Source organism: Allorhizobium sp. Av2, from assembly GCF_021462805.2.
Taxonomy (GTDB): Bacteria; Pseudomonadota; Alphaproteobacteria; order Rhizobiales; family Rhizobiaceae; genus Allorhizobium; species Allorhizobium vitis_G.
Genome location: NZ_CP192696.1, coordinates 1,436,788 through 2,359,533, shown reverse-complemented (window position 1 = coordinate 2,359,533; position 922,746 = coordinate 1,436,788). Strand labels below are relative to the sequence as shown.

The 922,746-nt window shown below is 57.7% G+C and carries 840 protein-coding genes, 10 tRNA genes, 2 other RNA genes, 9 pseudogenes and 3 riboswitches (2 of these 864 cut by a window edge); of the genes and pseudogenes, 438 read left to right on the top strand and 423 right to left on the bottom strand.

Annotation, left to right across the window (positions count from 1 at the left end):
* From FS819_RS11240 to FS819_RS11120, 25 genes and pseudogenes are all read right to left on the bottom strand, one after another.
* Window positions 1–406: the 5' end (the start) of a TraB/TrbI/VirB10 family type IV secretion system protein gene (locus tag FS819_RS11240; protein ID WP_234625082.1), read on the bottom strand. It extends 737 nt beyond the left edge of the window; 406 of the gene's 1,143 nt are visible here — the first part of the coding sequence; it begins with the start codon at window positions 404–406; the stop codon falls past the left edge of the window.
* Window positions 403–1,362, bottom strand: a complete 960-nt coding sequence (gene trbG, locus FS819_RS11235; RefSeq protein WP_234625083.1) for a P-type conjugative transfer protein TrbG — start codon at window positions 1,360–1,362, stop codon at window positions 403–405. The genes FS819_RS11240 and trbG overlap by 4 nt, the downstream gene beginning before the upstream one ends.
* On the bottom strand, window positions 1,359–2,048 hold the full coding sequence (gene trbF, locus FS819_RS11230; protein ID WP_234625084.1) for a conjugal transfer protein TrbF: 690 nt from the start codon (window positions 2,046–2,048) through the stop codon (window positions 1,359–1,361). The genes trbG and trbF overlap by 4 nt, the downstream gene beginning before the upstream one ends.
* The gene (gene trbL / locus FS819_RS11225) at window positions 2,045–3,391 is read right to left on the bottom strand and encodes a P-type conjugative transfer protein TrbL (protein WP_234625085.1); all 1,347 of its coding nucleotides are present in this window, start codon (window positions 3,389–3,391) and stop codon (window positions 2,045–2,047) included. The genes trbF and trbL overlap by 4 nt, the downstream gene beginning before the upstream one ends.
* 3 nt (window positions 3,392–3,394) lie before the next feature.
* Entirely contained in the window at window positions 3,395–3,673 is a 279-nt protein-coding gene (trbK-alt, locus tag FS819_RS11220; RefSeq protein ID WP_234625086.1) for a putative entry exclusion protein TrbK-alt, read from the bottom strand.
* Between the two features lie 21 nt (window positions 3,674–3,694).
* Window positions 3,695–4,459 carry a P-type conjugative transfer protein TrbJ gene (gene trbJ / locus FS819_RS11215; protein ID WP_234625087.1) on the bottom strand — a complete coding sequence of 255 codons (765 nt, stop codon included), beginning with the start codon at window positions 4,457–4,459 and terminating at the stop codon, window positions 3,695–3,697.
* The gene (trbE, locus tag FS819_RS11210) at window positions 4,456–6,912 is read right to left on the bottom strand and encodes a conjugal transfer protein TrbE (RefSeq protein ID WP_234625088.1); all 2,457 of its coding nucleotides are present in this window, start codon (window positions 6,910–6,912) and stop codon (window positions 4,456–4,458) included. Before trbE ends, trbJ begins: the two co-directional genes overlap by 4 nt.
* Window positions 6,913–6,923: 11 nt before the next feature.
* The gene (locus tag FS819_RS11205) at window positions 6,924–7,202 is read right to left on the bottom strand and encodes a VirB3 family type IV secretion system protein (protein WP_234625089.1); all 279 of its coding nucleotides are present in this window, start codon (window positions 7,200–7,202) and stop codon (window positions 6,924–6,926) included.
* Window positions 7,202–7,534, bottom strand: coding sequence for a TrbC/VirB2 family type IV secretion system protein (locus tag FS819_RS11200; RefSeq protein WP_234625090.1), 333 nt, complete (start codon window positions 7,532–7,534; stop codon window positions 7,202–7,204). The genes FS819_RS11205 and FS819_RS11200 overlap by 1 nt, the downstream gene beginning before the upstream one ends.
* Window positions 7,531–8,511 (bottom strand): P-type conjugative transfer ATPase TrbB, encoded by a 981-nt coding sequence (gene trbB, locus FS819_RS11195; protein ID WP_234625091.1) that lies wholly within the window; start codon window positions 8,509–8,511, stop codon window positions 7,531–7,533. Before trbB ends, FS819_RS11200 begins: the two co-directional genes overlap by 4 nt.
* Window positions 8,512–8,655: 144 nt before the next feature.
* Window positions 8,656–9,117, bottom strand: a complete 462-nt coding sequence (locus tag FS819_RS11190; RefSeq protein WP_234625092.1) for a ribbon-helix-helix domain-containing protein — start codon at window positions 9,115–9,117, stop codon at window positions 8,656–8,658.
* A gap of 10 nt (window positions 9,118–9,127) precedes the next feature.
* Window positions 9,128–11,119, bottom strand: a complete 1,992-nt coding sequence (locus FS819_RS11185) for a conjugal transfer protein TraG (RefSeq protein ID WP_234625093.1) — start codon at window positions 11,117–11,119, stop codon at window positions 9,128–9,130.
* 256 nt (window positions 11,120–11,375) lie between these two features.
* On the bottom strand, window positions 11,376–12,311 hold the full coding sequence (locus FS819_RS11180) for a LysR family transcriptional regulator (protein WP_234625094.1): 936 nt from the start codon (window positions 12,309–12,311) through the stop codon (window positions 11,376–11,378).
* Between the two features lie 308 nt (window positions 12,312–12,619).
* Window positions 12,620–13,597: pseudogene (locus FS819_RS11175) on the bottom strand (MFS transporter); the annotation flags it as partial.
* 82 nt (window positions 13,598–13,679) lie between these two features.
* Complete coding sequence (locus FS819_RS11170; RefSeq protein ID WP_234625096.1) at window positions 13,680–15,425, bottom strand: ABC transporter ATP-binding protein; 1,746 nt, start codon at window positions 15,423–15,425, stop codon at window positions 13,680–13,682.
* Entirely contained in the window at window positions 15,419–17,227 is a 1,809-nt protein-coding gene (locus tag FS819_RS11165) for an ABC transporter ATP-binding protein (protein ID WP_234625097.1), read from the bottom strand. The genes FS819_RS11170 and FS819_RS11165 overlap by 7 nt, the downstream gene beginning before the upstream one ends.
* On the bottom strand, window positions 17,214–18,056 hold the full coding sequence (locus tag FS819_RS11160; protein ID WP_234625098.1) for an AraC family transcriptional regulator: 843 nt from the start codon (window positions 18,054–18,056) through the stop codon (window positions 17,214–17,216). Before FS819_RS11160 ends, FS819_RS11165 begins: the two co-directional genes overlap by 14 nt.
* A 23-nt stretch (window positions 18,057–18,079) precedes the next feature.
* Window positions 18,080–18,460: a hypothetical protein gene (locus tag FS819_RS11155; RefSeq protein WP_234625099.1), complete on the bottom strand. Its 381-nt coding sequence runs from the start codon at window positions 18,458–18,460 to the stop codon at window positions 18,080–18,082.
* A 236-nt stretch (window positions 18,461–18,696) separates the two neighbouring features.
* On the bottom strand, window positions 18,697–19,818 hold the full coding sequence (locus FS819_RS11150) for a DUF3363 domain-containing protein (protein ID WP_234625125.1): 1,122 nt from the start codon (window positions 19,816–19,818) through the stop codon (window positions 18,697–18,699).
* 1,255 nt (window positions 19,819–21,073) lie between these two features.
* The gene (locus tag FS819_RS11145) at window positions 21,074–21,997 is read right to left on the bottom strand and encodes a lytic transglycosylase domain-containing protein (RefSeq protein WP_234625100.1); all 924 of its coding nucleotides are present in this window, start codon (window positions 21,995–21,997) and stop codon (window positions 21,074–21,076) included.
* Window positions 21,998–22,001: 4 nt separating this feature from the next.
* Complete coding sequence (locus FS819_RS11140; RefSeq protein WP_234625101.1) at window positions 22,002–22,337, bottom strand: DUF736 domain-containing protein; 336 nt, start codon at window positions 22,335–22,337, stop codon at window positions 22,002–22,004.
* A gap of 37 nt (window positions 22,338–22,374) precedes the next feature.
* A complete protein-coding gene (locus FS819_RS11135; protein ID WP_234625102.1) occupies window positions 22,375–22,920 on the bottom strand; it encodes a S26 family signal peptidase in 546 nt (181 codons plus the stop codon).
* Window positions 22,917–23,435: a DUF2840 domain-containing protein gene (locus FS819_RS11130; protein WP_234625103.1), complete on the bottom strand. Its 519-nt coding sequence runs from the start codon at window positions 23,433–23,435 to the stop codon at window positions 22,917–22,919. The genes FS819_RS11135 and FS819_RS11130 overlap by 4 nt, the downstream gene beginning before the upstream one ends.
* The gene (locus FS819_RS11125; protein ID WP_234625104.1) at window positions 23,432–24,565 is read right to left on the bottom strand and encodes a replication initiator protein A; all 1,134 of its coding nucleotides are present in this window, start codon (window positions 24,563–24,565) and stop codon (window positions 23,432–23,434) included. Before FS819_RS11125 ends, FS819_RS11130 begins: the two co-directional genes overlap by 4 nt.
* Window positions 24,566–24,838: a helix-turn-helix transcriptional regulator gene (locus FS819_RS11120; RefSeq protein ID WP_234625105.1), complete on the bottom strand. Its 273-nt coding sequence runs from the start codon at window positions 24,836–24,838 to the stop codon at window positions 24,566–24,568.
* A 467-nt stretch (window positions 24,839–25,305) separates the two neighbouring features.
* On the opposite strand from FS819_RS11120, the gene FS819_RS11115 reads away from it, so the two are divergent.
* Window positions 25,306–25,611, top strand: coding sequence for a DNA -binding domain-containing protein (locus FS819_RS11115; protein ID WP_234625106.1), 306 nt, complete (start codon window positions 25,306–25,308; stop codon window positions 25,609–25,611).
* 22 nt (window positions 25,612–25,633) lie between these two features.
* Here the strand turns inward: FS819_RS11115 and FS819_RS11110 are convergent, their stop codons facing one another.
* From FS819_RS11110 to FS819_RS11100, 3 genes are all read right to left on the bottom strand, one after another.
* The gene (locus tag FS819_RS11110) at window positions 25,634–26,155 is read right to left on the bottom strand and encodes a DUF2285 domain-containing protein (protein WP_234625126.1); all 522 of its coding nucleotides are present in this window, start codon (window positions 26,153–26,155) and stop codon (window positions 25,634–25,636) included.
* 58 nt (window positions 26,156–26,213) lie between these two features.
* A complete protein-coding gene (locus FS819_RS11105; protein ID WP_234625107.1) occupies window positions 26,214–26,417 on the bottom strand; it encodes a transcriptional regulator domain-containing protein in 204 nt (67 codons plus the stop codon).
* A 315-nt stretch (window positions 26,418–26,732) separates the two neighbouring features.
* Entirely contained in the window at window positions 26,733–27,575 is an 843-nt protein-coding gene (locus FS819_RS11100; protein WP_234625108.1) for a DUF932 domain-containing protein, read from the bottom strand.
* A 271-nt stretch (window positions 27,576–27,846) separates the two neighbouring features.
* On the opposite strand from FS819_RS11100, the gene FS819_RS11095 reads away from it, so the two are divergent.
* Complete coding sequence (locus FS819_RS11095; protein ID WP_234625109.1) at window positions 27,847–28,500, top strand: abortive infection system antitoxin AbiGi family protein; 654 nt, start codon at window positions 27,847–27,849, stop codon at window positions 28,498–28,500.
* 69 nt (window positions 28,501–28,569) lie between these two features.
* On the opposite strand, the gene FS819_RS11090 is transcribed toward FS819_RS11095, so the two are convergent.
* Complete coding sequence (locus FS819_RS11090) at window positions 28,570–28,887, bottom strand: DUF736 domain-containing protein (protein ID WP_020011524.1); 318 nt, start codon at window positions 28,885–28,887, stop codon at window positions 28,570–28,572.
* Between the two features lie 699 nt (window positions 28,888–29,586).
* Between FS819_RS11090 and FS819_RS11085 the strand changes: the two genes are divergently transcribed.
* Window positions 29,587–30,267, top strand: a complete 681-nt coding sequence (locus tag FS819_RS11085; RefSeq protein WP_234625110.1) for a hypothetical protein — start codon at window positions 29,587–29,589, stop codon at window positions 30,265–30,267.
* A gap of 13 nt (window positions 30,268–30,280) precedes the next feature.
* Here the strand turns inward: FS819_RS11085 and FS819_RS11080 are convergent, their stop codons facing one another.
* Complete coding sequence (locus FS819_RS11080; RefSeq protein ID WP_234625111.1) at window positions 30,281–30,709, bottom strand: hypothetical protein; 429 nt, start codon at window positions 30,707–30,709, stop codon at window positions 30,281–30,283.
* 210 nt (window positions 30,710–30,919) lie between these two features.
* Window positions 30,920–32,986 carry a ParB/RepB/Spo0J family partition protein gene (locus FS819_RS11075; protein ID WP_234625112.1) on the bottom strand — a complete coding sequence of 689 codons (2,067 nt, stop codon included), beginning with the start codon at window positions 32,984–32,986 and terminating at the stop codon, window positions 30,920–30,922.
* Window positions 32,987–33,356: 370 nt separating this feature from the next.
* On the opposite strand from FS819_RS11075, the gene FS819_RS11070 reads away from it, so the two are divergent.
* Together FS819_RS11070 and FS819_RS11065 are read left to right on the top strand one after the other, a co-directional pair.
* Window positions 33,357–33,584 carry a hypothetical protein gene (locus tag FS819_RS11070; protein ID WP_234625113.1) on the top strand — a complete coding sequence of 76 codons (228 nt, stop codon included), beginning with the start codon at window positions 33,357–33,359 and terminating at the stop codon, window positions 33,582–33,584.
* Window positions 33,584–36,082: an ATP-binding protein gene (locus FS819_RS11065; protein WP_234625114.1), complete on the top strand. Its 2,499-nt coding sequence runs from the start codon at window positions 33,584–33,586 to the stop codon at window positions 36,080–36,082. The genes FS819_RS11070 and FS819_RS11065 overlap by 1 nt, the downstream gene beginning before the upstream one ends.
* An 85-nt stretch (window positions 36,083–36,167) precedes the next feature.
* On the opposite strand, the gene FS819_RS11060 is transcribed toward FS819_RS11065, so the two are convergent.
* From FS819_RS11060 to FS819_RS11035, 6 genes are read right to left on the bottom strand one after another with little or no spacing between them, the layout of a single operon-like run.
* Entirely contained in the window at window positions 36,168–36,734 is a 567-nt protein-coding gene (locus FS819_RS11060) for a gamma-glutamylcyclotransferase (RefSeq protein ID WP_234625127.1), read from the bottom strand.
* A gap of 52 nt (window positions 36,735–36,786) precedes the next feature.
* The gene (locus FS819_RS11055; RefSeq protein WP_234625115.1) at window positions 36,787–37,995 is read right to left on the bottom strand and encodes a GIY-YIG nuclease family protein; all 1,209 of its coding nucleotides are present in this window, start codon (window positions 37,993–37,995) and stop codon (window positions 36,787–36,789) included.
* The gene (locus FS819_RS11050; protein WP_234625116.1) at window positions 37,988–40,069 is read right to left on the bottom strand and encodes a pseudomurein-binding repeat-containing protein; all 2,082 of its coding nucleotides are present in this window, start codon (window positions 40,067–40,069) and stop codon (window positions 37,988–37,990) included. Before FS819_RS11050 ends, FS819_RS11055 begins: the two co-directional genes overlap by 8 nt.
* Window positions 40,066–40,848: a hypothetical protein gene (locus tag FS819_RS11045; RefSeq protein ID WP_234625117.1), complete on the bottom strand. Its 783-nt coding sequence runs from the start codon at window positions 40,846–40,848 to the stop codon at window positions 40,066–40,068. Before FS819_RS11045 ends, FS819_RS11050 begins: the two co-directional genes overlap by 4 nt.
* The gene (locus FS819_RS11040; RefSeq protein ID WP_234625118.1) at window positions 40,845–43,622 is read right to left on the bottom strand and encodes a class I SAM-dependent DNA methyltransferase; all 2,778 of its coding nucleotides are present in this window, start codon (window positions 43,620–43,622) and stop codon (window positions 40,845–40,847) included. The genes FS819_RS11045 and FS819_RS11040 overlap by 4 nt, the downstream gene beginning before the upstream one ends.
* Window positions 43,603–43,863: a HigA family addiction module antitoxin gene (locus tag FS819_RS11035; protein ID WP_234625119.1), complete on the bottom strand. Its 261-nt coding sequence runs from the start codon at window positions 43,861–43,863 to the stop codon at window positions 43,603–43,605. Before FS819_RS11035 ends, FS819_RS11040 begins: the two co-directional genes overlap by 20 nt.
* A gap of 375 nt (window positions 43,864–44,238) precedes the next feature.
* Between FS819_RS11035 and FS819_RS11030 the strand changes: the two genes are divergently transcribed.
* Genes FS819_RS11030 through FS819_RS11015 form a run of 4 tightly spaced genes read left to right on the top strand, consistent with a single transcriptional unit; the run spans window position 44,239 to window position 47,995 of the window.
* Window positions 44,239–44,814 (top strand): hypothetical protein, encoded by a 576-nt coding sequence (locus FS819_RS11030; RefSeq protein ID WP_234625120.1) that lies wholly within the window; start codon window positions 44,239–44,241, stop codon window positions 44,812–44,814.
* Window positions 44,811–46,196: a 7-cyano-7-deazaguanine synthase gene (locus FS819_RS11025; RefSeq protein WP_234625121.1), complete on the top strand. Its 1,386-nt coding sequence runs from the start codon at window positions 44,811–44,813 to the stop codon at window positions 46,194–46,196. The genes FS819_RS11030 and FS819_RS11025 overlap by 4 nt, the downstream gene beginning before the upstream one ends.
* Window positions 46,180–47,370, top strand: a complete 1,191-nt coding sequence (locus FS819_RS11020) for an XRE family transcriptional regulator (RefSeq protein WP_234625122.1) — start codon at window positions 46,180–46,182, stop codon at window positions 47,368–47,370. The genes FS819_RS11025 and FS819_RS11020 overlap by 17 nt, the downstream gene beginning before the upstream one ends.
* The gene (locus FS819_RS11015; RefSeq protein WP_234625123.1) at window positions 47,345–47,995 is read left to right on the top strand and encodes a PIN domain-containing protein; all 651 of its coding nucleotides are present in this window, start codon (window positions 47,345–47,347) and stop codon (window positions 47,993–47,995) included. Before FS819_RS11020 ends, FS819_RS11015 begins: the two co-directional genes overlap by 26 nt.
* A gap of 414 nt (window positions 47,996–48,409) precedes the next feature.
* On the opposite strand, the gene FS819_RS11010 is transcribed toward FS819_RS11015, so the two are convergent.
* Window positions 48,410–48,811, bottom strand: a complete 402-nt coding sequence (locus FS819_RS11010) for an ester cyclase (protein ID WP_156546788.1) — start codon at window positions 48,809–48,811, stop codon at window positions 48,410–48,412.
* 20 nt (window positions 48,812–48,831) lie between these two features.
* Entirely contained in the window at window positions 48,832–49,431 is a 600-nt protein-coding gene (locus FS819_RS11005; protein ID WP_156546785.1) for a nitroreductase family protein, read from the bottom strand.
* 123 nt (window positions 49,432–49,554) lie between these two features.
* On the opposite strand from FS819_RS11005, the gene FS819_RS11000 reads away from it, so the two are divergent.
* From FS819_RS11000 to FS819_RS10990, 3 genes are all read left to right on the top strand, one after another.
* Window positions 49,555–49,911: a winged helix-turn-helix transcriptional regulator gene (locus tag FS819_RS11000; RefSeq protein WP_194417297.1), complete on the top strand. Its 357-nt coding sequence runs from the start codon at window positions 49,555–49,557 to the stop codon at window positions 49,909–49,911.
* A 468-nt stretch (window positions 49,912–50,379) separates the two neighbouring features.
* Window positions 50,380–51,555, top strand: a complete 1,176-nt coding sequence (locus FS819_RS10995) for an aminotransferase class V-fold PLP-dependent enzyme (RefSeq protein WP_156546784.1) — start codon at window positions 50,380–50,382, stop codon at window positions 51,553–51,555.
* A 156-nt stretch (window positions 51,556–51,711) separates the two neighbouring features.
* The gene (locus FS819_RS10990) at window positions 51,712–53,874 is read left to right on the top strand and encodes a GMC oxidoreductase (RefSeq protein ID WP_197433997.1); all 2,163 of its coding nucleotides are present in this window, start codon (window positions 51,712–51,714) and stop codon (window positions 53,872–53,874) included.
* A gap of 173 nt (window positions 53,875–54,047) precedes the next feature.
* Here FS819_RS10990 and FS819_RS10985 read toward each other — a convergent pair whose 3' ends face one another.
* Together FS819_RS10985 and FS819_RS10980 are read right to left on the bottom strand one after the other, a co-directional pair.
* Window positions 54,048–55,454, bottom strand: a complete 1,407-nt coding sequence (locus FS819_RS10985) for a DEAD/DEAH box helicase (protein WP_475378345.1) — start codon at window positions 55,452–55,454, stop codon at window positions 54,048–54,050.
* A gap of 356 nt (window positions 55,455–55,810) precedes the next feature.
* Window positions 55,811–56,134 (bottom strand): hypothetical protein, encoded by a 324-nt coding sequence (locus FS819_RS10980; protein WP_015916828.1) that lies wholly within the window; start codon window positions 56,132–56,134, stop codon window positions 55,811–55,813.
* Between the two features lie 407 nt (window positions 56,135–56,541).
* Between FS819_RS10980 and FS819_RS10975 the strand changes: the two genes are divergently transcribed.
* Window positions 56,542–60,387 carry a PAS-domain containing protein gene (locus FS819_RS10975; protein ID WP_197433998.1) on the top strand — a complete coding sequence of 1,282 codons (3,846 nt, stop codon included), beginning with the start codon at window positions 56,542–56,544 and terminating at the stop codon, window positions 60,385–60,387.
* A gap of 38 nt (window positions 60,388–60,425) precedes the next feature.
* On the opposite strand, the gene mnmC2 is transcribed toward FS819_RS10975, so the two are convergent.
* Window positions 60,426–61,169, bottom strand: coding sequence for a tRNA (5-methylaminomethyl-2-thiouridine)(34)-methyltransferase MnmC2 (gene mnmC2 / locus FS819_RS10970; RefSeq protein WP_156546778.1), 744 nt, complete (start codon window positions 61,167–61,169; stop codon window positions 60,426–60,428).
* Here mnmC2 and FS819_RS10965 point away from each other — a divergent pair.
* The 3 genes from FS819_RS10965 to puuE all read left to right on the top strand — a co-directional run bounded on the left by FS819_RS10965 (window position 61,168) and on the right by puuE (window position 64,533).
* Window positions 61,168–62,421, top strand: a complete 1,254-nt coding sequence (locus FS819_RS10965) for an NAD(P)/FAD-dependent oxidoreductase (RefSeq protein WP_197433999.1) — start codon at window positions 61,168–61,170, stop codon at window positions 62,419–62,421. The genes mnmC2 and FS819_RS10965 overlap by 2 nt on opposite strands.
* Before the next feature lie 402 nt (window positions 62,422–62,823).
* Entirely contained in the window at window positions 62,824–63,531 is a 708-nt protein-coding gene (locus FS819_RS10960) for a DUF1045 domain-containing protein (protein ID WP_156546776.1), read from the top strand.
* 81 nt (window positions 63,532–63,612) lie between these two features.
* Window positions 63,613–64,533: an allantoinase PuuE gene (gene puuE / locus FS819_RS10955; protein ID WP_156546775.1), complete on the top strand. Its 921-nt coding sequence runs from the start codon at window positions 63,613–63,615 to the stop codon at window positions 64,531–64,533.
* 105 nt (window positions 64,534–64,638) lie between these two features.
* On the opposite strand, the gene FS819_RS10950 is transcribed toward puuE, so the two are convergent.
* A complete protein-coding gene (locus tag FS819_RS10950) occupies window positions 64,639–66,519 on the bottom strand; it encodes a sensor domain-containing diguanylate cyclase (protein WP_234624608.1) in 1,881 nt (626 codons plus the stop codon).
* Between the two features lie 589 nt (window positions 66,520–67,108).
* Here FS819_RS10950 and FS819_RS10945 point away from each other — a divergent pair.
* Together FS819_RS10945 and FS819_RS10940 are read left to right on the top strand one after the other, a co-directional pair.
* Entirely contained in the window at window positions 67,109–67,276 is a 168-nt protein-coding gene (locus FS819_RS10945; protein ID WP_015916821.1) for a CsbD family protein, read from the top strand.
* Between the two features lie 183 nt (window positions 67,277–67,459).
* Window positions 67,460–67,984, top strand: a complete 525-nt coding sequence (locus FS819_RS10940; RefSeq protein WP_015916820.1) for a DUF992 domain-containing protein — start codon at window positions 67,460–67,462, stop codon at window positions 67,982–67,984.
* Window positions 67,985–68,117: 133 nt separating this feature from the next.
* Here the strand turns inward: FS819_RS10940 and FS819_RS10935 are convergent, their stop codons facing one another.
* Entirely contained in the window at window positions 68,118–69,164 is a 1,047-nt protein-coding gene (locus FS819_RS10935; RefSeq protein ID WP_156546771.1) for an NAD(P)-dependent alcohol dehydrogenase, read from the bottom strand.
* 225 nt (window positions 69,165–69,389) lie between these two features.
* On the opposite strand from FS819_RS10935, the gene uraD reads away from it, so the two are divergent.
* Entirely contained in the window at window positions 69,390–69,899 is a 510-nt protein-coding gene (gene uraD / locus FS819_RS10930; protein WP_156546769.1) for a 2-oxo-4-hydroxy-4-carboxy-5-ureidoimidazoline decarboxylase, read from the top strand.
* 90 nt (window positions 69,900–69,989) lie between these two features.
* Here uraD and FS819_RS10925 read toward each other — a convergent pair whose 3' ends face one another.
* On the bottom strand, window positions 69,990–70,169 hold the full coding sequence (locus FS819_RS10925; protein WP_234624580.1) for a DUF2735 domain-containing protein: 180 nt from the start codon (window positions 70,167–70,169) through the stop codon (window positions 69,990–69,992).
* 399 nt (window positions 70,170–70,568) lie between these two features.
* Here FS819_RS10925 and FS819_RS10920 point away from each other — a divergent pair, with 399 nt between their 5' ends.
* The 7 genes from FS819_RS10920 (at window position 70,569) to FS819_RS10890 (ending at window position 80,791) form a co-directional block, all read left to right on the top strand.
* Window positions 70,569–71,603, top strand: a complete 1,035-nt coding sequence (locus FS819_RS10920; RefSeq protein WP_015916816.1) for a glutamine synthetase beta-grasp domain-containing protein — start codon at window positions 70,569–70,571, stop codon at window positions 71,601–71,603.
* Between the two features lie 1,180 nt (window positions 71,604–72,783).
* The gene (locus FS819_RS10915) at window positions 72,784–76,788 is read left to right on the top strand and encodes a non-ribosomal peptide synthetase (RefSeq protein ID WP_156546765.1); all 4,005 of its coding nucleotides are present in this window, start codon (window positions 72,784–72,786) and stop codon (window positions 76,786–76,788) included.
* Between the two features lie 189 nt (window positions 76,789–76,977).
* Entirely contained in the window at window positions 76,978–77,487 is a 510-nt protein-coding gene (locus FS819_RS10910) for an ureidoglycolate lyase (RefSeq protein WP_156546763.1), read from the top strand.
* Window positions 77,484–77,840, top strand: coding sequence for a hydroxyisourate hydrolase (gene uraH / locus FS819_RS10905; protein WP_156546761.1), 357 nt, complete (start codon window positions 77,484–77,486; stop codon window positions 77,838–77,840). The genes FS819_RS10910 and uraH overlap by 4 nt, the downstream gene beginning before the upstream one ends.
* Window positions 77,841–77,843: 3 nt before the next feature.
* Complete coding sequence (locus FS819_RS10900; protein ID WP_156546759.1) at window positions 77,844–78,590, top strand: metallophosphoesterase family protein; 747 nt, start codon at window positions 77,844–77,846, stop codon at window positions 78,588–78,590.
* Between the two features lie 99 nt (window positions 78,591–78,689).
* Window positions 78,690–79,355 carry a response regulator gene (locus tag FS819_RS10895; RefSeq protein ID WP_071204836.1) on the top strand — a complete coding sequence of 222 codons (666 nt, stop codon included), beginning with the start codon at window positions 78,690–78,692 and terminating at the stop codon, window positions 79,353–79,355.
* A gap of 29 nt (window positions 79,356–79,384) precedes the next feature.
* Window positions 79,385–80,791 (top strand): sensor histidine kinase, encoded by a 1,407-nt coding sequence (locus FS819_RS10890; protein ID WP_234624581.1) that lies wholly within the window; start codon window positions 79,385–79,387, stop codon window positions 80,789–80,791.
* 263 nt (window positions 80,792–81,054) lie between these two features.
* Here the strand turns inward: FS819_RS10890 and FS819_RS10885 are convergent, their stop codons facing one another.
* The 14 genes from FS819_RS10885 to FS819_RS10820 all read right to left on the bottom strand — a co-directional run bounded on the left by FS819_RS10885 (window position 81,055) and on the right by FS819_RS10820 (window position 98,639).
* Window positions 81,055–81,747 carry a hypothetical protein gene (locus FS819_RS10885; RefSeq protein WP_156546755.1) on the bottom strand — a complete coding sequence of 231 codons (693 nt, stop codon included), beginning with the start codon at window positions 81,745–81,747 and terminating at the stop codon, window positions 81,055–81,057.
* The gene (locus FS819_RS10880) at window positions 81,747–82,865 is read right to left on the bottom strand and encodes a hypothetical protein (protein WP_156546753.1); all 1,119 of its coding nucleotides are present in this window, start codon (window positions 82,863–82,865) and stop codon (window positions 81,747–81,749) included. Before FS819_RS10880 ends, FS819_RS10885 begins: the two co-directional genes overlap by 1 nt.
* A complete protein-coding gene (locus FS819_RS10875) occupies window positions 82,855–83,853 on the bottom strand; it encodes a PD-(D/E)XK nuclease domain-containing protein (protein WP_156546751.1) in 999 nt (332 codons plus the stop codon). The genes FS819_RS10880 and FS819_RS10875 overlap by 11 nt, the downstream gene beginning before the upstream one ends.
* 405 nt (window positions 83,854–84,258) lie before the next feature.
* The gene (locus tag FS819_RS10870) at window positions 84,259–85,146 is read right to left on the bottom strand and encodes an ABC transporter permease (RefSeq protein ID WP_156546749.1); all 888 of its coding nucleotides are present in this window, start codon (window positions 85,144–85,146) and stop codon (window positions 84,259–84,261) included.
* Window positions 85,147–85,159: 13 nt separating this feature from the next.
* Window positions 85,160–85,978, bottom strand: a complete 819-nt coding sequence (locus FS819_RS10865; RefSeq protein ID WP_156546747.1) for an ABC transporter ATP-binding protein — start codon at window positions 85,976–85,978, stop codon at window positions 85,160–85,162.
* 93 nt (window positions 85,979–86,071) lie between these two features.
* Window positions 86,072–87,091 carry an ABC transporter substrate-binding protein gene (locus FS819_RS10860; protein WP_156546744.1) on the bottom strand — a complete coding sequence of 340 codons (1,020 nt, stop codon included), beginning with the start codon at window positions 87,089–87,091 and terminating at the stop codon, window positions 86,072–86,074.
* A gap of 128 nt (window positions 87,092–87,219) precedes the next feature.
* The gene (guaD, locus tag FS819_RS10855) at window positions 87,220–88,527 is read right to left on the bottom strand and encodes a guanine deaminase (protein WP_156546742.1); all 1,308 of its coding nucleotides are present in this window, start codon (window positions 88,525–88,527) and stop codon (window positions 87,220–87,222) included.
* Complete coding sequence (gene puuD, locus FS819_RS10850; protein ID WP_156629708.1) at window positions 88,527–89,759, bottom strand: urate hydroxylase PuuD; 1,233 nt, start codon at window positions 89,757–89,759, stop codon at window positions 88,527–88,529. The genes guaD and puuD overlap by 1 nt, the downstream gene beginning before the upstream one ends.
* Before the next feature lie 124 nt (window positions 89,760–89,883).
* Entirely contained in the window at window positions 89,884–90,801 is a 918-nt protein-coding gene (locus tag FS819_RS10845) for a LysR substrate-binding domain-containing protein (RefSeq protein WP_156546738.1), read from the bottom strand.
* Window positions 90,802–91,145: 344 nt separating this feature from the next.
* Window positions 91,146–92,882 carry a tetratricopeptide repeat-containing sulfotransferase family protein gene (locus tag FS819_RS10840; protein ID WP_197434000.1) on the bottom strand — a complete coding sequence of 579 codons (1,737 nt, stop codon included), beginning with the start codon at window positions 92,880–92,882 and terminating at the stop codon, window positions 91,146–91,148.
* Between the two features lie 64 nt (window positions 92,883–92,946).
* Window positions 92,947–93,750 (bottom strand): xanthine dehydrogenase accessory protein XdhC, encoded by an 804-nt coding sequence (gene xdhC / locus FS819_RS10835; protein WP_234624582.1) that lies wholly within the window; start codon window positions 93,748–93,750, stop codon window positions 92,947–92,949.
* Window positions 93,747–96,092, bottom strand: a complete 2,346-nt coding sequence (gene xdhB, locus FS819_RS10830) for a xanthine dehydrogenase molybdopterin binding subunit (protein WP_156546734.1) — start codon at window positions 96,090–96,092, stop codon at window positions 93,747–93,749. Before xdhB ends, xdhC begins: the two co-directional genes overlap by 4 nt.
* A gap of 273 nt (window positions 96,093–96,365) precedes the next feature.
* A complete protein-coding gene (xdhA, locus tag FS819_RS10825; protein WP_156546733.1) occupies window positions 96,366–97,838 on the bottom strand; it encodes a xanthine dehydrogenase small subunit in 1,473 nt (490 codons plus the stop codon).
* A 30-nt stretch (window positions 97,839–97,868) separates the two neighbouring features.
* The gene (locus FS819_RS10820) at window positions 97,869–98,639 is read right to left on the bottom strand and encodes a 3-hydroxybutyrate dehydrogenase (protein WP_070166482.1); all 771 of its coding nucleotides are present in this window, start codon (window positions 98,637–98,639) and stop codon (window positions 97,869–97,871) included.
* A gap of 267 nt (window positions 98,640–98,906) precedes the next feature.
* Between FS819_RS10820 and glpK the strand changes: the two genes are divergently transcribed.
* The 3 genes from glpK to map (FS819_RS10805) all read left to right on the top strand — a co-directional run bounded on the left by glpK (window position 98,907) and on the right by map (FS819_RS10805) (window position 102,558).
* Complete coding sequence (glpK, locus tag FS819_RS10815; protein ID WP_156546731.1) at window positions 98,907–100,400, top strand: glycerol kinase GlpK; 1,494 nt, start codon at window positions 98,907–98,909, stop codon at window positions 100,398–100,400.
* 310 nt (window positions 100,401–100,710) lie between these two features.
* Entirely contained in the window at window positions 100,711–101,769 is a 1,059-nt protein-coding gene (locus FS819_RS10810; protein ID WP_156546729.1) for an LLM class flavin-dependent oxidoreductase, read from the top strand.
* A gap of 39 nt (window positions 101,770–101,808) precedes the next feature.
* Window positions 101,809–102,558: a type I methionyl aminopeptidase gene (map, locus tag FS819_RS10805; protein WP_156546727.1), complete on the top strand. Its 750-nt coding sequence runs from the start codon at window positions 101,809–101,811 to the stop codon at window positions 102,556–102,558.
* 204 nt (window positions 102,559–102,762) lie between these two features.
* Here map (FS819_RS10805) and FS819_RS10800 read toward each other — a convergent pair whose 3' ends face one another.
* Both FS819_RS10800 and FS819_RS10795 read right to left on the bottom strand, forming a co-directional pair.
* On the bottom strand, window positions 102,763–104,619 hold the full coding sequence (locus FS819_RS10800) for a glycosyltransferase family 2 protein (RefSeq protein ID WP_197434001.1): 1,857 nt from the start codon (window positions 104,617–104,619) through the stop codon (window positions 102,763–102,765).
* A 348-nt stretch (window positions 104,620–104,967) separates the two neighbouring features.
* Window positions 104,968–105,198 (bottom strand): hypothetical protein, encoded by a 231-nt coding sequence (locus tag FS819_RS10795; protein WP_070166958.1) that lies wholly within the window; start codon window positions 105,196–105,198, stop codon window positions 104,968–104,970.
* A 199-nt stretch (window positions 105,199–105,397) separates the two neighbouring features.
* On the opposite strand from FS819_RS10795, the gene FS819_RS10790 reads away from it, so the two are divergent.
* Window positions 105,398–106,594, top strand: coding sequence for a YbfB/YjiJ family MFS transporter (locus FS819_RS10790; protein ID WP_156546723.1), 1,197 nt, complete (start codon window positions 105,398–105,400; stop codon window positions 106,592–106,594).
* Window positions 106,595–106,716: 122 nt separating this feature from the next.
* A complete protein-coding gene (gene sbmA / locus FS819_RS10785) occupies window positions 106,717–107,967 on the top strand; it encodes a peptide antibiotic transporter SbmA (RefSeq protein WP_234624583.1) in 1,251 nt (416 codons plus the stop codon).
* 47 nt (window positions 107,968–108,014) lie between these two features.
* Here the strand turns inward: sbmA and FS819_RS10780 are convergent, their stop codons facing one another.
* Entirely contained in the window at window positions 108,015–108,986 is a 972-nt protein-coding gene (locus FS819_RS10780) for a polysaccharide deacetylase family protein (protein WP_197434019.1), read from the bottom strand.
* A gap of 277 nt (window positions 108,987–109,263) precedes the next feature.
* Here FS819_RS10780 and FS819_RS10775 point away from each other — a divergent pair, with 277 nt between their 5' ends.
* The 3 genes from FS819_RS10775 (at window position 109,264) to der (ending at window position 112,359) form a co-directional block, all read left to right on the top strand.
* Window positions 109,264–109,842 carry an NnrU family protein gene (locus FS819_RS10775; RefSeq protein ID WP_156536994.1) on the top strand — a complete coding sequence of 193 codons (579 nt, stop codon included), beginning with the start codon at window positions 109,264–109,266 and terminating at the stop codon, window positions 109,840–109,842.
* Window positions 109,843–110,106: 264 nt separating this feature from the next.
* Window positions 110,107–110,778, top strand: coding sequence for a tetratricopeptide repeat protein (locus FS819_RS10770; protein ID WP_070166475.1), 672 nt, complete (start codon window positions 110,107–110,109; stop codon window positions 110,776–110,778).
* A 156-nt stretch (window positions 110,779–110,934) separates the two neighbouring features.
* A complete protein-coding gene (der, locus tag FS819_RS10765; RefSeq protein ID WP_015916784.1) occupies window positions 110,935–112,359 on the top strand; it encodes a ribosome biogenesis GTPase Der in 1,425 nt (474 codons plus the stop codon).
* Window positions 112,360–112,378: 19 nt separating this feature from the next.
* Here der and FS819_RS10760 read toward each other — a convergent pair whose 3' ends face one another.
* A complete protein-coding gene (locus FS819_RS10760; RefSeq protein WP_139190220.1) occupies window positions 112,379–113,446 on the bottom strand; it encodes a glycosyltransferase family 4 protein in 1,068 nt (355 codons plus the stop codon).
* A 270-nt stretch (window positions 113,447–113,716) separates the two neighbouring features.
* Here FS819_RS10760 and bglA point away from each other — a divergent pair, with 270 nt between their 5' ends.
* Complete coding sequence (gene bglA / locus FS819_RS10755; protein ID WP_156546720.1) at window positions 113,717–115,384, top strand: beta-galactosidase BglA; 1,668 nt, start codon at window positions 113,717–113,719, stop codon at window positions 115,382–115,384.
* An 8-nt stretch (window positions 115,385–115,392) separates the two neighbouring features.
* Here bglA and FS819_RS10750 read toward each other — a convergent pair whose 3' ends face one another.
* The 13 genes from FS819_RS10750 to choX form a co-directional block, all read right to left on the bottom strand.
* Window positions 115,393–115,659, bottom strand: coding sequence for a Txe/YoeB family addiction module toxin (locus tag FS819_RS10750; protein WP_156546718.1), 267 nt, complete (start codon window positions 115,657–115,659; stop codon window positions 115,393–115,395).
* A gap of 3 nt (window positions 115,660–115,662) precedes the next feature.
* On the bottom strand, window positions 115,663–115,926 hold the full coding sequence (locus FS819_RS10745; RefSeq protein ID WP_060719919.1) for a type II toxin-antitoxin system Phd/YefM family antitoxin: 264 nt from the start codon (window positions 115,924–115,926) through the stop codon (window positions 115,663–115,665).
* Window positions 115,927–115,980: 54 nt separating this feature from the next.
* Complete coding sequence (gene ade / locus FS819_RS10740; RefSeq protein ID WP_156546716.1) at window positions 115,981–117,675, bottom strand: adenine deaminase; 1,695 nt, start codon at window positions 117,673–117,675, stop codon at window positions 115,981–115,983.
* A gap of 19 nt (window positions 117,676–117,694) precedes the next feature.
* Window positions 117,695–118,357: a chloramphenicol phosphotransferase CPT family protein gene (locus tag FS819_RS10735; protein ID WP_234624584.1), complete on the bottom strand. Its 663-nt coding sequence runs from the start codon at window positions 118,355–118,357 to the stop codon at window positions 117,695–117,697.
* Window positions 118,354–119,223: an aldose 1-epimerase family protein gene (locus FS819_RS10730; protein ID WP_156546714.1), complete on the bottom strand. Its 870-nt coding sequence runs from the start codon at window positions 119,221–119,223 to the stop codon at window positions 118,354–118,356. Before FS819_RS10730 ends, FS819_RS10735 begins: the two co-directional genes overlap by 4 nt.
* 155 nt (window positions 119,224–119,378) lie before the next feature.
* Window positions 119,379–120,485, bottom strand: coding sequence for a branched-chain amino acid ABC transporter substrate-binding protein (locus FS819_RS10725; RefSeq protein WP_156546712.1), 1,107 nt, complete (start codon window positions 120,483–120,485; stop codon window positions 119,379–119,381).
* Window positions 120,486–120,659: 174 nt separating this feature from the next.
* Complete coding sequence (gene aptA / locus FS819_RS10720) at window positions 120,660–121,985, bottom strand: omega-aminotransferase AptA (RefSeq protein ID WP_156546710.1); 1,326 nt, start codon at window positions 121,983–121,985, stop codon at window positions 120,660–120,662.
* A 214-nt stretch (window positions 121,986–122,199) separates the two neighbouring features.
* Entirely contained in the window at window positions 122,200–122,409 is a 210-nt protein-coding gene (locus tag FS819_RS10715; protein WP_156546708.1) for a hypothetical protein, read from the bottom strand.
* 444 nt (window positions 122,410–122,853) lie between these two features.
* Window positions 122,854–123,171 carry an ArsR/SmtB family transcription factor gene (locus tag FS819_RS10710; RefSeq protein WP_015916773.1) on the bottom strand — a complete coding sequence of 106 codons (318 nt, stop codon included), beginning with the start codon at window positions 123,169–123,171 and terminating at the stop codon, window positions 122,854–122,856.
* 137 nt (window positions 123,172–123,308) lie between these two features.
* Window positions 123,309–124,040, bottom strand: a complete 732-nt coding sequence (locus tag FS819_RS10705) for a HugZ family pyridoxamine 5'-phosphate oxidase (RefSeq protein WP_156546706.1) — start codon at window positions 124,038–124,040, stop codon at window positions 123,309–123,311.
* A gap of 205 nt (window positions 124,041–124,245) precedes the next feature.
* A complete protein-coding gene (gene choV, locus FS819_RS10700) occupies window positions 124,246–125,289 on the bottom strand; it encodes a choline ABC transporter ATP-binding protein (RefSeq protein WP_156546704.1) in 1,044 nt (347 codons plus the stop codon).
* On the bottom strand, window positions 125,286–126,131 hold the full coding sequence (choW, locus tag FS819_RS10695; RefSeq protein WP_060719909.1) for a choline ABC transporter permease subunit: 846 nt from the start codon (window positions 126,129–126,131) through the stop codon (window positions 125,286–125,288). Before choW ends, choV begins: the two co-directional genes overlap by 4 nt.
* 249 nt (window positions 126,132–126,380) lie before the next feature.
* On the bottom strand, window positions 126,381–127,352 hold the full coding sequence (gene choX / locus FS819_RS10690) for a choline ABC transporter substrate-binding protein (RefSeq protein ID WP_156546702.1): 972 nt from the start codon (window positions 127,350–127,352) through the stop codon (window positions 126,381–126,383).
* 340 nt (window positions 127,353–127,692) lie between these two features.
* Here choX and FS819_RS10685 point away from each other — a divergent pair, with 340 nt between their 5' ends.
* Both FS819_RS10685 and FS819_RS10680 read left to right on the top strand, forming a co-directional pair.
* The gene (locus FS819_RS10685; protein WP_156546700.1) at window positions 127,693–128,271 is read left to right on the top strand and encodes a thymidine kinase; all 579 of its coding nucleotides are present in this window, start codon (window positions 127,693–127,695) and stop codon (window positions 128,269–128,271) included.
* Window positions 128,272–128,462: 191 nt separating this feature from the next.
* On the top strand, window positions 128,463–129,572 hold the full coding sequence (locus FS819_RS10680) for a DUF2333 family protein (protein WP_156546698.1): 1,110 nt from the start codon (window positions 128,463–128,465) through the stop codon (window positions 129,570–129,572).
* Between the two features lie 38 nt (window positions 129,573–129,610).
* On the opposite strand, the gene FS819_RS10675 is transcribed toward FS819_RS10680, so the two are convergent.
* Window positions 129,611–130,060: a PAS domain-containing protein gene (locus FS819_RS10675; RefSeq protein WP_156542974.1), complete on the bottom strand. Its 450-nt coding sequence runs from the start codon at window positions 130,058–130,060 to the stop codon at window positions 129,611–129,613.
* Between the two features lie 39 nt (window positions 130,061–130,099).
* On the bottom strand, window positions 130,100–130,777 hold the full coding sequence (locus FS819_RS10670; RefSeq protein WP_197434002.1) for a helix-turn-helix transcriptional regulator: 678 nt from the start codon (window positions 130,775–130,777) through the stop codon (window positions 130,100–130,102).
* Window positions 130,778–131,591: 814 nt separating this feature from the next.
* On the opposite strand from FS819_RS10670, the gene FS819_RS10665 reads away from it, so the two are divergent.
* The gene (locus FS819_RS10665; RefSeq protein WP_197434003.1) at window positions 131,592–133,259 is read left to right on the top strand and encodes a formate--tetrahydrofolate ligase; all 1,668 of its coding nucleotides are present in this window, start codon (window positions 131,592–131,594) and stop codon (window positions 133,257–133,259) included.
* A 223-nt stretch (window positions 133,260–133,482) separates the two neighbouring features.
* Window positions 133,483–135,669: a TonB-dependent hemoglobin/transferrin/lactoferrin family receptor gene (locus FS819_RS10660; protein WP_156546692.1), complete on the top strand. Its 2,187-nt coding sequence runs from the start codon at window positions 133,483–133,485 to the stop codon at window positions 135,667–135,669.
* Window positions 135,670–135,684: 15 nt separating this feature from the next.
* Here FS819_RS10660 and FS819_RS10655 read toward each other — a convergent pair whose 3' ends face one another.
* Complete coding sequence (locus FS819_RS10655) at window positions 135,685–136,629, bottom strand: extensin family protein (RefSeq protein WP_156546690.1); 945 nt, start codon at window positions 136,627–136,629, stop codon at window positions 135,685–135,687.
* Window positions 136,630–136,774: 145 nt separating this feature from the next.
* A complete protein-coding gene (locus tag FS819_RS10650) occupies window positions 136,775–138,226 on the bottom strand; it encodes a protein adenylyltransferase SelO family protein (RefSeq protein ID WP_156546688.1) in 1,452 nt (483 codons plus the stop codon).
* A gap of 205 nt (window positions 138,227–138,431) precedes the next feature.
* Here FS819_RS10650 and FS819_RS10645 point away from each other — a divergent pair, with 205 nt between their 5' ends.
* Entirely contained in the window at window positions 138,432–139,004 is a 573-nt protein-coding gene (locus FS819_RS10645) for a HupE/UreJ family protein (protein ID WP_156546686.1), read from the top strand.
* Window positions 139,005–139,160: 156 nt separating this feature from the next.
* On the top strand, window positions 139,161–139,991 hold the full coding sequence (locus FS819_RS10640; RefSeq protein WP_156546684.1) for a DUF2076 domain-containing protein: 831 nt from the start codon (window positions 139,161–139,163) through the stop codon (window positions 139,989–139,991).
* A gap of 150 nt (window positions 139,992–140,141) precedes the next feature.
* Here FS819_RS10640 and FS819_RS10635 read toward each other — a convergent pair whose 3' ends face one another.
* From FS819_RS10635 to FS819_RS10575, 13 genes are all read right to left on the bottom strand, one after another.
* Entirely contained in the window at window positions 140,142–141,194 is a 1,053-nt protein-coding gene (locus FS819_RS10635) for a hypothetical protein (protein ID WP_156546682.1), read from the bottom strand.
* A 206-nt stretch (window positions 141,195–141,400) separates the two neighbouring features.
* Complete coding sequence (gene queF, locus FS819_RS10630) at window positions 141,401–141,865, bottom strand: preQ(1) synthase (RefSeq protein ID WP_156546680.1); 465 nt, start codon at window positions 141,863–141,865, stop codon at window positions 141,401–141,403.
* A complete protein-coding gene (locus FS819_RS10625; RefSeq protein ID WP_156546678.1) occupies window positions 141,862–142,779 on the bottom strand; it encodes a cation diffusion facilitator family transporter in 918 nt (305 codons plus the stop codon). The genes queF and FS819_RS10625 overlap by 4 nt, the downstream gene beginning before the upstream one ends.
* A 199-nt stretch (window positions 142,780–142,978) precedes the next feature.
* Window positions 142,979–143,485, bottom strand: a complete 507-nt coding sequence (locus tag FS819_RS10620; RefSeq protein ID WP_234624585.1) for a GNAT family N-acetyltransferase — start codon at window positions 143,483–143,485, stop codon at window positions 142,979–142,981.
* On the bottom strand, window positions 143,482–145,671 hold the full coding sequence (locus FS819_RS10615; RefSeq protein WP_156546676.1) for an anthranilate synthase: 2,190 nt from the start codon (window positions 145,669–145,671) through the stop codon (window positions 143,482–143,484). Before FS819_RS10615 ends, FS819_RS10620 begins: the two co-directional genes overlap by 4 nt.
* A gap of 221 nt (window positions 145,672–145,892) precedes the next feature.
* Window positions 145,893–146,663, bottom strand: a complete 771-nt coding sequence (locus tag FS819_RS10610) for a Stf0 family sulfotransferase (RefSeq protein ID WP_156546674.1) — start codon at window positions 146,661–146,663, stop codon at window positions 145,893–145,895.
* A 152-nt stretch (window positions 146,664–146,815) separates the two neighbouring features.
* Window positions 146,816–147,121, bottom strand: coding sequence for a PAAR domain-containing protein (locus tag FS819_RS10605; protein ID WP_015916752.1), 306 nt, complete (start codon window positions 147,119–147,121; stop codon window positions 146,816–146,818).
* A 55-nt stretch (window positions 147,122–147,176) separates the two neighbouring features.
* Window positions 147,177–147,686 carry a hypothetical protein gene (locus FS819_RS10600; protein ID WP_156546672.1) on the bottom strand — a complete coding sequence of 170 codons (510 nt, stop codon included), beginning with the start codon at window positions 147,684–147,686 and terminating at the stop codon, window positions 147,177–147,179.
* 21 nt (window positions 147,687–147,707) lie between these two features.
* Window positions 147,708–148,280 (bottom strand): cupredoxin domain-containing protein, encoded by a 573-nt coding sequence (locus FS819_RS10595; protein WP_156546670.1) that lies wholly within the window; start codon window positions 148,278–148,280, stop codon window positions 147,708–147,710.
* Window positions 148,281–148,493: 213 nt separating this feature from the next.
* Entirely contained in the window at window positions 148,494–149,357 is an 864-nt protein-coding gene (locus FS819_RS10590; protein WP_156546668.1) for a hypothetical protein, read from the bottom strand.
* A 9-nt stretch (window positions 149,358–149,366) separates the two neighbouring features.
* Window positions 149,367–151,532 carry a type VI secretion system Vgr family protein gene (locus FS819_RS10585; RefSeq protein WP_156546667.1) on the bottom strand — a complete coding sequence of 722 codons (2,166 nt, stop codon included), beginning with the start codon at window positions 151,530–151,532 and terminating at the stop codon, window positions 149,367–149,369.
* 204 nt (window positions 151,533–151,736) lie between these two features.
* Window positions 151,737–152,165, bottom strand: coding sequence for a YkgJ family cysteine cluster protein (locus FS819_RS10580; protein ID WP_234889301.1), 429 nt, complete (start codon window positions 152,163–152,165; stop codon window positions 151,737–151,739).
* 125 nt (window positions 152,166–152,290) lie between these two features.
* Window positions 152,291–153,412, bottom strand: a complete 1,122-nt coding sequence (locus tag FS819_RS10575) for a saccharopine dehydrogenase family protein (protein WP_156546663.1) — start codon at window positions 153,410–153,412, stop codon at window positions 152,291–152,293.
* Between the two features lie 121 nt (window positions 153,413–153,533).
* Here FS819_RS10575 and FS819_RS10570 point away from each other — a divergent pair, with 121 nt between their 5' ends.
* On the top strand, window positions 153,534–153,965 hold the full coding sequence (locus FS819_RS10570; protein WP_156546661.1) for an Lrp/AsnC family transcriptional regulator: 432 nt from the start codon (window positions 153,534–153,536) through the stop codon (window positions 153,963–153,965).
* Window positions 153,966–153,981: 16 nt separating this feature from the next.
* Here FS819_RS10570 and FS819_RS10565 read toward each other — a convergent pair whose 3' ends face one another.
* The 6 genes from FS819_RS10565 to FS819_RS10540 form a co-directional block, all read right to left on the bottom strand.
* A complete protein-coding gene (locus FS819_RS10565) occupies window positions 153,982–154,254 on the bottom strand; it encodes a Txe/YoeB family addiction module toxin (RefSeq protein WP_156546659.1) in 273 nt (90 codons plus the stop codon).
* A gap of 3 nt (window positions 154,255–154,257) precedes the next feature.
* A complete protein-coding gene (locus tag FS819_RS10560; RefSeq protein WP_156546657.1) occupies window positions 154,258–154,530 on the bottom strand; it encodes a type II toxin-antitoxin system Phd/YefM family antitoxin in 273 nt (90 codons plus the stop codon).
* 140 nt (window positions 154,531–154,670) lie between these two features.
* On the bottom strand, window positions 154,671–156,377 hold the full coding sequence (gene leuA / locus FS819_RS10555) for a 2-isopropylmalate synthase (RefSeq protein WP_156546655.1): 1,707 nt from the start codon (window positions 156,375–156,377) through the stop codon (window positions 154,671–154,673).
* A 348-nt stretch (window positions 156,378–156,725) separates the two neighbouring features.
* Window positions 156,726–157,910 carry a benzoate/H(+) symporter BenE family transporter gene (locus tag FS819_RS10550; RefSeq protein ID WP_156546653.1) on the bottom strand — a complete coding sequence of 395 codons (1,185 nt, stop codon included), beginning with the start codon at window positions 157,908–157,910 and terminating at the stop codon, window positions 156,726–156,728.
* Window positions 157,911–158,083: 173 nt separating this feature from the next.
* Window positions 158,084–158,665: an ATP-dependent Clp protease proteolytic subunit gene (locus FS819_RS10545; protein WP_070164160.1), complete on the bottom strand. Its 582-nt coding sequence runs from the start codon at window positions 158,663–158,665 to the stop codon at window positions 158,084–158,086.
* A 233-nt stretch (window positions 158,666–158,898) separates the two neighbouring features.
* A complete protein-coding gene (locus tag FS819_RS10540; RefSeq protein ID WP_156546651.1) occupies window positions 158,899–159,807 on the bottom strand; it encodes a metallophosphoesterase family protein in 909 nt (302 codons plus the stop codon).
* A 39-nt stretch (window positions 159,808–159,846) separates the two neighbouring features.
* Between FS819_RS10540 and FS819_RS10535 the strand changes: the two genes are divergently transcribed.
* On the top strand, window positions 159,847–160,350 hold the full coding sequence (locus FS819_RS10535; RefSeq protein ID WP_156546649.1) for an NUDIX domain-containing protein: 504 nt from the start codon (window positions 159,847–159,849) through the stop codon (window positions 160,348–160,350).
* Here FS819_RS10535 and FS819_RS10530 read toward each other — a convergent pair.
* Window positions 160,332–161,300 carry a glutathione S-transferase family protein gene (locus tag FS819_RS10530; protein WP_156546647.1) on the bottom strand — a complete coding sequence of 323 codons (969 nt, stop codon included), beginning with the start codon at window positions 161,298–161,300 and terminating at the stop codon, window positions 160,332–160,334. The two genes, FS819_RS10535 and FS819_RS10530, sit on opposite strands and share 19 nt — an antisense overlap.
* A 357-nt stretch (window positions 161,301–161,657) precedes the next feature.
* On the opposite strand from FS819_RS10530, the gene FS819_RS10525 reads away from it, so the two are divergent.
* Window positions 161,658–162,233 carry a GNAT family N-acetyltransferase gene (locus FS819_RS10525; RefSeq protein WP_156546645.1) on the top strand — a complete coding sequence of 192 codons (576 nt, stop codon included), beginning with the start codon at window positions 161,658–161,660 and terminating at the stop codon, window positions 162,231–162,233.
* A 113-nt stretch (window positions 162,234–162,346) separates the two neighbouring features.
* On the opposite strand, the gene FS819_RS10520 is transcribed toward FS819_RS10525, so the two are convergent.
* The 8 genes from FS819_RS10520 to FS819_RS10485 all read right to left on the bottom strand — a co-directional run bounded on the left by FS819_RS10520 (window position 162,347) and on the right by FS819_RS10485 (window position 171,211).
* Entirely contained in the window at window positions 162,347–163,180 is an 834-nt protein-coding gene (locus FS819_RS10520) for an MBL fold metallo-hydrolase (RefSeq protein ID WP_156546643.1), read from the bottom strand.
* A 73-nt stretch (window positions 163,181–163,253) separates the two neighbouring features.
* Window positions 163,254–163,544: a type II toxin-antitoxin system RelE/ParE family toxin gene (locus tag FS819_RS10515; protein ID WP_156546641.1), complete on the bottom strand. Its 291-nt coding sequence runs from the start codon at window positions 163,542–163,544 to the stop codon at window positions 163,254–163,256.
* On the bottom strand, window positions 163,532–163,810 hold the full coding sequence (locus tag FS819_RS10510; RefSeq protein ID WP_156546639.1) for a CopG family ribbon-helix-helix protein: 279 nt from the start codon (window positions 163,808–163,810) through the stop codon (window positions 163,532–163,534). The genes FS819_RS10515 and FS819_RS10510 overlap by 13 nt, the downstream gene beginning before the upstream one ends.
* 85 nt (window positions 163,811–163,895) lie before the next feature.
* Window positions 163,896–164,309: a GNAT family N-acetyltransferase gene (locus FS819_RS10505; protein WP_197434004.1), complete on the bottom strand. Its 414-nt coding sequence runs from the start codon at window positions 164,307–164,309 to the stop codon at window positions 163,896–163,898.
* A gap of 11 nt (window positions 164,310–164,320) precedes the next feature.
* Window positions 164,321–166,390 carry a hypothetical protein gene (locus tag FS819_RS10500; protein WP_156546635.1) on the bottom strand — a complete coding sequence of 690 codons (2,070 nt, stop codon included), beginning with the start codon at window positions 166,388–166,390 and terminating at the stop codon, window positions 164,321–164,323.
* Between the two features lies 1 nt (window position 166,391).
* On the bottom strand, window positions 166,392–169,220 hold the full coding sequence (locus tag FS819_RS10495) for a DUF4159 domain-containing protein (protein ID WP_156546633.1): 2,829 nt from the start codon (window positions 169,218–169,220) through the stop codon (window positions 166,392–166,394).
* Window positions 169,220–170,182 carry a DUF58 domain-containing protein gene (locus FS819_RS10490; RefSeq protein WP_156534663.1) on the bottom strand — a complete coding sequence of 321 codons (963 nt, stop codon included), beginning with the start codon at window positions 170,180–170,182 and terminating at the stop codon, window positions 169,220–169,222. The genes FS819_RS10495 and FS819_RS10490 overlap by 1 nt, the downstream gene beginning before the upstream one ends.
* A 15-nt stretch (window positions 170,183–170,197) precedes the next feature.
* Window positions 170,198–171,211 (bottom strand): AAA family ATPase, encoded by a 1,014-nt coding sequence (locus FS819_RS10485; protein WP_156534661.1) that lies wholly within the window; start codon window positions 171,209–171,211, stop codon window positions 170,198–170,200.
* A gap of 200 nt (window positions 171,212–171,411) precedes the next feature.
* Between FS819_RS10485 and FS819_RS10480 the strand changes: the two genes are divergently transcribed.
* Genes FS819_RS10480 through FS819_RS10470 form a run of 3 tightly spaced genes read left to right on the top strand, consistent with a single transcriptional unit; the run spans window position 171,412 to window position 173,947 of the window.
* Complete coding sequence (locus FS819_RS10480; protein ID WP_156546631.1) at window positions 171,412–172,035, top strand: DUF1285 domain-containing protein; 624 nt, start codon at window positions 171,412–171,414, stop codon at window positions 172,033–172,035.
* Window positions 172,032–172,688, top strand: coding sequence for a CoA pyrophosphatase (locus FS819_RS10475; RefSeq protein WP_156546629.1), 657 nt, complete (start codon window positions 172,032–172,034; stop codon window positions 172,686–172,688). The genes FS819_RS10480 and FS819_RS10475 overlap by 4 nt, the downstream gene beginning before the upstream one ends.
* A complete protein-coding gene (locus FS819_RS10470) occupies window positions 172,685–173,947 on the top strand; it encodes a CCA tRNA nucleotidyltransferase (protein WP_156546627.1) in 1,263 nt (420 codons plus the stop codon). The genes FS819_RS10475 and FS819_RS10470 overlap by 4 nt, the downstream gene beginning before the upstream one ends.
* Before the next feature lie 75 nt (window positions 173,948–174,022).
* Here FS819_RS10470 and FS819_RS10465 read toward each other — a convergent pair.
* The 3 genes and pseudogenes from FS819_RS10465 to hemF all read right to left on the bottom strand — a co-directional run.
* A pseudogene (locus FS819_RS10465) lies at window positions 174,023–174,190 on the bottom strand (DUF1059 domain-containing protein); the annotation flags it as partial.
* A 192-nt stretch (window positions 174,191–174,382) separates the two neighbouring features.
* On the bottom strand, window positions 174,383–174,670 hold the full coding sequence (locus FS819_RS10460) for a hypothetical protein (protein WP_156546625.1): 288 nt from the start codon (window positions 174,668–174,670) through the stop codon (window positions 174,383–174,385).
* Window positions 174,671–174,866: 196 nt separating this feature from the next.
* Entirely contained in the window at window positions 174,867–175,781 is a 915-nt protein-coding gene (gene hemF, locus FS819_RS10455) for an oxygen-dependent coproporphyrinogen oxidase (protein WP_156546623.1), read from the bottom strand.
* Between the two features lie 172 nt (window positions 175,782–175,953).
* Here hemF and FS819_RS10450 point away from each other — a divergent pair, with 172 nt between their 5' ends.
* Together FS819_RS10450 and FS819_RS10445 are read left to right on the top strand one after the other, a co-directional pair.
* Window positions 175,954–176,232, top strand: coding sequence for a hypothetical protein (locus tag FS819_RS10450; protein ID WP_156546621.1), 279 nt, complete (start codon window positions 175,954–175,956; stop codon window positions 176,230–176,232).
* 186 nt (window positions 176,233–176,418) lie between these two features.
* On the top strand, window positions 176,419–177,378 hold the full coding sequence (locus FS819_RS10445; RefSeq protein ID WP_156546619.1) for a flagellin N-terminal helical domain-containing protein: 960 nt from the start codon (window positions 176,419–176,421) through the stop codon (window positions 177,376–177,378).
* Between the two features lie 43 nt (window positions 177,379–177,421).
* Here FS819_RS10445 and FS819_RS10440 read toward each other — a convergent pair whose 3' ends face one another.
* Window positions 177,422–178,873 carry a cell envelope biogenesis protein OmpA gene (locus tag FS819_RS10440; protein WP_156546617.1) on the bottom strand — a complete coding sequence of 484 codons (1,452 nt, stop codon included), beginning with the start codon at window positions 178,871–178,873 and terminating at the stop codon, window positions 177,422–177,424.
* Between the two features lie 239 nt (window positions 178,874–179,112).
* Window positions 179,113–179,598, bottom strand: a complete 486-nt coding sequence (locus FS819_RS10435) for a tRNA (cytidine(34)-2'-O)-methyltransferase (protein WP_156546616.1) — start codon at window positions 179,596–179,598, stop codon at window positions 179,113–179,115.
* A 465-nt stretch (window positions 179,599–180,063) separates the two neighbouring features.
* Here FS819_RS10435 and FS819_RS10430 point away from each other — a divergent pair, with 465 nt between their 5' ends.
* Window positions 180,064–181,923 (top strand): ABC transporter ATP-binding protein, encoded by a 1,860-nt coding sequence (locus FS819_RS10430; RefSeq protein ID WP_156546615.1) that lies wholly within the window; start codon window positions 180,064–180,066, stop codon window positions 181,921–181,923.
* 143 nt (window positions 181,924–182,066) lie between these two features.
* On the opposite strand, the gene aac(6') is transcribed toward FS819_RS10430, so the two are convergent.
* Window positions 182,067–182,519 carry an aminoglycoside 6'-N-acetyltransferase gene (gene aac(6') / locus FS819_RS10425; protein WP_156546614.1) on the bottom strand — a complete coding sequence of 151 codons (453 nt, stop codon included), beginning with the start codon at window positions 182,517–182,519 and terminating at the stop codon, window positions 182,067–182,069.
* 184 nt (window positions 182,520–182,703) lie between these two features.
* On the opposite strand from aac(6'), the gene FS819_RS10420 reads away from it, so the two are divergent.
* The 3 genes from FS819_RS10420 to FS819_RS10410 all read left to right on the top strand — a co-directional run bounded on the left by FS819_RS10420 (window position 182,704) and on the right by FS819_RS10410 (window position 185,593).
* Complete coding sequence (locus tag FS819_RS10420) at window positions 182,704–184,602, top strand: ABC transporter ATP-binding protein (protein ID WP_156546613.1); 1,899 nt, start codon at window positions 182,704–182,706, stop codon at window positions 184,600–184,602.
* 215 nt (window positions 184,603–184,817) lie between these two features.
* Window positions 184,818–185,075: a YjhX family toxin gene (locus FS819_RS10415; RefSeq protein WP_081341691.1), complete on the top strand. Its 258-nt coding sequence runs from the start codon at window positions 184,818–184,820 to the stop codon at window positions 185,073–185,075.
* Window positions 185,076–185,092: 17 nt separating this feature from the next.
* A complete protein-coding gene (locus FS819_RS10410) occupies window positions 185,093–185,593 on the top strand; it encodes a GNAT family N-acetyltransferase (protein WP_197434020.1) in 501 nt (166 codons plus the stop codon).
* 43 nt (window positions 185,594–185,636) lie between these two features.
* On the opposite strand, the gene FS819_RS10405 is transcribed toward FS819_RS10410, so the two are convergent.
* Window positions 185,637–186,578, bottom strand: coding sequence for an endonuclease/exonuclease/phosphatase family protein (locus tag FS819_RS10405; RefSeq protein WP_156546611.1), 942 nt, complete (start codon window positions 186,576–186,578; stop codon window positions 185,637–185,639).
* Between the two features lie 292 nt (window positions 186,579–186,870).
* Window positions 186,871–187,128 carry a hypothetical protein gene (locus FS819_RS10400; protein ID WP_139191467.1) on the bottom strand — a complete coding sequence of 86 codons (258 nt, stop codon included), beginning with the start codon at window positions 187,126–187,128 and terminating at the stop codon, window positions 186,871–186,873.
* Window positions 187,129–187,278: 150 nt separating this feature from the next.
* On the opposite strand from FS819_RS10400, the gene petA reads away from it, so the two are divergent.
* The 5 genes from petA (at window position 187,279) to FS819_RS10375 (ending at window position 191,725) form a co-directional block, all read left to right on the top strand.
* Entirely contained in the window at window positions 187,279–187,875 is a 597-nt protein-coding gene (petA, locus tag FS819_RS10395; protein WP_070164203.1) for a ubiquinol-cytochrome c reductase iron-sulfur subunit, read from the top strand.
* 13 nt (window positions 187,876–187,888) lie between these two features.
* Window positions 187,889–189,154 carry a cytochrome b gene (locus FS819_RS10390; protein WP_070164183.1) on the top strand — a complete coding sequence of 422 codons (1,266 nt, stop codon included), beginning with the start codon at window positions 187,889–187,891 and terminating at the stop codon, window positions 189,152–189,154.
* A 25-nt stretch (window positions 189,155–189,179) separates the two neighbouring features.
* A complete protein-coding gene (locus FS819_RS10385; protein WP_156546609.1) occupies window positions 189,180–190,034 on the top strand; it encodes a cytochrome c1 in 855 nt (284 codons plus the stop codon).
* 211 nt (window positions 190,035–190,245) lie between these two features.
* Window positions 190,246–190,788 carry an adenine phosphoribosyltransferase gene (locus FS819_RS10380; protein WP_041696913.1) on the top strand — a complete coding sequence of 181 codons (543 nt, stop codon included), beginning with the start codon at window positions 190,246–190,248 and terminating at the stop codon, window positions 190,786–190,788.
* Between the two features lie 31 nt (window positions 190,789–190,819).
* Window positions 190,820–191,725, top strand: a complete 906-nt coding sequence (locus FS819_RS10375; protein WP_156546607.1) for a HEPN domain-containing protein — start codon at window positions 190,820–190,822, stop codon at window positions 191,723–191,725.
* A gap of 25 nt (window positions 191,726–191,750) precedes the next feature.
* Here FS819_RS10375 and FS819_RS10370 read toward each other — a convergent pair whose 3' ends face one another.
* From FS819_RS10370 to ychF, 7 genes are all read right to left on the bottom strand, one after another.
* Window positions 191,751–192,362, bottom strand: coding sequence for a LysE family translocator (locus FS819_RS10370; protein WP_156546605.1), 612 nt, complete (start codon window positions 192,360–192,362; stop codon window positions 191,751–191,753).
* 83 nt (window positions 192,363–192,445) lie between these two features.
* On the bottom strand, window positions 192,446–193,237 hold the full coding sequence (locus FS819_RS10365) for a helix-turn-helix transcriptional regulator (protein ID WP_156546603.1): 792 nt from the start codon (window positions 193,235–193,237) through the stop codon (window positions 192,446–192,448).
* Between the two features lie 14 nt (window positions 193,238–193,251).
* Window positions 193,252–193,731 carry a glutathione peroxidase gene (locus FS819_RS10360; protein WP_015916712.1) on the bottom strand — a complete coding sequence of 160 codons (480 nt, stop codon included), beginning with the start codon at window positions 193,729–193,731 and terminating at the stop codon, window positions 193,252–193,254.
* Window positions 193,718–194,203 (bottom strand): MaoC family dehydratase, encoded by a 486-nt coding sequence (locus FS819_RS10355; RefSeq protein ID WP_156546601.1) that lies wholly within the window; start codon window positions 194,201–194,203, stop codon window positions 193,718–193,720. The genes FS819_RS10360 and FS819_RS10355 overlap by 14 nt, the downstream gene beginning before the upstream one ends.
* Window positions 194,200–194,670: a MaoC family dehydratase gene (locus FS819_RS10350; RefSeq protein ID WP_156546599.1), complete on the bottom strand. Its 471-nt coding sequence runs from the start codon at window positions 194,668–194,670 to the stop codon at window positions 194,200–194,202. Before FS819_RS10350 ends, FS819_RS10355 begins: the two co-directional genes overlap by 4 nt.
* A 48-nt stretch (window positions 194,671–194,718) precedes the next feature.
* Complete coding sequence (locus tag FS819_RS10345) at window positions 194,719–196,215, bottom strand: hypothetical protein (RefSeq protein WP_156546597.1); 1,497 nt, start codon at window positions 196,213–196,215, stop codon at window positions 194,719–194,721.
* A gap of 155 nt (window positions 196,216–196,370) precedes the next feature.
* Window positions 196,371–197,474 carry a redox-regulated ATPase YchF gene (gene ychF / locus FS819_RS10340; RefSeq protein ID WP_070164190.1) on the bottom strand — a complete coding sequence of 368 codons (1,104 nt, stop codon included), beginning with the start codon at window positions 197,472–197,474 and terminating at the stop codon, window positions 196,371–196,373.
* Window positions 197,475–197,628: 154 nt separating this feature from the next.
* Between ychF and clpS (FS819_RS10335) the strand changes: the two genes are divergently transcribed.
* A complete protein-coding gene (gene clpS / locus FS819_RS10335) occupies window positions 197,629–197,940 on the top strand; it encodes an ATP-dependent Clp protease adapter ClpS (protein ID WP_015916707.1) in 312 nt (103 codons plus the stop codon).
* Window positions 197,941–197,943: 3 nt separating this feature from the next.
* On the opposite strand, the gene FS819_RS10330 is transcribed toward clpS (FS819_RS10335), so the two are convergent.
* The 5 genes from FS819_RS10330 to FS819_RS10310 all read right to left on the bottom strand — a co-directional run bounded on the left by FS819_RS10330 (window position 197,944) and on the right by FS819_RS10310 (window position 203,383).
* A complete protein-coding gene (locus FS819_RS10330; RefSeq protein ID WP_156546595.1) occupies window positions 197,944–198,396 on the bottom strand; it encodes a GNAT family N-acetyltransferase in 453 nt (150 codons plus the stop codon).
* A gap of 1 nt (window position 198,397) precedes the next feature.
* Window positions 198,398–199,111, bottom strand: coding sequence for an aminoacyl-tRNA hydrolase (gene pth, locus FS819_RS10325; RefSeq protein WP_156546594.1), 714 nt, complete (start codon window positions 199,109–199,111; stop codon window positions 198,398–198,400).
* Between the two features lie 76 nt (window positions 199,112–199,187).
* Window positions 199,188–199,928: a substrate-binding periplasmic protein gene (locus FS819_RS10320; protein WP_234624586.1), complete on the bottom strand. Its 741-nt coding sequence runs from the start codon at window positions 199,926–199,928 to the stop codon at window positions 199,188–199,190.
* Window positions 199,929–199,994: 66 nt separating this feature from the next.
* Entirely contained in the window at window positions 199,995–202,394 is a 2,400-nt protein-coding gene (locus FS819_RS10315; protein ID WP_156546592.1) for a putative bifunctional diguanylate cyclase/phosphodiesterase, read from the bottom strand.
* 386 nt (window positions 202,395–202,780) lie between these two features.
* On the bottom strand, window positions 202,781–203,383 hold the full coding sequence (locus FS819_RS10310) for a 50S ribosomal protein L25/general stress protein Ctc (RefSeq protein ID WP_060719839.1): 603 nt from the start codon (window positions 203,381–203,383) through the stop codon (window positions 202,781–202,783).
* A 366-nt stretch (window positions 203,384–203,749) separates the two neighbouring features.
* Between FS819_RS10310 and FS819_RS10305 the strand changes: the two genes are divergently transcribed.
* The 3 genes from FS819_RS10305 (at window position 203,750) to FS819_RS10295 (ending at window position 207,269) form a co-directional block, all read left to right on the top strand.
* The gene (locus tag FS819_RS10305; protein WP_060719838.1) at window positions 203,750–204,706 is read left to right on the top strand and encodes a helix-turn-helix domain-containing protein; all 957 of its coding nucleotides are present in this window, start codon (window positions 203,750–203,752) and stop codon (window positions 204,704–204,706) included.
* A gap of 186 nt (window positions 204,707–204,892) precedes the next feature.
* Complete coding sequence (gene adh, locus FS819_RS10300; RefSeq protein ID WP_060719837.1) at window positions 204,893–206,407, top strand: aldehyde dehydrogenase; 1,515 nt, start codon at window positions 204,893–204,895, stop codon at window positions 206,405–206,407.
* Window positions 206,408–206,903: 496 nt separating this feature from the next.
* Window positions 206,904–207,269, top strand: coding sequence for a DUF779 domain-containing protein (locus FS819_RS10295; RefSeq protein WP_114386955.1), 366 nt, complete (start codon window positions 206,904–206,906; stop codon window positions 207,267–207,269).
* A 29-nt stretch (window positions 207,270–207,298) separates the two neighbouring features.
* Here the strand turns inward: FS819_RS10295 and FS819_RS10290 are convergent, their stop codons facing one another.
* Both FS819_RS10290 and FS819_RS10285 read right to left on the bottom strand, forming a co-directional pair.
* Window positions 207,299–208,132 (bottom strand): hypothetical protein, encoded by an 834-nt coding sequence (locus FS819_RS10290; RefSeq protein ID WP_147274070.1) that lies wholly within the window; start codon window positions 208,130–208,132, stop codon window positions 207,299–207,301.
* A 481-nt stretch (window positions 208,133–208,613) separates the two neighbouring features.
* A complete protein-coding gene (locus tag FS819_RS10285) occupies window positions 208,614–209,546 on the bottom strand; it encodes a ribose-phosphate pyrophosphokinase (protein ID WP_015916696.1) in 933 nt (310 codons plus the stop codon).
* A gap of 401 nt (window positions 209,547–209,947) precedes the next feature.
* Between FS819_RS10285 and FS819_RS10280 the strand changes: the two genes are divergently transcribed.
* Window positions 209,948–210,166, top strand: coding sequence for a helix-turn-helix domain-containing protein (locus FS819_RS10280; protein ID WP_156546590.1), 219 nt, complete (start codon window positions 209,948–209,950; stop codon window positions 210,164–210,166).
* Complete coding sequence (locus tag FS819_RS10275; protein ID WP_156546588.1) at window positions 210,166–210,759, top strand: ScaI family restriction endonuclease; 594 nt, start codon at window positions 210,166–210,168, stop codon at window positions 210,757–210,759. The genes FS819_RS10280 and FS819_RS10275 overlap by 1 nt, the downstream gene beginning before the upstream one ends.
* On the opposite strand, the gene FS819_RS10270 is transcribed toward FS819_RS10275, so the two are convergent.
* The 6 genes from FS819_RS10270 to lgt all read right to left on the bottom strand — a co-directional run bounded on the left by FS819_RS10270 (window position 210,737) and on the right by lgt (window position 217,089).
* Window positions 210,737–211,618, bottom strand: a complete 882-nt coding sequence (locus FS819_RS10270; protein WP_156546586.1) for a DNA-methyltransferase — start codon at window positions 211,616–211,618, stop codon at window positions 210,737–210,739. The genes FS819_RS10275 and FS819_RS10270 overlap by 23 nt on opposite strands.
* A gap of 260 nt (window positions 211,619–211,878) precedes the next feature.
* The gene (locus FS819_RS10265; protein WP_174089240.1) at window positions 211,879–212,811 is read right to left on the bottom strand and encodes a hypothetical protein; all 933 of its coding nucleotides are present in this window, start codon (window positions 212,809–212,811) and stop codon (window positions 211,879–211,881) included.
* Window positions 212,812–212,951: 140 nt separating this feature from the next.
* Window positions 212,952–214,106 (bottom strand): M24 family metallopeptidase, encoded by a 1,155-nt coding sequence (locus FS819_RS10260; protein WP_156546584.1) that lies wholly within the window; start codon window positions 214,104–214,106, stop codon window positions 212,952–212,954.
* Entirely contained in the window at window positions 214,103–214,933 is an 831-nt protein-coding gene (pgeF, locus tag FS819_RS10255; protein WP_156546582.1) for a peptidoglycan editing factor PgeF, read from the bottom strand. The genes FS819_RS10260 and pgeF overlap by 4 nt, the downstream gene beginning before the upstream one ends.
* 162 nt (window positions 214,934–215,095) lie before the next feature.
* Window positions 215,096–216,208 (bottom strand): class I SAM-dependent methyltransferase, encoded by a 1,113-nt coding sequence (locus FS819_RS10250; protein ID WP_156547071.1) that lies wholly within the window; start codon window positions 216,206–216,208, stop codon window positions 215,096–215,098.
* Between the two features lie 17 nt (window positions 216,209–216,225).
* Window positions 216,226–217,089 (bottom strand): prolipoprotein diacylglyceryl transferase, encoded by an 864-nt coding sequence (gene lgt, locus FS819_RS10245; RefSeq protein ID WP_156546580.1) that lies wholly within the window; start codon window positions 217,087–217,089, stop codon window positions 216,226–216,228.
* 355 nt (window positions 217,090–217,444) lie between these two features.
* On the opposite strand from lgt, the gene FS819_RS10240 reads away from it, so the two are divergent.
* The 4 genes from FS819_RS10240 (at window position 217,445) to FS819_RS10225 (ending at window position 219,891) form a co-directional block, all read left to right on the top strand.
* On the top strand, window positions 217,445–217,726 hold the full coding sequence (locus FS819_RS10240; RefSeq protein WP_156546578.1) for an accessory factor UbiK family protein: 282 nt from the start codon (window positions 217,445–217,447) through the stop codon (window positions 217,724–217,726).
* A 498-nt stretch (window positions 217,727–218,224) separates the two neighbouring features.
* Window positions 218,225–218,725: a type III secretion system chaperone family protein gene (locus FS819_RS10235; RefSeq protein ID WP_070164214.1), complete on the top strand. Its 501-nt coding sequence runs from the start codon at window positions 218,225–218,227 to the stop codon at window positions 218,723–218,725.
* 3 nt (window positions 218,726–218,728) lie between these two features.
* Window positions 218,729–219,535, top strand: a complete 807-nt coding sequence (gene proC, locus FS819_RS10230; RefSeq protein WP_156546575.1) for a pyrroline-5-carboxylate reductase — start codon at window positions 218,729–218,731, stop codon at window positions 219,533–219,535.
* Window positions 219,532–219,891, top strand: a complete 360-nt coding sequence (locus FS819_RS10225) for a tRNA-binding protein (RefSeq protein ID WP_197434005.1) — start codon at window positions 219,532–219,534, stop codon at window positions 219,889–219,891. Before proC ends, FS819_RS10225 begins: the two co-directional genes overlap by 4 nt.
* 40 nt (window positions 219,892–219,931) lie before the next feature.
* Here FS819_RS10225 and FS819_RS10220 read toward each other — a convergent pair whose 3' ends face one another.
* From FS819_RS10220 to FS819_RS10210, 3 genes are all read right to left on the bottom strand, one after another.
* Window positions 219,932–221,311 carry a sensor histidine kinase gene (locus FS819_RS10220; RefSeq protein WP_156546573.1) on the bottom strand — a complete coding sequence of 460 codons (1,380 nt, stop codon included), beginning with the start codon at window positions 221,309–221,311 and terminating at the stop codon, window positions 219,932–219,934.
* A 128-nt stretch (window positions 221,312–221,439) separates the two neighbouring features.
* Window positions 221,440–222,138, bottom strand: coding sequence for a response regulator (locus FS819_RS10215; RefSeq protein ID WP_156534596.1), 699 nt, complete (start codon window positions 222,136–222,138; stop codon window positions 221,440–221,442).
* A 5-nt stretch (window positions 222,139–222,143) separates the two neighbouring features.
* Window positions 222,144–222,608, bottom strand: coding sequence for a MarR family winged helix-turn-helix transcriptional regulator (locus FS819_RS10210; protein ID WP_156534716.1), 465 nt, complete (start codon window positions 222,606–222,608; stop codon window positions 222,144–222,146).
* Window positions 222,609–223,021: 413 nt separating this feature from the next.
* Between FS819_RS10210 and FS819_RS10205 the strand changes: the two genes are divergently transcribed.
* Window positions 223,022–223,219 (top strand): hypothetical protein, encoded by a 198-nt coding sequence (locus FS819_RS10205; protein WP_156546571.1) that lies wholly within the window; start codon window positions 223,022–223,024, stop codon window positions 223,217–223,219.
* 147 nt (window positions 223,220–223,366) lie between these two features.
* Window positions 223,367–224,014, top strand: coding sequence for an MBL fold metallo-hydrolase (locus FS819_RS10200; RefSeq protein ID WP_156546569.1), 648 nt, complete (start codon window positions 223,367–223,369; stop codon window positions 224,012–224,014).
* A 78-nt stretch (window positions 224,015–224,092) separates the two neighbouring features.
* Here FS819_RS10200 and FS819_RS10195 read toward each other — a convergent pair whose 3' ends face one another.
* The 3 genes from FS819_RS10195 to FS819_RS10185 all read right to left on the bottom strand — a co-directional run bounded on the left by FS819_RS10195 (window position 224,093) and on the right by FS819_RS10185 (window position 226,084).
* The gene (locus FS819_RS10195; protein ID WP_015916682.1) at window positions 224,093–224,308 is read right to left on the bottom strand and encodes a cold-shock protein; all 216 of its coding nucleotides are present in this window, start codon (window positions 224,306–224,308) and stop codon (window positions 224,093–224,095) included.
* Window positions 224,309–224,767: 459 nt separating this feature from the next.
* On the bottom strand, window positions 224,768–225,658 hold the full coding sequence (locus FS819_RS10190; protein ID WP_234624587.1) for a DMT family transporter: 891 nt from the start codon (window positions 225,656–225,658) through the stop codon (window positions 224,768–224,770).
* Window positions 225,659–225,826: 168 nt separating this feature from the next.
* Window positions 225,827–226,084 carry a hypothetical protein gene (locus FS819_RS10185; RefSeq protein ID WP_156546567.1) on the bottom strand — a complete coding sequence of 86 codons (258 nt, stop codon included), beginning with the start codon at window positions 226,082–226,084 and terminating at the stop codon, window positions 225,827–225,829.
* Between the two features lie 494 nt (window positions 226,085–226,578).
* Between FS819_RS10185 and FS819_RS10180 the strand changes: the two genes are divergently transcribed.
* Window positions 226,579–227,781: a pyridoxal phosphate-dependent aminotransferase gene (locus FS819_RS10180; protein WP_234624588.1), complete on the top strand. Its 1,203-nt coding sequence runs from the start codon at window positions 226,579–226,581 to the stop codon at window positions 227,779–227,781.
* An 89-nt stretch (window positions 227,782–227,870) separates the two neighbouring features.
* Here the strand turns inward: FS819_RS10180 and FS819_RS10175 are convergent, their stop codons facing one another.
* Both FS819_RS10175 and FS819_RS10170 read right to left on the bottom strand, forming a co-directional pair.
* Window positions 227,871–229,097, bottom strand: coding sequence for an OpgC family protein (locus tag FS819_RS10175; RefSeq protein ID WP_234624589.1), 1,227 nt, complete (start codon window positions 229,095–229,097; stop codon window positions 227,871–227,873).
* Window positions 229,098–229,268: 171 nt separating this feature from the next.
* Window positions 229,269–230,426: a calcium:cation antiporter gene (locus tag FS819_RS10170; RefSeq protein ID WP_156547063.1), complete on the bottom strand. Its 1,158-nt coding sequence runs from the start codon at window positions 230,424–230,426 to the stop codon at window positions 229,269–229,271.
* Window positions 230,427–230,788: 362 nt separating this feature from the next.
* Here FS819_RS10170 and FS819_RS10165 point away from each other — a divergent pair, with 362 nt between their 5' ends.
* Window positions 230,789–231,052 carry a DUF2188 domain-containing protein gene (locus tag FS819_RS10165; RefSeq protein WP_070164224.1) on the top strand — a complete coding sequence of 88 codons (264 nt, stop codon included), beginning with the start codon at window positions 230,789–230,791 and terminating at the stop codon, window positions 231,050–231,052.
* Between the two features lie 56 nt (window positions 231,053–231,108).
* Here the strand turns inward: FS819_RS10165 and FS819_RS10160 are convergent, their stop codons facing one another.
* Window positions 231,109–232,011, bottom strand: a complete 903-nt coding sequence (locus FS819_RS10160; RefSeq protein ID WP_156546563.1) for a LysR family transcriptional regulator — start codon at window positions 232,009–232,011, stop codon at window positions 231,109–231,111.
* 98 nt (window positions 232,012–232,109) lie between these two features.
* On the opposite strand from FS819_RS10160, the gene FS819_RS10155 reads away from it, so the two are divergent.
* Window positions 232,110–233,171, top strand: coding sequence for an SDR family NAD(P)-dependent oxidoreductase (locus FS819_RS10155; RefSeq protein ID WP_156546561.1), 1,062 nt, complete (start codon window positions 232,110–232,112; stop codon window positions 233,169–233,171).
* Between the two features lie 50 nt (window positions 233,172–233,221).
* On the opposite strand, the gene FS819_RS10150 is transcribed toward FS819_RS10155, so the two are convergent.
* The 4 genes from FS819_RS10150 to trxB form a co-directional block, all read right to left on the bottom strand.
* The gene (locus FS819_RS10150; RefSeq protein ID WP_156546559.1) at window positions 233,222–234,337 is read right to left on the bottom strand and encodes an alkene reductase; all 1,116 of its coding nucleotides are present in this window, start codon (window positions 234,335–234,337) and stop codon (window positions 233,222–233,224) included.
* A 45-nt stretch (window positions 234,338–234,382) separates the two neighbouring features.
* Window positions 234,383–234,718 carry an ArsR/SmtB family transcription factor gene (locus FS819_RS10145; protein WP_156547061.1) on the bottom strand — a complete coding sequence of 112 codons (336 nt, stop codon included), beginning with the start codon at window positions 234,716–234,718 and terminating at the stop codon, window positions 234,383–234,385.
* 530 nt (window positions 234,719–235,248) lie between these two features.
* Window positions 235,249–236,145 carry a LysR family transcriptional regulator VtlR gene (locus FS819_RS10140; RefSeq protein WP_070164270.1) on the bottom strand — a complete coding sequence of 299 codons (897 nt, stop codon included), beginning with the start codon at window positions 236,143–236,145 and terminating at the stop codon, window positions 235,249–235,251.
* Window positions 236,146–236,170: 25 nt separating this feature from the next.
* The gene (gene trxB, locus FS819_RS10135; protein ID WP_156546557.1) at window positions 236,171–237,145 is read right to left on the bottom strand and encodes a thioredoxin-disulfide reductase; all 975 of its coding nucleotides are present in this window, start codon (window positions 237,143–237,145) and stop codon (window positions 236,171–236,173) included.
* A gap of 231 nt (window positions 237,146–237,376) precedes the next feature.
* Between trxB and FS819_RS10130 the strand changes: the two genes are divergently transcribed.
* Entirely contained in the window at window positions 237,377–237,844 is a 468-nt protein-coding gene (locus FS819_RS10130; RefSeq protein ID WP_234624591.1) for an Lrp/AsnC family transcriptional regulator, read from the top strand.
* Window positions 237,845–237,884: 40 nt separating this feature from the next.
* On the opposite strand, the gene FS819_RS10125 is transcribed toward FS819_RS10130, so the two are convergent.
* Together FS819_RS10125 and FS819_RS10120 are read right to left on the bottom strand one after the other, a co-directional pair.
* Window positions 237,885–238,877: a WaaS/CpsH family glycosyltransferase gene (locus tag FS819_RS10125; RefSeq protein ID WP_156546553.1), complete on the bottom strand. Its 993-nt coding sequence runs from the start codon at window positions 238,875–238,877 to the stop codon at window positions 237,885–237,887.
* Between the two features lie 194 nt (window positions 238,878–239,071).
* Window positions 239,072–239,686: a sulfotransferase family 2 domain-containing protein gene (locus FS819_RS10120; RefSeq protein ID WP_156546551.1), complete on the bottom strand. Its 615-nt coding sequence runs from the start codon at window positions 239,684–239,686 to the stop codon at window positions 239,072–239,074.
* Between the two features lie 488 nt (window positions 239,687–240,174).
* Between FS819_RS10120 and FS819_RS10115 the strand changes: the two genes are divergently transcribed.
* On the top strand, window positions 240,175–241,212 hold the full coding sequence (locus FS819_RS10115) for a hypothetical protein (RefSeq protein WP_156546549.1): 1,038 nt from the start codon (window positions 240,175–240,177) through the stop codon (window positions 241,210–241,212).
* A gap of 68 nt (window positions 241,213–241,280) precedes the next feature.
* Window positions 241,281–242,033 carry a hypothetical protein gene (locus FS819_RS10110; RefSeq protein WP_197434007.1) on the top strand — a complete coding sequence of 251 codons (753 nt, stop codon included), beginning with the start codon at window positions 241,281–241,283 and terminating at the stop codon, window positions 242,031–242,033.
* Here FS819_RS10110 and FS819_RS10105 read toward each other — a convergent pair.
* From FS819_RS10105 to carB, 5 genes are all read right to left on the bottom strand, one after another.
* Window positions 241,987–242,814 (bottom strand): glycosyltransferase family 25 protein, encoded by an 828-nt coding sequence (locus FS819_RS10105; RefSeq protein ID WP_156546548.1) that lies wholly within the window; start codon window positions 242,812–242,814, stop codon window positions 241,987–241,989. The two genes, FS819_RS10110 and FS819_RS10105, sit on opposite strands and share 47 nt — an antisense overlap.
* A gap of 10 nt (window positions 242,815–242,824) precedes the next feature.
* Complete coding sequence (locus tag FS819_RS10100) at window positions 242,825–243,925, bottom strand: glycosyltransferase family 4 protein (protein ID WP_156546546.1); 1,101 nt, start codon at window positions 243,923–243,925, stop codon at window positions 242,825–242,827.
* Window positions 243,926–244,006: 81 nt separating this feature from the next.
* A complete protein-coding gene (gene greA, locus FS819_RS10095) occupies window positions 244,007–244,483 on the bottom strand; it encodes a transcription elongation factor GreA (protein WP_015916662.1) in 477 nt (158 codons plus the stop codon).
* A 447-nt stretch (window positions 244,484–244,930) separates the two neighbouring features.
* Entirely contained in the window at window positions 244,931–246,196 is a 1,266-nt protein-coding gene (locus FS819_RS10090; RefSeq protein WP_234624592.1) for a T6SS phospholipase effector Tle1-like catalytic domain-containing protein, read from the bottom strand.
* Between the two features lie 155 nt (window positions 246,197–246,351).
* Window positions 246,352–249,834 (bottom strand): carbamoyl-phosphate synthase large subunit, encoded by a 3,483-nt coding sequence (carB, locus tag FS819_RS10085; RefSeq protein WP_156546542.1) that lies wholly within the window; start codon window positions 249,832–249,834, stop codon window positions 246,352–246,354.
* A 289-nt stretch (window positions 249,835–250,123) separates the two neighbouring features.
* Here carB and FS819_RS10080 point away from each other — a divergent pair, with 289 nt between their 5' ends.
* The 3 genes from FS819_RS10080 to ypfJ all read left to right on the top strand — a co-directional run bounded on the left by FS819_RS10080 (window position 250,124) and on the right by ypfJ (window position 253,167).
* Window positions 250,124–250,849 (top strand): DUF1868 domain-containing protein, encoded by a 726-nt coding sequence (locus FS819_RS10080; protein ID WP_322192585.1) that lies wholly within the window; start codon window positions 250,124–250,126, stop codon window positions 250,847–250,849.
* 576 nt (window positions 250,850–251,425) lie between these two features.
* Window positions 251,426–252,109, top strand: coding sequence for a glutathione S-transferase family protein (locus FS819_RS10075; protein WP_156546538.1), 684 nt, complete (start codon window positions 251,426–251,428; stop codon window positions 252,107–252,109).
* Window positions 252,110–252,270: 161 nt separating this feature from the next.
* Complete coding sequence (gene ypfJ, locus FS819_RS10070) at window positions 252,271–253,167, top strand: KPN_02809 family neutral zinc metallopeptidase (RefSeq protein ID WP_156546536.1); 897 nt, start codon at window positions 252,271–252,273, stop codon at window positions 253,165–253,167.
* Between the two features lie 6 nt (window positions 253,168–253,173).
* Here ypfJ and FS819_RS10065 read toward each other — a convergent pair whose 3' ends face one another.
* A complete protein-coding gene (locus FS819_RS10065) occupies window positions 253,174–254,163 on the bottom strand; it encodes an aldo/keto reductase (RefSeq protein ID WP_156546534.1) in 990 nt (329 codons plus the stop codon).
* Window positions 254,164–254,266: 103 nt separating this feature from the next.
* On the opposite strand from FS819_RS10065, the gene FS819_RS10060 reads away from it, so the two are divergent.
* Both FS819_RS10060 and FS819_RS10055 read left to right on the top strand, forming a co-directional pair.
* Entirely contained in the window at window positions 254,267–255,169 is a 903-nt protein-coding gene (locus FS819_RS10060; protein WP_156546532.1) for a LysR family transcriptional regulator, read from the top strand.
* A gap of 241 nt (window positions 255,170–255,410) precedes the next feature.
* A complete protein-coding gene (locus tag FS819_RS10055) occupies window positions 255,411–256,808 on the top strand; it encodes an MATE family efflux transporter (RefSeq protein WP_156546530.1) in 1,398 nt (465 codons plus the stop codon).
* Between the two features lie 98 nt (window positions 256,809–256,906).
* Here FS819_RS10055 and carA read toward each other — a convergent pair whose 3' ends face one another.
* The gene (carA, locus tag FS819_RS10050; protein WP_070164242.1) at window positions 256,907–258,127 is read right to left on the bottom strand and encodes a glutamine-hydrolyzing carbamoyl-phosphate synthase small subunit; all 1,221 of its coding nucleotides are present in this window, start codon (window positions 258,125–258,127) and stop codon (window positions 256,907–256,909) included.
* 338 nt (window positions 258,128–258,465) lie between these two features.
* Between carA and FS819_RS10045 the strand changes: the two genes are divergently transcribed.
* A complete protein-coding gene (locus FS819_RS10045) occupies window positions 258,466–258,921 on the top strand; it encodes a GatB/YqeY domain-containing protein (RefSeq protein WP_070148865.1) in 456 nt (151 codons plus the stop codon).
* A 92-nt stretch (window positions 258,922–259,013) separates the two neighbouring features.
* Here the strand turns inward: FS819_RS10045 and bioB are convergent, their stop codons facing one another.
* Together bioB and FS819_RS10035 are read right to left on the bottom strand one after the other, a co-directional pair.
* Window positions 259,014–260,000 carry a biotin synthase BioB gene (gene bioB, locus FS819_RS10040; protein ID WP_156546528.1) on the bottom strand — a complete coding sequence of 329 codons (987 nt, stop codon included), beginning with the start codon at window positions 259,998–260,000 and terminating at the stop codon, window positions 259,014–259,016.
* The gene (locus FS819_RS10035) at window positions 259,997–260,509 is read right to left on the bottom strand and encodes a biotin transporter BioY (RefSeq protein ID WP_498724440.1); all 513 of its coding nucleotides are present in this window, start codon (window positions 260,507–260,509) and stop codon (window positions 259,997–259,999) included. The genes bioB and FS819_RS10035 overlap by 4 nt, the downstream gene beginning before the upstream one ends.
* 370 nt (window positions 260,510–260,879) lie before the next feature.
* Between FS819_RS10035 and dnaG the strand changes: the two genes are divergently transcribed.
* From dnaG to FS819_RS10020, 3 genes are all read left to right on the top strand, one after another.
* Window positions 260,880–262,904, top strand: coding sequence for a DNA primase (dnaG, locus tag FS819_RS10030; protein WP_156546524.1), 2,025 nt, complete (start codon window positions 260,880–260,882; stop codon window positions 262,902–262,904).
* 686 nt (window positions 262,905–263,590) lie between these two features.
* Window positions 263,591–265,636, top strand: a complete 2,046-nt coding sequence (rpoD, locus tag FS819_RS10025) for an RNA polymerase sigma factor RpoD (RefSeq protein ID WP_015916648.1) — start codon at window positions 263,591–263,593, stop codon at window positions 265,634–265,636.
* 1,419 nt (window positions 265,637–267,055) lie between these two features.
* Window positions 267,056–267,373, top strand: a complete 318-nt coding sequence (locus FS819_RS10020) for a hypothetical protein (RefSeq protein WP_156546522.1) — start codon at window positions 267,056–267,058, stop codon at window positions 267,371–267,373.
* A gap of 211 nt (window positions 267,374–267,584) precedes the next feature.
* Here the strand turns inward: FS819_RS10020 and FS819_RS10015 are convergent, their stop codons facing one another.
* Window positions 267,585–268,733 (bottom strand): amidohydrolase, encoded by a 1,149-nt coding sequence (locus tag FS819_RS10015; RefSeq protein WP_156546520.1) that lies wholly within the window; start codon window positions 268,731–268,733, stop codon window positions 267,585–267,587.
* 161 nt (window positions 268,734–268,894) lie between these two features.
* Here FS819_RS10015 and FS819_RS10010 point away from each other — a divergent pair, with 161 nt between their 5' ends.
* Entirely contained in the window at window positions 268,895–270,004 is a 1,110-nt protein-coding gene (locus FS819_RS10010; RefSeq protein ID WP_156546518.1) for a DUF930 domain-containing protein, read from the top strand.
* Between the two features lie 3 nt (window positions 270,005–270,007).
* On the opposite strand, the gene FS819_RS10005 is transcribed toward FS819_RS10010, so the two are convergent.
* Window positions 270,008–270,613 carry a LysE/ArgO family amino acid transporter gene (locus FS819_RS10005; protein ID WP_156546516.1) on the bottom strand — a complete coding sequence of 202 codons (606 nt, stop codon included), beginning with the start codon at window positions 270,611–270,613 and terminating at the stop codon, window positions 270,008–270,010.
* Window positions 270,614–270,699: 86 nt separating this feature from the next.
* On the opposite strand from FS819_RS10005, the gene FS819_RS10000 reads away from it, so the two are divergent.
* The 6 genes from FS819_RS10000 to FS819_RS09975 all read left to right on the top strand — a co-directional run bounded on the left by FS819_RS10000 (window position 270,700) and on the right by FS819_RS09975 (window position 276,555).
* Window positions 270,700–271,605, top strand: coding sequence for a LysR family transcriptional regulator ArgP (locus FS819_RS10000; protein ID WP_156546514.1), 906 nt, complete (start codon window positions 270,700–270,702; stop codon window positions 271,603–271,605).
* A 119-nt stretch (window positions 271,606–271,724) separates the two neighbouring features.
* Complete coding sequence (locus FS819_RS09995) at window positions 271,725–272,276, top strand: heme NO-binding domain-containing protein (RefSeq protein ID WP_156546512.1); 552 nt, start codon at window positions 271,725–271,727, stop codon at window positions 272,274–272,276.
* Window positions 272,276–273,811 carry a putative bifunctional diguanylate cyclase/phosphodiesterase gene (locus tag FS819_RS09990; protein WP_156546510.1) on the top strand — a complete coding sequence of 512 codons (1,536 nt, stop codon included), beginning with the start codon at window positions 272,276–272,278 and terminating at the stop codon, window positions 273,809–273,811. The genes FS819_RS09995 and FS819_RS09990 overlap by 1 nt, the downstream gene beginning before the upstream one ends.
* Before the next feature lie 54 nt (window positions 273,812–273,865).
* Window positions 273,866–274,288, top strand: a complete 423-nt coding sequence (locus FS819_RS09985) for a secondary thiamine-phosphate synthase enzyme YjbQ (protein WP_156546508.1) — start codon at window positions 273,866–273,868, stop codon at window positions 274,286–274,288.
* A gap of 239 nt (window positions 274,289–274,527) precedes the next feature.
* Window positions 274,528–274,974: a hypothetical protein gene (locus tag FS819_RS09980; protein WP_156546506.1), complete on the top strand. Its 447-nt coding sequence runs from the start codon at window positions 274,528–274,530 to the stop codon at window positions 274,972–274,974.
* A gap of 342 nt (window positions 274,975–275,316) precedes the next feature.
* Window positions 275,317–276,555: a membrane dipeptidase gene (locus tag FS819_RS09975; protein ID WP_197434008.1), complete on the top strand. Its 1,239-nt coding sequence runs from the start codon at window positions 275,317–275,319 to the stop codon at window positions 276,553–276,555.
* A gap of 69 nt (window positions 276,556–276,624) precedes the next feature.
* On the opposite strand, the gene FS819_RS09970 is transcribed toward FS819_RS09975, so the two are convergent.
* Window positions 276,625–278,667, bottom strand: a complete 2,043-nt coding sequence (locus FS819_RS09970; protein WP_156546505.1) for an O-linked N-acetylglucosamine transferase, SPINDLY family protein — start codon at window positions 278,665–278,667, stop codon at window positions 276,625–276,627.
* A 308-nt stretch (window positions 278,668–278,975) separates the two neighbouring features.
* On the bottom strand, window positions 278,976–280,535 hold the full coding sequence (locus FS819_RS09965; RefSeq protein WP_156546503.1) for a hypothetical protein: 1,560 nt from the start codon (window positions 280,533–280,535) through the stop codon (window positions 278,976–278,978).
* Window positions 280,536–281,117: 582 nt separating this feature from the next.
* Between FS819_RS09965 and glf the strand changes: the two genes are divergently transcribed.
* The 6 genes and pseudogenes from glf (at window position 281,118) to FS819_RS09935 (ending at window position 285,927) form a co-directional block, all read left to right on the top strand.
* A complete protein-coding gene (gene glf / locus FS819_RS09960; RefSeq protein WP_156546501.1) occupies window positions 281,118–282,221 on the top strand; it encodes a UDP-galactopyranose mutase in 1,104 nt (367 codons plus the stop codon).
* 130 nt (window positions 282,222–282,351) lie between these two features.
* Entirely contained in the window at window positions 282,352–282,501 is a 150-nt protein-coding gene (locus FS819_RS09955; protein WP_156534527.1) for a hypothetical protein, read from the top strand.
* 70 nt (window positions 282,502–282,571) lie between these two features.
* Entirely contained in the window at window positions 282,572–282,775 is a 204-nt protein-coding gene (locus tag FS819_RS09950; protein ID WP_015916634.1) for a cold-shock protein, read from the top strand.
* A 375-nt stretch (window positions 282,776–283,150) separates the two neighbouring features.
* Window positions 283,151–283,717, top strand: a pseudogene (locus FS819_RS09945) (DNA adenine methylase); the annotation flags it as partial.
* Window positions 283,718–283,770: 53 nt separating this feature from the next.
* Window positions 283,771–284,988, top strand: a complete 1,218-nt coding sequence (locus FS819_RS09940; protein ID WP_322192584.1) for a M20 aminoacylase family protein — start codon at window positions 283,771–283,773, stop codon at window positions 284,986–284,988.
* A gap of 702 nt (window positions 284,989–285,690) precedes the next feature.
* A complete protein-coding gene (locus FS819_RS09935; RefSeq protein ID WP_156546497.1) occupies window positions 285,691–285,927 on the top strand; it encodes a hypothetical protein in 237 nt (78 codons plus the stop codon).
* A gap of 118 nt (window positions 285,928–286,045) precedes the next feature.
* On the opposite strand, the gene FS819_RS09930 is transcribed toward FS819_RS09935, so the two are convergent.
* The gene (locus tag FS819_RS09930) at window positions 286,046–286,330 is read right to left on the bottom strand and encodes a hypothetical protein (protein WP_156546495.1); all 285 of its coding nucleotides are present in this window, start codon (window positions 286,328–286,330) and stop codon (window positions 286,046–286,048) included.
* A gap of 106 nt (window positions 286,331–286,436) precedes the next feature.
* Entirely contained in the window at window positions 286,437–286,649 is a 213-nt protein-coding gene (locus tag FS819_RS09925; protein WP_156546493.1) for a hypothetical protein, read from the bottom strand.
* A gap of 106 nt (window positions 286,650–286,755) precedes the next feature.
* Here FS819_RS09925 and FS819_RS09920 point away from each other — a divergent pair, with 106 nt between their 5' ends.
* The gene (locus FS819_RS09920; RefSeq protein WP_197434009.1) at window positions 286,756–288,822 is read left to right on the top strand and encodes an ATP-dependent nuclease; all 2,067 of its coding nucleotides are present in this window, start codon (window positions 286,756–286,758) and stop codon (window positions 288,820–288,822) included.
* 508 nt (window positions 288,823–289,330) lie between these two features.
* Here FS819_RS09920 and FS819_RS09915 read toward each other — a convergent pair.
* Complete coding sequence (locus FS819_RS09915; protein WP_156546491.1) at window positions 289,331–290,050, bottom strand: hypothetical protein; 720 nt, start codon at window positions 290,048–290,050, stop codon at window positions 289,331–289,333.
* 364 nt (window positions 290,051–290,414) lie between these two features.
* Here FS819_RS09915 and FS819_RS09910 point away from each other — a divergent pair, with 364 nt between their 5' ends.
* The 4 genes from FS819_RS09910 to FS819_RS09895 all read left to right on the top strand — a co-directional run bounded on the left by FS819_RS09910 (window position 290,415) and on the right by FS819_RS09895 (window position 294,663).
* Window positions 290,415–291,875 carry a ParB N-terminal domain-containing protein gene (locus tag FS819_RS09910; RefSeq protein WP_197434010.1) on the top strand — a complete coding sequence of 487 codons (1,461 nt, stop codon included), beginning with the start codon at window positions 290,415–290,417 and terminating at the stop codon, window positions 291,873–291,875.
* A gap of 442 nt (window positions 291,876–292,317) precedes the next feature.
* The gene (locus FS819_RS09905; RefSeq protein WP_156546487.1) at window positions 292,318–292,815 is read left to right on the top strand and encodes a hypothetical protein; all 498 of its coding nucleotides are present in this window, start codon (window positions 292,318–292,320) and stop codon (window positions 292,813–292,815) included.
* The gene (locus FS819_RS09900; RefSeq protein WP_156546485.1) at window positions 292,808–293,755 is read left to right on the top strand and encodes a phage protease; all 948 of its coding nucleotides are present in this window, start codon (window positions 292,808–292,810) and stop codon (window positions 293,753–293,755) included. The genes FS819_RS09905 and FS819_RS09900 overlap by 8 nt, the downstream gene beginning before the upstream one ends.
* A 14-nt stretch (window positions 293,756–293,769) precedes the next feature.
* Window positions 293,770–294,663: a Mu-like prophage major head subunit gpT family protein gene (locus tag FS819_RS09895; RefSeq protein WP_156546483.1), complete on the top strand. Its 894-nt coding sequence runs from the start codon at window positions 293,770–293,772 to the stop codon at window positions 294,661–294,663.
* A 313-nt stretch (window positions 294,664–294,976) separates the two neighbouring features.
* On the opposite strand, the gene FS819_RS09890 is transcribed toward FS819_RS09895, so the two are convergent.
* Window positions 294,977–295,052 (bottom strand) — tRNA-Ile (locus tag FS819_RS09890).
* 162 nt (window positions 295,053–295,214) lie between these two features.
* On the opposite strand from FS819_RS09890, the gene FS819_RS09885 reads away from it, so the two are divergent.
* Window positions 295,215–295,961 carry an SIMPL domain-containing protein gene (locus FS819_RS09885; RefSeq protein ID WP_156546481.1) on the top strand — a complete coding sequence of 249 codons (747 nt, stop codon included), beginning with the start codon at window positions 295,215–295,217 and terminating at the stop codon, window positions 295,959–295,961.
* 59 nt (window positions 295,962–296,020) lie between these two features.
* Here the strand turns inward: FS819_RS09885 and FS819_RS09880 are convergent, their stop codons facing one another.
* Together FS819_RS09880 and FS819_RS09875 are read right to left on the bottom strand one after the other, a co-directional pair.
* Complete coding sequence (locus FS819_RS09880) at window positions 296,021–296,659, bottom strand: outer membrane protein (RefSeq protein WP_156546479.1); 639 nt, start codon at window positions 296,657–296,659, stop codon at window positions 296,021–296,023.
* A gap of 300 nt (window positions 296,660–296,959) precedes the next feature.
* Entirely contained in the window at window positions 296,960–297,823 is an 864-nt protein-coding gene (locus FS819_RS09875) for a DMT family transporter (protein ID WP_156546477.1), read from the bottom strand.
* Window positions 297,824–297,930: 107 nt separating this feature from the next.
* Here FS819_RS09875 and FS819_RS09870 point away from each other — a divergent pair, with 107 nt between their 5' ends.
* From FS819_RS09870 to FS819_RS09850, 5 genes are all read left to right on the top strand, one after another.
* Window positions 297,931–299,334 carry an aminotransferase-like domain-containing protein gene (locus tag FS819_RS09870; RefSeq protein ID WP_156546475.1) on the top strand — a complete coding sequence of 468 codons (1,404 nt, stop codon included), beginning with the start codon at window positions 297,931–297,933 and terminating at the stop codon, window positions 299,332–299,334.
* An 80-nt stretch (window positions 299,335–299,414) separates the two neighbouring features.
* Window positions 299,415–299,846: a plastocyanin/azurin family copper-binding protein gene (locus FS819_RS09865; RefSeq protein WP_015916566.1), complete on the top strand. Its 432-nt coding sequence runs from the start codon at window positions 299,415–299,417 to the stop codon at window positions 299,844–299,846.
* Between the two features lie 185 nt (window positions 299,847–300,031).
* Window positions 300,032–300,853 carry a thermonuclease family protein gene (locus FS819_RS09860; protein ID WP_156546473.1) on the top strand — a complete coding sequence of 274 codons (822 nt, stop codon included), beginning with the start codon at window positions 300,032–300,034 and terminating at the stop codon, window positions 300,851–300,853.
* Window positions 300,854–301,234: 381 nt separating this feature from the next.
* Window positions 301,235–301,459, top strand: a complete 225-nt coding sequence (locus FS819_RS09855; RefSeq protein ID WP_041696822.1) for a hypothetical protein — start codon at window positions 301,235–301,237, stop codon at window positions 301,457–301,459.
* A 146-nt stretch (window positions 301,460–301,605) separates the two neighbouring features.
* Entirely contained in the window at window positions 301,606–302,085 is a 480-nt protein-coding gene (locus FS819_RS09850) for a hypothetical protein (protein WP_139190208.1), read from the top strand.
* 112 nt (window positions 302,086–302,197) lie between these two features.
* On the opposite strand, the gene FS819_RS09845 is transcribed toward FS819_RS09850, so the two are convergent.
* Window positions 302,198–303,454 (bottom strand): AGE family epimerase/isomerase, encoded by a 1,257-nt coding sequence (locus FS819_RS09845; RefSeq protein WP_156546471.1) that lies wholly within the window; start codon window positions 303,452–303,454, stop codon window positions 302,198–302,200.
* Between the two features lie 257 nt (window positions 303,455–303,711).
* On the opposite strand from FS819_RS09845, the gene metH reads away from it, so the two are divergent.
* Complete coding sequence (metH, locus tag FS819_RS09840; RefSeq protein ID WP_156546469.1) at window positions 303,712–307,485, top strand: methionine synthase; 3,774 nt, start codon at window positions 303,712–303,714, stop codon at window positions 307,483–307,485.
* A gap of 79 nt (window positions 307,486–307,564) precedes the next feature.
* Window positions 307,565–308,137, top strand: coding sequence for a hypothetical protein (locus FS819_RS09835; protein WP_156546467.1), 573 nt, complete (start codon window positions 307,565–307,567; stop codon window positions 308,135–308,137).
* A 108-nt stretch (window positions 308,138–308,245) separates the two neighbouring features.
* Here the strand turns inward: FS819_RS09835 and FS819_RS09830 are convergent, their stop codons facing one another.
* Entirely contained in the window at window positions 308,246–309,097 is an 852-nt protein-coding gene (locus tag FS819_RS09830) for an aminotransferase class IV family protein (protein WP_156546465.1), read from the bottom strand.
* Between the two features lie 42 nt (window positions 309,098–309,139).
* Between FS819_RS09830 and FS819_RS09825 the strand changes: the two genes are divergently transcribed.
* Entirely contained in the window at window positions 309,140–309,505 is a 366-nt protein-coding gene (locus FS819_RS09825) for a MerR family transcriptional regulator (RefSeq protein ID WP_156546463.1), read from the top strand.
* Between the two features lie 83 nt (window positions 309,506–309,588).
* Window positions 309,589–310,068, top strand: coding sequence for a GNAT family N-acetyltransferase (locus FS819_RS09820; protein ID WP_156546461.1), 480 nt, complete (start codon window positions 309,589–309,591; stop codon window positions 310,066–310,068).
* A gap of 43 nt (window positions 310,069–310,111) precedes the next feature.
* On the opposite strand, the gene FS819_RS09815 is transcribed toward FS819_RS09820, so the two are convergent.
* The 3 genes from FS819_RS09815 to FS819_RS09805 all read right to left on the bottom strand — a co-directional run bounded on the left by FS819_RS09815 (window position 310,112) and on the right by FS819_RS09805 (window position 313,085).
* Window positions 310,112–311,281, bottom strand: coding sequence for an acyltransferase family protein (locus FS819_RS09815; protein WP_156546459.1), 1,170 nt, complete (start codon window positions 311,279–311,281; stop codon window positions 310,112–310,114).
* Window positions 311,282–311,620: 339 nt separating this feature from the next.
* Window positions 311,621–312,025, bottom strand: a complete 405-nt coding sequence (locus tag FS819_RS09810) for a helix-turn-helix domain-containing protein (protein ID WP_156546457.1) — start codon at window positions 312,023–312,025, stop codon at window positions 311,621–311,623.
* A gap of 316 nt (window positions 312,026–312,341) precedes the next feature.
* On the bottom strand, window positions 312,342–313,085 hold the full coding sequence (locus tag FS819_RS09805; protein ID WP_197434011.1) for a helix-turn-helix transcriptional regulator: 744 nt from the start codon (window positions 313,083–313,085) through the stop codon (window positions 312,342–312,344).
* Between the two features lie 310 nt (window positions 313,086–313,395).
* Here FS819_RS09805 and hisC point away from each other — a divergent pair, with 310 nt between their 5' ends.
* Window positions 313,396–314,448, top strand: coding sequence for a histidinol-phosphate transaminase (gene hisC, locus FS819_RS09800; protein ID WP_156546453.1), 1,053 nt, complete (start codon window positions 313,396–313,398; stop codon window positions 314,446–314,448).
* Between the two features lie 8 nt (window positions 314,449–314,456).
* On the opposite strand, the gene FS819_RS09795 is transcribed toward hisC, so the two are convergent.
* From FS819_RS09795 to FS819_RS09770, 6 genes are all read right to left on the bottom strand, one after another.
* Complete coding sequence (locus FS819_RS09795; protein ID WP_156546451.1) at window positions 314,457–315,350, bottom strand: protein phosphatase 2C domain-containing protein; 894 nt, start codon at window positions 315,348–315,350, stop codon at window positions 314,457–314,459.
* Between the two features lie 156 nt (window positions 315,351–315,506).
* A complete protein-coding gene (locus FS819_RS09790) occupies window positions 315,507–317,234 on the bottom strand; it encodes a methyl-accepting chemotaxis protein (RefSeq protein ID WP_156546449.1) in 1,728 nt (575 codons plus the stop codon).
* Between the two features lie 139 nt (window positions 317,235–317,373).
* The gene (locus FS819_RS09785) at window positions 317,374–318,432 is read right to left on the bottom strand and encodes an ABC transporter ATP-binding protein (protein ID WP_156546447.1); all 1,059 of its coding nucleotides are present in this window, start codon (window positions 318,430–318,432) and stop codon (window positions 317,374–317,376) included.
* On the bottom strand, window positions 318,429–319,280 hold the full coding sequence (locus FS819_RS09780; protein WP_156546445.1) for an ABC transporter permease: 852 nt from the start codon (window positions 319,278–319,280) through the stop codon (window positions 318,429–318,431). Before FS819_RS09780 ends, FS819_RS09785 begins: the two co-directional genes overlap by 4 nt.
* Complete coding sequence (locus tag FS819_RS09775) at window positions 319,277–320,116, bottom strand: ABC transporter permease (RefSeq protein ID WP_060717667.1); 840 nt, start codon at window positions 320,114–320,116, stop codon at window positions 319,277–319,279. Before FS819_RS09775 ends, FS819_RS09780 begins: the two co-directional genes overlap by 4 nt.
* Before the next feature lie 240 nt (window positions 320,117–320,356).
* Window positions 320,357–321,415, bottom strand: a complete 1,059-nt coding sequence (locus FS819_RS09770; RefSeq protein ID WP_070164567.1) for an ABC transporter substrate-binding protein — start codon at window positions 321,413–321,415, stop codon at window positions 320,357–320,359.
* A 911-nt stretch (window positions 321,416–322,326) separates the two neighbouring features.
* Between FS819_RS09770 and FS819_RS09765 the strand changes: the two genes are divergently transcribed.
* The 3 genes from FS819_RS09765 to FS819_RS09755 all read left to right on the top strand — a co-directional run bounded on the left by FS819_RS09765 (window position 322,327) and on the right by FS819_RS09755 (window position 326,256).
* On the top strand, window positions 322,327–323,898 hold the full coding sequence (locus tag FS819_RS09765) for an amino acid permease (protein WP_156546441.1): 1,572 nt from the start codon (window positions 322,327–322,329) through the stop codon (window positions 323,896–323,898).
* A 319-nt stretch (window positions 323,899–324,217) separates the two neighbouring features.
* Entirely contained in the window at window positions 324,218–325,363 is a 1,146-nt protein-coding gene (locus FS819_RS09760) for an iron-containing alcohol dehydrogenase (protein WP_060717665.1), read from the top strand.
* 176 nt (window positions 325,364–325,539) lie between these two features.
* Complete coding sequence (locus FS819_RS09755; protein ID WP_180574309.1) at window positions 325,540–326,256, top strand: AAA family ATPase; 717 nt, start codon at window positions 325,540–325,542, stop codon at window positions 326,254–326,256.
* 85 nt (window positions 326,257–326,341) lie between these two features.
* Here FS819_RS09755 and FS819_RS09750 read toward each other — a convergent pair whose 3' ends face one another.
* The gene (locus tag FS819_RS09750) at window positions 326,342–327,613 is read right to left on the bottom strand and encodes a L,D-transpeptidase family protein (RefSeq protein WP_156547051.1); all 1,272 of its coding nucleotides are present in this window, start codon (window positions 327,611–327,613) and stop codon (window positions 326,342–326,344) included.
* Window positions 327,614–328,072: 459 nt separating this feature from the next.
* On the opposite strand from FS819_RS09750, the gene FS819_RS09745 reads away from it, so the two are divergent.
* The 5 genes from FS819_RS09745 to FS819_RS09725 all read left to right on the top strand — a co-directional run bounded on the left by FS819_RS09745 (window position 328,073) and on the right by FS819_RS09725 (window position 330,997).
* Window positions 328,073–328,906 carry an aldose 1-epimerase family protein gene (locus FS819_RS09745; RefSeq protein ID WP_234624612.1) on the top strand — a complete coding sequence of 278 codons (834 nt, stop codon included), beginning with the start codon at window positions 328,073–328,075 and terminating at the stop codon, window positions 328,904–328,906.
* Window positions 328,907–329,009: 103 nt separating this feature from the next.
* A complete protein-coding gene (locus tag FS819_RS09740; protein ID WP_156546434.1) occupies window positions 329,010–329,345 on the top strand; it encodes a protein tyrosine phosphatase family protein in 336 nt (111 codons plus the stop codon).
* Window positions 329,346–329,420: 75 nt separating this feature from the next.
* Complete coding sequence (locus FS819_RS09735) at window positions 329,421–329,762, top strand: RidA family protein (protein WP_015916540.1); 342 nt, start codon at window positions 329,421–329,423, stop codon at window positions 329,760–329,762.
* A 139-nt stretch (window positions 329,763–329,901) separates the two neighbouring features.
* The gene (locus FS819_RS09730) at window positions 329,902–330,387 is read left to right on the top strand and encodes a hypothetical protein (protein WP_156546433.1); all 486 of its coding nucleotides are present in this window, start codon (window positions 329,902–329,904) and stop codon (window positions 330,385–330,387) included.
* A gap of 112 nt (window positions 330,388–330,499) precedes the next feature.
* Window positions 330,500–330,997, top strand: a complete 498-nt coding sequence (locus tag FS819_RS09725) for a hypothetical protein (protein ID WP_156533503.1) — start codon at window positions 330,500–330,502, stop codon at window positions 330,995–330,997.
* Window positions 330,998–331,040: 43 nt separating this feature from the next.
* Here FS819_RS09725 and FS819_RS09720 read toward each other — a convergent pair whose 3' ends face one another.
* From FS819_RS09720 to FS819_RS09710, 3 genes are all read right to left on the bottom strand, one after another.
* Complete coding sequence (locus FS819_RS09720) at window positions 331,041–332,693, bottom strand: thiamine pyrophosphate-binding protein (RefSeq protein WP_156547050.1); 1,653 nt, start codon at window positions 332,691–332,693, stop codon at window positions 331,041–331,043.
* Between the two features lie 31 nt (window positions 332,694–332,724).
* Entirely contained in the window at window positions 332,725–333,696 is a 972-nt protein-coding gene (locus FS819_RS09715) for a DMT family transporter (protein ID WP_156546431.1), read from the bottom strand.
* 76 nt (window positions 333,697–333,772) lie between these two features.
* The gene (locus FS819_RS09710; RefSeq protein ID WP_156546429.1) at window positions 333,773–334,723 is read right to left on the bottom strand and encodes an alpha/beta hydrolase; all 951 of its coding nucleotides are present in this window, start codon (window positions 334,721–334,723) and stop codon (window positions 333,773–333,775) included.
* A 186-nt stretch (window positions 334,724–334,909) separates the two neighbouring features.
* On the opposite strand from FS819_RS09710, the gene FS819_RS09705 reads away from it, so the two are divergent.
* From FS819_RS09705 to metF, 6 genes are all read left to right on the top strand, one after another.
* On the top strand, window positions 334,910–335,632 hold the full coding sequence (locus FS819_RS09705) for a ribonuclease T2 family protein (RefSeq protein ID WP_156546427.1): 723 nt from the start codon (window positions 334,910–334,912) through the stop codon (window positions 335,630–335,632).
* Between the two features lie 146 nt (window positions 335,633–335,778).
* Complete coding sequence (ettA, locus tag FS819_RS09700) at window positions 335,779–337,428, top strand: energy-dependent translational throttle protein EttA (RefSeq protein WP_156546425.1); 1,650 nt, start codon at window positions 335,779–335,781, stop codon at window positions 337,426–337,428.
* 131 nt (window positions 337,429–337,559) lie between these two features.
* The gene (locus tag FS819_RS09695) at window positions 337,560–339,938 is read left to right on the top strand and encodes a methyl-accepting chemotaxis protein (protein ID WP_156546423.1); all 2,379 of its coding nucleotides are present in this window, start codon (window positions 337,560–337,562) and stop codon (window positions 339,936–339,938) included.
* A 293-nt stretch (window positions 339,939–340,231) separates the two neighbouring features.
* The gene (locus tag FS819_RS09690) at window positions 340,232–342,424 is read left to right on the top strand and encodes a methyl-accepting chemotaxis protein (RefSeq protein ID WP_156546420.1); all 2,193 of its coding nucleotides are present in this window, start codon (window positions 340,232–340,234) and stop codon (window positions 342,422–342,424) included.
* 227 nt (window positions 342,425–342,651) lie between these two features.
* Window positions 342,652–343,653, top strand: coding sequence for an ArsR/SmtB family transcription factor (locus tag FS819_RS09685; protein WP_156547048.1), 1,002 nt, complete (start codon window positions 342,652–342,654; stop codon window positions 343,651–343,653).
* The gene (metF, locus tag FS819_RS09680; RefSeq protein WP_156546418.1) at window positions 343,653–344,570 is read left to right on the top strand and encodes a methylenetetrahydrofolate reductase [NAD(P)H]; all 918 of its coding nucleotides are present in this window, start codon (window positions 343,653–343,655) and stop codon (window positions 344,568–344,570) included. Before FS819_RS09685 ends, metF begins: the two co-directional genes overlap by 1 nt.
* A 562-nt stretch (window positions 344,571–345,132) precedes the next feature.
* Here the strand turns inward: metF and FS819_RS09675 are convergent.
* From FS819_RS09675 to FS819_RS09660, 4 genes are all read right to left on the bottom strand, one after another.
* A complete protein-coding gene (locus FS819_RS09675) occupies window positions 345,133–346,134 on the bottom strand; it encodes a GlxA family transcriptional regulator (protein ID WP_156546416.1) in 1,002 nt (333 codons plus the stop codon).
* A 5-nt stretch (window positions 346,135–346,139) separates the two neighbouring features.
* On the bottom strand, window positions 346,140–346,706 hold the full coding sequence (locus tag FS819_RS09670) for an isochorismatase family protein (protein WP_156546414.1): 567 nt from the start codon (window positions 346,704–346,706) through the stop codon (window positions 346,140–346,142).
* 251 nt (window positions 346,707–346,957) lie between these two features.
* Complete coding sequence (locus tag FS819_RS09665; protein WP_322192583.1) at window positions 346,958–347,383, bottom strand: DMT family transporter; 426 nt, start codon at window positions 347,381–347,383, stop codon at window positions 346,958–346,960.
* Window positions 347,384–347,845 carry a DMT family transporter gene (locus tag FS819_RS09660; protein WP_337737673.1) on the bottom strand — a complete coding sequence of 154 codons (462 nt, stop codon included), beginning with the start codon at window positions 347,843–347,845 and terminating at the stop codon, window positions 347,384–347,386.
* 401 nt (window positions 347,846–348,246) lie between these two features.
* Here FS819_RS09660 and FS819_RS09655 point away from each other — a divergent pair, with 401 nt between their 5' ends.
* Complete coding sequence (locus tag FS819_RS09655) at window positions 348,247–348,879, top strand: HAD family hydrolase (protein ID WP_197435819.1); 633 nt, start codon at window positions 348,247–348,249, stop codon at window positions 348,877–348,879.
* Window positions 348,880–349,044: 165 nt separating this feature from the next.
* Here the strand turns inward: FS819_RS09655 and FS819_RS09650 are convergent, their stop codons facing one another.
* The 4 genes from FS819_RS09650 to FS819_RS09635 all read right to left on the bottom strand — a co-directional run bounded on the left by FS819_RS09650 (window position 349,045) and on the right by FS819_RS09635 (window position 353,303).
* Window positions 349,045–350,235 carry a lytic murein transglycosylase gene (locus tag FS819_RS09650; RefSeq protein WP_156546411.1) on the bottom strand — a complete coding sequence of 397 codons (1,191 nt, stop codon included), beginning with the start codon at window positions 350,233–350,235 and terminating at the stop codon, window positions 349,045–349,047.
* A 116-nt stretch (window positions 350,236–350,351) separates the two neighbouring features.
* Window positions 350,352–351,155, bottom strand: a complete 804-nt coding sequence (locus tag FS819_RS09645) for a glycoside hydrolase family 25 protein (RefSeq protein ID WP_156546409.1) — start codon at window positions 351,153–351,155, stop codon at window positions 350,352–350,354.
* 217 nt (window positions 351,156–351,372) lie between these two features.
* A complete protein-coding gene (locus tag FS819_RS09640) occupies window positions 351,373–352,059 on the bottom strand; it encodes a class I SAM-dependent methyltransferase (RefSeq protein ID WP_234624594.1) in 687 nt (228 codons plus the stop codon).
* Complete coding sequence (locus FS819_RS09635; protein ID WP_156546407.1) at window positions 352,056–353,303, bottom strand: BtaA family protein; 1,248 nt, start codon at window positions 353,301–353,303, stop codon at window positions 352,056–352,058. The genes FS819_RS09640 and FS819_RS09635 overlap by 4 nt, the downstream gene beginning before the upstream one ends.
* A 292-nt stretch (window positions 353,304–353,595) precedes the next feature.
* Between FS819_RS09635 and FS819_RS09630 the strand changes: the two genes are divergently transcribed.
* The gene (locus tag FS819_RS09630) at window positions 353,596–354,969 is read left to right on the top strand and encodes a serine hydrolase domain-containing protein (protein ID WP_156546406.1); all 1,374 of its coding nucleotides are present in this window, start codon (window positions 353,596–353,598) and stop codon (window positions 354,967–354,969) included.
* Window positions 354,970–355,023: 54 nt separating this feature from the next.
* On the opposite strand, the gene FS819_RS09625 is transcribed toward FS819_RS09630, so the two are convergent.
* From FS819_RS09625 to FS819_RS09615, 3 genes are all read right to left on the bottom strand, one after another.
* Window positions 355,024–356,130: a transglycosylase SLT domain-containing protein gene (locus FS819_RS09625; RefSeq protein ID WP_234624595.1), complete on the bottom strand. Its 1,107-nt coding sequence runs from the start codon at window positions 356,128–356,130 to the stop codon at window positions 355,024–355,026.
* 253 nt (window positions 356,131–356,383) lie between these two features.
* Complete coding sequence (locus FS819_RS09620; RefSeq protein WP_156546404.1) at window positions 356,384–357,019, bottom strand: LysE family translocator; 636 nt, start codon at window positions 357,017–357,019, stop codon at window positions 356,384–356,386.
* A 240-nt stretch (window positions 357,020–357,259) separates the two neighbouring features.
* A complete protein-coding gene (locus FS819_RS09615; RefSeq protein ID WP_156546402.1) occupies window positions 357,260–358,474 on the bottom strand; it encodes a pyrophosphate--fructose-6-phosphate 1-phosphotransferase in 1,215 nt (404 codons plus the stop codon).
* A gap of 320 nt (window positions 358,475–358,794) precedes the next feature.
* On the opposite strand from FS819_RS09615, the gene FS819_RS09610 reads away from it, so the two are divergent.
* The 17 genes from FS819_RS09610 (at window position 358,795) to murB (ending at window position 377,374) form a co-directional block, all read left to right on the top strand.
* Window positions 358,795–359,532: a TerB family tellurite resistance protein gene (locus FS819_RS09610; protein ID WP_156546400.1), complete on the top strand. Its 738-nt coding sequence runs from the start codon at window positions 358,795–358,797 to the stop codon at window positions 359,530–359,532.
* Window positions 359,529–360,287 (top strand): N-acetylmuramoyl-L-alanine amidase, encoded by a 759-nt coding sequence (locus FS819_RS09605; RefSeq protein ID WP_156546398.1) that lies wholly within the window; start codon window positions 359,529–359,531, stop codon window positions 360,285–360,287. The genes FS819_RS09610 and FS819_RS09605 overlap by 4 nt, the downstream gene beginning before the upstream one ends.
* Before the next feature lie 295 nt (window positions 360,288–360,582).
* Window positions 360,583–361,176 (top strand): lytic transglycosylase domain-containing protein, encoded by a 594-nt coding sequence (locus FS819_RS09600; protein ID WP_156546396.1) that lies wholly within the window; start codon window positions 360,583–360,585, stop codon window positions 361,174–361,176.
* A 161-nt stretch (window positions 361,177–361,337) separates the two neighbouring features.
* A complete protein-coding gene (locus FS819_RS09595; protein WP_156546394.1) occupies window positions 361,338–362,531 on the top strand; it encodes an NAD(P)/FAD-dependent oxidoreductase in 1,194 nt (397 codons plus the stop codon).
* A 50-nt stretch (window positions 362,532–362,581) separates the two neighbouring features.
* Window positions 362,582–362,981: RNase P RNA component class A (gene rnpB, locus FS819_RS09590), an RNA gene on the top strand.
* A 430-nt stretch (window positions 362,982–363,411) separates the two neighbouring features.
* Window positions 363,412–363,852: a division/cell wall cluster transcriptional repressor MraZ gene (gene mraZ, locus FS819_RS09585; protein WP_156546391.1), complete on the top strand. Its 441-nt coding sequence runs from the start codon at window positions 363,412–363,414 to the stop codon at window positions 363,850–363,852.
* A 116-nt stretch (window positions 363,853–363,968) separates the two neighbouring features.
* Entirely contained in the window at window positions 363,969–364,994 is a 1,026-nt protein-coding gene (gene rsmH, locus FS819_RS09580) for a 16S rRNA (cytosine(1402)-N(4))-methyltransferase RsmH (RefSeq protein ID WP_070166437.1), read from the top strand.
* 3 nt (window positions 364,995–364,997) lie between these two features.
* On the top strand, window positions 364,998–365,417 hold the full coding sequence (ftsL, locus tag FS819_RS09575; RefSeq protein WP_156546388.1) for a cell division protein FtsL: 420 nt from the start codon (window positions 364,998–365,000) through the stop codon (window positions 365,415–365,417).
* The gene (locus FS819_RS09570) at window positions 365,417–367,165 is read left to right on the top strand and encodes a peptidoglycan D,D-transpeptidase FtsI family protein (RefSeq protein WP_156546385.1); all 1,749 of its coding nucleotides are present in this window, start codon (window positions 365,417–365,419) and stop codon (window positions 367,163–367,165) included. The genes ftsL and FS819_RS09570 overlap by 1 nt, the downstream gene beginning before the upstream one ends.
* Window positions 367,166–367,229: 64 nt before the next feature.
* Complete coding sequence (locus FS819_RS09565; RefSeq protein ID WP_156546382.1) at window positions 367,230–368,690, top strand: UDP-N-acetylmuramoyl-L-alanyl-D-glutamate--2,6-diaminopimelate ligase; 1,461 nt, start codon at window positions 367,230–367,232, stop codon at window positions 368,688–368,690.
* Window positions 368,687–370,120 (top strand): UDP-N-acetylmuramoylalanyl-D-glutamyl-2,6-diaminopimelate--D-alanyl-D-alanine ligase, encoded by a 1,434-nt coding sequence (locus tag FS819_RS09560; RefSeq protein WP_156546379.1) that lies wholly within the window; start codon window positions 368,687–368,689, stop codon window positions 370,118–370,120. The genes FS819_RS09565 and FS819_RS09560 overlap by 4 nt, the downstream gene beginning before the upstream one ends.
* A 52-nt stretch (window positions 370,121–370,172) precedes the next feature.
* Window positions 370,173–371,273 carry a phospho-N-acetylmuramoyl-pentapeptide-transferase gene (gene mraY / locus FS819_RS09555; protein WP_060717637.1) on the top strand — a complete coding sequence of 367 codons (1,101 nt, stop codon included), beginning with the start codon at window positions 370,173–370,175 and terminating at the stop codon, window positions 371,271–371,273.
* 7 nt (window positions 371,274–371,280) lie between these two features.
* Window positions 371,281–372,696, top strand: coding sequence for a UDP-N-acetylmuramoyl-L-alanine--D-glutamate ligase (gene murD, locus FS819_RS09550; protein ID WP_156546376.1), 1,416 nt, complete (start codon window positions 371,281–371,283; stop codon window positions 372,694–372,696).
* Window position 372,697: 1 nt separating this feature from the next.
* Window positions 372,698–373,852 (top strand): putative lipid II flippase FtsW, encoded by a 1,155-nt coding sequence (gene ftsW / locus FS819_RS09545; protein WP_015916506.1) that lies wholly within the window; start codon window positions 372,698–372,700, stop codon window positions 373,850–373,852.
* A gap of 17 nt (window positions 373,853–373,869) precedes the next feature.
* Window positions 373,870–374,991 (top strand): undecaprenyldiphospho-muramoylpentapeptide beta-N-acetylglucosaminyltransferase, encoded by a 1,122-nt coding sequence (murG, locus tag FS819_RS09540; protein WP_156546373.1) that lies wholly within the window; start codon window positions 373,870–373,872, stop codon window positions 374,989–374,991.
* Entirely contained in the window at window positions 374,988–376,403 is a 1,416-nt protein-coding gene (gene murC, locus FS819_RS09535; protein WP_156546371.1) for a UDP-N-acetylmuramate--L-alanine ligase, read from the top strand. Before murG ends, murC begins: the two co-directional genes overlap by 4 nt.
* Window positions 376,400–377,374 carry a UDP-N-acetylmuramate dehydrogenase gene (gene murB / locus FS819_RS09530; protein ID WP_156546369.1) on the top strand — a complete coding sequence of 325 codons (975 nt, stop codon included), beginning with the start codon at window positions 376,400–376,402 and terminating at the stop codon, window positions 377,372–377,374. The genes murC and murB overlap by 4 nt, the downstream gene beginning before the upstream one ends.
* 116 nt (window positions 377,375–377,490) lie before the next feature.
* Here the strand turns inward: murB and FS819_RS09525 are convergent, their stop codons facing one another.
* Together FS819_RS09525 and FS819_RS09520 are read right to left on the bottom strand one after the other, a co-directional pair.
* The gene (locus FS819_RS09525) at window positions 377,491–378,795 is read right to left on the bottom strand and encodes an MFS transporter (RefSeq protein ID WP_156546366.1); all 1,305 of its coding nucleotides are present in this window, start codon (window positions 378,793–378,795) and stop codon (window positions 377,491–377,493) included.
* Between the two features lie 433 nt (window positions 378,796–379,228).
* On the bottom strand, window positions 379,229–379,690 hold the full coding sequence (locus FS819_RS09520; RefSeq protein ID WP_156546363.1) for a hypothetical protein: 462 nt from the start codon (window positions 379,688–379,690) through the stop codon (window positions 379,229–379,231).
* A 236-nt stretch (window positions 379,691–379,926) separates the two neighbouring features.
* Here FS819_RS09520 and FS819_RS09515 point away from each other — a divergent pair, with 236 nt between their 5' ends.
* The 10 genes from FS819_RS09515 to ligA all read left to right on the top strand — a co-directional run bounded on the left by FS819_RS09515 (window position 379,927) and on the right by ligA (window position 394,095).
* The gene (locus tag FS819_RS09515; RefSeq protein WP_156546360.1) at window positions 379,927–380,853 is read left to right on the top strand and encodes a D-alanine--D-alanine ligase; all 927 of its coding nucleotides are present in this window, start codon (window positions 379,927–379,929) and stop codon (window positions 380,851–380,853) included.
* Window positions 380,841–381,779, top strand: coding sequence for a cell division protein FtsQ/DivIB (locus tag FS819_RS09510; RefSeq protein WP_322192582.1), 939 nt, complete (start codon window positions 380,841–380,843; stop codon window positions 381,777–381,779). Before FS819_RS09515 ends, FS819_RS09510 begins: the two co-directional genes overlap by 13 nt.
* Window positions 381,776–383,101, top strand: a complete 1,326-nt coding sequence (gene ftsA / locus FS819_RS09505; protein ID WP_156546355.1) for a cell division protein FtsA — start codon at window positions 381,776–381,778, stop codon at window positions 383,099–383,101. Before FS819_RS09510 ends, ftsA begins: the two co-directional genes overlap by 4 nt.
* A gap of 102 nt (window positions 383,102–383,203) precedes the next feature.
* The gene (gene ftsZ, locus FS819_RS09500) at window positions 383,204–385,021 is read left to right on the top strand and encodes a cell division protein FtsZ (protein ID WP_156546352.1); all 1,818 of its coding nucleotides are present in this window, start codon (window positions 383,204–383,206) and stop codon (window positions 385,019–385,021) included.
* Window positions 385,022–385,479: 458 nt separating this feature from the next.
* Entirely contained in the window at window positions 385,480–386,436 is a 957-nt protein-coding gene (lpxC, locus tag FS819_RS09495; protein WP_156546350.1) for a UDP-3-O-acyl-N-acetylglucosamine deacetylase, read from the top strand.
* Window positions 386,437–386,814: 378 nt separating this feature from the next.
* Complete coding sequence (locus FS819_RS09490) at window positions 386,815–387,684, top strand: outer membrane protein assembly factor BamD (RefSeq protein ID WP_015916496.1); 870 nt, start codon at window positions 386,815–386,817, stop codon at window positions 387,682–387,684.
* 46 nt (window positions 387,685–387,730) lie between these two features.
* On the top strand, window positions 387,731–389,404 hold the full coding sequence (gene recN, locus FS819_RS09485; RefSeq protein ID WP_156546347.1) for a DNA repair protein RecN: 1,674 nt from the start codon (window positions 387,731–387,733) through the stop codon (window positions 389,402–389,404).
* Window positions 389,405–389,553: 149 nt separating this feature from the next.
* Window positions 389,554–391,002, top strand: coding sequence for a cardiolipin synthase (cls, locus tag FS819_RS09480; RefSeq protein WP_156546345.1), 1,449 nt, complete (start codon window positions 389,554–389,556; stop codon window positions 391,000–391,002).
* A 44-nt stretch (window positions 391,003–391,046) separates the two neighbouring features.
* A complete protein-coding gene (locus FS819_RS09475) occupies window positions 391,047–391,874 on the top strand; it encodes an endonuclease/exonuclease/phosphatase family protein (RefSeq protein ID WP_156546342.1) in 828 nt (275 codons plus the stop codon).
* Between the two features lie 61 nt (window positions 391,875–391,935).
* A complete protein-coding gene (gene ligA, locus FS819_RS09470) occupies window positions 391,936–394,095 on the top strand; it encodes an NAD-dependent DNA ligase LigA (protein WP_156546339.1) in 2,160 nt (719 codons plus the stop codon).
* A 101-nt stretch (window positions 394,096–394,196) separates the two neighbouring features.
* Here the strand turns inward: ligA and FS819_RS09465 are convergent, their stop codons facing one another.
* Window positions 394,197–395,150: a bifunctional helix-turn-helix transcriptional regulator/GNAT family N-acetyltransferase gene (locus tag FS819_RS09465; RefSeq protein ID WP_156546336.1), complete on the bottom strand. Its 954-nt coding sequence runs from the start codon at window positions 395,148–395,150 to the stop codon at window positions 394,197–394,199.
* Between the two features lie 164 nt (window positions 395,151–395,314).
* On the opposite strand from FS819_RS09465, the gene FS819_RS09460 reads away from it, so the two are divergent.
* Window positions 395,315–395,815, top strand: coding sequence for a type VI secretion system amidase effector protein Tae4 (locus FS819_RS09460; RefSeq protein ID WP_156546333.1), 501 nt, complete (start codon window positions 395,315–395,317; stop codon window positions 395,813–395,815).
* Entirely contained in the window at window positions 395,812–396,267 is a 456-nt protein-coding gene (locus FS819_RS09455) for a type VI secretion system amidase immunity protein Tai4 (RefSeq protein ID WP_156546330.1), read from the top strand. Before FS819_RS09460 ends, FS819_RS09455 begins: the two co-directional genes overlap by 4 nt.
* A gap of 45 nt (window positions 396,268–396,312) precedes the next feature.
* Here FS819_RS09455 and FS819_RS09450 read toward each other — a convergent pair whose 3' ends face one another.
* The 3 genes from FS819_RS09450 to FS819_RS09440 all read right to left on the bottom strand — a co-directional run bounded on the left by FS819_RS09450 (window position 396,313) and on the right by FS819_RS09440 (window position 401,342).
* Window positions 396,313–398,163, bottom strand: coding sequence for a flavin monoamine oxidase family protein (locus FS819_RS09450; RefSeq protein ID WP_234624597.1), 1,851 nt, complete (start codon window positions 398,161–398,163; stop codon window positions 396,313–396,315).
* Window positions 398,164–398,525: 362 nt separating this feature from the next.
* Entirely contained in the window at window positions 398,526–400,580 is a 2,055-nt protein-coding gene (locus tag FS819_RS09445) for a DEAD/DEAH box helicase (RefSeq protein ID WP_156546324.1), read from the bottom strand.
* Window positions 400,581–400,754: 174 nt separating this feature from the next.
* On the bottom strand, window positions 400,755–401,342 hold the full coding sequence (locus tag FS819_RS09440; RefSeq protein ID WP_409050020.1) for a GNAT family N-acetyltransferase: 588 nt from the start codon (window positions 401,340–401,342) through the stop codon (window positions 400,755–400,757).
* A gap of 398 nt (window positions 401,343–401,740) precedes the next feature.
* On the opposite strand from FS819_RS09440, the gene FS819_RS09435 reads away from it, so the two are divergent.
* On the top strand, window positions 401,741–403,570 hold the full coding sequence (locus tag FS819_RS09435) for a methyl-accepting chemotaxis protein (protein ID WP_156546321.1): 1,830 nt from the start codon (window positions 401,741–401,743) through the stop codon (window positions 403,568–403,570).
* A 55-nt stretch (window positions 403,571–403,625) separates the two neighbouring features.
* Here the strand turns inward: FS819_RS09435 and FS819_RS09430 are convergent, their stop codons facing one another.
* Entirely contained in the window at window positions 403,626–404,267 is a 642-nt protein-coding gene (locus FS819_RS09430) for an alpha/beta hydrolase (protein WP_156546319.1), read from the bottom strand.
* Window positions 404,268–404,319: 52 nt separating this feature from the next.
* Between FS819_RS09430 and FS819_RS09425 the strand changes: the two genes are divergently transcribed.
* Both FS819_RS09425 and FS819_RS09420 read left to right on the top strand, forming a co-directional pair.
* Window positions 404,320–404,943, top strand: a complete 624-nt coding sequence (locus tag FS819_RS09425; protein WP_156546316.1) for a 3'-5' exonuclease — start codon at window positions 404,320–404,322, stop codon at window positions 404,941–404,943.
* A gap of 83 nt (window positions 404,944–405,026) precedes the next feature.
* The gene (locus tag FS819_RS09420) at window positions 405,027–405,515 is read left to right on the top strand and encodes a CreA family protein (protein ID WP_156546313.1); all 489 of its coding nucleotides are present in this window, start codon (window positions 405,027–405,029) and stop codon (window positions 405,513–405,515) included.
* 537 nt (window positions 405,516–406,052) lie between these two features.
* Here FS819_RS09420 and FS819_RS09415 read toward each other — a convergent pair.
* From FS819_RS09415 to FS819_RS09405, 3 genes are all read right to left on the bottom strand, one after another.
* Entirely contained in the window at window positions 406,053–406,394 is a 342-nt protein-coding gene (locus FS819_RS09415) for a hypothetical protein (protein ID WP_156546310.1), read from the bottom strand.
* 304 nt (window positions 406,395–406,698) lie between these two features.
* Entirely contained in the window at window positions 406,699–407,163 is a 465-nt protein-coding gene (locus FS819_RS09410) for a chemotaxis protein CheW (RefSeq protein ID WP_015916481.1), read from the bottom strand.
* Between the two features lie 3 nt (window positions 407,164–407,166).
* The gene (locus tag FS819_RS09405; protein ID WP_156546307.1) at window positions 407,167–409,173 is read right to left on the bottom strand and encodes a methyl-accepting chemotaxis protein; all 2,007 of its coding nucleotides are present in this window, start codon (window positions 409,171–409,173) and stop codon (window positions 407,167–407,169) included.
* A gap of 502 nt (window positions 409,174–409,675) precedes the next feature.
* Here FS819_RS09405 and FS819_RS09400 point away from each other — a divergent pair.
* Together FS819_RS09400 and FS819_RS09395 are read left to right on the top strand one after the other, a co-directional pair.
* Window positions 409,676–410,275 carry an SCO family protein gene (locus FS819_RS09400; protein ID WP_015916479.1) on the top strand — a complete coding sequence of 200 codons (600 nt, stop codon included), beginning with the start codon at window positions 409,676–409,678 and terminating at the stop codon, window positions 410,273–410,275.
* Window positions 410,276–410,403: 128 nt separating this feature from the next.
* The gene (locus FS819_RS09395) at window positions 410,404–411,276 is read left to right on the top strand and encodes a 50S ribosomal protein L11 methyltransferase (RefSeq protein ID WP_234624598.1); all 873 of its coding nucleotides are present in this window, start codon (window positions 410,404–410,406) and stop codon (window positions 411,274–411,276) included.
* A gap of 312 nt (window positions 411,277–411,588) precedes the next feature.
* Here the strand turns inward: FS819_RS09395 and FS819_RS09390 are convergent, their stop codons facing one another.
* Entirely contained in the window at window positions 411,589–411,753 is a 165-nt protein-coding gene (locus FS819_RS09390) for a hypothetical protein (protein WP_156546304.1), read from the bottom strand.
* 270 nt (window positions 411,754–412,023) lie between these two features.
* On the opposite strand from FS819_RS09390, the gene FS819_RS09385 reads away from it, so the two are divergent.
* Entirely contained in the window at window positions 412,024–413,868 is a 1,845-nt protein-coding gene (locus tag FS819_RS09385; RefSeq protein ID WP_156546301.1) for an aminopeptidase P family protein, read from the top strand.
* 75 nt (window positions 413,869–413,943) lie between these two features.
* Here FS819_RS09385 and FS819_RS09380 read toward each other — a convergent pair whose 3' ends face one another.
* From FS819_RS09380 to FS819_RS09370, 3 genes are all read right to left on the bottom strand, one after another.
* Window positions 413,944–414,144, bottom strand: a complete 201-nt coding sequence (locus tag FS819_RS09380; protein WP_041696788.1) for a hypothetical protein — start codon at window positions 414,142–414,144, stop codon at window positions 413,944–413,946.
* Between the two features lie 233 nt (window positions 414,145–414,377).
* A complete protein-coding gene (locus FS819_RS09375) occupies window positions 414,378–414,683 on the bottom strand; it encodes an AzlD family protein (protein ID WP_060717914.1) in 306 nt (101 codons plus the stop codon).
* Window positions 414,683–415,393 carry an AzlC family ABC transporter permease gene (locus FS819_RS09370; protein WP_156546298.1) on the bottom strand — a complete coding sequence of 237 codons (711 nt, stop codon included), beginning with the start codon at window positions 415,391–415,393 and terminating at the stop codon, window positions 414,683–414,685. Before FS819_RS09370 ends, FS819_RS09375 begins: the two co-directional genes overlap by 1 nt.
* A gap of 309 nt (window positions 415,394–415,702) precedes the next feature.
* On the opposite strand from FS819_RS09370, the gene FS819_RS09365 reads away from it, so the two are divergent.
* The 3 genes from FS819_RS09365 (at window position 415,703) to FS819_RS09355 (ending at window position 418,524) form a co-directional block, all read left to right on the top strand.
* Complete coding sequence (locus tag FS819_RS09365) at window positions 415,703–415,966, top strand: DUF2164 domain-containing protein (RefSeq protein WP_156546296.1); 264 nt, start codon at window positions 415,703–415,705, stop codon at window positions 415,964–415,966.
* Window positions 415,967–416,170: 204 nt separating this feature from the next.
* Window positions 416,171–417,778, top strand: a complete 1,608-nt coding sequence (gene nadB / locus FS819_RS09360) for an L-aspartate oxidase (RefSeq protein WP_156546293.1) — start codon at window positions 416,171–416,173, stop codon at window positions 417,776–417,778.
* Window positions 417,779–417,789: 11 nt separating this feature from the next.
* Window positions 417,790–418,524, top strand: coding sequence for a sulfite exporter TauE/SafE family protein (locus FS819_RS09355; protein WP_156629712.1), 735 nt, complete (start codon window positions 417,790–417,792; stop codon window positions 418,522–418,524).
* A 50-nt stretch (window positions 418,525–418,574) separates the two neighbouring features.
* On the opposite strand, the gene panB is transcribed toward FS819_RS09355, so the two are convergent.
* The 3 genes from panB to pncA are packed head-to-tail and all read right to left on the bottom strand — an operon-like array spanning window position 418,575 to window position 420,936.
* Entirely contained in the window at window positions 418,575–419,399 is an 825-nt protein-coding gene (panB, locus tag FS819_RS09350) for a 3-methyl-2-oxobutanoate hydroxymethyltransferase (protein ID WP_234624599.1), read from the bottom strand.
* Window positions 419,396–420,265, bottom strand: coding sequence for a pantoate--beta-alanine ligase (panC, locus tag FS819_RS09345; protein ID WP_156546288.1), 870 nt, complete (start codon window positions 420,263–420,265; stop codon window positions 419,396–419,398). The genes panB and panC overlap by 4 nt, the downstream gene beginning before the upstream one ends.
* Window positions 420,266–420,309: 44 nt before the next feature.
* Complete coding sequence (gene pncA, locus FS819_RS09340) at window positions 420,310–420,936, bottom strand: bifunctional nicotinamidase/pyrazinamidase (RefSeq protein ID WP_156546285.1); 627 nt, start codon at window positions 420,934–420,936, stop codon at window positions 420,310–420,312.
* A 202-nt stretch (window positions 420,937–421,138) separates the two neighbouring features.
* Here pncA and FS819_RS09335 point away from each other — a divergent pair, with 202 nt between their 5' ends.
* Window positions 421,139–423,472: a glucose/quinate/shikimate family membrane-bound PQQ-dependent dehydrogenase gene (locus FS819_RS09335; protein ID WP_156546282.1), complete on the top strand. Its 2,334-nt coding sequence runs from the start codon at window positions 421,139–421,141 to the stop codon at window positions 423,470–423,472.
* Between the two features lie 354 nt (window positions 423,473–423,826).
* Complete coding sequence (locus FS819_RS09330) at window positions 423,827–424,108, top strand: DUF6074 family protein (protein WP_114387035.1); 282 nt, start codon at window positions 423,827–423,829, stop codon at window positions 424,106–424,108.
* Between the two features lie 33 nt (window positions 424,109–424,141).
* Here FS819_RS09330 and FS819_RS09325 read toward each other — a convergent pair whose 3' ends face one another.
* A complete protein-coding gene (locus tag FS819_RS09325) occupies window positions 424,142–426,664 on the bottom strand; it encodes an ATP-dependent helicase (RefSeq protein ID WP_156546279.1) in 2,523 nt (840 codons plus the stop codon).
* Window positions 426,665–426,964: 300 nt separating this feature from the next.
* Here FS819_RS09325 and pstS point away from each other — a divergent pair, with 300 nt between their 5' ends.
* The 6 genes from pstS (at window position 426,965) to FS819_RS09295 (ending at window position 436,296) form a co-directional block, all read left to right on the top strand.
* Window positions 426,965–428,014: a phosphate ABC transporter substrate-binding protein PstS gene (gene pstS, locus FS819_RS09320; RefSeq protein ID WP_070165097.1), complete on the top strand. Its 1,050-nt coding sequence runs from the start codon at window positions 426,965–426,967 to the stop codon at window positions 428,012–428,014.
* A gap of 308 nt (window positions 428,015–428,322) precedes the next feature.
* Window positions 428,323–429,297 (top strand): phosphate ABC transporter permease subunit PstC, encoded by a 975-nt coding sequence (gene pstC, locus FS819_RS09315; protein ID WP_156546275.1) that lies wholly within the window; start codon window positions 428,323–428,325, stop codon window positions 429,295–429,297.
* 9 nt (window positions 429,298–429,306) lie between these two features.
* A complete protein-coding gene (gene pstA, locus FS819_RS09310) occupies window positions 429,307–430,158 on the top strand; it encodes a phosphate ABC transporter permease PstA (protein WP_070148684.1) in 852 nt (283 codons plus the stop codon).
* 36 nt (window positions 430,159–430,194) lie between these two features.
* Window positions 430,195–430,995 (top strand): phosphate ABC transporter ATP-binding protein PstB, encoded by an 801-nt coding sequence (gene pstB / locus FS819_RS09305; RefSeq protein WP_156546272.1) that lies wholly within the window; start codon window positions 430,195–430,197, stop codon window positions 430,993–430,995.
* 123 nt (window positions 430,996–431,118) lie between these two features.
* Window positions 431,119–432,528, top strand: a complete 1,410-nt coding sequence (locus FS819_RS09300; RefSeq protein WP_156546269.1) for an FAD-binding oxidoreductase — start codon at window positions 431,119–431,121, stop codon at window positions 432,526–432,528.
* A gap of 75 nt (window positions 432,529–432,603) precedes the next feature.
* Complete coding sequence (locus FS819_RS09295; protein ID WP_156546266.1) at window positions 432,604–436,296, top strand: AsmA family protein; 3,693 nt, start codon at window positions 432,604–432,606, stop codon at window positions 436,294–436,296.
* A gap of 168 nt (window positions 436,297–436,464) precedes the next feature.
* Here FS819_RS09295 and FS819_RS09290 read toward each other — a convergent pair whose 3' ends face one another.
* From FS819_RS09290 to ssrA, 5 genes are all read right to left on the bottom strand, one after another.
* Complete coding sequence (locus FS819_RS09290; protein ID WP_070165092.1) at window positions 436,465–436,740, bottom strand: hypothetical protein; 276 nt, start codon at window positions 436,738–436,740, stop codon at window positions 436,465–436,467.
* 333 nt (window positions 436,741–437,073) lie between these two features.
* Window positions 437,074–437,298 carry a ribbon-helix-helix domain-containing protein gene (locus tag FS819_RS09285; protein WP_156634748.1) on the bottom strand — a complete coding sequence of 75 codons (225 nt, stop codon included), beginning with the start codon at window positions 437,296–437,298 and terminating at the stop codon, window positions 437,074–437,076.
* A gap of 125 nt (window positions 437,299–437,423) precedes the next feature.
* A complete protein-coding gene (locus FS819_RS09280) occupies window positions 437,424–437,636 on the bottom strand; it encodes a DUF4169 family protein (RefSeq protein WP_156546262.1) in 213 nt (70 codons plus the stop codon).
* Window positions 437,637–437,662: 26 nt separating this feature from the next.
* The gene (locus FS819_RS09275) at window positions 437,663–438,172 is read right to left on the bottom strand and encodes an SspB family protein (RefSeq protein ID WP_015916454.1); all 510 of its coding nucleotides are present in this window, start codon (window positions 438,170–438,172) and stop codon (window positions 437,663–437,665) included.
* Between the two features lie 287 nt (window positions 438,173–438,459).
* Window positions 438,460–438,827: a transfer-messenger RNA gene (ssrA, locus tag FS819_RS09270) on the bottom strand.
* Between the two features lie 151 nt (window positions 438,828–438,978).
* Here ssrA and FS819_RS09265 point away from each other — a divergent pair.
* The 6 genes from FS819_RS09265 to FS819_RS09240 all read left to right on the top strand — a co-directional run bounded on the left by FS819_RS09265 (window position 438,979) and on the right by FS819_RS09240 (window position 445,048).
* Entirely contained in the window at window positions 438,979–439,773 is a 795-nt protein-coding gene (locus FS819_RS09265; RefSeq protein ID WP_156547037.1) for a thymidylate synthase, read from the top strand.
* A 110-nt stretch (window positions 439,774–439,883) separates the two neighbouring features.
* Entirely contained in the window at window positions 439,884–440,276 is a 393-nt protein-coding gene (locus FS819_RS09260; RefSeq protein WP_015916452.1) for a DoxX family protein, read from the top strand.
* A gap of 112 nt (window positions 440,277–440,388) precedes the next feature.
* Entirely contained in the window at window positions 440,389–440,910 is a 522-nt protein-coding gene (locus FS819_RS09255; protein ID WP_156546259.1) for a dihydrofolate reductase, read from the top strand.
* Window positions 440,911–441,158: 248 nt separating this feature from the next.
* Window positions 441,159–442,271: an FtsH protease activity modulator HflK gene (gene hflK / locus FS819_RS09250; RefSeq protein ID WP_156546255.1), complete on the top strand. Its 1,113-nt coding sequence runs from the start codon at window positions 441,159–441,161 to the stop codon at window positions 442,269–442,271.
* Window position 442,272: 1 nt separating this feature from the next.
* Window positions 442,273–443,190, top strand: coding sequence for a protease modulator HflC (hflC, locus tag FS819_RS09245; protein WP_070165087.1), 918 nt, complete (start codon window positions 442,273–442,275; stop codon window positions 443,188–443,190).
* Between the two features lie 289 nt (window positions 443,191–443,479).
* Window positions 443,480–445,048 (top strand): Do family serine endopeptidase, encoded by a 1,569-nt coding sequence (locus tag FS819_RS09240; protein ID WP_234889302.1) that lies wholly within the window; start codon window positions 443,480–443,482, stop codon window positions 445,046–445,048.
* 62 nt (window positions 445,049–445,110) lie between these two features.
* On the opposite strand, the gene FS819_RS09235 is transcribed toward FS819_RS09240, so the two are convergent.
* Together FS819_RS09235 and serB are read right to left on the bottom strand one after the other, a co-directional pair.
* Window positions 445,111–445,677, bottom strand: coding sequence for a GNAT family N-acetyltransferase (locus tag FS819_RS09235; RefSeq protein WP_156546249.1), 567 nt, complete (start codon window positions 445,675–445,677; stop codon window positions 445,111–445,113).
* 12 nt (window positions 445,678–445,689) lie between these two features.
* Window positions 445,690–446,580, bottom strand: coding sequence for a phosphoserine phosphatase SerB (gene serB / locus FS819_RS09230; RefSeq protein WP_156546246.1), 891 nt, complete (start codon window positions 446,578–446,580; stop codon window positions 445,690–445,692).
* On the opposite strand from serB, the gene miaA reads away from it, so the two are divergent.
* Entirely contained in the window at window positions 446,579–447,493 is a 915-nt protein-coding gene (miaA, locus tag FS819_RS09225) for a tRNA (adenosine(37)-N6)-dimethylallyltransferase MiaA (RefSeq protein WP_156546243.1), read from the top strand. The two genes, serB and miaA, sit on opposite strands and share 2 nt — an antisense overlap.
* 84 nt (window positions 447,494–447,577) lie before the next feature.
* Window positions 447,578–447,835: a hypothetical protein gene (locus FS819_RS09220; RefSeq protein WP_087728640.1), complete on the top strand. Its 258-nt coding sequence runs from the start codon at window positions 447,578–447,580 to the stop codon at window positions 447,833–447,835.
* Window positions 447,836–447,985: 150 nt separating this feature from the next.
* Here FS819_RS09220 and FS819_RS09215 read toward each other — a convergent pair whose 3' ends face one another.
* Window positions 447,986–449,992 (bottom strand): helicase HerA domain-containing protein, encoded by a 2,007-nt coding sequence (locus FS819_RS09215; protein WP_156546240.1) that lies wholly within the window; start codon window positions 449,990–449,992, stop codon window positions 447,986–447,988.
* 452 nt (window positions 449,993–450,444) lie between these two features.
* On the opposite strand from FS819_RS09215, the gene FS819_RS09210 reads away from it, so the two are divergent.
* From FS819_RS09210 to FS819_RS09200, 3 genes are all read left to right on the top strand, one after another.
* Window positions 450,445–452,202: an acetolactate synthase 3 large subunit gene (locus tag FS819_RS09210; protein ID WP_234624615.1), complete on the top strand. Its 1,758-nt coding sequence runs from the start codon at window positions 450,445–450,447 to the stop codon at window positions 452,200–452,202.
* A gap of 20 nt (window positions 452,203–452,222) precedes the next feature.
* Complete coding sequence (gene ilvN / locus FS819_RS09205; protein ID WP_070150450.1) at window positions 452,223–452,795, top strand: acetolactate synthase small subunit; 573 nt, start codon at window positions 452,223–452,225, stop codon at window positions 452,793–452,795.
* Window positions 452,796–452,995: 200 nt separating this feature from the next.
* Window positions 452,996–453,310, top strand: a complete 315-nt coding sequence (locus FS819_RS09200; RefSeq protein WP_156546234.1) for a hypothetical protein — start codon at window positions 452,996–452,998, stop codon at window positions 453,308–453,310.
* 18 nt (window positions 453,311–453,328) lie between these two features.
* Here FS819_RS09200 and FS819_RS09195 read toward each other — a convergent pair whose 3' ends face one another.
* Complete coding sequence (locus tag FS819_RS09195) at window positions 453,329–454,174, bottom strand: aldo/keto reductase (protein WP_156546231.1); 846 nt, start codon at window positions 454,172–454,174, stop codon at window positions 453,329–453,331.
* Between the two features lie 633 nt (window positions 454,175–454,807).
* Between FS819_RS09195 and FS819_RS09190 the strand changes: the two genes are divergently transcribed.
* The 3 genes from FS819_RS09190 (at window position 454,808) to FS819_RS09180 (ending at window position 458,501) form a co-directional block, all read left to right on the top strand.
* Complete coding sequence (locus FS819_RS09190) at window positions 454,808–455,368, top strand: hypothetical protein (protein ID WP_156546229.1); 561 nt, start codon at window positions 454,808–454,810, stop codon at window positions 455,366–455,368.
* Window positions 455,369–455,746: 378 nt separating this feature from the next.
* The gene (locus FS819_RS09185; RefSeq protein WP_156546226.1) at window positions 455,747–457,252 is read left to right on the top strand and encodes a PI-PLC domain-containing protein; all 1,506 of its coding nucleotides are present in this window, start codon (window positions 455,747–455,749) and stop codon (window positions 457,250–457,252) included.
* Window positions 457,253–457,370: 118 nt separating this feature from the next.
* Window positions 457,371–458,501, top strand: a complete 1,131-nt coding sequence (locus tag FS819_RS09180) for an ATP-dependent DNA helicase (protein WP_070150986.1) — start codon at window positions 457,371–457,373, stop codon at window positions 458,499–458,501.
* Window positions 458,502–458,560: 59 nt separating this feature from the next.
* Here FS819_RS09180 and FS819_RS09175 read toward each other — a convergent pair whose 3' ends face one another.
* Together FS819_RS09175 and FS819_RS09170 are read right to left on the bottom strand one after the other, a co-directional pair.
* Complete coding sequence (locus FS819_RS09175) at window positions 458,561–459,253, bottom strand: MerR family transcriptional regulator (RefSeq protein WP_156546223.1); 693 nt, start codon at window positions 459,251–459,253, stop codon at window positions 458,561–458,563.
* A gap of 72 nt (window positions 459,254–459,325) precedes the next feature.
* Window positions 459,326–459,688, bottom strand: a complete 363-nt coding sequence (locus FS819_RS09170; RefSeq protein ID WP_156546220.1) for a hypothetical protein — start codon at window positions 459,686–459,688, stop codon at window positions 459,326–459,328.
* 222 nt (window positions 459,689–459,910) lie between these two features.
* Here FS819_RS09170 and FS819_RS09165 point away from each other — a divergent pair, with 222 nt between their 5' ends.
* Window positions 459,911–460,663 carry a pyridoxine 5'-phosphate synthase gene (locus FS819_RS09165; protein ID WP_156533511.1) on the top strand — a complete coding sequence of 251 codons (753 nt, stop codon included), beginning with the start codon at window positions 459,911–459,913 and terminating at the stop codon, window positions 460,661–460,663.
* A 131-nt stretch (window positions 460,664–460,794) separates the two neighbouring features.
* Here the strand turns inward: FS819_RS09165 and FS819_RS09160 are convergent, their stop codons facing one another.
* Window positions 460,795–461,670, bottom strand: a complete 876-nt coding sequence (locus FS819_RS09160; protein WP_156546218.1) for an SDR family oxidoreductase — start codon at window positions 461,668–461,670, stop codon at window positions 460,795–460,797.
* A gap of 238 nt (window positions 461,671–461,908) precedes the next feature.
* Between FS819_RS09160 and FS819_RS09155 the strand changes: the two genes are divergently transcribed.
* Together FS819_RS09155 and FS819_RS09150 are read left to right on the top strand one after the other, a co-directional pair.
* The gene (locus FS819_RS09155) at window positions 461,909–462,319 is read left to right on the top strand and encodes a winged helix-turn-helix transcriptional regulator (protein ID WP_156546215.1); all 411 of its coding nucleotides are present in this window, start codon (window positions 461,909–461,911) and stop codon (window positions 462,317–462,319) included.
* 387 nt (window positions 462,320–462,706) lie between these two features.
* Window positions 462,707–464,482: a methyl-accepting chemotaxis protein gene (locus tag FS819_RS09150; RefSeq protein WP_156546212.1), complete on the top strand. Its 1,776-nt coding sequence runs from the start codon at window positions 462,707–462,709 to the stop codon at window positions 464,480–464,482.
* A 222-nt stretch (window positions 464,483–464,704) separates the two neighbouring features.
* Here the strand turns inward: FS819_RS09150 and FS819_RS09145 are convergent, their stop codons facing one another.
* From FS819_RS09145 to FS819_RS09135, 3 genes are all read right to left on the bottom strand, one after another.
* Window positions 464,705–465,919: an MFS transporter gene (locus tag FS819_RS09145; protein ID WP_156546209.1), complete on the bottom strand. Its 1,215-nt coding sequence runs from the start codon at window positions 465,917–465,919 to the stop codon at window positions 464,705–464,707.
* A gap of 157 nt (window positions 465,920–466,076) precedes the next feature.
* Window positions 466,077–466,688 (bottom strand): TetR/AcrR family transcriptional regulator, encoded by a 612-nt coding sequence (locus FS819_RS09140; protein WP_234624601.1) that lies wholly within the window; start codon window positions 466,686–466,688, stop codon window positions 466,077–466,079.
* A gap of 79 nt (window positions 466,689–466,767) precedes the next feature.
* On the bottom strand, window positions 466,768–467,481 hold the full coding sequence (locus FS819_RS09135; RefSeq protein ID WP_156546203.1) for an aspartate/glutamate racemase family protein: 714 nt from the start codon (window positions 467,479–467,481) through the stop codon (window positions 466,768–466,770).
* 175 nt (window positions 467,482–467,656) lie between these two features.
* Between FS819_RS09135 and FS819_RS09130 the strand changes: the two genes are divergently transcribed.
* Complete coding sequence (locus FS819_RS09130) at window positions 467,657–468,121, top strand: Lrp/AsnC family transcriptional regulator (RefSeq protein WP_060717853.1); 465 nt, start codon at window positions 467,657–467,659, stop codon at window positions 468,119–468,121.
* A gap of 125 nt (window positions 468,122–468,246) precedes the next feature.
* Here FS819_RS09130 and FS819_RS09125 read toward each other — a convergent pair whose 3' ends face one another.
* A complete protein-coding gene (locus FS819_RS09125) occupies window positions 468,247–468,474 on the bottom strand; it encodes a hypothetical protein (protein ID WP_156546200.1) in 228 nt (75 codons plus the stop codon).
* 445 nt (window positions 468,475–468,919) lie between these two features.
* Here FS819_RS09125 and FS819_RS09120 point away from each other — a divergent pair, with 445 nt between their 5' ends.
* From FS819_RS09120 to ilvC, 5 genes are all read left to right on the top strand, one after another.
* A complete protein-coding gene (locus FS819_RS09120; protein ID WP_015916427.1) occupies window positions 468,920–469,216 on the top strand; it encodes a PRC-barrel domain-containing protein in 297 nt (98 codons plus the stop codon).
* 103 nt (window positions 469,217–469,319) lie between these two features.
* A complete protein-coding gene (locus FS819_RS09115) occupies window positions 469,320–469,802 on the top strand; it encodes a YdcA family protein (RefSeq protein ID WP_498724437.1) in 483 nt (160 codons plus the stop codon).
* Between the two features lie 141 nt (window positions 469,803–469,943).
* Window positions 469,944–470,453 carry a peptide-methionine (S)-S-oxide reductase MsrA gene (gene msrA / locus FS819_RS09110; RefSeq protein WP_015916426.1) on the top strand — a complete coding sequence of 170 codons (510 nt, stop codon included), beginning with the start codon at window positions 469,944–469,946 and terminating at the stop codon, window positions 470,451–470,453.
* Between the two features lie 314 nt (window positions 470,454–470,767).
* Entirely contained in the window at window positions 470,768–471,391 is a 624-nt protein-coding gene (locus FS819_RS09105; protein WP_156546198.1) for a TetR/AcrR family transcriptional regulator C-terminal domain-containing protein, read from the top strand.
* 57 nt (window positions 471,392–471,448) lie between these two features.
* The gene (gene ilvC / locus FS819_RS09100) at window positions 471,449–472,468 is read left to right on the top strand and encodes a ketol-acid reductoisomerase (protein ID WP_015916424.1); all 1,020 of its coding nucleotides are present in this window, start codon (window positions 471,449–471,451) and stop codon (window positions 472,466–472,468) included.
* A gap of 146 nt (window positions 472,469–472,614) precedes the next feature.
* Here ilvC and FS819_RS09095 read toward each other — a convergent pair whose 3' ends face one another.
* Window positions 472,615–473,487, bottom strand: coding sequence for a MerR family transcriptional regulator (locus tag FS819_RS09095; protein ID WP_156546195.1), 873 nt, complete (start codon window positions 473,485–473,487; stop codon window positions 472,615–472,617).
* Between the two features lie 410 nt (window positions 473,488–473,897).
* Here FS819_RS09095 and FS819_RS09090 point away from each other — a divergent pair, with 410 nt between their 5' ends.
* From FS819_RS09090 to FS819_RS09070, 5 genes are all read left to right on the top strand, one after another.
* Complete coding sequence (locus FS819_RS09090) at window positions 473,898–475,574, top strand: methyl-accepting chemotaxis protein (RefSeq protein ID WP_156546192.1); 1,677 nt, start codon at window positions 473,898–473,900, stop codon at window positions 475,572–475,574.
* A 255-nt stretch (window positions 475,575–475,829) separates the two neighbouring features.
* The gene (locus FS819_RS09085; protein ID WP_156546189.1) at window positions 475,830–476,585 is read left to right on the top strand and encodes an NUDIX hydrolase; all 756 of its coding nucleotides are present in this window, start codon (window positions 475,830–475,832) and stop codon (window positions 476,583–476,585) included.
* 74 nt (window positions 476,586–476,659) lie between these two features.
* Window positions 476,660–477,577 (top strand): PhzF family phenazine biosynthesis protein, encoded by a 918-nt coding sequence (locus FS819_RS09080; RefSeq protein WP_156546187.1) that lies wholly within the window; start codon window positions 476,660–476,662, stop codon window positions 477,575–477,577.
* A 138-nt stretch (window positions 477,578–477,715) separates the two neighbouring features.
* A tRNA-Lys gene (locus tag FS819_RS09075) sits at window positions 477,716–477,791 on the top strand.
* 270 nt (window positions 477,792–478,061) lie between these two features.
* The gene (locus FS819_RS09070) at window positions 478,062–478,979 is read left to right on the top strand and encodes a methyltransferase domain-containing protein (RefSeq protein ID WP_156546184.1); all 918 of its coding nucleotides are present in this window, start codon (window positions 478,062–478,064) and stop codon (window positions 478,977–478,979) included.
* A gap of 342 nt (window positions 478,980–479,321) precedes the next feature.
* Here FS819_RS09070 and FS819_RS09065 read toward each other — a convergent pair whose 3' ends face one another.
* From FS819_RS09065 to FS819_RS09055, 3 genes are read right to left on the bottom strand one after another with little or no spacing between them, the layout of a single operon-like run.
* Window positions 479,322–480,116 (bottom strand): heme ABC transporter ATP-binding protein, encoded by a 795-nt coding sequence (locus tag FS819_RS09065; protein WP_156546180.1) that lies wholly within the window; start codon window positions 480,114–480,116, stop codon window positions 479,322–479,324.
* A gap of 30 nt (window positions 480,117–480,146) precedes the next feature.
* Window positions 480,147–481,232 (bottom strand): FecCD family ABC transporter permease, encoded by a 1,086-nt coding sequence (locus FS819_RS09060; protein ID WP_234624602.1) that lies wholly within the window; start codon window positions 481,230–481,232, stop codon window positions 480,147–480,149.
* Window positions 481,229–482,128 carry a heme/hemin ABC transporter substrate-binding protein gene (locus FS819_RS09055; protein WP_234624603.1) on the bottom strand — a complete coding sequence of 300 codons (900 nt, stop codon included), beginning with the start codon at window positions 482,126–482,128 and terminating at the stop codon, window positions 481,229–481,231. The genes FS819_RS09060 and FS819_RS09055 overlap by 4 nt, the downstream gene beginning before the upstream one ends.
* A gap of 330 nt (window positions 482,129–482,458) precedes the next feature.
* Here FS819_RS09055 and hmuQ point away from each other — a divergent pair, with 330 nt between their 5' ends.
* Window positions 482,459–482,800, top strand: coding sequence for a heme-degrading protein HmuQ (gene hmuQ / locus FS819_RS09050; protein WP_060717864.1), 342 nt, complete (start codon window positions 482,459–482,461; stop codon window positions 482,798–482,800).
* A 7-nt stretch (window positions 482,801–482,807) separates the two neighbouring features.
* Window positions 482,808–483,341: a heme utilization cystosolic carrier protein HutX gene (gene hutX, locus FS819_RS09045; RefSeq protein WP_156546174.1), complete on the top strand. Its 534-nt coding sequence runs from the start codon at window positions 482,808–482,810 to the stop codon at window positions 483,339–483,341.
* A 59-nt stretch (window positions 483,342–483,400) separates the two neighbouring features.
* On the opposite strand, the gene FS819_RS09040 is transcribed toward hutX, so the two are convergent.
* Window positions 483,401–483,553, bottom strand: a complete 153-nt coding sequence (locus tag FS819_RS09040; protein ID WP_156546171.1) for a hypothetical protein — start codon at window positions 483,551–483,553, stop codon at window positions 483,401–483,403.
* A gap of 270 nt (window positions 483,554–483,823) precedes the next feature.
* Between FS819_RS09040 and FS819_RS09035 the strand changes: the two genes are divergently transcribed.
* Window positions 483,824–486,253, top strand: coding sequence for a mechanosensitive ion channel domain-containing protein (locus FS819_RS09035; RefSeq protein WP_234624604.1), 2,430 nt, complete (start codon window positions 483,824–483,826; stop codon window positions 486,251–486,253).
* An 85-nt stretch (window positions 486,254–486,338) separates the two neighbouring features.
* Here FS819_RS09035 and FS819_RS09030 read toward each other — a convergent pair whose 3' ends face one another.
* A complete protein-coding gene (locus FS819_RS09030; RefSeq protein ID WP_156546165.1) occupies window positions 486,339–487,133 on the bottom strand; it encodes a class I SAM-dependent methyltransferase in 795 nt (264 codons plus the stop codon).
* Between the two features lie 335 nt (window positions 487,134–487,468).
* On the opposite strand from FS819_RS09030, the gene FS819_RS09025 reads away from it, so the two are divergent.
* The 5 genes from FS819_RS09025 to FS819_RS09005 all read left to right on the top strand — a co-directional run bounded on the left by FS819_RS09025 (window position 487,469) and on the right by FS819_RS09005 (window position 494,312).
* Window positions 487,469–488,239, top strand: coding sequence for a helix-turn-helix transcriptional regulator (locus FS819_RS09025; protein WP_070165049.1), 771 nt, complete (start codon window positions 487,469–487,471; stop codon window positions 488,237–488,239).
* Window positions 488,240–488,474: 235 nt separating this feature from the next.
* Entirely contained in the window at window positions 488,475–490,988 is a 2,514-nt protein-coding gene (locus FS819_RS09020; protein WP_234624616.1) for a GcvT family protein, read from the top strand.
* Window positions 490,989–491,244: 256 nt separating this feature from the next.
* Complete coding sequence (locus FS819_RS09015) at window positions 491,245–492,078, top strand: response regulator (protein WP_156546156.1); 834 nt, start codon at window positions 491,245–491,247, stop codon at window positions 492,076–492,078.
* A 549-nt stretch (window positions 492,079–492,627) separates the two neighbouring features.
* Window positions 492,628–493,554, top strand: coding sequence for an ABC transporter ATP-binding protein (locus FS819_RS09010; RefSeq protein ID WP_071205751.1), 927 nt, complete (start codon window positions 492,628–492,630; stop codon window positions 493,552–493,554).
* Window positions 493,551–494,312, top strand: a complete 762-nt coding sequence (locus FS819_RS09005; protein WP_060717872.1) for an ABC transporter permease — start codon at window positions 493,551–493,553, stop codon at window positions 494,310–494,312. Before FS819_RS09010 ends, FS819_RS09005 begins: the two co-directional genes overlap by 4 nt.
* 113 nt (window positions 494,313–494,425) lie before the next feature.
* On the opposite strand, the gene FS819_RS09000 is transcribed toward FS819_RS09005, so the two are convergent.
* Window positions 494,426–494,686 (bottom strand): hypothetical protein, encoded by a 261-nt coding sequence (locus FS819_RS09000; RefSeq protein ID WP_234624617.1) that lies wholly within the window; start codon window positions 494,684–494,686, stop codon window positions 494,426–494,428.
* Between the two features lie 286 nt (window positions 494,687–494,972).
* Between FS819_RS09000 and FS819_RS08995 the strand changes: the two genes are divergently transcribed.
* A tRNA-Cys gene (locus FS819_RS08995) sits at window positions 494,973–495,046 on the top strand.
* Between the two features lie 118 nt (window positions 495,047–495,164).
* Here FS819_RS08995 and FS819_RS08990 read toward each other — a convergent pair.
* Both FS819_RS08990 and FS819_RS08985 read right to left on the bottom strand, forming a co-directional pair.
* Complete coding sequence (locus FS819_RS08990; protein ID WP_234624605.1) at window positions 495,165–496,289, bottom strand: tyrosine-type recombinase/integrase; 1,125 nt, start codon at window positions 496,287–496,289, stop codon at window positions 495,165–495,167.
* 5 nt (window positions 496,290–496,294) lie between these two features.
* Complete coding sequence (locus FS819_RS08985) at window positions 496,295–496,579, bottom strand: MerR family transcriptional regulator (RefSeq protein WP_156546150.1); 285 nt, start codon at window positions 496,577–496,579, stop codon at window positions 496,295–496,297.
* Between the two features lie 683 nt (window positions 496,580–497,262).
* Between FS819_RS08985 and FS819_RS08980 the strand changes: the two genes are divergently transcribed.
* Window positions 497,263–498,135 carry a hypothetical protein gene (locus tag FS819_RS08980; RefSeq protein WP_156546147.1) on the top strand — a complete coding sequence of 291 codons (873 nt, stop codon included), beginning with the start codon at window positions 497,263–497,265 and terminating at the stop codon, window positions 498,133–498,135.
* Window positions 498,136–498,477: 342 nt separating this feature from the next.
* Here FS819_RS08980 and FS819_RS08975 read toward each other — a convergent pair whose 3' ends face one another.
* Window positions 498,478–499,266, bottom strand: coding sequence for a S24 family peptidase (locus tag FS819_RS08975; RefSeq protein WP_156546144.1), 789 nt, complete (start codon window positions 499,264–499,266; stop codon window positions 498,478–498,480).
* 545 nt (window positions 499,267–499,811) lie between these two features.
* Here FS819_RS08975 and FS819_RS08970 point away from each other — a divergent pair.
* From FS819_RS08970 to FS819_RS08865, 22 genes are all read left to right on the top strand, one after another.
* Window positions 499,812–500,309: a hypothetical protein gene (locus FS819_RS08970; RefSeq protein ID WP_156546141.1), complete on the top strand. Its 498-nt coding sequence runs from the start codon at window positions 499,812–499,814 to the stop codon at window positions 500,307–500,309.
* Window positions 500,306–500,542: a hypothetical protein gene (locus tag FS819_RS08965; protein WP_156546138.1), complete on the top strand. Its 237-nt coding sequence runs from the start codon at window positions 500,306–500,308 to the stop codon at window positions 500,540–500,542. Before FS819_RS08970 ends, FS819_RS08965 begins: the two co-directional genes overlap by 4 nt.
* The gene (locus tag FS819_RS08960; protein WP_156629713.1) at window positions 500,542–502,179 is read left to right on the top strand and encodes an MT-A70 family methyltransferase; all 1,638 of its coding nucleotides are present in this window, start codon (window positions 500,542–500,544) and stop codon (window positions 502,177–502,179) included. The genes FS819_RS08965 and FS819_RS08960 overlap by 1 nt, the downstream gene beginning before the upstream one ends.
* Complete coding sequence (locus FS819_RS08955; RefSeq protein ID WP_498724420.1) at window positions 502,167–502,724, top strand: hypothetical protein; 558 nt, start codon at window positions 502,167–502,169, stop codon at window positions 502,722–502,724. The genes FS819_RS08960 and FS819_RS08955 overlap by 13 nt, the downstream gene beginning before the upstream one ends.
* The gene (locus tag FS819_RS08950) at window positions 502,721–503,014 is read left to right on the top strand and encodes a hypothetical protein (protein WP_087727843.1); all 294 of its coding nucleotides are present in this window, start codon (window positions 502,721–502,723) and stop codon (window positions 503,012–503,014) included. Before FS819_RS08955 ends, FS819_RS08950 begins: the two co-directional genes overlap by 4 nt.
* Window positions 503,011–504,294, top strand: a complete 1,284-nt coding sequence (locus FS819_RS08945; RefSeq protein ID WP_156546128.1) for a helix-turn-helix domain-containing protein — start codon at window positions 503,011–503,013, stop codon at window positions 504,292–504,294. Before FS819_RS08950 ends, FS819_RS08945 begins: the two co-directional genes overlap by 4 nt.
* Window positions 504,281–504,937 carry a transcription termination/antitermination NusG family protein gene (locus FS819_RS08940; RefSeq protein WP_498724418.1) on the top strand — a complete coding sequence of 219 codons (657 nt, stop codon included), beginning with the start codon at window positions 504,281–504,283 and terminating at the stop codon, window positions 504,935–504,937. The genes FS819_RS08945 and FS819_RS08940 overlap by 14 nt, the downstream gene beginning before the upstream one ends.
* Window positions 504,938–505,145: 208 nt before the next feature.
* The gene (locus tag FS819_RS08935; RefSeq protein WP_498724417.1) at window positions 505,146–505,475 is read left to right on the top strand and encodes an HNH endonuclease; all 330 of its coding nucleotides are present in this window, start codon (window positions 505,146–505,148) and stop codon (window positions 505,473–505,475) included.
* Between the two features lie 132 nt (window positions 505,476–505,607).
* The gene (locus FS819_RS08930) at window positions 505,608–506,075 is read left to right on the top strand and encodes a P27 family phage terminase small subunit (RefSeq protein ID WP_498724355.1); all 468 of its coding nucleotides are present in this window, start codon (window positions 505,608–505,610) and stop codon (window positions 506,073–506,075) included.
* Window positions 506,059–507,873 carry a terminase large subunit gene (locus FS819_RS08925; RefSeq protein ID WP_156551611.1) on the top strand — a complete coding sequence of 605 codons (1,815 nt, stop codon included), beginning with the start codon at window positions 506,059–506,061 and terminating at the stop codon, window positions 507,871–507,873. The genes FS819_RS08930 and FS819_RS08925 overlap by 17 nt, the downstream gene beginning before the upstream one ends.
* 12 nt (window positions 507,874–507,885) lie before the next feature.
* Window positions 507,886–509,178 carry a phage portal protein gene (locus FS819_RS08920; protein ID WP_156551610.1) on the top strand — a complete coding sequence of 431 codons (1,293 nt, stop codon included), beginning with the start codon at window positions 507,886–507,888 and terminating at the stop codon, window positions 509,176–509,178.
* Window positions 509,153–509,761: an HK97 family phage prohead protease gene (locus FS819_RS08915; protein ID WP_156538146.1), complete on the top strand. Its 609-nt coding sequence runs from the start codon at window positions 509,153–509,155 to the stop codon at window positions 509,759–509,761. The genes FS819_RS08920 and FS819_RS08915 overlap by 26 nt, the downstream gene beginning before the upstream one ends.
* A gap of 50 nt (window positions 509,762–509,811) precedes the next feature.
* Window positions 509,812–511,083, top strand: a complete 1,272-nt coding sequence (locus FS819_RS08910; protein ID WP_234625158.1) for a phage major capsid protein — start codon at window positions 509,812–509,814, stop codon at window positions 511,081–511,083.
* Window positions 511,084–511,144: 61 nt separating this feature from the next.
* Complete coding sequence (locus FS819_RS08905; RefSeq protein ID WP_070165027.1) at window positions 511,145–511,396, top strand: hypothetical protein; 252 nt, start codon at window positions 511,145–511,147, stop codon at window positions 511,394–511,396.
* Entirely contained in the window at window positions 511,393–511,941 is a 549-nt protein-coding gene (locus tag FS819_RS08900) for a head-tail connector protein (protein ID WP_156551608.1), read from the top strand. Before FS819_RS08905 ends, FS819_RS08900 begins: the two co-directional genes overlap by 4 nt.
* On the top strand, window positions 511,941–512,138 hold the full coding sequence (locus tag FS819_RS08895) for a hypothetical protein (protein ID WP_156551607.1): 198 nt from the start codon (window positions 511,941–511,943) through the stop codon (window positions 512,136–512,138). The genes FS819_RS08900 and FS819_RS08895 overlap by 1 nt, the downstream gene beginning before the upstream one ends.
* A complete protein-coding gene (locus FS819_RS08890; protein WP_156551606.1) occupies window positions 512,113–512,475 on the top strand; it encodes a head-tail adaptor protein in 363 nt (120 codons plus the stop codon). Before FS819_RS08895 ends, FS819_RS08890 begins: the two co-directional genes overlap by 26 nt.
* Window positions 512,472–512,933: an HK97 gp10 family phage protein gene (locus FS819_RS08885; protein ID WP_234625157.1), complete on the top strand. Its 462-nt coding sequence runs from the start codon at window positions 512,472–512,474 to the stop codon at window positions 512,931–512,933. Before FS819_RS08890 ends, FS819_RS08885 begins: the two co-directional genes overlap by 4 nt.
* Complete coding sequence (locus FS819_RS08880) at window positions 512,930–513,337, top strand: DUF3168 domain-containing protein (protein ID WP_156551604.1); 408 nt, start codon at window positions 512,930–512,932, stop codon at window positions 513,335–513,337. Before FS819_RS08885 ends, FS819_RS08880 begins: the two co-directional genes overlap by 4 nt.
* 26 nt (window positions 513,338–513,363) lie before the next feature.
* On the top strand, window positions 513,364–513,807 hold the full coding sequence (locus FS819_RS08875; protein WP_156551603.1) for a phage tail tube protein: 444 nt from the start codon (window positions 513,364–513,366) through the stop codon (window positions 513,805–513,807).
* An 11-nt stretch (window positions 513,808–513,818) separates the two neighbouring features.
* Window positions 513,819–514,187, top strand: coding sequence for a gene transfer agent family protein (locus FS819_RS08870; protein WP_234624432.1), 369 nt, complete (start codon window positions 513,819–513,821; stop codon window positions 514,185–514,187).
* Entirely contained in the window at window positions 514,184–514,369 is a 186-nt protein-coding gene (locus FS819_RS08865) for a hypothetical protein (protein ID WP_156551391.1), read from the top strand. The genes FS819_RS08870 and FS819_RS08865 overlap by 4 nt, the downstream gene beginning before the upstream one ends.
* A gap of 243 nt (window positions 514,370–514,612) precedes the next feature.
* Here FS819_RS08865 and FS819_RS08860 read toward each other — a convergent pair whose 3' ends face one another.
* Both FS819_RS08860 and FS819_RS08855 read right to left on the bottom strand, forming a co-directional pair.
* Window positions 514,613–516,061, bottom strand: coding sequence for a nucleotide-binding domain-containing protein (locus FS819_RS08860; protein WP_234624431.1), 1,449 nt, complete (start codon window positions 516,059–516,061; stop codon window positions 514,613–514,615).
* A complete protein-coding gene (locus FS819_RS08855; RefSeq protein ID WP_156551392.1) occupies window positions 516,006–517,085 on the bottom strand; it encodes an SAVED domain-containing protein in 1,080 nt (359 codons plus the stop codon). Before FS819_RS08855 ends, FS819_RS08860 begins: the two co-directional genes overlap by 56 nt.
* A 541-nt stretch (window positions 517,086–517,626) precedes the next feature.
* Here FS819_RS08855 and FS819_RS08850 point away from each other — a divergent pair.
* The 4 genes from FS819_RS08850 to FS819_RS08835 are packed head-to-tail and all read left to right on the top strand — an operon-like array spanning window position 517,627 to window position 522,101.
* Window positions 517,627–520,368 carry a tape measure protein gene (locus FS819_RS08850; protein ID WP_156551393.1) on the top strand — a complete coding sequence of 914 codons (2,742 nt, stop codon included), beginning with the start codon at window positions 517,627–517,629 and terminating at the stop codon, window positions 520,366–520,368.
* Complete coding sequence (locus FS819_RS08845) at window positions 520,365–520,991, top strand: hypothetical protein (RefSeq protein ID WP_156551394.1); 627 nt, start codon at window positions 520,365–520,367, stop codon at window positions 520,989–520,991. Before FS819_RS08850 ends, FS819_RS08845 begins: the two co-directional genes overlap by 4 nt.
* Complete coding sequence (locus tag FS819_RS08840) at window positions 520,991–521,677, top strand: hypothetical protein (protein WP_156551395.1); 687 nt, start codon at window positions 520,991–520,993, stop codon at window positions 521,675–521,677. The genes FS819_RS08845 and FS819_RS08840 overlap by 1 nt, the downstream gene beginning before the upstream one ends.
* The gene (locus FS819_RS08835) at window positions 521,670–522,101 is read left to right on the top strand and encodes a GNAT family N-acetyltransferase (RefSeq protein WP_156551396.1); all 432 of its coding nucleotides are present in this window, start codon (window positions 521,670–521,672) and stop codon (window positions 522,099–522,101) included. The genes FS819_RS08840 and FS819_RS08835 overlap by 8 nt, the downstream gene beginning before the upstream one ends.
* A 15-nt stretch (window positions 522,102–522,116) precedes the next feature.
* Here FS819_RS08835 and FS819_RS08830 read toward each other — a convergent pair whose 3' ends face one another.
* Window positions 522,117–522,494 carry a hypothetical protein gene (locus FS819_RS08830; protein WP_070165012.1) on the bottom strand — a complete coding sequence of 126 codons (378 nt, stop codon included), beginning with the start codon at window positions 522,492–522,494 and terminating at the stop codon, window positions 522,117–522,119.
* A 150-nt stretch (window positions 522,495–522,644) separates the two neighbouring features.
* A complete protein-coding gene (locus FS819_RS08825; protein ID WP_070165011.1) occupies window positions 522,645–523,055 on the bottom strand; it encodes a hypothetical protein in 411 nt (136 codons plus the stop codon).
* A gap of 207 nt (window positions 523,056–523,262) precedes the next feature.
* On the opposite strand from FS819_RS08825, the gene FS819_RS08820 reads away from it, so the two are divergent.
* Genes FS819_RS08820 through FS819_RS08800 form a run of 5 tightly spaced genes read left to right on the top strand, consistent with a single transcriptional unit; the run spans window position 523,263 to window position 529,421 of the window.
* Complete coding sequence (locus tag FS819_RS08820; protein WP_156551397.1) at window positions 523,263–526,130, top strand: phage tail protein; 2,868 nt, start codon at window positions 523,263–523,265, stop codon at window positions 526,128–526,130.
* Window positions 526,127–527,623, top strand: coding sequence for a hypothetical protein (locus tag FS819_RS08815; protein WP_156551398.1), 1,497 nt, complete (start codon window positions 526,127–526,129; stop codon window positions 527,621–527,623). Before FS819_RS08820 ends, FS819_RS08815 begins: the two co-directional genes overlap by 4 nt.
* Window positions 527,624–527,670: 47 nt before the next feature.
* The gene (locus tag FS819_RS08810) at window positions 527,671–527,862 is read left to right on the top strand and encodes a hypothetical protein (RefSeq protein WP_156551399.1); all 192 of its coding nucleotides are present in this window, start codon (window positions 527,671–527,673) and stop codon (window positions 527,860–527,862) included.
* Complete coding sequence (locus FS819_RS08805; RefSeq protein ID WP_156551400.1) at window positions 527,846–528,916, top strand: gp53-like domain-containing protein; 1,071 nt, start codon at window positions 527,846–527,848, stop codon at window positions 528,914–528,916. The genes FS819_RS08810 and FS819_RS08805 overlap by 17 nt, the downstream gene beginning before the upstream one ends.
* A 1-nt stretch (window position 528,917) precedes the next feature.
* Window positions 528,918–529,421 carry a hypothetical protein gene (locus tag FS819_RS08800; RefSeq protein ID WP_156551401.1) on the top strand — a complete coding sequence of 168 codons (504 nt, stop codon included), beginning with the start codon at window positions 528,918–528,920 and terminating at the stop codon, window positions 529,419–529,421.
* Window positions 529,422–529,427: 6 nt separating this feature from the next.
* Here FS819_RS08800 and FS819_RS08795 read toward each other — a convergent pair whose 3' ends face one another.
* Both FS819_RS08795 and FS819_RS08790 read right to left on the bottom strand, forming a co-directional pair.
* On the bottom strand, window positions 529,428–529,781 hold the full coding sequence (locus tag FS819_RS08795; protein ID WP_156551402.1) for a helix-turn-helix domain-containing protein: 354 nt from the start codon (window positions 529,779–529,781) through the stop codon (window positions 529,428–529,430).
* A gap of 9 nt (window positions 529,782–529,790) precedes the next feature.
* A complete protein-coding gene (locus FS819_RS08790; protein WP_156551403.1) occupies window positions 529,791–530,042 on the bottom strand; it encodes a type II toxin-antitoxin system RelE family toxin in 252 nt (83 codons plus the stop codon).
* A gap of 85 nt (window positions 530,043–530,127) precedes the next feature.
* On the opposite strand from FS819_RS08790, the gene FS819_RS08785 reads away from it, so the two are divergent.
* Genes FS819_RS08785 through FS819_RS08765 form a run of 5 tightly spaced genes read left to right on the top strand, consistent with a single transcriptional unit; the run spans window position 530,128 to window position 532,006 of the window.
* A complete protein-coding gene (locus FS819_RS08785) occupies window positions 530,128–530,736 on the top strand; it encodes a glycoside hydrolase family 19 protein (RefSeq protein ID WP_197434244.1) in 609 nt (202 codons plus the stop codon).
* A complete protein-coding gene (locus FS819_RS08780; protein WP_156551405.1) occupies window positions 530,733–530,975 on the top strand; it encodes a hypothetical protein in 243 nt (80 codons plus the stop codon). Before FS819_RS08785 ends, FS819_RS08780 begins: the two co-directional genes overlap by 4 nt.
* Window positions 530,972–531,412 carry a secretion protein HylD gene (locus tag FS819_RS08775; protein ID WP_156551406.1) on the top strand — a complete coding sequence of 147 codons (441 nt, stop codon included), beginning with the start codon at window positions 530,972–530,974 and terminating at the stop codon, window positions 531,410–531,412. Before FS819_RS08780 ends, FS819_RS08775 begins: the two co-directional genes overlap by 4 nt.
* A gap of 28 nt (window positions 531,413–531,440) precedes the next feature.
* Window positions 531,441–531,599 (top strand): hypothetical protein, encoded by a 159-nt coding sequence (locus tag FS819_RS08770; RefSeq protein WP_156551407.1) that lies wholly within the window; start codon window positions 531,441–531,443, stop codon window positions 531,597–531,599.
* Window positions 531,596–532,006: a hypothetical protein gene (locus FS819_RS08765; protein ID WP_070165000.1), complete on the top strand. Its 411-nt coding sequence runs from the start codon at window positions 531,596–531,598 to the stop codon at window positions 532,004–532,006. The genes FS819_RS08770 and FS819_RS08765 overlap by 4 nt, the downstream gene beginning before the upstream one ends.
* Before the next feature lie 43 nt (window positions 532,007–532,049).
* Here FS819_RS08765 and FS819_RS08760 read toward each other — a convergent pair whose 3' ends face one another.
* Both FS819_RS08760 and FS819_RS08755 read right to left on the bottom strand, forming a co-directional pair.
* The gene (locus tag FS819_RS08760; RefSeq protein WP_015916376.1) at window positions 532,050–532,217 is read right to left on the bottom strand and encodes a Thivi_2564 family membrane protein; all 168 of its coding nucleotides are present in this window, start codon (window positions 532,215–532,217) and stop codon (window positions 532,050–532,052) included.
* Window positions 532,218–532,362: 145 nt separating this feature from the next.
* Entirely contained in the window at window positions 532,363–532,761 is a 399-nt protein-coding gene (locus FS819_RS08755; RefSeq protein WP_156551408.1) for a hypothetical protein, read from the bottom strand.
* A gap of 322 nt (window positions 532,762–533,083) precedes the next feature.
* Between FS819_RS08755 and FS819_RS08750 the strand changes: the two genes are divergently transcribed.
* Entirely contained in the window at window positions 533,084–533,263 is a 180-nt protein-coding gene (locus tag FS819_RS08750; protein ID WP_070164998.1) for a hypothetical protein, read from the top strand.
* 280 nt (window positions 533,264–533,543) lie between these two features.
* Here the strand turns inward: FS819_RS08750 and FS819_RS08745 are convergent, their stop codons facing one another.
* Together FS819_RS08745 and FS819_RS08740 are read right to left on the bottom strand one after the other, a co-directional pair.
* The gene (locus FS819_RS08745; RefSeq protein WP_156551409.1) at window positions 533,544–533,732 is read right to left on the bottom strand and encodes a hypothetical protein; all 189 of its coding nucleotides are present in this window, start codon (window positions 533,730–533,732) and stop codon (window positions 533,544–533,546) included.
* Window positions 533,733–533,745: 13 nt separating this feature from the next.
* Window positions 533,746–534,573 (bottom strand): hypothetical protein, encoded by an 828-nt coding sequence (locus FS819_RS08740; RefSeq protein ID WP_156551410.1) that lies wholly within the window; start codon window positions 534,571–534,573, stop codon window positions 533,746–533,748.
* 591 nt (window positions 534,574–535,164) lie between these two features.
* Here FS819_RS08740 and FS819_RS08735 point away from each other — a divergent pair.
* Window positions 535,165–535,380 carry a hypothetical protein gene (locus tag FS819_RS08735; RefSeq protein ID WP_156551411.1) on the top strand — a complete coding sequence of 72 codons (216 nt, stop codon included), beginning with the start codon at window positions 535,165–535,167 and terminating at the stop codon, window positions 535,378–535,380.
* 128 nt (window positions 535,381–535,508) lie between these two features.
* On the opposite strand, the gene FS819_RS08730 is transcribed toward FS819_RS08735, so the two are convergent.
* The 3 genes from FS819_RS08730 to FS819_RS08720 all read right to left on the bottom strand — a co-directional run bounded on the left by FS819_RS08730 (window position 535,509) and on the right by FS819_RS08720 (window position 536,650).
* Complete coding sequence (locus FS819_RS08730) at window positions 535,509–535,826, bottom strand: BrnA antitoxin family protein (RefSeq protein ID WP_156551412.1); 318 nt, start codon at window positions 535,824–535,826, stop codon at window positions 535,509–535,511.
* Entirely contained in the window at window positions 535,816–536,070 is a 255-nt protein-coding gene (locus FS819_RS08725) for a BrnT family toxin (protein WP_234624442.1), read from the bottom strand. The genes FS819_RS08730 and FS819_RS08725 overlap by 11 nt, the downstream gene beginning before the upstream one ends.
* Window positions 536,071–536,272: 202 nt before the next feature.
* The gene (locus FS819_RS08720; RefSeq protein ID WP_156551414.1) at window positions 536,273–536,650 is read right to left on the bottom strand and encodes a hypothetical protein; all 378 of its coding nucleotides are present in this window, start codon (window positions 536,648–536,650) and stop codon (window positions 536,273–536,275) included.
* A 392-nt stretch (window positions 536,651–537,042) separates the two neighbouring features.
* On the opposite strand from FS819_RS08720, the pseudogene FS819_RS08715 reads away from it, so the two are divergent.
* Window positions 537,043–537,158, top strand: a pseudogene (locus FS819_RS08715) (IS3 family transposase); the annotation flags it as partial.
* Between the two features lie 484 nt (window positions 537,159–537,642).
* On the opposite strand, the gene FS819_RS08710 reads toward FS819_RS08715, so the two are convergent.
* Entirely contained in the window at window positions 537,643–538,158 is a 516-nt protein-coding gene (locus FS819_RS08710) for a hypothetical protein (protein ID WP_156551415.1), read from the bottom strand.
* 566 nt (window positions 538,159–538,724) lie between these two features.
* Between FS819_RS08710 and FS819_RS08705 the strand changes: the two genes are divergently transcribed.
* The 6 genes and pseudogenes from FS819_RS08705 (at window position 538,725) to exoR (ending at window position 548,924) form a co-directional block, all read left to right on the top strand.
* Entirely contained in the window at window positions 538,725–539,378 is a 654-nt protein-coding gene (locus FS819_RS08705) for a protein-L-isoaspartate O-methyltransferase family protein (RefSeq protein WP_162292193.1), read from the top strand.
* Between the two features lie 627 nt (window positions 539,379–540,005).
* Entirely contained in the window at window positions 540,006–541,409 is a 1,404-nt protein-coding gene (locus FS819_RS08700) for a TolC family outer membrane protein (protein WP_409050150.1), read from the top strand.
* 1,021 nt (window positions 541,410–542,430) lie between these two features.
* Window positions 542,431–542,643 (top strand): annotated as a pseudogene (locus FS819_RS08695) (PopZ family protein); the annotation flags it as partial.
* A 213-nt stretch (window positions 542,644–542,856) separates the two neighbouring features.
* A complete protein-coding gene (locus FS819_RS08690) occupies window positions 542,857–545,700 on the top strand; it encodes a valine--tRNA ligase (protein WP_156551463.1) in 2,844 nt (947 codons plus the stop codon).
* Window positions 545,701–546,245: 545 nt separating this feature from the next.
* On the top strand, window positions 546,246–547,403 hold the full coding sequence (locus tag FS819_RS08685) for an OmpP1/FadL family transporter (protein WP_156551418.1): 1,158 nt from the start codon (window positions 546,246–546,248) through the stop codon (window positions 547,401–547,403).
* 705 nt (window positions 547,404–548,108) lie between these two features.
* On the top strand, window positions 548,109–548,924 hold the full coding sequence (gene exoR, locus FS819_RS08680; RefSeq protein ID WP_015916349.1) for an exopolysaccharide production regulator ExoR: 816 nt from the start codon (window positions 548,109–548,111) through the stop codon (window positions 548,922–548,924).
* Between the two features lie 24 nt (window positions 548,925–548,948).
* On the opposite strand, the gene xth is transcribed toward exoR, so the two are convergent.
* Together xth and erpA are read right to left on the bottom strand one after the other, a co-directional pair.
* Window positions 548,949–549,743 (bottom strand): exodeoxyribonuclease III, encoded by a 795-nt coding sequence (gene xth, locus FS819_RS08675; protein WP_156551419.1) that lies wholly within the window; start codon window positions 549,741–549,743, stop codon window positions 548,949–548,951.
* A 186-nt stretch (window positions 549,744–549,929) separates the two neighbouring features.
* Window positions 549,930–550,262 (bottom strand): iron-sulfur cluster insertion protein ErpA, encoded by a 333-nt coding sequence (gene erpA, locus FS819_RS08670; RefSeq protein WP_070150521.1) that lies wholly within the window; start codon window positions 550,260–550,262, stop codon window positions 549,930–549,932.
* Window positions 550,263–550,456: 194 nt separating this feature from the next.
* Between erpA and FS819_RS08665 the strand changes: the two genes are divergently transcribed.
* From FS819_RS08665 to FS819_RS08610, 12 genes and pseudogenes are all read left to right on the top strand, one after another.
* A complete protein-coding gene (locus FS819_RS08665) occupies window positions 550,457–551,674 on the top strand; it encodes a deoxyguanosinetriphosphate triphosphohydrolase (protein ID WP_156551420.1) in 1,218 nt (405 codons plus the stop codon).
* A gap of 62 nt (window positions 551,675–551,736) precedes the next feature.
* Window positions 551,737–553,494 carry an arginine--tRNA ligase gene (gene argS / locus FS819_RS08660; protein WP_156551421.1) on the top strand — a complete coding sequence of 586 codons (1,758 nt, stop codon included), beginning with the start codon at window positions 551,737–551,739 and terminating at the stop codon, window positions 553,492–553,494.
* A 134-nt stretch (window positions 553,495–553,628) separates the two neighbouring features.
* Complete coding sequence (locus FS819_RS08655; protein ID WP_197434245.1) at window positions 553,629–556,250, top strand: SPOR domain-containing protein; 2,622 nt, start codon at window positions 553,629–553,631, stop codon at window positions 556,248–556,250.
* Window positions 556,251–556,414: 164 nt separating this feature from the next.
* Window positions 556,415–557,431, top strand: a complete 1,017-nt coding sequence (gene nagZ, locus FS819_RS08650; RefSeq protein WP_156551423.1) for a beta-N-acetylhexosaminidase — start codon at window positions 556,415–556,417, stop codon at window positions 557,429–557,431.
* Entirely contained in the window at window positions 557,431–558,315 is an 885-nt protein-coding gene (locus FS819_RS08645; protein WP_156551424.1) for a segregation and condensation protein A, read from the top strand. Before nagZ ends, FS819_RS08645 begins: the two co-directional genes overlap by 1 nt.
* 5 nt (window positions 558,316–558,320) lie before the next feature.
* Window positions 558,321–559,037: an SMC-Scp complex subunit ScpB gene (gene scpB / locus FS819_RS08640; RefSeq protein ID WP_156551425.1), complete on the top strand. Its 717-nt coding sequence runs from the start codon at window positions 558,321–558,323 to the stop codon at window positions 559,035–559,037.
* Window positions 559,038–559,216: 179 nt separating this feature from the next.
* The gene (locus FS819_RS08635) at window positions 559,217–559,432 is read left to right on the top strand and encodes a twin-arginine translocase TatA/TatE family subunit (RefSeq protein ID WP_015916340.1); all 216 of its coding nucleotides are present in this window, start codon (window positions 559,217–559,219) and stop codon (window positions 559,430–559,432) included.
* Between the two features lie 93 nt (window positions 559,433–559,525).
* Window positions 559,526–560,218 (top strand): annotated as a pseudogene (gene tatB, locus FS819_RS08630) (Sec-independent protein translocase protein TatB); the annotation flags it as partial.
* Window positions 560,219–560,406: 188 nt separating this feature from the next.
* Window positions 560,407–561,219 carry a twin-arginine translocase subunit TatC gene (gene tatC / locus FS819_RS08625; RefSeq protein ID WP_070164979.1) on the top strand — a complete coding sequence of 271 codons (813 nt, stop codon included), beginning with the start codon at window positions 560,407–560,409 and terminating at the stop codon, window positions 561,217–561,219.
* A 74-nt stretch (window positions 561,220–561,293) separates the two neighbouring features.
* On the top strand, window positions 561,294–562,577 hold the full coding sequence (gene serS, locus FS819_RS08620; RefSeq protein WP_156551426.1) for a serine--tRNA ligase: 1,284 nt from the start codon (window positions 561,294–561,296) through the stop codon (window positions 562,575–562,577).
* Window positions 562,578–562,609: 32 nt separating this feature from the next.
* The gene (gene surE, locus FS819_RS08615) at window positions 562,610–563,380 is read left to right on the top strand and encodes a 5'/3'-nucleotidase SurE (RefSeq protein ID WP_156551427.1); all 771 of its coding nucleotides are present in this window, start codon (window positions 562,610–562,612) and stop codon (window positions 563,378–563,380) included.
* Window positions 563,377–564,030, top strand: coding sequence for a protein-L-isoaspartate(D-aspartate) O-methyltransferase (locus FS819_RS08610; protein WP_060716777.1), 654 nt, complete (start codon window positions 563,377–563,379; stop codon window positions 564,028–564,030). Before surE ends, FS819_RS08610 begins: the two co-directional genes overlap by 4 nt.
* On the opposite strand, the gene FS819_RS08605 is transcribed toward FS819_RS08610, so the two are convergent.
* Window positions 564,027–564,197, bottom strand: coding sequence for a hypothetical protein (locus tag FS819_RS08605; protein ID WP_156551428.1), 171 nt, complete (start codon window positions 564,195–564,197; stop codon window positions 564,027–564,029). The two genes, FS819_RS08610 and FS819_RS08605, sit on opposite strands and share 4 nt — an antisense overlap.
* 84 nt (window positions 564,198–564,281) lie before the next feature.
* On the opposite strand from FS819_RS08605, the gene FS819_RS08600 reads away from it, so the two are divergent.
* On the top strand, window positions 564,282–565,889 hold the full coding sequence (locus FS819_RS08600; RefSeq protein ID WP_409050151.1) for a peptidoglycan DD-metalloendopeptidase family protein: 1,608 nt from the start codon (window positions 564,282–564,284) through the stop codon (window positions 565,887–565,889).
* A 116-nt stretch (window positions 565,890–566,005) separates the two neighbouring features.
* Here FS819_RS08600 and FS819_RS08595 read toward each other — a convergent pair whose 3' ends face one another.
* Window positions 566,006–566,872 (bottom strand): ATP-binding protein, encoded by an 867-nt coding sequence (locus tag FS819_RS08595; RefSeq protein ID WP_156551430.1) that lies wholly within the window; start codon window positions 566,870–566,872, stop codon window positions 566,006–566,008.
* A 209-nt stretch (window positions 566,873–567,081) separates the two neighbouring features.
* On the opposite strand from FS819_RS08595, the gene yajC reads away from it, so the two are divergent.
* From yajC to FS819_RS08570, 5 genes are all read left to right on the top strand, one after another.
* Window positions 567,082–567,468 (top strand): preprotein translocase subunit YajC, encoded by a 387-nt coding sequence (gene yajC / locus FS819_RS08590; RefSeq protein WP_156551431.1) that lies wholly within the window; start codon window positions 567,082–567,084, stop codon window positions 567,466–567,468.
* 208 nt (window positions 567,469–567,676) lie between these two features.
* Window positions 567,677–570,247, top strand: a complete 2,571-nt coding sequence (gene secDF / locus FS819_RS08585; RefSeq protein WP_156551432.1) for a protein translocase subunit SecDF — start codon at window positions 567,677–567,679, stop codon at window positions 570,245–570,247.
* 3 nt (window positions 570,248–570,250) lie between these two features.
* The gene (locus FS819_RS08580; protein ID WP_156551433.1) at window positions 570,251–570,637 is read left to right on the top strand and encodes an Mth938-like domain-containing protein; all 387 of its coding nucleotides are present in this window, start codon (window positions 570,251–570,253) and stop codon (window positions 570,635–570,637) included.
* A 4-nt stretch (window positions 570,638–570,641) separates the two neighbouring features.
* Complete coding sequence (locus FS819_RS08575) at window positions 570,642–571,505, top strand: phytoene/squalene synthase family protein (protein WP_156551434.1); 864 nt, start codon at window positions 570,642–570,644, stop codon at window positions 571,503–571,505.
* A gap of 243 nt (window positions 571,506–571,748) precedes the next feature.
* Entirely contained in the window at window positions 571,749–572,213 is a 465-nt protein-coding gene (locus FS819_RS08570) for a hypothetical protein (RefSeq protein ID WP_070164972.1), read from the top strand.
* A gap of 45 nt (window positions 572,214–572,258) precedes the next feature.
* Here the strand turns inward: FS819_RS08570 and trmFO are convergent, their stop codons facing one another.
* Both trmFO and FS819_RS08560 read right to left on the bottom strand, forming a co-directional pair.
* Complete coding sequence (gene trmFO / locus FS819_RS08565; RefSeq protein ID WP_156551436.1) at window positions 572,259–573,716, bottom strand: methylenetetrahydrofolate--tRNA-(uracil(54)-C(5))-methyltransferase (FADH(2)-oxidizing) TrmFO; 1,458 nt, start codon at window positions 573,714–573,716, stop codon at window positions 572,259–572,261.
* A 153-nt stretch (window positions 573,717–573,869) separates the two neighbouring features.
* Window positions 573,870–574,013 (bottom strand): DUF1127 domain-containing protein, encoded by a 144-nt coding sequence (locus FS819_RS08560; RefSeq protein WP_015916326.1) that lies wholly within the window; start codon window positions 574,011–574,013, stop codon window positions 573,870–573,872.
* Window positions 574,014–574,469: 456 nt separating this feature from the next.
* Here FS819_RS08560 and FS819_RS08555 point away from each other — a divergent pair, with 456 nt between their 5' ends.
* The 6 genes from FS819_RS08555 (at window position 574,470) to cobO (ending at window position 581,854) form a co-directional block, all read left to right on the top strand.
* A complete protein-coding gene (locus FS819_RS08555) occupies window positions 574,470–574,928 on the top strand; it encodes a hypothetical protein (protein WP_234624430.1) in 459 nt (152 codons plus the stop codon).
* Between the two features lie 64 nt (window positions 574,929–574,992).
* Window positions 574,993–575,375, top strand: a riboswitch (cobalamin riboswitch).
* Window positions 575,376–575,518: 143 nt separating this feature from the next.
* Entirely contained in the window at window positions 575,519–575,818 is a 300-nt protein-coding gene (locus FS819_RS08550) for a hypothetical protein (protein WP_156551438.1), read from the top strand.
* Window positions 575,819–575,822: 4 nt separating this feature from the next.
* Window positions 575,823–576,350 carry a bifunctional adenosylcobinamide kinase/adenosylcobinamide-phosphate guanylyltransferase gene (gene cobU / locus FS819_RS08545; RefSeq protein ID WP_156551439.1) on the top strand — a complete coding sequence of 176 codons (528 nt, stop codon included), beginning with the start codon at window positions 575,823–575,825 and terminating at the stop codon, window positions 576,348–576,350.
* 3 nt (window positions 576,351–576,353) lie between these two features.
* Window positions 576,354–577,427, top strand: coding sequence for a cobalamin biosynthesis protein CobW (gene cobW / locus FS819_RS08540; RefSeq protein WP_156551440.1), 1,074 nt, complete (start codon window positions 576,354–576,356; stop codon window positions 577,425–577,427).
* 3 nt (window positions 577,428–577,430) lie between these two features.
* Window positions 577,431–581,213 (top strand): cobaltochelatase subunit CobN, encoded by a 3,783-nt coding sequence (cobN, locus tag FS819_RS08535; RefSeq protein ID WP_156551441.1) that lies wholly within the window; start codon window positions 577,431–577,433, stop codon window positions 581,211–581,213.
* A complete protein-coding gene (gene cobO, locus FS819_RS08530; protein WP_156551442.1) occupies window positions 581,210–581,854 on the top strand; it encodes a cob(I)yrinic acid a,c-diamide adenosyltransferase in 645 nt (214 codons plus the stop codon). The genes cobN and cobO overlap by 4 nt, the downstream gene beginning before the upstream one ends.
* Window positions 581,855–581,905: 51 nt before the next feature.
* On the opposite strand, the gene FS819_RS08525 is transcribed toward cobO, so the two are convergent.
* The 3 genes from FS819_RS08525 to FS819_RS08515 all read right to left on the bottom strand — a co-directional run bounded on the left by FS819_RS08525 (window position 581,906) and on the right by FS819_RS08515 (window position 583,297).
* Window positions 581,906–582,202 (bottom strand): type II toxin-antitoxin system RelE/ParE family toxin, encoded by a 297-nt coding sequence (locus tag FS819_RS08525; RefSeq protein ID WP_156551443.1) that lies wholly within the window; start codon window positions 582,200–582,202, stop codon window positions 581,906–581,908.
* Entirely contained in the window at window positions 582,199–582,447 is a 249-nt protein-coding gene (locus FS819_RS08520; RefSeq protein ID WP_156551444.1) for a type II toxin-antitoxin system ParD family antitoxin, read from the bottom strand. The genes FS819_RS08525 and FS819_RS08520 overlap by 4 nt, the downstream gene beginning before the upstream one ends.
* Before the next feature lie 64 nt (window positions 582,448–582,511).
* Window positions 582,512–583,297 carry a TSUP family transporter gene (locus FS819_RS08515; protein WP_070165154.1) on the bottom strand — a complete coding sequence of 262 codons (786 nt, stop codon included), beginning with the start codon at window positions 583,295–583,297 and terminating at the stop codon, window positions 582,512–582,514.
* Window positions 583,298–583,632: 335 nt separating this feature from the next.
* Between FS819_RS08515 and FS819_RS08510 the strand changes: the two genes are divergently transcribed.
* The 9 genes from FS819_RS08510 to FS819_RS08470 all read left to right on the top strand — a co-directional run bounded on the left by FS819_RS08510 (window position 583,633) and on the right by FS819_RS08470 (window position 593,817).
* The gene (locus tag FS819_RS08510; RefSeq protein ID WP_156551445.1) at window positions 583,633–584,979 is read left to right on the top strand and encodes a sirohydrochlorin chelatase; all 1,347 of its coding nucleotides are present in this window, start codon (window positions 583,633–583,635) and stop codon (window positions 584,977–584,979) included.
* Window positions 584,980–585,929: 950 nt separating this feature from the next.
* Window positions 585,930–586,646 carry a precorrin-8X methylmutase gene (locus tag FS819_RS08505; RefSeq protein ID WP_498724436.1) on the top strand — a complete coding sequence of 239 codons (717 nt, stop codon included), beginning with the start codon at window positions 585,930–585,932 and terminating at the stop codon, window positions 586,644–586,646.
* The gene (cbiE, locus tag FS819_RS08500) at window positions 586,639–587,880 is read left to right on the top strand and encodes a precorrin-6y C5,15-methyltransferase (decarboxylating) subunit CbiE (protein WP_156551446.1); all 1,242 of its coding nucleotides are present in this window, start codon (window positions 586,639–586,641) and stop codon (window positions 587,878–587,880) included. Before FS819_RS08505 ends, cbiE begins: the two co-directional genes overlap by 8 nt.
* A complete protein-coding gene (cobI, locus tag FS819_RS08495; RefSeq protein WP_156551447.1) occupies window positions 587,877–588,611 on the top strand; it encodes a precorrin-2 C(20)-methyltransferase in 735 nt (244 codons plus the stop codon). The genes cbiE and cobI overlap by 4 nt, the downstream gene beginning before the upstream one ends.
* On the top strand, window positions 588,611–590,488 hold the full coding sequence (cobJ, locus tag FS819_RS08490; RefSeq protein ID WP_409050152.1) for a precorrin-3B C(17)-methyltransferase: 1,878 nt from the start codon (window positions 588,611–588,613) through the stop codon (window positions 590,486–590,488). Before cobI ends, cobJ begins: the two co-directional genes overlap by 1 nt.
* Before the next feature lies 1 nt (window position 590,489).
* Window positions 590,490–591,281 carry a precorrin-4 C(11)-methyltransferase gene (cobM, locus tag FS819_RS08485; protein WP_156551448.1) on the top strand — a complete coding sequence of 264 codons (792 nt, stop codon included), beginning with the start codon at window positions 590,490–590,492 and terminating at the stop codon, window positions 591,279–591,281.
* A gap of 71 nt (window positions 591,282–591,352) precedes the next feature.
* A complete protein-coding gene (locus FS819_RS08480; protein WP_156551449.1) occupies window positions 591,353–592,312 on the top strand; it encodes a nucleoside hydrolase in 960 nt (319 codons plus the stop codon).
* An 84-nt stretch (window positions 592,313–592,396) separates the two neighbouring features.
* Window positions 592,397–592,819 carry a GNAT family N-acetyltransferase gene (locus tag FS819_RS08475; RefSeq protein WP_156551450.1) on the top strand — a complete coding sequence of 141 codons (423 nt, stop codon included), beginning with the start codon at window positions 592,397–592,399 and terminating at the stop codon, window positions 592,817–592,819.
* A gap of 464 nt (window positions 592,820–593,283) precedes the next feature.
* Window positions 593,284–593,817 carry a chemotaxis protein CheD gene (locus FS819_RS08470; RefSeq protein ID WP_234624429.1) on the top strand — a complete coding sequence of 178 codons (534 nt, stop codon included), beginning with the start codon at window positions 593,284–593,286 and terminating at the stop codon, window positions 593,815–593,817.
* Window positions 593,818–593,878: 61 nt separating this feature from the next.
* Here FS819_RS08470 and FS819_RS08465 read toward each other — a convergent pair whose 3' ends face one another.
* Both FS819_RS08465 and FS819_RS08460 read right to left on the bottom strand, forming a co-directional pair.
* On the bottom strand, window positions 593,879–594,571 hold the full coding sequence (locus tag FS819_RS08465) for a cobalt-precorrin-6A reductase (RefSeq protein WP_156551452.1): 693 nt from the start codon (window positions 594,569–594,571) through the stop codon (window positions 593,879–593,881).
* Window positions 594,555–595,682, bottom strand: coding sequence for a cobalt-precorrin-5B (C(1))-methyltransferase (locus FS819_RS08460; protein ID WP_156551453.1), 1,128 nt, complete (start codon window positions 595,680–595,682; stop codon window positions 594,555–594,557). Before FS819_RS08460 ends, FS819_RS08465 begins: the two co-directional genes overlap by 17 nt.
* A 142-nt stretch (window positions 595,683–595,824) precedes the next feature.
* Between FS819_RS08460 and cobA the strand changes: the two genes are divergently transcribed.
* The 7 genes from cobA (at window position 595,825) to FS819_RS08425 (ending at window position 602,830) form a co-directional block, all read left to right on the top strand.
* Entirely contained in the window at window positions 595,825–596,682 is an 858-nt protein-coding gene (gene cobA, locus FS819_RS08455) for a uroporphyrinogen-III C-methyltransferase (RefSeq protein WP_156551454.1), read from the top strand.
* Window positions 596,679–597,989, top strand: coding sequence for a cobyrinic acid a,c-diamide synthase CobB (locus FS819_RS08450; RefSeq protein WP_156551455.1), 1,311 nt, complete (start codon window positions 596,679–596,681; stop codon window positions 597,987–597,989). The genes cobA and FS819_RS08450 overlap by 4 nt, the downstream gene beginning before the upstream one ends.
* Window positions 597,986–598,999, top strand: coding sequence for a threonine-phosphate decarboxylase CobD (gene cobD, locus FS819_RS08445; protein WP_156551456.1), 1,014 nt, complete (start codon window positions 597,986–597,988; stop codon window positions 598,997–598,999). The genes FS819_RS08450 and cobD overlap by 4 nt, the downstream gene beginning before the upstream one ends.
* A complete protein-coding gene (cbiB, locus tag FS819_RS08440; RefSeq protein ID WP_156551457.1) occupies window positions 598,996–599,967 on the top strand; it encodes an adenosylcobinamide-phosphate synthase CbiB in 972 nt (323 codons plus the stop codon). The genes cobD and cbiB overlap by 4 nt, the downstream gene beginning before the upstream one ends.
* Window positions 599,968–600,135: 168 nt before the next feature.
* A complete protein-coding gene (locus FS819_RS08435) occupies window positions 600,136–600,687 on the top strand; it encodes a flavodoxin family protein (RefSeq protein WP_156551458.1) in 552 nt (183 codons plus the stop codon).
* Between the two features lie 196 nt (window positions 600,688–600,883).
* Complete coding sequence (mgtE, locus tag FS819_RS08430) at window positions 600,884–602,299, top strand: magnesium transporter (protein ID WP_156551459.1); 1,416 nt, start codon at window positions 600,884–600,886, stop codon at window positions 602,297–602,299.
* A 144-nt stretch (window positions 602,300–602,443) separates the two neighbouring features.
* Window positions 602,444–602,830 (top strand): MerR family transcriptional regulator, encoded by a 387-nt coding sequence (locus FS819_RS08425; protein ID WP_060716796.1) that lies wholly within the window; start codon window positions 602,444–602,446, stop codon window positions 602,828–602,830.
* Window positions 602,831–602,877: 47 nt separating this feature from the next.
* Here the strand turns inward: FS819_RS08425 and FS819_RS08420 are convergent, their stop codons facing one another.
* The 3 genes from FS819_RS08420 to FS819_RS08410 all read right to left on the bottom strand — a co-directional run bounded on the left by FS819_RS08420 (window position 602,878) and on the right by FS819_RS08410 (window position 605,235).
* Window positions 602,878–603,354: a methyltransferase family protein gene (locus FS819_RS08420; protein WP_156551460.1), complete on the bottom strand. Its 477-nt coding sequence runs from the start codon at window positions 603,352–603,354 to the stop codon at window positions 602,878–602,880.
* An 11-nt stretch (window positions 603,355–603,365) separates the two neighbouring features.
* Window positions 603,366–604,334 carry an acetyltransferase domain-containing protein gene (locus FS819_RS08415; protein ID WP_234624428.1) on the bottom strand — a complete coding sequence of 323 codons (969 nt, stop codon included), beginning with the start codon at window positions 604,332–604,334 and terminating at the stop codon, window positions 603,366–603,368.
* 127 nt (window positions 604,335–604,461) lie between these two features.
* Entirely contained in the window at window positions 604,462–605,235 is a 774-nt protein-coding gene (locus FS819_RS08410) for a DUF599 domain-containing protein (RefSeq protein ID WP_156629722.1), read from the bottom strand.
* A 487-nt stretch (window positions 605,236–605,722) separates the two neighbouring features.
* On the opposite strand from FS819_RS08410, the gene FS819_RS08405 reads away from it, so the two are divergent.
* The 9 genes from FS819_RS08405 to FS819_RS08365 all read left to right on the top strand — a co-directional run bounded on the left by FS819_RS08405 (window position 605,723) and on the right by FS819_RS08365 (window position 615,066).
* A complete protein-coding gene (locus FS819_RS08405; RefSeq protein WP_156547580.1) occupies window positions 605,723–607,126 on the top strand; it encodes an L-serine ammonia-lyase in 1,404 nt (467 codons plus the stop codon).
* 45 nt (window positions 607,127–607,171) lie between these two features.
* Complete coding sequence (locus FS819_RS08400) at window positions 607,172–607,609, top strand: DUF1489 family protein (protein ID WP_156536293.1); 438 nt, start codon at window positions 607,172–607,174, stop codon at window positions 607,607–607,609.
* 514 nt (window positions 607,610–608,123) lie between these two features.
* Window positions 608,124–608,597, top strand: coding sequence for a chemotaxis protein CheW (locus tag FS819_RS08395; RefSeq protein ID WP_015916294.1), 474 nt, complete (start codon window positions 608,124–608,126; stop codon window positions 608,595–608,597).
* 419 nt (window positions 608,598–609,016) lie between these two features.
* Window positions 609,017–609,101, top strand: a tRNA-Leu gene (locus tag FS819_RS08390).
* A 287-nt stretch (window positions 609,102–609,388) separates the two neighbouring features.
* Window positions 609,389–611,347, top strand: coding sequence for a methyl-accepting chemotaxis protein (locus tag FS819_RS08385; RefSeq protein ID WP_156629723.1), 1,959 nt, complete (start codon window positions 609,389–609,391; stop codon window positions 611,345–611,347).
* A gap of 374 nt (window positions 611,348–611,721) precedes the next feature.
* A complete protein-coding gene (locus FS819_RS08380) occupies window positions 611,722–612,507 on the top strand; it encodes a competence/damage-inducible protein A (protein ID WP_156547582.1) in 786 nt (261 codons plus the stop codon).
* Between the two features lie 224 nt (window positions 612,508–612,731).
* On the top strand, window positions 612,732–613,571 hold the full coding sequence (locus FS819_RS08375) for a universal stress protein (RefSeq protein ID WP_070150563.1): 840 nt from the start codon (window positions 612,732–612,734) through the stop codon (window positions 613,569–613,571).
* A 319-nt stretch (window positions 613,572–613,890) separates the two neighbouring features.
* A complete protein-coding gene (gene gpt / locus FS819_RS08370) occupies window positions 613,891–614,388 on the top strand; it encodes a xanthine phosphoribosyltransferase (protein ID WP_015916290.1) in 498 nt (165 codons plus the stop codon).
* A 99-nt stretch (window positions 614,389–614,487) separates the two neighbouring features.
* A complete protein-coding gene (locus tag FS819_RS08365) occupies window positions 614,488–615,066 on the top strand; it encodes a hypothetical protein (protein ID WP_156547583.1) in 579 nt (192 codons plus the stop codon).
* Window positions 615,067–615,179: 113 nt separating this feature from the next.
* Here FS819_RS08365 and FS819_RS08360 read toward each other — a convergent pair whose 3' ends face one another.
* Entirely contained in the window at window positions 615,180–617,081 is a 1,902-nt protein-coding gene (locus tag FS819_RS08360; protein ID WP_156547584.1) for a methyl-accepting chemotaxis protein, read from the bottom strand.
* An 803-nt stretch (window positions 617,082–617,884) separates the two neighbouring features.
* On the opposite strand from FS819_RS08360, the gene FS819_RS08355 reads away from it, so the two are divergent.
* The gene (locus FS819_RS08355) at window positions 617,885–621,655 is read left to right on the top strand and encodes a vitamin B12-dependent ribonucleotide reductase (RefSeq protein WP_156547585.1); all 3,771 of its coding nucleotides are present in this window, start codon (window positions 617,885–617,887) and stop codon (window positions 621,653–621,655) included.
* Window positions 621,656–621,724: 69 nt separating this feature from the next.
* Window positions 621,725–622,693, top strand: a complete 969-nt coding sequence (locus FS819_RS08350) for a DUF4062 domain-containing protein (protein WP_156547586.1) — start codon at window positions 621,725–621,727, stop codon at window positions 622,691–622,693.
* A 342-nt stretch (window positions 622,694–623,035) separates the two neighbouring features.
* Here the strand turns inward: FS819_RS08350 and FS819_RS08345 are convergent, their stop codons facing one another.
* The 8 genes from FS819_RS08345 to FS819_RS08310 all read right to left on the bottom strand — a co-directional run bounded on the left by FS819_RS08345 (window position 623,036) and on the right by FS819_RS08310 (window position 629,865).
* Complete coding sequence (locus FS819_RS08345) at window positions 623,036–623,731, bottom strand: glycosyltransferase family protein (protein ID WP_156547587.1); 696 nt, start codon at window positions 623,729–623,731, stop codon at window positions 623,036–623,038.
* 5 nt (window positions 623,732–623,736) lie between these two features.
* Window positions 623,737–625,221 (bottom strand): glycosyltransferase family 2 protein, encoded by a 1,485-nt coding sequence (locus FS819_RS08340; protein WP_156547588.1) that lies wholly within the window; start codon window positions 625,219–625,221, stop codon window positions 623,737–623,739.
* Window positions 625,218–625,847, bottom strand: coding sequence for an HAD family hydrolase (locus tag FS819_RS08335; protein ID WP_015916283.1), 630 nt, complete (start codon window positions 625,845–625,847; stop codon window positions 625,218–625,220). The genes FS819_RS08340 and FS819_RS08335 overlap by 4 nt, the downstream gene beginning before the upstream one ends.
* Before the next feature lie 30 nt (window positions 625,848–625,877).
* Window positions 625,878–626,498, bottom strand: a complete 621-nt coding sequence (locus tag FS819_RS08330) for a phosphatidylinositol-specific phospholipase C/glycerophosphodiester phosphodiesterase family protein (protein WP_234624427.1) — start codon at window positions 626,496–626,498, stop codon at window positions 625,878–625,880.
* Window positions 626,499–626,561: 63 nt separating this feature from the next.
* On the bottom strand, window positions 626,562–627,758 hold the full coding sequence (locus FS819_RS08325) for a hypothetical protein (protein ID WP_156547590.1): 1,197 nt from the start codon (window positions 627,756–627,758) through the stop codon (window positions 626,562–626,564).
* Between the two features lie 306 nt (window positions 627,759–628,064).
* Window positions 628,065–629,078 (bottom strand): GlxA family transcriptional regulator, encoded by a 1,014-nt coding sequence (locus FS819_RS08320; RefSeq protein ID WP_015916280.1) that lies wholly within the window; start codon window positions 629,076–629,078, stop codon window positions 628,065–628,067.
* Window positions 629,079–629,330: 252 nt separating this feature from the next.
* Entirely contained in the window at window positions 629,331–629,552 is a 222-nt protein-coding gene (locus FS819_RS08315) for a hypothetical protein (RefSeq protein ID WP_156547591.1), read from the bottom strand.
* 79 nt (window positions 629,553–629,631) lie between these two features.
* Window positions 629,632–629,865 carry a hypothetical protein gene (locus FS819_RS08310; protein ID WP_156536266.1) on the bottom strand — a complete coding sequence of 78 codons (234 nt, stop codon included), beginning with the start codon at window positions 629,863–629,865 and terminating at the stop codon, window positions 629,632–629,634.
* Between the two features lie 116 nt (window positions 629,866–629,981).
* On the opposite strand from FS819_RS08310, the gene FS819_RS08305 reads away from it, so the two are divergent.
* Together FS819_RS08305 and FS819_RS08300 are read left to right on the top strand one after the other, a co-directional pair.
* On the top strand, window positions 629,982–630,920 hold the full coding sequence (locus FS819_RS08305) for a LysR family transcriptional regulator (protein ID WP_234624426.1): 939 nt from the start codon (window positions 629,982–629,984) through the stop codon (window positions 630,918–630,920).
* Window positions 630,921–631,019: 99 nt separating this feature from the next.
* Window positions 631,020–632,399, top strand: a complete 1,380-nt coding sequence (locus tag FS819_RS08300; protein ID WP_156547593.1) for a cytochrome P450 — start codon at window positions 631,020–631,022, stop codon at window positions 632,397–632,399.
* A gap of 16 nt (window positions 632,400–632,415) precedes the next feature.
* Here the strand turns inward: FS819_RS08300 and FS819_RS08295 are convergent, their stop codons facing one another.
* Complete coding sequence (locus FS819_RS08295) at window positions 632,416–633,195, bottom strand: formyl transferase (protein ID WP_234624425.1); 780 nt, start codon at window positions 633,193–633,195, stop codon at window positions 632,416–632,418.
* A gap of 215 nt (window positions 633,196–633,410) precedes the next feature.
* On the opposite strand from FS819_RS08295, the gene FS819_RS08290 reads away from it, so the two are divergent.
* The 3 genes from FS819_RS08290 (at window position 633,411) to FS819_RS08280 (ending at window position 634,721) form a co-directional block, all read left to right on the top strand.
* On the top strand, window positions 633,411–633,569 hold the full coding sequence (locus FS819_RS08290; protein ID WP_070165145.1) for an entericidin domain-containing protein: 159 nt from the start codon (window positions 633,411–633,413) through the stop codon (window positions 633,567–633,569).
* Between the two features lie 82 nt (window positions 633,570–633,651).
* The gene (locus FS819_RS08285; protein ID WP_156538118.1) at window positions 633,652–633,804 is read left to right on the top strand and encodes a hypothetical protein; all 153 of its coding nucleotides are present in this window, start codon (window positions 633,652–633,654) and stop codon (window positions 633,802–633,804) included.
* Window positions 633,805–633,965: 161 nt separating this feature from the next.
* Complete coding sequence (locus FS819_RS08280; RefSeq protein ID WP_156547594.1) at window positions 633,966–634,721, top strand: phosphodiester glycosidase family protein; 756 nt, start codon at window positions 633,966–633,968, stop codon at window positions 634,719–634,721.
* A 22-nt stretch (window positions 634,722–634,743) separates the two neighbouring features.
* Here FS819_RS08280 and FS819_RS08275 read toward each other — a convergent pair whose 3' ends face one another.
* A complete protein-coding gene (locus tag FS819_RS08275) occupies window positions 634,744–636,510 on the bottom strand; it encodes an O-linked N-acetylglucosamine transferase, SPINDLY family protein (protein WP_156547595.1) in 1,767 nt (588 codons plus the stop codon).
* Window positions 636,507–636,857, bottom strand: coding sequence for a hypothetical protein (locus tag FS819_RS08270; protein ID WP_409050044.1), 351 nt, complete (start codon window positions 636,855–636,857; stop codon window positions 636,507–636,509). The genes FS819_RS08275 and FS819_RS08270 overlap by 4 nt, the downstream gene beginning before the upstream one ends.
* Window positions 636,858–637,261: 404 nt before the next feature.
* On the opposite strand from FS819_RS08270, the gene FS819_RS08265 reads away from it, so the two are divergent.
* Window positions 637,262–638,284, top strand: coding sequence for a glycosyltransferase family 2 protein (locus tag FS819_RS08265; RefSeq protein WP_156547596.1), 1,023 nt, complete (start codon window positions 637,262–637,264; stop codon window positions 638,282–638,284).
* A gap of 97 nt (window positions 638,285–638,381) precedes the next feature.
* Here FS819_RS08265 and FS819_RS08260 read toward each other — a convergent pair whose 3' ends face one another.
* The 3 genes and pseudogenes from FS819_RS08260 to FS819_RS08250 form a co-directional block, all read right to left on the bottom strand.
* On the bottom strand, window positions 638,382–639,449 hold the full coding sequence (locus FS819_RS08260; RefSeq protein WP_156547597.1) for a quaternary amine ABC transporter ATP-binding protein: 1,068 nt from the start codon (window positions 639,447–639,449) through the stop codon (window positions 638,382–638,384).
* Window positions 639,442–640,356 (bottom strand): annotated as a pseudogene (locus FS819_RS08255) (ABC transporter permease). The gene FS819_RS08260 and the pseudogene FS819_RS08255 overlap by 8 nt, the downstream one beginning before the upstream one ends.
* A gap of 197 nt (window positions 640,357–640,553) precedes the next feature.
* A complete protein-coding gene (locus FS819_RS08250; protein WP_156547599.1) occupies window positions 640,554–641,552 on the bottom strand; it encodes an ABC transporter substrate-binding protein in 999 nt (332 codons plus the stop codon).
* 579 nt (window positions 641,553–642,131) lie between these two features.
* Between FS819_RS08250 and FS819_RS08245 the strand changes: the two genes are divergently transcribed.
* Complete coding sequence (locus tag FS819_RS08245; protein WP_156547600.1) at window positions 642,132–643,586, top strand: cobyric acid synthase; 1,455 nt, start codon at window positions 642,132–642,134, stop codon at window positions 643,584–643,586.
* Here FS819_RS08245 and FS819_RS08240 read toward each other — a convergent pair whose 3' ends face one another.
* The 7 genes from FS819_RS08240 to gltA form a co-directional block, all read right to left on the bottom strand.
* On the bottom strand, window positions 643,587–644,291 hold the full coding sequence (locus FS819_RS08240; protein ID WP_234624424.1) for a phosphatase PAP2 family protein: 705 nt from the start codon (window positions 644,289–644,291) through the stop codon (window positions 643,587–643,589).
* Window positions 644,292–644,365: 74 nt separating this feature from the next.
* Window positions 644,366–645,583 carry a molybdopterin molybdotransferase MoeA gene (locus FS819_RS08235; protein ID WP_156547601.1) on the bottom strand — a complete coding sequence of 406 codons (1,218 nt, stop codon included), beginning with the start codon at window positions 645,581–645,583 and terminating at the stop codon, window positions 644,366–644,368.
* The gene (moaC, locus tag FS819_RS08230; RefSeq protein WP_156547602.1) at window positions 645,583–646,068 is read right to left on the bottom strand and encodes a cyclic pyranopterin monophosphate synthase MoaC; all 486 of its coding nucleotides are present in this window, start codon (window positions 646,066–646,068) and stop codon (window positions 645,583–645,585) included. The genes FS819_RS08235 and moaC overlap by 1 nt, the downstream gene beginning before the upstream one ends.
* Window positions 646,065–646,880 (bottom strand): indole-3-glycerol phosphate synthase TrpC, encoded by an 816-nt coding sequence (gene trpC, locus FS819_RS08225; RefSeq protein ID WP_156547603.1) that lies wholly within the window; start codon window positions 646,878–646,880, stop codon window positions 646,065–646,067. The genes moaC and trpC overlap by 4 nt, the downstream gene beginning before the upstream one ends.
* Window positions 646,877–647,899, bottom strand: a complete 1,023-nt coding sequence (gene trpD / locus FS819_RS08220; protein WP_156547604.1) for an anthranilate phosphoribosyltransferase — start codon at window positions 647,897–647,899, stop codon at window positions 646,877–646,879. The genes trpC and trpD overlap by 4 nt, the downstream gene beginning before the upstream one ends.
* A 21-nt stretch (window positions 647,900–647,920) precedes the next feature.
* Window positions 647,921–649,810, bottom strand: a complete 1,890-nt coding sequence (locus FS819_RS08215) for a peptidylprolyl isomerase (protein ID WP_156547605.1) — start codon at window positions 649,808–649,810, stop codon at window positions 647,921–647,923.
* A 197-nt stretch (window positions 649,811–650,007) separates the two neighbouring features.
* Window positions 650,008–651,297: a citrate synthase gene (gene gltA, locus FS819_RS08210; RefSeq protein WP_015916260.1), complete on the bottom strand. Its 1,290-nt coding sequence runs from the start codon at window positions 651,295–651,297 to the stop codon at window positions 650,008–650,010.
* 344 nt (window positions 651,298–651,641) lie between these two features.
* On the opposite strand from gltA, the gene FS819_RS08205 reads away from it, so the two are divergent.
* Window positions 651,642–654,650, top strand: coding sequence for a ComEC/Rec2 family competence protein (locus FS819_RS08205; RefSeq protein ID WP_156547606.1), 3,009 nt, complete (start codon window positions 651,642–651,644; stop codon window positions 654,648–654,650).
* Here the strand turns inward: FS819_RS08205 and lexA are convergent.
* The 3 genes from lexA to FS819_RS08190 form a co-directional block, all read right to left on the bottom strand.
* The gene (lexA, locus tag FS819_RS08200; protein ID WP_060717064.1) at window positions 654,631–655,350 is read right to left on the bottom strand and encodes a transcriptional repressor LexA; all 720 of its coding nucleotides are present in this window, start codon (window positions 655,348–655,350) and stop codon (window positions 654,631–654,633) included. The two genes, FS819_RS08205 and lexA, sit on opposite strands and share 20 nt — an antisense overlap.
* A gap of 390 nt (window positions 655,351–655,740) precedes the next feature.
* Window positions 655,741–656,664: a pseudouridine-5'-phosphate glycosidase gene (locus FS819_RS08195; RefSeq protein ID WP_156547608.1), complete on the bottom strand. Its 924-nt coding sequence runs from the start codon at window positions 656,662–656,664 to the stop codon at window positions 655,741–655,743.
* Window positions 656,665–656,666: 2 nt separating this feature from the next.
* Window positions 656,667–657,626, bottom strand: coding sequence for a carbohydrate kinase family protein (locus tag FS819_RS08190; RefSeq protein ID WP_156547609.1), 960 nt, complete (start codon window positions 657,624–657,626; stop codon window positions 656,667–656,669).
* 246 nt (window positions 657,627–657,872) lie between these two features.
* Between FS819_RS08190 and recA the strand changes: the two genes are divergently transcribed.
* From recA to FS819_RS08175, 3 genes are all read left to right on the top strand, one after another.
* Complete coding sequence (gene recA, locus FS819_RS08185) at window positions 657,873–658,961, top strand: recombinase RecA (RefSeq protein WP_156547610.1); 1,089 nt, start codon at window positions 657,873–657,875, stop codon at window positions 658,959–658,961.
* 169 nt (window positions 658,962–659,130) lie between these two features.
* A complete protein-coding gene (gene alaS, locus FS819_RS08180) occupies window positions 659,131–661,794 on the top strand; it encodes an alanine--tRNA ligase (RefSeq protein ID WP_156547611.1) in 2,664 nt (887 codons plus the stop codon).
* A 67-nt stretch (window positions 661,795–661,861) separates the two neighbouring features.
* Window positions 661,862–663,259, top strand: coding sequence for an amidase (locus FS819_RS08175; RefSeq protein WP_197434049.1), 1,398 nt, complete (start codon window positions 661,862–661,864; stop codon window positions 663,257–663,259).
* Window positions 663,260–663,414: 155 nt separating this feature from the next.
* Here the strand turns inward: FS819_RS08175 and FS819_RS08170 are convergent, their stop codons facing one another.
* The 4 genes from FS819_RS08170 to FS819_RS08155 form a co-directional block, all read right to left on the bottom strand.
* Window positions 663,415–664,185: an amino acid ABC transporter ATP-binding protein gene (locus FS819_RS08170; RefSeq protein WP_070164915.1), complete on the bottom strand. Its 771-nt coding sequence runs from the start codon at window positions 664,183–664,185 to the stop codon at window positions 663,415–663,417.
* Between the two features lie 111 nt (window positions 664,186–664,296).
* The gene (locus tag FS819_RS08165) at window positions 664,297–665,451 is read right to left on the bottom strand and encodes an amino acid ABC transporter permease (RefSeq protein WP_156547613.1); all 1,155 of its coding nucleotides are present in this window, start codon (window positions 665,449–665,451) and stop codon (window positions 664,297–664,299) included.
* 4 nt (window positions 665,452–665,455) lie between these two features.
* Window positions 665,456–666,652: an amino acid ABC transporter permease gene (locus FS819_RS08160; RefSeq protein WP_156547614.1), complete on the bottom strand. Its 1,197-nt coding sequence runs from the start codon at window positions 666,650–666,652 to the stop codon at window positions 665,456–665,458.
* 133 nt (window positions 666,653–666,785) lie between these two features.
* A complete protein-coding gene (locus FS819_RS08155) occupies window positions 666,786–667,811 on the bottom strand; it encodes an amino acid ABC transporter substrate-binding protein (RefSeq protein ID WP_197434050.1) in 1,026 nt (341 codons plus the stop codon).
* Between the two features lie 439 nt (window positions 667,812–668,250).
* Between FS819_RS08155 and FS819_RS08150 the strand changes: the two genes are divergently transcribed.
* Window positions 668,251–669,441 carry a cystathionine beta-lyase gene (locus FS819_RS08150; protein ID WP_156547615.1) on the top strand — a complete coding sequence of 397 codons (1,191 nt, stop codon included), beginning with the start codon at window positions 668,251–668,253 and terminating at the stop codon, window positions 669,439–669,441.
* A gap of 50 nt (window positions 669,442–669,491) precedes the next feature.
* Here the strand turns inward: FS819_RS08150 and FS819_RS08145 are convergent, their stop codons facing one another.
* Window positions 669,492–670,670: an FAD-dependent monooxygenase gene (locus FS819_RS08145; RefSeq protein WP_156547616.1), complete on the bottom strand. Its 1,179-nt coding sequence runs from the start codon at window positions 670,668–670,670 to the stop codon at window positions 669,492–669,494.
* Window positions 670,671–670,708: 38 nt separating this feature from the next.
* Window positions 670,709–670,954: a zinc-finger domain-containing protein gene (locus FS819_RS08140; protein ID WP_015916247.1), complete on the bottom strand. Its 246-nt coding sequence runs from the start codon at window positions 670,952–670,954 to the stop codon at window positions 670,709–670,711.
* Here FS819_RS08140 and FS819_RS08135 point away from each other — a divergent pair.
* Window positions 670,943–671,194 carry a hypothetical protein gene (locus FS819_RS08135; RefSeq protein ID WP_156547617.1) on the top strand — a complete coding sequence of 84 codons (252 nt, stop codon included), beginning with the start codon at window positions 670,943–670,945 and terminating at the stop codon, window positions 671,192–671,194. The genes FS819_RS08140 and FS819_RS08135 overlap by 12 nt on opposite strands.
* Before the next feature lie 162 nt (window positions 671,195–671,356).
* Window positions 671,357–672,142 carry an alpha/beta fold hydrolase gene (locus FS819_RS08130; protein ID WP_156547618.1) on the top strand — a complete coding sequence of 262 codons (786 nt, stop codon included), beginning with the start codon at window positions 671,357–671,359 and terminating at the stop codon, window positions 672,140–672,142.
* Window positions 672,143–672,148: 6 nt separating this feature from the next.
* Here the strand turns inward: FS819_RS08130 and FS819_RS08125 are convergent, their stop codons facing one another.
* Window positions 672,149–672,952 carry an enoyl-CoA hydratase-related protein gene (locus FS819_RS08125; protein ID WP_156547619.1) on the bottom strand — a complete coding sequence of 268 codons (804 nt, stop codon included), beginning with the start codon at window positions 672,950–672,952 and terminating at the stop codon, window positions 672,149–672,151.
* 72 nt (window positions 672,953–673,024) lie between these two features.
* Here FS819_RS08125 and cysE point away from each other — a divergent pair, with 72 nt between their 5' ends.
* The 7 genes from cysE to FS819_RS08090 all read left to right on the top strand — a co-directional run bounded on the left by cysE (window position 673,025) and on the right by FS819_RS08090 (window position 679,422).
* On the top strand, window positions 673,025–673,849 hold the full coding sequence (gene cysE, locus FS819_RS08120; protein ID WP_156547620.1) for a serine O-acetyltransferase: 825 nt from the start codon (window positions 673,025–673,027) through the stop codon (window positions 673,847–673,849).
* A 334-nt stretch (window positions 673,850–674,183) separates the two neighbouring features.
* Complete coding sequence (locus FS819_RS08115) at window positions 674,184–674,387, top strand: DUF3126 family protein (protein ID WP_060717075.1); 204 nt, start codon at window positions 674,184–674,186, stop codon at window positions 674,385–674,387.
* 190 nt (window positions 674,388–674,577) lie between these two features.
* Window positions 674,578–674,931, top strand: a complete 354-nt coding sequence (locus FS819_RS08110; protein WP_156547621.1) for a phasin family protein — start codon at window positions 674,578–674,580, stop codon at window positions 674,929–674,931.
* 412 nt (window positions 674,932–675,343) lie between these two features.
* Window positions 675,344–675,691 (top strand): ATP-dependent Clp protease adapter ClpS, encoded by a 348-nt coding sequence (clpS, locus tag FS819_RS08105; RefSeq protein ID WP_041698048.1) that lies wholly within the window; start codon window positions 675,344–675,346, stop codon window positions 675,689–675,691.
* A 10-nt stretch (window positions 675,692–675,701) separates the two neighbouring features.
* Window positions 675,702–678,188: an ATP-dependent Clp protease ATP-binding subunit ClpA gene (gene clpA / locus FS819_RS08100; RefSeq protein ID WP_234624423.1), complete on the top strand. Its 2,487-nt coding sequence runs from the start codon at window positions 675,702–675,704 to the stop codon at window positions 678,186–678,188.
* A 128-nt stretch (window positions 678,189–678,316) separates the two neighbouring features.
* On the top strand, window positions 678,317–679,093 hold the full coding sequence (locus FS819_RS08095; RefSeq protein ID WP_156547623.1) for an AzlC family ABC transporter permease: 777 nt from the start codon (window positions 678,317–678,319) through the stop codon (window positions 679,091–679,093).
* On the top strand, window positions 679,090–679,422 hold the full coding sequence (locus tag FS819_RS08090) for an AzlD domain-containing protein (RefSeq protein ID WP_156547624.1): 333 nt from the start codon (window positions 679,090–679,092) through the stop codon (window positions 679,420–679,422). Before FS819_RS08095 ends, FS819_RS08090 begins: the two co-directional genes overlap by 4 nt.
* Before the next feature lie 96 nt (window positions 679,423–679,518).
* Here FS819_RS08090 and FS819_RS08085 read toward each other — a convergent pair whose 3' ends face one another.
* From FS819_RS08085 to FS819_RS08070, 4 genes are read right to left on the bottom strand one after another with little or no spacing between them, the layout of a single operon-like run.
* Complete coding sequence (locus tag FS819_RS08085; protein WP_070164901.1) at window positions 679,519–679,944, bottom strand: HIT family protein; 426 nt, start codon at window positions 679,942–679,944, stop codon at window positions 679,519–679,521.
* A gap of 55 nt (window positions 679,945–679,999) precedes the next feature.
* Window positions 680,000–681,208 (bottom strand): GNAT family N-acetyltransferase, encoded by a 1,209-nt coding sequence (locus FS819_RS08080; protein WP_156547625.1) that lies wholly within the window; start codon window positions 681,206–681,208, stop codon window positions 680,000–680,002.
* Between the two features lie 17 nt (window positions 681,209–681,225).
* A complete protein-coding gene (locus tag FS819_RS08075) occupies window positions 681,226–681,951 on the bottom strand; it encodes a glycerophosphodiester phosphodiesterase (protein ID WP_234624422.1) in 726 nt (241 codons plus the stop codon).
* Complete coding sequence (locus FS819_RS08070; RefSeq protein WP_156547626.1) at window positions 681,948–682,418, bottom strand: RidA family protein; 471 nt, start codon at window positions 682,416–682,418, stop codon at window positions 681,948–681,950. The genes FS819_RS08075 and FS819_RS08070 overlap by 4 nt, the downstream gene beginning before the upstream one ends.
* A gap of 124 nt (window positions 682,419–682,542) precedes the next feature.
* Between FS819_RS08070 and FS819_RS08065 the strand changes: the two genes are divergently transcribed.
* The 14 genes from FS819_RS08065 (at window position 682,543) to lpxB (ending at window position 696,975) form a co-directional block, all read left to right on the top strand.
* Complete coding sequence (locus FS819_RS08065) at window positions 682,543–683,361, top strand: cell envelope integrity EipB family protein (RefSeq protein WP_156547627.1); 819 nt, start codon at window positions 682,543–682,545, stop codon at window positions 683,359–683,361.
* Between the two features lie 182 nt (window positions 683,362–683,543).
* Entirely contained in the window at window positions 683,544–684,311 is a 768-nt protein-coding gene (rpsB, locus tag FS819_RS08060; RefSeq protein ID WP_060717043.1) for a 30S ribosomal protein S2, read from the top strand.
* Window positions 684,312–684,570: 259 nt separating this feature from the next.
* Window positions 684,571–685,497: a translation elongation factor Ts gene (tsf, locus tag FS819_RS08055; RefSeq protein WP_156547628.1), complete on the top strand. Its 927-nt coding sequence runs from the start codon at window positions 684,571–684,573 to the stop codon at window positions 685,495–685,497.
* A gap of 218 nt (window positions 685,498–685,715) precedes the next feature.
* Window positions 685,716–686,438 carry a UMP kinase gene (pyrH, locus tag FS819_RS08050; RefSeq protein WP_070164895.1) on the top strand — a complete coding sequence of 241 codons (723 nt, stop codon included), beginning with the start codon at window positions 685,716–685,718 and terminating at the stop codon, window positions 686,436–686,438.
* Between the two features lie 87 nt (window positions 686,439–686,525).
* A complete protein-coding gene (gene frr / locus FS819_RS08045) occupies window positions 686,526–687,086 on the top strand; it encodes a ribosome recycling factor (RefSeq protein ID WP_015916229.1) in 561 nt (186 codons plus the stop codon).
* Between the two features lie 44 nt (window positions 687,087–687,130).
* Window positions 687,131–687,877, top strand: coding sequence for an isoprenyl transferase (locus FS819_RS08040; protein ID WP_156547629.1), 747 nt, complete (start codon window positions 687,131–687,133; stop codon window positions 687,875–687,877).
* A 6-nt stretch (window positions 687,878–687,883) separates the two neighbouring features.
* The gene (locus FS819_RS08035) at window positions 687,884–688,726 is read left to right on the top strand and encodes a phosphatidate cytidylyltransferase (RefSeq protein WP_156547630.1); all 843 of its coding nucleotides are present in this window, start codon (window positions 687,884–687,886) and stop codon (window positions 688,724–688,726) included.
* A gap of 110 nt (window positions 688,727–688,836) precedes the next feature.
* Window positions 688,837–689,958, top strand: a complete 1,122-nt coding sequence (gene rseP / locus FS819_RS08030) for an RIP metalloprotease RseP (RefSeq protein ID WP_156547631.1) — start codon at window positions 688,837–688,839, stop codon at window positions 689,956–689,958.
* Window positions 689,959–690,152: 194 nt separating this feature from the next.
* On the top strand, window positions 690,153–692,489 hold the full coding sequence (gene bamA, locus FS819_RS08025; protein ID WP_156547632.1) for an outer membrane protein assembly factor BamA: 2,337 nt from the start codon (window positions 690,153–690,155) through the stop codon (window positions 692,487–692,489).
* Window positions 692,490–692,540: 51 nt separating this feature from the next.
* The gene (lpxD, locus tag FS819_RS08020; protein ID WP_156547633.1) at window positions 692,541–693,605 is read left to right on the top strand and encodes a UDP-3-O-(3-hydroxymyristoyl)glucosamine N-acyltransferase; all 1,065 of its coding nucleotides are present in this window, start codon (window positions 692,541–692,543) and stop codon (window positions 693,603–693,605) included.
* Complete coding sequence (fabZ, locus tag FS819_RS08015) at window positions 693,602–694,066, top strand: 3-hydroxyacyl-ACP dehydratase FabZ (RefSeq protein ID WP_015916223.1); 465 nt, start codon at window positions 693,602–693,604, stop codon at window positions 694,064–694,066. The genes lpxD and fabZ overlap by 4 nt, the downstream gene beginning before the upstream one ends.
* A complete protein-coding gene (lpxA, locus tag FS819_RS08010; RefSeq protein WP_156547634.1) occupies window positions 694,063–694,878 on the top strand; it encodes an acyl-ACP--UDP-N-acetylglucosamine O-acyltransferase in 816 nt (271 codons plus the stop codon). The genes fabZ and lpxA overlap by 4 nt, the downstream gene beginning before the upstream one ends.
* A 3-nt stretch (window positions 694,879–694,881) precedes the next feature.
* Window positions 694,882–695,754 (top strand): LpxI family protein, encoded by an 873-nt coding sequence (locus FS819_RS08005; protein WP_156547635.1) that lies wholly within the window; start codon window positions 694,882–694,884, stop codon window positions 695,752–695,754.
* Window positions 695,755–695,799: 45 nt separating this feature from the next.
* Complete coding sequence (lpxB, locus tag FS819_RS08000; protein WP_156547636.1) at window positions 695,800–696,975, top strand: lipid-A-disaccharide synthase; 1,176 nt, start codon at window positions 695,800–695,802, stop codon at window positions 696,973–696,975.
* Window positions 696,976–696,978: 3 nt separating this feature from the next.
* On the opposite strand, the gene fghA is transcribed toward lpxB, so the two are convergent.
* The 16 genes and pseudogenes from fghA to ilvA form a co-directional block, all read right to left on the bottom strand.
* A complete protein-coding gene (gene fghA, locus FS819_RS07995) occupies window positions 696,979–697,812 on the bottom strand; it encodes an S-formylglutathione hydrolase (protein ID WP_156547637.1) in 834 nt (277 codons plus the stop codon).
* A gap of 19 nt (window positions 697,813–697,831) precedes the next feature.
* Window positions 697,832–698,503 carry a DUF1345 domain-containing protein gene (locus FS819_RS07990; protein WP_156547638.1) on the bottom strand — a complete coding sequence of 224 codons (672 nt, stop codon included), beginning with the start codon at window positions 698,501–698,503 and terminating at the stop codon, window positions 697,832–697,834.
* Window positions 698,500–698,964, bottom strand: coding sequence for a YaiI/YqxD family protein (locus FS819_RS07985; protein ID WP_156547639.1), 465 nt, complete (start codon window positions 698,962–698,964; stop codon window positions 698,500–698,502). The genes FS819_RS07990 and FS819_RS07985 overlap by 4 nt, the downstream gene beginning before the upstream one ends.
* A gap of 5 nt (window positions 698,965–698,969) precedes the next feature.
* Entirely contained in the window at window positions 698,970–699,443 is a 474-nt protein-coding gene (locus FS819_RS07980) for a GNAT family N-acetyltransferase (RefSeq protein WP_156547640.1), read from the bottom strand.
* Window positions 699,443–700,570, bottom strand: coding sequence for an S-(hydroxymethyl)glutathione dehydrogenase/class III alcohol dehydrogenase (locus FS819_RS07975; protein WP_156547641.1), 1,128 nt, complete (start codon window positions 700,568–700,570; stop codon window positions 699,443–699,445). The genes FS819_RS07980 and FS819_RS07975 overlap by 1 nt, the downstream gene beginning before the upstream one ends.
* An 87-nt stretch (window positions 700,571–700,657) precedes the next feature.
* A complete protein-coding gene (locus tag FS819_RS07970) occupies window positions 700,658–701,191 on the bottom strand; it encodes a hypothetical protein (RefSeq protein WP_156547642.1) in 534 nt (177 codons plus the stop codon).
* Between the two features lie 201 nt (window positions 701,192–701,392).
* The gene (locus tag FS819_RS07965) at window positions 701,393–702,331 is read right to left on the bottom strand and encodes a DMT family transporter (RefSeq protein WP_156547643.1); all 939 of its coding nucleotides are present in this window, start codon (window positions 702,329–702,331) and stop codon (window positions 701,393–701,395) included.
* A 92-nt stretch (window positions 702,332–702,423) separates the two neighbouring features.
* A complete protein-coding gene (locus tag FS819_RS07960; RefSeq protein ID WP_156547644.1) occupies window positions 702,424–703,065 on the bottom strand; it encodes an RBBP9/YdeN family alpha/beta hydrolase in 642 nt (213 codons plus the stop codon).
* A 203-nt stretch (window positions 703,066–703,268) separates the two neighbouring features.
* Window positions 703,269–704,561: pseudogene (locus FS819_RS07955) on the bottom strand (carboxyltransferase domain-containing protein); the annotation flags it as partial.
* Between the two features lie 186 nt (window positions 704,562–704,747).
* A pseudogene (locus FS819_RS07950) lies at window positions 704,748–707,000 on the bottom strand (5-oxoprolinase/urea amidolyase family protein); the annotation flags it as partial.
* Between the two features lie 3 nt (window positions 707,001–707,003).
* Complete coding sequence (locus FS819_RS07945; protein WP_156547646.1) at window positions 707,004–707,654, bottom strand: urea amidolyase associated protein UAAP2; 651 nt, start codon at window positions 707,652–707,654, stop codon at window positions 707,004–707,006.
* Window positions 707,655–707,665: 11 nt separating this feature from the next.
* Window positions 707,666–708,496 carry an urea amidolyase associated protein UAAP1 gene (locus FS819_RS07940; protein WP_234624440.1) on the bottom strand — a complete coding sequence of 277 codons (831 nt, stop codon included), beginning with the start codon at window positions 708,494–708,496 and terminating at the stop codon, window positions 707,666–707,668.
* Window positions 708,497–708,503: 7 nt separating this feature from the next.
* Window positions 708,504–709,319 (bottom strand): ABC transporter ATP-binding protein, encoded by an 816-nt coding sequence (locus FS819_RS07935; RefSeq protein ID WP_156547648.1) that lies wholly within the window; start codon window positions 709,317–709,319, stop codon window positions 708,504–708,506.
* On the bottom strand, window positions 709,316–710,134 hold the full coding sequence (locus FS819_RS07930; protein ID WP_234624421.1) for an ABC transporter permease: 819 nt from the start codon (window positions 710,132–710,134) through the stop codon (window positions 709,316–709,318). The genes FS819_RS07935 and FS819_RS07930 overlap by 4 nt, the downstream gene beginning before the upstream one ends.
* Window positions 710,135–710,194: 60 nt before the next feature.
* Window positions 710,195–711,268 carry a putative urea ABC transporter substrate-binding protein gene (locus FS819_RS07925; protein ID WP_156547650.1) on the bottom strand — a complete coding sequence of 358 codons (1,074 nt, stop codon included), beginning with the start codon at window positions 711,266–711,268 and terminating at the stop codon, window positions 710,195–710,197.
* A 70-nt stretch (window positions 711,269–711,338) separates the two neighbouring features.
* Window positions 711,339–711,447: riboswitch (guanidine-I (ykkC/yxkD leader) on the bottom strand.
* Between the two features lie 185 nt (window positions 711,448–711,632).
* Window positions 711,633–712,883, bottom strand: a complete 1,251-nt coding sequence (gene ilvA, locus FS819_RS07920) for a threonine ammonia-lyase (protein ID WP_156547651.1) — start codon at window positions 712,881–712,883, stop codon at window positions 711,633–711,635.
* A gap of 687 nt (window positions 712,884–713,570) precedes the next feature.
* On the opposite strand from ilvA, the gene FS819_RS07915 reads away from it, so the two are divergent.
* Window positions 713,571–714,611 carry a glycosyltransferase family A protein gene (locus FS819_RS07915; protein ID WP_156547652.1) on the top strand — a complete coding sequence of 347 codons (1,041 nt, stop codon included), beginning with the start codon at window positions 713,571–713,573 and terminating at the stop codon, window positions 714,609–714,611.
* A 139-nt stretch (window positions 714,612–714,750) separates the two neighbouring features.
* Complete coding sequence (locus FS819_RS07910) at window positions 714,751–715,077, top strand: HlyU family transcriptional regulator (protein WP_156547653.1); 327 nt, start codon at window positions 714,751–714,753, stop codon at window positions 715,075–715,077.
* An 83-nt stretch (window positions 715,078–715,160) separates the two neighbouring features.
* Here FS819_RS07910 and FS819_RS07905 read toward each other — a convergent pair whose 3' ends face one another.
* The 5 genes from FS819_RS07905 to FS819_RS07885 all read right to left on the bottom strand — a co-directional run bounded on the left by FS819_RS07905 (window position 715,161) and on the right by FS819_RS07885 (window position 720,454).
* Window positions 715,161–717,164 carry a bifunctional 2',3'-cyclic-nucleotide 2'-phosphodiesterase/3'-nucleotidase gene (locus FS819_RS07905; RefSeq protein ID WP_156547654.1) on the bottom strand — a complete coding sequence of 668 codons (2,004 nt, stop codon included), beginning with the start codon at window positions 717,162–717,164 and terminating at the stop codon, window positions 715,161–715,163.
* 163 nt (window positions 717,165–717,327) lie between these two features.
* Window positions 717,328–717,663 (bottom strand): PilZ domain-containing protein, encoded by a 336-nt coding sequence (locus FS819_RS07900; protein WP_156547655.1) that lies wholly within the window; start codon window positions 717,661–717,663, stop codon window positions 717,328–717,330.
* Window positions 717,664–717,857: 194 nt separating this feature from the next.
* Window positions 717,858–719,456, bottom strand: a complete 1,599-nt coding sequence (locus tag FS819_RS07895) for an asparaginase domain-containing protein (RefSeq protein ID WP_197434052.1) — start codon at window positions 719,454–719,456, stop codon at window positions 717,858–717,860.
* Window positions 719,457–719,476: 20 nt separating this feature from the next.
* Window positions 719,477–719,986 carry a DUF1203 domain-containing protein gene (locus tag FS819_RS07890; protein ID WP_156547657.1) on the bottom strand — a complete coding sequence of 170 codons (510 nt, stop codon included), beginning with the start codon at window positions 719,984–719,986 and terminating at the stop codon, window positions 719,477–719,479.
* Window positions 719,987–720,091: 105 nt separating this feature from the next.
* A complete protein-coding gene (locus FS819_RS07885) occupies window positions 720,092–720,454 on the bottom strand; it encodes a lysozyme inhibitor LprI family protein (protein WP_156547658.1) in 363 nt (120 codons plus the stop codon).
* A gap of 255 nt (window positions 720,455–720,709) precedes the next feature.
* Here FS819_RS07885 and FS819_RS07880 point away from each other — a divergent pair, with 255 nt between their 5' ends.
* The 3 genes from FS819_RS07880 to FS819_RS07870 are packed head-to-tail and all read left to right on the top strand — an operon-like array spanning window position 720,710 to window position 723,956.
* Window positions 720,710–722,113 (top strand): DegQ family serine endoprotease, encoded by a 1,404-nt coding sequence (locus FS819_RS07880; protein ID WP_156547659.1) that lies wholly within the window; start codon window positions 720,710–720,712, stop codon window positions 722,111–722,113.
* Window positions 722,110–723,417, top strand: a complete 1,308-nt coding sequence (locus FS819_RS07875) for a replication-associated recombination protein A (RefSeq protein WP_156547660.1) — start codon at window positions 722,110–722,112, stop codon at window positions 723,415–723,417. The genes FS819_RS07880 and FS819_RS07875 overlap by 4 nt, the downstream gene beginning before the upstream one ends.
* A gap of 11 nt (window positions 723,418–723,428) precedes the next feature.
* The gene (locus FS819_RS07870) at window positions 723,429–723,956 is read left to right on the top strand and encodes an MOSC domain-containing protein (protein WP_156547661.1); all 528 of its coding nucleotides are present in this window, start codon (window positions 723,429–723,431) and stop codon (window positions 723,954–723,956) included.
* A 159-nt stretch (window positions 723,957–724,115) separates the two neighbouring features.
* Here FS819_RS07870 and FS819_RS07865 read toward each other — a convergent pair whose 3' ends face one another.
* Window positions 724,116–724,265 carry a DUF1127 domain-containing protein gene (locus tag FS819_RS07865; protein ID WP_015916194.1) on the bottom strand — a complete coding sequence of 50 codons (150 nt, stop codon included), beginning with the start codon at window positions 724,263–724,265 and terminating at the stop codon, window positions 724,116–724,118.
* Between the two features lie 634 nt (window positions 724,266–724,899).
* On the opposite strand from FS819_RS07865, the gene FS819_RS07860 reads away from it, so the two are divergent.
* The 5 genes from FS819_RS07860 to FS819_RS07840 all read left to right on the top strand — a co-directional run bounded on the left by FS819_RS07860 (window position 724,900) and on the right by FS819_RS07840 (window position 729,598).
* Window positions 724,900–726,009, top strand: coding sequence for a DUF2157 domain-containing protein (locus FS819_RS07860; protein ID WP_197434053.1), 1,110 nt, complete (start codon window positions 724,900–724,902; stop codon window positions 726,007–726,009).
* Window positions 726,006–726,587 carry a GDYXXLXY domain-containing protein gene (locus tag FS819_RS07855; RefSeq protein WP_156547663.1) on the top strand — a complete coding sequence of 194 codons (582 nt, stop codon included), beginning with the start codon at window positions 726,006–726,008 and terminating at the stop codon, window positions 726,585–726,587. The genes FS819_RS07860 and FS819_RS07855 overlap by 4 nt, the downstream gene beginning before the upstream one ends.
* 134 nt (window positions 726,588–726,721) lie before the next feature.
* Window positions 726,722–726,806 (top strand) — tRNA-Leu (locus FS819_RS07850).
* Window positions 726,807–727,190: 384 nt separating this feature from the next.
* Window positions 727,191–728,672 (top strand): trigger factor, encoded by a 1,482-nt coding sequence (tig, locus tag FS819_RS07845; RefSeq protein ID WP_015916191.1) that lies wholly within the window; start codon window positions 727,191–727,193, stop codon window positions 728,670–728,672.
* Window positions 728,673–728,845: 173 nt separating this feature from the next.
* On the top strand, window positions 728,846–729,598 hold the full coding sequence (locus FS819_RS07840) for an MBL fold metallo-hydrolase (protein WP_156547664.1): 753 nt from the start codon (window positions 728,846–728,848) through the stop codon (window positions 729,596–729,598).
* A 57-nt stretch (window positions 729,599–729,655) separates the two neighbouring features.
* Here FS819_RS07840 and sthA read toward each other — a convergent pair whose 3' ends face one another.
* Window positions 729,656–731,080, bottom strand: a complete 1,425-nt coding sequence (gene sthA, locus FS819_RS07835; RefSeq protein WP_070164859.1) for a Si-specific NAD(P)(+) transhydrogenase — start codon at window positions 731,078–731,080, stop codon at window positions 729,656–729,658.
* Between the two features lie 377 nt (window positions 731,081–731,457).
* Between sthA and FS819_RS07830 the strand changes: the two genes are divergently transcribed.
* Entirely contained in the window at window positions 731,458–732,639 is a 1,182-nt protein-coding gene (locus FS819_RS07830) for an aminotransferase (protein ID WP_156547665.1), read from the top strand.
* A gap of 25 nt (window positions 732,640–732,664) precedes the next feature.
* The gene (speB, locus tag FS819_RS07825) at window positions 732,665–733,720 is read left to right on the top strand and encodes an agmatinase (RefSeq protein WP_156547666.1); all 1,056 of its coding nucleotides are present in this window, start codon (window positions 732,665–732,667) and stop codon (window positions 733,718–733,720) included.
* Between the two features lie 173 nt (window positions 733,721–733,893).
* On the opposite strand, the gene FS819_RS07820 is transcribed toward speB, so the two are convergent.
* The 4 genes from FS819_RS07820 to FS819_RS07805 all read right to left on the bottom strand — a co-directional run bounded on the left by FS819_RS07820 (window position 733,894) and on the right by FS819_RS07805 (window position 737,832).
* The gene (locus FS819_RS07820; RefSeq protein WP_156547667.1) at window positions 733,894–734,442 is read right to left on the bottom strand and encodes a hypothetical protein; all 549 of its coding nucleotides are present in this window, start codon (window positions 734,440–734,442) and stop codon (window positions 733,894–733,896) included.
* A 152-nt stretch (window positions 734,443–734,594) separates the two neighbouring features.
* Window positions 734,595–735,692, bottom strand: a complete 1,098-nt coding sequence (locus FS819_RS07815) for a YcjF family protein (protein WP_156547668.1) — start codon at window positions 735,690–735,692, stop codon at window positions 734,595–734,597.
* On the bottom strand, window positions 735,689–737,158 hold the full coding sequence (locus FS819_RS07810) for a YcjX family GTP-binding protein (RefSeq protein ID WP_234624420.1): 1,470 nt from the start codon (window positions 737,156–737,158) through the stop codon (window positions 735,689–735,691). Before FS819_RS07810 ends, FS819_RS07815 begins: the two co-directional genes overlap by 4 nt.
* A 173-nt stretch (window positions 737,159–737,331) precedes the next feature.
* Window positions 737,332–737,832 (bottom strand): SixA phosphatase family protein, encoded by a 501-nt coding sequence (locus FS819_RS07805; protein WP_156547669.1) that lies wholly within the window; start codon window positions 737,830–737,832, stop codon window positions 737,332–737,334.
* Between the two features lie 296 nt (window positions 737,833–738,128).
* Here FS819_RS07805 and dksA point away from each other — a divergent pair, with 296 nt between their 5' ends.
* Window positions 738,129–738,548 carry an RNA polymerase-binding protein DksA gene (dksA, locus tag FS819_RS07800; protein WP_041696655.1) on the top strand — a complete coding sequence of 140 codons (420 nt, stop codon included), beginning with the start codon at window positions 738,129–738,131 and terminating at the stop codon, window positions 738,546–738,548.
* Between the two features lie 378 nt (window positions 738,549–738,926).
* On the opposite strand, the gene FS819_RS07795 is transcribed toward dksA, so the two are convergent.
* The gene (locus FS819_RS07795) at window positions 738,927–740,408 is read right to left on the bottom strand and encodes a flagellar biosynthetic protein FliO (protein ID WP_197435824.1); all 1,482 of its coding nucleotides are present in this window, start codon (window positions 740,406–740,408) and stop codon (window positions 738,927–738,929) included.
* Window positions 740,409–740,689: 281 nt separating this feature from the next.
* On the opposite strand from FS819_RS07795, the gene cckA reads away from it, so the two are divergent.
* Together cckA and FS819_RS07785 are read left to right on the top strand one after the other, a co-directional pair.
* Window positions 740,690–743,467, top strand: coding sequence for a cell cycle histidine kinase CckA (gene cckA, locus FS819_RS07790; RefSeq protein ID WP_409050042.1), 2,778 nt, complete (start codon window positions 740,690–740,692; stop codon window positions 743,465–743,467).
* 322 nt (window positions 743,468–743,789) lie between these two features.
* A complete protein-coding gene (locus tag FS819_RS07785) occupies window positions 743,790–744,623 on the top strand; it encodes a DUF3313 domain-containing protein (RefSeq protein ID WP_197434065.1) in 834 nt (277 codons plus the stop codon).
* 55 nt (window positions 744,624–744,678) lie between these two features.
* Here FS819_RS07785 and FS819_RS07780 read toward each other — a convergent pair whose 3' ends face one another.
* The gene (locus FS819_RS07780) at window positions 744,679–745,239 is read right to left on the bottom strand and encodes a TetR/AcrR family transcriptional regulator (RefSeq protein WP_156547672.1); all 561 of its coding nucleotides are present in this window, start codon (window positions 745,237–745,239) and stop codon (window positions 744,679–744,681) included.
* Window positions 745,240–745,567: 328 nt separating this feature from the next.
* Between FS819_RS07780 and FS819_RS07775 the strand changes: the two genes are divergently transcribed.
* From FS819_RS07775 to FS819_RS07760, 4 genes are all read left to right on the top strand, one after another.
* Window positions 745,568–746,041, top strand: coding sequence for a (2Fe-2S)-binding protein (locus tag FS819_RS07775; protein ID WP_156547673.1), 474 nt, complete (start codon window positions 745,568–745,570; stop codon window positions 746,039–746,041).
* The gene (locus FS819_RS07770) at window positions 746,041–747,024 is read left to right on the top strand and encodes an FAD binding domain-containing protein (RefSeq protein ID WP_156547902.1); all 984 of its coding nucleotides are present in this window, start codon (window positions 746,041–746,043) and stop codon (window positions 747,022–747,024) included. The genes FS819_RS07775 and FS819_RS07770 overlap by 1 nt, the downstream gene beginning before the upstream one ends.
* Window positions 747,021–749,312 (top strand): xanthine dehydrogenase family protein molybdopterin-binding subunit, encoded by a 2,292-nt coding sequence (locus tag FS819_RS07765; protein ID WP_156547674.1) that lies wholly within the window; start codon window positions 747,021–747,023, stop codon window positions 749,310–749,312. The genes FS819_RS07770 and FS819_RS07765 overlap by 4 nt, the downstream gene beginning before the upstream one ends.
* Window positions 749,313–749,387: 75 nt before the next feature.
* Window positions 749,388–750,320 carry an XdhC family protein gene (locus FS819_RS07760; RefSeq protein ID WP_156547675.1) on the top strand — a complete coding sequence of 311 codons (933 nt, stop codon included), beginning with the start codon at window positions 749,388–749,390 and terminating at the stop codon, window positions 750,318–750,320.
* A 140-nt stretch (window positions 750,321–750,460) separates the two neighbouring features.
* On the opposite strand, the gene FS819_RS07755 is transcribed toward FS819_RS07760, so the two are convergent.
* Both FS819_RS07755 and FS819_RS07750 read right to left on the bottom strand, forming a co-directional pair.
* Entirely contained in the window at window positions 750,461–751,048 is a 588-nt protein-coding gene (locus tag FS819_RS07755) for a DUF1349 domain-containing protein (RefSeq protein WP_234624419.1), read from the bottom strand.
* 121 nt (window positions 751,049–751,169) lie between these two features.
* A complete protein-coding gene (locus tag FS819_RS07750; RefSeq protein ID WP_156547676.1) occupies window positions 751,170–751,925 on the bottom strand; it encodes a metallophosphoesterase in 756 nt (251 codons plus the stop codon).
* 339 nt (window positions 751,926–752,264) lie between these two features.
* On the opposite strand from FS819_RS07750, the gene FS819_RS07745 reads away from it, so the two are divergent.
* Window positions 752,265–752,552, top strand: coding sequence for a hypothetical protein (locus FS819_RS07745; protein WP_197434054.1), 288 nt, complete (start codon window positions 752,265–752,267; stop codon window positions 752,550–752,552).
* Window positions 752,553–752,565: 13 nt separating this feature from the next.
* Here the strand turns inward: FS819_RS07745 and tgt are convergent, their stop codons facing one another.
* The 5 genes from tgt to coaD all read right to left on the bottom strand — a co-directional run bounded on the left by tgt (window position 752,566) and on the right by coaD (window position 756,569).
* Complete coding sequence (gene tgt / locus FS819_RS07740) at window positions 752,566–753,696, bottom strand: tRNA guanosine(34) transglycosylase Tgt (RefSeq protein ID WP_156547677.1); 1,131 nt, start codon at window positions 753,694–753,696, stop codon at window positions 752,566–752,568.
* Between the two features lie 2 nt (window positions 753,697–753,698).
* The gene (gene queA, locus FS819_RS07735) at window positions 753,699–754,757 is read right to left on the bottom strand and encodes a tRNA preQ1(34) S-adenosylmethionine ribosyltransferase-isomerase QueA (protein ID WP_156547678.1); all 1,059 of its coding nucleotides are present in this window, start codon (window positions 754,755–754,757) and stop codon (window positions 753,699–753,701) included.
* A 77-nt stretch (window positions 754,758–754,834) separates the two neighbouring features.
* Window positions 754,835–755,344 (bottom strand): peptidylprolyl isomerase, encoded by a 510-nt coding sequence (locus FS819_RS07730; RefSeq protein WP_041696653.1) that lies wholly within the window; start codon window positions 755,342–755,344, stop codon window positions 754,835–754,837.
* A 123-nt stretch (window positions 755,345–755,467) separates the two neighbouring features.
* Window positions 755,468–756,046 (bottom strand): peptidylprolyl isomerase, encoded by a 579-nt coding sequence (locus FS819_RS07725; RefSeq protein WP_156547679.1) that lies wholly within the window; start codon window positions 756,044–756,046, stop codon window positions 755,468–755,470.
* A gap of 28 nt (window positions 756,047–756,074) precedes the next feature.
* Window positions 756,075–756,569, bottom strand: a complete 495-nt coding sequence (gene coaD / locus FS819_RS07720; RefSeq protein ID WP_156547680.1) for a pantetheine-phosphate adenylyltransferase — start codon at window positions 756,567–756,569, stop codon at window positions 756,075–756,077.
* A 219-nt stretch (window positions 756,570–756,788) separates the two neighbouring features.
* On the opposite strand from coaD, the gene FS819_RS07715 reads away from it, so the two are divergent.
* Window positions 756,789–756,914 carry a hypothetical protein gene (locus tag FS819_RS07715; protein WP_267967303.1) on the top strand — a complete coding sequence of 42 codons (126 nt, stop codon included), beginning with the start codon at window positions 756,789–756,791 and terminating at the stop codon, window positions 756,912–756,914.
* A 122-nt stretch (window positions 756,915–757,036) separates the two neighbouring features.
* Window positions 757,037–757,189 carry a hypothetical protein gene (locus FS819_RS07710; RefSeq protein ID WP_156536474.1) on the top strand — a complete coding sequence of 51 codons (153 nt, stop codon included), beginning with the start codon at window positions 757,037–757,039 and terminating at the stop codon, window positions 757,187–757,189.
* A 284-nt stretch (window positions 757,190–757,473) separates the two neighbouring features.
* On the opposite strand, the gene sufA is transcribed toward FS819_RS07710, so the two are convergent.
* The 9 genes from sufA to FS819_RS07665 form a co-directional block, all read right to left on the bottom strand.
* Entirely contained in the window at window positions 757,474–757,860 is a 387-nt protein-coding gene (gene sufA, locus FS819_RS07705) for a Fe-S cluster assembly scaffold SufA (protein WP_156547681.1), read from the bottom strand.
* A 267-nt stretch (window positions 757,861–758,127) separates the two neighbouring features.
* Complete coding sequence (locus FS819_RS07700) at window positions 758,128–758,508, bottom strand: SUF system Fe-S cluster assembly protein (protein WP_071205317.1); 381 nt, start codon at window positions 758,506–758,508, stop codon at window positions 758,128–758,130.
* 26 nt (window positions 758,509–758,534) lie between these two features.
* Entirely contained in the window at window positions 758,535–759,785 is a 1,251-nt protein-coding gene (locus FS819_RS07695) for a cysteine desulfurase (protein ID WP_197434055.1), read from the bottom strand.
* Window positions 759,775–760,167, bottom strand: coding sequence for a VOC family protein (locus FS819_RS07690; protein ID WP_156547682.1), 393 nt, complete (start codon window positions 760,165–760,167; stop codon window positions 759,775–759,777). The genes FS819_RS07695 and FS819_RS07690 overlap by 11 nt, the downstream gene beginning before the upstream one ends.
* The gene (gene sufD, locus FS819_RS07685) at window positions 760,160–761,434 is read right to left on the bottom strand and encodes a Fe-S cluster assembly protein SufD (protein ID WP_234624418.1); all 1,275 of its coding nucleotides are present in this window, start codon (window positions 761,432–761,434) and stop codon (window positions 760,160–760,162) included. The genes FS819_RS07690 and sufD overlap by 8 nt, the downstream gene beginning before the upstream one ends.
* Before the next feature lie 22 nt (window positions 761,435–761,456).
* Window positions 761,457–762,212: a Fe-S cluster assembly ATPase SufC gene (gene sufC, locus FS819_RS07680; RefSeq protein ID WP_156547684.1), complete on the bottom strand. Its 756-nt coding sequence runs from the start codon at window positions 762,210–762,212 to the stop codon at window positions 761,457–761,459.
* Window positions 762,213–762,285: 73 nt separating this feature from the next.
* On the bottom strand, window positions 762,286–762,636 hold the full coding sequence (locus FS819_RS07675; protein WP_156547685.1) for a hypothetical protein: 351 nt from the start codon (window positions 762,634–762,636) through the stop codon (window positions 762,286–762,288).
* Entirely contained in the window at window positions 762,636–764,105 is a 1,470-nt protein-coding gene (gene sufB, locus FS819_RS07670; RefSeq protein WP_156547686.1) for a Fe-S cluster assembly protein SufB, read from the bottom strand. Before sufB ends, FS819_RS07675 begins: the two co-directional genes overlap by 1 nt.
* A 144-nt stretch (window positions 764,106–764,249) precedes the next feature.
* Entirely contained in the window at window positions 764,250–765,413 is a 1,164-nt protein-coding gene (locus FS819_RS07665; RefSeq protein WP_156547687.1) for a cysteine desulfurase family protein, read from the bottom strand.
* 295 nt (window positions 765,414–765,708) lie between these two features.
* Between FS819_RS07665 and FS819_RS07660 the strand changes: the two genes are divergently transcribed.
* From FS819_RS07660 to FS819_RS07645, 4 genes are all read left to right on the top strand, one after another.
* Window positions 765,709–766,386, top strand: a complete 678-nt coding sequence (locus FS819_RS07660) for an alpha/beta hydrolase (protein ID WP_070164727.1) — start codon at window positions 765,709–765,711, stop codon at window positions 766,384–766,386.
* Window positions 766,387–766,505: 119 nt separating this feature from the next.
* A complete protein-coding gene (locus tag FS819_RS07655; RefSeq protein WP_156547688.1) occupies window positions 766,506–767,129 on the top strand; it encodes a LysE family translocator in 624 nt (207 codons plus the stop codon).
* Between the two features lie 141 nt (window positions 767,130–767,270).
* Entirely contained in the window at window positions 767,271–768,845 is a 1,575-nt protein-coding gene (locus FS819_RS07650; protein WP_070164729.1) for a DEAD/DEAH box helicase, read from the top strand.
* Between the two features lies 1 nt (window position 768,846).
* Entirely contained in the window at window positions 768,847–769,251 is a 405-nt protein-coding gene (locus FS819_RS07645) for an NUDIX domain-containing protein (protein WP_156547689.1), read from the top strand.
* Here the strand turns inward: FS819_RS07645 and FS819_RS07640 are convergent.
* From FS819_RS07640 to FS819_RS07625, 4 genes are all read right to left on the bottom strand, one after another.
* The gene (locus FS819_RS07640; RefSeq protein ID WP_156547690.1) at window positions 769,243–770,088 is read right to left on the bottom strand and encodes a copper chaperone; all 846 of its coding nucleotides are present in this window, start codon (window positions 770,086–770,088) and stop codon (window positions 769,243–769,245) included. The two genes, FS819_RS07645 and FS819_RS07640, sit on opposite strands and share 9 nt — an antisense overlap.
* Before the next feature lie 5 nt (window positions 770,089–770,093).
* Window positions 770,094–771,614 (bottom strand): tyrosinase family protein, encoded by a 1,521-nt coding sequence (locus FS819_RS07635; RefSeq protein ID WP_156547691.1) that lies wholly within the window; start codon window positions 771,612–771,614, stop codon window positions 770,094–770,096.
* Window positions 771,615–772,175: 561 nt separating this feature from the next.
* Window positions 772,176–772,520 carry a TfoX/Sxy family protein gene (locus tag FS819_RS07630; RefSeq protein ID WP_156547692.1) on the bottom strand — a complete coding sequence of 115 codons (345 nt, stop codon included), beginning with the start codon at window positions 772,518–772,520 and terminating at the stop codon, window positions 772,176–772,178.
* Between the two features lie 21 nt (window positions 772,521–772,541).
* Window positions 772,542–772,994 (bottom strand): flavin reductase family protein, encoded by a 453-nt coding sequence (locus FS819_RS07625; RefSeq protein ID WP_156547904.1) that lies wholly within the window; start codon window positions 772,992–772,994, stop codon window positions 772,542–772,544.
* Between the two features lie 202 nt (window positions 772,995–773,196).
* Between FS819_RS07625 and FS819_RS07620 the strand changes: the two genes are divergently transcribed.
* Window positions 773,197–774,282: a branched-chain amino acid ABC transporter substrate-binding protein gene (locus tag FS819_RS07620; RefSeq protein WP_156547693.1), complete on the top strand. Its 1,086-nt coding sequence runs from the start codon at window positions 773,197–773,199 to the stop codon at window positions 774,280–774,282.
* Between the two features lie 28 nt (window positions 774,283–774,310).
* On the opposite strand, the gene FS819_RS07615 is transcribed toward FS819_RS07620, so the two are convergent.
* Window positions 774,311–775,072, bottom strand: a complete 762-nt coding sequence (locus FS819_RS07615) for an SDR family NAD(P)-dependent oxidoreductase (RefSeq protein ID WP_156547694.1) — start codon at window positions 775,070–775,072, stop codon at window positions 774,311–774,313.
* 193 nt (window positions 775,073–775,265) lie between these two features.
* Between FS819_RS07615 and rpe the strand changes: the two genes are divergently transcribed.
* The 4 genes from rpe (at window position 775,266) to FS819_RS07595 (ending at window position 779,164) form a co-directional block, all read left to right on the top strand.
* Complete coding sequence (gene rpe / locus FS819_RS07610) at window positions 775,266–775,943, top strand: ribulose-phosphate 3-epimerase (RefSeq protein ID WP_156547695.1); 678 nt, start codon at window positions 775,266–775,268, stop codon at window positions 775,941–775,943.
* Window positions 775,940–776,674, top strand: a complete 735-nt coding sequence (locus FS819_RS07605; protein ID WP_156547696.1) for a DUF2259 domain-containing protein — start codon at window positions 775,940–775,942, stop codon at window positions 776,672–776,674. The genes rpe and FS819_RS07605 overlap by 4 nt, the downstream gene beginning before the upstream one ends.
* Before the next feature lie 89 nt (window positions 776,675–776,763).
* Window positions 776,764–778,065: an adenylosuccinate lyase gene (gene purB, locus FS819_RS07600; RefSeq protein ID WP_156547697.1), complete on the top strand. Its 1,302-nt coding sequence runs from the start codon at window positions 776,764–776,766 to the stop codon at window positions 778,063–778,065.
* Window positions 778,066–778,171: 106 nt separating this feature from the next.
* Window positions 778,172–779,164 (top strand): Lnb N-terminal periplasmic domain-containing protein, encoded by a 993-nt coding sequence (locus FS819_RS07595; protein ID WP_156547698.1) that lies wholly within the window; start codon window positions 778,172–778,174, stop codon window positions 779,162–779,164.
* Between the two features lie 15 nt (window positions 779,165–779,179).
* Here FS819_RS07595 and FS819_RS07590 read toward each other — a convergent pair whose 3' ends face one another.
* Together FS819_RS07590 and ilvD are read right to left on the bottom strand one after the other, a co-directional pair.
* The gene (locus FS819_RS07590; RefSeq protein WP_070164738.1) at window positions 779,180–779,779 is read right to left on the bottom strand and encodes an HD domain-containing protein; all 600 of its coding nucleotides are present in this window, start codon (window positions 779,777–779,779) and stop codon (window positions 779,180–779,182) included.
* Window positions 779,780–779,864: 85 nt separating this feature from the next.
* A complete protein-coding gene (gene ilvD / locus FS819_RS07585) occupies window positions 779,865–781,700 on the bottom strand; it encodes a dihydroxy-acid dehydratase (protein ID WP_156536494.1) in 1,836 nt (611 codons plus the stop codon).
* A 257-nt stretch (window positions 781,701–781,957) separates the two neighbouring features.
* Here ilvD and msrP point away from each other — a divergent pair, with 257 nt between their 5' ends.
* The 4 genes from msrP to FS819_RS07565 all read left to right on the top strand — a co-directional run bounded on the left by msrP (window position 781,958) and on the right by FS819_RS07565 (window position 787,392).
* Window positions 781,958–782,905: a protein-methionine-sulfoxide reductase catalytic subunit MsrP gene (gene msrP, locus FS819_RS07580; protein ID WP_156547699.1), complete on the top strand. Its 948-nt coding sequence runs from the start codon at window positions 781,958–781,960 to the stop codon at window positions 782,903–782,905.
* 2 nt (window positions 782,906–782,907) lie between these two features.
* Entirely contained in the window at window positions 782,908–783,555 is a 648-nt protein-coding gene (gene msrQ, locus FS819_RS07575; RefSeq protein WP_060717799.1) for a protein-methionine-sulfoxide reductase heme-binding subunit MsrQ, read from the top strand.
* Window positions 783,556–783,640: 85 nt separating this feature from the next.
* Entirely contained in the window at window positions 783,641–785,521 is a 1,881-nt protein-coding gene (locus tag FS819_RS07570) for an O-linked N-acetylglucosamine transferase, SPINDLY family protein (protein WP_234624416.1), read from the top strand.
* The gene (locus FS819_RS07565; RefSeq protein WP_156547700.1) at window positions 785,518–787,392 is read left to right on the top strand and encodes an O-linked N-acetylglucosamine transferase, SPINDLY family protein; all 1,875 of its coding nucleotides are present in this window, start codon (window positions 785,518–785,520) and stop codon (window positions 787,390–787,392) included. Before FS819_RS07570 ends, FS819_RS07565 begins: the two co-directional genes overlap by 4 nt.
* Here FS819_RS07565 and FS819_RS07560 read toward each other — a convergent pair.
* The 9 genes from FS819_RS07560 to FS819_RS07520 form a co-directional block, all read right to left on the bottom strand.
* Window positions 787,377–789,002, bottom strand: coding sequence for a glycoside hydrolase family 43 protein (locus FS819_RS07560; RefSeq protein WP_156547701.1), 1,626 nt, complete (start codon window positions 789,000–789,002; stop codon window positions 787,377–787,379). The two genes, FS819_RS07565 and FS819_RS07560, sit on opposite strands and share 16 nt — an antisense overlap.
* A 257-nt stretch (window positions 789,003–789,259) precedes the next feature.
* A complete protein-coding gene (gene mgrA / locus FS819_RS07555; protein ID WP_156547702.1) occupies window positions 789,260–790,291 on the bottom strand; it encodes an L-glyceraldehyde 3-phosphate reductase in 1,032 nt (343 codons plus the stop codon).
* A 56-nt stretch (window positions 790,292–790,347) separates the two neighbouring features.
* The gene (locus tag FS819_RS07550) at window positions 790,348–791,481 is read right to left on the bottom strand and encodes a Gfo/Idh/MocA family protein (protein ID WP_156547703.1); all 1,134 of its coding nucleotides are present in this window, start codon (window positions 791,479–791,481) and stop codon (window positions 790,348–790,350) included.
* Between the two features lie 27 nt (window positions 791,482–791,508).
* The gene (locus FS819_RS07545) at window positions 791,509–792,270 is read right to left on the bottom strand and encodes a sugar phosphate isomerase/epimerase family protein (protein WP_156547704.1); all 762 of its coding nucleotides are present in this window, start codon (window positions 792,268–792,270) and stop codon (window positions 791,509–791,511) included.
* 63 nt (window positions 792,271–792,333) lie between these two features.
* On the bottom strand, window positions 792,334–794,781 hold the full coding sequence (locus FS819_RS07540; RefSeq protein WP_156547705.1) for a beta-mannosidase: 2,448 nt from the start codon (window positions 794,779–794,781) through the stop codon (window positions 792,334–792,336).
* Window positions 794,782–794,833: 52 nt separating this feature from the next.
* Window positions 794,834–795,931 carry an ABC transporter ATP-binding protein gene (locus FS819_RS07535; protein WP_272492750.1) on the bottom strand — a complete coding sequence of 366 codons (1,098 nt, stop codon included), beginning with the start codon at window positions 795,929–795,931 and terminating at the stop codon, window positions 794,834–794,836.
* The gene (locus FS819_RS07530; protein WP_234624415.1) at window positions 795,931–796,875 is read right to left on the bottom strand and encodes a carbohydrate ABC transporter permease; all 945 of its coding nucleotides are present in this window, start codon (window positions 796,873–796,875) and stop codon (window positions 795,931–795,933) included. Before FS819_RS07530 ends, FS819_RS07535 begins: the two co-directional genes overlap by 1 nt.
* Window positions 796,868–797,770 (bottom strand): carbohydrate ABC transporter permease, encoded by a 903-nt coding sequence (locus FS819_RS07525; RefSeq protein WP_156547708.1) that lies wholly within the window; start codon window positions 797,768–797,770, stop codon window positions 796,868–796,870. Before FS819_RS07525 ends, FS819_RS07530 begins: the two co-directional genes overlap by 8 nt.
* Window positions 797,771–797,965: 195 nt before the next feature.
* The gene (locus tag FS819_RS07520; protein ID WP_156547709.1) at window positions 797,966–799,201 is read right to left on the bottom strand and encodes an ABC transporter substrate-binding protein; all 1,236 of its coding nucleotides are present in this window, start codon (window positions 799,199–799,201) and stop codon (window positions 797,966–797,968) included.
* A gap of 419 nt (window positions 799,202–799,620) precedes the next feature.
* Between FS819_RS07520 and FS819_RS07515 the strand changes: the two genes are divergently transcribed.
* Window positions 799,621–800,685 carry a LacI family transcriptional regulator gene (locus FS819_RS07515; protein ID WP_156547710.1) on the top strand — a complete coding sequence of 355 codons (1,065 nt, stop codon included), beginning with the start codon at window positions 799,621–799,623 and terminating at the stop codon, window positions 800,683–800,685.
* Window positions 800,686–800,720: 35 nt separating this feature from the next.
* On the opposite strand, the gene FS819_RS07510 is transcribed toward FS819_RS07515, so the two are convergent.
* From FS819_RS07510 to ccoG, 6 genes are all read right to left on the bottom strand, one after another.
* Window positions 800,721–801,572, bottom strand: a complete 852-nt coding sequence (locus FS819_RS07510) for an MBL fold metallo-hydrolase (protein WP_156547711.1) — start codon at window positions 801,570–801,572, stop codon at window positions 800,721–800,723.
* Window positions 801,573–801,646: 74 nt separating this feature from the next.
* Window positions 801,647–803,077, bottom strand: a complete 1,431-nt coding sequence (gene gnd / locus FS819_RS07505; RefSeq protein WP_156547712.1) for an NADP-dependent phosphogluconate dehydrogenase — start codon at window positions 803,075–803,077, stop codon at window positions 801,647–801,649.
* A gap of 260 nt (window positions 803,078–803,337) precedes the next feature.
* On the bottom strand, window positions 803,338–803,487 hold the full coding sequence (gene ccoS / locus FS819_RS07500; protein ID WP_015916125.1) for a cbb3-type cytochrome oxidase assembly protein CcoS: 150 nt from the start codon (window positions 803,485–803,487) through the stop codon (window positions 803,338–803,340).
* Complete coding sequence (locus FS819_RS07495) at window positions 803,484–805,847, bottom strand: cation-translocating P-type ATPase (RefSeq protein ID WP_156547713.1); 2,364 nt, start codon at window positions 805,845–805,847, stop codon at window positions 803,484–803,486. The genes ccoS and FS819_RS07495 overlap by 4 nt, the downstream gene beginning before the upstream one ends.
* Window positions 805,844–806,338, bottom strand: a complete 495-nt coding sequence (locus FS819_RS07490) for a FixH family protein (RefSeq protein WP_156547714.1) — start codon at window positions 806,336–806,338, stop codon at window positions 805,844–805,846. The genes FS819_RS07495 and FS819_RS07490 overlap by 4 nt, the downstream gene beginning before the upstream one ends.
* Entirely contained in the window at window positions 806,335–807,921 is a 1,587-nt protein-coding gene (gene ccoG / locus FS819_RS07485; RefSeq protein WP_156547715.1) for a cytochrome c oxidase accessory protein CcoG, read from the bottom strand. The genes FS819_RS07490 and ccoG overlap by 4 nt, the downstream gene beginning before the upstream one ends.
* A gap of 185 nt (window positions 807,922–808,106) precedes the next feature.
* Here ccoG and FS819_RS07480 point away from each other — a divergent pair, with 185 nt between their 5' ends.
* The gene (locus FS819_RS07480) at window positions 808,107–810,572 is read left to right on the top strand and encodes a heavy metal translocating P-type ATPase (RefSeq protein WP_156547716.1); all 2,466 of its coding nucleotides are present in this window, start codon (window positions 808,107–808,109) and stop codon (window positions 810,570–810,572) included.
* Between the two features lie 123 nt (window positions 810,573–810,695).
* Here the strand turns inward: FS819_RS07480 and gyrA are convergent, their stop codons facing one another.
* Window positions 810,696–813,488: a DNA gyrase subunit A gene (gene gyrA / locus FS819_RS07475; RefSeq protein WP_156547717.1), complete on the bottom strand. Its 2,793-nt coding sequence runs from the start codon at window positions 813,486–813,488 to the stop codon at window positions 810,696–810,698.
* Window positions 813,489–813,765: 277 nt separating this feature from the next.
* Here gyrA and FS819_RS07470 point away from each other — a divergent pair, with 277 nt between their 5' ends.
* Window positions 813,766–814,395 carry a MarC family protein gene (locus FS819_RS07470; RefSeq protein ID WP_156547718.1) on the top strand — a complete coding sequence of 210 codons (630 nt, stop codon included), beginning with the start codon at window positions 813,766–813,768 and terminating at the stop codon, window positions 814,393–814,395.
* A gap of 204 nt (window positions 814,396–814,599) precedes the next feature.
* Here FS819_RS07470 and FS819_RS07465 read toward each other — a convergent pair whose 3' ends face one another.
* The gene (locus tag FS819_RS07465; RefSeq protein ID WP_156547719.1) at window positions 814,600–815,127 is read right to left on the bottom strand and encodes a single-stranded DNA-binding protein; all 528 of its coding nucleotides are present in this window, start codon (window positions 815,125–815,127) and stop codon (window positions 814,600–814,602) included.
* A gap of 280 nt (window positions 815,128–815,407) precedes the next feature.
* Here FS819_RS07465 and uvrA point away from each other — a divergent pair, with 280 nt between their 5' ends.
* From uvrA to FS819_RS07450, 3 genes are read left to right on the top strand one after another with little or no spacing between them, the layout of a single operon-like run.
* Window positions 815,408–818,329: an excinuclease ABC subunit UvrA gene (gene uvrA / locus FS819_RS07460; RefSeq protein WP_156547720.1), complete on the top strand. Its 2,922-nt coding sequence runs from the start codon at window positions 815,408–815,410 to the stop codon at window positions 818,327–818,329.
* A gap of 21 nt (window positions 818,330–818,350) precedes the next feature.
* Window positions 818,351–819,154: a DUF72 domain-containing protein gene (locus FS819_RS07455; RefSeq protein WP_156547721.1), complete on the top strand. Its 804-nt coding sequence runs from the start codon at window positions 818,351–818,353 to the stop codon at window positions 819,152–819,154.
* The gene (locus tag FS819_RS07450; RefSeq protein ID WP_234624414.1) at window positions 819,036–819,701 is read left to right on the top strand and encodes a GNAT family N-acetyltransferase; all 666 of its coding nucleotides are present in this window, start codon (window positions 819,036–819,038) and stop codon (window positions 819,699–819,701) included. The genes FS819_RS07455 and FS819_RS07450 overlap by 119 nt, the downstream gene beginning before the upstream one ends.
* Here FS819_RS07450 and FS819_RS07445 read toward each other — a convergent pair.
* Window positions 819,698–821,179, bottom strand: coding sequence for an NAD(P)H-hydrate dehydratase (locus FS819_RS07445; protein ID WP_156547723.1), 1,482 nt, complete (start codon window positions 821,177–821,179; stop codon window positions 819,698–819,700). The two genes, FS819_RS07450 and FS819_RS07445, sit on opposite strands and share 4 nt — an antisense overlap.
* Before the next feature lie 336 nt (window positions 821,180–821,515).
* Between FS819_RS07445 and FS819_RS07440 the strand changes: the two genes are divergently transcribed.
* The 3 genes from FS819_RS07440 to hspQ all read left to right on the top strand — a co-directional run bounded on the left by FS819_RS07440 (window position 821,516) and on the right by hspQ (window position 823,843).
* Window positions 821,516–821,854, top strand: coding sequence for a P-II family nitrogen regulator (locus FS819_RS07440; RefSeq protein WP_015916113.1), 339 nt, complete (start codon window positions 821,516–821,518; stop codon window positions 821,852–821,854).
* Between the two features lie 61 nt (window positions 821,855–821,915).
* A complete protein-coding gene (gene glnA, locus FS819_RS07435) occupies window positions 821,916–823,325 on the top strand; it encodes a type I glutamate--ammonia ligase (protein ID WP_070164765.1) in 1,410 nt (469 codons plus the stop codon).
* Between the two features lie 188 nt (window positions 823,326–823,513).
* On the top strand, window positions 823,514–823,843 hold the full coding sequence (hspQ, locus tag FS819_RS07430) for a heat shock protein HspQ (protein WP_041697996.1): 330 nt from the start codon (window positions 823,514–823,516) through the stop codon (window positions 823,841–823,843).
* An 81-nt stretch (window positions 823,844–823,924) separates the two neighbouring features.
* Here the strand turns inward: hspQ and FS819_RS07425 are convergent, their stop codons facing one another.
* Together FS819_RS07425 and FS819_RS07420 are read right to left on the bottom strand one after the other, a co-directional pair.
* Window positions 823,925–824,560 (bottom strand): invasion associated locus B family protein, encoded by a 636-nt coding sequence (locus FS819_RS07425; RefSeq protein ID WP_015916110.1) that lies wholly within the window; start codon window positions 824,558–824,560, stop codon window positions 823,925–823,927.
* A 125-nt stretch (window positions 824,561–824,685) separates the two neighbouring features.
* Window positions 824,686–824,838, bottom strand: coding sequence for a hypothetical protein (locus tag FS819_RS07420; RefSeq protein ID WP_156547724.1), 153 nt, complete (start codon window positions 824,836–824,838; stop codon window positions 824,686–824,688).
* A 72-nt stretch (window positions 824,839–824,910) separates the two neighbouring features.
* Here FS819_RS07420 and FS819_RS07415 point away from each other — a divergent pair, with 72 nt between their 5' ends.
* The 4 genes from FS819_RS07415 (at window position 824,911) to FS819_RS07400 (ending at window position 829,266) form a co-directional block, all read left to right on the top strand.
* Window positions 824,911–826,731, top strand: coding sequence for an extracellular solute-binding protein (locus FS819_RS07415; RefSeq protein ID WP_409050041.1), 1,821 nt, complete (start codon window positions 824,911–824,913; stop codon window positions 826,729–826,731).
* A gap of 75 nt (window positions 826,732–826,806) precedes the next feature.
* On the top strand, window positions 826,807–827,478 hold the full coding sequence (locus FS819_RS07410) for a DsbA family oxidoreductase (RefSeq protein WP_156547726.1): 672 nt from the start codon (window positions 826,807–826,809) through the stop codon (window positions 827,476–827,478).
* A 93-nt stretch (window positions 827,479–827,571) separates the two neighbouring features.
* Entirely contained in the window at window positions 827,572–828,495 is a 924-nt protein-coding gene (locus tag FS819_RS07405; protein ID WP_234624413.1) for a DMT family transporter, read from the top strand.
* A gap of 48 nt (window positions 828,496–828,543) precedes the next feature.
* Complete coding sequence (locus FS819_RS07400) at window positions 828,544–829,266, top strand: alpha/beta hydrolase (RefSeq protein WP_156547727.1); 723 nt, start codon at window positions 828,544–828,546, stop codon at window positions 829,264–829,266.
* Between the two features lie 50 nt (window positions 829,267–829,316).
* Here FS819_RS07400 and mfd read toward each other — a convergent pair whose 3' ends face one another.
* Window positions 829,317–832,844 carry a transcription-repair coupling factor gene (gene mfd / locus FS819_RS07395; RefSeq protein ID WP_156547728.1) on the bottom strand — a complete coding sequence of 1,176 codons (3,528 nt, stop codon included), beginning with the start codon at window positions 832,842–832,844 and terminating at the stop codon, window positions 829,317–829,319.
* Window positions 832,841–833,188 carry an FAD assembly factor SdhE gene (locus tag FS819_RS07390; protein WP_156541877.1) on the bottom strand — a complete coding sequence of 116 codons (348 nt, stop codon included), beginning with the start codon at window positions 833,186–833,188 and terminating at the stop codon, window positions 832,841–832,843. The genes mfd and FS819_RS07390 overlap by 4 nt, the downstream gene beginning before the upstream one ends.
* A 466-nt stretch (window positions 833,189–833,654) precedes the next feature.
* Here FS819_RS07390 and recG point away from each other — a divergent pair, with 466 nt between their 5' ends.
* From recG to FS819_RS07375, 3 genes are all read left to right on the top strand, one after another.
* Window positions 833,655–835,760 carry an ATP-dependent DNA helicase RecG gene (gene recG / locus FS819_RS07385; RefSeq protein WP_156547906.1) on the top strand — a complete coding sequence of 702 codons (2,106 nt, stop codon included), beginning with the start codon at window positions 833,655–833,657 and terminating at the stop codon, window positions 835,758–835,760.
* A 112-nt stretch (window positions 835,761–835,872) separates the two neighbouring features.
* Window positions 835,873–836,004 (top strand): hypothetical protein, encoded by a 132-nt coding sequence (locus tag FS819_RS07380; protein ID WP_267967302.1) that lies wholly within the window; start codon window positions 835,873–835,875, stop codon window positions 836,002–836,004.
* 231 nt (window positions 836,005–836,235) lie between these two features.
* Entirely contained in the window at window positions 836,236–836,475 is a 240-nt protein-coding gene (locus FS819_RS07375; RefSeq protein WP_156547729.1) for a hypothetical protein, read from the top strand.
* A gap of 303 nt (window positions 836,476–836,778) precedes the next feature.
* Here the strand turns inward: FS819_RS07375 and FS819_RS07370 are convergent.
* The 5 genes from FS819_RS07370 to FS819_RS07350 all read right to left on the bottom strand — a co-directional run bounded on the left by FS819_RS07370 (window position 836,779) and on the right by FS819_RS07350 (window position 838,533).
* Window positions 836,779–836,855, bottom strand: a tRNA-Arg gene (locus FS819_RS07370).
* A 42-nt stretch (window positions 836,856–836,897) separates the two neighbouring features.
* A complete protein-coding gene (locus FS819_RS07365; RefSeq protein ID WP_015916058.1) occupies window positions 836,898–837,203 on the bottom strand; it encodes an ETC complex I subunit in 306 nt (101 codons plus the stop codon).
* Between the two features lie 85 nt (window positions 837,204–837,288).
* Window positions 837,289–837,365: transfer RNA gene (locus FS819_RS07360), tRNA-Pro, on the bottom strand.
* A 96-nt stretch (window positions 837,366–837,461) separates the two neighbouring features.
* A complete protein-coding gene (locus FS819_RS07355) occupies window positions 837,462–837,929 on the bottom strand; it encodes a DUF192 domain-containing protein (protein WP_156547907.1) in 468 nt (155 codons plus the stop codon).
* Window positions 837,930–837,954: 25 nt separating this feature from the next.
* On the bottom strand, window positions 837,955–838,533 hold the full coding sequence (locus FS819_RS07350; protein ID WP_070150659.1) for a cold-shock protein: 579 nt from the start codon (window positions 838,531–838,533) through the stop codon (window positions 837,955–837,957).
* Between the two features lie 309 nt (window positions 838,534–838,842).
* Here FS819_RS07350 and gloA point away from each other — a divergent pair, with 309 nt between their 5' ends.
* The 5 genes from gloA to FS819_RS07325 all read left to right on the top strand — a co-directional run bounded on the left by gloA (window position 838,843) and on the right by FS819_RS07325 (window position 841,093).
* Window positions 838,843–839,283 carry a lactoylglutathione lyase gene (gloA, locus tag FS819_RS07345; RefSeq protein WP_071206269.1) on the top strand — a complete coding sequence of 147 codons (441 nt, stop codon included), beginning with the start codon at window positions 838,843–838,845 and terminating at the stop codon, window positions 839,281–839,283.
* Between the two features lie 161 nt (window positions 839,284–839,444).
* Window positions 839,445–840,377: a hypothetical protein gene (locus tag FS819_RS07340; protein WP_156547730.1), complete on the top strand. Its 933-nt coding sequence runs from the start codon at window positions 839,445–839,447 to the stop codon at window positions 840,375–840,377.
* Window positions 840,378–840,479: 102 nt separating this feature from the next.
* A tRNA-Glu gene (locus FS819_RS07335) sits at window positions 840,480–840,554 on the top strand.
* A 214-nt stretch (window positions 840,555–840,768) separates the two neighbouring features.
* Window positions 840,769–840,843 (top strand) — tRNA-Glu (locus FS819_RS07330).
* A gap of 175 nt (window positions 840,844–841,018) precedes the next feature.
* Window positions 841,019–841,093, top strand: a tRNA-Glu gene (locus tag FS819_RS07325).
* Between the two features lie 103 nt (window positions 841,094–841,196).
* On the opposite strand, the gene recJ is transcribed toward FS819_RS07325, so the two are convergent.
* The 4 genes from recJ to FS819_RS07305 all read right to left on the bottom strand — a co-directional run bounded on the left by recJ (window position 841,197) and on the right by FS819_RS07305 (window position 846,400).
* Window positions 841,197–842,999, bottom strand: coding sequence for a single-stranded-DNA-specific exonuclease RecJ (recJ, locus tag FS819_RS07320; RefSeq protein ID WP_156547731.1), 1,803 nt, complete (start codon window positions 842,997–842,999; stop codon window positions 841,197–841,199).
* A gap of 40 nt (window positions 843,000–843,039) precedes the next feature.
* Window positions 843,040–844,362, bottom strand: coding sequence for a homoserine dehydrogenase (locus FS819_RS07315; protein WP_156547732.1), 1,323 nt, complete (start codon window positions 844,360–844,362; stop codon window positions 843,040–843,042).
* Window positions 844,363–844,431: 69 nt separating this feature from the next.
* Window positions 844,432–845,649 (bottom strand): LL-diaminopimelate aminotransferase, encoded by a 1,218-nt coding sequence (locus FS819_RS07310; protein WP_156547733.1) that lies wholly within the window; start codon window positions 845,647–845,649, stop codon window positions 844,432–844,434.
* A 280-nt stretch (window positions 845,650–845,929) separates the two neighbouring features.
* Window positions 845,930–846,400 (bottom strand): hypothetical protein, encoded by a 471-nt coding sequence (locus tag FS819_RS07305; RefSeq protein ID WP_156629728.1) that lies wholly within the window; start codon window positions 846,398–846,400, stop codon window positions 845,930–845,932.
* 341 nt (window positions 846,401–846,741) lie between these two features.
* On the opposite strand from FS819_RS07305, the gene FS819_RS07300 reads away from it, so the two are divergent.
* Both FS819_RS07300 and sfsA read left to right on the top strand, forming a co-directional pair.
* Window positions 846,742–848,544, top strand: coding sequence for a class I poly(R)-hydroxyalkanoic acid synthase (locus FS819_RS07300; RefSeq protein WP_156547908.1), 1,803 nt, complete (start codon window positions 846,742–846,744; stop codon window positions 848,542–848,544).
* 24 nt (window positions 848,545–848,568) lie between these two features.
* Window positions 848,569–849,279 (top strand): DNA/RNA nuclease SfsA, encoded by a 711-nt coding sequence (gene sfsA / locus FS819_RS07295; protein WP_156547735.1) that lies wholly within the window; start codon window positions 848,569–848,571, stop codon window positions 849,277–849,279.
* Here the strand turns inward: sfsA and FS819_RS07290 are convergent.
* On the bottom strand, window positions 849,269–850,315 hold the full coding sequence (locus tag FS819_RS07290; RefSeq protein WP_409050040.1) for a YeiH family protein: 1,047 nt from the start codon (window positions 850,313–850,315) through the stop codon (window positions 849,269–849,271). The two genes, sfsA and FS819_RS07290, sit on opposite strands and share 11 nt — an antisense overlap.
* Window positions 850,316–850,415: 100 nt before the next feature.
* On the opposite strand from FS819_RS07290, the gene FS819_RS07285 reads away from it, so the two are divergent.
* The 4 genes from FS819_RS07285 (at window position 850,416) to FS819_RS07270 (ending at window position 853,559) form a co-directional block, all read left to right on the top strand.
* Window positions 850,416–851,300 (top strand): LysR substrate-binding domain-containing protein, encoded by an 885-nt coding sequence (locus FS819_RS07285; RefSeq protein WP_156547737.1) that lies wholly within the window; start codon window positions 850,416–850,418, stop codon window positions 851,298–851,300.
* Window positions 851,301–851,425: 125 nt separating this feature from the next.
* Window positions 851,426–852,262, top strand: a complete 837-nt coding sequence (gene map, locus FS819_RS07280; protein WP_070164841.1) for a type I methionyl aminopeptidase — start codon at window positions 851,426–851,428, stop codon at window positions 852,260–852,262.
* Between the two features lie 3 nt (window positions 852,263–852,265).
* Window positions 852,266–853,102 carry a RadC family protein gene (gene radC, locus FS819_RS07275; protein ID WP_234624412.1) on the top strand — a complete coding sequence of 279 codons (837 nt, stop codon included), beginning with the start codon at window positions 852,266–852,268 and terminating at the stop codon, window positions 853,100–853,102.
* Window positions 853,103–853,232: 130 nt separating this feature from the next.
* A complete protein-coding gene (locus FS819_RS07270) occupies window positions 853,233–853,559 on the top strand; it encodes a flagellar basal body rod protein FlgC (RefSeq protein WP_156547738.1) in 327 nt (108 codons plus the stop codon).
* A gap of 52 nt (window positions 853,560–853,611) precedes the next feature.
* Here FS819_RS07270 and FS819_RS07265 read toward each other — a convergent pair whose 3' ends face one another.
* The gene (locus tag FS819_RS07265; RefSeq protein WP_156547739.1) at window positions 853,612–854,238 is read right to left on the bottom strand and encodes a LysE family translocator; all 627 of its coding nucleotides are present in this window, start codon (window positions 854,236–854,238) and stop codon (window positions 853,612–853,614) included.
* 475 nt (window positions 854,239–854,713) lie between these two features.
* Between FS819_RS07265 and FS819_RS07260 the strand changes: the two genes are divergently transcribed.
* A complete protein-coding gene (locus tag FS819_RS07260) occupies window positions 854,714–856,033 on the top strand; it encodes an MFS transporter (RefSeq protein ID WP_156547740.1) in 1,320 nt (439 codons plus the stop codon).
* A 361-nt stretch (window positions 856,034–856,394) separates the two neighbouring features.
* Window positions 856,395–856,700, top strand: coding sequence for a DUF1883 domain-containing protein (locus FS819_RS07255; RefSeq protein WP_015916040.1), 306 nt, complete (start codon window positions 856,395–856,397; stop codon window positions 856,698–856,700).
* A 14-nt stretch (window positions 856,701–856,714) separates the two neighbouring features.
* On the opposite strand, the gene FS819_RS07250 is transcribed toward FS819_RS07255, so the two are convergent.
* From FS819_RS07250 to crcB, 4 genes are all read right to left on the bottom strand, one after another.
* Complete coding sequence (locus FS819_RS07250; protein ID WP_156547741.1) at window positions 856,715–857,500, bottom strand: ATP12 family chaperone protein; 786 nt, start codon at window positions 857,498–857,500, stop codon at window positions 856,715–856,717.
* Between the two features lie 9 nt (window positions 857,501–857,509).
* The gene (locus tag FS819_RS07245) at window positions 857,510–858,163 is read right to left on the bottom strand and encodes an HAD-IA family hydrolase (protein WP_156547742.1); all 654 of its coding nucleotides are present in this window, start codon (window positions 858,161–858,163) and stop codon (window positions 857,510–857,512) included.
* The gene (locus tag FS819_RS07240; RefSeq protein ID WP_156629729.1) at window positions 858,160–859,152 is read right to left on the bottom strand and encodes an RluA family pseudouridine synthase; all 993 of its coding nucleotides are present in this window, start codon (window positions 859,150–859,152) and stop codon (window positions 858,160–858,162) included. The genes FS819_RS07245 and FS819_RS07240 overlap by 4 nt, the downstream gene beginning before the upstream one ends.
* Before the next feature lie 231 nt (window positions 859,153–859,383).
* Window positions 859,384–859,761, bottom strand: coding sequence for a fluoride efflux transporter CrcB (gene crcB / locus FS819_RS07235; RefSeq protein ID WP_156547744.1), 378 nt, complete (start codon window positions 859,759–859,761; stop codon window positions 859,384–859,386).
* A 217-nt stretch (window positions 859,762–859,978) separates the two neighbouring features.
* Between crcB and FS819_RS07230 the strand changes: the two genes are divergently transcribed.
* Together FS819_RS07230 and FS819_RS07225 are read left to right on the top strand one after the other, a co-directional pair.
* Window positions 859,979–860,275: a hypothetical protein gene (locus tag FS819_RS07230; RefSeq protein ID WP_041696588.1), complete on the top strand. Its 297-nt coding sequence runs from the start codon at window positions 859,979–859,981 to the stop codon at window positions 860,273–860,275.
* Window positions 860,276–860,485: 210 nt separating this feature from the next.
* Window positions 860,486–860,698: a hypothetical protein gene (locus FS819_RS07225; RefSeq protein WP_156547745.1), complete on the top strand. Its 213-nt coding sequence runs from the start codon at window positions 860,486–860,488 to the stop codon at window positions 860,696–860,698.
* A gap of 104 nt (window positions 860,699–860,802) precedes the next feature.
* Here FS819_RS07225 and FS819_RS07220 read toward each other — a convergent pair whose 3' ends face one another.
* The gene (locus FS819_RS07220) at window positions 860,803–861,411 is read right to left on the bottom strand and encodes a copper chaperone PCu(A)C (RefSeq protein ID WP_197435826.1); all 609 of its coding nucleotides are present in this window, start codon (window positions 861,409–861,411) and stop codon (window positions 860,803–860,805) included.
* Window positions 861,412–861,580: 169 nt separating this feature from the next.
* A riboswitch (glycine riboswitch) is annotated at window positions 861,581–861,667 on the top strand.
* A 151-nt stretch (window positions 861,668–861,818) separates the two neighbouring features.
* On the opposite strand from FS819_RS07220, the gene gcvT reads away from it, so the two are divergent.
* The 4 genes from gcvT (at window position 861,819) to FS819_RS07200 (ending at window position 866,746) form a co-directional block, all read left to right on the top strand.
* Window positions 861,819–862,958: a glycine cleavage system aminomethyltransferase GcvT gene (gene gcvT / locus FS819_RS07215; protein WP_156547747.1), complete on the top strand. Its 1,140-nt coding sequence runs from the start codon at window positions 861,819–861,821 to the stop codon at window positions 862,956–862,958.
* 16 nt (window positions 862,959–862,974) lie between these two features.
* Entirely contained in the window at window positions 862,975–863,337 is a 363-nt protein-coding gene (gene gcvH / locus FS819_RS07210; RefSeq protein WP_156547748.1) for a glycine cleavage system protein GcvH, read from the top strand.
* Window positions 863,334–866,198 (top strand): aminomethyl-transferring glycine dehydrogenase, encoded by a 2,865-nt coding sequence (gene gcvP, locus FS819_RS07205; RefSeq protein ID WP_156547749.1) that lies wholly within the window; start codon window positions 863,334–863,336, stop codon window positions 866,196–866,198. Before gcvH ends, gcvP begins: the two co-directional genes overlap by 4 nt.
* A 260-nt stretch (window positions 866,199–866,458) precedes the next feature.
* Complete coding sequence (locus FS819_RS07200; RefSeq protein ID WP_060717005.1) at window positions 866,459–866,746, top strand: hypothetical protein; 288 nt, start codon at window positions 866,459–866,461, stop codon at window positions 866,744–866,746.
* Window positions 866,747–867,090: 344 nt separating this feature from the next.
* Here the strand turns inward: FS819_RS07200 and folK are convergent, their stop codons facing one another.
* The 3 genes from folK to folP all read right to left on the bottom strand — a co-directional run bounded on the left by folK (window position 867,091) and on the right by folP (window position 868,856).
* Entirely contained in the window at window positions 867,091–867,540 is a 450-nt protein-coding gene (gene folK, locus FS819_RS07195; protein ID WP_234624438.1) for a 2-amino-4-hydroxy-6-hydroxymethyldihydropteridine diphosphokinase, read from the bottom strand.
* Between the two features lie 61 nt (window positions 867,541–867,601).
* Window positions 867,602–867,970 (bottom strand): dihydroneopterin aldolase, encoded by a 369-nt coding sequence (gene folB, locus FS819_RS07190; RefSeq protein ID WP_015916029.1) that lies wholly within the window; start codon window positions 867,968–867,970, stop codon window positions 867,602–867,604.
* A complete protein-coding gene (gene folP, locus FS819_RS07185) occupies window positions 867,963–868,856 on the bottom strand; it encodes a dihydropteroate synthase (protein ID WP_234624411.1) in 894 nt (297 codons plus the stop codon). The genes folB and folP overlap by 8 nt, the downstream gene beginning before the upstream one ends.
* A 278-nt stretch (window positions 868,857–869,134) precedes the next feature.
* On the opposite strand from folP, the gene FS819_RS07180 reads away from it, so the two are divergent.
* Complete coding sequence (locus FS819_RS07180) at window positions 869,135–869,791, top strand: DUF922 domain-containing Zn-dependent protease (protein WP_234624410.1); 657 nt, start codon at window positions 869,135–869,137, stop codon at window positions 869,789–869,791.
* A gap of 71 nt (window positions 869,792–869,862) precedes the next feature.
* Here FS819_RS07180 and FS819_RS07175 read toward each other — a convergent pair whose 3' ends face one another.
* Together FS819_RS07175 and FS819_RS07170 are read right to left on the bottom strand one after the other, a co-directional pair.
* Entirely contained in the window at window positions 869,863–870,183 is a 321-nt protein-coding gene (locus FS819_RS07175) for a 2Fe-2S iron-sulfur cluster-binding protein (RefSeq protein WP_015916026.1), read from the bottom strand.
* A gap of 215 nt (window positions 870,184–870,398) precedes the next feature.
* On the bottom strand, window positions 870,399–870,767 hold the full coding sequence (locus FS819_RS07170) for an Hpt domain-containing protein (protein WP_156547752.1): 369 nt from the start codon (window positions 870,765–870,767) through the stop codon (window positions 870,399–870,401).
* 493 nt (window positions 870,768–871,260) lie between these two features.
* Between FS819_RS07170 and FS819_RS07165 the strand changes: the two genes are divergently transcribed.
* Complete coding sequence (locus tag FS819_RS07165; protein ID WP_156547753.1) at window positions 871,261–878,028, top strand: apolipoprotein A-IV repeat region-like domain-containing protein; 6,768 nt, start codon at window positions 871,261–871,263, stop codon at window positions 878,026–878,028.
* A 94-nt stretch (window positions 878,029–878,122) separates the two neighbouring features.
* Here the strand turns inward: FS819_RS07165 and FS819_RS07160 are convergent, their stop codons facing one another.
* From FS819_RS07160 to tpiA, 5 genes are all read right to left on the bottom strand, one after another.
* The gene (locus FS819_RS07160; RefSeq protein WP_156547754.1) at window positions 878,123–879,034 is read right to left on the bottom strand and encodes an agmatinase; all 912 of its coding nucleotides are present in this window, start codon (window positions 879,032–879,034) and stop codon (window positions 878,123–878,125) included.
* A gap of 23 nt (window positions 879,035–879,057) precedes the next feature.
* Complete coding sequence (locus FS819_RS07155) at window positions 879,058–880,071, bottom strand: serine hydrolase domain-containing protein (protein ID WP_234624409.1); 1,014 nt, start codon at window positions 880,069–880,071, stop codon at window positions 879,058–879,060.
* A 187-nt stretch (window positions 880,072–880,258) separates the two neighbouring features.
* Window positions 880,259–881,896, bottom strand: a complete 1,638-nt coding sequence (gene pyrG / locus FS819_RS07150; protein ID WP_322192632.1) for a CTP synthase — start codon at window positions 881,894–881,896, stop codon at window positions 880,259–880,261.
* Between the two features lie 115 nt (window positions 881,897–882,011).
* Complete coding sequence (gene secG, locus FS819_RS07145) at window positions 882,012–882,416, bottom strand: preprotein translocase subunit SecG (protein WP_070164697.1); 405 nt, start codon at window positions 882,414–882,416, stop codon at window positions 882,012–882,014.
* Between the two features lie 97 nt (window positions 882,417–882,513).
* A complete protein-coding gene (gene tpiA / locus FS819_RS07140) occupies window positions 882,514–883,284 on the bottom strand; it encodes a triose-phosphate isomerase (RefSeq protein WP_070164696.1) in 771 nt (256 codons plus the stop codon).
* 565 nt (window positions 883,285–883,849) lie between these two features.
* Between tpiA and FS819_RS07135 the strand changes: the two genes are divergently transcribed.
* Window positions 883,850–885,046 (top strand): GGDEF domain-containing protein, encoded by a 1,197-nt coding sequence (locus FS819_RS07135; RefSeq protein WP_156547756.1) that lies wholly within the window; start codon window positions 883,850–883,852, stop codon window positions 885,044–885,046.
* Between the two features lie 28 nt (window positions 885,047–885,074).
* Here the strand turns inward: FS819_RS07135 and FS819_RS07130 are convergent, their stop codons facing one another.
* Entirely contained in the window at window positions 885,075–885,968 is an 894-nt protein-coding gene (locus tag FS819_RS07130; protein WP_156547757.1) for an alpha/beta hydrolase, read from the bottom strand.
* A gap of 301 nt (window positions 885,969–886,269) precedes the next feature.
* On the opposite strand from FS819_RS07130, the gene parE reads away from it, so the two are divergent.
* Entirely contained in the window at window positions 886,270–888,393 is a 2,124-nt protein-coding gene (gene parE, locus FS819_RS07125; protein ID WP_409050039.1) for a DNA topoisomerase IV subunit B, read from the top strand.
* 48 nt (window positions 888,394–888,441) lie between these two features.
* Here parE and FS819_RS07120 read toward each other — a convergent pair whose 3' ends face one another.
* Window positions 888,442–888,927 carry a GNAT family N-acetyltransferase gene (locus FS819_RS07120; RefSeq protein ID WP_156547758.1) on the bottom strand — a complete coding sequence of 162 codons (486 nt, stop codon included), beginning with the start codon at window positions 888,925–888,927 and terminating at the stop codon, window positions 888,442–888,444.
* Between the two features lie 134 nt (window positions 888,928–889,061).
* Here FS819_RS07120 and FS819_RS07115 point away from each other — a divergent pair, with 134 nt between their 5' ends.
* Entirely contained in the window at window positions 889,062–889,460 is a 399-nt protein-coding gene (locus FS819_RS07115) for a hypothetical protein (RefSeq protein WP_156547759.1), read from the top strand.
* Window positions 889,461–889,487: 27 nt separating this feature from the next.
* Here the strand turns inward: FS819_RS07115 and FS819_RS07110 are convergent, their stop codons facing one another.
* Entirely contained in the window at window positions 889,488–890,624 is a 1,137-nt protein-coding gene (locus FS819_RS07110) for a DUF2336 domain-containing protein (protein WP_234624408.1), read from the bottom strand.
* Between the two features lie 74 nt (window positions 890,625–890,698).
* On the opposite strand from FS819_RS07110, the gene FS819_RS07105 reads away from it, so the two are divergent.
* Window positions 890,699–891,424, top strand: a complete 726-nt coding sequence (locus tag FS819_RS07105; RefSeq protein ID WP_156547761.1) for an aldolase/citrate lyase/malate synthase family protein — start codon at window positions 890,699–890,701, stop codon at window positions 891,422–891,424.
* On the opposite strand, the gene FS819_RS07100 is transcribed toward FS819_RS07105, so the two are convergent.
* Both FS819_RS07100 and FS819_RS07095 read right to left on the bottom strand, forming a co-directional pair.
* Window positions 891,413–892,018 (bottom strand): flavin reductase family protein, encoded by a 606-nt coding sequence (locus FS819_RS07100; protein WP_070150796.1) that lies wholly within the window; start codon window positions 892,016–892,018, stop codon window positions 891,413–891,415. The two genes, FS819_RS07105 and FS819_RS07100, sit on opposite strands and share 12 nt — an antisense overlap.
* A complete protein-coding gene (locus FS819_RS07095; RefSeq protein ID WP_070164689.1) occupies window positions 892,018–892,602 on the bottom strand; it encodes a nitroreductase family protein in 585 nt (194 codons plus the stop codon). The genes FS819_RS07100 and FS819_RS07095 overlap by 1 nt, the downstream gene beginning before the upstream one ends.
* 222 nt (window positions 892,603–892,824) lie before the next feature.
* On the opposite strand from FS819_RS07095, the gene FS819_RS07090 reads away from it, so the two are divergent.
* Window positions 892,825–893,811: an RgsD C-terminal domain-containing protein gene (locus FS819_RS07090; protein ID WP_156547762.1), complete on the top strand. Its 987-nt coding sequence runs from the start codon at window positions 892,825–892,827 to the stop codon at window positions 893,809–893,811.
* A 6-nt stretch (window positions 893,812–893,817) separates the two neighbouring features.
* On the opposite strand, the gene nadC is transcribed toward FS819_RS07090, so the two are convergent.
* The 4 genes from nadC to FS819_RS07070 all read right to left on the bottom strand — a co-directional run bounded on the left by nadC (window position 893,818) and on the right by FS819_RS07070 (window position 898,258).
* Window positions 893,818–894,675, bottom strand: a complete 858-nt coding sequence (gene nadC, locus FS819_RS07085) for a carboxylating nicotinate-nucleotide diphosphorylase (RefSeq protein WP_156547763.1) — start codon at window positions 894,673–894,675, stop codon at window positions 893,818–893,820.
* Window position 894,676: 1 nt separating this feature from the next.
* The gene (locus tag FS819_RS07080) at window positions 894,677–896,224 is read right to left on the bottom strand and encodes an L-aspartate oxidase (protein ID WP_156547764.1); all 1,548 of its coding nucleotides are present in this window, start codon (window positions 896,222–896,224) and stop codon (window positions 894,677–894,679) included.
* A complete protein-coding gene (gene nadA, locus FS819_RS07075; protein WP_070164686.1) occupies window positions 896,221–897,192 on the bottom strand; it encodes a quinolinate synthase NadA in 972 nt (323 codons plus the stop codon). The genes FS819_RS07080 and nadA overlap by 4 nt, the downstream gene beginning before the upstream one ends.
* Window positions 897,193–897,361: 169 nt before the next feature.
* Window positions 897,362–898,258, bottom strand: coding sequence for an NUDIX hydrolase (locus tag FS819_RS07070; protein WP_156547765.1), 897 nt, complete (start codon window positions 898,256–898,258; stop codon window positions 897,362–897,364).
* Between the two features lie 278 nt (window positions 898,259–898,536).
* On the opposite strand from FS819_RS07070, the gene FS819_RS07065 reads away from it, so the two are divergent.
* Window positions 898,537–899,073 carry a metal-independent carbonic anhydrase family protein gene (locus FS819_RS07065; protein WP_156547766.1) on the top strand — a complete coding sequence of 179 codons (537 nt, stop codon included), beginning with the start codon at window positions 898,537–898,539 and terminating at the stop codon, window positions 899,071–899,073.
* A 48-nt stretch (window positions 899,074–899,121) separates the two neighbouring features.
* On the opposite strand, the gene thrS is transcribed toward FS819_RS07065, so the two are convergent.
* The 4 genes from thrS to FS819_RS07045 form a co-directional block, all read right to left on the bottom strand.
* Window positions 899,122–901,122, bottom strand: a complete 2,001-nt coding sequence (gene thrS / locus FS819_RS07060) for a threonine--tRNA ligase (RefSeq protein ID WP_156547767.1) — start codon at window positions 901,120–901,122, stop codon at window positions 899,122–899,124.
* A gap of 113 nt (window positions 901,123–901,235) precedes the next feature.
* On the bottom strand, window positions 901,236–901,670 hold the full coding sequence (locus FS819_RS07055) for a DUF2267 domain-containing protein (RefSeq protein WP_156547768.1): 435 nt from the start codon (window positions 901,668–901,670) through the stop codon (window positions 901,236–901,238).
* The gene (gene yidD, locus FS819_RS07050; RefSeq protein WP_070164682.1) at window positions 901,667–902,053 is read right to left on the bottom strand and encodes a membrane protein insertion efficiency factor YidD; all 387 of its coding nucleotides are present in this window, start codon (window positions 902,051–902,053) and stop codon (window positions 901,667–901,669) included. Before yidD ends, FS819_RS07055 begins: the two co-directional genes overlap by 4 nt.
* A gap of 13 nt (window positions 902,054–902,066) precedes the next feature.
* Window positions 902,067–902,510 (bottom strand): iron-sulfur cluster assembly scaffold protein, encoded by a 444-nt coding sequence (locus tag FS819_RS07045; RefSeq protein ID WP_156547769.1) that lies wholly within the window; start codon window positions 902,508–902,510, stop codon window positions 902,067–902,069.
* Window positions 902,511–902,782: 272 nt separating this feature from the next.
* On the opposite strand from FS819_RS07045, the gene folE reads away from it, so the two are divergent.
* The 3 genes from folE to FS819_RS07030 all read left to right on the top strand — a co-directional run bounded on the left by folE (window position 902,783) and on the right by FS819_RS07030 (window position 905,299).
* Window positions 902,783–903,388 (top strand): GTP cyclohydrolase I FolE, encoded by a 606-nt coding sequence (folE, locus tag FS819_RS07040; protein WP_156547770.1) that lies wholly within the window; start codon window positions 902,783–902,785, stop codon window positions 903,386–903,388.
* Between the two features lie 98 nt (window positions 903,389–903,486).
* Window positions 903,487–903,945 carry a phosphoribosyl-AMP cyclohydrolase gene (gene hisI / locus FS819_RS07035; protein ID WP_156547771.1) on the top strand — a complete coding sequence of 153 codons (459 nt, stop codon included), beginning with the start codon at window positions 903,487–903,489 and terminating at the stop codon, window positions 903,943–903,945.
* Between the two features lie 403 nt (window positions 903,946–904,348).
* Entirely contained in the window at window positions 904,349–905,299 is a 951-nt protein-coding gene (locus FS819_RS07030; protein ID WP_156547772.1) for a patatin-like phospholipase family protein, read from the top strand.
* Window positions 905,300–905,469: 170 nt separating this feature from the next.
* On the opposite strand, the gene FS819_RS07025 is transcribed toward FS819_RS07030, so the two are convergent.
* A complete protein-coding gene (locus FS819_RS07025; RefSeq protein ID WP_070164678.1) occupies window positions 905,470–905,904 on the bottom strand; it encodes a CBS domain-containing protein in 435 nt (144 codons plus the stop codon).
* A 138-nt stretch (window positions 905,905–906,042) separates the two neighbouring features.
* Window positions 906,043–906,834 carry a rhomboid family intramembrane serine protease gene (locus FS819_RS07020; RefSeq protein WP_197434057.1) on the bottom strand — a complete coding sequence of 264 codons (792 nt, stop codon included), beginning with the start codon at window positions 906,832–906,834 and terminating at the stop codon, window positions 906,043–906,045.
* Between the two features lie 288 nt (window positions 906,835–907,122).
* On the opposite strand from FS819_RS07020, the gene FS819_RS07015 reads away from it, so the two are divergent.
* From FS819_RS07015 to FS819_RS06980, 8 genes are all read left to right on the top strand, one after another.
* Window positions 907,123–909,048: an acid phosphatase gene (locus FS819_RS07015; protein ID WP_156547773.1), complete on the top strand. Its 1,926-nt coding sequence runs from the start codon at window positions 907,123–907,125 to the stop codon at window positions 909,046–909,048.
* A 220-nt stretch (window positions 909,049–909,268) separates the two neighbouring features.
* Window positions 909,269–909,880: a PilZ domain-containing protein gene (locus FS819_RS07010; protein WP_156547774.1), complete on the top strand. Its 612-nt coding sequence runs from the start codon at window positions 909,269–909,271 to the stop codon at window positions 909,878–909,880.
* 618 nt (window positions 909,881–910,498) lie between these two features.
* On the top strand, window positions 910,499–911,113 hold the full coding sequence (locus FS819_RS07005) for a transglutaminase-like cysteine peptidase (protein ID WP_197434058.1): 615 nt from the start codon (window positions 910,499–910,501) through the stop codon (window positions 911,111–911,113).
* 170 nt (window positions 911,114–911,283) lie between these two features.
* Complete coding sequence (locus FS819_RS07000) at window positions 911,284–912,156, top strand: hypothetical protein (RefSeq protein WP_322192630.1); 873 nt, start codon at window positions 911,284–911,286, stop codon at window positions 912,154–912,156.
* 269 nt (window positions 912,157–912,425) lie between these two features.
* Window positions 912,426–913,850, top strand: coding sequence for a D-alanyl-D-alanine carboxypeptidase (locus FS819_RS06995; protein ID WP_409050038.1), 1,425 nt, complete (start codon window positions 912,426–912,428; stop codon window positions 913,848–913,850).
* A gap of 87 nt (window positions 913,851–913,937) precedes the next feature.
* Entirely contained in the window at window positions 913,938–914,237 is a 300-nt protein-coding gene (locus tag FS819_RS06990) for a hypothetical protein (protein ID WP_156547775.1), read from the top strand.
* Between the two features lie 182 nt (window positions 914,238–914,419).
* A complete protein-coding gene (locus FS819_RS06985; protein WP_156547776.1) occupies window positions 914,420–914,788 on the top strand; it encodes a hypothetical protein in 369 nt (122 codons plus the stop codon).
* A 118-nt stretch (window positions 914,789–914,906) separates the two neighbouring features.
* Window positions 914,907–915,434, top strand: a complete 528-nt coding sequence (locus tag FS819_RS06980; protein WP_156547777.1) for a gamma carbonic anhydrase family protein — start codon at window positions 914,907–914,909, stop codon at window positions 915,432–915,434.
* Window positions 915,435–915,444: 10 nt separating this feature from the next.
* Here the strand turns inward: FS819_RS06980 and FS819_RS06975 are convergent, their stop codons facing one another.
* The 3 genes from FS819_RS06975 to FS819_RS06965 are packed head-to-tail and all read right to left on the bottom strand — an operon-like array spanning window position 915,445 to window position 917,588.
* Entirely contained in the window at window positions 915,445–915,843 is a 399-nt protein-coding gene (locus FS819_RS06975; RefSeq protein ID WP_070164671.1) for a Fur family transcriptional regulator, read from the bottom strand.
* A 7-nt stretch (window positions 915,844–915,850) separates the two neighbouring features.
* The gene (gene znuB / locus FS819_RS06970; RefSeq protein WP_070164670.1) at window positions 915,851–916,663 is read right to left on the bottom strand and encodes a zinc ABC transporter permease subunit ZnuB; all 813 of its coding nucleotides are present in this window, start codon (window positions 916,661–916,663) and stop codon (window positions 915,851–915,853) included.
* Window positions 916,653–917,588, bottom strand: a complete 936-nt coding sequence (locus tag FS819_RS06965) for an ATP-binding cassette domain-containing protein (protein WP_234624407.1) — start codon at window positions 917,586–917,588, stop codon at window positions 916,653–916,655. Before FS819_RS06965 ends, znuB begins: the two co-directional genes overlap by 11 nt.
* 176 nt (window positions 917,589–917,764) lie before the next feature.
* On the opposite strand from FS819_RS06965, the gene znuA reads away from it, so the two are divergent.
* Window positions 917,765–918,697 carry a zinc ABC transporter substrate-binding protein ZnuA gene (gene znuA / locus FS819_RS06960; protein WP_156547917.1) on the top strand — a complete coding sequence of 311 codons (933 nt, stop codon included), beginning with the start codon at window positions 917,765–917,767 and terminating at the stop codon, window positions 918,695–918,697.
* 84 nt (window positions 918,698–918,781) lie between these two features.
* On the top strand, window positions 918,782–919,996 hold the full coding sequence (locus tag FS819_RS06955) for a GTP-binding protein (protein WP_156547778.1): 1,215 nt from the start codon (window positions 918,782–918,784) through the stop codon (window positions 919,994–919,996).
* 12 nt (window positions 919,997–920,008) lie between these two features.
* Here FS819_RS06955 and FS819_RS06950 read toward each other — a convergent pair whose 3' ends face one another.
* Window positions 920,009–921,157 carry an ROK family transcriptional regulator gene (locus FS819_RS06950; RefSeq protein ID WP_156547779.1) on the bottom strand — a complete coding sequence of 383 codons (1,149 nt, stop codon included), beginning with the start codon at window positions 921,155–921,157 and terminating at the stop codon, window positions 920,009–920,011.
* Between the two features lie 137 nt (window positions 921,158–921,294).
* Between FS819_RS06950 and FS819_RS06945 the strand changes: the two genes are divergently transcribed.
* Entirely contained in the window at window positions 921,295–922,524 is a 1,230-nt protein-coding gene (locus FS819_RS06945; protein ID WP_156547780.1) for an extracellular solute-binding protein, read from the top strand.
* A gap of 40 nt (window positions 922,525–922,564) precedes the next feature.
* Window positions 922,565–922,746, top strand: partial view of an ABC transporter ATP-binding protein gene (locus FS819_RS06940; protein WP_156547781.1) — the start only. The gene runs 859 nt beyond the window's last position; only the first 182 of its 1,041 coding nucleotides appear in the window; the start codon lies at window positions 922,565–922,567; its stop codon lies off the right edge, out of view.

Below are 922,746 nucleotides of genomic sequence, written 5' to 3'. Positions count from 1 at the left end.
AGAAGACGGTGCTGACGCGGGCGGCTTCTTCCTCGGCGCGGCGGCGTTGCTCGGCCTCGTCGACGCCGGGTGTCGGAACGACGGGCGGGACGACGGGTTGCGCGTTGTTCTGCGCGGAAAGGATCGGCCGTCCGAGATCGCCGGGCAGCGCCGGACCGAGGATCGGGCCGGTATAGTCGCGTGGCAGTCCGGCGAGACCGTCAGCGGTCTGCCGATTGGCGGTGGAGTAGAGTTCTTCCCCGCCATCGCCAGGCGCGCGGGTCTGAAGGGCATAGATCAGCGCCCCGCCGATCCCGACCAGGGCGACGGCCGCGACGCCGGCAAGCATCTTGCGCGACAGGCGGGTGACACGGGGAGCTTCGGCGCGCAGGCGCATCGGGGCGGTGTTGGTTTCGGTCTCGCTCATGATTGCGGCCTCCCGTCGGTGCGAACAATCCTGACGATCTGCTGGCGGTCGCCGCTGCCAAGGCGCAGCTCCGCTGCACCGAACAGGCGATCGACGATCAGGATGTGTTGATAGATGCGGCTGTTGACGATCTGCGCTTCGCCCTCGGGGCCGATGACGAAGATCGGCGGCATCTCGCCCTGCACGATTCCGCGCGGGAACTCGACATAGACGCGGCGGCCGTCGTCATAGACGGTGGTCGGCTTCCAAGGCGGATTGCTGCTGCTGGTCAGGCTGTAACGGTAATTGCGCGCTGTGACGGCCGGAATGATCGGCGTCGCCGGGACGGCCTGCCGCCCGCCGCCTGCCGGTTGCGGATAGGCCCACGCGACAGCGGGCATATAGGGCTTCTCGCCCGCGCGTAGCTCGATCATATAGGTGCGGCGGTCGGTGGTGATGACGAGATTGGTCGTGATGTCGGCGCGCGTCGGCTTCACCAGCACATGCACGCGGCGGGTCGCGCCGGAACCGGATTCCGTGTCGCCGATAATCCAGCGGGCGGTATCGCCGGCGGCTATCGGGCCGGCGCCAGTCAGGCTCTCGCCGGGTTCGAGCGCGATGTTGGTGATCTGGCCGGGGGCGGCATAGACTTGATAGAGCGCGCCTTCCGACCATGGATAGACTTGGATGGCGTTGAAATATCCCTCGCGGTGCGGCTGCACACGCGCAGCCGCATTGGCGTTCTCGACACGGCCCGTCGCCGTGCTGGCCGTCTGGCCACCGCGCGCGACCGTCCAGGCCGGAGGGACATGCAGCGGCCTCGGCCGGTCGTCCGTCACCGATGCGGGAATGGCCGGTAAAGGCGGCACGCTGGCGTCGTAGCTGATCTGCGGCGGCTTGGTGGAGGCGCAGCCGGCGAGCATGGTCGCCGAAAGCAACACGGCGGCGATTGCGGATTTGCGGGGTGCCGGCGTCATTGGCTCATCTCCCGCGACCAGTTGATGGCGTTGACGTAGATTCCGAGCGGATTGGCTTTGAGCCGTTCGGCGTCGTGCGGCGGCTGGACGGCGATGGTCAGGATCGCGGTCCACCGCTGCGTGCCGGAGAGCTGACCGTTCTCGAAATGCCGTTCCGTCCAGGCGACACGGAAGCTGTCGGGCGACGCTCGGATGACACTCGAAACGTCCACGGCGATCTGCTGCTTGCCTACCTTGGCGAATGGGTCGTTGGTGCGGGCATAGTCGTTGAGCGCGCCCGCGCCGCGGTCGGTGGTCCATTCATAGGCGCGAAGCCAGTTCTGCCGGACGATGATCGCGTCCGCCGGGATCGAGCGGACCTGCTCGATGAAACGGGCTAGATGCCATGCGATCTGCGGATCGGTAGGGCGATAATTGGCCGTGGCGGGCGCAACGGTCTGTGCCTGACCGAGATTGTCGACCTGCACCACCCAAGGGACGACGGTGCCGCTCGCAGACTGCCAGACGAGAGCGGTGGCGAAGCCGGCTGAGAGAAAGAGCGAGCCAAACGCCATAAAGCGCCAGTTCCTCGCCTGCACGCGGGCCGAGCCAATGCGCTCGTCCCAGACCTGTGCAGCCTTCTGGTACGGGGTTTCAGGTTGAGGTGTTCTGCCGTAATGCGCAGCGGGTCGCTTGAAGAGGTTCATGAGCGGTCACTTTCAGAGAGGTTGACGGAAGAACCGGAGCTATGGCTGTCACCGGACCGAACGGCATGAGCGGTTGTCTGGACGGCGTGGCCCATGTGGCCGGATCGGCGCATTCGCTGTGCCCAGCCGGGCGTCGCACCGGCGGGCCGAGCCGATGCAGGCGGGGTTTCCGCCGCGCCGCCGACCGTCCCCATGGTCGAGGAGCCGCCGGTCGCGCCGAGGCCGGATTTGACGCCATCGGAGAAGCTGGATTTGACGCTGGCGGCGGCGCGGCGAAGCGGCGACATAGCCGCGCTGCCCGCCGCACGCCCGACGCCGCCCATGCCGGACGCGACACCCGTTGCACCGAATTGGCCGAGTGAACCGAGGCTGTAGGCGGCCGACGCCGCGCCCACTGCGGTCGCGCCGCCACGCACGGCGGCCGCACCCGTCGAGAGCGTGGCTGCGCCGCCTTTGGCGGCGAGGCCGGCAGCGCCAGCGCCGGCCAGCACCATGCCGCCCGCCGCAAGGCCGGTGCCGACGGCTGCGCCGGCGCCGAGCTGGGGACCGCCCGAGACGAGTCCGTTAGCGATGCCGGGGCCGAAGATGCCGAGGCCGAGCAGAGACAAAGCGGCGAGCACGACGGCCATCGCGTCATCGATGCTTGGTGTCTGACCGCCGAAACCTTGCGTGAATTGCGAGAAGAGCGTCGAGCCGATGCCGATGATGACGGCGAGCACCAGAACCTTGATGCCGGATGAGATGACGTTGCCGAGCACACGTTCGGCCATGAAGGCGGTTTTGCCGAACAGGCCGAAGGGGATCAAAACGAAGCCAGCCAACGTCGCCAACTTGAACTCGATCAACGTGACGAAGAGCTGGATCGCCAGAATGAAGAAAGCGAGGATGACCAGCGCCCAGGCGAAAAGCAGGCACGCGATCTGGATGAAGTTCTCGAAGAAGGCCACCCAGCCCATCAGGTCGGAAATGGATTCGAGCAGCGGCCGGGCGGCGTCGAGGCCGGTCTGTGCGACCTTGCCGGGACGCATTAAGTCCGCCGTCGAAAAGCCGGTGCCGCTTGCTTTGAGTCCAAGGCCCGCGAAGCTGTCGAAGACGATCTTCGCGAGGTTGTTCCAGTTGCCGATGAGATAGGCGAAGACACCGACGAAGAGCGTCTTCTTGACGAGCCGCGCCATGATGTCGTCGTCCGCGCCCCAGGACCAGAACAGGGCGGCGAGCGTCACGTCGATGACGATGAGCGTGGTGGCGATGAAACCGACCTCACCGGACAAAAGCCCGAAACCGGAGTCGATGTAGCGGGTGAAGACCCCGAGGAAATTGTCGATGACGCCTGCGCCGCCCACGGTTCACCGTCCTTCCGGCGCAGGCGACGCGGGCGTGCGGCCCAGGAAGCGGTCGCGAGTCTCGGCCCAGACGCGCAGGCAGTCCGTGTCGTTCGCGGCCTGCTGACCGAGATGCTGGCACCGGCGTTGACCTTCGCGCAGCGGGTCGCGGTCGGGTTGGTGAAGGCGCACCGGCGAAGATGCCGGCGCGTCCTCCTTGCGGTTCAGTTCGATCACCGTTGCTGTGATGGCTACGGCGACGAACACGATTGCGCCGAGGCGTGCCAGCATCTTGCTGTCCATGACGTACCCACCCTCTCGCGATCACTTGCCGCTGTTGAACATCTGCGCGTTGCCGGGCGTGTAGCCGCTGCCCGGCGTCAGGAACCGGCGGCGTTGTTCGCGACCCTGTTCAGCGGCAGCGGCGCGCTCGGCCTCGGTGAGTGCGCTCGCCCGGCCATTGGCGGCGAGCAACGCGACCAGATCGGAAAGCTGCTGCGACTGAAGCGCAAGAATCTGGTTGCCGGCTTGAGTCGCCTGAAGCGCGCCGGTCGCGCCCTGGCTCTGGCTGACAAGCGCCGACATCTGTGTGCGGTTGGTGTCGATATTGCCGACGACGCCAGCCTGCACCCGCATCGCGTCCTGCAAGCCCCCCACAGTGTTCTGCCAGCGCGAGCGGGCATTGGCGACGAGCTGCTGATCGGTGGTCGACATCGAGACGTTCCCATATTTTTGCTGGAACATCTGGTCGATCTGCTGGACGTTGAAGGCGATGCCCTGCGCCTGGCTCAAAAGCTGCTGGGTCTTCTGAACGTTCTGCTGAAGCTGCTGGAGTGCGGAGTAAGGCAGGCTCGCCAGATTGCGCGCCTGATTGATGAGCATCTGCGCTTCATTCTGAAGCGACGTAATCTGATGCGTGATCTGCTCCAGCGTGCGCGCCGCCGTGAGGACATTCTGCGCATAGTTCGACGGGTCGAAGACGATGATCGCGTGCGCGGGCGTCGCGACCATTGGCGAGAGCATGATCGGCGCGGCCAGAATGGTCGCGGCCAGAATGGCGGCACGCGAGCGGATTTTACCGGTCTTCATGATTCAGTCTCCTTTTCGGCTTGGGGGATGAGGGACGAGAAAGTCGGGATGAGTTCGGCGGCCCAGCCGACGTCGCGGGCCTGGAGCCACGCCGCGAGAAAGCCTTCGCGGCCGTGTTCGGCGACAAGGCTGGTGATCAGCGACTGGTCGGATTTGGAGGACGCAGCGCAGAGCACGAGGCCGACTTCGGACAGGCCCAGCTCGAACAGGCGATTACCGCGCCGGGACTGGCAGTAGTAGTCGCGCTTGGGCGTCGCCCGCGCGAGGATTTCGATCTGGCGGTCATTGAGCCCGAAGCGGCGATAGATGGCCGTGATCTGCGGCTCGATCGCGCGTTCGTTCGGGAGAAGCAGCCGCGTCAGGCAGCTCTCTATGATGGCCGGGGCGATATTGCTGCCGTCGATGTCGCTGAGCGACTGCGTGGCGAAGATGACGGAAGCGTTTTTCTTGCGCAGCGTCTTCAGCCATTCGCGGAGTTGGCCGGCGAAGCCTTCATCGTCCAGCGCCAACCAGCCTTCGTCGATGATGAGCAGCGTCGGGCGTCCGTCGAGCCGGTCGCCGATGCGATGGAACAGGTAGGACAGGACGGCCGGAGCCGCCCCGGTCCCGACAAGCCCTTCGATCTCGAATGCCTGCACGGCCGCGCGGCCAAGCTGTTCGGCCTCGGCATCGAGCAGCCGGCCATAGGCCCCGCCGACGCAATAAGGCCGGAGCGCCTGCTTCAGATCGTTCGATTGCAGCAGGACGCTGAGGCCGGTGATGGTGCGTTCCTCGGCCGGCGCGGAAGCGAGCGAGGTCAGCGCTGTCCAGATATATTCCTTGGCCTCGGGCGTGATCGTGATGCCCTCGCGCATCAGGATCGCCACGATCCAGTCAGCGGCCCAGGCACGTTCATAGGTGTCGTGGATGCCGGCGAGCGGCTGAAGTGAAACGGAGGTGTCTGAACCTTCGGTGAGGCCGCCGCCGAGATCGTGCCAGTCGCCGCCCATGGCGAGCGCGGCGGCGCGGATTGAACCGCCGAAGTCGAAGGCGAACACTTGGCTTCGTTCATAGCGCCGGAACTGCAAGGCCATGAGCGCGAGCAGCACGGACTTGCCCGCGCCGGTCGGACCGACGACGAGCGTGTGCCCGACGTCGCCGACATGCAGGGATAACCGGAACGGGGTCGAGCCTTCGGTCTTGCCATAGAGCAAGGGGGGCGCACCGAAATGCTCGTCCCGTTCCGGCCCCGCCCACACGGCGCTCAGGGGGATCATGTGGGCGAGATTGAGCGTCGAGACCGGCGGCTGGCGGACGTTGGCGTAGGCATGTCCGGGGAGCGAACCGAGCCAGGCATCGACAGCGTTGACGGTTTCCACCATGGCCGTGAAATCGCGGCCCTGAATGACCTTCTCGACGAGCCGCAACTTCTCGTCAGCGAGACGCGGATCGGCGTCCCAGACCGTGATCGTGGCGGTGACATAGGCCATGCCCGCAATGTCGGCCCCGAGTTCCTGCAAGGCCATGTCGGCGTCGAGCGCCTTGTTCGCGGCGTCGGTGTCCACGAGGGCGGATGCCTCGTTGGTCATCACTTCCTTGAGGATCGCCGCGATGCCCTTGCGCTTGGCGAACCACTGGCGGCGTATCTTCGTCAGCAGTCTCGTCGCGTCGGTCTTGTCGAGCAGGATCGCGCGCGTGCTCCAGCGATACGGGAAGGCCATCCGGTTGAGGTCGTCGAGTAGGCCGGGCGTGGTCGCGGTCGGGAAGCCGATGACGGTGAGGATGCGCAGATGTTCGCCGCCAAGACGCGGTTCCAGCCCGCCGGTCAGCGACTGATCGGCGAGCAGCGCATCGAGATAGAGCGGCGTTTCCGGCACGCGGACGCGATGGCGTTTCGTCGAGACGGTGGAATGTAGATAGGTCAGCGTCTCGCCGTCGTCGAGCCAGGCACATTCGGGCATGAAGCCGTCGAGCAGCGCCAGCACGCGGTCGGTGCGATCGGTGAAGCCGCGCAGGATCTCATGAGGATCAACGCCGGAGCGTTCACGCCCCTCGTAAAGCCATGTCTCGGCGCGTGCGGCTTCCTCGGCCGGGGGCAGATAGAGGAAGGTGAGGAAGTAGCCGGAAACGAAATGCGTGCCCGCTTCCTCGAAGTCGGCCTTGCGTTCGGCATCGACCAACCCGGAAGCCGGATCGGGGAATATGCTGTCGGGATAGGTCGCGGCTTCGGAACGCTGCGCCTCGACGAAGATGCTCCAGCCGGAGCCGAGACGGCGGAAGGCGTTGTTGATGCGGCCGGCGACAGCGACCAGCTCGGCCGCGACGGCGGAATCCAGATCGGGACCGCGAAACCGCGCCGTGCGCTGGAAGCTGCCGTCTTTGTTCAGCACGACACCTTCGGCGACGAGCGCGACCCACGGTAGATAATCAGCTAGTCGGCTGGCGGTGCGGCGATATTCGGCAAGGTTCATCATGACAGTGCCCCTCAGACCGACAGATGACCGGGGATGCGCAGGTGCCTGCGCCCGACCTCGACGAAGAGCGGATCGCGCTTGGCGGCCCATACTGCCGCGAAGTGGCCGACAGCCCAGATGAGGAGGCCGACCAGCCAGAGGCGTAGGCCGAGGCCCACGGCCCCGGCGAGCGTCCCGTTTAGGATCGCGATGGAACGCGGTGCGCCGCCGAGCAGAATATGCTCGGTTAGCGCCCGGTGGACCGGCACAGTGAAGCCCGGCACGTCGAGTTGCTCGAAGGCCATCGCCATCAGACGAGCGCCCCGCCGCCGAAGCTGAAGAAGCTCAGGAAGAACGAGCTGGCCGCGAAGGCAATCGACAGGCCGAAGACGATCTGGATCAGCTTGCGGAAGCCGCCCGACGTGTCGCCGAAGGCCAGTGCCAGACCCGTCGCGATGATGATGATGACGGCGACTATCTTGGCGACCGGCCCCTCGATCGACTGGAGGATTTTCTGAAGCGGCGCTTCCCACGGCATGGACGAGCCGGAGGCATGGGCGGCCGGGACGAGGACGAGATTGACGTAGGTGAAGGTGGCGGCCGTCGCGATCATGCGACGCACGCGGATAGCGGTGCGGATCATGTGGGTTCTCCTGTGGTGGGGGTGGCTTGGGTGATGCGGTAGTCGCAGTCGGAGCCGAGCCCTTCGACGCGGGCGAGTTCGGCGAGCCGGCGCGCGGAGCCGCGGCCGGACAGGACGGCAACGAGGTCGATTGTCTCGGCGATCAGCGCGCGCGGGACGGTGACGACAGCCTCTTGGATGAGCTGTTCGAGGCGGCGCAGTGCGCCGATGCCGGTTCCGGCGTGGATGGTGCCGATGCCGCCGGGGTGTCCGGTGCCCCAGGCTTTGAGAAGATCGAGGGCTTCGGAGCCGCGCACCTCGCCGATGGGAATACGGTCGGGCCGTAAGCGCAGCGACGAACGGACGAGATCGGAGAGCGTGGCGACGCCATCCTTGGTCCGCATGGCGACAAGGTTCGGGGCGGCGCATTGCAGCTCGCGCGTGTCTTCGATAATGACGACGCGATCCTGTGTCTTCGCTACCTCGGCCAGCAGCGCATTGGTCAGCGTGGTCTTGCCGGACGAGGTGCCGCCGGCGACAAGGATGTTGGCGCGGGCTGCCACGGCGGCGCGCAGCGTCGCGGCCTGACCGGCGGTCATGATGCCGGCGGCTACATAGTCGTCGAGCGTGAAGACAGCGACGGCGGGCTTGCGGATGGCGAAGGCTGGCGCGGCGACGACAGGCGGCAACAGCCCCTCGAACCGTTCGCCGCTCTCAGGCAGTTCGGCCGAGACGCGGGGCGCACGGACATGAACTTCCGCGCCGACATGATGGGCGACCAAGCGTACGATACGTTCGCCATCGGCGGCGGACAGCATCTCGCCCGTATCGGCCAGACCTTCCGACAGCCGATCCACCCAGATACGGCCATCCGGGTTCAACATGACTTCGACGACGGCGGGGTCTTCCAGAAACCGGGCGATGGCGGGGCCGAGCGCCGTGCGCAGCATCCGCGCGCCGCGTGCGATGGCTTCCGGTTTGTTATGGCTGGCAGTCATATCGCCCCCGTTTCTTCACGAGGCGCAACAGACAGTCCCCGGATCGGGGTCGATTAAAAGAGCCTGAAATCAGGCCGGTTCAACAAGTATCGGAAGGCGTGCGGGGATCGGCGGCTATCGGCGGCGAATAGGACGGTCGACTATTCAGGCGGGATCGCTGTTCGTCTCGAATTGATCTGCCGCGGGATCGTCGGGGACCGACTCGACATCGCGCGACAGCTCTTTGAGGAACCTGTCTCCCGTCGCCAATCGACGGCCGAGCGTCTGCATGAAACCCTTGAACCGCTCCGCACCTTTTGCCTTGGCGGATGCATGCGCGCCGTCTGGTAGCGGCGGTGTGACCATGAGCCAGAATTGGACAAACAGCGAGACGGCTTCGCCGAGCACGGCGAGATCTTCATCGAGCGTGTCGATCTGGCGGCCGAGCTTATCGAGACGGCGCGACATGGCCGCTTCCAGTTTTTCGCTCGCATCGCCCGACAGGAAGGATGCGACGGCGGCTTCGACGATGGCGGATTTCGACACCTTCCGGCGGTGCGCCAGCGCGTCGATCTGTTTGAGTAGCGCCGGGTCGAAATAGACATTCATGCGGGTGCGAGTCGTCATGGCGCGTTCCTCAAAGCTCGATCCCGTCACCGGGGTCCAATGACGCCTGCCGCGCGACCACGCGCATCTGGGCACGCATCGCGTTGGCCTTGGCCGCGTCCACGTCGGGCTCGTCGTCCAGCAACTCGAACTCCTGTGCCGGCGACGGTGGCGGCGCGACGATTTCCTCATGCTCGGGCAATTCCGGCTCGCGGCGGATGCCGGCATTGGCTGTGTCGCCATCGGCGTGGACCGTAGTGGTCGCGGATGCTCCATCCGCCGCCGAGACAACGCGGGCGGACCAGTCGTCCGATGTGGCCGGATTTGCAGCAGGCACTAGGGCCGCAAGGTCTGGAGGAGTCAGAATGCGCTCCTGCAACCGCGCGTCCTCGAAATAGCGAGCCTTGGTGGCGCGGATCGGCGGCGTTCCTGCCACCATGACGATCTCGTCGGTGGGTGGGAGCTGCATGATCTCGCCGGGCGTCAGCAACGGCCGCGCTGTCTCCTGCCGCGACACCATGAGATGGCCGAGCCAGGGTGAGAGCCGATGGCCCGCATAGTTGGTGGAATCGCGCAGCTCGGTCGCCGTGCCCAAGGCGTCTGAAACGCGCTTGGCGGTGCGTTCGTCATTGGTCGCGAAACTCACCCGCACATGGCAATTGTCGAGGATCGAATTGTTCTGGCCGTAGGCGCGCTCGATCTGATTGAGGCTCTGCGCAATCAGGAAGCCCTTGATGCCGTAGCCGGCCATGAAGGCGAGCGCCGACTCAAAGAAGTCGAGACGACCGAGCGCGGGAAACTCGTCCAGCATCAGCAGCAGACGATGGCGCTTACTGGAGGTCGTTAGTTCTTCGGTGAGCCGCCTGCCGATCTGGTTGAGGATCAGGCGGATCAGCGGCTTGGTGCGATTGATGTCGGACGGCGGCACGACAAGGTAGAGGCTAACGGATTTCCGGCTTCCGACAAGATCGGCAATACGCCAGTCGCAGCGTGCCGTCACCCGCGCCACGACCGGATCGCGGTAGAGGCCGAGGAAGGACATGGCGGTCGAAAGCACGCCCGACCGTTCATTGTCGCTCTTGTTGAGCAGTTCCCGCGCGGACGATGCGATGACGGGATGAACGCCGGCCCTGCCCAAATGTTGCGTGTCCATCATCGCGCGCAAGGTGGCTTCCACCGGGCGGCGAGGATCAGACAGGAAGTTCGCGACGCCGGCCAGCGTCTTGTCGGGCTCCGCGTAGAGAACATGCAGAATCGCACCGACAAGCAGGCTGTGGCTGGTCTTTTCCCAATGGTTGCGCTTGTCGAGGCTGCCTTCGGGATCGACCAGAATGTCCGCAATGTTCTGGACGTCGCGGACTTCCCATTCGCCCTGCCGCACCTCCAAGAGCGGATTGTAGGCTGAGGATTGCACGTTGGTCGGATCGAACAACAGGACGCGGCCATGCTTGGCGCGGAAGCCGGCTGTCAGGCTCCAGTTCTCGCCTTTGATGTCATGGACGATGCAGCTTCCCGGCCAAGTCAGCAGCGTCGGCACGACAAGGCCGACACCTTTGCCGCTTCGCGTCGGGGCAAAGCACAACACATGCTCCGGGCCGTCATGGCGCAGATAGTCGCGATCATAGCGGCCGAGCACGACACCATCGGGGCCGAGCAGGCCTGCGGATCGGATTTCCTTGTCCCCCGCCCATCGGGCGGAGCCATAGGTGGCTACGTTCCGCGCTTCTCGCGCTCGGATGATCGACATGAGGATGGCAGCAGCGATGGCGAGAATGCCGCCAGATACAGCGATGATCCCGCCTTCGGTGAAGATCGCGGGTGCGTAGGCGTCGAAAGAAAACCACCACCAGAAGAAGGCTGGTGGATAGTAGACTGGCCATCCGGCCAGCTCGAACCACGGATGGCCAAGCTGGGGCTGGAATCCGAGCCGCCATGCGGTCCATTGCGTCGCCGTCCAGGTCATGACGAAAACGATGGTCAGGACGACGGCGATCTGACCCCAGAGTATTCGGCCTCCACGCATACAGGCTCCAATCGGCAAAAATGTTGGAGCCGATCAGAGAATAGGCGTTTCCGAGAGTGGCAACAGGAATGGTGATGCGGGAGGGCTGCCGGATATTGTGGCGTACAAATAGGATGGTTTGGTCAAGCGATCGCCTGTGTATCCGGTAGCGATCTCTCACGGATCGAGCCGTCGTGCGGGCGGCGGCGCTAGACTTAGCAAGCTGCCAAGCGCGAAGGCCAGCCCATCCAGAGCGGCCTTGCTCAACCGAGCCGTATTATGATCGATCGTTTTTCGTGGACCCAGCCGGTAAAGACGGAGAATTGAGCAGGACTGACGATTGACGCAATTTAAGTGCAACACTGAGCAGGTTTGAGAGCACGGGGCTGCGATTGTTCGGAGACCATACCGCCGAAAAACGAACGCTCTCAGGCTCATCGGCAATGGGCAGGAAAACCACGCCTGGCACTGGCGTCAGGGCGCTTTCCTCCAAAAACAACGAGATACCGTGCTCAGCCGCTATCATCGAAAGGAGAGCACTATTACCAATATCCAAGCGGATGATGTTTGGAATTGGCCATCGTCCAACCGAGCGAAGTACGATCAGTTCTTGCACCTGCGGGCCTGATCCGCCTTGCCTAACAAGAAAGGGTTCATCGGCGAGTTGTTGCCAATCTATACTCGACCTGCTTGCCAGACGATGTGTTGTTGATACGGCCACCATCACGCGATCGTGCCAAACTACACGAGAATGAAGGTCCGGGATTTCTTTAATGTCAGCCATGAAGGCGATATCGAGTTTTCCTTCCCTGACCTTAATCTGCGCATCGCGGGCGCTGGTTTCAGAAATGTGCAGTTGGATAAGAGGATGCTCAGAGCGAAATCGCCGGAGCAGATGATCCAATGCACCTCCAGTTGTTAAAGAGTGTATTCCAACACGTAGATGTCCCTCTACACCATGCGCCCGCATGCCGGCTGTCTTGATGGCATCGTCGAGAATGACCATTGCTTCATCCACCTGTTCGACGAAACGCCGTCCAGCTTCAGTGAGGCTGACGCCGCGGGTATTGCGATGAAAGAGAAGAATTCCGAGCTCTTCTTCAAGTGATTTTACCCTCGCACTGACACTCGACTGACTGATGCCGAGCGCCTTCGCTGCCTTATGGAAGCTGAGGTACTCGGCGACAGCAAGAGTTTGAACCAGGGAAGCCATGGAGATGCGGCCGCCGAATAGGCGCAATGTATTTCGCGAATTTTTGTCGTTGAGATGCCGGCGCCGCATGTTGGTGACGGCATTTAGTTGCGATTGTACGGAAATGGAGACGGCAACGCCGCAATCATGCGCGCTCGCCCCGCCAGCGTTCCAAGGGCTGCCATCCTAACAGAAAGAACGCCGCCAACAGCTATCGGGAGGGACCAATTTCCCACCACATGATGGAGTTGCCCGGCGAGCGGAGGGCCACAAGCGGCCAGCAGGTTGCCAATGCACTGAACCATCCCGGAGAGGGTAGCAGCCTGAGAAGCGTTCCCGGTACGCAATCCGATGAAGATGAGGGCGAGCAGCATGCCAGCGCCTGTCCCTAATCCAAAACACGGAACCCAAAGAGCTGCCAAGCTGGGAGCAATGTACAGTCCCACGAACGCAATGCCGGTAAGGATGCCCATCAGCGCAGTTAGCCATCGCTGGTCCTTCAGGCCGGCAACGATCGGTCCGAGGACGAGACCCGGTACTGCCCAGGCGAACTGCATCACGCCATGAAGTGTGCCGGCTTGCGAAGCGGAGAAACCGCTTGAGGTCAAGATGGCTGGCAGCCAGCCGACCAGCGCATAGTAAAGCAGCGAAGTGACGCCCATGAGCAGTGTAACCTGCCAGGCAATGACAGATCGCCAGACCGGTCCTCCATGCGGTGGGCTGGGGGTGTCGGGTGTTGGCCTGGAGGGATGTCGCAGTTGAGGAAGCCATGCTGCCAATGCAACGGCTGGAAACACCAGGACGGACCCGAGCGCAATCTGCCATCCACAGACATTGGACAGAGGAACCGCAGTTGCGGATGCGAACGCGGCACCGATGCTGATTGCGCCTATACCGGTGATGGTGGGAACATGAGCGGGAAAATCCCGCTTGAATATGCCGGGGAGCAGCACGGTGCTGACGGCAATCCCAGCCCCAAAAACGACAGTTCCTAGGTACAGACACCACACTGGTCCGGCCGAGCGCACCGCTATGCCCGCGATTGTTATGAGAAGAGATCCGAACAGGGCTCGTTCGAGGCCATATTCCCGGGCGAAGATCGCTGCGAATGGCGAGAGGACACCAAAGGCGATCAAAGGCAGCGTCGTCAGGAAGCCGGCTAGAGCCGATGAAAGATCAAACGTCGATTGCAGTTCGCCCAGAATTGGTGCGACGGCGGTAACAGGCCCGCGAAGGCTTGTTGCGACAAAGATAAGCCCGACGATCAGCAGGGCTTTGTGAGCGTTGAATTTGCGACGTATGACCATCTTCAGGCTTAATTGCTGCTGGCGTCCCAGGAGATGCCCAAGACGCCAGTGTTGAGACGATACGGGGAAGCGCAGCGGGCCGTCAGGCAGCTATGCGCCACCCCTTGGCGGTCTGGCGTTGCGCCAGGAAGTGCGAATAGAGGCCGCCTTTCGTCTTCAACTCGTCGTGCGAGCCCTGTTCAGCAATCTTGCCGTCATCGAGCACGACGATCTGATCGGCCATGGCCACCGTAGACAACTGATGGGCTATGACGATCAGGGTGCGCTTGCCGCGCAGTCTGGCCAGCGTTTCCGCGATGGCCGCCTGATTTTCGGCATCGAGAGCGGCCGTTGCTTCATCGACCAGGAGAACCGGAGCGGCCTTGATCAGGGCGCGCGCGATTGAGATGCGCTGCCGTTCGCCTCCGGAAAGACGAGCACCACCTTCACCGACCGGCGTTTCCAGCCCTTGCGGCAGCCGTGCGATGATTTCGGCAACGCCGGCGAGCCGTGCGGCCTCCAACACCTCCGTATCGCTGGCACCCGGTTTGCCAAGGCGGATGTTGTCGCCAATGCTGCCCTGGAACAGATAGGTGTTCTGGAAGATCTGGCTGATCTGGCCCGAAAGCTGATCGTCCGACATGTCCCGCACGTCGATGCCGCCGATCGCAACACTGCCTCCGGTCACATCGAAGAAGCGCGCGATGAGGCGGACAAGCGTGGTCTTGCCCGAACCGGATGCCCCGACCAGAGCCGTCATCGAACCGGGGGCGATACGCAGGCTTACACCCTTCAGCACGTCTGGCTGCGCCGTCTCATAGCGGAAAGACACGTCGCGCATTTCGACCGACCCGTCGCGTGGTGCTTGCGGCGAACGCGCCTGCGGCAGCGGCGCTATGGCGAAGATGTCGCGGATGGCGTTGAGCTGGCCGCGCGCGCTGCGCATCGCCTCGCCATAACCCGCAACGTCGAGCAAGGGGTCGATGAAACGATTGGCCAGCATCAATGCGACGATGACCGCGATCATTGTCTCGGCTTCCAGACCGGCGCCCAGAGAGCTGTTCAGCCACAGCGCGCCGACTATCAGCAGGGCCGCGAAGATGACCTGCACCACCCACGCATTGAGGACCACGGAAACCGCCGACATATAGATGAGCTTCAAGCCCGATTTGCGCTGGTCTTCGATCGCCTGTTCGAGAAAGCGCGTGCCGCCACCTTCGCCGTTGAAGGCGCGCAGGACCGATTGTGCCTGAGCGAACTCGACGATGCGCTGGCTGGTCGCGGCCGCCTTGTGATGGAATCCTTCATCTGCCGCCATCCCCAGACGCGAGGCGATGACAAAGATGCCCGCGAGGATCGGCAATGCAACCAGTGCAATGAGACCCATCTGCCAGTTCAGGGCAAGCAGGGCCAGCACGATGACGATCGGTGTCACGGCGCTGCTGATCAGCGGAGTGAACAGGTGCGCGGGAAGCTGTGCGACCTCCATCATGCCGTGCGACACGACATGGCTGAGGCGTGCGGTATTCTCGGGCGAGAACCATCCGACCGGAAGGCTGGCGATGTGATCACCGATCCGGTGGCGCGCGCTCTGGACGATGGCCGTGCCCACCCCCATGCCGGCCTCCTCGACGTACCGGCGCAGCGCCCAGCAGGCGAGCACGCCGACGAAGAAGAAAAGGAGCCAGGACGCGGCAGTTTGTGTCTGGTTGAGCAGGAGGTTGCTGATGACGGGCACGAGCGCTGTGATCGTCAGACCGCTCAGCAGCCCATAAATGGCGGCCATGCGGACATAGCGGCGGAAGACAGGGGCGTCAGCACCCAGCAGTTGGGTCAGTGTGTTCAGCATGTCGGAGCGGCCTCTTTCTGGTTGGCGTCGTGACCACTCAAAGCCCAGAGCTGGGCATAGCGGCCACTTCGGGCTAGCAACTCAGCGTGGTCGCCCTGTTCGCGGATTGCGCCGTTTTCGATAACAATGATGCGGTCCGCGTGCATGACGGTGTCGAGACGGTGAGCGATGACCAGCAATGTGCGTCCTTTGGCGAAGCTCGAAAGCGTCTCCTGGATCGCGACCTCGTTCTCCGCATCGGCCGCGGCTGTCGCCTCATCGAGCACAAGGATCGGCGGATTGAGCAGGACCGCTCGCGCGATGCTGATGCGCTGCTGTTCACCGCCGGAAAGCTGCGCATCCTCGCCGATGACGGAAGCGTATCCGCGCGGCAGGCTGACGATGCGCTCGTGGACGTTGGCAGCGCGGGCCGCTTCCTCGATCTCCTGCTGGGTGGCCGAGGACCGACCGAGAGCGATGTTGTCGCGCACGCTGGCGTGGATCAGGCGGACTTCCTGTAGGACGAAGCCAATCTTGCGATAAAGCTCCGGCGTGGGGATGTGCCTCAAATCGGCGCCGCCGAGCGTGATGCGGCCTTCGGTCGGGTCGAAGAAGCGAAGCAGCAGGCGGGCGAGCGTCGACTTACCTGCGCCTGACGAGCCGACGATGGCCGTTACCGTGCCAGGCTTCAGTATGAAGCTGACATCGGACAGAACGGGATTCTGCTCGTCATAGGCATAAGAGACGTTTTCGACGCGGATCTCGGTCTGTTCGGGGGCTTTCAGGGAGCCTGCCGCCGGCTGATCGAGCACCGGCGTATCCAGAAGAGCCTGCACCCGCACCGCAGCACCCGTTGCGTTGCGCAGTCCATGGGTGATGTAGCCGATCATCACCAGCGAGGCCGATATCCCCGGCGCCACAAGGGCAAACGGCAGAATGTCGACGGGCGCGATCCAACCCAGCGCCACGAACGCGGTACCCGCCGCCAGCACGACGCCCAGCACCGTCGTCGGCGCGATGACGGCATTGGCCATTGCGACCGAGCGAAGCAACGGGCGCGTCATGCCAAGGAATGCTTCGGTGAAGGCATCGACCGCCTGCCGATAGCCGGCATGCGCCTTGCCGCTCGTCCCGAACGCCTTGACCACGGGAATGCCGTTGATGAACTCGACGACGGCGTTGTTGATGCGGGCCTGGCCGGTGACGAACTGATTCATGCGGTCTTCACCGCTCTTCATGGAGGCGCCGAAGATCACGAAAAACAGCGGGAACGGCAGGATGGAGATGATGGCCATCCGCCAGTCCATGAAGAACATATAGATGACCGACGCCACCATGGCGCCGATTGCGCGGCCCATCGTGGTGTAGAAATGGGCCGTCAGGTCATGCAGCGTGCCGACATCGTCCTGCATGGCCTGTTTGACCTCGCCCGAGGCGCGGCCGGTAAACCACCCGAGCGGCACCTGTGACAGTCGCCGTGTGGCCGCGACCCGCAAATGGTGGGTGACATGATTGTCGGCGAGGTGCGCGAGCAGTTCCGCGCACGAAACCAGAGCGAGCCCGGCAAACAGGCTGAGCAGACTGAACAGGACGGTCTGCCAGACTTCTGCCTGCGCTTGTCCAAGCGCTGCGATGGCTGACAGATCAGTATCGCTGAGGGCGATCTTGGCGATATGCGCGATGCCGGCCAGGGGGGCCAGAGTCATTGCGGTTCCGAGCCCCGCCATGACGGCCGCCACGGTCAACCGGCCGCGGATCGGTTGCAGAACCTGCCCGATGGGACTTTGCTTTTTTCCAGGCGGTGCCGCCTCACTGATACTCATAGAAACCTCCGGAAGGAATGTTCAAGGGTGCGCGGATATTGGCCGTGCGCTCGGCCAGGAAACGGCGTGGCGGCGCACCCACTTCCTTGCGGAACATGGTGACGAAGGCTCCGGGACTGTCATATCCGAGTTCGTCCGCAACCGACTGGATCGTCTGGCCCTGAGCCAGCAGCGGCAAGGCGGTGATGATGTGCATGTGGCGCCGCCATTTGCTGACGGAGAGGCCTGTCTCCGATACGAACAGCCGCGCCATGTTGCGTTCGCTCATGCCGACCCGGCCGGCCCATTGATCGAGAGTGGTATGGTCGGAAGGAGTTGCGAGCATCGCATCGGCGAGCTTCCTCAAACGCGGGTCGCTCGGCATCGGCAGGTGGAGCCATTCCGGCGGTGCGGCCGCCAGTTCGTCGAGCAGCACCCCCATCAACCGCGCCTGCGGGCCAAAAGAATCGTACTCCGAAGGCAAAGCCGCAGTTCGCTCGAGCAGCGCCCGCAGGAATGGCGATACAGCCATCGTGCTGCAGGTGTCCGGCAATGCGCCGGCGATCCGTGGTTCGATAAAGACGGCAAACCCCTTGGGGTCACCGGAATTACGGGCGCGGTGCACCATCCCACCGGGAATCCAGACCGCGCTCTGGGGCGGCACGACCCAGACGCATTCTTCGGTTTCGACCGTGATGAGGCCGGTATCGGCGAAGATGAGCTGGGCTTTGCGATGGCTGTGGATTGGATGCTCCCAGCTATCGGTCGCCATGCCCAATCCGATCACGATGATCGGGCTGTCGATCCTGTCCACATAGGCTGCGTCGAATACTTCTCCGCCGACGAGCATCAAGAGGTCTCCTGCGTTGATGCTCAGGATGCCAAAAGCGCCGCAGCCTTCTCCTGGGCCTCTTCCGGCGTGGCGACGATGAACATGGGATAGCCCCAGAATTTCTCGGATATGAGCGCAAATGCCTTGGCGGCTACGCGCTTCACGGTGTCCGGCTGAACATGGATATGCCCTTTGACGAGTCGGCGGATCTCGCCCTTGTTGGCTTTCATCCAGAGCGACACCTTCTTGCGGTCTTCGACGTTGTCGCCGCTGGTGTCGAATGCGCCTTCGCTCATGAAAAGGAAGGCTTCGTTCCGCGCCAGAAGATCTGAGAACTGCCGCAGTAGTTCTTCCACTGGCGCAACGCTCGGAGCGTCGTTGTTCATGCGAACGAAAGGAAAGTCAGACGAATCTACGTTCATAGCGCAGCTCCTGAGCTGCGCAGCGGCAGGCTCAAATTTTGAAGTTGAGTTGTGCTATCATATTAACTTGGGCCGTTTCCGCATTGCAGAGTTCAGACAAAAAACTTCGCAATTCAGCCAAATCAGCAGACGCGAGCGAGGCCGTGGCGCAAGAATTCCTGGCGAGATACCGGATGTAATCGCAGTGTCGGTGGACCTCGCAACTGCAAAGGAAAGCGGTTCGCTTGTGAACCTTCTCACAGGCCGATTCCTCTTTGCCGGCCGAACTGCCACGAAACCGATCCGCCCTGCACGACACCCGCAACGTCTCGGCCAAGATGACGGTCAATGACGGGCCGCCATGGAACAAGGGTGAACTCGTGGCTTTGCTCGACGATGGCGAACTTGCCGCTCGATAACTGCACGGTCCCGGTGAACTTGCCGGCGACGGTCTCGCCGTCCGTGGCGGCGCGGAACGGCAGTGCCTTGGTCGCGGCGATCTCGCTGCCGACACGAGCCACCTCGCGCTCGCGCAGTGTGGCGAGGAGATTGCGCCTATAGGCGATGCGGCCGTTCTGCTGAAGCGCGGCGTCACCCAGACCGATATGATGCTCGCGGCGACGATCCATCGCCTCGCGGACCTGCTGCCCGAAGCCGGACGGAGCGAGATCCGATGCCTCGGCCGAGATAAGCCGCCGGTCGAGCCAGGTGGCGCCGTCCGAGCCGATCTGCTGTTCCAACCGGGCGGCGGAGAGGATACGGATATTGGCCTGCCGGTTGCGGCCGGCGTCATAGGCGGCGGTACGGCTCTCGAAGTCTTCGGGGATGCGCCACTGGTCGGCCTCGATCCGCTCTACGATCCCGGCGCGGCGCAGCGCCTCCAGCCGGCGGACATGCGCATCGACATAGCCTTCGTAATCGCCGCCCGGAACGCGGCCCTCGAACTTCGCCTGTTCGAGATGGCGGCTCGGGCGATAGACGCCGCCCTCGGCGATGGCCGCGATGGTTCGGTCGGATGGACGGCTCGCGGTCTCGGCGGGGCCAACCTCGATGATGCTGCCGATCCGGGCGTCCGCGACGCGGGCGGCGTCGATGCCGGCGACATGGTGCGTCCGGCCGTCGATCCCATCCACCACGACGGTCAGGTTTTCGCCCAGCTCGTCGGTGAGAAATTTGTCGATGACGCGGCCGACGATGGGCGTCTCGGGTGCAGCGCCGTGAATATGGAAGGTCATGGGGTCGCGCTCCATGCCGTCCGCCTTCAGCGCCTTGTGCATATTGCGGATGATGTCGCCACGTTCGCCCAGATCGCGCAGAGCCGGTTCCATGCGCTCGCTCAATTCCCAGACGCCCGGAGCATGTTCGGTGGCGAGGCCCATCTTCTCCAGCTTGGCGAGACGGCGCAGGCGCAGCGTGCGATTGAACTGGCGTTTCGGATCGGCCGGCTCATGGCGCAGGTCGAGGAAGCGTTCATCGGCTTCCTCGGTCATGGCCCGGTCGATGCGGGTGAAACGGTCCTGGTCAATCTCGGCCGACAGCTTGCGGCTCTGCTCGATCTCGGTGACGGGACCAAGTTCGAGCGTGGTCAATTCGCCGGCGCGCTCCCTGATCCCGTTGGCGAGATAGTCGCCATTGATGACAAGGTTCTCGCCCAGTTCGTCCTTGCCCCGGACGATGACATGCACATGAGGATGTCCGGTGTTGTAGTGGTTGACCGCGACCCAATCGAGCTTCGTGCCGAGATCGGTTTCGACCTGGCTCATGAGGTCGCGGGTGTAAGCCGTCAGGTCGGACAGGTCCGCGCCATCCTCGGGCGAGACGATGAAGCGGAACTGATGGCGATCGTCCGCGCCGCGCTCGACGAAGGCCGAACCATTGGCGCGATCCTCGGTGGCGGAATAGAGCTGGCCGCTCTCACCGTCGCGTGAGGTGCCGTCGCGCTGGATGTAGCGCAGATGCGCGGCCGACTTCCCGTTCATGCCCGCGCCCTGGACATAGCGGGTTTTGACGATGATGCGGCGCATTCCGGGCGCGCTGTGCTTCCAGCCACCAGAGAGTGTGCGGGCGCGCACGAAGGCCGCGCCGCGCCCGCGCTTGAGGCCCGGACCTTTGGCCGCGCCGGAAGCTCTGCCGCTCTTCGCGCCGGGGGATGAGTTAGCGCGCTGCGCCGGCCGCGCCGACGATCTGGCCGGAGCGTTGCTATGCTGGCGCGCGATCTTCTTCGCCTGCGTGAGAAAGCTCTTGGCCTTACCCGCCTTCGGCGTATCGGCGCGGATGCGGCCGGGTCTCGGCCGGAAGCGGAATTCGTCGTCGGCGCTCATGGATGCGCCTCCGGCCCAACCAGCCGAAAAACGCCTGAATTCGGGCTAGAGTGCCGGTCGAAACTCTGCAAAGCCAAGGCTTTGCGCGGACACGCGGCACGTGGGGTCCAAAACCATGGTGCCGCTCGCGGCTCCCCCAAACAGTGTGCAGACAAGGGCTTGCCCTGAAACCAGACCGACATGGTGCCGGTTTCCTTTATCTTGCCCTCCGCCTTTTCTGCCCTTTCCGCCCTTCCTACCGAGAACGCAGCCAGGCGCGACCCTGCCTGACTGCACACCGGAATGAACACGAGCGAGCGCGGGAATGCCGTCATCATGGTGCTCCTCCGTCGCCTGCGCGCGCTACGAACATGCTGCCGTCTCGCGGCTCCGTATTGCGGCGCTCACGCACCGGAACGGCGGCGCGACCGTCGCCTGATGTGCCGATAGTCTGCACGGGATCGGCGACCCGCCTGTCGCTCGGGCGCATGACGAAGAGCGGTGCATCGCGCCAATCTGGTGGCGGTGCGGCCTGCTGCTCCGGCGTCTCGGATGCGACCGCGCCGCCAAGCGTCGGTGTAAGCGCAGCGACATAGGCGCGGGTTTCGGCGGGCAGCACGCGGCCCGTCAAACGATACTCGTCGTAGCGGCCGGGACCGGCATTGTAGGCGGCGAGCATCGCCGCGATAGTGCCGTAGCGGTCCCACATTTCACGCAGATAGGCCGTGCCGGCATGGATGTTGTCGCGCGGATCGTAGGGGTTGCGGCCGAGCCGATAGCGGACGCGCAGGCCCGCCCAGGTATCGGGCATAACCTGCATCAACCCCATCGCGCCCGCCGACGAGATCGCGCGCACGTCGCCCGCGCTCTCGGCGCGCAGGACGGCGCGAATCCAGCGCTCGGGGATGCCGAAACGCTGCGACGCCTCCGCGATATGCCCTGCGTGAGCATCGACGGCGACCGTCTGCATGATAGGTGCGGATTGCGCGAGCGTCACGGCCGGTCCCGTGCCGAGCGCAAGCACGCCAGCGAGCAGGAAAACGGCATAACGCCATGCCGACCTTTCTCCGCCACGACGCCAACCTGCCAGCGTGCTCGCTACGGTTAAGGGTACGCGCGAGGCGCCGGCCGATGGCCGCCCTTGACCTTCGCTGCGCGCGCCGGCCGTCCTGTGGTCGAGCGGGACGAAGGGATGAGACGGCCTTTCCGCGAACAATGGGATGAAGACTTTGAGCGCGATGATGACACGGGACCGCATGGCCTTAATCCCGCTCTTCGCGCGGTTTCGGGCGGCTCCAGTGCAGCGACCACGACGCTCCCGCATCGTCGTCGCGGAACAGGTTGGCGCGGATCGGCTGCGGCAGGGCCGGATCGTCGAGCAGCACGGAAAGATATTCGCCGGCCTTCTCGCCGGTGCGCTTCCACGCCGCGCCAATCTCCGGGCCGTCGTCGGCTCCGTGGTGGACGCGATAGTCCGGCGCGTTCTCCGCATCCGAATGTTCGGTGGGAGCGATGGTGATCTCGCGGTAAAGCGTGAGCGTGTGAACGCGCCCGGTGAAGCCGGATTCCTCGCGCGTGAATTGACCGATCTGTGGCATGGGTAATCTCCTTCGCTGGTGGTTGTGGTGGGGATGGTCAGTGCGTCGGTGCGCGCCAGACGAAGCGGCTGTCGCCTTCCTCGTCGGTCCAGAGCGGCAGCGCCCGGCCGATGACGGAGCTTGCGGGGATGGGGCCGAAGTAACGGCCGTCGAGGCTATCGCGGACGTCCCAATTCATGAGGAAAAGCTGACCGTCGGCGATGACGCGGCAGCCTTGCCAGACGGGCAGATCGCGGCCGATCCGGTCGCGGTCGAGCGCGTCGCCCATCTCCACGCCGTCGACGGTGACGGTGCGGCCGCTGCGGCAAACCCGCTGGCCCGGCAAGCCGATGACGCGCTTCAGCAGCGGCACGCCGCGACCGACATAGCCGCGCGCAACCATGAAGCCGGCGAGCGGTTCGGGTGGCATAACGGCGACGAGTTCCGGCACTTCGATCCGGTCGGCCGGCTCGATGGTGTAGAAGCCGACCGGCGCGCTCGCCGTGGCGTTCCAGATGAGTTTCGTCGGTGTCTCGACGGCGCTGGTGGCGGCAATGCCGACGATGGCGAGCAACGTCACCGCGAGAATGCGGCGGCGGCTCATGGGTCGATCCTTCGGCGACCGATCCATGCCGCATGACGCTCGGGCGTGTAGGGGCTCGGCTCCAGACCGGCAGTCAGCCGGTTATGGACGTGCCGCCAGTGATCGGGCGAAGCGTCGGCCGGATCGAGGCCAAGCGCCTCCACCGCGTCGATCGCACCAAGGGCGCGCTGGACCTTCGACCAACCGTCGAGGCGGAGCAGAATTTCGCCGCCAGGACGGACGAAGGGCAGCGTCTGGAACGGCTCGCCGCGACCGATGGCGCGCACGATGTCGATGCGCGAAATGATCGTGCCATGCTCGCCTGCGGCCCAGCGGACAAAGGCGAAGATATTTTCCGGCGCAAAGCCGACGATGCTGCGGCGACGGTCGAGAATCTGTTCGTAGCTCTTGCGACCGAAGCGTATCCAATGCTCGATCTTCTGTTTCTGGAAGGTCAGCTCGACCAGGGTGGTGAACGGCGCTGGTCCGTCCGGCAGTGGACGGCCATGCGCGCGGCGGGAGGCTTTGCCGCTCATGGTCGATCTCCCTGATTGTCAGAGAGGTCGCGGGCGAGCATGTCGCGCAGCACGTCGGCGACGGATCGGGCGGCACCGGCACCACGCCTCGCGTGCGCGCGCATCAAAGAAGAAGAGTTAGTTTCTCTGTTAGATTCTAAGTTAGCGGTCGGATTCCGCGTCGTAGACCAAAGGCTTAACTGCGGTTCGTGCGCCTGATGTGCCGATAGAGCTGCGCCCGATGTGCCGATACCCCGTGCGCCTGATGTGCCGATGGTATTCACAGGCGTTTCCACAGGCACTGTGGACAGGTTTTCGGGGCGGATGCGCACCAACTCGCGGCCGTCTTTTCGCTCGATCTGGAGGTGATAGCCGGGGAGCGGTTGGCGGGCCGCGATGCGGCGCAGGTCGAGCGCGAAGTCGGAAACGCGAGCGAGGCTGCCGGACTTCACATGGAGATGGGCGACCTCGAACAGCCAGCCGGTGTGCTGGTGGCCGGCGTGCTTTCGGGCGACACGGTATAGCCAGCGTTCTATGCCGCCCGTCAGCCGGAAATAGGCCGGGTCAATGGTGAGAACCAGCGAGCGGTCAACAACGCTGTTGTAGAACCATTCGGGCAGGACGAATTCCATGCCTTCGACGCGGCCGGCGCGCGTCGTCATCTCTTCCCATTCGTTGATCCATGAGAACTGCCGACGCCGCCAATGCGGGCCGTTGCGAATCGTCGTGGCGATGACGGTGGATTGCAGACGGGCGAGCGCGGCTTTCAACAACACATATTGGCGGTTGCCCGTCGGTCGTCCGATGGCGCGCAGCAAATGATAGGGTGTGAAGCGGAAGAAGCGCGACGTGTTGAGGCCGTTGTTCTCGGCGGCCACGATTTGCGAGGCCGCCCATATCAGCACGTCCGCGTCCCATATGGTCGCCATGCCGTGCTCGGGCATGGCGAGCACCTGCACTTCGACATCGGCTGCTTTGTAGAGAATCGGCTTGGTGCGCGGCGTCTTCGCCAGCGAGAAGAAAGGCCGCTCCATCAAATCGCGCTGGTCGCGCGGCGCGGCGTCTCCGGTTGCGACCACGAAGGGGTCGAGGCGGCTGCGCTCGCTGGCGTCGCCGAGCTGCGCGGGTCTGTGATCGTCGTCGCGCAGCATTCAGCACTTACCCCGCTCTTCAGGGGTCAGCGGACGCGCGGGAAAGACCGTGCCGGCGTTGGGATCGTGGGTGGATTTGCGGGTGCCGATCTCGGACCAGGTTTCCAGATCGCGGATGGTGTAGAGGACGCGGCCGCCGATCTTGCGATAGGTCGGGCCGGTGCCGTAGGTCCGGTGCTTCTCAAGGGTGCGGATGGAAATGCCGAGGAAGCGGGCTGCTTCCTGTGTGCGCAACAGGCGCGGCGGCATCTCCGCGTTGGGGCGGATGGCCATGGGATCACCTCCGGGTTGGTCAGGGTTGCCGCTGTCGGTGGTGACAGCGGGCTATGGCGAACCATGGCGAGGGATCGGCGGCGGATAGCGTGCCGCATTTGCGCTCATGCGCAGGCGGCACCCCGGAGAAGCTACAGTGAAGCAAATAAGTTGAGGTAATTCAGCGGTCATTGCCAGCCGCGAGGATTCGGCGAAGACATTCCCACGCGGTTCGGCTATGGCTGAAATCGGAGCAGACGCGCTGCTCCGGGGCGTCGAAACCCCTGATTAGCGGTTGTTGCCGGCCGATACGGCAACACACTTCTTGACCTATGGTCGGGGAGCCTGTGGCGTATACAACAGGCTTTCCGAGCTAAAGGCCATGGGGCCGTCTAGTCACGGTTTCGAACTCCCCGATCACCAAGAGTCAGAGAGGATGTTTGCGGGGGCGCACCGCAGACGAAACCCTCTCGGGAATGGGAGTGCCAATGCGGGTTGCAGTCGAACTCAATCCTGATGTGGCCGACGAAGCACCGAGCGGAAACATCATCACGCCCTATGATGAACAGCACTACGTCACCTATCTGCGCCTGCTGGACGCGAGCCGGGACGGCGCGGACTGGAAAGAGGTTGCCCGCATCGTCCTACACCGCGATCCTGTCGCAGAAGAAGCGTGTAGCCGCCGCTGCTGGGAAAGCCATCTCGCCCGCGCGCAATGGCTTTCCCATTCAGGCTACCGGCGCATTCTGGAGCAGGCTGCCGCTAGCGTTATGCTGGGTAGCGGACACGAGTGATCTCCGTTTGGATCGGTGGGCCTCATCTGGGCGGCGACTTGATCGGATAGTGCAGCAGCAGCCGATAGCCGCCGCGCATCATCTTGATGCCGTGAGCGACAAGACGGCGGGCCTTGTTCTTGCGTGGATCGACCTCGAAATCCTCCTTTGTGCCGTGAAAGCCGAGTAGGACTTCGGCGATGGCACGGTAGCTCTCACCGCGAAGGCGAGCGTCGAGAGCGCGCAGGGATAGGGTGTGCCATTGCCGGAGCTGGGCGGGCAATGCGCGAAAATCGGGACCCGGCGGACGGCCGTTGAGTGCGCGCCAGAATCGACGAGCGGCATGGGCGCGCAGTTCGAGAAAGGAATCCATCGGCAAGGATGCTGCGTAGAAAGCCGCCGCATCGGGAACGGCTTGCGGCAACCAGAATTGATGGGCGGTGCCATCGACCTGCCAGATGCCATGCCAGCCGTCTGTAGCGCGGCGCAGGTCGAGGCCGTCGAGATGCGCCAGCGTGATGATTGGTTCCGTCTCGCCGTCGCGATGCCACACTGGAGAGAGCAATATCGCCTGTGGCTGAAGGCTCGGATTCCAGAACAGTGATTGCCGATCAGACGGTGTTTCAGGATCGGTCGGAAAATCGTAGCCCCCAGCGTTGCACGAAGGCTTCAAGCAATTCGGGATCTTGCTCGCTCGTGGCGGTCATTGCCTGAAACTCGCGGCGATAATCGTCGTCGCGGCGAAGATATTCCCAAGCGAAACCGGCAGCGGGGATGCTCTTGGCAAATTTGTATGCCGCCGGTGAACGCCAGTCGATGCTCAGCATGGCGTTACCTCTCTATCCGGGCTCATGCAAAGCAATGCCCGGATAGAGAGCTTCAAATATGGCTGAAAGTAACTGTAGTCGTGCTGTTAAGATAACTGAAGCACCTAACGCGATCACCGTCTTGGTTATTTTATTCTTAAGAGTGCTTGTGTGATTCTGCGAGCCGGGCGCAACCCGGCGAGCGCGGCCATGTTTTCGAGCGTGACCGCGCGCCGCCGATCCGCACGGCCGGATCGGCGCGGTTTTTTTGGGGGGTGCTGAAAGTCTGTGGTGAAGGACAGGGCCGCGAAGTCGGCGGCCCTGTCGCCCTCGCGATCAATATCCTTTCAATCGCTGCATTCCTTCTGCCAGCGTCCAGAGCGCCCGATTCAGCGTCACGTTCTGGTCGATACCGTTGATGGCGCGGGTCTGGCTGCGGCGTATGCGACCTTCGGCGTTGCGCTTCTGGCCGCGCAGCCCGCCCTTGGTCAAATGCTCCTGAATCACGTTGAACGTGCTCCAAAGGCTCCCGCCCATATCCTCGCGGCGGCGCGGCTCGATGATCTGTTCGGGGCGCAGCGGACTTCCATCCTCGCCATAGCGGGCGACAAGGCTTGCCTCAGCCAGAACACGGCGCTCATCCTCGGAAATGCGGATTTCCTTCATGGTTTCGCTGGCGTCGATCAAGCGCGGGAAGTCTTCCGCGACCGTATAAACTCCCTCGATAATGTCATGCTGGATATTGCCCTTGTGCGGCACGCGGATTTCCTCGAACCGCTCGCCCGCAATCATGCTGTTAGTGCACACGAAACGCAGCATCCCGGCGAACATCTGATAGGCGCTGGTCCCGTCATGGCTGTTCACGATGATGACTTCGGCGGCCTGCGGCTTGCCGATGCCGTCATCCCGGCGCAGACGCAGCATATGCTTGGCGTGGCCGTGGCGGCTGTCGTCACGCGGAACGGATTGCACGGCGAAGAATGGAAACCACCCCTCCCGGCGTAACCCCTCCACGATATCGATGGTCGGGACATAGACGTAACGCTCGGAACGGCTGTCATGGGCCTCGCGGGCGAAGATAGAAGGGACGTGACGGTAAAGGGCTTCATTGTCGAGGGCTTCACGCCCGCTGATCTGATGCGAGTTGCGACCGAACCGGGTGGCGAGCTGGTGATACATGGTCTTGATCCTCATGGGCTTGGGTTGGAGCGCAGCGCTGCGCTGCAACCCTGGCCGTCGCCGAGACCGGGGTAGAAAGGTGCAAGGGCGGCCGGGCCGGAGGGGGATCACCCGGCCTGCACGGAACGGAGGAACGATGTGGAGGAAGGCTGGGGAGACCGGCCCGGTCGAGCGTCAGCGGTCCCTTGCGCCGCGCGAGGGCAGCGCCCTTAGTGTTTCAATAGATTAATCGTGCCGCTTGCGGCGCTCACTGAGTCGTTCGGAGAAAATTGTGGTGCAGAAGCTGATTGGACCGACCCATCCAAACTGGGAAGATATGTCCCCGTTTGTTGTTCATTTTACAAAGAAGTCGGCGGCGAGCAGCGAATACGATAATTCGATCTCCATTCTTGCGAGTCGCCGTCTCGAAGCGCGTAACCGCTTCGGCATCGGCAAGAATCACACAGAATCATCACCATGTGTTTGTTTCAGCGAAGTGCCGCTGCATCAGCTCAAACGTCTGGCCGACAAGCGCGGCTCATACGGAATCGTCTTCCGAAAAGAGTTCATCGTCGCGCGCAACGGAGGTCCGATCCTTTATGCCTATCAGGATACGCCGCACGCCTTGGCCTTACGCTCACTTATCGATGGCGCAGCGGGGAACCCAGACGATCCGATCTGGCGTGTGGCACCTTTCGTCGACCTACCCGGACAGTATGGAAGTTCGTCATACTTCTTCGAATGGGAGCGTGAATGGCGTCACACCGGCGATCTCCATTTCAAGGAAACCGATCCGGCCTTTTTGATTATCCCCGAAGATCTACACGAGGCCGCCAAAGATTTTTTCGATGACGCCGAACGCGAGCAACTCGGACCAAATTACAAATGTCCTTTTATCGACCCCTATTGGAGTCTGGATAAGATCAAAAGTCTTTTGAAGCCGTAGGCTCACGCGGTGGCGGCCATGAGCATAGAGAAGCCCCGCTCGCGGCGGGACTTCTTGGGAGGCTGGCTTTCAGTCGCCGTTGCGGCGGGACCAGATGAGGTTGTGGCCGCTGCCGTCTTCTGCTTCGACCAGGCTGGCGTAGATCGGGGCCGGGAAGCTCGGATCGTCCAGCTTGACGGAGAGGTATTCGCGCTGCGTCTCGCGGGCGGTCTTCTTCCAGGCCGCGCCGAACTCGGTCGCACCGGCGAAGATGCGGAAGTCGGGGCCGCGCTCGCTTTCGCCCTCGGAGGGGACGAACTTGGCCTTGACGTTGAGGGTCAGGGTCTTGACCGCGCCGGTGAAGCCCGCGCCGTTTTCGTTCTTGGTGAAGGTGCCGATGGTCGCCATTGCCGTATTCCTTTCCTGTCGGGCCGCACCATTGCGACCTCGATGGGGGGGCGTTTGACCGGGGGCTCTCGGCCCTGCACCCGTGAGGGCTGGAACGAAGTGGAAGGCGGCCGGAGACGGCTTTTTTGCTTCGCGATGCAAAGCCGAAGGCGGCGGAAAAAAGTTGGCGATGGACGTTGCGGAGACGAGCGAGGCGAAGCCGTCCTCCGGCTAGACCCATGCCAATCGAGATCGCGGATGGAGCGCCCGTTTCAGGAAATCGGGGAAATACGGCAATGGCGGCTATCCCTGCGCCTCGCCGCTCGAGAACGGAAACGGCGTGGGCCTCGCAGGCCGACGCACTACCGCCCTGATCCTCGCCGTCATGGCTCGGCAACTGTCCCCGGTGAGCGTGACGAACGTTCGGTCCTACTTTCCCATCGTTGCGTTGACCTCGAACGATGCTGCCGAACGTCCGCGCGCATGATGCCACGCCAATAGCTCCGGCCTGTCGGATGATCCGCGTTTCCCGGCCTTGCTATGTCGCCTGACAGGCCACGGGCGGCGCGGCCACAACCTCATCTGGTCCCGCCGCAACGGCGACTGAAAGCCAGCCTTCTGGAAGCCTCGCCATATTGGGGCGTCGGCGAAAGGACCGCTGCCGCCCCAAGCGTAGAATCGATCCAAATTCCGAGGATTTACGGCGAGTATGGAGCTATCTTGAAGCAAAATGCTGAAAGCAAGGATGGTGACGTGGAAGAGGATGACGAGAAAGAATACGTCGCATTCCCCGAGGAGGCGATCAAATACCTGCCTGCCGAGTGGCAGGAGCACATCTACGCCCTCAAAGAAGATGGCCAAACTGTTCTCGCGAGCGTAGATGAGAGCTTAAATAACTTGAACCGCTTAGTTCATGCGTTTCCCACGATGGCAAGTCTCCGCTACATTCAGCACCGATTGGCTTCCACTAACTTTGAAGCGACGATGGAGTGGACGCTAGAGAACGATATGCTGACCTTGGCATTCGTCACGACATACTGCCGCCTCGTCGACGGCGGCTTGGGGAGCGGTGTTTCTCGAAAAGCGTTACCAGCAAAGCTTCGCCCGGTGCATGACAACATAGTTGAACTTCGCAATAAGCGATATGCGCACAATGTTGGTCACGATACGATCAGCGGAAATTTGGTCATTGGCTTCGAAGGAGGCAAGTTCGATCTAAGTGTCAGCTTCAACATGGGGTTTCATGTCGGAGGTGCGCTTGAGTGGGAACCGCTGGTTATCTTTCTCGATGAGCTGATGATAAGCCGACTACAAAAACAACTGGAAAAGCTGAAGGAAAAAACCGGTCGCGAATGGTCCTTTCCGAGCGGCCCGGCACCTAAGTGGGTATCATCTGATTAGCGGGGGGACTGCGCTATCGTGTTCTGGTCAGGTGGAGCGTGGCGGCTGGAATCGCTAGCCGCATCACGGCCGACACGCCAACGAAACCGCCACTAATGATGCAGAAGATTTGCCGCCAGATTTCGGACGGTACGGATTCTTTGGTGACGCCGTGGACGAGTGCATATCCCGCAACGGCGGCGGGCGTGGCGAAGACCAGCGCCACAATCAGGCGCAAGGTAGGTGAGCGCAGCGTGTCGAACAGCAGCGCCAGGACGCCGAAGGCCGCACCGCCTGCCACCAGCCCCACGAGGCCCGCGCCGATGAAGCCGGAGCCGGTCTGATAGGCGAAGTGCGCGGCGGTCAGGCCGAGCATGAAAGGCAGCGCATAGACTGCGAGCGTATAGGCCAGGACGCAAAGCATTGCGATCAGAGCAACGCTCATGAACATTACGGCGACCATGATTCTTCTCCTTCACGCCTGGCGCGGGTTGCCGATCAATCGCTCCTTCCTTCGAGGATGGTGCAGTATTGGCGATCCGTGCCTGTCCTGTCGACCATGAACAGGATGTGTCATTGCGATGGTCGAGGTGAGCCGGCCGCGCGGGCAACCGCGCGGCCGCGATTTTTTCAGTGAGAAGCCGGGACCGCTTGCGCGGTCCCGGCTCGGCGATCATTCCGCTGCGACGACGAAATGGTCATCGCTCTGTGCTTCCGGTGCCATCACATCGGCGTCGGTGGCGAACGCCTCGGGCCGCTCGGTGCGCAGCACAGGCGGGAGCCAGCCGGTCCCGGCCAGAAGCTGCTCGGCGGTTTCTGCCATCGCCGGCTTCTTCATGTCCGCGATCCGCTCCGCCGCCTCGTCGCCAAGGGCCTCGCGCACGGCGGCGAGGATATGCGCCTTGGTGACGCGACCGAGATAAGCCCGCACGGTCGGTGTCCAGTGCGCCGTCATGTCGAGCGTCACCGCCGTCGCCAGCTTGTCCGCCGTCTCATGAGCGCGGCGCTTGCTGGTTTCCCACGGCAGCTTCACCGCATTGACGGTGAGCGAGGCGCAATGCGCGAGCAAGGCCATCAGACTCGCATAGTCCAGACCGGCGACAAACCCCCAGAGGTCGGCCACATCGCACGGCATGTCCGCCGCCCATCCGGCATGGCGATCCGCCAGCATCTTCGCCGCCGCCGTGTCCTCGATGCCGTCCGCGTGGGCCGCGAGGTAGTTGCTGGTCGGACGGATTTCGAGGCAATGGGCCTCGCCTCCGCCCTTATAGAAGGTCTGCGCGGCTAGCGTGTGGATGACCGCGATCAGCGCCATATCCGGCTGCTCGCCAAGGGCGAGACGCAAGCCAAGGGTGCGATGTGCGGTCAGGTCGCGGATAAGCGAATCCGGCAGCGGCTTGCCGTCATCCCCGGCATCTTCTTCTTCCGGCTCACTTGCGGGAACGTGGTCGCCTTCGCCGTCCTGCTCGTCGCCGTCGATGATCTCACCATCACCATTGACGCGCACCCCGTCGATGACAGTTTCGCCATCCTCGACGGCTTCCGGCTCCGGTGCCTCGTCCTCGGCCCGGATGAAGCCGCGCTCGATACGAGCTTGCCCGTCATGGGCCACGACGACGAACACACCGCCGCGCGCGATCTCGTCGGGATCGTAGGCGTGGCGCAGCGCGTTGATACGCTCGATCTCGGCTTCAAGCTCCGCGAACCGGGCGTCCACTTCGGACGGGAGGTCAATATCGGCGTCCTCCCATTCCGCCGTCAGGCGCTCAAGCTCGTCCTGCGCGGCGTCGTAGGAAGCGGCGTCCGCTTCCGAAAGCTCCACCGAATGCGGGTAGACGCGGTGCATCCCATGGGCATGGGGGAAGTCGAGATAGGCGGCAGTCCACTTCCACCCCTCGGCCTCCTGCACCTCAGCGGCGACCCACTCCAGCTTCTCGATGGCGAGCCGGTCCAGCAAGGCGGGGTCTTCAAAGAAGCCGCCGCGATCCTCGGTGAACAGGTCGCGGATGATGTTGCCGCCCGCCTCGGCATAGGCTTGCGCGCCGACGAAAACCGCGCGCCGATCCGTCGCCGCCACGTTCATCTTGGTCAGGTCACGCCGGATGATGGACGGATCGCGGTTATAGGACAGGTTTTGATAGACATGTTCCTGCCGCGCGTGATCGTCGGTGATGGCGAAGGCCATCAACTGATCCAAGGTTAGTTCGCCGTCGCGGTAAGCCTGCAACAGCTTGGGGCTGACAGCGCCAAGACGCATCCGCTGCTTCACCACATGTGGGGACACGCCGAAGCGGGCCGCGATTTCTTCCGCGCCCCATCCGTGGTTTTCCGAAAGCTCGCGGAAGCGCTCGTATTCATCAGCGGGGTGTAGGTTCTCGCGGGTGACATTCTCGTCAAGGCTGATCTCCGCCGCGTCGTTCGCCGTGTCGATGACGCAGCGGATGGGTTCGGTCTTCTTGATCTCCTTGCGCTTCACTCGGAGCATCTGCGCCAGCCTGCGGCCTTCGCCGATGGTGACGAGATAGCCGCCGGTCGGTTCGCCCGCCGCATCAAGCTCCGGCTCCACCACCAAATTTTGCAAGATGCCCTTGGCGGCGATGCTCGCTGCCTTCGCCTCGATAGACGCCTCGCTGTGCGGGGTCTTGCGGGCATTCTTCGGGTGCTTCTTGAGCTTGTTAAGCGGGATGAAAACCGTCGCGCCATTTTCGACGGTCGGGATGCTGTTTGCGGTCGTGGTCATGGTCGTTCTCCTATGGGCTTGGGTTGGAGCGCAGCGCTGCGCTGCAACCCTGCCCGTCGGCGAGACCGGGGTAGCAGAGGGCAAGAGCGGCCGGGCGGAGGGGGATCACCCGACCTGCACAAGCGGATTTCCGTAGTTCTGGGATTACTGAAAGCCGTATCCGCGCGGAAGGTCGGGGATACCGCCCGGCCGCTCTTGCCCGCCGCGAGGGCGGAGCCCTTAGCCCTGAGAGGCGGTGCGAGCCCTTGGGATCACTGAGAAAAGTCGCAACACCGTCGAGATATGGAGCCTCGCCGCTCTTCTACTTCAATTGAGCAAATTGCAGCGGTTGTATATTGTGGCTGTGGGAGATCGCTTGGGGGGAATCAGTATGTCGGGCAGTTTTGACTTTTCACTCGATGAGGACTGGTCGACGAACATCGGTAGGCTGAAGGCTCACCTTGAGACAATTGATGCCGAGTGCGCCAAAATCCTCTTCGATAACCTCGCCATCCTGGAAACCGGCGACAACAACGCGCGGCGAGATTTCAATCAGAAGGTCCTTGAAGCCTTGGAGGCCGCCGCGCAGGCGGAGATAGCCTCTCAAGGAGGCGAGTGATGCCCCGTTACTACCTGACCAAGCTCGGCGTCGAAGGGTTTCGAGGCATCAAGAACGAGGGAGATCCGCTCACCCTTCGCTTCAAGCCAGACGCGGTCAATTCCATCTATGCCCAGAACGGCATCGGCAAGACCTCGCTGTTCGAGGCCATCAGCTACGCCATCTTTGACAAGCTGCCCAAACTCGACGGGCTCCAGCGGAGTGAGCGGCCAGAGACATACTATGTGAACCGCTTCCATACGGGCGGAGTCGGCTCCATCTCCTTGGAGTTCACACCTGACGACGGCACCGCACCAATCGAAATCGTCGTCCAGCGCACGGCCGCAGGCCAGCGCACCGTGACAAGCCCGACAGGACATACCGACCCCGAAGCGTTCCTCGCCGCGTTGGCCGAAGATTTCACGGTCGTCGACTACGCTAAGTTCGCCCGCTTTATCGACGATTCGCCCCTTGATCGGGGGCGCACCTTCTCCTCCTTGATCGGACTGACCCGCTTCGCGCACCTCCGCCAGCGGTTCGACCAGGCGAGCAACACTCGGGCTTTCAACACCGATTTCCAGATGGCCGCGTTGAAGGCGAAGCTTGAGGCCGCCGAGAAGCTCGTGCGGGACCATCGGGCCGCGGCGTTGTCGGCTTATGAGGCTGTGACGGGAACGGCAATCCAGGACCTGTCGGCGGAAGCGCAGCGGGTCGTGGAAGTCACGGCCGCACTGGCCGCCATTCCGACGCTCGCGCCTGTCTTCGCCGGAAAAGACATCCTGACGGTGGATATGGAAGCCGCTCGCGCCGCCATCGTCGCGGCGGAGGGTGGCCCGGCGAAGGCCGAATATCAGAAGGTGCTGCGCAATATCGAGGAGCTTTCCAAGAGCGCGTCCACGCCGGAAGCGGCGGCCGATATCGGGGCGCTGCTCGACCTGGCACGCCGCCATGACGCGGCGGTAGCACTCGCCGGCAGCAAGAGCCGGCAGGACCTTTTCGGGGCCGCCAAGGGCGTGGTCGAGGAAGCGGACTATAGCGATCCTCACCAATGCCCCGTCTGCGACACGCATATCGAAGAGCCCATTGCCACGCGGATGGAGCGCCTGCTTGAGCGCTACCGTGAAGCAGACCAACTCGGCGAAGAATTCAAGCAGGCCGTGACTGCCAGCATCTGGCTGGATTGGCTCAACAAGCTGGAAAGCTGTGCCGCCCTCACCGTCCCGGACAACAAGAAGCACCGGGCGAGCATCCGACAGTTGGCGATCGAAAGCCGCCTGACCGAGGGTCGCCTACGGGAAGCGGTCGATAACGCGCAGCAGCTTGAAGAAGAGCGAAAGTCCGTCCTGGAGGCAGTGCAAAAGCGGGAACAGGAGCTTCAGGCCGAATTGCCGCCGTCGCTAGTTGCGCTGACCCAGCAACTCGAAGCCGGAAGCCGCTTTCGTGAAGCCATCCTCGGGCATCAAACAGCGGCAAAGGAAGCAAGCGCCTGGCGGACGCACAAGAAATGGCGAGAGCGGTGGCAAACCTTCATCGGCACCGCCGCCAGGACCGTGGGCGAGGCGGAGAGCCGGTTGGCGACCCAGCGCATCAACGCGATCGAGGCGAGCTATCAGAACCTGTTTCGGGGTCTAGTGCGGGGCGGCGTGGATATGCGGCCCAAACTGGAGCGGTCGGCGGACAGCGAAGACGTGGATCTGAAGCTGGAGAACTTCTACGGCGAGGCCGGCATCTCGGCACGGGCCGTCCTGTCGGAGAGCTACCGGAACGCCATCGCCGGCTCGATCTTCTTCGCGGCGGCGGTCAAGCAGAGCGGTCCCGCCCGCTTCATGGTGCTCGACGACATCACCTCTAGCTTCGACGGCGGCCACCAGTTCGCCTTGATGGAGGCCTTGCGCACCAAGCTGCAGGCTTCAGCGGCAGCCGACGGCCTGCAATTCATCGTGCTCAGCCATGACACGCTGCTGGAGAAGTATTTCGACAAGACGGCGAGCGAGCAGGTGGGTTGGCACCACCAGCGCCTGCAAGGCGCAGCCCCAACGGGGAACGTGTACGCCAGCCAGCTCGATGCGAACCGGCTCAAGAATCTCGCGACGACACATCTTCAGGCCGGGCAGGTGGACATCGGCCAGCCGTTCGTACGGCAGTACCTGGAGTTCAAGCTGTCGCAGATCATCTCTAAGCTGAAAATTCCGGTGCCGCCCGACTATGCGATCCGGAGCGACAACAAGACTGTCGGGAATGCCCTCGACGCCATCTCATCGGCCATCGACCTTTTCGACGGCGCCGGCAGAATCGTACTGAGCGCGCAACAGAAGACAGATTTCCGCAACCAGCATGTCCCTGCGATTATCGCGAACTACGTCAGTCACTATGAGACAGGCGGCGGCACACCGATCAATGCCCACGTACTGCTTGGTGTCCTCCAATCGGTAGACGATCTCGCCGAATGCTTCCGTTACGATGACATCTCCAAGACGCCGCCCGAGCGGAAATGGTATCGGAATCTAGGACAACAGTAGCCAGAATGCCGGTCCTTTCGGGCTGAAAATAGTTCGGCCGCCGCACCCGACGAGGACAATATCAATCGCGTATGAACGAACGACTTCAGGATTTCTGCATCTGCAATACTGCCGCCCACAAGGTTTCAACAGCCTCGTCGCGGAAACCCATGCGATCGACGGCATCCTTCGTGTTACGAAGATAGTCCAAAGCGCTTCCGTCCCTGCCGCGTGCCCGTAGTACCATGGCAGCTACTTCCTCGACGTTCGTGGCTTGAATGAGATTCTTTCCCTCGTAGAAAAAGCAGCACCCCTGAACTGCTTGGCCTGCATCCAATGTGAGCTTTACCTGCCGTCGCCAAAAGCTTTGCCCCTCTCGCTTCGAGAGATAGGCAATGACGGCATCTTCCCTTGATGTCTCAAACTCAAATGCGATGCCGCGGCATACAGCACCTTCACGCGGAACGACGCGCAAGGTGGGAGCAGGATCGTCCTTAGAACCCCAGTTGAGCGTCGACGCCTTGCTGAAGGAGCGTTCATAACCAGTAAGCGCGGCTCTTTCGCGACGGAGGCATGCGAATTCCTTTTCCCATCCGTCCTCCATCAGTGAGCCATATCCGAAAATCCACATAGATTTGCTTTCTAAGGCGAAGATTCCTGTGCCAACCGTCATCACCACGGTTGACCTCTCCACCCGTCACCAGCCGTCGATGGCTAGGCGCCTCCTATCCGACAGTTCGCGTGAGCGAGGCGGTCTTCGGGTCGTAGGCATAGCCGGTGATGGTTCCGTCCCTGATCTTCTCGATTGCTTCATCGACCACGAAAAGCGGCACAAGGAACCATTCTCGCGGGATGATCGGCATGCCGAAGCGATCCTTGATCTCGATGTCAAGGCGGGCCTTGCCGAAGATCCGATGGATCAGGTTCTCAAGCCGGGTGCGATTGATGTTGAATAGCTCGTAGGTCGCGACGACCTCGACATCGGCCATAAGGAAGGTCGGGTCGAGCTTCGCGTTGGCGAGGCGACGCGCGACGTCACCGCCGGTCACGCCGATCTTGTGCAGCACGTCACGATGCGCGGCAACGGCTGGATGATCGGATTTGCTACGCAGCACATAGACGATGCCGCTCGCCTCGTCTCCTTCCTCGCTCTGGTCGGCGAACAAGGGACCTGCTACCGGATCACTAATTCGCCTGCCGGCCTCGTCCTTATAAAGCGCCCGCTGAAGCGATCGCAAAAGCAGATCGCTTTCGGTTCCGTTGGAATAGATGACTCTGAGTCGCGCATCCGTTTCCCCATTCGGAGCCTTGAACGGCTCTCCGACCTCGGCGACGTAGGCGGTTTGTCCGCCAAGGACAAAAAACTGTCCCGCCTTGATTTCCGCTTTCAGGAAACCCGCGTCCTTCACAAACCGCCGTGTCATGCGAACGCCGTTTTGAAGATCGCGCTGCACCTGCTCGAACAACGGCTTGAACTGGTCGAAATCCTCGCATTGCTGGCGGTTGGCGATTTCCTCGGCCGCCCGCTTCTCTGCAGCCGACCGAACATGCCGGAGTTCCGTGATGTCGCTCGGCTCGTCGACCACCCCAAGCTGCGCGAGAAGCTCGTCATCGTCGAGGTCATCGGGCGCGCTGACAGGGGCAGGCTCCGTAGCACCTAGAAGCCCTTGATGATCGAGGCGTTCGATCACGGCGCGGCAATCGGCCCGCTCGCGCAGCCGATCGAGGCGCACCGCATATAGGCGCTCGAAGATGTCGCGGTGCTCACCGTGCTGCGGAGGCCGGCCGTGCTGCTCGACGAAACGCTGAATCTCCTCGAAGCCGGCGATAACGCGCTCTTCGCGCGGTGTCCGGCTGGATTCCTTCTTCGCCTCGACTTCTACGCCAAGCTCTTCGAGAAGCGCGTCATCCTCGTCGGTGAAGCCCTTAGCCACGCGCCGCCTCCGTCTTCATGCGTTGAAGGAACGCCACGCCTTCGGCCATGCGCTTTTCCCAGGCGTCGGGCGAGGTGATCGAGGGGAGTCGGCCACGCTCCTGCTTGAACTTCAAAGCCCGCTTGGCAAGCTCGCGCGCCTCCTCGATCGTCAGCGTGGCACGCTTGGCCCCGATCACGGCCGCGACCTGCTTTAGGCTCTCCTCGCTCATGGTCTTCGCGAGGATGGCATAGGCTTCGCCGAAGGGGTTGATACGGTCGATCAGGTCGATGTCCAGCTCGCGCACGTCCATTGCAAACTTGCGGACACCCTCGACGAAGGCCGTGTTCGGGCTCTTGTCGCCGTCGCCATCGGCTCCGCCCAAAGCGACTTCCTTGGCCTTCTGCGCAAGGTTCAGAGCGGCGACGGCGTGCTGGCGCACGGCCTCCTGATCCTCTTCGTCCAGCTCGGGAAACTTGTCCTTGATGATCTTGCCCATGCGTAGCTGGGTCAGCTCTTCTGCCAAGGTCTCGCCACCAGCGTGCTCGCCATCAAACAGGCCGCGCGTGATCGTCGTCTTGTCCTGCACGAAGGCGGCGATGACCTCGTTCAAGTCCTGCTGGCAGATGCGCTGCGCTTCCTCGCTCTTCGGCGCGACAAGACCTTTGATCTCGATCTGGAACTGCCCCGTCTCCTCGTTGAAGCCGACGTTGGTCTTATTGGGATCATAGCCGCCTTCGCCATAGTCGAAGCCGGGCGTCGGTCCGCTCTGCGGGTTCTTGGGCTTGAACTCGAAGCGCGGCGCAAGCACTTGCTCCATGAGCAGGCTTGCCGCGATGGCCTTCAGCGTGTCGTTGACCGCCTCGGTGACGGCTTCCTCGGAGGCGTCCGGCTCGGCAATCAGGTTGGTGAAGCGGGAGCGGGTCTTGCCCGGCGCGTCGCGGGTGGCGCGGCCGATAATCTGCACGATCTCGGTGAGGCTCGACCGATAGCCGACTGTCAGCGCGTGCTCGCACCAAATCCAGTCGAAGCCTTCCTTCGCCATGCCGAGCGCGATGATGATGTCCACATGGTCGCGGTTGTTCTTCTGTGCCGGGTCCTTCAGCGCGGCGGAAACCCGGTCCCGCTTGGCGGCGTCATCATCAACCAGGTCGGCAATCCGAAGGACGCGGCCTTCGGGCGTCTTAACCAGTTGGAAGCCGGTGGCGAGGTCTGCCCCCTGCCATTCGCCCAACTCCTCGATGATGTGCTCGACCTCCCTGATCTTGTCCTTCGTGCTCTCGCGCGAATTGACGGAGGGGATGTGGACTATCGTTTTTTCGGCGGGGTCGAGCACCTTCAGGATGTCGTCGGCATAGGAACCCGAATAGAAGAAATAGCCGATGTCGAGCTGCTTCAGATATTCGTAGCCATTGAGCTGCTCATAATAGGTGTAGGTGACGGTATCGAACTTCGACTCGTCCTGCGGGGCGAGCACGGCTTCGGCATCGCCCCGGAAATAGGAACCCGTCATCGCAACGATATGCACGCGGTCGCGGGCGATGAACTGGCCGAGATGCAGGCCGAGCTTGTTGTCGGGGTTGGCGGAAACGTGGTGGAATTCGTCAACGGCGATCAGCCGATCGTCGAAGGCTTCTACCCCGAACCTGTCCACGGCGAAGCGGAAGGTGGCATGGGTGCAGACCAGCACCTTGTCGTCGCTTTGCAGGAACGCCTCGACCGAATTGACCTTGCCGCCATTGTCCGATCCGGGCGCGTTGCAAAGGTTCCATTTCGGCGCGACGGTCCAGTCGGCCCAGAAGCCGAATTTCGTCAGCGGTTCGTCGTTGAAGCTGGCGCCGATGGATTTTTCCGGCACGACGATGATCGCCTGCTTGAGCCCCTGATTGTGAAGCTTGTCGAGGGCGATGAACATAAGCGCGCGGCTCTTGCCCGAAGCGGGCGGCGACTTGATGAGAAGATACTGCTCGCCCCGCTTCTCATAGGCGCGTTCCTGCATCGGGCGCATGCCAAGGGCATTGGCCTTGGTCGAGCTGCCGTTGCGGCCGTAAGAGACTGAAACAGACGGGACGGATTTATCGGCTCTATTGGTCATTTCTTACTCGCCTGTTGTGGATCGGCGCGGTCCTTCATGATGGCCTTGCCAAACCAATCCGGCACGTCAGTCATTTGGGAATCGATGACATTCTCTGGAACGTCCCGCCAGAACGCCAAGATCGCGTCCGAGAACGCCTGAAATTGATCGTCGCTCACCTTGAGGTGCGTGTGGTCACGATATTTTGTGTCTGAGAAAGCGCCGCCGGAGCCGTTGAACAGGTCATCAAGATATTCAGGAAAACTACTTTTCAACTCATCGAGAGATTTGCCCTCGCCGTGTTTGTAGACGTTGACCACAAGGCGGCACGCATCAAGCGTGCGGAAGTAGTCTGCATTGCGGACATTCCAGCCGAAGCTTTCTAGCAAGTCGGCGATCTGGCCGAAGTCAGCCGACCAGACCTTCAAGGTGGCGTTGTCGCCACGATGCCAATGCTGAATCTCACGTGCCAGCCAATCGCGTAGCTGCTTGTCCCACTCGTGGAACATCCCAGCGACGGCGCTCAAGCGGGTTTGCTCTCGCATGCCGCTCAAGAGCCCATAGAACTCGATGCCCACGTCGTTGGCTGCTTCATAGAAGTCGCCGGGGTCATGTCGGTCCGGGTCAAAGTGCTGACCACTTTGCTCCAGCCACTCCTCGGCTGCCTGGTCGGCATCAACCTCAATTTCGTCGAACTGCGAAAGCAAACGCTTCCGCGCCTGCTCGACATAGAACAAATGCCCCTTGATCAACGATTGCCGAAACGGTCCCCACATTTGGAACAACACATAGCTGCTCATGCCGACGCCGCCTTCCTGGCCTTGAGGGCCTTGCCTGGGGTGGCGGTTATCTTGGTGTAGAGGTCGAACAGCTTTTCCAGCCGCTCGGTATCGTTGCGGAACCGGCGGCCGATATAGATGCGCTCAAGCACCTCGTCGTTGCGCTCGTGGGCCTCCCGCAAGTCGGCGGGCATATTGTCGGGATTGTAGAGATCGGCGACCGTCGCCGGGAAATGCGCTTCACGCGCCAACAGGATGTCCTCGGCGCAACGCGTCAGGTCGGCTATGTTCTTCTCGGTGAGCGCGGGGACCGGGAAAGTGTTCCAGCCGAGGGTGTTGGAATATGCAAAATCGGTTCGCGTGCGCCCGCATACCGTCGCGATCCACATTACGTGAAGACGTGATGCTATGATCGATAGCAGCCAAATTGGTTCATCATATAGAGCAAAGCTTTGACTGCTGACCACGCCGCTAGCGTCGATAATCCCAACAGGCAGAAATTCTCGATTCTCTGACGTAATTCTCGGAAGAACGATAGTATGGTTTCGGGCTCGCCTCATCTCACGAAACTGATGAGCGCGATCGGCCATCTGGTTGGCGCTCTTATCTGGGCTCGCGAGCCTAAGAGCTTTCACCGCCTCTATCCGTTCAGCGACTGTTGGGTAGCTCATGGCTTCAGATAGATTTTTATCATCAATCCATAGGCAGTACACACTCTCTCCACGAATAAAATCTGCCGAACCGTAAATCCGTCGAATGATATTTCGTTTGCTCTCTTCTGGAAGGCCAAGTCCACCTATTTCATCACGGCTCATCCGCAGATGTCCGCCGTCCACCACCTTATTCCCGAAGATCATCTTTGGAATGGTAGAAATAGGGGAGCTTTCTTTGCTCACGATGATGTTGCGACCAGCCGCTAGGTACGCATTGATGTTGTCCGTCTGTTTCTCAATCGTTGTGCCGTTCTCGCCGATCGAAAATAGCCGCCGCAAATTGCCTGCGTGATTTGAGATGCCAATGATGGCAACCGTTACACCTGCATTATGGCTCGCCAGATTAGCCCACTTGAATGAGGTGTGTGCGAACGCGATCTCATGGCCGGTCTGCAAGATCAACGGCCAGAGGATTGGCACTTGCTGACCTTGGCAAATTGAATTGGTGGCCACAAAAGCAGAAATGGTATTAGTCTGCGTGCCGTAATCAGCAGCTTTCATGAACCAACCAGCGACATAATCGAGCGATTTCCAGCTCTTTGTGCGTCCATCGAAAATTTGCTGAAGGTCGTATTTCTGCTCGGCCGATTGCCATGTCGAGCCGAGATATGGCGGATTTCCGCAGATATACGTCTCTCCTCCTTCATTCTCGAAGTCGATCTGAGCCTGATCGAGCGGAGTGTGGAACAGATCATCAGCCTGGTGCTTCACGCCGGTCCCCGTGGACGGGCAGATACTCAGCCAATCCAGCCGCAGGGCGTTGCCGCACGTAATCCAGTTCTCGGCGTCCAGAGGCAGGAAGTCTCGCAGGGCCTCCTTTTGGCCGCGATAGAGCACGTCGCACTGATACTCGGCGATAATGAGTGCAAGGCGTGCGATCTCGGCCGGGAAGTCGCGCAGCTCGATCCCTCGAAAGTTTGTGAGCGGGATGTCGCTGCGCCGGTCGGCCTCGCCGCGGCGCTTGTCGATCTCAGCTTCGATCGCCCGCATCTGCTTGTAGGCGATGACAAGGAAGTTGCCGGAGCCGCAAGCCGGATCGAAGATCCTGATCCGCGACATGCGCTTGCGTAGGTTCAGCAACATGCGCGGATTGTCCCCGGCCTCGGCCAGCCGCGTGCGCAGGTCGTCGAGGAACAGCGGATTGAGCACCTTCAGGATGTTCGGAACGCTGGTATAGTGCATCCCGAGCGCGCCACGTTCCTCGTCCTCCGCGACGGCCTGAATCATCGAGCCGAAGATGTCGGGATTGATCTTCGTCCAGTCGAGATTGCCGATGTGGAGAAGGTAGGAGCGCGCGATGCGGCTGAAGCGCGGCACGTCCATGCTGCCGGAGAAGAGCCCGCCGTTCACATAGGGGAACTGGTCGGCCCAGCGGGGAATCCCTGCCGCAACGCGATCCGCGCTCTTCATATTCATGGCGCGGAACAACGTGCCGATCACCTCATGGGTGTTGGACGAGTCCTTGGCGCTCATTTGCTCGACGGTGGTGGTGAAGCGCCGCGTGCCGCCGAAGATGTCGGTGTCCTCCGCGAAGAAGCAGAAGATCAGCCGCGCCATGAAATGATTCATGTCAGGCCGGCGTTCGGCCGTTCCCCATTCGGGATTGTCCCTCAGAAGCTCGACATAGAGGCGGTTCAGGCGGCTGGTCGCCCGGATATCGAAGGAACTGTCGCGTACCTGCTTCACGGTGGTGATGCCGGCGAGCGGCAGGAAAAAGCCGAAATGGTCGGGGAAGTCGGCAAAGGCGCAGACGACCGTCTCGCCCGATGCCAAGTCCTCGGCCTCGAACGTGTCGCCATCGGTCGCCTGCACGAATCTCGCCTTCGCCCGCGTCGTTGCCGGGCTGGCCTTCAGCGCAGCAAGGGTGTTCGTCACCTCGCCGGGTGCGGCGACGGCGATATGGATGTTGTTGGTCTGAAGGACGCCGCCAAGGTCGGACTTGTTCGACTCGCCCTTGCGCAGCCGCTTGAGAGTCGTTTCCTTGTTCCCGAAGGCTTGCAGGAAGAGATAAGGAAACTCCCCCGCGTCGAACGGCTGCTCTGCGAGCGCCGATATGGCCTCTTCAATCTCGACGGCGTTCATGCATCCCCCCGCTTTCCGTAGCCGAGGCGCGGAAAGGCTCGACCTTGATCTTGTTGGCCCGGTGCATGACCTCGGCCAACTCATAGTCGAGCTGCCGGATCAGCCATTCGCGGGCTGGCGTGCCGAACGCCTTTTCCAGCCGGATGGCCATCTCGGGCGAGATTCCCGACCGGGCATTCAGCAAATTGCTGAGGGTTTGCCGATCGACGCCGAGGATTCGGGCGGCGTCGGTTACGCTCAACCCGTTCTTTTCAACGCAATCTTGCCGGACGGCCGTTCCTGGGTGCATCGCCTGTCGATTCGTATCGCCCTTCGTTCATGCAGGACTACAGTGATAATCGACACTGGGCAAGTTCCTCCAGGCCCGGCCTGCTATCAGGCCATTGGATTCACAGACTTATTTTCTTTGGCCAACGGTGTCCGGTACCGCAACGTGATCGGGCTTCCTAGAAGTCCGATACGCTTTATGGCTGGCTCATTCGTGACCAAAGCCGTCGGTGGATCGCGATGTTGGTCTGCGACGATGGCATTCCACTGGTCCAAAATGTCAGGACATATCCATTAAATATTGACTTTGTCAGATTACGTGCCTATGTTGCCGACATGGGAGGCGATCATGACTGATGGACCATTCAGAAATGCGGAACTGCCCAGCCGCTGGAAGCGCTACGGCCAGGAACTGGTCAGTGATGCCGCGAGCCCGGAAGAGCGCACGATGCATGCGTGCCACAGCATGATTGGTGACGTGGACATGAAGGCATTCAGTCCTCTTTTCGATGAACTCAAAGCTCACGCCGGGCGTGCCCAAATGGACCTGGACCCTGTCACGACGGTCGAAACGATTTTCGACAATCATGCGCCGTTGCCTTTGACGGACGCCCTACAACGGCATTTGATAGCCAACCTCCAAGATCAAATGTCTCCCGACAAGGCCCTCGGTGAGGCGCTCGAAAGCACGGCAAAAGAGTGGATCGGCATTACCAAGAACCGCCTCGACGAAGAATGCATCCGTGCCCGCGAACTCGGCGATATGAGCCGAGAAGAGTACCGGAAGGGAATCGAGCGGAACCGCGAGACGTTCGCTGCGATCAAGTCCAGTGAACTCAGCGACGCCTTAGCAACGGGCAACAAGCGCGCTTTCAGTCAGGCAGTTCAGAAGAAAGCCGGCGTAGACGCGGGGCCCGAGGAGTGAGCACCCATCCGAACAAGTCATCGATGCCAAACAAGCGCCTGTTCGTTATCGAGAAGGGGCAGAAGCCGGGCCGCACCGTCCCGAAGGACGCGGCGACCGCAGAGGTCGGCCGGCACATTCGTTTCGACGCAGCGGTTCTGGATACCTTCGACGTGAAGGGGTGCGAACCGCTGCATTACGACTTGCTGGTCCTCTGTGCCGCCGTCGAGTTCGCTGACCGTCGTTGGAAGCGTCCGCTGGGCTGGCGCCGCACCTTGGATGTGACCCTTCCAGTTATCGACTTCAAGAGTTGGCAGAAGCCGGATGTCCTGAAGAGCCTTCATAGCGTCTTGAACCATCTGACCGGCGACTCGTGGCGATTTACCTTCGTTCAGGCGAAGAACCTGTCGCCTATCGGCTCGCGGCAGATGCCGCTGGACTTCGGCAAGACCAAAACCTTCGCTGTCGCCTATAGCGATGGTTTGGATTCCCGTGCCGTCTCAGCTCTCAGCGGGGACAAGGAACAGGCGCTCTGTATTCGCGTCGCCGGCAATCGCCAGCGCCGGAAAAATGGTGACAGCTATTTCACGCGAATTCCGTTCAAGGTTAAGGGGTACCGCGGCAACGAAAGCAGCTTCCGCTCGCGCGGATTCCAGTTTGCGGCGGTGACGGCGATTGCCGCGCAGCTCTCAAGCGTGCCGCGTATCGTAGTTCCGGAGAGCGGCCAGGGCGCGCTTGGTCCCGTGCTGCTTCCGCTGCACAACATCTACGCCGACTATCGTAACCATCCGACGTTCTTCCGGAAGATGGAGCGGTTCATCAAGGCATTGCAGGGCTACCGGGTCCAGTTTGAGCAGCCGCGTCTGTGGTCTACGAAAGGCCAGACGCTACGCGCATTTTTGGGCATAGCCGGAAAGTCCGAAGGGCATCTGACGAGTACCCATTCCTGTTGGCAGACCCGCCGGATCGTCAATGTAGGTGGCAAGAAGCAGTGTGGCCTGTGCGCTGCCTGCATGCTGAGACGCCTCAGCATGCATGCCGCTGGCGTCAACGAGGCACCTCGAACGTATGTCGTGTCCGACCTTGCCGCGTCTGACGCTGGCGATGCTCTGTCGGTCATACCCCAGAAGGCTGATCGGGACATCATGGTCGAGTACGGAAGCGTCGGTGTGCGCCACCTGCAGCATCTCGCGGACATGAGCGGCTTGCCTGACGACGACCTTCGCGTTCACGCCTGGCAAATCGCGGCCGCAATAGGGGAAAGCTACGAGGAAGCTCTGAAGAAACTGAGGACGATGTTGGTAACGCATGCCGAGGAATGGCGGGCATTTCTGTCCGCACAAGGAGAACAAAGCTTCTTGAAGAGCTGGATGGATGGAGGGCGCTATGGGCGATCTGAATGAGCTGAGCGCACAGGAAATTGGACGTCGGCTACGGATAGCACGGGAGAATGCAGAAATCCGCCAGGATGACGCGGCTCAAGTCATCGGCATGTCCCGCCCAACGCTGGTATCAATCGAGAAGGGTGTGCGCCGGGTGCGCATTCAGGAAATCCAGATGCTCGCCCGCCACTACGGCGTATCGGTGAACGCACTCCTCCGCCGAGAAGCTGTGCATACCGATCTGATGCCCCGCTTCCGCAAATTGCGGGAAACCGAGGACGCACACACCAACGAAGCCGTTCAGTTGTTCAACGACCTAATCAAAGCCGACGTTGAACTGGAGAACATCCTCGGCATCCAGCGGCGGCGAAATTATCCCCCGGAGCGCGGCATCAACGAGGGCGACGTTGTGGCCCTGGCCGAAAAGCATGCGAAGGATTTGCGCGACTGGCTGGGTCTTGGTCCGGGACCGATTGCTGACATCTTCTCGGTCATCGACCTGGGTCTCGGCATCCGGTTGTATCAGCGCCGGCTTTCTTCCGGTTCGAAGGTTGCCGGTCTTTTCACCTACGATGAAAGCGTCGGCGCGTGCATTCTTCTCAATGCCAACCATCCATTGCCGCGGCGCATCCAGTCCGCGGCGCATGAACTCGGCCACTTCTATGGCACCCGCCAGACTCCGGAGGTGCTTGAAGACGATGAGAAATTCCTGTCACGCGATGAGCGTTATGCTAACGCTTTTGGCCGTGCATTCGTGACGCCAGCCGAGAGTTTCTCGGAAAGCTTCCGCCAACTGAAGGAGATCACCGGCAAAACGACCCGGCGTCTGATCATTCTCCTCGCCCAACAGTATAATATCTCGCGCCAAGCGTGCGCTCTCCGACTCGAGGAATTAGGCCTTGCCAAGAAGGGCACCTGGGCCTGGTTCGAAAACAACGGCGGCATCACCGATGAGCATGTCCAGGAGGTTCTCGGCGAAATGACCGATCGCCGCGATCCAGCGAAGAGCGACGCGGACCGGCCCATTTCCCACCGCATGAGCCTGATGGCGCATGCCGCCTGGAAGCGTGAACTGATGTCTGAAGGACAGTTGGCGGAACTATTAAAGGTGGGCCGAGTGGAGCTTCGCGGCATTATTGACCAGATCGAGCTTGAGGAAAGAGAGACGGATGAGTTGCTCAAGCTCCCTGATTGATATCGCGGATCCGCTTGTTCTCGACACGAGTGTTCTGATCAATCTTCACGCTTGCAAGCATGGCGAGCGCATCCTCACGGCCATCCCTAACGATATCGTCGTGCCGGAGATTGTGGCTGGAGAACTGGAGCACGAGACGAGCCGCCGTAACGGCGAGCACAGCTTTCTGCACGGCCTCGTGACGGGTGGAATCGTGACTCTCGCCAATATAACCGACGTGGAATACGAGATATTCCACGAACTCACGTCGACCTCGCCTTCGCTGGACGACGGCGAGGCCGCGACGATCGCGGTCGCCGCCTCTCGATGTCTCCTGCCGGTTATTGATGAACGAAAGGGGCGTACCCGCGCCGGCATCCTAATGAAAGCGCGACCGCCTGGCTGGTCGTTAGACCTCTTTTGTCATCCGACGGCCATCGCCGACCTCGGCGATCAACCTGCCGTCGAAGCGCTGTATCTCGCCCTTCGCGACGGTCGTATGCGAATCCCATCGGAAAGGGCGGACGACGTCATCGCGCTCATCGGCCTGGAGCGTTCACGCAGTTGCACGTGCCTTCCTGGGTATCGAGAACGATTTAGTCTGGGACGGGATGTTCTGGACGCTCTCGAAACGCCGCCAGCTTAGAGCTATGCGAACTTGCGAAACATTGCGACGGCCGCTTTTTCACCCCGCAGCTTTTGCAGCCTTGGATCTGAAGTGCGCTAAAGTGGGTATTGTCGCTCAATCGACTCAAAGGAGAGCTGTGGAGGGCATTAGAGGGCGATAGCGTAGACATAGTTCTCATCATCGCCTGAGACGGCGCGCCATTTTCATTAAATTTCCACGGCGCTGTAAGATTTTATATCTGCTGTATAATTCGTTGAATCGATTCTGGTTTAAGGAATTATGCAGAAGGGTGCCGGATCAAGGTGGCGACAAAGATTTGGAGCTTTTTTGGGCTTCGATCCCTTGATTCGGACCTTTTCTTCAGCCCCCTCGTTCCGAGACAGGCGCAGACGCAGACGCGCAGATGATTCCGCGCGCCGGCTATTTCAAGGGTCAGCTTATCTGCGCGACGATCTTCATGAGGTTCAGAATGCCCCAATGCGCGGTAATGAACTCGCCTTCGACCTCCAGCACATCGATAACGTCGAATGTTATACGCCGTCCGGTTGGCGGAATGCCGTTAAAGGGGCCGGAATGGGTAACGGAATAGACCTTGCGGGTGGTGACGAGGTCGCCTTCGGCGGTCTGGAAATCGATCTCGCAGACAGGTTCGGAGAAGGAGGCGTGGAAAGCACGGTAGAATGCCCGCACGCTGTCGCGATCAGGTGAAAAGCCGGGCGTGGGCGTGTGGTCGATGAAATCTGGATGCATCAAGGCATCGAAGACGGCGTAATTGCCGCCGACTTGAACCTCTTCAATGAGTTTTCTGACAATCGCCTTTTTATAGTCGCTCATGATTCTGGTCTCTATTCAGTTCAAAGGGGAAATGTGCCGTGGAAAGCGGAGGCGTCGACAGGGCGGCGCGGGCTTGGTGCCTCGCGTCCGCGCAGCGCCTCGGGAAGCTGGTCGGCACTGGCGCGTCGCCCGATCGCGATGACCACCTGCATGGCATATCCCTCGGGCATATTGACCGCTTCGGCAGTCTTTACCGGGTCGATGCCGCCCATGGCATGGGTGGACCAGCCCTTCAGATGGGCCTGGAGAGCCAGATAGCCCCAGGCTGTTCCCGCGTCGAAGGTGTGGCCGGGATTGGGTACCTCCGCATCGCTGCCCGGTGGAATGAGAGTTGTCTTTGTGGTGATGACGATCAGCGCTGCCGCATGTTGCGCCCAGACCTGGTTTCCTTCCCAGAGCGCCGCGATGACTCCATCAAATTGCGATTCTCCGCGAAAGCTGTAAATAAAGCGCCAGGGCTGGGCGTTCAGGCCGGAGGGTGCCCAGCGCGCCGCCTCCAGCACGCCAAGCAGATCCTGTTCGGAAATCGTCTCTTCGGTGAAGGCGCGGGGAGACCAGCGATCCACGAAGAAATCTTCGATTGGGTGTTCCGCTGTGCGGGAGTTTGTCTTTACATCCATTATTGAACCTGCTCTCTTCTAGTTACCAGTCGCGCCAGGCTATGGCGCGGCGGTAAGCGGCGCAAGAAAGGGAGCGAGAAATTACCTGGTAACCCTGAGGTAACCGGGCAATCGTTTAACGTGATGGAAACTCTGGAAAACAACCTGGAAAATTGCCCCATACGCGATGTGCTTCACCGCGTCTCCGACCGCTGGAGCATGCTGATCGCTCTGCACCTCGAAGGGGGAACGCTGCGGTTTTCAGAGCTTAAGCGATGCATTCCCGATATTTCGCAGCGGATGCTGTCGCAGACGCTCCGGCGATTGGAACTGGATGGCCTTGTCGAACGCCGGGTCTATCCGGTTGTCCCGCAGCGGGTGGAATATGACCTCACTCCGCTTGGGCGTTCCTTGTTGGTACCGTTTCATCTGATGAAAAATTGGGCCGAGGCCAATCATGCAACGATCCGCAAATCCAGATCGTTGGGGCTTGATCGTTAAAAAGCATCGGCTTTTGGCGAATAGATCGATTAAGCGATGGGTGCCGTTCTCTAGCTTTCATGCGCCGTATGACCTGTTGAATACGCCGCTAAAAGCCTGGGACCATCGCTCATCAAGGGCTGCTCGGTATGGGCGCGGTTGGATCTGAAGCCGATTGCGAAAACGGGTCGATTGCGGTACGGAGCCTCGCGCTGCCTTGCTGCCTGCTGTTGAAGCTTCTCCTAATAAATAACATAACATATTGTTCTTGCTTATGTATCTCCAAGTCTAGCTCTTGGAGATCATGAAGCTGGCTCCGCGTGCGCCGGCAAAATCCTGACGTCTCCGTCCTTACGGCCCCGAATGACTTTTTTTGGGTTGAAAAAAACAATCAAAAATTACAGTTACAATTTAGGGTAGTTTTAAAATTTACTGACTGCTAATTCTCGCGCGCAGTCCTTAAACCTCCCAGGATTAACGAGGCGAATTATGAATGAAATTGTAAAACTTATTAGCAAGCATAATGATGTGAGAACGGGTGCTATTAACCTGATCGTCAGTGAAAACCGTATGTCTCCGGCCGCTTTGGCCGCTCTGAGTTCCGACCTTGCGTCCCGATATGCGGCGCCATTTTATGCCGGTACCGATATTTCCCAGGAAATCGTCTCGATTACCGAGCAGAAGGCCAAAAAGCTTTTCAACGCCGAGTATGTGAATATTTCCCCGATTTCCGGTAGTGCGAGCCTGATGGCCGTTGTGTTCGCGCTGACGTCGCCGGGCGACAAGGTTGGGCGCGTGCCGCCTTTCTTTCCAGGTGGCGGCTATCCCTTCAATTATGAGGTGTTTGACCGCGTCTCCTTGCCGCTTCCTTTCGATGATGAAGAGTGGCAGCTTGATCTGGAAGCCACTCTGGAACTGCTTGAGCGGGAAAAGCCGAAACTGGTCATTCTTGGTGCGTCGATCTTCACCGTTCCCATGCCTGTGCGCGAAGTGGCCGATCTTGTGCATAGCTATGGCGGCATCGTTGCCTATGATGGCTCGCACAGCCTTGGCCTGATCGTTGGCAAACAGTATCAGGACCCGCTCAACGAGGGCGCGGATATTCTGTTTGGTTCGACCCACAAGACATTCCCCGGTCCGCAGGGCGGCATTATCGTCACCAACAGCAAAGAATTGAACGATCGCATCGACATCGTCTCCAATTTCACGCCGTTGAACGGGCCGACGATGATTTGCAATCCGCATCTGGCGCGCATCGCTTCGCTGGGCATCGTCATCGATGAAGTGCCGTGGGAGCGTTATGCCGAGCAGGTGGTGAAGAACTCGCGCGCTTTCGCCAACACGCTGCAAGCCAAGGGCTATGAGATGCGGGGCCAGTCCACCAAGAAATTCTCGGAACTATCCTATTGCCACCAAGTGCTTCCTAAGCTCGACCGGCAGATGGGGCAGGGATATCGCGATAAGCTGAAGCAGCATAACATCCATGTGGATGGCTTCATGCGGGTCGGCACGGCGGAAATCACCCGTCTTGGCTATGTCGAAGCCGATTGCACGCGCATTTCTGAAATCATGGCGGAGATTGTCTCCAGCAATCAGAATGTCATTCCCTCGCTTCGCCGTGAAGTCGTCGAGATGAATGCCAACCACCAGCACATTGTCATGTGAGTTTGATTTCCCTTCCTGTCGAACGGTTGGGAAACAAGTTTTCCCGAAAAACAACCATGAAACGTAACAGGCCTGTCCGGTGCTATCCGGACCGGACAGGCCTGCCCTGAACCTCATATTTCTTCCGAACCCAATATTTTCTAGGGGGTCTTTATCGTGTCTTCGAAAAACATTTCGGCGCCAGCCGAAGAAATTGCCATTCCCGGAAATGGTGGTCCGCCGGTTTATGAAACGATCATCATCGGCTCCGGCTTCGGCGGCAGCGTCGCCGCGCTCAGGCTATGCGAGGCCTTCCAGAAGGTTGATCGTCCCAAGGGTACCGGTAAGCCCGTGCTGCTTTTGGAGCGCGGCAAGGACTGGTGGGGCAATCTGACAGGCCAGCCCACCACCGCGCCGCCGTTTAGCAACTATCGCCAGCCGGATGGCCGCGCTGGCTGGATGGTGAATGTCGAGCCGTTCGGCACGCCGCAATCCCCACCGGTCACCTATGGCCAGCCAGAGGATTTGGGTGACGCGACCGCCAACTTCAATACGATGACCACCTATGCGCAGCGCCCGATTCCGGTCTATCCCGGCCTGGTCGAGACGATCACCGCTTTTGATGGCAGCTTGCCGACGATGACCACCATTGTCGGCGCGGGGCTGGGCGGCACGTCGCAGGTCTATAACTCGTTCTTCCAGAAGCCGTCGCAACTGGCCTTCACCCTGGCCTTCCGCGACCCGGAAAATCTGGATTCCTACGAGGATGTGCTGCTATCCTATGGCGAACTGGCGCAGCATTACGATACGGTCGAGCAGATGATGGGACCGAAAACCATCGACGCCAAGGAAAACAAGGTGTCGGTGACGGTGCCGGTCAGCAGCGATGCGGACCTGACGGTCTCCTATCCGCTCAAGGACAGCCCGCCCTATCTCTCTACCCGTAGCTTCAGGGCGCAGGTCGAGAAGATCGATGAGGTCGTTAAGTCGGGCGCCGTCGAAACGCCGATCCAGTCAGTCACGCTGGAATATACCAAGCTGGCGCTCGACTGGGGCGTGGTCTGCAAGGAAGTCAATGCTGAAATGCTGCCGTCCGCCATCATCGGCGAAATGTGGTATGGCATGAACAGCTATTCGGTCTCGACCAAGCCATTGGGGAAAAAGGAATTGCTGGGCGTCAAGAAGGCGCTGGACCAGAACTACCTGAAACAGGCCAAGGAAACCGGCCTACTTGACATTCAATGCCTCAGCAATGTCACCAATGTCTACCAGGATCTGAGCTCCAACAGTGTGAGCCCGGTCTATGTCGTCACTGTCGAGGAGATCTCGCCAACCGATGTCGCCAATCCGACATCGGTGACCTATCGGGCGAAGAACGTGATCTTCTCGGCTGGTTCTATGCATACGGCATCCATGCTGCTGGAATATTCCAACAACCCCAATCCGCAAGCGCCTGACACCTCCGGCCTGCCAGCGTTGAGCAAATATGTCGGCCAATTCTGGGGCCAGAACGGTGATGTCACCGGCACCCAGGACATGAGCTGCAAGACGCGGCCTTCGGACGGCGGTCCCGGCTCGACCGATGCCTCCTTCTATTTCGTCAAGGACGAAAGTCTGGATCACGACCTTTCTGACGACGAGCTGAAGGTGGCCTTCGACGATTCGATCGACTACATGAAGAGCCACAATTCGGCGTCTTTCATTCGCCTCATGCTCTATCCGGCCTGGTTTGACGAAGCCGACAATCTGCAAAATACCTATAATATGTCGGTCTGCTATCAGCCAGCGCCTGGCTATTTTGTAGAGGATGCGGCATCGGCCAGTTCTTCGGGTCGTACGGTCTATAGTCTTTATTATCCCAATACGCCGGATGCAGGCACGGTGCCTTCCAAAGATGGCGACACCAATGTCGGCGTGCTGGATTCGATCACAGCGCTGGCCACTGTGCTGACTGAATGGGGTGAGATCAATGCCAGCAAGGACGGCGAGAGCCTGATCCTGCGCAACGGCCCGCTCTCCTATCGCGGTGCACTGCCGGCTCTGCAATCGACCCGGCTGCATCACGCCCGGCTCTTGGAAGGCTGGAACTCCAACACGGTGAAGGAGGAATTCGTGGTGGCCTATGGCGTCACGGCCCATCCGCTTGGCGGCTGCGTGCTTGGCAAGGCCTGTGACGGATTCGGCAGGGTCAAGGCGGCCAACGACACGCCGGTACCCGGCCTCTATGTGGTCGACGGTTCTCTGATTCCCGGCTCTACCGGTGCTGCTACCCCGGCCTGGACCATTGCTGCTGTGGCCGAATATTGCCTGGCGGAAATCACCAAGGATATCGTCGGCTGATGCCGCATCAAGCAGCCCGTTTGTTTTGAAAATAGACGGGCAAGCAATCATGATAAAGGGCCGTGTGTTTGATGAAACACACGGCCCTTTTGCCACTTTCAGCCGTTTTTCATCTGTTCTGGCGAAAGAAAAAGGCCGGAAAAACCGGCCTTTCGCAAAATCACAGAGGAAGATTAACGCTCGCGGCGCTGGCCGCCTGCACCGGCGCGGGCCGGGCCGTCCTGGCGCGGACGGTCGGGGCGGCGGGCCGGGCGACCATTGGCTGGCTTGTTGCGGTTGGCCGGGCGGGCAGAACGCTGTTCGCCACCATTGCCTTCTTCGCGTGGGCCACGGCCTTGCGGACGGCCATCCTTGCGGGCCGGGTTGCCATGGTTGCGGTTTCCGGCACCTGCGCCAGCACCACCGCCACCTGCACGACGGGTCGGACGGGCAGGGCGGCCACGGTCAGCCGGAGCTTCACCGCTGGCAACGGAAATTTCAATACCCATCAGCCGCTCGATGTCGCGCAGCAGACGAGCTTCGTCGGGACCGCAGAAGGCGATCGCAATGCCGTCGCGGCCAGCACGGGCGGTACGACCGATGCGGTGGACATAGGCATCCGGTACTTCCGGCAGGTCGTAGTTGAACACATGGCTGACAGCCGGGATGTCAATGCCGCGGGCGGCAACGTCGGTGGCGATCAGCGTGCGGATAGACCCATCGCGGAACCCCTTCAAGGCGCGCTCACGCTGGCCCTGGCTCTTGTTGCCATGAATGGAGGCAACCGAGAAGCCGGTGATTTCCAGATGCTTCATCAGCTTTTCCGCGCCGTGCTTGGTGCGCAGGAAAACGATGGAACGGCCATCGGGATGATCGGCAAGGGTCTTCTTCAGCAGTTCGGTCTTATGGTTCTGGCCGTTGACGAAGTGAACATACTGTTCAACCTTGTCGGCGGCCTTGCCCGGAGGCGACACTTCGACGGTGACCGGATTGTTGAGGAAGCTACCGGCCAGATCAGCAATCGCCTTCGGCATGGTGGCCGAAAACAGAAGGGTCTGGCGCTTGGCCGGAACCATCTTGGCAATCTTGCGCAGGTCGTGGATGAAGCCCAAGTCCAGCATCTGGTCGGCTTCGTCCAGCACCAGATGGGTGACGGCGCGCAGCGAAATCGCATTGCGGGAAATCAGGTCCAGCAACCGGCCCGGCGTGGCGACGAGAATGTCGGTGCCACGTTCCAGCTGAAGTTGCTGCTTGTTGATCGATGCGCCACCAACCACCTGGTTGATCTTGATCGGGGTCTTGCGAATGAAGGATCGCAGATTATCGCCGATCTGGTTGACGAGTTCGCGGGTCGGGGCAAGAATCAGCGTGCGGGTGGTGCGATTGTCGGGACGGCGTTCGTCCTTCATCAGCAACTCGATGATCGGCAGACCAAAGGCAGCGGTCTTGCCGGTGCCGGTCTGGGCAAGGCCAATCAGGTCGCGACCGGCCATCACCACTGGAATGCCCTGCGCCTGGATGGGGGTAGGGGTTTCGAAGCCAAGCTGGGTCAGCGTGGCGACAACAGTCGGCGAGAGGCCAAGTTCGTTAAAACTGGTCAATTCATAAACCTTTCGGGGCGCCAAGACACTGAGCCACGATCGCCTCATTGCGATTATAGCGGTCTTTGGCGTCAAGAACCCCGCGTGAATTGGGAACTTGTAAGTTGGAAACGACTTTCGGTGCGTTTGACCGCTGATGCGGTCATATATGAAGCACCCATACCTTTTTTGCATGACAGTGCCGAAATAGGCAAAGCCGGAATGCAGTGGCGCGCTCACGCGGCGGCCGGAAGGCTGAAAGCTTGCGCCGCTTTTGCGCGTTTTGCGGCCAAATGTCAAGCGCCCGCCCATCATGGACGGGCGGGCGCTGAATATTTCTACTATATACCCCGTCTGGGTGACGGGCGGCAGATCAATTACCGGGGGCAGACCTGAACGCGGTAGCTGTCGCCCCATTCATCATAGCGCCGCTCGAAATGGCACGGAGCCGCGTAGACCGGACGATAATAGGTCCGATAAACCGGTGGGGGCGGTGGTGGTGGGTCATAGGACCGGTAATAGCGCGGTCCCCCATCCATTCCGTTGACGATGGCGCTGCCGACGATGCCACCGACGGCACCGGCTGCGACGCCACCCCAGAACGGGTCATGGGCCTCTGCGGCAGGGGCCGTCGCCATCAGCGAGGCACCTACGAGAGTGGCGACAAGGCCCGCAGACATACTCATGCGAAATACGGACATGGTTTGATCCTTTCAGAACTTTTTCTCCGAAGAGAATGCTATGAAGATGATCCTGAAAACGGGCAGATTAATGATGGAATTGTGGAGCCAAGATTAAATTATCGTCATTTAAAGCGATCAATGCCACAAGGGTAAATTTCATAAGATGTTGAAATTAAAAAATATTCTACAAGGTTGCCGGTTGATGTGCCGCGTCTCCGCCACAAAGACTGGGCGCTCGGCCCTGTCTTGCGCACGGTGCTGCCCCTGCTGGTAAAAAGCTTTGTTAAACAGGAGATTGACAGGATTTTTTCAGTCAGGCGCTTTGTTTTGTGTTTTGCCTGGTGATAGGGTTGTTTCAACGGCGGAAAAGGGCACAGAGAGGTTCATCCGTGATGCAGGCGGCTCGGGCAATAAAGGGGATACCATTGCCGATAGAAGGCGGATTGCTCACCATAGCGTGCGAGAAAATCGCCAGGCTTGATGTGCCCGCTTTCATCAAGGATAGCGAGCTTCGTTTCGTTGCCGTCAATCCCGCCTTTGTCGCATTTTTCGGGGCGGATCTTGATGACCTTCTCGGTCGCCGGGCAGGGGAGCTGACGGACCGTCCGGAAGATCTGGCATGGGAGGATGTCGAGCGTCGGGCGCTGGTGTTTGCGGAAGAACATCTGGCCCTGTGCTTCGATCATAGCGGTCGCCAGCATTGCCGGGTGCAGATCGAGCGCTTCATCACCGAAGATGAAATGCCCTATGTCTTCGGGGTGTTTCGCGAGCGGCCTGGCCGGGTCAAGAGCCGGGGCTGGAAGAAAGAGCCGCCGCTGTCGGGCCCTCGGATGCCTTCTACCATGGCTGAAATTTCCAGAGGTGCCGCGTCTCAAGTTAGGAGCGCTGGTGTTGGTCATGGGGCGCCTGGTGCCTGCCTGCCAGCCGATTATGCGATGCTTCTCGATCTCATTCCGCTTGGGGTTCTGCTTCTCGATCCGCAGCTCGATATTGTCTATTTCAACACCAGTTTCTCCAGGATGTTGGGTGACTCAATGGTCGAGCTGAAGTTCGGCATGAATTTTCAGGCGGTTCTCGACGTTATCGGACGTGCGGGATGGGATGGGAGTGGTGAGGATATATCCAGCCAATTCCTTGCCGCGTCGATAGACGAACCAGAGCCATGCCAGATCGCCATGCCGAACGGACGGGTGATTTCGGCCCGGGGCAACCGCCTGGAAAACGGTCAGTTTCTGCTGCTCTATACCGATGTCACTGAGGCGCAGACCTATGAGCGCGAAAGCACTCTTTACCGCGCAGCGTTGGAAAATGTACCTGAGCCGGTTTTTCTGCGCGATGGCGACCGGCGGCTGGTGTTTGCCAATGCCGCTTATGAACAAATGCTGGGTGGCGACCGGACCCGCTTTTATGGCTTGCGCGAAGACGAGATGTTTCCTGCCGAAGGCGAGGCCCTGCGCCAGGAGAATATCGAGGTCCTGGAAACCGGATGCGCGACGGAGCGCGAACAGCTGATCATCATGCCCAACGGCGACACCGTGCCCTTGCTGACCAGCCTGAAGCGGATCGAGACGAACGATGGCGCGCCTTATATCGTCGGGACTTTGGCGGATGTTTCGCTGCTGAAGATCGGCGAACGACAATTGCGCGAAGCCAAGGCGCATGCCGAAAAGCTCTATGACGATATAGAGGCCATCCTGCGCACCATGCCGGTCGGGGTGATCATCCTCGATGCGGATCAGAGTTTAAGTTTTTCCAACCTCATGGCACGCAATATGGTGTGCTGGCCTGAAGACCAGGCCATGACGGGCACAAGTTTCGCGGATTATCTGCGCCACGCCCATGCCAATGGCTGGCCACTCAAGACCGGCGATGACGCCAGCCTCAACCCTGATAGCCCCAATCCTGATAGCCCCAGTCCTGATAGCATCGACCCTGAAAGCCGGATCGCCGCCTATAGTCTTGAATTGCGGTCATTGACGACGGCGCGGCAAACCGAGGTGACGCTTTCGGATCGCCGGCATATCGTGGTGACGGCATCGCCGCTGGACGATGGCCAGATCATGCTGACTTTCTCTGACTATACCGAGCAGCGGTTGCGCGAGCGCGAGATAGACGAGGCCCGTGCTCGGCTGCAGGATGTCGGCAAGCTGCTGGAAGAGGCTACCCAGCACATGGCGCAGGGGCTGTGTGTCATCCAGACGGACCGTATCCTTTACCGCAACGATAAATTGGCGGAAATATTGAACGTGTCGCCGCATCTGGTGCGCACAGGGGCGGATTGGCGCCAGCTTTTCGATTACTGCGCCGAACGGGGCGATTTCGGCGAAAATCCAAAGGGGTTCCTCGACCGGATGCGATCAAGGATGTCCGCTGACACCTCCGCCAGCGTCGTGGTGCAACGGCGCGATGGTGCCTGGCGCAGTATCGAGGCGATTGTCAGCGCCGAGGACCGCTGGCTGTTCGTGATCAGCGATGCCAGCGAGGCCAAGCAGCGTGAGGCGGAACTGACCACGCTTGCGGCGCAGGCCGAGGCGGCGGATAAGGCCAAATCGCGGTTTCTGGCCAATATGAGCCATGAGATCCGCACGCCGATGAGCGGCGTGCTGGGTATGACGGAATTGCTGCTGTCTTCCAATCTTGATGCCCGGCAAAAGACCTTTGTCGATGTGATCGTCAAATCCGGGCGCTCGCTGCTGACCATCATCAATGACATCATCGATTTCTCGAAGATCGATGACGGTAGCCTGTCCTTGCGCTCGGCCCCCTTCGATCCGCTGGCGGCGGTGGAGGATGTGGTGACCTTGATGGCCGGGCGTGCCGCGGAAAAGGATGTGGATATCCTGGTGCGCGGTCAGGGCAGGCTGACCCATATGCTGGCGGGCGATGCGGGTCGGTTCCGCCAGATTCTCACCAATCTTTTGGGGGAGGCAATCCGCGCCACCGACAGAGGCCATGTGCTGGTCGATCTCGGTTTGCGCCAGGAAGAGCCGGATCTGGACGTCCCGCTCCAAAGCCACGGAGATCCTATTTCTGAAACGAATGCCGAGGTGAGTGACCGCGCCCGTGCATGGCTGGTTCTGCGGATCGAGGATACCGGCCATGGCATGACGCCGGAGCAATGCCTGATGGCCTTTACCAAATTTTCCCAGATGAATGACGGGGCTTTGCATCACCGGGATGGGGCGGGTCTAGGATTTTCGATTGCCGGTGGGCTTGTCGATCTGTTTGGCGGGACGATCGGGGTGGAAAGCGCACCCGGTCGAGGTGCCACCGTGACTGTCAATCTGCCCTTTGCAATGGCGGCTGAAAAACTACCGAGCCTTGCCGGCTTTCATCTGCGCGGTGCCCGGGTCTTGGGTTTCGAAAGCAATGATATCAGCTGCGGCATTCTTAATGACCAGCTTTGCCGTTGGGGCTTCGATGGCGTGGCGGTTAACGATCCGGCGCTGGCGCTGGCCGTGCTGGAACAGGCCGAGAGCCAGAATAGCCCGATTGAGGTGGTTGTGATCGATTGCTGCCGGCGCAGCGGCGGCGGGCTGGATCTGGTGCGCAAGATCCGCGGTGACCGACGGTTCGATTCGCTGTCGATCATCCTGCTGGCAGCGGATGCCCCCTTCAATCTCGACAGAATGGCCGATGGGCTGAATATTCAGGCGCAGCTTACCAAGCCGGTGGGTGAAAACCTGCTGCGCAATGTTGTCATCGACGTGTTGCGCGGAACGCGGCGCGGCGCTGTCTCCGCGCTGAGGGCGGAACCGGAGGCTGAGGCGCCCCTGATCTCGGAGGAAGAGCAATCGGACTTGATGCCGTCGGGCGTGATACAGCAAGAGCAGATCGATCTGCTGGTGCTGGATGCTGGTGAAGCGGAGCGTCATTTTTTCCATCAAGCCTTGCAGGCGCTGGGTGTGGGCCATGCCTGCGTGGAGGGGGAAAGCGAGGCGCTGACCCTCTGGCGCCAATGGCAGCCGGGGATGATGCTGATCGATCTCGTTGAGGACCGGGCACGGGTGCTTGATATGGTCAGGCAGATCCGTGCCGAGGAAAGCCAGCAGCCACAGACCGCGCCGACCGTGCTGATTGGTCTTGCGGGAGATCTTTCCACCTATGACAAGGCGGCCTGCCATAAAGCCGGTCTTGATGATCTCGTCCTCAAGCCTGTCAGTCCCGACCGTCTCCAGGACTGCATTGCCTATTGGTTAGGGGGGGCCGCAGCGGTGACGCAGCCACAGGCCCTGGCAGAGGACCTCGGTGCGAGGCAGACGGCATTGTGACCGTGGGACCGATCCGGTCGATGACAGCGTATCTGAAATCATGACGGCTCGGTCTTCGACCCGCATAGCATTTCCCGTTTGCCGGCAAAGCCCGGGCGTCGCTCCACGGTAAAGCCCGCCTCGATCAGGTTGCGGCGTACGAAACCGGCAGCGGCATAGGTGGCGAAGCGGCCACCGGATGATGTCAGCTGATAGAGCCGGGTCATCAGATCCAGCGACCACATGGCGCTGTTGCGGGACGGGGCAAAGCCATCGAGATACCAGGCGTCGAAGGGGTCGCTCCAGGCTTGCAGCGAGGCCAGCGCGTCGCCGCAAACCACGATCAACCGGGTCTGGGCGTCGAGGTCGAGCTGGACTTGACCTTGGGGCTCATCCGGCCACAGCGCCAGCAAGCCTTGCCGCTCTGCATCGATTTGCGGCCAGCGCGACAGGGCGCGGTCGATATCGGCGCGCGCCATCGGATAAAGCTCAAAGGATATGAAGGTCAGATGTCCGCTCGGCATGCGCGTTGCCTGCCACTGGCGCCAGGTTTCCATGGCGTTTAGCCCGGTGCCGAAACCCAGTTCGCCGATGCGGAACGAAGATGCGTTGATCCAGCGCTGCGGCAATTCATTGCCCGCGAGGAAAACATGGCCGCATTCCAGGCGGCCATCGGTCTGGCAGTAAAAATGGTCGCCAAACGCGGTGGAATAGGGCATATCGCCGTCCTGCCAGCTCAGCGGCTGGGTGTCAGCCGTTTCGGCGTCAGGCATCGGATCGGGATTGGAAGTGGAGTGGGTCATGAAGACAGGCGATAGGACGGCTTCGGTCTCCGGTCAACACTTGTCCCTCAAAGGCGCGTCCAATACCCTCGCGGCAGATCTTCTGGTGGTCGGCGGCGGCATCATGGGCCTGTGGGCGGCGCGCTTTGCGGTTCTGGCCGGGCTGAATGTGGTTCTGGTCGATGGCGGTCGGGTGGCCGGTGGCGCCAGTGGCGGGCTGCTGGGCGCACTCATGCCCTATATGCCGGACAAATGGGATCGCAAGAAGCAGTTTCAGTTCGATGCGCTGCTGGCACTGGAAACAGAAGCATTGCGGCTTGAGACGGAAACAGGGATTGCTGTGGGCTATCGCCGGTCCGGGCGGCTGATGCCCTTGCCAAAGCCGCATCTGCGGGTGATTGCCAAGCGGCACGAAAAAGACGCCGAAACCGCCTGGAAAACCGCAGATCGGCAATTTGCCTGGAAGGTTATCGACAACTCCCCGGCTGGTGATGGCTGGCCGGATAGTTCTGTCACGCAAGCCGGTCTGGTGCATGACACGCTGGCGGCGCGGGTGTCGCCGCGCGGCTTGACGGCGGCGCTGAAGGCGGCCCTTGTTGCATCGCCGCGCTGCCGGATCATCGAGGGTTCGGCAGTCAGTGCCATCGATCCGGCTCGGCAATGGGCTGAATTGTCGGATACAAGCCGGATTGCCTTCGGCCATGTGATCGTTTCAGCTGGCGTCGGGAGTTTTCCACTGCTGGATGGTTTCAGCCCGACCGGTGTGCTGCCGCTCGGCATGGCGGTCAAGGGGCAGGCGGCATTGCTGAAGGCCGATGTCGATCCTGCGCTGCCGCTGGTCTATCTGGACGGCATTTATGCCGTGCCACATGAGGGTGGGCATGTGGCGATTGGCAGCACCAGCGAAAACCGCTGGGATGCGCCCTTGACCACTGATGACCTGCTGGAAACCCTGATTGCCAAGGCCCGCAGGCTGGTGCCGATGCTGGGCGACGCCCCGGTGGTGGAGCGCTGGGCGGGGCTGCGGCCCAAGTCGATAGACCGCGATCCCATGGTTGGACCGCATCCCGATCATCCCAGGCTGATTGCACTGACTGGCGGTTTCAAGATCAGCTTCGGGCTGGCGCATAGCCTGGCGCAGCAGGCGTTACGGCTGATTTTCGGTGCAGAGCTTGATATGCCGGATGGTTTTACGCTTGCCCATCATCTGCAGATCGCCTCCCGTGTCCCTGATAAAACCGTGGAACCGCCGTTGGAAAACCCGGTCGGTTGATAAACCGGCCTTAATATTCTCTTAATAAATATTTCAAGCGTCGAGCCTTGCGTCGTGCGAGGTCGCTTCTCATCACCCTCCTGTGATCTCGCGTAAAAAGTGAACCTGATGCTCGGTCACTTTCGTCATAGTGTCATGCAAATCCCCTATCTGACTGCTCATGCGGGCTATCGGTCATGGTCGATTCGATTGTTTTGCATGACAGCGCCATGCGTTTGGCAGAATGCAGGCACGGCGTTGTATCGATTTGAATGTGTTGCATAAATCCACAAATCCATTGGGGCCAAGGGTGTGTGCGACAGGATCAGTTTGGTCCAGCATGCCGTAATGCAGAACTTAAGAAGATTTGCAGCGCTCCTGGCGCGTCTTTGCAGACGCCCGTCGCTGCCGGAGGCCACCCGCATGCGATATTCGATTTGCTATACACCCTCTGCGCGTGACCCGCTGTCGCTTGCAGCCGCCAGCTGGCTGGGACGCAATGTCTATTCCGATGAACCGGTCGAACATCCGGGACTGGCAGGTCTTGGCCTGCACGAGATTGCCTTTCATACGGCCTTGCCGCGTCGAAATGGGTTCCATGGCTGCCTGAAAGCGCCATTCGCGCTGCATCCGGAGGTCAGTGAAGCCCAGTTGTTGCGTGAGTTGATGCATTTTGCCGGTATTGTCGAGCCTTTCACGCTGCCGGGACTGGAAGTGGCAAAGCTCGGTGATTTTTGCGGTCTGACTTTAACCTATCCGTCCAACCAGCTGGATCGGGTGGCGGCGCTGGTGGTGCAGAATTTCGACCGGTTCCGCGCGCCGCTCAGTGATGCCGAAATTGAGCGCATGGCGCCCGAACGTCTCAGCGCGCCGCAATTTGCCAATCTCTACCGCTGGGGCGATCCGCATGTGCTGGACGAATATCGTTTCTACATGCCCCTGACCGGGCCGTTGCCGCTCAGCCACCGCGATCGCCTTCATCAGGCGGCGACTCACTATTTCGCGCCGCTGCTGCAAAACCCTGTCGTGTTTGCCAATCTGGCGCTGTTTATCGAGCGTGAGCCCGGAGCACCACTGGTGGTGCATTCGCTGCATCCGATGGGGCGGGTCTCGGCGCGCAAGATCGCCTGATCTCACGATGCTGTATGCCCTCTCGACAAAAAGGGCAGGGTTGCTTACCGTTTCTTGTCACAAGACCAGAAGGTAGCAGCTATGAAGACTGAAACTTACCCCCGCGATCTCATCGGCTATGGTCGCCATACCCCCGATCCCCGCTGGCCGGGAGAAGCGCGTGTGGCGGTACAGTTCGTCATCAATTATGAGGAGGGGGGCGAAAGCTGTATCCTCGACGGCGACCCGGCCTCCGAAAATCTGCTGTCGGAAATCGTTGGTGCGGCGGCATGGCCCGGTCAGCGCAACCTGAACATGGAATCCATCTATGAATACGGGTCTCGTGCTGGCTTCTGGCGTCTGCATCGGATGTTCACGGCCCTCAATATACCGGTGACGGTCTATGGCGTCACGCTGGCCATGGCCCGCAACCCGGACGCGGTAGTGGCGATGAAAGAGGCGGGCTGGGAAATCGCCAGCCATGGCTATCGCTGGTTGGAATATAAGGATTTCCCCGAGGAGGTTGAGCGTCAGCATATTCTGGACGCCGTGCGCCTGCATACCGAGGTGACGGGGGAGCGGCCCTATGGCATGTATCAGGGCAAGCCTTCCGACAACACGCTGCGGCTGGTGATGGAGGAGGGCGGTTTTCTCTATTCCTCCGACAATTATTCCGATGACCTGCCTTTCTGGGTGCCGGATCTTAACGGTAAACCGTTTCTGATCATTCCCTATACGCTGGAAACCAACGACATGCGGTTTGCCACGCCGCAGGGCTTCAACTCCGGCGACCAGTTTTTCACCTATCTGAAGGATGCCTTCGACACGCTCTATCAGGAAGGCGCAGAGGGCGCGCCGAAAATGATGTCCGTCGGCCTGCATTGCCGGTTGGTTGGCCGCCCGGGCCGGGCCGCCGCGCTAAAGCGCTTTCTGGATTACGTGCTGTCCCATGACAAGGTCTGGACGCCGACCCGCCTTGATATTGCCAAGCACTGGCACGCCCATCACAAGCCTGAATGGTAGTAGGGAAAATAACCGAAACAGCCATGGAAGATGCTCACGCATCCCCGACGTGAATACCTCACATACATCAGAGGCTCGAGATATTGAAAATGAGTAGCGACGGCCTCAGGCCGCCGCGACTGACAAATTCTCATCAAAAGAGACGACTTTATTGCGACCGGAATTTTTAGCTGTGTAGAGGCATTTATCGGCTTTCACAAACAGTGCTTCATCTGTTTCATCATGCTCAGGTGATTGTTCGGCAACGCCGATGCTGATGGTCACATGCCCCCAGGGCAGGTTTTTCTGGTGGATTATCCCCAGGTCGGCGATCCGTTGGCGGATCTCCTCGCCTACTTGGCGTGCCTGGCTTGCGGTTTTTCCCGGCAGCAGGATGACGATTTCCTCTCCACCGTAGCGCGCGGCAAGATCCGTTCCCGGACGGATTGCAGCGGCGATTTCGGTCGAAATTTTCCGCAGGCAATTATCACCCGGCAGATGACCATAGGTATCGTTGAACAGCTTGAATTTATCGACATCAACGACAAGCAGTGAAAGGGGAGTGCCCACCATCCGTGCCTCGGCGGAAAGACTTTTCAGCTGCCTGTTGAAGTGACGTTTGTTGGAAAGCTGCGTCAATTCATCCGTGTTGGCAAGCCGATCCAGCTCTTCCTGCAAAAGCCTTTGACTTGTGACGTCCCTGGTTACGGCAACCATGCCGCTGCTGACATCGAAGCTGCGAACCCGGGTTATCACGGTTTCCAGCCAGGCGATCTCACCGTCTTTTTTTATTCTGGGGAAGACAAGCCGTTCGATTGAAGAACCGGCGGCAATGTTGGCCAGCGCCTCAGACCAGTATTGCCGGGCGTCGGCATCGTATTCGTCCAACACGCTGCGTCCGACGATCGTATCGGCCTCCACGCCGAGAACAGATTTGGCGGCTGCCGAAACATATTCTCGGATACCGTTGTCATCCAGTTTTTCGATCAAGTCGGATGAGGCATTGGCAATCAGGCGAAACTCCGCTTCCCGTGCGGCAATAATCATCTCGTCGCGACGCTTCAATGCCCATTGCCGTCTCAAGCGGATGCCCAACGCGCATGCGACCATCAATGCGACGATAAAACAGATCCATCTGGGTTTGCTGATGTCTATCCAATACCACAGAATAGCTTTTTTGGAGACAGCCACAAGCACAGTGATCTGTGTATTGCTGCTTTTATAATAGCCAGAGGTTCTCAATATGCCGTCAAATCGCGATGTATATTGAAAATTTCCAATGTTGCTTGTCGAAATAGCGTTTCGGTACAAAGCTGAATCGGCAATGCTGGTGCCCATGGCCGTCGCATCCAGGGGCGCACGCACCAGAACGCGGCCAGCACCATCCATCATTGCGAAGGCACTGTTGTCCAGCATGTTGAAACTCCGGAAAAACCGGATGAAGCTCTCGACATCAATGGTCGCCACCATGATGCCCGCAAATTGCCCCCGATCATCATTCATCCGCTGGGACAAGGTAATAAACCAGTCTTTGACCGACGGACTTTGATAGGGTCCATCGACAAGCGGTTGCAGTTCCTCGGAGGTTTGATGGATCTTGAAATAACTGCGGCTGGAAAGATCGAGACCCGATGAAAATGGATCGGAGGTCGACTCAATCAGCCGGCCATCCGGGCCGATATAGGCCAAGCTGCGCAAATAGGGTGACGTCTTGATAAGCTCGCGCATCCTGCGAACCAGGTCCAGGCTCTGCAAAACGCTTTTGCTGTTGTTTTCCTGCACTTCGAAGACCAGCCCGGCCAAAGGTTGCTTGGCCACTTCGATGACGTCGTCTGTGTGCTGGGCAATCGCTCTTGCCGTTTGCGCGAGATAAGAATTCATCCGCGACACCTGGGCCGTCCAGTTTGCAACCTCGGACCAGATCGTCAATGCCAGAAATATTGCAAATCCTCCCGCGATAACCAGCTGTTGGGCGGGATTTTTCGATGCGATATGCATGACATTCATGGTCAAGTTTTCTCTTGTAGTAGATCAATATTATATTAAGAGGGCAGGAATTAAAAAACTATTTCGTATTTTCTGGAATGGATAAAATGGCAGGATTTGGAAATTTACACTTGGAAAACGATCCGAAAACAATAAATATTAAAACTAGTGAAAGAATTTCCTGCCTGGATGAACTTGCACCGCTTAATGTGCGGTGCGTATTTATAAAATACGCCAATTTTTTTAAGTATTTGAATATAATGAGTAATTTTCTCATTAGGCCGTTTCCGACTTAAAAAAATATCCCGCATCCTGCGTCTAGGCGGAATGATTGCCTCAAGATTTTGGATTTGATCCATAATCCTTCTCTCTTCGTTCAAGATAAATTCTGTAACAGGTTGCTGCTTTACTCATGTCTATTTTGAGATCAACTTGATCATAAAGTGGATATTCCCACAGCCAACGGTAGGATCGGTAATATGTTTCCCGCCTATAGCGAGCCGAACAATCTCAATTTCTTTCAATGACTGGTGAACAATTTTTCAGGCCGGACGTTTCACTGCCGGAACACCAACAACGGTCTTCCTTAATCAAGAGAAGGACGAAAACTATGGACAAGAATCGCATCGAAGGTGCCGCCAAGGAAGCCAAGGGCAGCGTCAAGGAAGCCGTCGGCAAGGTAACGGGCAGCAAGAAGCTCGAAGCCGAAGGCAAGATGGACAAGGCCGCTGGCAAGATTCAGTCCACCGTTGGCAAGGCCAAGGATGCCTTCAAGTAAACGAATTATCATGCTCGAAGTCTTGCGGGTTTGAAGATGCTGAGCATCCTCGCCCGCAGACGTCCTAGGATAATAACGGTAGCCACGCCGCGTGGCTGCCGGTGAGACACATTCTGTCAAGGTGGATTACCGCCTTGCGAAAGGGGACCGGTAACGGTCCGCAACAGCGGAAAGGAATGTTCGATGAGAACAGTTTTTGCTCTGGTCGCGGTGGCGGCAATGGGGGCGGCATCGGTCGCCAATGCAGCCAATACTCATCACAACAGCACGCGCCACCCTGCCTCCCAGATGACGGCGACCCAGCCGAAGGAGCGTCTGGGCACACTATCCTGTGAGGTTGCAGGCGGCATCGGCATGTTGATCGGCTCTAGCCGAACAGTGACCTGCGATTTCCAGCAGCGTTCTGGCAAGGTTGAGCGCTACAGCGGCTCTATTGGCAAGCTCGGCCTGGATGTCGGTATTACCGGCAAGAGCTATATCCGCTGGATCGTTTATAACATCAACCCGACCACGACGCGCCAGGGCGCGCTGGCTGGTACCTATGTCGGCGCATCGGCGAGAGCCTCGGTCGGCATTGGCCTTGGCGCCAACGCCTTGGTTGGCGGCAGCAACAAGAATTTCGGCTTGCAGCCGCTCAGCGCGGAGGCCGGAACGGGTCTGAACGTCGCAGCCGGGATTTCACGCCTGCAACTGAAGCCTGCTCGCTGATCTGATATTCATTTGATGTGAGGTTTTGTGCATCCCCCGGTCTTCGCCGGGGGATGTTTTTGTTAGCCGTTAGAGTTTGTCAGGGAAAAGTGGCCAGTTGGGTTCCCGAAAAGACAAACTGCAACAAGGGTGCCTAGGCGGCCAGCGTCGCCATATCGATGACGAAGCGGTAACGCACGTCGCTTTTCAACACTCGCTCATAGGCCGTGTTGATATCCTTGATATCGATCAGCTCGATATCGGAGGTGATGCCGTGCTTACCGCAGAAATCCAGCATGTCCTGGGTTTCCTTGATCGACCCGATCATCGAGCCGGCCAGATTGCGGCGGGCGGGGATGAGCGAAAAGGCATGGACCGGAACCGGTTTTTCCGGCACGCCGAGCAAAACCATGGTGCCATCGACCTTCAGCAGGTTGAGATAGGCGTTCCAATCAATATCGGCGCTGACCGTGCAGATGATCAGGTCGAAGGATCCGGACAGTGTCTCGAAGGTCTTGGCGTCGCTGGTCGCATAGTAATGGCTGGCACCGAGACGCAGGCCATCCTCTTTCTTCGACAGGGTCTGGCTGAGCACGGTGATTTCCGCGCCCATGGCCGCGCCGATCTTGACGCCCATATGGCCGAGACCGCCCATGCCGACGATGGCCACTTTCTTGCCCGGACCGGCCTTCCAATGAGCGAGCGGCGAATACAGCGTGATACCGGCGCAAAGCAGCGGGGCCGCCTTGTCGAGTGGCAGATTGTCCGGGATCGACAGGACATAGCCTTCCTTGACGACGATCGTGTCGGAATAGCCGCCCTGGGTGGCGGTCTTACCGTCGCGGTCTACGCCGTTATAGGTCTGGACGAGGCCGGGCAGATATTGCTCGATATCCTCATTGCGTTCCTGGCAATGAACGCAGGAATCGACGAAACAGCCAACGCCGACAGGGTCGCCGACCTTGAATTTCGACACGTTTGCGCCGACGGCGGTGACGACACCGGCAATTTCGTGGCCGGGCACCATGGGGAATGCGGAATTTCCCCATTCATTGCGGGCCTGGTGGATGTCGGAATGGCAGACGCCACAATATTTGATGGAAATCACCACGTCGTCATCATTGGGTTCGCGACGTTCAAAAGTGAAGGGTTCCAGCGGCTTGCTGGCGTCGGTTGCGGCATAACCTCTTGCGATTGGCATGCGGCGCTCCTTTTTTGTCATGGGGAGGAATGTGTAGAGAACAGTTTTTGCAATTGGGAAGGGCACGGAAAAGCAGTTGGGAACGGCAGCCCGCCTCTTAGATAGGTCTCTGGCGGGTGCGTTCAACATCTATGGGGAATATTCGGCGCGGCCTTGCGAAAATCCGGGTCTTTCCAACCCGTCGCATATTGGCTATCGATTGCAAATCAAAACAGGGGTGAGCCGATGCAGCGACAGGATTTCATTGAGCAATTCGGCGGGATATTCGAGCATTCGCCGTTCATTGCTGAGCGCGCTTTCGATGCCGGTTTTATCGATGAGCCCCTGAGCGCCCTTGGCGTTCATGATGGAATGAGCGCGATGTTTCGCACCGCAACCCAAGCCGAGCGGCTCGAGGTCCTGCGGGCGCATCCGGATCTGGCAGGAAAATTGGCCATTGCGGGTGAGTTGACAGCGGAAAGCCGCAGCGAACAGGCTGGCGCCGGGCTCGATCGCCTGTCGGAGGCTGAACACCAGCGTTTTACAGCGCTCAATAGTGCTTATATAGAAAAATTCGGCTTTCCGTTCATCATCGCCGTGAAAGGTCTGACGAAAGACGACATTCTGGCCGCATTTGAGGCCCGGATCGACAATAGCGTCGAGACCGAGTTCTCAACCGCCTGCCTTCAAGTCGAAAAGATCGCCCGCCTCCGGCTCGAAGCAATGCTGCCAGGCGAGAGTGCCGGGCATGAATGAATAGGCCGCGCGTTTAAGCGCGCAGCCGAAGCAGGGTCATGCAGCATGATCCTGCTGATTGCGTTCTTGCCAAACGTCACTGCCCCTACCTCACTGCTTGAGCGCGTCTTCCGCCTCGCGGATCGCTGCCTCGTGATACCAGCTGGCGGCTCCGCTTTCGAGGATCACCTGCTTGTGGAGACTGCGCTCACGCATTTCACGCAGTCTTTGCGTATTATGTACTGGGAATTCGTAGATTTTTGCCGATTCCCGACCAAGGCCCGTTGTCATCGATACTGCCCTTCGTTGTTCCTCGAGCTCCTCCGCCCGGATGAATCTCATAGCATTTTTTCAGCTAAAATGCACATAGAAAGTGCAATTTGCCCAAAAATAAATCATTTCAAGCTGCTTTTTCACGTCATCGCTGCTATCCACCGGGCATTGCTGCCTTTTATTTTGCAAATGCGCATTGAGAAGGCGGTGGCATGTCCGCCAATCTGACGCAAAACTGTTAAAAACCCGTGGCTTTTAAGGTGTTTTGAATATGCCTGGCATTTTTTCTGCTAGCTGCGGGGTGATTTTTGCGGGTTTGGCATGGTTCCTGCTTGTTATTTATCGACTCCCGGACCGCCGGAGAATCACCCCCAGGGTGCGCCCGATGCGAGGCGCTGGACTTATGAGAGATCGACAATGACCAAGTACAAGCTCGAGTATATCTGGTTGGACGGCTATACGCCGGTCCCGAACCTGCGTGGCAAGACGCAGATCAAGGAATTCGCTGAATTTCCGACCCTCGAACAGCTCCCCCTCTGGGGCTTCGACGGTAGCTCCACCCAGCAGGCCGAAGGCCATAGCTCGGATTGCGTGCTGAAGCCTGTTGCTGTTTACCCCGATCCGGCCCGCACCAATGGTGCATTGGTGATGTGCGAAGTGATGATGCCCGATGGCGTCACCCCGCATAGCTCCAACAGCCGCGCTACCATTCTGGAAGACGAAGGCACATGGTTCGGCTTCGAGCAGGAATATTTCCTCTATCAGGACGGTCGTCCGCTCGGCTTCCCGGAAAATGGCTATCCTGCGCCGCAGGGTCCTTATTACACCGGCGTCGGCTTCAAGAATGTCGGCGATGTCGCGCGTGAAATCGTTGAAGAGCATCTGGATCTCTGCCTGGCTGCTGGCATCAACCACGAAGGCATCAATGCTGAAGTGGCCAAGGGCCAGTGGGAATTCCAGGTTTTCGGTAAGGGCTCCAAGAAGGCCGCCGACGAAATTTGGCTGGCTCGCTACCTGTTGCTGCGTCTGTGCGAAAAATACGGCGTCGATGTCGAGTTCCATTGCAAGCCGCTCGGCGATACCGACTGGAACGGTTCCGGCATGCACTGCAACTTCTCGACCAAGTTCATGCGCGAAGTGGGCGGCAAGGACTATTTCGAAGCGCTCATGGCGGCTTTCGCCAAGAACTGGAAAGAGCATATCGACGTTTACGGTCCCGACAACCACCTGCGTCTGACCGGCAAGCACGAAACCGCTCCGTGGAACAAGTTCTCCTACGGCGTTGCTGACCGTGGTGCATCGATCCGCGTTCCGCATTCTTTCGTCAACAATGGCTATCGTGGCTACCTGGAAGATCGTCGCCCCAATTCACAGGGCTGCCCTTACCAGATCGCTTCCCAGGTCTTGAAGACGATTGCAGAAGTTCCGGCTGCGAAGTCCGAAGCTGCCTGATCCTCTCCGCTTGCGCCCTGATCCAATCTGGCTCGATCCATCGGATCTTACCCTCGGGTCAGGGCGCAAGCGCTCTTGATGTCGTGTACCAGGACATTGTAGGTGCAGATGCATCCTTGTCTTGAAGATGGTGTGAATATTTCAAGCCACTGGTGTGTTTGAAATTTTTAAAGGAGAGGATGCGGGAGCATCTTCAGACTTTCGTATAGGTGAATATCGGCTGTGGTCTTGTGTGGCCCGCGATCATTCAGTCAAAACGTTTTCATGTGCTATAAGCAGTATTCAACGCTGAAGTGAATACGTTCGGGCGATTTCAAAATTAAGACCGCGTCATTCCCCGTTCCGGAACCGATTTAAGTTCATCTGTATACAATTTGCATTATAGCGTTGTCGTGGAATCGGGCATTTATCGCGCATTTATAACATCAATCTTGTCTAGGTTGTTCGCGTATCGATCCAATTTTCTGCGTGTTTTTATTTTAAAATATCGTAATTTGATATATGTTAATAACGGGCCGTGTCGATTTTATAAAAATTGGAGAAGGCGATCGTTTTACTCTTTAATATGAGGGGTTTTTGCGTATAGAAATTATCTTGCATCAAAAAAAATATATACTCCCTCATTTTAATTGTAGTTATGTTTACTGATGTATATTTTTTATTATTTATCCCTGTTTGGGGCACTATATCTGTCCGTAAGGGTGTCAAAATTGTTTCATCTTCGGTCCGTATACTTTATTGGGCGAAAATAAAAATTTAAACGTGCGTTTGTTCATTTTTCTACTTTTGGGCGATTAATTCGGCATTAAGCGCAAAGTCCATCCCCGTTCTGTTTCGTTGATTTTTACGGGTTATTGCAAGTCTGACACTTTACAAACGTGCCGTGTGCTGGTTTCATTGTCTCACGTTTTCAGGCTTGTGTGCCTGATTTGTATATAATTTGTGAAATTTATAGCAAAATCTGTGTTCGTTTTATTCGTGATTGTATCATTTTGCGACAAATAGGTTTTTGTTTTCTATTTAAGTGCTTTAAATTTGTATTGAGCAGTTGAATTCATGGCATGCTGATGTGCTTTATTTTGAGTGGCAGTTTTTGCGTTTCCTAGCCGCACAATCGTTTGATTGCGCTTGCTTTTAGATTGTTTTCTGGTTTTGGCCGATATTTCAGTGAGGTTTTTCAATGTCTTTTGTAGGCAGACATGAGCAGGTTTTTCCGGTTTCTCTTGCGCAGGCAGGCTTGTGGGTCAAACAAAAGGTAGCTCCCGCCGATCTGAGCTTTGTTCTTGCTGAATCCATCGAAATTCATGGGCCTGTCCATCCGGGCTTGTTTTGCCAGGCGTTGCGCCGCTTGTCAGATGATTTTGCTGTCACACGGTCACGCATCAAGGAAATCGAAGGACAGCCGCATCAGGTTGTCATGGCGGCCTATTGCGGCGTCTTTGACGTCATCGATTTCAGTACTGCTGAAAATCCTAGCGCAAGTGCGACGGAGTGGATGCAAAAGCATATGTGCAAGCCTCTCGATCTTGCCAATGACAATCTCTGGGGGTCTTCGCTTCTGAAGCTCGCAGCGACGGAATGGGTCTGGTATCATTGGGCACATCATATCATCATGGATGGGTTCTCCGGTGGCCTGCTGGCCCGGCGGCTGGTCGATATTTACTCGGCACTGGCCCAGGGCAACCAGCCGGAGCCCTATGATTGCGGCTCTCCGCAGGAATTGCTGGAGCTTGAGCGTACCTACCGCGATTCGGTACATTTCCAGCGCGACAAGGCCTATTGGTCCGAACAGATGAAGGGGCTGCCGGAGCCGGTGACCCTGATGAAGAAGAAAGGCGAGCCATCCGGTGGTCTGCTGCGCCATACGACGGTCATTGACCGCCAGACGGTTAAGGGGCTTGCAGAGATCAGCCGTGGCTTTGGTGCCAGCGTGCCGCAGGCGCTGATTGCTCTGGTTGCGGCCTATTATGCCAAGGCCACCAATTGCGAAGAACTGACCATGGTTACCATGGTGACGGCCCGGATCAGCCAGACGATGCGCCGCATTCCAGGCATGACCGCCAATGCGGTTCCGCTGCGGTTTTCGATGACGCCGGATCTGTCCTGGCGCGAATTGACTGGTCAGGTTTCCCAGCAGATGAGCCGGGCGCTGCGTTACCAGCGTTACCGCTATGAGGATATTCGCCGCGATCTCGGCATGGTCCGGCAGGATGCGCAGATTGCCTGGCTGGGCGTCAATATCGAGCCTTTCGATTACGATCTGCGCTTTGATGGCCATCCGACCACCGTGCATAATATGTCAAACGGCACGATGACGGATTTCACCATCTTTGCTTATGACCGAGGCGACAATGGCGACCTGCGCATCGATTTCGATGCCAATCCGGCGCTCTATACGCTGGAGGAACTGGCCGATCACGAGGCACGGTTTACCCGTATGCTGAGAGAGATTCTGGCCGCGCCGGAAAAGCCGCTGCGCGACGTCAGCCTGCTGTCAACGTGGGAGCGTCAGGAAATCCTGACAGACTGGAATGATACGGCCCATAAATTGCCGGATCAGACTTGGCCGGAACTGTTCCGGGCGCAGGCGGCCCGCATGCCGGATGCGGTCGCGCTATCCTTTGGCGGTCGCCAGATGACCTATGGCGAGCTGAATGCGGCCTCCGATCATCTGGCTGGCTATCTGATGGAAAAGGGTGCAGTACCCGGCGCCCTGGTGGCTGTGGCTGTGCCGCGGTCTGAAAACATGGTTGTGGCGTTGCTGGCCGTGCTGAAGAGCGGTGCGGCCTATCTGCCTCTTGATCCGGCTGATCCCGCCTCGCGGGTGGCGATGATTCTGGAGGATGCGCAGCCAGCCTGCGTCATCACCACAGAGGAAGTGGCTGGCAACCTACCGGATGCCACCGACAACCTGATCTTCCTCGATAAACCCCTTGAGCGGCAGGGACGCGACCTGCCGAATGGCCCATCGCTGACCGACACGGCCTATATCATCTTTACCTCCGGCTCGACCGGTCGGCCCAAGGGTGTGGAAATCCCACATCTCGGCCTGATGAACTTCCTGCTGTCGATGCAGGATCTGTTGAAACTGGACAGCGAAGATCGATTGCTGGCCGTCACGACGATTTCCTTCGATATTGCAGCCCTTGAGCTCTATCTGCCGTTGCTGGCAGGCGCGCGCACGGTGATCGCGCTGCGCTCGGAAGTGCGCGACCCGGCCGTGCTGCATGGGTTGATCCGCAGTGCGGGCATCACCATTATGCAGGCGACGCCGTCTTTGTGGCGGGCACTGCTGGCCGATCATCATGAGGGACTGACGGGCTTGCGCAGTCTGGTGGGTGGCGAGGCGCTACCCTCCGATCTCGCCCATAAGATGGCACGGCTCGGTCATCCCGTTCTCAATGTCTACGGACCGACGGAAACCACGATCTGGTCCACCAACATGCCGCTTTTGGGCAGCGATCTCGACAGCGCGCCGATTGGCCGGCCAATCTGGAACACCCGCGTCTATGTCCTCGACCGGCATTGCCAGCCAGTACCACCCGGCTTTATCGGGGAACTGTATATCGGTGGTGCGGGCGTGGCGAAGGGCTACCTGAACCGCCCGGACCTGACAGCGGAAAAATTCATGGCTGATCCTTTCGCAGGCGAAGGCGAGCGGATCTACCGGACCGGCGACCTGGTGCGCTGGCGGCGCGATGGCGTGCTGGATTATCTCGGCCGCAACGACCACCAGATCAAGATCCGCGGCTTCCGGGTGGAGCCGGGCGAAATCGAGGCAGCGCTGGCCAGCTTGCCACAGGTGCGTGAAGCCGTGGTTATTCTGCGCGATGATCCGGGCCGCGAAAAGCGACTGGTTGCTTATGTTGTCCCCAGAGAAGGCGCGGTAGGCGAGGGTGCCACGCTAGATGCCGCAGATCTTTCGGAGCGGTTGGGCAAGGTTATTCCCGTCCATATGATCCCGGCGGCCTATGTGGTGCTGGAAGCTATTCCGCTGAACTCCAATGGCAAGACCGACCGCCACGCGCTGCCGGTGCCGCAATGGACGGTGACGGAAGGCATTGCCCTGCCGGGAACCGATGCCGAAAAGCGGCTTGCTGCCTTGTGGTGCGAGATCCTCGGTCTGGAGCAGATCGGCATTCACGACAGTTTCTTCGTGCTCGGCGGCGATTCGCTGGCTGCCGCCGGAATGATTTCCGCCGTTCGCAGCCGGTTGAAGGGTGAAATTCCCCTCGGTGCTGTGTTCGAAACGCCAACCATCGCCGCCTTGGCCGTGCATCTGGATGAGGAAAGTGCGGGTTCCCCGCTGATCGAGCCGGTGCTGGCCATCCGCGCCAAGGGTGAGCGCCCGCCGCTGTTCTGCATCCATCCGGTGCTGGGTTTGGGCTGGAGCTTCTTCTCGCTCGCGCAGCATTTGAGTGAAGATGTGCCGGTCTATGCGCTGCAATCGGATGGGTTGCATGATCTCGCTGCTCTGCCTCGCTCTATCGAGGACATGGCTGCGCTCTACGTGCAGAGGATTCGCAAGATCCAGCCGCAGGGTCCATATCATCTGCTGGGCTGGTCATTGGGCGGGTTGATTGCCCATGAAATGACCCGGCAATTGCAGGCAGAAGGCCAGGCTATCGCGTTCCTGGGCATGATGGACAGCTACCATTTCAAGCCTGCCGCTCAATTGCAGGATGATGCGACGCTGGCGCGGGCAGCCCTCGGGTTCCTCGGCTTCGATGAAAAGGCGGCGGGTGACAAGCCATCGCTGGCTGAACTTGGCGATTTCGTGCTGAAAATGTTCGATACGGACAACCATGTCCTGCTGGAACAGGTTCACCAGTTCGATCCGGATTTTGTCGAGCGTGCCAAAGCAACCATCTTGCACAATCTGGAGATTGCCCAGCGCTTTACACCGGGCAAGATCGATGCCGATGTGCATTTCTTCCGCGCCGAGCCAAGTGCTGGCAGTGATGCGCTGAACACCATCCTCAACTACGATGCGGAAACCTGGTTGCCGCATGTGGAGGGCAGGGTTTACCTGCGCGATATGACCTGCAACCACCACGACATGCTGAATATCGAACCGGCATCGCATATCAGCGCGGTCGTTCAGGCAGAACTGCTGCGTGAATTCCTGGTCCTGCGTCGGCCTCAGACTGAGGCCAAGATTGAGCGTGTGACGCGGTTTGCCTAATCCGACAGGTTCTAGCATCGACAATTGAATTATCCCGCCCCACGCAATCGCGGGGCGGGATAAAATATTGAAATCAGGTTTGCTGATCGGTTCCAATGGGTTACTGCTATCGAGATCAGCGGCATATGTCCTTGGCTCTAATGCCAATCACGACGATACCGCTGGCCCACCTCGTTTGCGGATCTTGCCATGACCCAGCCATTCCTTCCCCTTGCCATCCGCCCGTTAACGCCTGAAGCCTTCGCGCCCTTCGGCGATGTCATCGAGGCCGATCCCGCCCGGATGCGGCTGATCAATGGCGGCACGACCGAGCGGTTTCATGCTCTGGCCAGCCCCGATGTGGTGGGTGAGGGCGCGCGCGTGGTCCTCAATATCTTTCGCGGTCAGCCGCGCCGTTTTCCCTATGAGATTGGCATGATGGAACGGCATCCGCTTGGCAGCCAAAGCTTTACGCCGCTGTCCGGACGCCCGTTCCTGCTGGCGGTTTCGCTGGACGAGGGGGATCGCCCGGGCGCGCCGCAGGTGTTTCTGGCCGAGCCGCAGCAGGGCGTGAACTACCACCGCAATGTCTGGCACCATCCTTTGATGGCAATCGGTGAGGTCAGCGATTTTCTGGTTGCGGATCGCGACGGGCCGGGAAACAATCTGGAAGAGTTCTTCTTCGACCAGCCCTACCTGATTCTGGAGCCACGCCCATGACCGGCCTGACCACCCATGTTCTTGATACCGCCTTGGGCCGCCCGGCGTCTGGCCTGCGCATTCAGCTGATGCGGATGAACGGCGAGGAGGCGGAGCTGATCAAGACCGTGTTCACCAATGCCGATGGCCGGGTGGATGGCGGGCCGATCCTGGCTGGCGAGGACTTTCGCATCGGCCAATATGAATTGCTGTTTCATGCCGGTGACTATCTGCTGAGCCAGGGGGCAGAACTGACCGATCCGCCGTTTCTGGATGTCATTCCCATTCGCTTCGGCATTGCCGATCCGCAGGCCCATTACCATGTGCCGCTACTGCTTTCGCCCTACGGCTACTCAACCTATCGGGGGAGCTGAGAGATGCGGTTTGCCGCTATCGCCGATATTCACGGCAATTGTCTGGCTCTGGAAGCGGTGCTTGCCGATATCGCCGCTCAGGGCATTGGCTATGACCATGTCGTCAATCTCGGTGATTGTTTTTCCGGGCCGCTGGAGGCGGGGCGCACCGGCGACCTGCTGCTGTTGCTGGATCTCGTCACCGTCAGGGGCAATCACGACCGCTATCTGATCGAGCAGGACAGGGCGGCGATGCATTCTTCTGATGCGGTTGCTTACGACCAGCTCTCGCCCCGGCATTTGCAATGGCTGCAACGCCTGCCGGTCACCACGGTTTGGCGCGAGCAGGTGTTTCTCTGCCATGCCACGCCTGACATTGACGATCTCTACTGGCTGGAAAGCGTCAGCCCCGAAGGCCTGGTGCATCTTAAAGCCCGTGCAGAGATTGAAGCACTGGCCGAGGGCGTCGGGCAGGAGCTGATCCTCTGCGCCCATTCGCATCTGCCGCGTGCGGTGCGGCTTACCGATGGGCGGCTGATCGTCAATCCCGGCAGCGTCGGCTGCCCGGCCTATGATGATGACGTACCGTTTTATCATCGGGTGGAAGCCGGAACACCGCTCGCCTGTTACGCCATTCTGGAAAAGGGTGAGGCAGGCTGGACGGTGACGTTCCGGCAGGTGCCTTACCGTCATCTCGAAATGGCCCGGCTGGCGGCGGACAGGGGGCGTGACGATTGGGCAAGCGGGCTGGAAAGCGGCTGGCTCGCCTGACGATCAATGCCAAAAATAATCTGTTATAATATTCTTTCCCCGACCTTTCTGAGCAGCGGCGCTGTATGATGGCTCCGGGAAGAGGATGAATGAACCATCATGCGATTGCTGATCGTTGAAGACAATCATGAATTGGCCGATTGGCTGGCGAAGGCCCTGACCCAGGCGCATTACACCGTGGATGCCGCCCATGATGGCGAAGAGGCCGAGGATTTTTTGAACCTCGCCGATTATGCCGCCGTGATCCTCGATCTGTCGCTGCCGAAAATTGATGGAATGACCCTGCTGAAGCGCATTCGCCGCAGTGGGCGTAAAGTGCCGGTGATTATCCTGACCGCCAATGCTTCGCTGGACGGACGGGTGGCGGGGTTGGATTCCGGTGCCGACGACTATCTCGCCAAGCCTTTCGAAATGGCCGAGTTGGAAGCCCGGCTGCGGGCATTGATCCGGCGCGGGCATGATCTGGCCAGCCCGGAAATTGCCGTGGCTGATCTGGTGCTCAATAGCGCGACACGGCAATTTTCTTTGAAAGGCGAGGTCTTGTCGCTGACGCCACGCGAACATTCGGTGCTGGAATATCTAATGCTGAAGGCGGGCAGCACCGTGACCAAGGCGGCGCTGTCGCAAAGCGTGTTCGGCTTCGATGCCGAAACCGATCCGAGCGCCATTGAAATTTACGTGCATCGGGTCCGCAAAAAGCTGGAAGGCGGGGCGGTGCAGATCGCCACCCTGCGTGGCCTCGGCTATATGCTGCGGGCCGCGTGAGATGGGGGCGTGATATGGGCGGGCGCGGCATGAATTTTGGTCGTGTCCGGCCCTTGCTGCGGCTGCGCCACAGTCTGCGGGCACAGCTTCTGGCCTGGGTGATGGTGACGCTGGTCGGCGTGATCGGCTTCAATCTCTATTTCGGGCTGGTCATGGCCCGCAGCACCGCCAATCTGGTGACGGATAATATGCTGCTCGGCTCAGCACGGATGATTGCCGAGGCGGTGCGGGTCGATCAGGGCGGCAATGTCGAGGTGGATATTCCACCGGCAGCGCTGGAAATCTTCGATACCGGCTTTGGCGACCGGGTCTATTACCGGGTCACGACCGCCTGGGGCAATCTGCTGTCCGGCTATGCCGACCTGCAAACCCCGGCCCATGAACGCCAGGGCGAAGACATGGTGTTTCGCAATCTCAATGTCCGTGCCTTGATGCTGAACCATCCGGTGGTCGGTTTTGATTCTGGCGCAGGGACTGATGGCGCGGGCGTCACCGTGACGGTGGCGGTGACACGCTATAGCCAGCAGGCGATGCGCACCCATCTGTGGTTTTCGAATTTTAACGGGCAGGTTCTGCTGGTTCTGGTTGCCGGCGTGGTGACGGTGCTGGGGCTCCAGCGCGGTCTTGGCCCCGTCTTGCGGCTGCGGAATGCGGTGCGCGCCCGCCGCCGTGACCAGTTGGAGCCTTTTGATGAGGCGATCGTCCATACCGAGCTTCGTCCGCTGGTGCGGGCGCTGAATGATTACATGAACCGCGTGCAGCGCCAGATGGCGGCGCAAAAACGCTTCGTTGCCAATGCCGCCCATCAATTGCGCACGCCGCTGACGCTGATTTCGACGCAGGCCAGCTTTGCCGCCCGCGAAACCGACCCGGTCCGGCGCGAAGAAGCACTGCACGCGCTGATCCGCAGCACACGGCAAGTCACCCGGCTGGCCGAACAATTGCTGACCCTGACCCGCGCCGAACCCGGCAGCCGCGCGCCCCGTGCTGACCGCGTCGATATGGCCGACATCGCCAGACAGGTGCTGGAAGCCCAGGCGGAAGACGCGCTGCGGCGCGGCATCGATCTCGGCCTGGAGGCGGAAGGCGCTGCCCCCGTCACCGGCGACGCCACCATGCTGCGCGAAATGACCGTCAACCTGGTTGATAACGCCCTGCGCTACACGCCGTCCCCCGGCGTTGTGACGGTAACAGTGGAGACGCTTGCCGACACCGTACAACTCACCGTCGAAGACAGTGGCCCCGGCATCGCCCCCGCAGAACACGAACAGGTCTTCGAACGATTCTACCGCATCATCGGCACCCAACCCGAAGGCAGCGGCCTCGGCCTCGCCATCGTCCGCGAAGTGGTGGAGGGCGCAGGCGGCAAGGTGACGCTTGGCAGTGCTGCGGAGGGTGGATTGAAGGTGGTGGTGCGGTTGCCGAAGGCGGGGTGAAGTTCCAGGGGTTGGGCGGTTCAGCCAAAGCCGAAAAACACCGCCAGCGAACGTGTCACGGACAGCATGATCTATGATTGCAAAGATTGCGATTGTAGGATGCTTTGTCTTTATTTCTGTAGCGCCAACAGTGGGAATTTAAGGTCGGATGCAGTAAGAAAAGCTGAGGTCGTCAAGATCACGTTTTTCTGTAAAATCAGTGGTATAACTTTGACCACATCAACTGAGTCGCCGCAGAAAAATCGACAGAAAAGCGTAACAAGCTATGAGTGGTCGACGACCCGAACGCTCTGAATTTCGCGCAAGCTGTCGCGAAGTGCATCCATCCATTGTTCGTCGAAGCTAGAGGAAAGTATAACGCTCGCGTTTCTTTGGAAGGAGATAGATCCCCGTGTAGAGCGAAACCTCAATTGTACCTTTTCGAGCGAGTAATCAGCTGGCGCAATGAATTTGATTGCCGCATCGGCGATGTCGCCACTTCCTTTGACTAACAACTGACCGACAGCACTATCAGCTATCGCGACGGATCCAATTTGCACCCTTTCAATCGACCCGTAGACCCCCACGATTTCTCTGAACCTGGTTGCCCATGCTAGAGGATCGATGGATGTTTCCTCGATCGAAAATCGGTGGTTCAATGCTTCCATTAACCGGCTAATAAGCCTTGAACCGGTTCTCCCTGGGTCTCGTAATTCGAGGCTGGATGTATCAGGGCTGATACGAAAGTGCGTCCGAAGATATTCAACAAGTTCGAACTTTTCCTGATGGCCAAACGGATCGATTGTCTCGTGCGTCGTTTGTAATCTCTGGATAAGGCATGCGTCAATAAAATTGGGTCGCAGTTGCTCTACAACAAACCCATCTGGGGACCCGTCTCTATAAGGCATTTTTTTGAGGTGCGCGGCAATAACGTTTGTCCTAAGTTCCGTCCGTAAACCGTACCAACGAACGCGCATCAATTTTTGCCCTTAGCGAATGTTCGGCTTTTACGAACTTCAACCAAAGTTGCGCGAGCGGTCTGCTCAAGAAGAGAGAACAGCACTTTCCGAACCCCGTCATCGGGAAGCTTGAAATTGTGGGGGTAAGTCCCGGTGCGCTCAGATCGGCGAGAGTGTCTCGCCCGATATTGAAACCCTGTACCTTCATGAGCGTTTTCAAATAATGCTTCAAATTCAGCTTTGTCAAAGGGGTGCACAGTCTGGGTTGCTTGCCATTTTATGGCCGTAATAAAGAAACCATCTTCTTCCATTTGTTTGTACTGCTTAGATACTAGCAAATCGTTGCCGCTAATCGCTACGTTTTTCACTAGATTGATCATTGTACTTTTGGCAGCTTCTTTTTCCGGGGTGTCATCATCTTCATCAGAGTCGAGATCATCGACTTCCATGGATGCGGACGAAACCTTGAGCTTGGTAACGGTATCTAACTTGAAACCAGTCATCTTAGTAACGAGATTTACAAAAAAACGCGTACGGTTCTCTGGTGAAAGGTCCTCCACGGAGACCCGTTCTTGTATTACTTCACCTTTCTTCTTACTTTCCAGCTTCTCAATAAGAATATCTACAAGCTCCTGTCCCTTGTCATTGGCAGGAAAGCGGATTGTGACCCCGTCGTCTTCCACTCTGAAGTCCAGGGTGGCGACCTTATCCTGCCGCTGCGCTAACGTTGTGCGGGAAAGATCGAACTCACTGTAGGCAACCGTTGCAATAACTGCTTCGGACGTTTTGTGGGGGACTGCCACCTTGTCGGTCGTTCCATCTGTATCCGCATACTCTTGTATGACTTCTCTAATCTCGGAGGCATCCAGCTTCATTTTAACGGTCAGCGAACTTGTTCGTTCTCCTCGCGTGCCCGGTTCGGCGTCTTTAACCAAATCGACGACATCCTGCAGATCGTGGATGGTCATTGAAATGTAGTCGGCCAAATCCCCGCGTTCGGTCGCTGACCCGAAGAAAACACCTCGCTCTCGCGTGGCACGATGGAGGACGCCATCGGTGATTCTCTGCTTTGCAGAGAACAGAAGATCGTAAAGTTCCTTGTCGGTGGCGAATAAACGTGGATGCTTATCCTGCATAAATCATCCCCATTTCCGTGGTTGAATAAGACGTCAATATTTCCGGCACTTGCGAAATCTTAATCTTGGACAGACGCTTCGCAAAATCGGTGTCTTGATTTTCGCCAGGTATGAATGACACATATTCTTGGATTGCCTTTTGCAGATTGGCCGAGGCTTCACTGTCGTCAGGTTGTACCTTGATATCAAACCGCGTCTTACTTACGATCAGCTCATGTCTTCGCAAATAGTCGAGAAGATACATCAGCCCTTCGACCGTCGTTTTACGACGATGAAAGATGACAAATCCTTGACGCGTCTCATCTTCGTCGAAGTGTTCTAAAATTATCCATGGCGACTTTAACATCTCCATGGTTGCGGCGCGAGCACGCTCACTTCGTACGACCGTATTTCTAACCAGTTGCGGATAATAGAACGCGCAACGCTCCCTCGGAGGAAGGCGCTTGTTTTCGTCTTCTTCGCCTCTCATTTGTTGCAGCTCGCGCGCAACGCGTTGAAGCCAGTTAATTTCTTCCGGTCCTAGAACGTAAAGACGCGACTTTCGTGGAAGCTTGATGTCTTCAGGTCGGACATCAGAAATCAATGAATCAAAGGACTTGTGGAATTCCTTGTCGTGATTGTACACGAACAACAACCCGGAAATGTCGAAGGTGGACGACGCGTGTGTGTATCGCTTTTGCCAAACCTCACTTGCTCCTGCGCATGAAACCTGATTCGCAAGACTGAATATAGCTTCTTTGACCGCATTACGCTTGATGCTGTTGGCACTATAACTTTTCAAATCGCACTGAATATATCGGCGAACTGTAGAGTAGGGTTCATCATAATAGAAGACGACGTCCGTAGGATGACTTTTGGTGTTGTGCAGCTCTTGCTGTTCACATGGCCAATTCTCGTTCATCTGACCCGTCTTTTGCCATAAAAATTCGGCGAACACCTTACTGGAAAGGTCTTCTGCCATCTGTGCTCGATTGATAGTTTCTGCCATTCACTACACCTCGATCCGATTCGTAGATCGAAAGTAACACTACAAGTGGCACGGATTGCAGGGATACTTCGCCGTATTCCACAAGTTGTTAAAGTAAATGCTTTTAAAAGTCATGCTGAAAGGTCGAACTCGGATATCGACACGCATAATCCGAAGGCATACTGACTCTCAGTTCAGGGATTTTCCGACATTGAGACTCTAATGAAGTCTCAGACCTAACGACGTAGCATTATCATGATCGATACGGAGCATTTCGCTCGCTTTGGATCGAATCCAGACATTCATCCGAAAACGAATGCTCTGCCTATCGTTTTCCGCCCCCTGCTCCTCATAACACAAAAAACCGCCCGCAACATCAGTTGCGAGCGGCTTACCGGGAGGAGCATTTGCTTCCGTCAACGCACCTTAATGCGTGTCGAGGCTCTGCTGCGGGCGCCATTTGGCGAGGCGGTTTTCGATCAGCGTCATCACATATTCAGCAGCAAGTGTGATGATCATGACGAGGACGATGGCGGCGAACATGCCGGCGGCGTCGAAGGTGCCTTTGGCAATCGAGATCAGCTGGCCGATGCCGTAGCGGGCACCGACGAATTCGCCGACGATGGCGCCGATGATGGCGAAGCCGAAGGAGACGTGCAGGCTGGCGAAGATCCAGCTCATCGCCGAGGGTACAATTACCGCTTTTGTCACCTGCCAGTCATTGGCGCCGAGAATGCGGGCATTGGCAATCATGTCCTGGTCGGCTTCGCGCACGCCCTGGAAAGCATTGGCGAACACCACGAAGAACACCATGATGAAGGCCAGCGCCACTTTGGAGGCAAGGCCGAGGCCCATGATCATGATGAAGATTGGCGCCAGAACCACGCGGGGAATGGAGTTGATCGCCTTGATATAGACGGAGAAAATATCCGAAAGCAGCTTGTTGCGGCCAAGGCCGATACCGACCACCACACCGGCAATCGAGCCGGAGAAGAAGCCGATCAGCGCCTCTTCCATGGTAATGCCGAGATTATACCAGAGCGACCCTTCCGTGGTGCCATTGACGGCCCAGTCATAGATCCGCTCCACCACCGCATAGGGGCTGGCGTAGAAGAACGGGTCGATCCAGGTCTGGTCGGAAGCCACCTGCCAGAGAGTCAGCACGCCAACCAGAATGGCGATCTGCCAGAACAGCACGATCTGCTTGCGGCGCTTGACGGATTTCAGTGCAGCGGTCTCGATTTCCTTGTCGGATGTGCCAGCGCGAAAGGTGGCCGTAGGGGTGGTCGGGCTTTGCATAGTAATGTCTGCCATAATTCTATCCTCCTCAGGCGGCTTCGCTGGCGCGGCGGTAGCTGGTTTCCACTTCCTGGCGCATGTCTTCCCAGATGGTCTTGCAATATTCGACGAATTCCGGCTCGTAGCGGATCTCGGAGACAACGCGCGGGCGCGGCAGCGCGATGGGGTAGACGGATTTCACCGTGGCCGGGCCGGCGGTCAGCACATAGACCTTGTCGGCCAGCGCTACGGCTTCTTCCAGATCGTGGGTGACGAAAATCACCGAGGCCTTGCGCTCGGCCCACAGTTTTAGCAATTCTTCATGCATCACGGTGCGGGTCTGCACGTCCAGCGCCGAGAAGGGCTCGTCCATCAGCAGGATTTCCGGCTCGTTGATGAAGGTCTGGGCCAAGGCCACGCGCTTCCTCATGCCGCCCGAAAGCTGGTGGGGATAGTGATGCAGAAACTTGCCAAGGCCGACGCGGGCCAGCCAGTCTTTCGCCAGCCTTTCTGCTTCGGTTTTGGATTTGCCGCGAAACAGCGGGCCAGCCATGACATTGTCGATGACGTTCTTCCACGGAAACAGTGCATCCTTCTGGAAGGCAAAGCCGACGCGCGGGTCGATACCGTTGACCGGGCCGCCCATCAACCGCACTTCGCCAGCGCTGGGCTTGGCAAGGCCGGTGACGAGGTTGAGCGTGGTGGATTTGCCGCAGCCGGTCGGGCCGACGACGGCGACGAATTCGCCGCGCTCCACCGCCATGTTGAAATCCTTCAGCGCAGTCAGCGTCTTGCCGGTGGGGGAGACGAAACGGCGCGTCACATTGATGAGTTCGATAGCCGGGGTCCGGCTCTGATCTTTGGCCATGGGACATCCTTCCGGCGAGCGTCAGGCCCGCAGAGTGTGATCGTTAAAGGAGAGGGAAGGGCCGCCCGGCCAAGTGACTGGCGACCCTGAAAATCAGAACTTGGCGTTCTTGACGAATTCGGTCGTATAGGTCTTGGACAGGTCGATCTTCTTGCCCTTGACGTTCTTGGAAAATTCCGAGAGCACGGCCAGAACCGTCGGCGGGCCATCTTCCGGCATCACGCCATCGGGGGTGAACATGCCCTTGCCGGCTTCGAGAGCCTTGATATAGCCCTCCTTGTCGCCAACGTAGAAATCCTTCGGCATCTTTTCGGCAATTTCGGCAGCCGAATGGGTGTTGATGAATTTCAGCGTCTTGACGAAGGCGTTGGCAAGCTTCTGCACGTCTTCCTTATGTTCCTTGACCCAGGCGGTTTCCATGTAGAGCGAGGCGGCCGGATAGGTGCCACCCAGCGCTTCGCGGGTCTTGTCCACGGTGCGCAGATCCACGAGAACCGAGGCTTCGCCGGTCTTCACCATGCGCGAAATCGTCGGCTCGGTGGTCATGCCGCCCTGGATGCTGGCCTGCTGCATGGCGGCAATGAATGTGCCGCCCGCGCCGACCGGAATGGTCACGATTTCGCCTGGCTTCAAGCCTGCCTTGGAGGCCATGTAGAGGGTGAGGAAGTTGGTGGAAGAGCCAAGCCCGGTCACACCCAGCGTCTTGCCTTTGAAGTCGGCAAAGCTCTTGATTTCAGGGTTCTTGGTCGATACCAGCTGGACTTCGCCCGGCGCCTGGCTGAACTGTACGACGGATTCGACGAATTTGCCCTTGGCTTGCAGATCGACGCAGTGGTCGTAGAAGCCGACCACGCCGTGCACAGCACCGGCCAGAAGCTGGTTTTCCGCGTCGACGCCAGCCGCTTCGTTCAGAAGCTCGACATCAAGACCTTCTTCCTTGAAATAGCCAAGGCTCTCGGTCAGCTTGGCGGGCAGATAGATCTGCTTTTCAAAACCACCGACCATGATGGTGATCTTTTCGGCAGCCTGCGACAGCGCTGTGCTGGCCGTCAGGCTGGCGGCAGCGAGTGCGCACAGCGAAAGGGCGCGGAAAAATTGGCGTGTGGAACGCATGGATATTATCCTCCTCTGGGTCAGTCCCGTGGCGCGCTCCCCGGCGCGTCTCCTCCACGGGATGGTGGAGCGTTTGTAGCAGCGCTAGCTTTCAGTCAGCTTTCAGAGGCGAAAAAATCAACGGATTGTTAAATCCGCGGTTTCGACGCCACGCCCGCCACATAGGTTTCCACCACCACCCGGTCGTCGCCCAGCGTCTGCATCAGGAACAGTTCTTCGGTCAGGGAAGTTACAGCTTCCATTTTCAGCGCCATGGCCGGGGTGGCATGGGCGTTGAGCACCACCAGATCGGCCTCGGTGCCGGGTTCTAGTGTGCCGATCTTGTCGGAGAGCGACAGGGCCTCAGCATTGCCCAGCGTCATATGGTAGAAACTGTCGAGCGGGTTCAGCCGCTCGCCCAGCAATTGCTGGATCTTGTAGGCCTCGTCCAGGGTGCGCAGCATGGAATAGCTGGTGCCGCCGCCGATATCGGTAGCAAGCGCGACGCGCACGGGCTTGTCGCGGCGCTGGATGGCTTTCAGCGGAAACAGGCCGGAGCCGAGGAACAGGTTTGACGTTGGGCAATGCACAGCAATCGAGCCTGACTCAGCGAGAGCGTCCGCCTCACGCTCCGAAAGATGGATGGCGTGACCGAACAGGGTTTTACGCCCGAGCAGGCCGTAGCGGGCATAGATATCCGTATAGTCGGATGACTCAGGGTAAAGGCTGGCGGTGAAATCGATTTCCTCGCGATTTTCCGACAGATGCGTCTGGATATGGAGATCAGGGAATTCATGGGCCAGCGCCTGGGTCCGCTCCATCTGCTGCGGTGTGGAGGTGATGGCAAAGCGCGGCGTGATGGCGACGAGGTTGCGTCCGCGTCCGTGCCAGCTTTCAATCAGTTCCTTGGTCTCGTCATAACCGCTTTGCGGCGTGTCCAGCAGGCCCTGTGGCGCATTGCGGTCCATCATCACCTTGCCGGCGATCATCCGTGTGCCACGCCTTGCGCTCTCGGCAAAGAAGGCATCCGCCGAGGTTTTATGCACCGAGCAATAGGCCACCGCCGTCGTCGTGCCTTGGCGCAGGAATTCATCGAAGAAATGCGTGGCGATCCGCGCTGCATGCGCAGTTTCAACGAAGCGGCATTCCTCCGGGAAGGTATAGGTGTTCAGCCACTCCAGCAGGTTGGCGGCGTAGGAGCCGATCACCTGCATTTGCGGGAAATGCACATGGCAATCAATAAATCCGGGCAGAATCAGATGTGGGCGGTGGTCAATTTCCACGGTCTGCGCGTCGGCCTCTGCTTTGACACTGTCATAGGTGCCGGAGGCGAGGATCAGGCCGTTTTCCACCAGAACGGCGCCATCGCTTTCAAAAAGATAGCTGTCGGTATCGGTGATGTCGCGGGGCTGGCTGCGGAAGGAGAGCAGGCGTCCACGGATCAGGGTCTTTGTCATTACGGGCTTTTGCCTTTCACAGCACTTTCATACCAGGCGACCAGCAGGGCGCGTTCCTGAGGCGTGACCTCCGAAACATTGCCGGGCGGCATGGCGTGGCTTCGTCCGGCCTGGATATAGATCTCCCGGGCATGCGCCGCAATCTCGGCATCGGTTTCGAATTTGACGTTCTTGGGCGCAAATGTCAGCCCGTCCCAGACCGGCTCCGCCGCATGGCACATGGAACAGCGCGCCTGGACGATATCGCGGGCGCTACCAAAATGTGCATCCGCCATGAATTGCTGCTGCATAGGCGACAGTGCGGCATGCTCGCCAGCGCCGGGTTTCTGCACGGTGGAAAGCCACATGATGATAATGAAGATCACCGTGGTCAGCATCCAGGTCCAGATCGGGCGGCCTTTGCGGGCATGGGTGGTGTTGAACCAGTGGCGGATGGTAACGCCCATCAGGAAGACCAGCGCTGCGATAATCCAATTATAGGCGGTGGCGAAGGCCAGCGGATAATGGTTGGACAGCATGAAAAACACGACTGGCAGCGTCAGGTAGTTGTTGTGCAGCGAGCGCTGCTTGGCAATCATGCCGTATTTCGGATCGGGTTTACGCCCGGCAATCAGATCGGCCACCACGACGCGCTGGTTGGGCATGATGATGAAGAACACATTGGCGGTCATGATCGTCGCGGTAAACGCGCCCAGATGCAGGAAGGCCGCACGCCCGGTAAACACCTGCGTATAGCCCCAGGCCATGGCGACCAGCAGGATATAGAGCAGGATCATCAGGCCCCAGGTATTCTTGCCGATCGGGGATTTGCATAGGAGGTCGTAACAGATCCAGCCAATGGCAAGCGAAGCCATCGACAGGCCGATGGCCTCCGGCTGGGTAAGGTCGAGCACGCTGCGGTCGATCAGAAACAGATCGGCTCCGCCGTAATAGACCACGCAGAGCATGGCAAAACCGGACAGCCAGGTGGCATAGCTTTCCCATTTGAACCAGGTCAGGTGCTGCGGCATCGAGGCGGGCGCCACCAGATATTTCTGCACGTGGTAAAACCCGCCGCCATGCACCTGCCATTCCTCGCCATAAACGTCCTCCGGCATGCCGGGGCGTTTGACGAGACCCAGATCCAGCGCGATGAAATAGAAGGAAGAGCCGATCCAGGCGATAGCGGTGACGACATGCAGCCAGCGGACCGCAAAAGCCAGCCATTCCCAGGCGATGGCGAATTCATACATGGTTGACCTCTTTTACTCTCCCGACCAGAGACATTGCAAAATACTGGCGGCCAAGGGAAGGGCACATTTTCGCAGATGCGCAAAAATATGTGCATGCGTATGTTTTAGGCAGATTGGGTGAGGGTCAAGACGTATGGACACCGTTCAGTTCGAATGGTGGCAGGCTTGCGATCAGCCATTGGTGAAAGGCCTTGACCTTCGGCATGGTCCGGCGCGATGGCGGGTAAACCAGCCAGTAGATCTGGTCATCCCCCAACAGCAGATCGAAGGGCTGGATCAGACGGCCAGATGCGAGTTCTTCCTCGACATAGAAGGGACTGAGAATGGCGACGCCATGCCCGGCCATGGCCGCGCCAGCCTGAAGGTCGAGGGCGCCCTGCGCGTCGAGGCCGATGGAGGCTGGCAGAGAGGATGCAATGCCCGCATTGTGAAACCAGTCCGCCCACCAAGTCTCGCAGCTGCTCACGCGCGGCAGTTTGAGGAGGTCTGCGGGCTCGCGGATGCCACCAATGCTGTCGGCCAGCGCCGGACTGAGCATGGGTGCATAATCCAGCTTCAAAATCGGATGACAGATCAATCCGGGTAGCGGCTCCTTGCCGATATGGATGCCGACATCGCCGCTCTCGCGGGCGAAATCCCGCTGCTTTCCATCGCTTCGCAGCAGGCGCACGGCAATGCCCGGATGCAGGAGTTGAAAGCTGCCGAGATGGCGCGCCAGCCAGTGGGAGGCGAAGGTCGGTGTGGAGTGAATTTCCAGAACTTCGCTTGCCTCATGCCGTGCCAGCGCCACGGCCTCGCGCAGCAACTCGAAGCCTTCCCGCGTTTTCGGCAGCAGCCGTTCTCCGGCCTCGGTCAGGCTGATCTGTCTTGACGTTCGTAGGAACAGCAGCGTGCCGAGATTGTCCTCCAGCAGCTTGATCTGGTAGCTCACCGCCGTCTGGGTCATGCCAAGCTCTTCAGCGGCACGGGTAAAACCATTGTGGCGGGCGACGGCCTCGAACACCCGCAGGGCATTGACGGGGAACTGTTTCGACAATTTCATCGGATAAGCTCTCTTTATGGATGAGCATAGTAATCCGATTGGATTGTTGAGGCAATTGCCGCCAATATCCTCATATCAAAACGGGCACCGGTGGTGAATTCACGCCTCTGCCGACCCGGTCTTACACATCAATAGATTTTGGGGAGTGCGGAGCATTATGCCGTGTGCGAACGCATTGTCGTGCCTTGTTGCGAGGCTTTTTAGCAAGGTGATTATCGGCCTTTCTGGCCGGAAAAACCGTTATCGATGTCAGGATCTACCAGAGGATCTGAGGCAGGATGTCGGTCTTGATGATAGGCTGCCTGAACAGGCCGCCGATGCTATCTGGTTGCCCGGCAGCAGGCTCAGGCATTTGCTGCAAGGCGTTCTTCGTTGAGCAATCCTGCCAGCGTCAACCCGGCGATCATCTCGCCTAGACGATGACGATAATGGGCGGTCTTTTTATCAACGCCGCTGTAAAGCCCCTGGCGGACCTGGGCGCTGCTGAGTGTCATCACCGCCCTGTCGGCCTTGTGGAAGTCGAGGCAGTTTGCGTCCCAGGGCAGGCCGCAAAAGGCCAGCAGGCGGCGGGTTTCGCCTTCCTGGTCGAGCGTCAATTGCTCATAGCCAAGCTCCAGCACATCGTCAGGAAATAGCGCTTGCCAATGGGCGCAGAGCCGCCGCTGGGCGGCGATATAGCGGGCGGTCTCGGTCTGGTTGTAGCTATATTGCATGCCGTCGCTGGGAAAATAGCTGGAATAAAGCGCAAAGCCGCTGGCCAGGGGATCGCGTTTCATGATGACGATCCTGGCGTCAGGAAACATCAGCTTGATAAAGCCGACCCAGAGGAAATTGACCGGCATCTTATCAACAATCCGGGCACCTCCAGCTTTTTCGCGGACCGGATCGATATAGCGCCGGGCCGCATCGTTCACGGCCTTGGGAGTCACACTATCGGGGCCGCGCAGTGTCTGGCGGTCTGGCTCGAAGAACGCGTCGGTGATCGCATAGCTTAGCGTTTCCAACTCACCGGCGCCATAGACATCGGCGTGGCTGGCAAGGATCTGCTCCGTCAGGCTGGTGCCGGAGCGCGGCAGGCCAACCACGAAGATCGGCCGTTCCGACTGGACAAATCCCGCCTTGGCGATGTTGTCCTGCGTTGAGCGGACGAAATCGGCGGTGAACCGGGCTTGCAACGCCTGCATCAGTTCAAGATCCTGATCAATGGTATAGGCCGTGAATTGGCGTCGCCGTTCACGGTTGGCGTCTTCGAGATAGGTGAAGGCGTCGTCATGTCGGCTGATATCGTTCAGCGCCTTGTAAAGCGCAAAGCCGAGTTTCAGCCGCCGGGCAGGCTCATCGGCCAGCGTTGCATGCAGGGCCTGCATTGCGGCGATATCTGGATCATCCGGTCGGGCGCGGCTCAGCATACCCAGCAGCAGATAGCTATCGACATGGGTGGGGTTGAGGTCCAGCACCTTGCGATAGGCCGTCTTTGCCTCATCCATCCGCCCGACGCCCTGCAATGCCTGGCCGAGGTTGAAATGCGCGGTGAGATCACCGGGATGGGCGCTTGCCGCCCGCTCCGCCAGCGCCAGGCCCTGCTTGAAATCGCCAGCAATCAGACTGCGGAAACTCTTGTCATTCAGCGCGACCAAATGGTTCGGGTCTTGGTTGAGGAGAAGATCGTAGGTCTGATTGGCTTCCAGATGACGGCCAGCCTGTTTGAAGCAATGGGCAAGGGCGTTGTAGAACGTGGCATTCGGACTGCCTGCTGCTATCGCGGCCTGATAATGGGCGATTGCATCCGACCAGCGTCCGTCGATCTGGGCCAGATCGGCCAGCCGGCTATGCGTGGAAGGCTCAACGCGGATCAATAGAACCGCGTGCAAAAGCTCTGTTGCCCCGGCGTAATCGTGAAGATGGATCGAAATTTCAGCTAGATCGCGTGCGGCCTTGCAGGCCATCTGTTGCAGATCCTCGGCCTTGCGGCGGGCATCTAGCGGCAGGTTGGCCAGATCGGCTGGCTTATACTGGCGCGCCATGGCCAGCAGCGGTTCCAGTCTCTGACGCTGGGCCTGTAGCTTTTCCAGGGCGCTCATCGTGTCCGTTCTTTCATGTCCATTTCGGACCATGAATCGCAGATCAGCCCTGTGTGAGGCTGGTTTACAGCAGGCGGTTGACCAGTTCGGCGGCGACCAGCGCGGCGATGACAGGCGGGCGCTTGTCCTTGATAGCGCTTGCCCCGATCGGCAGGATCAGGCGGTCGAGTCTTGCCGGACTGTCGCCCTCGCGTTCCAGCCAATGGGCGAAGGTGGCGCGTTTGGTGGCAGAGCCGATCATGCCGATATAGGCGAGATCATCGCGGGCCAAGGCTTCGCGGGCAATCAGGAAATCCAGCGCATGGTCATGGGTGACGATGACAACGCCGCCGCCGGGGGCAATTTGCGCCACATGGCTTTCCGGCATGGCCGTGCGGTCGAGCGGAATGCCGGTTGGCACCGCGCCATCAATCGCGTCGCGGGCATCGATCAGCCGGGTGCGAAACGGCAGCGGTGCCAAGGCAGCGGCCAGCGCCAGCCCGACATGGCCAGCGCCAAAAATGAAGACCTGGGGGAAGGCCTGCCACGTCTGTTGCGCCAGGGTCAGCAGCTCTTGCCGCCGCTGCGGTGTCAGGAGAGAGAGCGTCAGTTTCACCCAGCCGCCGCAGCATTGGCCAATGGCCGGGCCGAGCGGCACGTCCATTTCCGCCTGATCTTCGCGGGCATCCAGCATGGCGCGGGCTTTTTCAATCGCCAGATATTCCAACTGTCCGCCGCCGATAGTGCCAAGCACCTGATGGCGTGCCACCAGCATCAGCGCACCGGCCTCGCGGGGCGTCGATCCTTTGGCTTCCGTGACAGTCACCGCCACACAGTCGGCATGGCGCGAGAGGAAGGCGGCAAGCACTGCGCCGGAAAGATCAGTCACGCGCGCTGTGCCTCCTTCAACCGCTCCACCGCCATCAATACCCGCTCCGGCGTGGCGGGCGTATCGAGGCGCGGGCAGAACCGGTAATCGGCGACGCTCGCCACCGCCATGGAAATCGCTTCCAGCACCGAATTGGCCAGCATGAAGGGCGGCTCGCCAACCGCCTTGGAGCGGCCAATGGTGAGTTCGGTATTTTCCGCCCAGTCCGCCAGTTTGACATTGAAGATTTTCGGCCGGTCGGAGGCAAGCGGGATCTTGTAGGTGGAGGGCGCGTGGGTGCGCAGCCGCCCTTTGCCGTCCCACCATAATTCTTCCGTCGTCAGCCAGCCCATGCCCTGCACGAAACCGCCTTCGATCTGGCCGATATCGATGGCCGGATTGAGCGATTTGCCGACATCGTGGAGAATATCGGTACGGTCGATAAGATATTCGCCGGTCAGCGTGTCGATTGAGACTTCGGTGCAGGACGCGCCATAGGCATAATAATAGAATGGTGTGCCGCGCCCGGTTTCCCGGTTCCAATGGATTTTCGGTGTCTTGTAGAAACCGGCAGCCGAAAGCTGAACGCGGGCAAAATAGGCCTGGCGGATGAAGTCGGGGAAAGCAATCTCTTCACCGCCGACCCTGACACGATTGGGCAGAAACACCACTTCGGCCTGCGACACGCCCCATTTTTCCGAGGCAAATACCACCAACCGTTCCTTGATCTGGCGCACGGCATCATAGGCGGCCATGCCGTTCAGGTCAGAGCCGGAAGAGGCGGCGGTGGCCGAGGTATTCGGCACCTTGCCCGTCGTTGTGGCGGTGATCTTCACCTTGTCGATATCGACCTGGAAGCCATCGGCAATCACCTGGGCGACCTTGGTATAGAGTCCCTGGCCCATTTCGGTGCCGCCATGGTTGAGATGGATCGAGCCGTCCTGATAGACATGCACCAGCGCGCCCGCCTGGTTGAAGGCGGTCATGGTGAAGGAAATGCCGAACTTGACAGGGGTGAGCGCAATGCCCTTTTTGATCACCGGGCTTGTCTTGTTGAAGTCGAGGATCGCCGCGCGCCGTGCCTGATAATCGCAGGAGGTCTCCAGCTCTTCCACCACGCGGGCGATGATATTGTCTTCCACCTGCTGGTGATAGGGCGTCAGGTCGCGGCCAGAGCCGGTCTCGCCATAGAAATTGGCCTTGCGAACCTCAAGCGGGTCTTTGCCCAAGGCGTAGGCGATTTCCTCGATCACCCGTTCTGCCCCCAGCATGCCTTGGGGGCCACCGAAGCCGCGATAGGCGGTGTTGGAGACCGTATGGGTCTTCAGAGGCTGTGAGGTCAGCTTCACATGCGGGTAGAAATAGCTGCTATCGGCGTGAAATAGCGCCCGGTCGGTGACGGGGCCGGAAAGATCCGAGGAATAGCCGCAGCGGGCGGCGAAATTGGCGTCGATGGCGTGGATACGGCCATCACTATTGAAGGCGACGTCGAAATCCATTTTAAAATCATGGCGTTTGCCGGTAATGCTCATGTCTTCGTCGCGGTCCGGGCGAAACTTCACAGCCCGGTTGAGCTTCTTGGCGGCCAGTGCGGCCAGTGCGGCAAACTGATTGCCCTGGGTTTCCTTGCCACCGAAGCCGCCGCCCATGCGCCGCACATTGACGGTGATCGCATGCGAGGAAATATCCAGCACATGGCCGACAATATGCTGGATTTCCGACGGATGCTGGGTCGATGACCAGACGGTGACATCATCGTCTTCGCCGGGAATGGCCAGCGCGATATGGCTTTCCAGATAGAAATGTTCCTGGCCGCCGATCCGCATCGCGCCTTGCAGCCGGTGCTCGGCCTTGTCCAGCTCGGTTTCCGGCGTGCCGCGCTTCAGCACCATGCCCGGGGTGACGAGCGGCGCACCGTTTTCCAGTGCGGCATCGATATCGGTCCAGAAGGGCCGGTCGCGGTATTCTATTTTGGCAAGCCGTGCCGCCTTGCGGGCTGCGTCGCGGGTCTCGGCGATGACGGCAAAAACGGTCTGGCCATGAAACTCGACCCGGTCGGTGGCGATCAGTGGTTCATCATGCCGCCCACCGGAGGAGACGTCGTTGGTGCCGGGAATGTCCTTGGCCGTCAGCACCGCGACGACGCCGGGATAGGCCTGAACACCGGACAGATCGATGGAGAGAATGTCGGCATGGGCGCGATCCGCCATGCCGAGCGCGCCATGCAACAGCCCGGCGGGTTCTGGAATATCGTCGATATATTCGGCACTTCCGGCCACATGCTTATGCGCTGAATCATGACGCAACGATTGATGCATCGGACCCTGGATTGTGGCGGCGGTGGTGAAGAGGGCCTTATCCATGGGGGTGGTTCCTTGCATCAGTGTTTGAAACCGCTGCTGTTTTCATTTTTTCAAGTGGCTTCGCCCCCCTCATCCCCCTGCCGGGACCTTCTCCCCGTCGGGGAGAAGAGACGAGTGGTAATGCCTTGCTCCAAGTGAAATGCCGCACTTGGCGTGTTCGAAAAGGTTGCGATACGAACAAGGCGCTTGCAGTCTGCCTCTTCTCCCCAGCGGGGAGAAGGTGGCGGCAGCCGGATGAGGGGGGCGAAGCCAAATGCCAGATGTTCATACCCATCAAACCCTCTCCATCGCAAAGCGTTCCAGTTCGTGTCTCTCGCCGGATGTTTCCAGAAAGAACCGTGTCAGCAGGTTCTTGGCCGTCAATTGCCGGTAATCGGCGCTGGCCCGCCAGTCGGAGAGCGGCTGATAATCGGCATCGAAAGCGGCGCGTGCGGCATCGATACTCTCTTGGTTCCAGACTTTCCCCATCAGAGCCGCTTCCACCGCCCGCGCCCGTTTCGGCGTTCCGGCCATGCCGCCAAAGGCGATGCGCAGGGTGGTGACGCGGGCTTGGGCATCCTTCTCCAGATAGAAAGCCCCGCAAAGCGCTGAAATATCCTCGTCGCGGCGCTTGGAGATCTTGTAGATGGCAAAGTCGCTTCCGGCCTTGGGGCGGGGCAGAAAAATACGTTCGACAAATTCGCCCGACTGGCGGTCTTGCTTGCCATACTCAATGAAAAAATCTTCCAGCAGCAAGGTTCGCGTTCCCGAAGCCGAGCGCAGCGTCACCGTCGCGCCAAGGGCAATCAGGGCCGGAGGCGTATCGCCAATCGGCGAACCATTGGCGATATTGCCGCCTATCGTGCCCATATTGCGCACTTGCTGGCCGCCGATCCGCTCGATCAACCGGCCAAAGGCGGGGATTTCTGCCCGAAGACAGTCGAAGGCGGCGCTGTAGCTGACGCCGGCACCGAGGGTAATGCCGGTTTCATCGACCGTGATTTCCTGCAACGCTTCCAGATGGTTGATGAACACCACGGGGCTTAACGTCCGCATCTGCTTCGTTACCCACAGACCGACATCGGTTGCACCGGCAACAATCGTCGCCTTGGGGTGGGCCGCCAGCACATTGGCCAGTGCTTCGACGCTGTTGGGAATGATCAGGCTGCGGCCATCGTCGCCTTCCAGGGCGATGGTGTCGGTGCTGGTCATGGCTTCCAGCGTGGCGATGATCTGCTCCCGTTCCCGTGCCAGCGGGTCGAACAGCGCCGACGGCCTTGTCTGGCCCATCTGTTCGGCGGCCTTGACGATGGGTTCATAGCCGGTGCAACGACAGAGATTGCCTTGCAAGGCCCCCTCGATTTCGGCGCGGCTCGGAGCCTCGCTTTCCAGCCACAGTCCGTAGAGCGACATGACGAAACCGGGGGTGCAGAAGCCGCATTGTGAGCCATGGCAATCCACCATGGCCTGCTGCACCGGATGCAAGGTGCCATCCTTGGCGGCCAGATGTTCGACCGTCACCACATGGCTGGCGTTGAGCGAGCCGATGAAGCGGATGCAGGCATTGACCGCCTCATAGCGCAGCACACCCTTCACCAGCCGCCCGACCAACACCGTACAGGCCCCGCAATCGCCTTCCGCGCAGCCTTCCTTGCTCCCGGTCAGCCGCTTTGCCAGACGCAGATAGTCCAGCAGCGTGCCGGTCGGGTCGGCGCTAACAAGCGTCACGGGCTGGTCGTTGAGCAGAAAGCGGATGCGGTTGGTCATGATGGCCCTTTGAGCGATGCGGTGGAAAGTTTACTGCGCCGTCCAGCCGCCGTCGATGGACAGGCTGGTGCCGGTGACCTGTTTTGCCGCATCGCTGGCAAGATAGAGCGTCATGGCGGCAATGTCCTCGACGGTGACGAATTCCTTGGTGGCCTGCAAATGCAGCATCACATCCTTGACCTCGCTTTCGGCAATGCCACGTGCCTTGGCGGTGTCGGGGATCTGCTTTTCCACCAGCGGCGTCAGCACATAGCCGGGGCAGATGGCGTTGACGGTAATGCCGCTTTGCGCCACTTCCAGCGCAACCGACTTGGTCATGCCGAGAATGCCGTGCTTGGCGGTGACATAGGCGGATTTGAACGGCGAGGCGACCAGGCCATGGGCCGAGGCGATATTGATGATCCGCCCGTATTTTTGCGCCTTCATCGCCGGGATGGCGGCGCGCATTGTGTGGAAGGCGCTCGACATGTTGATGGCAATGATCTGGTCCCATTTTTCAATGGGAAACTCCTCGACGGGGGCGACATGCTGAATGCCCGCATTGTTGACGAGAACATCGATGCCACCGAATTCGGCAATGGCGGTTTCCACCAGTTCGGCGATTTCCTTGGGCTTGGTCATGTCGGCGGGGTGGTAGAGCGCCTTGCCGCCGCCAGCTTCCAGCTCCTTGCGGATCGATTCGATTTCACCGAGCGGGCCGAAACCGTTGATCAGCACATTGGCGCCTTCAGCCGCAAAGGCGCGGGCAATGCCAAGCCCGATGCCGCTGGTGGAACCGGTAATAACGACAGTTCTGGTCATGGCGTAACTCCCTGTGCGATGATTTTTCTGGTTTGGCCGTGTAGCGAAGCGGTCGGTTGCGCCGCAGCAAGGTTAAACCTATGCCCAAACCCCTGTCCTATGCAATTGTCCTGTGTCATCACATAGCGATGAAAACCACCAAGAGATGGGGATGAGGAAACACAGTCCTTGCGCCTTCGTTTGTTTTTCATTTTCGGTTTTGACTTGGCATAAAACTTTCGTATCTTGATATAAGCGAAAGAAAGCGAAAACTCTGGGAGGAGTATCATGGGCGGTTTTGTGCTGGCGATTGACCAGGGAACGACGTCGAGCCGTGCCATCGTGTTTGATGGCGCGATGCGCATCGTTGGGACCGGCCAAAAGGAATTTCCGCAGATCTTCCCGCAATCGGGTTGGGTGGAGCACGACCCGGAAGCGATCTGGGACAGTGTCGTCAGCTCCATCCACGATGCGCTGGCCCGCGCCCGGATCACGGCAGGTGACCTTGCCGCCATTGGTATTACCAACCAGCGGGAAACTGTTGTGGTCTGGGATAAGGATACGGGCAAGCCGATCCACAATGCCATCGTCTGGCAGGATCGCCGCACATCGGCATTTTGCGAAACGCTGAAGCGCGACGGACTGGAGGCAACGTTCACCACCAAGACCGGCCTGCTGCTGGACCCGTATTTCTCCGGCACCAAACTGTCCTGGCTGCTCGACCATGTCGAGGGCGCTCGCGCCCGGGCAGAACAAGGCGGCCTGTGCTTCGGCACCGTCGATACCTATTTGATCTGGCGGCTGACGGGCGGCAAAAGCTTCGTCACCGATGCCACCAATGCCTCGCGCACGCTGATTTTCAACATTGTCGAGCATGGCTGGGACGAGGAATTGCTGGCGCTGTTGAGCATCCCCGCCGCCATGTTGCCAGAGGTGAAGGATTGCGCCGCCGATTTCGGCGTGACCGACAAGGCGGTATTCGGGGCGGCGGTGCCGATCCTTGGCGTGGCGGGCGACCAGCAGGCGGCCACCATCGGACAGGCCTGCTTTGCGCCGGGCATGGTCAAATCCACCTATGGCACCGGCTGTTTCGCGCTGCTCAATACTGGCGCGGATCGGGTGGTTTCGAAAAGCCGGTTGCTGACCACCATCGCCTACCGGATGGACGGCAAGACCACCTATGCGTTGGAAGGCTCGATCTTCATTGCCGGTGCCGCTGTGCAATGGCTGCGCGATGGATTGAAGGTGATCGGCGATGCGGCGGAAACCGGGCGGCTGGCGGCTGAAGCCGATCCCGGCCAGCCGGTCTATCTGGTGCCGGCCTTCACAGGTCTTGGCGCGCCCTGGTGGGACCCGGATGCACGCGGCGCGCTGTTCGGCCTGACCCGCAATACCGGACCGGCAGAACTGGCCCGCGCCGCGCTGGAAGCCGTCTGCTACCAGACCCGCGACCTGCTGGATGCCATGCACAAGGACTGGCAGAACGGCGAGGACGATATGGTGCTGCGCGTTGATGGCGGCATGGCAGCCTCGGACTGGACGATGCAGCGGCTGGCCGATTTGCTGGACGCGCCGGTGGATCGCCCCTCCGTTATTGAGACGACGGCACTTGGTGCTGCCTTCCTCGCGGCCAGCCGTGTCGGCCTCTGGCCCGGCATGGATGCGTTTGCCCGCGCCTGGGCGCGCGACCATCGGTTTGAGCCGGTCATGGATGCCGAGACCCGCACGGAAAAGCTCAGAGGCTGGCGGGATGCAGTCAGACGGACGCTGACGGCGGGTTGAGAAAATGATTCAGGTTGATTCCGCAATGAATCAAAAGCCTATGGAAAGCCATTGATATTTATAGGTATTTATTGAAGCTTTGGCCTGCTCCGAGGCTTGATCGTGCTTCAAACTCCCATTCATTGAACGCTGCGTTCTCATCCCAGGGTTTGCCACGCGGCGCATTTGCACTTACCTGCCTACTGCATAATTTTTTAAACCGGAATCGGTTTAAAAAGAAAATTATGCAGCAGATATAAGGAGCTACAGCGAACCTTTGTGCGCCATATAGGGCGCACGGCGCTGTAGCGAACAACTGAGGATGCGACCCATGGAACTTGGCCTTTACACCTTCGCGGATGTGGACCCCACGGCACCCAACAAGGGGCTGGAGGCCAAGCGTCGGGTGGATGATCTGCTGGAGGAAATCCGGCTGGCGGACGAGGTGGGGCTGGATGTCTTCGGTCTTGGCGAACATCACCGTCCCGACTACATGGCGTCTTCGCCCGCCACCATTCTGGCGGCGGTGGCGGTGCAGACCAAAAATATTCGCCTAACCAGCGCGGTATCGGTGCTCAGTTCCGATGATCCGGTGCGGGTGTTCCAGCAATTTGCCACCGTCGATCTGCTGTCGAACGGGCGTGTGGAGATGATGGCTGGGCGCGGCTCCTTCATCGAAAGCTTTCCGTTGTTCGGCTATGATCTTGATGATTATGATCTTTTGTTTGCCGAAAAGCTGCAATTGCTGATGGAGATCCGCGACAACGAGATCGTCACCTGGGAAGGCGAGACCCGTAAGCCGATCCAAGGTCGTGGCGTCTATCCGCGCCCCTTGCAGGACCCGCTGCCGCTGTGGATCGCCGTGGGTGGCACGCCGCAATCGGTGGCCCGGGCCGGCTATCTCGGCCTGCCGCTGGCCATTGCCATCATCGGCGGCGAGCCGCGCCGCTTTGCGCCGCTGGTCGATCTTTACCGGCAGAGCGGGGCGAAGGCCGGGGTCGATCCGGCGGCCTTGAAAACCTCGATCAATGTGCACGGTTTCATCCACGACACGACGCAATCGGCTGCCGATATCTTCTACGCACCGCAGGCCGAAGTCATGGACCGGATCGGCCGGGAGCGCGGTTGGGGGCCGGGCAATCGTGCCCAGTATGACGCGATGCGCGGGCCGCATGGGGCGCTGTTTGTCGGTGATCCCGAGGCGGTGGCCGAAAAGATTGTCGCCCATCACGCCCTGTTCAAAAATGACCGCTTCCTACTGCAAATGGCCATCGGCCCGATGCCGCACAAGGATATCATGCGCGGCATCGAGCTTTACGGCACCAAGGTTGCGCCATTGGTGCGCAAGGCTCTTGCTGCTGACTTGACGCAGGTCGGGGCGGGGGCGTAAGCAGCGGCAAAATCCGCAAACGCTCATGAAAGTCCAACAATGATCATCTCCAGCGACGAGGAACTCCAGCACCTGAAGGAGATCGGCACTCTTTGCGCGCTGGCCGTGAAAACCATGGGGGCGGCGCTGGAGCCGGGGATAACCACCCGCGAGCTGGACCTGATCGGCCGCAAGATACTGGAAGACAATGGCGCGCAATCGGCACCGGAATTCTGCTATCAGTTTCCCGGTGCCACCTGCATCAGCGTCAATGAGGAAGTGGCCCATGGCATTCCCGGTGACCGGGTGATTGCCCGGGGCGATCTGGTCAATATCGACGTTTCCGGCGTCAAGAACGGGTTTTTCGGCGATACCGGCTCATCCTTCATTGTGCCGCCGGGTAAGCCGAAGATCGAAAAACTGCTGCGCGATGGCAAGCGGGCGCTGTTTCTCGGTGTCACCCAGGTCAAGACCGGCGCGCCTTTTGCCAGTATCGGTAATGCCATCGGCGCTTTTGCCGCCAAGAACCGCTATACGCTGATTGCCAATCTTGCCAGCCATGGCATTGGCCGCGAGCTGCATGAGGAACCGCGCGAGCTTTCCACCTGGGCCGACCCGGATGAAACAAGAATCATGCAGGAGGGCCAGGTGTTCACCATCGAGCCGTTCCTGTCGCTGGGCGGTCAATGGGCCGAGGATGGCGATGACCCCTGGACGCTCTACAGCGACCCGAAAGCGCCGACCGTGCAGTTCGAACACACAGTGGTGGCAACCCGCAATGGGCCGCTGATTTTGACGATGGTGGAGTGAACACCTCACGTCTCGCTGCATCGCGATGAGGTTTACTTTTGAAGCCAAACACCTGATGTCGCCAGCGACATCAGGTGTTTCAGCCTTTTGGGGCGAGCGCGTTACAGCTCCGTGTGCCCTGTATCGCGCTTAAAGAGGGCTGTAGTCTCTCTTGTCTTCGTTTGTCTTTTCGGGAAATCCGATTTCGTTTTTTTCTGACAAACTTTAAGGGGAGGCGGGCGTGCCCGTGTTACCCCTTTGGTCGGAGATCGCCCTTTTATCGATGAAAGCCTGAGTGCCGGTGTCCGGCCTTCGCGCCAGGGCCAGCAGGGCCATGGCCACTGCCGCGACAAATGAGAGCAGCGGATACACCAAGGCCCCAAGCGCCACCAGCTTGCCATGCAGGTTGACGGTTTCGAAAGCGAAAGCGATGGTGATCGCGATGACGACCAGTGCAAGGGCAATGGACAGTTCCACCCGCACACTGGCAAGCGCATTGCGAAGGGACGACCGGCTGTTGAATTTCGGCGTTCTCAGCCAGGCGATTTTTCCACCCAGGGCAGCGGTGATTGCAGCCATGCCGCAGACGTGGCTGAGCGCCAGCGCCGCAAATTCTGCGCTTAACACATCCCGCAACCGGCAACACCCGCAGACGCGGTATTCGGCAACGGTCCGCACGACGCTTGCGGCCATCACGACGGACAGGCCCAGCATGGCAACCGGCGGCACCGAAAGCTGCGGGGTGATGTCCAGCATGACCATGATGGGCAGCAAAATGGCAAAGGCGACATTGCCAGCAATGGTCATCGGAATGGTCAAAGGCACAACGCTGCGGAACACTTCGAACAATTTACCCCAGCGGCTTAAATGCGGCGATCCACCGAAACGTGAAGGAAGAAACAGCCGCCAATGACGACGAAACTGTTGCATGGGGCCGGATGTCCAGCGGAAGCGCTGGCGTTTCCAGTCGGCATAATTGTCGGGAATCAGGCCGCGTCCGAATGTATAGGGCAGGAAAACGCCGTCATAACCGGCGGCGCGCAAACGAATGGCAATTTCGGAATCCTCCGTCTGGCACCATTCCGCCCAGCGCCCGACCGCCTCGATGGCCGAGCGTCGGAAAATGCACATGGTGCCGACCGTGAAGGAAGCCCGCATCTCGCTGGCACCGGCATATTCCAAGCGATTCGGCGCCACATATTCCCAGTAACAGGCGCGCTTGAACAGGCTGGCATCGTCGCTGCGATAATCGTGCGAGGTTTGTACGAAGGCGAAGCGGGGATCGACAAAGAAGCCAACCAGACGAGAAAGGAAGTCCGGTTCGGCCAGATAGTCGGCGTCGACGACAGCGACCAGTTCGGCGCCCGGATCCGTATGGTCGAGGCATAGGTTCAATGCGCCTGCCTTGGCGCCTTGAAGCCCTTCCACATGGAGGAAGCGGAACTGTTCCTTGCCGCTGGCGGCATTCAGCCTGCGGCAATGGGCTTCCACCGGACGCCAGAGCTGCTCATCCAGGGTATTGTTATCGCAAATGATAACCTCATAATTCTCGTAGTGCAGCCTCGCGAGGTGGTCGAGGGTATTGATAACGAGATCAGGAGGTTCGCAATGGGTGGGGACGTGAAGAGACACACGGACCTCCTCGGGGCCGTTACGAGGCGGCAAGGGGGCGATCGGCCGTGTCCAGACCTTGCGGGTCAGGAGCGCAAAGGTGCCGACACGCATGGCCACAACCAATATCATGCGCAGGAACGAAAGCACCATGGCCACTGAGGCGCCGATCCATAGCCATTCCGGATAGGACTGTTGCCTGAGCCAGAATATCATCCATAGCCCGCCGGCGAGGCTTCCGATGGGCGCTACCACGACATAGGCCACCCCCGCAGCACTGAGCCAGGGAAGGCTACGCTGCACGGCAAGGGCGAGGACCATCGTACCCGAAGCGATGACAACAACGGGGCCAGGTTCGGAAAACCCTAGGCATATCAGAGTGGTAGAGGCGATTGTGACAAGAATTTGCGCCCATTCGTACTGGCTTTTCCAACGAACCTTGTAGGCGTCGACTTTGGTGACCAAAGTCAAGATGCTTCCTGTTAAAGTAAAAAAAGATGAAAACAAAAGTGATATATCAAGCCACTGCTGAGTATTCGTATGAAAATTATACATAATGATAAATCTCCAAAATGAACATTTGAAAATTATCATTTTTTAGTAAAAAATCAAATTTTGCTTATTTTTTCGATGATGACGCCTTGTATTTGGTTAATGGAATTCATTTTAAGCTTTTTGTATTGAAGTTTGGCGGTATTATTAATTTGTAATGCTTTGAATTATTTCGTTCGGTTCCATGAAAGAAACTCGAATATATGATATCCATCAATGGCTTAATATATTCGAATTTCAGTATGGGATGGAGATGCAATATTTCTATCAGCCGGCAAAGCTGACTGCGACGCCTTTTTTCTTGAAATAGGCCTGCATGATCTTGCGGCCCTGACGGTTCGGCTGCGCGAGCTTTGTGGTCTCGAACACCGCTTCCTTGGCGCCTTCGCGGGCCATGGCGGCCTTGAGGGCGGCGATATGCACATCGATTTCTTCGTTATCATTGTTGATCGAGGTGTAGATATTGTCGATGGCCTGTTGCAGGCTGAGGTCGCTCATAATGCACTCCTTGGAATTTTCTTCCTCCACTAGCGATTTTTGCGGTTTCGGCAAGCTTCAGCGCCAATAAACTGTCAGCTTGAAACGCCATCGGGTGTTTTTTTGGGATAGCGGAGAAATCGGCAGCCCCTGTTTCCTTCGATGGCTCAATCAGTATTTTTGGCTTGTTGGGCCAAAGCGGCGGTGCGATAAGCAGCCCATGACGATCACGCTCCCCAGACATGCCAATCTCCCATTCACCGCTCTTGCCGGTGCGCTGGCCTTGGCTGCGGCCATGGGTTTTGGCCGGTTTTCCTTCACCCCCATTCTGCCGGGGATGATGACCGATCTTCATCTTATGCCCGGCGATGCGGGCCTGATCGCGGCGGCGAATTTCCTCGGCTATCTCTTAGGCGCCGTGCTTGCCGGTCAGGGTTGGGCGGCGGGGCGCGAAAGGTTGATTGCGTTGTCTTCGCTTTTGGCCACCAGCTTGCTTTTGGCCGCGATGGCGCTGACGGAGCATGTGGGAATGTTCATGCTCATTCGCTTTCTGTCAGGCGCGGCCAGTGCCTTCGCGATGATCTTCACCAGTTCCATCGTGCTTGCCCATGTCAGCGCTCATGCAAGCATCCATGCTGGTGAATATGCGCAATCCACCCATTTTGGCGGGGTAGGCCTGGGGATCGCCGCGTCGTCCCTGATGGTCTATGCATTGCCACACCTGTTTGGCGCATCCGTATCCGCAGGGTGGCGGCTGGACTGGTTGGCCGGGGCGGGGCTGACCTTTGTTGTCTTCCTTGTCGTCAGCCTGCTGTTGCCACGGGTGCGCAAAACTGAGGTGAGGGCCGAACAGGAGCCGCCGCTTTTCTGGGGCAGGCCATTTCTTTTGTTGTTTGCCTCCTACGGCCTGTTCGGCTTCGGCTATGTGGTGACGGCCACGTTCATCGTCACCATGGCCCGCATGGCCAATGCGGGGCCGGTGGCGGAATTTCTGGCGTGGTTTCTGGCGGGCATCATGGCGGCTGCCTCGCTGTTTGTCTGGCGTCCGGTGCTGGACAGGGTCGGCCTGGCGGGCGCCTACAGCCTTGCCCTGCTTCTGGCAGCCATTGGGGTTTTTGCCTCGGTTGGATTGCCGGGCATGGCTGCCCCGCTGGTGGGAGCGGCTCTTCTCGGCTTAACCTTCATGACGATTACCGCCTATGGCCTACGGCTGGCCAGAACCCTTGCGCCAGCCAGTCCCCGCAAGGCCCTGTCGATCATGACGGCGGCTTTCGGCGTCGGGCAGACAATCGGGCCGCTGGTCGCCGGTTGGCTTGCTGCCATCAGCGGCAGCTTCGCGCTGCCAAGCCTTGTTGCGGGCGCTGTATTGCTTGTTAGCCTCATTCTGGCCGCAAGCCTGTGGAGAAAGACGGTCTGAAGACCTTTGCAGCGATTACAAATCGTTAAGGTGGTATTCCCACCATTGCTGCACTGCGGCTTCTGGCATAGTTTGCCGCGCTAAAGACGGCCACGACCATATCTTCAGGAAAGCGAGACCCCGTGTTTCACTCATTCTTCCCCAAGCCGAAATTGTTTTTTCCAACCGCCGCGCTGTGGGCCATGCTTGCCATCGCATTTTGGTATGGTTTGGGTGAACAACTTGGTACTCACTTGGGCTTTGCATCTCAGGCTCAAGGTGCCGAACCAACAGTAGGTGTTTCGATTTTTTGGGCACCTGATTTTATTTGGTTTTACATCTACTTTTCTGTGGTAGTCGCTATTTTTGCCGGGGCTTGGGCAGTTGCATCGCCGCATCCATGGCAACGGTGGTCGGTAGTTGGCTCCGCGATCGTTCTTTTTACTGTCTATTTCCAGGTTCAAGTCAGCATTGCGATCAATACTTGGAACGGGCCGTTTGGTGATTTGATACAGGCAGCTGTATCAAAATCGCGCCCGGTTGCTGCGGGTGAATTTTATTCGCAATTTATTGTTTTTCTTGAAATTGCTTTTCTTGCAGTGGCTGTTTCCGTTCTAACTCGGTTTTTCGTTAGTCATTATATCTTTCGCTGGCGCATCGCTATGACGGACTTTTACATGGCGAACTGGCCAAAGTTGCGTCATATCGAAGGTGCCTCACAGCGCGTTCAGGAAGATACGATGCGCTTTGCAACGACTGTCGAAAGTTTAGGTGTGAGCCTCATCAGCAGCGTTATGACGCTGATCGCGTTCACTCCGCTGTTAATACGACTTTCGGAAAATGTTAAGGAACTGCCCTTGGTCGGGGCTATCCCTTATCCGCTCGTGTTCGCTGCGGTTTTATGGTCTGCTTTCGGTACTGCTCTTCTTGCTTTGGTAGGTATCAAATTGCCGGGGCTTGAGTTTCGTAACCAACGTGTAGAAGCTGCGTATCGTAAAGAGCTTGTATATGGTGAAGACCATGCCGACCGAGCAGAATTACAGACGATGAAGGGTCTGTTCGATGCGGTCCGGCGCAATTATTTTCGATACTATTTCCATTATATTTATTTTAATATCGCTCGATACTTCTATCTGAATTTGGATACGATATTTTCTGTTGCAGTTCTTGTGCCTTCATTTGTCGCTGGCACAATTACTCTTGGCTTGTTGAACCAGATATCGGGAGCATTCGGACAGGTTACGTCTTCTCTGCAATACCTTGCAAATTCCTGGACAACGATCGTTGAGCTTCTTTCTATTCAAAAGCGTTTGAAGGCGTTTGAAGCCGCAATCCAGGATGAGCCATTGCCTCAAATTGATCAACGATATTTGGCACGGCAAGACAGTGATTAAAAATCCTGAAGCTGTCAGTCTTTTTAGGAGGGCTGCCTTCAAATTCCCTAAAACGAAGACCCGGCCGGATTTTTCCGGCCGTTCTGTTTTTGCAATACCGCCACAGCTTGCGAATAGCTGACGCAAGCGACATCCTCGCGGTGGCAGACATCCGTCACCAGTCGCTCCATTGCCCGCCAATAGGCGCCGCCGTTCATCAACACGAAGTGGAAGCCGAACTGCACAGGTTTGCGGTCGCCACTATATTGCGCCTCGAAGGCGGTTTTGAAGGCTTGATAGGTGCGCTCCTCAAATTCGGCGCTTTTCGACGGGTTATCGAAGCCCGCAGAATGACGCACAAACATGTTGTAATCCATGCCGATGATCGGGCGGTTGCCCGGTCCCTCCGGAATCAGCGGCAGGCCGAAGCGGGTGAGAGTGCCGTCCTGTTCGGGCTCTTGTGGACCTTTGGTGACGAGACTGGCGTCATAGAGAAAACCAGCCTGTTTTTCAGCCTCGGCCATGCCTTTGCTGGTCGAGAGATAGGGTGCACGAAACCCCTTGATGCCGGTCTTGACGAAGTCCTGCCAGCCCTCCGGCTCCTTGTCAGCCACGCCATTCTTTTTCCAGGCCCCGGCCAAGACGGTTTTGAAGGTCGAAAATTCGGTTAGCCAGTCCGCTTTGCTCCAGTCCTTGCCATCGAAATGGCCGCAGGCATGGCTGGAAATGTCGTGACCGGCGAGGTGGGCGGCCCAGATGTGCTCTAGCCTTGCCGCAGCATCGGCCTCGTCAGGGGCAAAGCCGACATTTGACTTGCCGGGCTTTTGGCCGGGCGCTTGATAGGCTTTCGAGGCCGGGCCTCTGGCAATCAGCGTGGTGCAGGACAGAAAATAGGTGAAATGGGCATTGGCCCGGCTGGCGATTTCGCCGCTTCGCTCCCACAGCCTGTTATCGGCGGCACCATCGAAGGAAATCAGCAGCAATTGCTTGGGCTTTTGCGGCGCTTCAGCCGCGTTCTGGGCAATGGCGATGCCCGGCATGCAGAGCGCGGCCAGGATGGTTCGAAGCGATGAGGAGAAAAGCGGGCGAAACGGTGCCAAGCGAACAACCTTGTTGTGAACATTTGCCGCTTCCTGGCGGGCAAATGCGGCGAAGCTTTGATCGACCTTGTGGCTCATCACGTTCGGTTCTCTGCCATCCAGAGGCACACGTCTCCGGTATTTTCGGAAGTTTATCGCCATCCCCCCAAATTATGCAGGCTGGTCAAGAGGTGGCCGAGCGGCTATCTCTATGCTCTCTCATTTGCGGGGATTTTTTATGCTTATTCTTGTTCTCGGCCTGTTATTTTTCACATTGGTGCATCTCACCCGGACGATTGCGCCGGGCTTTCGCGATTCCATGGTGGCCCGCCTCAGCCTGAACGGCTGGAAGTCGCTGTTTTCGGTCCTGTCGCTGCTGGGCATTGCCATTATTGCCTATGGCTACAGTATCGCGCCAATCGTCAATGTCTGGTTTCCACCGGCTGGCATGACCCATCTGACGTTGACCCTGATGGTCATTGCGATGATCTGTCTGGTGGCCAGCCTTCTCCCGGCTGGCCATATCGCGGCAAAAACCAAGCATCCCATGGTTCTCTCGGTAAAAATCTGGGCGCTGGCGCATCTTCTGTCCAACGGCGACCTGCGCTCGATCCTGCTGTTCGGCTGGTTGCTGGCCTGGGGCGTCGTCCTGCGGATTTCCTTGAAGCGCCGGGAGCGGGCGGGTCTGCTGGTGCGCGGGCCGTTCGTGTCGGCCAAATACGATGTCTATGCCGTGGTCATCGGTCTGGTCGCCTATGTCGCTATCCTTCTCAAGCTGCATGAAGTGCTGATCGGCGTCTCGCCATTGCCGATGTAATCGCGCTTTTTGATGGGGAGATGGGTGTTTTGCCCTTCTCCCCCTTACATCGGCGCAAAAATCGGGTAGAAGGCCACATCGTCCATCCCAGAATAGTCACTGGCGGGCTGCAAATGGCAATTTCTGCGCTCCCGGTGCTCACGTACATTCAGTACGCTCCGCTCCGGTTCTCGAAATCACCATTTTCGCCACGCCATCGCCAATTCTGGACCGGACGATGGCAAGCGTAAACGATGATACAGGCCCAGATATCCGGACAATGTAATGGCAAATCAGAACGACAGCTTTATCCGCGAAGTCAATGACGAGCTTCGCTCCGAACAGATGCGCCGTTTCTGGCGGCGTCTGGGGCCAGTGTTCATTGGCATTGCCGTGCTGATCGTGGTGGGCACTGCCGGATACCGGCTTTATGATTATTATACGGATGACCGTTCCTCCAAGTCCGGCGACCGTTTCCTAGCGGCGACCAAGCTGGCGACAGATGGCAAGAATGATCAGGCACTGAGCGATCTGCAAGCCCTGGAAAAAGACGGCTTCGGCGCCTATCCGGTGCTGGCGAAGCTTCGGGCGGCCTCCCTCATGGCGGAGAAGGGCGATGCCAAAGCGGCGATTGATGCCTTTACCGCCATCGGCAAGGATAACAGCGTTCCGCAAGTGATCCGCGATGTCGCCCATATCCGCGCCGCCTGGCTGCTGATCGACAACGGCACCTATGAACAGGTGTCCACTGAGGTCGAAGCGCTGGCGGTTCCCGGCCAGGGCCTGCGCCATTCCGCCCGTGAGGCGCTCGGTCTTGCCGCCTATAAGGCTGGCCAGATGGAACGCGCCCGCGAATGGTTCCAGCAGATTACCGAGGATAGCGAAGCACCGCGCAACGTGGCCAATCGCGCCCAGATCATGCTGGACAATATCGCTGCCGCTGGCAAGGCGTCCTGATACTTTCAACGGGTTGTTGGCGCACAGTTGTTGCGCCGTCGCCCAATATGCTCTCACGCATCGGATCGAAAACCGCTTCACAGGTTTCGCTCCGATGCGCTACTGTTTTAAAGTCCGCTTGAAGACGGGCTGGATATAACCGGATACCAAATTATCATGAGCTTTACCGTCGCCATCGTCGGACGTCCCAATGTCGGCAAATCCACCTTGTTCAACCGTCTGGTCGGCAAGAAACTGGCGCTTGTCGATGACACGCCGGGCGTAACCCGCGACCGGCGGCCCGGTGAGGCCAAGCTGGTGGACCTGCGTTTCCACATCGTCGATACCGCCGGTCTTGAAGAAGCAGGCGCCGACACGCTGGAAGGCCGGATGCGCGCCCAGACCGAAATCGCCATCGACGAGGCAGATCTGTCGCTGTTCGTGGTCGATGCGAAAATGGGTCTGACCCATGTGGACAAGGCGCTGGCCGATATGCTGCGCAAGCGCGGCAAGCCGGTGGTGCTGGTTGCCAACAAGTCCGAGGCCCGTGGTTCGGATGGCGGATTCTACGACGCCTTCACGCTTGGCCTTGGCGAACCGGTGCCGATTTCCGCTGAACACGGCCAGGGGATGATCGACCTGCGCGATGCGATTGTCGAGGCTATCGGCGTGGATCGCGCCTTTCCCGAAGACGATGACGACGTGGCCGAGACCGATATCGTCCTCAGGCCCACCGTCGAGGGTGAGGATGACGAGGAAGATCTGGCCTATGACGATACCAAGCCGCTGCGCGTTGCTATTGTCGGGCGGCCTAATGCCGGAAAATCAACGCTGATCAACCGCTTCCTCGGTGAGGACCGGCTGCTGACCGGCCCGGAAGCCGGGATTACCCGCGATTCGATTTCGGTGGAATGGGACTGGCGTGGCCGTACCATCAAGATGTTCGACACGGCGGGCATGCGCCGCAAGGCGCGGGTGATCGAGAAGCTGGAAAAGCTGTCGGTGGCCGATACATTGCGCGCCATCCGCTTTGCCGAAACCGTTGTCATCGTCTTCGACGCCACCATCCCCTTTGAAAAGCAGGATATCCAGATCGTTGATCTGGTGCTGCGCGAAGGCCGTGCCGCGGTTCTTGCCTTCAACAAATGGGATCTGGTGGAGGACCCGCAGGCGGTGTTGGCCGAGTTGCGTGAAAAGACCGAACGGCTCCTGCCACAGGCGCGCGGTATTCGCGCTGTGCCAATGGCTGGTCAGACCGGCTACGGCCTTGAAAAGCTGATGCAGTCGATCATCGACACCGACATGGTGTGGAATAAGCGGATCTCGACCGCCAAGCTTAATCGCTGGCTGGACAGTGTGCAGACCCAGCATCCGCCACCGGCGGTTTCCGGTCGCCGGTTGAAGCTGAAATACATGACGCAGGTCAAGGCCCGTCCGCCCGCCTTCATGATTTCCTGCACCAGGCCAGATTCCGTGCCGGAAAGCTATATCCGCTACCTCACCAACGGTTTGCGCGCCGATTTCAATATGCCGGGCGTACCGATCCGCATTCATTTGAAGGCGTCGGAAAATCCGTTTGAGAATAAGCGGAAAAGGCGCTGATTCAACTTTCCCGGACGGATCAACTTTCCAAAGCTTGGTTGATCGGTTTTTTCCGCCGCATCAGCATCCGCCAGCGGCCCTGCGTTTTGGCCTCGATGACATTGTCGAGAAACTGGCGGGTGGCGGAGGCCCAGGAATAGGTTTCCGCCAAGGCTCTGGCTTGGCTGCGAGAGCAGTTCAGTGCTTCAAGGCAGGCGGCTTTCAGGTCGTCATTGAGCGCGCCAGCTTTGGGATCAGAGATGATGTCGATCGGTCCGGTGACGGGAAAGCCGGCCACGGGTACGCCGCAGGCCAGCGCTTCCAAAATCGTATTGCCAAACGTGTCGGTTTTCGAAGGAAACACGAAAACATCGGCCTGCGCATAGGCGCTTGCCAGCTCGGCGCCGAATTTGACGCCGGTAAACAGTACGTCTGGATAGCGTTCCGCCAATTCGGCGCGGGCAGGGCCATCGCCCACCACCACTTTCGAACCCGGCAGGTCGAGGTCGAGAAAGGCCGGCAGGTTTTTCTCCACCGCCACACGGCCAACCGTCATGAAGATCGGGCGGGGCAGGTCGAAGGGATTTGCCTCAAGCGGCTGCGGGTGGAACAGTTCGGTATCGATGCCTCGGCTCCAGAGCCGCAGATTGCCGATCTTGCGGTCTTCCAGCTCTCGTTTCAGGCTTTCGGTCGCCACCATGCAGGCACCACCGGCGCGGTGAAACCAGCGCACATAGGCATAGAGCAGCGAAAGCGGCAATGGCAGGCGGGCGGCGACATATTCGGGAAACCGGGTGTGATAGCTGGTGGAAAAGGCGAGGCCCTGGCTCAGGCACCAGCGCCGCGCCAACAGACCCAAGGGTCCTTCGGTGGCGATATGGATCAGGTCCGGGCGGCTTTGCTTGATGGCGGCGGCAATCCGCCACGGGCTGGCCAGCGACAGGCGGATTTCCGGATAGGTCGGCATTGGCAGGCTGCGATAGTCCGCAGGCGTGACCATGGTGACGGTAACGCCCATCCTGGTTAGTTCGGCATTGGTATTTTCAATGGAGCGTACCACGCCATTCACCTGCGGATGCCAGGCATCGGTCACGATCGTCAATCTCATCGCGCGTGCTCCTCGATCCGATGCTTCACGGACAGGTGGCGTTATCCCGCATGAAATGCTCCCCCGGCGACACGGGAGCCTGCTATCGGGTGCCGTTTCGCCGGGGAATCACGCAGAAGCCCCCGCCACTGTACTTGGGCTTATGGGCCAGCATTGTAACAAAGGAATGAAGGTGGATTGATCGCCGGACTTGACCATCGCCACTGGTCATCGCGGCATTGAGCCCTATAGTCTTGAAGTGCCGAATTTTTTGAGCAGAGGATGGGCCATATGCCGACCAAGACTGATCGTGCCAGCAAAACCGCAGTGAAAGCAGTGAGCGATTGGTGGCGCGGCGCGGTTATCTATCAGGTCTATCCACGCTCGTTTCAGGACACGACAGGCGATGGCATCGGCGACATCAAGGGCATAACCCAGCGCTTGCCCTATATCGCCTCGCTTGGTGTCGATGCCATCTGGCTGTCGCCGTTCTTCACTTCGCCCATGGCTGACATGGGCTATGACGTCTCTGACTATTGCGATGTCGATCCGATGTTCGGCACACTTGCCGATTTCGACGCGATGATGACCAAGGCGCATGATCTCGGCCTGAAAGTGATTATCGACCAGGTAATTTCCCATACATCCGACCAGCACCCCTGGTTCATTGAGAGCCGCGCCAGTCGCAACAATCCCAAAGCCGATTGGTATGTCTGGGCCAATGCCAAGCCGGATGGCACCGCACCGAGCAATTGGCTATCGGTGTTCGGCGGCCCGGCCTGGGAATGGGATGGGGTGCGCAAGCAATATTACATGCATAATTTCCTGGGCTCTCAGCCGGATTTGAATTTCCACAATCCGCAGGTGCAGCAGGCGGTGCTGGATGCCACCCGGTTTTGGCTGGAGCGCGGCGTGGATGGGTTTCGGCTGGATACCGTGAACTATTATTTTCATGACAAGGAATTGCGCAACAACCCGCCCCATGCGCCAGACAGCGGCGATGCCGGGCTCGATGCGCCGGATGTTAATCCCTATGGCATGCAGGAACATCTGCACGACAAGACCCAGCCGGAAAATATTGGCTTCCTGCAAAAATTGCGGGCGCTGCTGGATGAATATCCAGACCGTACCACAGTCGGCGAGGTCGGCGATGGCGCGCGTTCGTTGAAAACCGTGGCCGCCTATACCAGCGGCGGCGACAAGCTGCATATGTGCTACACATTCGATCTGCTGGGGCCGCATTTCACGCCGTCGCATATTCGCGATTGCGTCACCTCCTTCCAATCGATGGTGAAGGATGGCTGGGTGTGCTGGGCCTTTTCCAACCATGACGTGGTGCGCCATGTGTCGCGCTTTGCCCAGGGGCCGGAAGAGATGCCGCAGGTGGCCAAGCTGGCGATCAGCATTCTCGCCAGTCTGCGCGGTTCGATCTGCCTTTATCAGGGTGAGGAACTCGGCCTGCCGGAGGCGGATATCGCCTTTGAGGATCTACGCGATCCCTATGGCATCCGCTTCTGGCCGTCTTTCAAGGGTCGCGATGGATGCCGCACGCCGATGGTCTGGGAAAAAGCCAAGGCGCATGCCGGTTTTACCAGCGGCAAACCATGGCTGCCGGTTCAGCCGGAGCAGCAGGCTCTGTCGGTGGACGCCCAGGACAAGGACAAGAGCTCGGTGCTCAACCATTACCGCAACATGCTGGCCTTGCGCAAAGCCCATCCGGCCCTGCGCGATGGGTCCATGTCCTTCCTAGATATCAACGAGGATGTGCTTGCCTTCCTGCGCGGGGAGAACAGCGAAAGATTGCTGTTTGTCTTCAACATGCGCCGCGGACCGCAGGAGGTTCGCCTGCCGGAGCATATGACGGTGAAGGAGATCATCGCTTTGCCGGATGCCCGCAGCACCTATGAAAAGGGCGTGATTACGCTTGATGCGCTTGACGGTTTTTGCGCGCGGGTGTGACAGTTATTTCAATAATGATAGCGGCATTGCGCCACGATCAGCACCTGATCGTCATCCTGACCCTTCACCGCATAAACCAGCCGATGCTCCTGGCTGATGCGGCGTGACCAGAAGCCTTTGAACTGGCCTTTCAGGGGCTCTGGCTTGCCGATGCCGGAAAAGGGGTGGCGTTTGGTATCCTTTAGCAGGGCATTGATCCGCTGCGCTGTTTTGGGATCGGTTTCCTGCCAGAAGCAGTAATCTTCCCAGCCCTCATCTGTAAAGGTGACCAGCATGGATCAGGCGTCATCCAGATCAGGCAGGTGGCGCGGGGCAAAGCGGCCTGCTTCTATCGCCTGTTTCGCCTTCAGCAGACGGCTGGCATTGGCGGGCGAGGAGAGGAGATGCAGAGTTTCCACCATGCTCTCATATTCTTCCTTGCTCATCAGCACGGCAGAGGGCTTGTCCCGGCGCACGATCTCCACCGCCGAGGCATCCTCGTTTACCTTGTCGAGCAGTCCGGCCAGTTCGGCCCGCGCTTTGGAAAAAAACACCGTGTCCATCAGGATCTCCCACTTGTACTGAATATAGTACAAGTGGGAGTTCAGTGCAATCACTCACCCAATCAGCATGAACTTATCGACATCCACCATGCCCTTGTCGGAAATCTTCAAATGCGGGATGACCGGCAGCGGCAGGAAGGCGACCTGCAAAAACGGCTCCTGCAAGGTGGTGCCAAGCGCGTAAGCGGCTTGGCGCAGCTCATGCAGTGTATCGCGCACGCTCTCGAACGGCTCAAGGCTCATCAGCCCTGCGACGGGCAGGGGGATTTCGCCGGTCACCTTGCCGTCTTCCACGACCACGAAGCCGCCCTTGATATCGGAGAGGCGGTTGGCGGCCATGGTCATGTCGTCCTCACTGACACCGACCACGCAGATATTGTGGCTGTCATGGCCGACGGTGGAGGCGATGGCGCCCTTTTTCAGGCCGAAGCCCTGCACGAAGCCATTGGCATGGTTGCCGTTCTTGCCATGACGCTCGATGACGGCGACCTTGATGATGTCGCGGTTAAGATCGACGCTGGTCTGGTTGCCGGAGGCGGGCAGGCGGTAGCGGCGATATTCGGTGATGATCTTGCCCGGCAATACGCCCATGACCGGCACTTCGCCGTCACTGACCGGCACGGCAAAATCGGCTGACTTGACGATCCGGGCCTTGACGCTGTCGAGGCCAACCGGGGCCACCGGCTTGCGCGTGGCAAACAAAGCGTCGGTGACACGGCGACCGGCCGCAAACACCGTTTCGGCCTTGCAGTTTTCCAGACTGTCCACCACCACCAGATCGGCCCGCCAGCCGGGGGCGACCAGGCCGCGATCCCGCAGGCCAAAGGCGCGGGCTGCCGAAATGGAGGCGGCGCGGTAGATGGCCAGCGGCTCCACGCCATGGGCGATGGCCGTGCGGATCATGTAATCCAGATGGCCTTGTTCAGCGATATCCAGCGGGTTGCGGTCATCGGTGCACAGCGCCAGGAATGGCGACAGCCGCTCGGTTATGATGGGCATCAGGGCGTGCAAATCCTTGGAAACCGAGCCTTCGCGCACCAGAATATGCATGCCCTTGCGGATCTTCTCCAGCGCTTCTTCCGCCGTGGTGCATTCATGTTCGGTGCGAATACCAGCCGACAGATAGCCATTCAGGTCATTGCCGCGCAGCAGCGGCGCATGGCCATCGATATGGCCGCCCTGAAAGGCTTCCAGCTTGGCCATGCAGATCGGGTCCTTATGGATCACGCCGGGAAAATTCATGAATTCGGCAAGGCCGATCACCTTCGGATGCTCGCGGAATGGCAAAAGCCGCTCGATGGGCAGGTCCGCGCCCGAGGTTTCGAGATGGGTCGCGGGCACGCAGGAGGACAGCTGCACGCGGATATCCATGATGGTTTCCAGCGCCGATTCCAGAAAGAACTCGATGCCCTCAGTCCCCAGCACATTGGCGATTTCATGGGGATCGCAGATGACAGTCGTCACCCCGTAAGGCAGCACGCAGCGGTCGAACTCATGCGGCGTGACCAGCGAGCTTTCGATATGCAGATGGGTATCGATAAAACCCGGCACGACAATCTTGCCGGATATGTCGATTTCCTCACGGCCCTGATAGGCCCCGCAGGTGCCGACAATGGTATCGCCGCAGATGGCGATATCGCTTTCCACCAGATCACCGGTGACGAGATCAAAAAAGCGGCCGCCTTTCAGCACGATATCAGCGGTTTCTCGGCCGACGCCCTGGTCGATGCGGCGTTCCAATGGGCTCATGGATGTGGCTCCTTCGGTCTCAGGTCTGGATGAGCGTCAAACGCCGCTCGAAAAAGCTGGGGCTTGGTCGATCCTTAGCCAGCAATGTCAGAATCTCTCTAGCACACTCTTCCGGTGTCTTGTCGGTTGTATCGATGTCCAGATCATAGGGGCCGTGTTCATGCACAGCCATTTGCCAGCGCTGTACAGGTTCCGGAACCGGATCGTTTGTTGAGCCCTGAAGATAGGCGATCGCGCCATTGGTTGGAGAGGCGGCCCGGCGGGCCATGATGGTGGAAAGCGAGCAACGGACACCGATGAACAGCGCCGGTAGACCAGCCAGCCGTCTGGCGCAATCATCGAGAATATGGAGTGGCCGCGAATAGGCCTCGTGGTAGCCCGCATCGACAACCACATTGATCCCCAGCCGGCTATGGGCGGCAATCGTTTCATGCAGGGCGCCGTAGAGCTGCTGCACGACCGCTTCTTTTTCCGGGTGCTCGCCGCCGGGCCGCAAGCCGATGCCGGGCCTGTGCCTTTCGCTGATCGTGGCCATCTGTGCATCAACGCCAAGATTGACCCAGAGGCCTGGAAAGCTGTCCAGCACCACCTTTGCAATGCTGGACTTACCGGAGCGTGGCGCGCCGTTCAGGATCAGGATCTGTCCCGCAGACCCGTTCTCCAATGTCGCGTTGAGCGTCACGTTTCGATTGTCACGGTAAAGCTGTGGCGGGCGCTGTCGCCGGGGGCGAGTGTGGCGGTATAGGGCCGTTCCACCAGTTCGCTGCTTTTGCCATGGCGGGCGGCCATGCCGTGCCATGGCTCGATGCAGATGAAGGGTGCGCCGGGTTTTTGCCAGAGCGCCAGATTGGGCAGGTTTTCAAAGCGGAAGTGCAGGCTGGCCGCATCCTCGGCGCGATAGGTTAGCTCCGTTCCGGCACCTTCGGGAAAGATCATCGCGTCTTCCTCGAACTGGCTCTTGTCCAGCACCAGCCGTCCGGCATGGAAAGGCGAGGGGCGGGCTTCCTCGGCCAGCAGGCCACCGCCCAACCGTAGCAGGGCTGGTTCTGCGCCATTGTCCAGCGTGATCGTGTGTGGCTTGCCCTCTGCCCCCGGCAAGGGCCAGAGAAAAGCCGGATGGAAGCCGAGGCCATAGGGCATGGGAGCGTCACCGCGATTGGTGACCGTGGCGGACACCGTCAGCGCCGCACCATGCAGCCGGTGTTCCAGCACCAGCGAAAAATCGAAGGGATAGGCGGCTTTGGTCTCGTCATTGGCGGTCAGTTCGTGACGACAGACATCGGCTCTAGCGTCCAGCAGCGTAAACTCGCGGCGTCGTGCAATGCCATGCTGGGCCATGGCATAGGGCTTACCATCAATCAGCAGCGTATCGTCCTTGGCCTTGCCGACAATCGGAAACAGAATGGGCGAGCGCCCGCCCCAATAGGCCGCATCGCCATGCCATAGCAGCGATTGGCCGTCTTTTGTGCGAAGGGACTGCATCTCCGCGCCAAGCGAGGAGATCTGCACGGTAAGCTGGTCATTGCCGATCTCAGTCAGGGTGGGCATGGGCGTCTCTCTCTTAAGTGGGCGTGGTGCTGTTTCCGGTTTTCTATACGATGCTCCATGTAACGAAAATATGGAGAGAAATTTACCCGCTCTTCATGGCACATAAACGGCATGAGACGCGGATGATAAAACCCGCGTCTCATGCTACAGCCGAATTACTCAGCGGCGACGGTCTTGCCGCCTTCCCATTTGTACATGGAGAAGCTCTGCGAGGTGAGGTCGCCGGTTTCGCCATAGGTCAGCTTGCCGATGGCGGTCGGGATCGGGTCGCCGGATTTGATTGCGGTGGCGACGGCTTCGGCATCTTCGGCGCTGCCGACCTTTTCGATGCCAGCGGCAATAACCTGCACGGCGGCGTAGGCGTTGAGCGTGAAGGCTTCCGCCGGAATGCCCTTGGCGGTCAGCGAATCGGCGGCAACCTTAGAATCCGGGTTTTTCAGCGCGTCGGCGGCATTGGTGAACAGCGTGCCATTGGCGGCGTCACCGCCGACAGTGGTATATTCGCTGTTGGAGAGGCCATCGCCCGCCACCACCACGGCTTTCAGCCCGGCATCCTTCATCTGGCGCACCAGCAGACCTGCTTCCGGGTGATAGCCGCCAAAATACAGCACGTCGACATTGGCCGACTTCAACCGGGTGACGAGCGCGCTGAAATCCTTTTCGCCTGCCGTCAGCGAATCGTTGAACACTTCAGTGACGCCGCCTGCATTGAGCGCGGCCTTGAAGGCATCGGCCAGACCCTTGCCATACTGGCCCTTGTCATTGAGAATGGCGATTTTCTTGTCCTTGAAATGGGCCAGCACATATTTGGCCGCCACATCGGCCTGCTGGTCGTCACGCCCGCAGGTGCGCAGCACGGTCGGCAAGCCGCGCTTGGTCAGGCTTGGGGCCGTGGCGGTCGGAGTGACCATCAGCGCGCCGTTTTCCGCCAGCACGTCGGAGGCCGGAACGGCGACGCCTGACGTCACCGGGCCAACCACGAAGCGCACACCTTCACCGACCAACTGGTTGGCGGCGGACACGCCTTGCTTCGGCTCGCCCGCATCGTCAGCGGTCTTCAGCACCAGCTTTTCGCCCTTGATGCCACCCTTGGCATTGATATCGGCAATCGCCGTCTCCGTGCCGTTCTTGATCTGCGCGCCAATGGCCGCCAACGGGCCGGTCAGCGGCGCCATCAGACCAATGGTGATATCGGCATGGGCGGCGGGGGCAGCGGCGAGAAGCGCGGCAAAGGCAGCGCTTGCCAAAAGATGAAGTTTCATTGTCGTCTCCTTGGGTTTCGCCGCACCATTCTGCGATGGCTTGTTCTGTGGCGGCATATCTTGGATTGCTGTTTCCCCCGGCTGGTTTCTACTGCATAATCAAAAAATCGGCCATGAAAAAGGGCCGCGTTATGCGGCCCAATGAAGCGGCTTTGGTGTTACGACGATCAATGGTCAGATATTGCTCATCAGCACCTTGCGCAGCTTGTCAAACAGCTGGTCGATTTCGGCCTTGGAGATGATTAGCGGCGGTGAGAGCGCGATGATGTCGCCGGTGGTGCGGATCAGCAATCCGTCTTCGTAGGCCTTGAGGAAGGCGTTGAAGGCGCGTTTGGTGGGTTCGCCGTCAATGGGTTTCAGCTCCACGGCGCCGATCAGGCCGATATTTCTGATATCGATGACATTGGGGCAATCGGCAAGGCTGTGCAGTTGCTCTTCCCAATAGGAGGCAAGCTCGCTGGCGCGGGTCAGCAGGCCTTCGTCCCGGTAGGTATCGAGCGTGCCCAGCGCTGCGGCTGAGGCAATCGGGTTGCCGGAATAGGTATAGCCGTGGAAGAACTCGATCATATGTTCCGGGCCGGACATGAAGGCATCGTGGATTTCTGATGTCACGAATACCGCGCCCATCGGGATGACGCCATTGGTCAGGCCTTTGGCGGTGACGATGATGTCAGGCGTCACATCAAAATACTGGGCGGCGAACGGCGCGCCGAGACGGCCATAGCCGGTGATGACTTCATCAAAAATCAGCAGAATGCCGTGCTTGGTGCAGATGTCGCGCAGCTTTTGCAGATAGCCCTTCGGCGGGATCAGCACGCCGGTCGAGCCTGCGACCGGCTCGACGATAACGGCAGCGACCGTGGAGGCGTCATGCAGGGTGACGATGCGCTCCAGCTCGGCTGCGAGATCGCCGCCATGCTCCGGCTGTCCCTTGGTGAAGGCGTTCTTTTCCGGCAGATGGGTGTGGGGCATGTGGTCTACGCCGGTCAAAAGCGTGCCGAACATCTTACGGTTGGAGACGATGCCGCCCACCGAAATGCCGCCGAAATTGACGCCGTGATAGCCGCGCTCGCGGCCGATCAAGCGGAAGCGCGAGCCATTGCCTTTGACCCGGTGATAGGCCAGCGCCACCTTCAGCGCGGTCTCGACCGATTCAGAGCCGGAATTGGTGTAAAGCACATGCTCCATGCCGGCAGGGGCGATATCCACCAGGCGGTTGGCCAGCTCGAAGGCCTTCGGATGGCCGAGTTGGAAGGCGGGGGCGTAATCCAGTTCGCCCGCCTGCTGGCGGATCGCTTCGGTGATCAGCGGGCGGCAATGGCCAGCATTGACGCACCATAGACCCGCCGTGCCATCCAGAACCTGACGGCCATCATGGGTGGTATAATACATGTCCTTGGCGCCGACGAACAGGCGCGGCTCCTGCTTGTATTGGCGGTTGGCGGTAAACGGCATCCAGAAGGCGCGCAGGTCGTTGGGAATAGTGGTGCGATTGGACATGATACTCTCCATGGCCCTTTCCGCGGGCCCTGTCAGTGGTTTCGGGGCCATATCCGGTGCTTCAATCGGCTGCGGGTTCGCGTCTCACACATTGACGGTCATGCCGCAGTGACATGGATATATGGCGCTGTAACTGGCAAATCAGCCGTCCTTGTAGGCCAGCCGCTCCGCATAAATTTACCGCGCGGTCAAAGTAGCAGCCGGCCTTGTGCCGTCAAGCGGCCAGAGGGCGGCTATCCTGAATAATCAGCGAAACCAGTGTTTCTTCTGATGCATAATCCTCCTCAAACCAGAATGGGCAAAAGAAGGAAATGGAGTTGAAAAGCGATGATGGCGCAACGTTTTTCTGCATTTGATAAAACGCACTATAAGGAAGCATCACGGACTGCACGTTCAGCGGGCAAGGTCGGCGCAAGCTCGCCATGGGTATATGCCAGCATGATCAGATGCAGGATCGAAGGGCAGTTCGACAGCATCGATCGACCGGCGGCCACTGTTGCATAACTCTCTCAATCCCACCGGATTTGAAGTGTGCAGGAGCAGGGATATACGCTTTTTTGAAGAGAGCGGGCTCCGAACTGCTTTGGTGGTTCGGGGTCTGTCATCTGCTGGCCGGACAGGCCTGCTTGCGTCATCAGACGAGCGCCAGAATATAGGTCGCCAACGGATTTTGAAAATCTGAAATCTTATGAAGCAGATTGCCTGTTCAGCTTGCTGTCAGGAATAGCCATTAATACAGATGCGCGCTGGCTGATGTCCTGCTGATCTGTTTCTCGCGGTTCAGTCAAGAATAGTCTAGGCGGCCGATGTATTTTTAACATCAAGCCGCCTTTTATTTTAGATTAAGCTGTTATGTCAGCGTTATCATTCAAGCAGCGTTTCTGCTGCTTTCCTGATGGCAGAATATATCCTCGAGCGTGCCGAGCACTTTCATGACGGCATCCGACGTGCTGGAATAATAGATGGTTTGGGCATCGCGGCGGGTCTTGACCAGCTTCTGGGCGCGAAGCTTGGACAGGTGCTGGGACAGCGCTGACTGGCTCAAGCCAACCTGCGAGGCCAAGACGCCAACCGGCACCTCACCTTGAACCAGGCTGCAGAGAATCATCAGTCGCTTAGGATTGGCCATGGCCGTGAGGAGGCCGGCAGCCGCATTCGAGTGATCAGACAAGTCATTGGCTTTCATCTCTCAATCTTCCTTTGAAGCGATTGGCCTGCACACATGGCAGGCCCTGGTTGTTGCATCCCACAAGAAACCCTACACCCTGAGTCTAGCAATATGAGGAGGATTGTATATGCCTAAATTTAAGGTATCGTTTCATCTTAATTAGTTTGGAGTGAAGGGTGTGTGTCCAAAGACACAATTTCACGGTCAAATTCGCATCTAAACAGCCTTTTACCCCAAAAAAAGTCGATTCCCGACGCATCCAGACCGCAGATTGTGACTTTTCCCTTCGGCTTTTGCCCCGTATGATAAGGGGGATTTTTTATGATTTTCAGAAGTCCATACCCTAAATCTTGTATGGTTTGAGCCTCGGTTTTACCGTCGGCGAACGTAAGCTCTGTTCGAATCAACAAATCCTCTCCATTCAGCAGGAAGGCTTTTCCGAACCCGCCATTCATGGCGGCGCGTTGCGGCATGAGCTGAAAAAACAGAAAATCCGGAAAATCGATATAGAGCTTGGCCTTTGGATGACGGGCCAGAAAGCGGCGGCGCATCGCCTGATGAATGTCGCTATCGGGGTCCACCGGGCTTGCCAGGCATTGAACGGTGAGACGCGGATAGGCGAGGGGATCACCCTTGCCAGGTTCGCCGGCCAGCAGCGATACGCGTGGATCGGCCAGCATCGCCCGGGTATGAGCCGAGAGGCGTGAGACCAGAACGGTTAGCGTTCCATCCGGCATGGTGCCCATCAGCACGCGGCTGACAAAAGGCCCGCCGGTTTGCGGATCGAGCACGCCCAAGGGAACATGGGTGGCGCTGCGCAACAGGGTTCGCGCTTGGCGCCGCGCCTCGTCATCGGTTGGACGGATGGGAGAGGGACGGTCGATCATCGGGCGGTCTCATGAGTATGGCTGGCTGTGGGGCAGGACGGAGCCTTGACCATATCCCAGTGTTCTTTCACGCGAAAGCGTCAAGGACCGCAGCCCAGGGCATCACGAGTTTGATAAAACCCATGATACCGTAAGCAGCGGCCCTTGGCTCAATGGTATCGTTCCGCGCCTTCTACGCACACCGTTGTGTTTTCAGCCTTCTACGTCAGGTCTGGCGGTGTCGGGTCAGGGCCGAGACCACATCCTGCGCGCCGATCGCGCCAATCACCGTGCCGTTCTCCACCACGCCGACCAGACCGGGGTGGCGGGCCATGGCGTCAAGAATATCGATCAGCGGCGTTTCTGGCGCGGCGGTGGCGGTGACGCCGAGACCCGGCGTGTGACTGGTGCCGGCAGTCATGACATCTCTCGCCGTCAACATGCTGATCGGGTTCATGTTGCGCACGAAATCGGCGACATATTGATCTGCCGGGTTCTGGACGATCTGCTGCGGCGTGCCGCATTGGATGATCCTGCCGCTTTCCATGATGGCGATGCGGTTGCCAATCCGGAATGCCTCGTCCAGATCGTGGCTGACGAACAAGATGGTCTTTTTTAGCCGGTGTTGGAATTCCAGCAATTCATCCTGCAAGCGTGTGCGGATCAGCGGATCAAGCGCCGAGAACGGTTCGTCCATCAACAAGATCGGCGCGCCGGTGGCAAAGGCGCGGGCCAGGCCGACCCGCTGCTGCATGCCACCGGACAATTCGTCCACCTTGCGGTCGGCCCATTGCGTCAGGTTGACCAATTCCAATTGCTCGGCAACGATTTTCCGCCGTTCCTTTTCGCCAACGCCCGCCAATTCCAGCCCGAAGCCGATATTGTCGGCAACACTGCGCCAGGGCAGCAGGCCAAATTGCTGGAACACCATCGAGACGCTGTGCATGCGCAGGTCGCGCAACGCCTTGCGGCTGGCCTGGTATGGATCGACGAAGCCATTGCGCGACTTGACTGACACCGAGCCGCGCACCACGGGCGCCAAGCCGTTGACGGCCCGCAGCAGTGTCGATTTGCCGGAGCCGGACAGGCCCATCAGCACCAGGATTTCGCCTTCCTTCAAAGTCAGCGAGGCATTGGCCACACCGAGGATCAGGCCGGTTTCCTTGTTAATCTCGTCGCGTGTCCGGCCCTGATCGACCAGGGCAAGCGCCTTCTGGGGCCGATCGCCGAAGATGATATCGACATTTCCGAAGATGACTGCATCGCTCATTGGTCATCTCCCGCCGACGGAATGCGGAACATCCGATCCAGAATGATTGCCAGGATGACAATACAAAGGCCCGCTTCGAAACCTCTGGCGATGTTGACGGTATTCAGCGCTCGTACCACCGGAACGCCAAGACCGGCAGCGCCGACCAGAGCGGCAATCACCACCATGGACAGCGACAGCATGATGGTCTGGGTCAGGCCCGCCATGATCTGTGGCAGCGCATAGGGCAGTTCCACCTTACGCAGCACCTGGGTCGGTGTGGCGCCGAAGGCAACCGCCGCTTCCACCAGGGAGGAAGGGGTGGAGACGATGCCGAGCCGGGTGAGGCGGATGGGTGAGGGCACGGCAAAGATCACCGTGGCGATCAGACCGGGCACCATGCCGAGCCCGAACAGGATCAGCGCCGGGATGAGATAGACGAAGGTCGGGATGGTCTGCATCAGGTCAAGGACCGGGCGCATCAGCGCGTAGATCCATGTCCGGCGCGCGGCCAGGATGCCGAGCGGCACGCCGATCACCATACAGACGGCGGTGGAGGCCAGAACCAGCGCCAGCGTCTCGGTGGTTTCCTTGAAATAGCCCTGGTTGATGATCAGCGCCAGGCCGAGAAAGGTGAAGATCGCCACGAGAAGGGAGCGGCGCAGCAGCCAGGCGATAATGCTGATGGCAAGTGCCGTCACCAGCGGGTGGGGATATTGCAGCACGAACAGAACGCCATCGATACTGCTTGAAATGAGGTGAGAGAGCCAGTCGAAAAACCAGGCTCCATTGGCCGTCAGCCAGTCAACAACGACTTTGGCGGTGGGGCCGATGGGAATTTTGAAATCAGTCAGCCAATCCACTGAAACGCATCCTTTCGAGCATTTGCAGGAAATGCGTAAAAAAGAGAATAAGGAATAGCGGTGCCAGGGCGCAATGTTTCGCCCCGGCGCTATCGTTCACAGTCTGTTCAAGAATTGCTGCTGGCCTGGCGAAAATGGTGATTTCGAGAACCGGAACGGAGCGTACTTAACGCACGTGAGTACCGGAAGCGTAGAAAGTGCCATTTGCAGACGGCCAACGGCGATTATTGGATAGACTGCCAGTGGTGGTTACAGGCCAAGCTTGGTCTTGACCGCCGCCAGGCCGTCCTTGCCATCCTTGGTGGTGACGCCAGCCAGCCAGGGCTCGATCACGGTTGGGTTGGCCTTCAGCCAGGTCTTGGCAGCCTTGTCGGCGTCTTCGCCGTCATCGAGGATCTTGCCCATAATGGCATTTTCCATGTCGAGCGAAAACTTCATGTTGGTCAGCAGCTTGCCAACATTTGGACATTCCTTGGCATAGCCGCCGCGCGCCACCGTGTAAACTGTCGCGCCACCGTAATTGGGGCCGAACACCGTGTCATCGCCATCGGCGAGATAGGTGATCTGGTGGGCGGTGTTCATCGGATGCGGCGCCCAGGCCAGGAAGATCACCGGCTTGTTTTCCTTGTCGGCGCGGGTCACTTGGCTCAACATGCCCTGTTCGGAGGACTCCACGACGTTGAAGCCCTTGAGGCCGAACTTGTCGCCGTCGATCAGCGACACGATCATGCCATTGCCTTCATTGCCCGGCTCGATCCCGTAGATCTTGCCATCAAGCTCGGCCTTATGAGCAGCGACATCCTTGAAGCTCTTGATGCCGAGCTTGGCGCCGGCAGCATTGGTGGCCAGCGTGTATTTTGCGCCTTCGAGATTGACGGCGACGCTATCGATCGACTTGTCGTCGAGATATTGCTGGATGGCTTCTTTCTGGGCTGGCATCCAATTGCCGAGGAAGACGTCGATATCCTTGTTCTTCATCGAGGAATAGGTCACGGGCACGCCGAGCGTCTTGACGTCGGCCTTGTAGCCCAGTGCTTCCAGAACGGTGACGAAGGAGGCATTTGTGGAGGCCAGATCCGTCCAGCCTACATCCGAGATGCGAACGGTGCCGCAACTGGCAGGTTCAGCCGCATAGGCAGCGGGGCTGAGTGCTGCCACGCATCCGGCCAGGGCCAGTGCGTATTTCGTCGGTGCAAATTTCAGTGTCTTGGCAATCGGCATTATTATGCTCCCTTTTTTAGTTCCCGGCATTATCAATACATAAACAGCCGAGGCAAGCCTGCGTGTTCGCGCCGGTCTATAGGGGCCATTTGCGACATTTTGTCATCACGCCTTAGAAATGTGCTGCATCGCCGCAAATCCAGGGGTAAAGCCCGTGGCGAGAGGCGCGCCGAACCGCTGTCCCCGTCCTTGAATTTTTTTTGGCACTGTGCATCTCGGGCCGGGATTTCGCCTCTGCTCTGCGCAGAAATCGGGGGAATTTTGATTTTTCGGTTTAAAGCCGCCCTGTTTTTGTGCTGCATGGCGGCGCGAGACACGAAAGCCCAGGGAAACGGTGCCAATGGCCAAGCTCTATTTCAATTATGCCGCCATGAATGCCGGTAAATCCACCATGCTGTTGCAGGCCTCCTATAATTATCAGGAGCGCGGCATGCGCACGGTGGTCTTTGTCGCTGCGCTGGATGATCGGGCCGGGCGTGGCCGGGTCGCGTCCCGCATTGGGCTGTCCAGCCCGGCCGAAACCTTCGAGCCGGGAACCGATCTGTTTGTCGTGGTCGAGGCCATGCATGCAATCGAGCCGATTGCCTGCGTTTTTGTCGACGAGGCCAATTTTTTGAGTGAGGGCCATGTCTGGCAATTGGCGCGGATTGCCGACCGCCTGCACATTCCGGTCATGGCCTATGGCCTGCGCACGGATTTTCAGGGCCAACTGTTTCCCGCCTCCCGGTTGCTGCTGGGCATCGCCGATGAATTGCGCGAAATCCGCACGATCTGCCATTGCGGCCGTAAGGCGACGATGAATGCCCGCTTCGATGCCAGCGGCCAGGTGATGCGCGAGGGTGCGCAGATCGAAGTTGGCGGCAATGAGAAATATGTGTCCTTCTGCCGCCTGCATTGGGATGAACTCTTCAATGGGTGAAGCGTGCGCTGATATTTGACAGTCGACAAGTCCAACCGGTTGTTTTTCAAAAATATCGCCACCTGAAAACCTTGTGTCGTTAAAAACGCGGTTTGTCGTTGTTATTGTTGATGGGCAGACATATCTGTTGAGCAGTGACCGGACGCCGGGCGTCCGCCGTTGCCATGACCACAAGACGGGAGACAGGGCAGATGCTGAATGCGCTAACGGGGTTTTTCCGAGGGCTCTGGGGAGCGCTTCGGCGCAGCGGTAATCTTCTCTATACGGCGGTGGCCTGGCCCTTCCGCGCCCGCCATAGCGAAGCGGGCAAGCGGGCCTATATTTTCCGTGGCTCCGTCGCGCTGATTGTGCTGGTACTGATTGCTGCTTACGGGCAGTTTTTGTGGCGCACCCAGGTCTGGTATGGCTTTGATCCAGCCTTCGCCAAGGCCTATGGCTTTGCCGACCGCAAGGTCGCCGCCGGACAGCAGATCGCCGACAAGCCCGGCACCTGCCAGAATTCCGCTATCGTCACCACGGTTGCCGACCTGACGGATTCCAACGTCAACCAGAATGTCTGGGTGTCTTCGACGCTGCTCTACAAGCTTGGCCTGTTCGGGATGAGCTGGGATGACACGCCGTTCTTTGACAACAAGGCCTCGTTCCAGCGCGGTATCAATCAGGTGGCGCGCCGGGTTGGCATCGTATTGGCCGACGATCTTGGCCGGGTGAGGGGTACTTCCGGTATCAACACCGATCTGCAGGATGCGCGTGGCAATATCCAGTTCAACGAAGGCACCTGGTATTTCGGCTCCAATCCTTTCGGGTTCAAGACGCCGACGCCAAGCTATTATCGCGCCGCAATCACCAGCTGGCGTGGGTTTAATTCCGATCTCGAGACCTGCAAGGCGGTGTTCGATGCCCGGGCTGACAATCTCGTCAAACTGCTCGATGGATTGGCCAGCGACCTCGGTAACACATCCGACATTTTGCGCCGCCGCTCGGAAGAGCATAATGGCGGCTGGTTCGACACGCGGGCCGACGACCGTTTCTGGTTCGCCTATGGCCAACTCTATGGACAATACGCCCTGTTTCAGGCGGCAAAGGCCGATTTCATCGATGTGGTGCGCGAGCGTAACCTGACGGCGATCTGGGCAGAGCTGGAAAAGCAGTTCGAGGCCGCACTCAAGGTTCAACCGATAATTGTTTCCAACGGTAGCGAGGACGGGCTGTTCATGCCGAACCATCTCTCAACCATGGGCTTCTACACGTTGCGCGTACGCGCCAACATGGTGGAATTGCGAGCCGTTCTGCAACGCTGACGGTCAATGGCCCGGCGGACAGACCGCCGGGCCTTGTCTTATAATTCGATGAAGCTTGCCGTAGGCTCCAGTTGAAACAACTCATGCAGCATGCCGCGATATTCGCCTGATCCTCCTTCCACGGGATGATAGAGACCGACGGTACGAATATATTTCAAGGTACCGCTTGTGGTGATGATCCGGTGGATACTGTGGAAAACACCACGACTGGTGGCGGCACGATAATAGCTGTCCATCACCTGGTCTACGTCCTGCGGGTGCATACGGTCGCAAAGATCCTTTACATTCAATGGACCTTCAGAATGGTCTAGCTCGTAGAGCTTCGAAACATGCGGCGTGCCATATAAATGGCCCTGATCTATATCCAGTCGCCAGAAGCCACAGATATTCATGGCCTGGGTGAGATTGACGACATCACATTCCTGCAATCCAATTGAATGAAAATCTTGAAGCGGACAAGGCCGCGGTTTGTTCGAGCGCCAAGCCAAGTGAAAAGCCTCCCTTTTGGCTTGGCTGAAGCAAATGAATTATTGAATGAGCTTCAGCCTAATGGCCTTTGCTACCAATTGCGTCCGGTTGACGCAATCCAGCTTTTTCATAGCTGTTGTCATATACGCGTTTATGGTGTGGTCGGAGAGGCTCAGGATCTGGCCGATTTCCACCGAGGTTTTGCCCTGCGCCGTCCAGCGAAGCACTTCCAACTCGCGCACTGAGAGAACATCGACATTCATCAATTCCCTGCGGCGTAGGCGATCATAGGTGTCGAAAACCGCCATTGCCAGCATGCCCAGTTCATTGACTTCGCATTGGGAGAGAGGCGAGCGGTCCCCATCGAACCGCATGAAATACAGCCGGGAATCAAGGGAGGGAAAAATGAAGACAACACCGACGATCAGTTTGAACCGCACCATCAGGTCGCGCATGGCTGGCGGCCATTCCTCGGCCATGTCATCAGGTTCCCTGAATTTCATGTCCCAAGTTCGTGGCAGGATCGAGCCGGCAAATTTCTTGACCACCGGACAGAATTTTACGAACTGGTGGCGGTCGAATTCATGGCCGAATTCCATCGGCAAGGTGGTTTCCATGACTAGCGGCATGAGATGCACATCGGTCGCAGAAGGGGCGAGCATGATACTGCCATGCGACAGGCCAAACGCCTGGGCAACAGTGCGCAGGATCTCCGCACAATGCTCGCGGCTTTCCATTGCGGTTATTTCTGTACTGAGCAGTGTCTGGCGCTCGGCGATCAACATGAGGGGCGACTGAATTTGAGGTAAGGGCGGTGGGTTTGGCGACGAAGCGGGTATAGGGAGATTTTATATATTAAATCCTAGAGCTTTCGAAAGTTCTTATCGATTAATTTCAAAAAATGTCTTTCAAAACCCTGTGAACTCATTAGCGAAAAAATATATATCTTTCGCTTTAATTGAACTGGTTGTGCCAATGCTTGCCTTCAGTTGCATTTCTTCCACTGTGGCGCTTCCACGTCCATGCGGTCGGAAATGCATTGAAGTGAGTGTTAAATGAGCGCCGGTCCCCCTAAAAGTCAAGGTAATAACGTGTCTTGCGAAAATAAGCGCCTTCTGTTGAGCTTGCCGCGCTTAATGCCTGCATAACTCCTTATCCGTAAAATCCCACCTTAAAATGGGATGCATCATGCAGGGCTTTTATGATGATTTAGCCTGTTCTTTTGCCCCTGCCGATGAGCTCGCCAGGGGTGGGTGACCGAGATTTTCCGCACGCACGAGAATTTTTGTGTCGCGCTCTACCGGGCGCGCTGAATTATGCGGTAATACGATGCGCCATGGAAGATGGACAATCGTATTGCCTTTGCAAATATCCCAAGCAACTGATGCCTTTGCGATATTTTCAACGCTTTCGCGGCAGGGATGCGTGAGCATCTTGAGGACTTGATATAAAGGGTAAATGCGCGGCAGGTTTAAAGTGCTACAGCGCTTTAGCACGAGCTGTTTGAAGGATATGTGCCGGAAACGGTGTAGAGACAGGGTTAAGAGGCTGATGTCGGATATTGAAATTGCACGTGCAGCATCGAAGCTCGCGATCACGCAGATTGGCGAGCGTTTGGGAATCAGCCCCGGTGATTTGCAGCCCTATGGCCATGACAAGGCTAAGATCAGCGCTTCATTCCTGCACTCGCTGGCGGATCGCCGGGATGGCAAGCTCATTCTGGTGACGGCAATCAATCCGACACCAGCAGGCGAGGGCAAGACGACGACCACGGTCGGCTTGGTGGACGGGTTGAACCGCATCGGCGCCAAGGCCATGGTCTGCGTGCGTGAGCCGTCGCTTGGTCCGTGCTTCGGGGTCAAGGGTGGCGCTGCCGGGGGCGGGCGGGCGCAGGTCGTGCCGATGGAAGACATCAATCTGCATTTCACCGGCGATTTCCATGCCATCACCTCCGCGCATAATCTGCTGGCGGCGATGATCGATAACCATATTTACTGGGGCAATGAACAGGATCTCGATACGCGCCGTATCGCCTGGCGCCGGGTGGTGGACATGAATGACCGGGCACTGCGCGAGATGGTTGGTGCCTTGGGTGGCGTGCGCAACGGCTTTCCGCGCGAAACCGGCTTCGATATCACGGTTGCTTCCGAAGTGATGGCCGTCCTCTGTCTGGCCCGTGATCTGGCCGATCTGGAAGAGCGGTTGGGCCAGATCGTCATCGGCTACCGGCGTGACAAGACGCCTGTGCATGCCCGCGACATCCACGCCCATCAAGCCATGACGGTGCTGCTGAAAGAGGCGATGCAGCCCAATCTGGTGCAGACGCTGGAAAACAATCCGGCGCTGCTGCATGGCGGCCCGTTTGCCAATATCGCCCACGGCTGCAATTCGGTGGTGGCGACAAGGGCCGCCCTGAAGCTTGCCGATTACGTGGTGACGGAAGCGGGCTTCGGCGCCGATCTTGGCGCTGAAAAATTCTTCGATATCAAATGCCGTAAGGCCGGTCTGCGCCCGGCAGCGGCTGTCATCGTTGCGACGGTGCGGGCGCTGAAGATGAATGGCGGTGTTGCCAAAACGGAGCTTGGCCGCGAAGATGTAGGCGCTCTGGTCCGTGGTGCTGTCAACCTTGGGCGGCATGTGGAAAATGTCCGGGGCTTTGGCGTGCCTGTTATCGTCGCCATCAACCATTTCCTGTCGGATACGCCGGCGGAAATCGCCGCCCTTCAGGATTATGCCGCCAGTATCGGCGTTGAAGCCGTGCTCTGCCGCCATTGGGCCGAAGGGGGTGCGGGCATTGAGGACCTGGCGAGGAAAGTGGCGGCCATGGCCGATAGCGGCATTGCCGATTTCCAACCGCTTTACCCAGACGACATGTCGCTGTTTGCCAAGATCGAGACGGTCGCCAAGCGGATCTATCGGGCGGGGAGCGTGACGGCGGACCGCGCTGTCATCGACCAACTCGCCCAGTTCGAGGCCATGGGCTATGGCAACCTGCCGGTCTGCATCGCCAAGACCCAATATTCCTTCTCCACCGACCCCTCGCTGCTCGGCGCTCCCGATGGCCATGACGTGCATGTGCGCGACGTGCGTCTATCAGCCGGCGCTGGTTTCGTGGTGGCCATCACCGGCGATATCATGACCATGCCCGGCCTGCCGAGAAAGCCGGCCGCCGAAACCATCCGGCTTGATGATAATGGACTGGTCGAAGGCCTGTTTTAAAGAATAGTGCTGCGTTGCTTTACATCACTAAAGTGCAAAATATAACATGATTTATTTAATCATGTTTTTAATCTTGACATAAAAAATCATGTTTAATAAGTGTCCGAATTGAGGCGCGTCTTTTCTGACGGCGGCTTGTTTCGGGGACGACCAATTGCGTGCGAAGCCGGCTGCACTGCCCTGCAGCCGAGGGGTTTCGTGCGCCGTATTGAAAGTTTGCACCATGTCTTTTCGGGGAATTCGACCTGTTCTGCTTGCCTGCACGGCACTTTGCTCCTTCTATGCGGCCGTGCCTGTCATCGCGCAGGAAGCGGCAAAAACGGAGGAAAACGGTGGCTCCAACAGCCAGACCGAGCTTTCGACCATCACCGTCAAGGGCCAGAAGGTTGTAAAGGGTTCCGTGGAAGACACGCCGGTGGCGACCCATACCTCGGCTGAACAATTGCAGAAGAAGCAGATCGATGACGTCGATGACCTCGGCAATACGGTCGAGCCGAGTGTGACCTATGTGAAGAATTCCAAGAGCGTCAACATTCGCGGACTGGAAGCTGACCGGGTGCTGACCACCATTGATGGCATTCCCGTGCCGTATTTCTTCGATAGCGTTTATAGCTATGGCGGCGGTGCCGATACCTATGATTTCAATTCGCTGTCGTCGGTGGATGTGCTGCACAGCGCCGATTCCAGCCGCGCCGGGTCCGGCGCGCTCGGCGGTGCGTTGCTCCTGCATACCTATGAGCCGGAAGACCTGATTGGCGACGGCAAGAGCTTTGGCGGCATCGCCAAGCTCGGCTATGACGGCTCGGACCGCTCGCTCACCGCCTCAGGCGCTATTGCCAAGAAATTCGGCAATACCTCGGTACTGTTCCAGTCTTCCTACAAATACGGCCATGAGACCGAGACGACCGGTGACGTCGGCGGCACAGGCTCCACCCGGACCGAGGCCGATCCGATGAGTTATAACGACCGCAATTTCCTGTTCAAGATCCGTCAGGAGCTGGAAGGCGGGCATACGATCGGCCTGACAGCAGAGCATTACGACTATAATTCCAAGAAGGATTACAAGTCCAATACCGGCTACGGCACGACCTATCGCGCTGGTGATTACGATTATATCCAGGACAAGGGCCGCGATCGGGTTTCGCTTGACTACGTCTATGACAGTACCTCTGCCGATAGCTGGATCGACAGCGCCTTCGCCACCCTCTATTGGCAGCGCGCCACCCGCGTGGAAGGCACATCCAGCTACCGTCTGACGGCTCCAATCGGCATTTATGAGCGGTTCATGGAAAGTGAGCAGCGCGACATCGGGTTGAACTCCTATGCCAATTCTGATTTCAGCACCGGCGCTCTGAACCACAAGCTGACCTTCGGCGCTGACATCCGCTTCAGTCAGAGTAGCTATTATCTCGCCGGTCAGGACACCTGCTCAGTCACTTACGTATCGGGTTGCGCCTATTACCACACCAACCAGTCCTATTCGCCTGACGTGAATTCCTACAAGCTCGGCGCCTTTGTCGAGGACAAGATTTCGCTCGGCAACAGCCCCGTTTCGATCACGCCCGGCCTGCGCCTCGATTGGTATAAGGAAGATCCGCAGGATACCGCCAGCTATGAAGGAACCATGCCCGAGGGGCAGGATGGCGCCCACCTCTCGCCGAAACTGCGCGCCGCCTGGCAGGCGACGCCGGATGCCGAGCTTTACGCCCAGTTCTCCACGGCCTTCAAGTCGCCCAACGCCTACCAACTCTATGTGGATTACGACAATTCGCCCCTTTACCGCTCGATCGGCAATCCCGACCTGAAGCCGGAAACCAGCTGGGGCTTCGATGTCGGTGCCAATCTTGGCAACGAGGATTTCGGTGGCCGGATCAGCGCCTTTACCACCCGCTACAAGAATTTCATCGACACCTCGGACATCATCCGCACCACCGGCTATGTGCTTGGGACCTATGAATATATCAACCGCGCCAATGTCCGCATCAGCGGCGTCGAGATTGAGGGTCACAAGACCTTCACCAACGGCATCAACCTGCATGGCTCGATGTTCTATGCGCGTGGTGTGGATCTGGATACCGACGAGCTGTTGAGCACGGTAGCGCCGCTGAAAGCCATTGTCGGTGTCGGCTATGAACGGCAGACCTGGGGCGCGGATGTCAGTCTGGTGGCCGCCGCTGCCGTCTCCGACGACTCCAGCGCCTCCACCAAGCCAGCCGGCTATGGGGTCGTCAACCTGACGGGATGGTGGGAGCCGGAACAGACCAAGGGCCTGCGCCTTCAGGCCGGTGTCTACAATCTGTTCGACAAGCAATATTACGACGCGCTTGAAGTGAAGGACGTCGCCAACGCCAATGCGCTTTACTCCGAGGCCGGCCGTTATTTCAAAATCGCCATCTCTCAGAAGTTCTGAGAGATTCGGTTTCGATCAATTCGGCTCCTGACAGACGCGGTAATCGTTGCGGCGTTTGATCAGGTCGAGATGCAAGTGATCCTTGTGGGTCTCGTCGGCTCCTGGCGCCAGAACGGTGGTGAAATACAGGCAGGCTGAGGAGTTGATGGTGCGCTGGAACGCGCCGGGCAGGGTTGGTTCGCTGTCCGGCACGATCTTCATCGGCACGTCGCCTTTTTCAAATTCGAAGCCGGCAATATCCAGCGCATTGCCCTTGGCATGTTCGGACATCTTGCCATCGCTGCGGCTATTGCGGTTGCGGCAGATATAGGAGGAGGCTTGGTCCACAGCCGTCAGCCGACCCTTGTCCGGCAGCGCCTGATCAGCGGCGGGAATAACCAGCGTGCGCATCCATTCCGACAGTTCCAGCGCCGCGGCGCAGCGCAGCGTCGCCTTGGGCTTCAGGCTGACGCCAGGAAGGATTTCCGTCACCTCCAGCGGCTTATCGATGCCACAACCATCGCCGTCATCGATCCGGGGCCGTTCGGTAAATTGCGCGCCTGCCGCCTTCAGATCCGTAAGGCATTGATTATAGGCCTGCGGGTCTTCCGTCATGATTGGCGGCGGTGGAGGCGGAGCTGGCGCTGGAGCTGGTGTGGGTGCCGGATTCGGAGCCGGCTCTGCTGATGGGGCCGGAGTTGGGGTTGACGCGGCGGGCGAGGGCGTCGGCACGGGAACAGTGTCCGGTGCCGGAACCAGGGCCGATTTATCGCCGGGCTTGCCGACTTCATCTTTTGTGTCGGGGCCTTTAACGCCGGAGGAAGCATCTGGAACGCCGGAGGACGCATCTGGCGTGTCGGTTGCGGTCTTCGGTTTGCTATCGGGAATGGGACCCTGCTCGGGAAGGGCGTCTTTTGGAGGGAGAGATGCGCCGCTCAGGCATATCAGGCTTAAGGCCAGCAGCAGCGTTTTGCATCTCATCGAGTCGTCCCCCAAAGGTTTGTCGCTGGAGGGAACGTTTGAGCCTGCATTTGGTTTCAGTGACTTAAGCCCGCTGCTGCATATGGTTGATTGCTACTGGACGATAGACTGCCTTGAATAGAGGTTTGGGTATAGCGTTGGAGTGTCACGTCCCGCAAAAGGTTCGCGTCACTCTCTCTTCCGCTTTCGGCGGCACTCTGAGATCCGCGGTGTCTTCCAATTCTTCAAATGGCCGTTCCAGTGCTTGCGTCAGCCGTTCAAAGAACGAATAATCGTCATAGACCGCAGCCGAGATTGCCTCTTCGATGCGATGGTTACGAGGAATGAGGGCAGGGTTGATGGTTTGCATCTCGGCTTCGATCATCTCTGCCGGGCGCTCCGTGCCAAGCCTTGCGCGCCAGCGGATCAGCCAGGCGATCAGCGCGTCGGTTTCTGGGATCAGATCGTGTGCCACGCCGCCTCCTGCTATCCTGCCGAGCTGGCGGAAGGTCAAGGTGAAATCCGCCTCATTTGTCTCCATCAGGCCAAGGAAATCGTTGATCAGCGCCAGATCGGACTCGTCCGTACCCGTCACGCCCAGCTTGGCGCGGAAGGCGGCGAGCCAATAGGTCTGGAACACTTCGCCGAAGCGGGCCAGTGCCGCATTGGCGTCTTCCACGGCCTTGTCTTCGCCTCCTTCAAACAGCGGCAGCAGGCATTCGGCCAACCGCGCCATGTTCCATTGGCCAATGCCGGGTTGGTTGGCATAGGCATAGCGGCCGCGCTGGTCGATGGAGGAAAACACCTTTTTCGGATTATATTCATCCAGAAAGGCGCAGGGGCCGAAGTCGATGGTTTCGCCTGATACCGCGACATTGTCGGTATTCATCACCCCATGGATGAAGCCGATCGATAGCCAGCGAGCAATCAGTGCCGCCTGCCGGTCGGCAATGGCGTTCAGCAGTGCCAGATAGCGGTTGTCTGCATCTTTGAGGATGGGATAATGCCGGTCGATGACATGATCGGCCAATGCCTTTAGGCTGTCATTATCCTGACGGGCGGCGAAAAACTGGAAGGTGCCGACTCGAATATGGCTGGCGGCAACCCGTGTCAGCACAGCGCCGGGCAGCGCCACTTCGCGTCTTACAGGCTGGCCGGTCGCAACGGCGGCCAGCGCCCGTGTGGTGGGAAGGCCGAGCGCATGCATGGCTTCCGAGACGATATATTCGCGGATCACAGGGCCAAGCGCTGCGCGCCCGTCGCCATTGCGGGAAAAGGGTGTGGGGCCTGCGCCTTTCAGCTGGATATCACGCCGCCGCCCGTGATGGTCCAGCACCTCGCCCAGCAGAATGGCGCGGCCATCGCCCAATTGCGGCACGAAATTGCCGAATTGATGCCCGGCATAGGCCATGGCCAGCGGGCTTGCGCCCTGCACAATGCGATTGCCGGAAAAGATTTCTGCCAGCGCAGCGTCATCCTTGCCCTGCATGTCCAGGCCCAGGTCCTGCGCAAGCGCATGGTTGAACCGGATCAGCTTTGGCTGCGCCACCGGTTGCGGCAAAACGGCGGCGTGAAACGGCTCCGGCAGACGGGCGTAGCTATTGTCAAAGGCAAACATCTGAGTTTCTCCGGGCAACGTTCATTCGTGTATATGTGGCGCAGGGACACGGGAGTGCAAGGCAAGAGCTGTGACGAAGCCGCATCCCCGGCAAATTGCGCATGGACAATTGAAAATTGCTTACGTTACATTTGCGGCTGACATAAAGAGAAAATCGGCGGGACCGAATCCCGGACGCCAGGTTGACCAAAAAGAGGGACTGTCGATGTTTAAACGCATTTCATTCACCGCTGCCATTTTCGCAAGCGCCGCCGCTCCGGCCTTTGCCCATCTCAACCCCGCCGAACACGGCTCGGTGCTTGCCGGTATTTCTCATCCGCTGACCGGACCCGACCACATCATGGCGATGGTTGCCGTCGGTCTCTGGGCGTCGCAGCAGGGTGGCAAGGCGCTGTATGCCGTACCCGCCGCTTTCGTCGGCACCATGGCCATCGGCTTTCTTCTGGCGCTGGCAGGTGTGCATCTTCCTTTCGTTGAGCCGGCTATCCTGGCGTCTGTCATGGGTCTCGGCCTGCTGGTGGCGACTGCCGTGCGCCTGCCGGCTGTTGGTGCTTCTGCTGTTGTCGCTCTTTTCGCGCTGTTCCATGGCTATGCACATGGCACCGAACTGGCTGGCGCCGGTGCGCTGGAATTCGGCCTCGGCTTCCTGATCGCTACCGCTGCGCTGCATGCAGTCGGTATTGGCCTTGGCGTTGGCCTCAACCGCTTCGGCCCGCGCATCACCCGGTTGCTCGGTGTGGCCACGGCTCTCGGTGGCGCGGCTCTGATGCTAGGCTGATAGCTCATTCAAGATCAAACCAGTAACGGCGGGAGAAATCCCGCCGTTTTTCGTCTTGGAACAGAACAGGTTACATATTTGTAATTCAAAAGGGCTTGGAACAGCCATGATTGCCACCCTAGATCATGGTCAGTCATGTCATCGGAGATGAGATCCATGTCACCGGAAGAGCGCCAGTTACTGACCCAATTGTTTGACCGCGTGCGCCAGGCGTCTTCAACGCCGCGCGACCGCGACGCGGAAAGCCTGATCGAAGGCGAATTGCGCACCCAGCCCTATGCCACCTATTATCTGGCCCAGGCCGTGATTATCCAGGAAAAAGGCCTGGAGGCAGCGACCGCCAAGATCCGCGATCTTGAAGACCAGATCGCCCATTTGCAGGATGAACTGTCCCGCGCTCAGGCCCAACCGCCCGCTCCGCAACAAGGCGGCGGCTTTCTCGGTGGTATCAGCTCGATTTTTGGAGGCGGCAGCCCGGCGCCGGCGCCATCCCGCAACGCAGGGCCCTGGGGTGCGGCACCAGCGCAGAACCGTGGCTATGACGATTACAGCCGCAGCGCCCCGCCACAATCCGGCCCTTGGGGCGGACAAGCTCCAGCAGGGAATTCATGGCAGCAACCGGGGCAACAACCAGCAGCAGCTCCAGCCGGCGGCGGCTTTCTGCGCGGTGCCCTGACCACGGCGGCAGGCGTTGCCGGTGGCGTGCTGGTGGCCGATGCGGTGCGTGACATCTTCTCTAGCCACGGCGGCGGTTTCGGCAATATGCTGGGCGTTGGCGGCATGGGCGGCGTGGCTCAAGCACCGGTCGAGGAAACCATCATCAACAACAATACCTATAACATCACCGAGAATGGCCGCGACGATACGCCCGCCCAAAATGATGACAGCGGCTTCCAGCAGGCCAGCCTGGACACTGACAATGACAGCTATGACAATAGCAGTTTTGACGACAGTGATTTCGGTGGCGATGACAGCATGAATGCTTGAATGCGCCTTAATCGTCTATGAAACAAGGGAGCGTAGAAAGGCAGCTATACCGCTTTTCTACGCGTTTTGCGCAGGCGGTGGGACTCAATCAGCGCGATTGATCTGAAATCAAAAAACCATCTTCTCCATTGGCCCCGAACGATACCATTGTTAGCGCGGACGAATAAACTGGGGAAGCGGCGTACCGGCTTTGATGACGTCGCTATAGGAGAAAGACTGCTCGGGCATATACAGCTCAAAGCGGCGATTGATTTCGGCTAGAAAGTCGAGATCGAGATAAACTTGGGGATCGATTGCTGAAAGGGTCAAACCCATGGCGGGGCCAAGATACAGCAATGCATCCGCCGTTGCGCCATTGAGCGTGTGCGTGATGCATCTTTGCATCTCGGCAAGCTTCTCATTCCCAGGAGGTTCCTGATCGAAAGTCTTGTATTCAGGATCAACGAGCATGTCATGTAGCAGTGTCCCCTTGACTGGCCCGACCAGAGCGGGTGTCGGCCAGTCGCCACATAACGCTTCGAATTTCTCAATGCAGGCTTTATTTGTGAAGCCAGTATAGGGCGTGATAAGAAACAGAACTCCTGGATAGTCCTGTTCAATCAGACCAAGCAAAGTAGGCACATACTCGTCATTTTGCGGAACGTAAAATCCCGTGCGCTGGAAGTGAGCGGATCCGTATATCACAACAGCCTTTTCACCCTTTTCCAGGATCTGTTGTTTGATCAGTTCCGCCGGATGACTGTCCCGGGTCTCTACCAGTGGAAATAGATCTTCACGAGTATGGATCGCCGACCAGTCAATAGCAGGCTCACCCAGCCACACGCGGATTTGCTTCTCTGGAGGTAACTTAAGGTTGGCAGCCCGAACCGCTGCATAAAACCACATAAAACTAAGAGACCAGACGGTCGGGAGCCAGCCGACAACGTCGGTCCACACTCGGCGCAATTCGTCATAAGGAACCGCTTCTCCAGCGACAAAGCGGTCAACGATCGGCTGGGCGGCGGCACCGCCAAATTCAACAACGACGTTGCGCACATCGCGAGCGAACCTGGGATCGCTTATCAGATCAGTATAGAATGCGGCCTGTTGCGCTAATCCGTGAGAATCCCCAATGCCGACCAGCGCATGTGTTTCGAATGCTGACAATATCGCGTCAATCGCGGGCTCTGCTGTAGATGACTGCCTCGGATTGCTGGAGCTCATGTGTAACTCTGTGTTCTATCTTTGCGGGTACGATCACGGCATCAGCGGTAGATCAATCCGCAGTTAGCATACAGTTCTTGTCTCGGAAATGATCCAGCTTAACTGGCTGATGTTTTGCTATGATGTATTACTGAGCGGAATTCAACCAATCGTCCTCACTCCAGGGCAGATTGCAGATTGACGAAAGTCCGATCCGCTTGAAAATCTCACCCCCGCCCACGATAAGTCGGAACGCCCTGATCCGGCAACCAAACACCCTTAGGCACCTCGCCGGTCTGCCAGAACACATCAATGGGAATACCGCCGCGTGGGTACCAATAGGCGCCGATCCGCAGCCATTTCGGATCGAGCAGTTCCACCAGCCGCTTGGCGATGTAGATCGAGCAATCCTCGTGGAAGGAGCCGTGGTTGCGGAACGAGGTCATGAACAGTTTCAGTGACTTGGATTCCACCAGGAAATCGCCGGGAATATAGTCGATGACGATATGGGCGAAATCCGGCTGGCCGGTCATCGGGCAGAGCGAGGTGAATTCCGGCGCGGTGAAGCGCACGACATAATCGGTTCCGGCATTGGTATTGGGAACCCGTTCCAGCACCGCCGCCTCAGGGCTGGTCGGCGCATCCACCTGGCGACCCAGTTGTGACAGGCCGGAAACATCGGTCTTGCTCATGCATGTTCTCCTTCAATAACTTTAACACGGACGCCATGGGCCTCTTCGCTTTCCGGTTCCACATGGATCGTCACCCGCGCGCCCGGCTGCACGGCTTGCACCGCCGCTTCCAGCCTGTCGCAAATCTCATGGGCCTCGCCCACCGGCATCACGGCTGGCACGACGAGATCGAAGCCAACAAAGGTCGCGGCCCCAGCCCGGCGGGTGCGCAGGTAATGCACCCCGAGCGAGCCACTGGCGTGATCGGCAATCGCCTTCTTGATCGCATCTTCTTCCGCTGGTTCGACCGCCTTGTCCATCAAGCCATCGACGGAGTGGCTGATCACTTTCCAACCCTGATAGATGATGTTGCAGGCGACCAGAATGGCCAGCAGCGGATCGAGAATGGCATAACCGGTGATCACCACCAGAACAAGGCCGATCAGCACGCCCACCGATGTCACCACATCCGACATGATATGCTGCCCATCCGCCGTCAGGGCAGGGGAGCGGTTGGCCTTGCCGACCCGGATCAGGATCGTTGCCCAGACCGCATTGACGACACCGGCGGCAAAATTGATCGCCAGGCCAAGCGCCGGGGCATCCAGCATGGTTGGCGCTTCAAGGGCGGCCACCGCCTCTTTCATGATCAGCAGCGCGGCAATGACGATCAGCACGCCTTCGATAACTGCTGAAATATATTCCGCCTTGTGATGCCCATAGGGGTGGTCATGGTCGGCAGGCTTTTGGGCATAGCCGATCACGAAATAGGCGATGAAAGCCGCCACCACATTGACGGTGGATTCCAACCCATCCGATAGCAACGCCACCGACCCCGTGACCCACCAAGCCAGGAGCTTCAGGCCCAGCACGCCGAAAGATAGCGGAATGCCCCAGAAGGCCAGACGCTTGACGATAGGATTATGCTCGGACATCACGCCCACTCCTGCATTTGCGAACCAGTTGCAAAATTCATGCCCTTAAGACGGCAAAACCGCCCAAGCCTGCAAAGGCTGGACGGTTTATGATGGGTCTCATATCCTTGATATCTGCTAATCTGTCAAACCCGAAGGATGGATAATCCAAAGCGGCGTTAACAAATAGTAGTTATTGCTAATTAACGTGCAGTGAAGATCATGCTGTGTTCGAGCCAATGATCGCCATATGGATGACATCGACGAACCGTCCATCGATCCGCACCGCATCTCGGGCCACACCTTCGCGGACAAAGCCGACGCTTTCGTAAAGACGAATGGCGCGGTCGTTATCGGCGTGAACATCCAGTTCCACCCGGTGCAGACCGATTGCCCATGATGCCGCAAGCGTGGTTTCGATCAGCCGTTTGCCGAGGCCAGCGCCCCGGTAGCCATCGATAATGCCCATGCCCAGCACGCCGCGATGGGCGTGGAGCTCCCGGTCGTGGCGGCGAATGTCGCACCAACCGACGACACGCGCACCATCAAGCGCCACGAACTGCGGATTGCCGCCGTGCTTGAGGCCGGTGACGAAATCCCGCACATGGTCCAGTGGCGGCGCTTCCACCATGCTCAGATAGCGGCGCTCGCGCGAAACCGAGTCGAGAGCCTGATGAAAGCTCTCGACATTACTCGCCTCTATCGGCTGAATGATGATACCACTCACGCCGCCTTCACCTTCGCCCGTTTGGCCAGCTTTTCCACCACATTCTCGATCATCCGCATCCCGGCATCGTTGCCGAGCGTCATGATTGATTCCGGGTGGAACTGCACGGCGGCCACCGGCTCTTTTGTATGCTCGATACCCATGATCGTCCCATCCTCGCTTTCGGCGGTGATGATGAAATCCTTGGGCAGCATGGCCGGGTCGGCATGGATCGAGTGATAGCGCCCGACCGTGACTTCTTTGTTCAGGCCGGAAAACACGATGCCGGGTTCCAGCACGCGGATGCGTGATGGCTTGCCATGCATCGGCACATCCAACTGCCGCAGCACGCCGCCATAGGCTTCCGTCAGCGCCTGGAGACCAAGGCAGACGCCGAAGATCGGCAGGTTGCGGTCACGCGCCTTCTTGATTGTCGCCTTGCAATCAAAATCCGACGGTGAGCCCGGTCCGGGCGACAGGACGACGAGATCGGGGTTCAGGCGGTCAAACACCTCTTCCGGCACCGGGCTACGCACCGTGCTGACGGTAGCGCCGGTCTGGCGGAAGTAATTGGCCAGCGTGTGGACGAATGAGTCCTCATGATCGACCAACAGGATTTTCACGCCGTGGCCGACAGCCGCCACGCCGCGCTGGGCCTTGGCATTATGGCCGGTCTTGGCGTCACGGATCGCAGCAATCATCGCCGATGCCTTCAATTCTGTTTCAGCTTCTTCTTCCTGCGGATCGCTGTCATTGAGCAGCGTTGCACCGGCCCGCACTTCGGCAATGCCGTCCTTGATGCGCACGGTGCGCAGCGTCAGTCCGGTATTCATGTCGCCATTGAAGCCGACCATGCCGACCGCGCCGCCATACCAGGCGCGCGCGCTCTTCTCATGGGCTTCGACAAAACGCATCGCCCAGAGTTTTGGTGCGCCGGTGACGGTCACTGCCCAGGCATGCGAGAGGAAGCCGTCGAACGCATCCATATCGTCGCGCAACCGGCCCTCAATATGGTCCACCGTGTGGATCAACCGGGAATACATTTCGATCTGGCGGCGGCCGATCACCTTGACCGAACCCGGCTCGCAGACCCGGCTCTTGTCGTTGCGGTCAACATCCGAACACATGGTCAGTTCGGATTCATCCTTCTTGGAATTCAACAGCTTGAGGATCTGCTCGCTATCGGCAATCGGATCGTCGCCGCGTTTGATCGTGCCAGAAATCGGGCAGGTCTCGATGCGCCGTCCGTTAACCCGCACGAACATTTCCGGCGAAGCGCCGACCAGATATTCCTGATTGCCGAGATTGATGAAGAAGGAATAGGGCGACGGGTTGATGTCCTTCAACCGCTTGGAAATATCTGAGGGCTTGCTATCGCAACGCTCCATGAATTTCTGGCCGGGAACCACTTCGAACAGGTCGCCCTTGCGGAAGCTTTCCTTGGCCTTCACCACCAGCTCGGCAAATTCGCCGGGCCGGTGATCGCCGCGCGGCGGAATGGTATCGGTATGGCGGAAAGGCTCCGGCGCAATGGTCTCGGCCTTGCCTGCCGTTGTCACGCCGTCCTTTTCGAAATCATAGCGGTCGATCCAGGCCTTGGCGGAATAATGGTCAACCACCAGAATTTCATCGGGCAGGAACAGCACCATGTCGCGCTGATCGTCCGGCCGCTTCAGTTTCAGATCAATGGCATCGAACTGGAAGGCCAGATCATAGCCGAACGCCCCGAACAGGCCGATGCTGCTATCGGCAGACGAATAGAACAGGTCGGTAATGGCGCGCAGCACGGTAAATACCGTTGGCGCCTTGGAGCGCTCCTCCTCGGTAAACACCCGGTCGGGGGTCTTCACTGTCAGGTCCAGTCGCTGCGTGGTCAGCGCGCCCAGCACCAGTTCCGGCACGGTCTTCAGCTTTTCGGCGATCAGTGACAGCAGCACTTCGCCCCGGCCATTATAAGCCTCGATCCACACGGCGCGGCCAAAGCTGGAAATGCCCAGCGGCGGATCGACAATGGCCGTATCCCAGCGGGTATAGCGGCCCGGATATTCATAGTTGGAAGAAAACACCGCGCCGCGCCGCTCATCCAGCTTTTCGACATAGCTGGACACTGCATCGGCATAGGGTGTGGCCCGACGCTGGCGCGTTACCGTAATCCCGCCCCGGGTCTGGTAGACATCGCTATTGTCATCGCGAATAATGGTTGCCATGGCGCTTCTTCCTCATCGTAAAGCCCGTCAGTGAGGGGCCATGAACACAAAAAAGCCGCCTCAGGAAATCCGGGCGGCTTTGGGTCAATCGTCTTTAGACATGACTGGTCAAGGCCGCGTTAGCGAACCCACCACCAAGCATTCATGGACAAAACGATCTTCATGGCGGAATTCATAACCCGGTCCGCCACGCCGCGCAAGAGTGATTTTCAGCCCCCCAATCATAGGTGATCACTGTGCAAATGCTCCATGCGAAACCGTGTCTCCCAGCTTTGGTTGATCCCGTCCGCCAGCTTGGCGGTGCCGGGCACGACGCTGCTTGCAGCCTCGCCATCCAATCCCAGTTGCCCCAGCACATCCTTCAGGCTCCCAATGGGGTCGGCGCAAAGCGCTTCATAGGTGATTGGCAAGGGTTGGATGCCTTGCATGTCAAACCAGCTTTGCCAGGCGCGATCATATCGGTTGAACTCGTCATAGCGGGCGAGGATTTCGGCGGCGTCGTAAATTGGATCGCGTGGCGCAGACAACCGTTCCAGCTCTGTACCATCGGGTGCGCGATGCCATAATCCAGTTTGTTGGGCTTTCACATAGGAGACGGCCTGTTGCACCTTATCGAGGCGTGTCAGGTGAATGAACAGCGTGTTTCCGAACGTAGCCTCGATCCGCTGCCGGTCGCTGGCCAGCACCGGGTATAGAACGGCAAGCTTCTCGACAAACAGATCGAAACTGTGCCGTTGCAGCCGCAGGCCAAAGAGATCAGTGCCATCGCGGCCCGTCTCAAACGCAGCTTCAAAGATCGCCGCCAGAAGATCGCTCTCCGGTAAAGAGGGGTTGATATCCAGATTGAGATAGGACAGCCAATCGGTAATCGGTCCGTGATGAAAATAAGATTTCGGCTTTCCCGCCACCCCGGTTGCCGTCAGCATATTGCACAGCAAAGTGCTGCCGCTGCGTGGCGAGGTGCAGATCACATAGGACTGGAATTTCGCCATCGACTTTAGAACCGAACAATCATGGAAGATGCTCAGCCCTATAATAATGAGGTGTGACAGGCCGGTGACCGTAGGCAATAAAACCGGATATTACGGACGGTGAAACAATGCTTGTTGAGGGCCTTTAAAGAAACGAATGCTTATGAAGCGGCTCAAGCGCCATCATCCAAAAATACATCGCCTGATCCTTCCGCTGCCGCCCCGCCGCAATCGATCGCATCGCCAATCCGCCCGGCTGGTTGGCCATTGATGAAGACCGTTGGCGACCCTGCGGCCAAAGCCCGGCCATGGCTTGGTTCCGGGCAGGACGAACAGGCATGCGCCCCATAGGCATCCCCAACCCGAACCGCCCCGCGACCGTTGATGAACACATTACCGCTGGCCTCGATAGAGGGGGTCGGCGGGAAATGGCAGGCATGGCCGGAACCAATATCGCCGAGGCGGGTGATCGCGGGCATGGGGTTCTCCTTCGTTTGTACGTGCCTTGTTATGTGGTTTCAAAACCCATGAAAATTAGAAGCTAACTGACTCTAAAAGAAAAATGCTCTTATCGCCATCAACGTCATAAACTTTTATATTCTCGGTCTGTGCGAAGTTTTCTCTTGTGAGATAAATTATATTTTTTGTATCGGTGGGTTTATGCCACCATTCGTCATCGTCTCCAGTTATGAAATACATATCATCATTGCGTGAAAATACATTCATCATGATTATTTTTATTAATTCATTTCTATTTTTTGTTTGAAAAAATCCCCTTAATCTCAAAAGTTGATCTTTTCCGTCCCATTTTTCTTGGTCTTCTATGTGAATCATGCTTTCTATTGCGGTTAATTTTGTTAAGCCAAGGACAGTGTATTTTCCTAGAATGTAACCATCTTTTGCTGAAGAAGGGGTGTTTGTGAATTCAAATATATAAAAGAGATAAATGCACATACATAAATATATAAAAACCAGGCTAATGGAGGAAATGATGAAGATACTGAATGGCAAAGGCAATTTATTTCCATTTGGCACAACGTACACCTCTTCGGCCTCGTAATTTTTCTAGGAATTGCATTTTTTTAGCAACACTTCGCGCTCCCAGATGTTGTAGGCCTCTCTATTTAGCACCCTTAGCTCAACTTTCACTTGGTTGTGGCTATGATCCTCGGTGACAGTGCCGTAGAATGTCTCTGGCTTTGAAGTGTCGAAGGCAAACGTGTTAATTCTTCCAGGAATGGCGTCAACGCGAACACCCACGGTTGGAAGTGACAACTCGTAAATTGAATCTTCAGATGTAATAAGCAGGCGTACCGTTTTACCTTGAGGTAAAATCAGCGGGCCGGGGATTGTGCATGTCAAGAAAGTCGCGGAACCGTTGTTTGATCGTGCAAAGCGATACTCATGTCTCCATTCATGTTGTTGCACGAGGATCTGCACAGTCAGATCAGAGCTTATGGTATTGCCTTGTAAGAGAAGTTTGAGCGCTTCCTCGCAGGTATTTTGATGATATTGATGCCATTGGGAGCATGTATTGTTATCTTCTGCCTGTCCTGATGTGTGTATAATAAAATAAACTGGGGCTATTATTAACGTAAAGCCTAAAAATTTTTTCAAAATTTTAAATAATTTGCACATTATTTTTCAATTTTCTTATTTTTATTATAGGTCTTTGTTATAATTTTTTCGCCAAAGAAAAAGATAAATGCTATGAATATTCCTAGTAATATTGCGTATAGATAAGCTCCGCCAATTAAAAAAATAGCAAGTAAGAAAAATGATGGTAATAAAATAATTTCCCTGCAATATCCTATGAATAGTGAAAGTGCAGATTCCCACATCCTGTTAACCTCACCATTGATTGTGTTGGTTTTTTTCAGAAATTACGTCAAGCGCATTAGTCTCACTTCCCTGGGGAATGCTGCCGAATTGTCCATCTGGACGAGCGGAAGACACCCTACCAACGGGAACCTGCTGACTGATGGTTCCCTTTTCGGTGCTGCCTAAATATTTTCCAGGATTATGAATGCAGTCCAAAACGCCATCTATAATTTCAACTAAGGCGTCCTGCTCGGCCTGGGGTATGGAGACGTCTGACTCTAGCGCAGATCGAAATATTTCCTTGTACTGTTCGTTGCTAACATCAGGGGAGTAGTCACCTGTTATGGCAGCGTCGAGCGCGGAAATTATATCCTTTCCCCCATATTTTATCGACAGTATCATCGCTCCCGTCGTGGCAAGAACAAAATTCGCGGCGGATGATCCAAGCTTGACAGTAGTGGGCAGTATTCGACGTCCAAGCCTGCCGCCCGTTGAGGCGTAATTTGTAAACATCCCTCCTGCTATACGCCCATAGAATTCCGGTTCGTTCATTGCTTTATGCTTTAAATAGATTACTAGCATTCGTGCAGCAAGTGTGGGATTATTTTTTGCTAAGATGAGAATTGTTTCCAAGTTGCGACCCCAACCGTCAGCGTTCTCCTTTGCTTCGGCACCAAAAGCCCCAAGTGACATTAAACACCAAATGATGCCAACCCACCAATCTCGGGGGTGGCTATATACCCCTTTGAGGAAGCTCAGAACTAAGTTTGGCTTTTTTGCTGCCGCCTTCTCCAGAAAATTGGGGTCCGAGCAGACGAATTGGACAGCGTCCCTCGGCATCTTCCCGCTTCCGGTTTCAACGACATCACCTCCGTAGGAAATACCTTTTCCCATCGTTACCTCCTAGTTCAGATCAATCTTCTTTGCTCGTATTGCAACGTGTTCGCCAGCATCAATGTTTACTGATTTTGTAGCGCCTATGTTTATGGTTTTGCCATATATTCCAACAGTACCGTCCCGTTCCAAAACAATACGCGATTCACCTGCAATAATCTCGACGGACTGCGCGGCGGATAAATCCAAAGTTTCGCCGGAGTCAATTTCGAGTCGCTCGTCAGCATGCACATCGATCACGCTCCCCGAGTTTATGGAGAGAAAACGTCCGACCGCGAGGTTCTTGGATAGGCCGACTATCTCCGTACTGGCGACACCAACGGTTTCTTGTTTGCTCTTCTCCACGCTAACAAACATGTTGCCACGCCCAAGACTGAATATATTGGAAAGGCCAAGATTATAAGTTAACTTGCCAATACCTTCGGCCACACGAGCAAGTTCTGCGGAAATAAATTTTCCAATGTTCGAAGGCCCTACGATAATTGAGTAGTTCCCGCCAACAATTTCATCGTGGTTGTTTGTAACCTCGATTGCTTTATTATGTCCCACTGATTGCATCCAGTTTTTGTCAATGCGCTCGCTATGATTATTGAGTGTTTTTTCATTCCGATCCTTCTGAGCATGAATATAAATCTCCTCCCGGCCAGCCTCATCTTCAAACGTCAGTTCATTAAACTTCTGCGCTGATTTCCCCTTATGCGTATTCGTCCGAAACACGCTCTTGGTCTTATTCGCCGGCAAATCATAAGGCACCGGATTGTTCGTATTCGGCACGACGCCTGTCACCAGCGGTCTATCCGGGTCGCCGTCGATATAGGCGATCATGACTTCCATGCCGATGCGGGGGATGACCTGGGAGCCCCAGAGGCCGCCGGCCCAGCTTTGGGAGACGCGGATCCAGCAGGTGTCGGAGCCGTCCTTTTTGGCGCGTCTGTCCCAGGGGAACCAGGCTTTGATCCGGCCGTATTTGTCAGGATGAATTTCTTCCCCCGAGGGGCCTGCGACAATGGCCACCTGCGCGCCTTCGATGCGCGGGCGTTTGGTGGTGCGATGCGGGGTTAAGGGGATACGGGACGGTATGGCCTCGAATTGGTTGATATATTCCGGCTGGTTTTCCGTGGTTTCATAGGAGCGATCCACCACCCAATGGGTGATACGGGTTATCACATGCTCTTCGTATTTGTGTTCCGGGTGGGGTTCTTCATAGGGGTTGAAGCGTCGTCCTGGTTCCAGCACACGCACGGTCGACTGGCCTTTGATCCGCTCGTGATCCGCCTGTGTCGCCTGCGCGCGCAATTTACCGACGCGCTCCATTTCGGTGTAATCTGCGGCGCGGGCGGGGTAGTTATAAAGTTCGCGCTTGGCATTGCCCGACAACTCCACGAGAGAAGGGGTCTGCGAGCGTGGAATGAAGTTCGGCGTTTCAAAATTCCAGTCGGCATCGACCCGTTGGCCGGGGACATAACTGAAGCGCCGCATCCATTCGGTGATGTGGTTGCGGTCGGAAGAGCCTTGGGCGATCCGCACGGTGTCATCACCTTCCGCGCTGGCCGAGGCCTTTGACCAGGCAATCTGGTGGTCTGTTACTCTCAGGCGATGAATGCCCTTATCATGTTGAAACCAATAGAAGATTCCATCTTCTTCCAACCGGCGAAGCAGGTAGTCGAGGTCATTTTCCTGCCATTGGACAGAATAGCCTTGCGCCGGGGGCTTGTTCTGTAGAAAGCCGATATCCGGCTGCGGCAGGCCATGTTCGGAAAACAGTGTTTCCAGCACCTGGATCGACGTCATGTCCAGCCAGATCCGGCAATCGGAGCGGCGGGACAGTAGCCACATCTGCGGACGGATGGTGAGCGTGTAGGAGCGTAACCCACGTGTGACCGGCGGGCCTTCCTCAAGATCGGTCACCAAGCCATTGAACGGGCGGCGCAGGCCATCCTCGCCCAACTCGCCCTGGCGGATTTCCAGGGAAATGTCGACTAGCTTGCCGATAAGCTCTTCCGGTTTGACCGCTTCACGCTTGGCGCGGACGTGCAGAGTGATTTCAAACAGACGGTTGACGCCCTCATCCACCTTCATCCGCTCCGGCAGCAATTGATCCTCACCCAGCGGAGAGGAGACTTTCAAAACGCGGCTGGCCTGAATGAAATCAGCAGTCAATATATCGTCGAACATCGTAAGGCCCCCGGATTGCGTCTTAAAATATCAAATGCAATATCGATGGCCCGCCCGAGCTGTTTCAAACACGCCATCCCTATGGCGAAATTAGACTAGCTTTACAAAAGGTCAAGTTTTTGGTTGTGTTGCCGGGTATGTTTGTTTTTTCGGTTGCGAATGTTGATCAGTGGATGGAAAGGGCGATGCAGAATTGCGCAAAGCCTAACCGGCCAGCACCTTGCCAGCGTTGATCTTGACGACGTCTTCCCCGATAAAAACGATGACATAGCCGCCGGCTGTTTCCGCTTCGGCTGCCCAGCGGCGCAACGCGCTGGCATAGGGTTCGTGACGCCACACCTGCGGAAAGGCCGGGTCGACCAAAACCGTGATTTGCGGACCCTGAGTGTAGACCATCATCTTTGCCTTGGCCGGTTCCCATTCCGGGCCAAGACTGTCGCTTGTCATCCAAAGACAGAGAAAATCTCGGCAGAGCTGCGGTCTGTCGGGGTAGATCGCGCAGCCTTTCCCGGCTGTGCAGTGCAGGCACCAGGTATTGGCGGGTTTTGCCAAGGCGTCGATATCCGGCAGACGGCAACAGAGCGTGCAGGTGCCGCAAGTGCGAACGGGCAGGGCTGCCGGGGCTGGGGACATGTCGAGGGGCATGGGGCGGTTTTTGCAGCTTTGAGACGGAAAACCTGCCGTAGCATAAGGCAACCGCCCACGCCATGCGCCTCACCCTGAAATGGTTGTCCGGATGAAGCGGGGCGAGTCTTCGCTTATGCTGCCGCGTATTCGTGGCGCTTTCGGGCGATCGCGGCGGCTGTCGATTGATAAAGCTGGCCATAACGGTTGGCGAGAAAGGCGTCGAGACTGATTTCCTCCTGGCGCACGAAGCCGGATTGCGGCAATGCACCCTCAGCCAGCAGGTCCAGCACGGCGCAGATGCCGGCGGCGGTGGTGATCTGGATGGCGCTCATTTTCTTGTCCGCGACAGTGCCGGCATAGACCTTGTTGGCATAGGTTTCCTGCATGTAGCGCCCTTCGCGCCAACCGCAGACGGTCACAAAAATCACCACCACATCCTGCATGGTGGCGGGCAGGGCGTTTTCAAACAGGTCCTTCAGCACGTCGCGGCGGTTCTTCAGGTTGAAGTCGTTGAGCAGCGCCTTGATGATCGCCTGATGGCCTGGATAGCGGATGGTGCGGTAATTCATTGTCCGAACCCGGCCTTCCAGGGTTTTCGCCAGCGTGCCGAGGCCGCCTGATGTGTTGAAGGCTTCATAGGTCACACCGTCAAGCGAAAATTCCTCACGCTCTTCCATGGCTGGCACGCTGATCATCCGTCCCTCGACAATGGCTTCGCAGGGTTCGATATATTCGTTGATCAGCCCGTCCGTGCTCCAGGTAAGGTTATAGTTCAGCGCATTGGACGGGTATTGCGGCAGCGCACCGACCCGCATCCGCACGCTGTCCAGCGTCTCGAAGCGCTGCGCCAGATCATGGGCGACGATGGAAATGAAGCCGGGGGCAAGGCCGCATTGCGGGATGAAGGCGGTGTGTGCGCCCTCAGCCAGGGCCGCGACTTTTTTCGTGGTCGCTACGTCCTCGGTCAGGTCGAGGTAATGGCAGCCGCTGCGCGCCGCACTTTCGGCAATGGCCCCGGTCAGGTGAAAAGGGGCGGCGGAGAGAACGGCGAACTGACCGTAAATATGGGCATCAAGTGCGGCTTTATCGGCAATATCAACCAAAGCAGTGGCGATGCCGGGATGCTTGTCGAGTTTCGCCAATTGCTCGGCGCTGCGGTCGGTAACCGTCACCCGGTAATCGCCGGTCTCTGCCAGAAGATGGGCAATTGCCCCGCCGATCTTCCCCGCGCCAATGATGGAAATGTTTTTCATGACCGTTCCCCTAATGCTTTTGACGAGCCTTCAGTGTGGAGCCGATCCCTGTCGATTCACAGTGGCAAATTGAGCGTTTTCGCTTACAATAATGGACGATTTGCCGAAAGGATTGGACAGAATGCAGGTCTCCGATAAGGACCGCGAATTGCTGGCGCTGCTGGGTGAAAATGCCCGCATGCCGGTGGCGACGCTGGCGCGACGGCTTGGCCTGTCGCGCACCACGGTGCAGGCGCGGCTGGAACGGCTGGAGCGGGAAGGGGTGATTACCGGTTACGGACTCCGTCTGTCGGACGCCTATCAGAGCGGGCTGATCCGCGCGCATGTGATGATCACCATGGCACCCAAAGCGCTAACCAGCGTCACGGCAGAGCTGGCCGCCATCCCACAGGTCACGGCCCTGCATTCCGTCAACGGTCCCTACGATCTGATCGCCATGCTGGCGGCACCCTCAATCCAGGAGCTGGACCGGCTGATTGACCGGATTGGGGAGTTGTCAGGGGTGGAGCGGACGCTGTCATCGATTATTCTATCGACGCGGATTGCCCGGTGAGCTTCTTGTATGGTGATCATTTCCTATAGTGGTAGCGGCATTGCACAATATCCAGCCGCTGTTCCTGGCCAGAACCCGAAACGCAATAGACCAGCCGATGATCGCCAGCGATGCGCCTCGACCAGAAGCCCGCGAGATCGCCTTTCAGCGGCTCGGGCTTTCCGAGGCCCGCAAACGGTGTTCTCTTGGCGTTGCGGATCAGCTCGTTGATTTTCGAAACCATTTTCAGGTCGGTTTGGAGCCAGAATTCGTAATCGTCCCAGGCATTCTCGGTCCAGCCCAGCTTCATCGTTTAAGTATCCTGGCCGTCCTCCGGCTCGGTTGGATCGCGGTCGATGACCTTCCCTTGGCGCAGTTGTTCGATGCCGTCGCGCAGGCGCTCGGCGTTGGCTGGGTTGGACAGGAGATGCAAGGTTTCCTGCATGCTCTCATATTCCCCCTCGGCAATCACCACCACGGCTTCCTTGCCTTGGCGTGTCACCAGCAAGGGCGCGCGTGACTCCAGCACGCTGTCAAAATGATGAGCGAAATTCTGGCGAAATTCAGTGAAGCGAACATTGGTCATGGTCTATGCCTCAATAATCTGTACGTATTTCTGTACATTAATTGCCGCATCGAAGTCAACAGGATTGCCGACATGCAAATCCACCCGCAAGAGTTTTGCGGGTGGCTTTGGTTCTTTCGGGTTGCTGTGAAGCCGTCCCCTTACTTCGCCCTTGCGTCCAGCACCCGGTTGGCGGCCGAGACGATGGCTTCCAGCGAGGCGGTGACGATGTTCTGGTTGATACCGGCACCGAACAGCCGTCCGCCGGGATGGTCCATTTCCACATAGGCAATGGCTGCTGCGTTGGAGCCGTGTTGCAGGGAGTGCTCGGAATAATCGCGCACCGAAATCTCGATGCCCAGATAGGTGGAGAGCGCGTTAACGAAACCGTCGATCGGGCCATTGCCCTTGCCCTCGATGCGCTTGACCTCGCCGCCATCGGTGATTTCGGCAGCGACGATCCGCACGCCCTTGGTGGCCGTGTCGGGATAGGTGTGGTGATCGACGAATTTCAGCCGGGCATTGGGCTGGTCGATATAGCGGCTGATAAAGCTGTCATAGATCCGCTTGGAGGGCAGTTCCACGCCTTCTTCATCGGTAATGCGCTGGATTTCCTCGCGGAATTCGACTTGCAGGTTGCGCGGCAGGTTGATGCCGTAATCCTGTTGCAGGATATAAGCGATACCGCCCTTGCCCGATTGGGAATTGATGCGGATGATCGCCTCATAGGAGCGGCCGACATCCTGCGGATCGATTGGCAGATAGGGGACTTCCCAGACCGGGGAATTGGCCTTTTTCACTGCCTTCATCCCCTTGTTGATCGCATCCTGATGCGAGCCGGAAAAGGCGGTATAGACCAGTTCGCCAACATAGGGATGGCGCTCCGGAATGGTCATTTCATTGGCATATTCATAGACATCCTTGATGCGCTCGATCTGCGAGCAGTCCAGCTCGGGATCGATGCCTTGGGTGTACATGTTCAATGCCAGCGTCACGACATCGACATTGCCGGTGCGTTCGCCATTGCCAAACAGCGTGCCTTCCACCCGGTCTGCACCCGCCATCAACGCCAGTTCGGTGGCGGCGATGCCGGTGCCGCGGTCGTTGTGCGGATGCAGCGAGATGATAACGTTTTCGCGGTTGTCGATATTGCGGCACATCCATTCGATCTGGTCGGCATAGATGTTTGGCGTCGCCATTTCCACGGTCGAGGGCAGGTTGAGGATCAGCTTGTTGTCAGCGGTCGGCTTGATCTCGGCAATCACAGCGTTGCAGATTTCCAGCGCCACCTCCAGTTCCGTGCCGGTAAAGCTTTCCGGCGAATATTCGAACCGGTAGCCGCCGCCAGCCTTGGTGGCCATGTCGATGATCATTTTCGCCGCATCGACGGCGATCTGCTTGATGCCGGGCACGTCCTTGGCAAACACCACGCGGCGCTGCAATTCCGAAGTCGAATTGTAGAAATGGATGATCGGCTTATGCGCGCCTTCCAAGGCCTCGAAGGTGCGGGTGATCAGTTCCGGGCGGCACTGCACCAGCACTTGCAGGGAGACGTCATCGGGCACATTGCCTTGCTCGACGCACCAGCGGGCAAAGTCGAAATCGGTCTGCGAGGCCGAGGGAAAGCCGATCTCGATTTCCTTGAAGCCCATTTCCAGCAGCAACTGGAACATCCTGGCCTTGCGGTCGTGGCCCATCGGATTGACCAGCGACTGGTTGCCGTCGCGCAGGTCCACCGAACACCAGATTGGCGCTTGTGTGATGGTCTTGCTCGGCCAGGTGCGGTCGGAAATGTCGATCTGCGGATAGGCCTGGTATTTCTTTGCCGCGTCGGGCATGCCCTTTTTGATGGAATTGGTCTTCAACATGTTCGCTCTCTTCTCATCCCGAATATGCCCGGCTTATAGCGGTTCGAGTGCCGCATGCGAATGCAAAATTCGGCCCCTTCAGGGGTCAATAGTCAAAATCGTGGAGTGGTGAGGAGCAATCGCCTGCGACGGCTAACCCGGCCGCCGGGCGCTCCTCAATGGACCCGGCAACCGCGGATAAGGTCGAGAAGAAGAAGCGAGGATAGGGCGCGCAAAGCTGCGGCGCGGCTAAAATTGCCTCGCTGCGCAGTCTTCGTCATGGAATGGCCCGATGTCTTCATAGTTCAATCTATAATCAGCGGTTTCCGGGCTGGCAAGGGCAATTTTCATCAAGGTTGCGGATGACGGTCAGCGCCGCAGCCGGACAGCGAACCGCGTCAGCCCCAGCATAGCCAGACCGCCGATCAATCCCCAGAAGGCGGCGGAAATGCCGAGAAGCGAAATGCCCGATGCGGTGACCAGGAAGGTGACGGCGGCGGCCTCGCGGGTTGTCGGTTCGCGGAAGGCCGCGACGAGTGAGCCGGAAAAGGCGCCGATCAGCGCCAGACCCGCCACCGATTCGATCAGGATGGCGGGTGCCAGGCCTACGAAGGAGGTGACCACACCGGCCAAAAGCCCAAGCACCAGATAGCCGACGCTGCCGATCATTGCCGCCCAGTAGCGTCGCTGCGGATCGGCATGGGCATCATGGCCCGCCGCCATAGCGGCAGTGACGGCGGCGAGATTGATGGCATGGGCGCCAAATGGCGCGGCAAGGGCGGTGAACAGGCCGGTAATGGTGAAAAGCGGACCCGGCCTTGGATGGTAATCATGCACTTTCAGCACGGCGATGCCTGGAATGTTCTGCGAGGCCATGGTGACGATGAACAGTGGCAATGAGATGGAAACCATCGACGCGAATGTGAACGTCGGCATCACGAATGCGACCGGCGGCACGAAGGAGGCACCCAGTGCTGCAAATGCGCCGTCGGGCAGGGGAACGGCGAATACCAGGACCAGAACGAAGGCGGCAAGAGCGGCGGGAACGGCAAAGAGCCGGTTGATGGTGCCGACAATCGCCCAGGCCAGCAGGATCGGCAGGCCAAGCAGCGGGCTTTCTTCGATGGCCTTGAACGGCGCAAAGCAAAGGCCGACAATCACCCCTGATAGCATGGCATTGGCCAGCGGGGCGGGGATGGTGCCAATGGCCCGGCCAAGCGGCTTGAACAGCCCGGCAATGACGATCAGCGCGGCGCAGACCAGAAACGCGCCGACCGCTGCTGAAAAACCGCCTTGCGGCACACCGGCTGTCACCAGCAAGGCAGCACCCGGCGTCGACCAGGCAATGGAAATCGGCATCCGCGTCTTGAGACAGACGATAAGACCGCAAATGCCCATGGAGACCGACAGCGCCATCAGGCCGGAGGCCGCTTGCAGATCGCTGGCGCCAACTCCTTTCAGCCCTTGCAGGATAACGGCGAAGGAACTGGCAAAGCCAACAAAGGCCACCAGAAGCCCCATGAACAGGCTTTGCGGCGAGAATTCTTTCAGCATGCGGATGGTCCCGGCCACAGTATCGATCCGGCTGGAACATCAGGTTTTAATGAAACACGCAAGGCTGAGATGAGGCAAACGGGTACGTATCGAAATACATTTGCGATGGCAGGCACACAAAACAAAACCCCGCCGGATTGCTCCGACGGGGTTATATCTTCATGGTTGTAAACTCAGATTTCCGACTGGCTTTCAACGATCTTCGAAACCAGGCCGTAATCCTTGGCTTGTTCAGCCGAGAGCCAGTAATCGCGGTCGATGTCCTTGGCGATCTTTTCTTCCGTCTGGCCGGTGGCCTTGGAGAAGATCTTGATCAGTCGCTCGTTCATCTTGATGATTTCGCGGGCCTGGATTTCGATATCCGAGGCCATGCCGCGTGTGCCGCCCGAGGGTTGGTGCAGCAGGAAGCGGGTATTGGGCAGGCAAAGGCGCTGCTCCTTCGGAACCGAAACATAGATCAGAGCGCCAGCGGAGGCGACCCATCCGGTGCCGATGATCCAGACCTTCGGCTTGATGAACTTGATCATGTCATGGATCGAATCGCCCGATTCGACATGGCCGCCTGGAGAATTGACGTAGACGCGGATGTCGTCGTCGCTGGCGGCAGCCAGAGCCACCAGCTGTGTGCAGACCTTCTGCGCCAGTTCCTGGGTGATGCCGCCATAGATGAAGATCGATCGCGACTTGAAAAGATTCGCTTCCGTTTCCTTGCCGAGCGGCAGTTCCTTGCTCTTGTCGTCGTCTTCTTCGTTCATTCGGCAATTCCTCATTTGCGTTTTGCTCACCCGAACCGACCGTGTCCTGGGCCATCATAGTGACCGATAGGCTGCGGACGGCACGCTTACCACTTCCTATGCAAATAGTGCTTATCAAGGCTTAAAACAATGCCGGAAAAAGGCAAGCGTGGACGCAGTGAACAGGAAGTTGATCCTGTATATCGATTTTTCAACGCCTCGGTTCGGCAACTGGGATTGCGGAGTTCGGCGGGTCAGCCCGACAATCTCTGGTTATGGGTCAGGGAGACCTCGCTGGTATCACCCGTCAAAGCATAGCGCTCCCAGTCCAGCACCCACGCCTCTGGCGCACCGGAAATCGAAAACAGATTATAGGCGGCCTGCGGCTTTTTGCTGCCCGGCCCCTGGCTGGCCGAGGCAATACCCACCACCGGTACGCGGCCATGGCGATTGTGCAGCCAGTTCAGGGTGTTGAGATGGGTATGGCCGTGCAAAACCAGTTCGGCCCCGCCCAGCGAGATCGCTGCGGCAAAGCGACGGATACCGATCATCCGCTTATGCTGGGAGGCGGCACCCCGAACAGGGGGATGATGGATCAGCACCACCCGGAACAGGCCCTCTTCGCCCGCCTGGCGCAGCAATTGGGCGGTTTCACGGGCCTGGCGCGAGCTGAAATAGCCGCTGGCAGAAAAGGGCGGGGTGGCGATGGAGGTGGAGCAGCCGATCAGTCCGACGGGTCCCCGGCGACGAAAAGTCGGCCAGAGCTTGAAATCCTTGCGCCAGATGTCCGGGTCCGTGTCGCCGCGCACATAGTCATACCAGGCATGCATTGCCTTTTCGTGGGCGCCGGGCACATAGGCATCGTGATTGCCCGGCACGACCGATGTCGTGGCCGGTGGGCCGACCGTGCGGAGCCATTCGGCGGCCTTGTTGATTTCCAGCCCTGATGCCAGGTTGACGAGATCGCCGGTAACGGTCAGATGGTCGGGCGCCCTGGCGTGAATATCGGCCACCAGCGCCTCCAGCGTGCCGGAGACCATATGCTTTGCCCGGTTGCGGTGCCAGTTGACATAACCTGTGATGCGCTTCGATGCCAGTTCTCGAAAGGTGAGATGTGGCATGGGTCCCAGATGGATATCGGATATATGGGCGAGTTTGAACATGAACCTTATCTATACTTTCCGGACAGCGGGGCAAGCGCGATGACACTGTATCCATCAGGGTCTCAACCGGATGACAGCCGGTTGAGTTCCGTGAAAAAATGTGTGGTGCGGCTGTTGCATGTTTATTTTGCCATCACGCGCGGCATGACGCTGGGAGTGCGGGCCGCCTGTTTCGATAACGATGGCCGGATTTTCCTGGTGCGACACACCTATCTCCCCGGCTGGTACATGCCCGGCGGCGGGGTGGAGCGGGGTGAAACTGCGAGCCAAGCGCTGGAAAAGGAATTGCGGGAAGAGGGCAATCTGCTGATGACCGCGCCGCCCGTTCTGTTGCAATCCTACCTGAACCGCACCGCTAGCCGCCGCGACCATGTGTTGTTTTACCGCACCCTGGTGCGCCAGACCGCGCCGCGCCTGCCGGATCGGGAAATCGCCGAATCGGGCTTTTTCCCTCTCGACGCTCTCCCTGAAGGAATCACCCCCGCCACCCGGCGTCGCCTAGCGGAGCTTGTTACGGATGGGCCTTACGCCGATTTCTGGTGAAGAAAGGGAAGGTCCGGGCCGACCGGTATGATTCCCGTCGGGTTGATGGTCTTGTGGCTGCCGTAGTAATGGCGCTTGATATGGTCGATATTGACGGTCTCCGCCACGCCCGGCCAGTTGTAGAGCGCCGACAGATAGGCCGATAGCGCCGGATAATCGGCAATGCGGCGGATGTTGCATTTGAAATGGCCGACATAAACCGCATCGAACCGCACCAGCGTGGTAAACAGCCGCCAATCCGCCTCGGTCAGCGTATCACCGACCAGGAACTGGCTGGATGAAAGTCTTTCCTCGAGCATGTCCAGCGTTTCGAACAGTGGGGCAATCGCGGTTTCATAAGCGTCCTGAGTGGTGGCGAAACCGGCCTTGTAGACGCCGTTATTGACGGTGTCGTAGATGCGGTCGTTCAGCGCATCGATCTCGCCACGCAGCGGCTCGGGATAGAAATCCTTGATATCCCCTGTCAGCGCATTGAAGGCGGAGTTGAACATGCGGATGATCTCGGCGGATTCGTTGGAGACCACGGTATTCAAATGCTTGTCCCAGAGGACAGGCACCGTGACCCGGCCGCTATAGTGCGGATCGGCCTTCAGATAGACCTGCCAGAGATAATCCGCCCCGAACAGATGGTCGCCGGTTGCCGCGCCGTCCTGCTGAAACGTCCAGCCGTTTTCCAGCATCAGCGGATGGACGACTGATACCGAGACGAACTCTTCCAGCTTTTTCAACTGACGGAAAATCAGCGTGCGATGCGCCCAGGGGCAGGCCAGCGAGACATAGAGATGGTAGCGCCCGGCCTGGGCCTTGAAACCGCCTTCGCCGGTCGGCCCCGGCGCGCCATCAGCGGTCAACCAGTTGCGAAACCGGCTGGCTGAGCGCTGGAAATGCCCTTTGGTGGCCTTCGTATCGTACCAGGTGTCGCTCCAGACGCCATCAACCAGCATGCCCATTGGCTCTTCCTTCCATTGCTGTTTCGAATTTCCTTTGTTCTTATATGCGATGCTGGCGAGGAATTGCGATGATTTGGCTGATGAACAGTGTGTTTTGGGATAAAGCATCGTACCGAAAAGTGGAAACCGGTTTTCGGGCCATACGATGCGAGGCAAGACCCTATAGCATCGTGCCGGTTCCGTTTTTCTGCACGATGCTATAGACGGTCGGAAAATTTGTTGTTATGCAAATTCCCATCGAAATTGGACAGTGATCCCATGACCTTCTGCCGGAACCTGCGACGACGCTGATGCTCTCGACCATCCCTGTGATGGTGTGAACACTCCTGCGCAATTCGCTATACGGTTCCGGTCTTCATGCAAAAGCACGATCTCGTCTACCTCACCGAGGATGCGTCTCACGACGCCATTATCGAACTCATCAACGCGGAAGCTTTCGGCCCTGGCCGGTTCACACGAGCCGCTGCCCGTATCCGGGAGCAAGGCCCGCATGATCGCACGCTGTCCTTCGTCTGCGCCGACAAGGGCGAAACCATTGCCTCGGTGCGAATGACGCCGGTGCTGGCCGGAACCGTCAAAGGCCATATGCTTGGTCCGCTTGCCGTGCGCCCCTCCCATAAATGCCTGGGCATTGGCCGGGAACTGGTGCGCATCGCCATTGAAGCCGCCCGGCGGAACGGCTCCGAAGCGGTGATCCTGATCGGCGATCCGCCATACTATATGCCGCTCGGCTTTGAAAAAATCGCTTACAATGCCCTGTCCTTCCCCGGTCCGGTCGATCCCGGTCGGGTGCTGGTCGTGCCGCTGGCTGAGGATGTGCATGCCCGGCTAAAGGGCGTGATTGGCTGGCGCGATAGCCAGGTTGTCGTTCCTCTCGATACGGTTGAGGGTGTCGAGGACTGCGAGCCCTTGCGTCTGGCCGCAAATGGCTGAAATTATGCCGGAGACATAAAAAATTAGAGCGCCGTGCGTTTTTTAAAGCGCACGGCGCTCTAATCCTGATTGATCGTTGAGCTCCGAGACGATCAGGCGTCATGCTCACGCCATTATCCCAAAGCCTCGAAACGATAAGCCTTCGCCTCTTTCCTGATAAAACCGACACCCGGAAAAGGCAGGTGCGCGGCGGCAATCAGGTAGCCTTCGTTTGTCGCCTGTTCGAAAACCTGCGCCCGTGCCTTGGCGGCATTGGTCTGATCATAATCGAAATCGATGGTGATGGCGGGATCGCGGAACTGCACGTTCTCGCCGTGGACGATATCGCCGACGAACAGCATGGCCGTCCCCTCGCTCTCAAACTGGATCGCCAGATGGCCGGGCGTGTGACCGGCACGCAATGTGGCGCTGAAGCCGGGGAGGATCGGCCCGTTATCGTCAAAAATCGTCAACCTTCCTTCGGCCTCATACGGGTCGAGGCAAAGATGCGCCCGACCGATCTGGCCCTTGACCCGTTCCGTCGCATCAGGCGCATCGGCAGCCCCCGGCGATAGCCAGAAACCGGTTTCCGTGCGTCCGGCGTGGACCGTGGCTTTGGGGAAAATCGGCGCACCATCGCGCACCAGCCCGCCGGTGTGATCGGCATGAATATGGGTGAGAATGATGTCGTCGATATCGGCGGGACTGAGGCCGAGTGCTGCCAGCCCGGCGGAAAGCTTGCCATGATCCGGCCCGAAGAGCTGGCCGGAACCAGTGTCGATCAGCACGGTCCGTTCAGGGGTCTTGATCAGGAAGCAGTTGACGGACAGCGAGGTCGCGGCATCTGCAAACCCCTCCGCGACAGGTTCGCCATTGCGGCGATAAAGCTTGCCGACATCGGCGGTCAGAATGCCATCCTGAATGGCGAAGATCTGCGCTGCTCCAAGTGTGAAGTGATAGGGGGACATGGATGGTTTCTCTGTTACAATTGATGGTCTGGTCTACAGGTTTGGTCACGTGGATGTTGACCTCAATTCACCATCAATAACCAGCCTCGCGGCTATGCCTGACAGCAAGAATGATGAGGTCTTTCCCGCTGAAACGATAGAGGACAAGATAGCTTCCAGAGCCAAACTCAATCGCCCATTCTCGAAACTCTGATGGCATGTCTTCCAAAGGTCTGCCAGCTTCAGGGTATTTTTCCAGAAGTTTCACACCGTGCCGGATCGCACTAACCCCACGTTTTGCCGCATCCTTATTTTTCGAAGCAACGAACCGATGAAGCCGAGCAATATCTGCAAGCGCTGCAGGTGCCCATATCAACCCTGGCATATCGGCGGGTCCAGATCCTCACCCGCTTCCAGTTTTGCAAGCCATATGTCGGCGTCTTGCGCCGTCACATGCAATCCCGTCGCCTGATATTCTTTCCAGGCGTCCAGCGCATCCTGATTGATCTTCTGGCGCTGCTCCTCGCGTTCGACATATTGCTCTATCGCTTCGCGCAGTAGCCAATGGGTGCTGCGCTGACGTTTGAGGGCCAATTGTTGCATTCTCTCCTTGATTTCACTGTCGAGCTTTACACTCGTCGTCGTCTGCATGGCAGTATTCCCCGGTGTTACCTTTTAACACTCTACCATCTTCTGGCCCCATCGTCACTATCCCTCCCGCCGCACAGAGCTGCAATCACCACCGCTTCACCAACATCGTCAGCGCAAAATCATCGATGAAATGATCGATTGTCCCGAAAATTTCGTAGCCGCATTTTTGGTAGGTCTTTGTCGCAATGGGATTGGCGGTTTGAATATGAGCGCCTTTGCAGCCACGTTTTTTAGCCTCATCTTCGGCCAATGCCAGCAGCTTTCCAGCAAGTCCCCTACCGCGCAGAGGCTCCGGGATGAAGAGGATGTCGATATCAAGCCAGCCTCTGGCGGAGCCTCCGATCAAGCCACCCTCGATCTGGCCCTCTTGGCTTTGGATAGGAATAAACAAGCTCTTATGTCCGCCAGTCCTGCCAAACATTATGTCGTTATGAGCCGTCAGCCGGCCTGAGATCAGGGCTTTCGAGTGAGGCGGCACGTCATCCAGAACCTCAAGCACCAACTCCTCCATCACCGTCCCTCGCGCCACCACATGGCCGAAACTGCAAACAACAGCAGAGCCAATCCGCCGAAACCGGCAAATAGGGGCAGGGTGTCCACGCCTTTCAGCAGGGTTTCGCTGGTCATGCGGATCGCCATGCGCTCGCCATCGCTGCTGCGGACCGGGCCGCTGACGGGCAGGATGTCGGGAACCGTGACACCGCTTGCCCCGGCGTCCAGCCGCCGGATCAGGCCGTGGGTGGCGTCCGATACCGGTTTCATAATGTCAGGGGTGGAGATCATCGCCTTGAATTCCGGCGCATCCACCGCACCGATATGGACGAGGGTGGAAAATTCGCCATTGGCGATGGTGAACAGGCCGGTTTCCGCCATCCGCTGTTCCGCCGTGAAGCGGCCCGGTTCGGTCTGGGTCTGGGTCACGTCCTGCACCTTGCCGGAGGGGCTGGTGATGGTGGCGGGGCCGGGGTCATTGCCGATGGTCTGGCGGGTAATGGTCAGCATCCGGCCGCTGGCACGTGCCGTCAGGGCTTCTTCCTCCAGCTCCGGTTCCTTCATCAGCCAATGGGCGATGCGGCGGTAAAGCGCCACATGCGGGCCGCCGCCTTCAAAGCCGCGCGCCCAGAGCCAGCCCTGGTCGGACAACAGCATGGCGACGCGGCCTTGGCCGGCGCGGTTCAGCACCAGCAGCGGCTTGTCATTGGCGGTCATGACCGTTTCGCCTTGCGGCTGATCGACATCGACGCTGCGGAACCAGCGGCCCCAATGCGGCGGCTCGGATGCGGCGCCATCGAGATCGCGGGTCACGGGGTGTTTCTTGCCAATCTCCGACAAACGCGGATAAAAGCCACCCTCCTGCATATTGCCGGTCGGCGCTGCGGGCAGAACCGAGGCCAGCGGGGTCATGGCAATCGAATCCTGACCGGCATGTTCGGGGCCAGCCGCAATCAGCAGCGCGCCGCCCTTGCGGACATATTCGGCGATATAATCATAGTAGAGGATCGGCAACACACCGCGATGCTGATAGCGGTCGAAGATGATCAGGTCGAAATCAGTGATTTTTTCGACAAATAGCTCGCGGGTTGGAAAGGCGATCAGTGACAACTCATTGATCGGGGTGCCATCCTGCTTTTCCGGGGGCCGCAGAATGGTGAAATGCACCAGATCCACGGAGGCATCGGATTTCAGCAGGTTGCGCCAGGCCCGCTCACCGGCATGCGGTTCACCTGACACCAGCAGCACCCGCAGGTTCTGGCGGATGCCGTCGATCAGATGCACGGTCTTGTTATTGGTTTCCGTCACTTCGCCAGGCAGGCCGGAGACGGAAAATTCCAGCACATTGCTACCGGCGCGTGGCACGGCAAAGGAATAGGGCGTTTCCGCACCCGGCACGGCGGTAAACGAACCGCCATCCTGGCCATTGATCCGCACGGTTACGGTAGCGGGCTGGCTGCCCTTCACTCCTTCATCGATTACCCGAAGCGACATGTCCTGGTTCTGGCCGACAATGCCAAAACGGGGGGCGCGCACCACTTCAATGCGCCGGTCGAATTCATTCGCTTTGCCGGTCAACAGCGTATGGACCGGCGCATCCATGCCCAGCGTTTTCAGATTGGATGGCACATCATGCACTTGTCCATCGGTGATGAAAATCGCCGCCCCAACCCGGGCTGGCGGCACGTCGGATATCGCCGAGGACAGGGCTTCGAACAGCCGGGTCGATGGCGTGTCGGCGTTTTCCGGCGTCGAGGCTTCGACAATACGCGGCTCTATGCCGGGGAAGCGGGCCAACTTATCCTTGACGCCCTGCAAGGCCTGATCGGTCATCGCCTTGCGGCTGGCGATATCGGTCTGGCTCTGGCTGCGGTCAACGATCACAGGCACCACGGTTGAGAGCTTGTCGCGGTTTTCCGACAGAAGCTGCGGATTGGCGAGGGCGGCGATCAAGGCGGCAAAGGCGATCAGCCGGATCGTTGCGCCGCGTATGCCACGGCGAAAGCCGATAGCCGCGACGGCCAGCGCCAGCAAGGCCAGCGCGGCCAGCGCCCAGAGAGGCAGGAAGGGGGAGAAGGACAGGCTCATCTTATTGACCCAGCCTTTCCAGCAGGGCCGGAACATGGACCTGATCGGCTTTGTAATTGCCGGTCAGCATATACATCATGATATTGACCCCGACGCGGTAGGAGATTTCCCGCTGATTTTCATCGGGCGGCACGGTCGGCAGCATGGGGACACCATTGGCGTCGATGGCCCAGGCGGAAAGAAAATCATTGCCGGTGATGATGATCGGTGACACGCCATCACCGCCCGACGTCAGGCCGTTCTGGCTGGCGCGGGCCTCCTGCCTGGCCTCGACCCAGAGCGGGCTGCCCGTATAGCGGCCGGGATAGGTATGCAGCAGATAGAAAGACCGGTTGATCACATGGTCCTTCGGCACCGGTTCCAGCGGCGGAATATCGATATTGGCAAGAATCTGGCGCAGGCGCTCGCCATTGGCGCTGGCCCCGGCATCTCCTTGCCCACCCATACTGCCCAATTGGTCGCGGGTGTCGAACAGCACGGTGCCGCCGGAGCGCATATAGGCGTCGATCCGGCTGATGGCCTCGGCGCTTGGCATCGGGGCGCTGGCTGAAATCGGCCAGAAGATGATCGGGTAAAGCGACAGCTCGTCCTTGGCAATGTCCAGCCCGACCGGCGCGCCCGGCTCCAGCGTGGTGCGATAGGTGAGAAATTCGGTGAGCCCGCTCAGGCCCCGTTCCGAAATGCTATCGACGTCCTGCTCTCCGGTTTTCACATAGGCCAGATGGGTGGTGTCCAGCCGTTGCAGCAACACGTCATCGCCGGGTTTAGCGTCATTGGCAAAGCTGCGGTCGGCAGGCATCAAAGCCAGCGCTGCGGCCAGCACCACGAGAGCGCCAGCGCTTTTGGCGATCCGTGCTTTCGGCATTCGGGCAAAGGCCCCACCCATGGCAAGCACCACCAGACTGTCGATGATGAACAGCGCCAATGCGATACCCAGCAACGGCGGCTTCAGCGGTGTAGCACTTGCCCCGGCCAGCGGCTCGCGCACCACCGGAACCGTCACGCCATCGAGGTTTAACGGTTTCAACTCGGCACCTGCTGGCAGAAGGTTGAGGGCAGAAAATCCATCTTCGGAGCCGTAAAGGCCGGGTGGATTGTCAAACGTTGCGGCAGGCGGGCGTTTGGCTCCCAACTCCAGCGGTTTGGCATTGCTGGCTTCCGCCGTCAGTCCGCCATGCTCGGTCAGCAGCCGGTAGGGCGGCAGGCTGGCGGCTGCGGCGGTCGCATTGCTACCGGTATTGGTTCCGCTAGCATGGGCCATCTGCACGACACGGCGCAGCATTTCCACGAAATCGCCCGAAATTGGCAGATTGGACCAGCTGGCCTCGGCGCTGACATGGAACAGCACGATGCGCCCGGCACCACTATCCCTGGCGGTGACCAGCGGCGTGCCATCGCCAAGGCTTGCCCAGGTGCGGCTGGCGAGATCAGGGGTCGGCTCGGCCAGAACCTGCCGCTTGACCAGCACGCCATCGGGTGGCGCAAGCCCGGCAAACGGGCTGGTGGGCGGGAAGGCGGCAAGCGGTTGCGGCTCAGACCAGGAGAGCGCGCCGCCCAATTGGCGCTCACCCTGACGCAGCGTCACCGGCACCAGCGGATCATCGGCAGGGGCAGCGGCAAGCCTTGGTCCGGCGAACCGGATCAGCGTGCCGCCGCGTTGCAGCCAGCGTTGCAGCTGCTGCTGCACATCCGGCGGCAGGCGGCCGATATCGGCCATGATCAGGGCCGAGGGGTTCTGCTGCAACAGCTCGGGAATGGCTCTGGCCAGATCCTTGTCACTGGATTTGATCAGGTCGGCATAGGGTTGCAGCGCCCGCTGGATGTAATAGAGCGGCGATAGCAGCGGCTGGAATTCGTCATTGGCGTCACCGGCGAGAAGCGCCACCTTGCGGCGGCGAAAGCCGTCATCCAATAGCTGGACCGCACCGGCTGTGCCATAACCGGCAAGGCTCAGCCGGGCAAAATCATTGCGCAGCTCAAAAGGTGCGGCAATCTCTGCCGTGGCGACGCTTTGCCCGGCGGCAAAACTGGCGGTGCCTGACGCAATCGGTCGTCCCTGCTGGTCCTGCGCATCGACGATGATCTGTTGGGGATCAGCAGGCGACAGGCGGGTGACTTTGGCGACAAGCTGATCGACGCCATTGGTGGCACCAGTCAGGGCGATACTTGCCTTGCCGTCATCGGTGATTACCCGCAATTCGGCAGGGGCCAGTGCGGAGAATTGGCTGCCGATTTGTTCGCTTTCGCTGGCCGCGACACCGTCACTCAGGAAGGCCAGCGTGCCGGGCTTGGTTCCTTTCAACGCTGCCGTCAGCGCCGTGAGGGCGCGGCTGCGGTCCGGCGTCAAAGGCCTTGGCCGGGCGGCGCTTAGTTTTTCGCGGGCGGCGGCGGTATTGACGGGGACGGCATCCTGGGTCAGCTCGGCGGTCAACACCAGGGAAATCGGCAGATTGCTGCTTTCGGCCTCATCGATCAGGCCATTTGCCGTCTCTACGCGGCGCTCCCAATCTCCAACGCTGGCCCAACTGTTGTCGATGACCAGAACCAGCGGCCCACCACCGGCAACCGATGTGCCGCGCGGGTTGAGCACCGGTTCGGCCAAGGCCAGAATGACCAGGGTCGCCATTGCCATGCGCAGCAGCGTCAGCCACCAGGGGCTTCGGGCCGGGGTTTCCTCCCGCTTCAGCACGCGGGCCAGAATGCGCAGCGGTGGAAACACTTCCATCTGCGGGCGCGGCGGTGTCAGTTTCAGCAGAAACCAGATGGCTGGCAGCACGACGAGCGCGCCGAGCAGCGCAGGAGTGACAAAAGCAAGCGGAAGGCCACCCATTACGCGCCTCCACGGTGGGAAAGTTGCGGAGCGCCAGACAAATGCATATGCACTTTGACCAGCGCTTCGGAGGCCAGTCGGTCGGTGAGATGCGCGGTAAAGCTCCAGCCCAGCCGCCGCAATTCCTCGCTCAAGGCTTCACGGCGCAGGAAATAGGCGCGGCGATAGTCTTCCCGGATGTTTTCGGCGCGGCCCGATACCAGCTTTTCGCCGGTTTCCGGGTCGGTAAATTCGGTGCGGCCCGCATAGGGAAACAGTTCTTCCGCCGGATCGGCAACCTCGATGACATGACCGCGCAACCCGCGCCGGGCCAGCGGTGCAATGCCCGCCATAATCGCATCGGGATCATCAAGAAAATCACCGATCAGCACGATATCGCTGGCATTGCGGATCATCGCCGTATCGGGAAAGCCCTGATTGGGCAGGCCGCTCAGGTCCGGCGCATGGATCAGCGCTGCCGCCAGCCGCTCGGAGGCGTTGCGGGCGGACATCGGTTCCATGATGCCGGGGCAGCCGATACGCTCGCCGGAGCGCGCCAGCACTTCGGCCAGCGCCAGCATCAGCACCAGCGCCCGGCTTTCCTTGGAAACACTGCCGAAGCGGGATTTATACATCATTGAGGGCGACAGATCGGCCCAGAGCCAGATCGTGTGGGCCGCTTCCCATTCGCGGTCGCGGATATAGAGATGATCGTCGCGGGCCGAGCGGCGCCAATCGATTCCGGCCAGGCTTTCGCCCTCGGCATAGGGGCGGAACTGCCAGAAATTTTCGCCAATGCCGCGTTTTCTGCGGCCATGCCAGCCGGAAATGACGGTATTGGCGATGCGCTTGGCTTCCACCATGCAATCGGGAATGAGGGCAGCGCGTTGGCGGGCGCGGGCCAGAACATCCCCGGTCGGGGTTTTCTCGACGATCCGTCCGTCAACAGGCCCTCTGATCGCTTCCGGTGCAAATCCTGCCAAAACGCTACCGCTCCCTCACGCTTTGCTGTGCTTGATCAAGCCAGCGATCACGTCACGCACCGCCATGCCTTCGGCACGGGCCGCAAAGGTCAACGCCATCCGGTGCTGAAGCACCGGTTCGGCCAGCGCATGCACATCGTCAATCGATGGGGCAAGGCGTCCTTCGTAAAGTGCACGGGCGCGGGCGCACAGCATCAAAGCCTGTCCGGCGCGTGGACCGGGACCCCAGGCCACATGCTTGTCGGTTTCCGTATGACCTTGGCCGGGCCGGGCGGCACGCACCAGCGACAGGATGGCATCGACCACGCTGTCGGGCACCGGCATCTGGCGGACCAGCTTCTGGATGTCGAGCAGGCGGGGCGCATCCAGCACGGCGCTGGCATGGCTATCACTGATACCGGTCGTGTCGAGCAGGATCTGCCGTTCTGCCGCCAGATCCGGATAGCCGACATCGACCTGCAACAGGAAACGGTCGAGCTGGGCTTCCGGCAGCGGATAGGTGCCTTCCTGTTCCAGCGGGTTCTGAGTGGCCAGCACATGGAAAGGGGCGGGCAGATCATAACGCTGACCGGCAATGGTAATGTGATATTCCTGCATGGATTGCAGCAGGGCGGATTGGGTGCGCGGGCTGGCCCGGTTGATTTCATCGGCCATCAGTAATTGCGCAAACACCGGCCCCTTGACGAAGCGGAAGGAGCGACGGCCATGCTCGTCCTGGTCCATCACTTCGGTGCCGAGAATGTCCGACGGCATCAGGTCGGGGGTGAACTGGATGCGGTTGGCGTCCAGCCCCAGCACGGTGCCGAGCGTCGTCACCAGCTTGGTTTTGGCCAGGCCCGGCACGCCGACCAGCAGCGCATGGCCGCCGGAGAGAATGGCGAGCAGGGTGTTTTCCACGACCTTTTCCTGGCCGAAAATAACCTTGGAGACCTCGGCGCGCACGCTGGCAATCTCGGCCAGGGCCTGTTCAGCCAGAGCGACGATGGCTTTTTCATCGAGCGCGGTGTCCGTGGTGTTGATCATGCCCATGGCGGTCTCCGTTGGCTCATATCGTCATTGGTAGGTAAGGCAGGCCTGTGCCGATTGCCAGAAGAATCGATCATTACGTGTATCGGCGCAGTTTATCTAACTTATTCCCCGTGGGGCGGCTGACAAGCGTGTTTCAAATGACTATCTCGTGTCCCATGTCTCACTTCGATGTCTAATAAGGTTAAAACCGGGACGCAAACATGGCAGGCGATGAAAACAATGACGCGGTCGATGCGGCTGGATTGGCTGCGATGATTGCCCGTGCCGCCGACCAGACGGCAGGGGGCAAGCCCGGCCTTCCACCGGTTGAGCGCTGGAACCCAGCGTTTTGCGGCGATATCGACATGGAAATCCTGGCCGATGGCACTTGGTTCTATCTCGGCACGCCGATTGGCCGTGCGCCCTTGGTGCGGTTGTTTTCAACCGTGTTGCGCAAGGACGAGGATGGGAAGACCTATCTGGTCACGCCTGTGGAAAAACTGGGAATCAAGGTCGCAGACGCCCATTTCGTCGCCGTGGAAATGACGGTTGGCGCAAGCAATGGCGAACCTGTCTTGACCTTTCGCACCAATGTCGGTGATCTCGTTGAGGCCGGGCCTGAGCATCCACTGCGGTTTGTGATCGAGGGCGAGCACCAGCAATTGAAACCCTATCTTGCCGTGCGCGGACGGTTGGAGGCGCTGGTGTCACGCGCCGTCACCTATGAGTTGATGGCGCTGGGGGAGGTGATCGACATCGACGGACAGGCGATGTTTGCGATCCGCTCCGGTGGCGAGACTTTTGCCGTGATGCCAGCGGCGGATCTGGACGGATTGGCATCATGACGGAAATCGACCGCAATAATCTGACCCTGCCAGGTTTCACCGCCGATGAATTTCGCAGCCGGGCGCAGAGCCAAAGCGGTGCGCCACTGGAAACCGCTTGGCGCGACCATGGCGATCATGTGTTGAATGCCGAGATATTGCTGAAGCTGGAAGGCCTGCGGCTCAAGGATGCTGCCGTGCTGGTGCCGGTGGTGGATGATGGCGATGACGCACGGATCATCCTGACCCAGCGCACCACAACGCTGCGCAAGCATTCCGGACAGATTGCCTTTCCCGGCGGCGGTATCGATGATGCCGATGCAAGCCCGGAAGCGGCAGCGCTGCGTGAGGCGGAAGAGGAAATCGGCCTTGATCCGCGCTTTGTCGAGACTGTCGGACGGCTGCCGCATTATCTTGCAGGCACCGGCTTTCGCATCACGCCGGTGCTGGCGGTGGTGCAGCCAGGATTTCGCCTGACCATCAACCCGGATGAAGTGGCCGATGTGTTCGAAGTGCCGCTCTCCTTCCTGATGGACCCGGACAATCACCGCCGCGACAGCAAAGTCTTTAATGGGACGACCAGGCATTTTTATGTGATGCCCTATGGCGAACGCCAGATCTGGGGCATTACCGCAGGCATTCTGCGCACGCTTTATGAAAGGCTTTATGCATGACGACGGTTGCGGATCGGCCCTGGTTTCAGGATGCGGCGCTGGCCAAGGTCTTTGCCCTGTTGAACGCCGATGGCGGCGAGGTGCGAGTGGTGGGCGGCGCGGTGCGCAATAGCCTGCTGGGTGAACCCGTTGGCGATATCGATCTCGCCACCACGCTTGTTCCCTCCGAAGTGACGGCTCGGGCCGAGGCGGCAGACATCAAGGCGGTGCCAACAGGCATTGAGCATGGCACAGTGACGCTGGTGATCGGTGGCAAGCCGTTTGAAGTGACGACGCTGCGGCGCGACATGGAAACCGATGGCCGCCATGCCGAGGTCGCGTTCGGCACCGACTGGCAGGTGGATGCCGAACGGCGGGATTTCACCATCAACGCGCTTTATGCCACGGCGTCTGGCGAGGTGATCGATCCGGTCGGCGGGCTGGCGGATCTTCAAACCGGCACGCTGCGGTTCATTGGCGATGCCCGCCTGCGGATTGCCGAGGATTATCTGCGGGTGCTGCGCTTCTTCCGGTTTTTTGCCTGGTATGGGCGCGGACGCCCGGATGCCGATGGCTTGCGGGCCTGTGCGGCGGCGCGTGACGAATTGCACCGGCTGTCTGCCGAGCGGGTCTGGTCGGAGACCAAAAAACTCCTTTCCGCCAAAGACCCGGGCCGGGCGCTGCTGTGGATGCGCCAATCCGGCGTGTTGACGGCGATCCTGCCGGAAACGGAAAAATGGGGGATTGATGCCATTCCGGGCCTGATCGCCACGCAAACCGCCCTGAACTGGCCGCCGGAGCCACTGTTGCGGCTGGTGGCAATGGTGCCTGATAACCCTGAGCGGATGAAGGGATTGGCCGAGCGGCTGAAACTGTCGCGGGCCGAGGCGGAGTTTTTGCAGCGCTTTGCCACCGTGCCGAAGATCAAGGATGATATGGCTGATCTTGCCCTCGACCGGTTGCTCTATCGGCAAGACAAGCCGGGCATTGTCGCGCAGTTGAAACTGTCGCTGGCAGCAGCCCGTGCCAAGGCGGAGGGCGATACGGCCAGCATGGCAGCGTCGGCTCGCTGGTTTCGCTTGATGCAACGGGCGCAGGCTTTCGAAAAGCCCGTCTTTCCTGTGACAGGCAGTGACGCCATTGCCGCCGGTCTTGCGCCGGGACCGGAGATTGGTCGCGTGCTGACGACGCTGGAAGACAGTTGGGTTCAGGCCAATTTCACCTTCAGCCGGGAAAAGCTTCTCTCCCGGCTTAAAGAGGCGGTCACGCCATCGGGTTGATTGCGATCAGGCAGCCTGATCACTTTGCTTGTGGGTGGCACTGTGTTTGTTATCTGCGGTGTCACCATCGCCTGCATCGGTAATGCGCGCACGGACATTCTGCACCATATGTTCGCGGATCACGCTTTCTCCATGCACCATCCGCATATGCTCGACAGCGCGATGCACCACCTCGGCTTCTTCATTGGCACGGGTATGCCATTCGCATCCGGGTACGAGACTTCCACATTCGAATTGTTTCATGGTTCTTTCCTCCCGAAGCATTGCTGCGGTGAGGTGTCGTTGGCAACGACCCCTCAAAGGTCAGTGCTTCCTGTATTCAAGAATTTTCGCATGGAGCTTGTTAAACGCTTCGCCTGACGGCTTGTCGCTCTCTTCCAATTGTTATGAAGGGACATTTCCGACCCTTCATAAACTATTGTTTCGCCAGACTATTTATTCCGGCATGGCCCAGGCGTAAAACACCGAGCTTGAGCCGTTGACCGTGTTTTTGCTGACCATTTTATGGGCGTCGTTGGTGCGATGTTCGCGGCCATGCAGGCCTGCAAGCCGCAATTTTGCCTGTTCGACAAAGTAGCAATGCGGCAGATTGGCATCGCTGGACGCTTTCAGGTCATGCGCCATGCGATCGATGAGTTCCGCTGTGTCGATCAGTCGGTCGCGACCGGTCCGATCTGCGGAATTCGTCATGTCCGTGGGAATAGTCATGCTGTGCGTAGCCATTGCAATCCTCCTCCTCATTCCATAGGCGACAGGATAACACGGGAACGCGACATGCCAATGTTAATTTTCGATTAATGGGCCTGTAATGCAGTTTTTGTTAATCAAGAAAATATGAATTGAACGTTATCGCAGCGAAAGCCCCTGCAATTATGGGGTTTTTGCTGCGATCAGATCCATTCTGAAGCAGATTTCTGCCTCAAGGCCAGCGGACGAGGGGCGGAAGCGACGACAAAATCGATTCGACATTGCCGCCGGTCTTAAGACCAAAGATCGTGCCGCGGTCATAGAGCAGATTGAACTCCACATAGCGGCCCCGGCGCACCAGTTGCTCTTCCCGGTCTTCATCGGTCCATGGCGTGTTGAAATTGCCACGAACCAGATCGGGATAGACGGAGGCGAATTTTCGTCCGACATCCTGCACGAAAGCGAAATTGGCGGCCCAGAGGTCGAACTTTTCCCCGGCATGCAGCCAGTCGAAGAAAATTCCACCAATGCCACGTGGTTCCTGGCGGTGCGGCAGAAAGAAATATTCCTCGCACCAGGCTTTGTAATGCGGATAATCGGCAATGTCAGGATGGGCCGAACAGGCGGATTCGAGCGCGGCATGAAAGGCCACCGTGTCGGCATCCTCCTGGGTACGGCGCCGATCCAGAACCGGGGTCAGGTCTGCTCCGCCGCCGAACCACTGGCTGGTGGTGACCACCATGCGGGTGTTCATATGCACCGCCGGAACATGCGGATTGCAGGGATGGGCGATCAGCGAAATGCCCGAGGCCCAGAATCTTGGATCTTCCTCGGCACCCGGCATCTGCTTGCGAAATTCCGGCGAGAATTCGCCATGCACTGTGGAGGTATGAACGCCGACCTTCTCAAACACCCGGCCATTCATCATCGACATGCGTCCGCCGCCGCCAAGTCCTTCTTCGCGCTGCCAGTCCTTTGGGACAAAGCGTCCAGGTTCGCGCTCGCTCAAGGGACCGGTCAATTCGTCTTCCAGCGCCTCGAAGGACCGGCAGATCTGGTCACGAAGGTTTTCGAACCAGGCGCGGGCGGTGGCTTTTTTCGCCTCGATATCCTCAGGCAGGCCTTTGGGCAGAATGGGCCGTTGCATATGCTCTCCCTGTCGCCGCTTTCATCAGATCCCGGCGCGTTGATCGAAGCACGGTGACTATCAGATCCAGCTCGGTTGTGCCATCGCCGCCAAACCACCTGATACTGGAAAAACCATCGCGCATGGCTTATCATCGGGTCTCGAAAGGCCGGGTCTAGAAAGGATTGTCACCATGACAGCAAAACGTCCTCTTCCGCCGCTCGACGGCCTGAAACGGCAGATTGCCCGCCACCGTGATCGACAGACAAAAGACCGGGGCCAGGCGATACGGGAGGCCTCGCCCTTCATTCGGGAAACCTTTCGCCTCAACCGGGAAGAGGCCCGCGCCAAGGCACGCGAATGGTTCGATGCCTTTCCCAAGGCCGCCTACTGGACCGAAGTGGAAAGCTGGCGGCAATTGGAGGGCGATGCCATCGAGTTTACCATGCGGCGTTTGTCGTCTGCGGATTGAGTCTTGGTGCTATCCGGCGTCCTTCTCAGCAGTCGAGCCTTGAATATTGTCTAATCGTTAAAATTGCAGTCGTTGCCGAAAGGTGATGGAAATATCTCGTAGATTATAAATCCCTTACATTGTGGGGTATTTTTCTTCAAAGCGCCATTTAGGCGTTTTAAGGCCCACGACGTTAAAGGGGGCAGCATGGATTCCGTATCGATCAATTCCACGTCTGCATCGGCCCTGTCTCTTCTGAGCGGGTCTTCGAAGGCGCTTGAAGCGACCCAGACCAAGGTTGCAACCGGCAAAAAGGTCGATGACGCCTCTGATAACGCCGCCTATTGGTCGATTGCCACGACGATGAAATCCGACAGCCTGTCGCTGTCGAGCGCCGAAGACGCCACGGCGCTGTCGGCTGCGGTCTCCGACACTGCCGCACTGGGGCTGGAGCAAGCGACGGGTCTTGTTTCCGACATCCAGGCCAAGCTGATTGCCTCCAAGGCAGCCGGTGCCAACAAGGGAGCGATCAATGACGAGATCAGCCAACTCAAGGAGCAGCTTTCGACCGTGACGCAGTCCTCCAGCTTCAACGGCCAGAACTGGCTGGCGCTCGATAGCAACCAGTCACCGAAAGTGACGTCGATGGTGTCCTCGGTCGGCACTGATGGCAGCGGCAATCTGGCGGTCAATGTCACCAATTTCGACACGGCGCAAAGCGTGCTGACCAGCAAAAACGATGCGAGCGACGGCATTTTGACGCGCTCGACCCTGACCATTGGCTCCGATGGCAGCGCCAGTGAATATTATCTGATGAATGTCGGTTCCCAGACACCAGCCGCGCCGACCGCTGCGGAAATCGCCATTTCGGATGATACATCGAATGCGCAGATCGATGCGATGATCGGCGCCACCCAATCCATCCTTTCCAGTATGACCGATGCCAGCGCCGCCGTGGGCGCAACCCAGAATCGGATTTCCAACAGTTCCGATTTGATGAAGGATCTGCAGGATACCGCCACGATCAGCATTGGCCGCTTGACCGATGCCGATATGGAAGAGGAAGCCACCAAGCTTTCGGCGCAAAGCGTCCAATCCCAGTTGCAGACGGCCACCCTCAGCATTGCCAACAGCCAGCAGAAGAGCTTGGCACAGCTATTTATGTAACCGCTGTGCCAAGTGATGGCGGCGTCGCGCCGTCAAACACGCCTCACCGCTTGCGTGATCTGTTGCGCTTGCGGGTATTGCCTGGTTGACCGAAGCTTTGTTTAACGGGGCTTTGCTGAACGGGTGGGAGCGTATCGGCAACAGCGACAGGCTCGGAAATCGTTTGGGCAGACGCTTCGGGCACCAGTTCGTCAGGAGCCAGTATCTGTTCAGTTTCGGCCTTGTCTTCGTGCATGACCGGCTCGGAGAGCGGCGCATCGGCAGGCTGCTGCGGGATGACATCGTGCGTGTTGTCGCCAGCCACCGCGTCGACGGGTTCGGCAGATATTTCCGGCTCCGGTTCCAATGAAACTGGCTCCTCAACGATAACTCTCTCATCATCGTTTCTGTCATTGTCGTTCATGGCACTGTTTTGGGCGCTGGCCTGAGTGCTGACTTGAGCGCGCGTGTCGCTGGCTTCCGCCACGACAGGGGGAACGACCAGAGCCAGAAGCGACGGAATTGCATGTTCCACCGGTTCGTCTGTTCTAGCCGTGTCTGAGGCGCTGGCAGGTGACGCGGAAAGCGCCTGCGCCAAAAGATCGGTGATTTTCAGCCCACCCGGCAGGGATATGTTGGTCGAATGGCCGGCGCGTGCGACGCGGACACTATTGGTCACCGGCGCGGTGGCATTCAATTCGCCGTACCAGTCAAGTTCACCGATGATCGCCAAGGGCGGTGAAAACGGCGTGGGCAGCGCGACGCGCGTGCTGAAGGTGATGATCTGCAACCGTTCCGCCAGAATGGAAAGCCGCTCCGGCGCTTCTTTTTCAATGGCGTTCAGCGCTTCAGCAACGATCTGGTTGCCCTTGGAATGGCCGGTGACGAGGTTGAAACGCAGGTCCGGGTGGCACAGCAGCGCCTGAATCGTATCGGCATCGAGACTGGTGTGACGCGGCGGTTGCGATGGTTTCGGGCGGCGCTGGTAGGCGCCGAATTGCGGGCGTCCGACCAGATCGTCGATCATCTCGAAATTGCGGCGCAGAAAGCCCAGCGGGCCAAAGAAGAAAGCGCCGCCCAATGCTTCCGCGACGACATCGCCAAGTCCATAGCCGGACACCACAGCGCAGACCGGTGCCTCGATGGCGTCTGCGACATTGCGGGCAAAGGCGGCAGCCCCGGCAGCTGAGCCGCCAATGCCTGCCACCGCCATGGCCCGGACCTCACGGCCACCGCGCAGCAGATATTCATCCACCGTTTCGCACAGCGTCAACATGCCCTGGCCGGTGGGCGGCACGATCATGATCAACCCTTCGGCGGCCAATGCGTCGCTGATGTAGAAGGCCTCGTCCGAGGTCAGCGCCCGGATGTCGTAATAGAGCGCATCGAGGCTGCTGTTGCGCAACCGCCAGGGCTCCAGCGCAGCATTGCGCAAAGGCCGCCTTTGCAGCCTTTCCGGCAGCGATAGCGACCGGGCAAATTGGGTCAAGCCAAAGGTGAATGCCGTCTCGAACATTGGTCTTCTCCCATGTGGTTTGTTGCATTGCAACTTATGGGCGCGCAATTCGATTAGCAACTGTTACTTTATTTTTTTTGCACTAACGGAAAAGCTGTGTTGGCTCATGATTGCAAATCCAGCTATCAAGGATAGCACAGGCTGAACCGGCTGGCTTTGCGCAAAGCCAAATGTCCATGCATAAGCGTTCTGGCGCTTATCCTGATAAAAACGTTTGGAAAATCAGGCAATTCTTGGGGTCAGCGCCGCGTCTGGCGCAGCGCCTCACCGACAATCATCGCTGCCGACATGGCGACATTGATGGAACGCTGGCCGTCGACCATCGGGATTAGAATGCGGGCATCGGCGCCGTCATGGACATGGTCAGGCACACCGGCGCTTTCGCGGCCAAACAGCAGGATATCATCGGGCTGGAAGGCAAGTTCGGTATAGGGCATGGCCGCCTTGGTGGAGGCCAGAACCAGCCGGCGTCCGCTGTCCTTGCGCCAATCCTCAAATTGCGCCCAGTTGACATGCCGGGTGAGGGTGACGGCAGCGAGATAGTCCATTCCCGCCCGCTTCAGATTGCGGTCCGACAGGTCGAAACCGGCAGGCTCGATAATATCGACACCGAGGCCAAGGCAGGCGGCAAGCCGCAGGATCGTGCCGGTATTGCCGGGAATATCCGGCTGGTAAAGGGCGATGCGGAGCGTGGAGGGGGAGATGCCGGTGATGCTATTGGTCATGGCGTTTGAATACCGGCTTCACTGCGGCCTGTCTGTTGTCGATGGGCAACAGTGCGACCGCAAAACAGGGTGCCGTTCCGATTGCGACTTTTCAATTTCCCGCTGCGTCTTTATTGAAAACGCATCTTCACTCGAGACAGGGAGGCACGCATGACCGATATCCACTGGATGCGCCACCCCGCTGCACGAATTCTCCGGCAGCGCTGAGCCCTCTCGACTTTTCCTTAACCTGTCGAAACGCCATCGCCTGAACTGTGCTCTTGCCCGAACTACGCTCTTGCAAGAGGCGATGTCTTTCTCAATCCCATGGCTGATTTCGCCTGAACCTTTGCGGTCAGGCGGTCATGCCGCCAATCTGCTGGCCCTTTCGCGGTTGGCCGCCGTTTACCGATTGAGCTTGCCATATCCCGGTTGCTTTGCCGCGATACGGGCTATATCGGTCCGGCAAGCTGATGGAGACTGAAGATGTTTACCTGGTTCGAACGCCAACTCAATCCCTATCCGGCCGAGCAACCCAGCCTGCCGCCCAAGGGTCTGTTCCGCTTCATCTGGCATTATACCAGGCCCGCTGCCGGCTGGCTGGCGCTGATGGCCGTGCTGGTGATGCTGATTGCGGTGGGCGAGGTGATGCTCTTCCAGTTTCTCGGCGATATCGTCACCTGGCTCTCCCATGCCAACCGCGATACGTTCCTGCAAACCGAAGGCTGGCGGCTGGTGGGCATGGGCGCCTTGGTCCTGGTGTTTCTGCCGGGCATTGCCACGATCAATTCGCTGATCGTGCATCAGACGCTGCTGGGCAATTTCCCGATGATCGCCCGCTGGCAGATGCATCGCTTCCTGCTCAACCATTCCATGACGTTTTTCGCCAATGAGTTTTCAGGCCGGGTCTCGACCAAGGTCATGCAGACCGCATTGGCGGTGCGCGAAACCGTGGTCAAGGTGCTGGACGTTTTCGTCTATGTCATCACCTATTTCATCTCGATGCTGGTGGTGATCGCCTCCGCCGATCTGCGCCTGCTGGTACCGATGCTGGTCTGGCTCGGCATCTATATCTCGATCGTCACCTATTACGTGCCAAGGCTGCGCAAGATTGCAGCGCTCCAGGCCGATACCCGCTCGACCATGACAGGGCGGATCGTCGATAGTTATACCAATATCGCTACGGTCAAGCTGTTCTCCCATACCAGGCGGGAGGAGGACTATGCCAAGGGCGCGATGGACGAATTCCTGCAATCCGTGCATGCGCAGATGCGCAAGGTGACGCTGTTCCAGGTTCTGGTCTATCTCAACAATTGCACTGTGATTTTCATGATCGGCACGCTGTCGATCTGGCTGTGGCTGACGGCCTCCATCCAGGTCGGCGCCATCGCCATTGCCATCGGGCTTGCCATGCGGGTCAACAGCATGTCGCAATGGGTGATGTGGGAAGTGTCGGCGCTGTTTGAAAATATCGGTACCGTCTATGACGGCATGGAGATGATGACCAAGCCCCATGACATTACCGACAAGCCCGATGCCAAGCCGCTGACCGTGCCGAAGGGTGAGATCGTCTATGACAAGGTTCGTTTCCACTATGGAAAGACGCGCGGCGTGATCGACGATTTTTCGCTGACCATAAAGGCTGGCGAAAAGGTCGGGCTGGTTGGCCGCTCCGGGGCTGGCAAGACGACGCTGATGAACCTGCTGCTGCGGTTCTACGATGTCGAAAAGGGCCACGTCACCATCGACGGGCAGGATATCGGGTCGGTGACCCAAGATAGCCTGCGCGGCCAGATCGGCGTCGTCACGCAGGATACCTCGCTGCTGCACCGGTCGATCCGCGACAATATCGCCTATGGCCGCCCGGACGCCAGCGATGCCGAAGTGGTCGAGGCGGCAAAACGCGCCAATGCCTGGGACTTTATCGAGCACCTCGTCGATATGCAGGGCCGGGTTGGATTGGATGCGCAGGTGGGTGAACGCGGTGTGAAACTGTCCGGCGGCCAGCGCCAGCGGATTGCCATCGCCCGTGTCTTCCTGAAAAACGCGCCGATCTTGGTGCTGGACGAGGCGACCTCGGCGCTTGACTCTGAGGTAGAGGCCGCCATTCAGGAGAGCCTGTTTGCCCTGATGGAGGGCAAGACGGTGATCGCCATCGCCCATCGCCTCTCGACCTTGACCGAAATGGACCGTCTGGTGGTGCTGGACAAAGGCCGGATCATCGAGACCGGCACCCATCATCAGCTTGCCAGCCAGAGCGGCGTCTATGCCGATCTATGGAACCGCCAGTCGGGTGGGTTTTTGGGGGATGAGGCCAACGAAGTGCAGGAAACGGCGGCGGAGTGATCCGCCGCCATTGTTTGCTGGCGCACGCTCCCGTTTTCGTCGTCATGCTCGGCCTTGTGTCGAGCATCTGATACCATTGCTGTCTTGAATGAAGGTGATGGCATGGATCTGGCGGCAGATCCTGGTTGAAAAGCTATACGGGCCTATAACGGCTTTCGGAAGAAGACGACGCGCTGTGTCTCCTCAAAGCCCAAAGCGGTATGGAGCGCATGGCTGGCTGAATTATCAAGCGGCGCGTCAGAACCAAATTCAACACATCCAAGCGACTTCCCCCAATTGGCAACGGCATTGCAAAGCAATCCTGCAATCCCTTGTCGCCTGTCAGCGGGCCGGACGTAAATCCCTTCGAGGAATAGAACGGGCGAACTGCTGCATCCATTCACATAATCATGTCGCAAGCTGGCCTCAGCAAAGCCGACAGCTTCATTCGCGGTGTTTCGGGCAATAAACGCGATGGCTTTTCCACTTTGCGAGAGAAACGTTCCGACCAATTCAGCGCGATGATCTTCAAGTGTGTGATGCGGCCAGAGCGCGGTACGAAGCTGCGCCCACGGCTCAACATCTTTTATCGTCCCAATCTCAACAATCAACTTCATATTGGGGGTCCCTTCAGGGCGCTTTCGGCTCGACGTACAGGTGTCACGGCAACCAGGGTGTTACCATCCTGATCACGCAAATATAACCGGCCAATCGACATCAGCACCTTTGTCCCGGTCCGCAATAGCCCTAGTTTGCGAGAGAACCGACTCGTCCCGTTCGGCTCTATCGAGGTTCCGCCCTATGCTGATTGCTGCCATTGTCCGCCTTTTCGAACGCTGGGTCGATCCCTTTACCGAGCGTGCGGATCTTTGCCCACCGCGCGGCACCACGGCTTTCGTCTGGTTTTACGTGCGCCAAGCCAAGTGGGCATTTTTTGCCATGGCGATATTTGGTGGCGCGGTGGCGGTCATGGAAGCCAGCATGTTCTGGTTTGTCGGGCGGCTGGTGGATCTGATCGATACCGTCCCCAAAGCGGCAGGCTGGCAGGGGCTGCTCGGTGCGCATGGGCTTGAACTGCTGGGCATTGCCGCCGTTGTCGTCTTCGTGCGATTTGCGGTGATCACGCTGAGCGCGCTGGTCGAAGAACAGGTCGTGGTGCTGAATTTCCTCAATCTGGTGCGCTGGCAAAGCCATGTGCATGTCGCGCGCCAATCGCTGAACTTCTTCCATAATGATTTTGCCGGGCGGATTGCCACCAAGGTCTGGGCGGGCGGGCAGGCAACGGGCGATCTCCTGACGTCGCTGTTGCAAGTCGCCTGGTTCATGGTGATCTATACAATTTCCACCATGGCGCTTTTGGCGCAACTGGACTGGGTGCTGGCGGCGATCATCGCCGTCTGGGTGCTGGTTTTCGCGGTGCTGGCCCGCTATTTCGTACCGCGCATCCGCCGCCATGCCCGTGACACAGCCGAGGCAGGCTCGGCACTGACCGGCAGGCTGGTCGATAGCTATGCGAATATCCAGACCCTGAAATTGTTTGCCCGCGAGCGGCAGAACGACCATTACATCCGGGCCGGGTTCGAGCGGTTCCAGGCGGCGCAAGCGCCCTTTACCCGGCTGATCACCGGGGTGCGCGCCTCGCTGGCGCTGCTGTCGGGCGGCATGATCCTGATGATTGCCGCCGTCTGCATCGACCGCTGGTTTTCAGGGGCGATGACGGCGGGTGGCATGGCGTTTACCCTTGGCCTCGTGCTGCGCCTCAGCATGCTCCTGAACCGGATGATGACCCAGTTGAACGGCATGATGCGCAATATCGGCACGATCCAGAACGCCGCCGAGATGATTTCCCAGCCCATCGGCCTGAAGGACCGGCCCGATGCCAAAGTGCTCGCTGTCACCGGTCCGGAAATCCGCTTTGACAATGTGTCTTTCCATTATGGCAAGCAGAAGGGGGCCATCGATCATCTGTCGCTGACCATCAAGCCCGGCGAGAAAGTCGGCATTGTCGGGCGCTCCGGGGCTGGCAAGACCACGCTGGTCAACCTTCTGCTGCGGTTCTACGATGTCGAGGGCGGCGCTATCCGCATCGACGGTCAGGATCTGCGCGAGGTGACGCAGGAAAGCCTGCGGGGCAAGATCGGCATGGTCACCCAGGATACAGCCCTGCTGCACCGCTCGATCCGTGACAACATCCTGTTTGGCCGCGATGAGGCGAGCGAAGAGCAGTTGCGTGCTGCCGCCGATCAGGCCGAGGCGCTGGGCTTTATCGAAAAACTGGTCGATCAGCGCGGCCGCACCGGCTTTGACGTCCATGTCGGCGAACGCGGCGTGAAACTTTCCGGCGGCCAGCGCCAGCGGATCGCCATCGCTCGGGTGATGCTGAAGGACGCCCCGATCCTGGTGCTGGACGAGGCGACCTCGGCGCTCGATTCGGAAGTGGAAGCCGCCATCCAGTCCAATCTGGAACAGCTGATGACCGGCAAAACCGTGCTCGCCATCGCCCACCGCCTCTCCACCATCGCCAGCCTCGACCGCCTCGTGGTGATCGACCAGGGTCGGATCATCGAAGAGGGCAGCCATGACGAACTGGTGGAGCGGGGCGGGCTCTACGCCGAGCTTTGGGCGCGCCAATCGGGGGGATTTATTGGCGGTGAGGAGAGAGGCGAGCCTGAGCGCTCAATGCTTGGCGTCCCTCCTTGATCTCGGGCGATAGCAACATGTAAAACTTGACGGTGGGTTGCCAGGCAATTAGAAAACTTCTTGTCGTCTGCGCAAGATGAGGAATTGTAGATGTTGGAGCTTGTGATCATCCGCTGATTGTCTCGATTGATCGAGACATCTGGCCGCATCGGCATTCAGGACACGCGCTGTCTTGGATTGCCATGCCGTATGGATGCTTTTCTCAGGTTCTCATCATGAATATTTCTCGTATTGAGCAGCGCGTTCTTCACGTGCTGGCCCAAGGTGGTGCTGTCCACTATCAACGCGCTGGCAATGGGCGCATTACCGACATCATCTGCTTTACCCGTGACGGTCACGTGTTGACCGACTGTACCTTGGAGATTTTCTCCAAACTCCGGCGCAAGCGTCTCATCGAATCCAGAGCCTCCAGTCCCTATCGGATTTCCGAGAAGGGTCGTCGCTCCGTTCGATCACAACTCGACAATCGATAGGGGGTAAAGCGATGGAACTGACATTTCGTCTGGAAGCAGCGTGCGATGTGCAGAGGATAGACCGGATCACGCAAGAAGCTTTCAAGTCCAATCGCTACAGCAGCGGAACCGAAGCGGCGATTATTAACGCCCTTCGTGCGGCGGACGCTTTGGCCGTTTCGCTGGTTGCTGTGGCCGATCGGGGTGTGGTCGGTCATCTGGCATTTTCCTCTGTCACGATCGACGGAGTTCATTCTGGTTGGTTCGGCCTCGGTCCGGTCTCAGTCCTACCGGATCGACAGGGGCAGGGGATCGGAAGCGGACTAATTGAAAATGGGCTTTCGCGGCTGAAACGATGGGGAGCAAAGGGATGTGTCGTTCTAGGTGCGCCTAGCCTTTACCGTCGCTTCGGTTTCGAGCACTACAAGGCGCTGGTTCTGCCGGGGGCTGCTCCCGAGCATTTCCTTGCCTTGTCACTTGATGGATCGGTGACGTCGGGGATCGTCGCCTATCATGAAGGTTTTTCCGCCTCCTCTTGAAAACAAAGGCGGCTCCGGCATCCGGGGCCGCTTTCCTTCGACTTCACCCCTTCGGCAGCAGCAGATCGGTGATCAGTCCATAATGGTTGGAGCCGAAATTCGAGGGAATGCGTGACAGCTTCGCCGCCATCAGCGGGCTGCGGATGTAGATATGGTCAATTGGCACGCCGAAGGCGCCGCCGATGATGGGCCAGGTGGCGGGCTCGAACCCGGTCGTGGTCATGCCGGTGATTTTCAGCAGTTTCTGCATGTCGGGTGCCAGCGTCGAGGCGTTGAAATCACCGGCCAGCAGGAGAGGGCCATCGATGCCGCTCAAGACATCGCCCAGCTCTCCCAGTTCCTCCATGTGATAGCCGTCGAAATAGGGCTTGCTCAAATGCGCGGCGGCCAGATGCAAGGCGGTGCCGCCGACTTGGATTTTCGCCATGGCGAACCGATCGCGCCTGAGATCGCTGAGATTGCCGACATAGATCATATCAAGCGGATATTTCGAGAGGATCATCAGGTCGCAGGTCGGCGTGTGCTCGCCGCAGCCGATCCGATAAGGGTAGGTCTTCACCAGCCGGTCGAGATGCAGGGAAACGGGGGCCGCCTCCATCACATAGGCGACGTCAGCACCCGATTCGAGAATGTAATCGGTAATCGCGCCGCCGTTTTCCAGGTTATCGCCCAGCACGTTGAAGGACAGGACCCTGAAAGGCTGCATGCGCGCCAGATCGACCCGGGGTGTTGGCGGCAGGGTGGCCCAGATCATCCAGACGGCATGACCGGCGATGAACAGTGTGGCGGCCAGAAGGGTCATGGTGAACAGGCCGGGGCGCAGCGCCAGGCAGAACAGCGCCATGAGCAACATGGCCTGCCCGGCGTGCAGCTGGAGGCTATAGATCACCCCCGCGCCCCAGAAACTGGTCGTGTAACGCAGGGCAAAGACGCCAAGGGCAAGCACGAGCAGGGTTGCCATGATGTGCAGCAGCATCGATTTCATCTTCTTGCCTTTTGCGGGATTGCAGTGTCATGCAGCCTATAGGGTGTCGACTGCGTTTCTATAACACTTTCTATTTGTTGCATGATTTTATCTTTAAGCCGGTTCCGGTTGTCGTCCCATGCTTCCAGCACCGCGCATACGGCCTGTCAGATGGCACGGAACCTGATTTCCGAAAAGACAATATCCGGCAATCAAGCTTGCACCCTTGGGCTTCATAACGAGACTGCCAAAATCCCGAGGTCAACTCACAACGATTACACATGCGGATCACGAAAATTTTGCAGCGCAACAGTCACTTGCGCATTGCACAAGTCTTGACTTTTTTCAAATCAGGTTCGCAGCCAAAAGCGTGAAAAACCGGGCTCTTCTCGTGTCCTGGCTCTTGATAAAGCGCAAATCCCTGCAATTGCAGGGGAATTTTTATCCCTGGTTTTCCTAAAGTTTTCCGCGACATGTTGCCTCTGATGCGGTTGAACACTGGACAGATTTCACCAGCGCGCATAGAAATTGACTTGGAGGCGGAGAATCCATGGCGATTTTGTGGCGTCATGGATGCCGTCAGGGGGACCGCTGCCGTAGGACCTGCTCGTTGAACGGGTATTACGGTGGATGAAAAGTGATCGAGCGTCCTTTGCGGGTGAGAGTGACCCATGGCGCTCCAACGGTTTGTCGCAGGCGATGCGAAGAGGATGGTTTGACCGTGAGCGAACACAATACACAGACTGAAACTGCGGGCGGAGGCATGGGCGCGGGCGAGCCGACGCGCCGCGACTTCCTTTATCTCGCCACCGGCATGGCGGGCGCAGTTGGCGTTGCGGCTGTGGCCTGGCCCTTTATCGACCAGATGCGGCCCGATGCCTCGACCCTGGCTTTGGCCTCTATCGAGGTAGATGTCTCGGCGCTTCAGCCGGGCATGTCACTGACGGTCAAATGGCGCGGCAAGCCGGTCTTCATCCGCAACCGCACCGACAAGGAAGTGGAAGAGGCCAAGGGCGTGCCGATTGCCCAGCTGAAGGACCCGGTGGCGCGCAACGCCAATGCCGGCGACGACGCCCAGGCGACCGATCTTGCCCGCTCGGCGGGGCAGGGCAAGGAAAACTGGATCGTGATGATCGGCTCCTGCACCCATCTCGGCTGCGTACCGCTTGGTCAGGCCGGGGAATATGGCGGGTGGTTCTGTCCCTGTCATGGCTCGGTCTACGATACGGCTGGCCGTATCCGCAAAGGCCCGGCGCCGGAAAACCTGCATATTCCAAATTATGGGTTCGTATCCAATACCGTGATCAAGATCGGCTGAGGGGGAGAGATTGATGAGTGGGCATTCCAGTTACCAGCCTTCGAGCGGGCTGACACGGTGGATCGATCAGCGGCTACCCTTGCCGCGCTTGGTCTATGATAGTTTCATTGCTTTTCCCGTACCGCGCAATCTGAACTACGCCTATACATTCGGTGCCATGCTGGCCGTGATGCTGATCGTGCAGATCCTGACCGGCGTCGTGCTGGCCATGCATTATACCGCTGATACCACTGTTGCTTTCAACTCCGTCGAAAAGATCATGCGCGACGTCAACCATGGTTGGCTGCTGCGCTATATGCATGCCAATGGCGCGTCCTTCTTCTTTATCGCCGTCTACCTGCATATCGCCCGCGGTCTTTACTATGGGTCCTACAAGGCGCCCCGCGAAATCCTCTGGATTCTCGGTGTTGTGATCTTCCTGCTGATGATGGCGACTGCCTTCATGGGCTACGTTCTGCCCTGGGGCCAGATGTCCTTCTGGGGTGCAACCGTTATCACCGGCTTCTTCTCGGCCTTTCCTTATGTGGGCGAGTGGATACAGACCTTCCTGCTTGGTGGCTTCGCCGTCGATCAGCCAACGCTGAACCGCTTCTTCTCGCTGCATTACCTGCTGCCCTTCATGATCGCAGGCGTGGTTATCCTGCATATCTGGGCACTGCATGTCACCGGGCAGACCAATCCTACCGGGGTTGAGGTGAAGTCAAAGACCGACACGGTGCCGTTCACGCCCTATGCGACGCTGAAGGACGCCTTCGGCGTGTCGATCTTCCTGATCGCCTATGCCTGGTTCATCTTCTACATGCCGAACTTCCTCGGCCATCCCGACAACTACATCATGGCCGATCCGTTGAAGACCCCGGCACATATCGTGCCTGAATGGTATTTCCTGCCGTTCTACGCCATGCTGCGCGCCATCACCTTCAACGTGCTGTTCATCGATTCCAAGCTGGGTGGCGTGTTGGTGATGTTCGGGGCGATCATCGTCTTGTTCTTCCTGCCCTGGCTGGATACGTCCAAGGTGCGTTCCGCCGTGTACCGTCCCTGGTACAAGCTGTTCTTCTGGATCTTTGTCGCCGATTGCATTTTGCTGGGTTGGCTCGGTTCACGTCAGCCGACGGATACATTCACCACCATGGCGCAGTTCGGGACGCTGTATTACTTCGGCTTTTTCCTGGTGATCATGCCGCTGCTCGGTCTGCTGGAAACGCCAAGGCGCGTGCCGAACTCCATTACCGAGGCTGTTCTGGCCAAAGCCGGCAAAACCGAAGCGCATGTCTGAGACAGGCAGGGAGAGGATAAACTCAATGAAGAAGCTTGCCACAAGCCTCCTGTCGCTGGCATTCGCCACCGGTCTCGGCTTTTCCGCAGCGCTTGCGCAGGAACATGCGGAAGGCGAAACGCCCCATTACCCCATTCATAAGCCAGCCCCGGTGGAATGGAGTTTTTCCGGGCCTTTCGGTAAATATGACAAGGGACAATTGCAGCGCGGACTGAAGATTTACAAGGAAGTCTGTTCCGCCTGCCATTCCATGAACCTGGTTTCCTTCCGCACGCTGGAAGGCCTTGGCTATTCGGAAGCGCAGGTGAAGACCTTTGCCGCCGAATACGAAGTGCAGGACGGGCCGAACGCATCCGGCGAAATGTATGCCCGCAAGGCCGTGCCTTCGGATCATTTCCCGTCGCCCTTCCCCAACCATGAAGCCGCCGCTGCTGCCAATAATGGCGCCGCACCACCGGACATGTCGTTGCTGGCCAAGGCACGCGGCATCGAGCGTGGTTTCCCGACCTTCATCTTTGATATCTTCACGCAATATCAGGAGGGCGGGCCGGATTATATCCACGCGCTGCTGACCGGCTATCAGGACCCGCCGGCTGGCGTGACGGTGGCCGAAGGCACCCATTATAACCCGTATTTCTCTGCCGCCTCGGCCCTTGCCATGGCTCCGCCGCTCAGCGAGGGGCAGGTGACTTATGACGATGGCGCGCCGCAGACCGTCGATCAATATGCCAAGGACGTCTCGGCTTTCCTGATGTGGGCTGCCGAGCCGCATCTGGAGGAACGCAAGCGCACTGGCTTCATGGTCATGGTTTTCTTGCTGATTTTCTCCGGCCTGGTCTACCTGACCAAAAAATCGGTCTATGCCAACAAGGGGCATTGATTGACCCTTGGGGTGACGCAATTTCGAAAAGGCGGCTTTCGGGCCGCCTTTTTCGTCTTTCGTTTCACCCAAATACCATAAGACACGCCGCGGCGATGGCTGTGGGATGGCAGAACATATTCCCTCTGGACAGAGCCTTAAATTGATTCCGATTTAAGATTTTATGCAGTAGGGTCCGGCGCAACTAGAAATTCCGTCAGCCGGGCAGACCATGACACAGATTTCCCAGGAACTTTCCGCCGCTATCCGCTCCATTCCGGATTATCCCAAGCCCGGCATCGTGTTTCGCGATATCACCACGCTGCTCGGCAATCCACGCGCTTTTCGCCGCGCCGTCGATGAACTAGTGCAACCCTATGCCGGGTTGAAGATCGACAAGATCGCTGGCATGGAAGCACGCGGCTTCATTCTGGGCGGAGCGGTGGCGCATCAGCTGTCTGCCGGTTTCGTGCCGATCCGCAAGAAAGGCAAGCTGCCGCACACAACGGTGCGTATCGCCTATAGCCTGGAATATGGCGTGGACGAGATGGAAATGCACGTCGATGCCGTCCAACCCGGCGAAAAGGTCATTCTGGTCGACGACCTGATCGCCACCGGCGGCACCGCCGTCGGCGCAGTGCAGCTACTGCGTCAGATCGGCGCCGACGTCGTCTCCGCCTGCTTCGTCATCGACCTGCCGGATCTCGGCGGCCGCAAGAAGCTGGAAGCGCTAGGTGTTGAAGTGCGCACGCTGGTGGAATTTTCCGGGCATTGATCTTTATTGAACCGAAACGACGGATGCCGCGATGGATCACGATCTTCTAGCTCATTTGCCGCTGCGCAAAAGGCGGGAGCTGGATCGTGTTCTGAAAATTCTCTTCGAGGAATTCGATGAGGCGCAGAAGGGTCGGCTTTCGGCCAAGAACAAGGGCGGCCAGATTCTCAAGGTCCTCCTGTTCGGCTCCTACGCGCGTGGCAACTGGGTCGAGGACCATGCCAGCGGCTACTACTCGGATTACGATATACTGGTCGTGGTCAACACGGAGACCTTTGCCGACGAGGATGAATTTTGGCGCGCCGCCCATGACCGCATCATCCGCGAAGAGCAGGTCACCAAGCGCCTGAAAACCCCGGTAAATTTCATCGTCCATTCGCTTCATGACGTGAACGACAAGCTGGCCCAGGGACTGCCGTTTTTCGTCGATGTTATCAGCGATGGCATTCCTCTTTACGAGGTGGCGGGCTATGGCTTTGCCGAGCCGAAGCCGATCACTGCCGAAGAGAGACAAGCGCGAGCGCAAGCCTATTTCGATGACTGGTTTCCGAGCGCTGTCTATAATGTGACACTGGCGGGCTATGCCAGTAAGGACATGCAACTCAAACAGGCGGCTTTCAACCTCCATCAGGCCACGGAACGCTTTTATCACTGCGTCCTGCTGGTTTTCACTCTCTATAGCCCACCGCTTCATAGCCTTCGGAAGCTCAGGCCCTTGGCTGAGAGCTATGACGTCCGTCTTCGAGACGTCTGGCCGCCGAAAAACCGCTTGGCACGTCGTTGTTTTGACCGGCTGCATCGCGCTTATGTCGAGGCTCGCTATTCCACCCAATACAAGGTGACCTCTGAAGAGCTTGACTGGCTGTTCGATGCGGTCACACGATTGCAGACGGCTGTAGAGGTGGTTTGCCGTGAAAGACTGGCCGCTGCCGAATAGCCCGGCGTTGTTTGTTCGCTTCGTGTCAGCGCTCGGCCAGCGCCAGTCTGACGCTCATCAACAGGAATGCGGCAGAAAATCCTTTGTAGAGCGTTTTGACCGTTCTTGGCTTTGAGAGGATATGCTTGCGCAATCCGCTTGCCATCCATCCATAGAGGGCGAAGACGATGAATGTCATCGCCATGAACAGGCCCGAGCAGAGGACGAATTGCCTGATGGCCTGCGGGGCCTTGCCATCAACGAATTGCGGCAGGAAGGCCAGGAAAAACAGCGAGAGTTTCGGGTTCAGCAGGTTGATCAGCACGGCCTTGCCGATGATTCGCAAGGCATTGTACGGCTGGCTTTGCTCCTGGCTCATCTCGATTTCGCCGCCGCGCCAGAGGCTGGCTGCCATATAGAGCAAATAGACGACACCGCCGATTTTGACCGCTTGGAAGAGGGTTTCATTTGCGGCCAGTATCGCTGCCAGGCCAAAACTGGCTGCTGCCATATGCGGAAGAATGCCGAGCGTGCAGCCGAAGGCGGCAATGGTTGCGGCTCGCCATCCGCCGGACAGTGCGACAGTCAGAGTGTAAAGCGCTCCGGTTCCGGGTGTTGCGACGATGATGAGGGATGTCAGGTAAAAATCGAGAGGCATGATGAGCGACCGCGCTGTGTTGATCCTTGCGCCATTTGGTCACCACTTGCCCGTCCGGTCTTGAATGGAATTGCAGGTTCCTCTCAGGCCCGAAAAGCCGCAGGTGTGAGGCCATATCGGCGTTTGAATTCTCGCGTCATATGGCTCTGGTCGGCATAGCCGCAGGTAGCGGCGATGTCGGCAAGGCTGCTCTTACCCAATAGAATCAGGCGGCGGGCCCGGTTGGCGCGCTGCTGCAGAATATAGGCATGGGGCGTCAGCCCGGTCATGGCCTGGAAAGCCCGCAGCGTTTGGAACCGGCTGGCATTTGCGACAGTGGCCAAGTCCTGGAGGGATGGATTTGCCGCCGGGTCGTCACAGATCATCTGCCTGACCCGCCCCATGGTCGGATCGTTCTTCGGCCGCACTGCGTTGCTTCGCCAAGAGATCAGTGGCGCCAGCAGGTCAATCAGGGTCTCGTCTTGGGCCAGGGCTGCCGCTGACCCTTTGCCTTCGCGCATGGCTTGAAAGGCACGGTAGTACCGGGTCGCCCAATCCGGCTTGTCGAAGACCGGTCTTTCGAATTCAACCTGTCCGGTCTCGCCTAGATCCGTCTGCATGTCGTTGAGAAACGCCGGCTCCATATAGAGCATCAGCCAATGTCGGCCGTGGTCATCGAGTGGCGCGCCGTCATGCACCTCTCCGGGATTGACGGTGATGATGTTGCCGGGCTCAGCCGTCACCTGGCCCCGGCCAGAGGCCGATATCTGCCCGCCATTGACGAGCAGCCCGATGCCGAACTCGTCGTGGGTGTGTCGAGAAAATCTGTGTTTACTTTGGGCGCAAACGGCGCGAAGCCGTGGGTCTCTGGGCCGGAATGACTGAAAGTCCTGCATCCGGCCCATCGCCCTTAACCCTTTACCGCCTTGGCAATATCATCGGCAATTTCTTCCGGTTTGGTGATCGGCGCATAGCGGGCAATCGGTGTGCCGTCGCGTCCAACAAGAAATTTGGTGAAATTCCATTTGATCGCTTCGGTGCCGAGAATGCCGCGGACTTCGTGGGTCAGGTATTTGTAAAGCGGGTGGGCCTCGTTGCCTTTGACATCAATCTTGGCAAACATCGGGAAGCTGACCTTGAAATTCAGGTCGCAGAAGCTGGCAATTTCGGCTTCCGATCCGGGTTCCTGGCCGCCGAACTGGTTGCAGGGAAAGCCGATGATGACGAGATCGTCCTGAAAACGCTTTTGCAGGGTCTCCAGGCCTTCATATTGCGGGGTAAACCCGCATTTGCTGGCGGTGTTGACGATCAGGAGCAGTTTTCCGGCAAATTCAGCGAGCTTACGCTCCCGGCCGGTAATATCCTTGGCTGAAAAGTCATGAACGTTCATTGTCATTCTCCTGTTCAAGCACGGTGCTGACGAAATGCAGCACCGGCTCGCCCTTCTGGTTCATACCCTCGGCAACGCTGGCGTGGAGGTGCCAACCGGGACGCGATCTGAGCGCACGGCTGTTTTGTGCCGTCAGGCTATAGGTAATGTCGTCTCCGGCATAGACCGGTTTCAGCCACTTCAGGTCGGTAAAGCCGGGCGAGGGGCCAAGTCGCGGCGGTGTCACGCCTTCGGCAATGGCTTTGGCGTTGGCTTCGCCCATGAAATCGAGAAAGGTGCGCATCCAGACCGAACAGGTGTGCCAACCGGAAGCGCAGAGACCGCCGAAGACGTAGGACTTCGCCGCTTCCGCATCGACATGGAAGGGTTGCGGATCGAATTTTGTGGCAAAGCGGATAATGTCCTCGGCGTTGAAATGGCGGGTGCCGAGCACGACTTTTTGCTCGAAGGGAAACAGGTCGACCATTCTCATGCCACGTCTCCTGCCGGTTGGCGCTGGCGCATCATGGCCGCATTGCGGGCGACGATGACGGTTTCGCCCTTCTGGTTGACCAGTTCATGGCGGCTGGTGATGACACCGATTCCCGGGCGCGAGCGCAATGGCCGGGCCTCTTCAACCAGGGAAAAGCCGCTCAGGGTATCACCCGCCAGGACAGGCGTTTTCCACTGCACGAAGTCTATGCCCGGCGCTCCCTCGGAATAGGAGCGCAGGATATAGCTGTCGATCATCATCCGCATTAAAAGCCCGCAGGTATGCCAGCCGGAGGCCGCCAAGCCGCCGAGAATGCTGGCCTCACCGGCTGCCGCATCGAGATGCATCGGCTGCGGATCGAACTCTGTGGCAAACTCTATAATGTCGTTTAAATCCACCGTAACGGGGCCAAGCGGTAGGCGTGTACCAACCGGAAAATCTTCAAAATATAATTTGTCTGTCTGCATAATATCCTCTCTGGGCGTATCCGAACCCTAATAACACAGATACAAGAATTACGGTGCCGGAGGCGTGCCTGGAGCGGGGTCTGGAGCGGCACCCGGAATACTGAAAGCATTGCCGTTGACCTTGATCTGGCCGGTACGATCCGTCTCCACGTGCCAAAGCAGTTGGCCATCCTCCTGTGTCTTGGCAAAGCCTTTCGCCATCAGCAGGAAAAATGCTGTCTGGCCAAGCTCTGGCGTTTGCTTGGCATTGGCCTGGAGATAGGCAATGGTCTTGTCGAAATCGCGTGCTGTTACTGTTACGTCGACCAGCGGTTTGTCGTTGCCGGTCAGGGCAAACGTAGTTTTGCCGGTAACCGTGACGTCATAGAGCGAAGATGTCAGACGGGTGCCGTCATAGGCAATGGTGGCGATGCCATCGGGAAAGAAGCGGCGGCTGATTTCGCTCTTTTGCGGCGGTGTCAGCGGCTGGGCGGGATCGTAATCGACATTGTCCATCAGGTAATTGATGCCATCTGCCGCGTTGACGGTGGGCACCTTCACCTTGATCGTCGTGGTCTGCGGAATGAGCGGCACATAGGCCGCTGGCACCAGGCCCGCTACCATCCGCGGCTCGACGAGATCAAGGCCGAAGCCGAATCTGGCGCCATTGCTGATGCCGTCGATCATGGTCTCTATGCCGAAACGCTTGGCGGTGAACGGCCCTTGCGGGGTCTCGACCTGCATGTCGTGATAGACCACGGTCTGGGACATAGTCTTGAAAAGCGGGAAATTCGAGCGGAACAGCTGGATCAAGAGGTTCTTGTCAGCCTCATCCATTGGCGGCTTGTTCCAGTTCCTGACCAGGATAGGGATCATTTTCTGGAGCGGCCCGTAGGCAAGGCCCTCAATCTTGACGGAGCTTTCGCCTGAGCCGACGCGGACACCGACAGGGTCCGCTTTCGGACCCTTTATGGTTTCGACGAGGTTGGTATAGGAACCGGTGCTGGCAATCGTGATCGTATTATCACCGTCCTTCGTCCCTTGAACTGTGGAATTGACTGCGTCCAGGCGTATGTCCGTCGAGCTGTCGCCCGTCTGCAATCGCAGCCGCATGTCCTCGGCCTTGTAGGTGCCGGATTGTAGATAGGTGATGGTTGGATCGTAGATGCCCGTCATGCTGTAGGAATCAACCGAAAAGAGAAAGTTGGACTTGGGGCCTTTCTCCTTGGTCTGCCCTTTGACATCGATCCCGCCTGCCTGGTCGATTTGCCACAGGCCACCGTCCAGCGGCCGAATGAGGGAAACGACCGGGCTGATGCCCACGGCCTTGGTGAATTTGATCGCCTCGATGCCGAAGAGCGCAATGGTATTGACCCGGACCTCATAGGCGCTCTTGCGCGCCCGCACCGTCATAGCGCTCGCATCCTTGACCATGCCGTCCGGCAGGGCGGACAGGAGCTGCTGCTTGAGGTCCTTGGCGCCCTTCGGGGTAACATCGGCGGCATTGGCTTGTGCGTCGATCAGCACGGCGGATAGAAGCAAGATAGGCACGGATATCAAACGCATGGTCACTCCCCTCGTTGCAGGAGGCGGCAACCCACACCGCTCCAACAGGTTGATATTGCCCAGTTGGCCACCGTTTTAAAGGGCAAAATAAAAGCGGGATGCTTTTGGAAGAGCATCCCGCTTATGATTGACAGTTCGACCGTCGCAAATATGGATCAGGTGTTGAAGCGGAAGTGGATGACGTCGCCGTCATTCACGACATATTCCTTGCCTTCGTCACGGCCCTTGCCAGCTTCCTTGGCGCCGACTTCGCCCTTGTAGGTGATGTAATCGTCATAGGCGATGGTGAAGGCGCGGATGAAGCCGCGTTCGAAATCGGTATGGATCACGCCTGCGGCGGCGGGCGCCTTGGTGCCGCGCGGAATGGTCCAGGCACGGGTTTCCTTGGGGCCGACGGTGAAATAGGTGATCAGGTCGAGCAGGTGATAGCCAGCGCGGATCAGCCGGTCGAGACCTGCTTCTTCCAGCCCGAGCGCCGACAGAAATTCGGCAGCTTCCTCGTCAGGCAATTGCGCTACTTCGGCTTCGATGGCCGCCGAAATGATTACGGTTTCCGCCCCTTGTGCCTTGGCCATTTCCTCGACGGCTTTGGTATGGGCATTGCCACCCACCGCATCGGCTTCGGCGACATTGCAGACATAAAGGACCGGATGGGAGGTCAGCAGGTTCAGGCTTTTCAGCACCTCGCGTTCTTCGGCATCAAGGCTTGCCAACAGCAGGCGGGCGGGTTTGCCTTCCTGCAAAAGCTTCAGCGCGCCATCCATAACAGGCAGCAGCGTCATCGATTCCTTGTCCTTGGAGGCGGCGCGCTTGCGGGTCTGCTCGGTGCGGCGCTCCAGGCTTTCCAGATCGGCCAACATCAGCTCGGTTTCGATGGTTTCGGCATCGCCCACCGGATCGATCCGGCCTTCGACATGGGTGATGTCGTCATCTTCGAAACAGCGCAGTACATGCACGACGGCATCGACTTCGCGGATATTGGCGAGGAACTTGTTGCCGAGGCCTTCACCCTTGGAAGCGCCACGCACCAGACCGGCAATATCCACGAAGGAAATGCGGGTCGGGATGATTTCCTTGGAACCGGCAACGGTTGCCAGCGTCTGCATGCGCGGATCGGGTACGGCCACTTCGCCGGTATTCGGCTCGATGGTGCAGAAAGGATAGTTGGCCGCCTGGGCTGCCGCCGTCCTGGTCAGCGCGTTGAAAAGGGTGGACTTGCCGACATTCGGCAGTCCCACGATACCGCATTTGAAGCCCATGGGTGTTTTCCGTGCTCAGTAAAGGTTTTGTTGCCTTGCCTATGGGGGAATGGAACGGCCCGGTCAAGGCTTTGCCGCTTCTTGGCGCCAATTGCTTGAAGCCGGGAGCAGTTCGCATTATGGTAACGCGAGCGTGTGCCGATGGGAGTTGCCAATGCCTCAAAAAGTCATTGTCGGGCAGCCAAAGGTGAAAACCAGGCCAAAGCTGGAGCAGCCCAGGCTCTACAAGGTCATCCTGACCAATGATGATTACACCCCGCGCGAATTCGTGACCATCGTGCTGAAAGCCGTGTTCCGGATGAGCGAGGAAACCGGCAACCGGGTGATGATGACCGCTCACCGTTTTGGCTCGGCGGTGGTGGTGGTCTGCACCCGCGACATCGCCGAGACCAAATCCACCGAGGCCAATGATCTCGCCAAGGAAGCAGGGTTTCCGCTGCTGTTTACCATTGAGCCGGAAGAATAGGCATCACGTACGGCGGATCTGATAGCCGGTCTTGTTCTGGAGAAAGCCGCAGGAACCATAGAAGCGGTGGATGGCCTCGTCCGTTCGGCCTGTGAGCAGCATGGCTTTGTAGCAGCCTGCCTGCCAGGCGGTGTCAATGGCGTGAAGCACCACCGCCTTGCCATAGCCCTGGCCGCGATGGCTGATGGCGCTGGCAACGTTTTCAATCAGGGCATAAGGTCTTCCGCCGCGGGTGAGGTTGGGAATGACGACAAGAGAGGTGGTCGCGACGGGTATTTCCTTATCGAGCGCCAAAAAAATTGTCAGGCCGGGATGGGCGAGAATTGCAGCGTATTTTTCGAGCACGAGATCGGGCTGCAACAGATCGTCATCACTGTTCAATTCCTGATACAGCGACAGCAGGCTTTCCAAATCGTCTGGCCGGGCGGCGCGAATCTCGATGGCTGACTTGCTCATCTCAATCCTTCTTCGGCCCAAACATCTTCTTCAACATCTCGGCCATCGGCCCGGTTTCCGGCAGCTTTTTCGGCTGTATGCCGTTGCGGGCCTGATGAATGTGGGATTTCGCGGGCTTTGCAGGCTTGGGCTTTTCCTCGTCCGCCTTGGCTCCGGTGGCGAGCGCTAGTTTGTTCATCAACTGGCTGTCTTCGCCGCGCACCAGCATGTCGGCGTTTTCGGCCAGCGTCTCCAGCAGCGGATCGAGCCATTCTGCGTCGAGCTTGCCGAAATCGCCCAGCACATGGCCGTGCACATGGGATTTATCGCCGGGATGCCCGATGCCCAGCCGCAGGCGGCGATAGTTCAGGCCGCAATGGGCATCGAGCGATTTGATGCCGTTATGGCCGCCATGGCCGCCGCCCAGCTTGATGCGGGCCTTGCCGGGGAGAAGATCCAGCTCGTCATAGATCGCTACCAGCTGTTCCGGTCCAAGCTTGTAGAAGCGCAACGCCTCCCCGACCGATTCGCCTGATAGGTTCATGAAGGTCTGCGGCTTGATCAGCAGCACTTTTTCGCCCGCCAGCGTGCCGTCGGCAATCTCGGCCTTGAATTTCTTCGACCAGGGCGAAAAGCCGTGACGGCGGTGGATGGCGTCGAGTGCCATGAAGCCGATATTGTGGCGGTTGCCGGCATATTGGGAGCCGGGATTGCCAAGCCCTGCAAGAACGATCATCGCATTTTCCACGAACGGTATTTCGGTTGGTCTTCACCACCGCGAAACGGCCGCCATGTCAACCCGGTTGCTAACGCTATCGAGGCTGCAACAGGCCATATTGCAGGGAAATCCTGGCTTGCGTGCCGTCAGCGATCAGGCGATCAAGCGCTTTCTGCATTTGCGCCACGAGCGTATCGGGCATGTCCTTGTTGCAGGCAATGGCGAATTTCTGCTCGGTCAGCACGAATTGCTGTTCCAGCGGATGCCCTTCCTCCACCAGCTTGTGATAGAATTTTTCCGAGACCGGCATAAGGTCGATCCGGCCGCTTTCCAGCTTCTTGATGGTCAGGTCCAGGTTGGCGGCGAGGTCTATCCTTGGAAAACCCTGCCGTTCCAGAAGGGCCTGAGTGTAGTCGTCGCGCTGGGTGCCGACAATATACTTGCGGGCCTCCTCGACATTGCGCACCTGAATGCCAGATTGCTTGCTGCTCATGATGATATTGCGGTCGATGGCCAGCGGCTCGACCCATTTGAAGCGGCCTTCGCGCTCAGGGATATGGGCCGCGGTAAACACGCAGGTCATCGTCTCGGTTTCGGCCATCGCGATGGCACGAGCCCAGGGCATCATCTCTATGGTGTAGGGGATCGATAGTTCCTTCATGATCAAGACGACCTGCTCGTAGCCGACGCCCTTGTCCACCCCGTTTTCCCTAAAATTATAAGGTGGGTAATCTTCAGTGGTAAAGACGATGCTGTTTTGTGCCATGGCCACGGCGGACATGAACACCAAGGCGGAAAGCACAGCAAGGCGGAATGCACTTCTTCGACAGCCCATTTTCGGCCTCCTCACGTTGCGTTTGGTTGTGCTTGCCCTGCTGAAATTACGGTATTTTTTTCCATCCTACCCCGTTGTCCGCTGTCCAATCCTTGCAATGGGGGTGGCTTTTGGCAGCGTCGTATTGGCCCCGAAACGGGCTTGCAGATCTTCAAAGGACAATGGCCGATCGAACAGATAGCCCTGGCCGTAATCCACACCGATCGCCTGTAGCGCTCGCCATTGTTCGTTGGTCTCGATGCCCTCGGCCACTACGGTGCATTTCATCTTGTGCGAGATCGCGGCAATGCCTTCGATCAACATGCGGCTGCGTTCGCGCAGGTCCGGGGTATCGCCGGTCATGGAGCGGATGAAGGACTGGTCGATCTTGATGATATTGACCGGGAAGCGGCTGAGATAGCTGAGCGAGGAATATCCGGTGCCGAAATCATCCAGCGCGATGCGGCAACCAAAATCGCCAATCTTTTGGAGGACGGTCTGGATGTGCGGGCTGTCGTGCAGCAACGTCGCTTCGGTGATCTCGATGATGATCCGCGATGGGTCAATGTTGAAAAGATGCACGGCGCTGGCCAACCAGACCAGCAGGCTGGCATCGATCTGCGTTGGTGAGACATTCAGCGCCAGATACGAGGTGGTGTCGCCACTGAGGGCGGAAAGCCTGGTGAAGTGATCGAGAGCCTTGTCGAAAACCTGCTTGCCGATATCGTGAATGGTGCCGGTTTCCTCGGCAAGACTGATGATTTCGGTCGGCGCCATGATGCCGTGGACGGGGTGGCGCAGGCGCATCAGGGCCTCGTAGCCGACCGTCTTGCCGCTTTGCAGGTCGATGATTGGTTGCAAGAAAGCATCGAGCCAGTCGTTGCTCAATGCCTGCTCGATCATCTGCTCGATCTCGGCGCGACGGCGGGTGGTATTGCCAATGCTGTCGTCAAAGATCTGGAAACCGTTCTTTCCGTCGCGCTTGCGATTATACATGGCCATGTCGGCCTTTTGCAGCAGTTCTGTCGCTGTCTCGGCGTGTTGCGGATACAGCGCGATGCCGATGCTGGCGCTCAGCCTCGTGGCGGTGCCCTTGACGATGAAGGGGGTTTCGAAAATCCCGCAAATATCGTTGGCCACGCCGCGGGCGGCTGTTTCGCAATCGTTGGCACGCAGCAGGATGGCGAATTCGTCGCCGCCAATGCGGGCGGCCACCGAGTTTTCCGGCAGGAGGTGGACGATCATGTCCACCAGAATTTTCAGGGTCGTGTCGCCGGCATGATGGCCGAGATTGTCATTGATCCATTTGAACCGGTCGAGATCGACGAACAGGCAGGCAAGGGAACCGCCCTGGCGGTCGGTTGCCTCGATCTGCACATCCAGTTCGTTCTCGAAGCCTTGGCGGTTGAGAAGCCCGGTCAGATGATCGGTCATCGCCTGGCGCCGGTTGCGTGCCTCCGATTGCTTGAGGGCGGTGATGTCAGTCATGACGCTCAGCGAAAGGTTGGACTGGGCCATCGGTGTGGCATTGCCGGATTCGACGACCAGCACATCCATGATCCGTCCGTCGGCGCAGACGAATTTGGTGGTATATTGCTGTTGCAGGCCGGTTTCGTTATCCCGCTTGACTTGCCGGTAGGCTTGACGGGCCTCGATTGTGATCAGGCTTTCAAAATTGAGACCAATGATATCTTCGCGGTGATAGCCTGTCACTGATGTCCAGTAGTCGCTGATGCCGGTAATCCGGTCATCGGCATCGACGGAAAACAGCATGGCGGGCGTGGCATGGTAGATGTCGGTTGCCAGCCGGTGCGCCTGTTTCAGATCGATTTCTTCCTGCTGAAGCTTGGATTGCATGGCGTTGAAGCTTTGCGCCAACCGTCCCATTTCGTCATTGGAATGCCAGTCGACCGAACGTCGCGAACCCAGACGTCGCGTGGCTTCGATGGCGGCGGTCAGCTGTGTCAGCGGCTTCATCACCATCATCCGGTTGCCGACGATGGCGGCCAGAATCACCACCAGCATGGACAGAATGAAGATGGCGATAAACACGCCTTCGGTCCGGCGAATGCTGGCAAACAGGCCATGCTTTTGAAAGGAAAGCGTAATGGTACCAACGGTTTTTGGTCCGTCCTGATGCTGGTAGATGATGGTTTGCGACAGGGAGGAAAATGTCTTTGCCGGCGCAAATGTTTGAGGCATGTCAATGCGGATATTGCCGGTCGGGTCGGAAACCTCGACCCTGATGACCTCGCCACCGGAGACCAGCGCTGCACTGATCTGGCGTACACTCTCAGCATCGAAATCCCAAAGTGGCTTGGCGAGTGCCTGGGCATTGGCAGCCAGCAGCACGGCAATGCTATTTTGCTGGTCGGTTTCGGCGCGCTGCGACGACAGCCAGAGAAACAGCAGAAACAGCGGCACCACGCAAACGAACACTGTTCCAGCCACCAGCGCAAGGAAACGCTGTTCCACGGACCGGGTCATGGATCGCATCCGACGATGTACAATTTCAAATAGCAACCAATAGATGTAATATTATACATTTTTCCATCGTATTTGGTGAGCGTGCTGGAAAATGAATAGGGATGAAACAATACACCCCCACAGCCCCTTGTTCTTCTCTTATTTTGGAGAAGGATTCCACGCGAGACGTTAACGATGACTGAAGTCGTAAAGAAGATTTGCACCTTTACGCAAAGTTATTTGCGGCTTTCGTGCAAAGCTGCCCATTCCTGACAAGAAGGGCAGGGTGCGACAGGCTGGCGCTACAGCTATTGCCTTAAAGCTTGATCACCAACCGGATCGGACGGCATGAAAAAACCCGCCCGGTAAGGGGCGGGTTCATCGAACACTCTAACCGAGTGGGTCGATTATTCTTCGGTAGCTTCTTCTTCGTCGGCAACGTCAACGTCAGGAGCGACGAGGGTTGCGATCGTGAAGTCGCGGTCGGTGATGACAGGGGTCACACCAGCAGGCAGCTTGACGGCAGAAATATGCACGCTGTCGCCGATCTTCAGGCCAGCCAGGTCGAAGGTGAGGGCTTCCGGAATGTTGTTGGCCGGAACCTGCAACTCGACGTCGTGGCGTACGATGTTGAGGACAGCGCCGGTCTTGACGGCGGACTTGTCTTCATTGACGAAACGGACAGGCACGGCAACCGTGACCTGGCTGTTTGCCGAAACGCGCAGGAAGTCGATATGCATGGTGAAGTCGCGGACCGGATCCAGCTGGTAGTCCTTTGGCAGGACGCGGATCTTTTCGCCGTTGACTTCAATGGTTGCCACCGTGGTCATGAAACCGCCAGCGTGGATACGCTTGGTGACTTCATTGGTGTTCAGGGTAATGGCAATGGGAGCCTGCTTGTCACCATAGATGACAGCGGGAATGAGACCGTTGCGGCGAAGTTCACGGGAGGACCCCTTACCAACCCGTTCGCGCGTTTCGGCCTTGAGCTCGTAAGATGCGTGGCTCATGGCATTTCCTTTCGATGTTACTGGAGAGTTTCAGCCGGTTTTGTCTTTGAAATTCCGGATTGAAACTGGAAACGGTGCCGGTTTTTAAATCTGCCGCATCGTTTCACTCCAACCGTTCAGGATTGAAGGAAACATATAGCAGCCGTCACAATTTCATCCGCATTGCCTCCAAGGGTGTCTGCGCGGACGGGGGCGCTATAGTATGAAAGTGCCGTGGATGCAAGCTTTCTCGGGCTTTTTTCGAGCATGGGATGGAACGGGGCCACCGGTTTTTGCGGCAAGGCGCGTCAATCCTGTCGATTGCCATCCTGCTCGCAAAGGTTCATGATAGTCCAGAGAGATGTGAATTTGCTTTGGGAGGAGCATATGAGCGTCGGTTACAAACATGCCGATACGGTCTATTCGACAGCATTGCAGGGATCGAAGGCGGCCAGTTCACCGATTGCCGCTTCCTGGCGGCGTTGCCTCGATGTCCATGGGCTGGACCCTGAACAGGCAGGCACCCCAAGGATCTTGGAGGAAACGGCCTTCCGCGAAGCGCGCCAACGCATGGACCACCTGATCGCCGCCAGCGCCGAGGAGATGGACCGGCTGTTTTCGACGGTCGGGCGCTCCGGTTGCTGCCTGGTGCTGGCCGATAGCCATGGCGTGGTGCTGGAACGGCGTAGCGCGGCTGGCGACGACCGGGATTTCCACAGGCTTGGGCTCTGGCAGCAGACGGAATGGAGCGAGGCCAGTGTCGGCACCAATGGCATCGGCACGGCGCTGGCTGACGAGCGCCCGGTCATCATCCACCGCGACCAGCATTTTCTCTCTGCCAATATCGCACTGAGTTGCACCACGGCGCCAATCCGCGACCATCGCGGTCAGATTGCCGCCGCGCTCGACATTTCCACCTGCCGCCATGATGTAACGGATCTGTCGATGACCATTCTCGCCCAGGCGGTGCGCGATGCCGCGCTGCGTGTTGAGGTCAACCTGTTTCGCATGGCCTTTGCAGGCGCGAGGATCGTCATGATCCCCACGGTCGCCAATCCCACGGCACTTTTGGCCGTAGATGGTGACGATCTGGTGCTGGGGGCGACGCGGGCGGCGCGGCTGGCGTTGCAGATCGACGATCAGGCCATTGCCGCTGGCCTGCCTGCCACCGATGCCCTGAAGGAAAAGCGCGGGGAAGAGGGGGACGACCTCTATGATGCGGAACGGGCTGCACTGCGCCGGGTCCTGTCGCGCACCAAAGGCAATGTCTCCCAGGCAGCGCAATTGCTGGGCATTAGCCGCGCAACCCTGCATCGCAAGATGAAGCGTTTCAATATTCACTAATGCACGTAGCAGTGTCGCAGCGATGCGACACTGTGCGTTGCGGCATTGCGAAGCGTGGCTGGTATCTGGCCTTAGCGGGGTGCATCTTCCCTCTACGGTTCTGGGAGTTTGTCAGGGAAAAGTGGAGGACCGGTTTTCCCCAAAGACAAACATCACCACAGGACCCTTCATCAGGGAGGATGAGAGATGAACATTCAGGTTCAAACCACGGCAAGCACCCCGTTCAAGCTGAAATACGGCAATTTCATCGGTGGCGACTGGCGTGAGCCGGTCGGTGGCCGGTATTTTGAAAACACCACGCCAGTCACCGGTGGCAAGCTGTGCGATATCGCCCGCTCCGACGAGCGCGACATCAATCTGGCGCTGGACGCTGCCCATGCCGCCAAGGACAAATGGGGCAAGACCCCCGTTGCCGAGCGCGCCAACATGCTGAACCGCATTGCCGACCGGATGGAAAGCAATCTGGAGCTTCTAGCCCGGGCCGAAACCTGGGACAATGGCAAGCCGCTGCGTGAAACCATGGCTGCCGATATTCCGCTGGCCGTCGATCATTTCCGCTATTTTGCCGCCTGCGTGCGCGCACAGGAAGGCTCGATCGGCGAAATCGACCACGATACGGTTGCCTATCATTTCCACGAGCCGCTTGGCGTCGTCGGCCAGATCATTCCCTGGAATTTCCCGATCCTGATGGCCGCCTGGAAGCTGGCGCCCGCTCTTGCCGCTGGCAATTGCGTCGTGCTGAAGCCCGCCGAGCAGACTCCGGCCTCGATTCTCGTCTGGGCCGAATTGATCGGCGACATCCTGCCGCCCGGCGTGCTCAATATCGTCAATGGCTTTGGCCTGGAAGCTGGCAAGCCCCTGGCCTCCAGCCCGCGCATCGCCAAGATCGCCTTTACCGGTGAGACCTCGACGGGTCGCCTGATCATGCAGTATGCCAGCCAAAACCTCATTCCGGTGACGCTGGAGCTGGGCGGAAAATCGCCGAATATCTTCTTCGAGGATGTGCTGCGCGAAGATGACGATTATCTCGACAAGGCCCTGGAAGGCTTTGCGATGTTTGCCCTTAACCAGGGCGAAGTCTGCACCTGCCCAAGCCGGGCGATCGTCCATGAAAAGATCTATGATCGCTTCATGGAAAAAGCCATCAAGCGCGTCGAGGCCATCGTGCAGGGTGATCCGCTGGATATGGGCACGATGATCGGCGCGCAGGCCTCCAGCGAGCAGCTTGAAAAAATCCTGTCCTATATGGATATCGGTCGTCAGGAAGGCGCCGAAGTGCTGACCGGTGGCCATCGCAATACTCTGTCCGGCGATCTCGCTGGCGGCTATTACGTTAAGCCGACCGTGTTCAAGGGGCATAACAAGATGCGGGTCTTCCAGGAGGAAATCTTCGGCCCGGTCGTCTCCGTCACCACCTTCAAGGACGAGGCCGAGGCCCTGGAAATCGCCAATGACACCCTCTATGGCCTGGGTGCTGGCGTCTGGAGCCGCGATGCCAATACCTGCTACCGCTTCGGTCGCAATATCCAGGCCGGGCGCGTCTGGACCAATTGCTACCACGCCTATCCGGCCCATGCGGCCTTCGGCGGCTACAAGCAATCGGGCATTGGCCGTGAGACCCACAAGATGATGCTGGATCACTATCAGCAGACCAAGAACATGCTGGTAAGTTACAGCCCCAAAGCCCTCGGCTTCTTCTAAACCCGTTGTAAATCCGCCCCGCTGGGCTGCAAATGTCTTCCGCCTGCGCTTCCAGTGCTCACGTACTCTAGGTACGCTCCGCGCTGGTTCTCGCCGGAAGCCATTTTCGCCACAGTGGGGCGAATTTCCAATCGGGTTTAAACCCGCCGATATTCACGTCTGGAGGGGCTGCAAATGGTCATGTCCTGCGCTTCCGGTGCTCACGTACTCTTATGTTTCGCATTCCCGAACGAAAAACCGCTTCACACTTTTTCTGGGAATGCTTTGAAGTACGCTCCGCTCCGGTTCTCGAACATAACCATTTTCGCCACCTCCAGCCGCGAATCTCGACGGGTTTAGGTGTCGAGTTTGTGGTTTTTATACGCTGATGAGAATTCACAGGGCTTGCGGTTCCTGCATTCTTCTCCCCAGCGGGGAGAAGGTGGCGGCAGCCGGATGAGGGGGGCGAAGCCACGACGGACTTCTTTCATTTTGAAACGAGGCAGTTATGGACACGATTTTGGACGGTGAACCAAGGGTCGTCGCGACAGCGGCGGCCATCGATTTGATCGGCGAGATCCGCAGGGATCATCCGCAGATCCTGTTTCATCAGTCGGGCGGCTGTTGCGACGGGTCGTCGCCGATGTGTTATCCCGTGGATGATTATATCGTCGGGGATACCGATGTGAAGCTGGGCGAGATTGATGGGGTGCCCTTCTATATCCATCAGAGTCAGTATGAAGTCTGGAAACATACCCAGTTGATCATCGATGTCGTGCCGGGACGAGGGGGCATGTTTTCGTTGGATAATGGCCGCGAAAAGCGCTTTCTGACCCGCTCCAAGCTGTTCGGGGGTGAGGTCTGCGCTTTACCTGTCCGCTAATAATTTAGCCGAAGCGCTAAAATCCCGCTCTACAGCAAGCCGCATTTGGCGCAGGCGGCGTCGATGATTTCGAGCTTGATGGCTTGCGCCCTCGCATATTCTCGTCGGAAGGGGTTGGAAACCCAGAGTTCCGAGCGTCCACGCCGTCCTTTCCAGCCGATGGTTCCGGCGTTTGCGGCATCGAGCAGCTTGCGGGTAAGATGCGAGCGTGACAGGTGGAATGTCTCGGCCATGGCCTGGATCGATACGGTGCCGATCAAAATCTGCTCAGCGTCGGCCTCGGTATCCTGACTCTTGGCGATCAGCCAGTCGATAATGATATTGCCGTTGTTCAGCCAGACGAAGGGATCGAAAATTTCCGGCTGCTCGCGCAGCTCAGGCGTCTGCATGAAGGCGGAAGCGATAAGCGGATGCAGCTTGCTCATGTCCCGGCCACTGGCCTCGAAATTCTGTAACCGTGTGCCGTCGTCGAACCCGTCCAGGCTTCGCAGATGGATCTCCATCCAGCCCGCCGCACTGCCAAGGCTGGCCTCGCTCGGCACAAGCGGTCTGCTGCGGCGGTCGGTGGTGGTTGTTTCGCGGGCGATGCCGTAGGTTTCCATTTCCTTCAGAAATGCATCCGCCGTATTGCGGCTGGCCACACCAGTGGCCTCGACAAAGTCGAAATAGCGGGCAGGCAAGATCTGGCCCATCTCAAAATATTGCATCAGGGCAATCTGTCCGAGAAGCCAGCGCTGGTGACTGGCAAAAACCCTGGCGATCTGAGGGTGCTCCTCGAACCGTTTCAAGAAGGCCTCCGCCTGCACGCGGATGATCGGATGAATCCGCGGATGGGATAGCATGGCGCTGGCTGTGAAAGGCATGGCCTGGTGTTTCGTTGGCTGCGCTGGAATATCGTCTTGAGCTTGCGTGCAGGTCATGGTGTCCGAGCCATTTTTTCTATGCAAATAGAAGGGTATCCGAAGCTCAACCATTCATCAATGGAATAGCGGCCTGCAACCATTCTGTTTTGACCAGATTGTTTTTGCTCTTCGTGGAATCGCAGCAACACTCTCGCTCTTGTTTGTACGCATTTCCTGACAGAAAGTCGGTATCCACTTTTCCTGGAAATGCTCAATAGATTTTTGGTGGAAATTTTTACACAGGATCGGTGCTGACGTCATGCCAGCCGGAAAAGCATCTGCGACGAATAGGGGATTTCCGTTTTGCATCGGAATGCGAAAAGGGTGGTCCGTCTCCCCAAAAAGATAAACGGCAGCAAAATGCGCTGTAACACGTTAAATTTGCCAGGTAATCCCTGAAACCGCTTCCGGTTCAGGGACTTACGCAGGCGTGCCGAGACGATTAATCGAACAGGCTGGAAACCGAGGCTTCGGCGCTGGTGCGGTTGATGGCTTCGCCAAGCAGGGTGGCGGTGCTCAACACCCGGATATTATGGGCCGATTGAACCGCGACGGTCGGCTGGATGGAATCTGTGATCACCAATTCGCGCAGTTTGGAGGAGGTGACGCGGGTAACGGCGCCGCCCGATAGCACCCCATGGGTAATATAGGCGGTAACGCTGGCTGCGCCCATGTTCAGCATCGCTTCAGCCGCGTTGCAGAGCGTGCCGCCGCTATCGACGATATCGTCGATCAGAATACAATCCTTGCCTTCGACATCGCCGATGATGTTCATCACTTCGGACTCGCCTGGACGATCGCGACGCTTGTCGACGATGGCCAGAAGACAGTCCAGACGCTTGGCAAGCGCACGCGCACGCACCACGCCGCCGACGTCAGGTGAAACGACCATCAGATTGGCAAGGTCGTAATGTTCCTTGACGTCACGGGCGAGGACGGGTGCTGCAAAAAGGTTGTCGGTCGGGATATCGAAAAAGCCCTGGATCTGACCGGCATGCAGATCAAGCGTCAGAACACGGTCGGCGCCCGCCTCGGTGATCAGGTTGGCAACCAGCTTCGCCGAGATCGGTGTGCGGCCAGAGGCGCGACGGTCCTGGCGGGCATAGCCGAAATAGGGAATGACGGCTGTGATCCGCCGCGCCGAAGAACGGCGGAAGGCGTCGATCATGATCAGCAGTTCCATCAGGTGGTCATTGGTCGGAAACGACGTCGACTGGACGATGAAGATATCCTCGCCACGCACGTTTTCCTGAATTTCCACGAAGATTTCCTGGTCCGCAAAGCGGCGAACACTGGCTTTTCCAAGGGGAACATTGAGATATTTACAGACCGCTTCAGCAAGTTGCCGGTTCGAATTACCTGCGAAGACCTTCATTTGTGCCCGCCTGTTTGCATCCCGATGCGCGACCCCGTCTGGGCATCCCGCCTCGGATTAAAACTGTTACAACCGACCCCAGCACACTTGTTTCATGCGCGGCGCTGCAATGCGGGCTTTTTAGCGCCCTTGCCCCTGAATGCAAGTGGTTTGCGACAGTTCTCACGGAAATTCGTAAACGAAGTGATTTTCCCGCAAGCAGCGTTCCGAATTGGCCTGGATTCGGGGCGCAAAATAGAGCGTTTGATGGGTGGTAATTATCGGCCAAAAGCGAAATTTCCGCTACAGAGATTGATAAACCACCTGTTGTTATAAAATGCGCTTCATATCCTTAAATCGTCCGTCTGAGTGATACGCATAGGCTGTAGACGTATAGTCGTCATTTTGTGAATTTCTGTTTTATGAAAAGCAATGGGCGTATGGCTCTCGGAGAGAATATCCGAAGCCGCAGACAAGAACTTGAAATTTCTCAAGAAAGACTAGCAGAGCAGGCTGGGCTTCACAGAACTTATGTTGGCGGAGTTGAGCGTGGCGAACGCAACGTAAGCCTCGACAATATTCTAAGTATTGCAAGGGCGCTTAACACTACTGCTTCAGATTTGATGCGTGGTGTTAGCTAATGTTGGTATCTCCATATGCTGAGCGCCCTCGAGAAGAATGGCCTGATATAACGCGGCGGCTAGTTGAAGTATTTCCTCTTCATACAGATGAGTTACTAAAATTCGTTGATAATGCTTGGCACAACTTATTCAATTCCAGTTTTGGTGAAAGTGGTCTCCAGATAGGAATGGACATTCTGCTTCCAGCCCAAGCTACTGGAGTTTTGCTGGAGCGCTTAATTGCTGTCGAAATGCAAAAAAATCTTGAAGGCTGGAGAGGTGGTAGAGTTAAAAATGAAAAAGATATTGTGTATGAAAATGACTTAAATTTTTCCTTTGAGATAAAAACATCTTCAAGCCGATCAGGTTTGTATGGAAATAGAAGTACAGGACATCGTGCTGAAGGCAGAACAAAATTTCGCTCTGGATATTACCTTGTAATTAATTATAAGCTTCCGACAGAAGACGATAAATCAAAAAGCATTCTTAATGTTAGATTCGGCTGGATCGACGATGACGATTGGGTTGGGCAGACCAAGCCAACCGGACAACAAGCGTCAATTGGTGTTAGTCTAGCGAAGCTAAAGCTGATCACAATTCGAGGGACGATCTAATATCAAAAGGTAATGTGGCTTGGGCGCGTTGAATCTCTTGAGAGCGGCGCATGCTTTTTAGACGATTAGAAGCCATTTCTACATAACTTGAGTCAATCTCAAATCCGATTGCTTTTCGTCCTAATATAGCTGCGGCCTCTAACGTGGAGCCAGACCCGGCAAACGGGTCAAGGACTAAATCGCCAGGATTGCTAGACGCGAGGATCGCTCTACTTACTAGAGCTAGCGGGAATTGCGCAGGGTGTGCTGTACGTTCCTTGGAAGAGCGATTAGCTCCTGAAGTGACTTTTGGGATTTGCCAGACGTCAGAAGGATTTTTTCCGTTTGGATTGCACCTCAGCTTCCCATTTTTTTTCTGATTTGGATATTTAACGTTTGTGTCTCGAATATCATCAAGATTAAAGACGTATTTCTCAGAGTCTTTTACATACCAAAGTAATTTCTCATTGCGTGGTGAGAGGAAAAGTCGACCAGCAACACCCGCTCCGTAATTCCAGACGACTTCTTGAATCAAGAAAAATGGAATTTTATCCCATATAAGATACGGCAAAGGCATGGCCTTTGCTTTTCCTTGGATAGGCATATAGCCGACATTTAGCCAAAATGAACCGGACTGCGTAGTAATGTCATGAACTAGACAAACCCAATCAGCTGTCCATTTGATGTAATCTTCAACGGATCGATTATTTTCGTAAGATTTTCCAATATTATACGGTGGCGAGGTTACCGTAAGCGGAATCGATTCGGATGGAATCCTCCTCATCAAATCAAAGCAGTCGCCATTATATAGAAGGATGTCATCGTCCTCATAGGCAGGGCGGCCTAAGGATGCTCTAATCGAGGAAAAGTTTTTTTGCATTGCGTCACTAACAAATGGAACTCATAGTCATCATAAAAGAGGTTGGTTTGAAGTCAATGATATGGGTACATAAATCAAGATTTATGCACCATTTTTCCGTTTACGCAATTTCTGACGCTTCAACGGCGTAAAATTCAACTGCATTTCGATGCCAGCAAAGGGCAAATATTGACCACGGTCGAAATGCACCAAAAGCCGAAACCCGACCATCTCGCCCTACCGCCTCATTCGCCACCAAACGAACGCGGCCATTTCCACCGTCACCCCGTATTTTTCGCACGCCAGTCAACATATTCCTCAAGGGTCTTGTTGGCGATGATCTGCATGACGGAGGCGGGGACGGCGGCCCAGGGGTCTTGGGCTTTGCCCGGCACAGTCTGCTGGCCCTGGATGCGGTGCAGGCGGTTGCCGCTGGCGTCGAGAACGTCCCAGACATAGACGACGGTGATCTTGCCGCCCTCGCCATAGGCGGAGAAATAGCCTTTGAGGATATGGCGGGCCTGTTCGCCGCTGGAGCTGCGCATCATCAGGCCTTTGGCGCGGGCCTCGGCCCCCAACTGGCGTGAAAGCGGGGTCACGGCCTCAACCGGCGCGCCGATGATCGGCAGGAAGCGGATCGAGTCTGGTCCGGCATCGCCAGCCGGAGCAAGCGAGGCTTGCTGCGAAGGGGTGGGCGAGGCAGGAGCCGCTGCCTCATCATCGGTTTGCGGAGCGAGAGCGGCCTGTTCCTCAGGCTCTGATTGGTTGACCGCTGGTCCAGCCTCGGCCTGCGCGTGCATCTGGCTCTGCTGCCGTTCTGGCTGCTGCCAGCTTTGCTGACGGCGGGGCTGGCCGTCCAGAGGCTCGGAGGCAACCGGATTATAGCCGTTTTGGAGAGCTTGAGCCTGGGCTTCCAGCGAATTTTGTGGCTGGGCCTGCTGCTGCGGATAGGGGGAGTAGGCCTGTTCCGGCGCTTGCTCACGCATCTGGCGATGCGGGCGGCGGGGAACCTCCTCATTCTGGCGCATGGCCGTCTGCATGTCTTCACCGGTCAGCGGCTTGCTGATCGAGCCGCTGGTGCCGACATCAAGGGGGGGTGTCAGCGTGTCGGAGACGCTGCAACCGGCCAGACCGGCACTGGCCAAGCCAGCGCTGGCCAGACCACCAAGGGCCAGAACGAGCGCGGAGCCGATGCTGGAAGCGGGACGTCTCATTGGCTGCCTCCTTAACGGCTGCGTTCGTATGAGAATCCCGCGATTATCTTCCTAAAACGTTAAATTTTGCTTCAAACACGACGTACATGTCGCCTTTTATCGACGAAATTGCATCTTTGATGTCAGGGCATCGAAGATGCTCATGCCTTGACGATCAGGTCCAGCGGATGACGCGACAGCGCGCGCGGTGCGCCTTCGGTGGTCAGATAGGTATGGCCGAGCGTCATCGCGGTCTCGCGTTCGGAATCCATGATGATCATGTGGATGAACAGCGACATATCAGGCAGGATTTGCTGCGGATTGCCGATATGGAACATCTGGTGCTCCATCCAGGACGGGGAGAAGCGGGCGCCCAGCGAATAGCCGCAGGCGTTCAGCCGGTGGCGGGTCAGACCGCGTTCGTCCAGCACTCTTGCATGGGTCTCGAACACGTCCCCGAAGGTATGGCCGGGCCGCAGCACGGTTTCGATTTCCTGGATCGCCTCGCGGCAGGCGGCATAAAGCTCGCGGTGGCGGGGCGAGGGTTCGCCGACCAACACGGTGCGCATCATGGCGACATGGTAATGGGCAGAAGCGCCAGCCCATTCCAGCGTCAGCTGGTCATTGGCCGACAACGTGCGGCGGCCTGCCTTGTAGCGGCACAGCAGTGCATCCTGACCGGAGCCGATAATGAATTCATTGGCCGGATAATCGCCGCCGCCAGCAAAAACAGCACCCTGCATGGCAGCGAGAATGGCAGATTCGTCGCCCCCGGCTGAAATCAGCGGCAGGGCCGCATCCAGCGCGTCATCGGCAAGACTGGCGGCCTTTTCGACATAGGCAATCTCTTCCGCGCTCTTGATCAGCCGCAATTCGCTGACCAGCATCGAGGCGTCGATCAATTCACCAAAGCTCAGCAATTGATTGTCGAGCAGCCGAGCAATCCGTCCCGTCATGCCATGGGTGTCGTATTCGATGCCCAGTCGGCAGCCGAGCAGGTCGAGATCGTTGAGCAGATCCTTCAGGTCGCTGGTCGGATCGGCATTGGTACGGTCAACCCAGATCAGGATATTGTCGATGGTCGAGGTCTGGCGGGCCTGACGCAGATCCGCCGAGCGGGTCAGAAGCGTCATCGAGCCATCGGCCTTCACCACCAGCGTCTGGAAGAAGCAATAGCCGAAGGTGTCATAGCCGGTCAGCCAATACATGCTTTCCTGGGCAAACAGCAGCATAGCATCCAGCTTCTGTTCGCGCATCCTGTCGGTCAGGCGTTCCAGCCGGGCGGTGTATTCGGCGTTTGAAAAATGCAAAGTCATGCGCGAGGCCCCTGAAGCATGATGGCGGAGATCTGGCGGCCGTAGTCCGGCTCGCCAGCGTGGGTGGTGCGGCGATAGGAGAAGAACCGCTCCGGGTCGCCATAGGTGCAGAGGCCAAGCATGTCGGCGGCAATCCCGGCATCCGTCAATCGTTTTACCGTAAAGCCCGGCAGGTCGAACATTGAATGGCCGGGTTTGGTCGAAGGCGTGAAGAATTGCTGATAGGCCGGATCGAGGGCCAGAAACCGCTCGACGAATTCCGGGCCAACCTCATAGGCCTTGGCGCTGATCGACGGGCCAAGCGTGGCAACGATGCTGGTGCGGGCAGCGCCAAGCGCGATCATTGCCTCGATGGTGTTTTCCAGCACGCCGGTCAGCGCGCCCTTCCATCCGGCATGGGCAGCCCCGATGATGCGGCTGACCGGATCGGCAAACAGGATCGGTCCGCAATCGGCGGCAAGCGCCCCCAAGATAAGGCCGGGCCGGTCGGTGACCATTGCATCTACCTGTGGCCGCTCGGCCCCGAAAGGCTCTGTCACCGTCACCACATCAGGGGAATGGACCTGATGGACCGTGACAAGATCCGCCTCTTCTCCACCAAACCAGCCCGCCACGCGGGCGCGGTTTTCATGCACATGCGCCGGATCGTCATGGGAGCCGAGCCCGATATTCAGTCCCGCGTAAATGCCGGTGGAAATGCCGCCATGCCGGGTGAAAAAACCGTGGGCAATGCCTGCCGACTCGCAGGGAGCCAGAAGGGCGCTCTGCAAGGGGGATGGTCTGGTCTCGTGCTGAAGGTGGGCCACATCGTGTGTCGAGGACGGCATCGGTGTCCCTTTCGCATGTCTTAATCTGAATCAATCGGCATTATGCCCAGGACTTTGCCCGCAGCGATGGTCACATCCGGCGATTTGGCCGGATGTGACCATCGCTGCGCTAATCTGTCAATCCTGAGTTAAAGGTCGGCCTGAGCTAAAGGTCGGCCTGGGTCAAATGTCCGCTTGGGGTAGGGGCCGGAACGGGGCGAGCGACAGGGTGGGGCTGGACAGGGCAAGCACCTTAAACAATTCCCCCATCCGTCCGACGCCAGCGCCGGCCAGCCGGTTGACGGCTTCGGCCAGTTCAAGCTGGGTGGCCTCGTCCTTGCCGCGCCCCAGAATGCCAGCCCGTTCCTTGATGCCGAGGCCGAGCAGGAAATCGCCCTGGCGCAGGCAGCCGCTGGGTGTGACCCCGGCGGCAAGGGCGGTGCGGGCCAGATCCTCGAAATCGACATGACTGGTCAGATCGGCAATGCCGGGATTGGCCAGTGGCGGATCGTAATCATGGGCGCGCAAGGCTTGCAGCGTATCGCCGAAACCAGTGGAGATATGGCCGTAATCGATAATCAGAGCCGCGCCGCCTTCGGCTTTCAGCCGCTCGCACATGGCGGTCATCACCGCGCGGCGGGCCGGTGAAAATTCAAACACCGTGCCATCAGGCTGGGCGCTGGCGCCGGGTGGCAGAAGAGCAGGATCAAGCGTTGCAACCCCGGTCGAGAAGATCAGCTCGTCGTCCACGCCGAGGCTGACCATCCGTTCGCGGTAATGCGGACCGAGCTTGACGAACTGGCGGATGGGAATGGCGTCGAACAGCTCGTTGGCCACCACCAGCACGAAGCCTTCGGGCACATCGCCAAAGCTGTCATGCCAGTCAATCTTTTCGATATGCGGTTCCAGGCTGTTGCGCTGGATCTGGCGCAGCCGGTCGCTGGTTTCCACCAGATGCACGGTGGAATCCCGGTAGAGGTCAGGGGCAAGCCGGGCGATCACCCGCAGCATGTCGCTCATCATCGTGCCGCGTCCGGGGCCGACCTCGGCCAGCCGCACGGGGGCGGGCAGGCCATGGCGCTGCCAGGCATGGACGATGAAAACCCCGATCATCTCACCGAAGATCTGGCTGATTTCCGGCCCGGTGATGAAATCGCCCGAGGTGCCGAACGGCTCACGGGTCTTGTAATAGCCGAATTCCGGATCGGCGAGGCAAAGAGCAAAGTAGTCCGTGACGCTCAACGGACCGTTCAACCGGATGAGCGCCTTGATCTTATCACCAAGCGTGGTGGTCATGGTCAGCGTTTCCCGATTCATCCTTTTAGTCCTGACGGCTGGTGGTTGCGCCCGGCACGTCTTGCCCGCCAGATAGCCCACAGCCCCAACGCCAGCATCGGCAGCGAGAGTACCATGCCCATTGTTAACCAACCACCTGCCAGATAGCCGAGCTGCTCATCTGGTTCCCGGAAAAATTCAACAAAAATACGCGCCAGCGCATAGCCGCAGATAAATACGCCGCTGATAACGCCTGAGGTTTTCAGCGCGTGGAACCGGCGGACGAGCACTTGCAGCAGCACAAACAGCACGAGGCCTTCCAGTGCTGCTTCATAAAGCTGACTTGGATGGCGAGTGAAGGGACCGCCGGTCGGGAACTGCATGGCCCAGGCTACATCGCTGATTCGGCCCCACAATTCGCCGTTGATGAAATTGGCGATCCGGCCAAAGAACAGACCGATGGGTGCAACACAGGCGACGAGGTCGAACAGCATCCACACGGGCAGACCGTTGCGGCGGGCAAAGACGATCATTGCCAGCGTAGCCCCAGTCAGGCCGCCATGGAAGGACATGCCGCCGCGCCAGATTTCCAGTGCCACCACCGGATTGTCCAGCACCGGTTGCAGATCATAGAACAGGATATAGCCAATCCGCCCGCCCAGCACGATGCCGATGGCCGCCCAGACCAGAAAGTCATCCAGATGCTTTTCGGTGATCGGCGTCGTGTTGCCGGGCCAGAGCGACAGATTGGCGATCATCCGACGCGCCAGCCACCAGCCGATGAGAATGCCCGTAACATAGGCCAGTCCATACCAGCGAATGGCAACGGGGCCGATGCTGAGCGCAATCGGGTCGATCTGCGGATAGGGCAGAATGGCGAAAAGGCTGGCTACTGTGTTCAAGGATATGCTTTCATTCGATTTGTCCGAAAAATGGCGGGCAGGCTTGCGCTGGTCAAGGTGAATCTGCCCGCCCGCCTTGATCTGCTCCGATTAAGGTGAAAATTGCACCGAGAGCTTAAAAAGACGTGAGATCCTCAATGATCTGTGTAAAGGCCGGGAAAAGGCTTTTGGCAAGGGTTTTTGGCGGGCGGCGTTTGGGCGCGTTTGGCGTGGCCCATCCGCTGTTTAGGCGGTGGGTGCAAGGGCTGGTGCTCTTCACGTGGTTTTCTCTTGCATAGCCTGCGCCGAATCCCTACCTCCAAGGAATGCCGCGCCCCAATCGGGCGTCTTGTGGTGGAGCGTAAGGAACACGATCATGAGCACCGGAACAAGCCGTATCATGGATGAATTCGCCAAGTTGATGACCGATGCCGCGGGTGCTGCCCAGGGCGTGCGCAAGGAAGCGGAAACCGCCTTGCATGCCCAGGCCGAGCGCTGGCTGAACAGCCTGGACGTGGTGCGCCGCGAGGAATTCGACGTGGTGCGCGAAATGGCGTTGAAGGCATTGGAAGAAAACGAAGCCCTCAAGGCCCGAATCGAGGCGCTGGAACAGCGTACGGGCGGCAGTGCGCCTGTGACCACCGATCCGGCCCTTTAAGAGGGAAAAGCATCGGGTAGCTACGGACCGGCTGGCCATCGGCCCGATTGTCCGTAGATGGGCTTGCAAATCAATAATCACGCTATCTGACGGTTGTGCTCGCGCACAGCCGTTTTTTATGTGCGCTATGGGGTCGTCGGAGCGTTCACCGGGCATTGTGGTTAATGATTGCTTACGTTTTTTTTCCACATGTGGATTGTTCCAAAAAAGGCAATTCCATGAGTCAGTTAAGCCTGTGCATCGGGGTGTTGATACACGCGCTGTCCACAGTGACGCTCGTGAAATCGGCCGGGAGGGGCTGGTTTGGATGAGTGCCCGCTATACACTGATTTTAAATGATGATTCGAAACGAACCCGACCAGTTTCGGGCAGGGTGCCGCAAGCATTCTGGGGCTATCGGGTGTCATTCGAAGCGTATTTCCGGTCAGTGCGTTGTGGTTTGTCGATGGTGTCAGCATGTCGTCGTCACAAGGGCATTCCCGGTTTAGAAGGTGCGGCATGAGCCTAATGGAATTTCAATTTGAACGTCAGTCCAACCCGGTCGATACGATCGAGTATGTGGCCTCCAATAATGACTGGTCTTTCGAGCGGTCCGGCGAAGATGAAATCGCCATGACTGTGGATGGCCGCTGGGCTGCCTATCACGTGTCCTTCTCCTGGATGGAGGAATGCGAGGCGCTGCATCTGGCCTGTGCCTTCGATATCAGGGTGCCGGAACCCAGGGTCAACGAGATCATCCGCCTGCTGTCGCATATCAATGGTCAGGTTCTGATGGGCCATTTCGATCTGTGGCGCCAGGAAGACGTGGTGATCTTTCGCCAGTCGCTGCTGCTGGCCGGTGGTGCCGAGCCGACCAACCAGCAGGTTGAAGTGCTGTTGTCCAGCGCGGTCGAGGCCTGCGAGACCTATTTCCAGGCTTTCCAGTTTGTCGTCTGGTCGGGGATCGATGCCAAGTCTGCCATGGATGCGGCCTTGTTCACCACGGTCGGAGAGGCCTGAGCAATGACCGGTCCTATCATTCTCGTCGGCGCCGGCAATATGGGCGGCGCCATGCTGTCCGGGTGGCTGAAGAACGGCGTCGATCCCGCGACCGTGATCGTCATCGATCCCGGTGCGAGTGATGCCGCCAAGGACCGGTTTTCTCAAGCTGGCGTGCGTCATCTGACGCAGGCGCCGGGCGATCTCGTAGCAGGTCTGCTGTTTCTGGCCGTCAAGCCGCAAGTGATGGAAGCGGTGCTTGCGCCGCTCAAGCCGCTGGTGGGGGCCGATACAGTCGTGGTGTCCGTGGCTGCTGGCAAGACTTTGGCTTTCATGGAAAGCCATTTGGGGGCTGCGGCCATGGTCCGCGCCATGCCCAATACGCCTGCCATGGTTGGGCGCGGTGTCACCGGTGCCTATGCCAATAGCGAGGTCAGTGACGCGCAGCGGGCGCGGGTCACCGCACTTCTGGCCGTATCCGGTCCGGTGGAGTGGGTGGCCAGCGAAAGCGATATCGACGCGGTCACCGCCGTTTCCGGCAGCGGTCCGGCCTATGTGTTTTATCTCGTCGAATGCATGGCTGAGGCAGGCTGTAAAGCCGGTCTGCCAGCGGACCTCGCCATGCGTCTCGCACGGGAAACTGTCGCCGGGGCTGGTGAAATGTTGCACCAGTCCCCGGACGATGCCGCCACGCTGCGCAAGAATGTCACCTCGCCGGGCGGCACCACCGCCGCAGCCCTTGGCGTATTGATGGCCGAAGACGGCATGCAGCCGCTGTTCGACACGGCGATAGCTGCTGCGAAACGCCGAGCCGAGGAGCTTGCCTCTTGAGTGGCGGTGACAAGACCTTGACCGAGATCACTTACGGCGATTTCGAAAAAGTCGATATCCGGGTCGGGACGATCATCGAGGCAGAGCCTTTTCCTGAGGCCCGCAAGCCTGCCTTCAAGCTGCGGATCGATTTCGGACCTGAGATCGGCATCAAACGGTCATCGGCGCAGATCACCGTACATTATACGCCGGAAAGCCTTGTTGGCCGCCAAGTGCTCGGCGTGGTGAATTTTCCGCCGCGCCAGATCGGACCTGTGCGATCCGAGGTTCTCACCCTTGGTTTCGAGGACGAGAGCGGGGCCATTGTGCTGGCTTCGGTGGAGCGCGGCGTGCCGAACGGCCACAAAATGATGTAGTTTCCCGCGTTCGGGTCGTCTTTAAATTGGGTCGGCCTTCTTAAACCGGAATGCGGATCGTGGCGCGCAGCCCCCCGAGCGGGCTGTCGCCAAGCGTGACATTGCCGCCATGGCTGCGGGCGATGTCGCGGGCAATGGCAAGGCCAAGACCGGTGCCTGACGCATCTTGGTTGCGGGCCTCGTCCAGCCGGAAAAACGGCTTGAACACATCATCGCGAGACTGGGCGGGAATGCCGGGACCATCATCATCGAAGACGATGGTCAGCCACTTGGCCCCGTGGCGGGCCTCGACATCCATGGTATTGGCATAGCGGCGGCCATTGGCGGCAAGGTTGCCCACCAGCCGCCAGAAGGCATTGGGGCGCACCCGGATCTGCTCGTCACCCTCGATCACATAGCTGAAGGCCTTGCCGTGCAGCCGGTAATCGGCGCTGATTTTTTCCATCATGTCCTTCAGGCTGAAGGGGCCGAAATTTTCCTCGGCCTCGCCTTTGGCAAAGGCCATATAGCCTTCCAGCATCGTTTGCATGGCCTCGACATCCTCGTTCAGCGGTTCGAGATCGGGATTGTCGCCCGCTAGCGCCAATTGCAACTTGAACCGGGTGAGGATGGTGCGCAAGTCATGGCTGACGCCGGTCAGCATGGCGGTGCGCTGTTCCATCTGCCGCTCGATGCGCTCACGCATTAGGATGAAGGCGAGGCCCGCCCGGCGGATTTCGTCGGCTCCGCGCGGGCTGAAGTCCTTGGCGGGTTTCTGGCCCTTGCCAAAGCTTTCGGCGGCCTCGGCCAGCGACAGGATCGGGCGGATCTGGCCGCGCAGGAACAGTGTGGCGATAACGATCAGCACCAGCGACGTGCCAAACATCCACAGCAGGAAGATATGGGTATTTGAGGCATAGGCCTGGTTGCGCCGAGCGAAAATCCGCAGCACCTCGCCATTCAACTGGATACGGATTTCGATCAACGGCGAATCGCCGACCGTATCGATCCAGAAGGGCCGCTTGATCTGGTTGCGCAATTCATCACTGAGCAATTGATCGAGAATCGAAAAGAATGGCTTGGGGCGAGGGGCGGGCAATTCGCCGTTCTTTTCCAGCGAGGCGACCAGACCCAGCTTGGAATTGGCAATTTTCAGCGTGTTGGCTGCGTCCTGGGGATAGGTTTCAAGCAAGACGATCACCGTGGCAATGTCACGGGTGACGGCGGCGGACAGGCGTTGCGTCACCATCTGCCAGTGGCGCTCCATGAAGACGAACAGCAAGACGGTCTGGAGGATCAGCATCGGCAGGATGATGATCAGCAGGGCACGGGCAAACAGGCCGGTCGGAAACTGGCGGCGCAGCCAGCGGCTGAACCAGCGCAGGTCGATCCATGAAATGCGCCGGTATTTCAATCGGCTGAAGGCTTGCCTGAACGTCATGGTCGTTTCCGTTATGGTTGACCGCTGCTGGTCGGATGCAGCCTTTAGAGCATCAGAACGATGCTCTAAATTTTTGTTTGCGCATCGGATTCATCCGAAAACCGGTTCTTAACTTTCGGTCCGATGCTCTAATCCCGGCTAAGGCGATAGCCGATGCCGCGCACGGTTTGCAGCCAGACCGGATTGGCCGGGTCGTCTTCGATCTTGCGGCGCAGCCGGTTGATCTGCACGTCGATGGTGCGTTCACCGACATCGGTATCCTCGCCCACCAGCTCGTGGCGCGGAATGGTATCACCGGCCCGGTTGGCAAACAGCAGCATGATATCCTGTTCGCGGTCGGTCAGATGAATGACCTCTGGCCCCTTTTTCAGCTCCTTGCGCAGGATGGAGAATGTATAGGGGCCGAACATTACCTGTTCGATTTTCGGCGTATCGGCGCCGGTGTTGCGCCGCAGGATATTGTTGATGCGCAGCACCAGTTCGCGCGGGTCGAAGGGCTTGGCCAGATAGTCGTCGGCGCCTGCCTCCAGCCCGGCAATGCGCGAATCGGCTTCTGTGCGGGCCGTCAGAAGAATGATCGGCGCATTGATCTCGCCGCTCAGCGATTTTGTCAGCGACAAGCCGTTTTCGCCGGGCATCATCACATCAACGATCAGCAGGTCATAGGCCAAGCCCGCCAGCTTGCGACGGGCTTCCTGCGCTTCGGCGGCGACGGTGACGCGAAAGCCCTGCTCGGTCAGGTAGCGATGCAAGAGATCGCGGATGCGTGTATCGTCATCGACAACAAGGAGGTGCGGGGCATCGTCGGTCAGGTCAATACGCTTCATACTGCTCAAGGCTCCTGATCTAGCGGTGTTGCCGCGCCATTCTCACTGCGCATGGCAGCCAGAAAAGTGCGAACGGCCTGTCTCTGTTCGCCTGAAAACCCTTCGAAGGCACGGGCAATCCGGCGCGATTGCGGGTCCGACAGAGCCAGCGCCAGTTCGCGCCCGGCCAGTGTCGGGTAGAGCCGGCGCTGACGCCGGTCGGCGGGGCCGGTCATTTGTCGAATATAGCCCTCGTCAATCAATTCCTTCAGAACCCTTGCGAGGCTCTGCTTGGTGATCCGCAGCAACCCCAGAAGATCGGCCACCGTCATGCCCGGTTGGCGATTGACGAAATGCACCGCCCGGTGATGGGCGCGGCCATAGCCCAGCTTGGCCAGAATCTCGTCCGGATCGGAAATGAAATCACGGTAGGCGAAGAAAAAGGCTTCGATCGTCTCGAAATCGATACTTTTATCGTCGATATGCGGCATGTCCGGCAGCTGCTTTTTCGCCGTTCTTACCGATGACGTTTTCTGCACGTGGTTCAGTTCCTTGTTTTACCGGTCGATGCGCCGCGCCTGTATGTCGGTGGCTCCCGGTCGGTCATCTGTGGCCGATCATGGCTGGCGGCGTGTCCATGCACTTGAAATTCGGTGCAAAACTATGACGAGTGCGATCAAAACGCTATTAAAAAAGCCGGTTTTCCAAAGATGCCATCAACAGAGGCCGTTCCTGCCTGAGAAATATTTTCAAGGCCGTGCAACCAAAGCTCCGCTCAAGGCTTTATGAGGACAATAGATGGGGAACGGGGTGGCGATTGTCTATGGAGACAGTCACGATCCCTTCAAGGCGATGAAAATGCGTTGGCGTTTTCATGCACTGGTAGAACAAGAGGCTGACTGCAATGTCATCAAATCTCGCGTCGGACACCGCACCGGAATTCTCGTCCGACATTCCTGTCGCGCAAGCCGTTGAAAACACCCTGAAGCCGGTGATGATCCTGGTTTTCACCCTGAAAATTGCCGTGGCAGCGCTTCTGGTCGGCAATGTGATGATGCCGAACCTTCATTCGGCTGAAGCCGAAATGGTTGCCGTACCCTGAGCATCTTCGATGGTCTGAGACGTCGCTTGATGCGAGGTTGCTATAGGATTTTCCGCAGGACCGCTGTCCACTTTTCAGCCCGATGCTGTATATGGTCTGTCAAGGTCGCCATTGGTTCGCGGCACGCCGATAGTCAGAGGTTTAGGTATGGGACAGCTTCAGGCGGGGATTATTCCCGTGACGCCATTTCAGCAGAATTGCACGGTTTTCTTCGATAGCGAGACAAAGGAAGGCGTGGTGGTCGATCCGGGTGGCGATGTCGAGGACATCCTGCGCATGGTTCAAGAAAACGGCATAACCCTGAAGGAGATCTGGCTGACCCACGGCCATCTTGATCATGCTGGCGGCGCCGAAGACCTCAAGGATGCGCTTGGCATTCAGATCATAGGCCCGCATCGCGACGACAAGCCTTTGCTGGACGCGCTGGAGGGGCAGGGCGCCCGCTTCAATCTTCCCATCAAGCTGCGCAATGTGACGCCCGACCGCTTTCTGGAAGAGGGCGATGTCGTCGGCTTTTCCGGCCATGAATTCGAGGTGCTGCATTGCCCCGGCCATGCGCCGGGCCATGTGGTGTTTTTCAATCGCGTCCAGAATTTCGCCCATCTGGGCGATGTGCTGTTCAATGGATCCATTGGCCGCACAGATCTGCCGGGCGGCAATCATCAGCAATTGCTGGATTCTATCCGCGATAAGGTCTTGCCGCTGGGCGACGATGTCGGCTTCATTTGCGGTCATGGCCCCGGCAGTCGGATCGGCGACGAGCGCCGCAGCAATCCGTTTCTGAAAGGCCTTTGAAAAGGTCTTTGAATCGTAGAAAAAACCCGGCAAAACTTGCCGGGCCGCTGGGCGAAATGAGATATGTGAACGAGGGTCTCAGCCTGCGATTTGCAGATTGACGGCCTTTGGTCCCTTGCCGCGGCGGTCCGGTTCCGTATCGAAGCTTACTTTCTGATTTTCACTCAGTCCGTTCAGACCGGAAGCCTGTACGGCGGAGATGTGGACGAAAATATCCGCACCGCCATTGTCCGGCTTGATAAAGCCGAAGCCTTTGTCGTTGTTGAAGAATTTTACAATGCCAGTTTCGGCCATGCGTCAGGTCCTTTTGTCTCTGTCCGGGATCGGCGGACAGCATTGCTCAATCCCGCCCAGGGTCGAGGCAGGGGTCTAGGCGAGCAAGTTTAAATTGTGAGGAAAGGTCCCTGTTACCGCAGCCACAAGCTGTGAACGACGCCTGTCGTATCCCCTTATGGATGCCCGGAACTTCTGCGTCTCCGGTGCCAGTCGAAATTTAGATCTTTCCGCGCCTTTAAATTGCCCGAACCCTTCAAGAGTGCTTGGTTTGTGGGAAATTGGCAAGCAAAAGTTTTTTTACCAATCTATGATCTGGCATGGTTCAAGCCGGAGCAATTCGTGCCTTTCCGGGCCATATCTGTACTGTTTTCGCCGAAAATTGCGAAAACTGCATCGTGGACGATGTAAATCATCCTCAATATGCCGGTTGCAGCGGTAAAGTTTTTCAAAGCTGTAAAATAAGGCGTGAGTTAAATTTTATTGCCTGATAGCGCGCAGTTTGCCCCATTCAGGCACGATTTCCACCGCTAGCATGGCGAGAAACATCAGGGCACAGCCGAGATAGCCAATCGGCGTCAGGGACTCGTTGAGGATAACTGCCCCCAGCAGGGCACCAAACAGCGCCTCCGACGACATGAAAATTGCCGCTTGCGATGAAGATGTGTAGCGCTGGGCGATGATTTGCAGGCTGAAAGCCAGTCCGCTCGACAACAGGCCACCATACAGGATCTGCGTCATCGAATTTTCGATACTGGCAAGGCTGATTGGTTCCAGGCCAATGGCGGCCAGCGTGCAGAGGAGGGCGGTGACGGCAAACTGGATGGTGGCAAGTGCATAGGGCCGTGACAGGGTCTGGATAATCCGTCCCGTCAACAGGATCTGCACCGCGAAAAACCCGGCGCACAGGATGGTCAGGCCGTCGCCGGTACTGAGTGCCGACAGGCTGCCGCCGCTGAGCAGCAGGATGCCGAGCAGGGCGGCCAGTGCCGCTGGCCAGATGATCCAATGGGGCCGGTGCCGCAGAAACACCACTGCCATGACAGGCACGATCACCACATAAAGGCCGGTGAGGAAACTGGCATTGGTGACGGTGGTAGTTTTCAGGCCAAATTGCTGGGCGGTCTGGGCAGCAAACAGCAGGACGCCGATAATGACAAACATCCTGACGTCACCCACCGACAACCTGTCTCGGCTACGTCGGCTTTCGAGCACGGCAAAAGGCAGCAGGACAATTGTTGCAATGCCAAATCGCAGGGCGTTGAACCAGTTGGCGCCCAGATGATCCATGGCGGTGGATTGTGCAACGAACCCGCCGCCCCAGATGGCGGCAGCCAGAAGAAGAAGGAGATTGGCCTGAATACGGGTCACTGAAACATCCTGATCCTGTCCTGCGGCTGGTATTTTGGCTACGCAGGCAATGCGGTGCCTCTATCAGGCGTCATCAATGGCCGCAAGAACAGCGAAGTCTGTTTTGGACCATCCCAGGGTTGTTTTTCAGGTGGTGCAGAAGATACGAAACATCCCTGCGGAAACGCTCTACAGATCCTGATTGTTTTTTGGCGGCGCCCGGTTGAGCCAGACGACCAGCAGGCCAAACAGGCTGAGCAGGGCAAGAACGCGGCGGTCGGCCAATACCGAGAGATAGCCGGGGACATGCACGGAGGAGACGGTGCCAGCGACGGCTCGGTCGACGCCGTTGTTGCGGGCAAGCGTATTGCTCAGCAGATCTTTCTGGGTGATCGGCAGGGCAATGCTGCCGGTTTCCATTGTATCGACTGGTGTTTGATCGGTCATTGTGCTTGTCGCCACTGAGGGGGCCGGTTGCCCGCTTGCGGGGGCCGCCGAAACCCATGCGGTCGGCAATGTTAAAGCGGCCAGCGCAATCCAGGCCGCAAACATGGTTTTCCGGCTAAAATCCCAGGGTTTCGAGGGGGTATTTTCCGTCCTGTTCCGTCTCATCTCGCCGCTTCCTTCTGCCCAACCGCAGGATGATAAAAGCCGGTCGAAATCGTCGGCAAAGGGACCGAATTGCGGCACTGCACTGCAAAAATTGAGGCGATATTGTGGCGCGTTAACATTTGGCCATTCCAGCCGGTTAACGGCGCTTTCCATCGTCCTGGCCAGCATCCTCGGCGGTGGTTTTTGTGCGCTCCTGTCACCGTGACAAGAAAAGCATCGGCACTGGCCGTTTCCGCTTGATCCGGGCAGGCAGAATTGTCATACAGCTGTAACCTGAAGCCTTGGGCAAACCAAGGTTTGCAATCGATCAACAGCTTCAGGATAATTTCATGGCTTTTCTTGCCGACGCCCTTTCCCGTGTTAAGCCTTCCGCCACCATTGCCGTGTCGCAGAAAGCTCGTGAACTGAAAGCGAAAGGCCGTGATGTGATCGGCCTTGGCGCGGGCGAACCGGACTTCGATACGCCCGACAACATCAAGCAGGCCGCCATCGACGCCATCAATCGCGGCGAGACCAAGTACACGCCGATTTCAGGCATTCCGGAACTGCGCAAGGCGATTGCCGACAAGTACAAGCGCGAGAACAATCTCGACTACAAGCCGGAGCAGACGATTGTCGGTACCGGTGGCAAGCAGATCCTGTTCAACGCCTTCATGGCGACGCTGAACGCTGGCGATGAAGTGATCATTCCGACGCCTTACTGGGTCTCCTATCCGGAAATGGTGGCGCTGTGCGGAGGCACGCCTGTCTTCGTCGCCACCATGCAGGAAAATAACTTCAAGCTGACGGCGGAAGATCTCGAAAAGGCGATCACACCGAAGACCAAGTGGTTCCTGTTCAACTCGCCGTCCAACCCGTCGGGTGCTGCCTATACTGAGGCCGAGCTGAAGGCTCTGACCGACGTGCTGTTGCGCCACGAGCAGGTCTGGGTCCTGACCGACGACATGTACGAGCATCTGGTCTATGGTGACTTCAAATTCACCACGCCAGCGGAAGTCGAGCCGAAGCTCTATGACCGTACATTGACCATGAACGGCGTTTCCAAGGCCTATGCCATGACCGGCTGGCGGATCGGCTATGCCGCAGGCCCGCTGCCGTTGATCAAGGCGATGGACATGATCCAGGGTCAGCAGACCTCGGGCGCTTGCTCCATCGCTCAGTGGGCGGCTGTGGAAGCCTTGAACGGCAGCCAGGACTTCATTCCGGAAAACAAGAAGATCTTTGAAGGTCGTCGCGATCTGGTGGTTTCGATGCTCAACCAGGCCAAGGGCATCGTATGCCCGTCGCCAGAAGGGGCTTTCTATGTCTATCCGTCCTGCGCGGGGTTGATGGGCAAGACCGCGCCGTCGGGCAAGGTTCTGGAAAGCGATGAGGATTTCGTCACCGAACTGCTGGAAACAGAAGGCGTAGCCGTGGTGCATGGCAGCGCCTTCGGCCTTGGTCCGAACTTCCGCATTTCCTATGCGACATCGGAAGCCCTGCTGGAAGAAGCCTGCAAGCGCATCCAGCGCTTCTGCGCGGCCTGCAAGTAAGCTTTCGCTTAGCAGTAAAACTAAAGGGCGGGATGGTGATGCCATCCCGCCCTTTTTCTATTCTTGTAACGAGCGCAGAATGAAGCTGCTCAGGCGTTCTGCATCTGCTTTCCTGCCGGGGCAGGGGCCGGAACCGGCTTTGGTTGCGGGGCCGGGGCAAAATGGATGTCGCGTTCGCGGTAGAGCGCCGGCAGGGCCAGAAGCGACACGCAGAACACGGCAATTGCGGTTTTCGTCAGTTCCGAGAACGGCCCGATCCGCCCATCCATATAACGCACCGCAAACACCACCAACACATGCCAGAGATAGACATGCAGCGAGTGACGGCCGAGCAATTGCAGGAAGCTGAGGCTGAAGACGCTGTTGACCACGCTTGCAATCTTGCGCACGACAGCGCTGTCATATTTCGGACCGGCAATCAGCAGCCAGGCAACCAGGCTGGCCATGGCGGCGAAATTCAGCAGATAGACGGGGCCGAAATCGGCACGCACTTCCATCGTTCCAAATTTTTGCAGCACGACGTCAGGCATCAACCCATGGGCTGTCATGATCCTGAGTGGAAGGAAGAATATGAGAATGGCAAGGGCCGTCTTGGGGATCAGCGTCTTTTCCGGGCTGAAGACCTTGCTCCACTCGATGTTGCCCGTCGCGGTCAGGCTGCCGGCAATCAGGCCGCCGAAAAACACGATCTGCCAGCCCAGCAGGTTGAAGCTGGCGCGAATGCCTTCCTTCTCCGCTGCGCCCAGCCAGGCATCGAGCGGATAGGTGATCAGACGGTGCAGACCAAGCTGGCCCGCCATCCAGACGACCAATGAGCCGATGGCGACGCTTGCCCAGCGTCCAGTAATGCACAGCCAGATCAAGACAGGCGCAAACACCATGTAGATGATATATTGCGGCAGAATATCCATATAGGTCGGCTGGAACAGGAATGTGGCGATTGAGGCGAGGCGCAACGGATCGCTGAGCGACACTTCGCCAAGCCAGTCATGCCAGATTCCAGCGGCTCCCGGCAACACGAACCGGGCCAGCAGGACCAGCAGAATAATGCCCATGGCGTAGCGATAAAGCTCCAGCGCTCGTGCCCAGATCCGCTCGCGTCCCGCCTCATAGCCGCTTTTCAGCATCTTGCGGCCATAGACCATGCCGACCAGCAGACCGGACATGAACACGAAGCCCTGTGCGTCCTCAACAAATGTCAGGTTGCGGTGATTGACCTCTACCAGCAGATAGCCGCCCGTGAAGATCAGGTGGTTCAACATCATGAATACAAGGAAATATCCCCGCATTCCGTCTAGGACATCTAATCTTTTCAAGGTCCCGGCTCCCGGTTCGCGTCCTGCCCAGCAGGTCGGTTTTTGCCCTTCATCGTGGTGACAATGCGGCGGACCGGGTAACGACCCGATCACATAACCGCAACGAGTGTTTGCAAGAAAGGTTCCTGCATCAAAATCTTGTGACTGGATTTTGACCTGAAACCCCTGAGATCAAAGCCCCAGAGCAGACAGCATGATGAAGGTGGCAAACAGGATGAAATGGGTCATGCCCTCGATGGCATTGGTCTCGCCATCGTTGAGGTTGATGGCCGCCGCGACAAGGGTGATCAGCACCATTACCGTCTGTACCGGGGTCATCGCCATGATGAACGGCTGGCCGGTGTAAAGGGCGATGGCCTCCATGACCGGAACCGTCAGGATGACGGTCGACAGCGATGCCCCCATGGCGATGTTGACGGTGGCTTGCATCCGGTTGCGCAAAGCCGCCTTCAGGGCGGTCATGATTTCTGGAGCAGCCGAGATGGTGGCAACGACGATGGCCATGATGGTCGGCGGCGCGCCGGTATCGCGCAGGCCCTCGGTCATCAACGCGGACATGAATTCGGCGAGAACGCCGATCAGCACCACACCGAACAGGATGACGGCGATGGAGGAGGCGATGCTTCCGTCTTCTTCGTCATGGGGCAAGGCCTCCTGTGGTGCTTGCTGTTGTTCTGTCGCGCTTTTGGTGGCGGCGACTTCGGTAGATGGCGCCTTTGCTGTCGTGGCTGCCTTGGGCGCGGCGCGGCCGGTATAGCTATAGCTGAAGAAATAGCTGTGCTGACCGACCTGCATGCGCAAGAACAGCCCATAAAGCGCCAGCATGGCAAAGATGGTGAAGCTGGAATAATAGGTCCATTTGTCGACGGGGATGAATTCCGGCACGATCATCGATATGCCCATCGCCGTCAGGATCATCACGCCATAGGTCTTGCCACTATCGTCATTATAGGGCTGTTCGCCGTGTTTCAGCCCGCCCAACAGGGCGGCAAGGCCCAGAATGCCGTTGATATCCAGCATCACAGCCGAATAGATCGTGTCGCGCACCAGGGTGGGCGAGCTTTCGCCCTGCATCATGATGGCAAGGATCAGCACTTCCACGGCCACGGCTGACAAGGTGAGGATCATTGTGCCATAGGGGTCGCCAACCCGGCGGGCGAGGATTTCCGCGTGATGCGCGACCCGGATCGAGGCCACCAATATGCCGCCAATCAGCACTGCCGCAGCGATCAGGCTGATGGTTGGTCCCGCCTCGATCAGCGAATGTTCGAGGAAGAACACGGCTATCGCCAATGCGATGGGGATCAGCAGGGACTTTTCCCGGAGCAAAACTGTCACGTCTCTTTATCCTTTGAAACCGCAGCGCGGCATTTGTCATTCTAGTAAGGTATTTGAGCAAGCAAAGGCCATTCAGGGGGCACGGATTTCAGTAAAGCGATTCGCCGTTGCGGTGCGTCCATTCTCTTTCGCACCTGCAACGTGCTGAGGCAATTTGCAGTTCCCTCGTCAAGATGCGATAGTTACACGAACGGCATTGAAAATGGCCGTTGGTGTTCCTCTTTCGAATATCTCAAGCCTTTGACGCATTTGAGATATTCGAAACGCCTTCAAGGTGAGGATGCGTGAGCATCTTCGAGCCTTGGTATGGAGATGACAGGGAGCTCATTCATTGCACAGGGAGAAGATGCATCATGGTCAAGGTTACCTATGAAATCGTTCCGCATGATGAAGGCTGGGCCTATCGGCTGAACGGCGCCTATTCCGAACGCTTCGATACGCATGACCAGGCATTGGAAGCGGCGCGGATCGTCATGCAGGAAATCGCTCAGGCCGATGAGCCGGTGCGGATTGTCTATCAGGATGAGAGCGGCAAGTGGCGGGCGGAAATGAGCAATGGCGATGATCGGCCCGAGGTGGAAATCCTTGACCAGTACGACCAATCCCGTACCGCCTGAACGGAGCGGTCAATTCAGATCGGTTTGCGGATAGATCCCGCATTGCGGCGTCGATGTCATTCGTCCAAATAGGCCAATAATCCCTCGACCACGGCGTCGAACACCGTCCGGCAGCGGCGGCTGAGTTTCAGGTCCTCGTGCATGACCACGAATGTGTCGAGCGCGATATCGAGGGTTCCGGGCAGGACTTCGATGAGATCCGCATGGCGGCGGGCGAGGCCGGGCTGGCACATGCCAATCCCCAGACCGGCGCGGATGGCTGCAAATTGCGCTAGATTGCTGTCGCTGCGGAACTGAAAATGCAGGGCATCCAGATCCGGGCGGGTTTTCAGCAGATCCCTGATATAGGCCAATTGCCGGTCGAAACCGATGAGGCGATGATCGGCAAGCTCCGCCAGACGTGATGGCGTGCCGTGACGCTCCAGATAGCGCCGATGGGCATAAAAGCCGATGCCAATGGCCCCGATATGGCGGCTGATCAGGGCAAGCTGGGTTGGTGCCACCATGCGCACGGCAATATCCACCTCCCGGTGGAGCAGATCCTCCATCTGGTCGGTGGCCGATAGCTCGATTTCCAGCCCGGGAAACTGCTCCTGCAAGCGGGTGAACATTGGGGGAAGCACTTCCACGGCGATCATTTCACTGGCGCTGACCCGCACCGGTCCGCGCACATCTCCTGCGTCTCCCTGCTCCCCGGCGGCGATGCGCGCCAGCGATGTGCTGGTGGCGGCCATCAGGGCAGCGTGGCTCCGCATGGCAAGGGCGGTTTCCGTCGGCAGCAGGCCGCGCTGGCTGCGCAGGAACAAGGGCGTGCCAAAAGCCTGTTCCAGCATCTCTATATGGCGACCGACTGTCGGCTGGGTCAGGCTCAGTTGACGCGCTGCCGCAGACAGTGAACCCTCCGTGATGACGGCGAGAAGACTGCGGTAGAGATCCCAACTCAGTTGATCTGCGTTCATGCATTTTTGTATAGCATAGATAAGAAAGTATACAATTTCGAATACCTCAATAATGAGGAATGATTGGCAATCGAAACAGCAGAAGTCTGGAGATTGTTATGACAGAAATCAACGATATTACTGGTTCTATTCCGCTGCCCAGCCCGATTGCCCTCGTGCTCGGGGCAACGGGAGGTGTCGGTGGCGCCGTCGCACGAGCTTTGGCCGGTCGGGGATACCATGTGCGGGCTTTGCACCGCGATGCAGCTCGACTTGCGGCGAAACATAGGGAAGGACAGCCAGCACTGGAATGGGTGCAGGGCGATGCGATGAACCGCGCCGATGTTATCCACGCGGCCAAAGACGCCTCTGTTATTCTGCATGGCGTCAATCCGCCCGGCTATCGCAACTGGGGGACACTGGTACTGCCGATGATCGACAATACCATTGCCGCCGCCCGTGCCAGCGGTGCCTGTATCCTGATGCCGGGGACGATCTATAACTACGGCCCGGATGCCTTCCCGCTGCTCAGCGAGGAGAGCCCGCAGCATCCGCAAACGGTCAAGGGTCGGATACGGGTAGAGCTGGAGCGGCGGCTGGAACAGGCAGCAGGCGAGGGGGTGCGGGTCATTCTTGTCAGGGCTGGTGATTTCTTCGGGCCTGAGGCGGGAAACAACTGGTTTGCTCAAGGGCTGATTACCCCCGGTAAGCCGGTGACGCGGGTTAACCTGCCGGGCAGGCCGGGCGTCAGCCATAGCTGGGCCTATCTGCCTGATGTCGCGGAAACCTTTGTCCGGCTACTGGAACGCGCGCCTGATCTGCCAGCCTTCGCCCGTTTTCACATGCAGGGCCATGTCGATGCGGACGGATATGCCATGGCGCAGGCGATCCGGCGGGCAAGCGGCAGCGATTCTGTCCGGTTCAAGCGCTTTGCCTGGTGGATGGTGCCGCTGCTGTCACCCGTCCTGCCGGTGTTTCGGGAATTGCTGGAAATGCGCTACCTGTGGCGCGAACCCATTGCGCTTGATAACCGTCGTCTCGTTGAGGTGCTTGGGGAAGAACCAAGGACGGCATTGGATGTGGCGGTTGCCACGACCTTGAAGAGCCTGAAGTGCTTGCAAACCACCGCGGTTCACCCTGACGGAAGTCGTTCGATGGCATCTGAAACCGCGCTGCATTGATGCAACAAGACCCCGCCGGATGATGGCGGGGTCTGTATCAAGGTTTACGATCAGTCGTCGAGCGTCGGATAGTCGATATAGCCCTTTTCTCCGCCGCCGTAGAATGTGCTCTGGTCGGCTTCATTCAGTGGTGCATCTTCCTTCAGACGGCGCACCAGATCCGGGTTGGCGATAAAGGGCTTGCCGAAGGCGACCATGTCGACTTTGCCTGACGCAATGGCGTCCATGGCCATCTGCCGGTCATAGCCGTTATTGCCGATCCAGACAGCCTTGCCGCCCGCATTGCGGTACGCGCCCTTGAAGGCCTCCCAATCGAAGGGTTTGTCGCCCTGGCTGAAATCACGCGGGCCGCCGGTCGCACCCTCGATCACGTGAATGTAGGCCAGGTCGAAGGCCGCCAGCTTTTCCACCAGCGCGGTATAGACCGACTGCGGATCGGGATCTGAAACGTCATTGGCGGGCGTGACCGGCGACAGGCGGATGCCGGTGCGGCCGCTGCCGATTTCACGGGTCACGGCCTGGACGACTTCAATCGTCAGGCGGATACGGTTCTCAATCGAGCCGCCATAGGCATCGCTGCGCTGATTGCTGCTCAATCGCATGAACTGTTCCAGCAGATAACCGTTGGCGGCATGGATTTCGACGCCGTCAAAACCGGCATCGATGGCGGCGCGCGCTGCCTTGCGGTAATCCTCGATCAGGCCGGGGATTTCCGAGAGTTCCAGGGCGCGGGGCTCGGAAGTGTCTACAAACGCGCCGTTGCCATCCGGGTTGATTACATAGGTCTTGCCCTTGGCAGCGATCGCCGAAGGAGCCACCGGCTTGCCGCCATTCGGCTGAAGCGAGGTATGGGAAATGCGCCCGACATGCCAAAGCTGGGTGACGATTTTGCCGCCCGCCTCATGCACCGCCTTGGTGACCGCTTTCCAGCCTTCAAGGGCTTCAGCCGAATAGAGACCCGGAACATCGGCATAACCCTGTGCCTGATGAGAAATGGCCGTGGCTTCGGTGATCAGCAGACCGGCGGTGGCACGCTGCTGGTAATAGGTGGCGGTGATTGGCTTTGGAACGGCATTGGGGGAACGGTTGCGCGTCAGCGGTGCCATGGCGATGCGGTTTGCAACGGCGATATCGCCGACTTGCAAGGGGTCAAAAAGAGTGGCCATTGAAATGTCCTTCTGAGGGTCATGATGAGAGTGTGATGGGAGAGGTCAGAGTTCCAAAGACAGCCGGGATAGAAAAGCAGCAATGGCTGCTTCGTCCCGCTTATAGAAAATCCATTGTCCGACCTTGTGGGAGGTGATTAGTCCAGCCTTGTGCAGGCTCGCGAGATGGGCCGATACGGTGGATTGCGACAGGCCGCAGCGCTCGAACTGCCCCGCGCAAATGCCCATTTCCAGCGGATGAGCCTGATCGCTGAAATGTTTTTCCGGCTCCCGTAGCCATTGAAGGATCTCACGCCGAACCGGATGCGACAGCGCTTTCAGCGCGTCATCCATATCCGGCTTGCTAAGGTCTTCTGGCTTGTCGAAATTCGTATCGTCCATCAACGATATATGGATCGTAAAAATCCGATATCAAGAGCGGCGGCCGGTGATTTTGGAGCGGGCAAAAAAAAGCACCCGCGAACGGATGCTTCAAGTGTGAAGGTCGTCAAACCTCCAGAGGGGAACAGCTACAAAAAACTACCATAAATAGTTTTTTCGCAACTGCACAATTATATAGATCAATCGCAGGAAGTTTCAAGTCTCCCTGAAAAACTTAGCCCCCGTAAAAAACCAAAAAAAAGGGGCCACCGGATCACTCCAGGGCCCTTAAAGTGTGAAGGTTAAAAACCTCCAGAGGGGAACAGCTGGTGCGGTGGGAACTGGGAGGAAGCCACCGTGTGCATCAGCTATGAGCGATATGGTGGTTTTTTGTGCAGTGAACAATGCTTTTTTGTGCATAGGAGGCATGCAGGTGTCGCATGTCTGCTATTTGCGTCGCAATTGAAAAACGATTTGACGATGATTCGTGACCTTGCTGCGACTGCTCAGTAAGGCCTATGCATAGATGCGCATAAGAAGATCTGTCGGTTTCAGAAGTTCCAATTGCGCGCCTTGCTGACGATGAAGTCGCGAAAAACTTTTAGCTTGGCCGCATTTTTCATCTCGTCCGGATAGCAGAAATAGGTATCGAAGGACGGAACTTCGGCACTGATCGGCAGCTGAATCAGTCCCGGATCGCGTCCGACGATGTAATCGGGCATGCAGGCAACCCCTATACCCAGCAGGCAGGCACGCTTGATCGAGGTCTGGCTGTTGATTTGCAGATGGGGAATGCGGCGATTGTCGGAGGAGCGCCCGGCCACTTCCAGCCAGTTAACGTCAAGCAGGTAATTGGGCGCCGGTTCGCCAAAGCTGATGATCCGATGGTTATCGAGATCCTCAATGGTCTGCGGCTCCCCATAGCGATTGATATAGGAGGGAGCGGCATAGACATGCATATGCACGGTAAACAGCTTGCGCTGGATCAGGTCCGATTGCTGCGGCTGGCGCAAGCGGATGGCGCAATCGGCGTGGCGCATGTTGACATCCAGTTCCTCGTTGTCGAGGATCAGCTGGATCGACATGTCAGGGTAAAGTTGCAGGAATTCCTGCACCTTGTCGGTGAGCCAGCCCTGGCCAAGCCCGACCGTGGTGGTGACGCGCAGCTTGCCGCTCGGCTTCTCGGTGGTTTCGGTCAGCTGCATTTTCACTGTTTCCAGTTTCAGCAGCACGTCATGGGCGGTGCGATAGAGCAATTCGCCCTGTTCGGTCAGAATGAGGCCGCGGGCGTGGCGGTGAAACAGCTTCACCCCCACATCCTGCTCCAGCGCGCTCACCTGTCGGCTGATTGCCGACTGCGAGAGATGCAGCTTATCTGCCGCATGGGTAAAGGACCCGGCTTCGGCTGCGGCGTGGAAAATCCGCAATTTGTCCCAATCCAGCGGTATATTGCTGCTGCCTCGCATCATGCCCTCACTCCGCGGCCTGAGCCGGGATAATCTCCGCGGCAAGATAACGTTCTGCCTCAAGGGCGGCCATGCACCCCATGCCGGCAGCAGTAATAGCCTGGCGGTAGATATCATCAGTTACGTCACCGGCGGCAAAAATGCCGGGTACGTCGGTCGCGGTCGAATCCGGTGCGGTCCACAGATAGCCGTTTGGCTTCAGCTTCAGCTTGCCGGTGAACAGTTCCACGGCGGGCGCATGGCCGATGGCGACGAAAACGCCGTCGATGGGGGTATCGGTAACGATGCCAGTGTCGAGATTTTTCAACCGCACGCCGGTCACCGATGGCGGCATCGGCGGCTTGGCCGGGCTGCCGGTGACTTCATCAATAACGGTGTTCCAGAGGACCTTGACATTATCCTTGGCAAACAGCCGCTCCTGCAAAATCTTCTCCGAGCGGAAACTGTCGCGGCGATGCACGACGGTCACGGTCTTGGCGATATGCGACAGGTAGAGCGATTCCTCGACCGCCGAATTGCCGCCGCCGACCACGATCACATCCTTGTTGCGATAGAAAAAGCCATCGCAGGTGGCGCAGGCCGAAACCCCGAAACCCTGGAAATGCTGTTCGCTTTCGATCCCCAGCCATTTCGCCTTGGCGCCAGTGCAGATGATCAGCGTATCAGCGGTCCAGACGGTGCCGGAATCGGTCTTGACGGTGAAGGGGCGGCGGGTGGTTTCCACCTCGGTCACCAGGTCGTTGACGATTTCCGTGCCGACATGGGTTGCCTGTTTCAGCATTTCGCCCATCAGCCAGGGGCCTTGGATCGGATCGGCAAAGCCGGGATAATTTTCCACATCGGTGGTGATCATTAGCTGGCCACCCTGTTCCATGCCGGCGATCAACACCGGTTTCAGCATGGCGCGGGCTGCATAGATGGCGGCGGTATAACCGGCGGGACCAGAGCCGATGATCAGCACTTTGGTATGGCGGGCGGACATGGTCTTTCCTTTCCGTGGCGAGGGACGTGTGGTGTGCGGCATATAGGATGCCTGCCTCGCCTTTTCTTCATTTCATTTATGAAGGCTCCATGCATTTATTCAAGGGCAGCTCTGCGTTTATAACAGGGCAATTCCATCCACCGTAATTTTACTGCGGCAAACGGACATTTTCTTGCGTTGGAACCCGGTCAGGGTCATAAGCGCGCATGGAGTTTGATAAAGGGTGACCGCGTGTTTCGCGCTGATTTGGATGCCATCGACATCAAAATTCTAAGAGAGCTGCAACGCGACGGTCGGATGACCAATGTCGAGCTTTCGGAGCGCGTCGGTATTTCCGCACCGCCCTGCCTCCGCCGGGTGCGCAAGCTGGAAGATTCTGGCATTATTCAAGGCTATCATGCGGCTTTAAGCGGCCCCAAACTGGGATTCGATCTGGTTGCCTTCTGCATGGTAGGCCTGAAACATCAGTCGGAAGCCAATCTGAAGAGCTTCGCCGCTGCCACCGAACAATGGCCGCTGGTGCGCCAGGCCTGGATGGTCAACGGCGAAAGCGACTTCCTGCTGCACTGCGTTGCCGATAACCTCACCAGTTTCCAGGATTTCGTCATCGAGACTCTGACGGCCAATAGCCATGTCGATACGGTGAAAACCCTGTTGACGATCCGGCAAATCAAGCGGCTGGGTTTGGTGGACATTTGATTGCGCCTTGCCGCAAAATCATCATCCATGATTCGCGCTGTTATCTCTCAAGACTTGATGTGGTCTTGAGCAGGCCAGTGATCTGGTCGATCAGCGCATCCACCGAGTAGAGCGCCATGATCTGCGGTGAGATTTCGACGAAGGGCGCCTTGCAGAAATCCTCTATTCCTTCCAGGCCCTGTGGGCGGTTTGAATGCTCACCGAGAATGAAGACATTGTCTGGATGATAAAAGTCCTCGTCGCGCACAGACTGATTATTGGTCAACAGCTTGCGTCCGTAGAGAGCAGCTTCCAGCGGTCGCAGCGTCAAGCCCTTCTGGCCGTCCTGGACGATATCGATGATGCAGCGCGCAGCAAGGTTTTCGGCGAGATAGGCGGGATAGGGCTTATTGACCGGTTTCTTGCCGAGACGTTCAGTCGGGGTCTTGTGGGGTTTTTTCACCTCGGTGAAACGGATGGACGTGCTAAAGCCCTTTTGTGTCAACTGATTGCTGAGTGTCTCTATCAGATCCTTGCGTCCCTTGTCCTTGCCCAGAAAGGCGAAGTCGTAGACTGGATTGACCGCGCGGACACCGTCTACCGCGGCGATAAATTGCCTGTAGAATTCAAAGCCGTAGCGTTCGCAATCGGCCTGGTCGAAGGATAGAACCGGATAGCCGGCGGCATGAAGATCCCGCAGCAGAGGTCCCATGCCGTTTTTTGTGGCAATTGGATTGCGCACGACCACGGCAACAGAAGCCTTGGGGCGCGTGCGGTGAAGATAATCCACGATCTCCTCGCGCTCGTTGACGATGAACAAGGCGTCGGGATGGCGGGCAATATGATCCGTGAGTATCCTCTCGTAAACGTATTTCCGGCAGAAGCGCGGCAGGACCTTGAAGATCAGCTGACGGCGCGCTTGCTGTTTGACGTTGACGACTTCGACATTAAAGCGCGTGGTATCGGCCTTGGTCCAGAAATAGTCTTCATAATCTGCCCAGAAGCCAATGCATACGACTTTCAGTCGCGCGTGGTGTAAGGGGGCAGATATCACGTTTGGCTCCTCGAAATCCGACGCTGTTCTGCTTACGGTCAGCGCCCTGATTTTATCTCAAACAGATTTTCTACGAAGAGTCATTGAAAATGATCGCGTCTATCATTTTTGCAAATATCTCAAGCGATGCAAGCGTTTGAGATATTTGCATGCCTTCACGGCGAGGTTGCGGCCCACATTTTCGAGATTGGGTATCAGGAGCCGAATGTATAGTTGAACACGCGGATTTCCTCCTGGAAATGGGCCTCAACAAAGGCTTTGGTTTCCTCATCGAAATAGCGGGTATAATTGCCGCGTTTCGAGCTGTTTTTCTTCGGGACCGGGCTGGTCAGACGCAGTCTTTCCATCAAGGTCGGCTTCAATCCGATCCGTTTGCGGATATGGCGGAAATCCGAATTGATGTTTTCGATCTTTCCGATGTAGTCGCAGCCGGATAACCAAAACAGCTGTGAGCGGCGTTGAAGAGGGGGCAGGATTTCATCCGGCCAATGTTCGTCATGCCGCGAATAATATTCATCTTCAAGGAGCCATGCTTTGAAGCCGATATCGCGAATATGCTGCTGATAATCGGGGCACTCATAGGGTTGTAGCCGTTTCTGGCAAAGAAACGAATAAAGGGATACCATTCTGTCCCAGGGATTGCGAACGAAGCCGAAGCTGAAACGCTTGTCTATGCCGAAATTGGCGAGCTTGCGGTAAGGCGTATGGGTCGGAACCCCCTGCGTCTCACCACCCAGCACCTTGGTGATGGATCTCCCGGCGGATTTCGGAACATGTACAAAGACAAAGTTTTGCGCAACGACCGTCATGGTCCCTCCTTTTTAAGTGATAGCGCTGTCCCAGCGCCTCAACATCCATGCGTTTTCTCAAATGCATGATGCTGTAATGTTCTCAATCTGCTGCGCGATTCCTGCTGCCGTATCACGGCCCAACAATCCCGCATTTATAGAGGGATCAAGCTCATCTTGATCCCAACCCCTGATTTCATCCGCTTTGCGCCAGATTAGGCGCTTGGAGGATAGAATGCTCTGATATTGTAGTAACCAATAAGTTACTGATTCGCGCCAGGGTTTTTTAAAAAAATCACAGGTCCGTCCGGGACTGGGAAGGCCTCTATCAAAAATACGGGAGTATCCCCGCTTCATTTCAGGGAAAACTGGGAGAAATCGCGGTTGTGCAGTGAATGCAAACGCGAATTGATTGGTCCCGTGACAATCACGGGTTTATGATCGATAGTCTGGCATCCCGGTATTTTACAGCCTTGGGATTGCCGTGTGACGGGCAAGAGGACACCGAAATGCAGGTATCTGATGCGCTACGCGTCAATTTGTTTCGGGCGACGAAGAAGGAATTCCCCTTCGAGGCCTTTGCGAAACAGTCTCATCCGTCCCTTCGCGTTTCGCTTGTGGAAGATGCGCGCTATAAGCCCTGCGACGTGGCCGTGATCTTCGGATCTTTCGGGCGTGACTCGACGCCGGTCCATGCCTTGCGCACCGCTATTGCCGTTCAGCATAAGGGGCCGTTGCTGACGGTCGAAGTCGGCTTCTGGGGGCGTGAGACCAGCAAGCGATCGTTTAACTGGTATCATACCCTGCTTGGACATCGCCGCAGCCTGTATAAATTCAAGCATAATTTCTACCGGATCGCCCTTGACGGTTCCCTGCCCGGCGAGGGTGATTTCTGTAATGCCAATAGCCCGCCGGACCGCTGGGAACAGCAAAGTGCTGCGCTGAATATTCGGCTGAAGCCCTACCGCAGCGCTGGTGAGCATGTGTTGATCATCGGGCAGATCCCCGGAGACGCGGCCATGCGCGGCATGGATGTTCGCCAATGGTTGGTGGCGACCGCTCGCCACGTGCGCAGGCTGACGGACCGGCCCATCATCGTGCGACCGCATCCCGGCATGAAAAACGAGGATTTTGCGGCGCTTGAGACCGAACTTGTAGCGATTCCCGGCCTGCACCTTTCCGGCCTGTCGTCCCTCACCGTTGTCGATGAACTGGCCCGGGCGCATTGCACCATATGCTATTCCTCGTCTTTTTCGCTGGATTCCCTGCTGGAAGGGGTGCCGGTCATTACGTTATCACGCTTCAATATCGCCGCGCCAATTTGCTCCAGACGGATCGAAGATGTGAACGATCCGCCGTTGCCGGAACGTGAGCAATTGTTCCATGATATCGCCTATGCCCATTGGACGCTGGATGACATCCGCGCCGGGGATGTGTTGAAACGGTTTGCCCCAATCCTCGCCAGACGGTGCGCTGGCGGTAGCCGTCAGGTGCGCCATAGTCCTGCCCATTCCGTTTTGCCTGGTTTTCAGCTACAGGGACTGTGATGCGCCGTGTTGCGCTTTGTGTGGCTGTCTCTCATCAGGCTGCTGCGACCTTCGTGACAGGATAGGGCATGTTCGGCAAGAAAACCCGGCCTCGCAAGAAAACCCGGCTTGAGCGGTTCTTTTCCCTTAACCAACATCGCAAGCGCTGGGGCGCGGCGCGCTATGCTGAGGGGGATCTGGATTACCAGGCACTCAAACATCAGATGGTCGAGGGTGACACTGCGCAGCAGACGCGCGGCTCGGAAAAATCGCTCGATCTGCATCTGGAAAACCTGCGGAGGGAGTTTGCGGGCCAGCCGGAACTGCTCTGGCATCATGCCCGGCTGATCGTGCTGCTGCGCCGGGAATTCCAGGTGGAGCAGACATTTGTGCAATTGCAGGCACTGTGGGAGGCGGAGGCTGATTTCCTCTGCGAAAACCTCAATCTGCGCTGGCTGGTTTCGGCTGCCGACAGTTTTGTCGATCATCACCCGGATGCCGGGGCGCGGGCGCGCGCCATGCTGGTGTCGCTGCTGGTCAATACGGTGAAAATCTATGAGACGGAGCGGGTGCTGGCGACGGCTCCGGCACCGCTCGATGCGCAAAAGCTGGAGCGGCTGCAATCCGAGTTGATTCCGCTGTTTTCCGGCCTGTCCTGCTTTACCATCGGCACCGACGATACCCTGCGCAACATGCGCTGGCGGCTGGACGGTTTGATGGCGCAAGGCCCGGTTGGCATGATGCTGAAAACCGTTTTCGACCGGTTGCAGGTGGAAGATACCGCCTTTGCCCGCCTCAAGGCGCAGCATCACCGGGGGCGGACGGGCTGGTGGTCTGAGTGACGGCCAAGGCCTTCAGATAGTCGAAATCCTCGCGCCGGACCGGCACCTGCCGCCGCTGTGCATCATGACTATGACAAAGCTGACGCAGGCCCATCCGCAACTGCGCCTTGATGCGCCTCAGCTGAAAGGCCAGCGCTGGGCGCTGTTTTTCCGATTGAGCGGGGGTAATCGAAGACTGGGTCGCAATCGGTTCGGGCAGGCCATAGGGGACGCAGCGGTCCAGTTGCACGGCCAGCGCCGGATCGGCCTGGAAGGAGGCAAGCTCATAGGCCGCGCAGATCACCGCATCGGCAATGGCACCGTGGCGCGCACTGCGCTTGAGAAGCTTGGCAGCTCCCGTCGGCCATAGAATATAGGCCGCAGCCCCCGAACGATCCTGGTAGAGCCGGCGCAGCGGTAGATCGGAGAGGCTGGCGTGAGCGACAAGTTTTTTGCGGCTGCGGGTTTCCAGCGTCACATGGTCGAGATCGGTGCGATGGCGCAGCGCTTCCAAAAGAGCAGACACCTTATCGGACAGAACCGCGTCGTCTTCCAATACCAGCACGGGATCTGCGCCTGTGGCAACCGCCTCCCAGATCTGGCGATGGCTGAGCAGGCAGGCCCGTTCGGCGGGCCGGATCGGTCTTTCCCAGCCGCTCCAATAGGCCTCGTCCAGATCGGGAAGATGATCGGCATCCAAGGCCGCTATGCGGGTGAAGGGTAACCCAAGGGCGTGCATCTGCGCCTGCTGGAAGGCCAGCCGCTCACGGGCGCGGTTGAGATTGATGATCATCACCTGCATGGCGTCGGCTTTATGGTTGGGGCGTGGGCGGCGCGATCACCGGCCTGCCGAGTAACCGGCTATAGACCGCCTCCAGCCCTGCCGCTTCTCTCGCCAACGCAAAATTTTCCCGCACATGGGCAACGGCCGCCTTGCCATGCAGGCAGGCGCGTCCGGGATCGGCCAGATAAGGCTCGATTGCGTCACGCAGCGGTGCATAGGCGTCGGCGGCAACCACGGCACCGGTTGCGCCTTCGGCGATCAGTTCCGCATAGGCCCCGGCATCCGAGGCGACCACAACGGTCTCGGACGCCATGGCTTCCAGCGGTGTCAGGCCGAAGCCTTCATTGCGCGAGGGCGCGACATAGAGCGTCAGCCGCCGATACCATGGTTTGATATCCTCGACCTCGCCTAAAAAAAAGATCCGCTCGGTCAGACCGGCGGCGGCAATCTGCGCCTTCAGCCCCTCGGCAAAACCCTTATGTTCCGGGGTGACGCGGCCGGAGACCACGGCTGTCCAGCCGGGATAGCGTGGCAGAAGCTCAATCATCGCCTTGACGAACAGATCGGTGCCCTTCTGATGGCGCACCCGACCGAAGCAGCCAATCAGATAATCGCCCGGCAGGTTGGTGGCTGGCATCCTGTCCTCGGCACCTTGCGGCGGATGAAACAGTTCGGTGTCGATACCGTGGCGGATGACGCTATGCGGCACCTGCAAAAACGAGCCGGAGCGGGCGCTGGTGGCGACCACGGCATCCATTTTCGAGATCAGCCAACGGGTATAGCGGCTGTGGTGACGCTGGGCCGCCGAGGTAAATAGCAGTTTCAGCGGCATGCGCAGCACATCGCGCAGCACCACGCCTGCCAACATTTCCAGATTGCGCCGGGCATGCCAGACGCGATGGGAAGCGCCGCGCGGCTTTTTCCACAAGGCTGGCATTTGTGCGAAAGACAGCGCGGGCATGGTGTCCGGCAGGCCGGGGCCAAGCGTGGCAATCGCCAGTCCGCGGCGGCGCTGCTGCGGGATCAGTTGCACCACGGTGGAGGTAACGCCCGAAAGTCGCCGCTTGAAATGAGGAGCCACCACAAGGATTGAAGCAGGATCAAGCACGCAACAGGTACCTTTCGTCATCACGGCTACAGTGCAGGTTACTGCTCACAGAAAAAAGACGCACCTGCAAGGCGCGCCTTTTTCAACAGCAGAGGCTGGAGATCAACCCCAGTTGACCGCGATAATTTCGTAAGCCTTGGAACCGCCGGGAGCCACGACTTCGATACTGTCGCCGGCTTCCTTGCCAATCATGGCGCGGGCAATCGGCGAGGAAATCGAGATACGCCCAGCCTTCACATCGGCTTCCTGATCGCCGACGATCTGGTAGATTTTTTCCTCGTCGGTATCTTCATCGATCAGCTTGACGGTGGCGCCGAACTTGATTTTCGAGCCGGACATTTTCGACAGATCGATGACTTCCGCGCGCGCAGTCAGATCTTCGAGTTCGGAGACCCGGCCTTCATTATGGCTCTGGGCTTCCTTGGCGGCATGATATTCGGCATTTTCCGAAAGGTCGCCATGGGCGCGCGCTTCGGCAATGGCCTCAATGATCCGAGGACGTTCTTCTTGTTGACGCCAGCGCAGTTCCTCCTGAAGCTTGGAGAAGCCGTTCTGCGTCATCGGTACCTTATCAACCATGTCCTCTTCCTTCACCTTTCATGCCCGCATGGCGTGGCCATGAAAATAAAACAGGTTCCGAAGCAAAGCTACGGAACCAGCCACATATCCAACTCGTGACATTATAGCAGACTGTAACAGTCAATTTCCAGAGATTTCGAATGGACGTATTTTCAATCTGTCCATCCGGCACAACTGCCCAGGCGCAACCGTGTCACTGCGCTGATATAAGCTTCCAGATGTCGTTAACAAGGGCAATGGCGACAAGCCACATCGCAATTGAAATCGCAAAGACCAGAAGCAGGTATTTCATCCTTGGGGTCATTATCTCTGCCGTCTATCGCCGGTTCTACGCTCAACTCTATGCGATGATTCGGCCTGCGTGGATGTTAACCTTCGATCAAGGATGATTTTTTGTAAATGCGAAGGCGGGGCTGTCTCGTTTTGGTTCATGGAGCGCTCTGCCGGTCAATCTTCAATCGGCTTGGTAGACCAAGGCTCGATTGAGTAATCGCCGGGCGGCGGCATATTGGGTGGCCTGTAGGGGGTCGTCCTTGATGGGTGGTCCAGCCGGTCGATGACGGATTGATGGATGACGCTGCCTTTTTCGATAGAGCGAGGGTCGCAGAGCGGCAGATACCAGCCCTTGGGAGGCCGGCAGCGCCAGGAGGAAAAGGGTACGCGACGCGGCACGATCTCGAACGGCAGCCAGGACCAGGTCATGGAATCATGGATCGGGGCCAGTGGGTCGAGCTTCACATGGTCGTTGTCGTCATCCTCGCCATAGACGATATCATGGACAGTGTCTTCGTCGTAGTGCAGCCCAAATGGCCTGCTTTCTGCGATCATCCAGGCCAGCGGAATCTTGGCCGTCGCGCTCTGCGCTTCGCTATAGCCGCCGCCGACATCGCCATGGGAGCCAGCAAACCAGACCTGTTTGAAATCCTGAGGCTTGATCATATGCGGGTCCTCCGGCTTGAACGGGCTGCCCCAGAATGGCTGGCCGGACTTCCAATAGACCGGTCGAAATATCGTGCGCCGCTCATCAATGGCCAGGGCCTGGCGGACAGCGGCCACGCTTGGATTGCGGGTCGTGAAAGGAAAGGTCTGGAAGGTGAGACCTCTCTGTGTCTGGTTGATCACCGTCGATACGGTGTCGAACAGGCCGAGAAAGGCAATCGCCGGACGGTAGCCGCGCAATGTCCGCTCATAAAGACGCATGGCGGCGAAGGCGGAGGGTGCCGAGTGGCTGACGATGTCAGCCGTTTCGCCGCGCCGCTCGCTTATGGGAATGGTTTTATAGGTCCGGTAGGCGTAGTCCACAAGATTGAGAAAATTCGGCGCAATAATGCCCAGGCTGTTGATGAAACCGGCCAGAACCCTGGCGCTATAGGCTCCGCGGCTGAAGCCTAGGATGTAGATCCTGTCGTCCTCGCCAATTGTGTTGCCGGCGTCGTCACGCGGTGCGGCGCGGTAGTTCTCAACAAGAAACCGGTAGGCGCGCTTGACATTGCGGTCGAGACCCCAGCCTGTTGCCAGGCCCCAGACTTCGGCGGATTGGCGTGCAAGTCGCAACCAAGCGTCGTCTGCACCGAACGTGCCGACGCCCGGCTCATAATAGACCAATTGCTCGTCATTGCGGGTCAGGCAGCCAAGCAGTCTGACGATATTGGTTCGGCTGGCTGAAATTTCATTCGACGTGCCGTCAAACAGAATGACGATGTTTTTGCCCACGCTGTCCCCTTGCCAGATCAAGGGGTTTTCATAGCATTATCAGCGTGGTGCAGCATCCCTGGCTTTTGAAGGGTCAGGCGGAAAGCCTCACCCTTTGGTCGCATTCGCTCACAGTCTGTTCAAGAACGGCCATGTGCCGATTATTGAACGGGCTGTCAGAAATAGCTTTGCAGCGGACGAACTTCCAACTGGCCCTTTTTCAGCGCCTCGATGGCTTCGGCTGCGGCAAGCGCACCGGCCATCGTGGTGTAATAAGGCACTTTCTGCATCAGGGCAGCGCGGCGCAGCGATTTGCTGTCCGAGATCGCCTTGTTGCTATCGGTGGTGTTGATCACCAGTTGAACCTGCCGGTTGCGGATGGCATCCTCAATATGCGGGCGGCCTTCCAGAACCTTGTTGATCTTGACCGCCTCTATGCCCTGTTCGGCGAGGAAGCGTTGCGTGCCGCCGGTGGCCAGAACTTTGAAGCCGATTGAGGTCAACAGCTTGATGGCGGGCAGAACGCGGACCTTGTCCTCATCGCGCACCGACACGAACACCGAGCCGTCACGGGGAAGCTCGACGCTGGCGCCCAGCTGGCTCTTGGCAAAGGCCAGCGCGAAGCTGGTGTCGAGACCGATGACCTCGCCGGTTGAGCGCATTTCCGGCCCCAGAAGCGTATCGACGCCGGGGAAGCGGGCAAACGGGAACACCGCTTCCTTGACGGCAATGTGCTTCAGGTTGCGCGGATCGGGCTTGGCACCGTAAGCGGCAATCGCCGCATCCAGCTTTTCACCGGCCATGATCCGGGCGGCGATCTTGGCAATCGGCGCGCCGATGGTTTTTGCCACGAACGGCACGGTGCGCGAGGCACGTGGGTTAACCTCGAGAACGTAGATAACCCCATCCTTGATGGCGTATTGCACATTCATCAACCCGCCGACATGCAGCGCCTTGGCCATGGCGGCTGTCTGGCGCTCCAGCTCGTCCAAAGTCTCATTGCTCAGCGAGCGCGACGGCAGCGAACAGGCCGAGTCGCCGGAATGGATACCAGCCTCTTCGATATGCTCCATGATACCGGAGACGAAGACACTTTCGCCATCGCACAGCGCATCGACATCCACCTCAATTGCGTTGGTGAGGTAGCTATCGAACAGCAGCGGGTTCTTGCTGAGAAGGGTGTTGATCTGGCCCGTCTTGTCATTGGGATACCGCTGCTTGATGGCTTCCGGCACCAGGCCCGGCACGGTATCCAGCAGGTAGCTCTGCAACATGCTCTCATTGTGGATGATCTGCATGGCCCGACCGCCCAGCACGTAGGACGGACGCACCACCAGCGGGAAGCCGATTTCGGAGGCGACAAGGCGCGCCTGTTCGACCGAATAGGCAATGCCGTTGTTGGGCTGGTTGAGGTCCAGCTTCATCAGTAGCTTCTGGAACCGGTCGCGGTCTTCGGCCAGATCGATCATGTCAGGCGCGGTACCGAGGATCGGGATGCCGTTCTTTTCCAGGGCTTCGGCCAGTTTCAGCGGCGTCTGGCCGCCAAACTGCACGATGACGCCGACCACTTCACCCTTTTCCTGTTCGGCGCGCAGAATTTCGATAACGTCTTCCGCCGTCAACGGTTCGAAATACAGGCGGTCGGAGGTGTCATAGTCGGTGGAGACGGTTTCCGGGTTGCAGTTGATCATGATCGCTTCAAAACCGGCATCCTTCAGGGCGAAGGCGGCGTGGCAGCAGCAATAATCGAACTCGATACCCTGGCCGATGCGGTTCGGGCCACCGCCGAGGATGACGATTTTCTTGCGATCCGACACCTGCGCTTCCGAGCGCAGCGCGCCGACGAAAGGCGTCTCATAGGTCGAATACATGTAAGCCGTGGGTGACGCGAATTCGGCCGCACAGGTATCGATCCGCTTGAAGACCGGGCGGACATTGAGGCCATTGCGCAGCTCGGCCACTTCCTTCGGACGCTTGCCCGACAGGCTGGCAAGGCGGGCATCGGAAAAGCCCTTGGCTTTCAGCATCCGCAGATTTTCAGCGTCTTCGGGCAGGCCATGTTCGCGGATGCGGGCTTCCAGATCGGTGATTGCCTTCAACTGAGCGATGAACCACGGATCGATCTTGCAGCCTTCATGCACTTCGGCTTCCGACATGCCGAGCCGCAAGGCCTGGGCCACCATGCGCAGCCGGTCCGGGGTCGGTGTGCCGATGGCGGCGCGGATGGCGTTCTTGTCGTCGCCCTGGCCAAGGCCGGGGATTTCGATTTCGTCCAGACCGGTCAGGCCGGTTTCCAGGCCACGCAGCGCCTTTTGCAGGGATTCGGCGAAGGTGCGGCCAATCGCCATGACTTCGCCGACCGATTTCATCGCAGTGGTCAGCGTCGGCTCGGCACCGGGGAATTTCTCGAAGGCAAAGCGCGGGATTTTGGTGACGACGTAATCAATCGACGGCTCGAAGGAGGCAGGCGTCGCGCCGCCGGTAATGTCATTGTCCAACTCGTCCAGCGTATAGCCAACTGCCAGCTTGGCAGCGATCTTGGCAATCGGGAAGCCGGTCGCCTTGGAGGCCAGCGCCGACGAACGCGACACGCGTGGGTTCATCTCGATGACGACGAGGCGGCCGTCCTTGGGGTTGACCGCAAACTGCACGTTGGAGCCGCCGGTCTCAACACCGATTTCGCGCAGCACCGCAATCGAGGCGTTGCGCATCATCTGGTATTCCTTGTCCGTCAGCGTCAGAGCCGGGGCAACGGTGATGCTGTCGCCGGTATGGACGCCCATCGGATCGATATTTTCGATGGAGCAGATGATGATGCAATTGTCCGCCTTGTCGCGGACAACTTCCATTTCATATTCTTTCCAACCCAGCACCGATTCCTCGATCAGCACTTCTGTCGTCGGCGAGGCATCGAGGCCGGAGCCGATGATCTCGAAGAATTCCGAGCGGTTATAGGCAATGCCGCCGCCGGTGCCGCCCATGGTAAAGGACGGGCGGATGATGGTGGGCAGGCCAACAACGTCAAGCGCCTGGGCTGCCACCGCCATCGCGTGGTTCATATAGCGCTGCTTGCGGTCGGTTTCGCCGAGGTTCCACTGGTTTTCCAGCTCATCCAGCGCCTTGTCGAGCGCGTCGCCGGAAAGCCGGGCCTTTACCTCATTACGAGCAATTTCATGGGTCTTGCGGTCGGCGTCCTTGATCTCGGTGGCATTGGCCAGCATGGATTTCGGCGTCTCAAGGCCGATGCGGGCCATGGCTTCCCGAAACAGGGCGCGGTCTTCGGCCATGTCGATGGCGGCAGGCTTGGCGCCAATCATCTCGACATTGTAGCGATCCAACACGCCCATCCGCTTCAGGGAGAGCGCGGTATTCAAGGCCGTCTGCCCACCCATGGTCGGCAGCAGCGCATCCGGGCGTTCCTTGGCGATGATCTTGGCGACCACTTCCGGGGTGATCGGCTCGACATACGTTGCGTCGGCGAGGCCCGGATCGGTCATGATGGTCGCCGGGTTGGAATTGACCAGAATGACCCGGTAGCCTTCTTCCTTCAGCGCCTTGCAGGCCTGGGTGCCGGAATAATCGAATTCGCATGCCTGGCCGATGACAATCGGTCCAGCGCCGATGATGAGGATGGATTTAATGTCTTGGCGCTTTGGCATGTCTCTATCCGATCTCTTCACCTGCGCGAAAAACCGGCCAAGGTGAGGGGCATCACCGGTCGGGCGCAGATCCATGGTATTTCAGGCTAGAAGCGGCTTATAGGGAATTGTGGCGATCAGCGGAACCCCCGTTTTCGCTTTTTCTACGGATAAGTGAAGGGCAGGCGCGGCGGGGATGTGGTCCTGCAATTTCCCCTGGGACATTACAGTGAGAAATGGACCGTTTTGTCACATGCCATTTGCGCAGACGCTGTAGGAAACCTGTTCGGTTTCAAAGGAGATGGCCCTCATGCCGCAGACGCAACTGTCGTCCGACCTCATCCGTTTCTCTGCGGCCGGCCGCTCCGGGCCATCGAAACGTCTCGGCATCCGTTTCGATGCGGAAGGTAATTTCCTACCCGAACCGGGCAACACGATTGTCTGCCATCTTCGCCCGGGAAGTGAAAGCCAGAAGGCGATTGTCGCCTTGCAGGAGCGCTATAAGCAAATGCCGGAGGCTGACCATCTGGCCGTTACCCCTGCCTCCAGCCTGCATATGACCCTGTTTCAAGGCATTATCGAACATCGCCGCACCGCCGGTTTCTGGCCAAAGGATCTGCCGCTGGATGCGCCAATCGACGACATGACGGAAATCCTCGCGCAAAGGCTGATGCATTTTACGCCCGGGCCGGATTTTCGCATGAAGATTGCCCGGATGCTACCGACGGGGCTTCGGTTGGAGCCAGTGGGTGAGGCGGATCGCCGGGCCTTGGCGCAGTGGCGCGACAGGCTGGCGGATCTGCTCGGCTATCGCCATCCCGACCATGAGACTTACGAGTTTCATATCACCTTTGCCTATGTCATCAGGCCATTTTCAGAGGCGGCCCTTTTTCAGTGGCAGGCCATGCTGGAGATGGCGCGAGAAGAGTTTCTGGAGCAATTTGAGGATATCGCTCTTGATCCTCCGGCTTTCTGTGCCTTTAACGATATGAAGCATTTCGAAGAACTGATCGTATTGCAGGGTCATATCGACTAAAAAAAGCGACGGTTAAGCAATACGATGTTGTATCGTTTTCGCGTCGCAGGTATCTGAAACCCTGTTGGCTTTTCCAGATCGATGCCATGGGGTTTTTATGCTTTTCGCAAACAGAGTCTGCCGCCGTTTTGCGACATCTCTATGCTCCTCTGGTCTCGGATTTTTTTGGAAATTCTCCACGAGGTGATTGTTTAACTATTTGATCCTACGGGAATTTATGGGAAACCGACGCCGTCCTCGACCATTTCTCCTGGCTGCCTCTCTTTAATGGCGCCATCAAGGCGAAGTGCATTTTTTAACGCTCTGTCAGGGTTGCAAAATTGGCTATCGACTTGCCATGGCAAGGCGTGCAGCCTGATTTTCGTCATGTTCCTTGCTGGTTCTGGCAGATGCCTGGGGCCGGCCCTGGCACATGCCAGGGGCATGACAGCAGATTTTAAAAATCCAAGGTATTTTCATGAGACATTTTTTAATCCATCGCGTTTGCGCATGTAAAACCGTTTCACACTTTTCCTGGAAATGCTCTGGCTACGGCCTATTTGCCCAGGCAACCGATATAAGCCAGGAGACCTGCCCATGATTACCGTCCATTATCTGGAGCATTCCAGGGCGCACCGCATTCTCTGGCTGCTGGAAGAGCTGGGATTGTCTTATGAGGTGAAAACCTACAAGCGCGGCGCCGATATGCATGCACCGGCGGCATTGAAGGCCGTGCATCCGCTGGGGAAATCGCCTGTCATCGAAGACAATGGCCGGATCTTCGCCGAAAGCGGCGCCATTATCGAATATCTGATCGACACCTATGGCGCCGATACCAATGGCAAGATGGTTTTGCGTCCGGCACCGGGCAGCGACGCTTTCCTGCGTTACCGTTACTGGCTGCATTATGCCGAAGGCTCGGCCATGCCCCTTCTGATCTTGAAGCTGGTATTCTCCCGGTTGTCCAAGCAGATGCCGTTTCTATTGCGCGGAGTGGCTAAGCGGATTTCCGATGGCGTTTGCGGCAAGATGATCGATCCGCAGATCGCTGAGCATCTGGCCTTCTGGCAGGCGGAATTGCGCAAGGACGGCTTTTTTGCCGGGACGGACTTTACCGCCGCCGATATCGCCATGAGCTTCCCGGTGGAATCGGTGCTGTCGATTTCCGGCGATACGGGCGATGTTACCATCCTTCGTTCCTATCTTTCCACAATCCGCGCCAGGCCGGCCTATCAGCGCGCCCTGCAACGCGGCGGAGCTTATATGTTCTCCAAGACCTGACCGCCTTTTTCTTCAAACCCAGTGTTTGGAACACTGTTGGGCTTAAGAGTGTTTGGAACACTGTTGGGCTCAAGCCGTTACCAGCCTGCCGCCGTTGCTGTTGCACGGCGGCAGTTTTTGCTGAACATGGGCGTTCTGCAATGCGGCCGGGGAGAGAACCGATGGAACTGGATGGGCGTCGTCAGTCCGAAAATCTCGAGGATGTCAGGGGTGCATCAGGCGGCGGCGGCTTTGGCCGGCGCGGCATCCGGCTGCCGATTGGCGGCCGCGGGCGGGGTTTGAGTTTTTCCACCATCATCATTCTGGTGCTGATCTATTTCGGTCTTCGCCTGATGGGCATCGATATGTTGCAATTGCTGGAGGAGGGCAGTGGGTCCGCGCCATCTTCTTCGCAGCAGCAGGTCAGTGACACGCCAGAACAGGCGGACATGAAAGTATTCGTGAGCCGAGTGCTGGCGTCTACCGAGGATGTCTGGACCACCGCATTTCAAGAGCGCGACGCAACCTATGAAATGCCAAAGCTGCGGCTGTTTTCCGGTCAATATCCCTCTGCCTGTGGCGCTGCCTCTGCGGCGACCGGGCCTTTCTACTGCCCTGGAGATCGCCGTATCTATCTCGATACCGCGTTTTTCACGGAGCTATCCAAGCGGTTCCAGGCCTCCGGCGATTTTGCCCAGGCCTATGTGATCGCTCATGAAGTCGGCCACCACGTCCAGAACCTGACCGGCATCCTGCCGAAATTCAACCAGATGCGCAGCTCGATGAGTGCCGCCGACGCCAATCGGATGTCGGTCCGCGTCGAATTGCAGGCTGATTGCTTTGCCGGGATCTGGGGCCGGAAGGCCGATCAGCAGGGATTGCTCTCGGCAGGCGATCTTCAGGAAGCGATGAATGCAGCTCAGCAGATTGGCGACGATACGATTCAAAAGCGGTCCCAGGGCTATGTCGTGCCTGAGAGCTTCAACCATGGCTCCGCCGCACAGCGGATGAAATGGTTCAAGAAAGGCTATGACCAGGGCCGGATGGATGCCTGCGACACCTTTTCCGGCCCGATCTGATGGCGGTTACTTTTCGCTGTCCAGATGCGCCATTTGCGCCTCTGCATAGCGGGAACCGGCGGCGCTGCCCTTGGGGACTGCGGTTTCAAGGGCAGCGATATCCTCCTGTGACAGGGTAAAGTCGAGGGCGCTAAGCGATTCCGTCAATCGGTCGCGGCGGCGGGCACCTATCAGCGGGACGATATCCTCGCCCTTGGCCAGCACCCAGGCAATGGCGGCTTGCGCTGTGGTCATGCCTTTTGAGGTCGCGACCTGTGTCAGGGCTTCGACGAGCGCCAGATTGTGGTTGGCATTCTCGCCTTGGAAGCGTGGCGAATGGGCGCGGAAATCCGTTGGTGCCGTTGGTGCGGTCCAGTTGCCGCTGATCAGCCCGCGCGACAGAACCCCATAGGCGGTAATGCCGATTCCGAGTTCCCGGCAGGTCGGCAGGATACTGTCCTCGATGCCACGCGAGATCAGCGAATATTCGATTTGCAGGTCAACGATCGGATGGACGGCTGCTGCCCGCCGGATCGTATCTGCGCCGACTTCCGACAGGCCGATATGCTTGACATAGCCAGCCTGGACCATCTCTGCGATGGCGCCGATGGTCTCTTCAATCGGCACATTGGGATCGAGCCGGGCCGGGCGGTAGATATCGATATGGTCGGTGCCTAGCCGTTGCAATGTGTAAGCCAGCGCCGTCTTTACTGCCGATGGACGTGCATCGTACCCGATCCAGCCGCCCGCCGGGTCGCGCTGAGCGCCGAATTTGACGCTGATCTGCATTTTGTCGCGCAGGCCACCCTTCAGCCCTTCTCCAATCAGCATTTCATTGTGGCCCATGCCGTAGAAATCGCCAGTATCGATCAGCGTCACTCCGGCATCGATGGCGGCATGCAGAGTGGCGAGGCTTTCCGTACGATCGGCAGGCCCATACATGCCCGACATGCCCATGCATCCCAATCCAAGGCGCGAGGTCTGAGGGCCGGATTTTCCAAGTTTTACCGTTTGCATATCCAGTTTCCTTTTCTGCTGTCTGTCTGAAACCAGGTTTACGCTGTTTGGCTTTGTGCGATAATCCTGTTTATTCCGCATGTGTTGTTTGGAATTATGCACAATGAGTGATCTACCGCTTGCCGATCTCGATGCCTTCGCCACCATTGCCCGGTTGAGAAACTTCCGCGCAGCCGGAAAGTTGCGCGGTGTTTCGGCCTCGTCATTGAGCGAGGCGATGCGGCGGCTGGAGGCGCGGGTTGGCGTGCGGCTGCTGAATCGCACCACCCGCAGCGTGACCCTGACCGATGCCGGAGCGCGGTTGTTGGAACGGTTATCGCCGACGCTGGCGGATATTGAACTGGCACTTGACGATATCAATCAGTTTCGCGAGCGACCCTTCGGGCGATTGCGGCTCAATGTGCCGGGCATTGTCGCCCGGTGTGTGCTGCCGCCAGTTGTCAACGGCTTTCTGGCCGCCTATCCGGATATCCTGCTGGAGGTGATGGTCAATGATGCTTTGATCGACGTGCTGGCTGAAGGCTGCGATGCTGGCATTCGCTATGAAGAGGCGCTGCATCAGGATATGATCGCGGTTCCTATCGGTCCGCGCCGCCAGCGCTATGTCTGCGTGGCAGCCCCGTCTTATCTTGCGCAGTATGGCAGACCGGATCATCCGCGCGACCTGATCCATCACCGCTCCATTCTACATCGTTTCAACAGTGGCCGGGTGAATGACTGGCATTTCGAGCGTGAGGGCGAGGCGATCAATGTCTCCCCGCCACCCCGGCTGATCGCCGAAACGGTCGATCTGGAACTGGCCGCCGTGCGGGCTGGGCTTGGCATGATGCGCACATTCGAGGACTTCATGATCGAGGATTTGAATGCCGGACGGCTGGAGCGGGTACTGACCGATTGGGAGGATGAGTTTTCCGGTCCCTTCCTCTATTATCACAGCCGTCGCCACATGCCCGTGCCCCTGCGGGTCTTTATCGATTATATCCGCCAGCATGGCGATCCCGGTTGATCGCTCATCAACAACCGTGATGAGACGATGAGTTTTTCTGAAGCATCTGCTTGTGTCTTGAAAACGTCACGGCTTTGACGTACCGAGGCAATTGCATATTATTTCCTCACACAGCTCAGCGGTTGAGAAGAGAATATGCATAGCAGCTGACCTGTATGCGCCATGTCCGGTATACGATGCTGAAATCCCGCCGCTCGTCCAGCATGACTGGAAGCGGCTTTTTTTCGTTTTGGAAGTTCTCATGACTTATGCCTCGTCCCAGCGCCTTAGCGCGCCTATTGAAAGCTGGCTTAGCCATGTTCGCGCCACGCTGGCGCTGGGCATTCCCCTGGCTGGTGCGCAATTGGCGCAGCTGGCAATTCACACGACCGATGTGGTGATTGTCGGCCGTCTGGGAGCCGAATCGCTGGCGGCTTTGGTGCTGGCTGGGCAGTTTTTCTTCACAGTGTTTATTTTCGGTTCCGGCTTTTCCATCGCAGTTATGCCGATGGTGGCCAATGCCTATGGCAAGGGCGATGTGCGCCTGGCACGCCGCTCCATTCGCATGGGGCTGTGGGTATCGCTCGCCTATAGCGTGGTGACCTGGCCGCTCTTCCATTACTCGCGTGATGTGCTGCTGGCCCTGGGGCAGGTGCCGCAGGTGGTTGAGCTCGCCTCGAGCTATATCCGCATCATGTGGCTGAGCCTGCCTGTCGCGTTGATGTTTGCGGTGATGCGGGCGTTGGTCAGCGCCATCGGGCGGGCGCAGATCGTCCTCTATATCACCATCGCCACCTTGCTGCTGAATGCCGCCCTGGCTTACTGCATTGTGCTGGGCCATTTCGGCTTTCCGGCTTTTGGCATTCTGGGGGCTGCCTGGGTGGCGGTTTCGGTCAATGTCTTCGCCATGATCGTCATGGGTCTCTATCTGCACTTCAACAGCGTCACCCGGAAATACGAATTGTTCGTGCGCTTCTGGCGGCCCGATTGGGATGCGCTGCGCGATGTGATCAAGCTTGGCCTGCCGATTGGCGTGACGGTGCTGGCTGAAGTCAGCCTGTTTACGGCTGCCTCCCTGCTGATGGGCAGCATTGGCACGATTGAGCTGGCCGCGCATGGCATTGCCCTGCAATTGGCCTCCATCGCCTTCATGATCCCGCTGGGGCTGGCGCAGGCCGCCACCGTGCGGATCGGCGTTGCCCATGGACGCGGCGATTTTACCGATGTGGTACGGGCCTCCATCACGGTTGTCTGCATGGCAGCCCTGATCTCGGTGATCGGCGGGTTGCTGTTCTTCTTTTTTTCCAACGAATTGAGTGGAATGTTCCTCGACCGGGGTCGGGGCGATGCGGCGGCGGTGCTGGATTATGCAGCGCCGCTGGTGGTGGTCGCCGGTATTTTCCAGCTGGTCGATGGCATGCAGGCGGTTGCTACCGGGCTGCTGCGTGGCCTGAAGGATGCCAGCGTGCCGATGATCCTGGCGCTGATTTCCTATTGGCCAATTGGTTTCGGCCTGGCCTGGTTCATGGCTTTTCCCTTAGGTATGGGCGGTCTTGGCGTCTGGTTTGGTTTCCTGATCGGGCTTTCCAGCGCCGCTGTCATGATGGGGCTGCGGTTCTGGCTACGGCTTCGCCACGAAATGCGGATGATGAGCCGGTAAAGCTGTTCTACCCGTATTATAAGGTTCTGCATGAGAATCAAATAAGCCGACCAAGTGATTGGTCGGCTTATGTTTTTTTATGGGCTATAATCTGTGGTTCAGCGCTCGGCCAAAGCCGGTTCGCCCTTCTTCTCGCGTACCATGTTGATGAAGCGGCGGAACAGATAGTGGCTGTCTTGCGGGCCGGGCGAGGCTTCCGGGTGGTGCTGGACGGAAAACACCGGCTTGCCGGTCAGGCGCAGGCCGCAATTGGTGTTGTCAAACAGCGAAATATGAGTCTCTTCAACGCCTTCCGGCAGGGACTTCGAATCCACCGCGAAGCCGTGGTTCATCGAGACGATCTCCACCTTGCCGGTGGTGAAATCCTTGACCGGATGGTTGGCGCCGTGATGGCCCTGATGCATCTTTTCTGTCTTGGCGCCCAGCGCCAAACCCAGCATCTGATGGCCAAGGCAAATACCGAACAGCGGGATATCGGTGTTGATCAATTCCTTGATGACCGGCACGGCGTATTCACCGGTTGCAGCCGGATCGCCGGGGCCATTGGAGAGGAAAATGCCATCCGGCGACAAGGCCAGAATATCTTCGGCGCTGGTATTGGCAGGCACGACCGTGACCTTGCATTTCAGGCCGGTAAACAGCCGCAGGATATTGCGCTTCACGCCAAAATCCACGCAGACGACGTGATAATCGGCATCCTTGTCAGCCAGCTCCGAAAAGCCTTCGTTCCACACCCATGGCTTTTCACCCCATGTCGAGGACTGGCCGGAGGAGGCGACCTTGGCAAGATCAAGACCTTCCAGCCCGCTCCAGGCCTTAGCCTTGGCCTTCAGCGCCTCGATGTCGAAATTGCCGTTCGGGTCATGGGCGATGACCGCGTTCGGCGCACCGTTTTCGCGAATCCAGGCGGTCAGCGCCCGCGTATCGACGCCGGACAGGCCGATCATGCCGCGCGCCTTCAGCCAGGCATCAAGATGCTTGGTGGCGCGGAAATTGGATGGTTCGGTAATGTCGGCCTTGAAGATCACCCCGACTGCGCCGTGGCGGGCGGCGGGCGTCAGGTCTTCAATATCTTCCTCATTGGTGCCGACATTGCCGATATGGGGAAAGGTGAAGGTAACGATCTGGCCGAGATAGGAGGGATCGGTGAGGATTTCCTCATAGCCGGTCAGCGCGGTGTTGAAGCACACCTCGGCCTGAACATCGCCGGTGGCGCCGACGCCCTGACCTTCGATGACGGTGCCGTCAGCCAGAACCAGAAGCGCTGTCGGCTTGGTTGTTGTCCAGGCTGCGGTGGGCAATGGCGATGTTGCGGTCATATCCGTTCCTTTTCCAGCCGCTTGCCCCGGCCGATGCAAACCGGCGGCGCGTGGCTATCTGTATGTGCCAGTATCTAGTTGTGCCAAGGGTCCTCGCGCAGCAAGAGGATGCGCGTGCGGGAACCTGATGTCGATGTCTGTGCAGGCGATGGTACATAGACGAGAAGCGTGGGCCGGGTCAATTGTTCCTCAGGTAAAAGAGGTGTTTTCCCTTGAAGTCTTGAAAGACCCCCGCATTGCGCGGAGCCTCCGGGAGGGGTATCACCACGCCTGAAGCGAGCCACGGTGCCGTTTGAACGGCGGCCAGGGGCTCCACAGTCACCCAAGGAGATGAAGACATGCTACGCGAGGATCTGACGACTGCGCTGAAGGAAGCGATGAAAGCCAAGGACAGCCGTCGGCTTTCCACCATCCGCCTGGTGCAATCGGCCATCAAGGACCGCGATATCGCCAATCGCGGCGAGGGCAAGGCCGAGGCCAGCGACGACGACATCCTCCAGCTGATGGCCAAGCTGGTGAAGCAGCGCGAGGAATCGGCCAAGATCTATGAAGACAATGCCCGCCCCGAGCTTGCCGCCCAGGAGCGTGAGGAAGTGGCGATTATCAAGGGCTTCATGCCCGAGCAGATGGATGACGATAAAGTCCGCGAAGCGATTTCTGGCATCATCACCGAAATCAGCGCCGAAGGCGTGCGCGACATGGGCAAGGTGATGGCCGCTTTGAAAGAACGCTATGCCGGTCAGATGGATTTCGCCAAGGCCTCCGGCGTGGTGAAAGAGCTTTTGACAAAGTAAGGCCGAAGTCGCCGTATACAGCGTTGTGCGCCATAGATGGCGCACGACAGGTCGCTAAAGCGCTTTATATCGATGGCAGCTTCTCGCTTTCTTTATTCAGCGGCAAGTGGCGCAGCGTTGTGTGGCAATGGGCCGATAGCGGCAAACAGCGCCTCGTCCTCTCCTATACCGGCATTGGGCGTGGTCAGCAGCGTATCGCCGTAGAAGACTGAGTTGGCACCGGAGACCAGGCAAAGAATTTGCGCTTCCCTGTTTAGTGTCGAGCGCCCAGCCGACAGGCGAACCGTGGATCTCGGCATGACGATCCTCGCCGTCGCCACCATGCGCACCAGTTCCAGCGGATCGATCCGCGGCATGGCGGCAAGCGGTGTCCCCTCCACAGGCACCAGCGCGTTGATCGGGACGCTTTCCGGATGCGGGCGCATCGATGCCAGGACCTGGAGCATGGAGGCGCGATCACGGATGGTCTCGCCCATGCCGATAATCCCGCCGCAACAGAGGTCGATGCCGAAAGAGCGGACGATGGACAGGGTTTCCAGCCGGTCTGCATAGCTGCGGGTGGTGATGATCTCACCGTAAAATTCGGGACTGGTGTCCAGATTATGGTTGTAAGCTGTCAATCCGGCCTCGGCCAGTTTCTCAGCCTGGTGCTTTTCCAGCATGCCGAGTGTCACGCAGGCTTCCATGCCGAGATCGCGAACGCCGCGCACCATCGTCAGTACCGCGTCAAACTCCTTGCCATCGCGCACCTGTCGCCACGCTGCCCCCATGCAGAAGCGCTCGGCACCGGCATCCTTCGCCCGTTTTGCAAGCGCCAGCACGCTGTCTGGCTGCATGAGGCGATCCTTCGTCAGCTTCACCTCCCGGTGATGGGCCGATTGCGGGCAATAGGCGCAGTCTTCCGGGCAGCCGCCAGTCTTGATCGACAGCAGGCTTGCCTTCTGGACGGCGTTCGGGTCGTGGTGGCGGCCATGGACAGCGTTGGCATGGCCGATCAATTCCAGAAGGGGCAGATTGTGAAGGGTGACGATCTCTTCCACGCTCCAGTCATGACGAATTTCGCACGCCACGCCACTCATTGCTCCGTCTCCTGCAAGCGTTTTGCCTTTGATGGCCACTGGCTGGCGATCAGCGCCGCAAGCACACATTTCACCACGTCACCACCGATAAAGGGCATGAGGCCAACGCCCAGCAATGTCGCGGCAGGAACGAAGAAGGCAAGCCATGTGAGGCCTGCGGCATAGACCAATGCCAGCCCGGCAAAGTTTGCGACAAGGCGCATCACCAGCCCGCGTCCATGGCCGATCATGCCGGTGAGCCAGGCCGCCAGCCAGTATCCGGCAAGATAGCCGCCGGTTGGCCCCATCATATAGGCGAGCCCGATGCCGCGTTCCGGTGAGCCGGAAAATACGGGCGTACCTACAGCACCGACGGCCAGATAGGTGGTGAAGATGGTCAGTGACAACTGCGGCCCAAGGATCAGCGCGAACGCCATCACCGCAAAGGTATGCAGTGTCATTGGGACCGGCCAGAAGGGGATCTGCACTTTGGCCGCCAAGGTCATCAACAGCACGCCGACCGAAACAATAATTATTTTATCGATAAAAATTGAAAATTTATTCTTATTGGTTCGAGAAAGAAGAGAAATGTCCATGTCGTCTCCAATTTTTTTGTCTATTTTGGAAAATTATCGATAAAATATCGAGCCTGGGCTTATTGTCAATCCCAACGCTTGCTCCTTGGGAGCCGTTGGCTCATTTTGAGGCCCGGGGATTTCCCTCATTTTGGGCTGGGAATTCCCTTAATACTGGGCCAAAGGCCGGAAAGGGACTGCAGACGCTGGAGCATGGAGGGCGCAAAGGGGAAAGCACATGTGAATAGCGGGCACATCCCATGAAAGCCGTGGCGCTTGCCTTTTATACCTCCTATATAACCAGATCATTCCTCAAGGTTGCCCAATGCGCTTTTCAAACGACTTTCTCGACGAGATCCGCGACCGCGTGCCGATTTCGGCCGTGATTGGCGCGCGCGTGCCGTGGGATCGAAAGAAAACCAACGTGTCGCGCGGCGACTACTGGGCCTGCTGCCCGTTCCACGGCGAAAAAAGCCCGAGCTTTCACTGTGAGGATCGCAAGGGCCGTTACCATTGCTTCGGCTGTGGTGTTTCCGGTGATCATTTTCGCTTTCTGACCGATCTGGAAGGACTGAGCTTTCCGGAGGCCGTTGAGCGGATTGCCGACATGGCCGGTATCGCCATGCCCAAGGTGGATGTACGCGACATAGAGCGTGAGCGTGAGCGCACCAGCCTTCAGGACGTCATGGAAATGGCCACCCTGTTCTTCCAGGATCAGTTACAGGCAGCCCTGGGTGCCAAGGCGCGGGCTTACCTTCGGGAGCGTGGCCTGTCGGGCCGCACCATCGAGACTTTCCGGCTGGGCTATGCGCCGGAAAGCCGCAACGCGTTGAAGGAACATCTGGCCGGAAAAGGCGTGCCGAAGGAGCAGATCGAGGCCTGCGGGCTGGTGGTGCATGGGCCGGATATTCCGGTATCCTATGACCGATTCCGTGACCGGATCATGTTTCCCATCCTGTCGTCCCGCGAAAAAGTAATTGCTTTTGGCGGTCGGGCGATGTCGCCGGATGCGCCAGCCAAATATCTGAATTCCAACGAGACGGAACTGTTTCACAAGGGCAATGTCCTCTATAATTTCTCCCGCGCCAGACGGACGCTTCAGGGCGCCGATGGCGCAGAGACGATCATTGCCGTCGAAGGCTATATGGATGTGATCGCGCTCTATCAGGCAGGCGTCGAAAATGCCGTTGCGCCACTCGGCACGGCGCTGACCGAAAATCAGCTGGAGCTGATGTGGAAAATGACGCCGCAGCCGGTCCTGTGTTTCGATGGCGATGGCGCTGGGCAGCGGGCGGCGTTTCGCGCCGTTGATCTCGCCCTGCCGCATCTGAAGCCCGGAAAAAGCGTCCGCTTTGCCATGCTGCCGGATGGCAAGGACCCCGATGATCTGGTCAAGCAGGATGGTCGCGCGCCCTTTGACCGGGTATTGGCCGAGGCCCGCTCTCTGGATGAAATGGTCTGGGTGAGGGAGACCGGCCAGGGCCGCTTTGACACGCCGGAGCAGCGCGCCGAGCTTGAGGCGCGGTTAAAGCAGATCGTCAATATCATTGCCGATGAGAATGTGCGCCGCCACTATCAGCAGAATGTCAGGGACCGGCTTTATGGGTTCTTCCAGGGGCAGGGAGCTACCCGTGCCGGGCGCGGCAATTTCGAGCGTGGCGGTGGTGGCTTTACCGGCAGCCGGCCCGGCAATGGCCGGTTTCAAAACAATGGGGGTGGTCGCGGCGCGCCGGGTGCGCAGCGTCCCGGCAGCACGGTTGCCTCCGACCGGCTGACGCGGTCGGGCATGGTCAGCCGCAGCCACGACCAGCCCAGCCTGCGCGAAAGCGTGTTGGCGTTGACCATAGTCAATCATCCGCAATTGTTGCAGGAGGATTATGACGAGATTTCCTGCATCGATTTCGACAGCCGTGATCTGCAACGGCTTTGGCCGGCGGTGCTGACCGCTGTTGCGCAAACCGGTGCGCAGTTGACCCGTGAGGATCTATATGAGCGGTTGATGTCGGGCGGCTTCGATGCGCTGTTGAAGGCGCTGGACCAGCAGATCCGCAATGCCAGACTGTGGACGGCAACGACGGTGGCGGCGCTGGAAGATGCCCGCGAGGGCTATACCCAGGCGCTGTCATTGCATAAGCGCGCCAAGGCGCTGCGCCGCCAGCGCATCGAACTGGAACGCGAGATTGCCGAGGCGACCGAAGCCGATGATGCCGGGCGGATCGATGGGCTGATGTCGGTTTTGCAGGAAGTGCAGCTGGAAATCGTTCGGATGGAGAACCAGGAAGCGATCATCGATGGCTTTGGCGTGATGTCGGGGCGCGTCAAGGGACCGGCTTACGGTCACAATTCATAACGGTTTTGCAAGCTTTGTTATGGCAGATACCAACCGCGCCCCTTGTATCGGCGGCGTGAGTGCCTAGATTTCAGTTCAAACCGGGTAATGTTCCTGAGATCGAGGCCGTGCCTGTCCCGAAAGGATGTTCCAAAAGGACAGGTTAATGACGTGACGATTGAATGGCTCCCTGCCACTTGTGGCGAGTGTGGAGGCGTTTGGATAAGGAGCGTAGAGCGAGATGAATGGTTTTTTCGCGATATCAACAGGCACAATCGCTTTAAAAGGCTTGACGTATCGATAAATTGTGGGAATCACGGTCAAACGAAAAAACAAGGTGACGCAGGTTGCGCCGGGTCTATGCTGGCGGGCTTCGTCGCCTGTTTGTGTAGTTATACCGAAATCGACGGGAACCGTGGTGGTCAACCGGGAATTAGACATTGCTTGGTCAACGTGCCATTTCCTTCAGGAAAGCACCAAGGCTGACGGAATGTTTCGCATCTAAGGCATGGTTTTTCTTCGGCCTCATCTGGTTTGAGAAGTTGTGCTGCACATTTAAGGTTTTACAGCGTGTTTCGTGCGTATGGTCCGCGCATGACGCTGTAGGTCATAACCAGTGATTCGTAGTGGTCGGTGCAAGGCTATGCCCCATCTGGCGCGTGACAGCACTGCGGAAAATTGAAGCGTCAGGGAAAGCGACGAGATACATGGCAACCAAGGTCAAGGAAAACGAAGAAGCCGAGAACGAGCGCGATGGCGCGACCGACGGTCCGCTTCTCGATCTTTCGGATGACGCGGTCAAGAAAATGATCAAGGCCGCCAAGAAGCGCGGCTACGTCACTATGGATGAGTTGAATTCGGTTCTGCCGTCTGAGGAAGTGACCTCGGAGCAGATCGAAGACACCATGGCGATGCTTTCCGACATGGGCATCAACGTCGTCGAGGACGAGGACGCCGAAGATCCGGCGGCCGAAGAAAGCGATAACGACGAAGAAGCTGAAAGCGAAGGCGGCGAACTGGCGCCTGCTGGCAATACCGCTGTTGCCACAGCCAAGAAGAAAGAGCCGACCGACCGCACGGACGACCCGGTGCGCATGTATCTGCGCGAAATGGGCTCGGTGGAGCTGTTGTCGCGCGAAGGCGAAATCGCCATCGCCAAGCGCATCGAGGCTGGCCGCGAAACGATGATCGCCGGTCTCTGTGAGAGCCCGTTGACATTCCAGGCGCTGATTATCTGGCGCGACGAGCTGAACGAAGGCACGACTCTGCTGCGCGAGATTATCGATCTCGAGACCACCTATTCCGGTCCCGAGGCCAAGGCCGCGCCGCAATTCCAGAGCCCGGAAAAAATCGAAGCGGACCGCAAGGCTGCCGAGGAAAAGGAAAAGACCCGCCGGGTCCGTTCCAGCGAAGACGACATCACCAATGTCGGCGGCGACATGCAAATGCCGGAAGAAGAGGAAGAGGACGAAGACGAGTCCAATCTTTCGCTGGCCGCCATGGAAGCCGAGTTGCGGCCCCAGGTCATGGAAACCCTCGACCTGATCGCCGATACCTACAAGAAGCTGCGCAAGTTGCAGGACCAGCAGGTAGAAGCGCGCCTGGCCTGTGCCGGCACGCTGTCATCAGGCCAGGAGCGGCGCTACAAGGAGCTGAAGGATCAGTTGATCACGGCGGTCAAATCGCTGTCGCTGAACCAGAACCGTATCGACAGCCTTGTCGAGCAGCTTTACGACATTTCCAAGCGCCTGATGCAGAACGAAGGCCGGCTGTTGCGGCTGGCCGAAAGCTACGGCGTCAAGCGCGACAGCTTTCTGGAGCAGTATCAGGGTGCAGAACTTGATCCTAACTGGATGAAGTCAGTCGGCAATCTTGCTGCCCGCGGCTGGAAGGATTTCGCCCGCGAGGAAAACAATACGATCCGGGAAATCCGTCAGGAAATCCAGAATCTGGCGACCGAAACCGGCATTTCCATCGCCGAATTCCGCCGTATCGTTTCCATGGTGCAGAAGGGCGAACGCGAAGCCCGGATCGCCAAGAAGGAAATGGTTGAGGCCAATCTGCGTCTGGTTATTTCGATTGCCAAGAAATACACCAATCGCGGCCTGCAATTCCTTGACCTGATCCAGGAAGGCAATATCGGCCTGATGAAGGCGGTCGATAAGTTCGAATATCGGCGCGGCTATAAGTTCTCCACCTATGCGACCTGGTGGATCAGGCAGGCAATCACCCGCTCGATTGCCGACCAGGCCCGTACGATCCGTATTCCGGTGCATATGATCGAAACGATCAACAAAATCGTTCGTACCTCGCGCCAGATGCTGCACGAAATTGGCCGCGAACCGACACCTGAAGAACTGGCTGAAAAGCTGGCCATGCCGCTCGAAAAAGTCCGCAAGGTGCTGAAAATCGCCAAGGAGCCGATCTCGCTCGAAACCCCTGTGGGCGACGAGGAAGATTCGCATCTCGGCGACTTCATCGAGGACAAGAACGCACTGCTGCCCATCGATGCCGCCATCCAGGCCAACCTGCGCGAAACCACCACCCGCGTGCTGGCTTCGCTGACGCCACGCGAAGAGCGCGTGCTGCGCATGCGCTTCGGCATCGGCATGAACACCGACCACACGCTGGAAGAAGTCGGCCAACAGTTCTCGGTCACCCGCGAACGTATCCGCCAGATCGAAGCCAAGGCCCTGCGCAAGCTCAAGCATCCAAGCCGGAGCCGCAAACTGCGCAGCTTCCTGGACAGCTAAGCTTAGCCAAGAGACAAAAGTTGAAAACCCGGCGGAAACGCCGGGTTTTTTGCATCTTAGGGTGAGGAAGATGGTTGCTGATGGAGCGGGGTTTACCCCCCTCTGTCCTGCCGGACATCTCCCCCTCAAGGGGGGAGATCGACGTGGAGCAGGCCTCTCACGCGCATAACAATCGATTCTATTTCGCAACAGGCTTGATGGGGAAACGGCATGCACCACCATCTGATCTCCCCCCTTGAGGGGGAGATGCCTGGCAAGGCAGAGGGGGGTAAGCGGCATATCAAAACGTCTGCATCGTATCCTGTGGTTCAATCTGGATCTGGCAAAGTCTAGCGAAGAGACAAGAGTTAAAAATCCGGCGGAAACGCCGGTTTTTTGTGGCCAGAATTATCAGTGTCTCTTCTCCTGGATTAGGACTTTCGCGTCACATTATCACTGCCAACGCATCGGCAATCACGCTCTATCGGCAACCATAAGAGGCTATGTCTATCCGATCTCCCCCCTTGAGGGGGAGATGCCTGGCAAGGCAGAGGGGGGTAAGCGGCATATCAAAACGTCTGCGCCGTGTCCTATGGTTCAATCTGAACCCGGCAAACTCTCGCTGCCGAATGCTTACGTATCGCGGACCGATAGGGCGGCGATGGTAGACGGAACGCTGGCGGCAGACGAGGTGACCACGGTGGGTTTTGCAATGGGCGGCGCGGGGTTCTCGGCAATCAAATATCCCGTCCGTTAGGGGGCTGGTGGGATGCTGGCTGCTATGGCGGATGCAGATGTCATTTTGTTCTCCTGACCGGCCTTTTCCGTATCATGTGGCGTCGTCCGGTTGACGGCGAGGCCGTCATCGCCCCGCCAGAATAACCGGGCTTGCCCGGCGCGCGCCAATATCCTGTACACCGGTGAGAAAATTCTGATTTGAAAAAGGATAATTTTATTGATTGTGCATAATGCAGCGCAAAAATTGCTGCTTTGGCGAAATTCTCGCTCTCCTTGTGTGCTTTATCAAAAACTCGCGCCGCAAGCCCGCGCGGTAAGGGGCTGATCTTGCTGCATCAACGCCTTCGTCCCTGCCCAATAAAATCCCATCTGCCCCACTTCCAATCCCCACCCTTTATGCGCTAAACATCGGGTGAGATCGGTTGTAACACGCCGATCTTGGGGCATGGAAACCCCTTCAAAAGCGGTCGGTGTCGACCGTTAAAAAGACACCCCTCAGCCATAGGTTTGTGGCTGAGGCGGTGAACCGTGTCTATACGGTTCGCTCTCTACCATTCTCTATGGTCGGGGAGGTCTCGGCGTATGTCCAGAGCTTTGCTTAAAGGTCGGGACGGTCGTTCTTTTGTCGGCTTTCCAACTCCCCGATCACCAGAGGGCAAAACCCTCCGGTGACCGCTCGTGTTGTTCACAGGGAGCGCCGCAATGGAGACTTACGATATCTGGGCTGACCTTCTCGCCACCTTCCGCGCCTCGCCGGATGCGATCAAGGCCCTCTGGCTGCTGATCCCGCCGGGCATGTTTCTGGCCGTCCTGGCACTTCTGCTAGGCTACCGCCTGCGACGCAGAGAGGCAGATAAAAACACCGAACTGACCTACACCGTCATCCGCCAGGACGACCAGACCGTGCAAATCTACAGCCACGGCACCGGCAACGCCCACACCGACCCAATTTTCCTACCCGTAACAAGAGCCGATAGCGGCAAATTGCTGGAATACTGGGAACGTTCCGAGCATTCTTAGTGGTGCAGTGCGGTTGGTTCCGGAGTGACACGTACTGTACTTCTGGGAATGCTGGTCACAGCTCTGACAAAAGAATTTGAGTCAGCCGGCTTTGAATTTTGGGTTGCGGCTCTTAATGAGCATTTCGAGTTGGTTTTTGCCGATCACTCAAAATTCCTCGATTATTTTCCGCGCTCAGACGAGCGGCAGCAGACCTATGCCTTGCGGCCAATCACCCCAATCTCCCCCGCACCACCCGCATAAACACCCTCGCTCCAACCTCAATCAACGCATCCGGAAAGTCATAATCCGGGTTGTGCAGGGCCGGGTGTGTCTCGCCTGCGCCGAGGAAGAACATGGCGGTGGGGGAGGTGGTGCGGAAGCGGCCGAAGTCTTCGGAGGCGCGCATCGGTAGGGCGCGGGCGTCGTGGGTTATGCCTTCGGCATCGAGAGCGGTGGTGAGGGCGGCGATGGCTTCTGGGGCGTTTTCGCAGTGCAGGAAGATGTCGTGATAGGTAAGGGTCAGGCCAAGGCCGTGTTGTGCTGCGGTTGCGTGTGCGAGGGCTTCGGCTTGGCTGCAAAGCGCGTCCATGCCCTCATCGGTCAAGGTTCTCAGCGTCACCCAGATTTCGCCGTCGCCGGGCGCGATGCCGAAGGCCGGTTCGCCAAGTTTTGCGTGGGTCACGGTGGCGAGGCGGAAGTCGGTGGCCGGTGGGGCGCTGTGGGAGAGGGCGGTCAGGGCTGGCATCAGGCTGCTGATCGCCTGCATTGGCGACAGGCCGGTTTCGGGCTGCGAGGCATGGGCAGTCTTGCCGGTGAGCGTGATTTTCAGCCCGCGTGAGGCGCAGTTGACCGGGCCTGCCTTCAGCGCCACATGGCCGAGCGGAATGCCCGGCAAATTGTGCAGGGAAAACGCAAAATCCGGCGCAATTTCAGCAAAGCGCGGATCGGCCAGCACAGCAGCGGCACCGGCGCCATTTTCCTCGGCAGGCTGAAACAGCAGCACAACGCGGCCTGTGGCAGGCGGCTGGCGCGACAGGCCAAGCGCCAGCGCCAGCAGAATGGTCGAATGGCCGTCATGGCCGCAGAGATGGCCTTTCCCCGGAATTGTCGATCCATAGGGCAGGCCGGTTTTTTCCGTAATCGGCAGGGCGTCGAGTTCTGAGCGAAACAGCAGGGTCGGGCCGGGTGCCGCACCCGAAAACACCGCTGCCACGCCATGGCCGCCAAGCCCGGTCAGGATGCGGTCCGGGTGGAGTGGCGTCAGTGCCTCGACGATCCGCCGGGCTGTCTCTTGTTCCTCACCGGAGACTTCAGGATAGCGATGAAGCTCGTGGCGGATGGCGGTGAGAGCGTGCAGATCGGTAGGGCTGAGGAACATGTTGGCTCCGCAATGGCGTGGCTGACATGCGTCTGTTAGCACGCCCTTGTGTCGGTCTGAAAGTATTGTGTCGGTCTGAAAGTGTCGAAACGCCGCTTGCGGGTTTGCGGCGGGCATCAGCCCCGTGTATGGATCGTGCAATGCAGGAAAAGCCGCAACCGATGCATAAACGCTTTGTCTGGGGCGTCGCCGCCTCGGTGCTGCTGCATGGGCTTTTGGTTCTGGCATTCCTGGCCCATTGGCCCGCCCCGGCGCCGGATGCACCGAAGGAAGAGGTCGTGTCGGTTTCCATTGAGCCGCCACCAGAGGAAAAGCCGCAACCCGAGAAAACCAAGCCGGAAAAGCAATTGCAGCTGGAGTTGAAACCGGAGGCCAAGCCCAAGGAAGCCCCGGCGGCACCAGCCCCCAAAGCCCCCGCACCCAAAGCAGAAGAGAAGAAGCCAGAGGAAAAGCAGGAAGCCAAACCGCCTGCACCCGCACCACCGCAGGCGGCAAAGCCTGCCGAGGATAAGCCCCAGGCCCTGGAATCCGCGCCGAAGGACGAGGAGGCCCCGAAGCAGGATGCGCCGCCCGTGCCACCGCCTGCCGATGAACCGGCAGCGCAAACCCAGTCACCTCCTTCCGCTGCCCCAAAAGCTGGGCCGGACAAGTCTGCCGCAGGCGATCCGCAAAAAACCGATCCGCCGCAACCGCCCGCTCTGCCAAAGGATGTGACACCGCCGGATGCCGGGTTGGCCGGACAATTGCCGACGCCGGACAAGGTGGAAAAGCCGGGCGGAGGGCTGGTGACGGAGCAACGCTTTGCACTGGATGAGGAGAGCGCCGCGCAGCCGCAGCAAAAGCGCGAGGCCTCGCCTTCGCCTGCATCGGCGGACAAGAAAGCCGGGCCTGTTGCCGCGTTAAAGCCCGCCAAGCGGATCTATTCGAAGGCAACGCTGTCTGATCCGCGTGTGCGCCAGGCCCTCGGCACGCTGCCGCCGGAACGCCGGATCGTGCAGATATGCAGCATTGAAATGCTGGAACAGATCCGCCGCGCCGTTCCCGGTGCCGTGCCGGATGTGATTACGGGATCGCCGACAACGCGACAGACCATTACCGCACGGTTGATGGATGTTTCGGGTGCTGCCTTCCGCAGCCGAGGCCAATGGTATGATATCAGTTACCATTGCGAAACGGATGCCAAGACCTTGGCGATCACCAGTTTCAGCTTTTCACTCGGTGCCGCCGTGCCGAAAAGCCAGTGGCAGGCGCGACGTTTTCCGGTGAACTGACGCTTACGAATGCCGGATCAGCCCGATGGCGATCCAGGCCATGACCACGGCGATGATCGCATCCAGAATACGCCAGGAGATAGGCCGGGCAAAGACCGGTGCCAGCAACCGTGCGCCATAGCCGAGCGAGAAGAAAAACAGGAAGGATGCTGAAACCGCGCCAAGGCCGAAGGCTGTCTTGTGATCTGCAAAGCGGCTGGAAATGGAGCCGATCAGCAGCACCGTATCCAGATAGACATGCGGATTGAGAAAGGTGAGGGCAAGGCAGGTGGCAAGGCTGGCGGCAAGCGTGCTGGGCTTGGCCTCGCCGGGCGTAAGGCGGCTTTGGGTTTTCAGCGCAGCGAAGGCATGCCGGGCGCTGTAGGCCAGAAGAAACGCCGCGCCACCATAGCGCAGCACCGGCTCAAAAGCGGGCAGAAGGGCGGTTACCGTCGCCAGCGCGCCAATGCCAAGCACGATCAGCAAGGCATCGGCGGTGGCGCAGGTCAGGCAGAGGATAAAGACATGCTCGCGCCGCAAGCCCTGGCGCAGCAGGAAGGCGTTTTGCGCCCCAATGGCGACAATCAGGCTCAGGCCAAGAAACAGGCCGGAAAAATAGGCGTTTTGCATAGAGGTCTCCAGGTTGTGGCCCTTTGACTAATGCAAATGAATTCATTAGAAAAATTAACAAATATAACCAGGCATAAGAAATTCTAATGGCATTCGATGGCGAGCATTTATCGGCGTTGGTGGCTGTGCTGCGCAGCGGCAGTTTCGAAAAAGCCGCCCGTCAGTTGGGGGTAACGCAATCGGCGATCTCGCAGCGCATCAAGCTGCTGGAGGAGCGATCAGGCACGGCGCTGATCATTCGTGGCCAGCCCTGCTTGCCGACTTCGGCGGGGGCGCGACTTTGCCGCCATGCCGAGGAAGTCGCCCTGCTGGAGCACCAGGTGATCGGTGATCTCGGACTTGCGCAGGCGGCGCAGGTGACGGTGCGGCTGGCGATCAATGCCGATAGTCTGGCGACATGGTTTGTTCCGGCCATGGCCGCAGTGGAGGGACTGTTGTTCGATCTCGTGCTTGACGATCAGGACCACAGCGCTGATTGGCTGCGGCGCGGTGAGGTGCGGGCGGCGGTGACCTCGCTTGCCGCGCCCGTTCAGGGCTGCGATTGCCGACCGCTTGGTTTGCTGACCTACCGCGCCACGGCCAGCCCTGATTTCGCGGGGCGATGGTTTGCGCAGGGCGTGACCGCTGAGGCTCTGGCCGTTGCTCCCTGCCTTACCTTCAACGCCAAGGATGGATTGCAAGCCGCATGGATGGAGCAGGTGGCCGGATGCCGCCTGTCGCCGCCTTGCCATTGGCTGCCCTCCAGCCAGGCTTTTATCGACGCGTCGCGTCTGGGGCTGGGATGGGGCATGAACCCGGCGGTTTCGGTGGCGCCTTTGATCGCCGAGGGCGTGCTGGTGGATCTGATGCCGGATCAACCGCTTGCCGTGCCGCTTTATTGGCACTGGAGCAGGGCGCTGGGCCAGGCACTCGATCCGTTAACGGCAAGTGTTCTTGCCGCAGCACGCCAATGCTTGCTGCCGATGGCGCAGAAGCGTCCATCCATGCGGTAAGACTGCATTCACCACAAAGTATATTTGGGTCGTAGAAACAGATTGTACAACGCTTTGTTGTTAAGTTTTTCCTCATATTGTTGCCTCGCGTCGATAGCGGGGAGGCCTTGGGATAGACTATGAAAGGGATGGTTTTTACGGAAATGCTCGAATTCGTCGCCGCGACCTGGAATGAAGACATGGCCGACGACATTATCGAAGCCTCTTTGCTTACCAACGGGCTTGCCAGTGGCGGAGCCTATACCAGCGTTGGCACCTATGACCATCGCGAGATGGTGGCGCTGCTGAGCGCGCTGTCGCAGCGCTCCGGCCTTGGCGTCGATGAATTGATGCAGGCGTTCGGACTGCATCTTGCGGGACGTTTCGCCGTGTTGTTTCCAGGCTTCTTCGACCGCAGCGGCGGTCTCTTCGGCTTTCTAGCCAGTATTGACGCCCACATTCATGTCGAGGTGAAAAAGCTCTATCCCGATGCGGAATTGCCTTCTTTTGAAATTCTGAGCCAGGACGGGGCGTCCATGTCGATGCTCTATCGGTCCGGGCGGAAAATGGAGGCCTTGGCGGAAGGCTTGATCCAAGGGGCTGCCCGGCATTTTGGAAGCACTGTTACGGTCGAGCGCAGCGCGGGCGACGATGGGGCAACTCTGTTTGTGATTACCGAGAGTACATCGTGATGGTAAACCAGCCACTTGAGGTTTCCGATCTTGATCGGATCGACCGGCTGACCCGCCGTCTGGAGCGCGAGCGCGCGGCCCGCCGCCAAGCCGAGACATTGCTGGAAGCGCGTGCGCGTGAGCTTTATATGGCCAATTGCCAATTGGCACGACAGGCGGAAGATCTTGAACAGCGGGTCATGCAGCGCACGGAGGAGCTGGTTCAGGAGCGCGAACGCGCCATTGCGCTGGCCCAGCAGGACCAATTGACCGGGCTTGCCAATCGCCGCAGCTTTACCGCGGTTTTGACCGACGCTTGCCAGAAGAGCCGCCTTCGAGGCGACCGTATCACCGTCATTCTTGTTGATATGGATAGGTTCAAGGCGATCAACGACGCTTATGGTCATGAGGCGGGGGATGCGGTGCTGCGAGAATTTGCCCGCCGGCTGATGGTTGCGGCTGGACCTGGAACGGTGGCACGGCTGGGTGGTGACGAATTTGCATTGATTCTCGACCATCTGTCGGATGTGACGGCTGATCATGCCTTTGTCTCGAGTTTTCGCGCCAGTTTGCAGGAGCCGGTTCTCTTCAACGGCAAGCGCTTGGATGTCTCGGCTTCCATCGGATATGCGAGCCTGCCGGATCATGCCGCATCGTCCACCGAATTGCTGCGGCATGCCGATATGGCGCTTTACGTTTCCAAGAAAGCTGGGCTGTCGCTGGCGACCGCTTTTGACGACGACCTTTGGGCCGAGGCCAACGAGCGACGCTTGCTGGAACTGGAACTGGTGCTGGCCATGGACCGCCATGAAATCATGCCCTGGTACCAGCCGATCGTTGATGGAGCCAGCAAGCGGATACTGGGGGTGGAAGTGCTGGCACGCTGGCAGCATCCCTATCGCGGTCTGGTGCTGCCGGGTGTATTTCTGCCGCTGGCGGAAGAGCGCAACCTTCTGGATCGGTTGTTTGCGCAGGTGGCGCGCACGGCCTGTGCGCAAACGGCGCCGTTGGTTAAGGCTGGAAAGCTCAACTACGTGTCGGTCAATATTTCTCCAAGCCAGTTCAAGTCCGGTAATCTGGCGATGGTCATCGCGTCCATCCTGGAGCAGACCGGTTTTCCAGCCACGGCATTGGTGGTGGAGATTACCGAGGACCTGATCATGTCGGACCTGCTGCGGGCCGGGCGCGAGCTTTCCGAACTTTCGCGGCTCGGCGTTCGAGTCGCACTTGATGATTTCGGCACCGGCTATTCGAATATTTCCTCTCTCAGCAGCCTGCCGATCCAGTGGTTGAAGCTGGACCGTAGCCTGATCAGCCGTGTTGGGGACGACCGGGTTGGGCAGGTTATCGTTCAGGCCGTGCTGCAAATGGCCCAGGCGCTCGGCATCGATGTTGTCGCGGAAGGTATCGAAACGGAGGTGCAGGCACGCTGGCTTGTGGAAGCCGGATGCCGCAAACATCAGGGTTTTCTCTATGGCCGCCCGGCACCTCTGGAAGACTTGCTGTGTTTCTCGCAACCGGAACGTCTAAGCCTTGCTGCTGGAAAGAGCCCTTGACGCAGGCGTTATATGGGCCATTTCCTTGACGGAGCGCAATTCGAGGACCATGCCATGCCGCAAACCAGCCTGTCGATTTCCACGCGTGGCCAGGGTCTGTACGAATTTACCGATCAGGTCGATGATTTTGTCAGGCATACGGGCGCTCCGGAAGGACTATTGACTGTTTTCGTGCGCCATACGTCCTGCTCGCTGATCATCCAGGAAAATGCCGATCCGGATGTGAAGCGCGATCTCAAAGTGTTTTTTCAGCGCCTGGTCCCGCCGTGTAACGATCCGTCCATGGCATGGATCACCCATCGCCAGGAAGGGCCCGATGATATGCCGGCCCATATAAAATCGGCGCTGACGCAGGTGTCGATTGGTATTCCAATGGCCAATGGGCGGCTTTTACTTGGAACCTGGCAGGGTATTTACCTGTTCGAACATCGCGACCAACCACATACGCGCCAGGTAGTAATGCATCTAAGCTCTTGAACCACAAGCTGAAACTAATGAACGGAGACTGAATGGACGCTTCTGATGGCGTTCAGTATTGCGGCGTTAATCTCTCAGTCAATCGCTTACGGAAACGGGCTGTCCGACGCGAGATCTTGGTTGGCTTTTCTGCATCTGAGTTTTTGCAGATTAATCAAACCCATGATTAGACAAGGTTTTCGGGGCGGTAAGCCGGTTTTTCAAAGAGAAACCCATGCCGTCCTTCGAGGAGAAAAACGATGCGAAGCATTTTTGCGAAAACAGCTCTGGCTGGACTGGCCTTGATCGGCGCGGTGGTTGCCACGGTTGGCCCGGCCGCGGCCCAGCCTGATGTTCGCCTGGGCGTCTATATCGGCGGCGATGCGCCGCAATTGGTACAGGCCTGGGGCGATGACGGTTATCGCCGTCCACCACCGCCACCTCCGCCGTGGGGTGGTCCGCCACCTCCGCCGCCGCCATGGGGCGGTCCACCGCCTCCGCCACCACGGCGTTGGGATGGTCCAGATCCGCGTTACGGTGGCGTTTGCTCGCCCGGTGATGCGATCCGCCAGGCCCGCCGAGACGGCTTGCGCCGGCCGAATATCGAACGTGTGACACCGCGCCGTGTGATTGTCGGTGGTATCCGTTACGGCGAATATGATCGCGTCGTTCTCGCGAACCGCCCCGGCTGCCCCTTCGCAAATTGAAGCCGGCCTTGAATTGAAGAGTGATTTTACATGATTGACGGCGCGCGTCCCGACAGGATGCGCGCCGTCTTTACGTTTGTCTGGTGAGCAGGCAGGTACAATCGCTCTGGACTTATTGTTCTATTCGTCTGACTATGGGGATGGTTCAGACCAAAAGGCGCTGTCGTATCCACATAAGATGCCATGGCGAAAGGATAGAATCCATCACTTGGTCTGGCCGAAAAATTTCAGAGCCGACTGCATCATGTGTGTTTTTATAAACTGGACAAATGATGCGACTAAAATTCATATCGATATTTAGATTTATCCATTTTTAAAATTCGTTGCTGGAGACATGTCTCAATGGACACGATTTCTTCTGAAAACATGACAGATTCTGTTTCTGAAATAACCGATCTGACTGTCAAAGCGCTTCACACACTTGCCTATCCGATCGATACCCATCTGGATTCGCTGTTTCTATCGCGACTGGCCGGATATGATTTCTGGAAAGGAGACTGGAAGGCGCATCGGCGCTCCCTCGTGGTCTGGCTGATCCGCAAAACCTCGCCGAGGGGACGCAACAGGCCGTTATCCGAACATGTCAGCGGACCGGATTTTCTGGAAGGCGGTTATGGCGGGGCCTGTTTCAGTGCCCACGCCTTGTGGGAAAATCTTATTCCGGCTCCTTTCCTCGACCCGTGGAAAAACTGGGTGGCTCACCAGCGTTATGTGGAAGACGTCGTCGATCAGAGCCAAGGCCGGATGCGGTTGGCGCGCAATGCAAAAGAGGTCCGCGCCGCGCAAGCGGTGGGCAAGCGATGTGCAATCCTGTCCATGGAAGGCGCGCATATGTTGGGGCCAGGCGGGATGAAAAGCCAGGTCCTGCGGCTGGACAGGTTGGGCGAGATTGCCAGGGCCGGTGCCGCCTATCTGACACTCAACCATTTCAGTCATACCGATATCTCCGAGGCCGGCTATGCGCCGGTCAATCCGTGGCGCAAGATCGAGGGCGGCGGTCTGTCTGCCTTTGGCAGGCAGGTGGTGGAGCGTTGTATCGATGTCGGCCTGCTGGTGGATGTCACCCACACATCCACGCAGGGCATTCTCGATGCCTGCGAGATCTGTGTTCGCCGCAATGTACCAGCCTTTGCGTCGCATGGCGCATCGCGCACGGTGACACGGGGTAGGGAGGAGAGACCGTCGCGTCATCTGGACAGGGCCTTGAGCGATGAGGCCATCCGCGCCATCGTCCGGACTGGCGGCTGTATCAGTGTTATCCTTGCCCCTTACTTCCTCCAGAACCGCTATCTTGCCGATGGCAAGCCGGACATGGATGCCGACATCGCTTTCGTGATCGCCTATTATGAAGCCTTCGCACAGCTCATCGCCAGTATGGAGATTGTCGAGGACCCCTGGAAGCATCTCTCCTTTGGCAGCGATTTCGATGGTGGTATTTCCAGCCTACCGACCGGCATGCAGAGTGGCGCCGATCTGCCGAAACTCACCGAAGCCATGGTTACTGCCGGTTGGCCGGAGCAGCGGATCATCGATGTTTATAGCGGTAATTTCCTGCGGGTCTGGCAGCAGGTTCGGCCTTAAGGGCTTCGGTTGTGTCTTCTGCAACACAATGACGGTGCCGCCCGCCAGATTTGACGGGCGGCACTGTCATCATTCTTCCACGCCGGACCATAGGCGACTGTCAGGAAGGAGAGGCGCGTGCCTGTTCCACTTGGCGAGCTTTTCCCGGTAGCGCCGTCGATAGGTCTGCTCATCCTCGAAATCGATATTCTCCAGGGCGAATTCGACACCGATCTCGTAATAGGCTTCCATATTGAGCAGTTCGGGCTTGGGCGTTTCTCCCCGCTCGCATTCGCCTTGCATCTGCCAGAACAATTCTTCAAGCCGGCGGGCGAGGCCGGGCATGTCACGCAGGGCGCTGGTTTCGAATTGCCGACTCAAGCTTTCCTTGATGGCCATAAGGCTCTGGCGATCCTGGGCGAAGGCGATGGCGCGCCGCACATAGTCATCTGGAGATTGGCAGATCAGCTCCGGCGCTCCCGCTGAGGCTACGACGCTGGCGCAGAAACGCGATGCGAAGCTTTTGCCGGGAAAGGTCAGGACCGGCAGGCCCATGTTGATGGCGTCGGCGGCGGTGGAATGCGCACCGTAAGGGAAGGTGTCGAGAAAGAGATCGGCAACTGCGATTCGGGCAAGATGCTGCGCATTGCCAGCCTTGGCCGCAAACAGCAGCCGAGCCGAATCGACTCCGCATCGGGTTGCCGTATCGCGCAGACGCTGATTGACCTCTTCGTTGCCGGACAGCAACCAGAGCACGCTGCCGGGCGTCGCCTGCAGGATGGTCATCCAGCGGGTAAAGCCGCTTTGCGTAATCTTCTGCATGCCATTGAAGCAGGCAAAGACGAAGGCGTCTTCTGGCAGGCCCACTTCGGCGCGTGTTGGGCGCGGCGCCACCTTCCGCTTGCGATCGACCGGCTGATTGCAGGCGATCCGCAATACTTTTTCCGAATAATAGATCTCGTATTCAGGCGGAACAATATGATTGTCCGCGATCATATATTGATGGAAGGGGCTCGCCATCGAGCCGGGATAGCCGCAGAAATTGACGATAACCGGTGCGGGCCGATAGGCGAAAATCCGGGTGCGCGCATGTTTCGTATAGCCGTTAACATCGATCAGCACGTCGATTTCATCGGCTGCGATCAGCCGGGCGGCATCGACATCACTCAGCGCAAAAATATCGCGCCAGCCATCGACCGACTGTTTGATACGTTGCTGGGTCTCGTCGAGTGCTATCGGTTCACCGCAATAATAGGCGAACACTTCGATACTGGTCTTGTCATGTAACTCCAGAACTTCGCGCAGCGCAAAGCCGACCGCATGGTCGCGCAGGTCGGATGACAGGTAACCGACGCGTAACCGCTGGCCGGTTCCTGTCTTCTGGCGTGGCGACTGGTGTGGTACGGCGCTGAGATCCGGACGGCCGATCATCGTTTTATTGCAGCGATAGGCCTTGGCCAGATGAAACAGCGGATCGTCTGAGTAGCAAGAGATCGTCAAGGGCGACACTGCATCCAGCAATTGGCGCATGGTGACATGGGGAGACTCTTGAAGGACCGGCCATTTGCATTGACGCAACCGTATGGCGGACCAATGCTGACCGGCTTCAGTTTTATCCGGACGCAGTTCGATTGCTTTCCACAGGGAGGCTTCAGCCTCTTCCATCAGGCCGGCATTTTCCAGCACACGACCGATATGCTCCAGCACCATGATGCGATTGGCAAGCCTGTCGGGCGAAACATCCGTGGTCATTTCGGCAAAGCTGCGCCATTGTTGCAGGGCATCGTTCAGCAGCCCGCTGTCTTCCAGAGACCTGCCCAGATTGACATGGGCGGCGCCGAATTGCGGATCAATCTTCAGGCAGGCGCGCAGAGCATTGATCGCCCCTGCCATATCGCCAATCTGCCTTAAGGTGACGGAATAGTTGAAGTAGACCATATGCACCAGCGGATGGGCGCTGTTATAGGCAATCCAGGCCTTGTAAAGTTCCACGGCCTGATCGACTCGACCTGCTCTGGCGAATTGCTCGGCGGTCTCGAACAACTTTGTCAGCGAGAGCTGTTGAGTGCGTGCTTGCTCCACGAAATCGGCAGCAGGTGTCGCGATAGTCGATGTTACAATGCCAGTGTCCATATCCACCCCAGGAACAGTCGGCCGCAAGGCCAGGTAACGACAACAGGCCTATGCCGACAGGCATGAGGCTGACGCATAACATTTTTCCACGGCAAACTGGACCGCGATGTCATGCCTGGCCTTGGTAGCGGCATTAGCTTGCATCGGGCTTGACGACGGATTCCCGGCAGAAACCATGGCCACAGAACATCGCATAAGGGCAGAATGGGGTCTGCAAAAGCAAATGCGGCGCCTGGATGAGGCGCCGCATTTGGTCTTGCTATCGAGGCTTCTACAAGCGCGGCCTGAGCCGCGCCTGTCATCAGAAGTTAGATGCTTTGATATGCCAGGATGATGGCTTCAACCTGTGACGAATTGAAAGCCTGAACCTGCGAGGTGGTGAGAGACTGCAACTGGTCGCTGGTCAGGACGCCGATATCCTGGGTGGTCAAGCCGGTGATCGACTTGACGCTGATTGCAGCAATGTCGCCGGTGGAGAAGGTAACGATATCGGAAGTTTCGATCGCAGAGATCTGCTTGGAGCTCAGGTTGGCGACCTGGCTGGTTGTCAGAGCTTCGGCCTGAGCGGTTGTCAATGCCGCAATCTGGCCGGTGGACAGGCCGCCAATTGACTTGGTGGAGATCGACGCGACCTGGTCGGTTGACAGGCTGGCCACGGTATCGGTGGTGAGGACGCCAATCTGGGCTGAAGACAGGGTCGCTACCTGGGTTGTTGACAAGGCAACGACCTGATCGGAAGACAGGGCCTTGACCTGTGCGGTGGACAATGCGGCGATCTGTGCCGTTGTCAGGGCAGCTTCATCTGCGGTTTCCAGCGCGGCGACCTGGCTGGTGGTCAGGCCGGTGATGGACTTGGCACTGATTGCGCCAACCTGGGTGCTGGAAAGTGCAGCAATGGCGTCGGTGCTCAGGGCAGCGATTTGCTTTGCGCCGAGGGCAGAGATCTGGCCGGACGACAGTGCACTGACCTGATCGGTGGACAAGGACGCGATCTGCGTGGTCGTGAGGCCGACAATGGTCTTGGTGCTGATGGCAGCGAGATCGGTGCTGTCGAGCGTTGCAATATCAGCGGTGTCGAGGCTGCCGAGCTGGGCAGAAGAGAAGCCGGAAATCTGCGTGGACGACAAGGCCGAGACCTGGTCGGACGACAGCGCCTTGACCTGTGCAGTGGACAATGCGGCGATCTGTGTCGATGTCAGGGCGGCTTCGTCAGCGGTTTCCAGCGCAGCTACCTGGCTTGTGCTCAGGCCGCTGATGGACTTGGCGCTGATTGCACCAACCTGGGCGCTGGTAAGGGCGGCGACTGAATCCGTGGACAGGCCAGCGAGCTGCTTGGCGCTGAGAGCGGAGATCTGACCGGTTGAGAGCTGAGTGACCTGGTCTGTGGACAAGGCGCCAAGCTGCGTCGAGGTCAGGCCGGAGACCGCTTTGGTGCTGATTGCCTGGATCTGGTCGGACGTCATCACGGCGATGTCATCGGTGCCGAGTGCAGCGATTTGCGTCGCGGACAGAACTGAAACTTGCGACGACAACAGATTGGCTGTTTGAGTCGTGCCGAAATTGCCGATCTGGGAGGCCGTCAATGCGGCCACAGCCTTGGTGCTCAAAGCGGCTTCCTGACCCGAGCTCAACGCGGTCAGCTGGCTGAGCGTCAGGCCAACGACGCCAGTAGCGGAAATGGCGCCCATCTGGTTTGTGTCCAGCACAGCCAGGTCTACCGTTTCGATCGCTGCGATCTGCTTGGAAGACAATGCCGCAACCTGAGTGGTCGATAGTGCAGCTGCATCGTCCGTATTCAGTGATGCGATCGCTGTGGTGGACAGCGCCTTGATTTGCGTGATGGATAACGACGAAACAATAGAAGTCATTGAGATGTGCCCCTTGGGTTAACGGAATGCCAACATCACCCTCCCACCATGGATTCTATCGGGTCACGACACGTCGCACCGTCGAATCAAATCGCATCAGAAGAGAAAATGCTACTCAGGACATGGCTCGGATGAGCCGGCACGTTAGGAGCGCATCATGCATAAGAGCTCACAGAAGCTCTGATCCTACGTCAATTGGCGATAACGTGTTGCAAAGGTGCATGTCGTTTCGCCAAAATTTGCCTTTAACACAGTCCACCTCCGTTCTGCATGGGAGATCGACTTATGCGATCATATGTACCCGAGGAATTACTAATTTTCATTTAATGGGCGACGATAGAGCGATGGTGCAACTTCTGTTGTTAGAAACGTTATTTGATCCCTGATGTCTCTCTTGGCGTAATTCTCAAAAAACATTGCATTTGCTGAATGTGTTGCTCTGGAAATAGATTATTGACAATAGCAAATTCCAGAGATCGGCGTTATCTGGTGGAGATGTAGATCTCTTGTTGATCTTGGCCTTCTTATCGCAAACACAATGATTTACCATAGATGTTGAACAGCAATGGGGAATCGGGGTTGATGAAAGAAATTGCAATTGTCGGCGCAGGACTTTCAGGAGCGGTCATCGCTCGCGAGCTCGCCGCAGCGGGGCACAAGGTCTCGGTGTTCGAGGCGCGCGATCATATCGCCGGCAATTGCCACACCGCACGCGACCCTGAAACGGGCGTCATGGTGCATGTCTATGGGCCGCATATCTTTCATACCGATAATGAAACCGTGTGGAACTACATTACCGGGTTCGACACATTTCAACCATATACCAACCGGGTAAAGGCCATAACGGAAGGTCAGGTCTTTTCGCTGCCAATCAACCTTCACACGATCAACCAATATTTCGGCAAGACCTTCAACCCAACGCAGGCCCGGGCCTTTATCGAATCAAAGGGCCTGAAAATGGATCAGGAGCCGCAATCCTTTGAAGAACAGGCGCTAAAATTTATCGGCAAGGAACTCTATGAAGCCTTCTTCAAGGGTTACACGATCAAGCAGTGGGGTGTGCAACCGGACCAGTTGCCGGCCAGTATTTTGAAACGGCTGCCGGTCCGGTTCAATTACGACGATAACTACTTCAATCATCGTTTCCAGGGCATGCCCAAGCACGGTTATACACAGATCGTCGAGCGCATACTGGATATCGAGGGCGTTGAAGTTCATCTGAACAGGCCCTTTTCTCCGGCAGAAAAGGATGATTTCGACCATGTTTTCTATAGCGGTCCACTCGATGCCTGGTTCGACTATCGCGAAGGCAGGCTTCCTTATCGCACGCTGGACTTCGAAATCCTGCGGGGTGAGGGCGATTTTCAGGGAAATGCCGTGGTTAATTATTGTGGGTCTGACGTGCCCTATACCCGGATCACTGAACATAAGCATTTCTCGCCCTGGGAAACGCATGAGAAAACCATCTGCTATAAAGAATATAGCCGCTCCTGCACGGAGAAGGACATTCCCTATTACCCGGTACACCTGACAGGTCTGTCGGACAACCTCACCCGCTACCAGGAACTGGCTACCGCCGAGAAAAATGTAACCTTCGTCGGCCGGCTCGGCACTTTCCGATACCTCGATATGGATGTCTCCATCGCCGAAGCGCTTGATTGCGCAAAGAAATTTGTGTCTGGTTGAGAAAGGGTAAACTCAGAGGTGAGGCAGAACTCTTGAGTTCATTGGGGTCTTCAGGTGCCTATAGCTGCGATGGGAGAAGGACAATGCCAAGCTGAAGCAGATCGTCACCGATCTGTCTTTGGATAAGGCTATGTTGCAGGCCAGTTCTGTCGGCTATGACGAGTGCCGCGATAATTTTTGCGACGTCACCCAGGTCGAAGCGGTGTTGAAGACCTATTTTAAAACCGGAAGAAGCAATCAATTCTGCCAATTAGCTTTCTATCTCTGTGTTGGTGGTTGATCGACAGGGGATCACGCTATAAAAGTCTGGCGCGGAGTCAAACGGCTACGGGAATTCAAGAGGAAATGTCATGCCTACTGGTACTGTGAAATTTTTTAACGACGACAAGGGTTTTGGTTTTATCACGCCCGAGAATGGTGGAACGGATGTATTCGTTCACGTGTCTTCCCTGCAGCGCGGTGACTCGCTCAGAGAAGGTGACAAGGTCAGCTTCGAAATCGGGCAGGACCGTAAGACCGGGAAGTCGAAGGCTGAAAACGTCAGCGTGCTTTAACAACGGACTCGCGTTCACTGCACAGCGATGCGCGCAAACGTATTGCGTGGTTTGAACCCGAATTTGTCGACATGCTCGAGTAGAAGGCGAGAAGATATTCTGATCGCCTATTCTAGCTCGATCTGTTCCTAAAGAATCAGACCGAAAAGTGGTTACCACTTTTCGGTCTGATCGTTTAGCCTGTGCTAACAGCGATGGCTCGTGTTTTCCCGGTCGTTAAGCGCGGGGCCTTTCTTCCCATACATCTGGATCGACGACAAATGCCATCTGTCCGCAGCGAGGCAATTGCATTGTCGTGTGTTGCGTCTTGGTTTTAGTATTGCCAGCACCAACAACTTGTAATGCCGTCTTCGGCGTTAGCCCTAAGGGCTTCTACATCCGCAGTTCATCGACATCCTGAAGTTCCAGATCACCAGCCGCCGCGAATTCGAGCGTCTGAAGGCCTGTGATCCGGCAACGCTGACCGATCTGGAACGGGCGGCGCGTTTCATCTATCTCCAGAAGCTCGCCTTCGGCGGCAAGGTCGCAGGCCAGACCTTCGGCGTCCAGCACGAGGGCAGCGCCCGGTTCAACCTGATCCGCCTCGCGCCGCTCCTGGAAGATGTCCACGAGCGCCTCTCTGGCGTCGTCATCGAGAACCTGGACTGGCTGGCCTTCATCAACCGCTATGACCGGCCGGGCGTGCTCTTCTATCTCGATCCGCCATACTTTGGCTGTGAGGACGATTACGGCAAGGCGCTGTTTAGCCGGGATCAGTTTGACGTTCTTGCAGGGCGTTTAAAGACGCTTCAAGGCGGCTTCATATTGTCGATAAATGATCGGCCTGAGATCCGGGAGATCTTCGCTGGGTTTCCGGTGGACGGCGCGGAGTTGTCTTATTCTGTGTCTGGCGGGAAGGGGACGGAGGCGCGGGAGTTGATTTTTTATGGTAGGGATGGGTGATGTTGAGAGCAAATGCTTAAGGGCAGCTTTGCGCCATTAGCGGTCATTGTGCCTTGATCAAAATCGCTTATCCTACCGATCTGAAAGACATCACACCACCGAGGTATCCAATGGAATGGAGCGATGCTGATTACGCTGACGTTGTCGAATGGCGGCGCGATATTCATGCCCACCCTGAGCTTCAATTCGAAGTTCACAGAACGGCTGCCTTTGTGGCGGCAAAGCTTGCTGAATTCGGCTGTGACGAAATCATAACAGGCATCGGCAAGACGGGCGTCGTCGGCATCATTCATGGCCAACAACAGACCAGCGAGAAGGTAATTGGATTACGAGCTGATATGGATGCGCTACCGATCGAGGAAGAAACTGGAGCGCCTTGGGTATCTACGACCAAAGGCGTGATGCATGCGTGCGGACATGATGGACACACCGCAATGCTTCTAGGTGCCGCTCGTTCCCTGACCCGGACCCGAGCATTCAATGGGAAGGCCGTGGTTATCTTCCAACCAGCAGAGGAAGGTGGCGGAGGTGGAAAGGCCATGGTCGATGATGGTTTGATGGACCGCTTGGAGATAGATGAGATCTATGCCATGCACACCGAGCCAGGGTTGCCAATTGGTCAGTTCACGACTGCCAGCGGACCATTGGCTGCATCTGCTGATGGCTTTCGGATAAAGATCGAAGGCAAAGGGGCGCACGGAGCATCACCCCACGTCAGCGTTGATCCGCTTGTTGTCGGCGCAAACATCCTTTTGGCGCTCCAGACGATTGTCTCCCGCAATGTCCATCCTCGTCAGTGCGCAGTTGTCACCGTGGGCTGGATGGCGGGCGGCAAGGCTGGCAACGTCATACCTCAGTCGGCCGAGATGGGCGGTACGACCAGGACGTTCGATCCCGCCACGCGCGATCTGATAGAAAAACGTGTAACAGAAATCGCGTCGCATGTTGCCGAAGCCTACGGAGCAAAAGCATCGGTCGCATACAAGCGGATGTTTCCACCGACCATAAATCACCCAGGTGAAACCGTATTCGCTGTTAGCACAGCGACTTCATTGGTTGGCGCGGAAAACGTAAACGGCTCTATGGAGCCATTGATGGGATCAGAAGACTTCGCGTTCATGCTCGAAGCTAGACCAGGAAACATCATGCTCATCGGAAATGGCGACGGCCCGTCTGTTCATGACTCTCGGTACGACTTCAACGACGCGGCCATTCCCTTTGGTGTCGAATATTTCAAGGCAATCGTGGAGCGAGGCTTGCCGTTGGAATGACCGCTTCGGGCCGAAAGCCGCCATGGCCGGTTCGCGCCAGAAGAAGACGTGTTCCCTTTCGCAACGCTTGACCTTGAGGCCAAGCAAGCAAATTATTCTCGGTCTCAGGAGGCGGATTAACCGCTGATGTCGGAGGTCACGAGGTGATTATCGTATTCATTGTTTTTCTTGTGTTGGCTTGCGGTGTCGTCGGTGCGACGATGCCGTCTCGTAGATTGGGGTCTGGGTTCACCAAGCTCGATTACTCCCAAGCGTATGAAAACCTCCAGAAGCCGATTTCTCGTAAAACGGCATTCTGGATAAAAATGCGGCTTCTTCTTTTGCTTGTCGCGTTGGTTGGATTGATCGGATTCCTCTGTATAGTTCTGTAGGGTTTTGTCCCCGATGCACCACGTCAACACCCGAGGTAAATGGCCATTTGAGCGGCCTTCAAACTATGTTCGAATCAACTTTTTGATATGCGATCTCGAATTTTCATTTTTCCGGTTCTGCGTGTCAAAATTCCGGAAGTGCGCGGCGAGCTACATACATACATACATACATGTTGTCTGTCAGGCAGGCTTGGAATTGGCGGGAATTTGCGAAATTTCATGGGAACAGGTGGGAGTGGTTGTTTCAAAAAGATATTTTGCCAATCGAACTGCATGATTGCCCGAGTAAAATAAGCGGGATAGGTTTGTGATCTGCACGTAAGCGTACTTTATGATCAAACATAACGTGCGCCTTCAAAAACCATTCAGGGCAGGGGTGACGTTTTTCAAAGAATTGATATTGCCGGAACATTGCCCCAGCGTGGCTCGCCAAGCCTCGACAGATTTGCCTTCCAACTCAGACAGTAAAAATTTCGCGCCGGAATTATCCTATGCGAGCCAAAAATGCATTGAAATGAAGGACTTGTTCGACGCAGGCAATTGGGAGAAAATTTCACGCGGGACTTAGGATCCAGGCTGTACTGAAGTGCCGCCTAGTTCCATATTTGCATCTTATCTGACAATTGGGCTCAAAATGGCGTCCATTGCCACGTCAGAAAGACGACGCGATCACGTCTGCGGCTGGGTTATTCGTCGTCAGAGGTTGTGAAGGCGCCAAGATGGAGTTCTCTGTTTGCGCTTCGACCAAGCACCTCGAAATGAACGGTGGTTTTAACGCGCTTGTAGGAGCAAACCGGCCTTCCACCATCGTCGAGCGATCGCACCATCATATAGTGGCCAAGACTTCGAAATGGCATGTAACGGTAAGTGCCAGGCTTGATTGGCACGATACCGCCTCCGAAATAACCGACCGGGATGCCATCGTAAGAAAAGATCTGGTTTGCGTTATCATCGAACGGCAGTTTTTCCATTTACGTAAGCTAGGGGAGCGAAAACGCACTTCAATGCTTCTGATAACAGGGTGATCTGACCTTATTTGGGGGTAACAGTCTCGCTAGTGCTCCAAGGGCCTGAGAATCAGTGCCAGAACAACAGCAGACTAATGCCGACGACAACAGGCACAATCCACCCGTAATTCTGGATGCGTTTCCCGATCTTGGTTTTTGCCGGCGGCGCCCCGAACAGGCTGCCGATGATCATTTCGATGAATGTTCCCATGCTGACCAATTTAGCAGCGACACATGCTTGATCAAGGGAGGGGGAATTTGAGACGTGCTCAAAAGGAAACATCACCAATGACCGTGTTTTCACGGCAATCGGTGATGGCCGATATGGGGCCGCAAGTGGACTGTCAGCTCTGGGCCGCTCACTGTCGGTTATAGACCTTTCGAGATGTGTGACCCGCTCGACCCAATCGTCACAAATCGAAGGGATCGGCGCTTGCTATGCCCTATTTGGCCAAGACGTAGAATTTCACAGCAAATTCCCCGGGATAAAGCTACTCAAGCCACACACAGAACTTGCAACTCAGGAATTCTGCACCGCACTCTACTCCCTCAACCCGGAGTTAAATGGCTCACACATGGCGTTTCCTGTCGAGATAAATGCGAAAATTTCCGCTCCCGGTGGTGCGCAGAACTACATGATTAGTCTCAATAGTGGGATCACGGTTATCTTGGGGCCGAACGGCTCTGGAAAGACCCAATTGATGAGGGCAGCCAAGCATGGACTGCTACAACTGATGGGGCAGCCGGGACCAAATGGAGGACCACCGCCGAACAAAAATGTCCGGTTTATTTCCGCTGGGCGAATCGGGTTGCTGGAGCAATATCGAGCCGACTATGACGGCCACCGTTCTGGCACCCCGCTTTATGATCGAGCCCAATACGGCTCAAAGGACGACGCTTCTCGACGGCACAACTTCGAGACTTTGCAGGGCGACATTCTTACCCTTTCCCAAAGACCGGACATCCTGGTCAAAATCCGTGAAAGGCTACGAAAGCTATTCCAACGGGATGTCTTTGTTGAATGGGACGCTGGCAGCCTGAAATTGTCGTTCATGCGCCTCGACGGTACCGACACGACTTATTCCTCCGGACGTGAAGCATCTGGATTGATGCACCTAGTGGGATTGCTGACAGCTCTCTACGATGATGAGATCGGCGCACTTCTCATTGATGAGCCCGAAGTATCACTTCATCCCCAATTGCAAGCATTTCTGCTCCAAGAAATGACCGGGGTAGCAGGATATCCGGATAGCGCAAGCAACAAAAAAATAATAGTTTTGTCCACGCACTCCACGGAGTTCATAAAGCTCGACACCCCGAGCGACATACCGCAGTTGATATTTTGCTCGGATTTCGCCGCACCACCGGTTCAGATTTCCCCTCAAGTCGGTGAGCTCGGTGGCCGAAAGGTCCGTGAGCTGGTAAGCCGGATGGGACAAGAGCACAAGCTCTCGTTGTTCGCGAAGTCACCTATTCTTGTGGAGGGGCCTTCCGACGCCGTGATTTGCGGCGCGCTTGCCTCAAAACTTGTGATCCATCTTGAAGCCGGTGGTTCGCAAGTACTCCCGGTAATTGGAAAGGGAGAATTTCCTGCAGTGCTCAAGCTGTTGCGGCTGATGGGTAAGGAACCAGTAGTTCTTGCTGATTGTGACGGTCTCGCCGATGGAATTGAACTGTCAAACAGTTTTCTAAGCACACATGAAGGTGGAGCCGTTGCGACTAAACGTGGGTTTGCGTCTGGGAGAGAGCTGTCGCGGAGTGTGTACAGTGATTTCTGCGGACTTGTGAGTGCCTATTGGAGCGAGATTTCTCAATTGGCTGAGCAGCACCAGTACTACATCGCTGGCGATCCCAAAGATGAAGAACGGCGTAGACGGCGCGCCGCACTTGCAACGATCCTATCCCAATCGCAGGATCAGCTGACCGAGTTGCCAGACCGCTGGGCCGCGATAAGGGCACGTTTGGACGTTCTGCTCTCTGTTCTTGAAGAGCTGGGATGTTTCATCCTTCGCAGAGGTACGATCGAGGACTATTACAGCGGTACGGATCTAAAGGAGGTTCCGAGCAAGCCAGACGCGGCCGTGAAGGAGGCTCTCTTCATTCAAGATGCAGAAGACGGCGCACTCGAGCACTCATTCAACGACGTTGTCAGGTGTTTGAGGGCAGCGTCATCGGCTGAGAAGCTTAACGAAGGCGAAGCTCTGCTTGATTTATTGCTTTCTTGTGTTGCGCCACTACAAACTCGATTGAAAAGCGGATCGCCTACTGTAAACGCTAACCAACTGGCAAGAGCAATTAATGGAGATGCGGCACAGGTCTTCGATTTCACTTGGGCCGAAGGAAAAATATTGGTAAACCTGAAAAGAAAGATACTGGCTGTTGCAGGCTTTCCTCTGTCAATCAGGGCAGAAGACAACGTAGTTGAGGTCTGTTCTCGCTTTTTGTTGGCTAGCTAGCGTGCATCGGACGTCCGCTGGTGGGAAAGAAAACTACAAGCTGGAACGATCGAAATGAGGGCGCTAAACTGACTGAGATTCACGTATTAAATGGCTTCATTTAGATATTTCAAAATTTAGATGCCATTGTGTAATGCATGTTTATTGCTCGTCAATTAGACGATGATGCACCAACATTGCGGCAAGACCTTCCACTGTTGGGCATGTTACATTCATAGGAAGCGCTGATGGTAATATTGCCCAAGCTTTTGCATAATATCCTGCGGCAGTTGTGCGCAACAATCGCCAATAGCAAAGAAGCCAAACGGGAATTACATTTGTCGCGGGGTATTGGTTACGGGTTCGTTCGGCCAGAGTGGGCATGTTACAGTCCTTTAAGTGAATTGTTCGATGGACTGAGATTGCCGAAAGTGGTGGGGCCTGTGAATGACAAAACGTCGATACGAAATCGACATAAAAAAGCACTCCGGTTTGCCAGAGTGCCTTGTAATCACGTTGATTGGGGCTGTTAGTTTGCCGTTGCTTGCTGCCTATTTGCCTCATGGATTGGACGTTTGAGGCGGTATACGGCCTTATCAATCGCGTGGCGTGATAGGCCAAGCACTTGGGCAATGTCTGCAGTTGAGTATCCACTTTCTATACTGTCGAGAATGAAGTTGTCGCGTAACATTGTCGTTGGCGCGGGTTGCTTTTCGTTCAGTAGTTCGCGGCGAATGATGGCCTCTATCCACGGAAGCAAACTTCCAGCTTCCATCTCGTTTGTTTTGTCTTCCATCTTGTTGAGCACTTTATCGACGTAGCTTTGCGCAAGATCGACGATAGTTTTTTGAATGGTTTCGGGCCATTCTTCATGTGTGGCGTAGACTGGTTCGCCGGTTTCAATCCGGATGATTTTGATCAGGTTGAGAATGTGATTGTAGAGCTTGAATTGAACGTTGATGTTGCTTTGCTTCGGTTTTTCTGTTGCCGTTATTGCTCTTTCAGTTGGTTTCGATAGGTCAGACTTTACGGCTTTATAAATTTGATCGAGATCGGATAACTGCCTTTGAAATAGGCCCGAAATGCCGGATGCTTGGCTTTCCAAGCCGGTTGTTGACAGCAGGCTCGAAAGCATAATGGTTAGTGCTTCAAGCTCTTGTATTGTGTCAATGAAGGCTGTGAGGTCTGTCTTGAACGGGTGCTGACCGTCGGACATAGATATGCTATTGCTGGCTACAGCTTCGGGCATGGGGTGAACTCCTTTGCCTGCGGTTAGGCCGCGTTGGGTGTTGGAAGCACCTTGCGCGGCTGCTGACTTTATGACATCATGAATCTAATTCGTCAATAGATAGTGGCATAAAGTCAAAATGGCAAAAACAGGGCGTCCCCAGGTTGATACTGAAGCAGTGACTGTACGGCTTCCACGCCAGATGATTGAAGCTATAGACACTTTTCGAAAGACGGAGGCCGACCTTCCTACGAGGCCGGAAGGTATTAGGCGTTTATTGGAGGGTGTATTGTTGCAAAAGGGGCTGCTCTTAAAATGAGCAAGAACCCCGCAAGCACTTACGAATTGGGACGCATATGGTCGTTGCTTGCTGGAGCTGAGACTGTTGTCATTTCAAAGTGGTTTGGTGCTTAAGGGCGAGGCTGCGGTGGTCGAGATCATTTCCATTCCCATTGATAAAATCCACGTTCCGGAAGATCGCATCCGACCTGTTGACGAGGCAGCGGCGCAAGCGCTTGCAAGGCTTATTGAACGCGAGGGCCAATTGAACCCAATTGCGGTCTATAGAAGTCGCGTGAAAGGTGAAGGTAAGCAGTATACGCTGATTTATGGTGGCAGGCGTCTACGAGCTATGGATATCCTTGGTTCTAAGGAGATCAAAGCTGTCTTGCGTCTGAAGGCCGAAGCTCCTATGCTTGAGATTAGCGACAATTTAAGTGTCGCTAACCTTCCTCAATTAGAGAAAGGAGAGCATATTGTCCGCTATGTAGAATGGTGGATGGAATGCAACAACTCCACAGCCTGGGGCGGCGATAGGCGTTCAAGATTTCACAGTGAAACTACTCATGGGAAAAGTGAATTTCTCAAGAAATCAGGCTTTTACAATGACTTAAGTGAAAATTTTAATATATCGAAGACTGTTGGATGGCGCCTTTACCAGATAGGCAGCCTTGAACGGTCACTCAGAGACGCACTTCGTAGAACACGCTATGCTGACGACCAAGGGCGGCTTCTAAAGCTCAGGAAAATGAGCTTACCGCAGCAAGCAGGCATCGCGGCGGCATTGAAAATTGAGCCAGACTTAGACAGCGTGTTGCGGATAGCCGATCCGGCGTCTGGGCGGCAAAGCGTCGGGCGTATGGAAACAGGCGACTGGCGAGAGAAGCAATTTACTGACGCCTGGGAAGGAATGCCCAGAGATCGTCGAGCGGCGGCACTTGATAAGATTGGCGCGATCATGAAGCCGATTGACCCCTGGCCTATGAGCTTTCCGCCGCCGCCACCTATTCCTGTTCCTGGTAACGCTTCGCCTTTATGGCGGATGATGAAGAACCCTTATGTCACTGTTTCCACTAAGCTGACATATGATCAGCTTGAGGCAATGAAGGCTGATATTGAAAGGGTGGCTGAAGAGGAAGATTATAGAGCGCGCAGCATTTCCGCTAAGATCAACGCCGAAGAGGCGGCAAACCGGGAAATCTTTGAGAAGCAACGCGCAAAGGCAAAGGTCGCGAAATCCAGGAAGCCAAAGCGAGGCCGTCCGCCTGATACTCTTGCTGTGAAACTTCTCAAGAAGCTGACAAAGCAAGGTGTGGGCGTCGGTTTGGCCGAACGGTTGGTTTATGCGCTCAAGGTTCGAAATGACTTCTGGATTGCGAAGGAGGCCCACAAGCTGAACGAAAATCAGCAAGAAGAGGTGGTGCATTTGATTGATTCAGGTGGTGATTTGGACGATGCGGCGTACCGTGTCATGAAAATGCTTCAGAAGCCGGAAGAGGCTGGTCGTTATAGTGCTATAGAAACGCTGCGGGACTTTGAGCAAAGATCGATTTCGAAGCCGTTTTGAAGCCCTTGGGCGCGATTGAGGCGTCTGATGAGGGTTGGGATCAGTAATGCGCAAAAAAATGCATCAGCGGCGTTCTATTGGAAAAGTTGGTGTGTTGCTTATTTGTGGGCTTTTAAAGTGCGTTCCGTTCGAGGCTGCTATTCTGCCATCCTTAGAGCGTGATGAAGGCGTAGGGCCGGATAGCGGTCAACCGCCATTGGTAGGCCATCAAAGGGGGTACGCCACTTTCCCCGTAGCAGTGTCGCCGTTGCCAGGACGGGATCACCAAACCGGACCAGCGATTTCCCGGTTGTCATTGATGGCCGCTAAATACCTTAATTGATATCGCCCGGAATATACCTACCCGCTGGCCTTTCCCTTGTAGCAACAAAGCGTTGTGGCTGTCCGCAAAGCGTTGCGGCGAGTATCCTGCACTCAGTTTATTGCAGGAAGCTTTACTCCCATGAAACTGACTTGGACAGATACTGCCGGTAACGAAGTCTCAGCAAAAGTCGACGCTCACCTGGTGCCAATCATCAACGTCCTCGGATTGCATAAAAGCTCCGAATTCTTAATGCTGTTCGGCGGAAAATATATACGTTTGAACGAAAACGCTATTCAGAACCGCACTAACATCGCGCTTCTTTACGGGAAGAAAAAAGCTCGTGACCTCGCCGAAAGCCTGCTTAATGCTGGGTATCCACACAGCTACCGAGTGCCCACAGCAAAAAAATTTCTGGCCCGATATCTTCGATCCAAAGGATTGAAGAATGCCGACATCGCGACGCGGCTCTCGTCTACAGATGTTTCCGTCAGAGGGTGGTTGAAATCGGATCAAGATCGCCGTGCTTCATCCGAACGGCGTCAATGCAGGGTATTAAGCGCTCATATTGATGAAGCTGTAGCTCTGGGTCTGGTTGTTCGAGTGAACTTGGCAAGCGGTGAGGGCCATCATGGCTGATATTCTGTCAAGCGCAGCTTCCATGCTGGTCTCAGATAAAATTAATGCTGATGACATGCAATGGATACACGTATTGCCGCTGGGAACAGTCTCAGGCCGCGATGGACGAGGTCCTTACACGGTAATTGACCCAGACACTGTAATGGCTGAGACCCGCCGCTATCATGGCAGAACTCAGATGGTGGTGGATTTCGAGCATCAATCTGTCAATGCCGCGCATAGCGGAAAGCCTGCTCCGGCCGCAGGCTGGATAGCCGCATTGCAAGCCCGCTCCGATGGTATCTGGGCGCACGTACAATGGACCCCTGAAGCTGCAAAGATGGTTCGCCAAAGGGCTTATCGCTATCTCTCTCCAGTATTTCATCACGACGCCAAAGGGATGGTGAAGCGCATTCTAAACGTTGCCCTCACCAACACTCCAAACCTAGATTTGACCGCTGTGGCGCGGTCGGAGGTATTTTCCATGAATGAAGCACAACTCAACGAACTGCGAACGTTACTCGGTTTGGCTTCGGACGCTGATTTCGATGCTGTTCGCGATGCAATTTCGGCTTTGATGGTCGCATCAAACAGCGCCAATCCTGACCCAGCGAAATTTGTTCCTATTGGCGACTTCGAACGTGTTGTCGCAGAAGGGAACAAGCTTCGCCAGGGCATCAGCCAGCAGGCTGCTGAAATTCATGTGTCGGGACTTATCAAATCCGGATCCCTTGCGCCATTTCTTCGGGATTGGGCGTTGAACCTCTGCTCCATCAACAAGCCTCAACTGGATATCTTTGTCGAGCGCACCGGACCGTTCTTCACGCAGGTGATGAGCTCTCAAATTCAAGGCGGTTATCAATCGAGACCCGCCTCTAAGCTGACCGACGATCAATTGGAAATCTGCCGCACTATGGGGTTGTCCGAAGCCGAATTCATCAGCGCCCAAATTGGCGAATAACAAAGGATCCGCACATGCTTATCAACCGGGCGAATATTGAAAACGCTTTTACCGGCTTCAAAGTGTCATTTAATAAGGGTTTTGGTAGCGCCCAGTCGACGTACGAAAAAGTCACGATGACGGTGCCATCAAGCGCGTCGACCGAAATCTATCGCTGGCTAGGCCAAATTCCGAAGATGCGAGAATGGCTCGGTGACCGCATATTCAATAATCTCGAAGCCCATAGTTTTTCTATCTCAAATCGTAAATTTGAGAACACAATACGGGTGAGGCGCGAAGATTTCGAAGATGACCAGTATGGCATCCTAAGCCCACTCTTCCAGGAAATGGGGCAGGCCGCTGCCGAGCATCCAAATGAACTTGTCTATGATCTTCTGAAATCTGGTTTTACTACAAAATGCTACGACGGCCAGTATTTCTTCGACCCTGATCATGCGACACTAGATCAGGATGGAAATGTAATTTCCGTTGCTAATACGGATGGCGGGACTGGTGCGCCCTGGTTTTTGCTTGACGGAAGCCGAGCGATCAAGCCGATTGTGTTTCAGGACCGCATCAAGTCGCAGTTGACCCGGCTCGACCAGGAAAATGATGAGAACGTCTTTTTCCGTGATGAATATGTCTATGGCGTTCGCGCTCGCTCTAATGCGGGGTTTGGTCTTTGGCAACTGGCGTGGGGATCAAAGCGACCTCTTGATAACAGCAGGTACGCTGCTGCACGCGCCTCAATGATGAGCCTGCGCGGCGATAATGGCCGTCTGCTAGGTGTAAAGCCAACAGTGCTGGTCGTTGGTCCGTCTTTGGAAGAGGCGGCAAGGGAATTGATTGTGTCTCAGACGCGGGCGAATGGCGAAAGTAATCCGTGGCGTGACTCTTTGGACCTGCTTGTTACGCCCTGGCTTGGGTGAGCATTTCTGCTTCCTGTCCTGACGGGTGACGGGAAGCCTGCCAGACGGCGAAGTGTTCCTGCGTCGTCTGGCTATTTTAATTTCCTATTGGAGAAAAAATGAACGGGTACAGATATGAACCCAATCAAAAAGTTTGTTGCGCGCTTCGGTAGAAATTTATGCGAAGGTGCAAAAAATAAAAAATACCTTTCGAAGTCAACTTGAATGCGCTTTCTGCATCAAATGCAGAAATTTGGTTTTTCCGATTCTTCGTGTCAAAATTCCGAAAGTTGGTGGCGAGCTACAGCGGCGAGCTACACCGGTGAGATAAGAATGGTGGGCCCGGAGAGACTCGAACTCCCAACCAAGCGGTTATGAGCCGCCGGCTCTAACCATTGAGCTACAGGCCCGGCCTGGCGCGAGGGCCGGCGGTGGGGTTGGCAATGGTTCCAACACCCGTGATGACGCTCTAGCGGAAAACGTGGGGGGCGACAAGTGTTTGCCGCAATGGTTTTGCAATAGGTTGTTTAGAGTGAGGTTGAGCAATCAGAAAGCGGAGCTTGGGAGACGAGATGGTGAATTTGGGTGCGGTTTTTGGCCTTGGGCGGCTTGGCTTTGTGTTGGCATCTCTGGCTTTTGTTTCTCCGGCTATGGCGCAGGAGGCCTCACGGCAGGAGGCGGTCATTAATGTATCGGGCGAAGGGGAGGTCAGTCTGGCGCCGGATATGGCTTTGATGCAATTGGGTGTCGTGACTGAGGCTGCCGAGGCTGCGCAGGCGTTGAAGGACAATAGCGAGGCTTTGGCCAAGGTTTTGAAATCCCTGAAGGACAAGGGATTGGCGGATCGCGATCTGCAAACATCCGGTTTTCAGATTACGCCGCGCTATCGCCAGGAACCGGAAGACAAAACCGATAGCCGCCCGCCAGTGATCGAAGGCTATTCCGTCAGCAATGGGCTGACGATTCGGGTGCGTGATCTGTCCAAGCTGGGCGGGGTAATCGATACGTCCGTTGGTCTCGGCGTCAACCAGGGTGGAGAAATTCGCTTCACCAATGACAAGCCGGAAACGGCCATCGATGACGCCCGCAAATCCGCCATGGCGGATGCCTTGGCCAAGGCGAAAGTGCTGACGCAAGCGGCTGGCGTTAAGCTTGGCCGAATCATTTCCATCAATGAAAATTCAGCGCGGCCCTTCGAGCAGGGCATGATGATGAAAGCCAGCATGGCCCGTGATATGGCGCCCGCCCCAACGCCGATGGCGGCAGGGGAAAATACCTATCGTGTCACTGTGAATGTCAGCTTTGCGTTGGAGCAATAGCCTTCAATCACAAAAAAAGCCCCGGTCGTTAAACCGGGGCTGATTTCTCAAGCAGTCTATCAGAATTTGATACCGATGCCGAGATTGACGACATTCTGCGTGCTGTCGAAATCGATGTCGCTAATATTCTTGGTGCCGTAATCGTTGTAGCGATATTCGAGGCGGGTAAAGATGCGATTGGTAATCGCATAATCCACACCAGCGCCGATGGTCCAGCCGTTCAGGGTTTTGTCGAAATCGCCGGATGAAGACTTGATATAGGTTCTGTCTGCCGTCCAGCCGCCAGCCACAAACAGCAGGGCGCGGTCAATGGCGTAACCGGCGCGGGCGCGGGCAGAGCCGGAGACATCCATGCCCACCTTGACGCCGGAATAGTTGTTTTCGTTCCAGTCGTAGTTCACGTCGGCTTCCACGCCGAGAATCACGTTGTGGCCGACATCGAAGTTCCAGCCACCAAATCCACCGATGCGGCCGCCATCGAAATTATCCGAGAGCGATGCGCCGCTCTGCGACAGTGTGGCATCCAGCCAGCCGTAACCACCGTAAACGCCGATATAGCCGCCTGCCCATGAAAACGCTGCGGGGGTTTCAACAGCAGCAGGAGCTGTCGGAACCTGGTCGACTGCATCGGCGGCCATGGCAATGCCTGCCGATACGAAAAGGGTTGCAGCGGTTGCAAGGAGGGTCAGTCTGTTCATATTCGTCTCCACTCGTTCAATGAGTGAGTGAGATATAATCTATTCATTTGCGTGTATGTAGCAAAAATATCACGGTTTATGCAATTATGAGCTTTAAATTCCACAAATGAGGCCAATACACACCTTATTCGAGTGTTTTCCTGTCAAATCCTGTGGGTTTTTGCTGTTTCTTTCCCTCCGATAGGGCAGGGAAAAGCCTGTGCATTCTGCTTTTGTGATGAATTTTTAGTTATTAGAGGCCAGGGAATGCGCAGGGCCGCTCAGCACTTTGGTGTGCTCTTTCCGGTGTTTTGGTGACGGCTATAGGGTCGCCCTCCTGGCACCAGTGACGCAGGCAACGACGGCAAGGGTGGTGACCAGCATGGAGGCGCTGACGGTTTCGTGGAGAAGGGCGGCGGCGAGCGCCAGGCCGAAAAACGGTTGCAGCAATTGCAATTGACCGATGGCGGCAATGCCGCCCTGGGCAAGGCCGCGATACCAGAAGATGAAGCCGATCAACATGCTGAACAGCGAGACATAGCCAAGGCCGAGCCAGGCGCCAGTGGTGACCCCATTGAGTGTTGGTGGCAAGGTGAGGGCGGCGGCCACGACACTGATGGGCAAAGCCAACGTCAGCGCCCAGCAGATCACCTGCCAACCGCCCAACCGGCGCGACAGTCTTGCGCCTTCGGCATAGCCAAGGCCGCAAATCAGGATGGCGAGGACCATCAGTAGATCGCCATAGGATGCGGTGGCGGCCCCTTGAGACAGTGCAAAGCCGATCACCAGCGCGCTGCCGAGGCCGGAAAACAGCCAGAAGATCGGTCGCGGACGCTCACCGCCACGCAGAACGGCAAATAGCGCGGTTGAAAGCGGCAGCAAGGCGATGAAAACCAATGAGCGGGCCGAGGGTATATGTTGCAAGGCGTAGGCCGTCAGTAAGGGAAAGGCAATCACCACGCAGAGCGAGACCATGGCGAGCGCCGCGATCTCAGCGAGGTTGGGTTTTGCTGGACGAAAGACAAGCAGCAGGCCGCAGCCGAGCAAGCCGGCGATGCTGGCGCGGGCGACGGTCAGAAAAACCGGATCGAAACTGCCGATCGCAGCCCGGGTTGCCGGGAGCGAACCGCTGAAGATCAGCATGCCCAGAAAACCATTGATCAGCCCGCTCGTCGTCTTGTTCATGTGATGCTCCTGTTTTTGTTGTTCTTGCGCCGAGGCGACGGTTATGCCAGAGACGGTGCAATACAATTTTGCCAAACTGTTATGGTTGTTTGAGCAGTACAGAGGCGATGGTGAGCGATTTGGACGCGCAGGGAACAAGCCGGATTGAGACGGTAATGGCAGCTATTCGGGCGCGCATTTCCTCCCGAAGTCTGGCGACCGGCGCGCGACTGCCCTCTGTGCGCGGCTTCGCCAAGACCATGCAGGTTTCGGTTTCCACAGTGGTGGAGGCTTACGAACGGTTGGCGGCGGAAGGGTTGATCCGCTCGCGGCCGGGCTCCGGGTTTTTCGTGGCGGCTCCCTTGGCTCCGCTGTCCTTGACCAATCTCGGGCCTCGACTGGAGCGGGAGATCGACCCGTTCTGGGTCTCTCGCCAGTCGCTGGAAACCCGTGGCGATATGCTGAAACCGGGATGCGGCTGGCTGCCGCCCGATTGGTTGCCGCAGGCAGCCCTTCGGCGCGCGGTCCGCATGCTTGGCCGCGCCGATGGTGCTGTGCTGACGGATTATGGTTCTCCGTTGGGTCTGCCAGGGCTTCGGCAATTGCTATCGCGGCGGATGGCCGATCATGGGCTGACGGTTGCTGCGAATGCGATCATGCTGACGGAATCGGGGACCCATGCCATCGATCTGGTCTGCCGGTTTTTTCTGGAGCCGGGCGATTGCGTTCTGGTCGATGATCCCTGCTATTTCAACTTTCACGCTCTGTTGCGGGCGCACCGCGCCACCATCGTCAGCGTGCCTTATCTGGCGGATGGCCCGGATCTGGAGGCCTTTGCAGCCATTGTCGAGGCGCATAGGCCGCGGCTCTATATTACCAATTCCGGCGTGCATAATCCCACCGGCGCAAGCCTTTCGGCGGTGAATGCGCATCGGTTGCTGACCCTTGCCGACCGGGCCGACCTGACCATCGTCGAAGATGATATTTTTGCCGATTTCGAAGATGTCGCGTCTGCGCGGCTGTCAGCCTTCGACGGATTGAACCGGGTGGTACAGATCGGCAGTTTTTCCAAGACATTGTCGGCTTCGGTGCGCTGCGGTTATATCGCCGCCCGGCGTGATTGGATCGAGGGTCTGACCGACTTGAAGATCGCCACGAGTTTTGGTGGCGGGCGGCTTTCCGCCGAGCTGGTGTTGGCGGTGCTGACGGATGGTGGCTATCGTAAACATCTTGAAGGGCTGAAAACCCGGCTGGCCGCAGCGCGCAGCACTGTGGCGGCGGAGTTGTCGTCGCTTGGCTTCACGCCCTGGCTCCAGCCGAAGGCGGGACTTTTTCTATGGTGTAAAATGCCTGATGGGATCGAATCGGGCGCTCTGGCCCGGCACTGCCTTGACGATGGTGTCATCCTGGCACCCGGCAATGTCTTCAGCCTGTCGCAGAATGCGGGCCGGTTCATGCGTTTCAACGTGGCGCAAACCATGGATGCGAGGGTTCTTGGCTCATTGAAGGCGGGTTTGCAGCAATTGCGGTGAATGGTACGGCGCGTTCAGAGCGCTGTCAGCAATGATCATCATAGCTGGTGCCAGAAGAAACCCAATCAGGAGCTTACACCATGATGTTCAAGACCGGTCTTTACGCAGCCCTTATTGCAACGAGCCTTACCGCATCGGTGGCTTTTGCGGCTGAAACCCAGATCAAGGTCACCGAAACGGGTGAGGGCGGTGGCGCCATGGGGCTGAAGATGGAGCCTGCAACGGTTGCCGCCGGTCCGGCGGTGTTCCACGTTCACAACGATGCCATGTCGGAAGACCATGAGATGATCGTGGTAAAGCTGGCGACGCCGGATGCCAAGATACCGCTCGACACGGCCAAGCACCGCGTTGACGAAAAGAAGCTGAAAAGCCTTGGCGAAGTGTCGGATCTGAAGCCCGGCGCCGATGGCAAGCTTAAGGTGACATTGAAGCCGGGCAGCTATCTGGTGTTCTGCAATATCAAGGGTCACTACGAGGCCGGTATGCAGGGCACATTGACCGTTACGCCCTGATCGGCAGCCGGTGATCTCTTTACCTCTTATGATAAGCCCGCAGCGATGCGGGCTTTTTCATGCCTATCTCGCGGACTGATGCAGAGACATGCTGTTTCATTTTGGATAACTGTTTTCCCCTGAAGGCGCCAACCTTTTAGAAACTCTTAACGACGATAATGCCGCCATTCTATAAGGAGTAAAACATGGCGGCTAGAAAAGCAGCGGGAGGGGCAAGGCGCGGGGGCGCAAACAAACGCCGGGCATCCGGTGGGTCAAGAGCAAAACGGGCAGGGTCTGGCGGCAGCCTTTGGCCTTGGTTTGGGGCGCTTGTCGTGGTGGTGGCCGGCGTTTCGGCCTATGACCACCGCAAGGAATTGTCTGGGCTGATCGACAAGACGTTCGGAACAGGTGGCAAATATATCGCGCAATTGCAGGGCCATGCGCCCCGCGAAACCAGTAGCCGCAGCGAGACTGGCCCGGTTCCGCCCGCAAGCGTTCCAACACCGATGGCGCGCAGGCTCGATCCGACGCCACTGCCACCGGCCACGACGATGATACCGACCGCATCGATGATGCCGCGTTCGAGAGATGACAGCCCCTTGCCGCCCGCCACCACGCTGGTACCGGGACAGGTCGTTGCCTCCCTTCAGCCGCGCGGGGTCGATAAGCAGCGGGTTTCCGGCAAATTCTATTATTGCGGCACGAGCGGGCTCGACAATTGCGTTGTCGATGGCGACACCTTCTGGGTCAACAAGACCAAGATCCGGGTTGCCGATATCGATGCGCCCGAAACCGAACAGGCAAAATGCAAATCCGAGCGCGACCGGGGCTTTGCCGCCAAGGTACGATTGCGTGATCTGCTCAGCGCCGGCAGTTTCGATCTTTCTCCCTTTGGAATGCGGGATGAAGACCAATATGGACGAAAATTGCGCGTGGTGAGCCGAAATGGTCGTTCACTCGGCGCGATGATGGTCGATGAGGGATTGGTCAGGCCCTGGACCGGCCATCGCCAGCCCTGGTGCTGAGAGAGTTTGCCTTAGGAAAAGTGGAGCTCGGTTTTCCCGAAAAGAAAAACGAAAGAAGCCAGAGTTTGTTTGGTTCAATCTGAACCTGACACAGTCTGACTGTTTTTTCTGTGCTGTTCTGAGTGATACACGTCTATGTTGTACCGTTTCGTGACGCACGCCTCCAAAATTTGCCAGTCTTGCCACTTTTACGCCATCTGCACGACATCAGATCGTAACACCTTGGCTTTATGCTTTCCTCCATAAGCAGAGAATAAAAAACTTTTGGAACTCATGGAGCAAAATCCGGTTTGCGGCGTTCCTAATTGTTTGCTGACTTCAAAGAAGCCTAAGGCAAAGATTGCGCGGCACGCATAACACGGACAAAGGGAGAAAAGACCAGTGACCTACGATATGACTGACCTGACCATGTCCGAAGTTCTCAAGGACCCAATGATCCGTCAGCTCTTGCGGGCAGACGGAGTATCTCTCAGCGCTTTTGCCGTCCTGCTGGATGATGCGGCCCGCCAGCGTAATCTGGCCTTGCGTTGCCGCAAAGCAGGCGTTCCCGCAGCCCATGTGATCGACAGTCTTTCTCATGTGCAGGCGCCTGCCGACTGCCTGTAACGTTTGACGTTAAACTGTGCCAACAGCGCCGTTTCCAATGGCCGCTCTTATTCTGCCGCGATGACCACGCAAGGTTCGCGGCAGTTTCGTTTTCTACCAAGACTCACGGTCTGAAGTTTAAGCGAGCGTAAGGGTTGGCAATGAAGATGGCTCGGTTGTTTTTTGCGCTGTCCGTGGCTGCCATTGGTTCTGCGACAGTTGTCTATGCCGCAGGTGCCAAGGAAGCGACCGATCCGCAGTTTGCTTCGGTCAAGGGGCGATGCCTTAGGGTTTCCATCGGTGATCAGGATCTGACCAAGGCCTGTTCTTCTGAAATTGGCCGTAGCCTGCATAGCGATGGCCGCTCCGGCCTTTATTTCTTCATGGGTGCCACGCATATCATTACCTTTACCGGCATCCCCTCCAAGGAAAAGTCGCGCGACAAGAGCCAGGTTGAGACGCTCAAGCTGGACGAAGTCATCCTCAATGACGGAAACACCAAGAGCGGCTTGCAACGGATCGCTGCCAATGGCGCCTGCAATACCAGCCAGATCAATAACGACCGGTTTCTGGTGGCTTGCACTGGCACGCTGCAAAAAGGCACGAAATTCTCGGCCAGTTTCGAAATCGACAAATCGTTGAAATAGAGCATTTCCAGGAAAAGTGTGAAGCGGTTTTCCGTCCGGAACTGCGCAAATGCACCCGTTAACCCGCCTTCGGACAGAAGGCGGGCTTACAATAGGTGATTGTGCTCTCGGATTACACGTCCAGCGGATAGTCCTGGATAACCTTGGTCAGGCTGCCTTCGGCTGGAAACAGAGGGATGAGGCAGGCTTGAAGAGCGTGATAGATATCCCCCTTGCCAGGGAACAGGCTGTTTGATGGCGCGAGGTCTTCGGTCATTTCTTCGTGCCAGCCGCCGAATTGCTTGTCGATGGTGTTGTTGGCGATGAAATTCCAGATCTTGCGGTAGTTTTCCTCGTTCAGGTCGCGGCCCTGGTGCTGGTTGAGGTAATGGGCAGCGCCTGCGGCCTCGCAAAGCGGCCACCATAGCTTGAACGTCTTGGTGGGGACATTGTCCCAATCCAGCGTGTAGTAAAAGCCGCCCTTCTTACGGTCCCAGCCCAGCAGCATCGATTGATAGAACAGGCCGCTTGCCGCTTCCGGCATCCAGTCATGCTGCTTGCCGGTCAGTACCCAGAGTTGCAACACCAGGCGCGCCCATTCCAGCCAATGGCCGGGCGTGGTGCCGGCGGGGCGGAACATTTCATTGGGGTGATAGTAATTGCGGTCCACCACCCATTCCTCATCGAAATGTTCGGCAACGCGGAAAGCTTCTTCGCGGGCGCGGCGGTTGATGATCAGGTCGGCGATCCGGGTGGCCTTGTCGAGATAATGCTGCTCGCCGGTCGCCTCGAACGCCGCCATCAGCGCTTCGGTGAGATGCATGTTGGAATTTTGGCCGCGATAGCCGGCGACCGGTTGCCAATCCTGCGAAAATTCCTCGGCAATGGCGCCGTGGCGCTCCTCCCAGAATTTGGTCTCCAGCACCTCGGTAATGTCTTCCAGCATCCGGTCGGCCAGTGGATGGCCGACGGTTTTGGCGGAGGAGGCGGCCAGCAGCACGAAAGCATGGCCATAGCCCTGCTTGGAGCCATCGGCGACGCCATCGTCGTTCAATTGCCAGACATAGCCGCCGTTCTTCTCGTCACGATGTTTGCGCCACAGATAACGCATTCCGTGATCCACCACATCGGCAGCGCCGGGACGGCCCAGCAGATCGCCGATGGCATAGCAATGCACCATGCGGGCGCTGGCATGGATGCCGCGCACCGGATTGTCTGTCGTCAATGGTGTGCCGTCGCGGGCAAGATCGTAGAAGCCGCCCTTGGGGTTGATCGCTGCCGTCTGGAAGAAATCAAACAGGCCATCGGCCTGATCCAGCAGCCATTTGCGATGGTAAGGCCGTCCGCTCCATTGGTCAGCCAGCGGTTTTCCTTGATTGACGTTCGACATATCATCCTCCACGCGGTACAAAATCGCCCGTGTCTATACTGCATAATCGACGAAATCGAAATCGATTTAAGGAGAAAATTATCCAGCAGCCATAGAGTGTTACCGCTCCGTTCACCCTTTATGATAGACTGTGCCGCAATGCGTTTGGAAGCTGCGGTGGCAGCTGAACGGCGCGATCTAATGACGCCGCGTATATTGACATAAACATATCTTTATGTGATTGGGTACGTAACCCTGGGAACGGAAGGAAGTCGCTCATGCTCGATCAATTGTTTGGACGTGAAGGGGCGAACCGCGACGGCGCAGAGATTCTCAAAGCTCTGCAACAGGCGGCGCGTGAGCGTATTCTGATCCTCGACGGTGCCATGGGCACGGAAATTCAGGGCCTTGGCCTGGATGAAGATGACTTTCGCGGCGAGCGCTTCATTGGCTGCGCCTGCCATCAGAAGGGCAATAACGACCTTCTGATTCTGTCCCAGCCGGAAGCTATTGAAGATATTCATTTTCGCTACGCCATGGCGGGAGCGGATATTGTTGAGACCAATACATTCTCATCCACCCGCATCGCCCAGGCGGATTACGAGATGGAAGGTGCTGTCTATGATCTCAACAAACATGGGGCGCAGGTCGTGCGCCGGGCCATCCTTCGGGCCGAGCGCGAAGATGGCAAGCGCCGCTTTGTGGCGGGCGCGATTGGCCCGACCAATCGTACCGCCTCGATTTCACCCGATGTCAACAATCCCGGCTACCGCGCTGTCTCTTTCGACGATTTGCGCCTTGCCTATGGCGAACAGATCGATGGCTTGATTGATGGCGGTGCCGATCTCATTTTGATCGAAACCATCTTTGATACGCTGAATGCCAAGGCGGCGATTTTTGCCTGCGAGGAGCGCTTCATTGCCAAGAGCATTCGCCTGCCGGTGATGATATCAGGCACGATCACCGACCTTTCCGGCCGCACGCTGTCTGGCCAGACACCATCGGCTTTCTGGAACTCTGTGCGCCACGCCAAGCCATTTACCATTGGCCTGAATTGCGCGCTGGGTGCCGATGCCATGCGCCCGCATTTGCAGGAGCTGTCCGGCATTGCCGATACGTTCGTCTCGGCTTACCCCAACGCTGGTTTGCCCAATGAATTTGGTCAGTATGACCAAAGCCCGGAATATATGGCGAAATTGGTGGAAGGCTTTGCCGAGGAAGGCATCGTCAACGTGGTTGGCGGCTGCTGTGGCTCCACGCCTGCCCACATTGCGGCCATCGCCGAAGCGGTGAAGGGCAAGGCACCACGCCAGCCAGCAGAGCATCGCCCGTTCATGTCGCTCTCTGGTCTTGAGCCGTTTGAGCTGACCAAGGAAATTCCATTCGTCAACGTGGGTGAGCGCACCAATGTCACGGGTTCTGCCAAGTTCCGCAAACTGATCACCGCTGGTGATTTCAATGCAGCGCTGGTGGTTGCCCGCGATCAGGTCGAAAACGGCGCGCAGATCATCGACATCAATATGGATGAGGGCCTGATCGATTCGGAAAAGGCCATGGTTGAGTTTCTCAACCTGATCGCCGCTGAACCTGATATCGCCCGCGTTCCTGTCATGATTGACTCATCCAAGTTCCAGATCATCGAATCCGGCCTGAAGTGTGTGCAGGGCAAGGCCATCGTCAACTCCATCTCGCTGAAGGAAGGCGAGGAGAGTTTTGTGGCCCATGCTAAATTGATCCGCAATTACGGTGCCGCCGTTGTTGTCATGGCCTTTGACGAGCAGGGGCAGGCGGATACCTATGAGCGCAAGGTGGAAATCTGTTCCCGCGCTTATAAAATCCTCACCGAAGAAGCCGGTTTTGCGCCGGAAGATATTATCTTCGACCCCAATGTGTTTGCCGTCGCGACCGGCATTGAAGAGCACAACAATTACGGCGTCGATTTCATCGAGGCCACCCGCACCATCCGCCAGCGCATGCCGCTGGTGCATATTTCCGGCGGTGTTTCCAACCTGTCCTTCTCCTTCCGCGGCAATGAGCCGGTGCGCGAGGCCATGCATGCCGTGTTCCTCTACCACGCCATTCAGGCGGGTATGGACATGGGCATTGTCAACGCTGGTCAGTTGGCGGTGTATGAAAGCATTGATGCCGAACTGCGCGAAGCCTGCGAAGACGTGGTGCTGAACCGCCGTGACGATGGCACCGAACGCCTGCTGGAAATCGCCGAGCGCTATCGCGGCACGGGCGAGGCGAAAGCCCGCGTGCAGGATATGTCCTGGCGCGAACTCCCCGTGGAGAAGCGGCTAGAGCATGCTTTGGTCAACGGCATTACCGAATTTATCGACGCCGACACCGAAGAAGCGCGGCAGAATGCGGCGCGGCCTCTGCACGTCATTGAAGGTCCGCTGATGGCGGGCATGAATGTGGTGGGCGATTTGTTTGGCGCGGGCAAAATGTTCTTGCCGCAGGTGGTAAAATCCGCCCGCGTCATGAAGCAGGCCGTGGCCGTGCTGCTGCCTTACATGGAAGAAGAAAAGCGCGCCAATGGCGGCACGGGCGAGCGCGAGGCCGCAGGCAAAATCCTGATGGCCACCGTGAAGGGCGACGTGCATGACATTGGCAAAAACATTGTCGGCGTGGTTTTGGCCTGCAACAATTACGAGATCATCGACCTTGGCGTGATGGTGCCAGCTGCCAAAATTCTGGAAGTGGCGATCAAGGAAAATGTCGATATCATTGGCCTTTCCGGCCTGATCACCCCATCGCTGGATGAAATGGTGCATGTCGCAGCCGAGATGCAGCGCCAAGGCTTTAATGTGCCGCTGCTGATTGGTGGGGCCACCACCAGCCGTGTGCATACGGCGGTGAAAATCCATCCGCAATATCAGAAGGGCCAAGCGGTCTATGTGCTGGATGCCAGCCGCGCCGTGGGGGTTGTCTCGTCCTTGCTGTCGCCCGATACCCGCGACACTACCATTGAAACCCTGCGAGGCGAATACGCCAAGGTGGCCGATGCCCACGCCCGCGCCGAGCTGGAAAAGCAACGTTTGCCAATTGCCCGCGCCCGCGCCAATGCCGCCAAGGTGGATTGGACCAATTATAAGCCGAAAAAGCCAAGCTTCACCGGCATCAAGGTGTTTGAGGATTACGACCTCAAGGAACTGGCGCAATATATCGACTGGACACCTTTCTTCCAGACATGGGAGCTGAAAGGCCGCTATCCGGCTATTCTGGAAGACGAAAAGCAGGGCGAAGCCGCCCGCGCGCTTTATGCAGATGCGCAAGCCATGCTGACCAAGATCATCGACGAGACATGGTTCCGCCCGCGCGCCGTCATCGGCTTCTGGCCTGCCAACAGCGTTGGCGATGATATCCGCCTGTTCACGGACGATGCCCGCAAAGAAGACCTCGCCACCTTCTTCACGCTCCGCCAGCAGCTTTCCAAGCGCGATGGTCGCCCGAATGTTGCCTTGAGCGATTTCGTCGCCCCTGTGGATAGCGGCGTGGAAGATTACGTTGGCGGCTTTGTGGTCACGGCAGGCATCGAAGAAGTGGCAATTGCCGAGCGGTTCGAGCGTGCCAACGACGATTACTCCTCCATCATGGTCAAGGCCCTTGCCGACCGCTTCGCCGAAGCCTTTGCCGAGCGCATGCATGAGCGCGTGCGCAAGGAATTCTGGGGTTACGGTGCAGACGAAACCTTTGCGCAAGAAGAGCTGATCGCAGAATCCTACGCCGGTATCCGCCCAGCTCCCGGCTATCCCGCCCAGCCCGACCACACCGAAAAGGTCACGCTGTTCAACCTGCTGGACGCCACCGCCACAACAGGCGTAACGCTGACCGAAAGCTACGCCATGTGGCCCGGCTCATCCGTCTCCGGCATCTATATCGGCCACCCCGACAGCTATTATTTTGGCGTGGCCAAAGTGGAGCGCGATCAGGTGGAAGATTATGCTGCTCGTAAAGGCATGGAAGTGCGTGAGATTGAACGCTGGCTTGGGCCGGTGCTGAATTATGTGCCGAAGGTAGCAGTGGCTGAGGATGCTGCGGCGTAACGCCTCAAGTCGTATCGGTTGTTATGCTCCATTGAAACGATATGATGTGGCATAGCAACCTTTTACCTTGGAAACGGCGATGACGCTGCTTGCCACGTATCTTCCAGACTTTAGCTTTCAGGAAGTGCATTCCTGCGTGATTTCAGCATCGACGGATACCGTCATCAGCGCGGCGGCAGACTATTCACCGGAAACTGACCCGGTTTTTCGAAAGATGATTGGTCTTCGGGAGTTACCCACGCGCTTTGCCAGTTTTCTCAAGGGGACGCAGGCCCAATTGCCGCAACCGTTTGGCATGCACAATTTTACGCTGCTGGAACGGCGAGATGGTGCCGAACTGGCCTATGGTCTGGTTGGCCGGTTCTGGCGGCCTGATTTTGGTCTTGTTCCCATCAACGATGGAAGCGCGTTTCGACGGTTTGATACGCCAGGCGTGGCAAAGCTTGTTTTGGTTTTTTCGGCGAACCGCCAAGCGGATGGCACGACACTGCTGGTCACGGAAACCCGTGTGTTCTGCCCGGACCGCGCCTGCTGGCTTAAATTTGCACCCTATTGGTATGTGATCCGCCCTGTGAGCGGCCTTATCCGGGGTCGGATATTGGCTGCGATGAAGCGAGCGAGCGAAAGTGCCTCTCCATCCGTTATCGTCTAAGGTGCTGATTTTGGATATAAAGCTCGCACAATGGCGTAGGTCAATGGGAGCCACATAGGCTGCTTATTGCAGCCTATGATATTTTCTCCCGCTCTATTTCCGTCTTCTTCATCCTATTGAAATTGCAGGCTCGGCTTGGTAGGCGCGGTGGAGCAGCTCCGTTAACGTGCTGGTCTCTGTGAAATTCGTAGTCTCTATGCTGCTGATCGCAATGCCGGGTGTCCATGAATTCATCAGGGCGGCGCTTGTCATGTTTTTAAGGTCTTCCAGCCTGACCTCCTGTTGCCGCTGAGGAATGCCCAGTTTTTCCAACTGACGGCTAATAATGCCCATTGTTACGCCATGCAACATATCGGCGCGGGGCCAGACAATGGCTTCACCATCCCAAAACACCAGATTCCAGATTGTTGCCTCACTCAGCCGACCTTTTGTATCCAGAAAAGCGGCATCATCGAAGCCACGTTCAACGGCTTTGCGCAGGTAATATGTTTTGGCAGATTCGCCAACATGCTTAATCGAGGCGAGAGGGCGTTCATGAAGAACGACATCCAGGCGCAAAGGTCCTGCTGGGTCATTCGAGGGGAGGGCTGTGCGCACCAGAATGGCGAGATTGTCTGGTGCAGTAGGAACTGTGAATTCACCGCTGCGGGAGAATATCGTTGCGGTGAGTGATAGATCATTTGGCGCTCCATCGAGAACTGCGTGCAAATGTGCGCGGACCTGCTCATCGGGCAGTGCCATTCCGAACATTGCAAGAGATGCCAGACGCAGGCGTTCCAGATGCAGGTCAAGTCCCCGCACGCGCCCTTGCCGCACTTGCATGGCGGTGAAATGCGCAAAGCCTGAGAAGGCGAGTGGGGCGAGATCGTCCGCCGATACGGCGTGGCCATTGAGCGTGGTCTTGCAAGGAAAACAATCGGACATGGTGTTGCTCCTGTGTGGGTTCACATTGGTGAGCATTGGCTCTACACTGTGACAGCACTGTCAGGGTCAAGAGGATTTATGAGAATTGGCGAATTTGCCCGGCAGACGGGCACGAGCATACGCATGCTGCGTTATTACGAGGCGGAAGGGTTGTTGACACCCACACGAACGGCCAGCGGATATCGCGACTATGGGCAAGCGGAGAAAAATGTTATCGAGCGCATCAAGCTGCTTGGGGCTGCCGGCATGACGCTTCCTGTGATTTTGCAGTTTTTGCCATGCGCCCTTGATGCCCGCGCTGAGTTTGAGCCTTGCGACGAGCTTCGGTCAATCCTGCGCCAGCATATGGCGCTTGTTGACCAGCGTGTTGATAAGCTGGTGCAAAGCCGCGCATTGCTGTCAAAGCTTCTGACCACGCTGGATGAGCAGGACCCAAATCTTTGATATTGCCGTGTCGTGGCAGCTTGGCTCGAGTAAGTTGAAGGCTGTATTGTTGTGTCCCTGTGATAACTGGAGAAGAGTAGACAATGTTAATCAGACCTGCGACCTCTCTTGATGCGCAAGGTATGAGTGATGCCCTGAACGAGATTTTTGCAGCAGGCTTGCGCAAAAGTGCTGGTGATCCGCAATTGGTGCTGGCGAACTATATTGAGCACAAGGACCGTATCGAGTGCTCAGTCGCGCAGGATGATGGCCGTATTTTCGGCTTTCAGTCGTTACGATTTGCGACTGTGGATAATCCATATGGCACGCCAGTGGGGTGGGGCATTATCGGCACGCATATCAGTCCGCTTGCGGCCAGAAGAGGCATTGGCTCGGCCCTGTTCCGCGCAACCTTGCAGGCCGCAAAGAGTTTTCCGCTAGATAATATTGAAGCCGCGATCGGTGCCGATAACGAAGCAGGCTTGGCTTACTATGAGACAATGGGTTTTCGGACCTATCGCTCTTCAGAAGTGACGATTTGCAAGGTGTATCGTATCGAGGTTGATGGGCATCAGCCTGTTTGAAGGTGCATTTCTGCGATGGGGGGATCGCAAAAATGCTTTTATGTCACGCTGATCGTGTAACGGCAGCAGCCTGTGGCAAAACTTCCTTCTCCTCACCCTTCTGTGCCGTAAAGCTGAATTTCTTCCTTAGCCGCAGGATCGGTTTTTCAATGAAATGCCACGACCCCATGGCAATTACGGTTGCGATGGGAAGGGATATGACAAAGTGCAGACAGGGTGATGTCAGCTTCGGGAACAGGTTCACCAGGGCCTGCTGAAAGGGATATCCATAGAGATAGATCCCGTAGGAATAGTCTCCCCGATGGTAAAGCGGAATGGGTGGGATGCGTAGCATTCCGACATAGACGGTGAGATAGACCAGCATCGGCGCAAAAATCGTGCAGAGCGTGCTGCCGCTGACCTCTGGAAGCGCGAAAGAGGCTGCAATCGGAACGATGCAGGAGATAACCGCCAGCGTCCAATGTTTCGGAATGAAGCGGCGGAACAGGAAGAACACCGACCCCAGCATGAAATTGACATAGAGCATCAGGCCGCGCAGGCCGATAAAGTGGTTAAGCAGGGTGTAGCCGGAGCTTTCAGGCGGAAAGAGCCCGCCCATGCTCGACGGACTGATGTTTTCGACCTTCAGGGCAATGATGATTACGGCGACACAGGCCGTCGCCACCAGTGCCATAAAAGGACGCTTTAGAAGGCCAAAAATGATCAGCGCTGACATGATGGCATAGCAACCGATCTCATAGGGAACAGTCCAGAGAGAGCCATTCACGGTCGATGGAAACGGATTTTGCTCGAAGACGCCCGGTAGGACATAGTGGATAACGCCAAATATATTGGCGAAATAGGCCCAGAACTCATAGGACTGAAAATAGGTCGGTAGGCTGACCGTGGTAAACAGTGGACCGAGGATCAGTGCAGCGAACACAATGTCGACCGCAAGCGCCGGCACGATCCTGATGCCGCGATTGAGCAGGAAGTCCTTCAGGCGAAGGCGGATGGCGCTGCCGGTAATCAGAAAGCCGCTGAGCGCAAAAAACATTGGCAGGATAGCAGCCTGCAGTACCGTGATTCCGGGCTGCGAAAACTGATATTTTTCACCTTCGGCAATCAGGAACGAATGGTCGAGTAAAACCATGACTGCCAGGAAAATCCGCAGAAAATCAAATCCTGGACCGATGCCTCGATGTTCATCCAAAACAGAACCAATCGACTTCATCTAAAATACCTCGATTATAAAAGACTAGAATTAGTTATATTGTAAAACTGATATGAACTAATTCGTTATTTGATCAATTAGTTTCCTTATTCAGGAAAATACTGTTCAAATTTTGATCGATATATTTAGTTGAAATTTTTGATACTGCACTTTCGTGGGAAGGGGGCTGCTTCACCCAAGCGATGGACCAGAAAATGGACGATGCTCAGGCCTCGGCACTGCCATCAAAATTCAGGCCTGTTATCGCAGGTGATTGGGGTTATGGAGAGGTAGGCCCGGCATTCGACCGGTTGAAGGAGCTTGGAGGTGTGCGGACTTTGCCGCCTTGCCGGACGAGCTCTAACGGGCAGATGCAATCTGCTCGATAATGGAAATAATGATTTTGCGTGTATTGGAGTTTTTAATTCTGGCGAAACAAGTGTTGAGTTCAAGCGCGTCTGAACGTGATGTCGCTTTCACCAGATCTGTCAGCTCGCTTGAGGTATCCTCTGGCGCTGCTACGGCACTATCGGCGGTGTAGGAAAAATCGGGGTCCATTCCCAAGAGAGTGGCTGCAGCAGCAAGTCTGCTGGCGCTCATGCCGTTGATGCCCTTTTCATATTTATGCAGCTGTTGGAATGTCACGCCCAGTTCTCTTGCAACGTCGGATTGGCTCATCCCCTTATTCTTTCGGGCGCTTTTCAAGCGTTCTCCCGCCAGGATGTTATAATAATGCACGTCAGGTGTTTTTTTGAGCAATGTCATCGGCGATCTCAATACACTACAGCGGAAATTAACTCATGTTTCGTTCTGTGTTTTACAATATGATCAACGGTCAAAAAATGAGAGAAGATTGTCGGCTGTTCGTCCTATTTTAAGACGTAATACTGTAAATTGTGTTTATTTTTGGAGTTTTCTAATCAATTGTCGGGGTTTTATTTTTTTAAAATATTAAGTAAATATCTTTTTAATCAGCGCTTTAGTCATTTGAACGGTAGATTCTGGTTTAAGTATTGAAAATTTTAAATGTTACAAAAAATTTTAAATCTGCGTAGTAGAGGAAAAGCCACCTTGACAGACTTCAGCATATCAATTTTTGCCGGAAGGCTTCTGCAATGGCGTGTGATCTGCTGACGGCGCCGAGCTTCATCATGATATTGCCGACATGCTTGGTCACGGCCTTTTCGGAGACCCCGAAAATCACGCTGATTTCCCAATCCGTTTTGCCATTGGCAATCCAGCCGATGACTTCCCTTTCCCTCGGGGTCAGTCGAGTTGTCTGTCTCTGGCCTGCGTTATGTAGTTCCAACGTGCGTGCGAAGATGAGGCTCGCGATCAGCGCCATGCCGGTTCTTGCCTGCGGAGAATCATCGATGTCGCTGCCGGCGAATGTGACGCCAGCGCGGCGTCCATCCAAGGATACAATGGGCAGGGTGAAGCCATTGCTGACGAAAAACTCCTTGGCCTGATCCATCAGCCATTTTTCGTCGCGGCTTATGGGTAATGTTTTGGAGAAATCCGACCAGACGAAGGAGGGTTCCGATTTGACTATGTGTCGGATGGCAGGGTCTTGAAATGCGAGGTTGTCGCGGAAATAGAGATGCGACCATTCGTCAGGCCAGTCTGCAAGTAAAATACCCTGCATTTGCTGGCTGGGTAGCATTCCAATTTCTGGTGGAAATCCTAGAACGATATTTTTAACACCGTACCGGCTTGTCGCATGTTTTGTTAAATCTACAATATTTTTTACTGTGTCTGTTTGCTTTATTTGAGATAGAAATGATAAGGTTTTATCAAGGTTTGGCGATGTCATGTCTTTAGTCATTGCTACCCCCATTTTTTAAAGGGTTTTATATTACTTGTTTTGTATGAAAATTATATAAGACATACTATCAAAAAAAGTCAAACCCCGCGAGAGAGGATCATTTTGGCTTAAGCTTTAGGATTGTGAGCGCAGTCGCCATTGAACCTGGTGAATAGTGTTTCTCTTGCGGGATTCGAACCGGCGGCGCGGCTTAAAAGGTTAGGACGCATCAACATCTCGGTGGCTTGGCACCAATCTCTGGGTGAGATATCAAAAATGAAAATTGATTGCCGTCCCTTTGTTTTCCGCCTCCCATCCGTGGAGAACTTCCATGAGCAGATTCTGGAGCCCGATCGTTCGATCCCTGATGCCTTATGTGGCGGGCGAACAACCCGCCATCAGCGATCTGGTCAAGCTGAACACCAATGAAAGCCCTTACGGTCCTTCGCCGCATGCGATTACCGCGATGCGACAGGCAGTGGATGACACGCTTCGGCTTTACCCCGATCCGACTGGCCTGCCGCTTCGCCATGCGATTGCCAAGAGCCACAATCTCGACCCGGGCGAGGTGTTTGTCGGTAATGGTTCCGATGAGGTCTTGGCGCATACGTTTCAGGCCCTGTTGAATCACGATAAGCCGCTGCTGTTTCCGGATGTCAGCTATAGTTTCTACCCAACCTATTGTCGGCTCTATGGCATTGATTTCCGGGAAGTTGCCTTGGACGATGCCATGCGAGTGCGGATTGAGGATTATCGGCAGCCGTGTGGTGCGATCATCCTGCCCAATCCCAATGCACCGACGGGTATTGCCCTGTCGCTTTCGGAGATTGAAACTCTCGTGCGTGACCATCCCGATCAGGTGGTGGTGATTGATGAGGCCTATGTGGATTTCGGTGCGGACAGTGCCATTCCGCTGGTCAAAACCTATCCGAACCTGCTTGTGGTTCAGACTTTTTCTAAATCGCGGGGCCTTGCCGGATTGCGGGTTGGCTTTGCTGTTGGGCAACGGGCGCTGATCGAGGCCTTGGAGCGGGTCAAGGACAGTTTCAATTCCTACCCGCTTGATCGGCTGGCGCTCGCAGGTGCCGTTGCCTCCTGGGAAGACCGGGAATGGTTCGAGCGTCACCGCGATCTGGTTGTCGCCAGCCGGGAGCGTCTCTCCCTCGGTCTTCAGGAGTTGGGTTTCGAGGTCCTGCCATCCTCAGCCAATTTTGTGTTTGCCCGGCATTCGGACCGGAGTGGTGCGGATCTTACATTGGCGCTGCGACAAAAATCCGTGCTGGTGCGCAATTTTCAAAAGCCACGGATCGGTGATTTTCTACGCATCAGCATCGGCACGGATGCCGAATGCGACCGGCTGCTGGAGGCTCTGAGCGAGATATGAGGCAGGAGTTAACGATCGATCCGGCAGAGGATCGCCGTCGTGTCGTCGCTTTGCTTGAAGCGCGGAAATTGTAGTCCGTCGGGATCGACCTCGCGTTCCAGATGCCGTAATTCGGTGACTAGGGCTTTCAATCCGGCGGTTGCGGCCCGTTTGACCAGACCGGCAGGATCATAGGCCTGGTAGAGGCTGACGAGATCGGCCAGTCCATCCGAGCAGATCAGCGCCGTGGCGCCCGCCTCGACGGTCAGGACTGTGCGAACCAGGTGGTCGGCGGTATCGGGTATGAGTCCCAGAGACCAGACACTGCCGCCGGGCGTGTTTTGCTGTTCGCGTTTGCTGCGTAAATTTTCCAATGTTTCGGTGTCGCTTGTGTGGGCCATGCCGCTTGCACCGATGCCGCCCGCGCGCTCCACATGGGCGCGGGCGGCTTGCTGCTCACGCTCAAATGCGTCAGGCAGCGCCATGTGGGTTTCCACCCGGCCATCGTCATGCAGAAGGTAAAGAACGCTATCGCCAAGGCCAATGAATTCTGCGCCATCCGGCGTGACCCGCAGGGCGGCCAGGGCCGCCAGCGGCCAGGCATAACGCGGCTGGTCGCCTGCGGCTGCGGTAAAAAGCTCATGGGCGTCGAAAGCGATGGCGCGGATCACCTCGGTGACATTGGTGTCGCAGGTCAGTTCCGTGGTCAGTCGCTTTGCAGCAAAATGGGCAATCCAGGCGGCATCGGAACCGTAGCCATCCATGAATTGGACGTCGCCCAGCCCGGTTGCGCCGTCGAGCACGAAAGCGGCTTGCTCATTATACCCCAGCCTGTCCTCGTTGCTCCGGTCGCTTTTTCCCGGATCGCTGATCGTGTCGATGATGGCCAGGGCAGGGGTGGTCAAGGCTGGCGTGGCAGACATAGGCACTCTTTCGTTAAGCCGCAGCTTTGAAGATGCGCGAAAATTGGCCTATCGCCTCAAGGACCGCAAAATAAAAATGCTGAAAACGAAACACACCGCCGATGTTTTCGCCAATGTGTTGCTTAAAGGTGGTGGGGTGCCTCAAAGGTCATTCGGTCAGGCTGCCGTGCGGTTGCTTTGCCGTCTGTCGCTGCCGCGCATCGCTGCGGAGCTTCCCGGCTCGCGGATCGCGGATCGCCTGTTCAGTTGGAACCGGTTGGCCAGTTCTGTCAGCTTGGCAGCGCCGCTGGAAAGCGCGTCGCTGATAGTGTTGATCGTATTGACCATGCCGGCGTTCTTTTGCGTCATCTGATCCAGCGCGTTCACTGCGGAACTGATTTCGCCAAGGCTGGTGGACTGCTTTATCGCGGCTGTAGCAATGGCCTCGATATTGTCATCGATGGATTGAACGAAAGATTCGATCCGGTTCAGAGCACTGCCTGTTTCCCCGACCAAACGCACACCGTCTTTTACTTCATTGCTGGATTTGCCGATCAGTTCCGAGATTTCCTTGGCGGCCTTGGCGGAACGCTGGGCCAGTTCGCGCACTTCTTGTGCCACGACAGCAAAGCCCTTGCCGCTTTCGCCTGCACGGGCGGCCTCCACGCCCGCGTTCAAGGCCAGGAGATTGGTCTGGAAGGCGATTTCATCGATGACGCTGATGATGTTGCTGATTTCCTTCGAAGCACCCTCGATGCGGCTCATCGCGTCCACCGTCGAGTTAACGACTTTCACGGATTCGGTTGCTGCCTGGCGCGCATCACGCACCAGATCTCTGGTGTTCTTGGTGCTCGCACTGGATTGATTAACGACGGTGGTAATGTCCTCCAATGCGGCTGAGGTTTGCTCAAGTGCGGCGGCCTGTTGTTCAGAGCGTTGGGCGAGACTCGTGGAGCTTTCCTGGACTTCCCGGCTGTTGGCGGCCACGGACGCCGTTTCCGTCAACACCTGTGCCAGCGTTTCTTGAAACTTGCCGATCGACATGTTGAAGTTTGTGCGCAGGTGGTCGAAGGTCGGGATGAACGGCTCGTCGATTGTCATGCGGATATTGCAGTTTGAAAGGCGTTCCAGACCGGCCGCGATGGCGTCGATGGCTTTGACGCGGCCAGTCACATCGGTTGCGAATTTCACAACCTTGACGACTTTTCCCTTTTCATCGAAAATTGGATTGTAGGTGGCTTGAATATGAACGTGTTTTCCACCTTTGCCGATGCGCAGAAACTCGTTGCTCTGATATTCGGCCGCGGCGAGGTTGCGCCAGAATTGCTTGTATTCAGGCGAGGCAGCATAGGCGGGTTCGCAGAACATCGAATGATGCTTGCCGGCGATTTCGCTTAAGCTATAGCCCAGTGTTTTGCAGAAATTCTCGTTGGCTGTGAGAATCTGGCCGGTTGGCGTGAATTCAATGACAGCCTGAGAGCGCATCAGCGCATCAATTTTGCCGTCACTGTCCATGGTCTTGGTCTTCGCAGCCGTTATGTCGGTTGCGATTTTCACGACCTTGTAGGGCTTTTTGCCCCGAAAAACCGGATTGTAACAGGCTTCGATCCAGATCGATTCCCCGGTCTTGGTCAATCGTTTGTACTGCCCTTGATCGAACTGGCCGGAGCCGAGTTTGGCCCAGAACTCTGCATAGGCTGGATTTTTGACGTCTTCGGGATCGACAAAAATCCGGTGGTGCTTGCCGACGATTTCCGATTTTTGATAGCCGATCGCCTTGCAGAAATTGTCGTTCGCATCAAGGATATTGCCATTGAGGTCAAATTCAATGATGGCTTGAGACCGATTGATGGCTTCCAGAACGCCTTTATTGTCTGCACCGAAGCCAAACGACAACAGTCCCATTTAAAATGCCTCCTACGTGATGAGGCTTTATATTCGATTTCTATTGATAATGCGTAAACATATGAATTAGCATATATAAATTCAATTCACGGGTGGGTTTTTGAATTCTATCAATTATGGGTGTGGTGCGGAAATGTCATCAATCCGCCACCACCATCAGGTCGTCCCCTGCAAATTTCAGGGTGACGGTTTCACCGATTGCGGCAGGCCTGACACCAGGATCGTTGAACATGTCGAAGGACAACGTGGCGCCGCCGACGTCCAGCCGGGTGCGGATGACCGAGCCCAGAAAATGGCTTGATGTGACGGTGCCGCTGATCCGCACATCCCCTTTGGCGCCTTCGGAAGGCGATCCCGCTTCCGGGCGCAGCGCCACAGTAACGGTTTCGCCATTGGCCTTGCCCAGCGGCTTTTTCAGGCTCACCTGCTGGTCGCCGATCAGGATCGTATTGGTGGATGTATCCGTCACCTTTGCGTCGATCAGGTTGAGCGTGCCGACGAAGGAGGCGACGAAACGGGTCTGGGGATGGTTGTAGATTTCCGAAGGCGTGCCGATCTGGTCGGCGCGCCCGCCGTTCATCACCACGATCCGGTCGGAAATCGACAGCGCCTCCTCCTGGTCATGGGTGACGAACACGGTGGTAATGCCAAGCTGGCGCTGGATCTGGCGGATTTCCTCGCGCAGCGATACGCGGATCTTGGCATCCAGCGCGGACAGCGGCTCATCGAGCAGCAAAACCTGCGGCTTTGGCGCTAGCGCCCGGGCCAGCGCCACGCGCTGCTGTTGGCCGCCGGACATCTGGTAGGGATAGCGCTCGGCCAGATGATCGAGATGGATCAGCTTCAGCATTTCCATCACCCGGCTGTGAATTTCCGTCTTGGGCTTCTTGGCGATCTTCAGGCCGAAGGCGACGTTGTCGAACACATTCATATTTGGAAACAGTGCGTAGGCCTGGAAGACCATGCCGATCCGGCGTCGATTGGGCGGCAGTTTCGTCACGTCCTGCCCATCGATGACAATCGAGCCGGAGGAGGGCGTTTCAAACCCGGCCACCATGCGCAGAACGGTTGTCTTGCCGCAGCCGGACGGCCCCAGGAAAGAGATGAACTCCCCTTTATTCACCGGCAAATCGAATTCCTTGACGACGGTATTGGCCGCGAAACTCTTGCTGACCGCTTCGATCCTGAGGAAACTCATCGGGTTGCACTCCTTGGGGGCATGGAAGAGGACAGCGGGGCCTGACGTGCGATACGGCGTGGCAACCAGCGCTGTCCGGGTTTTTTATTGGCGAATACTTGCATGAGGACCATGCAGCCCCAGGTCAGCGCAAAGGACAGAATAGCCAGCGCTGCGGGCTCATAAGCACGATCCTGGCCGATCTTGACCATATAAGGGCCGAAGGCCGGGCGATTGAGCAGGCTGGCAAAGACGAATTCACCCAGCGAAATCGAAAAGGTCAAAAAGGCGCCGGAGACAATGGCCGAGCGGACATTGGGAAAAATCACCTCGGCGATGGTGCGCAGCCGCGATGCGCCGAGGCTTTCGGCGGCTTCCGTCAGGATGGTGATATCGATGGCGGCCATGCCATTGTCCACGGCCCGAAACATATAGGGCAAGGACAATGTGACGTAGCCAATCACCAGCAGGATATTGGTGCCGTTTTCCGACATGGTGAGCGGCAGATAGGAATTGGAGCCGAACAACCGGATATAACCGAACACCAGCACAACGGGCGGAATGATCAGCGGCAGGAGGCTGACGAACTCGACGATTGGCCGCAGTTTCGGCAGCCGCAGCCGTACCCAATAGGCAGTGGGCACGACGATGACGGCACCGACCACGATCGCCATCAGTGAGGCAAAGGCTGAATAGCCGAGGGTAGACAGAAACTCGTCGCTGGAAAACACCGAACGGTAAGCGGCAAAGCTCCACTGGCCCCGCAGCATTTGCAGGGAAAACTGGAAGGTCGCATACAGCGGAACGAGGAAATAGGCGGCGGCGACAAGGACGATGACGGTCGAGACCAGCGGGAAGGGCTTTTTCATTTTTGCCACCGTTCGGCGCGGCTGCGCAGGATAAGATAGAGGGTGTTGGTGACGGCCATGATGGCCACCATGCCAACCGCCAGCGCATAGCCGAGATTGGGATTGTACAGCACATTGCCTTGAATCTGCTGGTAAAGCACGATTGGCACAACGCCGAAGCTCGAGCCGGTCAGGGCATAAACGGTGACCAGCGTGCCGAAGGCATTGGCAAACAGCAGCAGGAAACAGCCGAGAATGGAGGGGGTCAGCACCGGCAGGGCGACCATTTGCCAATATTGGCGGCGGGTGGCGCCGAGAATTTCCGCCGCTTCGCGCCATTCGCCCTTCAACCCGTCGAGAGCGGGGGTGATGATCAGGACCATCAGCGGCAACTGGAAATAAAGGTAGGTTATCGCCAGGCCCCAGAAGGAGAACAGGCTGAAGCCCGTGCCATAGAGATTGAAGCCGAACATGTCTCGCAACAGAACCGTGACCAGACCCAGTCGGCCGAGCGTGGCGATGAAGGCAAAGGCCAGCGGAATACCGGCAAAATTCGAGGCGACACCCGAAAATGTCATGAAGGCCGTGCGCACCCAGCGCGGCAGGCCACCGAGAATAATGGCATAGCCCACCAGAAGACCGGCGATGGCGCCAAGACAGGCTGCGGCCAGGCTCAGGCGCAGCGACAGGGAATAGGCGGCCATGATATTGGGGGTGGCCAGGCTGATGAAATTCTCCAGCGTGAAATCACCGGCAGGATTCTGGAAAGAGCCTTTGACCAGATACAGGATCGGGCCGATCAGAAACAGAATGGCAAACAGGAAAAACGGCAGCACACCCAGCCAATCCCAGTTCATACGGCTTTTGGAGCGAGGTGCTGGTTGCGGTCTGGAGCCTTCGACTATGGAAAGGCTGGGCAGGGGGGCGTTGAGCGTCGGTGCACTGGGCCTGGATGAATTTGGCACGGATGCACTGGCTGGCGAATGAAGCTCGGTCTCCGCAACGGTCATGCCACTTTTTCCCTTCAAATTAGGCACGCAGGCCGGTAAAAACCGGCCTGCGCAAAGGTGGAGTGAAATTTCAGCACTGGCACTAACTTATTGTGCGCCCATCTGCTTTGCCCAATCGGCGGCAACGACGGCCTTGGCAGCAGACTGTTCGTCCAGCGTCGGGAAGAGCGCCTTGGCATAGCCTGCGGCATCCGGCATCTTGTCGAGCAGGGCCTGCGGAATCTTCTTCTTTTCAGCCAGATCGTTGAAGCGGATCGGGTGGCAATAGCCAGCCAGCCAGCCGAGCTGACCTTCGTCGGAATAGAGGTATTCCATCCACAGCTTGGCAGCATTCGGATGCGGTGCGAAGGCCGAAATCGCCTGAACGTAAACGCCGGCGATGACCGAATCCGAGGGAACGACAACGTCCATCGGCGGGTTGCCAGCCAGCTTGTCGCGCATGGCGAGCACGTTATAGTCCCAGTCGAACAGGATCGGCGTGGTACCCTGCGCCATGTTCTGGGCCGAACCGTTGACCGGCACGAGATTGCCCTTTTCCTTGAGCGACTTCATGAACTCGATCCCGGCCTTGGCGGCATCGGCACCAGCCTTGCCGGACTGCGCGGCGCCAGCGGCATATACCGTCATCATCGAGCTGTTGCCGGTGCGTGGATCGCCAGGCATGGCAACGGAATTGGCATATTTGGAAGCGGTCAGGTCGGCAAAGCTCTTCGGCACGTCCTTGACGATATCCTTGTTCACGCCGATGGCCAGAACACCGTAATAATCGCCATACCAATAGCCGTCTGCATCCTTGGCCGAAGCCGGGATCGAATCCCAGGTGGAGACCTTGTAAGGCTGAACGAGACCATCTTTCTTGGCGGCAGGACCGAAGGACAGACCGACATCGATGACATCGGGAGCCTGTGGGCCGGTATTGCCCTTATTGGCCTTGATCGCTTCGATTTCGTCGCCGGAGCCCGCATTCGGGTTCAGCTCGTTGACCTTGATTTCAGGATATTTTTTCTTGAAACCGGCGATCACGTCGCCATAGCCGCACCAGTCATGGGGCAGGGCGATGGTGGTCAGCATGCCTTCTTTTTTGGCAGCTGCGATCAGCTCGGCGCTTGGCTCGGCGCTCGCATAGGCGGCCGATGCGACGACCATGGCGGTCGAGAGGGAAAGAATGCGGTGCAAACGGATGTTCACGTGTGTCCTCCTTGTGGATCTGCAAATCTTCGATCTGCAAAATTGTCTGCGGTAAGCCGAGCGACTGCATAGGGGGCGCAGATGATAGTTATGTGACGGATAGGGTGGGTGAGCACTGCTATAACGGCCATATCTGCAAGTATTTCTGCAACGGTATTCTTGGAGACAATCTGCGGTATCGCTGATAGCACGGATGACCCGGCCGAGCAGGTAAAAGCCATGACCCTGGATTTTGCGCGCGCTGCTGCTGAGATGACAGGTATCTGCAAGCGTCGATTGTTCCCCTCCGGTCTTTGCCGGTTTATTGCGCAAAGATAAGACGACAGAGGGTCACCGAGTCAATCTGCCCCAACCGGAAAAAATGACTTTTCCCTGTTCAGCCTAAGGGGATATCGGGGAATTGGCGCTTAGTTCCCTGATTTGAAAAAGAAAATAAGTTCTTTGTTTCGAAAATTCAGTCCTATGGCTTTGTCGTGCAGGCATGCCCACTGGGCGCGCTTTGTCATCCGCGCCTCTGTGCCTGTGCGAATACTGGGGATCCACGAGGCGCTTTTCCAGCATTCTCTGTTGTTACGACGGTTGCAGGCTGGGGAATGGCGCGAACAGGCATGTGAATTGCATGGGCATTTGAAAAGCTGGAGATTGATTTTTTCTCGACTGAAATTGATTTTAGACAAAGACTGAAAACAGGGGCCTGTATCACAGGATCGTGACGGGTCTCCAAGCCATCCGGATATGCCGGTCCGGCTCAAAATAACAAGATCCAAAGGGAGCAGCGAAGACTGCGTGCGGTTTGCAACGGTAACAACCGGCAAACCGAAAGGCAGAGGCTGCCGAGGTGTTTTGCCTTGGCTTAACTGGGGGTCATCATGACCGGTTATAGCGACGTCGATAAGCAGGAAGACCTGCATATCCTCCATTCCATGGGCTATGCGCAGGAGTTGGAGCGGCGCATGAGTTCGTTCTCGAACTTTGCGATTTCCTTCTCGATCATTTGTATTCTGTCCGGCGGCATCAATTCGCTGGCCCAGGCGACATCCGGGGCTGGCGGGGCGGCCATCGGCATCGGCTGGCCGCTGGGTTGCCTCATTTCCGGCGTCTTCGCGCTCGGCATGGCGCAGATTGCCTCGGCCTATCCCACCGCTGGCGGGCTTTATCACTGGGGCTCGATCCTTGGTAATCGCTTTACCGGCTGGGTGACGGCCTGGTTTAACCTGATCGGCCTGGTCACGGTGCTCGGTGCCATCAATGTCGGCACCTGGGGCTTTTTCGCTGGCTCGATTGCCGGCTGGTTCGGCATCAATGTCGATACGACGACGGCGGGCGGCTTTGCCAACCAGATCTTGTTTGTGGCCGCGATTACGGCGGTGCAGGCGCTGATCAACCATCTTGGCATCAAGCTGACCGCCAAGCTGACGGATCTCTCGGGTTATCTGATCTTCATCACCGCCATCGCCTTGACAATCGTCTGCCTGATCGGCGTGAAAACCTGGGATTTCTCTCGCATCTGGACCTTCACCAATTATTCCGGCACGCCTGCTGGCGATGCGCCAGTCTGGCCGCAAACCGGCAGTGTCTGGTATATTTTTGCTCTCAGCCTGCTTTTGCCGATCTACACGATCACCGGCTATGACGCTTCTGCCCATACGTCGGAGGAAACCATCAAGGCGTCGGAATCGGTGCCGAAGGGGATTATTTCCTCGGTCTTCTGGGCGTCGCTGTTCGGCTACATCATGTTGCTGGCCTTCCTCCTGGCTATTCCTGACATGAATGAAGCGGCAGCCCAGGGCTGGAACGTGTTCTTCTGGACGCTGAACAGCGTCACCCACCCGGTTGTCGCCAATATTCTCTATCTTGCGATTTTCGTTGCGCAATTCATCTGCGGTCTGGCAACGGTCACTTCGGTATCACGAATGATCTATGCCTTTTCGCGCGATGGCGGCCTGCCTGCCTCCAAGGCACTGTCCAGCGTCAGCCCAAGGTTCCGTACTCCGGCGACAGCCATCTGGGTTGGGGCTGTGCTGTCGGTGCTGTTCGTCTGGGGCGCTTCGCTCGTCACCATTGCCGGAGCCTCGGCCTATACGATTGTCGTCTCCTGCACGGTGATCTTCCTGTTCCTGTCCTTCGCCATTCCGATCGTGCTCGGCATGAAGGTGATCGGTACGGCGAAATGGCCGAAAATGGGGCCGTGGAACATGGGGATCGGCGCTTACAGGTTTGTCGGTTTGCTGGTCATCCTGGCCATGGTTGCCATCTTCATCATTGGTGTACAGCCGCCCAACCAGTGGGCGCTGTATATCACTGTCGGTTTCCTGGCGCTGACGGCGCTGATCTGGGTTCTGTTCGAGCAGCGTCGCTTCAAAGGCCCGCCGATTGGCGATGAAGTGGCAAAGCGGCAGGCGGAAATTGCTGCTGCGGAAAAGGCTGTCGGCCAAGCCTGAATAGCCTGACCTGATACGAAGAGGGGTCGCCTGGATCGGCGACCTCTCTTTATCTAAATAAACGTGTGAGGCTATTTTCTTTTGAAATTTGAAATTGTGGTGGCGAAGCCACCGATTTTCCCTTTTTGATTAGTAGTTATTTATATTAGATACCCTACCATGGCTGGTGTGGGTGAGGAGGAAAGCCCGCATTCGGGAGGTTCAAATTTTCTGAGGTTTACACTGTGGTCAGACGCAAGGCGCGTCATTGACCTAGCTGTTCCTTTTTTACCTTTTCCGATCCCCTCTTCGATCCTCCGGTGGAAGGAGTGATGCGACCATGAAAACCTATGCGAATTGGAGTTATCCGACCGACATCAGGGTTGGGCGCGGGCGAATAGAGGAACTCGGCGATGCCTGCAAATCTCTTGGTATGCGCAATCCGCTGCTGGTAACCGACCGCGGACTGGCCTCGCTGGCGATTACCAGGGTGGCGCAGGAAACGTTGAGTGATGCTGGGCTTGACTACGCGCTGTTTGCCGATGTCGAGCCCAATCCGACGGAGCTTAATCTGGAAGCCGGTCTAGTGGCGTTTCGGCAAGGCGGTCATGACGGCGTTGTCGCCTTTGGCGGTGGATCGGGGATCGATCTGGGTAAATGCGTGGCTTTTATGGCTGGCCAAACCCGGTCTGTCTGGGATTTCGCCGCTGGCACCGAAGGCTGGCGCGACGCCGACGAGGCGGCAATTCTGCCAGTTGTGACGGTGCCGACCACCGCAGGGACCGGTGCCGAAGTGGGACGCACCTGCGTGATCACTAATACCGTCACCCGCGTCAAGACCGCGATCTTTCATCCGAAAATGCTTCCGGCAATCGTCATTTGCGACCCGGAACTGACGGTCGGCATGCCAAAGTCCATCACGGCTGGCACCGGCATGGATGCCTTTGCTCATTGCCTGGAGGCCTATTGTTCACCGGTCTACCATCCACTCGGCCAGGGTATCGCCATCGAGGGGATGCGTTTGGTCAAGGAGTTTCTGCCCAAAGCCTATCGTGATCCGGTGGATCTGGAAGCCCGGCTCAACATGATGTCGGCGGCGGTCATGGGGTCGATTGCCCTGCAAAAAGGGCTGGGGGCCATTCACGCGCTGTCGCACCCGATCGGCGCGGTCTATAATACCCATCATGGCACAACCAATGCGGTGCTGATGCCAATGGTGGTGTCTTTCAACCGCAAGGCGATAGAGCGCAAGATCGAGAAACTGGCGGGCTATCTGGAAATCCAGGGCGGCTTTGATGGCTTCCATGATTTTCTGATGGTGTTTCGTGATGATCTCGCCATTCCGCATAATCTGAGCGAGCTTGGCGTGCCGGGTGACCGGCTGGACGACCTGGCCGCCATGGCGATCCGCGATGCAAGTGCCGCGAGCAATCCCGTCAAGATGACTTTGGAAAATACCACCGCATTGCTGGCGGAATGTTTTTGAAAATCTGGCTCCAGCTTACGGCAAGCAAGGTAACCTAGAATTTCATTCACAAGAACTGATATATGTCATTTGCTATTTATTAACCATTTTTAGCAAGGATGTATTAACCGGGCGCCATGAATAGCCGGGTGCCTGTTAGAGCGATGAGTGGCTCAATCATAGCATCGAGGACACCAATGCCAGTCATCTCATTTGCCAATGCCAAGGGCGGCGCAGGTAAAACCACAGCGGCGCTGCTGCTTGCCACAGAACTTGCCCATCAGGGCTACCGGATCTGTATTCTCGATGCCGATCCGCAACGCTGGATTACCCAATGGTCGGAAGCCGCCGGGTTGCAGCACAATATCGAAGTCATTTCCGAAGTCAGCGTTGGGTCATTGCAGGGCCATATCCGGGAAGGCCGCAAAACTGCCGATTACGTTATTATCGATCTTGCCGGTGCGCGGGACGCCATCGTTACCATGGCGATCGGACTTTCCGACCATGTGATGATCCCTGTCCAGGGCTGTGCCATGGACGCCAAGGGTGCCGCCCAGATCCTCGACCTGATTGAGCAGATGCGGATAGCCGGCAATCTGGTCATCCCACATTCAGTGGTTTTGACGCGGGTCGCCTCGATGGTCACCACACGAGCGCTTCTCGCCATCAAGGGCCTGCTGGCGGCGCGTGGGGTGAATGTCATCAATACGCCGATTGCCGAGCGCAACGCCTTCCGTGATATTTTTGAAACCGGTGGCACGGTCTATTCGATGGACCCGGCCAAGGTCAGCAATCTGGATAAGGCCCAGGAAAATTCACGCGCCTTTGCTGCGGAAGTCGTGCATCTGCTGCCGGTCAAAGTGGTGCGCAGCCTACGCCCGCGCCTTTTGCGACTGATCGGCGACGCCGCCTGAGATTTGTACATTGGTATAAGCAAAAAAATGCCCCGCTACGACAACCGTTGGCGGGGCGTTTTTATGTGCTTAAGATTGACCGCACTCAGTCAACGAATTCCACGGTGACGCCCGGTTGTACCATCTTGGCTAGTTCCGTTGCATCCCAATTGGTCAGACGGATACAACCATGGCTCTGGGTGCGACCGATCTTTGAGGGCTCTGGCGTGCCGTGGATGCCGTAGGTTGGCTTGGATAGGGCGATCCAGACAGTGCCGACCGGGCCATTCGGGCCTGGCGGAATATTCAGCACCTTGTCATTGGCGCCCTGCTGGAAATTGACCTTCGGATTATAGGTATAGCCGGGATCGAAGGCGACGCGCTGCACCTGCACGGTGCCGGACGGCGATGGCGTATCGTTAGAGCCGATGCTGGCCGGATAGGCGGTAATCAGTTGGCCATCCTCGCCGTATGCCAGAACCTGTTTGCGGCCCTTGTCGGCAACGATGCGGGCAACCCTTCCGCTATGAGGCTGGCCGATGCTCACCACTTTGACGGTGCTGCCGGGAACAGTGAAATCGACACCGGGATTGAGCGCTTTCAGATAGCCCTCATCCATGTGGAACTTTTCCGCCAGCATTTCCGTGGTGGATGTATAGCCAAGCGATGGCATCGCAGCCTTCTGGCTGTAATCCTCAGGAATTTCCGCCACATAGGGTCCGGCGGCATCGGCAGCGGTCAGAGTATAGCTGGTGAAAGGCAGGCCGCCATTCATCCGCAGCCGCTCCATGATGGCGTCGGTGTCGTTAGGGTTCAGCGTTTCGCCGGTCTTCTGCTGCCAGGCTTCCAGTGCCTTTTGAACATTCATACCCATATGGCCGTCGATAGCCCCCGGTGAAAACCCTTCGCGGGCAAGAAACACCTGAAGTGCTGTGATTTCCGGCTTGGCCTTGCCGCTGCTGCCAAGCGTCGACGGCGCCGCGGTTGAAGGGGAAGCAGGCCTCGCCAAGGCATCGTCGCTTACCGCGGGGTCATGATTGACGTTTTGCGGATAGCCCTGGCCGAGCGGCTGACGCTCAACGGGCTGATCCTCGGGAATGCCGCCGGTCGCCATGTCTTCATCGTCATAACCGCCGCCAGAAGGAGCCGGAGGATAATAATCATTGGGATAGCGGTTACGGTCGGTACGGCCATAGACCATGTCGGCAGGCATTTCCGTGGCGATAAGATTGCCGGAGCGGTCGATCAACACCGTGCGGCCCATGCGGTCGCGGCTGATCATCACCGAGCCCTGTTCGGGAACGAAATCCAGAACCTCGCCTGAGGGAGTAATCAGCACGGTATTCGGGTTCTGCCCGTTATAGGGGCTGCGCGCCATCGCAGGCTGCGACACGGTTGAGAGAAGCGCGACGACGATGAGACCAGTTTTCCAAAGCGGCTGCACGGGTGATCTTTCCGGTTGGTTTCTTGCATAACGCCCCAAACCCTATCCGGTTCAGGGGAAATCGAGGCGCTTGCGCCAAAGCATGGACAATTGCTTATCATGCGCTGAGACACCGTAATTTTGACGCTAATATGGAAAAATGAAAACGAAGTGAAGAAACTCTTAAACCCTTATGCATCGCTCCAGATAGAGGCCCCAGCCAAGTTTGGAAAAATCGTTGCATAAACAAAGAGATAGCGAACGACAGGATGACCGATGCGATTACGTCAGTCCCTCAGAATTAACAGAGTTTTACACGGTAAAAGCAGGGACTACTGCGTTTTTACACGGTGTAGGACATGGCATAGGCCGCCATTGGCGCGCTAATGCTGTGCGGATTGCAGGAGGAGACGAATCATGAAGCTACAGGCAGCCAAGGGACCGATCGTTGAACTGGACCCGACATCGGTTCTGGATATTCGCACCTTGATCATCAATGGGGTCGATCTTTCGCCGCACCGGGCCATTCCTGATGATGGCGATTCGCGTATCGACCATTCCCTGGAAGGTTTTCTCTTCACCTGCGGCCCGGACCATATTCGTCACCCGGAACCGATTGGCGATGGCAGCGACCGACGCTACCCGCTGCATGGCTCGTTTTCATCGCATCCGGCCAGGATTATTGACCAGAACGACACCGAATGCCGGGCTGAAATTCCAGTGCGCCATGCCGATGGCGGCCAATCGCTTCTGGAGCGCCATTGGCGCATCGACGCTGAAACCGGTGTTGTTGCGTTGCGCGACCGGATCACAAATAGCGGCCATGCGCCATTTCCCGTCATGCTGATGTATCACATGAATATTGCCGCGAAACTCTTTGACGGTGCGGTGCGGATGGAAGGCGCAATGCTGGACGACGGCGGTTTCGGCTGGCGTTTCGGCGCGGAGCCGGGCGGGGTGTTCTGCGTTGCCGCCAACGGCGACAAGGCGGGCGCGGATGGCTGGGCGGAGTTTCGGCTCGGCCCAATCGCCTCGGTTGGCGGGCTGACGCTGGTGGTGCGTTTTGACACGGCAAGCCTGCCCTTCCTGCAAATCTGGCGCAACCAGCAGGCGCCTGCCAATGTGGTGGGCATCGAGCCGGTCTCGCATCGCTGGGTTGGACGTGACGATCTCGCCAAGGGCGGCAAACTTGACCTGTTGGCGCCGGGCGAGAGCCGGGAATTCGGGCTGGATTTCTTCTTCGTGTGAGGTCTGGTGCGTCTGTAAGCCGCTTGCGGCGTTGACGCCCCGGTATCCACATCGTAAATGTTTGGCCGATTTCGGTTCAGCCGGTTTTGAAAAGGATGCGACGATGAATATCAGGCCGATCAACGAGGAATATTCCGTCAGCGGTCAGATCAGTCTCGAGGATCTGGATGATATCAAGGCGCTGGGCTTCAAATCCATCGTTTGCCATCGCCCGGATGGCGAAGAGCCCGGTCAGCCGGATTTTACCGCTATTGCTGCGCGGGCCGAGGAACTTGGACTTGCCATCCGCCATATTCCGGTTGGCCCGATGGGGGTGACGCCGGATGCCGTCGCCGCCATGGTGGACGCGCTGGATGATCTGGAGCGTCCGATGCTTGGCTATTGCCGCTCCGGCGCCCGCTCCACGGCGACCTACGAACATAGCCTGCGCCAGCGTTAAACGTTCAAAAAAACTACCCACGCTGCGGCAAAGTCCGCAGCGTTTTCGTGTTTCATAACCTCAAGGAGATTTTCCATGTCCATCAAGCGTATCGAGCCCGGCAAGCGTATGAGCGGTGCTGTCGTCCACGGCAATACGGTCTATCTGGCCGGTCAAGTCGGTGAAGGCACGGGTGTCACCGAACAGTCCAAGTCGGCGCTGGCCGAAGTGGATCGCCTGCTGGCCGCTGCCGGTTCCGACAAGTCGAAGATCCTGCAAACCATCATCTACCTCTCCGACATGTCGACTTTCGCTGAAATGAACGCTGTCTGGGAAGCCTGGATCGACCCCGCCAACCCACCGGCCCGCGCCACCAGCGAAGCTGCTTTGGCAACGCCGGATTACAAGGTCGAGTTCATCGTGACGGCTGCGATTTAAGGGGCTTTTACAAGCCGCTTATGGGCTCTCGTTAATTCCATAAAGTCTTTAGATGGACACTTCTGCTTCTACACGAGGCAAAAGTGTCCTTCTTAAATCGTAGCACTCCATCATGCCTTTGTTGCAAAAGGAGATGCAGTTGTCAGTTTTTGTTGATCCTAAAACCCGTTTTTTTCTGAAGATATGGACTTTTGTATCTTCAGCCTTGTGTGCACTTATTCCTTACGGATATTATTCCAGGTGTGAATCAGAAAGCCCGTTTACAATTTTATCAGTTTATTCAATTTATTTTTATGTTTTGATTTTTTATCTTTTTTCATCTTTGATGGCTGAATATTTTATTAAAGGATATTTATTTTTAATTACCGATGTTATTTTCTGTGTTTTTATTGTTAAACATGTTGTTGTAATCGAAATACTCATGCCTTTGGTGCATGGAGTTTTATCTGAAATATTTGGAAATATAGAGGATTCGCTGACGGGCAGAGGTCCATGCAATGCCGACGTCGTATTCCATTATCAGTGGGGCTATCTCTTCTATGTTCTTGCCGTTAGCAGTTTCTTTTTATCGACGATTCTGGGTTTAATTGTATTCCTATCCGATCGGCGACATGAAAAGAATTGATCACCTACTTGTTTGGATTAGCCCTTTTGGAGATGTCTAATTCGGCGTTGAAGTGCTTTTCCTTGCGGTGAGGGGATTTCATGTCTAACTGATTTTATCGGCGGATAATATTATGGCTTCCTTATTGAATTCCAGGGTTAACTTACTTCTTAGATTTTTTGCGCTGTGTGCGTTCGTACTGTCTGTTTACTACCCACAAGGTTATTACGCGACTTGTCATCTAACCACGGATATCTCCTGGTTTCAGGAAAAATCCTTCTTATTTTATGGGGTTTTGTTGTATCTTCTGACCTCATTTGTTTCTGCTGTTTTAAAATATGAAAAATGGCTTTTGATACCTGATCTATGTTTTCTAATGGCTCTTCTGTATTATTTTTTATTCGACTTTGTAACGGGGTCGATTTTGCACGGCGGAGCCAACCTCATTTTAGATTATTTTTTCAGCTCGCTTTCCAATATCCTTACGCAGGATGTCGCCTGCGGTAGGGATGTGGGCTTACATTATGAAAACGGATATTTGTTCTATATTGCGTTTATCATCAGCTTTTCGCTATCCGCGCTACTCGGTTTGGTTCTTGTTCTCAAACGGCCACGGGAACACCAGCAGTAGCTGAAGTGGTGTCTGCTTGTGTTCCCGGTGGCCGCTTCCGTCCTCAGCTCTTCTCCCTGATCTGTGTCAGCGTGCGGGTCGGCGTAATTGCTTCTGCATCCAGCTTGATTTCGATGATCGACGGTTTGCCAGAAGCGCGGGCCCGCTTAAACGCCGCCGCGAAATCCTCAGTCTTTTCCACCAGCTCTCCATGTCCGCCATAGGCCTGCGCAAAGGCCTTGAAATCCGGGTTCACCAGATCGGTGGCGCTGATGCGGCCCGGGTATTCGCGCTCCTGATGCATGCGGATCGTGCCATAGGTGCTGTTGTTGATCAGCAAAACGATGATCGGCAGATTGTAGCGCACGGCAGTGATGAATTCCTGCCCGTGCATCATGAAGCAGCCGTCTCCGGCAAAGCAGATCACTTCACGTTCGGGAAACTGCGCCTTGGCGGCCACGGCAGCGGGCAGGCCGTACCCCATCGAGCCGGAGGTGGGGGCTGCCTGGGTGTTGTAGCCCTGAAAACGATGGAAGCGGTGCAGCCATGTGGCGTAATTGCCCGCGCCATTGGTGAAGACCGCGACTTTCGCGGTATTGGCTTCGATCCATTCCATGATCGGTCCCATCTGCACGGCACCGGGTCCGGTCTTAGGCGGCGTGGACCAGGTCAGATAGGCGGCATGCATGGCTTTTGTCCGCTCGGCCCAAACCGGCGAGGCTGGTACTTTGAGGCTTACCAGAGCGGCGACAAAATCCTTCGGACTGGCGCAGATCGCCAGATCCGGGCGATAGACTCGGCCAAGCTCTGACGGGTCGGGATAGACATGCACCAGCTTTTGCTTGGGGTAGGGGATGTCCATCAGCGTGTAGGAGGACGATGGCATTTCTGAAAAACGCCCGCCCAGCAACAGGATGAGATCGGCTTCTTTCACCTCTTTCGCAAGCGCCGGATTGATGCCGATGCCGACATCGCCCGCGTAATTGGGATGCAGATGGTCAAACAGCATCTGGCGGCGGAAGGAGCAGCCGACCGGCAGTTTCCATTGCGCGGCAAAATCTTCAAACGCCTTCACCGAGGCCTCATCCCAGCGGGTGCCTCCGAGAATGACCAGCGGGCGCTCCGCCTTTTCCAGCATCGCACCAAGCGCAGCGATCTGGCTAGGGCCGGGATGCGCGTCCACCGGCATATAGGGGCGGGCTTCTGGCGCGTCCGCCTCTTCCACCAGCACATCTTCCGGCAGGGTCAGCACCACGGGACCGGGACGCCCGGAGGTGGCGACCGCAAAGGCGCGGCTGACAAATTCCGGGATGCGGGCGACATCATCGATCTCGCCGACCCATTTGGCAAATTCGGTAAAGGCGCGACGGTATTCGACTTCCTGAAACGCCTCGCGTTCGCGCATGTCGCGGGCGACCTGTCCGATAAACAGGATCATCGGCACCGAATCCTGCCGGGCGATATGCAGGCCCGCCGAGGCATTTGTGGCGCCGGGACCGCGCGTTACCATGCAAATGCCGGGCTCGCCGGTTAACCGGCCCCAGCAATCGGCCATCATCGTAGCCCCGCCTTCCTGGCGGCAGACGACGGTTTCAATCTGGCTATCGACCAGCGCGTCCAGCACCGCCAGATAGCTTTCGCCGGGCACGCAGGCGACGCGCTTCACGCCATTGGCCTTCAGGGCTTCAACGATCAATTGTCCGCCGGTTCTTTTCATCGCGTAATCCTTGGATGTGGTTTGGCCGAATTTAAGGTTGTGGCGGCCCGCTGCTGTCGGAAACAGGCCTGGACGCATGTTTGCGCTCCCGCCAGATGATGGTGAGGCCGGAGCCGATGATGATGGCGATGCCCAGCCATTTCAGGGCATCCGGCAGGTCATGGAAGACCAGCCAGCCAAACAGGGTGGCGGTGACGATTTCCAGATATTGCAGCGGCGCGAGCATCGAGGGTGGTGCGGCGCGATAGGCAAACACGCCCAGCACACCGCCCACGGCGGCGGTGGCCCCGGTGCAGACGAGCCAGATGGTGCCGGTCATGTCAGGCTGGACCAGATCGAACATGGCGAGGTTCATTGTCTGGCCTATGGCGATCATGATGGTGCAAAACACCATGGCCCAGCAGCCGGTTTCCACCTGCATGACGAACGGGTCCTGATGGCGCGACAATAGCCGCGTCAAAATTGCAAAAATGGCGATGCAAAAGGCGGCGATGATCGGCAGGAAGGCGACAGCGCCGACTTCCTGGAAGCTGGGCTGCACCACCAGCATGGCGCCGATAAATCCGGTGCCACAGGCGAGGTAGCGGCGCCAGCCGATTTTTTCCTTGAGGATAATGCCGCTCAAGATCGTCAGGATGATCGGCTCGACGAAAAAGATTGCCACGGCATCGGCCACTTCCATGGTCCTGAGCGCGGTGACAAAGGTCAGCATCGACAGGCAGAGCACCCCCCCACGGATCATATGCAGTCGTGTGTTGGACCAGGACAGTTTCAGCCATGTGCGGCGTATCATCAGCACGGGAAGCATGAAAAGGATCTGAAAGAAAAACCGGGCAAGGCTGATTTCGGCAGCAGGCATGGTTTGCGTTGCCAGCTTGGAAAACACATCCACCAGCGGCGTGACCAGTACCGACAGGACCATCATGCCAAGTCCGAACGTGACGCCGGAGAAAAGCGGCGCTTGGCTGGATGTGCCTGAAGGGGCGCGCGGTGGAGTGGACATGCGGAATTGTCTCGCTTTTGATCGTCTGTCTATACCGTCCATCATGCCCGGCGGCACGTGACTTTCTGTTATAGGGTCATTCCAAACCGGAATGAACAGTCTCTAGCCCCAGCGCCTTTCGCGCCCAATCCCGAAACGTCGTCATGGCCTCGTCACGACCAATTTCGTTGAGCGTTTCATGCCGCATGGCCGGATAAAGGGTCAGCGTGACATCGGTCAAACCGGATTGCCGCAGGCGGTGGTCCAGTGCGCGGGTGGCCTCGCCGCCCTTGGTGGCCGGGTCCTGCCCGCCGCCGACCAGATGAATGGGCAGGTCGGCCCGCAGCCGGGCAAGGCGGGGCAGGGTGGCGGTCTGCGCCGTCAGGTCAAGCACGTCCATCCATAGGGAATTGCTGGCCTGAAACCGGCAGAGTGGATCATTGGCGTAGAGATCGACTTCCGCGTCATCGCGGCTCAGCCAATCGAACAGAGTGCGCCTGCCGGATACGGACTTGCCCCAGGCCTCGAAGGTTGCCTTGGCCATCAGCAGGCTTGGCACGTCAGACCCTTTCAAGGCCCGCTCGATCTTCAGAACCAGCCGGGCGAACCGGGTCTCGATGCCGTTGTTGAAATTGGAATTCCACACCGCCAGCGCCTGAAAGCTTTCCGGGAACTCCGTGGCAGTGCGCAAAGCGATCAGCCCGCCCATGGAATGACCGAACAGCAGAACTGGCAGGCCTGGATGGTTGGCACTGGCCAGATCGCGGATTGCCTTGGCATCGTCGATCACCAGTGACACCCCATTCTTTCGCGCAAAGCGGCCAAGCGGCGCATTCGGGGCCTGGGTTTCTCCGTGTCCACGGTGGTCATGGGCGTAAACGTGAAAGCCCGAGGCGGCCATGAAGGCGGCAAAGCGGCGATAACGGCGCGAATGTTCGATCAGCCCGTGATTGACGAGCAGAATGGCCTGCCCATCCGTTGCCTGATGGTAGTGGTAGGCGATCCGGGCGCCATCCGGCCTTTGCAGGTAATGCGTTTCGTCAAACATGCCGTCCTCCCGATAGTGCCGAACGCGAATGGTGTATCGCGAGTCTCAACTCGTTCTGCCCCGAAAAATGACGTGATTTTGCTGCCAAGTGCAATTGCTGAAAGGCAGGTTCATACCGTTATTCAAGGTTGCAAGCCTGTTTCAACCGTTCCATGAAGACCTTAAGCGATTCGGAGAGAGAGCATCATGAAGCATTTTCACTATCTGGGTCTGGCTGCGGCGGTCTTTGTGACCTGTCATCCGTCTTTCGCAGCGGAAAAAGGCAGAACGACCAGCATTCTGGCCGTCAGTTGGCAACCGGGTTTTTGCGAGACCAAGCCGGACAAGCCGGAATGCAAGAGCCAGACGGCGGACCGCTATGATGCCAGCCATTTTACCCTGCATGGGCTGTGGCCGATGCGCCAGAACTATTGCGGTGTTGATCAGGCCGATATCGATGCCGACAAGAAAAGCCGCTGGACCGATCTGCCGGAAGTGACACTGTCTGCTTCCACTCGTCAGGCGCTGGACCGGGTGATGCCCGGCACACAGTCAGCCCTGGAACGGCATGAATGGATCAAGCATGGCACCTGCACCGGTCTTGGTCAGCAAGACTATTTTGCCGAGGCGATCGCGCTGATCGAGACCCTGAACGGTTCGGCGGTCAACGGTCTGTTTGCCGCCAATGTGGGCAAGACGGTCACCCAGGAAGATGTGCAGACGGCGTTTGATGCCAGCTTTGGTACGGGTGCTGGACGGCGAGTCAAAATGAGCTGTGAACAAGACGGCAACAGACGGATTGTGACGGAATTGACTATAGGACTTGGCGATGGCGATGCCGGTACGCCGCTACAGGAGCGCATCCAGGCAGCAGGCTCAACCAAGTTTGATTGCAACCAGGGTATTGTCGATCCGGTTGGGCTGCAATGAGCCTGCTTTAAGACCGAATATTGCGCCTGCATCCTCTCCCGTAAACGGGGCAAGACCTGAAGGAATTGCGCGGGCGGCATTGCCCCCGCTTGCGGTTTCGCCTACATAGCGGGCAATTCCATTTACCCGTGCGGAGCATTTTACCGATGGCACGTCAGTTCATCTACCACATGTCCGGGCTTAACAAAGCCTATGGCGCCAAAAAGATCCTTGAGAACGTCAACCTGTCCTTCTATCCCGATGCCAAGATCGGTATTCTCGGCCCGAACGGTGCCGGTAAATCGACGGTGCTGCGCATCATCGCCGGTCTCGACAAGGAATATACCGGTGAAGCCTGGCTCGCCGAAGGTGCCACCATGGGCTATCTGGAACAGGAGCCGAAGCTGAACCCGGATAAGACCGTGTTCGAAAACGTCATGGAAGGCGTTGCCTCCAAGACTGCCGTCCTCGACCGTTACAACGAGTTGATGATGAATTACTCGGACGAGACGGCTGACGAGGGTGCCAAGCTTCAGGATATTATCGACAGCCAGAACCTTTGGGATCTGGAAAATCAGGTCGAAATGGCCATGGATGCGCTGCGTTGCCCTCCGGGCGACAGCGATGTAACCAGCCTTTCCGGTGGTGAGCGCCGTCGCGTGGCGCTGTGCAAGCTGCTGCTGTCGAAACCTGATCTGCTGCTGCTCGACGAACCAACCAACCATCTGGACGCTGAAACCATTGGCTGGCTGGAAAACCATCTGCGGGAATATCCCGGCTCCGTGCTGATGATTACCCACGATCGCTACTTCCTCGACAATGTCACGGGCTGGATTCTCGAACTCGACCGTGGCCGCGGCATTCCTTACGAAGGCAATTACTCGGCCTATTTGCAAGCCAAGGCCAAGCGCCTGATGCAGGAAAGCCGCGAAGATGCGTCGCGCCAGAAGGCACTGTCGCGTGAGCAGGAATGGATTGCATCCAGCCCCAAGGCCCGTCAGGCCAAGTCCAAGGCCCGTATCAAGTCCTATGAGCAACTGGTGGAAGCGGCTGACAAGCAGCGTCCCGGCGATGCGCAGATCATCATTCCCGTCAGCGAACGACTGGGCCAGGTGGTGATTGAGTTGGACGGGATTTCCAAGTCCTATGGCGACCGTTTGCTGATCGATGATCTAAGCCTGAAACTGCCGCCGGGCGGCATTGTCGGCGTGATCGGCCCGAACGGTGCCGGTAAAACGACGCTGTTTCGGATGATCACCGGCCAGGAAACGCCGGATTCGGGTACTGTCAAAGTCGGTGACAGCGTGCAGCTTGGTTATGTAGACCAGAGCCGTGATACTTTGGCCGCTGAAAAAACCGTCTGGGAAGAAATTTCCGGTGGGGCCGAAATCATCAAGCTCGGCAAGTTCGACATGAACTCCCGCGCCTATTGCGGTGCCTTCAACTTCAAGGGCGGCGACCAGCAACAGAAGGTCGGCAATCTCTCCGGCGGTCAGCGCAACCGTGTGCATCTGGCCAAGATGCTGAAGGCTGGCGGCAACGTTCTGCTGCTCGACGAACCGACCAACGACCTCGATACCGAAACGCTCGGCGCGCTGGAAAATGCGCTGGAAAGCTTTGCCGGCTGCGCGATCATCATTTCGCATGACCGCATGTTCCTCGACCGTCTGGCCACCCACATTCTCGCCTTCGAAGGCGATAGCCACGTGGAATGGTTCGAAGGCAATTTCGAGGACTATGAAAAGGACAAGATCCGCCGGTTGGGTGCCGAAAGTGTCAACCCGAAGCGCGTCAGCTACAAGCGCCTGACCCGGTAATTGTGATTATTGGCAATCCTGAGGTGGTTTTTTCCATCTCAGGGTTGTTTATCTGATCTCGTAATTTTAACAGTATATTAGTTGCTTGCGTGATGAAATTCATCCAGGGGTTTAGTGCCTTTGGGGGGATTATGTTTTCTATACGTAACGTTCTGGTTTCGGTCTTTCTTATTATCAGCATTGCCTTGGGCGCCATGGTGTCGCGATCGCTCTATGTCGCTTACAACCAGTTCGGTGTGTTCCGCGATGTCGCAAAACTGACGGCGGTTAATAAGGCGCTGTTTGATTTTCTATTGAATTACCGCCTGGAACGCGGCCATACCAACACCGTCTTTATGACAAGCCCGGAAAAAGCTGGAACGACTGCGAAGGATGTTCCTGTCGATCGCCAGAAGGTCGACGCGGCGATGAAGGATTTTACCGCAGCGGTCACCGTTGTCGGTACGCCAGAATTCGCGGCGATGTTGAACAAGATCAAAGGACATTACGACACGATCGTCTCGATGCGCCAACCGCTTGACGCACAGTTTTCCCTTCCTCTGGAAAGCCGCAATAAGGAGTTGAATGCAAAGCAGCTGTCCTATGGCGATAGCGTGCTTGATGATCTCGAAAAAAGCTCTGTTTTTACCGAGTCGACCATTCGTTCGCTGGATAACAGCCTGACAGATCTTTTGCAGGTCAGGACCAATGCATGGGTAACCCGCTCAGCGGCTGGAGCGGAAAACATCCTGCTTAACAAGGCTATCGCTCTGCAGACACCTCTCGCTATGCCCGATGTTCTTGAGGTCGCGAACCAACATTCGAAAATCATGTCGGGCTGGCTTCAGGTTCGCGCACTCGTCAATCATTCGACGATGCCGGAAGAATTGAAACAGGCGCTTAGCAAGGCTGAGTCAGTCTATTTTGGTGGCGCATTCGCGGATATGCGCGATACCCTCTACAAAAAAGTTGTTGCTCGCGAACCAGCTGATTTGACGCTGGATAAATGGTTGTCTCCGAGTTCCAAAGCTCAAGCCAGCATAGCCGATGTCGTGGTTACGGCTATGAAGGTTGTGAACGATAAAGCAAATTCGTTGGCTAACGCCGCATTCTCCTTGGTTATTTTGTACAGCGCCTTGCTGGTTGGCTCAATCATCCTGACCATTGCAGGCATGGCGATTGTCGTAAGACGCGTTGTTGCTCCCATCGGCACTCTCACACAGTCCATGCGAGCCCTTGCCGATGGCGATACGCAGAAAAATATCCCCTTCACCATTCGTCAGGATGAAGTGGGAGCCATGGCTCGCTCGGTCGAAATTTTCCGGGAAGCGGCCATTCGGAACAAGCAGCTTGAGACTGAAACCGAGGAGATGCGGCGTCGCGGTGAGCTTGAACGTATTGAAGTTCAGCGCGTTGCGGAAGCGGAGGCCGAGGAGCGTCTGAACCGCGCGACGGGTTCGCTTGCAGCCGGTTTGAAGCGCCTGGCGTCAGGGGATATGCTCTGTGAAATCCGCGAGGAATTCGCTCCACGGTTTGAAGCGCTTCGCCATGATTTCAACCGCTCTGTCGAGCAATTGCGAACGGCCCTGCTGAACGTCGGCAGTGCCGCCCATGCGGTGCGCAATGGCAGCGGGGAAATCTCCCAGGCGTCCGATAACCTGGCAAAGCGGACCGAGCAGCAGGCGGCCTCCCTGGAGCAAACCGCCGCAGCCCTTGAGCAGATTACCGTCAATGTCAGGGCAACGTCGCAGCGCACGGGCGATGCACGCGATCTGGTGCGCAATACGCGTACACGCGCCGAACACTCCGGGGCGGTGGTGGGCAATGCGGTCACGGCCATGGGGCGTATCGAAGAGGCCTCCTCAAAGATCACCCAGATCATCAGCGTCATCGATGAGATCGCGTTCCAGACCAATCTCCTGGCGCTCAACGCGGGCGTTGAGGCAGCGCGCGCCGGGGAGGCCGGCAAGGGTTTTGCCGTCGTTGCCCAGGAAGTACGCGAGCTTGCGCAGCGTTCCGCCAATGCGGCCAAGGAAATCAAGGCGCTGATTGCCAATTCGGAAGTGGCAGTCGGCGATGGGGTTAGGCTTGTGAACGATACCGGCAAGGGCCTGAGTGAAATCGCCGAACTCGTGCAGGCCATCAATGCGCATATGGATGCCATCGCGACGGCGGCTCAGGAACAGTCGGTCGGTCTCAGCGAAGTCAATACCGCCGTCAATCACATGGACCATGGCACCCAACAGAATGCGGCCATGGTCGAGGAAATGAGCGCGGCGGGGGCGGGCCCTGCCAGTGAGGCAACCAGGCTTGCCGACCTGTTGGCAAATTTTGAGACGGGCGAACAGAAGGCCGGTTTGTCTTCCGCATCGACAGGTGGCCAGTATCGATCCGCCCGACCGGCTGCGGCAGCCCCGGTCCGTGTGGAGCGGCAGGCAACTCCCCTTACGCGCCCCAGCCGGGCGGTAGCCGCTCCGAGCCGAGGCAGCGCCGCGGTTGCCGTTTCGAAGGATGCCTGGGAAGAATTCTGAAGTCTTCTCCAATACAAAAAAGCCCTGCATCTTTTAGATTCATGGCTTTTCCGCTTCAGAGGAGGCCCAGTCCGCAATTTAAGAAAATTATGCCCGGAAAATTCGGATGGCATTTTTGACTTATATGACGTGCTGCTTATTCTAGTTGAGGGTATTGAAAAATACGCATCTTAAGGTTGATTCCGTTTGTTGTAATTTACTTACGGAAAAATAATCAATTTCTCGCAAATTGGAAATCACTATGAGTTTTTGCTGCTCTATGCGGTGAGTTCTGTGATTTTCGGGGGGTATTTATGCGAATTATTTCCGCTTTGTCATTTAAGGTACTTTTAACAAGCCTTGGGATCGTGCCATTATTGGCGGCGATCGTGCTTGGTGCGATCCTGAGCTGGGAGGCCTGGGAAAACTATACGAAAACGTCCAAGGCTGTGACGCTGGAGCAACTGGCACGGGCCGGGGGCAATCTGTTATTGGTCATGCCTCTGGAGGGCGCGGCACCGCCGGCAGCCAGGACAGAGGCCCGGGCAACATCGGATGCGGCCTATGCGAAGGTGGTGAGCGCCTATGACGACGCCATCGCTGCTGGCTATGACGATGCAATCCTGAACGGCCTGAAGAACCGGCTTGTTGATTCTTTCGCCAAGATTGGCGAATTCCGGTCCGCTGTCGATGCCGATCGCGTTGATCCGATCATGCCCCTGAAATATCTCCAGCCTATTTCCGCTATGGGAATGGAATTGGCCGGCCGCGCTGCCAATCTGGTCGATGATCGCCTCCTGTCACAAGGCATCCAAGGCTATTATTCCTTGTTGCAGGTCAACGACTCCTATCTGATTATCAACCGGATCGGCCAGGTTTATACCCAAAAAGGCACGCTTTCTCCTGAAGAGTCGGCCCGTTTCCATGCTGGTTTCAATAAGGCCATGATCTACTTGAAGCCGATGCAGCAATTCCTGCCCAAGCCGTTGATCGATCAGTACGACCAGTTCTGGCGAGGAAACGATGTCGCGCCTGTCCAGAACGCCGTCGATGCGATGGCCGTGGGGCGTACCTATACCCCCGCCACAGGGGATCTCGACACCTGGAACACGATCATGGCCAAGCGGCGGGATTTCGTTGCCAACCTGATCAAATCCACGTCGCAGGATCTGGGCGCATTTGCGGACGCGCAGCTGTCGGACGCCCGTAACTCCTTGTATTTCATGGTGACGGCCCTCGGCATTCTGGTTTTGATCACCGCACTGTTCAGCATTTCGGTCCTGCGGATTCTCTCGAATGCCATTCGCCGGATCTCGGGCCGGATGACCAGCCTGGCCGAGGGGGACAAGGCCAGCGCTATTCCCTATCTTGACCGCAAAGATGAGATCGGCGACATCGCCCACTCGGTCGAGGTGTTCCGCCAGGCAGCACTTCGCAACGATGAATTGGAACGGTCGGCCCAGGAAAACCGCCGTCTTGCCGAGATCGAGCGCGAAGAAATGCAGGCCAAGGCCGAGGCGGAGGCAAACGAACGTCTCACCCGCGCCACCGGGGCCTTGGCCGCCGGGCTCCGCCAGCTGGCGGCGGGTGATTTGCTCTGCGAAATCCAGGAGCAATTTGCGCCGCAATTCGAGGCGTTGAGGCATGACTTCAATACATCGGTCAACCAGCTGCGGTCCGTTCTGATTTCCGTTGGCATATCCGCGAGTGGCGTACGCAATGGCAGCGGTGAAATTTCTGATGCGTCAGACGATCTTTCCAAGCGGACCGAAACCCAGGCGGCCTCACTGGAACAGACAGCGGCGGCTCTGGAAGAAATCACCGCCAATGTAAAGGCGACGTCGCTGCGAACCGGCCAGGCCCGTGATCTCGTTCGGGATGCTCGCGGCCGTGCCGACAGGTCCAGCAACGTCGTCGGCAATGCAGTGACGGCGATGGGCCGGATCGAGAATGCGTCTCGGCAGATTGTCCAGATCATCGGGGTGATCGATGAAATTGCGTTCCAGACCAATCTCCTGGCGCTGAATGCGGGCGTCGAGGCAGCGCGCGCCGGAGAGGCGGGCAAGGGCTTTGCTGTCGTTGCCCAGGAAGTGCGCGAGCTTGCGCAGCGTTCTGCCAATGCAGCAAAGGAAATCAAACAGCTGATCGGCAATTCGGAAGTCGCGGTTTCCGAAGGGGTCAAGCTGGTTCACGATACCGGCGAGGGCCTCGGCGCCATCGCGAAGGTGGTCGAGGAGATCAATGAGCATATGGATGCCATCGCGACAGCCGCCCAGGAGCAATCGGTGGGGCTTGGCGAAGTCAATGTCGCCGTCAACCATATGGACCAAGCCACGCAGCAGAATGCTGCCATGGTCGAAGAAATGAATGCTGCCGGAGCAGGGCTTGCCGATGAAGCCGCGAAGCTCTCGGAATTGCTGGCAAATTTCAAGACGGGCCACCAGAACTCCAGTCGTGCTACGGCCTCCGCTGGACGGGCGGATTTCGCTCGCCAGCGGGTCGCCTAGAGTTTGGCAGGGAAAAATCGAACCTGATTTTTCCGAAAAGACAACGATGCCAAGCCTGTTTGGCTCAGGAGACAGGGCTTTCAATGCCGCCGGTGGCACCAGTCACCGGCGGATTTTTGTTGATTCACCGTGCAGGGAGGATAGTGAACGGCAATTTGGGGCTTGCGAAAATTACGCGCATCACATAAAGATATGTTTATATCTTGATTGACGGAAGCGGCATGAGCATGTCTTTTACATTGGACGGTATGGTCGATCTTCTCAAGGCGGCAGGTGAACCCACCCGCCTGCGTCTGCTGGCGCTTCTGGCGGCGGGAGATCTGACCGTATCTGACCTGACCGATATTCTCGGTCAATCCCAGCCGCGTATCTCGCGTCATCTCAAGCTTCTGGCTGAGGCGGAATTGGTGGATCGTTACCAGGAAGGTGCCTGGGCCTATTTTCGTTTGAAACAGGATGGGGCTGCGGGCGATCTCGCCCGTCACCTGCTGGCGGTTGCCTCAACGTCCGACCCTGTTTTGGCGCGTGACGGCGAGCGGCTTGGAGCGGTCAAACGGGCGCGGGCGGAAAAGGCACAGGCCTATTTCAGTCGCAATGCCGCCGAATGGGACGAGTTGCGTCGACTGCATATCAATGACCGTGAGGTCGAAGATGCACTGGTGAAGCTGATCGGCGAAGACACAGTTGAGGCTTTGCTGGATCTTGGCACCGGGACCGGGCGTATCCTGCAATTGCTGGAAAGCCGCTATCACCGGGCGGTGGGTATCGATGCCAGCCGCGACATGCTGGCGGTTGCCCGTGTCAATCTCGACAAGGCCGGTGTGGCCAAGGCTGCCGTACGCCAGGGCGATATTCTCAATCTGCCGCTCGATGGTGGCGAGTTCGATGTGGTGATCATTCATCAGGTACTGCATTTTCTGGTGGAGCCGGAACTGGCGCTGAACGAGGCGGCGCGTATGCTGAAGCCCGGCGGTCGGCTGGTGATCATCGATCTCGCTCCGCATAAGCTGGAGCATTTGCGCGAGGATCATGCGCATGTGCGGTTGGGGTTCTCTCATCAGTTGATGGAGGGCTGGCTCGTCAAGACCGGTTTTGACGTCACAAACGCAATCGATATTGCGCCGAACCACAGGGATGGGGATGCGCTTACGGCAACAATCTGGCTGGCGACCTATGGTCAAGCCGCAGCATCCGTGGCGCAACAGGCCGCGCGGGCGGGAGTTTACTGATGGCACACACATCTTCCAAAAGAGATCAGGCACGGCCCTTCAAACTGTCCTTTGAATTCTTTCCGCCGAAATCCGAGGAGATGGAAGCCCAGCTCTGGGCAACGGTCGATGAGCTGACCGGCTGGGCGCCGGAATTCGTCTCGGTTACCTACGGCGCTGGCGGCACCACCAAGGCGCCGACCCTGGCCGCTGTGCGCCGCTTGCTGGCGGAAACGCCACTCGCCACCGCATCGCATCTCACATGCGTCGGTGCGACACGCGAGGAAATCGCCCAGGTGGTCGAAGACTTTCGGGCGGTTGGCGTCAAGCATTTCGTGGCGCTGCGCGGCGATCCGCCGACCGGTGTCGGTTCCGCCTATCAACCGCATCCAGGTGGCTTTGAAAATGCGGCAGCCTTGGTGAAGGGCTTGAAAGAGCTTGGCGATTTTGAGATCTCCGTCTCGGCCTATCCGGAAAAGCATCCGGAAAGCGCCGATCTCGCCATGGATCTCGACATGTTGAAACGCAAGGTCGACAATGGCGCGACCCGGGCGCTCACCCAGTTTTTCTTCGATAACGATATTTTCGAACGCTATCTCGACAAGGTACGGGCCGCCGGGATCAGCATTCCTATCGTGCCGGGCATCATGCCGATCCTCAACCTCACGCAGTTGAAGCGCTTTGCTGGAATGTGCGGCACATCCGTTCCCGCCATGCTGGACCAGCGTTTCGAAGGGCTGGACGACAAGCCCAATGAGCGCGCCAGTGTCGCTGCGGCACTGGCTGCCGAGCAGATCGCCGACCTGCAGAGGCGTGGTATCGACGAATTCCATATCTATACGATGAACCGGGCCCCGTTGGTCCATGCCACGCTGGAACGGCTGGGATTGCAGCGCTCTGATACCGCAGTCGCCGACCGGGCAGGGGTTGTGGCGTAAAGCGCGCAATAATTTTGCGATAACGCAAAACCTTAAATCGTGAGATGCTCCCCTGATCGCGACATGCTCAGGTGCGGGCGTCTGCAAACTTCTATGCGTTCATGAGTCAGTTGGTGGCTCAACAATCTCGCACAATAAAAACCGCCGTGCGCCATCGAGGGCGCACGGCGTTTTTTAGCATCGTTTGATGACGAAAAGTGTCATGGCGATCCATGCCGCCGCCGCATACGGTGTTGGAGTTGTTGTCGTCCTCAGATGAAAAGCATCGCTGCGACAAAAAGAAACGCTACTCCGACTGCCAGGATGTTGAAAGAACGTGTCAGTCCCATCTCGGTCTCCCTTGCGTTAACAGTTAAAGAATATGACCGTTTCGTGTCATTTGAAAAGCGAAATTTGTGCTGCGATGCAGCAGGCGGTCTGTATAAACCGTTGGAAGATAAGGTAACGCACGGAAACATATTGTTAAAATCGCGTGATAACGAAATATTTCATCGTTAATGACGGCGCTGGCATCGGCGGGAGCCTGGTTCGTTCCAGGACAGGAGAATCGTTTTGGGTGAGGTCAGGTATTGCGCAACGCCGTTGGTGTGCCGCCATACAGCTTTTTCCAAGTGCGGCGCATGTGCCGGGTGGACGCAAAACCAGCGCGTTCCGCGACCATTTCCATATCCAGCCGTGATGCGGTCACCAACTCATGGGCCAAGGCGATCCGGAGCCGGTTGACATAATCGGTTACGCTCATGCCGGTTTGCTCGTTAAACAGGCGTGAAAGGCTACGGGCGCTGGTGGCGGCGACCGCTGCCATGCTGGCAACCGTCCAGTTTCCAGCAGGGTCAGCCGAAACCGCATCCTGGACCTTGTGAATGACGGGATGGATATGGTTGCGCCCCTCCAGCCAGGGGGAGAGTTGCGGGTCGTTCCCCGCCCGGCGCAGATAAACGACCAGGTAACGGGCGACGTTGAGGGCTATCGTGTGTCCTGCCTCTTCTGCCACCAAGGCCAGCATCATGTCGATACCGGCGGTGATGCCTGCCGAGCTCAACCTATCCCGGTCCTCGATATAGAGGCGGTTTTCCAGCACCTTTGCCGTCGGCGCCAACTGCCGCAATTCAGCAATCTCACTGTAGTGTGTGGTGCAGGTATAGCCTTCCAACAGTCCGGCGCGTGCCGCCAGCAGGGCGCCAGCGCAAATGGTGACAATCTTCACGCCTGGACGGACAACAGACCGCAGCCAGGCGACGATGGTGGCCTCCTGGAGAATATCGTCCGGTTCCGGCTTTGCATCGACTGCACCGAGCGGCTGTGCGGCATTGCCCAGGACGATAATCATCACGCCATCCGCTATGGCGTCTGGCAGCGGTTCGATCCCGGCAAGCCCCAGGCCGATCGAGCTATTGATGGTGGCAGACGGGCCGACATATCGAACCGTGAACCGCACATTGTCCTGCTCAAGATTGGCCTTGCGCAGGACTTCCATCGGTCCTGCCAAATCCAGCAGCAGCAGGCGTGGTGGTACCACGACGATCATTTCGACAACGCGCTGCGGCTGGATCAGTCCTGACATGAAGTCTATGCCGCGAGTGTTGTGGGTGGGAGTGACAGTGCCTGTTCGACCGTGGCAATGCGTGCGAAGCGACCGGCCAAAACCAGTTCGGTGCGGGCGCGGATCTCCGCCGCACTCCATTCACGGCCTTGATCATCTGTCATCGGAAAGGTGAGAGTGGCTTCACCAACAAAATCCACGCTATAGCCCAGGTCCGAAGCATGACGTGTCGTGGTTTCGCAACATTGCTCCGTACGGATACCTGAGACGATCAGATGGCGGATATTGTTTCGGGTCAGCCAGACGTCTAGCCCTGTCCCGACCAGCGCGCTATGCCGATGCTTGCGGAAAACCGCATCCGGTTCAATCGTCAAAGGGGATAGTGTGGAGACAAATCCGCAGGCCTCGCTAAAAGGGCCAGTGTCGTTCAAATGGAAAATCTGAACGGTGGCAATGCCCGCCTTGCGGGCGCCATCGATCAACGCCTGCTGCCGCTCCAGATAGGCGGGCAACGCATCCTCGCGGAAATAGGAACTGTGGCGGAAGGATTGCTGTGCATCGATAACCAGCAGGGCGCTGTCGGAATGTGTCATGGCCATTGCCTCCAAGGGAGCTTTTATCGTGAAGATGGTGTCAATCTAACGATGAAATTCCCCGGCGAAATACCGCTTTCTGACGAGGATAGGACAAATCACGCCAATCTTTATCGAAGATGCAATCCGCTCTGTCGAGCACGAAAAAACCGCGCATCCTTCTGTTTTAAGGAATTATGCTGTAGCCTTTTTGTTATGCGCTGAGCCAAACTCCGCGGACACAACCATTTGGTTCGGTGTATTAGGTTTTCTCAGTCTCTGCGCTGTATCAGCGCCACACCGCCCAGGATCATGGCGAGGCCCAAGCCGGTGAAGCTGTAGGACATTTCTGTGCCGTGCAGGATGTCGAGAATGAGACCTGTACCCATCTGACCTGCAATAATCAGAATAGCTGTAGCCGTTGCGCCGATACGGGCAATCAGCCAACTACCTGATGCCACGAAGATCACACCGAGCGTGCCACCAAAAAACGTGTAGAGCGGCGCTTCGAAAACACCTGGACGCGAAAGTTCGCCGTAGGCCAGACCCAGTATCGTCAGCACTGCAAAGCCAACGATATGGTTCCAGAAAGACGCCACGAGAGCGGTCGTGGTAAGGCTCAGTCTGCCATTCAACTGACGGCTCAGGCCAATGAGGACGCCGGCGATTGCGGCAAAAAAGATTGAAACCATCATCATTTATTTTCCATAGAAAACCATGAGGCAACTGCCCGCGATAATCAGGATCATGGCTGCCACGTCGCGGAGCGTCACCCGCCGTGCTGACAAGCCAAACAATCCCCACCAATCTGCTGCGAGGCTGAAAAGCCCTAGTCCAACAAGCGTCAGGGCAATCGCTCCCGAAAGGGCGATGGGTGAGTTCACGGCAAGGCTGATGAGAATAACCGTGGCCGCCCCGGATACGCCGCCGAGATAAGCCCAGGCTGGAGCCTGTGAGGTGACTTTGAGCTGTTCTTTCCGGCCAAAGGCCGCGAACACCAGTATAAACACCAGTGCTGTTAATGTGCCGGTGCCATGGGCAATCCAGGACGCGAGCACGGCACCGCCGTGCATTGTCAGCACACCATTCAAATGCGCCATCACGGCCAAAAGGCCACCCGAGCCAAGGGCGGCTGTGAGAGATAGGATTTTCGGATTCACGGCCTCGTTTTGCGCTCTAAAAAAATCAATAAACTCTGCTCTGGAATTGTCGCTTGCGTCCATCGAGTGCATATCTGCGAACATACACGTCCGTAAGTCTCAAGGTCACTTCTGGCTTGTTTCGCCCATCCAATCCGGCTGTAGCAATGTAGGTGCCCTATAAAACACCGCTTTTGCAACGGCCGCATCCTCAGATTGACAAAATAAAAAAATCAACTAATTGTCGCGCCGACAGAAGGTAAGATGTTTTTTTAAGAATGAACTTCAGCGCCTCGGGGAGGCATTGAAACTCTTAATCTCTTTGTTTTTATGCATTTCCAGTTGCTGGCGGAATTGTCTCCTGAAACCTATGTCGGGAATGCCAAATGCTTCTAGCCTTCACAGGCTGCGGTTACTGTGTCTTGGACTACGACGACACCATTATGCAGACACGCCAATGCAAGATCTCTGCCATCGTGGAACTGGGTCGCAGAATGTTCAGTCGTGACATTGCGCGACAGGACATTGAAAAGCATTGGGGAATTGCCCACACGGCGCTTTTCGAAACCGTTTTCTCCATTTCCGGCTCCGAGCTGGACGCCGCCCTTTCTCAGTATTCGGCCATGGATAGCGAGTTTCCCTTGATCCCGCACAGGGACGCGAAATCCGCCCTCGAATGGTTGCAAACGAAATATAACCTCATCATCGTCTCCTCCTGCGAGCGGCAATTGATCGAGCAGCAGCTTGCCGCAAGCGAACTTTCCACTCTTAAACCCGCAGGAATTTACGGCTGCTTTGACACCAAATTTCACAAGCCTTCGGGTAGGGTTTTTGATGAAATGCTTGTCGAGTTTCCTGATCTCGATAAAGCCAACACGGTCTACATTGGCGATGGCATCAAAGACATGCAGGCCGCACGCGATGCGGGCCTTGCGTTTATCGGTGTGGATCGCGCCGAAACGGATACGGCTGCGATTCTTGCCGCGGGGGGAAGCGTCTTCTCATCCTTGTCGCAGATCGCTGATTGGTTAATGCGGGGGCATGATGCTGCGTGACGGCGACCGCCAATGTTTAGTCAAGCGCATCCTCAGATGCTGTCGCAGTGCGATACCAAGCGTCATTAAAGATGACTCTTCGTATTCTTCGTTACGGCACATGGGCATAAAAAGGCCGCCCATCCCTTCGGATGCGCGGCCTCACAGACTCTGTTTTTTTATATTTTACAGTGCGGCTAACAGCGCCGGTGTCGGCCAGCCATCGGCTGGGATGTTGCGCTTCAGCTGTTCCTTCTGCACGGCATCACGGGTGCCGCCGCCCAGAATGCCGTCGATCTCGCCGACATCATAGCCGAGACCCTTCAGCTTGGTCTGCAATTCCTTCATCTGCACATCGGTCAATCCCTGTTCCGGATTGCCCTTCAGATAAGCATCGGCACCTTCGAGACGTGTGGCGAAATAGGCGGCAGAGGTCGTGTAAATAAACGACTTGTTCCATTCCAGATAAATGCCGAAATTCGGATAGGTGATGAAGGCCGGTCCCTTGCGGCCCTGCGGCAGCACCAGTTCGCCTTCCAGACCGGCAAATTTGGTATTGCCGTCACGCGGGGTAACGCCAAGCTTGAACCAGTCGCCCGCCTTCATGCCGCTGTCGAAGCCGCTCTTTTCCCAGGGCAGGGTGTCCGGCACGGTGACTTCCTGAATCCACGGCTCGCCACGCTTGAAGCCGAGATGCTGGATGAATTTCGCCGCCGTCATGATCGCATCGGGTGAGCTGGATTTTAGCGCCACATGGCCATCGCCGTCGCCATCAACGCCGAAGGCAACGATATCCTTGGGCAGCATCTGTACCTGGCCGACTTCACCGGCCCAGGCACCGGTATTGGTGGCGGGGTCGAGGTCGCCATGCTGAACCATGGTGATCAGCGACAGCAATTGCGGGCGGAACAGTTCCGGGCGGCGGCAATCATGCGCCAGCGTCACCAGGGCGTTGCGGGTGTTGAAATCGCCCTGGACTGCGCCGAAATCGGTTTCCATTGCCCAGAAGGCGGCGATCACGCCGGGGGCAACGCCGTATTCCTTTTCGGCACGATCAAAGACCGCGCTATATTGCTGCAATTTCTGCTTTCCCTGGTCCAACCGGCCTTTGGAAACGGTGCGGGTGGAAAATTCGGTAAAGGTCTGCTTGAACACGCCCTGGGCGCGGTCGCGTCCCAACACTTTCTGGTCGATCTGCGCACCGGCCAGCGCCTTGTCGGCAGCCTCGGCCGAGGCGCCATTGGCAACAGCTTCCGCCTTGACGCCAGCCAGGAACGCATTGAGATCACCGCCGCATTGCGGTGCCTGGGCAAAGGCCGTGCCGGCCATAAGGCCGCTCAACACGGCTGCGAGCGTGAAGCGAGACAGGATATGCATGGATAAAGCCCCCGGATATGAAAAGAACATGCTTCGCTCTGCCGAAGCTTTGTGACGGAAGCATGGAGAGGAGCCGGGTTTTCCCCGGCATGACGCAAAACTGCGACCTGGAATGGTCAGTTCGCTGCGGTCTGTTGGGTCGGAAGGGAAACGGCCTGCACCCATTTGCGCCAGTTCTGCTGGGTGCCAGCAAAGACGTTGATGTCTGTGTCGCCCTTGATGCCGGGGATGACGCCGGTCGAGGTATATTGCCAGAAGGCCCAGCGGCGGTCCGGATAGATTTCCGAGGGGTGTTTGGCGACGGCCCGGACCCAGAAATAATGATCCTGGAACGCGCCTTGCAAATTGTCCTTATGGAAATCAACAGATGTATAGATGATTGGGCGCTTGCCGTAATAGGCTTCCAGCCGGTCCATGAAGCGTTTCATTTCGCTGCGCACCACATCAGCCGGGGGCCGCTTGGTGCAGGTCTTAGATGTATGGTTCCACTCGACATCGAGAACAGGCGGCATATCCATTGAGGCTTTCGGCACATTGGCGATGAACCAATCGGCCTGTTCGTCGGCGCTGGAGCAGAAATAATAGAAATGATAGGGTGCATGGGGCAGGCCGCTCGCATTGGCCTGCTGCCAGTATTCCGCAAACTTTGGATCGATCACATCCTTGCCTTCGGTGGCCTTGATGAAGGCGAAGGAAACGCCGGACTGGCGCACCTGCATCCAGTTGATGTTACCGTTCCATTTCGACACGTCGATGCCGTGGACCTGATGGCGATGTGGGGAGTTGACGCCGAAATCCTGCGGGTCCTTATCCTGGAATTTCGGCTGGATCGAGCCGGTTTCCATGAAATCGTAGCTCGTCGAGGTGCAGGACGCCATCGCCAAACAAATCGGAATAAGTGCCAGGACCAGCGACCGCATCGAAAACCCATTCATTCAACTGTTATGCCAAGGCAGCACATGCCTATGGCAAGATCAAAAGACGCGGAACATCAGGAGATCACCGATCCGATGAAGCCGGACTGGAAAACCTCCAGCCTGACTTTGCTTCATCATCGTTAAAATGTGGTTATTTTCAACAGCTCAGATCAATCGATCGAAAATACCGACCTATTGGGCCGGAAAGAACGGCGAACTGTCAGGCCGCCGGGCGGCGCACGATGGCATGCCATGCATAGCCGCGATAAAGCGGCGAGAAGCTCAGCGTTGCGCCTGCGGCCTCGGCCTGGGCGGCTAGTTCTTCGCGCATGTTGGCCCGGGGGCTAACGTGAAATCGGGCCAGCCAAGCATGCAGCCCGGTTCGAAACCAACTCGGCAGGTGTTCCTGCTGACCAAAATCGACGATATGCAGCGAGCCGCCGGGGTTTAAGGCGGCAAGCGAACAGGCAATCGCTTTTTGCCAGTCGGGGATCATCGACAGGGCATAGGAAATCAGCACGCGGTCGAAACCGGTCATGGCAAAATCGGCGGCGGTGAACGTCGAGGCATCGGCGATGCGCAGATCTGGCTGGCGGGGGCGACCGCGAAAATTACGCCTGGCCTGCACCAGCATTTCGCTGGAAATGTCCAGACCATAGAGATGCGACATCGGATAGAGCCGCTCGGTGCAGATCAGATTGCGGCCCGTGCCGCAGGCCACTTCCAGTAGGCTGCGATCCTTCGGCAGGTCCAGTCCGACAATGGCTGTGTCGCGCCCAAGCAGGTAATATTTGCGGGTCAGGTCATAGATATGACGCTGGCTGCGATAGACCTGATCCATCTTGCTGGCATGGTGCCGGTCAAGATTCGGGCCGGAATTGTTCCGGCCAATAGGGGCATCGCTCATGCCGTCTTCTCATAGATATGGAAGCCACCGTAAATCGCCGAGCGGTCGAGCGCGTTGAAATGCACGGACAGGTCTTTCAGATAGGACCATTGATCGGCGAGCGCCGGGGAAATCCGGCCTTCGATCACGCTTTTTTCGGCGGCGGTCCGGAAGATGACCCGCGCATCCTTGGCGGCAGTGCGGGTGATTTCGGTCCACAGATCGTTCAACTGTTCGTCGGTCATCCAGTCCTGGGCATCAAGCAGAATGAACCGGTCGACGCTGCCTGCGGGCTTGGTGGAGAGCAATTCGGTATAGCTGGCATGATGGACATTGACGCGATCAACGCTGGTGCGGATCGTGCCGTAGTAATCGGCCCGCAGATAATCCGGCAATGCGCCCTCATGGGATTTGGGATAGCGGCGGGCGAAGGCCTGCCAGGCAAAATAATTATCCCGCAGTGAAAAATGACAGGCGAGCTTCTCCAGCCGACCCTTCAGCACTGGGGCGATGGTACCGGTTTCCGAAACGCTGGCCAGTTCGTCATATTGCTGCGGCGGAATGCCGAGGCCGAACAGCGAGCTTTTGCGATTGGTCAGCCAGCGGATAAAAGGCTTTTCAAACAGCGGCGCGATGCGGGTCTCGAAAAACTGCCGCTGTTCGCGCGGAGTGCGGCACTGGGTGATTTCTTCCAGCTTGACGCCGTGCAGGCGGGCCAGAATATGGGTGGCGGTGATGAAGCGGCCCAAGAGGCCGGTGCGGTAAAAATTGCCGTTGAACACCCGGATGCGGCGGCGTCCGGTCAGGGTGCGGCGGCTCCAGTAGCGCCGCGTGGTGGCGTCCAGATGCGGTGCCACATATTGCTCGACCATGGAGGCATTGCTGCGGGCATTGTCGGTGCCAAGCAGCCGCACCACGGCGGTGTGATCGGGCAAATGCCGGAAAGCGGCCAGCTTCAGCTTGTTGAGGGCGATGTGATGCGGATTGAGATCGACGACGTCGATACTATCAGGCTCGCGCGACAGATAGGCCAGCATGTTGCAGCCACCGGAGCCGATGGTAACGACACGGTGTCCAGCGGCAAGCTGCATGGCCTGCATGTCGACATCCGGGTCTTCCCAGATCTGCGGATAGACCAGGCCGGAAAACAGCAGGCCGAACAACCGCTCCGACAGGCCTTTGCGTGACAGCGCATTGTGTTGAAGCAGCGCCGATTTCAGCTTCTGGTTTTTGCGGAATCCGGCATCTGGAACAAGTTCTGTCATGTGGAGGGTGCCCCGTTCTGAATTTTTTATCGGAATAGTGCCTGTCCAATACAGTTTGATGACGGGGCCTGTTGACCAGTGATGAGACGATGAGCGCCTTCAAAATCCCTCGGTTTTTCAACCGTCACACCCTTTCACGCCTGCCGTAATCATGCTTGCATGTGAACTGCGGGTGGCTGGCTCTAAAACAGAATCACCTTTTCGCTCCAGGTTATTGTTTAAGCATCGGATTTTACGGATATCGGTTCGAAGTTCCCGATCCGCGAGGTCATCCGGCGCGGGAGGAAATCGCATGCATATGCTGATCAGGTTGGCCCAAAGATTGCTGCTTGCTGTCCTGGTGCTTATCGTTGGGGCTGCCGTGTGGCTTTGGCTGGCACCGCCGCAATTGCTGCGGGTTGGCACCGGCTACGCCGCCAAGATCGTTTGCTCCAATGTGTTCATCGCCAAGCGTGATCCGATGGAGGTTCTGGCTGAGGATGTGCAGGCGCCGGGCCATCCGCTGTTGCGTTTCCTGCGGCTGAATGTCGATAGGGATGCAGGCATGGTCACGGCCTATATGTTCGGGGCTTTTGCACCCAGCACGGCCATTGCCCGGCCCGGTCTGGGTTGCGCCAACGTTCCCGATGGAAAAATCGATGCGGCTCGCAAGGTGCATCTGCCGCAGCCGCTTGCGGCTTCGGTAGCCCCGAACCCGAACCCAGCCCCCTGGCCGGATGGAACGGGCGCACCGCACGCCGACCCGGTGCTGGCGGGCATTCTTGCTGATCCAGCCCTGACCGGACCATCGATGCGGGCCACACTGGTGATTCGGGATGGAGAGTTGCTTGGTGAGGCCTATGGTAAGGGTTTTGGCCCCGATACGCCGCTGATCGGCTGGTCGATGACCAAGACTGTCATGGCCATGCTGATTGGCCAGCGGATGGGGGAGGGTGGGCTTGACCTCGACAAGGACCATCTCTTGCCGCAATGGACCGATGGGCGCGCGGCAATCACGCTGCGTCAATTGATGGGCATGGAAAGCGGCCTGCGGTTCAACGAGGATTATGGTGATGTCAGCGATGCAACGCGCATGCTGTTTCTTCAGCCGGATCAGGCGGCATTCGTCGCCTTTCAGCCGCTGGACGCGACGCCCGGGACGCAGTTTCACTATTCGACCGGTACCAGCGTGCTGCTGGCCCGCCTGCTGATGGACAGCTTGCCGCCGGAACAGGCACTGTCTTATCCTCAAACATCCTTGTTCAAGCCGCTCGGCATGGCCAGCGCAGTGCTGGAGGCCGACGAAACCGGCACTTTGGCAGGTGGGTCCTATCTCTATGCCAATGCCCGCGATTGGGCCAAGCTTGCCCAATGCCTGTTGCAGGACGGTGTCTGGCAGGGGCGGCGTCTGTTGCCGGAAGGCTATGTAAAGACCATGGGAACCCCGACAAAGGCATCAGGCGGCACCTATGGACAGGGGCAAATCTGGCGGAGTGGGCCGGGCCGGGAACCTGATTCCACCTTCGGCATTACCGAAGAAACCCTCTGGTTTCAGGGTCATGATGGACAAACAATTGCGATTGTCCCGTCACGTAAGTTGATTGTGCTGCGGATGGGGCTGACGCCTGCCTGGGATAACTACAGGCCGCAGAAATTGCTGAAAGCGGTTCTGGACGCAATGCCGTAGGAAATCGAATCGACAGACAGGGACAGTGGTCCGTGTCGGCATGGACGAAGTGGTTTACTGCACTTCGTCCAGCAGGCCCTTGCGCTTGGCATCGAAATAATAGCCACGGGCATAGAGGCGAACGGCGTTGTCATTGTTGTTTTCGGCCACCATCCACGCACCGCGCAGATATTTGATCGCGTATTTCAGGTTGGTTTCCGGGTCGAACAGACCCTCTGCCGGACCTTCATAGCCTAGAGAACGGGCCGTATTATAGCGGATCTGCATCAGCCCGTAATTGCCACGACTATAGGCCGACGGATTGTAACGGCTTTCGCGGTGAATGACCCGGTGGATCAACGCGGAGGGCATTCCGTATAAGGCGGCATATTTGTTGACCAGGCCGTTGATGACCGTCGGGCCGCGGCTTGCCGTTTCACTTGTGCTTGAAGCGGAGCTTTTGGAGGCTTCCGGCGTGGCGCTCGGCACGGGGCCGGGGGCGCTGGTGTCGAATTGTGCATCAAGCAGGGCGAAGGATTTGACGACCGGCTTGGCCGGTGAGGCATAGGCGACCGACGATGAGGCAACAGAACCCGGGCGCGGCGTGGGAACGGCGGAATGCATGGCCATCACATCCGGCTGCAACGCTTCGTTTTCAAGGCCGATCGGCTCGTTGTCCGAAATCCGGGCTGGTGCATTGGCGGAAGACGGCACGGTGCTGACGGTTGGTCCGAGCGATGCGACCTGCGTCAGGCCTGGCTTCTGAATAGGATAGGGGCCTTGGCCAGTCGCGAGATTGACCGTCTGGCCTGTGCCCGAAGCGCCATTTATGGCGGCCAGCGCATTGTTTCCCGATGCGGTATTGGCAAGCGCGGTGACAGCAGATTGCGATGGAGGCGTCACGGCCTGCGTGCCAGGAACGACCGTCGTCATCGTGCCGTTTGCGGCGGCTACAGGTGTCGAGGCGCCTGTTGCGACGGTGCCATTTGCCGGTGCTACGGTACTGGCGCCCGGCTGTGTGACGCCTGGCTGCGCTGCGGCGGCAACGGCTTGATGAGCCGATGCGGGTTTTGGCGCTATATCGGCTTTGGAGTTGTCATTGACATTGGTGCAACTGGAAAGGGCTGCGACGATCACAGCAGTGACGCTGATGGCAATCGTGCGGTCCGTTTTCGCTGTCATGCAGATGTCCGTCGGCTATTGAAACGAGCGCTGCCCGCAGGCAACGCACGAACTATTAACATCGGATTCACAAATTTGACAGCCCCCTTGAAGTCTAATGCCGACGATCATTGAAAATGACCGTTGGTATTCCCTTTGCAAATATCGCAAGCCTCTGATGCATTTGAGATATTTGCAATGTCATCAAGGCGAGGATGCGTGAGCATCTTCGATGCCTTGGTCTAAAAGGGGATAACCTGTCAAAGGCCGTGATTCAGGCGGCAATCCGGCGATAACCGGCGCTGACGGAGCGGGCGGAAATCAGCATGGATTTACCCTTCGGCTGCACCATACGGCGTGCCGAACGGCGGCGAATCATCCTGTCAAAAGCGTGTGCATAAATTGCCTGAATCCCGCAGACAACGGCTGCGAGGCCTAGAAAAGCCAGTTCCATGGCCAGAAAATCGCCGCTGAACGGCGAAAAACCCGATGTGATCTGCGTGGTGATCGCCAACAGAAAGACGAGCGTTCGCGCATCCAGAGCCGAACCGATCACGGCCTGCGACACAATGACCATGGCGCGTCGGTCGGCCAGATTGTCGTTATCGGCCACCGGACCGATGTGCAAAGGTGCCCGCCAGAGCCTGAGTGCCAGAACCATCAACACCGCCATGCCGGGCCACCGCAGGGCAGAGAGTGCCGTAGCGTTGATATTGCTCAGCGCTTGCGCCATGCCGAATACCAGACAGGCGGCAATGCCATAGCCTGTCATGCTGCCCAGCACGCAGTGCGTTGCAGCCCTACCGCCGCCCGCTTGCCGACAGGCAATGATCCGCTTGGTATTGCGCCCAGGCACAACAAGGAAGGCAGCGCTTGCTGCTGAAAACAACAGCCAATCCTGAAATGTCATGGGCCTGCCTCCGTGTTCGGTAAGCCTGTGGCGGGATGTCGTGAACCTCATCCTGGCCCGGGCACTTCCGATACAAACATAGCAGCGCCGCATGCCATTGGCACCGGCGCTGTCACAATAAATAGTCTGTCATTTCCGTTCGGAAAACCCAAGGTGGGCCCGAACAGTCATGCAGGCATGCTTCGGGCAATTATGCCGTCAGCACCGCCTGCAAACAGAAGCCACCATTCGACGTCGAGGTCAATGTGCCGGACGGAATTTCTGACCCAGATGGTCCATCACATCTTTGAACCATGGGGTGGAGAGGTCGAAAGCCTTGCCGCCCTTGATGCGGGGGAATTCAATGGCGCGCAACTTGCCGCCCTGGTCCTCGTCATGACCGGTGACGCCGGAAACGCCGTTCAACCCGCTTTCGACGGCCAGATCCACCATGCTCTGGATCAACCGTAAGTCCTCGTAATTGGCCGGAGCCGAACGGGCGTAATAACCCGACTTCTGCACCATAGAGCGTTCGGCATCGAGCAATTTGGCGAAATGCTTCTGGAACCAGCCGCCGACATTGATGGTGTCGAGCTTCACATGGCCGAAAGCGTCGCGCTTGATCTCTTCGCCGGCCTTTTCCCGGTCGGCGATGATTTCGTCCATGCAGGCTCCTTCCGAAACGAACAGGGTGACAAAGCCGGTGCGGTCCATCAATTCCTTCAGCCGCTCAGCCTCGGCTTCCATGTCGAAATGGGTCTCGGGCAGATAAAGACCATCAATGGTCTTCAGTTCTTCATTCATCATGAAGCCCTCGACATATTCATTATGCTGGATGCGCTGAATATAGGCGCGGGCGGTGGCCGCTGTCAGCCAGCCGCAATGGCGGCCCATGACCTCGTGAATGACCAGCGTGCGCGGCGCGGCACTTTGTTCGTTGGAGACGTGGTCGAAGAAGCGGGCGCCGACCTCTGCCGCCGTCCAGGCGCCGAGCGACTGGCGAATCGGTACGACATCATTGTCGACCGTTTTGGGCAGGCCGACGACCGTCAGGTCATAGCCATTGGCGCCGAGATAGGCCGCGAGATCAGCCGCCGTCGTATTGGTATCGTCACCGCCGATCGTGTGCAGAATGGTAATGCCATCGGCGGCCAAGCGCTCGGCGGCCACCTGCAACGGGTTCTGGCCTTCCTTCACCAGTCCGCGCTTGACGCAATCGGCGACATTGGTGAGCTTGACGCGGCTATTGCCGATCGGCGAGCCGCCATAGCGATGCAGGACATGGGCCTGTTCACGCATCTGCTGGTTGATCTCAATCTTGTAGTCCATCAACAGGCCGCGATAGCCGGATTTATAGGCAACGATCTCGGCATCGGGCGCGATGTCGCTATAGCGCTCGATCAACCCGCCCACTGCCGATGAGAGACAGGGCGCCAGGCCCCCGGCGGTCAGCAACGCGACTTTGGTCTTGGCCATCAAATCCTCCTTCTTGCGGACAAAACGCCGCAGACGTTTACGAAATGGTGCCAATGGATGCGACAGTGGCCGGATGCTGTAAAGCGAAAAATCGAACAAAATCCGCAGTTTCGTGGAAATGTCATCAGCCACGGAAATATAATCGTTTCAAATGGAAAGCGGCGGGCGGGAGGCTTGTGGAAAAGCTGGTATGCCAACGAAGACGTGACGCATCCGCTGATTCCGCACTGCGGTAAAACCTGGAAAGTGAACAAAGTTTAACCCGAAACAATGGGGTGCTTCCCTTGCATTTCAAGTGATAATTTGGTCAATCTGTCAAAATGATTTTCGATTTCGCCTGCCAACAATTATCGTCACTCTGGGAGCGGCTGCTCGGCGCGGTCAGCGACGCGGCTGGCAATGTCCTGTCGTCGATTGTCGAAGCGATCCGCACCGTCTTCGAAGGCGATCCGGAAACGCGCAGGCGCGTGTCTTTCTCCGTGGCGATCATCGCGCTTTCCGCCAAGATGGCCAAGGCGGATGGGGTGGTGTCGCAGGCCGAGGTCAATGCGTTTCGCAGCATTTTCGATTTTCCGCCGGAGGAGGCCCGCAATGTCGCGCGCCTCTATAATCTCGCCAAGCAGGATATTGCCGGTTACGAAGCCTATGCCGAAAAGCTCGCCAATCTCTGCGGCTCGCGCACCAGAGGGTGCCCTGTGCTCGAAGAGATTGTCGATGCCCTGTTTCACATCGCCACGGCGGATGGGCTGATCCACGAGAAGGAATTGGCTTTTCTGTCGCGGATCGCCGAGATTTTCGAGATCGGCGAGGATCGCTTCGAACAGATTTCCGCCCGTCATCTCGCGCCCGACCACGACCCCTATGGCATTCTTGGCGTGTCGCGCAGCGACGATTTTGGCACGATTCGCAAACGCTACCGGGCGCTGGCCTCAGAGCATCATCCAGACCGGCTGCATGCGCGCGGCTTGCCGGTGGAAATGCATGCCGCCGCCCATCAACGAATGGCCAGTTTCAACGCGGCCTATGCCGCGATTGAAAAGGAACGCCGGGCCGCATGACTGCATTCATCGCCGATTATCCAGACGCCGTCGTGGTGCCATCCCCCAACCACGGTGAGCGCATCGACTGTGCGGCCCCTGACACCATCATTCTGCATTATACCGGCATGCCCAGCGAAGAGGCGGCACTCTCCTGGCTCTGCACTGTGGAGAGCCAGGTTTCCAGCCATTATCTGGTGCGTGAAAACGGTGATGTCGTGCAGATGGTGCCGGAAAGCCGTCGGGCCTGGCATGCTGGCAAGAGTTTTTGGGCGGGCGCGACCGATATCAATTCCCGCTCTGTTGGCATCGAGATTGCCAATGCTGGACATCCCTCCCTGCCGGATTATCCCGAAAAACAGATCGAGGCCGTCGCGCAATTGTGTCTGGATTGTGCAAGTCGCTGGTCCATCGCCCCGGAGCGGGTGCTGGCCCATTCCGATATTGCCCCGGTTCGCAAGGTCGATCCGGGCGAACATTTCCCCTGGAACCGTCTGCACGCCATGGGCGTAGGGCATTGGGTGGAACCAACCGCGATCACTGGTGGACGGTTCTTCCAGAGAGGCGATCGCGGCCAGCCGGTCGAAGCCTTGCAGTCCATGCTGTCGCTCTATGGATACCCTGTTGAAATCAGTGGGGATTTCGATTCGGCGACCGAGGGTGTCGTCAGAAGTTTCCAGCTGCATTTTCGCCCCTCCAAGGTCGATGGCGTGGCTGATTATTCGACCATCGACACCCTGCACCGTCTGCTGGCGGCGTTGCCACGGTTCAGCTGAGAATTGCGGGCTGTTGTGGTGGGCAGACGGCTTTCGGCAGGGTCGAAAACCATCTCTTTTTACCATGCCATAGGATTTCCTTATTGAGTCTGTCTAACAGCAGCCGTCGCAGCCATGGTATTCCTCGGCAGCGGTTGAGATGAACAGCGAATTTGATTTCCAAAATGGAAGTCTTTCGCAAATATCAACGATGAGGGCGATGAACATCGCTGTCCTTTGATGGGCAGTGGACGGGTAAATAGTGCGCTTTGCTGGCATCCGTGTCCGCCCCTTTGTCTGGAGACTGACCTTTTTCATGAAAACCTCGCTTTTCGCTGCCGCGGCATGCATCGCCGTTTCTATGTCTGCTGTTTCCCATGCCGAGGCTGCTGATGCCGGTAAGGGCTTGACCCTGATGGACATGTTGCGTGCCAATAAACAGCAAGCCGACCTCGCCAAGCCCCTGGAGAAAACCAGGCTCTCGAATAAAACCGAGGCTGATGATCAGAAGGCCGATACCGGTGCGGCAACTGGCAAGGCGCCCTACCACGCTCTGATTTCGTCCTATGCCAAGCAATATGGCGTGCCGGTGGAACTGGCCAGTGCCGTGGTGAAGATCGAGAGCGGTTTCAATCCGAAAGCGCGCGGCACGCATGGCGAAGTCGGCCTGATGCAGATCAAGCCCGCCACCGCCCGCGCCATGGGCTATACTGGCACCGTTGCCGGGCTTTACGACCCGTCCACCAATCTAAAATACGGGATGAAATATCTCGCCATGGCCCACCAGCTTGGCGGCGGCGATACCTGCGGCGCCATCCTGCGCTATAATGCCGGTCACGGCGCGACCCGCATGAACCCGGTTTCCAAGCAATATTGCGGTCAGGTTGAAGCGGCGCTTGAAAACAGCTGAAAACCTGACAGCGTCCCTTCTGCCGATCTTGTAGGGGGAGACGGTTTGACGATCACGCAAGAACCGCAGGTTCTGCCGGTTCTTGCGTCAGATCAATCAAACTGTATGGCAAGTTTGATTGATAATGCTATCCAGTTGGCAAATCATTCTGGACGAGCGGCATGACGGATCAGGTTTTCAAATATCTCATTATCGGGCGTGGCATGATGGGGGCGGCGGCAGCGCGGCACCTGGCGTTGCAAACGGATGGCGTGGCGCTGGTTGGGCCGGATGAGCCTGCCGACAAGCAAAGCCACGAAGGGGTTTTTGCCAGCCATTACGACGAAGCGCGAATCACCCGCACCATCGATGGCGATCCTGTCTGGGCAAAGCTCGCGCATGCGTCGATTGCCCGCTACAATGAAATCGAACAGCAGAGCGGCATCCAGTTCTACTACGAAAGAGGTTGCCTGATCGTCGGGACGAGCCCGGATGGTCATTCCGATTATGTCGACAGGGCAACACGCGCTGCCGAAGGGCTTGGCGTTTCCACTCAATCTTTCGATCATGCCGGTCTTGCCGAGCGTTTCGGCTATTTCCGTTTCGAGCCTGTTTCAACGGGGATTTATGAGGCGCGTCGCGCTGGCTACGTCAATCCACGCCGTTTGGTCGAGGCCCAGGCGCAGCTTGCGGTTCGGGCGGGAGCAACGCTGGTCAGCGATGTGGCCATCGGCACCCGTGACGAGGGCGGCTATGTCGTGGTCACGACCGCAGGCGGCAAGGCGCTGAAAGCGGAAAGAGTGCTGGTGGCGGCAGGCGGATTTTCCATTGCGGACAGACTGTTGCCGCGCCGGATTGATCTGTCGGTTTATGCTCGCACGGTGACCTTTTTCGAAATTGCCGATCAGGATCTGCCAGCCTATCACGGCATGCCGTCACTGATTCACGAGCCGCCCGATCCAAGCGATCATATCTATCTGCTACCACCGGTGCGCTACCCGGATGGTAAAACCTATCTCAAGATCGGTGGCGATCCCGATGATCTGCGGTTGACAACCGAGGCCGAAATTCGCGCCTGGTTCAGAGGTGGCGGACGGGAAAGCGCCCGCGATCATCTGGTGCGCATTTGCAGATCGCTGGTGCCAGGGGTTGCTCAGGCGCCGGTGTCGATGGCGCCCTGCGTGACCTCCTTTACGGGGAGCGGCTATCCGGCCATCGGGTTTAGCGACAGCCCGCGCATCGCCGTTCTGACCGGTGGCTGCGGGGCGGCGGCGAAAAGCTCGGATGAAATTGGCCGGTTGGGTGCCGAGTTTATCCTGCGCGGCACGATTGCGCATGAGGGTTATGATGCAGATTTCACCCCTGTTTTCGTCTGAGTGGATGATTTCGGTGGCTTTCTCCAGATGTCTCCGTTAATCACGCCGAACCAGTCGGCCGGGCAGCCGCGCTTTACCAATGCCGAAAGGCGGTAGGGTGAGGAAAGTCCGGGCTCCACGGAAACACGGTGCCGGATAACGTCCGGCGAGGGCGACCTCAGGGAAAGTGCCACAGAAAGCAGACCGCCCCGTTTATCGGGGTCAGGGTGAAAGGGTGGGGTAAGAGCCCACCGCGTTCCTGGTGACAGGGACGGCATGGTAAACCCCACCGGGAGCAAGACCGAATAGGGATGACGCGGGTGCAACGCAAGTTGCGCTACAGCCGGTTTTCGGGCCAGTCATCCGGGTGGGTTGCGAGAGGCGGTGCGCAAGTATCGTCCCAGATGAATGGCTGCCACGTTCCGGGAAACCGGGGCCATACAGAACCCGGCTTACAGGCCGACTGGTGTTTCCTATCGCGGGCCGCTCAAAGGCGTCGCTTCGGGTTGAAAAAGCAAAGGCGCACTCGCGTCATTTTTGCCTTCTCTTGCTAATTTATGTTTATCTTCAATGCCTTGAAAAGCAAGGCTGCGGATATGGGTGGCTTGCTTCCCTCAAGCCATAATAACCATTCATTAATCTTAACGGGTTATAAATTTCCGATGAAGTAGACTGGTTTGCCAACCCTAATCCCATTGACGCCCATGGTGTCCCATGTTATCCCATAATTGCACTGCCGAGGGGCGAATAACGGCCCCGACATGCGAAACTGCGAAGCAGGTCCTGAAGGGCTATTTTTCCTGTTTCGACCTTGCGGCAATGGGCATGCCTGCTCGGGTGTATCAATGGAAATGCGGATGTGTGGGCCGCGTAGATGGGAAAAGGGCGGCGGTAAAGCGTTATGAACCGCTTCTTGTCCAATGCGACGAACCGGATCGATGCGAAGGGGCGGGTTTCCGTTCCGGCGGCGTTTCGTGCTGTTCTGGTGGAGCGGGGCATTCAGGAGCTTTATTGCTTCCAGGATTTCACCTTTCCGGCGATCAGTATCGGTGGTCCGGATCTGTTGGAGCGCTACGAACGGCAAATTGTCGGCGAGGATCCGTTTTCGCCGGTTGCCAACGAAATGTCGCTTCTCGTACATGGGGGTGGCGTTTTTATGCGCCTCGACAGCGAGGGGCGTCTGATGGTCACGGATTTTATCCGCGACTTTACGGGTATTGCGTCCGAGGTGACCTTTGTCGGTCGCTCGGATCATTTTCAAGTGTGGCAGCCGCAGGCGTTTCACGAGGCGCAGGCGGCGGCAAGAAAGGGACTCGGTCTGAAGAGGGCGGGGTCCAGTTAGAGCATTTCCAGGAAAAGTGGAAACCGGTTTTCCGTCCTGAAATGCGCAAATGCAATGATGTAGACTATCTCCATTTTTCAAAGAAAAGTGGAGATAGTTTGAGACGGAGAAGCGGAATGGTGACGGATCTTGGCGGAGGGTATGCTGAAGCCGAAGGCGGACCGGTCCGTCACATTCCGGTTCTTCTCGAGCCTGTCATAGATGCCCTCGAGCCCTCTGCCGGTAAGGTTATCCTGGATGGCACGTTTGGAGCGGGTGGTTATACCTCAGCCATTCTCGATACTGGCGCCGATGTAATCGCGCTCGACCGTGATCCGAACGCCATTGCTGGCGGTCAAGCCATGGTCGCCTCTCGGGCGGGTCATCTCACGCTTCACCATACCCGGTTTTCCACGCTGGATAATTTTGCCCCCGAAGGCGGGTTGGATGGCATCGTGCTGGATATAGGCGTCTCCTCCATGCAGATTGATGAGGCCGAGCGTGGGTTTTCCTTCCAGCGCAACGGGCCGCTCGATATGCGGATGTCCGGCACGGGCGTGTCTGCCGCTGATGTCGTCAACCGGGCCAAGGTTGGTGACCTCATCAGGATTTTCGGCTTTCTGGGCGAAGAAAAGCAATCCGGCCGCATTGCCCGCGCCATCGAAAAGCGTCGCGTCAATCATCCTTTCCAGACCACGCGTGATCTGGCGGGCATGATCGAGATCGTGACCCCGCGCAAGGCGAAGGACAAGATCCATCCGGCGACCCGGGTGTTTCAGGCCCTGCGGGTTTTCGTCAATGATGAGCTTGGCGAATTGGCCGAGGCACTGTTTGCTGCCGAGCGGGCCTTGAAGCCGGGTGGGCGGCTGGTTGTCGTCACCTTTCATTCGCTTGAAGATCGTATCGTCAAGAAATTCTTTTCAGACCGCTCCGGCAAGGCCGCCGGTTCGCGCCATATGCCTATGGCGTTCGAGCGCCCGGCAACCTTTGAGCCGGTCGGTAAGGGAATGGTGACAGCCACAGAAGAGGAGGCCGAGATCAATCCTCGTGCCCGTTCTGCAAAACTACGTGCGGGCATTCGTACCGCACATCCAGCCATGAAGGCCGATTTTTCCATTTTCGATTTGCCGGATCTTGCGGAAATCGAACGGTTGGGGGCCTGAACCATGCTGCGAACCTTTGACATCGTGATGATTGGCGCCATGGCGGCAGCGGCAGCCGTGACGTACCAGATCAAGCACAATACCGATGAGAAAGTGCAGGATCTGAAGCGTATCGAAGCCGAGATCAAGCTGGAGAAGGATACGATCGAGCTTCTCCAGGCCGACTGGGCCTTGTTGACCCAGCCGAATCGTCTCGAAAAACTGGCCGATACCTTTGGTCAGGAGCTGAAGCTCCAGCAGACCGATCCTAACCAATTGGCGCGAGCCAATGAATTGCCGATGCTGAAATCCCAGGTGCCTGTGGTACAGGCCCCGGCGGCCAAGACAGGCGGTCCCAAGATCGCCGATGGCATTAAGATGGTGAATGGTAAACCGGTCCCCGTGCCGATGGATAAGGTCATAACCGGATCGGTGAAACGCTGATGACTTTTCTTTCCCGCATGATGCTCCTGAAAAGCCGGGCCCATTTTTCCACCGATGTGCGCCGTGGCGCTGCGCGCGGCAAGGGCCGCGCGTTCGAAGGCGCTGGCAAGCGCAAGGCAGATATGGCCAAGCGCCGCGTCGGCCTGCTGATCCTCGGTTTCACGCTGGTTTATGGTGTGATCGGCGGTCGGCTGGTGCAGTATGGCTATGCCCATCCCGAAAGCACCTCCAGCATCATGCCGCCGGATCGGCTGATGGCGGCGCGTCCCGATATTCTCGACCGCAATGGCCAGGTTCTGGCCACCGATATCAGGACGGTGTCGCTGTTTGCAGAGCCGCACAAGATTGTCGATGTGGATGAAGCCGTCGAAAAGCTGCAAACGGTGCTGGCTGATCTCGATAGCCGCGACACCTACAAGAAGCTCTCGTCGAAATCGCATTTCCAATGGCTTCGCCGTCAATTGACGCCCAAGCAGCAGAGCCAGATCCTGGCGCTGGGCATTCCCGGCATTGGTTTCCGGCCGGAAATTCGCCGTTTCTATCCAGGCGGTTCCACGGCGGCCCATATTGTTGGCTTCGTCAATATCGACAATCGCGGCATGGCCGGGATGGAGAAATATATCGACAATCAGGGCCTGGCGGATCTGGCCGATCTCGGCATGACCAGCAATGCGCCGCTTGAGCCGGTCAAGCTCTCCATCGACCTGCGCGTCCAGAATATCGTGCATGACGTGGTGGCCGCTGCCCAGGTGAATTTCAAGGCCAAGTCGGCGGGTGCCGTGGTGCTGGATGTCGAGACCGGCGAAGTGCTGGGCATGGCGTCCTATCCCGATTTCGACCCCAACAAGCCCGAGGAAGGCGCTAAGGAAGGCTGGTTGAACCGGATGTCGAACGGCACGTTCGAAATGGGCTCGACCTTCAAATCCTTTACGATGGCGATGGGGCTTGATACCGGTCGGGTGAAGCTGACCGACGTGTTCGATGCACGCTATCCGCTGAAAATCGGTGGATTTACGATTCACGACTTTCACGGCCAGAGCAAATTCCTGAGCGTTCCCGATATTTTCAAATATTCCTCCAATATCGGCACGGCAAAGATCATCGACGTGGTCGGTATTCCCGAGCAGAAGGAATATCTGAACCGCCTGGGTCTTCTGACCAAGATGAAGACGGAACTGCCGGAAGTGAAAATGCCGTCTCAGCCACGGGGCGAGTGGAAGAAGATCAGTTCGGTCACCATTTCCTTTGGTCACGGTGTTGCAACGACGCCGCTGCAGACGGCGGTCGCCGGTGCAGCGCTCATCAATGGCGGCAAACTGATCCAGCCGACATTCCTGCCACGCAGCGTGGACCAGGCAAACGAGGTGGCAGAAGCCGTGCTGAAGCCATCCACCAGCGCCGATATGCGTTATCTCTTTGAATATAACGGCATTAACGGCTCAGGTCGTGGCGCGCGCGTCCCCGGTCTCGATGTCGGCGGCAAAACGGGGACAGCCGATAAGGTCGTCAACGGTCGCTACGATAGCAAGCTGAATTTCAACGCCTTTCTGGGTGCCTTCCCGATGAGCAAGCCGCGCTATGTGGTTCTAAGCTTTATCGACGAACCCTTGAGCGGCGAGGGTGGAGGAACGATTTCCGCCTTTACCGCTTTGCCGATCGTGCGTGACGTTATTCGCAGAACGGCCCCAATTCTCGGTGTAGAACCCAATTACGGACAGGTGGGCAATGATATGCTCGTCTCATATTGAGGACGATTGATTCGCCGTTGCCGCAGGGCTCTGCTCCTGCTGCGCGGCAGGGGACAGGTAGACGATGAAATTGCGAGATCTCGCTAGCGGCGATTTTGGGGATCTGACCGGACCATTGGATGGGCCGGTCGGCGACGTTGAGATCACCGGAATAACCGCCGACAGCCGCAAGGTTGAACCCGGCATGCTGTTCGTGGCTTTGCAGGGCGTTAAGGCTGATGGTGCGGGTTTCGTTGCCGATGCGGTAGTGCGGGGCGCTGCTGGCGTGCTTTCAACCTCTCATCTGGATATTACCGTTCCGTCTCTTGTTACCGACCAGCCCCGTCATGCGCTAGCGCTTCTTGCCGCCCGTTTCTATTCAGGCCAGCCGGAAACCATGGTGGCGGTAACCGGCACGGCGGGCAAGACATCGGTTGCCTCCTTCACCCGCCAGATATGGGCATATGCCGGGCTTGCCAGTGCGCAGATCGGCACGACCGGGGTGATTTCCCCAACTCGTAGCGATTACGGTTCGCTGACCACGCCCGATCCGGTCGCCCTGCATCAGTTGCTGGCAGAGCTCGCACAAGAGGGCGTGACCCACGCGGCCATGGAAGCCTCCAGTCATGGCCTCGACCAGAGCCGGCTGGACGGTGTGCGACTTGCCGCTGCCGCCTTTACCAATCTTGGCCGCGACCATATGGATTATCACCCGACCGTTGCCGATTACATGGCCGCCAAGATGCGCCTGTTCGATACCCTGCTGCCCAAGGGGTCTCCGGCGGTGATCTTTGCCGATGACGAATGGTCGGCGGAAGCAATCCGGGTGGCAAGGCAGGCGGGTCATGATGTGCGCACCGTTGGCCGGGCCGGGGATTTCCTCAGCCTGAAACGGGTCGAGCATTTCCGCCACAAGCAGATTGCTGAAATCCACCATCAGGGCGCGATATATGAAGTCGATCTGCCGCTGGCAGGTGATTTCCAGATTGCCAATGCGCTGGTGTCCGCCGGTCTTGCCATTTCGACCGGCGTCGAGGCTTCGGTCGCCCTGAAAGCATTGGAAAAGCTGCAAGGCGCGTCGGGTCGGCTGGAGCTGGTGGGGCAGGCGAAAAGCGGCGCGCTCGCCTATGTCGATTACGCTCATAAGCCCGATGCCTTGGAAAAGGTGTTGACGGCGGTCAGGCCCTTTACCAGCGGCAGAATTATCGTGGTGTTTGGCTGCGGCGGCGACCGCGACAAGGGCAAGCGCCCGATCATGGGTGAGATCGCCGACCGGTTGGCCGATATCGTTATCGTCACCGACGACAATCCGCGTTCGGAATTGGCTGCCACCATTCGCGGTGAGGTAATGGCGGCGACACCGAAGGGCATCGAAATCGGTGACCGCGCCCAGGCAATCCGCGCCGGTGTGGCAATGCTGGCGACCGGCGATACGCTGATTGTTGCTGGCAAGGGCCATGAAGAGGGCCAGATTGTTGGCGCGCAGACGCTGCCGTTTTCTGATCACGCCGAAATCCGCAAAGCCATGGAGGAGTTTCACCCTTGACCTTGCTCTGGACCATCGAAGATCTGGTTGCTGCCATGACCGGACGCCCGGTCGGCACCATGCCACCGGGCATTACCGGCATTTCCATTGATAGCCGCAGCATCCAGCCCGGAGAAGCGTTTTTCGCCATCAAGGGCGACCGGGTCGACGGCCATGATTATGCCAGCATCGCTGTGGCCAATGGCGCGGCGCTGATGGTGGTCAACGAGGCCAAACTGCCCGCGCTCGGCCGGTTGACCGTGCCAATGATCGTTGTTGACGATGTGTTGCAGGCGCTGGGAAGGCTTGCTATCGCCGCCCGCCTGCGTTCGCGTGCCAAGATTGTTGCTGTGACCGGCTCAGTCGGCAAGACGACGACCAAGGAAATGCTGCGTCAGGTGCTGGCGCCGTCAGGTGAAGTGCATGCCGCCGTCGCTTCCTTCAACAATCACTGGGGCGTGCCGCTGACGCTGGCGCGGATGCCTGCCACTGCGCAATTCGGTGTGTTTGAAATCGGCATGAACCATTCCGGCGAAATCACCCCGCTGGTGCAGATGGTCCGCCCGCATCTGGCTGTTATCACCACCATTGCGCCGGCCCATCTTGGCAATTTCGCCAGTGTTGACGAGATCGCCGATGCCAAGGCGGAAATCTTTTCCGGCGTCGCGGCCAATGGCGGCGTGCTTTTAAACCACGACAATCCCTATTTCGAATATCTGGAACACAAGGCGCAGGAAGCGGGCATCACCCACATCCATTCCTTCGGCCAACATGCCAAGGCGGAATTCCGGCTGGCGGAATTTGATGGCGCCGCCGAAAGCTCGACCGCCTGGGCGATCATCGACGGCGAGACCCGTGAAGTGGTGATCGCCGCTCCGGGCCGCCACATCGCTGAAAACGCTATGGCGGCACTGGGTGCTGCCCGTCTTCTGGGTGCCGATCTCGATGGCGCGGTCGATGCATTGAGCAGACTGTCGCCGGTCAAGGGCCGGGGTGAGCGCCATCGGCTGCGCTGTGCCTCGGGTCTCTTCACGCTGATTGATGAAAGCTATAACGCCAATCCGGCTTCCATGCGCGCTGCCATTGCTGTGCTGGCCGCAGCCCAGCCGCGCGGCGAGGGCCGCCGCATCGCCGTGCTCGGTGACATGCTGGAAATGGGCGAGTTTTCCGAAGAATTGCACGCCGATCTGGCCGGGCCACTGCTGGCCGCCGGGATCGAGCATGTCTGGTTGGCAGGCCCCGCCATGGCAGCACTGCGCGCGCAATTGCCGGAGACCGTTTCCGTTGCGTCTTTCGACACCGCTGAAGATCTGGCCGCTTTTGCCGTCGCCTCTGTTCACGGTGGTGATGTGGTGATGGTCAAGTCGTCGCTGGGCATCGGTTTTGGCAAGATTGTCGCGGCTTTGCTTGACAAGTATCCCCCATTGGACGACACCCGCCGCCCAGAATAGGCTAATGCCGGACCCGCGTCGCGGGCTTGGATAGATGTTAGAAAGTGCCTTTATGCTGATTTGGCTTGTCGAACTCGCAAACCACGTACAATTTTTCAACCTGTTCCGGTACATCACCTTCCGGACCGGGGCGGCGATGTTCACGGCAGCCTTGATCGTCTTCCTGTTCGGGCCGAAGATCATCGCTTCGCTCAAGGTGCGCCAGGGCAAGGGCCAGCCGATCCGCGCCGATGGGCCGCAAACTCATTTCAAGAAGTCCGGCACGCCGACCATGGGCGGGCTGATGATCTTGGCTGGCATTGTTGGCTCCTCACTGCTCTGGGCCGATCTCTCCAATGTTTATGTGGTGGCAACACTGCTGGTGACGCTGGGTTTTGGTGCCATCGGTTTTTACGACGATTACCTGAAGGTCACCAAACAGTCGGACAAGGGATTTTCCGGCAAGGCGCGGCTGGCCATCGAGTTTCTGATTGCTGGGATTGCGGTATTCTTCATGATGGAAGCGGCAAAGATTTCCGCGCCGCAAGGCCCGCATCTGGCGACCTCCATCGCCTTTCCGTTCTTCAAGGATGCGCTGCTCAATGTCGGCTATTTCTTCATCGTCTTTGGCGGCTTCGTCATCGTCAGCGCCGGGAATGCCGTCAACCTGACGGACGGGCTGGACGGGCTGGCCATCGTGCCTGTGATGATCGCCTCGGCGGCCTTCGGGCTGATTGCCTATCTCGCCGGTAACGCGGTGTTCTCAGGATATTTGCAGATCAATTTCGTGCCGGGCACCGGCGAACTGGCCGTCATCCTTGGCGCGGTCATCGGGGCCGGGCTTGGTTTCCTATGGTTCAATGCACCGCCAGCGGCCATTTTCATGGGCGATACCGGTTCGCTGGCTTTGGGTGGGTTGATCGGCACGGTAGCGGTGGCCACCAAGCACGAGATCGTCATGGTGATCATCGGCGGGCTGTTCGTCATGGAAACCCTGTCGGTGATCATTCAGGTGTTTTGGTACAAGCGCACCAAGAAGCGGGTTTTCCTGATGGCGCCGATCCATCATCATTTCGAAAAGAAGGGCTGGACGGAAAGCCAGGTCGTCATCCGGTTCTGGATCATCGCCGTCGGTCTCGCCATGCTCGGCCTCGCCACACTGAAGCTGCGGTGAGGGCGCGATGATTCCGGTTACCAGCTTTTCCGATCGCAGCGTCGCCCTGTTCGGGCTTGGCGGCTCCGGCCTTGCCACGGCTCGCGCCCTGGTGGCTGGTGGGGCAGCGGTGACGGTCTGGGATGACAATCCCGACAGTGTCGAGAAGGCGCGGGCAGAAGGGCTGGAGGCGCGGGATCTGCGCCAGATTGACTGGAGCGGGCTTTCCGCCTTTGTTTTGTCGCCGGGCGTGCCGCTGACCCATCCGAAATCGCATTGGACGGTGGAACTGGCAAAGGCAGCAGGCGTCGAGATCATCGGCGATATCGAGCTTTTCGTGCGCGAGCGGCAGGGGAAAGCCCCGGATTGCCCGTTCATCGCCATTACCGGCACCAATGGCAAATCGACCACCACGGCGCTGATTGGCCATATTCTGCGCCACAACGGCTATGATGTGCAGATCGGCGGCAATATCGGCACGGCGGTGCTAACCCTGGAGCCGCCCGCACCTGATCGTTATTATGTGGTGGAATGCTCATCCTACCAAATCGATCTTGCGCCGGGCATTGACCCGACGGCAGGCATTCTTCTCAACCTCACCCCCGACCATCTCGACCGCCACGGCAGCATGAAGAATTATGCGGCGGTGAAGGAGCGGCTGGTCTCAGGCAGCGGTGTGGCGATCATCGGCGTCGATGACGACTATTGCCTTGAGATCGCCAAGCGTTTGGAAGAGGCGGGCAAAGAGGTCGTGCGGATTTCCAAGGGCCAGCCTTTGACCGACGGCCTTTACAATGACGGCCAGCGGATTGTGCGTGGCTCGGGTGAAGCGGCCGAGGTGATTGCCGACCTGAACGGTATCGCCACGTTGCGGGGCAGCCACAATGCCCAGAACGCGGCAGCGGCCATTGCCGCTTGTATGGCGGTGGGATTGTCCAAAGACCAGATTCAGGCCGGATTGTCCTCCTTTGCAGGGTTGAAGCATCGGATGCAGCCGGTCGGGCGGCGGGGACATGTGGTCTTCGTCAATGACAGCAAGGCGACCAATGCCGAGGCGTCTGCACCGGCCTTGTCCAGTTATGAGCGGATCTACTGGATTGCTGGTGGTCTGCCAAAGCAGGGTGGCATTGCCAGCCTTTCGCCGCTGTTTCCGCATATTGCCAAGGCCTATCTGATCGGCGAGGCGGCGTCCGGCTTTGCAGCGACGCTCGGCAATGCCGTTGCTTACGAGATTTCCGGTACGCTGGACCGGGCGCTTGCCCATGCCAGCGCCGATGCGCAAGACGATGGGAAGGGCGGCGAGGTTGCTGTGATGCTTTCCCCGGCTTGCGCAAGCTTCGACCAGTACAAGAATTTTGAAGTCAGGGGCGAAGCCTTCGTTTCGCTGGTAGCCGGGCTTGACGATGTGACGATGCTGATCCAACAGGCTTCAGGAGAGACATGACATGGTAAGCCGTGCGGAACGTGGAGCTTTGGCGGATTGGTTCTGGACCATCGACCGGCTCTTTCTGGTAACATTCATCGTGCTTCTGGGCATCGGCTTCATGCTGTCCTTTGCCGCGTCGCCAGCGGTGGCCGAGCGCATCGGGTTGGACAGTTTTCACTTCGTGCGCCGTCAGGCGGCCTTTACCATTCCCTGCCTTGCGACCATGGTCGGCCTGTCCTTCCTGTCGCCCCGGCAGGTGCGCCGCGCCGCCGTCCTCATCCTGCTTGCCTCGATTGCCCTGATGATCCTGGCGCTGTTCTTCGGACCGGAGGTCAAGGGTGCGCATCGCTGGATCAATTTCGGCAGCCTGTCGATCCAGCCTTCGGAATTCATGAAGCCCGCCTTCGTGGTGGTTTGCGCCTGGCTGTTTGCCGAACATGCCCGCCAGCCGGATATTCCGGGCAATTTCTTTGCCATCCTGCTGTTCATGGTCGTCGTGGCTCTGTTGATGGTTCAGCCGGATTTCGGTCAGACCATCCTGACCTCGGTGGTTTGGAGTGGCATGTTCTTCATGGCGGGCGTGCCGTGGATCTTCATCATCGTGCTGGCCCTGGTCGGTGGAGCCGGTTCGACAATTGCCTATTATACCATGCCGCACGTGGCTGGCCGTATCGACCGCTTCCTGACCGGCGAGGGTGATACGTTTCAGGTGGATACGGCGCGTGAGGCGATCATTCGCGGCAACTGGTTCGGGGTCGGGCCGGGCGAAGGCATCGTCAAGCGGATCATTCCCGATGCTCATACCGACTTCATCTTTTCGGTGGCTGCCGAGGAGTTCGGCATCATTTTCTGCCTGCTGCTGGTGTCGATCTTCGCCTTCCTGGTTATTCGCGGCCTTGGCCATGCCTTTCGCGAGCGCAACGACTTCAACCGTTTTGCGGTGGCTGGTCTGATTCTGCAGATCGGTGTGCAGTCGATGATCAATATCGGCGTTAATCTGGAACTGCTGCCCGCCAAGGGCATGACGCTGCCCTTGATCTCCTATGGTGGGTCTTCCATGGTGGCGATTGGCGTTACAGCGGGCTTCATTCTGGCGCTGACACGCCACCGCCCGGAAAAGCGCTCGCAGGAGCGGCGCTTGTTCAGGTCGGTCCAGGGCGTTCCAGCAGAATAGGCCAGCGGAGTTAAGTCATGACCAAAGGTCTCATTCTTCTTGCCGCCGGGGGAACCGGCGGCCATTTGTTTCCCGCAGAAGCGCTGGCTCACGAGCTGAGAGCCAGAGGCTATAGCGTGCATCTGGTGACCGATAGCCGCGCCGAACGCTATGCAGGCAAGTTTCCAGCCGACGCCATCCATGTCGTGCCGTCGGCCACCATCGGCTCTAAAAATCCTGTTGCCATTGCGAAAGCGCTGCTGACCTTGTGGCGCGGTTATCGTGCCGCTCGCACCCTGATCGCAGGCTTGAAGCCTCAAGTGGTGATCGGGTTTGGCGGCTATCCGACCATCCCGCCCTTGCTGGCGGCCCGCGCTCTTGGCGTTGCCACTGTTATCCATGAGCAGAATGCTGTGATGGGGCGGGCCAACCGGTTTCTGGCGCCCAGGGTCAAGGCCATTGCCGGTGGCTTCTTGCCAGCGGGCGGCGCCTATGCCGACAAGACCGTGGTGACTGGCAATCCGGTGCGGCCTGCCGTGTTGGCGGCCTCCGAGACGGATTATCAGCCGTCCGGCGATGGAGATCCGTTTGAGCTCGTGGTGTTTGGCGGCAGCCAGGGCGCCCAGCATTTTTCCAATGCCGTGCCGAGCGCCATCTGCATTCTGGACGATGTGTTGCGGGCGCGCCTGCGGGTGACGCAGCAGGCACGGCCGGAAGATGCCGACCGGGTGAAGGCGCTTTATGAGAAGTTGAAGGTTCCCGCGTCGGTCTCGCCGTTCTTCGGCGATATGGCCGAACGGATCGCCACATCGCAAATGGTGATTTCCCGCTCCGGCGCGTCTACCGTATCGGAGCTTGGCGTGATTGGTCGCCCTGCGGTCCTGGTCCCCTATCCCTATGCGCTGGATCACGATCAGGCCGCCAATGCGGCAGCGATTTCCGGTCAGGGCGGTGCGGTTGTCGTGCCGCAATCGGATCTGACGCCGGAAAAACTGTCGGCACTGTTGAAGGACTGGATGACCAGCCCGGCCAAGCTGGCCCATATGGCTGCCTCGGCGCGAAGTGCGGGACAACCGGAGGCCGCAGGCTTGCTTGCTGATCTTGTTCAGACTATTGCCGAAGGCAAGGACGTGAAGACTATGAAGGACGTGAAAGCATGAAAATGCCGAAGAGCATCGGTCTGGTGCATTTCATCGGGATCGGCGGGATCGGCATGAGCGGCATTGCCGAAGTGCTGCACAATCTCGGCCATCGGGTACAGGGATCGGACCAGGCCGAAAGCGCCAATGTGCAGCGCCTGCGCGCCAAGGGCATTGAGGTGTTTGTCGGCCACAAGCCGGAAAACCTGGGTGATGCCGAGGTCGTTGTCGTTTCCACCGCCATCAAGAAAGACAATCCTGAACTGGTGGCCGCCCGTGAAAAGCTGCTACCGGTGGTGCGCCGCGCCGAAATGCTGGCCGAGCTGATGCGGTTCCGCAATGCCATCGCCATCGGCGGCACCCATGGCAAGACGACGACCACGTCAATGGTGGCAGCGCTGCTGGAGGCGGGCCAGCTCGACCCGACGGTGATCAATGGCGGTATCATCAATGCCTATGGCACCAATGCCCGCATGGGCGAAGGTGAATGGATGGTGGTCGAAGCCGACGAATCGGATGGTACCTTCCTGAAACTGCCTGCCGATGTGGCTGTCGTCACCAATATCGACCCGGAACATCTTGACCATTACGGCAATTTCGACGCCGTGCGCGCTGCGTTTCGGCAATTCGTCGAGAATGTGCCGTTCTACGGTTTTGGGGTCATGTGCCTCGATCACCCCGAAGTGCAGGCGCTGGTTGGTCGGATCGAGGACCGTAAGGTTGTCACCTATGGTGAAAATCCGCAGGCCGATGTGCGGTTTTCCAATGTTCGCAATGAAGGCACCAAGTCGATTTTCGATGTGGAAATCCGTCGTCGCCGCACGGGCCGTGTTTTCAGCTTCAAGGACCTGACCCTGCCGATGCCGGGCCGCCACAATATTTCCAATGCCTGCGCGGCCATTGCGGTGGCCAACCGGCTGGATATTTCCGAGGAAGCAATCCGCAAGGGCCTGTCCACCTTCGGTGGCGTCAAGCGGCGCTTCACCTTGACCGGCACCTGGAACGGCGTGCAGGTGTTTGACGATTACGGCCACCACCCGGTGGAAATCAAGGCGGTATTGAAGGCGGCGCGCGAAAGCTGCAAGGGCCGGATCATCGCCGTGCATCAGCCGCATCGCTTCTCGCGTTTGTCGAGTCTATTCGAGGATTTCGCCAATTGCTTCAACGATGCCGATAGTATTCTGTTGTCGCCAGTTTATGCTGCGGGAGAAGATCCCATCGAAGGCATCGATTCTGAGGCGCTGGTGTCGCGCATCCGGTCGGGCGGTCATCGGGATGTGCGCTATCTGGCCTCGCCGGATCAGCTGGCCGGAATTATTTCGACCATTGCACAGCCGGGTGATTTTGTGGTCCTGTTGGGGGCTGGAAATATTACACAATGGGCAGCGGCGCTGCCTTCAGAATTGCAAGCGCTTTCGGGAAAATCGGAATGAAACAGGTGGATGGGGAAAAGCTGCTGGCCCGCTTGGGGCCGGGTGTGGATGCGCTGCGGGGACGGCTGACGCCGGACGCGCCGATGGACCGGGTGACGTGGTTCCAGGCGGGCGGTTTGGCGGAACTGATGTTCCAGCCACATGACAGGGACGATCTGGTCACCTTCCTGAAACTGCTACCCGATGATGTGCCGCTCACCATGGTCGGCGTCGGCTCCAACCTTTTGGTGCGAGATGGCGGCATTCCCGGCGTGGTGATCCGTCTGTCAGCCAAGGGGTTCGGCGGACTGGAGCTGGAAGGCGAAAACCGCATCCGCGCTGGTGCCATCTGCCCGGACAAGCATATCGCTGCCATGGCGATGGACAATAACATCGGTGGTTTCGCGTTTTATTATGGCATTCCCGGCTCGATTGGCGGTGCGCTCAGAATGAATGCTGGCGCCAATGGCGGCGAGACGGTGGAGCGGGTCATCGAGGTCGAGGCCGTGGATCGCCAGGGCAATCTGCATGTCCTGTCCAAGGCTGATATGGGCTATGGTTACCGTCACTCCTCAGCGCCGGAAGGCTTGATCTTCATCAGCGGTCTGTTTGAAGGCTTCCCGCAGGAGAAATCGGCGATCCGGGCTGAAATGGACGCCGTGCGCCAGCACCGCGAAACCGTGCAGCCGGTCAAGGAAAAGACCGGTGGCTCGACCTTCAAAAACCCGGAAGGCCATTCCGCCTGGGAACTGATCGATGAGGTCGGCGGACGCGGTCTGATGATTGGCGGCGCGCAAATGTCGTCGCTGCATTGCAATTTCATGATCAATGTCGGCCATGCCACGGCCTATGATCTCGAATATCTGGGCGAGACCATCCGTGGGCAGGTGTTCGAACAGTCCGGCATCAAGCTGCAATGGGAAATCAAGCGCCTCGGCCTGTTCATGCCTGGCAGCGAAGTGAAGCCGTTCATGGGCGTGACAAGCGAATAAACCAAACGGCTAATTCATAAAAAACGCCGCCAGGTGAATCACTTGGCGGCGTTTTTTATTGTTCAGAATCTGATTCAACTTTGCATTCGATGCCCGGCAAGCCGGGCATCGACACGTTAAACTTCACCTTTACGCGATGCGAGAATGCAGACCAGCGTGATCGCGGCGGCAAGGCCGAGATAGTAGCCGACATAGGCCATGCCGTAATTGGTCTGGAGCCAGGTTGCCGCATAGGGCGCCAGCGACGCGCCGACAATGCCTGCGAAGTTAAAGGTCAGCGAAGCGCCGGTATAGCGGACATTGGTCGGGAAGGGGGCCGACAGCGCCGCGCCTATCAACGCATAGGTCATGCCCATCAAGGCCATGGAGCCAGCGGCGAAGATCGCCACGCCTGTCTCTCCCGCGGTTAGCAGTACCGGCAGCAGGAAGGAGAAACCGGCAATCATCACGGTGATGCCGATCAGCGCCCTGCGACGGCCGATCTTGTCGCCGACCTTGGCCGTCAGCGGAATGAAGATGCCGAACACCACCGAGCTCATGATCTGGATTTCCAGAGCGTCGAGGAAGGGGATCTGCAAGACCTTGATATTGTAGGACAGCAGCCATGCCGTGCCGATGTAGAACAGCACGAAGGTGACCAGCGCCACGAAGGTGCCGAGGAACAGGCTGCGCTTGTATTTGCCAAAGATTTCGGCAACCGGCACAGCCACCCGCTCATGGGCGTCCATGGCCTTTTGGAAGGCTGGTGTTTCCGAGATCGAGAAACGTACCCACAGGCCGATGACGATCAGTAAGGTGGAGGCCAGGAATGGAACGCGCCAGCCCCAGGCCATCAGGTCGTCCTTGGAAATCACATGCAGCAGCAGCCAGAAAATGCCCGAGGACAGGAACAGGCCAACCGGCGCGCCAAGCTGTGGGAACATCGCATACCAGTTGCGCTTGCCTTCCGGGGCGTTTTCGGTGGCCAGCAACACGGCTCCACCCCATTCGCCACCAAGGCCAAAGCCTTGGCCGAACCGGCACAGTGCCAGCAGCAATGGTGCAAATACGCCGATCTGTCCGTAAGTCGGCAGAAGGCCGATCACCACGGTGGAAATGCCCATGGTCAAAAGAGCCGCCACCAACGTCGTCTTGCGGCCGATGCGGTCACCGAAATGGCCGAACACCACAGCGCCCAGCGGACGGGCGAAAAACGCGATGGAAAATGTAGCAAAAGACGCCAGCAGAGCCGTCATCGGATCGCTGTTGGGGAAGAACAGCGCCGGGAAAACCAGCACGGCGGCAGTGGCATAGACGTAGAAATCGAAGAATTCTATTGTGGTGCCGACCAGGCTGGCCGTCAGGACTCGTGCAGGAGAATTCAATGCAACAGGTGCCAGCGGCTCGGCGGACGGCGATACGGTGCGTATCGCATCAGTCATGGTGAGTGGGTCCAATTTGAGTTCAATGGTGGTTTTTCGCAATCGTGCCGTATGTTGAAAGAGTATGCGGCACTTGTCGTTAGCGGTTGGCTTTACGCATTTGCATAGGCAATTTCAACTGGTCCTGCTTATTTGGGCGCTATAAGCGGTGTTTTCCTGGTCAATCATCATGCGGGGAACATCGCTTGAAAATCGTCGGAAACCATCAGGATGACCGATCGGCTCATCTCTGTGTGCCTTTAGACGAACGAAGTTTAGATTGACTTTTATCATTGTTGTTGTTTATAAAATATTTATATAATCGCGATGTCGACAAGTGCAACCTGTGGGATTTGTTGACTTAATCGCTCCAATATTTTCCCGTCATCAATGACAGGATTTATTCGGCGCGGCTTCCGGAGTGGATTTATGAAACGGTTTCTTTTCGTCTGTTCTATCGTGCTAATGGCGGGGCAAGCCATTGCACAAATGCCGCCACCGCCACCAGGTCCAGGTCCTGTGCCACCGGGGCCGGGGGCAATGCCGCCGCCGCCATCCTGTGTTGCACCGCCACCACGGCGCGGTATGCCGCCGCTGGTTTGCCCGGTCCGCAGGCCGCTGCCGCCTGGTGCGCCTTGTAGCTGCCGGCTTCCCGATGGACGGCGAGTTCCGGGCGTTGTGGAGCCCTGATACGGATGTGCAGCTTCGCATCGAACGTATTAAGTTGCGTTTCGATCTTGGGCTGCTCGTCTGTTTCCAAGCCTTGATGAAGCGCTGACCCTCTTCGGGTTGACGTGATCGATGAATTTGAAGCCGTGCTGTATAGGGTTCTCATTGTTCCCTCGGCACGGCTTTTTGTTATTCCGGCCATCATGTCGCTGCCGGTACCCAGTGGGCTGTCTCTGTTCTCACCCATCGGCATGGCCTGCTTCACTGAGGGCCTGCGCCTTCCGTTCTGGGGCCGAACCCATCGGGCGCCCCTCGATAACTCCCAGAAAAACAAAAGTAATTTTTGCCCGTTAACACCTGTAAACGGTTCGTTAACCTTAATGGCGTTTTATCATGTCAGGTGCATGAACCGGCGCGATTCGCGCCGCAAGTCGGGCGCAAAGGTAAGGCGGAAAACCGCGATTGTTTTGTTTGGGTGCGTGAATGGCTAAGAAGCATGTTGCCGTATTGCTGGGAGGATTTTCGTCGGAGCGGCCTGTCAGCCTCGCCTCTGGCGCCCCTTGCGCATCGGCGCTTGAGGAGCACGGCTACCGCGTGACACGGGTCGATGTCACCCGCGATATCGCCAGCGTGCTTCAGGAATTGAAGCCTGATGTGGTCTTCAATGCTTTGCATGGTCCTTTCGGCGAAGACGGCACCATTCAGGGTATCCTCGAATACCTCTCCATTCCCTATACGCATTCCGGTGTGCTGGCCTCGGCGCTGGCAATGGACAAGACGCAGGCAAAGATCGTGGCGGCGGCGGCGGGCATTCCCGTGGCTTTCGGTCGCCAAATGTCGCGTTTTGAGATCGGCAATATCCATCCGATCGAGCCGCCTTACGTCGTCAAGCCGGTGCGGGAAGGTTCCAGTTTCGGCGTGGTGATCGTCAAGGAAGATCAGTCGCATCCGCCGCAGATCCTTGGCTCGTCGGAGTGGCGCTATGGCGATACTGTCATGGTCGAATCCTACGTGGCTGGCCGCGAGCTGACCTGCGGGGTCATGGATGGCAAGGCGCTGGCTGTGACCGAGGTGATCGCCAAGGCTAATACATTCTACGATTACGACTCCAAATACGCAGCAGGGGGTTCGACTCACGTCATTCCGGCGCAACTTTCACCGAAAATTTACCAAAAAATACAAGACTTGTCTGTCAGGGCCCATAACGCTATCGGGTGCCGTGGCGTCAGTCGGTCCGACTTCCGTTACGACGACCGGTTTTCCGAAGATGGCGACTTGATCTGGCTGGAAGTGAATACCCAGCCGGGCATGACGCCAACCTCGCTTGTGCCTGAAATGGCTGCGCATGCGGGCATTTCCTTTGGTGAATTCGTCAGCTGGATGGTGGAGGACGCGTCGTGTTCACGGTGAGCGGCAAAAAAACTGCAAAGGGCAGCAAGGCTGCACCTTATCGCGCGCCGAGCCTGGCGGATGATGGCTTGATGGCCCTGCCGCGCCCGGTTCGTCGGCTGATGCGGTTCGTCGTCGCGCTCTGCTCGGGCAGGGTGGCTGTGCCGGAACATCTCGGCAAGGTTTCTTTTGCGGCCTATATTCTTGCTGTCGGTGGTTACGGTATCGTCAAGGGTGGTCACTGGCCGGACTTTGCCGAGGCGATGACCTCGACTGCGGGTTTTGCGGTGGAAGACGTCAAGCTGTCGGGCAATGTTCACACATCCGAAATCGATGTGCTGCAATCGCTGGGTCTGGATGGTGCGACCTCTCTGGTGGCCATCGACGCCGACGACGCGCGCCGTAAGGTGGCGGATCTGCCGTGGGTAGAGCAAGTCGAGGTCCGCAAGATCTATCCGCGCACCATCGAGGTGAATATCAAGGAGCGCGAGGCCTATGGTATCTGGCAGCATGGCACCGACCTGTCGCTGATCGAAAAGAGCGGCAGCATCATTGCGCCGCTGCGTGACAATAAATTTGCCACCCTCCCGTTGTTTGTCGGCCGTGATGCCGAAGTGGCAGCCCAGGACATCGCCGGAGAGTTTGCCACCTGGCCGCAGATTACCGGCCGCGTCAAAGCGTATGTGCGCGTCGCCAGCCGTCGCTGGGATCTCTATCTCGACAATGGCGTAGTCGTGAAGCTTCCTGAAGACGATGTGGATGGCGCGATGGCGCGTCTGGCCAAGATGGAAGCGGATCACCAATTGCTGGACCGCGACATCGCCGCCATTGACCTTCGCCTCTCCGACCGCATGACCGTCCAATTGACGCCTGAGGCGCTGGTGCGCCGTCAGGCTGCGGTGACGGCTCGCGCCAAGGCCCTCGCCAAGGCGGAGAAAGAGACATGAGCGTCTTCGGTTCCTCTTTCGGATTGCCCCGTATGAAACCTCTCTCGCATAAGCGCAGCCATGTCGTTTCGGTTCTCGATATCGGCTCTACCAAAGTGGTCTGCATGATCGGCCGGTTGACGCCGCGCAAGGAAAGCGATGTCCTGCCAGGCCGGACCCATCATGTCGAAGTGATCGGCATCGGCCATCAGCGTTCGCGTGGCATGAAGTCCGGCGTTATCTCCGATATCGATTCGGTGGAGAGCGTCGTGCGACTGGCAGTCGATGCCGCCGAACGCATGGCGGGCCTGACGGTCGACAGCCTGATCGTCAATGTCTCGGCTGGCCGGATCGGTTCGGACGTCTATACCGCCACCATTGATCTTGGCGGCCAGGAAGTGGAAAGCGCCGATCTCAAGCGCGTCCTGTCTGCGGCCAGCCACCAGTCGCAACGCCGTGACCGGGTGCTGCTGCATTCGCTGGCGACCGGCTTTTCGCTGGATGGCGAGCGCGGTATTCGCGATCCGCTCGGCATGTTCGGTGATACGCTGGGTGTCGACATGCATGTGGTGACGGCAGAACGTCCGGCGCTGAAAAATCTCGAGCTTTGCATCAACCGCGCCCATCTGACGGTCGAGGGCTTGGTGGCGACACCTTACGCCAGCGGCCTTGCTGCTCTGGTGGACGACGAAGTCGAGCTGGGGTGTGCCGCCATCGACATGGGCGGCGGCACCACGACGATCTCGGTGTTTGCCGAGGGCAAGCTGATCCATACGGATGCTATCGCCATTGGCGGCCATCATGTCACCACCGATCTGGCGCGTGGTCTTTCGACCCGCATTGAGGATGCGGAGCGGTTGAAGGTCGTGCATGGTTCGGCCTTTGCCAATGGCTCGGAAGAGCGCGATGTTGTTGCAATTCCGCCAATCGGCGAAGACGATCGCGATTTACCGATCCAAGTTCCACGTTCTTTGCTGACGCGAATCATTCAAGCGCGTATTGAAGAGACTCTGGAGATGATTCGCGACCGAATCCACGCATCGGGCTTTAGCCCCGTGGTCGGCAAGCGTTTGGTTCTGACCGGTGGCGCAAGCCAGTTGACCGGTCTTCCGGAAGTTGCGCGGCGGATGCTCGCCCGCAATGTCCGGATTGGCCGCCCGATGGGGGTCTCTGGCCTGCCTGTGGCGGCCAAGGGACCGGCTTTCTCCACTGCGGTAGGTCTGATGATCTATCCGCAGGTGGCCGATCAGGAGATCGCCGTGGGGCAGGGAGGCTTGTTCTCCTCTGGCTCCGGCAACAGCCGCATGATGCGCGTGGGACAATGGTTGAAAGAGAGTTTTTGAGGACCTGCGCCTTGCGGGTGAAAAATCGATTCGGGGCGCGCGATCAAGAGACAAGACATGGCTAGCGTGGCGATGCGGCCAGGGAAAGAAGGAACGGGTAACATGACCATCAATCTGAACAAGCCGGATATTACCGAACTCAAGCCGCGCATTACCGTGTTCGGCGTCGGCGGCGGCGGCGGCAATGCCGTCAATAACATGATCACCGCTGGTCTTCAGGGGGTGGATTTCGTTGTTGCCAACACCGACGCCCAGGCCCTGACCATGACCAAGGCAGAGCGGATCATCCAGCTCGGTGCCAATGTCACCGAAGGTCTCGGCGCCGGTTCGCAGCCGGAAGTCGGCCGCGCTGCTGCCGAAGAATGCATCGATGAGATCATCGATCACCTGAACGGCACCCACATGTGCTTCGTCACCGCTGGCATGGGCGGCGGTACCGGCACTGGTGCTGCTCCCGTCGTTGCCCAGGCTGCCCGTAACAAGGGCATCCTGACCGTCGGCGTCGTCACCAAGCCCTTCCATTTCGAAGGCGCGCGCCGCATGCGTCTGGCCGAAGCCGGTATCGATGCGCTGCAGAAGTCGGTCGATACACTGATCGTCATCCCGAACCAGAACCTGTTCCGCATCGCCAACGACCGGACGACCTTCGCTGACGCTTTCGCGATGGCCGACCAGGTTCTCTATTCCGGCGTTGCCTGCATCACCGACCTGATGGTCAAGGAAGGCCTGATCAATCTCGACTTCGCCGACGTTCGCTCGGTGATGCGTGAAATGGGTCGCGCCATGATGGGCACCGGCGAGGCTTCCGGCCCAGGCCGTGCGCTTCAGGCTGCCGAAGCCGCCATTGCCAACCCGCTGCTCGACGAAACCTCGATGAAGGGTGCCCAGGGCCTGCTGATCTCCATCACCGGTGGTCGCGACCTGACGTTGTTCGAAGTCGATGAAGCGGCAACCCGTATCCGCGAAGAAGTCGATGCCGACGCCAACATCATCCTCGGCGCCACCTTCGACGAAGCGCTGGAAGGCCTGATCCGCGTGTCGGTCGTTGCCACCGGCATCGATCGCGCCGCCAATGCGCTGGAAGCTCGCGGCGCTGAAATGCGCACGATCTCTGCCAAGTCAGCGATTCGTCCTTCCGCTGCCTTCACGCCTGCTGCTGCCGCTCCGGCGCCTCAGCCAGCGCCTGTTGCTGCTGCCCCGGCACCAGCTCCGGTTGCCGCAGCTCCATCGATCTTTGCAACGCGCCCGCTTGATCCGGTCGCCGAGCAGATCCGCAATGCTGAAGCTGAAATGGAACGCGAACTGGAAATCGCTGTCGCCCGTCAGGCCGCCATGCATGCCCAGCCTGAGGTGCAGCAGCCTGCCGCTGCCCAGCCTGCTGACGATTTCCGCCCGCAGAGCAAGCTGTTTTCCTCGTTCGCCGCTGCTGAACAGCCGGTAGCTCGTGCACCGCAGCCAGCGCCTGTCATGCAGCCCGCTCCTGCCGCGCCACAGCCAGCCTTCCGCCAGGAGCCGGTTGCTCCTGTCATGCGCCAGGAACCTGCCGCGCCGGTCATGCGCCAGCCCGAACAGTCCCGCATGCCGAAGGTCGAGGATTTCTCGCCGGTCGTGCAGGCCGAGCTGGACCATCGCAACCAGCCTGCCGCCCAGCAGGCATCCGAAGATCGTGGTCCGATGGGGCTGCTGCGCCGCATCACCAACTCGCTCGGCCGTCAGGAAGACAATGTCGCTTCCGACATGACTGCACCAGCACCGGCAGCCGCCTCGCAGCAGCGTCGTCCGCTGTCGCCGGAAGCAAGCCTCTACGCACCGCGTCGTGGCAATCTGGACGATCAGGGCCGTCAGGTGCCGCAGCAGCGTGCGGCCCATGATGACGACCAGCTGGAAATTCCGGCCTTCTTGCGCCGCCAGTCGAACTAAATTTTGCCTTAGGGAAAGTGGAGCCCGGTTTTCCCGAAAAGACAAACGATACAAAAATCCAGTGTCTGGCGGGTTCAATTTGAACCTGCCAGACACTGAGTCTCTCGCCAGAGATGCGTTTTGGAAACCCGGATCGAACGATCCGGGTTTCTGTTTTTATAATGGCTGTTTCAGATGCTGATTTCTTGTTGAGACAGTGCCGTTAATCCACAGTTTTCCAAGGTTTTTTCAAGGATTCGGTTTCGTAACAATCGGAAAGAAACATTGATTTGGATTGTTGGGTTTCCAAACGTATATCCCTGATAACGAAGAGTGCCAGGCAGACCGATGAGTGGTTGGTTGGCGCTTCAGAAGCGACGAGGCCCGGCGGTTACGCAAGGGTATGGACTGGCAGATGAATAGCCGGTCCAGCCTTCACGGCCTCGGATCGGATTTGAAGACTTGAAAGGTGAATGTTAATGGCAATCGGTTTGTTGAGCTTCCAGACGACTATCGCTCAACCGGTCACCCTGAAGGGGATCGGCGTGCATTCCGGTCAGCCTGTTACCATGAGCTTTCTGCCTGCCGAAGCCGGAACTGGCATCGTGTTCCACCGCCAGCATGCCAATGGTTCCGTTACCGAGCTGAAGGCTGTCGCCTCCCAGGTCGGTAATACCGATCTCAGCACCGTTCTGGGCTCTTCGCCAACCCATTGGGTCGCCACCGTCGAGCATGTGATGGCGGCCATATATTCGCTCGGTCTCGACAATCTGGTGGTTGAGGTCGATGGACCGGAAACCCCGGTCATGGATGGCAGCTCCGCCGTCTATATCGACGCCATCGAGCAGGCTGGCATTGTCAACCTTGGTGTCAAGCGCCGCTATATCAGGGTGATGAAGCCGGTTCGGGTCGACAATGGCGCGTCCTGGGCTGAGTTTCGCCCCTATGAAGGGACGCGCTTTGAAGTGGAAATCGATTTCGATTGCCCGCTGATCGGCCGCCAGTCCTGGCAGGGCGACCTGACACCGCAGAGCTTCAAGCAGGAATTGTCGCGCGCCCGTACCTTCGGTTTCATGCGCGATGTCGAGCGCCTGTGGGCCGCTGGCCTGGCGCTTGGGTCTTCGCTTGAAAATTCCGTGGTGATTTCCGACGACGACAAGGTCGTCAATATCGAAGGTCTTCGCTATCCCGACGAATTCGCCCGTCACAAGACGCTGGATGCCGTTGGCGATCTGGCTCTGGCCGGTGCGCAGTTCATCGGCTGCTACCGCTCCTATCGCGGCGGTCACAAGATGAATTCGCTGGCGTTGAAAGCGCTGCTGTCGGATGCTTCGGCCTATGAAGTGGTGGAAGCGCCCGGCGCACGCAGTGGCAAGGCAAGGGTCCGGGAATTCGTGGCAGTCAATGCACCGGGTTTCGCGCCCTGGACGGCTTGACGATTCGCTGCATCATGTCGCTCGGATTTGGGCTTGGCGAAGTGGTCCATAGAATCAGTTGAATTAAAACGGCGCCGGTAGGCGCCGTTTTCGTGCATTCGGTTTCGGGCATTTCACCTGATGCTACAGCATCGGAGCGAAAGTTAAGAACCGGTTTTCGGATAAATCCGATACGAAAGCAAAAAGCTTACGCATCGTGCTGATTCCGGATTTCTGCTCGATGCTTATTGTCCAAAATAAAACAGCAGATTGTGGCGTTACGCCATAAAAATGCGTTAAAACATCACCATTGCGTTGCCCTATCGTTATCTTTATGGCTAAAACGCCTAGCGGAAGCGATGGCTTTCTAGAAGCACCGCTGCAATCGGGATCTGTCGTATGAGTGAAGTGAAGTCTTCCATGATCAACAAATCAGCGCGGATGCTTGCCGTTTGCCTGTCTATCGCCGGCGTTGCGCCGCTGCTCAGCGCTTGCAATACCGACAAGGATATCGACATTACCAAGCTCGGCGCTGAGACCGATCCGCCGGAGACGCTCTATAATCAGGGTCTGGCCAACATCAAGGCTGGCAATCTTGCTGAAGCGTCGCGTAAGTTCGACGCCGTCGACAAGCAGAACCCGTTCTCAGACTGGTCGCAGAAGGCGCTTGTCATGAGCACCTTCGTCAAATACCGCCAGGGCAAATATACCGAGGCCATCTCGACCGGCACGCGCTACATGACGCTGTATCCGTCGACCAAGGATTCGGCCTATGTGCAATATCTGATCGGTCTGTCCAACTGGCGCCAGATCCCCAACGTGACCCAGGACCAGAAATTCTCGTCTAGGACACTTGAGGCCATGGATAAGGTGGTCAAGAACTATCCGACCTCCGAATATGTGTCCGACGCCCAGGAAAAGATGCGCTTTGCCCGCGACCAGCTGGCCGGCAAGGAAATGCAGATCGGCCGCTATTATCTGGAGCGCAAGGAATATCTGGCCTCGATCCAGCGGTTCCGCAATGTGGTTGAGCAATATCCGACGACCAACCAGATCGAGGAAGCGCTGGCGCGTCTCGTGGAAGCCTATTATGCCATGGGCGTGGTGCAGGAAGCACAGACGGCAGCTGCCGTGCTGGGTCACAACTATCCTGACAGCAAATGGTACAAGGATAGTTTCGAACTGCTGAAAACCGGTGGTCTTGAGCCGCGGGAAGCCCAGGAGAGCTGGATTTCCAGAGCCGGCAAAAAGATTCTGGGCTCATCCTGATTTTCCAGACGGTTTACCCGTCGCCTTCGGAGAGATGTGAACACTCATGCTCGTCCAGCTTTCGATCCGCGACATCGTCTTGATCGAGCGGCTCGACCTTGACTTTTCGGCCGGTCTGTCTGTGCTGACCGGCGAAACGGGGGCGGGGAAATCCATTCTGCTCGACAGTCTATCGCTGGCCCTTGGTGGGCGCGGCGATGGCTCCCTTGTACGCCACGGCGAAGACAAGGGGCAGGTGACGGCAGTGTTCGATGTCGCCATCAGCCATCCGGCCCGCATCATGCTGCGCGAAAACGGCATTGATGACGATGGCGATCTGATTTTCCGCCGGGTGCAATCCGCCGATGGCCGCACCCGCGCCTATGTCAACGACCAGCCGATCAGCGTGCAGCTGATGCGCCAGGCCGGGCAATATCTGGTCGAAATCCATGGACAGCATGATGATCGGGCGCTGGTGGATACCGCCGCCCACCGTCTGCTGCTGGACGCCTTTGCCGGGCTGACCGAAGAAGCGCAGGCGCTGGGCGATAGCTATCGCCGCTGGCGTGAGGCCGAGCGCGCTTTCAAGATCCACAAGGCCAAGGTCGAGGCTGCTGCCCGCGAGGCGGACTACCTGCGGGCCTCGGTCGAGGAGTTGGAAGGCCTCAGCCCCCAGGATGGTGAGGAAGAGGATCTGGCCGAGCGCCGCTCCCGGATGCAGAAATCCGAGCGGATCGCTGGCGATATCGCCGAGGCCAGCGAATTCCTGAATGGCAATGCTTCGCCCGTGCCAATGATCGCCTCGCTGATGCGCCGTCTGGAGCGCAAGAGCGGCGAAGCCCCGGGCCTGCTGGAGGACACGGTCAGCCTGCTGGGGACGGCGCTGGACACCTTGTCGAGCGCGCAGATGGAGGTCGAATCGGCGCTGCGCCGCACCGAGTTCGATCCACGCGAACTGGAGCGGGTCGAGGAACGGCTGTTTGCGCTGCGGGCCGCTGGCCGCAAATATTCGGTCGCTATGGCCGATCTTCCGGCCCTTGCCGAAAAGATGATCACAGATCTCGCCGATCTCGATGCCGGTGAGGAAAAGCTCGGCACGTTGGAAAAGGCCGTGGCCGAAACCAAGACTGTTTATTTCGCCAATGCGCAATCCCTATCGCAGAAGCGCCAGAATGCAGCCTCTTCGCTGGCCGAAGCCGTCATGGAAGAACTGCCGGCGTTGAAGCTGGAGCGCGCGCGTTTCATGGTCGAGGTCACAGCGGATGCCGACAATGCCACCGCCGACGGTATCGATCTGGTCGAATTCCATGTGCAGACCAATCCCGGCACACGGCCCGGCCCGATCATGAAAGTGGCCTCCGGTGGCGAGTTGTCGCGGTTTCTGCTGGCGCTGAAAGTGGCGCTCGCTGACCGAGGCTCTGCTCCGACACTTGTGTTTGACGAAATCGATACCGGCGTTGGTGGGGCTGTGGCCGATGCGATTGGTCAGCGGCTGAAACGGCTGTCGGAGCGCGTCCAGGTCCTGTCGGTGACCCATGCGCCACAGGTGGCCGCCCGCGCCGCCACACATCTGCTGATCTCCAAGGGGCCTGCTAGCGGCAACGCGGAAAAGATCGCCACACAAGTTGCGATGATCGGCCCCGACCATCGCCGCGAGGAAATCGCCCGGATGCTGGCAGGCGCTTCGGTGACGGATGAGGCTAGAGCCGCAGCCGCCAAGCTTCTGGCCGGGGACCATTGACGCCGCCGGATTGCCAATGGATCTTGTGATCCTGTCGTCTCGTCGGGCCTAGAGGAGGAACAATTCCTTAAGTCAGACGTTTGCGCCAATCTTCGTTTCGTCGAATATTGCGCGTTCGCGCGGTTCCATCCCCTTTATACCGGTAAGTGATGCTCGACCTTATCTCCCATTATTGGCCGCATCTTCTTGCCGTGATTTCCACGGTTATGGGTACGGTGGCCGCTGTGCATGCGGCGATGACCAAGCGTGACGTGCGTTCGGCGTTGTCCTGGGTTGGGGTTATCATCCTGTCGCCGATTATCGGTACGCTGATCTATGCGATGGCGGGGATCAACCGTATGCGCCGCGCTTCCTATATGGCGCGCCGGGCATTGCGCCGTAGCCAGATGGAAGGCATTTTGGCCCATTATGCCGTGCCGGAAGGCGATGTTAAGGCAAAATTCGGCGGGCGCTTGGAAGCGCTGCGGCATCTGGGGGAGCGTGTCACCCACCACCCGCTGACATCGGGCAATCGCCTGACACCGCTTGCCAGCGGTGACGAGGCCTATGATGCGATGTGTGCGGCCATCGAGGCGGCGCAGCATAGTATCTTGCTGGAAACCTATATTTTCGACAGGGACAGCGTTGGCCTTCGGATTGCCGATTGCCTGATCGCGGCGCGCAAGCGGGGCGTCGAGGTGCGGGTGCTGATTGATGCGGTCGGGGCGCGCTACAGCGTGCCGAGCATTGTCGGCTATCTCGCCGATGGCGGCATCACTGTCGCTTCCTTCAACGGCAAGGTCATTGTCGGCTTGAGACTGCCCTATGCCAATCTGCGCACCCATCGTAAAATTCTGGTGGTGGATGGCGCGGTCGGCTTCTTCGGCGGCATGAATATCCGCGAGGCCTTTGCAGGGCCGAATGCGGCCCGCGATACGCATTTTCATGTGACCGGGCCTGTCGTCGCCGAACTGTTTTCAGTGGCCGCCGACGACTGGCATTTCGAAACCGATGAAGCCCTCAACGGCGAAGCCTGGCAATTGCATCTGGCCGCCGGTGAGGCAGGTGAGACGCCTTACGCCCGCGCCGTGGTGTCCGGGCCGGATGCGCATCTGGAAAGCAATCACCGGGTGCTGACCGGGGCGTTTTCCGTCGCCGAACGCTCCATCCGCATTCTGTCGCCCTATTTCCTGCCGGACAATATTTTCCTGTCAGCACTGGCCACGGCGGCTCGGCGCGGGGTGACAGTGGAAATTATCGTTCCCTCGAAAAACAATCTGGCTGTCGTCAGCCATGCGATGAATGCGCAATTCGAGCAGATTATTCGGGATGGCTGCCGGATCTTTCGCTCCACCGGACCGTTTGATCATTCGAAACTGCTTGTCATCGATGATAAATGGGCCTTTGTCGGTTCATCCAATCTCGACGCCCGGTCGCTGCGGCTGAATTTCGAGATTGATCTGGAGGTCTATGACGATGATTTTGCCCGCTTCGTGGCGAGCCTGATGGACGAAAGCCTGGAAGGAGCCGAGGAGGTGACGCTGGAAAGCCTGCATGCGCGTCCTTTCCTGCTGAAACTGATGCAAAGAGTGCTGTGGCTGGGCTCGCTGGCTTTGTAAAGCGGGTGGACATCGGCCTTCCGCCTCCTATTTTTTGAGTGAGCATGAAAAAGCAAACCCATTCGCTCCGAACGCAAATGTTGACCTCGCTGCGCAATCGCCGCAGCCGTCCCCTGACGTCCACCGCGGGTGGGCGGGAAGCGGAGACGCCCGGGCTTCTGGTGGCCTCCTACAATGTGCACAAATGCGTCGGCGTCGATGGCCGGTTCGACCCGGAACGGATTGCGCATGTGATCCGCGAAATCGGTCCTGACGTGATCGCCCTTCAGGAGGCGGACCAGCGTTTCGGCGAGCGCAACGGGCTTCTCGACCTTTCCCGCTTGCAAGGCGAAACCGGTTTGACCCGCGTCCCGGTCGCTGGCCTAACGAAAAGCCACGGTTGGCGGGGCAATGTGCTGCTGTTTCGCGAAGGCGTGGTGAGGGATGTCCATCCCTTCGTGCTGCCGGGGCTGGAGCCGCGCGGCGCCGTGGTGGCGGAAATCGAATTGAGCGGCGGGCGTGAGCTCAGGATCATCGCCGCCCATCTCGGCCTGTTGCGCTGGGCGCGCCGCCAGCAGGCGGATTTCATCCTGAAGCTGATGCGCGAGCGGGCAGATTGTCCGACCGTGCTGATGGGGGATTTCAACGAGTGGCGGGTCGGGCCGGGCTCGGCGCTGACCCGGCTGGAGCCGCTGTTTGGCCCGCTGCCGCCGCCTGTCCCCAGCTTTCCGGCCCGGCTGCCGGTTCTCGCACTGGACCGGATTATGACCAACCGCCCCGGCCTGATTGCTGACATGCAGGTGCATGACAGTCCGCTGGCGCGGCTTGCCTCCGACCATCTGCCGCTGAAAGCGTGGATCGATCTGGACAAGACGGTAGAAGCTGTCGGATGAGAGTTTTTAATCCGGAAATTTTCATTTAAGACCGGACAAAGACCATAGTCAGGAGACAGTCATGGCGGATGCATTGATCCCGGTCGAAGACCTCAGCGAAGAGCAGGCCGGGCAGGAACTCATCCGGTTGGCCGCCGCTATTGCCCATCATGATGCGCTTTATCACGGTAACGACCAGCCGGAAATTTCCGATGCTGATTACGATGCCTTGAAGCGGCGCAACGATGCCATCGAGGCGCGGTTTCCGACTTTGGTGCGCAGCGATAGTCCGTCGCAGCGGGTGGGTGCGGCACCTGCCGGGATTTTCTCGCAGATCACCCATGCAAGGCCGATGCTGTCGCTGGACAACACGTTTTCCGATGAGGATGTGGCGGATTTCGTGGCCTCGGTCTATCGCTTTTTGGGCGTGATGCCGGATAATTCCATTGCCTTTACCGCCGAACCGAAGATCGATGGCCTGTCGATGTCTATCCGCTATGAGAACCGCAGGCTCAAGACGGCGGCGACGCGCGGCGATGGCACGACGGGCGAAAATGTCACCGCCAATATCCTGACCATCAAGGACATCCCGACGGAATTGCCCGCTGATGCCCCCGATGTCGTGGAAGTGCGCGGCGAGGTCTATATGGCGAAAAGCGACTTTCTGGCGCTGAACGCTCAGATGGAGGCCGAGGGCCGCCAAACCTATGTCAACCCGCGCAATACGGCTGCCGGGTCGCTGCGCCAGCTCGATGCGAAAATTACCGCCAGCCGCAAGCTGAAATTCTTCGCCTATGCTTGGGGGGAGATGAGCATCATGCCTTCAGATACCCAATCGGGCATGGTCGAGACCTTTAAGCGTTGGGGCTTTCCGGTCAATCCGCTGACCAGACGGCTGACATCCGTGGAAGAGATCATCACCCACTACCGCAAGATTGGCCTACAACGCGCCGATCTGGATTATGACATTGATGGCGTTGTCTATAAGGTTGATCGGCTGGATTTGCAGGCGCGGCTCGGCTTCCGGTCGCGCTCGCCGCGCTGGGCGACAGCTCATAAATTCCCGGCGGAACAGGCCTTTACCAAAGTGGAGGCCATCGACATCCAGGTCGGCCGTACCGGCGCACTGACACCGGTGGCGCGGCTGGAGCCGATTACCGTCGGTGGCGTGGTTGTGACCAATGCGACCCTGCATAATGCCGATTACATCGAGGGTATCGGCAATGGCGGCGAGCGTATCCGAGAGGAAGGCCATGACATTCGCATCGGCGATACTGTCATCGTCCAGCGGGCCGGTGACGTCATTCCGCAGGTGCTGGATGTGGTACTGGAAAAGCGCCCTGAGACCTCGGCGAAATATGAATTTCCGAAAACCTGCCCGGTTTGCGGCAGCCATGCGGTGCGCGAGAAGAACGACAAGACCGGCAAGCTGGATTCCGTGACCCGCTGCACGGGCGGCTTTGTCTGCTCGGCGCAGGCCAAGGAGCACATCAAGCATTTCGTATCCCGCAATGCCTTCGACATTGAAGGGCTTGGTACCAAACAGGTGGATTTCTTCTTCGACAGTGAAGACCCAGCTTTGATGATCCGCACTGCGCCGGATATTTTCACCCTCAAACAGCGGCAGGAAGCCTCTTCGCTGACCCGACTTGAAAATATCGACGGTTTTGGCCGGGTCAGCGTCCGTAAACTGTTCGACGCCATCGATGCGCGCCGCGAGATTGCCCTCAACCGCTTCATCTTCGCGCTCGGCATTCGCCATGTCGGCGAAACCACCGCCAAGCTGCTGGCCCGCTCCTATGGCTCTTACGCGGCGTTTGCCGAGGCCATGCAGGAGGCCGCCCCGAAATTCGGCGAGGCTTGGAATGAGTTGAACAGCATCGATGGCATCGGCGAAGTGGTCGCCGCCTCCATGGTTGAATTCTTCAAGGAGCCCCGCAATCTCGAAGTCGTCTCCCGTTTGCTGAAGGAAGTGGCTCCGCTGGATGCAGAAGCCGTTACGGCAAGCAATAGCCCCGTGGCTGGAAAAACCGTGGTGTTCACCGGTTCACTGGAGCGCTTTACCCGCGATGAGGCCAAGGCCAGGGCCGAAAGCCTCGGTGCCAAGGTGGCCGGGTCAGTTTCGAAAAAGACCGATTATCTGGTCGCTGGCCCTGGCGCCGGCTCCAAGCTGGACAAGGCCCGTGAGGTGGGCGTGACTGTCATGACCGAGGATGAATGGCTGGCGCTGATTGGTGGGTGATGCCAGGGCTGGTGTTGGGCCCTACAGCGCCGTGCGCACCATATGGCGGACAAAGGTTCGCTTTTTATACCTACTGCATCATTCCTTAAATCCTCTCCGATTTAAGGAATGATGCAGTAGGAAGGCCGTGGCCTGACAAATCTCTGTTCCAGCACTTCGCTTCCCCACTGGTTGCCAGTGCGCTCCTCGACGCAAACAAAACCGTGGCTTTCGTACAGATGTCGCGCCGCCGTCAGGCCGCTGAACGTCCATAGATGCGTTTCTTCAAAGCCTTTCTCATCCGCAAAGGCGAGGGCGGCGGAGAGCAATTGACGCCCGACGCCTCCGCCGCGCAAGCCATCATCGATGATGAACCATCGCAGATGGGCTGTTTTGGCACCCAGATCCTCGCCATCGATGGCGATGGAGCCGACGATTTCACCTGCTTGCATGGCAAGCCAGATGGCATTTTTCGAGCTCTCCAGGCGATTGCAAAAGTCGGCGAGGCCAGTGGCGACAACGCATTCGAAATGCAGGCCGAAGCCTGCTGTTCGCGCATAGTAGAGCGCATGCATTTGCGTGATACGGGCAATGAGGCCCGGTCTATAGCCTTGGACAATTTCAACTTCGGGTGCGGTCGCGTTGCCTCGATTGGAAAGGGCCTGAACATAGAGCCGAAGTCCGTCAAGAATCCTGCGATTGTCGTGGGGTTGCAATCGGTTCAGAGCATTTGAAACCTGATGACGCGCGAACGCATGAATGGTTTGGGTTCGCTTTTGTCCGCTCTCGCTCAAGCGCAGCCGCTTGATCCGGGAATCGTCCTTATCCACTTCTTCCAACAGATCACCGGATGAAATGAGCCTGCGGAGCATCCGGCTGACGCTAGATTTCTCAAGGTGAAGACTATGCCCGAGGTCGCGGGCGGTGATACCAGGACACGCATCGATCTCGATCAAAGCATGCACCGCCGAGGGCGGAAGATCTGTTCCGGCAAAAGCCCCTCCCATGAAGCCGAGCTCACGGACCAACTGGCGTGATGAGGCGCGAATAGCTTCGAGATGTGAATGGTCTTGCATCAAACCAGTTCCATATTGGTTGCATGATGCAACTTTACTGGCATGTGCTATTTGCCGCAAGCGTTTTTGTTTTGGAAAGTTTATTTGCAGAATAGACGATTGCCCTCAGGGTTTTGTCGCTTTATCCTAATTGCGACATTGTTGAAAATTTTTTGAGGTTCGATATGGGACGGCCAAATTTTAATATTGCGTGGGCAGCTTCAATGCGGATTTACGATCCGCAAACGTCAGGAGCCAAGGTTTCTGAAGTCATTGGTGGAAATGTCGCAAAAAATGTCAATAATCCCAATCCGGTTGCGCGTTGGAGCAATACTTGCGCAGTCAGAATGAGCTATATTTTAAACTATTCCGGCATGCACCTTCCGCATATCGCTGCCCAAACGGTTTCTGGTGCAGACCAGAAATGGTATTTTTTTCGCGTGAAAAATCTGATTGATTATCTTGAGAAAACCTGGGGTAAGCCAGAGGTGGTTCAGTACCCTCCGTCTAATGGAGGTACGCTTGCGGGAAAAAGAGGCGTCATCCTTTTCGAGGTGTCAGGTTGGAGCGACGCGCAGGGACATGCGACGCTTTTTAATGGAACAGTTTGTTACGATCATTGCTATTTTAATGAGCCGGGAGTGGCTTACAAAACAGACAAGGCAAATTTCTGGAGTTTGCAATGATGTCCCGTTTGCTTCTTCTCGGCTTGGTCAGTCTTTTTGTTAACACCGAGATCGCGGCCGCTAAGGACTTTGCCGTTGGTAACGGGCCTCAAGCGGCTGGTCGCAGCTATCTTCAGAATTACAAAGACATGGTTTTGGCCACCTGCATTTCCAATGCCTATAAAGAGGATAAGGGCGCGTCAGTCGATGCGGGGAGCAGTGTGAGCGCGCTGAGGGACTGGACATATTACGATATGGACAAAAGCCCTGATGACATGAAGGCTTTGATCGAAAAATTTCTGACGAAAAATTACAGCAACCCGCTCGCTGAATCGGAAGTCAAAGGTGTGAAATTCGATTTCTTGAAGTGCCTCGATCTGTATCACAGCAAGGAATTGAACGATCAGGCGAAAAAATATGTTGTGAAGCCCAGTCATACCTATCGGCAGGATAATCAATCAAAAGGTGATTGAGCTAATGAAAGGCCGCCGGGAACATGGTCCCCGGCGGCCATCAGTTTATTGGAAGCAGGCGCAGTCGCTGTATTTGGCCGGGTCCATGGTCCGGGCTATGGCGTTGACGGCGCAATAGGCTGAGGTGACGGAGCCTTCCTGCCAGCCGGGCAGGTAGCTCCAGGTATCGCCCGCGCAGAAGAAGTGGCCGTTTTTCTCGAAGGTGGTGATCTGCTGATAGGCTTCGTTGTCTGTCGTTGCCGTATCCGACGCCCATCCGCCGACCTGGTGTGGCATATATTGCCAGGCAATGGAGACGCCGCGATAGACCTGGTCGGTCTTTCCCGGATGCAGCAGGCCAAGTCCCTTGCGGGCTGTTTCAACGCGCTGGGTATTGTTCAGCTTGGCATAGTCTACCGCCAGCGGTCCACGGTTATAGGCGCCGGTCAGCACGCCGGTATGGGCGGTGAAATCCTCGGAAGGATACCAGATCTGGCCGATAATATCGGTTGTCCAGGAAATACCGCCATAGATTTCACTGTCGGTTTCCCAGAAACGATCCTTGCCCTGCCAACCGACCTTGATGGCGGGCGTCCAGAGATTGGGGGTCTTATCATTCCAGTTGCCGGTCTTGGAAAAGGCCTCAAGGCCTTTGCGGAAGTCGGGCGGGACCGGGTAATCGCCAATGATGGTGTTGAGCAGGGAAGGCGCCATGGTGGAAATGCAGAAATCGAACTGGGCCTGTTCGGCTTTCCGGCCAGCCGTTTCAAAGGTCACGACCACTTTTTCACCAGCGGACGCGATCTTCGACGCTTTGGTCTTGAGCATCACCAGATGGCCGACTTTGGGGTGGCGAGGTTTGCTGCCCTTTTTCCACAGGGCGGTCGTCGGAACATCCTGAATCAACAATTGTTGCCAGATCCGGTCCATGCCGCCAACCGGCTGCATCAAACTTGGCTGCCAATCCGTGTTGAAACTGTTGAACAGGAAGGAGCCGGGCGTCAATTCCGGATTGGCCGTGGGATCGCCAACGAAGCCCGAATCGAGGATTTTTTCGAGCCCGATGGCATCCCGCGTCTTTGGCGCATCGCGCCAGCCGCCGGGCAGATGGCTGAAGCCGACGCGGGTCGTTGTCTGGATCTCGCCGGTGCCTGTCAGGTCGCCGAAAACACGGTAAAGATCCTTGAGCTTTTCACGGGTCACGGCATTGGTATCGCCCTGCAAAAGCACGCCTTCTTTCGTCACCTTGTACATCATCGCCGCCATTTCACTATAGAGGCTGAATGTGGCCTGGGCGAAGGATACCGGCGCGCCGTTGTTGAACTCTTTGCTTTGCATCAGGTTGGACATTGACTGGAAGAAGTAAGGCTCCAGCGAAACGCCGATTTCCTGGCATAGTGCGATGAGATTGACATGGTTTGAGGGAATACGGCCCGGCCCGGCATTCAGGTAGAGCTCGACAGGCTTGCCAGCATATTTTTTCGCGGCCCAGGCGTCGTCCATGAACTGGCAAATTTGCAGGTCAGGTGCCGGGCTGTCCGCTGTCTCCTGATAGCGGTCCACATACATCTCGGAAAATTCCTGGGTGCCAGGATAGTTCTTGAACCACCAGCTCTTGTAGTGCTCATTCGTCGGCCGAACGGTCAGGCTGCGGCCGCCATAGCGGTTGTCGGCCTCGAAGACCTGAACGGAAAAGCCGCTTCGGGCCAGCGTCAAGGCAGCCGTCAACCCGGCAACACCGGCACCGAGGATGGCGACGCTTTTGCCTTTGCCGAAACCGGTCGGCAGATTGGGCTTGCTGGTCTGGTAGGCAGCTTGGGCAGTGCTGAAACCGGTGATGAGAGACGGAGCCGCAAAAGAACCGGCCAGGGCTGTCATGCCGCGCAGCAGCGTGCGGCGGGAAATCGAGTAAGACATCGCAATCCTGTCATTGAAGAGAGGGTGGCGAGCGGCCGGGAACGTCATGATCAAGGTCGGCTCGATCGGAAAAAGAGCCCCTTCCTTCATGGAAAGGAGGACGAAATTTTCTGTGAAATTTCGAGGGTGCTCCTGCGCTCTGCGTCCAGCAGACAGCACAAATCTACAACCTCCAGCAGTAATCATGAAGTATCTAAAATTCACCGTCAACTCTTGATGGACGGAAAGGATAGACTATTTTTGGTTGCAATGTCTGGTCTTGCACTTGGGTGCGGTTGTCGAAAAAACAAGCCTTCAACGCAGCAGCCCGGAAATCAGGGGTGATTTCCGGGCTGCTGACCTATCAAAATGGTTGGTACTCATCAGCCTTTCGGCTTGAAGTTTTTCTTGGCGCCACCAGCCGGGCCTTCGAACTTGCCCTTTGGCTTGCCTGCATAAGCGGGCTTATCGCTCTTTCCGGCATAAGCTGGCTTGTCGCCCTTGCCCGCATAAGCTGGTTTGTCACCTCTAGGCTTGCCCGCCCAATCGGCCTTGGGCTTGTCCCAGCTGCGGGTGTCGCCAGCGGCATTGGATTTTTTCTTGAAGGAAGAGGCAGGCTTGGGGTTGCCCCAGACATCGTCATCGGCCTTGGCCAGGTCGTCCTTGTAGGGGCGGCGTTCGGTGGCTTCGGCCTTGGCGGCATAAGGCTTCTTCTCGCCTTGGGCGGCGCGCGGCTTGCGCTCGGCAAAGTCGCTGTCATCGCGTGGCGGGCGGGCCGCACGTTCCTTTGGCGGCGCGTTGAAATCCGGCATGCCGGGCAATTGCTTGACGATAATGCCGCGTTCCAGAGTCTTGTTGGGGCCAAGAGCCGTCAGGAACTGGTCGAGATTGGCCTGGGCAATTTCCACGAAGGTTTCTTCCGGCTGCATTTTGATCGCGCCGATTTCGTTCTTGGTGATATTGCCGTTGCGGCACAGCATCGGGATCAGCCAGCGCGGCTCGGCGCTCTGGCGGCGGCCGACCGACAGCGAGAACCAGACGCTGGGGCCAAACTCGCTGCGCGGACGCGGCGGGGTGTTCGGCTCATAGGTGTCATTCTCGCGGCGCGGACGTTCCGCCTGGATCTTGACCTCCATCAGGTCTTCCGGAGCGGACCGGGTGCTGCGATAGGCGCGCAGATAGGCGGCAGCGATCTTGTCGGCACCGTGGGCCTCCAGCAACCGGGCGATGGTGGCGGATTCTTCCTCGCTGATCGCTTCGCTGAAAACCGGATCGGCCAACAGGCGCTCATCGTCACGGGCAATCACTTCATCGGCGGAGGGCGGCTTGACCCAGGCGGCCTGGACATTGGCACCGCCCAGAATGCGTTCGGCCTTGCGGCGCTGGCTCATCGGCACGATCAGCGCCGAAACGCCCTTGTTACCGGCGCGGCCTGTGCGGCCTGAGCGGTGCAGCAGGGTTTCGGAATTGGTCGGCAGATCGGCATGGATAACCAGTTCCAGGCCTGGCAGGTCGATGCCGCGGGCCGCAACGTCGGTGGCGACGCAGACCCGGGCGCGACCATCGCGCATGGCTTGTAGCGCGTGGGTGCGCTCGCTCTGCGAAAGCTCGCCCGACAGGGCCACGACGGAAAAGCCGCGATTGTGCAGGCGGGCGGTCAGATGGTTTACATTGGCGCGGGTGGAACAGAACACGATGGCGTTGCGGGCTTCATAAAAGCGCAGCGCGTTGATGATCGCGTTTTCCTTGTCGGCAGGCACGGTCAGCATGGCGCGATATTCGATATCGATATGCTGCTTCTGCTCAGAAACGGTCTCGATACGCTTGGCATCGCGCTGATAGCTGCGGGCCAGATCGGCGATGGAGCGCGGCACGGTTGCCGAGAACATCAGGGTGCGGCGCTCGTCCGGCGATTCCTTCAGGATGAATTCCAGATCCTCGCGGAAGCCGAGATCCAGCATTTCATCGGCTTCGTCCATCACTACGGCGCGCAGGCCGGAGAGGTCGAGGGCGCGGCGGGTAATATGGTCGCGCAAGCGGCCCGGCGTGCCGACGATGATATGCGCGCCACGTTCCAGCGCCCGGCGCTCGTTGCGGATGTCCATGCCGCCGACACAGGTGGCGAAAATCGCGCCGGTGTTTTCATAGAGCCATTCCAGCTCACGCTGAACCTGCAAGGCCAGCTCGCGGGTCGGTGCAATGCACAGCGCCAAAGGCTTGACGGCCCGACCGAAACGGTTCTCGCTACCCAGCAGGGTTGGGGCCAGCGCCAGGCCGAAAGCCACTGTCTTGCCGGAGCCGGTCTGGGCCGAAACTAGCGCATCCCGGCCTTCGAGATCGGTATCGATCATCGCCTGCTGAACGGGGGTGAGGGTGGCATAGCCACGTTTGCGCAAGGCCTCGGCAATCGCCGGGACGATGCCGTCATAATCGGTCATGGGGGTCATCTCTCGAAATGTCTGTCTTCAGGTCGCGCAAAAAGCACGACGCCCGCCGATTGCGGGCATGTTTGGGCTGTTCCTACCCTCCAAACCACGGAAAGTACAGGGGGACGGTTGAAAAAGGGGTGAAATGGTGAAGAGGGGGCAGACGAGCCCCCCATCATCCGCCGTTTAAACCCGCACTCGCGCCATGGCATAGGCATCGACAAAGGCGCCAGCCCGGAAGGCAAAGGCGCGGTGGGTGCCTTCACGGATGAAGCCGAGGCGTTCGTAAAGGGCGATGGCGGCGGCATTGTCGGTAAACACTGTCAGCTCCAGGCGACGAATGTTCAGCCAGTCCTCGGCAATCGCCACCAGCTCGCCAACCAGCGCCCGGCCAATACCGCGCCCCTGATAGGCATCGTGAACGCCGATGCCGAGACTGGCCGTGTGGCTGCGGCGACCGATGCCCTGCATGAAGCCTGCATTGCCAACCACGATATCATCCATCACGGCGACCAGCGATACGCCGTTTGCCTGGCGGTTTTCGATATATTGGCGGACATCCTGCTCCGCTGGATAGGGCAGGCGTAGCGTACCGGCGCGCACACCGGGCAGGCTTTGCAGGGCGGCAATGCCAGCGGCATCATCAGGCGCTTGGGCGCGAATGAGCAGTCCATCCGGCCAGCTTGCATTTGCTGCCACAGGGACGTTTGTGGCCGGAGGGGCATTTGCAGCAACGGGCGAGGCGGGTGGTGCGAGAGAGGAATTGTCCGGCATGGCTGATCTCCAGGTGAGGCGAGGGAGCAGCGGTGCTTTCAAAACCCTGCTCTACTCGGCAGGGTTTGTGGGATGATCGCTTTTACATCGTGACGATGTGACGACGGCCCCACGTTCCCTGCGGAACGGTGGTGAGGACGGTCATCAGATGGGTCGAGCGATTTGCGGTCATGTGATGAATTGTCCCGCACGACATGACGCATGTCAAGACATCCGGAGGTATCGATACGAAAAGGCGTTTTTCTCTTCGATCTACAATTTAAACTGCACATTTATTAGCAATATTTAAACAACTATCCTCGAAAACTAACGGTTATATTAGCGTTCGTATTCGCTCAATCATCTCGATTGCACAGACGGCAAATGCCCTCGCTTGGCTATTGATGGAGTAAGACAGCATGGCACGATTGAGCCTTTCCCGCAGCCTTGCGCTTTTCGGAGCCAGCCTGTTTCTCGGGCTTTTACTGTCCAGTGGCATTATGTTTTATGCTTTGGTGACACTGAAGGTGAATGGGCCGGTCTATGAGCGGATTGTGTATGCCAAGGACATGATCGCCGATATCCTGCCGCCGCCGCTTTTCGTCATCGAGGCCTATGTGGCCGCAGTGGATGCAGGCGCCGAGCCGCAAAGGCTTCAGGCCAATGCCGAGGAGCTGGCGCGGCTGCGGGTAAGCTTTGACACGCGTATTGCGTTCTGGCACGGCGTGACGCTGCCGAAGGCACTGGACACTCTGCTGCGCAATGAGGTGGAACCCGCGAGCGCCATCTTTTGGCGGGAAGTGGAAACCGTTCTGCTCCCGGCCTTGAAAGCGGATCGCGCTGCCGATGCCGGGCAAAGTCTGGTCAAGCTGCGTACGCTCTTTCTGGCGCAAAAGGCCGCGGTAGAAAAGCTGGTGCAGGCCTCCAATGAAGATCTGCAGACCGTGGAACGCGAGGCAGCGTCGAAATCCATGGCCTGGCAGATGCTTGCCGGCACGGCGACGGCAGTTTCCATCCTCGTTCTCTGCGTTGGTCTCTATGCTTTCCGCCGCTCCGCCATCGGGCCGATGCAGGACTTCCAGCGGTTCATGACAGTGCTTGCGGAGGGGAATTTCGATCTGACCGTACCGTTCCTGAACCGGCATGACGAAGTCGGAAAAATGGCGAGAGCCGGTGCCGTGCTGCGCGAAGCCGCTATCGAGCGGCGGCGTATGCGCGAAGCCGAACGGATGCGCGCCGAAGCCGACCTGCAACAGGGGACGGAGCGATTGGCAGAGCAGGCTGTGCAGGCTAAGGCGCTCAAGCATGTCGTAGACGATCTCGGCGCGGCGTTGGAGCGGTTGGCGCAATTCGATCTGCGCATGACGCTCGATCATCCTTTTGCCGAGGATTTCGAACCGCTCCGGGTCAATCTCAACAAGTCTCTCGGACTGTTCCAGGCGACCGTTGCGGATATCCTGGGCAAGGTGGAATATGTGAAAGCTAACTCCGCTGATCTCTACAACCAGGTATCCTCGATTGCCGAGAGAACCGAAAGCCAGTCTGTGGCTCTGAAGCAAGCCGCTGCGGCGATCAGCCAGATCAGCGGCAATGTCGATGTCAATTCGTCGCGGAGTGCCGAAACGAAGGGCCAGACGATTGAGGTGCGTGGTGCCGTGGAACGTTCGTCCACCGTGGTGCAGCAGGCGGTGGCGGCTATGTCCCGGATCGAGGATGCTTCCGGCAAGATTGCCTCAATCACCGGTGTTATCGATGAAATCGCCTTCCAGACCAATCTGCTGGCCTTGAATGCCGGCGTGGAAGCAGCCCGGGCCGGAGAAGCGGGCAAGGGCTTTGCCGTTGTGGCGCAAGAGGTCCGCGATCTGGCGCAGCGCTCTGCCAATGCCGCCAAGGAAATTGACGCCTTGATATCGACCTCCAGCGCCGAGGTTACGCAGGGTGTCGAACTGGTGCGGCGAACCGGGCAATCCTTAAGCGAAATCCAGAACCGGATCACGGGGATCGCCGTCGGCATTGAGGCGATCGCCGACAGTTCCGCATCACAATCCGCCAGCCTCAAGGACATGACCGACATGGTCCGGCAAATGGACCAGATGACCCATGAAAATGCAGATCTGGCCAATGCCTGTAGCGGCACAGCTCACACGATGAGCGACAGTGCCGAAGGGCTGAAAAAGCTCGTCGACCGCTTTCTTCTGGCTGACAGGCAAGGCGGCGTCACGACGGGACGGCGTGATCGGGCGGCATGATAGGCGTTCCGCTCGCTCGGTTGTACCATCCTTGACTCTTGCGTGTCAGCTCGGATCAGGAACCGGACACGGCGCGTCTCGTCACCTGACATAGCCAGTCCTGCATCAAGGCCAGATCCCGTTCCTGCGGGTCCCAGCCGTGGCCGCAGGGCAGAAGATGATAGGAGGTCGGTGCCCCGGCCGCCACGAGTTGCGACGCGAGGATTGCTCCGTCTTGAGGGGTGCGACGGCTGTCGGTTTCGCCTGATATGACCAGCACCGGACAGGTCACGGACCGAGGAAAGGGTGAAGCCGGAGCCGGTGATAAACCCCGCAGCAGAATGGCGCCCTCGATCAAATCCGGAAAATCGCGAAGAACGGCTGCGGAGAGAATTGCGCCGTTCGAATATCCGATCAGGATCGGCTTTCGCTCAGTGAACCGTTGCGTCAGGCTTTCGAGCAGCAAGCTGATTTCGCTGGCGGAGCGCGCCAGGTCGGCCAGATCCAACGTTCTATCTGGATTGCGCCGGAAAAATGCGTATTTGCCTTCCCAGATGATATTGCCGCGCATACGGACGATGGGCGAGCCGGGGCCGATGCGTGCCGGAATGTCTCCCCAGCATGTTTCATCCTGGCCACTGCCATGCAGCATGACGATTGGGCTGCCGGTTTCATCCGGTCCGTCTATTTCGCAGTGGAATCCGGAGATTTTCGACATGCCCGTCCCTCCTCACATTGCTCGAATCGCTCTCGCACCATAAAGGGGATCGATGTCAACGCCATTGCAGCCCAAAATCATCGCAATCGATTTCGAGACCGCCAATGAGGAGCGCGGCAGCGCCTGTTCTGTCGGTCTGGCCTTTGTCGAGGACGGGCAGGTGGTGCGGGTGGAGGAGCGGTTGATCCGGCCAAAGACCATGCGGTTTTCCTCCTTCAACATCGCCATTCACGGGATCAGGCCTGATCATGTCGAGGATGCGGGTGAATTTCCCGAAGTGATGGACGAATTCGCCGATGATTTCTCGGGCGCGATGGTGGTGGCGCATAATGCTGCCTTCGATCTGTCGGTATGGCGGGCAAGTTGCGATCTCTATCGCCAGCCCTATCCAAGCCTGTCTTATGTGTGCAGCGTCAAGCTGGCGCAGAAGGTCTGGCCGCATCTGCCCTCCCATCGGCTGAATGTGTTGGCGGCGCATCTGCAATTGTCCTTCCGGCATCACAATGCAGCCGAAGATGCGTCGGTTTGCGCGCAATCGGTGATTGCGATGATGGAGCGCCGGGGCGTGCAGGACCTGGGCGAGCTTGCTGGCATGATGGGGATTTCCATCGGACGGCTGTTCCCGGGCGGGTATCAGTCCTGCTCGGTCCGCAAGCCAGCGCGGGTTTCGGCTTGACGGTTTTTGGCATGGCATTGCCGCGCATCTTGTAACGTGATGGCGAAAGCATATCTCTGACTGAGTATTTCTCGGAGGCTGTTATGCTCAAATCACCCAAGCTGCTGTTCGCCGCTGCTTTTGCCGGACTTCTTGGTACGCCTGCCATGGCCGATGTGGTCGGCAAGGTCGGTGTAGACTGGGTGGGCAATGATATCGTCGTCGAGGCGGTGGCCGATCCGCAGGTGAAAGGCATTACCTGCCATGTCACCTATTTCGACCGTTCGCTGATCGACCGGCTGCATAAGGGCAATTGGTTTGAGGACCCCTCCAACAATTCCATCGCTTGCCGCCAGACAGGGCCGATCGAGATTGGCGATATCAATCTGTCAAAAGGCGGCGAGGAAGTGTTTCGCCAGGGCCGGTCGCTGATCTGGAAGACGCTGGTCGTCAACCGGATCTATGACAAGGATAATGACACGCTGGTCTATCTCATCCACTCCCGGCAGGTGGTGGACGGATCCGCCAAAATGGCGATTTCGACCGTGCCACTGTTCAATCAGAGCGTAACCTGGAAAAATGGCAAGCCCTGATTGTATGGCTTGCCCTTGACGAATGCCGAGGCAAATACCAAAAAAGGTCAGGATTCGCACCGGGTGGGCCGCGAATTCGGGCGTGTCACGGCTTTATTGGCGCGGCCTTATGGTGCAGATTACTCCCCAGCGGGGGCGCTGGGGAGTTGCAGCGTCATGGGTCTGTTGTAACGCTTTTGTCTGCGGATCGTCTGTTCCTTAAGCCGTTACCGGCTTGAGAGCGTTTCCGATAACGTGACGGTTGTTACGAAGCTCGTGATCTACCGCTTGTCTGCCGAGGCCGTTGATCCTTCTCCTGGGATCACCAGTCTGGAGATGTTGAAAGTCGCCTCCATGCCACCGGGGTGGACTTCTATATTCGAGAGTCTGTCCGGTTCAGATTGAACCAGACAGACTCTCGATTGTTTTGTTCTCAACTGTCTTTCTCGAAAATCAGGTCCACTTTTCTTACAGCTGAGCTCTGAGCTGTATGCTCCATCTGGGCAGACAGGTTTGCCAGTCTGTCTGGCGTCTCGGGGCGTGCCAACCTTGTTTGACCTACTTGACGTAAACGATCTTGCCGCCATTGGCGGCGGTCTGCACCCAGATGACATTTTTCACGAGAATGCCCCGGACCTTCATGGCCTCACGCAAAGCGGGGCTGCCATTGACTTCGGCCTGTGATGTCTCAATCCGCTGGCGTGAGGGGTAGCGTACCAGAAGCGGCAGGTCATTGCCGTGGCCGGGTGGATGCTGGGCGATAAACTCCACCGAGACGCCGTCATTATAGCGCTTGCCAAACAGGATGTCGGGGAGGGTAAGCTCGCCCGCCATTGCGGGCAATGTAAAGCCTATCGCAAGGCTTGCTGCGATTAGAAGGGCCGAAATCTGTTTTTTCATCATCATTCTCCATACAGGCATGTCGCGCAAAAGTGTGAATCGGTTTTGCGATAACGACATGCCAAAAAAGTCGCGCAAAAGTGTAAGGCAGATTTGCGGCGAACCCGGTGTTTCAGGGCTGCGACCAGCGCCGACATATCTATTCTATATAGAGAGCAGATAGAGGCAATTTCAGCCCCGCCACCATCACAATTTTAAACGCACGAAACCACCGGTTCGGTGCCATCACGTCCGAACCAGCGGTTTCTTGTTTCTTCGGCTGCTCAACCCGGCCTATACTCGGCCGACCAGGCGCTTGACCCGATCAGGCGGCGTTGGCCAGCTCGTCGGCGATAACCGTGTCGAGGTTGAGGAAGCAGACCATGGATTTTTCCAGCGCCACGATGCCGCGGCAGAAGGCGCGCTGCATTTCCGGGATGATTTCCGGGGCGGGCTGCAAGTCTTCACCGCGAATGGTCATCATGTCGGAGACCTGTTCCACCAACAGGCCGACCAGCTTGCCGGCGATGTCGGTGACGATGATGGCAGAGCGCTCGGAGGGTTCTGTCATGCTCATGCCCAGCCGGCAGGCCATGTCGATGACCGGGATGACGGCGCCGCGCAGGTTGATCAGACCCAGCACGTATGGGGGCGTATGCGGCATCGGGGTGACGGGTGCCCAACCGCGAATTTCACGGATCGCCATGATGTCGATACAGAATTCCTGATCGCCAAGATGGAAGGAAACTATTTCAAGATAGGCGCCGGACTGCTTGATGGCATTGGACATGGTTCAGAACTCTTCCCAGTGGTCGGTTGATGGGGCGGCTGCCGTTGCACGGGCTGGCGCGGAGCCGCTGCCTTTGGTGAAAGCCCCCGCAACCTTGCTCATGAGCTGCTTTGCGGGAGACTGCGTCGGTGCTGAGGTCGGTCTTGCCGGCTCAGGTCTGCTTGATGTCGGTCGCGCCGGGTGTGATCCTGGCCGCGTCTCACCCGCGCCGCCGATCTTGAATTGCCCAACGAGCTGTCCAAGATTGTCTGCATCGCTGGCAAGCGTATGACTTGCCGCATTGGTCTCTTCGACCATGGCGGCATTTTGCTGCGTGACCTGGTCCATCTGTCCGACGGCGGAATTGATTTCACTCAGGCCAACTGATTGTTCGCGCGCCGAGGTTACAATCGACTTAACGTGATCGTTAATTCGCAGCACATCTTCGCCTATTTTATGCAAAGCCTCACCGGTGGCGGTCACAAGCTCGACCCCGGTGCGCACTTCGTCGCTTGATTTCGTCACCAGATCCTTGATGGTGCGGGCGGCTTCCGCAGCGCGTCCGGCCAAGGCGCGCACTTCCTGGGCAACCACGGCAAAGCCTTTGCCAGCATCCCCAGCGCGGGCGGCTTCGACGCCGGCATTCAACGCCAGAAGATTGGTCTGGAAGGCGATCTCGTCAACGACGTTGATGATCTTGCCGATTTCGCCGGTGGCGCTTTCAATCCGCTCCATGGCGGCCATGGCGTCGGAGACGACGGCACCGGACTGTTCGGCATAGGTCTTGGCATTATCGACCATGTGGCTGGCGTCCTCAGCGCGCTGCGTGCTGGTACGGACCGTTTCGGTAATCTCGGCCAGTGCCGCCGATGTTTCTTCCAGCGATGCGGCCTGCTGTTCGGTGCGGCGCGCCAAGTCGTCGGCGGCGGAGCGCATCTGATTGGCATTGGCCTGGATGGAGCTGGAATTGATGGAGATCTCGCCCATGACATTGCGCAGATGGGTGGTGACCAGATTGAAATCGGTGCGCAGGCGCTCAACCTCCTGCGGGAAAGCTTCATCGACCGCTGCCTGCAAATCGCCCTCGGCCAGCCGGTTCAAGCCCTTGCCCAAGGCATCGACGGCGGCTTTCATCCGGTCGCGCTCAGCTGCCGCTGCGGCCTCGCTCTCGCGCATCTCGGTTTCGCGGCTCTTTCGGCTGTCTTCAGCCTCGGCTTCCAGCGTACGTTTGTCGATGACGGCCTGACGGAAAATATCAGCGGATCGGGCAATGTCGCCGATTTCATCGCCACGCTCCAAGCCGAGGATCTCACGGTCGTAATTGCCCTCGATAATATCCTTGAGGCTGGTGCGGACATTGCGAATGCCGTTGACGACGGAACGGGCATGGATGATCTGCAATCCAAGGACCAGGAAAAATGCAATCGATCCGATGGTGATCTGCATGGTGATGGCGCTTCTGGACGCGCTCGTCGCGTCTGCCACACGGCTTTCAACCAGCTTGCTGGCCGCGACGGACAGGCTTGACAGCGTGTCGTTCAGCTTGCCGCCTGCACCGTCTATCACATCGTCGATCCGCGCATAGGCTTCGTCCGGTGCCTGGGTTTCCACCAGCTTCTTGAGTTCGACGGTTGTCTCCTGGCGGATCTTCTGTACGTCACTGTCATAGCTTGCCACATTGGCGGACAGGCCGACATCGGCGGCAACCTGCTTGACGATGGCGGCCCCATTGGCAAGCGCCAGACCGCTCTTTTCGAAAATTTCCTGACGGTCCGGCTGTACCTTGCCTTCGTCACGGTCGATGATCGTATCCATGGCCGCAAGGGTAATTTCGCCATTGGCGAGTCGCAGTTCGTTGACGGTTTCCAGCTTGTTCTTGAGTTCTATCGCCCGGTTCAACGAGTGATCCAACTGGCTGCTCTTATAATAGCCGACGGCCAGCATGGCCGCGATGGCGCAGATGGCAGCGCCGCCCAAGGTCATCAGGCGCTGGCCGACGGAAAGGCCTCGGCCGGAAATTGCGTTGCTCATGAATATCCCCGCATGGCTCAGTTGACGTGACCGGGTCGGTCCTATGGAACATGCTGTGCGGAGTTTAGAAGGACTGCGCTCTCCCCTAGGGGGCTGCTGTCATTGCTTAAACCGCCGCATCTTTCGCTTCCAGCCCTTTGCCGGTCAGCAATCTTTGCAGCAATCCTCCAAGGACATCATGTCCTGACGGCATAAGGCCGACATGCAGGTTGACTGTCTCTCAAGACTATTAAGCTTTTACTAATACTATTCCCGATTGATGATTTAATTCTATCCGGCGTCAAGCAACACCTGAGGTTCGGTCACCGCCCTAAGCCCGTAGATCAGTGGCGGGCGACGATATGTCTCGGGGGGATGGCATGGGATTTTCCAGCTTTGCGTTTTGTTTGATTTGCCTTGCCTATCCCTCGGCTTGTATGGAAGAGCAGGAGCCGGGCGGCGTTTAATCGTGCGGCTGCGCTTTGGAAATGCTGGTCTTTGGAAATAAACATTGAGTGAAGCGATGAAGAGACTGCGGATCGGGCTTTGGATATTGGTGGCGGCCTCGGCAGCTTTGCTGGGCTATCTGACGCTTGAAATTGGCCAATCGAGCCGCACGGTGGGCGAGGCGGCCTATGGCGTGCCATTTCAGTTGGTCGACCAGCGGGGACAGGCTGTCAGCGAGCAGGTGCTGCGCGGCAAGCCGAGCGCGGTATTCTTCGGCTTCACTCATTGCCCCGAAGTTTGCCCGACCACCCTGTTCGAGCTGGATGGTTGGCTGAAGCAGGTCGATCCGCAGGGCGGCCATCTGAATGCCTATTTCGTTTCCGTCGATCCCGAACGCGATACGACCGAGATCCTGAATACCTATGTTTCGAATGTTTCCGACCGGATCACCGGCATTACCGGCGCGCCCGACAAGGTCATGGAGATGGTCAAGGGCTTCCGCGTCTATGCCAAGAAAGTGCCGGTGGATGAGGCCAATCCGAACGGTGATTACACCATGGACCACACGGCCTCTGTCTTTCTGCTTGATGCGCAGGGCCGGTTCAAAGGCACGATTGCCTATGGTGAAAACCCCGAAACCGCTGTCCAGAAGCTGCAAAAGCTGATGAAGGGCTGATCGCTCGCGGGCGGGGCGCGGATGCCATGCCTGTCCCGCTTTGATGTTGCAACGGCGCGTCAGGCATTGTACCGGAAGCGGCAGAAAGGTGGGCGTTCAATCAGCCTGCCCCATAGGGAATATCGACCGTGAGCGAACTTCGTTTTTTCACCAGCACCACCGAAGTGCAGGCCAATCACATTCTCGACCTCTTAAGCTTTGAGTTCGGTGAAGAGGATTATGCGATTGCCACCACGGAGGTCGATGAAAAACGCGATATCTGGGAAACATCGATCTATCTGATGTTCGATGAGGAAGACGATATACTCGCGCGGGTGAAGACGGCGCTGGTCGCGGAATTTCCGGATCTGCCGGTCGAGCGTGAAGTGATCCCCGATATCGACTGGATCGCCAAATCGCTGGAAGGCCTGACGCCTGTCAGGGCAGGGCGGTTTCTGGTGCATGGGTCCCATGACCGCGACAAGGTCCGTCCTCATGATCTGGCCATCGAGATTGATGCCGGTCAGGCGTTCGGCACCGGCCACCATGGCACGACGGCCGGTTGCCTGGAAATGATCGATAGCGTGGTGCGGGCCCGCAGGCCCCGCAATGCGCTGGATCTGGGCACCGGCAGCGGCGTTCTGGCCATCGCTGTGCGCAAACTGGTGAATGTACCGGTGCTGGCCACCGATATCGACCCCATCGCGGTGCGGGTGGCCAAGGAAAACGGCACGCGCAACGGCGTACCCAACGGCATCGAATGGCGCACCGCGCCGGGTTTTCATTCAACGGCTTTTGGTGAATTCGGACCGTTCGACCTGATCATTGCCAATATTCTGGCCCGTCCGCTGATGAAAATGGCGCCGCAGCTCGTCACTCATCTGGCTCCGGGCGGTTCTGTCATCCTCTCCGGCATTCTGGCATCGCAACGCTGGAAAGTGATCGCCGCCTATAATGGCGCGGGGGTGAAGCATGTGCGCACCATCTGGCGCAATGGCTGGGTCACCATTCATCTGCAATAGGCCCACCTGAAACAGGTTTTCGGCTTGCGATGATTGTGTGCGGTGCAGCAGTGAATAACGCGCATGGCTGGAGCGGGCCAATAGCCATCAGACTGATGCCGGTAGATTGGCGTTTTCAGAAATGTCGCTTTAAACAAAAAAGGCGGCACCGCCATGCCGCCTTTTTCTCGATCAGGTTTCCCTGATCAACCCGCGAACCCTGGGAGGAGAGGCTCAAGCGGGTCCCGTAGCCGGGACTGTGTTCGATAGGTAAAATGGCTGCTCGACACGCCTCCATAGCGGTGGCATCGCATAAGCCATTTCAGGATTATGTTAAATTGCAGCGCGAACTGAGCCGTTGCGGACGGTGCCAGTGCGGGCATCGCCAGCCAGGATGTCACGCGACAAGGAAGAGGCACCGGTCAGACCGTTGCGGCCAATCTGACGGCCGAGCGGCATGGCGCGGGTCGGAGCAGAGGTGCGGATCGGGCTGGTCATCGGAGTTCTCTTCGGTTTTGTTTAGCATGTTGCGTTGCGGTGCTTCTAATCGGTTTAGCTGATTTGCGACAGCGTTTTGCCGGCATGGGAGCCATGCGTCCAGCGCATTGATTTTACGGCTGCCGGACTCTTTGTGGTCAAAAAACCGTCACAATCTGCCTCGGGCGGAGAGGTTAGGGCGAAAAGCGGGGCAAAGGTGATGGAAAGGGTGTCATTTCAGCGCCGCTGTTATAGGTTGGCAGCAGTTTTTGACAGTGTCGGACAGGTCTCATGTTCCAAAGTTTTGACGTTACCTCCACTCCTCAATTCGGTCGCGACCGTGTCGCTGCGCTGCGCGACCGGTTTTCGGGGCTGGGTATCGATGGTTTTCTGATCCCGCGGGCCGATGAATATCAGGGTGAATACGTGCCCGCTTCAGCCGAACGCCTGTCCTGGCTGACCGGCTTTACCGGCTCGGCGGGCGAAGTTCTGGTGACGCAGAGCCAGGCCGTGGTGTTTGTCGATGGCCGCTATGTCACGCAGGTGCGCCAGCAGGTGGACCTGGAGGTGTTTACACCGGGCGATCTGATCGACGAGCCTCCGGCCAAGTGGATCCCGGCCCATGCACCGAAGGGCTTCCGGCTGGGCATCGATCCATGGATGCATACGGTGGCGCAGGTGTCGCGGCTGGAAAAGGCGCTGAACGAGATTGGCGGCACGCTGGTGCTGGTCGATGAAAATCCGCTCGATGCGGTCTGGACCGACCGTCCTGCCGAACCGCTGGGCGCTGTGTCGATCCAGCCGATCTCGGCCGCCGGGGTCGAGGCGGGCGAGAAGATTGCCAAAATCGCCGATGGCCTCGCAGCAAAAGACGCAGAGGCGGTGGTGATCACCGATCCATCGTCGGTGGCCTGGATCTTTAATATTCGTGGCCAGGATGTGCCTCACACGCCGCATCCGCTGTCGCGCGCAATCATCCACGCCGATGGCAAGGCCGAGCTGTTTCTGGACCGGCGCAAGACGAATCTCGAGGTCGAAACCTATCTCGATGGTCTTGCCACCCGGCTTGATCCGCAGAATTTCGTTTTGCAATTGGCAATGCTGGCGCAAACTGGCGCCCGCATTCTGATGGACCCGGATCTCTCGCCGGCGGCATTGGCGCGTCTGGTGGCCAGCCGGGGCGGCAAGGTGGTGGATGGTGGCGATCCGGCTAAGCTGGGGCGGGCGGTGAAAAACCTCGTCGAGCTGAATGGCTCTGCCGTCGCCCATGTGCAGGACGGCGTGGCCGTGGTCGAATTCCTCAGCTGGCTCGACCGGCAACCGGCGGGCAGCGCGACGGAGATCAGTGCGACGCGGGCGTTGGAAACCATCCGCGCCAAGGTGGGCGAGCGGATGCAGAACCCGCTGAAGGATGTATCCTTCGATACGATTGCCGGGGCAGGTGAACATGCCGCTATCATGCATTACCGCGTGACGACGGAAAGCGACCGGCCAATCCGCGCCGGGGAAATGTTCCTGGTCGATTCAGGCGCCCAATATGTCAACGGCACCACGGATATTACCCGCACGCTTGCCGTCGGCGCAGTGCCGGACGATCAAAAACGCTTTTTTACGCTGGTGTTGAAGGGCATGATCGCCATCAGCACGGCGCGCTTTCCGAAGGGTACGCGCGGCTGCGATCTCGATCCGCTGGCGCGCATCAACTTGTGGAAGGCCGGAGCGGATTTTGCCCATGGCACCGGCCACGGCGTCGGCTCGTTTCTGTCGGTGCATGAGGGACCGCAGCGCATTTCCCGGCTTTCCACCCAGGAATTGCTGCCAGGCATGATTCTCTCCAATGAGCCTGGCTACTACCGGCCCGGTCATTTCGGCATCCGGATCGAAAACCTGATCTATGTGCGTGATCTGGAGCCGATGAACGGCGGCGACCTTGATATGATGAGTTTCGAGACGCTCACGTTCGCGCCCATCGACCGCTACCTGATCGTTGAGGACATGCTGACCCGTGAGGAACTGCGCTGGCTGGACGATTATCATGCCCGCACGCGAGAGCAGCTTTTGCCACTGGTAGAGGGAGAGGATGCTCGAAGCTGGCTGATCCGGGCGACCGAGCCATTGGCGCGGTCGGCTATTTAAAAAAGCGAGGATGCATAGGCATCTTCGCTTTGGGCATGTTCGTTTAGAAAAACGACAGAGGAGGAAGGAGGGTGATTAGCGCCCTCTTTCCTCGCTTTCGCGGATGGCCTCATCAAGTGCCACTTCCAGCAGATAGCTCAACATCTCGCAGCGGGCGGCGTCTGACGCCTTGATCAGCTTTTGCAGGTCCTCGGCAATCTGATGGATGGAATGGGCGTTCGCTGCCGGTTCCTTGCCGCCAGCAATCAGTTCCAGTCGATGACGTTGATGACCCATTTAAAAACCCCTCTCAATGCATTCCGCCTTTTTGCCGCATGACGCCATCAATCAGATTGCCCTCACGTGGTTACGAGACGAATCGGCAAGGCAAACGGTTGCGACGACAGAGTTCTACCATAGGTTATTTATATTAAATATAGCTGAATAAGGTATACTAACTGTAAAACAAGCCTCACCCCAGTCTCAGAGGCTTTGGAGAGGTGATTGCCGCAGGGTGGAGCGGATAGGGATCAGGCCATGAACTGGCGGATCAGCACGGCGGCACCCCAACCGGTCAACAGCATGGGGATCAACGAAAAGCGCAGGCCAACGACGAGACCAAGCAACATGGCGAATTTCACCTCCATCCCGCCGGCGTAAAAGGCCGGAGCGACCAGCGTGGTCAGCACGGCGGCAGGAACGGCGTTCAACGCTGCATCGACCCGGGGTGGCAAGGTCTTGAAACGGCTGATCACCAGATAGCCGCCGGCGCGGGTAAGGTAGGTGGCAAGGGCGGCAGCCAGAATGATCGCCACCATAGAGGGGTCGAGATCCATCATTGCGTCACCTCCGGTCGATCCTCAAGGGCCGCTTGCGGCTTCGGCGGCAGCAGGGCTGCGGTAACAATGCCGGCCAGTGCGCCGAGGCTGACATGCCAGGGCGAACCGACGGCATGCATGGCGAACACCGCGGCCACGGCGCTGACGGCAACCACGATCAGGAAGTTCGGACGCTTGCGAAAGCCAAGCACGCTGCCCATGAAATAGACGGGCAGCAGCACGTCGAGGCCGACCGCTTTCGGATCGCCGATCAGGCTACTGAACACTGCGCCAATCGCCGAAAATCCGACCCAGGGAACATAGATGGCCAGTGCAAAGCCCATATACCAGCCGAAGGAAACGGACTTGCCACCTTCGGAATGTTTGACGGTTTCGGCAAATTGCGGATCAGTCATGAAGAAGAAGGCCACGGCCTTTTGCAGTCCACTCAGCCGTTGAAAATACGGGCCGATGGCCGCCGAATAGAGGATGTGGCGGAAATTGACGGCAAACACCGAGAGCACGACCAGCCAGGCCGGAACGTTATTGCCGAACAGATCGATGCCGACCAATTGACTGGCACCTGCAAAAATCGTCGCACTCATCAGCGTCGCCTCAGCCACCGATTGGCCATGGGCGGCAGCGACGGCACCAAACAGGGCCGCAAAGGGCAGGGTGGAAAGAGTGATGGGAACGCTTTGGCGCGCACCATCGGTAAAGTCTGACATCGTCTTTTCCTAGAGCATTTCCAGCAAAAATGCGGTGCGGTTTTGCGTCTGGAAATCTGTTGAAACAAACAGTTAGAGTATTTCTGCGTTTCTATGAAAGGCAGAAATGCTCTAAATGGGTATATGCCTTGGGATGGCCTGTCTTTCAGGCCAGCCCTTGTTTTCCCTCACAAGAATGAGGGGTGGATTAGAACATCAGCGCGAAACGAGCAAATCAATAGGAGTGATCCTGCGTTGATTTCCATTGATGCGTGCTCATAGTCATGCCCTATTCCAGCCGACCCTTCTTGTCGAAAAGGAACATTGTGAATGCCGAAACCCGATGATTTCAAAGCGGATTTTTCAAAAGAAGAACTGGCTCTGCTGGTTTCACGGCTGCAAAAACACCTGGCGAGTGAACATGAGGTCGAGCTTGGACGGTTCGAGGTCGAAAGTCTGATCGATTTTCTGGCCGGAACGGTCGGTGTGCATTTCTACAACAGAGGCCTTGCCGACGCCCAGACCCTGCTGGCCGAGCAGATCGATCGCTTCAATGACGGGATCTACCAATTGGAGCGGACGATGGCGTCTTGAGGTTTGCGCCATGGTGGGCGTGTTTTTCTGATAAATTGGTTTGATTGAAAAATGGGCATAATGCAATTAAAAGGGGCATTTCTCGTTGACTTGATGCTCTCTAGAATTTAAATCGCTCCCTGCTGATCAAGCAACCTCTGCGAGCATTCGGCGCATGGGAATTATCGAAGCGCCTGATCTGCTTTTTTCCGGGGGGAGTGGAATATGATGTTTTCAGGCGGGACTGAGGATTATTACGACGTTCTGGTGATTGGCGCCGGATTGGCAGGGCAGACGTTGGCGTTATCTGTGGCGGGGGAAAAGCGGGTTCTCATCGTCTGTAAATCCGATCTCGGCTCTGCCGCATCGAATTATGCCCAGGGTGGCATTTCTGCGGTCTATGCCGATGATGACACCCATGACAAGCATGTCAGCGATACGTTGATTGCCGGATGTCATCTGAACGACATCGACAATACGCGCTATATCGTTGAGAATGGTCGTAAAGCTGTTGATTGGCTGATCGAGCAGGGCGTTCCATTCACCAAACAGGATGGCGACTATCACCTGACCCGCGAAGGCGGCCATGGCGAACGGCGCATTTTGCATGTCGATGACATGACCGGTCGCGGAATTCAGACCAGCCTGACCTCCCATCTTCTCTCTCATCCCAACATCACCGTGCTTGAGAATTGCGCAGTTACGGATCTCATTCGGGGCGACGCCGAGAAAAATACCTGCATTGGCGCGGTCTTGATCGACCCGAAGGGTGTCGAGCGCCGCATCGCTGCCAGTTTCACGGTTTTGGCAACAGGCGGCGTCGGCCCGATTTTCTCTCATACGACATCGCCAGCTCAATCGATCGGTGACGGTATTCCTCTGGCCTGGAGAATGGGTTGTCGTGTCGCCAACCTGGAGTTCATGCAGTTCCATCCAACCTGCATGTACTATCCCGGAGGTGACGCCTTTCTGATCACGGAGGCCGTTCGGGGCGAAGGTGGCATTCTGACGCTTCCCGATGGATACCGCTTCATGGCCGATTATGATGAGCGTGCAGAGCTTGCGCCGAGAGATGTGGTCTCCAGAGCCATTTACAGCGAGATGAAGAAAAACGGCATCCCATCCGTCAATCTCGACATCAGCCATAAGCCAGCGGAATTCATCAAGGGGCATTTCCCGAACATCTACCAGAAATGTCTGGAGCGGGGGATCGACATGACGAAGGAGCCGATACCGGTGACGCCCGCTTCGCATTATACCTGCGGCGGTGTCTATGCGGAAATAAACGGACGAACGGATGTCGATCGCCTGTATTGCCTCGGGGAAGCCGCCTATACCGGCTTGCATGGTGCCAACCGGCTTGCCTCCAACTCCCTGCTGGAATGTGTGGTCATGGCACGGGCCGCGTCACGGGATATCTTGAGCGGCAGCGACCTGCTGAACGTCTCGCTGGCACCGGCCAAACAGCATCCGCATATCATGGCGGCGGATGGAATGAAGCGTGATGCCATGGTGCTGATCAAGCAGGAAATCAGAACCGTGATGTGGAATTATGTTGGTATTGTCCGCAGCCTGGATTCGCTTCACGCGGCCCGCAGAAGGATTGACCTGCTTCATTCGGAAGTCGAGGCGATGTTGACATCGCATCCCCATTCTTTCGACCTCAGCGACTTGCACAACATGGTGGTGACGGCGCGGATTGTCATCGACAGCGCCTTGTCGCGGTCTGAAAGTCGCGGCTGTCATTACAACAGCGACTTTCCAAGTTCTCGTCAGGAGTCCGGCCCTACCGTCCTCTGCTTGGCTGACCAACACGCCAGTGTAGCGGCATAGGATCAAACACGATGCTGATGAGTGTCATAGGCGTTCCCTTCGGCGCGTTGCTCGGGACGGCGGGAGGGTTTTTGGGAACCGGAGGCGGGACATTTGCAATCCCGCTTCTGGTTTTGTTTGCGGCCTATGACCAGAAGCTTGCCCAAGGGACAGCTTTGGTCATGGTGGTCACCAATGTTCTCTATGCCCTGGTGAAATACCGCAACAAGGGCAGCTTCGATCTCAAGACGGCCCTTGTGCTGGCCGTCAGTGGCAGCATCACCTCGGCGATCAGCTCTCTTTGGGCTCTGTCGCTGTCGAGCGAGACATTGAAGCTGTGGTATGGCGTGTTTTTGATGTTGCTTGCGGCCTTCGTCGCTGTCACGCGCAACATAAAATTCGTCTCGCATGGCCTTGATTATCGTTGGGCTTTTCTGCCGGGGGCTATTGGCGGCATATCGCTGGGCTTGTTTGGAGTAGGGGGCGCCATGCTGGCCGTTCCCTTGCTTGTGATGTTTTACGGGCATTCCCAGGTTCGCGCGCAAGGACTCGGGTTGGCGCTGGCGCTGCCCGGATGCAGTATCAGCCTGATGCAATATGGCTATTATGGCCATGTCGATTGGGTGCTTGGCTCCATGCTGGCCATCGGCGGGCTTTTGGGCGTGCCAGCGGGCGTTCATTTGGCCCATAAGGTTGATGAACGCACCTTGGTTTTGTCGTTTTGCACCTTGCTGATTGCCGCGGGGCTGCTTGTCATCGTCAAATAGCCGTAGCACCGCGCGCCGGACAAGGGCGCGAGGTGCTGCTGCCTTGGCAGTTACGATTTGCGCGGCTGGAATGTATGCTCCGGCCCGGGAAATTGTCGCGCCTTGACCTCGGTCGCATAGTCTTCCACGGCCTTTGAAATCACCCCGGCCAGCTCGGCATAATGTTTGACGAAGCGCGGTTTGAAATCGTTGAACAGGCCCAGCATGTCGTCTGAGACCAGGATCTGGCCATCGCAGGCAGGCGAGGCGCCGATGCCGATGGTGGGGATGGCAAGGGTCTGGGTTATGTCCCGCGCCAAAGGCTCCACGGTGCCTTCAATGACCAGCGCAAAAGCGCCTGCCTTGGCTATAGCGGTGGCGTCGGCCTGGATCTTGTCGGCTTCCGCCTCATCATGGCCTTTTGAGCGATAGCCGCCTGACGTGTTGACCTGCTGCGGCATTAGTCCGACATGGCCCAGCACCGGAATGCCGCGTTCCACCAGAAAGGCGACGGTCTCGGCCATTTCCGTGCCGCCCTCCAGCTTGACGCCATCGCAGCCGGTTTCCTTCATGATCCGTGCCGCATTGCGGAAGGCCTGTTCCCTGGATTCCTGATAGGAGCCGAAGGGCATATCGACGATGACGCAGGCATGACTGACTCCGCGTAACACCGCTTGCCCATGGGCAATCATCATCTCCAGGGTGACGCTAACAGTGGTGTCCAGCCCATACAGCACCATGCCAAGACTGTCGCCGACCAGCAGCAGATCGCAATGGGCATCCATCAGCCGCGCCATCGGCGTGGTATAGGCGGTGAGGGACACAATCGGGCGCTGATGCTTCAGCGCGGCAATGGTGGTGGGCGTCAGGCGTTTCTGGCGGGGCGGGGCGCTCACTCGGCGGCTTCCTTTTTGCTTTTGATGGTGATGACCCGGTTATCCAGCAGCTTGGTCGTGCCGATTTGTACGTAAAGCAACACCAGAAACGGCTGGTCAAGATGGGGCAGGGTGGCGAGCGTATCGGGGTGACGCACGGCGACCACGTCAGGCCGCGCCAGCGGCTCGCGGGCAATGAAGGCGGCAAGGGCTGCTTCCATCTCCGCCGCATCGCGCAGACCGTTGCGATAGAGCCGTTCCGCCTCCTCCAGCGCTTTCGGCACGATGGCGGCGGCGGCACGCTGCTCCTCGGTCAGATAGACATTGCGCGACGAGCAGGCCAGCCCATCGGCCTCGCGCACGGTTGCCACCGGCACGACGCGCACCGGCATGGCGAGATCCTCGACCATGCGGCGGATGATCGCCACCTGCTGATAATCCTTCTCGCCAAAATAGGCGGCATCCGGCTGGACGATGTTGAACAGCTTGGTAACGACGGTTGCTACGCCCGCGAAATGGCCGGGCCGGGCCTTGCCCTCCAGCTCGCCGCCCAGCTCCGGCAGATCGACCACCGTTTGTATCGGTCGCGGATACATGTCGGCCACGCCAGGCGCGAACAGAAAATCGACGCCTGCCGCCGCCAGCATTTCACTGTCGCGAGCGAGATCGCGGGGATATTTCTCCAGATCCTCGCCCTTGCCGAATTGCAGCGGGTTGACGAAGATCGACACCACAGTCACAGCGTTTTCAGCCTCCGCCTGTTCGACCAGCGTCAGGTGACCCTTATGCAGATAGCCCATGGTCGGCACGAAACCGATGGATTTTCCAGCCTTGCGGCAGGCATCGAGCCTTTGGCGCAGCGCTGCAATCGTGTTGATAATCTCCATGGCGGCCCTCCCGAACCCATTCTTTTTGCAGGTGCAGATGTTTCTTAGGCGAGGACATCCGCGCTGGTGATAAGCCTTGCGCCGTGAGCCTGCATGTCGGCAATCGCCGCCTCCACCGTCTGCGGATCGATGCCCCGGCTGCCATCGATAATCAAGCGCACCGTCACGCCCGGCAGCATGTCCAGCGCATCCAGCACGGAAAACTTGACGCAGTAATCGGTGGCAAGGCCCATGACATCCAGTTCGGTGACGCCCTTGTCGATCAGCCAGGCGTCAAGGCCGGTCAGGGCAGACTGATCGTTGTCGCGGAAGGCCGAATAGCTGTCCACCAACGGGTTCAGCCCCTTTTTCTGCACATGATCGATCCGCGAGAGGTCGAGGCCAGGGTGAAACTCGGCATCTACTGTTCCCTGTATACAATGGTCCGGCCACATCATCTGCGGCTTGCCGGAAAGCTCGCCCAGCTCGAAAACCTTGGCGCCAGGATGCTGGGAGGCGAAGCTTCCATGATGGGCTGGATGCCAATCCTGCGAGGCGACGATCAGGTCATAGGCCCCGCTGGCCATCAGGGCATTGGCGATGGGGACGATCTGATCGCCCTCTGCCACCGGCAGATTGCCGCCCGGGCAAAAGCCATTCTGGATATCGATGAGAAGCAGCGCCTTGGTCATGATCCCTCCTGCTGATTTTGCGCCAGACCATGGCAAGGCCGATCGATGCGCGCAAGGGTATGGGTAAGAGTATTTGGTCTCAAAATTTGATTTGCCGGTAAGATCGGTAGGAACCTAACGGTCGCTCCCGCGTTTGCAGTTCACCTATGCGTAAATTTTTGTCGCACCCCCGCTTATTTTCAACATGCATCGGATTTGTCCTATGATCCTCATCGTTACAGCGGTCGTTTTCGCCGTGATCGGGCTCGCGCTCGGCGGCGGAGGTGGCTATCTCCTGTCGCTCGGCGGTAGCCCGTTTTACCTCATCGCCGGTCTTGCCTTCATCCTCGTTGCGCTGCTTCTGGCGATGCGCAAGGCGGCGGCGCTGTGGATCTATGGGCTGTTCATTCTCGGCTGCCTGGGCTGGGCGATCTGGGAGGTCGGCTTTGACTGGTGGCAGCTTGGCACCCGCGGCGGGCTGGTGATCGTGCTCGGCTTTGTGCTGCTATTGCCTGCCATCCGCCGCAGGCTCGGGCCGCTACATCGTCGCGAAGGCGGCATTGCCGCCAGCGCTTGGCCGGTAGCGCTGCCGGTGCTGGTCGCGCTCGTTGTCGCCGGTTATTCGATGACCCAGGACCCCTATGACAAGCCCGGCACGCTGCCGATGGATGTGGCCAGCGCCACGCCCTCCTATGGCGGCGACATGGCTGATGGCGAATGGCATCAATATGGCCGCACACCCTATGGCCAGCGCTATTCGCCGCTGACCCAGATCACGACCGACAATGTCAAGACGCTGAAGACCGCCTGGACCTACCAGACCGGCGATGTGAAACTGCCCGGCGATGTCGGCGAGACCACCTATCAGGTCACGCCGCTGAAAGTCGGCGATACGCTTTATCTCTGCACCCCGCACAATTGGGCTATCGCCGTGGATGCGGCGACTGGCAAGCAGAAATGGAAATATGACCCCAATGTCGGCCTGAACCCGGATCGCCAGCACCAGACCTGCCGTGGCGTCACCTATTATGCCGATCCTGCCGCCACAGCTGGTGCGTCCTGCGCCACCCGCGTCTATCTTCCAACCTCGGATGCGCGGCTGATCGCGCTCGATGCCGCCAATGGCAAGATCTGCGAGAGTTTTGCCGACAAGGGCGTGCTGCATCTGGAACAGGGCATGCCCTACAATCCGGCTGGCTATTATTACTCGACGTCGCCGCCGGTGATTGCCGCCGGCAAGATTATCATTGGTGGGGCGGTCAACGATAACTATTCCACCAAGGAACAATCCGGCGTGATCCGCGCCTTTGACGTCCAGACCGGCGCGCTGGTGTGGAACTGGGACAGCGGCAATCCGGGCCAGACCCAACCACTGCCCGAAGGCCAGACATACACCGCCAATTCGCCGAATAGCTGGTCGGTATTCTCGGTCGATGAACAGCTGGGCCTCGTCTATATCCCGCTTGGCAATCAGGTGCCGGACCAGTTGGGCATGAACCGCAGCGCCAATGTGGAGAAATATTCTTCCTCGGTCGTGGCGCTTGACCTCAATACCGGTGCCGACCGCTGGGTGCAGCAATTCGTCCATCATGACCTCTGGGACATGGATGTTCCCGCCCAGCCCGTGCTGCTCGACATTACCCGCGAAGGCACCACCGTCCCGGCGCTCGTTGCCTCCACCAAGCAGGGTGATGTCTATGTGCTGGACCGGCGCACTGGCCAGCCGATCATTCCGATCAAGGAGCTTCCGGCTCCCGGCGGCACTATTCCAGAAGATCAAGCGTCGCCAACCCAGCCGATTTCTGGTCTTAGTTTTCGCCCACCGAAGCTGGAAGAGCGCAATATGTGGGGCGTGACGCTGCTCGATCAGCTGGCCTGCCGCATCAAGTTCCATCAGTTGCGCTATGAGGGGCAATATACCCCGCCATCGTTGCAGGGCTCGATCATCTATCCCGGCAATTTCGGCACGTTTAACTGGGGTTCGGTTGCTGTCGATCCGGAAAAACAGGTCATGTTCGGCATGCCGACCTATCTGGCCTTCACCTCACAGCTTGTGCCGCGTGATCAGGTTCCGGCCAAGGGCCAGGACGAAAAAGGCTCGGAACAGGGGCTGAACCGCAATGACGGCGCGCCCTATGCCGTGAAAATGGGGCCGTTCCTGTCGCCCATCGGTGTTCCCTGCCAGGCGCCGCCATGGGGTACGGTTGCCGCTGTCGATCTGAAAACCGGCAAGATCGCCTATCAGCACCGCAATGGCACCGTGCATGACATGACGCCGCTGCCGCTGCCCTTCAAGGTCGGCGTACCCGGCATCGGTGGGCCGATGATTACCAAGGGCGGGGTCGCTTTCCTCGGTGCTGCCGTCGATAATTATCTGCGCGCCTATGACCTCGCCACAGGCAAGGTTCTCTGGGAAGGCCGGCTTCCGGCTGGCGGCCAGGCGACGCCGATGAGCTACGAGCTGAACGGCAAGCAATATGTTGTCATGGTCGCTGGCGGCCACGGTTCAATCGGCACCAAGCCGGGGGACTACGTGATCGCCTATACGCTGCCGTAAATTTGGCACGACGGTGGCCTTGTTCACCCCCTCATCCGGCTGCCGCAACCTTCTCCCCACAAGGGGGAGAAGGGCCTATGTCTTACCCTACCTCTCCAATAACGCGAGCTGTGAAGCGAAAGCGGCGGCGGTTGTCCCTCGCCCCCTTGTGGGGAGAGGGGTGCCGAGCGCAGCGGAGGCGGGGTGAGTGCTTACGCCCCGAGGTAGATTTCACAGAAAGCAATCCAGCCCCTTCCGGTTTTGACCGGGAGGGGTCTTCTTTTGGAACAATTGATTCAAATGTCCTTCCGCTACGGCAACCAAACCTTAACCATGAAGCCGTAAAACGAATCATCAGTATAAAGGATGGTTCGTATGCCCAACACTGCCGCCAAGCTTGAACCCGTCGTCTCGACGCTGGCTTTCTTCCCGCTGGCCAGCCGCCGTGATATGGTGCGCGGTGCCGCCGTGACGCTGGACCGCCTGCAAGGCAACGATGCCACCATCTACTGGCGCGCCACCTGCCGCCAGCTCGGCGCCGAACTCCTCGACCTCGGCTGCCCCGAAGACGTGATGCGCGGCGAGATCATGAATTTCCAGGACGCCGTGCAAATGGAACTGATGTGGCTGCATCGCAATGAAGAAGCCCGGGGGTAAGGGTAATTCTGGGCGCAAGATAAGCTTTTGTCGTTAAGCCCGCTCCACAAACCCGTCCAGCACCCGCTTCTGCCCAGCCCGATCAAAATCAATCGTCAGCTTATTCCCCTCAACGACAGACACATTGCCATTGCCGAACTTGATGTGGAACACGCGGTCGCCGACTGTGAACTTTGATGGTTCGGTGCTGGTGGATTTGGCGACCAACTGGCCGTCGATGGTTTGGCCGCGGGGGCCGCTTTCGCCGTAGCCGATGCGTTCCACGGCGTGGCCGGAGCGGCTGCCCCAGTTTTCGCGGGTGGCGTCGGTTTTGTTGGCCTGGGCGCGTTTCCAGCCGGGGGTGGAGTAGGAATTGGCAAATGGCTCCTGCTTGTCGAAGCGGGACTGGCCGTAGCCGCCGCGTCCATAGCCGCCATAGCTGGTTTCCACCTCCGCCACTTCCACATGGGCGGGCGGCAGTTCATCGAGGAAGCGTGACGGCATGGTCGATTGCCAGAGGCCATGGATGCGCCGGTTGGAAACGAACCACAGGTGACAGCGGCGCTTGGCGCGCGTCAGGCCGACATAGGCCAGCCGCCGTTCTTCCTCCAGCGCGGCACGTCCGCCTTCATCCAGAGCACGTTGATGCGGAAACAGGCCTTCTTCCCAGCCGGGCAGAAACACGGTCTCGAATTCCAGCCCCTTGGCGGAATGCAGCGTCATGATCGATACGGCGTCGAGATTTTCGTTGGTCTCGGCATCCATCACCAGCGAGACATGCTCCATGAAGCTGCGCATGCTCTCGAAGGCTTCCATCGAGCGGATCAGTTCCTTCAGGTTTTCCAGCCGCCCCGGCGCTTCCGCCGATTTGTCGTTCTGCCACATGGCGGTATAGCCGCTCTCATCGAGGATCTGCTCAGCAAGCTCGGTATGCGGCGTGTTTTCCAGCAGATCCTGCCAGCGGCGGAAATCCGTCACCACGTCAAACAGCGCCTTGCGCGCCTTCGGCTTCAATTCATCGGTCTCGATAATGTCGGAGGCCGCCGCCAGCATCGGAATATCCCGTTTGCGGGCATAGTCATGCAGGGTGCGCACCGTGGTATCGCCTAACCCGCGCTTCGGCGTATTGACGATCCGCTCGAAGGCCAGGTCGTCGGCGGGCTGGCAGACCATGCGGAAATAGGCCATGGCATCGCGGATTTCCAACCGCTCGTAAAAGCGCGGACCGCCAATAACCCGGTAATTCAGCCCAAGCGTTACGAACCGGTCTTCAAACTCGCGCATCTGGAAGGAGGCGCGCACCAGAATGGCCATGTCGTTGAGCTTATGCTGGTTGCGTTGCAACTGCTCGATTTCCTCGCCAACTGCACGGGCTTCCTCCTCCGAATCCCAGGCGGCATGCACCACGACTTTTTCGTCGTTCGGATCGACCCGGTCGGTAAACAGCGTCTTGCCCAGACGCCCCTCGTTATGGGCAATCAGGAACCCGGCAGCGCCAAGAATATGCTCTGTCGAGCGGTAATTGCGCTCCAGCTTGATGACTTTCGCGCCCGGAAAATCCTTCTCGAAGCGCAGGATGTTGTCCACTTCGGCCCCACGCCAGCCATAGATCGACTGGTCATCATCACCAACGCAGCAGATGTTTACTGTGCCGTTTGTGACCTTGCCGTCAGCGCTTCTGCTGCTTGGCCGCTGGGCCAACAGCCGCAGCCACATATATTGCGCCGTGTTGGTGTCCTGATACTCATCGACAAGAATATAGCGGAAGCGCTGGTGATAGTCCTTCAGCACATCCGGATTGGCGCGGAACATGCGGATCGGGTGCAGCAGAAGATCGCCGAAATCGCAGGCATTCAGGCTTTTCAGCCGGGCCTGGTAGGCGGCGTAAAGCTCGCGGCCCTTGCCATTGCCAAAGGCGCGGGCGTCGCCTTCGGGGATCTGCGCCGGGTCGAGGCCCTTGTTTTTCCAGCCGTCGATCATTCCGGCAAACATTTTGGCGGGCCAGCGCTTGTCGTCCAGCCCTTCGGCCTGGATGATCTGCTTGATCAGCCGCACCACGTCATCGGTATCGAGAATGGTGAAATCCGAGGTCAGGCCGACCAGCTCGGCATGGCGGCGCAAAAGCTTGACGCCGATGGAGTGGAATGTGCCGAGCCACGGCATGCCCTCGACAGCGCCGCCAACCAGGACGCCGACGCGTTCCTTCATCTCGCGGGCTGCCTTGTTGGTGAAGGTCACGGAGAGGATCTGGCTGGGGAAAGCGCGGCCGGTGGCCAGAATATGTGCGATACGGGTGGTCAACACCCGCGTCTTGCCGGTGCCTGCACCGGCCAGCACCAGAACGGGACCATCCAGGGTTTCGACCGCTTCGCGCTGTTCCGGGTTGAGGCCGGAGAGATAATCCGGGTTGCGGTTCTGGTCGCGCGCGGCCATGGCCCGCGCTGCAATGCCCAATCCGCCGCCCGCAGGCGTCGTGGTTTCCTTTTCCGGCGTAGCCGTGGCCTTTCCTCCCGCTGGGGAGGTGCGGGGTGCAGGCTCTTCGTCGAAGAAGGGAATATCGTCAAAACCGTTGCTCATGTCCTTCAATGTAGTGATTCTACCTCGAAAGGCCAGTGAAAACGTTCTTGTTTCATTCCAGATTCAGCGGTGGGTCAGTGAAGAGAGGAAAAAACCTCCCTTAAAAGACGGTCAGAAACCTGATTGCAAATGGAAGGAAAATCACGCCAGCTTGCCTGAAAATCACAGCCGCGTGATGCCGCTCGCTGGTCGGAATTTTGTCACGAAAGCTTCATGGAAGCGACTTACGCCAATTCCAGTGTCGCTCGAAAAGCCGCTGGGGCTTTGAGAGATTGCTCGACGAACACGGGGATTATTCCGATGACTTTCATGAAAAAGATCGCCACGGGTGCGGCGCTTGCCGCCTTTTCGGTCGCCTTTACCGGTGCGGCTTTTGCCGCCGATATTTCCGGTGCCGGTTCCAGCTTCATCTATCCTGTGTTTTCCAAATGGGGTGAAGCCTACAAAGCCAAGACCGGCATCAGCTTGAACTATCAGTCCATCGGTTCCGGCGGCGGCATCAAGCAGGTCGAAGCCAAGACCGTCACCTTCGGCGCTACCGACAAGCCGCTGAGCGACGAAGAACTCACCAAGAACGGCCTGACCCAGTTTCCGATGGTGATGGGCGGCATCGTGCCGATGTACAATATCGAAGGCGTCAAGCCGGGCGAACTGGTGCTGGATGGCAAGGCGCTCGAAGCCATTTACATGGGTACGATCACCAAGTGGAACGACCCGGCGATTGTAGCCCTCAACAAGGGCGTCAAGCTGCCTGAGCAAGCCATCGTTGTCGTGCATCGCGCCGACGGTTCCGGCACGACCTTCAACTTCACCGATTACCTCAGCAAGGTTTCCGCCGAGTGGAAGAGCAAGATCGGCTCCGACACTGCTGTCGAATGGCCGGTCGGTATCGGTGCCAAGGGGTCTGAAGGCGTTGCCAACACGGTCAAGCAGACGGCTGGCGCTATCGGCTATAACGAATATGCCTATGTGATCCAGAACAAGCTTGGCTATGCCAAGATGAAGAATGACGCCGGCAAGGTGGTCGAGCCTTCGCTGGACAGCTTTGCTGCTGCCGCTGCCAATGCCGATTGGGCCGGTGCCAAGAATTTCAATGTCGTCATCACCAATCAGCCCGGCGAAAAGAGCTGGCCGATTGCTGCTTCCACCTGGGTGCTGATCCATAAGGACCCTGTCGACAAGGACGCCACCGAAGCCGCGCTGAAGTTCTTCGCCTGGGCCTACAAGGATGGCACCGGTGAAGCCAAGGCGCTGGAATATGTCGCTATTCCCAAGCCGGTTGTGAAGCTGATCGAAAACTCCTGGGATAGCATCCAGAAGGACGGCAAGCCGGTCTTCAAGGCGATGTAATTGGGGCCATCTAAGGTCGGGCATTCCGAAATTTCGATAGAAGACAGCGGACGGTTCCACCGCCCGCTCAGTTTATTGCCAAATTTCGATCTCGGCATTTCGTCACCCTCGGGCCTGTCCCGAGGGTCTGCCGTCGCTGAATAAGCAATTGACGTTGTTGATTAAATTAACGTGCTTAGATGCTCGGCACAAGGCCGAGCATGACGTCGAGGATAAATGCGGACTTTGTCAGCAGTCTGAGCGGATGGTTCCACCGCCCGCTATTTGCGTCTTGGCCTGCCAAAAAGCTCCTGCGAGAAAGTTTCTGCATGACTGCCACCCATCAACCGACCATGAGCGAGGACGAGCTAAGAACAGCTGCCGCCAAGCGGGTGCGCTTTGCCGATGCAGTGTTCATCCGCGCCACCTGGCTTTGCGCCATGCTGGTTATGGTCGCATTGCTCGGGGTATTCCTGTCGCTGCTGATCGAATCCTTGCCGACCTGGCGCGAATTCGGCCTATCCTTCCTGTGGAACGAACGCTGGAGCCCGGCCAAGGACATTTACGGGGCCGCCGCACCGATTTACGGCACGTTGATTACCTCGGTTATCGGCCTGGTGATCGGCGTTCCCGTCAGCTTCGGCATCGCTATTTTTCTCACTGAAATGTGTCCGCCGCTGCTGCAACGGCCCATCGGCACGGCCATTGAGCTTCTGGCTGGCATTCCCAGCATTATTTACGGGCTCTGGGGCTTCTTTGTGCTGGCGCCGATCATGCAATCCGTGGTGCAGCCAGCTCTGATTGCCACATTCGGCCATCTGCCTGTTCTCGGTCTGCTGTTCAGCGGCGCACCTTATGGCATCGGTCTTCTGACGGCGGGGATCGTGCTGGCGATTATGGTCATTCCATTCATCGCCTCTGTCACCCGCGACGTGTTCGGCACAGTGCCGGTGCTGCTCAGGGAATCGGCCTATGGCATGGGCATGACCACCTGGGAAGTCGTCTTCCACATCATCATTCCCTATACGCGGCGCGGCTTGATCGGTGGCGTCATGCTGGGCCTTGGCCGGGCGCTGGGCGAAACCATGGCGGTGACCTTTGTGATCGGCAATTCACACCGGATCGCCACCTCGCTGCTGTCGCCCGCCACGACGATTTCGGCTTCGATTGCCAATGAGTTTTCTGAGGCGACGTCGGATCTCTATACGTCCAGTCTGGTGGCGCTCGGTCTCATCCTGTTCTTCATTACCTTTGCAGTGCTGGCGCTTGCCAAGTGGCTCATCGGGCGCAGCGAAAGTTTTTGAGGCCAGCCGATGTCGATTGTTTCCCGCCGCTATCTCGTCAACCGTATCGCCCTTGGCCTGTCGCTGGCCTCGGCCATTCTTGGTCTCGCCGTTCTGGCGGCTATCCTGTGGACGCTGTTCAGCAATGGTCTACAAGCGATCACGCTTGACCTCTTCACCAAGATGACGCCGCCGCCGGGTTCCGATGGCGGTCTTGCCAATGCCATCTACGGCTCCTTCATGATGACGCTGCTGGCAACCGTGGTGGCAACGCCAATCGGTATTCTGGCCGGCACCTATCTTGCGGAATACGGGCGCGGCACCAAGCTTGGCATGGTGGCGATCTTCGTCAACGATATCCTGCTGGCCGCACCGTCCATCGTCATCGGCCTGTTTGTCTATACGCTGCTGGTCGTGCCGTTCCGGCATTTCTCCGGCTATGCCGGTGCCGCTTCGCTGGCGTTGATTGCCATTCCGGTCATCAACCGCACCACCCAGGATATGCTGGCGCTGGTGCCGGATGCGATGCGCGAGGCGGCCGCAGCGCTTGGCGCGCCGCGCTGGAAAATCATGACCTCGGTAATCTGGCGCAGCGCCCGCTCCGGCATGTTGACCGGCGTGCTTCTGGCTGTCGCCCGGATCAGCGGCGAGACGGCACCTTTGCTGTTTACCGCGCTCAACAATCAATACTGGACCGCCGATCTCAGCCAGCCGATCGCCAACCTGCCGGTTGTGATTTTCCAGTTCGCCATGAGCCCCTATGAGGATTGGCAGCGGCTGGCCTGGGGCGGGGCGTTGCTGATCACGGTGACGATCCTGGTTTTGAATATCGTCGCACGAAGCCTGTCGGCGGGTTTGTTGTTCGGAAAGAAGGAAAGATAGATGCAAATGTCTGATACGGGTACAAGGACGCCCCTGATGCGCGCACCTCTGCAAGCCTTCAATCCGTCCGATATCGGCCGCCCTATCAAGGTTGAGGCCAAGCAGCTGTCGTTTTATTACCAGAACGGCTATCAGGCGATCAAAAATGTCGATCTCGGCCTGCGAGATCGCACGGTCACCGCCTTTATCGGCCCGTCCGGCTGTGGGAAATCGACCCTGCTGCGGATTTTCAATCGGATGTACGATCTCTATCCGGGTCAGAAGGTGACGGGCGAGGTTTTGCTCGACGGACGCGATATTCTCAACCCATCGGAAGACCTGAACCGGTTGCGGGCCAAGATCGGCATGGTCTTTCAAAAGCCGACACCGTTTCCGATGTCGATCTATGAGAATATCGCTTTCGGCATTCGCCTTTATGAAAGGCTTTCCAAGCCGGATATGGACAATCGCGTTGAAGCAGCCCTTCAGGAGGCAGCGCTTTGGGGCGAGGTGAAGGACAAGCTGCACCAGAGCGGTCTTGGGCTTTCCGGTGGGCAGCAGCAGCGCCTGTGCATTGCCCGCGCCATTGCCGTCAAGCCGTCCGTGCTGCTGCTGGACGAACCAGCCTCGGCGCTCGATCCGATCTCGACCAGCAAGCTGGAAGAATTGATCGAAACCCTGCGGTCCACCTATTGCATCGCCATCGTCACCCATAATCTGCATCAGGCGGCGCGTATCTCGCAATATACCGCCTTCATGTATCTGGGCGAACTGGTGGAATTCGACCGCACCGAAGCGATTTTCAGCGCCCCAAGTGACCAGCGCACCAGCGACTATGTGACGGGTCGGTTCGGCTGATCGTTCCGCGATGCCGATGACGGGATATCAGCTATTCCTGCCGCAATGACTGGACAAGCCTGTCTGCTCTGGCCATACCTGCAACCAATTGACAAAATGGTTCGAGATAGCAGGGAGACGGGCATGAGCAGGAAGGATGTCGTGGCGGGAGTTCGCAACGAGGATGGGATCGCAACCGTTCTAGGCCTGCTCAAGCAGTCCTTCGGCGAGCGGTTCCAGACCGGCCAGTCCTTCCGGGAGCAACATGCCCACACCACCACCTATCTGCCGGCGCAATTGCCCGATGGGGTGGTCTTCGTCGAAAGCGCCGAGGATGTGAAGACCGTGGTGCGGATCTGCGCCCAGCATAAGGTGCCGATGGTGCCGTTTGGGGTTGGCTCTTCGCTGGAGGGGCAGGTCAATGCGGCGCATGGCGGTATTTCCATCGATTTCACCCGGATGGACACGGTTCTCGAGGTTAATGCCGAGGATCTCGACTGCACCGTCCAGCCGGGCGTGACGCGCGAAGCGCTGAACACCTATCTGCGCGATACCGGTCTGTTCTTCCCCATTGATCCCGGGGCAAATGCCTCCATCGGCGGCATGGCCTCGACAAGGGCTTCCGGTACCAATGCGGTGCGCTATGGCACGATGAAGGACAATGTCATGGCATTGACGGTGGTGACCGCCAATGGCGAAGAGATCCGCACCGCCCACCGCGCCCGTAAATCTTCGGCGGGCTATGACCTGACACGGTTGTTTGTCGGTGCCGAAGGCACGCTCGGGGTGATCACCTCGATTACTCTCAAACTTCAGGGCATCCCCGAAAAGATCGGTGGCGGGGTCTGCGCCTTTGCTGACGTTAAATCGGCCTGCGACGCCGTGATCATGACCATTCAGATGGGCATTCCCGTGGCGCGGATCGAGCTGCTCGATGCCATGCAGGTCCGGGCCTGCAATGCCTATTCCAACCTCAGTCTACCGGAAAGGCCGACGCTGTTTCTGGAGTTTCATGGCACGGAGCAGACGGTGGCCCTGCAGGCGGAGCAATTCGCCGCCATTGCCGAGGAATATGGCGCTGAAGACCTGCGCTTCACCTCCGATCCGCAGGAGCGCGCCCAACTTTGGAAAGCACGTCACAACGCCTATTGGGCAGGCCGGGCGCTGGCCCCGGAGCTGGCGGGCTTGTCCACCGATGTCTGCGTGCCGATCTCCAAACTGGCGGAATGCGTGGCTGAAACCCAGGCCGATATTGCAGAGACCGGGCTTCTGGCGCCGATTGTCGGCCATGTCGGCGATGGCAATTTCCATCTGCTGATCCTGTTCGACGACAAGGACGCTGAGAATGTCGATAAGGTAGAGGCGTTCATGGCGCGGTTGAACGACCGTGCGCTGGCCATGGATGGCACCTGCACCGGCGAACATGGGGTCGGTCAGGGCAAGATGTCCTATCTGGAAGCTGAGCTTGGCGGCGCATTGGATGTGATGCGCCAGGTAAAGCGTGGACTGGACCCCGACAATCTGTTTAATCCGGGCAAGATCTTCCGGCTTTGATCCGCAGGCTTAAAGCCGTTACGATAATGAGTAAGCCGTTATGATAACGGGCATGAAACACCATAGGGAGTCGCAGTGCTAGGCAGACTGTTCATCGCGTTTGGCGGATTGGTCGTGGTGGCGCTGTTTGCCGCGCTTCTAGCGCCGCTTTTCGTCAACTGGACGGATTTCCGCAAGGATTTCGAGGATCAGGCCAGCCGTCTTCTCGGTAAAAAGGTGGTGGTCCACGGCGCTGTCGAGGCACGTATCCTGCCGTTTCCGTCGATCACGATGAATGACGTTACGGTCGGGCCGGGCACCGATGGCAAGACGCTGGCGCATGTGGCGCGGTTTTCCATGGATGCCGAGCTTGCGCCGTTTCTATCCGGCGAAGCGCGGATTTTCGCCATGCGGATCGAGCAGCCGAATGTGCGGCTGAGACTGTTGCCGGACGGTTCGCTGGATTGGTTGCAGGGCAGCCAGCCAAGCCTGCCGGGTCGCAATGTCGTGCTGGAAAAAGTGACGGTCGTCGATGGTGCTCTGACCCTGGTCGATCAGCAGACAGGCCGCACCCGCCAGGTCAGCGGTCTGAATGCCGATATGACAGCTCGGTCCCTGGCTGGCCCGTGGACGGTGTTGGGGCAGGGGGTGCTGGATGGCCAGTCCGGCAATTTCTCGCTGTCCAGCCTTCAACCGGACCAGGCCAAGGGGGCGGTGCCGGTGAAAATCCATATCGCCCCGGATGCAACGCCTGTCGATATTGACCTGTCCGGCGATCTCGCGCTTGTCGACAAGCGCCCGACATTGCAGGGTAGCTTCCTGGCTGCCTTGCGTGCCAATGCCGAGGACGGTCAGGTTAGTGCACCGATGGGCAACCCGGTGCTCCCGCCGCGCATCAGAGGCAAGTTCGAGCTGGGCAATGACCGGGTGCGGATTCCTGAATACCGGATGGAAATCGGTGCCAGCGATCAGCCCTATATCATCACCGGCGAGGCGACGCTGGATAGCGGCAAGGCGCCGGAATTTCTGCTGACAGCCGAGGGCCAGCAGATCGACGTCGATAAGCTGACGCCTACTTTGCCCAAGGGCAAGACCGGGCGGCAGATGCAGAATTCCGCCCGCCAGCGCATCCAGTCGCTGATAGCGCTCGCAGACCGGATCCCCATTCCCGACATGCCGGGTCGCGCCAGCCTTAAACTGCCGGCGATTGTCGCTGGCGATACCGTTATCCGGGATATTACCCTGAATCTGCGGCCTGCCGGAACCGGTTGGCAGGTGGACAAGGCGGTTGCCACCCTGCCGGGCCGCACCCAGGCGGAAGCCTCGGGACGGCTGCAACTGAAGGGGCAGGCATCCTTCAATGGTTCGCTGCTGGTGGCCTCCAGCCAGCCTTCCGGGCTGGCTTCCTGGCTGTCGGGCGATGTCGATCCGGCCATCCGGCAATTGCGCACGGCGGGCTTTTCGGCCAACGTCAACTTGACCTCCGACCTGCAACGGTTCGAAAAGCTTGAACTGGCAATCGGACCAGCCAGCCTGCATGGCCGTCTTGAGCGGCAATCGGCTGATGGCGTCATGCCCAGCCTGTCCTTTGATCTCTCGGGCAATGCCTTCGACTTCGATGCAACGAAGGCACTGGCCTCGCTGGTGTCTGGTGATGCCAGCGATGATGCGCTGCTGAGCCACCAAATCGCCGGGAACATCAAGGTCGATGCCTTTTCGGCATTCGGCATCACGGCTCGTGATGTGGACGGGCTGTTTACCTACAAGGATGGCGGGTTTTCGGTGCGCAAGCTGGATATCGGCAATCTTGCCGGTACCAGTATCAAGGCGACGGGCGAAGCCACCGGCTCGCTTGCCGATTATAGCGGCAAGGCGCAGGTCATGCTGCATGCTGACGACATCAGCGGATTTCTGGCGATGTTGCATCAGCAATTGTCGCAGCATCCGCTGCTGGCCCGGCTGGCGTCCAGCGGGCAATGGTATTCCGATGCCGACATCGTGGTGAATGCCCGTTTTGGCGATGCCCAGTATGGCGGCTTGCAGGTCGATCTACAGGGCAAGGCCAATGGCACGACGGTCGATGCCGCCTATCGGCAGGATAGCCTGTTTGATGTGTTCGACGATTCTGAGAAGAGCTTTTCGCTGACCGCTGCCAATGAAGAACCTTCGGCGCTGTTGGGTCAGCTTGGCTTCGATCCGCTGCCGGTGCCGATGGATGGCGGTGCGAAACTGACCCTGCAATTAAAACAGCAGGGCACCGCGCCAGCGGATGGCCAGATGTCGCTGACATCTGGGGCGACCCGGCTTGGGGTGAGCGGAACGGTCAATCTTGGTGCGGACCTGTTCTTGCAGGGCAAGGGCAAGATGGAACTGGCCAGCGACGATATTGCCCCATTGCTGATCATGAATGCAGTCAGTCTCCCCGGCATCGACACCGGTCTGCCGATCACCCTGACCGGCGACATCGAGCGGCAGGGCGACAACAAAACGCAATTGCAAGATATAAATGGCGAGGTTGCGGGGGACCGTTTGTCCGGCACGCTGGTGCTGGAGCCGACCGCTTCAGCGGTTAAAATCGGCGGTGCGGTTGGCCTGGAGACCGTTGATCTTGAATGGCTGGCGTCGACCGTGATCGGCCCGGTCAAGGACCCCGCATCCGACGCGTTATCGGCGGCGAAGGTGCAGACGCCCGTCTGGGGCGACATGCAGATGGACGTCGCCCTCAAGGCTGGCACACTCGATCTTGGCCCGCTGCCCGCCGCCCGTGATGTTGCCGCGCGCCTGACGCTGGTGGATGGCGGCATGGCGCTGGAGGATCTGTCCGGCACGCTGTTCGGCGGCGCTCTCTCTGGGCGCATGTCGCTCGCCAATAACCAGGGCACGGCTTTCCTGCGCAGCAGACTGTCCCTTGCCAATGCCGACTTGGGCAAGATCTGGCCTGACAGCGGCCTGTCCGGTCAAGCCAGGCTGCAAGTGATGGCGGAAGGCAGCGGTAGCAGCGCCCAAGGCCTGCTTGGATCGGTCAACGGTTCCGGCCAGGTCGATCTCTCCGCTTTGACTATCCCGGAACTGGACCTCTCCAGCTTTCCGGCACTCTCGGAGGCTTTTGGAGCTGCGACCAGTGAGGTGACGGCGGAGCAGGTCTCCGCAGCTCTGACACCACTGCTGGCCCGCGCGCCAACCCTACTGGGCGACGTGACCATGCCGTTTACGCTGAGTGACGGTAAAGCCCGGATGCAGGGCGTCAAACTGCCAGCCAAGGATGCCGCTATCGAGACGCAGGCCGTCTTGACGGTTGCCTCCGGTGACGTCGATGCCGATGTCCAGATCGCCTTCGATCCGGCTACGGCGGTCTCTACGTCTGGGGAGGCTATCGCAGCACAGACGGGTGTTGAGCAGGCAACGGCGGGAGATGCCGCGCCGACCGTCCACCTGCTGCTGACGGGTCCGCTAGCTGCGCCCAAGCGGCAGTTGGATGTCCGCGAAATGGCAAGCTACCTCTCGCTCCAGGCATTCGAGCGTGAGCGCAGACGGGTGGAAACATTGCAAGCGGCTGTGTTGGAAAAGCAAAGGCTGCGGCGCGAAGTGGCCTATTATACCGCCCTTGCCGCAGAGCGTGCGGCGGCGCAGGCCAAGGCTGCGGCGGCGGCCGATGCCGCGGCACGGGCCGCGGAGGCTGCGGCGAGAGCGGCGGATCGTGGTGCTGGCAATGCGGCGCCATCAACACCGCGCGATGGGCCGAATAACGGTTTTAAACTGGAGTTGCAGGATTTGCCCGGGGTGCAATAATTTACGTACAATAACGGGAGTGCATAACGGCAGCTTACCGCCTGATGGCTTTGCTGCGCGCACCTTTGCGGCCTTATGAACTTGCAACTTGTCGAAAAGACAAAAAAGTACCGCTATGCCATCATGGCAGAGCGGTGCTGCGTCTCGATAGAGATCGATCAGAAAATTTCAGAGGAAGGCTTCGCGCTGGCCAAACGGAGGCATGGCGCCGCCACCCATGTTACCGCCACCGAAATTCGGGAACTTGCCTTCAAAGCCTTCGAAACCTTCAGGTGCGGAACCTTCGGCGGAGGTCGATGTCTCGGAAGAGGTGCTGGTCGATGATGCTGTTGTGCTGGTCGATGCTGTCGCGTCGGTGGTGGTCTGCTCTTCGCTTGGCTTCTGCATGCGGCCCATAGGCGGCATCATCGGCATGGACATCTGGGAAGAAACTGCGCTTGTCATATTTGAAATCCTTTTCAAATTAAGTTGGCGCTGTTGGAGGGGGCGTATCGGGTGGAGAAATTCTGCACCATTCCCGGGCGTCCTGCAGCTTTCAGCGCAGCCTGACCATAGTAGTCGTTCCCTAATGAAACGTTATTCAACATAACCTTTGTCCGGAGATGTCGGTCGGATTAACATAACTTTACTTCATAGGCCCCTGAAACGGACCAGCTTGGCTAACCAGGCAGTAAACTGGAATACGACAGGCCTCTGGTGGGGCATATAAAATGCCCAAATTGTCGCGTTGGCGAATCGATTGCCGAATCACTGGCCCAGTCACAGGCAAGCGCATTTTCAATGCGAATCGGAACCTGCCTGTTTGAGCCATTCCAGCACATAGAGCCGCAGCGCTGACGAGAGATTGCAATCAGCCGGACGTTTGCCGTCAATATCCGCAATCAATGCAGCAATCGGGACATTACGGCTTTCGGCAATCGCCCGAATTTCCTGCCAGAAGGCATCTTCCAGAGAAAAACTGGTGCGATGGCCATGGAGGGAAATAGAATGCTTGCGGATCACCGGCATAGAGTACGCCATTCACGGGACATAAAAAGGCAAACAGATGGCTTTGCACGTCCGCATCCTGGCTTGGACAATACTTGCTTGGACAGTGCTGGCAGGAGCAATAGGAACAAACGTCGCTCTCAGCCCGGTTCGTCCGGCGCAGGACTGGCTGGTTTTGGCTCCAGCTTTGAATTGTCGAGAGCAGCGCGGGCCTTGTCGTTCAGTGCGCGGGTCAGGTTTTTCTCAGCCTTGCTTCGCCCGAAACTCACGCGGTTCTGATCCGCGATCTTTTCCTTTTCGGTGCGCGCTTTGGCTTTCCTGACCTGACGCAGATTAACGACTTCGCCCGACATGCGCTGCTTTCCTTGGCTGCCCCGCCTTACTGCTTCTTTCGAAACGCATCCAGGGAGACGACAGAGCCTTCCTTCTTTTCGCCTTCCGGCTTGTCGGCAGCGCCATCCTCGGATTTTTCCGATTCGGCGGCCAGCGGATAGGCGGTGATTTCGGCAGAGTTTTCGTCTTCTTCCACCTGCGGCACATCGAATTCCAGTTCAAAATTCACCGAAGGATCGTAGAAGCCGCGAATGGCGTTGAAAGGAATGACCAGTTTTTCCGGCGTGTCGGAGAAGGATAGGCCCACTTCGAACAGGCTATCGGTGACCTTCAGGTCCCAGAACTGGTGCTGGATGACGATGGTCATCTGCTCGGCATATTTCGCCTTGAGGTGCTGTGAGATGCGCACACCCGGAGCGCCCGTCAGGAAGGTGATGAAAAAATGATGTTCGCCCGGCAGCCGGCCCGTTGCGGCGACTTCGGTCAGCACCTTGCGGATAACGCCGCGCAATGCGTCCTGAGCCAGAATGTCGTAACGGATGTGGTCCTGCCCCATATGGTCCTGTCTTTCTTCTGCGTCCGGTCATGTGCATCACGAATGATGCGCGGGTCTGTAGTTTATAAGCCATGCAAGGCTTTGGCGCAAAGCCCGATTCCGCTTCTATCTATATCACTATAAATCAAACTCAAGGGTGAGGGTAGGGGCGCGGCTCAGGACGAGACAAGGAGCCAGGGGAGAACGCGCCAATGGTTGGATCGCAAGTACGCATCGGATGACAAGCCATTCCGCCGTCAGGCACGGCATTGGTCAGCGCCAGGCAAGGGGATATCAAGGAGGGAGAAAGTGGAGGTTTCTGTTGCCAGGTACCTCCGAACCCCGCCTTACAGTGCTACCCGTAAGGACTTAGTTTGGGTTTCTGGCACCGCGATTAAGCAGCGACAGCGTAACCCTGAGCGTTGTTGTCATTTGCAACTACACTTGTGACCCGATGACGGTGGTATCATGCCGAGCAAAAGTTCGATCTTTACGCCCTTGTCGATCCTATTTCGCCCCCATCAAAAGCCGGCCACAAAGACCGACCGGTTTTTGGTGGAGGCGCCGGGTACCGCCCCCGGGTCCAATAGGTTTATTTCACCGACCGTTTATTGCCATAGCCGATGCAAGCATCGGCAAGGGGGATATAGGTGTTTTCCACGCGGATGAAAAGACCGGCGCCTGCTGAATTTAACGGGTTCGTGACAAATGCGGATAATACCCTTGGAAATGCCGGGATAGGGCGGTGTTTGATGCTGTTTCGACTTCCGTTGGCACGGGTTTCGGAGGTAAAGCTTGTTTCAAACGACAAATGGCAGGCACCGACCATGAAGCAATATCTCGATCTCCTGCAGCATGTGATGGAAAACGGCTCCGACCGTGGCGATCGCACCGGCACCGGCACGCGCTCGGTCTTTGGGTATCAGATGCGGTTTGACCTGGCGGAGGGCTTTCCGGTCCTGACCACCAAGAAGCTGCATTTGCGCTCGATCATCCATGAACTCCTGTGGTTTTTGAAGGGCGATACCAATATTGCCTATCTCAAGGAAAACGGCGTTTCCATCTGGGACGAGTGGGCCGATGAAAACGGCGATCTCGGACCGGTCTACGGTGCGCAGTGGCGCTCCTGGCCAAAGCCCGGCGGTGGCCATATCGACCAGATCGCCAATCTCGTCGAGAGCATCAAGACCAACCCCAATTCTCGTCGCCATATCGTCTCGGCCTGGAACCCGGCCGAGGTGGACGAGATGGCGCTGCCGCCCTGCCATTGCCTATTCCAGTTCTATGTGGCCGATGGCAAGCTCTCGTGCCAGCTCTACCAGCGCTCCGCTGATATTTTCCTCGGCGTCCCCTTCAATATCGCTTCCTATGCGCTGCTGACCATGATGGTGGCGCAGGTGACGGGGCTGAAAGCCGGCGATTTCATTCATACGCTGGGGGATGCGCACCTCTACGCCAATCACTTCGAGCAGGCCCGGTTGCAATTGACCCGGCAGCCGAAACCCTTGCCGGTGATGCGGATCAATCCAGACGTGAAGGATGTTTTCGGCTTTGAATTCAGTCATTTCAGCCTGGAAGGCTATGTCGCCGAACCTGCTATCAAGGCGCCGATTGCCGTGTGATACAATTTTTCGTGGTTGGTCACGACAACGTTACCGAGAATTTCAGTGACAGAATGCCGCAGCTGTGGTTTCGCTCTCACATCGTTTCTTCCTAAAAAGGTTTAGGTTTCATGATCTTCACTCGACTGAGCCCTTGGGCTCCGACCGTCCTCAGCATTCTGCGCATTATTGCGGGCCTGCTGTTTCTTGAACATGGCATGAGCAAGCTTCTGGGCTTCCCGCCCTCGGATATGAACCCGGCTGTTATGTCACTGCCCTGGATCGCCGGTTGCATCGAGCTGGTTGGCGGCGCGCTGATCACCATCGGTCTGTTTACCCGCCCAGCCGCCTTCATCGCGTCGGGCATGTGCGCTTTCGCCTATTTCCTCGTGCATGCTCAGATGGGCTTTTACCCGATGAACAATCACGGCGAGCCGGCTATCCTGTTCTGCTTCGTGTTTTTCTACATCGTCTTTGCTGGCCCTGGCCCGCTTAGCGTCGATGCGGCGATGCGCAAGGAATAGTCTGTCTGCAAGGAATGGGTTTCGGGCCGCCGTCCTGGTGACGGCGGCTTTTTTATGGACGTTTACGGTGGCTTGTGACACCACTTCGCCCGGTAAATGAAGAGAGCAGATCATGCCTAAAATCTCCATTGTCGTTGCCGTCTCGAACAACGGCGTGATCGGTCGCAATGGCGACATGCCCTGGAAGCTGAGCACCGATCTCAAGCGGTTCAAGGCGTTGACGCTTGGCAAGCCGCTGGTGATGGGCCGCAAGACCTTCGAGAGTTTCGGCTCCCGGCCGCTTCCCGGTCGCCCGCATGTGATCGTCAGCCGTCATGCCGATATCGTCATGCCCTCGGTGGAAACCGTGCGCAGCCTTGAGGCGGGGCTTGAGCGGGCAGGGCAGATTGCCGGGGATTTGGGGATAGAGGAGATCTGCGTGATTGGCGGCGGTGAAATCTACCGGCAGGCTTTGCCGCTGGCTGATATCCTGCATGTCACCCATGTGGAGACGGAGATTGCCGATGGCGATACGGTTTTTCCGGCAATCGATCCGTCACAGTTTGAAAAACTGTATGAAGAGGCCGTGCCAGCCGGCGAACGCGACAGTTTCGCGACGCGCTATACGATCTACCGGCGTAAAACAGCGTTGTAACTGTTTATTTCCATAGAAATCGAAGAAGTTAGGGCCTTTTCGTTGAAAGGCGTCGCCGCGATCCCTATAACGGGATTAATCCGGGTGGATGCCTTTTTGACGGCGCCGTTGCGGGCCTTTGCACAACAGTTATGGACTGAAATAGTCTTTATCGTGGATTGTGCAGGAGACTAGAGGTTTTGCAGCGTCGTGCCGGGTTTACGAGCTCCATGGCGCTGTTGGGAGCATTCTCAGAAAAAGAGGTTTTGATGCCTTGGAGTAATCAGAACGGCGGCGGCCCCTGGGGCGGCGGCGGTGGTAATAATAACAATGGAGGACCGTGGGGGCAGGGACCGAACCGGCCTCGCGGCAATGGCGGTGGCGGCGGTGGCAAGCAGCCGCCGGATCTGGAAGACATTATCAAGCGCGGGCAGGATCAGTTCAAGAACCTGGTTCCCGGTGGTCTGGGCGGAGGCATGGGCCTGATCGTCGTGCTGGCTGTGGCCGGTCTCTGGTTGACCCAGGCGGTCTATACCGTGCAGCCGGATGAGCGCGGCGTGGAAATGCGCTTCGGCAAGCCGAAGGACGAAATTTCCGCCCCCGGTCTGCATTTCCATCTCTGGCCGTTTGAAACGGTGGAGAAGGTCAAGGTGACCGAGCAGCAACAGAATATCGGTGCCAAGGTTGCCTCCAATTCCACTGCTGGCCTGATGCTGACCGGCGACCAGAATATCGTCAACGTGCAGTTTTCCGTGTTGTACACGGTCAGCGATCCAAAGGCCTATCTGTTCAATCTCGAAAGCCCGCCGCAGACTTTGCAGCAGGTGGCGGAGAGCGCCATGCGCGAAGTCGTCGGACGTCGCCCGGCCCAGGAAATTTTCCGTGATGCCCGTCAGTCTATCTCTGTCGACGTGCGCAACATCATCCAGGGGACGATGGACAGCTACGGTTCCGGCATTTCCATCAATTCGGTGGCTATCGAGGATGCGGCGCCGCCGCGCGAAGTGGCCGATGCGTTCGATGAAGTGCAGCGTGCCGAGCAGGACGAGGACCGCTTCGTTGAGGAAGCCAACCAATATTCCAACCAGAAGCTTGGTCAGGCCCGTGGTCAGTCCGCGCAGATGCGGGAAGAGGCTGCTGCCTACAAGGATCGCGTCGTGAAGGAAGCCGAGGGTGAGGCGCAGCGCTTCATCTCGATCTACGACCAGTATACCAAGGCGCCGGACGTGACCCGCACGCGGCTTTACATTGAAACCATGGAGCAGGTCCTGAAGAAATCCAACAAGGTGATCGTCGATGAGCAGGGCCAGGGTGTCGTTCCCTATCTGCCGTTGAACGAAATCGGCCGCATGGGCACCCAGCCAGCACAGGGAGGCAAGTAAGATGACCAATCGTCTTCCTGCCGTGCTGATCGGCTTAGCCATCGTGCTTCTGCTGATCTACTCTTCGGTTTTCGTCATCAACCAGCGCCAGCAGGCCGTTGTCGTGCGCTTTGGCCAGATCAAGGCGGTCTATAGCGAGCCTGGCCTTTACTTCAAAATGCCCTTTGCCTTTGCCGGCGCCGACAAGGTGCAGATTATCTCGGATCAGTCCCTGCGATTTGATCTCGACAATATCCGTGTCCAGGTTTCCGGCGGCAAGTTCTATGAGGTCGATGCCTTCCTGATCTACAAGATCACCGATGCCCGCCGCTTTATCGGGATCGTTTCGGGTGGTGACCGCGATCTGGCGGAAGCGCGGCTTCGCACCCGTCTCGATGCATCCTTGCGTCGGGTTTACGGTCTGCGCGGCTTCGAGGCCGCCCTGTCGGATGCCCGTTCGCAGATGATGCAGGAGGTTGCCGACGATCTGAAATCGGATGCGGAAAACCTAGGTATCACCATTGAGGACGTGCGCATTCGCCGCACCGACTTGACCCAGGAGATTTCGCAACAGACCTATGCCCGGATGCGCTCCGAGCGTCTGGCCGAAGCCGAATTGATCCGGGCGCGTGGTAATGAAGAGGGCCAGCGTCGCCGGGCCATCGCCGACCGTCAGGTTGTCGAGTTGCAGGCCGATGCGCAGCGCGATTCGGAAATCCTGCGCGGTCAGGGTGATGCTGAACGCAACCGGGTGTTCGCCGATGCCTATCAGCGCGATCCGTCCTTCTTCGAATTCTACCGTTCTATGGCAGCCTATGAGGCATCGCTCGGCACGACCGGGACGTCCATGGTGCTGTCGCCGAATTCGGAATTCTTCAAGTTCTTCCGTTCGCAGGCTGGAACTGGGGCGGCAACGCCCACAGCACCTGCCGCTAACTGATAGACACATCTTTAAAGCCAAAAGGGGCCGGGTCATTCCGGCCCCTTTTCTATGGGTATGTCATTTGCAAATATCTCAACCGCCTGATGCAGTTGAGATCGCCGAAATCCTTCGAAACGACGATGCCTGGGCATTTTGGGGGGGCGGGTATAAACGACACCCCGCGCCATGACGCCGCCCTATACTCAAGATAGCGTGAACAAACCCGGCAAGGCGGTTTCGGTTTGTAGCCATGCGTCCTATGATCGGTCGGATGCGAGCAGGAATGAAACTCACCATGAGGAAGCTTATGATTAAGTGTTGCGGACCGGCCACCCGCCTTCTGACCTCTGTTGTCGTCGGGGGCATGGTCAGCTTTGGGCCTGTGGCCACGAGCACGGCAGCCTTTGCGCAGGTCAAGACCGCAGCGCCGATTCCCCCGTCGCCGCCTGCTTCCGGGTCTGGTGCGTCCGCAACGTCAGGACCCGCGCAGGGCGGTCCGGCACCCGTCGCCGATCTTGCAGAGGGGCTTCTCGGTGCGGTGGTCAATATCGCGACATCGCAGAATGTCGATGATGACGAGTCTGCGCCCCTGCCACAGGTGCCGAAAGGCTCGCCCTTTGAAGATCTGTTTGAAGATTTCTACAAGAATCGCGAGGGCAAGGGCAGCAACCATAAGGTCAATTCGCTAGGCTCCGGCTTTGTTATCGATCCCGCTGGTTACATCGTCACCAACAACCATGTCATCGAGAATGCCGATGACATCGAAGTGATTTTCTCCGACGGTTCGAAATTGCAGGCCAAGCTGATCGGCACCGACACCAAGACCGATCTTTCGCTATTGAAGGTTGAACCGACGGAACCGCTGACAGCGGTAAAATTCGGCGATTCGAAAGTGATGCGGATCGGCGATTGGGTGATGGCGATCGGCAATCCCTTTGGGCTCGGCGGTTCGGTAACGCTCGGCATCGTTTCGGCCCGGGGCCGAAATATCAATGCCGGACCCTATGACAATTTCATTCAGACCGATGCGGCGATCAACAAGGGCAATTCCGGCGGCCCACTGTTCAACATGCGTGGTGAAGTGATCGGCATCAATACGGCGATCATTTCGCCCAGCGGCGGTTCCATCGGTATTGGCTTTGCCGTGCCGTCGGAACTGGCCGAAAATGTCATCAAGCAGCTCCGCGACTTTGGTGAAACGCGGCGCGGCTGGCTGGGCGTGCGCATTCAGCCGGTACCGGATGATCTCGCCAAGTCGGCAGGTATCAAATTGGGCCGGGGTGCGCTGGTCAGCAGCATTATTGAAGACGGTCCGGTGGCCAAGGGGCCTCTCAAAACCGGAGACGTGATTATTTCCTTCGGCGGCAAGGATATTGCCGAAAGCCGCGATCTGGTTCGCACGGTGGCCGAAAGCCCGATCAATCAGGATATCGATGTCGTGGTGTTTCGTGACGGTAAGCGGGAAACATTGAAAGTGAAGCTGGCGCAATTGCCTGACGACAAGGCGACGGAAGCCAAGGACAGCGAACAGGCCGATCCAAAAGCCAGCGACAGCGAGGACACGGACGAGGCGGCCAGCGGCATGGTGCTTGGCATGAGTGTCGAGGCGCTGGACGATGAGAAGCGGGCCGCCAATTCGATTGCCAAGAGCGTCGAGGGCTTGCTGATCACTGATGTGCAGCAGAGCTCCGCCGCTGACCAGAAGGGCTTGAAAGCCGGTGAGGTGATCGTGGAAGTGGCCCAGGAATTCGTCGCCACGCCAGAAGCCTTGGCGGAGAAAATCGACAAGCTGAAATCCGATGGCCGCCGTGCCATTCATCTGATGGTGGCGACGCCGCAGGGCGATCTGCGTTTCGTGGCCGTGCCGCTGGAATAGGGTATTTTTGAGAGTCGATTCAGAGGTCTATGGCAGCGGGTTCAGAGTTTGAATCCGCTACTTCAAGTGATGTGTTGGGACGCCCAAAGCTGTTTTGTCATCCGGTAAAGCACATGTGGTTTCAGGTGCGGATGGGTGTCGGGGACACGCGGGTGGTCGAAATCGCCGTTCAGGTCACGGATCATGCCGAGCCGCTGCATGACGGCAGTGGAGCGGTGGTTGGTGGCGACCGCAAAGGAAACGATTTCGTTCAAGCCTTTGGCTTTGAAGCCATAACCGAGAAGACCGCGTGCCGCTTCCGTCGCATAGCCATGCCCCCAGAAGCGGGTGGCGAGCCGCCAGCCGATTTCTATCGTGCCTTCGCCCAGAATGTCCGGCATCATCGCGTCCGACAATCCGCAAAAACCAATGGGCTCTTCGGTTTCCTTGAGTTCAACCGCGTAAAAGCACAGGCCGGTCTCATCGATCAGCCTGTTGACGCGGTCCATCATCAGGTCCGCTTCTTCATAAGACCGGCGAAAGGGGAAGAACTGCATGACTTTCGGGTCGGCATTGATTTCCCGAAACAGATTGCGGTCGCTCTCTTTCCATCGGCGCAACAGCAGCCGGTCCGTTTCAACAATAATCATGATGCCCGTGGTTTAAGGAGCGACGAAATCCGTCTTGCGGTAGCCCTGAAGATAAAGCAAAGCCGTTAAATCACCATAGTCGATGCGAATTTTCGCCTGAGCCGCCACCGTGGGCTTGGCATGCAGCGCCACGCCGGAGCCAGCGACGCCGAGCATGCCAAGATCATTGGCGCCGTCGCCAACGGCAATCACATCCTCCGGCGAAAGACCAAGTCGGGTGACGATGTCCTGCAACGCATCCACCTTGGCTTGCTTGCCGAGGATTGGTTCGGCCACTTCGCCGGTCAGCAGGCCGTCTTGTTCCAGCAGGATATTGGCGCGGTTTTCTTCAAAGCCCAGGGTGGCCGCAATTTTCGAGGTGAAGACAGTAAATCCGCCCGAGACCAGCGCGGTATAATAGCCCTTGGCCTTCATGGTGGCGATCAGCTCCAGCCCGCCTGGGGTGAGCGTGATCCGTTTGGCGATCACCTCATCGACAACGGTGATCGGCAGGCCTTTCAACAGCGCGACACGTTCACGCAGCGCCGGTTCGAAGGCGATTTCGCCATTCATGGCGCGGGCGGTGATCTGCGAGACCTCGTCCTTCAGACCGACTTCGGCGGCCAGTTCATCAATGCATTCCTGGCCGATCATGGTCGAATCCATATCGGCTATCAGGAAGGCCTTGCGGCGTTTGTCGGCCTGTTGGATGGCGAGATCAATGGGGTGACCTTCTATCACTTTACGTAAGGTCTCTTCCGTTGCGTCAAGATCACTGCCATCCTTCAGCGCGATATCGCAGGCTACACCATCCGCCAGCCAATAGAGGCCAGAGGCGGAAACTGCGGCTGCGGCTTGCTCGGCAAGGGCCGGGGTCAGAACAGGATTTGACGGATTGGCAATAAGCGTGGCAACGAAAGCCATGATGAACAACCTTGATGACAATTTTGATGCCATCCTGATAACCGGACCGACCGCCAGCGGCAAGTCCGCGTTAGCGCTGAGGCTTGCGGCCGACGCAGGTGGCGTGGTGATCAATGCCGATAGCATGCAGGTGTATGATACGCTGCGTGTGGTGACCGCGCGCCCAAGCGAAGAGGATATGCAGGGCGTGCCGCATCGCCTCTACGGCCATGTTGCGGCGGGTGCTGCCTATTCGACCGGCGACTGGCTGCGCGACGTGACTATGTTGCTGCAAGACCTGCGGACGCAAAACCGGTTGCCGGTGATCGTCGGCGGTACGGGGCTGTATTTTAAGGCGCTGACCGGCGGCCTCTCCGACATGCCTGTCATACCCGAACCGGTACGTGCGGCCCTGCGCCAGCGTGAACGATCGGAAGGGGCGGAAAGCCTGCATCACGACCTGACTCTGCGTGATCCCGCCGTTGCGGGAAGGCTCGACCCGCGCGACGGCCAGCGGATCATCCGGGCGCTGGAGGTGCTTGAGGTCACTGGCCAGTCGATTTCCGTCTTTCAAACCCGCTCCGGGCCAATGATCGTTGATCCGAGCCGGGCGAAGAAACTGGTCGTCCTGCCGGATCGCAAACTGCTGCACGACCGCATCAACCGCCGCTTTGCAATGATGATGGATGAGGGCGCGGTGGAAGAGGTAGAGGCACTGCTGGCGCAGAACATTTCCCCGGACATGCCCGCCATGAAGGCCATCGGCGTCTCCCAGATCGCCGCTATGCTGAAGGGTGAGATGAGCCGCGCGGACGTCATCGAAAAGGCCTCCGCCGCCACGCGCCAATATGCAAAACGCCAGATGACCTGGTTTCGCAATCAGATGGATGGGAGTTGGGAGAGGGTCGATCCTGCTGCCAGCCGTTCAGGCTGAGGTGACCTGCGGTCACATCCGAATCTTGTTCGGTGTGTTGAACCGTGATTTCATTGTTGCGAAACAATCGATCACGGAGTTCCCATGAACCACTTTCTCGCCAGAACCCTGTCCGCCCTCAACATCCTGTTTGCTCTGCTGATCATCACCATCGCGGCCGCATCTGGTGCCACGCGTGGCATCTATTATACCGGCGAACTTTCCATTCCCGGTGCTGTCATCGGTGGCTTGGGCGGCATTCTGGTTGCGGCCCTGGTCTGCGGCACGATTGCCTTCCTGACGCTGATCGAGCGGCATTTGAGCGTGCTGGCCGATGCGGCGAAGCGGAATGTGGGTGGGTGAGAGTGGTGTAGCAGCCGGACCGGTTCTCCCTAGGAACCAAGCGTTCCACAAGAGCATCGTTCTGTTTCCGATTTTCTGTACGATGCTCTAAGAGATTGAAGCAGCGCCTGACTCGATATGAATCGGCAGAATAGTTGGAGCAAGCTTCTACTATTCCTTCACCCCACCCAACGGCTTCTTCAAAATACTTTCCCTTAGCGTCATGCCCGGCTCGCGCCGTGTTGGAACGGCGGGTGAGGGCGCGGCGGCAAAAAGGGTTTGAGCATCCGGCTTACGCAGCCCCGCATAGGCGCTGGCAGGGCGAAAGCCGGAGGCGGGTTCAGGGCGGGGTGCAGCGGGTGAGGTGCCAAGTTCGGTGCCGGGCAGCATGTCGGGCCGGTAGGGCTCGATAGGCGGGCTGGGCAGGATCGGGCGCGGTGCTTCTGGAGGCTCGGCGGTCGGGGCGCGGAATGGTTCGGCGAGTGGGGTGGTGATGGTCGGCTCAGTATTGGGCGCGGGCGGCCTGTACGCTTCCGGCTCCGGTACGCGATAGCTCTGTTGGAAGCCCGAAATGTCCGGTTCTGCGCTGGCGCGCATCCGCGAGATGACTTCGCTGAGATCTATATTATCTGGCATGTCTTCGGAGGGTGCCAGTGTGCTGCCGCTGGCTTTGGGGAGGTGGCGTTGGTCCACCCGGTCAAACCGCATGCGCATCGGCACGGCAATCGCCTCGCCAAAGGCAATCGCCTCGCCGTTGCCAATCGAGGAAATGAAGCTGGTGGCGGAGATCGAGCTGTCGGGCAAGGCCTTGCGAATGATGGCCTGGTCGCTGTCGTTGGAAAGCCGCATGGCAAACACAGTGGAGCATTGCGACAGGATGGTTTGGTCGAGCTCACCCGGTCGCTGGGTGATGATGCCGAGCGAGACGCCGTATTTGCGGCCTTCCTTGGCAATCCGCGCAATGGCCTGCCGGGTCGGGAAAAAACCAAGGCTGGGGTCTGCCGGCACATAACGATGCGCTTCTTCGCAAACCACCAGCATATGGATCGCGCCGTTCGACCAGAGCGCCAGCTCAAAGGCCATGCGGCACAGCACGGAGGCCACCGAATTGACAATTTCGGAGGGAATGCCCGCCAGTTGGAACGTGGAAATCGGCTTGCCATGGCCCGGCACGCGAAAGATATGCGCGACGGTTTCCATGATCGTATCGCTGATCGTGTTGCTGGAGAACATGAAGCGATAGCGCGGGTCGTTGACCGCCGACATGATCCGCATTTTCAGCGAGCGAAGGGCGGGCTTTTCGTCGCGGCCCTCCAGCCTGCCAATCCGCTCGTCAATGGCGGCCAGCAGGTCCGACAATCGGTAGGGGACAGGTGTATCGGCGGTAAAACCAGCCCGCTCGCTACGGCGTGTCAGGCCAGCTTCAGAGCCTTTGAAGGCGCGTTTGGCCTCCGGAATCAGGTCGCGCAAAACATCCAGCTCTTCGACGACGGCGGGCCTGCCCCGGTAAAGCACTTCAGTCAGTTCATCGAGACGCATCAGCCAGAAGGGCAGGTCCAGCGTGTCGGTGTCGATCACCACGGCCTGGCTGCCAAAGGCTGCGGCAAATTCATTATGGGGATCGAGGATCAATACCCGCAGCTTGGGGTCGGCGGCTATTGCCTTATGCAGCAACAAGGACACGGCGGTGGATTTTCCAACGCCGGTGGAGCCGACCACGGCGAAATGCTTGGAGAGCATGGAAGGAATGTGGATCGTGGCGTCGATGGAATCGTCCTGGCTCAAACGTCCGATCTTGCAGCTACCACCTTCTTTCGAATCATAGATCCGCTTCAGATCGGCCACGCGGATGCGGTGAGCAACGGCGCCAAGATAGGGATATTGAGTAATGCCTGAGGTAAAGACTTCGCTGCCCTCCGGGCCCCGGCTGACCTCGCCCATCAGCTCGACATCGACGATGAAGCCATTGTCTTTGTCTTCGCTCCACAGACCAGTTTCGGTGCGCATGGCGTAAACCAGCGCGACGACACGGTTTTCCCCGACGGTAATGGAAATCAGCCGCCCGACAGACCACAGCGACGTCAGGTCGGTGCCGCCTTCCTGGGCGGTGGCGGCAATCGTGGCGCGTGCGCCATTGCAGGCAACGACACGGCCCAGAAAACGATTGCCAGGTGTCATCTGGTCACGGCGATCCTGTCCGGCGGATGCGCTGGAAAGGGAGGAGCCTGAAGGTGGAAGATCAGGGTTTTGCAAAAGGCGCTCATCTGTGATGGACCGGGGTCCGGCGAGGGACCGGCAAGCGATGGTAGCCGTCTGCTGTTAAGATCCGGTATATCATCTTGACGGCAACACCGGCGCAGATGCTTCGAAAATGTGCGCCTCCTGCCGCATTTGCAGGCTTTTTGCCGTTGACGCTTGCTGTCAGACTGGCTATCACTTTGCCCATGATCAATTTTAACATTCTTCTCGTGGTGGGTACGCGCATGGGCATGACGGTGTGACCGTCAGGCAATAGCCTCCCATGCGCGACAGACAGGCTCCTTCCAGGGGCCTTTTTTTATGGCCAAAATCACGATAACAGCAGCATTCGGGAAATATCGGGAGCAGACATGACTGGCACAGATAACAGGATGACCGGCGCGGAAATTGTTTTGAAGGCGCTGAAGGATAACGGGGTCGAGCATATATTCGGCTATCCTGGCGGCGCTGTGCTGCCGATCTATGATGAAATCTTCCAGCAGGATGAGATCCAGCACATTCTCGTGCGTCATGAGCAGGGTGCAGGCCACGCAGCTGAAGGCTATGCCCGCTCCACCGGCAAGGCAGGCGTCATGCTGGTCACGTCCGGCCCTGGCGCCACCAATGCCGTCACCCCCTTGCAGGACGCGCTGATGGACAGCATTCCGCTGGTCTGCCTGTCCGGCCAGGTGCCGACCACGCTGATCGGCTCGGATGCGTTTCAGGAATGCGACACGGTGGGTATTACCCGTCCCTGCACCAAGCACAATTGGCTGGTCAAGGATGTCAACGATCTGGCCCGGGTCATTCATGAAGCCTTCCGTATTGCCCAGACGGGTCGTCCCGGCCCTGTCGTCGTCGATATTCCGAAGGACGTGCAATTTGCCACCGGCACCTATACGCCGCCGGAAAACCACACGATCCAGCGCAGCTATCAGCCGAAAATGCAGGGTGATTCCAAGGCGATCCAAGCCGCTGTCGAGCTGATGGCCAGCGCCCGGCGTCCGGTAATCTATTCGGGTGGCGGTGTGGTCAATTCCGGGCCGGAAGCCTCCAAGCTGCTGCGCGAACTGGTCAGCCTCACCGATTTTCCGATCACCTCGACCCTGATGGGCCTGGGCAGCTATCCGGCATCGGGCGAGAATTGGCTGGGCATGCTGGGCATGCACGGCTCCTACGAGGCCAATATGGCCATGCATGATTGCGACGTAATGGTCTGTATCGGTGCGCGGTTCGACGACCGCATCACCGGTCGTCTCAATGCGTTTTCGCCCAATTCCAAGAAGATCCATATCGATATCGATCCGTCCTCGATCAACAAGACGGTGCGCGTCGATATTCCGATCACCGGCGACATCGCCCATGTTCTCGAAGACATGGTGCGTCAATGGCGGGCTTTGGCGAAAAAGCCGGATGCGGCCCAGACGGCGGAATGGAAGGCCAGTGTTGACGGTTGGAAGGCGCGCAAGTCCTTCTCCTATACGCCCTCCAGGGACGTGATCATGCCACAATACGCCATCGAACGGTTGTCGGCGCTGAGCCTTGGCCATGATACCTACATCACCACGGAAGTCGGCCAGCACCAGATGTGGGCCGCCCAGTTTTTCGGCTTCGAACAGCCGAACCATTGGATGACGTCCGGCGGTCTCGGCACGATGGGCTATGGTTTCCCGGCAGCGATAGGCGTGCAGATCGCCTATCCGGAAAGCCTGGTCATCGACATTGCCGGTGATGCATCGATCCAGATGTGCATTCAGGAAATGTCCTGCGCCGTGCAATATAATGCGCCGGTGAAGATCTTCATCCTCAACAACCAGTATATGGGCATGGTAAGGCAATGGCAGCAATTGCTGCATGGTAACCGGCTGTCCAACTCCTATACCGAAGCCATGCCTGATTTCGTCAAACTGGCAGAAGCCTATGGCGCGGTCGGCATTCGCTGCGAAAAGCCGGATCAGCTGGATGATGCGATCCTGGAGATGATCAACGTCAAGAGGCCTGTCATCTTCGACTGCCGGGTGGCCAACCTCGCCAATTGTTTCCCGATGATTCCATCGGGCAAGGCGCATAACGAAATGCTGTTGCCGGACGAGGCGACGGACGATGCGGTGGCAACGGCCATCGATGCCAAGGGCCGTCAGCTCGTTTAACACCAGGAGGAGCAAGAGTTATGAACGCACATCTACAACCGACCGGTTCGGCCTATTTCATCTCCCCGGAAACGGCGGCCGTCGAAAGTCATACCCTGTCCGTGCTGGTCGATAACGAGCCGGGCGTTCTCGCCCGTGTCATCGGCCTGTTTTCCGGGCGTGGCTACAATATTGAAAGCCTGACTGTCTCGGAAACCGAGCATGAGGCGCATCTGTCGCGCATCACCATCGTCACCCGTGGCACGCCGCTGGTGCTGGAGCAGATCAAGGCGCAGCTCGAGCGGATCATTCCTGTGCACCGGGTGCTGGATTTGACCGTGCGTGCCCGCCAGCTTGGCCAGGAGCGGCCAATCGAGCGGGAAGTGGCATTGGTCAAAGTGGTCTCGACAGGCGAGATGCGGGCCGAAACGCTGCGGCTGGCCGATGCCTTCCACGCCAAGGTGGTGGATGCGACGGTGGATCACTTCATTTTCGAGCTGACCGGCAAGTCCTCGAAGATCGACCAGTTCGTGTCGATCATGAAGCCGCTGGGGCTGAACGAAGTCTGCCGCACTGGCATCGCCGCGATGAATCGCGGCTCGCAGGGTATGTGATTGCTACCCTGTCTGTGCTGAACCCTTTGAGGGCGTATCCGGCTTCATCCGGATGCGCCCTTGCTTTTCCCCAGCCCTCTTTGGTCATTGCTCTTGACAAGTAGGCTGCACTACACGGGCTTGTGATTTTCTCTTTACGCCCTGGTTTGAACAAAAGTGCTAATGGTGCGTTAACGGCTTACCAAACACGGGAGCCTGCCATGAAAGCAGCAACAGTCGTAATACTTATCGCATCCTTGTCTCTTCCGGCTGGTCTTGCGGCAAAGGGACTTGTTGAACGCCAAATACCAACGGCGTCTTTTGTCAGCGCATCACCGGTGATCGATTATCCATTTGCCGAGGTCAAACTACCTAAAACCTCGCGCCTTCCTCTTGAGCATGAGCCGTCGCATGATGAGCAAAGCGCCCTTGGCGACGACGGGTCGAGTGAATGGGCGCTGGATTGCTACGATGCCTATGGTGCGGATGGCGAAGAGGCCAACCAGGTAAGCTTGCAGGCCTGCTTGAAGGGCTGATGCGTATAGTTGTTTCGATCACAGCATTTCCAGCGGCTGCTTTCGTTGCGTTGGTGGAAACGCAGCATCGAGCCGTGCGAGATCCTCATCCGTTAGTTCTAGATCGACCGATCCACGGTTTTCTTCGATACGGGTTGTGGCTGTAGTCTTCGGAATGGGCAAAACGTTGTCGCGCTCAAGCAGAAAAGCAAGCGCCACTTGCGCAGGCGTTGCCTGATTGGCCTTTGCCACATGGATCAGCTCGGGGTGGCGGAGGAGTCGTCCCTGTTCGATCGGCGAATACGCCATAATGGCAAGGCCGTGTTCCTGACACCAGGGAACAAGATCGTATTCCACGCCACGGCGGGAGAGATTGTAGAGGATCTGGTTGGCCTGGCAGTTTGCGCCGTTCTCTACGGCAAACAGTTCCTCCATATCATCGACATCGAAATTCGAGACGCCCCAGGCTTTGATTTTGCCCTGACGTTTCAATGTCTCAAATGCATCGACCGTGTCCGCCAACGGGTGTTCGCCGCGCCAGTGCAGCAGATAGAGATCGAGGCAGTCGGTGCCGAGCCGTTTGAGGCTCCCTTCGCAAGCGCTGATCGTGCCCTCTCGGCTGGCGTTCCATGGCGCGACTTTCGACACCAGGTATGTTTCGTTGCGCCGTGTTTTCAAGGCTCGCCCGATAATCTGTTCAGTACTGCCATCTCCATATTTTTCAGCGGTGTCAATCACTGTCATGCCGAGATCGAGGGCATGATTCACGGCGGCGATTTCGTCTTTTTCCGCGGCCGTATTCTCACCCATCATCCAGGTGCCGAGGCCAAGAGCTGGCACGACCTGGCCGGAAGGCAGGGCGACGGTAGGAAGGGAATTGTTCATGATCTTGCTCCCAAATTGATTGGTAGGATAGCAGCGTGGTGGGAACGGGCAAGTTGGAAACGGCTGGTGTGTTCTTGTTGTCGTTTATCTTTTGAGGAAAATCGGTTTCCGATTTAAGGAGGAAATTATGCAACAGGGCTGACCGCCTCGCTTACGGCAAAGCCTGTATTTTGCCACGGGATGAAAATTGACGGCGTCTTTAGAGCATCATACAGAAAATTGGAATCAGCACGATGCTCTAAGTTTCTGTTTACGTATCGGATTTATCCGAAAACCGGTTCCCACTTTTCGGTCCGATGCTCTAGCTGTTATGGATTGCCTGGAGGATCTGCTACGGCTGAAATGGTTCAATATGATGATGGCCGTGTTCTTGGCTTTGAGCCTTTGGCCTCTGTTGCGATAAGGCTTTATGCCGGTCGCAGGACTTCTTCTGTGGGTTGCCCGTTCTGAAATATCAATAATTTCCTTGGGTGTGTTTTTTTTGAATGGCAACTATTGATTGTTTATTCTGTTTGTTGTATACAGTGATTGTGCGCAAGGTGTTGCTTTGATCGTCTAGGGTCTGGCACAATTTGTTATTGCACAGCACGCAGGTGGGGCGTCGCAGTTATCAATCATTAACGCGAGAGTTCCATGCAAAATTCACAAAACCGCACGAGCCAGAGTGCTCTTTCGGCGACGCCGTCGTCCGATAAAATATCGTATCATAAAAGCCTCTTGGCGTTTGAGAGCGATTTGATCGATAAGCTTTCCTACATTGATGGGTCATTTACGGTCGCGGCCAGCCAGCCCTTCCACACGCCAACGGTGGACCGTGCAGAAGATGTCTGGATGATTACCTTTGATTGTGATGGCCAGCTAGATCCGCAATTGGCAATTGAATTCACCAATCTTTGTGGCGGCGCGGACCGCATGTGCACCATCGATGGCGATAAACTGACGCCCGATACACTGAATTTTTATGCCAAGATTGATGTGACGGTAAACTTAAACGGTGACAAAAGGGATGTCAGCCTTTTTGTCGGGCAGGGTGCCAATAAGTTCGGACAGGTCTGGTGGCTCGGAGGTCTTCCTCTTGCCAATGCCAATGCAACGATCTTGCTCCCATTTGTGAACCAGGCAGAAGCGGTGGTGCAGGTCTTGCAGGTCACAAATCGTGATGGCGATCTCTTCCAGTTAACGCCCTGGCTCTAACAGTCCGTCCAATAATCACCGCTGGCCGTCTGCAAATGGCAATTTCTGCGCTTGAATGGTGCAATCGCATTTCCAAACGGAAAACCGCTTCGCACTTTTCCTGGAATGCTTGTACCCACGTACGTTAAGTACGCTCCGTTCCGGTTCTCGAAATCACCATTTTCGCCAGGCCAGCAGCAATTCTTGAACAGGCTCTAACGATTCTGTGCCCGGTGTTTGCGTTTCGCTCAGCACCGCGCTGAAAAGCCGACAGAGCTTCCCTCCCTCAACTTGCTTATGCCGCTGGTTCCTAGCTGCTGTCGCCGCCACCTGTGGTGTGGCTGGTGGGTACGCTGTTGCCAACGGGCAGGCAATTTCCATTTCTACAGGATTTAGAAGATGAGCAGCCTTTATTTTACATGCCCGGCTATCCGGACAATTACCTATACGCCCGGCTCGTTTAACACGGTCAATGGCGTCACAAATGCGGTGGTTCCGCAGATCGGCAACAATAATGATGTCTGGAGCGTGACGGTCGGCTACGATGGGATCGTCGATCCCGCCGACGATCACGTGGTCAACCTGTTCAAACAAAACACTGGTGGGTCGGGCCATATTATTGGCGATGTATCGACCGTAGGAACGCTTCCCCAAACGCTGAAATTCGCGTTTCAGCTCACTATTCAACTCGCTGTTGGTGTTGAAAACTTTGATCTCGATATCTGGGTCGGTCAAGGGGATACGAATGGAGATGATTTATGGTGGATCGGCAGCCCCTCTCTTGCCGCTCAACCTCTTGCCGCTCAACCTCATGCCGCTCAACCTCATTGTTTTAACCATGCTTATGTTCCTGTTGTTGATGCAACCAATCAATTGGTGCAGGTCTTCAACCTGGGTAGCCTGCTGGTCTCTCATTTTGAGTTCGTCGGTCAGCTTGTCGTGGTCCAGGATTCCCCCGATCAACCAAACTGGCTGGGTGAGCTTCCTGACAGTCTTTTTCTGGACCAGATCAACCTGCCTGGAACGCATGACAGTGCTGCGATCAATTCCGATATTCACACATTTTATGCTTGCCATTATGCCACGTTAACGGCGCAAATGCTGAGTGGTGTTCGGCTGTTTGATATCCGCATCAGCGTGCGTGAGGTGAACGGCGCCTTTACATTCATGACATGCCACGGCGAGATTTTCAGCAGTTGCCGCTTTAATGAGTTTCAAACACTGCCGTCCGCTCTTGATGAGTTCCATACATTTTTGGCCCAGAACCCAACAGAGTTTTTAGCTATATCGCTGAAAGTTGATGCGTGGAACACCGTATCACTCGCGCAGCAACCTGCCGCACTCAATGCTTTGGCAGCACTGCTTCAACAATACCCCGTTCTTGCACAGGAGGCGATGCCAACACTCAGGGAGACAAGAGGCCGCATGTATTTGCTGAACCGTATCAATGATGATCTGCGATTTGGTGCGCCGATCAGTTGGGTCGATAATACAACCGGGCAGCTTTGTGAGCCTATAAATGGGCGGGATTTCGAACTCTATGTTCAGGATCAATTCAAGGGGTTGTCGACTTTCGGCGCAACAGAAGAAAAGTTTCGAGTCTGGACTGCTGCACTACCCGCTATCAATCCTCAGCCCATTGATAATAATAGAAGACGCCTGTTGTTGAACTATGCCAGTGCAACGTATTTCGGCGTCACGGGCATTTACATAATGCAGGACGTGCTAAACTTTTTGGGGGATGCCGCCTTGGCTCCCGATAACATGCGCCTGGGTTGGTCATTGTTCGACTATGAAGAGACGGCTTATCCGCTCAGCACAGGCGGTAGAGCGAATGTGGTGCAGTTATTCATTGCATCCAACGCTCACTATTGGAATTATCCTCGTCCGTTCCGCGCTGGCTGATGCCGTAGGCATTCTTTAAGCAAACTGTCCTGCGCCTGCGAAGGGCGCAGGACACCTGCCACGGGGGGCGCCTATTCTCTTCTTGCATTTCGTCTGCGAATCCGCGCATTTCCTCGCTATGGAATTTGCACCTCAACAGGATGAAGCTCTCAAGGCCGTTGCCAAATGGCTGAAGGAGGGAAAGACCCCGGTTTTCCGTCTGTTCGGCTATGCCGGAACCGGCAAGACCACGCTTGCCCGGCACTTTGCCGAGAATGTCGATGGCGATGTGTTGTTCGCGGCCTTTACCGGCAAGGCGGCGCAAGTGTTGCGTTCGCGCGGTGCGACGACGGCGCGCACCATACATTCGCTGATCTACCGTCCGCGTGGCGAAGAGGAAGTGTCGGACGAGGAAACCGGCAAGACCTCGATGACACCGATGTTTTCCGTCAACCGGCAAAGCCCGGTCGCCAAGGCCGCCCTGATCGTCATCGACGAATGCTCTATGGTGGATGAACAGCTTGGCCGCGACCTGATGAGCTTTGGCACGCCCATTCTGGTTCTTGGCGATCCCGGCCAGTTGCCGCCGGTGACGGGCGGTGGATTTTTTACGGAACAAGCGCCGGATTATCTGCTGACGGATATTCATCGCCAGGCACGAGACAATCCGATCATCCAGCTTGCCATGCAGATCCGCGAAGGCAAGGAAATCATGCATGGCGATTACGGCAGCACGGCGCGGGTGATTTCCAAGAATGAGGTAACGCAGGATCTGGTGCTGAATTGCGATCAGGTTCTGGTCGGCACCAACAAGACCCGGCGACGCTACAACAAGCGGCTGCGCGAATTGAAGGGCTTTACCGCCGATTACCCGCAATCCGGCGACAAACTGGTATGCCTGCGCAATGATCAGGTCAAGGGTCTGCTGAACGGCTCGCTTTGGCAGGTGATGACCTCTTCACGAGAGACGGTGAAACCCGGGATGAACCTGCTGATCAAGCCGGAAGATGACGACATGGATCGCGGTGCTGCCAAGATCAAGCTGCTGAAAGCGGCCTTCGAAGACGTCGAGACTGAAATTCCCTGGACGACGCGCAAGCGCTATGACGAGTTTGATTATGGCTATGCGCTGACGGTGCATAAGGCCCAGGGCTCGCAGTGGAATAATGTCGTGCTGTTTGATGAAAGCTGGGCGTTTCGTGATACGCGCGAGCGCTGGCTCTACACCGCCGTGACCCGTGCGGCAGAGACGCTGACCATTGTGCGATAAGGGGGGCGTCCGGTAAGAGGGCGCGGTAAGGGCGCTATCAGGTTTTCTGGTCAGCTTTGCTAATTGGCGACGATGCCCAGCAGAACCGCCTTTGCCACCGCCTGGAATCGGTTTGTCGCCTGGACCTTGCGCATGATGCTGGCTTCCAGTGCAATCACGGCTTCGAAAGTCATTTGCATGGTTCGCGCCACCCGCACCTGGGTATAGCCTTCTGCCATCAGCGACAGGCAATGATGCTCCAGTTCGGTCAAATCAATGCCATGGCGCAATGTTGGCATCTCTGTTTCGCCCTGGTCATCTTCGCGGGTGAGAAGGTTGTTGATCTGCTCGATCTGGCGAAACATCATCGATTGCGATGCAATCAATTCTCGTTTCCGGGCCTCCAGCGCCGTGTTGAGAAGCTCATTGGCTTGTGCCTGAGTGATCGTGCCGCTCAGTTCGGCAAACAGATCCTGAATGGCGGCAATCGGCATGCCGATCTCCCGGCATGTGTTGATCAGCGCCATGCGGATAATGTCTCGATGATAATAGACCCGCATCAACCCCATGCGGCTTGAAGAGAGGAGATTCTTTTCCTCATAGAAATGCAGGGTTCTGTGGGTGACGCCAAACAGATTGGCCATGTCGGAAATTGCCACCGGCTCCGGTGGTAGGTCCTCGGGCAAAGGCAGATCCGGCATCATGGCAAGACCTGCTTTCAGGATGGGAGTGATGGATTCGGTAACGTCAAGAAAGTCGGGCTGGCCTGCCATGCGATAAGTCCCCCTTTTCCCGATAATGTCGGGAAATATTTTCATTTCGTTCCAATATCGTTCTCGATTGATCTATTCAATGGTTGCGGCGTTCTGTGTTGCTACCCTGGAGAGGTGTTTGCCTGATGCTCGAAGCCTGGAAATACTTGAAGTCCCCGCCAAAGAATTTCCAAAACGCGATGATGTTTGATCTAAAGATTCTCGATCTAAACTCTTGTTTGCAATGTTATCATCAATTTTACTAAAATTCAAACCCATGGTTTTTAGGGCTTCGGATGTTTTCCTCGATATTATTTTCCCGGCGTGGAGATTCGAACGCGCCTTCAAGCTTTGTCGATGCTGTTCATGCCGGATGGATTTACGGTTCGGTTGGCCCAAAGCAGTGGCCAGCACAGCAAGTCCCTGTTTTATTACCAAGGTATCGAAGATGATCACGCATCCTCGCCTTGAAGTCGTATGCAAAGGGAATACCAAGAGGCATTTTCAATGACCCCTGGTATTATCCGGTAATTTCTAGTGACCGATCATCAATTTCCTTCGATTTATTGCATAATCTCGTTGGTCTTTTCTGCCTCAAGGTTTTACAGAAGTGGGTGGACGGCGATGACCGTCTGGGTGCGGACTTTAAGCGCCGCAGCAAGAAAACGGGTTTCGCCAATGCCAGCAAAATTATCCGTCAATCTGAATGCCATCGCCATGCTGCGTAACCGGCGCGATCTTCCTTGGCCGGATGTCCGTCATTTCGGTCGCCTGGCGCTTCAGGCGGGTGCTCAAGGCCTGACTGTTCATCCCCGGCCCGACCAGCGACATGTCCGGTTCAGCGACCTGCCGCTGCTGCGGGCGTTGATCGATGACGAGTTTCCAAAGGCCGAGTTCAATATCGAGGGTTATCCCAGCGAAGATTTTCTACAGCTTTGCGAAGAGGCACAGCCGGAGCAGGTAACGTTGGTGCCGGATGACCCGTCTCAGGCTACCTCTGATCATGGATGGGATTTCGCCGCGCATCAAGTGTTTTTGACAGATGTCGTTGCACGATTGAAGGCGGCTGGCATGCGGGTTTCCCTGTTTGCCGATGGCGATGGGAATGCGCAGGCGGTTGCCACGGCCAAGGCGACCGGTGCCGACCGGATCGAGCTTTACACGGGACCATATGGCAGCTGCTACGACGCGCCGGAAAAAGCGGCCAGTGAACTTGCGCTTCTGGGGGCAACCGCTGATGCGGCGCATGCTCTGGGCATGGGCGTCAATGGCGGTCATGACCTGACAGTTGCCAACCTCCCTGCGCTGGCGGAGCGGATTCCGTTTCTGGCCGAGGTGTCTATCGGTCACGCGCTGACGGCGGACGCGCTGGAATTCGGCATGGCCGAAACCGTTCGACGTTTTCGCCAGGCCTGCGGCGAGCTGGGCTGAAGTCCACGCGCCACTTATTCAGATCTATATATTCCAGATGTGCCATCCAGAATGACGCCATGCTGAGCAGAGATTGCCTGGCGTCATTCTGAGGTCAGGAGAGCCTGTGCCGGTTGGTCGATAGGGATCAATCAGCCGATAAGGGCGGTCTTGTTCGCTTCCATGAAGGTCTCTAGCGACAGCAATGGATGGCCCGACAAGCTTTGCGCGTCATCGGTTACCACATCCAGGTCACCGGCGCGGATGGCCGTATCGATTGAGGCGAATACAGGCGCTACGGGTTTGGGAATGCCGGCAGCGACCATGCCGTCTTCCAGCTGCTGGTCGGTGATGTCGACCACGGCAAGCGGCTTGCCCGTGGCTTTTTCGGCCAGAGCGGCAATCTCCCTGTTGCTATAGGCGCGGCTGCCGCAGAGCGTATAGATGATGTTTTCGGCCACAGGCTTGGCCAGGGCGCTGGCGATGGCGCGGGCAATGTCCTCTCGGGCGATATAGGCGGTCTTGCCCTCTCCGGCGGATGTATACCACTGGCCGCTGGCCAGCGCCGATGGCAGCGCCATGAATAGATTTTCCATGTACCAGTTGTTGCGCAAAATCGTATAGGCAAGGCCGGAAGCCTTGATGGCCTGTTCGGTTTGCGCATGTTCGGGAGCAAACAGGATCTTGGATGTCTCCGGATTTGGCATGGATGTGTAGAAAATCCGGCCGACCTTGGCATTGGCGGCGGCTGCAATCGCTGCTTTGTGTTGCTCGACGCGCGAACCGATGGCATCGGTGGAAATGATCAGCAGCCGGTCAATGCCGGAAAAGGCCTGGTCAAGCGATGCCGGATCGGTGAAGTCGGCCCGCCGTGTTTCGATGCCCTTTGCGGCAAGATCCGCCAGACCCGATAGATTGCGGCTGGCGGCAACGATATCAGCAGCGGCAACATGCTGGCTTTCCAGCAAATGATTGATGATAAGTCTTCCAAGCTTTCCGGATGCTCCGGTAATCAGTATTTTGGTCATATTTCTCTATCCCAGCTCCTGCATAATTCCCTGAACCGGAATTGGTTGAAGGGGAAATTATCCAGCGGATATAGAGTGTTACAGAGTTGTCTCCACGTTTTATAAAACGCACGGCCTGTAAAACTCCATACCCTATTATCTTGTTGCTCTCAATTTGAGACCAGCACTATAATCAGCCTTTTGGAACTGCTGTAAAGAAGGCAGTTTTAGCACCTTTGGTTACAGAAAGGGTACCATCATGAACGATGCCACGCAGCGGGCTCCCTCGGAGGCAACGGCGAGGGGGGGAAGCAAAAGCAAACGGGCGGAAGACAATTGCCCGGTGCGCTCGGTTATTTCCCATGTCGGCGACAAATGGTCGACGCTCATTCTAGGTTCGCTTGCCGAGAAACCCTATCGCTTCGGTGAGCTTCGACGCCTGGTGCCTGATATTTCCCAGCGCATGCTGACCCAGACCCTGAGAGACCTGCAACGCGATGGTTATGTTCACCGGCAGGTTTTTCCCACCAAACCGCCCAGCGTTGAATATGGTCTGACGGAGATGGGTGAGCAGCTGGTATTTTCACTCAGATATCTCGTGGAATTTGCCATCGACAATCATGCCCGCGTGGTCGAGGCTCGCGCTCGGTTCGATATGCAGAATGTGTGAGGCTGAACGCCTGCATAATTCCTTAAATCGGCGCGGATGTCAGGAGGAGATTATACGGCAGATATAAAGAATTATAGCGCCGTGCACCATATATTGAGCACGGCGCTTCGTGGACTAAAAAAACCATCCATCGTGCGTGGTCGAATGTCACGGTATCCTGTGTCCTCTCAAGGAAACATACTGTAAGTCTCTAATTTTATTATGCAATCTCTGTGATTTTTTCAAATTCCATATGTTTCGTGTTAGCTAATTTATTAATAAATTATAGGGAGATTTCGCCTACACTTCATGCTGGCAATGTCATTTTGGTTGGTATCCGTGACGCTCTCGACAGAACAGAGCCTGTTCTCGCGCCTTCCTCAGTTCTTCGGAAAGGGACTACACGTAATGTTCGGAATTTCTAGTATAGCTCGGATGCAGACCCATTCTTTGAAGCTGATTACAGCCAATATTATGATTTCGGATGTTGATCTTAATATTCGTTATATGAACGATTCCGTCATGGAACTGCTTAAGGAGGCCGAATCTGACCTCAAGAAGGAACTTCCGCGCTTCGATTTTAACAAACTCATTGGCAGCAATATCGATATTTTCCACAAAAACCCATCCCATCAGCGCAATATGCTGGCTGCTCTCAAAACGCAGCACCGGGCGACGATCTGGGTTGGTCACCGCGCGTTCGATCTCATCGTCACGCCTTTGCGGGAAAGTGGAAAAACAACTGGCTTTGTTGTCGAATGGGCCAATGCCAAGGAGCGATTGCAGAACCTGGATTACCAGGGGCAGATGATGGCGATCAGCCGTTCTCAAGGCATTATCGAGTTTACCACGGAAGGTGAGATCGTTACCGCCAACGAAAACTTCCTCAAATCCATTAATTATAAAGTGGACGAGATAAAGGGTCGTCACCACAGCATGCTGGTTGACCCCGAATACGCGAAATCAGCCGACTACAAAGAGTTCTGGGCTGCTTTGCGTCGCGGTGAGGTTCAATCGGCAGAGTTCATTCGTTACGGCAAGAATGGAAAGAAGGTGGTGATCAATGCCGCCTATAACCCGATCCTGGACTCCCAGGGCAAGGTCACAAAAGTCGTTAAATTTGCCACGGATGTGACGGAAAGAGTGAATGCGGTCAATGCGATTGGCGCTGCCCTGACGCGGCTGGCGCAGGGTGATCTGACCTTCACTCTGGACAACCCGTTTGCGCCGGATTTTGAAGAACTGCGCCGCACGATGAATGATGCGTTGCTCCAGATGCGCAACACGCTTGGCGCGGTGGCGCATTCAACCAGCCAGATCGACAATGGCACGCGCGAAATCAGCCAGAGTGCAGAAGATCTGTCCAAGCGAACCGAACAGCAGGCCGCCTCCCTGGAAGAGACCGCTGCGGCGCTTGACGAAATTACCGTCAATGTCTCGAATGCCTCTAAACGTGCAGAAGAAGCCCGTCATTCGGCATCGACAGCCAGCGACAATGCGGTGCGCTCTGCAAAGGTGGTTGAGGATGCGGTTGGCGCGATGTCTCGCATTGAGAATTCGTCCAATCAGATTTCCAATATCATTGGGGTGATCGACGAAATCGCCTTCCAGACCAATCTGCTGGCGCTGAATGCCGGTGTCGAGGCTGCTCGTGCCGGTGAAGCGGGCAAGGGCTTTGCCGTGGTCGCGCAAGAGGTTCGCGAACTGGCACAGCGCTCTGCCCAGGCGGCCAAGGAAATCAAGGAACTGATCCGCAATTCTTCAAACGAGGTCAGCACCGGGGTAAGGCTGGTGAGCGAAACGGGCGAGGCGCTTCGGACGATCCAGCAGAATATCGTTGCGGTCAATGAACATATGGAAGCCATTACCAGTTCGGCGCGCGAGCAGGCCACCGGGCTTTCCGAAGTCAATGCGGCCGTCAACCAGATGGATCAGGTAACGCAGCAGAATGCGGCCATGGTTGAAGAGACAAATGCGGCCAGCGCAACGCTTGCCCAGGAAACGGCGCGTCTGCGCGAGTTGATTGAGAAATTCCAGTTGGGCGGTGCCGGTATGAGGCCTTCGTCACGCCAGCTTGGCGCGGCGACGTCAGCACATCGGCCCACGGCCTCACCAGCGCGGGAGTTGATGTCGAAGGTAGCGGGTTCCGTCGCATCTCAATCCGGCGGCTGGAGCGAGTTTTAAAAAACTAAGTCGATTTAAACCGTTATAGCGCCGTGTGTTTTATAAAACGCACGGCGCTTCCTATTCGGCTCTGTAGATTTTACAGTCTGTTCAAGAATTGTTGCTGGCCTGGCGAAAATGGTGATTTCGAGAACCGGAACGGAGCGTACTTAAGGTACGTGAGTACCGGAAGCGCAGAAATTGCCATTTGCAGACGGCCAGTGGCAATTATTGGATAGACTGTTAGGCCGTTTGCCGCCGCTCTGTCAGCAGCAGGACAAGCGAGGCGGCTGGAAAGCAGAGGCCGATCCAGGCGGTCAGCGACCATCCGCCTGTCGCATAGGCCCAGCCGCCGATGGCTGAGCCAAGCGCGCCACCAAGAAAGAATGTCGCCATATAGATGCCGTTGAGACGGCTGCGATGGGCGGCTGTCATCGAATAGATGATGCGCTGGCCGCTGATCAGATTGGCCTGTACGCCGAAATCCAGAGTAATGGCAGCAATCGTCAGGCAGATCACGCCTGTCAGCGGTGAGGTTTCGATCGCATAGCGGCCAAGCACGAACGCAGCGATGCCCATGACCATGGCGCCGATGGAAATCTGCCGGGTCAGGCCGCGATCAGCCATTCGTCCGGCAATGGGTGAGGCGATGGCACCGGATGCTCCGGCGAGTGCAAACAGCGCGATACCATTCTGGCTCAGGCCAAAATGCGGGCCTGACAGCAGCAAGGGCGTCGTGGTCCAGAACAGGCTGAAGGCACCAAACATCCCGGCCTGATAAAGCGCCCGGCGCTGGAGTACACGGTTTGTCAGCGCCATATGGGCCATGGAGGACAGCAGCGCACCGTAGCCGATCTGCGCATGCGGCTGGCGGCGGGGCAGGGTCATGCCGAGCACCACCATCAGCCCGATCATGGCAACCGCCGAAAGCACGTAGATGACATGCCAGGACGATGCCTCGGCGATGAAGCTGGCAATGGGCCGGGCCAGCATGATGCCGCAGAGCAGCCCGCTCATGACATTGCCGACAACCCGCCCGCGTGAGGCATCCGGTGCCATGCTGGCGGCAAAGGGCACCAGAACCTGGGCGGCTGCGGATGCAAGGCCAATGCCAAGGCAGGCCAGCAGGAAAAGACCCGGCGAGGTCGAAAGCGCGCCGCCCAGCAGGGCCAGCGCGGCAAGACCAATCAGGATGATCACCAGCTTGCGGTTTTCGATCAGGTCACCCAGCGGCACCAGCAGCAAAAGGCCCAGACAGTAACCAAGCTGAGTGAGGGTGACGATCAGGCCGGTCGCCTGGGGTGAGAACCCCAAATCCGCGCTGATCGGTCCGGCCAGCGGCTGGCCGTAATAGAGATTGGCGGCGATAAGCCCGCAGGCCAGGGCAAAGATAAAGGTCAATATCGGCGACAAGGTGTGTTCAGCGTCATGCCGCAAGAGCGGGCTGGAATGGGTCATGGTGGTTGCTTCTCGGCTTGGGGCGCCATGGTCTTGGGAGGATGCCATGGTACTGGTGTCAGTGAGTGCCTGTTGAATGATTGAGCGAATAGGACGTGTTACGACGAACCTCACCGCGCCGTGCTGCTGTACGCCGCTGTAAGGGCTAAAATCCTGGTCAGTCCAAAAGCCGCAGCGCCGCTTGCGCCACGGCCTGCATCTCGTCTTCTGTTCGGCCTGTTTTGCCGACCACGCGCATGCCCATCGTCAGGCAGAGCAGGGTGCTAGAAATGACATCGGCATTCAGATCGGCCCGGATCGAGCCATCGGCCTGTCCGGTAACAATCTGGTCCTTCAGGCGCTGCTGGTTGGCGGTAAAAGCGAGCCCTACCCGGGCGGAGGCTTCCGCATCCAGCAGTGCCAGATCATTGGCACCGCCGACGATGAGGCAGCCGCGCCGGCCTGCCGCGCCATGGGCGTGGTCGGCATAATGCTGCAAAAGGGCAAACAACTTTTCCCGCCCGGTCTTAAGCGGTGCCATGCGCTTCAGGATCATCGCATGGCGCACCGACCAGTAGCGATCGAAGGCGGCGAGAAATACACCACGCTTGTCGCCGAACGCCTTGTAGATACTACCTGCCGTCAACCCCATGGCTTCGGCAAGCTCACTGATCGAGGCGGCCTGGTAGCCCCGCTCGGAAAACACCACCAAGGCAGCGTCCAGCGCCACATCCGTGTCGAATTCCCGAGGGCGGCCCGCAGGTCTGCCGGATTTTGTTTGCTGGTTCATCATGGTCCTACAATAGGAAATGATCGTTTCCAAATCAAGCAAAAAAATGACTGCGATCAATAAACCGCAGTCAATGTCTTCAGGCGATCTTCTTAACCTCTTGCGGAGTGAGAGAAAACTCGACCGCAGACCCACAATGAATGGCAGTGGAATCAAAGCCCGGCAGGCAAAGATCGTCTGGATTGAGCAAAAGACAAATCTCGGTGCAGCCGAGAATGACGCAATCGGCACCGTCTGCCTTGGCCTTTTCGATGATTGCCAGATAGGCAGCCCGCGACTGCTCTTCAACGCGGCCCGCGCAGAGTTCGTCAAAAATCACATCATGCACAATGCCACGATCCTCTGCGCCTGGCACCATGGGCAGCAGGCCGAGGGCACGCATGCGATCGGTGTAGAAGCCATGCTCCATCGTGTAGCGGGTGGCGAGCAGCAGGGGCCGCTTGAAGCCAGAGTCTTTGATAGCCTGGGCCGTCGCATCGACAATATGGATAAGCGGCACGGAAACACGCGCTGCTACGGCATCGGCAATCAGATGCATGGTGTTGGTGCAGATCAGCACGCATTCGGCACCGGCACGCTCCAGGGCGGCAGCGGCATCGCCCAGCACTTTTTCCGCAAGATCCCAACGGCCTGCCTTCTGGTAGCCAACGATCTGCGAAAAATCGACCGACCGCATGACGATTTCAGCCGATGCCAAACCGCCCAACTGATGGCGAACCGCTTCGTTGATAAGCCGATAGTAAACCGCCGAGCTTTCAAAACTCATTCCGCCAATCAAGCCGATCATCCGCATTGTCGTGTTCCCCTTGGTGTCTTTGGTAGTGATGAACAAAACTATGCCAGTGGATGGAAGCGGTTGATTTGCAAATTTCTCGAAAATCACCATAAGTTCCGCACAAAAATTGCGAGAAAAATGTGAAATGCGCGTATGCTTTGCGCATTCATCCTGAAAGGCGGAGGATTAAGGCGTGATTGACGAGAGAGACAGGAAGATTCTGGATCTGTTGCAACGGGATGCCGCCATTGCGGTGAGCGATCTCGCCGACAAGGTCGCCCTATCGGTTTCGGCCTGTTCGCGCCGGATTCAGAAGCTGGAAGAGGGCGGATATATCGAGCGACGGATCGCCGTGCTCAATCGCGACAAGGTGGGCGTGCCGACAACCGTTTACGCCTTGGTGAAAACCGCCCATCATACCGATGAATGGACGGAGGAGTTTCGCCGAGCGATTACCGATATCGCCGAAATCGTCGAGGCGCATCGCCTGACCGGACATCATGATTATATCTTGAAGATCGTTCTGCCACGGGTCGAGCATTACGACGTCGTCTATCGTCGGCTGGTGCGGCGTATCGAACTTTTCGATGTGTCCGCCTCGATCTCGATGGAGACGATGAAAAGCGGTTCCGCCGTTCCGGTGGATTATGCTGTGTGACGAAAGGCGATACGCCGAAAGACCGGCGTTTCGCTCACTATAGCACCGTGCGTCATATAGGGCGCACAACGGCTCGCTGTCGCTCTTTATGCGACAAGGCGTCCCAATCGGGATGGTCGCGGCAATCAGCCGTTATATTCGTTGCGGTGATGCGGCTTCTTCGTGGGGGCCTTGAATTGCCATTCGCCGCTGGACGACTGTTGACTGCTGTCGCTCGCGTTGAGTTGTGCCGCCGTTTGCGTGGACGCAGTGGTCTGGGCGGGCTGGGTGGTGGTTTTTGTCGTGGTCGCGGCAAACGATGCGGATGCGCCGATCAGGCTTGCGAGCACGGCTGTGGCGATAAAGGTCTTCATGGATCTCTCCAACTTTACAAGTGGATAAAATTAAGTCGAACTCTTCGGTTCGATGCCTTGAATCTGGGCGCTTTTGCTGCGCTTTGCAACGGCGCGCGCCTGTCAGAAAAGGCATTGCAGACATGCGTTGGCGTCCCTTGTCGAATTGTGGATATAAAAATCTAGTAAAATCAGCCTATTACTTTTTCTGCCTCCAGGGATTTCCGCCTTGGATGGTCTGCTCTCGGTAGTCTCACTTCCTTTTGATAGATGACGGCGCTCAAAGGACATGGATTTGATGGAAAATTGTGCAATTGTGACGTTACGGGATGGTTCTGCGGGTATGGTTCAAATAAGCGCCGGGGATTTCAATCCCGCCTCACTGCACACGCTTTGGTTTTGCAGGGAGGGAACAAACCTCTGCCCCGTTGGTTACCTCTACAGTACAAACAAGGAGGATAACCCAATGAATCATACCAATCACGTTCGTCTCACCACCGCTGAACTCACACCTGCCGTGCTCGAAGGTGCAACCATTTATGGTGCTGACGACCACAAGGTCGGCAAGCTGGATCATGTCCATGGTCTGGGTGCCAGCGGCACAGCGATCATTGATGTCGGCGGCTTCCTGGGTATCGGTGCAAAGCCGGTCGGTGTTCCGCTGTCGGATCTGCAATTCATGCGGGATGAAGATGGCGACGTCCATGCCGTCACCACATGGACGAAGGATCAGCTGAAGGACATGCCTGCGCATAAGGACTAATTGTCCTAGGCATTCGCGAGGAATGATTTCCATGACTTATGTTATGTGAAATTCCACTTAAATACGATATTATGGCCATCTTGGGATCAGGGTGGCCATTTTCATGGGATATAGAGCTGGTTTAGGCCGGGGATGGGAACGTCGGTGGCGGCGCGACCTTAACGCCGTCTATGGATATTCTGGAACTGCGCCCCGACGAAGGTGTTCTCGACCCATAGACCGGACTGGCCTTTTCATGAGATCGGCGGTTTTTTCGGTAGCCGTTTGTGTGATGCCAACCCTTTTACACGCTGAAAATCTCCCCTGCAGTGGCCGTAAGGCAGGTATCGCAATGTGCCGGGGCGATCTTTTTGTCTGTAACGATGGCTCAATCAGCGCCAGCAAGAAGTCATGCTCGAGATTTATGGGTGGAGCGGAAGGTCGGACGGATGGTCCTGCGTTCAACCTGACTTCTCCTGTGGACCCATCTTTGGCCCCAGCGTCGGAAGGGTCGTGCTCATGCCGTTCCGGCAGCTTTTGCGTTGGTCCCCGAGGTGGGCGGTTCTGCCTTACCGATAGCGGTACAAAAAGCTACTTGAGGAGATGACTTTCCACGTTTTGTCGGGCAGGGGCGGGTGGATTTTTCCGTCGCCATGGCCATCAAAGCCGTTACTATGCCGACTGGCCGCTGGAAACAGGGTGCTATAGTTCCTACATAGAATGCATTCCAACCATAGGAGTTACGTCCATGACGAGTGAACGCGCAGTGTTGGCAGGCGGTTGCTTCTGGGGCATGCAGGACCTGATCCGCAAGCTTCCCGGGGTCATCGCTACCCGAGTGGGATATTCCGGCGGCGATGTCGCGAACGCGACCTATCGCAATCATGGAACACATGCCGAGGCGATTGAAATTATCTTCGATCCATCAAAGACAAGCTTTCGCGATCTCCTGGAATTTTTCTTCCAGATTCATGATCCAAGCACGCCTAATCGTCAGGGAAACGATGTCGGCGTCAGCTATCGTTCTGCGATCTTCTACACGAGTGAAGAGCAAAAGAAGGTTGCCGAGGACACCATTGCCGACGTGGACGCTTCCGGCATCTGGCCTGGCAAGGTCGTGACCGAACTGGCACCTGTGGGTGATTTCTGGCAGGCCGAGCCGGAGCATCAGGACTATCTTGAGCGCATTCCAAACGGATATACCTGCCATTTTCCTCGGCCGCATTGGAAACTGCCGAAACGTCAGGCCGTGGCATAACGGTCCTCGAAAGACGTTCCGCCTCTTGAAGGCGGCGGTTTCTCGGTTTGCCTTCTCAGCGTCTCGCCTGAGATCATTGAGCATTTCCGCTTTTCAGTGAAGGGCGGAAATCCTCCTTGTTTCTGTTTTCAAAACCTTCCGGCTGCCAAAACCACCTGGCGCTTTCGCCTGAAATTTCCTCTTCTTCATGTCATCACTGTATTCTTCAGCCTCATCGGTCAATCTGGCGCTTGACGCGCATTGCGAAGCGCGTTACCAAGAACCGTACCGTACGGTACTTAGATTGAAGGGCTTTCACTGTGTCGACCAATGCCATGCCAACAGCAGAATTTTCTGCACGCCAGAGCGCGGTTCTGGCGGAGGCTCTGCGCCTTTTGGTCGAAGGTGGCGACAAGGCATTGACCACGGCCGGTTTGGCGCGGGCAGCCAATTGCTCCAAGGAAAGCCTTTATAAATGGTTCGGGGATCGCGACGGTCTGCTGTCGGCGATGATTTCCTATCAGGCAAGCAAAGTGCGCACATTCGAGCGCGCCGGCGAGCGCCTGACGCCGCAGATGCTGGCCGATCATTTGGAGGTTTTCGCCCGCGATTTGCTGGACGTTCTCTCAGGGGAAATCTCGTTGGCGCTGAACCGTCTTGCCATTGGCCAGACTAGCCGCGATGGCTCGAAACTGGGGAAAATGCTCCTGGAGCGTGGCCGCCGCCAGATCGACCGCCGGGCGAGGGCGCTGCTGGATGCCGGACGGCGCGATGGCCTGTTGCGGTTCGAAGACGGCGAGGATGCCTATCGCACGCTCTACGGCCTGATCGTTTCCGATCTTCATGTTCGCCTGCTCCTGGGTGAAAAACCCGAGCCACGAAAATTCGACGCCCGAGCGCACAAGGCGGTGTCCGCCTTTCTTGTGTTGCACGGCACGGACAAGACATCGTCAGCGTAAATCCTGGCGAGGGATAAAACACTCAACATCAGACACAGCATAGGGAAGGATTACACAATGCGCGTCTATTATGATCGTGATGCCGATTTGAACCTCATCAAGGCGAAGAAAGTCGCCATCATTGGCTACGGCTCCCAGGGCCGCGCTCACGCGCTGAACCTCAAGGATTCGGGCGCACAGAACGTCGTCATCGCCCTCAAGGCTGGCTCGGCCACCATTGCCAAGGCTGAAGCCGATGGCTTCAAGGTCATGACCGTTGCCGAAGCGGCAGCCTGGGCTGACCTGATGATGATGGCAACTCCTGACGAATTGCAGGCTGACATCTACAAGGCAGACATCGCCGGCAACATCCGTGATGGCGCAGCAATCGCTTTCGCCCACGGCCTGAACGTTCACTTCGGCCTGATCGAGCCGAAGAACACCGTTGACGTTGTGATGATCGCACCGAAGGGCCCTGGCCACACGGTTCGCGGCGAATACCAGAAGGGCGGCGGCGTGCCTTGCCTCGTTGCCATTCATCAGAATGCCTCCGGCAACGCTCTTGAAGTGGCTCTGTCCTACGCTTGTGGCGTTGGTGGCGGCCGTTCGGGCATTATCGAAACCACCTTCCAGGAAGAATGCGAAACCGACCTGTTCGGCGAGCAGGTCGTTCTGTGCGGCGGTCTCGTCGAACTGATCCGGGCTGGCTTTGAAACGCTGGTTGAAGGCGGCTATGCGCCTGAAATGGCCTATTTCGAGTGCCTGCACGAAGTGAAGCTGATCGTGGACCTGATCTATGAAGGCGGTATCGCCAACATGAACTACTCGATCTCCAACACGGCTGAGTGGGGCGAATACGTCACCGGTCCGCGCATCATCACTGCTGAAACCAAGGCTGAAATGAAGCGCGTGTTGCACGACATTCAGACTGGCAAGTTCACCTCGGACTGGATGCAGGAATACCGCGCCGGTGCCGCTCGCTTCAAGGGCATTCGCCGCATGAACGACAAGCACCAGATCGAAGAAGTTGGCGCAAAGCTGCGCGGCATGATGCCTTGGATCGCCAAGAACCAACTGGTTGACAAGGCTCGCAACTAATCAGCGCGAACAGTTCTTGGCGCTCCAAGTTTCTTTGTCTGCGTGCCTTCGGCATCGCGGGGGATCGCCAAGAACCAGCTGGTCGGCAGGGCCTGCAACGAAACGATAAAGCGCCGCTGTTAGCCGACATGCGGCGCTTTATCGTGTCAGGGGCTTTCGCCTTGCAGGGCGATGATGGCCTCTTCGAACTGTTCCATCTGTTGAAAATAGTACACTCCCTTGAGGGGAGGCAGGTTCATGAAGGCCGCTCCGCCCAGCCAGAGCGGGACATCCAACGGTAAACCCTTTCGGATCTCCTTTATCTCCAGCTCAAAATTGCGAATGCGCTTCAAGGCGCCGCTGATGCACACGACGGTCGAGCCGGATTGCCTTGCCATTGCGACGAAGTCCTTGGCCGGAAGCTGGGCGCCGAGATATGTGGTGTGGATGCCATGGCTGCGGGCGATCAGCGCCGCTACCAGCCCGCCGATATCATGCAATTCGCCTTCAAGCGTGGTGAAGACTATTCTTTGTGAACCGCGCGGCGACGCCAGAAGTTTGAATGCGCCGTTCAACAGCACCCTGACCGACGAAGAGGCGAGATGTTCTGACGCGATGGACAGGTGGCCTTCCGCCCAGCGTCGGCCGATTTCCGCCATGAATGGCAGGACGACGTGCTTTGAAAAATCGACAGGCCCAAGCGCAATGAAGCGGGTGCTCAGCAGCCGGTCCAAGGTCTCTCCGTCAAGGTTTTCCACGGCTTTAAAAACAGGTTCCAGGTCGTCCAAACGCGCCTGGTTCATCGCGGATCGTTTCAGCTCCTCGGTCGATAAATGGATAATGGAGCCGATCCGTTGCCCATTGTCGACGCAGGCCTTGAGCAGTTGCAACCGGACAAGATCTTCATGCCGGTAGATGCGGCGGCCACTGTCGGTGCGTTTGGGCACGATTGCTGCATAGCGGCGCTCCCAGGCATGCAGGACCAGCTTCGTCAGGCCGGTCTCATTCACGACTTCACGAAGCGAATAAGTCTCCTTCATAGATCGTCGCCTTATTTTTTATTCTATTTATATATAATATACAAAAATGATGATGAGATTGCAAATCGACTTTCGGTCTATGTTTGGATCGCCAACAGAGCTCTTTCCTCAACGCGCGGATGAAAATTTTGTCGAGGCTCGATGGGCTGAGTCCGCTGTGTCGGACGAGCCGGGTTTCCTCACTGCATTGACTATTTCTGTTTTTTTTAAATCACTTAGCGATTTAACCCTTAATATTTAGGGTAATTTAAATGACCAGAATAACCCGATATTTACTTGGTTTGCATAATATACAATTTTTAATGGTTATTTCTAATTTAGAAAACAATTGTATATCTTTCTGTGTGATACTTATGTCATCAAAGGCGCAATGAGACGCGCTTGCAGGTCAAAGGTCGAAGGATTCAGGCATGACTATTTTTGGACTGGGTGCTGATGCCAGATCGGAAGTCTCGGCTCTTCGCAAATCGCAGGCCGTCATAGAATTCAGCTTGGATGGCACCATTTTGGATGCCAATGACAATTTCTGCCGGGCGCTTGGCTACAGTCTGGCTGAAATCAAAGGCAAGCACCACCGCATGTTCGTCGATGCCAGCGAGGTTGAGACCAGCGATTACCGAAATTTTTGGGAAGGGTTGCGGCAGGGTAAATTCCAGCGCGCCCAATATCGTCGTATTGCCAAGGACGGTCGAGATGTGTGGATCGAAGCCTCATACAATCCGATAATGAAGGGTGATAAGCCCTATAAGGTCGTCAAATATGCCACGGATATCACCGCAGTAAAATTACAGGCGATGGAGGACGATGCCAAGCTGAAGGCGATTTCGACGTCGATGGCGGTCATCGAGTTTACTCCTGATGGCAAGATCATCACCGCCAATGAAAATTTCTGCAAGGCGATGGGCTATAGTCTGACGGAACTTATCGGGCGCCATCACAGTCTGTTTTGTGACAAGGCCTATACGTCTTCCTCAGACTACACATCTTTCTGGCGCGATCTGGGGAATGGACGGATGCTGGCTAATGAGTTCCGGCGCATCGCCAAGGATGGCCACGATGTCTGGATACAGGCCTCCTACAATCCAGTCTTCGACGCGCGGGGGAAAGTCTACAAGGTCGTGAAGTTTGCAACCGATGTGTCTAGCCGGATGGATGCTATTTCCCATCTTGGTGCCGCGTTGAAGGCCCTGGCGGGCGGCGATCTCACCAGCACGCTGAACAACACGTTCGTGCCGACCATGGAAAAACTACGTGCCGATTTCAACGAAGCCCTCAGCCATTTGCGCACGACAATGGACGGTGTCGCCCTGAGCGCCCGGTCCATCGCGTCGAGCACCAATGAAATCAAGGAGGCTGCCAACGAACTCTCGCGCCGTACCGAAGCACAGGCTGCGTCCGTGGAGGAATCAGCCGCATCGCTGGAAGAGGTGACGACGACGGTTGCCGACTCCGCTAAGCGTGCCGAGGAAGTCGGCCGACTGATGGAGCAGACCCGGCTGAATACCGAGCAATCCAGTGTTATCGTCAGGGATGCCGTGGTTGCCATGAATGAGATCGAGCAGTCTTCCGGGCGGATTTCGAGCATTCTGGGCGTCATCGACGAGATTGCCTTCCAGACCAATCTTCTGGCACTGAATGCTGGTGTCGAAGCGGCCCGCGCCGGTGAAGCTGGTAAGGGTTTTGCGGTCGTCGCCCAGGAGGTCCGCGAATTGGCACAGCGCTCGGCTTCATCCGCCAAGGAAATCCGGCAGTTGATCAGCACGTCCGGCAAGCAGGTCGACCGTGGCGTGGACCTTGTCGCCCAGACCGGCTCGGCTCTGGATAATATCCTCAATCAGATCCGCGCCATCGATACCAATGTCACGGCAATCGTTCAAGGCTCCAAGCAACAGACCACCGCGCTGCAGGAAATCAACAGTTCCGTCAATGTCATCGACCAGTCCACCCAGCAGAATGCAGCCATGGTTGAGGAAACCACGGCAGCGGCATTCTCGCTGTCCAAGGATGTTGATGATTTGTTCCAGATGGTCGCTCAGTTCAAGACCTCTCCGTCTGGCTCATCGTCATCCTATCCTCGCGCCGCCTGACCCCACAATCCGTCTATTGGTGTTCAATAAGGTGCCGTGCGCTCCATGCGCGCGGCGTTTTGTTTTTTGCTATCTATGAATGTATGGGCGGTATGAAACATGGGCAAAACGTGAGGACGTGACGAGACCGTCATCTTTTTGCGCTGAGATACCTTTACAAAGTCACTCGATCGCAGCGAATAAAGAATGATCTGGTGTCTTTTCAGATCTGCGAGGTCCGTGAACTGCCAGAGACTGGAAAAGAAAGTTTCATCCATGCTGTCCCATGCAAAAGCCATTATGCCGCAAGCCGCTGACGATCATTTGTCCTGGCCGGCGGATGGGGAAATATTCGATGTGAACCGGCTGGAATTGCGGGTCAAGCCTGGAGAACATCCGTTTCATAGTGCGCATCGCGATGCCATTCATCGAAATTGGCAGGCCGAGTCGGCGGCCAACCCCGCTCTTTTCGATGGTGCCATGGTCTTGTTCGACGAATTGCAGATCGGCGCCGGCGCTGTGAGTGGTGCAGGACATCTGATCCCCTATTCCAGCTTTCTGTTCTGGCGTCGTCAGGCTGAGCCACAGAGCGGCTATCACCTTTTTGGATTTCCGGTGCTGATTTCGGCCGATGGTGCCTTGATCGCGGTGGAAATGGCCGCTCACACCGCCAATGCAGGCCGGGTCTATTGTCCGGCGGGCTCGCTCGATGCATCCGATATTATCGATGCGATGGTCGATGTCGATGCCAATATGCGCCGCGAAGTGCAGGAAGAAACCGGACTGTCGGTGGATGATGCGGTGATCGATCCGCAATTGCGGGGCTATCGTCGAGGCCGTCGGGTCACGCTGTTTCGGGTGTTTCGTCTGGCCTTGACCACAGAGGCGATTTTCGACCGAATCGCGGCCCATATGGCTGTCGATGAAGAGCAGGAAATTGCCCGCGCCGTGGCCATTCGCTCGGCAGATCGCAATGCGCATGATTACACGCCAGACATGTATCCCCTGCTGGATTGGATTTTTCCCGGCTAAGTGGCTGGTGCGCCTTGCATGGCTGGCGCTGCTCGTGCAGTTTGCTGGCATTGTAACGGCGACTGGAGGCTTGTTTGGCTCGACACTATTGCATTTACGACGTCTTCACCGACAAAAAGCTGTGCGGCAATCCTTTGGCAATCGTGTTCGATTGCGAGGATCTCGATGACGATGCGTTGCAGGCGATAGCGCGGGAATTCAATCTCTCGGAAACGGTTTTCGTTTTCCCCTCGGTCAATGTCGCGCATGTGGCGCGTATTCGGATTTTTACCCCCGGACGTGAGCTTCCCTTTGCCGGTCATCCCACGGTTGGCACGGCGATCGGCCTAGCGGAAAAGGCTCATCAGGATCGTGAAGGGCCGCTCGACCTGGTGTCGGTGATCGATGAAAAGATCGGCCCGGTGCGCTGTGCGGTGAGCCTGAGGCCGGGTGAGGCAAGTTTTGCCGAATTCGATTTGCCGAAAACCTCCACCCAGATTCAACTGCCGCTCGACCGCCAGGGCATAGCCGATGCGCTTGGCCTGAAGCCGAACCAATTGCTTTTCGAAAACCATCTGCCGTCGATCTGGTCGGCTGGAGTGCCCTTCCTGCTCATTCCGGTCAGCAGTCTGGGAGATGTCGAAAGCATCGAATTCGATCCGCAGCTCTGGGAGCGGGCCGCCCCTTTCTGTGACGGCGCGCTGACCTCGGCCTATATCTATTGCCGTGGTGGTGTTCACCACGCGGCTGACTTTCACGCCCGGATGTTTTCCCCCGATATGGGCATAGCCGAGGACCCGGCCACTGGCTCCGCGGTGGCGGCGCTTTCAGGCGCCATCCAGCATTTCGATGCACTGCCGGACGGCCATCACCCGTTGCTGATCGAGCAGGGCGTGGAGATGGGGCGCCCCTCCTTCATCCATCTGCATATCGACACCAAGGAAGGCAAAGTTTTCCGCGCCCGCATCGGCGGCACCGCCGTGCGCATCGCTTCCGGCATGCTCGACATTTGATTTTCCTTGGTTTTTTCGAGTTTTGATTTTTTTTGCTGTTTCATGTCATTTTTTTCGAAACGGCGCTGGACAAGCAGAGACAACCCCTTTATATCCCCGCTCACGGCAGCGATGAAGCACAAACGAAGCGCTGCAGGCGGGTGATTAGCTCAGTTGGTAGAGCAGCTGACTCTTAATCAGCGGGTCGTAGGTTCGAACCCTACATCACCCACCATTCTTTTCAGTAATATCAGTGTTGCTGATTTATTTCCTTAGATGTGATGTTGCGAACATAGCGTTCAATTGGATGGTTTCTTTATTGAGACTGTTTTGCGGTGTCGGCACTTTGGTTTGTCCGCTTGTGATTACCAGTGTGAAGCCATTCGATCTGCTGGAAATTTCCAACTTTTCTCTGCTATCGTTTCAACGGGAATGATTTTTTTCCGCATCGGACGTGACCTGAAAGCTGGTCTCACGTTTCCGTTCAGTGCTGTAGTGAGGAAAGATGTTTGATATACGTGCTCTGGTATGGCCAGTAGATGACGATACTATGAAGCCTTGGGTGCGTCGGTTTCTCGATGATGTTTTGTCCCGCCCATTATTCAGCAGGATGATTTTGTTTTCTTCGATGGAAAATCGTCTTGCCATTCGAAATCGCTTTGCAAGAAAGTATCTCGTTGGCCGGGGCATTGAACTTGGTGCGCAGCAGGTTCCGACAAAAACCTCGGAAAACTGTCAGGTCGAATATGTCGATGTCGTTTCCAACAAGACGTTGGTCGAGCTCCATCATCTGCCTGCGGAGGATCTCGTGCCGCTGACGCATGTTATCGATGGAAACGATCTTTCGGTTTACGCCGATGGGGAGCTGGATTTCATCATCGCCAATCACGTGCTTGAACATTTCGACGATCCGGTCGGGGGGCTCTGCGAATGGATAAGGACCGTCAAAAACGGAGGCAAGCTCTTCCTAACCTTGCCCAATTTTCGCTGTAACTGTTACGATGTCGACCGCGTGCCGGCGCGGCGTGATCACCTGGACCTCGACTACAGGGATTCGGAAGGTCGGGCTGCCCGTAACTTCCAGCACTATGTAGACATAATGCAAACGCTCTTTCAGCTGTCTGATCCCGCCGAACAAAGACGTCAGGCGCAGGAGTGGATCGACGCAGACCTCAGGCAGCACTATCACGTCTACGACCAAGAGACGGTAAAGGACGTCGCGGCCCTTGCCGCGAAAGCGTCGTCAGTCGGATTGCGGTATGTGGACGGACTTTTCTCCAAGGATGGCTTTGAATTTCTGCTCATTCTGGAAAAGCAACCATCCGGTGGACTGCAAGGCTGGCCTTCGTCACGGCGTAGCGCGATCAGTGCGTTGCTCTGCCACGCACCGTTTCTCAAACATGAAATCATGCGTCGCCAATGATCGCGCGCCGGTCGCGGCATGGTTTCGGACGAAGCCTGCAACCTTGCTATTTTCGTGGCGGAGTTGCGTTTAATGGTTCTCTATCGTTGAACCTGTTTTGTTCTCTAGTATCTTTGTTGTATTCATGGTTCGTTCTTGATTATTCCAAAGTTTCATCCAAAAATGGCTGTGGATTCCTGTGGATAACTTTCCGGGAAGTTTGATATCAACGGGCTTGAAAGGTGGACGAACGTCCTCGCATTGAACAGATTTGACAGTCTGTCTGGTTCAGATTTAACCAGACAGACTGTCGTTCGTTTGTCTTTTCGAAAAAGCCGGCTTCCACCTTTTCCTGGGCGAACTCTAATGCCGGATTGCTGCTGGCAGTCTGGATTGAGGTAGAACGAAGGGTGAGTGGGTGGGGATACGCCCGACCGTGCCACTCAGTCCGTAGACGGCGGCAATCAGTTCATCATCGATCACCGTTTGTGGTGAACCGTCTGCAATGAGCCGGCCGTTGTTCAACATGACCAGATTATCGGCGAATTCTGCCGCGAGATTCAGGTCATGCAGTACCGCCATCACTATGCCTCCATCAGCGGCAAAGGCACGTGCAGTTTCCAGCACCGAGATTTGGTAGGACAGATCCAGGCTGGATGTGGGTTCATCAAGAAACAGAGCACGGGCACCGGTCGCGTCGGCGACTATCGGTAATTGCGCCAGCACTCGGGCGAATTGTACCCTTTGTTGCTCACCGCCGGATAGAGCATGATAGGAGCGCGTTTCGGTTGCCGAGAGGCCAACACGCGCCAAGGCATGTTTGGCCGCCTCGATGGGGCGCGGGCTTCCTGCGGCCACGGCCCCCATGCGTACGACTTCCAATGCCGTAAATGGAAAGGAAAGGCTCGTGCTTTGCGGCAAAACGGCCCGTTTCAGGGCGAGATGCTGCGGCTTCAGCCGGGTAATATCCTGACCGTCATAATTGATCCGGCCTTCATCAGCTTTCAGGTCTCCGCAGAGCAGTTTCAAGAGGGTTGATTTGCCTGCGCCGTTTGGACCGATAATGACGGTGAAGCGACCCGGTGCAAGGCGCAGGCTGATCCTGTCCAGCAGCAAGCGCCCGTGGCGGCGCAGCGTCAGGTGTTCTGCGGTTATCATGGTGCGCTCCCCTTTGCCTTTTTCGATGCTCTAATTTTCCACCATGCCGCGTCCGCTTTTACCGAGCAGCAGGAGCAGAAAAACCGGTGCGCCGATCAGTGCGGTGACGATACCAATCGGCAGTTCTGCCGGTGCGACAATGGTGCGGGAAAGGCTGTCGGCCATCAGCAGCAGGCTTGCGCCTCCCAGTGCGGAGGCAGGCAGGAGAAAGCGGTGCGATGGACCGATGGCCATGCGCAGCAGGTGTGGGACGATGATGCCGATAAAGGCTATCGAACCGGCCACGGCCACAGCGGCCCCGCAGGCGGCGGCCACAATCAGCACGCTGGCGCGTTTCAACCGCTCCACTGGAATTCCCATGTGAAAAGCAGCGGCATCGCCAAGCACGAGTGCGTCCAGTCCACGCGCAATGAAGGGCACGGCAGCAAGGGCGCCCAGAACGAAGGGGGCGATTGACATTGCCTTGGCATAAGTCGCCCCGCCCAACGATCCCAGGCTCCAGAAGGTGATGTCGCGCAAGGCCCGGTCGTCTGCCATGAAGATCATCAGGCCCGTTGCGGCCATGCTAAGCGCGCCGATGGCAATGCCTGACAGCACCAGGGCAATGGTCGAGGTTTGGCCGCCGCGGGTGGCAATGGCATAGAGCAGGGCGGTGTTGAGCAAGGCGCCGGAAAAAGCCATGACCGGCAGGAGTTCCTCTCCAAGTACCGTTTGCAGCGGTAAAAGCAGGCCGGGTCCAAGCACGATGGCCGCCACTGCGGCAAGGCTAGCCCCGGAGGTGACGCCGACAATGCCGGGATCGGCCAACGGGTTGCGAAACAGGCCTTGCATCATCGCTCCGGAGAGCCCGAGACCTGCGCCCACCAGAACACCCATCAAGGTGCGGGGCAGGCGGACGGCCTCCAGCACAATACGATCCTGCTGCGCCAGCGCGCCCTTTCTGAAGAGGTAGGTGATAAGGTCGCTCAAACCGACCCCCGTTGGCCCGCTGACCAGCGAGATGAAGCAGGCTGCCACAAGCAATGACACCAACAGCAACACGGCTGCCATGCCACGGCGCGAGCGGTCGCCCGTGGGTGCCAGTGGCACTGTCGATGAGGCTGCGGCAATCGTCACTGGAGGGTTGCCTCTGGATACAGCTTGGATGCCAGTTCTCGGGCCGCGTCAGCGGTACGTGGTCCAAAGCCAAGCAGGTAAAGTCCATCCATGCTGAGAAAGCCTTGTGTCTTGGCTGCCGGACTGGTGGCAAGAGCTGGCAAGGCGAAGATTTCCTTGGCGGATATCGGCGCTGCGCCATGCTCCATGGTGAGAATAATCTCGGGTGCTGCGGCAATCACGGCTTCATCGCTGAGTGGTTTATAGCCCGTGCTGTCGCCCACCGCATTGGTGGCGCCAGCCAGCCGGATCATCGCGTCGGCTGCCGTGTCTTTGCCAGCAGCCATAATGCGGCCATTGGCGATGGAAAGGACGAACAGGACCCGCTTCTTCTCGGCTGGAAGGTGGGCGAGATCAGTCTTCAGCTTATCCAATTGCGTCTCGAACCGGCTTGCCAATGCCTCGGCCTGCGGACCCTTGCCGATTGCCGCACCGACGGCGCGGATACGGGGAGCGACGGTTTCCGCCGAAGGTTGTTGAGGGATGTTCACCAGGGCTATGCCGCTTTGCGCCAGCACAGCCAGGGCATCAGGCGGCCCGGAGCCCGCCTCCGTCAGGATGAGATCGGGTTTCTGGGCCAGTATGCCCTCGGCAGACAGGCGGCGCATATAGCCGACATTGGGTTTTGTCGATGCTTCAGGAGGATAAAGGCTGGTGGAATCGACCGCAACGATGCGTTCCCCGGCACCCAGGTCATAGAGAATTTCGGTGACCGTCCCGCCAATCGAGACGATGCGGCTGGCCTGGGGAAAGCTGTCTGCCGCGAATGCCGCTGGGGTCATGGCCCAAGGGAGGGGAAGAGGGAGGGTAACAAGACCGAAAAGTGCAAGCGAGGTCAGAAGAGAAGAAGGTCTCATCAAGGTATCGTCCTGAAGGTTGCCCGGGCAACGCCATTTCATGCGTTTTCAGAGCAGGATTGTGTATCGTAATCGAGCCACTTGGCGGGCGTCGGGTCCGGTCTTCATTTGACGAATGACGACGAACAGCAGCGGGCTGGATTTTAACTTGACTACAATGCACAAGTTTTCATAATGACGCAACAGGACAGGTGCATGACAGCGCCCTGTGTTTTATCAAATACACAAAGGACGCTGTAACGCTTTATATCTGCTGCATAATTCCTCAAACCAATGCCGGTTTGAGGAATTATGCAGCATTGCATTTTCAGCCAACGTGTGGAGCAGAGTATGTATATTGCAATGAACCGATTTCGTGTCGTTCCCGGTTTCGAGGACGTGTTTGAAGCTCAGTGGCGTGATCGTCAGGGCCGCCTGGCGGAAGTGCCGGGCTATGTCGAATTCCATATGCTGAAAGGTCCCAAGGGCGAGGATCACTCGCTTTATGTGTCCCATACGGTTTGGGAAAGCCATGAAACCTTCGTTGCCTGGACGAAATCCGAGCAGTTCCGCGCTGCCCATGCCAATGCCGGGCAGAGCAAGGTTCAATATCTTGGCGGTCCGCATTTCGAAGGGTTTGAAGTAATCCTTCATGAAGACAGCACGGGTACGCGCAGCTCCAAGGCGGCCTGAGACGATCATGGCTGCTGTCGATACCGCCCGCCTTTCACCGCTTGAGGTTGCCAAAGCGGCTCTTGCCGAAAAACCTGACGGCGTGGTGGAAACCATTGCAACGGAGGCAGGGGTAACGCCCGCCGAGATTCTGGCCATTCTACCGCCAGATTGCGTGACCATCGCGCCGTCACTGGCTTTCGAGCCGATCTGGTCCCATTTGTCAGGTTGGGGCGATGTTCTGACCATCGTCCACACAAAAGATGTTGTGCTGGAAGTGGTCGGCGCTCTGCCGCCGGGCTCCATTGGCCATGGCTGGTTCAACATTCACGGCGACAGTCCGGTTGGCGGCCATATCCGTATCGACCATTGCCGTTCCGTCGCCTTTGTCGATCGGATGTTTCATGGCCGACGCTCGCTGTCGGTGTGGTTCATGAATGGCGAAGGTGCTGCAATGTTGAAGATCTTCGTGCGCAGGGATGCGCAAAAGACTTTGATTGCCGAGCAAGTCGCCCTGTTCGAGCAGTTGCGCTCTCAGTATCGGGGTTCGGTGCCGGGATAGGGCTGGTTATTGCCAATCGGACGATCGTATCTTTGCGTCTAAAGTTCTTAGAGTCTTGCTCAGCCGCCGGAAACCTTCCCGGCGGCTTTTTGCTTTTGCTGTTTGTTTTGAAAGTGCGGGGAATCGAGTATTGAACGCATGCATGGCGCCAATTGAGGGCTGCCGTCCTGCTTGGTTGTGTTGCTGTTTTGTGCATAAGGCGGTTTGGTCATCGATTGGCCTGAAATATGCTGCAGGCCAGCATGACGTCGTCTGGAGTGTGTCAGGGGAATAAGCGGAAGCCGGTTTTCCTGAAAAGACAAACAAAAACAAAAAACGATGGTCTGTTTAGGTCAATATAAAGCTGACAGACTGTCCTGCATTATTTCTGATACCGAATGCGGTTTAAGTGATTATGCAGCAGTTTTAGAGTGCTACAGCAGGTTTCATGCAGCATGTCATATGCGCGGCGCTGTAATCGATGCGGACAAAGGGACAGTGATTTGCAGAGCCTGAAGAAGTTTCTAGCGCTATTTCCGATCATCCTGCTGATTGCTGTTGGGATGAGTTCTTTCGGGCTTCATGGTTTTGCCGGGGCGGCACTGGCACAGGATAGTAATTTTGCCGATGACGATCCGGTTGCCAAGGCACCTGCGACGCTTGATCAGTTGCAAAAAAAGATCGACTCGCTTGCCAGTATACCGCAAAAGGCTGGAAACAACGACCGCGAGTTGATGGAAGCCAAATCCAGCCTGGACGACATTGTCGGACAATTGCAGGGCATGAAACTGCTGATTTCGCCGCGTCAGGATGATATTGCCGCTCGCTTGAAAGAACTCGGCGATCCGCCGAAGGACGGCCAGCCTGCTGAAGCGGCTGACGTGACCCAGCAGCGAAACAAACTCAATGCCCAGAAAGCACAGATTGCTTCGGTCCTGAACCGGATCGACGAAGTCAGCAAGTCTGCGAGCGATATGTCCATTAAGGTCACCGCAGTGCGGCGGGAATTGTTCACACGGCAATTGCTGGCCCATACGGACATTTCCGTTGATAGTATGACGGATGCCGCCTTGTCCTACGGCACGGAAGCGAGCCGCTTTACGGATATGCTCGAGGGCTGGGGGGGCTTCGCCTGGCGCTTCAAGAAAATTTCGCTCGTCTCGGCCATGGTTCTGTCGCTCGCTATGGCGCTCGGATTACGGCTCGTTCTTCAGCGGATTCTGGGGCCGATCATTGAGCGGGGCAAGCTGGAGGAAAACCCCTCCTATATGAGCCGGTTTTCGGTGGCCTTCTGGGCGACGATCATGCCGTCCTTTGCCTTCAGTTTCTTCCTGATTTCCAGTTATTTCTTTCTCGATACCTTCAGCGTCATGCGGCCGGACATCGAGCCGATCATCGCGTCGTTTTTCGGCGTGTTCTGGCTGGTGTTTTTCTCGTCGCGGCTTGCCATTGCCGTGTTCAATCCATGGGCGCCGAAATGGCGGCTCGTGCATGTGTCCGACCGGGGCAGCCGCCAGCTGGTAGCAGCCTTCGTGGCTATGACGGTGATCAACGGTCTCGATTATGGCCTGTCCAGTATTGCGCAGACATTGGGATCGCCAGTCGAGCTCTCGGTGTTGAAGGGGTTGGTGTCGTCAAGCCTGGTCGGTCTCATCCTGCTCTGGGTTTCCTTCATTCGTCCGCTTCTGCCGAAATCCGAGGATGAAGCCGCCACGGGTGGCCGTCCCTGGTCGAAGCGGACAGCCATCGCTCTTCGGGTCTGCGGTGTCTGGCTGATCTTCACCAGCCTGATCGGTTATATCGGCCTGGCCCGGTTCGTCGCCAGCCAGCTTATCCTGACGGGAGGCGTGGCGGCCACCATGTATATCGGGATCCGTTCAGGCCGAGCTGTATCCGAGCGTGACCGGTTTGCCGAGACGATCGTTGGCCGCTTCCTGCAGCGACGCTTCAATTTTGGCCCCGTTGCGCTCGACCAGTTCGGTATTGCCGCCGGATTGTTGATCTACGGCTTCGTTTTCGTGATCGGCGTTCCCCTGATCATGATGTCCTGGGGGTTCCAGCCGCCGGATATCCAGACCTGGTTCTATAATCTGTTCATCCAGATCGATGTCGGCGGCATCAGCATTTCCATCGTCGGCATCTTCAGCGGCATCGCCATTTTCCTGATTGGTGTCGTGCTGACCCGCTGGTTCGAGAAATGGCTGGACGGTAATGTCATGGCGCGGTCGCAGGTCGATCCGGGCGTGCGCAATTCGGTCAAAACCTCCGTCGGCTATTTCGGCGCGATTGTCGCCGGTTTCATGGGCCTGTCGGCGGCCGGTATCAACCTGTCCAGCCTGGCGCTGGTTGCCGGTGCCTTGTCGGTCGGTATCGGTTTTGGCTTGCAGAATATCATTTCCAACTTCGTCTCAGGCCTGATCCTGCTCTTCGAGCGTCCTTTCAAGGTCGGCGACTGGGTGGCGACGGGTACGAGTGAAGGTTTTGTGCGGCGCATTTCGGTGCGCGCCACGGAAATCGAAACCTTTCAGCGTCAGTCGATCATTGTGCCGAATTCGCAGCTGATTAACGCCTCGGTTGGTAACTGGACCCATCGCAACAAGCTGGGTCGGATCGATATGGAGATTTCCGCCAAGGCGGTCAATGATCCGCGCCATGTGATGGGGATGCTGAGAGAGGTGGCAAGCGATGTACCCGGCGTGTTGCGCACCCCCGAACCGGTCGTCGTCTTCAAGAAATTCGATGGAGCGGACCTTGAATTTGAAGTCCGGGTGTTTGTCGGTGACGTCTTGAACGGGCTTGTGGTGCGCAACGAGTTGAGATTGGGAATTTTCGAAAGATTCAAGGCTGAAGGCGTGGTTATGAAGGAAGAACCCGCTGAAGCAGAAGATGTCGTGGCAGCAGCGGCTCCGCTGCCACCATCACCCGCTTCGTAATACGCGCCCCGGTTTTAATAGGCGCCCGGTTTTAATAGGCGCTAGACTCGTCGCAGGCAAACCAGCCTGCGACGAACCGAATGCGTCATATCCGGTGGGTTTCAAACAGCGCCACGTCGAGCATGAAGGAGCCGTCGGTTTCGATGTCGAAATGCGCTTTTGTCTCAGTGGCGGCATCCTGTTGCAACAGGCGGATGGCGGTGCGCAGGGCATCCGGTGTCTTCATGCGGTCCGTCCAGACCTTGAAATCCATCCGCAGCCGGCTGGTCTGACAGGTTTTTATCGCAAAGCCGGCCTGTCCCAGCATCTGCGTCCATTCGCCCAGCGTATAGTTCCTGACATGCGAGGTGTCGCGCAGCAGCTCGACTGCTTGCAGATGCGTGTTCAGCAATGGCGATGGCGGCGAGACCACATCGATGAAGATTGCCGCAGCGCCCGGCTTCAACACGCGCTGGGCCTGCCGCAAGCCGGCATGGACGTCGTGCCAGTGGTGGGCCGAAAACCGGCAGGCGAGAAAATCGAACTGACCATCTTCACAGGGCAATTGTTCGGCTGAAGCCCTGATTGTCGCAATATTCGTCAAACCGCGCTCCATTGCGGTTTGCGAGACTGCGGCCAGCATATCGGCGGAAAGATCGATGGCGGTCACGGTTGCCATATACGGTGCGATTGCATAGGCGACATGGCCGCCGCCACATCCCAGATCGACGCCATGGCTGGCATTGGCAGTGCGGGCGATGTCGCCCAGGCGAACCAGATCGGCGCCTGAAGCGTGAACGGCGCTTTCCACATAGGCGCTCGCCCTTGGGCCGAAATTCTGCTGCACGTGGTGGTCGTGATTTTCGCTCACTGGATTTTTCTTGCTGGTTGCTGTTGGCATGTGACTGTTCCTGTTAAGCTGGTTTATCCCGGTTCAGATCATGAAACGCTTGAAATTCAGCGTTGCAACTCCATGTCTGGGGTGTAGCGCATCGTTCTTTTGTACCTGGCAATCCGCTCAGGTCCCGTTGCATGGGCTGTCCGCATCGTATCAAGGCTTCGAAGATGTGGAGGCATCTTCGTTGGGTTGAGTTGTGCTTCTCTCGAATAAGCCAAAGGCTTGAAATCGTCGCCATAAGAAGACCAAGGGACATGGTGATGTCGCTTGGTGTAAACAGCATTACGCCAACAATATGCTGTTACAAGAGGAGCAGTTATCCTGTTATAAATGCTGATATGCTGGATGTTGAACAGAGACGTTTGCTGGGTGAGTTCGTACGGACCCACCGTGAGAAATTGGTGCCGGACCGGATCGGACGGCGCCGGACGCCGGGCCTGAGGCGTGAGGAACTGGCTGAGCGAGCGGGCATCAGCGCCACATGGTGCGCCTGGATAGAGCAGGGGCGCCAGGTGCAGGCCTCGCCGCAGGCCTTGGCGAGGCTGGCGCGCGCCCTGGAATTGACCCGGGCCGAACGCGCCTATCTGTTTGAACTGGCAGCCCGGCGCGACCCTGATGAGGAAGACGGAGACGCCATTGACGACGTGCCAGCGTCCCTGGTGACGGCAGTCAGCATGGTGCAGCATCCAGCCTATGCGCTTGATCGCAACTGGAATGCCTGCTGTTTCAATTCCGCGGCCGCATCCCTGTTTCCTGATTGGCTTGGCGAGCACAGCAAGGATAGAAACCTGCTGCGTTACGTATTCCTCAATCCCGGCGCCCGGGAGATCATTGTCGATTGGGAAATACGCGCGCTACGGCTGCTGGCCGAGTTTCGCGCCGATTACAGTCATGCATTGCGCGATGCGACGGTCCGTGCGCTGATCGAACAGTTGCAGCGCGACAGTCCGCTCTTTGCCCAAGGGTGGAGCGAGCAGACTGTGCTGGACCGCGAAGGCGGAGAGCGTGAACTGGTTTCTCCGGATCGGGGCAGGCTGCGATTTCGCCAGTTCAACTACCGTCCCTGCGATCGTCCGGATTGCAAGCTGGTCTTCCTGATACCGCAATAAAGCGTCTCCGCGATAAGAGCCATGAGGAGGGCTTGCTCTGCGTTTGACGATTTGCGATTGATCAAGGATCGTGACATCAGCAGTTTTTATCCGCAGGTCGCGCCAGCCCATGCCCATGTCGCAAACGGGCGGCACAGGAGAGCGGGTCTTTATCATAGTCGCGGGATCAATCTTGCGGCGTCATCCGGTCGTTTGCGCCTTGCGCTCGCAGCAGAACAGGGGAAATTCCATGTCGATCAAATCTCATGCACGGGCCGTGGTGATCGGTGGCGGTGTCGTCGGCGTTTCCACGCTCTATCACCTAGCCAGGAAGGGCTGGAGCGATAGCGTGTTGATCGAGCGCAAGGAACTGACCTCAGGCTCGACATGGCATGCCGCCGGCCTGCTGCCGCTGTTCAACATGAGCTATTCGGTCGGCCAGATCCACAAATATTCGGTGAAGTTCTATCAGGAACTTCAGGAAGAGACCGGCATGAATGTCGGTTTCAGCAAGGTCTCCAATATCCGTCTCGCCCGCAGCAAGGATCGCTGGGATGAGTTTATGTATTATGCCGGGATTGCCGAAACTATCGGCGTCAAGGTCAACATCCTGACGCCTGAACAGGTCAAGGAAATCTGGCCGCTGTGTGAAACGGAAGGTCTGCTCGGCGCCATTCAGCACCCTGATGATGGTTACATTCAGCCCGCCGACCTGACTCAGGCGCTGGCCAAGGGCGCCCGCGACCGTGGTGCCACAATCTACCGCAACACGACTGTAACGGCCATTGAGTGTCAGCCGGACGGCTTGTGGAAGATCACCACCGACAAGGGGGAGATCACCGCCGAACACGTGATTTCCTGTACCGGAAATTTCGCCCGCAAGACCGGCGAAATGGTGGGCATCAATATTCCGGTCATTCCGGTCGAGCACCAATATATCGTCACCGAGCCGCATCCGGCCATTGTTGAACGCAAGGCCAAGGGCCTGCCGGAAATGGGCGTGCTGCGCGAGGCCGATAGCGCCTGGTACATGCGCGAGGAAAATGGTGGCCTGTTGCTGGGGCCTTACGAAGTTGGCGCGCCGGTCTGTTATGTCGATGGTCCGTCCGATGAGAGTGAATACGAACTGTTCCAGGAAGAACTCGACCGGCTGATGCCGCATATCGAGACGGCCATGGTGCGCGTGCCAGCCTTTGGCGAAGTCGGCATCAAGAAAGTCTATAACGGCGCCATCGCCTATACGCCGGACGGTAATCCGATTGTCGGTCCGGCACCGGGTTTGAAGAATTTCTGGCTGAACGAGGGCCATTCCTTTGGCATCACCGCGGCTGGCGGCGCCGGCTGGCAATTGGCGGAATGGATCGTCGATGGCGAATCCACCCTCGACATGATGGGCGCCGATCCGCGCCGCTTTGGCCCTTATGCGACGGAAGGCTATCTGATCGCCAAGAACGAAGAAGCCTATGCCAATGTCTTCACCATGCATTACCCGGATGAAGAACGCGCCGCTGCCCGGCCGCTGAAAACCACGCCGGTCTATGAACGGTTGAAGAAGATGGGCGCTGTCTTCGGCTCTGTCTATGGTTGGGAGCGTGCCAACTGGTTTGCGCCTGAGGGCTATGAAGTGCCCAAGAACGAGCTTGGCGTTGGCGTCGATGTCATCACAAACCACAATTATGCGCCCCCGACCGAGGATGGCCGTGTGGTGGAGAAATGGTCGTTCCGCCGCTCGAATTATTTCGAGCATGTCGGCAATGAGGTGAAGCATGTCAATGAGCATGTCGGCGTGCTCGACATGTCAGCTTTCGCCAAGATGGAAGTGTCCGGTCCCGGTGCTCGAGCCTGGCTGGACAGCCTTTTTGCCAATGCCATCCCGAAGAAGCGGGGCCGTATCGCGCTTTGTCACATGTTGACCCAGCACGGTGGGGTCCGTGCCGAATTCACTGTCTATGAATGGGCTCCGAACCGTTTCTATCTGGTGTCGGCTGGCGCTTACGAAGCTCATGACCATGATTACTTGCGCAAGTTGGCTCCCGCTGATGGATCGGTCAAGCTTCAGCAGATTACCCAGAAGCTCGGCGTATTGGTTCTGGCCGGGCCAAAGTCGCGGCAGGTCTTGCAGAAACTGACCCGTACCAGCCTTGAGAACAAGGATTTCCCCTGGCTGACCGGCAAGGAGATTTCGGTTGGCGTGGCGAGTGCCCATGCATTGCGCGTCAATTTTGTCGGGGAACTGGGCTGGGAATTGCATCACCCCATCGAGATGCAGGCCTATATTTTCGACAAGCTGATGGAAGCCGGTGCCGAATTCGACATCAAGCCTTTCGGCATCCGCGCCATGCTGTCGATGTCGGTCGAGAAATCCTACCGCCTGATCCCGAGGGAAATGTCGATCGAATACAATGCCTATGAATCGGCGCTCGACCGTTTCATCAAGCTCGACAAGGACTTTATCGGCAAGGAGGCTCTGGTTGCCTATAAGGAGAAGGGCCTGAAATGGAATTTCGCAACGCTGGTTGTCGAAGGGGTCGCGGATGTCGACGCTCGCGGCTCGGAGGCGATCTATAATGAAGCGGGCGACCTGGTCGGTCGTGCAACCAACGGCACCTATGGTTGGCGGATCGGCAAATCCATTGCGCTCGCCATGCTGCAACCCGGCTATGCAACTGAAGGCACCAGGCTGAAGATCAAGATCCTCGGTGATCTCTATGACGCGGTGGTTGTGGGCGAAAGCCCGTTCGATCCTGACAATTCCGCTCTCAGGGCTTGAGATTGAAAAGTTGGCGGCAAATATTGCTTGCACTTGAGTTTGCAAATATTTGCTTTTTTAAAAAAAACGCTTGTATTGCAAAGCTTGAAACCTGCCGTCGACAAACGACGTGCTGAATCTATCCAAAAAGGCGGCCTCCTCTAGGTCGCCTTTTTGTTCTTATTAAGCATAGAAGGTATAACGCCCCGTTTCGATTAATATTTCAGCAATTGATCATGTCTATGTTGTGGCAAGATCTCTTGTTCAAAGGCGTGTCATGACCTATCTTGGCGTTTCAGGAATGCAATATTCCGGCGAAAAATTTCCGGACGCACGTATTATCGTTGCAGAAGACTCCAATGTTTTTACATCCATGATTACGCAACGCCTCAAGGAGATTTTTAGTATTGATGCGGAAATTTGCCGCACCTACGAAGATTTGATGGCAGCAAACGAGCTTTCAGACGAGCCCGTTACATTGGCGATCTCCAATATCAATCTGCCAGGCGCTGAAAATGGCGAAGCTTTGGAATATCTGACCGATCTAAATATTCCGACTGTTGTCTTTACCAGCACGTTTCACGAGAAAACTCGTGAAAAACTATTGGCCAAGGACATTGTCGACTATATCCTCAAGGACAATATCTTCGCGGTTGAAATGCTGATCGAGTCCGTTTGCCGCTTTCTCACCAATCACCATCATCACGTGCTGATCGTCGATGACAGCCCGACGGCGCGCGCGCTACTGTCAAGCCGCTTGAAGCGCTACAATTTCCGCGTTAGCACAGCGGATAACGGTGCTACGGCCTTGCAACTCCTGAAGAGCAATGCCGATATCGGTCTGGTCGTGACCGACTATAACATGCCTGATATCGATGGATTTGAACTGACGCGGCGCATCCGGGCTGTGCGCGGCTCGCATGAACTGCGGATCATCGGCGTGTCTTCCTCGTCGGACCGTTTGCTGTCTGCGCGTTTCCTCAAGGTCGGCGGCAATGATTTCATGCTGCGCCCGTTCATCGACGAAGAATTCTACTGCCGGGTCAATCAGAACCTCGATACGCTGGTGCAGATCCGCGCCGGGCGCAAGAGAAACCAGGCCGCAGCCTGATCTTCCTGCCTAATATCAAGATGAATATGCATCAGAAATTTCGTCTTGATATTGCAGACCAATGCGTTTTCTTATCGGCGGCGCTGCAACACTTTCTATATTCTGCGTCATTCCTTAAATCTATTCGGATTTAAGGAATGACGGATTTAAACGCTAAACGGCTTGTGACAGATTCCATCTCGATCTCTCACACAGACAGGTGTGCTGAACAGTGGTCATTTGACGGTCACGGTTTCCATCGCGGTGACGGAAGTGGGTGGGCGCGTGGTCTTCGACAAAGACCTGCATACGGCCGATCAATATCTCTACCTGGCCAAGCAAGGCGGACGAAACCGTGTCTATTGCGACCATTTGCATATGTGTGGATGTGTTCTTTTACAAAAGATTTTTCCTATAGCGGTGGCCGGTTCAAGGAGCCGTGCTATATAGGCGCCTCTGTTGCTCACAGTCCGTTTCCGGGAGTGGAGACCGGTGGGGCGCATGGGAAGGTCCGTGTTGTCGCATTGTCTCGGCAGTCCAGGAGGCGGACGTTCAGGATTGTCTGCAAGCATGGCGTCTATCGTATCGATCAAGTCCCTCACCAAGACCTATTCCACCGGTTTTTCGGCATTGAAGGATGTGTCGCTGGAGATCGAGGAGGGCGAGATCCTCGCTCTGCTTGGCCCCAATGGGGCGGGCAAGACCACACTGATTTCCATCATATGCGGCATCGTCAATCCCACATCCGGAACGGTTGTCGTTGATGGTTACGATGTCGTTCAGGATTTTCGCCAGACCCGGGCGCTGATTGGCCTCGTGCCGCAGGAATTGACCACGGATCAGTTCGAGACGGTGTGGAATACCGTGGCCTTTTCGCGTGGTCTGCATGGGCGCAAGGCCGATCCAGCCTATCTTGAGGGAATATTGAAATCCCTGTCGCTCTGGGAAAAGCGCGATGCGGTGCTGCGGGAGCTTTCCGGCGGCATGAAGCGCCGGGTGCTGATCGCCAAGGCGCTGTCCCATGAACCGCGCGTGCTTTTTCTGGATGAACCGACGGCGGGGGTCGATGTCGCGCTGCGCCGCGATATGTGGAACCTGGTGCGCGATCTGCGCAGCCGGGGCGTCACCATCATTCTCACCACCCATTATATCGAGGAGGCCGAGGAGATCGCCGACCGGATCGGCATCATCAACCAGGGCGAGGTGCTGCTGGTGGAGGACAAGGTGGCGCTGATGCGCAAGCTTGGCCGCAAGCAGATGATTCTGGATCTGGCCGAACCGCTGAAAAGCCTGCCGGGACGGCTGGACGAATGGCGCCTCAGCCTTGCTGGCGAAGGTCGCCAGATCGTCTACGATTATGAGCCGCAGGCAACGCCCGGCGCCTTGATGGCGCTTTTGACGGCGTTGGAAACCTCCAGCATCGCTGTGGTCGACATCTCCACCAGGCAAACCTCGCTCGAGGATATTTTCGTTTCGCTGACCGGGGGGAAATCATGAACTATACCGCAGTCTGGGCCATCTACCGGGCCGAAATGCAGCGTATGCGCCGCACCCTGATGCAGAGCCTGATTTCTCCTGTCGTATCGACCGCGCTTTATTTCATCGTGTTCGGTGCGGCGATCGGCACGAAAATGCAGACCGGGACTGAGGTGGGCTATGGCGGGTTCATTACGCCGGGACTGATCATGCTGACGCTGATTTCGCAATGCATATCCAATGGTGCCAACGGCATTTATTTTCCCAAATTCACTGGTACCATCTATGAAATCCTCTCGGCGCCGATTGCGCTGGGCGAGGTCCTGTTGGGTTATGTCGGGGCGGCGACCACCAAGGGGATGATCGTCGGCCTGATCATTCTGGCCACATCGACGCTGTTCGTCGATATCCGGGTGGATCATCCGGTGCTGATGCTGCTGTTCATGGCTTTGACGGCGATGTCCTTCAGCATGGCGGGTTTCATCATCGGAATATGGGCAAAGAATTTTGAACAGTTGAGCATGGTGCCGATGCTGGTCATCCCGCCGCTGACCTTTCTGGGTGGGACATTCTACTCGATCAACGCTCTGCCGCCTGTCTGGCAGATGATCAGCCACTTAAACCCGGTCTTCTACCTGGTGAGCGGCTTCCGTTGGAGCTTCTTCGGTGAGGCGGATATCAATCCACTGATCAGTCTGGCGATGATCGGCCTGTTCCTGACCCTCTGCCTTGCTGTGCTGACCTGGATGTTCCGCACCGGATACAAGCTGAAGGCCTAGAATTTGTCTTGGGAAAAATGGAGCCCGGCTTTCCCGAAAGGACAAATGCACAAAGGACGCTGTAACACTCTATATTTGTTGCATAATTTCTTAACCGCCACCGGTTTGAGGAATTATGTAGTCGCTTCGTGATCTGCCATGGGGATGGGCGGTATGGCGCCGCCAATGATATCCCTCATACAGTTCACCTCCTCGATTGGTATCCATCCTCTCGTATAACCGAGACTGATTGCATTCGACGCAATTGCCAATTGCTGACGCAAACGATGCACATCGTCCAGGAGCGTGGCAATGGCGGCTCTTGCATCGCCGTCGTGCCATTCAATAAGATGAGCAATCCGGTCGGCTTCCGGGGAGCAAGGCTTTGAACACATATCGAAGATCTCCTGTGAAAGCAGATTTTCAGCGTATCGATACGCCATATTGTTCTTGTTATGTTCTCGCTCGTGAGGAGTCAAGGATGATGTTTGGCTCCATCGTTACTGCACCGGGCATGCCGAATTGGAGACAAATTTTAGACTTTCCGTCTCATCATGCCTGCAAAATCTGGCTCGAATATAATTTCAGAAATTTTAGAACGGGGTTTTTCGGAAATTCCTCTTGCGCTTCTTTTCGATCCGTTCTAAATGCCCGTCACCACACGCTTTTAAGTTATGGAATGGCCTCGTGGCGGAGTGGTTACGCAGAGGACTGCAAATCCTTGCACCCCGGTTCGATTCCGGGCGAGGCCTCCATTCCCTTTTTCTCCCATATGTAAGTCTCTGATTTGCCGACGTTATTTTTAGCGTGTGGCAGTTCGTTCGCTTCTTGTTCCGCCACACAATTTTGAGGGTGTGGCAGTGCGTTTCTGAATTAGCTGTTTTCGGCTTCTTTAAGCGCCAATAATTGCGGCCCAATTCCATCCCAGTTGATCCGCTCCACGGTCTGGCGAGCAAGTCGAGAGCGCTCCGCGTCGCGGGTGTAGATTTTTGATGTTTTGCTATCGCGCCATCCGAACATGGCTTCCAACATGCTGTCGGTCGCTTCGTTGTGTGCAACGTCTGTCGCCAGGCCTTTGCGAACAGAATGGGAGGTCAAGTGCGGCATGCCCGCCTGCGACCACCAATCTGAGATCCTGTTTCCCAGACCCTTTACGCTAAACGGCTTTCCGAATTCCGTCACCAGATAGGTGGGGCCTATTGTCTTGTGTGTTGCCAGGACGGCTTCAAGGATCGGATGAATGGTGATGTTGATATCTACAGGCGTCCTGTTGCGGTTTTTGAACAGGCGAAACCGGAAGGCGTCTTTTTGTCGATGAGTCGGCCCAAGCGCGGCGAGATCGGAGACGCGCAAGCCCGTATACATTTGGATAGCGAGATAGAGTGTCGCTTTTGACCCGGTGCCATGGTGTGCGATGAAGCGCTCCAGGTCGCCGGGTGTTGCCGTCTGGTGGCCATCGGTCTGAGCGCGAAACGGCTTCACCATACGCGCGATATTGGCTGTGATCGGTTTTCCGTTCTGGGTGGTGTCAAACACCTGCCGAAGCACTTTCAGCCTCTCATCTGCCGCAAACGGCGTTTCCTTCTTGCGATCTCGCAGAACCTCTAGATTGCTGACGTCCATGTGCTGGAGGGGCATGTCTGCAAAAGTGCGTTCGTCGCCTGCTTTCAAGGGTTCGTGCCACATGGCTTCGATGATGTGCCGGCGCCTCGTCTGCGTGGTGTTGTCCAAGGTCGTGAATTCATGACTGCGCATGTATTCCATGCAGAGCCATCGGAACGTACCGGGCTTCACAAGACGAGAAATCGGTTTTGGCCCTGTATCCTCCTCTGGAGGGCGAACGGCGTTCCTTGCCTTCCAGTAGGCCTTTGCGAAGGCTTCTGACTCGATGTCATCGGGCAGGCGGCAGATGCGCCTGCCAGCAATGCGCAGGTAATAGCGCATGGAGCCGTGACGGGTCTTGTTCCTCTCGATGTAGGGCAATTCGACATTGGTCATGTCTATCACACAGATGCCCGCCATTCATCGGCGTTACTGTCTTTCTTTGTCAAAGGGTTGCTGTCTTCCGGCCAGTCCATCATTGCGATGGCAATTTCCTGCACCAGCCAAACCTTGCGGCTGTGCCAACGGCGTGGCGGTGGCAGGAAGCCCTCGGTCACCATCAGATCTACAGTGCCGACACTGACGCCAATGGCCGCAGCTACCTCCACGCGGTTAAGGCCGAGTCGAGGGACGCTGGCGATGGGCGAAAAAGGCGGGCCTGAACGAATTTGTTCGGCTTTCGTCATTGCCGGCGTTCCCTTCTTTCAAGGTCTGCGCGCGCAGCTGCTAATATCGAGAGATCAGGAAGGGTGATGCAGCTGCCATCATCTGTAATCTTGATGTGGGTGCGGATGAACGGGAACTGCTCTGGCACAACACCTCTGCGGACTTCTATCTGTGGCTTGACAGCGGAGCGGCAGCGCGGTGGTGGAGTTATGGACGCTTCGTCTGGCAGGAACCACACTCCCTTTCGATTGTGGATATAACCAAGGCGGCGAAGCGAGCCGCAAACGGAATCGATAGAGCAGGGGACCCAATTTGCGATCTCGGCTGGCGTTACGCCATCGGCTATTCTGTCTAATAATTCCGCGTCGGCGGGACGAATGACGTGTTCGGTAGATGCCAATTCTAGCGCTCCTTTTGGCGGGGCTCTGAAAAAGCGGCGCAGATCGTCAAACGCTGCCTTTGAAAGCAGCGCATCTCTCAATTGTTGTGGATTTAGATTTCGATCCAGCCGGTAAGTCGAATAATCGCGATAATCGCAATTTTGTCAACGGTAAAATCGCAAATTTGTGTGGTGCTAGCTGCTTGCATCAACCGGATGCTAGCCGCGCGCATGTCAATGGCCGTTGACAATTGATAACAGTCGAAGATTTCGGTTGCTAGTGTCGGCGTCGTGCAACTAAAGTGATGTAAAAGTGGGGGAGCTATGAAGAAGCAAGAATTACCTAAACCTGAGGCGACGGCGGACCTGAAAACCTGTTTTGTTATTATGCCGATTTCCGATGTTGATGGCTATCCAGCAGGGCATTTCAGCGAGGTCTATAAACAATTGATCGAGCCCGCGGTTAATGCAGCGGGTTATCAATGCAGTTTGGCCACTTCAACAAGTTCCGCACACATGATTCAGCTGGAAGTGGTTACTAAGGTGGCCACCGCCGATCTATGCATCTGCGATCTGTCTACAAACAATCCGAACGTTCTTTTCGAATACGGTATTCGTCAAGCCTTCGACAAACCAACCGTGCTCATCAAAGACGACAAGACGCGACGTATTTTCGACCTCTCGGGTTTTCGAGATATTGAATACGATCACACTCTCCGTATCGCAAATACCCTCAGTAGCCGTGAAGCTATCGAAACAGCGATTGCGGACACCGTGAACGGCGTCGGAGATGAAGAACAAATATTCTCACTAGTAAAGTTGATGAAACTTACCAAAGCGGCTCTGCCGGCTGGTGAATTCACCAAGGATGATGCACGTTTTGCACTCCTGGAAAAGAAACTGGATAATCTTTCATCGCTTATCTCAACTACAAGCGCAACCCAGACGATTAAGAACCATATTACGCCATCAATGATAACGGCTACTCAGAAAAATATGTTGCGTTTCAGGAACGGAACTATCATCATCTTCAACAAGGATGATCTTGTTATCCGAGAGACCGATGGCAGTAGGACTACGGTATCATCGATCGTCGATTTGGAAAACACCGCGTTCTGGAACACACTCGGTGATGGGGCCAAAAAGGCTCTGACTGCCAAAATTTTGGAAAACTCGCCGGGCTTAATGTCTTTTTGAACCGGGGTTATTCGGATTTTGTCGCGCTATACGGATGTGCTACGCGGCCGCGATTGTCGTTGGCGCAACGCCCTCTATGCGACCCCGCTACTAGTGGGATCCATAAAGTTCTTTGTTGAATTCACGGTATCGATCCGATGTTTAGCAGCTTTTGACAAGGCGACCATTCCCGCCAGCCTGCCGTCTATAGGAATTGCTATTGAGGCATCTAACTTTCAGCTTATAGAGGTTCATTACCCTAATCTCGGTCAACTGAGAGAATCGGACTTGATCCCTTGGGCTCAGATCTCTTGGTTAGGCCGAACAAGCTAAGGTGTGTCAACCGACGTCATCGCGGCAGGATTATCTGCGTGCAATTATTCCGCAGATTCTTCCAATTATTGTCAACTTCTCCAGTGGAACGGTAAAAGGCTGAAGATTCGGATTATCCGAAATGATGATGACCTGTGGCGGGTCGCTAAATGGCACTCGCTGAAGACGCTTGATCTGTGGTTCCACAAAGCCATCACTGATGGCGTACACGGTATCAGATACCATGGAATTTTGATTTAAATCGATCAAAACCCGGTCTCCAGGCTGATAGGTGGGACTCATTGAATCACCGATCACCTCCATCACAATAGTATGGTTGGGAGAGGCTTTGGCTTCGTTAAAAAGATAATTTTCGGGCACGACCCATTCTGCAATAACTCTATGTCCTGAAATCGTATTGGTTCCGGCCGGGATGTTTATGACAGTTCCAACGGCTCCTTCACCGGCGCCTAGCTTACCGTCAATCTCCGGTAGGGCTCCTTTTGTTGAAGGATGCCAATATTCCCTGGAGTAACCGCTCTCTACTTCTCCGGCGTCAATAGCATCTGGGTCAAATGACGGAATCAATGACGGTCTGGGCATCAGCCAAGATTTCATGTCCTCGTAGCCTGGCGGGAGTTCACCAAAAAAACGAGCAATTGCCTCAAGCTCGTGGGGCTTTATTTGGCGGCGCTTCTTCGGGTCATCGCCTTCAACATTTTTTGACCGGGTGATTTTGTCGAGCGTAAGCCCGGTTGCCGACGAAAGACGAGACGCCACCCCGTGGGATTTTAATTTTTCGGCAAGCCAAAGCTTAATTTCTAATTGTGGATCACTCATAGCACGATCCTTGCGATTTCCGCGAAAAATTCCATCGCGAATATCGCAAACATTGATTGACTTTTAATTGTGATAATCGCAAATATCCGATATGAAGAAACAACATATTGAACCGGCAAAGTCCATTGTTTCCAAATTTGGGGTCTCCTTGGCCGCCGAAATAACGGGGCGCCACGTGTCGCGTGTTTACCGATGGATGTATCCACGGGATCGCGGTGGCACGGGGGCGTAATTCCTCATGCCGACGCCTTGGCTCTGCTGGAATATGCGAAGACCCATGGACTTGATCTTTCGCCAGTTGAATTCTTTCCGATTTCTGGAGCTGCGGAATGATTGGCAGGTCCACCCGCAAATTACGGTTCTTACATTATGCGCCGGGGGACATCGGTCCATGGTTTTTGAACTACGCAGGGCTCCGCACTGGTCGTCATCGTTTTGCATGCGGTCCTCCCTGAGTATCTGACGGCCCATTCCTCACATTTTTGATCAATTCCCACCACGGGAAAAACGCCGGAGATTTCCCGGCGCGGGAAAGGTTTTGTCTTATGCACACAAGCGCTTGGTTTCATCGCATCAAAGCGGCGCAACGCGACCTGATCCGGCTGGTTGGCGGTATCGAGCGGGCATCGGAGATCTCGTCGGTGTCTGCCAGCCATATCGGCCGGATGAACAATCCGCGTGACACAGATCTGATGCCGATTTCGGTTGTCTATGCCCTGGAGAGCGAATGCGGGGTGCCGGTCGTGACCTCGGCCATGGCGGAATTGAGCGGTCGGCGGTTGACCGACCCGGCAAGCGACAAGGCCGTGGACCAGGGTGTCGTCGTTGCCTATTCGGAGATGGTGCGCCGGGCTGGCGATCTGATTTCCGGGGGTGCAGTGGCGATTTCCGACATGGTGGTGACACCTGCGGAAGCCACCAAGATGGACCGGGATGCGGCGGAATTGGAAGTCGGTCTTGCAGCACTTCGCAAAGCGCTGGCCGGTGTGAAGGCGAGGGGCGGCGATAAGCTTGGCCTGCGGATCGTGGGAGATCAGCCATGATCGACGCAACCTTGACCCCGCTGTTCGAGCGGCCCTTGAGTGCGCGGGCACGGGCCTTCCTGCGCAAGCTCAAAATCCATGGTAGTCAATTGATCGTGCCTGATGGCCCTGACCGGTTGTTGGCAAACGACTGCCGTGCCTGCGGCTATGTGTTGATCCGCGAGGATCACAAGACGGTGCTGCTGACCGGTCTGGGCCAAGCCTATCTTGATCGTCTGATGAGGGCGAACTGATGGCCGGTTATGCGTCAGTCAAGTTTCCCAAGCCCGGTTCTGCCGGGCTTTCCCTTATTCTCGCAGCGATCCGTGATGGCGAGGTGGTCACCAAGGATTCGGCGCAAGTCATTGCCGCCAACAAGGTGGCAGCCGAAGGCTGCGGCTATCTGATCCGCGATCAGAAGGACGGAAACCGCTGGTATCCAACGGATCGGGCCCGCGACATGCTGGTGGCGCTCGGCCTCGGTGACGTTACACCGTCGTCCCAGCCCAAAACCAAAGTCGCAACGGAACGGCGGATTGATAGCATCCGCGCCGAACACCGGCTGCGCAATCTGAATGAGACGACCGTTCTGGCGCTGATGGACAACATCCGCGACTACGGGCTGGAAACCCCGATCACCGTCTATGGCGATGTTGACGGCGCGCAGGTGGATCTCGGTGCGGGCGGCCACCGCCTGGAGGCCTGCAAGCGGCTGGGGCTGGAATTCATTCTCTGCTTTCACAAGCGCGGCGATGATCTCGACCGTCAGCTCTGCGAGATCGACGAGAACCTGATCCGCGCCGATCTGACACCATCCGACCGGGCGCTGTTTCTGCATCGTCGCAAGGAAATCTATCTGGTCAAGTTTCCTGAGACGGCAAACGGCGCTGTTGGAAATGGCCGTCCGAAGGTTCGCCAAATTGGCGACGCTACTGAGGCCAAGCGCTTCACCGCTGCCACGGCGCAAGCGACTGGGCAGAAAGAGCGCACCATTCAGCGCGATGTCGAGCGCGGTGAGAAGATTTCCCGAACCGCATTGCAGATGTTGCGGGGAACCCGACACGACAAAGGCGTGACGCTCGATCAGTTGAAGCGGCTGGAAACGGCAGAGGCGCAGGAGCGCTTTGCGCGGGATCTGATCGCAGCAGACAAGGCCGTGACGGCCGAATCCAAGGCGATCCGCACCACCAACCAAAAGCATAGCCGGGACATGCGGCTGCATCTGGTGAGCGCCATTGCCGAGCATGGGCGGCGCAAAGGTGGTGACGTGCCGCGTGGTGCCTATGCCATCGGCTATGCCGACCCACCGTGGCAGCAAGAGGCCTGGAGCGATGAGACCGGGCAGGACAAAGGCCTCAAATATCCCGCCATGCCGGTGGAGGAGATCAAGGCGCTCTGCGCAGGCGAGAGATCGCCCTTCACCATGGATGCGCTGTTGTTCCTGTGGGTCACCGCCAACCGGTTGCCCGATGGCATCGACGTGCTGCGGGCCTGGGGCTTTGACTATGTCACCTGCATGGCCTGGGACAAGGTGCATATCGGCATGGGCCGATGGGTGCGAGATCGCCATGAACTGCTGTTGATCGGCAAGCGCGGCAAGGTCTCGCTGGCACCATTGCCCGGAACACAGCCGGACAGCCTCTATGCCGAGGCAAAGACCGAGCATAGCCGCAAGCCTGTGTGGTTTGCCGAACAGATCGATCGGCTGTGGCCGCAACTGCCGAAACTAGAGCTGTTCCAGCGCAAGGAGGGCCTTGCCGAGGGTGACGTGCGGCTTGGCGGCAAATGGGACTTCTGGGGCTTTGAGGCCACGGAGGCCTCGGAGGCCACGCAGGTCTCGCAGGCCGCGCCGGTCTCGCAGGCCACGGAGGCGGCATCATGCAGGATGTGAACCGCCAGCGTGAAGCCTCGACGGTGAACCGGCTCAAGGGGTCGGCAGAGCGTCTGAATGATGATGTCTGGACGCTGGAAGCGGATCGGGGCGGGTTGCGCCTGGTGGTGCATCGGCTGATGGGCGAGCAAGTGCATATTGCCACCATTCATCCGGCGGCCCTGCATGACGAACGTGACCTGATCTGCGGGGCGCTCGATCATTTGCGCCTGTTCCTCCGTCTTGTGGATCGGGCAGCGATTGCCGTGCGCGATCTGCGGGGTGAGCTGGCGACGCGCAATAGCCAACCAGCGGCCCAACAGCACAAGCCGAACCACTCGGCGCAAGCTTCTATTCTGTTGTCCCACGCGGCCTTCCACCGGTTTCTGAGCGAGGCCAACGGCGGCAGCGTGGTTGACGACAAAGACAGTGCCGACGCGGCTCTGAAGGATCGCCTCGGCATCACCAGCAAAAAACAGATCAATGAAGATGACCGCGTCAGAGCGGCCTGGCTCTCGCTGTTTGGCGAGTACGAGGCGTGGCTGCGCGGCGGGGGTGACGCATGACCGGGCTACTTCCAATCGTAGAGCAGCTTTGCGATTGCCAGACGGACGCGGAGCGGGCCAATTGGCTACTGCGGGTGCCGCAGGGTGTCATTTACCGCGACCATGCCTCGATCCGCATGGTGTTGCGGACGGCCGGATTTCTGGCCGGTGTCGATTATCTCGATGCCGAGTTTGCGGCGATCAATTCCACGCGGAGCGGGCAGGGCTGCTGGCGCGATAGCGTGTTGTTGACCATTGGTGCGGCCAGAGCGGCGATGCTGGACGTGGCGCGCAAAGGCGGTGCGGCATGATGGAGCCTGATCACGGTGCAACCTCGCGGGCATGGTCCTGGCGTCATGCCGTTGCCAAATCCGGCCTGCCGCCGATCACGCGCCTGGTGCTGCATACGCTCGGCCTGAAGATGGATGCAACGGGTGGTTCTTGCTATCCGCCGGTATCCGAACTGGTCGAGCTGTCCGGCCTTGATAAGAAAACAATCCTGAAGCACCTCGACATTGCCGAACAAGCAGGCTGGATCGAAGTCACCCAGCACGGCTTTCGCGGTCAAAAATGGAAGCGAAACGAGTATATCGCCCGCTGGCCGGGCCGCGATCTTGCTGGCCATTCTGCTGTGGGTTCTGTCGCAAATGCGCAAGCTGGTGGAGGAGATACACCACCTTTTGAGGGCGAGATTTTGCCGGAAGGTGGTGGAGCAGCTCCACCGCCTTACGCAGAAAAGGTGGTGGAAATGGCGCCCGAAGGTGGTGGAAATGGTTCCACAAAGGTGGTGGAGCAGCTCCACCAAGATAAGATTCTTCCAGCTAACTCTCCAAACAACTCTCCCACCGCAGGCGCGGGGCGGGGGGAATTTTCGAGAGAGGAATTGCGAAAGATCGATCTCGCCTTCAAGCGCTGGTATCCGACGTGGCCGAATTACGACAAGAGCAGCGACACGGCAGCGAGGAAGGCGTGGTTTGCCCTGACGGCAGATCAGCGAGCGGCCTGCATCGAAAAAACACCAGCTTACATCCAGTGGATCGGCAAAGGCACGTTCACCTTCGCCGCTGTGTTCCTGCGAGACCGGGCTTGGGAAAAAATGCCTGAGGTTGCCCAGGCGGTCCAAACCCACGCTACGGCCAAGGTTTGCGGCAAGCTCTGGATGGGCAGACGCTTGGAAACGTTGCTTTGCGAGCCGACGGGCCAGTTCGTGTTCACGGCGTTTGATAATCGGCGGCTGGCCTCTGGCACGATCAGCCGAGAAGCCCTGGTGTGGGAAAAGCGTCGTGAACACGGCTGGCCGCTGGTGAGCCGGATGCGCGACCTTGCTCGGCGCAATGAGCCGTTCGTCACCTCGGTGGACCTGCTGCCGCTGGTCTCTGACTTCGAAAAAGTCGAAAGCAGCAGTACGCTGTTTGCGGCCTGGAAGCGCCTGCATGAACGCCGTGGCTGGATGTTCGTCGAGGGCCTACGTGACTGGAACTATTTCCCGCCCATTGACCCCGATCAGCCCGATCTCGACGCGGCGGTCGAGGCGGCACTCGACCATTTCCAAACCAGCTTGAGCGAGGGACGCACCCATGATGCAGAATAACGGGAAACTTCTGGATGGCGTCTCGGGCGAGGGGCTTTCACGCTTGGCTTACATCAACGCTATCGAGGCCAAGCGCCAGCGACAGGTTGCCATGGCCCGGCGCGACCGGCCTGAGTTCGACCACTTGGCCCGGTGGGTGGTGGCGAGCTGCAAGAGCGGCATGGAAGAGGCGATCCGGGATTCGCTCGAACAGCAGGAAATCGAGTGCTGGTGCCCCTTCGAGCGGTTGAGATTACCTCCCAGACGCGGCAAGCAAGCTGTGGATATCCAGCGGGCGCTGTTTCGAGGCTACCTGTTCGTGCAGGTCATTCCCAACAATGAAGCCTTCGTCGGTCTCATGCTTGCATCGAAGCTTCGTGGGCTGATGGGCACGGATGGCAAGCCGCATCTGATGCCCGAACCATTGATGCGCCAACTGATGCTGTCTGCCAAGAAAGCGGAAAGAAAACATATGGATGGGCGGGATGTTCCACCGATGCCGGATGTGCTGGGCAAGCAGGTGACGATCCGCTCTGGCCCGTTTGCCGACTTCGTGGTGACGGTGCGCAAGGTGCTGTCGAAGCGTGGCCAGATGGTCGTTGACGTGCCGTTGTTCGGCGGTATGAGCGAAATCACAATGGGGATTGACTTCATTTCTGACTGAGATTATCGCTTGAAACGTGGAGAGGCGAATAGCGCCTTTCCCGCCGAGATGACCGGGGCGCGCTGATGCTCCTAAGGGATTGATGTTCACCCCCCGGCCTCGCTCTGATCCAAGCCAATAGGCGATGTGATTCAGGGCCAGTGCGTAAGCTATGACCAGATGAACGATGACAAGGCGGCCGATGGGTCGCCTTTTTGCGTTCTAGGATATGGCGACAGATCAGCGATCAGATGAGGCCAAGGGCTGGCGCTCTTGGTATTACACCACGAGGTGGCGAGCCATCCGGGCAATCCAGCTGAAGCGGGAACCCTATTGCCGCATGTGCCGGCAGCAAGGGAGGCTCAAGAAGGGCTTCATCTGCGATCACATTGAACGTCATAGCGGCAATGCGGAGAAGTTCTGGAACGGACCTTTCCAGACCTTGTGCAAGAAGCATCACGACGCGACCAAACAGCGGGAAGAACATCGCGGCTTCTCGACAGCCATGGGCGCGAATGGCTGGCCCACCGATCCCAGACACCCGGCGAACCGGACGTGACCCCTCGGACGATGGTCGAGGGCAGGGGGTGGGTCAGCCTTGAACCCGATCCGCCTCCCGCACCGGCGTTGGTCATTTCTGTGTAGCGAGTGGGAATTGGAGACAAAAAGCCACTCTTGATGAGGTTGCCCAATGAAGGGACGCAAGCCCACCTCCGAAAACGTCGTGCCCCTCAAAACCGAGGACGGCCCGGGCGCGAACTTCGAGGCGCGGGCGGCGGCCAAGGCGCGGGAGCTTCGGCCTGATGATCTGCCGTTCGATGTGCGCGCCATCTGGGATCGGATCGCGCCACCGCTGTGTGATCCGCGCAAGAACCGGCTGAATGAAATCAACGTCTACATGTTCGAACAGCTCTGCTGGACGATAGCCCGCCATGAGCGGTTGCGGCTCGATGTTCGCGAAGGCGGGGAAACCTATGAGAGCCAAACCCGCAACGGCACCCAGTTGAAGAGCCGCCCGGAAGTCAGCCAGTTGAATGAGACATGGCGGCAGATCCGGGCGCTGGCGAGTGATTTTGGCATGACGCCGTCTGCCGAACGCGGCTTGCAGGCAACCGGCCAGTTAGGATTTGAGTTCCCGACCGATGATGGATTCGATTGATGTCGAGATCCCGGATGTCAGCTATGACGACGATCCGGTGACCGCCTGGGCGGCGGATGTGGCGCGCGGCGATATCGTTGCCGGTCCCCATGTTCGCAATGCCTGCCGCCGTCACCTGCGCGATCTCATCGACGGCCCGGCCCGTGGCCTGGTCTGGGATCTGGAGACTTCGAACACGCGGATCAAGTGGTTCGGGTCCAAGCTGCGGCTGAATGGCGGGCAATTCGAGGGGCGGCGGTTTCGGCTGCATCCGAGCCAGGCCTTCCGGGTCGGCTCGCTGTTCGGCTGGAAATGGGCCGATACCGGCTTGCGGCGGTTCCGGCGCTTCTATGACGAAGAGGGCAAGGGCAACGGCAAATCGCCGCTTCTGGCCGGGATCGGCATCTGCATGATGGTGGCCGATGGCGAACCCCGTGCCGAGATCTATGCGGCGGCGGCCAAGAAAGACCAGGCGCAGGTGCTGTTTCGGGATGCGGTTGCTATGCGCGATCAGTCACCGGAACTGAGCAGCCGGATTACAACATCAGGCGAAAACCCGGTTTGGCAGCTCACTTATATTAGCAAGGGCGGCGACAAGCGGTTCTTCAAACCGATCTCAGCCGACAAGGCGCAATCGGGTCCGCGTCCGTCTTGTGCTCTGTGTGATGAGGTGCATGAACATCCCAACCGCGATGTCATCGAAATGCTGGAGCGCGGTTTTAAATTCCGCAAACAGCCGTTGTTGGTGATGGCAACCAATTCCGGGTCGGATCGCAAATCGATCTGCTGGGAAGAGCATCAGCACGCGGTCAACGTCGCGGCGGGCATTGTCCAGGACGACACGACATTTGCTTTTGTCTGCTCGCTCGATGAGGGCGATGATTGGGAGAATGATCCGTCCTGCTGGGTGAAGGCAAACCCGCTGCTCGATGTGACGATCACCACGGACTATCTGCATGGGGTCGTTGACCAGGCGCGGATGATGCCCGGCAAACGAAACGGCATTGCCCGCCTGCACTTTTGCGAATGGACACAATCGGTCAATGCGGCAATCAAGCGCGAGGCCTGGATGGCCTGCCAGAAGGATCTCGATCTCGACTGGCTGATAGAGCAAGGTTTTCCCTGCTATGGCGGTCTCGATCTGTCACGCACCCGTGACTTTACCGCGCTGACCCTGATCTGGGTGCTTGACAGTACCAAGGATGCCGAGCGGTTTGCGTCAAAGACCTGGTTCTGGACACCTGCCGATACGCTGGAGGATCGGGCCAATACCGACCAGGCCCCCTATGACCTCTGGCGTGACCAGGGTTTTATCGAGGCGGTGCCCGGCCAGCGGCTCAAATATCCCTGGCTGGCAGAAGCCTTGGCCGAGATCTGCGCAAAGTTCGAACCGACAGAGATCGGCGCCGACCAGTACGGTCTGGAGCAATTGTCCGAGCATTTGGAGGATCAGGGTGTTTCCCTACCGCTGACCATCCACCCACAGGGCTTCCAGCGCCGGGTGCTGGAGCGCGATCCTGACGCACCGGATGGTGAGCAGGATATCTATCTCTGGATGCCGCACAGCATCAACAAGCTTGAGAACGCGCTCTATGAGGCGCGCATCGAGATCGACCCGAACCCGATGCTGGACAGTTGTGCGGCCAGCACCGTCTTTGCAGAAAACCGCACCGGCCATCGGATGTTCGACAAGGAACACGCCTTTGGCCGCATCGACGGCATGGTGTCTTTGGCCATGTCGATGGGCATGGCGATGTGCCGTGTCCGTGCCTCCCAGGCATCCCCATGGGATGACCCGGATTATTCTATAAATCAATAAAGGGGTGGCCTGATGGCATCCAAGAAGGGCAAGGCCGAGCGGCGTTCGACGTCGCTCGAAAGCGAAACCGTGCCGGTCAGCGCCACCAATTTTATGGAATTCTTCGGGCTTGGCGGCGGCGCGCTGCCCACGGTCAATATTGAGACGGCGCTGAAAGTCCCGGCTGTGCAGGCGGCGGTGTCGTTTCTGTCACGGACCCTCGCAACGCTTCCGCTCTATGTCTACCGGACGGGCGAGCGGGGACCGGTGCGGCTCGGCGGCAAGCTCGCTGTCGTTCTGGAGGAAAACCCGAACGACGAAATGGACACCTCGAAGTTCCGGCGCTTCTTCTGGGAACAGGTGTTTACCGGCGGGCGGGGGCTGGCTTGGATCGAACGCAAGGGCGCGGGTGTCGAGGCTCTCTGGCCGATTGATCCGGGCAGTTGTTCGATCAGGCGGCGCGGCGGGCGGCTATTCTACAGTTTCGAGGGCAGGGAATACCCAGCCACCGACGTGATCGACATCCCCTATATGCTGAAGCGTAATCTGGTCCAGCATCGCGGCCCGATTGCCATGGCGGAAAAGGCCATCCAACTGGCCTTGGCCATGAACGACTATGCCTCGAACTTCTTTGCCGGCGGCGGCGTTCCGCCCTTGGCGCTGGAAGGGCCGATGCCCGCCAATGACAAGGCCATGCAGCGGGCGCGAGAAGACATCAAGCGGGCGGTGAAAGCGGCGCGGGACGATCAGCTTCCGCTGATCCAGTTGCCGGTCGGCTATAAGCTGACCCAAGTGGGTTACGACCCGGCCAAGGGGCAGATGACCGAGGCCCGGCTCTACCAGGTGCAGGAGATTGCCCGCGCCTATCAGATCCCGCCGAACTTCCTTCAGGACTTGAGCCGGGCAACCTTCTCCAATGTCGAGCAGAACGACCTCTATCTGGTCAAGCATCTGGTTAGCCAATGGGCGACGGCGCTCGAAGGGGAAATGAACCTGAAGATTTTTGGCCGAATGAACACCCGCCGTTATGTCCGTCACAACCTCGACGGCCTGATGCGCGGTGACTTCAAGAGCCGCCTGGAAGCCTTGGCAACCGGCGTCAACTCGGCGCTGCTGACCCCGAACGAGGGCCGGGAGATTGAAGGCCGTCCGCGCGATCCGAACCCGGCTGCCGACCAACTCTACATCCAGGGCGCAACCGTTGCCATCGGCACCAGTGCCAACGGCACAAACGCGATGGGCGAGAATGGCGACCCGCCGCTCAATCATCCCGCAGCAGACACAGAAAGGCAGGTGACCGATGACACCGAAACCGAAGCCGGGTGAGCGTGAGCGCCGCTCGTTGGTGCTGCCGGTGGAAGCGCGGGGCGATGGTGAGCGAATGACGGTGGCCGGTTATGCCGCCAATTTTGGTGACGTCACCACCATCGCCGGGGTGTTCGAGGAAAGCATCGCACCGGGCGCCTTTGCCCGGTCGCTGCGATCTGACGACATCCGCGCCTTCTATGACCATGACACGGCCCATGTGCTGGGTCGCAACCGTGCGGGAACGCTGCGGCTGTCGGAGGATGCCAAGGGCCTGGCTGTCGAGATCGATCTTCCCGACACCACGGTCGGACGCGATGTCCGCACGCTGATTGCCCGGGGCGACGTGTCAGGCATGTCGTTCGGCTTTGAGGCGGTTGGCGAGGAATGGGATTTTTCCAGATCCATGCCGCGCCGGACGCTGACCGATCTCAATCTGTTCGAAGTCTCCATCGTCTCTATCCCGGCCTATGCCGGCACCTCGATTGCGCTGCGGTCGCTTGAACACGCCCGTGGCGACACCCGTTCTCATCACACCCGGTCTCATGGGCTGGCCACGCGCCTGCGCCTGAAAATCGGCCTCGACCTGACGCGGCGCTCGTAAGACCCGCGTCCCCACCATCCCACTCTCCCCCCACACTCAGGAGTATGACTATGTCGCAAAGACTGAAAGAATTGCGCGAAAAGCAGGCGCGCCTTGTCACTGAGGCCCGCGAACGTCTGGAGGCGATTACGCCTGACACCGATGAGGTTCGGTCCAAGGAACTGGAAAGCGCCCATGATACGGCGATGGCCGAATATGATCGGCTGCAAGGGCTTCTCGACCGCGAGGAAAAGCTGATCGAGCTGGAAAAGCGCGATGAAGAGCGCCGCGCAAAACAGCGTCCGCTGCGCGATACCCCGGAAATGCGCGGCGACGATCTGCCCCAGGGTGGCAAGGTCGAATATCGCAGCGTGTTTGCCAAGGTGGTCTGCGGTGTCAATCCGTCCGATCTGACCAAGGAAGAGCGCGCAGTTCTTCAGCGCGGCGTTGCCTCGTTTGAGACCCGCGATCAGGTGACAACCAGTGCAGTTGCGGGTGGCTATACCGTACCGGTCGAGCTGGAAGCCACGATCATCCAGGCGATGAAAGCCTGGGGCCCGCTCTATGACGAAAACATCTGCACGGTGATCACCACGTCGAAGGGCAACGAAATGCTGGTGCCGACCGTTGACGATACCGACAATGAGGCCGATCCTCTGGCCGAGGCGGCGGATCTTCTGGAAGACGGCAGCGGCGATGTCGAGTTCGGACAGAAGGTGCTGAACGCCTATGTCTATGCCACGCCGTTCATCAAATGGTCCTTCGAGCTGGATGCGGATTCGCTGTTCAACATGGAATCCTTGCTCGGCGGGATGATCGGTGAGCGGCTTGGCCGGATCGGCAATCGCAAGCTCACCACTGGAACCGGCCAGAACCAGCCGAACGGCGTGGTCAACGCGGCGGGCCTTGGCGTTACCACAACTGCCAAGGATGCCTTCACCTTCGACGATATCCTTGAACTGGAGCATTCCATTGACCCGGCGTATCGTGGCTCGCCCAAATGCCGGTACATGTTCCATGACAAGTTCCTGCTGGCCACCCGCCGGCTGAAGGACGGCAACGGCAATTATCTCTGGCAGCAGGGCGACGTGCAGAAGGGCGCTCCGGCCAGCTTCAACGGCCGACCCTATTCCATCAACCAGCATATGGATGAAGTGGCGGCCGACAAGCGGATCGCGCTGTTTGGTGACTTCTCCAAATATTATGTCCGTAAGGTCGGCTCGCCCGTGATCGGTGTGCTGCGCGAACGCTTCTGGCCGAAGGTCGGCATTGCCGGCCTAATCCGCTTCGACGGTGAGCTGGGTGACGCAAACGCCATCAAGGCCATGAAGACCGCCGCCTGATCGGCGCCTGGTCACGGTCGGCGCAAAGAGCGCCGGCCGGTTTCCTGATTGGAGAACAGCCATGAAAATCAAAATGCTGACCGGTGCTGTCGGGGCCGACTTTGTTCTTAACAGGGGTGAAGTGACCGACCGTTACGAGATCCCGGAAGCGCGCCGGCTGGTCGAAGCCGGCCTTGCTGAGTTTGTCGTTGACCCCGAGGGCGATGAGCTTGGCAAATTGCGCGCCGAACTGATGATGCTGCGCAACCGTCATGCCGCGACGGTGGCTGCTCTTGCAGCGGCGACCAAGCCGGCGCAAGGCGATGGCGCATGAGCTGGTATGCCGCGACAGTCACGGCGAAAGCGGACGATCTGCCGGTCACGGTCGCGACCATCAAAGAGCGCTGCGGCATCGATACCGCCCATGATGACGCGATCCTACAAATGATGATCGAAGAAGTCGTCGCGGTTGTCGAGCAGACCTGCAATCTGTCGGTCTCCCCGAAAACCCTGGTGGCACAATGCGACAGCTGGGCCGATCTGGAGCGCCTGCCGGATGGACCGGTGAAGCCGGGAAGTAAGCTCATCATCACCTACACATCGCCGGATGGTGGGGAAGTTGTCCTCGATCCCTCGCTGTATCGGCTCAAATCCGATGGGCTGACGCTCGGCCTGGTTCCTATCCTATCCTGGCCGCAGGCACATCGCGGAGCGCCTGTGACCGTCACCTATGAGGTCGGGTTTGTCGAGCTGCCCTTTGATCTTCGCCTCGGCATCATCATGCGCGTGGCTGAGATTTACGGCAAGCCGGAAAGCAGCGCGGCGGATGTGGTGACCGACTTCGACCGGCTGCTGGTCAATTGGCGGCGGGGTGCGTGATGCGGGTCCAGTTCCTGGAAGACTTTGACTTCAAACCCACCCGCGCCACCACGATTGCTTACCGCGCCGGCATGGAAGTGACTGTGCTGAAACGCTGCGGAGAACGGGCCGTGGCGGCTGGAAAGGCGGTGGAACTGCCCAAGCCACCGCGAACAATTGCAGGAGGGGCGGATGGCGAGCAAGAGAACGACGGGTGACCTGAAACACTTTGTCATCTTCGAGCAGCGTGAAGAGATCGACCGGGGCGATGGTGTCACCGTCGCATCATGGGCTGAGCGCTATCGTTGCCGTGCGGGTTTTGTCCATCTTCGTGGTGGCGAGACCGTGATGGCGGATCGGCTGCAAGGCGAGCATTCGCAGGTGATTTTTGTGCGCGATTGCAGCGAGGCGAGGGAGGTCGAGACCGACTGGCGCATCCGGGATCTGGATACGCAGCTCACCTTCAATGTCCGGGACATCACTCCGGGCGAATGGACCGACAAGGACCGGCGCTGGATCGATTTCCTCTGCCAGAGTGGTGGGGTGGCCGGGTGAGCAAAATCCTCAATTTGGCAAAACTGGACAGAAAACTAAAGCGTCTGCCCGACATGGCCAAAGCCGAAATCAAAGCCGGTATGGAAGCGGCGGCCGACAGCGTCGTCGCCATGATGAAAAATCTTGTTGCAATCGATGACGGTGTCTTGCGCGATAGCATCGGCTGGACCTGGGGCAAGGTGCCGAAAGGGTCGGGCATTGTGGCAGCGGTCAAATCGCAGATGGGCAATGATCTCTCGATCACCATCTATGCCGGCAGCACCGAGGCCTATTATGCCCGCTGGGTGGAATATGGCACGGCACCCCACAAGAACGGCGGCATGTATGCCGGATCAGAAAACTCCGGCACCAGGGCGCGGCCGTTCTTCTATGTGTCCTGGCGGGCCAGCAAAAAGTCAGCCAAGCGGGCGGTGCGCAAAGCCGTCCGAACCGCAGCGCGAAAGGTGGCGGCGTCATGAGCGAAGATGCGGCCCATGAATTGCAGGTGGCGATTGTTACCTGCCTGAAAGCCGATGCTGATGTGACTGCCTTGATTGCCGGCCGCGTCTATGACCGGGTGCCGCAGGGTGTGAGCCTGCCTTATGTCTCCTTCGGTCCCACCCAGGAACTGCCCGAAGATGCTGATGGGCTGGACCTGTCCGACCTGTTCATCCAGTTGAGTGTCTGGTCGGACGATCCCGGCTATGCCGAGGGGCGGCGGATTGCCAAGGCGGTCGTTGCGGCGCTGTCCGGCGATACGCTGTCCCTCAATGACAATGCGCTTGCCTATCTCGAACTGGATGGCCGGCGCGATCTGCGCGACCCGGATGGATTGACCACGCATATCGCTTTGACCTTCCGGGCCGGCATCGAAAATCACTGAAACTTTTCTAAAATCAGGAGGCCATCATGGCACAAGCAACCACCATGCGTGGCGGGAAGATCCGTGTTCTGCTCGGAAATTCCGCCACCCCAACAGTCTATTCCGCGCCTTGCGGCTTTACCCAGCGGTCAGTTTCGCTCGACAAGGGCCTGGAAGAAAGCTCTATCCCTGACTGCGATGATCCCGATACCGTCGATTGGATTGGCCGTGATGCCTCGTCGCTTTCCATGTCGATCTCAGGCGAGGGGGTGTTGGCGCAGGAAAGCGTCGAGACATGGCTCGATGCCTGGGAAGACATTGACAGCATTCCGGTCAAGGTCGAATGGGAATTCCCGGCCAAGACCATCACCTGGACGGGCCGCATGCATGTCGAGAAGTTCGAAGGTGCTGGCGACAACGGCAAACGCGCCACGGCCAGCATCTCGATGCAGAGCGACGGCAAGATGACCCGCGTGGTTGCCCAGAAATGAGGAATGCCGAGTTGACATTGACCTGGGCGGATGGGGATTACACCTTCCGCCTCGGCTGGGGTGAGTTGGAAGGATTGCAGGAGGCCTGCGATGCCGGGCCGTATGTGATCCTCGACCGGCTCCAGACCAGCACCTGGCGCGTCGGGGACATCTCCCATGTGATCCGCTTCGGGCTGATCGGCGGTGGCAAGACCCCGGTCGAGGCGCTTACTCTGGTGCGCAAATGGGTTGAGGCCCGCCCGCCCGCTGAAAATCTGCTCTTCGCCCAGGCGATCCTGACAGCCGGCATTGTCGGCGCACCGGATGAAAAACCGGGGGAGCCAGACGCGGCAAATCTGGAGGGGGCAATGCCCTCGACGACCTTCCCAACGGAAAGTTGAGATTTGCCGCCATCTACGGCAATGGCGCGGCCATGGGCTTCAGCCCCCAAGCCGTCCGCGCCATGTCCATGTTCCAGTTCTTTGCGGCGGTCGATGGCTGGATGAAGGCCAATGTCCCGGAAGAGGAAAATGCGCTGTCGGAGAGGGAACGGGATGAGTTGTGGGAGTTTATAGGTCGGTGATGTTGAGAGGAGCGAAATTGCATTAACGGACAAGGAGGGTTTTATCTAGAAGCATGCGAAGTGTGGTGTGCTAGAGGGCTGCGGGACTTCCAAGGAAAGCAGCGGACATTCATTTCAGTTATGCAGGGGTAGAATCGAAAACTCACCTTGGACCTCGCGCTCGGCTCCTTTCGTCGTTTTGCCTCCATGTTCGCGCGTGGCAGCTACTGATGTTGCAGAGATTAAATTGATGTGCCGAAACGACTACGGTCGCTGCCATCTGCCGGGCGCGATTCTAACAACATGAACGCACTGAGCCACGACCTTTCCATCTTTGATGATTCTACAATTCAGCTGGTGATTGCCTTTATAGGCTGTGCTTGTCCAATAGGTATAAGCTTCACCTGGTCCTGTTGAATGTGTAAGCGCCTCTTCTTGTTCAGCCTCATCGCCCTTGTTACGAACCTCCCAGTTAATCAGAAATGGTTGCGGTACGTTCGTTTCGATGAGCGTAAACTTCAGATGGACGTTTTTTTGTAGGACTCCTGAGCCACTGGGGTAGATTCTATAGGTAATCCCGCCTCGCTTGCCAGCCAACTCACACATGATCTTTGCATAGAACGGCAAAGCCAGAGCGCCACCACTTTCGTCCAGAGCCGCTTTCTCAACCTTTTCGGCATCGGCCCAAAACGGATGATTGAAGACCCAGTCCCAAGCAACGCGAGCTTTCTCACGTGAGCAGCTTTGTTGGTTGAAGAGCGGGGCAAGTTTGCTAACAGCCAGATTGATTTGGGTCTTAAGCCGGTTCACCTGATTTTGGATCTCAGTGTTCTCGGTAAATTCCGTTCCCGATATTGGGTTGTAGACTTTTGTGTGTGTATTCAGACGAAAGGCGAGGGCTTGAATGGTGTCGTATAACGCCCTGTCATCTCTAGTGTCGTTGCTCACGTATACTTCGGCTACCAGCGCCGAGATGATGAGGCCGCCTGGCAGGCTCCATGACGGGCGTGAGCGGGAAAACCATTTCAGGAATCTTACAATTCTCCGGAATTGTCCGTCCTTCACTTGGGGGTAGAATCCCAATGAGGGAAGAGCTTTGGGGCTCTTCTCGGTTACACATTTTTTAAACCAGTTATTGATGGCCATCGGATCCCGGGGTTTCCAAGATGTACTTGCATGCTCTATTTGTGGAATTCCGAAGGCGTCGTTGTAGGTACGATAGACGGCAAAATCAATGTGATAGCCGTCTGCATAGGCAACCCGAACTGCGTTCTTCTTTGCCGTAGGTGCTTGTGTGAAATTGGTGCATCGTTTTGCTAGAGCATCAGCAACACGTTGACGTGCGGCCAGAGGATCTGCCGGTAAATCATCTTTGTTGAACATCAGGCCTACGTCGATGTCGAAATCATTCTCGCCGGCGGGATCCTGATTAAGCGTGTGCATCGCGTAACTGCCCTGGTTGTACCATCCAGATGGGTGAGGGCGAGCGCGGCCGGACTCAGCTGCCAGATCATCAAGGCCGCTGTTCAAGCGTGTTAGATTAAGGTCGCGTTTTGCAGCGAGATCTTCCCGCCGATCATTACCCAGTCGAACATGCTGATCATAGAAGATCTGGAGATCTGCCGTAATGTCATACATCCACATAAAGATCCATTGCTCAAATAAGTTGCGGGGTAACGACCATGGCTTCAGCAGGGGCGTCTCTGGTGACATCGATTCCCCACGAATAGGCGGGGTTACTCTGAGCGGTGTAGTTATAAACAAACACGCGAGTGTGGATCGTGCGACTGATGCGCCGCCCCAAACTGAACCCCAGGCTCACGGGGCCTGCATAGAACACGTGGACCGAAACATTATTGCCGAGATCATTCTGGATCTCATCAAGGATCGTCCGGAATAGTACGCAGATTGCCTCTACCTGGCCGTAGTGGGTGATCTTATCAATGCCGGGCTGGGCGATAGCTAACCTATATTCCCTGTACTCAGGAGGGATGATTTTCGCTATTTCGGCCGGGGCTACACAGTAGCTCACCTCAATACGGATTACGGCTGCAGTCGGGGCAGCCGGATCTAAAGACCGGATGACCTCCGGATTAAGCATAGGTCCGTTACCACCCTTGAGTTCCACCCAACTGCCATTGCTGCGATCGTGCTCGAATAACACGACCTCTGGATAGGAAGAAATGCTGCAGCCAGCTAGGAACTGCAGTGGGATATGTACAATGCCGTAGTACCCGAGAGCAGCATTAGGATCACTGCGCCTAATACCGGCGATGTGCGTGGCTAAGTTTTGTTGCTGTATAACCGCCGCCTTAGGATTCACATGGCTCCCGGTCATCAAGGCCGACAATTCACAGTCATATGATTGAATGCTGCGTCTGCGCATCCTGGTGGGCAGTGCTTCTTTAGGAAGTGTTCCTGCAAGAGGCTGAAATGATTGATGGCGGATGGCAACAAATTGACCTTTGTGCGTCCCTTCTCGGTCAACTACGTACCCGAGAACTAAAAGGGCGACCCCAATCACCATTACCACCAGCCCGATCCACCAGGGTGCATCCAAAGAAAGCCCAAGATGGAGTTTATTGTTTACAAAAGAAAGTATGGCGTCGACTGGCCCCGGTGCGATAATCGCAAGCCCTACAACAATAATTAATTTACCAGATTTCTTGTAGAAATCTCCAGGAAGCTCGGTATCAGTCTTGCTCCGAGTAAATTGCGGCCGGATAAACTTGAACATTGAAGAAGAGGCTTTCGGGGATAATGCTGTTTGATTTATTCAAGCTAACATTACAATCCAAAGAAGCAATACCTAAAATAGGGAGATGCGCGGCTAACAACTCGATGCGTTGAGGTGAAAGACCCATTTAAAAGCTAAAAACTTTTGAAGCGACCACACAAACTCGAGTATGGATGAGATGATCTGGTGAACCGCAGCGGTTTCCGTGGGGTTTATCCACGCTTTTTGGCGCAAATGCATGCCGTTTGTCCCACAGCTCGTGCCAGATCTAAGGGCGCTCGAGCAGCCTGACAAAAATAATCCGTGACGCGAGCCAATTATCCCCGTTCACACAAAACTGCATCTTAGCTAAGTCTGTGCGTCTTCGCTTCTGGGATGCCAGCGTGATCCGCTCGGTGTCCGGCTAGGAGGTGCATTTCCGGCGAAGTTGGGGCTGATCCAACTGGCCTTGGGTGCTCCCTACGGGTAGTTGCCTGCCGCCTTACGGCATCATTTCGCCCGCTGTCTGACCCACCCCCATTTTCCCTATTATGAGGCACCCATGGCAACCGACTTGGAAAAGCTCGTCGTGCAGCTTTCGGCTGACATTAAAGGCTATCAGCGCGAGATGCAGAAGGCCGCGAATGTGACCAATTCGCAGGCCCGCGCTATCGAGAACCGCCTGAAGAAAATGGATGGCCGGTTCTCAGCACTCGGCACGTCCATGGCGCGGGGCCTGATCGCACCGCTTGCAGGGATCTCAGCCGCACTGACGGTGGATTCCGTCATTCATTATGCCGACGCCTGGACCAGCGCCAAGAACAGCCTGGCGGTGGCCGGCGTCGTGGGCGTCAGTCAGGTCGCGGTCCTCGACCAGATTTACAACTCGGCCCAGCGCAATGCAGCGCCCATTGGTGCCATGGCTGATCTGTTCGGCAAGGCGGCGCAATCCGGCGATGCGCTTGGTGCGTCTCAGGCCGATCTGCTCAAATTCACCGATGGTGTCGGCACGGCTTTGAAGATCGAGGGCAAGTCTGCCACCGAAGCGCAGGGCGCGCTGACGCAGCTCGGCCAGCTTCTCGGCTCGACCCGCGTCCAGGCCGAAGAATTCAATTCGGTCAACGAAGGGGCGAGGCCGATCCTGATTGCGGTTGCCAATGGTCTCAGCGCTGCGGGCGGTTCTGTCAGCAAGCTCAAACAATTGGTCAACGATGGGGCCGTGTCCAATCGGGACTTCTTCCAGTCGTTTCTGAAGGGTTTGCCGACCATTCAGGGGATGGCAGCGAATGCCACCCAGACGATTGAACAGGGCGTAACCAAGGTGAACAACGCTTTCACCCGCTATATCGGTCAGACAGACGAGAGCCTCGGCGCGTCCCAGCGCCTGGTGGCTGGATTGAATGCTCTGGCGGATAATTTCGAGCATACGGCCGATGTCGTCCTGAAGCTCGCCTCGGTGATTGCGGCTGCCCTGGTTGGCCGGTCGATTGCTTTGATGATTGCCAATCTTGGCCTGGCCACAGCTGCCGTCACGCGGCTGATTGCGGCGCTTCGGGCTGCATCGTCCATGGCCGGTATTGCGACCGCCATCAGCGGCATCGGCGCGGCAGCCGGTCCGCTTGGTCTGATCATCGGTGGAACAGTGGTCGGTGCGCTTGCGCTGTTTTCCTCGTCGTCGGCAGAAGCCAGTCAGGCGGCAAAGACCTATGCGCAGGCGCTCGCCCAGGTGCAGGAGCGCGCCAAGGAGGCGGCAACCAGCGTCGAAGGGGCGGCTAACTCGATCAACGAGCGAACCCGCAACGCGCTTTCAGGTGGCGTCGAAGAAGGGAAAGCCCAGATTGATGCGGCAAAGACAGCCGTGCTCGATCTCTTCACCCAGATCATCGACAACGCGCCACGCCGCCTTATCACTGAGGACCAGCTGAAGTCGCTTTCGGATCTGCGCGATGGTTTGAAGGAGGGCAAGGTCACCGCAGCCGGTGCCAGCGATGCACTCTATGCGCTCGCCAATTCCAACCCCAAATTCCAGAAACTCGCCGATCAGCTCGCACCGTTGCTCGACAGGCTGAAAGAGGCGGTTGCCGCAACGGCGCTTTTGCAAAAGCAGCTTGGCGATGTCTCGACCATCGATCCGAAGGTCGCATCGGGCTATGGTCAGTATTCGAAGTCGCGCCAACAGGGCGAGGAGATGCTTCGGATCGGCAAGGCCTATGCCAATGAAGCCCAGCGGCAAAACACGCTGTCGAAGGATCAGCTGGCGGTCGAGAAAGAGATCACCAAGATCAAGGCCGATCTGCAAAAGAACGGCGGCACTCTGCCTGACGATCAGATCCGCAAGCTGGCACAGTCGAATGTGGTGGCCGACAATCAGCGGTCCAGTTCGTCCGACAAAAAGACCAGGGTGCCGAGAGCGACGGCAGATGACCGGCTGGATATGGATATCCAGTCGATCCGGGATCGCACGGCGGCACTGGTCGAAGAACAGGCGGCGGTTGGGCAATCCTACCGTGAACAGGAAAAGCGCCGCATGGCGCTCGATCTCGAACAGCAGGCGCTCCAGGATGTTCGTGAAGAGGCCCGGCGCAACAATGATGAGAACTGGCGCACGGTCCAGCTGACGCCGGAACAGGTCGCCAAGATCAAAGCGGCATCCGAAGCCTATGCCGAGCAGGCCGATATTCTGCGCAAGGTCGAGGACGCCCAGCAACGGTCGCAACAGGCAGCACAAGAGTTCTACGATACCGCCAAATCCGCGTTCTCGGATGTGATCATGGGGGCGGAAAGCTTTAGCGATGCCCTGTCCGGCGTTCTCAAAAAGCTGGGCGAGTTGGCCTTGAACAGTGCCTTCGACGGCCTGCTCGGCGGATCGTCCGCGACCGGTAGTGGTGGCTGGTTGACCGGATTTGCCAAGGCGATTGGCTTTGCTGATGGCGGCTATACCGGGGCGGGGGGCAAATATGAGCCTGCCGGTGTCGTGCATAAAGGCGAATATGTCTTTGATGCCGATGCCGTTCGAAAGGCTGGCGGGCCTGCTGGCCTGGACGCCATGCGCAAGCGGCTGAAGGGCTATTCCAGCGGCGGCTATGTCGGGCCAAGTGCGCCGCGCATGCCCGATCTGTCCCGGGCGGCGTCCAGCAAATCCAGCTCGGTGCAGATCAGCATTAATCCGGTGATCGACAATCGTGGGGCGTCTGTTGAGGCTGTGGCACGACAAGAGCAGGCGATGAACAAGCTGCAAAAGACCTTGCCAGCTCAAATCGTGACTGCGGTGCGCGATGCGCGGGCAAGGGGTGTGAAGATATGACCATCGTCTATCCCATTGACCTGCTCGCGAATTTTCCCGGTTGGACCACCAAGTTCGAACCGCTGTTTCGGCAAGAGCAATCACGCACCGCTGGCGGGGTGACTTACACCAAGGATCTGGGGTCGCCGTTATGGTCGGCGGCCTATCAGACGAAGGAGTTGAAGCCGAATGACCTCGACGTCTGGCGGGCGCGGATCGAGGTGCTGGAAGGCGGGCTGCAATACTTCCGGGGATATTCGCTTTCGCGGTCCCGACCCATTGCCTATCCGACCGGCAAGCCCGTGCCGGACAATGGCGTGGTGCTGTCGGCTATCGGCGGTGACAATAAGAGTGTGACGATCTCCGGGCTGGGTGCCGGTTATCTGGTCTCGGTTGGCGATATGATCCAGATCGCAGGCAGTGGGCTTTACCGTGTTGTCGAGGGTGCGGTTGCCAATGGATCCGGTATCGCCGGGCCGTTCGAGCTTCGCCCGCATTTGTGGCCGGGGACCGCTTCGGGGTCTGCTGTCACGCTGCTGCGGCCATCCTGCACGATGATGATCGTGCCGGGGTCGATTTCCTCTGAAGCCGATGCGTCCACCGGGCGCGGCTCTGTGTCTTTCCAAGGTATTGAGGTGCGCTGATGCGCTTATATCCTGCTGCAATCACCAACGCGCTTGCGGCGCGGCAATTGGTGGCGCGTGATTTTCTCTGGATTATTGCGCGCGACCGGACCAGCGGAAACCCGGCTGCTGTCGGATTCTGGTCGGATGTCGGCAATGTCTCTGCCGAGGTCGTGCATCCTGACACCGGCAATGCTGATGTCAGGAGCTTTTACGGCTCCGGCACGCTGATCAGCATCACAGAAATCCCATTGGTTTCGACGCTGGAGGCGCAAAACGTCACCATCACCATGTCCCAGATTGACGACATGGTGGCGCAAGCGGTGCGGCTCTACGATTGCAAACAGGCCCGCGTGGAAATCTATCGCGGCCTGTTTTCCCCGCAAACCCGCAAGCTGGTGTCTCCGGCAGAACTGCGGTTCCTGGGCTTTATCGACACGATAGAGATCAAGACCCCAGCCGAAGGCGATACCGGTGCGGTGACACTGACCTGCGCCTCCCATATGCAGGAAATCACCCGGTCCAATCCCGACACTCGGTCGGATGCCAGCCAGAAGCTGCGCAGCTCCAACGATAATTTCTATCAGGATACGGCGGTGGTTGGCGATTGGGAACTGTTCTGGGGACAGACGCAGGGCAAGATCACCACCACGAAGGCAACCAGCATGGCGGATTTCCTGGCCAAGGCGTTGGCGAGAAATGGTTAGGCCCGGCACGATATCCGACCGGCTTGCCGTCATCGCCTTGCTGCGGGACAGTCATGCAGCGGCGGGCTATGCCTTCCGGTTCGAGGCGGCGCGGGCCGATGCGCTGTATCGCCTGCACCTCGACAATCCCATGGCCTGCGCATTGCTGCTGGAACGCGATGGCGTGGTCTGCGGCCTTTTGCTGGCCTCGGCCTTCGATCATCCATTCGGGGCGGGTCTGATGGCCAAGGAAACGGTGTGGTTCATTGCACCGCAGGCGCGGGGTCGCTCCGGCCTTATCATGCTCGATGCCTATGAGGCATGGGCCAAATCCCTCGGCTGCACCTCGATCGGCATGGCGGCGCTCACCACCAACGATGTGTCGAGCCTCTATGTCCGGCGTGGCTATGCGCCAGCCGAGACTCATTTTATAAAACCCATCTGACGGTGGCGACAGGCTCTATTGCTGTTGCTTGCTTACGTGATCGCAGATATCGCGCGCGAGTGGGGCAAGTTTGCCTGTCTGGCTTGCGAGTTTGATGTCGCCAAAATTGTCGCAGGTGGCACCCGCTGTTACGCCTTTGCAGGACTTAGTTTCGGCTTTCAGCATTTGTTCTTGATCGGTTGCTGTCTGCCGCTCTTTATAGGCGTCGAGCGCATCACGCAGATCAGCCGGCCTCAACAGGTCAAGATGCTTTGTCGGACAGATGAGGTTGATCTGCTGCGTGTAGGCGCGCCAGACGGGATCGGTCGGCTGGCTAACGTCTTTATCGTTTGCGAAAGCGTTACAGGCCATGAAAGTGTTTAAGGTAAGGACTGCAAAGAGCACTGCTTTCATAATGGCTTCCTCACAAGGCCGATGATGATGTTGATACTGCTTGCCAATAAAATGGGAAGGCAACCAAAGCGCACAGGCTTGCCGCCAGCTCCAACCTCCGAAAACGCGGAGCCATCATGAGCAAGACAGCTAACCGAGGGGACCAGACCGTCAGCGGCCTGAATCGATAATTTTGCAAATGCTCGAGCGCACAGCGTCCTTGCTGGTGAGCTGACCGGCCTGGATATCAAACACAGCATCGACCCTGACACCTGCGCCTTTCTGGCGGGCGACGACGCGAAGAGTCTGAATCCGGCCACTGCCACTCGTTTCCTGGAAGGCGTCAATGGACGACAGATCTTTGTTGATCTTAATCCCGGAGAAACCTTCCGCCGCAACGGCCTGAGCCAGCTCCTTCAAAACGACGGATGCCTTGGCTTTTGGATATTCCTGCCACGAACGATAACTGAGCGCCGTGACCATAGGAACACCAGTAACTTGGAAATTACTCTCGCAGGATGCCGCTTGCGCATGTGCCGCAACAGTCAAAAGCATCGACGTGGCTAAGATCACAGTTTTCATTTTATCTTCAATCCGTTGAATATTGGCCGACCTATGACCCGGACTTCAGCGTGAAAGAAGACGGAATGTCAACCGGTACAGATGAGCTAGTTGGAACGCTTGTCCAGATGCTCCTGCGGTTGATGAGCCTGGCGGTTATCGCTCCCGCCGCGCACGGCCGATCTGGCCGAAACGTAGTTCATAAACCCCTCTAAGGGTATCCCATCCATGGCAATCTTTTCTGGCATCGCCGCCATTGTCAGCGGCGTGGCGTCGGCACTTGGCGCGGTCTCAACCTTTATCGGCGGTATGGGCATCATCGGCTCGACACTGCTGAAGGCGGCGGTCGGCGTTGGCTTGAACTATCTGGCCTCGGCTGTGGCGGGCAAGAACAAGGCCTCGACGGCAAGCTTTGCCGTCAATGGGCAATTGCAGTCCGGTGGCACCGTGCCGCGCTCACTCATTTTTGGCATGACGGCCACGGCTGGTTCTCTGGTTTATGCCAATACCTGGGGCAATGCGGGTAAGACGCCGAATGCCTATCTCACCCAGGTCATTGCGCTGGCCGATGCGCCGATCAAATCGTTGCTGGTTGCGGTGGTCAATGGCGTGGCCTGCGAGATCGATTTTGACCATCCGCATGCTGAATATGGCTGGCCGGTGCTCGATTACCGCAAGGGCAACACCGATTATCTCTGGCTGAAGTTTTACGACGGCACGCAGACCCAAGCGGATAGCTTTCTGGTCAACCGCGTCTCGTCCACGGCCCGGCCTTACGAGAATACCCGCGTCGGCCATGGCGTTGCCTATGTGATCGCCACCTCGCGTGTGAACCAGGAGCTGTTTTCCGGTTTCCCATCCTTCAAGTTCGTGCTGGATGGTATGCGGCTTTATGATCCATCCAAGGATAGCTCGGTCGGTGGCAATGGCACGCAGCGCTGGAGCGACGCCTCGACTTGGGGCGGCGACGGCGACCGGCTGCCTGTTGTCCAGCTCTATGCCCTGATGCGCGGCATTCGCTGGAACGGTCAATGGCTCTATGGCCTCCAGACCGTCACCGAACGGCGCTTGCCTGCCAGTCACTGGATTACCCAGATTGGCAAATGCCGCACCCTGATCGAAGGTGCGGATGGCATGGAGGCCACCTATCGCTCTGGCGCGGAGGTGCAGGTCAGTGCTGCCATCCAAGACGCGGCGCAAGCGATGCTGACCGCTTGCAATGGGCGGCTTGCCGAGATCGGAGGCACCTATAAGCCATTCATCGGCGTGTCGGATGAACCGGTCATGACCTTTACCGACGCCGATATTCTGTCCACCGAAGAGCAGAGCTTTGCGCCGTTCTTCGGTCTGTCCGATACGGTCAACGGGATCTCCGCGTCCTATCCATCGCAAGATGACGCTTGGAATATGACGGAAGCCCCGCCGCTCTATAACGGCGATTACGAGGTGGAAGACGGCAACCGCCGTCTGCTGTCGGATGTCAGCTTGGACTTCGTGCCTTACGCTGCCCAGGTGCAGCGGCTGATGCAATCGGCCCTGAAGGAAGCGCGCCGCGCCCGCCGTCATACCATTTCGATGCCACCAAAGTTCGGGGCATTGGAGCCGGGGGACATTGTCGCCACGTCCAGTAATCGCAATGGCTATGTCGAGAAGCGGTTTCGGGTGGATGGTGTTCTCGATCAGCCCAACCTTGATGTTGTCCTCGATATCACGGAAGTCGATCCGACCGATTACAGCTGGAACCAGGGCACGGATTATAAGCCACCCGTCACCGGCAGCGTGTCCAGCGGGGTGCCTGCTGCGCAACCGATGTACGGCTGGAAGGCCGAACCGGCGACGATCTCTGACGCCAATGGCAATCCCCGGCGCCCATCCATCAAGGTGATCTGTGCGCCCGATCAGGATGACGTGGCCAATGTCTGGGTGCAGGTGCGCTTGAAGGCAAGCCAGATGGTGGTGTTTGACAGCAATGCCACCGCCTATGCCGCCCCGTTTGAGTGGATCTTGAACGGCACGTTCCTGTCGGCCTCGCTCTATCAGGCGCGGGGCCGGTTCGTGCCTTATTCCAATCGCACCACCGAATGGGGCGACTGGATCGATGTGCTGACACATGATGTGCGGTTTTTGGCTGGGGCCGATTATGATCCGTATGAGGGCGCAGTCGGCCTGTCGGGCCTGGACGATGATCTCGCCAGCTATCAGGACTGGATCGGCTCTGGCCTGCGCGATGTGCAGGCAACCGTGGAGGAACTGGATGCGCGCATTGCCGGTCTGGATCTGGGAACGGCTTATGCCCGTCAGCAATTGCGCCAGCAGATCAAGGCGGTTGCCGATGGCATCACGGCGGATTGGAGCCTTGCCGTTGATGTGGTGGCCTCAGCCAATGCAGCCACGGCCAGCCGGGTCGAGACACTGACCGCCAGCTTTAACAGCGTCACGGCCAGCTTTACCTCGCAGATCACTGCGCTTGGCAGTGTCGATACAGCTCTTTCAAAGCGCATCGATACCTTGTCGGCCTCGCTCGCGTCGTCGTCATCCAGCTTGTCATCGCGGGCCGATGCACTGGCCGCAGCCGATACGGCCCTGTCGAGCCGTGTCGATACCCTAACCGCCTCGCTGGCGGATACCAAAACAGGGCTGCAGAATACCGCCACCGCCGTCTCGACCCTGCAAGCCAGTGTCGCCACCACCAATGGCAATGTCTCATCGATTGCCACAGCGCTGACCTCGCTGACGGCAGCCTCTGCCAGCGGCGATGTCTCCACTGCCAATTTCCGAATGTCCGCCATGGGCGGGCCTGCGGGCTATGCCCGGATCGGTGCGGAAGCGCGACAGGGCGGCAATGGAAGCTGGCGCAGTGCGGCCTGGTATCTCGATGTCCCCAATGACGCGAACCTGCCCAGCCGGTTCGTGGTCGAAGCCGGACAATTCCTCGTCGTTGCCGGTGGCAATCTCAACAATCCGTTCGTGGTCGATGGTGTTGGGGTGCGGATGAATGTCGCCAATATCGGCACGGTGACAGCTGGTGAGATCCGCAGCTCGAATGGAAAAATGGTGATTTCGCTCAACGCAGGCACGATTGTGATTTCGTCATGACCAAAACCCTTATTGGCCTCGACTATACCGGCACGGCCTGCATCAAGATCACCAAGGGGGCCTTCGATCCGGCAACCACCTCGGATGCCGAGAGATCGAAGTTTTACTATTCGTCCAAATGGGCGGCAGACTGCAAAGTCAATACCATCCGCATCGGGGCGACCGGAACGTCGCCGCGTGGCTACTATCCGTCCGCCTCGTCCTGGACCTGGTGGAGTTCCGGCAATGGCGATGGCGGCTATCAGGACATCTTTAAGAAGTCCTATTTTACCGGCCTGATCTATGACCTGCCGCTCTATGACCGCAAGCGGGTCGATGCCAATGGGTTTTATACCCATATGCAGATGCTGGAGATGTATTTCGGGAGCAATGACCGAACGCAGGTCTGGAAGCTCGGCGACGGCGGGGCCTATCTGATGGGCTGGGCTGCCGCCAATGCCACCTATACCTTCACGGGGTATTTTGGGGCAACGGTCAAACCAACCGAAAGCTCGATCTGGCTATCAGGCACCGACAAGCTGGTCGTCTGGCAATTGCCGGGCGATGAGAACCCCATCCAGAACGGCACGCCGCAAGCGGCGGTGTCGGGCCAGCCACAAATCATCATCAGTTCGACTGATCTCAGGGTCAGCAAGCCGGGCTTCGATGTGAATACGGCGACGGGCAGCCAGCTGGCATTCAGTTCCTCGCAGATCCCGGCCAAGGTGATTGCCGCCGCCGATATCGCTGTTCCAAAGGGAGCGAGTTATTTTGACTGCGGCATGGCGCTGCCCACCGACACGATCATCGAATGCCATTTCTACGCCTCCGGCCAGCCGATCTATTTTCCGTGCCATCCCAACGATGGGCCGTTTGGTGCAACGTTTCGGGCCAATGGCAATACCGTCGAGTTCTCCAATCCGAACGGGGCCTGCCGGGCGCGGGTGATTGTCTTTGCCGAGGCACCGGCCAGTGCCACCAGCGGTGCCAACAATGTGCTGCGGCAATTCGATCAGAACGGCCAGCAGGTGGTGCAATTCCTGCGGCCTGGGGCAGGGGCATCGCCGGACTTTGGCGATATCGTCATCGATAACCGATGGCCAGCCCTGCAAATCGTCAAGGAAGGCTATCTGTCGATCGCCACCGGCAATCAGGCCAATACGATCAGCTATGATGCCAGCGGCATGTTCACCTATATCAAATGGTGCACGGTCCACGGCAGCGGCACGGTTGAGGGTGGCTCGTTATCCATCAACACCACCAAGTTCGTGCGCACGCCAAGGCTCGGAAAATACCGCACCTATAATGACAGCTGGGGGTCTCCGACCTTCACCGGCGATACCAGCTATGTCCAATACACAGACACGGGCGCGACCTTTTACACCTTCCGGGGCAACCCGCTTTACGTCGCTTACTACAATCAAAGCGGCGGCGGGGTGCGCACCGAAACCGTCAACGATGCCGCCGCCATCATTGGCCTTCGCTACTACGTCTTCGGCGTAGCGCTGCCATAAGGCGGGGCTTTCTCCCCATGTCTTGCATTTCCACCGAAAGGCCTATCATGACCATGAACATTCACCCCGATGTCGCCTATCGCGAACTGTCCGCCCAGGCCGACTTTCTGAAGCAGCGCAATCTGGCACTCGCCCAGACCTTGGCCGAGGTCAGCGCCGAGCGCGACCAGCTGCAAGCCGAACTGAATGCTTTGACCACCACCAATGAGCAGGAGAATGCCGATGGCGCTGCGCAGTGATTATAGGGCGGGCACGATCTCGGTTGCCACAGGCGCAACGGCCGTCACCGGCTCCGGCACGGCCTGGTTAACGGCGGGCTTTGCCGAAGGGGATCTGCTGTTTGCCGATGGATATTGCGGGATTGTCGGCGCGGTCACCAGCGACACGGCGCTGACATTGGCCCAACCCTGGCGGGGTGGAATGCTGAATGGCGCGGCCTACCGACTGCGCTATCAGGGTGACGGGTCGCGGATTTCGGCGCAGGCCCGGCAGTTGATCGATCTGCTGGGCAATTCCGGCAATCTCGAAGCGCTGGGCGGACTTCAAGGCCTTGCCAACCGGCTCAGCTATTTTACCGGGTCGGGGCAAATGGGACTGACGACACTAACGGCCTTCGCGCGCTCGTTACTCGATGATGCGGATGCCGCTGCGGCGCGTTCGACTTTGGGTGCCGTCCAGCAGGGCGGCGGGACTGGCCAAGGAAGCAACAATATCATCAAGATAGGCTGGGCGACCGATGGGTCTGGATTGTTGGCACAGGTCGATGCCACGCAGATGGGTGCCCTTTGGACAAACGCCTATGTCGAGGGCGATCCGGCTGCCAGACGGGCAAAGCTCGGCGCACAGACCAATCTGGGATTTACGCCAGTCCAGCAGGGCGGTGGGACCGGCCAAGGCGGCAACAAAATCTATATCGGCTGGGACGGCACGTCGTTGCGAGGGCAGGTGGATTATGTCGATATCGGTCGGATCTGGTCGGATTTTGGGTCGGGGCGACAGATGGCCGCGACCGGTTACCAGAGAATTCCAGGCGGCCCACTGATCCAGTGGGGATCATCGTCGAACAGCAACTACAGCGACTATTATCAGCCGCTTCCGGTCGCCTTCACGTCGGCATGTTGGGCGGTGGCACCGGTTGCGGACAACGTCATGCCGGCGGCCAATGCTCTTTCGATCACGGTCTCGCAGCTCACCAAGAACGGCTTTGATATTCGCTCGCGGGTTCTTTCAGCAGGCGGTGCGCTGAGCGGCCACGTCGGCACTTTAGTCCATTGGATAGCGATAGGAGATTGATATGGCGATATACGCGATAGTTGACGCCGATGGCTTTGCGAAAGCGTTTTACGATGACGCGGTTCACGGCGCTCGGCAACTGCCGGTCTATGGTGAGGTGGGCGAGGTTACTGGTCATCAGCCAAACCCCGACTGCCTGATTCCGAATGAGGCTGTGGAGATCACTCCAGCGCAGCGAAGCGAGATGCTGAGCTTTCCGTCCCTGCGCAAGCTGATTGACGGGGTTGTGATTGAATACCAGCCACCTCCAGTCGCGCCTGTCATGCCAACGCTGACGCCTCGCCAGTTCTGGCTGGCCGCCTCGCGCATTGATGTCAATAAGGCGGATGTACTGGCGTTGGTCGATGCCATGGATGACAAACAGGCGGCTGCGGATCTACGCATCGAGATTACCGAGGCCGTAAGCTTTGAACGGTCCAATCCTGCCATTGACGAAGTGGCGGTCTTGCTCGGCATTTCCGGTGAGCAGCTCGATAGCCTTTGGGTATGGGCTGCCGAGTTTTAGGCGAATTTACGCCAGATCGTCCAGATCGACGCTAAGAGCCTCTGCGATCTTCTTCATCGTCGCAAAGCTTCCGTCCTTCTTGCCGCTCTCGATCTCGGAAACATAGGGCGCGCTGATACCGGCCTGTTCTGCCAATTCCCGCGCCGTCATCTTGCGAAACGTGCGCCAGACCTTGACCGGATTTTCACCGGCAAGAAGCTGGTTGACGACTTCGGCGGGAACAAGCTCGTCGTCACCTGCGGCGATATCGGCCTTGACCTTATCCGCCGCTGCAATGTCGCTGCGGTCGATCAGGCTTTCGTATTCTGCCAGGGGCAGCACGACTAGCGTTTCGCCGTTCGGGGTAATGATGGTCTGCATTGTCATCTCCTATTCGTAGACACTGCCACGCGGGCCGATCTTGAGGATTTCAAGGACGCTGCCTTGATCGTCCATGATCACCCGCCAATCACCTACCCGCAACCGGATGTAAGGCGAGCCGGTCAGTGCCTTTACGTTGTTCGCCATGGACTGCGGATCGCTCGCATATTGCTCGATCTTCTGGGTAATCCGCTTTGCCTCATTGGTTGGCAGGCGGCGAAGAACCTTCAATGATGATTTGCTATATGCGATCTTTTTCATGAATTAAAGATAGCAAATAGCGAACTAATTTACAACGGGTTGCGAGAGGATTGCAGCCAAAAAATCCAAGAAAAGGATGATCATTATGGATCGCGCGAAATTCTTCGCGGCGGTACGCACGTCGCTGTTTGGCGGTGCGCTCACGCAAAATCAGGTGAATGGTATCACGGCCATTCTCGACGCCTGGCAGGCCAGCACAATGACCGATCTGCGGTGGTTGGCCTATATGCTGGCTACGGCCTTCCACGAGACTGCCCAAACGATGCAGCCAGTTCGTGAAACGAGAGCGGCTTCGGATAAACAGGCTATCGCCATTCTGGATCGCTCTTGGGCGAAAGGCACGATGCCCTGGGTGAAGTCGGCTTATTGGCGGATTGGAGCTGATGGCAAAAGCTGGCTTGGACGTGGCTATGTCCAGCTCACGCACAAGAGCAACTACACCACGTTGGGTAATGCTATTGGTGTTGATCTGGTGGCCAATCCAGTTTTGGCGATGCGCGAAGATATAGCCCTGAAGGTGATGTTCACAGGCATGAGTGAAGGCCTGTTCACCCGCGTCAAGCTGGATGATTTCTTCCAAGGCAACAAGACGGATTGGGTGAATGCCCGCCGCATTATCAACGGCACGGAAAGTGCGGGTGTCGTTGCCGCCTATGGCAAGGCCTTCCATACAGCTCTGGTGGGGGCGGCATGAACACCAATCTCCTGCACAACATCATCAACACGCTCATCGCGGCGATCCCGGCGCTGGCGCTGTTCGACTGGACGGCGTTTTTTAGCGAGGCGGTTTCCTTGAAGATTGTCGGATTGCTCGGCCTTGCCAAGATCCTGATCAACACCTGGCGCGATGGGCCTGCGGGGATGATGAAGCCCCAGCCTCCGGTTGGTTGGCAACCGGCCCATGACCGCGACGGCAAGGGTGATTGCCGATGATTGCTATCGCCCTGACTGCCTGGAATGCGTTAAAGGCGCTCCGCGAAAAAAAGCTCGACTGGCGCGGCATCGCCTTGATTGTTGCCGTGCTTATCGCAGGCCTGGGCCTGCATCGCTGGGCATCGTCGCTGAAAGAAGCTGGTCGGACTGAGATCCGCCAGCAGTGGGCAGAGGCCCAACGCAAGGCAGACTTGCTTCAGCTCGCCAAAATCGAAGCCCAACAGAAACAGATCAATGCCGCCGATGCGGCCTTGGTCACCACCATGGCCGCCCATGTCGGGCAGGTCGCCGGATTGGAAGCAGCGCTTGCCGAGGAAAGGGAAAAGGATAATGCGAAACCGAATGCTGCTGCTGGGGCGGGTGCCGCTCCTGCCTGCTCTGCTATGCCTGACAGGGTGCGAAACGCTCTCAACGCCATCGGCGCAACCGACCGCTGATCGCAAACCAAGTGTCTCGGCCAGTATCATGGCTGATTGCGATGCACCTGTGTTTATTCCTGCTGGCACGGATCGGACGGCTGAATACCGGCTGTGGGGTAGGGACCGAAAGGCGCTGGCCGATTGTCGCGTCACAAATGCCGCCAAGGCCGACACCATCAATGCACTGCAAAGGGGCGGGACGTGACGGACGAACCAGCGGCAAAGCCGCCGAAATACAATATCAACACCTGGATCAATCTCACGACGCTGGTCAGCATCATCGCTGGCGGCGGCTATGCCTGGGCGCAAACCAATAGTGACATTGACGAGCTGAAGCGCTGGCGCGTGGCCGTGGAAGGCCGGCTTGGCAATGCTGACGGCAAAATCGAGGAGCGTTTCAAGGTGAACGAGGTTGAGCTGCGCAAGCTCGATAACCTGTCCTATCGCGTCACAGTTGCCGAACAATCTGCCACCTCGATCTCACAGGCCATCAAGGAACTGCAAATAACGGCCAGCGGGCAAAGCGGCGATCTGCGGGTTATGCGGGAAATCTTACAGCGGATCGAGGCGGCGCAACGCGGCGTTCCGCCTCTGCCATCCTATGGGCGATGAGCAAGCCAAAAACCCCGGCAGCATCCTGGCGGGGTTTTGTGATTTAGAACACCGCAATGTACTTCAGCAGCGAAAGGATGCCGATGATGATTACGACGAGACGGGCTATCTGTTTTGCCCGGCCATCAATCGGCAACATGCCAATGAGATAGAGAATCAGCACGATTACCAGAAAGGTGATCAGGATGCTGATGAGAATTGAAGTACCCAAAGCCCCACTCCTAAAGACGCTTGATTGCGCCGTGCGGTGGAACCTAATGCTGTGATTTCAAAAGGAAAGGGGAGGGGCTCACAAAATAGCAACCCCACCTTTGTGTAGATTTAAACGATAGACCATTGGCGACGCAATCGCTGCGTTAGGGTGCCTTGGGAGTCGGCTTACTTCCAGCAACTGGTCTGGTTGGAATTTTTTCGGCCGGAGGAGCGTTGCAGCCCTTGCTTCGCATGGCCGATTCCATAGCGTTTATCTTGCCCTTGGTGACTGCAACTTGCCCTTCTTTGTCCCCACCGAAGGTGCTTGATACGGGTACGCCGAGAAGGAAGACGCCGAGAGCATCGCCATTTGCAGCATCATTTTGTTGTTTCGATATAGCAGCGAGATGGCCCTGCTCTTTCACCATTTCCTGGGCAATCGCCTGACAGTCCATGTTCGTATAGGCAGCCATCGGAATGTCTACAGGAACAATTGCATCAGGCCGTTTTGCACAGCTAGAAATGGCCGCCAAAGCGACCAAGGCAACATATTGAACTCTCATGGCAGCCCCCTAATTTAATCCCCGTGCATGAGTAATCACTTATCGCGGATAAGTGGAAGGGGCGGCATGGGGTTTTCCCGGTTTGTGTAGGGCTTGAAGATCACAACATGTGCTTTTGCCGGATTAGGTTCGATAATAATTTTTCGGAAACAATCTAGAAATACATATTGAATTTAAATTGCAATTTTTAAGATGTATATTGTCGTATATCCTGACGCCGTCCGACTAAGTTTAATTAGTATGTGACCAATACCACTATTGATTCAGGGATGTTTTCATCAATCGTTTTGTTATCCTTCGATAATTGGTTGGGGATATAAATATGAACAAAATTATTGCTGAGCATTTGAACGTGGCAAAACTGTTGGCGGAGAGGGAAGGTGAAATATTCCTATCGTACCTGATAAGTATGGCTCAAATGGAAAACGATCCAGACGGGCGATTGCTGGAAACAAGAACTTGCGAGGCTCGGAAGACCTTGAGTTTGTCGCTGCCGAGTTAAGGACGGTTCTGGCCATCGCCGAAGCGGAAGGCAAAGTGATGCTGGCCTACCTTTTGTCTCGGGCAATTGAAGAGGCTGACCGCGAATTACGAGATCGAGCAGTGCCTCGCTCCGAAACTTAGAGAAAAGGCCGGAAGAGTGATCTTCCGGCCTTTTTTATAGCGCTTGGCAAAGGACTGTGCACTTTCTTGCAACTCTGGTAACAGATCAGCATTTATCGCCTCTCAGTTTCGATCAGTTTCCTATCGAGGGCATGAATTTTCGTTGAGAAGAATACAGTTCATTCCAATGGAATGAGGTTCGTAAGTTCGTTGGTCCCCGGGTCTGGTAAACAAATGGTCCTCTTTCCAAGAATTTTCTCGATTTTTCCTTTGATACCTCTTTTTTGCAGGTCATGCGTTATCTGCTCGTCGGTCATATTAGGCCAGCCCATGTTCTTCACATCCTGCGCAGTTATTTTGTGTGCCATAATGTGTTCCTTTTCAGCGAGTGTTAGCGATTGCAGCGGCGATGCCTGCACCAATAGTATTCGATTGTAAAAGGTCTCTTGCCTGTGGCCTTAGGGTTCGGTTGTCTCCCTTACCTTCCGTTGGCCCCATGGTGATGGTGAGGGTCTGGACGCGACCGCGCTTGACATCAAACACTGAACTTTGTCCGGTGTTGTTTGAAACATCTACAAGCTTCCATGATGGGTTCGCGGAACCATTTGATATTATTTCATACTTAATCTCGTGTGAGATCGCATCCGCTCTGCCATTCTTCCTATATGAAACAATATTCATTTTCTCTGGAGTCAAAGCGATTTGTAGCCATTGCTCGATTTTGAGATCGCTTGAGACAAAGAGGTCACCCTTCCAAGTTTGGGCTGGAATGCAGGTGAGATCCATCGACTTGCGGTTGACAAGTTCATTGAAATAAAATGTCGCGCTGAGTTTGTCGGTTCGCGTGGCCTCTGATGATAGACCAGCTCCGAGACTGCCAGTGAATGTCTCGGTGGCCGACCTCACATTTATAAGATTAAGGCTTGGGCTAAACGCCGATTTCTCATTTATAGTAAACTGCATTGATACTACTGCGGCCCACTTTTCTAGCCATTCGTATTGTCGTTTGCCTTGCTCAAGGTTTCGATCTTCAACCAGTATATTGGAGACGGCTCGACCTATTTCACACTTAATCTGGCCCGCAATTGCATTGACCTTCAGGGCCGCATCCGTTGAGTTTCCCCAAAATTCTTCAATTTCGGGCACTGCCAAGCCGCAAGAAGACAGGCTAAGCAAAGCCGACGCGAGAATCCAGCATGTGGTTTTCATTGTTTCGGCCCCCCGGCCCAATAGGCCGGGCTAAATTAAGTCTTATTCGGCCATGACATATTTTTGCCATATTTTAAGGCGGAGCGCAATTTACGAGTAAGATATTTATGTATAATTAATAACTATATGCGGTGGAAAGATGTAACTTTTTTTGGGTGGTTTCTTTCAAAAGGAGAAATAGCCATTGCTTCGGCTCGAAGTTGGTCTTGGGTGGATGTGTAGCGCCCATGTAGAACCTTTTTTATTTCCTCATAGTTCGAACCTTCGGCACTGGCCTACGCCAAATAGACCAACTCTTTAATCTCAAAGCGGTCCTGCTCGACAATCCTATGAAGGCTGCCTGAATAGCGCCCGCGCACGCAGGTTCCATCTGATCGGAAGGTCCAGAATACGGGTTGTATTCTCGGTGCTGCACACGGGTTTTCTCAATATTATTGTTTGAGTTTAAGCGGCCAGTTTCACAATCGTCGTTAATTTCAATGAGGGTTACTCGTCAAAGCGGACGGTTCGGCGTTGTTCTGGAGAAAGTCTATGAACGCCTGTCCGGCGTCGTTATAGAAAACCTGGACTGGGCAAAGTTTATCGGTCGCTATGACCGAGCCGGCATTCTGTTTTACCTCGGTCCGCCTTAATTTCGGAAACGAAGGCGATTATGGCAGGGATGCCTTCAATCGCCAGCGCTTTACCGAAATGGCCGAACACCTGAAGACGGTCAAAGGTCGGTTTATTATCTCCCTCAATGACTGCAAGAGTGTCCGCGAAGTGTTCAAGGATTTCCAGTTCGCGACGGTTGGGCCGACTTTATAGGGTGCGGGGTGGCATGGGAAAGATGTCGGGGAGGTGGTTGTTATGGGTGGGAAGGATCTGCCTCTTGCATAGATAGGAAAGATAAATGGCCGGGACATATCCCGGCCATCGCTCAAATAGAAAAGGCTTTAGATGCCGGACGCCTTGCGCAAGGCCTCCTTCATCTTGCCGCGCCAGTCCTTGCCGGATGCCTTGAAGGCCTCCAGCACATCCGGTTCCAGCCGCAACGTCACAGGCACCAAGGGCTTTTCCACCTTGGGGCGTCCACGGGTTTTACGTGCTTCAGCCAGCCCATCAAAGAATGAGGCTGGAAGGACCTCCTTTGCAGGCCGCATATTGGCAATTTCTTCGACCGTCAGCTCAGAACTATCAACTGCTTCCCAATCCTCTTGCGTATAGCCGTTGCCCGGCTCGAAGTTGGGCTTGGTTGGATGTTTAGTGCCCATGCAGAGCTTCTCTTTTTTTGGCGCTGGCTTGACGAAAGCTGATGATGGACATTGTGTCCGGGCCAAGCTTGGCGAAAATCACCACAGCAGTTCCGTCCGCATAGTAACCAATGGCTTTCCCGCACCTGGAATGGCTTGCATCGATAATCGCTGTTTCCCATCTGAAATCGACCACGTTTGCAAAATCAAAGCCGTGCTTGTGTAGATTGGCCAATCGCTTCGGCTCATCCCAGATTATCTTTATGGTATTTCCGTACACGTAAAATCATGCATGGGCAAGAATAAAAGTACACGAAAAATAGTGCCGCCGAATGTTTTGTCGCATAATTCTAACGGTCCCTAAATGCCGCCACACGCATTGAGCGTTTTTAAGTCAAGTGGGATTCGGCGATATCGGTTTACGGCTGTGACTAGTGTGGCCGGGTGTGGCAAGCGGCATTGATTTTTCATGGAAAAATTTTCCGGGAAAGTGTGGCCCGATGACCGGTAAAATCTTGAATGAATGGAGGTTCCGGCCTTCCGGGCGAGGCCTCCATTCCCTTCTTCTCCCATATGTAAATCTCTGATTTGCCGCCGTTATTTTCAGCGTATGGCAGTTTTTTGCTTGCTGCTCCGCCAAGCGGTTTTGAGCGTGTGACAGATTTAGTTCCCAAGTGACTAATCGATGGCTTCTCAATGGTTTTTGTCAATCCCGCAAAAGGCCCGGTGTCGATTACGATTCCGACTGCTGCGCGCTGGAGTGCTGAAAAAGGCTCGTTTTGTAGTACGAGCGCCTCTTCGGGGTTCAAAGAGATGATGCCGATTCCAGGAGAGATTGGGCGCATTTGCAGGGTGAGAGCCGGATTTCACCAGTTCGCTCTCTGCAGATCAAGTATATTTTCGTGTAAAGACGCGGCTTATCAGCCCAGGTGAGGCGTTTTATCAGGATTGGTTTGTTAAGTTTTGTAAAATATTTGTAATTAAAAATTGAATGAAAATATAAATTCAATTTTTTTTATTTTACGCTAATTGTCTGTGCTGTGATGCAGAAGGTGAATGATTCGCGTCCCAAGGATGACGTGAAGTGTAAAGCGCGAAGGATTCTTGATCATAAAACCGATAACGGTTTGTCGTAGGCAATGACGTTGATTGAGTGGATTCCGCTGCTGGATGAGGCCGCCGCGGAGGCAGGCAGGGGAAACGTCTAAGCCCCGCGCGTCCTTCCTCGCAACGACCCCTACACGATGAATCGGCCTTGACCGCCGATCTCACGGCACTCGCTCTCCAGCGTGGGCGGTATGGCTATCATCGCATCACTACGATCTGCATCAGGCGGTTTGGATCGTGAACATTAACGACCGTCAATGCGCAATCGAATTTCGCAAGACCTGTGGATTGGTGGTGTTCATGTGCTGTAACAAGCCATCGATCCGCGTGTCGGTTGGGACCTGCGACTGTTCAAATCAGCGTCGGCATGTAACAATGGCGTATGACGCACGGTGATCTCCACTATATCTTGCAGACGCTTTACGATGCCGGCGGCCGGGACGTGAATGCGAATGATTTGCCTTGGTCGACAGGGATGACGCCTGCGATCCTGCAAGCATTGAACATGCTCTATATGACGCGCTCGGAGCGAGGAGAGGATAAGCTGTTTTCGCTGACGAGGTCAGGCTATGGAGCTATAGGGCAGGAGCCGCCGGTCCTATTTCCATTTTTGCGAAAATTATTTCGATAGTGCGATTTATACTATCGCATGTCGCGTTCAACTGGGATCAATATCAACGATAACATCCATGTGCAAAACACGGACCGCCATTTTTAATGACTCTCTGTCTTAAATCTCGGCATCCTGGTGTTCGAATTGCCAGGTCAGCACTTGTGATCCGTGGCGCAGCGTCATGATGGCCGGGTTTGCTGTTGCCTCGTCAGGAGCGCCGATCAGCAGCGGCCAGCGGCGCAGGAAACGGATGAGCATGCCTTCGCCGCAATCGTTGACGGACAGGATGATGTCACCGACATATTTCTCTTTCGGCTCATCACCAAAGATTGCGGCAAGAGAAGCCGTCAGCCGATAGTGATTGGAGAAAGTTATATGCATGTAGTGTGCGCAGAAGGCCAATTCCTTGATTGAACTTCCAACGATGTCTCTCGGTTTTATCATGGTCGCGCCGTTTGCAACGTTTATTTCATTTGATATGCGAGTGGGATGCTCAATTCGTAGCAAATACGGTATGGTGAATTTCGCGCAGGATGTATCCGCAGCAATCGACATCAAATTTGATGTTGTCATGCCGTCGTAATACGTTGCACCTGCTGCCTGATCCCGGTATTGCTTTGATTCAGTCCCCACGATTTGAATCGTAATCTAGAATGCAGAAAAAATACACTGAATTACTAGGGGTTTTTTGACCAATATTGGGTTGATTCGTGCTTAATGCAATTTCATTGCGATGAACTTCATGTCTCCATACGCAACGCTTTCCGGCCTTGAACGTTTCAGATCCAGGTTGAAAAAGCGACTGCATAGTTCCTTAAGTCGGAATCGCTTTAAGGAGAAAATTATGCAGCAAATTTAAAGTGTTACTGTGTCCTTTGTGCGTTTTATGAAACGCACGGCGCTGTAAGGGCTTTGCGGGGCTTGATTCATTGCAGGCAGAGATTTTAGAGGCTCTTGCCCGACATGGCTTGAAAGCTGCGTTGCCGCCGATTAAACACGCTATAGCAAATGGTGTGATCCCTTTGGGGATGGCGCCCTTGGCAGTGGCAGCTCTCAGGTTCTACGGCGTTGTTTTCGGTCATCGGAGACGCGACGAGCGGTGATATGGAGCCGCTTCGGAACATGTCGGGGCGGCGGCTTTGGATTGTTTGCCAGCGGTGTCCCGCGGCAGACGCAACCGGTGTAAAATGGGCAACGATATGATCGATTTTGAAGCAGCGCGGGCGAAAATGGTGGACGGCCAAATTCGAACGACGGATGTAACCTCTCATTCCGTGCTTTCGGCTTTTCTGTCCGTACCGCGGGAAGCCTTTGTGCCGGACAATCTGAAAGCCCTGGCTTATATCGATGAAGATATTCAGGTCGCACCCGGTCGCTATCTGATGGATCCGTCGCCGCTTGCCAAGCTTTTGCAACTAGCGGAAATTGGCCGCAGTGAGCTGGTCCTGGAAATCGGAGCGGGCACCGGTTATGTGTCGGCTTTGCTTGGACGGCTGGCCGGTGCGGTTTTTGCCGTTGAAAGCGATGAGCAGCTGGCCAGTGCTGCAAAGTCCAATCTTGAAAAGCTGGGTGCCGCGAATGTCACGGTCGTTCAATGTCCGCTGGAGGCTGGCTATGCCAAAGAAGCTCCTTACGATCTGATTTTCCTGAGTGGGTCGGTCGAAGAAGTGCCTCCGGCACTGTTCGATCAATTGCGTGACGGTGGTCGTTTGATTGGAGTAGTCGGTAGCGGCCGTGCCGTCCGTGCCCATGTCTTCGTCAAGGCCGGTGGTTCTGTTTCGACAAGCTCACTTTTCAATGCGTCGATCAAGCCGCTTCCGGGCTTTGAAAAAGCGCGCGAATTCGTCTTCTGATCATCGCGACATGAGGTTTACGAACGGTCATTGTGAATGATCGTTCGTATTGAGTTTTGAATATCTGAAGTCCTTGGTGCATTTGGGATATTCAAAATGCTCTCAAGGCAAGACGGTGTTTCACATCGTCAAGTCCTGGTATTTTTGGCATGGCTTCTGGTCTTGCCCCGGACTGTTCCATCATCTATTTCCGCATGGCGGTTGCATTTTTTGTTTCTATCCATTTTGGTTGTGGATGACCGTGTGGCTGTTTCTTGTTTTAAAGTTATTTTCGTTCAATTCTTAACATCATTGATTTTTTTGGGCGGCATGAAATGCAAGCTGTCAGGCTCTTGTCAAACTCCTGTAATTCTGCGGGCTCAGCCTATGAATTCTCCTAGGATGATTTGTGGTCAGCTTCACGCAATCTAGGCCCTTAGAATAAGGGCTGTCGTCGTTTGATGGTGAGTCTATCGTCATCTTGTCAGCAATGCAGGGGATGGGTGAGAGTCATTTCCAATGTTGGTGACAAGTTGGAGAGAATCGGCTTCACATGAGAATGCTAGTAAAACATTCAGGCGGTCCTTCGGGGCCGGCCCTTCCATGATGGATAGGGCCTTGGCTTAATTAAAGTTGGGAGATGTATCCTTGTCGAGCCTTCGTAAAGTGGCCTATGCCGCAGCATTTCTTCCGCTGTTTTTTCAACCTGCCGTGCTGCATGCCGAAACCATTTTCGGCGCCATGGAGAAGGCTTATAAGAACAATCCTGATCTGAACTCGGTGCGTGCCGCTCTGAGGGCAACGGATGAGAGCGTGACGATTGCCAAGGCCGGCTACAGGCCGCAACTGGGCTTTTCCGTCTCCGGCACTCAGTCTTCCTTTGCCAATTTCAACGGCACCGCCGTCGGTAATATCCCAGCGGATAAATATTCGGCGGATTATTATAAATCCGACGTGCAGCTGACATTGACCCAGCAGATTTTTGATGGATTCCAGACGCTGAACAATGTGCGCTCCTCAGAAGCGGGCGTGCTTTCAAATCGGGAAAGCATGAAGGCGGATGAAATCCAGATCCTGCTCGGCGCAGCCCAGGCCTATGCCGATGTGGCGCGGGACCAGCAGATCGTCGGTATCCGCCGCCAGAACCTGAACTTCCTCAAGGAACAGCTCAAGGCTGCCAATGCGCGGCTGGAGGTAGGCGAAGGCACCAAAACTGATGTCAGCCAGGCAGAGGCGCAGCTGGCGGGTGCCGATAGTCTGCTGGCCTCCGCGATCGCCCAGTTGAGACAGAGCGAGGCATCCTATATGCAGGTGGTCGGCGAGATGCCGAAGGACGTGCGCCAGCCCGTGCGCGCCACCAAGGCAATGCCGACCAATCTCGACAAGGCCGTTGCTTTGGGAATCAGAGAACATCCCAGCGTGCTTGCTGCGCTGCATGCGGTAACCTCGGCGCAATATCAGGTGAAATCGGCTGAAGGCAGCCTGCTTCCGGGCGTCAGCCTTCAGGGCAGTCTTGATCGGCACAATACGGATAATCCGAGCGAGTCGACCGACCGTGATTATTCCGCGGCCTCGATTACGGCGCAGGTGAAAATTCCGCTCTATCAGGGCGGCTCGGAATATGGCCAGATCCGCAAAGCCAAGGAAACCGTTGGTGCGCAGGAACTGAAAGTCGATTATGCCCGATTGAGTGTGCGAAAGCAGATCATGACCGCTTTTGCCCAGATGCAAGCCGCAACGGCGGCCATCACGTCGGGCCGCAAGCAGGTTGCTGCGGCTAAGCTCGCCTTGCAAGGCGTTATCGAGGAACGCAATGTCGGCCAGAAAATCACCCTTGACGTTTTGAACTCGCAGCAGACCGCACTCGACGCTCAGGAAAGCCTCGTAAATGCTCAGCGCAATGAAGTGGTGGCCAGCTACTCATTGCTGGCGGCAACCGGCACGTTGACGGTCAGGAGCCAGGGATTGCAGGTGGCGGAATATAAGGCAGAAGAGCATTACGATGCCGTCAAGGACAAGTGGTTCGGATTGCGGGCCGCCAACGGCAAGTAAACCCAAGGGGTCAAGTAACCCACGCGGTCATTGAAAACGGCAGTTGATATTGCCTTTGCGCCATATCTCAAACGTCCAATGTATTTGAGATATGGTGCAATGCCTTCAATGCGAGGATGCATGAGCATCTTCGCGCCTTGGTATGATGGCCTTCATCCCGGATAATTCGGCCCGGCTGGCGAAACAATCCTCGATTGAACTCATAAAACTGTGTATTTTGGGCTATAAGCTTTTGAAGGCGATTTCCTCGAGCAAAGGGGTATCCTAAGGTCAAGCGAATCACATGGCAAAAGCCGATGGGGTTTGAAGCCAAATGGGGAATGTAATGGCCCAGCCGAATGTATCGCGTGAACCGTCCATGGAAGAGATCCTGGCCTCCATTCGCCGGATTATCGAAAGCAATGAGCCGGCACCCGCCCGGTCTTTCGATGATGCCTATGGTTATGACAGTGAAGTGGACGAGCTGGATATTGCAGGCAATGCGTTTTCCGTTGAGGCTGTGCCCATGGATTTGCCGGTTGCGGCCAACCAGCCAGGTCCGGTTCAGCTAGCGGCATCTGCTACAAACCGTTTCTCTGAGGGGGCAGGCGATCAGGGTGCTGGCGGACAGCAGATAGCAGATGGCGCAAGACATGCCGCAAAGCCGGTTTCGCTTGCCGATCTTGCGGCGCGGGTGCGCGCCACGTCTGAGCGGCGCGAAGAGCCTGGCGTTTCCGAGTTTCCTTCTGAATTTCCCTCCGCTTTTTCCAAGCAAGAGTCACCGTCTCGCGATGGTCGTGGGGCGTCCTCCTACATATCTGACACCATTGGTGGTTTTCGCGAGATTGCTACGGAGCAAGCGGGGTCTATGGGGCAGGTCCGGCCCCTGGCACAAGCGCGAATCGCCGAACCGGAAGCCATGAGCGCCAGCCAGCGCCATATCGAAGCGCTGTTGCAGTCGGAACCTGTGGCCCAGGCTGCGGTCGCCCCTCAGGAGCAGGCCGAAGAGGCGAATACGCAAGGCGATACTCGACAAGGTGCGCTTTTGTCCATGCAGGCCGGTGCGCAGGTGGCCAAGTCCTTTGAGGAACTGGCAGCTGTCGTCGATGGTCAGCAGCGCAGGTCGCTGGATGAAATTGCCCAGGATATGTTGCGGCCGATGTTGCAGGACTGGCTTGACGACAATCTGCCGACGCTGGTTGAGCGTCTGGTGCGCGAAGAAATCGAACGTATTGCGCGTGGTCCGCGCCGCTAAGAGAGCGGTGCCGCAGGCTGCTCCCGGCAGGCGTGCGTATCAAAACATCGAACTGGAACAATCAGAAGCCGCCTTGTGAATGGGCGGCTTTTTGCTTTCCTTTCTTGACACTGCGCGACCTGTCCGCTTTACCACGTGGTTGACGAAAACAATGAAATCCAACGTCCGCCCGCGTTCCCGTGAACCGGTAGGGCCTTAATGTCTGGTCAGAACATGCTCGATAAGACCTATGATTCCGCAAGCGTAGAACCGAAAATCGCCAAGGCCTGGGATGAGGCGGAGGCATTCCGCGCCGGTGTGAATGCCAAGCCGGGTGCGGAAAGCTTTACCATCGTCATCCCGCCGCCGAACGTGACCGGGTCGCTGCATATGGGCCACGCGCTCAACAATACCTTGCAGGACATCATGATCCGCTTCGAGCGCATGCGCGGCAAGGATGTGCTGTGGCAGCCAGGCATGGACCATGCCGGTATTGCTACGCAGATGGTGGTCGAGCGGCAGTTGATGGAAAAGCAACTGCCGGGCCGCCGCGAGATGGGCCGTGATGCCTTTATCGACAAGGTCTGGGAGTGGAAGGACGAATCGGGCGGGTTGATCTTCAACCAGTTGAAGCGGCTTGGCGCATCCTGCGACTGGTCGCGCGAGCGCTTCACCATGGACGAGGGCCTGTCCGAAGCGGTTCTGGAAGTGTTTGTCACCCTCTACAAGCAGGGCCTGATCTACAAGGACAAGCGTCTCGTCAATTGGGACCCCAAGCTGTTGACGGCGATTTCCGATCTGGAAGTCGAACAGCATGAGGTCAACGGCAATCTCTGGCACCTGCGCTACCCGCTGGAAGAAGGCGTGACCTACCAGCATCCTGTTGCTTTCGATGAAGACGGCAAGGCGACGGGATGGGAGACCCGCGACTACCTGGTGGTCGCCACCACCCGCCCGGAAACCATGCTGGGCGATACCGGTATTGCCGTTCATCCCGATGATGCGCGCTATCAGTCGATCATTGGCAAGCATGTGATCCTGCCGATCGTTGGCCGTAGAATTCCTATTGTCGGCGACGAATACCCCGATCCGACGGCAGGTACAGGCGCTGTAAAAATGACGCCCGCCCATGACTTCAACGATTTTGATGTCGGCAAACGCGCGGGCTTGAGGATGATCAATATCCTCAATATCGATGCGACCGTGACCATTGTAGAAAATGACGATTTCCTGGAGGGGCTGACCCCAAGCCGCGAACAGCAGATGGTCTGGGCCGAGCTGGAAGGCCAGGACCGGTTCTTCGTGCGCAAGAAGATCGTCGAGATCCTGGAGGCTGAAGGCCTGCTCGACAAGATTGTGCCGCATAAGCACATGGTGCCGCATGGCGACCGTGGCGGCGTACCGATCGAGCCGCGCCTGACCGAGCAATGGTATGTGGATGCCAAGACACTGGCCAAGCCCGCCATCGATAGCGTGCGCGAAGGCCGCACCAAATTCGTGCCGAAAAACTGGGACAAGACCTATTACGAATGGATGGAGAATATCCAGCCCTGGTGCGTGTCGCGCCAACTCTGGTGGGGCCATCAGATCCCGGCCTGGTATGGTCCGGATGGTCAGGTCTTCGTCGAAAAGGACGAGGAAACGGCGCTTCACGCCGCCATTCAACATTATCTGTCGCATGAAGGGCCGATGAAGGCTTTCGTGGAAGACAAGATCGAGAACTTCAAGCCGGGCGAGATCCTCACCCGTGACGAAGACGTGCTCGACACCTGGTTTTCCTCGGCGCTCTGGCCCTTCTCTACGCTCGGCTGGCCGGAAAAAACACCGGAAGTGGCGCGCTATTATCCGACCAATGTGCTCGTGACCGGTTTTGATATCATCTTCTTCTGGGTTGCCAGAATGATGATGATGAGCCTGCATTTCATGAAGGATGAAGCGGGCAATCCGGTTGAGCCATTTGAAACCGTTTATGTCCATGCGCTGGTGCGCGACAAGAACGGTCAGAAAATGTCGAAATCCAAGGGCAATGTCATCAACCCGCTGGAACTGATCGATGAATATGGCGCTGATGCGCTGCGCTTCACGCTGACCATCATGGCCGCCCAGGGCCGCGACGTGAAACTGGATACGGCACGGGTTGCGGGCTATCGCAATTTTGGCACCAAACTGTGGAACGCCACCCGTTTTGCCGAGATGAACGGCGTGAAGTCCGATCCGTCCTTCCTGCCGGAAGCAGCGACTCTGGCCATCAACCGCTGGATTTTGACGGAACTGACGCGGGCTGAACGCGAAGTCACAGAGGCCATCGCGCATTTCCGGTTCAATGATGCGGCCAGCGCGCTTTATCGCTTCGTCTGGAACCAGTTCTGTGACTGGTATCTGGAATTGCTGAAGCCTGTCTTTGCCGGTGAAGACGAGGTTGCCAAAACTGAAGCCCAGGCCTGTGCGGCCTATGTGCTGGAAGAGACCTACAAGCTGCTGCACCCCTTCATGCCATTCATGACGGAAGAACTGTGGGCGCATACCGCAGGTGAGGGTGTCGAGCGCGAAACGCTGCTGTGCCATGCCGACTGGCCGGTTCTTACCTTCAGCGATGAGCAGGCGGCTGCCGATATCAACTGGCTGGTGGACCTAGTCAGCGGCATTCGCTCGGCCCGGGCGGAAATGAATGTGCCGCCTTCCGCTGTCGCACCGCTCACCGTCGTTGGTGCCAATGGTGTGACCCGTTCCAGGCTGGAGCATCATGAAGCTGCCATCAAGCGGCTGGCGCGGGTGGGTGACATCAGCCATGCGCCGGAAGCGCCAAAGGGTTCGGCCCAGGTCATCGTTGGCGAGGCGACAGCCTGCCTGCCGCTCGGCAGCCTGATCGATCTTGGTGCTGAGCGAGCCCGACTGGAAAAATCGATCGGCAAGGTCGATCAGGATATCGAGAAGGGTCGCAAGAAGCTTGGCAATGAGAAGTTCGTTGCCAATGCCGATCCGGAAGTCGTGGCCGCTGAGCGCCAGCGGCTTGCTGAACTGGAAGAGCAGCGCGGCGTGCTGGCTGTGGCCCTGCAGCGGATCAACGAGGCTGGTTGACCTTCCTGGAGTCTGCCTTAGGAAGAGTGGAGCCGCTTTTCCTAGCAAAGCAAACGATAATATGAAAAATGAAAACCCGTCTGGTTCAATTAAAACCAGACGGGTTTTCCGTGTTCCTGTGTGATCTAAAACCCACGAAGGATGCTGTAGCCATCCGATATCATTTCCATTGTGATTGTACACGAAGGTGGAAACGCCCTCGGTTTTTTGATCGTGAAACAGCTTACGCCAGTGACTTATCGTCCAGCGGAATGCTGTTTTTGCGCTGCAAAAAAATACCGTTGAAATCTTAGGAATGATGAATAGAGGCAGCGTTGCTGTTTCGCAACGGTTGTGAAGAAATGTAAAATATTATTCCGTAAACTCGGGGATAATCCCAGTTTAACGCAAAACATTCCTTTCAATTTGTCAATTTTGCGGCGTTAATAAGACCTTACGTAAAACGATCCCTTCATATGGTGCGCTGCAGTAGTGTTTCGTGAAGTTGTCATTTAGTTTTAATAGGTTAGGCTTCATTCAACAAAATTCCTATGTGTGGAGGGGACATGTCAAAAAAACAAATTACGCGGGGCGTTCTGGCTTTGGTCGTAGCGACGCTTTCCAGCACGGCGGCACTGGCGGGCGGCTTTTCCAGAGGTGAGGCCGATACCGACATTCTTTACGAGGAGGGGAAAGTCAAAGCTCGCGCTGGCGCTGTCTTCGTCTCGCCGGAGCGTAAATACGACACGGTGGGTGGATCGAAATCGTCTGACGGTAGTTTTAGTGACAGTTACTGGATCCCCAGTGTTGCCGCCAAGGTCCAGATTTCCGATACGTTGGGCTGCGCCCTTACCTATACCCAGCCCTTCGGCGCTTCCTCCACCTATGGAACGGATACACGTCGTGCCGACCAGTTGGCCGGGGCGGCTTCAGGCAATTTCAACTATTACACCAAGAAGCATTTTATCACCAATGAATATGGCGGCACGTGCGCCGTGCGTTTCGACGTTGGTCCTGGCAAGCTCTATGTGTTGGGTGGCGGTTTCTTCCAGGATTTCGATTACACGGCCGATTCCTATTATGGAGCGCTGCACCTGAAGGATAATTCGTCTGTCGGATATCGCTTGGGTGTGGGCTATGACATTCCCGAATATGCGATGCGTGCCCAGTTGATGTATCGTTCGCAGATCAAGGAAGAGGCCGATGGTGACTTCACGCCGCGTGCCCTGTCGGCGCTGCTGGGCACTGGTGCCGTTTCTGCCGATGGTTATGGCACCTTGCCGCAATCACTCAAGTTGAGTCTGCAAAGCGGTATCGCGCCGGGTTGGCTTGCCTACGGCTCTGTCAAGTGGACGGACTGGAGCGTTTTGCAAACGCTCAACTACAATATTACCGGCCTTGGCGCCCAGCGGGACGATTTTTTCTGGAAGGATGGCTGGACCATCCAGGCGGGCATTGGCCACAAGTTTAACGATCGCGTTTCAGGTACCGTCAATATCACCTGGGACAAGGGTGTAGGTAATGGCGCCGATATCATGACCGACACCTGGACGTTGGGTGTAGGAACCGAGATCAAGCTTGGGCCAGGCGATCTGCGTGTTGGGGCGGGGGTCAGCTATCTCACTGCCGGGAGCCAAAGTTATGCCAAGGGTGCATCCTATGATGCAACCGCTAATGGCGACTGGGCCTATGCCTTCGGTAGCTCCTACCAGATCAAGTTCTGATATCTGTTCATGACTCTATGAAATGGCGCGGTTGCTCTCGAATGAGCGACCGCGCCATTTCCTTAATGGAGCCACGACGAAGCCGACTCAGGCTTTTCAGCGTGTCTTACGCTCGTCCCCTCGTTATGCCTGACGTCGCCCTTGAGAGTTGCGGAGCGATAGTGAACATGTGTCCGCTAAATATGGTGCACGGCCCTGTGGAGAGGGGCTCGACAGGTGGATGCGTTGCCCGGCCTGTGGCTTATTTTGCTATGCTCGGGCTGTCCGTTCTGTGCTTTTTTTGCAACATATTTTATATCCTCTCGGTCGTAATCCTCTCAGTGCTAAAATGTCTATTTCCCGCCACAAAGAGAGCGCAGCACAAGATCGTTGCGAAGTTCCGGGTGTGCAATCCCTGCGCTTGCTTGATCGAAAGAATATGGGTTCGGATGAAAAACCTCGGTTTTTCAGGAGGCTCCGACTTATTCGACAGAGCAAAAGGCGTAGAGCAGTATACCGGCCGCAGTTTCAGGTCTCAGGCCGCTTTCTCGCCCGAAAGGCATTTTATGTTGGGGAAAATAGAGAGGACGCGAAGAATAATTTACCGGATTTCAATCTGGTTGCGTTCTTTATGGGATTTGGATCTGTACCCGGCTGCGGACGTTGTTGGCTCTGGCGCTGTCGTAAATCCTTCGCTTGTGCGTAGAAGGGCCTTTGGTCGTGGAAATGTTTAAGGTTTACGGTAATCAGGGGCGGACAATCGGACAGTCTTCAGCCTTTCTGCTGCTGTCATTGGCGCTCGGCAATCTGTTTTATACGGGCTGTGCCCATGCATTCGACTTCAAGGCCGGTGTCTCCAAGGAGTCCGGTCCCTTCGATCTGTTCAAGTTCGGCTTCAACGCTCAAAAGAGCGGCAAGACGCAGGATGCTGTTGAAGCCTATCGTTATGCGGCTGAAAAAGGTCACACCGGATCGCGCTGGGCGTTGGCCAATATGTATGCCGATGGCGATGGCGTCGTCAAAAACGATTATGAAGCCTTCAAGATTTATTCTGAAATTGCCAATCAGGGTGTAGAGCCGGGCTCGGAAGACACGGTCTATTTCGTTAATGCGCTGATCTCGCTTGCCAGTTATTATCAGCAGGGCATTGCTGGCAGCCCGGTTAAGTCCGATCTGGTCCAGGCCCGTCAGCTTTATTTCCAGGCGGCGTCCGCCTTTGGTTTCCCGGAAGCCCAGTTCGAACTGGCAAAGATGCTGCTGGCGGGCGAGGGCGGCAAACGCAACGTCCAGCAGGCCAAGAAATGGCTTAACCTTGCCCGCAAGAATGGCCATGCTGGCGCCATGGCGCTATTTGGCGATGTGATTTTCGAAGAAGGACAGGCGGCCCGTGGCCTCGCCTTTCTCACGGCGGCGCTCGATAAATGCGCGCCGAAGGATTGCCCATGGATCGAGGATCTACAGGAGCGCGCCTTCTCGCTTGCCGATGAAAAAGATCGCCGCGTTGCCGTGGCGCTCGTACCGCAGGTGCAGGAACAGCCCTGAACGGGCTGACCCGCTACATCCTTTTTATGCTGCGACGAAATTGAAATGCCCGATGACAGGCACATGGTCGGATGGCTTTTCCCAGCTGCGCACATGCTTTTCGATCTCGGTCGAGACCAGTCGGTCGGTGGCTTCTGCCGAGAGCAGAAGGTGATCGATGCGAATGCCGTTGTTCTTCTGCCAGGCGCCAGCCTGATAATCCCAGAATGAGTAGAGTTTTGTTGCATCCGTCGTGGCACGGACAGCATCGGTCAGTCCCAGATTTTCGAGGGACTGGAATGCGGCGCGGGTTTGGGGCAGGAAAAGCGCGTCATTGGCCCAGACCGCCGGGTCGAAGCAATCATGCGGATGCGGGATGACGTTATAGTCGCCTGCCAGAATAAGCGGTTCTTCCAGGGCAAGCCGATCCGCCGCAAAACGTTGCAACCGCGCCATCCAGGCCAGCTTGTAGGGGTATTTCACCGGATCGTCGGAGGGATTGCCGTTGGGGAGGTAAAGCGAGCAGACCCGCAATACGCCATCGGCCACCGAAAATACGCCCTCGATAAAGCGCGCCTGTTCATCGGCCTCGTCGCCAGGCAGGCCACGATTGACCTCGTCCGGCCTGATTTTTGAGAGAAGCGCGACGCCGTTGAAACCCTTCTGGCCATGGGTTTCCACATGATAGCCCAAAGCCTCGATCTCGGCGCGTGGAAAGCCTTCATCGACGGATTTGATTTCCTGGAGGCAGACAATGTCTGGCGACGAGCTTTCCAGCCATTGGCAGAGATTGGCAAGGCGTGCTTTCACGCCATTGATGTTCCAGGTGGCAATTTTCATCGGTGGGATTTCCTAGAGTTTGTCAGGGAAAAGTGGAATGCGGTTTTCCCGAAAAGACAAACGAAAACAAGATAACCGAGTGTTTTTCTGGTTCAATATCAACCTGACAAACTCGAGGTTCAGACCTGAGTTTTATCTGAAAGCCCATCGTTTGCCACGGAGAATTATGCGGAACCCACAAAAGCCTCACATGGCAAAGCTGGTACCGCAGCCACAGCTGGCCACCGCATTGGGATTGGTGATCTGGAAGGATTGACCCATCAGGTTGTCGACAAAATCGATTTCCGACCCGGCCATATAGACCAGTGATACCGGATCGATCAGCAGCGTCGCGCCGTCCCGTTCGATCACCAGATCGCCATCCTGCGGGCCTTGGTCCAGGTCGAATTTATAGGAAAAGCCAGAACAGCCGCCGCCTTCGACAGAGACGCGCAGAGCGTGTTTGTCCTGTTCGCTGGAGACGATTTTGGCGATGCGCTTGGCAGCGTTTTCCGAAACTGTAACTGTCTGCGTGGTCATTTTTGCCTCCTGACGGGTTCAAGGCCCGTAGAAACCTGGGGTTTGTCTATTTTTACCTGTCAACTTCTCTGCAAAGCAGCAAAAATTGGCAGGAAGTTAGGTCATTATAAAGAGGAAACCGGTGCCTTGCACGGGATTTTCCTATAGGTATGAACCATAGGCGAGAGCGTCAATGGGCAGGATGAAGAGCAGGCATGACAATCGATAGAAATGCATTGGGATTCGGTGTTGGAGAACGGGCTATTTTTGCTGCCGATCCCTGGAATTCGCGTGGGCGCCTCTATCCGGAAGGCGGCAGCCTGACCCGGTCCGATTTCCAGCGCGACCGCGACCGCATCGTTCATACTACCGCTTTTCGCCGCCTCAAGCACAAAACCCAGGTGTTTATCGGCCCCGACAGCGACCATTACCGCACCCGGTTGACCCACACGATCGAGGTGGCGCAAATTGCCCGGGCGCTGGCCCGCGCCTTTCGCATCGATGAGGATCTGGCCGAAGGCGTGGCACTGGTGCATGATTTCGGCCACACACCGTTTGGTCATACTGGCGAGGATGCGCTGCACGAATTGCTGGAACCCTATGGTGGCTTTGATCACAATGCTCAATCGCTGCGGATCGTTACCAAACTGGAGCGCCGCTACGCCGAATTCGACGGCCTTAACCTGACCTGGGAAACACTGGAGGGTCTGGTCAAGCACAATGGGCCGCTGATGAATGCGGACGGTGAGGGGACTCGCGGACCGGTGCCTTTACCAATCATCGAGTATTGCCAGATGCAGGATCTCGATATTGCCAGCTATGCCAGCCTGGAAGCACAGGCCGCCGCCGTTGCCGATGACATTGCCTATAACACCCATGACATCGACGATGGTCTGCGCTCTGGCTATCTGACGTTTGATATGCTGGAGGATGTGCCGTTTCTGGCTGGTTTGATGCGCGATGTGCGCGACCGCTATCCCAATCTGGAGGCCGACCGGTTTACCCATGAGATCATGCGCCGCCAGATCACTCGGATGGTCGAGGATGTGATTGCGGTGGCCCAGGAGCGGCTATCGCGTATTCGCCCGATGTCGGCTGACGATATTCGCCAGGCGGGTGAAACCGTGATTACCTTTTCGGAAGGAATGGCCGAGACCGACCGGCAGATCAAGAAGCTGCTGTTTTCGAAAATCTACCGCCATCCTGATATCATGCGCATTCGCGCTGGTGCCGCCCAGATCGTCACGGATCTCTTCAAGGCCTATATGGCCGATCCGACCCTGATGCGCAGCGACTATTGGGTGGAGCATACGGCAGGGCTGGAAACGCCCGCCAAAGCCCGCCATGTCGGTGATTTTCTGGCCGGGATGACCGACACTTATGCGGTGCGTGTCCACCGGCAGCTGTTTGACCATACACCCGATTTGCGCTAGGCAGCGGGCGAAACGCCGCCTGTTGGGCTGGCCTCGACCTGCATCTGTCTGGATTGATCCTCATGAACCTGTTCGCCGATTTCGAAAATCGAATCAAAGCTGCGCTGGAAACCCTTGATCTTGTAAAGGAAAAGCGAAGTGAGCTATCGTTCGAGCGGATCGTCGTCGAGCCGCCGCGCGATGCAAGCCACGGCGATGCCGCAACCAATGCAGCGATGGTTCTGGCCAAGCCGCTCGGCGTCAGCCCCAGGGTTCTGGCCGATCTGATCGGTGAAAAGCTTAAGGAAGATGCGGATATTGCCGAGGTTTCCGTGGCCGGTCCCGGCTTCCTGAATATCCGCCTGTCCGTTGCCTATTGGCAGCGGCTGTTGGCCAATGTGATTGCTGCAGGCACGGATTTCGGCCGCTCGCAAACCGGGGCTGGCCGCAAGGTCAATGTCGAATATGTCTCGGCCAATCCGACAGGGCCGATGCATGTCGGCCATTGCCGGGGTGCCGTGGTCGGCGATGCGCTGGCCAATCTTCTGGCCTTTGCCGGTTATGGCGTTACCAAGGAATATTACATCAACGATGCGGGCTCGCAGATCGACGTGCTGGCCCGCTCCGTTTTCCTGCGCTACCGCGAGGCGCTGGGCGAGGCTGTCGGCGATATCCCGGCTGGCCTATATCCTGGCGATTATCTGATACCGGTCGGCGAGGCGCTGGCTCAGGAATACGGCGTGCGTCTGCACAACATGCCGGAAGAGCAGTGGATGGATGTCGTCAAGGATCGCGCCATCGATGCGATGATGGTGATGATCCGTGAGGACCTCGCAGCCCTTAATGTGCATCACGACTTGTTTTATTCCGAGCGGCAATTGCATGCCAATGGGGCTGCCGCGATCCGCACCGCGATCAACGATCTGACCTTCAAGGGCCATGTCTATCGCGGTACGCTGCCGCCGCCGAAGGGACAATTGCCTGAAGATTGGGAAGATCGCGAGCAGACGCTGTTTCGCTCCACCGAAGTCGGCGACGATATCGACCGTCCACTGATCAAGTCGGATGGCAGCTATACCTATTTTGCTGCCGACGTCGCCTATTTCAAGGATAAGTATGATCGCGGTTTCGACCGGATGATCTATGTTCTGGGTGCTGACCATGGTGGTTATGTCAAGCGGCTGGAGGCAGTGGCCAAGGCTGTGTCCGAGGGCAAAGCCAAGTTGACGGTGCTGCTCTGCCAGCTCGTTAAGCTTTATCGCGATGGCGAGCCGGTCAAGATGTCGAAGCGGTCGGGCGATTTCGTGACGTTGCGCGACGTGGTCGAGGAAGTGGGACGTGATTCGGTGCGTTTCATGATGCTTTACCGCAAAAGCAGCGAGACACTCGACTTCGACTTTGCCAAGGTGACGGAACAGTCCAAGGACAATCCGGTCTTCTACGTGCAATATGCTCATGCCCGTTGCATGTCGATCTTCCGTCAGGCGCGCGAGGCTTTCGGCGATATCGATCTTTCGCCTGACATTCTGGAAGCTGCCGTGGCTGGTATTACCGAGCCGAGCGAAGTACAATTGATTGCTAAGCTTGCGGAATACCCGCGAATCATTGAAGCTTCGGCCCAGTCAATGGAACCGCATCGCATCGCATTTTATCTTTACGATCTGGCTAGTTCGTTCCATGCTCACTGGAATAAGGGCAAGGATCAGCCGGAATTACGATTTGTTAACGATAAAAACCGACAATCAAGTCTTGCCAGACTTGGGCTGGTGCATGCTGTCGCTTCTGTGTTGCAGTCCGGATTGGCCATTACCGGCACGGATGCTCCGCAAGAGATGCGATAGTATCGTCACCAATTCCCCACATTGCGCTGGCAAGCCGATGGTCGCGTAGCGAGTGGAAGTGTAGGGTTATGGTGCAAAAACAGGCTGCATATAGCAGGGATCCAGCAGGCAGTGCGTTTGCGGATGACGATCCGTTGGCAGAGCTGGCCCGTCTCGTCGGCTACGATGCGCCGGTGGCGCGTCGTGACCCTCCCATGACTCCGAATATGACTCCGCCTGTGGCACCCGAGCCGCACCGGCATTCGCCAGCGCATGATCAGGTCAATTTGCAGGACGAGCTGCTTCAGGATCTTGACGGTTACGTTGATGCGCCTGCCTACGTCGGCGTATCCCAGCCGTCGGCCGGATATTCCCATGAAGCGGTATCGGCGCACGAGCCGGTATCATTCGGTGGTGCTGAGGCTCTGTCGCCAACCGGGTCTTCTGCGTCGGACATATCTCTTGCAGATGAACTTGAGTGGTCGGTTGGTGACGTGGCGGTAGAACCGCCATCAGCCCGTTCCGGCGGAGCCGATCCAACCGAAGGCTATGGGCGTCATCGTCTGCCGCTTGCCAATTTCAATCCGGTCAGTGCTGCTACCTCGCGTTCAAGTGCCACACGCCATGAAGAGCAGACCCGGCAGCGGCACGAGCCGGTGATGGAACCTGCGCCGGTTGAAGCGGCTGCCCCTGTTATCCACCCGGAGCGTGATGTTCCGGAGATGGAGCAGGATTTCGATTTTGGGTTCAGCCCCGAAGCGTCGCGATCACCAGTACAGGCAGCGCCCACGCAGGATGTTTTCGCCCAGCGCCGTGAACCGCCGCTTTTCCAGCCTGTTGCCCATTCGGTTTTCGCAGGTGCGCCGCTTGCCCCGCCATCGCTCGAGGTTCCGAGCTTTTTCGAGGCCTTGGCGCGCAATGAAGAGGTGGACGCGCGGCCCGTCGCGGCTTCTGCCTATTCGGTGCAAGAGCCTCAATTCGAACCGCAGGCAGCGGCTACAGGCCATGACCATCAGCCCGAGGTTAAGGACGAAACATCGTTAGCCCAGCAGGAGGCCGATCCTTTCGGTGGCGATTTTGATTTCGATTTGGAAGAGATCGAACTCGATCTATCCGAGCTGGAGGCTGAGTCCGCGCCACCGGTGACAGAGCAGAGGCAGCCGCAGCCCGTCGCAGCCGCTGTGGCTGGTCCTGCTATGCATCAGCCGTCCCGTCCGCCAGAGGTCGCACCTGTTCAGGCGCCAGCGCTCATTGCTGAACCGGGGCCGCAGCATGTGAGTGAACCCGTTCCGCTGCCGTTTGATGCCGCCGAAATTTCGGATCAAGACGAACACCTGGAAGCGGTCGCCCATCTGGACGTTCCCGATTTGCCGCCTGTGGAGGATGCTGCGCCTGCCACCTATCGGCAGGATTACGATTTCGATATCGATTCCGAACTGGCGACATTGCTGGATCAGACGGTAGAGCCGCGTTCGGCATCTGCGCCATCAAAGCCCGCGCAGGTCGCGGCCACGGCGGCTGTTGCTGCGCCGGTGGCGCCCATGCCGCCCTTGGCCGAGCAGGTCAAGAATATGCCCAGTGATGATTTCGACGTGTTCGAAAAGGCACTGGAGGAAGATTTTCGCAAGAGCCTCGATGGTCCCCATAGTTTTGGTGCCAGACCCGGTGGTCCTGTGCCGACTCCACTGGAGGCCGAGGATTATGACGATTACGAAGAGCCGCGCGGTTCGCGCCGCTGGGTGGCGATGGCTGCGGCAGCGGTGGTCGTGCTGGTTGGCGGTGGCGGCGTCTATGCCTGGATGAAGACCAGTGGGGGCGAAACGTTCAGCTCCAGCGAACCGAAAGTGGTGATGGCTGACAAGGGGCCGGTCAAGGTCGTGCCTGCCGATCCCGGTGGCAAGTCCGTTCCGAACCAGAATAAGGCGGTCTATGACAGGGTGTCTGGTTCGGCTCCTGACCAGCCTCAGCAAAAGAGCCTGATCTCTTCGCAGGAAGAGCCGGTGGATGTCGCCCAGCGCACGCTGGAGCCTGACAATTTGCCGTTGGAACAGGAATCAGAGGCTGACAATGCCGGTATAAACGGGGCCGGTATGAACGGCGATGCCGCGCAGACGGGGCAGAATGGCCAGCCGGGCGATGCCGCCAAGCAGGGCGACCAGCAGAGCCTTTCGCCCCGTAAGGTGAAAACCATGATTGTGCGGCCGGACGGCTCGCTGGTGGCGCAGGAAACCCCTGCCCAGCAGCCTGCGGCTTCCCAGCCATCGACCGCCCAAGGTGGTGCTCCTCAGCCAGCTGCGGCCCAACCAGGATCTGCTGCTCCGCAGAGCGTGGAACAGGCCATGGCCTCCGCGGATACGGCGACGGCTGCACCTGACGCCACCCAGAATAGTGCTGGCGTTCCGGCTCCCAATATGCCGGTTCCGCGCAACAGACCGGCGTCTTCCCCGGTGCAGACAGCGGCGGCAGCCAAGCCAATGCCAGCTGCTACGCCTGTTTCCGCACCTCCTGCGTCAGCCAGCACGGCTGCTGGCTCCGGTGGTTATCTGGTTCAGATCTCTTCGCTGCCAAGCGAAGCCGATGCCCAGAAAAGCTATAAGAACCTGTCGGCTAAATTCGGCAGCGTGATCGGTGGTCGGGGCGTCGATATCAAGGCCGCCGATATTCCTGGGAAGGGCACCTATTACCGTGTCCGTATCCCGGCTGGCAGCAAGGATGAAGCCGTGTCGCTCTGCGAACGGTATCGCGGCGCTGGCGGAAATTGCATGGTGGTACGCTAAAGGCGCACAGGGAGCCTTTTACGGTTCTCTTTGATTGAATGCGACTTCGTTTAAGGGCGCTATTCCCACAGATTAGCGCCCTTTCTGCTGCTTTTTTCGTGGATTCCTGTGCATGATCGGCGCTTTGCCCTCGGCTTTTCGCAAAGCTGGACTATTGTCTGGCCATGACCCACGCAAAAGCTATGATTTTGGGCTGTTCCGGCCCGGTTCTGACCCCGGATGAGCAGGCGTTCTTTAGAGAGCACCAGCCCTGGGGCTTTATTCTGTTCGGGCGCAATTGCCTTGACGGTGCGCAGATCAGCGATCTGGTTGCGCAGATGCGCGATACGGTTGGCGGGCGCAATGCGCCTGTGCTGATCGATCAGGAGGGCGGGCGCGTTCAGCGTATCCGCGAGCCGATGTGTCCGCGCTATCCATCGGGCGCCGAGATCGGTGCGCTTTACCGTCAGGACAAGGAGAAAGGGCTTCGCGCCGCCTGGCTGATGTCGCGGCTGCATGCCTTTGACCTTTTGCGCTACGGCATCAACGTCGATTGCCTGCCGGTGGTGGATGTGCCGGTCGAAGGGGCCAGCAATGTGATTGGCAACCGCGCCTATGGTTTCGATCCAGAAACGGTTGGAGCGCTGGGCGAAGCGGCGGCGGCGGGGTTGAAGGCAGGCGGTGTGCTGCCAACGGTCAAGCATATTCCCGGCCATGGCCGGGGCATGGCCGACTCCCATCACGAATTGCCGGTGGTGACAGCCTCGCGGGCCGAGCTGGAAGCGCATGATTTCCCGCCCTTCCAGCGGCTCAACGGCGAATTGATGGCGATGACCGCGCATGTGGTCTATTCTGCCTATGACCCAGATTATACGGCCTCGACCTCATCCATTGTCGTGGATGAGGTGATCCGGGGACTGATCGGGTTCCAGGGGCTTTTGATGAATGACGATCTGTCGATGAATGCCCTGAAGGGGACGATTTCCGAGCGGGCAGCGGCGGTGGTTGCTGCTGGCAACGACGTTCTGCTGCATTGCCACGGCATTATGGAGGAAATGGTGCAGGTGGCCGAGCGCGCTCCCGTACTGGCCGGGGCAGCGCTTGCGCGGGTAAAGGCCGTTGAGGCGGCTTTCGGCGGTAACGACGGCGCCGACGAACAGGCGATCCGTGCGGAATTTGCCTCGCTGATGGCGGTGGCGTGATGGCAGAGCCTGCCGCACCCGCTCCGGCCTCCAATGTGAAGGGCGGCACCGCCACGCCGATGGAGAAGCTGTGGCAGGGCGATGCGGCGATTGAGCGGGCCAGCGATGATCCCTCTTTGGTCATCGACGTCGCTGGTTTCGAAGGCCCTCTGGATCTGTTGCTGTTTCTGGCCCGTAATCAAAAGGTTGACCTGTCGCGGATTTCGGTTCTGGCGCTGGCTGAACAATATCTGCTGTTCGTCGAACAGGCCCGCAGCATCCGCATCGAGCTTGCCGCCGATTACCTTGTCATGGCGGCCTGGCTTGCCTATCTGAAATCCCGGCTGCTGATCCCTCAGCAAGCCAAGGACGACGAGCCATCCGGCGAAGAAATGGCCGCAGCACTGGCCTTCCGGCTGAAGCGGCTAGAGGCGATGCGCGATGCGGCTGGAAAGCTCGTCAACCGCAACCGGCTGGGCCGCGATATCTTTCAGCGCGGCGCACCTGAACATGTGCCTGACAGGGTGAATTCCGCCTTTGAGGCCAGTCTCTACGACCTGCTGTCTGCCTATGCCAATCTACGCCAGCGTCAGGCCTATACGCAGGTCACTATCGAGCGGCGCACAGTCTGGTCGCTGGTCGATGCCCGCACGCTGCTCAACCGGATGATTGGCGAGATCAGCGATTGGACGGCGCTGGACAGCTATTTGCTGCAATATCTGGCCGATCCAGCGGAGCGGATCACGGCGATTGCCAGCGCCTTTGCTGCATCGCTGGAACTGGTGCGGGAAGGCAAGCTGGAAATTCGCCAGGCGGGCGCTTTCGAGCCGATCTATATGCGGGGCGGCAAGGGCCGGGACGCGGCGGGCATGTTGGTGCCCCATGCTGATGGTGGTCAGGCGTGATGGCGATGACAGGCGACAATCAACAAGATGAAGCTGATGCCAAGGATGGGGCAGGCGGGCTTGCTGGCATACGGGAGCGTGAAGCTTTGCGTATCGTCGAAGCACTGGTCTTTGCCTCGGCAGAGCCAGTCTCGGAAGGCTTTCTGGCCGAGCGCCTGCCACGCGGCACCGATATTGGCGGGCTGATGAAGGCGCTACAGGCCGATTATGCGCCACGCGGTGTCAATCTGGTGCGGGTTGATGGGCATTGGGCATTTCGCACGGCTGCCGATCTGGCCTTTGCCATTCGTCGTGAAGACAATGAGGTGCGCAAACTGTCGCGGGCGGCGCTGGAAGTGCTGGCGATCATTGCCTATCACCAGCCGGTCACGCGGGCCGAAATCGAAGATATCAGAGGCGTGCAGACCTCCAAAGGCACGATTGACGTGTTGCTGGAGGCTGGATGGGTGCGGTTTCGCGGCCGTCGCCGCACGCCGGGCCGGCCCGTGACCTTCGGCACGACTCGCGATTTTCTCGATCATTTTGGGCTGGAGGAATTGCGCGATCTACCGGGCATGGAGGAATTGAAAGGGGCGGGACTGCTGACAGGCCGAATCCCGGCGAATTTCCATGTGCCGATGCCGATGGATGGCGATGCGCTTGGTGAGGATGAGGACCCGATCACCCAGCTGGATCTGGAGGAACTTGGCCTGCTGGCACCCGCCGATGCCCGTGATGCGTAATCTGTTGTTGAGCTTGGGCTGTAGAAATGCTCATGAAAATCTGCGGGACTGTTGATGGGGCGGCGGCGGTGTCTTGCCTCCCGTCATTTCCCATGCCAAGCAGGTAAAAGATTTTGTAATTTGAAAAAGATGCACAAACATCTTACATCGGTATGACCGATCAATAAGGAGTGGGGACCATGGGTTCTTTCAGTATGTGGCATTGGCTGATCGTTCTGGCGATTGTGCTGTTGTTGTTTGGCCGTGGCAAGATTCCCGAACTGATGGGCGACGTTGCCAAGGGTATCAAGAGCTTCAAGAAGGGCATGTCGGATGACGATACGGCCCCTGACGGGACGCCTAAGCCTGCTGATCAGTCGAAGACCGTGGACCATAGGGCCGACGATCACAAATAACCATGCGTGCAACTGAATGAGGCCGGTGCCAGTGGCGCCGGTCTGTTTCTGGAATGGGTCGCCGCTTGGCCGACGGCTTCAGGAGACTGAAGAATGCTTGACATTGGCTGGAGCGAATTGCTGGTTATCGCGGTCGTGCTGATCGTTGTGGTCGGTCCGAAAGACTTGCCGCCCATGCTGCGGGCCTTTGGCAAGATGACAACGCGGCTGCGCAAGACGGCGGGCGAGTTTCGCGCCCAGTTCGACGAGGCGCTGCGTGAAGCCGACATGGACGATGTGCGCCGCACGATAGATGATGCCCAACGGTTGAACCCCGCCAATGCGCTGCGCGAGGCGATCAATCCGCTGCGGCAGATGGGTGCCGATATCAGATCCGATCTCCAGCGCTCGACGCAGGTGGATCATTTCCCTGAAGATGAGAGTAGCCGTCTGCCGCTGGCGGATGAACCGGCCCGGCCGATGACGGCGGAAGATCTTCCGCCGCTGCCACCGCTGGGTGATACTCTGGCAAAACCACAATTGCCGGGTTCGGCTGCCGCAGCACCTGTGACAGCACCGGTTGTCAAAGCCGCCGACACTGTTACCCCAGTGGAAAAAGCACCGGTGAAACGGGTGCGAAAGCCAAAGTCGGATGTCGCGGCGCCTGACGTGCTAACGTCTGAAATGTCGTCGCCTAAGGCGGTAAAAGCCGTAAAAGCCAAGGCTGTTTCCAAGCCAGTCAAAAATCTGAAGCCAGCAGCCGTCACCGCGCCTGTCGCGCAAACCTCTGTTGATGCTGACATTGCTGTATCGGATAAGGGTGCGCCCCCGAAGACGACGCGCACCAAAAGGCCAGTAGCGGCAAAGGGTCTGCCGGAGACGGCTGCTGTGCCAGAATTGAAAAAGAAAACCGCATCCAGGAAGAAGACTGTCCCTGGTGAAACGATGGCCAGCCAGCCTGAGCCCCGAGCGGAAGACATCACCAAGGGTGAAGCATGAGCGACGACATTGAGGACAAGCCGCAGCCGCTGATCGAGCATCTGATAGAGCTGAGGACGCGGCTGATCTGGTCGCTGGGTGCGTTTTTCCTGGCCTTCATCGTCTGCTTTTTCTTCGCCAAGCATTTGTTCAATCTTCTGGTCATCCCCTATAAATGGGCTGTGATCTGGGCGCATCTGGATGTCAGCAAGGCGGAGCTGATCTATACGGCGCCGCAGGAGTTTTTCTTCACCCAGGTCAAGGTGGCGATGTTTTCTGCCATGGTCATCGCTTTTCCGGTGATTGCCGCGCAGATCTACAAGTTCGTGGCACCGGGCCTTTATAAAAACGAGCGCCAGGCTTTCCTGCCGTTCTTGGTTGCCTCTCCGGTTCTGTTCCTGATGGGTGCGGCGCTGGTCTATTTCTTCTTTACCCCGATGGTGATGTGGTTCTTCCTGGCGATGCAGCAGGCGCCGGGTGAGGGCGATGTGGCGATTTCGCTGATGCCGAAAGTCTCGGAATATCTCAGCCTGATCATGTCGCTGGTCTTTGCCTTCGGACTTGTGTTCCAATTGCCTGTGGTGACCACGCTTCTGGCCCGGGTCGGGATCATCGACAGCAAGTGGCTGGCAGAAAAGCGCAAATATTTCATCGTCATCGCCTTCATCGTTGCGGCAGTGCTAACCCCGCCCGATCCGATGTCCCAGATCGGTCTTGCACTGCCAACGATCCTTCTCTACGAAGTCTCGATCTACGCCGCAAAGATCGTGGAAAGGGAACGGTCAAAGAAGGCCGCAACTGAAGCCAGCACCTCCACCGAGGTGGAATAACCTGCGTCAAAATCCGGCCCGCTACAGACTTGGTCCGCTTACATACCTGGTCCGCTTACATATTTGGAACGACGATGCTTGATATCAAATGGATTCGTGAAAACCCTGAGCTTCTCGATCAGGCGCTGGCAAAGCGCGGGGCAGAGCCGCTGTCGCAGAGCCTGATCACGCTTGATGAACAGCGCCGAGCCGTTGTCCAGTCCATGCAGGACATGCAGTCGCGTCGTAATTCCGCCTCCAAGGAAATCGGCGCGGCCATGGCGCAGAAGGATATGGCGCTGGCCGAAAAGCTGAAGGCCGAAGTTGCCTCGCTGAAGGACACCCTGCCGGCTGCCGAAGAAGATGAGCGCCGCCTGAGCGCGGAATTGACCGACGCCCTGTCGCGCATTCCCAATATTCCGCTGGACGATGTACCTGTTGGCGCGGATGAACACGACAATGTCGTGACGCGTGTTGTCGGCCAGAAGCCGGTCTGGAACCATAAGGCCATCGAGCATCCGGAAATCGGCGAAGCGCTGGGCTATATGGATTTCGACCGCGCTGCCAAGCTTTCTGGCGCACGGTTTACAGTCTTGACCGGGCCTTTGGCGCGGTTGGAGCGGGCGCTCGGTCAGTTCATGATCGATCTTCACACCAGCGAGCATGGCTATACCGAAGTCTCATCGCCGCTGATGGTGCGAGATGAAGCGATGTATGGCACCGGTCAATTGCCGAAATTTGCTGAGGAACTGTTCAAGACCACGGATGGTCGGTGGCTGATCCCGACGGCTGAGGTGACGCTGACCAATCTGGTCTCCGGTGAAATTCTCGATCAGGAAAAACTGCCGCTGCGCTTTACCGCCTTGACGCCGTCCTTCCGCTCGGAAGCAGGGTCGGCCGGGCGTGACACGCGCGGCATGCTTCGCCAGCATCAGTTCTGGAAATGCGAACTGGTGTCGATCACCGATGCGCAGAGCGCTTTGGCGGAACATGAGCGGATGACGGCCTGCGCCGAAGAGGTGCTGAAGCGCCTCGGCCTGCATTTCCGCACCATGACGCTTTGCACCGGCGATATGGGGTTCGGCGCCGCCAAGACCTACGATCTGGAAGTTTGGCTGCCGGGACAGAACACGTTCCGTGAAATCTCCTCATGCTCGGTCTGTGGTGATTTCCAGGGGCGGCGGATGAATGCCCGCTACCGCAACAAGGATGGCAAAGGCACCACATTCGTCCACACGCTCAACGGTTCTGGCACCGCAGTTGGCCGGTGCCTGATCGCAGTCATGGAGAACTATCTCAACGAAGATGGCTCGATCACTGTGCCTGATGTCTTGTTGCCCTATATGGGCGGTCTGACGAGAATTGAAAAAGCCAGCTAATTCCGGCTTCAGAAACGTCTTGACGAGGACCAATGCGGATTCTGCTGACCAATGACGACGGCATTCATGCAGACGGCATGGCCGTTCTGGAACGAATCGCTCGGACGCTCTCCGACGATGTGTGGATTGTTGCGCCGGAAACCGACCAGAGCGGGCTTGCCCATTCGCTGACCCTGTCGGAGCCGTTGCGGCTGCGGCAGCTTGGCGAGAAACGCTTTGCGCTGCGGGGAACGCCGACCGATTGCGTCATCATGGCCATCCGCAAAGTGCTGCCCGGCAAGCCGGATCTCGTATTGTCAGGTGTCAATGCCGGGGCGAACCTTGCTGACGATGTCACCTATTCCGGCACGGTGGCTGGGGCAATCGAAGGCACGGTGCATGGGGTGCGATCGTTTGCGCTTAGCCAGGCCTATAGCTACGTGGCTGGTCATTCCATTCCCTGGGATGTGGCTGAAACGCATGCGCCAGCGCTGATTGCTAAACTGATGCATGCCGACCTGCCGCCCGGCACGTTCCTCAATCTCAATTTTCCCAATTGCGAACCGCGCGAGGTTGCGGGCGTCGATGTCACCTCGCAGGGCAAGCTCGACTTCGGACTCAGCGTCGAAGAGCGGCTGGATGGGCGCGGACTTCCTTATTTCTGGCTGCGATTCGGCGACCGCAAGGGCAATTTCCGCGCCGGAACCGATATCAGCACGTTGCGTGATAACCGTATTTCGGTCACGCCGCTGAAGCTGGACCTGACCGATTACGCGGTTCAGGATATCATCGCCGCCGCGCTGAACCCGGAGGTAGGGTCGTGAAATCCGCAATGCTTGAAAAAGAGGGCTTTGCCGCCTTGGTGCTGCGGCTGCGCTCCGAGGGGATTTCCGACATCAACCTGCTGACGGCGGTGGAACAGACACCCCGCTCGCGATTCGTCGCGCATCATCTGGCCGAGCACGCCTATTCCCGCCAGACGATCCCGCTCGAATGCGGAGCTTTCATGGAAGGGGCCGATCTTGCCGTACGGCTGATCGAGCGCCTGCGCGTCAAGCCCGGCCAGCGGGTGATGGAGGTCGGTACCGGCAGCGGGTTCATGACTGCTGTTCTGGCTCGTCTTAGCGAACGGGTCGTCTCGGTGGAGCGCTACAAGACGCTGGTAACCGATGCGCAGGCGCGTCTGGAGCAATTGTCAGTCCGCAATGCGATTATCCGCCATGGCGATGGTAGCCTGGGCTTGCCGGGCGAGGGCACATTCGACCGAATCATCGCGACAGCCGCGTTTCCGTCGATGCCAAAAGTCTTTACCGAGCAATTGGTCCATAACGGTGTGCTGCTGGCTCCGCTCATTTTGGATGAAAATCGTTGCGTCATGGTGCGGCTGACCCGCACCGGTAGCCGGTTTGAGCGGGAAGACCTGTTCGAGGTTCCCTATCTTCCTTTGACTCCAAATGTCGCTGCCTTCCTTTAATTGGAAGCTTTGCATCCGCTAAAATTACCAAAATTGGACAGTTTGGCGGCGCTTGGCTCAGTGCCCTTAATTTTTATGGTTAATGGCTTTTTTGTAAAACCCCGGCACAGCAGGGTTTCCAGCCACGCAGGCCCCGGTTTTCCTGCGATTTTTTGCGGAATGTTCATAAGGATTCCACGCGGTTAACCGCCCGGTAACACTAACGCGCTTTAATAAACTCACAAATGGTTGCGTCGTCAGTGGGTTGTATCATGCGTCAGAGTCAGTCTTATAAATCCGGCATGCCTGTTGCCCAGATTCTCTGGGTTGGCCTGATGGCGAGCGTCGCGACTGGTTGCAGTTCCGATTCAAGCCGCTTTTCCGGCCTGTTTTCCAAAACCGATACGATGACGACCGCCTCGACCGGCGGCCAGATCACCGGATTGGACAATGCGCCGGTGCCGCAAGCCGATGTCGATAATGGCGGGTCCTATGCGCCGTCCGGCCCCAGCGCGTCGACGGGTGGCGGTTATGGCAATCGCCAGCAGGCGATGACGCAGCCCTATCCGGCCCAGCAGACCTATTCGCCAGCGCGGCGGGCTTCGTCGGCTGTGTCCGTTCAGAAGGCCGAGCTTGCGCCGCCATCCGGTTCCACCGCATCGACAGGCCCGATTTCTTCGCGCCGCCAGACAGCGTCGGCGCAGCCATTCCCGGCTGCCACTCACCAGTCGGCAGCCTTGGAGGACGGCGATGGCTTGTCCACCAACACCCTGCCGCAGCCGGCAAAGCCCGGCCCGGCGGCTGGCGCTGGCGCTAGTGGCCAGGGTGCCAATGGATGGAGCACGGTCAATGCACCCCGCGTCGTTCTGAAGCCGGGCGAAAGCCTTGCTACCCTGTCGCAGCGTTACGGGGTGCCGGAAAAGGAAATCGTTAAGGCCAACGGTCTTTCGACGGCAGGGGCCGCACGTCCAGGTCAGTCTATCCTCATTCCGACCTTCGGCTCGCGCAATACGCCGACCAGGGCTGCGGCTGCCGAAGGCACGCTGTTGCCTCCAGGTCAGTCTCCCGGACCGACGCCGCGCCAGGAAGAAAAGGTCGCGGTATTGCCGACCAATCCGAAGCTGCGCGACAAGGTCAAGACTGATATTGCCGCAAACAACACCACCAATGCCGCGGGCACCGGCAAGACGCCGCCAGCCGCTGGCACCTATGTGGTCAAGTCGGGCGATTCGATTGCCAAGATTGCCCGCGAAAACGGTGTTTCCGTTGCGGCCTTGAAGCAGGCAAACCATCTCGGCACCCAGGGTGTCCGTGTTGGCCAGACGCTGGAACTGCCGCAGGCCGATCAAAAGCTGGCCGCGACACCTGTCAGCACGGCGCCTGCCAATACCAAGCCGGAAGCGCCCAAGGTGACTGCTGCGGCTCCGGCGCCTGCCGCGCCGACCAAGTCTGTCACTGATGTTGCCTCCGCCGATCCCGGCGACAAGGCCCCTGACGCAACTGGCATCGGCAAATATCGCTGGCCGGTGCGTGGCGCGGTGGTGGCTCCGTTTGGCGCCAATGTCGCTGGCAAGCGCAATGACGGTATCGATATTTCCGTGCCGACCGGTACACCGATCAAGGCCGCCGAAAACGGCGTGGTTATCTACGCTGGCAATGGCCTGAAAGAACTCGGCAACACCGTGCTTGTTCGCCATGACGACGGCACTGTGACTGTTTACGGCCATGCCGATGCCATTTCCGTTCAGCGCGGCCAGAAGGTGCAGCGTGGCCAGCAGGTGGCAACATCGGGCATGAGCGGCAATGCCAGCCAACCGACCCTGCATTTTGAAGTGCGCAAGGATGCGACCCCGGTCAACCCGATGGGCTTCCTGGAATAGGCGTCGCAGGGCGAAAGCTTTTTCTTGAATAAGGTAGTGCGTTTCAGGAAAGTTGAGAAAGGCTCGGAGCAATCCGGGCCTTTCTTCATAAGGGGCTTGCTATAGGGCGGATAAGCCTACCGCTCAAGTTCGACCCGCAACCGCCCGGCCAGATCCTGGATATATTGCCAGGCGACTCGCCCGGAGCGCGCCCCTCGCGTGGTGGCCCATTCCAGAGCCTCGGCGTGCAATTGTTCAGGCGGCAGCGGAAGCTTGAAATGCGCGGCATAGCCGTCGATCATCGCCAAATAGTCGTCCTGGCTGCATTTATGAAAACCGAGCCAGAGGCCAAACCGGTCGGAAAGAGAGACCTTTTCCTCCACCGCTTCTGACGGATTGATGGCGGTCGACTGCTCGTTTTCCATCATATGCCGGGGCAGCAGGTGGCGACGGTTGGAGGTGGCGTAAAACAGCACATTGTCCGGACGGCCCTCGATACCGCCATCCAAAGCCGCTTTCAGCGATTTATAGGCAGTATCGTCATGGTCGAAGGAAAGATCGTCGCAAAACAGCAGCACCCGCTCTTCGCTGTTTTTCAGCAGATCCATCAGCGCGGGCAGGGAGGCGATGTCTTCTCGGTGCACTTCCACCAGTTTCAGTCGAACGCCGGTGGCCTTTACGATATCGGCATGCACTGCCTTCACCAGCGAGGATTTGCCCATGCCGCGCGCGCCCCAGAGCAGGACATTGTTGGCGGCAAAGCCCAGCGCGAACCGTTCGGTGTTTTCATGTAGGATGTCACGCACCCGATCGACGCCTCTGATAAGGCCGAGCGAGACGCGGTTGGGTCGCGGCACCGGTTGCAGATGCTGGTTTGCCGGATGCCAGACGAAGCAATCGGCTCCGCTCCAGTCGTTAATCGCCGGGGCGGGACCGGCCAGCCGTTCCATGGCGTCGGCGAGCCGCGTTACTTCCCGCAGCAGATCAGCCAGCGTATCGGTCATGTTTTGCCTCCGTTCATGCGTGAAAAGTGGTTCAAGACCGCCTGTGATCGTTGCGCTACCATGGTCATACAGGGTTCGAAAGTGTATTGACCGGGGATTCGGTACGCAAAGCCGCTGTTTCTGTTGCATTCCCTTGGGGTATTCCTATATTCCGGCGGCAAAACAGGGGGGACAGGATCTTTGCTGCCCCGGTTCCGAAGGAGTTTCTCATGTTCATAACACAGGCATTCGCTCAGGATGCAGCACCTGCCGCTGGCGGGATGGGGTCCGGGTTTGAAATGCTTCTGCTTTTCGCACCCTTGATGGTGATCTGGTATTTCCTGCTGATCCGCCCGCAGCGCAACCAGCTGAAGAAGCGGGAAGCAACGCTGTCGGCTATTCGCCGTGGCGACCAGGTGGTTCTGGGCGGCGGCCTGATCGGCAAGGTGACCAAGGTCACTGACGATAAGGAACTGGAAGTCGAAATCGCCGATGGCGTCAAGGTCAAGGCGCTGCGCAGCCTGATCGCCGAAGTGCGCGTCAAGGGCGAGCCGGTCAAGGCTGAGGTTGTCAAGGCCGATGCGACCAAGTCAGACGCCGCGAAGTCCGACTCCTGATTTAAGTTTGAACACCGGGCCGCCCATCAGGGCGGCCTGACTTTTTTCTGCTGTCTGCTGGAGAAAAGCCGCTTCCGTCCTCTGAAATGGCCGCTTTGTATGTTGAGCGATGGTTTGCCCTGCGGTAAATCTTGCTCGGCGTATCAAGCCGCCATTTCCGTTTGACGATCCCGGTCTATTTGCCCAGACCTTACCCTTCGAGATGTCGATGCTGCATTTCTCCCGCTGGAAAACAATTCTTCTCTGGCTTGCCGTCGTGGCGAGCGTCCTGATTGCGCTGCCCGATCTGTTCAGTAAGGATCAACTGGCCCGTCTTCCGTCCTGGTTCCCGAGCAAGCAGATGACGCTCGGTCTCGATTTGCAGGGCGGTTCGCATATCATGCTGAAGATCGAGCGCAACGATATCGTCAAGGAGCGGCTTGAAGCCGTGGTTGGCGATATCCGCAGCAGTCTTCGCGATGCGGGCGTTCGCTATACGGGGCTGAATGGCGTTGGCCAGGCGGTTCAGGTGCGCATTACCGATCCGGCCCAGCTTGATGCGGCGCGCAAGGCCTTGCAGACACTGACTGCACCGGTCAGCACCGGCGGTTTCGGGTCGAGCAGCATCCAGGAAGCGACACTGGACGATAGCGGCGATGGGTTGTTGAAGTTCAACCTCACCGATGCCGGTATCGATTACCGCATGTCCTCGGCCCTCACCCAGTCCATCGAAGTCGTGCGGCGCCGCGTCGATGAGCTTGGCAATACCGAGCCGTTGATCCAGCGCCAGGGCTCTGACCGGATTATCGTACAGGTGCCGGGTCTTGATGATCCGCAGCGGTTGAAGAATCTTCTGAACCAGACCGCGAAACTGAGCTTCCGCATGGTCGATACCAGCATGTCGGCCACCGAAGCGATCAGCGGTCGCCCGCCTGCCACGTCTGAAGTGCTTTACAGCCAGGATGAGGCCGCAGTGCCTTATCTGGTCGAAAAGCGGGTTCTGGTGTCCGGCGAGGATCTCGTCGATGCGCAGGCAAGCTTCAATCAGCAGAATAACGAACCGGTCGTCAGTTTCCGTTTCGATAGCCGTGGCGCACAGCGCTTTGCCCAGGCGACCCAGCAGAATGTCGGGCGGCCCTTTGCCATCGTGCTCGACAATCAGGTGATTTCCGCGCCTGTGATCCGTGAACCGATTGTCGGTGGCTCCGGCCAGATTTCCGGCAATTTCACGGTGCAGGGCGCCAATGACTTGGCCGTGCTGCTGCGCGCCGGTGCCTTGCCGGCAACCTTGACCGTGGTCGAAGAGCGCACCGTCGGCCCAAGCCTTGGTGCCGATTCGATCCGGGCCGGGGTTTCTGCCGGCTTTATCGGCGCGGGGCTGGTCGTGGTGCTGATGATCGGGCTTTACGGATTTTTCGGCGTGCTTGCCGTGCTTGCGCTGTTGGCCAATATCGTCATGATTATTGCCATCCTGACGCTGCTTGGATCGACGCTGACGCTGCCGGGCATCGCCGGTATCGTATTGACCATCGGTATGGCGGTTGATTCCAACGTGCTGATCTACGAGCGTATCCGCGAGGAATATAAGAGCGGGCGCTCGCTGATCCAGTCCATCGATATCGGCTTCAACAAGGCCTTGGCGACCATCGTTGACGCCAATGTCACGACGCTGATTGCCGCTGGTGTGTTGTTCTTTCTCGGTTCCGGTCCGGTGCGCGGTTTCTCGGTAACGCTTGCCATCGGCATCATCACCACGGTGTTTACCGCCTTTGGCTTGACCCGCTGGATGTTTACCGTCTGGGTGAATACGCGCCGTCCCAAGGCTCTGCCCAAGGGGGTGAGGACCGGGATTTTCGACGGCACCAACATTCCGTTCATGGGTGTCCGCCGTTATACATTCCTGCTGTCGGCTGCCTTGTCGATTGCCGCCCTTGTCGGTTTCGGCACGGTCGGCATGAAGCTCGGCATCGATTTCACCGGCGGTTCGATCATCGAGTTGAAGGCCCGTCAGGGCAATGCCGATCCCGCTGCCATCCGCGAACAGTTGAGCAGTCTCAATCTCGGCGATGTCCAGGTCCAGGGTTTTGGCGATCCGAGCAGTGTTCTGGTCCGTTTGCAGGCCCAGGACGAGGGTGAAAACGGCGAACAATCGGCTGTGGCCAAGGTGCGGGGCGCATTGGAACAGGCCTACGAGTTCCGCCGTACCGAAGTCGTCGGCCCGTCCGTGTCGGGTGAGTTGACGAAATCGGCGACCATTGGCGTGTTGATTTCGCTGATGGCGATCCTGGTCTATATCTGGATCCGGTTTGAGTGGCAGTTTGCGGCAGGCGCGATCATCGCAACCCTGCATGACGTCATCCTGACGCTTGGCCTCTACGTGGTCACCGGGGTGGAGTTTGACCTCAGCAGTATTGCGGCCATCCTGACGATTGTCGGCTATTCGCTGAACGATACCGTGGTCGTCTATGACCGGATGCGCGAGAACCTGCGCCGTTACAAGAAAATGCCGCTGGATGTGCTGATCGACACGTCGATCAACCAGACCCTGTCGCGGACCATCCTGACATCGGTGACAACGCTTCTGGCCCTTCTGGCACTGTTCCTGTTCGGTGGCGAAGTTATCCGCTCCTTCACCTTTGCCATGCTGTTCGGGGTTCTTGTCGGCACATTCTCCTCTATCTATATGGCGGCACCGGTGCTGATCGCCTTCCGTCTGCGCCCCGAGGGCCAGGGCGAGCCGGATAAGGCTGAAAAAGCGAAGCCGGAAAAGAACGGCGCAGCGGGCAAGGCGGGAGCATAGGCATTGGCAAAGGGCATTATCATCCGCGAGGCGCATTTTCCGGGCAGGTCCCCCATTGATGCCTATGGCAATGGCGGGTTCCGGTTCGCGGATATGTCGCATCGCGGCTCCCTTTTGCTTTTACCATCAGGCATTTATGGCTGGGATATGCGCGAGGGCGAGGACCTGACGGTCGCCGCCCTCCAGCGCCTGCTGGACGAGGCGGATAAAGTCGAGTTCCTGTTGTTGGGGACTGGCACGGAACTGCGCCGTATCCCCAGCGACGTTAAAGCCGCTCTGACCGCCGCTGGCATCGGCTCTGACCCGATGAGCACCGGAGCTGCGGTGCGGACCTATAATGTGATGCTGGCGGAAGAACGGCCTGTGGCCGCCGCGTTGATTGCTGTCTGATCCCATGGCCGAAAGTGCAAAGCCATCGCCATTGGTCCCGGATGTATGCCTTACGACGCTGCGGGAGATCGACCGCGACCGGTATTTGGCCTGCCTTCTCTCCCCGCCGGAAAAGCAGCCTGCCTTGGCAGCACTCTATGCCTTCAATGCCGAGCTTGCCCGCGTGCGTGATCTGGTGCGCGAACCCTTGCCGGGCGAAATCCGGTTGCAATATTGGCGCGACCTGCTTTCCGGCAAGGGACATGGCGATACCACGGCCAATCCGCTGGCGGCAGGGCTTTTGGCGGCTGTGGAGCGCTATCACCTGCCGGTTCAGCCCTTGCTCGACATGATCGATGCGCGGATTGCCGATCTTTACGATGATCCGATCGGGCCGAGATCGGCGCTGGAAGGCTATGCGGGAGAGACCGCCTCGGCGCTAATCCAGCTGGCGAGCCTGGTGCTGGATACCGAGGCCGCGCTGAATTGCGCAACCATCGCCGGACATGCTGGGGTTGCCCAGGCCATTGCCGGACTGTTGGCGCTGATGCCGCAACATCGGGCGCGAGGGCAGCTCTACATTCCTGACGAAATCCTGACCGCGACCGGGTTGGACCGTGATGCCTTTCTGTCGGGCAAGGACGAGATGAGGATCGATGGTGCCATCGAAGCCTTTGCCGGTCTGGGGCTCGATCACCTTTCCAAGGCGCGCGCTGGTGGCAAGCTTCCGGCGTCTCTGGTTGCTGCCTATCTGCCTGTGGCGCTCGCAGGGCCGATTCTGCGGGATGCTCGTCGGCGCGGCGCCGATATTCTGCAAACACCGATTCGCCGAGCTCAGTGGCGCCGCCAACTGACACTGCTGCGCGCCAGCGTGACGGGTCGATTTTAGGGCTGTCAGGTCCCTCCTGAACCAGCCCCTCGGGAAAACCCGGATTCCACTTTTCCTGGCAAACGACGCACAGGTTTGCACTCCGGCTCCAAACTCACGCAAGGCTCATCCGTTAAATCTTGCCAACTGCAAAATCCGCAAGTTGGAATCGTATCAACGGATTATGCAGCAGATATAAAGTGTTGCCGCAATTGCGCGATCCTCGATCGGCAGTGCTGCTCAAGCATCATCCGGAGGTTGCCAGTGGGCGTTGGGATCGGTATTTTTGTGTTTTTGGGCATTATCGCCTTCGCTTGGTATGTCTCGCGCATGGCGGAGCGCAATGATGGCGAAACCCTAAGCGATGTCGGGCTTGCTATCCTGGAATTCGGCCGGGCCTTTCCTGGCGAAGCCATCCGCAGCCTGCATGCCACAGCCGATGGCAAAGCGGTATTCGTCAGGCTTCATGACAACCGTGCAGGCTTCATGCGCAATCTTCGCAATCATTATGCCTGCCATTTGATCGAGCCGGGGCATGTGCAGGTCCAGCCCTTGGAAAGCGTTCACGGTTTCCACATCACGTTTCTCGATGCAGCCCAGCATAACGGCGACTATATTTTCGCCAAGCCCGCCGAGGCAGCAGAAGTTTCGCTATGGCTGCTCGGCAACTATATCGCGCCGAACGATTTGGAGCCGGCGGAAGACAGGTTTGACAAGACATCCTCTTGAGTAGGATGGGACAATCACGTCCATTGAGATCTTCGGGCCTCGGTATTAAAGGCCCGCGTCTTCCATTTCGGCAACCGGCTGTGGGATGTGCGGCGGCAGGCCGAGCCATTCCCGGCAATGGGTTAGGGCGCGGATGGCGATCAACTGGCGCTTCATGACAGTCTTGTCCTTGCCCCGGAAACGCTTCACGCCTTCTGGCTTGACGATGGAGCCGGGCTCCAGATCCGGAAACAGTCCGAAGTTGATGTTCATCGGCTGGAAAGACTTTTTGCCGGGTTCGTCATTGGACACGATATGGCCACCGGTAATATGGTTGAGCAGCGCACCGAGCGCCGTTGTCACCGGCGGCGGGCTATGGGCTTCGCCCTTGCGCTCGGCAGCAGCAAAGCGACCGGCCAGAAGACCGATGGAGGCGCTCTCGACATAGCCTTCGCAGCCGGTGATCTGCCCGGCAAAACGCAGGCCCGGTCTGCTCTTTAGGGAAAGAGACGGATCAAGCAGCACTGGTGAATGGATATAGGTATTGCGGTGCAGGCCACCCAGCCGGGCGAATTCGGCGTTTTCCAGACCGGGGATCATCCGAAAAATCTCGGCCTGGGCGCCGTAGCGCAGCTTGGTCTGGAAGCCGACCATATTATAGAGCGTGCCCAACGCATTATCCTGGCGCAGCTGCACGACGGCATAGGCTTTCACGGTAGGGTTATGGGAATTGGTCAGCCCCATCGGCTTCATCGGTCCATGGCGCAGGGTTTCACGCCCGCGTTCTGCCATGACTTCGATGGGCAGGCAGCCGTCGAAATAGGGTGTGCCTTCCCATTCCTTGAAGCCGACTGCGTCACCGGCAATCAATGCATCGATGAAGGCGTTATACTGGGCCTCGTCCAGCGGGCAGTTGATGTAATCCTTACCCGTACCGCCCGGGCCAACCTTGTCATAGCGCGACTGATACCAGCAGATATCCATATTGATGCTGTCACGGTGGACGATGGGGGCGATGGCGTCGAAAAAGGCAAGCGCGTCCTCGCCGGTTTCAGCGCGGATGGCCTCGGCCAGTGCCGGTGATGTCAGCGGACCGCTGGCGATGATGCTGAGATCCCAATCGCGCGGCGGCAGGCCGGTGATTTCCTCGCGCACCACGGTTACGAGCGGGTGAGCTTGCAGCGCCTGCGTCACGGCCTCGGCAAAGCCGTCCCTGTCAACGGCAAGCGCGCCACCCGCCGGTACCTGATGACGGTCGGCGCAGGCCATGATCAACGAGCCGGCCAGCCGCATTTCCGCATGGATAACCCCGACCGCATTGGCGGTGGCATCGTCGGAGCGGAAGGAATTGGAGCAGACAAGCTCAGCAAGGCTATCGGTCTTATGGGCGTCGGTGCCGCGAAGGCCGCGCATCTCATGAAGAATGACCGGCACGCCCGCCTCAGCGATCTGCCATGCGGCTTCGGAGCCAGCCAGCCCGCCGCCAATGATGTGAATAGGGGAATAGGAGTTGTTGTCTGTCATGGCGGCTGCTTATCACGCCTTGCCGCCGCTTCCAATCTTGAACAGAGCAAATTGCACTTTGGAGATGCAAGCTTGGTTTGGAGAGTTAGAAATAGAAAACGGCGCCAAAAGCGCCGTTCGAACATTCAATTCAAATTTTAAAACCGGATCCGATTAACGGAACGAACGGTTGGCAATGTGACGGATGTCGTAACGGGTGATGCCGATATCGGACAGGGTCTGGTTCGACAGGCCGCCCAGTTCGGACAGAGTGCGGCGATAGCTAATCCAGTTTTTAGCAATGCGGATCGGGTTCATGACATTTCCTCGAGATCTTGTTTGCTGATCCGGCGGTCTCTCCCGCCTCAGCTGTTGACATGCTTATACATCGGGGAAAGCATTTGTGGCAGTGCAATAAATGGGCGACTGCTATGCGTTTGTGCAGATTCATGGCTATTTATTGTGCTTCGGCTAAGATTTGAGCTTGATCTTGGCGCGCTCAAAGCAGGCCTTTTCCGGGTGAAATTCTCACCATTGAGAGGGTGTGGAGTTGTCGACCTTCAGGCACAAGACGGTCCTATAATGGCTTTGTTTAAGAAGAAGCCAGCGCATATTTTCTTTTGCGCAACATTCCCTGCTTTGTGGTCAGCAAAAGGCGGCATAATTCGTCAAAACGCCCTCATTACGTCTATCTCCGTTGCGGACTTATGGCATAAGCTTGCGGCAAGCTCTGGCTTTGATGGTCCGTGCCATATCTTTGTGCGGAGTTTGACCTTGCTGCGGTATTTGCGCGTTTTTGCCTTTCTATCGATCTGCATGGCACTTGCCGGGTGCATGACCGGGCTGTTTCAATCAGCGCCGAAGAAGTTTTACTATGATATTCGCGCGGTCACCGTGCTGGCGGGTCCGAAAGTGCCGTTGGCCTTGGTGCAGGGCGTGGAGCGGCGACTGTCTTCTGCCGTTGCTGCCACGGTGCGCAGCGAGGTTCTGCCGCGGGTGATTCTGACGGTCAGGGTCGAGACGATGGCAAGTGGGCTGGGGCTGGACAAGCAGCACAATGAAGCCGAGATCAAAGTCAGCGCTGCCTCGGTTGAAACCGGTGATGTGGTCGCTCAGGGCGCGTTCAAGGTGCTGACCATTACCAATGATCAGACGCTTGGCCCTGAAAGCCTGGCGGAAGAAATTTCAGCCCGGATCCGCTCGCTGTTTTCCCTGACCGCGCCAAAACTATAGCGGGTACCAAGACACGAGAGAGCGATGGCTGATGGCTTGCAGATTGACTTCAAACCTCATTCTGCTAACCCTAGAGGCGGATGGTTTTCGGCCTGAAGAGATTGAGGCTGGAAAGCAAAAGGGAATGCGAAGGCGTGGACCCAGACAGGGCATGCCAAACGCAGCCGACCCCGCGACTGTAGAACAGCGAGGGTTTTCAATCCGGTTTTGAAGATCCTTGCATGGCGGGCCGCGTGGTGTGGCCGGTGCGGTGAGCGGATAGGCCGGAAAAGCCACTGGAGTGGCAAAGCGATCTGCCGGGGTTGGACGCCTCTTTATCTACGAATCGTCCGCCTTTTCGATTTTGCCGTGGACTCCGGGAAGGTGAGGAAAATCTGCGAACTGGTGCCGTGATGGTACCGGTTTGACGCTGTGAGCCAGGAGACCTGCCGTCCGTGACGGGCTTTACGCCCAATTGGGGGAGAGATCCCCGACGCCAGCACGGAGGTTGTCGTGGCGCAACAGATTGATCGCGGGCCTTTTAGGCTCCGCTTCACGGTCATTTGGCCGTTTTGTATTACGCCGCCTGCGCCCAATGGAGGCAGGTCATTATGACGCTCGTGTCATCACGCAGCATAGGTGCGGCCTTAGCGCTGCTTGTGCTGGCGGCGCTGGTTTTTGCGCTGCTGCCCTTTTCCCGTCATGCGCCCTCTGGCCCTTCTGAGCGGCCTGCTCAACAGCAATTCCAGGCGCCACCGGGTTCCAATTCCACCTTTGGCGGGGCGCTGTCGCAGCCAAGGCCGGATGTGCGGTCTTCTGCGCCATCCGCTACCGATGTGGCCCCATCCGCATGGCCGGGCTTTGTGCCGCGTTCCAGCGGGCTCTATACGCCGCCAACGGGTGGAAACTGACTCCATGGCAGACACAGTTTCGAAACGTGTCTTCGTTCTCGGAGGCGCGCGGTCCGGCAAGTCGCATTTTGCCGAACAACTTTGTGCAGAGACCGGCCTGGAGCGTCATTATCTCGCGACCGGGCGGGCCTGGGACGAGGAAATGCGCGCCCGGATCGACCAGCATCAGCAGGATCGTGGCGGCCTTTGGGTGACGCATGAAGAGCCCCTGGCGCTGGTGGACACGCTTAGGCATATCGATGCGCCAGGCCGGGTGGTGCTGGTCGATTGCCTGACGCTCTGGGTGACCAATCTGATGATGGAGGAGGGGCGCGACATGGCTGCTGAGGCGGCGGCCCTTGCGGATCTGCTGCCCCGGCTTTCCGCCTCCATCGTGCTTGTTTCCAATGAAGTCGGCCTTGGCATTGTGCCGGAAAACCGCATGGCGCGCCATTTCCGCGACCATGCCGGGCGGCTTCATCAATTGATCGCGGCAAGCGCTGACGAGGTTTATTTCGTCGCGGCTGGCCTGCCCCTGAAAATGAAAGGCTGAACAATGTTGCAACAGAAAATTCCCGTCACTGTGATCACCGGCTTTCTCGGCGCTGGTAAGACAACCATCATCCGCAATATGCTGATGAACGCGGGTGGTAAGAAAATCGCGTTGATCATTAACGAGTTTGGCGATCTGGGTGTGGATGGCGAAGTACTGAAAGGTTGCGGCGCCGAGACTTGCACCGAGGACGACATTATCGAACTGACGAATGGCTGCATCTGCTGCACCGTTGCCGATGATTTCGTGCCGACCATGCAAAAGCTGCTGGCACGGGATGTCTTGCCCGACCATATCGTCATCGAGACCTCCGGCCTTGCTTTGCCGCAGCCGCTGGTGGCCGCCTTCAACTGGCCTGACATCCGCACCCGCGTTACCGTGGATGGCGTTGTAACGGTGGTCGATAGTGCCGCTGTCGCCGCTGGCCGGTTTGCCGATGACCACGACCGGATCGATGCCCAGCGCGCCGCCGATGACAGTCTCGATCATGAAAGCCCGATCGAGGAGCTGTTCGAGGATCAGCTGACCTGCGCCGACATGATCGTTCTCAACAAGACTGATCTGCTCGATGCCGATGGCCTCGCCAAAGTGCGAACCGATGTGACCGCCCGGATGAGCCGCAAGCCGACCCTGATCGAGGCGAAGAATGGCGATGTGCCGGTTATGGTGCTGCTTGGCATCGGTGCCGGCTCGGAAGCCGATATCGACAATCGCAAATCCCATCACGAGCTGGAGCATGAGGCGCTGCATGCGAGCGGCGAGGCGCATGACCATCATCACGATCACGATGAATTTGACAGTTTTGTCGTCGATCTGCCGCAGGTGCGCGAGCCGGACCGCTTTGTCGATGGCTTGAAGACCGTGATCGAAGCGCATGACGTGCTGCGGCTGAAAGGCTTCGTGGATGTGCCGGGCAAGCCGATGCGGCTGGTGGTACAGGCGGTCGGCAACCGCATCGACCAATATTATGACCGGCCCTGGGCGTCGGGCGAGCAACGGACGACGCGACTGGTGGTGATTGGCCTGCATGATCTCGACCAATCGGCGATTGCCGATGCCATCCGGGCGGCAGCGTAAGCCATGCATCTTCTGCTTGCCCAGCAAGGCTCGATTAGCGACGGGGATGACGCGATAGACCTTGGCCAGACGCCAGGGGATATCCTGTTTCTGTCCGCCGCCGATACCGAGCTGTCCGCCATCGCGGCGGCGCTAGCGCGGCAAGCCGAGACCGCGACATGGCGGCTGGCCAGCCTGATGGCGCTGAAACATCCGATGTCGGTCGATACCTATATCGAGCGCACGGCCCGCCATGCGAAACTGATCGTGGTCAGGGCGCTGGGTGGGGCCAGCTATTTTCATTATGCGCTGGAAGCGCTGCACGCCTGCGCCCGCCGCCATGGGATAAAAATTGTCGTTCTGCCCGGCGACGACAAGCCGGATGCCGGGCTGGAGGCTTTTTCAAACCTGGATGCCTCGGATCTATCGGCGCTTTGGGCCTATCTGATTGAGGGCGGCGATAGCAATGCCAGTCACTTCGTCTCCTACGCGCAGGCGCTGCTGACCAATGCACCAAAACCGCAAGAGGCCTTGCCGTTGTTGAAGGCCGGGCTGTGGTGGCCGGGGCGAGGGACGATTGACGTTCAGGCATGGCAGGTGCTTGCAGGTGATGGGCCAATTGTCGCCCTTTGCTTTTACCGCGCCCTTGTCCAGAGCGGCGAGACCGCGCCGGTTGAGGCGATGATTGAGGCGCTGCAAGCGCAGGGCCTGCGGGCCTTGCCGGTGTTTGTCGCCAGTCTGAAGGATGCCGTTTGCGTTGAGACGCTGCGGATGATTTTTAACCAGGCCGCTCCAGATGTGGTGGTCAACACGACAGGTTTTGCCGTTTCCGTTCCGGGTGCCGATGCGCCCTCGACCGTGCTGGACGAACAGGGTGCGGTGGTCTTGCAGGCGCTGTTTTCCTCGTCGCCACGCTCCGTCTGGGACGCATCGATGCAAGGGCTGAGCGCCCGTGATCTCGCCATGAATGTTGCCCTGCCGGAGGTGGATGGGCGGGTGTTGACCCGCGCCGTTTCCTTCAAATCCGCTGCCCGCTACGATGCGCGGGTGGAAACCACCTTGGTCAGCCATGCGCCGGACCAAGGCCGCATGGCGTTCGTCGCCAGTCTGGCCGCCAATTGGGCGCGGCTGAGGCACACACCTGTGCCTGAACGGCAGGTCGCGCTGATCATGGCCAATTATCCCAATCGCGATGGACGCCTGGGCAATGGCGTCGGGCTGGATACGCCTGCCGCCAGCCTTGAAGTGTTGAAGGCCCTGAAGGCCGAAGGCTATGACACCGGCATCCTGCCCGCCAACTCGGATGCACTGATGGCGACATTGATGGCCGGTGTCACCAATGCGGCGGTGAAGGGCAGGGTGATCCGCGAGATCCTGCCGCTTGCCGATTACCAGCGGTTTTTCGCGAGGCTGCCTGACAAAATCAGGCAGGAGGTCAGTGACAGATGGGGGGAGCCGCAGGCCGATCCGTTTTTCGCTGGCGACGGTTTCGCGCTGCCGCTGCTGCGGTTTGGCAAGGTGATGGTCGGCATCCAGCCAGCGCGCGGCTATAATATCGATCCGAAGGACAGTTATCATTCGCCGGATCTGGTGCCGCCGCATGGCTATTTCGCCTTCTACGCATTTTTGCGCCAGACATTTGGCGTTCACGCGATCATCCATATGGGCAAGCACGGCAATCTGGAATGGTTGCCGGGCAAGGCGCTGGCGCTGAGTGAGAGCTGTTATCCCGAAGCGGTGCTGGGTCCGGTGCCGCATCTCTATCCCTTTATCGTAAACGATCCCGGCGAAGGCACGCAGGCCAAGCGCCGGACCAGCGCTGTCATTATCGACCATCTTACGCCGCCGCTGACCAGGGCGGAAAGCTACGGTCCGCTGAAGGATCTGGAAGCGCTGGTCGATGAATATTACCAGGCGATGGGCGGTGATCCGCGCCGGGTTACCCTGTTGAAAACCCAGATCCTCGATCTGGTCGCCGATATTGGTCTGGATGAGGATGCAGGCATTGCCGGGGGCGAGGCGGAGGAGGTCAAGCTGACCAAGCTCGACGCCTATCTCTGCGACCTCAAGGAAATGCAGATTCGCGATGGCCTGCATATTTTCGGGCAGGCACCGGAAGGCCGGTTGCTGACCGATCTGGTTGTGGCCTTGGCGCGGGTGCCGCGTGGACAAGGGCAGAGCCAAGGGGGCCAAGGCGGCGATGCCAGTCTGCACCGGGCGATTGCTGCGGATGCGCTTGGCGGATGGGCCGATTTCGACCCTCTGGACTGTGTGTTTTCCGATATCTGGGACGGGCCGCAACCCGACCTTCTGAGAAACGTCACACTAGCCCCTTGGCGCACCAAGGGCGATACGGTCGAGCGGATCGAATTGCTGGCCTCAGACATGGTGTCGGGCAGTCTTGCCTGTCCCGAAGACTGGCAAAACACAAGCGCTGTTCTGGATGAGGTTGAAGCCCGGCTGAAACCGAGCGTGATCAAATCCGGCCCAGCCGAAATTGCCGGACTGCTCAAAGGACTATCCGGTCGGTTCGTCGCTCCCGGCCCATCCGGTGCGCCGACGCGCGGGCGGCCGGATGTGCTGCCGACCGGCCGTAACTTCTACTCCGTCGATAGCCGCGCCGTGCCGACACCCGCCGCTTACCAACTTGGCCAAAAATCCGCCGAACTGCTGGTTGCCCGCTATGTGCAGGATCATGGCGAATGGCCAGTGTCCTTCGGTATCACTGCGTGGGGGACCAGCAATATGCGCACGGGCGGCGATGATATTGCCCAGGCGCTGGCGCTGATCGGCGTCAAGCCGCTTTGGGACAACGCCTCGCGCCGGGTGACGGGCTATGAGATCATTCCCCAGGCGATTTTAGGTCGCCCGCGTGTTGATGTGACGCTGCGGATCTCAGGGTTTTTCCGTGATGCTTTTCCTGAGCAGATCGCCCTGTTCGACAAGGCGGTGCGGGCAGTTGGCGCTTTGGATGAGGATGCGGCGGATAACCCGATTGCAGCGCGTATCAAGGCTGAAACAGTCTTGTTCCAGCAACAGGGGCTGGACGAAAAGACCGCCAGTCGCCGGGCGGGCTACCGGGTGTTCGGCTCGAAACCCGGCGCTTACGGAGCGGGCCTGCAAGCCTTGATCGATGAAAAGGGCTGGGAGCGCCGGGCCGATCTGGCCGAGGCCTATCTGGTCTGGGGCGCTTACGCTTACGGCGCGGGCGAAGAAGGCAAGGCTGAGCGCGGTCTGTTCGAAGAGCGTTTGCAGGGCGTGCAGGCGGTGGTGCAGAACCAGGACAATCGCGAGCATGATTTGCTGGATAGCGACGATTACTATCAGTTCGAGGGCGGCATGACGGCGGCGGTCGAGCAGCTCTCGGGTCGCAGGCCAACCGTCTATCACAACGACCATTCCCGACCGGAAAAGCCTGTCATCCGCACACTGGAGGAAGAGATTGGCCGGGTGGTGCGCGCCCGTGTCGTCAATCCGAAATGGATCGAAGGCGTGATGCGGCATGGCTATAAGGGTGCGTTCGAAATTGCCGCGACGGTGGATTATCTGTTCGCCTTTGCCGCCACCACCGGCGCTGTGCGCCAGCCGCATTTCGAAGCTGTTTACCAGGCCTTTATCGGCGATGACCGGGTGCGGGCTTTCATGACTGATAAAAACCCGGCAGCGCTGAAGGACATGTCGCAGCGGTTGTTGGAAGCCATCGAGCGTGGCCTCTGGACGCCGCGCAGCAATTCGGCGAGATATCATTTGTCCCAGATTTCTGACGCCCAGATTTTACAGACGATCCAATTGGAGAATGCCCTATGACCGAAACCGTCGATAGCGGAGCCGTTGCAGCAGCATCGGACGATCTTGCCCGCCACGCCGAGAAGATGGCGAAGAAAAAGGCTGCGCGCGACAAGATCATGGCGACCAAGACCGGCGAAAAGGGCCTTGTTATCGTCCATACCGGCAAGGGCAAGGGAAAGTCCTCGGCAGCCTTCGGGATGATCTTCCGCCATATTGCCCATGGCAAGAAATGCGCGGTGGTGCAGTTCATCAAGGGCGCGATGTCAACTGGAGAGCGCGACCTGATCCTGCGGCATTTCTCAGACCTCTGCGCCTTCCACACCATGGGCGAAGGCTTTACCTGGGAAACCCAGGACAAGGCGCGCGACATGGCCATGGCCAGAGCCGCCTGGGACAAGGCCAAGGAACTGATCCGCGATCCCGCCAACAGCATGGTGCTGCTCGACGAAATCAATATCGCTATCCGCTACGACTATATTGACCTGGCCGAAGTCGTCGCTTTCCTGTCGGAAGAAAAGCCGCCAATGACCCACGTGGTGCTGACAGGCCGCAATGCCAAGGATGAGCTGATCGAGATTGCCGATCTGGTGACGGAAATGGAACTGGTCAAACACCCGTTCCGTTCCGGCATCAAGGCTCAGTTGGGTGTGGAGTTCTGATGGCCCAGAACTGAGTATTCTGGGGCGCGCGGTGTTACTTGATCGGGGCTGTTACAGTCGCTCTTCCAGGCTCATGCGCTGATGAAGGACACGGAGGATGTCGATCCCATCGGCATTGATCCGGTAAAAGATCATGTGCGCGCCCTCGGAAAAACCCAAAAGGCCTTCCCTGATGTTGTCATGCTTTTGCCCTGAATAGGGAAATTCGGCGAGAAACTCGAACCTGTTGAATAAGGCTCGCAGATAATCGTTTCTCTGACGCTTGCCCCAGGTTTTGTTGGTGTAACGACCGATATCCTCGACATCGAGACGTGCTATTTCAGTGACCCGATAGCTTTTGCCGCTCATTGTTCGCGGTCGAGTTTTTCATTGAGTGACTGGAGCGACCAATCCTCTGCAAATTCTCCACGATCTGCTTGTTGCCAGCCCTTGTCGATCTGATGGCGCAAAATTTTCAGCTTTTCTTCCCGCTCCTCCAACTCGCGGAGCGCGTCGCGCACCACTTCGCTCGCAGAGGCGTAGCGACCACTGTTTATCTGCTGCTTGATGAAGCCTTCCCAATGCGGGCCAAGTGTCAGGCTGGTTGTTGCCATGGGTAAACCTCTATCCTGTATTCAAAATGAATATAGTGGATGGTTGTAACCATAGCAACGTGGTTCAGATCCCCATCCACACCCGCACAGGATTGGTTGGGTCCAGCAGCAGCTTTATCGCCAGCCCGATGCAGGTGACGATCAGCAGCGGCTTGATGATTTTGGCACCGCTTTTCATTGCCAGTTTCGAGCCGGTCTGGGCGCCGAGAAACTGACCGATGCCCATGACAATGCCGATTTTCCACAAAACCACGCCGTTGAACACGAAGACCAGGAAGGCGCCGACATTGGAGCCGAAATTCAGCAGTTTTGTGTGGGCGGTGGCCTTCAACATGCCGAAACCGGCGAGCGAAACGAAGGCCAGCATCAGGAAAGAGCCGGTGCCGGGGCCGAACACGCCATCATAAATGGCGATCAGCGGGGCAAGGGTCAGGCCGAACAGGAAAGGCGTCATCCGCTGGTGGCTATCGACGTCGGAAATATTTGGCTTCAGGGCAAAATAAGCGGCAATTGCCACCAGCAGAAACGGCATTAGCGCTTTCAGCACATCGCCCGGCACATAGGTCGCGATAACAGCGCCAATCGCGCCGCCCAGCACCGACATGGCGGCCATCGGCAATTGTTTCTTCAGGTTGACATGGCCCTTGCGGCTATAGGCGATGGTGGCAGAGGCAGAGCCGAACATGCCCTGCAATTTGTTGGTTCCCAGCGTTTCCAGCGGCGGAATACCGGCAATCAGCATGGCCGGAATGGTAATAAGGCCACCACCACCGGCAATCGAATCGACAAAACCTGCAATGAAGGCGGCAAAAAACAGAAAGATCAGGGCTTGGATGGCAATATCGGTCATGGGAAATCCGGAGAAGAGTTGAATATCAAGCCTCATACTGCATTCCCTGCCAAACGGTAATCGGTTTGAGAGGAAAATTTTCCGTGAGAATGATCTTGACCGTGGGCGGATCGTCTTCGGCTGAAATTGCGGTTTGACCCGGCTCGGGCGCTTCGCTATTCCTGCCCGCCAAGATGTGCGACGGCGCCTGTTCGACAGGCTGGAATCGTCCGGTGCGGCTGACCCAATCAGGGGGCCAATTCCGGAGCTGTCCCAAAGGCCATAGGAGATGCCGGAAAAACCGGCAGCTCCGGCGCTTCGTACATAAAACGAAACGAAGCATGGAGCCTTTTGTCATGGCAGAAAAACTCGGAATCATGGTCTGTGGACATGGTAGCCGCAACCAGAATGCGGCGCGCGAATTCGCTGTCATCGCTGAAGGGCTGAAGGCGCGCAATCCCGACCTGCCGGTCGAATACGGCTATCTGGAATTCTGCAACCCGGTGATCTCGGCGGGCCTCGACAGTCTGCGGGAAAAGGGCGTCACCCGGGTTCTGGCCGTGCCGGGCATGCTGTTTGCTGCGGGCCATGCCAAGAACGATATTCCCTCGGTGCTGAATACCTATCAGGCGCAGAACCCCGGCATGGTGATCAACTATGGACGTGAGCTTGGTATCGACCTCAAGATGATCCGTGCCGCTGGTGACCGCATCCAGGCTGCCGTGGACGAGGCGAATGGGCAACTGGGATTTGTCGATAAGCATGACACGCTGCTGATGGTGGTTGGGCGCGGCTCATCCGATCCCGATGCCAATTCCAACGCCACCAAGGTGATGCGGATGCTGTGGGAAGGCATGGGCTTTGGCTGGGGCGAAACCTGTTATTCCGGCGTGACCTTTCCGCTGGTGGAACCGGGCCTGACCCATGCCGCCAAGCTGGGCTACAAGCGTATTATCGTCTTCCCCTATTTCCTGTTTACTGGCGTGCTGGTGAAGCGGATCTACAGCTATACCGATGAGGTGGCGGCCCGCCATCCGGATATCCAGTTCGTCAAGGCCAGCTATCTCAATGATCATCCGCTGGTGCTGGATGCCTTTCAGGATCGGGTGCGCGAAATCCTCGAAGGCGCTGCGGTGATGAACTGCCAGATGTGCAAATACCGCGAACAGGTTTTAGGCTTTGAGGCCGATATCGGCCAGCCGCAGGAAAGCCACCACCATCATGTCGAGGGCATTGGCGGCGGCCTGGAAGACTGTCCGTGCAAGGGCGATTGCGACGCCTCCTGCCGTGATCAGGCGTTCTGTCTCAAGCATGGCCTGCCGTGGACGCCGGTCCATAGCCATGCCGATCCGGCCCCACTGCAACCGGCTTTCGACTACGGCGCCTCCACCACGCTTGGTGGTAAATACGGACATTTGCTGAATGCCAGCCCCGATGCCGGGCTGGAAGCGGTGATGAATGCGCCGTCCAGCGGCAAGGCGCATGTCCACGAACACGGGCCGGATTGCGGCTGTGGTCATGATCATAGCCACGACCACCATGGGCATGGTCACGCGCATGGAAATCATGATCACACGCACGACCAGGGGCACGACCACGGGCATGACCACCATCACGACCGTGAACACGCCCACAGCCACACCCATGCGCCTTATCCCCATGCGGATCATCCGCTCGGGCCAAAATCCATGAAGAAGACCTGATGGCCTTGTTCGACCGCATCTTGATCGTGGACTGGTCCGGCGCAGCTAAACCGGTGACGGGCAAGAACTCCATCTGGGCCTGTCTTGCTGATTGCGGCGTGGCGGGGGCCGAGATCGTCTGGCTGGAAAACTTCCCCACCCGTGCCGCCTTCATGGCGCGGTTTGAGGACGTCGTCAGCGATGCGCTGGCGGCGGGCAAGCGCCTGCTGGCCGGTTTCGATTTCGCTTTCGGTTATCCCAGGGGTACGGCGGCGCGGGTGACGGGTGCTGCGGATTGGCAAAGCCTTTGGCGCGCCATTGCCCGTGAGGTTGAAGATGGTGCTGATAATGCCAATAACCGTTTCGCGCTGGCTGCGCGCTGGAACCGGGACTATTTTGCTCGAGAACCGCGCTTCTGGGGCAGGCCGCAGGCGCTGGATCTGGACGGTCTGCCCGCAACAAAGCCCGCTGCACCCACCAGCGCGCCTTTTACCATGCGGCTTTCGGAGCGCCATGCGCGCGGCGCAAAATCCGTCTGGCAACTGGCCTATGCCGGGTCGGTTGGCAGCCAGAGCCTGCTGGGTATTGCCCGGCTGAGCCGTTTTCTCGACGGGCATCCGAACCGTGACAAGATTGCGGTCTGGCCGTTTGAGACTGGCTTTACGGCTGGACATGCGGAAAAACTAGGCGGTGGACTTGGGCGACTCGATGGCCAGCCGGGCAGTTCCAGCGGCGGCCATCATGTCGTTTTGGCGGAAATTTATCCCTCACTGTTTTCGCTGGGGGATCATGAGAATGAAGTGAAGGATGCCGCGCAGGTGCGCCGGGTTGCGAGAGCCTTTGCCGGGTTCGACGCAGCCGGGATGTTGGGTAGGCTGTTTGAACGGCCCCACATGCTCTCGGATGAGGAGATTGACGTGACGACGCAGGAAGAGGGCTGGGTGCTGGGCATCGGCCATGAGGATCTGGTTATGGAAGATCTGGCCGCAACAGGAGCGGAGCTTCCGTTAGGCGAGCTGGATGACGCTGCGGAAGAGGTCAGGCAGACCCCAGCACTCGACTATATCCGCCAGCCAGCCGAGATCTACCGCCAGTCCTTCGAGACCATCCGGCGCGAGGCCAATCTTGACCGGTTTCCTGTCGCCATGCAGCCTCTGGTGATCCGCTTGATTCATGCCTGCGGCATGATTGATCTGGCTGATGACATCGTGTTTTCGCAGGGTGCCTTTGAGGCAGGCGCTGCGGCACTTGCCGCCGGTGCGCCCATTCTCTGCGATGCGGAAATGGTTCGGCACGGCATTATCCGCAGTCTTCTGCCAGCGGAAAACGAAGTGGTCTGCCTGATCAATGATGTCAGGGTGCGGCCACTGGCTGCCTGGGCAGGCAATACCCGCTCGGCAGCGCAGGTCAATCTTTGGGCTGGTCAGCTGGAAGGCGCTGTCGTGGCCATCGGCAATGCACCGACGGCGCTGTTTCGCCTCCTGGAACTGCTGGATCAGGGGGCACCGAAGCCAGCATTGATCCTCGGTCTGCCGGTCGGTTTTGTCGGGGCGGCTGAAAGCAAGGCAGAGCTTGCCGCCAACAGCCGGGGCGTGCCGTTCATTGCCGTTCAAGGGCGGCGAGGCGGTTCTGCCATGGCCTCGGCTGCGGTCAATGCGCTGGCGGGAGGGCTCGGCGCCAATGACTGAGGCCTCCAGCGATCCATGGCTGACCATTATCGGCATCGGTGATGGCGGTCTCGCCAGCCTGACGCCACAGCAGCTTGCCCATCTCAGCGAAGCCCAGGTGCTGGTGCTGGGTGAGCGGTTGGAACATGCGGTGGCCGATGCCATACCCAATGTGCGGCGCATCCTCACCTGGGGGGCAGGTTTTCGCGAAACGCTGGATCAGCTCCTGGCACTGCGCGGCACGCCGGTCGTGGTGGTGGCAACCGGCGATCCCATGCATTTCGGCATAGGTGCTACGCTGCGGCGCTATCTGGCGCCGGAAGAAATGCGCATACTGCCCAGCCCCTCGGCCTTTTCGCTGGCCGCCGCCCGGCTTGGCTGGCCGCTGCAAAGCGTCGCGCAGATTTCCTTGCATGGCCGCCCGCTGTCCTACCTCAACCGGCATGTCCTGCCGGGTGCGCGCATCCTCGCCCTGACCTCCAATGCTGAAACGGTTTTTGAGGCCGCCGACCTGCTGGTGCGGCGCGGCTTTGGGGCCTCCATGCTGCATGTGCTGGAACATATGGGCGGCGCGCTGGAGCGCATTCTGCATGTCACCGCACAAGACCTGCTGGCGCAGCTGCCGGGGATTGCCGATTTCAACACGCTGGCCGTGGATTGCGCCGGTGCAGGGACGATTCTCTCGCCGGTGCCGGGCCTGCCGGACGATGCCTTCCGTCACGATGGGCAATTGACCAAGCGTGAGGTGAGGGCGGCAACGCTTGCACATCTGGCACCGTTTCCCAATGCTTTACTCTGGGATGTCGGTGCCGGTTGCGGCTCCATCGCCATTGAATGGCTGCGCGCTGGCATGGGCACCCGTGCTATTGCAATCGAGCCGAAGCCGGAGCGGCTGGCGATGATGCGTGACAATGCCGAGGTGCTGGGCGTGCCGGATCTGGAGATTGTCGAGGCCGAAGCACCGGCGGGATTGTTGAAACTTGATCCGCCGGATGTGATTTTCATCGGTGGCGGTATCACCACCGAAGGTCTGTTTGAGGCCTGCTGGCAGGCGCTGAAGCCGGGCGGGCGGCTGGTCGCCAATGCCGTGACGCTGGAAGGCGAGGCACAGCTTGTGACGTTGCGTAACCTCTATGGCGGTGAGATGAGCCGGATTTCCGTGTCGCGCGCAGCACCCGTCGGTCGGTTCTGCGGCTGGAAATCGCTGATGCCGGTGACAACATGGAGTGTTGCCAAATGGAGCATTTCCAAATGACGGGCAAACTCTATGGCCTGGGCCTTGGCCCCGGCGACCCGGAACTGATGACCTTGAAGGCGCATCGCATCCTGACCTCCGTTTCAGTGATTGCCTATCCGGCACCCGATACCGGCCCAAGCTTTGCCCGCCAGATTGCCGCGCCCTATCTGCGGGCCGACCAGCTTGAGGTGCCCATGATCGTGCCGATGCGCGTTGAGCGCTATCCGGCTCAGGAAATTTATGACGCTGCCGCTGTGACCCTGTCGCATCATCTGGATGCCGGTTCGGATGTGGCGGTGCTGTGCGAAGGCGATCCGTTTTTCTACGGCTCGTTCATGTATCTGTTCGAGCGGCTGGCGCATCGCTATCCGACCGAAGTCGTTCCCGGCGTCTCATCGATGATGGCCGCCGCCGCTGCCTATGGCCGACCGCTGGCGGCCCGCAACGATGTGCTGACCGTGCTGCCAGGCCCGCTGGAAAGTGATGTCCTGCGCGCCCGGATCGAAAGCGCCTCTGCCGTCGCCGTCATCAAGCTGGGGCGGCATTTCCCCCGCATCAGAGCGCTGATCGATACCATGGGCCTGACGGCCAATGCCGGTTATGTCGAGCGCGTGTCGCTGCAAAGCGAGCGCCTGCTGCCGCTGGGCGATGTCGCAGAAGATGTTGCCCCGTATTTCTCGATGATCCTGATTTACAAGGGGGCAGAGGGCTGGGCGCTCAGTGCGGCTCCTCAACCGGAAAGACTTTGATGACGACGCCCCAAAAAACCAGTGATGAGCAAACCGGCCCTGAAAAAACAGGCATTGAAAATACCGGCAATGCAAAACCCGCTATTGTCATTCTGATGCCAACGGCGCTGGCCTTGGCGCGTCGCATTGCCGAGGCCGTTGGCGGTGAGGTTCACGCCGCCGCATCCCGTGTGGATGGGGCGGATCAGACCTTTGACGATGTGAAAAGCCATGTCCGGGCGTTGTTTTCTGCTGGCCGTCCGATCATTGCGGTCATGGCATCGGGTGCGTTGATCCGGCTGCTGGCACCATTGCTCACCGACAAACAGTCCGAACCGCCGGTGCTGTGCGTGTCAGAGGCTTCCGTGGTGCCGTTGCTGGGTGGTCACCACGGCGCCAATGACATGGCGCGGGCAGTGGCTAAGGCCCTGGATGCCCATGCGGCAATTACCACGGCAGGCGATCTGCGCTTCGGTGTGGCGTTGGATGCGCCGCCTGAGGGCTATGTGCTGGTCAATCCTGAACACGCCAAGACCGTCATGGCCGAACTGGTGGCCGGGGCAAGCGTCCGCCTGGTTGGCGATGCGGATTGGCTGACGGCTTCCCGCCTTGCTTTTCACGACGAGGGCAAGGTGACCCTGGCCGTCACCGATCAGCGCCGGACGGCGGGGCCGCTGGAGCTGGTCTATCACCCTCAAACCCTGGTTTTGGGCATGGGCTGCGAGCGCCATGCATCGGTGGAAGAGGCGATTGCGCTGGCGCAGCAGGCACTCGATATATCGGGTCTTGCTGCCCAAAGCCTTGCCGCGGTTGCCTCTATCGACGTCAAGGCCGATGAGGCGGCAATCCATGCCGTTGCCGCGCATTTCGGTGTGCCCGCCCGGTTCTTTTCCGCCGAACGGTTGGAGCAGGAACGCCCCCGTCTGCAAAACCCGTCGGACGTGGTGTTTGCCGAAGTCGGTTGCCACGGCGTGGCGGAGGGTGCTGCGCTGGTGGTGGCCGGTTCGGATGGGGTGCTGGTTCTGCCCAAGATCAAATCGAAAGGCGTCACCGCTGCGCTTGGCCGCAGCGCACAGCCCATCAAAGTCGAAAACCTTGGCCGCGCCCGTGGGACATTGTTCGTGGTCGGCATCGGGCCGGGGTCGGAAGGGTGGCGCTCGCCGGAAGTCTCCCGCATGGTGGCGGCCTCGAGTGATCTCGTTGGCTATTCGCTTTATCTCGACCTGCTGGGATCGCTCACTGAGGGCAAGGCGCGGCATGATTTCGACCTTGGCAAGGAAGAAGCCCGCGTGGTCCATGCGATGGAACTGGCGGGCGAGGGCAAGACGGTGGCGCTGGTCTGTTCCGGCGATGCCGGCATTTATGCCATGGCAACGCTGGTGTTTGAGCTGTTGGACAAGGGCGGAATTTCTGCGGGCGCGCAGCGGATCGAGGTTCAGGTTTCGCCGGGTATCTCCGCGCTTCAGGCTGCCGCCGCCCGGATCGGCGCGCCGCTTGGCCATGATTTCTGCACCATTTCACTCTCGGACCTGTTGACGCCCTGGGAGCATATTCAGCGTCGGGTCAAGGCGGCGGGCGAGGGTGATTTTGTCATCGCCTTTTACAATCCGGTGTCGATGAAGCGGCGCACGCAACTGGCCTATGCCCGCGACCAGCTCCTCACATATCGCCCGGCTGACACACCGGTCATTCTCGCCACCAATCTTGGCCGTCCTGGCGAGACGGTGCGGGTGGTGCCACTGGCTGGCTTGAATGTCGATGATGTCGATATGCTGACGGTGGTCATCGTCGGTTCGTCAGAAAGCCGCACCGTCAAAACCGGTGACGGCAAGACCTGGGTTTACACGCCGCGCGGCTATTCCGGCAAGGCGGATACAGCAATGCAGAAGGACGCATGACATGACGGTTTATTTCATCGGCGCCGGTCCCGGCGCGCCAGATCTGATCACCGTGCGGGGCTTGAGGCTGATTGAGCGCTGCCCGGTCTGCCTTTATGCGGGATCGCTGGTGCCGGAGGAAATCGTCAAGGCCGCGCCTGCTGATGCCCTGGTCAAGGATACCGCGCCGATGCATCTGGATGAGATCATCACCGAGATCCAGGCGGCCCATGCACGGGGCCAGGATGTGGCGCGGGTGCATTCCGGCGATCCGGCCATCTATGGGGCGATTGCCGAACAGATGCGCAGGCTGGACGCGCTGGATATTCCCTATGACGTGGTGCCGGGCGTGCCCGCCTTTGCGGCGGCGGCTGCAAGGTTGAAGACCGAATTGACCCTGCCGGAAGTGGCTCAGACTGTCATCATTACCCGCACAGAGATGAAGGCATCGTCGATGCCGGAATTCGAGACGCTTGAAATTCTCGGTAAATCCCGCGCCACGCTGGCCATTCACCTGTCGATCCGCAATCTCAACCATATCCGCGATACCCTGACGCCTTATTATGGCGAGGACTGCCCGGTTGTGATTGCTTACCGCGCCACATGGCCGGATGAATTGTTCATCCGCACCACGTTGAAGGATATGGCGGAGGAGGTGCGCAAGGCGAAAATTACCCGAACGGCACTGGTCATGGTCGGCAAAGTGTTCGGCGATGTCGCCTTCCGCGATAGCGATCTCTACAATTCTGATTTTTCCCATGTGCTGCGCAATGTGGGCAAGAAGGGTGTAACCAAGAAAAACCAGGCCGTCTGAGAGCGAGAGCGGTTGCGGGATGGCGCAAGGCCGCTATTGTCCCGTCAAAGGATATATAAAGGACAAGCGCGATGCATAAGGTGATTTTCGATACGGACCCCGGCGTTGACGATGCCATGGCACTGCTGTTCCTGCATCACCATGCGGATATCGATCTGCTGGGCATCACCACGGTGTTCGGCAATGCCACGCTTGAGACCACGACCCGCAACGCGCTCTACCTGAAGCAGGAATGGAATATCGAGGCGCCTGTTGCCAAGGGTGCGGGCGAAACCTTCATCCCGCATCGCGTTAGCCATGAGCCACCGAAGTTCATTCACGGCGACGACGGACTTGGCAATATCGGCGTGCCGGATGCCGTGGACGTGCCGCTCGATGCCCGCCCAGCGCATCGCTTTATCGTCGAGACCATCCGCGCCAATCCAGGCGAAGTACGGATCGTCGCAGTTGGGCGAATGACCAACCTTGCCAATGCCTTGAAGGAAGATCCTGAGATCGTTTCTCTGGTCAAGGACGTGGTCATCATGGGCGGTGCCTTCGATGTCAACGGCAATGTGACGCCCGCCGCCGAGGCCAATATCCACGGCGACCCGGAAGCGGCCGATATTGTCTTCACCGCCGGCTGGCCGGTGGTGGTGGTTGGTCTTGATGTCACGACGAAAACCGTGATGACCCGCCAGGCGCTATCCGACATCCGCGATGCAGCGGGCATGCGGGCGCAATTGCTGTTCGACCTGTCGCAATTCTACATCAAATTCTACGAGAGCCGGGTGCCTGATGGCATGGTGGTCCACGACAGCTGCGCCTGTGCTTATGTGGTGGCGCCGGAGCTGTTCACCACCCGCAGCGGCTCGATCCGCGTGGTCTGTGGCGGCATTGCCGATGGCCAGACCATTCAGAAGCCCGACAGCATGGGCTTCGGCCCGAGCGATTGGGATGACCTGCCAAGCCAGGCGATCTGCACCGATATCGACGCCGAAGCGGTGCTGAAACTGATCCATGATACGATCGTGTCTGTCCAGGAAGCATAATTCTAACGCATAATGCGGTAGAACATTGCCAGAGTAGTGGTGTCTGCCGTGTGCTGCTCTCAATAGACAGGGTTTGGAAAGCAGATGGACATAAGACCTGCGATGAAATCGGACTTTCCGATGCTGGCAAATCTGATGACTGAACTCGGCTATCCTAGTTTGGTTGAAGATATTGCAATGCGGATGGAGGTCATCGCAGGCCGCGATGATTACGCTGCGTTTGTTTCAGTCGAACAAACTGTCGTTGCCGGAATGATCGGCGTTTCTGTTTCGCCATCCTTTTACCGCAGCGGTCTTGGTGGTGCCATAATCGCTCTGGTTGTCTCGCCTGATTTTCGAGGACAAGGAATTGCGGTTTCACTTGTCGCCCACGCAGAGCAATGGCTTCGCGAAAGAGGTGCAGATCGGGTCACAATAAACCCCAGCAACCATCGTCTCCCTGCTCATCGGCTTTATTATCGCCTGGGCTACGAAAATACGGGGATACGCTTTACAAAAGCACTGTGACGCATGTTTCCCAGAGTTTGTCAGGGAAAAGTGGAATCCACTTTTCCTGGAAACGCTCTATTTCGCACCGCCCCATGTGTTAACCGATGAAGAGTAGACAATAAATCAATATATTCATGGTTTATTAGCCAGGAAGCCAGAATGCCCGCCTCATCGGGGAGTTGGCACCATTAAATTGGGTGGTGTCTGCGTTGTGTCCGATGAGTGAGCATGTTGCGATGACGTCTGGTGTAATTTCTTATCCAAAGCCTGAGGCATGATTTCTTAAACAGGTTGTCGTTTAAGGAGAAAATTATGCAGAAAATATAAAGTGTTACAGCGTCTTTTGTGCGGTTTTCCAAAACGCATGGCGCTATGCGCGGCGTGCGGACAGAAATGATCAATAGGTTTTTATCTCAATCTATGCTTTCATTAGAATGTAATGTTAGGTGTCGGATTGAATGTCTTTCGTTTGGAATGCTCCAGTGGCTTCACGAATGGATCTGCCCAAGGGCCGGGTGACCATTTCGCAGGGACAATTTGCCGTCAGCGACGATCCCGATACGGTGATGACGACGGTGCTTGGCTCCTGCGTCGCGGCCTGTATTCGCGATCCTGTTCTCAGTCTCGGCGGTATGAATCATTTCGTCTTGCCGGGGCCAGTCACCAAAGGCATGAGCAAGAGCGAGGCGGCGCGATATGGCTGCCAGTTGATGGAGCTTCTTGTTGACGGACTGCTGGCACGTGGCGCAAATGTCTGGCGGTTGGAGGCAAAGATTTTCGGTGGCGCCAGTCCCGGCAACTCCTTCTATAATGTGGGGGCGCGCAATTTTGATTTCGCGCGGCAGTTTCTGTCAACGAACGGTATTGCGATCATTGAGGAAAATGTCGGTGGCCCTTATGGCTGCAAGCTCGAATATTGGCCCTATTCGGGCAAGACCAATTGCGTGCCGCTCAGCGGGCGCATGGGTGCGAAGCCCAAGGTTGCAGCAATTCGGTCGCCAGCTCAGAAGGTGTGAGGATATCGCCTTCACCGTGGCAAAACAATAAATCTAAAAAACAATGTGATAACGCACTCGGTCAGCAAGCGACCGGACGAGCGATCATTACCACGGGTAATTCCAATTTTCGCGCCGCGATAATTTTGCCATAGCTTGCCTCGCCGCCTGAATTGCGGGTCACGAGATGGGTGATGGCATGGCCTTCCAGCAGGGCTTTTTCTGCTTCCCAATCCGCCGCCGCTTTGCCGAGAATGATGTCGGCATGGGTAAAGGGCAGCGGCGTTGAAGGCGCATCCACCATGCGGATCACAAAGTGGCAATCCGTTCGCTGTGCGAATAGGTCGATATATTGCCGCCCCAGCGCCAGGAAGACCCTGGCTCCTTGCGGCAACGTCTGGGCCGCCGCTTCCAGCGTCTCAACCATGATCCAGCGGTCGCCGGGTTGCTCCAGCCATTGCAGTCGCAAATGCACGGTCAGCGGTACGTCCGCCTTTCGGCATGCTTCGATGGCATTGGCGGAAATTTGCCGGGCAAAGGGATGGGTGGCGTCGATCACCCTGGTAATGCCTTCAGTGCTTAGATAGGCCGCCAGCCCATCGACACCGCCGAAACCACCGATGCGGACGTCTCCGGCCAGACTGGCCGGATATTCGGTGCGTCCGGCCAGCGCGGTGATGACAGTGGTTTTGCCTTGCTCCACCAGTTCTGCGGCAAGCTTTGCCGCCTCCGCTGTGCCGCCGAGAATGAGGATGCGCTCAGGAGGCGATGGCAAGGATCGCTCCTGTCCGGTCGGTGACGATCACATCGACCGCGATATCGGCACCGCGCAGGACCGAAAGAGCTGTCTGTCTTGCCCTTTGCGCAATCGGTGTCGCCATGTCCAGATGGTTTTGCCGGGTGATGTCGAGAATTTCCAGGGCGGTGTTGGCGGACCTGATCTTTTCCTTGATGTCTTGCGAGAGAGGATGATCGGACATCAATGTTTCCATGAAGGAATTGTCGATCTGGCTGCGGGCGGAATGCAGATCCAGCGCGCCTTGCGCCAGCTTGCTCAATTTCGCAAATCCGCCAGCAATCGTCAGCCGGGGCACGGGGTGCTGGCGCAGATATTTGAGCAGGCCACCGGCAAAATCACCCATGTCCAGCAGCGCTTCCTGCGGCAGGCCATAAAGCTGCTGCGCGGTGCGCTCCGATGTCGAGCCGGTGGCACCCAGCACATGCGGAAGGCCCATGGCGCGCGCCACATCAATGCCGCGATGGATGGAGTGAATCCAGGCGGCACAGGAAAATGGATTGACGATGCCCGTGGTTCCGAGCACCGAAAGCCCGCCGATAATGCCCAGGCGTGGGTTCCAGGTCTTTTCCGCCAGTGCCTGACCACCGGGAATGGAAATGGTGATTTCCACATCAGGCGTCAATCCATGCTGTTTGGCCAGCGCCTCCACCTCGGCCGCCATCATCGCACGCGGGACGGGGTTGATGGCCGGCTCGCCAATGGCAAGCGGCAGGCCAGGCCGTGTCACCGTGCCGACGCCGTCGCCTGCCACGAAGCGGATGCCAGAACCAGCAGTGAGACGCCGTATAGTGGCGATCACGGTTGCGCCATGGGTCACGTCAGGGTCGTCACCGGCATCCTTGACGATGCCCGCCGAGGCCTGGCCGTCCGCGATCTGTTCATAGGCGAGCGCAAAGGCCGGCTCCTGCCCGCCCGGCAGGCGGATCGATACCGGGTCGGGAAATTCATCGGTCAAAAGCGCCGTCAGCGCTGCCTTGGTCGCGGCTGTCGCGCAGGCGCCCGTGGTCCAGCCCTTGCGCAGCGGTCCATTCGGCTTGCGCGAAGCGGCGGCATCAGGTGTTTCGGTGGGCGGCGCGGCTTCGGTCATGGTTCTTTATAGGCAAGGCTTGCGGCGGGGGGAAGATGGGGGCGTCCTTTGCCATTCATTCGGACAAACCATCTTCATGGCCGTATAATTTTCCCTGCCAACCGATTTCGGTTTGCAGAATTATGCAGTAGATCTTCTGACCATGATGCAAGATGTTTTCAAGCCTTTGCCCCTGTTGCAGCCGGGCCATGTCTGGCTGGCGGGGGCAGGGCCGGGTGATCCAGGTCTGTTGACGCTTTTGGCGGTGCGTGGCCTGTCCATGGCGGATGTGATTGTCCATGACGCGCTGGTGGATGAGGCTTGCCTTGCTTACGCCAATCCGGGTGCCGTGTTGGAATATGCCGGCAAGCGTGGTGGCAAGCCTTCGGCCCGGCAGCGCGATATTTCCCTGCGACTGGTGGAGCTGGCCAAATCCGGCAAGCGGGTGCTGCGGCTGAAAGGGGGAGACCCCTTCGTGTTCGGGCGCGGCGGCGAGGAGGCGTTGACATTGGTCGAGCATGGCGTGCCGTTTCGCATTGTGCCGGGCATTACGGCGGGTATTGGCGGGCTGGCCTATGCGGGCATTCCCGTCACTCACCGCGAGGTCAACCATGCTGTCACCTTCCTGACCGGCCATGATTCGTCTGGGGCCATGCCTGATGGCATTGACTGGAAGGCGGTCGCCAAGGGCTCGCGGGTGATCGTCATGTATATGGCGATGAAGCATATGGGCCATATCGCCGCGCAATTGATGGCGGCAGGACGCCAGCCTGAAGAACCGCTGGCCTTCGTCTGCGATGCTGCAACGGACCGGCAACGGGTGCTGGAAACCACGCTGGGTGAGGCCGATATCGCCATGCAGGCCGCTTGTATCCAGCCACCCGCCATCGTGGTGCTGGGCGATGTGGTGCGGCTTCGCCCCTCGCTGGACTGGTTGGGCGCCTTGTCGGGCCGCGCGCTGCAACCGGACCCCTTTGCCAATCGAAGCCTGAATGACAATCCATTAAAGGAGAGGGCATGAGCGGTCTTCTGATTGCCGCGCCTGCCTCCGGTTCGGGCAAGACCACCGTCACGCTTGGCCTGTTGCGTGCCTTGAGCGAGGCCGGTCATAAGCTGGCACCGGGCAAAGCCGGGCCGGATTATATCGATCCGGCTTTCCATGCGGCGGCAAGTGGTGAGACCTGCCTGAATTTCGACCCATGGGCGATGCGCCCGGAACTGATCGCCGCCAATGCCGGTCTGCATCGCCAGGGTGGCCGGACCCTGGTGGTCGAGGCGATGATGGGGCTTTATGACGGGGCAGCGGATGGCACCGGTTCGGCGGCGGATCTTGCCCTGATGCTGGGTCTGTCGGTGGTGCTGGTGGTCGATTGCGCCCGCACCTCGCATTCCGTCGCTGCCTTGGTAAAGGGCTTTGCCGATTTCAGGCCCGGCCTGCTGATGGTTGGTGTTATCATCAACCGGGTCGCCAGTGACCGGCACGAGGCGATGCTGCGCCAGTCGCTGGACGCGATCCGCATGCCGGTTCTGGGTGTGATCCGCACCGATACCGGCCTTGCCCTGCCGGAGCGGCATTTGGGATTGGTGCAGGCGGCGGAACAGGATGATCTTGAAGGCTTCATCAGCCATGCCGCGCAGGTCGTGGCAAAAGGCTGTGATCTCGACGCTATCATCAGGGCGGCGGTTCGCAGCCCTGATCCGGTCTCTGAGGCCAATATTGCCCGGCTTGCGCCGCTTGGTCGCTATATCGCTGTGGCGCGAGATGAGGCTTTTGCCTTTTGCTATGAGCATATGCTGCTGGGCTGGCGGCGACGGGGCGCGCAGATCAGCTTCTTTTCGCCCTTGCAGGATGAGGCTCCGGCAGACGATGCCGATGCGATCTATCTGCCCGGCGGTTATCCCGAACTTCACGCCGGGCGGATCGCCAATGCCCAAAGCTTCAGGGCGGGTATGCAAAAAGCAGCGGCAGGGCCGGTGAAGATTTACGGGGAATGCGGTGGCTATATGGTGTTGGGCGAGGGATTGACCGATGCGGATGGAACCGACCATGCGATGCTCGGGCTTTTACCGCTGAAAACCAGCTTTGCCACGCGAAAGCGGCAACTGGGCTATCGGCTTTTGCGGCCATTGGCGGGAGATTTTTTTGCCCATGCCATGACCGGCCATGAATTTCATTATTCGACCGTCATTGAGGAAGGCGAGGGAGACCGGCTGTTTGCCGCCGAGGATGCCCTGGGCGTTTCCCTGGGGCAGGTTGGGTTGCGGCGCGCCAATGTGGCTGGCTCCTATATGCATCTGATCGACCGTGCGGGCGAGAACCGGGCATGACAGTACAGCCCGGCCAGATCATTGCCCATGGCGGCGGCCTTGCGGCGGCAGCGCGCCTTTATGGCGGAAACATTGAAGACTGGCTGGACCTGTCCACCGGCATCAACCCCTGTCCACCGGATCTACCTGCCATCGATGCTCGCGCCTGGCATCGCCTGCCGGACCGCGAACGTGAGGATGCCGCCCGTCTCGCGGCACGGGATTTCTATCGCAGCGGAACCGTTCTGCCGCTGCCGGTTCCCGGCACGCAATCGGTCATCCAGATGTTGCCAAAGTTGATGGATGCAGGCAGGCGCGCCGCTATTCTCAGCCCCACCTATGGGGAATATGCCCATAGCCTCACGCTGGCTGGTATCGCTGTCGATGCGGTGGCCAGTCTTGAGGCAGTTACCTCCGCCCATGGACTGGCGGTGGTGGTCAATCCCAACAATCCGACGGGCCGCCAGACAGAACGGGCGGAACTGGTCGCCGTTGCGCGGCGCATGGCGGTTGGTGGCGGTCTTTTGCTGGTGGACGAAGCCTTTGCCGATGCGCAGCCGGAGCAATCGCTGGCGCCGCTTGTGGCCGCTCATCCTAATCTCGTGCTGTTTCGCTCCTTCGGTAAATTTTTCGGTCTGGCAGGCTTAAGGCTTGGCTTTGTGATTGCCGAGCAGGCGGTGTTGGACCGCTTTGCCTGTTGGCTTGGTCCCTGGGCGGTGTCCGGCCCGGCCTTGTCGGTGGCAACGCAACTGTTCAGTGCCGATCACCATGCGCTTCGCACTCGGATTTTTGCCCGCAAGGCGGCGCTTGATGCGGTTTTAGCGCAGGCCGGTCTGACGGTGATCGGTGGCACGCCGCTGTTTTCACTGGTGGAGCAGGCGGATGCAGCAAAGATCCATGCGCATCTGGCACGCGCGCATATCCTGACCCGGATTTTTGAGTATGCGCCCGGCTGGTTGCGGATCGGTCTGACGCCCGACGAAGAGGCCGATGCGCGGCTTCTGGCTGCCTTGCAGGCATTCCGGTCATGATGGAGGCGCATCTGCTTATCTTAGCTCTGGCACTGGCGCTTGACCGCGTGGTTGGCGATCCGCCTTGGTTATGGTCGCGCCTGCCGCATCCGGTCGTGGTGTTTGGCAAATGCATTGCCGCATTGGATTGGCTTTTGAACCGGCCTGTTCTGGCCGATCCGCTGCGCAAGGCGGGCGGGGTGCTGACGATTGCGCTTCTGCTGCTTGCAAGCCTTGGCGTTGGATATGGGCTGCATCTTTTGTTTGCGGCACTTGGCTTTCTCGGGATGCCGCTGGAAATTGCCGTTACGGCGGTGTTTCTGGCGCAGAAAAGTCTGTTGGACCACGTGAAGGCTGTCGCCGATGGCTTGTTGCATGAGGGGCTTGCCGGTGGCCGCCGGGCCGTGTCGATGATTGTCGGGCGCGATCCCGATGTGCTTGATGAGGCCGGTGTGGCGCGTGCCGCGCTGGAAAGCCTGTCGGAAAACTTTGCCGATGGGGTGGTGGCACCTGCCTTCTGGTATGGCGTGCTCGGCCTGCCGGGTCTGCTTGCCTATAAAATGCTGAACACGGCCGATTCGATGATCGGCCATAAATCCGAGCGCTACTTGCAGTTCGGCTGGGCTTCTGCCCGGCTGGACGATTTGGCCAATTGGCCTGCTGCCCGGCTGGCGGGATTGTTGACTGTGTGTTCCGTCTGGTTGGACAATGGCGCTCTGGCAGCCCGGCGATGCTTCTCTGTCATGATGGCTGACCATGGCCTGCATCGGTCGCCAAACTCCGGCTGGCCGGAAGCGGCTGCGGCGGGTGCGCTGGATGTGGCGCTGGCGGGACCGCGAATTTATGCAGGAGAAACAGTGCGGGAGCCCATGATGAACGCCGCTGGTCGGCGCGCTATCGGCGGTGCCGATATCAGGCTTGGCATGCGGCTGATCGATGGCGCCTGGCGTCTAGGTCTGGGTCTCCTGGTGGTTTTGATCGTCCTTTGATCGGGTAGCGGTTACTTTTTTCATCCTATCAGCACGGAATCTGCCTTCTTTTCGGGCCGGTGACGGATCGCTATCTGTTCGACGCCGGGCGAATTGCCCGGAATGAGGTTCAGATAGGCCGAAACCGCAGAGCTGTTTCGGCTTCCAGCATGCATAAAGGGGCAGTTGATGACGAAGGTTGCTGTTGTTTTTCACTCGGGCTATGGCCACACCAAACGGGTTGCGGACTATGTTGCCAAGGGCGCTAGCGCCGAACTGATCGAAATCGATAGTGAGGGCAATGTTTCGGAAGCCGGCTGGGACAGCCTATCTGCCGCCGACGCCATCATTTTCGGGTCGCCGACCTACATGGGCAATGTGAGCTGGCAGTTCAAGAAATTCGCAGAGGCGTCGTCGAAGATCTGGTTCACACGTGGCTGGCATAACAAGATTTTTGGTGGTTTCGTCAACAGCGCCAGCTTTAACGGCGACAAGGCCGTCGCGCTGATTTCATTGCAGACTTTGGCATCTCAACATGGCGGTATTTGGGTTAGCCTCGGTCTTTTGCCGAGCAATAGCAAGGCTGCGCAGCGCACCGACATCAACAATCTCGGTGGTTCGGTCGGGCTTCTGGTTCAGTCGCCCTCCGATGCTAGCGTCGATGAGATTCCCCAGGGCGACCTCGATACCGCTCTCGCTTATGGCGAACGTGTTGCAGACATCGCTGGCCGGTTGACGTAATCGGCTCTTCCCAAGCGCCGTGCGCCATTGATGTGCACGGCGCTTGTCCTGTCGATTACGCACATCATCCTGCATGCGCCTGCCGTTTTTTGTGGCATGTATCGCTTCTCTCATGCAGTTATGGTGAAGCTCTTCATTGGCGGTGAGGGATTCGTCTCTTCGCCGCCACGAAAGCGACAGGAACGGGAGCGCGAGCATGAGTGACATCGAAGAGCAAGTGCGCGCGCGCCATTCCCGTGACGAGGAAAAGGCCGATATCTACGACGAGGACGGCTCGATCCGCAGTGATTTCCGTGCGCTTGTTGGCGCCGCTATCGCCGATCGCGATGTGCTGTTCCTGCGCAAGGAAGTTGCGCATCTGCACGAATCGGAAATGGGCGACCTGATCGAAGCGATCCAGCCGGATCAGCGTTTGGCGCTGATTACCCTTCTGGGTGACGATTTCGACATGACGGCGCTGACCGAGGTGGATGACGCCATCCGCCTGCAGATCGTCGACCAGATGCCGAACGAGCAGATCGCCGCAGCTATCGGCGATCTCGATTCGGACGATGCCGTCTACATTCTCGAAGACCTCGACCAGGAAGACCGCGACGAAATCCTCGCGCAATTGCCGTTTACCGAGCGGGTGCGGTTACGCCGCGCGCTGGATTATCCGGAAAGCTCTGCCGGACGGCGCATGCAGTCGGAATTCGTGGCCGTGCCACCCTTCTGGGCGGTGGGCCAGACCATCGATTATATGCGCGAGGAAGAAGGTCTTCCCGAAAGCTTTACCCAGATCTTCGTCATCGATCCCACCTTCAAGCTGCTGGGTGTGGTCGATCTCGACCGAATCCTGCGCACCAAGCGGCAGGTGAAGATCGAAACCATCATGCGCGAGACCAACCATCCGATCCCGGCCGAAATGGACCAGGAAGAGGCGGCGCAACTGTTCGAGCAATACGACCTTCTCTCCGCCGCCGTGGTCGATGAAGGTGGGCGCCTGGTGGGCGTGCTGACCATCGATGACGTGGTTGACGTGATCCAGGAAGAGGCCGAGGAAGACTTGATGCGCCTGGGCGGCGTCGGCGATGAAGAATTGTCGGACAGCATTCCCGAGACATCCCGCTCGCGCGTGCCGTGGCTGCTGGTCAACCTGCTGACCGCATTTTTGGCGGCCTCGGTGATTTCGCTGTTTGAGGCAACCATTGAGCAGATCGTCGCGCTGGCGGTGCTGATGCCGATCGTGGCGGGCATGGGCGGCAATGCCGGATCGCAGACCATGACCGTGACGGTGCGGGCGCTCGCCACTCGCAATCTCGACATTCACAATGCCTGGCGGGTGGTTCGACGCGAAGCGGGCGTCGGGTTGTTAAACGGAGTGATCTTCGGCATCTTGATCGGCGTCATTGCCGGGTTCTGGTTCCATGACCCCAATATTGGCGGCATCATTGCCTCGGCCATGCTGATCAACATGATGGCCGCTGCCATTGCTGGCATTCTCATTCCGTTATTGCTGGACAAGATCGGTGCCGACCCGGCGGTTTCCTCGGCGGTTTTCGTGACCACCGTCACCGATATTACCGGATTCTTTTCGTTTCTGGGCCTCGCAAGCTGGTGGTTTGCAATCTAGGCCTTTGAGCGCCCCATCTGCAATTGGCAAAATCTGTCAAAGCAGCGAGATGTTTCCCGCTTGAAGCAGCGAGGTGAACAAAAATTGACTTTTACGTCAAAGTTAATATGATTATCGTCTTGAGCGATACGGAACACCATGGCCTTGAAAAAATCTTACAGCATCACCGAGTTGACCCGAGAATTCGGCGTTTCGACCCGCACTCTTCGTTTCTACGAGGATGAAGGGTTGATCCAGCCGGAACGCAAGGGCCGTACCCGTGTCTACCGGGGTGCCGACCGCCATCTTTTGAAAGAAATTCTGCGCGCTCGTCGCATCGGCTTTACCGTAGCAGATATCCGCGAAATCATCCATGTCTATAAGCAGCCACCGGGCGAGGTCGGGCAATTGAAGCTGATGATGAAGCGTATCGATGAAAAGCGTGATGATTTGCGCCAGAAACGCAAGGATATCGAGGAGACCCTGGCCGAGCTGGATCAGGCCGAAGAGGCCTGCCTGACCCGTCTGGTGGAAATTGGTGTCGGTTCATAGAGCGAGCCGACACCCTTTTTGCTAATCTCATCGCTTCCGGTATTCCGTTAAAGCCAGCGGCGTGTGTGCTGGCAGTAGCGTTCGAAATCGACGCCGAACCGTACCAATAGATGCATTTCCTCACAGCGGATGGCGACCATGGTCGTCAACATGGCGGTGAGGGGCGCTGCCAGGACCAGCCAGACATTGCCGAGAATCATTCCCGCCGCGACCATCAGCAGCGTATAGCCGAGATAGATCGGATTGCGGGAATAGCGGTAAGGCCCCTCTGTCACCAGCCGCCGGGCGCGCTGGTGCTGGCTAAGGGGTGTATAATTGGACATCAGGGTCTTGATGGCCCAGAAATCGATGGCGATTGCACCGGTGGCGATCATTGCGCCGGTCATCCACATGACGGGCCCCTGGTCCTCGAAAGGACTGACAGGGGCAATATAGGCATCTAGAAAAAAAGCAATGACACAGGCGCCGACATAAAGAAGCGGCGGCCATGGGTATTTCAGCGGCTTCATGCGATAGGCGTTCATGTTAGGACCCTTTATTGGCTGGCGATCGTGCATTCCCGCGCCAGTTTCAGGACCCTTTCATCTTGCGCCGCTATGATTGCCCCAGACTGGAGCGGTTCGAGTATATTTCCGGTCTGCAACTTCTCCAGTGTGCAGCCGCAGAACCTTTGGCAAAAGCCAGCGTCGTTATTGCCTGCCGTGCAGGATTGCTGGCAACTGCGGTCATAGGCCGCTGCTCTGTCGGGTGGGGGCGGGGCGACGACCAGCGTCGCCAGATAGACCAGAGCGATCAGCACCGGTTGATGCACCAGGTAGAAGATCAGGCTATGGCGACCCGCAAGCGAGAGCAATTTCGGGCCGGATGGCCAGGCTGCCAGTTTTTGCCACAGGCCGAACCGCAGGGCGAGGCGGGCGCTGGCAATGCCAAACAATACGGCGGCAAACCATGGAAAAACAGGCACATAGTCATTTGAGCGCGGAATGGTCTCGGACAGGCCAAGCCACCAGAAATACGGTGCGTCGAACACAGCCGAGCGCGCATAAAACGGCAGAATCAGCGTGGCAATCGCCGCGCCCAGCGTGACGACGACTGGAAGCCGAATGAAGGCCAGGCCGAGCAGGCTCATCAGCGCGATGGCGTGGAGAATGCCGAAAAAGATCCAGCCCGCGCCCATGGCCAGATAGGTGGCAACGGATATGGCAAAGGCACTTGCGGCAATCTGCGCCAGCCGCTTGCCGAACGGTTTCCAGCGAATACCATTTCGATGCGCCAGCACCAGGCCGATGCCGACAAGGAACAGAAAGGTCGAGGCGATGCAGCGGGCATAGATCTTCAGAACCCCGGTTTCCGCCGTACCCGGTGGCAGATAGCCGAAGAATTCCAGATCCCAACTGAAGTGATAGGAAGCCATGGCCAGCAGCGCCAGTCCGCGCATTGCATCGAGCAGGCCGATGCGGGTGTTGGATTTGGCGGGAAGGGGGGATTCGGTCGGAAAAGCCACGCGATGTCCTGAAACAGCTATCTACGGCGACGGTCATGCTGGTGGGCAAATAGTCGCCGGGGCAGATCATGCCCTTGGTTCGAGTTATACCAACGTCACTTTAAATGACATCTGACACCACGGTCCTTTACGACATTCCAGATGACCTGTCGCCATCGGTTGCGTGATGGGGGCTGGTTTGAAGGCTTGCTGTCATCTGTCCTGGCGTGGAGAGCGGATTTTTCAGCATGGCAGCCAGCCGGGCATTGGAGAAGAACTGGCGATGCACCAGCACGAAGAAAATCAGCACCGTGGTTGCCATGAACATATAGGCGTTCAGGAACCAGCCGAGATAGCCCATGGACATGAAGATCGCCCGCAGGCCTGAATTGAAATTCTGCGCGGCGATGACATTCATGGCAATCACGGTTTCGGCCGCGTCTTCGGCTGCGGCCGGGTCCTGGCGAACCTCCGCATGCATGGGCAGGCCACCGAACAGAATGGTGCAATAGTTGAACAGGCGATAGGACCAGCCAAACTTGAAGAAAGAATAGCCGAAAATCGCAATCAGCCCGCAGACTTTCAATTCAAATGCGGCCCGCCCGCCCGCCCCGAATAAAGGCAAGTCCCGCAACACCAGATCGACCTTTTCGGTGGCGCCCAGCATGGCGAAACATCCACCGATGGCGATGATCGATGTCGAGGCAAAGAAGGCCGTGCCGTTTTGCAGGCCGGCGAGGATCTGCGTGTCGATCATCCGCAGGTCGCGCTTCAGCGCATTGAAGATCCAGGCGCGGCGGCGCTCCGCCATGATCCGGCTGAGGCTGAGGCGGGATTTGATCAGGCGGCCATTGGTTAAAAACGCCAGGCCGAACCAGCAGCAGAAAAACAGCAGCAGAGCGAGCCAATCCAAAAGTGTCATGTCCGACATTGTCTTTCAAACTTTGGGGTAACAACAGGTGATGACTGTTGCGAATCTGCAATTTTCATCCTGTTTTATCATGCTGGGCTGATTTTATCATGATAGGCCGAGGCCAATTCACAAAGCGCCAATATCAATTGTCACTGTCGATAATGGAGATGAAGCGCTCATGCCAAGGTGCTTGCGGTATCGTTTAAGAAATATACGGCTCTGACCGCTGTCAGCGATTGAGCAGGGCCGCCAAATCGTCTATCCATGCTGTGCTCGGGGGCTTTCGGGGGATTGGCCTCGTGCCTGCCGCTTTGTTGCGGTAGAAATCCGCTTTACGGCGGGGGACGACAGCGCGGCTGGAGATGAGCCGCGCTGTTTTTGTTTTGCGGTTTTTGTCGCTACGGTTTCACTGAATGTCGATCCTTCATCACGAATTTGCCGAGGATAAGGCTAGAGTTTAGGCTATTGGCTGCGGCTTCACGGGTAGGGTCCTTGCATGTTTCTTTCCGTCTTCGACGTTTTCAAGATCGGCATCGGGCCATCCAGCTCGCACACGATGGGGCCGATGTCGGCAGCGGGCCGGTTTCTTGATCTGATCCTCTCCAATGACTGGCCGCGCCCGGCTGGCGCCGAGGTCGCGGCACTGAAGGTCAGCCTGCACGGTTCGCTGGCTTATACCGGTGTAGGCCATGGCACCGACCGCGCCGTTATCATCGGCCTGACCGGCGAGATGCCCGACAGGGTCGATCCGGACCGGATGGCGGAGCTCGTCGCCGAGGTGCAGCGCAGCGGCAAGGTCTGTCCCACCGGGCATCCGGCCTATCAGTTCAATCCGGCCACCGATTTGGTGCTGGACAAGAAGACGCCACTGTCGGGTCACGCCAATGGAATGCGATTTTCGGCCTTTGACAAACAGGGTCGCCTGCTGCTGACAACGGTCTATTATTCCATCGGTGGCGGTTTCGTGGTGACCGATATCGAGCTTGCCGCCGTGCAGAAGACAAAGAAGACGGAAACTCACGCTGTCAAAGTGCCTTATCCTTTCGCCTCCGCCCGGCAGATGCTGGCCATGGCTGCATCATCAGGGCTGACGATTGCCCAGATGAAGCGCGCCAATGAGGAAGTCTCCCTGAGCCGCCAGGCGCTGGACGAAGGCCTCGACCGGCTTTGGACGGCGATGAGCGGCTGTATCGATCGCGGTTTGCGGGGCGAGGGCGAACTGCCCGGCGGGTTGAAAGTCAAGCGTCGCGCCCGTTACATTCATGACAAGCTCCAGGAGGAATGGCGTTCCAACCGGCAGAACCCGCTGCTCGCCAATGACTGGCTCTCGGTCTATGCAATGGCCGTCAATGAGGAAAATGCCGCTGGCGGCAGGGTGGTGACGGCGCCGACCAATGGAGCGGCAGGCGTCGTGCCTGCGACGATCCGTTATTACCTGCATTTTCACCCCGATGCCGATCAGGAGGGCGTGCGCGACTATCTGCTGACGGCTGCGGCCATCGGCGGCATTATCAAGCACAACGCCTCGATTTCTGGCGCTGAGGTCGGCTGTCAGGGGGAAGTGGGGTCGGCAGCCGCCATGGCTGCGGCAGGATTGGCAGCGGTGATGGGCGGCAGCCCGGAGCAGATCGAAAATGCCGCCGAGATTGCGCTGGAACATCATCTCGGCATGACCTGCGATCCGGTGGGGGGGCTGGTGCAGGTGCCCTGCATCGAGCGCAATGCGCTGGGTGCCGTCAAGGCGGTGACAGCAGCCTCGCTGGCCATCAAGGGCGATGGCAGCCATTTCGTGCCGCTCGACGCCTGTATCGAGACCATGCGCCAGACCGGCAACGACATGAGTGAGAAATATAAAGAGACCTCGCTTGGTGGCCTGGCCGTCAATGTCGTGGAATGTTAACGGTACTGCTTGACCTGCGGCATGAAAGGTCTATCTGCAAAACCCATGGCGCTCAATCTCATCAAACTCTGTGTCGGGGCCGATAGCATCGACGATCTCAAGCACTGGGTCGCGGAACGCGCCCTGGTGGCGATGTCGGCTGGCTTGGCGCCGCAAAGTTCGCATGTCACCCGGATGATGCCAAAACGGGTCGAGGAATTGCTGGACGGCGGCTCGCTCTATTGGATCATCAAGGGTCAGGTTGCAGCCCGCCAGCCGCTGCTGGACATTGTCGGCGTCACCGGCGCGGATGGAATCAACCGTTGCGAACTGGTGCTCGGCCCTGAAGTCATCGAAACCACGCCAGCGCCACGCCGCCCGTTTCAGGGCTGGCGCTATCTGGACCCGAAAGATGCCCCGCGCGATCTTTCCGCTGGCGGTGCGGGCCTGGATGATATGCCCGACGACTTGAAGCGGGAACTGGCGGAACTCGGATTGCTGTAGATCTTATCAGAACAGCCATTAAAAACGATTCGGCTTATTCCATGTTCGAATATCCCAAACCTTTGATGTATTTGCGATTTCGTCAAGGCGGGGATGTGGTTCACGTTTTTGAGCCTTGATATTATTCATTGCGATGCAAAGGCGCGGAAATCATTTTTAAAATGGATATTTTTGCCTAAAAGTAGCTCAATTGAAATAATTCAAAAAAATCAAATACTTAATTTCTATTTTAGCGTGCCGGTTGCGATATGTGGTGGGGACCTTTCAGATTTTATATTTGAATTCACTAACGGTTAAGACGCATCAACTATGTTTCTGATCAAGGAATCCAAAGTGGCCACGTGTGGCTTGCAGAGGCACAATCGAAGGCTGGCGGGATTACGGCATAGATTGCAATTCGGGCGATTCACTGTGCAGAGGCTTGCATTGCACGTGTTTGTCTGGATCGGCAGCGATTTAAGGACGTATATTCTAAAATACTGTCCCAAACCTATGAAAGCTGGGAGAAAATTTGATGACCACATCGCATCTGGTGCAAGCGGGCTCTCTCGAGATCATTGCTTTCCGGCTTCATGCGCAGGAATTTTGCGTTAAAACCACGTCCATTCGGGAAATTCGCGGTTGGGCCACTGTGACCCCGCTCCCCCATGCGCCTTACGAAGTGCTGGGCGTGATGAACCTGCGCGGCACGGTTATCCCGATCGTCGATCTGGCCGTCAAGCTTGGTATGGCCAATTCCGAGGTCAACCAGCGCAGCGCCGTGGTCGTGGCTGATGTCAATGGCGTGACCGTCGGTCTGCTGGTAGATGGCGTTTCCGACATCCTGACCATCCCCGCCGACCGCTTGCAGCCCTTGCCTCAGGCGGCAGGGCCAAGCGCTGCCTTTTCCGACGGCATCATTGCCCAGGGCGAAAGCATGATTTGCTTCCTCAACCTTGAGCGCATGTTCGGCGTTAATGACGCAGACGACTGGGGCATGGCAGTTTAATATCGAACGTTTGATAACGTCGGTATTCGACTTCCAACCTTGATGTATTTCAACAATCACCCTGGACCGGTTTCGGTCTGGGGTTTTTTGTGTGACCGGGCGGACAAGACCATTCTGCTAGAGTCTGTCAGGTTCAGATTGAACCAGACAGACTCTCGCTACTCTTGTTTTCGTTTGTCTTTTCGAGAAAACCGGGTTCCACTTTTCCTAAGGCAAACTCTAGGATGATGTTGTCGGCCAGGGTGTCGGCAACCGCCGCGATGCAATCGTTTTTTGTGTCGCATCGGATTTTCCCGAAAAGACAACCGAAACATCTGCAGTCGGGGTGCATTGGGTTCCATCTAAACCTGACATACTCTAGGGAATATCTGAAACGCCCTCTTGCAATTCCGCCTCAGGTCGTTGAAAACGCTGCTTACGCGGACGTGGCGAAACTGGTAGACGCAAGGGACTTAAAATCCCTCGGAGCAATCTGTACGGGTTCGACCCCCGTCGTCCGCACCAACCACAACGGACTGTGTCCTTTATCCCCGGTGTTGTTTTTGTCGCTGTTTTCCGCAGCTGACTGACTTTGTGTCCCATCGCGTTCTTAATCTTAAGTATAAGAAAATTAGAATTCACTAAAAATTAGATTTTACCCGGTAGTTTTCAAGGGTGCCGCCGGATCAGCCGACCGTTGCAGACCAATCATTCTGTGCGGTTTGGCGGGGACTGGAGCCGGTTCGGCGCGCCAAAAATTTACCCCCACATGTACTCGAAGGTCGAGCCACCTTGAGTTACGAGGCAATGAGATGAAAAACCTATCAATCATCGGGAAATTTCTGTCGATCATGGCGCTGTTCGGGTTATTTACCATCGGCATTGCGGCCTATTCCGGAGCGAAGCTGAAATCCATCGACGCAGCGTATAGCGGTTTGTTGGAGCAGGAATCCGCTGCTTCGCTTTACCTGGCGCGCGCCAATCGGTCGATGCAGTCTGCACGGGCCTCTTTGGCCGATATCATGTTATCGCGTACGGACGCACTCAATCAGTCCGCCGTAAAGGAATTCGAGACGGCTCGAGGTTCTTTCGTGACGTTCATGGATACAGCGACAAAGGCGCTTCCTGATAATCCCGACATCGCCGCGCTTAAAGCGGATACTCTGAAAATTCTCGACCAGGCCTGTGGCAATGCCATGCAGGCGGGTAAAGCCGCTACCACCGATGATGAGGTCACAAAATCCCAGTCGACTTTTCTGAAGGAATGCCAGCCTGAGTTTGCAAAGATTTCGCCGCGCTTTACCGAAGTCGTTACGACAATTAGCAAGGCTGCCGATGCAGAAAGTAACGACCTGACTGATATGACCAATAGCACGGTGATGACGACTGTGGTTGGCGTGCTGGTAGGCTTGGTTCTCGTTCTGACAATCGGCTTTTTCGCCATCCGCGCCTGGCTGGTTGTGCCGATCCGCGATCTGGCCACCAAGATGGGCATTTTGTCCGGCGGTGATCTTTCGGCAATGGTCGAGGGAACAGACCGTCGTGATGAAGTTGGTGTCATGGCGCGTGCCGTGCAGATCTTCAAGGATAACGGCCTTGCCGCTCGCGAGCTGGAAAAACAGGCCGCTGCGGTCCGCGACATGAGCGAAGTGGAACGCCAGCGCGTTGCTGAGGCCGATGCCAAGCGCTCCGCTGAAATGGCCCAGGCAACGTCTGGACTTGCGGAAGGCTTGAAGCGGCTTTCGGCTGGGGATCTCACCTTCCAGCTTACCCAGAATTTTGCCAGTGAATTCGAAGGTTTGCGGACAGACTTCAACAGCACGGTTGAGCAATTGCGTGACACGATGTCGTCCGTTGCCATCTCGACAAGCTCGATTGACAGCGGTTCGCGAGAAGTGAGCCAGAGCGCCAACGATCTGTCGAAGCGTACCGAACAGCAGGCAGCCTCGCTGGAAGAAACCGCAGCGGCGCTGGATCAGATCACCACCAATGTCTCCAATTCCTCCAAGCGTGCGGAAGAAGCCCGGGCGATGGCCGTCCAGGCCAACCAGTCGGCCCGGCAGTCCGGCGAAGTGGTCTCGAATGCCGTCAACGCCATGCAGCGGATCGAGCAGTCGTCCAGCCAGATCTCCAACATTATCGGCGTGATCGATGAAATCGCCTTCCAGACCAATCTTCTGGCGCTGAATGCCGGTGTGGAAGCGGCGCGTGCAGGTGAGGCTGGTAAGGGTTTTGCCGTGGTCGCCCAGGAAGTGCGCGAACTTGCCCAGCGCTCTGCCCAGGCTGCCAAGGAAATCAAGGACTTGATCCGCAATTCCGCCAGCGAAGTTGAAAATGGCGTCAAGCTGGTGACGGCAACCGGTGAAGTTCTGAAGGTGATCGAAGGCCATGTCGTCGCCATCAACGGCCAGCTCGACGCCATCGCCATTTCGGCGCGCGAACAGTCCGTCGGCCTGTCTGAGGTCAATATCGCCGTCAACCAGATGGACCAGGTGACCCAGCAGAATGCCGCCATGGTGGAAGAAGCCACCGCCGCCAGCTCGTCGCTGGCCAATGAAGCGGAAAAGCTGCGCCATCTGGTCGGTCAGTTCCAGATTGGTTCCGGAGCAGTAGTCAATGCCGCCCCTTCCGGAGGCAGGTCCGCTGGTCCTGTTCCAGCCAGCGCCGGGCAAAGGCCTGTCGCGTCACCCGCCCGCCGTATGGTCGGTCAGGTCGCCAAGGCACTCGGCATGAATACCGCAGCCAAGCAGGAAAGCTGGGAAGAGTTTTAAGACCATCTGACAGCATCGGATTTTCCGAAAACCGGTGCTTATTTCTCGGCTCTATCGTCTCGTTGCTCAAGCCGCCCTGCGTTTTCCCTCACGCAGGGCGGCTTGCTGTTTGGCGGGTGGGGGGACAAGACTTCGGACGAGCGGCAATGACAAAAAAGGTCTTGGCCGATAATTTCGTCTCTCTGTTTGGTCCAGTCTCGCAAAAGTGACGTTACATCGATATGCATCAAAGAAATGCATGAAAGCCGCCGCACGATTTCCGATCCGTTGCCTGGTCGTCACCTTAAATCGGACCCGATTGAGGGAATTATGCGGTTAGCAAAAGATAGTTTCAGTTCGTCAAAGCTCGTCAAAGTCCGTTAGAAGGCCCCGCCATGTCCGATTCCACCTCCGTTTCCCCGTCTCAAGTTGTCACCGCCGCCATGCTTGCCATAGGTGATGAATTGCTGTCTGGCCGCACCAAGGACAAGAATATCGGCCATCTGGCCGATGTGCTGACCCTGGCCGGTATCGACCTCAAGGAAGTGCGGATTGTCGCTGATGAGGAAGAGGCAATCGTCGAGGCGCTGAATGCGCTGCGCAGCCGCTATAACCATGTTTTCACCTCGGGTGGCATTGGCCCGACCCATGACGATATTACCGCCGATGCCATCTCAAAGGCGTTCGGTCTGCCGTGCCTGCATGACGAAAAGGCCATGGCGCTGATGGCGGAAATGTATGCCCGCCGTGGCCTGGAATTTACCGAGGCGCGCCAACGGATGGCCCGCATGCCGCAAGGCGCGGAGCATATCGCCAATCCGGTTTCCACCGCGCCGGGATTCCGGGTGGAGAATGTCTATGTCATGGCCGGTGTCCCGCAGGTGTTTCAGGCCATGCTCGAAAATGTCGTCAAAACCCTGCCCGGTGGCGTCCGTGTTCTGTCGCGGGCAATTGCCTGCCCCTATGGCGAAGGCGAGATCGGCACGGCGCTGGCCGCTGTTCAGAAGGCGCATCCGCAGACCAGCATCGGTTCTTATCCACGCTATGATGGCGCCAAAGGTTTCCACACCGAACTCGTGGTGCGGGCCAGGGCCGAAGATGTTCTGAATGCCGCCGTTTTTGATGTCGAGGAGATGATCGCGGCAATTACCGGCGGCAAGACCACCGTGCTGGAGGCCTGAGAATGTCCCGCGTGGCTGAGACTTGAGTGGGAATCCAGATCAGCCTTGAGCGTAATCCCAATTCAGCCTTGAGCGAAATCAAGGAACCGGCGTGGTTTCGGCGCATTATCTTTTTCGGTGGTTGGGTGGGATGACGCAAGCGTGTCTTCCTGTCGCCCAGACCACGATGCAGTATGCTTTTGCTCGGACGATGTTCGATCGGAGCAATTTGCCGGGAGATGACAATGGCTTACAAGACAATTTTGAGCGTTCTCGACAATCGCCGTACGGCAGCGCAGGTTTCTGATTTTTCCATAGCGCTGGCCGAACAGTTCGGGTCCCATGTCATCGGCGTTCATTGCGAAGCAGTCGCCGGCATGCCCCTGATCGCGCCGATGGAAATACCCGATCCGGTCGCGGTTCAGGCCATGCAGGATCTGGCCCATAAGGAAACCGGGGCCATAGAGGCGATCTTCGCCGAGGTAGCGCGACGCGAAGGCGTGTCGACCGAATGGCGCAATTTCGTGACCTCCGTCGGCTCGACAGGTTCGTTTGTCGACAGCGCCCGCTGCGCCGATCTGGTCGTGGCCGCTCAGGGAGAAAGCGGTTCGCTTTCGGATAACCGCAGCGAACTGGAAACGGCGTTGTTTGATAGCGGCAGGCCCGTGCTGCTCGTTCCTTACATCTTGAAGACACCCCGGCCGATCAAGCGGGTGCTGATTGCCTGGAATGGGTCGCGCGAAGTGGCGCGTGCCACATTCGATGCCCTCCCTTTCCTGAAACAGGCTGAAAGCGTTGAAATCTTCTCGGTGGTCGATAGCGGCGGTGACGACCTTTCACGCAGCCTGCCCGGCGCCGAAATCGCCGCGACGCTGAGCCGCCACGATATCAATGTCACCGTGACCCAGCAGGATCAGGAGCAATTGAAGGCGGCAGCGCATATCGAAAACCGCTTGTCCGACCAGAGCATCGATCTGTTGGTGATGGGAGCCTATTCCCACAAGCGCTGGTGGGAAGTGCTGTTCGGTGGCGTGACCCGCACCGTCCTTGATTCCATGACGGCCCTGACATTACTTTCGCGCTGATAAGCGCTGGATTGCAGAATGTGATGACGCAAGGCATTCGGTTTCCAACCGGATGCCTTGCTGTTTCCGGCATCCTCTTTCCGTCTCTTGCCTTCATGGGCAGATTGCCGCTATAGCACCGAGAAAGACAAGGAGCCGAAAGGGCTTTTGTGCAACGCCTGCGCCCATGGCTCCTTAAGCCGGGTGGCAGCCGGGTTGATGCGCAAGCTGAATGGCGTCACTGTCTTCGTTTTTGCTGCGATGACGCGGCGGGCGGTTGAAACGCGAAGCGCTTCGATTGCCTTTCCTTCTGTCTTTTCTTGATGCGCGGAGCCCTTGCATGTCTCTTCCCGATAAAGCCTTTCCCGTTGCCTGGGATCAATTCCATCGTGATGCCAGGGCGCTTGCCTGGCGCCTGGCCGGGCTTGGGCAGGAGTTTCGCGCCATTGTCTGCATCACCCGGGGCGGGCTGGTGCCGGCAGCGATCATTTCGCGCGAGCTGAATATCCGCCTGATCGAGACGGTTTGCGTCGCCTCCTATCACGACTATGTCAACCAGGGCGAATTCAACCTGCTGAAGGGCATTACACCTGAATTGCTGACCAATGGCGGCGAAGGCGTGCTTGTTATCGACGACCTCACCGATACCGGCAAGACCGCCACGGAAGTGCGCTCGATCATCCCGAAGGCGCATTTTGCCTGCGTCTATGCCAAGCCGAAAGGCGTGCCGACGGTCGATACATTCGTGACCGAGGTCAGCCAGGATACCTGGATCTATTTCCCCTGGGACATGGGCTTTACCTATCAGGAACCGATCGCCAAGGGCCATAAGGGTTAAAAGCCTTGCAATCTATGGATCGGCGCAATTGATCGCTGTCAATGCGTCGGCCATGGTTCCCCTGCAAAAGGCAATCTGTTGTTGATAATGGATTTCCCCATGCTGATTGCGACCTTTCTCCCCGCTGTCCTGGCGCTGCTGCTGGCGCCCGGGCCAACCAATACCTTGATGGGTGTTGCCGGTGCCCAGGCTGGCCTAAGGCGCGTGCTGCGTCTCTTGCCAGCGGAACTGGCGGGCTATCTGACGACCATCCTGCCACTGGTTTATCTGGGAGATCAGCTGATGGCGCGCTGGCCTGCCGCTGCCATCCTGCTGAAAATCGCCGCAGCGATCTGGGTATTGGTCATCGCTTTTAAACTTTGGCAGGCGCCGGGGCAGGGGAAAGCTCTCAATCAGATCACGGCGGGCCGGATCTATCTGACGACGGCGCTCAATCCCAAGGCATTGGTCTTCGGTCTCGTTCTTCTGCCTGCTCCCGACAATTCGAATTTCCTGCCGTGTCTCGGCCTGTTCTGCCTGTTGGTCGGCGCCGTGGCCTTGCTTTGGGGCTCCGCCGGGCGATTGACTCAGGCAGGGCATGGCGGTCAGGGCAGATTGCATGTCCTCCAGCGCGTCGCCGCTGTCTGGCTCACATGCGTCTCGGTCTCTCTTATCGTTGGCGTTGTGACCACGGTTTAGTCAGACGGACAGGCCCTTCCATCACATCTCTCAATAAAAAGCCCCTGCGGTTTTTCAAACGCAGGGGCTTTGAATTTCGTAGCTTTTGGAAGAGTAAAACCTCTTCGGTTTGATCACGCCACCGCGCGATACTCACCCCGTCTGTTATCCTCCAGCCGGAACTGTTCAATCTGCACCAGCAGCTGTCGGGATTCGCTGGCCAGGACCTGGCTGGCAGCCGTGGTTTCTTCGACCATGGCGGCGTTCTGCTGGGTCATCTGGTCCATGTGGTTGACGGATGTGTTGATTTCAGCCAGCGCCGCCGACTGTTCTTGCGCGGCGCGGGCGATGCTCGCCACATGGCCGTTGACATGGTCAACCAGGCCGACGATTTCGTTCAACGCTTCGCCGGTGGACAGAACCAGCGAGACGCCACCCTTGACTTCATCGGCGGAGGTGTTGATCAGCGCCTTGATTTCGCGGGCCGCATTGGCCGAGCGCTGGGCCAGTTCGCGGACTTCCTGGGCAACAACGGCAAAGCCGCGTCCGGCCTCCCCGGCGCGGGCCGCTTCGACACCGGCATTCAGCGCCAGGAGATTGGTCTGGAAGGCGATTTCGTCGATCACCGAAATGATCTGGCTGATCTTTTGTGAGGATTGCTCGATCCGGCCCATCGCGTCGATGGCGCTGCGGACGATCTCGCCGGATTTGCCGGCGCTGTTGCGGGTCTGCTCCACCATCTGGTTGGCTTCATGGGCGCGTTCAGTGGAGGTGCGGACCGTCGTGGTGATTTCTTCGAGCGCTGCTGCGGTCTCTTCCAGGGCTGCTGCCTGCTGTTCGGTCCGGCGGGCCAATTGGTTGGCGGCAGAACTCAGTTCGCCGGAATTGTCGGTAATCGTACCCGAAGCGCCGCGAATGCTTTGCATGGCTTCGCGAAGCGTCGCCATCGCATGGTTGACGTTGCTCTGCAATTCGGCAAAGGCGCCCTGGAAATTGCCGCGCATATCCTGGGTAAGGTCGGAAGAGGAGAGGGCGGCAATCACCCGCCGGACCTCGGTGACGCCAAGATCGACATTGGCCACCAACTCGTTGACGCTGGAGGCGAAGCGTTGCAGATCAGCATCCTCGTAGGATTTGGTGATGCGCTGCGAGAAATTGCCTGCGGCTGCCGAGGCGACAATGCTGCTGATGCAGGATTGCAGATCCTTGCTCTGGCTGTTGAGCGCGGCTTCCTGCGCTTCCATTTCCTGCATCTGCAAGCGGTTGGCGCGGAAGATTTCCAGGGCGCGGGCCATCTCACCGATTTCGTCGCCGCGCTCTGTGCCCGGAATGGTGTCGCCCAGGGCGCCTTTGGCAATCCGGTTCATGTTATCGGTCAAAAGACGGATCGGATTGACGATGCCGCGACGGGCAATCAGCGTGCTGACCGCAACGCCGACAACAATGCTGATCGCTGCGGTCGACAGGAGTGCGATCATCGTCAGCTGCGAGCTGGCAATGGCATTGCTGCGGGCCGCAGACAGGGTCTTGGCGGAATAGGTGCTGTAGACCTTGACCGCCGCCGTCACCGCTTTTTGTCCGTCAAGGGCCTTGGAAAGCTCCTTGGCCATCACGCCGGGTTCCTTGGCGGCGTCTGTGCCGGCCACTTTCACCATCTGGCGGATCTGATCGAAATAGGCGCTGAGCGTCGTGCGGACGTCCTGCAATTGTTTCTGCTCGTTCTCGTCGGCAGTGGCCGCGATCTTTGGCAGGCGCGCCAGCATTTCGCTGGAGCGCGTTTCGGTTTCCTTGGCGAAATCGGCGGCCTTTTCCGGCGCGAAAGCCAACTGATAAGTCATGCGGCTGATGGCGATAATGTCGACGCGCAGGTCCATGGCCTCGCGGGCCACTTCTTCACGTTTTCCGGTGTTTTGAAGCGAGGCGCCAAGCGAAGACAGGCCGAAGGCGCCAGCAGCGGCGATAGCACCTGCCGCAACGCCCATCAGCACCACAAGAAGACTGACCTTCTTCAGGATAGATAGATTACTGATGGTCATGACCAAACCTTAAGCGCGGCCCGGCGCTCTCATGGCGACTGACGCGGCATATCTGGGTGTGGACGTCATTCCAGACCCTGGTCCCGATATAGTTGTCCACAAACATTAATATCCCTTTAGTTCGTTTGGAAATTAGCAAGACCTATTCCCCGCGTATTAAAGGGTTTCCTGATGGAAACGAGCACGGTCAGGGCGTTCGTGGGCACAAAAAACCTCCGATTCGTTTCGGGATACAGGCAGGCAAGCGGTGGCAGGCCTCTGTCGTCTTGCTTGCGTGCCACGATGTGACGGTGGATAAAAAAAACCTTCACCCAGCGTTAATCATGAAGCTTTTCCGCCAAGCCTATGAATTCTCTAGGCTAGCCTCTTTCCCCGTTTTCCACAGATGCTGACCACAACATATAGGGTTCATATTTTCGATACAGACCAGCTCTTGCGCTTGCCCGCGGGCAGGGTTAATGAATTGATTGTTGCGGCGGCGGCTGAACCGAGATGTCTACGAGGTCGGTTCAAATCAGCGAACATCATCAGGATTGAAACGGTCACGGCGTCCCCGCTTTGACCGTGCGGATATCTTTTTGAATTTTTCTGGCGCGCTGCGGCCATTTGCTCTGGCATAAAAACGCTGGGGACACTATATTTTGTGTCTGGCGGATAAGGCTGGCGCAAGATACAGAGCGGACCATCATTATGATCGGCCTCGCTCCGAAGAGAGCGAACCAACGGCAAGCCGCTTCACCGTGGTGCCGTGAAACCTATTTTGCGCCCTTTTCCGGGTGCTTGGACCAACGAGGACTAGCCAGATGCGCATCGAACGCCGTTTCACCAAGCCCGGCCAGTCGCCCTACGCGGAGATTGAATTCCGTAAGGCGGTCAGCGAAATCAAGAACCCGGATGGCTCTGTCGTCTTCCGGCTGGCGGATATCGATGTGCCCGTGCAGTTCAGCCAGGTGGCGGCCGATATTCTGGCCCAGAAATATTTCCGCAAGGCCGGCGTGCCGAAGATCCTGAAAAAGGTCGAGGAAAACGATGTTCCGTCGTTCCTGTGGCGTTCGGTTGCCGATGAAAAGGCCATGAAGGATTTGGCCGAGGACGAGCGCTACGGTTCGGAAACCGATGCGCGCCAGGTTTTCTCCCGTCTGGCCGGCACCTGGGCCTATTGGGGCTGGAAGGGCAAATATTTCACCACGGAAGAAGACGTTCTCGCCTTCCGCGATGAGCTGGCCTATATGCTCGCCACCCAGCGCGTCGCGCCGAATTCCCCGCAATGGTTCAATACCGGTCTGCATTGGGCCTATGGCATTGATGGCCCCGGCCAGGGCCATTTCTACATCGATCCTTTCACTGGCAAGCTCACCAAGTCCAAGTCGGCCTATGAGCATCCGCAGCCGCATGCCTGCTTTATCCAGTCCGTTGAAGATGATCTCGTCAACGAAGGCGGCATTATGGATCTGTGGGTGCGTGAAGCGCGCCTTTTCAAATACGGTTCCGGCACCGGCTCTAACTTCTCCCATCTGCGCGGCGAGGGCGAAAAGCTGTCGGGCGGTGGTAAGTCGTCTGGCCTGATGAGCTTCCTGAAGATCGGTGACCGGGCTGCCGGCGCCATCAAGTCCGGCGGCACGACGCGCCGCGCCGCCAAGATGGTGGTTGTCGACATCGACCATCCTGATATCGAGAACTATATCGACTGGAAGGTGAAGGAAGAGCAGAAGGTTGCCGCTCTCGTCACCGGCTCCAAGATCGTCGCCAAGCATCTGAAGGCGATCATGAAGGCCTGCGTCAATTGCTCAGCCGATAACGACGCCTGCTTCGACCCGAATGAAAACCCGGCCCTGAAGCGCGAAATCCGCGCTGCCAAGAAGGATATGGTGCCGGAAAACTACGTCAAGCGGGTCATCCAGTTCGCCCAGCAGGGCTATAAAGATCTCGAATTCAAGACCTATGACACGGATTGGGATTCGGAAGCCTATCTGACCGTCTCGGGCCAGAATTCCAACAATTCGGTTTCGCTGCGGGATGACTTCCTGCGGGCTGTCGAAGACGATGGCAACTGGAACCTGACCGCCCGCCGCGATGGCCGGGTGATGAAGACGCTGAAGGCGCGCGATCTCTGGGAAAAGATTTCCTATGCCGCCTGGGCATCCGCCGATCCGGGCCTGCATTTCAACACCACCATGAACGACTGGCACACCTGCCCGGCGGCTGGCCCGATCCGCGCCTCCAATCCGTGCTCGGAATATATGTTCCTGGACGACACCGCCTGCAACCTGGCTTCGCTGAACCTGTTGCAGTTCAAGGATGCCGATACCAAGAAGATCGACATTGCCGATTACGAACATGCTGTTCGCCTTTGGACCGTCGTGCTCGAAGTGTCCGTGATGATGGCGCAGTTCCCTTCGCGCCAGATTGCCGAACTGTCCTACGAATACCGCACGCTCGGCCTTGGCTATGCCAACATCGGCGGCCTGCTGATGTCGACTGGCATTCCCTATGACTCGGCTGAAGGCCGCGCCATCTGCGGCGCGCTGAGCGCCATCATGACCGGCGTTTCCTATGCCACGTCAGCTGAAATCGCCTCCGAGCTTGGTCCGTTCCCGGGCTATGCGCCAAACCGCGACAACATGCTGCGCGTCATCCGCAACCATCGCCGCGCTGCCCATGGCCTGTTCGACGGCTATGAGGGTCTTGCCGTCGATCCCGTGCCGCTGGTCCATGCCGAATGCTCCGATCCGGCCCTGATTGCCCATGCCAAGGCGGCCTGGGACAAGGCGCTGGAACTGGGTGAGCAGCACGGCTACCGCAATGCTCAGGTCTCCGTTGTTGCGCCGACCGGCACGATCGGCTTGGTGATGGATTGCGACACGACCGGTATTGAGCCTGACTTCGCCCTGGTGAAGTTCAAGAAGCTGGCCGGTGGCGGCTATTTCAAGATCATCAACCGCGCCGTTCCCGAAGCCCTGCGCACGCTTGGCTATACGGAAAGCCAGCTTGCCGAAATCGAAGCCTATGCTGTCGGCCACGGCAATCTCAACCAGGCACCGGGCGTCAACCCCGGTTCGTTGAAGGCCAAGGGCTTTACCGACGAGAAGATCGAGGCTGTCAATGCGGCCCTGGGCGCTGCCTTCGACATCAAGTTCGTCTTTAACCAATGGACCTTGGGCGCTGATTTCCTGAAGGAAACGCTTGGCGTCAGCGCTGAACAGCTGACCGACATGAGCTTCAACCTGCTGGAGCATCTGGGCTTTGCCAAGAAGGACATCGAGGCTGCCAATATTCATGTCTGCGGGGCGATGACGCTGGAAGGCGCGCCGTTCCTGAAGAAGGAGCATCTGGCGGTGTTCGATTGCGCCAATCCGTGCGGCAAGATCGGCAAGCGGTATCTGTCTGTCGAAAGCCATATCCGCATGATGGCAGCAGCACAGCCGTTCATCTCGGGCGCGATTTCCAAGACCATCAACATGCCGAACGAGGCGACGGTGGAAGATTGCGGCGCAGCTTACATGCTGTCCTGGAAGCTGGCGCTGAAGGCCAATGCGCTGTACCGCGATGGCTCCAAGCTCAGCCAGCCGCTGAATTCCTCGCTGATCGAGGACGAGGATGATGAGGACGCTTTGGAAGATCTGCTGGCCCAGCCGCAGGCCGCCCAGGCCGTGACCATCACCGAGCGGATCGTTGAGCGCATCGTCGAGCGTGTTGTGCGCGAACAGGAAAAGCTGCCGACCCGTCGCAAGGGGTATACCCAGAAGGCCAAGATCGGTGGTCACACCATCTTCCTGCGTACCGGCGAATATGACGATGGCCGTCTCGGCGAAATCTTCCTTGACATGAACAAGGAAGGCTCGGCTCTGCGCGCCTTCATCAACAACTTCGCCATCTCGGTATCGCTCGGCCTGCAATATGGCGTGCCGCTGGAAGAATATGTTGATGCCTTCACCTTCACCAAGTTCGAACCGGCGGGCATGGTGACCGGCAACGACGCCATCAAGAACGCCACGTCGATCCTCGACTACGTGTTCCGCGAACTGGCGATCTCCTACCTCGGCCGCAACGATCTGGCCCATGTCGACACGTCCGACTTCTCCACCACGGCGCTTGGCCGCGGCGTGAAGGAAGGCAAGGCCGATGTGGTCTCCAAGGGCCTGACCCGTGGCTATAAGCCGACCCTGGTCTCCAGCAGCCCGACCGGAACCGCCGAACCCCGTGGCGCCGTAACCGGCACTCCGGCCAAGGCTTCGGGTAATGTTGCTGCCTTTTCTGGCAATGCCGCCCGCAAGCTGGAAGTGACGACCGCCATTTCCACCTCCGAAGTCGTGTCCTTCAAGCGCGATTACGAGGAACGGGCAGCTGAATTGGTCGAGGACGTCGCTACCGAAGCCCTGTTCTCCGACGCCGCTACCGACGAAGCCGAAGCCGCCAAGGCCGAAGCCAAGAAAGTAGAAGCCGCCCGCCGCATGCGCTCCATCGCCCAAGGCTATACCGGCAACATGTGCTCCGAGTGCCAGAACTTTACGATGGTACGGAATGGGACGTGTGAAAAGTGCGATACGTGTGGATCGACGAGTGGGTGCAGCTGATCCTAATTCTGCCTATTAAGTATTGGCCCCGCCGCGTCTATTGCGGCGGGGAAGCATATTGGGGGCATAATGCAAAACAAGATTTATCAAGTGTTTGTTAGTTCAACTTATAAAGATCTTCAGGATGAGAGGCGTCTAGTTGCTGAGGCAATCTCCAAATCAGGTCAAATGCCTGCGGGTATGGAATATTTTCCGGCAACGAGTCAGCAACAATTAGAGTATATAAAGAGAGTTATAGATCGATGTGATTATTATATTATTTTAGTTGCGGGGAGATATGGTTCAATTTCACCTTCTGGGTATTCATTTACAGAGGAAGAATATAGATATGCGATATCTAAGGGCATGCCCGTTCTCGCCTTTTTGCACGAAAACATAGGAGATATCGCTTTAAGTAAAGTGGAAAACGATCCATGTATTCGCAAAAAACTCGAAGAATTTCGAGATGAATTATGTAAAGATCGTATAGTTGACTTCTGGAAAGTTGGCGGTGACCTTCCTGCAAAAGTTACTGTTGCTTTGATGAATGCTATAAACCTCACGCCAGCAGTTGGGTGGATACGAGGTGACCAAGCCATTGATCCAAAGGTATATGAAGAAAGGGACAGGTTACGTCGGAAGATTATTGAGCTTGAAGCAGATGATAGGCCTCTCGAATTCAATTTTCCTAACAATCTAGAATCTATAAATAAAACTATCCAATTTGAGGCGACCGTAAATTTTTTAGAGGAAAAAATTGGCAATTCAAAGTCGAAAGTATTAAGAACTTTAAATTTTGAGTTTGGCATTACTTGGAAAGAAATTTTTCAATGCATTTCGGAAATATTAAAAGCGCCGACAAGTGAGTATGTAATATCTAAAGCATTGGAAAAATACGCAAAGAAATTACATAAAGAGAAAAATAAAGAGGAAAGTGAAGAAATTTCAATTGAAATTAAAAATATAAACGTCAAAGACATAGCCAATCAATTAACGTCTTATGATTTAATTACCTCGGAGGGGTATCGTTCAACTGCTGGCTTAATGAAAGTATTTTAGGTAAATTACTTTCTCACGGAGAAGGGTAAGAAATACGCAGCATTCTTGCAATCTCGGTTGAATTGAATGTGCATTTTATTGAGGAGTTTCGCTAAGGCCAACCAGCTGAAAGGCTCGAACCCAAGATTGGAGTGCGTCAGAGAGCGGCCAATCTGAAAGCGATTGTTGTAGAACAGGAAGGCCGGTAAAGGGGGCAGAACGTTTCCGCCCTACCTCTTCCCTTGCAGGAGAGGACAAAAAATCATGATCTTATCGAGCGCTACGATGATGATTTTTAGGTGAGGGATTCACTCAGCGATCCTTTAAAGATTTGACGCCGACATCACAAATGACCGAACAACTCTATCGTTCGTGAAAAATCTTTCCCACGGGCTGGCAGTTTTCAATAATGGGTGCCAGCACGGTGTGGCCGTCAGCGATGACGCCGTTGACCATGGGGCAGATGAAAAGCACGCCTTTATAGCTCATGATCTGGCGGTTGTTGATATTGTGAACGGCTGCACTGAGGAATATCTGGATGTTTCGGAACATGTATACGCCTGCGGAGGCGTTTTCCGAGATCACCTGTTTTTCCCGCGCTTCAACCACCACGCCATCAGACATCTTCAAATAGCTGTAGCAGTTTTCGCTTGAGGCAAAGACCGGCACGATTGCGCCGCATCCTTCCGTCGAAAACAGTGTCTCCGGGTCGTCTGGTCCGCTCGTGAACAGGATGTCGGCCAGATCGATGATGACGGGCTCGTCTGGCGCGACGAGCGCCATTGCTGCCAGCACAGAGAACAGAGCGCCTCCGGTCAGGTCGGAGAGTGTCACGATGCGGCAGCCGGGCCATCTCAGGCGCAGATATTCAACAAGCTCCGCGAGGTTCGCAACCTCGCGGATGACGAAGATGTAATCCTCTGGCCGAAGCCGGTTCGACCACGCCCTGTCACCCAAGGCAGCGTCGATCAGCGGTTTTCCGCTGAGATCCACCAGCGGTCTAAAGCCATATTTCGGGGTCCACAAATCAGGCCCGGCAAGTGGTACGATGCATTTCATGCTTATCAAATCAGCCTGAGATAGGCCTCCAGATCGGGAGGCGTGCCTATACCGTGCATGGCGTCGGGAGCGACATGATAGATGCCGACCCTGGCTCCCTGCTTGATCAGGTAGTTGTAGACCGGGCAAACGTAGAACTCGTTGTTGGACCGGTCGTTGTGGGCGATCATATCGGTCGCGGCATCGATGAAATCGCGGGCGCGTCTGAAATAATAGATGCCAACGGTCGCGTTGTCGGAAATCGCCACCTTTTCTTTCACCTCATCGACCAGCCCATCATCGTTCACATGCGCAAACGACCATTTCGGATCCCGATCTTTATCCTTGAAGCAGAGAATTGAACCATCCAGATCGCGCTCAAGTGCATCTTGAATGTAATCCGCGCATTCGAAATCGACGATCTGGTCGCAATTGGCAATCAATAGCGGGGCATCGGGATCAAGATGTGTCCGCGCCGTCAAGACCGTGCAAGCCGCACCTTCGGTTACGAAGTTGATCGGCGAAAAGGCGAGATCGCCATGGGCCTTCAAGCCACTGACGACATCGGGTTCCGCATCCAGATGGTCCTGTCGGGCGATCAGGACGAAGCGTGCATGATCGAGGCGCAGATTGTCCATGACACGCTCGATCATCGTCTTGCCTTTTACATCGATGAACGGCTTTGGCTTGAGGTAGCCGACTTGCGCAAACCGGCTGCCAAGGCCCGCCATCGGAATGACGACCTGAACCTGACGGGCGGGCTTGGTCATCGCGGCAACCTTGTCCCGGATCTCGTTCTGATAGAATTCGATGCGCTTGGGCGAGTAGAACGAGATATAGCTGTCGGATGGAATCTCGTGTTGGACGATCTTGCCACCGGCGAGAATAACCTCGTTCAGAACCGGGGAAAGATAGTATTTTCCACCAAACGGGTCGGCTTTCAGCAAATAATTCTGGGCAAATTCCACAAATAGACTGCCGCTTCTAAAATAGTAATATCCAGCAATCGCCTTGCGGCTCAGAACGCGCTTTTCCGCCGTTTCTATGACATATCCAGACTGATCCTCACGGATATAGGACCAGCGGGGGTGGACGGAATTGAAGGTCACGACACCGGCATCGGCTCCCGAGCGCGTAAAATCTCGTGCAATGCCCGCCAGATCCGCGTCGATAATCTGGTCGCCATTGCAGATCACCAGAGGATCGTCGTCCACAATATGATCGACGGCCATCAGCGCCGAGCACACAGCGCCCATGGTCGGATTGTTCAGTTTGATGACAACGGTGCTTTCGCCAGCCAGCAATTTCAAAATTGAATCGAGACTGTATTCAAGCGCATCCTGATTAAGAACGATAAAGATGAACTTCGCGGATGCATCGCGGTTGCGGATACTGTTGACGACGAGCGAGATCATCGGCGAACCGTCGATTTCGATCAGAGGCTTGGGGAAATGAAACTCGTCCTTTGGGAAAAGATCATCCTTCGACGCGATGGGGATAAGATATCTCATGTGAGGGCCGATTCGATCTTGGTGATTTCGTTCATGATACGCTCATAGGTGACGTCGTTGGTCGATCCCACCACCAGGACATGGGCGCCTGAGGAGCGGGCGGCCTGTATGCCGTGATCGTTATCTTCCAGGATCAGGCATTCCTCCGGCTGCAATTGCAGCCGGTCGATTGCCGTCAGGTAGATTTCGGGATCGGGCTTCGCCTTGCCGACATCCTGATTGGATAGAAAGAAATCCAGGTATTTCAACAGATCAGCCTGGCGCATCATCGCCTCCACGCTCGATCTGACGGAGTTTGAGCAGACGACGATATGCTTTCCCTCCCGCTTCAGGCGCGCGAGGGCGTATTCGTGATGGAAGACCGGTTGGCATTTTTCGACGATGACCTGATAGGTCATCTTCTGTTTGAGCGTGTTGAGGAAATCGTGCAGCCTTGGCGGCAATCCCCGCGTCTTGGTCAGCATTTCCAGTTTTTTGCGTGTTGGCAGGCCGTCATAGACGGCGAGATGTTCGGTGCGGCTGATATTGAGCCCGAGAAGCGCCAGCGCGTCATTCAGCGTCTCGTAATGCCATTCCTTGGCATCGATCAGAACGCCGTCCATGTCGAAAAGCACTGCCTTGATCATAATGTCCTGTCCGTCTGGTTCATGGCTGGCTTATCCCCACTTTTCGGCGGCGAGATGCGGCAAGTCAGTGCAGATTGAGATGTCGTCACCTGTCAGTTCACTCCAAACATCCCAGGCCGCGGTATGATCGCGTCCATGCAGTTCTGGAGAGACGAGCGCCACCTTCTTGCCGGCGTCGAGATGCTTCTGGATGACATCTGGAGTGATCCAGTCGGAATAGAAGGCATCCAGCCACACGCCTTGGGCCTTGTCATAAAAGGGAGGCAGCGGTTCGAGTTCGGAATGGCGGGTATAGGTTATAAAGCCGTTATTGAGGTAGCCGATGGCATCCGGGACAGCCATATCGAAGCAGAACAGATCGGTTATTCCGGCGCCATCCAACGAGGCGCGGAGCGCCTTGTGCAAGCCATCTGCCTTAATGTTCATGGCAATCGTGCCCGATCCGGCATGGCTCTTGTGCAGATCCAAAAAGTAGTCGAGATCCATCACCTGGTCACCGACGGGCATATCATGCGCGATTTTCAGCACGCCATTCTGATCGCGCGTGTCCGTTTCGACCCCGAAGCCATTTTCAAAGGCGCGCCTGAAAGCCGTTTCACTGTTTTTTTCGACAGCTTCCAACCACCAGCCCCTGTGCGCGAGAATTTTCATCGCTCTTTCCATTCAAACGTTGCGAAATAGGTGCTTCACCGGCCACTGCAAATTTCCCGGAAACTAGCCGGGGTTGAACTGAGGAAAGCTCTTCCTGTCGATGTGATAGACGGCAAGATAGTTGTTCTCTCGGAAAAAGTTCGGGTCCTGCGAGTAGGCAAAGGCATTCGTCCATCTCATTGGATGGATCTGTTGATGCACCTTGGAGACAATCCCGGCGTTGCAGAATTCCATCGCATGGGCGATGCCTTCGACCATCGTAAACGAGAAACCGCCGTAAAGAGCCATGTAGAACTGGTAGGTGATATGGTCGAATACGCTGTGGACGAGCCTTTCCACAAATTGCAGGCTGGTGTCCCAGCCAATCCACTCCAGAAAGCCCGGGATGCTCTTGGCCGAATAGACCGGAATATCCCACCACCAGGTATAGATGCCCCAATTGCCGGAAATGGCCTGAATTTTTTCATGATCGACCGCCGGTGCCAGCTTGATGGCCGAGGCGTGCATGATCTGCCTTTCGGCTGAGTGGTTTACAGTCAGTGTGCCGCCGTACCAGCGGGCTTCGGAAACAACGGCTGCGGCGGCCTCAGTCCAGCCCGTTCTATTGAGAATGAAGGTCTCTGCATCGACGCACAGAAGATAGTCGTAAAGCTTATGGGCGAGAGAAAGCGCCAGGAATTTCTTGACCGTCGGCCAGGTTCTACCCTCCGCGACGACCGACAGCGCACTGCCTGAGAAATAATCCGACAGCACGATGGATGCATAGTTCAGGAAAGGGGAGGCCTGATGCATCTCTCTGAACTGCAGGCGATCGGCATCGGTGGAAAAGACGAAAATAATGTCGTAGTCGGCACCAATGCTCTGAAACAGCAGGTTGATGCCATAGATGAAATAGGCGTCGTGAATGGGCACGATAAGAGCGGTTCTGTTCTGCGGCTTCCGTGCCTCGCCGCATTCCGTCAAGAGATGAACGCCACGCTCTCCTGGCAGACGGAACTGTCCCTCCATTTCGATAGGTCCGTCGACAGACCGTATGGTATCGAATCGCGTGGTGACAGCAGCGTTCTGGTTCAGAAACTCGACCGCCCCGCCTTTTACGCGCCAGGAGTTTTCATTGGTATGGGAATATCCGCGCAGCCAACCGCCGCTCTCGAAGGATATCTGCGATGCAAAAACCTCTTCGGCGCCAGCTTTACCGAAGGTCCACACACGCTCCTTCATCAGTCGCTCAAGCGACAAATCATCAAGGCCGATCGTCATTGTTGCACTCCTATCCGTCGTTACAAGGCACGGTAGGAAGGCAAACTTGTATGAAGCTGTCGGTCTTTGTTTCCCTTGTCTTAGCGGTTGAAGCCGACAAGGTTTATGCAGGACCCATGCAACCAATAGCGGGCTACAGCTTAGCTTTGAGCATTTCCAGGAAAATTGGAAACTGATTTTGGCACCCGGAAATGGGCAAAAACAAGAGCGTTGCTGCGATTCCATGAAAATCAGAAACGCCCTCGTGTACCAAATACGGTGCACGAGGGCGTGTTGTAAAAGCCGGTAAGCTGTGGCGAATTATACTTATGCGGCAACCGCCGCCTTTGCCGTTGCCAGTTTACGTTCGGCGCGTTCCTGCTGGGGCGAGCGATTGTAGAATTCGCGGTAGCATTTGGAAAAATGCGAGGCGGAGACGAAGCCGCAGGCGACGGCGACTTCCACCACTGGCATCGAGGATTGCACCAGCAGATGCCGGGCACGGTCAAGCCGAATTTCCAGATAATAGCGCGCCGGTGAGCGGCCCATTTCCTGTCGGAACAGCCGTTCGATCTGGCGGCGCGACAGATCCACCTTGTCGGCGATATCAAGCAGGGACAAGGGCTCAGCCAGGCTTGCTTCCATCAATTCGATGATCTGCAAGACCTTGTTGTTCTGCACGCCAAGGCGGGCGCGCAGCGGCAGGCGCTGGCGGTCTCCGGCAGCCCGGACCCGGTCGGTCAGATGCTGTTCGCAGACCCGGTTGACGAGGCCTTCGCCAAAATCCTGGCCTATCAGGTTGAGCATCATGTCAAGCGAGGCGGTTCCGCCCGCGCAGGTATAGAGATTGCTGTCGACTTCATAGAGATCGGCGTAGACCTCGGCCTGGGGAAAGGCTTCAGAAAAGCCCGGCAGGTTTTCCCAGTGGATCGCGCAGCGCTTGCCGTTCAAAAGTCCGGCCTGCGCCAGCACATGGGCGCCGGTGCAAAGGCTGCCGACCGCGACATTGCGATTATAGGCTTCCCGCAGCCAGGCATTGACGGATTTGTTGTTGAACTCCTCGACAAAGACGCCGGAACAGACAATCGCCATATTGGGCCGGTTTTCACCGGCTAGAAAACGGCGCTCGTCGGCAAGCGACGAATCCACCTCGATGCTGATGCCCGACGAAGACGACACCTTGTTGCCGTCGACTGAACAGAGCCGCCACTCATAAGCCGCATAGCCCAGCATCCTGTTGGCAATGCGCAATGTTTCGATAGCGCCTGCAAACGGCAATAGCGTGAAATTCGGAACAAGAAAAAAGACGATATTGCGTTTTTTAACAGGCGTTTTGCTCATGATGCCACCGTGCTGAGGAGATCTGCTAGAATTGACAGTTTTTAATTCCGCCAATAGCTCAAAAACGACAATAGCACGATAGAAACCGACGACAACAATTTGACATCATTATTGCCGGACCATTTGTGGGTGTTTCATCAGCGAGCCGTCATGGGACACGTGTGGAACACGTATAGCTAGCGGATTGAAAAAACACTCTATTTTGCTTGAATATCAGGGAAAGCAAGGCCTGGAGCAGCCTTTTTGGGCGGCTTAAACCATGTCGCGACGGGTCTGCCACGTGTCGTGTGCAGGCCAGCCAAGATCCTTGCGCATATCGAAAGGGGCTTCTGCCAGCGCCTTTTCCATGGCGCGGTGTTGCCGCCAGGACTCGATCTGGCTGAACCACATGGAAATCGCATGCAAAGCCGATTCGGCGAGGACGATACTGCTGGTAAACAGCCGCGAAGGGCTGGAATGAGAGATGTAGGCCATGTAAAGTTCCTTTCGTTGATCTCGCCAAAAGACTTCCTGGTCCTCAGGCGGCAGAGACATCATCTGCCTTGTTTATTGATCAATAAAGCGAATGTTTGTGATCTATCGCATCGCATATTGTGATCGGTTTGCTGTTTGGCTGTTCCGGCACGACAATCCCCACGTCTTCTCGCAGGTATTCAGGCAGGCAGTTAAGGTGAGCCATCGCCTTTTCACGCGCCTGGCGGAGATGGCGGCTCTCACGCCAGCGCCGAAAGGCCAGCCAGAGCCGCAGCATGGGTGGAACGCGGCTGGGTGTTGCTTCGAAGACCATGCTTTTCACTCCTCCTGATGCCGATCGGCTTCGTTGCAAACAGTGTCAGGTGGAATTGACATTCAATCAAACGAAACGATATGATCTTTATGTTGAGAAAAATTGATGGTTGTCCAATGACCCTTTCCCAGTCTCCCTCCATGCCTTCCACCGTTCTGGCAGCGGCCAGTTTGCCGCTTCTGGATAATGACGTGCTGCGCACCTTCGTGGCGATTTCCGAGGTCGGCAGTTTTACCGCTGCCGCAGACATGGTGTTTCGCACCCCCTCGGCGGTATCGATGCAGATCAAGAAGCTGGAGGATCAACTGGGCGTTTCGCTGTTTCGCCGTGACGCTCGCTCCGTCACGCTGACTCCGCATGGGGCCTTGCTGCTCAGCTATGCCAAGCGCATCCTGGCCCTGAACAATGAGGCGGTGGCACGGTTTTTGGCGCCCGAGATGAATGGTGTGGTGCGGCTGGGATCGCCTGATGATATCGGCGAACTGGTCCTGCCCGGTATTCTCACTCATCTGGCGCGCACATGGCCGCATCTGGCCATTGAGGTGACGATTGCCGGTTCTGTGGAGCTGCGCAAGGCGGTGAATGAGAAGCGGCTGGACGTAACACTGTTCAATTTCCTAAACGGCATCGCCGCCGATCCCACCATGACGGTGATGAGCGAAAAGCTGGTCTGGGCCGGAAAAAAACACGGTCAGGCCCATCTGAAAACGCCGCTGCCGCTGTCTGTCTGGGATGAGAGCTGTGTGTGGCGCAAGCGCGCCATGACCGAATTGACCCGCCAGGGCAAGGAATTCCGCATCGCTTATTTCTGCGGTCACCATGTTGGGCAATATGCGGCGATTCGGGCTGATATCGCCGTCGCGCCGCTTGCCCGCTTCCTGTTGCAGGAGGATATGGTGGAACTGACCGAGCGTGATGGATTGCCGGATCTTGGCAGTTACGAGGTCGGCCTTGCCTTGTGTGAAGATGCCTCGCCGCCGGTCAAGGCTGTTGCCGATTACGTGCGTTGCGTGCTGGGAAATCGCGGCTGTGTCGACACAGCGGTGGCCGCCTGACCGGATAAAGGCAATTTGGCGACGGGGCTTGGAACGGTCCTGTTCGATCTCTACATCCTGGATGCCGCCCAAAAAGGGTCTATGCAAAGGAGATGGCAGATGAATATGCCGGTCTTGTCCGCTACGAGTGAAGGTGTTGTTGCCAGCCGTCGTTCGCCGGTGCGGGTGATTGCTGATCTGATCCGCAATCCGCTGGATGCCCTGCCGCCGCAGATCTATGATCATAAGCTGGTCTATGCGCAGTTTGGCGATGAAGTGCGGCTGCATGTGATGGACCCTGAACTGATCCATGAGGCTTTGGTCAAAAATGCAGCGGTGCTTGGCAAGGGTGAAGACGTTCGCCGTGCGCTGGGTCCGGCATTGGGGCAGGGGTTGTTGACCGCTGATGGCGCCCATTGGAAATGGCAGCGCCAATCCGTTGCGGCTGGTTTTCAGTGGGAAAAGTTGAGAAGTTTTCTGCCGGCGATGGTGGCCGCAGCCGAACGTCGCCGCGATTCCTGGCAGGCTGGCGAGACCGTCGATATCGGCCATGAAATGATGCAGACGACATTCGACATCATTGTCGAGACGATGATGACAGGGCGCGACAGGATCGATGTCGCGCGGGTCGAGCAGAGCGTTACCGATTATCTCGAACCGACGGGCTGGATGTTTGCGCTTGGCATGCTGAAGGCGCCGGAATGGATACCCTATCCCGGCAAGGGAAAGGCAAGCCGGGCCGTGACTTATCTGCGGTCCGCGATGGCCAAGATGATTGCCGAGCGGCGCGCTGAAGGCGTGGAGCGCGCCGACCTGATCTCGATGCTGCTGTCGGCTCACGATCCGGAAACAGACCGCGAAATGAACGACGAGCAGATCATCGACAACCTGCTGACCTTCATTTCCGCAGGGCATGAAACCACCGCCCTTGGGCTTGCCTGGACATTCCATCTGCTGGCAAAGCACCCGGCCATCGAGCAAAAGCTGCTGGACGAGTTGGACCATGTGGTGGGCGATGGTCCGGTGTTGGCCGAGCATGTCGAGAAATTGACCTATACCAAACAGGTTTTCAACGAAGCCATGCGGCTCTATCCGCCAGCGCCGGTCATTACCCGGACCGCGAACGAGGCGTTTACCTTGGGTCAACACCGCATCGAGGCGGGAACGGTCCTGCTGGTGCCAATCCATGCCGTTCATCGTCATAGCCTGATCTGGGAAACGCCCGAAGAGTTCGATCCCGACCGTTTTGCGCCCGAAGCGGTCAAGGCACGGCATCGCTACGCTTTCGTGCCGTTTGGCGCTGGGCCGCGCATCTGTATCGGCAGTGCTTTTGCTACCATGGAGGCCGTTGCCATTCTGGCGGTGCTGGCCAAGACCTTTCGTCTGCGCAACAAGAGCGAGGTGACGCCGGAGCCGATGATGCGCATTACTCTGAGGCCGAAGAAAAAACTGATCATGGAGATTGAGAAGCGGCAGGAGGCCGTGCCGGTTTCAGCCTGAACCGGGGTTCGCTTCGCTACCATATGCCTTTGGTGAGGCCAGTCCACAGCCAGCGCCAGAGGGTCGGTGGAAAATAGAGTGCGGATGGTCCGGTCGGCGCGATAGGGGTCAGTTTTCCCTCCAGAGCGTCGCCCACCGCCTGGCAGGTGATGAGAAGGGCTGCTGCCGTCAACAGCATTGGATAGGTGGAGATGAAATCACCGGAGCTTGGCTGCGCACGCACCTGGTAAAGGACGTCTCCGGTGTCGGTGCCCTGATCGACCAGATGCACCGTTGCGCCGAAATTGCCGCGATCGCCTTTTGCCAGCGCCCAGTAGCCGCCCATCTGACCGCGATAGGCGGGATTGATGCCAGCATGAAGATTAAGCACGGGGCAGGGCATGCTGGCCAGAACTTTGGTCGTCATCAGCCGGGTGCTGACCAACAGGATCACGCGCGGAGAGAGCTGTTGGATCGCCTCCTGCGCCTCGGGACTGTTGATGCTGCGCACAGTAGTCACTGGGATCTGCGGATTGAAATGGGGATTGGCGGCAAAGTCCCGGCAGATCGTTTCTGTGCGTTTTTGGGCTGCCCGGCGCATGAATTTGCCGGCGGCCATGGTGGCGAGCTGACCAAGTGCTGCCACGGTTCCAACCCGCCGTTGACGGCGTCGAAAAATCTCCGCCTTGCTTTCCTGTTCTTCCAAGAGGACCTGCACGTCACCGAAACGGGCTTTCAGCGCGTTGACCACCATCCACGGGTTTGGCCCCCCGGCGGTCATCACCAGAATTGCGCCTTTGCCCTGCTGCTGCCCCATGATCAATCCCCTCAAGCGCCGCTTTAGCCCATGTTATTTATGTGCTCGCGAGCAATCTGAACCAAACTTTCATAAGTGCGGATATCATGCGGCGTAAATGTTTGGTTAAAAACGCTGAAATCTTTGGGTGCGAATGAACTTTTTTCGAGTTGCCGCGTTCATGCCAATGCGAGGCACCTGTGGTGCCCGATTATCATAATAGGGGTTTATCCAATATGAACACGAAAAAGCTCGCTGCCGTTGCTGCTCTCTTTGTTGCCGCTGCCGCATTGTCGTCATGCGGTAACACGATCCGTGGTATGGGCAAAGATACAGCCAATACCGTGAACGCCACGCAGTCGGCGGGCAACAATGTCGCCAAGGCTGCTAAATAACGCAACCTAACAGCAGTTTTGCTTCACGCCCTTCAAGGGATGAAGCAAAGCTGCTTCGGGAAAGGGAAGAGGAGTTAGGTCCATGTCCATGCATCTGGTTGCCAAAGTGAGTGCTGCTTATATTCTGGCGGTTGTCGTTTCGGCCGCTGGGCATGTCGCCTTCCAGGGTCCGCCGATTCAATTTGCGGGCCAAACTCAGGAAGTGGGCATTCTGACCGCTTCTGCCCAGCAGTAAGAGTGGCGTCAACGGCGGGATACAGCTAGCTTTTTTGCTCTATTCCCTCGTGAAACTTGTGTATTGGCGTCCGTGCAAGAAGACGGACCAGAAGGGTCGCGCCTTCAAATATTTGATGTGAGAGTTCACTTTTGAGATTTTGCTCGGAAAACGCGCTCCGTTTGAAAATAGTCGTTTGGCTTTTTGCGATCCTGTCCCCGCTTGTTATTTCTCCAGAGCGTGCTGAGGCAGAAGAACATAATTGTCGTGACCAGACGGAAAACGGCTTTGCTTATCGTGTCTGTCGATTTGATCCCGCCACGCGCACAATTCGCATCTTCAACCGCAATGCCGACGGCGATGTCTATGGTGGGTTCGAGGCATTGCGAAGCCAGCTTTGGCAGCAAAGACTGATCCTCACCTTCGCCGTCAATGGCGGTATGTATCACTCCGATCTCAGTCCCGTTGGCCTGTTCGTAGACTATGGCGTGACGCGCAAGCCAGTCGAAACAGCCGATGGCTGGGGCAATTTTTACCTGAAGCCGAATGGCGTGTTTTTTCTCAAAGACGGCCATGCTGGTGTGCTTGAGACCGGGCAATTCGAAACCCAGAAGATTGAAGCGGATTTCGCCACCCAATCCGGCCCGATGCTGGTCATTGATGGTGTTCTGCACCCGAAGTTTCTCCCCGCCAGCGACAGTTTGAAAATCCGCAATGGTGTCGGTATCGACGCCAGCGGCCAAGTGGTGTTTGCGTTGAGCAAAGACCCTGTGCGTTTCTACGATATGGCTACGTTCTTTCGTGACCGGTTGGGCGCGGCCAATGCACTTTATCTGGATGGGACGATTTCAAGCCTTGCGGAGCCGATGGCTGGCCGAATCGACCGGGCCTATCTGCTCGGGCCGATCATCGCGGTGGTAGACCAGCGCCCCAACTGACGCATCTCGATCTTTGTGACTATCAGTCAGTATCCTGCCTGAACGGTTCCTGTCGGCTCGGCAGGGCTGGCACATCGATGTGATCCGGTTCCAAGCCGGCCTTTTCCCGTTCTACCATCAACTCAAAAGCGCGTTCCAGATGGCGGGTGAACCGTCGCGTGTCAAAGAGCGGCGCGTGCAGCCGATTGTCCCCAATCGTCTGCCTGAGTGCGGCAAGCCGGGGCCGGTCCTGCGCCAGATCTGCGGCTAGGCGCACCATGTCGTCTGGCGTCTCCGCCACCAGTTGCGGAACGCCGAGCGCGGTCAGCAGGCTTTCTGACACCCTTGAGGCGAAATTCCTGCCCTTGAAGGTGATGACCGGCAGGCCCGCCCATAGCTTGTCCGAGGTCGTGGTGTGGCCGTTATAGGGATAGGTATCGAGACCGAGATCGGCCGCCTGCATTCGGGCAATATGCGGCGCGTAACTTTCGGCGCCAGTGAAATAAAGGCGTGAACGTTCGATTCCGCACCCGGTCATGAATGCGGTCAGTCGGTCGCGCTGTTCGCGCCCGGCGCAGAGAACCCACAGAATGGATGAGGGAATGGCGTCCAGCATTCTTGCCCAGAGACGCGCGGTTTGCGGGGAAATCTTGCGAACCATGTTGAAGGAGGCCAGCACGAAGGCATTTTCCGGCAGGTCGAGCAGGGAGCGGGATGTGGCCGGTGGCAGCGGGCGATAGCGATTGTCGTTTGCCTGATAGGTTTCCGGCAATCGGCAGAGCCTCTCGTGATAATGGGGTTTGGATGAGTCAGGTGTGACGATCAGGTCGGAGATGACATAATCGCAATCGATCCCATAGGCGGAGCCGGGAAAACCGAGATAGGCGACCTGCAAGCGGGCAAGGCCACTATTGATCAGATCGGCGCGGACATCTTTGGTATGGCCTTTGAGATCGACCAGAATATCAAGGTCAAAGCCGCGGATGAAATCGCGTGCCGTACCATCGTCCATGCGCAGGATGTCGTGAAGATTGGGGTAGGTCTGCCGCAGTCCCCGATCCAGCTCCCTGATATCCTCTGGGGTGTGACAGAATAGGTGGATCTCGAAGCGGGCTGCGTCGTGACCCAGCAAAACACTTTGCAACAGTCGCATGGTTGGATGTTGGTCGGAAAAATCCGACGAAAGATAACCGACACGGATTTTTTTCCCGAAATGATGGGGTAGGCTGCGGCGTGCCTGGCGCGATTGCTCCGTAAATGGCTTTCCGCTGGCCATCCGGGTTTGGCGGCCATTGATCGCCTCGTCGTCACACCACAGCATGTGCTGGTAGGGATCGTCGATGTTGAAAAATGCCGGATTGGTGCAATCGCGCATCGCGGCCACCAGCGCGTGGTCGCTGGCTTCGATTTCCTTGAGGCACAATTGTCCTCGCAGCAGCCGCCGATAGGTTCTTTGCTCTTCCGGGTCGAGTGATGCGAGGTGTTGGGATTCGAGATTTTGGGATTCTGGCACTTTGCGGATCAGGGAAAGCGCCTGCTCCCCCTGATCAATCTGCATATACAAACGCGCGGCCATCAGCAGAAACATCCGGCGATTTTGCGGCTGCACATCCGCCACCCGGGCGTAAAGCTCGGCGGCCTGGAGTTTTTCCTCCAGCTTTGCATGGCATTGCGCCGCCACCAGCATCATATTGGCGTCCGGTGGACGTTTTTTCAAAAGCGGGTGCAGGCGGTCGAGGCAGGCGCGCAGATCGCCCTGCTTATAGGCCTGCAAAGCCTGGAGGAAGGCCGGGGACTGACCCACGCTCACAGCGCTGATTTCGGATAGGCACGCTCCAGGCCGCCGGAGCGTGTCAGCCCCTGGCGAAAGGCCAGATAGGCGCCATGTTGACTGGATTTGGCAATTTCCATCAAGCGAATCTGCATCCGGGCCGGGCAGCTATTGCCCAACCATTCACCGCAGCGTTCAAGCTTCAGGGAGTTGAGGAAGCGCTGACCGGCGGATTGTTCCAGATAGGCGAACAGGCCTTCGGCAAAGGTCTCGTCCTGCTTGGGGTTTTCCAGCATCAGGGCCAGGAAGGCCTTGTCGTCATCAGAGAATCCACCCAGCTTCATGGCAACGGTGTCTCGGTCGGTAACGGCGGTGGCGGACATGATGAAGGTCTCCTGCTGTCTTGGCTTTTGCCCGGCGTGTCTGTTGTGAGTCTCTATCGATATTATCTGCATTGGTTCTTAAACAATCGTCGCTGGAGCAGAGCTTGCGATTTTATCAACCGAATAATTCGCGGCATTGTTTGGTGATCGACAATTTGACTCCGTTGAGCCTTGCGTGAGGCTTGCGGCCGGCTTCATCCGCTGGTTGACACAGGTGCCGCAACGTTTGACGGTAGGATATCGCTGTTCTTCAAAGGCGAACGAAATGCGGCAAAGCTTTGCGGATATTGTATAATTACCCATTTCGAGTCTGAGCTGGGAAAATTGTCTGAGAGCTGATCCCGCTTGAATGCTATTTTCTGCAATGGGGGCTTGTCATCGGGCCCGCATTTTTCCGGAGTGTTTCTATGGCCGAACTGACTATCTGCATGCCCAGCCATCGCCCGCTCGACGGTTCGCGCGCTGCCATCGACAGTGCGCTTGCTTTTTGCGAGGCGCGGGACGCCCTGCTGGTGGTCAGCGACAATTCCGGCGATGCCGCCAAAAAAGCCTATTTGCAAGACCTTTCTCCCCGGCTGACCTATGTGCCAAGCGAGGCACAAACGGCCTTCGCCAATATGTTCAACGCTGTCGAGGCAGCCTCCACGCCCTTCATCATGCCGATGGGCGATGATGACGAGATCGTTGCCGAAGCGGATCAGGTGCCTTTCGATCTCGACGATCTGCCCTTCGATTACGTTGGCGTCCTGCCGGTGACCGAAAGCTTCCTTCAGCGGTCCGAAACCGGTTCGGTTCAGGCCTTTGCCCTGGAAGAGTATGACCCCGGCGAAAGAATGCTCGCCTATCTGCAGAACAGCCCGACCAACAATGGCGGTTTCTATTCCATCCTGCGCCGCGAAGTCTGGCTTGCGACGATGGACCTGTTTCTGCGATCCCATCCGACCAAGGCAGCGACATGCGACTGGGCCGTCGCAATATCCCTGTTTTCGACCGGAAAAATGGCGCATGATCCGTCGATCCGCTACCGCTACAATGCCGAAAAATGGGCTGAAAAAGCGCAGATCGATGCGGAACGCAAGGCTATGCTGCTGGAAGCCGGACTGCCGGAGAGTGCGGTCCATTATGAAATGCTTCTGCTGTTTCTCGATGTTTTCGTGTTGATCAACCGGGTTGGCTCGCCGCTCTCCATCGATGAGCGCCAACGTCTTGGTAAGTTCACGGTCAACCGGTTTCTGGGCAGCTTTATTCAGCAGGTGGCCGATTCTCCTGAACTCTATGCCGAAGGCGTTACGGGTCTGGCGGAAATGGCGCTGGAGGAAACCGATAGTTTCACCCAATTCCAGATCGCCATGCTGATGGCCGAGCGGCTGCAGCCCGGTCTCAAAGACAAATACGTCGCCTTCATTCAAGCTTCGATTGCCGGAGCGTAAAGCCAGGCGATAGCAATTCCAACCCATTGCACGACGAGTTGGAGAAAAAATGGCGGCAAGGCAGTAGGACGATCTCCTGCCTTGCCGCCAAAATCCTCTATTCTGCCGCCAGGGCCGGTTGGACGCTGTGCGCTGGCGAGACCATAGCCGAAAGGATGATCGAAAGGTCGATGGTGCCAATCTGGTGACCGGCCTTATCGGTCACCTGCGCCTCTGTGACGCCTTGCTCGACCATGGCCCGGGCCGCCGTTTCCAGCGTCGTGCGGGCGGTGAGCTTGAACTGGCCCGCCGACTGCTGGCCTGACTGACTATGCGCCGGGACCATCACCGTGCCGATGCGGATTACCCGACCACGATTGACCTCGCGCACGAAGGCGGCAATGTAATCGTCCGCTGGACGCAGCACGATATCCTGGCCGCTGCCCTGCTGCACCACTTCGCCATCGCGCAGAATGGCGATCTTGTCGCCCAGCCGCAACGCTTCGTCCAGATCGTGGGTGATGAACACCACAGTCTTTTGCAATTCCTGCTGCAAGTCGATCAGCATGGTCTGCATATCGACCCGGATTAGCGGGTCCAGTGCGGAATAGGCTTCGTCCATCAAGAGGATATCTGCATCGGTTGCGAGCGCTCGCGCCAGCCCAACGCGCTGCTGCATGCCGCCGGAAAGCTGGTTCGGATAATGGTTTTCAAAACCGGCAAGCCCGACCCGCTCGATCCAGTAGTGTCCCTTGGCAAGGCTTTCCTGCCGCGGCATGCCCTGGATATCGAGGCCGTAGAGGACGTTTTCCATCACGGTTCGATGTGGCAGCAGGCCGAACTTCTGAAAGACCATCGCCGTTTTCCGGCGTCGGAAATCGCGCAGCTGTGCTGGCGACATGGCGCAGATGTCCGTTCCGTCGTAGAGCACTTCGCCCGCTGTCGGCTCGATCAACCGGTTGATATGGCGAATCAGCGTGGATTTGCCGGAGCCGGAAAGTCCCATGACCACGGTGATCTCGCCGCCGGGCATGTCGATGCTGATGTCGCGCAGGCCGAGCACATGGTGATGCTGGTCGTTCAACTCGGCCTTGGTGATGCCTTGGCGCACGGCGTCGATATGGGTTTTCTCGTCGGGACCGAAAATCTTGTAGAGATTGCGGATATCTATGCCGTGACTAGCCATGCAGCACCTGTGTATGTTTCTGGAGGCGTTTGCCATAGGCTTGGCTTGCCCGGTCAAAAATGATGGCGATTGCCACAAGGGCAAAGCCGTTGAGCAGGCCGATGGTGAAGAACTGGTTGGTAATGGCCTGCAAGACATTCTTGCCGAGCCCGCCAACCCCGATCATCGAGGCAATGACCACCATGGCCAGCGACATCATGATCGTCTGGTTGATGCCCGCCATGATGTTGGGGAGGGCCAACGGGATCTGCACATTGAACAGTTTCTGCCGCTCCGACGACCCGAAAGCATCCGCAGCTTCGATGGCTTCGCGACTGACAAGGCGGATACCGAGATTGGTGAGCCGGATAATTGGCGCGATGGCTTAGATCACCACGGCGATCAGGCCCGGCACCTTGCCGATCCCGAAAATCATCACCACGGGGATCAGATAGACGAAGCTCGGCATGGTCTGCATCACGTCGAGTATCGGATTGAAAACCGACTGGGCGCGGTCGGACCGCGCCATCCAGATGCCGAGGGGAATGCCGATGACGATGGCGCAGAGCGTGCAAACGGTCACCATGGCAAGTGTTATCATAGTATCCTGCCAGAGACCGGCCATACCAATCAACAGCATGGCAAGAGCCGTGCCGAGTGTAATGCGCCAATTGCGGCTGACGCCGTAGACAATGGCGGCCAGTGCGACGATCATCACGATCCAGGGCGTATCGACGAACAACGCCTGAAGCCAGTTCAGGAACCATTGCAGCGGCAGGGTCAGTCCGTCGAGAAAATCGCCGTAGGAGCGGACGAAAGTCTTGAAGCCGGTATCGACGGTCTTCTTGAAAGTCCGCATGAGAGTGTCATCCACCGCCGGAAACCGGCAGAGGAGCGTGGGGATATAGCTACAGATAGCAGATGCCATATGTGCTCCTTATCGTACGGATCAATGCCAATGCCGGTGTATTCGGCTTTATCGACGCAGCTTGATCATGTGTAGTGTAGCGGGGCGTTGGCATGGCCAAACTGCCGCAAGAATGACGGTGGAGACATGTCCACCGCCACCCGCGAGGGTAATTTCATCACTGACGAGAGATCGCCAAGGCGGCCTCCCGGGCGTTATTAAAGAGCTGCCTTGACCTTTTCAGCGACCTCGGGCGAGACCCACTGCGTCCAGACATCAGGGTATGTCTTCAGGAAGTATTCGGCGGCATCGGCATTGTCCGCCTGGTTCTCACTCATCCAGGCCAGAACCTTACCGATGGTTTCATTGTCCCACTGGCGTTTGCCGACATAGTCCATCGTCACGCCAGCCTTCTCGGCAAAGCTCTTGGTGACGACACTATAGACATCCGTCACTGGATAATCGTTGACGCGGGGATCGGCACAATCGGCAACCGAGGTGCAGCGGTCCCATTCCGCCTTGTCGAAACTGGTATCCATCCCAAGCTTGACCATATCATATTTGCCGAGAATGGCGGTCGGCGCCCAGTAATAGCCAAGCCATCCCTTTTTCTTTTCAATGGCATTGGCAATCGAGCCGTCCAGCGCGGCAGACGAACCGCTATCGACAAGCTGGAAGCCTGCATCGTCACCCTTCAGCGCCTTGTAGATATTCTCCGTGGTGACCTGACATGCCCAACCGGATGGGCAATTGGTAACAGCACCCTTGGACGAATCTTCCGGGGCTGGGAAAAGCTCGGGATGTTTCAGCGCGTCCTGGACGGTCTTGATGTCTGGATGCTCATCGGTGATGTATTTCGGAACCCACCAGCCCTCAACGCCGCCATCCTTCAGAATGCGTGCGGCTTTGAGCAGGCGACCGTCCTTGACGGCTTCCGCCAGCGGCTTTTGAATCGTATTGACCCAAAGCTCAGGGGCCAGATCAGGCTCGCCCTTTTCATTCATTGAGGTGAAGGTCGGCATGGTGTCGCCAGTCACCAGATTGACGGAACAACCATAACCGCTTTCCAGAATGATCTTGTCGACATTGGCCGCGACGCCGGCTGAGGCCCAGTTCATTTCCGCAATGGAGACCGAACCGCAATCAGCGGCCTCGGCGGAACCGGCCATGCCATACAATCCGGCGGCGAGTATCGTGGAAACGAGCAATGTCCTCATATCGTGGAGTTCTCCGTTTTATTGGCGCATGTTTAGCGCATGGGCGTGACTGTTTCACGCATGACAGCCGATCCCGGCCGCATATTTCGCAACCCGGGTCGGGCATATTTGATGGAGGGCCCGCTCATCGGCGAACCTCTCGGATTATGAAGTCCGGGGCAGCTCCAGGGTAGTCCCAGTGCAATACTTGTCTGTTTACGACAGTGACAAGGGTAGGGGGCTGGCCGCATAAATCAACCACCTTGTAGCTTTTTGTTCGAATAAATGTCGCATAAAAGCCATTAAGCATCATGCAAACACACAGGCTCCCATGGCCAAATCCGAGCGTTCTCTTGTCCTGACCAGCCCCCAATGGATTGAAAAAAGGCCGCAATCCCGCGCTGTTAATCAAGCTGGTTCCCGCTGGCTCCTTGTCGTCTTCAGGAAAAATTGTGGAAAAACCAATCGTTGAACGCCATTGCCTTCCAGCGGGCTGCAGGCCATACCACAAACCATTGACATGAGGTCTGGTAGAAAGACGCGCGGCCCATTCTGAACACGGTTGCGCTTTGAACCAAATTGCAGGAGCTGGCAAACGTCATGACGCGGATGGTTATGCTCCAGGGCACTGGCTCGGATGTCGGCAAGACGGTGCTGGTGGCGGGGCTTTGCCGGTTGGCGCGGCTGCATGGACGCGTCGTGCGTCCTTTCAAGCCGCAGAACATGTCCAACAATGCTGCCGTGGCTGATGATGGTGGGGAAATCGGCAGGGCGCAGTGGCTCCAGGCGCTGGCCTGTGGCGTGCCATCTTCGGTGCATATGAACCCGGTTCTGCTGAAGCCACAAAGCGAGACTGGCAGCCAGATCATCCTGCAGGGCCGGGTGTTTGGCCAGGCGAAGGGGCGCGATTACCAACGGCTGAAACCGCAATTGCTGGGTGCCGTGCTCGACAGTTTTGAAGAGATGAAGGCCGGAGCGGATCTGGTGATTGTCGAGGGCGCGGGGTCGCCAGCCGAAGTTAATTTAAGGGCCGGTGACATCGCCAATATGGGCTTTGCCACCCGTGCCAATGTGCCGGTGGTGCTGGTTGGCGATATCGATCGCGGTGGGGTGATTGCCTCGCTGGTCGGCACTCATGCCATCCTGCCGGAGGAAGACCGCCGGATGATTTGTGGCTATATTATCAACAAGTTCCGGGGAGACCAGAGCCTGTTTGCCGACGGTATCGAAGCCATTGGCCGCTACACCGGCTGGCCGAGTTTCGGCATCGTGCCTTGGCTGAAGGCCGCTGGCCGCTTGCCGCCGGAAGACAGCGTGGCGCTGGAACGATTGAGCCGCAGTTCGACGGGCGCTTTGAAGATCGCCGTGCCAGTTCTGTCGCGTATTGCCAATTTCGACGATTTCGATCCGCTGGCCTCGGAGCCTTCCGTTGATCTGGTCTATGTGCGTCCCGGTGAACCTTTGCCCGCCGATGCGGCGCTGATGATTCTGCCGGGCTCCAAGGCAACGATTGGCGATCTCGCGGACCTGCGCGCACAAGGATGGGACAAGGACCTTATCCTGCATCGTCGGCGTGGCGGGCGGATCATCGGTATTTGCGGCGGCTATCAGATGCTGGGCAATAGCGTTGCCGATCCGCTGGGGCTGGAGGGCGCTCCCTGCCGCGTCGAAGGCCTCGGTCTGCTTGAGATCGACACCGAGATGGCGCCGGAAAAGACCGTGCGCAACAGCGCCGCCCATTCGCTGGAATATGATGTGTCGTTGAGTGGCTATGAAATCCACCTTGGCCAGACCGATGGCCCGGATTGCCAGCGTCCTTCTCTGACGATCCGTGGCCGCGCCGATGGGGCTATGTCCGCTGATGGCAAGGTGATGGGCACCTATCTGCATGGGCTGTTTGCCAATGACAGCTACCGGGCCGCGCTGCTGCAAAGTTTCGGGATCAGCAATACGACCGAAAATTATCGGCAAAGCGTCGAGCATGCGCTGGACGATCTGGCTCACGAGTTGGAAAGCGTGCTGGACAAGGCCTGGCTGGACAAGCTGATCGGCTGATTATTGTTCCGGCTCAAACGGTGTGCGGCGGCGGTTCAACGCATCGGCAATCATCCAGACGCACAGCGCCCAGGCGCCGCCGACCGTCCAGCCCGCGATGATATCCGTTGGCCAATGCACGCCGAGAAACACCCGGCTGACGCCGATCAGCAGCGTCAGAAACAGGCCAGCACCGAAGGTGAAATAGCGCAATTGCCATGTCGGTTGGGCGCGGGCCAGCATGGCGCCCAGCGTCAGATAGGTAATGGCCGACATCATGGCGTGGCCGCTTGGAAAGCTCATGGTCTGCACACTGACCAGATGCGGAACCACATCCGGCCGGGCACGGGAAAATAGCAGTTTCAGACCAGACTCGGCTAAGGCTCCGAGCGAAATCGCCAGTCCGACAATCATGGCATTGCGGGTCTTGCCCGCCGCAAGCAGATAGAACACCGTCAGCACGGTCACGAGGGTAATTACCGTGAAGCCGCCAAGACTGGTCATGTCGCGCACCGAGTTAACCAGCCAGGGCGGGCCGATGGTCAGGCCGGGATCGTCCTTGATCCTGAGCGCCAGCAATATGGCACGATCGAAGGCATGGCTTTCCTGATCGAAGACGTCTTCTGCGATTTTTGCAAACAGCAAGCCAAGCCCCGCCAAAACGGTCAGACTGGCAAGAAGGCGCGGCTCGATCCGGTTGCGCAGACGTTCAGGCAGAAATTTCAAGGCATGCTCCGGGTTTGGTCGTCCGCGTGTCGTTTCATTAGATAAGGCGGCAAATGACTTTCACCAAGAGGCGCTTACGGATGCAATAACAGCACCATGCATTGGCCACCTTCCCGAAGAGCGGACGCATGCGGCGGGCGCACGATCAAGGCCCCCGCCTCGGCAAAAATCCGCATCATTGAGGAATCCTGTTTCGGAAAGCTGGTCACCCAAAGTCCATCCGCCGAATCGACCCGCAATTGGGCGCGCAGATAGTCCTGTCGCTGATCGTTGGCGGCAAGCGCTGTTGCCGTGCGGGCGTGCTTGAGGCGCTGCGGCAGAGGGCGATGGCCGAGCTTGGCAATCAGCGGTTCGAGAAACAGCAGGCTACAGACCATGCTGGAGATGGGATTGCCCGGCAGGCCGAGCACATGCATCGGTCCAAGCTTGCCCACCATCAGCGGCTTGCCGGGGCGCATGGCGATTTTCCAGAAATCCAGCACCATGCCCGCATCAGTGAGCGCTGCCTGCACCAGGTCATGTTCGCCGACCGATGCGCCGCCGGTCGTCACCAACACATCCGCGCCTGCCGCCTCTGCTTTGCGGATGGCCGCGACGATGGCGTCATGATCATCAGGCACGATGCCGAGATCCAGCACGTCCGCGCCCAGATTTTCGGCAAGGGCGGCAATAGCAAATGTGTTGGAGGCGATGATCTGGCTCGGCCCCGGCGCAGTCCCTGGTATAACCAGTTCGTCACCGGTGGCGAGAAGGGCGATGAGCGGCTTGCGATAGACTGGGACATTTGCATGATTGCCGCTCGCAGCCAGCATCAGCTTGGCAAAATCCAAAACCTTGCCCGCCGGAATCAAAACCGTGCCTTCGGCAAAATCCTGGCCGCGAAGCCGGATATGGCGTCCCTGCACGGCGGCGAATGTGGTGCGGATACGGAGGTTCTTTTCCGCCGGTTCCGTGTCTTCCTGGATAAGGACGCAATCGGCACCATCAGGCACCGGAGCGCCTGTAAAGATCCGCACGCATTGCCCGGCGCCCACTCGGCCATCAAAGCCGTGTCCGGCCGCCGACTGGCCGATCACGGACAATTCAGTCCCCGGCGTAAGCGCATCTTCGGCCCGCAGTGCGTAGCCGTCCATGGCCGAGGCATCGAAAGGCGGCTGCGTTAGCCGAGCGGTGATATCCTCTGCGAGGATGCGATTACAGGACTGGCGGAGTGGGAGAATTTCCGTGCCCTGCAACGGGGTTGCAGAGGCCAGCAGTCTGGCCTGGGCCTCTTCCACGGGTAGCAGCGCCATTATATGGCCTCCGGATGGCGAAACGGGCCGGATTTTCCGCCGGTCTTTTCAACGACCCGAATTCCGCCGATCTCCATGGTCTTGTCGGCCGCTTTTGCCATGTCGTAAATCGTCAGGCAGGCAACCGAAACGGCAGTCAGCGCTTCCATCTCGACGCCTGTCTTGCCGGTCAATTTGACGGTTGCCGTGACGCGCAGGCCGGGCAGGGCGGTATCCTCGGTGATGTCGACGCTGACCTTGGTCAACATCAGCGGATGACAGAGCGGGATCAGGTCTGCTGTGCGCTTGGCGGCCATGATGCCCGCCAGCCGTGCCGTGCCGATCACGTCGCCCTTCTTGGCATTGCCGTCGCGGATCAATACCAGCGTTTCCGGTGCCATACGGATATGACCCTCGGCTATGGCGATCCGCACGGTCTCGACCTTGTCGCCGACATCGACCATATGCGCTTCGCCCGCAGCGCCGATATGGGTGAGGGCGCTCATTCGGCGGCTAAGCGGTCGGCTGCACCGGTCAATAGCGCTTTGGTGGCGCCAGTCACATCGTCTTTGCGCATCAAGCTTTCACCGACCAGGAAAGTTTCTATGCCTGACTTTTGCAGGCGAAGGCAGTCCTCGTGGGTGAAAATTCCACTTTCACCAACCAGCAGCCGATCGGCAGGAACCATGGCGGCCAGCCGTTCGCTGACGGCAAGATCGACCTCGAACGTCCGCAGATTGCGATTGTTGATGCCAACAAGCGGCGAGGTGAGTTTCAGCGCCCGGACCATTTCGTCTTCATCATGCACCTCGATCAGCACGTCCATGCCAAGTGCGAGCGCTTCTCCTTCGAGATCGGCGGCTTCAGAATCTGACAAGGACGCCATGATCAACAGGATGCAATCCGCGCCCCAGGCCCGAGCTTCATGCACCTGATAGGCCTCGAACATGAAATCCTTGCGCAGCGCCGGAAGTGTGCAGGCGGCACGGGCCGCGACCAGAAACTCCGGTGCGCCCTGAAAGCTTGGAGCGTCGGTCAGGACCGACAGACAGGCAGCCCCGCCTGCTTCATAGGCGCTAGCCAACGCCGGTGGGTCGAAATCGGGACGGATCAGACCTTTGGACGGGCTGGCCTTCTTGATCTCGGCAATCAATCCAAAATTGCCCGAAGCCTGCTTTGCCCGCAATGCCGTGTAGAAACCACGTGCCGGCGACTGGTCGGCGGCGCGCGCCTTGATCTCATCCAGCGGTATGGCACTTTTGGCTGCTGCGATTTCCTCGCGCTTATAGGCTTCGATTTTTTTCAGGATGTCACTCATGCCGAATGTTCTCCATTGGAGACGGAAATCAGTGTCTCCAGCCGTTTCAGGGCAGCCCCGCTGTCCAGCGATTGCGCGCCTAGCGCCATGCCGTCTGCCAATGTCGCGGCTTTTCCGGCAATCACCAGGGCCGCGGCGGCATTGCACAGCGCCACGTCGCGATAGGCATTTTTCTCACCTTCAAGAACAGCGCGCAAGGCCTTGGCATTATATTCGCCGTCGCCACCTTTCAGAGCGGCTAGCTCAACCTGTGCCACGCCAAAATCACCGGGTGTCAGCTCAAAATTGCGGATCTTGCCCTGTTCAAGGGCCGCCACCTGCGTCGTGCCGGTCGTGGTGATTTCATCAAGGCCATTGCCATGCACGACCCAGATGCTCTCGCTGCCCAGATCACGCAGCGTCTCGGCCAGCGGTATCACCCATTCCGGCGCATAGACCCCGAGCAACTGCTTTTTGACGCCAGCCGGATTGGCGAGCGGTCCCAGAAGATTGAAAATGGTGCGGGTGCCAAGCTCTACCCTCGCCGGGCCGACATGGCGCATGGCGGAGTGATGCAACTGGGCAAACATAAAGCCGACGCCAGCCTCAGATATGCAGCGGCCAATGATGGCCGGATCGATATCCAGCTTGACGCCGAGGGCAGTCAGGCTGTCAGCTGCGCCGGATTTCGAGCTGAGCGCCTTGTTGCCGTGCTTGGCGACCGGAACACCAGCGCCTGCAACGATCAGGGCCGCCAGCGTCGAGATATTATAGGTGCCGGTGCCATCTCCGCCTGTTCCGACGATGTCGATGGCATCTGCGGGGGCAGTGACCGGCAGCATCTTTTGACGCATGACGGTGACCGCGCCGACAATTTCCGGCACGGTTTCGCCGCGCATGCGTAGCGCAATCAGGAAGCCGCCGATCTGGGCAGGCGTTGCCTCTCCCGACATCAGAATATTGAAGGCGTCCGCCGCCTCATCCCGTGTCAGTGCTTGCCCGCTGGCGACCTTTGCGATGAATGGCTTCAGCCCGTTCATATGCTTCGCCCTCCCGGCGGTTCAGCGTGTGATGGCCTGCTGGGCCAGCGCCTGATTGATAGTGACGCCATATTTGGTCTGCAGCTGGTTGACCATCTGGTCGAGAATATCGTCACCGGCGGATTTGGCCAGCGCGGTAATCTGGCTCTCCTGCTGGTCGACGACATCGCCGGTCGGCTGGGTGTTGACATCCGTGACCTTCAACAGGATCTGGGTCATCGGATCGGCACCTACCGCCGAGCCAATCATGCCGGAGGGTCCGCGGAAAGCGGCCTGAATGGCGGCAGGGCCGAGCACCGGATCTTCGGTATCGCGGCGAAGACCGGCCTTGGTCTCGACGCCGATGGCCAGTTCAGTCGCGAGATCAGCCAGCGCTACACCCGTATCGGCCTTGGCCTTCAACTGCTCGACCTTGGCGCCCAGCGCCTGTTTCTGCTGCTCGGTGGTCCAGTCGGAGACGGCCTTGTCCTTGACCTCATCCAGCGTTCTCTCACGAGACGCGTCAATGGCCGTCACGTCGAACCACAGATAGCCATTTCTGCCGATATTAAGCGGCAGGGGTTCCGCGCCCGCTTCGGTTTCGAAGACTGATTTCAACAGATTGGCTTTTTCCGGCAGATTTTCGGCCGCCTTGCCGGTCTTGTCCTGTCCCTGGGCATCGATACCGTCAACCTTGATGGCTTTCAGGCCAGCCTTGGTGGCGGCTTCCTCGAGGCTGGAACCGGAGGCGCGCATATCCTCAAACCGGTCATGCACGTCGTTGATCTGCTGGGCGGCGGCATTGGCGGCAAGATCGGCGCGAATCTGATCCTTGACTTCGTCCAGCGTCTTTGTGTGGCTTGGCTTGATATTGCTGACCCGCAGGATAACCGGGCCGAACGCGCCTTCAACGACGGGTGTCGTATCGCTATCTTTTGCGACTGCGAAGGCAGCATCGGCCAGCTTCTGGTCGGGAATATCCGCCCGGGTGAAATCACCCAGCAGCACATCTGTTGCCGTCTTGCCCTGGTCAGCGACCAACTGGTCGAATGTCTTGCCATTCTTCAACGATTGGGCAGCGGCTTCGGCCAGTTCCTTGGTCGGGAAGGTCAATTGCTCCAGCGTCCGGGTGCCAGCCACTTCAAATTTCTTGAGATTGGCGTCGTATTCCTGCTTCACCTGCTCGTCAGTCACGGCTTTCGGATCGGCGATATCGGCAGGCTCCAGCTTTACAAAGGAAAAGCTGCGATATTCCGGCGCGCGGTAGCGCGATTTCATCGTGTTGAACCAGGTTTTCAGAACCGTTTCGTCCGGTGCCTTGATCGGGTCGATATTGGCGGTGGTCAGCAACAGATAGTCGATGCTGCGGCTTTCCTGGCGATAAAGCTTCAGCGCATCAACAAGCACTTTCGGAGGCACGAAGCCTTCCGCTGTCGCATCGACGATCTGGCTGCGAACCGCGACCTTGGAACGCTCAGTGATATAATCCTGCTCGCGAATGCCGGAATTGCGCAGCCGCGAGGTGAACAATTGCCGGTCGAACTGGCCATTGGTGTTCTTGAACGCCGGATCGTCGCCGATCAGCTGCGCCAGACGGTCCTGGGAAAGGCCGAGATTCATGTCCGAGGCCAGTTGATCGAGAGCGGCACCAGCGACCAGTTGCTGGTAGACTTGCGACTCGATGCCGAGCGAACGGGCCTGCTCGCTTGTCAATTGCGTGCCGAAACGGCGGCTGAGATCGGAGATCTGCCGCTGATAAGCGAGGCGGAATTCGTTGGAATTGACGCTCTGGCTGCCGACCTTGATGACCTTGTCCGACGTATCGCTCATGATCGAGCTGGAAATGCCCCAGATCGCGAAGGATGCGACAAGCAAAAGAAGAAGCCCTTTTGCCACCCAGGTGCCGGCAGCTTTTCTCAGGATCACGAGCATCGGAACGAAAACCTCATCAATATTCTTCGCCGGATGCGAAGCAGTCGCCGTTGCTTAAAGCAATCCCTGAGCAAATTGAAGGCTTTCTTGGTGGAAAACCCCAATGCCATGGCATGAAACCTGTCATTTGCGGGCTGGCCCACGAAAAAGCCCGGCGAATTGATCGCCGGGCTTTGCATAAGACAGGATATTGCCGATCAGCGCTTGGCGACGGGCAGGTAGTCGCGCTTGGGTGCGCCGGTGTAAAGCTGGCGCGGGCGACCGATACGCTGCTGCGGATCTTCGATCATTTCGTTCCACTGCGCAATCCAGCCGACGGTGCGCGCCAGTGCGAACAGAACGGTGAACATTTCCGTCGGGAAGCCGAGGGCACGAAGCGTAATGCCGGAATAGAAATCGACATTCGGATAGAGCTTTTTCTCGATGAAATATTCGTCGCTCAAGGCGATCTTTTCCAGCTCGAGCGCGACCTGCATCAGCGGATCGCCTGCATTGCCTGTTGCTTCCAGCACTTCATACATGGTCTTCTGCATGATCTTGGCGCGCGGGTCGTAGTTCTTGTAGACCCGGTGACCGAAGCCCATCAGGCGGAACGGATCGTTCTTGTCCTTGGCGCGGGCGATATATTCCGGAATCCGGTCAACCGTGCCGATTTCCCGCAGCATGTTCAGGGCCGCTTCATTGGCGCCGCCATGGGCAGGGCCCCAGAGGCAGGCGATGCCAGCCGCGATGCAGGCAAACGGATTTGCACCCGACGAGCCAGCCAGGCGCACCGTGGAGGTGGAGGCGTTCTGCTCGTGATCTGCATGCAGGATGAAGATCCGATCCATGGCGCGGGCCAGAACCGGGTTGACCTTGTATTCCTCGCAAGGCACGGCAAAGCACATGTTGAGGAAGTTGGCGGCGTAATCCAGATCGTTCTTGGGATAAACGAAAGGCTGGCCGATGTGATACTTATAAGCCATGGCGGCGATGGTCGGCATCTTGGCGATCATCCGCAGGCTGGCAACCATGCGCTGGTGCGGATCAGTGATGTCGGTCGAGTCGTGGTAGAAAGCCGACAATGCGCCGACCGTACCGACCATGACTGCCATCGGATGGGCGTCGCGACGATAGCCTGAGAAGAATTTCGACATCTGCTCATGCACCATAGTGTGATGCGTGACGCGGTGATCGAAGTCTTTTTTCTGAGCAACTGTCGGCAGTTCGCCGTAGAGCAGCAGGTAGCAGACTTCCAGGAAGTCGCCTTTTTCAGCCAGCTGTTCGATAGGGTAGCCGCGGTGCAGCAGCACGCCTTCGTCGCCGTCGATATAGGTGATCTTCGATTCGCATGATGCCGTGGAGGTGAATCCGGGATCATAGGTAAACTTGCCGGTATGCTTATAAAGAGCGCCGATGTCGATAACATCGGGGCCGATCGTGCCGCTTCGCACGTCAAGATCGACGGCCTTGTCCTCAATCTTCAAGTTTGCGCTTTGTTCCGTCATGGTGATCCTCCGGATATAGGCGGGAGACGCAGCTTTCGCCTTGTCCCAGGTTAAGCGTTGCAATTAGCTATATGATCCAGAGGTTAATGCCAAGCTATCCAAAGGACAAAGTGTGCATTGCAATAAATCGGCACTTGCATTGCAGGCATGCGTTATTGCCAGAACTTCTTTTCTTGGTTTATACCCCCTTTCTCCTACAGCTTTTGATTGATAGTCTGGCGTTAGCAGCAAGGTAAGATGTGTTGCCGAATTATTATAAAAGCAATTTTCAGGGGCCTCGCCGCTCGTTTTCAATGCTTTGAAGGCGGGTGGCATAGCAGGGCACCGGGGCGACGGCAGGATCGATGCCGGATACGGCGGAATGGGAACTGGTCAGGCAAAAAGAAGCGCTTACCGCGCGCGCCTTGCCATGGGATCGGCGCTCTTCCAAAACCCTGTTTGACGAGCTTCTGCGGCGCCCGGACATAGAGCCGGAAGGCGAAGCGGAAACCCCTGATTTCGACGGGAACTTCACTGCATCGCCTCTTCTGGTCTCCCGCTGGCAGCGCTTTCTGCGTGCTATCCACCGGGACGCTCTGCAGGAGCTTGCCTATGGCCGGACATTTCTGTTTTTGCCCGTTCTGCTTGGGCTCGGTGCGATCTGGTGGTTTACCCGTCCTCAGGACCTTCCCCGCTTGCCGATCCTCCTGACTTTCTGTGCGGCCGGAGTGGTCTGGCTGCGGGTCCGCTACCGTCATCCTGTTCTGGCCGCTGTCTGCGGCATTGCAACTCTCGGTCTCGCCGGCATGTTGCTGGCCGATGTGCAAACCGCGCGGCTGAATACGATCATCATCGACAGTGCAGTGACGACGGTGGTGCGCGGGAAAGTGGTTTCTGTAGAGCCGAATGCGGACGGCAATCAAAGATATGTGATTGCACTGCACCAAACACGGTTCCCCAGCCTGAAGCGCATGCCGCAGCAGGTAGCGCTTCTGGCCCGCGGCGCGCATGAGCCCTTCAATCCCGGCGACTGGATCGAGGGCAGGGCGCGGCTCTCCCCGCCATCCGGACCTGCCTTGCCAGGCCTGAACGATTTTGCTTTTTCCTCCTATTTTACCGGCACAGGGGCGATTGGCTATTTTTATCAGCCTCCAAAGCGATTCCCGCCGGGACCAGACATCGCGCCGCCGGATTTTTGGGAACGAGCGGGAATCAGGCTTGATGAAATGACACAGGAATTGCGCAATGGCATTTCCGACCGTATCAGGGTCATCGTGCCGGGCGACGCTGGCGCATTTGCCGTAGCGATTGTGACCGGCGAGCGGCGCGGCCTTTCGGAGGAGGCCAATAACGATCTTCGCGTTTCCGGCCTTGCCCATATCATCTCGATTTCCGGTCTGCATATGGCGCTGGCCGGTGGACTGTTCTTCGTGGGGATCCGGCGCCTCTTGAGCCTTGTGCCTGGTATGGCGGAGGCCCGCTCGATCAAGAAGATTGCCGCAGCAGGGGCGATTGCCACCACGACCGGCTATTTTTTGATTTCCGGCTATGACATTGCCGCCCAGCGTGCCTATTTGATGATGGTCATCATGCTATCGGCGGCGTTCTTCGACCGGCCTGTGCTCAGCCTGCGCAATGCAGCGCTGGCGGCTATCCTGGTGATTCTCCTCTCGCCGTCGCAGGTGATGGGGCCGAGCTTGCAAATGTCCTTTGCGGCTACTTTTGCCCTGATCGCCGGTTTCGACCTGTGGCGCCAGCGCCCGCGATTGCCTCCCATCCTGCCGGCTATCCCGGTGCTGACAGTGTTGAAGCCGTTGATGACGGTGGTCAGCGGTATTCTGATGACCTCAGCACTTGGCGGTTTTTCCACCGCAATGTTTTCAGCGGCGCATTTCCATCGGGTAGGATTGCACGGGTTGGAGGCAAATCTTCTGGCCGCGCCTCTGATGTCGATGCTTGTCATGCCGGCGGCGATGATCGGTGTGTTGCTCATGCCTTTCGGTCTGGACCAATGGCCGATCCAGTTGATGGGGCTTGGCCTTGAGGGCGTGTTGCTGATTGCCAATAAAGTGGCGAGCTGGGGTGCGGGCTTTACCTTCGGCCGGTTCGAATGGTGGTTTCTGCCGGTCTCGGCGACGGGTCTGCTGATACTGACCCTGATGAAGACGCGGCTGAGGCTGATTGGTGTGGCAATGATGCTGACGGCGTTTGGCTATGAGGCGATAAAAACCGATCCGCCACTGCCTGATCTTGCCGTAACCGAAGATGGTCAACTGTTTGCTCTGTTTCGGACCGACGACCGCAATGTCTTGACCGTTGCCACCAACAAGAAGCGTCCGCCGGGTTTCGTTTTCAACCAATGGCGCTCAGTGCTCGACATTGCCGATCCGATTGCGCCTGAAATATTGCCCAAGCTGGCAGCTGTCGAAATGGAAAAAGGCCAACAGGGAGCGGGGGAAACAACGCGGGCCGGAAAAACAAAACCAAAGACGGGCGGCCAAAATGCCAAGGGAAGGGAGCCGGTCGAGCCACAACAGGCTATGGCGGAGATGAGGGTGGCAAAGGAGAAGGCCGATAAAAAACCTGATCTTTTCCATTGCCGCACCGATGCCTTTTGCCTGGCAAGACTCAGCAATGGTTGGACAGTCAGCCTGGTACAGAACCGCGACTATAGCCAGGCCGCCTGCGCCCTGTCCGACCTGATCGTCTCGACTGAGGTCAGTCGCGATGCCGTCTGCAAGGCGCCGATGGCATCAACTGCTTCCTCTGAAAACACCGGAATGACCGTTATCCGGGACGCTACGGAAGACGGCACTGGGTTGGACGTTGAAAATGAACGGATGATGGCCGATGATGATGTGCTGGCATCTGACAACAGCAGCCCGTCCGTTCGCTCCCAAACGATTAGCCGGACGCAAGCGGGAGAGATTTCTGCAGCCAGTGCAACTACGGTACCGGGGCAGGACGTTGCCGTGCACACGGATAGCCACGTGACGGGCGGTGCCTCAAACTCGGACCAGAATTCCCCGTCCCGAATAGAATCGGGTGAACCTCTCGCGTTCTCGCAAACCGAGAAGGCCGCTACCGCTGGAACGATGCTGTCACGTCCCCCGAAAGTCCTGACCCGTAACGATTTGCGACGGTTCGGTGCAATGGAAATCACGCTTGGTGATCCCGCCACACGAACGCTGCATATCGTTACGGCATTTCAAAATCAGTATCGGCCCTGGACTCGCCATCGTTATTTCGACTGGCGCAGCAATCGCTATGACCGGCCGGATGGTACGGCCCACGCCAATGTTCCATCTGCTGCCAGCGACGACGCCCAGTCAGGCGCTGGAGATGGCAGAGAGCTTAGTGATAGCGACGAATAAGACCGACGAGCTTGCCCTGGATTTTTACCCGGTCCGGTCCGAAAATCCGGGTTTCATAGGCCGGATTGGCAGCTTCCAGCGCGATCGACGCCCCACGGCGGCGGAAGCGTTTCAAGGTGGCTTCCTCGTCGTCTACCAGAGCAACGACGATATCGCCCGGATTGGCCGTGGTGGCGTTGCGGATGATCACCGTGTCACCATCGAGAATGCCGGCTTCGATCATCGAATCGCCTTTGACCTCAAGGGCGTAATGTTCGCCGCTGCCCAGCATTTCCATCGGCACGGAAATGTCATGGGTGTTGTTCTGGATAGCGGAGATCGGCACGCCTGCCGCGATACGGCCCATCACTGGTATGGATGAGGAATTGCGTACTTCCTCGACCGGTTTGGCCGGAGCGGATGGCACTGCCTGCAACTTGCCTCGGCTGCCTTCAATGACGGATGGCGAAAATCCTGTGCGTCGGGGCGGTATGCTGGACGTCATGGCCTCCGGCAGCTTGATCACTTCCAGTGCTCGCGCGCGATTTGGCAAGCGACGGATGAAGCCGCGCTCTTCCAAAGCGGTGATCAGCCGGTGAATGCCGGATTTGGAGGCGAGGTCCAGAGCGTCCTTCATTTCATCGAAGGAGGGCGGCACCCCAGACTCCTTCATGCGCTCGTGTATAAACAGCAAAAGTTCCTGTTGCTTGCGAGTCAGCATTGGGACCTACCCTTTGAATTATGAAACAAATACAGAACATACGCTATCTGTTCCAGTTGTGTTCCGCAAGTCCTTCTTGCAAATTTCCTTCGATGACGCACCGATAGACGGTCTTGAGAAGGAGCGGGACCAGAAGCATCCTTTAAATATGGGAGGTTGAGAGGCTCGTATCGAAACAGTAAGTCTTTGCTTTCTTGATCTGACGCCTGTCAGTTGGGAATTGGCAGAAAGAGAGAGAAAATGGATACTATCTAAAAGGTGAAATTGCAGAATGAAATTTTGTTGCAAGTCGGTGCAGCACGCATAGGCAACGGTAAAACAACGACAATAATCTGTCGCAGAGTTTGATCGGGGACATTATCACCCCCGATCCGCTTCGATATCAGTGGCTTACAGCATCGCGACGGCAATTTCCGCTGCAAGACGCGCGTTGTTTTCCACCAACGCGATATTGGTAATCAGGCTGCGGCCGTCGGTGAGGTGATAGATTGCGTCGAGCAGGAAAGGCGTCACGGCTTTGCCGGTGATTTCCTCGCGTTCGGCAGCGGCCAACGCCCGGCCAATATAGATTTCCATCTCCTCGCGCGCAATTTCGTCTGCTTCCGGCACGGGATTGGCGATCAACATGCCGCCGTCGACGCCCAATTGGTCGCGTACCTTCTGGAAATTGGCAATTGCCGCCGGGCTTTCCAGTTTGAGTGGGCTTTTCAAGCCCGATTCTCTCGACCAGAAGGCTGGAAACTCGTCGCTGTCGTAAGTCACGACAGGTACGCCACGGGTTTCCAAGACTTCCAAGGTCTTGGGAATATCAAGAATGGCTTTTGCTCCGGCGCAGACGACGATGACCGGAGTACGCGCCAGTTCTTCCAGGTCGGCTGAAATGTCGAAGCTTTCTTCTGCGCCACGATGCACGCCGCCGATGCCGCCGGTGGCAAAAACTGAGATGTTGGCGCGGGCGGCGGCGATCATCGTCGCGGCTACCGTGGTAGCGCCGGTGCGGCGTTCGGCAATGGCGTAAGCGAGATCGGCACGAGAGACTTTTAGGACATCAGTCATTTGCGCCAGTTTTTGCAGCTGATCTTCTTCCAGCCCGATATGCAAAACGCCTTCAATCACTGCAATGGTCGCTGGGACCGCACCACCGTCGCGAATGATTGCCTCCACGCTTTGCGCCATCTCGACATTTTTCGGATAGGGCATGCCATGGGTGATAATGGTGGATTCCAGCGCGACTATTGGAGCGTTGCGCGTCTTGGCCGCAGCCACTTCGCGGGCGTAAACGATGGGCAGGAGCGGGGAAATCGAACGGGTCATGATCAGGAACTCGTTTGGCGGGAAAGGGCGCGCGGCTCGCCAACAAGGCCAAGGCGCACGGCGAGGCGATCTGCGGTGAGATCCTCGTCTGTTGCCCTGTCTGATAGCAGGGTCAGGCCAGCCAAGGCAACACCGTGGCGCAACGCCAGCGGCAAGGGACTGTCATTCACTCTTTGCGAAAGCACTCCTGCACAAAGCGAATCTCCAGCCCCAGTCACATCGGCCAGTGCTTCCAGTGGCGGTGGCGTCAGGGCGTAGTCACCATTTGCATCGAAAGCCACGACCGGTCCTGCACCATTGGTGACAACGCCGCCATGCAGGCCCTTAGCGCGAAGCAGGTCCGGCCAGTCATTGGGATCATCCGGCCTTGACTCAGTCAGTACCGCGGCTTCGGCGCTATTGAGAAATAGCATGTCGAGGCTGTCGAGGCAGGGGGCGTATCGCACCACCTTGGCCGGTGAAATGCCAATGCCAGCAAGAGGTTTGCCAAGCTCGCGCGCCAGGGCCGCAATTGCCTCCAGCGTCTCTTGCGGCAGGTTGGCATCGACCAACACATATCGAGTGGCCTCGAAAGCCTCGCGAACGGCGCGTACTTTCAGACGGCGCGGCGTGAACAAACGGTAGAGCTCCATATCGGCCAAGCCGATCACCAGATTGCCGTCTTTTTCTAAAATAGCAGTGTAGCTTGGTGTGTTTCGATCCAGAAAGGTGAAAGGCCGGTCATCGACTCCAGCCGCTTCGGCTGCGACCGCCACCCGCTGGCCAAGCGCATCGCCGCCGCGGGGGCTGATCATGGCGACACTCAGCCCAAGACGTGCCAGCGCGCGCGCCGCGTTAAAACCACCACCACCCGGTTCTTCCAACCACCGCCCTGGATTGCTGGCACCAGGGATGGTTTCCGCATCGATGCGTCCGCGCCGATCAATGTGCGCGCCGCCCAAAACGAGAATATCGAGACTCATACCTGCCAGCCTCCTGGAAACAGTGAAAATTCGAATCGCGAAGGCGCCATTCCGAAGGATGTAATGGGCTGGAAACCAATTTCTCTTAACGGCCAATGCCATGGAAACATTAAGAGAACACCCGTCGGATTAAAAAATAAACACAAAGACTTGGGCAAGACTTGCAAAAGCGGAACAAACCATGTACATAGTCGCTGTCTGCTGTTTCGTTGCCTACGCGGCTTCAATAACCTAAAGGTGGTTCAAATGTCACAAAATTCTTTGCGGCTCGTAGAGGACAAAACGGTGGATAAAAGCAAGGCATTGGAAGCGGCCCTGTCGCAGATCGAGCGATCATTCGGCAAGGGTTCAATCATGAAGCTTGGTGCGAACGAAAAAATCGTAGAGGTTGAAACCGTATCGACTGGCTCTCTCAGCCTCGATATCGCGCTCGGCATTGGTGGCCTTCCCAAAGGCCGTATTATTGAAATTTATGGACCGGAAAGCTCCGGTAAGACCACGCTTGCGCTGCAAACCATTGCTGAGGCGCAGAAAAAAGGTGGCGTTTGCGCCTTCGTCGATGCCGAGCATGCGCTGGATCCAGTCTATGCCCGCAAGCTGGGTGTTGATCTCCAGAATTTGCTGATCTCGCAGCCAGATACCGGCGAGCAGGCCCTGGAAATTACCGATACGCTCGTGCGGTCGGGTGCAATCGATGTGCTGGTGATCGACTCGGTTGCTGCGTTGACGCCGAAAGCTGAAATTGAAGGCGAAATGGGCGATAGCCTGCCGGGCATGCAGGCGCGGTTGATGAGCCAGGCGCTGCGCAAGCTGACGGGCTCGATCTCGCGTTCGAACTGCATGGTGGTTTTCATCAACCAGATCCGTATGAAGATCGGCGTGATGTTTGGTTCTCCGGAAACGACGACCGGTGGTAACGCCTTGAAGTTCTACGCATCGGTGCGCCTCGATATTCGCCGTATCGGCGCGGTCAAGGATCGGGAAGAGATCGTTGGTAACCAGACCCGCGTCAAGGTGGTCAAGAACAAGATGGCGCCGCCCTTCAAGCAGGTGGAATTTGACATCATGTATGGCGAAGGCGTGTCGAAGACCGGCGAATTGGTCGATCTGGGCGTCAAGGCCGGGATCGTTGAGAAAGCCGGGGCCTGGTTTTCCTACAATAGCCAGCGCTTGGGGCAGGGCCGGGAAAATGCCAAGATCTTCCTGCGCGATAATCCTGCGGTTGCCGATGAAATCGAAACAGCGCTTCGCCAGAACGCTGGTCTGATCGCCGAGCGTTTTCTAGAAAATGGCGGTCCAGACGCCAATGACAATGTCGGTGTTGACGACGCCTGATGGACTGGGACCGCTTATCTGGCGGTCGGACCTGTTGATTGTTGCGGGCTGGGGATCTACATCTCCGGCCCTTTTCTTTCGTTAGGCTGGACAGGCGTCATGGCGGACGATAAAAGCCGTTGTTTTCTGACGTCTGTCCGGCAGCGGACACTTATTCCAAGGGCATCCCATGAGCGGCGTAAATGACATTCGGTCGACCTTCCTCAATTACTTCAAGACCAATGGTCATGAAGTTGTTGCGTCGAGCCCGCTCGTGCCGCGCAATGACCCGACCTTGATGTTCACCAATGCCGGAATGGTGCAATTCAAGAATGTCTTCACCGGATTGGAACACCGGCCTTATTCCCGTGCGACCACAGCGCAGAAATGCGTTCGGGCCGGGGGCAAGCATAACGATCTTGACAATGTCGGTTACACGGCGCGTCACCACACGTTTTTCGAAATGCTGGGCAATTTTTCCTTCGGCGACTATTTCAAGGAAAATGCCATCGAACTGGCCTGGAACCTGATTACCCGGGAATTCGGCATTGATCGCAACAAGCTTTGCGTCACCGTCTATCATACCGATGATGAAGCCTTTGGCTTGTGGAAGAAAATTGCCGGTCTGCCGGAAGAGAAGATCATCCGGATTGGCACCAGCGACAATTTCTGGGCGATGGGTGACACCGGTCCCTGCGGTCCGTGCTCCGAAATCTTTTATGACCACGGCGACCATATCTGGGGTGGACCTCCGGGTTCTGCCGATGAGGATGGCGACCGGTTCATTGAGATCTGGAATCTGGTTTTCATGCAATATGAGCAGGTGACCAAGGAGCAACGGGTCGACTTGCCGCGTCCGTCCATCGATACCGGCATGGGCCTGGAGCGGGTTGCAGCCCTGTTGCAGGGCAAGCATGACAATTACGATATTGACCTGTTCCGTGCCCTGATCGATGCATCTGTCGATCTGACGGGCGTACCGGCTGAGGGCGAGCGCCGGGCCAGCCATAGGGTGATTGCCGATCATCTGCGGTCTTCTGCGTTCCTGATTGCGGACGGTGTGTTGCCATCGAACGAAGGCCGCGGCTATGTTCTGCGCCGGATCATGCGCCGCGCCATGCGGCATGCGGAACTGCTCGGCTCCCGCGACCCGATGATTTACAAGCTTCTGCCTGTGCTTGTGCAGCAGATGGGGCGCGCCTACCCGGAACTGGTTCGCGCTGAGGCGCTGATTTCCGAGACCTTGAAGCTCGAGGAAAACCGTTTCCGCAAGACGTTGGAGCGTGGCCTTTCGCTGCTGTCCGATGCCACCGCCACCCTGAACAAGGGCGATAGCATTGATGGCGAGACCGCGTTCAAGCTTTACGACACCTACGGTTTTCCGCTGGATTTGACTCAGGATGCCCTGCGCGCCCGTGGCATTGGCGTCGATATCACCGGCTTTAACGATGCCATGCAGCGTCAGAAGGCCGAAGCCCGTGCCAGTTGGTCCGGCTCCGGCGACAAGGCGACGGAAACCGTGTGGTTCGAATTGAAGGACAAGCACGGCGCAACCGAGTTTCTTGGTTATTCCGCCGAAAGCGCCGAGGGAGAAATCCAGGCGCTGGTGCGGGATGGCGCGGTGATCGAGCAAGCTGCTGCAGGCGAGAATGTCCAGGTTGTGGTCAATCAGACGCCGTTCTATGGCGAATCCGGTGGCCAGGTTGGCGATACCGGTGAAATCGTTGGCGATGGATTCGTTCTTGAGGTGCGCGATACCCTAAAGAAGGGCGAGGGGCTGTTTGTCCACATTGCCACGGTTCGTGAGGGGACTGTTCGCGCCGGTACGGTCGTCGCGCTTAATGTTGATCACGCTCGTCGCTCCAGATTGCGGGCCAACCATTCCGCGACGCATCTGCTGCATGAGGCCTTGCGCGATGTGCTGGGCAGCCATGTGGCACAGAAGGGTTCGCTGGTTGCGCCGGAACGTCTTCGCTTCGATATTTCCCATCCCAAGCCGGTCACAGCGGAGGAGTTGAAGGTCGTGGAAGACATGGCCAATGAAATCATTGTCCAGAACGCTGCCGTCACCACCCGCCTGATGGCGGTGGATGATGCGATTGCCGAGGGTGCCATGGCGCTGTTTGGCGAGAAATATGGCGACGAAGTGCGAGTCGTGTCGATGGGGACGGCGGTGCGCGGTCCCAAGGCGGGCAAGCCCTATTCCATTGAGCTTTGCGGTGGAACGCATGTCTCGGCGACAGGCGATATCGGCTTAGTACGGCTGGTGGCCGAAAGCGCTGTTGGTGCAGGTGTCCGCCGGATTGAGGCCCTGACAGGCGAATCCGCCCGTGCCTATCTGGCCGAACAGGACGAACGTGTCAAAGCGCTGGCATCCGCCTTGAAGGTCCAGCCTGTCGATGTCGTTTCCCGTGTCGAAGCTTTGGTGGACGAGCGTCGCAAGTTGGAGCGCGAATTGTCTGATGCCAAGCGTAAGCTTGCCATGGGCGGCGGTTCAACCGGCGCTGCCGACGTGCCGCGCGACTTGGGCGGGATTAAATTCATCGGCAAGCAACTTGTTGGGATCGATCCGAAGGATCTTAAGGGCATGGCCGACGAGGCCAAGTCCGCACTCGAGTCTGGCGTCGTCCTTCTGATTGCCGTGGCCGAGGATGGAAAAGCGAGTGCTGTTGCGAGTGTGACGGCTGATCTGACTGATAAAGTTTCCGCCGTCGATCTTGTCCGGATTGCGTCGTCCGCCCTTGGTGGCAAGGGCGGCGGTGGACGGCCCGATATGGCCCAGGCAGGCGGCCCCGATGGTGCTAAGGCCGACGATGCCATTGAAGCCGTTGCCAAGGCCATTGAGGCGGCCTAATTTGAAGCCGTAAGACCGTCGGCCTTCATCTTTTTGGTCCGATGCTGTAGCGCGGAGCATGCGGTTTATGGTTTTGGAGGATCAAGAGCCAACGCTCGGCTCGTCTGTCGCTCATGCGGAACGGTGCTTGGAAAACCTCGGGGTTTTCGAGCATCTTAATGCGTTCCTTTGCCTCAATCCATTGGTGTCTGATGAGGCGAAATCGGTGGACCGTCGGCATGAAGAAGGCGAATACCTTCCGCTGCGGGGCATGGTAGTTGCCGTCAAGGACAATATCGAAACCGCAGGGCTGAACACGACCGGCGGGGCCGTCGCCCTTAAAGACTATGTGCCGCGTCGCGATGCCTTTGTTCTGCGCCAGTTGAAACGGCATGGCGCGGTGGTGATCGGCAAGACCAATCTGGATGAACTGGCGGGGGCGGGAAGCACATTAAGCTCGCTTGGCGGCCAGTCACTCAATCCCTACGATCCGTCCCGTACGCCAGCCGGATCTTCCGGTGGCTCGGCTATTGCGGTAGCGATTGGGGCTTGCAACGTTGCCCTCGGCACGGAAACAGTAAACTCGATCCGCAATCCCGCTCATGTTTGCGGCGTTTTCGGATTGAGGCCAAGCCGGGGGCTGATCGCTCGAAGCGGCACGATTCCCGTCTCGCCGACCATGGACGTGCTGGGGCCGCTCGCGGGGACGCTCGAAGATCTGGCTCTGGCATTTCGGATGATGATTGGCTTTGATCCGGATGACGCCGTGAGTTTGGCGGCCCGAGATTTCGATAGTAACGGTCTTAAAGTTTCACGGTGGCCGAAAGTCGAGGGTATGCGCATCGGCGTGCTGTCCGGGCTGTTTGGTACAGGCCAAGAGCATGTCGGCATCAACCAATGCCTGGAGGCTGCTTTTGAGCGGCTTCGTTCCAGAGGTGTCGTCATTGTTGATATCAATGAGCCACGGTTCAATTCGGGATCTCTATATAATGATCTGGCGCTGCATGCTCACGAATTTGAAAGTGCATTCGATGGCTGGCTGAGCGGCTTGAACACCGATGCCCCGATCGCTAACTTCAGAGCCTATGTTGAAGATGGTCGCTGGTCGCATTCGACCATGCATATGCTGCTTAAAACAGCCTTGGAAGCGGATAGGGTTGAGGCGAAGCTGGATTATGCCCGCAAGATCGCTGCTGCGCAGACAATAAGAATGCTGACCGAGCAACTGATGCAGGCGAATCGGCTTGATGCCCTGGCCTACCCTGTTCAACAGCGCAGCGCTCTTCTGATCGGCGAACAGTCGAGACCCGAACGCAATGGCGTGCTGGCTTCGGCACTTGGATGGCCGGCCATCAATGTGCCGGTAGGGCAATCTGACGGACTGCCGGTAGGGCTGGATTTAATGGCATTTCCATTCCAGGAGCCCCTGCTGTTTTCACTCGCAAAGGCCGTGCAAGGGCCGCCTGGACGGCCCCCGACTCCATAGAATGTCTCGTCATTCTGGATTCGTCTGACATGTTTAGGATTTTGTTTTTACATGTCTTTTCGGAAAAATCGTTTTCCACTTTTCCCTGACAAACACGGCAGCGCCATGCGCCCTATATGGCGCTCGGCACTGTCGTGCAGGATATTCGGCCGATCCTAGTGCAGGATTTGGCTGAGGAACAGCTTGGTGCGCTCGTGCTGCGGATTGTCGAAGAACTCGGCGGGTGCGTTCTGTTCGACGATCTGGCCCTGGTCCATGAAGATCACCCGGTCGGCAACCTGACGGGCGAAGCCCATTTCATGGGTGACGCAGAGCATGGTCATGCCTTCTTCGGCCAGACCCACCATGGTGTCCAGCACTTCCTTGACCATTTCCGGGTCAAGCGCTGAGGTTGGCTCGTCGAACAACATGATCTTCGGCTTCATGCAAAGGGCGCGGGCGATGGCGACGCGCTGCTGCTGGCCACCGGAGAGCTGGCCTGGATATTTATTGGCCTGTTCCGGGATCTTGACGCGCTTCAGATAGTGCATAGCGACTTCTTCGGCTTCCTTCTTCGGCATCTTGCGGACCCAGATCGGTGCCAGCGTGCAGTTTTCCAGAATCGTCAGATGGGGAAACAGATTGAAGTGCTGGAACACCATGCCGACTTCGCGGCGGACTTCATCGATCTTCTTGAGGTCGTTGGTCAACTCGATGTTATCGACGATAATCTGTCCGGTCTGGTGTTCCTCCAACCGGTTGATACAGCGGATCATCGTTGATTTGCCGGAGCCCGACGGACCCGCGATGACGATCCGCTCGCCGGTCGCTACCTTGAGGTTTATGTCACGAAGGACGTGAAATTCGCCATACCATTTGTTCATGGCAATCAGTTCGATTGCGGTCTTGGTCGGGGCTTTCTCGATGGAGGTTTGAGCTTCAGCCATAATTGAGTTTCCTAGAAGTGGAGTTTGTCGGGAAAGCCGGACGTCGATCTTGTCCCGACAAACGAACGAAAGAATGAAGCAACTGCCGGATCAGGTCGAAACCGACAGATGCTAGTGCTTGTGGCCCGTGTCGAGGTGCCGTTCCATGAAATAAGAGTAGCGTGACATGCTGAAGCAGAACAGCCAGTAGATGAAGCCTGCAAAGACCAGACCGGTTACGGCTGTCTCAGGCGTTGCCCAGTTGGAGTCCGACAGGTTGAGGATGACGATGCCCAGCAGGTCGAACATGCCGATGATCGAGACCAGCGACGTATCCTTGAACAGCCCGATAAAGGTATTGACGATGCCCGGAATGACAAGCTTGATCGCCTGCGGCAGGACGATCAACCGGATCTTCTGCCAGTAGCTCAGACCAAGCGAGTCGGCCCCTTCGAACTGCCCCTTCGGGATGGCCTGCAGGCCGCCGCGAATGACTTCAGCCATATAGGCGGATGAGAAGATCGAGACACCGACCAAAGCGCGCAGCAACTTGTCGAAGCTCCAGCCATCAGGAAGGAATAACGGCAGCATGACGCTGGCCATGAACAATACGGTGATCAAGGGGACGCCGCGCACCACTTCGATGAAGATCACGCAGAGCATCTTGATGACCGGCATGGTCGACCGGCGGCCAAGCGCCAGCATGATGCCAACCGGCAGTGACACCGCGATCCCAAAGAAGGACAGGACCAGCGTCACCATCAGGCCGCCCCAGCGGGCCGTTTCCACATGCTCGAGGCCAAAGCCGCCAGTGAGCAAAAAGAAGGAAACCACTGGCAGCACCAGAAACAGCAGCAGGGCATTGGTACCCTTGAACGGCGCCTTCGGAATCAGCATGGGAGCCAGCAGGACGGCGAACAGGATCATGACGGTCAATGGACGCCAGATCTCTTCGCTCGGATAGCGTCCGAAGATGAATTGCTGGAACTTGGCGCCGACAAACGCCCAGCAGGCACCAGCGCTGCCATCGGGCAATGCCCCGCCCTGAGAGACGGTAAGGCAGGCGATGCGGCCTGCTCCCGACCAGACAGCGTGGACGAACAGCCAGTTGATCAAGCCGGGCAGGATATAGGCCAGAAAGGCCAATGCCAGCAGGGTCAGCACAACGTCTTTCGGGGTCGCAATCAGGTTCTTGCGGACCCAGGCCGTCGTGCCAATCTGGCCAGCGGGTGCCGGAGAGGCGGACACCATCTCCGTGCGTACGAATACAGGGGTGTGTAATGCCATGATATTACCTCTCGACCAGCGCCATCTTGGCATTAAACCAGTTCATGAAGACTGCAGTGCTGATGCTGATCGTCAGGTAGACGGCCAGCCAGACGGCAACGATTTCGACGGCCTGTCCGGTCTGATTGAGAATCGTACCACCGACAGCGACGATATCGGCAAAGCCGATGGCAACAGCCAAGGAGGAGTTTTTCGCAAGGTTGAGATACTGGCTTGTCAGCGGCGGAATGATAATCCGCATCGCCTGCGGCACGACAATGAGCCGCGAGGTGTGGCTATGCTTGAGGCCGAGCGCGCTGGCCGCTTCTGTCTGCCCCTTGGATACAGCCTTGATGCCACCGCGAACGATTTCCGCTATGAAAGCGGCGGTGTAGAAGGACAGCGCCAGAAACAGCGAGGTGAACTCGGGTCCGACGACCGAACCGCCCTGCATGTTGAATCGACCGACAATTGGAAGATCGAAGGTGAGCGGCATGCCGATCGCCATAAACACCAGGACTGGAAGGCCGACGATCAACCCCAGCGACGACCAGAGGATTGGAAATTGTTGGCCTGTCGCCATCTGGCGCTTGCGGGCCCATTTCCTGACGAGAATGGAAAGAACGATGCCTATCGCGATGGCTGGCAATAGCAGCCAGGCCTCGTCGCCGAAAATCGCCTTCGGAAAAGTGACGCCGCGATTGTTCAGATAGATATCGAAAGGCAGCGCGATGGAGTCGCGCGCCTGCGGCAGAATGGCGATGACGCCACGGTACCAGAAGAAGATGACCAGCAGCGGTGGAATATTGCGGAAAATTTCGACATAGACCTGGCACAGCTTGGCGATCAACCAGTTGTGCGACAGCCGACCGAGGCCGACGGCAAAGCCGATGATCGAGGCGGTGATGATGCCGGCGACCGCGACTTGCAGCGTATTGAGCAGGCCGACGACAAGCGCCCGCCCATAGGTCGAATCGCTGCTGTAGCTGATCAACTGCTGGCCGATGTCGAAGCCAGCGCGGCCTTGCAGGAAGCCGAAGCCGGAGGTGATATTGGCTTTTTGCAGATTGTGAATGGTATTATTGGCGACCATCCAGATGAAGGCGACCAAAATTACTAAGGTAACCACCTGATAAAATATGCCACGGACCTTCGGGTCGTAGATGAGCGATGCCGCGCTGACCGATCCGGTTTTAGAGGAGCTCGAATCCTGTATTGCCATTGAGGCTTTTTCCCCCTTTTTCACCCTTGGTTTTGGGTGCGCATGTCCTTGCCCTTTTGCAATGGGGAGGCGGTGCGGACACCGCCTCCCCAGAAAGGCTTGGTTTGGGTTGGTTATCGGACCCGGTTGCGGATCAGCGGATCGGCGGGCCGTATTGCAGACCACCCTTCGACCACAGAGCGTTGACGCCACGGGCAATCTTCAGCGGGCTGCCAGCGCCGACATTCCGGTCGAAGACCTCGCCGTAATTGCCAACGAGTTTGACGACATTGTAAGCCCAGTCTTCCTTGAGGCCGAGATCGGTGCCCAGCTTGCTGCCGGATTCAGCGCCGAGCATGCGCTTGACGTCCGGACCGCCATTGGCCTTCATTTCGTCGATGTTCTTGGAGGTCACGCCGGCTTCTTCAGCGTTCACCATGGCATAGTGAACCCAGCTGACCACGTCGAACCACTTGTCGTCGCCCTGACGCACAGCCGGTCCGAGCGGCTCCTTGGAAATGACTTCCGGCAGAACCATGTTGTCATCGGGGTTCTTGAGCTTCAGGCGGATGGCATAGAGGCCGGACTGGTCGGTGGTGTAGACGTCACAACGACCTGCGTCGTAGGCCGCAGTTGCGTCGTCTTCCTTTTCGAATACGACCGGGTTGTATTTCAGGCCATTGGCCTTGAAATAGTCGGCAAGGTTCAATTCGGTCGTGGTGCCGGTCTGAACGCAAACGGCCGCGCCGGACAGTTCCAGAGCCGACTTCACGTTGAGGCTCTTTTTCGCCATGAAGCCCTGGCCGTCATAGTAGTTGACGGTGCGGAAGTTGAAGCCGAGCGAGGTGTCGCGGCTGATTGTCCAGGTCGTGTTACGGGTCAGAACGTCGATTTCGCCGGACTGCAACGCAGGGAAGCGATCCTTGGCGGATACGGGCGTAAACTTGGTCTTGGATGCGTCGCCGAAGACGGCGGCAGCAATGCCGCGGCAGTAATCGACATCCAGACCCGACCAGTCGCCCTTGTCATTCGGAGCGGAAAATCCCGGAATGCCCTGGCTGACGCCGCATTGAACAAAGCCTTTTGCCTTAACATCGCTCAGCGTGTCGGCCGAGGCTGCCGATGCGCCAAAACCAAATGCCGCAGCGCCAAGCGCAACTGACAGGAGCGTCTTTTTCATGTTTCCCAACCTTTTTTCTGTTTGTCTTCCCTCCGGTGCCTGACACGGCTCTTGCCCCTCTCCATGCACCGGTGCCCGGGTTGTGACCCTAGCAAGCCCATCACATTCATAAATGGGTTCATGGTCAAGTGTTGATGGGTGGAAATTGCGTCGAAAAGTGGCAATTCGATTTTTTTGCTCATAAAATAGGCCGACAACACAGGAAAGCCGCAGTTGGTGATGAAAATTTAGTCTAAATGGCGCCTTTGAATTTCATTGTCCCGGTGACGCGGCAAGGCTTGACCATGCTTGGCTGGCCTGTTCAAAAAAAGAAGTGGAGACGCGGCGGCGATGAACCGAAAACGAGGTGGATTGCGCTGCTGTCTTCGATAGTCGTAGTCTTGGCATGTTGCCCCTGACGGGCAGGCGACCAGCACATGAAAAAAGGCAGTTATAGCGGATGTCCGACAAAAAAAACTGGTTGACGAGCGCTGGCACGAATACGAAATTGTGCCATATCGGCCATGATCCCTCGAGCTACCATGGCTTTGTCAATCCGCCGATCGTCAAGGCATCGACGGTGCTGTTTCCGACTGCCGAAAGCATGGAAACACGGACGCAGAAATATACCTATGGTACCCGCGGCACCCCGACAACGGACGCGCTTTGCGATGCGATTGACGTTCTGGAAGGCTCGGCTGGCACGATTATACTGCCCTCCGGCCTGGCTGCAATTACCGTTCCTTTCCTGGCTTTCCTGTCGCCTGGCGATCATGCGCTGGTCGTTGATTCGGTCTATGACCCGGCACGGCATTTCTGCGATACAATGTTGAAGCGGATGGGTGTCGAGGTCGAATATTACGATCCTGCCATCGGTGCAGGCATCGCATCGCTGATGCGCGCCAATACAAAGCTGGTTCATGCCGAGGCTCCTGGCAGCAATACATTTGAAATGCAGGATATTCGCCTTCTGACTGACATCGCTCATAGTCATGGCGCCGTGGTCAGCATGGACAATACCTGGGCAACACCGCTCTATTTCCGGCCACTGGATTTCGGTGTCGATATTTCCATGCAGGCATCAACCAAATATCCGGCTGGCCATTCCGACATCCTGATGGGGACGGTTTCGGCCAATGCCGCGTGCTGGCCGCGCCTTAAGGCTGCCAATGGCGCCATGGGCCTCTGCGGTTCGACAGAAGATAGCTATATGGTTCTGCGTGGTCTCAGAACCATGGCGGTCAGGCTTGCTCATCACGATCGCAGTGCTCGTGCCGTGGCCGAATGGCTGGAGGCGAGGGACGATGTTGCGCGGGTCTTGCATCCGGCCCTGCCCAGTTTTCCCGGTCATGACATCTGGAAGCGCGACTTTAAAGGCGCTTCGGGGATCTTTTCCTTTGTACTGGCGGAAAGCGATCCGGCGCAGTTCAAGTGTAAGGCGCATGCCTTTCTCGATGCCTTGCAGATTTTCGGTCTTGGATGGTCCTGGGGCGGGTACGAAAGCCTGGCGGTATTGGCCAATGTCGGCGACCGCGTCATCGCCAAGCCGCCCGCAGGCGGGCCATTGATTCGTCTTCAGATCGGACTTGAAGATATTGCCGATCTCCAGGTGGATCTGGAGCGTGGTTTTGCTGCGGCAGCTACTGTTTAACTGTCTGATCCGAAAGCAATTTCGGGTTGAAGGCATCGGACAATTTACGGCTAAAGGTCTGTCAAGACAGGCCGGTAGCCATAGAGCCAGTCGAGATCGCGGGCAAAGCTATCGGAAGGGCGCAAGGACAATAGGACGTCGCGCCCGATTTGCAGCGGCCCCTTGGCGTGATAGGCGAATTTGTTGATTGCCCCTCGTTTGCGCACGGCGCTGACCCGTTTTTGCCGACTGGTCTCATAAGCCGTGAGCGCCTGGGGGGTGGGTCGACTGGAGACGAGATCGGCCAGTTCGAAAGCGTCTTCGATGGCCATCGCCGCGCCCTGAGCCGAGAAGGGGAGCATGGCATGGGCTGCATCGCCGATCAGCACCAGATCCCTGTCATTGTGCCAACGGCCATTTCCAGCCTGAAACAGCGGCCAGAAGGTCATGTTGGTATTGGCATTCGCCAACATGGTGCAGATGTCGCTATTCCAGCCTTTGAAGGCCCGCTCCAGCAGCAGAGCCTGGCTATCCTGCGTTTGAGCTGCCCATCCTTCGCCGGGATCGACGCCCGCGCCGATGGCCACGATGTTGATACTGTCGGTATCGCGCAAGGGATAGGTGACCATATGGGCATTCGGCCCCAGAAAGGCCGTTACGGACTGTCGGTCGAGAAAGGCGGGGGCTTCGGCCTGGGGAAGGGTAACGCGCCAGGCAATGCTGCCGCTGAAGGACACGTCCGGGCCGCCAGCCACGAAATTGCGCAGCCGCGACCAGACGCCATCGGCAGCGATCAGCAGGTCGGGACGCTCGCCGGTTTGCGGATCGCGCAGGATTTGCGCATCGGGGCTTTCGACCCTCTGGTCCAATATCAGGGAGCAAAGCGGATTGCGCGCCACGGCCTCAAGAAGAGCCTGTTGCAGCGTTGCGCGATGCAACACGCCGTAGGGCGCCTGCCAACGGGATTTCGCGTGGGCGCCAACCGGCACGTCGCAAAGGCGTTTCAAGCTGATGCCGGAGGCGAGCGCCACCACATCCGGCTCATGCCAGCGCGCGCGCAGGTTTTCGAGAACACCGAGTTCGTCGAGAATCCAGGTGACGTTTGGCGTCAGTTGCAGGCCGGCGCCGACCTCAAGCAATTGTGGGCTTTTCTCAAAAATCCGGGTCGCGATACCCACGCGGGCAAAGCACAAGGACGCGACAAGACCGGCTATGCCGCCGCCGACAATTGCCACGGTTTTCGTGGACATGGTGATAATCCGATCGCTGGCGCGTCGCTGAGAGCCGCTCAGGCTGCCTTGACGTGAAAGACGCAGCCGGCCGGGTTGGTTTCGGTTGCCTTCAGGCTGCTGTTATAGCGATAGAGCGTTGAGCAGTAGGGGCAGACCTTCTCGGTGTCATGGCCAAGGTCGATGAAGATATGCGGGTGATCAAAAGGAACGGACGCACCGGTGCACATGAATTCCTTGACGCCGATTTCGACAAGCCGATGTCCGCCGTCGTTCTGGAAATGGGGAATGGAATGACCGGCCATGTCTATGCTCCGAATGCCTTGTTGCCCAGTTTCCAAGGCCTGCAAGGCCGGGAAACTCAACTGAAGATGAAACGTTTATGGCGGGTGATCCGCATCTCTGCCGCCGCCATGCACCGCGATTGGGTTACGCCGGACATTAGCCGCCTTTTTTTGAAATGGGTAGAGCCAATGCAGGGCGCTGCCGATTGTTTTTACAGAATTGCTGTGCCTTTGCAGGGGTATGGGCAGATAAACTCTTGAACCCTACAGGGGTTACGACTTATGCAGCAGGGCTACTGCGTATCGCAACCCTTGCGGATGTCTGGCGTCTTCCTGTCCTTGTTGGCAGATTGGGGATGGCATGTTGTGGGGCGGCGGGCCGGGTCATGCTGCCTTGATCGACTATCAACTGGACCGATTGTGATGAATTTGAACGCTCCCGCTTTTTCCCGCTTTCGTCATGACGGTCTGGAGATCGCCTATTTCGATGAGGGCGATCCGTCTGGCCCGGCAGTTTTGCTGATCCATGGGTTTGCCTCCAGCGCCCTGGTCAATTGGGTGCATCCTGGCTGGCTGAAGACGCTGGGCGATGCCGGCTACCGGGTGATCGCACTCGACAATCGCGGCCATGGCCAGAGCGACAAGCCGCATGAAGCGGAAGTCTATCATCCTGAAAACATGGCAGCGGATGCCGCAGCGCTGCTCGATCATCTTGGTGTGGCTGAAGCGCATGTGATGGGATATTCCATGGGCGCGCGGATTTCGGCTTTCATGGCGCTGGATTTTCCGCAGCGGGTCCGCTCGCTGGTGTTTGGCGGGCTTGGCATTGGCATATCCACCGGGGTCGGCGACTGGGACCCGATTGCCGATGCGCTGCTGGCTCCTTCGCTTGATGATGTGACCCATGAGCGCGGACGGATGTTTCGCGCCTTTGCCGAGCAGACACGCAGCGACCGGCTGGCGCTGGCCGCTTGTATCTCTACGTCGCGCGATCTGGTGTCCGCAGCCGAGCTTGCTACAATCACCATGCCTGTCCTGATCGGTGTCGGGACTGTGGATGATATTGCCGGATCACCCCATGAACTGGCGGCGTTGATGCCCAATGCCCGCGCCATCGATATTCCCAAGCGCGACCATATGCTGGCGGTTGGCGACAGGGTGTTTAAACAGGCCGTTCTGGAATTCTACGCCGAGCTGGATGGCCGCTAGACGTTTTTATTCTCCGGTAAAGATCGGTTGGCGTTTTTCGCGAAATGCAGTGCGGCCTTCGCGGTAGTCGGCACTTTCGAACGTCGTGGAGCCAAGAACTGCGGCCTCACTCAGCAGGCTGTCGTCCTGGCTTTCCGTTGCCCGCAGCGCCAGCTTGGCAGCGTGGATAGACAGTGGCGCATTGGCGGCGATGGTTTCTGCCAAAGAAAAGGCTGCACCGTCAAGAGCTTGAGGGGCGACGAGATCGCCCAAAAAGCCGCAGCTCAATAGAGAAGCGGCGGGAAATGCCTGACCGGTAAACAGCGCCCGCCGGGCGATCTGGCTGCCCAGCGTCCGGCTGAGGTCGGCAACGGCATCTGCTGGATAGGCGAGGCCAAGTCGGGCGGCGGGTATGGCGAAGATTGCGGTGTCGTCGGCGATCCTGATATCGGCGGCGGCGGCAAGCCCGAAGGCCCCACCATAGCAAACCCCGCGAAGTGAGGCGATGACAGGCACCCGAGCCTCACGAATGGCCGCGAAAGCCGCACTATTGTCAGCCTCGTAGATCCGCGCCTGCCGGCTATCGTTGCGCACGGTGTCAAATTCGGAAATGTCGGCGCCGGCGCTGAAATCCGTCTGGCCGCCGCCTGTCATGACGATGCAATGAACCCCGGCCTCGGCAATCAGCCAGTCCAGTGCCGGGGGAATGGCGCGCCACATGGCCTGGGTGATCGCATTCTTGCGAGTTGGATTGTCGATAATCAGCGCGCCAATGCCATTTTGTCCGGCCACCCTTATGCCGTTATCCGCAAAGGTCCGCGCTTTTTTCATCTCATGCCCCCATCTGGTCTGATCGATAGATCATCTATATAATGGACGGTGAACGTCAATGAGGAGATTGCAATGGCTGTCATGCACGATCTTGCTGTGCGCGAGATGATCAAGCCCATGGACCCGATCTGGGACAGCATGCGCCAGGAGGCCCGCAGTGCCGCCGAGCATGATCCGCTCCTGGCGGCCTTCCTCTATTCCACCGTGCTGAACCACCGTTCGCTGGAAGGCTGCGTGATCTACCGCATCTGTGAACGGCTCGACCATGCCGACCTGCAATCCAGTCTTTTGCGCCAGACTTTCGAGGAAATGCTGACCGATTGGCCGGAATGGGGCACTGTGCTGCGCGTCGATATTCAGGCCTATTACGACCGCGACCCGGCCTGCCTGCGCTTTATCGAGCCTGTGCTGTATTTCAAAGGATTTCACGCGATCCAGACCCATCGGCTGGCCAACTGGCTTTGGAACAAAGGCAGGCGCGATTTTGCGCTCTATCTGCAAAGCCGGTCCTCCAGCGTGTTTCAGACGGATATCAATCCGGCTGCTCACATCGGCAAGGGAATATTTCTGGATCACGCCACAGGCCTGGTGGTCGGCGAGACAGCACGGATCGGCGATAATGTTTCTATCTTGCATGGGGTGACGCTGGGCGGCACCGGCAAGGAAGGGGCAGATCGCCATCCCAAGATTGGCAATGGTGTCCTGATCGGCGCGGGCGCGAAAGTGCTGGGCAATATCGAGATCGGCTGCTGCTCGCGGGTGGCCGCCGGTTCTGTTGTGCTGAAGCCTGTACCGGCTGGCAAGACGGTTGCAGGCGTACCCGCCAAGGTGGTGGGCGAAGCAGGCTGTGCCGAACCGGCCCGCTCGATGAACCAGGTGGTGTCCGAGGACGGCTGACGGAACGGGTGCCCACGCCGTTACGTTGATTTCGACATGCCGTATTTGGCGCGCGAACCTTATGGCCTCCGTGGCCGCTTCGGTTGGTGGTCATGGATGAACCTGTCTGATGATTTTTTAGTGAACCGATTCCGCTTCCAGCAATTATCCCTTAAAAGCAGGGGCGGATCGATATTCGCGGCTTTACACAGCTGTTTGGCCCATGCGACAAGCAGGCCGCCGAAGCATGGTTCGTGCGGTTTGTCAGTCACGGCCATGCTGGAATTTTGAGAGCGCTGCGGCAACATGGCCGGATCGAAGGTTCGTGCTGCGCAGACAATCCATGGAGATTTTTGTGAAAGCAGACGAAATCAAGAAGCTTGACGCTTATTTCAAGCGGACTTTCAACCCGACGATGGCTGTAAAGGCGCGTCCGCGCAAGGATGACTCGGCAGAAGTTTATGTTGGTGATGAGTTTCTCGGCGTTGTCTTCAAGGATGACGAGGACGGTGATCTGTCCTACAATTTCTCGATGGCCATTCTGGATGTCGATCTTTGATCACAGGTTGCATTCATAAGGGATGCATTTATTGATATTTGATAATGAAGGGCGGCCCCGTATGGGGTCGCTTTTTTTTGTTATTGATAAAATGCAACTTTTTGGCGATGACGCACTGCACAAATTGACTTGACCAATTTTAGCAATCTGTCCTATGGTTTGGGACAGCAGAGGAAAAAGGAGTGCTGTTATGTTGAATTTCGAAGACGTGAACAAAAAGAGCAAAGAAGCCGTCGATACGATGGTGAAGAATTATTCCGAGGTTGCCAAGGGCATGCAGTCGATCGCTGCTGAAGCTCAGGATTACTCGAAAAAGTCCTTCCAGGATCTGGCCGGTTTCATGGAGCAACTGACCGCTGCCCGCAGCATCGAAACTGTTTTCGAGTTGCAGACGAAATATGCTAAGAGCTCCTACGAAACGTTCGTGTCAGAAGCCACCAAGATCACCGAAATGTATGCCGATCTGGCCAAGACGGCATATAAGCCTTATGAGGCTCCGATTGCCAAGGCTTCGAAAGCAGCGTCCGCCGCGACGGCTGCCTGATCATTTTTTATTGATGTCGCTGCAAACGGCCGTCCTGTGGGATGGCCGTTTTTCGTTGGTACTTCCCATGCCAGCCCCGGTTTGGCAGCTTATGTCCATACTCAGTCTTGTGGTCAGCCTGGGGCATTGCTGGGGAGACAATATGATTATCTGGTGGTAATCTCAGCTGGAAGTGAACGCGCTGCGATTGCTGGTCTGGAAAACGCGGGTAAGGCACTTATCTTTAGGCCTGTTGCGTCGGTATCGGGACTTGTCCGGGGTGCCTTTTTGAGGTCGGACACGCAATTCTCTTTGCAGTGCGTATCTATGGGCTTAAAATCGATGAGAAATGGACTACCTTAATGAATCTGTGAGGTCTGGCGGGATTCGCCTTTTGCGATGAAGCGGCCGGAACTCGGGAGAATGGATGGAAATGATCGCGCAACCGATCGTCATGCAAGCGCAGGGTAACAACGACGGACCAAACAGGGGCACGTCGGTTATCACGCGCACGAAGCCGAAAACCAAGAAGCCCAATTTATATCGCGTTCTGCTGCTAAATGATGACTATACGCCGATGGAGTTCGTCATCCATATTCTGGAGCGGTTCTTCCAAAAAGACAGGGAAGCGGCAACCCTCGTCATGCTGCACGTACACAACCACGGGGTAGGGGAATGCGGCGTCTTCACCTATGAGGTCGCCGAAACCAAGGTAAGCCAAGTTATGGACTTCGCGCGGCAGCACGAGCATCCGCTGCAATGCGTCATGGAAAAGAAATGAGGATCTGACCGTGCCAACATTTTCTCCGAGCCTGGAAAAGGCGCTGCATCAGGCACTGACTTTTGCCAATGAGCGCCACCACGAATATGCGACGCTTGAACATTTGCTGATGGCACTGATCGATGATGCCGATGCCGCCGCCGTGATGGGCGCCTGCAATGTGAACCTCGATACGCTGCGCAAGACCGTGAGCGATTATGTCGATAATGAACTGGCCAATCTGGTGACCGGCTATGATGAGGATTCCAAACCGACCTCCGGCTTCCAGCGGGTCATCCAGCGGGCTGTCATCCACGTCCAGTCGTCCGGTCGGGAAGAAGTGACCGGCGCCAATGTTCTGGTGGCGATCTTTGCCGAGCGTGAAAGCCATGCGGCTTACTTCCTGCAAGAACAGGAAATGACCCGCTATGACGCGGTCAACTACATATCCCATGGTATCGGCAAGCGTCCCGGCACCTCCCAGCCTCGCCCGCCACGCGGTGTCGAGGAAGAGAGCGAAGCCAGCCAGAAGCCGCCACGTGAGCAGGAGGAAGGTCCGGCCAAGAAGCAGCCGGAAGCCCTCAAGGCCTATTGCGTCAACCTGAATGAAAAGGCCAAGACCGGCCGGATCGATCCGCTGATCGGCCGTCACGACGAGGTCAACCGCACCATTCAGGTCCTGTGCCGCCGCTCAAAAAACAATCCGCTTTACGTTGGCGATCCAGGTGTGGGCAAGACGGCGATTGCCGAAGGGCTGGCCAAGCGGATCGTCGAGGGCAAGGTGCCTGAGGCGCTGGCCGATGCGACGATCTTCTCGCTCGACATGGGGACGCTTCTGGCCGGTACGCGCTATCGCGGCGATTTCGAAGAACGCTTGAAACAAGTGGTCAAGGAGCTCGAAGACTATCCGGGCGCCGTGCTGTTCATCGATGAAATTCATACGGTGATTGGCGCAGGGGCCACTTCCGGCGGGGCTATGGATGCCTCCAACCTGTTGAAGCCCGCCTTGTCGTCTGGCGCCATCCGTTGCATCGGTTCGACCACCTATAAGGAATATCGGCAGTTCTTCGAAAAGGACCGGGCGCTGGTGCGCCGGTTCCAGAAGATCGATGTCAATGAGCCGTCTATCGACGATGCCATCGAGATCATGAAGGGTCTGAAGCCCTATTTCGAGGAATATCACAAGCTGCGTTACACCAACGAGGCGATCAAGACGGCTGTCGAGCTTTCGGCCCGCTATATCAGCGACCGCAAGCTGCCGGACAAGGCGATCGACGTGATCGATGAGACGGGTGCCGCGCAAATGCTGCTGCCCGCCTCGCGTCGTCGCAAGCTGATCACCGAGAAGGAAATCGAAGTCACCATCGCCACGATGGCGCGGATTCCGGCCAAGACCGTGTCCAAGGACGATGAGTTGGTTCTTGCCAATCTGGACAAGGAACTGCGCTCGGTCGTTTACGGTCAGGATGATGCTATCGATGCGCTGTCGACGGCGATCAAGCTGGCGCGGGCAGGGCTGCGTGAACCCAATAAGCCGATTGGCTCCTACGTCTTCTCCGGCCCGACAGGCGTCGGCAAGACCGAGGTTGCCAAGCAATTGGCCGCGTCGCTTGGCGTGGAAATGCTGCGCTTTGATATGTCTGAATATATGGAGCGCCATACGGTGTCGCGTCTGCTGGGTGCCCCTCCCGGCTATGTCGGCTTCGATCAGGGTGGCCTGCTGACCGATGGTGTCGATCAGCATCCGCATTGCGTCGTGCTGCTGGACGAAATCGAAAAGGCTCATCCGGATATCTACAACATCCTGTTGCAGGTTATGGACCACGGTTCGCTGACCGACCATAATGGCAAGAAGATCGATTTCCGCAATGTAATCCTGATCATGACCACCAATGCGGGCGCATCGGAAATGGCCAAGTCGGCTATCGGCTTTGGCTCTTCCAAGCGTAGTGGTGAGGATGAAGAGGCGATCAATCGTCTGTTCACCCCGGAATTCCGCAATCGTCTGGATGCGATCATTCCGTTCGCCCCGCTGCCAAGCGAGGTCATCCACAAGGTCGTGCAGAAGTTTGTCATGCAGCTGGAAGCTCAACTTTCGGAACGGGGCATCACATTCGACCTGTCGGAACCGGCTGTCGCCTGGTTGGCAACGCGTGGCTATGACGAGAAAATGGGCGCCCGGCCGCTTGGCCGCGTGATTCAGGAACATATCAAAAAGCCATTGGCCAATGAGATCCTGTTTGGCAAGCTGAAGAAGGGCGGGATCGTCAAGGTCGGCACTGTCACCAAGGATGGCGAGGAGCAATTGAAGCTGGACTGCGTGGCCGATGTGGCGCCGGTCAAGCCGAAGAAGGAAGCGGAAATTGCCGCCGTGGTGCCTGATGATGGCGAGGTCATCGCCAAGCCGCGTTCCAAGGCTAAAAAAGTCGCCAAGGCTGAGCCGGAAGTCGAAGCCTTGAAGGAGACCAAGCCGGTCGCCAAGAAAACCACGGTGCCAAAGGTGCCGAAAAAGAAGTAATTCTTTTGAAAGAACGGTCAAATTTTTGACAGCATCAATGCCGGGCAGTTTGCCCGGCATTGTCATGAACGGGAGCGGTGATTTTTTCGGCGCTGTAGGCCGTTTCGCACTTTTGCTGGAAATCCTTTATGTCATCTCTCCTTCTTGCCGACCGCAGCCAGTTGCGCTGGTTCTTCACGGGCATGCGCGGCCTTTTCAGCCTGCCGGCGATTATTCTCATGGTATCGTTTGTCGGTTTCAGCGCCTTCGCGTTGCAAAGCGGCGTCAGCCGCAATGAAGCGATGTTCATGACGGTGATCGTCTGGGCCTTGCCTGCCAAGATGATACTGATCGGCATGATGTCGAGTGGCGCCAATCTTTTGGCCTGTTTTCTGGCCGTGTCGCTCTCCTCAATCCGGATGATGCCGATGGTTGCCTCGCTGGTGCCGGAAATGCGCAGCCAACGCACCCCGACCTGGCTGCTGCTGTTCCTGTCGCATTTCGTCGCCATCACCGCCTGGGTCTATGCTATGGGCAATCTGAAGACCGTGCCGCGAGAAGGACGAGTGGCGTTTTTCGCAGGCTTCGGCCTGACTTTGGTGGCGGTCAACACCATTCTGGTCGGTGTGTGCTATGGCCTTGTCTCCAGCCTGCCGCCGCTTGTCGCCGGTCTGCTATTTTTCCTCACGCCGGTCTATTTCGTCGCCTCGATCTGGGCGACCGGCAAGCAGCGGGTGGTGAAGATCGCCTTTGTGATCGGCATCGTCTCCGGGCCGCTGCTGGCACTCGCAGCTCCAGGTTTCGACATCCTAATCGCAGGACTGGGAGGCGGCACGCTTGCCTATCTGATCGACCGGCAAATCCGCCGCCGAAGCCATGAGCCCTCGGATATTCAGCCGGTTGAAAACCTGGCGGAGGAGCTATGATGGCGGAGTTCTGGCCCTATCTGGTTATAATCATCGCGGGCTGGCTGGCGACAGATCTCTGGCGCTGGCTGGGCGTGCTGGCCGGAAACCGTCTTCAGGAAGGGGCCGAGCCGCTCTATTGGGTAAGGGCGGTTGCCACGGCCCTGGTTATGGCCGTGACTGCCAAGTTGATCGTCTTTCCAACCGGAACACTGGAACACTCGCCGCTCTGGCTGCGGCTCACGGCCACCGGTCTCGGCTTTGCAGCGTTCCTGCTTGCCGGTCAGCGGATCATTGTTGGCGTTCTGGTGTCGCTGGGTGTTTTGGCCGCAGGTCTGTTTGTCCTGTAGAGCATTTCCACGAAAAGTGTGAAGCGGTTTTCCGTCCGGAAATGCATAAAAACAAAAACCTATAGCATCCTGCTGACTCCAGTGTTCTGCACGATGCTATAGCGCTGCGATAATCTTTGCGGCATTGGCCTTCAACACGTCGATATTTTCCATGCCACCCACATGCGGCTTCAACGGCTGACCGTCATGGCGGGGAATCACGTGAAAATGCAGGTGGAACACGGTCTGGCCTGCGGCAGGCTCGTTGAATTGCGCAACGTAGACACCGTCGGCATCAAAGGCCTGTTTGACGGCAGCAGCCAGTTTCTGCACGACTGGAATGAGTTTTGCCAGCACAGCCGGATCGGCATCCAGCAGATTGCGGGAACCCTGTTTTGGAATCACCAGGCAATGGCCCGGTGCCTGTGGCATTACATCCATGAAGGCCAGCGCGTCGTCATCCTCATAGAGCTTGATTGAGGGGATGTCGCCCTTGAGGATCTTGGCGAAAATATTGTCTGGATCATAGGCCGAAATGGTCATTATCTGTCTCCGTTACCGGGTCTTGTCTATCCTGGTCCTGACCTGTCAATCAAGGTCAGCCATCGATTTCCTCGCCGTCGCGCGGCTGGCGTTCGCCCTTGCGAAACGGCGTATGTTCGCCGAGATAGGCACCGATGTGCTCCACCTCTTCGCGTTCGCGTTCCAGATAGTCGGCGATGGCCCGGCGCAGGCCCGGATGGGCGATGTAATGGGCGGAATGGGTGGTAACCGGCTGGTAGCCGCGCGCCAGCTTATGCTCGCCTTGCGCCCCCGCTTCGACCTTTTTCAGCCCCTTGGCCAAGGCAAAGTCGATGGCCTGATGGTAGCAGACCTCGAAATGCAGAAAGGGGTGATCCTCGCTACAGCCCCAATGGCGACCGAACAGCGTATCCTCGCCGATGAAGTTGATGGCGCCCGCCACATAGCGGCCATCGCGTTTGGCCATCACCAGGAGAATGTCTTCAGGCATGCGTTCGCCGATCAGCGAGTAGAATTGCCGGGTCAGGTAGGGCTTGCCCCATTTTCGGCTGCCGGTATCCATGTAGAAGGTGAAAAACTGGTCCCAGATCGCTTCGGTCAGGTCGCTGCCGGTCAGCCAATCGATGGTAATGCCGTTTTCCAGCGCCGCTCGCCGCTCTTTCTTCAAGGCCTTGCGTTTGCGCGAGGCTAGCGTTTCCAAAAAGGCGTCGTGATTGGCGTAGCCCTGGTTGATGAAGTGGAATTGCTGATCCAGCCGATGCAGGAAATCTGCATCCTCGAAATGCTCGAGCTCGTTTTCCGGCAGGAAGGTCGCATGAGCTGAGGAGACGCCGAGCTTGCGGGATATTTCCGCAAAGCTGGAGGCCAGAGAGGCGCGAGCGCTTTCCGGCTCAACGCCATCTGCAACCATCAACCTCGGGCCGGTTGCGGGCGTAAACGGGATGGAGGCCTGCAATTTCGGATAATATTGCCCGCCCGCCCGCTCGAATGCATCGGCCCAGCCCTGGTCGAAGACATATTCACCCCGGCTATGGCTCTTGAGATAGCAGGGCATGGCACCGAGCAATTGCCCATCGCCATCCTCCATCAGCAAATGATGGCCAAGCCAGCCGGTTTTGGCGGTGGCAGAGCCCGATTCTTCCAATGCCGAAAGATAGGCCCAGCTGTTGAACGGATTATAGGCTTCGCCTCCCGATGCCTTGGCGGCACCGGAAAGCCTGTTCCATGCGCTTTGGTTGATGGCCTTGAAGGACTGCTCAACCCGAATGATGACCTCTTGTGTCATGCCACTCCATTACAAGATTATGATGCCACGGTGTCGCGCGGGTCAAAGCCTTCAAACGTCATTTGATCTGCGTAAGTATAGGTGTGGGCGCGCATGATTTCATCCCGCACCGTCCAGGTGATCACTGGAATGTTTTTCTGCCGCTGCGCCTCGATGAAGCTGTTGGGCAAATGGGCGACGCAATAGGAGATGAAATCCAGACCGAGCTGCATGGCCTCGTCATGGACAAAGAAGTTTTCCGGCTTGGCGCCTTCGGCGGTCAGTCCGACCGGGTAGGGGCAGTCATTGGCCTTCAGCTCTTTCAAAAGATGATGGTCGAAGCTCATCAGCGCGACTTTGCCCTGGTAGCCGGTGAGAACCTCCAGCACATCCTCGACAAAGCCCTCGTCATCGCCGAGCCTGCCCTTTAGCTCAATTACCAGCGGCACCTGGCCCTTGACCAGATCGAGCAATTGCCGCAGCGTCGGCACCTTGTCGGCTGTACCGCCGACCGACATCATTTTCAGTTCCGCCGAGGTACGGGCGCGCACGTCGCCGGTCATGTTGCACAGACGCTGCATGTCGTCGTCGTGAAACACCACCGGTACGCTGTCCGTGGTGTATTGCAGGTCGCATTCGATGGCGAAACCGGCGTCTATGGCGCGGGCGGCGGCCGACAGCGTGTTTTCCCAGACCAGCTTGTTCTGGTCGTGAAAACCGCGATGGGCAACCGGCGTTTCTTTGATCCAGCTGGCATCCGTCACAGGCGGATCTCCAGGATGGCATCGATCTCGACAGCGGCGTTCATCGGCAGGGCGGCCATGCCCACGGCGGCGCGCGCATGTTTGCCAGCCTCACCCAGCACCGAGGCGATCAGGTTGGAAGCGCCGTTGATCACCAGATGCTGATCGGTAAAGCCGGGGCCTGAGGCCACGAAGCCGTTGAGCTTGATGACTCGGACAATGCGGGAAAGGTCGCCGTCTAGTGCCGATTTTGCCTGGGCCAGAATATTGATGGCGCACAGTTCTGCGGCGTGCTGTGCCGAGGCCAGGTCCACATCGCTGCCGACCAGGCCGGTCACGGCAATTTTGCCGGCTTCCATTGGCAATTGGCCGGAGAGATAAAGCAGGTTGCCGCTGATGACATAGGGTACATAATTGGCAGCAGGTGCTGCGGCCTGGGGCAGGGTAATGCCAAGGGCGGCAAGGCGGCTGTCGATAGTGTCGGACATGATCAAATCCCAGCTAGCATGAAAACGGAAACGTGGTGATAAACTCAGGCAAGTTGCGTAAGCGCCTCGCTTTTGACAACTCAGTTCTTATAGCATCAAGCCAGACCGCAACAGGAGAATATCGATGCCGCAGTTGACCTTGGCCCTTGTTATGGCATTGACGGCAAACACCGCGGTGACATCCGTGAAGGTCGATCCGCAGGCTGTAGGCGATCTTGCGCCGCATCGCGCCACCTATGATATCAAGCTGAAAAAGGCGACAGACCAGTCAGGTGTCGACAATATGAGCGGCCGGATGGTCTATGAGTTCAACGGCTCGGCCTGTGACGGCTATTCCACCAGCTTCCGATTCGTCACCAAAATCGAGACCGGCGATCAGGTCAGCGTCACCGACCAGCAGGTTCGGACTTTCGAGGACATGGCAGCCAGACGGTTCGATTTCGAATCGAAAAGTTTTACCGACGACAAGCTGGACAAGGATGTCAAAGGGGCGGCTGCGGCAAAAACCGATGGCCTGCGTATCGAGTTAAAGGAGCCGCAGAAGAAGGAGCTGGAACTGGCCTCGGCCCGCTTCCCGGCCCAACATATGCTTGATATGATCGACCGCGCCAGGAAGGGTAATCGCTTCTTCGAGGCTCGTGTGTTTGATGGCACGGAAGACGGCGACAAGAGCTATTTGACCACGACGGTGCTGGGAACATCGAAAAAGCTGACGGGCGATACCAAGGACCCCCTGTCGGGCCGTACCTATTGGCCGGTCGCCATTGCTTATTACGACGACAAGTCGGATGGCGATCAATTGCCGGTCTATACCCAGTCCTTCGACCTCTATGACAATGGAGTGACGCGCGACCTGACGCTGGATTACGGTGATGTTGTCCTGACGGGCAAGCTTTCCAAGCTGGAATTGCTGCCGCCGACGGCCTGCAAGGCGCAAAAGTAGCAATTGCAGGCTTTTTCTCGGCCCTACACTTGCCTTGTCCGTCAAATCGTTCTATGGCGACCGGCATTCCACACGTGAAGCTTGGGATAGGCCGGGAGACATCCGGTCCGTTCCGCCCGGTGGCGTTTTGAAAAAGACGCTGTTTGCTTCACGGGGGTTCAACCGGAAAAGGAGAAAAAGGCATGGCATTGCCTGATTTTAGCATGCGTCAGCTTCTGGAAGCTGGCGTTCACTTCGGCCACCAGACACATCGCTGGAACCCGAAGATGAAGCCGTATATCTTCGGCGATCGTAACAACATTCACATCATCGACCTGGCTCAGACCGTACCGATGCTGTCGCGCGCCCTTCAGGTCGTATCTGACACGGTTGCTCGTGGCGGTCGCGTTCTGTTCGTCGGCACCAAGCGTCAGGCCTCTGACCTGATCGCCGATGCTGCCAAGCGTTCGGCCCAGTATTACGTCAACTCCCGCTGGCTCGGCGGCATGATGACCAACTGGAAGACCATTTCCAACTCGATCCAGCGCCTGCGCAAGCTCGACGAAATCCTGAACTCGGAAGCCCAGGGCTTCACGAAGAAGGAACGTCTGAACCTTGAGCGCGAACGCGAAAAGCTTGACAAGGCTCTCGGCGGTATCCGCGACATGGGCGGCACCCCGGACCTGATGGTGATCGTTGACACCAACAAGGAAAAGATCGCTATCGATGAAGCCAAGCGCCTGGGCATTCCGGTCGTTGCCATCATCGACTCGAACTGCGATCCGGACCTGATCGATTACCCGATCCCGGGCAATGACGACGCATCGCGCGCCATCGCTCTCTACTGCGACCTGATCTCGCGCGCTGCCATCGACGGTATCGCTCGCCAGCAGGGTTCGTCTGGTCGTGATATCGGCGCCATGGTTGAGGCTCCGATCGAGCCGGCTCTGGAAGGCTCTGCCGAGGCTTGATGCAATCGGATGCATGAAGGCGGGCTTGCCCCGCCTTTGACAAAAGATTGATGGGCCGCCCGTCAGCGTCAGGCTGTGCGGCGGCCCGCTCTTTTGAATGGCTTCCCTTTTGCGGGAGCCGCCTTGCGGTTTCCCCGCTCGCGTGATGACGTGATTTCATCACGCTGTAACATTTCCGGGTACAAGTCGTGCCCAATCCGGGCGCCGGTTTCAGGCATCTGTCCTTTGGCCCGCCCCTGAACAGACAAAGAGGCAAACAATGACCGAGATCACTGCTGCAATGGTGAAGGAACTGCGCGAAAAGTCCGGCGCAGGCATGATGGACTGCAAAAAAGCGCTGGCTGAAAATGGCGGCGACATGGAAGCATCCATCGACTGGCTGCGCGCCAAGGGCATTGCCAAGGCCGACAAGAAGTCTGGCCGTACCGCAGCCGAAGGCCTGATCGGTATTGCCAGCGCCGGCACCACCGCCGTTGTCGTCGAAGTCAATTCCGAAACCGACTTCGTTGCCCGCAACGATGCCTTCCAGGACATGGTCCGCGGCATTTCTACCGTAGCGCTTTCCACCGACGGCACTGTCGATGCCATCAATGGGGCAAACTATGCCGCGACCGGCAAGACAGTGTCCGATTCGATCAAGGATGCGATTGCCACCATCGGCGAAAACATGGCCCTTCGCCGCGCCACGCAGCTGAAGGTTGAGGACGGCGTTGTCGCCACCTACGTCCACAATGCCGTTGCTGACGGTCTTGGTAAGCTCGGTGTGCTGGTTGCCCTGAAGTCGACTGGCAACAAGGAAGCTCTCAACACCATCGGTCGTCAGATCGCCATGCATGTTGCCGCCACCAACCCGCTGGCCGTGCGCGCTGAAGAAGTAGATGCTGCTGTTGCCGAACGCGAGCGCAATGTGTTCATCGAGCAGTCGCGCGAGTCGGGCAAGCCGGAAAACATCATCGAAAAGATGGTTGAAGGCCGGATGCGCAAGTTCTTCGAAGACGTGGCCCTGCTGTCGCAGGCTTTCGTTATCAATCCTGACCTGACCGTTGCCGCCGCCCTCAAGGAAGCCGAAAAAGACGTTGGCGCACCGATCGAGATCACCGGCATCGCCCGCCTGCTGCTGGGTGAAGGCATCGAGAAGGAAGAGAGCGATTTCGCTGCCGAAGTGGCTGCTGTCGCCAAGGGCTGATCGGTCTTTACCGTAAAACATTCCAATCATGGGAAAAGTCAGGGCATCGCGTGACAACGCGGTGCCCTTCGTGTATCCGGCATTGCTGGTGCCCGCGCTTCTTGTCCGCTGCGGTCCATTTCGTGACGTTTTTCACCATTGCGGCCTCTGTTTCATCGTCCGCCGGTCTTCAAGCCGGGGTGTTTCATCAGGCGGCAGGTTCAATTCCAGGAGAGACCATGACCTCCAAGCCCATTTATCAACGAGTTCTTCTCAAAGCTTCCGGCGAAGCCCTGATGGGCAGCCAGGGCTTCGGCATCGATGTCGCGGTCGCCGACCGGATCGCCGGTGATATCGCCGAGGCGCGCGCCATGGGCGTCGAAGTCGGCGTCGTGGTCGGCGGCGGCAACATCTTTCGTGGCGTTGCCGTCGCCTCCAAGGGCGGCGACCGGGTAACCGGTGACCATATGGGCATGCTCGGCACGGTCATCAATGCGCTGGCGCTGGCAACCTCGCTGCGCAAGCTGGACATCGACACCGTGGTGCTTTCGGCCATTGCCATGCCGGAAATCTGTGAGAGTTTTTCGCAGCGCGTCGCGGTTCATCATCTGTCGCAAGGCAGGGTGGTGATTTTCGCTGGCGGCACCGGCAATCCATTCTTCACCACCGATTCTGCCGCAGCCCTGCGCGCTGCCGAAATGGGTGCGCAGGCGATTTTCAAAGGCACCCAGGTGGACGGCATTTATACCGCCGACCCTAAAAAGGACCCGACAGCCACCCGTTTCGACCATATTACCCATGCTGAAGTGCTCGAAAAGGGCCTGGCGGTGATGGATGTCACCGCCGTTGCCCTGGCACGGGAAAACCGGATCCCGATCATCGTCTTCTCCATCCACGAAAAAGGTGGCTTCAGCGCCATCCTGCAAGGCGGCGGTGTGAAAACAGTCGTTAATGACGATTGACGGAGGCGAATGGCAGCCGGGACCGATTGACAGACGGATCGTTTCACGTTTTCAAGGCGTCACTGAAGAATTGTCGGAGACTGTAAGATGACAGCAGGTATTGATCTCAACGATATCAAGCGCCGTATGGATGGCGCGATCAACGCATTCAAGAGCGACCTCGCCTCGTTGCGCACCGGTCGCGCCTCGGCCAACATTCTCGACCCGGTCATGGTTGAAGCCTATGGTTCGCGCGTTGCGCTGAACACCGTGGCCAATATCACCGTGCCGGAACCGCGCATGCTGGGTGTCTCCATCTGGGACAAGAGCATGGTTGGTGCGGTTGACAGGGCAATCCGGGAATCCAATCTCGGCCTCAACCCGATTGTCGACGGCCAAAACCTGCGCATTCCCCTGCCTGAGCTGAACGAAGAGCGCCGCAAGTCGCTGGTCAAGGTGGCGCATGGTTATGCCGAAAACTCGAAAGTCGCGATCCGCCATGTTCGCCGCGATGGTATGGACAGCCTGAAGAAGGCTGAAAAAGATGGCGAAATCGGTAAGGATGATGCGCGCAGCCTTTCGGAAAAGCTGCAAAAGATGACGGATGACACGATTTCCGATATCGATCGCTTGCTTGCTGAAAAGGAAAAGGAAATCATGCAGGTCTAATCTGCACATTTCGCCTTCTCTGCGACGCCAATGCAGGACCTGATATGACGACTTTGGATATTTCCACCGTTCCCGAGCACGTTGCCATCATTATGGATGGCAACGGACGCTGGGCCAATCAGCGCGGCATGCCGCGCGCTTATGGCCATCGGCAGGGAATGGAAGCCTTGCAGACCGTCGTTCGCACGGCAGGCGAAATCGGCGTGCGCTATCTGACCCTGTTTGCGTTTTCATCCGAAAACTGGCGCAGGCCGGAAACCGAGATCACCGACCTGTTCGGTTTGCTCAAGACCTTCGTGCGCCGTGACCTCGCCGAGCTTCGTGCCAATAACGTGCGGGTGCGGATCATCGGTGAACGCACTTCGCTGAAGAGCGATATTCTCAAGCTGCTGATCGAGGCAGAGGAGACCACCCGCACCAATACCGGCATGACCATGGTGATTGCCTTCAATTATGGTGCGCGCGATGAGATGACCAGGGCGGTCTCAGCCCTGGTGCGCGATGTGCAGGCAGGGCTTTTACCGGCCAGCGCCATTACACAGGAGGCGATTTCAGCCAGATTGGATACGGCGGGAATACCTGACCCCGATCTGATCATCCGCACCAGCGGCGAAGAGCGCCTGTCGAATTTCCTGCTCTGGCAGGCCGCCTATTCCGAATTGATCTTCGTCCCGGAATATTGGCCCGATTTTAGCCGCGAGAATTTTTTGGCGACCTTGGAACTCTATGCCTCCCGCAATCGGCGGTTCGGCGGCCTGGCACCTGCCGCCGCCGTGGTTGCCGGATCGTAGCCGGCCATGACCAGAGAACTCAGGCTCCGTATCTTGTCTTCCATCGTCATGGTCGCGGTGGTGCTCGCCGCCACCTGGACCGGTGGCCTGCCTTTCCGGGGGCTCGCCGCCGTCATCGGCCTTGCCGTGTTCTGGGAATGGTCGACGATGACCCGGCTCGGCGAGGTCAGTATCCGCGGTCTTGCCATTGGCTGGCTTTCGGTTGCGGTCATTGCCGGCAATGTTGTGGCGGGCGATACCTCTTTAAGTCTCCCCTTGCTTTCCGGGTTCACACTGACGCTGGTTTTCCTTACATTTTTGCGTCGCTGGTCCTGGTGGCTTGCTGGTGGCGTATTTTATGCCGGAGCCTGTATTGTCACTTTGGCGTCCATTCGCGATGATGATGCCATCGGCTTTGTCGCCATGCTTTTTGTCTTCGTCATTGTCTGGAGCACGGATATTTTCGCCTATTTCGTCGGGCGCACGCTTGGTGGCCCGAAGCTGGCGCCCCGCATATCGCCGGGCAAGACTTGGTCCGGTGCCATCGGTGGAACCGTGGCCGCCATCATCGGCGGGTATGCGGTGACGGCATCCTATTTCACGGTTTATGGCTGGTGGATACCTGCGCTGGCGCTGGTCTTGTCCATTTGTAGCCAAATGGGAGACCTGTTCGAATCCTTCGTCAAGCGGCGCTGCGGAGCCAAGGATTCCAGTCATCTGATTCCCGGCCACGGCGGGGTGATGGATAGGGTCGACGGACTGGCGACCGCAAGCTTCGCGGCATTTATGATTGCTATGGTCGTTGCTGCGATCAACAACGGAGTGACCGATTCGGTTGGCGGACTGTTGTTCGATTTCGCCGGTCACTGACATTCGGTTGACGGTCGGTCGGTTTCTGCCATCGCCGGTGGTGATGTGTATGCTTTACGGCGGTGCCAATCTGGCGCATAGGTAAAGCGAGTATATGAGAAGGGCGTCCTATGGCTGTTATCGGTTTCCTGACGGGTTATATCATTCCCTTCGTTCTGGTCCTGTCGCTGATCGTTTTCGTGCATGAAATGGGCCATTATCTGGTTGGGCGCTGGTCGGGTATCAGGATTCTCGCATTCTCTCTGGGGTTCGGCCCGGAGCTGATTGGCTTCAATGACCGCCACGGCACGCGCTGGAAACTGAGCGCCATTCCCTTGGGGGGCTATGTGCGCTTCTTCGGTGATGCCGATGCGTCCAGCAAGACCGATACTGCGGAGTTTGAGGCCCTCAGCCCTGAGGACCGCGCCCGCACACTGAACGGCGCAAAACTGTGGAAAAGGGCGGCCACCGTTGCCGCTGGGCCAATTGCTAATTTCCTGCTGGCAATTTTAATTTTTTCGGTAACGTTCAGCCTTTATGGAAAACCCGTTTCCGATCCTGTCGTGGCAGAGGTCAAGCCTGCGAGTGCGGCGGCTGAAGCCGGTGTGCAGCCGGGAGACATCCTGGTGGCGCTCGATGGCAGCAGCGTCAAGACCTTTGACGATGTGGTCCGCTATGTGAGCGTTCGCCCGCTTGTGCCAATCGTCGTCACGGTCAAGCGTGGTGAATCCCAGGTGGATCTATCGATGACGCCGCGCCGGACCGAAACCACCGACCGCTTTGGCAACAAAATGGAAGTGGGCCAGATCGGCATTATGACTACGGCTGCCAGCGGCAATTTTCGTGTGGAAAAACTGGGGCTTATCGAATCGGTTAGCGCCGGGGTCGATCAGACGTGGAACATCGTGACGGGTACTTATGATTATCTGGCAAACCTGTTTGCTGGACGAATGAATGCCGATCAGCTGGGGGGACCTATCAGGGTTGCGCAGGCTTCCGGTCAGGTTGCCACACTTGGTGTTGTGGCTTTGCTGCAATTGGCGGCAGTTTTGTCGGTTTCCATTGGGTTACTGAACCTTATGCCGGTTCCGGTGCTTGATGGCGGCCATTTAATCCTCTATGCGCTAGAAGCAGTACGTGGAAAACCAGTCAGTGCCGGTGCGCAGGAAATCGCGTTCAAGGTAGGGATGGTCATGATTCTGTCGCTGATGGTGTTCGCTACATGGAACGATATCAGCCGGTTGATTGGCTGAGTGGTTCTTGCATTGATGATAAGGATTTGTTTACGATGTTTCAACTTGGTAGTGGCGAATACGCCACGTGTTGAAACGAAGTAAATGGAAATTAACCACTGGTCTTGCTTGTAGAGCAAAAGCGGTTAAAACCACCAACGGACCGGAGTCGGTTTAAAGACCGAGGGACAACGGAAAAAAGGTTAGAAGTTCACATGAAGGCTGGTTCAAAGTTTTTGAACGCGGTGTCAGCGATTGCGCTGTCTGCTGGTGTAGTTTCGTTAAGTGCAGGCCTCGCAGTTGTGGCATCTGCCTCTGTTGCCAATGCGGCGTTGATCCAGCGGATTGATGTGCGTGGCGCGACGCGTGTCGGGACGGAGGCTGTTCGTTCCAACTTGACGATCCAGCCTGGAAAGGCCTTTTCCAATTCCGACATCGACGATTCGGTGAAGCGTCTTTACGCCACGGGTTATTTTTCCGATGTGAAGATTTCGGTTTCCGGTAGCGCGCTGGTGGTTACGGTCAACGAGAACCAGTTGGTCAACCAGGTCGTGTTCAACGGCAACCGGAAGATCAAAGACGACAAGCTGTCGACCGTTATCCAGACTCAGTCGCTCGGTCCTTATAGCCAGGAACTCATCCAGGCCGATATTGCCCGCATCAAGCAGGCCTATGCCGCCATCGGCCGCAGTGAAGTCGAAGTGACTACGCAGACCGCGCCGGTTGGTCCAGGTCGCGTCAATCTCGCCTTTATCGTCAATGAAGGTGATCGTACCAAAATCGCTGCGATCAACTTCGTCGGCAATCACGCCTATGGCGATAGCCGCCTTGCGGCTGTTATCACCACCAAGAAATCTAATCCTTTGTCGTTCCTGACCCGTAAGGATGTCTATAACGACGATAAGTTGAAGGCTGACGAGGAAGCTCTGCGTCAGTTCTATTACAATCATGGTTATGCCGATTTCCGGATCACGTCTTCGGATGCCGCGCTTAACGAGCAGACCAACGAATATACCGTCAACATCACGGTTGACGAAGGTCAGCGTTACAAATTCTCCGACATCAATGTCGAAAGCTCTGTTGAAGGCGTGGACCCGACTGAGTTGAAGGGTCTTGTGACGACGTCGCCGGGCGGCGTGTACAGCGCCCGCGAAATCCAGAAATCGATGGAAGCAATCCAGCAGCGTGTTTCCGCTAAGGGTTATCCATTCGCCCGTGTTGTTCCGCGCGGCAACCGCGATATGGGCAATGGCACGATTGGCGTCACCTATATGGTTGACCAGGGCGAGCGCGCCTATGTCGAGCGCATCGAGGTCAAGGGCAACACCCGCACCCGCGATTACGTTATCCGCCGCGAATTCGACATCAGCGAAGGTGACGCTTTCAACCAGGAAGTCATTACCCGCGCTAAGCGCCGTCTTGAAGCGCTGGGCTATTTCAGCTCGGTCAATATCACGACGGCTCAGGGCAGTGCGCCAGACCGCGTCATCATTGTCGTCAATGTTGAAGACCAGTCGACCGGCTCCTTCGGTATCGGCGCTGGCTATTCCGTTGGTGGCGATGGACTGATCCTGGAAGCGTCTGTTGAAGAAAAGAACTTCCTCGGTCGCGGTCAGTATATCCGTATTGCGGCTGGTGCCGGTACGGATGACAGCCAGACCTACAATCTGTCGTTCACCGAGCCCTACTTCCTCGGCTATCGCCTTGCTGTTGGTTTCGACCTGTTCAAGAGCAGCACAAGCAGCAACGATTATTACGATTACAACGAACAGGGTGGTACTCTGCGCGTAACTGCGCCGATTACTGAAGATCTGGCAACGACGTTCCGCTACACCTACAAGCAGATCAAGTACAAGGGCGTTGACGACTGGACGACGTCGCTTTCGCAGCCCTATCAGGATCTGATCAACGGCAGCCCATGGGTCGTGTCTTCGGTTTCGCAGACTTTGACCTATAATTCGCTGGATGATAAAAATCTGCCGCATGAAGGCATCTATGCGACATTCACCCACGAGTTTGCCGGCCTCGGTGGCGATTCCGAGTACTACAAGCTCTATGGTAAAGCCCGTATCTTCAAGAGCCTGTCGGACGAACATGATATTATCGGATCGCTTTCTGCCGGCGCTGGCCATGTTATGGCTACAGGTGACAACCTGAATGTCTTCGACCAGTTCCAGATCGGCGGTAAGGAAATCCGCGGCTTTGAGAACAATGGTATTGGTGTTCGCATGCCGAACAGCAACGACGACTCCTTGGGCGGCACCACCTACTTCACCGCCTCTGCTGAAGCGAGCATGCCTATTCCAGGCGTTCCGCAGGATGCAGGCTTCCGTATCGCTGTCTTCTCGGATGCCGGTACGCTTTACGGCAATGAAGTGAAGAACAGCGCTGGAGCACAGGGCACAGACATGGCATGGCGTGCATCTGTTGGTGCCGGTATCGTCTGGGCATCTCCTTTCGGTCCGCTACGCTTCGATTACGCACAGCCTATCCTCAAGGAAGATTACGACAAGGTGCAGCAGTTCCGATTCTCCATTGCGAACCAGTTCTGATTTCTATAGTCCGAACCTCAGACAAACTCACTCGTCTGGGACATTGGTGTGATGGAGCATGAAACTTTTTATCCGCCCCACGCGGGCGTCAGTTTGAAAGAACTGGCGGACCGTCTTGGGGCGGAACTGTTACAGGGTGAGGCGGGCGACCGCGTCATTCGTTCGGTGGCACCGGTCTACCGGGCAAAGCCGAGCGATATTTGTTATATCCTGTCGAGGCGCAACAAAGCCGAACTCGAAACCTGTGATGCTGGGGCAATCCTTTGCGACGCCGCGCTGCGCTCGCTGATCCCTGAGCATATTCCGGTCTTGTTGATCAAAAATCCCCATGCGGCTTTTGCGATCGCAGGGCAGTTTCTGCATCCGGAGGGCAAACAGCCTTTGCCTGTGGCCCGGCCGGGCGCTCCCGACATTTCCCCTGCGGCCTTTGTCGATCCGACGGCCCTTCTTGAGGACGGAGTTGTGGTCGAGCCCATGGCGGTGATCGGTGCGGATGTAGAAATCGGCGCTGGTAGTCTGATCGGTGCGGGCGCAGTGATTGGCCGTGGTGTCAAGATCGGTCGCGATTGTTCGATTGCCGCAGGCACCAGTATTATTGCTAGCTATATCGGCAATGGCGTTATCATCCATAACGGGGCACGCATCGGCCAGGATGGTTTTGGCTATGCGCCAGGCCCGCGCGGCATGGTGAAAATCGTGCAGATCGGACGGGTGATCATCCAGGACAATGTGGAAATCGGCGCCAATACGACGATTGACCGCGGAACGATGGATGACACTGTCATCGGCGAAGGAACCAAGATAGACAATCAGGTCCAGATCGCTCACAACGTGCGCATCGGCCGCCATTGCGGCATCGTTGCCCAGGTTGGCATTGCCGGCAGCACGGTGATTGGCGATGGCGTTTTGATTGGTGGTGGCTCTGGCGTTAACGGCCATATCAAGATAGGTGACGGTGTTCAGATTGCCGCTATGAGCGGTGTTATTGGCGATCTTCCGCCGGGCGAGAAATTCGGTGGTATTCCGGCACGTCCGCTTGGGGATTTTCTCAGGGATTGCGCCCAGATCATGGGACGGTCTGAAGGCAAGTCGAAGGTTGGAAAGGGGCAGAAATGACCGTTGAGCAGAAAGAGTTGGGACGCGCGGATATTCTGGAGATCATGAAGCTCCTGCCACATCGCTATCCCTTCCTGCTGGTGGATCGCATCATCGACATCGATGGCGACAATGCGGCCATCGGCATCAAGAATGTAACCGCAAACGAACCACAGTTTACCGGACATTTTCCCGAACAGCCAATCATGCCAGGGGTGCTGCTGATCGAAGGCATGGCGCAGACGGCAGGGGCGATCTGTGCCCGCAAGGCCGGAACGGCTGGCGATCTCGTGTATTTCATGACGATCGACAATGCGAGGTTCCGCAAGCCTGTTGTGCCGGGCGACCGTGTAGAGTTCCACGTCACCAAGCAGAAACAGCGCGGTAATGTGTGGAAGTTCCACTGCGATGCCAAGGTGGATGGCGCGCTTGTGGCAGAAGCCGATATCGGGGCAATGATCGTCAATAAGGAAGCCCAATGACTGTTATTCCAGCCAGTGCCCGCATTCATCCCTCCAGTGTCATCGAAGATGGCGCGGTGATCGGGGAAAATGTCACGATAGGACCGTTCTGCCATATCGGTCCCAAGGTCGTGTTGGGCGATGGTGCTGAGTTCATGTCGCATGTGGTGCTGACGGGAAAGACCATTGTCGGCAAGAATAGCCGGATATTTCCCAATGCGGTCATCGGCGGTGAGCCGCAGAGCATCCATCATGCAGGCGAAGAGACAACCTTGACCATCGGCGACAATTGCACGATGCGTGAAGGCGTGACGATCAATTGCGGCACGGTGGAAGGCGGCGGCCACACGGTGGTCGGCAGCAATAATTTGTTCCTGGCCAATTCCCATGTGGCGCATGATTGCCAGCTCGGCAATCATATCATTCTGTCCAACAACGTGATGTTGGCTGGCCATGTCAAAATCGGCGACCGGGCCATCCTCGGCGGCGGTTGCGCCGTTCACCAGTTCACGCGTATCGGACGGCAGGCCTTTATCGGCGGGCTGACGGCGTGCAGCTACGATGTCATTCCCTACGGCATGCTGAACGGCAATCCCGGTCTGCTGGGTGGATTGAATGTGGTCGGCATGACCAGGGCCGGAGTGGAACGCGCCACCATTCACCGCGTCCGTAAGGCCTATAAGGCATTGTTCGATGAAGAAGGTGCTATTCGTGAAAAGGCTGCGGCCATTCGCGAAGAGTTTGCCGATTGCGCCGAGGTCATTGAAATCCTGGATTTCATTGTTGCCGAAAGCGACCGGGCGCTCTCGTCGCCGTTCCGTGGCAAGAGCTGAGGGATGAGCGGCCCGCAGGGGCGTCTCGCCATCATTGCCGGCAGCGGTATGCTGCCGGTCTATGTCGCCGAAGCAGCGCGGGCGGCGGGTGAAGATCCGTTCATCCTGCCGCTGAAAAACGAGGCGGACCAGCGCTGGGAGGGTTTCCAGTCCTCCGTGATCGGGGTTGGCGATATGGCGGGCTTGTCGAGCCTGATTAAGCGACATGGCATCAAACGGGTGGTGATGTCTGGAGGCGTTAAAAAGCGTCCGAATTTCAAAGAGATCCACGTTAATCTTCGCTTTTTGGTGAAGCTGCCTTTTGCGGTAAAAACCCTGCTATCGGGTGGTGATGACGCCGTGCTGAAAATGGTCATTCAACTGATCGAGTCGCAGGGTTGCCGGGTGGTGGGCGCGCATGAAATTGCGCCTCAATTGCTGGCAGAGCTTGGGCCGCTCGGTTCGTCCAGACCGACGGATGATGACAGGCGCGACATTGCCGCTGCCGCCAAAGCCGCCGATGCGTTGGGCCGGCTGGATGTCGGGCAGGGAGCCGTTAGCGTTGGGGGGCGTATCGTTGCTCTTGAAGGGGTTGAAGGAACGGACCGGATGTTACAGCGCGTTGCCGAACTTCGCGCCGAAGGGCGGATTTCATCGCGGCGGCGCGGCGTGTTGGTCAAGCTGTGCAAACCGCAGCAGGATATTCGCGCCGACCTGCCGACCATCGGGCAATCGACCATCGAAAATGCTGCCCGGGCCGGGCTTTCCGGCATCGCGGTCCAGGCCGGGCGCGCGCTGCTTTTGCAACGCCAGGAAACCTTGAGACAGGCAGATGCGGCGGGTATTTTTATCTCCGGTATTGAATTGGGACCTGAGGGCGAAGCCCGATTAGACTAACATGAGGGTGAAGCCTGATTAGGCCTGGCCTGAGGGAGATGGATCATGGAAAACCGGCCACTGAAGATCGCGGTCATTGCCGGTGAAGTCTCCGGCGATTTGCTGGGTGCTGACCTGATTGCGGCGCTGAAGCAGTGCCATGACGGGGAGATCACGCTGATCGGCGTCGGTGGACCGGCGCTGGAGGCGCAGGGTCTGACCTCACTGTTTGATTTTTCGGAATTGTCGGTCATGGGCATTACCCAGGTCTTGGCCAAGCTGCCGCGTTTCCTGACATTGATCGGCACGACCGCCAAAGCGATTGTCTCAGCCAAGCCAGATCTGCTGCTGATCGTCGACAGCCCGGATTTTACCCATCGCGTTGCAAAAAAGGTGAGGGCGGCCTGCCCGACCATGCCGGTGGTCAATTATGTCTGCCCGAGCGTCTGGGCGTGGAAGGAGTATCGGGCCAAGGCCATGCTGGCCTATGTCGATAGCGTTTTGGCCGTCCTGCCGTTCGAGCCAGCCGTGATGGAGCGGCTTGGCGGGCCGGAAACGCATTTTGTCGGTCATCGACTGGTCACCAGTCCCGCCATGTTGGCTTGCAGGGCAGATCGGCTGCTGCGTCCGCTCGCCGCCGCAGAGGAGCCGAAAACCATCATGCTGCTGCCGGGATCGCGCGGCGCGGAAATTTCGGCGCTGACGCCGGTGTTTCGTGATGCGGCCCGTATTTTCGTTGAGCGCAACGGGCCGACGCGGTTTGTGCTGCCGACCGTGCCGCGCCGAGAGCGTCAGGTGCGTGAAGCTGTTGCCAATTGGGAAGAAAAGCCTGACGTGGTCGTTGGGGAGGACGCCAAGTGGCGGGCCTTTGCCGAGGCGGATGCGGCGATTGCTGCCTCCGGCACGGTGCTGCTGGAGCTTTGCCTGGCTGGCGTGCCTGTTGTCTCCACCTACAAGACCGATTGGCTGATCAAGCTGCTGCACAGCCGGATCAAGACATGGACTGGTGCCTTGCCAAGCATCATTGCCGATTATGTCGTGGTACCGGAATATCTGAACGAGCAATTGCGCGGCGCATCGCTGGCCCGCTGGATGGAGCGCCTATCCTCGCAGACGCGGGAGCGGCAAGCGATGACCGAGGGCTTCGATCTGGTCTGGCAGAAAATGCAGACGGAAATCCCCGCCGGAGAGGCGGGGGCGAAGATCGTGCTTGATCTTTTGAAGACCCGCTCAATTATCTGAGTGTTAGCCTAGCCGCTCGCCATGCCAGCGCAGATGGTCTTCCATGAATGTCGAGATGAAATAATAGGAATGGTCGTAGCGCTCGTGCAGCCGCAGCGTCAGGCCGATATCGGTATTTTTCACCGCCTCTTCCAGCAGCCAGGGCTGTAGCCCGGTTTCGAGGAAACTATCGGCCTTGCCCTGGTCCACCAGGAATTCCGGAAAGCGCGCTCCATCCTCGATCAGAGCGCAGGCATCATACTGACGCCAGAGGGCACGGTCTGGACCGAGATATTTCTCAAAAGCGTCCTGCGTCCAGTCAGCTTTCAGCGGGCTGACAATTGGGGCAAAAGCAGAGCAGCTCTTGAAGCGGTCGGGATGTTTCAGCGCGATGGTCAATGCGCCATGGCCGCCCATCGAATGGCCGAAAATGCCCTGGCGGCTCATGTCAGCGCGGAACTGTTCAGCAATCAGCGCGGGCAATTCCTCTGTGATGTAGCTGTACATCTGGAAATGTTCGGCCCACGGCGTTTCGGTGGCATTCAGATACATGCCTGCACCTTTGCCCATTTTCCAGTTGGTCAACTCATCCGGCACGTCATTGCCGCGCGGGCTGGTGTCGGGACAGACGATGATCAGGCCGAGTTCTGCGGCCAGTCGACGATACTCGCCCTTTTCCATCACATTGGCATGGCTGCAGGCCAGGCCGGACAGATACCAGAGCACCGGGCGCTTTTCGGTGATTGCCTGGGGGGGCACGAAGACGGCAAAGGTCATTTCGCAACCGGTGACATCGGACTGGTGCGAAAACACGCCCTGCATGCCGCCAAAGGCGGTGTTTTGCGACAGGATATTCATGAAACTTGGCTCCTGCTGATCAATTGGCTATCGAGACGACGGCGTTGACGGCTGCCGCGACCAGGATTGTGTTGAAGAAGAACGAGACGATGGAATGGGCGAGGTTGAGCCGCCGCATGGCCGTGGTGGTGATGGCGACATCTGATGTCTGGGCGGTCATGCCGATAACGAAGGCGAAATACAGGAATTCATAGCCGCCTGGCTCCGGCGTGTCGGGAAAATCCAGACCGCCGGAAGGGCCTGGGTCGGGAGTGCTTGTCAAATGGCGCCAATAATCATGCGCGTAATGCATGGCAAACATGGTGTGAATGGTGAACCAGCCGCTGATGACCGACACAAATGCCAGCGACACTTCCAGCAGGCTGGGAGAACCGGCCCGGTTCAAGGCGTTGAACAAAGCGGCCACCGCAGCCACCACCGCCAGCAGGCTGACCAGCGGGATGACGATGGTCGGGGCATCGTCGCGTTGTGGGCTGTTTTTCAGGCGTTCGGCGGTGATGCCGGGGATGCGTTTGATCATCAACGCGACATAGAGCACGAAAAACACGATGGCCGAAGACTCGACGGCCAAGGCAGGGCGGATCCACAGAAAGACCGGCAAAGTCAAAAGGCCGAGGAGACCGGACGCATAGAACGGGCTGTGCCTGTGGCGTCTCAATGCATAGAAACGAGGCTTTTTCTTCGAGGTCATAATGGGGGCGTGTCCTGACGGAGGGATTTGCAGCGGCGGCAAAGCCTATCCAGTGTTTCCAAAAACTGCGAGCGGTCGCGGGGGCTGAAGGCGCGGTTATAGCCTTTGCTTTCGCCGGTCTCGCGCAAATGGGCGCCGAGATCGCGCATGGCGGTTGCCATGCCGATATTGGTCTCATCGAACATCCGTCCCGTCGGCCCGGTGACGAAAGCGCCCGCGGCCACACAGCGCCCGGCCAGCGGCACATCGGCGGTAATGACGATATCGCCTGGTCCAGCCCGTTCGGCGATCCAATCGTCAGCGGCATCAAAACCATTGGAGACGATAACATTCGTCACCATCGGATCGCGAGAAGGACGCAGGCCGGAATTGGCAACGAAGGTCACCTGTATGTCGCGGCGCTCGGCCACTTTCAACACCTCTGCTTTCACTGGGCAGGCATCGGCATCCACATAGATCATTGGTTTCAGGCCCTCCCGATGGAGACCGCACGGACCATGTCGACATGGGCAATGCCGTCCTCCAGGTATTCCGCCGAGACAGGAAGAAAACCAAAGGACTGATAGAAAAGTTGCAGATGGCTTTGCGCGGAAAGCGCAATCGGACTTGAGGGAAAACGCTGTTCGCATGCCGCAATGGCTTCGCGCATCAAGGCATCGCCAAGCCGCTTGCCGCGATGGGAGCGCGAGACGACAACGCGCCCGATCTTGACAGGGCAGGAAGGCTCCTCCGGCGTTAAAAGCCGAGCGCTCGCGATGAGATCGTCCCCGTCTGCCAGCCGCAGATGCAGGGCGTCGATATCCTTGCCATCAAGCTCGGAATACGCGCATTTCTGCTCGACGACAAAGACGTCGACGCGCAATTTCAGGAGGTCATAGAGGTCTCGTGCGGAGAATGCATCCAGTCTCCGCACGTCAACCCGATAAGGCATATTTGCCATCAATAGAGAACCACACTGCGGATGCTTTCGCCGGAATGCATCAGCTCGAAGCCCTTGTTGATGTCCTCGAGCGGCATGGTGTGGGTGATCATCGGGTCGATCAGGATCTTTCCTTCCATGTACCACTCAACAATCTTCGGCACGTCGGTGCGACCCCGCGCGCCGCCAAAGGCTGTGCCCATCCAGTTGCGGCCGGTGACCAGCTGGAACGGACGGGTGGAGATTTCCTGACCGGCACCCGCAACGCCGATGATGATCGATTTGCCCCAGCCGCGATGCGAGGATTCCAGCGCCTGGCGCATCACCTTGGTGTTGCCGGTGCAATCGAATGTGTAATCGGCACCGCCGATCAGGTCGCCATTGCGCTTCGTCAGGTTGACCAGATAGGCCACGATGTCGCCATCGACTTCGGTCGGATTGACGAAATGCGTCATGCCGAACTTTTCGCCCCAGGCCTTGCGGTCATTGTTGATATCGACACCGATGATCATGTCGGCGCCTGCAAGGCGCAGGCCCTGTAGTACGTTGAGGCCGATGCCGCCCAGACCAAAGACGATGGCGGTGGCGCCGATCTCGACCTTGGCGGTGTTGATCACCGCACCGATACCGGTGGTGACGCCGCAGCCGATATAGCAGATCTTGTCGAAAGGCGCGTCGGGATTGACCTTGGCGAGCGCGATTTCAGGCAGGACGGTGAAATTGGCGAAGGTTGAGCAGCCCATGTAATGATGGATCTTGTCCTTGCCGATGGAAAACCGCGATGTGCCATCCGGCATGACGCCCTGGCCCTGGGTGGAACGGATGGCGGTACACAGATTGGTCTTGCGCGACAGGCAGGAATAGCATTCGCGGCATTCTGGCGTATAAAGCGGGATGACGTGATCGCCCTTTTTCAGCGAGGTAACACCCGGCCCGACATCCACGACGATGCCAGCCCCTTCATGGCCGAGAATGGCCGGAAACAGGCCTTCCGGATCGGCGCCAGACAAGGTGAAATCATCGGTATGGCAGATGCCTGTGGCCTTGACTTCAACCAGCACTTCGCCAGCCTTTGGGCCGTCCAGTTGCACGGTCATGATTTCAAGCGACTTGCCTGCCTGGGTGGCAACGGCGGCGCGAACATCCATAAAGAAGTCTCCCTTGGTTTCTTGTCGGCGGAGTTTTGCACTGACTTGCGCAAAGCCTCAAGATACGGAAGGGGTTTTTCTCAAAACTCAGCCCAGCGCAAATCGTTTTTTGCGCTGCTGAAGAGGTAAGGTCTTTTCCTCTTTGTGGCCGCGGCTTGAGAAACGGCTGCGCAGCTCTCTTCCCTGTCTTTTCAGTGGATGAACGCTGCTTACGACCGTCTTTTCCGTGATACTGCCCAGATCCGGCATCTGGATGGACGCACTCTGCAAATCTGCCATCATCATGGAAATGTGTTGCAAAAGCCGCTGTTCGATGGGCGAGTTTGCCTTGCCATCGGTGGTGAAGGTGCTGATCAGCCATTGCAGTTTATAAGTGTCAATGCGGTTTTCCGGCGGGTGTTTGCGTAAAATGTAGGACGCCATGGAATCGATAAAATAGCCCTGCCATTCAGCGCATTTATCGGGACAGCATCCGTTCAGCACCAGAAGCGTCAATGCGTCCTCATGGCTGCAAACGCCATGCGGCAGGCCGTATGTCTTGAGAAGAACCACGTCATGGTGGTCCAATCTCTGCTTGCCGGCGATAACACATGCCGGAAACGAGAGACGAAATTCCCTCATAGTCGAAACCTCGTTTCATCATGAAACCGTAGATTGATCTAAAGGCCAATTCTTTCTTTCGCCATAACGAACGGAGTTTACAAAAGGTTACAATGAGCTGAAACGAGACGTTATATGCGCTGCACTGCGGATAACCACTCAAAATGCCCTGGTTTCGCCTGCCAAAAGAATGAATATGGATTTGCTCTTTTTTGGGTGTATTCAGATCACAGCCAGAGCCTTGTCGGCAGAGGCATTGCGGTGTTCGCGCCATAGAATGAACAGGCCGGAGGCGACGATGATGCCAATGCCAAGCCATTTCGATGGGGAGGGGAAATCCTCAAACAGCACGTAGCCGAGAATAGTTGCCGCGATGATCTCGAAATACTGGAACGGCGCGAGCACGGACAGCGGCGCCATGCGGAAAGCCTTCACCACGAGAAGGTGTATATGGCCTGAGAGAACACCGAGTAGCACCAGCAGCAGCAGACCGGTCACGCTGGTGGGAAGCGACGGTGTAAAATCGGCACTGCCTGCGGATTGGCCGATCAGCATCGCACCGCCCATGAAAATTGTACCACCGACGCCCGACATGGTCTGCATGGTCATTGGCGAATCGGCATTGCCGATGGCGCGGTTGAGAAACATGTAGAGGGCAAACAGGAAGGCGCATAGTACCGGCAGCAGCGAGGTTGCGCCGAAAACTTCCCAGCTTGGCTGGATGACAATCATCGCGCCGCCAAAGCCGATCAGGATGGCAAGCCAGCGCCGCCATCCGACCTTGTCGCCCAGAAACAGCGCCGAGAGGGCTGTCAGGATGAAGGGCTCGACGAAATAGATCGCGAACACATCGGCGAGCGGCATATATTTGACGGCGGCGAAAAAACACAGGCTTGCCGCGCCATGCAACGCGCCCCGCAGCAGGTTGAGAAACGGCCGCTTGGCGGTAAAGGCTTTGCTGCCTTGCAAGGCGATGAGAAAGGGCAGGGTGCAGGCAAGCTGGAAGAAGAAGCGGTAGAAGGTGATCTGTCCCGGCGACATGCCTTCGATATTGGCCATGTATTTGGCAATCGCATCCATGCCCGGCAGCACAAGCATGCAGCCTGCCATCAGCGCCATGCCGCGCAACGGATTGGAAAGATTGGCGGATGCAGATGTCATCGGAATATCCAGGTTTTCCGATGATGATCACGGGGCGAGGCCTTAATCAAGGCTTGGCTTGTAAAGGCAGGTTGAAAAAATTGTATGTAAGTTCAGGCGTGCGAATGCATAGGGGTCTCAGCCGCGGCTGTCGGCGCTGTTCTCGCAGGAAGTGCTGGCTGGATGGCGCGGCGGCGCTCAACGGTGGTTTGCAGTTGCGAGAGCAGAGCATAGCCTTCGCTCCACCGGCCAAAACCGCTTTGAGGATTGATATGGCCGACCGGGCCAAGATTGACCAGCCTGCTGCCCCAGCAGGACGCGGTGCGCTGCACTGTTTCGGTATCCATATAGGGATCGTTGCTGCTGCCGATCATCAATGAGGGAAAGGGCAGGCGCTGGCACGGCATTTCACCGAATTTAATAACATCGGGATGCTGATGTTCGGTGGTTTTCAGGTCGCAGGGTGCGACCAATAGCGCGCCACGGATCAGATGGCGAAGCGGACTATCGGCCATTTGGGCGGTCAGAAGGCAGCCCATACTATGGGCGACGATCCAAGCGCCTGACCTACACAACGCAAGCTGCTGTTCCAGCCGGGCTTTCCAGGCACCAAGCTCGGGATGAGCCCAATCGTCCTGCTCGACCATGATGCTGGTGGGCTGGTCTTCAACCCAATGCCGCTGCCAATGCCCGGCGGCTGAACCGTTCAGTCCCGGAACGACAAGTGTATCGATGCTACAGGTCTGGCTTGGCATGGCTGATCCTTTCCGTAACTGTCAGGACATCCGAACATGCCGATCCCGCGTCGATCATGCTCCGATATCGGTGATTATCGGTCCGAATCTGACCAAGGACGAGAAAGCTCCATCTATTCTCTGGTTTTTTAGTAGAAAATTTGACCGGATAAATGAAACTTCATTCCAGATATCCGGTCTTTATGGTGTTGCGGAAGGCTATTTCAGAGATTTTGCAGGACGGCGATCACGTCGCCCGCTTTGATCGTCTTTCCTGGTATGGCCCGCAATTCCCGCAGGATGCCCGGGGCATGGGCCGTCACGGTGATCTCCATCTTCATCGATTCGATGATGGCAATCGTCTCTCCGGCGGCAACGGACTGGCCTTCCTCCACCAGCAGTTTCCAGAGATTGCCGGGAACGGCGCTTTCCACACCGAAGCAATTGTCGGGAATATCGCCACCAGCACCGGGGCTTGCGTCCTCATCGGCGGTGAAGCTGTCGAGGCCTAGGTCCTTCCAGCGCTGACGCTCCGCCTCGAAGGCTGCCTGTTGCTGACGCTTGAACGCGCCGATGCTTTCGGCATTTTCAGCCAGGTCCGCCGCGTAGCTTGCATAGGAAAATGCGCCGTCCTCGATACGGATCGGATAGCCGCCATGCGGGAAGGCGGCACGAGCCTCCATCAGCTCTTCGTGGCTGACGGGGAAGAAGCGGATCTGGTCGAAGAAATCCAGCAGCCAGGGCTTGTCGCGGGTAAAGACCGGCGTTTGCCGCCAGGTGTTCCACATCTGGATGGTGCGGCCAAACAGCTGGTAGCCACCCGGACCTTCCATGCCGTAGATGCACATATAGGCGCCACCAATGCCAACGGCATTTTCCGGCGTCCAGGTGCGGGCCGGATTGTATTTTGTTGTTACCAGCCGGTGGCGTGGATCGAGCGGGGTGGCAACCGGCGCGCCGAGATAGACATCGCCAAGACCCATCACCAGATAGCGGGCGTTGAAAATGGTGTCCTTCACGGCCTGCTCGTCGGCAAGGCCGTTGATCCGCCGGATGAACTCGATATTGGACGGGCACCAGGGGGCGTTGGGCCGCACCAGCTCCTGGTATTTGCGCATTGCCAGTTCCGCCTCCGGGTCGTTCCAGGAGAGCGGCAGATAGACCGTGCGACTCGGCACCGTCACATCCCCCACCGGGGGTAGGTTGGCTTCGATTTCGCTGAGCAGGCCTAGCAGCCGGGTGCGGGACAGGCTGGCACCATCATAATGGATTTGCAGCGACCGAATGCCGGGGGTGAGGTCGATCAGGCCCGGCAGCTTGGCCGCCTTGACCGCCTGCATCAGCAGGTGAACGCGCATGCGAATGGCGATGTCGAGCTGCATTTCGCCATATTCCACCAGCAGATTGTCGTCACCTTGACGGCGATAGGTGACGCAGACAGGGCCGTTGGAAGTGTGGCTGAGGATGGGGGAGCCTGCGTCCGGTGGGAGGCGGGTTTGAACTGGCGCTGCAATTGGTGGTTTACCCCCCTCTGTCCTACCGGACATCTCCCCCTCAAGGGGGGAGATTGGCAAGACCGAAAACATCTCCTTTGACGGTACGGATTGAGATATTTCGGCGGTACCATCCCCGATCTCCCCCCTTGAGGGGGAGATGCCTGGCAAGGCAGAGGGGGGTATCCCGTGCTCAGCGTTTCTTAACGCGGCGGCACTATCCCCATCCCGCGCCACAGGATGAAAACGAATGGTATCGCCCGGTTTGAACTGTCCCATCTTCCACTGTTCATCTCTGGCAATCACCGCCGGGCAGACGAAGCCGCCAAGGCTTGGGCCGTCAGGACCGAGAATGATCGGCATATCCCCGGTAAAATCGATGGCCCCAATCGCATAGGGGTTATCATGCAGGTTGGAAGGATGCAGCCCGGCCTCACCGCCATCCTGCCGCGCCCATGTCGGCGCAGGGCCGATCAGCCGGACCCCGGTGCGGGCGCTGTTGAAATGCACCTCATAATCAGTCGAAAACAGCGTTTCGATATCACTGTCCAGAAAGAAATCCGGCGCACCATGCGGGCCATAGACCACACCGACCGACCATGCGCGGGTCAGCTCTGGTGGCTCCTCGGCTGGCGTGGCGATGTGTTGCGGGCTGCGGGCCAGCCGCAGCACATGGCCAACTTTCAGGGCTCCCGTGGCATTGCCGCCGAATTGGCCAAGGCCGAAGGTGGCGCGCGATCCAAGCACGACAGGTGCTGCAAATCCGCCTGATACCGCCAGATAGGCGCGCTGGCCGGGACCGAAAATCCCTCCAATGGCGAGAACCTGTCCGGGTTTGACCGTAAAGGCCGTGTTATGCGCGACTGGTGCGCCATCCAATGTCATCGCCATTTCGGCACCGGCCAGTGCGAGGGTGACATTGGAGAAGAATTTCAGCACCGGCCCGGAGACAGTCAGCTCCAGCGCCGCCACATCGTCGCCATTGCCGACCAGCCGGTTGGCGTGGCGGAAGGAGCGGGCATCCATCGGCCCGCTTGGCGGCACACCGACATGCCAAAGCCCCAGCCGCCCCGGCAATTCCTGAAGGCTTGATTGGGCGCCGGGGGCGATGACCTCGACCACATCTGGCACGAAGGAAAAATCCTTCAGCGCCGTGGTTGCGACATCACCGCTTAAAAACAGATCGGAGGCGGCGATAGCGCTGAGATAATCGAGATTGGTCTCAATGCCGGAAATGGACGTTGCCGATAGCGCCGATTGCAAAGCGGCAATCGCCGCGTCACGGTCGCTGCCTGACACGATCAGCTTGGCCAGCATCGGGTCGTAATAGGGTGTCACCTCCGTGCCGGTCTCGATCCAGCCATCGACGCGGGTTGTTTTCGGAAACAACACCTCCGTCAGCAGGCCCGCGCTGGGGCGAAAATCGGCATGGGGCATTTCCGCGTAAATCCGGGCCTCGATGGCAGCGCCCTTCGGCACCAGATGTTCATTGCCGGTCAGCACATCCTCTTCGGCGGCCTGGCGGATCATCCATTCCACCAGATCGATGCCGAACACGGACTCGGTGACGGGATGCTCGACCTGAAGTCGTGTATTGACCTCCAGGAAGTAAAACTCTTCTCGGGCGGGATCGTAGATGAACTCCACCGTGCCTGCCGAGCGGTAATGGACAGACCGACCAAGCGATACTGCTGCCTCATGCAGGCGCTGGCGCACCGCGTCCGACAGGCCGGGGGCCGGGGTTTCCTCGATGACTTTCTGGTTGCGGCGCTGGAGAGAGCAATCCCGTTCGCCAAGTGCGATGACCCGGCCCTGTCCATCGCCGAAGATCTGCACTTCGACATGCCTTGCCTTGGAAACAAAGCGTTCCAGATAGACCCGCGCATCGCCGAAGCTGGCCTTGGCGGTGCGCTGGACGGTGTCGAAGGCCGCTTGCAGGCTAGCGGCATCATGGCAGAGCTGCATGCCAATGCCGCCGCCACCCGCCGTAGATTTCAGCATTACCGGGTAGCCTATCGATTCGGCTGCCGAAAGCGCGTCTTCGGCGCTGTCCAGCAAGCCGCTGCCGGGCAGCAATGGTACGCCGCTATCTGCCGCCAGTTGCCTTGCCGTGTGTTTGAGGCCAAAGCTGGCGATATTCTCCGGTGTCGGGCCGATAAAGGCGATGTTTTCAGCCTGTAAGCGCTCGGCAAAGCCGATGTTTTCCGAGAGAAAGCCATAGCCGGGATGGACGGCTTCAGCCCCCGTTGCCTTGCAGGCGGCAATTACCGCCTCGACATTCAGATAGCTTTCGCTAGCCGCAGCCGGGCCAAGCCGGATGGCTTCATCAGCCAGCCGCACATGCAGCGCGAAGCGGTCGGCATCGGAATAGACGGCGACGGAGGCAATGCCAAGACGCCCCAATGTCTTGATGATCCGGACGGCGATTTCGCCCCGATTGGCAATCAGAACCTTTTTGAACATCGGTCAGGCCTCACTATCCCAGACCAGAACCCGGGCAGGCGTCGGATCAAAACCGTTGCAGGGATTGTTGATCTGCGGGCAATTGGAAATCACCAGCAGCACATCCATTTCGGCTTGTAGCTCAACATAATCGCCGGGGGCGGAAATGCCATCGACAATGGTCATCTGGCCGCTCGGCTCAATCGGCACATTCATGAAGAAGTTGATATTGGCGACCACGTCGCGCTTGCTCATGCCGTATTTCGCCACTTCCAGCACGAAATTATCGCGGCAGGCATGCAGATATTTGGTACCATGGCCAAAGCGCACCGTATTGCTCTCGCAGGAGCAGGCCCCGGCTGAGGTATCGTGTCGCCCGCAGCTATCGGCGGTCATGGTCAGCATGATCCGGCCTTCATTGGAGATGATTTTGGTGCCGGTGGAAATATAGGCGGCACCTTGTTCGCGCATCGTATCCTGATTGGAATAACGCTCGGAAAAATCCTCAGCATTGTAAAACAGCGTGTCGATGGCCTGCTGGCCATAACTGTCCTCGATCCGCAGAATCTGGCCTTTTTTGACCACCGTGGAAAATGGCGCTTCCGCCGCAATGACGTGATCCTGCACAGCGGTATCAGGCGTGCGAAGGGGAGACGTGGCGTTGAATTCAGACATGGTTTCCTCCCTCACAGCGCTGCAAACGCATTATTTTCAAAGCCACGTACCGCTTCGGCTGTCGCTGTGCGGCAAAGATCGTCCGCTTGCAGTGGCTTGGCCTTTATCCGGCTAATGACAACGGGATTGGGCTGGTAGAGTGGATTGGGATCGAGCGGATGCGGGCAATTGGAAAAGCCGACAATCATCTCCATCTCGGCGCGAAGCTCGATGTAATCTCCGCCATTGAGCAGGTCCGGCCTCCAGTGGAAGCGTCCGTCCGCATCGACCCGCACAGGGGCAAACAAAGCAAGGGCTGCTGGGATATCGCGCTTGTCGAGGCCGAGCTTGCTTACCATGATCAGAAGATTGTCGCGGGTATTGCGCAGGCCCTGGCTGTTGGCACTGGCATATTTGCGGGCGTTGGACGCGGCTGTGGAGCCGCCCATCAGGCAATCATGCGCGCCGCTGGTGTCTTCGGTGATCGAAAACATCACCTTGCCCATGTCGGAAAACATCACCCGGCCTTTGCCAAGCCCGGTGGTCCATTGCATTTTGACGGTATCGGGCAGGTTCAGCCGTTCGGAGGGCTCAGCAGCGTTCCAGGCGACCAGGGTGACGGTTGAAAATCCGTGGGGCAGGGCGATGCGCAGCGTCTCATGGGTTTTTACCGGCGTGGACCAGTACCAGCCGCCGGGAATGGTTTCGCTATGGATAAGGTTCGCCACCTCGATGTCCGGTGCGGGCAGCGGGCTTTTGCCCGGCAGGGCCTTCGGGGAAAAGTCCAGGCCGCTTTTCTGGTGTTCCTCATAGCGCGCCCGGTTGGCGGCAATCTCTTCGGCAGAGCGTCGGATATGCATGATGGGTCTCCTATCGACGATGTGCCGGGTCGTCCCGGTGAAGCCCGATGGATGCGACCGGGCCGTCCCGGTCAGGGCGAAAGATGGAAGGGGTACCCGCCTGGCGGGGTGGCCAGATGGAAATGTCCTTGGTGATGGTGGCGCCGTAGCGCTGTTTTTCCTCTGGCCGGTCACGGGGACGCTCGAAAGCCACAACGCGGCTGGCCAGCGTAAAGGCCTCGCGCATGTCATGCGTGACCATGACGACGGTCATCGGGTTTTCGTGCCAGAGCTTTTTCATCAGCATGTGGATTTCGGCGCGAATGCCGGGATCGAGCGCTCCGAACGGCTCGTCCAGCAGCAGAACTTTCGGCTTCATGATCAGCGCTTGCGCTAAGGCCAGCCGTTGCTGCATGCCACCGGAAAGCTGGGCCGGATACTTCGCCTCTGATCCGGCAAGGCCAACGGCGGCAATCATCGCGCGGGCCTCATCCACGGCATTGCGCCGGGCAGAGCCGAACAGGCGGCCAGCCAATGGCGAGGCGGGCAATTCCTTACCCAACAGCACATTTCCAAGCACCGTCAGATGCGGAAATACCGAGTAGCGCTGGAAGACGACGCCGCGGTCCGGTCCCGGCTCCTTCGGCAGCGGTTCGCCATCCAGCAGGATGGTGCCGCGCGTCGGCTGTTCCTGCCCCAGCAGCATGCGCAGAAACGTGCTCTTGCCGCAGCCGGATGGGCCGACCAGCGCCACGAATGCGCGGGACTCAACCGTCAGGGAGACGCTTTCCAGGACGATCTGGTCGCCATATTCCTTCCAGATATTGTCGATCTTCAGCCCGCTCATTGGCCCGTCTCCAGGTTGGACCAGGGAAACAGGGCAATGCGCAATCGGTCGAGCAGGACATCGGCCACGACGGCAATCAGCGTGATCCACAACACGTAAGGAAAGATCACGTCCATGGAGAGGTAACGGCGCACCAGGAAGATCCGGTAGCCGAGGCCGCTATCGGAGGAAATCGCTTCCGCCGCGATCAGAAACAGGAAAGCCGGACCAAGCTGCAATCTGAGACAGGTGATCAGGCGCGGCAGGATTTGGGGCAGGACCACCCTGATGGCGACCTGCCAGGATGAGCCGCCCAATGTCTCCGCCTTGATGATCTGTTCGCGCGGCAGGGCAAGGGCGGTGAGGGCCAGACCGCGGATCATGATCGGTGCAACGCCGATAACGATCAGGGTGATTTTAGACACTTCGCCCAGGCCCATGGCGATAAACAGTATGGGCAGCAGCGCCAGCGGTGGCACCATGGAAATGGCGGCGACGAAGGGTGACAGCAATGCACGCAGATAGGGCAGCATGCCGATGGCCATGCCGATCGTCAGCGCGATCAGCAGTGAAATACCAAGCCCGGAAGAAAGCCGCGTCAGGCTGGCAAGCGTATCGGTCCAGAGAATATAGTCGCCGGTGCGGGCATCGGCGTTAAAGGCCACACGGTTGATGGCATCGGCAAAGGCGGCAAAGCCCGGCAGCAGCTTGTCATTGGCATTTTCCGCCAGCCGTGCCGCCGAACCTGCGCCATAGGCGAGAAGCACCAGTGCAAAGGGCAGGGCAGCGAGGCCAAGTTTCGCACCATTGCTCGGTTTTTGATTGATCCAGCGCATCCTGTCGCTCCGAATTCTTAGGGAGAATAGGGCGGGCGATCACCCGCCCCCGGATAGACGTTAGAGTGCGCCTTTGGCGGCGGCATCCATATAGGTGGTGGTGAAGCGGAACTTCACATTGGCCTTGTCGCCCAGCACCTTACCATCAGGCATTTCGATACCGATCACGTCGGCAGAGGGTGCGCCATTGCCCAGCAGGCCTTTTTCAAACAGGAAATTGCGCACCAGATCCATGGTTTTCGGCAGGCCGGGCGAGGTGGTGAAGGCGCTCGCATCCGCTGGCTTGTCGAACAGTTTGGTGGCGGCCAACTGGCTGTCGAAGCCCTTGAGGTCAGTGCCAGAAGCCTTGCCCATGTCCTCGCGGGCAGCCTTGCCCTCTGCGGTGTCGGCCATCATCAGCTTGACCGTGTCGTACCAGATTCCCGCCAGCGCCTTGCCGAAATCCGGATTGTCCTTGAGGACTTCGGTGTTGGCGACCATCAGGTCCATGATTTCGCCGGGGATCTGCGAGCTGTCGAACACTTTTTTGGCGGTCGGCTCTTCGAGAATGGTGGAAACCAGCGGGTTCCAGGTGACAACCGAGGTCACATCGTCGGTCTTATAGGCCGCGACCATATCGGCATCTGAGGTGTTGACCACCTTCACGTCTTTTTCCGTTAGTTTAAGGCTTTCCAGCGCCCGTACCAGCAGGTAATGCGAGACGGAAAATTCGACCAGATTGACGTTCTGGCCTTTTATATCGGCAAGCTTGTCCTTACCCTTCAGGATGACCGCGTCATTGCCATTGGAAAAGTCGCCGACGATCACCGCCGTGGTATCGACGCCGCCAGCGGCGGGAATGGAAAGACCGTCCATATTGGTCAGCGTGACCGCATCGAAGGCACCGGCGGTGTATTGGTTCATCGATTCCACGTAATCGTTGAACTGTGTGACATCGATCTTGATGCCGTATTTATCGGCCCATTTCTTGACGATGCCATGGTCGCTGGCATAGCCCCACGGCATCCAGCCGACATAGATCGACCAGGCAACCTTGAATTCCTTCTTGGTGGCGGCATCGGCTGGGACAAGTCCGCCTAGCGACATCGCTGCGGACAGTACGGAAACAGAGAGAAGTTTTGAGAACAGGCGCATGAATTTCCCCTTTTGCTTTTTTCAAAAGGGATCGGCATAGACCAACGCCGCCAATCCCTTGGCTAACGAGGTCTCCCGGGCTTTTATCCCGCCGTGCACCCGACAGGGATGTCTCCCCCGCCGGTGGCTGCTCTCGGACCAGTCACGCTTATTGCGCCGGAACCCTAGCTGCCAACTCTGACTGTATACTAGCAACTCTTGTGCCAGCTTGGCAATTGCCGAGTGCTATTTGGAGTTTTGTCTGTTTATCCTTTGTTTTTTGGCGGTTTTTCAAAATTTACTGTTCTGTCGTGAGCTATTGTCGTCCGGCAAATGCGGCAGAACGTCAAATTTTAAGCAGACAGCGGTGCAATTTTAAACATCGTCAGATGATCAGATTGGCCAGGATGTCGTTTTCGGTGATGTCCTCGAAGCCGAGACCATTTTCATCGAAGCGTTGAAACAGGCCGGAAAAATTCGAGGCATCCGTCGTTTCAATCCCGATCAGGATCGAGCCAAAATTGCGGGCGGATTTCTTCAGATATTCGAAGCGGGCGATATCGTCTTCCGGGCCGAGCAGGTTGAGAAAATCGCGCAACGCGCCGGGCCGCTGCGGTAAGCGCAGGATGAAATATTTCTTCAAGCCAGCATAGCGCATGGCGCGCTCTTTCACGTCGGGCAGGCGCTCGAAATCGAAATTGCCACCGGAGACGACGAGAACCACGGTCTTGCCCTCAATGGATGGACGCTCCAGCAGGCCGAGTGCGGCAATCGCCAAGGCACCCGCCGGTTCCAGCACCACGCCCTCGACATTCAGCATGTCGATGATTGTCCCGCAGATCGCGTTTTCCGGCACCAGCATGACCTGAGCGGGCGGAAACTGTTTCAGAGCGGCAAAATTGGCATCGCCGATCCGCGCCACGGCGGCACCATCGACAAAATTATCGACTTTGGGGAGGGTGATGACTTCACCCGCTTCCAACGAGCGTTTGAGGCTGGGCGCGCCGACCGGCTCGGCAAACAGAAAGGCAGATGGCGGCAGCGTGTCAGCGAGATAGCCCGTCATGCCCGCACTCAAACCACCGCCGCCGACGGGCATGATCACCAGATCGGGTGTGACCTCTTCCGGCAGTTGCTCCAGAATTTCGGCAGCAACGGTTGCCTGGCCTTCGATGATGTCGGCATGGTCGAAAGGCGGCACCATCAGGCCGTCGGCTTCCTCCACATAGTCGCGGGCTGCCTTGTAGCATTGGTCGAAGATATCGCCGACCAGCCTTATAGTAATGTACTCGGCACCGAACTTGCGGGTCTTGTCGATCTTCTGCTGCGGCGTGGTCACCGGCATGAACACCACGCCATGCACGCCGAAGTGACGGCAGGCAAAGGCGAAACCTTGTGCATGATTACCGGCTGAGGCGCAGACGAAGATCTTGTCGACCTGTCCCTGGGCGACAACCTTGCGGAAGAAGTTATAGGCGCCGCGCACCTTATAGGAGCGCACCGGTGTCAGGTCTTCGCGCTTCAGATAAATATTGGCATTGAATAACGTGCTCAAGTGCTCGCTCAATTGCAGCGGTGTCGCGGGGAAAAGGTCGCGAAGCGCCTGAACGGCATCTTGGACGGCAGTTTTTGTCATGGTCTGGTTTCCAGCATCGGCAATATCAGTTCTATCTGCTAACCCATCGATCCCGAAGTTGGAACTGCTTTAAGCAATCCTCCAGCAGATAGTGAAAAATACGGTTTTACCTCGATAGGGTATAGGCGAACGACGTTGCTGACGCGCTCTACGTGAGCGAAAGCAGGAAGGGCAGGGTTCGAAACACCACTGCCTACGGCCCAATCCATGTCTCGATATGGATCATTAGCTGATGCTATCAGGAAATTTACCATAAGTTCCGTTTTTTGCATTCAAGCATGCAATCATAAATGGTTGCATTGCCTAGAATAAATCCACTTATGGTTTGTAAAATATCCCCAGCTATAAGGGGGTAGATACACATTAATCTCTCAAAATGTTGATTTCGAATAGTTTTTCTTAATTTTGCTGCTTAAACAGTGCTGTCCCAATTTGGGAAATTGGTAAAAATACATGTGTAGCATAATGGTAATGCTGATTTCGTTCCCGCGATTCTTAAAAAAATAGACCCAATAAATGACGTTTCTAGATGTTGCTGGCTCGGCTAATGTTGTGTAGGCTTAATTTTGTATTAATGCTTTTTCCGTGAACGCTGCGGCATCAGTGATGGTGTCTGAACAGATCTTGGCTGCGCATGGCTTGAAATCCGCGCGTGGCAAAGGGTGTCGTTGAAGCAACGTGAGGTGTATGATGAGTGTATCAGTTGCTGTCGTGATTCCCTTTTTCCAGAAAGAGAAGGGGATTTTATCCCGGGCTCTGGAATCGATTAAATCGCAGAAATTAGACAGTGACGTTGAGTTGAGCGTTGTTATCGTTGACGATAGCTCACCAATTTCCGCGAAAGAAGAACTTGTCGATTTTGAGGCCGGTCCTAATCTGCGCATCGTTCTGCTTGAAAAAGACAATGGCGGTCCAGGCGAAGCCCGCAATATGGCGTTGGATTATCTTGAAGCCGATCCCGTCAACTATGTGGCCTTTCTCGATTCCGACGATGTCTGGCACGACAACCACATTCAGCGCGCCCTCGACGGGCTTGTCTTTGGCGATTTCTTTTTCTGCAACCATGTTCGGGGCAAGTATTATGCCGACTATTTCATTAGTCTTCCCGGCACGCGCCGTGCGCTTGCTTCCGATGAAGACCTGATCTGCGGCGATAATTACCATGCCTTCCGCAAGGGTCGGCTTGCGGAAGTGATGATCCGCGAGTGCCCCCCGCAGACATCGACCGTCGTTTACCGCTTCAAGAAAAATGCCGGTTTGCGTTTCAATGGCGCATTGCGCAGTGCCGGTGAGGATCATGTTTTCTGGATCGAGCTTTGCCTGTTCAACGACACGGTGATCGATCCGAAGATCAATGTCAGCTGCCTGGAAGGCGTTAATCTCTACTGGTCCAACGTGTCCTGGGATAGCCCGAAATCCGTGGCGATTCAGGGTTGTCTGGCGCTTCAATATAATTACCTCAAGGATACGCCGGTTATCTTGCTTGCCGATCCGGAGACTGTTCTGTTCCGCCAAAAACTCTATGAAGGTGCCTATACCTATGCCTTGTTGCGTGGCCTGGCCAAAGGCTACCTGCCGGATTTCAAGGTTCTGATGCGGCTGGTTGCTGCCTATCCCGGTTATCTGATGCGGGCGCCAACCAGTTTCCAGTTTTTCCTGCGCAACCGTCGTGTGATGACCAATGAAACCGCAGTGAAATCCATGCCTGCTGAGGATGCTGTCGCCTGATATCAGCGTTTTATCGCCGGTTCTGAGCAAAATCGCTTGATTTTATGATCATGCTTGCCGACAAACGACATTGGTCTTGGTCAGGACGCGGGAGCGTCCCTGCGCCATGATATGTGTTGGCAGGCAGAGGGCAGTTGCAATGGCATCCTTTCTTTCGAAGATTTTTTCGGCGTTTTCTGGTTCGTCATCATCAGATGAAACGAAGCAATCCGTTTCAGCCGAGCCGCAATTGCATGGCGATTGCCGGATCTATGCCGAGCCGATCAAGGAAGGCAGCCAGTTGCGTTTGGCCGGGCGGATCGAAAAGGACGTCAATGGCCAAACGCTGACCCGCAGCTTCATTCGCGCCGACATGTTTACATCCAAGGAAGACGCGCTGGATTGCACCTTCCGCAAGGCCCGCCAGATTATCGACCAGAACGGACCTTCGCTGTTTGCCGATGGCGCCAAGGATCGCAGCGCCTGATATGTATCGAGTCACCGATAGATCATTCATAAAAAACGCCCGGATTTGATCCGGGCGTTTTGCGTTTCAGCTGGATTGTGGCTTTACAGAATCAGCCGGTAATTGGTAAAACCGTCCGCGCCGTCACCGGCATCCTCGATTTTCGCGCCCTTGACCTCGGCTGCAAACGCCCGGCCCTTCGGGCCTGTCTGGAAGCTCGCCGTTGTGTCGGGGATTGCGGCAAAACGCCAATTGCCATCGGCGGATGGGTTGATGGTGCCTTGCGCGACGATATAGCGGACGATGACATCGCGATTGGTATCCGGGCCGACGAAAATCACCTTGTCGGAGGCGATATCAGGGAATTTTCCGCCGCCACCGGCGCGGTAATTGTTGGTGACGACCACAAATTGCTGGGCGGGATCGATCGGCTTGCCGTTAAAGCTCAGGTTCTTGATCCGGTTTGCCTCCGGATTGACCGGCTTGCCATCCTTGTCATATTTCGCTGGTTGCGACAGGTCGATCTCATAGGTGACGCCGTCAATCACATCGTAATTGTAGGATGGGAAGTCGAGATTGAGCAGTGCTGCGTCTTTTGAGCCGGGCTTGATCTGGTTGAACATGCCAGCCGACATTTCCAGCCAGTTCTTGACTTGCGCGCCTGTTATCAGCACCGCCTGCACGGTATTCGGATAGAGGTAGAGATCCGAGACATTCTTGATGGCGATATCGCCTGCGGGAACATCGGTATAGTAATCGGCGCCACCGCGGCCCCCAGCTTTGAACGGCGCTGCGGCTGACAGTACCGGATAATCCTTGTACTTCGTCTCCTTCAGCATGTCCTTGATATACCAGGTCTGGGCATTGGACACGATCTGCACCGAGGGGTCGTCGGCCACTAGGGCAAAATAGGAGTAAAGCGGTGCGGAGGTCTTGCCAACAGGGGTGCGCACGTAAGCGAGCGTCGCCTCATGCTCCGACTTGATGGCGGCGGCCACTTCCGGCTTGTCCTTGACATCGGCGATAATCTTCTTGGCATCGTCGCGGTGGTAGATTGGCCGGGCTTCGGCGGTAAAATCAACGATTTTCCAGCTCTTGCCGTCCTTTTCCAAGAGAAGGTCGATCAGACCCATGTGCGAGCCCCAGAAACCGGCCATCACTGCGGGCTTGCCCATCAATGTCCCCTTGACGGGGTCAGCGCCCTTGATGCCGTCCCAGGTTTTCGGCCCGGGGAAGACCAGATGTTGATGGCCGGTGAAGATCGCATCAATGCCTTCAACGCCTGCCAGATAGAGTGAGGCATTTTCCATTTTGTCAGTCTGGCCGCTGCCATCGATGCCGGAATGGGAGAGCGCGATGATAATGTCTGCGCCTTGCTCCTTCATCACAGGTACCCAGGCGCGGGCGGCCTCGACGATGTCGCGGGTCTGGGCCTTGCCTTCCAGGTTCTTGGCATCCCACAGCATGATCTGCGGCGGCACGAAGCCGATAAAGCCGACCTTGATGACGCTTTCTGCGCCAGCGCCATCCTTAATGGTCTTTTCGATGATGGTGAAGGGCTTGAAGAACAGCGCGTCGTTTTTCGGATCGGCGGCCAGCTGACCCTTGGTCAGGTTGGCGCAGACGATGGGATATTTCGCTGCCGCCAGCGTGTTGAACATGAAGTCGAGACCGTAATTGAATTCATGATTGCCAAGCGTGCCGCAATCATAACCCAGCGTGTTCATCGCCTTCATCACCGGATGCTGGTCGCCAGCCTTGATGCCCTTTTTGTAGGCCATGTAGTCGCCCATTGGGCTGCCTTGCAGCAGGTCGCCATTGTCGATCAGCATGGAGTTTCCGGCTTCGGCGCGGATGGCGTCAATCAAGCTTGCCGTGCGCGTCAGGCCCATCGTGTCATTGGGCTTGTCGGCATAATAGTCGTAGGGCATCAGGTTGACATGGATATCGGTGGTTTCCATCAGCCGCAGATGCGCCTGGTTTGCAGCCGCATTGGCAGCGAATGGATGCAGCACGACCAAGGCACCGGCGGCGGCGAAACCACCCAGCAGCGAGCGGCGCGTAATAGGGTGCAGGTCGGTGGGGCGCAAGTGAGCGAGTGGCGACATGGGAAGGCTCCTGGCAAATGTCATCGTCGATGCGTAAGCATCGCAAACCAGTTGCCTTCATATCATGACAGGTTGATGATGCTAAACTGAAATACCAAGCGCGCCAGAAATTGACGGATGACATTTTCTGATTCGATCCATCGGGAAGGGGGGGCGGTTTAGTCTACCGCTTCAGGACAGGGCGCACGTCCTGATGGAAGTTGCGAAAGTAAGCGGCGACCTTGGCAATGGAATTGCTGTTCTGGCGAAACTGAATGCCCAGCCGCCCGCCGCGATTCCAGCGGACCATGCCCTCCAGCAGACCGATTTCTTCATTTTCGATCATCACAGTGCTGCCTGCCGCTGCGTGGAAGGCTGTATAGAGTTCAAGTGCCAAGCCTGAGCGGGAAATATCGATGATCCGGCAATCGGCAACCTGGCGCATATAGCGCACGGCACTGTCCATACGGCAGCGGCTTCGGGGTGCAGTGCGAATATCCATTTTCAGGTTGTTTTGCATTGTGAAAGTCTTTTTTCTCGGTTGATTTCCGATTTTAGAGGCGACCGTTGTAAATACGGTAAAAGATCTCGTTAAAATTTCAGCTTACCCCGAGCCGACCGAGGCCGCCCTCCACGTCATACGAACGGCTAGTGAAAATTGCAGCTCGCATTCCAATTTTCTGGCGAGGATGTGGTTCACATCTTCGGACCTTCCTACTGGTCGGACGTGAGCAAAAAATTCTCGCTCCAGAGCGGTTGGCGGCGGTGGTAATCATATACGCTCAAACACACCGTGTTTTCGTCTGGCTGCGAAAGTCGCAATTGCGACGAGGCACCTTGCTCGCCACCGGTCTTGCTCTGCCACAGCGGCTGATTGTTGCGGTTATAGAAAACCAGATTTCCATCGTCGCGCATCTGTAATCGGCCGGGCAGGGCGGTTTTTTCATTTTCGTTCAGCATTGACCCCAGCATCGACCAAAGCGTCTTGCCTGAACTATCGCGCAGTTGCGGGCCGTGTACCGGGTCGTTCACCAGGCTGGCGCTGCCATTGAGCGTGGACAGCAATTGGCCGGGAAGCAGAACAGCGTTGCTGCGGCTGTCCAGCCGGGAAATATCGGCCATCTCGCCAACCAGCGGGATCTGCATCAGATATTTGACATCGTCCAGTGACCAACCATTTGCGCCGCGGGCAGCCAGAAGCACGGTCAGCTTGGCGAGGGAGGCCATGACGGTCATATCCACCGGGTTCAACGCGCCGATGGCGGGCAACCAGGCCCCTGCGGCATAGGTATTATAATCCACAGCACCCTGCAGAACCTGGGTGTTATCGACGACAACCACGCCCGCCCGATTGGCCTCATCCAATGCCTTGTAGATGGCGCCCTGGTCCGGCTGCCGGGCATTGCCGCTTGGAAAATTGCCCGCGCCATAGGCTTGCAGCACCAGTCCGCCAATGCCCTGGGCCACGCAGGCGCGGATCATATCGGCCAGCAGCGCCTTACCTTGGGCGGCATCGTACCAGGCAGGAAAGGCCCCGAGAGTGATGACCGGGGCCTTGTTTATGCTGGAGGTGATGGCCTGCAATTGGGCCAGGGTTTCTGCCCTTGCGGCTTCATCATCCAGGCTGACAGCGGAGGATACGGGTGGCAGTGGGGCAAGGTCGGCATTGAGGCCGAGGGTGATGCCATACTGGCCGATAACCGGGAAATTCGGGCTGGAAAAGCCACGGAACTGGCTGGCATCGGCTTTCACTACGCGTGAGCCGCGCATCAACTGGCTATCGAAAAACACACTGACACCGGCAAGACCCGTCTGGGCAGCCGCGACCGCACCACAGACATTCTGAAAGGCGTCACTATTGAACGTCATGCCGGAAATCACCCCCGGCGTCGGGGAGTGAAACAGCGGCACCTGCGAGCCGGTGAGGATAACCGGCTTGTTGAGTTGCGCCAGCACGGTGCCATCGGCACTGAAACGCGCCAGCAACATGGCCAGTGCCGTGCCGCTGTAATCCATCGTGTCGGTGCCATGCAGCACGATCCAGCCGTCCACCGTGTCGTAGCGCTCCAGGATATGGCGGGCAATCAGGCACCAGTCGGAGGGTTGCAGATTGGTGCTGTCCAACATGCCGCTGTCGCTCTCGGGAAAGGCGAGGTCGGTCACATAGTCCAGCACCAGATCGGTAAACTTCTGCTTAAGGATCGGGTCGAGATGGGACTGGCAGGCTGCCTTGAATTGCGTGCTGGTCATCGGAGCCAGCGGATTTCCGACGCAGCTGATCGTGCCGCCGGTATTGATGACGCCAATTTTCAAGACATGTCTCCTTGCAGTGCCTAGACGGTTTCCAATCCCTCCGACAGGTCTTCGCCCACCGGGGTCCGCTCGATCCTGCATTGAAAGCAGTTGTTGCGAGCCGACCGGACATGCACATAGGCGATTTTTTCGTCCTGGAGAAGCTCTTGCGCGCGCGCCGCAATTCGGGATGTCTCGGTAACGGCCCCGGTGCCATAGACGATCCTGTCATCATGGCCATAACCACGCACAATATAATCAGGGCTTTCGAAGATGGGCGGCAAGGTATCGCCATCATCGTAAGCCGCGCATTCCTCGGCGTGAAGAAAGATCGGTCCTGTTTCGGCATAGGGCTGTAGATGCGGGAAAGGCCGATAGGCCAGGGTCAGATAAGGCTCACCTTCGGCAATTGACGCCAGGCAATGGCGGCATTGATAACTGCCACCGGGCGAGATGCGGCGCTCCGGCACGCAGCCATAGGCATCCGGCGCACCTCCGCGGTAGGCTTCGGCAAGGGTGGATGGCATGGGGGCAAAGCGGATGGTTTGCATTGTCTAGCTCCTGTTTGACGTGAATGCGCCAAACACTTGCCTGGACGGTGGACTGAAACCACCCGGTTCTTGCCAACGCGCAAAGAAACTTGCCCGTAAATAAACTTAAATCGGTCGTTCAATCTTGTCGTAAACGCTCTTCAATGCCTTCAACCGAGCATCATAGGCCTTGGCAATGCAGTCATTATCTGCATTGCAGGACTGGCGGGTTTTCAGCCAGGCCGTTTGCTGGTCCTGCAATTCGCCGCGATTGCCCATTGGCAGCAGGCCGGATATCAGCTCGAAAGTGGTGACCATCTTTACGTCGAGATCGTTGAGGGCACGATTGTCGCAAATCGCTTTTTCATCGGCCTTCAGATCGGTTTTGGTGCAATCGAAGCTCGCGGCAGTGCTGTGGCGGGGCATCATGCCTGCAATCACCAGAGTGCTGAGAAACAAAATCGAGGCGGTGGCAGATGCGGTTTTCATGATCATTGCTTTCCCGTCATTCGACGCGGCAGGCTTTCAGCCGTCAAGGCTATCAAGAATGCGCTTCACCAGGAAATGTTCCCCGCTTTGGTGGGTTGGATCATCTCGGTTTTCATTATTGTCGTTGCGCTGAACCGTCGCTGCTTGAAATGACGATGCTTTGCCACAATTTTCACCCAAGAGCCTATTTTGCTTTGCCAAGACCTCCCATAAGACTTGACCGTCAAGTTTTGGGAGAATGAAGAGGAAACCCGTATGCGTGGCCTGAAATCGATGTCTCCCGCCGTGATGGTCCTTGCATGTCTGGCCGGTTCACCGGGGCTGGCGCAGGACGCGAAAAGCCTGCCCCAAAGCCGCGCGGATATGCAAATGTCCTTTGCCCCACTGGTCAAGCAGACCCATGGGGCCGTCGTTAATGTTTATGCTGAGCGGATCGTCCAGAGCCGCGTCAATCCTTTCGCCGGCGATCCGTTTTTTCAGCAGTTTTTCGGCCAGCGTTTTCCCAACCGCACGGAACGCCAGACTTCGCTGGGCTCGGGGGTGATCGTTGAGGCGAATGGCACGGTGATGACCAATAATCACGTCATCGCAGGGGCAGACGATATCAAGGTGGCGCTGTCCGATGGCCGGGAATATCCGGTGAAAGTGGTCTTGAAAGATGAGCGGCTGGATCTGGCCGTCCTGAAAATCGACGCCAAGGAAAGCCTGCCGACGCTGAAAATCGCCGATTCGGACAAGATCGAGGTCGGTGATCTGGTGCTGGCAATCGGTAATCCCTTCGGTGTTGGTCAGACAGTGACCAGCGGCATTGTCTCCGGTCTGGCACGCAATCAGGTCTCGGAAGGCGATTTCGGCTTCTTTATCCAGACCGATGCATCGATCAATCCCGGCAATTCCGGCGGCGCGCTGATGAATATGAATGGCGAGCTGATCGGCCTGAATACCGCGATCTTTTCCAAGGGCGGTGGGTCTAACGGTGTTGGATTTGCCATTCCAGCCAATCTGGTCAAGGTGTTCCTGGAGGCGGCAGACAAGGGCGCCTCCTCGTTCGAGCGGCCTTACGTTGGCGCCACATTCGAGCCGGTCACATCAGATGTCGCCGATGCATTGGGCCTGAAGCAGGTTTTGGGTGCGCTGGTGACCAAGACGGTGGAAGGCGGTCCGGCGGACAAGGCCGGCATCAAGGCCGGGCAGGTCATTACAGCGGTTGATGGGGTCATTGTCGAGCATCCCGATGCCCTAAACTATCGCCTGACGACCATTGGGCTTGGCAAGTCGGTCACCTTGAACGTGATCGATAACGGCAAGCCAAAGGACATTACCCTGACGCTGGCTGGCGCACCTGAAACCCGTCCGCGCGACGAGCAGGTGATCAAGAACAATAGCCCGTTTGAAGGAGCAACGGTCGGCAATCTGTCGCCGCGCCTTGCCTTTGAGCTGAAACTGAATACCCAGACGACTGGCGTCGCCATTACGGCTCTTGCTGATGGCTCGGTGGCGCAGCGGCTTGGCTTCCAGCTTGGCGATATCATCGTCTCCATCAACGGTACCGAGGTTACCTCGTCGCGGGACATGGTGCAGATTGCCAAAAGCTCGCCTGCCTATTGGCGGATTGAGATCGATCGCAATGGCCAGCGGATTCGGCAGATGTTTCGATGAGCGATCTGTTTGCCCCAAAACTGGATGAGGACATGGCGGCCCGCCGGCCGCTGGCGGATCGGCTGAGGCCGAAAACGCTCTCCGATGTGACGGGGCAAGATCATCTGACCGGGCCGGACGGTGTTCTGGCCCGGATGATTGCGTCAGGCTCTCTGGGGTCGATGATCTTTTGGGGGCCGCCCGGCACTGGCAAGACCACCGTTGCCCGGCTGCTGTCGGGGGAGGCGGATCTAGCCTTCGAGCAGATTTCGGCGATTTTTTCCGGCGTGGCGGATCTGAAAAGGGTGTTTGAGGGCGCCCGCGCCCGGCGCATGTCCGGTCGCCAGACATTGCTGTTTGTCGATGAGATCCATCGCTTTAACCGCGCGCAGCAGGATAGCTTCCTGCCGGTCATGGAGGATGGCACGGTCATTCTGGTGGGCGCCACCACCGAGAATCCGTCTTTCGAACTGAATGCCGCGCTTTTGTCTCGCGCCCGCGTGCTGACCTTCAAGCCGCATGACGAAGACAGTATTGAGACGCTGCTAAAACGGGCCGAAGCCACTGAGGAAAAGCCCCTGCCGCTGGATGAGGCCGCCCGTACCAGTCTGATTCGTATGGCCGATGGCGATGGCCGAGCGGCGCTGACGCTGGCCGAAGAAGTCTGGCGGGCGGCGCGGGAGGGAGAGGTCTTCGATACCGAGGGGCTGACACGAATCGTGCAGCGGCGTGCGCCGGTCTATGACAAAGGACAGGACGGCCATTACAATCTGATCTCGGCGCTGCATAAATCCGTGCGCGGCTCGGACCCGGATGCAGCACTCTATTATCTCTGCCGGATGTTCGATGCCGGGGAAGACCCTCTTTATCTCGGTCGCAGGCTTGTCCGCATGGCCGTGGAGGATATCGGTCTCGCCGATCCGCAGGCGCTGGTGGTCTGCAATGCCGCCAAGGATGCCTATGATTATCTTGGCTCACCGGAGGGGGAGTTGGCGCTGGCGCAGGCCTGCGTCTATCTCGCCACCGCACCGAAATCCAACGCCGTTTATACCGCCTATAAATCCGCTATGCGCGCCGCCAAGGAAAATGGCTCGCTGCTGCCGCCCAAGCATATTCTCAACGCCCCCACCAAGCTGATGAAGGGCGAGGGCTATGGCGACGGCTATCGCTATGACCATGACGAGCCCGATGCGTTTTCCGGGCAAGACTATTTTCCAGAGAAAATGGGCCGCCAGACCTTTTACGATCCGCCGGAACGTGGTTTCGAGCGGGATATCCGCAAGCGGCTGGACTGGTGGGCAAAGTTAAGGCGGGAGCGCAATTGACATGATGAAGGTTGAGGCGCAGCCTTTCGAAAGCTCACCTGTTCAGCAAGCAGGGGCGAGACGAGATCGTACTTCTGGCAGGATTGGGTGTGGAAGGCGATGCTCATCTCGGCGTCACGGTCCAGCACCGCTCCCGGGTTGCCGCGGATCCGACCCAGCCGAATCTGCGTCAGGTTCATCTTATTCACGCGGAGCTGTTCGATGAGCTGGGGGATAAGGGGTTTAGCGTGACGCCGGGCGATTTCGGCGAGAATATTACCACCCGTGGAGTTGATCTTCTGGCGCTGCCGCAAGGAAGCCGCCCGCAGTTTGGCTCAGGTGCCGTGGTCGAAGTGACCGGCCTTCGCAATCCCTGCAAACAGATCAATGATTTTCAGCCGGGCCTGATGCAGGCGGTGCTTGACCGCGACCCGGACGGTGGCCTGATCCGCAAGGCAGGTGTGATGGCTGTGGTCATCGAGGGGGGCGTGGTTCATCCGGGTGATCGGATCAGTGTCGAGCGACCCGGCTCTCCGCATCGGCCTTTGCAGCCAGTCTAAACTCTCCGCCAACCCGCGTTGCGAGGTTTTATGGGAAGAGCAACCGCTTTTCAGCGCCGTAGCCCGTATCTTTACCGAATAAAACAATAAAGCGCCGAACACCCTGAAGGGAATGTTCGACGCTTTATTGTAAATTCAAACGATCACTTGACCGGTCGATCAGCCAGCCTTGACGGCGTGGCGGGCAACGCGACGGATGTCGTCGCGGCCAATGCCGAGGTCGTGCAATTCGCGGTCCGACATGCGGCCCAGTTCAGTAATGGTCTGACGATATTTGCGCCAGTTGTTCAGCGAGCGAGTGATGTTCATGGTCTTGCCTCTTTTCAGCGTTTGCTGGCAAATCGGCCAGCCCTTCATGTGTTGAAGAGAATATATGCGCTGCGGCATAAGTTATGAAGTGCCATTCCAGCGGAGCACCTATGCCGTGGATGCATGGCGCCTCAATGATTTATTAAGGAATGTCTATTTTGCGAGCAAATTCGGCTCAAACCGGTCCGGCGGCTGAAAATCTGCGTTTGAGCGCTTTCAATCGTTCATGGATGGTGGGGAAAAAGAGGCTGAAAACAATAACGCCCACCGGGGGAGGAGATCCGGCGGGCGTCATTTGAAATGGGCGACAACTGGGAGGAGGAGGGTTGTCAGCCCGTTCGGCGCGCATTGGGAGGAGGAGTATGCTGCACCGAAACTGAATTGCAGCTTGCGCTGCCTGCATCCGTAAACACTGATGTTCTCGTCTGCTGTTGGCAATTATCTAATCGTTTTTATGGGTTTTGTGCAGTGCGATATTGTCATGTGAGCTATGCGTTTGATGCATGAACTAACGATCGCTCGTCTAACACCCATGCCGACCTGTTCATTCTCGCGACTGCGAAGCTCAAAACGGGTTTTCGACATCGGTGAAAATGCGCCTATATAAAGAGCTGCCGCTACGGACGGAGTTATGATGTATCGAGCGAAACTGAAGAGAGATCTTGATCGCTGGACCGATATGGGCCTGATCAGCAAACAGGCCGCCGAGGCGATGATCGAGGATCACGACGGCCGGGCGGGCAATTTCAATATCGGCGGCGTGTTGCTCATGTTGTCGGCGGTGCTGGTCTCTGCTGCCATTCTGCTGCTTGTGGCCGCCAACTGGCAGGCCATTCCGCGCCTGGTGAAGGTTTCTTGTCTGATTCTGCTGATCTGGGGCTTTCATGGCGGTGCGGCCTTCTGCCTCGCTCAAGGGCGGCAGGCGTCGGGCCATGCCCTTCTGGTGCTGGGAGCGGCCAGTTTCGGCGCAGCACTGTCGCTGGTTGGCCAGCTGTATCACCTGTCGGGCGACCTTCTCGATCTGGTTTATCTTTGGATTGGCATGGCGAGCCTGTCCTGCGTGCTGTTTCGCTCCGGCGCGATGGCGGCTTTCGTTGGTGTTCTGGCGCTGGGCTTGGCGGCAGCAACCCTTGACCAGTTCGACTTTTCCTGGACGCCGGAGACGGTGTGGACGCCGCCCCTGCTGGCTGCGCTCGTTACCTGCCTGGCGCTTTTCACCGGCAACATCCGGGTTCAGCATATATCCGGTTTGCTGATTCTTGGTTGGCTGGGATGGATCTATGCCGAGGTCATGCAGTCGGGCCTTGCAATGGTCTATGTCGCTCTAGGTGTTACCGCATTCGCGGCGTCGGCCCTGCCGCTGCTTGCTAGATATATGTCCGTGCAGATTGCCGGTTTTCATGGCTTGCTGTTGGCCGCAATGGGCCTTTTCATCCTCAATATAGATTATGATCACGGTTTGTCGCTGGCTTTGGTGGCCGTCACGGCGGTTGGTATCTCCATTGTTGCCCTTGTGCTTCGCGGGCGTCACGATGGCGTGGTGCGGGCGCTGGCCTATCTGATTTTCGCAGGCGAGATCCTCTATCTGTCCTTTACAACGATTGATTCTTTGCTGGGCACATCGGGCTTTTTCCTGATCGCCGGTGTGATTGTCGCTTTGCTGGCCCTCGGCGTCAGCCAGATGGAAAAGCTGCTGGGCACGCGCAAGCGTCCGATGGCGGTTGAAGGACGGGGGCGGTCATGATGCAGCGCAATCATATTTTTCGTCTGGCTTCCGCTGCTGTTCTTCTGGCTGCCCTGCAAACGGCGGCAATCGGTTACCAGATCGGCGAGCGGGCCAATATTTTGCGCAACGGCCAGGAGGTCCTGTTGCGGACTGAGGCCGTCGATCCGCGCGATCTGCTACGCGGCGATTATGTCGTGCTGAATTATCCGATTTCCCGCATTCCTGAGGACAAGATCGTCGGTCCTCGTCCCTCGCGCCGAGAGGATGTTCGCCTGCATGTGCGCGTCACGCCGCAGGCCGATGGCTTTGCCACGGTCGAAGAGGCATCGGTCGCCGATATGCCGCCAAAGCCCGGAAGCGTGGTGCTGTTAAGCGAGCCGATTTCCTTTCCATCGCCTCTCGCGCCCGGGGACAGTTTGACCGTGCATTACGGGATCGAGCGATTCTATGTTCCTGAAGGTGAGGGCCGCGATATCGAGGCACAGCGCAATCAAGGTGCTGTTTCAATCGCCATACGGGTGTCTTCTGCGGGGCGGGCGCAGATCCGGCAATTGTTCGTTGCAGGCCAGCCAGTTTACCGCGAACCGGATTTTTGACCGATGCTTGCGCGGGGTGCGATTTCACGGTGAGGACATGTCACTGTCATTTTTCCTTTGCGTGTTGAAAAACGGGTGTTATAGAGACCGCGCTCCGGCGGGGTCATGCAAAGTGCATGACGTTCTGATGGATCGCGGGTATGGTGAAATTGGTAGACACGCCAGATTTAGGTTCTGGTGCCGCAAGGCGTGGGAGTTCAAGTCTCTCTACCCGCACCAGAACGTAAGGCAGCAAGGCAGAGGGCGGGAATGCGTGCATTCCGGCCCATTGTTTGTATGTTAGGGTCTATGTGATGAGGCCTGCACGCGTGGCCTTTAGAGCTGCTTTGCCTGGCAAGATGCTGAATGTTTGCCACACAGCCGCCTCTGGATCAGCGGAGAGCGTGTTGGCTGGATAATCCCTTGAACCAATATCGGTTCAAGGGATTATCCAGCGAACTTAAAGTATTACAGCGTTGCTTGTGCGTTTTATCAAACGCATGGCACTGTGGAGAACCACCGGCTGCCTCGCAGCCCAGACGATAAGAACCGGCTGTCCGGGCACGGGCGCCAACGAAACACATGGCTGTCCGAGCATGGCTGCCACGACACGAAGGTTAGAACATGCAGGTTATCGAAACGCTCGCTGAAGGGCTGAAGCGCGAACTCAAGGTCATCATTCCGGCCGCTGACATGGAAGCGCAGATGAATGAGCGCCTTGCCGACGTCAAGGACAAGGTTCGCATCAACGGTTTCCGTCCGGGCAAGGTACCGGCAGGTCACCTGAAGAAGATGTATGGCAAGTCGGTCATGGCCGAACTGGTCAACGAAATCGTTCGCGACCGTCCCTCCGCTATCCTGTCTGAACGTGGCGAAAAGTCCGCGACCCAGCCGGAAGTGGCGATGACCGAGGACGAGGCAGAAGCCGACAAGATCCTCAATGCGCAGGCCGATTTCGAATTCACGCTTGCCTATGAAGTCATTCCCGCTATCGAATTGAAGCCGGTTGATGGCATCAAGATCGTCCGCGAAGTCGTTGAAGTGTCGGAAGACGAAGTCAACGAGCAGATCATGAAGATCGCCGAAAGCGCGCGGACCTTCGCCACCAAGGACGGTGTTGCTGCTGATGGCGACCGCGTCACCATGGATTACCTGGGCAAGGTCGATGGCGTTCCCTTTGACGGAGGCAAGGACGAAGATGCAGAGCTGGTCATCGGCTCCAACCGCTTCATTCCCGGCTTTGAAGAGCAACTCGTTGGCCTGAAGGCTGGCGACGAAAAGGTCATCAACGTGACCTTTCCGACCGAATATCCGGCTGCAAACCTGGCTGGCAAGGATGCCACTTTCGACATCACCGTCAAGGAAGTTGCGGCTCCCGCTGAAACCGAGATCAATGACGAGCTGGCCACCAAGCTCGGCCTGGAATCGGTCGACAAGCTGAAGGAAATCGTCCGCGGCCAGATCGAAAGCCAGTACGGCAATGTCACCCGCCAGAAGATCAAGCGTCAGATCCTTGATCAGCTGGACGAGATGTACAAGTTTGAGGCGCCTTCGCGCCTGGTCGATGCCGAGTTCGACAATATCTGGCGCCAGATCAACACCGATCTGCAACAGTCCGGCAAGACCTTCGAAGATGAAGAGACCACGGAAGACGCCGCTCGCGAAGAATACCGCGCCCTGGCTGAACGTCGCGTTCGTCTCGGCCTGGTTCTTTCCGAAATCGGTGAAAAGGCCGCTATCGATGTGACCGAGGAAGAAATGCAGCGCGCGCTTTACGCCCAGTTGCAGCAGTTCCCGGGCCAGGAAAAGCAGATCATCGACTTCTTCCGCAACACGCCCGGCGCTTCTGCTTCGCTGCGTGCTCCGATCTTTGAAGAAAAGGTCATGGATAAGCTGATCTCCGAGGTCAATGTTACGGACAAGACCGTGACCAAGGAAGAACTGCTGGCCGAAGACGAAGACGGCGACGACACCAAGCCTGCCAAGAAGTCCGCCAAGAAGAAGGCTGCCAAGGCTGAAGACGCTTCCGCTGAAGGCGAAGAAGCCGCTCCGAAGAAAAAGGCTGCTGCGAAGAAGAAGGCTGCTGACGAAGGCGACGCTGAATAAGCGTACCTTCTGCGACTTCGGTAATGATAAAACCGCCCTTCGGGGCGGTTTTTTTTATGGTGATGACGGTCTTTCTGAAAGGCGGGGTGACGCCCGACAGGGCCAGCTCTTCCAGAGAATCAACCGTCTTTGATAGAAAGCTATTGAGAAATCCGCATGGTTGGGAGAGCGGCATGCAGATAGAATTGATCCGCAGTGCCACGCTGCGGTTAAAGATGGCCGGGCAAACGCTGCTGATCGACCCTTGGCTTGCAGCCAAGGGGCAGGGCCGAAGCTATCGTGGGGCCTTGACCTCGCCACTGGTCGATCTGCAAATCCCGGTCGAGCAGGTGCTTCATGGCATTGACGCGGTGCTGGTTTCGCATCTTCACTCCGATCATTTCGACGATGTTGCTATACGGTTATTGCCACCTGACATCGCGTTGTTCTGCCACCCACGTGATGTGGCGGCGATCCGTGCCCTTAGCTTTTCGCGGGTGATGGGGCTTGAGAGTGGCACGCAGCTTGGCGACGTGTGCCTGGAAACGACAGATGGCCAGCACGGGCCGCCTGAGGTGCTGGCGGATATGGGAGACGTCAGCGGCTTCCTGCTGCGGGCCGCCGGGGAGCCGGTGCTTTACTGGGCTGGTGACACCATCCTGTGCGATGCGGTGCGCCAGGGACTTATCGATCACCGCCCGGATGTGATTGTCGTTCACGCCTGCGGTGCGGAATGGAACGGCTGTGGACCGCTGGTAATGGATGCCGCCATGGTGATGGAGGTCTTGCACCTTGCGCCCCAAGCCATGGTCATAGCGACTCATCTCGACGCCGTCGACCACGCCACCGTCAGTCGCGCCGATCTTGCCGCCGCCACACAGAGGCAAGCGCCAGAGGCGAGAGCAAGGCTCTACATTCCCGCTGATGGCGCCAGCCTGGTTTTCTAGACTATTCCCGCAAAAGTGCGCAGCGGGTTAGCTCTGGCGAATGCCAGGTTTTCGAGCCTATTGCGCCGCATTTTTCACGGTTTTTTCGACCTTCAGTTCTCCCATCCGGTTCCAGGCGTCTAGTCCGGCGATCTTGTAGGCTTCGGCCAGCGTCGGGTAATTGAAGGTGTTCTCGACGAAATATTCCACTGTTCCCTTCAGGTTCAGCACGGCCTGGCCAATATGAACCAGTTCGGTTGCGCCTTCGCCAACGATATGAACGCCAAGCAGGCGGCGGGTTTTCAGCGAAAAGATCATTTTCAACATGCCGCTATCGAGGCCCATGATATGGCCACGCGAGGTCTCGCGGAAATGGGCGATGCCGCATTCGTAGGGAATGGCGCGTTGCTTGACCTCTTCCTCGGTCAGTCCACAGGTGGAAATCTCCGGCACGGCATAAATGCCGTAGGGGAAATATTGCGGTGGCTCACCCGAGGGCGCGCCAACCGCATGGCGGGCGGCGATGCGGCCCTGTTCCATCGATGTGGAGGCCAGGCTTGGAAAGCCGACCACGTCACCCGCGGCATAGATATTGGGAACATCGGTCTGGAACGTCTCCGGATTGACCTTCAACCGGCCACGGTTATCAGCCTCCAGCCCGCAGGCTGCAAGGTTCAGCGTATCGGTGGCGCCGACGCGGCCTGCGGCAAACAGCACCATTTCGGAATTCAGCACCCGGCCATTCTTCAGCGTCACCCGACATTTGCCATCTTCCTTTTCGACCTTTTCCGCCGATTGTCCGAAGATCAGCTTCATATTGCGGTCACGGAGCTGGTAGGAAAAGTCCTCGACGATTTCCTTGTCGATGAAATCCAGCATGCTGTCGCGCGGTTCAACCACTGTCACCTGGGTATCCAGAGCGCTGAAGATCGTCGCATATTCGATGCCGATAACGCCCGCGCCGATCACCACCATGGAACGCGGCACGTCCTTGATATGAACGATATCATCGCTGTCGAGAATGCTGACGCCATCGAAGGCGATATGGGCAGGCCGGTGCGGGCGGGTGCCGACTGCCAGCAGGATTGCATTGGCGCTGACCCGCTGCACTTCGCCGTCTTCCTTGGTGACCTCAAGCGTATGAGCATCAAGGAAGATGGCATGCCCGCGCAACTGATGCACTCGGTTGCGGGAAAACTGGTGTTCCAGCACATCGACTTCATGGTCGAGGGTAATCAGCAACCGGCGGCGAAGGTCATCGGCGCTGATTTCCTGCTTGACGCGGTAGGAGCGGCCATAAAACCCGCGCTCGCGCCAGCCGGTCAGGTTGAGAGCCGTTTCACGCAGCGTTTTGGAAGGGATGGTGCCGGTATGGACGGAGACCCCGCCGACATGACCGCCGCGCTCAATGACCAGGACCTTCTTGGAAAGCTTGGCGGCCTGAATGGCAGCCCGGCGTCCTGCGGGACCGCTGCCGATTACCACGAGATCATACTGGTACATATCCGTTCTTCCTGTTTGCTACCGGCCTGCCTTGACCGTTGCCTGGCTTGTCTCGCAACGCAATTGCGTATGCCAATGACGACAATGATAGCAGAGCATTCTAACTGTTTGGTTATCCCGCATTGCGCTGCACACAAAAAATCCCCTTAAAAAAGTGGGTCTTTTAGGGGCTCCTACTGGACGAGAGGAATCCGCGAAAGGATCGGACCGTTCATAAAACGAATCCGGAAATGGTGTTATCAGACTGATATATATAGCAGATGGCGATTTCCGGGGTCTCTGTGGAAGAACATCCAGGTCCGGTGGCTCAGTGATTGCGCCAACCGGTCGGGACAGCCTATATATTTCATGTTCCTCCCGCCAATATGGATCTTCCCATGTCTCTTGCCTCCTTCAATCCGCGCGTCGCCCGGCTCGCGACGCCGCCTATTCCCTCGGTTTTCGGTTGGGGACGCGCTTATGATGGAGCGGCTGGACCGTTGATCGATCTGTCGCAGGCAGCGCCCGGCCATCCACCGCATGCCGATCTGCTGGCCTGGCTCGCACAGGCGGCGGGGTCCGCAGAGGCCTGCGGCTATGGGGCAATCGAGGGGGAGTTGGTGCTCAGGCAGGCCTACTGCACGCATCTGTCCGAGCTTTATGGTGCAGGTTTTACGCCGGAGCAGATTCACATCACCGCCGGTGCAAACCAGGCTTTCATCTGTGCTGCCATGGCGCTGGCGGGAGCAGGTGAGCGGATCGCGCTGACCGATCCCTTCTATTTCAACCATGATACGACGCTCGCCATGCTGGGCATTGAAACGGTTGCCTTGCCCTGCGACAGCGATAACGGTTTCCTGCCGGATCTCGACCGGGCCGAACAGGTGGTGAAAAGCGGCATCAAGGCGTTGGCGCTGGTAACGCCCAACAATCCGACCGGTGCGGTCTATCCGAAGGAATTGCTCGCCGATCTCTACCGGCTCTGCCGCGCCCATGGCGTCTGGCTGATTGTCGATGAAACCTACCGCGATTTTCTCGATCCTGGATTCGGCAGGCCGCATGACCTGTTTTCGCAGCCGGATTGGCCGGAGGGTCTGATCCAGATTTACAGTTTTTCGAAATCCTTCGCCATCCCCGGTCACCGCCTGGCGGCGATTTGCGCTGGCGCACCTGTGGTGGAGCAAATTGCCAAGATTATGGATAATTTGCAGATCTGCGCGCCGCGCGCTGCCCAGATCGCGCTTGCCAAGGCTTTGCCGGTTCTGGATGGCTGGCGGGCGGACAACGCCGCCGAGATCGCCCGGCGTGCCGTGGCGCTGCGTCAGGCCTTCGACCTTCTGCCGCAATGGCATTTGGCATCGATCGGCGCTTATTTCGCCTTTGCCCGCCATCCGTTCGGACAGGCGGCCTCCATTGATGTCGCGCAGCAACTGGCGCGGCGAGCAGGCATTCTGGCGGTTCCCGGCGGATTTTTCGGGTCGCGGCAGGAGGGCTATCTGCGGCTTGCCTTCGCCAATGTCGATTGCCCGACCATAGCGACATTGCCGGACCGGTTGAGGACATTTACGATGGCTGGTTGAACCCTGTCTGGAAAAGGTGACGGCTATGGCCTTCGACAATGAAAAGCTCGACGCGCTGCGGCGTAAATACGGCGGCGAGACCGGCGGAGAAGTGTTTGATCCACGCTTCAAGCGGGTGGCTGAAAAAATCTTTGACAGCAAGGGGACGAGGCTTGCTCCTTATTCGGGCATTCCGACATTTCTATCGGCTCCCTATCGACAGGTCGAAGCGGAGAATCCGGATTTCGGCGGTCTGGACGTGGGGATCATCGGTGTGCCGATGGACCTTGGCGTCACCAACCGCCCTGGTTCCCGCTTCGGGCCACGGGCACTGCGCACCATCGAGCGGATCGGGCCGTATAACCATGTGCTGGATTGCGCGCCTGTACATGAGTTGAAGGTGGCGGATGTCGGTGACGTGCCGTTTGCCAGCCGCTATCGGCTGGAACAGAGCCATGTCGATATTGAAAACCGTATTGGCCAGATGGTGGCGCAAGGAGTGGTGCCGCTCAGTGTCGGTGGCGATCACTCAATCACCCATCCGATCCTGAAGGCCGTTGGAAAAGACCGACCTGTCGGGCTTATTCATATCGATGCTCATTGCGATACCAGTGGCCTGTTCGATCAGACCAAGTTTCACCATGGCGGTCCGTTTCGCAATGCGGTGCTGGACGGCGTATTGGACCCGACGCGCACGGTGCAGATCGGCATTCGCGGACCGGCCGAATATCTCTGGGAATTCAGCTATGAAAGCGGCATGACGGTTATTCATGCCGAGGAGATTTCAGCGCTTGGCATTCCAGCGGTGATCGCCAAGGCTTTGCAGGTGGTCGGGGATGGTCCGACCTATCTGTCTTTTGATATCGACAGTCTCGATCCGGCTTTTGCGCCGGGAACCGGCACGCCCGAGGTTGGCGGCTTGACCACGCGCGAGGTGCTGGAATTGCTGCGCGGTCTGAAAGGCATCAACCTTGTCGGTGGCGATGTGGTGGAAGTCGCGCCACAATATGACGCGACGACCAATACTGCCCAGGCGGGTGCCCAGGTGCTGTTCGAAATCCTCAGCCTGATGGTTTACAGTCCGTCCATCGGCAAGGAATAGACATTTCAAGACGTGGTAAGGGTAAAGGCGGGGCGAGGGTGACCAAGTCTCCCACGCCTTTTTATGAAGCAGCTAAAACGTCCTCGAAGGTGAATGTCTATTTTTCCATAACTAAAAACCCGGCAATCTCTCGATGCCGGGTTCCAAAACTGTTACCGCCATTGAAAGTCGGTTTATTTCTTGATTGAGCCGACGGCCAACTGGTCAACCTGGCGGTTGAGCCGCAAACCAATGACCGGGATCATCCGGTCTTCGACCTTGACGGAAATGGTGACGTTCATGGCTTTTTCGTCTTCGATGCTGGCGACCATGGCGCCGTTCAGCTTGGCGCGGTTGATGCCCATGACCACCTTATCGCCATTCACCTGGCCGGAGATGATGTCGAGGCCCTTGCCTTCGGCGCCGTCGAGGAACTGGCCGCTATAGGCGCCGCCCTTCATTGAGATCACCGCATTCATCGGCTGAGAAAACACGCCGACCCGGCACGTCCCGCCCAACTTGATGCCAGCCTCTGCACCTTCGACAGGCTCACCCGTCAGATTGCAGTTGAATTTTGTACCCTTATACTTTCCAGCGACGATTTCGCCGGGTCCGCTCCAGGCACCGGAAACGGATTCGAAGAACTGGCGATCCTTCGGGGCGGCATCAGCAACGCCTGCCGGAAGGGCAATGGCGCAGGCAACGGCAAAACTGCCGAGTAGCAAAGAGAAACGGTGCGGCATCGGCTTTCCTTGGCGTAATCGACGAACACTTGGTTGCTGATTTATAATGCCAGGATGGTTAATATTTCCTTAGTTGCCGCGGTCTCGATGCGGTTTGCGCCCTTTGTCCCACAAGAGATGTCTTGAAGAAGGTTTTTCTGAATTTGTAAGTTTTACAATGCCTTGTCGCTGGGATTGATGGCTGGTTTCAGCGCTGGCATAAAGTCTCCAATGCCTGGACGTCTTAACGCTTTGAACTCCAGGGGTCGGCAGAGGTCCATGGCGGCAATACCGATTCTCGCCGTCATCAGCCCGTTGATCACCCCTTCGCCAAGCCGTGCCGATAGCCGTGAGGCAAGGCCGTGACCCAGAACTTGTTGGGCAAGGCCATCGCCAATGGCAATCGATCCGGTCACGGCCAGATGAGCAAAGACATCGCGCAAGAGCCGTAACATGCCGATGGAGCCGGGGCGGCCTCCGTAAAGGTCCGCCATGGCGCGTACCAGACGCACCACTTCAAACAGCACATAGGCAAGGTCGACAAGGGCGCGCGGGCTGACGGCGGTGACCACAGAAACCCGCTTTGAGGCATTGATAATCAGGCCGCGCGCTTTGGCATCCAGAGGTGCCAGCAATTCTCGTTCGGCCAAGGCAATCAGATGCGGTGCATCGATAATGTCGTTTTCGGCAGCTTTCAGCACGCTCCGGCCTCTGGCGGTTTCTGCCCGGTGCTGGGTCAGATCCTCGACCTCCTTGACCAGTTTGCGCGCTTCGCTGGCTGTTCCCTGCAAGGAAAGTGCGCTGGCACGCTGTTTGATGGTCTGCACGGCATTCAGCCGGTAAATGCCAGCCAGCTCCCGGATTACCACGACTGTCAGCGCCAATAGGCCGATGCCCAGCAGGGTCAGTGCGGTATAACCAAGCCAATCGGCGCGGGTGAAAAGATCACGGATCAGATCGTCGATCCAGAGACCGATTGCAAAGGAAGCAAGCGCGCCGAATGCCGCACCGGCCAGCTTGCCGAAGGAAAAGCGGCGCTTGGCGGGTCTTGCAATCGGGACGATGGCGTCGTCTTCGCTCAAACCTGCCAGGAACGGGTCCTCAGCATCGGGCGTGATCGTCACATTGGCATCGAAGCTTTTTGGCGCGCGCTTTTGCTGCTCTGGGGCCTCGACAAAAGGCGGGCGGGCAGGGGAGGAAGATGGCTCCTCAAGCGAAAAGGCCGCAGGCCGGCGTGGCATCGGGCGTTGATCTTCTGGTGTCTTGCTCATGCCAGACGGTCTCCGAGGAGAAATTGCAGGGCGCGGTCGAGCCTGATGTGTGGAATGGACAGCTTTATGCCGCCGCCAGTTTCGTCCAGTTCCGGCGGGCGAAATCTGATAATGTTGAGATCCGGCCCGGTGTCTTTTCCGGATTTTGGCGTTTGAAACAGGCTTTCGATATTATCCGGCAGGTCGCCTGGAAAGACCGCTGTCTTGCGGTTGCCATCGAAGCGCTCGTTGCCGATGGTTTCGCCCTGCATGGGCGTGCCGACAACGACTGGCAGCAGATGACCATCCTGCTTGACGGTCGCTTCCCGCGTTGCCCGCACCGAGGCGAGGGCAACCACCTCAATGCCCGCGCCCGTCATGCCGATGGAGGTGATCGCCCCATCCACCAGCCGTCTGGTGACGGCCTGTAATTGCTCGTGGCTTTCGTGATGCAAATGATCGGCCTTGGTGGCGGCCACCAAAACCTTGTCGATCCGCCGTCCAAGCAGGCCCCGCAGCCAGCTGGAACTGCCGGGGCGAAAGCAGGTCAGCACATCGGCCAGCGCCCGCTCCAGATCCTGCACTGCTTCCGGTCCGCGATTGATGGCCTGGAGCGCGTCGACCAGCACGATCTGGCGGTCGAGACGGGCAAAATGTTCACGGAAGAACGGTTTGACCACCACGCTTTTATAGGATTCGTAGCGACGCTCCATCATGGCGCGCAGCGAACCCCTGACGATCTTGGTGTCGGGCTTCAACGCCAGCGGCGCAAAGGTCAGCGCTGGCGACCCGTCAAGATCGCCCGGCATCAGAAATCGGCCAGGCGGTAGCGTCGAAAGTGACCGCTCGTCGGCCTTGCAGGCTTTCAGATAATCGGCGAAAGCCTCCGCCAATTGGCGGGCGGTGGTTTCATCGGCGGGCGCATCCGGATCGACCCGGCTTGCCAATCCCAGCCAACGCGCCGACAATTCCTTGCGGATGCCTGTCTGGGCCAGTTCCACGGTGTTGCGGCTGAAGGTCTCATAATCCTGAGCGAGAAGCGGCAGATCCAGCAGCCACTCGCCGGGATAATCGACGATGTCGATGGCGAGCTTGCCGGAGGAAAATATCCGGCCCCAGCTGCTGGCGCTCTGATACTCCACCACCAGCCGCAGTTCAGAAATGGCCCGGGTAGAGCCCGGCCAGACCCGATCGCGGACCAGCGCGCGAATATGGTCTTCGTATTGAAAGCGCGGCACGGCATCATCCGGCTGCGGTTCCAAGGTGACGCGGGAAATACGGCCTGATTGCAGCGGCTCGAACAAGGGCAGGCGGCCGCCATTCAGCAGGTTATGGACCAGCGAGGAGATAAAGACGGTTTTGCCGGCCCGCGACAGGCCCGTGACCCCGAGACGGATCGTTGGATACAGCAGGTTCGAGGCCCGGTCGGCAAGATTGTCGAGCGCGATGCGGGTCTCATCGGTAAAGCTGGTCATGGATGGCGGCACTGGGCAATGGTCCTGTTGTTTGCCTGCATATAGGGTGCGCGCCAGCGGATTGAAGGCCCAGCGGATGACGGCCCAGTGGATTGAAGACTTAAGCCTAAGACCATTGCGTCATGACCGCTTGCGCGTCCTTGCTACGTGCGCCTTTGCCACATACGCTTTTGGTAGCCGACCCCTCAGGGCTGAAGAAAATCCACAAGCTGCCATCGGCTGGGGGTGTCTGCTGCGTCGATAATCGCCAGTCCGCCCGCCGGGTAGCCCTGCGGAATGGTGCTGGCCAAAGCCTGTTCGCCGATCAGCACATGCAGACACTCTTCGATTGCCGGATTATGGCCGATCAGCATGATCGACCCCTGCGGGGAAGAGGAGTGCAGGATTTCCAGATAGGTCTCGGCGCCACCGTTATAAAGCGCATCGATATAGCGGATTTCCACATCCTCTGCGCACATGCTGCGGCGCACGGCATCCGCTGTCTGACGACATCTGACAGCTGTCGAACAGATCACCAGATCGGGGCGGTAACCTTTGTCCGCAGCCATGCCGGTTATCATCTCGGCATGAGCGTAACCCGTATTGCTCAAGGGCCTGTCGAAATCCTTTTGCCCGGCCCCAGGCCAATCGGCGGCGGCATGCCGCATGAGATAGACCCGGAAAGGTTTGGAGACAGTGACGGTCATGCAGATGGTGTCCGTTGGATCGAAGCCTTACCTATCCCGCCAGTTCATGCGGCGTCAACAGGATGGGTTGTAGCGGCTGGAAGAGGTATGTGACCAGGCTGGAGGCGCTGGGTGTAAACCTTTGTCAAGGGGTTCTGCGACAAATAAGCCACACGAAGGAAAAACGATGAAAAAATAGTCCTTTAGCTGATTTTTGTAACAGATTTAAAAATCAAGGAAAGCCTTGAGTAAGGCTTGAATGCGACCTTTTCAAAGTATATACGTCCGCCATTGAGATGTTCTTCAGGAGAATCGCGTTGAGTGAGAAGATCAATCTTAGCGACTATGTGCTCTCGGATGACGACGAGTTCATGAACGCGAACCAGCGAGCTTATTTTCGCGCCAAGTTGATCGCTTGGAAAAACGACATCCTGCGGGAGGCAAGGGAAACCCTCGGCCATCTCGCGGAAGAGAGTGCCAATCACCCTGACCTTGCAGACCGGGCATCTTCGGAAACCGACCGCGCAATCGAGCTTCGAGCGCGTGACCGGCAGCGCAAGCTGATCTCCAAGATTGATGCTGCGTTGCAACGGATCGACGATGGCACCTATGGCTATTGCGAGGAAACCGGTGAGCCAATTGGCTTGAAGCGCCTCGACGCCCGCCCGATCGCGACCCTGTCGATCGAAGCGCAGGAACGCCACGAGCGACGCGAAAAAGTCTATCGAGACGAATAGACCAAAAATAGTCAGCCCAGCTTTCAGAGGGAAACGCGCGCAGAGGTTCTGCGTGCGGTGCTGTGCTGAGAGGCATGGCCAAGGCGTAGGCATTCTGTGGCGTAAGACGGTGCATTAAAACCCGTTATGTCCGCCTATGCGGCTGTTTGCTAGAATAGCCTCTTCCGTTTCGGTGGTCTGTTGAAGATTTTCCAGATCATAGTCGAGTTAAAAAAAAGCCTTACGTGAGATTGCCCGAGCGCCGATGCCTTCTATGAGGCACACAGCAAAGGAATCGATTGTTATTGAATCGTTCCCATCAATGCAGCCAGATGACGGGCGGTTGCCTTAGATGCAGTTTTTCAGCGAAGTTGGGTTCCCTTTTCCCTAAGGCGAACCCTAATTCTTGCGCGGAGCGCCCATTTCACCGAAAATCCGGGCGATTTCGTCCTGCAAATTGCCTTCCTTCGGTGCGGGGTCGGATGTCACGGTGGCTTGAGGATTGGCACCGGGCGGCATTCTGAGAGGCGCAATGGCGCGGGCAACCGGTGGTTCAACGGTTGGTTTTGGACGCGCCGCTGGCTGGGTCAGAATTTCGCCGTCGAGGATCTTTTCAAATTCACTTTTCAGAGTGTCGAGGTCCGGCCCGGAATCTTCCTGCGGGGTTTTCTCGGCATTAGGCTCAGGTGACAGGTCGATCTCGTCGGGCGGGGTCGGCCTCTTGTAGCGATCTGCGGAAAAAGGTTCGACCCGTGCTTTCAATACCCGTTCGCGCGCAGCATCCAGCAACACGCTGGCCTCCTGAGGGGATGTCGTCGCGGGAGCAACCCGAGGCTCGGAAACTGGCATCGACACGTCGGCGGGCTTGCTCGCCATCATGGGCGGCTCAACGTCCGGTGCGGTGTCAGCTGGTGCCTCGTTGCGACCAGCGCCCGATGGCGGGCTGATAACCGGCGCCGCAGAATGTCGCGGCGACGAAACACCGGTCACAGGCTCGGCGTTGATGGTCTCGGTTGACCGCGGCTCGGCTCTGACATTTGACGCCATCGGAATTTCCGGGGCTGCCACCGTAGACACAGGTTCCGGGGCTGCTTGCCGGTTCTCGGCCTGCGCTACCGCCTGAGTGACTGGAGCCTTTGTTGATTGAGCCTGCGGTGTCTGAGCCTGCTCTGGCGTAATCTGGGGTGCGGCGGGTTGCGGCGGGCGTTCAACGCTCTGTGGACGCTGGATATTGTCGTCAGGTGTGGGCTTTAGCGCGGCGGGGGCCTGCACAGGTTTTTGCCCAGCAGGCTGCGGGGCAGGCGGTGCGGGCATTGCCTGGACGGCTGTGGATAGGGTCTCCTGAGTCGGAGCCGCCGCAACCGGTCTCGCAACTGGCTTCTGAGGCTGTGCAGAGACTGGTTGCGGACGCGGCTCCTGCCGTGTCGGTTGGGTTTCCAGTCGTGAGGGCGGTGTCTGCAACGCGGCTTGCGTCGCCGGTTCGGTTTGCTTGGCTTGGCGGGAGGCAAGAGCAGCCAATTCCTGAGCCTTGAGGAGCTCCTGGTTCCTGGCAAGTGCCTCATTGGCGGCAAGCTCCCCGGCCAGATAGGCCTTAGGCTCGCCAATGCCGCTTTCGACCACGATATCAGTCGGGCCGCCGATCAGGATGAGATGCTCGATATTGTCGCGGCGAATCAACACCAGTCGGCGGCGAGCATCCACGGCGGCGGCATCCAGCACCTGCAAGCGTGGTTGGCGATTGCGCCCACCGCGCACGAATGGCGACGGCGCCCGGTTTTTGAGGATCCACAATATCACGACCAGCACGGCGAGGGCGAGAAACACCCCACCGGCGGCGATCAGGAAGCGGCTGCCATAGGCGTTGAGAATATCGTCCATCATGGTGGCTGTCTCCGTCCGAGTATCGGTGGTCATTCAACGCTATTTTCGACTTTGCCTTTGAAAAAGAGGCAAAGCTATGCGGGCTCTATATGGCGCATCGCACCATGGCCAAGCAAGCTCCGGCATTTATTCCCTGCCTATTTATTGCGATTGCCCACGAAGTGAAGGGGTAAGGTGCCGAAGATCTGCGCCAGATTGCACCTGAGAGTGTGGGATTGGCTGTGAATGGCTGGCAATGGTGGCCTTGCTGCGCTTTTTGCTGCCCATTCAAGTTGGTAAAGATGTTGCTAACCGTGATTCCCGGCAATGGCGACGGGACAGGCCGTGCGAGACCGGCTATCGTGGTGGCAATGCTGCCGGATACAAAGCACCGGATGGATAAGGTGCCGGGTGACAAGGCGCCGAATAACAAGGCAAATGAACGCCGAGATGAGGACCGAATGACAAACCAGCAGCACACAGACGAAAGCGTAGGCCCGCTGGTGGATCGCAGGCCGAGTAGCGGGGCCGCGTTTCGCATCGTCATCCTGGCCTTTGTTCTGCTGGCCGCCGCCGCCGCCTTCGTGGTTTTCAAGAACTCGCTGGACAACCAGATCGTGCTGGGTGTGCTGGGCGTCCTGGCCATTGTCGGTATTTTTTTCCTGGTCTCGGCGATCATCGGGTTTATCGAAGTCATGCCGCAAACGCCCTCGGACGGTCTTGGCCGCGCCTTCCTCGACAGCCAGAGCGAGGGAACGCTGGTCACCGATCCGCGTGGGCACATTATTTATGCCAATGCCGCCTATGGCCGGATGACCGGCGCGCGCCGGGCGACAGACGTACAGACTCTGGAAGCGCTGTTGTCTCGCCATCGTGAGGCTGGTGAAGCGCTTTACCGGCTGATCAATGGCTTGCGCGAAGACCGGGACGGGCAGGAGGAGTTTCGGCTGCTAAAACCGCTCGGACCGTTTTCCGGCAATGGTTCCGGCGCGCATTGGTACCGGTTGCGGGCTCGCCGTCTGGTGGAGAAGGGGCCACACAAAGGCCTTCAGATATGGCAGATTGCCGACATTACCGCCGACCGTGATGACCAGGAGCGGTTTTTCAAGGAATTACAGAACGCGATCGATTACCTCGATCATGCGCCAGCCGGCTTCTTTTCGGCTGGTCGCAAGGGCGAGATCTTCTATCTGAACGCCACCCTTTCGGAATGGCTCGGCATCGATCTCACGCAATTTTCGCCAGGCGCCATCTATCTCAAGGACCTTGTTGCAGGCGAGGGCATGGCGCTGATCCAGTCGGTACAGGCCGAACCCGGCCTGTCGAAGACCGCAACGCTCGATCTTGACCTGCGCCGTGCCGATGGCCGCAGTTTTCCAGCCCGCCTTGTCCATAGGGTTCGTTCGGCCCGCGATGGCGCGCCGGGGGAGAGCCGGACGATCGTGCTGGCCCGTCAGGAGGTCATTGCCGGTGACCGTTCGGATTCCTCTGCCTCCATGCGCTTCACCCGGTTTTTCAATAATACGCCGATGGCAATTGCCTCGGTGGACGGGCAGGGGCGCATCCTGCGCACCAATGCGCCGTTCCTGAAATTCTTTTCGGATGTCGTTTCTCGCGACGATATCGACCGCAAGATCCGGCTGGATGCGGTCCTGCATGATAATGAGCGTCCGGTATTCGCCGAGGCGTTGTCGCAGGCGCGCGACCGGCAGGTAGACATCGCACCGATTGATTCGCGCCATCCCCTGGATGACATGCGCCATTTTCGGTTCTACGTGAACGCGGTCATCGATCAGAGCGACGAAGCGCCGGAAGAGGCGGCCATTGTCTATGCGGTTGACGTCACCGACCAGAAGGCTCTGGAAACCCAGATGGCCCAGACGCAGAAGATGAATGCCGTCGGCACGCTGGCCGGGGGCATCGCCCACGATTTCAACAATGTTCTGACGGCCATTCTTCTGTCTTCCGACCATCTGCTGCTCCAGGCGCGGCCTTCGGATTCGAGCTTTGCCGACCTGATGGAAATCAAGCGCAATGCCAATCGCGCCGCTGTTCTGGTACGCCAATTGCTGGCTTTCTCACGCAAGCAGACCATGCGCCCAACGGTTCTAAACCTGACCGATGTGATCGGCGACCTGCGTATGCTGGTCGACCGGCTGATCTCAGGCACCAATGTCAAGCTGCATGTGGATTACGGACGGGATCTCTGGCCGGTCAAGGCGGATCTTTCTCAATTCGAACAGGTGCTGATCAATCTCTGCGTCAATGCCCGCGATGCCATGCCGCAAGGCGGCAATATCACCATCAGCACCCGCAATGTCACCGGTGTCGAAGCGGCCGCCTATAATCATCGCGGCCTGCCGCATGAGGATTTTGTGCTGATCGAAGTGGCCGACAGGGGCACTGGTATCGCCCCTGAGATCATCGACAAGATCTTCGAACCCTTCTTTACCACCAAGGATGTGGGTAAGGGGACCGGGCTAGGACTTGCCATGGTCTATGGTATCGTCAAACAGTCCGGCGGCTATATCTACCTGGAGTCGGAGGTTGGCGAAGGCACGGCATTCCGGATTTTCCTGCCGCGCCATATTGTTGAGCCTGTTGTCATTGATGCGACCCTTGCACCGGGCGCGCAAGCCCAGCAGGGCAATGGCCGGGTTCTGGCTGCGTCCGAATCCGAAAACTCCAAGGAACCGGACGACCTGACAGGCAAATCCGCCGTGGTTCTGCTGGTAGAGGACGAGGACGCCGTGCGGCGCGGCGGCAAGCGCATGCTGGAAACCAGAGGCTATACGGTCCACGAGGCCTGCTCCGGCGTCGAAGCGCTGGAAATCATGGAGGAACTGGAAGGCAAGGTCGATATTGTCGTATCCGACGTGGTGATGCCGGAAATGGATGGCCCATCGTTGTTGAAGGAATTGCGCAAGACCTATCCGGATATGAAATTCATCTTCGTTTCTGGTTATGCCGAGGATGCTTTTGCGCGAAACCTGCCTGCAGATGCCAAATTCGGCTTCCTGCCGAAACCCTTCTCCCTCAAGCAATTGGCCATCGCCGTTCGCGAAATGCTGGATGCATGAACGGACTGTAGATTGAGAGACGGGGAGAGCCATCATGCGCTTTATAAGGCGTATGATGGCTTGTGGGAGGAGATTTAAGCAGCACCTTGGATGTGCCGATATGGCTTTAAATAAAAACTTTTATTTAGGATAATTATATTCGTGGTTGCCACGCGAAACACCCCGAAATTGCCTTGAATCGATTTCTATAGAAGGAGCCATTGCCCCTGGCTTCGACATCTTTCTGGATTTGCGAATCGATCACGACATATGTGCCAAGGCTTGAAGAAGAGGTCGTTATTTTATGACGTATATGCGTGCGTGTGCATTTGCCAATCGCGAGATGAGACTGGAAAACCGCTCTCGCTTTTCGGCGATTTTTCCCTTGGCATTGGTTCTCGGTCTTTCCGGTTGCGGCTCGGTTCCATTGACGCAATCGGGCTCTCTCAAATCCTATGAAAAGCTAGGGCCGGTCGAGGGCAAAATCGCTAAGTCACGGGTATTTTTGGATCAACAATCGCTGCTGACAGCCCGCTCGATCGCCATTTCACCGACGAAATTATCACCGCAGGCGCGCTCGAAGCTCCATGAATCAGGCAGTGACCGGCTGGTTTCCAACGCGCTGGATCGGGCATTGTGCATCGATCTCAGCGACAGGTTTCTTGTGGTTCGCCCCGGAGAGCCTGCCGATTTGACCGTGCAAGCGGAGATTACCGACATCGTTCCGACCGGCAAGATTGCCGCTGGTGTTTCCAAGGTGACAACGCTTGGAACATCCGCCGTCCTGCCGGTCGGTATTCCCCGTCTTCCCATCGGTCTTGGCGGCCTTGCGGTGGAAGCCGAAGCGCTTACCCCGCAGGGAACACAAGTGGCGGCAATCGTCTGGTCCAGGGGTGCAAACTCGATAACCAATGGCCCTCGCGTCTCCGAAGTCGGCGATGCCTATGGTCTGGCCTCGTCCTTTGCCGGTGAGTTTTCGCAGATGCTGCAAAAAGGCCAGAAACCCTCCGGCATCAACCTATCCTTGCCATCAGGGCAAAAGCTGAAATCGGGACTGGGCGGCGCACCCAAGAATGCCGCCTGCGAAGCCTTCGGGCGGGCACCGGGCATTGGCGGAATGGTTGGAACGATGGTCGGCGCGCCACCATCCTGGTCGGACAAAGCTGGCAAGCAGTAAGGAGACCATCGAGCCTGGAAGCTGATTTTCAGCCTCCAGGTTTCGGTCCAAGCCGTCAGCTTTTGGATGGGCTTTTGTGGCGCAATCCATCCATCAGCAATCCGATCAGCCGATGCGAACGGTCGCGCCATTCCGGGGTGTCGGGCATGGAATAGATGCTGGAGAGGGCGTGCAGCACGTCAGCCTCGCCGATATCGTCGCGAATGAGCTGCTGCTCCTGCGCCTTTGCCATCAGCCGGGCGACCGCATCGCGGATCAGGCCGGAGCCCTCCGCAAACAGGGTGGAATTGGAATTCATAATAATTTTCAAGCTATTGGCCATGCCGCGTTTGGTGGCGATATAGCCAACGAAACGGCGCATCCATTCCTCCAGCGCCATATCGGCGGGAAGTGTTGTCGCAAGCTCCGTCGCCGCTTCTGCCAGGCTTGACAATTCGCGCCGGTAAATCGCCTCGACAAGATGTTCGCGCGTCTGAAAATGGCGGTAAAGCGTGCCAATACCGACGCCTGCCTGCCTTGCGATATCTTCAAGCGAGGTTTCGACGCCTTTTTCAGCAAAGGCGAGGGCTGCAACCTCGACCAATTTCTCCCGGTTTCGCAGGGCATCCGCACGCATTTTAGGTGCCTTCGGCGAAGATGTGTTCGAGGCAGCCGATGCCAAAATTCTGCTCCGGGACAATTGGGGCTTGACGAAAGACGACAAACCGCTAGTTTAAACGGAGGCGCCTCCGTTTAAAAGGGCCTTCCAAGTCATAGTCCAGAAGAGGGGAGGATGTCATGTTAAAAATAGTGCGCATCTCCCGTCCTTCAAGTCGGCATCGTTTCTGACAGCTGAGGCTGTCCACAATCGCCTTTGAAATTTTCGTCCGAGACGGCAAGCGCCATGCGTTTATGCAAACGCATGGCGCCTACTCACTCTTTTAAGCGACAGCACGGAGCTTATCATGCCAGCAACACTTCATCTCAGCTTGACCATCAACGGCGCGGTTCACGAATGTGACGTTGAACCGCGCGTGACCTTGCTTGACGCGCTTCGCGAGCATTTGTCGATGACCGGCACCAAGAAGGGCTGCGATCAGGGTCAGTGCGGCGCCTGCACCTGCCATGTCGATGGCAAGCGGGTCTTGTCCTGCATGATGCTGGCAGCCCAGGCGGAAGGCCATGCGATCACCACGATAGAAGGCATTGCGGCGCCGAATGGCGAATTGCATCCGGTTCAAACAGCTTTTCTGGAACAGGATGCCTTTCAATGCGGTTATTGTACACCCGGCCAGATCATGTCGGCTGTGGCATGCATCCGCGAGGGGCATGCGGGATCGGATGCGGAAATTCGCGAATATATGTCTGGAAACCTCTGTCGCTGCGGGGCCTATAACAGCATCGTGGCGGCGGTGCGTGACGCGGCGGAGGCTGCATGATGAAGAGCTTTTCCTATAGCCGGGCATCGTCGATACAAGCAGCCCGTGAGGCAACGCACCAACCAAAGACCACGCTGCTGGCCGGTGGTACGAGCTTGCTTGACCTTGCCAAATCCGGTGTTGCGGAGCCGGATAATGTCCTCGATATCAGCCATCTGGCCGGACTTGGCACCATTACCGTAAACGAAACTGGAGCCACCATTGGCACCCTGGCCAGAATGTCCACCGTGGCCGACCATCCTGCCATAAAGGCGCGGTTCCCAGCTGTTGCGCAATCGCTGTCTCTGGCGGCGTCGGCCCAGTTGCGCAATATGGCGACGGTTGGTGGCAATCTCATGCAACGGACCCGCTGTTCCTATTTCCGTGATCCTGGCACATTTGCAGCCTGCAACAAGCGCGCACCGGGTTCCGGCTGTTCAGCCATCGGCGGCGTGACCCGGAACCATGCAGTGCTTGGCACCAGCGATCTCTGCATTGCCAGCTATCCCGGCGATCTTGCCGTGGCGCTGACCGCCTTTGATGCCACGGTGGATGTGGGTGAGCGGCAAATCGCTATCGACGATTTCTTTTTGCCCTATGGCGATGCGCCCCATCTCGAAACCCTGTTGAAGCCGGGAGAAATGATCCTTTCCATTGCCATTCCGGCATCCGCTGCGGCTGAAAATTCCACCTATCTGAAGATCCGCGACCGTCAGTCCTACGAATTCGCCGCAGCCAGTACGGCCGTTGGCCTGGAACTGGAAGAGGATGGCCGCACGATCCGGGATATTCGCATTGCGCTTGGTGGCGTGGCCAGCAAACCATGGCGGGTCCGCGCCGTTGAACAGGCGCTGACCGGCAAGCTGCTTGAGCCGCAAACCGTGGAGCAGGCCAGCCGGCTGTCGATGGAAGGCGCGGTATCGCAGGGCGATAATCACCACAAGATCCAACTGGCGCCGCGCGTTATCGCCCGCGCCGTCCTCACTCTGGGAGGTCTCGCATGACGATAGTGACAGCACGCAAGCACGGCGATGCCGCAGACGGCGCGGTCGGTGGCCGTCTTTCGCGGTTCGAAGGACAGAGAAAGATCACTGGGGCTGCGACCTATGCGCTGGAATACCCAGTGGAGAACGCCGCCCATGCGGTTCTGGTGCAAAGCACGATTGCGTCCGGTCGGGTGGTATCGATTGATACAACAGCAGCCAAGGCTGCACCGGGCGTGCTGATGGTGTTGACACCGCAGGACGACCTCGGCCTGATCACCGCGTCTGATTGGTACGGAAATCGACCTGATAACCAGCCCTATTATCCCCTGTCGAATACGGTAAGCTTCAATGGCCAATCGATTGCAGCCGTCATCGCCGAAAGCCGGGAGCAGGCAGCCGAAGCAGCGAAGCTGGTTCGTGTCGTCTATGAAGAAACTACGGCAACCAATGGACTGGACGATCCAAATTCCGGTCCAGGCAAGCCGATGGACAATCTTAACGTATCCTGGGGTGATGCCGAGGCTGCGCTGGCAGCTTCTGCTGTGCGCATTGAAGCTGAATATCGGACACCGCGCGAATACCATGTCGCCATGGAGCCGCATGGCCTGACCGCTCAGTGGGACGAGGACCGGTTGACGCTTTGGGAGCCGAGCCAATGGACCCACGGCATGGCACGCAGCTACGCCGAATGGTTCGGCCTGCCGCTGGAGAATGTCCGTATCATCTCACCGTTTATTGGTGGCGGTTTCGGCTCCAAGGGCGGGGCGCTGGCCTATGGTGCTGTGGCAGCGGCAGCGGCGAGAAAGCTGGACCGTCCCGTCAAACTGGCCGTGACCCGGCCACAGAATTTCACCAGTTACGGTGGACGTGCCGCGACGCGCCAGACCATTGCCCTGGGTGCAACGCAAGACGGGATTTTGCAGGCAATCCTTCATCGCGGCGCCAGTGAGACTTCCACCTACATGGATTATCCAGAGCAGACCGGCGCTGCGACACCGATCCTCTACAAGGTGGAGAATTTCAGTTCCGAGCATCGCGTTGTGCCAGTCAATACCGTCACGCCAGGCGCTTTACGGGGGCCAGGCAAAAACCCGAGCGCCTTTGGCATTGAATGCGCCATGGACGAACTGGCCGCTGCCATCGGTATGGACCCACTGGAAATCCGCCTGAAAAACTATGCTGACCGCGATTATCAATCGGGCAAGCCGTGGTCCACGCGCCAATTGCGTGAGGCCCTCATCCAAGGCGCCGAGGCCTTTGGCTGGTCACGGCGCAGTGCTCAACCCCGGACCATGCGCGACGGACGCCAACTGATCGGCTGGGGCATCGGCTGCGGAACCTTCCCGGTGATCCGCGCGCCGAGCGAAGCGATGATCCGCATTCTGGCGAATGGGCGCGTTGAGGTGGTCAGCGGCGCCATAGACATGGGGCAGGGTACCTACACGATCCTTGCCCAGACTGCTTCCGAAGCGCTGGGCGTGCCTGTCGAGCAGATTGACGTTGTGCTTGGCGATTCCAGGCTACCGGGATCGGCTATTGCCGGTGGGTCGATGTTGGCCGGGTCGATTACTGGCGCTGTCCATAAGGCCGCATTGGCTGCCCGCGACGAAATCCTGGCGCTTGCCCTGAACGACACCAATTCGCCGTTCCGCGAGACCGGCGCCAATATTTTGACATTGAGCGATGGCCGGATTGCCATGTCGCGCGGTGAGGGTCCTTCGATCACCCTGCCCGAGCTGATGACAGCCCTGAACACAGATGAGATTGAAGTGCGGCGCAATACGCTGCCCGACGATGCCCAAAGTGCCGCCGACCATAAGGGCGCCTGGACCAGCATGGCAAGAGTGCAAGGCCCGACCATGGGCGACACGTCCATGCACAGTTGGTGCGCTCACTTCGTCGAGGTTCGGGTCGATGAGGATTTTGGCACTGTTCGGGTGTCGCGCATGGTTTCCGCCTTCGATTGCGGACGGCTTTACAATCCGAAAATGGTGGAAAGCCAATGGCGCGGTGGCATCATCATGGGTATCGGCCAGGCTTTGCTGGAGGAGGGGTTGGTGGATAGCCGCAATGGGCGCGTCGTCAACAATAATATGGCGGATTATCTCGTGCCGACCAATGCCGACATTCCCGATATCCAAGTGATTTCAGTGGGTGTACCTGACTACGAAGCCTCTGCGCTTGGCGGCAAAGGCGTCGGCGAAGTCGGGATTGTCGGTGTCGCGCCTGCTATCGCCAATGCTGTCTTCCATGCCACCGGCAAGCGTGTCCGCGATCTGCCGATCACTCTGGAAAAGCTCATCTGAGGAAAGGCTTCCCTTAAATACCGTCGGCGCGGCCTGCGCCGACGGTATGACGAAGGGCAAGAAAGTGGTGCCTGAATGAACAACACATCCCAAACAGTCTTCAGGACCTTGGTACCTGAAAGGGCATTTTCGACAGATAGTGCCGCGGATATATTACGGTTCGCGATTGACTGTCTCGACGGCGGGGCAGGAGTCGCATTGGCCACGCTTATAGAGATCCGGGGTGGCTCGGCCCGCGCACTCGGCGCGCATATGGCGATCCGCGACGATGGCCGTTATTGCGGCTTCGTCTCCGGCGGCTGCATAGAGGCGGCGGTGGCCAGCGAAGCGGTGGACGCTATTGGCGAAGGCACGGACCGCCACGTTCTGTTTGGCGAAGGATCGCCGTTTTTCGATATCGTGCTGCCCTGTGGCGGCGGCATCACCATCGCTATCCACGTTCTTCGCCACAGCGCGCCGATCCGCAACGTACTTGATAGCCTTGAAAACCGGTCTCTAGCCGGTCTGCGCTACGAACCGTCGAAACAGGCCTTAACAGCAATTGAGGCGCCGAAACGCACCGGTTGGGAAAGCGGACGTTTCGTCACGGTCTACCGTCCAAAGGCGCGGATTTTTCTGTCAGGCCGGTCTATCGAAGTTGATACGACAGCCAGGATCGCCGAGGCTGCGGGCTACGAGGTTTATCGTCACGATAACGCCAACCTTGAGCCGGATGTCAGCCGGATTGATGCAGATACGGCAGTGGCGCTTCTGCACCACGATATCGATTTGGAAATACCGGTTCTTCAGGCAGCACTTGGCGCTGAGCCTTTCTATCTCGGCGCGCTCGGCAGCGCCAGAACCCATGCACGGCGGATGGAACGGCTGCGAGACCTCGGATACAGTGAAACCGACTTAGCCCGCATCAAATCACCCATCGGCATCTTCAATAGAGCCCGGGATGCCCAGTCCTTGGCATTGTCCGTGCTGGCTGATCTTGCCGCCACTCGAGTTGCCCGGTTCGGGTAATTCTCATTCTTTGGATAGCAAATAGTTCCATAATCTATCTTATCTAACCTTGGTATGTAGGGGGGGTAGATTCCACTTTCAAATGCAACGAAGGTCTACGAAAGGTTTCGATCGATAACGCGGAACGCTTGTTGGCACTGCTACGCTGTAAGGTCATGAAGATCGGTCGTTATCGCCGCGCCTATTGTGAACTCTGAGAACCGAACATTCAGCCCCCCTCGTTCCGGCGTACACGCAGTCAAGCCGACGAGATAACGAGAAGCCTCTGGAAACGGAGCAAGGCGCAGTAGCGGCCACACCTTCCCATCTGACGATGCCTGAATGCGCATCGCGCCTTCCTTCAGTGTAATCCGAATATAGAAATCTTCGAGGTCTTTGAAAGGCTGAGACACTGACCAGTCAGATTTCCCGTCAGTGATGACTGTACTCAGGAAGCGTTCTCCATCGGTGAACTCCACACCGGTCTTGACCCATCGATTTTCGTCAATGCGCACCATAAGGCCAGCTTGATCATAGAGAGACCTGAACTCCCCCTGGACGCGGACACACGCCGTGAATCCATCGTCAACGGGAGTACCGAGGAAATGCCCGCTGTCGCGCGTAAATCCGTAATGGGTCTTCCGCCAGAAATCAGTGTTCGCATCGGTCGTCAGAGTAAGGCCAGTTTTAGTGGCCTGCCATACCGCCGGTTGATTGAGCCAACTGGCCTCTTTGAGATTAACGTCCACGAGTTGTCCTCCTTAAATTGACCTTCACCCTCCGGAAACCGTTGTGCTGAAAGTAAGCAACCTGCTCAACAACAGGCCCGGCTCAACAACAAGCATGGACCCAGCGCAGCACAAACGCCCCTTAGACGTCACCCACATGCATCAACATCCTTGCAGCAATGTGGCGCTCCGAAGGATAGCCGAAGGCGTTGTTGATGTAGGTGCGCCCGTCCTTGACGGTACGGCGGTTGAGGTGGCTGTGACCGTAGATATGCAGGTGCGAACCAAGAGCCGCGATCCTGTCTTCCAACCGGCTGGAACCAAGGACGGGATAAAGGAAACGGTATTTTTCCGGCATGCGTTCCGGCATCAGATCGATGCGTGGCAGGAAATGCGAGAAAGACAGGATCGAGGAAAATCCTGATGTATCGGGCTCCGCATTGCCACTGTCGAAAAACCGGCTGACCTCGTCATCGGAGCCGCCTTCCCAATCACAGCGCCGGTAATCCATCCAGGCCTGTTTGAGGATGGAGCCGGGCGGGCCGAAGGAGTAATCGTACCAGCCAAACAGCGGGACGATCAACGTGTTGCCGAGTGCCAGTGGCTCCATGCCGATATCCAGATCGGCGCAGGCAGCTCGCAGCCGCTGGAATTTGTCGAAGGATGAGCCCTGCCCTTCGGCATCAACCCAGAGATCGTGATTGCCCGGCACATACAGAACCTTGAAAAATCGCTGGGCCAGGAGTTCCATGACAGTCTGAAACAGCGCCATGCCGTTTGCCACATCGCCGGCAACGATCAGCACGTCCTGCCGGTAGTCGCGCGTCGAGATCTGCCGGAGCCAGTCCATGTTCTCTTGATGGTCCGCATGAAAATCCGATCCGACAAAAATCCGCATATGCTCTCCAGCTCGATGTCCTGTTGGTTCTCATGTCATTTTTGCCCATTTTGCGCCACCCATCATGCGTGAGGATGAAACCACCGGGGCTATTGGAATTGACGCTCAAACCGCGCCAGCTATTACTCTTGTCCGTCTGTCGGCAACTTTAAATAAAACTACTTTGTCAAATACCCAACTTAGACTTGATGGCTCGAAAATACCCCTTGTAAATCTCAGGTATCTCACGAAAAAATCGGATCTAAAGCGTTTTTATTTTTTAGCGAATCATAAGATTTGTTAGTCTGCCCTTGCGAATGAATCGCTTTGATGACGGACATGTTTCCGGGGGCAAATGATATGTCTATTGATCACTTTCTCGGCAATGATTGGCTCAACAATGATTGGGAAGCCTGGGCGCTGGAGCGCGCGCGCAGGATCATGGTTCAGGAAGGCGCAAACCTTGTCAACGCAGCGCAGTGGCTCGACAAGAAACAGACGGTGAAGACATCGTATCAATTGCGCGATGCCATCCAGCAGTCCTTGATCGAGGCCCTGACCTTGCGGTCATCACAGAATGCGATCTCAACCGTCCATCTGTCTGGCGTTGCTCTGAATGGCACCCTGTCTAACATGGCAGAGCACTGATCAGATCAAACCGTTACGCCGCCTCGATATCACCCCGCGCCCAGCATTCCATGGTCTCGCCCATGAAGTCCTCAAACCTGCCTTCAGCGATGGACTGGCGGATGCCCTGCATCAGTTCCTGATAATAGGATAGGTTGTTCCACGATAACAGCATGCCGCCCAGCGCTTCGTTGGAACGCACCAGATGGTGCAGATAGGCCCGTGAATAATCCCTTGTCGCCGGGCAGGACGATTGTTCGTCCAGGGGGCGTTTATCTTCGGCATGGCGGGCGTTGCGGATATTGACCTTGCCGCGGCGGGTGAAGGCGAGGCCGTGACGGCCAGAGCGGGTCGGCATGACGCAATCGAACATATCGATGCCACGCGCGACCGATTTCAACATATCGTCCGGTGTGCCGACGCCCATCAGGTAGCGCGGCTTTTCTGTCGGCAGCACCGGCAGGGTGATGTCAAGCATGCTGAGCATCACCTCCTGCGGCTCTCCGACCGCCAACCCGCCGACGGCATAGCCTTTCAGGTCCAATTGCTTCAGCCCTTCGGCGGAGCGAATGCGCAAGCCTGGTTGATCGCCGCCCTGCACGATACCGAACATTGCCTTGCCGGGCTGTTCGCCAAAGGCGACGCGGCAACGCTCCGCCCAGCGCAACGACATTTCCATGGCGCGCTCAATTTCACGCGGTTCGGCGGGCAAGGCGACGCATTCGTCCAGCTGCATCTGGATGTCGCTGTCCAGCAGGCCCTGGATTTCGATGGATCTTTCCGGCGACATGTGATGCAGCGAACCGTCGATATGGCTCTTGAAGGTGACGCCCTGCTCATCCAGTTTGCGTAGGCCGGAGAGCGACATAACCTGAAACCCGCCACTATCGGTCAGGATCGGCTGCGGCCAGCGGATCAGCTCGTGCAAACCGCCCAGTCTGGCAACACGCTCGGCACCAGGGCGCAGCATCAGGTGGTAGGTATTGCCCAGAATGATATCGGCGCCCCCTTCCCGTACCTGATCAAGATACATGGCCTTGACCGTGCCGACCGTGCCGACCGGCATGAAAGCCGGGGTGCGGATCGTGCCGCGCGGCATGGTGATTTCGCCAAGCCGCGCCTTGCCGCTGGTGGCTTTCAGGGTAAACGTGAACTGCTCGCTCATTGTTATTTGTCTTTCCGGAAGAGCAGGCTGGAATCGCCGTAGGAATAAAAACGGTAGCCGGTCTCGATCGCATGGGCATAGGCAGCCCGCATGGTTTCAAGCCCGGCAAACGCCGAAACCAGCATAAACAGCGTGGATTTCGGCAGGTGAAAATTGGTCATCAGCACATCAACCGCCTTGAAGCGGTAGCCCGGCGTGATGAAAATGCCCGTCGCATCCGACCAGGGCAGGAGACGGCCATCCTCGCTGGCAGCGCTTTCGAGCAGCCGTAGCGAGGTGGTGCCGACACTGACGATCCGCCCGCCCCGCGCCTTGACGGCGTTTAGGGCCTCCGCCGTCTCAGCCGAGACATGGCCGATTTCCTGATGCATTTTGTGGTCGTCGGTATCGTCGGCCTTGACGGGCAGGAAGGTCCCCGCCCCAACATGCAGCGTCACGAAATGGCGCTCGATCCCGGCTTTATCCAAAGCCTCGAACAGGGAAGGCGTGAAATGCAGACCGGCGGTTGGTGCGGCAACCGCCCCCTCTTCCCGCGCATAAATGGTCTGGTAGTCGGTGCGATCCTGACCGTCTTCCGGGCGTTTCGCGGCAATATAGGGCGGCAGCGGGATATGGCCGACACCAGCAATCGCCCGGTCCAGATCAGGACCGGAGGCGGCAAATTCCAGATCGATTTCGCCCGCCTCGCCTTTTTCTGCAACCGTCGCCAATAGGCCGGCAAAGTCGATCACATCGCCTTGCTTGATCCGCTTGCCGGGCCTTGCAAAGGCCTTCCAACGATTGGCGGCAACGCGCATATGCAACGTGCAGGACACCGGCGTGCGCTCGGCCCCTTCCCGGATGCGAACACCCTCCAGCTGCGCCGGAATGACCTTGGTGTCGTTGAAGACAAGTGCATCCCCTGCCCTCAGGAAGGACGGCAATTCGAAAACTTGGTGATCCTCCAGCATCGGCATCCCATCCGGGCGCACGACCAGAAACCGCGCCTGATCGCGCGGATTGGCCGGGCGCAGCGCGATATTCTCGTCTGGAAGGTCGAAATCGAACAGGTCTACACGCATGATACCGCACGGGATTGGAAACGCGAAAACCCGCCCCGGCGCTGTGACGCCGGAGCGGGCTGACAGAAAAGCCGAAATCAGGCGTCGGCGGCGACTTTCATCGAGATGATCGAATCCGGATCGGTGACAGGCTCGCCCTTCTTGACGGCGTCAATCACATCCATGCCTTCGATAACCTGGCCCCAGACCGAATATTGCTTGTTCAGCCAGGGAGCATCGGTAAAGCAGATGAAGAACTGTGAATTGGCGGAGTTCGGGCTTTGCGAACGGGCCATGGAGCAGGTGCCGCGCACATGCGGTGTGGCCGAAAACTCAGCCTTCAGGTCCGGCTTGTCGGAGCCGCCCATGCCGGCACGACCGGGATTGAAGCTTTCGCCGCCCTTCTTGCCGAATTTCACGTCACCAGTCTGGGCCATGAAATCGGGAATGACGCGATGGAAAACGACGCCATCATAGGCGCCTTCGCGGGCCAGTTCCTTGATACGGGCGACATGGCCTGGGGCAAGGTCAGGGAAAAGGCTGATCACAACCTTGCCCTTGGTGGTTTCCAGGATGACGGTATTTTCCGGATCTTTGATCTCAGCCATGATTTTCTCCTTGGTATTCCGGTTTCTTCGGACCGTGTGTTCGATTGAATGTTCATACCTCCCCCGCAAGCCCCGCCCTAGAGCCCGATCGGACCATAGGGAAGGACTATGCGAGGTTGGAACCTACTTCTTGCCGAGGGTGACCTTGATCATCCGGTCGGGGTCGCTGACCTCGCCATTACCGCCCTGGCCACGCTTGATCTTATCGACAAATTCCATGCCGGAAACAACCTTGCCGACGGCGGTATATTGGCCGTTCAGGAAACTACCATCACCAAACATGATGAAAAACTGCGAATTGGCAGAGTTAGGGTCCTGCGAACGTGCCATTCCGACCGTGCCACGCACGAAAGGCGTCTTGGAAAATTCGGCTGGGATATTCGGCAGCTTGGAAGCGCCGGTGCCAGCACGGCTCTTGTCGAAGCCGGATTTCATATTGCCATATTGCACGTCACCGGTCTGGGCCATGAAGCCCTCGATGACGCGGTGAAAGGCGACATTGTCATATTGACCCTGGCTTACCAGCGTCTTGATCTGCGCCACATGCTTGGGGGCGACCTCCGGCATCAGCTGTACGACAACAGGGCCGTCCTTTAGCTGAATGGTCATGATGTTATCGCCAGCACCGGCCTGGGCCATGGCGTTGGTGGCAAGTGTGGAAAGCGCGAGCAGGCCCGCGAAAGCAAGAGACATGAGTTTCATGAAGGGCTCCGTAATTTCTCGGATCGGCTCAAGCCTTGAGCCGGGATTTCAATGCCCGCGACACCTGCGGGGGAACAAAGGCGCTGACATCACCGCCCATGGTGGCGATTTGCCGGACCAATGTGGCCGTTATGGGCCGCGACGCCGTACCAGCTGGCAGGAAGACGGTTTGCAGGTCTGGTGCCATCTGCCGGTTCATGCCCGCAAGCTGCATTTCATAGTCGAGATCCGACCCGTCGCGCAGGCCTCGAACCAGAAGCTTCGCCCCATGCTGGCGGGCGGCATCAACGGCCAGGCCGTCAAAGGCGATAACCGAAACATCCCCTGCCCGCTCAGGCACGGCCTCACTAAGACTGCTCGCAATAAGCTCTGCGCGCTCTTCAAAGCTGAACATCGGCACTTTACCGGGATGAATACCGATCCCGACGACAATCTTGGGAACGACATTCAGCGCCTGAACCAAAACATCCAGGTGGCCATTGGTCATCGGGTCGAAAGAGCCCGGATAAAAGGCAATTGTCATCGGTCCGCCCTCATCTTTTTATGCCCGCCTTTTGTCACGGACAGGCTGGAACCGCAAGCGCCTACGGCCCCGGTTTTCACGGTCATTCCGTTCATATTTGTGGCCAGACCGTCCCCTGCCTGCCCCATGAATGCCTGATGAACGGCACATTCAGGCCCGCTTCAAGGCCGGGTGTTTATACAGGGATCATGTTCAACGACAAGACCAAGAGAACAAACAATGCTTGCAGTTGTTTTGAGTATCGCAATTGTCAGCGCATTTTTTCTTGAAGCATTGGTTGCTTGGTTCGATGAACATGAAGACGATTGCTTCGCATTTCTGGCCGCTCAGATGAACGCCAGATGAACGGAGTGTTAAGGGCAGCTTCAGCACGGCTTTTGTAAAAAGAGTGCACTGCTCACAGGAACAAGACGCGGTTGCAGCCATTGTTGCTGCAACTGGCCCCGTCAAAACGAAGGACGAAACCCATGCTTGATAAAGTGACGATGATTAATTTGGTCTGGACTGCCATGATCGGCGCTATGCTGGCAACGAGCATTGGTTTTCACATGAACGAAGACCGCGCCCCGTCCAATTTCCGTACGTCGATTTCGCAGCCTTACCACAGCGCCAGCCGCTGATTGGAACCTTGGCGCAGGATTTTCGTTGAGGCTGGATAAGTGATGATCAGACACAAAGGAAAACAAGATGTTCTTGCTTCTCGGCGTGCTCTCGGCTGCTATCAGCGCGATGTTTGTCTACTCTGTCGTTTCGACGATCTCTGCGCTACGTCGTGAGCAAGATTATTTGCGATCCCTGTTGAAATAATTGCATTCTACCCGGATCTACGAGAAACGCCTCGCCTTTCATGTGAAAGGCGAGGCGTTTCTTTTTGTGACTTTATGTTTGTAGCAGTAGACCCTGATCAGACGTGGGCTTCATGCCGCTGCTTGGCAAGTTCAGCCAAATCTGCGGCCTTCAACTCCACCGACTCGCCGCAGCCGCAGGCAGAGGTCTGGTTCGGATTGCGGAAGGTGAAGCCTGAGCGGAGCGTCGTGGTCTCAAAATCGATTTCCGTACCCAGCAGATAGAGCACAGCGGCAGGCTCCAGCCATACGGAGGCGCCGTCGCGGGCAATTAGGTCATCCCTAGGGTTAGGCTCAGTCACCAGGTCAATGGTATATTCCATCCCCGCGCAGCCGCCCTTCTTGATACCGACACGAATGCCTTTGGCATCCGGACCGGAATTTTCGACAATTTCCTTGACGCGGGCTGCTGCCGCATCGGTCATGGTCATCACCGCAAAGCCCATAGGCTTTCTCCTTTTCACAGCCGGGTTCAAGGCCCGGTGTTTTTTAAAAGTGGGTTCGGTTTCTTAACCGGAATAGCGCCAGACAAAACCGGCATGTTTACAATGTAATAGCAAGTCTCGAAGATGCTGAAGCATCCTTGCCTTGAAGGCATTGCAAATATCTCAAATGCATCAGACGCTTGAGATATTTGCAAAAGGAATACCAAGATTCATTTTCAATGACCCTTGGTATAATAGGCGGCTCGCCTTTCAGCAAGCCGCCCTTACTCAATACCAGCCGATGGAGACCTGCGCCTCTTCAGACATCCGGTCCGGTGTCCATGGTGGATCGAAGGTCATTTCCACTTGCACGCCCGAAACGCCTTCCACGGAGCCGACCGCGTTTTCCACCCAGCCTGGCATTTCGCCAGCCACGGGGCAGCCGGGCGCCGTCAGTGTCATCATGATCTTCACCATCCGGTCGTCTTCGATGTCGACCTTGTAGATCAGGCCAAGCTCGAAAATATCCGCTGGAATTTCCGGGTCATAAACGGTTTTCAGTGCCGAGATGATATCGTCCGACAAGCGGGCGACTTCCTCCGGCGGAATGCTGGAATGAACGATACCTTCGCGCACATCCGGCTTCTCGTCATTTTTACTGGTATTCATGTCGCTGACGCTCATGGTTTCAATCCTCAGCCGAAGAAGGTCTTGGCATAGTCAAGCGCTTCCACCAGCGCATCGATTTCTTCACGGGTATTATATAGGCCAAAAGAGGCCCGGCAGGTAGAGGTCACACCGAAACGAGACAGCAATGGCTGCGCGCAGTGCGTGCCAGCCCGAACCGCCACACCGCGCCGGTCGATCAGCATCGATACGTCATGGGCGTGGATACCCTTGAGTTCGAAGGAAAAAATCGCACCCTTGCCCGGCGCATTGCCGAAAATCCTGAGCGAATTGATCGCCGTCAGCCGCTCATGGGCGTAGGCCGTCAAATCCGCTTCATGCGCGGCAATCGCCTCGCGGCCAAGTCCCTCGATATAATCCAGCGCATGGCCAAGCCCGATGGCCTGAACGATTGGCGGCGTTCCTGCCTCGAACCGATGCGGCGGATCATTGTATGTCACCATATCCTCGGTGACATCGACAATCATTTCGCCGCCGCCCATAAAGGGCTGCATGGCGCGCAACCGGTCCATCTTGCCATAGAGCACGCCGATGCCGGACGGGCCGTAAAGCTTGTGTCCGGTCATCACATACCAGTCGCAGTCGATGTCTTTCACATCGACCGGCATATGCACCGCCGCCTGGCTACCATCGACCAGCACCGGAATGCCGCGTTCTTTGGCGATCCGGCAAATTTCCTTGACCGGAACCACAGTTCCGAGCGCATTGGACATATGGGTGACGGCAATCAGCTTGGTACGATCGGTCAGCCGCTTTTCGAATTCCTCGATGTGGAACGCACCATCATCATCCACCGGCACCCAGACCAGCTTTGCACCCTTGCGTTCCCGCAGGAAATGCCAGGGCACGATGTTGGAGTGATGCTCCATAATGGTCAGGACGATTTCATCGCCCTCGCCGATCTCTTTCATGCCATGGCCATAGGCCACCGTATTGATGGCCTCGGTGGAGGATTTGGTGAATACCACCTCGTCCAAAGATCCGGCATTCAGAAAGCGCCGCACCTTTTCACGCGCCGCCTCATAAGCATCGGTCGCGGCATTGGACAGAAAATGCAGGCCGCGATGCACATTGGCATATTCGTTGGAATAGGCATGGCTGATGGCGTCAATCACCGCCTGCGGCTTTTGCGCCGACGCACCATTGTCCAGATAGACCAGCGGTTTATCGCCATGCACCAGCCGCGACAGGATCGGGAAATCCTTACGGACGGCTTCGACATCATAGGTCGATGGAAGTTTCGCCATATTAATCGTCATAGCTGATAAACTCCATGAGCGAACCATCCGGATCGCGAAAATAGAGGCTTGTTCCCTCGCCCATAGCGCCGAAGCGACGAATGGGTCCCAGTTCGATGTCGATCCCCTGGGCCTCGAGATGAGCCTTGGCATCGCTGATCTTTCCACGCCAGCGGAAGCAAAGATCGCTGTTTCCCGGAGCGACAGGAACGCGGGCCACCGGCGTGGCGATTGCGCCGGGGCCATGAACATTCAACTGCTGTGCGCCAAGCCGAAAAACATATCCTCCGGCTGCCGTCGCGACCGCTTCAGCCCCGATCACGTTCGTATAGAAACCGCGCGCCCGTTCCCAATCGGAAACATGGATCACGGCGTGATCGAGGTTGACGGGAAGATCAGCCATGGGTCTCCAGCCAGTCGGCGATGACCCCTTCCAGGGCCTCTACCAGTTCTTCATCTTCCAGCTCTTCCACCAATTCGGCGACGAAAGCCTTGATCAGCAGCCCACGGGCCACTTTTTGCGGGATGCCGCGCGCCATCAGGTAATAGAGGTGATTGTGGTCGATATCGGCAACCGTTGCACCATGGGCGCATTGCACGTCATCGGCAAAGATTTCCAGCTCTGGCTTGACCGAATATTCGGCATCATCAGACATTAGCAGCGTGTTACAGGCCATGCGCGCATCGGTCTTCTGAGCGTCGGGAGCAACCCGGATCTGGCCCTGGAAAACGCCCCGCGCCCGGTCGAACACCACATTGCGGATCACTTCCGTCGAGGTGGTGTTCGGCACGTCATGACCAAGTGTCATGGTCACGTCCGTATGGCTTTCGTCACCCAGAAGGTTGACAGCGCGCAGGGTGAAATCGGAGCCTTCACCCGCCGTTCTCACATGGATTTCCTGGCGCACCAGCTTGCCGCCAGCGTTGATCACGAACAGCTTCAGCTTGGCATTGGTTCCCAGCACGACCTTGATCTGGCCCAAATGGGTATCGGCAAGACCCTGGGTCTGCACGATGATCCACGTCACCTCGGCACCCTCGCCCAGGTCCAGGTCGCTGACGCTGGAGATCAGGCCAGCGGCTTCGCCGGAATTGCGGTGGCGCTCTATCACGGTTGCCTTCGAGCCAGAGCCGAAGCTCGCCACAAACCGAGAATGGCTTTGACCGCCACCCTGATGGGCCTGCAACTCGATCAGCCTATCGACCTCGACATTGTCCTCGACGTTCAACCGATAGCCGTCACGCACGAAACTGCCATTAATCCGGCCAATCGCATCGTCCTTGGAGAAGGCAACCAGATCGGTTGCTGCCGTTCCATCCAACAGGCTCTCACTATAGGCACGCACGGTCACACCGTCAGGTGCGGAGACGTCACGGCTCAAGCCCTGGCGCAGTTCAAAGATACGAGCCGCCTCCACCAGCGGTGCCACGGCCTTGGAAGGCGTTAGCGTTGCAGCGTCGGGAATGGCCCGCAGCAGGGTTTTCAGATCCGTATAATGCCAGGCTTCAATCCGACGAGTTGGCAGGCCAGCCCGCTTCAGGTCATCAAACAGGATATCGCGCGCGCCTAGCACAGCCCCATCGCCCGGCAAATCGCCGAGTTGGGCCGTATAGGCTTCGACCAGCGCAGCCTCGGCCGCTGTCGACCGATTGGCAGCTTGAATGTTCATTGCAACACTCCTTTTCGACCGGTCAGGCCGCTTCGCCGATGATATCGGCATAGCCATTGGCTTCCAGATCCAGCGCCAGGCTCTTGTCGCCGGTCTTGATGATCTGGCCCTTGTAGAGAACATGGACCGTATCCGGCACGATGTAATCCAGCAGGCGCTGATAGTGGGTGATGACGATGGTGGCACGATCCGGCGACTTCAACGCATTGACGCCATCGGCGACGATCTTCAGCGCATCGATGTCGAGGCCGCTATCGGTTTCATCTAGAATGCAAAGCTGCGGCGCCAGAAGCGCCATTTGCAGGATTTCCGCACGCTTCTTCTCACCACCGGAAAAGCCGACATTCAGCGGACGCTTCAACATGTCGGGGTTGATCTTCAACTCACCAGCCGCTTCCTTGACCCGGCGGATGAAGTCCGGCGTCGTCAGTTCAGCCTCGCCACGCGCCTTGCGCTGTTCATTCATCGCCACTTTCAGAAACTGCATGGTGGCAACGCCCGGAATTTCGACCGGGTATTGGAAGGCCAGGAAAATGCCCTTGGCGGCCCGTTCCGCCGGGTCAAGCTCCAGAATGCTCTCGCCATTATAAAGGATCTCGCCCTCGGTGACTTCATAGTCCGAGCGGCCCGACAGAATGTAGGACAGCGTCGATTTGCCAGACCCATTCGGTCCCATAATCGCCGCCACTTCGCCAGCATTGACGGTCAGGTTGAGACCACGAATGATCTCCGTGCCATCTTCCGCGATCCGGGCGTGAAGGTTTCTGATTTCAAGCATTTCCAATTCCCTCATATGGCGGGTTTCAAGGACCCGTATATTCAATCTTGCTTCGGCAAGGCATTTCCTGCTCTCAAGGCACGAAGCTCTGCGTCACGACGATATTTCCGACGATATGCCGGTTAAATTCATCCAATTCTTCAGCGGGAACCCATAGCTCTTCATGTTCTCGACCGCCAACGATCCGCTTTTCGAATTTCGATACATAGGTGGAGTCGACTTCAAATTTCGTGACAAAGCCACACCGGGAGCCAACTTTGGTGTTCCAATCCCGCGCAATCTGCGCGGCATAATCCTCATTCGTCACCGGATAAAATATCGGCTGATCTGGCAGACGGGGCGGAAAAGTTTTCCAGCCACTCTCCTCAATCAGCTTCAATTCTTCCAGTCCGACCGGACGAAAAAGTAAGATCGCCCGGCTCATCACCCCACGCTGCCTTCCAGCGAAATCCCGATCAGCTTCTGCGCTTCGACCGCAAATTCCATCGGCAATTCCTGGATGACTTCGCGCACGAAACCATTGACGATCAGGGCGATGGCGGCTTCCTGGGGAATGCCGCGTTGCAGGCAATAGAACAGCTGATCCTCCGAGATTTTCGAGGTTGTCGCCTCATGCTCGAACTGAGCCGAGGAGTTCTTCGCCTCGATATAAGGCACGGTATGCGCGCCGCATTTGTCGCCGATCAGCAAGCTGTCGCACTGGGTGAAGTTACGGGCATTTTCCGCCTTACGGTGCGCCGAAACCTGGCCGCGATAAGTGTTGCTGGAAAAGCCCGCCGAAATGCCCTTGGAAATGATGCGGCTCGACGTGTTCTTGCCGAGATGGATCATCTTGGTGCCGCTATCGACCTGCTGATAACCGTTGGAAACGGCAATCGAGTAGAACTCGCCGCGGCTGTCATCGCCGCGCAGAATGCAGGAAGGATATTTCCAGGTGATCGCCGATCCGGTCTCGACCTGCGTCCACGAAATCTTCGACCGCGCACCCCGGCAATCGCCGCGCTTGGTGACGAAATTAAAGATGCCGCCCTTGCCGTTCTTGTCGCCCGGATACCAGTTCTGGACGGTGGAATATTTAATCTCGGCATCGTCAAGCGCCACCAGCTCGACCACGGCAGCATGCAGCTGGTTTTCATCACGCTGCGGGGCTGTGCAGCCTTCCAGATAGGAGACGTAAGCACCCTCTTCTGCAATGATCAGCGTGCGTTCGAACTGGCCGGTATTTTTCTCGTTGATGCGGAAATAGGTGGACAATTCCATCGGGCAACGAACGCCCTTGGGAATGAACACGAACGAACCATCGGTAAACACAGCCGAATTCAGCGTTGCATAATAATTGTCGGTGACCGGCACGACTGTGCCGAGATATTTCTTCACCAGATCGGGGTATTCGCGCACGGCTTCTGAAATCGACATGAAGATCACGCCGGCTTTCATCAATTCAGCCTTGAACGTGGTGACGACCGAGACCGAATCGAATACCGCATCGACAGCGATTTTCGAGGTCTGGACACCTGCCAGAATTTCCTGCTCACGAAGCGGAATGCCCAGCTTTTCATAGACCTTCAAAAGCTCGGGATCGACATCGTCGATCGAGGTCGGGCCAGCCGTGCTTTTCGGCGCGGCATAGTAATAAATGTCGTTGAAGTCGATCTTCGGATAGTGGACGCGCGCCCACTCTGGCTCTTCCATCGTCAGCCAGCGTTGGTAAGCATCCAGACGCCATTGCAGCATCCAGTCCGGCTCGTTCTTCTTTGCGGAAATGAAACGGACGATGTCTTCCGACAAGCCCTTCGGGGCCTTGTCGACTTCGATCATGGTTTCAAAACCATACTTGTACTGATCGACGTCGATCTGGCGGACCTGATCGATCGTTTCTTGTACGGCAGCCATTAGCGTTCTCCAATCTCGCCGGGTCCAAGGTCCGGCAGCTTGTCAACGTTTCAGCGGGGGGTCCGCTCTCATATAGGAAGTGGAGATGAGTTTTCACCCCCAAACCTGGGTTTATTCCGCCTTTTCAGGCACTCTTTTCGCGTCTCATGCCGCGTGACCGGCAAGCTGGCGCCGCCCGGCAATCTTGCCGAATATCGACACGACCCGCTCGATATCCTCTGCCGTGGTGGCGGGACCGAGCGACAGCCGCAAGCCGCCAATGCCCGCATCCAGTCCCATCGCTGTTAAAACATGACTCTGTCCAACCTTGCCGGACGAACAGGCCGCTCCGGCAGACAGCGCCACGCCTTCCAGATCAAAGGCGATCTGCCCGGTCTCTGCCTTAAGACCCGGCAGCGTGAAGAAACTCGTATTGCCGATACGTGTCTGACCCGCGCCGTGGATCACCAGATCGGGTGCGATGCTGCGCATGCCTGTTTCCAAAGCATCTCGCAAGGCCGCAATCTGTAAATTGCGATTTATCAAGTCTTTTGTAGCATGGTCCGCAGCAGCACCGAAGCCCGCAATTGCGGCAGGGTTCTCCGTGCCGCCGCGATGACCCTTTTCCTGCCCGCCGCCGCGCACCAGCGGTTCCGGCATCAGCGCCTCGCCACGGGCCACTACGGCGCCAGCCCCTTTGGGGCCACCAAGCTTGTGGGCCGATAGAATCAGGAAATCTGCATCCAGGGCCGCAATATCAACCGGGATACGCCCAACCGCCTGGACGGCGTCCACAAGCAGCAATCCGCCCCTGGCGTGAACCAGTTGCCCCACCGCTTCGACCGGCTGGATAACCCCGGTTTCATTATTTGCCAGCATGACGGCGACCAGCGGCATGCCCTGATCGGCAGGATGGTCGGCCAGCGCCCGTTCCAGGGCATCGAGATCGATCACGCCCTGCCGGGTCACCGGGATTTCGGTCACACAGTCAGGCGCAAACCGTCCGCCTTGCCTTACGGCAGGATGTTCGATGGCCGAGACATAGGCACGTCCGACAGCCAGCAGTGAACGGCCCATTCTATAGCGTGGCGACAGGACGAAATTTGCCGCTTCCGTTGCCGTCGAGGTGAAGATGACATTAGCGGGCGCAGCTCCGACAAGATCCGCCACCTGGCGGCGCGCCTTTTCTACCAGGGCGCGGGCAGTACGGCCTTCGGCGTGAACAGAGGACGGATTGCCCGGCATGGCCAAAGCAGCCAGCATCGCATCGCGCGCTTCATTCAGAAGCGGTGCGGTGGCATTCCAGTCCATGTAGATGCGTTCAGCCATGTTTTCTCTGATATGTTCCGCTTTGTTGTGCCGCGATCTTGAGCCGGAAGGCGCAAAACCTGCGTATTGTCTTAGATCATGCCCTGTTTTCGGAGAAAATCATGCATCTGCCATAGAAGATGCATTTTTCTTGAAATTTTCACCCCGACTGTCCTATGACACATTCAATAACACAGCGACCCATAATTTCGAATGGTTCTAAACTGGGTTTTAGAAAAGCTGAGTGCCCCCGTCAAGTCATCTTCTTACGGGTAAGGGCGCGTAGGCAAAAAAACACGCCAAGACCGGAGTATCCATGCCCGAAGTCATTTTCAACGGACCCGCAGGACGTCTAGAGGGCCGCTACCAGCCCTCCAAGGAAAAGAGCGCCCCGATTGCGATCATCCTGCATCCGCATCCGCAATTTGGCGGCACGATGAACAACCAGATCGTCTATCAGTTGTTCTACATGTTCCAGAAGCGCGGTTTTACCACTTTGCGCTTCAACTTCCGCAGCATTGGCCGCAGCCAGGGTGAATTCGACCACGGCGCCGGCGAATTGTCCGATGCGGCCTCGGCGCTCGACTGGGTGCAGGGCCTGCATCCCGATTCGAAAAGCTGTTGGGTTGCCGGCTATTCCTTCGGCTCATGGATCGGCATGCAGCTGTTGATGCGGCGCCCGGAAATCGAAGGTTTTATCTCGGTTGCGCCGCAGCCGAATACCTATGATTTCTCCTTCCTCGCCCCCTGCCCTTCGTCCGGTCTGATCATCCATGGCGACTCCGACAAGGTTGCTCCGGAAAAGGACGTTCAGGGCTTGGTGGACAAACTGAAGACCCAGAAGGGCATTCTGATCACCCAGAAGACCTTGCCTGGCGCCAACCATTTCTTCAACGGCCAGGTCGAAACGCTGATGGCTGAATGCGAAGATTATCTGGATCGCCGCCTGGAAGGCGAATTGGTACCGGAACCGGCTGCCAAGCGGCTGCGCTGATTAGCCCATATTTCTTTTTGCAAATAAAAACGCCGGTTGTTTCAACCGGCGTTTTTTATGGCATAGTCTGACTGTCAAAATCGGCCTCCTGAAGCGCTGGGAATGAAAAGGGGATTGCTATGGATCTGCATTCAATGCTCACCTTTGCGCTGGCCTTTCTGGTGTTTGCCGCCAGTCCCGGTCCCGATAATGTGACGATCATGGCCCGCACTCTTTCCCATGGACCTGCGTCGGGCCTCGCCTATGGCCTTGGGACAGTTACCGGCATCCTGATTTATTTGACGCTTGCGTTTTTCGGCTTGTCTGTACTGGCGCAGGACATGGGCTGGCTGATGGAGCTTTTGCGCTACGGCGGTGCTGTCTATCTCATCTGGATGGGTATCCGCCTCTGGATGGCAAAGCCTGTGCTGCCGCAGATGGTGCCGATGGAGCGCCGTGGGGCGCTGTTTCCTGTGTACCTGACAGGTTTCGCGCTCAATCTCGGCAATCCGAAAATGCCACTTTTCTACCTGGCCCTGCTGCCGAATTTCGTACCCGCATCCTTCAATGCGTCGGCGCTGATTGATATTATCGCGATCATTCTTGCAGTCGAGACCGTGGTGATCGGCGGCCATGTCTTTCTGGCGGGACGGGCGAGACGCCTCTTGAAAACACCCCGCAGCGTGGCGCTGATCAACCGCACGACCGGAGGTTTTCTGGGCGCTGCCGGGGTGGCTATTCTCGCATCTGGCCGCGGAAATTGAAGTTTCGTTAAGCTTTATGGCGCAGCGAAGGGCCTATTCCTTGACTTTGAGGCGTTTTCGGCCTATCCCGCGCTGGCGTTAACGCCTGTTCGCGGGCGATTCATCTTGAGTTCGCAAGAACGGAACGGAAAACATTTCCCTTTGACCACATTCGCTGACCTTGGCCTGAGCCAAAAAGTTCTTTCCGCTGTAACTGATGCCGGCTACACCGTGCCGACACCGATCCAGGCTGGCGCCATTCCGCCGGCCCTGATGCGCCGCGACATTTGCGGCATTGCCCAGACGGGCACAGGCAAGACGGCGTCCTTCGTATTGCCGATGCTGACATTGCTCGAAAAAGGTCGCGCCCGCGCCCGCATGCCGCGCACGCTGATTATGGAGCCGACGCGCGAACTTGCTGCCCAGGTGGCCGAGAATTTCGAAAAATACGGCAAGAATCACAAGCTCAACATTGCTCTGCTGATCGGCGGCGTTTCGTTCGATGAACAGGACCGCAAGCTGGAACGTGGCGCCGATGTGCTGATCTGCACGCCTGGCCGCCTGCTGGACCATTGCGAGCGCGGCAAGTTGCTGATGACCGGCGTGGAAATTCTCGTCATCGACGAAGCCGACCGCATGCTGGACATGGGTTTCATTCCCGATATCGAGCGCATCGCCAAGCTTATTCCCTTTACCCGTCAGACGCTGTTCTTCTCGGCCACCATGCCGCCGGAAATCCAGAAGCTGGCCGACAAGTTCCTGCAAAATCCGGAACGGATCGAGGTGGCTCCGCCATCTTCGACCGCAAAGACCGTGACGCAGCGGCTGGTTGCCTGCCAGAACAAGGATTATGAAAAGCGCTCCACCCTGCGCGACATCATCCGCGCCCAGGACGATCTGAAGAACGCCATCATCTTCTGCAATCGCAAGAAGGACGTGGCCGATCTGTTCCGCTCGCTGGAACGGCATGGTTTCTCGGTCGGTGCCCTGCATGGCGATATGGACCAGCGCTCGCGCACAAATATGCTCGCTGGCTTCAAGGACAATCAGATTACCCTTCTGGTCGCTTCCGACGTTGCGGCCCGTGGCCTTGATATTCCCGATGTCAGCCATGTGTTCAATTTCGACGTGCCGATCCATGCGGAAGACTATGTCCATCGCATCGGCCGTACCGGTCGCGCTGGTCGCTCAGGCCGCGCCTTCACGCTGGTGACAAAGTCCGACGCGAAATATCTCGACGCGATTGAAAAACTGATCGGTGAAAAGCCTGAATGGCTGGACGGCGACGTCGCCTCTCTGCCGCCCATGGCTGAAGGTGATCGTGATGAGCGCCGTGGCCGTGGTGGCAAGGGTGCTCGTGACAAGAGCGGTAGTGACAGAAGCGGTAGTGAACGTGGCCGTGGCCGGGAACGCTCCAGAGACGGTGCGCGTGACGGTGATCGTGAGCATCGCAGCAGTCACAAGCCTGACACGACAGAAGAGCAGATTAGCACCGAAGCGGCTGTAGAAGTCGTCGCAACCAAGGTGGATAGCGTGAAGCAAGAGCGCAAGACAGACAGACGGCCTAGCCAGGGCAACCGCGATTATCGCAATAATCAGGCGCCCAACCCGGCCAATGACGACCAGCGCGAACGCCGCCGCCAGCATTACCGCGACCATGATGACGGCCCGACTCCTGTTGGCTTCGGCGATGATATTCCGGCTTTCATGCTGATCGTTGCCAGCGCAAAAGCCTGACATGCTGCCCGGATTAGATTTTCCGGGTGTCGGCGTCGGACTTGCCATCCTAAGAGATGGCAAGCTTCTGCTCTATAAGCGAATGCGTCCACCCGAAGCCGGTTTCTGGAACATTGTCGGCGGCAAGGTCGATGTGCTTGAACCTGCGGAACAAGCAGCCCGGCGTGAGGCCGAAGAAGAAACCGGCCTGACCATCGGCTCCGTGGAATTTGTCAGCGTCAGCGAACAGATCATCGCAGCTGACCGCCAACACTGGGTCTCTCTTCTCTATAAGACCAGCGACATCTCTGGTGAAGCAATGCTGACAGAGCCTGACAAGCTTTCGGACTTCGGTTGGTTTGCGTTAGATGATCTGCCGCAGCCTTTATCGGCCTTCACCAAGGCTATACTGCCGTTTCTACGCTGATTTTTCCGCGTGCCGTGACGGATCGCAACCATCAAAGCATCCTGGAACAGTGTTGGTTGTGCGGCGTAACCGTTTAAGCGCTCCTTGATACACAAGGCCTGCTGGTCCTGCTATAGTCCAGCGAGCTGGACGTCCGGGACGCAGCCTCTCCGAGACCATGATTGTCGATGCGGCAGCCATAAACAGAAGATGGTAGTCATGCACGGCGAACGGTAACACCATCAACGCCCAGCAGGTACCAACACAAAGTCCGCCCTCGCGCAGGCCGTAGCACAGGCAATCGCGATCTGCGGCCCAGCCAAAAGCGCTCAATCGCGGCGTCCAGTGACACTGGTTCAAGAGGCGTTGTTTCCAGGGTGTGATTTGCCAGAGGCCGACGAGGCCTAGCGCCAGCAGCAGGACTGGCAGATCGACAAGGCTGGCAGCCACCCGCAGCAGCATGCCGAGGACCACAAGCATTGGCGCACAAACAGCCCAGAGACTGCAATAACTGACAAAGAACATGCCCAGCGAGCGTACTCGCCGCCTCTTGAGGCTACGGTTCCAGATATGCATGATCGGGTCGCGCAAAATCAATGACATCATTGCGATCAGCATGATCATCAGAGACAAGGCGACGCCGGTCACCGACATCATCGATATTTGCACCTGGAACGCGCGCCAACCGCGATCCAGAAGAGCGCCAGAGGCCGAAATACAAAGATCCAGAGCATCATTGCCACGGCTTGTGAAAGCCATGGCAAGCCAGCCGAAGAGGCTGAAGGTAAGCAATGTGGGCCATGGTGGCTCTTTCAACAAGGAGACCACGGCCCTGAGCCGAGACAGAGTGGGAGCCATGCGGCTTAGCCCGGCTGACGATAAAGGCTGATGCGCTCGACAGTCACCTTCGCGCCCTCTCGCAGAGCCTTACGGGGAACGAGATGGACGCTCAAACCGCTCTTGGCGATATTGCCGCTATGGATCAAGCCGGATAGGAGTTTGGTGATGTCGAGAACCTGCGTCACACCCCGCCCACCATGGGAGCTGTCTGCTTTCGATGCACTGCGAACGCCGAATAGGCCGACAGAGCCTGCACGAAGGTCCAGACGGTGCGCATGATCGGCATCATCGGGCAGATTGAGATAGACATCGATCACGAAGCCATCCTGTTGTGCACGAATGTTTTCCAGATTGAGGAAATACCTGTCATGCGGGGCATCTCCAGTGCGCAACCCCAAAGCCAACGTCTTCGGTGCAGCAAATAGCGCCGACTGGGTATCGTCCAGACGGACCGCCGATGACGTTTTTTCACCGGACAGGGCAAGAATATCCGCATTCGCCCCGACCAGTTCGGCAGTCTTGGGTTCCGTCACTGCTTTTCCTCCTGTTGCGACAGCCGCCGCCAGAACAGGAGCTTGAGCGACAACGAACTGGTCATAGGTATAATCCAGTTTCGGACTGGTAGTCTCCAGCATATCAGAGGGCTTGTAGTAATACGGCGTTCCATCCGGGTTCGGCACGACGAATTTACGGTCCTGAGGGCCGTCCAGCCAGGCCGGATCGACAGGGTTTTTGTGCAATGGGGAGGCGGCATTCCATTGCGCCCAAAGCCGGTCGATATTGGCATGATGCAGCCAGAAAATCGGATCTAGTCCCGCCGTGTCGGGTATGGCCATTAGGCCTGGCAGGGTTTCATCGCCATTATATTCGCCACCGATAGCAATATGGACGACATTGTGAGGCATGTGTTCCAACAGGCCGAATGTGTCGCTATCGTGGGAAAAGCCCGTCTTGACGCCACCAAATCCGGGGCTGCCGCCTGAGGACACACCCGTGAAAATAGGCGACTCCAGTGCCTCCAGGCTCACATCCTCGACAGGCACGATGATCGGTGGCGTTCCTGAACCGTAGCGCTGCTTGATGTAGAGCGGATTAGGACCACCTTCAAACTCTTCCTGCGCGAAGGCAGGTGGCATCATCCGTGCCTTGGGATTGGTCGTATCGCTGTAGTTCCAATAGGGCATGGCCCAGTCCGCCGGACCTCCGAGCGCGACGATCTGCGCCCGCACAAGCGCTTCAATCGACCAGATGTAGCCGCGATGCCAGGGCAGAAAATACCAGCTGCCGTGCTGGCATTGGTTCCAATAGAGATCCTGATCTGCTTGGGACGGCAGGGTCTCACCAGCTGTATAATATCCATATGTCGTCCAGAGACTATCGGGATCATCGATATCAATACCGTGGATCGCAGCCATGAAATTCCAGCTGGTGTTATCTGCTAGTGCCTTTTGGCGCAGCTTGCCGACACCCTTGGCATACCAATAGAGAATTGGATCGCTGAAATCGCCGCCATTCGCCCATACACTTTTACGAACGTAAACCATATTATCCCCCAGGATATTTGATGTAAAAAACTGTCAGAAGGTGCAGATTTCTCCTCCCGAAAGCCAAAGCTCCGCACCCTCCAGATCCCTTAGAGAGGGAGGTGTCATCTTGCGGTCGGTGAGGAAAAGGGCTTCAGCCGAGTGGCTTACCCTTATGAGTCGTAGAGAATGACCCGGCCGTTTAGCGCAGATCCGTTGGCACATCGTCGGACATCAGCATCATCATGATGCTTTGGTCTTCAGGTTGTTCGTTGAATTTTGGAAAACTTGAGCTCGATTTTCCCTGACAAAAACATTGGTGAGTGAAATTATGTGGATGTTTCTTGCCTTCAAAACCCCCTGGATTTCAAAGAGCGATCGAGTAAATCCTCACGCCGTTAAATGCTTCTTTTGGTTGAATATAATAAAATTGCTACTATTGATTTAGGTATCCGTCAAGTCGCCCGGCATTCGCAAAAAGACCTTTTTTGGGTGCTTTTTTGTGGCAACGCGATGGCGCGAACGCCAATCTCCTGACTGCGGCGTGCAGGTCGTTTTAAGCGACTGTTGCCGCGCCGAAGCTTAACTGCGGCGCCTTGAGGTTGAAGGCTTTTGTGCCCGGATACCCGCCTCATAGGCAAGCCGCGCCCAGCGCGCCATGTCGTCGGGATCGTCAAGGGCTTCCTCCGGCACAGACCAATACGGCATGGCGACAGGAGTCTTGCCGGGCCGCTGATAGACCCATTGCCGGGCGCCGGCGGCGACAAACTCTGGTGCCGTCTGCGCGTCGGCTTTCAGCATGATCTCGTCAAAGAGATAAAGCGCGAAGATTATGCCGTGGTGATAGATACCCTTGCCACCGAACATGCGCCGGATACTGACCGGACCCAGCGATTGAAACATCTCTTCAATATCGGCATTGTCCATGATTTGGGTCCATGATCTGGCCTATTCGACGGTATGGAAACCTCTTTGCAGGTAAAGAAGCGTTGCAGCCTTTTCACCAAGCTTCAGCCCCAACACTTCGCCGAACAGCACCGTGTGCGTGGCCGTGATTTTCCTGTCGACGACCCGGCAATCATAGGCGGCGATCGCGCCGGTCAGCAGCGGTGCGCCGGTAACCATCTGTTCCCAGGTGCCGAGCGCAAAGCGCTCTTCGCTCGACAGCTTGCCGAAACCGGCGAATGCCCCTGCCAGGTCCTGATGATGAGCGGCGAGCGTGTTCAGGGCGAAACAATCGCTTTCGAAGAAGGGCTTGTTGCCTTCGTTCTGATTGTTGATGCAGGCCAGCACCATCGGCGGCTGATCGGAAACCGAGCAGGCGGCGGTGATGGTCGTGCCTCTGGCGACGCCTTGAAATTCCGTGGTGACGATCTGCACATGGCCTGCGTAGCGGCTCATCGCTTCACGATAGTCCAAAGGATCGATAGCCACGCTGCACTCCCTGCCAATTTGCCTGTCAAGAATGGCTATAGAACAAGATATGCAAAACTGTGAAGCAATTTTACCAAACCATTATGCTCCGGTAGCATCCTGGCGCGGCGACCGAGACATTTTCATTCCCTTGCCGTTGCGATATCGCTAAGGTCACTGAAAATTCATGATGATCCGGATTGAAATGATATTGCGTTTTTTGTCACTGCTTTTCGCCATAGGCTATGCGTTTGCAGCGCCCGGTGCGTTTGCCCTTACCATCGGGCTGGTTGCTCCTCAGGGCGGGCCTTATGCTGTTCTTGGTCAGCAGCTGCGGGCGGGGGCAGACGCTGCGGTAAAGCAAAGCGGCGATACGCTGACGCTGATTGATGAGCCATGCGCCACGGGAACCGGCCCGGCGATTGCCGACAAGCTTGTGGCGGCAAAGGTCGATGCGGCGATCGGTTTTCTGTGCAGTGAAAGCCTGGATGGTTTGCTGGCCAAGCTTGGCCCGGCCGGTATTCCGGCTTTGACGCTTTCGGTGCGCTGGCCTACCGTTATGGAAGATGCCTTGAAGAGCCAATGGCCACTCTTTCGGTTGGCACCCAGCACGAAAGCGGAAAGCGAAAAGCTGGTGGAGGTGATCGTCAGCCAATGGGCAGGAACGGCATTTGCGCTTCTTGATGACGGCACAATCCGCAGTCGTGAACTGGTGGAAGCCATTCGAGTGTCGTTGGAGCAGCGCGGCATGAAGCCGGTTTTCACCGATACTTACCGCCCCGCCCAGGAGCAGCAGATTGCCCTGGTGCGGCGATTGAAGAAGACGGGCGCGACCAATGTCTTCATCGGCGGTGACCGCAGCGATGTTTCGATCATCGCCCGCGATGCCAAGGCCGAGAATATTCCTCTGACGCTGATGGGTGGCGAGGCGATGAGGGCGGTGGACCGACCTGTTCCGCTGCAAGATGGCGTATTGGCCGTGATAACGCCTGATTATGCCAGAATGCCGAGCGCACAGAAGGCGGTTGATGCGCTGCGAACGCAGGGCAGCGCAGCTGATGGCTATGCCTTGCCCGCTTTTGCCAGCGTCCAGTTTCTGCATGCGGCGGCGGCATTGAACGAACCGTCGCTGGCTGAGGCCATCAGCAAGACTAAGGCTGAGACCGTCATCGGCTCGCTGTCCTTTACCGATGGCCACGAACTCAGCGACAATCCGTTTCAATTGCAGGAATGGCGTGACGGTGGTTTTCAGCCGCCGCGTCCGCTCAGCGAATAGCTGAGCCAGGGGAAAAGCGTAACTTTGCCTATTCGTAAGGCCAGACTGGCCGTGTAAACAACCCGCCATCCACCCAGAGCGTCTGCCCGGTGACGAAGCCCGCCGCCTCGCTGGCGAGATAGAGCACGGGGCCGGCAATATCCTGCGGTGTCCCCACCCGGCGCAGCGGCGTGACCTTGCCCCAGACTTCGCCATAGTCAGGCGCTTCCTCATAGGTTCGTTCCGTGGCAATGGCACCGGGGGCAACGCAATTCACCCGGATACCATGCGGCCCCAATTCCACAGCCGCAACCTTGGTGAATTGCTCAACCCCGCCCTTGGAAGCGGTGTAATCAACCAGGTTCGGAAAGGCGAGCTTATTGCAGCCCGAGCCGATATTGACGATGGCACCACCGTTACCAGCTGCCACCATCCGGCTTGCAGCCGCCTTGGTGTTGAGAAATGTGCCGGTCAGATTGGTGCGGATCACCCGGTTCCAGTCTTTTTCAGAGAGATCGAGCAGGCTGGACCAGGTCTGCACACCGGCATTGTTGACGAGGACCGCCGGGCTTGTCTTGGCCCAGGCGCAGGCCTGATTCAAGAACTGTTCGACGGCGTCTCCGTCTCCGACATCGGCGGAAAGCGCCAGCACGTTGCGGCCCTGTTGCTCCATCAGGGATACCAGGCTTTTGGCCGGTGCATCGTCGCCGAGATAGCTGAAGGCCACCGTATCGCCCAGACCGGCAAAAGCCTGGACCAGTTGGCGCCCTATGCCCGTGCTGCCGCCGGTGATGATCACAAACCTGCCCATATTTCCTCCCATAGGTCATGTCCAAGCATTCATAGCCTCGCTGTCGCACCTGTCCAAGGCCGTATCGTGACCGCCCGCAAAGCGGCTGTAAAATCAACCGACTTTCGCAGTCCGGACCACAGGAAAGGTTGTCGCGCCAACGCGGGAATGCTATGAGCGGCACGACATCCGCTATATCGAAAGAATGAGATAAATGACACCTCCGCTGCTGATCGCCCCTTCGATCCTCGCCGCCAATTTTTCCCGGCTGGGGGCTGAAGTTGCCGATGTGGTTGAGGCGGGCGCCGACTGGATTCATCTTGATGTCATGGACGGCCATTTCGTGCCGAATATCTCTTTCGGCCCGGCGGTTATCAAGGCATTGCGGCCCCATACCAAAGCGGTATTCGACTGCCACCTGATGATTGCCCCTGCCGATCCGTTCCTTGCCGCCTTTGCCGATGCAGGATGTGATTACATCACTGTCCACGCTGAAGCCGGGCCGCATCTGCATCGCTCCCTGCAAACCATTCGCGCCCTCGGCAAGAAAGCTGGCGTGTCGATCAATCCGGCCACACCGGTTTCCACGCTGGAAAACGTCATTGACGATGTCGATCTGATCCTGATCATGAGTGTCAATCCCGGTTTTGGCGGGCAAAGCTTCATTCCGGCTGCGGCGGACAAGATCGCCCAGGCGCGGGCGCTGATTGGCGACAGGCCGATTGCACTGGAAGTCGATGGCGGCATCACCGTGGAAACGGCACCGATTGCCACAAAGGCCGGTGCCAATGTGCTGGTGGCAGGATCTGCCGTCTACAAGGGCCAGGGTGTCGATGCCTATCGCGAAACGGTGACGGCATTGCGCCATGCCGCTGAAGGAGGCCGGCCTTGAAACTCCACTGGCTTTCCGCAGCCATGGTTGCCGTGGGCAGCCTTGCCACTGCCCTGCCCGCTGCAGCAGGCGATATAGCCGCCGTTCGCCCCATCGGTTTTTCCGCCGACGGTTCCGTCTTCGCCTTCGAGGAATATGGCGTGCAGAGCGGCGTCAACACGCCCTACTCGAATATTTTTGCTATCGACCTCAACAACAATACGTTCCTGCCGGATACGCCGGTGCGCCTGCGCGGCGATGACGACAAGGCCAGCATGGCCGCGATCCGCAAGCAGAGCATGGATCAGGTGGCAAAAACCGTTCAGGACCGAGGCTTGCTGGACCATCCGGGCGAAGTGGTGGCCTTCAATCCTTTGAGCGAGATTGGCATCGATCCGCATGTGCTCAGCTACCGCGTTCACGCCTCCCAGCCGACGGTGGGTGAGCCCAATACACTGACGCTGGAAGAGCTGGACGAAGCCGCCCCTGCCGCCTGCAAGGATCAGGTGCAGACCATCAAGGGCTTTCGCCTGAAGATGACGCAAATCAACGGCGCCAAGCAGGACAAGGTGGTCTATGAAGACGGCCATGTGCCCGCCAGCCGCCGCTGTCCCACAGGCTACAGACTGGGTGGCGTCGTCACCTATCAGGTTCCCGGTGGCAATGTGGTGCAGATCGCGCTGGTCCTTGTGATGAACCCCTCCTCCGAAGGCTCCGACGGGCGTTGGCTCGCCGTGCCAATCAAGCCCTGACACCATCCTTTCGCGCCGTCGCCGTTGAGATCGGCTGCCATGTTTGCTATGGGGCGGCATAGGTTATTCATGCAAGAAAGATCAAGCCGATGATCCCGCGTTATTCCCGGCCAGAAATGGTCGCCATCTGGTCGCCCGAAACCAAATTCCGCATCTGGTTCGAGATCGAGGCCCATGCCTGCGACGCGCTGGCCGAGCTGGGTGTTATCCCGAAGGCCGCAGCCAAAACCATCTGGGAAAAGGGCGGCGCTGCTGAATTCAACGTGGCTCGCATCGACGAGATCGAAGCCGTCACCAAGCATGACGTGATTGCCTTCCTCACCCATCTGGCCGAATTCATCGGCCCCGATAGCCGTTTCGTCCACCAGGGCATGACCTCCTCGGATGTGCTGGACACCACCTTCAACATTCAGCTGGTCCGCGCCGCCGATCTGCTCCTGGTCGATATGGACCGCGTGCTGGCCGCCCTGAAAGCCCGCGCGTTTGAGCACAAGGATTCGGTGCGCATTGGCCGCAGCCATGGCATTCATGCCGAACCCACCACCATGGGGCTGACCTTTGCCCGGTTCTACGCTGAAATGGAGCGCAACCGCGCCCGTCTCGTCAACGCCCGCGCTGAAATTGCCACGGGCGCCATCTCCGGCGCTGTCGGCACCTTCGCCAATATCGACCCCAGCGTCGAGGAACATGTCTGCGAAAAGCTCGGCCTGGTGCCGGAGCCGGTCTCGACGCAGGTCATCCCGCGCGACCGCCACGCCATGTTCTTCGCCACATTGGGCGTGATTGCCTCATCAATTGAAAACGTCGCCATCGAAATCCGCCACATGCAGCGCACCGAGGTGCTGGAAGCCGAAGAGTTCTTCTCTCCGGGCCAGAAGGGCTCATCGGCCATGCCGCACAAGCGCAACCCGGTACTGACCGAAAACCTCACCGGCCTCGCCCGCCTCGTGCGCATGTCGGTCGTCCCCGCCATGGAAAACGTAGCCCTTTGGCACGAGCGCGACATCAGCCACTCCAGCGTCGAACGCGCCATTGGCCCCGACACCACCATCACGCTCGATTTCGCCCTGAACCGTTTGGCAGGCGTTGTGGAAAAGCTGGTGATCTACCCGGAAAACATGTTGAAAAACATGAACAAATTCCGCGGCCTTGTCATGAGCCAGCGCGTGCTGCTGGCCCTGACCCAAGCCGGCGTCTCCCGCGAAGACAGCTACCGCCTCGTACAGCGCAACGCCATGAAGGTCTGGGAACAAGGCAAGGACTTTTTGGAAGAGCTGCTGGGTGATGCTGAAGTGCGGGCAGCGCTAAGCGAAGAGCAGATCCGTGAGAAGTTTGACCTCGGGTATCACACCAAGCATGTGGACACGATTTTCAAGCGGGTTTTTGGGTGAGATTGACCTTAACCGTGAAACGTTGCAAGCCGCCCGAAAGGGCGGCTTTATGCGTTATAGGTTCATCAGGATACACACGGTTGAAAATCGGGAGGAGAATTTCGGCATGAAATATCTATTGCGCATAGTGAGCGTTATTCTTCTCGTCATACTGGCTTTGATTGCTCTGATCGCCACGGTTTGGATCACCTTGGCTCTGTGGTATCGTATTCCGGGCCCCGATTTCGTTCGGGGCGCAGCCTCCAGCTTGTGGCTGATTTTTATCCTCGCCATCCTTTCATTTGGTCGAAAGTCGCCTCTTGCGTCAGTCGGGCTGTTTCTATTGAGCTTGGTCGTCGTCGGCATCTGGTGGCATTCGATCAAGCCGAGCCTTGATCGGGACTGGGCAACGGATGTGTCGAGGACTGTTACCGGGAGCGTTGAAAACAACATTGTCACGCTCCAGAATGTGCGCAACTTCAACTGGACAAGCGACACGGTTGCCGATGCCAAGTGGGAGACGCGGCAATATGATCTCAACAAGCTGAATGAAGCCGATATGGTCCTGTCCTATTGGGGCATGGATGCCATTGCCCATACGCTGATCAGTTTCGGCTTTGAGGATGGTCAGCGCGTGGTGTTCTCGGTGGAAACGCGCCGCGAGAAGACCGAATCCTATTCATCGATTGCAGGCTTTTTCAAAACCTATGAGCTGGCTTTTCTCGCTGCCGATGAGCGGGATATTCTCTATCTTCGCACCAATATGCGCAAAGAAGACACCTATCTTTACCCGCTGGATATTCCCAAACAGGCGATGCGCGCCCTGTTTTTGAATTACGTGAATTCGGCAGATCAGCTTGCCAAACAGCCCAAATTCTACGACACAATCACCACCAATTGCACCACAGTGGTCTTTGATCTTGCCCGCCAGATTGAGCCAGGCATTCCAACGGATTACCGAGTTTTGCTGTCGGGCTACCTGCCCGGCTATCTGGCAGAGCATGGAGCATCAGTCTGGAAGCTGCCGGAGCCGGAATTGCGCGCCCGCGCCGCCATCAGCGCCAAAGCGCAGGCTGCGGGGAATTCACCGGCCGATTATTCCAACGTAATTAGGCAGTAAAATTGAGAAGGCAGGTCATTCGCGTGCTTTGCAATCAAAATGCGCGAGCACCAGCTCCTTTGCCTGTTCCCAGAGAATTGGTGATCCACCTTCAATGGCGGGGCCATAGCGCTCCATGACCTGCTGTTCGGAAACGCCATTTTCAGCCCACGTCCCGCCATCGGTCAGTGTATTGAGAAGCAGCGGCTGAAGGCGGTCCAACGCTTTGGCAAAACGCGCATTGGGCGTTTTGCCTTCTTCAAACTCCAGCCAGAGGGCAAGCATCTCCTGCCCCTGAACATCGGGTAAAAGCCCAAAGATACGCTTGGCGGCGGAGAGTTCTTGCTCGGCCAAGGCTGCACGGTCTACCTGCTGATTGTGTATGGGGGCATCGCCTGCGTCGATTTCAACCACATCATGCAGTAACAGCAGTTTTACCACATGCAGAGGATCAACGCCCTCGGCGTGCTCGGAAAGCGTTAGGGCAAATAAGGCCAAGTGCCATGAATGTTCAGCGGAATTTTCACGCCGGGATTTGTTGATAAGCGGTGATTGGCGCACAATGGATTTGAGTTTGTCCAGCTCAATCAAGAAAGCAAGCTGTTGGCGAAGGACATCAAATTTTGTTTGCTGCATACATTACACTCTGCCGAGCAATGACCAAAAAGGGAAAAAGCCCCGGCGCAAAACAAAATTTTGCGCCGGGGCTTCGGTCTAATCTTTACTCAGGCAATTTCCGCACAGCACCCAAGTCCGCAGACGTCGCAAACGCAGCATAGGCCTTCAGCGCCGTCGTCACCTTGCGCTTGCGGTGTTCAGCAGGCTTCCAGCCAGCGGCATCCTGTGAGACGCGGCGGGCGGCGAGTTCGCCTTCGGACAGCATCAGCTCAATCGTGCGGTTCGGGATGTCGATGGCGATGGTGTCGCCGTTGCGCACCAGGCCGATGGTGCCGCCATTGGCGGCTTCAGGCGAGACGTGGCCAATGGACAGGCCCGATGTGCCGCCGGAGAAACGACCGTCGGTGATCAAGGCGCAGGCCTTTCCGAGGCCCTTGGATTTCAGGTAGCTGGTCGGGTACAGCATTTCCTGCATGCCCGGGCCGCCCTTCGGTCCTTCATAGCGGATGACCACGACATCGCCTGCCACGACCTCATTGCTGAGAATGGCCTTGACCGCCGAATCCTGGCTTTCATAGACCTTGGCCGGACCGGTGAATTTCAGGATGCTTTCATCGACACCAGCGGTTTTGACGATGCAGCCGTCCAAGGCGATATTGCCCTTCAAAACAGCCAGGCCGCCATCCTTGGAGAATGGCTTTTCAACCGAGCGGATAACGCCATTTTCGCGGTCCATGTCCAGCTCATCCCAGCGAGACGACTGCGAAAACGCCACCTGCGTTGGTACACCGCCAGGGGCGGCGCGGAAGAACTCGCGCACACTCTCGGAAGTGGTGCGGGTAATGTCCCAGCGGTCGATGGCATCGCCCAGTGTTGGCGCGTGAACGGTTGGGCAGTCGCGGTTGATCAAGCCACCGCGATCCAGCTCGCCGAGAATGCGCATGATGCCGCCTGCACGGTGTACGTCTTCCATATGCACATCCTGCTTGGCAGGAGCCACCTTGGACAGGCACGGCACGCGGCGCGACAGCTGGTCGATATCATCAAGATTGAAATCAATCTCACCCTCATAGGCGGCAGCCAGAATATGCAACACAGTGTTGGTGGAGCCACCCATGGCAATGTCCAGCGCCATGGCGTTTTCAAACGCCTGCTTGGAGGCGATGTTGCGCGGTAGCACGTTTTCATCGTCCTGCTCATAGTAGCGGCGAGTAATATCGACGATCAGATGACCCGCCTCGACAAACAACCGCTTGCGATCCGAATGCGTCGCCAGCGTCGAACCATTGCCGGGCAAGGACAGGCCGAGTGCTTCGGTCAGACAGTTCATGGAATTGGCGGTGAACATGCCAGAGCAGGACCCGCATGTCGGACAGGCCGAGCGCTCGATGGTGGCGACGTCCTCATCGGAAATCTTGTCGTCCGCAGCGGCAACCATGGCATCCACCAGATCAAGCGCCACCTTCTTGCCATGCATAACGACTTTGCCCGCTTCCATCGGTCCACCGGAAACGAACACGGTCGGGATGTTGAGGCGCAACGAGGCCATCAGCATGCCGGGGGTGATCTTGTCACAGTTGGAAATGCAGACCATGGCATCGGCGCAATGGGCATTGACCATGTATTCGACGCTATCGGCGATGATTTCGCGTGATGGCAGCGAATAAAGCATGCCATCATGGCCCATGGCGATGCCGTCATCGACAGCGATGGTGTTGAACTCCTTGGCAACGCCGCCAGCCGCTTCGATTTCGCGGGCCACGAGCTGGCCCAGATCCTTGAGATGCACATGGCCGGGCACGAATTGCGTGAAGGAGTTGACGACGGCAATGATCGGCTTGCCGAAATCGCCATCCTTCATGCCGGTTGCGCGCCAAAGGCCGCGTGCGCCTGCCATGTTGCGGCCATGGGTCGTGGTTCTTGAGCGATAGGCTGGCATGGATGTCACCTCGATACTATTTTATTGCGCCGGAAACGCGCCGAATTTTCCAATTTATCTACGGCAGTCGGGCCTTTGTGTCACTATCAGCATGGTCGAAAACGGTACGCTCCCGGCAAGCCGAATGAACGAGACGGCAGCGGCGCACAAGATTGTGAAGTTAACTCCTCATCAAATCGATCTGTCCTTGTAACTTTTTCGATCTATTTGCCGTATTCAATCGTAGACTGATGATAGTCGACAGGGAGCTGATGAACATGGCCGCGTTTCGCCCACCGCATATTCCCGCATCCGAGATTACACCGCAGAGCGTCTATCTGTCACGCCGCAGCCTGATTGGTGGTGCGGCGGGAACCTTGGCGCTGGCGGCGGCTGGTGATGTGTTGGCCGCGCCCCTCACCGCCAAGCCTTCGGATTACAAGGTCGATGACAAGCTGACGCCGAAAAAAGACGTCACTACCTATAATAATTTCTACGAGTTCGGCACGGACAAATCCGATCCCGCAACCAATTCCGGTAAATTCAAGCCGACCCCCTGGACGGTGGAGGTTGGCGGTCTGGTTTCCAAGCCGCAGAAGATTGCCATTGAGGACATCATGAAGTCCTTCACCATGGAAGAGCGGATCTACCGGATGCGCTGCGTTGAGGCCTGGTCCATGGTCATTCCCTGGGATGGGTTTCCGCTGTCGGCGCTTCTGGACCGGGTTGAGCCGCTGGCCAGCGCCAAGTATGTTGCCTTTGAAACCGTGGTGCGGCCGGAAGAAATGCCGGGCCAGAGCGGTTTCTTCCAGTCGATCAACTGGCCCTATGTCGATGGCCTGCGACTGGATGAAGCGCGTCATCCCCTGACCATCCTTGCCACCGGCCTTTATGGCGAAACGCTGCCAAACCAGAACGGTGCGCCTTTGCGGCTGGTCGTGCCGTGGAAATATGGCTTCAAGGGCATCAAATCCATCGTCAAGATCACGCTGACGGAAAAGCAGCCGCCCTGCACCTGGAACATTCTGGCCGCCAATGAATATGGCTTCTATGCCAATGTGAACCCCAAGGTCGATCACCCCCGCTGGAGCCAGGCGACAGAGAGACGTATCGGCGAAGGTGGTGGTCTGTTTGGCGGCTCCCGCAAGGATACCCTGCCCTTCAATGGTTACGGTGAACAGGTTGCCAGCCTTTACGCTGGCATGGACCTGACCAAGAATTTCTGACCATGGCCTCTTTCAGTCTCTCCGCACGGCAAAAATCGCTCTCCATCTGGGCACTCTATGCGTTTGGCCTCATGCCGGGCCTCTACGCCTTCTATCTCGGCATTTTCGGTGATCTCGGCGCCGATCCGGTGCGCGAATTCGAGCACCGTCTCGGGCTCTGGGCCTTGCGGTTCCTCTGTCTCGGGCTGGCGATCACGCCGCTGCGCGATCTGGCAAAATACAATTTCATCGCCTATCGCCGGGCGCTGGGCCTTTTGGTGTTCTACTATGTGCTGGCCCATTTTGCCGTCTATCTAACGTTGGATAGAGGGCTGATTCTCTCGTCCATTCTCGGAGACATCCTGAAACGGCCCTATATCATGCTTGGCATGCTGGGTCTCATCCTGCTTATTCCTCTAGCGCTGACCTCCAATCGCTGGTCGATCCGCAAGCTCGGCAGCCGCTGGAACACGTTGCATAAGGCGAGCTATATCATTCTTGCCGCAGGGCTTTTGCACTTCGTCCTGTCGCGCAAGTCCTTCACGCTGGAGCCCGCAATCTATACCGGCATCGTTATCCTGTTGCTCGGCTACCGGCTGGTGCGTCCAAGGCTGATGGCCGCGAAGCGGAAAAAGGCGGCGCTGGCCAAAGCGGCAACCCGGACTGCTTAAGGTTTAGGTTCAGGCAAGCCAGACTTCCTAGGGTTTTCCGAGAAGACAAACGGAAACGTGAGTGTCCGGAGTCTGGCGGGTTTACTTGGAACCTGCCGGACTCTCGCATCGGTTTTCGGCCATGCAGGGAGACCAGAATACCGTGTTGAATGTTGCCCACCCCCTCCAGGAGGCGAAACGCCTTTATGACAGTGGCCAGTATCAGGCGGCATTGGAGGCAGTCTCCGGCCTGGTTGCCAGCCATCCTGGCCCCGATGCGCCTGGCCTGCTTGGGGAAATCCTGCTGAAACTGGGTTCGGTGGAGGGTGCGGTCGAAGCTTTCGAGTTTGCCGCAAGCCGTATGCCGGAGCCGGAGGGATCGCGATTGCGCGCCCATGCCGCGTTTCTGGCGCTGGATACAGAGGCGACCTACCCGCCGGAGCGCATGAATGCGTTGCTTTCCACCTTGGTCGCCAGCGACCGACCGGAGCATTGGCAAAAGGCCGGTGAAATTCTCTCGGCAGACAGCCGCAATCCGCTGACGCTGACTGTGTTGCAGAAACTGCGTCGCCTGAGACCGCAAGACGATAACGTGCTGATGCTGCTGCTGCGGGTGGCGCGTGAACAATGCCATTATCCGGTTCTGTTGGAAGAAGAGCCGCTGCTGCGTGAAAAACTGGCACGTGGCGAGATTGCTTGCCTTACCCAGGAGCCACCCCATGCCAGCCTGATGTGGGAAGACGATGAGCGGCTAAACCGTCTGGCCTCGATGATCAGCGGCTTCCCGCCCGTCACTCCGGCCATGCAGGCCTTGCGGCATAGCCAGCCACATAGCTGGGGCGAAAAGATCCGCATTGGCTATCTGAGCTGCGATTATTGGGACGATCACGCCACCATGCGGCTGCTGCGCTCGGTGCTGACGGCTCATGATGCCTCGCGCTTCGATGTCACGCTGTTTTGCTACACGCCCGACCAGTTTCTGGCCTATGACAATGGCGGGCGCCAGCAATGGGGTCGGATCGTTTCGATCACCGATATGAGCGATGATCAGGCGGCGGCCAGGGTTCGGGCGCATAATATCGATATTCTTGTCGATCTGAAGGGCCATACGCGCGGCAGTCGCTCTGCCCTGATGAACAGGCCGCTGGCGCCGGTGCATGTCCAATGGCTGGGCTTTCCCGGCACCTGTATCGAGATCGATTGCGATTATGCGATTGGCGACCGGTTTGTGCTGCCCGACAGTTCAAAGCCCTATTACCATGAGAAATTCTGCCGCCTGCCGGAATGCTACCAGCCGAACGACCCCATCTACCGTCCGCTGGCCGATGCCGCCAGCCGCATGGCGCTTGGTCTGCCGGCTGACCGCGTGGTGATCGGCGCCTTCAACAGCCAGCGCAAGAACTCGCTGCTGACCATGCGGCTTTGGGCGGAGGTGCTCAAGGCCAATCCCAAGGCACTGCTCTGGCTGATGATCGACGGGAATGGCGCGCGTCAGGCAACCGCTGCCCATTTCAAGACGCTGGGCGTCAAGCAATCGCAATTGCTGTTTGCGCCGAAAATGGCCTATGCGGCGCATCTAGCCCGGGCGCAGGCGGCTGATTTCGCCATCGATACTTTCCCCTGCAATGGTCACACGACGACATCCGACATGCTGTGGGCCGGGCTGCCGGTGCTGACCATGAAAGGCCGCAATTTTGCGTCGCGCGTGTCGGAAAGCCTGCTGAATGCTATCGGCCTGCCGCAACTGGTAACAAAGGACGAACAGGATTTCGTGGCGCTAGCAACCGCGCTCATCAACGATCCGCAACAAATGCGCGCCTTGAAACAGCACCTGGTCGATCAACGCTTCAAGACGCCGTTGTTTGATGCAACGCGCTTTTGCCGCCATCTGGAGACCTCCTACGAAATGATGGCTGAACGCGCCAAAGCGGGATTGCCACCAGACCATTTCGATGTTCCCCAGGCAAAAGAAGGACAGGCATCATGACGGTTCTGGTGGATGAGATGGGTTCGCAAGGCTCGGATCTCGACCTGCGGATTCGCGCGGCCAGAACTCTGGAATCGGCAGGCAACATCCTTGAGGCAGCACAAGCCTTCGCCGATCTCGCAGAGAGTGCCGCATCGTTTGATCCCTCCACTCAGGCCGGCTTTCTTGGCCATGCGGCGCGTCTCTATCTGGCTGCCATGCAGCAGGAGACGGCCGTCGCTCTTGCCTTGAACAGCCTGGCACTTGGCCCCGCGACCGTGGACGCTGCCTATGTGGTATTGAAATCCGGAACTGTTCCACTGTCCCACGCTGCAAAAGACGCCTTGATCGCGACGCTGGGGACAAGCACTGATATTGATGATCTGGTGCTTGCTGCCCTGTCTGTCGGCAATGACATCCATCATCCGCTTTGCCTGCCGATTTATACAAGACTGCGGCAATTGCGTCCGGACCTGCCGAAAGTGCGCATGGCGCTGGTGCAGATTGCCCGGATGCAATGCAATTACGACATCCTGATAGCAGAGGAGGCTCTCCTGCATCAGGATATCGCTGCGGGTAAAATCGATTTTCTTGCCATGGAATCGCCCCATGCCAACCTGATGTGGCTGGCGGATGAAAGCCTGAACAGGCGCGCCCGTTACTATACGATAACCCAGGCGATGACAGCGTCGTCACAGACGACGCGGCGCAGTCAGCCTCATGTCTGGGGCGAAAAGCTGCGGATAGGCTATCTTTCCGGTGATTTCTGGGATGAGCACGCCACGATGCGTTTGTTGCGCAGCGTGTTAACCAGCCACGACACCAGCCGTTTCGAGATCTTTCTGTTTTGCCATACGCCTCGCAACCTCGTCGATATCGATAAGGGCGGTCGTCAGCAATGGGGCGCGATCACCTCAATTGCCGACCAGACTGACGATGAGGCCGAAGCGACGATCCGGGCGATGAAGATCGACATCATGGTCGATCTGAAAGGCCACACACGCGACGGCCGCTCCGGGCTGATGAATCGGCCCCTTGCACCGGTTCATGTTGCATGGTTAGGTTTTCCCGGCAGTTGTTGCGATGTCGATTGTGATTACGTCATTTGCGACCAGGTCGTGTTGCCTGATAGTGCCAAGCCTCATTATCACGAGAAATTCTGCCGAATGCCAGAAAGCTATCAGCCGAACGATCCGCTTCATCGGCCCTTCCCACCCGCCTCATCCCGTATGGCGCTTGGCCTGCCCACGGACAGGGCGGTGATTGGCACCTTCAACAGCCAGTCGAAAAACACGCCGGAAACCTTGCGGCTCTGGTCGCGCATCCTCAAGGCCAATCCAAAGGCCCTGCTCTGGATGATGGTCGATGGCAATGGCGCGCGCCAATCCACCGCCGCCTTCTTCAAATCGCTTGGTGTCAAGCAATCGCAACTGCTGTTTGCCCCGAAAATGCTGTATGAAAACCACATCGCCCGCGTCCAGGCTGCCGATTTTGCCATCGACAGTTTTCCTTGCAACGGCCACACCACCACTTCGGATATGCTGTGGGCCGGGCTGCCTGTTATAACCAAGCGGGGAACGAATTTCGCGTCTCGCGTCTCGGAAAGCCTGTTGAAGGCCATCGGTCTTGATGAATTGGTGGCGCGGGACGAAGACGATTTTGTCGAGCTTGCCACGGCGCTGATTAATGACCCCGCCAGGATTGCCCGGTTGAAGACACATATCGTCGAACAACGGTTCAAAGCGCCTTTGTTCGATGCGACACGGTTTTGCCGCCATCTGGAAGCTGCTTATAACACCATGGCAGACTGCGCCAGGGCAGGCCTCGCACCGGATCATTTCGATGTTGCGGCCCTGCCCCGTGATGGTGCCAGTTTTCAACGCGCCTCGTAGACGAAGCCGTCGAAATCGGCAGGTTTCGCCTGCCCCGTCAGGTCAAAGGCGAACAAGCCGGTAAAAGCGCCGGTGAAGGAGGCGTCGAAGCCGCGTCCGCCCTCATCGGAAATGACGCCAGCGTCGAGGATCGGGCCGACCGTCTGCCATGCCTCGCCGGAGCCATCCAGGCCTGCGCCCGCTGGACGCCAGAGGAATTGCAGATCGTTATCCGTGACCTCCATCGCCAGATCAATATCGCCATCCGGCAAAGACAATCCGGCATCGATGGGAAAGACCAGCTTGCCGCCCGGGTAATCGCCGGGGCAGGACAGGATGGTCAGCGTCCGGCCCAACGTCTCGTGCCAGGTGACAGTCAGGGCGTAAAATTTGTAGCGGTTATAATAATGGGTCAGGCCCGCCGCCTGCTGATAGGTCTGCGGCGCAAAAGTGATCCGGGTCTGCGCCCGGAATGAGTGGTGCTGCTGGCGGCGGGCCACCAATGCCTGCTCGAACCAGTTGCCAATGCTTTGCCGGCCATAAAGCCGCAGAAAGCCGGGCCGCGCCGCCACACTGAAAATCCGCTCCGGCTCTGGCGTCCGCAACCATTGAAAATCCATCGGCAGGCAGAACGGATCGAAACGGTACTCGGTGATCGCAGGCTTTTCCAAACGCTCTGCCGGTAAAGGTGGCTTTACGTTGACCACGGGCACCGGGCCGCCATGGGCCAGATAGAGCCAATCCTCCTTCCAGACGCATTTTTGCAAGGACGTTTCACGCCCCAGCGTGCAACGGCGATAAGGCGCCAGCGGGCGGCCGCATAAATGGGTGTGATAGGCCTGCCCGTCAGGCGTTTCCACATATTGCCCATGGCCAGCCTTTTGCAACTCTGCCTTGGAATCGTCTTTGGAGGTGATCACATGCCGGTCGGGATGGGTCTCATAGGGGCCTTCGATATGGCGCGATCGCGCCATGGTGACGGCGTGGTCATAGCCTGTGCCACCTTCGGCAACGGTCAGGTAGTACCAGCCATTGCGCTTGAACAGATGCGGCCCCTCGACCAGTCCAAGCTCGGTTCCGGCATAGATGTTGCGCACTGGCCCCGTCAGCGTTTTTGCCACCGGGTCCCATTCCTGCAACAGGATGCCGTCGAAGGCCGGATGCGGGCCGATGGCATTGAAAGCCTCAAGCCGGTGGTTCCATTGCATATTGACGAACCATTTGCGGCCATCGTCATCGTGAAACAGTGAAGGGTCAAAGCCTGACGCATTAACATAAACAGGATCGGACCATTCGCCCTCAATGCTTGGCGAGGTCACAATGTAATTGGGGGCGTCCTTGAAACTGCCATCGAGGCGCTTCACATCGGTATAGACCAGCCAGAACAACCCATCGGCATAGGACAGGCATGGCGCCCAGATGCCGCAGCTATCGGGATTGCCGCGCATGTCAAGCTGGCTTAGGCGCTCCAGCGGACGGCGGATCAGTGTCCAGTTGACCAGGTCGCGCGAATGATGGATCTGCACGCCCGGATACCATTCGAAGGTCGAGGTGGCGATGTAATAATCCTCCCCCACCCTGCAGATGGACGGGTCCGGGTTGAAGCCCGGCAGGATTGGGTTGATGATCATGCTTTCTCCTCCACGAGAAAACTCTTCGCCTTTCGAGGCGAAGAGGCTGACTGCCGACAAAGCGCTCCAATCTCGACGTCATGCTCGGCCTTGTGCCGAGCATCTGCCACCATTGAATTCATCAATCCACCTCAATGACGTGGAGTCGGTGGTAGATCCTCGGGACAGGCCCGAGGATGACGAAATGCCGAGATCGACGTTTGCTATAAACCGTATCATCGCCTTAAAAGGCGAGGAAACTTGCCGAAAAGGCTTACTCAATCGCGCTCGGCGGATTTCGCCCAGAGATTGATATCGGCTTCCTTTGCATAGACGTTGATCTCGGCCAGTTCCGCCTCGGTAAAATCAGGCGTATCCAGCGCCTTGACGCAATCCTCGATCTGCGAAACCCGGCTGGCGCCGATCAGGGCAGACGTCACGCGACCACCGCGCAGCACCCAGGAAATCGCCATCTGCGCCAGTGTCTGGCCGCGCTTTTCGGCAATGGTGTTGAGCTTGCGGATATTGTCGATGATTTCAGGGCGGATGAACTCGCGCTTCAAAAAGTGGTTCTGCGCGGCGCGGCTATCCTCAGGAATACCCTGAAGATATTTGGTGGTCAGCATGCCTTGCGCCAGCGGTGAAAACACGATGGAGCCCATGCCGACATCCTCAAGCGTATCGAGCAATTCGTCCTCTTCCACCCAGCGATTGAGCATGGAATAGCTCGGCTGGTGGATCAGCAGCGGCGTGCCGAGACCCTTCATGATCTCGACGGCTTCGCAGGTGCGCTGCGAATTATAGGAGGAAATCCCGACATAGAGCGCCCGGCCCGAACGGACGATATGATCGAGCGCGCCGCAGGTTTCTTCTAGCGGTGTGTCAGGGTCGAAACGGTGCGAATAGAAAATATCCACATAGTCCAGACCCATGCGCTTCAGGCTCTGGTCGCAGGATGAGATCAGATATTTGCGGCTACCCCATTCGCCGTAAGGGCCGGGCCACATATTGTATCCGGCCTTGGACGAGACGATCAGCTCGTCACGAAGCCCATGAAAATCCGTCTTGAGGATTTCGCCAAAGGCCAGTTCGGCAGCGCCCGGCAGAGGGCCATAATTATTGGCAAGATCGAAATGGGTGATGCCAAGATCAAAGGCGCGGCGGCACATATCTCGCTTCAACTGATGCGGCGTGTCATCGCCAAAATTATGCCAGAGACCAAGCGAGATCGCCGGCAATTTAAGCCCGCTCTTGCCGCAACGATTATAGGTCATCCGCTCGTAGCGGTTTTCAGCCGGTTGCCAGGTCATGATATGCTCCTTGAAATGGGCGACGGCATTACGCCGCCGCCTTTGTCTGTTCAGCCTTACCGAAGCAAGGCCCTTGCCTCTTCTACGCCAAGAGCCGCCGGTTGGGTACAGGTGGTGGAGAGCGAGACGAATTCGCCCGTCTCACCCGATTTCAGAATGGCCGTCATCACATCGACCCCATGCAAAACCCGGTCCAGCGAGCAACGCGCATCGCGGCCCTCAATGATCGCCAAGGCCATGTCGGCAAGCCCCGCCGTGCGATAATTGGCGCGCGGTCCCTGCGCACTTTCCTGGTTGTTGATGCCGAACGGATGGTCCCATTCCTCCAGCGGCTTGACCTCCTTATTACGGCCCGTGGCTTCCACCGCGCCACCGAAGAAATTCGGGTCCGGCACGAACAACGAACCTTCCGTACCGTAAAGCTCCATATTGGCATGGCGATGGCACCAGACGTCCCAACTGGCTGATAGGGTGATGGTCGCGCCATTGACGAATTCCAGCAGGGCGTGAATGTTGGTCGGTGTCTTGACTGGGATCACTTCGCCATTGCGCGGCTCGCTGGTAATGGTGCGGGTCTCGTTGGCCATCGAGGTCAAGGCCCCAACCCGCTTCACCGGGCCGATCAGGTTGATCAGGTTGGCAATATAATAAGGCCCGAGATCGAGGATCGGACCGCCGCCCGGCAGGAAGAAGAAATCCGGGTTCGGGTGCCACATTTCCATGCCGGGGCTCATCACATGGCAGGTGCCTGATGTGACGCGGCCAATACCGCCTTCATCGATATGCTTGCGCGCCAGTTGATGCGCGCCGCCCAGAAAAGTGTCAGGGGCGCAGCCGACTGCGAGACCCTTTTCTTTGGCGATCCGCCGCAGGCTCTCACCCTCTTCCAGGCTCAGCACCAGCGGCTTTTCCGAATAGACATGCTTGCCTGCTTCGAGGATTTGTTTGGAAACGGCGTAATGCACCGCTGGAATGGTGAGGTTGACCACCACATCCACATCCGGATTGGCCAGCAGTTCTTCCACCGTCTGGGCCTTGACGCCGAATTCCTCGGCGCGCAGCTCCGCTGCATTCATGTTGATATCGGCGCAGGCCACCACTGTGATGCCCTTGAACAGCGGGGCAAGGGTGAAATAGGCCGAGGAAATATTGCCGCATCCGATGATGCCGACATTAAGTTCACGTGTCATCTGAGTTTATCCTGACAAGTAACTGATTTAAAATGAATTGAAGGACGCAATAGACCGGGTGATCAATCTGTCGATATCGTTGGGATTGTCATGCTCGACCACATAATATTGGACATTATAGCGTGCCAGTGCAGCCACCAGTCCCTTCCAGTCTATCGTGCCGTGGCCAACATCGGCCCAGCCGTCCTCATCCTTGTTTTCGCCTGCGGGGGCGATATCCTTGACATGCACGGCGGTGATCCGCTTGCCGTAGCTCTCGATCCAGGCGACGGGATCGGCATGGCCACGCACTACCCAGGCCAGATCGGCTTCCCAGGTCAGGCTTGGACCACCGGCAAAAATCTGCTCCTGCGGTGTTGAACCGTCGGGAAGTACCGCAAATTCGAAATCATGATTGTGCCAGCCGAACAGCAGCCCGGCATCGACGAAAGGCTTGCCTGCCTTTTCCAGCCTTTGACCAAAAGCAAACCAGCCCGCTGCATCCGTTGGACGCAGGTCCGCAACGAGATGAGGGCAATAGACCGCCTTGACGCCCAAGGTCTTGGCAATAGAGAGCGCCTTGGCCGGATCGCTTTCCAACAGGTCCAGGCCGAAATGGCCGGTCGGCATGGTCAGGTCATTGGCGTCGAGATCGTCGCGCAACGCTTTCAGTGCCGCATCATCGGCGCTGGCATACATCGCGCCATAGCCCTCGACATGGGTATAGCCTGCCGCCTTCAACTTCGGAAGGATAGCGGAAAATGGCTGGAAATTGCGGGCGCTGTAAAGCTGAAAACCGAAATCGGTCATGGTCATTTCCTCCTGAAAAATTGGCCGCGCCTCCCGTGACGCGGATTGTCGGTTTGTGATGGATTAATGTGTGTTCTGGCAGGAATAGAGATCGTAAAGGGTGAAATCAGGCACGTCGCCCGGCCGCAGCGGTGTAGCCGGGGTGAAGGTCACACGGCGGCTTTCACCGGCGGTCAGATCGAAGGCGTTGTCGCTGTAGCTCCCGTCGAGGCGGCTTTCGATCATCACGAACAGCGCAAGATCGGAGGCCGTGACCGTCAATTCGAAAGAACCATCGGCCTGTGGCATGGCCTTTAGCTCAAGACCCGATGGTTCCAGTTCCAGGCTTTTGTAAGCGCCGCCTGACACAAAATGGCCCTCGCCTTCCATGCCATTGGATGCCTTGAAATCCCATATTATCAGTCCATTACCTGGGACATCTGATAGTTCAATGGAAGTCAAAATCTCTGCCCGGTCAGGTGAACATGATCCGCTTGCCGTCACCAGTGTCCGGCGCTCACCAGACAATGTCAGCGCAAACACGGTCAAATCGATATCGACACTGTCAGCCGTGTCATTGACCATGGAGAACTGCACCCGCTTGCCCGTTTCATCCGGGATGGCGGCAATGGCCACCGGCTGGAAGAAGCGCTTGACCATATAATGCATGGCCTTCCACCGCCCGCCATAATCCAGGCTCGCCCAGGAGGCGACAGGCCAGGTATCGTTGAGCTGCCAATACAGCGTACCCATGCAATGCGGTTTCAGCGAGCGCCAATAGTCCACTGCGGTCTTGATCGCCAAGCCCTGCTGGATCTGGCTGAGATAGACGAAATTGGCGAAATCCTTTGGAAAGCGGAAATAGCGGAACATCGTGCCTGCGATCCGCTCATTGCCGCCAGCGTTCTTCTGGTGCAGCTCGATGACCGGCGAGGCGATATTCATGTCCTTTGCCTCGGCAAAGCTTTCGATGACAGGCAGCGACGTATAAGACTGGAAACCGAATTCCGAGCAGAAGCGCGGCTTGACGCTGCGGTAATTGTCGAAGCTCTTGTTCTCGTGCCAGACGGACCAATAATGCATGTCACCTGAGCCATCGGCGTGCCAGGCATCGCCATAGTCGAGATAGCCGGAGGCGGGGCTGGAGGGCCACCAGATGGCTTGCGGAAAGGTCTTTTTGACCCCCTGCTCGATCACCCGGTTCAGCCGGTCATAGGCAACCAGATAGCGGTCACGATTATCGCGGCTTTCGTCAAACCAGGTCAGCGCCCCCATCAATTCGTTGTCGCCACACCAGAGCGCAATGGACGGATGCGATTGCAGGCGGCGAACCTGATAATCGACCTCGGCTGCAACATTATCGAGGAAATCATCGGTGCAGGGATAGAGATTGCAGGCAAACATGAAGTCCTGCCAGACCAGCAGGCCCAAACGGTCACACAGATCATAGAACCAGTCGGCCTCGTAAAAACCGCCACCCCAGACACGGATCATGTTCATGTGGGCGGCGACCGCCGAGTCCAGCAAGCCCTTGGTTTTTTCAAGCGACGAACGCGAAAACAGCGCGTCGGCGGGAATCCAGTTGGCGCCCCGGCAGAAGATCTCCCGCCCATTGACCTTGAACGCGAAGCGGCTGCCCGCCTCATCCGCATCAGTAAGCAGTTCGATGACCCGCAGGCCGATCAGCTTTTCGACTGTATCGCCCGGCACGTCTACGCTTAAGGTGTAAAGCGCCTGCTCGCCGCTGCCCGCTGGCCACCACAGCTGCGGCTGCTCAATCTCGAACACATGGGTGATGATCGTTTCCCCGGCATTGACGCCGCAGTCCAGCCGCAGCCGCTCGTCCTCCAGCTGGAAATGCACCGGCACCACTGATGGGGTCTTGGCAAAAATCGTTGCCTTCACCGTCAGCTCCACCCGGCCATCGGCATGGTGCAACTGGCTGGTTTCGACATGCTCGATCCGCGCCGGGTCCAGTTTGCGGATGGCAATGGTCCCATAGACGCCCAGCGGCGCGATGGCGATATTCCAATCCCAGCCGAAATGGCTTTGCGGCTTGCGCAGCATATTGCCATGGGGGATCGGCGAGTTGCCGGGATGGTAAGGCACGTAGAAGGGTTGGCGCGCCTGCCGCTCGGCCCCTGCCTTGATGCTGGAATGGATGACGATGCGAATGGTGTTTTCGCCCGGCTGCAAGGCGGCGCTGACATCCGGGCGGTAGCGCCGGAAGCAATTGTCGGCCGACAGTACTGGGATGTCATTGATGAACACCATGGCGACGGTGTCGAGATTGTCGATATCCAGATACCAATCCGCATCGGCCACATCGAGATGGAAGCTGCGCACCAGCACCCAATCGCTTTCGGCCACCCATTGCACCTGTTCCTCATTCCTGGCGAAATAAGGATCGGCAATCATGCCTGCCGCATGAAGCGCGCTATGCACGTCGCCGGGCAAGGTGATGGTGCAGGCGTGTTCACCGTTTACGGTGGAAAGCTGCCAGGGGCCGGCAAGATCGTGGATATCGGTCATGGTCACCTCGATAACTGCGGAGCGGATGATACCGCTCCTCTGGATAGGGGTGTCAGAGACGCGTTTCCGTCTCGGCGTCGAAAATCGATGCGACGGACATGTCGAAGGCAAGTTTGACCTCGCTGCCGGGCCGGTAGCGCCTCGTCCCGGCAATGCGCACTGACAGCACCTGTCCCGCCAGCTTCAGCCAGAGGAGGTTATCGGCGCCCATTGGCTCTTCAATGTCAACGAGAGCTGGATGCGCCTCCTCGCCCGGACCGATATCGCCGTCCACGGCGATGTGTTCGGGACGAGCACCGAGCACGACCTTTCGTCCGGGCAGGAGCGTGCTATCGGCCTGATAGCCGGTCAGGCCGAAATCGACGCCGCCGGAATGAAACACCACAGCACCATTGTTTTCGCGCAATTCGCCCTTGAAGAAATTCATCGACGGCGAGCCGATAAAGCCAGCCACGAACAGGTTCTTTGGCCGGTTATAGATGGTCATCGGATCATCCAGCTGCTGGATGACACCGCTTTTCATGATGGCGATCCGGTCAGCCAGCGTCAGCGCCTCGATCTGGTCATGGGTAACGTAGATCATCGTGTTTTTCAGCGATTGATGCAGCCGCTTGATCTCAACGCGGAGTTCGGCGCGCAGCTTGGCATCGAGATTGGACAGCGGTTCGTCAAACAGGAAGACATCGACATCGCGCACCAGCGCCCGGCCAATGGCCACACGCTGGCGCTGGCCCCCAGAAAGCTCGGCTGGCTTGCGCTTCAGCAGCGGACCGATTTGCAGGATCTCGGCGGCGCGCGCCACCCGCTTGTCGATTTCGGTCTTCGGCATTTTCGCCACCTGCAAGCCAAAGGACAGGTTTTTCTCCACAGTCATCTGCGGATACAGCGCATAAGACTGAAACACCATGCCGATGCCGCGATCCTTGGGTTCTTCCCAGGTGACGTTCTTGTCCTTGATGAAGATCTGCCCTTCGGAGACATCGAGAAGCCCGGCTATGCAGTTGAGCAGCGTGGACTTGCCGCAGCCGGACGATCCCAGCAGCACCAGAAATTCGCCATCGGCAATATCGAGATTGAGATCTTTCAGCACCGTGACGGCGCCGAAATTGAGCGAGAGATCACGTATGGAAACACTTGTATTCATCGGCATTATCCCTTCACGGCGCCCGCGGCGATACCGCGCACGAACAGGCGTCCGGAGACAAAATAGATAAACAGCGGCACAGCGCCGGTTAAAATCGTTGCGGCCATGTTGACGTTGTATTCCTTCACGCCCTGAACCGAATTGACGATATTGTTGAGCTGCACCGTCATCGGGTAATATTCCGGGCGGGTGAAGACGACGCCAAACAGGAAGTCGTTCCAGATACCAGTGACCTGAAGGATCATCGCCACCACGAAGATCGGCAGCGACATTGGCAGCATGATCCGCAGATAGATCTGCCAGAACCCTGCCCCGTCGATCCGGGCCGCCTTGAACAATTCCTCCGGCAGCGAGGCGAAATAGTTGCGAAACAGCAGCGTCAGGATCGGCATGCCGAAAATCGTATGGACGATGATCAGGCCTGTCAGGCTGCCATAGATGCCGATTTCGCGCAGCACGATGACGATCGGATAGATCATCACCTGATAGGGAATGAACGCGCCGATCACCAGAATGGAGAAGAACAGTTCAGCCCCCTTGAAGCGCCAATTGGCCAGCGCATAACCGCTGACGGAGGCAATGGCGATCGACACCGCGGTCGAAGGCACCATGATGCGCACCGAATTCCAGAAACCGCGCGACAGGCCGTCACAATTCAGCCCGGTACAGGCCTGGCTCCAGGCTTTCACCCAGGGCTCGAAGGTGATTTCCATCGGCGGCGAGAAGATATTGCCCATCCGAATTTCCGGCATGCCCTTCAGCGAGGTGACGACCATCACGTAAAGCGGCAGCAGGTAATAGGCGGCGGCCACGAACAGAATGCCGTAGAGCATGATATTACGGCGCGACAGCATGGGCTTTGGTTTGCGGCCCACAGGCCCTTCGCCAAGGCGTGATGCCACAGGACGCACAGCGGAAGCCTGCGTGTTGAGAGCGGAATGGTCAGCCACGTTTGCGCCCTCCAAATTCCAGATAGGCCCAGGGAATGATGATGATGGCGACGGTCACCAACATCATAGTCGAAGCGGCAAAGCCCTGCCCCAGGTTTTGCGCCTGGAACATATAGTCATAAACGTATTTGGCAGGCACTTCCGAGGCGATGCCGGGGCCGCCGCTGGTTTGCGCCACCACCAGGTCATAGACCTTGACGATACCGCTGGTGATAATGACAAGCGTGGTGATGAACACCGGTCGCATCATCGGAATGATGATCAGCAGATAGGTTTTCCAGGTCGGAATGCCATCGACCCGCGAAGCCTTCCAGATGTCTTCGTCAATACCGCGCAAGCCAGCCAGCATCAGGCACATCACCAGGCCGGTGCCTTGCCACAGACCCGCGATCAGAATGCCATAGATCACCAGTTGCGGATTATAGAGCGGATCGAAGGTGAAGCTGGGAAAGCCCATGCTGCGCACCACCGACTGCACGCCAAATTCCGGGTTCAGCACCCATTGCCAGACAAGACCAGTGACAATGAAGGATAGCGCGAAGGGGTAGAGGAAGATCGTGCGAAACAGGTTTTCAAAACGGATTTTCTGATCCATCAGCGCGGCCAGCAGAAAGCCGATCACCAGGCTGAAAATCAGCGAGAAAAAGCCGTAGACGGCCAGATTCTGGATCGAAATCAGCCAGCGCGCCGAAGACCACAGCCGATCATACTGATCGAGACCAACGAAATTCAGCCGGGGCAGAAGCTTTGAATTGGTAAAGGAATAGACCACGGTCCAGATGCTGCCGCCGAGAAAAATAACGACAGCAACGAGGATCATGGGAATAGAGGCAATCTTGGCGTTCAGGTTGCGAAACAACCGAACCGGTCTTTTGTTTTGGCCAGTGGCCATCATCAGAGTACCCTCCTCTGTACACAGCCATCCTCTCCTATGCCGGGAAACATCCAGCCGGTGGAGGCCTTGAGCGAAACCGGAAGCCATGGCGAAGCAACACGCCGCCATGGCTCTGGACGATGTTGAAGCGCATGTCCCGCAAGTGAAATTTGGCCTTGCGCCAGAGAATGCCTAAAACAATCAGATCCGGCAGGCTCAGTCCGCGTCGCTGATGATATCGGCGAAGCGCTTCTGTGCGGCGTCAGGTGTCATCGATGGATTGGCAAAGAATTCGGAGAACAGGTCCTCCTTCTGCTTTTGCGTATCGGCAGACATCAGCTGGTCGGTGCTGGCCAGGACATTGCCCTTGGCAAGAATGTCCAACCCCTTCTTCATGCAGTCATTGGCCGTTCCCAGATCGACATCGCCGCGGATTGGCAGCGAGCCCTTCTTCAGGTTGAAGGCCACCTGGGTTTTCGGATCGACAATGGTCGCTGCCAGGACTTCCTGCGCCTTGGACTTATCCTTGTCCTTTAGCAACGGGAAATAGAAGGCATCGCCACCCGCCGTCAGATAACCGTTGAGACCGAGACCCGGCAGGCAGCTATAATCCTTGCCCGCCACCTGTCCGGCCAGCTGGAATTCACCCTGCGCCCAATCGCCCATGATCTGGCCGCCAGCCTTGCCGGTGATCACCATATTGGTGGCCTGGTTCCAATCCTGGACATTGCTGCCCTTCGACATTTTACGGGCATCGTCCGCCGCCTTGAAAATGGCCGCGAATTCAGGACCGCTGATCGTCGCTTCGTCCTTGTCTTGGTAGACCTTGAGATAAAGATCCTTACCACCAAGGGAAATCAGCAGGGTATCGAACAACCCGCTGGTCTGCCAAGGCTGGCCGCCCAGCGCCAGCGGCTGAATGCCGGCCTTCTGCAGGGCAGGTGCTGCGGCAACAAACTCATTCCAGTTTTTAGGGGTCTCGACACCGGCCTTCTTGAAGGCGGCATTGGATAACCAGAGCCATTGCCAGGAATGAATATTGACCGGCGCGCAATAGATCTTGCCGTCAATAGTGCAGCTATCCAGCAGGCTTGCGGGCTTGATCACGTCTTTCCAGTGGCCCTTGGTGGCCACATCCGTCAAATCACGCATCAAACCGGCCTCCACCAGCTCCTGCGCCTGACGTCCATGGTTGAACTGGGTCGCCCCCATCGGATCACCACCGGTGATGCGGCTGATCATGATCGGTCGGGCGGTGCCGCCCGATCCGGCGATAGCGCCGTCGATCCATTTGTTGCCGGTCGCGTCAAAAGCCTTTGCCAGCTCCTTGACCGCAGCCGCCTCTCCCCCCGAAGTCCACCAATGGGTCACTTCCAGATCGGTCGCGCTGGCCATGCCGAGCGGCAAGGCCACAGTGGCTGCCAATGCAGCCGCAATGCACCGAATTATCATTGAGTCTCCTCCCTCACTGAAACGTTGCCGGAAAAACCTAAGTCAATCTTCTTGAGGACGCAACCGGGAATTAAAAATTTTTTATTCAGTTTTTTTGCACCTGAAACCGCGTCTACTAGAAAACACAAAAAACACCCTGAAAATCAGGATTCATCGCATTGCATTCTGATTTTTTGGGCTGTTTTTTCTCAATAAATAGATTTTTCTTCGCAATTGCGAAATCGCTTGATGCGACGCAATACCTGTATTGATTGTAATTCTTACGAAGAAATCCTCCGAATTAGCTCTCGACATTTTTACTGTATCGTTTCAGAATTTAGAACGCATTGACCTTTTGTCCGGTGACAGTTCCCGTCACAGGCCTCCTTGCCGAAACTGAGTATTGGAGTGTAGGAATAGACTTTACTGGCGGACATTTCATGAATGATGAGCGAAGACCAGGCCCGATAACGGCCCCACATACCGGAGCCTCACATCCAGGGGGCGCGCATGAAGGCAAGGGCGAACGCCCTACCCTCAAGACCATTGCCTTCCTGACCGGGCTTGGCATTACCACGGTATCGCGCGCGTTGAAGGATGCGCCGGATATCGGCGCCGATACCAAAGAGCGGGTGCGGATGGTGGCGCGGCAATTGGGCTATCAGCCCAACCGTGCGGGGGTGCGTCTGCGCACTGGCAAGACCAATGTCATCGCCCTGGTGCTCAGCATCGATGAAGAAATCATGGGCTTCAGCAGCCAGATGGTGTTTGGCATTTCCGAAGTCCTGTCAGGCACGCCTTACCATATCGTTGTCACCCCTCATTCCCACAGCAAAGACCCGATGCAGCCGGTCCGCTATATTCTCGATACCGGTTCTGCGGATGGGGTGATCATTTCACGCACCGAACCCGACGATGCCCGTATCAAGCTGCTGACAGAGCGTGGCATGCCGTTTGCCGCCCATGGCCGCACGGCATCCGGCCTGATCCATCCCTTTCACGATTTCGACAATGAGGCATTCGCCAGCCAGGCGGTGGAGCGGCTGGCTGAGCGTGGCCGCAAGCGGATCGCCTTATTGCCGCCGACCGAAAAGCTGACCTATTACCGCCATACCCGCGATGGCTTTTTGGCGGGCATCCGTCAGGCCGGTGCCACAGAAGTGCCGGTGTCCGTCAATATCGATGGATCGCTCGAGGAGATCCGCAACGCGATAGAAACACTGATGCGCTCACCAGAGGCTCCAGACGGAATCATCTGTTCTTCCAGCAGCGCCGCGATCGCTGTCAACGCCGGGATTGATGCCGCCAACAAGAGGCTGGGCCTGGATGTTGATCTCGTATCCAAGCAATCAGTGCCGATCCTCAAATGGATACGTCCTGAAATCATCACCGCCAATGAGGATGCGTTGATGGCGGGACGCGAACTCGCCAAGGCGGTGATTGCCAGCATTGATGGCGTGGAGCCGCATCTGCTGCAAAGCATCAGCCAGCCTGTGTGGTCCTGAACCATTCAGCGGCCAACAAGAATCTTGGCCGTTGATCAGAACGGGATACAAACCCCGTCCCGGGCTATGACCAAAGGTCCATGCCAGACGGTAGAAAGCGCACGGCACCAATCCGCCTCGCCAAACGCCGGATCATCGGCAGGAATGAGATGATTGAGCACGAGCTTTTTCACACCTGCGGAGCTCGCCAGCCGCCCGGCATCTTCGGCAAGCGTGTGCGACGCGTAGAGATGCTCTCGCAGGCGAGCGCCATTGCCGGTTCGGGCAACGATGCTGTCCACGCCCTCCGGCAACATGGCCTCATGAACGAGAATGTCGGCCTCGGCTGCAAACTGTGCCAGCGGCGGAAAATAGGCCGTATCGGACGACAGTACGACCGTCTTTTCGCCGTAGGAAAACCGCAGGGCAAAGCATTCTGTCACGGGTGGATGGTCAACGCGCAATGCCGACACCGTCAAGCCGTTTTCTACAAAAATCGGCCCTTCGCCATATTCGATGATGGTAATCAACTCCGCCGGATCAGGCCTGCCCTCATCTTCGATTCGCGTGCGGATGTCATAGTCAAGTGAGGCGAGAAACCCCTGCCATAGCTGCTGTGTACCCAAAGGCCCATAGACGAGCACCGGCTTTTCAAGCCCCGTCGTCCAGGCCGTATGGAGAAGCCCACCAAGCTCCAATATGTGATCGGAATGGAGATGGGTAATGAATACAAGATCCAGTTCTTTCAACGACATACCCGTCTCCACCACCCCGCGTGTTACGCCAAGGCCGCAATCGACGACAATGCGGCGTCCGCCGAGTGTCAGCAGCATTGATGTGGGATTGGGGCCGCCGGGGCGGATCGCCGGGCCGCCCTTGCTGCCCAGAATGACAAGATGATCGTTCATCGAAACAACGCCCTTAAAAAAGCCCCGCTGCGGTGAAGCAGCGAGGCGTTGATTTCCTTGCAAAACCGTTGGGATCAGTAGATCGCCGCGCCGCTGCCCCAGGGGCCGTGCGGATAATCCTTGCCGTCCACCCGCGCAAAACCGTGGGCGCCGAAGAAGTCGCGCTGCGCCTGGATGAGATTGGCAGTGCCGCGACCGCGACGGTAGCTGTCAAAATAGGACAGCGCCGAGGAAAGGGCCGGAACCGGCAGACCGGAAAGCGCTGCGTAGGAAACGACGCGGCGCAGTGCTGCATCGCTATCCTTGACCATTTTCGAGAAGGCGGGCGTGACGATCAGGTTGGCCACGTCAGGGTCCTTGGTAAAGGCCGAGGTGATCTCGTCGAGGAATTGCGAGCGGATGATGCAGCCTTCGCGCCAGATTTTCGCAATCGTCGGCATCGGCAGCGACCAGCCGAATTCCTTGGAGGCGGCAGCCATCACCGCAAAGCCCTGGGCATAGGCAGCGATTTTTGCCGCCAGCAAGGCGCTTTCCAGATCGGCCAGGAAAGCCATGCCGTCATGGGGCTTTTCAGTAGGCTTCGGCAGGCCGAAAATTGCTTCCGCCGCAACGCGCTCCTGCTTTTGCGAAGACAGCACACGTCCCGCCACGGCAGCCTCGATGCCGGTTGCGGCAATGCCGAGATTCTGCGCTTCGATCACCGACCATTTGCCGGTGCCTTTCTGGCCCGCGGCATCGACGATGACATCCACCATCGGATTGCCTGTAATTGGGTCCTTGGCCTTCAGCACCTTTTCAGAAATTTCGATCAGGTAGGAATTCAGGCGCCCCTTGTTCCACTGGCCGAACACATCGCCGATTTCGCTGGCCGACATGCCAAGCCCATCACGCAGGATGCCATAGATTTCGGCAATCATCTGCATATCAGCATATTCGATGCCGTTATGGATCGTCTTGACGAAATGGCCAGCACCATCGTTGCCGAGCCAGGCCACGCAGGGGTCGCCATTGAACTTGGCAGAAATCGAGGTGAGAACCTTCTCGACCCGCTTCCAGCTTTCTTCCAGGCCGCCAACCATGATCGAAGGACCGTGACGCGCGCCTTCCTCACCACCGGAAACACCCATGCCGATAAAGGTCAGGCCGCTATCCTTCAGATTGTCGAACCGGCGGATCGTGTCACGGAAATTGGCATTGCCCGCATCGATCATGATGTCATTGGCCGAAAGATGCGGCTTGAGCAATTCCATCTGCTGATCGACGGCGTCACCGGCCTTGATCATGATGATGATCGGGCGTGGCGGGCGAATGGCCGCGACAAACTCCTCAATCGTATCGCAGCCGATGATATTGCCAGCAAGGTCGCCTGCCTCGCCAATGAATTCATGCGTGCGCGCTGATGTCCGGTTGAAGACCGCGATGCGGTTGCCTTTCTCGGCAATATTGAGCGCCAGGTTCGATCCCATGACGCCAAGGCCGATCAGTCCGATTTCCGCCTGCTGCATAACCATGCTCCATTTCATTCAACCAAAAACTTCAGCGCTGTTTTGGCACTCCTTGGGCAGGGGAGCAAGATGCAACATGAAACGGCATGGACAAGGATGTGTGACGGCAGATGCATATACGGAGAGCCATTGAAAATGGCGATCGTATTGCATTTTCGAATATCTCAAGCCTTGGATGAATTTGAGATATTCGAATTTTTTGAAGGCGAGGATGCGTCAGCATCTTCGATGCCTTCGCAGAAATGATCACAAATCAACGATCAAGGATGGTCGTCGTCGTCGGTGATCACCCGCCACGCCGCGCCATCCATATCCTCATATTGGCCGCTTTTCAGCGACCATAAAAAGGCGGCAAGGCCGATGCCCCCCATCAGCAGGGCGATGGGAATGAGATAGATCAGCATGTTCATGCGGCTATTCCCAGCGGTTTGCGGCTCGATGCCGGTTCAAGGGCATGGGCGTCGGTCTTGCGGGTAAATCTGCCCAACCCGTTCAGCCGCAACGCATTGGCGACCACGATGATCGAGGAGGTCGACATGGCGACGGCGGCAATCAGCGGTGTCGCATAGCCCAGCAACGCGACCGGCACGGCCAGCACGTTATAGCCGATTGCCAGCGCGAAATTCTCGCGGATCAACTGCCCGGCCCGGCGGGAGACGTTTATGGCGAAAGGCACGGCATCGAGCCCGTCATGCATGAAGACAAAGTCGGCGGCTTGGCGCCCGACATCGGCTGCCGTGGCCGGTGCCATGGAGACATAGGCCGCCGATAGCGCCGGCGCGTCATTAATGCCATCGCCCACCATCAGCAGATGCTGCCCGGCCTCATCCGCTGACGCACAAAAGTTTGCCTTGCCGGACGGCGAAAGCTCCGCCTCTGCCGCATCCACACCAAGCCGTGCCGCAAGCGCCTTCACCACCGGCCTCCTGTCTCCCGATAGGATCGTGACCCTCATGCCCTCGGTTTGAAGCCCGGCAATAACTTCCGTTGCGCTGGGGCGAAGGCTGTCTTCGAAGCGGAAACAGCCGAGACTGTAACCGTTCAGCGAAAGAATGACTTCCGACAGAGCCGGACCATCGGCCTCACCCTTGCCTGAGCCGAGTGCAAAGCGGCGATTTCCGAGCCGGTAGCGCCCTTCCGGCGCGTCGGCCTCAACGCCGCTACCCGGAATTTCCGTCACACCGGAGAAATTGCGGATTGCCCCGGCTGCGTAATTGGACGAGGCGCTGCGCCACAGGGACTGTGACAGCGGATGACGGGAATGAGCAGCAAGCCCGGCGGCGATGGAGATCATGCCGGGGCTGGCCCTGTTGATATCGACGGGCATGGGACGGCCAAGCGTCAGCGTGCCGGTTTTGTCGAAGGCGACGGCATCCACCTTGGCCAGACGCTCCATGGCCGAGCCGTCCTTGACCATGATGCCGCGCTGGAACAGTTTTCCGGCTGCCACCACCTGCACGACCGGCACGGCCAGACCCAATGCGCAAGGGCAGGTAATGATCAGCACGGCAATCGCCACCATCAGCGCATGTTTCCAGTCGCCGTCATAAAGCCCCCAGACGAGGAAGGAGGTGAGAGCCAGCAGATGAACGACAGGCGCATAGAGCTGCGAGGCCCGGTCGGCGATGCGGCGATAATGCGCCTTGCCACCCTCCGCCGCCTCCATCAGCCGGATGATTTCCGACAGGAAGGAATCGCGTGCCTGCGCAGTCGCCTTGACCGTCAGCGATCCGGTGAGGCTGAGTGTACCCGCCTGCACGGCATCGCCGGGTCCGACGGTTTGCGGCGCACTTTCACCATTGACGATGGAGACATCGAGATCGCTGGCCCCGGCGATGACGGTGCCATCAAGCGCGATACGCTCGCCTGCCGAGATCGCGACATGTTCGCCAACCTTGATGTCATCGACTAGCCGATATTCCCGGCTGCCGTCTGCGCCGACAACGGTGGCACCGCGTGGATTGAGCCGCGCCAGACCGCTGATTGCCGAACGGGCGCGGTCGCGCATCATGTGGTCCAACGCCCGGCCGATCAGCAGGAAGAACAGCAGCGATGCCGTCGCATCGAAATAGGCATGTTCGCCGTGATGAATGGTTTCCCACAGCGACGAAAAATAGGAAAGCGAGATGCCGATGGCAATCGGCACATCCATATTGGTGCGCCGGTGCCGCAGCGCAGTCCAGGCCGATTGATAGAAGAACCGTCCGCCATAGATCAGGGCCGGGGCGGCAATCAATGCCGAAATCCAGTGGAACAGATCCCGCGTCGATGCATCCGCACCGGACCAGACGGAGACCGACAGCAGCATGATATTGGTGGCGGCAAAGCCGGTAACGGCGACTGCCCGGATCAATTGTTTCAAGAGCAGATCGGACGCCAGATCCTGGGGTGTGAACAAGTGGCAACTATAGCCGGCGGAAGCGATGGTGCGCGCAAGCTCCACCGGATCGAAGCCGCTATCGCACATAACCGGGCCTGCTTGCCTGTCGATGAACGGCCCCTCTTCAGCAATCCTTGCCCGCCAGACGACACCGACGCGCCGGGTTGAAAGGTTGACGCGGGCTCGCTCGACGGCAGGCAGACATTTTAAGGCCGTCTCGATTTTGGTGATGCAGGCGCCGCAATAGACGCCGGGTACGCTGAAATCCACCTGGGTCAATCCCTCGCCCAGATCCCGGCTTGCCAGTCGGATTTCCTCCGAGGATGGCAGCAGCGCCCCTGAGCGTTCCAGGTCGAGGGCCGCTTCCGAGCCCGCCGCGCAGCAACTCATTTTTCACCCCCGATGACAGCCATACGGTTGGCTTCATGCATGACCAGTTGCCCGTCACGCGTTGCAATGGTCTCGACGATCCAATGGCCATCATCGACAGGATGATCGCCGGTGAAGTGTCCGGGACCGGCTGGCTTCAGCATGACAGTGAAATCCTGATGTTCACCAACCGGGCGCTTGAAATTGGCGACCACCTGATCAGCAATGACAGGGCCCTTGCCGGGAATGGCAAGATCATAGGCAATCGCCCCCTGCTTTATCGTCATCGTCCCCTGGATGCCGGTATCCAGCAGCTTGCGGATTTGCGCCGTCGTGTCGTTGAATTGCTGGCTGGCGACATAGGTATTTTTCACCACCATGCCGCTCCAGCTATGGCCCGCATACCAGGCCATGGTCAGGTTGACCGTGATGATCACGCCGAAGAAGGAGCAGATTGTCGCCAGCATATGCCAGCCGGTGAAAACAAAAGGTTTTGGGCTCTTAGCACTCATTTCTTCTCTCCAGATCCGTTGGCCGGTCCGTTAAATGTCGCCTTATAAATGGCTTGCTCGCTGGAATTCGGATCACTGACGATAAAGCGGAATGGCTCGGAAGCCTCCGTCACGTCACGACCGGCAAGCGTGACGTAGATTTTCAGCGTGGTGGCCTCATCCGGTTCTGCCGTAACGGTCATCGACCGACTTGGCTGTTCCTGCATTCCATTGACCTTCATGGTGGCGTCGGGAAGGCCGTCCAGCGTGACCGTCAGATCGCGCGGTTGCGGGATCATGTTGAGCAGCCGCACCGTATAGCCATTTCGGATCGCGCCGTTCGATTCCAGCACATATTGCGGATTGCGGTCATGCAGCACGTTGATGTCCAGCCTGTCGCGGGTCATCAACGCAAACACCAGGCCGCCGCCGACAGCGGACCAGACAACTGTATATAGCAAGGTCCGGGGCCGGAAAATTACCCGCCAATCGAAATGCCTGATGGAATCGACAAAGCTGCCATCAGCCTTGCGAACCCGATCGGGATCGATTGGCCTTGTACCACTATCAGTCGCCAGCGCCATATTGGACTGATATTCCTCCAGTGTCGCATAGGCGATCAGCCCACGCGGCTTGGCAAGCTTATCCATCACCCCATCGCAGGCATCGATACAGAGCGCGCAGGTAATGCATTCCAGCTGCTGGCCTTCGCGGATGTCGATGCCCATCGGACAGACCACCACGCAGGCATTGCAATCGACACAATCGCCGACAGTCTCACCCGCTGCGGCGGCTTTCTTGGCATGGCGGGTCCGTGGCTCGCCGCGCCAGTCATTATAGGTCACGACCAGTGATTTTTCGTCCAGCATGGCGCCCTGAATGCGCGGCCATGGACACATATAGATGCAGACCTGCTCGCGCATCAGCCCGCCGAACACATAGGTCGTGGCGGTGAGGATGGCGACAGTGACATAGGCAACGCCAGCCGCCTGACCGGTAACAAACTCCTTCAGCAGGCTCGGCGCATCGGCGAAATAGAAGATCCACGCACCGCCAGTCAGCACGCCGATGATGATCCAGGTGACATGCTTGGCACCGCGTTTCCAGATCTTGGACGGGCTCCACGGCGCGCTGTCCAGCTTGATTCGCGCATTGCGGTCGCCTTCCAAAAAGCGCTCGACCACCAGAAACAGATCGACCCAGACCGTCTGCGGACAGGTATAGCCGCACCAGGCGCGCCCGACCGCGGATGTGACCAGGAACAGGCCAAACCCCGCCATGACCAGCAGGCCCGCGACAAAGAAAAACTCCTGCGGCCAGATCTCGATGAAAAAGAAGTAGAAACGCCGATGCGCCAGGTCAATCAATACCGCCTGGTCTGGGGCATAGGGACCGCGATCCCAGCGCAGCCATGGCGTGAGATAGTAAATCCCCAACGTAATGGCCATGATCAGCCATTTGAACTGCCGGAAACGGCCCGAAGCGCGCTTTGGAAAGATCTTCTTGCGGGCTTCATAGAGCGGCCTGCGAATTTTGGCGGAATTCACCGGCTCGGCGGTAAAACGCTCAACATCTGGTCGTGTCTCTATCCCATTGCTAGTCATAACGGCACCTCTCGTTGTCAGAGGTTTTTCACGTCCCGCCCTTTGTAACCTTGACTTAAGTCAAGCTGCGGCGATGCGCCTCAAACAGCAGCCCTCGCTACGATGAGATTTCTCCAGCTCACGCCTTGACCTTCCCATGGTGGGAAGCCTTATCTATGGCTGGCAGCCGGATAGGAACCAGACCGATGAATGCCAGCAACACCCTTGAAACCACCATCGCCATCGATGGCATGAATTGCGCCTCTTGCGTGCGGCGGGTCGAAAAGGCGATTGCCGCCGTGCCGGGCGTATCGTCTGCCTCGGTCAATTTGGCCAGTGAAAAGGCCAGCGTGCAGTTTTCGCAGCAGCCGGATCTCGCCGCCGTGCTGGCAGCCATTCAACAGGCCGGTTATGCGCCGCGTATCGAGACCCAGGAATTAGACATAGATGGCATGAACTGCGCCTCCTGTGTGCGGCGCGTGGAAAAGGCATTGGCCGCCGTGCCGGGCGTCAGTTTAGCTGCGGTCAATCTGGCAACCGAACGCGCCACCGTGACCGTCACCGCAGAGACGGATAGACAGACCCTCGTCGCTGCCGTGGAACAGGCCGGTTATCATGTTCGCAAGCCAGCCAGCCCGGAAGGGCTATCCGCCCCCGAACCCCTGCCCGACCGGCGTGCGGATGAGACACACCGCTTGACGCGGATGACTTTGATTGCCTTTCTCCTGACCCTTCCGGTCTTCATCATTGAAATGGGCTCGCACCTCATTCCCGCCCTGCATTCCTGGGTGATGAACACGCTTGGCATGCAGACCAGTTGGGTGCTTCAGGCCTTGCTGGCCGGGCTGGTGCTGTTTGGTCCTGGCCTGACATTCTTTCGCCGTGGTGTGCCAAACCTCATTCGCCTTCATCCAGATATGAACTCGCTGGTGGTGCTGGGCGCATCCGCCGCCTATGGCTATTCGCTGGTTGCCACGTTCACGCCGGGGCTGATGCCGCAAGGCACCGTCAATGTCTATTATGAAGCGGCAGCCGTTATCGTCACCCTGGTGCTGCTGGGGCGCACGCTGGAAAGCCGTGCCAAAGGCCGAACCAGCGACGCCATCAAACGGCTGATCGGTCTCAGCCCCAAAACCGCGCGGGTGATCCGAGACGGCAAACCTATTGATCTCGACATTGCCGCCGTTATCGTCGGTGATATCTTGGACATCCGTCCCGGAGAAAGGCTTCCTGTCGATGGCGTGGTGATCGAAGGCCGTTCCTTTATCGACGAATCGATGATTTCAGGCGAGCCGGTACCGGTGGAAAAGGCGCACGGTGACACGGTGACCGGCGGTACGATCAACAAAAACGGTGCGTTTCGGTTTCGCGCCACCAAGGTCGGCGCCGATACGCTTCTCTCCCAGATCATCCGTATGGTGGAAACCGCGCAAGGCTCGAAACTGCCGATCCAGGGCATGGTGGACCGGATAACCGGCTGGTTCGTTCCAGCCGTGATCGCGGCGGCTCTGCTCACCTTCATTGTCTGGCTCTTACTCGGCCCTGCGCCTGCACTTAGCTATGCGCTGGTCAATGCGGTTGCGGTGCTGATCATCGCCTGCCCCTGCGCCATGGGGCTGGCTACACCAACCTCGATCATGGTTGGCACCGGCCGCGCTGCCGAGTTGGGCGTGCTGTTTCGCAAGGGCGAAGCCTTGCAAAGCCTGCGCGATGTCACGGTCGTTGCTCTCGACAAGACCGGCACGCTGACCGAAGGCAGGCCGGAACTGACCGATCTGGTGGCGGCAGACGGCTTTTCCCGCGCCGACATTCTGTCCTTCGCAGCCAGCCTGGAGGCGCGCTCCGAACACCCGATTGCCAAAGCCATCCTGGCCGCTGCCGAGGCTGAACAAGCGCCTCGCCTGACTGCGACCGACGTTGTCGCAGAGCCGGGCTATGGTATCAGCGGCATCGTCTCCGGCCATCAGGTGCTTGTTGGTGCCGACCGGGCGCTGACCCGGCATGGCATCGATCTCTTCTCCTTTGCCGAGGACGCCGAACAGCTCGGTTTGGACGCAAAAACCCCGCTCTATCTGGCAATTGATGGAAAGCCTGCCGCTCTGATGGCCGTCGCCGATCCGATCAAGTCAAGCACACCGGCGGCCATCCGTGCCTTGCACGACCTTGGCCTCAAGGTGGCGATGATCAGCGGCGATAACCACCGCACCGCCGAGGCCATCGCCGCCCGACTCGGCATTGATACAGTAATTGCCGAAGTCCTGCCGGACGGTAAGGTGGCGGCGATTGCCAGCCTTCGCAAGGATGGAAGCAAGCTCGCCTTCGTTGGCGATGGCATCAACGATGCCCCGGCTCTTTCCGCCGCCGATATCGGCATCGCAGTTGGCACCGGCTCCGATATCGCCATCGAAAGCGCCGACGTCGTGCTGATGTCCGGTGACCTGCAAGGCGTGGCACGGGCTATTGCCATCAGCAAGGCGGTGATCCGCAATATCGGCCAGAACCTGTTCTGGGCCTTTGCCTACAATGTCCTGCTGATCCCGCTGGCGGCTGGTCTGCTCTACCCTGTCAATGGGACGCTGCTATCGCCGATCTTCGCCGCCGGTGCGATGGGATTGTCCAGCGTCTTCGTGCTGACCAATGCGCTCAGGCTACGCACGTTACGCCCGGCGTGAAGGCATGCTCTGCATCTGATAAACGAGAGCGGGGCAGATGCTTGTTACAATATTATCAGAATGCAGAAGGCCATGGCGCTTATAACGCCATGGCCTTCTGGTTTTTAACCTAAACGATATCCCTTAGGTCGCGCTCTCATCCGGCGTTGCCGTATCGGTGGCGACACCGTTGTCGGCGGTGGTCTCTGCACCGATCTCGCCATCCTCTTCGCCTTCCGGCTCATTGATACGCTCGACAGAGACGACCTTTTCGTCCTTGGCTGTGTTGAAGATCGTCACGCCCTTGGTGGCGCGGCTGGCGATGCGAATGCCATCGACTGGCACGCGGATCAACTGACCACCATCCGAGACCAGCATGATCTGGTCCTTGTCTTCGACAGGGAAGGCAGCAACCAGCTGGCCGATTTCTGCCGTCTTCGACGTGTCGGTGGCACGAATGCCCTTGCCGCCACGGCCAGATGTGCGGAAATCGTAGGACGACGAGCGCTTGCCGATGCCGCGTTCGGAGATCGTCAGCACGAATTGTTCGCGTGCCTTCAGCTCCTGATAACGCTCTTCGGTCAGATCGCCGATTTCACCCACCTCTTCACCAACCAATGCGATGTCGTCCTCATCCACGCCACTGGCGCGGCGCTCGGTAGCAGAACGCTTCAGATAGGCCGCACGCTGCCATGGCTCGGCATCGACATGGCTCAAGATGGTCATCGAGATGATTCGGTCATTCGGCTGCAAGGAAATGCCGCGAACGCCGATGGAATTGCGACCGGCAAACACCCTGACTTCATCGACAGGGAAGCGGATCGCCTGCCCCAAGGCCGTGGTCAGCAGCACATCGTCGTCAATCGTGCAGGTTTCGACGGAGAGGATCTCATCGCCCTCTTCCTCAAGCTTCATGGCGATCTTGCCATTGCGGTTGACCTGAACGAAATCGCTCAACTTGTTACGGCGCACGGTGCCCCGCGTCGTCGAGAACATCACGTCGAGATTATCCCAGCTTGCCTCATCCTCGGGCAGCGGCATGATCGTGGTGATCCGCTCGCCTGGCTCCAGTGGCAGCATGTTGATCAGTGCCTTGCCACGCGACTGCGGGGTGCCGATCGGCAGACGCCAAACCTTCTCCTTATAAACGATACCGCGTGACGAGAAGAACAGAACCGGTGTGTGGGTATTGGCAACAAATAGCCGGGTAACGAAATCCTCGTCCCGTGTCGCCATGCCGGAGCGGCCCTTGCCGCCGCGCCGCTGGGCGCGATAGGTGACCAGCGGAACGCGCTTGATATAGCCGAGATGCGAAACGGTCACCACCATGTCTTCACGGGCGATGAGATCCTCATCGTCCATGTCAGGACCGCCCTCCATGATCTGGCTGCGGCGTGGCGTGCCGAATTCATCGCGAACCGCGACAAGCTCATCGACAACAATGGTCTGGATACGAGTCCGAGACGACAAAATATCGAGATAATCGGAGATTTCCGCTCCGATTTTGTTCAATTCCTCGTCGATTTCGTCGCGACCAAGAGCTGTCAGGCGGGCAAGACGCAATTCGAGGATGGCGCGAGCCTGCTCTTCCGACAGGTTATAGGTGTTGTCCTCGTTGATCCTGTGGCGCGGATCATCGATCAGCCGGATCAGGCTTTCGACATCCGCTGCAGGCCAGCGGCGCTCCATCAACTGCTCGCGTGCTGTCTGCGGGTCCGGCGCCTGGCGGATCAACCGGATGACTTCGTCGATATTGGCAACGGCAATGGCGAGACCAACCAGCACATGGGCGCGGTCACGCGCCTTGCGCAACAGATATTTCGTTCGCCGGCTAATAACCTCCTCACGGAAGCTGACGAAAGCCCGCAGCATATCGAGCAGCGTCAACTGTTCCGGCTTGCCGCCATTCAGCGCCACCATGTTGCAGCCGAACGAGCTTTGCAGCGGCGTGTAGCGGTAGAGCTGGTTGAGGATCACGTCCGCATTGGCGTCACGCTTCAACTCGACCACGACGCGGTAGCCCTGGCGGTCAGATTCGTCGCGCAGGTCGGAAATGCCCTCGATGCGCTTATCACGCACCAATTCGGCCATTTTCTCGATCATCGTCGACTTGTTCACCTGATAGGGGATCTCGGTGATGATGATCTGCTCACGGTCACCGCGCATCGGCTCGATCCGCGCCACACCGCGCATGATCACCGAACCGCGTCCGGTCTCATAGGCGGAGCGAATGCCGCTACGACCTAGAATCAGCGCCCCGGTCGGAAAGTCTGGGCCTGGAATGATCTGCATCAGTTCCGGCAATTCGATAGCCGGGTTTTCAATCAGCGCGATACAGCCATTGATGACTTCGACCAGATTGTGCGGCGGAATATTCGTCGCCATACCGACCGCGATACCGCCGGCGCCATTGACGAGAAGATTGGGAAATTTCGCTGGCACGACGACAGGCTCGGACAGCGTGCCATCGTAGTTGTCACGAAAATCGACCGTGTCCTTGTCCAGATCGTCCAGCAGCGAATGCGCGGCCTTTTGCAGGCGGCACTCGGTATAGCGTTCCGCCGCTGGCGGATCGCCGTCGATGGAGCCGAAATTGCCCTGACCGTCGATCAGCGGCAGCCGCAACGACCAATCCTGCGCCATACGGGCCAGCGCGTCATAAATCGCCGAGTTGCCGTGCGGATGAAATTTACCCATCACGTCGCCGGTTACACGGGCGCATTTCACATATTTCTTGTTCCAGTCGATACCCAGCTCGGACATGCCAAACAGGATACGACGATGAACGGGCTTCAAACCATCGCGGACATCGGGAAGCGCGCGGCTAACGATAACGCTCATCGCGTAATCGAGATACGACCGCTGCATCTCCGTTATAATCGAAATGGGTTCGATATCGGACGGCATTTTGCCGCCGGGTGTGCTTTGCTCAGTCAAAACGGGTCACGCCTGTTAGAATCACTAGGGATTTTATAGCGGAAAGCCCCTTTCCGCGCCAATTTGCTGGGAGGTTTTGAACAGGCTTTTGCGGCTATGACAAGGCATTTCTTGAGCCCTGGGCTGCTATCTGCCCGAATGACCGCCACTGGTGGCTTGACCTTGCCTCCACGCGCCGGAAATCACTCTCCAACGGCCAGGATATGGTAGAAGAACCATCGCGCCCCAGTTTCGCGCAATCTGCGGTCTTTATCCAACCAGAAACAGGAGAACATCAATGACCAATGTCGAACTTCTCCTCAATGCCTTTACCACCCTGTTGGTGACGCTTGACCCGCCGGGTCTAGCTCCGCTTTTTCTCGGACTGACCCGTGGCATGACCCGGCAGCAACGCAAGCAGGTGGCACTGCGCGGCACGGTTATCGCCTTTGGCATTCTGGCGGTCTTTGCGGTTTTCGGCGCCAGCCTTCTTGAAGGGCTTGGCATTTCGATGGGCGCGTTCCGCATCGCCGGTGGCCTTTTGCTGTTTGCCATCGCCTTCGAAATGATTTTCGAGAAACGTCACGAGCGCAAGGAAAAGACATCGGAAGACGCGATTACCCGCGATCACATGCACCATATCGCGGTTTTCCCGCTTGCCCTGCCGCTGATTGCTGGCCCTGGGGCCATTTCTGCCACCATCCTGCTGGCCAGCTCCCTGCCGAGCCCGGTCGAGCGCACAGAACTGATCCTGGTTCTCGCACTCTGCATCGGCATCGTGCTGTTGGCGCTTGTGATCGCAGATCGGCTTGACCGGTTTTTAGGGGTGACGGGTCGGGCGATCCTGACACGCCTGCTCGGCGTCATACTGGCCGCGCTCTCCGTGCAATTCGTCGTTGACGGCATCAAGTCGGCATTTCACCTCTGATACCAAAGCTCTGGCATGCTGACGCATCCTCGCCTTGATGGTATTGCAAATATCTCAAATGCATCAATCGCTTGAGATATTTGCAAAAAAAATACGAAGTGTCATCTTCAATGACTCTTCGTATGAGACCCTCAATCATAAAGAAAAAGACGCATCCCAATGAGGATGCGCCTGAACCGAAGAACTCCGGCTGAACGTCGCAAATCAGAACGGAATATCATCATCCATATCGCGCGAGAATCCGCCCGATGGCGCACTGGCGCCACGGCCGCCGGACGAAGCGCCGCCGCTGCGGGCCGGGGCCGAGCCGTAGTCGTCGTAGCCACCGCCGCCGCCGAAATCGCTGCCGCCACGGGCAGCACCGCCGCCTGCCCCATCGCCACGACCGCCAAGCATGGTCAGGGTCGAATTGAAGCCCTGGAGGACGATTTCCGTCGAGTAACGGTCATTGCCGTTCTGGTCCTGCCATTTGCGGGTCTGAAGCTGGCCCTCGATATAAACAGTCGCGCCCTTCTTCAGATATTGTTCGGCCACCTTGCAGAGACCTTCATTGAAGATCACCACGCTATGCCATTCAGTCTTTTCCTTGCGCTCGCCGGAATTACGGTCGCGCCAGGATTCGGACGTGGCGATGCGCAGGTTGGCAATCGGCTTACCGTCCTGGGTACGGCGAATTTCCGGGTCGGCGCCCAGATTGCCGATCAATATAACCTTGTTGACGCTTCCAGCCATGATACTCACCTCGCTGCCACCATGGGGCGGCTTACAAATCCAATCAATTTTAACCTTATCCTATCCCTGTCGATTAAGGGCAGGCAGATCACCTGTAATCCACAGCGAAGAATCTAAACCAAAAAATGTTCTTTATTTGTTCTAATAAATTTGTATGATGCCGTCAACTCTATCGGAATCGAACGCATAATCGACCCACCCGTCTCGACAGGACGGCAGCAGTGACTAAATAAGGAGCGGCATTCCCGCCTGCGGCTCTTGTCCCAAACCGAGTTTTGTTATGAGCGAATTGAAGACGATTTCCATCCGTGGTGCGCGCGAGCACAATCTCAAGGGCATCGACCTTGACCTGCCGCGCAACAGCCTGATCGTGATGACCGGCCTTTCCGGCTCGGGAAAGTCGTCGCTGGCCTTCGATACGATCTATGCCGAGGGCCAGCGCCGCTACGTCGAAAGCTTGTCGGCCTATGCCCGGCAGTTCCTGGAGATGATGCAGAAGCCCGACGTGGACCTGATCGAAGGCCTGTCGCCTGCAATCTCCATCGAGCAAAAGACCACCTCGCGCAATCCGCGCTCGACGGTCGGGACAGTCACCGAAATCTACGACTACATGCGCCTGCTGTTTGCCCGCGTTGGCGTGCCCTATTCGCCAGCCACCGGCCTGCCGATCGAGAGCCAGACCGTTAGCCAGATGGTTGACCGTGTTCTGGCCTTTGAGGAAGGGACGCGGCTTTATATTCTTGCGCCTCTGATCCGGGGCCGCAAGGGCGAGTATAAGAAAGAACTCGCCGAGCTGATGAAGAAGGGCTTCCAGCGCGTCAAGATCGATGGCCAGTTCTATGAAATCGCCGAGGCACCCACCCTCGACAAGAAATACAAGCACGATATCGATATCGTGGTTGACCGTGTTGTGGTGCGGGCCGACATGGCCTCGCGGCTGGCCGACAGCCTGGAAACCTGCCTTCGCCTTGCCGATGGGCTGGCGGTCGCCGAATTTGCCGACAAGCCCCTGCCGGCCAATGAAACATCGGCTGGCGGCTCCGCCAATAAATCGTTGAACGAGACCCATGAGCGGGTGCTGTTTTCGGAAAAATTCGCCTGCCCGGTCTCCGGCTTTACCATTCCGGAAATCGAGCCACGGCTGTTCTCTTTCAACAATCCGTTCGGCGCTTGCCCAACCTGCGACGGCCTCGGTTTCCAGCAGAAGATCGATGAAGCGCTGATCATTCCCGAAGCCGACAAGCGGTTGAAGGATGGCGCGATTGCACCTTGGGCGAAATCCAGCTCGCCTTATTACGACCAGACCCTTGAAGGTCTTGGCAAGGCTTTTGGCTTCAAGCTGACCAGCAAATGGTCTGAGCTGAGCGCGGAGGCGCAGAAATCCATCCTGCACGGCACGGAAGAAAAGATCGAGTTTCACTACGCCGACGGCGCACGCTCCTATAGCGCGACAAAGACCTTCGAAGGCATCGTGCCAAACCTGGAGCGCCGCTGGAAGGAAACCGATAGCGCCTGGGCGCGGGAAGAAATCGAGCGCTACATGTCCGCTGCGCCCTGCCCTGCCTGCAAAGGTTTCAGGCTGAAACCCGAAGCGCTGGCGGTGAAAATCAACGGCCTGCATATCGGTCAGGTAACGGAAATGTCGATCCGGGTTGCCGGTGGCTGGTTCGAGACCCTGCCTGGTCTGCTTACCGACAAGCAGAACGAAATCGCCGTTCGTATTCTCAAGGAAATCCGCGAGCGCCTGAGCTTCCTCAACGATGTCGGGCTGGACTATCTCAGCCTGTCGCGCAACTCCGGCACTCTGTCAGGCGGAGAAAGCCAGCGTATCCGGCTTGCCTCACAGATCGGTTCAGGCCTGACCGGCGTACTTTATGTGCTGGATGAACCTTCGATTGGCCTGCATCAGCGCGACAATGCCCGGCTTCTCGATACGCTCAAACACCTGCGCGATATCGGCAATACGGTAATCGTCGTCGAGCATGACGAGGACGCCATTCTGGCTGCCGATTATGTGGTCGATATCGGGCCTGCGGCAGGCATTCATGGTGGCCAGGTGATCGCCAAGGGCAGTCCGCAGGACATCATGGCCAATGACAAGTCACTGACCGGCAAATACCTGACCGGTGAACTCGGCGTTAAAGTACCGCCGGCGCGGCGCAAGCCCAAGAAGGGCCAGCAGATCAAGGTGATCGGCGCCCGGGGCAACAATCTGAAGAATGTCACAGCGGCCATTCCGCTTGGCGTGTTTACCGCCGTTACCGGCGTTTCCGGCGGCGGCAAGTCAACCTTCCTGATCGAGACATTATATAAGGCCGCAGCACGACGGGTGATGGGCGCACGCGAAAACCCGGCCGATCACGATCGGATCGATGGTTTTGAATTCATCGATAAGGTGATTGATATCGACCAGTCGCCGATTGGCCGCACGCCGCGCTCCAACCCTGCCACCTATACCGGCGCGTTTACCCCGATCCGCGACTGGTTTTCCGGTCTGCCGGAGGCCAAGGCGCGCGGTTATCAGCCCGGCCGCTTTTCCTTCAACGTCAAGGGCGGACGTTGTGAAGCCTGCCAGGGCGATGGTGTCATCAAGATCGAAATGCATTTCCTACCGGATGTCTATGTCACCTGCGACGTCTGCCACGGTAAGCGCTATAATCGCGAAACGCTTGATGTGACCTTCAAAACCAAGTCGATTGCCGACGTGCTGGACATGACGGTCGAGGAAGGTGTCGAGTTTTTCTCGGCAGTACCTGCGGTGCGCGACAAGCTGCAAGCGCTGTTTGATGTCGGCCTTGGCTATATCAAGGTCGGGCAACAGGCCAATACACTGTCGGGCGGCGAAGCCCAGCGCATCAAGCTTGCCAAGGAACTCTCGAAGAAATCAACGGGCCGCACGCTGTATATTCTGGACGAGCCGACCACCGGACTGCATTTTCATGACGTCGCCAAGCTCTTGGAAATGCTTCAGGAACTGGTCGATCAGGGCAATTCAGTCGTGGTCATCGAGCACAATCTCGAAGTGATCAAGACTGCCGATCACATCATCGATTTCGGCCCCGAAGGCGGCGATGGCGGCGGCCAGATCGTCGCCCAAGGCACGCCGGAAGAGATCGTCAAGGTTGAGGCGTCCTACACCGGCCACTTCCTCAGGGAGTTGCTGGAGCGCCGTCCGATGAAGAAGCCGCAGGCCGCAGAGTAGCGATCAACAAGGAGTGGGCAGATGACCGCAGGCACAATCCGTACCGGCATCGGCGGTTGGACTTTCGAACCTTGGGAAGGCACGTTCTATCCTGAAAAGCTGCCGAAGAAGCGGCAGCTGGAACATGCAAGCCGCCAGCTCACGGCCATTGAAGTCAACGGCACCTATTATTCCAGCCAGAAGCCGGAGACCTTCGCCAAATGGGCTAAAGAAGTTCCGGAGGATTTCATCTTTTCGCTGAAAGCCAGCCGTTATTGTACCAATCGCAAGATCCTGGCCGAGGCCGGTCCATCTATCGAAAAGTTCCTGAACCAGGGTATCGCGGAACTGGGTCACCATCTTGGCCCTATTCTCTGGCAATTCATGGCAACGAAAAAGTTCGAGCCTGACGATTTCGAGGGGTTTCTGTCGCTCCTGCCGAAAACCCTTGATGGATTGGCGCTGCGGCATGTGGTCGAGCCACGCCATCCCTCGTTCCAGACACCTGATTTCATCACCATGCTGGAGCGGCATGGCGTGGCCGCAGTCTGTGCTGATCACCACGATTACCCGATGTTTGCCGATGTCAATGCGGATTTCGTCTATGCCCGGCTGCAAAAGGGAACAGATGAGATAAAGACCTGCTATCCTGAAACCCAGGTAAAGGACTGGGCAAAGCGGTTTTCCACCTATGCTGAAGGCGGTATGCCGCAGGATTTGCCGTTGATTGCGCCGCAACGGATTGCGGATAAAAAGCCACGCGATGTCTTTGCGTTTTTCATCACGGGCGGCAAGGTCAATGCACCGAATGGCGCGCAATTGCTTCAGAAAGCGCTATCGAACTGAAGGTCTGATGATGACGACACCCATCGGCGACCCTGCTGATACGAGCCATATCGGTCCCGCGACGAGGCAGCATTTTCGCAGTTTGCGAGATGTGGAATTGGCTTCGTTCGAAACCCTTCGGGCTGCTGGGGCCGTAACAGGCGACCCTGTTGCAAGCCGCGACGAGGAATTGCGGGTTTATCTCGATGCCGGTATGCTTCTGGCAGCTTTCGATGGAGCGGAAAGTCCGGTCGGATATGCTGGTGGCTATGTCAGCGAAGGCTGGTTGCACATAGGAGAAGCAGATGTTCATCCGCAATGGCAGCGGCGGGGAAATGGGCGGCGACTGATAAATGCTTTGCTTAATGAAGGACGGACCAGACATCTCGTGGGTTCGACGCTGACAACAGATCGTTTCGCGCCTTTCAACGCGCCCTTTTATTCCTCTCTTGGGTTTCAAGCCGTCGAGGGGGATGCCTGCCCTATGCGCCTGAAAAAGATCCTTGCAGCAGAAGCGGCTAAAGGCCTCAATCCAATTCGCCGTGTCGCCATGATGCTGGCGTTTTAACCTTGGCGAAAGGGCCGCACAGCCGCCGCCAGATCCTCCGCCGTCAGTCCCTCGCCGACCTTTGCGCCCGTTTCAGCATGGAGCCAGACGCCTGCGGCTGCCGCCTCAAAAGCCGGAACGCCTTGCGCCAATAGTCCGCCGATGATCCCGGCCAACACATCGCCGGAACCGGCTGTGGCAAGCCACGGAGGCGCATTTTCGTTGATCATCGCCCGACCATCAGGGGCGGCAATCACGGTGTCAGCACCTTTGTACACCACGGCCGCATTGGCTTTTCTGGCAGCGGCCTGGGCTTTTTCGACTTTGCCCAACATCTTGTCACCGGCAATATCGGCAAACAGCCGAGCGAATTCGCCCTCATGCGGCGTCAGAACCAAGCGGGCTTCATTGCCGGAAAATGCGTTGAACAGTTCGTCTGGTTGGTCCCTGAACGATGAAATACCATCAGCATCGAGAACCAGTCTGCGTTTGACCAGCGAGAGGGTAAATGCCCTCGCCTTTTCGCCAATCCCGAAACCGGGTCCGAGCACGAAGGCGCTCATCCGCTGGTCGGTCAGATAGTCTTCAAGGTCGTCAAGATCATCGACGGTCTTCACCATTACGGCTGTGGTCTGGGCGGCGTTGACAAGAACGGCACAGGCCGGTGAGGCCAAAGTCACCAGACCCGCTCCGGCCTTCAATCCGGCCATGGCGGACAGCCGGGCGGCGCCTGTTGCGCTGGTGCGGCCGGAAAATACCGTGAGATGGCCCCGGGTGAATTTATGGCTGGCGCCGGAGATTTTTGGCAGGAGATGCGCCCATAAATCGGGATGATTGACGGTAACCTCGCCTTGATGTCGATCAACGATGCGACGCGGAATGCCAATGTCGTAGATCTCCACTGCGCCGCAGAGTGACCGTCCCGGCAGCAGCACATGTCCCGGCTTTCGTGCCATGAATGTTACCGTATGGACCGCCTGAAACGCCACCGGAAGGGGCTGGCCCGTGCGACCATCGACACCAGAGGGCAGATCGACCGCCAGAACAGGAACACCGGCCTGGTTGACCCGCTCGATCAGCACCAACACCGGCGAAGGCAGGTCGCGCGCCAAGCCCGCACCGAACAGCGCATCCACCACCAGGTCGCCCTCTTGTGGATCATAGAGCGCCAGCGGTTCGGCCTTGCCCTGGTAGTCGGCATAAGCCAGAGCGGCATCTCCCTTCAGCTCTTTCGGTTCGCCCAGACAAAAGACCTGAACAGAAACGCCTGATGCCCGCAGCGCCTCAGCCGCGACATAGCCATCACCGCCATTATTTCCTGGCCCACACAGGATAGCCACCCTCAGCGCCTTTGGAAAAAGCCGGAGTGCCGCTGCCGCCACGGCAGAACCGGCTTTGCGCATCAGCCCATAACTATCGATGCCCGAGTCGGCCGCATCGTGGTCCACCAACGCCATGGACGAGGGAGAAATCAGGTGATGAAAAGATGTTTGCATCATGCAAATATCAAATCGAAAGCCGAACCAAACGGCAATGGCGTTGAGGAAATTAATATTGGATATTTATTGTGCATTTGCCTATCGAAACAGCATGAATTTATGCAAAAAATCTGCGCAAATCATAAAATCAGCAAAAAATTCAATCTGACTAATTCTCACAAAAAATAGGCACTTAGCTCTGGTGTTTTGCCCGGGTTTAGGCAAAACTGTTTCGGCAATGCGGGTGATTTTCTGTTTTTTTCGCAATTCGCGGACCAAATTGGCACGGTAAGTGCATCAACGCAGGGCAAACAGGTGTTACCTGCATCAATGAGGGAAGCGGAGAGAAATTTTCTCATGAAAAAGATCGAAGCGATCATAAAGCCTTTCAAGCTGGACGAAGTGAAGGAAGCCCTTCAGGAAGTAGGATTGCAAGGCATAACGGTCACGGAAGCCAAGGGATTTGGGCGGCAAAAGGGCCATACGGAGCTGTATCGCGGCGCCGAATACGTGGTCGACTTCCTGCCGAAAGTGAAGGTTGAAGTCGTGCTGGCCGATGAAAACGTCGAGGCAGTCATCGACGCGATCCGCAATGCCGCGCAGACGGGGCGCATTGGCGATGGAAAAATTTTCGTTTCCAACGTCGAGGAAGTCGTCCGGATCAGAACCGGCGAAACCGGCGTCGACGCCATTTGAATGCGGCCCGGCTGAGGGAGGTCGGGTCTTATAATCGTCATCAAATCGAGGAACAAACCTAATGACGACCGCACAGGATATTCTTAAACAAATCAAAGACAACGACGTAAAATTTGTCGATCTCAGATTCACCGACCCCAAGGGCAAGCTGCAGCATGTCACCATGGACATCGTCTGTGTCGATGAAGACATGTTCGCCGATGGCGTCATGTTCGACGGCTCCTCCATCGCAGGCTGGAAGGCGATCAACGAATCCGACATGGTGCTGATGCCGGACGTGGAAACGGTGCATATGGACCCGTTCTTCGCCCAGTCGACCATGGTCATTCTCTGCGATATTCTCGATCCGGTTTCCGGTGAAGCCTATAACCGCGATCCGCGCGGCACGGCCAAGAAGGCAGAAGCCTATCTCAAGGCGTCGGGTATCGGCGACACGGCGTTTTTTGGCCCGGAAGCTGAATTCTTCATTTTCGATGACGTGAAATACAAGGCTGATCCTTACAATACCGGCTTCAAGCTCGATTCCACCGAATTGCCGTCCAACGACGATACCGACTATGAAACCGGCAATCTCGGCCACCGTCCGCGCGTCAAGGGCGGCTATTTCCCGGTTCCGCCGATCGACAGCTGCCAGGACATGCGCTCGGAAATGCTGACGGTTCTGTCCGAAATGGGCGTGACCGTCGAAAAGCACCACCACGAAGTCGCCGCTGCCCAGCACGAGCTTGGCATCAAGTTCGATACGCTGGTGCGCAACGCCGACAAAATGCAGATCTATAAATATGTCGTGCATCAGGTTGCCAATGCCTATGGCAAGACCGCAACCTTCATGCCGAAGCCAATCTTCGGTGACAACGGCTCGGGCATGCATGTGCACCAGTCGATCTGGAAGGATGGCAAGCCAACCTTCGCCGGTGACGAATATGCCGGTCTGTCGGAAAGCTGCCTCTACTACATCGGCGGCATCATCAAGCATGCCAAGGCATTGAATGCCTTCACCAACCCCTCGACCAATTCCTACAAGCGTCTGGTGCCTGGCTATGAAGCACCGGTTCTGCTGGCCTATTCCGCCCGCAACCGTTCTGCCTCCTGCCGCATCCCGTTCGGCTCCAATCCGAAGGCAAAGCGCGTCGAAGTCCGCTTCCCTGACCCGACCGCCAACCCCTATCTCGGTTTTGCCGCCATGCTGATGGCTGGTCTCGATGGCATCAAGAACAAGATCCATCCTGGCAAGGCTATGGACAAGGATCTCTATGATCTGCCGCCGAAGGAATTGAAGAAGATCCCGACGGTCTGCGCTAGCTTGCGCGAAGCGCTGGAAAGCCTCGACAAGGATCGCAAGTTCCTGACCGCGGGCGGCGTCTTCGACGACGACCAGATCGACGCCTTCATCGACATCAAGATGCAGGAAGTCATGCGTTACGACATGACGCCTCATCCGGTGGAATACGACATGTACTACTCGGTCTGATCCGATCGACACCAAAGCCGGCAGCAACCCTGCCGGCTTTTTTATTGCAGTATCATTGGTATTTTTTGCAATTGCACATCTTGTTAAACCGGGCGGCCATGCCTCAGCCGTTTTGTGACAAAACCATGTCGAGGCCCTTGATGTTCGTTGTCCCGTTTCCCAAATATTTGACGAAAGGAAACAAAGCCATGAAACAACGCAACGCAAAGTTTGGAATCGGTGACATTGTTCGTCACAAGGTATTTCCGTTTCGCGGCGTCGTTTTCGACGTCGATCCGGAATTTGCCAATACGGAAGAATGGTGGAATGCGATCCCCGCAGAATTGCGGCCCAGCAAGGATCAGCCCTTCTATCACCTGCTGGCTGAAAATGCCGAGACGGAATATGTCGCCTATGTCTCCGAGCAAAATCTGGAGACAGACGAAAGCGGCGAGCCGCTGCGCAATCCGCATATCAACCAGATCTTCGTGGAAGAGCAGGCCGGTCATTACAAGCCGCGGATGAATTTGGCTCACTGATCGGCTGACATTATCTCCTATAAAAAAAGCCCCGGTCGCTAAACGACCGGGGCTTTTTCAATGAAGCAAAGGAATAACCGATTATTTGGTTTCCTTAGCGGCCTTCTGGGCGTCTTCCAGAGCCTTCTGCGATTCTTCGTTCTTCTTCTGCATGGCTTCTTCCAGCAGACGCTGGCGCTCCTGCGCCTGGGACTGGGTGATAGCCGGGCCATCGTAGGAACCGGTAAAGCCATCCAGCGAAATCTTGATCGGGTTTGGAACGCGGCGGAAGTTCATCGAGGTGAACACCACGTCATGGCCCTTCTTCAGGCTGGCAATCATCGCGTCCGTCAGCGGAATTTCAGCTGTGCAACGGTCCGGGAAGCAGACGGCGTAATCGATCTTCTGGCCCTTGCCGCCGTCGATCTGCAGAACGACGCCCGGAGGGACGAGCCGTGCGGAAGGCACGGAAACCTGCATCAGCTTGCGGTTCATCTTGCCTTCGATGGAGATGATCGCCACGGCGATAATCATCTGGCGGTTCTGTGCGACCTGAATGTTCTGCACCGTGCAGATATCGTTGTCTTCCTGCTTGGCGCAGGTCTTGAACCAACCCTGCGGCGGCAAGCCGGCATCGCCAGCGGGCTGCTGCTGGGCAAAGGATGCGCCAGCAAAGCCAGTGGAGAGAACGAGAGCGGAGAGTGCCGCACGCGCGGTTTTGGCTGCTGTAAACGTCATAACGAGATCCGTCTCCTGAAAACTTTTGTCGAACCGAAGTTCTCACCCGATTAGATCGGCCTATTCGTTCATCCCCTGGGTTTTAAATGAGGCAAATAGATGACCCGATGTGTGTGGTGATCCTGTTACAGCGCATCGCCGCGAATATCCAGTGCTTCTTTGGTGTTTGCGAAAGATGCGTCCAATTTATGGAACGATTGAGCGCGCGCGCCATTTGTTTTACTGGACAATTTCACCCATTCACTTACATGGCGCTTCCATAGCAGGAATTGTGCCATAGCGGTTGGCTTTCCGGCAGTTCGTGATAATTTGCCGCGAAATTAAAAATACTGATCTCGAGAGGAAATGGTTTGCGGCGTCTTTTGTCGACCCTGCTGGTCCTGCCGTTCTGCGGCTTGTTTGCCGCATCGGCTACCTTGGCCGAGCCCGTCAATGCCATATCCATGTATGGCAAACCCGCCCTGCCCGCCGATTACAAGCACCTGCCTTACGTCAACCCTGACGTAAAGAAGGGCGGTCGGATCTCTTACGGCGTGGTCGGCACGTTCGACAGTTTCAACCCCTTTGTCATCAAGGGCATGCGCACAACGGCGCGCGGCATCTGGGACCCGGAATACGGCAACCTGTTTTACGAAACGCTGATGACGCGCTCGGCCGGCGAACCCTACACGCTCTACGGTCTTCTGGCGCAAAGCGTTGAGTGGGACGATGCCCGCAGCTTCATCCAGTTCAACCTCAACCCAAAGGCCCGCTGGCACGATGGCCAGCCGGTGACGCCGGATGACGTGATTTTCACGTTCCAGATCCTCCAGCAGAAAGGCCGTTCGCCTTTCGACAAGCGGTTGAACGGCGTTGCCAAGATGGAAAAGGTTGGCGAGCATAGCGTTCGCTTCACCTTCAACGACAAGGCTGACCGGGAAATTCCGCTGCTTCTGGCCTATGCAACGCCAATCCTGCCAAAGCATGCCATCGATCCGGATCGTTTCGAACAATCGTCGCTGAATGTGCCTGTTGGCTCCGGCCCCTATAAGATCAAGGATATCCGCCCCGGCGAGCGGATTACCTATCAGCGCGATCCGAATTATTGGGGCAAGGATCTTCCCTCGAAGGTGGGTTTCGATAATTACGACGAAGTCAGCGTAACCTATTTCTTGCAGGACAGCACGCTGTTCGAAGCCTTCAAGAAGGGTGAGATCGATCTTTACCCTGATGGTGATTCGGCCCATTGGCTGCGGGCCTATAATTTTCCCGCAGCGGTGAATGGCGATGTTGTGCGCGAAACCTTTACCCCGCAAAAACCGACGGGCATGCTGGGCTTCGTGTTCAACACCCGCCGCCCGATCTTTGCCGATGTGAAGGTGCGCGAGGCGCTGACGCTCGCCTTCGACTTCGAGTGGGTCAACAAGAACATCTACGGCAACGCTTTCAAGCGAATCCAGAGTTACTGGCAGAATTCGCCGCTCGGCGCCTTTGGCCATGCCGCTGACGACCGCGAACTGGCAATCCTTGGTAATGCGCGCAACACGATTGCCCCGGAAATCCTGGCGGGTACCTATACATTGCCGATTTCCGATGGTTCAGGCGCCGACCGTAATATTCTGCGCCAGGCCGTCGCGCTGCTCAGTCAGGCTGGCTATTCGATCAATGATGGTAAAATGGTCGATGCCCAGGGCAAGCCACTGTCCTTCGAGGTGATGACCCAGAATGCCGGCCAGGAGAAAATGGCGCTTGCCTATCAGCGCACCTTGCGGCTGATCGGCATCGGCATGACCATCCGGACGGTGGATGACGCGCAATATCAGGCGCGCTCCAACAGCTTCGATTATGACATGGTCGTCATGGCCTATCCCTCGACGCTGGCTCCCGGTATTGAACAATTCAACCGCTGGGGCTCCGTTGCCCGGGATCGGCAGAGCAGTTTCAATTATGCCGGGGTGGCCAATCCGGATATCGACCGGGTGTTGAACACCATGGTCAATGCCAGAAGCCTGGAGGACTATCAGGCCAGCGTGCGGGCCCTCGATCGCCTTCTGGTGGCGGGGCATTATGTGGTGCCACTCTATTATAATGGCGAGCAATGGCTGGCGCGCTGGAAGCGCATCGCAAGGCCTGAGCAGGTGCCGATGCTGGGCTATCAACTCCCCACCTGGTGGGATGCCAGGGCGCAATGAATTCAACCACCGTGCGCTGATTGCGCACGGATCTGCGGCGTGTCATCGCTGCCGAATACCGATGGAGACCCTTTCATGCAACGCATTACCATCGATCTCGTGTCCGATGTCGTCTGCCCGTGGTGCTATCTGGGCAAGGCCCGGCTGGACCTGGCCATTGCCGAGGTGCAGGACACTGTCAGTATCGACGTCAACTGGCGCCCCTACCGGCTCAATCCGGACTATCCGCCCGAAGGCGTTGATCAGCAAGCGGAACTCACCAAGAAGTTTGGCGGCAAGGAAAACATGGACCGCAGCCTTCAGAAATTGGCCGAGCTTGGCCGCGAGGTTGGCATTGCCTTCAATTTCGATGCGGTCAAGATCGGTCCCAATACGCTGGATGCGCATCGACTGATCCATTGGGCCGGACTGGAGAGCCGTGAGGCGCAGAGTGCCGTGGTTTCTAGCCTGTTCAAGGCATTTTTTGAGGATGGTCGCAATATCGGCGACCACGCGGTCCTGCTGGATATCACCCAGGAGGCAGGGCTGGACCGAAAGGTGATGCAGGCCCTGCTGGCAGGTGATGCCGATAAGGACATGGTGATCGATGAAATCGACGCCGCCCAGAAAATGGGGGTCAATGGCGTGCCTTTCTTCATCATCGACCAGAAATATGCCGTGAGTGGCGCCCAGCCGACTGACGTTCTGGCCAATGCCCTGCGCGACATCGCCGCTGAAAAGGCAGTCGAACAGTCGAAACTGAATTGACGCAACGCAATATCGGCCATACTCACGAGAGGCCCCCTGCCGGTGGAAAACGGATGACGGATTTCCCCGGCCAAGCTCCAGGACGACCCGCTCGTGACCTCCGATACGACACCTCGCGGCCTTGCGCTCGCTTTTGCGGCCTTTGCGGCCTTCGCCATCAGTGATGCATCGGTCAAACTTGTGGATGGCCGAATCAGTCCGTTCGAATCAGCCTTCTTCGGATCGCTGTTCGGTCTGGCTGCCCTGCCCTTTCTACTGAAGCGCGGCGATGCGCTGACGGATGTGTTCAGGACCTCCAACCTGAAGCTCTGGCTGCTGCGCTTCTTCGCGTCAGGCACCAGTGCCATTGGCGCTGTGACCGCCTTCACCCATCTGTCGATGGCGGAAGCCTTCTGTCTGATTTTCCTTTTGCCCTGCTTCGTCACCATCATGTCGGTGGTGTTCCTCAAGGAACAGGTCGGCATGCGCCGCTGGAGCGCCGTCATCATCGGTTTTATCGGCGTGCTGGTGGTGTTACGGCCCGGCTTCAGAGAATTGTCGATCGGCCATCTCGGCGCTGTCATCGGCGGGTTGGGTGGGGCGATTTCCATCGTCGTCTACCGCGCCATCGGCCCGCGCGAAAAATCCACATCGCTCTACGGCGCCGGCGCCTTCGGCACCATCATTATTTCCGGCATCGCCATGCTGCCCGCCTTCTCCTGGCCGCAGGGAACGGACTGGTTGCTTTTGCTCAGCTACGGCCTGTTTGCCGCCCTTGCCACTGTGCTGATGATGCTGGCGACCCGCTTTGCTCCAGCCGCCGTGCTGGGGCCTGCACAATATAGCCAGATGCTCTGGGCCATCCTGTTCGGCTACCTGATTTTCGGCGACCATGTCGATATGCCCATGCTGGTCGGCATCACCCTGATCATCGGCTCCGGCCTGATTACCCTGATGCGGGAGAGAACCAAGGGCGTTCCCCTCCCACCCGCCGTCGCCTCCGGCCCGCAGGCCAGCCTGGCGGTGGAGGACGAGTAATGCTGCATTGCTGTCGTTCTACCGCTTTTCTGCTGGCCATGACGGTTATTGTATCTGGCTTTCATCTCTTGCAGCCCGTCACGGGCAAACGACCGTCAAACAGCAATGGTCAAGACGACGCAGGGCGACATCGCAATAGAGGCATTCGAGAGGCGCGCACCTCAGAATCGCCCAGCCGTCATCATCCTGAGCGGCAGCAAAGGCTTTCGATCAGCAGCCTATGACGATCTTGCTCAAAGTCTCGATAAGGCGGGGCTTGATGCCTATCTGGTCCATGCCGTTTCAGACGCAGATTTGACTGCCATTGGCCATGCGAAGGGTGCGACAGGCCGCATCCAATATTACACAAGCCACATGGCCCGATGGAGCGCTGCTGTCAGGGATGTTCTACTGTTTCTCAAGAGACAATCTCCAGAGGATCGGAAAATCGGCATTCTCGGGATTTCGCTGGGCGCGCAAATCGCAGTCACCGCAACGGTAAACCGGCAAGATACCAATGCCCTGGTGCTCGTGGACGGTGGCTTTCCCGCTGGTTATTCTCAATACGTTCGCGCGTTTCCTCCCCTCCTGGTCGTCTGGGGGAGCGAAGACCGTGTATTTCCTGTCTCGATGGCAAGAGCATTATCAGAACAGGCCAAATCCCTAGGAACCGAAACTGAACTCTCAATATTTGATGGCGGAAGCCATGACTTTTTTCTGAAACCAGAAACATCCCTGGCGAAACAAGCCCACGAACGGGCTGCCCGTTTTCTTGCCGAGCGGTTGAAATAGACTCTGCCAGGGAAAGTAGTCTGGAGGCGGTCGATGGACCGCCTCTGCTCTCACTTAACCTTGGCCAGTTCCGCCAGTTGAGCCATGATGGTCGCTGCACCCGCCAGCCGTTTCTCGGGCGTTGGCAGATCGCGGGTCAGGAACACACTGTGGTCTGGACGGATCTTGGCCATGCTGCCCTGTTTGGCGATGAAGCCGACCAAAGCTGCCGGGTTGGGGAACAGCTTGTTGCGGAACTGAACCACGACGCCCTTCGGACCGGCTTCCAGCTTTTCGACATTGGCCTTGCGGCACAGCGCCTTGACATAGACCACCTTCAACAGATTCTGCACTTCCGCTGGCAGCGGCCCGAACCGGTCGATCAACTCGGCGCCAAAGCCATCGATATCGTTCAATTCGGTCAGTTCGCCCAAGCGGCGGTATAGGCCAAGACGCAGATGCAGGTCCGGCACGTATTCGTCGGGGATCATCACCGAGGTGCCGACCTGAATTTGCGGCGACCAGCCGCTATCGACCACTTCGTCCTCGCCCTTCACCTCGGCAACGGCCTCCTCCAGCATTTGCTGGTAAAGCTCGAAGCCGACTTCCTTGATGTGGCCGGATTGTTCCTCGCCCAGCAGATTGCCGGCGCCGCGAATGTCGAGATCGTGGCTGGCGAGCTGGAAGCCCGCGCCCAGCGTATCCAGCGATTGCAGCACTTTCAGCCGGCGTTCGGCGCTGGTCGTCAGCACCTTGTTGACCGGCAGGGTCAGCAGCGCGAAGGCCCGCACCTTGGAGCGGCCGACCCGGCCCCGGATCTGGTAGAGCTGGGCAAGGCCGAACATATCGGCGCGGTGAACAATGAGAGTATTCGCGGTCGGCACATCCAGCCCGGATTCGACGATGGTGGTGGAAAGCAGAACATCGTATCGGCCCTCATAGAAGGCGTTCATGATGTCTTCCAGCTCGCCCGCCGCCATCTGGCCATGGGCAATCGCCACTTTCAATTCCGGCACATCCGACTCCAGAAATGCCTTGATATCGGCAAGATCCGCCAGACGTGGGCAGACATAAAAGCTCTGCCCACCGCGATAATGTTCACGCATCAGCGTTTCGCGGATCACCAGCGGATCGAAGGGCGAAATGAAGGTGCGCACCGCCATACGGTCCACCGGCGGCGTGGTGATCAGCGACAATTCGCGCACCCCGGTCATCGCCAGCTGCAAGGTGCGCGGAATGGGCGTCGCCGAGAGCGTCAGCACATGCACGTCGCTCTTCAACTCTTTCAGCCGTTCCTTGTGCTTGACGCCGAAATGCTGCTCTTCATCAATCACCAGCAGGCCAAGATTGGCGAATTTTATGCCCGACCCCAGGAGAGCATGGGTGCCCACAACGATATCGGTCTTGCCCTCAGCCACTTCCTTCTTGACGAGGTTCAGCTCCTTGGTGCCCACCAGCCGTGAAGCCTGCTGGATGCGGATTGGCAACCCGCGAAACCGCTCGGAAAACGTCTTGAAATGCTGGCGCGCCAAAAGCGTGGTCGGCACAACAACCGCCACCTGAATACCGTTCATCGCTGCCACGAAGGCGGCGCGCAGCGCAACTTCCGTCTTGCCGAAGCCAACATCGCCGCAGATCAGCCGGTCCATCGGACGTCCGGCAGCCAGATCGCCACGCACCGCCTCGATAGCATTCATCTGGTCCTCGGTTTCCTCATAGGGGAACCGGGCCGCGAATTCGTCGTAGAAGCCTTCAGTCGTGGCCAGCACAGGTGCGGACCGCATCATCCGCTCGGCGGCGATGCGGATCAGCCCGCCAGCCATATCCAGCAGGCGTTTTTTCAGCTTGGCCTTGCGCATCTGCCAGGCACCGCCGCCCAGCTTGTCCAGCTGCGCTTCGCTGCCTTCCGAACCATAGCGTGACAGAAGCTCGATATTTTCGACCGGCAGGAACAGCTTGGCCTCATCGGCATATTGCAGTTCCAGACAAGCATGCTGGCTGCCCGCCGCCTGAATGGTGCGCAATCCGATAAACCGGCCAATGCCATGCTCTGCATGGACGACGATCGAGCCTTCATCCAGCCCGGCCACTTCGGAAATAAAATCAGCGGCCCGCTTGCGGCGCTTGGACCGGCGCACCATGCGGTCGCCGAGGATATCCTGCTCGCCGACCACCACGAGTTCGCCCGCCTCGAACCCGCCCTCAAGCGCCAGGACGGCGGTTGCCGCATGACCCTTGCCAAGCTGATCGAGATCCTTCAGGGCAGTAACAGGCTTTAGCCGCTCCAGCCCGTGCTCGTTCAACACCTGCAACAGCCGGTCGAGCGAACCTTCCGACCAGCCGGTAATCAGCACCTTGGAGCCGGAAGCCCGCTTGTCGGAAATATATTTTACTGCCTGGGTAAAGACATTGACCCGTTGCGCCTCGCCATCAGCCTTGGTCTCGCTGCTTTCCTGCGCAGCCAGCTTCGCCCAGCGCGGGCCGGAGCGGGCCGAGAGTTCAACAATCTTGCGGCCTTCGCTATCCGGCTCGGCAAACGGTGTCAGGCGGATCGGGTTCAGCGCTTCAAGCTTCTTGGCAAATTCCGCCGCCCCCAGATACAAATATTCCGGCGGTATGGGCTTATAAGGCGTGCCCTGGGCCAGATGGCCCTTGCCGGGTGTCGCGCTGTTCAACCGCGCCTCGTAATAGTCACGGATCAGCTTGCCGCGTTCTTCGGCGGATTCACGCACCGTATGGTCGAGCACCACCCGGAAATCGGTGAGATAGTCGAACACCGTCTCCAGCTTTTCATGGAACAGTGGCATCCAATGTTCCATGCCCGCATAACGGCGGCCTTCGGACACGGCGGTGTACAGCGCATCGTCGCGGGTGGCCGCGCCAAACAGCGACAGGTAATTCTTGCGAAACCGGCTGATGCTTTCCGGCGTCAGCGTCACTTCGCTCATCGGGTTGAGGTCGAGCGATCGGACCTGACCGATAGTGCGCTGGCTGGCCGGATCGAAACTGCGGATACTTTCCAGCGTATCGCCAAAGAAATCCAGCCGCACCGGCTCCTCAGAACCCGGCACGAAGACATCCAGAATGCCGCCACGCACTGCAAATTCGCCAACTTCGCGCACCGTATCGACGCGCTCAAAGCCGTTGCGCGACAAGCGGGCGGCAATGTCGTCCATCTTCACCTGATTGCCGGGACGGGCCGAAAAGGACAGGCTCTCGATAACGTCAGCCGGAGCCAGCTTTTGCAGCATGGCATTGGCGGTCACGAGCACGATGGCCGCATGGGGCTTTCGCGCATGGGCAATCAGCCCCGACAGCGCCGAGAGCCTGCGGGCGGAAATATCGGCGCTGGGCGAGACCCGGTCATAGGGCAGGCAATCCCAGGCGGGCAAGGTCAGCACCGGAATTTCGGGCGCACAGAAGCCGAGCATCTGCTCAATATCGTTCATCCGGCTGGAATCCGACAGAAGATAGGCGACAGGCCTGCCCTGCCGCGCCAGTTCCGCCACCAGAAAAGCGTCCATGCCATCAGGCACAGGCGAAAGGGTGACAGCGGACGCCGCCGCTGCCGTCTTCTTTGCATCAAACAGGGAAATCATTTTTCGGTCACAGCACTCGCATCAGGCCTGGACGACAAGGCAATGGCCGAACCATCGACCGGCGAAAAATCAGGGCGGGTGGCGGCAATGCGGTCAAACAACGGGATCTGTATATGAGCTGGCACAGGGGCTGCACCATTGATCCAGCTGATCAGGTCATTGTCTTCTTCCGCCATGATCAGTTCGAGATCATCCAGTTCGGCATCGTTGAGCGCGCTGATCTCGGCTTCGGCAAACTGACCGAGCATCAGGTCCATCTCCCTGATACCCCGATGCCAACAGCGAAACAGAATACGCCTGCGGCGGGGATCGAGATCGGCGCTACTGCGAACCAGACCAGTCATATCATTCACCTTCCTGTTGATGCTGAAGCTCTTGGCTTTGCATCGAATTTTATCGTAGACCGGTTTTCACAAGTTATGACGGAGCAAGCAGTTTCCCACTACCCCGCCTTCGCTCGGCGGTCCTCGCCTCACTGAAAACGCACTGCACCGGTCGGCTCCATCCCTCTTCTCCCAATCGGGGAGAAGGTGCCGGAAGGCGGATGAGGGGGCGGCGAAGCCGAGACCCATTCGTTTTTCATCCCTTACAGGTTCCTGAAAACCGGTTCCCACTTTTCAGTCCGATGCTTTTCTCTTCGCATCGGATATGCCCGAAAACCGGTTCCCACTTTTCGGTCCGATGCTTTTTTCATCGCATCGGATATCTCTGAAAACCGGTAGCCACTTTTCAGTCCGATGCTGTATACCCGCTCACAATTGCCTTGTCAGCCTTGCAATGCGCCTCATCACACGGCATTTTGCCGCCATCATGCGTCCATCCCTGCTCGATCCCCTGTTTGCCTCCGTTTCCACCCTGCCGGGCGTTGGTCCGAAGCTGGCGCAATTGCTGGCGAGCCTGCTGGGCCGCGAAGATGCCGAGGACGCCCGCGTCGTCGATCTGCTGTTCTTAAGCCCGCATCGCCTGATCGACCGGCGCAACCAGCCAGGAATTGCCCGGGCCCCGCAAGGTGCCATCGTCACCGTGACGGGCCGGGTTGATCGCCACACGCCTGCGCCTAAGGAAAATCGCAACGCGCCCTACCGGGTTTTCCTGCATGACGAGACCGGTGAATTAGCGCTGACATTCTTTCGCGCCAAGGGCAATTGGCTGGAAAAAGCCTTGCCGGTCGATGAGATCATCACGGTTTCGGGAAAAATCGACTGGTTCAATGGCCGCCCCTCGATGGTCCACCCGGATTTTATGGTCAAGGCCAGCGAGGCGGCGACCATGCCGCTGGTCGAGCCGGTCTATCCGCTAACGGCGGGCCTTTCGCCGAAAGTGCTGAAAAAGGCAATCGACCACGCGGTGGAACGCCTGCCGGACTTTGCCGAATGGATTGATCCGGCACTGGTGACAAAACAGGTTTTCGACGCTGTCAAACCAAGTTTTGAGCGTTTGCACAGCCCCCGCGACGAAAAGGATGTGGACCCGCAGGCCCCGGCCCGGCGCAGGCTGGCCTATGATGAATTTCTGGCGGGCCAGGTCTCTCTGGCACTGGTGCGTCAACGCTTGCGCAAGGTGGCGGGAACACCGGTTCGCGCCACGGGCGAGTTGAGCGGAAAAATCCTTGCCGCCCTGCCCTTTACCCCCACCAACAGCCAGAAGGACGCTGTTGCCGATATCTTGAAAGATATGGAAAGCGATAGCCGCATGTTGCGCCTGGTGCAGGGCGATGTCGGCGCGGGCAAGACGCTGGTGGCGCTGCTGGCAATGGCGGCTGTGGTGGAAAACGGCGGCCAGGCCGTGCTGATGGCGCCGACCGAAATTCTGGCGCGCCAACATCACGCCACGCTGTCAAAAATGGCGGCTGCTGCCGGAATTGCCGTCGATGTACTGACCGGACGCACCAAGGGCCGCGAGCGCGAAGCGGTGCTGGAGCGAATCGCCTCCGGCGCCGCGCAAATCGTCATCGGCACCCATGCACTGTTTCAGGATTCGGTCAATTATCACAATCTCATGCTGGCCGTGGTGGATGAGCAGCATCGCTTTGGTGTGCACCAGCGGCTGCGACTGACAGCCAAGGGCGTTTCGCCACACATGCTGGTCATGACCGCGACGCCCATTCCGCGCACGCTGGTTCTGGCCGCCTTCGGCGATATGGATGTCTCCAAGCTCACCGAGAAACCGGCGGGGCGCAAGCCGATCCAGACCGTGACCGTGCCGGTGGAGCGAATCGGCGATATCGTTGACCGGCTCCAGGCCGCGATTGCTTCCGGCAAGAAGGCCTATTGGATCTGCCCTCTGGTCGAAGAGACCGAGGAATCGGAACTGATGTCGGTGGAGGAGCGCTTCGAGGTGCTGAAAACCTGCCTCAAGGCGCCCATAGGCCTCGTGCATGGCCGCATGAAAGGCGAGGAAAAAGACGCCGCCATGCTGGCTTTCAAGAGCGGTGAAACACGGCTGCTGGTAGCAACCACAGTGGTGGAAGTCGGCGTGGACGTGCCGGACGCGACAATCATGGTGATCGAACATGCCGAACGCTTTGGCCTAGCGCAATTGCACCAGCTGCGCGGCCGGGTTGGGCGCGGCGCGGAAGCCTCCTCCTGCATTCTTCTTTATAAAGGCCCGCTGGGCGAAACCGGAAAGGCCCGCCTGTCAATCCTGCGCGACAGCGAGGATGGCTTCCTGATTGCCGAAGAAGACCTGAAACTGCGCGGCGAAGGCGAGTTGCTCGGTACCCGCCAATCCGGGACGCCCGGCTTTCGCATCGCCAGCCTGGAACACCATGCCGACCTCCTGGAAATCGCCCGCAAGGACGCCGCCTATCTGCTGGAACGCGACCCCGACCTGACTTCGGCACGCGGCGAGGCGGTGCGCACATTGCTCTACCTGCACCGCCGCGATGAGGCCGTCCGGTTCTTGCGGGCTGGATGAGGAATGACAAGGTAGGCAAACAGGTTTGAGGCACTGCTCATCCGTCGGATTTCGCTTGCTTTTCACCGGGCAATCGCGGCTAGCTGTCATTCTCAACACGGAGGAAACGACAATGGCTAAAGGTCAGGTACGCGGCAATAAGGAAACGCGAAAGCCGAAGAAGGACAAGACAGTTGATAAAGTCGTAGCGCCCACGCTCGGCTCACAGGTCAAGAACAGCGAATCCTCGACAAAAAAGAAGTAAGTGCAGAAGGCTTAGCCAGGCCCGGCGGGACGAAGGCTAGTTCTTCGCAATCTATACGTCGCCTTCACCCAAGTTGGCCAGTCGCCACGATATCCGTTTGCGGCGACTGGCTGGCCACAACTGCCAATCCCGAAGAATTTTGCTCACCGCGTTTCAATGGACACGTGAAAAAAGACATTGACTCTTCCCGAAAATAGAACATAAAGAGAACAAACGAGAAAGGGAAATAACATGTCTGACGCTGAAAAAATTATTGTCGTGCAGTTCAAAAAGAACCGCGCCGGTATTGTGCCGGGCGATATGCGCCAAGCTTCAAGCGTGGCTTCAGCAGAGAAAATAGCTGGCGCCATGGCATCTCGCTACATTGGTGTTGCCGCATACGCGGTCACAATCGATGAGGAAAACGGAAGCATGACCAACCCACGCCTGTTGGTATCGCACGGACAGATCTCTGACTTGATTCCAGACTGATCGAGCAGCGCATCAAACCAAATTTTCCAAACACCAGGATATCATTTGCGTTTTTGAGGACGCGACATCTGGGCATCCCAGAAATCCAACTCTCAAAAACGCGCTATGTTGGGTGGAAGCAACGCCGAACTGAAAGCACTATTCGGCTGGAATTCCGACGCGATGGCCGCGCTCTATACGAAAAAAGCTGACCGCAAGAAACTCTCACAGGCTGTTGCAACCAAACTGCGCGGGAACATTCCATCCCCTCACTTTTAAAATAGCTGAATAATTTCAGCGCATTACAAGGATGACTTTAGAGATTGGCGACCCCTGCAGGACTCGAACCTGCGACAACCTGCTTAGAAGGCAGGTGCTCTATCCAGCTGAGCTAAGGGGCCGGCGCGGCCTGTATGACGGGCCAGAGGCAGCAGCAAATGGGATTAATGCGTCCAGGGCTGGAGGCGGCTGAAGCGGAAATTGTCTGTGTAGGAAACCGACTGGCGGCGTGGTTCCTTTGGCTGGATGACGCGGTAATCGATTCCATTGCGCTGAGCGTAGGCTTCAGCCAATTCCTGCGTTTCAAACGTCAGCTTGACCTGCTGGAGCATATCGCCTGAGCTGGTATAGCCCATCATCGGGTCGATTGTCCGTGGTTCGGATGCATCGAACTCCAGAACCCATAGATGGGTCTTGGCTTTTCCGGATTGCATGGCTGTTTTTGCAGGACGGTAAATCTTAGCGGACATAATTCCGATTCCTCATGAAAACGAAGAGACTATATCTCTTCCCTTCCTCGCCGTCATCTTCCAGCGAAAGAATTCGCCGGAAGAATGGTCGGAGTGGAGAGATTCGAACTCCCGACCCTCTGGTCCCAAACCAGATGCGCTACCAGACTGCGCTACACTCCGTGACCGCCGAATGATGGGGAGATACACGGTTCACTCTTTAATCGCAACAGGAAAAACTCAAAAAAAACCGTCTTTTCGATGATTTTGTTCGCAGCGTTATGGAGGGGGTGCAATTCCCTGTATGACCATGCTGCCAGGACCGATCCCAAGCGCCTGTGCCCGCCCACCATTCAGTTCAATTACATAGCGTACCGGACCAGGCGAAGGTATCAAATCCTCCGAATAGGGTTTTGTGCGCGCTGCAACACCGGTCACCACACCTTTTTCATCGATAAACAGCATATCCAGCGGTAAAGGCGTGTTTTTCATCCACATCACAACAGTGCGGCTGTCGCCAAAATCGAAAATCATGCCGTCATTCAGCCCAAGCTTGGTGCGGCCCATCAGGCCCTGCTCCCGTTGCGAAACAGAGATCGCATATTCCATCTTTAATCGAAGCTGCTGACCGGCGGGTGTCTGAATGACGGCTGGCCCTTTGAGGAATTGCTCAGCCATGGCCGGGGATAGTGTGAATGCAATATAGAAAAAAAGCGCCCAAAAGGCGCTTCTAGAAAAAACCAGCATTCCCGTCACTCACAATACGGGACAATCAATGCGCCATCACATGCGGCGCAGGATTATCCGGGTGAATTTCTGCCGCCATCAGGCCTTTGTCGCCATTGCCGAAGCGTACCAGCACTGTCTGTCCGGGCCGCAATTCTGTCAAGCCGAATCGACGCAGCGTTTCCATGTGAACGAAAATGTCCTCGGTGCCCTCGCCCCGCGTCAGGAAGCCGAAGCCTTTGGTGCGATTGAACCACTTGACCAGAACCCGCTCCAACCCGCTTGATGGCGTCACCTGAACATGGGTCCGCATGGGAGGCATTTGCGAAGGGTGTGTCGCCGTCGACTGATCCATCGACAGAACCCGGAAGGCCTGATAGCCCCGATCGCGCTTATGGATCAGCGCGACAATCCGCGTTCCCTCCAGGATGGTCTGGTAACCGTCCCGGCGCAGGCAGGTCACATGTAGCAAGACGTCCTGCATGCCATTATCCGGAACGATAAAGCCAAAACCCTTGGCAACGTCGAACCATTTCACCACACCGGTGATTTCGACAAGATCCAGGGGCTCTTCCGAGAGCCCGCTGAATTCCACGAACTCTTTCGCTGAAATTCTATCCGCCATCTCTAAACCGCCCCTCGACAACGCCAAACATGGATAACGCTTACTGATTCCCGAAGGCTAGATTAACATTTTGTTAATACTGTTGCGCAAGCCCTAGTTTCAGTTATTCGCATCTGCTTTTTCGCGCCTGTAGCTTGTTCGAAACTGACGAGTGCAGATTTCCCGCTTTCCCCTTTGTCTATTCAGTCAATTTTCTTCAAACCGTTCATTTTCTCTCGTGATGTCATTTTTTTCAGGCACGGCCATGACAATGCTTGAAGCCGTCGCCCTCAGGCGACATATGCGGCATGCAACAGGGAGAATTTCAAAATGCGCTATCTTCACACAATGGTCAGGGTCAAGGATGTCGATGCTTCCCTGAAATTCTACTGCGAATTGTTCGGCATGAGCGAAGTTCGCCGAATCGACAATGAAAAAGGCCGCTTCACGCTGATTTTCCTTGCCGCCGACGAAGACAAGGCCAAAGCCAGCCAGGACATGGCCCCATGCCTTGAGCTGACCTATAATTGGGATGCGGAAGACTATGCCGGTGGGCGTAATTTCGGCCATCTTGCTTATGAAGTGGATGACATCTACGCCATTTGCCAGAAGCTGATGGATAATGGCGTGACGATCAACCGCCCGCCTCGCGATGGCCATATGGCTTTCGTACGCTCACCAGACGGCATTTCCATCGAAATCCTCCAGAAAAACGGCGCATTGGCACCGGCAGAGCCTTGGCTCTCCATGCCAAATACCGGCGCCTGGTAGCCTTACCCACCGAACGTCTTTGCGTGTGACATATTCATTTAAGATGCCGCCGTCATCGCGGCGGCATCATGCCTGACGCAAGCTCATTGTGTCACGGTCGCTCCAACCATAGACACTGCCCACCATCGACAGGTCCGGGCATTCTCGTCAAGGAGAGCGACATGATGTCCCCAAACCGTCTGTTCGGCCAAAGCCCGTGGACTGCCAGTCCTAGGCTTTCGAAGAGTGCGAATGGCAAGCCAGCGTCAAGAAGCCCAGCGTCTACAAGCATTGCCGCCGTTTTCGGCCTTGCCTTGTTGGCAGGTTGCGCGACCACGAAAACTCCACCTCCCATCGTGGAACAAGGCGCGATTGGCGATGCCGATGTCGTTGAAACGGCAGCGCATCCAGCCAGTGTCTCGCCGCCGCCCAATAAGGGTGGCTTATACCGCGATCCCCTCGTCAATACCGGCCATCGCAAGCCCGGGACGGCGTCTGGCGCTGCTGGAGCCAATGGCAGCGCCACTCTCTCCTCCGGACCGTCAGCCGAACAGGTTGTGGCGATGAACCAGTCCAGACCGGAGCAAACGGCATCGCCAAACTCATCCGGGCTCTATTCCGCATCCCATCCATCAGATGACGGCGCGGCATCGGCCAGTAGCCCGGCCAATAGCATTGTGCCGCCGAACATGCCTGTTCGTCCGTTCCAGGCCACGGTAAACAGCGTTTACAGCGTGCAAAAGCCGTTGGAACAGACACAACCACAAACACAACCTCAGAAGCAGGCCAATCAACCGATAGAGCCTGTGGTCGCCCCTACCCCGGCCCCAGTTGTTGTCAAGCAACGCCCGGCCTCAAAAGCGGAAATTCTCGCAGGTCTAGCACCAGATCCGAAGAAGGTTCGTACGGCGCCAAAGGCGCAACAGACAACGATGCCACAACAACAGATGTCACCGGTACCAGCCCAGTTGCAGACGAGCCTGCCGACCGCAGCACCCGGCATGGCCAGTTCGGCGGGAGTTACCGAAATGGAAAAAATCGAGGGTGCACCTGGGGCTCAGGGCATGACGAAGGACAGTTTCATCAAGAAATTCCTTGCCAAAATACGCAAATGACGTGCTGACTGGCCCATTTTTCAGGCTGTCATTTTTCCGTAAAATTTTGGATTTCAGTGCTTGCCAGCCTCCAAACACGTGATTATAAGGGCGCCACAGCACGCGCCCTTCGTCTATCGGTTAGGACGTCAGATTTTCATTCTGAAAAGAGGGGTTCGACTCCCCTAGGGCGTGCCACTGCTTAACTCCCCAACATATTTGCGAAATAATGATCGTTTCAAAGATAACGATTGAAATGTGCTGATTCGACCACGGCACATTCCGATACCCTTTCAAAGTAGGGCTGCCCTGCATTCGCGGTTCTCCACAGGCTAAGGAAAAATCGGCAATAAAGCTGAAAAATTCGCTTGCAGCTCCAGTCTGTTCGCACTAAGAGAGCCGCACGCAACACGCGCCCTTCGTCTATCGGTTAGGACGTCAGATTTTCATTCTGAAAAGAGGGGTTCGACTCCCCTAGGGCGTGCCACTGCGTTTCCCCGGAAAACTCGTTTCTGCATTCTGCTTATTGAAGCGGAAAAGACTGCGCGACCTTAAGTCAGCCAGCTGATAGATCGCATGAAAAAAATCACTGAGCCTACGGAAAAAGCTCATTTTTTCGCTTGCCATGAATCATCCGCCTGCCTATAAGCAGCCCACAGCACGCGCCCTTCGTCTATCGGTTAGGACGTCAGATTTTCATTCTGAAAAGAGGGGTTCGACTCCCCTAGGGCGTGCCACTGAACCCTCCCCGTATTGATGTTTATACCGTTGCCAAGCGCAGAGTGCGCTTTGCGTTCTCAGGCTCATCGAAGTGCTGTGCCGTGACGTTTTTCGCCGCGCTCAAAACGCTGGCGCTGCATCCAGAATGCGGATTTGGATACGGCGCGTGCCTTGCCAGAGTTCCGCCCCAAGGCAGCCCGCGACATGCACGGCGTCGCCTCGGCGGCCAAGCAGCAGATCACCGAGCGGCGTTTCCTTGGCACGAAAGGCAATGCCGTCGATTCGGCTGCCATCCGGCGCTTCCAGAGTGACCTTGACGTGGCTGGTGCCAATCAGCCGTGAATCACGAATCCGGTGGGCCGGGATGGCAAAGATTGGTTGGGAATGGCCGGAGCCATAGGGGCCGGCGGTTTCCAGGAGGTCGATCAACGCAAGCGTCGCACCGGATGCGCCAACCGCACCATCGATCTTCAAAGCCCTGATGGCCGAGAGCGCCATGACCTTTTCCTGCGCCTGTTCATCAAAAAACGCCCGCAACTTGCCGAGATTGCCGCGCTCTACCGTCAGCCCTGCGGCCATCGCGTGGCCGCCGCCCTTGACCAACAGACCATTGTCCACCGCCGCGCGCACCATCTTACCCATGTCAAAACCGGCGATGGACCGGCCGGAGCCAGTCCCTTTGCCCGATCCGTCGAAGGCAATAGCAAAGGCAGGCCGCTGGAACCGCTCTTTCAGCCGGGCCGCCAGCAGCCCGACAATGCCAGGATGCCAGCCTTCTCGTGCGGTGAGAATCACGGCGGCGCGCTCGCCAGTGCCATATTCGGCCATGGCCTCGGCTTCCGCCTCGGCCAGCATCTGCGCTTCCATCGCCTGACGTTGACGGTTCAGGTCGTCCAGTTGGGCGGCAATTTCATCGGCCTCGGCAGCGTCATCCAGCGTCAGCAAACGGCTGCCCAACGCGGCATCGCCGATCCGGCCACCGGCATTGATTCGTGGACCAACCAGGAAGCCGAAATGATAGGGCGTCACTGGGCCGCCGATTCCCGCGATCTTCAGGAGGGATGCAAGACCGGCATTTTGTTGGTGGCGGGCGGCAATCAGGCCCTTCACCACATAGGCGCGGTTCAGCCCCTTCAGCGGCACGACATCGCAGACCGTCGCCAGCGCCACAAGATCCAGCCAGGCCAGCAGATCGAGCGAGCGCGCAGCACCGTGACCAGCCTCACGCAGCTTGCGCAGCGTTCCGACCAACACCATGAACACCACGCCAGCCGCGCAGAGATGGCCCTGCCCTGATAGGTCGTCGCTCCTGTTAGGATTGACCAGCGCCAGGCAGGCAGGCAAGTCCTGCCCCATCTGGTGATGGTCGATCACCACCACATCCACGCCTCTGCGCTTTGCCTCCTCCAGGGCATCGTGGCTCGTCGAGCCGCAATCCACCGTGACAATCAATTGCGCGCCGCGCTCGATCAACTGACCGATAGCTGCGGCATTCGGGCCATAGCCTTCGAAAATTCGGTCAGGAATATAGATTTCGGCTTCAATACCGAAATGCGCGAGAAACCGCCATAATAGTGCCGACGACGAAGCACCATCGACATCATAATCGCCAAAAATCGCCACGCGCTCAGAGCGCATGATTGCCGCCACCAGCCGGTCGGCGGCCTTGTCACCGTCGGTCAGGCTGGAAGGGTCGGGCATCAGATCGCGGATGGTCGGATCGAGAAAGGCTTGCGCATCGGCAACCGCTACGCCCCGCCCGGCCAGAACCCGCGCCACCAGATCGGGAATGCCATGCACCTGCGCAATCGCCAGCGACCGGTTCAACCCAGCCTGATCCAGCCGAGATACCCAGCGCTGACCGCTGACCGAGGTCTCGACATTCAAAAAGGCGCGTTCTATCGGGTCGGCGGGTTCAAGCATTGATGAAGCAACTCGGTTATCGCCGCTCCACAGTCAGGAGCTAAGCTGTTTTCGGCCGCTCGATGCGGATCACTTGCGGTTCACCCAGCAGATAGCCTTCCTCCTTGATGGCGGCAACGGCCTGGCGCACGGATTTTTCCAATGTGGCATGGGTGACGAGGATGATCGTCTTGGTTTGATCGGCGTCAGACGATGTCTGCGAGTGCTGGACAATCGATTCGAGCGAAATGTTGTTTTCCGCCATCTGCGTCGCAATGCTGGCGAAAACCCCGGTGCGGTCGACCACGGTCAGGCGGATAAAGTAGCCGCCTTCATGCCGGGTCATCTCAGCCTGAACATAGGGTTCGAGCAGATGCGCCGGGCGGCCCAGAACCGGAACCATCTGCGCGCCGGGGCGGCTTTTGGCGATATCGGTAATGTCACCCAGCACAGCGGATGCCGTGGCATTGCCACCGGCACCAGGGCCGACCATCAGCAATTCGCCGAGAATATCGGATTCCAGCGCCACCGCATTCGTCACGCCATCGACCTGGGCAATCACCGAATCAAGCGGCACCATGGTCGGATGGACGCGCTGCTCAATGCCGGTGGCGGTCTTTTGCGCCACGCCGAGCAGCTTTATTCGGTAGCCGAGATCGCGGGCGGCGTGGATGTCGTCGATGGAAATATTGCTGATGCCTTCGAGATAGATCTCGTCGGCAGCAATTTGGCTGCCGAAGGCCAGCGTCGTCAGGATTGACAGCTTGTGGGCCGTATCATTGCCCTCGATATCGAAAGTCGGATCGGCCTCGGCATAGCCAAGACGCTGGGCTTCAGCCAGGCAATCGGCAAAGCTCAAGCCCTCCTTTTCCATCCTGGTCAGGATGTAATTGCAGGTACCGTTCATGATGCCGTAGATCCGCGAAAAATCATTGCCGGTCAGCGATTCGCGCAGCGTCTTGATAACCGGGATACCGCCGGCGACAGCAGCTTCATAGTTGATCAAAAGGCCCTTTTCTTCCGCCAGCTTGGCCAGTTCCACACCGTGGCGGGCCAGCAGCGCCTTGTTGGCGGTCACCACATGCACGCCGCGACCGAGGGCCGCGCGCACGGAATGTTCGGCGGGACCTTCCGCGCCGCCGATCAACTCGACGAACACATCGATATCGGCCTTTTCAGCCATCTCGACCGGGCTATCGAACCAGGTGACACCGGAAAGATCGACGCCGCGATCGCGGGTCTTGTCGCGTGCCGAGACCGCCGAAATGGCAATAGGCCGACCGCAGGCGACGGTGAGCGCTTGGGTGCGGGTTTGCAAAATACGCGCCAGCGACGCACCAACGGTTCCGAGACCCGCAATGCCGATCTTAAGGGCATCAGCCATGAGAAAATCCTGATATGCTTTTCAATATTCGGAAAAGAGCGGCCGCGAATGGGCCGCTCCGATAAAAACTCAACGGTGAGCGTTGAGCGACACGACATTGTGCAGCGTGTCGTCCGCTGTCGACAGGAACCGCTTCAGATTGCGGGCAGCCTGGCGGATACGGTGCTCGTTTTCGACCAGCGCGATGCGGACATAATCATCCCCCTGTTCGCCAAAGCCAATGCCCGGTGCCACGGCCATATCGGCGTTTTCCACCAGCAGCTTGGAAAACTCCAGTGAGCCGAGATGGCGGAATTTTTCCGGAATTTTTGCCCAGGCAAACATTGTTGCCGCCGGTGGCGGCACCTCGAAACCGGCCTTGCCGAAGCTTTCGACCAGCACGTCGCGGCGGCGCTTGTAGATATTGCGCACTTCGGCAACATCCGTGCCATCGCCATTCAGCGCATGGGTAGCGGCCACCTGGATCGGCGTGAACGCGCCGTAATCCAGGTAGGATTTGACGCGGGCGAGCGCACTGATCAGCCGCTCATTGCCGACGGCAAACCCCATGCGCCAGCCGGGCATGGAAAAGGTCTTTGACATCGAGGTGAACTCCACCGCGACATCCATGGCACCCGGAACTTCCAATACCGATGGCGGCGGGTTGCCGTCGAAATAGATTTCAGAATAGGCAAGGTCCGACAGCACGATCAGCTCATGCTTCTTGGCAAAAGCGATCACGTCCTTATAGAAATCCAGCGAGGCAACGCGCGCCGTCGGATTGGACGGATAGTTGATGATCAGCGCCAAGGGCTTGGGGATCGAGTGGCGCACCGCACGCTCCAGCGGCGGGAAGAAGGTTTCATCCGGCTCGACTGGAATGGAACGGATCACGCCTCCGGTCATCAGGAAGCCAAACGCATGGATCGGATAGGTCGGATCGGGGCAAAGGATCACGTCGCCCGGCGCAGTGATTGCCTGCGCCATATTGGCAAAACCTTCCTTCGATCCCAGCGTCGCGACAACCTGGGTTTCAGGATTGAGCTTCACATTGAAACGGCGGGCATAATAGGCGGCCTGCGCCCGGCGCAGCCCCGGAATGCCCTTGGACGACGAATAGCGATGGGTGCGGGGGTCCTGCACGGCCTCACACAGCTTGTCGACAATGTTCTGCGGGGTCGGAAGATCGGGATTGCCCATGCCGAGATCGATGATATCAGCGCCACCGGCTCGCGCGCTTGCCTTCAAACGATTGACCTGTTCGAAAACATAGGGCGGCAGACGCCGGACTTTGTGAAACTCTTCCATCTCAGACCTCGTTGAACCGCAGGCTCCCGGCCTTGCGGACGATCCGTTTTCCACTGCAGCATCCCCGAAAACGGATCTGGCAAATCGGGGTACCGTGACAATACCGCAAATTGCAATGATTCGCGGTAGATTTTGGCCAACCGCACCCTGCCCTGTCCCTCCCGGTCATCGGTTCCGGGCACATTCGACATGTCAGAATGCAACTGTCACATTGCATTTGCTTTGCGGCCAAATGCCCTGCAAGGCAAGGGCTATTTGCAGGCGGGCGGTACGGCTGGCCCTATTGCCCCTGAACCTGACCGTTTGTCTTGGCAAGCTTGCGCATTTCCTCGACGCGGCGCTCATATTCGGCCTGGCTGATCTGCCCAGTCTTGCGCAGATAAGAGAGCGAAGACAGACGCTTGCCCATGTCTTTCGCCTCGTCATTGCTCATCTGCACATTGGCCGCGGTCAAGGGCCGTGAAAAATCCGGATAACCATCCGGCGTGGTATAGGCTGCAGCGGCTGGATCGGTCTTGTCGGTCACCGTCACGTCAACATGGCCCGGGCGCACGGCAGGCTGCGAGGCGGGCGTGCTATTGCAGCCGGCCAACGCAAGCAGGCAGGCAACGCCAGATCCCGCCGCACCGGCTTTCGCCAGGCGCAGAGCCAGCTTCAGACGCGAAGACTGCCCAACCAAAGAGACGATCGAAACCATATTCAAACCCAACCAAATCCGCCCGGCACCGGGAAAAACAGCAGCATAAGCCATGGGATTATTCACACGATGCTTTTCACAACGCAAACGTGAATAACCTGCGACAAAACGCGCAAACCTTGTAAAACATGTGAGTCAAACCACACCCACACCTTTCATCTGTCTGGAACTTGTAGTCATTTTCAGGCAGGATAGGCAAATATAAAAAAGAGAAGAGCCAAGGGGAGATGGCATTGACCACAGCATCGAAGGACCAAGGTCGCGCCGGTCAATCCCGTCCCGCGTCCGACGCGCCTGAACGCGGGCCGGAAACCAGCCAAAAAACCGGGCCGAAAACCAGCAAAACAGCAAACAGCGCTGACAGTTCTGAATCCGAAAAGGCCGGTTTCAATCAAATGGGTTTCGACCCGTCCCTGATCGATCCCTATATCGTCAAGGACCCCGAAGCGCTGGCCGTTAATCTCGCCAAGGCGCTTGAGAACCTCGGCAAGGCGGCCTCCACCTGGATCGCGCCGCGTGAAAAGGCTGGCCGCGTCGATCCGGTGGCGGAACCCGCCGTCGAACTGGTCAAAACCCTGTCAGGCGTGGCGGAATACTGGATGACTGACCCTCAGCGCAGCCTAGAGGCGCAGACTCATCTGATGACCTCCCTGTTCGGCGTCTGGATGAAGAGCCTGAGCCGCCTTTCCATGCCCGCCCAAACACCTCCCCCGCCCGAGCCGATCAAGGACAAGCGATTCGCGGATGCCGACTGGCAGCGCAACCCGTTCTTCGATTTTTTGCGCCAGGCCTATCTTGTCTTGTCCGACTGGGCTGAGAAACTAGTGGAGAATACCCAGGGCATGGACGAGCATGCGCGCCATAAGGCGCTGTTCTACGTCCGGCAGATGACGGCGGCGCTGTCACCGGTCAATTTCGTGATGACCAATCCGCAGCTTTACCGCGAGACGGTCGCCACCAGCGGCGCCAATCTGGTCAAGGGCATGAAAATGTTTGCCGAGGACATGGCCGCCGGTCAGGGCGAATTGCGGATGCGCCAGACCGACACCAGCAAATTCGCGCTGGGGACGAATATGGCGCTGACGCCGGGCAAAGTCGTCGCCCAGAGCGATGTCTGCGAGGTCATTCAATACGAACCCGCCACCGACAAGGTACTGAAGCGGCCCCTGCTGATCTGCCCGCCCTGGATCAACAAATTCTATATTCTCGATCTCAACCCGGAAAAGAGCTTCATCAAATATTGCGTCGACCAGGGCCATACGGTCTTCGTGATTTCCTGGGTCAATCCCGATCAACGTCATGCGGGCAAGGACTGGCTGTCCTATATTCGTGAAGGCGTGGATTTTGCCCTCGACACCGTCGAGAAAGCCACCGGCGAAAAGAAGGTCAATGCCATCGGCTATTGCGTTGGCGGCACATTGCTGTCTGCGGCCATGGCGCTGCATGCCAAGGAAGGCAATAGCCGGATTGCCAGCGCCACATTGTTCACCACCCAGGTGGATTTCACCCATGCAGGCGACCTGAAAGTCTTCGTGGACGAGGAACAGGTGAGCGGGCTGGAAGAGAAGATGCGGCAGAAGGGCTATCTGGACGGCTCGAAAATGGCCTCCGCCTTCAACATGCTGCGCTCGTCGGAACTGATCTGGCCCTATTTCGTCAACAATTACCTGAAGGGTCAGGACCCGACCGCCTTTGACCTGCTTTATTGGAATGCTGATTCGACACGGATGGCGGCGGCCAATCACTCGTTTTATCTGCGCAATTGCTATCTGGAAAACAATCTGGCGCGCGGCAAGATGCAGCTGGATGGCAAGACCCTGTCACTGAAAGACGTGAAAATCCCGATCTACAATCTCGCCACCAAGGAAGACCATATTGCCCCGGCAAAGTCGGTGTTTGTCGGATCGGCCTGCTTTGGCGGTCCCGTCACCTATGTGATGAGCGGGTCCGGCCATATCGCCGGTGTGGTCAATCCGCCCGATAAGCGCAAATACCAATTCTGGACCAATGGCAAGCCGGAGGGCACCTTCGAGGATTGGGTTGCCGGTGCCGAGGAAACCGCTGGCTCCTGGTGGCCGCATTGGCAGAAATGGATCGAAGGATTGGACAAACGCCGCGTGGCGGCCCGTAAACCGGGCGGCACGGCGCTGAATGCCATAGGGGATGCGCCGGGCTCTTACGTTCTGGAGCGTGTCTAAGATTAGCCGAACGATAAAAACGCCATGATTTTCGATCCGCCACTGGTCGCGGCCACGTTGGTGCGCCGCTACAAACGCTTTCTTTTCGACGCAGTGTTGGAAGATGGCAGCGAAATCACCGGCTTTTGCGCCAATACCGGCTCAATGCGCGGGTTGACGGCACCCGGCTCGCGCATTTACCTGTCGCAAAGCGAAAAGCCGGGCCGGAAATATCGCTATGGGTTTGAGCTGATCGAAGCCGATGGCACATTGGTTGGCGTCAATACCAGCCTTCCCAACCGTCTGGCTCACGAGGCGATCCGCGCCGGTTTGGTCAGCGATCTCTTACACTATCCGCAGATCCGCACCGAGCAGCGCTATGGCGAGAACTCCCGGATCGACCTGCTGTTGTCGGGTCCTGGCAAAGCGGATTGCTATGTTGAGGTGAAGAACGTCCATTTCATCCGGGAAACCGGATTGGCGGAATTTCCAGATAGCGTCACCACCAGAGGCGCGAAACATTTGACCGAAATGGCCAAGCTGGTGGCGGCAGGCAAGCGGGCGGCGATGCTCTATGTGATCCAGCGGCAGGATTGCGATGCCCTGGCGATCTGCGCCGATCTCGACCCCGCCTATGGACGGGCCTTTACCGCCGCCATAAGCCAAGGCGTCGAAGCCTATGCGGTGAAATGCGCGATCACACCGGGCGGGATCATTCCGTCTTGCAGCGTTCCAGTGCGCCTGACTACACCATGAAATGAATGGCCGTCAGCGCAATCGCCCCCAAGGCCAGAATGGAAAGGCTTCCCGCCGCCAGCACCCTGCCCCCGGACGCAAGCAGGCTGCGCAGATCAACCTGAAGACCAAGTGCCGCCATGGACAGGGTGGTGAGAAAACCCGACAAATGCTGCGACGGCTCCAGCAGACCATGCGGCAAGACATCCAGGGATCGAGCCATCATCAATGCGAGAAAGCCGACGATGAACCAGGGCGCCAAGTGGGCAAAGGAAAACTTACGCTCATTTTTAAACCCGGACCCCATTTCCATACCTCTGGCACTCATCTCCAATCCCAGCAGGCCCAGTCCCAGCAGAACAGGCCCCAGCATCATCACCCGGATCAGTTTGACCAGCGTGCCGACTTGCAGGCTGACCAGCCCGAAGGACGCTGTGGCCGCCAGCACTTGCGGAACGGCATAGACCGTCATGCCCGCCAGAATTCCGTAATGGCGGGGGTCCAGACCGGCTTGAAAAGCCACCAGCGGCAGCAGAAGCACCACGAGAATGCCAAGCACGGCTGTAAAGGCAATGGACGAAGCAACCTCGTCGGCATCGGCGCCAATCACCGGGGCTGCCGCCATGATCGCCGAATTTCCGCAAATGGAGTTGCCGCAGGCAACCAGCAACGCTAGCGGATGTGGCAATCCGATAACACGCCCAATCGCATAACTGCTGACCAGACCGCAACAGAGCACGGCAATCACAAAAGCTATCAGGGTGAACCCGCTTCCAGCGATCTGCCCAAGGCTGACCGATGCGCCCAACAGGACAATGGCAAGTTCCAGCACGGTTTTCGCGCAGAGGTGAACGCCTTTATTCACGACCGGCGGCAGGACAAACAGGCTTTTGATCAGGGTGCCGAGTAAAATGCACCAGACCAGGGCATCGACAGGCATCCGCCCTGTGACACGCTGAACCGTAAAGGCGAGAGCATAGCCTCCCAAAGCGACAGCACTGGACAGGACAATCCCAGGTACGAGCGAAATAACAGGGCGAAACAGGCGCATTTTCAAACCTTTCCATCGGTTGGCCTGTTTTGCATGGAGAATTCATTTTATTCCAACGCATAATTGACTACAGTTCATGCAGAATAATTTTACAATTGAGATCACCATGACGCTTGAACAATTGACCATTTTCCTTGCCGTTGCCGAGCGTCAGCATGTCACTCGGGCGGCAGAGGCAATCGGCCTGACGCCGTCCGCCGTCAGCGCGGCCATCCGCGCCTTGGAGATCAATCATGATGTCCTGCTGTTTGACCGGGTTGGAAGGGGTATTGAGCTTACCCAGGCAGGCCGGATCTTTATCGATGAGGCTCGCGCAACGCTTGATGCAGCGAACCATGCAGCATTGGTGCTGGCCGAACTGGGTGGATTAAGCCGGGGCAAGCTGACCATCCATGCCAGCCAGACGGTGGCCAGCCATTGGCTGCCACGCAAAATGATGCAGTTTCACGCCCTCCATCCGGATATCGAACTGGCTCTGACCATCGGCAATTCGGCCTCCGTCGCTGACGCAGTGGAGACAGGCAAAGCGGAACTGGGCTTTGTCGAGGCCGAGATACCTTCTGATATATTGACGCATCTGGTGGTCGCAGAAGACGAAATGGTCATCGTCGTCCCCTGCGGCCATCCGCTGGCTGATCCCGCGGCGGATCTGCCAGCGGCGATTCTGGCCACGCCCTGGATCTTGCGGGAGAAAGGTTCGGGTACGCGCGCCTATTTCGAGCAGGCATTGAAGGCGATGGAGATAGAGCCGTCATCGCTGACCGTGGCCTTGACCTTTCCATCCAATGAAGCGGTGCTATCGGCGCTTGGGGCGGGCGGCTGCGCCAGCGCGCTGTCCAGATCGGCGGTACAAGCGTTATTCGCAAGCGGCGCATTGCAGATTGCTCCGATCCCGCTTCCGGCTCGTCACTTCACCGCCCTTCGCCACCGTGAGAGGCGGATCAGTGGCGCGGCGCGTGCTTTCCTACACCTGACGACTGACAGCAATTGAAGATGATCTGGGTATAGCAGACCGGAAGCGGTTAAGAATTGATCGTACTCTGCGGATCGTGATGGACGAACAACCTTTGCCTGCGGTATGTAAAAAACTGAAATTGATTGCGGGATGATAATGGAATGGTAAATTACATCGACGCGGCTACCGCGCCGCTCAAAAACACTGGTGCGATCCGTCTTTATGGCGCGGATGCTTTCGAAGCGATGCGCAAGGCCTGCCAGGTCACAGCCCGCTGCCTGGACGCCCTGGCCCCGATGGTGAAGCCTGGCGTGACCACCAATGAAATCGACAGGTTTGTCTTCGATTTTGGCATGGATAACGGCGTTCTGCCTGCAACCTTGAATTATCGTGGCTATCGGCATTCGGTCTGCACCTCGATCAACCATGTCGTCTGCCACGGTATTCCTGACGACAAACCGTTGCGCGAAGGCGATATCGTCAATATCGACGTGACCTATGTGGTCGATGGCTGGCACGGCGATTCCAGCCGAATGTATCCGGTCGGCGAAATCAAACGGGCCGCCGAACGTCTGCTCGAAGTTACCCATGAATGCCTGATGCGGGGAATAGAGGTCGTCAGGCCGGGAACGCGAACGGGTGCAATTGGTGCCGCCATCCAAAGCTTTGCCGAGGCGCAACGCTGTTCCGTGGTGCGGGATTTCTGCGGACACGGGGTTGGACAATTGTTTCACGACAGCCCGAATATCCTGCATTACGGACGGCCAGACGAAGGCCCGGAAATACGCGAGGGCATGATTTTCACCATCGAGCCGATGATCAATCTCGGCAAACCGCATGTGAAGGTTTTGGCCGATGGCTGGACCGCTGTTACCCGCGACCGTTCGCTGACGGCGCAGTATGAACATACCGTCGGCGTTACTTCGTCCGGCTGCGAAATCTTCACACTGTCGCCTGCCGGGCTGGACCGTCCGGGCCTGCCTCCCTTGCAAGGCTGAGCAATGAACAAGCCTCCGCGCTTTAACGCCGACGAAACCGCCTCCCCGTCCTTCCTGCCGGAACAGGACGAGAGCTTCGATTACGAAGAGGACGAGCGCGGCTTTTTCGCCGAACAGGTCCAGAAGCCGAAGGCGATGAAAAAGGCGCCGGACACCAACGTCAAACAGCCGGAACATTACCATGGCCACCGGGAACGATTGCGCCTGCGGTTCAAGGAAAAGGGCGATGAGGCGCTGGCCGATTACGAAGTGCTGGAACTGCTGCTCTTCCGGCTGATCCCAAGGCGCGACACCAAACCGATTGCCAAGGCCCTGCTGGACCGGTTCGGCAGCCTTGCGGGGGTATTTGGCGCAAAGCACAGCCTGCTTCAGGAGGTGAAAGGTGTCGGCGAGGCCGTGGCGCTTGATTTGAAGCTGATTTCATCGGCAGCGCAGCGGATGCTGAAAAGCGAGTTGAAGGGCAAGCAGATCCTGTCCTCCTGGTCGAGCGTGATCGATTATTGCCACGCGGCCATGGCCTATGAAACCACCGAACAGTTCCGCATCCTGTTTCTCGACAAGCGCAATACGCTGATTGCCGATGAAGTGCAGGGCCGAGGCACGGTGGACCACACGCCCGTCTATCCACGCGAAGTGGTCAAACGCGCGCTCGAATTATCCGCCACGGCCATTATCCTCGTCCATAACCATCCAAGCGGTGATCCGACCCCATCGCGTGCCGATATTGAGATGACCAAAACCATTATCGATACGGCAAAACCGCTCGGCATCACCGTGCATGACCATGTCATCATCGGCAAACAGGGCCATGCCAGCCTGAAAGGCCTGCGGCTGATCTGAGCTTGATGCTGTTAAGATCACAACCGTATCAGCTTGAGACAGCCGCTATCCTATTGTTAAGCCTGCCCGTTCAGCCTTCGGTAAACCGCTTCCGCTACACCTTGTCATTCACGCTGCAAGGACGGATGAGATGAGCATTTCCGGTATTTTGAACACGGCGACATCAGGCATGCTGGCCCAACAGACACGCCTGAGCAATGTTGCCAGCAATATCGCCAATGCCGATACGCCCGGATATCAGCGGCTGAATACCACTCTTTCGGCCAGTGGCTCAGGTGTTGCGGCAACCACAACCCGCTCCACGGACGCGCCCGCAACGCAAGACACCTCAAATGTCGATCCCTTGCGTGAGATCACCGACATGATCAGCGCCGAAAATAGCTTTGCCGCCAATGCGAAAGTGTTCGAGACCGGCGCAGACATGTGGGACATGCTGATGAGCGTCAAACGCGACTAAAGCATTTTCCGGACGGAAAACCGCTACACACTTTTCCTGGAAATGCTCGCCCTCACCCACCCCAATATTGCCGGGCGGCAAGGCCGAGCGAAATCAGGCCGAAGCCGATCAGCAGAACGGCGGAGCCGCGTTGTACCCAGATCGTGAAATGGTCAGGCAATCGGCTTTTCAGCCAGACGACAGCGCCGCACAGCGCAAACCACCAGATCAGCGACCCGAGAAACACCCCTGCCACCAGAAAGAACGGACTGACATCGCCGGTATCGGCGAGACCCGCGCCTGCAAACAGCGCTGCGAAACCGAAAATCGTCGCAGGATTGGTAATGGTCAGCCCGAAGGTGGACATGGTGGTGCGGATAAAATCGCTGGCCTTGATCTGTGCTGCCGGTCGCGGTGGCCGCGCTTCAAGCATGCGGATACCAATCAGCAAAATCAGCGTGCCGCCGACCAGTTTCAGGGGCAGTGATATTTCAGCCAGCAGATCCTGCATGGCGGCAAAGCCCGCTGCGGCGGCAATGGCGAAGACCATGTCGCCAATGGCAGCTCCAAGCCCGGCGGAGACTCCATGCCAGAATCCGCGCTCCATGGTGCGGTTGATACAGAGCGTGCCGATCGGCCCAATCGGTGCGGCCACGGCAATGCCGAGCAAAATGCCCTTGAGCAGCAGGATAATCAGCATGGTTTTCTCCGTCACAGAGGCCTTATCCGTGACGGATGAAAGCAGAAACAGTCATGTACCGGCAGCGCGGCAAGCCTTGACCAGGCATAACGTCGAGAACCCCATTCGGTTCGCATATTATGCCGTGCCTGCACTGCAACGACCCAAGAACACGACCCAAGAACACGGGCAAAGAGCGCGAGCCAAAGACGCTGTACTGCAAAATTCCTCAAACCGGAACCAATTAAAGGAAAGCTGGACCTGCAATTCGAGCGAGGAACCACACCGCAACGACAACCACAATTTTAAAGAATTCCCGTCTTGCGAGGTGCCATCTGACCGTGCAACGGTTTTGTCCGTTAAAACATGTCTCCCGAAAGCGGGTAACGGTTTAGGGAAAAAGACACGGCAAAACAACAACCTATGGCATATTGGATGAATCTCGAATCATGCAACCCGCTATAGGGAAGAGAATCGGAACAGGTGAGGAAGCAATATGGCAGAGAGACAAAGCGCACCACCGGCAGGTGAAAATAGCAGTGATATGGCGCGCCGACTGCGCTCCATTTTCAGCGGCTCCATCGGCAATATGGTCGAATATTACGATTTTTACGTCTATTCCGCCTTTTCCCTATATTTTGCGCCTGCTTTTTTCCCAAATAGCGATCCGACTGCGCAATTGCTCAACAGTGCCGGTATCTTTGCTGTCGGCTTTATCATGCGGCCGGTCGGCGGTTGGTTTTTTGGAGTCTATGCCGATAGCAAGGGGCGCAAATCCGCGCTGACGCTTTCAGTCCTGCTGATGTGTTTCGGGTCGCTGCTGATTGCGGTAACGCCGGGCTTTGCGACGATCGGTTATGCCGCCCCCGCCATCCTGATGCTGGCCCGCATGTTGCAGGGCCTCAGCCTGGGCGGAGAATACGGCACCAGCGCCACCTATCTTTCTGAAATGGCGACGAAAGAGCGGCGTGGCTTTTATTCCAGCTTCCAATATGTGACGCTGATCAGCGGGCAGCTTTGCGCCATTCTGGTCCTGTTGCTGCTGCAAAAACTGCTGCTGACCGGTGAGGAACTCGAAACCTGGGGCTGGCGCATTCCCTTCGTCATCGGCGGCGGCTTGGCGATTATCGCCCTATTCTTACGCCGCAACATGGCCGAAACCGAACAGTTCCAGCGGTCAGCGGAACAGGTGCGGACCAATCCGCTGCGCGAACTGATGAAATATCCAAGGCAGGTTTTCACCGTCATTGGCCTGACCCTGGGCGGCACTGTCGCCTTCTACACCTATACGACCTATATGCAGAAATTCCTTGTTAACACCGTACATCTCAGCAAGGACGATTCCACACTGGTCTCGGCAGGTGCGCTGTTTTTCTACATGTGCCTTCAGCCACTCGTCGGATTCTTATCAGACAAGATTGGCCGCAGACCGATCTTGATCGCGTTCGGCGTACTCGGCACGCTTTGCACCGTGCCGCTTCTGACCACACTGAGCACCGCCTCCAATGCGCTGGAAGCCTTTTTCATCATCATCGCGGCGCTGGTCATCGTCTCCGGCTATACCGCCATCAACGCGGTGGTGAAGGCGGAATTGTTTCCAACCGGGGTTCGGGCGCTGGGCGTCGGCCTGCCCTACGCTCTCACCGTGTCGATCTTCGGTGGCACAGCCGAATATGTCGCATTATGGTTCAAGCAGGCTGGCCATGAGAGCTGGTTCTACTGGTATGTGTCAGGATGTATTGCGGTCTCGCTGATTGTCTATGCCGTGATGCCGGATACGAAAAAAAACTCCCATATCGACAGAGAAGCAGTGTGAGCGGCGCGCAATGACTCCAAACCTCCAGGGAATGGACCTGAATAGCCATGAAAAACCCCGCCCGGCATAGCCTGGGCGGGGTACCCATAGGTTGGGGACCAACGATCCGGCTCCGTAGGGGGGTCGAAACCCTCACATCAGCCCCACTGACGAACGAGTGACGAACCGATAAGTTCCCGATCATTCATCTAGGATTTCCTTAATGATCCTGTTTTATTTTAACGGGACTTAAAAGCCATGGCTCTTTCGGGATTTTTGGATCGATTATACGATTTTAAATCGTCATGGCAGCATGCAGACAAGCTTCGCGCAACGGCCGCGATAACCACACAATCATGCCTCATGCGGGAGGAGGCCCATCATGACCAAACCGAGCTTTCGGTTCACTCATTACGATCTGAAGGAATTGCGGGCGGGCACCATTCTGGAAGTCCAGTTGAATGCCATCAACAACGTCCGACTGATGACCGCCAGCAATTTCCAACGCTTCAAGGAAGGGCTGGATTACAAATTTGCGGGCGGCGTCGCGAAGAAAGCCCCGGTCAAAATCGTCGTTCCCGAGCAAGCCCATTGGCACCTGATCGTCGATATGGAAGGCCACCATGGCCTGGCGGAATCATCCGTAAAGATGGTCGCACCGCCAGTGAAATCCAAAAAGGCAAGCTGAAACACTATATCGGCTCAAGCGCGAGCAGCCCTCAACACATCATGGGCGGCCTGCATGTCTACGAAACGCGCCGCGCGGCGCGCTTCTGCTTCCATATCGCTGCCCCAGTGCTCATCTGTCCAGTTTTCATCCAGATGGGCGAGATCCCAGGCTTCAAGCAGGCTCAGATGGCCATCGGCCAGCGCCAGCGCCAGGATAGCGGACCCCGTCAGCGTCGTCATCACGTGCAGGCTGGCGAGCGCCACACCATCGCGGTAGCGCTGCAATGCCCGCTCGAAAGCCTCGGCTGCCTCTGATGGCTGCGGTTGATGAATGATGCCGCTGGTCTGAAGAACCCGTGCGCCATGCGTCTCGGCAAGCCAGTCCAAAACCGGATCCCATTTAACACTCTGACGCTCCACCAGTTCCTGAGGCGCATCGGCCCGGTAGCACAGCATGTCATTGCCGCAGAACCGGACGATATCATCCAGCACCTCTTGTGTATTGGCGCTGACAGCATCAAGCGCCGTATTGACAAGCCGGGTGACCGGCATCGTCGCGGGATCGATCACCTCGGCCTGCGCCTGCCATTCGCTAGCAACCAACGCAGCCAAAGGCTCGGTCGGCAGCATGAGGGCGTTTCTGGCTGGCGTCTTGACTGTCTTGCCATCCAGAAGCACCGCATGACCGTCCTGCCCCGCTGCAATGGTCACGTCTTTATAGAAGCGCTTTGGCAAGGGCTTCTTCATCTGGATCTGCGCCCGGCGCACCGGATCGGGATCACTCAATTCAGGCGTCAAACCCTCGAAAATATCACGCATGATGGTCACTCACAAAATATGGGCAAGAAGCGCGTCGGCCCGGTCTACGACGAAATGCGCACCGCTGGCCTTCAACTGATCGGTGCTGGCGCTGCCCCAACTGACGCCGATCGCCTTGACGCCAGCGCTTCTGGCCATTTGCATATCGTAGATCGCGTCGCCGATCACCACGGTATCTCTCAAATCCATGCCGGTTTCGTCGCAGCACTCCGTCACCATGGCCGGATGCGGTTTAGACGGACAATCGTCCGCCGTCCGCGACACGGTGAAATAAGACTGAAAGCCGTGGGCATCGAGAACATAGTTCAAGCCTCGTCGGGATTTTCCGGTCACGGCACCAATCAGGATCTCGTCTTCCGCAGCCAGCCGCTCGATGACTGCTCGAATACCGTCAAATAGCGGTTCGCTATAGCCGGGCGCCTGCCGCACTTCGGTAAACAGTGATTTGTAGTGGTCCCGCATGGCCACCGCCTCGTCATCGACATGCTGCTTGCCATCGATGCGGGCAATGGCGATGTCCAGCGTCAGGCCCATGATGCTTTTGGTGGCGGCCAGTGTTGGCTCCGGCTTGCCGAAAGCAAGAAATGTGCGGCGCATGCTCTCGTGAATGGTTGCAGCACTATCGATCAGCGTTCCATCGCAATCGAACAGGACCAGTTTCATGCAAAGTCACCGCCATTTTCCATGTCCAGGCCCAGAAGGTTCCAGGTCTGCACCATATGCGGCGGCAAGGGCGCGGTGATGCGCAGGCGTCCGCCATCGGGATGGGGAATATCGATATGGCGGGCATGCAGATACAACCGCTTCTGGACGCCACCGGGGAAATCCCAGTTGGGATCGTCAATATAATATTTGGGGTCACCGATGATCGGATGGCCGATATGCAGGGCGTGGAGGCGCAGCTGATGGGTACGGCCCGTATAGGGCTCCATTTCCAGCCAGGCGAGGCTTTGCGCCGCTGTTTCCAGCACGCGGTAATACGAAACGGCGTGATCTGCACCGTCTTCACCGTGGCGGGCGATGCGCATGCGGTCGCCGTCTTCGGTCTGTTCCTTGACCACCCAGGTCGAGATCTTGTCGTCATGCTTGCGCGGCACGCCCTTGACCAGCGCCCAATAGGTCTTCTTGGTGTCGCGTTCACGAAACGCTGCCGTCAGCTTCTGGGCCGCACCACGTGTGCGGGCGACGACGAGCACGCCCGACGTATCCCGGTCGAGGCGGTGCACGAGACGCGGCTTTTCGCCCTTCTTGCTGGTCCAGGCTTCAAGCATCTGGTCGATATGGCGGTTGAGGCCGGATCCGCCCTGCACGGCCAGACCGGCAGGCTTGTTCAGGACGAAGACTTTTTCATCCTCATGCAGCAGCATGCGCGCCAGCAATTCGCCGTCGCCAGCGTGCTTCAGATCATGGGAGGCAATCGGCCCGGATTTCGGCGTCTTGGCATCGACATCCATCGGCGGCACACGCACCACCTGGCCGGGCTGGACGCGAGCATCGGCTTTCACCCGGCCGCCATCGACGCGGACCTGGCCGGAGCGCATCAGCTTTTGCAAGGGACCGAAGCCGAGGCCCGGATAGTGGATCTTGAACCAGCGGTCGAGGCGCATGCCTGCCTCGTCTGGACCGACGGTAATGTGTTCTATGCCTGCCATAAGGACGTCTTTCGTTCCCTTGGGCGCGCGCGCGCCAAACCCTGTCAACTCTCTTAAAATCTGTCAGGTTCATATTGAACCAGACAGACTCAAGCTTTTTTGTTTTCGTTTGTCTTTTCGGGAAAACCGGTTTCCACTTTTCCCTGACAAACTCTTATGGGCTGGCTTTACCCCATTTCTGCGCCCGTGTGAAACCGCGATTGCGAAAAAACGCCTGAAACAGCAAAGCTATCAGAAAAGCCAGCGGCCCACGGCAAGTCCCGCAAACACCGCGCCAACCCCAAAGCCGATACTCGCCGCCACATAAAAGGCTGGCCACAAAAGGTCGCCGCGTTCCGCCAGACTGACCGTATCCAGCATGAAGGCTGAAAACGTGGTGAAGCCGCCGAGCAAGCCGGTGATCAGCAACATGCGCAGATCGGCAGACGCATCAAACTTGCGGGCGATCATTTCGGCAAACAATCCGATGCAGAAAGACCCGATAATATTGACCGAAAACGTACCCCAGGGAAGAAACGGACCGAATAGCCTGATTGTGACGATGCCGATCCAATATCGCAACACCGACCCGACCGCGCCGCCAAGGGCAACATATATCACGTCCTTCATCGTTTTCCGGGCCTCGCTTGTTTCCTGCATCTCTTTGTGCGTCACCCGGCAGGACGGGCAAAGAAAAAATCAACGCAGTTTACAGCTTTCCCGGCATGTTTTTCTCAACACAAACCGCTGGAATCCGGTCGGTCTTTAAAATACGATTCATTTATTTAAGTCACGATAGAATTTGTCGTGATGAAATGGCAACAGCTAAACAGATCATGTGAGTGCCATGGTTCAAGTCCTTTCGGTTTCGGCCACCACGGCCGGCTATATCTCGGATACGTTGAAGCCGGTGCAAAAGCCGGGCCGCTCAACGTATGTCGAACAGATCAACCGGCAGATCAGCGTCAAAAAGGCAATCGCCAAGACGCAAGGCATCAACCGCACGGCCATCGAAACCCTGCGGGATAGCTCGGCCATCGGCTTGCACTTCATGAAAGCGGGTGAAAACAAGCAACCCCGCGCCAGCCTGGAAGAAACCAAACAGGCCTATCAGGAATCCGAGGATGCCGGTCTCAAAGCGTAATCAAGCCTGAAAGCGTGATACCGAACCCCGCGTCCCAATTGTTCCGTGGGGCCTTACCGGAACAACATCACACAGTCCGCGTTTGTCATCGACGCTGCATACTGCTGCGCGAGTGCGCATAAGTTTCGCAGGATGCAGCGTATAGACCTGGCGCATGATGCCCTCAACCGATCTGGTTAAAGGGATGATGCTGCATAAAGGAGGTTCGCGATGCATAAGGACGCTAAAGCCCGTAACGCTGTCGAACATACGGAAAAACCTATTCCTGCCGGAACGAAGTCTGGCAACACCGGACAAGCCGCTGATAATCTTCCAGCCGGGCCGCATTCCAAGGAACATTTGATCGACCGGGATAAAACACCCGGCAGCGGAACCCTGCCGGGGGAACAAGATGGGCCAAATGTCGATGCCGGAACCGGTTGATGCCAGCTTTCCATAAACGCAAAAAAGGTGCCCTCGAATGAGGAATGAAGTCGAACCATTATCGAAATGAACAGGCACCGCGCCGCGTCCAGTGGCGCGGTGCTTTACCTGCCGCGTATCGTCACAACAGGCATCGCCAGTTCGAGCTTGCCAGCCTTCTCGAAGGTTAGCGTTACCGGTACAGTCTGGTTCGCCTTAAAGGGCATCTGCACACCCATGAACATCAGATGGTAACCGCCCGGTTCCATTTTCAATGTGGCTCCTGAGGCAATGACAAAACCATCTGGTATTTTTCGCATTTTCATGATCGTGCCTTGCATGACCATTTCATGCAATTCCGCCCGCGTGGCACGCGGTGACGAGATTGCGATCAGCTTATCTTCTACGGGGCCGTTATTGGTGATCGTCACAAAACCGCCGCCAATCGGCTGTCCCGGGATCATTGCTTTCAAATAGCCATCGCTGATCTTAAGAGATCCCAGTGTCGCGGTAATCGCCTGTGCGGGCACAGCCGTCTCACCCTGTGCCGTCATGGCGGTATGATCCATCTCTTGTGCCGCGACGCCGCCGGCGGCAAGCATGATGACAATGGCTGAGGCTAAAAATGTTTTGGTCATTATTGTCTTCCTCTCTCCCAAGCCTCCCGGCGGTAATCTCCGTTGCGCCGATAAGCAATTTTTCTGGAACCTGAGCGAATTGGCGAGGGAAAGCAAGAGGCGTCTGCGCCCTGCTCCCTTTCCGCAGGCTGTATAATTATATTGCTTTATCACTGTCTTTGCACGTGCATTTGCCTTGGATCAAACAGCGCAGCGCTGCGACAAAAATTGGCTTAGAACGACCGGTGGCACTTGCCAAGCGCCCCCCACTCCGGATAATTGCGCCATCACCTTGTAGGGAGAATCCGGTTCAGTCCGGTGCCGAAGGAGCAACCGCCCCGGAAACTCTCAGGCAAACGGACCACAAGGCGTAAACTGCACTCTGGAGAGAGGTTTGATTGCAAAATCAGGCCGCGCCGAAGGGATAACAATCTCAGGCAAACGGACAGAGGGGGCTCATGAACCGGCACAGCCGTGCCTGAATTTGAGCCTATGCGCGCTGCGCATGACAGTGGAGACGCCTCTTGGACGACCATCTCGCCCTCAAACGCACCACCCTTTATGATCTTCACCTGTTGCTTGGTGCCCGCATGGTGGGTTTTGCTGGCTATGACATGCCGGTGCAATATCCCGCAGGCGTGTTGAAAGAGCATTTGCACACCCGCGCCAACGCTGGCCTGTTTGATGTGTCCCACATGGGGCAAGTTCTGCTGAAGCCAAAATCCGGCAAGGTGGAAGATGCGGCGCTTGCGCTGGAAACACTGGTTCCGGTGGATATTCTGGCCCTCAAAGAAGGTCGCCAGCGCTATGGTTTCTTCACCAATGCTGAAGGCGGCATTCTCGATGATCTGATGATCACCAATCGCGGCGATCATCTGTTTGTGGTGGTCAATGCGGCCTGTAAGGATGCCGATATTGCCCATATGCGGACGCATCTTGCGGAGAGTTGCACCATTGAGGTTCTGGAAGACCGCGCCCTTCTAGCGCTGCAAGGCCCGCGTGCCGAGGCTGTTCTTGGTGAGCTTTGGGCTGGCGTCTCCGGCATGAAGTTTATGGATGTGCGCGAAATTCCGCTTTTGGATACGCTCTGCATCGTCTCGCGCTCTGGCTATTCCGGTGAGGATGGCTTTGAAATCTCTGTGCCAGCGGATAAGGCCGAAGCGCTTGCCAAAGTGCTGCTGGATCATCCGGATTGTCAGCCGATTGGCCTTGGCGCCCGCGATTCCCTGCGGCTGGAAGCTGGCCTTTGCCTCTATGGCAACGACATTGATACCACCACCAGCCCGGTGGAAGGCGCGATTGAATGGGGCATTCAAAAAGCCCGCCGCGCTGGCGGTGACCGCGAAGGTGGCTTTCCGGGATCGGAGCGCATTCTGGCGGAATTGGCAAACAGTCCTGCCCGCCGCCGCGTTGGCCTGAAGCCCGAAGGCAAAGCCCCTGTGCGCGGCCATTCCAAGCTGTTTACGGACGCCGAGGGCAAGGTTGAGGTTGGCGAAGTCACGTCTGGCGGCTTTGGACCGACTGTCGAAGGCCCCGTTGCCATGGGCTATGTGCTTGCCGATCACGCCAGCGTTGGCACCCAGCTTTTTGCAGAAGTGCGCGGCAAATACCTGCCAGTTGCCGTTGCTGCCCTGCCTTTCATTACACCCACCTACAAACGCTAAATCTCCGGAGAGACCCATGTTGAAATTCACCTCTGAACATGAATGGCTGCAAATTGAAGGCGATATCGCCATTGTTGGCATTACCGCCCACGCCGCTGAACAGCTTGGCGATCTGGTGTTTGTAGAGCTGCCAGAAGTCGGTAGCACCTTTGAAAAAGACGCTCAGGCCGCAACGGTTGAAAGCGTCAAGGCTGCGTCCGACGTTTATTGTCCGCTGGATGGCGAAGTGACCGAGATCAATCAGGCGATTGTCGATGATCCATCGCTGGTCAATTCCGATCCACGTGGTGCTGGCTGGTTTTTCAAGCTCAAGCTTGCCAACCCCGCTGATGCCGAAACCCTCCTGAACGAAGCCGCTTACAACGAGCTGATCGCATGACCACGCCCACAGAATTCCAGTTTACCGATTACCAGCCCTACGATTTTGCCAATCGCCGCCACATCGGCCCCTCTCCGGCTGAAATGGATGAGATGCTGAAGGTCGTTGGCTATGACAGCCTCGACGGGTTGATTGCTGCAACCGTTCCCGCCTCTATTCGCCAATCCGCGCCGCTGGTGTGGGGCAAGGCCATGAGCGAGCGCGAAGCGCTGGACAAGCTGCGCGAAACCGCCAACAAGAACAAGGCTTTGACCTCACTGATCGGTCAGGGCTATTACGGCACCATCACGCCGCCCGTCATCCAGCGCAACATTCTGGAAAACCCGGCGTGGTATACGGCCTATACGCCTTACCAGCCAGAAATCTCCCAAGGGCGCTTGGAAGCGCTGCTCAACTTCCAGACCATGATCTGCGATCTGACAGGTCTGGACGTGGCCAACGCCTCGTTGCTGGATGAGGCAACCGCTGCTGCCGAAGCCATGGCCATGGCGGAGCGCGTGGCAAAATCCAAGGCCAAGGCCTTCTTTGTTGATGCCAATTGCCATCCGCAGACCATTGCCGTGATCCAGACCCGCGCCGAGCCTTTGGGCTGGGGGGTCGTGGTTGGAAATCCCTTCACCGATCTCAACCCCGGCGAAGTGTTTGGTGCGCTGTTTCAATATCCCGGCACCCACGGCCATGTCAGCGATTTTACCCCGCTGATCAACGCCCTGCACAATGCCCAAGCCATTGCCGCCGTGGCGGCTGATCCGCTGGCGCTGCTCCTGCTGAAATCCCCCGGTGAAATGGGTGCAGATATTGCCATTGGCTCCAGCCAGCGCTTTGGCGTTCCGGTGGGCTATGGTGGTCCGCACGCGGCCTATATGGCAGTAAAGGATGCCATCAAGCGCTCCATGCCGGGCCGTCTCGTCGGCGTATCGGTGGATTCGCGCGGCAACCGCGCCTATCGCCTGTCGCTCCAGACGCGCGAGCAGCATATCCGTCGCGAAAAGGCCACATCCAACATCTGCACTGCCCAAGTGCTGCTGGCGGTAATGGCCTCGATGTATGCGGTGTTCCATGGTCCACAGGGCTTGAAGGCCATTGCCCAGCAGGTGCATCAGAAAACCGTGCTGCTGGCCAAGGGCTTGGAAAAGCTTGGCTTTACCATTGAGCCAGAAACCTTTTTCGACACCATCACGCTGGAAGTGGGCCATATGCAGGGTCTGATCCTGCGCGCAGCTGTGGCCGAGGGCGTAAACTTGCGCAAAGTCGGCACCACAAAAATCGGCATCTCGCTGGATGAGCGCACCCGCCCTGCCACGCTGGAAGCCGTTTGGCGTGCCTTTGGCGGCAATTTCGCGGTGGGTGATTTCACCCCGGATTATCGCCTGCCCACCAGCCTGCTGCGCACCAGCCAATACCTGACCCATCCGATCTTCCACATGAACCGCGCGGAAAGCGAAATGACACGCTACATCCGCCGCCTGTCAGACCGCGATCTGGCGCTGGACCGGGCGATGATTCCGCTTGGCTCCTGCACCATGAAGCTGAACGCCACAGCCGAAATGCTGCCAATCACCTGGCCGGAATTTTCCGACATCCACCCCTTCGCCCCAGCCGATCAGGCCTTGGGCTATAAGGAAATGATTGACGATCTCTCGGAAAAGCTCTGCGCCGTCACCGGCTATGATGCGATTTCGATGCAGCCAAACTCTGGCGCGCAAGGTGAATATGCGGGTCTTCTGTCCATCCGCAACTATCACCTCGCCAAGGGCGATACGCACCGCACCGTCTGCCTCATTCCAACATCGGCCCATGGCACCAACCCGGCATCTGCCCAGATGGCGGGCATGTTGGTGGTTCCCGTCAAGGCGCTGGACAATGGCGATGTGGATCTGGCTGATTTCCGCGCCAAGGCAGAACAGCATTCTGCAAACCTGTCTTGCTGCATGATCACCTACCCCTCCACCCATGGCGTGTTTGAAGAAACCGTGCGGGAAATCTGCGAGATCACCCATGCCCATGGCGGGCAGGTCTATCTCGACGGTGCCAATATGAACGCTATGGTCGGCATTTCCCGCCCCGGTGATATTGGCTCGGACGTTTCCCACCTTAACCTGCACAAGACCTTCTGCATTCCGCACGGCGGTGGCGGTCCCGGCATGGGTCCGATTGGCGTCAAAGCCCATCTGACCCCTTACCTGCCCGGTCATGTGGAAACCGATGGTCGCTCGGGCGCTGTGTCAGCAGCTCCTTACGGCTCACCGTCCATCCTTCCCATCAGCTGGTCCTACTGCCTGATGATGGGTGGCGAAGGCTTAACGCAGGCCACCAAGGTTGCCATCCTCAACGCCAACTACATCGCCGCCCGCCTCACCGGGGCCTATGATGTGCTCTACACCTCGGCTTCTGGCCGGGTGGCGCACGAGTGCATCATCGACACCCGCCCGCTGGCCGACAGCGCTGGTGTAACCGTGGACGACGTTGCCAAGCGCCTGATCGATTGCGGCTTCCACGCCCCCACCATGAGCTGGCCGGTGGCTGGCACGCTGATGATCGAGCCAACAGAATCGGAAACCAAAGCCGAACTGGACCGCTTCTGCACCGCCATGCTGGCCATCCGCGAAGAAGCCCGCGCCATTGAAGATGGCCGGATGGACAAGACCAACAACCCGCTGAAAAACGCACCGCATACGGTGGAAGATCTGGTTGGCGAATGGGATCGTCCCTACAGCCGCGATCAGGCCTGCTACCCACCGGGCGCGTTCCGCGTGGACAAATACTGGTCCTCCGTCAACCGCGTGGACAATGTCTACGGCGACCGCAATCTGGTCTGCACCTGCCCGCCGATGAGCGAGTATGCGGAGGCTGCCGAGTAAGAAACTGCACAGCTTAACGACCCTGCCGCCCCGCTTGCTCGGGCGGCAGGAACCATGCTGTATGCAGCCAATTTTACCGCCAAAAGATGCGACTTTTGGTTGTTCTCGAACTGATTTTCACTGAATTCGAAATTATCCCTTCGGTTCGAGATTTAAAAATAAGCTGTTATACCTACCAATTATGTTATAGTAAGCACTTCGTATCATCGACTATCCGCCTACCGGCGTCTTATGTGTAAGCGACAGAATAGGAAGATCCATTGACCCGTTTTCTCACCAGCCTTGCCCTTGCCTCTGCCCTGATCCTCTCTGCTAACCAGGGCTTTGCCCAGGCACCGAACAGCGATCGTTGCGTTAAGGGCGGCATGAGCGATTGCCAATCGAAGCCTGGCAAACCAGTACAGAAGAAAGCTGCCAACCACGAGCGCGCGCATCAAAACAAGCTGCCTCCTCAAAAAGCGGCAAAACAGCATCGCGGCAAATCGGTGGACCCGATGACAACCTGCGGCGTGGGTTCCAAGGCTCCCTGCAAGCCGCAGCGGCCATAAATTCAAGGCCTGCACCGAAGGTGGAGGTTTGAACCGCTACAGCGTCATGCGTCAAAACGCACAAAGGACGCTGTAACACGTTAAATCTACTGCATTATTTCCTCCTCCCATTTAAGGAATTATGCAGTAGAAGCGGCTTTTCCATAAGTTAGTAGGTTCTACTAAAGAGGTCGACAAATTCGGAGCTTTGTCGGCCTTTTCCTATGAAGGAATACCAAGCGCGATCTTCAACGCCTCCAGAGTTTGTCAGGGAAAAGTGGAACCCAGTTTTTCCGAAAAGACAAACGAAAACAAAAGAATCTGGAGTTCGCCTGGTTCAGTATGAACCTTACAGACTCTAGGTATCAGCCCCTCTTCCACCAGAGTGGATCGGTATCGGCGACGACGATATCATGGGCATCCGCCTGCCCTAGCCAGTCGGCCACCGATCTGCCCTCTACCACAAGGTCGCTGCCGATATCGCAGAGCGGCTGAAGGACGAAAGCCCGCTGCACCATGCGCGGATGCGGGATCGACAGGTGATCCTCCTCGATATTTTGGTTACCATAGAGCAGAATATCGATATCGAGCGTGCGCGGCCCCCAACGCTCCCGACGCTCGCGTTTCATCACCCGCTCAAGCTCCAGACAGACCGAAAGCAGCGCGGATGGCGGCAATGTGGTGCGCACCAGCGCACAACTATTGAAAAAATCCGCCTGATCCAGCTTTCCCCAGGGCGGCGTGCGGTAAAGCCGCGAGACGGCCAGCACCGTGCAATCCGGGCGCTCATCCAGGGCTTTCAGTGCCGCTGCCATGGCGTGCGCGGGATCGCCGATATTGCCACCCAGCCCGAGCGCTGCGATCACCGGGGCGCGCTTATCGATGATGGTCAACGGAAACCTCGACATAATCGAGCATGCCGGTAATCGGCGCGCTCGGCTTGCGCACAGTGATTTTCGCACGCAGAATCTGTTCGAACCTCTCACAGAGCGATTTGGCGATATCCAGCGCCAAAGCCTCGATCAGATAGCGCCGCTTGCCGGTGACGATTTCTTCGATGAGGTTGAAGGCTACGCCATAATCCACCGTTCCGGCCAGTTCATCGGTTTCCAGAGCCGAGGAAAACCGCAGCTCCAGTTCGGCATCGATGAAAAACCGCTGGCCCAGAAATTTCTCCTGCTCATGTAGGCCGTGCCGGGCGAAAAACCCGCAATTCTTCAGGGTAATTGTATAGGTATCAGCCATCGATCCGTCCTTCCCGCAGCCGCGCCTGCGCGGCGGGCCCGTCATCGGGGGCCATGGTTAGCATTGCATCCGCCACTGCCAAGGCATCGCGATTTGTCCTTACATCATGTACTCTGAATATGGCAGCCCCCTGTAGCCTTAGCAGAACCGAGCTTGCCGCCGTTGCCGCATCGCGCCCCGCCGCGTCGCGCCCGGTCAACGTGCCAAGGAAGCGCTTGCGCGATGTCCCCACCAACAACGGATAGCCCAGATCGAGCAATTCATGACAGCGCGCCATCAGACCGATATTTGCCTCCACGGTTTCCTTGGCAAAGCCGAATCCGGGATCGAGCACAATCGTTTCTGCTGCTACAGCTGCATTACGGGCGATAGCAAGCGAGCTTTCGAAAAACAGCCGCTGATCGGCAATCGGATCGGCCAGCACGTCGCGGCCCCGACCGGTATGCATGATGCAGAGTCCTGCCCTGGCCGCGGCAGCCACATCGGCAATCTCCGGTTCGCGCTGCAAGCCATGCACATCGTTGACGATATGGGCACCAGCGGCCAGCGCCAGCCGCGCCGTCTCAGCCCGATAAGTATCCACCGAGATCAGCGCATCGGTGTCGCGCGCCAATGCTTCGATGACCGGCAGAATGCGGTCCTGTTCCTGGGCCGCTGAGACGGAATCGGCCCCCGGCCGCGTCGATTCGCCACCGATATCGAGGATATCAGCGCCATCCTCGAGACATTGCAGCGCAAAGCGCAGGGTCTCATCAGGGCTGGAATGGGCGCCGCCATCCGAAAACGAATCCGGCGTGACATTGACGATCGCCATCAGGCGGGCCTGAGACCCGAGCGTCAGGCTGCGGCCATGCGCCAGATGCCATTGCTGAGTTGAGATCTTCACGCTGTTTCCCCACGCCTTGCAGAAAAGACCGTTGCCGATACGGCGCAGTGCGCCATATACAAGGCAACAAGACTGGCCGTAACACTTTATGCCAGCTGCATATTTCCTTAAATCCGATCGGGTTTGGGGATTTATGCGGCCTTTCCTTGAAACGGCTGAAATTCGCAGTGAAGATCACCTTGAAAAACAAGGGTTGTTCAGAATGGCTGGCACATCAGGTCGATGTCGGCGCTGTATGCCCCAAACCGGGACCAAGTTCAATGTCGTGGATACGTTCAATGGCCAAAAGAAAAGGCACTCTGGTTTGTGCCGCGCTCGTCTCCCGCGTGATTGTCTCCTGCATGGTTCTCTCAGTTATCGGCACGACAGGCATGGCGCAGGCAGAAACCATTGTTCGCAAATCGACCGTCTATTTCCCGATTGGCGGGCGGACAGCCACTGATCTCGACCACGAACTGGAGCGCAAAGGCCCGCACACGGTCAGCACCGGAACCCGGCACCCGGGCGCGACCCGCATCCGTTTTGGCGGCACCATGGACTATGTGCGTCATCAGGGCCGCTGTGCCATTGGCAATATCAAGGTGACGGTGTCGATCAAGGTGATTGTGCCGCGCTGGAAAAACCGCGGCTCGGCCAATCCGCAACTGGGATTGATCTGGGATACATTATCGGCCGATATCAATCGCCACGAATCCCGCCATGCCGAAATCGCCGTGCAGCACGCCCGCGACCTCGATCAAAAGTTAAAAGCTATGCCCAGCGCTGCCTCCTGCGAAGAGCTTCAGGAAGAGGTCTCAGTGTTGACGGATCAGGTAACGCAGGAACATGACGCCGACCAGTTGCGGTTCGACCGGATCGAAGCGGTTAATTTCAACGACCGGATCATGAGGCTGCTGAAATATCGCTACACGAAGAAGCAAGCCCATCACGACTGATAGAGCCAGCGTCTTCGATACAGTCCTGCGAGATGTGTGCGCTTTTCACAGCAGAAAAACGGCTGCGTGGATTACCCTTGGCGCTCCGGCACATGCACAACAAGACCGGCCAGCGCCGGGGCGATCTTGATTTGACAGGAAAGTCTGGAATTGGGCCGCACATCAGTTGCGAAATCCAGCATGTCCTCTTCCATTGGCGCCGGACCGCCGGTCTTCTCCACCCAGGCCTCATCGACATAGACATGACAGGTGGCGCAGGCGCAGGCGCCGCCGCATTCGGCATCAATACCGGGAACAGAATTGCGCACGGCATTTTCCATCACGGTCGAGCCATCGGCGGCATCAAGGTCAAAGCGGGTGCCATCAAAGGCAACAATGGTCAACTGGGTCATGGGATCTATCCGGGGCTTGAAGAGCACACCGCGCGCAACGGTCAGCACATCGCGGTGATGAAGACAAAGACGATAATCTGGCCGGATGAACAAGGCCGCTGATATCAGCGGCCGGCGCAGCCGTCAGGCGCGCAGTCTTCTGACAAATCCGCATACCAGTCAACCGGTGCATAGCAACCTGAAAGCCTCGACTGGCGCGGATACGTCACGACCGTTCAGATACGGCAAAGCTTCAGAATGAAGTGCTCGGCTTCAACGACAGTTGCGGTAATCGCCGCAATCCGGGCTGCATCAGGGCCCTTGCCTTCGACTTCGGCAGCAGCGTCTGCGACCTTGAACGCACCGACGGCGCTGGCTGCACCCTTCAGGCGATGGGCGATGGCAACCGGATCAGCGGACGCATTGGCGAGACCCTGCAGACAGCTGCGCGCCTGCTTTGCAAACATCTGCAAAACCTCGATTTCCAAGGCCTTGTCGCCCATGGTTTGCGTGGCAAGATGGACCAGATCGATCGGCCTTGCCTTGGACGGGCTCAGTCCGGATTGTACTTCTGGAGCTTCGAAAGCGATGTTGACGGCAGCCATGACCCTTTAGATCCTTTTTGTTATGATACGGTTCTCATATTCAGGATGGTTGTCAATCGTGGGATTGGGGTTAAATTCGGGCCAGACGTCTCCGGATATTTCTACTTATGGTTAATTTCCGTTAAAGGCCGTCAGATTATGTGTTTTCCCGACCTGAGATCCTTTAAATTGTGTTAATAAGCCTGATATCTCTTTGGGATAAGCCGTGCCGTTAATTGTAACAGTATCGGGAATGTGTCACTACGGAACGGGTAGAAAGGCAGATTACCTCAAGGCTTTGCTGCTAGTCCCTGTAGTGCTATGGATGACCATTGCAGCCCAGGGCATTATGCGCAAATCCGTGGAGATCTGCCGAAATTCAGTCCGGATGGCCGGGAAAACCGGCCAAATGGGTGCGGGGACTGGATGATTAAGGTGTTAGCCGCGTTTGCCGGGCCTTATAAGCAATCCGGTCGGGCAATGCGGCCTGAGTAGGCGTAAGCGAGGCGTACCTATGGCGACCAAAAAGACAAGCGAGTCGATTGACGATAGCGCTTTCCAGGCCCTCGAGGCAGCCCTGAGGATCGACTTCGAGGAAGAAGACGATACGCCAGTGCGTGGCCCCGCGCCTGTAGCGGCGGAGGCAACAGTGTCCGACACACCGAGACAGACCAAGCCTGCACCACGGACCTCCGCGCCGCAAGCGGATACGACAGCCCATGAAAAAGAACGGATGCGGGCCGCCGCCCAGGCAAAAGCCGCCAAGGCCCCAAAACCCGCTTCCGCGACACCCACCGATCCCGCGCCGAGATCCCCTTCCCTTGCGCCTGCCAACGATGCCTCCCGCCGCAGTTCATCCGCTGTCTTGAAATCGCTTGATGGCGGATCGATGGGCGGCGCGCTACGCAATGCCACTATCGTTTCGCTACTCTGGGGCGCTGGTGGCCTTGCTCTGTCGCAATTGCTCTATGGCTCGCAGATCTGGAGCGGCGGCGCGGCCGCCATTTTTGCCAATCCGGGCATTATCGCCATTCTCGTCGGCACTATCCTGCCGATCTTCGTATTCTTTTCCTTTGCTATCATGATGTCGCGGGCGCAGGACATGCGCAATGCCGCCCGCTCCATGGCGGAAGTTGCCTTGCGCCTGTCCGAGCCGGAAACCGTCGCCTCCGAGCGCATCATGTCGGTCGGCCAGGCTGTGCGCCGTGAAGTCTCGGCGATGAACGAGGGCATCGAGCGCACCATCGCCCGCGCCACCGAACTAGAAACCCTGGTTCATTCAGAGGTGACCGCGCTGGAGCGCAGCTATACCGATAACGAGCTTCGGGTCCGCAGCCTGGTGCAGGAATTGTCGGCGGAACGCGATGCCATCGTCAACCATGCCGACCGCATCCGCTCCTCCATCGTTGGTGCCCATGACCAGTTGAAGGAAGATCTGTCGCTGGCGACAGAAGAAATCGGTATTCGACTGGCGACTTCGGGCGAGGCTTTTGCCTCGATGATCGATATGCGCGCGGCAACGATCATGGAGAAATCCAACACCGCCGCCACGACGCTTGGATCACTGCTGACCGCCAAGACCGACGAAATGGTCCAGACGCTGGGCGCCGCAGGCTTCTCGCTGTCGAGCGAATTCGACACCCGTTTGCAGGCTCTCACCGGCTCCATGTCTACCCATGGCGAAGAAATTCTGCGCCAGTTCGAGACCCGCGCCTCGACGCTGGATGCCAATACCGAAAAGCTCAATGCTGCGTTAAATGACCGCGCCCGCCAGTTGAACGAAACGCTGGTCGCCCGTACCCGAGAAATCGCCCAGAGCTTCACCCAGGGCGAAGCGACGATCAGCGGTAGCCTGGATACTGCGCTGTCTCGCCTCAACGCCTCACTTGAAGAAAAGTCTGTTACCTTCCGCCAGAGTCTGCAAACCAATGCCGAAGACGCGCTTGTCGATATCGACATCCGCTCCGGCCTGTTTGAAGACCGGATGCAGGCAACCATTGGTCAGATCAACGCCACGTTCGATGACCGGATGACCGAATTCGCCACCGCTTTCGACCAGCGTGCCGGCACGCTGGACAGCAAGCTGAACGAAAGCCTGCTGCGCATCAATGAAACCATGGCGGGCGGCTCGGAAGCCATTGACGGGATGCTGACGACGTCAATCGACCGTCTCGGCAATACCATGACCGATCAATCCTTCGCGCTGGCCGCAACCCTTGGCGGCAACCAGGAAGCGTTGAACGAAGCCCTTTCCAGCCATTCGCGGGAATTGGCGGACGCCCTTGAGCGCCGCCGTCGTGAACTGGACGAAACAATTTCCAACGCCCAGAGCCGTATCGACCAGATCATGGCCGAGCGTGGCACAGCCTTGACCGAAGCCCTCAACACCAGCCAGACCCGTTTTGACGAAACGCTGGGCAGCCGTTCGGAAGCGGTGATCAACCAGCTCACCGGCAGCCATGATCGCATTTCCGACCTGCTGCAAAATGCCTCTTCCGGGATTGTCGAAGCTGTCACCTCCTCCGAAAGCCGTCTGGCCGACACGCTGGACCGCAAGGCACAGACGATCATAGAGGCTGCCGACGGTGCCGACGCCCGCATTGAGGCCGCTCTTAGCGACAAGGCCGATGCGATTCGCGCCGCCTATGAGACGAACCATGAGCGGTTGACATCGGTTCTCGATGCCAAGGTCGAGCAGCTTGAACAGACGGCCCTCGCCGTCGATAGCCGTGTCGAGGCTGCTTTCGGCAACAAGGCCGATGCGATCCGTGCGGCCTATGAAGAAAGCGAAGCGCGCCTTACCCGGACGCTCGACGGCAAGGTCGACCAGATCACCGATGCGGCGAGCGAAGCAGACATGCGCATCGAGCTTGCGCTCGGCAACCGCATGGACACGATCCGCGCCGTCTACGAAGACAGCGAAAGCCGTTTGGCCACCACCATCGATGCCAAGCTTGGCGCCTTGACCGAGACGCTCGGCAATGCAGACGTACGCATCGAGCAGGCGTTCGGTACCAAGGCCGATCAGGTTCTCTCGGCCTATGAACAAAGTGAAGCCCGTCTCGCCCGCACGCTCGACAGCAAGATCGAACAGATCAGCGACGCTGCCTCCGACGCCGACATGCGCATCGAACTGGCGCTCGGCAACCGTATGGACACGATCCGTGCCGTTTACGAGGAGAGCGAAACACGGCTTTCCGGCACAATCGACGCCAAGCTTGGCGCGCTGACCGAGACGCTCGGCAATGCAGACGTCCGCATCGAACAGGCATTCGGCACCAAGGCCGATCAGGTTCTCTCGGCCTATGAGCAAAGCGAGGCTCGCCTTGCCCGCACGCTCGACAGCAAGATCGAACAGATCAGCGACGCTGCCTCCGATGCCGACATGCGCATTGAACTGGCGCTCGGCAATCGCATGGACACGATCCGCGCCGTCTACGAGGAGAGCGAAACACGCCTTTCCGGCACAATCGATGCCAAGCTCGGCGCTCTGACCGAGACACTCGGCACTGCCGACAGCCGTATCGAGCAAGCCTTCGGCTCCAAGGCTGACCAGCTCCGCGCCGTCTATGAGGAGGGCCAAGCCCGCCTTACGCAGACCCTGGATAGCAAGGTCGAGCAACTCAGCGATGTGGCTGCCGAAGCCGATATGCGCATCGAGTTTGCACTGGGCAGCAAGGTTGATTCGATCCGCTCTGTCTATGAAGATAGCGAAGCGAGACTGGCTGGAACCATTGACGCCAAGCTTGGCCAGCTGATCGAAACCGTCGGCTTTGCCGATAGCCGTGTCCAGCAAGCACTTGGCGCCAAGGCTGACCAAATTCGTGAAGCCTATGAAGCAAATCACGGTCGTCTGGCCGAAATGCTCGACAGCCGTATCAACCAGGTCATGGATACCGCTACGGAAGCCGATCTGCGCATGGCGCTCGCCTTCGGCAACAAGGCTGATGATATCCGTGCCGCCTACGAAGAAAACCAGGGCCGCCTTGAACAGTCACTGGAAGCCCATTCCAGCCGCTTGACCGAAACCCTTGGCCAATCCACCGACCGCGTAGAACAGGTCTTTGGCCGCTCGACCGACCGGGTTGAACAGGTATTGGGGTCTGGCGTCTCAAGGATCGAGAGTGACATTACCGGCAGTGTTTCACGGCTGGAAACCACTTTTGAAGACAATCACAATCGACTGCGCCAGACGCTGGACGAGCGCGGCAATGCTATCACCAGTGCCCTGCAGAATGCGCGGAGCGGATTGGAAGAAACCCTCAACGAACAGGGCATGGCCATCGGCGCGTCGATCGCCGCCAGCGCTGGCATGCTGGAAATGTCACTGGAAGAACAGCAGGACAATCTGCGCTCCACCATCGACGCTTCAAGCCGTGATCTTCAGGACAGGCTGCGCGGTTCGGCTGGCGCCATTGCCGGAGAATTCGGTCAGGCTGCGCGTGAAATCAGCCGCACGGCAGAAGAATTCTCCACACGGGTCGAAGGCTCGCTGGACGGCGTCGCCAACCGGTTGTCCGAGACAGGCGCAAGGATCGAGACCAGCCTTGGCAGTCTCGAACAGCGTATTCAGGGCAGCCTCGAAGGCGTCGACCTCAAGGTCAGCAATGCCGGTGACAATGTTGCCGCCAAACTCTCCGAAAAGGTTTCCGACCTGGAGCGCGTCACCACGGATGCAACCCAGCGGATCGAGCAGACACTCGGCGATGCCACGCAGCGCGTCTCGGATACTTTCGACAGCCGCACGTCTGTTATCGATGAGCGCCTCTCCACCATGGACCGCGCCCTGAATATCGGCTTGCAGAACGTGAACAACACCATTGAGGGCAAGGCCGCAGGTCTCGCCTCTTCCTTGCGCGAAGCCGTTATCGGCGCCACTCGTGAGATCGACAGTGAGGCGCAGAAATCCGCCGAATTGCTGGGCCGGACCGGCCAGGAATTCTCGGAGACCATGAATGCCCGCAACGAGGAATTCACCCGTTCGGTGCGCGAACAGGCGGAAGATCTCACACGCCGGATCTCCGACACTCAGAACCGGCTCGCTGGCCAGGGCGCGCAGATCGCCCAAAGCTTCTCGGACGCTGGTGATGCCATCGTCAGCAAGGTTTCGGCAGCCGAAGCCACCATTACCGCCAAGGCAGGCGCCATCGCTGGCACGTTGACCGATGCCGAAAAGGCCCTGGAAGAACGCGCTACGGCGATCCGCGCCGCGCTGTCGGCAACGACCGGCGACATGACCGACGCCCTCGACAGCGTCGACAAGGCGCTGGATGCCCGTGGCAATGCCATCCGCACCACGCTGGATGAGCGCACCCGCGAGCTGAATTCAATGCTGTCAGGCCGCACGTCGGAATTGGCGCGCCTGATCGAGGAAAAAGCCAAGCCGACCGTCGAGCAATATGCCCAGGTTGGCCGCGATGCCGTCGAACGGATCGCCCAGGCCGCCGACCAGAGCGCCCACAGCCTGCGCCAGGAAAATGCCAAGCTGGCCGATGCTCTGGCAGCCCGTGCCGCCGAAGCCGCTCGCCAGATGAATGCTGCGGAAAACAGCCTGACATCCAGCGCTGGCGAAATGATCGACCGCATCAGCGAAACCAACCAGACGCTGCATGCCGTCGTCGAACAGGCCGCCCAGTCCATGGCCAATGCCGACCGTCAGTTTGGCGCAACGACTGACCGGCTGGCCGCGACCACCCACAAGGCCGCCGATGTCTTGGCGACGTCTGGCCGGTTGCTGGAAAGCAATCTGGAACGGCTGTCCAATGTCTCCAACCAGGCTCTGTCTCAGGTGACGGGCATTGTCGGTCGGTTCGGCGATCATGCGAAAGTGCTTGGCCAGGCATCCGAATTGCTCGGCGCGGCGCAGTCCAACCTTGCCGGTACATTGGAAGAGCGTCAGCAGGCCCTGCGCGATCTTTCCATCGGCATCGTCAAGCGGTCGGAAGAGATCGAGAATACCATGAAGTCGCTGGCCGGAATGGTCGATGGCGCCTTCAGTCAGGCTGAGCAGCGCTCGAGCCAGGTGGCCGGAAACCTGCGTCAGGGGATTGAAACCTCCTTTGCGGATATTGGCCAGATCCTTGGAGAGACCGAACAGAAAGCCAAGTCCGCCGCTGGCTCCATGCGCGATTCACTGCTCTCGGCTGGTGAAGATGCCACCCGCGCCATCGAACGCACCTTGGGTGATGCGGAAAAGCGCTCCAGCGAGCTGGCAAACCGCCTGCGCGGTGGCCTGTCATCATCGCTCGCCGATGTCGACCGTATCCTGGCAGAGGCTGGTCAGAAATCGGATGGCACGGCCAACCAAATGCGCGAAGCCGTGCGGTCGGCTGTCGAGGATGCGCTTGGCCGCTTCTCCGGTGCCACCGACGAGATCCGTCGTTCGGCCCAGGAAATCCGGCAGGAACTTGACCTGACCCGTACCGAACTGAAGCGCGGCGCGTTCGACCTGCCGGAAGAAGCCAAGGAAAGCGCCGGCGCCATGCGTCGTGCCGTTGCCGAGCAGATCAAGGCCTTGCAGGATATTTCACAACTGGTGGGCCGCAGCGCCCAGCAGCTGGAAATTTCCACGCCAGCGCCTCGCGCTGCTGCCCCGGCCCCTGCTGCTGTTCAGCCGCAACCGGCTCGCCCAGCACCGACGGTTCAGGCCCATGCACCGGTTTCACAGCCCGCACCGGCTCCGGTCTCCGCGCCTGCCCGCCCGGCAATTTCGGCGGCACCAGTCCAGCAAGCTCCACGCCCTGCCGCCAATCCGCTTGGCCTGCGTGGCAGCCTGCAAAATGAACAGCCATCATCCGCTGCTGGCGAAGGCTCCGGTGGCTGGATCAGCGACCTGTTGCGCGGCGCTTCGCGTGAGGAACAGACGATCACCTCGCCTGCCCGCGCCGCTCGCCCAGCTGGGGAGGCACCACGCAGCAATGACAGCCGCAACCCACGCCACATGGTCGAATCGCTGAATTCGCTTTCGGTTGATATTGCCCGGGCCATCGATCACGATGCCTCGGTCGACCTGTGGCGCCGTTACCAGCGCGGCGAGCGCGACGTCTTCACCCGTCGCCTCTACACGCTGAAGGGCCAGCAGACTTTCGATGAGATCAAGCGTAAATACGACCGCGAGCCGGAATTCCGCACCGCTGTCGACCGTTATATCGCCGATTTCGAAAAGCTGTTGTCCGACGTGGCCCGCACCGACCGCGACAAGTCGATCACCCAGTCCTATCTGACATCCGATACTGGCAAGGTTTATACCATGCTCGCTCATGCGGCAGGCCGGTTTAGCTGACAGCGATTGAATATCTGAAGATGAACAAAACCCCGGAGCGCAACTCCGGGGTTTTGTGTTTTTAAAGTTCAATTTTTAGCGGCAGGCGCCAATTTCATCCCTGGCGAACGATGGCGCCAATGACATTGACGACAAGACGTGCGGCGGTCAAAGCGGAGAGGTTATCAATGTCAGCGGGAGGATAGAGTTCGACGACATCGAACCCGGCAATTCTTCCCCGCTTGCCGATCCCCCCGATTACGTCGATGACCTGGGTATATGTAAGACCGCCAGGCGTCCGAGCCCTCACACCCGGCATGACCGAGGGATCGAGACCGTCGCAGTCGAGAGTGATGATGGTTTGTGCGCCCTCCGGGATGTGCTGGAGCACAGATTCGATACCCTGAGCGTGAACTGTGCGAGAGGTTATTATGCGACTGCCATACTGCTGCGCCGCCTCAATTTCGGTAATAGCTGCGCTACCGACGCCGCGCATGCCGACCTGCACGATGCCAGCAACATGCGGCATTTCACTGATCCGGCGCATCGGGCTCGAATAGCCATACCGTTCGCCATCTATGTCGTCGCGCCAATCAATATGGGCATCGATTTGCAGCACCCAGACAGGACCGTGCTGCGAAAAGCCAGAGATAAAGGGAATGGGGATGGAATCATCGCCACCCAATACTACCGGAACAGCCGAAGACGCCAAGATCTCCCGTGTTTTCGCCTCGATTCTGGTTCGATTACCAAAATTATCGTGCATGATCGTCGAGATATTACCGACATCAATGCAGCAAGCCGCTTTGTTATCGAAAAGCGGACCACCGAGATCGAAATCCCAATGGTCGATCAATCCCGCATCTTCCTGGCTGGCAATGCGGATAGCCTCCGGAGCCAAGCCGTGACCGCCGCTATCCTGTCCGGGATAGGTGCTGCCGTGACCAGCGCCGACAATCACTATTGCGGGTTTACATCCCTCGGAAAGCCGCATGGGAAAGCCAAGAAAGGAAGGTCCATTGCTCATTTTCCAGATCCTGGTTCAATGCCCTAAGGAGCAGCCGTCGCGAGGATTTGTAGCATGGCCACGAAATGGCTTGTTCGAATGCCTTTGGGATTTTGTGAAGCGTCGACAACCTGGACAACGACCAAACGTTTTTGAGGGACAATTGCTATAGCTTGCCCCCCATAGCCGGATGCCAGCGCCGCTCCGTCCCCGAATACGGCAGGGTTCAATGTCCACCAGAGATAGCCATAGCCCATGCTTCCCCGATCGGTTTGGGAGTAAGGCCTTGTTGAATCCTTGACCCATGATCCGGGAATGACCTGCTTGCTGCTCCATCGACCGGCATCCAGATAAAGCTGACCAAATCGAGCGGCATCCCTGGCGCTGAGATTGACCGGGAAAGCAGGATGCTCCGATTGCGCAACGGTTACATAATGGCCGTCACGCGTCGAGAAATCCTCCATGCCGATCGGCGCAGCTATGCGCTGTGCAAAGCTCTGGAAAATATCCTCGCCTGTCTGCTGGCGATAGATCGTGCCGAGGGCATTGAAATCCCAGTTGTTGTACCACCAGAACGAGCCCGGTGCATGGCTTCCACGTTCTGGCCGTTTGCTCCGCATCTCGTCGGTTTCGGAGGCTGCAGGATGGTAAACCCCTGACCTTGCCATAAGCAAGTCACGGATAGTCGCTTGTTTTTCTGCAGCGGTAAGGGCCGGAGGCTTGTCATCAATCTTCAGATTCTCAAGCGTGTTCTCAAGGTTTATGCGGCCCTCGGATATCGCAATTCCGTAAAGCGCACCCAATAAGCTCTTCCGGATCGACGCCACGTTCACTTTGCGTGAAACGTCACCCCAACGCGCAATGACCTTTCCATCCTGAACCACCATAACGGCTGTCGGTTTCAACCGAGTGGAATAATCCTGAGCAGCTTTCAGCCTGTCGACATTCCATCCAGCCAACGCCGGATCAATAGTCTGCCAGGACTGAGCATGCGCACTTTCCAGGGAGAGTGCCATGAACAGAGTCAGTGAAGCTTGGAAAAGTAAACGTTTGAGCATCCAGATCAGCTTTCGCACTCATCGCGGAAATTCGATACGCATTTTGCTGTCAATGTTTGAATGTAGAATAGGGTTTTGCGATGGAGCAAAGACAGTGTTCCGAGCCGATTTTATCTTTTCCGCCGTCCAAAAGCAAAACCCGCCTTGCGGGCGGGTTTTGTCTGTATTGTCCTGATATTTGCCGGCCTCAAACGAGCCGGCTTTGCTCCAGAGCCGCTTCCACGAAGCTCTTGAACAATGGATGAGGGTCCAGCGGTCGGGACTTGAGTTCCGGGTGATACTGCACGCCGACGAACCATGGGTGATCGGGATATTCCACCGTCTCCGGCAGCAGCCCATCAGGCGACATGCCTGCAAACACCAGACCGCAGTCTTCAAGCCGTTGCTTGTAATCCACATTCACTTCATAGCGATGGCGGTGACGCTCGGAAATCTCGGTAGAGCCATAAATGTCGGCAATCCGCGAATCTTTTTTCAGGGCTGCCTTATAGGCTCCAAGACGCATGGTACCGCCAAGATTACCAGCAGCAGAACGCTTCTCAAGCTCATTGCCCTTCATCCATTCGGTCATCAGGCCGACGACCGGCTCCGATGTCTGACCAAATTCAGTCGATGAGGCCTGCTCGATACCTGCCAGATGGCGGGCCGCTTCCACCACGGCCATCTGCATACCAAAGCAGATACCGAAGTAAGGAACCTTGCGCTCACGGGCAAATTGCGCAGCCAGAATCTTGCCTTCAGACCCGCGCTCGCCAAAGCCGCCGGGTACCAGAATGCCATGCACTTTTTCGAGGTAAGGAGCCGGATCTTCCTTCTCGAAGACCTCGGATTCGATCCACTCGAGTTTTACCTTCACGCGGTTGGCAATGCCGCCATGGTGAAGCGCTTCGATCAGCGACTTGTAAGCATCCTTCAGGCCGGTATATTTGCCAACGATGGCAATGGTAACCTCGCCTTCCGGAGTGCGGATGCGGTTTGAAACCTCTTCCCATGCCTCAAGACGCGGCTTGGGAGCCGGTTCGATACCAAAGGCGGCCAGAACCTCATTGTCCAGCCCTTCCTTGTGGTAGGCCATGGGAACGTCATAGATATTGGCAACATCCAGCGCCTGAATGACCGCCGATGGACGCACATTGCAAAACAGCGACAGCTTGCGGCGTTCCGGTTCCGGAATCTCACGATCCGCACGCACCAGCAGAATGTCAGGATGAATGCCAAGAGCCTGCAATTCCTTGACGGAATGCTGGGTTGGCTTGGTCTTCAACTCGCCAGCCGCCGGAATGTAAGGCATCAGCGTCAAATGCACATAGATCGCATTGCCGCGTGGCAGCTCATTGCCCAGCTGGCGAATGGCTTCCACGAAAGGCATGGCTTCGATGTCGCCCACCGTGCCGCCAATTTCGCAGATCACGAAATCATAGTCGCTATTGCCCTCAACGATGAAGTCCTTGATCTCGTTGGTGACATGCGGAATGACCTGAACCGTTGCGCCGAGATAATCGCCGCGCCGTTCCTTGTCGATAATGTTCTTGTAGATCCGTCCGGTGGTGATGTTATCGGTCTTGGTGGCCGAGCGCCCTGTGAAGCGTTCGTAATGTCCGAGATCGAGATCCGTCTCTGCGCCGTCGTCGGTGACGAAGACTTCACCGTGCTGAGTCGGGCTCATGGTGCCCGGGTCAACGTTGAGATAGGGGTCCAGTTTGCGCAGCCGCACGCGGTAACCGCGTGCCTGTAACAAAGCCCCGAGTGCCGCAGCCGCTATTCCCTTACCAAGAGAGGAAACCACGCCGCCTGTGATGAATACATATCGCGCCATGGGCTTCACCGGATACCGTTTCGATTCTGATTCCGCCAGCGTTATTTTTACACCGGCGACAATACACACAAAGAAAAACCGGCGGACTGTTTAAGTCCGCCGGAGCGAAGACGAACCAGACCGATCAGTTGCCGGTCGGAACAGCGCCGGGCTGGGCCGGTGCGGGCGTTGTCGCAGCGCCATTGGCTGGTGCCTGCGCGCCGCCATTGGCAGGAGCTGTCGCCGGTGCGCCAGGCAGCTGGTCAAGAATATTGCCTGAAGGTGCCTGCTGGCCAGCCGGAATACGATTGAGAATATCGGTCGGCTTTGCCTCGAAGCGCGACAATATGCCAAGTCCGAGCGACGTGATGAAAAACAGCGTCGCCAGGATAGCCGTTGTCCGGGTCAGGGCATTGGCCGCGCCGCGTGCCGACATGAAGCCTGAGCCGCCGCCGATCCCAAGCCCGCCGCCTTCGGACCGCTGGATCAGCACGACGCCGACAAGCGAAATCACGATTATGAGGTGAATGACGATCAGTACGGTCTGCATGGACGATCCATCCTGCCCACGTAGGGCCAAGTCAAAACAACATTCGGCGGCTCTCTACACGAGGAGCCGCCGCAAAGAAAGCCCTTTTCAACAAAGATCAGGCCGTCAAATCCGAATAGACACCGTATATGGCAAGGAAATCAGCGGCTTTCAAGCTAGCGCCACCAATCAGCGCACCATCCACATTGGCAACGCCCATCAGTTCCCTGGCATTCGAGGGCTTGACAGAACCGCCGTAGAGGATTCGCATTTTAGCCCCCTCATTACCTAACCGGCGCGTCAACTCGGCCCGCATGAACGCATGGGCCTCGGTCACGTCAGCGATAGTTGGCGTCACGCCGGTGCCGATCGCCCAGACGGGCTCATAGGCAATGACCGTATCTTCGGCGAGCGCTTCGTCCGGCACGGAACCGGCGAGCTGACGCTTGAGAATATCCAGCGTCTGCCCTGCTTTGCGCTGATCGGCGGTCTCGCCAATGCAGATGATGGCCGTCAGTTCCGCCGCATGAGCCGCAACCGCTTTGGCGCGCACCAGATGATCGGTTTCTGCGTGATCGGTACGGCGTTCGGAGTGACCGACAATGACATGAGTTCCGAAGCAATCGGCGACCATTTCCGCCGAAATGTCACCGGTATGGGCACCAGACGCATTCTGATGGCAATCCTGCGCACCAATAAGCAGCGGACTGTCGTCGCAGAGCGCGGTTGCCACGTAAAGCAGCGTGGCCGGCGGGCAAATCAGACTGTCCACTTTTTCGCTGAGCGGTCCTTTCACGCCTTCGGCCATCGCCTTGATCTGATCAAGCGCGTCGCGGGTTCCGTTCATCTTCCAATTGCCCGCAACAAGCGGACGTACATCTGGTGTCATATCGATCCAACCCACCCTGATTCCATGACCCTGATCCGCCGGAAACCGCTTTTTCGCGCCTCAACCGACACCAGGGAAATCATAAACAATAATCTTCCACATTAAAGCGCGGCGTATTCCATTGAATTCAACGATGTCGCGCTTTGTTTTATTTTCCGCATGTCCGTTATCGTTCAACTGATTCCAGTTGAACGCGACAGGCTATAGACACCCTATAAAAGGACGTGGCGGCAAAAAAGGCAAGTTGCAATGCAACATGCCGTTAATTCATGCAGGATGGCAACTTAACCCTGTGATTTTAGGGATTAAAACAGAGATTTTTCTAGGAAAAATGGGAGACTGATTTTCCGAAAAGACAAATGAAAACAAGAAAAGATTCGAGTCTCTCTGTTTCAATCCGATGCTGCCAAACTCTTGAACCAAATCCTGGGCGGCCTGTTTAACAGATTCGTTCTTCGCAAGACTTTTAAATTGTTTTGATATTTCTTAACGCCGACGCTTCTCCAAAGCCACGTTTCGGCGTATGCGGAAAGCTTGTTTCCCCTTAGCCAACCGGAGAGCCGCAATGGCCACCGTATCCCTTGAAGCCATCGACCGGCAAATTGCCCGCGGCTTCCCGGCGTTGCGGTTCAGCCCTGCCTTAGAATCGGAATTTCTTCAAGAATATGTCGCCCATCGCGTCAAGCTGACACCATTCTGGGCAGTGGTCGGCACGCTTATCTACGACGCCGTTTTCATCGGTGACGCGACGATGATGGCCGATGTGTTCGACAAACTGCTGATCGTACGCTTCGGGATCTTCACGCCTTTCGCAATTATAAGCGTGCTTGCCGTCAGACGCTGGCGCACGGCCCTTAATTACGAACTTCTGTCGCTGGGAATAGGCACACTCAGCATTCTCCTGCCGATGTCGGTCGCAATCTACAGCCAAAGTCCGTACATGTTTGTTTATCAGAACGGCAATGTCGCGGCTTTCCTGTTCTTCGTCATTGCGCTGCGGCCACGGTTTCATATCGTGGTGATCGGCCTGACGCTGATGTGCGGCGTACTGCTGAAAACCGCAAAGCTGAACGGCTCGTTCGACGACATCACCTATAGCGGGCTGATCAGTTTCTACATCACAATCGCAATTTTCCTGGCGCTCGGTGCCTATTTTCTCGAACATGCCGATCGAATGAATTTCCTCAACAGGCTGCGCGCCGGCCTGCTGCAACAGCAATTGGAACACAATGCCGCCCGTGACGAGTTGAGCGGACTGCTGAACCGTCGCTCGCTGGTGCAGGTTGCGACCGACATGTGGAAAGGCAAAATGCCGGCAAAACATGTTTGCGCCATCATGCTCGATATCGATGATTTCAAGCTTTACAACGATGTGCATGGCCATCTGGAAGGGGATGAATGTCTGCGCACCGTCAGCCAGTGTATTCGCGACAATGCCGGTGAAAAAGGCTTCGCCTTTCGCTACGGCGGCGAGGAAATGCTCGTTTTGCTGCCAAATACCGATGTCGACACCGCCTGTGCGATAGCAGAGGCCATCCGCCAGGCCATCGAGTGCATGAACATCCCGCACTTGGGCAAAGGCAGGGGCCAGGTGACAACAGCAAGTCTGGGCGTAGCGGAAGGCCCCACGGCAACAGCTTCATTGGAAGACCTGCTGAACCGCGCCGACGCGGCCCTTTACGAGGCAAAGCGCAGCGGGCGCAATCGTGTCTGCGTGAGCGGGTCAACGCAGCTCGATCTGGAATTTGCCAGGGAGAACTGAAACCCGGCGCTCCCAAAAACAGGAGTTTCTAGCGGATCAGCCAGTTGAGAACGGCGCGCCAGTCGGTCATGCGCACCGGCGTCCCATGAGAACCGGTCAGAAACAACGTGAAACGGGTTGGATAGCCGGTGCGGTGCAGGCGTTCGTAAAGCGCGATCTGGTCGCCAGCGGCGTAGACGCTGTCGCGGCTGCCATGGGTAAACCACATCGGCAGCTTGCGTTTGAAGGCCGCACTGGCAGTAAAATCCGGATCGCTGGCTCCGCCCAGAATGGCCATGCCGGACAGTTTGGCAACGATTCGCTCGTCACGGGTCAGGCCCCAACAGATGAAACTGCCCATGGACGCGCAGGACACCACCACCGGACGCCCACCGGAATGGGCCGAGGCATAATCGATCAGAGCGGCGACCTGCGTTACCCCCGATTGGTCGAAGGATCGCACGGAAGGTGCGTAATAGGTTCCACCATTGTCGCTGGCGAGATTTTTCAGCCGGTTGAAATTGCCGCCGAATTTGTAGTCATCGGCTCCAAGGCGGCGGTCCCCGCCCCGGCCGTGAATGAAGATCACCGTGAAGGCTGCACCATCAGCAGGTCCGGTCCTCGTTACGTCCAGCTTGCCGGCATCACCGAGATCCAGCGTCTCGTCCTTTTGCTGGTGACGCACACCAAGCGAGACGTAGGCGGATTTGACCCGGCGCTCAGGAATTTCGTCGCGGCCATTGATGTCGCGCATTTCCTGATAGTCAATGGTCTGGAAATCGCCCTTGTCGCGGCTTTCCAGCACGGTCTGGCCGGAAAACAGCTCGTCCTTGAACGGTTTGAGGCTAAAGGCGGGCGCACTCGTTGCAGGCAAAGAGCTGGCGACCGAGCAAAGAGCGGCCAGAACCACGGGGGCGAACAAATGAACTGTGGACATCCGCATCGGGATCAGGTCTCCTTAACGGCGCAGCCTTGCCACGCCGTCACGAGAAACGCAAAAGTTTTCCTTGAAAACAGGCTGAATGGACATGGTTTGACCAAGTGCGACATAATTCTCCCGCGTCCTTGCCGCAACAGGCAATAAAGGAATGGGCGTACTTGAACGCAATCGGTTGATTGTTGCCGAGAATATGCGCTAATCAGGAACAAACCGGAAACTGTGCTGCACGGGCCAGAGACTGACGGGCACATGCCCTATCGCGAGACAGAATTCTTCACGGTGCTCCGCTGAAGACCACAAGCAAATGACAGACAAGATCATGGACGATAACAACGACCTTTTCGCTGCCCTGCCGTCGACGCCCCCCAAGGCGGCGAAGACGCAGAAAGGTGCTGCCGATGTGGCGGCGGCTAGTGCCACGACTGTTACTGCCGCCCAGCCGGAAACCCCGGCCAAGGCAGTGGCTTTCGGCTCAGCCACGCCCGCCTCCACTGGCAATCCCGACGATTATGGCGCGTCCTCCATCCGTGTTCTGGAAGGGCTGGAGCCGGTGCGGATGCGTCCCGGCATGTATATCGGCGGCACGGACGAAAAGGCCCTGCACCATCTGTTTGCCGAGGTGATCGACAATTCGATGGACGAGGCGGTGGCAGGCCATGCCAATTTCATCGATGTCCATCTGGATGCCGAAGGCTTTCTGACGGTTTCCGACAATGGTCGCGGCATTCCCGTCGAGCTGCATCCGCAGGTTCCGGGCAAATCCACCCTTGAAGTGATCATGACCAAGCTGCATGCGGGCGGCAAATTCGACGGCAAGGCCTATGAGACTTCCGGTGGCTTGCACGGGGTCGGCGTATCCGTCGTCAATGCGCTGTCTGATCTGCTGGAAGTGGAAGTGGCCCGCAATCGCAAGCTCTATCGCCAGCGGTTTTCGCGCGGCGTGCCGCTGGGCGGGTTGGAAGAATTGGGCGATGTCCATAACCGGCGTGGTACGCGGGTGCGCTTTCACCCCGATCCGCAGATCTTCGGTGATCACGCGAAATTCGATCCGGGCCGGATTTTCCGCATGGCCCGCTCCAAGGCCTATCTGTTCGGCGGCGTGGAAATCCGCTGGTCCTGCGATCCGGCGATCCTGACCACCGGCGGCGACATCCCGGATAAGGCAGTGTTTCACTTCCCCGGCGGGTTGAAGGATTATCTGGCCGCGACCCTGGGCAAGGAATTTACCGTCACCCGCGAAATTTTTGCCGGCAAGACCGAAAAGACCGGCGGCCATGGCGCGATGGAATGGGCGATCACCTGGTATGGCGGCGATCCGCAGGTTCATTCCTATTGCAACACCATTCCGACCCCAGAAGGCGGCACGCATGAGGCCGGTTTGCGCATTGCGCTGACCAAAGGCTTGAAGAATTATGCCGAACTGACCCAGAACAAGCGTGCCCAGCAAATCAGCACCGATGACGTGATGATTTCGGCGGTCGGCATGTTGTCGGTTTTCATCCGCGAACCGGAATTTGTCGGTCAGACCAAGGACAAGCTGGCGACGGTCGAGGCGCAGCGTCTGGTCGAAAACGCCCTGCGCGATCCGTTCGACCATTATCTGGCTGACAATCCGAATGAAGCAGCCAAGCTGTTGGACTGGGTGATCGAGCGGGCCGAGGAACGGCTGCGGCGGCGCAAGGAAAAGGAAGTCAACCGAAAGACCGCGGTGCGCAAGCTGCGCCTGCCCGGCAAGCTGGCGGATTGCGCCCAGAACACCGCCGAGGGCGCGGAACTGTTCATCGTTGAGGGAGATTCGGCTGGCGGCTCTGCCAAGCAGGCCCGTAATCGCTCCAACCAGGCCATTCTGCCCTTGCGCGGCAAGATCCTCAATGTCGGGAGCGCCAGCCGTGAAAAGCTGATGGCCAACCAGCAGATCGCGGACCTGATCCAGGCGCTTGGCTGTGGCACCCGCACCAAATATCGTGATGAAGACCTGCGCTATGAGCGCATCGTCATCATGACCGATGCCGATGTGGACGGCGCCCATATCGCTTCACTTCTGATCACGTTTTTCTATCAGGAAATGCCGGAACTGATCCGGGGCAATCATCTCTATCTCGCCGTGCCGCCGCTCTACGTGATCCGGCAGGGCGCAAAGACGGTCTATGCCCGCGACGACGCCCACCGTGCCGAACTGATGGAAACCACCTTCAAAGGCAAGAAAGTCGAAATCGGTCGCTTCAAAGGTCTCGGCGAAATGATGCCAGCCCAGTTGAAGGAAACCACCATGGACCCGGCCAAGCGGATGCTGCTGAAAGTCGAGATCGACGACGTCGATTTCGAAGGCACCCGTGATGCCGTGGACGCGTTGATGGGCACAAAACCGGAAGCCCGCTTCCGGTTTATTCAAGACCGGGCAGCCTTCGCGGAAAATCTGGATATTTAACCTTTCAACAGGAACGGCTGAAACCAAACAGATTTTGGGCTCGGCTATTCAAGCTGATGGATTTTCCAGGCGTTTTTCCATGAACAGGCTGAGCGGATCGGGACGGTATGAGCCGAATGGCGGGATTTCCTCAAAACCGGCCTTTCGGTAAAGACCAATCGCTTCCGGCTGGCTGATGCCCGTCTCAAGGCGCAATGCTTCAAGGCCAAGCTTTTTTGCCTGGTCTTCCAGCGCCGTCATTAGCTTTTTGCCGAGGGACAGGCCTCTTGATTGCGGGTCGACAAACATCCGCTTGATCTCCGCCGTGCCATCGCCAGCCTCGACAATTGCGGCACAGCCCACCACCTGCCCTTCATGGCGCGCCACGAAAAAATGGACATCAGGCTTTTCCAGGGATGACACGTCGAGAAGATGGTTGCTTTCCGCTGGATAGAGAGCAGCCATATAAGCATCGGAGAGATCCAGCAACCGGATCACGTCGGGCTGGCGGGGCGGCTCAATGGTGATTGCCAAAAGAGGATTGTTCACGGACATCTATCGATCCTGAGAGACCTCCGACCGGACAAAACAGATTATGCGTTATAATTTTCTGTTCGAGGGCCGATTGGTCTTGGTTGCGCCAATCTTGTTGCGTTACTGATAACTTTACTGACTGGAAGGACGAGCCGATGCAAGCCTCACTCGTGATCATGACCATTCTGGGATGCAATGACAGCGTCAGCCAATGCCAGTATATCGCCACCGCCGAGCAGCGCTGGGTTTCGGTGGAATTGTGCAATCGCGATACGGAAAATGTGCTGGGCCAATATTCCAATGTGAATTTCCCCAGCGTCGTTGCCTTTTGCCAGCAGCAGACGGTGACACCTCCACAGACAACCGTGACAGCGGTCCCAGCAACACCAACCGATCCGGTACCTGAAGCTGAAAAGCGGTCTCTGGCTGATCGTGCCATCAACAGTGTAAAACAGGTTCTGCCCGGCAAGGAGGATATCAAGATGGTATTCACCACCCCGGTGCATGTGGTCACCGATACCTATGCTTGGGCTGCGAAAAAACTGACCAAATAAACCGGAACGACCACATCCCAGAAGAGATCAGGCTGCATCGACCACAAGATGTGCGGCATATTGGCGGGCCTGTCGGCGCTCGTCCTGGTGAAGCATGGTTTCCACCAGATCCAACAATTGCCGCGCTGCTTCGCTCGACGCCAGCTTGCTGCCCTTGGCAAGAAGCGGCTGGCAAATACTGCCGATCTCACCATGGGTCGCCGTCTGCACAGCATGACGCCAAAGCAGCACGGCTTCAACGAACAGCGGTGCGATTGTGTGGTCAAGACCGGCTGAAAGAAGCAGCGCCCGCACAGCATGCATGCGGCCCGTTGCCAGAATCGAGCGCACCCGGCGCTCCTGCAAACCACTCAGCGATTCGATGGCGCTGGCGAAGAAATCCACCTTGCCTCGGCACAGAAGTTCGATCAGCAAGGCGGGCGTCAATTGGCCATTGATGCGCATCTGCTCGACCAGATCGGGAATTTCATCAAAGCTGACTTCACCGGCAATCACTGCGGCTGCGCTGACGCCGATTTCGCGGTTCAGCCGAGTGAGCTTGCTTTCCCCAAGGGAAAATCGCAGTAGGCCGGAGGCCGCAAGCGCCTGACTGGCTTGTGAAACCAGCAGGTGCCTCGCCCGACCCGGCAAGTCCAGCCGCTCCAGCAAGACACCCCTCACCGCGTCATGGGTGCCGTGGCGCTCAGCCAGTCGCAGTAGGCTGAAAGGTGAAATGGCGGCGGTGGGATTATCGAGCAGAACCAGACATTCCGGCAGGTCGCCAATCTCGCTAAGGGCGGCGGCAACGGCAGAGGAAAGCTGTGGACGCGCGGCAATGAAGGCCCGCGTCATGCCGCTGCCTCGACCGGCCAGATCAACCAGGTCACGGTCTTGCAGCACGGGCGAGCAGAGAATGACCCGAGAGGCGATCTCCGGCTGGTCTTCACATAAGGAGATCAGGATGGCGCGCGGCGCCTCAGCCGAACAGGCCAGCGCCTCGGCCAGCGCCAGCCGCACTTTGGGTGAGGGATCGTCCAGAAGATAGGTCATGGCGACGTAGGTGGAGCGCCGGTCGTCTTCGGTCATCGGGGAATGCAGATAGGCCCGGCCCAGCGCATTGGCGGCCTTCGCCCGGTCGCACGCCTTTGCGGTTTCAGACCAGCGAAAGAAAGCCTTTACAAGCACTGACAACCCCAATCAAAACTAAACCCGACCCATTGCCATTATGGTATGCGAGAAAAGTTTAAGATTGGTTCACCATGTCGATTAACCATGAAGATCGGAAGGATCAGCGTTTGCTTTTCTTCAAGGAGAAACCTTGCCAGGCGCTATTGCTGATCGAGACAAAACAAGAGTCGTCGCCAGCCTCCCCGGACGCACTGGTTTTTGGCAGCACCGATCCAGCCGCAGTATATGCCAGCTGGCGACAAAAAAACCCCTCACCCACCCTGCCCGTGCTGTTTCATCTTTCCGCCCGGCTGGACCATGATGACTTCGCCACTCTTCTCGCCCGGCTGATGGCGCTGGAGCCGGATGGGTTGATGCTGACGGATATCGCAACGGCCGCCGATAGCCAGCGGCTGGATGCGCTCTTGCGGGTCGAGGAAGCGAGAGCCGGGCTTGCCGATGGCAGCACACCATTCATTGCCCTTCTCGGCGGCGACCCTTCCGGCTTTTTTCAGGCATCCGATATCGCCGCCAGTTCGGCAAGGTTGCTCGGCCTTGGCCTGGATGAAAAAGCGGTCGTCACCAATATCAAGGCCGAGACACCGCGCCACGCACAGCCGGTGCTGGAAACCTGCCGCAGTCTCGTGCAACTGGCCGCCGCCAGCGCCAATCTGCCTGCCTTCGTTCGCCCATGCAGCCCCGAAGATACTGACGCCGCAGCCGGTCTGGTCAAGCGCGGCTTTAGCGCGCTGATCGGCGATGGTGGCAAGGCGGTGGCAGCGATCCGCGCCGCCTTGCCGGGAAAATCAGGCCTTTGACGGTCGTACCATCTGGAACACTTCGGTCACGGCCGCATAGTCCAGATAGCCCAGCCGTGACAGGGGTTGCACCAGCGTTACATCGAACCGGCCATCGCGCATGGCACTGTCAGCCAGATGAATGCCGACGACTTCACCGAACACCACGAAATTCTCACTGGGTTCACCCGACAGCGTCTTTGGCGAAATCACTTCGGTAACCTTGCATTCCAGCACGGCATAGGCTTCGTCCACATAAGGCGCGTCCACCAGCCGGGCCATGACGGGGGTCAGCCCGGCAAGCTCGAATTCGCTGGTGCCATAAGCTGCCGGTGCCGAAGACCGGTTCATGGCCTCGCCTAAGTCGCTGCTGACGAAGTTGGCCGTGAAGCAGCCGGTTTCCTCCACATTGCGAAGGCTGTCCTTGCGCCCGGAGGAGGAAAACATCACCATTTTCGGCTTGTCGGAAATGGCGTTGAAAAACGAATAGGGCGCCAGGTTGAACGATCCGTCCCGGCCCTTCGATCCGATCCAGCCGATAGGACGTGGCGAGACCACGGCCTTGAACGGGTCGTGCGCCATGCCATGGGCATTGGTCTTGGTTTCGTAAAACATCAATCCGTGTCTCCCATCCAGCTCACCACGTCATCTATGCTCGGGCGCGGGCGCTCGACAATCGGAAATGTCGTAGACCCCATGTGAATAAAGCCAGCTACCTTCTCGCCCGGCTTGATGCCCAGCAAGGGAAACGCCTTTTCATCGAAGGCAAACCATTCGGAAAGCCAATTGGCTACATAGCCATGGGCGTTGGCCGCCATCAACAGATTGAGGCAAACCGCACCCGCCGACATGACCTGTTCCCATTCCGGCACCTTGGGATGCGGTCCCGCCGTGCTGATCACGCCGATCACCACAGGGGCGCGGGTGAAGCGAGCGCGCTCGACCTTGATCATCTCCTCATCCAGCTCCGGCTTTTTCTCCAATGCCATGGCCAGCAGCGCCTCGCCGATTTCAACCCGCTTGTCGCCGCGATAGACGATGAAGCGCCAGGGGGCGATCTTGCCGTGGTCGGGCACGCGCACCGAAAGCTTTAGGATAGATTCAAGTTCTAGTCTGGAGGGACCGGGCTCGCACATCTGAAAAGCCGGAACGGAACGACGGGTGGCCAAATAATCGAGAAGGGTGATATGTTCGTACATGTTAACGTCTTTTCCTTGAAGATCGGCGGAGCCTTGAAGAAAGTCAGATCAGAGGTCGTGAAAGCCCGCCCTGCGAAAGCGTCGGAATTCAGAGCCCGAATACTAAAAAACTGGAGTAGAAAATTCAGGAAATTGCAAGCCTTGAATTTGCCTTGGCGCTCGGATTGTAGTACCAGCCGATCAACACGCCAATCATCGCGGTTGAATCGGTCGGGCATTCATATGATATCTTTTTCCTGCCGTCTTCCCCTGATCCTCGCGGCCTCGCTGCTGGTGGCAAGCGCCGGACCCGGCATGGCCGAGGATGCATTCAAATCGTTCAAGCAATTGGACAGCACGGTGAAAATGCCGAAGCTGAGTGCGTTTTCCACGCCGATTGCCCCTGCCCCTCAGTCCCATTCCAAGCTTATCCGGTTTGAAGCAAAGCTCGACAATGACGGCCAGCCCTTGCAGCAAGGCCTGGAATGGCGGGTGTATAGCCCGATTGCCGGCAGCGACGGCAAATTGCCAATGGTCGCCAGCAGCCAGGGCGGCTCGGCGGAACTGCAATTGGCGCCTGGGGATTATTTCGTCAATGTGTCCTTTGGTCGGGCGGGCGTTACCCGCAAGCTCGATGTGCCTACCGACGGCGAAGTGCAAAAGCAGGTCATGGTGCTGGATGCTGGCGGCATGGTCTTGAATGCCGTTTCCGGCCCAGACACCCGGATCAAGCCCACCAAACTGAAATTCAAAATCTACGCAGGCGATGGTCCCGAGGACAATGATCGCGGCCTGATCATGGACAATATCGAGCCCAACACACTCGTCAGCCTCAATTCCGGCACCTATCACGTCGTCTCGCAATATGGCGAAGTCAATGCGCTGGTGCGCGCCGATATCAAGGTCGAAGCCGGAAAGATCACCGAGGCGACGCTCCAGCACCGCGCAGCCCAGATGAATTTCAAGCTGGTCTCGGAACCGGGTGGCGAAGCGATTGCCGATACCGCCTGGTCGATCCTGACCTCCTCCGGCGATGCCGTGGCGGAAAGCGTCAGCGCCTATCCGGTTCTGGTTCTGTCTGAGGGCAATTATACTGCTATTGCCCGCAACAAGGACCGGATCTACCAGAAGGAATTTCAGGTCAAAGCCGGGGTAAACGCCGATGTCGAATTGCTGCTGAAAGACAGCCAGCAGAATGTTCAGCAGCAGGCCGGATACGACACCAACTGAGTGTCCTCACTCGGCCTCGACAAAATCCAAGCCGATATCCAGCACCGGCGCGCTATGGGTGATCCAGCCGACCGACAAGAGATCGACGCCGCTTTGCGCCACCGCCCTTGCCGTTTGCGGGGTGATGCCGCCGGATGCCTCGGTAATCGCCCGGCCTGCGACGATTTCCACTGCCTGGCCCAATTGCTCCGGCGTCATATTATCAAGTAGCACGGCATCGACGCCGATTTCCATCGCATCATACAATTGCGCCAGCGTATCGACTTCCACCTCGATCTTGACCATATGCCCGACGCCCTCCCGCGCCCGCCGGATGGCTTGGGTGACGCTGCCGGCAATGGCGATGTGATTGTCCTTGATCAGCACCGCATCGTAGAGCGCAAAGCGATGGTTCATGCCGCCACCCATCCGCACCGCATATTTCTCCAGAGCCCGCAGGCCCGGCGTGGTTTTGCGGGTACAGGCGACAGCCGCTTTGGTGCCGGAAACAGCAGTGACAATCTGGCTTGTCACCGTGGCAATGCCGGAGAGATGACCGAGGAAATTCAGGGCCACCCGCTCGCCGGTCAAAAGGCTGCGGGAGGAGCCGGAAATTGTTGCCAGAATATCGCCCGCCTTGACCGCCGTACCGTCGCTGACATGGCAGGTCATGACAAGACCGGGATCGACCAGTTCGAAGGCGATGGCACTGGCATCGAGCCCGGCAATCACTCCGTCCCGGCGGCTGGCGATCTGCACCGTCGAACGGTGGTCCGCCGGGATGACCGCCATGGAGGTAATATCACCGGCCAGTCCCAGATCCTCCGAGAGGGCATTGCGCACCAGCGGCTCAACGATGACGCGCGGCAGGGAATGAGAAAACATGTCAGGCGCTCCGGGCATAGGGCTGCAAGGCAGGGGAAACGGTGTCGTTTGCAAGGGAAAGGGCGTCATCTAGCGTCATCCGCTGGCGCAAAGGGTCTGGACAGGATTGGGGGAAATCGGTCCTGGCATGAGCGCCCGCGCAATGGCACCGCGCATGGGCAAACACGGCGACCAGCAGCGCCACCACAGCCGGATCGCTGGCTGGACCGCCTGCTTCAACGAGTGGCAGAAGATCCGCTATTGCCGCCTGCAAGCCGCGCTCATCGCGCAAGACGCCAAGCCGGGCCGAGACGATTGCCCGGACCGGTGTGATATCATCGGCAGGCGGCAAGGTTTGCGGACCGGAAGGTGCAGCATGACGGTGTGCCACGCCCGCGACATCCTCTGCGACCCGCATACCCATCACCGCCGTTTCCAGCAGCGAATTGCTGGCCAGACGGTTCGCGCCATGCAGACCGGTGCAGGCCGCCTCGCCTGCCGCCCAGAGACCGGCAACAGAGGTTCTACCAAAACAATCGGTCTCCACACCGCCCATATGATAATGCGCGGCGGGGCGCACCGGTATTGGTTGCGATGACGGATCGATGCCAGCCGCCCGGCAAAGCGCGTCGATGGCCGGAAACCGGTGGGGAAAATCGGTGCCAAGTGCCTTTCGGGCATCGAGGGCAACCGTGCCCCCCCTGGCCCGCTCTGCGCTGATCGCCCGCGCCACCACGTCACGAGGTGCAAGTTCGGCCCCAGGGGTAGAGGCCATGAACCGTTCGCCGCGCTCATTGACCAGCACAGCGCCTTCGCCGCGCACGGCTTCGCTGACCAGCGGCTGCGGATAAAGGGGAACATCCAGCGCTGTCGGGTGAAATTGCACGAATTCCATATCCGACAGAACCGCACCGGCACGGGCGGCGAGCATGATGCCCTGCCCGTAATTGCCGGAGGGATTGGTCGTGGCATCGTAGAGACCGCCAAGGCCGCCAGTGGCCAGCACCACCCGAGAAGCGGCAATCTGCACCGGTCCAGTGGCCGAGGCGCAGAGCAATCCGTTGATCCCGCCTGCATCGACAAGCAGGCGGCGCACCTGAAGTCCGCTCATCACCGAAATCGATGGCGTGGCCAACACCGCAGCCACAAGACTCTTCATGATTTCCGCGCCGGACCCGTCTCCCCCGGCATGGACGATGCGACGACGGCCATGGGCGGCTTCCAAACCAAGCGCCAACTCCCCATCGGCATTCCGGTCAAAGCGGACGCCGAACCGTTCCAGCATAGCAATCGCCGCAGGGGCAGCCGATGTGATCATCTCAACGATATCAGGATCGCAAAGCCCATCGCCTGCCGCAAGCGTATCCGCCGCATGCAGCGCCGCGCTGTCATCACCCCCCATGCTGGCGGCAATGCCGCCTTGCGCCCAGGCGCTGGAGGTTTCCGCACCCAGAGCGGCGCGGGTGACGATGGTGACAGGATGCGGCGCAAGGCAGAGCGCTGTTACCAGCCCGGCCAATCCGCTGCCGATCACGACGATCCGATCTTCTGTAGTATCCAGCGTGCTCATACCGCCAGCATCCTTTCCACCGCCCGGCGCGCCGCATCGGCAATGGCGGGGTCGACGGTCACTTCCTGTCGATTTTCCTCCAGTGCCTGACGGATATTGGCAAGCGTGATCCGCTTCATATGCGGGCAGAGATTGCAGGGCCGCACGAAATCCACATCGGGATGATGGACGGCGACATTGTCGCTCATCGAGCATTCCGTCAGCAGCACCACACGGGCCGGTTTGTGATTGGCGACATAGTCCGACATCACCGCCGTCGATCCGGCGAAATCCGCCGCCGCAACCACATCCGGCGGACATTCGGGATGGGCGAGCACGACGACACCGGGATTGGCCTCGCGCAACTCGGCAATATCGCCTGCGGTGAACAGTTCGTGGACTTCGCAATGGCCATGCCAGGCGATGATTTCGACATTGGTTTCGCGCGCCACGTTACGAGCCAGATATTCGTCCGGGATCATCAGCACTTTCGGCACGCCGAGGCTTTCGACCACCGCCTTGGCATTGCCGGAGGTGCAGCAGATATCGGAGGCCGCCTTCACCGCCGCAGATGTATTGACATAGGTGATCACAGGCACGCCGGGATGGGCGGCACGCAACAGGGCAATATCCTCAGGCGTGATCGAATCAGCCAGCGAACAGCCCGCTGCCATATCCGGAATCAACACGGTTTTTGTCGGGTTGAGAAGCTTGGCGGTCTCGGCCATGAAATGCACGCCCGCCAGCACGATAACATCCGCATCAACCTCCATGGCCTTGCGAGCCAGGGCCAGACTATCGCCAACAATGTCGGCAACGCCATGGAAAATCTCCGGCGTCTGATAGTTGTGAGCAAGGATAACGGCATTGCGGCGCTTCTTCAGCTCCAGGATCGCTGCGATGTCATCTTCGAAAGACATCCACTCGGCTCTCGGGATAACCCGGGAGACCCGGTCATAGAGCGTTGACAGTGAAGGGGCGGTATTCATCGGCTTTCCCTTTTCTACTCATTTTGAGTATATCCTCAATCCAAGAGTTATTCTCGATAGGAGTTTATGTCAATCGCGCGACAATTGTTTTTATGAAAACGACAAAACTACCCCTGATGCACATCCACACGGAAGATTGAATCTCATTAAATCTTTTAATATCAGTGGTTTATGACCTAGATAGCGGCAGTTTCGAGCCGGACAAGGCGCGGGCTTCCAACACAGCGTGACGATAGCGGAAAAGTTTTGCCGGGCGTCCACCCGTCTCGCTTGCCATGTCGCCGGTCTCCTCGATCAGCTCTTGCTGATCGATCTGACGGCGGAAATTCGGCTTGTGAAGCGTGAGGCCAGCCAACGCCTCGACACAGCGTTGCAGTTGGGAAAGCGTAAAGCTTTCCGGCATCAACTCGAACACGACAGGGCGATATTTGATCTTGGCGCGCAGGCGCGCAATGCCGGTCGCCAGAATGCGGCGATGATCGCCAACCATCACACGGCCCGAGACTTCCACAGCACCGGCCTCCTGCACCAGACCGGCCTCATACATCAGCTCATAGCGCTGCAAGACCAGATCCTCGTTCCAATCCATGCCGTTCAGCCCGAACGAAAAATCGAGCCTGCGCTGGCGATGCTCACGCCGACTGGTATCGGCCACCGCCCACGCCTGAAGAGCATCGACAATGCGGGCCAAACTCTCCGGTGGGCCGCTGCGGCGGTCTTCCCAGGGGAAATATTCGTACCACCCATGCCAGCCGGGCCGTCCGGCACCAGGTGCTGCCTGCTCGCGGACCAGCCCCAGATAGCTGATCGAAATCGTCCGCCCACCGCCTATATCCGTGTCACGATCACGGTCAGCAAAGGTGTAGAGCTGTTCCAGATAGCCGACCGGATGCCCGGTCTGATCCTCGATCCATTCCCGCAAGCCACCTTGCAGGCTGCGATGGCCAAGCTCGAACGGACCGGACGGCAGGGCATCGCCACCGCGCACCGTCATGACCCGAGGTTCGTCCCCGGTCACAGCCGTCAAGACGGCAAGCAGTTCGGCATGGGCGATGGCATTGAGCAAGGTGATGGTCCTGCGTGGAATTAATGACGGTGACGCTGTCGTAAGAAAGGCTTATAGAAAATTCTCTTTCTTTTCAATTGATTGACGTTTGAATATCAAATTCTTGACCCAGCAGTTGGTTTTGTCTCGGAAAATCGGCAAGCAACAAACTCATGATCAGACTATCTAAAAGCGTTTTTTTGAGAGTCAAAGCTCGGCATTTTTCCCATCTATTATCCGAGAACAAAATACCAGATCCTTATTGATGTAATTCCACAGTACAAATATTGGATTATTATATGATAGAGAAATTTATATTTTTAACTTTTGTAGTGGCATCGGTTTTAATCGCATCAGGTCCAAGTCGGGCTGAAAACTGCCCAGCCGCTATCAGTGAAACCGATGTCCTACAGGCAGAGGAGAGATGGGGCAAAGGATTGGTCGAAATTGGCGCCGCTGAAGACGCAAGAACGACGGCACAACAATTCATAGCCGACACCTATGGCTATCAGGAAGGAACCGTCCTGTTCAAGCCGACCAAGGCTTCCGTGGTTGAGTTTCGCGATACGCCGGAAGACGCGCTATCTTATTTCGTCACCGGAAGGCTGGCGGAAGACCACGGATTTGCGCTGACGCCCTATACGAATGTGCGGTTTGAAAACCACGCCATCATCTACGACTGCAAAACAGCAATCTCCATGGGCAATTACTACTTTACCGCCAAGGACGGCTCAGTGACCAAAGCCGATTACACAATGGGCTTTATCAAAACTGCAGATGGCCATCTGAAAATCAATATCCAGCATTCATCTTTGCCATATACGCCCAGTCATTGACGGGATTACCAAGGGGCGGAAACACCCGCCCCTTGCTTTGGAAAACCCTTAAGCCAGCTTCCTGGCTGCCCGCTTGCGCTTTACATCCGGCGGCGTCGCCTCATCGACCAGGCTGGCGATGGCATCATCCAGCGTCATCGACACCTGATCCTGGCTGCCGAGCCGGCGGATATTGACCGTGCGCTCTTCCGCCTCGCGCTTACCGCAGACGATGATGACCGGCACTTTGCCGACCGAGTGCTCACGAACCTTGTAGTTAATCTTCTCGTTGCGGAAATCGGTTTCCACTTCGAGACCGGCATCGCGCAGCTGTTCAGCCACGTCGCGGCCATAGTCGTCAGCCTCGGAGGTAATGGTCGCCACTACCACCTGCAAGGGCGCAAACCACAGCGGCATGTGACCGGCAAAATTCTCGATCAGAATGCCAAGAAACCGCTCCATCGAGCCGCAAATGGCGCGATGGATCATCACCGGCTGGGTCTTTTCCGAATGCTGGTCGATATAGAAGGCACCGAAGCGTTCCGGCAGATTGAAGTCCACCTGCGTCGTTCCGCATTGCCATTCGCGGCCAATCGCGTCCTTCAGCGTATATTCGAATTTCGGACCATAGAACGCGCCCTCGCCCGGCAAAATGCCGGTCTTGATGCGCCCACCGGACTGCTCTTCGATGGCCTTCAACACTTCGGTCATCACGCTTTCGGCGCGATCCCAAAGCTCGTCGGAGCCAACGCGCTTTTCCGGGCGGGTCGAGAGCTTGACCACCACTTCCTTGAAGCCGAAATCCTCATAGACCGACAGGATCAGATCGTTGATCCGCAGGCATTCCGCCGCCATCTGCTCTTCCGTGCAGAACACATGCGCGTCATCCTGCGTGAAGCCACGCACACGCATCAACCCATGCAATGCGCCCGATGCTTCATAGCGATGCACGAGACCGAATTCCGCAAGACGGACCGGGAGTTCACGGTAGGACTTCAATCCATGCTTGAAAATCTGCACATGACCGGGGCAGTTCATGGGCTTCAACGCAAACACGCGCTGGTCGGCCTCCGGGTCGTTCGGATTGGTAAAGGCATGGGCGGATTTCACCGCAAACATGTTTTCCTGATACCAGCCCCAGTGACCGGAGGTTTCCCAGAGCGATTTATCCAGCACTTGCGGCGCGTTGACTTCCTGATAGGTATTGGCCAACCGGCGGCGCATATAGGCGGTCAGCGACTGGAACATTTTCCAGCCCTTGCCATGCCAGAACACCACGCCCGGGCCTTCTTCCTGGAAATGGAACAGATCCATTTCGCGGCCTAGCTTGCGGTGATCGCGCTTTTCGGCTTCGGCCAGGATATGCAGATAATTGTCGAGCTGTTCCTGCTCGGCAAAGGCCGTCCCGTAGATGCGCGTCAGCATCGGATTGTTGCTGTCACCGCGCCAATAGGCACCGGCCACCTTCATCAGCTTGAAGGCCGTGCCGATCTGGCCGGTGGAGGCCATATGCGGACCACGGCAAGGATCGAACCAGTCGCCCTGATAATAGATCTTGATGTCCTGATCTTCAGGAATGGCATCGATCAGCTCGACTTTGTAGGACTCACCCTTGGCAGCAAACACTTCGCGCGCCTTTTCACGCGACCAGACTTCCTTGCGGAAGGGCTGATTGCGCTGGATGACTTCTTTCATCTTCTTTTCGATCTTCGGCAGATCATCCAGCGTGAAAGGCTCTTTTCGGGCAAAATCGTAATAGAAACCGTTTTCGATCACCGGCCCGATCGTCACCTGCGTATCGGGCCACAATTCCTGCACCGCTTCGGCGAGAACATGGGCCGTATCGTGACGGATCAACTCCAGCGCCCGTGAATCGGTGCGGGTGACGATTTCGATCTTACCGTCAATGACCGGGTCGGCGAGGTCGCGCACAACGCCATCGAGCGCAATGGCCACGGCCTTCTTGGCCAGCGACTTGGAAATCGACTCGGCAACATCACGACCGGTCGCGCCAGCCGCAAAGCTGCGCACGGAACCATCGGGAAATGTAAGGGAAACGGTGTCAGACATGTTTTAAAGGCTCCTATCCAGTCCCGCCAACCAATGCGGGTGGTAAAAAGTACCGGCACAAAACGGCCGGGATTGAAGCGGCTGAATACTGAAATTCGTCTTTTCAGTAAAGCTTATTCCGCATGGATATCGAAGCGCCAAAACCTGAGCGCCTCAGGGGAAACGCTTTGCAGAAAAGCCTTAAGGCCAGCTTCATCCACGTGACGGCGCAAAACCGTGACTACGTCCTTGATCGCATCAGGCGTCGAGAGATTGTGATTGTGGCGAAGCGCCATGACTTCCGCCATCATCTCCTGGGGCGAGTTGAAGGGCAAAACGGGTTGATGACAATCCCAATGGCTGACGAACAGCGCCCTTGCACCAACAGACAGTAGATCCGCAAAGGCCAGCCCTTGCGCCACAGTCAGACGACGGCGAAAGACAAGGAGTACGGCCTCCAATGTCGTATAGGCCCGGTGCGTCGTGCCCAGCATGGCTTGATCCCGCACCTCAACCAGAATGGCCTCGAAATCACGAGATGCCTGACGATATTCTTCCGGTACTGTCATGAAACCTGCCGTAACCGCCGTTTGCGTCCAACCCGCCAAAGCGACCAGATCTGCCAGGGACGAAAGCGGCCACCAAGGGTGTGCGGAACATCGTCCACGCCCCAGGTGCCACCCGGGCCACAGCGCCCGACCCGAAACAGGGTGAGCCAGCCGCCACTCCATAATCCATGGCGGGCGATGGCCTCATAGCCATATTCCGAACAAGTCGGGGAATGGCGGCAATGACTGCCAACCACGCTGGAGAGCGTCAGCTGGTAAAGCCGGATCAGCCCCATGCCCAACAGCCTGTCCGGTGTCTTGCGAAAGGGTCCCTGATAATTCCGGCCCCTGTAGCGCGGCATTTTGTCCTCATCGTCGTCGAGGTTTTCGCAGTGCTGGCACATCGGCGAGATAATCCTAGCCAGCCAATGCCGATTGGCGGGCCTCGACCTGGTCGAGACAGTCGCAAAGCGCCTCCAGAATCAGCATAGTCGAGGCGTGACGGGCCTTGTAATCCTTGACGGGCATCAGGTAGCGCATGTCCTCAAACCGGCCTTGCGGCCCCTCGCCGCCTTCCTTCAACATATCAAGCATATCGGCCCGGGCCTTGCGAATCTCCGTAAAGCTGGCGCCCACCACATGGCGCGCCATGATCGATGCGGAGGCTTGTCCAAGTGCGCATGCGCGCAATTCCTGCGAAAAATCAGTGACTTTATCGCGGTCGACGGTTACAAACGCTTTCAGACGTGAACCACACAAGCGGGAGTGCTTTTCAGCCACGGCATCGGCATTGCTCAATGCGCCGACGCGGATGATATTGCCGGCAAATTCAAGAATCTTGCTATTGTAAATATCATCCATCGCCAAACTTTGCTCCAAAAGCCTGTCCATACGCAAAACCCGACCTGTTGGATTATCCATTTTTGCGCAACACTGTGTCGCGTTTTGGCGTATGTCGTGACTGTGCGAGTTCTCTATATATCACATCGTATGTCGGTGTAGAAACATCAAGGCGAAAAGTTTGAAACACGCCCACGAGGATTGGACTTGCCATTATGGCTCGAATTACGCAATTAAAGCCTGGATCGTCGAAAAGGGCTTCTGCCAGTATGAGTGACCGGGAGAGTAATGGCATGGATGCCACAGTGAAAAAAATGTCGCCTGAAATGTCCCGCCCCAGCCGCGAGGAAGCCGAAAACGCTGTGCGCACATTGCTGCGCTGGGCTGGCGACGATCCAAGCCGGGAAGGCTTGCTCGACACACCAAAGCGTGTGGCCAAAGCCTATGGCGAACTGTTTGGTGGCTATAATGTCAATGTCGAGGACGTCCTCGGCACGACATTCGAAGAGGTTGGCGGCTATAACGACATCGTTCTGGTGCGTGATATCCCGTTTTTCTCTCATTGCGAGCATCACATGCTGCCAGTGATCGGCAAGGCACACGTTGCCTATCTGCCGAATGGCCGGGTGCTGGGTCTGTCGAAAATCGCCCGCGTCGTCGATCTTTTCGCCCGCCGCCTGCAAACCCAGGAAACCATGACGGCGCAGATTGCCGATTCGCTCGTTCAGTATCTTCAGCCACGCGGCGTTGCCGTCATGGTCGATGCAGAGCATATGTGCATGGCAATGCGCGGCATTCAGAAATCTGGATCCACGACACTGACCACCACCTTTACCGGTGAGTTCAAGACCGATGTCGCTCAGCAGGTACGGTTCATGACCATGGTGCAAAACCGCTGATCGCCTCAGCGCTTGCGGCCTTGTAGTTTTGATGGAATATAATAACGTACCGCATTGCTGCGGTGCGTTATTTTTTGCCTTTATATTGGATCGACGGAATGATCAGCTTTGCAGCCCCTTCGACGGACAAGACCCTTCTGGAAGGCGCTGGCGTATTGACGCCGAAATTCGACGCGCATGGCCTGCTGACCGCCGTTGTGACCGATAACCGCGATGGCGAACTGCTGATGGTTGCCCATATGAATGCCGAGGCCCTGGCACTGACCATCAAAACCGGCCTTGCCCATTATTACAGCCGCTCGCGCAAGAGCCTTTGGAAAAAGGGAGAAAGCTCCGGCAATATGCAGAGCGTCAAGGAAATTCGCGTCGATTGTGATCAGGATGCCATATGGCTAAAGGTCGAGGTGGCCGGTCATGATGCCACCTGTCATACCGGCCGCAGATCCTGTTTTTACCGCTCCGTTCAGCTTGCCGATGGCGAGGCGAAAATGGTGATTACCGACGATCACAGACATTTCGATCCTGCGCAGGTTTACGCCGGCAAGGACCAAAAATAGACATTTGCTATTTTAAACATCAAAAAGTCTTTACAGAAACGCTTTGGTAAACAAGGCGGCGCAGACTACCCCGGAAATACCGCATTTGAAGGCAGAGTAAATCTGCTGCATGCTCTCAAAACAGAGTTGGTGGACATGAAAATGCGGGTGGGCGTTACGACGTCGCCACAGCATAATGCGCCATATCAAACGCACTATGTTGTAGCACTTTGAATTTGCCGCATAATTCTCTCCTTGGATCGGGCTCGATTTGAGGAATTACGCGGCAGACGTGCAAAGTATTGCTGTATATGGCAGCGCCGTGCATCGGACGTGATGCACCACTGCATAGTTTCTGGCCTTAGCCAACGGCGGCTTCAGGCAATGCAGTTGGGGACTGTTCGGTCGAAAGGGTGTTCTGGAAATGCTGAACTGGAATTTAAGAGGTCAAGGGGCCGGTCGAGCCGCAAAGCCAGGAAACCCATCGGGGGGAAGCACTGTCGCCGAATTGCCGCCGCCGGTCGTCAAGCCTAAAATTGCGCTTGCCCTTGGTGGTGGCGCTGCCCGTGGCTGGTCGCATATCGGAGTCTTGCGTGCCCTGGATGAGGCTGGCATCGAAGTCGGCATGGTGGCTGGCACGTCTATCGGCGCGCTGGTTGGCGGCTGCTATCTGGCGGGAAAGCTGGACGAACTTGAGCAATTTGCGAGATCCCTGACCGTGCGGCGCATCGCCGCCCTTCTCGACCTGACCATTGGCGGCGGCGGCCTGTTGGGCGGCATGCGCCTGACGAAACGCATGCAGGAACATCTGGAAGGCCTGACCATCGAAGATCTGCCGCAGCCCTTTGTCGCGGTTGCCTCCGAACTGACGAGCGGCCACGAAGTCTGGATCGATGGCGGCAATCTGGTCACTGCGCTTCGCGCGTCCTACGCATTGCCTGGTATTTTCGAGCCGGTGCGTTGCAACAACCGGACGCTGGTCGACGGCGCGCTGGTCAATCCCGTGCCGGTATCGGTCTGCCGCTCCTATGAGCAGCCGCTGGTGGTGGCGGTTAACCTCCACTACGATCTTTATGGTCGCTCCGCCGTGGTCAAGCACAAGGTCGGCCCGATCGGCCCGGATACCGGCGCGGTAAAACAGCCGAATCGGCTGGGGCTGACCGGCGTGATGGTGCAATCCTTCAACATTATCCAGGACCGGATTTCCCGCGCCCGGTTGGCAGGCGATCCGCCCGATCTGGCGCTTCATCCGCGTGTCAACGATATTGGCCTGTCGGAATTCCACCGCGCTGGTGAATGCATTGCACGCGGCTATGAAGAAACCATCGCCCGTATCGCTGAAATCCGCCGGATGCAGGAAGCTGTGATGCGATAAAGCATCGGACCGAAGTATGGAAACCGGTTTTCGGTCCAAAGCTGTGGTGGCATTCTCTCCCCTCACATAAAAAAGCCTGCCCGGACAAACCAGGCAGACCCAATATTCACGCAGAGAACTGGCGATTTATCGCGGAATGTCCGCGCCCAAAACCAGGCACGACACCGGCCTTATCCGGCGATATAGGCCTTGATATGCTCGGCCTCCAGTTCCACCTCACGGATGCGTTGCTTGACCACGTCACCGATCGAGACGATGCCAATCAGCTTGCCGCCGTCTTCCACCGGTACGTGACGGAAGCGTTTGCTGCTCATCATTTCCATCAATTGGTTGACGGTGGTCTCTTCGCTACAGCGAAACACGTTGGCGGTCATGGCTTTGGATACCGGCAAGGACAGAGCCTCAACCCCACCTTTGCCGATGGCTGACGCCAGATCGCGCTCGGTGAAAATCCCGACGATCCGGCTTTCCATGCCGACAACCACCACCGCACCGATCTTGTTGTGATGCAGGACCTTGGCGGCCTCGGCCAAACTGACCGTCGGACCGACCGTAATGACATCACGACCTTTTTCGCTGAGAATATTCCTTACTGTCACAGACATATGCGCCTCCTCCTGGCAAATCTCCGGGCATGCAGGATTGGGTGCCTCTCCTCCTCCTGGATCGACACCCCCTGATCAGGAATGCTGCCTGTATTTGCTAGAGAACGCAACCAATTGGATGCATCGACACAGCTTTTTTTAATCGTCTGCCATTTTTTGCCCGATTGGGCGGCGGTCAAACAGCGCAAACCCCAGAAAACCTAGGGCGAAACCACCCAGATGCGCATCCCACGCGATGGCCGCGCCCGGATCACCAACCAGCGGAATCCCGAATGCGATGATCACGTTGCCGGCCAGGAACATGATAATGAAGACAAGGACGGTGCGCTCAGACAGGCTGGCCAACACGCTCAACCGGGGTGGAAAGGCATCCTGTTCGCGCAGCCGCAGTCCGGAGCGTCCGGGGCCGAAGGCAAACCGGCAGGCAGCTCCCATCAGGCCGGAAATGACGCCGGAAGCGCCAATCAACAGGCTTGCATCGCCCCAGTTCAGGCAGACATGCGCAACAGCGCCAGCGGCTGACGTCGCCAGCCAGAACAGCCAGAAACGCACTGCGCCTATGCGGCGCCAGACCGGCGTGCCGAAGGCAGCGAGCCATAGGCCGTTGAAGCCGAGATGCTCGATACTGCCATGCAGCAACGAATAGGTGAACGGTGTCCACAGCCATGCCAGATCCTGGTTGGAAAAATCATAGACATAGCGCACCGGCGAGAAGCCGAATTCCACCATGATCCAATTGGAGATTTCATCAGACAGAATCCAGCCGGTCAGGGCATAGATTATCACCAGCAGCAGCAGCGCCAGAAGAATACCGCCCGGCATATTGAACACCGGTTCGCGTCCACCAGTCTCCGGGCCGAGGCCCTCGTCCAGCGGATCGTCCCCATCTTCAGGCTCGCGGTCCCATTGCCCCTTCGGCCTGTCGTCCATGCATCTCTATTCCTTGTGATCCGTGAGCATCAGCATATAGCGAGAGATCGGCAAAAGGAAATGCAGGAGATCGCCGCTGTCAGAAAACTGTTGCACACAGACCTTAAGCAATCGCCAGCAAGACGGTTTCATTCCACTACGCCCAAGATTGACATGGGAATTTCACAGCTATTAATCTACCAACCTGACGAATAACATCCGCCGCTGCGAAAGCCCGGAAAACGCAGCAGATCAGCGGCAAGCTCTCGTTATCGCAGGGTTTCCAGAGCCCCAAGAGAAAGGCCATCCATGAAAAAACTCTCTTCAATCGCCGCATTCGCGGCTGTCCTTTCCCTTGCAACAGCGCTGACGCCAGCCTTCGCCGATGGCCTCACCCTGCCCCCTGTTCCAGCCGGTGTCGGCCATGCCGATAGCGCGCCTCCACCGGCAGGCGTCATGGCCTATGTGGATACCGGCGCAACCAACCAGCGCGGCGACGCCTGCCATGCGACACCACAAACCAATGCCGGTGTGCGGGTTCTCTCCGGTTTCCTGGATCTTTGGACGCCTCGCACGCCCTTCGTCGATGCCGATCAGGAGGCCGCGGCCAAGGATGGTTGCCCGGCGATTGCCAAATCGGACTGGAGCGGCATTCCCGGCAGCCCGACCGATGGGGTCAAGAAGCTCCCGCAATTGCATGAACAGAATATTGCATATTCCATCAAGGTCACTGGCGAACATACGCCGGAACGCGATCTGGCCGCCTATCTGGACGACCGGCGCGGCAAGAATGTCAGCATTACCGATGGCCTTGGCCCCCTCGCCGACGCCTGGCGTCAGGGCGTGCGGCAGACAACGACGATCACCGGCATGCCCGCTGACGCGACCAGCGTCAAATATGATGACAAGGGCAATAATCGCGGTGTCGGCTCCAAGGACAATACCGATCTCGGCAAGGCTGTCGACCTGATCGAGGCGGGAAGCGCCGATGGCTCGACCGAGCCTGCCAAGCGCTATTACAAATATGCCCGTCCCTACCGCGCCAGCGACAAGGTGCGGATCGTACCGCAACTGGAATTGGCCAAGAGCGACAAACCGGCCTCCGACGGCGGCTTCCCCTCCGGCCATACCGCCGAAGGCTGGCGCGATGCACTGGTGATGGCCTATCTGGTGCCGCAGCGTTACCAGGAAATGCTGATCCGCGCCGCCATGCTCGGCGAAAACCGCATTCGCGCTGGCATGCACCAGACCTTCGACGTGCTGGGTGGGCGGGTGTTGGCCACCGCCATCGTCGCCTATAATCTCAACCGCCCGGATTATACGCCGCTGCGCAGCGAAGCCTATCAGCAGAGCCAGACCTGGCTGATGAAGCAAACCGGTGCGAAAGACGGCCAGGCGCTGCTGGCAGCGGCCCATGCCCTGCCGAAATCGACGGATGCCTATGCCGATTACGCGTGGAACAAGCAATTTTTCGAACCACGCCTGACCTATGGCTACAAGCAGATCGGCGATCCATCCTTGGCGCCCAGCGTGCCCAAGGGTGCCGAAGTGCTGCTGGAAACCCGCCTACCCTATCTAAGCGCCGACCAGCGCCGGGTCGTTTTGAAAACCACGGAACTGGCGTCCGGCTATCCAATCATCAGTGATCCCGAAGGCTGGGGCCGCCTCGACCTGTTCCGTGCTGCCGATGGGTACGGCGCCTTCGACGGCGATGTTACCCTTGTGATGGACGCCACCAAAGGCGGCTTTAACGCCGACGACACCTGGAAAAACCCGATTTCCGGCAAAGGCAAGCTGACCAAGCAGGGCAGCGGCACGCTGACACTGTCTGCCAAGAACAGTTGGACCGGCGGCACGGTGATCGAGGACGGTCGCCTAGTTGCGCAATCATCAACCGCCTTGGGCAAGGGCGACGTTTATCTTGCTGGCGGCACGGTGGACATTGCCTCCGCGCCTCTGACCGTGACCGGCACACTGACGCTGCGCAACGATGCGACATTGGACATCACATCCAGCAAATCCACGAAAGCCCCAAGCCTTGTCGTCAGCAAGACACTGTTTATTGACGGTGGAAAACTGGTGGTCAAACCTGAGGGTCAATGGAAAGCCGGACAGACCATCAAGCTGATCACCGCCGCCAGGATTGCTGGAAAGTTTGGCGCTATCGAGGTTGAAGGCCATAAGGTCAAGCCGGTTTACGGCAAGAAAACCATCTCCCTGCGCATCGAAGAATAATACCCAAAAGCCGATAGCCTGTCTGGTTCAACCTGACCCTGGCAGGTTATCGCTTTCTTTGTTTTCATTTGTTTTTCGGGAAGACCGGGTCCATTTTTCTCTGGTCTATCTTTGGCTTGAGTCCCTGAAGATCTGTGGACAGATCGGTGAAGAGCAAAACACTCTGTTAACGCATAGCGCCTAATATTTCTGGCGACTCAAAGCGTTGAAGAATCGTGGCATGCATTCCTATCATCAGGCTCCCAATAGCGGCTCAGCACGGCCCCCGGTTCAGCGGGCGTTTCAGCGCGTCTCCGTGAGTCTTGAAGGCCGGCTGATGGTGCCGAGCGAGGATGAATATGTCTGCCTGACGGTGGATATGTCGCCGGGCGATGTCCGGGTGATCTGCGCGGCCCGCCCCATGCCGGGCGAAAGGATCATTGCCTATATCGACCATATCGGCCGCATCGAAGGCACCGTGATCAAGACCACAGATGATGGCTTTGTCATCAGCATCGTGGCAACGGAGCGCAAACGTGAAAAGCTTGCGGCTCAATTGACATGGATTGCCAACAAGCACGAACTGGGCCTGCCGGAAGACCGCCGCCATGACCGATTGACACCAAAGCAGCCGCGCACCGAACTCGTCTTTGATGACGGTCGCAAATACAACTGCCGGATCATGGACCTGTCCCTTTCAGGTGCGGCGATCGATATCGATATTCGCCCACCGCTTGGCACTGCGGTACGCCTGGGCAGCATGCGTGGCCGCGTCGTGCGCCACTTCCTTGAAGGCGTTGCCATCGAGTTCACCACCCTGCAATCCCGCGAGGCCCTGACAGAGTTTCTGTAGGACCCGTCCGGTTTATATTGAGCCAGACTGCCGCTTTATATCGGCTGTCTTTCGCGAAATCGGGATTCGCTTCGCCCTGGCAGTTTCGAGCATGCGCAGAGGATTCCGTCCTCGGCCCTCTGTTACCTTCCAAATCTCCCGTGTCATCTCGCTCATCCAGCCAAGGCGAAAACCTCTGTGTATTTTTCGGCCTGATGCTAGATCCCAATCCCGTTCATCCATCATTCACCAAAACCCATGCATTTTTGGAGTAATTCGAGTATTTCCTGCGGTTTTTTGGCGATAAATCCCTTTTTGGGGTCCATCGCCATCAACGTCCGCCTAAACTCGTGGGATAGTGATGCGTTCTTTCGGGACAACACGCCACAATCTTCCTGGCGCATTTTTCTGTCAATTTTTTATATTTTTCAGATAGATAGAAATCTTGCTTGCGATGCTGACATAACCGTTCATTCCAGCCCACCCTGCCAATTCCCATAGAAAACAGCAGTAAATTGACTAAAATTTTATTTTAATTTTATACTTATTTTGCTCGACTTTGTACTTATTCCTACCTTCCAATTTTGCCAGACAGCAAAGTATCACTGTCATTGTACTCCCATAACGGGGAGACACCCAATGACGAACAAGAAGACGACAACAGGTTTCGCCATCATCGCCGCTATCGTGGCATTCGCCAGCGCACAAGCGGCTTTTGCCGGCCAGCCTTCGATGAAAATCAATGGCAGAGCCAGCCAGCCGATCGGCCATTACGAGTTCTGCCAGCGCTATGCCAGCGAATGCCGTCCCTCCGGCAGCGATAGAGGTCCGCAACAACTGACGCCCGCGCTCTGGCAGGACATTCTTGAGGTAAACTACACCGTCAACACCACCATCAAGCCAGAAACCGATATGGAGCTTTACGGTGTCGAGGAATGGTGGGAATACCCAACCATTGCGGGCGATTGCGAAGATTACGCGCTGCTCAAGCGCCGTCAGTTGATTGCCAAAGGTGTAGCTGAATCCAACCTGCTGATAACCGTGGTACTTCAACCCAATGGCGACGGCCATGCCGTGCTGACCGTCCGCACAGATCGGGGTGATTTCATCCTCGACAACATGCGCAACAAGGTGCTGCTGTGGTCGGATACGGAATATACGTTCCTGAAACGCCAGTCCTCCGACAATCCGGGGCAATGGATGAAGATCCAGGATGGTCGTGCTGCAACGGTTGCCGCCCTTCCGAAAAACTGACCGCCAAAGCGAGGACGCGACCGCATCCACGACATCTGGCAGATATTGGCCCGGTCGTCCCCGCATCTCCGTCCGACCAAGGCCAAGAGCCGGTTCCGCTGCCACGGAACCGGCTCACTTTTTTGGATATTGCAGACATACAGAACTGCGCCCTTAACGCGCCATTAACCATGCGCTGCCCATGCTTCTATGCGCGACTCAGGTTCCGGTTTCTTCAGGTTGTCGGCCAGTGCCTCACCCATGATGCCGTGGAAGGGTTGCGCAGCCAAGAGAAGGCCAGCCGAAGCATGGACCATGCCGTCAAGTCACCCGCGATCACCATGGAAAAGCCCCTGATCTCCACCAGAGTGCTGACGATTTGTTTTGCGGTTCTCGGCCTTCTCATCGTCTTTTCCCTGGCGCTGTTTCTGGGCAGCGACTGGATTGGCCGCGCGCTGACAAGTGATCGGCGCAGCGAGAGCACGACACCGCGAGCGATCACCATTGGCCTTGATCATCTGCGCATTGAAGACAACACCATAAGGTTCCAACGCCAGCGCCACGATGGCGCTCTCGCCCGCGTGGATCTGGCCCTGACTTGGCCGGAAATGCGCGGCTATAGCCAGGCAGACCGGCTGCGGTTCGATGATGTCAGCCAATCGAACGAGTTGATCTTCCTTCAGATTTCACAGAGCACCATGTCACGCGACATGTCCGGCCGGATTGAGCCTATCTACAAGCAACTGTTCGAAGGAGCGCCTCAGCCAGGCCCCTTTGGCCTGACCGGCCACCGCTTTCGGGCAGGCAGCGGCTATGACGGTGAAATTCTCTATACTGCGCCACGACCGGGTCGCCCGGACTTCGCCATCCGTTGCCTTTCACCCGATCAAGCCGGGCTGCAACAGGACGGACCAGCCGTCGATACCTGCCAGCGCGATCTCAACGCCGGTCACGATCTCAGCGTACTTTACCGGTTTTCGCGCCAGAAATTGGCAGACTGGCGGCAAATCGATACCGCTGTCGAAGCATTCGTCGCCTCCCGCCTCACGGTGTCGAGTGAGTAGATCAGAGCTTGGTCCAGATTTTTAATGGAAATCGGCAAAATTTTAGAAAAATGCAGCCGCGACCGGCAACCTGTTGTTCATCATAAACCACTTGGTAACGCTGTGGTGTTAGCGTCAGGAAATATGTCGCTGGGGGGCGGCCAAAGCAGGAATTTATACGCATAGCACCAGATCGGGCATGTCGCCCCGACCCTATGCGTGATCAGGGCTGGAATTCAGGAAAGAGTGCAGTGGTGAATATGCGAGTTGCTAGCCTCCTTGGTCGAAACATGATTGTTCGGCCTGTCATGCGTGTCTCTCTCACCGTGGCTCTGGTCTGCGCCACGTTGGTGGCTCCGGCTTCTGAGGCCGCTGCTGCATCGCGCTATGCCGACATCGTCGTGGATGTGAATAACGGCAAGGTTTTGCGCGCCACCGACGCTGACAGCCTGCGCTATCCCGCATCGCTCACCAAGATGATGACCCTGTATCTGGTTTTCGAAGCGCTGGAAAAAGGCCGGATCCGGTTGAACTCCTCTGTTCCCGTGTCAGCCCATGCTGCCTCCGAACCGCCATCCAAGCTTGGCCTGAGGCCCGGCGGCAGCTTTACCGTAGAGCAAGGCATACAGGCCCTCGTCACCCGCTCCGCCAATGACGCGGCAACAGCGTTCGGCGAATATCTCGGCGGCTCCGAGGCACGGTTTGCCCAGATGATGACATCCAAGGCGCGCGCACTTGGCATGTCCCGCACCACCTATCGCAATGCGAATGGCCTGCCAAACTCCGGCCAGATGACCACGGCCCGCGACCAAGCGCGGCTGGGCATGGCGCTAAGACAGCATTTTCCGCAATATTACGCTTACTTTTCCACCCGCAGCTTTACCTATGGCCGCCAGGTGATCGGCAATCACAATCGCCTCATCGGTTCGGTGCGCGGCGTCGACGGCATCAAGACCGGCTTTACCAATGCCTCCGGCTTCAACCTCGTCACCTCCTTGCAGATCGACGGCAAATCCGTGGTTGGCGTGGTGTTGGGTGGTGCCTCCGGCGCCGCACGCGACAACCAGATGCGCAAACTGATGGCAACCTATCTGCCGGAAGCATCCCGTCGTGGTGGCGCAAGCCCGCTTATTGCCCGCCAAAGCACCGTACCTGAGCCGATGGCACCTGTTGCCCGCGAAACCGCCGTTGCACCGCAATTGCCTCAATCCGGCGTACCCGTGCCCGGCGGACGCTATGACACGGGAAGCCTGAGCGAAACAGCTTATGCCGGTGGCGGAGGCGCCAATGATGCGGTTGCCGCTCTTGCGAAGCAAGCGGAGGCAAGCCAGGCCCTGGAAACAGAAGCGGCTCCTATGCCGCAGACCCGCAAAAGTGCATCGCGCCATTCCAAGTCATCTGGACCCAAGCCGCCAGCCGATGTCGACCATACAGTCACGTTCTCCACCCAGGCCCCAGCTGCGGCACCTTCTGGCTGGACCGTCCAGATCGGTGTTTCGGGTAGCCAGGAAGCGGCGATGGACCTGCTGAAAAGCGCCCGTGCCAAGAGCGGTATTTCACTCAAGGGTGCGCGACCTTTCGCCATGGCCTATGGCGAAGGAGCATCCCAGGTCTATCGTGCCCGGTTCGTCGGCTTCGATGATCAGAAATCTGCGATCAATGCCTGCAATCGCTTGAAAAAGGCAGGCGTCAGCTGCTGGGCCGCAATGCAGTAGTCACTCTGTCTTACCGTGGCCTGCGCAGGTGTTTGCGCAAGGTCCGGTCAGTTCACCTCGAAATGTAATGCGTACGAGGATGTAATCATGGCAAGCAATGAAAACCACCTGAACACCGGCCAGGTCGTGGACCAGGCAGCCGAACACGCAGTTGGCAGTGATCCGGCATTTCGCTTCAACCCGCGCGCCGGCCTCAACCCGCTGCATGAAGCGGCGATAAGGCTGGCCGATGGCATCAACAAGCCGCGGGCCAAGACGCGGGATCTGATGAACCTGCTCCTCTGCCACGGCGCGCGTGCCTGGCGCTATTCTCAGCCGGAAGCAAGTATTCACCTGCATCTGCACCCGCATTCCCGTCGGGTACCGGTAAAGCTACGGCTGCGGTAAAACCATAGGCCCCGAACGAGCAAGTTTGAGCAGGTCACATGTCCGCTGCCTCGGCGAACATGACCAAGAATTAATCCAATCTCACTCGCTGGTGAATTGGATTTGATCGGATTAAGCGCGAGGATCTCCTTCACCGGCTAACAAGTTTTTCTCGCCGGTTTTGTTCCTGGAGGAGTGAACCCATGTCTTGCATTGCAAACTCTCGCATTCCCAAGTCTCGCATTGCCAAAATTTCTCTTGCCGCCGTTCTCGCAACCGCCGCCATGACTGGCATCAGCCATGCAGCCATGTCTGCTGCTGACAGGGCGCTGGCAACAGATCACCATCCCCGCTTCATGATTAGCACGCCGGATGAGATCGAAAAGCATGACACATTTCAGGACTTTCTCGGGTCCTTGACGCCAACCAGCCCGCAAGCCCGCGAAGTCCAGGCCGCCATTCGCGAAAACCCGGTTCTGCGCAGGCAATTGCTGTCACAGAATGTCGAGCTCAAGAATGTGATTTACGCTGACGAAGCATCCGATGGCAGCTTCGTGCTTTATATCCGCTGACACATCCGCAGTGAAAGGGGCCGGACATACGCGCCCGGCCCAACCGGGTTCAAAGCCCTTGCTTTTCTGAGGCTTATCCCGAAAGATCGATGGCAAATCGATAAAAGGACCTGCCATCATGCCACTTTACGCCCTTGGGGATCTGAAACCGCACCTGCCTGCCGCCGACCATTACTGGATCGCGCCCAATGCGCAGGTCATCGGCAATGTAATCATCGGCGAGGATGTCGGCATCTGGTTCGGTGCGGTGCTGCGGGGCGATAATGAGCCAATCACCATCGGCGCAGGTTCCAATGTGCAGGAAAACGTAACCATTCACACCGATATGGGCTTTCCGGCAACCATCGGCCAAGGCTGCACGATCGGCCACAATGCCATCATTCACGGCTGCATTCTGGGCAACAATACGCTGGTGGGCATGGGCGCTACGGTTCTGAACGGCACCAGGATCGGCAATAACTGCCTTATCGGCGCCAATGCGCTGATTACCGAGGGCAAGGAATTTCCCGATAACTCCCTGATTGTCGGCTCACCGGCCCGCGCGATACGCACTCTCGATGACAAGGCCGTGGAAGGCCTGAAGCGCTCCGCGCAAAACTACATCGCCAATTGGCAACGGTTTGCTAGGGAACTGAAACCGCTCTGAAACAGTAATTTCAGACGAGGCACTCCGCGCAGATGCCGCGAATTTCGATTGTGGTTTTCTCGGCCTTGAAACCCTGGCCCTTCGACCAATCGCCCAGTCGATGGTCGATGGAGTGATCGTGAAACTCCTTGACCTGCCCGCATTTGCTACAGATTGCGAAGGCCACAGTTCCATGGTCGCAGCAATCATGCTGGAGGTGGGAGCAGACAACGAAAGCATTGAGGCTTTCCAGCCGATGGACAAGGCCGAATTCCAGTAGCTTTTCCAGCGCCCGGTAAACCTGTAGCGGGGCGCGAAAGCCGCTGTCGCGCAGCTTGTCAAGGATCGTATAGGCCGAAAGCGGGCCATCTGCCTTTTCGAGCGCCTGAAACACCAGGCTCTGATTGCGGGTCAATTGCGGTGTGGACATCGGACGATCATCCTTTCTTCACGGCAGCCGTTGAAAAACGGCGTATCGGCAGCAAGCTGAGAATAAACAGGACAAGTGCGGCCACCACGATAGAGGGGCCAGAGGGCGTATCATAGGTCAGTGACCCGAACAGGCCGCCAACCACGGCAACCGCGCCGATGACCGACGCCAGAACCGCCATGATTTCCGGTGTCATGGAAAACCGCCGGGCGGTTGCAGCCGGAATGATCAGCAACGCCGTAATCAACAGAATACCGACGACTTTCATGGCGATAGCAATCACCACGGCCATCAGCAGCATGAAGATCAGTCTGGCTCGCGCTGGTTTCAAGCCTTCCGCCTCGGCCACATCCTCGTTGACGGTGGCCGCCAGCAAGGGTCGCCACAACAGGCAAAGGCAAAGGATGACGCCAAGCCCGCCAATCCAGACGGTGGCGATATCCTGCGGCGTCACGGCCAGAATATCCCCGAACAGATAAGCCATCAGATCGACCCGCACCCAGGTCATGAAGGCCACCAAGACAAGGCCAATCGCTAGCGTCGCGTGACTGAGAATACCCAACAGCGCATCGGCTGAAAGCCCGCGCCGGTTCTGCAACAGCAACAGCAGCAGCGAGACAATTGCCGCGACCAGAAACACGCTGAGCGTCAGATTGACGGAAAACAGCAGCGACAGCGCCACGCCGAGCAACGAGGAATGTGCCATCGTATCGCCGAAATAAGCCATGCGCCGCCAGATCACGAAGCAGCCAAGCGGCCCAACCGTGAGCGCCAGCCCGACTCCTGCCAGCAGAGCCCGAACGAAGAAATCATCCATCATGACGGTCACCCCTTCCCGAAGTCACCGATGGCCCCTCGCCGTGTTGATGATGATCGTGATGGTTCTCTTCGATCTCAAGCGCATCATCGTGATGATGGTGATGATGGCCCTCTTCACCCCGGCCATGGTGATGGCCGTCATCAGGATGGCAGTGATCGGTCACCGACCCGTCCAGATGCTGGACCCGGCCATCCGGCAGGTGCGTATGATCATGGCGATGATTGTAGACGGCAAGCGTGCGCGCCGCAGCAGCCCCGAACAGCCGCTGATATTCCGGGCTTTGGCTGACGACATCCGGTGTGCCACGGCAGCACACATGGCCATTCAGGCACACGACAATATCAGTCTCGGCCATCACCATATGCAGATCGTGTGAAATCAACAGCACGCCGCAACCGGTCTTGCGCCTGATATCGGCGATCAATTCGTAAAGGGCGATTTCACCGGCAAAATCCACACCCTGCACCGGCTCATCCAGCACCAGCAGGTCCGGCTTGCGGGCCAGAGCGCGGGCCAGAAGCGCCCGCTGAAACTCGCCACCGGACAAATGCTGAACTTCGGCGCGCAGCAGATGGGAAATGCCAACAGAATCCAAAGCAGCCTCGATTTCCGCCCTCGAAAGCTTGACGGTCAGGGTCATCAGCCGGTCAACTGTGAGCGGCATGGTCCAGTCGATGCTCAGTTTTTGCGGCACATAACCAACCGTAAACGCCCGCTCACGCACCACCTCACCCTCGTCGGGCTTCAACACGCCAAGCGCCATTTTCGCTGTAGTCGATTTGCCCGATCCGTTTGGGCCGATCAGAGTGACAAGCTCGCCTTTGCGGATCGAAAGCTCGACACCGCGCACCAGCCAGCGCCCGCCGCGCCTGATGCCGGCATTGCGCAATGTCACCAATGGCTTTTCACCCAGCACCTTCAACACGGATACCGAAACTCCACAGATTGAGTGTTGCAACCGGCTATGACACACGTTATAGCGTTACGCAATCAATGTAATAACATTACATATCCCATACAAGGAACTGTCCTTGCTTTCGCATATATAAATTGGAGACCGCCTTGCCTGTGAAGACAATGCCCCTGCTCAGCCTTATCCCCATGCTTCTGCTCGCGCCCGGCATGGCCGTCGCAGCCCCTGATGTGGTTGCTTCGATCAAGCCGGTCAATTCCATCGTCGCCGCGATCATGAAAGGAGCTGGCACGCCGCATCTTCTGGTCGAAGGTGCCGGTTCCCCGCATGATTATAGCCTGAAGCCCTCCAAGGCCAAAGCACTGCAACAGGCCGATCTGATATTCTGGGTTGGGCCGGGGTTGGAAACCTTTCTCGACAAGCCGTTGGATGCGCTGGCGGGCAAGGCCAAAGTGGTGGCGCTGGCCGAAGCCAAGGGCGTGGAACTGCTGCCCCTGCGCGAGGGTGGACCTTTCGAGGCCCATGACGATGGCGATGCGCACGAAGCCGGGCATGGACATGACCACGATAAAGGCCACGGGCATGACCATGAAGACGAGCATGGCGCCAATGACATGCATATCTGGCTCGATCCTGACAATGCCAAGGCGATGGCCGTAACCATAGCCGAAGCCTTGAGCACCGCAGACAAGGCCAATGCTCCGCTTTATGCCGAAAATCTTGTTCAGTTCCAGGCGCAGGTCGATGCCATGGACAAGCAGATTGCCACCATGCTGGCCCCGGTCAAGGACAAGCCTTTCATCGTCTTCCATGACGCCTATCAATATTTCGAGCACCGCTACCATGTGACGGTTGCCGGCTCCGTCACCGTCAGCCCGGAAAAGGCTCCCGGCGCTGAACGTGTGGCCGCCATTCACGCCAAGGTCAAATCGCTGGACGCGGCTTGCATTTTTGCCGAGCCGCAATTTGCGCCGAAACTGATCAAGGTGGTGTCTGAAGGCAGCAATGCCCGTACCGGCACGCTCGACCCGCTTGGCACGGGAATAGCTGATGGCCCTGACCTCTATCCCGCCCTGATGACGGATCTCGCAACCGCCATGACCACCTGCCTGAAGGGCTGACAGACGCAACAACCAAAAGGCGAGCGCCTCTGCTCGCCTTTTTCAGAATCATCAATGTAATGTTATTACATTAAGGAGTTGAAGATGGACAACAAGCTTCCCGTGACCGTGCTGTCCGGCTTTCTCGGTGCCGGTAAAACCACGGTTCTTAATCATATTCTTGGCAACCGGGCCGGGCTGAAGGTCGCGGTCATCGTCAATGACATGAGCGAGGTGAATATCGATGCCGCCCTGGTGCGTGATGGCGGTGCCAATCTATCGCGCACCGACGAGCAATTGGTGGAAATGAGCAATGGCTGCATCTGCTGCACACTGCGCGAAGACCTGCTGACGGAAGTGCGGCAACTGGCTGATTCCGGACGGTTCGACTATCTGCTGATCGAGGCGACCGGCATTGCCGAACCGCTGCCGATTGCCAGCACATTCGAGTTTCGTGACGAAGACGGCAACAGCCTCTCCGACATCGCCCGGCTGGATACGATGGTTACGGTGGTCGATGCCGCCAACCTGTTGCGCGATTACAGCTCCAGCGATTTCCTCTCCGACCGGGGCGAAACAGCAGGTGAAGACGATAACCGCACGCTCGTTGACCTTCTGGTCGAGCAGATCGAGTTTGCCGATGTCGTGGTGCTCAACAAGGCCGAAACTGCCGGCCCTGCCCGGATGGATGCAGCCCGCAAGATCATTGTCGGCCTTAACCCGGATGCGCGGATTATCGAGACTGATTTCGGTCAGATCGAACCGAAGGACGTGCTGGGTACCGGACGGTTCGATCTTGGCCGGGCGGAAACCCACCCGCTGTGGTTCAAGGAATTACACGGCTTCAAGGACCATGTGCCTGAAACGGAAGAATATGGCATTCGAAGCTTTGTCTACCGCGCCCGCCGCCCGTTCGATCCGCTGAAATTCCAGGAATTCATCGATAGCGACTGGCCGGGCGTGATCCGCGCCAAGGGGTTTTTCTGGCTGGCAACCCGGCCCCATCATGTCGGAGAGTTGAGCCAGGCCGGACCGCTGGTGCGCACCGGGCGCATGGGCCTGTGGTGGTCCTCCGTACCCAAGCAGCAATGGCCGCAGGACAAGGGTTTCCTCAAGGCCATGAAGCCGTATCTCGACCCGATCTGGGGTGATCGACGCCAGGAACTTGTCTTCATCGGCGCAGATCCCATGGATGAGGCCGAAATCCGCGCTCGGCTGGACGCCTGTCTGGTGCCTGCGGATCGCTTCACGCCCGGCGTCTGGCGCGATATGCGCGACCCATTCCCCAACTGGGCAGCGCCGCAATTTGCGGAGGCTTGAACCTGCTTTGGTTTAAATAAAATACCGCATCTTGAGTGGCAGAAGCGCCGCACCGATCACTGCGGCATCTCCCTTCACTTCGCTGAGCACCAGTCGGGCCTCCTTTGGCCCGACGCCGTAACGATGAACCCGCTGCGAGGGCATCGGGCATCTTTCGATCATCATCGCGCCCAGCGCTGGCGGCAATTGACCGCCGAAAACGATGGTCTGCGGATCTATCACAGCGATCAAAACCGCAACCAGCCGTTCGACCTGTGGCATGGTTGCCTCTAGCCACGCCTCCACGCCTGGCCAGTCTGGGTCGAATGTCCGGTAAAGAGTATCGACGGAATCAATCTCGATGCCGTGGTCTTGAAGGCTCCGAAGCAAATATTGCAATGCTGGACGTCGAGGTGCCTCGGTCGGGTCGTAAATCCCGGATAATTCGGCGGCATTGCCATGGAATCCGTAGAACGGCTGGCCGTTGAGGATCAGCCCGCCACCGAAGCCATAGTTGAACGACAGATAGGCAAAGGTCTGGCACCATCGCCCCACACCTTGCAAGCTTTCGCCGATAGCGCCCGTGGTCGCGTTGTTCTCCTGCCAGACGGGAAGCTGAAACGTCTGCTCCAGGATCGGGCGAAGATCCGTCAGCGACCAGTCCTGCAAGGGCTCCGGCGCATTGAATATCCGGTCATCGGCAACAGAAAAGCCCGACATGGCAAATCCCAGCCCCAGCAGCCGCTCGCGCGGCAGATTATGAGCCTCAAGCATTTCATCCAGCGTCCGTGACAAGGCAACAAGGGTTGCCTCGCGACTGAGCGGCAGGAGATTGAGTTTCTTCTGGGCAATCACGCCGCAGCTGAAATCAGCAAGGCAGATGATCGCCGAATCGGTGTTGATCGATATGCCCAGCGACGCCACGGATTCCACCGCAAGCTCGATAGTCGGGCTTGGCTGGCCGCGTGCGCCCTTCAGCGGCGCGCCGGTGCGCAGCAAACCGCGCTCGATCAGCCCCTCGATCAACCGATGCACCGATTGCTGGGTCAGGTTGGTATGGGCGGTGATGCCTGATCGGGCAATTGGTCCGTGGCGGCGGACGATGTCCAAAATCAGACGTTCGTTCTCGCTGGCAAGCGGGTTTCTGTCAAAGCGAGAGGGCTGTTTGGCTTGGGTCGTCATGGTTGAACATCTATCCGGCGTCTCGCGGTCAGGCAATCGCAACTCGACTGCGAGCATAAATTTCCGGCCTGTCACAAATATTACACTCAAAGTGTATTATTACGCCTGCAATTGATCCAGCTCTGATGGAGACCCCAATGCAGATGAAATTCCTGGCCATCGCGGCCCTGACGCTCGCCGCTTCCGTCGCTCCGTGTTTGAGCGCCGAAACCAATATGAAAAATCTTGATTTCGATCTCTCCAAGGTCACCAGGGAGAATTTCTACGACATCGTCGTTCCCGCTGCCAAAGCCGAGGGAACGGTGACCATGTATAATTTTGCTGGCAGCTTCGCAGACACCTGGAAAAACCTGACCGACACTTTCACCGCCAAATACGGCATCAAGGTCGTCTATAGCGACGTCAACGGCGATCAGGCCAACCAGCAGCTAATTGCTGTCCAAGCTTCAGGACAGGATACGCCCGTCGATGCCTATTTCGCAGGCGGCGGCGGCTATCCGCTGCTCTCGGCCAAAGGGGTAATCGGTAAGATTCCACTGACGAAAATTCTTCCGAACATGGCGACCTACGACCCCGTTCTGGCCGAGACCGTGTTTGGTAAAGCCCATGGCGGCACTTTCCCGCTCGTGCATCTCAACCAGACGGCAATCGGCTATGACAGTGCCTTCGTCAAACCGAATGAGGTTCCCAAGAGTTTCGACGAATTGCTGGCCTGGGCGGAAAGCCATCCCAAGCGTCTGGGCGTCACCTTACCAGCCAAGGGCGGTTCGGGCAGTGGCTTCATCTATTCCGTCGCGCTCAATTACCTGACCGGCGATTGCCGCAAGACACTGACCGATTACAACCAAACACTCCAGCAGGCCGAAGACTGGGCGATGTCGTCCGAATGCCTGACACCTGTCTGGGACTATTATCGCCGCCTGCTGAAGGCCGCGGAACTGACCAATGGCAATGCCGATACGCTGAACCTGATCAACAACCAGCAGCTCTATATGGGAACGGTCTGGGAAGATCAGGTCATGAGCTTTCTCGGCAACAAGCAATTGCCCGAAACCTTCCGCCTGACACTGCTGGAGAAGGGACAGGTCGGCTCTGGCGACGCGATGTTCGTCCCCGCCAATGCCAAGCATGTCGCCGCTGCCCTGCTGCTGATCGATATGGCCATGAGCAAGGAGTTTCAGACCTTCAAGCTGGAAACCAAGGCATCGCGCTCGCCGCGCACCGATATTACCAACGATCTGATCCCGGCTGCTCTACAGGATCATGTCCTGCCGAAAAGTGTCTACCCTCGTCTGTCGGTGCCTGCCTTCTGGGACATGTCGACCGCCCTTGCCGAAGCGCTCGATGAAAAAGTCCTGAACCAGTAATGCTGGAAAAGGCTGATACACGACGAACAGGGGCAAAGACATGAGCGAGCTCGACATCAACAATATCACCAAGGATTTCGGGTCAGCCCGCGTCCTCCACCCGGTTTCGCTTGCCGTCGAAAAGGGCGAATTCGTCACCATTCTCGGTCCCTCCGGCTGCGGAAAATCGACGCTGCTGCGCATCTTGATGGGGATCAGCGAGGCGTCCGGCGGCGAAATCCG

Excerpts from the sequence above, each read along its gene's own strand:
- trbG (WP_234625083.1), bottom strand. The coding sequence starts at position 1,362 with ATGACGCCGGCACCCCGCAAATCCGCAATCGCCGCCGTGTTGCTTTCG.
- trbF (WP_234625084.1), bottom strand. The coding sequence starts at position 2,048 with ATGAACCTCTTCAAGCGACCCGCTGCGCATTACGGCAGAACACCTCAA.
- trbK-alt (WP_234625086.1), bottom strand. The coding sequence starts at position 3,673 with ATGGACAGCAAGATGCTGGCACGCCTCGGCGCAATCGTGTTCGTCGCC.
- trbJ (WP_234625087.1), bottom strand. The coding sequence starts at position 4,459 with ATGAAGACCGGTAAAATCCGCTCGCGTGCCGCCATTCTGGCCGCGACC.
- trbE (WP_234625088.1), bottom strand. The coding sequence starts at position 6,912 with ATGATGAACCTTGCCGAATATCGCCGCACCGCCAGCCGACTAGCTGAT.
- FS819_RS11205 (WP_234625089.1), bottom strand. The coding sequence starts at position 7,202 with ATGGCGATGGCCTTCGAGCAACTCGACGTGCCGGGCTTCACTGTGCCG.
- FS819_RS11200 (WP_234625090.1), bottom strand. The coding sequence starts at position 7,534 with ATGATCCGCACCGCTATCCGCGTGCGTCGCATGATCGCGACGGCCGCC.
- trbB (WP_234625091.1), bottom strand. The coding sequence starts at position 8,511 with ATGACTGCCAGCCATAACAAACCGGAAGCCATCGCACGCGGCGCGCGG.
- FS819_RS11190 (WP_234625092.1), bottom strand. The coding sequence starts at position 9,117 with ATGACGACTCGCACCCGCATGAATGTCTATTTCGACCCGGCGCTACTC.
- FS819_RS11185 (WP_234625093.1), bottom strand. The coding sequence starts at position 11,119 with ATGCGTGGAGGCCGAATACTCTGGGGTCAGATCGCCGTCGTCCTGACC.
- FS819_RS11180 (WP_234625094.1), bottom strand. The coding sequence starts at position 12,311 with ATGGCTTCCCTGGTTCAAACTCTTGCTGTCGCCGAGTACCTCAGCTTC.
- FS819_RS11170 (WP_234625096.1), bottom strand. The coding sequence starts at position 15,425 with ATGCTGAACACACTGACCCAACTGCTGGGTGCTGACGCCCCTGTCTTC.
- FS819_RS11165 (WP_234625097.1), bottom strand. The coding sequence starts at position 17,227 with ATGAGTATCAGTGAGGCGGCACCGCCTGGAAAAAAGCAAAGTCCCATC.
- FS819_RS11160 (WP_234625098.1), bottom strand. The coding sequence starts at position 18,056 with ATGCTCGTCGGCGGAGAAGTATTCGACGCAGCCTATGTGGACAGGATC.
- FS819_RS11155 (WP_234625099.1), bottom strand. The coding sequence starts at position 18,460 with ATGAACGTAGATTCGTCTGACTTTCCTTTCGTTCGCATGAACAACGAC.
- FS819_RS11150 (WP_234625125.1), bottom strand. The coding sequence starts at position 19,818 with ATGGGCCTCGCCACCGAACATGCTCCGGGCGTCTGGGAATTGAGCGAG.
- FS819_RS11145 (WP_234625100.1), bottom strand. The coding sequence starts at position 21,997 with ATGCGGTCCCGTGTCATCATCGCGCTCAAAGTCTTCATCCCATTGTTC.
- FS819_RS11140 (WP_234625101.1), bottom strand. The coding sequence starts at position 22,337 with ATGCCACAGATCGGTCAATTCACGCGCGAGGAATCCGGCTTCACCGGG.
- FS819_RS11135 (WP_234625102.1), bottom strand. The coding sequence starts at position 22,920 with ATGAGCCGCCGCCGCATTCTCGCGGTGACGTTGCTCGCCATCGTCGGC.
- FS819_RS11130 (WP_234625103.1), bottom strand. The coding sequence starts at position 23,435 with ATGAGCGGCAAAGCCTCCCGCCGCGCGCATGGCCGTCCACTGCCGGAC.
- FS819_RS11125 (WP_234625104.1), bottom strand. The coding sequence starts at position 24,565 with ATGCTGCGCGACGACGATCACAGACCCGCGCAGCTCGGCGACGCCAGC.
- FS819_RS11120 (WP_234625105.1), bottom strand. The coding sequence starts at position 24,838 with ATGGCCATCCGCCCCAACGCGGAGATGCCGCCGCGCCTGTTGCGCACA.
- FS819_RS11115 (WP_234625106.1), top strand. The coding sequence starts at position 25,306 with ATGCGGGTTGCAGTCGAACTCAATCCTGATGTGGCCGACGAAGCACCG.
- FS819_RS11105 (WP_234625107.1), bottom strand. The coding sequence starts at position 26,417 with ATGCTGAGCATCGACTGGCGTTCACCGGCGGCATACAAATTTGCCAAG.
- FS819_RS11100 (WP_234625108.1), bottom strand. The coding sequence starts at position 27,575 with ATGTATCACCAGCTCGCCACCCGGTTCGGTCGCAACTCGCATCAGATC.
- FS819_RS11090 (WP_020011524.1), bottom strand. The coding sequence starts at position 28,887 with ATGGCGACCATCGGCACCTTCACCAAGAACGAAAACGGCGCGGGCTTC.
- FS819_RS11080 (WP_234625111.1), bottom strand. The coding sequence starts at position 30,709 with ATGGTCGCCGTAATGTTCATGAGCGTTGCTCTGATCGCAATGCTTTGC.
- FS819_RS11075 (WP_234625112.1), bottom strand. The coding sequence starts at position 32,986 with ATGACCACGACCGCAAACAGCATCCCGACCGTCGAAAATGGCGCGACG.
- FS819_RS11070 (WP_234625113.1), top strand. The coding sequence starts at position 33,357 with ATGTCGGGCAGTTTTGACTTTTCACTCGATGAGGACTGGTCGACGAAC.
- FS819_RS11065 (WP_234625114.1), top strand. The coding sequence starts at position 33,584 with ATGCCCCGTTACTACCTGACCAAGCTCGGCGTCGAAGGGTTTCGAGGC.
- FS819_RS11060 (WP_234625127.1), bottom strand. The coding sequence starts at position 36,734 with ATGACGGTTGGCACAGGAATCTTCGCCTTAGAAAGCAAATCTATGTGG.
- FS819_RS11050 (WP_234625116.1), bottom strand. The coding sequence starts at position 40,069 with ATGACCAATAGAGCCGATAAATCCGTCCCGTCTGTTTCAGTCTCTTAC.
- FS819_RS11045 (WP_234625117.1), bottom strand. The coding sequence starts at position 40,848 with ATGAGCAGCTATGTGTTGTTCCAAATGTGGGGACCGTTTCGGCAATCG.
- FS819_RS11040 (WP_234625118.1), bottom strand. The coding sequence starts at position 43,622 with ATGAACGCCGTCGAGATTGAAGAGGCCATATCGGCGCTCGCAGAGCAG.
- FS819_RS11030 (WP_234625120.1), top strand. The coding sequence starts at position 44,239 with ATGACTGATGGACCATTCAGAAATGCGGAACTGCCCAGCCGCTGGAAG.
- FS819_RS11020 (WP_234625122.1), top strand. The coding sequence starts at position 46,180 with ATGGGCGATCTGAATGAGCTGAGCGCACAGGAAATTGGACGTCGGCTA.
- FS819_RS11015 (WP_234625123.1), top strand. The coding sequence starts at position 47,345 with ATGAGTTGCTCAAGCTCCCTGATTGATATCGCGGATCCGCTTGTTCTC.
- FS819_RS11010 (WP_156546788.1), bottom strand. The coding sequence starts at position 48,811 with ATGAGCGACTATAAAAAGGCGATTGTCAGAAAACTCATTGAAGAGGTT.
- FS819_RS11005 (WP_156546785.1), bottom strand. The coding sequence starts at position 49,431 with ATGGATGTAAAGACAAACTCCCGCACAGCGGAACACCCAATCGAAGAT.
- FS819_RS11000 (WP_194417297.1), top strand. The coding sequence starts at position 49,555 with ATGGAAACTCTGGAAAACAACCTGGAAAATTGCCCCATACGCGATGTG.
- FS819_RS10995 (WP_156546784.1), top strand. The coding sequence starts at position 50,380 with ATGAATGAAATTGTAAAACTTATTAGCAAGCATAATGATGTGAGAACG.
- FS819_RS10980 (WP_015916828.1), bottom strand. The coding sequence starts at position 56,134 with ATGTCCGTATTTCGCATGAGTATGTCTGCGGGCCTTGTCGCCACTCTC.
- FS819_RS10965 (WP_197433999.1), top strand. The coding sequence starts at position 61,168 with ATGAAGACAGGCGATAGGACGGCTTCGGTCTCCGGTCAACACTTGTCC.
- mnmC2 (WP_156546778.1), bottom strand. The coding sequence starts at position 61,169 with ATGACCCACTCCACTTCCAATCCCGATCCGATGCCTGACGCCGAAACG.
- FS819_RS10960 (WP_156546776.1), top strand. The coding sequence starts at position 62,824 with ATGCGATATTCGATTTGCTATACACCCTCTGCGCGTGACCCGCTGTCG.
- puuE (WP_156546775.1), top strand. The coding sequence starts at position 63,613 with ATGAAGACTGAAACTTACCCCCGCGATCTCATCGGCTATGGTCGCCAT.
- FS819_RS10950 (WP_234624608.1), bottom strand. The coding sequence starts at position 66,519 with ATGAATGTCATGCATATCGCATCGAAAAATCCCGCCCAACAGCTGGTT.
- FS819_RS10945 (WP_015916821.1), top strand. The coding sequence starts at position 67,109 with ATGGACAAGAATCGCATCGAAGGTGCCGCCAAGGAAGCCAAGGGCAGC.
- FS819_RS10940 (WP_015916820.1), top strand. The coding sequence starts at position 67,460 with ATGAGAACAGTTTTTGCTCTGGTCGCGGTGGCGGCAATGGGGGCGGCA.
- FS819_RS10935 (WP_156546771.1), bottom strand. The coding sequence starts at position 69,164 with ATGCCAATCGCAAGAGGTTATGCCGCAACCGACGCCAGCAAGCCGCTG.
- uraD (WP_156546769.1), top strand. The coding sequence starts at position 69,390 with ATGCAGCGACAGGATTTCATTGAGCAATTCGGCGGGATATTCGAGCAT.
- FS819_RS10925 (WP_234624580.1), bottom strand. The coding sequence starts at position 70,169 with ATGACAACGGGCCTTGGTCGGGAATCGGCAAAAATCTACGAATTCCCA.
- FS819_RS10920 (WP_015916816.1), top strand. The coding sequence starts at position 70,569 with ATGACCAAGTACAAGCTCGAGTATATCTGGTTGGACGGCTATACGCCG.
- FS819_RS10915 (WP_156546765.1), top strand. The coding sequence starts at position 72,784 with ATGTCTTTTGTAGGCAGACATGAGCAGGTTTTTCCGGTTTCTCTTGCG.
- FS819_RS10910 (WP_156546763.1), top strand. The coding sequence starts at position 76,978 with ATGACCCAGCCATTCCTTCCCCTTGCCATCCGCCCGTTAACGCCTGAA.
- uraH (WP_156546761.1), top strand. The coding sequence starts at position 77,484 with ATGACCGGCCTGACCACCCATGTTCTTGATACCGCCTTGGGCCGCCCG.
- FS819_RS10900 (WP_156546759.1), top strand. The coding sequence starts at position 77,844 with ATGCGGTTTGCCGCTATCGCCGATATTCACGGCAATTGTCTGGCTCTG.
- FS819_RS10895 (WP_071204836.1), top strand. The coding sequence starts at position 78,690 with ATGCGATTGCTGATCGTTGAAGACAATCATGAATTGGCCGATTGGCTG.
- FS819_RS10890 (WP_234624581.1), top strand. The coding sequence starts at position 79,385 with ATGAATTTTGGTCGTGTCCGGCCCTTGCTGCGGCTGCGCCACAGTCTG.
- FS819_RS10885 (WP_156546755.1), bottom strand. The coding sequence starts at position 81,747 with ATGCGCGTTCGTTGGTACGGTTTACGGACGGAACTTAGGACAAACGTT.
- FS819_RS10880 (WP_156546753.1), bottom strand. The coding sequence starts at position 82,865 with ATGCAGGATAAGCATCCACGTTTATTCGCCACCGACAAGGAACTTTAC.
- FS819_RS10875 (WP_156546751.1), bottom strand. The coding sequence starts at position 83,853 with ATGGCAGAAACTATCAATCGAGCACAGATGGCAGAAGACCTTTCCAGT.
- FS819_RS10870 (WP_156546749.1), bottom strand. The coding sequence starts at position 85,146 with ATGGCAGACATTACTATGCAAAGCCCGACCACCCCTACGGCCACCTTT.
- FS819_RS10865 (WP_156546747.1), bottom strand. The coding sequence starts at position 85,978 with ATGGCCAAAGATCAGAGCCGGACCCCGGCTATCGAACTCATCAATGTG.
- FS819_RS10860 (WP_156546744.1), bottom strand. The coding sequence starts at position 87,091 with ATGCGTTCCACACGCCAATTTTTCCGCGCCCTTTCGCTGTGCGCACTC.
- guaD (WP_156546742.1), bottom strand. The coding sequence starts at position 88,527 with ATGACAAAGACCCTGATCCGTGGACGCCTGCTCTCCTTCCGCAGCCAG.
- puuD (WP_156629708.1), bottom strand. The coding sequence starts at position 89,759 with ATGTATGAATTCGCCATCGCCTGGGAATGGCTGGCTTTTGCGGTCCGC.
- FS819_RS10845 (WP_156546738.1), bottom strand. The coding sequence starts at position 90,801 with ATGAAATTGTCGAAACAGTTCCCCGTCAATGCCCTGCGGGTGTTCGAG.
- FS819_RS10840 (WP_197434000.1), bottom strand. The coding sequence starts at position 92,882 with ATGAGCGCCCTGGAAAAGCTACAGGCCCAGCGTCAGAGACTGGAACCG.
- xdhB (WP_156546734.1), bottom strand. The coding sequence starts at position 96,092 with ATGGATAAGGCCCTCTTCACCACCGCCGCCACAATCCAGGGTCCGATG.
- xdhA (WP_156546733.1), bottom strand. The coding sequence starts at position 97,838 with ATGACCAACCGCATCCGCTTTCTGCTCAACGACCAGCCCGTGACGCTT.
- FS819_RS10820 (WP_070166482.1), bottom strand. The coding sequence starts at position 98,639 with ATGACCAGAACTGTCGTTATTACCGGTTCCACCAGCGGCATCGGGCTT.
- glpK (WP_156546731.1), top strand. The coding sequence starts at position 98,907 with ATGGGCGGTTTTGTGCTGGCGATTGACCAGGGAACGACGTCGAGCCGT.
- FS819_RS10810 (WP_156546729.1), top strand. The coding sequence starts at position 100,711 with ATGGAACTTGGCCTTTACACCTTCGCGGATGTGGACCCCACGGCACCC.
- map (WP_156546727.1), top strand. The coding sequence starts at position 101,809 with ATGATCATCTCCAGCGACGAGGAACTCCAGCACCTGAAGGAGATCGGC.
- FS819_RS10795 (WP_070166958.1), bottom strand. The coding sequence starts at position 105,198 with ATGAGCGACCTCAGCCTGCAACAGGCCATCGACAATATCTACACCTCG.
- FS819_RS10790 (WP_156546723.1), top strand. The coding sequence starts at position 105,398 with ATGACGATCACGCTCCCCAGACATGCCAATCTCCCATTCACCGCTCTT.
- FS819_RS10780 (WP_197434019.1), bottom strand. The coding sequence starts at position 108,986 with ATGCCGGGCATCGCCATTGCCCAGAACGCGGCTGAAGCGCCGCAAAAG.
- FS819_RS10775 (WP_156536994.1), top strand. The coding sequence starts at position 109,264 with ATGCTTATTCTTGTTCTCGGCCTGTTATTTTTCACATTGGTGCATCTC.
- FS819_RS10770 (WP_070166475.1), top strand. The coding sequence starts at position 110,107 with ATGGCAAATCAGAACGACAGCTTTATCCGCGAAGTCAATGACGAGCTT.
- der (WP_015916784.1), top strand. The coding sequence starts at position 110,935 with ATGAGCTTTACCGTCGCCATCGTCGGACGTCCCAATGTCGGCAAATCC.
- FS819_RS10760 (WP_139190220.1), bottom strand. The coding sequence starts at position 113,446 with ATGAGATTGACGATCGTGACCGATGCCTGGCATCCGCAGGTGAATGGC.
- bglA (WP_156546720.1), top strand. The coding sequence starts at position 113,717 with ATGCCGACCAAGACTGATCGTGCCAGCAAAACCGCAGTGAAAGCAGTG.
- FS819_RS10750 (WP_156546718.1), bottom strand. The coding sequence starts at position 115,659 with ATGCTGGTCACCTTTACAGATGAGGGCTGGGAAGATTACTGCTTCTGG.
- FS819_RS10745 (WP_060719919.1), bottom strand. The coding sequence starts at position 115,926 with ATGGACACGGTGTTTTTTTCCAAAGCGCGGGCCGAACTGGCCGGACTG.
- ade (WP_156546716.1), bottom strand. The coding sequence starts at position 117,675 with ATGAGCCCATTGGAACGCCGCATCGACCAGGGCGTCGGCCGAGAAACC.
- FS819_RS10730 (WP_156546714.1), bottom strand. The coding sequence starts at position 119,223 with ATGCCCACCCTGACTGAGATCGGCAATGACCAGCTTACCGTGCAGATC.
- FS819_RS10725 (WP_156546712.1), bottom strand. The coding sequence starts at position 120,485 with ATGAAACTTCATCTTTTGGCAAGCGCTGCCTTTGCCGCGCTTCTCGCC.
- aptA (WP_156546710.1), bottom strand. The coding sequence starts at position 121,985 with ATGTCCAATCGCACCACTATTCCCAACGACCTGCGCGCCTTCTGGATG.
- FS819_RS10715 (WP_156546708.1), bottom strand. The coding sequence starts at position 122,409 with ATGGCGAGCTTGCGCCGACCTTGCCCGCTGAACGTGCAGTCCGTGATG.
- FS819_RS10710 (WP_015916773.1), bottom strand. The coding sequence starts at position 123,171 with ATGAAAGCCAATGACTTGTCTGATCACTCGAATGCGGCTGCCGGCCTC.
- FS819_RS10705 (WP_156546706.1), bottom strand. The coding sequence starts at position 124,040 with ATGATCGACCGTCCCTCTCCCATCCGTCCAACCGATGACGAGGCGCGG.
- choV (WP_156546704.1), bottom strand. The coding sequence starts at position 125,289 with ATGAGCGATGCAGTCATCTTCGGAAATGTCGATATCATCTTCGGCGAT.
- choX (WP_156546702.1), bottom strand. The coding sequence starts at position 127,352 with ATGCCGATTGCCAAGACACTGAAATTTGCACCGACGAAATACGCACTG.
- FS819_RS10685 (WP_156546700.1), top strand. The coding sequence starts at position 127,693 with ATGGCCAAGCTCTATTTCAATTATGCCGCCATGAATGCCGGTAAATCC.
- FS819_RS10680 (WP_156546698.1), top strand. The coding sequence starts at position 128,463 with ATGCTGAATGCGCTAACGGGGTTTTTCCGAGGGCTCTGGGGAGCGCTT.
- FS819_RS10670 (WP_197434002.1), bottom strand. The coding sequence starts at position 130,777 with ATGGAAAGCCGCGAGCATTGTGCGGAGATCCTGCGCACTGTTGCCCAG.
- FS819_RS10665 (WP_197434003.1), top strand. The coding sequence starts at position 131,592 with ATGTCGGATATTGAAATTGCACGTGCAGCATCGAAGCTCGCGATCACG.
- FS819_RS10660 (WP_156546692.1), top strand. The coding sequence starts at position 133,483 with ATGTCTTTTCGGGGAATTCGACCTGTTCTGCTTGCCTGCACGGCACTT.
- FS819_RS10655 (WP_156546690.1), bottom strand. The coding sequence starts at position 136,629 with ATGAGATGCAAAACGCTGCTGCTGGCCTTAAGCCTGATATGCCTGAGC.
- FS819_RS10650 (WP_156546688.1), bottom strand. The coding sequence starts at position 138,226 with ATGTTTGCCTTTGACAATAGCTACGCCCGTCTGCCGGAGCCGTTTCAC.
- FS819_RS10645 (WP_156546686.1), top strand. The coding sequence starts at position 138,432 with ATGTTTAAACGCATTTCATTCACCGCTGCCATTTTCGCAAGCGCCGCC.
- FS819_RS10640 (WP_156546684.1), top strand. The coding sequence starts at position 139,161 with ATGTCACCGGAAGAGCGCCAGTTACTGACCCAATTGTTTGACCGCGTG.
- FS819_RS10635 (WP_156546682.1), bottom strand. The coding sequence starts at position 141,194 with ATGAGCTCCAGCAATCCGAGGCAGTCATCTACAGCAGAGCCCGCGATT.
- queF (WP_156546680.1), bottom strand. The coding sequence starts at position 141,865 with ATGAGCAAGACCGATGTTTCCGGCCTGTCACAACTGGGTCGCCAGGTG.
- FS819_RS10625 (WP_156546678.1), bottom strand. The coding sequence starts at position 142,779 with ATGTCCGAGCATAATCCTATCGTCAAGCGTCTGGCCTTCTGGGGCATT.
- FS819_RS10615 (WP_156546676.1), bottom strand. The coding sequence starts at position 145,671 with ATGGCAACCATTATTCGCGATGACAATAGCGATGTCTACCAGACCCGG.
- FS819_RS10610 (WP_156546674.1), bottom strand. The coding sequence starts at position 146,663 with ATGGCGAAATTCCAGTCCTATGTGATCTGCACCTCGCCACGCAGCGGC.
- FS819_RS10605 (WP_015916752.1), bottom strand. The coding sequence starts at position 147,121 with ATGCCCGCGATCACCCGCCTCGGCGATATTGGTTCCGGCCATGCCTGC.
- FS819_RS10595 (WP_156546670.1), bottom strand. The coding sequence starts at position 148,280 with ATGTGCAAATTATTTAAAATTTTGAAAAAATTTTTAGGCTTTACGTTA.
- FS819_RS10590 (WP_156546668.1), bottom strand. The coding sequence starts at position 149,357 with ATGGGAAAAGGTATTTCCTACGGAGGTGATGTCGTTGAAACCGGAAGC.
- FS819_RS10585 (WP_156546667.1), bottom strand. The coding sequence starts at position 151,532 with ATGTTCGACGATATATTGACTGCTGATTTCATTCAGGCCAGCCGCGTT.
- FS819_RS10580 (WP_234889301.1), bottom strand. The coding sequence starts at position 152,165 with ATGTCCCCAGCCCCGGCAGCCCTGCCCGTTCGCACTTGCGGCACCTGC.
- FS819_RS10575 (WP_156546663.1), bottom strand. The coding sequence starts at position 153,412 with ATGAAAAACATTTCCATCATTGGCGCGGGGAAGATCGGCGGGGCAATT.
- FS819_RS10570 (WP_156546661.1), top strand. The coding sequence starts at position 153,534 with ATGCAGGTCTCCGATAAGGACCGCGAATTGCTGGCGCTGCTGGGTGAA.
- FS819_RS10565 (WP_156546659.1), bottom strand. The coding sequence starts at position 154,254 with ATGAAGCTGGGCTGGACCGAGAATGCCTGGGACGATTACGAATTCTGG.
- FS819_RS10560 (WP_156546657.1), bottom strand. The coding sequence starts at position 154,530 with ATGACCAATGTTCGCTTCACTGAATTTCGCCAGAATTTCGCTCATCAT.
- leuA (WP_156546655.1), bottom strand. The coding sequence starts at position 156,377 with ATGTTGAAGACCAATTCCATCAAAAAGGGCATGCCCGACGCGGCAAAG.
- FS819_RS10550 (WP_156546653.1), bottom strand. The coding sequence starts at position 157,910 with ATGCTGAAAGAATTCTCGCCGCAAAGCCTGTTCATGGGGCTTCTGGTG.
- FS819_RS10545 (WP_070164160.1), bottom strand. The coding sequence starts at position 158,665 with ATGAACGAAGAAGACGACGACAAGAGCAAGGAACTGCCGCTCGGCAAG.
- FS819_RS10540 (WP_156546651.1), bottom strand. The coding sequence starts at position 159,807 with ATGTTCAAACTCGCCCATATATCCGATATCCATCTGGGACCCATGCCA.
- FS819_RS10535 (WP_156546649.1), top strand. The coding sequence starts at position 159,847 with ATGACACTGTATCCATCAGGGTCTCAACCGGATGACAGCCGGTTGAGT.
- FS819_RS10530 (WP_156546647.1), bottom strand. The coding sequence starts at position 161,300 with ATGGGCATGCTGGTTGATGGCGTCTGGAGCGACACCTGGTACGATACG.
- FS819_RS10525 (WP_156546645.1), top strand. The coding sequence starts at position 161,658 with ATGCAAAAGCACGATCTCGTCTACCTCACCGAGGATGCGTCTCACGAC.
- FS819_RS10520 (WP_156546643.1), bottom strand. The coding sequence starts at position 163,180 with ATGTCCCCCTATCACTTCACACTTGGAGCAGCGCAGATCTTCGCCATT.
- FS819_RS10515 (WP_156546641.1), bottom strand. The coding sequence starts at position 163,544 with ATGCCAGGGTTGATATGGGCACCTGCAGCGCTTGCAGATATTGCTCGG.
- FS819_RS10510 (WP_156546639.1), bottom strand. The coding sequence starts at position 163,810 with ATGCAGACGACGACGAGTGTAAAGCTCGACAGTGAAATCAAGGAGAGA.
- FS819_RS10500 (WP_156546635.1), bottom strand. The coding sequence starts at position 166,390 with ATGAGCCTGTCCTTCTCCCCCTTCCTGCCTCTCTGGGCGCTGGCCGCG.
- FS819_RS10495 (WP_156546633.1), bottom strand. The coding sequence starts at position 169,220 with ATGGGTGGCCTTCCGCTTGCTTTTGTCACTCCTGCGCTGCTCGGCGCG.
- FS819_RS10485 (WP_156534661.1), bottom strand. The coding sequence starts at position 171,211 with ATGGGCATGATCAACACCACGGACACCGCGCTCGATGAAAAAGCCATC.
- FS819_RS10480 (WP_156546631.1), top strand. The coding sequence starts at position 171,412 with ATGGCAGGCGATGAAAACAATGACGCGGTCGATGCGGCTGGATTGGCT.
- FS819_RS10475 (WP_156546629.1), top strand. The coding sequence starts at position 172,032 with ATGACGGAAATCGACCGCAATAATCTGACCCTGCCAGGTTTCACCGCC.
- FS819_RS10470 (WP_156546627.1), top strand. The coding sequence starts at position 172,685 with ATGACGACGGTTGCGGATCGGCCCTGGTTTCAGGATGCGGCGCTGGCC.
- FS819_RS10460 (WP_156546625.1), bottom strand. The coding sequence starts at position 174,670 with ATGGCTACGCACAGCATGACTATTCCCACGGACATGACGAATTCCGCA.
- hemF (WP_156546623.1), bottom strand. The coding sequence starts at position 175,781 with ATGCAACGGCCCATTCTGCCCAAAGGCCTGCCTGAGGATATCGAGGCG.
- FS819_RS10450 (WP_156546621.1), top strand. The coding sequence starts at position 175,954 with ATGACAGCAAAACGTCCTCTTCCGCCGCTCGACGGCCTGAAACGGCAG.
- FS819_RS10445 (WP_156546619.1), top strand. The coding sequence starts at position 176,419 with ATGGATTCCGTATCGATCAATTCCACGTCTGCATCGGCCCTGTCTCTT.
- FS819_RS10440 (WP_156546617.1), bottom strand. The coding sequence starts at position 178,873 with ATGTTCGAGACGGCATTCACCTTTGGCTTGACCCAATTTGCCCGGTCG.
- FS819_RS10435 (WP_156546616.1), bottom strand. The coding sequence starts at position 179,598 with ATGACCAATAGCATCACCGGCATCTCCCCCTCCACGCTCCGCATCGCC.
- FS819_RS10430 (WP_156546615.1), top strand. The coding sequence starts at position 180,064 with ATGTTTACCTGGTTCGAACGCCAACTCAATCCCTATCCGGCCGAGCAA.
- FS819_RS10420 (WP_156546613.1), top strand. The coding sequence starts at position 182,704 with ATGCTGATTGCTGCCATTGTCCGCCTTTTCGAACGCTGGGTCGATCCC.
- FS819_RS10415 (WP_081341691.1), top strand. The coding sequence starts at position 184,818 with ATGAATATTTCTCGTATTGAGCAGCGCGTTCTTCACGTGCTGGCCCAA.
- FS819_RS10405 (WP_156546611.1), bottom strand. The coding sequence starts at position 186,578 with ATGAAATCGATGCTGCTGCACATCATGGCAACCCTGCTCGTGCTTGCC.
- FS819_RS10400 (WP_139191467.1), bottom strand. The coding sequence starts at position 187,128 with ATGACGCCACAAAATCGCCATGGATTCTCCGCCTCCAAGTCAATTTCT.
- FS819_RS10390 (WP_070164183.1), top strand. The coding sequence starts at position 187,889 with ATGAGTGGGCATTCCAGTTACCAGCCTTCGAGCGGGCTGACACGGTGG.
- FS819_RS10385 (WP_156546609.1), top strand. The coding sequence starts at position 189,180 with ATGAAGAAGCTTGCCACAAGCCTCCTGTCGCTGGCATTCGCCACCGGT.
- FS819_RS10380 (WP_041696913.1), top strand. The coding sequence starts at position 190,246 with ATGACACAGATTTCCCAGGAACTTTCCGCCGCTATCCGCTCCATTCCG.
- FS819_RS10375 (WP_156546607.1), top strand. The coding sequence starts at position 190,820 with ATGGATCACGATCTTCTAGCTCATTTGCCGCTGCGCAAAAGGCGGGAG.
- FS819_RS10370 (WP_156546605.1), bottom strand. The coding sequence starts at position 192,362 with ATGCCTCTCGATTTTTACCTGACATCCCTCATCATCGTCGCAACACCC.
- FS819_RS10365 (WP_156546603.1), bottom strand. The coding sequence starts at position 193,237 with ATGCAGGACTTTCAGTCATTCCGGCCCAGAGACCCACGGCTTCGCGCC.
- FS819_RS10360 (WP_015916712.1), bottom strand. The coding sequence starts at position 193,731 with ATGAACGTTCATGACTTTTCAGCCAAGGATATTACCGGCCGGGAGCGT.
- FS819_RS10355 (WP_156546601.1), bottom strand. The coding sequence starts at position 194,203 with ATGAGAATGGTCGACCTGTTTCCCTTCGAGCAAAAAGTCGTGCTCGGC.
- FS819_RS10350 (WP_156546599.1), bottom strand. The coding sequence starts at position 194,670 with ATGCAGACAGACAAATTATATTTTGAAGATTTTCCGGTTGGTACACGC.
- FS819_RS10345 (WP_156546597.1), bottom strand. The coding sequence starts at position 196,215 with ATGCGTTTGATATCCGTGCCTATCTTGCTTCTATCCGCCGTGCTGATC.
- ychF (WP_070164190.1), bottom strand. The coding sequence starts at position 197,474 with ATGGGCTTCAAATGCGGTATCGTGGGACTGCCGAATGTCGGCAAGTCC.
- clpS (WP_015916707.1), top strand. The coding sequence starts at position 197,629 with ATGCCTCAAAAAGTCATTGTCGGGCAGCCAAAGGTGAAAACCAGGCCA.
- FS819_RS10330 (WP_156546595.1), bottom strand. The coding sequence starts at position 198,396 with ATGAGCAAGTCAGCCATCGAGATTCGCGCCGCCCGGCCAGACGATTTG.
- pth (WP_156546594.1), bottom strand. The coding sequence starts at position 199,111 with ATGATCGTTCTTGCAGGGCTTGGCAATCCCGGCTCCCAATATGCCGGC.
- FS819_RS10320 (WP_234624586.1), bottom strand. The coding sequence starts at position 199,928 with ATGGGCTGTCGAAGAAGTGCATTCCGCCTTGCTGTGCTTTCCGCCTTG.
- FS819_RS10315 (WP_156546592.1), bottom strand. The coding sequence starts at position 202,394 with ATGACCCGGTCCGTGGAACAGCGTTTCCTTGCGCTGGTGGCTGGAACA.
- FS819_RS10310 (WP_060719839.1), bottom strand. The coding sequence starts at position 203,383 with ATGAGCCACGCATCTTACGAGCTCAAGGCCGAAACGCGCGAACGGGTT.
- FS819_RS10305 (WP_060719838.1), top strand. The coding sequence starts at position 203,750 with ATGAGCGTCGGTTACAAACATGCCGATACGGTCTATTCGACAGCATTG.
- adh (WP_060719837.1), top strand. The coding sequence starts at position 204,893 with ATGAACATTCAGGTTCAAACCACGGCAAGCACCCCGTTCAAGCTGAAA.
- FS819_RS10290 (WP_147274070.1), bottom strand. The coding sequence starts at position 208,132 with ATGCCTTTCACAGCCAGCGCCATGCTATCCCATCCGCGGATTCATCCG.
- FS819_RS10285 (WP_015916696.1), bottom strand. The coding sequence starts at position 209,546 with ATGAAGGTCTTCGCAGGTAATTCGAACCGGCAACTTGCTGAAGCGGTC.
- FS819_RS10280 (WP_156546590.1), top strand. The coding sequence starts at position 209,948 with ATGAAAAGCAATGGGCGTATGGCTCTCGGAGAGAATATCCGAAGCCGC.
- FS819_RS10275 (WP_156546588.1), top strand. The coding sequence starts at position 210,166 with ATGTTGGTATCTCCATATGCTGAGCGCCCTCGAGAAGAATGGCCTGAT.
- FS819_RS10270 (WP_156546586.1), bottom strand. The coding sequence starts at position 211,618 with ATGCAAAAAAACTTTTCCTCGATTAGAGCATCCTTAGGCCGCCCTGCC.
- FS819_RS10265 (WP_174089240.1), bottom strand. The coding sequence starts at position 212,811 with ATGAGACGTCCCGCTTCCAGCATCGGCTCCGCGCTCGTTCTGGCCCTT.
- FS819_RS10260 (WP_156546584.1), bottom strand. The coding sequence starts at position 214,106 with ATGACTTTGCATTTTTCAAACGCCGAATACACCGCCCGGCTGGAACGC.
- pgeF (WP_156546582.1), bottom strand. The coding sequence starts at position 214,933 with ATGCCGTCCTCGACACACGATGTGGCCCACCTTCAGCACGAGACCAGA.
- FS819_RS10250 (WP_156547071.1), bottom strand. The coding sequence starts at position 216,208 with ATGACCACCACGCTTGGTGATAAGATCAAGGCGCTCATCCGGTTGAAC.
- FS819_RS10240 (WP_156546578.1), top strand. The coding sequence starts at position 217,445 with ATGAGCACCGGAACAAGCCGTATCATGGATGAATTCGCCAAGTTGATG.
- FS819_RS10235 (WP_070164214.1), top strand. The coding sequence starts at position 218,225 with ATGAGCCTAATGGAATTTCAATTTGAACGTCAGTCCAACCCGGTCGAT.
- proC (WP_156546575.1), top strand. The coding sequence starts at position 218,729 with ATGACCGGTCCTATCATTCTCGTCGGCGCCGGCAATATGGGCGGCGCC.
- FS819_RS10220 (WP_156546573.1), bottom strand. The coding sequence starts at position 221,311 with ATGACGTTCAGGCAAGCCTTCAGCCGATTGAAATACCGGCGCATTTCA.
- FS819_RS10215 (WP_156534596.1), bottom strand. The coding sequence starts at position 222,138 with ATGAAGCGTATTGACCTGACCGACGATGCCCCGCACCTCCTTGTTGTC.
- FS819_RS10210 (WP_156534716.1), bottom strand. The coding sequence starts at position 222,608 with ATGCCGCATATCGACGATAAAAGTATCGATTTCGAGACGATCGAAGCC.
- FS819_RS10205 (WP_156546571.1), top strand. The coding sequence starts at position 223,022 with ATGTCATCAAATCTCGCGTCGGACACCGCACCGGAATTCTCGTCCGAC.
- FS819_RS10200 (WP_156546569.1), top strand. The coding sequence starts at position 223,367 with ATGGGACAGCTTCAGGCGGGGATTATTCCCGTGACGCCATTTCAGCAG.
- FS819_RS10195 (WP_015916682.1), bottom strand. The coding sequence starts at position 224,308 with ATGGCCGAAACTGGCATTGTAAAATTCTTCAACAACGACAAAGGCTTC.
- FS819_RS10185 (WP_156546567.1), bottom strand. The coding sequence starts at position 226,084 with ATGACCGATCAAACACCAGTCGATACAATGGAAACCGGCAGCATTGCC.
- FS819_RS10180 (WP_234624588.1), top strand. The coding sequence starts at position 226,579 with ATGGCTTTTCTTGCCGACGCCCTTTCCCGTGTTAAGCCTTCCGCCACC.
- FS819_RS10165 (WP_070164224.1), top strand. The coding sequence starts at position 230,789 with ATGGTCAAGGTTACCTATGAAATCGTTCCGCATGATGAAGGCTGGGCC.
- FS819_RS10160 (WP_156546563.1), bottom strand. The coding sequence starts at position 232,011 with ATGAACGCAGATCAACTGAGTTGGGATCTCTACCGCAGTCTTCTCGCC.
- FS819_RS10155 (WP_156546561.1), top strand. The coding sequence starts at position 232,110 with ATGACAGAAATCAACGATATTACTGGTTCTATTCCGCTGCCCAGCCCG.
- FS819_RS10150 (WP_156546559.1), bottom strand. The coding sequence starts at position 234,337 with ATGGCCACTCTTTTTGACCCCTTGCAAGTCGGCGATATCGCCGTTGCA.
- FS819_RS10145 (WP_156547061.1), bottom strand. The coding sequence starts at position 234,718 with ATGGACGATACGAATTTCGACAAGCCAGAAGACCTTAGCAAGCCGGAT.
- trxB (WP_156546557.1), bottom strand. The coding sequence starts at position 237,145 with ATGTCCGCCCGCCATACCAAAGTGCTGATCATCGGCTCTGGTCCCGCC.
- FS819_RS10120 (WP_156546551.1), bottom strand. The coding sequence starts at position 239,686 with ATGACGGTCGTTGCGCAAAACTTTGTCTTTGTACATGTTCCGAAATCC.
- FS819_RS10115 (WP_156546549.1), top strand. The coding sequence starts at position 240,175 with ATGCAGGTATCTGATGCGCTACGCGTCAATTTGTTTCGGGCGACGAAG.
- FS819_RS10110 (WP_197434007.1), top strand. The coding sequence starts at position 241,281 with ATGTTCGGCAAGAAAACCCGGCCTCGCAAGAAAACCCGGCTTGAGCGG.
- FS819_RS10105 (WP_156546548.1), bottom strand. The coding sequence starts at position 242,814 with ATGCAGGTGATGATCATCAATCTCAACCGCGCCCGTGAGCGGCTGGCC.
- FS819_RS10100 (WP_156546546.1), bottom strand. The coding sequence starts at position 243,925 with ATGACGAAAGGTACCTGTTGCGTGCTTGATCCTGCTTCAATCCTTGTG.
- greA (WP_015916662.1), bottom strand. The coding sequence starts at position 244,483 with ATGGTTGATAAGGTACCGATGACGCAGAACGGCTTCTCCAAGCTTCAG.
- carB (WP_156546542.1), bottom strand. The coding sequence starts at position 249,834 with ATGCCAAAGCGCCAAGACATTAAATCCATCCTCATCATCGGCGCTGGA.
- FS819_RS10080 (WP_322192585.1), top strand. The coding sequence starts at position 250,124 with ATGCCGCAGACGCAACTGTCGTCCGACCTCATCCGTTTCTCTGCGGCC.
- FS819_RS10075 (WP_156546538.1), top strand. The coding sequence starts at position 251,426 with ATGATTACCGTCCATTATCTGGAGCATTCCAGGGCGCACCGCATTCTC.
- ypfJ (WP_156546536.1), top strand. The coding sequence starts at position 252,271 with ATGGAACTGGATGGGCGTCGTCAGTCCGAAAATCTCGAGGATGTCAGG.
- FS819_RS10065 (WP_156546534.1), bottom strand. The coding sequence starts at position 254,163 with ATGCAAACGGTAAAACTTGGAAAATCCGGCCCTCAGACCTCGCGCCTT.
- FS819_RS10060 (WP_156546532.1), top strand. The coding sequence starts at position 254,267 with ATGAGTGATCTACCGCTTGCCGATCTCGATGCCTTCGCCACCATTGCC.
- FS819_RS10055 (WP_156546530.1), top strand. The coding sequence starts at position 255,411 with ATGACTTATGCCTCGTCCCAGCGCCTTAGCGCGCCTATTGAAAGCTGG.
- carA (WP_070164242.1), bottom strand. The coding sequence starts at position 258,127 with ATGACCGCAACATCGCCATTGCCCACCGCAGCCTGGACAACAACCAAG.
- FS819_RS10045 (WP_070148865.1), top strand. The coding sequence starts at position 258,466 with ATGCTACGCGAGGATCTGACGACTGCGCTGAAGGAAGCGATGAAAGCC.
- bioB (WP_156546528.1), bottom strand. The coding sequence starts at position 260,000 with ATGAGTGGCGTGGCGTGCGAAATTCGTCATGACTGGAGCGTGGAAGAG.
- dnaG (WP_156546524.1), top strand. The coding sequence starts at position 260,880 with ATGCGCTTTTCAAACGACTTTCTCGACGAGATCCGCGACCGCGTGCCG.
- rpoD (WP_015916648.1), top strand. The coding sequence starts at position 263,591 with ATGGCAACCAAGGTCAAGGAAAACGAAGAAGCCGAGAACGAGCGCGAT.
- FS819_RS10020 (WP_156546522.1), top strand. The coding sequence starts at position 267,056 with ATGGAGACTTACGATATCTGGGCTGACCTTCTCGCCACCTTCCGCGCC.
- FS819_RS10015 (WP_156546520.1), bottom strand. The coding sequence starts at position 268,733 with ATGTTCCTCAGCCCTACCGATCTGCACGCTCTCACCGCCATCCGCCAC.
- FS819_RS10010 (WP_156546518.1), top strand. The coding sequence starts at position 268,895 with ATGCATAAACGCTTTGTCTGGGGCGTCGCCGCCTCGGTGCTGCTGCAT.
- FS819_RS10005 (WP_156546516.1), bottom strand. The coding sequence starts at position 270,613 with ATGCAAAACGCCTATTTTTCCGGCCTGTTTCTTGGCCTGAGCCTGATT.
- FS819_RS10000 (WP_156546514.1), top strand. The coding sequence starts at position 270,700 with ATGGCATTCGATGGCGAGCATTTATCGGCGTTGGTGGCTGTGCTGCGC.
- FS819_RS09995 (WP_156546512.1), top strand. The coding sequence starts at position 271,725 with ATGAAAGGGATGGTTTTTACGGAAATGCTCGAATTCGTCGCCGCGACC.
- FS819_RS09990 (WP_156546510.1), top strand. The coding sequence starts at position 272,276 with ATGGTAAACCAGCCACTTGAGGTTTCCGATCTTGATCGGATCGACCGG.
- FS819_RS09985 (WP_156546508.1), top strand. The coding sequence starts at position 273,866 with ATGCCGCAAACCAGCCTGTCGATTTCCACGCGTGGCCAGGGTCTGTAC.
- FS819_RS09980 (WP_156546506.1), top strand. The coding sequence starts at position 274,528 with ATGCGAAGCATTTTTGCGAAAACAGCTCTGGCTGGACTGGCCTTGATC.
- FS819_RS09975 (WP_197434008.1), top strand. The coding sequence starts at position 275,317 with ATGGACACGATTTCTTCTGAAAACATGACAGATTCTGTTTCTGAAATA.
- FS819_RS09970 (WP_156546505.1), bottom strand. The coding sequence starts at position 278,667 with ATGGACACTGGCATTGTAACATCGACTATCGCGACACCTGCTGCCGAT.
- FS819_RS09965 (WP_156546503.1), bottom strand. The coding sequence starts at position 280,535 with ATGACTTCTATTGTTTCGTCGTTATCCATCACGCAAATCAAGGCGCTG.
- glf (WP_156546501.1), top strand. The coding sequence starts at position 281,118 with ATGAAAGAAATTGCAATTGTCGGCGCAGGACTTTCAGGAGCGGTCATC.
- FS819_RS09955 (WP_156534527.1), top strand. The coding sequence starts at position 282,352 with ATGTTGCAGGCCAGTTCTGTCGGCTATGACGAGTGCCGCGATAATTTT.
- FS819_RS09950 (WP_015916634.1), top strand. The coding sequence starts at position 282,572 with ATGCCTACTGGTACTGTGAAATTTTTTAACGACGACAAGGGTTTTGGT.
- FS819_RS09935 (WP_156546497.1), top strand. The coding sequence starts at position 285,691 with ATGATCAAACATAACGTGCGCCTTCAAAAACCATTCAGGGCAGGGGTG.
- FS819_RS09930 (WP_156546495.1), bottom strand. The coding sequence starts at position 286,330 with ATGGAAAAACTGCCGTTCGATGATAACGCAAACCAGATCTTTTCTTAC.
- FS819_RS09925 (WP_156546493.1), bottom strand. The coding sequence starts at position 286,649 with ATGTTTCCTTTTGAGCACGTCTCAAATTCCCCCTCCCTTGATCAAGCA.
- FS819_RS09915 (WP_156546491.1), bottom strand. The coding sequence starts at position 290,050 with ATGCCCGAAGCTGTAGCCAGCAATAGCATATCTATGTCCGACGGTCAG.
- FS819_RS09905 (WP_156546487.1), top strand. The coding sequence starts at position 292,318 with ATGAAACTGACTTGGACAGATACTGCCGGTAACGAAGTCTCAGCAAAA.
- FS819_RS09900 (WP_156546485.1), top strand. The coding sequence starts at position 292,808 with ATGGCTGATATTCTGTCAAGCGCAGCTTCCATGCTGGTCTCAGATAAA.
- FS819_RS09895 (WP_156546483.1), top strand. The coding sequence starts at position 293,770 with ATGCTTATCAACCGGGCGAATATTGAAAACGCTTTTACCGGCTTCAAA.
- FS819_RS09885 (WP_156546481.1), top strand. The coding sequence starts at position 295,215 with ATGGTGAATTTGGGTGCGGTTTTTGGCCTTGGGCGGCTTGGCTTTGTG.
- FS819_RS09880 (WP_156546479.1), bottom strand. The coding sequence starts at position 296,659 with ATGAACAGACTGACCCTCCTTGCAACCGCTGCAACCCTTTTCGTATCG.
- FS819_RS09875 (WP_156546477.1), bottom strand. The coding sequence starts at position 297,823 with ATGAACAAGACGACGAGCGGGCTGATCAATGGTTTTCTGGGCATGCTG.
- FS819_RS09870 (WP_156546475.1), top strand. The coding sequence starts at position 297,931 with ATGGTGAGCGATTTGGACGCGCAGGGAACAAGCCGGATTGAGACGGTA.
- FS819_RS09865 (WP_015916566.1), top strand. The coding sequence starts at position 299,415 with ATGATGTTCAAGACCGGTCTTTACGCAGCCCTTATTGCAACGAGCCTT.
- FS819_RS09860 (WP_156546473.1), top strand. The coding sequence starts at position 300,032 with ATGGCGGCTAGAAAAGCAGCGGGAGGGGCAAGGCGCGGGGGCGCAAAC.
- FS819_RS09850 (WP_139190208.1), top strand. The coding sequence starts at position 301,606 with ATGGCTCGGTTGTTTTTTGCGCTGTCCGTGGCTGCCATTGGTTCTGCG.
- FS819_RS09845 (WP_156546471.1), bottom strand. The coding sequence starts at position 303,454 with ATGTCGAACGTCAATCAAGGAAAACCGCTGGCTGACCAATGGAGCGGA.
- metH (WP_156546469.1), top strand. The coding sequence starts at position 303,712 with ATGCTCGATCAATTGTTTGGACGTGAAGGGGCGAACCGCGACGGCGCA.
- FS819_RS09835 (WP_156546467.1), top strand. The coding sequence starts at position 307,565 with ATGACGCTGCTTGCCACGTATCTTCCAGACTTTAGCTTTCAGGAAGTG.
- FS819_RS09830 (WP_156546465.1), bottom strand. The coding sequence starts at position 309,097 with ATGCTCACCAATGTGAACCCACACAGGAGCAACACCATGTCCGATTGT.
- FS819_RS09825 (WP_156546463.1), top strand. The coding sequence starts at position 309,140 with ATGAGAATTGGCGAATTTGCCCGGCAGACGGGCACGAGCATACGCATG.
- FS819_RS09820 (WP_156546461.1), top strand. The coding sequence starts at position 309,589 with ATGTTAATCAGACCTGCGACCTCTCTTGATGCGCAAGGTATGAGTGAT.
- FS819_RS09815 (WP_156546459.1), bottom strand. The coding sequence starts at position 311,281 with ATGAAGTCGATTGGTTCTGTTTTGGATGAACATCGAGGCATCGGTCCA.
- FS819_RS09810 (WP_156546457.1), bottom strand. The coding sequence starts at position 312,025 with ATGACATTGCTCAAAAAAACACCTGACGTGCATTATTATAACATCCTG.
- FS819_RS09805 (WP_197434011.1), bottom strand. The coding sequence starts at position 313,085 with ATGACTAAAGACATGACATCGCCAAACCTTGATAAAACCTTATCATTT.
- hisC (WP_156546453.1), top strand. The coding sequence starts at position 313,396 with ATGAGCAGATTCTGGAGCCCGATCGTTCGATCCCTGATGCCTTATGTG.
- FS819_RS09795 (WP_156546451.1), bottom strand. The coding sequence starts at position 315,350 with ATGTCTGCCACGCCAGCCTTGACCACCCCTGCCCTGGCCATCATCGAC.
- FS819_RS09790 (WP_156546449.1), bottom strand. The coding sequence starts at position 317,234 with ATGGGACTGTTGTCGTTTGGCTTCGGTGCAGACAATAAAGGCGTTCTG.
- FS819_RS09785 (WP_156546447.1), bottom strand. The coding sequence starts at position 318,432 with ATGAGTTTCCTCAGGATCGAAGCGGTCAGCAAGAGTTTCGCGGCCAAT.
- FS819_RS09780 (WP_156546445.1), bottom strand. The coding sequence starts at position 319,280 with ATGAAAAAGCCCTTCCCGCTGGTCTCGACCGTCATCGTCCTTGTCGCC.
- FS819_RS09775 (WP_060717667.1), bottom strand. The coding sequence starts at position 320,116 with ATGAACTGGGATTGGCTGGGTGTGCTGCCGTTTTTCCTGTTTGCCATT.
- FS819_RS09770 (WP_070164567.1), bottom strand. The coding sequence starts at position 321,415 with ATGGTCGTCGCATCGGCCGCCTATGCGAGCGCCGAGCCAAGCGCCGAG.
- FS819_RS09765 (WP_156546441.1), top strand. The coding sequence starts at position 322,327 with ATGACCGGTTATAGCGACGTCGATAAGCAGGAAGACCTGCATATCCTC.
- FS819_RS09760 (WP_060717665.1), top strand. The coding sequence starts at position 324,218 with ATGAAAACCTATGCGAATTGGAGTTATCCGACCGACATCAGGGTTGGG.
- FS819_RS09755 (WP_180574309.1), top strand. The coding sequence starts at position 325,540 with ATGCCAGTCATCTCATTTGCCAATGCCAAGGGCGGCGCAGGTAAAACC.
- FS819_RS09750 (WP_156547051.1), bottom strand. The coding sequence starts at position 327,613 with ATGGCGCGCAGCCCCTATAACGGGCAGAACCCGAATACCGTGCTGATT.
- FS819_RS09740 (WP_156546434.1), top strand. The coding sequence starts at position 329,010 with ATGAATATCAGGCCGATCAACGAGGAATATTCCGTCAGCGGTCAGATC.
- FS819_RS09735 (WP_015916540.1), top strand. The coding sequence starts at position 329,421 with ATGTCCATCAAGCGTATCGAGCCCGGCAAGCGTATGAGCGGTGCTGTC.
- FS819_RS09725 (WP_156533503.1), top strand. The coding sequence starts at position 330,500 with ATGGCTTCCTTATTGAATTCCAGGGTTAACTTACTTCTTAGATTTTTT.
- FS819_RS09720 (WP_156547050.1), bottom strand. The coding sequence starts at position 332,693 with ATGAAAAGAACCGGCGGACAATTGATCGTTGAAGCCCTGAAGGCCAAT.
- FS819_RS09715 (WP_156546431.1), bottom strand. The coding sequence starts at position 333,696 with ATGTCCACTCCACCGCGCGCCCCTTCAGGCACATCCAGCCAAGCGCCG.
- FS819_RS09710 (WP_156546429.1), bottom strand. The coding sequence starts at position 334,723 with ATGTTTGACGAAACGCATTACCTGCAAAGGCCGGATGGCGCCCGGATC.
- FS819_RS09705 (WP_156546427.1), top strand. The coding sequence starts at position 334,910 with ATGAAGCATTTTCACTATCTGGGTCTGGCTGCGGCGGTCTTTGTGACC.
- ettA (WP_156546425.1), top strand. The coding sequence starts at position 335,779 with ATGGCACGTCAGTTCATCTACCACATGTCCGGGCTTAACAAAGCCTAT.
- FS819_RS09695 (WP_156546423.1), top strand. The coding sequence starts at position 337,560 with ATGTTTTCTATACGTAACGTTCTGGTTTCGGTCTTTCTTATTATCAGC.
- FS819_RS09690 (WP_156546420.1), top strand. The coding sequence starts at position 340,232 with ATGCGAATTATTTCCGCTTTGTCATTTAAGGTACTTTTAACAAGCCTT.
- FS819_RS09685 (WP_156547048.1), top strand. The coding sequence starts at position 342,652 with ATGTCTTTTACATTGGACGGTATGGTCGATCTTCTCAAGGCGGCAGGT.
- metF (WP_156546418.1), top strand. The coding sequence starts at position 343,653 with ATGGCACACACATCTTCCAAAAGAGATCAGGCACGGCCCTTCAAACTG.
- FS819_RS09675 (WP_156546416.1), bottom strand. The coding sequence starts at position 346,134 with ATGTCAGGACTGATCCAGCCGCAGCGCGTTGTCGAAATGATCGTCGTG.
- FS819_RS09670 (WP_156546414.1), bottom strand. The coding sequence starts at position 346,706 with ATGACACATTCCGACAGCGCCCTGCTGGTTATCGATGCACAGCAATCC.
- FS819_RS09665 (WP_322192583.1), bottom strand. The coding sequence starts at position 347,383 with ATGATGATGGTTTCAATCTTTTTTGCCGCAATCGCCGGCGTCCTCATT.
- FS819_RS09650 (WP_156546411.1), bottom strand. The coding sequence starts at position 350,235 with ATGCATATCCTGTCTCGCTTCACGCTCGCAGCCGTGTTGAGCGGCCTT.
- FS819_RS09645 (WP_156546409.1), bottom strand. The coding sequence starts at position 351,155 with ATGCGGTCGCTGGTCCTGGCACTTATTCCGATTTGTTTGGCGATGGCG.
- FS819_RS09640 (WP_234624594.1), bottom strand. The coding sequence starts at position 352,059 with ATGAGCGATGCCCCTATTGGCCGGAACAATTCCGGCCCGAATCTTGAC.
- FS819_RS09635 (WP_156546407.1), bottom strand. The coding sequence starts at position 353,303 with ATGACAGAACTTGTTCCAGATGCCGGATTCCGCAAAAACCAGAAGCTG.
- FS819_RS09630 (WP_156546406.1), top strand. The coding sequence starts at position 353,596 with ATGCATATGCTGATCAGGTTGGCCCAAAGATTGCTGCTTGCTGTCCTG.
- FS819_RS09625 (WP_234624595.1), bottom strand. The coding sequence starts at position 356,130 with ATGACAGCGAAAACGGACCGCACGATTGCCATCAGCGTCACTGCTGTG.
- FS819_RS09620 (WP_156546404.1), bottom strand. The coding sequence starts at position 357,019 with ATGACATTTCAGGATTGGCTGTTGTTTTCAGCAGCAAGCGCTGCCTTC.
- FS819_RS09615 (WP_156546402.1), bottom strand. The coding sequence starts at position 358,474 with ATGGCCAAGACCAAAGTCGCGTTGCTGACCGCCGGGGGCCTGGCGCCC.
- FS819_RS09610 (WP_156546400.1), top strand. The coding sequence starts at position 358,795 with ATGATTTTCGATTTCGCCTGCCAACAATTATCGTCACTCTGGGAGCGG.
- FS819_RS09605 (WP_156546398.1), top strand. The coding sequence starts at position 359,529 with ATGACTGCATTCATCGCCGATTATCCAGACGCCGTCGTGGTGCCATCC.
- FS819_RS09600 (WP_156546396.1), top strand. The coding sequence starts at position 360,583 with ATGAAAACCTCGCTTTTCGCTGCCGCGGCATGCATCGCCGTTTCTATG.
- FS819_RS09595 (WP_156546394.1), top strand. The coding sequence starts at position 361,338 with ATGACGGATCAGGTTTTCAAATATCTCATTATCGGGCGTGGCATGATG.
- mraZ (WP_156546391.1), top strand. The coding sequence starts at position 363,412 with ATGAACCGCTTCTTGTCCAATGCGACGAACCGGATCGATGCGAAGGGG.
- rsmH (WP_070166437.1), top strand. The coding sequence starts at position 363,969 with ATGGTGACGGATCTTGGCGGAGGGTATGCTGAAGCCGAAGGCGGACCG.
- ftsL (WP_156546388.1), top strand. The coding sequence starts at position 364,998 with ATGCTGCGAACCTTTGACATCGTGATGATTGGCGCCATGGCGGCAGCG.
- FS819_RS09570 (WP_156546385.1), top strand. The coding sequence starts at position 365,417 with ATGACTTTTCTTTCCCGCATGATGCTCCTGAAAAGCCGGGCCCATTTT.
- FS819_RS09565 (WP_156546382.1), top strand. The coding sequence starts at position 367,230 with ATGAAATTGCGAGATCTCGCTAGCGGCGATTTTGGGGATCTGACCGGA.
- mraY (WP_060717637.1), top strand. The coding sequence starts at position 370,173 with ATGCTGATTTGGCTTGTCGAACTCGCAAACCACGTACAATTTTTCAAC.
- murD (WP_156546376.1), top strand. The coding sequence starts at position 371,281 with ATGATTCCGGTTACCAGCTTTTCCGATCGCAGCGTCGCCCTGTTCGGG.
- ftsW (WP_015916506.1), top strand. The coding sequence starts at position 372,698 with ATGGTAAGCCGTGCGGAACGTGGAGCTTTGGCGGATTGGTTCTGGACC.
- murG (WP_156546373.1), top strand. The coding sequence starts at position 373,870 with ATGACCAAAGGTCTCATTCTTCTTGCCGCCGGGGGAACCGGCGGCCAT.
- murC (WP_156546371.1), top strand. The coding sequence starts at position 374,988 with ATGAAAATGCCGAAGAGCATCGGTCTGGTGCATTTCATCGGGATCGGC.
- murB (WP_156546369.1), top strand. The coding sequence starts at position 376,400 with ATGAAACAGGTGGATGGGGAAAAGCTGCTGGCCCGCTTGGGGCCGGGT.
- FS819_RS09525 (WP_156546366.1), bottom strand. The coding sequence starts at position 378,795 with ATGACTGATGCGATACGCACCGTATCGCCGTCCGCCGAGCCGCTGGCA.
- FS819_RS09520 (WP_156546363.1), bottom strand. The coding sequence starts at position 379,690 with ATGGGTGAGAACAGAGACAGCCCACTGGGTACCGGCAGCGACATGATG.
- FS819_RS09515 (WP_156546360.1), top strand. The coding sequence starts at position 379,927 with ATGGCTAAGAAGCATGTTGCCGTATTGCTGGGAGGATTTTCGTCGGAG.
- ftsA (WP_156546355.1), top strand. The coding sequence starts at position 381,776 with ATGAGCGTCTTCGGTTCCTCTTTCGGATTGCCCCGTATGAAACCTCTC.
- ftsZ (WP_156546352.1), top strand. The coding sequence starts at position 383,204 with ATGACCATCAATCTGAACAAGCCGGATATTACCGAACTCAAGCCGCGC.
- lpxC (WP_156546350.1), top strand. The coding sequence starts at position 385,480 with ATGGCAATCGGTTTGTTGAGCTTCCAGACGACTATCGCTCAACCGGTC.
- FS819_RS09490 (WP_015916496.1), top strand. The coding sequence starts at position 386,815 with ATGAGTGAAGTGAAGTCTTCCATGATCAACAAATCAGCGCGGATGCTT.
- recN (WP_156546347.1), top strand. The coding sequence starts at position 387,731 with ATGCTCGTCCAGCTTTCGATCCGCGACATCGTCTTGATCGAGCGGCTC.
- cls (WP_156546345.1), top strand. The coding sequence starts at position 389,554 with ATGCTCGACCTTATCTCCCATTATTGGCCGCATCTTCTTGCCGTGATT.
- FS819_RS09475 (WP_156546342.1), top strand. The coding sequence starts at position 391,047 with ATGAAAAAGCAAACCCATTCGCTCCGAACGCAAATGTTGACCTCGCTG.
- ligA (WP_156546339.1), top strand. The coding sequence starts at position 391,936 with ATGGCGGATGCATTGATCCCGGTCGAAGACCTCAGCGAAGAGCAGGCC.
- FS819_RS09465 (WP_156546336.1), bottom strand. The coding sequence starts at position 395,150 with ATGCAAGACCATTCACATCTCGAAGCTATTCGCGCCTCATCACGCCAG.
- FS819_RS09460 (WP_156546333.1), top strand. The coding sequence starts at position 395,315 with ATGGGACGGCCAAATTTTAATATTGCGTGGGCAGCTTCAATGCGGATT.
- FS819_RS09455 (WP_156546330.1), top strand. The coding sequence starts at position 395,812 with ATGATGTCCCGTTTGCTTCTTCTCGGCTTGGTCAGTCTTTTTGTTAAC.
- FS819_RS09450 (WP_234624597.1), bottom strand. The coding sequence starts at position 398,163 with ATGTCTTACTCGATTTCCCGCCGCACGCTGCTGCGCGGCATGACAGCC.
- FS819_RS09445 (WP_156546324.1), bottom strand. The coding sequence starts at position 400,580 with ATGACCGATTATGACGGCATCGTCCCGGCGATTGCCGAGGCCTTGCGC.
- FS819_RS09440 (WP_409050020.1), bottom strand. The coding sequence starts at position 401,342 with ATGCCGGACAATTCCTCTCTCGCACCACCCGCCTCGCCCGTTGCTGCA.
- FS819_RS09435 (WP_156546321.1), top strand. The coding sequence starts at position 401,741 with ATGGCACGATTGAGCCTTTCCCGCAGCCTTGCGCTTTTCGGAGCCAGC.
- FS819_RS09430 (WP_156546319.1), bottom strand. The coding sequence starts at position 404,267 with ATGTCGAAAATCTCCGGATTCCACTGCGAAATAGACGGACCGGATGAA.
- FS819_RS09425 (WP_156546316.1), top strand. The coding sequence starts at position 404,320 with ATGTCAACGCCATTGCAGCCCAAAATCATCGCAATCGATTTCGAGACC.
- FS819_RS09420 (WP_156546313.1), top strand. The coding sequence starts at position 405,027 with ATGCTCAAATCACCCAAGCTGCTGTTCGCCGCTGCTTTTGCCGGACTT.
- FS819_RS09415 (WP_156546310.1), bottom strand. The coding sequence starts at position 406,394 with ATGAAAAAACAGATTTCGGCCCTTCTAATCGCAGCAAGCCTTGCGATA.
- FS819_RS09410 (WP_015916481.1), bottom strand. The coding sequence starts at position 407,163 with ATGTCCAATGCCATCAAGCAGTCCGGCGCCTATCTTGAAATAGTTTCC.
- FS819_RS09405 (WP_156546307.1), bottom strand. The coding sequence starts at position 409,173 with ATGAGCAACGCAATTTCCGGCCGAGGCCTTTCCGTCGGCCAGCGCCTG.
- FS819_RS09400 (WP_015916479.1), top strand. The coding sequence starts at position 409,676 with ATGAAGAGACTGCGGATCGGGCTTTGGATATTGGTGGCGGCCTCGGCA.
- FS819_RS09390 (WP_156546304.1), bottom strand. The coding sequence starts at position 411,753 with ATGACCAGCCCGATCCGCACCTCTGCTCCGACCCGCGCCATGCCGCTC.
- FS819_RS09385 (WP_156546301.1), top strand. The coding sequence starts at position 412,024 with ATGTTCCAAAGTTTTGACGTTACCTCCACTCCTCAATTCGGTCGCGAC.
- FS819_RS09380 (WP_041696788.1), bottom strand. The coding sequence starts at position 414,144 with ATGGGTCATCAACGTCATCGACTGGAACTGATTGCTGGCGGCAAGGAA.
- FS819_RS09375 (WP_060717914.1), bottom strand. The coding sequence starts at position 414,683 with ATGGATCTCGACCCCTCTATGGTGGCGATCATTCTGGCTGCCGCCCTT.
- FS819_RS09370 (WP_156546298.1), bottom strand. The coding sequence starts at position 415,393 with ATGTCAGACTTTACCGATGGTGCGCGCCAAAGCGTTCCCATCACTCTT.
- FS819_RS09365 (WP_156546296.1), top strand. The coding sequence starts at position 415,703 with ATGCCGAAACCCGATGATTTCAAAGCGGATTTTTCAAAAGAAGAACTG.
- nadB (WP_156546293.1), top strand. The coding sequence starts at position 416,171 with ATGATGTTTTCAGGCGGGACTGAGGATTATTACGACGTTCTGGTGATT.
- FS819_RS09355 (WP_156629712.1), top strand. The coding sequence starts at position 417,790 with ATGCTGATGAGTGTCATAGGCGTTCCCTTCGGCGCGTTGCTCGGGACG.
- panC (WP_156546288.1), bottom strand. The coding sequence starts at position 420,265 with ATGGAGATTATCAACACGATTGCAGCGCTGCGCCAAAGGCTCGATGCC.
- pncA (WP_156546285.1), bottom strand. The coding sequence starts at position 420,936 with ATGACCAAGGCGCTGCTTCTCATCGATATCCAGAATGGCTTTTGCCCG.
- FS819_RS09335 (WP_156546282.1), top strand. The coding sequence starts at position 421,139 with ATGATCCTCATCGTTACAGCGGTCGTTTTCGCCGTGATCGGGCTCGCG.
- FS819_RS09330 (WP_114387035.1), top strand. The coding sequence starts at position 423,827 with ATGCCCAACACTGCCGCCAAGCTTGAACCCGTCGTCTCGACGCTGGCT.
- FS819_RS09325 (WP_156546279.1), bottom strand. The coding sequence starts at position 426,664 with ATGAGCAACGGTTTTGACGATATTCCCTTCTTCGACGAAGAGCCTGCA.
- pstS (WP_070165097.1), top strand. The coding sequence starts at position 426,965 with ATGACTTTCATGAAAAAGATCGCCACGGGTGCGGCGCTTGCCGCCTTT.
- pstC (WP_156546275.1), top strand. The coding sequence starts at position 428,323 with ATGACTGCCACCCATCAACCGACCATGAGCGAGGACGAGCTAAGAACA.
- pstA (WP_070148684.1), top strand. The coding sequence starts at position 429,307 with ATGTCGATTGTTTCCCGCCGCTATCTCGTCAACCGTATCGCCCTTGGC.
- pstB (WP_156546272.1), top strand. The coding sequence starts at position 430,195 with ATGCGCGCACCTCTGCAAGCCTTCAATCCGTCCGATATCGGCCGCCCT.
- FS819_RS09300 (WP_156546269.1), top strand. The coding sequence starts at position 431,119 with ATGAGCAGGAAGGATGTCGTGGCGGGAGTTCGCAACGAGGATGGGATC.
- FS819_RS09290 (WP_070165092.1), bottom strand. The coding sequence starts at position 436,740 with ATGACAAGCGCAGTTTCTTCCCAGATGTCCATGCCGATGATGCCGCCT.
- FS819_RS09280 (WP_156546262.1), bottom strand. The coding sequence starts at position 437,636 with ATGTCGGGCGAAGTCGTTAATCTGCGTCAGGTCAGGAAAGCCAAAGCG.
- FS819_RS09275 (WP_015916454.1), bottom strand. The coding sequence starts at position 438,172 with ATGGGGCAGGACCACATCCGTTACGACATTCTGGCTCAGGACGCATTG.
- FS819_RS09265 (WP_156547037.1), top strand. The coding sequence starts at position 438,979 with ATGAAGCAATATCTCGATCTCCTGCAGCATGTGATGGAAAACGGCTCC.
- FS819_RS09260 (WP_015916452.1), top strand. The coding sequence starts at position 439,884 with ATGATCTTCACTCGACTGAGCCCTTGGGCTCCGACCGTCCTCAGCATT.
- FS819_RS09255 (WP_156546259.1), top strand. The coding sequence starts at position 440,389 with ATGCCTAAAATCTCCATTGTCGTTGCCGTCTCGAACAACGGCGTGATC.
- hflK (WP_156546255.1), top strand. The coding sequence starts at position 441,159 with ATGCCTTGGAGTAATCAGAACGGCGGCGGCCCCTGGGGCGGCGGCGGT.
- hflC (WP_070165087.1), top strand. The coding sequence starts at position 442,273 with ATGACCAATCGTCTTCCTGCCGTGCTGATCGGCTTAGCCATCGTGCTT.
- FS819_RS09240 (WP_234889302.1), top strand. The coding sequence starts at position 443,480 with ATGATTAAGTGTTGCGGACCGGCCACCCGCCTTCTGACCTCTGTTGTC.
- FS819_RS09235 (WP_156546249.1), bottom strand. The coding sequence starts at position 445,677 with ATGATTATTGTTGAAACGGACCGGCTGCTGTTGCGCCGATGGAAAGAG.
- miaA (WP_156546243.1), top strand. The coding sequence starts at position 446,579 with ATGATGAACAACCTTGATGACAATTTTGATGCCATCCTGATAACCGGA.
- serB (WP_156546246.1), bottom strand. The coding sequence starts at position 446,580 with ATGGCTTTCGTTGCCACGCTTATTGCCAATCCGTCAAATCCTGTTCTG.
- FS819_RS09220 (WP_087728640.1), top strand. The coding sequence starts at position 447,578 with ATGAACCACTTTCTCGCCAGAACCCTGTCCGCCCTCAACATCCTGTTT.
- FS819_RS09215 (WP_156546240.1), bottom strand. The coding sequence starts at position 449,992 with ATGACACCTGGCAATCGTTTTCTGGGCCGTGTCGTTGCCTGCAATGGC.
- FS819_RS09210 (WP_234624615.1), top strand. The coding sequence starts at position 450,445 with ATGACCGGCGCGGAAATTGTTTTGAAGGCGCTGAAGGATAACGGGGTC.
- ilvN (WP_070150450.1), top strand. The coding sequence starts at position 452,223 with ATGAACGCACATCTACAACCGACCGGTTCGGCCTATTTCATCTCCCCG.
- FS819_RS09200 (WP_156546234.1), top strand. The coding sequence starts at position 452,996 with ATGAAAGCAGCAACAGTCGTAATACTTATCGCATCCTTGTCTCTTCCG.
- FS819_RS09195 (WP_156546231.1), bottom strand. The coding sequence starts at position 454,174 with ATGAACAATTCCCTTCCTACCGTCGCCCTGCCTTCCGGCCAGGTCGTG.
- FS819_RS09190 (WP_156546229.1), top strand. The coding sequence starts at position 454,808 with ATGCAAAATTCACAAAACCGCACGAGCCAGAGTGCTCTTTCGGCGACG.
- FS819_RS09185 (WP_156546226.1), top strand. The coding sequence starts at position 455,747 with ATGAGCAGCCTTTATTTTACATGCCCGGCTATCCGGACAATTACCTAT.
- FS819_RS09180 (WP_070150986.1), top strand. The coding sequence starts at position 457,371 with ATGGAATTTGCACCTCAACAGGATGAAGCTCTCAAGGCCGTTGCCAAA.
- FS819_RS09175 (WP_156546223.1), bottom strand. The coding sequence starts at position 459,253 with ATGGCAGGCCAGCCCGACTTTCTTGACGTTACCGAATCCATCACTCCC.
- FS819_RS09165 (WP_156533511.1), top strand. The coding sequence starts at position 459,911 with ATGCCAGCAAAATTATCCGTCAATCTGAATGCCATCGCCATGCTGCGT.
- FS819_RS09160 (WP_156546218.1), bottom strand. The coding sequence starts at position 461,670 with ATGACCAAAATACTGATTACCGGAGCATCCGGAAAGCTTGGAAGACTT.
- FS819_RS09155 (WP_156546215.1), top strand. The coding sequence starts at position 461,909 with ATGAACGATGCCACGCAGCGGGCTCCCTCGGAGGCAACGGCGAGGGGG.
- FS819_RS09150 (WP_156546212.1), top strand. The coding sequence starts at position 462,707 with ATGTTCGGAATTTCTAGTATAGCTCGGATGCAGACCCATTCTTTGAAG.
- FS819_RS09145 (WP_156546209.1), bottom strand. The coding sequence starts at position 465,919 with ATGACCCATTCCAGCCCGCTCTTGCGGCATGACGCTGAACACACCTTG.
- FS819_RS09140 (WP_234624601.1), bottom strand. The coding sequence starts at position 466,688 with ATGAACCAGCAAACAAAATCCGGCAGACCTGCGGGCCGCCCTCGGGAA.
- FS819_RS09135 (WP_156546203.1), bottom strand. The coding sequence starts at position 467,481 with ATGCGGATGATCGGCTTGATTGGCGGAATGAGTTTTGAAAGCTCGGCG.
- FS819_RS09125 (WP_156546200.1), bottom strand. The coding sequence starts at position 468,474 with ATGAAGACCTTTATCGCCACAGCCGTGCTCGCAAGCCTGATCGGCGCA.
- FS819_RS09120 (WP_015916427.1), top strand. The coding sequence starts at position 468,920 with ATGAATCATACCAATCACGTTCGTCTCACCACCGCTGAACTCACACCT.
- FS819_RS09115 (WP_498724437.1), top strand. The coding sequence starts at position 469,320 with ATGGGATATAGAGCTGGTTTAGGCCGGGGATGGGAACGTCGGTGGCGG.
- msrA (WP_015916426.1), top strand. The coding sequence starts at position 469,944 with ATGACGAGTGAACGCGCAGTGTTGGCAGGCGGTTGCTTCTGGGGCATG.
- FS819_RS09105 (WP_156546198.1), top strand. The coding sequence starts at position 470,768 with ATGCCAACAGCAGAATTTTCTGCACGCCAGAGCGCGGTTCTGGCGGAG.
- ilvC (WP_015916424.1), top strand. The coding sequence starts at position 471,449 with ATGCGCGTCTATTATGATCGTGATGCCGATTTGAACCTCATCAAGGCG.
- FS819_RS09095 (WP_156546195.1), bottom strand. The coding sequence starts at position 473,487 with ATGAAGGAGACTTATTCGCTTCGTGAAGTCGTGAATGAGACCGGCCTG.
- FS819_RS09090 (WP_156546192.1), top strand. The coding sequence starts at position 473,898 with ATGACTATTTTTGGACTGGGTGCTGATGCCAGATCGGAAGTCTCGGCT.
- FS819_RS09085 (WP_156546189.1), top strand. The coding sequence starts at position 475,830 with ATGCTGTCCCATGCAAAAGCCATTATGCCGCAAGCCGCTGACGATCAT.
- FS819_RS09070 (WP_156546184.1), top strand. The coding sequence starts at position 478,062 with ATGTTTGATATACGTGCTCTGGTATGGCCAGTAGATGACGATACTATG.
- FS819_RS09065 (WP_156546180.1), bottom strand. The coding sequence starts at position 480,116 with ATGATAACCGCAGAACACCTGACGCTGCGCCGCCACGGGCGCTTGCTG.
- FS819_RS09055 (WP_234624603.1), bottom strand. The coding sequence starts at position 482,128 with ATGAGACCTTCTTCTCTTCTGACCTCGCTTGCACTTTTCGGTCTTGTT.
- hmuQ (WP_060717864.1), top strand. The coding sequence starts at position 482,459 with ATGTATATTGCAATGAACCGATTTCGTGTCGTTCCCGGTTTCGAGGAC.
- hutX (WP_156546174.1), top strand. The coding sequence starts at position 482,808 with ATGGCTGCTGTCGATACCGCCCGCCTTTCACCGCTTGAGGTTGCCAAA.
- FS819_RS09040 (WP_156546171.1), bottom strand. The coding sequence starts at position 483,553 with ATGACCAAACCGCCTTATGCACAAAACAGCAACACAACCAAGCAGGAC.
- FS819_RS09030 (WP_156546165.1), bottom strand. The coding sequence starts at position 487,133 with ATGCCAACAGCAACCAGCAAGAAAAATCCAGTGAGCGAAAATCACGAC.
- FS819_RS09025 (WP_070165049.1), top strand. The coding sequence starts at position 487,469 with ATGCTGGATGTTGAACAGAGACGTTTGCTGGGTGAGTTCGTACGGACC.
- FS819_RS09015 (WP_156546156.1), top strand. The coding sequence starts at position 491,245 with ATGACCTATCTTGGCGTTTCAGGAATGCAATATTCCGGCGAAAAATTT.
- FS819_RS09010 (WP_071205751.1), top strand. The coding sequence starts at position 492,628 with ATGGCGTCTATCGTATCGATCAAGTCCCTCACCAAGACCTATTCCACC.
- FS819_RS09005 (WP_060717872.1), top strand. The coding sequence starts at position 493,551 with ATGAACTATACCGCAGTCTGGGCCATCTACCGGGCCGAAATGCAGCGT.
- FS819_RS09000 (WP_234624617.1), bottom strand. The coding sequence starts at position 494,686 with ATGTGTTCAAAGCCTTGCTCCCCGGAAGCCGACCGGATTGCTCATCTT.
- FS819_RS08990 (WP_234624605.1), bottom strand. The coding sequence starts at position 496,289 with ATGACCAATGTCGAATTGCCCTACATCGAGAGGAACAAGACCCGTCAC.
- FS819_RS08985 (WP_156546150.1), bottom strand. The coding sequence starts at position 496,579 with ATGACGAAAGCCGAACAAATTCGTTCAGGCCCGCCTTTTTCGCCCATC.
- FS819_RS08980 (WP_156546147.1), top strand. The coding sequence starts at position 497,263 with ATGAAGAAGCAAGAATTACCTAAACCTGAGGCGACGGCGGACCTGAAA.
- FS819_RS08975 (WP_156546144.1), bottom strand. The coding sequence starts at position 499,266 with ATGAGTGATCCACAATTAGAAATTAAGCTTTGGCTTGCCGAAAAATTA.
- FS819_RS08970 (WP_156546141.1), top strand. The coding sequence starts at position 499,812 with ATGCACACAAGCGCTTGGTTTCATCGCATCAAAGCGGCGCAACGCGAC.
- FS819_RS08965 (WP_156546138.1), top strand. The coding sequence starts at position 500,306 with ATGATCGACGCAACCTTGACCCCGCTGTTCGAGCGGCCCTTGAGTGCG.
- FS819_RS08960 (WP_156629713.1), top strand. The coding sequence starts at position 500,542 with ATGGCCGGTTATGCGTCAGTCAAGTTTCCCAAGCCCGGTTCTGCCGGG.
- FS819_RS08955 (WP_498724420.1), top strand. The coding sequence starts at position 502,167 with ATGCAGGATGTGAACCGCCAGCGTGAAGCCTCGACGGTGAACCGGCTC.
- FS819_RS08950 (WP_087727843.1), top strand. The coding sequence starts at position 502,721 with ATGACCGGGCTACTTCCAATCGTAGAGCAGCTTTGCGATTGCCAGACG.
- FS819_RS08945 (WP_156546128.1), top strand. The coding sequence starts at position 503,011 with ATGATGGAGCCTGATCACGGTGCAACCTCGCGGGCATGGTCCTGGCGT.
- FS819_RS08940 (WP_498724418.1), top strand. The coding sequence starts at position 504,281 with ATGATGCAGAATAACGGGAAACTTCTGGATGGCGTCTCGGGCGAGGGG.
- FS819_RS08935 (WP_498724417.1), top strand. The coding sequence starts at position 505,146 with ATGGCGACAGATCAGCGATCAGATGAGGCCAAGGGCTGGCGCTCTTGG.
- FS819_RS08930 (WP_498724355.1), top strand. The coding sequence starts at position 505,608 with ATGAAGGGACGCAAGCCCACCTCCGAAAACGTCGTGCCCCTCAAAACC.
- FS819_RS08925 (WP_156551611.1), top strand. The coding sequence starts at position 506,059 with ATGATGGATTCGATTGATGTCGAGATCCCGGATGTCAGCTATGACGAC.
- FS819_RS08920 (WP_156551610.1), top strand. The coding sequence starts at position 507,886 with ATGGCATCCAAGAAGGGCAAGGCCGAGCGGCGTTCGACGTCGCTCGAA.
- FS819_RS08915 (WP_156538146.1), top strand. The coding sequence starts at position 509,153 with ATGACACCGAAACCGAAGCCGGGTGAGCGTGAGCGCCGCTCGTTGGTG.
- FS819_RS08910 (WP_234625158.1), top strand. The coding sequence starts at position 509,812 with ATGTCGCAAAGACTGAAAGAATTGCGCGAAAAGCAGGCGCGCCTTGTC.
- FS819_RS08905 (WP_070165027.1), top strand. The coding sequence starts at position 511,145 with ATGAAAATCAAAATGCTGACCGGTGCTGTCGGGGCCGACTTTGTTCTT.
- FS819_RS08900 (WP_156551608.1), top strand. The coding sequence starts at position 511,393 with ATGAGCTGGTATGCCGCGACAGTCACGGCGAAAGCGGACGATCTGCCG.
- FS819_RS08895 (WP_156551607.1), top strand. The coding sequence starts at position 511,941 with ATGCGGGTCCAGTTCCTGGAAGACTTTGACTTCAAACCCACCCGCGCC.
- FS819_RS08890 (WP_156551606.1), top strand. The coding sequence starts at position 512,113 with ATGGCGAGCAAGAGAACGACGGGTGACCTGAAACACTTTGTCATCTTC.
- FS819_RS08880 (WP_156551604.1), top strand. The coding sequence starts at position 512,930 with ATGAGCGAAGATGCGGCCCATGAATTGCAGGTGGCGATTGTTACCTGC.
- FS819_RS08875 (WP_156551603.1), top strand. The coding sequence starts at position 513,364 with ATGGCACAAGCAACCACCATGCGTGGCGGGAAGATCCGTGTTCTGCTC.
- FS819_RS08860 (WP_234624431.1), bottom strand. The coding sequence starts at position 516,061 with ATGTCACCAGAGACGCCCCTGCTGAAGCCATGGTCGTTACCCCGCAAC.
- FS819_RS08855 (WP_156551392.1), bottom strand. The coding sequence starts at position 517,085 with ATGTTCAAGTTTATCCGGCCGCAATTTACTCGGAGCAAGACTGATACC.
- FS819_RS08850 (WP_156551393.1), top strand. The coding sequence starts at position 517,627 with ATGGCAACCGACTTGGAAAAGCTCGTCGTGCAGCTTTCGGCTGACATT.
- FS819_RS08845 (WP_156551394.1), top strand. The coding sequence starts at position 520,365 with ATGACCATCGTCTATCCCATTGACCTGCTCGCGAATTTTCCCGGTTGG.
- FS819_RS08840 (WP_156551395.1), top strand. The coding sequence starts at position 520,991 with ATGCGCTTATATCCTGCTGCAATCACCAACGCGCTTGCGGCGCGGCAA.
- FS819_RS08835 (WP_156551396.1), top strand. The coding sequence starts at position 521,670 with ATGGTTAGGCCCGGCACGATATCCGACCGGCTTGCCGTCATCGCCTTG.
- FS819_RS08830 (WP_070165012.1), bottom strand. The coding sequence starts at position 522,494 with ATGAAAGCAGTGCTCTTTGCAGTCCTTACCTTAAACACTTTCATGGCC.
- FS819_RS08825 (WP_070165011.1), bottom strand. The coding sequence starts at position 523,055 with ATGAAAACTGTGATCTTAGCCACGTCGATGCTTTTGACTGTTGCGGCA.
- FS819_RS08820 (WP_156551397.1), top strand. The coding sequence starts at position 523,263 with ATGGCAATCTTTTCTGGCATCGCCGCCATTGTCAGCGGCGTGGCGTCG.
- FS819_RS08815 (WP_156551398.1), top strand. The coding sequence starts at position 526,127 with ATGACCAAAACCCTTATTGGCCTCGACTATACCGGCACGGCCTGCATC.
- FS819_RS08810 (WP_156551399.1), top strand. The coding sequence starts at position 527,671 with ATGACCATGAACATTCACCCCGATGTCGCCTATCGCGAACTGTCCGCC.
- FS819_RS08805 (WP_156551400.1), top strand. The coding sequence starts at position 527,846 with ATGGCGCTGCGCAGTGATTATAGGGCGGGCACGATCTCGGTTGCCACA.
- FS819_RS08800 (WP_156551401.1), top strand. The coding sequence starts at position 528,918 with ATGGCGATATACGCGATAGTTGACGCCGATGGCTTTGCGAAAGCGTTT.
- FS819_RS08795 (WP_156551402.1), bottom strand. The coding sequence starts at position 529,781 with ATGCAGACCATCATTACCCCGAACGGCGAAACGCTAGTCGTGCTGCCC.
- FS819_RS08790 (WP_156551403.1), bottom strand. The coding sequence starts at position 530,042 with ATGAAAAAGATCGCATATAGCAAATCATCATTGAAGGTTCTTCGCCGC.
- FS819_RS08785 (WP_197434244.1), top strand. The coding sequence starts at position 530,128 with ATGGATCGCGCGAAATTCTTCGCGGCGGTACGCACGTCGCTGTTTGGC.
- FS819_RS08780 (WP_156551405.1), top strand. The coding sequence starts at position 530,733 with ATGAACACCAATCTCCTGCACAACATCATCAACACGCTCATCGCGGCG.
- FS819_RS08775 (WP_156551406.1), top strand. The coding sequence starts at position 530,972 with ATGATTGCTATCGCCCTGACTGCCTGGAATGCGTTAAAGGCGCTCCGC.
- FS819_RS08770 (WP_156551407.1), top strand. The coding sequence starts at position 531,441 with ATGGCTGATTGCGATGCACCTGTGTTTATTCCTGCTGGCACGGATCGG.
- FS819_RS08755 (WP_156551408.1), bottom strand. The coding sequence starts at position 532,761 with ATGAGAGTTCAATATGTTGCCTTGGTCGCTTTGGCGGCCATTTCTAGC.
- FS819_RS08750 (WP_070164998.1), top strand. The coding sequence starts at position 533,084 with ATGAACAAAATTATTGCTGAGCATTTGAACGTGGCAAAACTGTTGGCG.
- FS819_RS08745 (WP_156551409.1), bottom strand. The coding sequence starts at position 533,732 with ATGGCACACAAAATAACTGCGCAGGATGTGAAGAACATGGGCTGGCCT.
- FS819_RS08740 (WP_156551410.1), bottom strand. The coding sequence starts at position 534,573 with ATGAAAACCACATGCTGGATTCTCGCGTCGGCTTTGCTTAGCCTGTCT.
- FS819_RS08735 (WP_156551411.1), top strand. The coding sequence starts at position 535,165 with ATGACCGAGCCGGCATTCTGTTTTACCTCGGTCCGCCTTAATTTCGGA.
- FS819_RS08730 (WP_156551412.1), bottom strand. The coding sequence starts at position 535,826 with ATGGGCACTAAACATCCAACCAAGCCCAACTTCGAGCCGGGCAACGGC.
- FS819_RS08720 (WP_156551414.1), bottom strand. The coding sequence starts at position 536,650 with ATGCGCCCAATCTCTCCTGGAATCGGCATCATCTCTTTGAACCCCGAA.
- FS819_RS08705 (WP_162292193.1), top strand. The coding sequence starts at position 538,725 with ATGATCGATTTTGAAGCAGCGCGGGCGAAAATGGTGGACGGCCAAATT.
- FS819_RS08690 (WP_156551463.1), top strand. The coding sequence starts at position 542,857 with ATGCTCGATAAGACCTATGATTCCGCAAGCGTAGAACCGAAAATCGCC.
- FS819_RS08685 (WP_156551418.1), top strand. The coding sequence starts at position 546,246 with ATGTCAAAAAAACAAATTACGCGGGGCGTTCTGGCTTTGGTCGTAGCG.
- exoR (WP_015916349.1), top strand. The coding sequence starts at position 548,109 with ATGTTTAAGGTTTACGGTAATCAGGGGCGGACAATCGGACAGTCTTCA.
- xth (WP_156551419.1), bottom strand. The coding sequence starts at position 549,743 with ATGAAAATTGCCACCTGGAACATCAATGGCGTGAAAGCACGCCTTGCC.
- erpA (WP_070150521.1), bottom strand. The coding sequence starts at position 550,262 with ATGACCACGCAGACAGTTACAGTTTCGGAAAACGCTGCCAAGCGCATC.
- FS819_RS08665 (WP_156551420.1), top strand. The coding sequence starts at position 550,457 with ATGACAATCGATAGAAATGCATTGGGATTCGGTGTTGGAGAACGGGCT.
- argS (WP_156551421.1), top strand. The coding sequence starts at position 551,737 with ATGAACCTGTTCGCCGATTTCGAAAATCGAATCAAAGCTGCGCTGGAA.
- nagZ (WP_156551423.1), top strand. The coding sequence starts at position 556,415 with ATGACCCACGCAAAAGCTATGATTTTGGGCTGTTCCGGCCCGGTTCTG.
- FS819_RS08645 (WP_156551424.1), top strand. The coding sequence starts at position 557,431 with ATGGCAGAGCCTGCCGCACCCGCTCCGGCCTCCAATGTGAAGGGCGGC.
- scpB (WP_156551425.1), top strand. The coding sequence starts at position 558,321 with ATGACAGGCGACAATCAACAAGATGAAGCTGATGCCAAGGATGGGGCA.
- FS819_RS08635 (WP_015916340.1), top strand. The coding sequence starts at position 559,217 with ATGGGTTCTTTCAGTATGTGGCATTGGCTGATCGTTCTGGCGATTGTG.
- tatC (WP_070164979.1), top strand. The coding sequence starts at position 560,407 with ATGAGCGACGACATTGAGGACAAGCCGCAGCCGCTGATCGAGCATCTG.
- serS (WP_156551426.1), top strand. The coding sequence starts at position 561,294 with ATGCTTGATATCAAATGGATTCGTGAAAACCCTGAGCTTCTCGATCAG.
- surE (WP_156551427.1), top strand. The coding sequence starts at position 562,610 with ATGCGGATTCTGCTGACCAATGACGACGGCATTCATGCAGACGGCATG.
- FS819_RS08605 (WP_156551428.1), bottom strand. The coding sequence starts at position 564,197 with ATGAACATTCCGCAAAAAATCGCAGGAAAACCGGGGCCTGCGTGGCTG.
- FS819_RS08600 (WP_409050151.1), top strand. The coding sequence starts at position 564,282 with ATGCGTCAGAGTCAGTCTTATAAATCCGGCATGCCTGTTGCCCAGATT.
- FS819_RS08595 (WP_156551430.1), bottom strand. The coding sequence starts at position 566,872 with ATGACCGATACGCTGGCTGATCTGCTGCGGGAAGTAACGCGGCTCGCC.
- yajC (WP_156551431.1), top strand. The coding sequence starts at position 567,082 with ATGTTCATAACACAGGCATTCGCTCAGGATGCAGCACCTGCCGCTGGC.
- secDF (WP_156551432.1), top strand. The coding sequence starts at position 567,677 with ATGCTGCATTTCTCCCGCTGGAAAACAATTCTTCTCTGGCTTGCCGTC.
- FS819_RS08575 (WP_156551434.1), top strand. The coding sequence starts at position 570,642 with ATGGCCGAAAGTGCAAAGCCATCGCCATTGGTCCCGGATGTATGCCTT.
- trmFO (WP_156551436.1), bottom strand. The coding sequence starts at position 573,716 with ATGACAGACAACAACTCCTATTCCCCTATTCACATCATTGGCGGCGGG.
- FS819_RS08560 (WP_015916326.1), bottom strand. The coding sequence starts at position 574,013 with ATGAACCCGATCCGCATTGCTAAAAACTGGATTAGCTATCGCCGCACT.
- FS819_RS08550 (WP_156551438.1), top strand. The coding sequence starts at position 575,519 with ATGACGCTCGTGTCATCACGCAGCATAGGTGCGGCCTTAGCGCTGCTT.
- cobU (WP_156551439.1), top strand. The coding sequence starts at position 575,823 with ATGGCAGACACAGTTTCGAAACGTGTCTTCGTTCTCGGAGGCGCGCGG.
- cobW (WP_156551440.1), top strand. The coding sequence starts at position 576,354 with ATGTTGCAACAGAAAATTCCCGTCACTGTGATCACCGGCTTTCTCGGC.
- cobN (WP_156551441.1), top strand. The coding sequence starts at position 577,431 with ATGCATCTTCTGCTTGCCCAGCAAGGCTCGATTAGCGACGGGGATGAC.
- cobO (WP_156551442.1), top strand. The coding sequence starts at position 581,210 with ATGACCGAAACCGTCGATAGCGGAGCCGTTGCAGCAGCATCGGACGAT.
- FS819_RS08525 (WP_156551443.1), bottom strand. The coding sequence starts at position 582,202 with ATGAGCGGCAAAAGCTATCGGGTCACTGAAATAGCACGTCTCGATGTC.
- FS819_RS08520 (WP_156551444.1), bottom strand. The coding sequence starts at position 582,447 with ATGGCAACAACCAGCCTGACACTTGGCCCGCATTGGGAAGGCTTCATC.
- FS819_RS08515 (WP_070165154.1), bottom strand. The coding sequence starts at position 583,297 with ATGACCGATATTGCCATCCAAGCCCTGATCTTTCTGTTTTTTGCCGCC.
- FS819_RS08510 (WP_156551445.1), top strand. The coding sequence starts at position 583,633 with ATGGCAGAAAAACTCGGAATCATGGTCTGTGGACATGGTAGCCGCAAC.
- FS819_RS08505 (WP_498724436.1), top strand. The coding sequence starts at position 585,930 with ATGGAAGATCTGGCCGCAACAGGAGCGGAGCTTCCGTTAGGCGAGCTG.
- cbiE (WP_156551446.1), top strand. The coding sequence starts at position 586,639 with ATGACTGAGGCCTCCAGCGATCCATGGCTGACCATTATCGGCATCGGT.
- cobI (WP_156551447.1), top strand. The coding sequence starts at position 587,877 with ATGACGGGCAAACTCTATGGCCTGGGCCTTGGCCCCGGCGACCCGGAA.
- cobJ (WP_409050152.1), top strand. The coding sequence starts at position 588,611 with ATGACGACGCCCCAAAAAACCAGTGATGAGCAAACCGGCCCTGAAAAA.
- cobM (WP_156551448.1), top strand. The coding sequence starts at position 590,490 with ATGACGGTTTATTTCATCGGCGCCGGTCCCGGCGCGCCAGATCTGATC.
- FS819_RS08480 (WP_156551449.1), top strand. The coding sequence starts at position 591,353 with ATGCATAAGGTGATTTTCGATACGGACCCCGGCGTTGACGATGCCATG.
- FS819_RS08475 (WP_156551450.1), top strand. The coding sequence starts at position 592,397 with ATGGACATAAGACCTGCGATGAAATCGGACTTTCCGATGCTGGCAAAT.
- FS819_RS08460 (WP_156551453.1), bottom strand. The coding sequence starts at position 595,682 with ATGACCGAAGCCGCGCCGCCCACCGAAACACCTGATGCCGCCGCTTCG.
- cobA (WP_156551454.1), top strand. The coding sequence starts at position 595,825 with ATGATGCAAGATGTTTTCAAGCCTTTGCCCCTGTTGCAGCCGGGCCAT.
- FS819_RS08450 (WP_156551455.1), top strand. The coding sequence starts at position 596,679 with ATGAGCGGTCTTCTGATTGCCGCGCCTGCCTCCGGTTCGGGCAAGACC.
- cobD (WP_156551456.1), top strand. The coding sequence starts at position 597,986 with ATGACAGTACAGCCCGGCCAGATCATTGCCCATGGCGGCGGCCTTGCG.
- cbiB (WP_156551457.1), top strand. The coding sequence starts at position 598,996 with ATGATGGAGGCGCATCTGCTTATCTTAGCTCTGGCACTGGCGCTTGAC.
- FS819_RS08435 (WP_156551458.1), top strand. The coding sequence starts at position 600,136 with ATGACGAAGGTTGCTGTTGTTTTTCACTCGGGCTATGGCCACACCAAA.
- mgtE (WP_156551459.1), top strand. The coding sequence starts at position 600,884 with ATGAGTGACATCGAAGAGCAAGTGCGCGCGCGCCATTCCCGTGACGAG.
- FS819_RS08420 (WP_156551460.1), bottom strand. The coding sequence starts at position 603,354 with ATGAACGCCTATCGCATGAAGCCGCTGAAATACCCATGGCCGCCGCTT.
- FS819_RS08410 (WP_156629722.1), bottom strand. The coding sequence starts at position 605,235 with ATGACACTTTTGGATTGGCTCGCTCTGCTGCTGTTTTTCTGCTGCTGG.
- FS819_RS08405 (WP_156547580.1), top strand. The coding sequence starts at position 605,723 with ATGTTTCTTTCCGTCTTCGACGTTTTCAAGATCGGCATCGGGCCATCC.
- FS819_RS08400 (WP_156536293.1), top strand. The coding sequence starts at position 607,172 with ATGGCGCTCAATCTCATCAAACTCTGTGTCGGGGCCGATAGCATCGAC.
- FS819_RS08395 (WP_015916294.1), top strand. The coding sequence starts at position 608,124 with ATGACCACATCGCATCTGGTGCAAGCGGGCTCTCTCGAGATCATTGCT.
- FS819_RS08385 (WP_156629723.1), top strand. The coding sequence starts at position 609,389 with ATGAAAAACCTATCAATCATCGGGAAATTTCTGTCGATCATGGCGCTG.
- FS819_RS08380 (WP_156547582.1), top strand. The coding sequence starts at position 611,722 with ATGTCCGATTCCACCTCCGTTTCCCCGTCTCAAGTTGTCACCGCCGCC.
- FS819_RS08375 (WP_070150563.1), top strand. The coding sequence starts at position 612,732 with ATGGCTTACAAGACAATTTTGAGCGTTCTCGACAATCGCCGTACGGCA.
- gpt (WP_015916290.1), top strand. The coding sequence starts at position 613,891 with ATGTCTCTTCCCGATAAAGCCTTTCCCGTTGCCTGGGATCAATTCCAT.
- FS819_RS08365 (WP_156547583.1), top strand. The coding sequence starts at position 614,488 with ATGCTGATTGCGACCTTTCTCCCCGCTGTCCTGGCGCTGCTGCTGGCG.
- FS819_RS08360 (WP_156547584.1), bottom strand. The coding sequence starts at position 617,081 with ATGACCATCAGTAATCTATCTATCCTGAAGAAGGTCAGTCTTCTTGTG.
- FS819_RS08355 (WP_156547585.1), top strand. The coding sequence starts at position 617,885 with ATGCGCATCGAACGCCGTTTCACCAAGCCCGGCCAGTCGCCCTACGCG.
- FS819_RS08350 (WP_156547586.1), top strand. The coding sequence starts at position 621,725 with ATGCAAAACAAGATTTATCAAGTGTTTGTTAGTTCAACTTATAAAGAT.
- FS819_RS08345 (WP_156547587.1), bottom strand. The coding sequence starts at position 623,731 with ATGAAATGCATCGTACCACTTGCCGGGCCTGATTTGTGGACCCCGAAA.
- FS819_RS08340 (WP_156547588.1), bottom strand. The coding sequence starts at position 625,221 with ATGAGATATCTTATCCCCATCGCGTCGAAGGATGATCTTTTCCCAAAG.
- FS819_RS08335 (WP_015916283.1), bottom strand. The coding sequence starts at position 625,847 with ATGATCAAGGCAGTGCTTTTCGACATGGACGGCGTTCTGATCGATGCC.
- FS819_RS08330 (WP_234624427.1), bottom strand. The coding sequence starts at position 626,498 with ATGAAAATTCTCGCGCACAGGGGCTGGTGGTTGGAAGCTGTCGAAAAA.
- FS819_RS08325 (WP_156547590.1), bottom strand. The coding sequence starts at position 627,758 with ATGACGATCGGCCTTGATGATTTGTCGCTTGAGCGACTGATGAAGGAG.
- FS819_RS08320 (WP_015916280.1), bottom strand. The coding sequence starts at position 629,078 with ATGAGCAAAACGCCTGTTAAAAAACGCAATATCGTCTTTTTTCTTGTT.
- FS819_RS08315 (WP_156547591.1), bottom strand. The coding sequence starts at position 629,552 with ATGGCCTACATCTCTCATTCCAGCCCTTCGCGGCTGTTTACCAGCAGT.
- FS819_RS08310 (WP_156536266.1), bottom strand. The coding sequence starts at position 629,865 with ATGGTCTTCGAAGCAACACCCAGCCGCGTTCCACCCATGCTGCGGCTC.
- FS819_RS08305 (WP_234624426.1), top strand. The coding sequence starts at position 629,982 with ATGACCCTTTCCCAGTCTCCCTCCATGCCTTCCACCGTTCTGGCAGCG.
- FS819_RS08300 (WP_156547593.1), top strand. The coding sequence starts at position 631,020 with ATGAATATGCCGGTCTTGTCCGCTACGAGTGAAGGTGTTGTTGCCAGC.
- FS819_RS08295 (WP_234624425.1), bottom strand. The coding sequence starts at position 633,195 with ATGGGGCAGCAGCAGGGCAAAGGCGCAATTCTGGTGATGACCGCCGGG.
- FS819_RS08290 (WP_070165145.1), top strand. The coding sequence starts at position 633,411 with ATGAACACGAAAAAGCTCGCTGCCGTTGCTGCTCTCTTTGTTGCCGCT.
- FS819_RS08285 (WP_156538118.1), top strand. The coding sequence starts at position 633,652 with ATGTCCATGCATCTGGTTGCCAAAGTGAGTGCTGCTTATATTCTGGCG.
- FS819_RS08265 (WP_156547596.1), top strand. The coding sequence starts at position 637,262 with ATGGCCGAACTGACTATCTGCATGCCCAGCCATCGCCCGCTCGACGGT.
- FS819_RS08260 (WP_156547597.1), bottom strand. The coding sequence starts at position 639,449 with ATGGCTAGTCACGGCATAGATATCCGCAATCTCTACAAGATTTTCGGT.
- FS819_RS08250 (WP_156547599.1), bottom strand. The coding sequence starts at position 641,552 with ATGAGGACATTGCTCGTTTCCACGATACTCGCCGCCGGATTGTATGGC.
- FS819_RS08245 (WP_156547600.1), top strand. The coding sequence starts at position 642,132 with ATGACGCGGATGGTTATGCTCCAGGGCACTGGCTCGGATGTCGGCAAG.
- FS819_RS08235 (WP_156547601.1), bottom strand. The coding sequence starts at position 645,583 with ATGGCGCTGCTACCCGTGGAAGAGGCCCAGGCCAGACTGCTGGCCTCT.
- moaC (WP_156547602.1), bottom strand. The coding sequence starts at position 646,068 with ATGAGCGCCCTCACCCATATCGGCGCTGCGGGCGAAGCGCATATGGTC.
- trpC (WP_156547603.1), bottom strand. The coding sequence starts at position 646,880 with ATGAGTGACATCCTGAAAAAAATCGAAGCCTATAAGCGCGAGGAAATC.
- trpD (WP_156547604.1), bottom strand. The coding sequence starts at position 647,899 with ATGAACGGGCTGAAGCCATTCATCGCAAAGGTCGCCAGCGGGCAAGCA.
- FS819_RS08215 (WP_156547605.1), bottom strand. The coding sequence starts at position 649,810 with ATGCTCGTGATCCTGAGAAAAGCTGCCGGCACCTGGGTGGCAAAAGGG.
- gltA (WP_015916260.1), bottom strand. The coding sequence starts at position 651,297 with ATGACGGAACAAAGCGCAAACTTGAAGATTGAGGACAAGGCCGTCGAT.
- FS819_RS08205 (WP_156547606.1), top strand. The coding sequence starts at position 651,642 with ATGCCGGATACGGCGGAATGGGAACTGGTCAGGCAAAAAGAAGCGCTT.
- lexA (WP_060717064.1), bottom strand. The coding sequence starts at position 655,350 with ATGCTGACTCGCAAGCAACAGGAACTTTTGCTGTTTATACACGAGCGC.
- FS819_RS08195 (WP_156547608.1), bottom strand. The coding sequence starts at position 656,664 with ATGACCCGTTCGATTTCCCCGCTCCTGCCCATCGTTTACGCCCGCGAA.
- FS819_RS08190 (WP_156547609.1), bottom strand. The coding sequence starts at position 657,626 with ATGAGTCTCGATATTCTCGTTTTGGGCGGCGCGCACATTGATCGGCGC.
- recA (WP_156547610.1), top strand. The coding sequence starts at position 657,873 with ATGTCACAAAATTCTTTGCGGCTCGTAGAGGACAAAACGGTGGATAAA.
- alaS (WP_156547611.1), top strand. The coding sequence starts at position 659,131 with ATGAGCGGCGTAAATGACATTCGGTCGACCTTCCTCAATTACTTCAAG.
- FS819_RS08175 (WP_197434049.1), top strand. The coding sequence starts at position 661,862 with ATGGTTTTGGAGGATCAAGAGCCAACGCTCGGCTCGTCTGTCGCTCAT.
- FS819_RS08170 (WP_070164915.1), bottom strand. The coding sequence starts at position 664,185 with ATGGCTGAAGCTCAAACCTCCATCGAGAAAGCCCCGACCAAGACCGCA.
- FS819_RS08165 (WP_156547613.1), bottom strand. The coding sequence starts at position 665,451 with ATGGCATTACACACCCCTGTATTCGTACGCACGGAGATGGTGTCCGCC.
- FS819_RS08160 (WP_156547614.1), bottom strand. The coding sequence starts at position 666,652 with ATGGCAATACAGGATTCGAGCTCCTCTAAAACCGGATCGGTCAGCGCG.
- FS819_RS08155 (WP_197434050.1), bottom strand. The coding sequence starts at position 667,811 with ATGAAAAAGACGCTCCTGTCAGTTGCGCTTGGCGCTGCGGCATTTGGT.
- FS819_RS08150 (WP_156547615.1), top strand. The coding sequence starts at position 668,251 with ATGTCCGACAAAAAAAACTGGTTGACGAGCGCTGGCACGAATACGAAA.
- FS819_RS08145 (WP_156547616.1), bottom strand. The coding sequence starts at position 670,670 with ATGTCCACGAAAACCGTGGCAATTGTCGGCGGCGGCATAGCCGGTCTT.
- FS819_RS08135 (WP_156547617.1), top strand. The coding sequence starts at position 670,943 with ATGACCGGCCATGTCTATGCTCCGAATGCCTTGTTGCCCAGTTTCCAA.
- FS819_RS08140 (WP_015916247.1), bottom strand. The coding sequence starts at position 670,954 with ATGGCCGGTCATTCCATTCCCCATTTCCAGAACGACGGCGGACATCGG.
- FS819_RS08130 (WP_156547618.1), top strand. The coding sequence starts at position 671,357 with ATGAATTTGAACGCTCCCGCTTTTTCCCGCTTTCGTCATGACGGTCTG.
- FS819_RS08125 (WP_156547619.1), bottom strand. The coding sequence starts at position 672,952 with ATGAAAAAAGCGCGGACCTTTGCGGATAACGGCATAAGGGTGGCCGGA.
- cysE (WP_156547620.1), top strand. The coding sequence starts at position 673,025 with ATGGCTGTCATGCACGATCTTGCTGTGCGCGAGATGATCAAGCCCATG.
- FS819_RS08110 (WP_156547621.1), top strand. The coding sequence starts at position 674,578 with ATGTTGAATTTCGAAGACGTGAACAAAAAGAGCAAAGAAGCCGTCGAT.
- clpS (WP_041698048.1), top strand. The coding sequence starts at position 675,344 with ATGATCGCGCAACCGATCGTCATGCAAGCGCAGGGTAACAACGACGGA.
- FS819_RS08095 (WP_156547623.1), top strand. The coding sequence starts at position 678,317 with ATGTCATCTCTCCTTCTTGCCGACCGCAGCCAGTTGCGCTGGTTCTTC.
- FS819_RS08090 (WP_156547624.1), top strand. The coding sequence starts at position 679,090 with ATGATGGCGGAGTTCTGGCCCTATCTGGTTATAATCATCGCGGGCTGG.
- FS819_RS08085 (WP_070164901.1), bottom strand. The coding sequence starts at position 679,944 with ATGACCATTTCGGCCTATGATCCAGACAATATTTTCGCCAAGATCCTC.
- FS819_RS08080 (WP_156547625.1), bottom strand. The coding sequence starts at position 681,208 with ATGACACAAGAGGTCATCATTCGGGTTGAGCAGTCCTTCAAGGCCATC.
- FS819_RS08070 (WP_156547626.1), bottom strand. The coding sequence starts at position 682,418 with ATGTCCGACACTATCGACAGCCGCCTTGCCGCCCTTGGCATTACCCTG.
- FS819_RS08065 (WP_156547627.1), top strand. The coding sequence starts at position 682,543 with ATGCCGCAGTTGACCTTGGCCCTTGTTATGGCATTGACGGCAAACACC.
- rpsB (WP_060717043.1), top strand. The coding sequence starts at position 683,544 with ATGGCATTGCCTGATTTTAGCATGCGTCAGCTTCTGGAAGCTGGCGTT.
- tsf (WP_156547628.1), top strand. The coding sequence starts at position 684,571 with ATGACCGAGATCACTGCTGCAATGGTGAAGGAACTGCGCGAAAAGTCC.
- pyrH (WP_070164895.1), top strand. The coding sequence starts at position 685,716 with ATGACCTCCAAGCCCATTTATCAACGAGTTCTTCTCAAAGCTTCCGGC.
- frr (WP_015916229.1), top strand. The coding sequence starts at position 686,526 with ATGACAGCAGGTATTGATCTCAACGATATCAAGCGCCGTATGGATGGC.
- FS819_RS08040 (WP_156547629.1), top strand. The coding sequence starts at position 687,131 with ATGACGACTTTGGATATTTCCACCGTTCCCGAGCACGTTGCCATCATT.
- FS819_RS08035 (WP_156547630.1), top strand. The coding sequence starts at position 687,884 with ATGACCAGAGAACTCAGGCTCCGTATCTTGTCTTCCATCGTCATGGTC.
- rseP (WP_156547631.1), top strand. The coding sequence starts at position 688,837 with ATGGCTGTTATCGGTTTCCTGACGGGTTATATCATTCCCTTCGTTCTG.
- bamA (WP_156547632.1), top strand. The coding sequence starts at position 690,153 with ATGAAGGCTGGTTCAAAGTTTTTGAACGCGGTGTCAGCGATTGCGCTG.
- lpxD (WP_156547633.1), top strand. The coding sequence starts at position 692,541 with ATGGAGCATGAAACTTTTTATCCGCCCCACGCGGGCGTCAGTTTGAAA.
- fabZ (WP_015916223.1), top strand. The coding sequence starts at position 693,602 with ATGACCGTTGAGCAGAAAGAGTTGGGACGCGCGGATATTCTGGAGATC.
- lpxA (WP_156547634.1), top strand. The coding sequence starts at position 694,063 with ATGACTGTTATTCCAGCCAGTGCCCGCATTCATCCCTCCAGTGTCATC.
- FS819_RS08005 (WP_156547635.1), top strand. The coding sequence starts at position 694,882 with ATGAGCGGCCCGCAGGGGCGTCTCGCCATCATTGCCGGCAGCGGTATG.
- lpxB (WP_156547636.1), top strand. The coding sequence starts at position 695,800 with ATGGAAAACCGGCCACTGAAGATCGCGGTCATTGCCGGTGAAGTCTCC.
- fghA (WP_156547637.1), bottom strand. The coding sequence starts at position 697,812 with ATGAATATCCTGTCGCAAAACACCGCCTTTGGCGGCATGCAGGGCGTG.
- FS819_RS07990 (WP_156547638.1), bottom strand. The coding sequence starts at position 698,503 with ATGACCTCGAAGAAAAAGCCTCGTTTCTATGCATTGAGACGCCACAGG.
- FS819_RS07985 (WP_156547639.1), bottom strand. The coding sequence starts at position 698,964 with ATGATCTATGTGGATGCCGATGCCTGCCCAGTGAAAGCAGAGGTGTTG.
- FS819_RS07980 (WP_156547640.1), bottom strand. The coding sequence starts at position 699,443 with ATGGCAAATATGCCTTATCGGGTTGACGTGCGGAGACTGGATGCATTC.
- FS819_RS07975 (WP_156547641.1), bottom strand. The coding sequence starts at position 700,570 with ATGGATGTTCGCGCCGCCGTTGCCACCCAGGCAGGCAAGTCGCTTGAA.
- FS819_RS07970 (WP_156547642.1), bottom strand. The coding sequence starts at position 701,191 with ATGAGGGAATTTCGTCTCTCGTTTCCGGCATGTGTTATCGCCGGCAAG.
- FS819_RS07965 (WP_156547643.1), bottom strand. The coding sequence starts at position 702,331 with ATGACATCTGCATCCGCCAATCTTTCCAATCCGTTGCGCGGCATGGCG.
- FS819_RS07960 (WP_156547644.1), bottom strand. The coding sequence starts at position 703,065 with ATGCCAAGCCAGACCTGTAGCATCGATACACTTGTCGTTCCGGGACTG.
- FS819_RS07945 (WP_156547646.1), bottom strand. The coding sequence starts at position 707,654 with ATGTCTGAATTCAACGCCACGTCTCCCCTTCGCACGCCTGATACCGCT.
- FS819_RS07935 (WP_156547648.1), bottom strand. The coding sequence starts at position 709,319 with ATGAGCGGGCTGAAGATCGACAATATCTGGAAGGAATATGGCGACCAG.
- FS819_RS07930 (WP_234624421.1), bottom strand. The coding sequence starts at position 710,134 with ATGCGCTGGATCAATCAAAAACCGAGCAATGGTGCGAAACTTGGCCTC.
- FS819_RS07925 (WP_156547650.1), bottom strand. The coding sequence starts at position 711,268 with ATGCGCCTGTTCTCAAAACTTCTCTCTGTTTCCGTACTGTCCGCAGCG.
- ilvA (WP_156547651.1), bottom strand. The coding sequence starts at position 712,883 with ATGACAAAAACTGCCGTCCAAGATGCCGTTCAGGCGCTTCGCGACCTT.
- FS819_RS07915 (WP_156547652.1), top strand. The coding sequence starts at position 713,571 with ATGATGAGTGTATCAGTTGCTGTCGTGATTCCCTTTTTCCAGAAAGAG.
- FS819_RS07910 (WP_156547653.1), top strand. The coding sequence starts at position 714,751 with ATGGCATCCTTTCTTTCGAAGATTTTTTCGGCGTTTTCTGGTTCGTCA.
- FS819_RS07905 (WP_156547654.1), bottom strand. The coding sequence starts at position 717,164 with ATGTCGCCACTCGCTCACTTGCGCCCCACCGACCTGCACCCTATTACG.
- FS819_RS07900 (WP_156547655.1), bottom strand. The coding sequence starts at position 717,663 with ATGCAAAACAACCTGAAAATGGATATTCGCACTGCACCCCGAAGCCGC.
- FS819_RS07890 (WP_156547657.1), bottom strand. The coding sequence starts at position 719,986 with ATGCAAACCATCCGCTTTGCCCCCATGCCATCCACCCTTGCCGAAGCC.
- FS819_RS07885 (WP_156547658.1), bottom strand. The coding sequence starts at position 720,454 with ATGAAAACCGCATCTGCCACCGCCTCGATTTTGTTTCTCAGCACTCTG.
- FS819_RS07880 (WP_156547659.1), top strand. The coding sequence starts at position 720,710 with ATGCGTGGCCTGAAATCGATGTCTCCCGCCGTGATGGTCCTTGCATGT.
- FS819_RS07875 (WP_156547660.1), top strand. The coding sequence starts at position 722,110 with ATGAGCGATCTGTTTGCCCCAAAACTGGATGAGGACATGGCGGCCCGC.
- FS819_RS07865 (WP_015916194.1), bottom strand. The coding sequence starts at position 724,265 with ATGAACATCACTCGCTCGCTGAACAACTGGCGCAAATATCGTCAGACC.
- FS819_RS07860 (WP_197434053.1), top strand. The coding sequence starts at position 724,900 with ATGTATCGAGCGAAACTGAAGAGAGATCTTGATCGCTGGACCGATATG.
- FS819_RS07855 (WP_156547663.1), top strand. The coding sequence starts at position 726,006 with ATGATGCAGCGCAATCATATTTTTCGTCTGGCTTCCGCTGCTGTTCTT.
- tig (WP_015916191.1), top strand. The coding sequence starts at position 727,191 with ATGCAGGTTATCGAAACGCTCGCTGAAGGGCTGAAGCGCGAACTCAAG.
- FS819_RS07840 (WP_156547664.1), top strand. The coding sequence starts at position 728,846 with ATGCAGATAGAATTGATCCGCAGTGCCACGCTGCGGTTAAAGATGGCC.
- sthA (WP_070164859.1), bottom strand. The coding sequence starts at position 731,080 with ATGTACCAGTATGATCTCGTGGTAATCGGCAGCGGTCCCGCAGGACGC.
- FS819_RS07830 (WP_156547665.1), top strand. The coding sequence starts at position 731,458 with ATGTCTCTTGCCTCCTTCAATCCGCGCGTCGCCCGGCTCGCGACGCCG.
- speB (WP_156547666.1), top strand. The coding sequence starts at position 732,665 with ATGGCCTTCGACAATGAAAAGCTCGACGCGCTGCGGCGTAAATACGGC.
- FS819_RS07820 (WP_156547667.1), bottom strand. The coding sequence starts at position 734,442 with ATGCCGCACCGTTTCTCTTTGCTACTCGGCAGTTTTGCCGTTGCCTGC.
- FS819_RS07815 (WP_156547668.1), bottom strand. The coding sequence starts at position 735,692 with ATGAGCAAGACACCAGAAGATCAACGCCCGATGCCACGCCGGCCTGCG.
- FS819_RS07805 (WP_156547669.1), bottom strand. The coding sequence starts at position 737,832 with ATGACCGTCACTGTCTCCAAACCTTTCCGGGTCTATCTCATGCGGCAT.
- FS819_RS07795 (WP_197435824.1), bottom strand. The coding sequence starts at position 740,408 with ATGATGGACGATATTCTCAACGCCTATGGCAGCCGCTTCCTGATCGCC.
- cckA (WP_409050042.1), top strand. The coding sequence starts at position 740,690 with ATGTTGCTAACCGTGATTCCCGGCAATGGCGACGGGACAGGCCGTGCG.
- FS819_RS07785 (WP_197434065.1), top strand. The coding sequence starts at position 743,790 with ATGAGACTGGAAAACCGCTCTCGCTTTTCGGCGATTTTTCCCTTGGCA.
- FS819_RS07780 (WP_156547672.1), bottom strand. The coding sequence starts at position 745,239 with ATGCGTGCGGATGCCCTGCGAAACCGGGAGAAATTGGTCGAGGTTGCA.
- FS819_RS07775 (WP_156547673.1), top strand. The coding sequence starts at position 745,568 with ATGCCAGCAACACTTCATCTCAGCTTGACCATCAACGGCGCGGTTCAC.
- FS819_RS07770 (WP_156547902.1), top strand. The coding sequence starts at position 746,041 with ATGAAGAGCTTTTCCTATAGCCGGGCATCGTCGATACAAGCAGCCCGT.
- FS819_RS07765 (WP_156547674.1), top strand. The coding sequence starts at position 747,021 with ATGACGATAGTGACAGCACGCAAGCACGGCGATGCCGCAGACGGCGCG.
- FS819_RS07760 (WP_156547675.1), top strand. The coding sequence starts at position 749,388 with ATGAACAACACATCCCAAACAGTCTTCAGGACCTTGGTACCTGAAAGG.
- FS819_RS07750 (WP_156547676.1), bottom strand. The coding sequence starts at position 751,925 with ATGCGGATTTTTGTCGGATCGGATTTTCATGCGGACCATCAAGAGAAC.
- FS819_RS07745 (WP_197434054.1), top strand. The coding sequence starts at position 752,265 with ATGTCTATTGATCACTTTCTCGGCAATGATTGGCTCAACAATGATTGG.
- tgt (WP_156547677.1), bottom strand. The coding sequence starts at position 753,696 with ATGAGCGAGCAGTTCACGTTTACCCTGAAAGCCACCAGCGGCAAGGCG.
- queA (WP_156547678.1), bottom strand. The coding sequence starts at position 754,757 with ATGCGTGTAGACCTGTTCGATTTCGACCTTCCAGACGAGAATATCGCG.
- FS819_RS07730 (WP_041696653.1), bottom strand. The coding sequence starts at position 755,344 with ATGGCTGAGATCAAAGATCCGGAAAATACCGTCATCCTGGAAACCACC.
- FS819_RS07725 (WP_156547679.1), bottom strand. The coding sequence starts at position 756,046 with ATGAAACTCATGTCTCTTGCTTTCGCGGGCCTGCTCGCGCTTTCCACA.
- coaD (WP_156547680.1), bottom strand. The coding sequence starts at position 756,569 with ATGACAATTGCCTTTTATCCGGGCTCTTTCGACCCGATGACCAATGGC.
- FS819_RS07715 (WP_267967303.1), top strand. The coding sequence starts at position 756,789 with ATGCTTGCAGTTGTTTTGAGTATCGCAATTGTCAGCGCATTTTTTCTT.
- FS819_RS07710 (WP_156536474.1), top strand. The coding sequence starts at position 757,037 with ATGCTTGATAAAGTGACGATGATTAATTTGGTCTGGACTGCCATGATC.
- sufA (WP_156547681.1), bottom strand. The coding sequence starts at position 757,860 with ATGGGCTTTGCGGTGATGACCATGACCGATGCGGCAGCAGCCCGCGTC.
- FS819_RS07700 (WP_071205317.1), bottom strand. The coding sequence starts at position 758,508 with ATGAATACCAGTAAAAATGACGAGAAGCCGGATGTGCGCGAAGGTATC.
- FS819_RS07695 (WP_197434055.1), bottom strand. The coding sequence starts at position 759,785 with ATGACGATTAATATGGCGAAACTTCCATCGACCTATGATGTCGAAGCC.
- FS819_RS07690 (WP_156547682.1), bottom strand. The coding sequence starts at position 760,167 with ATGGCTGATCTTCCCGTCAACCTCGATCACGCCGTGATCCATGTTTCC.
- sufD (WP_234624418.1), bottom strand. The coding sequence starts at position 761,434 with ATGAACATTCAAGCTGCCAATCGGTCGACAGCGGCCGAGGCTGCGCTG.
- sufC (WP_156547684.1), bottom strand. The coding sequence starts at position 762,212 with ATGCTTGAAATCAGAAACCTTCACGCCCGGATCGCGGAAGATGGCACG.
- FS819_RS07675 (WP_156547685.1), bottom strand. The coding sequence starts at position 762,636 with ATGAGCCGGGCGATCTTACTTTTTCGTCCGGTCGGACTGGAAGAATTG.
- sufB (WP_156547686.1), bottom strand. The coding sequence starts at position 764,105 with ATGGCTGCCGTACAAGAAACGATCGATCAGGTCCGCCAGATCGACGTC.
- FS819_RS07665 (WP_156547687.1), bottom strand. The coding sequence starts at position 765,413 with ATGGCTGAACGCATCTACATGGACTGGAATGCCACCGCACCGCTTCTG.
- FS819_RS07660 (WP_070164727.1), top strand. The coding sequence starts at position 765,709 with ATGCCCGAAGTCATTTTCAACGGACCCGCAGGACGTCTAGAGGGCCGC.
- FS819_RS07655 (WP_156547688.1), top strand. The coding sequence starts at position 766,506 with ATGGATCTGCATTCAATGCTCACCTTTGCGCTGGCCTTTCTGGTGTTT.
- FS819_RS07645 (WP_156547689.1), top strand. The coding sequence starts at position 768,847 with ATGCTGCCCGGATTAGATTTTCCGGGTGTCGGCGTCGGACTTGCCATC.
- FS819_RS07640 (WP_156547690.1), bottom strand. The coding sequence starts at position 770,088 with ATGGCTCCCACTCTGTCTCGGCTCAGGGCCGTGGTCTCCTTGTTGAAA.
- FS819_RS07635 (WP_156547691.1), bottom strand. The coding sequence starts at position 771,614 with ATGGTTTACGTTCGTAAAAGTGTATGGGCGAATGGCGGCGATTTCAGC.
- FS819_RS07630 (WP_156547692.1), bottom strand. The coding sequence starts at position 772,520 with ATGGACAATGCCGATATTGAAGAGATGTTTCAATCGCTGGGTCCGGTC.
- FS819_RS07625 (WP_156547904.1), bottom strand. The coding sequence starts at position 772,994 with ATGAGCCGCTACGCAGGCCATGTGCAGATCGTCACCACGGAATTTCAA.
- FS819_RS07620 (WP_156547693.1), top strand. The coding sequence starts at position 773,197 with ATGATCCGGATTGAAATGATATTGCGTTTTTTGTCACTGCTTTTCGCC.
- FS819_RS07615 (WP_156547694.1), bottom strand. The coding sequence starts at position 775,072 with ATGGGCAGGTTTGTGATCATCACCGGCGGCAGCACGGGCATAGGGCGC.
- rpe (WP_156547695.1), top strand. The coding sequence starts at position 775,266 with ATGACACCTCCGCTGCTGATCGCCCCTTCGATCCTCGCCGCCAATTTT.
- purB (WP_156547697.1), top strand. The coding sequence starts at position 776,764 with ATGATCCCGCGTTATTCCCGGCCAGAAATGGTCGCCATCTGGTCGCCC.
- FS819_RS07595 (WP_156547698.1), top strand. The coding sequence starts at position 778,172 with ATGAAATATCTATTGCGCATAGTGAGCGTTATTCTTCTCGTCATACTG.
- FS819_RS07590 (WP_070164738.1), bottom strand. The coding sequence starts at position 779,779 with ATGCAGCAAACAAAATTTGATGTCCTTCGCCAACAGCTTGCTTTCTTG.
- ilvD (WP_156536494.1), bottom strand. The coding sequence starts at position 781,700 with ATGCCAGCCTATCGCTCAAGAACCACGACCCATGGCCGCAACATGGCA.
- msrP (WP_156547699.1), top strand. The coding sequence starts at position 781,958 with ATGGCCGCGTTTCGCCCACCGCATATTCCCGCATCCGAGATTACACCG.
- msrQ (WP_060717799.1), top strand. The coding sequence starts at position 782,908 with ATGGCCTCTTTCAGTCTCTCCGCACGGCAAAAATCGCTCTCCATCTGG.
- FS819_RS07565 (WP_156547700.1), top strand. The coding sequence starts at position 785,518 with ATGACGGTTCTGGTGGATGAGATGGGTTCGCAAGGCTCGGATCTCGAC.
- FS819_RS07560 (WP_156547701.1), bottom strand. The coding sequence starts at position 789,002 with ATGATCATCAACCCAATCCTGCCGGGCTTCAACCCGGACCCGTCCATC.
- mgrA (WP_156547702.1), bottom strand. The coding sequence starts at position 790,291 with ATGACCTGGCAACCGGCTGAAAACCGCTACGAGCGGATGACCTATAAT.
- FS819_RS07550 (WP_156547703.1), bottom strand. The coding sequence starts at position 791,481 with ATGACACGTGAACTTAATGTCGGCATCATCGGATGCGGCAATATTTCC.
- FS819_RS07545 (WP_156547704.1), bottom strand. The coding sequence starts at position 792,270 with ATGACCGATTTCGGTTTTCAGCTTTACAGCGCCCGCAATTTCCAGCCA.
- FS819_RS07540 (WP_156547705.1), bottom strand. The coding sequence starts at position 794,781 with ATGACCGATATCCACGATCTTGCCGGCCCCTGGCAGCTTTCCACCGTA.
- FS819_RS07535 (WP_272492750.1), bottom strand. The coding sequence starts at position 795,931 with ATGCCGATGAATACAAGTGTTTCCATACGTGATCTCTCGCTCAATTTC.
- FS819_RS07525 (WP_156547708.1), bottom strand. The coding sequence starts at position 797,770 with ATGATGGCCACTGGCCAAAACAAAAGACCGGTTCGGTTGTTTCGCAAC.
- FS819_RS07520 (WP_156547709.1), bottom strand. The coding sequence starts at position 799,201 with ATGATAATTCGGTGCATTGCGGCTGCATTGGCAGCCACTGTGGCCTTG.
- FS819_RS07515 (WP_156547710.1), top strand. The coding sequence starts at position 799,621 with ATGAATGATGAGCGAAGACCAGGCCCGATAACGGCCCCACATACCGGA.
- FS819_RS07510 (WP_156547711.1), bottom strand. The coding sequence starts at position 801,572 with ATGAACGATCATCTTGTCATTCTGGGCAGCAAGGGCGGCCCGGCGATC.
- gnd (WP_156547712.1), bottom strand. The coding sequence starts at position 803,077 with ATGCAGCAGGCGGAAATCGGACTGATCGGCCTTGGCGTCATGGGATCG.
- ccoS (WP_015916125.1), bottom strand. The coding sequence starts at position 803,487 with ATGAACATGCTGATCTATCTCATTCCCATCGCCCTGCTGATGGGGGGC.
- FS819_RS07495 (WP_156547713.1), bottom strand. The coding sequence starts at position 805,847 with ATGAGTTGCTGCGCGGCGGGCTCGGAAGCGGCCCTCGACCTGGAACGC.
- FS819_RS07490 (WP_156547714.1), bottom strand. The coding sequence starts at position 806,338 with ATGAGTGCTAAGAGCCCAAAACCTTTTGTTTTCACCGGCTGGCATATG.
- ccoG (WP_156547715.1), bottom strand. The coding sequence starts at position 807,921 with ATGACTAGCAATGGGATAGAGACACGACCAGATGTTGAGCGTTTTACC.
- FS819_RS07480 (WP_156547716.1), top strand. The coding sequence starts at position 808,107 with ATGAATGCCAGCAACACCCTTGAAACCACCATCGCCATCGATGGCATG.
- FS819_RS07470 (WP_156547718.1), top strand. The coding sequence starts at position 813,766 with ATGACCAATGTCGAACTTCTCCTCAATGCCTTTACCACCCTGTTGGTG.
- FS819_RS07465 (WP_156547719.1), bottom strand. The coding sequence starts at position 815,127 with ATGGCTGGAAGCGTCAACAAGGTTATATTGATCGGCAATCTGGGCGCC.
- uvrA (WP_156547720.1), top strand. The coding sequence starts at position 815,408 with ATGAGCGAATTGAAGACGATTTCCATCCGTGGTGCGCGCGAGCACAAT.
- FS819_RS07455 (WP_156547721.1), top strand. The coding sequence starts at position 818,351 with ATGACCGCAGGCACAATCCGTACCGGCATCGGCGGTTGGACTTTCGAA.
- FS819_RS07445 (WP_156547723.1), bottom strand. The coding sequence starts at position 821,179 with ATGATGCAAACATCTTTTCATCACCTGATTTCTCCCTCGTCCATGGCG.
- FS819_RS07440 (WP_015916113.1), top strand. The coding sequence starts at position 821,516 with ATGAAAAAGATCGAAGCGATCATAAAGCCTTTCAAGCTGGACGAAGTG.
- glnA (WP_070164765.1), top strand. The coding sequence starts at position 821,916 with ATGACGACCGCACAGGATATTCTTAAACAAATCAAAGACAACGACGTA.
- hspQ (WP_041697996.1), top strand. The coding sequence starts at position 823,514 with ATGAAACAACGCAACGCAAAGTTTGGAATCGGTGACATTGTTCGTCAC.
- FS819_RS07425 (WP_015916110.1), bottom strand. The coding sequence starts at position 824,560 with ATGACGTTTACAGCAGCCAAAACCGCGCGTGCGGCACTCTCCGCTCTC.
- FS819_RS07420 (WP_156547724.1), bottom strand. The coding sequence starts at position 824,838 with ATGGCACAATTCCTGCTATGGAAGCGCCATGTAAGTGAATGGGTGAAA.
- FS819_RS07410 (WP_156547726.1), top strand. The coding sequence starts at position 826,807 with ATGCAACGCATTACCATCGATCTCGTGTCCGATGTCGTCTGCCCGTGG.
- mfd (WP_156547728.1), bottom strand. The coding sequence starts at position 832,844 with ATGATTTCCCTGTTTGATGCAAAGAAGACGGCAGCGGCGGCGTCCGCT.
- FS819_RS07390 (WP_156541877.1), bottom strand. The coding sequence starts at position 833,188 with ATGACTGGTCTGGTTCGCAGTAGCGCCGATCTCGATCCCCGCCGCAGG.
- recG (WP_156547906.1), top strand. The coding sequence starts at position 833,655 with ATGCGTCCATCCCTGCTCGATCCCCTGTTTGCCTCCGTTTCCACCCTG.
- FS819_RS07380 (WP_267967302.1), top strand. The coding sequence starts at position 835,873 with ATGGCTAAAGGTCAGGTACGCGGCAATAAGGAAACGCGAAAGCCGAAG.
- FS819_RS07375 (WP_156547729.1), top strand. The coding sequence starts at position 836,236 with ATGTCTGACGCTGAAAAAATTATTGTCGTGCAGTTCAAAAAGAACCGC.
- FS819_RS07365 (WP_015916058.1), bottom strand. The coding sequence starts at position 837,203 with ATGTCCGCTAAGATTTACCGTCCTGCAAAAACAGCCATGCAATCCGGA.
- FS819_RS07355 (WP_156547907.1), bottom strand. The coding sequence starts at position 837,929 with ATGCTGGTTTTTTCTAGAAGCGCCTTTTGGGCGCTTTTTTTCTATATT.
- FS819_RS07350 (WP_070150659.1), bottom strand. The coding sequence starts at position 838,533 with ATGGCGGATAGAATTTCAGCGAAAGAGTTCGTGGAATTCAGCGGGCTC.
- gloA (WP_071206269.1), top strand. The coding sequence starts at position 838,843 with ATGCGCTATCTTCACACAATGGTCAGGGTCAAGGATGTCGATGCTTCC.
- FS819_RS07340 (WP_156547730.1), top strand. The coding sequence starts at position 839,445 with ATGATGTCCCCAAACCGTCTGTTCGGCCAAAGCCCGTGGACTGCCAGT.
- recJ (WP_156547731.1), bottom strand. The coding sequence starts at position 842,999 with ATGCTTGAACCCGCCGACCCGATAGAACGCGCCTTTTTGAATGTCGAG.
- FS819_RS07315 (WP_156547732.1), bottom strand. The coding sequence starts at position 844,362 with ATGGCTGATGCCCTTAAGATCGGCATTGCGGGTCTCGGAACCGTTGGT.
- FS819_RS07310 (WP_156547733.1), bottom strand. The coding sequence starts at position 845,649 with ATGGAAGAGTTTCACAAAGTCCGGCGTCTGCCGCCCTATGTTTTCGAA.
- FS819_RS07305 (WP_156629728.1), bottom strand. The coding sequence starts at position 846,400 with ATGGCTTATGCTGCTGTTTTTCCCGGTGCCGGGCGGATTTGGTTGGGT.
- FS819_RS07300 (WP_156547908.1), top strand. The coding sequence starts at position 846,742 with ATGGGTTTCGACCCGTCCCTGATCGATCCCTATATCGTCAAGGACCCC.
- sfsA (WP_156547735.1), top strand. The coding sequence starts at position 848,569 with ATGATTTTCGATCCGCCACTGGTCGCGGCCACGTTGGTGCGCCGCTAC.
- FS819_RS07285 (WP_156547737.1), top strand. The coding sequence starts at position 850,416 with ATGACGCTTGAACAATTGACCATTTTCCTTGCCGTTGCCGAGCGTCAG.
- map (WP_070164841.1), top strand. The coding sequence starts at position 851,426 with ATGGTAAATTACATCGACGCGGCTACCGCGCCGCTCAAAAACACTGGT.
- radC (WP_234624412.1), top strand. The coding sequence starts at position 852,266 with ATGAACAAGCCTCCGCGCTTTAACGCCGACGAAACCGCCTCCCCGTCC.
- FS819_RS07270 (WP_156547738.1), top strand. The coding sequence starts at position 853,233 with ATGAGCATTTCCGGTATTTTGAACACGGCGACATCAGGCATGCTGGCC.
- FS819_RS07265 (WP_156547739.1), bottom strand. The coding sequence starts at position 854,238 with ATGCTGATTATCCTGCTGCTCAAGGGCATTTTGCTCGGCATTGCCGTG.
- FS819_RS07260 (WP_156547740.1), top strand. The coding sequence starts at position 854,714 with ATGGCAGAGAGACAAAGCGCACCACCGGCAGGTGAAAATAGCAGTGAT.
- FS819_RS07255 (WP_015916040.1), top strand. The coding sequence starts at position 856,395 with ATGACCAAACCGAGCTTTCGGTTCACTCATTACGATCTGAAGGAATTG.
- FS819_RS07250 (WP_156547741.1), bottom strand. The coding sequence starts at position 857,500 with ATGCGTGATATTTTCGAGGGTTTGACGCCTGAATTGAGTGATCCCGAT.
- FS819_RS07245 (WP_156547742.1), bottom strand. The coding sequence starts at position 858,163 with ATGAAACTGGTCCTGTTCGATTGCGATGGAACGCTGATCGATAGTGCT.
- FS819_RS07240 (WP_156629729.1), bottom strand. The coding sequence starts at position 859,152 with ATGGCAGGCATAGAACACATTACCGTCGGTCCAGACGAGGCAGGCATG.
- crcB (WP_156547744.1), bottom strand. The coding sequence starts at position 859,761 with ATGAAGGACGTGATATATGTTGCCCTTGGCGGCGCGGTCGGGTCGGTG.
- FS819_RS07230 (WP_041696588.1), top strand. The coding sequence starts at position 859,979 with ATGGTTCAAGTCCTTTCGGTTTCGGCCACCACGGCCGGCTATATCTCG.
- FS819_RS07225 (WP_156547745.1), top strand. The coding sequence starts at position 860,486 with ATGCATAAGGACGCTAAAGCCCGTAACGCTGTCGAACATACGGAAAAA.
- gcvH (WP_156547748.1), top strand. The coding sequence starts at position 862,975 with ATGTTGAAATTCACCTCTGAACATGAATGGCTGCAAATTGAAGGCGAT.
- gcvP (WP_156547749.1), top strand. The coding sequence starts at position 863,334 with ATGACCACGCCCACAGAATTCCAGTTTACCGATTACCAGCCCTACGAT.
- folK (WP_234624438.1), bottom strand. The coding sequence starts at position 867,540 with ATGGCAGCGGCACTGAAAGCCCTGGATGAGCGCCCGGATTGCACGGTG.
- folB (WP_015916029.1), bottom strand. The coding sequence starts at position 867,970 with ATGGCTGATACCTATACAATTACCCTGAAGAATTGCGGGTTTTTCGCC.
- FS819_RS07180 (WP_234624410.1), top strand. The coding sequence starts at position 869,135 with ATGGCCAAAAGAAAAGGCACTCTGGTTTGTGCCGCGCTCGTCTCCCGC.
- FS819_RS07175 (WP_015916026.1), bottom strand. The coding sequence starts at position 870,183 with ATGACCCAGTTGACCATTGTTGCCTTTGATGGCACCCGCTTTGACCTT.
- FS819_RS07170 (WP_156547752.1), bottom strand. The coding sequence starts at position 870,767 with ATGGCTGCCGTCAACATCGCTTTCGAAGCTCCAGAAGTACAATCCGGA.
- FS819_RS07165 (WP_156547753.1), top strand. The coding sequence starts at position 871,261 with ATGGCGACCAAAAAGACAAGCGAGTCGATTGACGATAGCGCTTTCCAG.
- FS819_RS07160 (WP_156547754.1), bottom strand. The coding sequence starts at position 879,034 with ATGAGCAATGGACCTTCCTTTCTTGGCTTTCCCATGCGGCTTTCCGAG.
- FS819_RS07155 (WP_234624409.1), bottom strand. The coding sequence starts at position 880,071 with ATGCTCAAACGTTTACTTTTCCAAGCTTCACTGACTCTGTTCATGGCA.
- secG (WP_070164697.1), bottom strand. The coding sequence starts at position 882,416 with ATGCAGACCGTACTGATCGTCATTCACCTCATAATCGTGATTTCGCTT.
- tpiA (WP_070164696.1), bottom strand. The coding sequence starts at position 883,284 with ATGACACCAGATGTACGTCCGCTTGTTGCGGGCAATTGGAAGATGAAC.
- FS819_RS07135 (WP_156547756.1), top strand. The coding sequence starts at position 883,850 with ATGGCCACCGTATCCCTTGAAGCCATCGACCGGCAAATTGCCCGCGGC.
- FS819_RS07130 (WP_156547757.1), bottom strand. The coding sequence starts at position 885,968 with ATGCGGATGTCCACAGTTCATTTGTTCGCCCCCGTGGTTCTGGCCGCT.
- parE (WP_409050039.1), top strand. The coding sequence starts at position 886,270 with ATGACAGACAAGATCATGGACGATAACAACGACCTTTTCGCTGCCCTG.
- FS819_RS07120 (WP_156547758.1), bottom strand. The coding sequence starts at position 888,927 with ATGTCCGTGAACAATCCTCTTTTGGCAATCACCATTGAGCCGCCCCGC.
- FS819_RS07115 (WP_156547759.1), top strand. The coding sequence starts at position 889,062 with ATGCAAGCCTCACTCGTGATCATGACCATTCTGGGATGCAATGACAGC.
- FS819_RS07105 (WP_156547761.1), top strand. The coding sequence starts at position 890,699 with ATGTCGATTAACCATGAAGATCGGAAGGATCAGCGTTTGCTTTTCTTC.
- FS819_RS07100 (WP_070150796.1), bottom strand. The coding sequence starts at position 892,018 with ATGTTTTACGAAACCAAGACCAATGCCCATGGCATGGCGCACGACCCG.
- FS819_RS07095 (WP_070164689.1), bottom strand. The coding sequence starts at position 892,602 with ATGTACGAACATATCACCCTTCTCGATTATTTGGCCACCCGTCGTTCC.
- FS819_RS07090 (WP_156547762.1), top strand. The coding sequence starts at position 892,825 with ATGATATCTTTTTCCTGCCGTCTTCCCCTGATCCTCGCGGCCTCGCTG.
- nadC (WP_156547763.1), bottom strand. The coding sequence starts at position 894,675 with ATGTTTTCTCATTCCCTGCCGCGCGTCATCGTTGAGCCGCTGGTGCGC.
- FS819_RS07080 (WP_156547764.1), bottom strand. The coding sequence starts at position 896,224 with ATGAGCACGCTGGATACTACAGAAGATCGGATCGTCGTGATCGGCAGC.
- nadA (WP_070164686.1), bottom strand. The coding sequence starts at position 897,192 with ATGAATACCGCCCCTTCACTGTCAACGCTCTATGACCGGGTCTCCCGG.
- FS819_RS07065 (WP_156547766.1), top strand. The coding sequence starts at position 898,537 with ATGATAGAGAAATTTATATTTTTAACTTTTGTAGTGGCATCGGTTTTA.
- thrS (WP_156547767.1), bottom strand. The coding sequence starts at position 901,122 with ATGTCTGACACCGTTTCCCTTACATTTCCCGATGGTTCCGTGCGCAGC.
- FS819_RS07055 (WP_156547768.1), bottom strand. The coding sequence starts at position 901,670 with ATGACAGTACCGGAAGAATATCGTCAGGCATCTCGTGATTTCGAGGCC.
- yidD (WP_070164682.1), bottom strand. The coding sequence starts at position 902,053 with ATGTGCCAGCACTGCGAAAACCTCGACGACGATGAGGACAAAATGCCG.
- FS819_RS07045 (WP_156547769.1), bottom strand. The coding sequence starts at position 902,510 with ATGGATGATATTTACAATAGCAAGATTCTTGAATTTGCCGGCAATATC.
- folE (WP_156547770.1), top strand. The coding sequence starts at position 902,783 with ATGGATGCCACAGTGAAAAAAATGTCGCCTGAAATGTCCCGCCCCAGC.
- hisI (WP_156547771.1), top strand. The coding sequence starts at position 903,487 with ATGATCAGCTTTGCAGCCCCTTCGACGGACAAGACCCTTCTGGAAGGC.
- FS819_RS07030 (WP_156547772.1), top strand. The coding sequence starts at position 904,349 with ATGCTGAACTGGAATTTAAGAGGTCAAGGGGCCGGTCGAGCCGCAAAG.
- FS819_RS07025 (WP_070164678.1), bottom strand. The coding sequence starts at position 905,904 with ATGTCTGTGACAGTAAGGAATATTCTCAGCGAAAAAGGTCGTGATGTC.
- FS819_RS07020 (WP_197434057.1), bottom strand. The coding sequence starts at position 906,834 with ATGGACGACAGGCCGAAGGGGCAATGGGACCGCGAGCCTGAAGATGGG.
- FS819_RS07015 (WP_156547773.1), top strand. The coding sequence starts at position 907,123 with ATGAAAAAACTCTCTTCAATCGCCGCATTCGCGGCTGTCCTTTCCCTT.
- FS819_RS07010 (WP_156547774.1), top strand. The coding sequence starts at position 909,269 with ATGCATTCCTATCATCAGGCTCCCAATAGCGGCTCAGCACGGCCCCCG.
- FS819_RS07005 (WP_197434058.1), top strand. The coding sequence starts at position 910,499 with ATGACGAACAAGAAGACGACAACAGGTTTCGCCATCATCGCCGCTATC.
- FS819_RS07000 (WP_322192630.1), top strand. The coding sequence starts at position 911,284 with ATGCGCTGCCCATGCTTCTATGCGCGACTCAGGTTCCGGTTTCTTCAG.
- FS819_RS06995 (WP_409050038.1), top strand. The coding sequence starts at position 912,426 with ATGATTGTTCGGCCTGTCATGCGTGTCTCTCTCACCGTGGCTCTGGTC.
- FS819_RS06990 (WP_156547775.1), top strand. The coding sequence starts at position 913,938 with ATGGCAAGCAATGAAAACCACCTGAACACCGGCCAGGTCGTGGACCAG.
- FS819_RS06985 (WP_156547776.1), top strand. The coding sequence starts at position 914,420 with ATGTCTTGCATTGCAAACTCTCGCATTCCCAAGTCTCGCATTGCCAAA.
- FS819_RS06980 (WP_156547777.1), top strand. The coding sequence starts at position 914,907 with ATGCCACTTTACGCCCTTGGGGATCTGAAACCGCACCTGCCTGCCGCC.
- FS819_RS06975 (WP_070164671.1), bottom strand. The coding sequence starts at position 915,843 with ATGTCCACACCGCAATTGACCCGCAATCAGAGCCTGGTGTTTCAGGCG.
- znuB (WP_070164670.1), bottom strand. The coding sequence starts at position 916,663 with ATGATGGATGATTTCTTCGTTCGGGCTCTGCTGGCAGGAGTCGGGCTG.
- znuA (WP_156547917.1), top strand. The coding sequence starts at position 917,765 with ATGCTTCTGCTCGCGCCCGGCATGGCCGTCGCAGCCCCTGATGTGGTT.
- FS819_RS06955 (WP_156547778.1), top strand. The coding sequence starts at position 918,782 with ATGGACAACAAGCTTCCCGTGACCGTGCTGTCCGGCTTTCTCGGTGCC.
- FS819_RS06950 (WP_156547779.1), bottom strand. The coding sequence starts at position 921,157 with ATGACGACCCAAGCCAAACAGCCCTCTCGCTTTGACAGAAACCCGCTT.
- FS819_RS06945 (WP_156547780.1), top strand. The coding sequence starts at position 921,295 with ATGCAGATGAAATTCCTGGCCATCGCGGCCCTGACGCTCGCCGCTTCC.